Below are 905,957 nucleotides of genomic sequence, written 5' to 3' on the forward strand. Positions count from 1 at the left end.
TACGCGGTACGCATCGTCGATCGCGGCCGGCGAAGCGCTGTTCTCGCTCGCGGAGGCGAAGCTGCTCGACCGTTACGGCGGCCTGCGTGCCGACCGCGACGTGCTGGTGTTCGATCCCGTGCACAGCTACGGGCTGCCGGGCTATCTGCAGATCGTCGATCACTTCGTGTCGCGCGGCTGGCGGCGCGACGCGTTCTGGCCGCATGGCGGCCATCTGTTCTCGCTGCACGTCGTCGCGGCGCTGGGGCTCGGCGGCGCGGAAGTCAACCCGTTCGCATTCCATCCGTTCAGCGGACTCGCCGATGGCGAAATCGTCGATGCGGGATACGCGCGCGTGCCGCAGGCGCCGGGCATCGGGTTCGAACTGCATGCCCACGCGTACGACGCATTCCGCGCGGTCTCGGTGTCGGGCCGCTGACGCCTAAAACGCGCCGATCGCGAAACGCACCGCGAAGCCGCGCATCGTCACTGCGACGAAGCCATCGATCACGCGCGACCGGCATTGCCGGCCGCCCACTCCGGCCGCTGCCCGAGCGTGTCGAACAGCCGGACGATTTCGGCCTTCACCTTCTGCACCGCGTTGCTGACGAGCGCCGTGTCGTGCCAGCACAGCGACAGGTCGCGCGCGAACAGCCGGTGCGCGACCGTCGACAGCTTGAGCTTGCGCTCCTCGATCTCGACGTGCGCGGCCGTCCACGGCAGGATCGTCACGCCGAGCTGTGCCATCACGGCCGCGAACAGCAGCCCGGTCGAGCTCGCCTCGAAGCTGATCTCGTACGATAGCCCAGCCTCGCGCATCGCCCAGTCGACGCGGTTGCGGATCGTGTTCGGCGCGCTCGGCAGCACGAGCGGCATCCGCGCGATCGCGTCGAGCGGCACAGGGGCGTCCGGCACCGGGAAGCCGGGCCACGTGATCAGGTACAGCGTTTCCGTCAGCAGCCGGTGGATCGCGATGCCGCGCGTGTCGACCGCATCGACGACGATCGCGAGATCGAGCCGCGCGCGTTCGAGCAGCGTGTCGAGATCGGCGCTCGGCGCTTCGATCAGCTCCAGCATGATGCCCGGATAGCGGTCGCGCACCGCGCGGGCGAGCGGAATGGCCAGCACGCGCGCGGTGCTCGACGGCATGCCGACGGTCACGCGGCCTTGCGGCGTATCGGCGTCGCGGCGCAGCAGCTCGCGCGTGCCGTCGGCCTGGCGCAGCAGTTCGAGCGCATGCCGGTACAGCGTGCGGCCAGCGGCAGTCGGCGCGACGCCGCGCACGCTTCGTTCGAGCAGCTGCATCCCGAGATCCTGTTCGAGATTGCGCATCTGCTGGCTCACGGCCGGCTGCGCGACGTGCAGCGCCTCGCTCGCATGCGTGACGTTGCCGTATTCGACGACCTTCACGAAATAGCGCAACTGCCTCAAGTCCATCGCCGCCGTCTCCCGAGTCTCGCCCGATCCACGCCCGATTCGAGCCATAAGCCAATCCGATCGAGCAAGATGAATATCATATTTTTCGGCGATCGATGGTGTTTCTATACTCGTCTCACAAAAGAGCCCGACTGCCGGCCATCCCGGGCCGGACACGGCGAAAGAGCCGGCCCCGCCGGCAAGGAGACGAAGATGTTCAAGGCGATCGACGCGCCGGCGGCCGGCGCGAAGCCGCGGCGCACGCCGCTCACGCGCGAGCAGGTCAAGGGTTTCTGGGCCGTGTACGCGGGCTGGGTGCTCGACGGCGTGGATTCGGTGATCTACGCGCTCGTGCTGATTCCCGCGCTGACCGAACTGCTGCCGGCCTCCGGCATCGCGGCGACGCCCGCGAATCTGGGGATGTACGGCTCGATCCTGTTCGCGCTGTTCCTGATCGGCTGGGGGCTGTCGTTCGTCTGGGGGCCGCTCGCCGACCGCTTCGGCCGCGTACGCACGCTCGCGGCGAGCATCCTGATCTATTCGGTGTTCACCGGCGCGGCCGCGTTCGTGCACGACGTGTGGGCGCTGGCCGCGTGCCGTCTGATCGCTGGGATCGGCGTCGGCGGCGAATGGGCGCTCGCGGGCACCTACGTCGCCGAAAGCTGGCCGGAAGACCGCCGCAAGATGGGCGCCGGCTACCTGCAGACGGGCTACTACTTCGGCTTCTTCATCGCGGCCTGCCTGAACTACACGATCGGCGCGACCTACGGCTGGCGCGCGATGTTCCTGTGCGGGCTGGCTCCCGCGCTGCTCGCGGTGTTTACGGTGATGCGCGTGAAGGAGCCGGGGCAGTGGCGCCGGCACGACGCGCGCGACGGCGACGTGGCCGACGCGCGGCGCGCGCATCCGCTGCGCGAGATCTTCGCGCCGGCGTTCCTGCGCCGCACGCTGACGAGCGCAAGCCTCGTCGGCGTCGCGATCGTCGGGCTGTGGGCCGGCTCCGTCTACGAGGCGAGCGCGGTCACTACGCTCGCGACACGCGCGGGCATCGATCACGTCGGCGCGCTGCGGCTTGCGTCGATCGGTGCGGCGATCCTGTCGTGCGCGACGATTGCCGGCTGTCTGGTGGCGCCGTGGCTGTCGGAGCGGCTCGGCCGGCGTACCGCGCTCGGCGTGTATTTCGCGGGGATGGCCGGCTCGATCGTGTTCGCGTTCGGCTGGGCGTTCTACCAGCCGAACGGACTCGCCGCGTTCATGGTGTCGCTCGCGTTCCTCGGTTTCTTCGGCGGCAACTTCGCGATCTTCTCGCTGTGGCTGCCCGAGCAGTATCCGACGCGCGTGCGGGCCACCGCGTTCGCGTTCAATGCGTCGATCGGCCGCTTCATCGGCGCGGGCGTGAACTTCCTGCTCGGCGCCGCGATTCACGGTTATGGATCGCTCGGCGTGCCGGTCGCATGGACCGCGGCCGTGTTCGGGCTCGGCATCCTGATCCTGCCGTTCGCGGTCGAAACGCGGCATCAGACGCTGCCCGACTGAGCGGCACGCCGCGGTCGTTCGCCAACACGCCACACCCAGTCATCCATATCAGGAGTCCGTAATGCAGGCATTAACGGGAATCAAGGTCGTCGATCTGAGTCGCGCGCTGTCGGGGCCGTTCTGCTCGATGGTGCTCGCCGATCTCGGCGCCGACGTGATCAAGGTCGAGTCGGGGCCGCATGGCGACATGAGTCGCGCCTGGGGGCCGTTCGATCGCGGCGTGAGCACGTACTACCTGTCCTGCAACCGCAACAAGCGCGGCATCTGCGTGGATTTCCGGCAGCCGGCCGGCCTCGACGTCGTGCGGCGACTGATCGCGCAGGCCGACGTCGTGATCGAGAATTTCAAGGCCGGCACGATGGACGCGATGGGGCTCGGTTATGCCGCGCTGAGCGCGCGCGACCCGCGGCTCGTGATGGGCAGCGTCACCGCGTTCGGCCCGCGCGGCCCGCTGCGCGACTGGCCGGGCTTCGACCAGATCGCGCAGGGCTATGCGGGGCTGATGAGCCTCACCGGTTTCCCCGACGGCGAGCCGACCCGCACGGGCACCGCGATCGGCGATCTCAGCTCGGGGATGTGGGTCGCGACCGGCGTGATGGCCGCGTTGTTCGAGCGCGAGCGCACCGGGCGCGGCCAGCATGTCGGCACGTCGCTGCTCGAAAGCCTCGTGGCGCTGCTGAGCGTGCACGGGCAACGCTACCTGAGCCTCGGCGACGTGCCGCGCCGCACCGGCAATGCGCATGCGGTGATCGCGCCGTACGGCGTGTTCGAGACGGCCGACGGCCCGCTGAACCTCGCGCCGATTACGACCGACATGTGGTTGCGGCTGTGCCGGTTGCTGGATCTGCCCGACCTGCCGGCCGATCCGCGCTTCGCGACCAACGATGCGCGCGTCGCCCATCGCGATGAACTGAAGGTGCTGCTCGAAAGCCGGCTGCGCACGCGCGGCAAGCGCGAATGGACGCAACGGTTCGTCGAGGCCGGACTGCCGGCGGGGCCGATTCATACGCTCGACGAAGTATTCGACGATCCGCAGCTCGCGCATTGCGGGCTGGTCGAGCCGGTCGCGCACCCGACGCTCGGCACGCTGCGTCAGGTCGTCACGCCGCTCGGCGGGATGAGCGACGGCCTGCCGGCGCCGCGCACGCGCCATGCGCCGCCGCTGCTCGGCGAGCATACGGTTGACGTGCTGCGCGAAGCCGGCTACGGCGACGACGCGATCGACGCACTGCTGGCCGGGAGCGCGATCTTCCAGGCGGATGCGGTGGCGGAGGCCGTGCAATGACCGACATGACGAAACAGAACGGGGCGTCGACCGTAACGGTCGACCTCATCGGCGAGCGGATCGCGCGCGTGCGGTTCGCGAATCCGGCGCGGCGGCATGCGCTCGACGCGCCGCTGCTCGATGCCCTCGTCGCGCATCTCGATGCGTTGGCCGGACATCGTCCGCCGCCCGTCGTGATCCTGTCGAACGACGGCAGCGGCGACGTGTGGAGCGCGGGGCACGACCTGCGCGAACTGGCCGACGACCGCGATCCGCTCGCATACGGCAAGCCGCTCGAACGCGCGCTGCGGCGCGTGCGGACCTATCCGGGCGCGGTGATCGCGGCGGTGTCCGGATCGGCGTGGGGCGGGGCGGTCGATCTCGTGATGAGCTGCGATCTCGTCGTGGCGGCGCGCGACGCGCGTTTCGCGATGACGCCCGCGAACATCGGCCTGCCGTATTCGACGAGTGGCCTGCTGCGCTTCTACGGCAACCTGCCGATCCACGTGCTGAAGGAGATGTTCTTCTGCGCGCAGCCGCTCGATGCGGAGCGCGCCGCGCATCACGGGCTCGTGAACCGGCTGGCCGACGCGGGCAGGGTCGACGACGCGGCGCTCGACGTCGCGCGCACGATCGCCGCGAAGGCGCCGCTCGCGGTGCACGCGGTGAAAGAGCAGTTGCGTGTGCTGCAGGACGCGCGGCCGTTGCCGGCCGACGCATTCGAACGGATCGCCGAGTTGCGGCGGCAGGCGTGCGAAGGCGCGGATTTCGACGAAGGGCTGCGCGCGTTCGCGGAGCGGCGCGCGCCGGTGTTTCGCGGGATTTAGGCGGGCAGGCGAGGTTTCGATGCGGCGATGGCGGCGCGCGTTATTCGCCGCCGTGCGCGTATACGCCAACGAACAGCAGCGCGCCGATCGCGATCGGCAGCCGCGCGTGAACGTACGTATCGATCACGCGCGGTATCGGCATGATCACAATCGCGCGTGCGGCCCGGTCGCACCGCCGCTACGCGCGCACCACCGTCACGCCTGCCGCCTCGATCGGCTCCGTCAGCGCGGCGTCGGTTTCCTTTTCGACGACGATCGTCTGCGCCAGCGCGATATCGCCGATCACGAACTGCGACGCCGCGCGCAGTTTCGACTGCGACGCGAGCACGACCGTCTCGGCCGCGCGTTCGGACAGCGCGCGCTTGATCGCCGCTTCCTCGAAATCGCCGGTGCTCAGCCCCGCGACCGGATGCACGCCCGTGACCCCCATGAAGTACAGGTCCGCGTGAATGCGCGCGATCCCTTCCATCGCCGCCGCGCCGACCGCGACGATCGAGTGCTTGTAGAGCCGTCCGCCGATCAGGATCACGTCGATCGACGGATGCGCGGCCAGCGCAACCGCGACGCTTGGACTGTGCGTGACGATCGTCGCGCGCAGGTCGGCCGGCAACTGGCCGACGAGCAGCGCGGAGGTCGTGCCGCCGTCGACGATCGCGACTTGCCCCGGCGCGATCATCTGCGCGGCCCGCCGCGCGATGCGCCGCTTCTCCGTGGTTTCGAGCGCCTCGCGCTGCGCGAACGGCGCGACGGCCGGCGATGCCGGCAGCGCGCCGCCATGCACGCGCTGCAGCAGCCCTTCGGCCGCGAGTTCGCGCAGGTCGCGGCGCACCGTGTCTTCGGACACGCCGAATTGCACGCTCAGCTCGGCGGCCAGCACCTGGCCGTCGCGCGCGAGTGCATCGAGGATCGCTTTCTTGCGTTGTGTCGTCAGCATCGCCTTTGCACGAAAATTCTTGAAATTGCACGAATCTGCACGTTACCATGGGCGCCGTCCTTTGTCGAACCGGAGGCTGCAATGGCTGCAACGCGGGAGCGGGTCCGCATCGTCGAGTCGACGGTGCTGTCCGATGACTGGTATGTGCTGCGCAAGGTGACGTTCGATTTCCTGCGCCGCGACGGAACGTGGCAGCGCCTGAGCCGCGAGACCTACGATCGCGGCAACGGCGCGACGATCCTGCTGCGTCATGCCGAGACGGGCGACGTGCTGCTGACGCGGCAGTTCCGGATGCCGGCGTTCGTGAGCGGGCACGACGGCATGCTGCTCGAAGCCGCCGCCGGGCTGCTTGACGACGAAACGCCCGAAGCGCGCATCCGCGCGGAGGCCGAGGAGGAGACCGGCTATCGCGTGCGCGGTGTGCGCAAGGTGTTCGAGGCGTTCATGAGCCCGGGTTCCGTGACGGAGAAGCTGCATTTCTTCGTCGGCGAATACGATGCGTCGCTGCGCACCGGCGCGGGCGGCGGCGTCGCGGAAGAAGGCGAGGATCTCGAGATCGTCGAGATGCCGCTGCAGGCGGCGCTGGATGCGGTCGAGCGCGGCGAGATCGTCGATGCGAAGACGATCATGCTGCTCCAGTACGTCGCGCTGCGGGAAACCGCCGGCGCGCGCGCCGCATGACGCCGCGGCTCGTGCTGGTCGCCGGCCCCTATCGCAGCGGGACGGACGGCGACCCCGCGCGCATTGCCGCGAACCTGCACCAGTTGGAAGCGGCGGCGCTCGCCGTGTATCGCCGCGGGCACGTGCCGATGATCGGCGAATGGGTGTCGTTGCCGCTCGCGGCCGCGGCCGGGTCGACGCAGGTCGGCGACGCGATCTGCGAGACCTTCCTGTATCCGGCCGCGCACCGGCTGCTGCGGCGTTGCGATGCGGTGCTGCGCATCGACGGCGCATCGCGCGGGGCCGATGCGGACGTGGCGCTTGCGCGGCAACTCGGCAAGCCGGTCTATTTCGCGGTCGACGAGATGCCGGTCGTGCAGGACGATTCGACTGACTGAGCAAGCGCGGGCGCCGGGTTGCGGCATCGCCGGTGGGACGCGTGCGGACTGTCGGCATTCGCATTGCCGGTAGCCGTACACACGCAGCGTCGCGCAGTGGCGTTGCCGATGCGGCGCGACGCGCTAACCGGCGTATGATCGCGACGCCACTCGCGCAACGTTCGACGCCACCGCTTTTCCATCATGTCGCTTTCCGATCCCGCCGATTCCGCCGATCCTGACGATTCCGCCGCCGCGCCGCTTCCCGCCGGTCTCGTCGCGTCCGCCGTCGACGTACTCGCGCGCGCCGACGCCTTGCTCGTCACGGCCGGCGCGGGCATCGGCGTCGATTCCGGCCTGCCCGATTTTCGTGGCACGGACGGCTTCTGGCGCGCGTATCCGGCGCTGCGCCACGAGCGTTTCGAATTCCACGAGATCGCGTCGCCGCACGCGTTTCGTGCGCGTGCGCCGCTCGCATGGGGGTTCTACGGGCACCGTCTTGCGCTCTACCGCGCGACGGCGCCGCACGCGGGCTTCGCGATCCTGCGCCGCTGGATCGACGCGATGCCGAACGGCGGCTTCGTGCTGACGAGCAACGTCGACGGCCAGTTCCAGAAGGCCGGCTTCGATCCGGCGCGCATCGTCGAGATCCACGGCTCGATTCATGCGATGCAATGCCTGCGCCCGTGCACGGACGAGACCTGGGACGCGACGCCGTTCGTGCCGGAGGTCGACGAAACGACGTGCCGCCTGGTGGGCGACATGCCGTGCTGCCCGCATTGCGGCGGGCTCGCGCGGCCGAACATCCTGATGTTCGGCGACACCGGCTGGCTCGGTGCGCGCTACGACGCGCAGGAGCGCGCGCTGGAAGACTGGATCGCGCGGGCCGGGCGCGTTGCCGTGGTCGAGATCGGCGCGGGCACCGCGATTCCGACCGTGCGCCTGTTGAGCGAACGGTTCGGTACCGACGTGATTCGCATCAACGCGCGCGAAGCGCATGCGCGCCGGGCGGACGTGATCGGGCTGAAGGGCGGTGCGCTGGCGACGCTGAACGCGCTCGAGCGCGCGTGGCACGGCGGCTGAGCCCCGTGCCTCGCGCCGATCGGCCGAGGCCGCGCGATTACGGCTGCGCGACGAGCGCCTGCACGAGCGCCGGCGCGACCGGCGAACCGAGGCCCGTCACGTAGTCGTAGCTGCCCGCCGCGTTGCAGATGCTCCCGCAATTGCCGTTGGACCCGATCGTCACGTCGTGGAAGTCGCTGCCGTAGGCGGTTTTGCCGACCGTATAGAGCGTGTCGTAGGTGCCGCTCAACGATTTCTTGCCGGCCGCCGTGCGCAGCGAATTGGCGATCGCGACGAGCGCCGACCATTGCGGCGCACCCGCGCTCGTGCCGCCGACCTGGAACCAGCCGGCCTGCCCTTGATAGGTGACCGAGTCGTACACCGCGAAACCGCTGGACGGATTCGCGTCGTAAGTGACGTCGGGCACGCCGCGCTTGCCGGCCACCGGAATCGGCCAGGCGCTCTGGCCGGCCGTCTCGGCCTCGACGCTGCTCACGCCGCCGCCGCTGCCGCTCCACGCCGCCTCGCCGATGTAGTTGCCGGCCGTATCGGACGACAGCGTCGTGCCGCCCACGGACACCACATAAGGCGACGCGGCCGGGTATTCGGTGCCGGTGCCGCTGTCGCCGGACGACGCGACGAACGTCACGCCCGGGACGTTGAAATGGCTGTCGAAGCCTGTCTCGCTGCTGAATTCGTTGCCGCCGAAACTCATCGATACGACCGACGCGCCGTGCTTGACCGCGACGTCGACCGCGGCCATCAGGTCGCTGAAGCTGGCCGATGCGGCCTCGACGAGCACGATCTTCGCCTTCGGCGCGATCGCATGCACCCATTCGACGTCGAGCGAGATCTCGAGCGACCAGCCGGAATCGGGCTTGGGCCGTGCACCGTGGGCGTACACCTTGGTGAAACAGCCGTTCGACGACGTGCAGGCCGGCAGCGAGAACGCATTGCTGAACACGCCGAGATCGGACTCGATCTTCGGGTCGTCGTACGCGTCGACGATCGCGACGACCATCCCGTCGCCCTGGTTCGCGATCGCATCGAACCCGTATGCATGTCGGGCGAGCGCCGGCGTGAGGCCGGCGATCGTGGCCGTGCTCGCACGCGGCTTCGTATGGAACGGCGGGCGCGCGAATCCTTTCGGCGCGCGATGACCTTCGACGTAGGACGGCGGCCCGTTGCTGTCGGCGAGCGCAACGCCCGACGCGAGCAGCCACGCGCACAGCGCCGGAATCAACATGGATGACGGGCGGATATTGTTCATTTTTCGAGTCTCCATGTCGATCGAGTGGAGTAGCGAAACAATTCTACGAAATCGACGACGATAACTACATCGAATATCGGCCGAATAAGGGAATGTCTGATAAGGGAAAGTACGCGGAACCCGTTATGGAGTGGCGTTGTGCAGGGTTAACCTGCGCCGGATGGAACTGCTTTATCGATTTTGAAAAGGCTGATAAATAATCGACCGATTAAAAATGGATTCGTAATGTCCGATGTAATTGTTCGGTAAATATCCACTGCGGCGCGCGTGTGGAAATCGTGAAGGGCGGCATGCGGTTGCGGCACGATCCGCCGCCTGCCGGCCCGTCGGCATTGCCGGCGCGGCGCGATTGCGCATACAGTTCGGCGTAGGCCGCGTGCGCCGCGCGGCGCCGTCAGTGAGGGGTGCCCTTGTTCTATTCGATCGTCGCGATCTTCGTCGGCGCCGGGCTCGGCGCGTTGCTGCGCTGGTTCCTGAGCCTCGCGCTCAACGCGTTCTTTCCCGCGGTGCCGCTCGGCACGCTCGCGTCGAACCTGATCGGCGGCTATGTGATCGGCGTGGCCGCCGTCGTGTTTGCCGTTCGCGTCGGGTTGCCGCCCGAATGGCGGCTGTTCGTGATCACGGGCTTTCTCGGCGGCCTCACGACGTTCTCGACCTATTCGGTCGAAGTGATGACGCACGCGCTCGAGGGCGAATTCGGATGGGCATTGGCGGTGGCTGCCCTACACTTGACTGGATCGTTCGCGCTGACGGCGCTCGGCATGTGGACCGCGCGCGCGTGGCTCGCGGCGGCCTGAGCGGGCCGCCATCGGAGGGTGCGATGGACAGGGTCTTTTTGCGCTTCTACGTGCACGAGCAGCACCGGCTGCACTGGAAGCCGTTGTGGGAGTGGCTGCTGGAAGAGGCGAACCGGATGGGCGTCGCCGGCGGTTCCGCGTTTCGCGCGATGGCCGGTTTCGGGCAGCATCGCGTGCTGCACGAGGATCGCTTTTTCGAACTGCAGGGCTCGCTCGCGATCGAGGTCGAATTCGTCGTCACCGAGGACGAAGCACAGCGGCTGCTCGAGCGGCTGTCGCACGAGAAAGTGCGCGTGTGCTACGCGATGATGCCCGCACAGTTTGGCGTGATCGACACGCTCGGTGCACCGCCGGCGCAGGAGCCGGCGGTGTAGGCGTCGCGCCGGATCAGATGCCGAACATCGTCAGCGACACGGCGGCGCGCGTGACGATCATCAGCAGCACCTGCACGATCACGAACAGCAGGATCGGCGACAGGTCGATGCCGCCGAGGTTCGGGATCACGCGGCGCAGCGGGTTCAGGAATGGCGCGGTGAGCTGGTAGAGGATCGGCATCGCCGGCGAGCGCGGGTTGAGCCACGACAGCAGCGCCATCAGGATCGTCATCCAGATCACGAGATTGAGCGCCCACTTCACGACCGTGAGCAGCGCGACCACGACGAGCGTCGCGATCACGGCGGCCGGATCGAAGCCGGCCATCACGACCATCAGCACCACGTAGACGAGCGCGGTGAGCAGCGCGGCGACGACGCTGGCCCAGTCGATGCCGCGTACGCCCGCGATCACGCGGCGCAGCGGCAGCACGAGCCAGTTGGTCGCCTGCAGCACGGCTTGCGTGACGGGGTTGTACGGCGGCACGCGGACGGCCTGCATCCAGACGCGCAGGATCAGCGCGGCGCCGAATAGCGTGAAGACGGTATTGAGCAGAAAACGGGCGATCTCGCCGAACATCGTTGGCATCCTTTTTATACAGTCAGTAGCGTGCGGCCGCCAACGCCGGTTGGCGGCGCATCGGCCGACACCTTATCACGCCTCGTCTCGCGACGGGGAGGGGTGCGCGGCCACGCGCGCGAGCGACGTTTCGACGGCTTCGGCCAGCGCCGGCAGCGAGGCCGGCGGCGTCGCGCGCTTCGCCGCGAGCGCGACCGCGCGGCGCGTCAGCAGCGCGTACAGCGCCGCATGATCGCCGCCGCGCGCCTCGAGCAGCGCGAGCTGGCGCTCGACGATGCCCGTGTCGCCGCGCGACACCGGCCCGGACAGCGCATTCGCGAGCCCCTTGTCGCGGGCGGTCTCGATCGTGCCGGCGAGCATCGGCAGCAGCGCGCGCAGCGCGGCTTGCTCGTCGAAACCGAGGCCGCGCCACAGCTCGACCGCTTCCGACAGCCCGCACAGCGCGAAGCTTGCCGCGTAGTGGGCGGCCGCGTGATACAGCATCCGGCCGCCGGCCGGAATCGTCAGCGGATGGCAGCCGAGTGCGGCGGCAAGTCGCAGCAGCGTCGCGTGCAGCGCACCGTCCGCTTCGATCGTGACCGAGCAGCCGTCGATGCGCGCGAGATCGGCATCGGTGCCGCCGAACAGATAAAGAGGATGGAAGCCGCCGGTGGCCACGCCTTGCTGCTTCGCGGGATCGAGCAGCGTGACCGCCGATGCGCCGCTGCAATGAACGACCGCCTGGCGGGCGGCGCGCGATGCGTCGAAGCGCAGCGCCGCGGCGGTCGACGCGAGATGATCGTCGGGCGTCGTCACGAAGATCAGGTCGGCGACGTCGACCACCTGCTGCGGGGTATCGACCGGCCGGCAGCCGTCGATGCGCGCGGCGAGGCCGGCGGCCGATGCGGGCGTGCGGCTCGCGATCGCGACGACGGGAAAGCCGGCCTGCGCGAAACGCTGCGCGACGCAGCGCGCGAGGCGGCCGGCGCCGATGAAGCCGAGGCGGGGTGTGTCGGGAAGCGGCATGGCGGCGGATGTAAGCGAAAACGAAGCAGCCGCCAGTATCGCAGGAATGGCGGCGGTGTCGCGGAAGGCAGCTTGCGAGGCGGTCGCGCGTATGAATTACCGATGCGCGGTGCGATCGATGCGTAAACTGGCGTCCGGCATCGCGACGGAATCAGGATCATGGAATCCGACCCCGAAATTCCGTACGCCTGCATCCTGCTTGAAACGTCGGCATGTTGTCTCGAATTTGTAATCGTTCATTACGCACGCGTGCCTGCTGCGCGCGCGGGAGCCGGTAAGAGTGACCGGTCATCGGGTCGCGTCCCGACTCGTCGGATGGAAGTGCGCGACCCGCAAGGCTCGCAGCCCGTGCCGGGGCCCGCGCCGGAAGGCGGCTCTGCCCGCGTGCAATTGCAATTTGCAACAAATGCACGATACGCGCGGGGCGGGTTTTCGCTACATTGCTTGCATGCGACGTGCATGCCCGCCGTTGCCGATCGGAGCGCCTAAAATACCGCTCCAGCAGGAGAATCGAAGTGAAAAAGCTCATTCCGTTCATCGCCGCCGCCGCGCTGGGCCTGGGTGCCGCAAGCGCCGCGCAGGCTCACGTGTCGATCGGGGTCGGCATCGGTATCCCGGTCGCACCCGCGTATCCCGTCTATGCACCGCCGCCGCCCGTGTATTACGCGCCGCCGCCCCCGCCCGTGTACTACGCACCGGCGCCGGCCTACTATGCGCCGCCGCCCGCCGTGGTCGTCGGCGGCTATGGTGGCTACTACGGTCGCCCGTACTGGCGCCATGGTTACGGCGGCTGGGGCCATCACGGCTACTGGCGTCGCTGATTCGTCCCGCGCGGCCTGACCGCGCGCGGCAAAACGGCGCAACGTCCCGCGAGGGGCGCTGCGCCGTTTTTCATTGGGGCCGCCATTCCGTGCGCGGCTCGGCGGGGCGGCGCGATTACACCGCGTGCACGATCAGGTCGCGGTAGCCGCCGACGATCACGCTGTACGAGAAATACGCGAACAGCAGCGCCGACGCGACATGGCACGCACGCATCAGCCCGGCGCCCGCGCGCTTGCGGCCCTGGCTCGCGAGCGTGCACATGAAGAGCGTCCACGCGAGACCGCCGAGGAAAAAGCCCGACAGGAACACCGACGCGGTGGCCGGGGTGGTCGCACCGGCTTTCGCGATCAGCGCGCCGCCGACCGCCGCGAACCACAGGATCGCGCTCGGCGACGACATCGCGAGCAGCATCCCGCGCACGAAACTGCGCCGCGCGCTCGCCCGCGGCGGCGGTGCATCGTCCGCGTCGTCGTCGGCCGCCTTGACGGGCGCCAGCGCTTCGCGCGCCATCTTCCACGTGAGGAACAGCAGCACCGCGCCGCCGCCGATCCACACGATCCAGCGCACGGGTTCGAACTGCAGCAGCACGGCCATCCCGGCGAGCGCGAGCGCCGCGTAGACGAGATCGCCGACGCACGAGCCGACGCCGAGCCAGAAGCCCGGCCGGAAGCCGTGCGACAGCGTCAGCGACAGCATCGCGACGTTCACGAGGCCGATGTCGAGACACAACGACAGCGACAGAAAGAATCCGTCGGACAGCATGGAGGCGGGCGGAAAACTCATCTTCTGGGTACTTGCGGCGATTGCGATGCGTGGGCCGGCGGGCGCCGGCCGCGTGGCGTCAGAGGCCGATCTCCTGCCAGAGCCGGTCGACGCGCGCCTTCACGGCCGCGTCCATCTCGATCGGGCGGCCCCATTCGCGATTCGTTTCGCCCGGCCACTTGTTGGTCGCGTCGAGCCCCATCTTCGAGCCGAGTCCGGCCACCGGCGACGCGAAGTCGAGATAGTCGATCGGCGTGCTGTCGACCATCACCGTGTCGCGCACGGGGTCGACGCGCGTCGTGATCGCCCAGATCACTTCCTTCCAGTCGCGGATGTTCACGTCCTCGTCGACGACCACGATGAACTTCGTATACATGAACTGCCGCAGGAAGCTCCACACGCCGAACATCACGCGCTTGGCGTGGCCCGCGTAGCTCTTCTTCATCTGGACGATGGCCATCCGGTAACTGCAGCCTTCGGGCGGCAGATAGAAGTCGGTGATTTCCGTGAACTGCTTCTGCAGCAGCGGCACGAACACCTCGTTGAGCGCGACGCCGAGCACCGCAGGCTCGTCGGGCGGCTTGCCCGTATAGGTCGAATGGTAGATCGCGTCGCGGCGCATCGTGATGCGCTCGACGGTGAACACCGGAAACCACTCCTGCTCGTTGTAATAGCCGGTATGGTCGCCGTACGGCCCTTCGAGCGCGTGTTCGTACGCGGCCGCCGCGTTGCCGGCCGGTCGCGGCGGCGCGCCGGCCGGCGCGGGGGCAGGGGCGCCTTCCTGCGGATGAATGAAGCCTTCGAGCACGATTTCCGCGCGCGCGGGCACCTGCAGCGTGTCGACGCCGGGCGTCAGGCACTTCGCGAGTTCCGTGCGGCTGCCGCGCAGCAGGCCGGCAAACTGATACTCGGACAGCGAATCGGGCACGGGCGTCACCGCGCCGAGCGTCGTGGCCGGATCGGCGCCGAGCACGACCGCGACCGGATACGGCTTGCCCGGGTTCTGCAGCGCGAACTCGCGGAAGTCGAGCGCGCCGCCGCGATGCGCGAGCCAGCGCATGATCAGCTTGTTGCGGCCGATCAGCTGCTGACGGTAGATACCGAGGTTCTGGCGCGACTTGTTCGGCCCGCGCGTGACCGTCAGGCCCCACGTGACGAGCGGCCCCGCATCGCCGGGCCAGCAGGTCTGGATCGGCAGCTTGTTGAGGTCGACGTCGGCGCCTTCCCAGACGATTTCCTGGCACGGCGGCGACGACACCGACTTCGGCGCCATGTCCCATACCGCCTTCGCGAGCGACAGCAGCTTGCCGGCGTCCTTCAGGCTCTTCGGCGGATCGGGTTCCTTCAGCGCGGACAGCAGGCGCCCGAGATCGCGCAGCGAACCGAGCGCGGCATCGTCGCCCGCATCGACGCCCATCCCGAGCGCGACGCGGCGCGGCGTGCCGAACAGGTTGCCGAGCACCGGGAACGCATGGCCGGGCGGCGCGTTGAACAGCAGCGCCGGGCCGCCGGCGCGCAGCACGCGGTCGCACAGCTCGGTCATTTCGAGCACGGGCGACACCGGCTGCGTGACGCGCCGCAGTTCGCCGAGCGCCTCGAGGCGCTGAATGAAATCGCGTAAGTCTTTGTATTTCATGAAAAAAGGTCCGGGCCACCCGCAGGGACGGGCAGCGATGGGCGGGTGCAACGGCCGGCTGCGACCCCGAATCGACCGACGATTTTACCCGGCCGGCCGTCGGGTCGCCCGGCGCGGAAAAAAGTCGACCGCGCGCAAACCCCCTACGGCACGGGGATTGCGTTCTGAAGAGTGGTTTTAAATTACTTTTTGTTATGATTTTGAGATTTTATAGTGTTGACGATCTATAAAACCCTGCTAGAATCCGCTCACATTGGTTGCAGGGTAAAAGGCTTCGAGCCGCCAATCACCGATCTTTGACGCAGCGCGTCACCGTCCGCCGAATCCTGCACGGCGTCTTCGACGGCCTTTGTCGTAGTCCCAGCCAGCGCTACCAGACGCTGGTTTTTTGCGTGGGTGCCACCGCGTATGCCTGCCTCGCCCAGTGTGCGAAGGCGCCGGCCTTCTTACACCGTGGCCTCGAACGGTACTTATACCGTTTCCCCCGATGCTTGCGCGTCCCAACCAAGGCGTGCGGCGTCGTGATTCCGCGGCGCGTTTTCTGTCTCGCCATCGAGCTGAGCGAGCCGCACGAGTCATGTTCATGGGAGATGATCTGAATGAACGCTTGGTTATCGTGGCGTCCCACTGAGCAGCATGCGCAAATCGTGCGCAACTTGCTGCGTCGCGGGACGCGTGTCAGTCACCATCTATTCAGCGTTGTCGGCTGTTTCGCTGTCGCGGTTGCGCTTGCACTGTGGCTGCTGCCAACCGTCCGCGGCACGCTCGCCGCGAAGCTGATGCCGGTCGTATCCGCGGCCGTGCAGGCCGGTCCGGCCCGTCTGCTGTCCGGCCATCCGCTGCCGAACTTCGCGCCTGCCGGCGCGCAGCCGCAGCAGGAAGAGAGTCCCGAAACGGATGCGCTTGCGGTCGGCCTCGATGTCGCACCGGAAACCGCCGCTCAGGGCGCCCAGAGCGATGCGTCCGATCCGGCCCGTAACGGCCCGTCGCCCGTCGCGCTTGCGAAACTGATTCCGATTCAGCGTGTGGCGGCCGATGCCCGCGACGATCGCGCGCTCGCGTCGAACCGCGAACAGGCGCTCGTCGCCACCTATCTGTCGCGCCGTTACCGCGTCGCCCAGGAGCCGCTCGGCCAGCTCGTCAAGGCGGCGTTCCAGACCGGTCGTGACGTCGGCCTCGATCCGCTGCTGCTGCTGTCGGTGATGGCGATCGAATCGGGCTTCAACCCGTACGCCGAAAGCGGCGTCGGCGCGAAGGGGCTAATGCAGGTCATGTCGAAGGTTCATTCCGACAAGTTCGAATATTTCGGCGGCACCGACACCGCGCTGCAGCCGCTCGCGAACCTGCAGGTCGGCGCACTGGTGCTGAAGGACTGTATCGCGCGCGGCGGTTCGCTCGCGAACGGCCTGCGCCTGTACAACGGCTCGACGAACCCCGACGACAACGGCTACGGCTCGAAGGTGATGGCCGAGCGCGGCCGCCTGCGCGACGTCGCGCGTGGCCGCAGCGTGCCGATCAATGCGCCGCAGGCGCCCGCGCAACCCGCGAAGCCGATCGTCACCGCCGCTGCCGTGACGGCCGCGGCAGGCGGCGCGAAGCGCGTGCATGCGACGCTCGACGGCACGACGTCGGTCAAGGCGGCGCCGAAGGAAGCCGCGTCGCAGGACGACGCGGGCGTCGATACCGCGAAGCAGTCGCACGGCGATCATTCGGAGCTCGGCGCGTAACGCGTAACGGTCGCGTTCCGGCGGCCCCGGCCGGCACGACATGCAAAAGGCACCCGAATCGGGTGCTTTTTTCTTTTTGCGATGCGTGAAGCGGTGGTGCGCTCCGGGCGCGGCGTCAGTGCCGGCCGAACAGCGCCGCGAGCCGGTCCACAGCCTCTTCGAGTCGCGAGTAGGCCGTCGCATAAGACAGGCGGATATAGTCGCGCGGCGCATGGACACCGAAGTCCATGCCCGGCACCAGCACCACGCCTGCGTCGTGCAGCATTGCCTGCGTGAGCGCGGCGCTGTCGCCGGCCGCCGGGTGGGCGACGCCGCCGCAATGCGCATACACGTAGAACGCGCCGTCCGGCATCACCGGCACCGTGAAGCCGAGCCGTTCGAGCGCCGGTGCGATGAAATCGCGGCGGCGCTTGAATTCGAGCCGGCGTGTTTCGTAGATGTCGAGCGTCGCGGGTTCGAAGCAGGCGAGCGCCGCATGTTGCGCGAGGGCGGACGGGCAGATGAACAGGTTCTGCGAGAGCTTCTCGAACGTGCCGACGAGCGCGGGCGGCACGACGAGCCAGCCGAGCCGCCAGCCCGTCATGCTGAAGTACTTCGAGAAGCTGTTCACGGTGATGACGTCGTCGCCGAACGACAGCGCCGACACGGGCGCGGCGTCGTAGCTGAGCCCCTGGTAGATCTCGTCGACGATCGTGAAGCCGCCGCGTGCGCGCACCGCTTCAATGATCCGCTTCAGTTCGTCCGGTTCGAGCGACGTGCCGGTCGGGTTCGACGGCGACGCGAGCAGCACGCCGCGCGTGCGCGCGTTCCAGTGCGTGCGGACGTCGTTTTCGGTGAGCTGAAAGCGCGCGTCCGGGCCGCTCGGCACGAGCACCGGCCGACCCTCTGCCGCCGCGACGAAGTGCCGGTTGCACGGATACGACGGGTCGGGCATCAGCACTTCGTCGTCGCGGCCGACCAGCGCGAGGCACACGAGCAGCAGCGCGGCCGATGCGCCGGCCGTCACGACGATCCGCTCCGGGGCGATCGTGAGGCCGTACGCGCGCGCATAGTGCGCGGCGATCGCCTCGCGCAGCGGCGCGATGCCGAGTGCGCTCGTGTACTGTGTGACGCCGCGGCGCAGCGCGGCCGCGGCGGCCTCGACAACCGGCTCCGGCGCGGTGAAATCCGGCTCGCCGATGCCCATGTGGATAACATCGCGCCCCAAGGACTCGAGCCGCTGTGCCTCCTTCATCAGTTCCATCACGTGGAAGGGCTGGATCGCATCGACGCGTGCGGCGAGCGTGACGAGCGAATCGGCGGTGGTATTCATCGGCGGGCAGGGCGGAGGGGAAAAGAATGAAAAACGGGCGCTTGCGCGCCCGTGGACAAACCAACGGTATCAGCCGTTGCGACGCGCCTGCGTTTCAGCGGGGCGCAGCTTCGCGGCCAGCTTGTCGAGCACGCCGTTCACGTACTTGTAGCCGTCGGAGCCGCCGAACGTCTTCGCGAGTTCGACGGCTTCGTTGATGATCACGCGGTACGGCGTTTCGACGTGGTGCGTGAGCTCGAACGTCGCGATCAATAGCACCGCACGTTCGACCGGCGACAGCTGATCGATCGGACGGTCCAGCGACGGCGCCAGCGCTTCGGCGAGCGTCGCATGCTCGCGGATCACGCCGTGCAGAATCGCTTCGAGCAGTTCCTTGTCAGCCTTGTCGTAACCGAGCGCGCCGCGCAGTTGCGCGTCGATCTCGCCGGAGGGCGCGTTCGACAGCAGCCACTGGTACAGGCCCTGCGTCGCCAGCTCGCGCGATTGTCGGCGGGCGCTCTTCTTCATGCGCGCTCCTCTTCGTCGTCTTCGTCTTGCTCTTCGTCCTCGTCGTCGTCGCCGAGCTGGTCGAGCGCCATCGTCAGGTTGGCCATCTCGACGGCGACGCGTGCGGCGTCACGACCCTTTTCGGTCATGCGCGCGACGGCCTGCTCGTCGTTTTCGGTCGTCAGGACCGCATTCGCGATCGGGAGGTTGAAGTCGAGGCCGATGCGGGTGATGCCCGCGCCGCTCTCGTTCGACACGAGTTCGAAATGGTAGGTCTCGCCCCGAATCACCGCGCCGAGCGCGATCAGTGCGTCGAACTGGCCGCTTTCGGCGAGCTTCTGCAGCGCGAGCGGGATTTCCAGCGCGCCGGGCACCGACACGAGCAGCACGTCTTCACCGGTGACGCCGAGGCGTTCCAGTTCTTCGACGCACGCGTCGGCGAGGCCGTTGCACACGGGTTCGTTGAAGCGCGATTGCACGATGCCGATACGCAGGCCGTCGCCTTCGAGATTCGGTTGGTATTGTCCGATTTCCATGATCTGGTCCGTGGTGTGGATGAACGGTTATAGGGCGAAAGCGCCGTGGCGGGTTACGCGTGGGACGCCGGACAGGACTTGGCTTCGGCGCCGGGCATCGGAATGAAGCCCGTGACTTCGAGGCCGTAGCCGGACATGCTGCCCAGCTTGCGCGGATTCGACAGCACCTGCATCTTGCCGACGCCGACATCGCGCAGGATCTGAGCGCCGATGCCGAACGTCTTGAAATCAACCGGCCGGCGCTTGAGCGCAGCGGCCTTTTCTTCCTCGTCGAACGCCTTGAAGACGTCGATCAGGTGTTCCTTCGTATCGCCACAGTTGAGCAGCACGATCACGCCGAGGTCGCGTTCCGCGATCTCGCGCATCGCCGCGTCGAGCGTCCACGAGTGGGTCGAGATGCCCGTCTCGAGCAGGTCGAGCACCGACAGCGGCTCGTGCACGCGCACCGGCGTATCGACGTCGGGCGACGGCGCGCCGCGCACCAGCGCGATGTGCGGCGAGCCGCTCGGCTGGTCGCGGTACAGCACCGCGCGGAACGTGCCGTGCGCGGTCTGCATCGTGCGCTCGGCGATCCGCTCGATGATCGATTCGGTGCGGCTGCGGTACTGGATCAGGTCGGCGATCGTGCCGATCTTCAGATCGTGTTCCTTCGCGAACTCGAGCAGGTCGGGCAGGCGCGCCATCGTGCCGTCGTCCTTGATCACCTCGCAGATCACCGCGGCCGGCGTCAGCCCCGCGAGCGCGGTGAAGTCGCAGCCGGCTTCGGTGTGGCCCGCGCGCACGAGCACGCCGCCCGGTTGCGCCATGATCGGGAACACGTGGCCCGGCTGCACGATGTGCTCGGGGCGCACGTCGTGCGCGACCGCCGTGGCGATCGTGTGCGCACGGTCGGCGGCCGAGATGCCGGTCGTCACGCCTTCGGCCGCTTCGATGCTGACCGTGAACGCGGTGCCGTACTGCGTGCCGTTGCGGTAGGTCATCAGCGGCAGGTGCAGCTGCTTGCAGCGCTCCTGCGTCAACGTCAGACAAATCAGGCCGCGGCCGTACTTGGCCATGAAGTTGATCGCTTCCGGCGTGACGAATTCGGCGGCGATCACGAGGTCGCCCTCGTTTTCGCGGTCTTCTTCGTCGACCAGGATCACCATCCGGCCGGCTTTCAGCTCGGCGATGATGTCGAGCGTGGAGGCGAGCGTCATAAAGGGGCGAGAAAGAGGAAAGTGCGTATTTTACGCCAGCCGGGCGGCGTTTCGGCTGACGCAGGCCGCGCGGGGTCGGCGAGTGCTCCGGAAAGCGCTGCGGCCGGCCTGCACGCGGGTGCGGACGGTGGCGGGCCGCGCGTTGCCCGGCCGTGCGTCACGCGTGCTCGTTGCGCCCACCGAGGTAGTCGAGCTTGCCGAGTTCGACGCCGCTGTGGCGCAGGATGTCGTACGCGGTCGTCACGTGGAAGAAGAAGTTGGGCAGCACGAAATTCAACAGGTACGACTCGCCGGTGAACTCGATCGGGCCGACGCGCATCTTCAGCATGATCTGGCGCGCCTCGCTGCCGTCGATCTGCGCGGCGTCGAAGCTTTTCAGGTAGTCGATCGTTTTCTGGATGCGCGCATGCAACTCGTCGAAGGTCTGCTCGACGTCCGGGTAGCTCGGGATGTCGACGCCGGCGAGCCGCGCGGCGCAGCCCTTGGCCGTGTCGGTCGCGATGTAGACTTGGCGGACGAGCGGCAGCATGTCCGGATAGAGGCGCGCGCCGATGAACACCGACGGATCGATCTGCTTTTCGGCCGCATGCGCCTGCGCCTTGCCGAGGATGTGCTGCAGGTTGGTGAGGCCGCGGATCAGGACGGGCAGCGAAGCCTGGTGCATCGAGATGGACATGGGGACGACTCCTGTGGGAAGAGGCGCGGCCGCAACGCGGCGCGTCATTCGTGGCGGCGTGGAAACCGCTGTCGACGCATCTTAGCGCGGCGGCATGACCCGTGCGCGTCGTTGGCCGTTCGGCCAGGTGGAGAGGCTTGCCCGTAAGACAGGCGATTCGACAGTATGTGCGTATACGGTCAGAAATACCGCCATGTCATTCGGGCCGTAGCGAGACGTCGATAGACGAGGACGTAGACAATCCCTACTTCTGTTTGTCTGATACGGCGGGCACGAGTAGTCGGCGTGCGTCCTTGAGCAATAGAAGCAATTGCTGTACTTGCACCGGTGAAGCTTCAAATCCGAAACGCAAATAGAAGCGTGCTGCATCTTCATCGATCGGGTGTGTCAGTAGCGCGCGAACGCCGGCGCGACGGTACGCCGGATCGCATCTTGCAGCATGCCGATCCCGACGCCACGCCCGTGGTCCTGCATTGCTACCGCCAGCCGCGCCAGGATGACAACGGGTATTGGATAGGCTCCCATCCCTTTGCGTACCCGATCGGACGCCTCAAACGTATCGATCTGCCCTACAGCCAGGCTGTAGTATCCAACTAGGCGCTGACCTTCCGTAACGACATAGGTCTTGGCCGAACCGCTGGCCTGAGCCTGCCGCGCATGGCGCAGGGGCCAATCATTCAGGCCGGACTTGCCGCAATCGAAGCCTTCCAGCACATGGCTGGTATCCCGCGCTTTCGGTGGGGACAGCGGCATCAATTCTCCCAAGGCGTAGTTCGGGAGAACAACTCCTTCAAGCCCACATTGTCTTGGGTCGGGCGATCGAGCATGTCAAGCAGGGCTTGCGATTGGCTTTCGCTCACCAGGAACAAACGCTGGTCAAGCAGGGTCCGTTCGGCAACCTGACAGGCGCTGTCAAGAATGAAATCGGCCATTGATTTGTGCGCGACCTCGGCTGCGCGGCGCAGCATCGCTTCCTGCTGCGGCGTCGCCCGCAAACCCAGGCGGCCGGAACGGGTAGATGTGCTCATGAGAGATTCTCCTTGAGATGTACGTCATGTTGGCACAACAGGCGTACATTCTCTTTTGGAGCGAGATCAGGCCCTTTTTCTATGCTATATCTTTACTGTACTCACAAGCTGCTCAAGCGTCTGAAACCCGAAGTGATCGAGGTCGGAAGCAGCACCGCGAAGCTTGGCAACTGGTATGCAACTGTTTTGCCATGGAAGCCGCAGATCGCGATGCTTGTGAATGAGCGAACGCTACTGCCGGTGCTGATGCCTTTGGCTCCGGCGGCCAGCATGGCGGCCAGATTCCCTGGGGCTCTGGTAGAGATACTGGCCGCCCACGGGGTATCGCGTCCATTCATCGACTCGGAAGTGTCCCAGATGCAGGTCGTCAAATATGCGAGGACGCAAAATCGTAGCGTTGTCGGCATCATGACGCAGTTCGCATATCTCGCCGAGGCGTACCGTGCTTGCGACAAACCGGACGAACTCATCGCGCTGTCGCTAAAACTGGCGCGCACGCCATGTAGTCCGCTCTACAAGGGACCGGTGTTTCCGGAGGAGGCATTGAAAGAGCTGACGAGCGATGGAACGGATGGTCAGGCTTGAGCACGAAGAAAAATTGCGGAACCTTGTTCGCAAGCTCGGGTTCGGTGTGACAGCCTGATATCCGGCGCGTCGGGTTCAAAGGATCGGGAGGGCCAAAGTCGCCCGATGGACGACTTGTCACGCAGCGACAAACCAGTTGCGCAGCTAGGGCGGTTGCAGCGGTTAGCTGCGCGCTATGGGAGACGCCGTCGACAGCATCCGCTCCACATACCGCGCGATCATGTCGACTTCGAGATTGACCTTGTCGCCGGCCTTCACGTGACGCAGCGTCGTGACTTCGACCGTATGCGGAATCAGGTTGATCGAGAATTCGCAGCCGTCCGCGCGATCGTCGATCGTATTGACGGTCAGGCTCACGCCGTTGACCGTGATCGAGCCCTTGTACGCGAGATAGCGGCCGAGTTCGCGCGGCGCGACGATCCGCAGTTCGTGCGACTCGCCGACCGGTGCGAAGCGCGACACGGTACCGAGGCCGTCCACATGGCCTGACACGATATGCCCGCCGAGGCGATCGTGGGCGCGCAGCGCCTTCTCGAGATTCACTTCGCCGGGCTGCGCGAGGCCGACCGTCCGGTTCAGGCTTTCGCGCGACACGTCGACGTCGAACGCGGTATCCGTTTTGTCGATCACCGTCATGCACGCGCCCTGGATCGCGATGCTGTCGCCGAGCGCGACATCGGCCAGGTCGAGCCCGCCGGCCTGCACGGTCAGGCGCACGCCGGCGTCGGCCGACGTGCCGAGCGGGGCGATCGATTCGATGCGGCCGACGGCCGCGACAATTCCGGTAAACATCGTGACGATTCCGTTCAGTGAGAGGCGTCGGGCGGCGCGAGCCGCGCGAGGATCCGGAGGTCGTCGCCGATCCGCTCGATACCGTGGAACGACAGTCGGGTGCGCACGTCGAGGCTCGCCGGCGCGGCGAGGTCGAACATGCCGGCGGCGTCGGCGCCCAGCAGGCTCGGCGCCAGATACACCAGCAATTCGTCGACGCACCGCTCGCGCAGCAGCGAGCCGTTCAGCTTGTGGCCGGCCTCGACGTGCAGCTCGTTGACGCCGCGCGCGCCGAGCGCCGCCAGCATCGCGGGCAGGTCGACCTTGCCGTGCGCGTTCGCGAGCGGCACGATTTCCGCGCCGCGCGACTTCAGCACGTTCGCGCGGACTTCGCCGGCGGCGTCGAGCCGGCCGCAGAAGATCAGCAGCGGCGCGCCTTCGAGCAGCCGCGCGTCGAGCGGCAGGTCGAGGCGGCTGTCCACGAGGATGCGTTGCGGCTGACGCGGCGTGTCGATGCCGCGCACGGTCAGCAGCGGATTGTCCTCGCGCACGGTGCCGATGCCGGTGAGGATCGCGCACGCGCGTGCGCGCCATGCGTGCCCGTCGAGACGTGCAGCCTCGCCGGTGATCCACTGGCTTTCGCCGGACGGCAGCGCGGTGCGGCCGTCGAGCGATGCGGCGGTCTTCATCCGTACCCACGGGCGGCCGCGCGTCATCCGCGACACGAAGCCGATGTTCAGCTCGACAGCCTCGTGCGCGAGCAGCCCGCAGCGCACGTCGATGCCCGTGTCGCGCAGCATCCCGAGGCCGCGGCCCGACACCTGCGGATTCGGGTCTTCCATCGCCGCGACGACCTTCGCGACGCGCGCGTCGATCAGCGCGTTCGCACACGGCGGCGTGCGGCCGAAATGACTGCACGGTTCGAGCGTCACGTACACGGTCGAACCCGCGACGTCGTGGCCGCGCGAACGCGCGTCCTTCAGCGCCTGCACTTCCGCGTGATCCTGGCCGGCCGGCTGCGTGAAGCCTTCGCCGATCACGTCGCCGTTCCTGACGATCACGCAGCCGACGCGCGGATTCGGCGCGGTCGTGTACATGCCGCGCGCGGCGAGCGCGAGCGCGCGCTGCATGTGGGCGAAATCGGTATCCGAGAACATGCGCGCGGCCCCGGGTCAGGCGGCGAGTGCCGCGAATGCGCGGCGCGCGGCCGCGAGCGTCGCGTCGATCACCGCGTCGTCGTGCGTGCTCGACACGAAACCCGCCTCGTACGCGGACGGCGCGAAGTACACGCCCTCGTCGAGCATCAGATGGAAGAAGCGGTTGAAGCGCTCGATGTCGCTCTTCGTGACTTCCGCGAAGCTGGTCGGCACGCGTTCGGCGAAGTACAGCCCGAACATCGCACCGATCGAGTCGGCCGCGAACGGCACGCCGGCCGCGCGCGCTTCGGCCGCGAGGCCGTCGGCGAGCCGCTTCGTCTGCGCGGTGAGCGCGTCGTAGAAGCCCGGCGCCTGGATCAGCTGCAGCGTCTTCAGGCCCGCGGCGACCGCGATCGGGTTGCCCGACAGCGTGCCGGCCTGGTAGACGCCGCCGAGCGGCGCGAGGTGGGCCATGATGTCGCGGCGGCCGCCGAACGCGGCGGCCGGCATCCCGCCGCCGATCACCTTGCCGAGGCAGGTGAGGTCGGCCGCGATGCCGTAGTACGCCTGCGCGCCGCCGAGCGCGACGCGGAACCCGCACATCACCTCGTCGAAGATCAGTACGGCGCCGTGCTTCGTGCACAGCGCGCGCAGCGCATTCAGGAATTCGGGCGTGCCGCGCACGAGGTTCATGTTGCCGGCGACCGGCTCGACGATCACCGCGGCGATCTCGTCGCCGAACGCGCCGAATGCTTCCTCGAGCGCGGCGACGTTGTTGTATTCGAGGACGGTCGTGTGCTTCGCGATGTCGGCGGGCACGCCGGCCGACGTCGGGTTGCCGAACGTCAGCAGGCCCGAGCCGGCCTTGACCAGCAGGCTGTCCGCGTGGCCGTGGTAGCAGCCCTCGAACTTCACGATGCGGCTGCGGCCCGTGAAGCCGCGCGCGAGACGCAGCGCGCTCATCGTGGCCTCGGTGCCGCTCGACACCATCCGCACCTGCTCGATCGACGGCACGAGCTTGCAGATTTCCTCGGCGATCTCGATCTCGGCTTCGGTCGGCGCGCCGAACGAGAAGCCGTCGGCGAGCACGTTCTGCACGGCCGACAGCACTTCCGGATGGACATGGCCGACGATCATCGGGCCCCACGAGCCGATGTAGTCGATGTACTGCTTGCCGTCGGCATCCCAGAAATACGGGCCTTGCGCGCGCGCGACGAAGCGCGGCGTGCCGCCGACCGAACGGAACGCGCGCACCGGCGAGTTGACGCCGCCGGGAATGGTCTTCTGGGCGCGTTCGAAGAGGATCTGATTGTTGGACATGAGCGAAACCTGCGAGAGAACGGCGCGGGGGCCTGTGCACGGGCCGCGGCGCCTGGGCGGAACGATCGTCTGATTGTACCGGAGACACGCGACGCAGGCCCGCCGGCCGGCCCGCGGCCTTTCGGCGCGCGAGGGATGCCCGGCGGGACGCGCGGGGCCGATTCGACCCGGTTTCCGGTTATCGCGGCGGCTTGCGCTTGCCGGTCAGCTCGGCCCAGCGCTTTTCGAGCGGACCTTCGACCATCGGCTTGATCGACGTGCCGGAGCTCTGCGCATCCCAGGTCTGTACCGAATACGGATGGACGCGCAGCGCGGCGCGTGGAATCACGACGTCCTGGTGCGCGTCGGCCAGCCAGTCGTACACGAAGTCGATGCACAGCCGGTAGCCGCGCTTGGTCGACGGATCGGGCACCTCGTACGGCGCGTGTGTCACGTAGCCGGAGCCGAACACACCCTTGGGCTCCTTCGCGACGCGGTGCAGGAACACGCGATCGCCCGGCAGGATGCCGCGCGCGAAGCCGCAGCCCCACACGTCATGCACGGCCTCGCCGGCCTTCACACGCGCGGCGACGTCGGGCAGCTCGGGCCATGGCCATTTCTTGGGGCTCCAGATCAGCAGGAAAGCGGTCATGTACCCGGTTCGGCAGGGAGTTGCTCAGAGAGGCGCAAGCTTAACCGAATCGCCGTACCGCTCATGTGATGAGCGAAACACCAAACGGCAGGCCGATCAGGATTCCCATCGCGGTGGACTGCATTTTCGACTGCCGCGTCGTTTCCAGAAGCGGGTTGGCGACGGCTTCCGCTGCTGCGATGAAATATAGGAACGCATAAGTGAATATGGCTGCGGCTCGGTAGGAACCTGAGCAAGCGGCGACGATCGCGGTGCCGGCCATGACCATTGCCGCGGTCACCGCCGCTGCCACGGTTCGTCTCGTAATGCGGGCGATGAGACGGTCGAGCCACGGAAGCGGGTGATTGCGTTTCAGCTTCATCCATTCCGAGGGTAACCGGAGCGACCATACAAGCAACAGGCCAATCACTACTCCGTAGAACACGATTTGCTCCATCATCAGATCGGTTCCCCAGTCATGTTTGCCAAACCGAAGTCCGACGAGATGGACTAGCGCGAAAACAATGCCAACCACGCCGAAATCCAACGCGTGGTCTCGCATTTCGGTGCTCACAAGCATCCAGGGTTTCGATTGTGGCTGCATCTTTCCCTCCGATGGAACGAATTCGTAAGATGGATGATAGGTACATCGACTGCGGCGCGGTAGTCCGAGGCAGGCGAAAAAGTTGCGCGTACAATCATGGGCCTGAACGCGCCGCGTGCGGCGCGGCATCCCGTCTTCACCGTCACGCGCGCCCCGATGCGCGCTGGCTTCCATTCCGGATACCCATGTCCCACGTCGTCCGGCGCCGGCCCGATGCCCGGCTGATCCTGTTGCTCGGCGCGCTCGCGGCCTGCGGGCCGATCGCCACCGACATGTACCTGCCGAGCCTGCCGTCGATCGCCGCCGGCTTTTCCGTCAGCGCCGGCGCCGCGCAGCGCACGCTGACGAGCTTCATGGCCGGCTTCTCGATCGGCATGCTGCTGTACGGCCCGCTGTCCGACACGTGGGGCCGCCGCCCGGTGCTGCTGGGCGGCATCGCGCTGTTCACGCTCGCGAGCATCGGCTGCTTCGTGTCGGGCTCGATCGACATGCTGATCGTCGTGCGCTTCCTGCAGGCGCTCGGCGCGGGCGCCGCGTCGGTGCTCGCGCGTGCGATCGCGCGCGACGCGCACGAGCCGAGCGACGCGGCGAAGGTCCTGTCGATGGTCGCGATCGTGACCGCGGTCGGGCCGCTCCTCGCGCCGCTGATCGGCGGCCAGATCCTGCGTTTCTCCGGCTGGCGCGGCGTGTTCGTCGTGCTGGCCGTGTTCGGCGCGATTTGCGCGACGACCGCGTATCTGCGGGTGCCCGAAACCTGGCCGAAGGAGCGGCGCAAGAGCGCGGCCGTGCTGGCGTCGTTCGCATCGTACGGGCGCATTCTGTCCGACCCCGTCGCATGGGGGCACATGCTGTGCGGCGGGATGGCGTTCGCTTCGATGTTCTCGTACATCACCGCGACGCCGTTCGTGTACATCGAGTATTTCCACGTGTCGCCGCAGCACTACGGGCTGCTGTTCGGCCTGAACGTCGTCGGGATCATGATCGGCAACTTCGCGAACACGCGCCTCGTCGGCCGCATCGGTTCGCTGCGCATCATCGCGGCCGCGTCGCTCGTGAGCTGCATCGCGTCGCTCGCGGTCGCGCTCGTCGCGCTGACGGGGTGGGGCGGGCTGTGGTCGATCGTCGTGTGTTTGTTCTTCGTCGTCGGCGTGGTCGGGATCCTGTCCGCGAACTGCACGACCGACCTCATGCACCGCTATCCGCACAACGCGGGTGCGTCGGCGGCCGTGTTCGGCGCGATGCAGCTCGCGCTCGGCGCGCTGGCGAGCGTCGCGATCGGCGCACTCGCGGACGGCACGCCGTTCGCGATGGGCGTGACGATCGGCGTCACCGGCGTGCTGTGTTTCGCCGGGCGCTACCTCGTGCTGCGCTGGCACGGCCGGCCGGTGAAAGCGGGCGCCTGAAGCGCACCGTCGGTCGGGCCGCACAATGAAAAACGCCACCGCGCGCGATGCGCCGGTGGCGTTTTTCGTTGGGACGCGGGCGGCGGCGGTTGCCGCGCCGCGCGTCAGTCCCGCGCGACGTCCTTCGCCGCCGGCGATGCGCCGTGGCTCAGCCAGTCGAGCACGTCGGCCGTTTCGTCGTCGGCGGCGCGCGCCTTCGCCTGCGCGACGGCCTCGGGCAGCTCGCCGGTGGTCGACGCGCGACGGATCGCCACGCCGACCGCGAGAATGTCGATCATCAGCAGATGCAGAATCCGCGAAATCATCGACAGCTGCGATTCGCGCATCTCGATGTGATCGGTCTCGAGCGCAACGGTCGCGCGCTTCGCGAGCGGCGTGTTGCTCGACGTGATCGCGATCACCTTCGCGCCGGCCTGCATCGCGACGTCGAGCACGCGCAGCAACTCGGGCGCGCGTCCCGACTTCGACACCGCGACGATCACGTCGCCCTTGCCGAGCAGCGCGGCCGACGCGGCCTGCATGTACAGGTCGCCGTACGCGATCGTCGGAATCCCGAAGCGGAAGAACTTGTAATGCGCGTCCTGCGCGACGATGTTCGAGTTGCCGAGCCCGTAGAACTCGATGCGGCGCGCGCCGTTCAGGATTTCGATCGCGTTCTCGACGTGCTCGAAGTTCAGGTGCTCGCGCAGTTGCAGGATCGCGGACACCGTGTTGTCGAGCACCTTCGCGCCGAAATCGGTGGCCGTGTCGCCGAGATGCACCTGGCTGTGGCTCATCGGAATCGTGCCTGTGAGGCCGGTGGCGAGCTTCAGCTTGAAGTCCGACAGCCCCTGGCAGCCGAGCGAGCGGCAGAAGCGGATCACCGTCGGCTGGCTCACGTCCGCCTTGCGCGCGATGTCGACGATGGGGTCGTTGATGATCGAGCGCGGATGGTTCAGCGCGAGATCGGCGACGCGGCGCTCGGCCGGCGTCAGCGCGTCGCGCATCTGGCGGATCCGCTCGAACACGGCCGACGACGCGCCGCCCGAACGGTTCGACAACTGCTCTGCGAGAATCGCCGACACGCCGAGGAACGCCGGATATTCGGCGGTGATCAGGTAGGTCGGGATGTTCTCGAGATAGTGCGCGAAGCGGCCCTTCGCCTCGAAGCGCGCACGGAACGACGAGCGCGTGAACAGCTCGCCGAGCTTCAGCGCGACACCGCCGCCGATATAGACGCCGCCGAGCGCGCCGAGCGTCAGCGCGACGCTGCCGGCGAACGAGCCGAGAATGCCGCAGAAGCATTCGACGGTTTCGAGCGCGAGCGCGTCGCCCGCATGTGCGCGCTCGACGATCTCGACCGTATCGACGGACGCGGCGACGCGCTTCTTGTCGCGCGCGGCGAGCGCCCGGTAGATGATCTCCATGCCGGGGCCCGCGCACACGCGTTCGAACGACACGTGCGGAAACTTCTTGCGCGCGTACTGCAGCACGAGATCCTCGCGCTCGTCCTGCGGCGCGAACGACGCATGACCGCCTTCGCTGCCGAGCGCGATCCAGCGGTCGTCCGCCGGAATCAGGCCCGATACGCCGAGCCCGGTGCCGGGCCCGAGCAGCCCGATCACGCTGTTCTGGCGGCGCGTGCCGCCGCCGATCTGGACGCGCTGCGCATCGGTCAGGCCGGGCAGCGCCATCGCGAGCGCAGTGAAGTCGTTGACGACCAGCAGCGTGTCGAAGCCGAGCGCGCGGCGCGTCGCCTCGATCGAGAAGCGCCAGTCGTGATTGGTCATCGTGACCTGATCGCCGTCGACCGGGTTCGCGATCGCGATAGCCGCGTGATTCACGCGGCTGATCTTCACATCCTTCAGATACTTGCGGATCGCGTCGGTGATCGTCGGATAGTCGGCGCCGGGATACACGCGGATCTGCGTGATCTCGCCCGGGCCGGTTTCCAGCGCGAAGCGCGCGTTGGTGCCGCCGACGTCCGCGAGCAGGCGCGGGCCGTCGGCATGCTGACCCGCGACGACCGCCTTACTTTGCGCACCAGTAGACATCGAGCTGGGTCCCCTTGTCGTTGGCCAGTTGGGAAATCGCGTTCTTCTGCAGCGACGCGGCCGCGGCGTCGAGCACGTCGCGTTTGCGGGCACCCGCGATCAGCAGGAACAGCCGGTCGACGCGCTTCAGCGCATCGAGCGAATAGCTCACACGTGCATGGGGCGCCGCGCCCGGATGCACGGCGACGAAACGCTCGGACGTCGTGATCGCGTGGTCCCATTCGGGCGCGTCGGCGAAGATCGACGCGGTGTGGCCGTCCTCGCCCATGCCGAGCACCGCGACGCTCGGCACGCGGTAGTCGGCGTTCGCGTTGAGCGCGGCGACGTGTGCCTCGAGCGTGGTGCGCGTGTCGACGAGCGGCAGGAAGCGGGCGGGGGCCGCCGCGTGCAGCAGCAGCGTGTCGCGCACGAGTTGCGCGTTGCTGGCCGCGTCGTCGTCCGGCACCCAGCGGTCGTCGACCAGCGTGACGTCGACGCCGGCCCAGTCGAGCGCCGCATGCGACAGCGTGTGCAGGAACGGGCGCGGGCTGGTGCCGCCGGACACCGCGAGCGTCGGGCGCGCGGGGCCGGCGAGCGCCGCGCGCAGCGCCTCGCCGACGGCGCGCGCGAGCGCTTCGCTTTGCGCTTCCTGGGTGTCGAAAGCGTGGATCTCGATCACATCTCCTCCGGACTGCTTTGTCTGTTCAAATCGTACGAATCGTGAGGCACGTTGCCGCGTACGGTGGCGTACGCGGCAACGGTTTGCATCAATTTTCTTCTTCGAGCCAGCAGGTGTCGTGCTGCGCGAGCATCGCGCTCGACGCGGCCGGCCCCCACGTACCTGCCGCATACGGCTTCGGCGGCTTCAGCGTGCGCGCCCATTCGTTCAGGATCGGCTCGACCCACTGCCATGCGGCTTCCTGTTCGTCGCGACGCACGAAGAGGGCGAGCCGGCCGTTGATCACGTCGAGCAGCAGGCGCTGGTACGCCTCCATCTGCCCTTCCTTGAAGAACTGGTCGAACGCGAGATCAAGGTGCACGCTCGCGAGATTCATCCCTTCGCCCGGCTGCTTCGCGAGGCAGTACAGGCGGATCGTCTCGTTCGGCTGCAGCCGGATCACGAGGCGGTTCGCACCGGGGCGCAGCGCGGTCGGCCCGAGCGCCGAGTGCGGCACAGGGCGGAAGTTGACGACGATCTCCGCCACGCGGTCGGCCAGACGCTTGCCGGTGCGCAGGAAGAACGGCACGCCGGCCCAGCGCCAGTTCTCGATCTCGACCTTCAGCGCGACGAAGGTTTCGGTCTGGCTGTCGGGCTTCACGCCCGGCTCGGTCGCGTAGGCCGGCACCTGCCCGCCCTTGATCACGCCCGCATGATACTGGCCGCGCACCGCGACCTTGCCGATGTCGCGCGGATCGATCGGCTTCAGCGCGCGCAGCACGCGCAGCTTCTCGTCGCGCACCGAGTCGGAATCCATAGAGTGCGGCGGCTCCATCGCGACGATCGACAGCAGCTGCAGCAGGTGGTTCTGCACCATGTCGCGCAGCGCGCCCGTATTGTCGTAGAAATCGCCGCGCGCCTCGACGCCGAGCTCCTCGGCGATCGTGATCTGGATGCTCTCGACCCATTCGCGGCGCCACAGCGGCTCGAACAGCGCATTGCCGAAGCGCAGCGCGAGCAGATTCTGTACCGGCTCCTTGCCGAGATAGTGGTCGATCCGGTAGATCTGGCCTTCCGCGAAGATCTCGCCGACCGCGTCGTTGATCGCATTCGACGACTTCAGGTCGTAGCCGAGCGGCTTCTCGAGCACGATGCGTGCGCCTTCGTTCAGCCCGACCGACGCGAGCGCCTTGCAGATCGGCACGAACAGCGACGGGCCCGTCGCGAGATAGAACACGCGGATGCCGGGCAAGTGCGCGACCGCATCGCGCAGCACGACGTAGTCCTCCGCGCGGCCGAGGTCGAGCTTCACGTACTCGATGCGTTCGAGGAAGGATTTCCACCCGCTTTCGTCGAATGCCTTGCCGGCGGCCTTCGCCGCATGCGGCTTCACATGCGTGTCGACCCATTCGAGATAGCCGGCCCGATCCGATTCGTGCCGCGCGACGGCAACGATCCGGCCGCTTTCCGCGAGCATGTTGCCGCGGTGCGCTTCGAACAGCGCGGGCAGGATCTTGCGCATCGACAGGTCGCCGGTGCCGCCGAAAAGTACGAAGGTAAAGCTGGAATCGGTATGCATGTGTCTCCGCCAATGGGGGTGCTGGGAAGCGATCCGTAGTGCGATAAAAATATTTTTGACACTGAATTGTAGTTTAACTACAATCCGCCGCAAGGGGTAGCACCCGGGTGAAGAAAAAAAGAAGTGCGGTCGCCGAGCCGCGCGAGCTTCGCCTTCGGGAACGCCTTGTGCCGAATGGTATCGGACATTGACGGCGCGCATCGTCCGCGCACCGTCGACCCCGGGCTCGCGTCGCAGCATCGCGGCGGGCCAGAAACACAAAGAGGAGACACGCCGTTGAATCTCGATTCACGCTTTCTGTAAGAGCCCGGCCGGTCATCGGCCCGTACGCTGCATGCGTCCCGCGGCTCGATTTCCCCGTCGTTTATCAAGAAGCCGGTTCCCCATGGGAACTTAACGAGTTGATTCAGTCTGGAGGAGATAAGTAATGAAAGTTCGCTCGATCATGGGCGCGCTCTGCGCCGCAGGCCTGATGGCTGGCGCCGTGGCGGCGCAGGCAGCCGAAAATGTAACCGTGCTGCACTGGTGGACGTCGGGCGGCGAGTCGAAGGCCGTCGGCGTGCTGAAGGACGACGTGCAGAAGCAGGGCTACGTGTGGAAGGACTTCGCGGTCGCGGGCGGCGCCGGCGCCGCGGCGATGACCGCACTGAAGACCAAGGTGATCAGCGGCGACGCTCCGTCGGCCGCGCAGATCAAGGGCCCGCTGATCCAGGACTGGGCCGACCAGGGCGTGCTCGTCAACATCGATTCCGTCGCCGGCGACTGGAAGCAGAACCTGCCGCCGGAAATCGACAAGATCATCAAGTACAAGGGCCACACCGTCGCCGCGCCGTTCTCGGTGCACCGCGTCAACTGGCTGTACATCAACAAGGCCGCGCTCGACAAGGTCGGCGCGAAGGTGCCGGCCACCTGGCCCGAATTCTTCGCGGTGGCCGACAAGCTGAAGGCCGCGGGCATCCAGCCGGTCGCGATGGGCGGCCAGCCGTGGCAGGACCTGACGCTGTGGGAAGACGTCGTGCTGTCGCAGGGCCCGGCGTTCTACAAGAAGGCGCTGGTCGACCTCGACCAGGCGACGCTGACGTCGCCGCAGATGCTGTCGGTGTTCGACACGGTGCGCAAGATCCAGGGCTACTTCGACACCGGCCGTAACGGCCGCGACTGGAACCTCGCGACCGCGATGGTCATCAACGGCAAGGCCGGCATGCAGTTCATGGGCGACTGGGCGAAGGGCGAGTTCGAGAACGCCGGCAAGAAGTCGGGCAAGGACTACATCTGCGCACCGGTGCCGGGCACGGCGAACGCGTACACGTTCAACGTCGATTCGTTCGTGTTCTTCCAGCAGAAGGGCGAGAAGAACGCGACGCCGGGCCAGCTCGCGCTCGCGAAGACGATCATGACGCCGGACTTCCAGGAGCAGTTCAGCCTGCTGAAGGGTTCGGTGCCTGTGCGTCTCGGCGTGAAGATGGACAAGTTCGACGACTGCGCGAAGAAGTCGTATGCCGACGAGCAGACCGCGATCAAGTCGGGCGGTTTCGTGCCGTCGCTCGCGCACGGCATGGCGCAAAGCGACGCGACCGCCGGCGCGATCACGGACGTCGTGACGAAGTTCATGAACTCGCAGCAGGATTCGAAGAGCGCGGTCGCCGCGCTCGCGAAGGCCGCGAAGGTCAAGTAACGCGCGCCAGGCGCCCGGCCGGACACGCTTCATCGGCCGGGCGTTTTTGCATGTGCAGCAAACGGGCTCGCCCGCGGGCCCGTGCCGTACCGGCGCCGGCCCGGCCTGCGTCGCCCTCGTTCCAGGAGTCGAATCAAGTGGCTGCCCCTCTTAGCGGAAACGGATCCGGCGCTGCCGCCGCACGGCGTACGTCGCCGATGTCGGCCTTCGCCGATCGCTGGATCCCGAAGCTCGTGCTCGCGCCGAGCGTCGCGATCGCCGTGGTGTTCATCTACGGCTTCATCCTGATTACCGGCTATCTGTCGCTGACCAACTCGCGGCTGTTGCCCAACTACGAATTCGACGGCTTCGGCCGTTACACGGACCTGTTCCAGAACGACGTGTGGTGGACCTCCGCCGCGAACCTCGGCTGGTTCGGGATTCCGTTCATCGCGATCTGCGTCGGGCTCGGGCTGTTCCTCGCGATCCTGCTCGATCAGCGGATCCGCAACGAAGGCGCGCTGCGCGCGATCTTCCTGTACCCGATGGCGCTGTCGTTCATCGTCACCGGCACCGCGTGGCAGTGGATCCTGAACCCGGGCCTCGGCCTCGAGAAGGTGATGCACGACTGGGGCTGGACGAGCTTCTCGTTCGGCTGGCTCGACGATCCGGACAAGGCGATCTTCTGCGTGGTGATCGCGGCCGTGTGGCAGTCGACCGGTTTCGTGATGGCGCTGTTCCTCGCGGGGCTGCGCGGCGTCGACGGCGAGATCTTCAAGGCCGCGCAGGTCGACGGCGCGACGCTGCCGACCATCTACCGCAAGATCGTGATCCCGAGCATGCGCCCGGTGTTTTTCTCGGTGCTGCTGATCCTCTGCCACATCACGATCAAGACCTTCGACCTCGTCGTCGCGCTGACGGCCGGCGGCCCGGGCACGTCGTCGTCGTTGCCGGCCATGTTCATGTACACGTTTTCGTTCAACCGCGGCCAGCTCGGGCTCGGCGCGGCGTCCTCGGTGATGATGCTCGCGACCGTGGTCGCGGTGCTGGTGCCGCTGATGTATATGGAATCGAGGAGCACCCGCAATGCAGCCTAAGATGACGATCAGCCGGGCGGTGATCTATGCGGCACTGATCCTGTTCGCGCTGTATTTCCTGTTTCCGATCTACGTGATGCTGTCGACGTCGTTCAAGGACCTCGACCAGTTGCGCACCGGCAACCTGCTGACGCCGCCCACCACGTGGACCGTCGACCCGTGGGTGAAGGCATGGAGCGGCGCGTGTACCGGCGTGCGCTGCGACGGGATGAAGCCGTTCTTCCTGAACTCGCTGCAGATGGTGATTCCGGCCGTGCTGATCTCGTCGCTGATCGGCGCGTTCAACGGCTACGTGCTCACGCACTGGCGCTTTCGCGGCGCGGACGCGCTGTTCACGATGATGCTGGTCGGCTGCTTCATCCCGTTCCAGGTGATCCTGCTGCCGATGGCGCGCCTGCAGGGGATGCTCGGCCTCGCGAACACGATTCCGGGCCTGGTGTTCGTGCACGTCGTGTACGGGATCGCGTTCACGACGATGTTCTTCCGCAACTTCTACGTGAGCGTGCCGGCCGAACTCGTGAAGGCCGCGCGCATCGACGGCGCCGGTTTCTTCACGATCTTCACGAAGATCCTGCTGCCGGTGTCGCTGCCGATCTTCATGGTGTGCCTGATCTGGCAATTCACGCAGATCTGGAACGACTTCCTGTTCGGGATCGTGTTCTCCGGCGTCGATTCGATGCCGATCACGGTGGCGCTGAACAACCTCGTCAACACGTCGACGGGCGTGAAGGAATACAACGTCGACATGGCCGGCGCGATCATCGCCGCGCTGCCGACGCTGCTCGTCTACATCGTCGCCGGCCGCTACTTCGTGCGCGGGCTGACGGCGGGCGCGGTGAAGGGGTAAGCGCGGCTTTATCCGATACGACGAACCGGCCGCGCAGCACGCGCGGCGCATCGAAACGAACCCGACGCGGCGCCCGAATGCGCCGCGCGAGACGAGACAGAGGATTCACAGCATGGCAAGCCTTTCCATCCGTGACGTGTACAAGACCTACCCGAACGGGGTGCCGGTCCTGAAGGGTGTCGACATCGAGATCGAGGACGGACAGTTCCTGATCCTGGTCGGCGGCTCGGGCTGCGGGAAGTCGACGCTGCTCAACATGATCGCCGGCCTCGAGACCGTGACGAGCGGCGAGATCTGCATCGACGGCAAGGTCGTCAACGACCTCTCGCCGAAGGATCGCGACATCGCGATGGTGTTCCAGTCGTACGCGCTGTATCCGTCGATGACGGTGCGCGAGAACATCTCGTTCGGGCTGAACATCCGCAAGGTGCCGAAGAACGAGCAGCAGCAGATCGTCGACCGTGTGTCGTCGATGCTGCAGATCCAGCATCTGCTCGACCGCAAGCCGGGGCAGCTGTCGGGCGGCCAGCGCCAGCGCGTCGCGATGGGCCGCGCGCTCGCACGCGATCCGTCGCTGTTCCTGTTCGACGAACCGCTGTCGAACCTCGACGCGAAGCTGCGCATCGAGATGCGCGCGGAAATCAAGCTGCTGCACCAGCGCCTCGGCACGACGATCGTCTACGTGACGCACGACCAGATCGAGGCGATGACGCTCGGCGACCGGATCGCGGTGATGAAGGACGGCGTGGTCCAGCAGTTCGGCGCGCCGCAGGAGATCTACGATTCGCCGTCGAACCTGTTCGTCGCGGGCTTCATCGGCGCGCCGCCGATGAACTTCATCAACGGCCGGCTGGTCGAGCAGGGCGGCGGGATCGCGCTCGAGATCGATACGGGCCTGGCGCGCAGCGCGCTGATCCTGCCGTTCGACGCCGCGAAGCTGAAGTCGCACGTCGGCCGCGAGGTGATCCTCGGGCTGCGTCCGGAGCGCATCACCGACGCGCGCCACGCGCACAACGGCGAGGCGTCGAACCTGCAGCCGATCGACGTGCGCGTTGACGTGACCGAGCCGACCGGGCCGGACACGCACGTGTTCGCGCAGGTGAACGGCAAGCGGATCGTGAGCCGCGTGCATCCAGCCGCGAACCCGCAGCCGGGGCAGACGCAGTCGCTGCTGTTCGACGTGTCGAAGGCGGTGCTGTTCGATCCGGCGTCGGAAGAGCGGATCGCGTGACGCGGCGTTCGCGCTGAACGACGGAGAAGGGGTCGTCTCGAATGAGCGGCCCCTTTTGTTTCCGGCGGTGCGGTTGGTGCCGTGGCGGCGCTCAATGCGGCAACCGCACGTCGAACTTGAACGTCGCGAGCCGCGCGACGAGGATGAAGCCGGTCGCGAGCAGCACGCTGTACACCGAGTCGCACTGCAGCCACACGAGCAGCAGGTAGAACCAGCAGCCGACGAACGCGCAGGTCGCGTACGGCCGCGAATCGCGCAGGATCAGCGGGATGTCGTTGCACAGCACGTCGCGGACGATCCCGCCGACCACGCCGGTAATCACGCCCATCATCACCGCGATGAAGCGCGGCATCTCGGCGTCGAGCGCGATCGCCGTGCCCGAGATGCTGAAGATGCCGAGCCCGATCGCATCGGCGATCAGCAGCAGCCGTTCGGCCGACAGCCGCGACAGCATCCGCAATACGAACGGCGCGAACAGGGCGAGCACGAAGATCGCGATCACGTAGTCGTCGTGCACGACCCAGTAGAACGGCCGGCGCTCGAGCAGGATGTCGCGCAGCGTGCCGCCGCCGAATGCGGTCGCGAGCGCGACGACGAACGTGCCGACCGAGTCGAGGCGGTTCTTGCGCGCCTCGATGAACCCCGAAATCGCGAAAGCCAGCGTGGCGATCGCCTCCAGTACCGCGATCGCGAGCGTCAGCCTAGGATGCGGCACGCGGCCCCCGCTCGGCCGGCGCCGGGTGCGGCTGCAGCAGCACGAGCACCGCGCCCGCACCGCCGTCGTGGCCGCGCGCCTCGCAGAACGCGATCACTTCTTCCTTCTGCACGAGCCATGCGCGCACCTTGCCCTTCAGCACGGGCTCCTTGCCGATCGAGCCGAGCCCCTTGCCGTGGATCACGCGCAGGCAGCGCAGCCCTTTCTTGCCGGCTTCGCGGATGAATTCGGCGAGCGCATCGCGCGCTTCGTCGCGCCGCATGCCGTGCAGATCGATCTGCGCCTGCACGATCCACGCACCGCTCCTCAGCTTGCGCACGACGTCGCGGCTGATGCCCGGGCGGTGGTAATACAGCGAGTCGTCGCTGTCGAGCAGCGTCTCCGGATCGAATTCGTCGGACAGCGTCGCGTTCAGCACGGCTTCCTCGTCGCGCTGCGTCTGCTTCGGCAGCGGGTCGGGCGGCATGCGGCCGGACGACGCGCGCGGCGGCGCGTTCAGCGGCCGGATCGTGCCGATTTCGTTGCGGAACAGATTCGCGTCGGCTTCCGCCTTGCGCTCGGCCTTCGCGGTTTCGACGCGCGCGCGTTCGCGACGATCGGCTTCGCCTTGCAGCGACTTGCGCAATGCGCCGAGGCCCGCGAGGCCCTGGCCGCGCAAGGCGGCCGCATCGGGCGCGGGCGGCGGCGCCTCGGGCGCCGGGGTCACGGGACGGGCAGCGATCTTTCGCTTCGCGGGATCGCTCGGATGGGGCTGGTTCTTCGCCATGATTCGGTAACGGGGCAGGCGCGTTCGGGCGCGCGGGCACAAAAAAAGCCGCTGCGCGGCGGCAGCGGCTTTCCGGTCGAGCCCGCTTCGCGGCAGCGGACGCCATTGTAGCGCCCGCCGCGGCAAGGCTTCCGGCTTACTTCTTGTCGTGCAGGCTTTCGAGGTAGCGCTGCGCGTCGAGCGCGGCCATGCAGCCCGTGCCCGCGCTGGTGATCGCCTGGCGGTACACGTTGTCCTGCACGTCGCCCGCGGCGAACACGCCCGGCACGCTCGTCGACGTCGCGTTGCCTTGCAGGCCGCTCTTCGTCAGGATGTAGCCGTCCTTCATCTCCAGCTGGCCCTGGAACAGGTCGGTGTTCGGCTTGTGGCCGATCGCGACGAACACGCCCTGCACGTGCAGGTCTTCCGTCGCGCCGGTCTTCACGTTCTTGATGCGCAGGCCCGTGACGCCCGACGCTTCGCCGGTCACCTCGTCGAGCACGTGATCCCACTTGATGTCGACGACGCCTTCCTTTTCCTTCTCCAGCAGGCGGTCGATCAGGATCGGCTCCGCGCGGAACTTGTCGCGGCGATGGATCACCGTGACCTTCTTCGCGATGCCGGTCAGGTAGAGCGCTTCCTCGACGGCCGTGTTGCCGCCGCCGATCACCGCGACTTCCTGGCCGCGATAGAAGAAGCCGTCGCAGGTCGCGCAGGCCGACACGCCCTTGCCCATGAACGCTTCCTCGGACGGCAGGCCGAGATACTGGGCGGACGCGCCGGTCGCGATGATCAGCGAGTCGCACGTGTATTCGCCCGAGTCGCCGATCAGGCGGATCGGCTGCTCGTGCAGTTTCGCGGTGTGGATATGGTCGAAGACGATTTCGGTGTTGAAGCGCTCGGCATGCTCGAGAAAGCGCGCCATCAGCTCCGGACCCTGCACGCCGTTCGCGTCGGCCGGCCAGTTTTCGACGTCGGTCGTGGTCATCAGCTGGCCGCCCTGCGCGATGCCGGTGATCAGCACCGGGGACAGGTTGGCGCGTGCCGCGTAGACGGCGGCCGTGTAGCCGGCGGGGCCGGAACCGAGAATCAGGACTTTGGCGTGTTTGGGCGTGGACATGTGCGAATCCGTAAAAGGCGGCGCGGCGGGCGGGGTAGGGCTCGCCGTACGCTCCGGTTGACCGGGATGCCGTCATAGATGGGTATCAGACGCGCATTATAAAGGCCCCGTTGCTGCGTTGCCGAACGAGAGTTTCAATCGCGCCGATAGCGTTTCGCGGCGCGCCGTCGTACCGTGGCAGCGCGCCGGGCGGCGGTTTGCCGCGCGGCGGCGAGTTGTCGCAGGGGCGAACATTCGGCCGGCCTGCGGCCGCGGGCGGCGCCGGTTCGGCGCCCCGTCCCCGTGATGTAACCGTCATTTACACTTGGCGGCGCGGTGCAGCGTTTACAATAAGCGCGATCGAACGACAGGCGGGCGCACGGCCCGTCCTCTTTATACGGATTCATGGCAAAAGCTCCTTATTCCGCCCAGGCACAGGCGTTGCCGCACCGGATGTCGAAGCTCCTCACGGAGATCCGCTGGATTCTCCAGGTCGCGCTCTGCGCCTTTCTGGTGATGGCCCTGCTGAGCTACAGCCGGCGCGATCCAAGCTGGACGCACGCCGCCCAGGTCGATCACATCTCGAACTGGGCCGGCCGCGTCGGCGCGTGGACGGCCGACATCATCCTGCTGCTGTTCGGCCTGTCGGCCTACTGGCTGATCGTGCCGCTCGGGCGGCGCATCGCCGTCAACTACCGCCGCATCACGCGCCACGACGCGATGCCCGACGAACCGGAGCGGCCGATCGGCTGGCTCACCGAAATCCTTGCGTTCGTGCTGGTCGTGCTCGCATGCGACGGCATCGAGGCGCTGCGCATGTGGTCGCTGAAGGTGCAGTTGCCGCGTGCGCCGGGCGGCGTCGTCGGCGAGGCCGTCGCGGGCGCGATGTCGCACGCGTTCGGCTTCACGGGCGGCACGCTGTTGCTGCTGATCGCGCTCGCGATCGGCCTGTCGCTCTATTTCCGCTTCTCGTGGCTGTCGGTCGCCGAGCGTGTCGGCGGCGCGATCCTGTCCGCGGTCAACGTCGCGAAGCTGCGCCGCGAGGCCGAGCGCGACCGCAAGCTCGGCGAGGCCGCGGCGGTGCGCCGCGAAGGCAAGGTCGAAGAGGAGCGCGTGCGCATCGAGGATCACGAGCCGGTGACGATCGTGCCGCCGGTCGTCACGCCCGCGAAGTCCGAGCGCGTCGAGCGCGAGCGCCAGGTGCCGCTGTTTACCGACCTGCCGGGCGATTCGACGCTGCCGCCGGTGTCGCTGCTCGATCCCGCGCCGAAGACGCAGGAGGCGATTTCCGCCGATACGCTCGAATTCACGTCGCGCCTGATCGAGAAGAAGCTGAAGGACTTCGGCGTCGAGGCGAGCGTCGTCGCCGCGTATCCGGGCCCGGTCGTCACGCGCTACGAGATCGAACCGGCCACCGGCGTGAAGGGCAGCCAGATCGTCAACCTCGCGAAGGATCTCGCGCGTTCGCTGTCGCTCGTGTCGATCCGCGTGGTCGAGACGATCCCCGGCAAGAACTACATGGCGCTCGAGCTGCCGAACCAGCGCCGCCAGACGGTGCACCTGTCGGAGATCATCGGCTCCGAGGTGTATGCGGCCGCCTCGTCGGCGCTGACGCTGAGCCTCGGCAAGGACATCGGCGGCAAGCCGGTGTGCGCGGATCTCGCGAAGATGCCGCACCTGCTGGTGGCCGGTACGACCGGTTCGGGCAAGTCGGTCGGGATCAACGCGATGATCCTGTCGCTGCTGTACAAGGCCACCGCCGAGCAGGTGCGCCTGATCCTGATCGATCCGAAGATGCTCGAAATGAGCGTCTACGAAGGCATTCCGCACCTGCTGTGCCCGGTCGTCACCGACATGCGCCAGGCCGGCCACGCGCTGAACTGGACGGTCGCGGAAATGGAGCGCCGCTACAAGCTGATGAGCAAGCTCGGCGTGCGCAACCTCGCGGGCTACAACAACAAGATCGACGATGCGGCGAAGCGCGAGGAGAAGATCCCGAACCCGTTCAGCCTGACGCCGGAAGATCCGGAGCCGCTCGGCCGCCTGCCGAACATCGTCGTCGTGATCGACGAGCTGGCCGACCTGATGATGGTCGTCGGCAAGAAGGTCGAGGAGTTGATCGCGCGGATCGCACAGAAGGCGCGTGCGGCCGGCATCCATCTGATCCTCGCGACGCAGCGTCCGTCGGTCGACGTGATCACCGGCCTGATCAAGGCGAACGTGCCGACGCGCATTGCCTTCCAGGTGTCGTCGAAGATCGACTCGCGCACGATTCTTGACCAGATGGGCGCCGAATCGCTGCTGGGGATGGGCGACATGCTGTACCTGCCGCCCGGCTCGGGCTTGCCGGTGCGCGTGCATGGCGCGTTCGTCTCCGACGACGAAGTGCATCGCGTCGTCGAGAAGCTCAAGGAACACGGCGAGCCGAACTACGTCGAGGGCCTGCTCGAAGGCGGCACCGCCGACGGCGACGAGGGCTCGGCCGGCGCGGGAACCGGCGAAGGCGGCGGCGAGTCTGATCCGCTGTACGACCAGGCGGTCGAGATCGTCATCAAGAACCGCCGCGCGTCGATCTCGCTTGTGCAGCGCCATCTGCGGATCGGCTACAACCGCGCGGCGCGGCTGCTCGAGCAGATGGAGCAGTCGGGGCTCGTGTCGGCGATGTCGTCGAGCGGCAACCGCGAAATTCTTGTGCCGGCGCGCGACGCGGAATGAGTCCGCGGCGCCCGCAGCGCCGGCCACCCAGGGAGAAAACCGCTATATGCAGCAACATTCGTTCGCAATGTCCCTTCGTTCGACGCGGCGCTGGCTCGGCGCGGCGCTCGCCGGCGCATCGCTGATGCTCGCGGCGACGCACGCGTTCGCGGGCGGCACCGAGCAACTGAAGGCCTTCGTGTCGCAGGTGCGTTCGGCGAAGGGCGATTTCACGCAGCAGATCGTCAAGGCGCCGGCCAAGGGCGCGAGCGCCGCGCAGGCCGCGCCGAAGCCCACCGACAATTCGAGCGGCACGTTCGTGTTCGCGCGGCCGGGCAAGTTCATCTGGACGTACCAGAAGCCGTATCAGCAGGTCCTGCAGGCCGACGGCGACAAGCTCTACGTGTACGACCGCGACCTGAACCAGGTCACCGAGCGCAAGCTGAACGGTGCGCTGGGCGCGAGCCCCGCCGCGATCCTGTTCGGCAGCAACGACCTCGACAAGAGCTACACGTTGCGCGATGCCGGCGAGAAGGGCGGCATCGAGTGGCTCGAGATGTTGCCGAAGGCGCAGGACACGCAGTTCCAGCGGATCGGCATCGGCTTCCGGAACGGCACGCTCGCCGCGATGGAGCTGCACGACGTGTTCGGCAACGTCACGCTGCTGACCTTCACGAACATCCAGACGAATCCGTCGCTGAAGGGCGATACGTTCAAGTTCGTCGTGCCGAAGGGCGCGGACGTGATCAACGGCTGACGGGCGCCGCGCACTGCTTTTCCCTAACGGGCCTGCCGGCGACGGCAGGCCCGTGTCGTTTCTGCGCGCGGGCATCAGGCGCCAGGCACCGGGCGCGGACACCAGGCCCGGCGGCGCCGTCGTGCGGCTGTCATAATGTCGGGTCCGGCGGCCGGTTCGGCCGCCATCGTTTGATGTGGAGCGAGGGTTCATGTCCGACCTGTTTCAAGTCGAGCCGCGCCGTCCGCTCGCCGAGGCGCTGCGGCCGAAAACGCTCGCCGAGGTGATCGGCCAGACGCATTTGCTGGGCGAAGGCAAGCCGCTGCGGCTCGCGTTCGAATCGGGCAAGCCGCATTCGATGATCCTGTGGGGGCCGCCCGGCGTCGGCAAGACGACGCTCGCGCGGCTCACCGCGCTCGCGTTCGACTGCGAGTTCATCGCGCTGTCCGCGGTGCTCAGCGGCGTGAAGGACATCCGCGAGTCGATGGAGCAGGCGAGGGACACGCTGAATCGCACCGGGCGCCACACGATCCTGTTCGTCGACGAGATCCACCGCTTCAACAAGGGGCAGCAGGATGCGCTGCTGCCGTTCGTCGAGTCGGGCCTCGTGACCTTCATCGGCGCGACGACCGAAAACCCGAGTTTCGAGGTCAATTCGGCGTTGCTCTCGCGTGCGCAGGTGTACGTGCTGAAGTCGCTGAGCGACGACGAGATGCGCCAGTTGCTGAAGCGCGCGCAGGACATCGCGCTCGGCGGCCTCGCGTTCGACGACAAGGCGATCGATACGCTGATCGGCTACGCGGACGGCGACGCGCGCCGCTTCCTGAACCTGCTCGAACAGGCGCAGACGGCGGCGACGTCGGCCGGCGTCGCGACGATCGATGCCGATTTCGTCGGCAGCGCGATGACGCTGAACGCGCGGCGCTTCGACAAGGGCGGCGACAACTTCTACGATCAGATTTCGGCGCTGCACAAGTCGGTGCGCGGCTCGAGCCCGGACGGCGCGCTGTACTGGTTCTGCCGGATGATCGACGGCGGCGCGGATCCGAAGTATCTCGCGCGGCGCATCGTGCGGATGGCGTGGGAAGACATCGGCCTGGCCGATCCGCGCGCGTTGCAGGTGGCGAACGACGCTGCCGAAACCTACGAACGGCTCGGCTCGCCGGAAGGCGAGCTCGCGCTCGGGCAGGCCGTGATCTATCTCGCGTGCGCGGCGAAGAGCAACGCCGGCTACAACGCGTTCAACCAGGCGATGGCGTTCGTGAAGCAGGACAAGTCGCGCGAGGTGCCCGTGCACCTGCGCAACGCGCCGACCAAGCTGATGAAGGAGCTCGGCTACGGTCACGCGTATCGATACGCGCACGACGAGCCGAACGCGTACGCGGCCGGCGAGACGTACCTGCCGGACGGGATGCGCGAGCCGCGCTGGTACCAGCCGGTGCCGCGCGGGCTCGAATCGAAGATCGCCGACAAGCTTGCATGGCTGCGCGAGCTCGATCGCGAGGCCGGCAAGAAGGACTGACGGCGCTGCCGCGGATGCGTCAGCGCTTGCGGCCCGGCTGTTGTTTCTTCCAGTATTCGAACGGCTCTTCGTGGCATTCGATGTCGAGTTCGGCGACCCGCGCATGCAGGCGTTCCTGCGCGTCGGCGATCGCGAGGTTGTAGACCGCCGGCGCGATTTCCTGGATGAAGAAATGCAGCAGCGCGCCGGCCTGGATGTTGCCGATCGGCTCGTCCATGTTTTCTGTGAAATAACGTTGCAGCGACGCGATCGCGCGATCGCGTAGCTCCTTGTCGAGTTCGATGCTCATCGGATTCCCCGGGGGCTGTGACGCGGAGCCGACGCTCCGCTCGATTCGTTGCCGCCAGACGGCGCGGGCGTGTTGCGATCCGTCATGGCGAGGCGCGCGGCAATTCGCCGGGCGCCGATGCCGCGGACTGCCAATACGATACCGCCATGGCCGCCCATTTGCGGCATCGTCCGTCCGGACGACGCCGTGGCCGCCGCCGGGTGCGTTAGAATTCCCGTCTTACACAACGATTTTTCCAAGTCCTCCCATGCTCGACATCCAGTTGCTGCGCAAAGACCTCGACGGCGTCGCCAAGCGCCTCGCCGATCGCGGCTACACCCTCGACGTTGCCGCGTTCTCCGCGCTCGAAGCGGAACGCCGCGCGATCCAGACCCACACCGAAGAGCTCCAGGCGCGCCGCAACAGCCTGTCGAAGCAGATCGGCGCGATGAAGGGGAAGGGCGAGGACACGTCGGCCGTGATGGCCGAGGTCGGCGGGATCGGCGACGAGATGAAGGCGGGAGAAGCCAAGCTCGGCGAGATCCAGGCGCGCCTGTCCGACCTGATGCTGGGCATGCCGAACGTCGCGCACGAAAGCGTGCCGGTCGGCAAGGACGAAGCCGACAACGTCGAGGCGCGTCGCTGGGGCACGCCGCGCCAGTTCGATTTCGAGGTGAAGGATCACGTCGACGTCGGCACGCCGCTCGGCCTCGATTTCGAGACGGGCGCGAAGCTCGCCGGTGCACGCTTCACGATGCTGCGCGGCCCGATCGCGCGCCTGCACCGCGCGCTCGCGCAGTTCATGATCGACACGCACACGCAGCAGCACGGCTATACCGAAACGTACACCCCGTACATCGTCAATCCCGAGATCCTGTACGGCACGGGCCAGTTGCCGAAGTTCGCGGACGACATGTTCCGCGTCGAGAAGGGCGGTGCGGAAAACACGGTCACGCAATACCTGATCTCCACGTCCGAGATTTCGCTGACGAACACCGTGCGCGAGTCGATCGTCGACGCGTCCGCGCTGCCGATCAAGCTCACCGCGCATTCCCCGTGCTTCCGCTCGGAAGCCGGTTCGTACGGCCGCGACACGCGCGGGATGATCCGTCAGCACCAGTTCGACAAGGTCGAGATGGTGCAGGTCGTCGCGCCGGAAACGTCGTACGCGGCGCTCGACGAAATGGTCGGCCACGCGGAAGCGATCCTGCAGAAGCTCGGCCTGCCGTACCGCGTGATCACGCTGTGCACGGGCGACATGGGCTTCTCGGCCGCGAAGACGTTCGACCTCGAGGTGTGGTTGCCCGCGCAGAACACCTATCGCGAAATCTCGAGCTGCTCGAACACCGAGGCATTCCAGGCGCGCCGGATGCAGGCGCGGTTCCGCAACGCGCAAGGCAAGCCGGAGCTCGTGCATACGTTGAACGGTTCGGGCCTGGCGGTCGGCCGTACGCTCGTCGCGGTGCTGGAGAACTACCAGAACGCGGACGGCTCGGTCACGGTGCCGGACGTGCTGCGTCCGTACATGGGCGGCATGGAGCGGATCGACGCGCCTGCACAGGCGTCGTAACGCGGGCCTTCCGAAGCCCCGCAAAAAAATTTGCCGAGGGGGCTTGTCAGCCAAGAAAAGATCGTTTTATAATCTTTTCTTTCGCGGGAGTGACCAACCGCGAAATGCAGTAAGGAAGGAGAGGTGGCAGAGTGGTCGAATGTACCTGACTCGAAATCAGGCGTACGGTTTCCCCGTACCGTGGGTTCGAATCCCACCCTCTCCGCCAAAATACGAAGCCCCTTGATCCGGAAGGATCAAGGGGTTTTTCGTTTTGGGTCGCCGGTGCAATGCGTCGATTGTCGATGCTGCGGCGACAGGCCGGCTACCGGCGGATCGGATCGTGCCGAGACGATGGCGATCCACCGCGCGCACGATCGTGCCGCAGCTTCGATGCAGACTCGCTGCATCACGACCGCCACCGCCCGATGACGAACCGACTGTCGGAAGTCCTGACGGTTATTGCATGGCGGATTGCGGCCATCGCGGTCGTGGGCGTTCGCAACGCGCGTCGAGCGCGCCGCAGGCAAGGGCCACGTTCAATGAGGCGTGACGGCGTCGCTGCGACACCGGGTGCGTGCAAAACCGGATGCCGGCGCGCCGACCGTTTCAAGCGGCACACGCCGGCTTCCGCACAATCCTTACCGAACGATCACGCCGCCGTCGGATACTGCGCCAGCACCCTGTCGCGGATCGATGGCTTGATGTTCGATTGCGCCATGTCGCCGCGATAGTGCGCGACCACGCGCGGGTTCATCACGCGATACCAGAGCGGCGGCACGTACGCGAACAGGATCATCGTCGCGTAGCCGGCCGGCAATTGCGGCGCATCGTCGAAGTGGCGCAGCGCCTGGTACGAGCGCGTCGGATTCGCGTGATGGTCGGCGTGTCGCTGCAACTGGTACAGGAACAGGTTCGTGACGACGTGATTGCTGTTCCACGAATGCTGCGGCGTACAGCGTTCGTAGCGGCCGCTCGGCAGCTTGCGACGGCCGAGCCCATAGTGCTCGACGTAGTTCACGACTTCGAGCAGCGACGCGCCGTAAGCGGCCTGGATCACGAGGAACGGGATCACGACCTTGCCGGCCATCGCGATCGCGATGCCCCACACGACGGCGGTCATCGCCCACGCGTGCAGCACTTCGTTGCGCCAGGTCCACGGCGAATGCCCGAGCCGTTCGAGGCGGGCCTTTTCGAGCCGCCACGCCGAGCGGATGCCACCCGTCACCGTGCGCGGCAGGAATGCCCAGAACGACTCGCCGTAGCGCGCGCTCGCCGGATCCTCGGCCGTCGCGACGCGCACGTGATGGCCGCGATTGTGCTCGACGTAGAAGTGGCCGTACGCGACGGGCGCGAGCGTGACCTTCGCGAGCCAGCGTTCGAAGCGGTCGGTCTTGTGTCCGAGCTCGTGCGCGGTATTGATCGAGATGCCCGTCGCGGCGCCGAGCGACAGCGCGAAGCCGACGTAGTCGTACCACGCGAGCGCGTGCGTGCCGACGATCCGCACGCACGTGAAGAACGCGACGTATTCGACGAAAGTCGCGAGATAGACGATGTACCGGTAATAGCGCTCGCGTTCGAGATGCGGCACGGCGGCTTCGGGCGGATTGTCGCGATCGTCGCCGATCAGCGTGTCGAGGATCGGGATCACGCCGAACGCGAACAGCGGACCGAACCACCAGAACACGTGAAGGCCCGTCGACAGCGCGAGCTGCGCGGCGAGGATCGGCAGCGTAATCGTCAGCGCGCCGAGCAGCCACAGGTAACGCTTGCCATCCGACCAGCCCGAAGCCGATCCGTCGGTCGTTGCCATTGTCTCCCTCCAGTCGGCCGGCCCGCGGGCGGCCGCATGCAGATTGTTCGAATCGTCGTGGTCCGCCGCGTGCGCGGCGGCGCCGGATCGCTGCCCGGTTCTGCCTGTTATACGACTGGGTGCGCGCGCTTGCCAAACTCTGGCGCTAGGCGCGTCGCTCCAAACGACGGGGTGCGCGCAACGTGCGTCGGGAAGGGGCCGGCACGCGCCGATTGAAACATGCCGCCGACGGCGGATCGGCCCGCGGCGGCGACGCGTTTGTCAGACGAATGGCTCGCCGTGCCGCGTGCACAGGCCGGTATGACGGGGCTGCAACATATGTTGCGTCGCAATAACCGGGCTGGCGAAGAAGGGGCACCGCGCGCTTTCCGCCTGCTTATATTACGTAGCATTACGGTCGCGGCAACGCAATGCAATGCGAGTCAAAACCGGCCGGCCGCGCATCGCAAGGAGAACGACGCGAATTGCCGGAGCATGAGATCGCGCTTACCGTCCGCCCGCCTGCGTCGATGCATCGATGCTGCATCTGCACATCGAGCGGCGCGTATCGTCGCTGATGACATCTGCCGCCTTTCGATCCGCGCCGCCATTTGAAAATTACGATTTGACTCATGCCCCGCTTTCGGTTGAAGCTACTAGCTTGCTGTCCGAAGGGGGCTGTGCCTGCATGAGTTCGACCTTGACCGTTCGTCGTATCGCTGCCGATCAGGGCGGTGTGTATCGCGAACTCCGCGCCGCATCGCTGCGTGAGCCCTACGCACCCGGCGAAGCGCCGGAGGCCGAATTGCTGACCGTCGAAACGGACGCGGCGTCGGCGATTGCCGCGCAGCGCGCTGTCTCTGATGAGTCGACGACTTTCCTGCTGTACACCGAAGGCCACCCGGCCGGCATGATCGGCGCGTATTTCGACAACACGCCCGATCGGCGCGCGTTCGTCAGCGAATTGTGGGTGGCGCATGCGGTGCGTCACCTGCGCGGCGGCGTGCTGCTGCTGGAGACGGCCACCGCATGGCTCGCCGAGCGCGGCGCCACCGACGTCTACGCATGGATCGCCGATGCGAACCGCAACGCGATCCGCTTTTACGAGCGTGCCGGTTTCGGCAACACCGGCGAACACGCGCCGATCGCGCGCATACCGGGCGCGATGAAATCGCTGTTCGTGTCGCAGGTGAAGCACTGACGCGACCTCAAAATACCCAGCCGCGCGGCGCGATGACGGCCCGTTCGCCCGCTGGCCTGCCCGTTGGCCGGTGGCGCGTCCGCCCGTGCCGCCGCAACCCCGCGTCCCAAAAATAATGGCCGCGTGCGTGGACGCCTGTAAAATACGCAAAAAATTTTTGCAGAGTGTCCATGTCGCTTAAAAAATCGCCATTCTTCGAGCTGCGCAGCGGATCGGTCGATACGTTGCTGTTCACCGTGAAGACGACCGATCTCGATGCGTTGCGTGCCGAACTGGTCAAGCGCTTCGAAGCGACTCCCGAGTTTTTCGCCGACGATGTCGTCGCGATCGACGTCCGCCGCCTGGCTGACGGCGAACGCGTCGCGCTCGCGGACATCCGGCAGATGCTGAACGACGTGCGGATGCGCCCGGTGGGCGTCGTCGCACTGGCAACGCAGGGCTGGGCGGGGGAAGCCGGTCTGCCGTTGCTGGAGGCGCGCGATCGCCGCGCGCCGGCGGCGAAACCTGCCGACGAAGCGGAACCGGCGGCCGTGCCAGCCGCCGCGACCGCCGCCGCTCCCGCAGCCGCGGCGGCGCCCGAACAGCCGTCGGAGCCCGCGCCGACGCTCTTGCAGGCCGGCGGCCAGACGCTGGTGATCGACCGGCCGTTGCGTTCGGGGCAGCAGATTTACGCGAAAGGAGACCTCGTGGTGCTCGCGCCGGTCAGTCACGGCGCGGAAATCATCGCGGAAGGCAATATCCACATCTACGCGCCGTTGCGCGGCCGCGCGCTAGCGGGCGTGCACGGCAATCACGACGCGCGCATTTTCTGCACGTGTCTCGAACCGGAACTGATTTCGATCGCGGGTATCTATCGAACGACCGAGAACCCGCTGTCCGCCGACGTACTGGGCAAATCGGTGCAGATCCGGCTCGAAGAGGAAAAACTGATGATCGAACCGCTGCGCCTGACGTGATTCACGCGGTGCGCTCCGGATCGATCGGCTCTCATTGACGAACACAGGGTATTGGGTAAATGGCAAAAATCATCGTGGTGACCTCGGGCAAGGGCGGCGTTGGCAAGACGACGACGAGCGCGAGCTTCGCGTCGGGCCTCGCGCTGCGCGGCCACAAGACGGCCGTGATCGACTTCGACGTCGGCCTGCGCAACCTCGATCTCATCATGGGCTGCGAGCGTCGCGTCGTGTATGACCTCGTGAACGTGATCCAGGGCGAAGCGAACCTGAACCAGGCGCTGATCAAGGACAAGAAGTGCGAGAACCTGTTCATCCTGCCGGCGTCGCAGACGCGCGACAAGGATGCGCTGACGCGCGACGGCGTCGAGAAGGTGCTGAACGACCTCGTCGCGATGGACTTCGAATACATCGTCTGCGATTCGCCGGCCGGTATCGAGGCCGGCGCGCTGCATGCGATGTACTTCGCGGATGAAGCGCTGATCGTCACGAACCCGGAAGTGTCGTCGGTACGCGACTCGGACCGCATTCTCGGCATCCTGTCGTCGAAGACGAAGCGCGGGACCGAAGGCAAGGAGCCGATCAAGGAACACCTGCTGATCACGCGTTACAGCCCGAAGCGCGTGAGCGAAGGCGAGATGCTGTCGCTGGAAGACATCAGCGAGATCCTGCGCATCAAGCTGATCGGCGTGGTGCCCGAGTCGGAAGCCGTGCTGCACGCGTCGAACCAGGGTTTGCCGGCCGTGCACATCGACGGCACCGACGTCGCGGAAGCGTACAAGGACGTCGTCTCGCGCTTTCTCGGGGAGGACAAGCCGCTGCGCTTCACCGATTACCAGAAGCCGGGCCTGCTGCAGCGCCTCTTCGGCAGCAAGTAACGGAGGCCGCCCATGTCCATCCTTTCGTTTCTCCTCGGCGAGAAGAAGAAGTCCGCATCGGTCGCGAAGGAGCGCCTGCAGCTCATCATCGCGCACGAGCGGGTCGGCGGCCGGCCGCCGGCCGATTACCTGCCGGCGCTGCAGAAAGAGCTCGTCGCGGTCATCTCGAAGTACGTCCATATTTCGGACGATGACATCCGCGTGAGCCTGGAGCGCCAGGACGACCTCGAAGTCCTCGAAGTGAAGATCGAGATTCCGCAAGCCTGACGCTTGCGCGTATCCCTCCGCACGGCGGCGCCCGCCGCCGTGCGCGTCTTACGCCCTGTTGCACTTTCGGGCACGCCGTAACACGGCGCCTGTCGGCCGTAATCGACTCTCCCGCATTGAACGAATACGCTCGCGTGACTTGTTCAACCTGGAGGTTGTGATGGCCGTCTCTACCGCTTCACGTCGTATCGTTTCGCTCGCGCTGTTTGCCGCGGGCCTGTCAGCCGTCGTCGCACCGTTCGCCGCGCATGCGGACGAGATCCTCGTCGGTACGCCCGTGCTCGCGCCGCAGGGGCGTATGGTCATCGCGGAGCCGGTCGCCGTGCGCACCGAGGAAATCGTCGTCGTCGCGCCGAATGCGCCGCCGCCCGTACGCTACGAGATCGTACCGGCCACGCGCGTGGGCTACGTGTGGGAGCGCGGGCACTGGCACTGGGATCATGGCCGCTACGTGTGGATCGGCGGCCACTGGGAAACCGAGCGCGTGGGCATGCAATGGGTGCCCGGGCATTGGGACCAGCGCGGCCCGAACTGGTTCTGGACGCGTGGCCACTGGGCTTGACGGAGGCGCGCGATGAAAAGAACCGCAATCGCCATCGTGCTCGTCGCGATCACGCTGGCCGGGTGCATCGTCGTGCCGGCGCGGCCGGTCTACTACCGGCCGGCGCCCGTCGTGATCTACTGAGCGTCGCGCGGGCCGTGCCGTTGCGCCGAATCGTTCGCGTCGGTCGCAGCCGGCCCGGCATCGTGCGGCGCCGGCGCATGCACGGGGCTGTCGGCCGCGGCGGCGGCCGGCTCCTCGCCGCCTTCATCGCGCAGCGTGTCGAGCGGATCGGCGGGGGCCGCGTTTGCATCCTGGGGTTCCGTCACGTCGGTCACGTTGCTCGCGGCGGCCGCTGCAGTTGCCGCCGCCGGCGCGACGGCCGCGACGGGCGGCGCGAGATAGCGCTGCGCGAGCGTTTCGTAGAGCGGCGGCGCGAAAAAGCGCGATACGCGGCTCGATACCAGTGCGGTCGCCATCAGCGAAATCACCAGCGCATGACCGTTGATCATTTCCATCACGATCACGAACGACGTGATCGGCGACTGCGTGACGGCGGCAAGATAGCCGACCATCGCGAGCGCGATCAGCATCGGCAGGCTCATGTTGCTGAACACGGTATGCAGCAGGTTGCCGAAGCCGGCGCCGATCGACAGCGACGGCGCGAAGATCCCGCCCGGGATGCCCGGCAGGTAAGACGCGACCATCGAGATCATCTTCAGGAACGGATAGAACACCGACAGCTGCTGGCTGCCGTCGAGCAGGCCGCGCGCCTCCGCATAGCCGCTGCCGAACGTCGTGCCGCCGGATACGAGGCCCACGACGGCGATCATGAAGCCGCACAGCGCGGCGAACGTGATCGGCCGCTCGCGATACAGGCCCAGCAGTCGCGCGGGCAGCCAGCGGCCCGTATTGAGCAGCAGCCAGCAGAACAGGCCGCCCGCGATGCCCGTCACGATCGCGGTGACCAGCACCGCGACCGCCAGCAGCTTCGGGAAATGGAGGCCGGTGTCGATCGTGCCGAAATACGTGTAGTTGCCGTTCAGGCCGAGCGCGACGACGCCGGCGAGGATGATCGCGGTGATCAGTACGCCGCTGGCGCGCGCGGAGAAACTACGGGTCAGCTCCTCGATCGCGAACACGATCCCGGCGAGCGGCGTATTGAAGGCGGCGGACAGCCCGGCCGCCGCGCCGGCCAGCACCAGCTGGCGTTCGATCTGCGCGTTCGAGCGCGGGTAGAAGCGCCGCAGGTTGAACATCAGCGCCGCGCCGACCTGTACCGTCGGCCCCTCGCGGCCGATCGTGAAGCCGCCCAGGATGCCGAGGAACGAGATCAGCACCTTGCCGAACAGGATGCGCAGCGTCAGCAGCCGCGCGCCGAATGCGCTCGGGCGCGCATGCAGCGTCGCGATCACCTGCGGGATGCCGCTGCCCTCGGCGCCGCGAAAAAAGCGCCGCGTGATCCATGCCGACATCGCGGCGATCGCCGGCGTCAGCAACAGCGGCAGCCAGACGGCGTGATCGCGCATCGCGCGGAAGGTCTCGTAACCCCAGTCGATCAACCGGGCGTACAGTACGGCAGCGAGGCCGACGACGATCGCGCCGAGCCAGAAAACACCATATTGGCGCCAGATTCGCAGCGAGCGGCGGGTGAGGGCGGGAAACAGCGCGGGGAGGGCGGGGCGCGGCATTGGGGCGGGCCGGGAGGCAAAGAATGGATTATAAAAAGAACCGGATACCAGCGGGGACGACAAAAGCCCGCGTGGAGCGACAAAAATTCACAAAAGAGATGCAATTTGTTGCAAATGTAATGCGCGCGTAATGTCTGCACATAGCAACCGTCGTTAGCATGCCGAGATGGCCAGTCGAGAATTCCCGCAAATCGTGAAACGCATCCTTATCGTGAAAGTGACGTCGCTCGGCGACGTCGTCCAGACGCTGCCCGTCGTCGCCGACCTGCATCGCGCCTTCCCCGGCGTGACGGTCGACTGGGCCGTGGACGAATCGTGCGCGGAGGTCGTACGCTGGCATCCGGGCGTGAGCGCCGTCCTGTGCGCGCCGCTGCGCCGCTTCAAGAAACTGCGCAATGCCGGCGACCTGAAGGCGATCTCGGCATCGATCGGTGCGTTGCGTGCGCATCGGTACGACGCGGTCATCGATCTGCACGGTGTCTACAAGAGCGCGATCATTGCGTCGCTGGCGCGTGCCGCGCGCCGCGTCGGCTACCAGACGCAGGATCTCGGCGAAACGGGTGCGCGCTTCGCGTATTCGCACCGTTTCGGTCCGCGGCCCGACTGCGATGCATGGCACGGGATGCGCGTGAGTGCCGGCGAAGCGCTCGGCTACGTGCCCGAAGGGCCTGCCACGTACGGCGTGGTCGCGCCGCAGGATGCGAGCCTGCCGGCCGCCGTGACCGACGGCGAGCCGTTCGTGCTGCTGTTCCATGCGACGTCCAATCCCGACAAGAAGTGGCCGGCCGAGCATTGGGCCGCCCTTGCCACGGAGATGATGGCGCGCGGCGTGCGCGTGCTGCTGCCGTGGGGATCGGCGGCCGAGCACGACGATGCGCGGGATATCGCCGCCCGTGCGCCGGGCGCGATCGTGTTACCGGCGATGACGGTGCGCGAGCTCGGTGCGGCGCTCGGCCGGGCCGCGCTCGTGGTGGGCGTCGATACGGGGTTCGTGCACATGGCGCACGCGCTGCAGCGGCCGACCGTGATGATTTTCGTCGCGACGTCGCGCCACCATTGCGGCATCGGCGGCGCACCGACTGCGCTGTCGATCGGCGAGCCGGGCGCGATGCCGACCGTCGACGAGGCGCTGGACGCGATCGATGCGGTTTGCCCGGCCTACGGCGCGTTGCGCGCGCGGCTGTCGGCCTGACGCGGCGCGGCGGCCGCGTTCAGGCCAGCAACACCTCGACCGTGACGACGGCGGCAATGGCCGCCAGATTCGCCAGCAGCGCCTCGAACACGAGGCCGCGCCAGGTCTTCGGCCGGAACCGCAGCGCGAGCAGTAGCGCGCCTCCCAGCGCGAGCGCGAGGATCATGATGAGATCGGCATTGCCGAGGCGGATATTCATGGCGGCGGCTCCTGTCGGGGCGGGATCCCCGGGCGCGCAGCGACGCGCCCAGAATCGAGTATAGAGAGCGCTCGCCGCCGTACAACCCGGGTCGCCCCGGAGGGTCAGACGAGCGACGCGTCGCGCGTTTCGCGCATCAGCAGTACGCCGATCAGGCTGATCGCCGCCGCAATCGACACATAGCCGCCGACCCACGACAGCCCGCCGCGCGCAGCCAGCAGTTGCGCGATATACGGTGCGATCGACGCGCCGAGAATCCCGCCGAGGTTGTACGCGACGCCCGCGCCCGTATAGCGGACGTTGGTCGGGAACAATTCCGGCAGCAGCGCGCCCATCGGCGCGAACGTCACGCCCATCAGGAACAGCTCGATCGTCAGGAACAGCGCGACGAGCGGCATCGAGCCGCTGCCGAGCAGCGGTTCCATCGCGAACCCCGACAGCAGCGCCGCGATCGCGCCGGCGACCAGCACCGGCTTGCGCCCGAAGCGGTCCGACGCCCATGCGGACAGCGGCGTCGCGAGGCCCATGAAGACGACCGCGAAACACAGCAGGCCGAGGAAGCTCTGGCGCGGAATATGCAGCGCCGACACGCCGTACGACAGCGAGAACACCGTCGAGATGTAGAACAGCGTGTAGCACACGACCATCGCGAGCGCGCCGAGCAGCGTCGGCCGCCAGTGTTGCGTGACGAGCGTCGCGACCGGCACGCGCACGCGCTCGTTGCGGTCGAGGGCCGCCTGGAACGCGGGCGTTTCGGTGATCTTGAGCCGCACGTACAGGCCGAGCGCGACGAGCACCGCGCTGACGAGGAACGGAATGCGCCAGCCCCAGCTGCGGAACTGCTCGTCTGACAGCGACAGCGCGAGCGCGAAGAACAGGCCGTTCGACATCAGGAAGCCGACCGAGGGCCCCAGTTGCGGGAACATCCCGAACCAGCCGCGCTTGCCCTGCGGCGCATGCTCGGTCGCGAGCAGTGCCGCGCCGCCCCATTCGCCGCCCAGGCCGATCCCCTGGCCGAAGCGCAGCACGCACAGCAGCACCGGCGCGAGCGCGCCGATCGCGTCGTAGCCGGGCACGAAGCCGATCGCGGTGGTGGATACACCCATCACGAGCAGCGATGCGACGAGCGTCGACTTGCGGCCGATACGGTCGCCGAAGTGCCCGAACAGGAACGAGCCGATCGGGCGCGCGATGAATGCGATGCCGAACGTGACGAACGCGGACAGCGCCTGTGCGGTCGCGGAGCCATGCGGGAAGAACACGGGGCCGATCACGAGCGCGGCGGCCGTCGCGTACACGTAGAAATCGTAGAACTCGATCGCGGTGCCGATGAAGCTCGCGAACACGATGCGCCGGTGGCTGACGGCGCCGGCCGAACCGGTTGCGTGTGCAACGGCCGGGGGGGATGCGGACATGGATGTCTCCGTTTTGTCGTTGGGGCGGTCGGCTGAGCGTGCGCTCGGGCAGGCGACTGCCTGCCGGCGCTGCCGAGCAGAGGATGATGCGGGTGACGCGGTGGCGGCGTGGGCGCGCGCCGGGGCGCGGACGTCACCCGCCGGTCGACGATGGAGACGGGTACGTCGCCGCCGCCCGGTGCCGGCGTGGTCGGCTCGCTTGCCGGGTGGGGCGCGCGAACGCACGCGCGGCGGGATGGCCGCGCGAGTGCGGAAAATTATAGCCAGCGCAGCAGCCCACCGGCAATCGGGGCCGCGGCGGGGCGTCAATCGATCGATTGCGCCTGTGCGGAGGCGGTGCTCTGCAACTGGAAGTGGCCGTCGTCGTTGAAGAGCCAGCCTTCCATCAGTTCGAGCCGGCCGTTGCCGTCGAGCAGCCGCGACGGCGGCGCTGGCAGCGGAGCCGAGCGGCGCAGCGACGCGAGCGCGAGCGCTTCGGCTTCGCTGTCGCCGTTGCTGCGATAGACGGATGCGTTGATCACGCGGCCGCTGCCATCGACGGTGAAGGCCACGACGACGAGCGAACGCAGCATGGCCTGCGGTGTGCCGTGCAGCATGCCGGACGGATTGCGCTCGGCGACACGATGGGCGACCTCGACGCGATACTGGTCGAGGCTGCCGCTGCGTGTGACCGATGGAATCGTCAGGACCGAGCGTAGCGACGAAGGCGGTGTGATCGTGCACGCGGCAAGCAGGGCGACGGCGGCCAGCGTCGCAACACGCAGCCGGGCGACCCGCGGATGGAGAAGGGGGCGCATGAGGTGATGGCCAGGAGGGACGATAAAAAAATGATAGACGCACCGACGCGCGGCGATATGGGGAGAAACGCATAGCGGGCGGAACCGGTCGTTGCGATCGCTGATGACGACGGCCGGGCGCCGCGTCGGGCAACGTGCGTCGTGCGTGTGCGTCGCGATGTGACGCGACATGTGACAGCGTCCACGGGCACGTGCGTGTTGCGAGATTGAAAACCACCGCACGCCGCGATCGTCCGACGGAGCGGCGCGGTCAGCCGTGCGGCAACCTCGGCTCGCCGCCCGCGCGATCGCAAGCGATGCGGGCCGGCCGCGTCAGAAGCCGTGCGTCACGAGCGACAGTACCGACAGGTCGGGGTGCGTGCCGTCGATGATGCTCTTGCCGATGTGCACGGCTTCGTGGGCGGCCTCGTCGATGCTCGCGAAGCTTTCCTCGCCGTCCGCATGGAACGGCACCGCATGGCCGGGCAACGCGGGATTCACGCCCGGATGGCATACGTAGCCGGTGTAGGTATAGCGCGTGTCGCTGCCGGGCATCGCGGCCGGCACGACATGGATCTCGAAGCCTTCGTAATCGACGTGGTCCGTCGCGGTCGACAGGTCGGTCATGGCGATCTCCGTGTGCCGCACGCAAGGGTGGCGCGTGCGGCATCGAATACGCGGCGGCGTTCGTGTCGCCGTGTTGAACGAATTCTAGATGATCGAGCGGCCGGCCGGGAGGCTTCCGGCGCGGTGCGACGCAACGATGGGTTGCTGCCCGGGCCCGTGGCTCAGGTGCCGCGCGAGGTTGGGCACGACCGCGCGTGCCGTTTCGAAGGACGGGTTCGCGCGCTGCGCTGCGTCATTGTTTGCAGCGCGCGTCCTTGCGCTGCACGACGATGATCACCGGGTACTTCTGGCCGTGGTCGAGCTCCACGCGCGCCACGACGGTCAGCATTGCAGGATCGGAATCGTCGTACACGCTGACCTGTTCGTTCCGGAGGTAGGTCACGCCGGTGCAGTTCGACGTGCGTCCGTCGTCGCCCACCTTGCACTGGAGGTCGTTGTCCTTCAGGTAGTTGTAGGGCGACGGGCTCGCGAGGTATTCGCTCAGGCCGCGCGGTGAGCCGCCGACGCCGGTCACATAGGCGATCGCGCACGATGCTTGGGCGTCGCTCCCGGAGGCGGTGTCGGCCGCTGCATGCGTGCTGACGGCAACCAGCAGCGCGGCGAGCGACGAGACGATGAATGGCTTCATGACGTGGGGTTCCCGTTTCGCGAATCGGAGCGCGGGATTGTAACGGCATCCGGCGGGGCGCGTCGGAACGTGCGAAGTGCACGCGTGCGTACAAACAAAAACCCCGTCATTCCGGGAATGGACGGGGTTGGGCGAACTTCCTGGCGGAAGCGGTGAGATTCGAACTCACGGACAGTTTCCCGTCGCTGGTTTTCAAGACCAGTGCCTTAAACCGCTCGGCCACGCTTCCACACGAGGCGGCATTGTAACCGAAATGCCGCCTCGTTCATTCGTTCAGTCGTCGCGCAGGAACAGTTCCTGCAGGTCGTTGAGAAAACGCTGACCAAGCGGCGTCGGCGCGATCTGCGTGAAATCGCGCGTGATCAGTCCGCGCCGCTCCGCCTCCTTCAGCGCCGGCTCGATCGTGCTCATCGGCAGGCCCGTGCGTTCCGCGAAGCTGTGCACGGGGAAGCCCTCGACGAGCCGCAGCGTGTTCAGCATGAATTCGAACGGCAGGTCGCGCGCGCCGACTTCACGCTCCTCCTGCACGGCCGTGCCGGCCTTCGCCTGCTCGATGAAGGTCGCCGGATGCTTGTAGCGGGCCTGCCGCAGGATCCGGTTCGGAAACGACAGCTTCGTGTGTGCGCCCGCGCCGATCCCGAGATAGTCGCCGAAGCGCCAGTAATTCAGGTTGTGCTTGCACTGATGATTCGGCTTCGCGTACGCGGACACTTCATAGCGCCCGTAGCCGGCTTCGGCCGTGCGCGCATGAATCCATTCCTGCATGTCGGCCGACGCGTCGTCGTCGGGGACGACCGGCGGGAACTTCGCGAACAGCGTATTCGGCTCGAGCGTCAGGTGATACAGCGACAGGTGCGGCGGCGCGAACGACAGCGCGGTCTCGATGTCGGTGCGGCATTCGTCGAGCGTCTGGTTCGGCAGCGCGAACATCAGGTCGAGGTTGAAGTTGTCGAAGTTCCTCGCGGCGATCTCGACGGCCGCGCGTGCCTGCGCGGTGTCGTGAATCCGGCCGAGCGCCTTCAGGTGCGCTTCGTTGAAGCTCTGGATGCCGACCGACAGGCGGTTCACGCCGCTTGCGCGGAACTGCGCGAACTTCGCGGCTTCGAACGTACCCGGATTCGCCTCGAGCGTGATCTCGGCATCGGCGTCGAGCGGCAGCAGCGCGCGCACGTCGGACAGCATCCGGTCGAGGCCGGCCGCCGACAACAGGCTTGGCGTGCCGCCGCCGATGAACACGGTATGCACCTGCCGGCCCCACACGAGCGGGAGCGCCTGCTCGAGATCGGCGCGCAGCGCGTCGAGATATTCGGCTTCCGGAAACCGTTCGCCTTTCCATTCGTGCGAGTTGAAATCGCAGTACGGGCACTTGCGCACGCACCACGGGAAATGCACGTACAGCGCGAGCGGCGGCAACGACGTGAGGCGCACCTGGCCGGGCGACGTGAAGGTCGCGACGACGCGCGCGCCGGTTTCCGCGGCCTGGCTCATGTCATCTCCCGCGGCGAAGGGGTATCGGGTACGGTCATGCTTCCTCCGCGAGCCGCGCGAGCAACGCCTTCAGCGCCAGCGCGCGATGGCTGTGCGCGTTCTTCACGGCAGGCTCGAGTTCGGCGGCCGTCGCGCCGAGCGACGGCAGGTAGAAATACGGGTCGTAGCCGAATCCGTGTTCGCCGCGCGGCGTATCGACGATCTCGCCGGCCCAGCGCCCTTCGGCGAACAGCGGTTCCGGATCGTCCGCATGGCGGACGAGCGCGAGCACGCAGCAGTAGTAGGCGCGCCGGTCGTCGACGCCGCGCAGTTGCTCGACGAGATACGCATTATTTGCCGCGTCGCCCTTGTCGCGGCCCGCGCGCTGCGCATAGCGCGCCGAATAGACTCCGGGCGCGCCGCGCAGCACACGCACGCACAGGCCGGAATCGTCCGCGATCGCCGGCAGTCCGGTGAGTCGCGACGCGTGCCGCGCCTTGGTCAGCGCGTTCTCGATGAACGTGCCGAACGGCTCTTCCGCCTCCGGCACCGCGAGGTCGCCCTGCGGGACGATCTCGATGCCGACCGTCGAGAACAGCGCGGTGAATTCGCGCAGCTTGCCCGGGTTGTTCGATGCGAGCACGATGCGCGACAGCGGCGCAAGGATCAGGTCGTCAGGCATGGCTCGCGCCCAGGACGTCTTTCTGCAACTGCACGAGCTCGGCGATCCCGCCCTGTGCGAGGTCGAGCAGCGCATCCATCTCGGCGCGCGAGAACGGCACGCCTTCGGCCGTGCCCTGCACTTCGACGAAGCCGCCCGCGCCCGTCATCACGACGTTCATGTCGGTGTCGCAGCGCGAATCTTCCGCGTAGTCGAGGTCGAGCACGGGCGCGCCTTCGTACACGCCGACCGAGATCGCGGCGACGTGGTCGGTGATCGGCGAGCGCGCGAGCTTGCCGGCCGCGATCAGCGTCGACACGGCGTCGTGCGCGGCGACGAACGCGCCGGTGATGCTGGCCGTGCGCGTGCCGCCGTCGGCCTGGATCACGTCGCAGTCGATGTGGATCGTGCGCGGGCCGAGCGCCTCGAGATCGAACACCGCGCGCAGCGCGCGGCCGATCAGGCGCTGAATTTCCTGCGTACGGCCCGTCTGCTTGCCGCGCGCGGCTTCACGGTCGCTGCGCGTGTGGGTCGCGCGCGGCAGCATGCCGTATTCGGCGGTCAGCCAGCCTTGCCCGCGCTCGCGCAGGAACTCGGGCACGCGCTCGGCGACGCTTGCGGTGCAGAGCACCTTGGTGTCGCCGAATTCGACCAGCACGGAGCCTTCGGCGTGTTTCGTGTAGTGGCGCGTGAGGGCGACCTTGCGCAGTTCGTCGGCGCGGCGGCCGCTCGGGCGGGAAACGGAAGACGTCATGGGGAAATCGCGGAAGGGGAGGAAACCCCGATTTTAGCGCCGAACGGCGGGCGTGCCCGGCGGGATGGTCCGCAAAAATGGGATAATGCGCGCTTCTCGCCCCGCGCCTTCCGATGCGCCGGGCGCCTCGATGTATCCCCCGCCCGCGAGGGCACCAGACGGCGAGACGAACCATGATCTACAGCATGACGGGCTACGCGAGCGCGACGCGCGAACTCGCGACGGCCACCGGCAACGGCGGCACCAGCGTGTCGGTCGAACTGCGCACCGTGAACTCGCGCTTCCTCGATCTCAATTTCCGGATGCCGGACGACGTGCGCGCGTGCGAACCCGCGCTGCGCGAAATGCTGATGAACAAGCTGTCGCGCGGCAAGGTCGACGTGCGCATCAACCTGCAGCGCGGCGAGCAGAGCATCGGCGCGGGCGCGCTGAACCAGTCGGCGCTCGGCCAGCTTGCCGATCTCGAACGCGCGGTGCTCGATTCGTTCCCGGGCGTCGGCCGCCTGCGCGCGGGGGAAATCCTGCGCTGGCCCGGCGTGCTCGCCGAGAGCGGGGTGTCGGCCGAAGCGATCCGCGACGCGGTGCTCGCATGCGGCAAGGAAGCGATCGGCGAGCTCGTCGTCGTGCGTTCGCGCGAAGGCGCGCAACTGGCGACGATGCTGCTGTCGAACGTCACCGAGATGGAGGCGATCGTCGCGCGCATCACGCCGCTCGTGCCGGAGCTGATCGCGAAGCACCAGCAGAAGATCGTCGAGCGGCTGCAGGAAGCGCTCGGCCTCGCCGCGCCCGAAGGCGGCTCGACGGTGGTCACGCGCGAGGAAGCCGCGGAGCGCATCCGTCAGGAAGTGACGATGTACGGGATCCGGATCGACATCGCGGAAGAGCTGTCGCGGCTCACCGCGCACCTGAACGAAACGCGTCACGTGATCGAGAAGGGCGGCCGCGTCGGCAAGCGCCTCGATTTCATGATGCAGGAACTGAATCGCGAAGCGAACACGCTTGGCTCGAAAGCGGCGGCGAAGGAACTTGCCGACGCGTCGATGGCGCTGAAGCTGCTGATCGAGCAGATGCGCGAGCAAGTGCAAAACCTGGAGTAAAAGAGATGAAACGACCCCCACGCTCACTACGTTCGTTGCCCCACGAGGGGGCAGCCCGGCGGAGGCTGTCATGATCGAATCCCATCGCGACGGCCACGCGTCGCATTCGCTGCACGGCGGCGTCTATCCCGGTAACCTGTTCATGGTCGTCGCACCGTCGGGCGCCGGCAAGTCGACGCTCGTGAATGCGCTGCTGTCGAAGGACAGCGACATCTGCCTGTCGATCTCGTACACGACGCGCAAGCCACGCCCGGGCGAGCAGGACGGTCAGCACTACCACTTCACGACCGTCGAGGATTTCCGCACGCGTCACGCGGCGCACGAATTCCTCGAGAGCGCGGAAGTGCACGGCAACTACTACGGCACGTCGCGCGTCTGGATCGAAGAGCAGATGAAGAACGGCCACGACGTGCTGCTCGAAATCGACTGGCAGGGTGCGTTGCAGGTGAAGAAGCAGTTCCGCAACGCGGTCGGCATCTTCATTCTGCCGCCGTCGCTCGATGCCCTCGAGGAGCGTCTGAAGAAGCGCGGCCAGGACGAACCGAACGTGATCACGCGACGCCTGCTGGCCGCGGGCAGCGAGATCGCGCACGCGTCGGAAGCGGAATACGTGGTGATCAACGAGAATTTCGAGCGTGCGCTCGCGGAACTCGAATGCATCGTCGCGGCGACGCGCCTGCGTTTTGCTTCGCAGTACGCGCGACACACGGAGCTGTTCATCGAGCTCGGCATCCATCTGCCCCACGCGGAATGACGCGGGGCACGAGGGACATAAGGTAGAATAAGCACTATATTCAGAAGGAATTACCACCATGGCTCGCATTACCGTCGAAGACTGCCTGAAGCAAATCCCGAATCGCTTCGAACTGGCGCTCGCTGCCACCTATCGCGCGCGGCAGCTCGCGCAAGGCCATACGCCGAAAATCGAAAGCCGCGACAAGCCGACCGTCGTCGCGCTGCGCGAAATCGCCGCCGGCCAGGTCGGCGTCGAGATGCTGAAGAAGGTGCCGGTGTAACGCGCATCCGGCCCGTTCCAGCCATGTAGTCCACGCGCGCAACGACTCGACCTGGAGGCGAATATGAGCACCACCCCATCGTCCGCCTCCGCGGATCCGACCACCGAAGCCACGGCTCAGTCGCCTGCGCGCCAGTACATCGACGCGGTCCTCGAACAGTCCTTCCGGCATCTGTTCGGGCCGACCGCCACACCGGAGCAGCCGCGCAAGCACGGCGTCGTTTCGATCGCGAAACTGACGGCCGCGCTTGCCGAGTATCTCGCTCCGGACGAAATCAAAGAGGTCAAGGCGGCGTTCCACTTCAGCGACGAAGCCCACCTCGGTCAATATCGCCAGAGCGGCGAACCCTATATCACCCATCCCGTCGCCGTCGCGGAAATCTGCGCCGGCTGGAAGCTCGACGCGCAGGCCGTGATGGCCGCGTTACTGCACGACGTGATGGAAGACCAGGGCGTGACCAAGAACGAGCTGGCCGAGCGGTTCGGCCCGAAGGTCGCCGAGCTGGTCGACGGCCTGTCGAAGCTCGACAAGATGGAGTTCCGCAGCCGCGAGGAAGCGCAGGCGGAAAATTTCCGCAAGATGCTGCTCGCGATGGCGCGCGACGTGCGCGTCATCCTCGTCAAGCTCGCCGATCGCCTGCACAACATGCGCACGCTCGGCGCGGTGCCGATGGAAAAACGCCGTCGCGTTGCGCGCGAAACGCTCGACATCTATGCACCGATCGCGCACCGGCTCGGGTTGAACAACACGTATCGCGAGCTGCAGGACATGAGCTTCGCGAACTTCAACCCGCATCGCTACGCGACGCTCGAGAAGGCCGTGAAGGCCGCGCGCGGCAACCGCCGCGAAGTGATCAGCAAGATCCTCGAGGCCGCGCAGCGCGCGATGGCCGACGCGAAGATCGACGCCGAGATCACCGGCCGCGAGAAGACCATCTACAGCGTCTACCGCAAGATGCGCGACAAGCAGCTGTCGTTCTCGCAGGTGCTTGATGTGTACGGCTTCCGGGTCGTCGTCGACAGCCCGCTCGACTGCTACACGTGCATCGGCGCGCTGCACGCGCTGTACAAGCCCGTACCCGGCAAGTTCAAGGATTACATCGCGATCCCGAAGATCAACGGCTATCAGTCGCTGCACACGACGCTCGTCGGCCCGTTCGGCGCGCCGATCGAGTTCCAGGTGCGCACGCGCAAGATGCACGAGATCGCCGAGGCGGGGGTCGCCGCGCACTGGCTGTACAAGAACGGCAGCGCGGATCTCAGCGACGTGCAGAAGCGCGCGCACCAGTGGCTGAAGTCGTTGCTCGACATCCAGAGCGAAGCCGGCGATTCGAGCGAATTCCTCGAGCACGTGAAGATCGACCTGTTCCCCGACGCGGTCTACGTGTTCACGCCGAAGTCGAAGATCATGGCGCTGCCGCGCGGCGCGACGGCGCTCGATTTCGCGTATTCGATCCACAGCGATCTCGGCAACCAGTGCGTGGCCGTGAAGATCAACAACGAGCTGCTGCCGCTGCGCACCGAGTTGAAGAGCGGCGACATCGTCGAGGTGATCACCGCGCCGTATTCGAAGCCGAACCCCGCGTGGCTCGGCTTCGTGCGTACCGGCAAGGCGCGCTCGGCGATTCGCCACTACCTGAAGACGATGCGCCTGAACGAGTCCGTGCAGCTGGGCGAGCGGCTCGTCGACCAGAGCCTGAAGGGCTATGGTCTCGCGCTGGCCGATGTCGAGCCGGAAGTGTGGGAGAAGCTCGTGCAGTGGACGGGCAACAAGAGCCGCCAGGAAATCTTCGCGGACATCGGCCTCGGCCGTCGCGTCGCCGCGGTGATGGCCAAGCGCATCGAGGTGCTGATGAGCGGCCGCGACGCGGACGACGATCTGCCGAAGTCCGAGCGGCATCCGGCGCATCACGCGCCGCCGGTCGTGATCACCGGCACCGAAGGGATGTCCGTGCAGTTGTCCGCATGCTGCCGGCCGATCCCGGGCGACGCGATCATGGGTTACATCGGCATCGGTCTGGGCATGGCGATTCATACGACGGATTGCCGGGTCGCGCAGCGCATCCATCGCCGCGATCCGGGTCGCTGGATCGACGTCGAATGGGCGCCGCAGCCGGGCCGCCTGTTCGATGTCGCGGTGAAGGCGCTCGTGAAGAACACGAAGGGCATCTTCGCGCGCGTCGCGGCGGACATCACGTCGGCCGACGCGAACATCGTCCATATCGCGATGGACGAGGATCTGACGCACGAATCGACGGTGCTGCGCTTCGTGATCCAGGTCAGCGACCGCGTGCATCTCGCGAACGTGATGCGGCGCGTGAGAACCAATCCGGACGTGATGCGGATCATGCGCGAGCGCTCGACCGACGACGGTGCGCACGCGCGCCACGACGGCGGCATGCGTATCGAGCGCGAGCGGCAGGATTACTGACGCCGCCCGCGGTGGCGGGCGAATTCGACGCTCGACGGACGGCGGCCTATGGCCGCCGTTTTCATTGGGGCGGCCGAAAGCGCGGAGGATGTTGCCGGCGCTTGTCGAGGGCATTCGGGGCGATGATGCGGGCGAGGAGAGGCGGGCGCAAAAAGAAAAAGGGCTTTCCCGGAGGAAAGCCCTTTTAAGGTGGCGCGGCTGGCAGGATTCGAACCCACGACCCCTTGGTTCGTAGCCAAGTACTCTATCCAACTGAGCTACAGCCGCACGCAAAACGGTACTGCTTCAACTGTCGGAACCTTCTGCGATGGGAAGGCCCCCAAAAAGGTGGCGCGGCTGGCAGGATTCGAACCCACGACCCCTTGGTTCGTAGCCAAGTACTCTATCCAACTGAGCTACAGCCGCACGCAAAAACGAACTTCTACTGCTTTGAACTGAAAGGGCCTTCGGTTGGGAAGGCCCTCGAAAAAGTGGCGCGGCTGGCAGGATTCGAACCCACGACCCCTTGGTTCGTAGCCAAGTACTCTATCCAACTGAGCTACAGCCGCACGCAGAAGCGGAAGTATAGCAGAGTCATATAAAAAGGGAAGCCTTATTCGCGAATAAGGCGGCATGACCTTGGCCGGCCGCCCTTCGTGTACCCTTGGAGGATCAGTCATCCACGTTGAATCTGCATCATGAACAAGGCGTTTGTCAAAGAGTCGGACGGTGACGACGACGATCTCGACCAGGCTCAACCCGCGATTCCGGCGGGCGCGAAGAACTACATCACGCCGGCCGGCCACAAGCGGCTGCGGGACGAGCTGCTGAACCTGATCGACGTCGAGCGTCCCGAGGTCGTGCGGCTCGTATCGTGGGCCGCGTCGAACGGCGACCGGTCGGAAAACGGCGACTACATCTACGGCAAGCGGCGGCTTCGCGAGATCGATCGCCGCATCCGCTTCCTGACGAAGCGGCTCGACCTCGCCGAAGTCGTCGACGCGAGCCGGCAGGAGAACGTCGACCAGGTGTTCTTCGGCGCGACGGTGGATTACGAGACGCCGGACGGCGAGGATCACACGGTGACGATCGTCGGGATCGACGAGGTCGATCTCGATCGCGGCTGCGTCAGCTGGATTTCGCCGGTCGCGCGCGCGCTGATCAAGGCGAGGATCGGCGATACCGTCACGCTGCTGACGCCGGCTGGCCCGCAGCCGATCGATGTCCTCGATGTGCGTTATCCGTCCGCGGACAGCCGGATGTGAGCCGCATGGTCGGCACCGGGCCCGGCCGGCCGTCCGCGAAACCTGCAGTCCAAAAAAAAAGCGCCTCGCGAGGCGCTTTTTCGTGCCGAAACAACTTCGGTCAGAAACGGTGACGCAGCCCGGCGGTCACCGCGATCTGCTTGTTGGTCGACGAAGCGCCGCCGAGGCCATTGACATAGGCGCCGAGGCCCAGGCCGTCCGTGCTGACTCGCTGATACACGCCTTGCACGTACACGTCGGTCCGCTTGGACAGCGCATAGTCGGTCTGCAGGTTGAACTGGTTCCAGCCCGGATGACGGCCGTCCAGGAAGCCGGCGGTGTACGTGTACGATCCGGCCAGCGAGAAGGCCGGCGTGAGCGCGTAGCGCGCGTTGACTTCGTAGTTGTTGAAGCGGGCAAACGTGCCGTCGAGGGCCAGACCGTTCGACACGCCCGAGGCACCCGCGGAGATGCCGAGCGCCCGGTTCACGCGCGATTGCGTGAATACGAAGCCGGCCGTGGCCGGGCCGAACGTGTAGTTCAGGCCGCCGCCGAACACGCGCTGACGCTTGCCGACGAACGTGTTGTCGCCTGCCACCGCGCCGCCGCTGTTGGTGACCGCAGCCGACGTGAGCCCCGAGATGTCGTTGTTCAACTGCAGGTAGCCGGCGCCGATATTGAAGCCGGCGTAGCTATACGACACGCCCGCGCTGTATGCGCGATTGTTCGAGAACTGGGTGCTGTTCGAGAAGCCGTACAACGCGCCGAACTTCAGGCCGCCGAAATTGACGCTCGTATATTTGACGGAGTTGTTGATCCGGAACGAATTGTTCAGGTTGTCGTTGTCGAACGGGTGGGCAAACTGGGTGCCGCCGAATTGCGTCCCGGTCAGCGACAGCGGCCCGATGTAGTCGACGACGCTATCGTATTGGCGACCGAGGGTGACGGAGCCGAACTGGTCTTGCGACAGGCCGACGAACGCCTGGCGGCCAAATTCGCGGCCATTCTGGCCGAGCGTGCCGTTGGCGATGTTGAAGCCGTTTTCCAGCACGAAGATCGCTTTCAGGCCGCCGCCGAGATCTTCCGTGCCGCGCAGGCCCCAGCGGCTGCCGTTGATCTGGCCGCTGCGTTCCGACCATGAGCTGTGCCCGCCCTGATTGTTCGTGTAGGTGATGCCTGCGTCGATCAGGCCGTACAGCGTCACGCTGCTTTGAGCATGGGCTGCAGTAACGAATACACCCGACAACGCGGTGACGATCAGCGTTTTTTTCATGGATCTGTCTCCAAACAGGATGATTGTCGATCGAGCCTGGGGCGGACTGGCCGTGTTTTGCTTGACGCTATAGCCGGTCCGTCAGAGCGGCAGGGCGCGTATCAGAAAGCCATCTGCAGTGTACGGAGTGTGCGGAGCGGGCGTGTCTTACGCTTTAAGAAACAATGTATTTTGGAATCCGCAAGAATCGAAAAATCCGTGTAAACGATTGCGCTGTAAGGGTTTGCGGCGGTGCAGCGAGCGGAAATAACGATCAGGACTACGGATTGGGCGTTGCGTGATCGCGACAGCTGGTCAGCGGCGGGAGGGGGTGGCTGTAGCGCGATTATTGACACATCGGCAATAGAGGTTTGTGTGGAGCATGGATAATGAAAGGTGGTTCTCTCGCTATACTGCGATCTCTGCTTTCCGAAGCAGACTTTTTCGTTGACGGAAAAGATCTCCAAACCTTTGTCGGCGCGACTTCCCAGTCGCGCTTTTTTTTTGCCCCGCTGCCCGGTGCGTTACGGCGTGTACGAGCGGCGCTTGCGCTTGCCCGCAGGCGCGACATCTTTCGCTTCGATCGGGGGCGGCGTGTAGGTCCAGTCTTCCATCACGTAGTGACGGGCATCGAGTGGCGATGCGAGCAGGTTCTGCCAGTGATCGCCGTGCCACGTCATATCGAATTCGGTATCGCACGGCGCTTCGCGCGCGGACTCGACCAGGGCGCGGGACTTGCGACGTACGCGTCCGAGCCGGCTCGCGAAGCGCTTGATTCCGTCCAACCACATGACCCTCTCCTTCCTTTCGGCGTTGATTCAGGATCGCAACGTCGGCGGATTTCCGCAACCGGAAAAAACCCGAGGATTTTACCGAGTCGATTTGTCCCCGGTAGGAATTTCATACCCTGAATTATTGGCGATCGGGTCCCGGTAATATTGACAGGTTTTTGGTGCAAATCAATTAATCAAAGGAGATAGTGTACCGATTCCAGTGGTATTAGCGTCTTTTCAAGAAAGCAGTCGCTAAAAATTTTCTTGACGCACCCGGATTGTCCAATTTATAAAGTCAGCACTCCGTCCTCGGGCGGCGTGCTGGTGCGGGTGCTGGCGCAATGTTTCGGGATTTCGGGAAACGGCTATAAAAATAGCTTTTTTGATCTTATCGAGTGGGGAACGAAGACATGGATACCGGTATCGTGAAATGGTTTAACGATGCTAAAGGTTTCGGCTTTATTACGTCGGACAATGGCGGTGAAGATTTGTTTGCGCACTTTTCCGAAATTCGGATGGACGGCTTCAAGACGCTGAAGGAAAACCAGCGTGTTTCGTTCGAGGTCAAAGTCGGGCCGAAAGGCAAGCAGGCGGCGAATATCCAGGCGGTCTGACGCGCCACGCATTGCCGATCACGTCCGGCCCCCGCATCGCGGGGGCTTTTTGTTCTCCGGGGACGGAACAATCCGGTCCGGGCTGGCCGCGAGTACGCATACCGGTGCATACTCACGGAAGCATCGTTTTCCTGTCTTTTCATGTCAGATTCCCGTCCGTCCGATCCCGCCAGCGAGCAGCCGCTCGTCTTCGTCGACCTTGAAACCACCGGCGGCTCGTCCGCCGACCATCGGATCACCGAAATCGGCGTGGTCGAAATCGGACCGCTCGGCGTGTCGACGTGGACGAGTCTCGTCAATCCGGGGCAGGCGATCCCGCCGTTCATCCAGCAACTGACGGGCATCTCGGACGCGATGGTGCGCGATGCGCCGACGTTCGCGTCGCTCGCGCCGGCGCTGTTCGAGCGGCTCGACGGCAAGCTGTTCGTCGCGCACAACGCGAGCTTCGACCGCGGCTTCCTGCGCGCCGAATTCGAGCGCGCGGGCCTCGCATTCAATCCCGATGTGCTCTGTACGGTACGGCTGTCGCGCGCGCTGTTTCCGCGCGAATCGCGGCACGGGCTCGATGCGTTGATCGAACGGCATGGGCTCGTTCCGGCCGCGCGCCACCGGGCGCTGGCCGATGCCGATCTGCTCTGGCAATTCTGGCGCCAGTTGCACGACATCGTGCCGCTCGAGCGGCTACGCGACCAGATCGCGCGGACGACACGCCACTTCCGGCTGGGCGGCGATCTGACCGAGGCGTGGCTGGATACCGCGCCGGCAGGGTGCGGCGCGTATGCGCTCTTCGGAGAGCGTGACGAAGCGCTGTATGTCGGCCGCAGCGTGCGCGTACGGCAGCGGCTGCGCGCGCTGTTGACCGGCGAGCGCCGCTCGTCGAAGGAAATGCGGCTGGCGCAGCAGGTGCGTCGCGTCGAATGGCGCGAAACCGGCAACGAGCTGGGAGCGATGCTTGCCGAAGCGCAATGGATCGCCCGGTTGCGCCCGTCGTACAACCGGCGCCCCACGGCCGACGCCGCTCGCGGGGGCGGTGCGCCCTGGCCGTTCGACGGCGCTGTCGCGTTCGAGGCAAGCGGCGAGCGCCGCCTGTTTCATGTGATCGACGGCTGGTGCTATCTCGGTTCGGCGGAATCGCTCGATGCGGCCGCGCGGCTTGCGGCCGACGCGGCGGGCGGCGCATTCGAACCCGCGTTCGAACCCTTCACCCATCGCCTGCTGCAGACGCATCTCGCGCGCGGTCTGCAAGTGATTCCGCTCGTGGCGCTGACACTCGCGGACTGAGCGCCGCGGCGCGATCCGCGCCCGCCGCATTAGCCGATCGCGCTGGCTCCACCGGCGGCACAGACATGCGACAGCGCGGTATCGAGTGCCTGCGTCTGCGTGGAATCGTAGCGCGTGAGCGTCTTCCAGTTTGCAATGCTGCGCGCGAGCCGCGCCTGGCAATCGGGCGCATCGCGCAGCGGGGCGACCTGCGCGAGACCGGCGAGCATTTTCTGCGTCAGCCGATCGAGTGCCGGGCGCGTGCTGGTCGCGAGATCGGGCGGCGTGCCTTCCGGCGGCCGGGTCGTGCGCCAAGTCGTGAACAGCGCGTTCTGCACGTCCTTGCTTGCCGCGATCTGATCCTCGAAGAACGCCCGGGCGAATGCGGGATCGACGCCGGCCTGGGCGGCGCGTTGTTCGACCGCGGTGAGCAGTGCCGCTTCGCGCGGCTGGTCCTCGATGGCCTTGTGGTTCGCCCATTTCCATCGCGCGACCGGTTCGGCGAGCGCGAGGCGCTGCGATGCGAGCGCAACGACGTTGGTGAGGGCGGTGTCGTCGCCGTCTGCACGGGCGGTAGGCGCAGACAAAAAGAAGGTGACGCCGAGCACGGCGACAGCGAGGCTGGCACGAATGGCTTGCTTCATCGGAACGATCGGGAGAGCCGGGCGGGCCGGACGTGGAAAACCAGAAGGATAGACGAAGACAGTCGCGCGGCGCAGCGTCGCGACAGGAGAATCAGCAGGCGAGCTGATCCGGCACCGTCAGGCTGTTGCGGCCCGGGTGCGAGGCGAATTGCGCGCGAAGCGCACGAATGGACCGCACGATAGCGATGATCGACACGTGGCGGTTACAGAACCGAACTGACGTTCACTTCGGCGCGTACAGCTTGTGCTGCTCGTCGAAGAATGCCCGAACGTGCTCGGGCAATTCGGCGAGGAATTCCACGCCGACGGGTTCCGGATCCGGGCTCATCACTTGCTCGGGCGGTGGCATGCGAGTTGGTCTTTCGTCCATGATCGTTTCTCCAGCAGGTTCAATGATTATCAACCTCGCGCTCGGATTTATGCCAGCGGCGAATCGTTAGATTTTGTCTCTGTTGTATTAACGGCACATGGGCTCCGACGCGAGGCGCGATGCCCGGTATTGCAGGCTGCGCAATCGGCAACAATCGGGCCGCTTGTTATACTTGCGCGCACTTTTTCCCGGACCGCAATGAGACGAACGACGCGATGGATCGGCCTCGTATGGCTGGCGCTGGTACTGAACGTACTGTCGCCCGTCGTCGGCTACGCGCGTCTCGCGTCGAGCGGCTCCGGCGCGCTCACGCTCGAGTTGTGCAGCGCGGCCGGCGCCCGTCAGGTCGTGCTGGCGCAAGCGGGCGACGGCCGCGACACGTCGTCGTTCGACCATGCCGGCGTGCCACATTGCGTGTACTGCCCGGGCTTCGCGGCGAACGTCGCACTGGGCACGAGCCTGCCCGCGATGCCGGGCTTCGTGCGCACGTTCGCGTATCGGGCGGCCGCGCCGATCGTTCCCGATGTGCCCCGCAAGGGCATCCGCCTCGCGCAGCCGCGCGCCCCGCCTGAAAACGTTCCGGTCTGATTGATGTCGTTCGCGCGCCCCGGTGGCGCGCGAGCCGCCCGCGGCCCCGGTCCGCGCGTCGCGCCGTTCGTGCGCGGCTCGCGCGCCCGTGTCCGGCGGCGTCCGATCACGTTTTCAGGAACTCCCTCATGTCGTCTACCTTTGCCGCGCGACCGTCGCGCGGCCGGCTCGCGCTCGCATGCGCGGCCGCTTTCGCATGGTCGGCCGCTCACGCGGCTTCAACGGATGATGGGCGCGCCGAGGCCGCCCGCAGTGGCGGCGTCGATCGTCCCGCCAGCGCCGCGCCGGCTGCCGCTGGCGTCGCTGCATCGGCCGCACCGGCCGGCGATACGCTGACCGCCGTCAGCGTGACCGCGCAACGGCAACCGGTCGACCCGGATACGCCGGCCGTCGTCACGTCGATCACGCGCGAGCAGATCGATGCGCACACCAACGTCACCACCGAGGACGCGCTGAAGTACGCGCCGAATCTGATGGTCCGCAAGCGCTACATCGGCGACCGCAACAGCGTATTCGCGGGCCGCGACTTCAACGAATTGCAGAGTGCGCGCGGGCTCGTCTATGCCGACGGCGTGCTGCTGTCGAACCTGCTCGGGTCGAGCTATGCGTACCCGCCGCGCTGGTCGCTGATTCCGCCCGACGACATCGCGCGCGTCGACGTGCTCTATGGCCCCTTTTCCGCGCTGTATCCGGGCAACGCGATCGGCTCGACCGTGCTGCTCACCACGCGTCGCCCGGAACAGCTCGAGGCGTCGCTGTCGACGCAATTCTTTACGCAGCGCTACCACGACGGCTACGGGTTCGCGGACAGCTTCGGCGGCAATCATCAGACCGCGCGAATCGCGAACCGTGTCGGCCGGTTCTGGTTCGCGCTCTCGCTCGACCGGCTGGAGAACAATGGCCAGCCGATGCAGTACGCGAGCCCCAATTCGGCCTACAACCCGAAACTGGGCGCCTCCGTGCCTGTGACGGGCGCGGCGACCGACATCGGACCCAACGGCAAGCCGCGGACGATCGTCGGCGCGCAGACGATCGAGCGGACCGAGCAGCTCAACGAGACGGTCCGGATGGGCTATGCGTTCACCGATCATGTCGATGCGACGCTGACGCTCGGTCATTGGGAGAACCATTACCGGCAGCACGGCGAGACCTTCCTGCGCAATGCCGCCGGCGATCCGGTCTACGGCGGCAACGTGTCGATCGGCGGCCGGAACATGACCGTCGCGCCGAACGCGTTCGCGCCGCAGCGCGGCGACCAGGAGAACTGGCTGTATGCGCTCGGCCTGAACGGCCGGCTCGACTCCGGCTGGCGGCTGTCGGGCGTCGTGTCCGCATACGACGTCTCGCGCGACGTGCTGCGCGCGGCCTCGACCGTGCAGGGCGGGGCGGGCACGCTGTTCCAGGGCGACGGCACCGGCTGGCGCACGCTCGACCTGAAGGCCGAGGCGCCCGAAGTGAGGGGGCATGCGTTCACGTTCGGCTATCACTACGACAACTACTTCCTGCGCAACGTCACGTACAACACGGCCGACTGGCTCGCCGGGCCGACCACGTCGCTCGCGAGCGTCTATCGCGGCGACACGCGCACGCAGGCGCTGTTCGGGCAGGACGCGTGGCGCTTCGCGCCGGGCTGGCTCGCGACGCTCGGGCTGCGCTACGAGCGCTGGGAGGCATACGGCGGCGCGCTCGGCAATGCGAACGGCACGCTCGGCTATGCGGACCGCGGCGCGAATGCGCTGTCGCCGAAAGTCGCGCTGCAGTGGGACGCGACGGAAGTCTGGCGCTTCCGGCTCTCGTTCGCGACCGGCACGCGATTCCCGACGGTCGGCGAGCTGTTCCAGGGCACGATTTCGAATAACGCGATCGTCAACAACGACCCGAACCTGCGGCCGGAAAAGGCGATCGACTGGGATTTCACCGCCGAGCGCGACGTGGGCGTCGGCGTCGTGCGCGCCAGCGTGTTCCAGAGCGACCTGCGCGATTCGATCTACAGCCAGACGACGGTGTCGGGCGCGACGACCGTCACCAACATCTCGAACGTCGACCGGGTACGCGTACGCGGCGTCGAACTCGCGTTCAGCGGCGAGAACGTCGGGCTGCGCGGGCTCAACGTCGATGCGAACGTATCGGCGAGCAATGCGCAGATCCTCGCCGATGCCGCGAACCCGGCCTACGTCGGTTCGCGCTTCCCGCGCATTCCGCGCATGCGCGCGAACCTGCTCGCGTCGTATCGCTTCGACGAGCACTGGCTCGCGAGCGTCGGCGTGCGCTATTCGGGCCGCCAGTTCAACACGCTCGACAACAGCGACGTGAATCCGGACGTCTACGGCGGCACGAGTTCGTTTACGGTCGTCGATCTGAAGGCGCGCTACCGCTTCGATCGTCACTGGAGCGCGTCGGCCGGCATCGACAACCTGACGGACCGCCGCTACTACACGTTCCACCCGTATCCGGGCCGCACGTTCTATGGAGAACTGAAATGGTCGCTGTGAAATCGCTCGCGGCACTGTCGGCCGCCGGCGCGCACGATGCGCCCGGCGCCGCGTTTGATGCGCGGCACCGGTCGTGGGGCGCATGGGGCGGCGGCGCGCATGTCGTCGTCGCGCAATCCGACGACGCGAGGAGTACGCTGTCCGCGCCCGTCGCCGTCAACGCGCTGCCGGAGCCGATCTACACGAGCGCCGAAACTCGCCCGAAGCGCGCGACGAGCCCGGACGGGCGCGCGGGATACGTGTCGTGGTCGACGCCGCTCGATGCGGGATGGAGAGGGGAGATGTCGCACCCCGTGTGGATCGGGCGCGACGGTGTGCGCGAAGCGCGCAGCGGATTGCCGACGGCCGACGTGCTCGATGGCTGGTTGCGGCACGCGAAGCGCTGACGGAGCCGGCGGCGCGCGGCGAACCGGCCGCGCGCCGGCCCGATGCGAAACCGCGCCCGAAGGCGCGTGGAGAGAAACGTCAGGCCGCTCGCCTGAATAGCCGGATCACGAACAGCAGGATCACCGCGCCGATGACCGCGACGATCACCGAGCCGATGAAGCCGCTGCCGATGCTGATGCCGAGCACTCCGGCAAGCCAGCCGCCGATCACTGCGCCGACGATCCCGACGATGATGTCGACGATCAGCCCGAAGCCGCCGCCCTTCACGAGCAAGCCGGCAAGCCAGCCGGCGATCGCGCCGATGATGAGCCACATAATCAAGCCATGAGTCATGGTGGTCCTCTCCTTGGGTTGAGTCGAAATGACCGGCGTCGGTTGCCGCACGCCGCAATCGGGTTGAAAGCTGCTGCGACCGCCGCGCCGCCCACGCAATGTAACGCGATAGACGGGTCAGGATCGTTAAGTAATGTTATGCACCCTTAAGCAGATTTTCCAGGGGATTTGTCTGCGTACGGCACGATTCGTGCGCACTCGACGCTTGGCGAAATGAATTTGTAAGAATTGGTTGGCGCTGAAGTCTGTCGGCTAGGTCGGCAATCGGTCGCGCGGCGTCGCTGATCGCGTCGATCAACAGCGGTGCGAAACGGGCGAGGGAGCACGACGCAGCGCTTCGCCGATCCGGGGCATCGTGTGGCCCAACTCGGTGTAGAGCGCGTCGTATCCGATGTGGATCATCATTCGGTATCCTGAAGGATGGACTTCGGTCAAGGTGTACGGATGGAGGAGCGGGAGATCGACCGTGCCGACCACGTTGTCGGTGTGTGCGTCGTGCCAGCGGCCGGGCACGAGATAGAGGGAGCCGTTGGGTGCGCCGTCGAGGTCGAGCCGCCGGCCATCGTCACCTTGGCCGCCGCAGGCCCGTGCCGCTGCACATCGGGAGCGGCGATTCGATCGACCGGTGGCCGTCGAGGGCGTGGAAGTGTCGTGCCGATGTGTCGGCGAGGTTGCGCGGATAACGGCCACTGCGACGATGCGCGACGAGCAAACCAACATGCGCGGACGGTTGCCGAACGCGCACGCGAAGATCGTGCACGGCGTGATGGGGGAGTGCGTCAGCGAACGACTTCAGGATTTCGGCGCCGGAAAAGAGAAAAGGTCTGACAAGCGATGCTTGTCAGACCTTTATGTCTTGGTGCCGGAGATAGGAGTCGAACCTACGACCTTCGCATTACGAATGCGCTGCTCTACCAACTGAGCTACACCGGCAGCAGAGAAATGAAATTATATGGTGAAATCCGCGATCTTGGCAATACGTTTTGCGAATTTTTTTCAGCTTGCTGCGGCTGCTTCGCGAAACCGATCCGGCGGATTTTCCGCTTTCACTTCACTGCGACGCGACCCGTTAGGGCCACATCGCGAAGGCGCGATTGTACTGATGTCTCGCACCTCCGTCCAGTGCTGCAGTGCAATTATTTTACTTCGTCGTGATAGCCGGTCACGCGCTCGACTTCGTTCTTCGAGCCGAGGAACACGGGCACGCGCTGGTGCAGGCCGGTCGGCTGCACTTCCATGATGCGCTGCGTGCCGGTCGTCGCGGCGCCGCCCGCCTGTTCGACGATGAACGACATCGGGTTCGCTTCGTACATCAGGCGTAGCTTGCCCGGACGATCGGGCGTGCGCTTGTCGGCCGGGTACATGAAGATGCCGCCGCGATTCAGGATCCGGTGCACGTCGGCCACCATCGACGCGATCCAGCGCATGTTGAAGTTGTCGCCGCGCGGGCCGTCCTTGCCGGCGTTCAGCTCGTCGACGTAGCGCTTGACCGGGTCGTACCAGTGGCGGGCGTTCGATGCGTTGATCGCGTATTCGCGCGTGTCGGCCGGGATCTGCATGTTGCTCTGCGTGAGCACCCACGAGCCGACTTCGCGGTCGAGCGTGAAGCAGTTCACGCCGTTGCCGGTCGTCAGCACGAACACCGTCTGCGGACCGTAGACGGCGTAGCCGGCCGCGACCTGCTCCGTGCCGGGCTGCAGGAACGATTCTTCGGTCGCCTGCTTGCCGTCCGGGCAGCGCAGCACCGAGAAGATCGTGCCGATCGATACGTTCACGTCGATGTTCGACGACCCGTCGAGCGGATCGAACACGAGCAGGTATTCGCCGCGCGGGTAGTTCGCCGGGATCGGGAAGAACGTTTCCATTTCTTCCGACGCCATCGCGGCGAGGTTGCCGCCCCATTCGTTCGCGTCGAGCAGGATTTCGTTCGACAGGATGTCGAGCTTCTTCTGCACTTCGCCCTGGACGTTCTCGCTGCCGGCGGTGCCGAGCGCCTCGCCGAGCGCGCCCTTCGACACGTTGTAGCTGATCGCCTTGCACGCGCGGGCGACGACTTCGATCAGCAGGCGCAGGTCGGCGGGGAGGTTGTTGGTCTCACGTTGCTGTTCGATCAGGAACTTCGACAGCGTGGTGCGGCGGGCAATGGACATGACAGACTCCGAAAGGCCAAAGAATCCTTGAATGGCCGCAATTTTACCCGTCGAGCCTCCGGTGCCACCGGCTTTTTTCGTCCGGTTACATGGCCGGGCCGCCGAATCGGGCCGATGTCGGGCGGCGACGAAGGCCGGGCGCGCAGTATGGTGCAGGCACGCTGCGCGGTCCGACCCCGCGATTGCGCGTGGCTTCAGCCGCGCTCGCGCAATAAAAAAGCCGGCGCCGCGTCGGGCGGCGCCGGCTCGATCGCGCGGACGCGACAGCGTCGATCGCGTGGCTTACGCGAGCGCCTTCTCGACGATCTCGCGCACGTCACGCGATTTCGCACCGGCGGCGACTTGTTCGAGCGCTTCACGCATCCGGTCGCGCAGCGTCGGCGTGAAGCGGCGCCACAGTTCGAGCGAGCGCGCGAGGCGTGCCGCGACCTGCGGGTTGATCGCGTCGAGCGCGAGCACCTGTTCGGCCCAGAACGCGTAGCCCGAACCGTCCGCCGCGTGGAATTGCGCGGGGTTGGCCCCGCAGAAGCTGAAGATCAGCGAGCGCGCGCGGTTCGGGTTCTTCAGGTTGAACGCGGGGTGCGCGAGCAGCTTGCGCACCTTCGCGAGTGTCGGTTGCGCGGGCGTGCCGCGCTGCGCCGCCTGCATCGCGAACCACTTGTCGATCACGAGCGCTTCCTTCTCGAAGCGACGGTAGAAGTCGTCGAGCGCATGCTCGGCCGGCCCGTTCGCGCCTGCGGCGGCCGCGGACAGCAGGGCGCCGAGCGCGGCCGCGCGATCGGTCATGTTGTTCGCCGCGTCGTACTGGGCCGTGGCGAGGCGTACGGCATCGGCCGGATCGTCGAGTTCGGCGAGATACGCGAGCGCGAGGTTCTTCAGCGCGCGGCGGCCCGAGGCTTCCGGCGTCGGCTCGTAGGCGCCGGGCGTCTGGTGCTGTTCGTACGCGGCGAGCCAGTCGGCGCGCAGCGCGCCCGCGAGCTGGCGGCGCACGAACTGGCGCGCGCGATGCACGGCGGCGGGGTCGGCCTCGGCCATCTGGTCGGCGAGATAGGTTTCCGACGGCAGCGTCAGCGCGAGTTCGCGGAATGCCGGCGACAGGCTTTCATCGGTCAGCACGCGGCGGAACGCGGCGACGAAGTTCTCGCCGAGCGCGAGCGGCGCGTCGGCGGCGGCACGCGCGGCGAGCGTCAGCAGCGCGCGCGTCGCGAGGCGCTGGCCGGCCTCCCAGCGGTTGAACGGATCGCTGTCGTGCGCGAGCAGGAATGCGAGATCGTCGTCGCTGTAGTCGTACTCGACGATCACCGGCGACGAGAAGTTGCGCAGCAGCGACGGCAGCGGCGCTTCCGGCACGTCGACGAACGTGAAGGTCTGCTCGGTATCGGTGAAATCGAGCACGCGCGTCGTGCCCGATGCGGCGGCTTCGCCGTCGAGACGCAGCGGCAGGTCGCGGCCGTCGCGGCCGATCAGGCCGATCGCGAACGGGATCAGGAGCGGCCCCTGCTGCGTTTCGCGCGCGGCCGGCGACGCGTCGCCGTAGCCTTGCGCGAGGGTGACCGTATAGCGGCGTGCGGCCGCGTCGTACGCGGTGCGCACCGACACGCGCGGCGTGCCGGCCTGGCTGTACCAGCGCTCGAATTGCGCGAGGTCGCGCCCGTTCGCGTCGGCCATCGCGTGACGGAAGTCGTCGCAGGTCACCGCGTGGCCGTCGTGGCGCTTGAAGTAGAGATCCATTCCCTTGCGGAAGCCGTCGCGGCCGAACAGCGTCTGGTACATCCGCACGACTTCCGAGCCTTTCTCGTAGACCGTCATCGTGTAGAAGTTGTTGATCTCGACGTAGCTCTCCGGGCGCACCGGGTGCGCCATCGGGCCTGCGTCCTCGGCGAACTGCAACTGGCGCAGCACGCGCACGTCCTCGATGCGCTTCACCGCGCGGGCCGCCGATTCGACGTCGTCGCCCGCGGCCATGTCGGCCGAGAATTCCTGGTCGCGGAACACCGTCAGGCCTTCCTTCAGGCTCAGCTGGAACCAGTCGCGGCAGGTCACGCGGTTGCCGGTCCAGTTGTGGAAGTACTCGTGGCCGACCACCGACTCGATGTTCGCGAAATCGGTGTCGGTCGCGGTCTCGGGGTTCGCCAGCACGTACTTCGTGTTGAAGATGTTGAGCCCCTTGTTTTCCATCGCGCCCATGTTGAAATCGCCGACCGCGACGATCATGAAGCGGTCGAGATCGAGTTCGAGGCCGAAGCGCTTTTCATCCCAGCGGATCGAGTGGATCAGCGAATCCATCGCATGACGCGTCTTGTCGAGATCGGCCGGTTCGACCCACACCTGCAGCAGCTTTTCCTTGCCGGAGCCGGTCGTGATCGTTTCCTCGATCGCGACGAGCTTGCCTGCGACCAGCGCGAACAGGTAGCTCGGCTTGCGGAACGGGTCTTCCCATTTCGCGAAGTGGCGGCCGTCGGGCAGGTCGCCCGAATCGACGAGGTTGCCGTTCGACAGCAGCACCGGGTATGCGGCCTTGTCGGCACGCAGCGTGACGGTGTACGACGCCATCACGTCGGGGCGGTCGAGGAAGTAGGTGATGCGGCGAAAGCCTTCGGCTTCGCATTGCGTGAAGAAGTTGCCGCTCGACACGTAGAGGCCCGACAGCGTCGTATTCTGATCGGGGGCGCACGCGCTTTCGAGCGTCAGCTCGAATGCCTCGGGCACGTTCTCGACCGTCAGGCCATGTTCGTGCGCGCGCACCGCGCCGTGCGGTGCGCCATCCAGCCGTGCGCCGAGGAATTCGAGCGCCTCGCCCATCAGTTCCAGGTGCGGCGCGGGCGCGGCATCCGGATTGCGGCGCACGCGCATCGTATTCCTGACGATCGTGCGGGCCGGTGCGAGATCGAATTCGAGTGCGACGGAATCGATGAGGAAGGCCGGCGGCGTGTAGTCGGCGCGGCGGATCACGGTGGAGGAGGCGTTGTCGGACATGGTCGTCGAGATCGGTGGAGTGGGGGACGGGCCCGTCGCGCGGGCCAGGCGAACCGGGCCATTGTACAAAGGCTGGCGGCTGCGTGTCGGGCGAACTTTTTACCGCTTTCGGGAGTCCGCGTATTATCGACATCCCGTTGTGGTTCGCGCGGTGCGACGAACGGGTGACGGATCGACGAGGATCGACATGAAACGCGAATGGATTTTGGGCAGGGCGCGCTGGGCGGCGGCGCTGTGTGTCGCGCTGCTGACCGGCTGCACCAGCTACGTGACCACCCAGGTCACGGCCTTCTCCGACTGGAGCGGCAGCGACGCGACACGCACCTATGCGTTCACGCGTACGGACGCGCAGAAGAACAGCATCGAGCAGTCGACCTACGAGCCGATCGTCGCGAACGAGTTGTCCGCATATGCGTTCCGGCAGGTGCCGCAGTCGCAGGCACGCTATCTCGTCGGGCTGACCTACGCGGTCGGCAGCGATCTCGTGACGGTGCCGCAGCCGGTCTACTACGATCCGTGGTTCGCGCCCGGCCCGTACTGGCGGCGCGGGCCGTGGAGCCCCTGGGGCCCGTGGGGGCCCTGGGGGCCGATGCCGGCCGGTTATGTCGCGCAGACGTACCAGGTGTTCGACTACATGCTCGGCATTCGCATCACCGAGCGCGCGACGGGCAAGGAGGTCTACAACGTGTCCGCGCGCACGACCGGCGACAACGGCACGCTGCTGTACGCGATGCCGTTCCTCGCGCGCAGCGCGCTCGCCGATTTCCCGTTGTCGAACGGGGCGGTTCGCTCGGTCCGGCTGCCGGTCGACAAGCGCGGCGGGCCGGCGGCGCCGGCTGCCAATGAACGCGCGGTGCCGGCGGCGCCGTCTAGCGCGAGCGTCGCGAAGTAACGCCGCATTCATCTCGGCGCGGCCGCCCGGCCGCGCCGGCTATCTGCCTTTCCGTCAGACCCCGATACCCAGCAGCGCCAGCGCGCCGAGCACGACGAACAGCACGGCCGCGATCCCGTGTACGAGCTTCGTCGGCAGACGGTGCGCGAAGCGGTCGCCGAGCAGGATCGCCGGCACGTTCGCGAGCATCATTCCGAACGTCGTGCCGGCCACCACGCCGATGTAATCCTGGAAGCGCGCGGCCAGCGCAACGGTCGCGATCTGCGTCTTGTCGCCCATTTCCGCGAGGAAGAACGCGACGAGCGTCGCGCCGAACACGCCGAGCCGCGAGCGGGTCGCATTGGCTTCGTTCTCGTCGAGCTTGTCCGGCACGAGAATCCACAGCCCCATCGCGATGAACGAGAACGCGAGTGCCCAGCGCATGATCGACGGCGTGACGAGTACGCCCAGCCATTCGCCGAGCGCGCCGGCGAACCCGTGATTCACGAGCGTCGCGACGAGCACGCCGAGAATGATCGGTACCGGCTTGCGATAGCGCGCGGCCAGAACGAGGGAAAGCAGTTGGGTCTTGTCGCCGATTTCAGCGAGGGCGACGGCGCCGGTGGAGATCAGGAAGGCTTGAGACACGGATGGGGTTCCACGGGCCGTTGTTGTACGTGCGAGCGACGATCCACGGCGCGCCGGGCCCTGATGCGGCGCACTGTGAACCATCGGTCTCGCCAGGCCAACGTGGCTGCGTCCGCCATGGCCGAACGGCCAAGTCTGTTGACGGACGCCTCCGTCACGATGCGCGCCGGTGGCGCGGGACATCGAGCGGAGCGGCTACTCCCCAATGAGCGGCGAATTCTAGCACGGCGCATTGCACGCGGGAAAGCGGCTCCGGCCGCCGTGCGGCGGGCCGCAGCGGATCCGATTGCCGGCATGCGCGGCAATCGGATCCGCGCTGCCGGAACGGAGTACCGGCGGGGCGTTACGCGGCGGCCGGGCGGCGAGCGGCGCCGCGCTCGTGCATGAGTTCGCCGGCCGCATAGGTGCGGTACACCGCGCGGTCGTCGCCGAGCAGCGCGAACGCGAACAGCAGCTCCTCGAGCGACTCCGCGCGCTTCGTGCGGCGCGCGAGCAGCGGCGTCGCCTGCGGGTCGAGCACGACGAAGTCGGCTTCGGTGCGCGGCTGGAGCGTGCCGACCGTGTCCGCGAGGTCGAGCGCCTGCGCGGCGCCGGCCGTCGCGAGCCAGAACATCCGCGTGGCGCTCAGGTGATGGCCCGACAGCCGTGCGACCTTGTGCGCCTCGTTCATCGTCTGCAGCATCGAGAACGACGTGCCGCCGCCGACGTCGGTCGCGAGCGTGACGGGCACGTCGTATTCGCCGGCCTTGTCGAAATCGAACAGCCCGCTGCCGAGGAAGAAGTTCGACGTCGGGCAGTGCGCGACGACGGTGCGCGTCTCGGCCATTCGGCGGCGGTCCTCGTCGTCGAGGTGGATGCAGTGGCCGTACACCGCGCGCGGACGCAGCAGCCCGTAGCGGTCGTAGATGTCGAGATAGCTGCGGTGGCCGGGGAACAGTTCGGCCACCCATTTCACCTCGTCGACGTTTTCCGCGACGTGGCTCTGCACGAACACGTCCGGATGGCGGCGCGCGAGTTCGCTGCATGCCTCGAGCTGCGCCTCGGTCGACGTCGGCGCGAAGCGCGGCGTGAGCGCGTACATCTGGCGGCCCTTGCCGTGCCAGCGGTCGATCAGCTCGGCGCTGTCGTCGTAACCCGATTGCGCGGTGTCGCGCAGGAATTCGGGGCAGTTGCGGTCCATCAGCACCTTGCCCGCGATCATCCGCAGGTCGCGTGCGTCGCTCGCCGCGAACAGCGCGTCGGCCGACTGCTTGTGCACCGTGCAGTAGACGAGCGCGCTCGTCGTGCCGCACGCGAGCAGTTCGTCGACGAAGAACTCGGCGACTTCGCGCGCATGCTCGGGGTCGCCGAACCGGCGCTCGGTCGGGAACGTGTACTTGTCGAGCCACGGCAACAGGCCCGGCGCCGGCGACGCGATCATGTCCGTCTGCGGATAGTGGATGTGCGTGTCGATGAAGCCGGGCACGATCAGCTTGTCGCGCAGGTCGTGGACCACCGCGTCGCGCGCGAGCGTCGCGGCGAGCAGCGCATACGGGCCGGCCGCGACGACCTTGCCGTCGTCGACGATCAGGAGCCCGTCGGTTTCGTAGTTCGCGGCCTGGCTCGATTGCGCCGGGTCGCCGTTGAAGGTCAGCAGTTGGGAACGGAAAGCGGTTTGCGTCATGACGAAGGGTCCTGCATCAAGGTAAGGCGAACAGAAGAAAGCGATCGACGCCGCATGGCGGCGGGACGGTGCTTCGCGAGCGGCGGCGGCACGCGACGTGCGGCACGGCCGGGAGCGACGGCGCGGACGAACGTGGCGGCCGAAGCCGCCAGCGAGTGATTGCCCGCGCACCTCGCGGCCGTTGCGGCCGTTGCGACCGTTGCGCCGGCAACCGGCGCGGCGGCGAACGGCACGGCAAGCCGCGACGGCCGGCGCGTGCGTGCGGCGGCGCGCCGAGCCGTCGCTCCGCATGCACGCAGGCGGCCGGCCCGGCGCCGGGCCGAACCGGTGATCGCGAAGCGGATGCCGTTGCCGTGTTTCATCTGTCTAGCGTTCCTCGATGCGGGCCGTCACGCGGCCTGCCAGTACGCATCGAGGCGCGCGTACAGTGCGTCGCGCTGCGCCGGTTCGATGAACGAGGCCTCGAAGCCGTTGCGGATCACCGCGTGGACCTCGGCATCCGTGAGTTGCAGCCCTTCGGCCGTCGCGAAGTAGTTTTCATTGACGTAGCCGCCGAAATAGGCCGGATCGTCGGAGTTGATCGTCACCGCCACGCCGCGGTCGAGCAGTGCCTTCAGCGTGTGCTTCGCCATGTCGTCGAACACGCACAGCTTCAGGTTCGACAGCGGGCAGACGGTGAGCGCCGTGCGCGTTTTCGCGAGGCGTTCGACGAGCGCCGCATCCTCGATGCTGCGCACGCCGTGATCGATCCGGTCGACCTTCAGCACGTCGAGCGCTTCGTAAATGTACGCGGGCGGGCCTTCCTCGCCGGCGTGCGCGACGAGCTTCAGGCCGAGCGCGCGCGCCTTCTCGAACACGCGTGCGAACTTCGTCGGCGGATGGCCGAGCTCGGACGAATCGAGGCCCACGCCGATCAGGCGATGACGGTAGCGTTCGAACAGCGGCAATGCGGATTCGAACGTCGCGAGCGCGTCTTCTTCGGACAGGTGGCGCAGGAAGCAGAGGATCAATTTGCTCGACAGCCCGCGTCGTTCGGCATCGGCGAGGGCGCGCTCGATGCCCGCGACGACCGTCTCGATCGGCACGCCGCGCTCGGTGTGCGTCTGCGGATCGAAGAACAGTTCGGTGTGGACGACGTTGTCGGCGAGCGCGCGTTCGCAGTACGCGGCCGTCATGTCGTGGAAATCCTGCTCGGTGAGCAGTACGCTCGCGCCGGCGTAGTAGATGTCGAGGAACGATTGCAGGTCGGTGAACGCGTACGCGGCGCGCAGCGCATCGATCGAATCGTAGGCGAGCTTCACGCCGTTGCGCTGCGCGAGCGCGAAGATCAGTTCGGGCTCGAGCGAGCCTTCGATATGGATGTGCAGCTCCGCTTTCGGCGCGCGGGCAATCTTGTCCTTGAATGTCGGGGTCATGGCGTCGTTCTTGGTCGGTCAGTAGGTAGGGGAAGCCTGCGCGGACGTATTCGCCTCGACGGCCTGCAGCAACTGCGCGGCCACCGAGATCGCGATCACTTCGGGCGCCTTGTCGACGATGCCTTCGACGCCGATCGGGCAGCGCATCCGCGCGACCTGGGCCGGGTCGATGCCGATGGCGGCGAGGCGATGATCGAACTGCACGCGTTTCGTGTGCGAGCCGGTCATTCCGAAGTATGCATAGTCGCCGCGTCGCAGGATGCGCTCGGCCAGCACGAAATCGAGTGCGTGGTCGTGCGTCATCACGACGAAGTAGGCCTGCGGCGGCGCCGCGTCGACCGCGTCCGCCGGGGAAGCGGCCGCGTCGATCGCGAGATTGCCGATGCCGGCGAGCGCGTCGGCCGGCGGGAACGCCGCATCGGGCCCGTCGATCCAGCGCACCTGGCACGGCAGCGTCGCCAGCACCTTCACGAGCGCGGTGCCGATGTGTCCCGCGCCGAACAGCATGACGGGGAACGCATACGGCGCGATCGTTTCGGTCATCAGCGATACGCCGCCGGTTTCCCACAGCAGGCAGTCGGCGCGCGCGGCTTCCGATTCGGGCTCGCTCAACAGCGGCGCGCCCGGCGAGGGGCCGAATGATACGCTACGGACGGTCGCGGCGCCGGCCGCGACGCGCTTCGCGAGCGACATGATCCAGCCGAGATCGCCGACGTCGAGCCGCTCGAACGCGAGCACCACGGCGCCGCCGCAGCACTGGCCGAGACTCGGGCCGAGCGCGAGCCGCTCGAGCCGGCGTGCGTGCGGCACGTGCGCGCCGTCCTTCAGCAGGTGCCGCGCGATCTCGATCGCCTTCCATTCCAGATGACCGCCGCCGATCGTATGGCGTGCCGTGTCGCGCGTGACGAGCATCTTGGTGCCGGCTTCGCGCGGCGCGGAGCCGTCGGTGTGCGCGACCGTCACGAGCACGGCCGCTTCGCCGTGTGCGAGCAGTTGCTGCAGATCGCCGAGCCAGGCTTCCATCAGCACGCTCCGTTCGGGACGACGCGGCACGACACGCGGCGCGGGCTGGCGGGCGCGGCGGCAACGAGGGCGGACGGGAGCGGGGCAGGCCGGCTGCACGGCCGATGCGGTGCGACGGCAGGGCACTGACGGCGTGCGCGAACGGCGCCGCCGGACGCGCGGACGCCATGAGGGTGACGGATGCGGATGGTTTGCGTTGTCATGATGAATCCAGTCGACATTGCGGATCGGGCGCGCGTTACGCAGGGAGCGGTGAGACCGCCTGGCCTCGCGCACGTAGATCGCCATCCAGTCCCGAAGATAGCATCGCCACGCGGCGGGAACATGGCCGGGCGGTGATCCGGGCTATCAGGCGGCGATCATGTCGATCATAGGCCGGCCGCGCGGGATCGGGGCGCCGACGCATGCACGTCGGGCCGAAACGCACGCGTGACGGGGCGGGGGCGCGGCGATCGCGCGACGCATGCCGGCCCGGAAATCGGGGCGGCGGCGGAGTAAGTGTTTACGCGCGATGAGCGGGCAGGGCCGGTGCAGGCGTCGGCCGCGGCCGGGTGGCGACTCGCCGGCTGCGCGCGGCCCATTCGGTGGGGCCGCGCGGATCGTGGGCCGGCAAAACGGCCGCCCGGTCAACTCGCGAGCTTGCGGCGATGGCGCCAGAGGCTCGCGATGGCCGCGATCAGGATCGCGGCGAAGCCGATCAGCGCCCACCCGGGCAGCAGGATGCCGAAGATCGGCGGGTAGACGGTCTCGCACAGCCCGGCGACCTTGAACATGCCGGGGAACCACTGCGCGGGCGGCAGGCTGTCGACGATCGGCTGCAGCGTGTCGAAGCCGCAACTGAAGCCCGGATTCATCTGGATCGACAGGTGCCGCGCGGCCGTGCCGACACCGCCGGCCGCGGCGAGCGCGATCAGCAGTTCGAGCGCCCAGACGCCGCGCCAGCTGCGGATTCCCGTGGCCAGGAACGCGAAGATCCCGATCGCGCAGAAGAAGTAGCGCTGGATGATGCACAGCGGGCACGGGTCTTCGTTCTTCGCGTACTGCAGGTACAGCGCGCCGGCCAGCAGGGCGATGCACACCCATCCGAGCAGCATCAGCAGGCGGCGTTCGCGGCGTAGCGCAAGCGTGTAGTCGTTCATGTCGGCGGGGTTCCTCGTCGGTCGGTCCGGAAAACAATCGGGCGATTTTAGCGCGAATGATCTGGCACGAAACTGACGGCGCGCGTGCGGCAGCCTGCCGCACCGCGCGCGGACCGCCTGATCGGTCTGCCCTCGGCCGGCGAGTTCAGCGGATCGTGTTCAGCACGGCCTCGACCGACTGGCCGATCGCAAGCAGCGCGTCGTCGCGATGCGGCGCCGCCGCGAGCATCAGGCCGACCGGCGCCGCGTCGCGCGGATGGCACGGCAGCGACAGCCCGCACGCATCGAGGAAGTTGAACGCGCTCGGGTTGCGCAGGATCAGCGCGTTGGTGCGCGTGAACGCGTCGTCGTCCGTTTCGAGTTCGGCGATGCGCGGCGGCACGACCGGCACCGTCGGCGCGACGAGCGCATCGAAGCGCGACCAGACCGTGTGCGCGGCTTCGTCGAGCATCGCGGCGCGGGCGGCGAGCAGGTCGAGATAGTCGGCCGCCGTCGCGGGCTCGCCCTTCATGATCCGCGTCAGCACGCGCGGGTCGTACTGGTTCCGATGCGTGGCGAGCAGCGGGCGATGCCATGCGTACGCTTCGATCGGCGAGAAGCCGAAACGGTTGATCTCCGGCAGCCGGTCGAGCGCGGGGAAGCGCACTTCGGTGACGATCGCGCCGGCGGCTTCGAGATGCTTGAGCGCGGTGTCGAGCGCGGCCGCGACGTCGGCATCGACGCCGTCCGTCACGTAGTTCGTCAGCACGCCGAGCCGCACGCCTTCGAGCGGCCGGGCGGCCGGCACGTGCGGCTCGAGCCCCGCGAGCATCCGGTCGACGAGCGCGCAGCACGCGACCGTCAGGCCGATCGGGCCGAACGAGTCGAGGGTCGTCGACAGCGGCACGCCGCCTTGCGTCGGGATTCGGCTCGCGGTCGGCTTGAAGCCCGTCAGCCCGCACAGCGCGGCCGGAATGCGGATCGAGCCGCCGGTGTCGGTGCCGAGCGCGACCGCAGCCATCCCGTCGGCGACCGATGCGGCCGCACCCGACGACGAGCCGCCCGAAATCCGCGCATCGCCCGGCACGTCGCGGTGGTACGGCGAGCGCGGGTTGCCGAAGTGCGGATTCAGGCCGAGCCCCGAGAACGCGAACTCGCTCATGTTGGTGCGGCCGACCAGCACCGCACCCGCGCGCTTGAGCCGGGCGACCGCGACCGCATCGGTGCGCGCGGCCGGCGCGTCGTCGAGTACGCGCGAACCGGCGCGCGTGACCTGGCCCGCGACGTCGAACAGATCCTTGACCGACACGGGAATGCCCGCGAGCGGCGACGGCACGGTGCCCGCGGCGCGCAGCCGGTCGTGTGCGTCGGCGGCCGCGCGTGCGTTGTCCGCATCGACTTCGGTGAAGACGACGGCGCCTTGGCCCGACGGATCGGCGATCCGGTCGAGCGCGGTGTCGACGAGCGCGCGGCTCGTGGTCCGGCAGGCGGCGAGGTCGGCGGCGAGCTGGGCGAGCGGGGGGAACGGCGTGAAAGTGGTCATGGCGGCTCAGGGGCGAAGATGTTGAAGAAGCGTGGAGCGAAACGAATCGATATGGCGTTCGACGGCTGCGCGCGCGCCCGCGGCGTCGCGTGCGGACAGCCGATCGAACAGCGCGCGGTGCTCGTGCTGGACGTCGGCGAGATGGTGCGGTTCGGACAGCGTGACGAACCAGAAGCGCAACGAACGCTCGTGCAACGCGCGCAGGATGTCGGCGAGCACCGCGTTGCGCGCGGCCGCGGCGATCGTCTGATGAAACGCGCGGTCGAGCTCCATCATGCCCTCGACGTCGTGCGTATCGACGCAGGCCTGCCCGTCGTCGAGCAGCGCGGCCAGGCGCGCGAGATCGTCGGGCGTCGCATGGCGCGCGGCCAGTTCGGCGCAGTGCGCTTCGTTGATGCGCCGCACGTCGATCACCGCGACGATGTCGTCGAGCGACAGCGGTTGCACCATCAAGCCCTTGCGCGGCATCACGGACAGCAACCCTTCGAGCACGAGCCGATGCACGGCCTGATGCACCGGCGTGCGGCCGATCCCCGTACGTGCGACGAGGTCGGCTTCGTTGAGCGCGGCGCCCGGCTTCAGGCGCATCGTGATGATGTCGCGCTGGATCAGTGCGTACGCGCGGTCGGCGAGGCTGGCCGGAGACGCGGTGGAGCGATCGCGGGTGACGTCGGTCAGCGTACTCATGCGGGCGGCGCGGCCGGGGCCGGAAGGGGCGCGATCATGGTGCGGATGCTCGGGAAGCGTGGGCGATCTCTGGATATTATTGTGATATATCAGTGGCGTCCAGTATGGTCGATGCGAGGCCGGCTCGCGACTCGGGCCGCTCCCCCGCGCGACTTGCCACCGACTTGCAACAATATCGACAGGATGTTGCAGGTTTGCCGCGCGATCGTGCACTGAAGCATAATGAATCCTCGTCTATCCCTACGCGCGAGCGACGCATCAGACCATCGTCATGAGCGAAAACACGCCTTCCCCGGCCGGTCTGCCCGGCACCTCTTCCGCTTCTTCCGATTCCCCCCGTCCCGATCCGGCGAAAACGCCCGATGCGCCGGCTACGCAGGCCGCCGCGGAGAATGTCGCCGACGACGGCGCATCGCCCGTCACGGCCGCATCCGAGCCGGGTGCGCCCGGTGCGGCGGGCGCCGTCGGTGACGGCGCTGCCGCGGCCGCGCCGCCGAAGCCAGGCGTGCCGCCGCCCGGATTCGGCGCGCCGCCCGATTTCGACACGCCTCGGCCGCCGCCCGCGAACGCGCAGAATGCGCCGCCGGCCTATCTGAAACAGAGCGACACGCCGTGGTCGGTGTTCGGCCGGATCGTCGCGGCGCGCGCGCGGCGGCTGTTCGACCGCGCCGGCCAGCGGATCACGCAGCGCACGCTGCGCATCGGCGTGTCGGCGCGGATCTTCCATCCGGAGCCCGGCGCGAAGGGGCTGCGCGGCAAGACGCTGCAGTATCTCGAGGAATCGATCGCCCACTGGGTGATGTCGCGCGACGTGCTCGTGTTCATGATTCCGACCGTCGGCCATCAAGGCATGATCCATCCGAGCAACATTCGCCTGCGCGACTACGCGAAGCATCTCGACGGCCTGCTGCTGCAAGGCGGCGCCGACGTGTCGCCGCAGACCTACGCGGCGTCGGATGCGCGCCCCGAATGGCCGGGCGATCGCGTGCGCGACATGTACGAGCTCGAGCTGCTGCACGAATTCGTCGAGTCCGGCAAACCCGTGCTCGGCGTGTGTCGCGGCTGCCAGTTGATCAACGTCGCGTTCGGCGGCTCGCTGTACCAGGACATCGCCACCGACGTGCCGACCGCGAACGCGCACGTGAGCGAGCATTACGACCAGCATCGTCACGCGATCCGCTTCCCCGACTCGTCGACGCTCGCGAGCATGTTCCCGGGGCGCAGCGAAGCGATCGTCAATTCGATACACCACCAGGCGATCCGCGATCTCGGCCGCGATCTGAACATCGAGGCCGTGTCGGCCGGCGACGGGATCATCGAAGGCATTCGCCACCGGCGGTCGCCGTTCGTGGTCGGTGTGCAGTGGCATCCGGAGTTCCATCGCGCGGGCGGCTCGGAACTGCTCGACTGCACGCCGCTGCTCGACGCGTTCCTGCGCGCGGCGCGCGAAACGCGTCTGTAGCACGCCGTATTTTTCGCGTCGCACGAAGGCCGGCCGCATCCCGATTAATTCGAGATGCGGCCGTTTCGTTTTGAACGATAATCGCGAGTTCCGATTCGCTCGCCGGAGTCTGACGTTGGTTTTCCGAAACTTTTCCCCTGCACGATGCGCAACGTGGATCGTTGCACTGGCTGCCTGCACGCAAGCGGGCGCGGCCTGGTCCGCCGATGCGACCGTACCTGCCGCCGGCACGCGTCCGGCGGTCACGAGCCTGAGCGGCGGCGCGTCGCCGGCGGCATCGGCCGCGGCCGCGACGGACGCCGCCGCGCAAGGCAACGTCGCCGAGCTGACGCAGATGTTGCACGACGGCCGGATCGTCGAGATGCGCACGACCTACAACGGCAGCTACGGCGCGAGCCTGATGTTCGATCCGCGCGAGATGACGTACTACGTCGCGCTGTTCCAGGACAAGAACCTGTGGCGCGTGATCCGTTCGCAGGAAAAGAATCGCGCGGAGATGGTGTACGCGAACTTCGTCCAGCAGACGGCGCAGCTCGCCGATATCGAGATCCGCCGGACCGAGCTGCAGGCGCAGAAGGCATTTCTCGAACGCGTGATCGCGCTGCAGGCGAATCGGGCGCAGCAGTTGCAGGCCGACTTGAGCGTCGCGCGCAGCCAGCAGGCCGAAGTCACGCAGCGGCAGAAGTCGGCGCAGGAGCAGGCCCAGGCGCTGCAGGTCGAGAAGCGGGCTGCGCAGTTGCAGTTGCGCGATCTGCAGGAGCAGGTGCGGCAACTCGAGAAGCAGACCGAGACGGGGCTGCCCGCGCACAAGTAACGATTCGTCGAACGGACGCAGCGAGACGAGCGCAAACCCGGCGAAGCGATCTTCGCCGGGTTTTTTATTTGCGCGTGCGTCAGTGCGGGACCGCTTCCGGCACGTCGGTCACGCGGCGGTGCGACAGTTGCGACATCCAGTCGAAACCGGCCGCGGGCGGGGGCGCCGGGCGCGCCGGCTGCGCGGCGCGCAGCGCGTTCGTCATGGCAATCAACGTGGCCGGATCGTCGAGCGAGGCGCGGGTATCGCGGGTGTCTGCCATGCGCGGCGGCGGAGCGAGCCGATCGCGTGTGCCGGCGTGGATCGCGCCGCGCTGGATCGGCGGATGGGCGGCGAGCCGCGGCACGACCGGTGTGCGGGGCGGTGCCTTCGTCGTGCGTTGGCTGGTTGCTCGACGTGGCGAGGCAGGGGGGGCGTGCCGTACGTCGGCCGTCGCTCGCGGGTGGCGCGGCGCCGGGCGAAGCGCGACGCGATGCGTGGCTGGCGGCGATCCAACCGTGTTCGCGACAGGTGTCGCCACGTTGCGCTGCGGCATGACGTGCGTCGACGTAGCAGGTTGTGCCGCGCCGCCGGACGCTTGAAGCGCGTACGCAGGACCGCGACCCACAGGCGGAGCGTACGCGCCGATCAGCCAGCCGATGATGCCGAGCGCGCCGATACTCCAGCAGACGGCGTACATCGCGCGCCGGTCGCGAGGGCGGCGCGCAGGATCCGGCACGCGACGGGCGGCCGCCGCGGCCGGCGTGACAGCCACCCCGACCGAAGCCGGCAGCGATGCCGCCGCGGGCAGTGGTTGCCATTGGCACGTGCGGTGTGGCCGGTCGACATCGATGCAGGACGTCGTCAGTGTCGCGAGGCAGTTCCTGCCGGGCCGTGCGCCGGGCGCACCGGGGAATCGCCATTCGCGGCCGAACGGCGGGATGTGATCGAGCGGAGTGGCGCGTGGGCGGGCGAGCGCGCCTTCGACCGGGACGAGGGGCGATGGGGTCATGAAGGGGGGCCGCCGTGCGACACGGGTGACCGTGCCGGAGCGGCGAGGAAATGTCGTCGCAAATCGTGACATTGTGGTCAGCAGGCGAACGCAGGTCGATCAGATTGATCTGATTCTTGTGCCCATTGCGGGGCGACGTGTACGAGGCGGATACCGCGACGGCCATGACAGGGCGCCACAAGGCAAATATCGGCCTGGCGTGGCATGATTCGCGAATCATGCCGGTGGCGCGCCGTTACGCGCCGTGCCGCCGGCGGGCAGCGATGCCCGCGCGCGCCGGCCCGACCCGGCGCGTCGCGCATCGTCGGATTCATGCGGCGCGGTATTCGCGCCATCCGAGCTGAGCGAGAAAACATGTCCACCGCGTCCCCTGCCATCGCGCAGGAATCGAAAGTCCGCACCGTCTTCCGGGTCGTCAGCGGCAACTTCCTGGAAATGTACGACTTCATGGTCTACGGGTATTACGCGTCGGCCATCGCGAAAACGTACTTTCCGAGCGGCAACGCCTTCGCGTCGCTGATGCTGTCGCTGTCGGTATTCGGCGCGGGCTTCCTGATGCGGCCGGTCGGTGCGATCGTGCTCGGCGCGTATATCGACCATCACGGCCGCCGCAAGGGGCTGATCCTGACGCTCGGGCTGATGGCGATCGGCACGCTCACGGTGGCCGCGATACCGGGCTATGCGACGATCGGTGTGCTCGCGCCGGTGCTCGTGCTGCTCGGCCGGTTGTTGCAAGGCTTCTCGGCGGGCGTCGAACTCGGCGGCGTGTCGGTCTATCTGTCGGAGATCGCGACGAAGGGCCACAAGGGGTTCTATACGTCGTGGCAGTCGGGCAGCCAGCAGGTGGCCGTCGTGTTCGCCGCGTTCGTCGGCGTCGTGCTGAACCGCGCGCTGCCGGTCGAGGAAATGACCGCGTGGGGCTGGCGCATTCCATTCCTCATCGGCTGCCTGATCGTGCCGTTCCTGTTCCTGATCCGCCGTTCGCTGAAGGAGACCGACGAATTTCTCGCGAAGCGCCATCGCCCGACGATGGGCGAGATCATGCGCTCGATGCTCGACAACTGGGGTGTCGTGGTGGCCGGCATGGGGATGGTGATCATGACGACGGTGTCGTTCTACATGATTACCGCCTACACGCCGACCTTCGGCAAGGAAGTGCTGCACCTGTCGTCGCTCGACGCGCTTGTCGTGACCGTCTGTGTCGGGATCTCGAACCTCGTGTGGCTGCCGCTGTCCGGTGCGCTGTCCGATCGCATCGGCCGCCGCCCGGTGCTGATCGCGTTCACCGTGCTGACGCTGCTGTCGGCTTACCCGGCCGTGCTGTGGCTCGTCGGCGATCCGTCGTTCCTGCGGCTGCTCGCGGTCGAGCTGTGGCTGTCGTTCCTGTACGCGTCGTACAACGGGGCGATGGTCGTCGCGCTGACCGAAGTGATGCCGGTCGACGTGCGTACGGCCGGCTTCTCGCTCGCATACAGCCTGGCAACGACGATCGGCGGCTTCACGCCGGCGATCTCGACGCTGCTGATCCACCAGACGGGCAACAAGGCGGCGCCGGGGCTGTGGTTGAGTGTGGCCGCGATCTGCGGCTTGATCGCGACGTTCGTGCTCTACCGCACCGCCGACGCGCGCAACCAGTACAAGTCGGCCTGACGGCGGCCGGTATGTCGCGCGGCGTCGGCCGCGCATCGCATCGAAGAAGGGAGCGCAATGCGCTCCCTTCTTCGTTTGCGGTCATGCCTCGCGCAGCATGTCGGCCACCGCGGCCGCCACGTCGGGCCATGCGCCCGGTGCAGGCTGGCGGGCGATCCTGGCCTGCGCATACCACGGGCAGTCGCCGCCGGTGAACCAGCGCCAGTCGGGTGAGAACGGCAGCATGACCCACAGCGGCTTGCCGAGTGCGCCCGCGAGGTGCGCGACAGCCGTGTCGATCGTGACGACGCCGTCGAGCCGTTCGATCAGCGCGGCCGTATCGGCAAAGTCGTTCAGCCGGCCGTCGAGACGATGCACGCGCGGATGCGCGTCGACGCGCGCCCGTTCGTCGTCGTCCAGCGCGGGCTGTAGCACGATCCAGTCGATGTCCGGCAGCGCGAGCAGCGGCGCGAGCGCGTCGAACGGCATCGAGCGGTTTTCCTGCGCCTGCCGGCGCCCCGACCACGCCAGGCCGAACTTGCGCTTCGACTGCCCGCCGAGCGAGCCGCGAAAGCGCCGCCCGGCGCCGTCGGGCGCATCGAGGTAGCGCGAGCCGACGATGTCTTCCGGCTGAAGCCCGAGCAGGAACGGCAGGCTCATCAGCGTGCAGGCGACGTCCGCGGCAGGCAGCTTCGCGGCGCCTTGCGCGACGAGCGTCACGCGCCAGCGCGACGCGGCCGGCGTCAGCAGTGCGACGAGTTCCGGCTGGACTTCGAGCACGACGCGCGCGCAGCGGGCGCGGGCCAGCGGCACGAAGCGGACGAACTGCAGCGTGTCGCCGAACCCCTGTTCCGCGCGGATCAGCAGCGTACGCGACGCAATCGGCTCGCCCTGCCAGCGCGGCAGCGCGCCGAGCGGCGTCGCGCCGGGCGTCTCGTGGCGCGCTTCGTAGGCGGGCAGGCCGCGCGCGAAGTCGCGCAGCGTCAGCAACGTGACCGCGCGATGCAGCCGCGCGAGCGTGAGATCGGGCGCGACGCGCAGTGCCTGGTCGAATGCGCGCAGCGCCATTTCGTGCGCGCCGAGCGCGTGATGCGCGTTGCCGAGATTCAGCCATGCGAGCCCGAACGACGGATCGAGCCCGACGGCGCGTTCGTAGTAGGGCAGCGCGTCGCGGTGGCGCGCCTGCGCGCAGAGTGCGTTCGCGAGCCCGAACAGCGCGAGCGGAAACGGCGGGTGCAGCGCGAGCGCGGCTTCGAATGCCGAGGCCGCCTCGGCATGCCGGCCGACCGCATCGAACGTGTTGCCGAGATTGAAATGCGCGGCGACGAACCGCGGCTGTGCGGCGATCGCGGCCTGGAAGTGCGCGATCGCATCGTCGGCGCGGCCCATCGCGCTCAGTGCCATCCCGAGGTTGTTGTGCGCGCCCGCATGCCCGGGCCGGAGCTCGAGCGCGCGACCGAACGCGGCGAGCGCGTCGTCGTGGCGGCCGAGCGCGTTCAGCGCGTTGCCGAGATTGTTGTGGATCGATGCGTCGTCGGGCGTGAGCCGCAGCGCGCGGCCGAAGGCGTCGATCGCATCGTCGTGACGCTGCACCGCCGCATAGGCGTTGCCGAGGTTGTAGTGCGCGAGCGGAAATTCGGGCGCGAGCGTCAGCGCGTTGCGAAAGCGGTCGATCGCTTCGTCGAGCCGGCCGAGCGCTTTCAGCGCGTTGCCGAGATTGAGCTGCAGCGCGGCATCGTTCGGACGCAATGCGACGGCGCGGCCGACGAGATCGGCTGCCTCGGCGTGCTGGCCCTGCTGATGCCGCAGCACGCCGAACAGGTGCAGCGCGTCGGCGTCGGCGGGGTTGGAGGCGAGCGCGTTGCGATAGCCGTGCTCGGCCTCGGCGAGGCGACCCGCGCGGTGTGCGGCGTATGCCCGGTCGAATACGGAATCCATGACGCGAAAACGAGCGGAAAGCGCGTATTTTCCCACACCGCGCGGCGGGGTCGCGGATCGGCCGGTTGGCATATGGCCCCGTGACGCGGAGCGGCGTAGACTTGCAGAGTCGCGTGTCATCGAGGGTCTCATGGCTGACACACTGTCCGATATCCCGCCCGTGCTGATCGTCGGCGCGGGGCCGACCGGCCTTGCCGCGGCGATGAGCCTCGCGCGGGCCCGCGTGCCGGTGCGCATCATCGATCGTCTCGTCGCGCCGGCGCCGTTTTCGCGTGCGATCGGCATCCAGGCGCGCACGCTCGAACTGCTGGAGCAGCATCGTGCGGTCGAACCGTTTCTCGCGCTCGGCCATCGCGCGCATGCGGCCGAGCTGCATGCCGACGGCCGCGTGATCGCACGGCTCGATTTCGATCCGCTGCGAACGCGCTATCCGTATCTGATGTTTCTCGACCAGAGCATCACCGAGCGGCTGCTCGCCGAACATCTGGCCGGAATGGGCGTGACCGTCGAACGCGGTACGGCGCTGACCGCATGCGACGCGGGCGGCACGTCGCTCGACGTGACGCTGCGCTGCGCCGACGGCCGCGACGAGTCGTTCACCCCGTCATACCTGATTGCCGCCGACGGCGCGCACAGCACGGTCAGGCATCTCCTCGGCCTCGGCTTTGCCGGGCATGCGTTCGAACAGACTTTCCTGCTGGCCGATTTCGCGGCGATACCCGACTGGCCGGACGAGGAGATCCACCTGTTCACGACGCCCTCCGGAATCGCTGGCCTGTTTCCGATGGGAGGCGGCCGTTACCGGCTCGTCGCGGACCGGCCGCCCGGCAGCGACGCGTCGCCCGACGCGCCGGCTCCGTCGCTCGCGGAATGCGATGCGATCATTCGTGCGCGCGTCGGCGCATCGATCTCGCCAAGCGATCTCGCGTGGTCGTCCTATTTCCACCTGCACAGCCGGATGGTCGGTCGACTGCGTCATGGCCGCGTGTTCTTCGCGGGCGACGCCGCGCACGTCCACAGCCCGGCCGGCGCGCAGGGCATGAACACCGGCATCCAGGAGGCGTTCAACCTCGGCTGGAAGCTCGCGCGCGTCCTCGGCGCGGGCGCGCCCGAGCGGTTGCTCGACACCTATCACGCGGAGCGCCATCCGATCGAGCGCGACGTGTTGCGGCAGACCGGTTTCGTCACGCAGGTCGTCGAAGCCGAGCGCGGTGCGATGAAGCTGCTGCGCGATCATGTCGTGCCGCTGCTGGCGTCGTTCGGGCCGCTGCGCGACGCGCTCCGGCGCACGGTGAGCGAGCTCGGCGTGCAGTACCGGAAGAGCCCGCTCACGCTCGAGCGCGTGCTCGACGGCGGCCCGCGCGCGGGCGAGCGCGCGCCCGATGCGCTCGTGCACGTGCTCGACGGGCCGCTCGGTCGGGCGCCCGGCGCGGCGCGGCTATACGATCTTCACGATCCGGCGAGTTTCACGCTGTTGCTGCTGGAAGAGCCGGTGGATACCGACGCCGGCGAGGTGCCGCCGATCCCGGCCGATGCGCAGGTGCTCGTGCAGGGGCTCGAACGGATCATGCCGGAAGCGGTGCGCGTGTGGCGCGTCGCCGATGCCGAGGGCGACGGGGCGGCAGGGCTCGCGCAGGAATACGGCCGCTCGCGGCCGTCGTTCTATCTGCTGCGGCCCGACGGCTATGTCGCCGCGCGGGGGCGCACGGCGACCGACGCCAACGCGTTGCTGCGCCACTGCGAAAGCTGGTTCGCGGGCCTGTCGGTGTCCGCGTAGCCGCGCGCTCAGGCGGGCGCTGCGGCAGGCACGAGCGACGCGCGATGCGCGGCGATCGCATCGCGCACGATCGGCATCGCGCGTTGCCCGGCTTCGCTCGACGGATCGTCGAGCGCGGCGAGAAACGCGCGTCGCATCCGCGGTTCCCAGAAGCGCCGGATATGCTCGGCGATTCCGGCCAGCGCTTCGTCGCGATCGGGCATCGATTCGAAGAATGCGCCGATCTGGTTGGCCATGTCGATCAGGTGGTCGTTGTCCATTGCGGCCTCACTTGCCTGTCGTCACGGCGGCTGGCGCGGCGGCGCGGCGCTCGAGCAGGTCGAGCTGCTCCGAGTTGAAGCGCGCATACGCGCGCTGCCAGTCGGACGGCTGCGCAACCGGCATCACCTGCACGGCCGTCACCTTGTATTCGGGGCAGTTCGTCGCCCAGTCGGAGCTGTCCGTCGTGATCACGTTCGCGCCCGATTCGGGAAAGTGGAACGTGGTGTACACGACGCCCGGCTGCATGCGCTCCGTCACGAGCGCGCGCAGCACCGTCTGCCCCGCGCGCGATTCGATGCCGACCCAGTCGCCGGAGCGGATCCCGCGATCCTGTGCGTCGTGCGGATGGATCTCGAGGCGATCCTCCTCGTGCCACCGGACGTTTTCGGTCCGGCGCGTCTGCGCGCCGACGTTGTATTGCGACAGGATGCGGCCCGTCGTCAGGATCAGCGGATAGCGTTGCGTGACCTTCTCCGGCGTCGGAATGAACTTCGTGATCACGAACCGCCCCTTGCCGCGCACGAACGTGTCGATGTGCATGGTCGGCGTGCCTTCGGGCGCCTGTTCGTTGCACGGCCACTGGATGCTGCCGAGCGCGTCGAGCTTGTCGTACGACACGCCCGAGAAGGTCGGCGTGAGCCGCGCGATCTCGTCCATGATTTCCGACGGATGCGTGTAATGCATGTCGTAGCCGAGTGCCTGCGACAGCAGCAGCGTGACTTCCCAGTCCGCGTAGCCCGCGAGCGGCGGCATCACCTTGCGCACGCGCGAGATCCGGCGCTCCGCGTTCGTGAACGTGCCGTCCTTCTCGAGGAACGTCGAGCCCGGCAGCAGCACGTGCGCATATTTCGCGGTTTCGTTCAGGAAGATGTCCTGCACGACGATGCATTCCATCGCCGACAGCGCGGCCGCGACATGCTGCGTGTTCGGGTCCGACTGGACGATGTCCTCGCCCTGGCAGTAAAGCCCCTTGAAGCTGCCGTCGAGCGCAGCGTCGAACATGTTCGGGATGCGCAGTCCGGGCTCCGGCTGCAGCGTGGCCGACCACGCCTGCTCGAACTGCGCGCGCACGACTTCGTCGCCGATGTGGCGGTAGCCGGGCAGTTCGTGCGGGAACGAGCCCATGTCGCACGAACCCTGCACGTTGTTCTGGCCGCGCAGCGGATTGACGCCGACGCCTTCGCGGCCGACGTTGCCGGTCGCCATCGCGAGGTTCGCGATGCCCATCACCGTCGTCGAGCCCTGAGCATGTTCGGTGACGCCCAGCCCGTAATAGATCGCGGCGTTGCCGCCCGTCGCGTACAGGCGCGCGGCCTCGCGGACCAGTTCGGCCGGCACGCCCGTCACGTCCGCTGTCGCCTCGGGCGAATTGTCGGCCTGCGCGACGAAGTCGCGCCATTGCTCGAACGCGCGCGTCTCGCAGCGCTCGGCGACGAAGGCGTCGGCCACCAGCCCTTCAGTGACGATCACGTGCGCCAGTGCATTGACGATCGCGACGTTGGTGCCCGGACGCAGCTGCAGATGGTGCGTGGCCTTCACATGCGGGCCGTCGACGACCTCGATGCGGCGCGGGTCGATCACGATCAGCTTCGCGCCTTCGCGAACGCGCCGCTTCAGCCGCGAGCCGAACACCGGGTGGCCCTCGGTCGGGTTCGCACCCATCACGACGATCACGTCGGCCTGGCCGACCGATGCGAACGTCTGCGTGCCGGCCGATTCGCCGAGCGTCGTCTTGAGGCCATAGCCGGTCGGCGAGTGGCACACGCGTGCGCAGGTATCGACGTTGTTGTTGCCGAACGCGGCGCGCACGAGCTTCTGTACGAGATAGGTTTCCTCGTTCGTGCAGCGCGACGACGTGATGCCGCCGATCGAATCGCGGCCGTACTTCTGCTGCAGCTTGCGGAATTGCGTCGCCGCGTAGGCGAGGGCTTCGTCCCAGCTCACTTCGCGCCATGGGTCGGTGATCTTCTCGCGGATCATCGGCTTCGTGATGCGGTCCTTGTGCGTCGCATAGCCCCACGCGAAGCGCCCCTTCACGCATGCGTGGCCTTCGTTCGCGAGACCGTTCTTGTGCGGCGTCATGCGCACGACCTGCGTGCCCTTCATCTCGGCCTTGAACGAGCAGCCGACGCCGCAGTAAGCGCAGGTCGTGACGACCGAGTGCTCGGCCTGCCCGAGCTGCACGACGGATTTTTCCTGCAGCGTGGCCGTCGGGCATGCGGCGACGCAGGCGCCGCACGACACGCACTCCGACGCCATGAACGATTCGCTTTCGCCCGCGGCGACGCGCGATTCGAAGCCGCGCGCGGTGATCGTCAGCGCGAACGTGCCCTGCGTTTCCTCGCAGGCGCGCACGCAGCGGTTACAGACGATGCATTTCGACGGGTCGTAGGTGAAGTACGGGTTCGATTCGTCCTTGGTGTCCTTCAGGTGATTCGCGCCGTCGAAACCGTAGCGCACTTCGCGCAGGCCGACCACGCCCGCCATGTCCTGCAGCTCGCAGTCGCCGTTGGCCGGGCAGGTGAGGCAGTCGAGCGGGTGGTCGGAGATGTACAGCTCCATCACGTTGCGGCGCAGCGACTGCAGCCGGTCCGACTGCGTGCGCACCTTCATGCCGGCTTCGGCCGGCGTCGTGCACGACGCCGGATAGCCGCGCCGGCCCTCGATCTCGACGAGGCACAGCCGGCACGAGCCGAACGGTTCGAGCGAATCGGTCGCGCAGAGCTTCGGGACGTTGACGCCGGCTTCGATCGCCGCGCGCATCACCGACGTGCCGGCCGGCACCGTGACCGGCTGGCCGTCGATTTCGAGCGTGACGTCGGTATCGGCATACCGTTGCGGCGTGCCGTAGTCGGTATCGTCGAACGGATCGCGGGCGCGCGCCTGTGCGGCGCTCTTGCACGCGCATTGGCCCGAGCCGCAGCCGCCTTGGCGGACGTTGTTCGTGTCGAGGGACATGCAGGGCTCCTTCTGGGTCAGGCCGCAGCCTTGACCGGGCCCGACGCGGCATCCTTGCCCGCGGCGAGTCCGAAATCTTCGGGGAAGTGATCGAGCGCGGACAGCACCGGGTACGGCGTCATCCCGCCCATCGCGCACAGCGAACCGGCGAGCATCGTGTCGCACAGGTCGCGCAACAGCGTGACCTGCCGCTCCGACGTATCGCCGTGGCGAATGCGCGCGATCGTCTCGACGCCGCGCGTCGAACCGATCCGGCACGGCGTGCATTTGCCGCACGATTCGATCGCGCAGAACTTCATCGCGTATTCGGCCAGCTCGGCGAGATTCGACGTGTCGTCGTGCAGCACGATGCCGCCGTGGCCGACGACCGCGCCGATCGCCGTGTACGCCTCGTAGTCGAGCGGCACGTCCCACTGGTGGTCGGGCAGGTAGGTGCCGAGCGGGCCGCCGACCTGCGCGGCGCGTGCAGGCCGGCCGCTGGCCGTGCCGCCGCCGAAGTCGAACAGCAGTTCGCGCAGCGTGACGCCGAACGCGAGCTCGACGAGGCCGCCGTGACGGATGTTGCCTGCCAGCTGGAACGGCAGCGTGCCGCGCGAGCGGCCCATCCCGTAGTCGCGATAGAACGCGGCGCCGCGCGCGAAGATAACGGGCGCCGTCGCGAGCGTGATCACGTTGTTGATCACGGTCGGCTGGCCGAACAGGCCGGCGAGCGCGGGCAGCGGCGGTTTCGCGCGTACGACGCCGCGCTTGCCCTCGAGCGATTCGAGCAGCGCCGTTTCCTCGCCGCAGACGTACGAGCCCGCGCCTTTCGCGACGTGCAGCTCGAACGCATGCGGGGAGCCGAGCACGTGTTCGCCGAGCCAGCCGGCTTCACGCGCGCGGACGATCGCGGCTTCGAGCACGGCGATCGCGTGCGGGTATTCGCTGCGTACGTAGATGTAGCCGACCGTCGCGCCGGTGGCGATACCGGCGATGATCATCCCTTCGATCAGGCAGTACGGATCGCATTCCATCAGCAGGCGGTCGGAGAACGTGCCCGAATCGCCTTCGTCCGCGTTGCAGACGATGTATTTCTGCGCGGCGCGTGCTTGCCGCACGGTACGCCACTTGATGCCGGCCGGGAATGCCGCGCCGCCGCGGCCGCGCAGCCCCGACTCGATCAGCGTTTCGCATGCGGCGTCGCCGTCGAGCGCCAGTGCGTTCTTCAGGCCGGCGAGGCCGTCGTGTTGCAGGTAGTCGTCGATCGACAACGGATCGGTCAGGCCGATGCGCGCGAACGTGAGCCGCTGCTGGCGCGCCAGATAGGGCAGCGCGTCGACGAGGCCGACGCCGCTCGGATGCGTGCCGCCTTCGAGCCAGTTGGCGTCGAACAGGGCCGGCACGTCGGCGGCCGACAGGTTGGCATAGCCGACGCGGCCCGCGGCCGTCCCGACCTCGACGAGCGGCTCCAGCCACAGCAGCCCGCGCGAACCGTTGCGGACCACCTCGATCGCGACGCCGCGCCGTTCGGCCTCGGCCATGATCGCGGCGGCGAGCGCGTCGGCGCCGAGTGCCAGCGCGGACGAATCGCGCGGTACGTAGATGCGGGTCGTCATGCGGCCTCCGGCGTGTGGGCGACCGCGTCGGCCAGCAGCGCGTCGAACTTCTCCGGCGTGACCTTTGCGTGGAGCACCCCGTTGACCGTCATCGACGGCGATTGCGCGCACAGCCCGAGGCAGTAAACCGATTCGAGCGCGACGTCGTCCGGCGTGTGGGCTGCGGCGGCATCGCCGTGCGCGGCGTCGAACCGGCAGCCCGTGCGGGCTTCCGCGTGGGCGGCGAGCGTTTCGCAGCCCATGCTGCGGCACGCTTCGGCGCGGCACATCTGGATCGTCACGCGGGCGGGCGGCGCGGTGCGGAAATGATGGTAGTAGGTCAGGACGCCGTGCACTTCCGCGCGCGACAGATTCAGCGCTTTGGCGAGCGGCGCGACGCAGCCCTGCGGCACGTAGCCCGCGTCGTCCTGGATCGCGTGCAGGATCGCGACGAGCGACCGGCCGGCGCGCGCATGGCGCTCGACGAGCGCATCGGGCGCAGGGGAATTCGGGGACATCGGTTATGCTCCTCCAAAGTCTCATATGCGCTCGAAATTCATATAGTGCGCACGCGGGACTTCGTTCTGATTGATTTTGACCAACGATAAGCGGAAGATTTCGCGGTCGCAATAGGAAATCGGAGTGCATAATTGATTCGAATCGAATGCGACGCGTATCTGACCGTACGCGACACGGAAGGCCGTTCGGCCAGCCTCTCCGACGTCGCTCCGCTGCTGGAGCTCGTGGCCGATACGGGCAGCATCGCGCAGGCCGCGCAAGCCAAGGGGCTGTCGTACCGGCACGCGTGGGGCATGCTGCGCGCGCTGGAGTCGTGCATCGGCGGGGAATTGATCGAAACCGCGCGCGGCAAGGGGTCGACGTTGTCGGCGCTCGGGCAGGCGGTCGTCGATGCGCAGCGTCTGGCGCGCAGCCGCCTCGACGGGAACCTGCGCACGCTGGCGGCCGAGGTGGCCAGTGAACTGAACCGGCGGCTCGCGCAGCGCGACGGCGCCGTGCGCATCCATGCGTCGCACGGTTACGCGGTCGCGACGCTCGTTTCCGCGCTCGTCGATGCGCAGGCGGCCGTCGACATCAAGTATCGCGAGAGCGTCGAGGCCGTGCAGGCGCTCGCGCGCGGCGAATGCGACCTCGCCGGCTTCCATTTGCCGCGCGGCGCGTTTCGCGCGCAGTGCGCGCAAATCTACCGGCCGTGGCTCGACGACACGCGCCACGTGCTGATCCACCTGACGCGCCGCCAGCAAGGGCTGTTCGTCCCGCGCGGCAACCCGAAGCAGGTACGCGGGCTGGCGGATCTGGCACGCAACGACATCCGCTTCGTCAACCGCCAACCGGGATCGGGCACGCGCATGTTGCTGGATCTCGCGTTGCGCGCGATCGGCATCGATCCGGAGCGTATCGACGGCTATGCGTCGGCCGAACTCACGCATTCGGCGATCGCGGCGTTCGTCGCGAGCGGAATGGCCGATCTCGGTTTCGGCGTCGAGCCGGCTGCCCATCATTTCGGGCTCGACTTCATCTCGGTCGTCGACGAGGACTATTACTTCGCATGCGAACGCGCTCGGCTCGATGTGCGGCCGCTCGCCGATGTGCTGGCACTCCTGCGTGACGCACGCTTCGTCGAGCGCGTCGCGCATCTCGACGGCTACGATCCGGCCGCGTGCGGCGCGCTGGAGCGCATCGCGACCGGGCTGGCCGGCAGCGACGACGCGAGCGGCCCGGACGGCAATTCCCGGTAACGAAGATGCGATCGCGCCGCGCTGCAGCAGTGGGGGAATTGCGCTACGCTTGCCGCTTGATCAACGTTCCAACAAGCACGCCGTTCAGGCGTCATCCCGCCATGAAATTTTCCGTTCCCCTTGCCGCGGCAGCGTTGACCGCGGGGCTGCTGGCCGTCGCTTCGCCGTTTGCGTTCGCGCAGAATTCCCCGGGGGTGCCCGGCGGCATCCTGAGCGAACAGTTCCGCCTGAACGAACATCCGCAGATGCCGTTCGCGGCATCGACGCCGTCGGAGAAATACCAGAGTGGCAAGAAGTCGGCATTGCGTCGCAAGGGTGATCTGGGCGATCCGAACGGCTGCAACCTGAAGTGCCCGCTGGATACCCGGTAACGGGCCGGCGGCATGTCTGCGCCCGGGTGGGGCGCTTGCCTTTTGTGCGGCGGTTTGAGCAACTGACGGACTGCAGCAGACGTTCCGTCTGATTCCGCACCTCTATTCGAGCCCCGCGAAGCCTCCCGCTTCGCGGGGCTCGTGCTTTTCGGCGGCTCTTCACGCAAGACGGGACGGGCGAAGCGGCCGTTCGCCCGCATTCCCGTCCCGACAGAAATCTAGGGTTAACCCGTAAATCAGGAAGGATGTCTTCCTGAAACCTGCCTTATTCTTAAGCATCCACCTACATAAACTTCGGTTTGTCGGCGCTGGTCAAGGTGTTCACCGCCGAATCAGACAAATCTGGAGGTAGGTCATCATGAAGTCGCTCGTTCAAGCCGTTGTCGTTGCTGCCGCTCTCGTTGCTCCGGTCGTTTCGTTCGCCCAGTCGGGTTCGACGATCACGCGAGCGCAGGTCCGTGCCGAACTGGTTCAACTCCAGCAGGCCGGTTACAACTCCGCCCGCGGCGAAGATCCGCACTATCCGGAAGCGATCCAGGCCGCAACGGCCCGTATCGCGGAGCAGCAGCGCAGTGCGTTGGCGCAAGCTCAAGGCGCCGACGCCAGCGGCTACGGTGCGCAGGCACGGGGCGCATCGGCGTCGGGTTCGCGTGCAATGGGCGTGCGCCCGGCCAACGCGGAAGAAATGAAGTCGCTGTATCGCGGCAGCTGAGCCGCATATCGCCCGGTGTGGGCAGGCGCGGGCGCGGCGCTGCATCGCGCCCGACGCCAGCCATCGGACCGGTCGCTGCCCGGCGCAGCCGATGATGGCGCGGGCGCGGCCGAACATCCGTCATGGATGGAGCGCGCGTAGCAGAACATCCGTCACCTCCTGCCGCCGAGCATCGGCGGCATTCCGCACGGCCCATCCGTGGCTGGGCGCTTTTTCGGAAGGCGCCGGGCGTGCGTTTCGCCGGCAACAAAAAACCCCGCAGACTTGCGTCATGCGGGGTTCGTGCGACGAGCGCGGAATTTGGTGGAGGCGGCGGGAATCGAACCCGCGTCCAGAAGCGCTCCACGACTAGTTCTACATGTTTAGTCCAGTCTTTTGATTTAACCGCAGCGACGCGGACGAACACGCTGCACTACGGCGATTCGCTAGATTTTCGACCCTGGCGTCGCGACGCCGACAGAGCTTAACTGACGTAAATGACCTCTGGCGGTATTGCTACCGGTCTTGCGACACTAGCCCGTCAGTGAACTAGGCAGAGGACGGCGGCCCTTAGGCTGCCAGTGCGAACGTTTCGTCGTTTGCAGTTACGATTTTCCCATTGATTAACGAGGTGACGGGTCCTCGACATGCCCTAGCCGCTTCACAACCCCTGTCGAAACCAGGTCGCCCCCGCGGTAAGATCGACCATTATAGCCCAACATCGCGCAGCAGGTCCCGCAGTTCCTGCGTCGTGTCGACGAGGTGCTGGGCCTGCCAGTCGGCCGGCGCGATGCCGTCGCCGCAATAGCCGTACGCGGCTGCCACGGTGGCCATGCCGGCGGCGCTGCCGGCCTGAATGTCGCGCAGGTCGTCGCCGACGTAGACGATGCGCGCGGGCGCGAGCGTCAACTGGCCGGCCGCATGCAGCAGCGGGGCCGGATGCGGTTTCGAGTGCGGCGTTGTGTCGCCCCCGACGACGCAGGCGGCGCGCGGCGCGAGACCGAGCAGCTCGACGAGCGGCGCCGTGAGCCGCATCGCCTTGTTCGTGACGATGCCCCAGCGCACGCCGCGCGCATCGAGTTCGTCGAGCACGTCGCCGATGCCGGGGAACAGCGTCGTCTGCACGCAGAGATCGGTCGCGTAGTTGACCAGAAATTCGTCGCGCATCGCTTCGTAGCCGGGCGTGTGCGGATCGATGCCGAACGCACCGCCGAGCAGGCCGCGGGCGCCCGCCGAGGCCAGCGGCCGCAACACGTCGAGCGACGTTTCGGGCAGGCCGCGCTCGCGCTGCATCTTGTTGACGGCTGCCGCGAGATCGGGTGCCGTGTCGGCGAGCGTGCCGTCCAGATCGAACAGGACCGCATCGCAGTGCAGCAGGCGCGGTTCGTCTGCGATCCGCGCGGTCGAAAGGGGAGTCGTCATGCCGGTCGGAGGGTCACGCGCCGCGGCGGCACGCGACGAGGTAGTTGATGTCGGTGTCGTTCGACAGCGCGAAGCGCTTGCCGATCGGGTGATACGTGATGCCCTTGAGCTCGACGATGTGCAGATCCGTTGCTCGTACGAAGCCGGCCAGTTCCGACGGGCGGATGAAGCGGGCGTAATCGTGCGTACCCTTCGGCAGCATTTGTGCGATGTATTCCGCGCCGATCACCGCGAACAGGTAAGACTTCAGGTTGCGGTTCAGCGTCGAGAAGAACACCCAGCCGCCCGGCTTCACGAGCGTCGCGCACGCGGCCACGATGTCGCCGGGCGACGGCACGTGCTCGAGCATCTCCATGCACGTGACGACGTCGTAGGTGCCCGGTTCGCGCGCGGCGATCGCTTCGGCGGCGATCGCCTCGTAATCGACCGAAATGCCGCTTTCGAGGCTGTGCAGGTCGGCAACGCCGAGCGCTTCGGTCGACAGGTCGATGCCTTTCACCTGGGCGCCGAGCCCGGCCATCGATTCGGACAGGATGCCGCCGCCGCAGCCGATGTCGAGCGCGCGCTTGCCGGCCAGGTGCGCATGCGCGTCGATCCAGCCGAGCCGGACCGGGTTCAGGTCGTGCAGCGGTTTGAATTCGGCATTCGGATCCCACCACCGGTGGGCGAGGTCGCTGAATTTCTGGAGTTCGTGCGGATCGGCGTTGGTCATGTCGGCAAACGGGCTACGAGAGGAGGGCGATGCTTCGGTGCGTCAGCCCCGAGTATATAAGCGGGCGGACGGCGAGGCCAGCGAGCGCCTGGACGCGCGTCAATGAAAAAGCCCCGCCGGGGCGGGGCTTTGAAGCAGTCGAGAACCGCGGCTTAGTTTGCCGGAACGGTCGTCTTCTGCACTTGCTGCGTACCAACCACTTCGACTTCCACGCGGCGATCCGGTGCGAGGCAGGCGATGAGTTGCTTGCGGTTCTTCTGGTTGCAGCCAGTCGTAACCGGGTTGCGCTTGCCCTTGCCTTCCGTGTAGATCTTGTTGGCCGGCACACCCTTGCTGACCAGGTACGACTTCACGGCTTGCGCACGGCGCAGCGACAGACGGTCGTTGTACTTGTCCGAACCGATACGGTCCGTGTAGCCCGTTGCGACGACCACTTCCGTGTTCATGCCTTCGATCTTCGAAGCCAGTTCGTCCAGCTTTTGCTTGCCCAGCGGCTTGAGCGTTGCCTTGTCGAAGTCGAACAGTGCGTCGGCTTGATACGTGATCTTCTGGCTCGTGATGGCCGGAGCGACCGGAGCGACCGGCGGCTGCGGTGCCTGGGCGACCAGTGCGCCATCGCACTTGGCGTTGGCGGTGGCCGGCGTCCAGAACGCGTCACGCCAGCAGAGCTCGTTCGTGCCGTTCATCCACACCCATTCGCCCGTGCCGTTCACCCAGTTGTCATTGACGGCTTGACGCGACGCCGGCACCGACTGTGCCGAAGCGGATGCAGCCATAACTGCGGTAGCTGCAATGAACGCGAGCTTTGAAAGTTTATTCATATTTCTCCTCTCGAAATTGAGATTACCGCAGGTTTACTGCGAGCCTGTTGACGGTGACAAGTCATACATTGCTCGAAGTATAACATTGGTGCGGCACAAAAAACGCGGCACCGCTCTGTGTAGACTTCGAGCAGCGTCTAACTTTCAGTGCGTTGGCATTTTGCCATATCGTTCCCTTCCTACGAAAAAAAATCCTCCCCACCCCAAGATCGCTTCAACTTTGTGGTGCATGCGCAACACCGCCCTGCCGTAACTTTTAGAAATTGTCAAGAGCGTGGCCGGGAAATCGCACGAAATGCACGCCGTCGTTTACTCGCGCGCATGAAGGAGGGCGGATGGGATCGCGTGCGATTTCGGCCGATTCGCCGCGGCAGCGATTTTTGCTGTTTACATATAGAGGGGGAGCGGATTGGCGGCTGATGGGCGCATGTTAGAATCTCGCGTTGCGTTGCGCTTGCAGCGCCCACGCGAAAGGCGTTCGCCGTCTTCGCTCCGAAACGATACGGATACATGGATCAATTCGCCAAAGAGACCCTGCCCACCTCCCTCGAGGAGGAAATGCGCCGTTCGTATCTCGATTACGCGATGAGCGTGATCGTCGGACGTGCCCTTCCGGATGTCCGCGATGGCCTGAAGCCCGTGCACCGGCGCGTATTGTTCGCGATGCACGAACTGAACAACGACTGGAACCGCGCGTACAAGAAATCGGCGCGTATCGTCGGTGACGTGATCGGTAAATATCACCCTCACGGCGATACCGCGGTCTACGACACGATCGTGCGGATGGCGCAGGACTTCTCGCTGCGCTACATGCTGATCGACGGGCAGGGCAACTTTGGCTCGATCGACGGCGACAATGCCGCGGCGATGCGTTACACCGAAATTCGCATGGCGAAGATCGGTCACGAACTGCTCGCCGACATCGACAAGGAAACGGTCGATTTCGAGCCGAACTACGACGGCAACGAAACGCAGCCGTCGGTCCTGCCGTCGCGTATTCCGAACCTGCTGATCAACGGCTCGTCGGGCATCGCGGTCGGCATGGCGACCAACATCCCGCCGCACAACCTGAACGAAGTCGTCGACGCGTGCCAGCATCTGCTCGGCAACCCGGAGGCGACGATCGACGAGCTGATCGAGATCATCCCGGCGCCGGACTTCCCGACGGCCGGCATCATCTACGGCGTCGCCGGCGTGCGCGACGGCTACCGCACCGGGCGCGGCCGCGTCGTGATGCGCGCGGCCACGCACTTCGAGGAGATCGACCGCGGCCAGCGGATGGCGATCATCGTCGACGAGCTGCCGTACCAGGTGAACAAGCGCTCGCTGCTCGAGCGGATCGCCGAGCTCGTCAACGAGAAGAAGCTCGAAGGCATTTCCGACATCCGCGACGAGTCCGACAAGAGCGGCATGCGCGTCGTGATCGAGCTCAAGCGCGGCGAAGTGCCGGAAGTGGTGCTGAACAACCTGTACAAGGCGACGCAGCTTCAGGACACGTTCGGCATGAACATGGTCGCGCTCGTCGACGGCCAGCCGAAGCTGCTGAACCTGAAGGAAATCCTGCAGTGCTTCCTGTCGCATCGACGCGAAGTGCTGACGCGTCGCACGATCTACGAACTGCGCAAGGCCCGCGAACGCGGCCACGTGCTCGAAGGTCTCGCGGTCGCGCTCGCGAACATCGACGAGTTCATCGCGATCATCAAGGCCGCGCCGACGCCGCCGATCGCGAAGCAGGAATTGATGGCGAAGCCGTGGGATTCGTCGCTCGTGCGCGAGATGCTGACGCGCGCCGAGAGCGAGAACGCGGCGGCCGGCGGCCGTTCCGCGTACCGTCCGGAAGGCCTGAACCCGGCGTTCGGGATGCAGACCGACGGGCTGTACCGTCTGTCCGACACGCAGGCGCAGGAAATCCTGCAGATGCGTCTGCAGCGCCTGACCGGCCTCGAGCAGGACAAGATCATCGGCGAGTACCGCGAAGTGATGGCACAGATCGCCGACCTGCTGGACATCCTCGCGCGCCCCGAGCGGATCACGACGATGATCGGCGAGGAGCTGACCTCGGTGAAGGCCGAATTCGGCGACGCGCGCCGCTCGAAGATCGAGCTGAACGCGACCGAGCTGAACACCGAGGATCTGATCACGCCGCAGGACATGGTCGTCACGATGTCGCATGCGGGCTACGTGAAGTCGCAGCCGCTGTCCGAGTACCGCGCGCAGAAGCGCGGCGGTCGCGGCAAGCAGGCCACGCAGATGAAGGAAGACGACTGGATCGAGACGCTCTTCATCGCGAACACGCACGACTACATCCTCTGCTTCTCGAACCGCGGCCGCGTGTACTGGGTCAAGGTCTATGAAGTGCCGCAGGGCTCGCGCAACTCGCGCGGCCGCCCGATCGTCAACATGTTCCCGCTGCAGGAAGGCGAGAAGATCAACGTCGTGCTGCCGGTCAAGGAATTCTCGGCCGACAAGTTCATCTTCATGGCGACGTCGCTCGGCACCGTGAAGAAGACGCCGCTCGAAGCATTCAGCCGCCCGCTGAAGAAGGGCATCATCGCGGTCGGCCTCGACGATGGCGACTACCTGATCGGTGCGTCGATCACCGACGGCGCGCACGACGTGATGCTGTTCTCCGACTCCGGCAAGGCCGTGCGTTTCGACGAGAACGACGTGCGTCCGATGGGGCGCGAGGCGCGCGGCGTGCGCGGCATGCAGCTCGAGGAGGGGCAGCAGGTCATCGCGATGCTGGTCGCGGGCAGCGAGGAGCAGACCGTGCTCACCGCAACCGAGAACGGCTACGGCAAGCGCACGCCGATCACCGAGTACACGCGTCACGGCCGCGGCACGAAGGGCATGATCGCGATCCAGACGTCCGAGCGCAACGGCAAGGTCGTGGCCGCCACGCTCGTCGACGCCGAGGATCAGATCATGCTGATCACCACGGCCGGCGTGTTGATTCGCACCCGTGTTTCCGAGATACGCGAGATGGGGCGCGCCACGCAAGGTGTTACACTCATCAGTCTCGATGAGGGTACCAAGCTCTCTGGCCTGCAGCAGGTCGCGGAGGCCGAAGAGGGAGAGGGCGAAGCCGACGAGGCGTCGGACGGCGAAGCCTGAAGAACGGATGAGACTCTGGCCGCCGCGGGCGAAAAGCGCCGCGGCCGGCGAGCAACCATTCATATTTCCAAAAGGGAGTGATGATGCAAAAGCAATTCAAGCAACTGGTTCTGCTGGCTGCACTGGTGCCGACGTTCGCGATGGCGCAGGCGCTGTCGAATTCCGCACCGGCTGCTCCGGCGGCAGCTGCGCCGATCGACGCCGACAAGAAGGCAGCGATCAAGGATCTGCTCGACGCGATCGACGCGCCGAAGCTCGTGTCGGCAATCGGCAACAGCGCCGAAATGCAGGCCAAGCAGCTCGTGCCGGCGATCCTGTCGGACGCGCTGTCGGAAAACAAGTCGCTGAACGACAAGCAGAAGCAGGCTGCCGTTCCGACGCTGCAGAAGAACGCGGTGCCGAAGCTGGTCGACGGCGCAGGCAAGGTGTTCGGCACGCAACAGTTCCAGAGCGACGCGATGTCGGCTCAGTACGACGCATACGCGAAGTACTACAGCACGTCGGAGATCAAGGATCTGACGACGTTCTACAAGAGCCCGACGGGCCGCAAGTTCATCCAGGTTCAGGATCAGGTCGGTCGCGACGTGGTCAACGGCCTGATGCAGAAGTACATGCCGCAAGCGATCCAGGCAACGCGTACGCAGGCTGACAAGGAAGTCGCAGCAGTCAAGCCGGGCAAGTAAGCTGTCCGGGCACGCCCCCGGCCGTTCGGCCGGGTTTGGCGGGAGCCTGACGACAGTGCGATAATGGCCGTTTGCGCGCGAGCGCAAGCGGCCATTTCTTTTCTGGCGCGTTTTGCCGGCGGCGAGCCGGTCGCGTCCCTCCCGAGGTTTTCACGATGCGCGTCTTTAATTTCTCCGCCGGCCCCGCGGCGATGCCCGAGGAAGTGCTGCGGCAGGCCGCCGACGAAATGCTCGACTGTCACGGCAGCGGCATGAGCGTGATGGAGATGAGCCATCGCGGCAAGGAGTTCATGTCGATCCACGAGGCCGCGCTGACCGACCTGCGCGACCTGCTCGGCGTGCCGGCGAGCCACCGGATCCTGTTCCTGCAGGGCGGCGGCATCGCGGAAAACGCGATCGTGCCGATGAACCTGCTCGGCTCGCGCAAGACGGCCGACTTCGTCGTGACGGGTTCGTGGTCGCAGAAATCGTTCGGCGAGGCGAAGAAGTTCTGCACGCCGCATCTGGCCGCGACCGGCAAGACGGAGGACGGCTTCACGCGTGCGCCCGCGCACGCCGAATGGCAACTGTCGGACGATCCCGCCTACGTGCATCTGTGCACCAACGAGACGATCGACGGTGTCGAGACGTTCGAGATCCCCGATCTCGGCGACGTGCCGCTGGTCGCCGATGTCTCGTCGCACATCCTGTCGCGCCCGATGGACGTCGCGAAGTACGGCGTGCTGTTCGGCGGCGCGCAGAAGAATATCGGAATGGCCGGCGTGACGGTCGTGATCGTGCGCGAGGATCTGCTCGATCGCGCGCTGTCGATCTGCCCGTCCGCGTTCGAATGGAAGACCATCGCCGCGAACAACTCGCTGTACAACACGCCGCCCACCTACGCGATCTACATCGCGGGCCTCGTGTTCCAGTGGCTGAAGCGGCAGGGCGGTCTCGAAGCGATCGAGGCCCGCAATATCGAAAAATCGAAGCTGCTCTACGACACGATCGACGCGAGCAGTTTCTATCTGAACAAGGTCGAGCCGGCAGCACGTTCGCGGATGAACGTGCCGTTTTTCCTGGCCGACGAAACGCGCAACGAAGACTTCCTTGCCGGCGCAAAGGCGCGCGGGCTGCTGCAGCTGAAGGGCCACAAGTCCGTCGGCGGCATGCGGGCGTCGATCTACAACGCGGTGCCGCTCGAGGGCGTGAAGGCGCTCGTCGAGTACATGAAGGATTTCGAGCAGCGCGGCGCCTGACGGCGGCGCTGTTCAAACAGCACGGCAAAACGCATGGACGACGAACTGAATTCCCGCCTGAAACCGCTGCGCGACCGCATCGACGCGATCGACGCGCAGCTGATCGCGCTCCTGAACCAGCGCGCCGCGGTGGCGCTGGAGGTGGGCGAGGTCAAGAAGCATTTCAATGCGCCGGTGTTCCGGCCGGAGCGCGAGCTGCAGGTGATCGCGCGGCTGCAGGACATGAGCGCCGGGCCGCTCGCGGGCGAGCACATCAGCGCCATCTGGCGCGAGATCATGGCGGCGAGCCGCGCGCTCGAGCAGACGATCCACGTCGCGTTCCTCGGGCCGGTCGGCACGTATAGCGAACAGGCGATGCTCGAGTATTTCGGCCAGTCGATCGAAGGGCTGCCGTGCCCGTCGATCGACGAGGTGTTCCGCTCGGTCGAAGCCGGGGCGTCCGCATTCGGTATCGCGCCGGTCGAGAATTCTACCGAAGGCGCCGTATCGCGCACGCTCGACCTGCTGCTGCAGACCCAACTGGTGATCAGCGGCGAGCTCGCGCTGCCGATCCATCACAACCTGCTCACGCAGAGCGGTACGCTCGACGGCGTGAAGCGTGTCTGCGCGCATGCGCAGGCGCTCGCGCAATGCCAGCAGTGGCTCGCGGCGAATGCGCCGCAGCTCGAGCGGCAGGCCGTGGCGAGCAACGCGGAGGCCGCGCGCCTTGCAGCGGCCGATCCGACCGTCGCGGCGATCGCGGGCGACCGCGCGGCCGCGCATTACGGCCTGCAGATCGCGTTCTCGCTGATCCAGGACGATCCGCACAACCGCACGCGCTTCGTGATCGTCGGCAAGCAGCCGGCCGGCCAGAGCGGTCACGACCAGACGTCGCTGATCGTGTCGGTGAAGAACGAGCCGGGCGCCGTGTTCAAGCTGCTCGAGCCGCTCGCGCGGCACGGCGTGTCGATGACGCGCTTCGAGTCGCGTCCGGCGCGCGTCGGCACGTGGGAGTACTACTTCTACATCGACATCGAAGGGCATCGCGACGATGCGGCGGTGGCGGCCGCGCTGGCGGAACTCGGCCAGAAGGCCGCGTTCCTGAAGATACTCGGTTCGTATCCACGCGCACGCTGACGGGCGGCGGCCCATCGCCTGCTTGCGCAGGCGTGGCGGCCGGGCGGGCAGGGCAGGCCGGTCGGCGCTGCCGAAGGCGGGTGCGGGCGGTATCCGGTGCAGGTTGCGCCGGGTGCGGGCCCGTTGCCCGGAATCTGGAATTCCGCATGCGGGGCATCGTTCCGCATGCGTAACTTGGCTCTTGTCGTGTCAGGCTTTGCATTCAACAAACTGGTCATCTTCGGCGTCGGCCTGATCGGCGGATCGCTGGCCCGCGCGCTGCGCGAGCGCGCGCCGGGCGGCGCGGGCGAGATCGTCGGCGTCGGCCGTTCGCGTGCGTCGGTCGAGCGCGCGCGCGCGCTCGGCGTGATCGACCGCGCGGCGGCGCTCGACGACGACGCGCAGGTGCGCGACGCCCTTGCCGGCGCCGATCTCGTCTTGCTGGCCGCGCCCGTCGCACAGACGGGCCCGTTGCTCGCGCGCATCGCGCCGTGGCTCGACGGCGCGACGATCGTCACCGATGCGGGCAGCACCAAGTCCGATGTCGTCGCGGCTGCGCGCGACGCGCTCGGCGCGCGGATCGCGCAGTTCGTGCCCGGTCATCCGATCGCCGGGCGCGAGTCGAGCGGCGTCGAGGCTGCGTTGCCCGACCTCTACGTCGGCCGCAACGTCGTGCTGTGCCCGCTGCCGGAGAACGCACCCGAAGCGGCGGCCCGGATCGACGCGATGTGGCGCGCGACCGGCGCCGACGTGCGCACGATGAGCACCGAACAGCACGATCGCGTATTCGCGTCGATCAGCCATCTGCCGCACGTGCTGTCGTTCGCGCTCGTCGAGCAGATTCTCGGCGAGGCCGACGCGGAACTGAAATTCTCGTACGCGGCCGGCGGTTTTCGCGATTTCACGCGCATCGCAGCGTCGAACCCGGAAATGTGGCGCGACGTGTGCGTCGCGAACCGCGCGGCGCTGCTCGACGAACTCGACGGCTACACGCGCGTGCTCACGCGGTTGCGCGCGGCGATCGACGCCGGCGACGGCGCGGCGCTCGAGGCCGTATTCACGCGCTCGCGCGCCGCGCGCAAGGCATGGCAGGAACGCGGCGGCACGCCCGCTGCCGAACCGGTCAAGAAATAACAGGACGATTCCCATGGACTACCTCGATCTCGGCCCGTACTCCAGCGCATCGGGCACCGTGCGCCTGCCCGGCTCGAAGAGCATTTCGAACCGCGTGCTGCTGCTCGCGGCGCTCGCCGAAGGCGAAACGACGATCACCAACCTGCTCGACTCCGACGACACGCGCGTGATGCTCGATGCACTCGGCAAGCTCGGCGTGAAGCTCGCGCGCGACGGCGACACCTGTGTCGTCGCCGGCACGCGCGGCGCGTTCACCGCGAAGACGGCCGACCTGTTCCTCGGCAACGCCGGCACGGCCGTTCGGCCGCTGACCGCCGCGCTCGCGGTGAACGGCGGCGACTACCGCGTGCACGGCGTGCCGCGCATGCACGAGCGGCCGATCGGCGATCTCGTCGACGGCTTGCGCCAGATCGGCGCGCAGATCGACTACGAGCAGAACGAAGGCTACCCGCCGCTGCGGATCAAGCCCGCGACGATCTCGGTCGATGCGCCGATCCGCGTGCGCGGCGACGTGTCGAGCCAGTTCCTCACCGCGCTGCTGATGACGCTGCCGCTCGTGAAGGCGAAGGACGGCCGGACCGTCGTCGAAGTCGACGGCGAGCTGATCTCGAAGCCGTACATCGACATCACGATCCGGCTGATGGAGCGCTTCGGCGTGACCGTCGAGCGCGACGGCTGGCAGCGCTTCGTCGTGCCGGCCGGCGTCCGCTACCGCTCGCCGGGGCGGATCATGGTCGAGGGCGACGCGTCGTCCGCGTCGTACTTCCTCGCGGCCGGCGCGCTGGGCGGCGGCCCGCTGCGGGTCGAGGGCGTGGGACGGGCGAGCATCCAGGGCGACGTCGGCTTCGCGAACGCGCTGATGCAGATGGGCGCGAACGTGACGATGGGCGACGACTGGATCGACGTGCGCGGCATCGGCCACGATCACGGCAAGCTCGAGCCGATCGACATGGACTTCAACCTGATTCCCGACGCGGCGATGACCATCGCGGTCGCGGCGCTGTTCGCGAGCGGCACGAGCACGCTGCGCAACATCGCGAGCTGGCGCGTGAAGGAAACGGACCGCATCGCCGCGATGGCGACCGAGCTGCGCAAGGTCGGCGCGATCGTCGAGGAAGGTCCCGACTATCTCGTCGTCACGCCGCCGGAAACGCTCACGCCGAACGCGGCGATCGATACGTACGACGATCACCGGATGGCGATGTGCTTCTCGCTCGTCAGTCTGGGCGGCGTGCCCGTGCGGATCAACGATCCGAAGTGCGTCGGCAAGACGTTCCCCGACTATTTCGACCGCTTCGCCGCGCTCGCCAAGGCCTGAGCCGACTGTTCCGATGAAATCGACCCGACCCTTTCACCCGACTCCCGTCATTACGATCGACGGCCCGACCGCTTCCGGCAAGGGCACCGTCGCGGCGCTCGTCGCCGCCCACCTCGGCTTTCACCTGCTCGACAGCGGCGCGCTGTACCGGCTCGCGGCGCTCGCGAGCGTGCGCTACGGCATCGCGGCGGAGGACATCGACGCGCTTGTGAAGCTGATCGACGATCTGCACATCACGTTCCGCGAAGGTTGCGCGCAGCTCGACGGCGTCGACGTGTCGAACGACATTCGTGCCGAAGCGGTCGGTAACCGCGCGTCGGCCATTGCCGTGCACGGCCCCGTGCGCACCGCGCTCGTCGCGCGTCAGCGCGCGTTCCGCAAGACGCCGGGCCTCGTGGCGGACGGGCGCGACATGGGCACCGTGATCTTCCCGGACGCCGTGCTGAAGGTGTTCCTGACGGCCAGCGCCGAGGCACGCGCGACCAGGCGGCATAAGCAATTGATGCAAAAAGGTTTTTCTGCTAATATAGATGACTTGCTCCGGGATCTTCGTGAACGTGACGCGCGCGACAGCAATCGCGCGGCCGCGCCGCTGAAGCCTGCGGCAGATGCCAAGCTGCTCGATACGTCGGCACTTTCGGTCGATGAAGCCGTCGATCAGGTGCTGCAGTGGTACCGGGCGCTCGGCCAGCCCGCCTGAGAAGGCGGGCAGCGGTAGGTGCTCCGCGTCTAAGCGCGGAGCGTGTTTCGAACCCTTAACCCCGTGTGGTCTTCGATCTGGCCCTTTCAGCCTGCCATTCCGGCCGGCGTGGCACAGCGAGCCATGCACAATCAGATTTTTATGTCCGACCTGCAAACCTCCACCCCGAATACCGAATCCTTTGCGGCTCTGTTCGAAGAGTCGCTGACCCGCCAAGACATGCGCGCCGGCGAAGTGATTTCCGCCGAAGTCGTGCGCGTCGACCACAACTTCGTGGTCGTCAATGCAGGCCTGAAGTCCGAGGCTTACATTCCGATCGAGGAATTCCTGAACGATCAGGGCGAGGTTGAGGTGCAGTCGGGCGACTTCGTGTCCGTCGCGATCGACGCACTCGAAAACGGCTACGGCGACACGATCCTGTCGCGCGACAAGGCGAAGCGCCTTGCATCGTGGCTGTCGCTGGAAAAGGCGCTCGACAACAACGAGCTCGTCACCGGCACGATCACCGGCAAGGTGAAGGGCGGCATGACCGTGATGGTCAACGGCATCCGCGCATTCCTGCCGGGTTCGCTGGTCGACACGCGTCCGGTCAAGGACACGACCCCGTACGAAGGCAAGACGCTCGAGTTCCGCGTGATCAAGCTCGATCGCAAGCGTAACAACGTCGTGCTGTCGCGTCGTGCAGTGATCGAAGCAACGCAAGGCGAAGAGCGCGCGAAGCTGCTCGAGACGCTGAAGGAAGGCGCGATCGTCAACGGCGTGGTCAAGAACATCACCGATTACGGCGCGTTCGTCGACCTCGGCGGCATCGACGGCCTGCTGCACATCACCGACATCGCATGGCGTCGTGTGCGTCACCCGAGCGAAGTCCTGTCGGTTGGCCAGGAAGTCACCGCGAAGATCCTCAAGTTCGACCAAGAGAAGAACCGCGTCTCGCTGGGCATCAAGCAACTGGGCGACGATCCGTGGGAAGGCATCTCGCGCCGTTACCCGTCGGGCACGCGCCTGTTCGGCAAGGTCACGAACATCACCGACTACGGCGCATTCGTCGAAGTGGAATCGGGCATCGAAGGCCTCGTCCACGTGTCGGAAATGGACTGGACCAACAAGAACGTCGCGCCGTCGAAGGTTGTCCAGCTGGGCGACGAAGTCGAAGTCATGGTCCTCGAGATCGACGAAGACCGCCGCCGTATCAGCCTCGGCATGAAGCAGTGCAAGCCGAATCCGTGGGATGACTTCAGCCGCAACTTCAAGAAGGGCGACAAGATCACGGGCGCAATCAAGTCGATCACCGACTTCGGCGTGTTCATCGGTCTGCCGGGCGGCATCGACGGCCTGGTCCACCTGTCGGACCTGTCGTGGAGCGAAGCCGGCGAAGAAGCCGTTCGCAAGTACAAGAAGGGCGACGAAGTCGAGGCAATCGTGCTCGGTATCGACGTCGAGAAGGAGCGTATTTCGCTCGGCATCAAGCAGCTCGAAGGCGACCCGTTCAGCAACTACGTTGCAATGAACGACAAGGGCTCGCTCGTCGACGGCGTCGTGAAGACGGTCGATGCGAAGGGTGCGGTCATCACGCTGACGGGCGACATCGAAGGCTACCTGCGCGCGTCGGAAATCTCGCAGGATCGCGTCGAAGACGCACGCAACGTGCTGAAGGAAGGCGACAAGGTCAACGCGATGGTGATCAACATCGATCGCAAGTCGCGCGGCATCAACCTGTCGATCAAGGCGAAGGATTCGGCCGAACAACAGGAAGCGATCCGCGGCCTGCAGTCGGACTCCAGCGCTGCTGCGACCGGTACGACCAACCTCGGCGCGCTGCTGAAGGCGAAGCTCGACGGCCAGAACCAGTAAGCCTTACGAGGTCTGCTGAAGTATGACCAAATCCGAGTTGGTCGCGCAGCTGGCATCGCGATTTCCGCAACTTGTCCTCAAGGATGCGGATTTCGCGGTGAAAACGATGCTCGATGCGATGTCCGACGCCCTGGCGAAAGGGCATCGCATTGAAATTCGGGGTTTCGGCAGCTTTGGCCTCAATCGTCGCCCGGCGCGCGTCGGACGCAACCCGAAGTCGGGGGAGAAAGTGCAGGTGCCCGAGAAGTTCGTGCCGCACTTCAAACCTGGCAAGGAATTGCGTGAACGCGTCGACGGCCGCGCCGGTGAGCCGCTGAAGGCTGACGATCCGGACGACGAGCGTTGAGCGTCGTTCGGTGTGCCCGGAACCTGTCCGGCGAAGGCTGAAAAGAAAAGCGCCCCTTGCGGGCGCTTTTTTCATTTCCGGCAACCGATGCGCAACGCCGCGCACAGGATGTGCGCAGCCGCGGAAACGCTTCCTTTACAATACGGGTCGATTCGGTGCGACGAAGGGGAGTCGCGCGCCGCGGCAAACCTCAACAAAGAGAGGGCTTCATGAAGTTTATCGTCTGGCTGATCCGGGTATTGGTGTTCGTCCTGCTGCTGGTGCTTGCGCTGGCCAATACGCAAACCGCGACGCTGAATTTCGTTGCCGGCTACGCATGGCAAGCGCCGCTGATCCTGATCGGCCTGGCATTCTTCGCCGTGGGGCTGCTGGCCGGCCTGCTGTCCGCGCTGCCTTCGATCTTTCGCCTGCGCCTCGAGAACGGGCGTTTGAAGCGCGATCTGCGCGCGGCGCGTGAAACGCCTGCCGTCATCGACCAGCCGCCGATGCCGCCCGTCATTTAACCCGGACGCCGCGCGATCATCGCGCGGTTTTCGTCTCTGCTTCGATATTTCGCATGGATCTGGATTTCTGGTGGTTGCTCGCGATTCCGGTCGCGTTCGCGCTCGGTTGGGCGGCGTCACGCTATGACCTGAAGAATCTCCTGTCGGAGAGTGCCAACCTGCCGCGTTCTTATTTCCGCGGCCTGAATTTTCTGTTGAACGAACAACCCGACAAGGCGATCGATGCGTTCATCGAGGTGGCCAAGCTCGATCCCGAAACGGTCGAGCTGCACTTCGCGCTCGGCAACCTGTTTCGCCGTCGCGGCGAGACCGACCGCGCGATCCGCGTGCACCAGAACCTGCTGAGCCGCACCGACCTGCCGGTCAACGAGCGCGACCACGCGCTGTACGAACTGGGCCAGGATTTCCTGAAAGCCGGCTTGCTGGATCGCGCGGAAGAGGCATTCCACAAGCTCGCGGACGGCGACTACGCGCTCGGCGCACAGCGGGCGCTGCTGACGATCTACGAGATCGAGAAGGACTGGAACAAGTCGATCGATACGGCGAAGCGCATCGAGTCGATGAGCGACAAGCCGCTCGGCATCGAAATCGCGCAGTTTCACTGCGAACTCGCGCAGGACGCGCTGCAGCGCAAGAATGCAGCCGCGGCCGCGGAGCAACTGCGGCTCGCGCTGACCGTGAATCCGCAGAACGTCCGTGCGACGGTTCTGTCTGGCGACGCGGCGGAAGCGGCGGGCGACCACGCGGCCGCGATCGAGCACTGGAAGCGCGTCGAAGCGCAGAATCCGGCCTATCTGCCCCTCGTGGCCGACAAGCTGATGAAGGCGTACGTCGCGCTCGGCAAGAACGTCGAAGGCGCCGAGCTGCTGATGGGGTACGTCGATCGTTATCCGTCGAACGACCTGCTCGACATCGCCTATCAGCATATCGCGGGGCTGCGCGGCCAGGATGCGGCGCACACGCTCGCGCGCACGCAGATGGAAAAATCGCCGAACCTGTCGGGAATGCTGCACCTGCTCGATGCGCAGATCGCGGCGGCCGAGGAACCGCGCCGTAAGGAACTTGAAATGATGCTTGCGCTGATCAAGCAGCGCACGAAAAATCTGCCACGGTATACGTGCCAGAATTGCGGTTTCCGGGCACGGCTCTTCTACTGGCAGTGCCCCGGATGCAGCGGCTGGGAAACCTATGCGCCGCGCCGCGTCGAACCTGCGATGCCGGGCTGATCCCGGCCGCGGAGCCGACGCGCCGCGGTTGCCGGCGGGCTCGTCCCGGCGGCCAAGTTAGTCAATTACCGGGAAGTACCGGAACATCTATGAAAATCACCATCATCGGCACCGGCTATGTCGGCCTCGTCACGGGCGCCTGCCTCGCGGAGATCGGTCACGACGTCTTTTGTCTCGACGTCGATCCGCGCAAGATCGACATCCTGAACAACGGCGGGATGCCGATTCACGAACCGGGGCTGCTCGACATCATCGCGCGCAACCGCACGGCGGGGCGCCTGCGTTTCTCGACGGACATCGAGGCGAGCGTCGCGCACGGCGAGATCCAGTTCATCGCGGTCGGCACGCCGCCCGACGAGGACGGCTCGGCCGACCTGCAGTACGTGCTCGAGGCCGCGCGCAACATCGGCCGCCACATGACGGGCTTCAAGGTGATCGTCGACAAGTCGACGGTGCCGGTCGGCACCGCGCGGCGCGTGCACGGCGTGGTCGACGAGGCGCTTGCCGCACGCGGGCTCGCGGGCAGCGTCGCGCATCGCTTCTCGGTCGTGTCGAACCCGGAATTCCTGAAGGAAGGCGCGGCGGTCGAGGACTTCATGCGCCCGGACCGGATCATCATCGGCGTCGACGACGACGAGACGGGCACGATCGCGCGCGAGAAGATGAAGAAGCTCTATGCGCCGTTCAACCGCAACCACGAGCGCACGATCTACATGGACGTGCGTTCGGCCGAATTCGCGAAATATGCGGCGAACGCGATGCTTGCGACGCGCATCTCGTTCATGAACGAGATGTCGAATCTCGCCGACAAGGTCGGCGCCGACATCGAGGCCGTGCGCCGTGGGATCGGCTCCGATCCGCGCATCGGCTATCACTTCCTGTACGCCGGCGTCGGCTACGGCGGCTCGTGCTTCCCGAAGGACGTGCAGGCGCTGATCCGCACCGCGGGCGAGAACGGCCAGCCGCTGCGCATCCTGGAGGCCGTCGAGGCCGCCAACCATGCCCAGAAGGACGTGCTGATCGGCAAGATCGAGCAGCGCTTCGGCGCCGACCTGACCGGGCGCGAGTTCGCGGTCTGGGGCCTGGCGTTCAAGCCGAACACCGACGACATGCGCGAGGCGCCCAGCCGCCGCCTGATCGCCGCGCTGCTCGAACGCGGTGCGACCGTGCGCGCCTACGATCCGGTCGCCGTCGACGAAGCGCGGCGCGTGTTCGCGCTGGATTTCGGCGACGATGCGGACGTGCTGGCGCGACTGCATCTCGTCGACACGCAGGACGTCGCGGTCACGGGCGCGGACGCACTCGTGATCGTGACCGAGTGGAAGGAATTCCGCAGCCCCGATTTCACGCGCCTGAAGGCCGAACTCAAGGCGCCGGTGATCTTCGACGGGCGCAACCTGTACGAGCCGGACGCGATGGCCGAACTGGGCATCGACTACTACGCGATCGGCCGGCCGTATGTCGATCCCCAGTCGTTCTCCCGTGGCTGAACGTACGATGAATACTCTTCGCGAAATCGTTCCGGTGCCGCGCGAGCAACTTGCGCGCTCGCGTGTGCTCGTCGTCGGCGACGTGATGCTCGACCGCTACTGGTTCGGCAACGTCGATCGCATTTCGCCTGAAGCGCCGGTGCCGGTGGTGCACGTGCAGCGTCAGGAAGAGCGGCTCGGCGGCGCGGCCAACGTCGCGCGCAATGCCGTGACGCTCGGCGGCCAGGCTGGGCTGCTGTGCGTGGTCGGTTGCGACGAGCCCGGCGAGCGGATCGTCGAGCTGCTCGGCAGCAGCGGCGTGACGCCGCATCTCGAGCGCGATCCGGCCTTGCCGACCACGATCAAGCTGCGCGTACTCGCGCGCCAGCAGCAGCTGCTGCGCGTCGACTTCGAGGCGATGCCGACGCACGAGGTGTTGCTCGCGGGGCTCGCGCGCTTCGATGCGCTGCTGCCGCAGCACGACGTCGTGCTGATGTCGGATTACGCGAAAGGCGGTCTCACCCACGTCACGACGATGATCGAGAAGGCGCGTGCGGCCGGCAAGGCGGTTCTGGTCGACCCGAAGGGCGACGACTGGGCACGCTATCGCGGCGCATCGCTGATCACGCCGAATCGCGCCGAACTGCGCGAGGTGGTCGGGCAGTGGAAATCGGAAGACGACCTGCGCGCGCGCGTCGCGAATCTGCGTGCGGAGCTCGGCATCGACGCGTTGCTGCTCACGCGTTCGGAAGAGGGCATGACGCTCTTTTCCGCGGGCGGCGAACTGCATGCGCCGGCGCTCGCGCGCGAAGTGTTCGACGTGTCGGGCGCGGGTGACACCGTGATCGCGACGGTCGCGACGATGCTCGGCGCCGGTGTGCCGCTCGTCGACGCCGTGGTGCTCGCGAATCGCGCGGCAGGCATCGTGGTCGGCAAGCTCGGCACGGCCACGGTGGACTACGACGAACTGTTTCACTGAGCGCATTCGGCGGCGCGACGAGCGCGCCGCCCGAGTGGCTCGCACTTTTCAGGCAGGACGATCATGACCCTCATCGTCACCGGCGCGGCCGGTTTTATCGGCGCGAACATCGTCAAGGCGCTCAACGAGCGCGGCGAGACGCGCATCATCGCGGTCGACAACCTGACGCGCGCGGACAAGTTCCGCAATCTCGTCGACTGCGAGATCGACGATTATCTCGACAAGACCGAATTCGTCGAACGCTTCGCGCGCGGCGATTTCGGCAAGGTACGCGCGGTATTTCATGAAGGCGCCTGTTCGGACACGATGGAAACCGACGGCCGCTACATGATGGACAACAACTTCCGCTACAGCCGCGCGGTGCTCGATACCTGCCTCGCGCGGGGCACGCAGTTCCTGTATGCATCGTCGGCCGCGATCTACGGCGGCTCGACGCGTTTCGTCGAGGAACGCGACGTCGAGGCGCCGCTGAACGTGTACGGCTATTCGAAGTTCCTGTTCGACCAGGTGATCCGTCGCGTGCTGCCGAGCGCGAAGAGCCAGATCGCGGGCTTCCGCTATTTCAACGTGTACGGCCCGCGCGAGACGCACAAGGGCCGCATGGCGTCGGTCGCGTTCCACAACTTCAACCAGTTCCGCGCCGAAGGCAAGGTGAAGCTGTTCGGCGAGTACAACGGTTATGCGCCGGGCGAGCAGACGCGCGATTTCGTGTCCGTCGAGGACGTGACCAAGGTGAACCTGTTCTTCTTCGATCATCCGGAGAAGTCGGGCATCTTCAATCTCGGCACGGGCCGGGCGCAACCGTTCAACGATATCGCGTCGACGGTCGTGAACACGCTGCGCGCGCTCGACAACCAGCCGCCGCTGACGCTCGCGCAGCAGGTCGAGCAGGGGTTGATCGAATACGTGCCGTTCCCCGATGCGCTGCGCGGCAAGTACCAGTGCTTCACCCAGGCCGACCAGACGAAACTGCGCGCGGCCGGCTACGACGCACCGTTCCTGACCGTGCAGGAAGGCGTCGACCGCTACGTCCGTTGGCTATCCGGCCAGGTTTAAACCGGCGCGTTGCATCGATAGACTGGGTCTCACGGTCGGCAGCCGCCGGCCGTTTTTCTTCGGAGATCCAGCACATGATCAGGAAATGGTTTGCCGCAGCGGTCATGCTCGGCGCAGTGGCGTCGGCCTGGGCTGCCGTCGACGTCAACACGGCGAACGAGGATGCGCTCGTCGGCATCAAGGGCATCGGTCCGGCGCGGGCGAAGGCGATTCTCGACGAGCGCGGCGCACACGGGCCGTTCAGGAATGCGGACGATCTCGCCACGCGCGTGAAGGGCATGGGCGGGCATACCGTCGCGCGGCTTCAGGAGGAAGGGTTGACGATCGGCGCGGCCGCCGCCGCCGCGGGCACGACGCCGTCGGCCGCAGGCAAGCCGGCGGCAGCGAAACCTGCCGCCGCACCGGCTCGCACCGCGCAGAAATAACGGGTCGCGCGTACCCGACAAACGGCTCCTTCAGTCGCCGTCGTTGCGACGGCTTCCCGCGGCATGCCGCGGGTTTTTTTGCGTGGGGCGGCATGCGCGGCGATCGCGACCCGCGCGGCACGCGTATTCCATCGTTGCAATGGGGTTGCCGGCGCGCGTGCCGGTGCTGGTTTACAATCGACCGATTGATCGGCCTCGTACTCACGGTATATCCATGGCTTACAAAACTATCGAAGACACGATCGGCAATACGCCGCTCGTGCAACTGGTCCGCCTGCCGGACGACGAGATTCGTGCCCGCAACAACGTGGTGCTCGCGAAGCTCGAGGGCAACAATCCGGCCGGTTCCGTGAAGGATCGCCCGGCGCTGTCGATGATCAGCAAGGCCGAGGCGCGCGGGCGCATCAAGCCGGGCGATACGCTGATCGAGGCGACGAGCGGCAACACGGGCATCGCGCTCGCGATGGCCGCGGCGATCCGCGGCTACAAGATGGTGCTGGTCATGCCGGAGGATCTGTCGGTCGAGCGCCGCCAGAGCATGGCGGCTTATGGCGCCGAAATCATCCTGACGCCGGTGAAGGGCGGGATGGAGCTGGCGCGCGACCTCGCGGAGCAGATGCAGCGCGAAGGCAAGGGCGTGATCCTCGATCAGTTCGGCAACCCCGACAATCCCGTCGCGCACTACGAAGGAACGGGGCCGGAGATCTGGCGCGATACCGAAGGGCGCATCACGCACTTCGTGTCCGCCATGGGCACGACGGGCACGATCATGGGCACGTCGCGCTACCTGAAGGAACAGAATCCGGCGATCGAGATCGTCGGTGCGCAGCCGGAAGACGGCTCGCGTATTCCCGGCATCCGCAAGTGGCCGGAAGCGTACATGCCGACCATCTTCGATCGCAGCCGCATCGACCGCGTCGAGAACGTGAGTCAGGCCGCGTCGGAAACGATGACGCGCCGGCTCGCGGCGGTCGAAGGCATCTTCGCGGGCATTTCGTCGGGCGGCGCATGCGAAGTCGCGATGCGCATCGCGCGTCAGGTCGAGAACGCGACGATCGTGTTCATCGTCTGCGATCGCGGCGACCGCTACCTGTCCACGGGCGTGTTCCCCGCCTGAGCGAGAGAGTGCGCGATTCGCGCATCGATAAAAAAACGCCGCTTCCGCGGCGTTTTTTCTTTGGGCGGCCCGTGCTTACTGCGGCTGCGTCCCGGCAGCGGCGGGTTGCAGCGCACCGCTCGCTTCCATCTGCGCTTTCACGGCCTCGCCGAGCTGGTACACGGTGAGCGCGTAGAAGAAACTGCGGTTGTAACGCGTCAGCACGTAGAAGTTCTTCAGGCCAATCATGTATTCGGTCGCGCGCCCCGGCGTCGGCAGATCGACCACGGTTACCGGCGTGCCGGCTTCGGTCGTGATGTTGACCGTCGGCTCGTTCAACGTCATGCCCGCGCGCAGCAGTTGCGACAGCGCCCAGTGCGGTTCGGGCTGGCCGTCGGCGGCGGCCTGTGCGATGCCCAGGCTGCCTGTATCGGGCGTGATCTGCCAGACCACCGGGCGGTCGGTTTCCCAGCCGTGCTGCTTCAGGTAGTTCGCGACGCTGCCGATCGCATCGACAGGACTGCTGCGCAGATCGACGTGACCCGTGCCGTCGAAGTCCACCGCATATTCGCGGATGCTGCTCGGCAGGAACTGCGGAATCCCGATCGCGCCGGTGTACGAGCCGAGCACGGTGGTGGGGTCGAGCTGATTGTCGCGGGTCCAGACCAGGAAGTCTTCGAGGTTCTTGCGGAACGTGGCCTGGCGGCTGTCGCGATTCGGCGTGTCCGGGTAGTCGAACGTGAGCGTCGTCAGCGCGTCGAGCACGCGGAAATTGCCCATGTAGCGGCCGTAGATGGTCTCGACGCCGATGATGCCGACGATCACCTCGGGCGGCACGCCGAACTGCTCGGACGCGCGCTGCAGGGTGGCCTGGTTCGCCTTCCAGAACTTCACGCCCGCGTTGATGCGGATCGGCTCGATGAAGCGCGAGCGATAGACGCGCCAGTTCTTGACCGTCGGCGACGGGGCCGGCCTCACGAGCTTGACGGCCGTCGCCGAGTAGCTGATGCGCGAGAACAGCGCATGCAGGCTCGCCGAATCGAAGCCGTTGCGGCTCACCATCTCGTCGATGAACGCGTCGACCTTCGCATTGTTCGCATAACGCTGCGGAACGATTTCCTCTTCGAAGGTCTGGCCTTGCGGCGTCGGCTGCTGCGGCTGGGCCTGGGCGACGAGCGTGCCGGCGGGCTTCGCGGGCTGCGTCTGCGCCACGGCCGGCGCGGTGCCGAGGGCCGCGGCGAGGGCAGCGGCGACGAGCGGAGCGCGAACGCGGAACAGCGCGGAGAGAAGGACGGCAGGCTTGCTGGGATTCATGTCGAAGCGGGCGGACAGGGCGATTGTGTTCGGCGCAGTATACCCGACGCATCCGGCGCGCCGGGCCGATGTCGGCCCTCGTTGTGGTAAGTTAGCGGCGAATTCGCGGCAGACGATGGACATCATTGAGGGAGACCTGCGACGCACCGTGCGCCGCGGATGACAGCTTATGGCAACCGCTTTCTATACGCACCCCGACTGCATGCTGCACGAGATGGGGGAATGGCATCCGGAATGTCCGGCGCGCCTGTCGGCGATCCAGGATCAACTGATCGCGAGCCGCATCGACGACCTGATCGTGCACGAAACCGCGCCGTTCGCGAGCGAGGTCGCGCTGGGCCGTGTGCACACGCAGGCGCACATCGACTACATCCGGAGCATGACGCCGGTCGACGGTTACGTCGAGATCGATCCCGACACGCTGATGAATCGCGACACGTGGCGCGCGGCACTGCGTGCGGCCGGCGCCGCGATCGCGGCGACCGACGCGGTGATCGAAGGCCGCTATGCGAATGCGTTCTGCGGCGTCCGTCCGCCCGGCCACCATGCGGAGCCTGCGCGCGCGATGGGCTTCTGCTTCTTCAACAACGTCGCGATCGCCGCGCGGCACGCACTCGACGTACACGGCATCGAGCGCGTCGCGATCATCGATTTCGACGTGCATCACGGCAACGGCACCGAGGCGGCGTTCGCGAATGACGAACGCGTGCTGATGTGCAGCTTCTTCCAGCATCCGCTGTATCCGTTCTCGGGCGTCGATCATCAGGCGCCGAACATGGTCAATCTGCCGATGCCGGCACGCAGCAACGGCATGGCGATCCGCGAAGCCGTCGACATGTTCTGGCTGCCGCGCCTCGACGCGTTCAAGCCGCAGATGCTGTTCGTGTCGGCCGGCTTCGATGCGCATCGCGAGGACGACATCGGCAATCTCGGCCTCGTCGAAGCCGACTTCGAATGGCTGACCGCGCGGATCGTCGACGTGGCGCGCCGGCATGCGCAGGGCCGTATCGTCAGCTGCCTCGAGGGCGGCTACAACCTGTCCGCGCTCGGGCGCAGCGTCGTCGCGCACCTGCGCGTGCTGGCCGGTATCTGATTTCCGCTTGACCGGCCGGGCCGCACGCGCTCAGCGCGCCGGCACGCGCGCATGAATCCAGGCGATCAGCGCGTCGATCACGCGGTCGCGTTCGAGATCGTTCATCGTTTCATGGAAGCCGCCTTCGTACAGCGTCAGCGTACGATCGGGCGAGCCCACACGCGCGCCGAACGCGCGGCTGCCGTCGGGTTCGGTCAGCTTGTCCTCGGTGCCGTGATAGACGAGCACCGGCACGCGCAACGCGCCGCGGCCGTTCTCGATGCGCGCCATCGCATCGAGGATTTCCGCGCCGGTGCGTGCGGGCACGGCGCCGTGATGCACGAGCGGGTCGGCGCGATTGGCCGCGACGACGGCCGGATCGCGCGACAGCAGGGCCGCATCGATGTTGATCGCGGGGAAAGTGGGCCACGCACGGCTGATGAAGCGGCTGACCGCAAGCATCCAGCGCGGCACGTCGCGCCCCGGTGCAAGCGCCGGGCTCGACAGCACGAGGCCGGCCAGTGCGTGGCCGCGAGCCGGTGCACGCTCGATCGCGTAGAGCGCCGCGACCGCGCCGCCCATGCTGTGCCCCATCAGGAACAGCGGCGCATCGCCGCGCGCGGCTTCGGCGACCAGTGCATCCGCATCGTTCAGGTAGCCGTCGAAACGCTCGACCCACACGCGTTTGCCGGGCGACTGGCCATGCCCGCGCAGATCGATCGCGAGCACGTCGACGCCGGCTGCGTTCAGTCGGCCGGCGAGCGCGGCATAGCGGCCCGCGTGTTCGGCGAGGCCGTGCACCAGCGCGATCGTCGCGCGCGGCGGCGCGCTGCCGTCGCCCGCCGGCCAGCGGTACGACGCCAGTTCGAGCCCGTCCGCGGTACGCAGCCGGCCCATGTGCGGCGCGGGCGCCGAAGGCGCCGATCCGGCGGTGGCGGCGGGTACGGCGGCCGGCGTGGTGGTGGCGCTCATCGGGCGTGTCTCCGGTTCGTTGGCAAGTGTGTTCCCGATCATAGTCGCGGCCTTCCCGCGCGGGCGAAGCGGCGCTCCTCTAATTTCGTCTGGTTATGAAAAGATCGAAATCGATTATTAAGGGGAATGAGGGGTTTGCGGTAAAATCGCCGGCTATTCCAGATGCATCGGCGGCCGACTGGCGGGCCAACTCGCCGGCCGGCCGCCGTTTTGTTTACATGATCGAATTACGCAATCTTTCGCAGCGTTTCCCCGGCCCGGGCGGCTGGGTCGAAGCGTTGCGCAACGTCAACCTGACGATCCCGCAAGGCGAGGTGTTCGGCATCATCGGCCGAAGCGGCGCCGGCAAGAGCACGCTCGTGCGCACCATCAACCTGCTCACGCGGCCGACCGAAGGCAACGTCGTCGTCGGCGGGCGCGATCTGATGCTGCTGTCGGCCGGTGCGCTGCGCGAGGCACGCCGCGAGATCGGCATGATCTTCCAGCATTTCAACCTGCTGTCGTCGCGCACGGTGTTCGACAACGTCGCGCTGCCGCTCGAGCTGGCCGGCGCGAGCCGTGCCGAGATCGAGGCCGCCGTGTTGCCGCTGCTCGACCTGGTCGGGCTGTCCGCGCAGAAGGATCGCTATCCGGCGCAGATCAGCGGCGGCCAGAAGCAGCGCGTCGGCATCGCCCGTGCGCTGGCGAGCCAGCCGAAGGTGCTGCTGTCGGACGAAGCGACGTCCGCGCTCGATCCCGAAACCACGCGTTCGATCCTCGATCTGCTGAAGCGCATCAACCGCGAGCTCGGCCTGACGATCGTGCTGATCACGCACCAGATGGAAGTGATCAAGCAGGTCTGCGATCGCGTCGCGGTGCTCGACGCGGGGCGCGTGGTCGAGGAAGGCCGTGTGATCGACGTGTTCCTGCAGCCGCATCACGAAGTGACGCGCGCGCTGATCGGCGACGTGATCGCGCAGGAACTGCCGCCTGCCATGAAGGCGCGCGTGGCCGAGCGGCTGAAGACGGGCAGCGGGCATCTGCTGCGGCTCGCGTTCACGGGCTCGGGTGTCGACCAGCCGATCCTGTCGGAGACGATCCGCCGGTACGAACTCGATTTCAACATCCTGCACGGCCAGATCGACGAGATTCAGGGGCAGGCATTCGGTTCGCTCGCGGTGCTCGCGGGCGGCGAGCCGGGCAAGGTCGGGCAGGCGCTGGCGTTCCTGCGCGAGCAAGGTGTGGTGGTAGAGGAGCTTTCGTATGTTGAGTGAGATGTTCGATATGTTCGTGCAGTCGTTCTGGGAGACGCTGATCATGGTCGGCATCTCCGGAGCGGTCGGCGCGCTCGTCGGCCTGCCGCTCGGCGTGCTGCTCTACCTGACCGACCGCCAGGGCGTGCTGCAGAACCTGGCGGTGAATCGCGTGCTCGGCGGCATCGTGAACGCGGTCCGCTCGACGCCGTTCATCATCCTGCTGGTCGCGGTGATTCCGTTCACGCGGCTCGTCACCGGTTCGTCGATCGGCACGGCCGCGGCGGTCGTGCCGCTGACGCTCGCGGCCGCGCCGTTCATCGCACGTCTCGTCGAAACGGCGCTGCGCGAGGTCGACCGCGGGCTGATCGAGGCCGCGCAGTCGATGGGCGCGACCACGTCGCAGATCGTATTCAAGGTGCTGTTGCCCGAATCGCTGCCGGGCGTCGTCGCGGGCCTGACGATCACGTTCGTGTCGCTCGTCGGCTATTCGGCGATGGCGGGCGCGATCGGCGGCGGCGGGCTCGGCGATCTCGGGATCCGCTACGGCTACCAGCGCTATCTGCCGGAAGTGATGTGGACGGTCGTCGCGATCCTGATCGTGTTCGTGCAGATCGTGCAATCGTTCGGCGACTGGCTGGTGCGCCGGCTGAGCCACAAATAAGACCAAACCGATCGACAGGGGAAGACACGATGCAACGACGCTTCATGCTGAAGTTCGCGGCGGCGCTGGGCGCGGCCGCGCTGTTCGCGGGCGCCCATGCCCAGGCCGAAACCATCAAGGTGGGTGTGACGGGCGGCCCGCACGCGCAGATCATGGAAGTGGTGAAGAAGGTCGCGGCGAAGAACGGCCTGGAGATTCGCATCGTCGAATTCTCCGATTACGTGCAGCCGAACGCCGCGCTCGCGTCGGGCGACCTCGACGCGAACAGCTACCAGCACGATCCGTATCTGCAGGCGCAGGTGAAGGATCGCGGCTACAAGCTGATCAAAGTCGCGGACACCGTCACGTTCCCGATGGGCATCTATTCGAAGCGCCTGAAGTCGCTCGCCGAACTGAAGCCGGGCGCACGCGTCGCGGTGCCGAACGATCCGACCAACGGCGGCCGCGCGCTGCTGTTGCTGCAGAAGCAGGGGCTGCTGAAGCTGCGCGCGGATGCGGGGCTGAAGGCGACGCCGCTCGATATCGTCGACAATCCGCGCAAGCTGAAGATCGTCGAACTCGACGCGGCGCAGATCCCGCGCTCGCTCGGCGACGTCGACGCGGCCGCGATCAATACCAACTACGCGATGGAAGCGGGGTTGAAACCGAAGCAGGACGCGATCGCGATCGAGGGCCCGAACGGCCCGTACGCGAACATCCTCGCGATCCGCGAAGCGGACCGGAACAAGCCGTGGGTCGCCAAGCTGATTGCCGCGTATCACTCGGCCGACGTGAAGCAGTTCATCGAAGGCAAGTTCGGCGGCGCGGTCATTGCTGCCTGGTAACGGGCGCAGCACGGACGCCCGGCGGGATTAGAGTCGATGATCGAAAACCCGGGCTTTGCGTCCGGGTTTTTTCTCTTTTAAAATAGAACGACCGTTCGCTATCATTGGCGCGTCGCCAAGAAGCGGTATCCTCGACAACCATGATGGTTGGATCCGCCTGGCCGCGCAGTCACGAGGCCTCACTATAAAATGGCCTCTGGTCGTATTCGTAACTTTGGAGCGTGTGCATGAAAATCCTGGTGCCAGTGAAAAGAGTGGTCGATTACAACGTGAAGGTCCGCGTGAAGTCGGACAACACGGGCGTCGACATCGCGAACGTGAAGATGTCGATGAACCCGTTCGACGAAATCGCGGTGGAAGAAGCCGTGCGGCTGAAGGAAGCAGGCGTCGCGACCGAAGTGATCGCGGTGTCGGTGGGCGTGACGCAAGCGCAGGAAACGCTGCGCACGGCGCTGGCGATCGGCGCGGACCGCGCGATCCTCGTCGAGTCGAACGACGGCGTCGAGCCGCTGGCCGTCGCGAAGATCCTGAAGGCGCTGGTCGACAAGGAACAGCCGCAACTGGTGATCCTCGGCAAGCAGGCGATCGACGACGATTCGAACCAGACGGGCCAGATGCTGGCCGCGCTGGCCAGTCTGCCGCAAGCGACGTTCGCGTCGAAGGTGACGGTGGCCGACGGCAAGGCAACCGTTGCGCGCGAAGTCGACGGCGGCGCGGAAACGCTGTCGCTGACGCTGCCGGCGGTCGTGACGACCGACCTGCGCCTGAACGAGCCGCGCTACGTGACGCTGCCGAACATCATGAAGGCGAAGAAGAAGCCGCTGGAAACCGTGAAGCCGGAAGACCTGGGCGTGGACGTCGCGCCGCGTCTGAAGACGCTGAAGGTGGTCGAGCCGCCGAAGCGCGCGGCCGGCGTGAAGGTGCCGGACGTGAAGACGCTGATTGAGAAGCTGAAGACCGAAGCCAAGGTGCTGTAAGAAGGAGCGCAAAGAAATGACGATTCTGGTGATTGCAGAACACGACAACGCGTCGGTCAAGGCCGCGACGCTGAACACGGTGGCGGCGGCTGCGAAGATTGGCGGCGACATCCACGTGCTGGTCGCGGGCCACAACGCGCAAGCGGCGGCCGACGCGGCAGCGAAGATCGCGGGTGTGTCGAAGGTGCTGCTGGCCGACGCGCCGCAACTGGCCGAGGGCCTCGCGGAAAACGTCGAGGCGACCGCGCTGAACATCGCGAAGGACTACTCGCACATCCTCGCGCCGGCGACGGCCTACGGCAAGAACATTGCGCCGCGTATCGCCACGAAGCTCGACGTCGCGCAGATCTCGGACATCACGGCGGTCGATTCGGCCGACACGTTCGAGCGTCCGATCTATGCGGGCAACGCAATCGCGACGGTACAGTCGAGCGACCCGATCAAGGTCATCACGGTGCGTGCGACGGGCTTCGATCCGGTCGCGGCCGAAGGCGGCGGCGCAGCGGTCGAGAAGATCGAAGCGGCGGCCGACGCCGGCAAGTCGCAATTCGTAAGCCGTGAAGTGACGAAGCTGGACCGTCCGGAACTGACGTCGGCGAGCATCATCGTGTCGGGCGGCCGCGGTCTGGGTAGCGGCGAGAACTACACGAAGGTGCTGGAGCCGCTGGCGGACAAGCTGTCGGCCGCGCTCGGCGCATCGCGCGCGGCAGTCGACGCCGGCTACGTGCCGAACGACTACCAGGTCGGCCAGACCGGCAAGATCGTCGCGCCGCAGCTGTACATCGCGGTCGGCATCTCGGGTGCGATCCAGCATCTGGCCGGCATGAAGGATTCGAAGGTGATCGTCGCGATCAACAAGGATCCGGAAGCGCCGATCTTCAGCGTGGCCGATTACGGCCTCGTCGGCGACCTGTTCGCGCTCGTGCCGGAACTCGTGACCGAGCTCGGCTGACGCGGCGTGACGCTTCAGCGGTAAGCACACGAGAAGAGGGGCGCGACGAGCGCCCCTTTTTTGTTGTGTCGTCGCGGAAGAGGAGCGAGCGTCGTTCGTCTGGAAGAGGCCGGATCGTACCGTGCCGTGCGGAACGTATCGTCGCGCATGCACGACTACGAACGTCGATTTTGACCGCCGCGCGACGACAGGACGCGCACGTCGACTGAAGCCTCCAGCCGAGTCGACACTCGCGCAGTCGCAGTCGCCGAAACGGGAAAGGCGCCCTCGGGCGCCTTTCTCGCTGATGCAAGCGGCCCGCATCGCCGCGGGCCGCTCCGATTTACGCGTATGCCGGGCGCGTCTGGCCGGGCACGTCCTTCAGGTAACGATGCACCGACAGGTCGTCGGCCTGGATCGCGGGCATCCTGCCCGAGATCAGGTCCGCGAGCAGTTGGCCCGAGCCGCACGACATCGTCCAGCCGAGCGTGCCGTGGCCGGTGTTCAGGAACAGGTTCGACACCGGCGTGCGGCCGACGATCGGCGTGCCGTCCGGCGTCATCGGGCGCAGGCCCGTCCAGAACGTGGCCTTCGACGTGTCGCCGCCGCCCGGGAACAGATCGTTCACGCACATCTCGAGCGTTTCGCGTCGCGCCGCACGCAGCTTCTTGTCGAAGCCGACGATTTCCGCCATGCCGCCGACGCGGATGCGCTGGTCGAAGCGCGTGATCGCGATCTTGTAGGTCTCGTCGAGCACGGTCGACACGGGCGCGGCGGCTTCGTTGACGATCGGCGCGGTGATCGAATAGCCCTTGAGCGGATAGACGGGAATCTTCATCAGGTTCGAGATGAAGCCGGTCGAGTACGAGCCGAGCGCGACGACGTACGCGTCGGCACGCACCGTCTCGCTGCCGCACTGCACGCCGGCGATCTTGCCGCCCGCGATCGCGAGCGCATCGATCGGCGTGTTGTAACGGAACTTGACGCCGATCGATTCGGCAAGCGCGGCGAGGCGCGTCGTGAACAGCTGGCAATCGCCCGTTTCGTCACCCGGCAGGCGCAGGCCGCCCGTCAGCTTGTGCGAGACGGCGGCGAGCGCCGGTTCGGCATTTTTCAGTTCGGCCGGCGACAGCAGTTCGAACGGCACGTTCGCTTCCTGCAGCACGGCGATGTCCTTCGCCGCGCCGTCGAGTTGCTGCTGCGTGCGGAACAGTTGCAGCGTGCCGCCCGTGCGGCCTTCGTACTGGATGCCGGTATCGGCACGCAGCGCCTGCAGGCAGTCGCGGCTGTATTCGGCGAGACGGACCATGCGGCCCTTGTTGATCGCATAGCGCTCGGCCGTGCAGTTGCGCAGCATCTGATACATCCACTGGAGCTGGAAGCGCGTGCCGTCGAGGCGAATCGCGAGCGGCGCGTGCTTTTCGAACATCCATTTGACGGCCTTCAGCGGCACGCCGGGCGCGGCCCACGGCGCGGCATAGCCGGGCGAGATCTGGCCTGCGTTCGCGAAGCTCGTCTCCTGCGCCGGGCCGGCTTCCCGGTCGATCACAGTGACTTCATGGCCGGCGCGCGCAAGGTAATACGCGCTTGCCACGCCCACTACACCGCTGCCCAGAATGACGACTCGCATAGCTGCTCCAGATGGAAGGGACCAGGTCGAGGCCGGCGCACCCGCGGCTCCGTGTAACCTCTAGCTGATCTAGTTTTTTGAGCTATGGTATTGTCGAATGTGCAGTTTTTGTTATCGTATTTTTCTGGTTTTCAGCATAAACAAATGAGAACGCAACGTCAGCCAGTACGCTCGCTCGACAAGCTCGACCGGCGCATCCTGAAACTGCTCCAGGACGACGGCCGGATGGCGATGAAGGACCTCGCGGAACAGGTCGGGCTGACCGTCACGCCGTGCATCGAGCGCGTGCGGCGCATGGAGCGCGACGGCGTGATCACCGGCTATCACGCGCGGGTCGACCCGGGGCAATTGGGGGCCGCGCTGCTGGTGTTCGTCGAGATCACGCTCGGCCACAAGGGCGGCAACATGTTCGAGCAATTCCGCCGGGAAGTGATGAAGATCGACGAGGTGCTCGAATGCCATCTCGTCTCCGGCGATTTCGACTACCTGATCAAGGCGCGGATCGGCGAGATGGCCGACTACCGGAAGCTGCTCGGCGACATCCTGCTGCAGTTGCCCGGCGCCGTGCAGTCGAAGAGCTATGTCGTGATGGAAGAAATCAAGGAAACGCTGACGATCGCCGTCGGCGACTGACGCGCCGGCGCCGTTGTCGGGCCCTTTATCCCGCCCTTGGCATGCTGCGCCCAATACTGTATAAATGTACAGTATTGGGCGCAGGCGAATGGGTGGGCACATGGACGATCGGTCCGACAACGAATTTCCGGTAGCGCCGCCCGTGCCCCGCAAGGGGCGCGGCGCGGTCGACAATCTGCAGGGGCGGTATGAACTCGCGCAGCGCGAAGCGGTGGACGACGGCTGGACGCACGAGTCCGACGATGCCGATTTCCCCACACCGCTGCGTACGCAGGTCTTCGAGGAGAGGGCGAAGAGCATCCTGACGCACAATCAGTCGCCCGATATTCCGTTCAGCGTGTCGCTCAATCCGTATCGCGGCTGCGAGCACGGTTGTATCTACTGCTTCGCGCGGCCGACGCACAGCTACCTCGGGCTGTCGCCGGGGCTCGATTTCGAAAGCCGCATCTACGCGAAGGTGAACGCAGCCGAACTGCTCGAGCGCGAGATTTCGCGCAAGCGCTACGTGCCGGAGCCGATCGCGCTCGGCGTCAACACCGACGCGTACCAGCCGGTCGAGCGCGACCTGCGCATTACGCGCAGCGTGATCCAGGTGATGCACGATCGCGGGCTGCCGTTCGCGGCGATCACGAAATCGTCGCTGATCGAGCGCGATCTCGACCTGCTCGCGCCGATGGCCGAACGCGGGCAGGTAATGGCGGCGGTCACGATCACGACGCTCGATGCCGAGCTCGCACGCACGCTCGAGCCGCGTGCGGCCACGCCGGCGCGGCGGTTGCGCACGATCCGCGCGCTGCGGGATGCGGGCGTGCCGGTCGGCGTGAGCATTGCACCGGTGATTCCGTTCGTGACCGAGCCCGACATGGAGCGCGTGCTGGAGGCCTGTGCGGAAGCCGGTGCCACGCACGCGAGCTACATCATCCTGAGGTTGCCGTGGGAGGTCGCGCCCTTGTTCAAGCACTGGCTTGCCGCGCATTTTCCCGACCGTGCGGAGCGCGTGATGAACCGCGTGCGCGACATGCGCGGCGGCAAGGATTACGACTCGGATTTCTCGAAACGGATGAAGGGCGAGGGGATCTGGGCCGACCTGTTGCGGCAGCGCTTCCGTCAGGCCGTCAAGCGGCTCGGGTTGAACGAACGCACGAACGGCATCCTCGATCTGTCGCGGTTCAGCGGTGCGCCTGCCGCTGCGGTGCCGGCGCCGCGTGTTGCGGTTCGTGCCGCCGGCGCGAAGCCGCGCGACGACATGCAGTTGAACCTGTTCTGACCGGCGAGCAACGCGGTCGCCGGTGTGCCGGATCGACCGTATGGGTCGTGCTTACTGCGAAATCTGCTTGGCTGCCTCGACCTGCGATTCGAAGTACGTCTGGAACGACAGCGCGAGTGCGGTCATCAACAGGAACGCGCCGATCAGCAGCGAGAAGATCACGACGAAGATCACGGTCCAGCCCGACTGGCTGTGCTTGCCGGTGTCCGCGTTGAATTGCGCATCCCATTTTTCGTCGGGGCGCAGCCCGTAGACGAGTGCGGCGAGGAACGCCGCCAGCAGCGAGATGGCGCCGGGGAGCGCGAGCCACCAGCCGAGGCCGGCGCTACGCTGGGTTGCGGCGAGCAGGAGGAAGCCCGGGATGCCGACGATCGTCGCGAGCAGGTGGGCCCAGCCGTACACGTCGCGAAAACCGTACAGATAGAAGCGGTGCGCGCCGAGCGATCCGAGCAGGAACGCGAGGGCGGCGGTGAGCGTCTTGGAGCGGAAGCGGCGGGGCGATGCGGTGCTGCTGGACATGGATGGCGGCGTATCGTCGTTGGCATGGGCGGGGCCGGCAGGCCGGCGCGGGCGCGCGGCCCGGCACGCATTCTACGATGCCCGGTCGGGCCCGGTCACCCCTCGCCTGCGTCAAGGTGCCGCATAGGTCACGCGGTAGATCGCGCCCGCGTAATCGTCGCTGACGAGCAGCGAGCCGTCCGGCAGCGGCAATACATCGGCCGGACGTCCCCATACGGTGCCGTCGGGCCGCAACCAGCCCGTCACGAACGGGGTCTGGCGTGCATGGCTGCCGTCCGCCGATGCGACCACGCGCATCACGCGGTAGCCGACCTTCGTGCTGCGATTCCATGAGCCGTGTTCGGCAATGAAGACATTATTGCGATACGGCGCCGGAAACATCGGTCCGGTATAGAAGCGCATCCCGAGGGCCGCGACGTGCGCGCCGAGTTTGAGGACGGGCGGCACATAATGGCGGCAAGCGTCGGCGGCGCCGAATTCGGGGTCGGGCGTATCGCCGCCGTGGCAGTATGGGAAGCCGAAGTCGAGGCCGGTGCGCGGCGCGCGGTTCAGCTTGTCGTCGGGTACGTCGTCGCCCATCAGGTCGCGTCCGTTGTCGGTGAACCACAGCTCGCCCGAATCAGGGTGCCACGCAAAGCCGACCGTATTGCGTATGCCGCGAGCGACCACTTCACGCTCGCCGCCGTCGGCGTTCATCCGCGCGATGATCGCGTAGCGGCCGCGATCGGCGAGGCAGGCGTTGCACGGCGCGCCAACCGGCACGTACAGTTTGCCGTCGGGGCCGAAAGCGATGAATTTCCAGCCGTGATGGTGGTCGGTCGGCAGCGCATCGGTCACGACGACGGGCGCGGGTGGTCTGGCGAGCCGGTCGTCGATGTGGTCGAGACGCAGGATGCGCGAGACGGCGGATATATAGAGGGCGCCGTCGCGATAGGCGACGCCGACGGGCATGTCGAGCCCGGACGCGATTACGTGGTGCGCGGTGATCCAGCCCTCTTGCATCGCGAACGCATGGACGCGGCCCTCCCGCGTGCCGACATACAGGATGCCGCGCGGCGACCACGCCATTTCGCGTGCGGCCGGTACGGCGTCGGTCAGCACGCTCACATGGAAGCCGGGCGGCACGACGAGTTCGTTCACCGGCAGCGACGCGGCAAACGCCGGCGCGGACGCAAGCCAGGCGACGCAGGCAAGGCCGGCAAGCAGCGCCGCCAATTGGCGCTGCACGCGGCGCATCGGGGTGGCGTGAAGGTGCGGCATGACGGTCGGGAGCAAGCCTGGACACGACGATTGTAGGCCCGGCGGACGGGCCGTCCGCGGATTTTTACGCGTAAGTGTTTGTTGTACCTCTGGTTTCCGGCTATAATCGCGTGTTTCAGTAGTTTCGAACCCGGTTTTCCGAAGGACATCATATGGTTATCATCCGTCTGGCTCGTGGCGGCTCGAAGAAGCGCCCGTTCTACAACATCGTTGCTACCGATTCGCGCAACCGTCGTGACGGCCGCTTCATCGAGCGCGTCGGCTTCTACAACCCGGTCGCCACGAAGGGCGAATCGCTGCGTATCGCTCAGGATCGCCTGACGTACTGGCAAGGTGTTGGCGCGCAACTGTCGCCGACCGTCCAGCGTCTCGTGAAGGAAGCGCAAAAGGCGCAACCGGCTGCCTAACATGGCACGGTGTGCCGGTCGTGCCGGCTGTGAGGTGCATTGATGGCGGGTCACGATTCCGGTAATGCAAGGCGCGGGCGTGCGTCGTTCGGCGCATTCGTCCGCAAGCCGGTCGAGCGCGACACGGTCGCGAACGCCGGTCAGGCTGCCGAACAAGGCAGTCCCGAAGCGACGCAGGCCTGGCCCGACGATGCCGTCGAGGTCGGGGCGGTGGTCGACGCCTACGGCCTGAAAGGCTGGGTCAAGGTGGCGACGCATGCCGATGCCGGTCGCGGTGGCGACGCGCTGCTCAACGCGCGTCGCTGGTGGCTGGAACGCGGTGCGGAGCGGCTTTCCGTCCGCATCATGCAGTCGAAGACGCACAGCGACACTGTCGTTGCGCAACCCGCGGGCGTCAGCGACCGCGATGCTGCGCTGTCCATGCGCGGCTTTCGCGTGTTCGTGCGCCGGGAAGATTTCCCGGCACTGGCCGCGGACGAATTCTATTGGGTCGACCTGATCGGTCTCGAAGTCGTCAACGAGCAATCGGTGGCGCTCGGGAAGGTGAGCGGGATGATCGACAACGGCGTGCATTCGATCATGCGTGTCGAATATCCGGCAACCGGCAAAGACGGTCAGCCGACCACCGACGAGCGGTTGATTCCGTTCGTCGGCGTCTACGTCAAAACGGTGGATCAGGCGGCGCGTCGCATCGTCGTCGACTGGGAAGCCGATTACTGAAATGAACCAGGTTACCGAGAGCGCGGTGCAGTTCGACGTCGTCACGCTCTTTCCCGAGATGTTCCGCGCACTGACCGACTGGGGAATCACCAGTCGGGCCGTCAAGCAGGGGCGCTTCGGGCTGCGCACCTGGAACCCGCGTGATTTCACGACGGACAACTACCGCACGGTCGACGATCGTCCGTACGGCGGCGGTCCGGGCATGGTGATGCTGGCCAGGCCGCTCGAAGCTGCGATCGACGCCGCGAAAGCGGCGCAGGCGGAGCAGGGTATCGCAAGCACGCGCGTCGTGATGATGTCGCCGCAAGGCGCGCCGCTCACGCATGATCGTGCGGTGCGCATGGCGCAGGAGCCGGGCGTCGTCGTGCTGTGCGGTCGTTACGAAGCGATCGATCAGCGCCTGCTCGACCGTTGCGTCGACGAGGAAATCAGCCTCGGCGATTTCGTGCTGTCGGGCGGCGAACTGCCGGCGATGGCGATGATGGATGCGGTCGTGCGGTTGCTGCCCGGCGTGCTGAACGATTCGCTGTCGGCCGTGCAGGACAGCTTCGCCGATGGCCTGCTCGATTGTCCGCACTACACGCGCCCCGAGGAATACGACGGCGTGCGCGTGCCGGACGTGCTGCTCGGCGGGCATCATGCCGAGATCGAGCGGTGGCGGCGCCAGGAAGCATTGAGGAATACGTTGCGGAAGCGGCCGGACCTGATTGTCCGGGCGCGCCGCGAGAAGTTGTTGAGCCGCGCCGACGAGGCGTGGCTCGCGAACCTCGCACGCGAAGCGAAGGACGCCTCCTGAGGCGGCTGCGCGAGCGGGAATTGGCGGTGCCGTACATGCGTGTGCGGCGCCTGATGTGAATCCATCCTCTATCGGGGCCGGGCCTGGAAGCAGGCGGGTGTAAACGCCGACACGATGGCATAAGGAGTCAGTAATGAATCTGATCGCAAAACTTGAGCAGGAAGAAATCGAGCGCGCGCTCGCCGGCAAGACGATCCCCGATTTCGCCCCGGGCGACACGGTGATCGTGAACGTGAATGTGGTTGAAGGTACCCGCAAGCGCGTTCAGGCTTACGAAGGCGTCGTGATCGCGATTCGCAATCGTGGTCTGAACTCGAACTTCATCGTCCGCAAGATCTCGTCGGGCGAAGGCGTCGAGCGTACGTTCCAGACGTACTCGCCGCTGCTGGCAAGCATCGTCGTGAAGCGTCGCGGTGATGTGCGTCGTGCGAAGCTGTACTACCTGCGCGAGCGTTCGGGCAAGTCGGCTCGTATCAAGGAAAAGCTGGTGTCGAAGGATCGCGCCGCAGCAGCTTCCCAAGAGTAAGAGCTGTAAGGAAAAAGCACCCGACCGGGTGCTTTTTTCATTCTGGCGCGACAATATGCTCGATACGACACGAACCCGAGAGCCCCATTGAATCGCCGCCCCATCATCGATCCCGAAGTATTGCCGGTCGAAGGCACCGGTGCCGGCCTGCCGGTCATCGATTCCCGCCTGATGACGCCGTCCGGCCTGCGCGAACGGTTCGCGCGCACGCTCGAATGGAGCGTCGAGCCCGGCGAGGCGAGGCTGCAGGAAGGCGTCGATCCACGTAGCGCGGCCGTCCTCGTGCCGCTCGTCGTCCGCGAGTCGGGCCTCACCGTACTGCTGACGCAGCGCGCCGATCACCTGAACGACCACGCCGGACAGATCAGCTTTCCCGGCGGTCGTCGCGAGCCGTTCGACCGCGACGCGACCGCCACCGCGTTGCGCGAGGCGAAGGAGGAGATCGGGCTCGCCGCCGAACGCGTCGAGATTCTCGGTGCGCTGCCCGACTACCTGACCGGCACGGGTTTCTGCGTGACGCCGGTGGTCAGCCTCGTGCATCCGCCGTTCACCGTGCAGGCCGATACGTTCGAAGTCGCCGAGATTTTCGAGGTGCCGCTCGCGTTCGTGATGAATCCCGCGAACCATCAGGTGCGCGTGTTCCGCTGGGAAGGCGGCGAGCGTCGTTTTTTTGCCATGCCCTACCCGAATGACAAACCGGACGGGCATTACTTCATCTGGGGCGCAACTGCCGCCATGTTTCGCAATCTGTATCGCTTCTTGGCTGCCGGCTAGGCGGGCGCGCCGGCCGGCGCGCGCGACCGGCTGCCCGCCGACCGCGCCGGCAGCCATGCGCGGCTGACGCTGTGCTATCGTTATGCAAAAAATGACATAACTCCGAAGACGGCGCCACGCATGACTTTCTTTTCGGTTCTCCTCGCTCTCATCATCGAACAGGTCCGCGCGTTGTCGCCGAGCAATCCGGTGTTCGCACTGTTCCAGTTTCATGCGGAAACCGTCGCACATGGCCTCGACGCCGGCAAGCAGAAGCACGGGCTTCTCGCCTGGCTCGCGGTCGTGCTGCCGTGGGTGCTGATCGTCGCGCTGATCTATTTCCTGCTGTACAAGGTGAGCTTCGTGCTCGCGTTCCTGTGGAACGTCGCCGTCGTATATTTCACGCTCGGCTTCCGCCAGTTCAGCCACTACTTCACCGATATCCATCTCGCGCTCAACAACGACGACGTGCCGCGCGCGCGCGAAATCCTGCACGAGTGGACGGGTATCGACACGGTCGACATGCCGGTCGGCGAAATCGTCCGTCATACGCTGATCCACGCGGTCGTCGCATCGCATCGTCACGTCTTCGGCGTGTTCTTCTGGTACGTGCTGCCGGTCGGCCCGGCCGGCGCCGTGCTGTACCGGATTTCCGAATACCTCGCGCGCAGCTGGTCGACGCCGGGCGACGACCGCACGGCTGCCTTCTCGACGTTCGCGCAGCGCGCGTTCTTCGTGATCGACTGGATTCCGTCCCGGCTGACGGCGCTCGGCTTCGCGATCGTCGGCAATTTCGAGGATGCGATCTACGCGTGGCGCAACCATACGCGCCAGTGGCCCGACCCGAACGACGGCGTGCTGCTGGCCGCCGGCAGCGGGGCGCTCGGCGCGCGTCTCGCCGGGCCGCTCGCGGAGCCGTCGAGCCTCGATGCGCTGGCGGTCGGCGACAGCGGTCCGTTGACGGTCGGTGACGATTGCACGCCGCGCACGCTGCAGTCGGCGGTGGGCCTCGTGTGGCGAGCAGTGATCCTGTGGATGATCCTGCTGTTGATGCTCACGCTGGCGGTCTGGGTATCGTGACGCGCCAGCCCGGCGCCCGATGAAACGAAAAGGCCGGCTTGTTGCCGGCCTTTTCGTTTCTGCGTCGACGCAGTGCGTTCAGTCGTCGCGCGGGTCGCGCACGGCGCCGCATTGCCAGCAGGCGGTGAATTGCGCTTCGAGCGCTTCGCCGCACTGCCGGCAGCGCCAGGGTGCCGCGCCGGCCGACGGGCCGTGCGACGCGGCATCGAGGAGCCGGCGCGCGAGCGCGTCGTCGCGTTCGTCTTCGAGCCACAGTTCGGGCGTGCACGCATCGGCGGGCAGGCCGCCGAGCGCGCCGGTCGCGTAGCAGTTGTGCAGCTCGCAACCGATACCGGCCACCCGGAGCACGTTGGCCCAATGCTGCGCGGTCGCGAGATCGGGTGCCTTGAAACGCATCGCCGCTCCTGTCGATGAAGGCCTGCCTGACGCCGGCCGGCCGTCGCATACGTCGCGCGATCAGCGGACGACCTGGCTCGCCTCGTGCACGAGCTGCGCGTACAGCGCGTGCCGGGACGGCGCGATGCGGCCGTCGGCGACGGCCTCGAGGATCGCGCAGCCCGGCTCGTGCAGATGATGACAATTATAGAAACGACAGTCCGCGAGCAGCGGCCGGAATTCCGGAAACGCGCGCTCGAGGCGGCCTTCGGTCAGGTGGTAGAGGCCGAATTCCTGGAAGCCCGGCGAATCGATCAGCGCACCGCCGCCTTCCAGCGGGTACAGCCGCGTGAACGTCGTCGTGTGGCGGCCGCTGTTGAGCGCGGCCGAAATCTCGCGGGTCGCGGCTTCGGCGTCGGGCACGAGCAGGTTCACGAGCGTCGACTTGCCCATCCCCGACTGGCCGAGCAGGATCGTCGAATGTCCGGCGAGGTGCGGCATCAGTTGCGCGCGCGCGTCGTCCGGCGCGCCTTTCACCGACAGCTCGAGCACCTCGTAGCCGAGCGCGCGGTACGGCGCGAGGCGTTCGCGCGCGACCGGCAGCGCGGCCTCCACGTCGATCTTGTTCAGCACGACGAGCGGCTTCAGCTCGTTCGCTTCGGCGGCGATCAGCGCACGGCCGAGCAGATCCTCGCTGAAATAGGGCTCGGTCGCGAGCACGATCAGCAACTGGTCGAGGTTCGCCGCGAACAGCTTCGATTTGAACTGGTCGGAGCGGTACAGCAGGTTGCGCCGTTCGCCGATCTCCACGATCACGCCCTGGTCGGCCGACGCGAGTTCGTACGCGACGCGGTCGCCGACCGCGATGTCGCTCTTCTTGCCGCGCGCGAAGCATTGCAGCATCGGGCCGCCCTCGTCGGGGGCGACGATGTAGTGGCGGCCGTGCGCCGCGATCACGCGGCCTTCGGCCCGTTGCGCGCCCGATGCGCGCGGGGCCGGCTTGCGGGAGGTCGGCCGGCTCATGCGTGCTGCAGCAGGCGGTCGATCCGCTGCGACGCAGGCGGATGCGAGTAGTAGAAGGCCGTGTAGACGGGGTCGGGCGTCAGCGTCGACGCGTTGTCTTCATAGAGTTTCACGAGCGCGCTGACGAGATCCTGCGCGTCGGTCTGGCTGGCCGCGAACGCGTCGGCCTCGAATTCGTGCTTGCGCGACGTGAGGCTGCTGAACGGCGTCGCGAAGAACAGGAATACCGGAATCGCGAGGAAGAACAGGACGAGCGCGGCGCCCGCGTTGCTGGTGTCGAGCGACGGCGCGACGCCGAGCCCCGTATAGAACCACGTGCGTTGGGCGAGCCAGCCGAGCAGCGCGAGCAGCACGAGGCTCAGCACGAACGACACGAGCATCCGCTTCATCACGTGGCGGCGCTTGAAGTGGCCGAGCTCGTGCGCGAGCACGGCTTCGATTTCCTGGCCGGACAGGCGCGCGAGCAGCGTGTCGAAGAACACGATCCGCTTGGACGCGCCGAAGCCCGTGAAGTACGCGTTGCCGTGCGCCGAGCGGCGGCTGCCGTCCATGACGAACAGGCCCTTCGCCGCGAAGCCGCAGCGCTTCATCAGCGACTCGATGCGCGAGCGCAGCGCGTCGTCCTTCAGCGGCTCGAACTTGTTGAAGAGCGGCGCGATGAAGGTCGGGTAGATCAGCAGCACGAGCATCTGGAACGCGACCCACACGATCCAGGTCCACAGCCACCACAGGCTGCCGGCCTGGTTCATCAGCCACAGCACGACGAACAGCAGCGGCAGGCCGAGCGCGGCGCCGAGCAGCGAATTCTTCAGCATGTCGGTGAAGAACAGCCGCTTCGTCATCCGGTTGAAGCCGAAACGCTGCTCGATCCCGAACTGGCGGTAATACTCGAACGGGACGTCGATCACGCCCGTGATCACGAGCACCGCGGCGACCAGCGCGACCTGCTGCCCGTAGCCGCGGCCGAGCCAGCCGGTCAGCAGCGTGTCGAGCGCACCGACGCCGCCGAGCAGCGTGAGGCCGACCAGCACGGCCGCGCTGACGACGATCTCGATCATCGTCAGCCGGGTGCGCTCGACCGTGTAGTCGGCCGCGCGCTGGTGGGCGGTCAGCGGGATGGTGGCGCTGAATTGCGCGGGCACGCCGTTGCGGTGCGCGGCGACGAAGCGGATCTGCCGCGACGCGAGCCACAGCTTGGTGACGACCATCGCGAGTACGGCGATCGCGAACAGCAGGGTGAACGAAAAGGGTGACATCGAAGGCGCCAAAGGGTTCTATGCGAGAATTATATGTTCTTGCGGACCGGCCCCGCTGATGCGATGCCGGCCGCCCGGGCAGCGCCGCATCGGCGCGCCCGGTCCGCCATTTTCCAGGATGAATCATGACCGACACCGCCGCTTCCGCCAGCCAGCCCGCGCTCGTGCGCAACGAGTTGAACCTCGTCTGGCTCGACATGGAGATGACGGGCCTCGACCCGGATAACGACCGCATCATCGAGATCGCGGTCGTCGTGACCAATTCCACGCTCGACGTTGCCGTCGAGGGCCCGGTGTTCGCGATTCACCAGAGCGACGAGACGCTCGCGAAGATGGACGACTGGAACAAGTCGACGCACGGCCGCTCGGGGCTGATCGAGCGCGTGCGCGCATCGACCGTGACCGAGGCGCAAGCCGCCGCGCAACTGCAGGCGTTCCTCGCGCAGTACGTGTCGCCGGGCAAGTCGCCGATGTGCGGCAACTCGATTTGCCAGGACCGCCGCTTCATGGCGCGCTGGATGCCGGAATTCGAGCGGTTCTTCCACTACCGCAATCTCGACGTCAGCACGCTCAAGGAGCTGTGCCGCCGCTGGCAGCCGGCCATCTACAAGGGTTTCCAGAAGCGGGCGATGCACACCGCGCTCGCCGACATCCACGAGTCGATCGACGAGCTGAAATACTATCGCGAGCATTTCCTGATTCCGGCCGCATCGGCGCCGGCAGGCGATTCCGTGCCGGCCGCCTGAGCGGACCGGCACGCGCGCGGCGCTCGACCCACGTTCAGCGCCGGGCGCTTTTCGGCCGGAACGCCGCCACCACCGCGGCGTCGGTCTCGATATACGGGCCGCCGATCAGGTCGATGCAGTAGGGCACCGCGGCGAAGATGCCGGGCACGGTCGACTTGCCGTCGGCATCGCGCAGCCCTTCCAGCGTTTCGCGGATCGACTTCGGCTGGCCGGGCAGGTTGATGATCAGCGCCGCATGGTCGGCCGTTTCGCGGATCACCGCGACCTGCCGCGACAGGATCGCGGTCGGCACGAAATTCAGGCTGATCTGCCGCATCTGTTCGCCGAATCCCGGCATTTCCTTCGTCGCCACGGCCAGCGTGGCTTCCGGCGTCACGTCGCGGCGTGCGGGACCGGTGCCGCCCGTCGTCAGCACGAGGTCGCAGCCGGCGACGTCGACCAGTTCGGCCAGCGTGGCCGAAATCGTCGGCGCGTCGTCCTGGATCAGGCGCGTTTCGGCGCGCCACGGCGAGACGAGTGCGCCGGCGAGCCATTCCTGCAGCGCCGGAATGCCCTTGTCCTCGTAGACGCCCGTACTCGCGCGGTCGCTGATCGACACGAGGCCGACCACGAGCTCGTCCGGATGATTACGCTTCGTCGTCATGGTCGTCTTCGGCGTCGTCGGCCGCTTCGTCATCGCCGCCGGGCGTGCCGCTCGCGGTCTTGATCCACTGGAACAGCTCGCGGAAATAGCGTGGCGGCTTGCCTTGCTGGGCTTCCTTGCGCGCGTTGCGGATCAGCGTGCGGCCTTCCTGGATGTCGGCGTCCGGGTGCTGGCGCAGGAATTCGGTCAGCGCGTCGTCGTTGGCGAGCAACTGGTCGCGCGTGCGCTCGATCCAGTGCAGGCGGGCCGTCGCGGCCTTGTTCACGCCGCGTTGCGCGTCGAGCGCGGTGCGCAGCGCGGCCGTTTCGTCGTCGGTCAGCGTGCGCATCACGCGGCCGACGTACTGGAGCTGGCGGCGCTTGCCTTCGTGATCGGTGATCCGGCGCGCCTCGCGCACGGCGTCCGAGAGACTTTCAGGCATCGGCATGCGCTTCAGTGCGTCTTTCGGCAGGTCGACGAGCGCCTGGCCGAGCACCTGCAACTCGTGCATCTCGCGCTTCAACTGGGATTTGCTGGGGCGATCGTAGCCGTTGTCGTCGGCTTCGACGGCATGCTCGATCGGCTGGATTCGGGTTTTGCGTGTCATGGGCCGCATTGTATCGCGGCGCGGATACCCCAAGCTTGTCTGTGCCCGGCCCCGGACCTTGCTATGATCGCGGGATACGCAACATTTTGACCATGCGGGCGCCCGCCCGCCACCGGATACCAAGACGATGGCAGCCAATCTCGACGTACAAGCGCGCTATTTCCCGCACACGCAGGACCAGCTCAAAGAAATCGCATCGGACATCCTTCGCCATGCGAAGGCGCTCGGCGCGACGGACGCCGCGACCGAAATCTCCGAGGGCGACGGCCTGTCGGTGTCGGTGCGCCGCGGCGAAGTCGAAACGATCGAGCACAACCGCGACAAGATGGTCGGCGTCACCGTGTTCATCGGCAAGAAGCGCGGCAACGCGAGCACGTCGGACTTCTCGCCGGCCGCGATCAAGGATACCGTCGCCGCCGCCTACAACATCGCACGCTTCACGGCCGAGGACGAAGCGGCCGGCCTCGCCGAAGCCGAACTGCTCGAAACCGACCCGCGCGACCTCGATCTGTACCACCCGTGGGCGCTGACGGCCGACGACGCCGTCGAGCTGGCCCGCCGCGCGGAAGACGCCGCGTTTGCGGTCAGCCCGCAAATTCGCAATTCGGAAGGCGCGAGCGTGTCGGCGCAGCACTCGCAGTTCGTGCTCGCGACGTCGCGCGGCTTCCTTGCCGGCTATCCGTACTCGCGCCACTACATCGCATGCGCGCCGATCGCGGGCAGCGGCCGCCACATGCAGCGCGACGACTGGTATTCGTCGAAGCGCAGCGCGATCGATCTCGCCGCGCCCGAAGCGGTGGGCCGTTACGCGGCCGAACGTGCGCTCGCGCGGATGGGCGCGCGCCGTCTCGACACGCGCAAGGTGCCCGTGCTGTTCGAGGCGCCGCTCGCGGCCGGCCTGCTCGGCGCATTCGTGCAGGCCGTGAGCGGCGGCGCGCTGTATCGCAAGACGTCGTTCCTCGTCGACAGCCTCGGCAAGCCGGTGTTCGCGCCGCACATCCAGGTCGTCGAGGATCCGCACGTGCCGCGCGCGATGGGCAGTGCGCCGTTCGACGAGGAGGGCGTGCGCACGCGTGCGCGCAGCGTCGTGAAGGACGGTGTCGTCGAAGGCTATTTCCTGTCGACCTATTCGGCACGCAAGCTCGGCACGCAAACCACCGGCAACGCGGGCGGCTCGCACAACCTCGCGCTGCGCAGCTCGAGCACGCGGGCAGACGACGACTTCGACGCGATGCTGAAGAAGCTCGGCACTGGCCTGCTGCTGACCGAGCTGATGGGGCAGGGCGTGAATTACGTGACGGGCGACTATTCGCGCGGCGCGGCCGGTTTCTGGGTGGAGAACGGCGTGATCCAGTATCCGGTCGAGGAAATCACCGTTGCCAGCACGCTGCAGGAGATGTTCCGCCATATCGTCGCGATCGGCGCGGATTCGATCGTGCGCGGGACGAAGGAAACCGGCTCGGTGCTGATCGAGCAGATGACGATCGCAGGGCAGTAAGCCGCACGCGGCGCAGGCCGCCAGGAAACGCAAAGCCCGACCGGCGCGAGCCGGTCGGGCTTTTTTCATCGTGCGGAAGAAGACGTCAGCCGCGCTTGCGTGTGTAGACGACGAACGCATAGCCGAACGTGTTCGGCGCGGCAGCCTGATGCGCATCGCGCGAAATCTCCTGCCAGTGCGCGGCGTCGGGCGCCGGGAACGCCGCGTCGCCGTCGAAGTCGGCGTCGATCTCGGTGACGACCAGCTTGTCGGCGAGCGTGAGACCTTCCGCGTAGAGTTGCGCACCGCCGATCAGGAATACCTCCGGCGCCCCGTCGCGCGCGGCGAGCGCCAGTGCGTCGGCGAGCGACGTGACCGTGTCGCAGCCGTCGAAACGGCGTGCGGCGTCGCGCGTGACGACGATATTGCGGCGGCCGGGCAGCGGCCGGCCGATCGATTCGTGGGTCTTGCGGCCCATCACGATCGGCGCGCCCATCGTCGTGCGCTTGAAGAACGCGAGATCCTCGGGAAGTTTCCAGGGCAACTGGTTGTCGCGGCCGATGATGCCGTTGCGGGCGCGCGCGACGATCAGGGTCAACGTCGTCATGAAGGTCGGGGAAGAGGGAAAACGGAATGGGGCCGATTTTACCGGAACGGCGGCGTGTGCCGGATTCCGCCCGCCCCACGGGCATCGGCGTTTCCGGCGTCGTGCGTCGCGACGCGTGATGCCCCGCGTCGCGACGGCCGTCCGAATAAAAAGCGTGCCCGCCGGGGGACGGAGCACAAAAACGTTTTATGTCGCGAGATCGGCGATACCGGTTCCGCTCGATGGCATCCCGCTCGACCGGCTCGTCAGTTCGATACGTCATCCTGATTGAATTGAAGCGGCGAATGATCAGGGATGCGTATTGCCTCGCACGTTGCCTTCCATCGCATGCCGGATGTCGCCGGGTTGCGGTGCCGGCAGCGGCATCGGCAACTGGGGCGGCGACGGGATCTCGTCCCACAGCGTCACGGAGGCTTTGGCGGCCGGCAGCGGTTGCGGCGCCGACACGGTCACGATACCGAACCCGTTGCCGTGCTGCGTGCCCGGCGTGTTTTCGGCGAGCAATATGGCGCGAGCCGCCTGCGTGCCTTCGTCCGCGCATGCCGGAGCAGGCGGGCCGGCCGCCGAGAGCACGAGCATCATCGGCACGAAAGAAAGTAAAAGAGGTTTTCGCATGGCGACTGTCTCCGATCGTGTACGTGTTCAGCGAAATACATGCCACCGTACCGGGACCGTTGCCGCCATTGCGATTCGCGCTCGAGCGTTGCGAATGGTGACCGAAAACGCTTGAAAATGTTTCAGGCCTGAAACGATGGGGCTCGGGAATACTGCTGATTCAATCGACACACTTCAAGGATGACAATCGGCGCGTGTGTCGATGACGAAACCCTTCCTGCGCGTGTGCTATGTGCAGATGATTGATCTGCATCGACCTCGTGGGCGATTCGGCCGTATCGCCATCGGCACTGAAACGGGTTTGTCGTATTCGGTGCCTATAACCAGGTTGTCTTGATCACAAAATTACTGGACGCGAGATAAGCGCCATCATGCGAGGCTGTGTGTCGTTGCCGCGCATCGGCATGGCGAATCGAGCCACCTCTGGCTGACCCGATTCGATCCTTTTGCACGCGATCTGACGTGTGCGCCAATCGTTAGACGGTTGATGAACGGGGTGAGCATATGGGAGCCGATCAGCGGCACGTGATCTACTATTCGCGCGAACCGAACGACGCGTTGCGCGGCCATTTCGATGAATGCGGCTGGCGCGTCGATTTGGCCGAGACGGTGCGCGATGTGCGGCGCGTCGTGCAGCACGGCGTGGCAACCGCCGGCCTGCTCGATTTCTCGCCGGGCTTCAAGCCGTCGGACCTGCGCGAACTCGAATCCTGCCTGAGCATCCAGCACATCGGCTGGATCGCGGCGACGCGGCGCGGCCAGTTGCAGGACGCGACGCTGCGCCATCTGATTCGCGACTATTGCTTCGACTACGTGACGATGCCGTACGAAACGACGCGGATCGTCGAGACCGTCGGCCATGCGCACGGCATGGTCGCACTGACCGATCCCGTTGCGCCGCCCGTCGGCGCCGGGCGCAGCGAAGGCGAGATGGTCGGCACCTGCGACGCGATGCTCGGGCTCTTCAAGACGATCCGCCGTGTCGCGGCGACCGACGCACCGGTGTTCATCTCCGGCGAGTCGGGCACGGGCAAGGAGTTGACGGCGGTCGCGATTCACGAGCGTTCGTCGCGCACGCAGGCGCCGTTCATCGCGATCAATTGCGGGGCGATACCGTCGACGCTGCTGCAGGCCGAACTGTTCGGCTACGAACGCGGCGCGTTCACCGGCGCGAACCAGCGCAAGATCGGCCGCGTCGAGGCCGCCAACGGCGGCACGCTGTTTCTCGACGAGATCGGCGATCTGCCGCTCGAAAGCCAGGCGAGCCTGTTGCGCTTCCTGCAGGAAGGCAAGATCGAGCGGCTCGGCGCGCACGTGTCGGTGCCGGTCGACGTACGCGTGATCTGCGCAACGCACGTGGACATGGAAGCGGCGCTGCGCGAAGGGCGCTTCCGCGAGGACCTGTTTCATCGGCTGTGCGTGCTGAAGATCGAGGAGCCGCCGCTGCGCGCGCGCGGCAAGGACATCGAGGTGCTCGCGCGCCACATGCTCGAGCGCTTCAAGGGCGATGCGCATCGTCGCCTGCGCGGCTTTTCCCCGGATGCGGTCGCGTCGCTGTACGGCTATTCGTGGCCGGGCAACGTGCGCGAGCTGATCAACCGCGTGCGCCGCGCGATCGTCATGTCGGAAGGCCGGATGATCACCGCGACCGATCTCGAACTGAACGACTATGCGGCGCTCGCGCCGGTGTCGCTGCTGGAGGCGCGCGAGGCGGCCGAACGGCAGGCGATCGAGCAGGCGCTGCTGCGCCATCGCGGCCGTTTTGCGGATGCCGCGCGCGAACTCGGCGTATCGCGCGTCACGCTCTACCGGCTGATGTGCGCGCACGGCATGCGCGATCGCAGCGACACGCTGGCAGGGTTTTCGGCGCCGTTGCCGGAGCTTCCGCGCCACGCTTGCTAAAATCGGCGGGTACGGTCGCCCCTCGCGGCCGAAGGAACCCGCATGAAACAGTATCTCGATCTCGTTCGTACCATTCTCGATACCGGCGCCTGGCAGGAGAACCGCACGGGGATCCGCACCATCAGCATGCCGGGCGCGATGCTGCGCTTCGACCTGCAGCAAGGCTTCCCGGCCGTGACGACCAAGAAGCTCGCGTTCAAGTCCGCGATCGGCGAGCTGGTCGGCTTTCTGCGCGCGTCGCGCAGCGCGGCCGATTTCCGCGCGCTCGGCTGCAAGGTGTGGGATGCGAACGCGAACGAGAACGCGCAATGGCTCGCGAACCCGTATCGCCAGGGCGTCGACGATCTCGGCGACGTGTACGGCGTGCAATGGCGCCAGTGGCCGGGCTACAAGGTGCTCGATGCGAGCGCCGACGCGCAGATCGCCGATGCGACGCGCCGCGGCTTCCGGATCGTCACGCGTTTCGACGAAGACGGCGCGCCGAAGGTGCTGCTGTACAAGGCGATCGACCAGCTGCGCCAGTGCCTGGACACGATCATGGAAAACCCGTCCGATCGCCGCATCCTGTTTCACGCGTGGAATCCGGCCGTGCTCGACCAGATCGCGCTGCCCGCGTGCCATCTGCTGTACCAGTTCCTGCCGAACGCGACGAAGCGCGAGATCTCGCTGTGCTTGTACATCCGCAGCAACGACGTCGGCCTCGGCACGCCGTTCAACCTGACGGAAGGGGCAGCGCTGCTGTCGCTCGTCGGCCGGCTGACGGGCTACACGCCGCGCTGGTTCACGTATTTCATCGGCGACGCCCACATCTACGAGAACCAGCTCGACATGCTGCAGCAGCAGCTCACGCGCGAGCCGTACGAAAGCCCGCGGCTCGAGATTGCCGAGCGCGTGCCCGAGTACGCGAAGACGGGCGTCTATGCGCCCGAATGGCTGGAACTGGTCGAGCCGTCCGATTTCTCGCTCGTCGGCTACCGCCACCACGAGCCGCTGACCGCGCCGATGGCGGTCTGATCGCGCGGCCGGGGCCGGCCGGTTTCATCGATCCGCACCTCGCAAAAAAGGCTCGACCGGTATTGGCCGGTCGAGCTTTTTTTGTTTCATCTTTGCTGCACTTACTGGCGATGCCGTTCCTCGTGGCCGCCCTGCGGCGGCGGGTTACTCGGATGCGGCGCCTCGACGTGCGGGGCTGGCTGAGGCCGTGGTTCCATCCGGGGAGCGGGCATCGACGGGCGCGGCTCCATGCGCGGCGCCGGCTGCGGTCGCGGCTCCATGCGGGGCGCCTGCGGCTGCGGACGCGGCATGTCGTGCACCGCGGGCGCCGGCGGACGGTACTCGTTCACACGCGGCGGCGCGACCTCGCGATGCGGCGCCGGTTGAGCGAAGTCCGGGCGCGGCTGCGGCGCGGGGGCTGCCCGTTCCGGTTGCAGCTGTCGGGCCGGCGCCTGGAAATCGGGGCGCGGACGCGGTTGCTGAATCTGCGCGGTATTGCCGATCGGCGGTTGCGGCAGCGCGCGCGGCGCTTCGTTGCGGCCGCCGGGCTGTACGCCTTGCGGTGCCGGCACGCCGTCCGGATGCGGCGCCGCGGCGCTGCGCACGGGTGGCAGCGCATTCCCTCCTGCCGCGTGCAGTGCGGTGGGCGAATCGGGGCGTTGACGCGCCATCGGCGTGTGCGGCTGCATCCATGCGGGCGACGGCGCGTTGGCCGCGTGCGCGTCGGCGGTCCCTGCCGGCACGTTGTTCGCGCCCGGCGGATGCGGGACGCCGTTGCCGGGCGCGAACGCCTGATGCGGCATCGGGTTGCCGGGTGCCGGCGGCGTGCCGCCGTTGGCCAAACGCGGTGCGTTCGGGTTTTCGCCGTTCGGCGGCCGCACGCCATTCGGCATGCCCGGCGTCGGCGCGCCCGGCCGCGCGGCCTGCTCGCCGGCCGGCTGGCCTTCGTGCGGCGCGCGAGTCGGCTGCACGACGGGGCCGTGCGGATTCACGAGCTGCACGTTGTGCATTGCCCATGCGCCGCTGCCCGGCGGCTTGCCCGGAACGCGGACCGGACGAGCCGTATAGTCGGCCGGCACGTTCGTCTTCACGACGGGCGCGCCCGCACCCGGTACGCGCCCGCCTTGCTGCGCGAGGTGGGCAGCGGCCTGGTCGCGATACGCGGGCGGCACGGCCGGATTGCGCGTCGCGACGTACGGGTGCTGCGCGATCGCCGCCGGTGGACGGTAGCTGGCATTGCGCAGGCCGCCGGTGAAGCTCTGGCGCACCGGCGCGATGCCGGGCGTGCCCGGCGTGACGTGCGCGTTGCGCCATTGCTGCGGATCGACGTGCTGCGAGAAGTGCGCGACCGGCTGTCCGTGCACGAACGCGGAGGCCGGCACGGCCGTGATCGCGTGCGGCGCACGGAAGTTCACGTACGTCTTGTTGATGTTGGTGATATTGGTGATGTTCGTCACGTTCACCGTCTTGTTCACGTTGACGTTGTTCACCACGATGTTGCGGTTGACGCGGTCGTAGTAGTGCGGGCTCCAGCCGCCCCAGCCCGGATGCCACGGTTCGCCCGGGCCAAGCGCGAACCATGCGCAGCCGGCCGCGGCGACGCCGCCCACCGTGAGCGCGACGCTCCAGTCGGAACCGCCGCCGCCCCCGCCGCCCACGAACGCGACGAGTGCCGGCGCATAGGCGGGCGGCTGGCTGACGACCATCGGGCCGGGCACCCATGCCCAGTTGTCGTCCACGTACGCCCACCGGCCGTAGTGATACGGCGCGAAGCCCCACGGCGCGTCGTCGACCCAGGTCCAGCCCCACGGCGCCTGCCAGATCCAGTGGCCGTCGTGATACGGCGCCCAATCGGCCGGCGTGTCGTTCGGCACCCATACCGCGCCGTAATTCGGGGTTTCGCGCCACGTGCCGTTCGCGTCGAGATCCTGGTAGCCGGGAATGTCGCGGGACACGTAGCGGGCCGACACCGAGCGCGCTTCGGCCGCGTCGCGGCTGGCGGCCCACTGGTCGAGCGCGTCGGGGCCCGGCGCGGCCGATTGCTGCGCGACCTGCAGGTCGGTGCCGGTGAACACCACCTGCTGCCCCGGCGACAGCGGATACTGCCCGTTGCTGCCGTAGACGGTCGCGCTCCCGCTACGTACCGTCACCGTCGTGCTCGCGCCGTTCGGCGCGACATCGACGCGATAGTCGCCGGGGCCGGCGATGCCGAGCGCGAGGTTCGGCGTGTCGATTTCGTACGATCCGCCGGCCGGCAAGTCGCGCACGTGCGTCGACACGGTGCCGAGCCCCACCTTCAATTGCGTCGTCGTGTCGTCGAGGTTCAGCACCGACAGACTCGTCGATTCGCCGAGCCGCACCGCGGTCGAACCGATGTGCAGTTCCGAGCGCGCGCCGGCATCGTTCCAGAGCTGATCGCCGGTCGTCAGCGGCCGGTTCACCGCCGCGTACGACCAGGTATCGGTGCCGGCCGGTTCGGTCGTCACGGCGCCCGACAGGTAGTTGAGCCGCGCGACGCGGCCGGGCGGATCGCCGCCCGATTGCCGTGCCGCGGCCATATTCGGCGGCGCATCGGCCGATTGCGCGAAGGCGGGCGGCAGCGCCGCCAGCGCGACGAACGCGAGCAGCGTGTAGCGGGCGGCGCGTTTGAGCGTGAACTGGGTGGCCATGGTGAGCGTCATCGTTGTGATCGCGGCGCGTCGATTCGTGCCGTCGAGTTCACAATATCCGCTTGGCCTGTTTCAAGGCACGGTGTTTTGTAAGTCGAATGGCACGCGATGTAACAAAACCTGTCCGTCGCGCGCCGTTGTCGTGCAGCTGCAATGCCGGCGTCAAGCGGACGTAAGCCACTCGTCGAAAACCTGCTGTCCGGGCACCGTGACGCGCAGCACGCGCGGTCGGGCAGCGCGTTCGATCCAGCCTTGCGCGCAGAAGCTTTCGAGCAGCGCCGCGCCCAGTGCGCCGCCGAGATGCGAGCGCCGTTCGCTCCAGTCGAGACAGCCGCACGCGAAGCGGCGCCGGCGCGTGCGTTGCTTCGCGACGTCGATGCCCCATTGCGCGAGCGCCTGCGTGCCGAGCTCGGTGGTCTCGATCGCATCGCCGTTCGCGACCAGCCAGCGGCGCGCGGTGAGGCCGTCGAAGATACGTACCGCGAGCTCGCCGGCCATGTGGTCGTAGCAGGTGCGTGCATAGCGCAGTTCGGCCGGCACCGTGCGCGACGGCGGCGGGACCGGGCGATGCGGCGCGGCCGCGCGTGCGACGTTCGCCAGCGCTTCGAGCGAGGCCGCGATGTCGGCCGACGCGATGCGGTAGTAGCGGTGTCGGCCGCGCACGTCGAGGGCGAGCAGGCCGCCTTCGGTCAGGCGCGAGAGGTGCGCGCTGGCCGCGGACGGCGACAGCCCCGCGATCATCGTCAGTTCGCCGGCCGGTCGCGCGCTGCCATCCATCAGCACCCATAGCATCGCGGCGCGGCCGGGATCGGCGATCAGCGCGCCGATGCGGCTCAGGCCCGGAAAATGGTGGTCGTCTTGATCGGTCATCGTCGTGTCTCTCGTCGAGCGGGATGAGGAGCAGTGTAGTCCGTGCGCGCATTCGATGTTTCGCTTCTCGATGAAATGTCGGATGCAGCGGCGGCGCTCCTGCGCGGACCGGACCGCAGGCCGTTGCAGGCCACGCGTAGAATGGCCGGACGCGGCGGCAGCGGGCCGCCGCATGGGATGCGACGCAACGATGAAGACGATTTTCTGTGTGTTGGCGGCCGCGCTCGTGTGTGCGGCCTGTGCGCAGGGCGGCGCGGGCGCGACCGGCGAGCGCGGCGGCAGTATCGAGATGTACGGGACGATCGACCAGGGCGTCACGGTGCGACGCTGACCGGCGTCGATCCGCTCGCGCGCCGGCGTGGCCGCCGGAGCCCCGCCACACGGGGCTTGCCGCGGCGCGTTGCCGCAGTGCACGTATAATGGCCCGATTACAGCGCCCCTGCCGCCTGGAGCCACAACAATGCCCCAACCGTCCCCCGTGCCGGCCGCCCTCGACCGCACCGAAACCGTATTCCGCTTCCTTGCCGAGCCTTCGTCCGTGAACTTCGGCGGCAAGGTACATGGCGGCGCGCTGATGAAGTGGATCGACGAGGTCGCGTATGCGTGCGCGGCCGTCTGGTCGAGCCGCTATTGCGTGACGGTCAGCGTCGGCAACATCCGTTTCCAGCGTCCGATCCTGGTGGGCAATCTGGTCGAGCTGAAGGCGCGTGTCGTCGCGACGGGCCGTACCAGCATGCACATCCATGTGTCGGTGCACGCCGGCGATCCCAAGGGCGGCGTGCTGCGCCAGACGACCGATTGCCTCGTCGTGTTCGTCGCGGTCGACGAGAACGGCAACCCGGTGCCGGTGCCGCCGTTCGTGCCCGAAACCGACGAGCAGCGGGTGCTGGCGAAATACGCGGCCGACGTGCGGGCCGCGCTCGACAAGATCGTCGAGATGAAGCCGGAAGAAGTCGCGAAGGGCGCCGTCTGAGTGCCGCGGGCGCCGCGCTCCCGCGCCGCGCCCGTCGTCCTGCCGTTACCGCGTCCCGATCATCTGCTCGGGGCGCACCCACGCATCGAATTCCGCCTCCGTCAGGTAGCCGAGCGCGAGCGCGGCCGCCTTCAGCGTCGTGCCTTCCTTGTGCGCCTTCTTCGCGATCTGCGCGGACTTGTCGTAGCCGATGTGCGGATTGAGCGCCGTCACGAGCATCAGCGATTCGTTCAGCAACAGGTCGATCCGCGAGCGGTTCGGCTCGATGCCCACCGCACAGTGATCGTTGAAGCTCTGCGCGCCGTCGGCGAGGAGGCGCACCGACTGCAGCACGTTGTGCGCGATCATCGGCCGGAATACGTTCAACTCGAAATTGCCGCTCGCGCCGCCGACGTTGACCGCGACGTCGTTGCCGAACACCTGGCAGCAGAGCATCGTCACGGCTTCCGACTGCGTCGGGTTCACCTTGCCCGGCATGATCGAACTGCCCGGCTCGTTTTCCGGAATCGACAGCTCGCCGAGCCCGCAGCGCGGCCCGCTCGCGAGCCAGCGCACGTCGTTCGCGATCTTCATCAGGCTTGCCGCGACCGTCTTCAGCGCGCCGTGCGCGAAGACCAGTGCGTCGGCGGCGGCCATCACCTCGAACTTGCTCGGCGCCGTCACGAACGGCAGCTTCGCGAGCCGGCCGATCTCGTCGGCCACGCGCACCGCGAACTCCGGATGCGCGTTCAGCCCCGTGCCGACCGCGGTGCCGCCGAGCGCGAGTTCGTACAGGTGCGGCAGCGTCGATTCGACGTGACGGATGCCCTGGTCGAGCTGCGCGACGTAGCCGGAGAACTCCTGGCCGAGCGTGAGCGGCGTGGCGTCCTGCAGGTGCGTGCGGCCGATCTTCACGATGTCGGCGAATGCCTTCGACTTCGCGTCGAGCGTCGCGCGCAGCGTGCGCAACGCCGGCAGCAGGTGATTGACGATCGCATACGCGGCCGCGACGTGCATCGCGGTCGGGAACACGTCGTTCGACGACTGGCCGCGGTTCACGTCGTCGTTCGGATGAACCTTGCGCGCTTCGCCGCGCTCGCCGCCCAGCAGTTCGCTCGCGCGGTTCGCGATCACCTCGTTGAGGTTCATGTTGGTCTGCGTGCCGGAGCCCGTCTGCCACACCGCGAGCGGGAATTCGCGCGGATGCTTGCCGGCGATGATCTCGTCGGCGGCTTCGATGATCGCGTGCGCCTTGTCGTCGGCGAGCACGCCGAGCGACTGGTTGACGGCCGCCGCGGCGCGCTTGACGATCGCCAGCGCGTGGATCAGCTCGGGCGACTGTTTCTCGGTCGAGATCCGGAAATTCTGCAGCGAGCGCTCGGTCTGCGCGCCCCAGAGCCGGTCGGCCGGCACGGCGATCTCGCCGAACGTGTCGCGTTCCATCCGAACTGCTTCATTCATGATGCACTCCTCCTGAAAAGGGGAAAGGCCGCGCGTCGTCGCGCGGCGTCAGACGTAATCAGACGTATCGTGGGGCAGCCGCGCCGCTTGCGCGGCGTCTCGATGGGTTCGACCGACAAGCATAGCGCCGGCCGCGATTTTGCGTCGTGTCGCGCCTAGCGCACGTTCCCCTGTTTGGAGAAATTCGTTCTGGGGCCGGCGCAAGCCCGTTATCAGCGTGAACAGGCCTTAGCGCGCCGTCGCGATGAGCGAGGTGGTCTTGCGGTGAAAGCGCCATGCCATCAGCGCGGCGACACTCGCGAGCCCGGCCGCGAGCCCCCACCACAGGCCGCGCGCGCCCAGGCCCGCGTGGAACGCGAACCAGTAGCCGGTCGGGAAACCGATGCCCCAGTAGCCGAAGGTCGCGGCGAGCATCGGGATGCGCGTGTCCTTCAGGCCGCGCAGCGCACCCGACGCGACGGTCTGCATGCCGTCGACGATCTGGAACACCGCGGCGATGCCGAGCAGCGACGCGGCGAGCGACACCGTGGCTGCGTTGGCCGGGTCGTCGAGGTGCAGGTACAGGCCGACGATCGTATGCGGCGCGACGATCATCACGAGGCCCGACAGCGACATGAAGCCGACGCCGAGCGCGAGCGCGACGAAGCCCGCGTGCCGCGCGGCGAGGGGCGAGCCCGCGCCGATCCAGTAGCCGACGCGAACATTGGCCGCCTGGCCGATCGCGAGCGGCACCATGAACGACACCGACGCGACGTTCAGCGCGATCTGGTGTGCGGCGAGCGACGTCGCGCCCAGCACGCCGACCGTGAGGCCGGTGCCGAGGAACAGCGTCGATTCGACCCCGTACGTGATTGCGACCGGCCAGCCGATGCCGATCAACTCGCCCATCACCGGCAGCTTCGGGCGCGCCGCGGTCACGAAATGGCGGAAGCGCTGCCGGCCGTGCAGCAGCCAGATCAGCGCGAGCGCGGTGAGCCAGATCGTGATCGTCGTCGCGACGGCCGAACCGAGAAAGCCGAGGCGCGGCAGCCCGAATGCGCCGTGGATCAGCCCGTAGTTCAGGACGCCGTTGACGCCGACACCGCCGATCGACACCCACAAGAGCCGGCGCGCCGCGCCGATCGCCGGCAGGAACGCGCGCATCAGTCCGACGCCGATCAGGCTGCCGAGCGCCGCGAAGCGCAGGATGCCCGTGTATTCGCCGACGTGATGCGCGAGCAGCGGCGGCTCGTGGAACATCAGCAGGATCGGTTCGGCGAGCGACAGCGCGACGATCGCCGGAATCGCGAGCAGCACGGACAGCGCGAAGCCCGTCCAGTAGATGTGCGGCACGCGATCCTCGGCCTGGGCGCCGCGCGCATGCGCGACGCTCACGCTGACCGACGACAGCACGCCTTGCAGGATCGTCACGATGACGAAGAAGTAGTTCGCGCCGAGCCCGCCCGCCGCGAGCGAATCGGGGCCGAGCGAACCGAGCAGCACCGTGTCGGTGACGCTCATCGCCATCTGGGAAAGTTGCGCGATCGCGAGCGGCGCGGCGAGGCGCGCGGTATCGGCGGCATGACTGGACAGGGACGGCGGCGCGGCGGCCGTCCTCGTAAGACCGGAATGCGACATGGAATGGGCGCTCGCGCGGGTGCGGGCCCGCGCTATATGTATTTATTTTGAGAGACGGTTAGCTTACGGCTTTATTCGTACCGTGTCGAACGCGTGCGCCGATGGCCATGTCGCGGGCAGGGGGAACCCCGCGGGCGCTAGGCCTCGCGTACCGCGATGCGCGTGTCGCCGAGCAGCACGACCTGGCCCGCGCGGATCTTGCAGGTCTTGCGAAGCTCGATCGCGCCGTCGACTTTCACGGCGCCGGACGCGACGATCAGCTTCGCGGTGCCGCCGCTGTCCGCGAGGCCGGTGATCTTGAGAAGGTTGTGCAGCTCGACGTATTCGCCGGTCAGCGTGAAATCCAGATTGGGCATGACGAGGAAGGTGCGCAACGCGCGGGAGGAAACGCTCCGCATCATACGGCACCGCGCGCCTGCACGCGAGCGCGGGCGGCCGGCGGCGGATGTAAAGGACTGTGAGCGATTCGTCAGCAAATGAAACGGTGGGTAACAGTCTGAGAGATTCGCGAACCGGCCGTGCGGGCCGCCGGTCTTCTGTCGTACCTGCTGCGTGTTGCGGCGGGGACGCGACGGACCGCATCGCTGCGGTCCGGGCGCACAACTTCTCGAGGAGAATTGCCATGTCCAAGATTCATACGATCCTGATCGGTGCCGCGCTGACGGCGTTCGCCACTTCGGCCGCATTCGCCCAGACGGGCACGACGGCGCAAGGCGCGGCCGGTGCCGGCGTACAGGCGCAAACGCCGGCGGCAGGTGTCGGTGCGGGCGCGCAGGGCGGTGCCGGTGCGAACATGTCGGGCAATGCGACGGGCGGTGCGACCGATGCAGTCGGCGCGGCAGCCGATGGCGCGAAGGATACGACGTCGTCGGCCGTCCATTCGGCCAAGAAGCACACGAAGCATGCGGCGAAGTCGGCCAAGGGCCATGCGGGCTCGGCCAAGGCGAAGGCCGACGAGGCGACCGAAGGCGGCGCATCGGTCGGCGCGCAGGGCGGTGCATCGGCCCAGGGCGCCACGCAGTAAGCGGTGCCCGACGCCGTCGCGACGCTCGCCTCGAACGGCGCGTCGCGACGGCGATCGTCAGACGGCCCGATTCGCTTCGCGCGACCGGGCCGTTTTCGTGGGGGAATACGATGCGCGGGACGAGCGCGCGGTCAGGGCCGGCGCTGACCTTGCCCTTGTCCCTGGGCCGGCCGTATGGCGGCCGGCGTGAACACGCCGCGAAGCCACGCGGCGAGGCGCGCGAAGACGTCGTACGGTTCCTCGACGAAGATCTCCGGCTTCAGCAGCCGCAGGTATTCCATGATCTGTTGCGCTTCCTGCTTCTGGAACGAGCCGTGCGCGAGCCCGAGCCGCAGCAGCCCGCGCAGTTCGCCGAGCTTGTCGCGCGCGGTGCTGCCGACGCTCATCTCGCACGCGAGCTTGGCCTCGTAGATCCGCTGCCGCAGCGATTCCGCGAGCCGCCACGCAGGCGTCTGCATCAGTTCCTCGAGCGTCTGGATGTCCTGCGCCGCGCTCTTGATCTGCGACGCGAGCGGGTCGATCAGCGACGGATCGCCCTGTGCTTCGGCGACGATCGCCTTCGCCCAGTCGCGGCATGCCTTCGCGAGTTCGTCGGGGGTCCATTCGGAGCGCGACGCGAAGCCGAAGCCGAATTCGCCGGCCTGCCGCATCAGGATCGCGACGACGTCCGGAAATTCCTTGTCGAGCGCGCGCTTGGCCCACGCGTACTGGCCGCCCTGCAGCATCCGCTGCACGGCGTGCTCGGTCAGCGGCACCATGTTGTCGAGCAGCTTCGCGCGCAGGAAATCCTCGAACGACGGCGTCGCGAATTGCGGGTCGAGTTTCAGCGACACGCGGACGAACGCGTCGTAGTCCTTGCGCAGGGACTCGAGCGTGTCGTCCTTGAGGGAAAGGGTGATCTGGCCCATGAATCGTCTCGATGGCGGCCCGCGCAAGCCGGCGCCGGCACGGCGCACCGGGGACGGGGCGCAGCGTCGACTGACCGATGCGCGCCGGGGCCGGTGGCGGGTCTTCATCTCCTATATCGGCGCGCCGGGCGAAAACTTGAGCGCGCGCGACGGAGCCTGCGCTCAGGCGGGCAGCCAGTGCGGCAGTACGACCCCTTGCCACAGGAAGAACACCACGAGCCCGGCGGCGATCGTCACGAGCGGGCGGCGGGTCGCGGCCGACACGAACACGGCCGCGAGCGCGCCGACGAGCTGCGGGTTCCGCCAGGTCAGCTCGGCCGAGCCGCCGTGCGGCGAGACCGTCATCGGTACGATGATCGCGGTCAGCACGGTGACCGGCACGAAGCCGAGCGCGGTCCGCACGAGCGGCGGGAAGGTCAGCCGCTCGCCGAACAGGAACAGCGTCGAGCGGATTGCATACGTGATGACGGCCATTCCGAGGATCAGCAGCGCGTAACTCACGATGCAGCCTCCGAGCGGGAGCCGGCGCGCGTGCGATCGTGCAGCAGCGTGAGCACGACGCCGATCGCGACGCCGGCGGCGACCGCGCCGAGCAGCCCGAGCTTGTACGGCCAGCCCTGCCAGAAGTACGCGAGCGTGCCGGCCGTGGCGGCCGCCGAGAAGTAGCGCAGCGTGCCGAGCTGCGGGACGACGATCGCGATGAAGGTCGCCGCCATCGCGAAATCGAGGCCGAGCGACTGCAGGCCCGGGAATGCAGTGCCGAAGCCGATGCCCGCGAGCGTCCAGGCCTGCCAGTTCAGGTACATCGCGAGCCCGGAACCGAAAAAGTAGTGGGGGCCGATCGTGCCGGGCGGGTAGTGCCGGTAGTGTCCGTAGGCGACCGCGAACACCTCGTCGGTCATCAACGCGCCGAGCGTCGCGCGCCAGCGCAGCGGCAGGTGTGCGACATAAGGCGCGAGCGTCGCGCTGTACAGCAGATGGCGCAGGTTCACGATCAGGGTCGTGGCGAGCACGACGGCGAAACCCGCGCTGCCGGCGATCAGGCCGAGCGCGATGAACTGCGCGGAGCCCGCGAACACCGCGAGCGACATCAGCGCGCCGTGCCATGCGGCGAGCGGGCCGCCGCCGACGAGCGTGCCGAAGATCACGCCGAACGGCGCCGCGCCGATCATCATCGGAATCGTGTCGCGTGCGCCGTCGAGCCATTCGTTGAGCGGGCGGCGCGGGGGCGATGCGGGTGTCGTGTTCAAGAAGCGCTCCTCCATGACGTGGAGGATAGCGGGCCGGCGGCGAGCCGGCTTGTATGTTCTTGCGCCCGCGGGAGCGGTGCCGGTTCGCGTGTCGGCCGGCGCGGGTCGCGGCGCGGCCGGCGGCTGCGGGAAGCCGCGCGTCAGCTTGCCTGCCAGCGCCCGGGCGGCACGCCGAACATCCGTTTGAAATGCCGCGTGAAGTGGCTCTGGTCGACGAAGCCGCTGGCCGCCGCGACATCGGCGACGGGCACGCCCGCGCGCAGCGGCGCCAGTGCACGCTGCAGCCGCAGCTGGTTGCGCCACGCATGCGGCGGCATGCCGGCCGTACGGGTGAACAGGCGCGCCGCGTGAAACGGCGACAGGCCGGCCGCCTGCGCGACGTCGTCGAGCGTCACCGTGCACGTCAGGTCGGCGGCGAGCCGCTCGCGCATCGCATCGACGCGCGGTTCGTCGGCCGCGAGCGGCGCCGGCTGCGGCCGCACGTCGGCGTGGCGCGCGATCAGCGTCGACAGCGCGTCGAGCATCGCGGTTTCGGCGGCGAGCGGATCGTAGATGCGCGGCACGCCGGTGGCGGGAGCACCGGCCACCGGGTCGCCGGCCGCCGGCGCGTCGGCTGGCGACCCCGGCGCCTGCGACGACAGGGCGCGCTCGCTACCGGCTTCCAGCATCCGGTGCGCGAGCGTGAGCCGGGCCGCGAGATCGGCGTCGCGAATCACGTCGGGGGCAAACCACGGCGCATCCTGCGGGCGGCCCGCGATCGAACTGGCGAGTTCGCGGATGAATTCGACCGGCATGTAGCTGACGCGATAGCACCAGCCCTCGTCGGCGGCACGCGACCCCGTATGGACTTCGCCGGGATTGATCACGGGCACGGTGCCCGTTTCGGCGACATGGCCCGTGCCGCAATAGGTGAAGCGTTCCGCGCCTTCGAGAATCACGGGGATCGTGTACGCGTCGTGCCAGTGGGGCGCGAACGTGTGATCGCGATAGGTGGCCGTGAGGAGATCCGCGTCCGGCACGAGCGGCGTGCGCCAGTAGCGCGCGGAATCGGGAAGGCGGGTGGCGGACATGATCGGGCGACGGGAGCGGTCGAACCGACAGTGTATCGCTCGCGCGCCCGGCGGGTGCGGGCTTACTTGACCGGAATCGTCGTGCCGGCCGGCATCGGCACCGCGGTGACGGCGTTCTTCGGGCTGCCGCTGACGATGCGGTCGCTGTAGGTCAGGTAGACGATCGTGTTGCGTTTCTTGTCGACCACGCGCACGACGTGCAGCGTCTTGAAGATGAACGACATGCGTTCGCTGAACACGTCGGTCTGCTGCTTGAGCGGTTCCTTGAAGCTGATCGGGCCGACCTGCCGACAGGCGATCGATGCTTCGCTCGGATCCTCGGCGACGCCGAGCGTGCCCTTGATCCCGCCGGTGCGGGCGCGCGACACGTAGCAGGTCACGCCGTTGACGATCGGATCGTCATAGGCCTCGACGACCACGCGATCGGAGCCCGTGACGCGGAAATGGGTATTGACGCTGCCGACTTCCTCCGCGTGCGCGAACGGTGCGGCGGCGAATGCGGAGAGCAGGAGGGCGAGGGGGGCGGAGCGCGGGAGGCGATGCTTCATCGACGGAACCGGATGCGAATGCGGGACAGAGACTCTAGCATGCGCATGGCCGCGCCACGAAAAGCAGAAGGCGGAACGGCGACCGGAAAAACAAAAGGCCCGTCGAATGACGGGCCTTTGCTATTTGGCTCCCCGACCTGGGCTCGAACCAGGGACCTACGGATTAACAGTCCGGCGCTCTACCGACTGAGCTATCGGGGAATAAATCGGTACATCTGCGTGTTGTCTGGTCTGGTCCAACAAAAAACCCGTCCACTTTCAACGGGCCTTTGCGTTTTTGGCTCCCCGACCTGGGCTCGAACCAGGGACCTACGGATTAACAGTCCGGCGCTCTACCGACTGAGCTATCGGGGAACAAACAACAACAGCAGAGAAACGAGATTGTATGGAGCGTTCGCTAACCTGTCAATACCTTGGAGCCGCGACGCATAAATTTTTTTGCAGTCGCCGCCGTGCGATCAGCGCTCGAGCAGGTGCAACTTGTCCTGCACGTCCTTCCACTCGTCCGCGTCGGCCGGTGCCGGCTTGGTCTTCGTGATCGACGGCCAGTTCTTCGCCAGCTCGGCGTTCAGTTCGGTGAACTGCTGCTGGTCGCCCGGAACGTCTTCTTCGGCATAGATCGCATTGGTCGGGCATTCGGCGACGCACACGGCGCAGTCGATGCACTCGTCCGGATCGATGGCGAGAAAGTTGGGACCTTCACGGAAGCAATCCACCGGGCACACATCCACGCAATCCGTGTATTTGCACTTGATGCAGCCTTCGGTCACAACGTGAGTCATTAAAACGCTCCTGCTCGGCGGTATATATGGGGGTGGCGTTTGCGCCAAAAGCGGCATTGTAACTGAAGCGCAAAACCCGCATGACGTGGTCGGCTATCCGGCTTATATCGTTTCGTGATTAGTTTATGGGGGTGCGCAACGCGGATACCGGCGCGCCTGGCACGAGCGCGATGCGGCATCGCGGCGGGGCGGTTTCACGATGGTCCGGCCCGCATTCGGGTAACATGACCGACAGACCGGGCGGCGCGGTGCGTCGGGGCCCGGTCACGATATTGGCGCTGCCGTCATCATGATCATCACTTCGCTGCTCGACACGGATCTCTACAAGTTCACGATGATGCAGGTCGTCCTGCATCACTTTCCCGCTGCAAACGTCGAATACCGTTTCCGGTGCCGCACGCCCGGCGTCGATCTCGTGCCGTACATCGACGAGATTCGCGACGAGGTGCGCGGCCTGTGCTCGCTGCGCTTTTCCGACGTCGAACTCGACTACCTGCGGCGGATGCGCTTCATCAAGAGCGACTTCGTCGACTTCCTCGCGCTGTTCCACCTGAACGAGAAGTACATCTCGATCACGCCGTCGCCGAAGGGCAACGGCGAGATCGACATCGTGATCGAGGGGCCGTGGCTGCATACGATCCTGTTCGAGATCCCGGTGCTCGCGATCGTCAACGAAGTCTATTTCCGCAACACGCAGCGCGAGCCCGACTATCGCGAAGGCCGCGAAAGGTTGCGCGAGAAGATCAAGCTGCTCGGCGCGAAACCCGAATTCGCCGACTGCAAGATCGCCGACTACGGCACGCGCCGGCGCTTCTCGAAGGTCTGGCACGAGGAAGTCGCGCTCACGCTGCGCGACGGGCTCGGCCCGCAGTTCGCGGGCACGAGCAACGTGCTGTACGCGATGAAGCACGACATCACGCCGCTCGGCACGATGGCGCACGAATACCTGCAGGCGTGCCAGGCGCTCGGCCCGCGGCTGCGCGATTCGCAGATCTACGGCTTCGAGATGTGGGCGAAGGAATATCGCGGCGACCTCGGGATCGCGCTGTCGGACGTCTACGGCATGGACGCGTTCCTGAACGACTTCGACATGTATTTCTGCAAGCTGTTCGACGGCGCGCGCCACGATTCGGGCGATCCGTTCGACTGGGGCGAGCGGATGCTGCGCCATTACGAGACGAACCGGTGCGACCCGCGCACCAAGGTGCTCGTGTTCTCGGACGCGCTCGACATTCCGAAGGTCATGCAGCTGTACGAACGGTTCCGCGGCCGCTGCAAGCTTGCGTTCGGCGTCGGCACCAACCTCACCAACGATCTCGGCTACGTGCCGCTGCAGATCGTGATCAAGATGGTTCGCTGCAACGGTCAGCCGGTCGCGAAGCTGTCGGATTCGCCGGGCAAGAGCATGTGCGACGACAAGGCGTATCTCGCGTACCTGCGCCAGGTGTTCGGCATCGCGCAGCCGGTCGAGGAAGACGCGTCGAAGTAGGCGCCGGCCGTTCGGCCGAGGGTGTGGCAGTAGGGGTGGCCGGTATAATCCGACGTATTGCACGCCAACGTCACGAGGACCGTTCATGGACACTTCCGCTGCCCGTCGCCAGATCCTCGCGCGCATTCGCGCGGCGCAGGGGCGCGCGGCCGAACCCGATGCAGCGGAGCGCGACGGCGTCGCCGACTATCTCGCCCGTCATCCGCAAGGCCCGCGCCCGCCGGCGCCGGCCGACCTTGTCGCCGCTTTCGTCGACGAAGCGGGGCGCCTGTCGACCACGGTCGACGAAGTCGCGACGCTCGCCGATGCGCCTGCCGCCGCTGCCCGCTATCTTGCCGCTCACGGTCTGCCGACGCAGGCCGTCGCGTGGCGCACGCTGGCCGATCTCGACTGGGCCGCCGCCGGCCTGTCGGTCGAGTGCCGCAAGCCGCGTGACGGCGATCTCGTCGGCCTGACCGGCTGCTTTTGCGCGACCGCCGAAACGGGGTCGCTGGTATTGCTGTCCGGCCCCGACACTTACGCATCGGCCGGCCTGCTGCCAGAAACCCACATCGCGATCGTGCCGGCGTCGCGCATCGTCGCCGGTCATGAAGACGCGTTCGCGCTGATTCGCGCGGAGCGCGGCGAACTGCCGCGCGCGGTCAATTTCGTGTCGGGCCCGTCGCGCACGGGCGACATCGAGCAAACGATCATTCTGGGTGCGCACGGCCCATACCGCGTGCATGCGATCGTCGTACGGGGCGCATGACGCGCCCGCTGCATTCACCCTCACTCGCACAAGGAAGTTCCGCATGAAACGACACGCCGCCTGGGCGGGCATGGCGTCGGGAATCGCGCTTGGCGCCGCTCCCGCGCTCGCATCGGCCGCCACGCTCGACGGTGCCACGCTGTCCGCGCTCTGGGGTATCCCGTTCGCCGGGATCCTGCTGTCCATCGCGCTGTTCCCGCTCGTCGCGCCCGTGTTCTGGCATCACCACTTCGGCAAGATCGCCGCCGGCTGGGCGATCGTGTTCCTGGTGCCGTTCGCGGTCGCGTTCGGCGCCGGCACCGCGTTCGGCACGCTCGTGCATGCGCTGCTCGAGGAATACATTCCGTTCATCGTGCTGCTCACCGCGCTCTATACGGTCGCGGGCGGCATCTGCGTGAACGGCAATCTGCATGGTTCGCCGAAACTGAATACCGCGATTCTCGCGCTCGGCACGCTGCTCGCGAGCGTGATGGGCACGACGGGCGCCGCGATGCTGTTGATCCGGCCGCTCCTGCGCGCCAACGACAACCGCAAGCACGTCGTGCACGTCGTGATCTTCTTCATCTTCCTCGTCGCGAACGCGGGCGGATCGCTGTCGCCGCTCGGCGATCCGCCGCTGTTCCTCGGCTTCCTGAACGGCGTGAGCTTCTTCTGGACGACCACGCATCTCGCGCTGCCGATGCTGTTCATCTGCGTGGTGCTGCTGACGCTGTTCTTCGCGCTCGATACGTACTTCTACCGGAAGGGCGGCGAGGAGCGGCCGGCCGCGCTCGATCCGACGCCCGACGGCGCGGCGCTGTCGATCGACGGCAAGATCAACTTCGTGCTGCTGGCGGCCGTGATCGCGCTCGTGCTGATGAGCGGCGTGTGGAAGCCGGGCATTTCGTTCGACGTGTGGGGCACGCACGTGGCGTTGCAGAATCTCGTGCGCGACGTCGCGCTCGTGGTGGTGACGCTCGCGTCGCTCGCGCTGACGCCGCGTTCCGCGCGCGAGGGCAACGCGTTCAACTGGGCGCCGATCGAGGAAGTCGCGAAGCTGTTCGCCGGCATCTTCGTGACGATCGCGCCGGTGATCGTGATCCTGCGCGCGGGTGCGGACGGCGCGTTCGCGCAGATCGTCCATCTCGTCACGGGGCCCGACGGCAAGCCGATCGACGCGATGTACTTCTGGGCGACGGGCATCCTGTCGTCGTTCCTCGACAATGCGCCGACCTATCTCGTGTTCTTCAACCTCGCCGGCGGCGATGCGCAGGCGTTGATGACGACCGGCGCGTCGACGCTCGCCGCGATTTCCGCCGGCGCGGTGTTCATGGGCGCGAACAGCTATATCGGCAACGCGCCGAACTTCATGGTGAAGGCGATCGCCGAATCGCGCGGCGTGAAGATGCCGAGCTTCTTCGCGTACCTCGGCTGGGCGCTCGTCGTGCTGATACCGGTATTCCTGCTGACGTCGTGGCTTTTCTTCCCGGCGTAAGCTGACGATTTTCAACCCCGAGCGGGCGGTCCCGGCGGCGCACGGCGCCACGAGCCGTCCGCGGCATGCGGAGATGGCGATGCAGAAGATCCTGGTCGCGCGTCCGATCTTTCCGGACGTGATCGAACGGCTCAAGCAGTATTTCGAAGTCGACTGGAACGACGGCGACGCGCTCGCGCCCGACGCGCTCGCCGCGCGTCTGGCCGACAAGGACGGCGCGCTGACGGCCGGCGACCCGGTCGGCGCGGCAACGCTCGCTGCCGCGCCGCGCCTGCGCGTCGTGGCGAACATGGCGGTCGGCTACAACAACTTCGACATGGCCGCATTCAACGCGGCGAACGTGCTCGGTACCAACACGCCCGACGTGCTGAACGAGTCGACCGCCGATTTCGGCTGGGCGCTGATGATGGCCGCCGCGCGCCGGATCGCCGAATCCGAACACTGGCTGCGCGCCGGTCACTGGCAAAAGTGGGCGTACGACGGCTTCCTGGGCACCGACATCCATGGCTCGACGCTCGGCGTCGTCGGGATGGGCCGCATCGGCCAGGCGCTCGCGCGCCGCGCGCGCGGCTTCGGGATGCGGGTGATCTATCACAACCGGTCGCGGGTCGCGCCCGAGATCGAAGCCGAGCTGAATGCCGAATACGTGTCGAAGGATGCGCTGCTCGCGCGTGCCGATCATGTCGTGCTCGTGCTGCCGTACACGAAAGAGAACCATCACACGATCGGCGCGGCCGAGCTCGCGAAGATGAAACCCACGGCGACGCTGACCAACATCGCGCGCGGCGGGATCGTCGACGATGCGGCACTGGCCGCCGCGCTGCGCGACGGGACGATCGCCGCGGCCGGCCTCGACGTGTACGAGGGCGAGCCGAGCGTGCATCCGGCGCTGCTCGAGGTGCCGAACGTCGTGCTGACGCCGCATATCGCGAGCGCGACCGAAAAGACCCGCCGCGCGATGGCGAATCTCGCCGCCGACAACCTGATCGCCGCGCTGGGCGAGGGGCCGCGTGCGGGGCAGCCGCCGAATCCGATCAACCCTGACGTGATCGGGAAGCCGCGCGCATGACGATGACGTTGTTGCTTGCTGCGGTCGTCGTGCTGGCCGTCGCGCTCGCGGTGGCGATCGTCGCGCTCGTGCGCGGCGGCGGCCGCCACGACGACGCGGCCGTGCTCGGCGACCAGATCGAGGATGCCGCGCATGCGCAGGCGCGCGCGGTCGAGCGGCTCGAACGCGAATTGCGCGGCGAGATCGTCGAAAACGCACGCGGGTCGCGTACCGAGCTGGCCGGCAGCTTTGCCCAGTTGCAGCAGACGCTCGCCGCGCAACTGACGAGCGTGGCGACCGTGCAGAACAACCAGATCGAGGGGTTCGCGCAGCAGCTCGGCAAGCTCGTCGCCGGCAATGCGCAGCAGTTCGATGCGATGCGCGAGAGCGTGCAGCGCCAGGCCCAGCAGGCGCGCGAGGAACAGACGGGCGCGCTGCGGCTGTTCGGCGATACGTTGAACCGGCAGCTCACGCAACTGACCGAGGCGAACGACCGCCGGATGGGCGAGGTGCGTGCGACGCTCGAACAGCGGCTGAAGGAAATCGAGACGAACAACGCGGCGAAGCTCGAGGAGATGCGCCGCACCGTCGACGAGAAACTGCACGCGACGCTCGAGCAGCGGCTCGGCGAATCGTTCAAGCTCGTGTCGGACCGGCTCGAACAGGTGCATCGCGGGCTCGGCGAGATGCAGACGCTCGCGGCCGGCGTCGGCGATCTGAAGAAGGTGCTGACCAACGTGAAGACGCGCGGCACCTGGGGCGAAGTGCAGCTCGAGGCGCTGCTGGAACAGGTGCTGACGTCGGACCAGTACGCGAAGAACGTCGCGACGGTGCCGAAGAGTACCGAGCGCGTCGAATTCGCGATCCGGCTGCCGGGCCGCGCTGCCGGCACGGGCGACGCGCCGCCGGTGTGGCTGCCGATCGACGCGAAATTCCCGCGCGAGGACTACGAGCGATTAATCGACGCCCAGGAACGCGCCGATGCGGTGGCGGTCGAGGAGGCGGCGCGTGCGCTCGAGGCACGGGTGCGGATGGAAGCGCGCACGATCGCCGAGAAGTACGTCGCGCCGCCGCACACGACCGATTTCGCGCTGCTGTTCCTGCCGACCGAGGGGCTCTATGCGGAGATCCTGCGCCGCCCGGGGCTGACCGACCTGCTGCAGCGCGACTATCGCGTGACGGTCGCCGGGCCGACCACGCTCACCGCGCTGCTGAACAGCCTGCAGATGGGGTTCCGCACGCTCGCGATCGAGCAGCGCTCGAGCGAGGTGTGGCAGGTGCTCGGCGCGGTCAAGACCGAGTTCGGCAAGTTCGGCGACGTGCTCGCACGCACGAAGGCGCAGCTCGAAACGGTCACGCGCTCGATCGAGTCTGCCGAGCAGCGCACGCGCGTGATGAGCCGCAAGCTGAAGCAGGTCGAGGCGCTGCCGGGCGATGCGGCGGCCGGCCTGCTCGGCGCGGAAGGGGCCGAAGGCGCCGATGCGGACGACGCGTGATGCGCGCTGCCGGCAGCCGCCGGACGGAAAAAACGGGCGCCGCGGCGCCCGTTTTCCTTTGCAGCGATCGCCGGCGCGGCCGGCTCGCGCTCAATGCGCGGCGAGCGTGTCCAGCGCGTCGCCCGTCACGCGAACGATGCGCCATTCCGGCAGCACGGTTGCGCCCATCTTCTCGTAGAAATCGATCGCCGGCTGGTTCCAGTCGAGGACCGACCATTCGAAGCGCGCGCAACGGCGCTCGACGGCGAGCGCCGCGAGATGACACAGCATCGCGGTGCCCAGGCCCGTGCCGCGCTGCGACGGCTGCACGTACAGATCCTCGAGATAGAGCCCGCGGCGGCCGAGGAACGTCGAATAGTTGTGGAAGAACAGCGCATACGCGACGATCGCGCCGTCCTGCTCGGCCACCCGTGCCTCGGCGGCAGGGTGCTCGCCGAACAGCGCGTCGGCGAGATCGGCTTCGGTCGCGACGAACAGGTGGGTGAGCTTCTCGAATTCGGCCAGCTCGCGCATCAGCGCGAGGATCGCGCCGACGTCGCGCGTGTCGGCCGCGCGGATCAGCGGCGCGCCGCTCACGCTTCCTCCGGCGGATCGGACAGCACGATCTCGATACCACCGAAGCGCGACGCGACCCAGTTGTACGCATGGCACGCGATCCACAGCAGCACGAAACCGAGGATCGCGTTCAGCAGCAGCGCGCTCAGGATCGTGCTCAACTCGACCATCCCGTAGCGGATATAGGCGACGAGAATGCCGAGCAGCACGATCGGCACGCTGAACGTCAGGTAGACGAGGATCAGCGCCTTGGCGGTCTGCCCCGCGGCGATCGACGAGATTTGTTTCTTCATGTGCGGATTGCCCCCGTAGTGATATACCGATTGGAATTCAGATCAGGCCGTCGAGCGGCAGGATGTCGACCGGGGCGCCCGCGTCGACTGCCGCGGTATCGTGACCCAGGACGATGAAACAGTTGGCGGCTGCGAGACCGCTCAGCGATGCGGAGCTTTGCGATCCGGCCGGCGCGACGTGCCATTGGCCGTCGGCGGCGCGCGTCGCGATGCCGCGCAGGTATTCGGTGCGACCGGGACGCGTCTTCAACGGCTGCGTGCTGAGCGCCGTGTACATGGCCGGCGGCGGCGTCCGTGCGCCGGCCAGCGTCAGCAGTGCGGGGCGCACGATCGCGTAAAACGTCACGGCGGATGCGACCGGATTGCCGGGCAGCCCGAAGAACAGCGCGTGGCCGGCGCTGTCCCCTTCGCGTGCGAGCGTGCCGCACGCGAGCGGCCGGCCGGGCCGCAGCGCGAGACTCGCGAACGTCACGTCGCCGAGCCGCGCCATCACGTCGCGCGTGAAGTCGGCTTCGCCGACCGACACGCCGCCCGACGTGATGACCGCATCGGCCTGCGCGGCGATGGCCTCGCGCAATGCGGCTTCGAGCGCGGCGGGGTCGTCGCGGACGATCCCAAGATCGATCGTGTCCACGTGCAGCCGTTCGAGCATCGCGATCAGCATTCCGCGATTGCTGTCGTACAGCGCGCCGCGGCCGAGCGGTTCGCCGGGCTCGCGCAGCTCGTCGCCAGTCGAGAACACGGCGACGCGCACGCGCCGGCGCACCGTGACGTCGGTGACGCCGAACGACGCGAGCAGGCCGAGATCCGATGGCCGCAGGGTACGGCCCGCGGCGAGCGCGCAGGCGCCGCGCGCGAGATTCTCTCCGGCCTTGCGGCAGTTCGCGCCGCGCGCGACGTCGTGCGCGGCGAAGTGGATCGTGTCGCCATCGACGCGCACGCGTTCCTGCGGAATCACCGTGTCGCATCCGGCCGGCATCGGCGCGCCCGTCATGATGCGCACGCATGCACGGGCCGCCACGGCGCCGTCGAACGGATGGCCGGCGAACGCGGTGCCGGCGATCGTCATCGCGACCTCGCCCTGCGCCGACGCGAGTGCCGCGCTGCTGCCGTCGAACGCATAACCGTCCATTGCCGAGTTGTCGTACGCGGGAATGTCGAACGGCGCGCTCACGTCGGCCGCGAGCACGCGGTCGAGCGCATCGCGCAGCGTCACCGTGTCGCACGCGTCGACCGGCGCAGCGAAACGGCACGCGAGCGCCTGCGCGTCGGCGAGCGACAGCGGGGCATCGGGGTCGGGTGCGGTTCGGGAAGCGGGCGAGGATTGCGTGATCATCAGTCGGACTGCGCCGCGAGGCGTATCGGGTTCGTGGCCGGTGGCGCGAGGAGGGTGCCTGGGCGCGGGTTTCGCGTGTGGCGGGCGCCGGGCGGGAACGGCACGGCGCCGTCAGCGACGGGCCAGCGCGGCGAGTTCCTGCCAGGAGTTGGCATTGTAAAACGCACGCTCGTCGCGAAACTCGACTTCGACGGTCGTGTGGCGTGCGTACCACGCACGCACCTTGCGGTCGCCGGCCGCGAGCCGGGCGGCCAGGTCGTCGGCCAGCGACGTGCGCAGTAGCGCGAACGTCGGCTGCGGCGAGCGCATCTGCTGCGCGTCGACGGTGATCGCCATCGCGATGTCGGCCTGCTGCGCGTCGAGCGCCGCATGCAGCCGCGCGACGAGGTCGGCGGGCAGATAGGGCGTATCGCATGGCGAGCATGCGAGCAGCGGCGCGCGCGCCGCGCGCATGCCGGCAAGCAGGCCCGCGAGCGGCCCGGGGAAGTCGGGCGTTTCGTCGGCGACGATGCGTGCGTCGAACGGCGCACCGAGTTCGGCATAGCGATCGGCATGGCGATTCGCGCTGATCAGCGTCTCGTCGACCTGCGGCGACAGCCGGCGCAGCACGTGCAGCGCGAGCGGCGTACCGTCGAGCAGTTGCAGGCCCTTGTCGACGCCATCCATGCGGGTGGCGCGCCCGCCTGCGAGCAGCAGGCCGGCGATCGACGGAGTGGCGGGAGCGGGCATCGTGCGTGGGCGCGAAGAGCGGCGTGCGTCAGCCGCCGATATACGACATCTCGACGCGCTTGCCGGCGCCGTCGGGCGCGGCGTCGGACGATGCGCTGCCGCGCAGCTGCGAATAGCGGTCGGTGCGTGCCTGCCAGATGCGGGCGATCGCGGTCGCGATCTCGGCATCGCTCGCGCCGCCGCGCACGAGCGCGCGCAGGTCGTGGCCCGTCGACGCGAACAGGCACAGGTACAGCTTGCCTTCGGTCGACAGCCGCGCGCGCGTGCAGTCGCCGCAGAAGGCCTGCGTGACGCTCGAGATCACGCCGATCTCGCCGCTGCCGTCCGCATAGCCCCAGCGCTGCGCGGTTTCTGCCGCCGTGTGAGGCTCGAGCGGCACGAGCGGGAAACGTTCGGCGATACGCGCGACGACCTCCGCCGACGGCAGCACCTCGGTCATGTTCCAGCCGTTCGACGTGCCGACATCCATGTATTCGATGAAACGCAGGATCACGCCGGTGCCGCGGAACCGCTCGGCCATCGGCAGGATCTCGCTGTCGTTGGTGTCGCGCTTCACGACCATGTTGACCTTGACCGGCGCGAGGCCCGCGGCCTGCGCGGCGAAGATGCCGTCGAGCACGTCGGCGCTCGCGAACTCGGCATCGTTCATGCGCTTGAACAGCGTATCGTCGAGCGCATCGAGGCTGACCGTGACGCGCGTGAGCCCGGCGTCCTTCAGCGCGCGCGCCTTGCGCGCGAGCAGCGAGCCGTTGGTCGTCAGCGTCAGGTCGAGCGGGCGGCCGACGTGCGTCGTCAGACGCGCGAGCCGCTCGATCAGGAATTCGAGGTTCTTGCGCAGCAGCGGCTCGCCGCCCGTGATGCGGATCTTCTCGACGCCGTGGGCGACGAAGACGCGCGCCACGCGCTCGATTTCCTCGTGGGTGAGCAGCGCGCTGTGCGGCAGGAACGGGTAGTCCTTGTCGAAGACCGCGCGCGGCATGCAGTACACGCAGCGGAAATTGCAGCGATCCGTCACCGAAATGCGCAGGTCGCGCAGCGGCCTGGCGAACGTGTCGGCCAGCGTGCCGTCGGGGGCATGCGCGACGCCGGAGACGTCCGGCATCCCGCTGACGTTGGCGAGAGGAATGATGCGTCGGGACATGTTGGAAGAAGTGCGAACCAGACTGCTATTTTAGCCGCAACCGGCCGGCGGGGCCGGTGGGCGGAAACCCGCAGCGCGGACATAAAAAAAGCCCGCCGGAGGCGGGCTTTTCCTGGTCGTGCGATGCGCCGTTCAGTGGTGCGTCGTTTCGACCTGCTGCATCGGGGCCGTATCGGCCGGCGGCAGCACCTTGCGTTCGCGCGGCACGCGGGCCGGGCGCGGGAGTCGCGACGCGGCTTCCTGCGCGGCCGCGAACTTGTCGGCGTCCGTGTTCACCCAGACGAGACCGGCCTGCTCCAGCACGACATCCAGGCTCGCCGAAGCGGGCGCGGCTGCCGGTTGCGCGGGGGCGGGAGCCGGTGTCGGGGCCGGTGCCGGTGCAGCGACGGCCTCGGCCGGTGCTGCCTCGACAGGCGCCTCGATCGCCGCCGGAGCGGCTTCGATCGCGACGGCCGGTGCGGCTGGCTCGACGGGCGCGGCTTGCGGAGCCTCGACAGCGGCCGGAGCGGCTGCCGGCACTTCGAACGCATCGGTCGGCGACACCGCGACCGGCGCCGGGCCCGCTTCCGCGACCGCCGGTGCGACCGGTGCCGGTTCTGCTGCCTGGACGGCGACGACGGGCTCGACCGGGGCGGCCGGAGCCGCTTCGGCATGTGCCGGCGCCGGCTGCGCTTCGACAGCGGCCGGTGCGGCATGCTGCTCGGCGACGGCTTCCACGGCGACCGCACTTGCCACGGCCGCGACGACTGCCGGTGCGGCCGTGTGGGCCGGTTCGGCTGCGACCGGCGCGTTCGGCGTCACGGCTTGCGCTGCGACTTCGCTTTCGCCTTCGGCGCCTTGCTCGGTCTGGTCGACTGCGCCATCTTCCTCGCGCTCGCGACGACCGCCGCGGCGGCCGCGACGGCGACGGCGACGTTCTTCGCCGTCACGTGCGCTGGCTTCCGCATCGGCTCCCAGTTCCGCGCCGGGCAGGGCTTCCGCAACAGCCTTGTCGGCTTCCGATTCCGGATGGTTTTCGCCGCGGGTGACGGTTTCGAGCGTGGCCGCATGCTGGGTCGGCTTGCGGCGTTCGCCGCGCTCGCGACGCTCGCCGCGCTCCTGGCGCTCGCCACGGCCGGTGGCTTCGACGCCTTCCGGCTGCTCGATACGCTCGCGCGGTTCGCGGTTTTCGCGCGGTTCGCGCGGCTCACGGCCTTCACGCGGCTCGCGACCTTCGCGCGGTTCGCGCGGGCCACGGCCCTCGCGACCCTCACGGTTTTCGCGACCTTCGCGGTTTTCCCGGCCTTCACGCAGTTCACGACCCTCGCGCGGCTCACGGCCTTCACGCGGTTCGCGCACTTCCTTGCCTTCGCGTTCCTGGCGTTGCGGCTGGCCACGGCCTGCGGCTGCCTGGTCGCGGCCGCCCTGCGCCTGCTGGGCGCCGCTGCGGCGGTTGCGATTGCGATCGCCGCCGCGCTGCTCGGTCTTTTCGGTGCGCTCGCGAGCCGGACGGGCTGCCTGCTCCTTCGCCGGGGCCGGTGCGACCGGTGCGGGCGCCGGTGCCTGCGACACGCCGAACAGACCTTTCAGCCAGCCGATGAAGCCGCCGCTTGCCGCGGCGACGGGGGCGGGCGCGGGGGCCGCAACCGGCTCGACCGGACGCTGCGGCGCGCTCGGCGCCGGACGCTCGGGCGTGATGCCCTTGACCGCGGCTTCCTGCTTCGGCTTCACTTCGGCCGCACGCTTGCTGTAGCCGGTTTCCGACTCGAGCTCGCGGGCCGCTTCCTCGGCCATCTTCCAGGACGCGCGCGGATCGTCGAGGCGTGCGTCGTCGTGACGCAGGCGCTCGAGCTTGTAGTGCGGCGTATCGAGGTGCTTGTTCGGGATCAGCACGATGCCGACCTTGAAGCGCGACTCGATCTTGTTGATTTCCTGACGCTTTTCGTTCAGCAGGAAGGCGGTCACCTCGACCGGCACCTGGCAGTGGATCGCCGCGGTGTTTTCCTTCATCGCTTCTTCCTGAATGATCCGCAGGACCTGCAGCGCGGACGATTCGGTATCGCGGATGTGGCCGGTGCCGTTGCAGCGCGGGCACGTCACGTGGCTGCCTTCCGAGAGCGCCGGACGCAGGCGCTGGCGCGACAGCTCCATCAGGCCGAAGCGGGAGATCTTGCCCATCTGGACGCGCGCACGGTCGTGCTTGAGCGCGTCCTTCAGGCGTTGCTCGACTTCACGCTGGCTCTTCGCCGATTCCATGTCGATGAAATCGATCACGATCAGGCCGCCGAGGTCGCGCAGGCGCAGCTGGCGGGCGACTTCGTCGGCCGCTTCGAGGTTCGTGCGGGTCGCCGTTTCCTCGATGTCCGCGCCCTTGGTCGCGCGTGCCGAGTTCACGTCGATCGCGACGAGCGCTTCGGTGTGGTCGATCACGATCGCGCCGCCGGACGGCAGCGGGACCGTGCGCGAGTACGCGGTTTCGATCTGATGCTCGATCTGGAAGCGCGAGAACAGCGGCACGTCGTCGTGATAGCGCTTCACTTTCGCGACATTGTCCGGCATCACGATGTCCATGAAGGCACGGGCCTGATCATGGATTTCGTTCGTGTCGATCAAGATTTCGCCGATATCGGGCTGGAAATAGTCCCGGATCGCGCGGATCACGAGGCTCGATTCCAGATAGATCAGCATCGGCTGGCCGGCGTTGCCGCTTTGCGAGGCGGCCTCGATCGCGCGCCACAGTTGCAGCAGGTAGTTCAGGTCCCACTGCAGTTCCTCGGCGCTGCGGCCGATGCCCGCGGTACGGGCGATCATGCTCATGCCGTCCGGAATCTGCAGTTGCGCCATCGTTTCGCGCAGTTCCTGGCGCTCGTCGCCTTCGATCCGGCGCGACACGCCGCCGCCGCGCGGGTTGTTCGGCATCAGCACGAGGTAACGGCCGGCGAGCGAGATGAAGGTGGTGAGGGCGGCGCCCTTGTTGCCACGCTCTTCCTTCTCGACCTGGACGATCAGCTCCTGGCCTTCGCGCAGGGCATCCTGAATGCGCGCGGAGCGCATGTCGATGCCATCCTTGAAGTACTGGCGGGCGACTTCCTTGAACGGCAGGAAGCCGTGGCGGTCTTCGCCGTAGTTGACGAAGCACGCTTCGAGCGACGGCTCGATACGGGTGATGACACCTTTGTAGATATTGCCTTTGCGCTGTTCGCGCCCGGCGGTTTCGATGTCGATGTCGATGAGCTTTTGCCCATCGACGATGGCGACGCGCAGCTCCTCCTGCTGCGTCGCATTGAACAGCATGCGTTTCATGAACGACTCCAGGCGGCTCCGCTGCCGACGCCTCGCGGTTGTCAGGCGCGAGGGCGGGAACGACGACAGGCCGCACCTTGTTGTGTTGTCACGAGCACGCTGGAGCGGGAACGCTGGCGGGGAGAATTGCCTGAAGAGGCGCTTGGGCCCGAAAGACGGGGCCGGCGGCCATAGGGCACCTGCGAATACGGCTTCAAAGCACGGCGTTCACACACCGCACGCTGCAAAAGCGCGCTAAGCCTGATCCGGGCATTGCCACGGGCGCGCGCAATGCGTCGCGCGCGCCGACGGGCGGCAGATGCTGCGGCTTGGGCCGCAGCGGGGAGTATCGAATCCAGCCCGACTTTCCCGCTTGGGGTGTACTTCCCTGGTTTGACGTCGCCAAGCCCCGCACGCTTCGCGGGGCCAAATCAGGCGCAACGCCGTAATTTTCGCAACCGGCAGCCTGCGGACACACTTCGCGCCGTCGGGCTACCGATCAAATTCTTTTCAACCAACTTTCCGTTACCGCGGCGCCTTGCCGACCGAATCCGCCTGTGGGCGCGATCCTTGCCGACGGGCGGCGCCGTGCGTGCAACTTGCTGCTTCTCTTTGATTAGGGGCGAGCAGCGGACCCCCGGCGCAAGTAAAATAGCAGTTTGCGCTTGCGCCTTGCCCAATTCAGCCGGGGCCGGCCGATCAGGCCACCCACAACGTCAGGCTGGGCAAAATTATATTCAGTATGAATGAGTTAGGCAAAATATCCCAGAATTCGGTCGCAAGCGGCCAGGTATCGATGATCGAGATCGACGAAAACTCGGCCGGTCAGCGGATCGACAATTTCCTGTTGCGCGTCTGTAAAGGCGTGCCGAAAAGCCATATTTATCGGATCCTCCGCAGCGGCGAAGTGCGCGTCAACAAGGGCCGGATCGACGCGCAGTACCGGCTGGCACTGGGCGACCTCGTTCGCGTGCCGCCGGTGCGCGTGGCGGCGGCCGACCTCGCGCGCGCCGACACGCCGGTCGTGCCGCCCGCGAATTTCGACGTGCTGTACGAGGACGACGCGATGCTCGTCATCGACAAGCCGGCCGGGGTCGCGGTCCACGGGGGCAGCGGCGTCGCATTCGGCGTGATCGAGCAGATGCGCCAGGCGCGTCCGCGTGCGAAATTCCTCGAACTGGTGCACCGGCTCGACCGCGAGACGTCCGGGATCCTGATGCTCGCGAAGAAGCGCACGGCGCTGGTGGGCCTGCACGAGCAGATCCGCGAGAACCGGATGGACAAGCGCTACTTCGCGTGCGCTCACGGCGAATGGCAGCCCGACTGGGGCCGGCGCCGCGCGGTGAAGGCGCCGCTATTCAAGTATTCGACCCCGGAAGGGGAGCGCCGCGTGCGCGTGCAGGACGACGGGCTGGCGTCGCATACGGTGTTCAACCTCGTCGATCGCTGGTCCGACTATGTGCTCGTCGAAGCGGAACTCAAAACGGGTCGGACCCATCAGATCCGGGTGCACCTTGCGCATCTCGGCCTGCCGATCGCCGGCGACGCCAAGTACGGCGATTTCGCACTGAACAAGGCGCTGGCGCGCGCGAACGCGCAGCCGTCGCTGAAACGGATGTTCCTGCATGCGCACCGGCTGCGGCTCGCTCATCCGCTGACCGGCGAGGCGCTGCAGTTCGATGCGCCGCTGCCCGCCGAATGCAGGCGCTTTCTCGATCAACTCAGCGCATTGCGCGATACCGCCTGAACCGCATGGCTCGACAGCAATTTGACCTGATCGTCTTCGACTGGGACGGCACGCTGATGGATTCGACTGCGCACATCGCGCACAGCATCCAGGCCGCATGCCGCGATCTCGGCCTGCCCACGCCGTCCGACGAGGCTTCCCGTTACGTGATCGGCCTCGGCCTGCGCGATGCGTTGCAGATCGCCGCTCCGACCCTCGATCCGTCCGACTACACGCGGCTCGCCGAGCGCTACCGCTATCACTATCTGCTCGACGACCAGCGCATCGCGCTGTTCGCCGGCGTGCGCGAGTTGCTCGCCGAGCTGCGCGACACCGGGTACCTGCTCGCCGTGGCGACCGGCAAGGGGCGCGTCGGGCTGAACCGCGTGCTCGACCAGTCGAAGCTGACGAGCTGGTTCGATGCGACGCGCTGCGCGGACGAAACGTTCTCGAAGCCGCATCCGGCGATGCTGCACGAGTTGTCGCGTGAATTGGGGCAGGACTTGGCGCGCACCGTGATGATCGGCGACACCACGCACGACCTGCAGATGGCCGCCAGTGCCGGCGCGGCCGGCGTGGGCGTGGCGTACGGCGCGCACACGGCCGATGCGCTGGCGGCGCTCACGCCGCGCTTCGTCGCGCCGGACGTCGGCGCGCTGGCCGCATGGCTGCGGGAGCACGCGTGAGCGCGGCGTCGCAGGCCGTGCGCGTGTGCGCATCGGACGCGCTGACCGACGGCGGCGCCGGCGTGCGCGTCGACGCGACGCTGCGCGGCGAGCAGGCCGTCGTATTCTTCGTGCGCTACGACGGCCGCGCCTACGGCTACCTGAACCGCTGCGCGCACGTGCCGATGGAGCTCGACTGGGCCGAAGGGCAGTTCTTCGAGTCGTCGGGCCTCTATCTGATGTGCGCGACGCACGGCGCGATCTACGCGCCGGATACCGGCAAGTGCGTCGGCGGCCCGTGCCGCGGCGGCCGCCTGCGCCCGGTCGAGGTCGACGAGCGCGACACGCCCGACGGCCGTGCGGTATTCTGGGTGCCCGATGCCGATCTGCATCCTGCCACTCCCGCCACGACCGACTGACGACACCACTGCATGGCCGACCAACCGAATTCCCCGGATTCCTCCTCCCGTCCCGACAACCGTGAACCGAGCTGGGAGCGCGCGGCGCTCGAGCGGATCGCGCTCGCGGCCGTCAAGGAGCAGCGCGCGGCACGGCGCTGGAAGATCTTCTTCCGCTTCGCGTTTCTCGGCGTGTTCGTGCTGCTCGCGTTCGCGCTGATCGATTTCTCGAGCGATTCGAAGTTCTCGTCGAGCGGGCGGCATACGGCGCTCGTGACGATCGACGGCGAGATCGCGGCCGGCGTCAACGCGAACGCCGACGACATCAACACGGCGCTCGACGCCGCGTTCGACGACGACGGCACGGCCGGCGTCGTGCTGCGGATCAACAGCCCGGGCGGCAGCCCGGTGCAGGCCGGCATGGTCTACGACGAGATCCGGCGGTTGCGCGGCAAGTATCCGGACAAGCCGCTGTACGTCGTCGTGACCGACATGTGCGCGTCGGGCGGTTATTACATCGCGTCCGCGGCCGACAAGATCTTCGTCGACAAGGCGAGCATCGTCGGGTCGATCGGCGTGCTGATGGACGGGTTCGGCTTCACCGGGCTGATGGGCAAGCTCGGGGTCGAGCGGCGCCTGCATACGTCGGGCGAAAACAAGGGCTTCTACGATCCGTTCTCGCCGGAAACGCCGAAGATGGACGCGCACGCGCAGGCGCTGCTCGACCAGGTGCATGCGCAGTTCATCAAGGCCGTGAAGGATGGCCGCGGCAAGCGGCTGCACGAGACGCCCGACATGTTCTCGGGCCTGTTCTGGACCGGCGAGAAGAGCGTCGAGCTCGGGCTCGCCGACGGCTACGGCACGACCGACACGGTCGCGCGCGACGTGCTGAAGGCGCCGGATCTGGTCGACTACACGGTGAAGGAAAGCCTGACGAATCGGGTCGCGCGCAAGTTCGGCGCGGCCGTCGGGGGCGCCGCGATGAAGGCGCTGACTGCCGGCGGCGCGTCGGTCAGCCTGCGCTGACGGCTGACGGCGGCAATCGGCGGGCCGAAATGGCCCGCCTTTCACTTTCATCGGTCAGCCGATCGCCGGTCGCGGCATCAGTTCGCTAGCAGCAAGAAGATCGCGGGGCGCTTGTGCAGATTCGGCGCAGGCGCCTTTTTCCAGTCCATCACCGTGCGACTCGCGATCGTCTCGGTCGGTAGGGTCAGGTCGGCCGCGACGCAGATCTGCGTCGACGGCGCGCAGGTCGCGACCAGCGTGTCGAGCATCGCGTGATTTCGGTACGGCGTTTCGATGAAGATCTGCGTCTGGCGCGCCTTGCGCGACAGTTGCTCGAGTTCGCGCAGACGCTTCGCGCGCGCGGCCGCATCGACCGGCAGGTAGCCGTTGAACGCGAAACTCTGGCCGTTTAGGCCCGACGCCATCAGCGCGAGCAGGATCGAACTCGGCCCGACGAGCGGCACGACCTTCACGCCGCGCTCGTGCGCGCGGCGCACCAGCAGCGCGCCGGGGTCGGCGACGGCAGGACAGCCGGCCTCCGACACGAGGCCGGCGTCCGCGCCGGCCAGCACGGGCGCGAGCAGCCGGTCGATGGCGCCGCCCGGCGTATTGACGTTCAGCTCGCTGATCTCGATTTCCTGGATCGGGCGCGTCGTGCCGATCTTCTTCAGAAACGCGCGGGTCGTTTTCGCGTTTTCGCCGATGTAATAGCCGAGCGTGCCGGCGCGCGCCTGCACGGCGGCGGGCAGCACGGCGGCGAGCATCGATTCGTCGCCTTCGCCGAGCGTGTTCGGGACAAGATAAAGCGTGCCGGCGGTCATGCGCGGTCTCCTCGGGTGATTGCAAACAGCGGGTAGTCGGCGGCGCGCAGCATCCGCGTGAGGGCGATCAGCGGCAGGCCGACGAGCGCGGTCGGGTCGTCCGAATCGATCGCGTCGAGCAGGGCGATGCCGAGCCCTTCGGATTTCGCGCTGCCGGCCACGTCGTACGGCGTTTCCGCGCGCAGGTAGGCGTCGAGCTCGGCTTCGGGCAGCGAACGGAAGCGCACGTGCGTGACGATGTCCTCGAGCTGCGCATCGTCCGTACGGCTGTCGTACAGGCAGAGTGCGGTGTGGAATTCGACTTCACGGCCCTGCATCGACACGAGTTGCGCGAGCGCGCGCTCATGCGTGCCGGGCTTGCCGATCTGGTGCCCGTCGAAGGTCGCGACCTGGTCCGACCCGATCACGAGCACGCCGTCCGGCGCGTCGATCGTCGCGGCCACGGCGCGCGCTTTCGCGCCGGCGAGACGCAGCGCGGTCGCGGCCGGCGTTTCGCCGGCGAGCGGGGTTTCGTCGAGGTCGGGCGACACGACGTCGAACGGTACGCCGAGGCGCTCGAGGAGCGCGCGGCGGTAGCGGGAACTGGAGGCAAGAATCAGCCGCGGCGGGCGGCAAACGGTATCCGGCATGGTCGGTTGGGTCGGTGAGTCGTCAGGTGTGGCGCGGCGTTGCGCGGACGCAAGCTTAAGTGATTGACCGCAAAAGGTAAAACAGGTATGCTTTCCCGCTTTTCGTCGGCAGGCTTTCGTTGTGGTGGCGCCTGCCGGGTCTTCGGAAGTAAAGTACGTCATCCTTCGATGAGCCGTACGCGAGCGGTGCCAAGCCGGATCCCGCAAGTCAGCCTGTAGGCAGGAGCGCACATGAACACTTCTTCTGGCAAACCTGCAGCGGCCCTCGATCCGCATGCGGTCGACCTGTTCGAGTTCGCCCGCAGCGGGCGGCAGGCAGCCGGGGCGGTGCGCCTCTCGCAGCTGCCGCGCATGTTAAACGAAGTGCCGACGGACGCGCCGGATCGCGACACGGTCTTCACGTGGCAGGCGGAAGGGTTCACGCAGAAGGAGTTGCAGGACGACGGCGCCGACGGGCAGCAGCCGTATCTGCGCCTCGCGGTGCACGGCCATGCGTGGCTCACGTGCCAGCGCTGCGTGACGCCGTACGACCAGACGTTCGACGTCGACATGACGTACCGGGTCGTCGCGACCGAAGAAGAAGCCGAGGAATTTCCGCTCGACGACGATGAAGCCGATGTGATCGTGGGCTCACGCCAGTTCGATCTCGTCGACTTGATCGAAGAGGAATTGCTGCTTTCGTTGCCGCTCGTGCCCAAGCACGAGGTTTGCCCGGCAGTTCACGAAAGCCTCGTGTCGGGCGCGAGCGGTCCCGTGGAAGAGGCGGACGAAGAGTCCGACGAAGCCGGGGACGAAGGCAAACGGCCGAATCCGTTCGCAGCGCTGCAAGCGTTGAAGAAGGACGGTGACGGCACCAAGAAACATTAAGCAGTTGTGGCGCGGGAAGGCGTAAGGGCTTTGGGCCAGGGTAGTTAAGCGCCGGATCGGGCTGTGTTAGAATCCGGAAAATTATTTAGGAGTTAGTCATGGCAGTCCAGCAAAACAAGAAGTCGCCGTCGAAGCGCGGCATGCATCGTTCGCACGATTTCCTGACGGCAGCGCCGCTGGCAGTCGAGCCGAGCACGGGTGAAGTGCACCTGCGTCACCACGTCAGCCCGAACGGCTACTATCGCGGCAAGAAAGTCGTCAAGACGAAGAACGACTAAGCGTCAAGTCACGCGTTGCGCGCTACGTTCGCCGTTCGCGTGACAACTGGTTCGCTTGACACTTTCCTGGCTCAACAAAAAGGCGGCATTCAACTGCCGCTTTTTTGTGCCTGAAATTCGTCGCATTCCATGACCGTAAAGCTCACAATCGATTGCATGGGAGGCGACCACGGCCCGTCCGTGACCGTTCCCGCGGCAGTCAAGTTCGTCCGCGCGCATCCCGATGCGCACCTGATGCTCGTCGGCATCGAAAGCGCGATTCGCGCTCAGCTGAAGAAGCTGAAAGCCCTCGACGATCCCGCGTTGACCATCGTGCCCGCCACCGAAATCGTGGCGATGGACGACCCTGTCGAAGTGGCGCTGCGCAAGAAGAAGGATTCTTCGATGCGCGTGGCGCTCAACCACGTCAAGGAAGGCGCGGCGCAGGCCTGCATTTCGGCCGGCAATACCGGCGCGCTGATGGCCGTTTCCCGTTACGTACTCAAGACGCTGCCCGGCATCGAGCGGCCCGCGATCGCGTTCGCGCTGCCGAACCCGACCGGCTACACGATGATGCTGGACCTCGGCGCGAACGTCGACTGCGAGCCGCAGCATCTGCTGCAGTTCGCGGAGATGGGGCACGCGCTCGTGGCCGCCCTCGAAGGCAAGGAGCGCCCGACGATCGGCCTGCTGAACATCGGCGAGGAGGTCATCAAGGGCAACGAGACGATCAAGCGCGCAGGCGAGCTGCTGCGCGCCAGCACGCTCAATTTCCGCGGCAACGTGGAAGGCAACGACATCTACAAGGGCACCGTCGACGTGATCGTCTGCGACGGCTTCGTCGGCAACGTCGCGCTGAAGACGTCCGAAGGGCTCGCGCAGATGCTGTCGGACATCATCCGCGAGGAGTTCGGCCGTTCGCTGATGTCGAAGCTGATGGCGCTGCTCGCGCTGCCCGTGCTGATGCGTTTCAAGAAGCGCGTCGACCATCGCCAGTACAACGGCGCGGCGTTGCTGGGGCTGAAGAGCCTCGTGATCAAGAGTCACGGTTCGGCCGACGCCTACGCGTTTGAGTGGGCGATCAAACGCGGGTATGATGCCGTCAAAAACGGGGTGCTGGAGCGCCTCACGCGCGCGATGGCGGATAATTCAGTGTCGCTCGGCGATGGCGAGCACGACGCGGGCGGCGCGGGCCATGCAAGCCCGGCCGCAGGCCATCACGCCGAACCTTCCGCTGCGCAATCCTCTAAAGCATAAATGGCCCAATCGACTCTCTATTCCCGCGTGCTCGGCACGGGCAGCTACCTGCCGCCCGACCGCGTCACCAACCAGCAGTTGACCGATCGTCTCGCGAAGGAAGGCATCGAGACGAGCGATGAATGGATCGTGGCGCGCACGGGCATCCACGCGCGCCATTTCGCCGCACCGGACGTCACGACGAGCGATCTCGCGCTCGAGGCGTCGCGTCGTGCGATCGAAGCGGCCGGTGTCGATCCGCAGTCGATCGACCTGATCATCGTCGCGACTTCGACCCCCGATTTCGTGTTCCCGAGCACCGCGTGCCTGCTGCAGAACAAGCTCGGCATCAAGAACGGCGGCGCGGCATTCGACGTGCAGGCCGTGTGTTCGGGCTTCGCGTATGCGATGGCGACGGCCGACAGCTTCATCCGCAGCGGCCAGCACCGTACGGCGCTCGTGATCGGCGCGGAGACGTTCTCGCGCATTCTCGACTTCAAGGACCGCACGACCTGCGTGCTGTTCGGCGACGGCGCGGGCGCGGTGATCCTGTCCGCATCGGAAGAGCCGGGCGTGCTCGGCAGCGCGTTGCACGCGGACGGCAGCTACTCGAACATCCTGTGCACGCCGGGCAACGTCAATCGCGGCGTGATCGACGGCAGCGCGTTCCTGCACATGGACGGGCAGGCCGTGTTCAAGCTCGCGGTCAACGTGCTCGAAAAGGTCGCGATCGAAGCGCTCGCGAAGGCGAATCTCGCGCCCGAGCAAATCGACTGGCTGATTCCGCACCAGGCCAACATCCGCATCATGACCAGCACCTGCCGCAAGCTCGGCCTGCCGCAGGAGCGCATGGTCGTGACGGTCGACCAGCACGGCAATACGTCGGCCGCGTCGATCCCGCTGGCGCTCGACGTCGCGGTGCGCGACGGCCGCATCCAGCGTGGCCAGCACGTGCTGATCGAAGGCGTCGGCGGCGGCTTCACCTGGGGCGCGTCGGTCTTCCGCTTCTGATCCGCGGCGCGCGATTGCCGCGCGCGGATCCCGTCGGCGCGCCGTTCGTGCGCGCCGTCCGAATCGATTCAATTGGGGACGATATGAAATTTGCATTCGTTTTTCCGGGGCAGGGCTCGCAGGCGATCGGCATGCTCAACGCATTCGCCGATCTGGCCGTTGTACGCGAGACGCTCCAGGAAGCGTCCGATGCACTCAATCAGGATCTCGGCAAGCTGATCGCCGAAGGTCCGGCCGAAGAGCTGAATCTGACCGCCAACACGCAGCCCGTGATGCTGACCGCGGCGTACGCGTGCTACCGCGCGTGGCAGCAGGCAGGCGGTCCGGCGCCGTCGATCGTCGCCGGCCACAGCCTCGGTGAATACACGGCGCTCGTCGCGGCCGGCGCGCTCGCGTTCAAGGACGCGGTGCCGCTCGTGCGCTTTCGCGCGCAGGCGATGCAGACGGCCGTGCCGGTCGGCCAGGGCGGCATGGCCGCGATCCTGGGCCTCGACGACGACACGGTGCGCGCGGTGTGCGCCGAAGCCGCGGAAGCGGGCGTCGTCGAAGCGGTGAACTTCAATGCGCCCGCGCAGGTCGTGATCGCAGGCAGCAAGGCCGCGGTCGAAAAGGCGTGCGAAATCGCGAAGGCGAAGGGCGCGAAGCGTGCGCTGCCGCTGCCGGTGTCGGCGCCGTTCCATTCGTCGCTGCTCAAGCCGGCGTCGGACCAATTGCGCGACTATCTCGCAAACGTCGACGTGAAGGCGCCGCAGATTCCGGTCATCAACAACATCGACGTCGCCGTGGTCGGCGATCCGGCCGCGATCAAGGATGCGCTGGTGCGCCAGGCCGCGGGCCCGGTGCGCTGGGTCGAGTGCGTGCGGCACATCGCGGGCACGGGCGTCACGCACGTGATCGAATGCGGTCCGGGCAAGGTGCTCGCCGGCCTGACGAAGCGCATCGACGCCAACCTGACGGGTGCGTCGGTGTTCGATCCGGCTTCGCTCGACGAAGCGCTCAAGCTGGTGACCGCCTGACGCGGCGCCTTTTCCCAAGCAACGGATATTCGATTCATGGACAAGACTCTCGATAAACAGGTGGCGATCGTGACCGGCGCGTCGCGCGGCATCGGCCGTTCGATCGCGCTCGAGCTCGCGCGCCTGGGCGCGACGGTGATCGGCACGGCGACGAGCGAATCGGGCGCCGCCGCGATCACCGCGGCGTTCGCGGAAGCGGGCGTCACGGGCCGCGGTGCGGTGCTGAACGTCAACGACGCAGCCGCCGCCGAGGCGCTGATCGACGCGACCGTGAAGGAATTCGGCGCGCTGAACGTGCTCGTCAACAACGCGGGCATCACGCAGGACCAGCTCGCGATGCGGATGAAGGACGAGGACTGGGACGCGGTGATCGACACCAACCTGAAGTCGGTGTTCCGTCTGTCGCGTGCGGTGCTGCGCCCGATGATGAAGGCGCGCGGCGGCCGTATCATCAACATCACGTCGGTGGTCGGCTCGGCCGGCAATCCGGGTCAGGTCAACTACGCGGCCGCGAAGGCCGGCGTCGCGGGCATGACGCGTGCGCTCGCGCGCGAAATCGGCAGCCGCGGCATCACGGTGAACTGCGTGGCGCCGGGCTTCATCGACACCGACATGACGAAGACGCTGCCGGAAGAACAGCAGGCCGCGCTCAAGACCCAGATTCCGCTCGGCCGCCTCGGCAGCCCGGAGGACATCGCCCATGCCGTCGCGTTCCTCGCATCGCCGCAGGCCGGTTACATCACCGGCACGACGCTGCACGTGAACGGCGGCATGTACATGTCGTAACGATTTTCGTTTACCATCCGCGCCGTATCCCGTTTTTCAGGCGGATCGGCGCTTGATCGACCATCAAGCCAACGCGCGTTTTGGCGTCAGCAAACCTGATAAAATGCGCGCACTTGTAAATCTGAACTTTCCCTCGGAGGGGTAATGGACAACATCGAACAACGTGTCAAGAAGATCGTCGCTGAACAACTGGGCGTCGCGGAAGCCGAGATCAAGAACGAAGCTTCGTTCGTGAACGACCTGGGCGCCGACTCGCTCGACACGGTCGAACTGGTGATGGCGCTCGAAGACGAGTTCGGCATGGAAATCCCGGACGAAGAAGCAGAGAAGATCACGACCGTTCAGCAAGCGATCGACTACGCTCGCGCAAACGTCAAGGCGTAAGCGCCTTTCGCGCTTGTCCGCCACGTCGCCGCGATCTTCGCGATTGACGCGCCATCCTGCCGGCTTCGCGCCGGATGGACTAACAGCCACAGGGCTCGCAGGGCTGGTTCCTGTGGCCACTGTGGCTTTTGTTTTTGTCATCCAATAATGGAAAAGAGGTTACCGTGAGCCGCCGTCGTGTTGTCGTTACAGGCCTGGGGCTGATTTCGCCTGTTGGCAATAGTGTTGCCGACGGCTGGGCCAATCTCGTCGCCGGCAAGTCCGGTATCGCCACCGTCACGAAGTTCGATGCGTCGAACCTCGCCTGCCATTTCGCGGGCGAAGTGAAGGGTTTCAGCGCCGAGGAATACATCCCGGCGAAGGAAGCCCGGAACATGGATACGTTCATCCATTACGGCATCGCCGCCGGCGTCCAGGCCATCCGGGACAGCGGGCTGGAAGTGAACGAAGCCAACGCGGAACGCATCGGCGTGCTGGTCGGCTCCGGCATCGGCGGCCTGCCGATGATCGAAGATACGCACCAGACCTACGTCGATCGCGGCGCGCGCCGGATTTCGCCGTTCTTCGTGCCGGGTTCGATCATCAACATGATCTCGGGTCACCTGAGCATCATGTTCGGCCTGAAGGGCCCGAACCTCGCGGCCGTGACGGCCTGCACGACCGGCCTGCACAGCATCGGCCTCGCCGCGCGCCTGATCCAGGCCGGCGACGCCGACGTGATGGTCGCGGGCGGCGCCGAATCGACGGTGTCGCCGCTCGGCATCGGCGGTTTCGCGGCAGCGCGCGCGCTGTCGACCCGCAACGACGATCCGGCTGCCGCGTCGCGTCCGTGGGACAAGGACCGCGACGGCTTCGTGCTGGGCGAGGGCTCGGGTGTGATGGTGCTGGAAGAGTACGAGGCGGCGAAGGCGCGCGGCGCGAAGATCTACGCGGAAGTCGCGGGCTTCGGCATGACGGGCGACGCGTACCACATGACCGCGCCGAACATGGACGGCCCGCGCCGCTGCATGGTCGCGGCGCTGCGCGACGCCGGCCTGAACGCGGACGAGGTCCAGTACCTGAACGCGCACGGCACGTCGACGCCGCTGGGCGACAAGAACGAGTCCGACGCGGTGAAGGCGGCCTTCGGCGAGCACGCGTACAAGCTCGTCGTGAACTCGACGAAGTCGATGACGGGCCACCTGCTGGGTGGCGCGGGCGGCCTCGAATCGGTGTTCTCGGTGCTGGCGCTGCACAACAACGTGTCGCCGCCGACCATCAACATCTTCAACCAGGACCCCGAGTGCGATCTCGATTACTGCGCGAACACCGCGCGTGACATGAAGATCGACGTTGCCGTGAAGAACAACTTCGGCTTCGGCGGTACCAACGGCACGCTGGTGTTCAAGCGCGTCTGACGTCGAATCACTTGACGAGTCCATTCGATGCTCCGGCCGGGCGTCCGCAGCGCTTTGCGTTGCGGGCCTCGGCCGTGTCGTATCTCGTGCTGGCCATGTTCGTCGCGTCGGCTGCCGCGTCGGCGTACCTGTTCTGGGCGCCGCGCGCGGGCGCTGCCGCCGGCACGGGCGTGTCGGCCGCGACGGCGGCACTGCTGGCCGTATGGGCGGCGCGGGCCTGCGCCCGCCGGCTGCCGGCCGAGCTGCGGATCGATGCGTTCGGGGAGATTGCGGCGTTTGGCCGCACCGGGCGGTTGCTGGCCCGCGGCCGGGTGACGGGCCACGCGCACTGGAGCAGCCTGCTGCTGGTGCTGTCGGTCGGGCAGGGCGTCCGGCGGGCCCGGCCGCTGCTGATTCCGGCCGATGCGCTCGATGCCGCATCGTTCAGCGCGCTGTCGGTGCTGGCGAGGACGGCAGGCGCGGCGGGGCGGGCATGACGGCGGCGCGGTTACCGGCCGTAACCAGCGTCCTGCGCCGGAACGCTACAATAACGCTCCGCGTTGCATCCCTAGTTAACGGATTTGTCAGGTGAGTGAAAAAGAAATCGATCAGGCTCTGGTCGAGCGCGTACAGAAGGGCGACAAGGCGGCGTTCGAACTCCTGGTCTCCAAATACCACCGCAAGATCATTCGGTTGATTTCGCGCCTCGTGCGGGATCCCGCCGAGGTCGAGGATGTGGCCCAGGACGCGTTCATCAAGGCGTATCGTGCGCTGCCGCAATTCCGCGGCGAATCGGCGTTCTATACGTGGTTGTACCGAATTGCCGTGAACACGGCGAAGAACTACCTTGCGACGCAAGGCCGCCGGGCGCCGACCTCGACCGAGGCCGATGCGGAGGAAGCGGAAACTTTCTCCGACGCAGACCAACTAAGGGATATCAACACGCCTGAGTCGATGTTGATGAGCAAGCAGATTGCCGAAACGGTCAACGCTGCAATGGCTCTGCTGCCCGAAGAACTGCGCCAGGCAATCACGCTGCGCGAGATCGAGGGCCTGAGCTACGAAGAGATCGCGGAAATGATGGGCTGTCCGATCGGGACGGTCCGGTCGCGAATCTTCCGCGCGCGCGAGGCAATCGCTGCCAAATTGCGTCCGCTGCTCGATACGCCCGAAGGCAAGCGCTGGTAAGCGCGACGGGCGGAACGACGCGGGTCGGGGTCTAGTTACGGATAGAGTCGTGAATTCACGACGGGGTGTGCAAGATGGGGAGCATCATGGGGTCGGTCAATACGCAATCGCAAGCGTGCTCGCGCGGCGAGCGCCTTTCCGCGCTGGTCGACGGCGAAATGTTCGATGGCCCGGATCACGGGCAGTTTCTGGCTGAGCTCGACCGCGCGGATCGCGCCGTGTGGGCCCATTACCACCTGATCGGCGATGCGCTGCGCTCGGACGAGCTCGCGCTGCCGCCCGCGCTGAGCGTCGCGTTCACCGCGCGCATGTCGGCTGCGCTCGAAAGCGAGCCGCATCTGCTGGCGCCGGCGGCCGCGCCGGTCGCACGCAAGCTGCTGTCGCTGCGCCGCCGCGTCGTGCCCGCGTTCGCGGTGGCCGCCGCGGCCGCCACGCTGACGTGGATCGTCGTCCCGCAGATGCAGACGGCCGGTGCCCCGGGCGCCGTCCAGGTCGCATCGGTCGGCGCGCCGCAGAACGGCAACCTGCAGCGCGTGACGGTTGCGCAGGCATCGGCCCAGCCGGGCCTGCAGGACGTCAACATCATTCGCGACGCCAGCCTCGACCAATACCTTGAAGCGCACCAGCAATTCGCCCAGCAGCCCGTCGTCACGGGTCCGATGCCGCTGATCCGCGCCGCCGTGACCACCACGCCAGGCCAATAAACCCGATGCGGACATTGCAGTTGAATCACGCCATCTCCGGATGGAAGCGGCTGCCGGCCCTCCTGCTTTGCGCAGCCGCCCTGTTGTCCGTTCAATCCCTTCCCGCCAGCGCCCAGCAACCGGACGATCCCGTCGCGACCCGCAAGGGCGCCGCGGACTGGCTCGACCGCGTGCAGCAGGCGGCGCAGCAACAGAGCTACGAAGGTACGTTCGTCTACCAGCGCGGCGGGTATGTGCAGTCGTCGCGCATCGCGCACGTGTCGTCCCGCGACGGCGAGTTCGAGCGGATCGAGACGCTCGACGGCAAGCCGCGCAAGCTGCTGCGGCACAACGACGAGCTGTACACGTTCGTGCCCGAGCGCAAGCTGTGCGTGGTCGAGCGCCGTCAGACGCGCGACTCGTTCCCCGCGCTGCTCGGCGCGAGCGGCGAGCACGTGATGTCCGTGTACGACGCGAAGTCGCTCGGCAAGGACCGTGTGGCCGGAATCGACGCGCAGGTCGTCGAGCTCGTGCCGAAGGATGCGTACCGTTTCACGTACAAGCTGTGGGCCGATGCGCGCACGGGGCTGTTGCTGCGTTCGCAGACGCTCGACGCGAACGATCACGTGCTCGAACAGATCGCGTTCTCGCAATTGCAGACGGGCGGCGCAAGCGGCGACAAGGCCGCGATTGCAGCCGGCATGCGCAACCTGAGCGGCTGGACGGTCGTGCGCCCGCCGGTCGCGACGGTCGACATGGAGGCGCAGGGCTGGCAGCTTGCGCCGAGCGTCGCCGGCTTCCAGAAAATCCGTGAAGTGCGCCGGCCGATGGCCGCGCGCGACGCGGGCGATCCGCCGATCCCGGTCGATCAGGCCGTCTTCACCGACGGCCTCGCGACGATCTCGGTTTTCATCGAGCCGGCCGAAAAGAATACGCGCAAGGAAGGCGCGGGCAGCACCGGCGCGACGCACGTTCTCGTGAAGCGCCGCGGCGACTACTGGATCACCGTGCTCGGCGAAGTGCCGCCGGCTACGTTGCAGCAGTTCGCGTCTGCCATAGAATACAAGGCTTCCAAGTAACGCTACGGCTCCCGACATGATGAAACTCACGCTGCGCAAATGGCTCGCGGCGGCGGCGCTGTCTGCCTGCCTGCCGCTCGTGCCGCATACCGCATTCGCAGTGACGGCTCCCGCTGCCAGCCTGCCCGACTTTGCCGATCTGGTCGAAAAGGTCGGGCCGGCCGTCGTGAACATCCGGACCACCGCCAACGTGCCGACGAGCGGCCCGCGCGGCATGCTCCCGCCGGGCTTCGACAACGGCGACATGTCGGAATTCTTCCGGCGCTTCTTCGGCATTCCGCTGCCGCAGGCGCCCGGCAACGGCGGCAACGGTGGCAACGGCAGCAACCCGAAGAATGCGCCGGCGCCGGACAATCCGCCCGACACCGAGCAGAACCGCGGCGTCGGCTCGGGCTTCATCGTGTCGGCCGACGGTTACGTGATGACCAATGCGCACGTCGTCGACGATGCGGACACCATCTACGTGACGCTGACCGACAAGCGCGAATTCAAGGCGAAGCTGATCGGCGTCGACGATCGCACCGACGTCGCGGTCGTCAAGATCCAGGCGTCGAACCTGCCGGTCGTCGCGATCGGCGATTCGAACAAGGTGCGCGTCGGCGAGTGGGTCGTCGCGATCGGCTCGCCGTTCGGCCTCGACAACACGGTCACGGCCGGCATCGTCAGCTCGAAGAGCCGCAACACGGGCGACTACCTGCCGTTCATCCAGACCGACGTCGCCGTGAACCCCGGCAACTCGGGCGGCCCGCTGATCAACATGCAGGGCGAGGTGATCGGCATCAACTCGCAGATCTACAGCCGGACCGGCGGCTTCATGGGCATTTCGTTCGCGATTCCGATCGACGAGGCGATGCGCGTGGCCGACCAGCTGAAGGCGACGGGCAAGGTCACGCGCGGCCGGATCGCGGTGGCGATCGGCGAGGTGACGAAGGACGTGGCCGACTCGATCGGGCTGCCGAAGGCCGAAGGCGCACTCGTCAGCAGCGTCGAGCCGGGCGGCCCGGCCGACAAGGCCGGCATCCAGCCGGGCGACATTATCCTGAAGTTCAACGGCCGTCCGGTCGAGGCGGCGTCGGATCTGCCGCGCATGGTCGGCGACACGAAGCCCGGCACGAAGGCGACGGTCAGCGTATGGCGCAAGGGTCAGGCACGCGATCTGCCGATCACGATCGCCGAGACGCCGACCGAGTCGACGGCGAAGGCCGAGCAGCGCAAGAACGCGCCGCAGAAGCCGCGCCAGACCAATTCGCTCGGCCTGACGGTCAGCGACCTGACGGCGGAGCAGATGAAGACGCTGAAGTTGAAGAACGGCGTGCAGATCGACGGCGTCGACGGCCCGGCCGCCCGTGCAGGCCTGCAGCGCGGCGACATCGTGCTGCGTGTGGGCGACACCGACATCACGAACGCGAAGCAGTTCGCCGACGTGACCGCGCAGCTCGATCCGCAGAAGGCGGTCGCGGTGCTCGTGCGGCGTGGCGACAACACGCAGTTCGTGCCCGTGCGGCCGCGCCAGAAGTAACGCGCCGATGTTCACGCTCTACGGCCGCGGCTGGTGCCACCTGTGCGACGACATGCGCGACGCACTGGCGCCGGTGGCGGCCGAATTCGGCGTCGCGGTCGACTACGTCGACATCGACACCGACGCGGCGCTCGTCGCGCGTTACGACGAGGACGTGCCCGTGCTGCTGCTGGACGGCGCGGAAGTGTGCCGCCACCGGTTCGACGACGCGCGGGTGCGCGACGCGCTGGCGGCTCGGGGCTGAACCTGGTCCCCGCCGGCCGGCGCCGCTTCGCACGGGGCATGATCCGGCGGGCGGCTCCGTCGGGCCCCCGCGTGACGGGGCGTCCGAAATCCCGCCCGGCGTAAGCCTTTTCGGCTAAAATAAGCCGTTTTTTCACCGACTTACAAGGCGTGCTCCGCAGTCGTGAGCGCGCCTTTTTCGCTTGATCGGCACTGAATGGATCATATTCGCAATTTCTCGATCATCGCCCACATCGACCATGGCAAGTCGACGCTCGCGGATCGCATCATCCAGGTATGCGGCGGCCTCGCCGACCGTGAAATGGAGGCGCAGGTGCTCGACTCGATGGATATCGAGCGCGAGCGCGGCATCACGATCAAGGCGCAGACTGCCGCGTTGTCCTATCGCGCGCGCGACGGCAAGGTCTACAACCTGAACCTGATCGACACGCCGGGGCACGTCGACTTCTCGTACGAGGTCAGCCGTTCGCTGTCCGCGTGCGAAGGCGCGCTGCTGGTCGTCGACGCCAGCCAGGGCGTCGAGGCGCAGACGGTCGCGAACTGCTACACGGCGATCGAGCTCGGCGTCGAGGTCGTGCCCGTGCTGAACAAGATCGACCTGCCGGCCGCGAACCCCGAGAACGCGATCGAGGAGATCGAGGACGTGATCGGCATCGATGCGGCCGACGCGACGCGCTGCAGCGCGAAGACGGGCCTCGGCGTCGAGGACGTGCTCGAAGCGCTGATCGCGAAAGTGCCGCCGCCGAAGGGCGATCCGGCCGCGCCGCTGCAGGCGCTCATCATCGATTCGTGGTTCGACAACTACGTCGGCGTCGTGATGCTGGTGCGCATCGTCAACGGCACGCTGCGCCCGAAGGACAAGATCAAGATGATGGCGACCGGTGCGCAGTATCCGGTCGAGCACGTCGGCGTGTTCACGCCGAAGTCGCGCAATCTCGAATCGCTGTCGGCCGGGCAGGTGGGCTTCATCATCGCCGGCATCAAGGAGCTGACGGCCGCGAAGGTCGGCGATACCGTCACGCACGCGGCCAAGGCTGCCGCCGAGGCGCTGCCGGGCTTCAAGGAAGTGAAGCCGCAGGTGTTCGCGGGGCTCTATCCGGTCGAGGCGAACCAGTACGATGCGCTGCGCGAATCGCTCGAAAAGCTGAAGCTCAACGACGCATCGCTGCAGTACGAGCCGGAAGTGTCGCAGGCACTCGGCTTCGGCTTCCGCTGCGGCTTCCTCGGCCTGCTGCACATGGAAATCGTGCAGGAGCGTCTCGAGCGCGAGTTCGACATGGATCTCATCACGACCGCGCCGACGGTCGTCTACGAGGTCGTGATGAGCGGCGGCTCGATCATCAAGGTCGAGAATCCGGCGAAGATGCCGGAGCCGCCGAAGATCGAGGAGATCCGCGAGCCGATCGTCACGGTGAACCTGTACATGCCGCAGGACTACGTCGGCTCGGTGATCACGCTGTGCGAGCAGAAGCGCGGCTCGCAGATCAACATGCAGTACCACGGTCGACAGGTTCAACTGACCTACGAGATTCCGATGGCCGAGATCGTGCTCGATTTCTTCGATCGGCTGAAGTCGGTGTCGCGCGGCTACGCTTCCATGGACTACGAGTTCAAGGAATACCGTCCGGCCGACGTCGTGAAGGTCGACATGCTGATCAACGGCGACAAGGTCGATGCGCTGTCGGTCATCGTTCACCGTTCGCAGTCGCAGTACCGCGGCCGCGAAGTGGCCGCGAAGATGCGCGAGATCATTCCGCGCCAGATGTACGACGTGGCGATCCAGGCCACGATCGGCGCGCACATCATCGCGCGCGAGAACATCAAGGCGCTGCGCAAGAACGTGCTGGCGAAGTGCTACGGCGGCGACATCACGCGGAAGAAGAAGCTGCTCGAAAAGCAGAAGGCGGGTAAGAAGCGCATGAAGCAGGTGGGGTCGGTCGAGATCCCGCAGGAGGCGTTCCTCGCGATCTTGCGCGTCGAAGACAAATAACAGGACTGATCCTTTTATGAATTTTGCGCTGATTCTTTTTGTGCTCGTCGTCGTGACGGGCGTAGCGTGGGTGCTGGACAAACTGGTGTTCCTGCCGCGGCGTCGCAAGGCGGCCGACTCGGCGATCGAGGAGTTCGATCGCCAGCAGGCGCGCATCGACAAGCGTTTCGCGGACGAAAACGCCGTGCAGACGCGTTCGAAGCTGCGTGACGAAAAGCTGCGTCAGCCGTGGTGGCTCGAGTACACGGCGAGCTTCTTCCCGGTGATCCTGGCCGTGTTCGTCGTGCGTTCGTTCGTCGTCGAGCCGTTCAAGATTCCGTCGGGCTCGATGGTGCCGACGCTGCTCGTCGGCGACTTCATCCTCGTCAACAAGTTCGAGTACGGGCTGCGGCTGCCGGTCACGAACACGAAGATCACGCAGGGCAGCCCGCTGTCGCGCGGCGACGTCGTCGTGTTCCGCTATCCGAAGGACGAGTCGGTCGACTACATCAAGCGCGTGATCGGCCTGCCGGGCGACACGGTCGCGTACCAGGACAAGCAACTGACGATCAACGGCCAGCCGGTGCCCGAAGCGCCGCTGCCCGATTTCTTCGACGACGAGCGCCAGAATTACGCGAAGCAGTTCGAGGAAACGATCGGCAACAAGAAGAACGCGATCCTCAACAACCCGGCCGTGCCGCCGTTCGTGATGGGCGCATACGACTATCCGTATCGCGACAACTGCACGTACAACAGCCGCGGCGTGATCTGCAAGGTGCCGCCCGGTCACTACTTCATGATGGGCGACAACCGCGACAACAGCGCGGACAGCCGCTACTGGGGTTTCGTGCCGGACCAGAACATCGTCGGCCGCGCGTTCTTCATCTGGATGAACTTCAGCGACCTGAAGCGCATCGGTTCCTTCAACTGACCGCATTCGCTTCACACGCAATACGCGACGCACGGGCCGCGTCGCGTATTGCCGAACTACTTTAAGAACCGGCGGTAACACCGCCTCGTCACGCCTTTTCGTGTCCGGCCGTGCCGTTTCGGCCCGACCGGGCGCCCGCGTTATACTCCTGCACATGCCCCTATCCCAGTTGGAAAGCCGGCTGCGCTACGAATTTCGCAATGCGGAATTGTTGCGCCAGGCTTTGACCCATCGCAGTCACAGCGCCACGCACAACGAACGGCTCGAGTTTCTCGGCGATTCCGTTCTGAATTGCGCGGTGGCCGCCCTTTTGTTCCAGCGTTTCAGCAAGCTGGACGAAGGTGACCTGTCGCGCGTACGCGCCAATCTCGTCAAACAGCAGTCGCTGTACGAAATTGCTCAGGCCCTGAATATCTCGGACGGCCTGCGGCTGGGCGAGGGCGAGTTGCGCAGCGGGGGATTCCGTCGCCCGTCGATCCTCGCGGACGCGTTCGAAGCCATCATCGGGGCCGTGTTCCTCGATGGCGGCTTCGAAGCCGCCCAAGGGGTCATCAAGCGGCTCTATATCCCGATTCTCGATCACATCGATCCGCGCACGCTCGGCAAGGACGCGAAGACGCTGCTGCAGGAATACCTGCAGGGGCACAAGATCGCGCTGCCGACCTATACGGTCGTCGCGACGCATGGTGCGGCGCACAATCAGCAGTTCGAGGTCGAGTGCACGGTGCCGAAGCTGGACGTGAAGGTATCGGGTTCCGGCGCCAGCCGGCGCGCGGCCGAGCAGGCCGCCGCGAAGAAGGCGCTCGACGAAGTGATGGCGGCCGCGCCGATGCTGGCCGCGAAGCCGAAGCGCTCGAAAAACGCACGCGGGTCCAAGCACGTCGAACCCGAGATCGTGCCGGGCGTGAAGGGCGTGCAGGAAGCGCTCGACCTGCGCTCGCCGGAGCGGAAGGAGCGTGCGGCGGCGCGCGAGGCCAGGGCGGCTGGCGCGGTGCCGGCTGCGACCGCTGCGGCTACGGCCACGGGCGCCGAGCCGGCCGTCGCGCCGATGGCCGCGATTCGCGCGGCGCATGTCGAGCCGGCAGCGGACAAGGGCGAGCGGGCGGCGAAGCCGGCCACCGACAAGGTTGCCGACAAACCGGCCGAGCGGCCCGACAAGGCTGCCGAAAAACCCGCCGAGGCCGCGCCGCGCGCAGCCGACAAGCCGGCCGGCCACGCAGCCGATTCGGCATCGTCGTCGGCCGACAAGCCCTCCGCGAGTGTCGACTCGGCCGCGCGCCCGCCGGCGCGCGCACGCGATGCCGCGGCGCCCGACGCCGAGACGCCGCCTGGCGGCGCGAGTCTTGCTGCCGCGCAGGCGCGCGTGGCCGATGCCGACCACTGAATTGCCCATCGATCGTGCCGCGCGCCGCGCGGCCGTTTCCGAACCTGTCTCCCAAACGATATGAACACTCCCGCTCCTACCGGTTTCCGTTGCGGCATGATCGCGATCGTGGGCCGCCCGAACGTCGGCAAGTCGACGTTGATGAACGCACTCGTCGGCCAGAAGATCAGCATCACGTCGCGCAAGGCGCAGACGACCCGCCACCGTATCACCGGCATCAACACGTTCGACGACGCGCAATTCGTGTTCGTCGACACGCCCGGCTTCCAGACCCGTCACAGCACCGCGCTGAACCGTTCGCTGAACCGCGCGGTCACGTCGACGCTGACGTCGGTCGACGTGATCCTGTTCGTGATCGAGGCTGGCCGCTTCGGGCCCGACGACCAGAAGGTGCTCGACCTGATCCCGCCCGGCATGCCGACGCTGTTGATCGCGAACAAGATCGACCGCGTGAACGACAAGGCGTCGCTGTTCCCGTTCATGCAGAAGGTGAGCGGGCTGCGCGAATTCACCGAGCTCGTGCCGCTGTCGGCGCAGCGGCCGGAAGACATCAAGCGCCTGCTGGACACGATCAAGCCGTACCTGCCGGAAGGCGAGCCGATCTACGGCGAGGACGAACTGACCGATCGCAGCTCGCGCTTTCTCGCGGCCGAAATCCTGCGCGAGAAGGTATTCCGCTGGACCGGCGACGAACTGCCGTACACGAGCACCGTGCTGATCGACAAGTTCGAGGAGGAGGGCCGCCTGAAGCGCATCTTCGCGACGATCCTCGTCGAGCGCGATTCGCACAAGGCGATGGTGATCGGCAAGAAAGGCGAGAAGCTCAAGCAGATCAGCACCGAGGCGCGGATGGACATGGAGAAGCTGTTCGACGGCCCCGTGTACCTCGAGACCTTCGTGAAGGTGAAGAGCGGTTGGGCCGACAACGAGGCGGGGCTGCGTGCCTATGGGTACGAATGACGCACTGACGTCGACCGAAGACGCGGTGACGGCCGGCGCGAACGACGCGCCGCTGCCGGCACCGCCCGAACCGCCGCGCAAGGCGCGGCGCGCGACGTCTCGCACGTCCGATTTCCGCGTCGCCGAACAGCCGGCGTTCGTGCTGCACAGCTATCCATACCGGGAAACGAGCCTGATCGTCGACGTGCTGACGCGCGACCACGGCCGGCTCGCGCTCGTCGCGAAGGGCGCGAAGCGCCCGCACTCGGCGTTGCGCGGCGTATTGCAGACCTTCCAGCCGCTGCTGCTGTCGTGGTCCGGCAAATCCGAGGTGCGCACGCTGACGGGCGCCGAGTGGGTCGGCGGAATGCTGCCGCTCGGCGGCGACGGGCTGTTGTGCGGTTTCTATGCGAACGAGCTGCTCGTGAAATTCTGCGCGCGCGAGGATCCCCAGCCGCCGCTGTTCAATCATTACGTGCTGACCCTCACGCGCCTCGCGCACGGCGAGCCGGCGGTGCAGGTGCTGCGCTCGTTCGAGCGCGTGCTGCTGCGCGAGACCGGCTATGCGATGGCGCTGAACCGCACGGCCGCGCGCCGCGCGGTCGAACCCGAGCGCCGGTACGTGTTCGATCCCGAGCGCGGCGTGCGCAATGCGGACGACGACGTGCCGTCGCACTGGCCGGTCGTCACCGGGCAGACGTTGCTCGACATGGAGCAGGACGATTACCATCGAGCCCAGACGGTTGCGCAGAGCAAGACGCTGATGCGCTTCCTGCTGAACACCTATCTCGGCGGTACGCCGCTCGCCACGCGCCAGATCCTGATCGACCTGCAAAACCTATGAGCTTCTTCCTGACAACGCCCACCGCCATCGACCTCGGTGTGAACATCGACCACGTCGCGACGCTGCGCAATGTGCGCGGCACGCGCTATCCCGATCCGATCCGCGCGGCGCTCGCCGCCGAAGAGGCGGGCGCGGACGCGATCACGCTGCACCTGCGCGAGGATCGTCGTCACATCGTCGACGCCGACGTGCGCGAGCTGCGCCCGCTGCTGAAAACGCGCATGAACCTCGAATGCGCGGTGACGGCCGAGATGCTCGACATCGCGTGCGAAGTGCGTCCGCACGATGCGTGCCTCGTGCCGGAGAAGCGCGCGGAACTGACGACCGAAGGCGGTCTCGACGTCGCCGGCCACTTCGAGGCCGTGCGCGCGGCGTGCAAGCAACTCGCCGACGTGGGCGTGCGCGTGTCGCTGTTCATCGACCCGGACGACACGCAGATCCGCGCCGCGCACGAAGCGGGCGCGCCGGTGATCGAGCTGCATACGGGCCGCTACGCCGAAGCGCACGACGAAGCGGAGCAGCAGCGCGAATACGAGCGTATCGTCGCGGGCGTGCAGGCCGGCGCGCAGCTTGGCCTGAAGGTCAATGCGGGGCACGGGCTGCACTACACGAACGTGCAGCAGATTGCCGCGATCGACGGCATCGTCGAACTGAACATCGGTCACGCGATCGTCGCGCATGCCATCTTCGCGGGCTGGGACAATGCGGTGCGCGAGATGAAGGCGATCATGGTGGCCGCACGCGTCGCCGCGCTGCATGGCGGCGCGCGCTGACGATGCGATGCCGCCGCGCCCCGCACGCCGTTTGCGACACACTTGATCTGGCCTTGCCGGGCCACCCCGGCGGAGACTGACATGGCGATCTACGGTATCGGTACCGACATCGCGCAGGTGAGCCGCGTCGCGGCCGTGCTCGAACGCACGGGCGGCCGGTTTGCCGAGAAAGTGCTCGGCCCCGACGAACTGCGCGTGTTCCACGCCCGGCGCGCCCGCTCCGAGGCGCGCGGCATCGCGTTTCTCGCGACGCGCTTCTCCGCGAAGGAAGCGTTCTCGAAGGCGATCGGGCTCGGCATGCACTGGCCGATGACGTGGCGCGCACTGCAGACGCTCAACCATCCAAGCGGCGAGCCGTACGTGGTCGCATCGGGCGAGCTGGCCGAATGGCTGGCCGCGCGCGGCATCACGGCGCGCGTGACGGTCAGCGACGAACGCGACTACGCGGTGTCGTTCGTGGTCGCCGAAACGGACGCCGCGCCTGCCCCCGCACCTGTTTCCCGAACCTCCTCCTGACGGAATTCCCGATTCGATGAAAACGACTCCCGGCCCGGTCATGCTCGACGTCGTCGGCACGACCCTGTCGCGCGACGATGCGCGGCGCCTCGCGCATCCGAATACCGGCGGCGTGATCCTGTTCGCGCGGCACTTCCAGAATCGTGCACAACTGACCGCGCTGACCGACTCGATCCGCGCGGTGCGCGAAGACATCCTGATCGCCGTCGATCACGAAGGCGGACGTGTGCAGCGGTTCCGCACCGACGGCTTCACGGTGCTGCCCGCGATGCGCCGCCTCGGCGAACTGTGGGATCGCGACGTGCTGCTCGCGACGAAGGTCGCGACCGCCGTCGGCTACATCCTGGCTGCCGAATTGCGCGCGTGCGGGATCGACATGAGCTTCACGCCCGTGCTCGATCTCGACTACGGGCACTCGAAGGTGATCGGCGATCGCGCGTTCCATCGCGACCCGCGCGTCGTCACGCTGCTCGCGAAGAGCCTGAACCACGGGCTGTCGCTCGCGGGCATGGCGAACTGCGGCAAGCATTTCCCCGGGCACGGCTTCGCGGAGGCCGATTCGCACGTCGCGTTGCCGACCGACGACCGCACGCTCGAGGCGATCCTCGAGCAGGACGTCGCGCCGTACGACTGGCTCGGGCTGTCGCTGGCCGCGGTGATTCCGGCGCACGTGATCTACACGCAGGTCGACAAGCGGCCGGCCGGGTTCTCGCGCGTATGGTTGCAGGACATCCTGCGCGGGAAGCTCGGCTTCACGGGCGCGATCTTCAGCGACGACCTGTCGATGGAAGCGGCTCGCGAAGGCGGCACGCTCACGCAGGCAGCCGATGCCGCGCTCGCCGCCGGTTGCGACATGGTGCTCGTCTGCAACCAGCCGGACGCGGCCGAAGTCGTGCTGAACGGATTGAAGGCGCGGGCCTCGGCCGAGTCGGTGCGGCGCATCAAGCGGATGCGCGCGCGTGGCAAGGCGCTCAAGTGGGAGAAGCTGATCGCGCAGCCCGAGTATCTGCAGGCGCAGGCGCTGTTGAGCAGCGCGCTGGCGTAAGCGGGCAGGGACGGCGCGAGTCGCGCCGTTTCGGTCGCTCCAAACGAAAAGCCGCGCAACAAGCGCGGCTTTTTTTACGGATTGCGACAGCCCGATTCGGGTAGTCGCTGGAACGGACTTGTACGCAACTAACGGTCGAATCCGACCAGCGCCCGTATTCAGGGCCGCCCGTTTAGTTCACCTTCATCCGCTGCAGCTTGTTGTACAGCGTCTTCGGACTGATGCCGAGTAGCGTGGCCGCACGGTGGCGCGTACCGCCGACCGCGTCGAGCGTCGCGCGGATCAGCAGATCCTCGACGTCGGACAGCGGCGTGCCGACCTTGATCTGCACACTGCTGCCGTTCAGCGCGGCGCCGGCGGAGAAGCTGGGCTCGCCCGCGCGCAGCGTCTCGATGAAGTCGCCCGACGCGTCGTACGCGAAGCGCACGCGTTCCTGCAGCTCGCGCACGTTGCCCGGCCATTCGTAGGACAGGCATTCGCGCACGAAGCCCGGCGCCGCCCGCTTGTCGGTCGTGCTGCGGCCGGTTGCGCGCGCTTCGCGGTTCAGTTCGTCGATCTGCGCGTCCGCGATCGCGAGCGCGTCGCCGTCGCGCTCGCGCAGCGGCGGCATCGTGATCGACGCCGCGTCGAGGCGCAGCCACAGATCCTCGCGCAGCGTGCCGTTCGCCACCGCTTCGCGCGCCGGACGGCGCGTGGCCGCGATCAGCCGGAAATCGCTGGTGATCGAGCTCGTGCCGCCGATCCGCATGAAGTTCTGCGAATCGAGCGCGTGCAGCAGCGCTTCCTGCAGCACGAGCGGCAGCGCGGTGATTTCGTCGAGGAACAGCGTGCCGCCGCCGGCCTGCTCGAACAGGCCCGATTCGCGGCGCTCGGCGCCGTCGAACGCACCGCGTTCATGGCCGAACAGCACGCTGTCGAGCGAGGCGCCGTGCCGGCCGGCCTGCGCGAGCATGCGGCAGTCGAACGAGACGAACGGCCCCTTGCGGCGCCGGCTCAGTTCGTGCAGCGTGCGCGCCGCCAGCTTCTTGCCGGTGCCGGCTTCGCCCGAGAACAACACGGCCGTTTCGGTGCGGGCATTGTGTTCGATCATGTCGTACACGTGCTGCATCGCGTCGCTGCGGCCCACCAGCGCGCCGAAGCGGCCGAGATGGCGCAGCGACGCGCGCAGCGACTGCACTTCGTCGATCAGTTCGTACGGGCGGGGGATCCGCGCGAGCAGGCTGCGCAGGCGCGGAATGTTGATCGGCTTCAGCAGGTAGTCCCAGATGCCGTGGCGCAGGCCCTCGATGGCGCTCTCGACCGTCGCGTTGCCCGTCAGCACGATCACCGGCAGCGAGCCGTTCGGCTGTTGCTGCGGCAGGTGCTGGAGCAGGTCGAAGCCGCTGCCGTCCGGCAGGTTCAGGTCGACGAGCACGACGTCGGGAATCGAGCGGCCGAGCGCCGTGCGCGCTTCGGCGAGCGACGTGGCCGTGTCGACCGAGAAGCCGTCTGCGGCGAGCAGTGCGGTGAGGCCTGACAGGCTGTTGGGATCGTCTTCGACAATCAGGGCGTGTGGCATGGTGGACGCGAGTCGAGTCAAGAGAGGCGGGCTGTCGGCCAGCGGACCGCAGCCGCATGTCGGATTAAAGATTGATTTTATGCCCCGCCGAACGCGCCACGCGCATTATTTCTCCGCCGCTATAAAACAGTTACCGATGATACAAATTGAATATCTTTACCGGTGGCTTTTGTGCTGCTTATGGCTCCAACTTGTGGCAGCTGTTGGCGCCGGACAAACAAAAAGCGCCCCGAAGGGCGCTTTGTTCGATGCGGCTATCGCTGACGATTACGCGCGGCTGCGGTATTCGTTCGTGCGCGTATCGATTTCGATCTTGTCGCCGGTGTTGCAGAACAGCGGCACTTGCAGTTCGAAGCCGGTCGCCAGCTTCGCGTTCTTCAGCACCTTGCCCGACGACGTGTCGCCCTTGACGGCCGGTTCCGTGTAGGTGATTTCGCGAACGAGGACCGTCGGCAGTTCGACCGAGATGGCCTTCTCGTTGTAGAACACGACTTCGCAAGCCATGCCGTCTTCGAGGTAGTTCAGCGCTTCGCCCATCATTTCGGCTTCGACTTCGTACTGGTTGTAGTCGGCGTCCATGAACACGTACATCGGATCGGCGAAGTACGAGTACGTCACTTCCTTGCGGTCGAGCACGACGACTTCGAACTTGTCGTCAGCCTTGTAGACCGATTCCTGACCTGCGTTCGACAGCAGGTTCTTCATCTTCATCTTGACGACGGCCGAGTTACGACCCGACTTGTTGTATTCCGCCTTTGCGATGACCCATGCTTCGCTGCCGATCTGCACGACGTTGCCTACGCGGAGTTCCTGTGCGGTTTTCATAAAAAACTGTCCTGATCAAATCAAATAAATAGGTGCCTGAGCGGTGCACAACGGGTGAGGCGCCAAGCAGATGCGTTCCGGCAGGCGCCCCAAAGCTCAAACGCGAGCGCTTGCATGGTCAGCCGTCGGATAACCGCTTATTTTAACTGAGATTTTGCGTATTCCGCCAGCTTTCCGGCGAGATCGCCGACGGCCGCGAGCGCGTCGGCCCAGCGGGTCGCATTGGCGTCCAGCGCGGCGCGGTGCTGCCAGAAATCGGTCCAGTCGGGCGTGCCGGCGCCGTTCCATGCATGCCAGAACCGCTCCAGCGCCGCCCGCGGTGCATCGGCGAGACCGGCCGATAGGTGCGCGAGCGCGGCGTCGAGCTTCGGCAGGTGCACGTCGTCGGCCTGCGGGTAGATGTGCCACGCGAACGGCTTGCGCGCCCACTGCGCGCGGACGAACGAATCCTCGCCGCGCACGAAATTGAAATCGGCGATCCACAGCAGTGGGTCGTAGTCGGCCTGCGGAACGAACGCGAGGCCATGGGCGCTCAGGTTACCGCTGCGCGCCTGTGCGCCCGCGGCGAACGATTCGACCCCGAAAAAACGCGCGACGGCGGGCGACAGGCGCCCAACCGGCACGAGCGCGACGACCGGGGACGGGCCGTCGCGCCACTGCGCGAGCAGCGCGTCGACGGCCGGGTTCTCGTACGCGAACAGGCTGACGACCGTCGTGCCGGGCGCCGGCGGCGCACCGCCGGTCGCGCGCTGCCACCACGCGGCGCGCGCTGCCGGATCGGTGTCGAAAGCCGTACGGCGCGCGTCGAGGTCGCGCTCCTTCGGCACGCCGCCCGTGCCGGCCGACAGGCCCGGGAAGAAGAACGTCTTCAGCAGCGGGTAGCGCGGATGCGGCGACGGCCGCAAATGGAAATCGGCGACCCAGTCCTCGGCGCTCAGGTATTCGAGGTTGATCCACACGGGGCGCCGCGCGCGCCGCGCCATCGCCGCGAGATACGCGCCGGGCAGCTCGCACGCGAACGCCTCGATCACGACGTCGGCGATATCCAGCGCGTCGCCGACTTCCGCATGCCAGTGCTCGATCACGATCGCGTCGACCGTCTGCCGCGCCGCGTCGGGATCGATCTGCGGCAGCAGGCGCGCGAACGTCTGCAGGTCGTCGACGAACAGGCGGACCTGCCAGCCGTGCTCGTGCGCGAGCTGGCGCGCGACGCGCCAGCACACGCCGATGTCGCCGAAATTGTCGATCACCGTGCAGAAGAGGTCGCAGGCGATCGGTTCGCCCGGCGCGAGCGGTACGGCGGAGAAGGGGGCAGCGGAAAGGCGTGGCATCGAAGCGGGCCGGTGAATGCTCTAAACTGGCGATTCTAATAGACCCGTTCCGCGTTACAAGGCGCCCGGATCACGCATGACATCCCCAGAAGCCTCCGATATTCCGTTCGAACCGAAGAAGATCCTTGCGCAGTTGCCGCACATGCCGGGTGTCTATCGCTATTACGACACGGCGGGCGCCGTCCTCTACGTCGGCAAGGCGCGCGACCTGAAAAAGCGCGTGTCGAGCTATTTCACCAAGACGCAACTGTCGCCGCGCATCGCGATGATGGTCACGCGCATCGCGCGCATCGAAACGACCGTCACGCGCTCGGAAGCCGAAGCGCTGCTGCTCGAGAACAACCTGATCAAGGCGCTCGCGCCGCGTTACAACATCCTGTTTCGCGACGACAAATCGTATCCGTACCTGAAGCTCACCGCGCACCGCTTTCCGCGGATGGCCTACTACCGCGGCTCGGTCGACAAGCAGAACCAGTATTTCGGGCCGTTCCCGAGCGCGTGGGCCGTGCGGGAGAGCATCCAGATCCTGCAGCGCGTGTTCCAGTTGCGCACCTGCGAGGATTCGGTTTTCAACAACCGCACGCGGCCGTGCCTGCTGCACCAGATCGGACGCTGCACGGCGCCGTGCGTCGGCGCGATCTCCGACGAGGATTACGCGGTCGACGTGTCGAACGCCGCGCGGTTCCTGCTCGGCCGGCAGTCCGAAGTGATGAAGGAGCTCGAGCAGAAGATGCACGCGTTCGCGGCCGAGCTGAAATTCGAGCAGGCGGCGGCCGTGCGCAACCAGATGAGCTCGCTCGCGACGGTGCTGCACCAGCAGGCGATCGAGGTCGGCGGCGACAGCGACGTCGACGTCCTGGCCGTCGTCGCGCAGGGCGGCCGCGTGTGCGTGAACCTCGCGATGGTGCGCGGCGGCCGGCACCTCGGGGACAAAGCGTATTTCCCGACACACGTCGAAAGTGCGCTGACGCTCGCCGAAGGCGGTCTCGGTGAAGAGGCCGAGCCGGCGGAGGCGGTCGATGCGGCGCCCGACACGGTGCCCGATCAGCCGGTGGAAGAGTCCGGCGGCGCGCGCGGCACGGTGTCGGCGTCGGCGTCGGCGTCGGCGTCGGCGTCGGTAGAGGCCGAGGTGCTCGATGCGTTCATCGCGCAGCACTATCTCGGCAACCGCGTACCGCCCGTGCTCGTCGTCAGCCATGCGCCCGCGAGCCGCGACCTGCTGGAACTGCTGTCCGAGCAGGCCGGCCACAAGGTGTCGCTCGTGCGGCAGCCGCAGGGGCAGCGGCGCGCGTGGCTGTCGATGGCCGAGCAGAATGCGCGGCTCGCGCTCGCGCGGCTGCTGTCCGAGCAGGGCTCGCAACAGGCGCGCACGCGTGCGCTGGCGGACACGCTCAGCTACGACAGCGACGATCTCGCGACGCTGCGGATCGAATGCTTCGACATCAGCCATACGATGGGCGAGGCGACGCAGGCGTCGTGCGTCGTCTATCACCATCACAAGATGCAATCGAGCGAATATCGCCGCTACAACATCACGGGCATCACGCCGGGCGACGATTACGCGGCGATGCGGCAGGTGCTCACGCGCCGCTACGAGAAGATGGTGGAACAGGCCGCGCAGGCGGCGGCCGCCGACGAAGCGGCCGGCATCGACGGCGAGTCGACGCGCCAGGCCGAGGCATCGAGTCTGCTGCCGAACATCGTGCTGATCGACGGCGGCAAGGGGCAGGTCGAGATCGCGCGGCAGGTGTTCACCGAGCTCGGCCTCGACACGTCGATGCTGGTCGGCGTCGCGAAAGGCGAGGGGCGCAAGGTGGGCCTCGAGACGCTCGTGTTCGCGGACGGTCGCGCGCCGCTCGAACTCGGCAAGGAGAGCGCCGCGCTGATGCTCGTCGCACAGATCCGCGACGAGGCGCACCGTTTCGCGATCACCGGCATGCGGGCGAAGCGGGCGAAGGCGCGCCAGACGTCGCGGCTCGAGGAACTCGAGGGCATCGGCGCGAAGCGCCGGCAGCGGCTGCTCGCGCGCTTCGGCGGGTTGCGCGGCGTGGTGGCCGCGAGTGTCGAGGAACTGGCGAGCGTCGAAGGTATTTCGCACGCGCTCGCCGAGCAGATCTACAAGCAGCTTCATTGACGAGCCCGTGCGGCCGGCTGCATTGCCAGCGTTCTTGTGGCAGGCCGGTCGACACGGCACAATTGCGAATCCTTTACTGTCCCGCATGCCATGCCGTTCAATTTCCCGATTTTCCTGACGTGGGTACGGATCGTGCTGATTCCGCTCGTCGTCGGCGTGTTCTATCTGCCGGACACGGTGATGGGCGGCGCGCACCGCAATCTCGCGGCGGCGGCGATCTTCATCCTCGCCGCGCTGACCGACTGGTTCGACGGCTTCCTCGCCCGCAAGTGGAACCAGACGTCGTCGTTCGGCGCGTTTCTCGACCCGGTAGCGGACAAGCTGATGGTGACGGCCGCGCTGCTGATCCTCGTGCAGATTTCGCGGGTCGACGCGGCGATCGCGCTCGTGATCGTCGGTCGCGAGATCGCGATTTCGGCGCTGCGCGAATGGATGGCGCAGATCGGCGCATCGAAGAGCGTCGCGGTGAACCAGCTCGGCAAATTCAAGACCGCGTGCCAGATGGTCGCGATTCCGATGCTGCTGTTCTACGGGCCGCTGCCGCTCGGCGTCGTGACGATCGATACGCGCGTGTGGGGCGAGTGGCTGATGTATCTCGCCGCGGTGCTGACCATCTGGTCGATGCTGTACTACATGAAGCTCGCATGGCCGCAGATTCGCGAGCGCGGCGGCGCGTGATCCGCGTCGCATGTGGGGGCGGTTTTTGTAAAAAGGGCTGGAAAAGCCCTTGACACACGAATGTGCCTTCGACATAATCTCGCTTCTCCGCTGCACGACGAAGTAAATGTGTGACGGGGACGCAGTAGCGCAGCAATGCGCGGGAGTAGCTCAGTTGGTAGAGCGCAACCTTGCCAAGGTTGAGGTCGCGAGTTCGAGACTCGTCTCCCGCTCCAGATTTTTCTGGCAGCGTGTGGTACGGCAAAGCGCTGCGGGATGCAGGACATATGCGGGAGTAGCTCAGTTGGTAGAGCGCAACCTTGCCAAGGTTGAGGTCGCGAGTTCGAGACTCGTCTCCCGCTCCAGATTTTTTCTGGCAGCGTGTGGTACGGCGAAGCGCTGCAGGTGCAGGACAATGCGGGAGTAGCTCAGTTGGTAGAGCGCAACCTTGCCAAGGTTGAGGTCGCGAGTTCGAGACTCGTCTCCCGCTCCAGGTAATGGGGAAGCCACGCTTCCCTTTTTATTTGATGGACTTCCGGTCCTCGAATAAAAATCTGTCGCTTGCCTCACGGCATCCGGACAGTCCGCTTTTGGCGCGATAGCAAAGCGGTTATGCAGCGGCCTGCAAAGCCGTTTAGGCCGGTTCGACTCCGGCTCGCGCCTCCAAGTAAGAAGAGAAAAAGCCCTGAGAAATCAGGGCTTTTTCTTTTTCCGGCGCCGCTTTACGGCCGTCGCACCCGATGCACGCGCCGCCCGCAAAGCAATCACCCATCCACCGGCTGCACCGGCGTCTCGAGCTTCAACTGATAGAACGCCGCATCGAGCCAGCGGCCGAACTTGAATCCCGCCTCGGCGATCGTGCCCGAGTGCACGAATCCCAGTTTCGTATGCAGTGCGATGCTTCCGGCATTGGTCGCGTCGATGCAGCCGACCAGCACGTGTACCTGCGCTTCGCGCGCACGCCGCACCACTTCGCGCAGCAACAGTTCGCCGAGCCCGCGACCGCGCTGATCGTTGCGCACGTACACACTGTGTTCGACCGTGTACTTGAACGCCGGGAACGCGCGGAACGTACCCCAGCTCGCGAAGCCGAGCAGTGTGCCCGCCGCGTCGACGGCGCCGAAGACCGGAAAGCCGCCCGCGCGCTTCGTCGCGAACCACGCGACCATCGCTTCCGGCGGACGCGGCCGGTAGTCGTACAGTGCCGTCGAGTTCACGATCGCGTCGTTCAGGATCTCGAGAATGGCGGCTGCGTGTTCGGCCTCGCTGCAATCGATCAGGCGCACGTCGTCGCGCTGTGTCGGGGAGTTCATACGGGTTCCTTCCTGTTGGCTCTAAATCGGTTGCGCACGCGACGCGCGCATCACGCGCTCCGCACGGCGGCGGATGCATCGCAAATCGCGACGACATAGCGCGCGGCATGCGACGACGGATTGCTGAAGATCAGCGGCTGGTCGAGCCGCATGGCCAGGCAGTCACCTTCGCGCAGTTCGTGAAGCGCATCGCCCAACGTGACGTCGACGCGCCCGCTGATGATCCATACCTGCTGATGCAGCGCGCTTTCGCGCCCGCCGCTGTCGTACGCGACGCGCGCACCGGGCGGGAAATCGACCTCGACGAGCTGGATCGGCGACGGCCAGCCGGCCGGCGACAGGTTGCGCCGCACATAGCCGGATGCCGGGTCGCGCCATTCGGCCTGCTGCGCGCGGCGGGCCAGCGGCTGCGCGGGCGCGTCGTCCCGGTCGCCGCCGAAAAGCCCCGCCAGCGACACGCCGAGGCCGGCCGCGAGCTTGTCGAGCACGACGGCCGTCGGGCTGGCCGACGCGCGTTCGATGAGCGAGATCATCGAACGGCTGACGCCGGAACGCGCGGCCAGCGCGTCGAGCGTGTAGCCTCGAACGGTGCGCAGGTCGCGCACGCGCCGGGCAATGCGCTCGTTGATACCGGTATCGTCGGTCGTGGTAGTCGCTGATTCTTTCATGATGGATTTATTTTCCAGCAAACTGGAATTCAATGTCAACGGTATTTCCCGGGTGCGATCGGACGAGACGCAGCACACACCGGCTTGCCCCGTCGTCGTGCACGGCGTAATATGCGAAACAGCTACGTTTCGTTTAATTGGGGATATATGGGCATCATCAAGATTTCCGAGCACATGCATGAACGGCTGCGCTCGACGAGCACGGCGCTGAGCCGTTCGATCAACGCGCAGGCCGAACACTGGCTGCGCGTCGGGATGCTGGCGGAACTCAATCCGGCGCTGTCCTACGGCGATATCTGCAAGATGTTGATCGAGGCAGAGGCGCGTGGCGGCGACGTGGGGCCGGCGGAACCGGTCGCGCAGCACATCGAGCAGGTGGCGTAATGGCGAAACGCGAAATCCCGATCCGCGACGCCGCGGAAATCGCCAAGTCGCGCGAAGCCGCGAAGCTCGCGTCGCAGGTGCTGACGATGATCACCGAGCACGTGAAGCCGGGCGTCACCACCGACGAGCTGGATGCGCGCTGCCGCGAATACATCGTCGACGAGTTGGGCGCGATTCCCGCGAACATCGGCTACCACGGCTATCCGAAGACGCTGTGCACGTCGGTCAACCATGTGGTCTGCCACGGCATTCCGACGTCGCGGCCGATGCGCGACGGCGACATCGTGAACCTCGACATCGCGGTAATCAAGGACGGCTGGTTCGGCGATACGAGCCGCATGTATTTCGTCGGCGAACCGAACGAACTCGCACGGCGGCTCGTCGCGGCGACCTACGAGGCGATGCATGCCGGCATCCGCGCGGTGCGCCCCGGCGCGACGCTCGGCGACGTCGGCTATGCGATTCAGCAGGTCGCCCATCGCGAAGGGTTCAGCGTAGTGCGCGAGTATTGCGGGCACGGCATCGGCGACGTCTATCACGACGAACCGCAGGTGCTGCATTACGGTCGCCCGGGTACCGGCCTGCCGCTGCGGCCGGGGATGATCTTCACGATCGAGCCGATGCTGAACGCGGGCAAGCGCGATACGCACGTGCTGGCCGACGGCTGGACGGTCGTTACGAAGGACCATTCGCTGTCCGCGCAATGGGAGCACATGGTCGTGGTGACGGAAACGGGCTTCGAGGTGCTGACCGAGGATGCGAAGCCGCAAACATTCGCGGCGCTTTCCGGCACGCACGCGGCCTGACGGCGGCAGTGCGCTGCATACGGCGGCGCGGTGTTGCGATGAAACGGGCCCCTTCGCGGGGCCCGTTTCGCTTGGGACGGCCGGCGCTGTGGCGCGACGCTTAACCGCGCGCCTTCTGCCAAGCGTGTTCGACGAACACGCGGCACAGCGCTTCCATGCCCCGGCGGTCTTCGTCGTCGAAGCGCGCGGCGACCGGGCTGTCGACGTCCCATACGCCGATCAGCGTGCCGTCGCCGGCCACCAGCGGCACGACGATTTCCGATTCCGACGCCGCATCGCACGCGATATGGCCGGGGAAGTCGTGCACGTCGCGCACGACCTGCGTCTCGCGCGTCTGCGCGGCGGTGCCGCACACACCCTTGCCGAGCGCGATCCGCACGCACGCGGGCTTGCCCTGGAACGGCCCCACCACGAGCTCGGTGCCGTCGAAGAAGTAGAAGCCGGCCCAGTTCAGGCGATCGAGCGAGTGATAGACGAGCGCGGAGAAATTCGCCGCGTTCGCGGTCAGGTCGCGTTCGGATTCGACGAGCGCGCGTGCCTGCTCGACGAGCGTCGCGTATTGATCGGCCTTGGAGGCGGTAGAGTCGTTGGACAGCGTGAACATGGCGGGAAAGCGATAGGGGTTGAAAAATGCGCACTGCGCGTACCGCAGTCTACGGCACGCGCGCGCGGTCTGCAGCGCGTGGTCGTGCGCGATGCGGCGCGCTCAGTCAGGTTCGAGTTCGGCGAACCGCTCGGCCAGAAAGTCGAGCAGCGCCCGTACCGCGGGCAGCAGGCCGCGACGCGACGCGAACACCGCGTGCACGATTTCGCGGCGGGGCGCCCAGTCGGGCAGCACCGTGACCAGTTCACCGCGCGAAACCTCGTCGCGCACCATCATCGTCGGCAATTGCACGACGCCGACGCTTGCGACGGCCGCCGCGCGCAGCGCGAGCATGCCGCCCGTCACGAAGCGCGGCTGGTGATGGATTTCCGCGTGCGCGCCGTCGGGCCCGCGCAGCCGCCACACGTGCGTGGACTGCGGCACGCCGTGATCGAGGCTCGGCAGGCGCGCGAGATCGGCGGGAACGGCCGGTACACCGTGCTCGCGCAGCAGCGTGGGGCTCGCGACGAGGCACTGGCCGCGCTCGGCGAGCACGCGCAGCGCGAGATCGCTGTCCTCGAGCGGCGGCGGGCGCACGCGGATCGCGACGTCGATCCCTTCGCCGACCACGTCGACGCGCCGGTTCGTGGCTTCCAGGTGGATCTCGACGCGCGGGCACGCGGCCATGAACGCGGCGATCATCGTGCCGACCAGCGAATCGAGCAGCACGATCGGGCAACTGACACGCACGATGCCGCGTGGCTCCTCGTGCAGCAGCGCGATCGCCTCGTCGGCGGCGTCGGCCTCGACGAGCATCGCGCGGCAATGCGCGTAATAGGTCTGGCCGACGTCGGTGACCGTGAAGCGGCGCGTCGAACGCTGGATCAGCCGCATCCCGAGCCGCGCCTCGAGCAGCGCGATGCGGCGGCTCAGCTTCGATTTCGGCATGTCCAGCGCGCGCCCGGCCGGCGCGAAGCCGCCGTGTTCGACGACCTGCACGAAGTAGTAGAGATCGTTCAGATCCCGCGCTTTATCGTTCATGAAATGGAACGCTGAGTGCGATTTCGGCAGTCTACCGGATCGATCGTTCCATCTCTATATTGTCATTCAAGGATGCGAAACACGGGTTTCGCCGCAATATGGAGAAGGGCAATGAAGAAGATCCAGGGTGTGTACAGTGCGCCGCGCGGTCATTGGGTCGGCGACGGTTTCCCGGTGCGTTCGATGTTCAGCTACCAGTCTCATGGCACGCATCTGAGCCCGTTCCTGCTGCTCGACTACGCGGGCCCGGCGACGTTCGAACCGACGACCGTGCCGCGCGGTGTCGGCCAGCATCCGCACCGCGGGTTCGAAACGGTGACGATCGTCTATGACGGCGAAGTCGCGCACCGCGACTCGACCGGCGCGGGCGGCACGATCGGCCCGGGCGACGTGCAGTGGATGACGGCCGCGAGCGGGATCCTGCACGAGGAATTCCATTCGGAGGCGTTCACGAAGCAGGGCGGCCCGCTCGAGATGGTGCAGCTGTGGGTGAACCTGCCCGCCGCGGACAAGATGGGCGCGCCCGGCTACCAGACGCTGCTGAACGCGGATATCCCGGTGGTCGAGCTGCCGGACGGCGCGGGGCGGGCGCGGATCGTCGCCGGTGAACTCGACGGGCGGCGCGGCCCGGCCCGCACGCACACGCCGATCGACGTGTGGGACGTGCGGCTCGTGGCAGGCGGCCATGCGCGGTTCCCGGTCGCCGACGGGCGTACGCTCGCGGTGGTCGTACTGAGCGGCACCGTGCAGGTGAACGGCGAGACGGTGGCCCGCGAAGCGCAGTTCGTGCAACTGGGCCGCGATGGCAGCGACGTCGAGATCGAAGCGAACGGCGACGCGAAGCTGCTGATCCTGAGCGGCGAGCCGATCGACGAGCCGGTCGTCGGCTACGGTCCGTTCGTGATGAACTCGCAAGCGGAGATTCGTACCGCGATCGACGACTTCAACAGCGGCCGCTTCGGCCAGATGCCGGCATGACGGCATGACGAGCAGGCCCCGCGCGATGCGGGGCCTTTTTTTCGCGCGTGGGCAGGCGGTCGCGCGCGATGCGCGCTTCAAGGCATAATCGACGGTTGCCGCGCGCTAGTCGGCGCGCCCGAATCAGGACCGCACATGAACGCATCCGCCCCCGCCGCATCCCCGAGCACCGCCGATCTCGACTGGCGCTGGAAATCCTTCGACGCGCTGACGGCGCGCGAAGTCTATTCGATCCTCGAAGCGCGCAGCGCCGTATTCGTCGTCGAACAGAACTGCGTGTATCGCGACATCGACGATGCGGACCAGGCCGCGTGGCACTTGGCGGCCTTCGATCCGGTCGGCCGCGTGGCCGGCTATCTGCGCGTGCTGCTGCCGGACGCGCAGCACACCGACGTGCGCATCGGCCGCGTGCTGACGACCGCCGCGTTTCGCGGCGCGGGGCTCGGCAACGGGCTGCTGTCGCGCGCGCTCGAGCATATCCGCGCGCAGTGGCCGGATACGCCGGTGAGCCTGCATGCACAGGCTCACTTGCAGCGTTTCTACGGGGCATTCGGCTTCACGCCGAGTTCGGACGTGCACGACGAGGACGGCATCCCGCACGTCTGGATGAGCAGCGCGCGCGCGTGACGCGCGCCGCGCTGCGCGGCCGTCAGTGCGCGCCGCGTGCGACGGGCGGTTCGTCCGCGCGCTGCGCGACCCGTTCGCCGATCAGGCGCCCGCGCGCGGACAGCCGCAGCCAGTGCCGCAGCGCGATCAGCGCGCCGATCACGCTCATCATCGAGCCGGGAATCCATAGGAGCAGGCCGCCGATCTGCTGGTCGCGCAGCGGGCTCAGCCACGTGAACGCGCGGCCGCAGATCGAGTAGATCGGATACAGCTCGTGCGGCGTGAAGAAGATCAGCGCGCCGAGCGCGATCTGCGGCGGGATCGCCGCGACGACGATCAGGATCCGGCGGCCCGGCGACAGCCGCGCGGGCGGCGCGGGACGCGGATCGACGACGAGCCACCAGAACAGCAGCCCGTCGATCACCATGCTCCAGTTCATCACGCGATAGAGACGCCAGTCGAGCATCGCGACGAAGTGGATCGGCGACAGCAGCCAGAAATAGATCAGCCCGACGAACAGCACGACCGCGACGACCGGATGGAACACCACGTCGAGCGTCGCGCGCACGGGCGCCCATGCGAGCGCGGGGCGCACGAAGCGCTGCCGCCAGCGGAACGGAATGCCCGCGCGGATCGCCGCGCCCGGATAGGACAGCGCGATGAAGAACGGCCCGAGGTGATGCAGCACGAGGTGCTGCGCGCGGTGCATGAAGAATTCGTGCTCGAAGAAGTAGTCGAGCCGCGTATGCAGCGCGACGTAGAGCGCCGTCAGCCCGAACCAGAACGAGAACTGCCGCAGCGGCGACACCTTCGCCTTCTTCGCGCCGCGCGCGAACAGCACGGCGGCCGCCAGCACCGCGATGACCACGGTCGGCGACGGTTCCCACGGATCGAGCCAGTACAGGAGGTTCATCGCGCGTGCATCACTTCGCCTGGGCCGGCGATTTCACGGCGAACGGCGCATCGACCGTTTCGCCGTCGGAGAACTTCAGGCGCAGGTGCACGGTGTCGCCCGGCTTGATCGCGTGCTTCGGCTCCTCGAGCATGAAGTGATAGCCGCCCGGCGCGATGTCGACCTTGCCGCGCGCGGGGATCGTCAGCTTGTCGACCATCTCCATCTTCTGCGTCGAGCCGTTCGATACCGTCTGGTGCAGCATCGCCATCCCGTAGTCGGGGCTGTCGACGTCGACGAGGTCGATCGGCTTGTCGCCGGTGTTCACGAGCGTCACGTAGCCGCCCGCGGGCAGCTTGTTCGGCAGCCAGCGGACCCAGGCGTTCTGCGCGCTGATCGCCCCGGCGGCATAGGCGTGGGCGCCGGCGCACAGCGCGGCGACGAGGGCGAACGTCTTGAGGGGCGTTTTCGTGTTCATGGCGGAATTCAGGTCGTGGAGGCAGTGTCGATGATCCGGCGCACATCGGCGGCGATGGCGTCGGGCGAATCGCGATCGGTCGCGAGCAGGCGCGCGCGGCCGGTCGCGTCGAAGATGTAGACGGCCGAGCTGTGCGTCACTTCGTAGCCGCCGGACGGATCGCGTTTTTCCATCTGGTACGCGACGCGATAGCGCTTCGCGAGCGACTCGATCTGGCCGTCGGTGCCGGTCAGGCCGCGCGCATGCGCGGCGTCGAAGGCGGCGACATAGGACTGCATCGCCTGCGGCGTGTCGCGCGCGGGATCGACCGATACGAACAGGATGCGCACGTCGTCCGCCCGCGGACCGAGCTTCGCCAGCACTTCCATCAGTCGCGCCAGGGTTTCGGGGCAGACATCGGGGCAGTGCGTGTAGCCGAAGTAGACGAGCGCGACGCGGCCGCGAAACGCATCGGCATCGACGGGATGGCCGTCGCCGCCCGTCAGCTTGAACGACAGGTCGGGCAGGTGGCCGGTGACGTTGGTCAGGTTCCAGCGCGGCTCGTCGTGCGTGCACGCGGCGAGCGCCACGGCGGCGGCGAGGGCCGCGGCCGTGCGGATGAGGCGGGAGAGGCGCCGGTGCGGCGTGGGACGGGCAGACGGCATCTTAGGGACTGTTTCCATATGGAACGCGCAACCCCAAATTAAAAAACATTCTACGGGAATGTCCGAAATTGCCCGTATGGCGGCGTCGCGCGGGAAGCGGTTGCGACTGTAGCGCAATTCGCGCGCCTGCGTCCTTTCGAAACCGGTACGGGACGGACGAGCGGGGCAATATGTCGCAGTTGACGCGGCGGGCGGCGCGATGTCCGCGCTGCCCCGGTTTCGCCCATCCGGGGGCGCAGGCGCGGTAAGATGCGCACAACTCCATTCGCGCAGCGGCGGCCGGCATTTGCCGGCCGCCCCTCAAATTATCGAATCGATGCAATCCGTTCCGGCTTCCCTGTCCCTGACCGATACCGCGTTCTTCTTCGACTTCGACGGCACGCTCGTCGAGCTGGCGCCGACGCCCGACGGCATTCACGTTCCGCCGTCGCTGCTGACGCTGCTCGACGAGTTGTCGCGCCGTTCGCACGGCGCGGTCGCGATCGTGTCCGGGCGCGGCATCGACAACCTCGACACGTTCCTGAAGATGCCCGGCATGCCGATCGCCGGCCTGCACGGCGCGGAGCGCCGCGATGCGAACGGCGACACGCAGCGCATCGGCTTCAACGACGAACGCCTGCTGCGCATCGAGCGCGAGCTCGCGGGCGTGGTCGACCGCCATCCGGGCATGCTGCTCGAGATCAAGGGTGCGGCCGTCGCGCTGCACTTTCGCAATGCGCCCGAGCGCGAGGCGGTGGCGCGTGAAGCGGCCGAGCGCCTCGTCGCCGACTATGCGGACGCGTACGTGCTGCAACCCGGCAAGATGGTGTTCGAAATCAAGCCGAAGGGCGTCGACAAGGGCCGCGCGCTGGCCGCATTCCTCGACGAGCCGCCCTTTGCGGGCCGCGTGCCGCTGTTCGCGGGCGACGACCTGACCGACGAGAAGGGCTTCGCGGTGGTCAACGCGCGCGGCGGCCTGTCGATCAAGGTCGGTGCGGGCGAGACGTCCGCGCGCATGCGGCTCGATTCGGTCGACGCACTGCATGAGCGGATCGCATGCTGGCTCGGCGCGGGGCAGCCTCACGCATGAGCCGGCTCATCATCGTTTCAAACCGCGTCGCACCGATTTCGGAAGGCGAACCGGCGGCGGGCGGCCTCGCGATCGGCGTCTATGACGCGCTGAAGGAAACCGGCGGCATGTGGTTCGGCTGGAGCGGCGAAGTGGTCGCGTCCGGCGCACCGCAGCCGCAGATCCGCATCGAGGAGCGCGGGCCCGTGACGTTCGCGACCGTCGGGCTGTCGCGCCGCGATTACGACCAGTATTACCGCGGGTTCTCGAACGCGACGCTGTGGCCCGCGTTCCATTACCGCGCGGACCTGATCCAGTACGATCGCCACGAATTCGACGGCTATCGCCGCGTCAACGTCTGGCTCGCGCAGCAGCTCGTGCCGCTGCTGCAGGACGACGACGTGATCTGGGTACACGACTATCACCTGATTCCGTTCGCGCGCGCGCTGCGCGACGCCGGCGTGAAGAACCGCATCGGCTTCTTCCTGCACATCCCGTTTCCGGCCGCGCAGGTGCTCGTCAACGTGCCGCCGCACCGCGAGCTCGTCGAGTCGCTGTGCGCGTTCGATCTGCTCGGCTTCCAGACCGAGCCCGATCTGCGCGCGTTCTGCGACTACGTCGAGTTCGAGGGGGGCGGCGAGATCGAGCACGACGGACCCACGGTGCGCGTGCGCGCGTTCGGCCAGACGCTGCGCGCGGCCGCCTATCCGATCGGCGTGTATCCGGACGAGATCGCGTCGCTCGCGCAGGCGGGCGAGCACGGCAAGGCGGTGCGTACGCTCGCGACGTCGCTGCGCGGGCGGCAACTGATCATGAGCGTCGACCGGCTCGATTATTCGAAGGGGCTCGTCGAACGATTCCGTGCGTTCGAGAAGCTGCTCGAGCACCAGGCGTCGATCCGCAACCGCGTGTCGTTCCTGCAGATCGCGCCATCGACGCGTGCGGACCTGCGCGCATACCAGGACATCCGCCTGCAGCTGGAAGCGGAGTCGGGGCGTATCAACGGGCGCTACGCGGAGCTCGACTGGGCGCCGATCCTCTACATTCACCGTCAGTACGACCGCCAGGTGCTGGCCGCGCTGTACCGGCTCGCGCGCGTGGGTTTCGTGACGCCGCTGCGCGACGGGATGAACCTCGTTGCCAAGGAGTACGTGTCCGCGCAGAATCCGGACGATCCGGGCGTGCTGGTGCTGTCGCGCTTCGCGGGCGCCGCGCGAGAGCTCACGGGCGCGCTGATCGTCAACCCGATCGATATCGACGGCATGGCCGATGCGCTGTCGCAGGCGCTGACGATGCCGCTCGCCGAGCGGCGCGCGCGCTACGCGGACATGATCGCGCAGCTTCGCGAGAACAACGTATCGGTGTGGCGGGACAATTTCCTGCGCGATCTGCAGCAGGCCTGATCCGCTCCATTGCCGCCGCTGCAATTGAAAAAGCCGCCGTGCGAGACGCACGGCGGCTTTTTTGTCGGCTCGATGCCGGCGCGTCAGGCCACGCGTTCGCCGGTCTGCGTGTTGCCGTCGGTGGGCGCATGATGGCGGCCGTGCTGCTTCGCGAGCAGGTCGCGATACAGGCCCGGGCGGCTGCGCAGCACGTCGGGCGGGCCGTCGTCGATCACCTTGCCGTTGTTCATCACGATGATGCGGTCGAAGTTGCGCAGCGTCGACAGGCGGTGCGCGATCGCGATCACCGTGCGGCCGACCATCAGGCGGTCGAGCGCGCTCTGGATCGCTTCCTCGGACGCGCTGTCGAGCGCCGACGTCGCTTCGTCGAGCAGCAGGATCGGCGCATCCTTCAGGATCGCGCGCGCGATCGCGATGCGCTGGCGCTGGCCGCCCGACAGCTTGACGCCGCGGTCGCCGACGATCGTGTCATAGCCTTCCGGCATCGCCTCGATGAACTCCGCGCAGCGTGCGTCGCGCGCTGCGGCGAGCACTTCGTCGCGGGTCGCGTCGGGGCGGCCGTACGCGATGTTGTCGTAGATCGTCCGGTGCAGCAGCGAGATGTCCTGCGGCACCAGCGCGATCGCGTGGCGCAGGCTGTCCTGCGTGATTCCCTTCACGTCCTGGCCGTCGACCTTCACGACGCCGTCCTGCGTGTCGTAGAAGCGCTGCAGCAGCGCGAGTACGGTCGACTTGCCGGCGCCCGACTTGCCGATCAGACCGACGCGCTGGCCCGGCTCGATATGAAGGTCGAAGTGGTCGAGGATCGCGCGGCGGTGCGGGTACGCGAACGTCACGCGCTCGAAGTCGACGCGACCGCCCGTGGCCGACAGCGGCTGCGCGTCCGAGCTGTCCGGCATTCCGTGCGGTTCGAGCAGCGTCTTCACTGCTTCGGACAGGCGTGCGACGTGCTGGGTGACGTCGACGAGCGCGACCGCGAGATCGCGCGTGCCGTGCAGGATCGTGAAACCGAGCGAGCTGACGAGCACGATGTCGCCCGACGTCGCGCGGCCCTGGTCCCACAGCCACAGCGCCCATCCGAGCAGGCCGGCGGACAGCATCGCGGTGATCACCGCATGCAGCAGCCGCAGCTTCTCGAGATAGAACAGGCTCTGCTGACGTGCGTCCATCTCGGCCTTGACCGTCGCGCCGAAGCGCTTCTGTTCGCGCAGGGTCATCCCGAACGCGCGCACGAGGCCCATGTTGCCGATCACGTCGACGAGCTCGCCGTCGACCGCCGCGGCCTTCGCCGCGAACGCGTGGTGGCGCGCCGAGCCGCGGCCGGCGAGCTTGAACAGGATCACGGACAGCACGGCCGAGCAGCCGAGCAGGCCGGCCGCCATCAGCGGATTGACGACGATGATCATCAGGATCGCGCCCATCACCGCGATGCACGGCGGCAGCACGTTCCACGCCATCGTGTTTTCCGAGGTGTAGACCGCGTTCGACGTGGCCGTGATGCGGCTGGCGAGCGTGCCCGGCTGCTTCTCCGAGTAATACGTCGGCGAATGGCCGATCAGGTACTGGAACAGGTCGCGCCGCAGATCGCCGGTAACCGCGACGAACGTGTGCGCGGCGACCCAGCCGCCGACGCGCCACAGCAGGTTGTCGGCCGCGATCAGCCCGACGAGCAGCGCGAATGCGCTCCACAGCGGGCCCGGGTGATGGCGTCCGGTTGCCAGCACGTCGATCAGGTGCTTGATCGCATATTGCGAGCCGAGCGCGCAGCCGACGGCGGCCAGCACGCTACAGAGCACGATCAGGTGCGCGGCGGGGTGGAGGCGGATGTAGCGGAACAGGAACGCGATCGGCCGATGCGCGTAGCTCGACAGCTTCGCGTTATGGGCGTTGCGCTGGGCGGGGGTGAGAGAGTCCAAAATATCCGTGCGGTGATTCGGTGATTGAGCGTGGCGGCTGGATCGCAGGCCGGCGTTCGCCCGGACTGAATAATCCGGCATTGTAAACAAGGCCTGCGTCGCGCTGCGCGAATCTTGCCTTGGCCAGAGGCTCGCGATCGATTTTGAGATAAAATCCGGCATCCCGTCCTGCCTCGTGTACCGGAATCACGCTGCCGGCAGCTGCGGGTGACAAGGATCGCCAAAAGGGCCTTCCACTCTAGAACGGACGCCCGAGTCCGCGGGTTGCAAAGTGTTGCGCCTTTGTAACAAAGTAAAGTGTTTGAAATGTCGCGCGCCGTATCGGGATTAACCCTAGATAATCGGCTCCGGGTTCGATTCCAGGTTTTTTTACGAACCCCTGTCAACGGGTCTTCGTTTCAAACGTTCTATGCCTGTCTCGTCGCCGACGCTCCTTGAGCAGCGCGGGTTTCGACGCTCCCGGCAGGCTGATTCGTCCGATGTTCGGACGACATGCATCCAGCCCGGACCGCCGGCAGGTTGCCGACCCATACCTGGTTTTTTGCCGATTTTTTAGGAGTTACGCATGCGAATCGCCCAAATCGCTCCGTTGCACGAAGCGGTGCCCCCGAAACTGTACGGCGGCACCGAGCGGGTGGTGTCCTACCTCACCGAAGCACTTGTCGAGATGGGGCATGACGTCACGCTCTTCGCGAGCGGCGATTCGCAAACTTCCGCGAAGCTCGAAGCGTGCTGGCCGCAGGCGCTGCGCCTCGACCCGACGATCCGCGACGTGATGGCCCCGCACATGCTGCTCCTCGAGCAGGTGCGCCGTCGCGCGGAAGAGTTCGACGTCCTGCACTGCCACATCGATTACTACCCGTTCTCGCTGTTCTCGCGCCAGCCGGTCCCGCATCTGACGACGATGCACGGCCGTCTCGACCTGCCGGAACTGCAGCCGATCTTCAATGCATTCAGCGACGTGCCGGTCGTGTCGATCTCCGACAACCAGCGCATCCCGCTGCCGCAGGCGAACTGGCTGTCGACCGTCTACCACGGCCTGCCGGAAAACCTGCTGACGCCGATCCCGAACGTGAAGCCGAGCTACCTCGCGTTCCTCGGCCGCATCTCGCCGGAGAAGCGCGTCGACACGGCAATCCGCATCGCCGAGCAGGCCGGCCTGCCGATCAAGATCGCCGCGAAGCTCGACAAGGCCGACCGCGCGTACTACGAAGAGAAGATCAAGCCGCTGTTCGCGCTGCCGCACGTCGAGTACATCGGCGAAATCAGCGAGTCCGAAAAGTCCGAATTCCTCGGCAACGCGCACGCGCTGCTGTTCCCGATCGACTGGCCGGAGCCTTTCGGCCTGGTGATGATCGAGGCGATGGCCTGCGGCACGCCGGTGATCGCGTTCAAGCGCGGCTCGGTACCGGAAGTGATCGACAACGGCGTGTCGGGCTTCGTCGTCGAAGACGAGCTGTCGGCCGTCGCCGCGCTCAAGCGCCTCGATACGCTGCCGCGCGAGAAGGTTCGCGCCGCGTTCGAAGCCCGTTTCTCGTCGAAGGTGATGGCGCAGAACTACGTGAAGGGCTACGAGGAACTGCTGCGCCAGAAGCGCCGTACGGTGCTCCGCGAAGTCAACGCAAGCTGATCGCGGGCCGCCGCCGCATGGCGGCGCGCGGCCGTCACGACGCCCCGTCCGGGTTTTCCGGCGGGGCGTTGTCACATCTGCGGCGCGGATCTGTTGTATTCTCGCCGCGCCCGGCGCTGCGAACGGCCTCCGAAGCGGCCCGGCACGCCATCCGGCCATCTGTCCAGACGGTAATGTCCCTATAATGGCCGTGCCGTGAAATCCGGCCCAGTACGAATATCCAGAGGAGAGCAGTCTTGGCGAGAACGAAAACCACGCGCGCAGCGCCGGCCCCCGGCGCCGGCGTGATCTTCGCGTTGCGCGCGATCGGTCTCGTGCTGCTCGCGCGCTGGCTGTTCTCGATGTCCCAGATGGGTTATCGCTCGTCGCTGTCGGCGATGGTGTCGTCGCCGTGGGCATTCATCTACCTCATCCTGATCTTCCTGCTGCTCGCGCTGCCGGGCGCCGCCGCACGGGCCGAGCGGCCGTTCCATCCGCTGCCGCAGTGGCTGCGCCAGGCGCTGCGCGTGTTCGCGCTGATCGGTCTCCTGTTCGCCGTGTGGTCGATCGGCGCGTTCACGTGGGCGGCCGGCTGGCGCCGTGCGCTGCATGCGGTGACGGCGACCAACGGCTGGCTCGTCGCCGCGCCGGCGCTGTACGCGGCGATCGTATGGATCTGCCGGCCGCGGCCGCTGTGGCGGACCAACGTGGCCGCGCGCCGCTTCGCGGTCGGCCGGTATGCGATTTCGCTCGACGTGCTGACGCGCACCGCGATCGTCTGGATGGAAAGCCGCAAGGTGGGCCAGTACGACGCGCGCGAACTGTCGGTGCGCTGGCCCGGCCGCGCGGCACCCGCCGCGGGCGAGCAGGGCGCGCAGCCGGCGGTCGTGCCGCCGCGCCGCGGCAGCCTGTTCAATCGACCGAAGGTGGAACTGCTGTGGGATTCGCCGGCGGCTGTCGGCCATAACCGGCAGATCGTGATGCGCACGCCGCTCGCGACCGAAGGCGATCGGGTCGCGGTGCTCGCGCTCGACGCGGCGCTCAAGCAGATCGTCTGATAGGGCCCGCAGCGGTTGCGGGCGACAAGGAGGCGCGATGATCGTCCGTTGGTTGCTGGCTGCCATTCACCTGAGTGCGTTCGGCGTCGCGTTTGCCGCGATCGCGGGGCGTAACCGCGCGTTGCGCCGGCTCGTCGCTTCGGCGCAGGCGGCCGATTTGCCCGGCGTGTTCAAGGCCGATGCGGTCTGGGGGCTGTCCGCGCTCGTGCTGATCGCGACGGGCCTTGCGCGCGCGTTCGGCGGTTTCGAGAAAGGGACCGCGTACTACCTGCACGAACCGCTCTTTCACCTGAAGATGACTGCGCTCGTGCTGATCCTGCTGCTCGAGATCGCGCCGATGCTGGGGCTGATCCGCTGGCGTGTCGCCGCGCGGCGGCAGCAGATGCCCGATATCGGCCGTGCGCGCACTTATGTGCGGATCGGCCACTGGCAGGCGCTGCTGGTGATCGTCATCGTGTTCGCCGCGTCGGGGATGGCGCGGGGGATAGGGGCGCCCGGCTAGGGACGCCCGGTTAGGGCGCCCAACTAAGGCTGCCCAGCCAAGTGCGGCCACTCAGGTCCGGCATGGCGACAACCATCCGGATCCCGTTCCACCCGCGAGGCGTTTCAAGCCCGGCGCCAGCCGGACCGGCCGCGCACCGCATCATGCCTGCCGATTCCCGTCCGACCGGGCGGTTTCGCCGCCCGGCTCGCGCTGCACTCAGCGCACGAGGCACGGGCGCTTGTTGTTGAACGTCCAGCCCGGGATCAGATACTGCATCGCCGCCGCGTCGTCGCGGGCGCCGAGGCCGTGCTGCTTGTACAGCTCGTGCGCGAGCGCGACCGCATCCATGTCGATGTCGATGCCGAGCCCCGGCCGCTTCGGCACTTCCACCAGCCCGTTCTCGATCTTCAGCGGCTCGCGCGTCAGCCGTTCGCCGTCCTGCCAGATCCAGTGCGTATCGATCGCGGTGACCTGGCCCGGCGCCGCGGCCGCGACGTGCGTGAACATCGCGAGCGACACGTCGAAGTGGTTGTTCGAATGCGAACCCCACGTGAGGCCCCAGTCGCGGCACATCTGCGCGACCCGCACCGACCCCTGCATCGTCCAGAAGTGCGGATCGGCGAGCGGAATGTCGACGGCGTGCAACTGCACCGCATGGCCCATCTGCCGCCAGTCGGTCGCGATCATGTTGGTCGCCGTCGGCAGCCCCGTCGCGCGGCGGAATTCGGCCATCACCTCGCGGCCCGAGTATCCGTTCTCCGCGCCGCACGGATCTTCCGCATACGCGAGCACGTGATGCTGGTCGCGGCACAGCCGCACGGCCTCGTCGAGCGACCATGCGCCGTTCGGATCGAGCGTCACGCGCGCGTCGGGGAAGCGCTCGGCGAGCGCCGTCACGGCTTCGATCTCGCTTGCCCCGTCGAATACGCCGCCCTTCAGCTTGAAGTCGTTGAAGCCGTAGCGCGCATGCGCGGCTTCGGCGAGCCGCACGACGGCTTCGGGCGTCAGCGCGGCTTCGTCGCGCACGCGCGTCCAGTCGTCGGTCGCGCCGCGGCCGTCTCGATAGGGGAGCGCGGTCTTCGTGCGATCGCCGACGTAGAACAGGTAGCCGAGCATCTCGACGCGCTCGCGCTGCTGGCCTTCGCCGAGCAGCGCGGCGACCGGTACGCCCAGATGCTGGCCGAGCAGGTCGAGCAGTGCGGCTTCGAGCGCGGTGACCGCATGGATCGTCGTGCGCAGGTCGAAGGTCTGCAGCCCGCGGCCGCTCGCGTCGCGGTCGGCGAAGGTACGCCGCACGTCGTTGAGCACCGCGTGATAGTTGCCGACCGGCTGGCCGACGACGAGCGCGCGCGCGTCGTCGAGCGTACGGCGGATGCTTTCGCCGCCGGGCACTTCGCCGACGCCCGTGCGGCCCGCGCTGTCCTTCAGGATCAGGAGGTTGCGAGTGAAGAACGGGCCGTGCGCGCCGCTCAGGTTGAGCAGCATGCTGTCGTGGCCGGCGACCGGAATCGCTTGCAGGTCGACGATGCGCGGCGTGTCGTGGGAAGGCGAGGCAGTGACGGCGTTCATGGGCGGCGATGGCGAAAGAGTGAGCGGTGCCGTGCGGCAAAAGCTTTGCCGCGCGCGGCGGGAGGTGCGATCATTCGACAACCGACGTGCGCGGCGCGCAAGCCCCGCATGTCGACGCAACCCGAAAGAGGGGTGGGAGCGACAACCGGCCGGCGGAGCGCAGAACGCGAACGCGGGTCGATCGTCACGCACGGGACCGGGCGGTGCTGAACAGCCGACCTGAGTCGACAGGAGATCCGTGCGCCGATCATCAGTCGTCGGATGACTTGTGACGCAGTATAATGAATCATCGGCTTTCGCTCAAACCCCGCGTAAACCCTCGGCTCACATTACGATCATTCAAAAAGGAACCGGCCACATGTCCGTGCCTACGCTTCCCGCAGCGCCGCGCCGTCGCGCACGCAGCCTCGCACAAGATGTCGTCGACGCGCTGACCGCGCAGATCGAAAACGGCACGCTGCGTCCCGGCGACAAGCTGCCGACCGAAACCGAAGTCATGGCGGCGCAGGGCGTGAGCCGCACGGTCGTGCGCGAAGCAATCTCGCGGATGCAGGCGAGCGGCCTCGTCGAGACGCGCCACGGCATCGGCAGCTTCGTGCTGGAGCCGTCGCGCCGCCAGACGCTCGGCATCGATCCCGCGACGATCACGACGCTGCGCGACGTGCTCGCGGTGCTGGAATTGCGCATCAGCCTCGAAAGCGAGTGCGCGAGCCTCGCCGCGCAGCGTGCGAACGATACCGACCTCGCCGCGCTGCGGCGCGCGCTCGACGCGATCGCGACGGGCGCGGGCGGCGGCCGCGACACCGCGCAGCTCGACTTCCAGTTCCACCTGCAGATCGCGCAATCCACCGGCAACCGCTATTTCGTCGACATCATGACGCAGCTCGGCACCTCGATCATCCCGCGCACGCGGGTGAATTCGGCGCGCTTTGCCGGCGACGACCTCGAGCGCTACGTCGGCCGGCTGAACCACGAGCACGAGGACATCTACGAGGCGATCGCGCGCCACGACCCGGAAGCCGCCCGCGCCGCGATGCGCACGCACCTCACGAACAGCCGCGAGCGGCTGCGCCGCGCGCACGAGGCAGCCGAGGCCGAAGCCGGCTGACCGTTGCGTCGTGGGGCTCGCGCGGCTGCGAGCCCGGCCGCATCGCTTCAACATCAGTCGTCATACAAGATCGGTATGACCACCTCGATCTCCGCGGCCAGACGGCGTTGACGCCGCCGGCCGCTTGCCTCGTCGATCAGCCTCCCTTCGTCACGATCGTCTTCCACGCGCCGTTCTTCACCTGGTACAGCGTCGACATCCCGCTCTTCAGCGAGCCGTCGTTCGCGAACGAGATACGGCCGGTCACGCCTTCGAAGTCGATTTTCTTGAGCGCCGGGCGATAGGCCTTCGGGTCGGTCGAACCGGCCGCCTGCATCGCCTTGATCGCCGCCCATGCGGCGTCGTAGCCGAATTGAGCATACGACAGCACGTCGACGCCGAAGCGCTTCTTGAAGCGCGCCTCGAAATCCTTCCCCTGCGGCAACTCGTCGAGCGGCCGGCCGTATTCCCACGCCATCGCGCCTTCGGCGGCCGGCCCCGCGATCTTGATGAACTCGTTGTCCTTCACGCCGCCGCCGCCGACGAACTGCGCGTTCAGCCCGAGCTGCCGCATCTGCTTGATGAAGTTCGCGGCGAGCGAATCGAGGCCGCCGAAGAAGATCAGGTCGGGGTTCTTGCCCTTCAGGCTCGTGATCTGCGCACGGAAATCGACCGCCTGGTTGCTGGTGAACTCGCGCCCGATGAGGTTGCCGCCGGCGGCTTTCACGGCCTTCTCGAATTCGTCGGCCTCGCCCTGGCCGAACGCGGTGCGGTCGTCGATGATCGCGATGCGCTTCGCCTTCGTCACGTCGACCGCGTACTTGCCCGCATTGCCGGCATTCTGGCCGTCGGTCGCGATCACCATGAACATGTTCGCGAGCCCGCGCGACGTGAGCGTCGGGTTGGTCGCGGCCGGGTCGATCACCGGAACGCCGGCCTTGTCGTAGACCACCGACGCAGGGATCGTCGTCCCCGAGTTGAAGTGACCGACCACGACCGACACGTTCTGGTCGACCAGCGCCTGCGCGGCCTGCACGCCGATGCGCGGGTCGGCCTGGTCGTCCTGCACGACGAGATTGAAGTGGGCAGGCTTGCCGGCGATCTGCACCTTCTGCGCGACCGCGTCGTCGAGCGCGAGCTGTACGCCGTTTTGCAGATCCTTGCCGTAGCCGGCGTTCACGCCCGTGAGCGGCGCGGCGAAGCCGACCTTCACGTCGGTTGCGTCGGCAGCCTGGGCGGCCTGTTGCGAGAGGAGGGCAAGCGCGGATGCAATCGACACCGACAGCAGGGAATGACGGAATTTCATGTTGTTCCTCTTGTTCGACACCTGCGAGTGGGTACCGCACGCGTTCGGGCGGGCCGGGCGCGTGCGACGGGCGGGCGGTTCGACCGCTTCTCCGAATCGGGCGGGGAGGTCGGCATCGTGATCCTCGGAAACATCTCCCGTCAGGCTCCGCGAAGAGCCCCGATTGCCTCGATATATAGGTCGCCGATATGCACGGGTCTTGGAAATTTGCCGCGCATTCGATGCGGATTTGCGCATAGCTTCCGCGCGTGCGCGGGTGGCCGGTATCGGGAGTTTCCCGTCGCGAACGGAACGGGCGGGGGAGGAAGGGGGGCGGAGCGGGGGCAAACGCAGCGGCGCGGCCCGCCGGGGCCGCGCCGTGTCGGGTCGGCGTCAGTCGGACAGGGCGTCCGATGCGGCTTCCGCGTCGTCGTGCGATGCGGTCGTGCGGATCAGCGGGTCGCTGGTGCTCGGGCGGCCCGTTTCGACGTGGCCCGCGAAGCGGCGCAGGAAGCCGAGCAGCCGGCCGTCGCTGACGGTCAGGTCGTACCAGCCGTTGCTGCCGCGCAGGTCCCAGTAATCGTCGACGTGCGCGCCCGGCGCGAGGTCGAACGTGCGCGCGTGACCGTGGCCGTACGCGTTCGTGACCTTGAGCCGCACGGCCTTGTGGCCGCGGTTCATCAGGCGCAGCGTGATGTTGCCGTTCGCGACGTCGTAGCCGTAGATCACCTCGGGGTTCACGTTCGCGCTGCCGACGCCGGTCGCGAACGGGCCGCGGAAATGGCAGTAGAAGCCGTTCGGGCCGTACACGTCGAGGTCGTACAGGCCGAGCGACGCGGCGGCGTTCCACGTATCGGCGACGCGTTTGCCGGCTTCGACCGTGTATGCCCACGGGCCGTCGACGCGATTGCGCGACTGGACCTGGAACGCCGCGCCTGCCCGGCCCGTGTTCGCGAAGGTCAGCCGGAACTGGCCGTTCGCGGCTTCGACGCGGCCGTGCACGAACAACTCGTACGGCAGCGCACGCGCCGGACGCAGCCCGGCCTCCTGTTTCGGCAGCTTCTGCAGCGCCGGCGGGACCGGGATGTAGTCGGGATGGCGCACGCGGTCGGGCGGCGCGTAGCCGCTCGTGTCGGGCAGCGTCGGCCATGCGGCGTCCGCGGTCGCGAACTCGAATGCCGACGTCAGGTCGCCGCACACCGTGCGACGCCACGGCGACACGTTGGCGGCCGTGACCGGATACTGCGCGCCGAACCGCGCCTCGATGAATTGCAGCAGCGACGTGTGATCGAAGGTCTGCGAGCAGACCCAGCCGCCCTTGGTCCACGGCGACACGACGAGCATCGGCACGCGCGGCCCCAGGCCGTACGGGCCGGCCATGTGCGATGCGTCGCCGGGGAATGCCTCGTTGGTCGTCGCGACCGTCGACAGGCCGTTGTCGCGCGACTGCGGGGCGAACGGCGGCGGTACGTGATCGAAGAAGCCGTCGTTTTCGTCGTACGTGATGAAGAGCGCGGTCTTGCTCCACACGTCGGGATTCGACACGAGCGCCTTCAGCACCTGCTCGATGTACCACGCGCCGTAGTTGGCGGGCCAGTTCGGATGCTCGGAATACGCTTCCGGTGCGCAGATCCACGACACCTGCGGCAGCGTGCCGTTCTTCACGTCCTGCTGCAGCACGTCGAACAGCGTGCCGCCGGCGCTGATGTTGGTGCCGGTGCGCGCCTTGTCGTACAGCGGCGTGCCGGGCAGCGCGGTGCGGTACTGGTTGAAGTAGAGCAGCGAGTTGTCGCCGTAGTTGCCGATGTACGGGTTTTGCGTCCAGCCCCACGAGCCGTTCGCGTCGAGCCCCGTGCCGACGTCCTGGTAGATCTTCCACGACACGCCGGCCTGTTCGAGCACTTCCGGATAGGTCGTCCAGCCGTAGCCCTTTTCGTCGTTGCCGAGCACCGGGCCGCCGCCCGTGCCGTCGTTGCCGACGTAGCCCGTCCACATGTAGTAGCGGTTCGGGTCGGTCGAGCTGGGGATCGCGCAGTGGTAGGCGTCGCAGATCGTGAACGCGTCGGCGAGCTGGTAGTGGAACGGGATGTCGTCGCGCTTCAGGTACGCCATCGTCGTGGTGCCCTTGTTCGGCACCCACTGGTCGTAGCGGCCCTTGTTCCAGGCGGCGTGCATGTCCTGCCAGCCGTGCGGCAGATCCTGCAGGAACTGCAGGCCGAGCTTGTCGGCGCCCGGGTGGAACGGCAGCAGTTCGGCCGGGCCGACCGGCTGGTGAAACACCGACTTGCCGTTCGCGAGACGCAGCGGGCGCGGGTCACCGAAGCCACGGACACCGCGCATCGTGCCGAAGTAGTGGTCGAACGAACGGTTCTCCTGCATCAGGATCACGATGTGTTCGATGTCGCGGATCGTGCCGGTGCGGCGGTTCGCGGGAATCGCGAGCGCATCGCGGATCACGGGCGGAAACAGGTTCAGCGCGGCGGCGCCGGCAGTGCCGGCGGCGACGCGCAGGAAGTCACGACGGTTCGATCGGGTCATGGTCGTTATCGTGCGTTAAAGGGGGAGCCGATTGGCGGGACCTGCGGGAACGGCGCGCGCCGGGTCGCAGGATGCGGCTGCGCCGGTTCGTGCCGCCGCGAGCATAGCGAGGAATCGGTGTCATTCATGTGAAGTCCGGAAACGTTTGCACGCATGGATCGGATCGCGGCCGGCGGTGCGTCGCCGCACGAACTGCGTGGAAGCGGCGGCCGGCCGGGGGGGGCGGCGCGTGGCACGCCGGAGGAGCGGGGAGCGGCGGGACAGCGGGGCAGCGGGATAGCGGGATAGCGGGGCAGCGGGATAGCGGAATAGCGGAATAGCGGAATAGCGGAATAGCGGAATAGCGGAATAGCGGAATAGCGGAATAGCGGAATAGCGGGATAGCGGAATAGCGGAATAGCGGAATAGCGGGATAGCGGGATAGCGGAATAGCGGGATAGCGGGATAGCGGGATAGCGGGATAGCGGGATAGCGGAATAGCGGGATAGCGGGGCGGGAGAGGGAAGGCCAGGACGGCAGAGGACGGCAGCGGCCAGGATGGCGATGCGCACGCGTCAGGCATCAGGCATCAGGCGTCGGTCACCCACGCGCCGAACCATTCGCTCGGCCGCGCGATTTCGTCCTGCGCGGCGACGAGTTCGAGTTCGTAGCGGCGGGCGTCGTAGGTGGCCTTCACGACCGCATGCACGGCCGCGAGCGTGTGCTCGAACGCGGCGCGCACCGAGTCGCCGCGCAGCCGGCACGCTACGAAGATCGCGCTGGTCAGGTCGCCGACGCCGACCGGATGGCGCGGAAACGCATACAGCGGCCGCTGGCCGATCCACGCTTCGGTTTCGGTGACGGCGAGCATGTTGAAACGGTCGGCCGGGCTGTTGCGGTCGTGCAGGTGCTTGACGAGGATGATCTTCGGGCCGCGGCGGATCAGCGCCCGGCACGCGTCGACGGCTTCGGCGACGGTCTCGATGCGCCGCCCGGCGAGCTTCTGCAGTTCGGTGTGGTTCGGCGACATGCCGTCTGCGAGCGCGGGCACTTCCTGGACGATGAATTCCTCGACGCCGGGCTCGGGCCGGATGCCGCCCGTCTGGCCCATCGCCGGATCGCAGAAGTACCACGCGTTCGGATTCATCGCCTTCACCGAGCGCACGATCTCGACCGCCGCGCGCGCCTGCGGCGGCGAGCCGAGGAAGCCGGACAGCACCGCGTCGCAACGCTTGAGCGCGCCGATGGCGGCGACGCCGTCGACGAGCTGTTCCATCTTCGCGGCATCGATCGCGCTGCCGGCCCAGTGGCCGTACTGCATGTGATTCGACAGCTGGACGGTGTTGAGCGGCCAGACGTTGATGCCGAGACGCTGCATCGGGAACACGGCCGCACTGTTGCCGGCATGGCCGTAGATGACGTGCGACTGAATGCTGAGGACGTTTTTCATGGGAATTCGCCTGCCCGCGTTTCAGGGTCACGTCACACGATACCCGAGTTCGTCATACGCGCGGAAGTCGCGCGGCCCCGGAGTGTTGCGCGCCGTCGTCACGCGAGCGCGTAGAATCGCGGGGCGCGACGCAGCACGGCTGCAGCCCGGCTGCCCGCGCGCGTCCCCAATCACCGTGATCGCCATGCTTTCGATTTGCAAGATGTTGTCCGTCGCGCGCGCCGCCGTGCTCGGCGCGAGTGCCGCCGCCGCATGCGCGATGCCCTTTGCGGCCGCCGCCGCGACGCCCGCCGCCAACGACGGGCCCGTGTACGGCCCGCGCCTGGAAGGATTCGCGTATCCGGCGCCCGTGCACGAGTACGCGTTCGTGTCGCAGCGCGAAACCCTCGAGATGGCGTACCTCGACGTGCAGCCTGCGCACCCGAACGGCCGCACCGTCGTGCTGCTGCACGGCAAGAACTTCTGCGCGGCGACCTGGGAGGACACGATCGGCGTGCTGAGCCGCGCCGGCTATCGCGTGATCGCGCCGGACCAGATCGGCTTCTGCAAGTCGTCGAAGCCCGAACGCTACCAGTACAGCTTCCAGCAACTCGCGCGCAACACGCACGCGCTGCTCGAATCGGTCGGCGTGAAGTCGGCGACGATCCTGGGCCACTCGACGGGCGGGATGCTCGCGATCCGCTACGCGCTGATGTATCCGAAGGCGACCGACCAGCTCGTGCTCGTGAACCCGATCGGCCTCGAGGACTGGAAGGCGCTCGGCGTGCCGCCGCTGTCGGTCGACTACTGGTATGCGCGCGAACTGAAGACCACGGCCGACGGCATCCGCCGCTACGAGCAGGGCACGTACTACGCGGGCAAGTGGTCGCCGTCGTACGAGCGCTGGGTGCAGATGCTCGCCGGGATGTATCGCGGCGCCGGCCGCGACGCGGTCGCGTGGAACTCCGCGCTGATCTACGACATGATCCTCACGCAGCCGGTGGTCTACGAATTCGGCGCAATCCGCGTGCCGACGCTGCTGATGATCGGCGACAAGGATACGACCGCGATCGGCAAGGACGTCGCGCCGCCCGACGTGCACGCGAAGCTCGGCCGCTATCCGGAGCTCGCGAAGCGCACGCAGGCCGCGATTCCCGGCGCGCAGCTCGTCGAATTCCCGGCGCTCGGACACGCGCCGCAGATCCAGGATCCGGACGCTTTCCACAAGGCGCTGCTCGACGGGCTCGAGGCCGTGCACCCGCAGTGATGCGGGTGCGGGGCAGGCGGCCGGCGGCGCGGTCGCGCCGTCAGCTTGTCTCGTTCGCGAGTTCGTCGCGGATCTGCGCGGTCAGTTCGAACGAGCGCAGCCGCGCGGCGTGATCGTAGATCTGCGCGGTGACGATCAGCTCGTCGGCACCCGTCTGCGCGATGCGCTCGCGCAGCTTGTCGCGCACCGTGTCGCGCGAGCCGACTGCCGCGAACGACAGCGAGTGCGCGACGGTCGCGAGTTCGAGCTCGTTCGCCTCGAGCACGTCGACGGGCGGCGGCAGCTTGCCCGGCGTGCCGCGCCGCAGGTTGATGAACTGCTGCTGCAGCGACGTGAACAGGCGCCGTGCCTCGTCGTCGGTCTCGGCCGCGAACACGTTGACGCCGACCATCGCATGCGGCTTCGGCCATGCGGCCGACGGCCGGTACTGCGCGCGATAGATCTCGAGCGCGCGCATCAAATAATCCGGCGCGAAGTGCGACGCGAACGCGAACGGCAGCCCGAGCATCGCTGCGAGCTGCGCGCTGAACAGGCTGGAGCCGAGCAGCCACACCGGCACGTCGAGCCCTGCGCCGGGCACCGCCCGCACGCGCTGGCCGGGTACCGGCTCCGCGAAGTAGCGCTGCAGCTCCGCGACGTCGTCCGGAAACGAGTCCGCGCTGCCGATCAGGTCGCGGCGCAGCGCGCGCGACGTGGTCTGGTCGGTGCCGGGCGCGCGGCCGAGACCGAGGTCGATGCGCCCCGGATACAGCGACGCGAGCGTGCCGAACTGCTCGGCGATCACGAGCGGCGCATGGTTTGGCAGCATGATGCCGCCCGAGCCGACCCGGATCGTCTGCGTGGCGCCCGCGACGTGGCCGATCACGACGGAGGTGGCCGCACTCGCGATCCCCGGCATGTTGTGATGCTCGGCCAGCCAGTAGCGCCGGTAGCCCCAGCGCTCCGCATGCTGCGCGAGATCGACGGTATTACGGAACGCTTGCGAGGCGTCGGCGCCGGCCGGAATGGGGGCGAGATCGAGTACGGAAAAAGGTGTCATCGGAAGGCCTTCGAAACGGGGTGGCGTGGTGATGCGCTTACGCAACAAACGCCAAGGATTTTGCCAAAGGGTTCCGGAACGTGCTGGCGGCGCGCGGATACCCATGCGCCTTACAGGGGTGCAGGGTTGCTTGCGGCGATCGTTGCAAAAATCAATCTAATCACTGATTAATTACCAAACTTTACGGCGATTGGAAATGAAACCGCATCGACATACAAATTTGCACGAAACGTTTGATTTTCAAGACTGCAATACGCCTGCAAAGTGCTTACGCTAACGTGAACGTGGCCGGACCGATCGGGTTCGTCGACCGCTCAGCTTTGCCGGAATCGCACTAGTCCGTTTCTCGTAGCGCCGAGCGCAGGGCGGCGCGGACTGCTAAAATCCGGCGCCTGCCCATGTTGTGCCGATGGAGCCATTCGAGTCTTCCCGCATGCCGTCCTGGCGCTGCGCGGGGATACGCCACGCGAAGCCGGGCATGGCCGAACCCGAACCACGGGTCGTGCCTCCCCATTACAGACGCTGCTGGAACAAGGAGTCGGGTCGTGCCCGCGTTCGTCGTTGTCGGAAAACCGCATCACGCTCAATCACGTTCGAGCGTTCGCCATGGCGCCCAGGTCGCCGGGAGGCGTCGCGCATGACGCCCACCGCAACGCTGCTCGACTGGCTCCTGATCGCGTTCACGCTGGCCGCGGCCGGCTATGCGCTCGTCGCGGCCTTCGCGCCGCGGCCGCGCACGCCGCGCACGGCGGCGCGCGACGGCTTCGAGCCGGTCAGCGTGCTCAAGCCGCTGTGCGGCGCCGAGCCGCACCTGTACGAAAATCTCGCGACCTTCTGCGTGCAGCGCCATCCTCGCCATGAGGTGCTGTTCGGCGTCGCATCGTCCGCCGATCCGGCTATCGCCATCGTCGAGCGGCTGCGCGCCGATCATCCGGAGTGCGACATCACGCTCGTGATCGACGCGCGCGTGCATGGCAAGAACCTGAAGGTCAGCAACCTGATCAATCTCGCCGCGCGCGCGAAATACGGCCGCATCGTGATCGCGGACAGCGACATCGCGGTGCAGCCCGACTATCTGGAGCGCGTGACGGCGCCGCTCGCCGACGCGTCGGTCGGGGTCGTCACGTGCCTGTATCATGCGCGCAGCGTCGGCGGCTTCTGGACGCGGATCGGCGCGCAGTTCGTCGATGCCTGGTTCGCGCCGTCGGTGCGGATCACGCACCTCGGCCGCTCGAGCCGCTTCGGCTTCGGCGCGACGCTCGCGCTCACGCGCGACACGCTCGACCGGATCGGCGGTCTCTTCGCGCTGAAGGACGAGCTGGCCGACGATTTCTGGCTGGCCGAGCTGCCGCGCCGCCTCGGGCGGCGCACCGTGCTGTCGGAGGTCGAGGTCGCGACCGACGTGATCGAACCGTCGTTCGGGCCGCTCTGGCACCGCGAGACGCGCTGGCTGCGCACGATTCGTTCGCTGAACCCGGCCGGCTTCGCGTTCCTGTTCATTACGTTTACCGTGCCGTGGCTCGCGATCGGCGCGGCACTCGCATTGCGCCTCGACGGCACCTTCGCCGGCTGGCTGGCGGGCGGCGCGGCCGCGGTCGGCGCATTCGGGCGGCTCGTGCTGCATGCGCGCGGCGAGGACGGCTGGCGCGCGTTCTGGCGCGACCTGCCGCTCGTCGCGGTGCGCGACACGCTGCTCGCGCTCGAGTGGCTCGCGGCCGCGTTCGGCACGCACGTCGTGTGGCGCGGCGCGAGAATGACGGTCGTCGGCGGCGAACGCGCGACGGCGGCCGTGGAAGCAGTGGACGGCCGCTAGGGCCGTCGATCGAACCGGCCCGCGGGCCGAGCGCGTCGCAGGCGAAGCCGCGCGGCGCGACATGACAGAGAGGCGGGCGCCGGCATGGCGGCCGCGGTTTTTTGACTGATTCGTTGTAACGAAACGAACTATGCAGGCTACCGGAGCATTCATGAAAACGCTGTTCTTGCAGGCCCCTTCGTATGACGGCTTCGACGGCGGAGCCGGCTCGCGCTATCAGGCGAAGCGCGAAATCCGTTCCTTCTGGTATCCGACCTGGCTCGCGCAGCCGGCCGCCCTCGTGCCGGGCAGCCGCGTCGTCGATGCGCCGGCCGACGGCCTGTCGGTCGACGAGACGCTGAAAATCGCCAACGACTACGATCTCGTGATCATTCACACGAGCACGCCGTCGTTCCCGACCGATGCGATGTTCGCGCAGGATCTCAAGAAGATGAAGCCGACGATGCTGGTCGGCATGGTGGGCGCGAAGGTGATGGTCGATCCGCACAACTCGCTCACGGCGAGCGACGCGATCGACTTCGTGTGTCGCGAGGAATTCGACTACACCTGCAAGGAAATCGCCGAAGGCAAGCCGTTCCCCGAGATCCAGGGCTTGAGCTGGCGCGCGAAGGACGGCTCGATCGAGCACAACGAAGCGCGTCCGATCCTCGAGAACATGGACGAACTGCCGTTCGTCGCGCCCGTCTACAAGCGCGACCTGAAGATCGACAACTACTTCATCGGCTACCTGAACTATCCGTACGTATCGATCTACACGGGCCGCGGCTGCAAGTCGCGCTGCACGTTCTGCCTGTGGCCGCAGACGGTCAGCGGCCATCGCTACCGCACGCGCTCGGTCGAGAACGTGCTCGCGGAAGCGAAGTGGATCCGCGACAACATGCCGGAAGTGAAGGAGCTGATGTTCGACGACGACACCTTCACCGACGACCTGCCGCGCGCCGAAGCCATCGCCGTTGGCCTGGGCAAGCTCGGCATGACGTGGTCGTGCAACGCGAAGGCCAACGTGCCGTACAAGTCGCTGAAGATCATGAAGGAAAACGGCCTGCGCCTGCTGCTGGTCGGCTTCGAATCGGGCGACGACCAGATCCTCGTGAACATCAAGAAGGGCGTGCGCACCGATTTCGCGCGCCGCTTCAGCGCGGACTGCAAGAAGCTCGGCATCAAGATCCACGGCACCTTCATTCTCGGCCTGCCGGGCGAGACGCAGGAAACCATCAAGAAGACGATCGAGTACGCGAAGGAAATCAATCCGCACACGATCCAGGTCTCGCTCGCCGCCCCGTATCCGGGCACGACGCTCTACAAGCAGGCCGTGGAAAACGGCTGGATGGAAGAGAACAAGACCATCAACCTGGTGAGCAAGGAAGGCGTGCAGCTCGCGGCGATCGGCTACGCGCATCTGTCGCGCGACGAGATCTATCACCACCTCGAGCAGTTCTATCGCCAGTTCTACTTCCGTCCGTCGAAGATCTGGGAGATCGTGCGCGAGATGCTGACGAGCTGGGACATGATGAAGCGTCGCTTGCGCGAAGGTGTCGAGTTCTTCCGCTTCCTGCGCGCGCACGAGGCCTGATTCGTGGCGACGCAGCGGGCGGCGAGGGCGCTGATCTTCACCGCGGACGACTTCGGGCTGCATCCGCGCGTCAACGCGGCGGTCGAGCGTGCGCACCGCGACGGCGTGCTGAACGCCGCCAGCCTGATGGTGGGTGCGCCCGCGGCGCAGGATGCGATCGAACGCGCGCGGCGACTGCCGTCGCTCGCGGTCGGCATGCATCTGGTGCTCGCGGACGGGCCGGCCACGCTGCCCGCGCATGACATTCCCGCGCTCGTCGGCCCCGACGGGCGATTCGGCGACGCGATGGCGAAGGACGGCTGTCGCTTCTTCTTCCTGCCGCACGTTCGTGCGCAACTGCGCCGCGAAATCCGTGCGCAATTCGATGCGTTCGCGGCGAGCGGCCTGCCGCTCGATCACGTGAACGCGCACAAGCATTTCCATCTGCATCCGACCGTGCTGTCGATGATCGTCGAGATCGGCCGCGACTACGGGCTGCGCGCGGTGCGGCTGCCGTACGAAACCAGCGCGCCCGCGCTGCTCAAGCCGTGGATCGCGCTGGTGCGCGCGCGGCTCGACCGGGCCGGGCTCGCGCACAACGACTACGTGGTCGGCATCGAGCATACGGGCGCGATGGACGAGGCCGTGCTGCTCGACGCGCTCGCGAAGCTCCCGCCGGGCGTCGGCGAGATCTACTGCCATCCGGCCGAAGCCGGCGACGGCCCGATCACGCCGACGATGGCCGGCTACCGTCCGGCCGACGAACTGGATGCGCTGCTGTCGCCGCGCGTCGCCGCCGCGCTGAAGGCGGCGGGCGTCGCGACCGGCGGCTTTGCCGACGTGTTCGGCGAGCCCGCGGCACGGCGCGGCGCGCACGCGTCGCGCGCACCGGGAGCGCAGCTGTCATGAGCAAGTGGATCAAGTGGATCAAGTGGCTCGGCTGGCCGATCGGCATCGGCATCCTGCTCGCGCTGGGGCTGCACGAAGGCATCGGCGACGTATCGCAGATGCTTGCGCGCGCCGGCTACGCGCTGCTGTGGCTGGTGCCGTTCCACGCGCTTCCGCTGCTGCTCGATGCGTACGGGTGGCACCTGCTGCTCGACCGGCGCGGCTCGCTGCCGTTCCTTTGGTGGATCGCGACTGTGCGCGAGGCCGTGAACCGGCTGCTGCCCGTGGTCGGGATCGGCGGCGAGATCGTCGGCATCCGGCTCGCGCGCTGGCAGGTGCCCGACGCGAGCCGTGTGACTGCGTCGGTGATCGTCGAGGTGCTCGTGACGATCGTCGTGCAGTATGCGTTCGCGGCGCTCGGCCTCGTGCTGCTGCTCGCGACGACCGACAACATGGGCGGCGGCACGATCGGCCTCGCGCTGTTGCTGACGCTGCCGTTGCCGGTGCTCGGCGTGGTGCTGATGCGGCGCGGCGGTATCTTCCATGCGATCGAGCGTTTCGCGGGCCGCCTGCTCGGCGATTCGCACCGGCTGCTGCAGGGCGTCGACGGTCGCCGACTCGACGCCGACATCGATTCGCTGATGTCGCGCACGGGCCTGCTGTTCAGCACCTTCTTCTGGCAACTGGCCGGCTACGTGCTCGGCGCGCTCGAGATCTACTGGGCGCTCGCGCTGCTCGGCCACCCGGTGTCGATCGGCGGCGCGATCGCGATCGAGGCGATGACGCAGGCGGTGCGGCATGCGGCGTTCATGGTGCCGGGCGGGCTCGGCGTGCAGGAAGCGACCGTCGTGCTGCTCGCGCAGATGTTCGGCGTCGACCGCGAGGCGGCGCTGTCGCTCGCGGTGGTCAAGCGCGGCCGCGAGGTGCTGTTCGGTTGCCTCGCGCTCGGCTCGTGGCAGCTTGCCGAGCTGATGCGCACGCGCCGCCGTCTGGGCGTGCCGCCGGCCGGGCCGCGCACGCCGCCGCCGGCGAACCGGGCGTCCGAAACCCGGACCGAAACCGAAACGACGCATTGAACACGAGACGGGCCGCGCGGCCCGTCTCGCGCTTTTGGCGCCGCGCGGGTATCCTTGCCGCGTGTTTTCTCCACGCGCATTCCTTCCGATGATCTTCCGTTTCCGGCTGCTTTCAGTAACGATGCTGGCCGCCGCGCTGGTGCTGACTGGCTGCGACGACAAGCAAGGCGAGTTCAACGTGCAACGTATCAGGGACTTCTTCAACGCGATCAAGCCCGCGCCGCTGCTGCTGAAGGGGCTGAAGGTCGGCGAATCGACCGAGGCCGATGTGCGCGGCACGATGGGCAAGCCCGAGACCGAGCGCACGTTCACTGACGGCTCGAAGCGTCTCGAATATCCGCGCGGCCCGATGGGCAACCAGACCTGGTTCGTCGACCTCGATGCGAACGGGCGCTATACGGGCGCGACGCAGGTGCTGACCGCCGAGAATTTCGCGAAAGTACGCCCGGGGATGAACGAGGACGAGGTGCGACGCCTGCTCGGCAAGCCCGGCGACATCGCGCAATATCCGCTGAAGCCCGAGACGGTCTGGAGCTGGCGCTGGCTCGAGGACGGCGTCAACACCGACGCGTTCTTCAACGTCCATTTCGGCCCGGACGGGCTCGTCTATACGACTTCGCGCTCCGACATCCTGAAAGGGCGGTGACGTTCACGCGCGGCGCTTTTTCAGCCAGTCGCGCAACGCGTCGTTCATGCGCGTCTGCCAGCCGGGGCCGTCCGCCCGAAACGCGGCGAGGATGTCGGCGTCGTAGCGGATGCTGACCTGCTCCTTCGGGTGCTCGAGCTTCGGGCGCCCGAACTTCTTCGCGACGACCTCGACGAACGGCTCCATCGCATCGATTTCTTCGTCGCTGAGTTCATGGGCATCCGGATCGGCGGCGATGCCGCGTGCGATCGCTGCTTCTTCCTCGGGCGTGTTGCGTATGAATTTAACCGCCTTCTTCATATCGAATCATCTCTCGGTTGTTGGCTTTTCGCAGGCTGACGATACGCAGCGCGCGGCCGCGCGGGACGACGATCGCCGTGTGAAGGCGCGTGCCGATCGGCACCAGACAGATCCAGCGTGCCTCGCCGTAATCGCGACGGACGTCCGGCCACACGCGCGCTGCTTCCCACTCGGCGAATTCGGCCATTCGCAGCGATATGCCGTGTTTCAGTCGGTTCGACAGATCCTTGGCATCGTCGAAAATGAACGGAATTTCGACTAATTGTGGATGCGAAAACATGAGGTGGCAAGAGGTTTTTGTAGATGCGAAAATAGCGCGTCGCCGCGGCTGACATCGAATTGGCGCGCATCGCGTCGCGGGCATGAGCGAGCGATTGTGTGGCGTGTGTCCGGACATGCCCATTCGGCTCGATGGCCGGTTCGCGGCTATATCGAAAAAGCGACCGGAAAATTGCAAAAAGCCCGCTTCCCGGCGTGTCATGAGACTGTCAGGGAGCGGTTTTTTCCCTTTTGAAACAGTGGCGTAGGCCGTACACACAAATGGCGGGACGAATTGCTGCGGCGCAGCAACCGCGCGCACGGTGATTTGAGGCAATCAATTTCGCTTGCGACTATCCGCGTCAGCCCGGCGCGGGACACGCATACGCGTCGGCATTCATTCAATTCTGGAGACGCGCGTGTTCCTTTACGGCTTTGGTCCTGTCCTCTGGGCCGGCACCGTGCAGACCATCGAGCTGTCGGTGCTGTCGCTCGCCACCGCGGTGGCGCTGGGGCTGATCGGCGCGGTGGCGAAGCTGTCGCACAACCGGGTGCTGCGAGCGATCGCGACCGGTTATACGACGCTGATCCGCTCGGTGCCCGATCTCGTGCTGATGCTGCTGCTGTTCTACAGCATCCAGATCTGGCTGAACCAGTTCACCGACCTCGTCGGCTGGAACCAGATCGACATCGATCCATTCGTGGCCGGCGTGCTGACGCTCGGCTTCATCTACGGCGCGTACTTCACCGAGACGTTTCGCGGCGCGTTCCTGTCGGTGCCGCGCGGCCAGCTCGAAGCCGGCGCGGCTTACGGGATGAGCGGCGCGCGCGTGTTCGCGCGGATCATGTTTCCGCAGATGATGCGCTTTGCGCTGCCCGGCATCGGCAACAACTGGCAGGTGCTCGTGAAGGCGACCGCGCTGGTGTCGATCATCGGTCTCGCGGACGTCGTGAAGGCCGCGCAGGACGCCGGCAAGAGCACGTTCAACATGTTCTTCTTCATCCTCGTCGCGGCGCTGATCTATCTCGCGATCACGACCGTCTCCAACCTCGTGCTGATCCAGCTCGAGAAGCGTTATTCCATGGGCGTGCGGCACGCAGAACTATGATCGAGATCCTCCAGGAATTCGGCAAGGCGTTCCTTTTCTGGGACGGCCAGCGCCTGTCCGGCCTCGCGGTGACGCTGTGGCTGCTCGTTGCGTCGATTTCGTTCGGCTTCGTGTGCGCGGTGCCGCTCGCGGTCGCGCGCGTGTCGAAGAAGAAGTGGGTGTCGATGCCCGTGCGGTTCTACACGTACGTGTTCCGCGGCACGCCGCTCTACGTGCAGTTGCTGCTGATGTACACGGGCATGTACAGCCTCGAGTTCGTGCGCTCGCACTCGCTGCTCGACGCGTTTTTCCGCAGCGGTTTCAATTGCGCGATCCTCGCGTTCGCGCTGAATACCTGCGCGTACACCACCGAGATCTTCGCCGGTGCGATCCGGGCGATCCCGCACGGCGAGGTCGAGGCGGCGCGCGCGTACGGGATGACGCCGTTCACGATGTACCGCCGCGTGATCCTGCCGTCGGCGCTGCGCCGCGCGCTGCCGCTGTACAGCAACGAGGTGATCCTGATGCTGCACGCGACGACCGTCGCGTTCACGGCGACCGTGCCGGACATCCTGAAGGTCGCGCGCGATGCCAATTCCGCGACCTACATGGCGTTCCAGTCGTTCGGGATCGCCGCGCTGCTCTATCTTGCGGTATCTTTCGCACTCGTCGCGGCGTTTCGCCGCGCGGAGCGCCACTGGCTTGCGTATCTCGCGGCCGCCCGTCATTGAATTCACTCGAGGAGAGCCAGTTGGCCGAGATCACTCAAACGAGCGCTGCCACCAAGCTTGCGGCGCTCGACATCCACAAGCGCTATGGCGACAACGAGGTGCTCAAGGGCGTGTCACTGAACGCGAAGGCCGGTGACGTCATCAGCATCATCGGCGCGAGCGGCTCGGGCAAGAGCACGTTCCTGCGCTGCATCAATTTCCTCGAGCGGCCGAATGCGGGGCAGATCGTCGTCGACGGCGAGGCCGTGCGCACGAAGACCGACCGCGCCGGCGCGCTCGAAGTCGCCGATCACAAGCAGCTGCAGCGCATTCGCACGAAGCTCGCGATGGTGTTCCAGCATTTCAACTTGTGGGCGCACATGAACGTGCTCGAGAACGTGATGGAAGCGCCCGTGCACGTGCTCGGCATTTCGAAGAAGGACGCCGAGGAGCGTGCGCGCGCGTATCTCGAGAAAGTCGGCCTCGCGCCGCGCGTCGAGAAGCAGTATCCGTCGCATCTGTCCGGCGGCCAGCAGCAGCGCGTGGCGATCGCGCGTGCGCTCGCGATGCATCCGGACGTGATGCTGTTCGACGAGCCGACCTCCGCGCTCGATCCGGAACTCGTGGGCGAAGTGCTGAAGGTGATGCAGAAGCTGGCCGAGGAAGGCCGCACGATGATCGTCGTCACGCACGAGATGGGATTCGCGCGCAACGTGTCGAACCACGTGATGTTCCTGCATCAGGGGCGGACCGAGGAAGAGGGCGATCCGAAGGAAGTGCTGGTGCGCCCGCAGAGCGAGCGGCTCAAGCAGTTCCTGTCGGGCAGCCTCAAGTAACGCGACGGGGCAGGTTTCAGCCGTGGTACCGGTGTCCCGTCCCGCAGGCGCCACCCGCACGATGCAGGTGGCGATCGTTGCATTGCCGCCCGTGTCGATGTCGGGTGTGGGTCCGATCGTCGATGCGCTGAATCTCGCGAACGAGATCGACGGGCGGCTTTTGTACCGCTGGCAGGTGTGTTCGTGGGACGGGCGGCCGGTGCCGCTCGCGGGCGGCGCGCAATGGCATGCCGATGCGGCGTTCAACGATGCGATTGCGTGCGACTGGTTGATCGTGGTGTCGGAGCGGTTCCAGCAGTTTGCCGATTACCGGTTGTTTCTCGCGAGTCTCGCTCGGGTCGGGCAGCGCACGCCCGTGGTGACCGGCATTCACCACGGCGTGTGGTGGCTCGCGATGGCGGGGCAGCTTTCCGGGTATCGCGTGAGCGTGAACTGGGAGACGTATCAGCAGTTCGCCGAGCAGTTCGAGCGGTCGATCGTCACGCAGCAGATCTTCGAGATCGATCGCGATCGAGCGACCTGTGCCGGTGGGCAGGCGACCGTCGATTTCATGCTGGCCATGATTGGCCGGGAACATGGGGCGGACCTCGCGGAGCGGATCGCCGATGCGCTCGGGGTCGGGGCGCTGCGCAGCGGCGAGGAGCGGCAGCGGATTCCTTTCGTTACGGCGCCGGGCGAGCGGCATCCTCGGTTGAATGACGCGTTGCTGTTGATGGAGGCCAATGTCGAGGATCCGTTGACGACCGATGAGATCGCCGGGTTGGTCGGCGTGTCGCGCCGACAGTTGGAGCGGCTCTTTCGGCAGTATCTCGGGGCGATGCCCTCCAAGTATTACCTCAATCTTCGGTTGCTCAAGGCGAGGACGCAGTTGCAGCGGACTAGTAAGTCCGTCGTTCAAGTGTCGCTCGCCTGTGGGTTTTCTTCTGCTGCGCATTTTTCTAATGCCTATCGCGAAAGATTTGGCGTCACGCCGCGGGAGGATCGGCGAGCCTGGCTCGAAAAGCAGACCGGCGGGGGCAGTGAACCTCGGGGAGGGGCGCTCGTCGAGCGGGGGAAGGATTGAGGTTGGTTTTGGTTTGGTTTTGGTTTTGGTTTGTTTGGCGGTCCGCTTGCGTTCTTCGCGAAATACCCGCGATCGTGTCGGTCTATTAGCGTCGCCCCTGCGCGGGGCAGCGGTCACTTTTCTTTGTCTTGCCAAAGAAAAGTAACCAAAAGAAAGGCGCCCGAAAACGCATGACCTCCCGGTGCCATCGCCACCAGAGTGGTCCGCACAAAAGTGTCCGCGCCAGTCACGAACCCGGAGTGGTTCGAGCAATGGTTCCGACACCACTCACTACACCACGGAGCGGTATACCGCCCGCTAGCTCCATCCTCGCTACGCTCGGCTGCAAAGTACTTCCGAGCGGGCGGGGCGTTCGCGCCTCTCCACGATCAGTCGACTGCCAGGCACTTTTTCTGCTCTCGATATTTGTGTGGCCGGATCGTTCGACATCGGTGTTCTCGCGATAGCGACGTGTTTGCGGCCCCCAATTTTCTCGCGGGCGCAGCAAATTTCCTGCGGGTCGGTTCCTTGCAAGGATGGGCGATGCCGGCATGGGTGGGGATGGACCTGTCGGCCGAGCGAAGCGAGGACGGAGCTAGCGGGCGGTATACCGCTCCGTGGTGTGGTGAGTGGTGTCGGAACCATTGCTCGAACCACTCCGGGTTCGTGACTGGCGCGGACACTTTTGTGCGGACCACTCTGGTGGCGATGGCACCGGGAGGTCATGCGTTTTCGGGCGCCTTTCTTTTGGTTACTTTTCTTTGGCAAGACAAAGAAAAGTGACCGCTGCCCCGCGCAGGGGCGACGCTGGGGGTGTCAGGATTTCCGTGTTCAAGGCGGGTGGAGTAATTACACGGAAGGCCGAACGAATCGATCTGCGTAAAGGATAGCGAATTGGTTCATGGCCGTCTTCCAGTCATGAGCAGCGCTTCCCCAATTCGCGGTGATGTTGCGCAAGGCCAGCCAGATGAGTTTGGTGGCGGCCTCGTCGGTCGGGAAGTGACCACGGGTCTTGATGATCTTGCGCAGTTGCGAGTTGATATTTTCAATCGCGTTTGTCGTGTAGATGTCGTGTAGATGATCTTGCGCACACCCGGCGGAAACGCAAAGAACGGGATCACGCGATCCCAGGCGTTGCGCCACGCGCTACTGACGGTCGGGAATTTCTGACCCCACGGACCATCCGCAAACGCATCGAGTTCGGCCTGAGCGGCTTCCGCGCTGGGAGCGGCGTAGATCGGTTTGATCGCGGCGGCCAATCCGCGGCGGTCTTTCCAACTGGCGTAATCGAGGCTGTTGCGGATTAGATGGACGATGCAGGTTTGCAGCGTCGTGGCCGGAAACACTACCGCCAGCGCTTCGGGCATGCCCTTAAGACCATCAGTGACCGCGATCAGGATGTCGTGAACGCCGCGCGTCTTCAGATCGTTGAACACCTTCATCCAGAATTTGGCACCCTCGGTATTCTCGATCCACAGGCCCAGGATCTCCCGGGTGCCGTCGGGCAGCACGCCCAGCGCCAGGTACACCGCCTTGTTGCGTACGACGGCGTCTTCACGAATCTTGACCCGCAGTGCGTCGAAAAACACGACCGGATACATCGGCTCGAGCGGTCGGGCCTGCCAGGCCGTCACTTCGGCCATGACCTCGTCGGTCACGGAGCTGATGAAGTCGGGCGAGACCTCGGTACCGTACTGTTCCAGCAGAAAGCCCTGGATCTCGCGTACGGTCATGCCTCGGGCATACATGGCGACGATCTTGTCGTCGAAGCCGGTGAAGCGCCGTTCGTGCTTGGGAATCAGGATGGGTTCGAAGCTGCCGTCGCGGTCACGCGGCACCTCGATGCGGATCGGCCCGTCTTCGGTCAGAACCGTCTTGGCCCCTTTGCCGTTGCGCTGATTCGTGACGTTGGCCGGCTTGGCAGCTCCGGCAGGGTAGCCGAGATGATGGTTCATCTCGCCGCCCAACGCACGCTCGATCAGCGCCTTCTTGAGCGCCAGCGTCGCGGCATTGATGGCTTCAGCCGTCATCGGACCGTTGCCGAACTGTTCAAGCAGCTCGGCCGGAATCGCCGGCAGAACTGCCGGCTGGGCTTTCGGTTTGCGAGGCATACACTCTCCTTGGGAGCATGTTATGCCTTAAACACAAAATTCCTGACAGGCCCGCGACGCTAATAGACCGACACGATTACGGGCATTTCACGAAAAACGCAAGCGGACCGCCAAACCAGCAAAAGCCCCAAAATACCGCCAAGCGGCAGCAACTCCCCCCGAGAAGGGCAAAAACCAAAACCTTCCGATAGAACCCGTCGCAATTCCGCAAGACGCTTGCGTCACCCTTACCTAAACTTGATCCTGTTGAACCCTCTTACGAAACCGAAAGGAACGACCATGACGACCTCGACCGTGACCCGCCAGACATTCGACGAAGTGATGGTGCCGGTATTTTCCCCCGCCCCGTTCGTGCCGGATCGCGCAGAGGGCTCCCGCGTGTGGGACACGGCCGGCCGCGAGTACGTGGATTTCGCGTGCGGCATCGCCGTGACGTCGCTCGGTCACGGCCATCCGGAACTGCTGAAGGTGCTGGACGAACAAGGCCGCAAGCTCTGGCACATCGGCAACGGCTACACGAACGAGCCGGTGCTGCGCCTCGCGAAACGCCTCGAATCGCTGACCTTCGCCGATCGCGCATTCTTCGCGAACTCGGGCGCGGAAGCGAACGAAGCCGCGCTGAAACTCGCGCGCCGCGTCGCATTCGATCGCCACGGCGCCGACAAATTCGAAATCGTGTCGTTCGTGCAGTCGTTCCACGGCCGCACGTTCTTCACGGTCAGCGTCGGCGGCCAGCCGAAATACTCGGAAGGCTTCGGCCCCGTGCCGGAAGGCATCAAGCACCTGCCGTTCAACGACATCGAAGCCGCGAAGGCCGCGATTGGCCCGAAAACCTGTGCCGTGATCGTCGAGCCGGTGCAGGGCGAGGGCGGCGTGATCCCGGCCGATCCGGCGTTCCTGAAGGCACTGCGCGAAGCGTGCGACGCCAACGACGCACTGCTGATCTTCGATGAAGTGCAAACGGGCGTGGGCCGCACGGGCCAGTTCTACGCCTACATGGACACGGGCGTCACGCCGGACATCCTCACGACCGCGAAAGCGCTCGGCAACGGCTTCCCGATCGGCGCGATGCTGACGACGAACGAGCTGGCCGCGCACTTCAAGGTCGGTGTGCACGGTACGACGTACGGCGGCAACCCGCTCGCGTCGGCGATCGCGGACAAGGTCGTCGAACTGATCGGCGAACCGGCACTGCTCGAAGGCGTGCGCGAACGCAGTGTGCGCCTGAAGGGCGCGCTCGAACGCATCAACGCGCGTTTCGGGATCTTCAAGGACATCCGCGGCAAGGGCCTCCTGGTCGGCGCGGAACTCACCGCCGCATTCGACGGCCGCGCAAAGGACTTCGTCAACGCGGCAGCCGAGCAAGGCCTGATCATGCTGATCGCCGGCCCGAACGTGCTGCGCTTCGTCCCGTCGCTGGTGATCCCGTTGGACCTGCTCGACGAAGGCATGAAGCGCTTCGAGAAGGCAGTCGAACAAGTGCTCGCCGCACAGGAAGCCACCGCGCGCTGATCGGCGCCCCCATCGCAGACAGGAACGACGATGCTATTTGTTCGCCCCGGCAAACTCACGGATCTCGATGCGCTCGCGCACATGGCGCGCACCGCGCAACCGGTCCTGCACTCGCTGCCGCACGACCGCGCGGCGCTCGAAGCGCGTGTGGCGCTCTCCGAGGATTCGTTTCGCGCGGACGTCGACTTCGCCGGCGAGGAGTTCTATCTCTTCGTGCTCGAGGATTCGTCGACCGGCAAACTGCTCGGCACGGCGAGCATCGTGGCCGCGGCCGGCTACTCGGAGCCGTTCTACGCGTTCCGCAACGACGCACTGATCCACGCGTCGCGCGAGCTGCACGTGAACCGCAAGATCCACGCGCTCACGATGTCGCACGAGTTGACCGGCAAGAGCCGGCTCGCGGGCTTTTACGTCGATCCGTCGCTGCGCGGCGACGCGGCCGCGCACCTGATCTCGCGCGCCCGGATGATGTACATCGCCGCGAACCGCCGCCGATTCACGCCGGAAGTGTTCACGCTGCTGCTCGGCGTGAGCGACGGCACCGGCGGATCGCCGTTCTGGGAAGCGGTGGGCCGCAAGTTCTTCGGCCGCGACTTCACCGACGTCGACATCGCATCGGGCGGCCGCAGCCGCACGTTCATCGCGGAAGTGATGCCGGCCTATCCGCTCTACGTGCCGCTGCTGCCGGAAGCCGCGCAGCGCGTGCTCGGCGAGCCGAACGAAACGGCATTGCTCGCGTACGACATCCATCTCGAGGAAGGTTTCGAGCCCGACCGCTTCGTCGACATCTTCGACGCCGGCCCGGTGCTGACCGCGCAGGTCGACCGCACCGCGTGCGTGAAGCACGGCTCGGAACGCGTCGTGCGCGAGGCCGCGCATCAGCAGGGCGACGTCGCGTACATGGTGTCGACGGGCAGCGGCGAATCGTTCCGCTGCGTGCTGGCCGACCTGCCGGGCGACACGGCCGACTCGCGTGGCGCGCAGGCGCCGCTGGCCGGCGACGTGCGCGCGGCGCTCGATGTGAAGGAAGGCGATGTCGTGCGCTGCGTGCCGCTGCATCGCCGCAGCGATGAAGATTTGACGGGAGAGGCAGCATGATCGTCGTTCGGGTCGTACAAACGGGCGACGTCGACGCGCTCGTGTCGCTCGCGCAGGAAACCGGGCCGGGCCTGACCACGTTCAAGCCCGACCGCGACGCGCTCGCCGCGCGCATCGAACGCTCGCGCCGCACGCTCGAAGGCCGGGCGGCACCCGGTGAAGCCGGCTACTTCTTCGTGATGGAAGAATCGAAGACGGGCGACATCGCGGGCGTGTGCGGGATCGAAACGCAGGTCGGCCTCGAGCAGCCGTTCTACAACTATCGCGTGAGCACGGTCGTGCATGCGAGTCAGGAGCTCGGCGTGTGGACGAAAATGTCCGCGCTGAACATCTCGCACGACCTGACGGGCTACGCGGAAGTGTGCTCGCTGTTCCTGAGCCCGCGCTATCGCACGGGCGGCGTCGGCGGCCTGCTGTCGCGTTCGCGCTTCATGTTCATCGCGCAGTTCCGCGACCGCTTTCCGGAACGCATCTGCGCGGAACTGCGCGGCCACTTCGACGAAGACGGCACGTCGCCGTTCTGGCGCGCGGTCGGTTCGCACTTCTACCAGATCGATTTCAACGCGGCCGATTACCTCAGCTCGCACGGCCGCAAGGCGTTCCTCGCGGAATTGATGCCGCGCTACCCGGTGTACGTCGACCTGCTGCCGCAGGACGCGCAGGACGCGGTCGGCCTCACGCACCGCGACACGCTGCCGGCCCGCAAGATGCTCGAAGCGGAAGGGCTGCGCTACCAGAACCACGTCGACATCTTCGATGCGGGCCCCGTGCTCGAATGCCACGTCAACGACCTGCGCACGGTGCGCGAGAGCGTCGTCGTGCCGGTCGCGATCGGCGTGCCGGATGCAACCGATGACGCGCAGGGCGGCCATCCGCCGAAGTCGCTCGTGTCGAACACGTCGCTCGGGGATTTCCGCGTCGGCGTCGCGCCGGGCGTGGTCGCGAACGGCGCGTTCGTGCTGTCGGCCGACGATGCCGTCGCGCTCGACGTGAAGGCCGGCGATCCGGTTCGCGTGCTGCCGCTCAAAGTCAAACAGGGATAAACGAATCATGACGGAACTCTTCATCGACGGCGCCTGGGTCGCAGGCTCGGGCCCCGTCTTCGCTTCGCGCAACCCGGGCACCGACGCGATCGCTTGGCAGGGCGAAAGTGCGTCGGCGGCGGACGTCGACCGTGCGGTCGCGAGCGCGCGCCGCGCGTTCGCCGGCTGGTCGGCGCTCGACTTCGAAGCCCGCTGCGAGATCGCCAAGCGCTTCGCCGCCTTGCTCACCGAACGCAAGGAAGCGATCGCGACCGCGATCGGCCGCGAGACGGGCAAGCCGCTGTGGGAAGCGCGCACCGAGGTCGCATCGATGGCCGCGAAGGTCGGCATCTCGATCCAGGCATACCAGGAACGCACCGGCGAGAAGCGCCAGGACATGGCCGACGGCGTCGCGGTGCTGCGTCACCGGCCGCACGGCGTCGTCGCGGTGTTCGGCCCGTACAACTTCCCCGGCCACTTGCCGAACGGTCATATCGTGCCGGCGCTGATTGCCGGCAACACGGTCGTGTTCAAGCCGTCGGAGCTCGCACCGGGCGTCGCGCGTGCGACGGTCGAAGTGTGGAAGGAAGCCGGGCTGCCGGCCGGCGTGCTGAACCTCGTGCAGGGCGAGAAGGATACCGGCATCGCGCTCGCGAACCATCGGCAGATCGACGGACTGTTCTTCACCGGCAGCTCGGATACCGGCACGCTGCTGCACAAGCAGTTCGGCGGCCGTCCGGAAATCGTGCTCGCGCTCGAGATGGGCGGCAACAACCCGCTCGTGATCGGCGAAGTCGAGGACATCGACGCGGCCGTGCATCATACGATCCAGTCGGCGTTCCTGTCGGCCGGCCAGCGCTGCACGTGCGCGCGCCGCATCTTCGTGCCGCAGGGCGCGTTCGGCGACCGCTTCCTCGCGCGCTTCGCCGACGTCACGTCGAAGATCACCGCCGACGTGTTCGACGCCGATCCGCAGCCGTTCATGGGCGCGGTGATCTCGGCGCGCGCGGCCGCGAAGCTGGTCGACGCGCAGTCGCGCCTGATCGAGCAGGGCGCGAAGCCGATCGTCGCGATGACGCAGCGCGATCCGCGCCTCGGCTTCGTGAACGCGGCGATCGTCGACGTGACGGGCGTCGCGAATCTGCCCGACGAGGAACATTTCGGCCCGCTCGCGCAGATCGTCCGCTATGCGACGTTCGACGACGCGATCGAGCGCGCGAACGACACGGCGTTCGGCCTGTCCGCGGGCCTGCTGGCCGACGACGCGAAGGTGTGGGAGCACTTCCGCCGCACGATCCGCGCCGGGATCGTCAACTGGAACCGGCCGACCAACGGTGCGTCGTCCGCCGCGCCGTTCGGCGGCACGGGCCGCTCGGGCAACCATCGCCCGAGCGCGTACTACGCGGCCGACTATTGCGCGTATCCGATGGCGTCGGTGGAAAGCACGCAACTGACTTTGCCCGCGAGCCTGTCGCCGGGCCTCCATTTCTGATCGAGGGAGCGACGATGAACGCACAAGAAGCCAATTTCGACGGACTCGTCGGCCCGACCCACAACTACGCCGGGCTGTCGTTCGGCAACGTGGCGTCGCTGAACAACGAGAAGTCGGCCGCGAACCCGAAGGCCGCCGCAAAGCAAGGGCTGCGCAAGATGAAGCAGCTCGCGGATCTCGGCTTCGCACAAGGCGTGCTGCCGCCGCAGGAGCGGCCGTCGCTGCGCCTGCTGCGCGAGCTCGGCTTCTCCGGCAAGGACGCCGACGTGATCGCGAAGGCCGCGAAGCAGGCGCCCGAACTGCTCGCCGCGGCGAGCTCGGCGTCGGCGATGTGGACCGCGAACGCGGCCACCGTCAGCCCGTCGGCGGATACGAGCGACGGCCGCGTGCACTTCACGCCGGCGAACCTGTGCAGCAAGCTGCATCGCGCGATCGAGCACGAAGCGACGCGCCGCACGCTGTCGACGCTGTTTGCGGACCCCGCGCACTTCGCGGTGCATGAAGCGCTGACGGGCACGCCGGCGCTCGGCGACGAAGGCGCGGCGAACCACACGCGTTTTTGCGCCGAATACGGCAAGCCGGGTATCGAGTTCTTCGTGTACGGCCGTGCCGAATACCGCCGCGGCCCCGAGCCGAAGCGCTTCCCGGCCCGTCAGACCTTCGAGGCGAGCCGCGCGGTCGCGCATCGTCACGGGCTCGCCGAGGAAGCGACGGTCTACGCGCAGCAGGATCCGGACGTGATCGATGCGGGCGTGTTCCACAACGACGTGATCTCGGTCGGCAACCGCGAGACGCTGTTCACGCACGAGCGCGCGTTCGTCAACAAGCAGGCGATCTACGACACGTTGACCGCCGCGCTCGACGCGCGCGGCGCACGCCTGAACGTGATCGAGGTGCCGGACGCGGCCGTGAGCGTGAACGATGCGGTGACGTCGTACCTGTTCAACAGTCAGCTGCTGTCGCGCGCGGACGGTTCGCAGGTGCTCGTCGTGCCGCAGGAATGCCGCGAGAACGTGAGGGTCGCCGCCTATCTCGACCAGCTCGCGGCCGGCAACGGCCCGATTCACGACGTGCTCGTGTTCGACCTGCGCGAAAGCATGAAGAACGGCGGCGGCCCCGCGTGCCTGCGCCTGCGCGTCGTGCTGACCGAAGCGGAGCGCGCGGCCGTCACGTCGAACGTGTGGATCAACGATACGCTGTTCGCGTCGCTCGACGCGTGGATCGACAAGCACTATCGCGATCGCCTCGCACCGGAAGACCTCGCCGATCCGGCGCTGCTCGACGAGTCGCGCACGGCGCTCGACGCGCTCACGCAGATCCTGCGCGTCGGTTCGCTGTATGACTTCCAGCGCTGAGGCACGAATGCCGGCCGCCGCGCTGCTCGACGACTTCCTCGCGTTCACGCTGGCCGGTGGTGCGCCGGTCGACAAGGACGGTGCCTGCGCAAGCGGCGCGGTGCGCTGGCAATGGCTCGGCGACGGGCTGCTCGCATTCGAACCGGCAGCCGCCGACGCCGCGGCGCGCGCGAGCGTGCTCGTGTCGGCCGGCGTGCACGGCGACGAAACCGCGCCGATCGAACTGCTGTCGATGCTGGTGCGCGATCTGGCGTCGGGCGCGCTGCCGCTCGCGTGCCGGCTGCTCGTCGTGCTCGGCAACGTGCCGGCGATGCGCGCGGGCGATCGCTATCTCGACGACGATCTGAACCGGCTGTTCAGCGGTCGTCACGCGCAGGCGCCCGCGAGCCGCGAAGCGCCGCGCGCCGCGCAACTCGAAGCGGCGGCGTCCGCATTCTTCGCGGCGGCGCCGGCCGGCAGCGCACGCTGGCACATCGACATGCACACGGCGATTCGCGCATCGGTGTTCGAGCAATTCGCGCTGCTGCCGCACACGGGCACGCCGCCCACGCGCGCCATGGTCGAATGGCTCGGCGACGCACGCATCGCGGCCGTGCTGCTGCATACGGCGAAAGGCAACACGTATTCGCATTTCACGGCCGAGCATTGCGGCGCGCTCGCGTGCACGCTGGAGCTCGGCAAGGTGCGGCCGTTCGGCGAGAACGACCTGACCCGGTTCGCGCCGGCCGACCGCGCGGTGCGCAAGCTCGTGTCGGGTGCCTCGCGCGATGTCGATGCCGGGGGCGGCCAGCCGTCGCTGCCGCGCGTCTTCACGGTGATCGACCAGATCACGAAGCAGAGCGACGCGCTCGAGCTGTTCGTCGCGGCCGACGTCGCGAACTTCACCGCGTTCCCGCGCGGCACCGTGCTCGCGCAGGACGGCGACTACCGCTACACGGTGAAGCACGACGAGGAACGCATCGTGTTCCCGAACCCGACCGTGAAGCCGGGCTTGCGCGCGGGCCTGCTCGTCATCGATACGACGCGCGACACGCTGGCCGCACTCGTCTGATCGATGCGCACGCGTGCGCGCCGCGGCGACTCGCGGCCCGCGCGTCGTCCCGCGGTCCATTCATTTTTGCGATGACGCATGCACGCCGCGCAGGTGCCGCGCACGTCGCGCTTGCGTATTTGCGACACCGTCTTGCAAGTTCGACAGGCCGCGTGGCGGCCGCCGGGCACGCAGCGCAGCATCGCGCATCGGCAGCCGCTTCGCCATATCGGGCCGCGCGGATTGGTACAATCGCGGCCTTGCGGCTGTTGCGCCGCATCACGGCGCGGCATCGGAATTGCCGGGGGCATCCGACCCTGCAATGATGCATGCGCCCGTAGTTCCGGAACATTCGAGTATCGAGGAGAACACCTGATGAAGTTGGATTGGCGTAAAGTGGCCGCGCATGCGGTGGTGGCGGCATCGGCCGTGGCGGCAGGCAGCGCGTTTGCCGCGGATCTGAAGGAGATCCGGTTCGGCGTCGAGGCCTCGTACGCACCGTTCGAATACAAGACGCCCGACGGCAAGCTGACCGGCTTCGACATCGACATCGGCAACGCGGTGTGCGCGAAGCTGAAGACGAAGTGCGTGTGGGTCGAGAACGACTTCGACGGCCTGATCCCGGCGCTGCAGGCGCGCAAGTTCGACGCGATCAACTCGGACATGACGATCACCGACCAGCGCAAGCACGCGATCGCGTTCACCGATCCGATCTACACGATTCCGAACCAGCTGATCGCGAAGCAGGGCAGCGGCCTGCTGCCGACCCCGCAATCGCTGAAGGGCAAGCGCGTCGGCGTGCTGCAGGGCACGATCCAGGAAGCGTACGCGAAGAAGAAGTGGGCGCCGGCCGGCGTTGAAGTCGTGCCGTACCAGACGCAGGATCTGGCGTACGCCGACCTGAAGTCGGGCCGTCTCGACGCGACCTTCCAGGATTCGGAAGCCGGCTCGAAAGGCTTCCTGACGAAGCCGCAAGGCCAGGGCTTCGCGTTCGCGGGCGGCACGGTCAGCGATACCGAGATCCTCGGCTCGGGCGTCGGCTTCGGCCTGCGCAAGAACGATGCGGCGCTGAAGACCGCGCTCGATCAGGCGCTGAAGGAACTGAAGGCCGACGGCACGATCGACACCCTCGCGAAGAAGTACTTCAGCGTGCCCGTCACGCTCAAGTAAGCGTTTCGTACGCGCACGATGGTAAAGAACCGGCCGCTGATGCGGCCGGTTTGCTTTCGTGGAGCGGAAACGGCGGTGGGCCGGGCGTCAGCCGGGCGGCGCGGGAAAGAACCGCCCCAGTTCGCGCGCGAGTTCGTTGAGCACGGCCATCTCCTGCTGCGAGATCTTGCGCGCGGGCTGCGCGCCGGCCCAGTCGCCGTACAGCAGCGCGACGCTCGTCGCGCCGACGCGCACGGGCAGCAGCACGAACGCGCGCGCGTCGTCGAACGCGTCGAGATACCACGCGGGCAGGCGCTTCATCATCTTCGGCTCCTGCGCCTGTTCGATGAAGATGCCGACCGAGTTCGAGATCGCGAGATGAAACACGTCCGGCTCGAAGCGTTCGTCGAAGCGCAGCCGGTCGAGCGCCGTGTCGACACCGGGACCGAAGCCGAGACGCGCGGCGAACGTGCCGTCGTCGTGACGCACGAACATCACGGTGCGCGTGAAGGCGAGGCCGGCCAGCAGGCTTTCCGACGCGAGCGCGAGCACCGGCGTCAGCACGTGCTCGGACGGCAGCGCGCGTAGGTCCGCGAGGCCGGCTTCGAGGCATGCCTCGGGCTCGGCCTGCGCGCGCGCGATCGCATCGGCGTTCGCGCGCAGCTCGACGATCTCGCGCATCATGGTGTCGCTCGCTTCCTCGCGCGCGAGGCGCTCGGCGATCTCGACGAGCGCCGCGGGTTCCATGCCGAGTGTGGGGCTGCAGTGCTGCGCGAGCGCCGCGACACGCGCGTCGCGCTGCGGGCCCGCGGGCATCGCGAGCGCACTTGCGACGTCGGTCGAGCAGCGGCTCACCGCGCGCAGCCAGCGGATGCGGTCGGTCGGGCCGCGGTCGGCCGGCCCGTCGCCTGCGGAGATCGCCGGGCAGCAACCACCGCCGTCATCATCGTCGAACGCGTCGGCACAGGTCGCGTGACCGTCGTCGTCGGCCATCCCCGCGCGGATCTCGTCCGGTAGCCGCCAGCGCGCGGCCGCTTCGAGGCCGATCTCGTCGAAGCCGACGCCGAGCACATCGGCGCAGGCGGCCGATTCGTCGCCGTTCAGCTCGGCGGCGCGGCGGCGGATGCGGTCCCATTCGCTGTCGAGATAGCAGACCACCAGCAGCTTGCCGACCTGGCGCATCAGCGTGCAGACGACGGCTTCCTCGCCCGCGCGCAGTTCGGCGCGCTCGGTGAGCTTGCGTGCGACGCAGCCGGACAGCAGCGCGCGGTTCAGCTCCAGCTTCGCGTCGATGCGACGCGGCGTGCTCTGATGGAAATGGTCGACGAGCTTGAGCCCGACGACGAGATGGCCGACGGCGTCCATGCCGAGCACCATCAGTGCGCGGGTCACGGTGGTGATGTTGCCGCCGAACGCCATGTACATCGCGGAGTTCGCGAGGCGCAGCACTTTCTGCGTGAGCGCGAAGTCCGACAGCACGACGCGCACGAGCGCGGTGAAGTCGAGGTCGTCGTTCTTCATCGCGGCCATCGTCGCGCGCAGCGATTCCGACAGCAGCGGGAAATCGCCCCGTTCGTTCATCCGGGCCCACAGCTTGTCGAGCAGCGCGGTGCGGGGCAGGTGTTCGGTGATTGACATACGGATCTGTTCGGTTCGCCGCGCGCGTCAGGCGGCGGCGTGCAGGTGCAGTTGCTGCGCCTCGAAGCGCCGCGCGAGCTCCTCGGACGGCAGCGCCTGGCAGACGAGCCAGCCCTGGATGTGATTGCAGCCCATTTCCGTCAGCAGCGCGCGCTGCGCCTCGGTCTCGACGCCTTCGGCGACGAGCTCGAGATCCAGTGTTTGCGCGAGGCCGACCACTGCCGACACGATCGCGCGGTCGTTGCGCGACGTCAGCAGGTTCTCGACGAAACTGCGGTCGATCTTCAGCTTCGCGAGCGGGAAGCGCTGCAGATAGGCGAGGCTCGAATAGCCGGTGCCGAAATCGTCGATCGCGAAGCGGATGCCGAGGCCGGTCAGCTCCTCGAGCAGCATTTTCGCGTGCGCGGGATCGTGCATCAGCAGGCTTTCGGTGATTTCGAGCACGATACGGCGCGGATCGATGCCGGTCAGCGCGATCGCCTCGCGCACGCTCTGCGTGAAGCGCGGGTCGCGGAACTGCTGCGGCGACACGTTGACCGCCACGTATTGCAGCGCGAGCCCCTGGCCGTCCCACGCGACGAGCTGCATGCACGCGGCCTTGAGCACCCAGTTGCCGAGGTAGTTGATCAGGCCGATGGATTCGGCGAGCGGGATGAAGGTGGCCGGCGGCACGAGGCCGTGCACCGGATGGCGCCAGCGGATCAGCGCCTCGACGCCGACCACCGCGCCCGACTGGCTGCGCGTGATCGGCTGGAAATGCAGCGAAAACTCGCCGTTGCGCACGCCGTCGTACAGGTCGGCTTCGAGCTTGAGCCGTTCGGCGTCGGCCGGATCGTCGACGGGCGCGTGGAACGCGAGTGCGTTGCCGCCCGATGCCTTCGCCTGCGCGAGCGCGTGGTCGGCGCGGCGCAGCAGCGGGCTGTGATGCTGCGCCCGATGCGGCGCGGCACGTTCGTCGGGATAGAGCGCGATGCCGATGCTCGCGGACAGGTGCACGGTCTGCCCCTGGAACACGTAGGGCTCGCGCACCGCGGCCTGCAGCCGGCGCGCGAGCGCATCGGCGGCGTGGCTCGCCTGCGGGCGGTCCGGTGCGCTCAGCACGACCGCGAACTTGTCGCTCGCGACGCGCGCGAGCTGCTCGTTCGGCGTGACGAGCGCTTTCAGCCGCTGCGCGGTCTCGCGCAGCAGCAGGTCGCCCGCGTCGTAGCCGAGCGCGCGGTTGATCCGCTGGTAGTCGTCGAGGTCGAGCAGCAGCAGCGCCGCGCAGGTGCCGTCCTCGTCGGCGGTCTGCTGCGCGCGCATCAGCGCCGGCACGAGCGCGGACAGGTTGTCGAGCCCCGTCATCGGGTCGTGATGCATTTCGTACGTCAGGCGTGCCTCGAGCGCGCGCCACGACGACACGTCGAACGCCGCGATCGCGAAGCCGTCGACGCCGTGGTGGCGGCTCTTGAACGCGCGGACCTCGACGTCCAGCGGGTAGGTGAGCGACTTGACGATGCACATCGTCGCCTTCTCGACCTGGCCGGAACGCGCGGCGCGAGCGAGCAGGCCTTCGAGCGCCGGGGTATCCTGTTCGGCGATCAGGTCGCGCAGCGTCAGCGTATGCAGGTAGTCGCGGTGGTAGCCGATGAAGCGCAGGCTGGCGTCGGACACGTACAGAAAGCGCAGTTCGCGGTCGACATGGGCGAGGAAATCCACCGTGCCGACCGTCTGTTCCAGCCAGTTGCGCACGGAATCGTCGCGGCGCGGCGCGACGGCGCGCGCGGGCATCAGCGCGCCACCCGACCGGGCGAAGCGGCGCAGCGTATGCAAGGCGCTGCGCCAGGAGCCCTTGCGTGACGTCTGTTTCCTGTTGGCTTCCATGTTTCTCGCTGACGTGAAGGGCTGGAACCGGTTGTCCGGAAGGAATAACGGCAGACTGTGCGGAATCTTTAACGGGCCGGCCGCGGGCGGCGCTGCCGCGGGTCCGGATCATCGACGCGGGTGTTCGGCAGGCGAACGCCCCACGTGGCCCACATCGGGCTGACTTTATAAGAAATGAGGACGCAGATGAAGCGAAAACTGTTGCTGGGCGCCATGGCGGCGCTGGTGGCCGGCCATGCGCTGCTGGCGCAGGCGGAACTGAAGCCGGGCGCCGCGGCGCCCGATTTCACGACGCAGGCGTCGCTGGGCGGCAAGACTTACACGTACTCGCTCGCGGACGCACTGAAGCAGGGGCCGGTCGTGCTGTATTTCTATCCGGCGGCGTTCACGAAGGGCTGCACGATCGAGGCGCATGCGTTCGCGGACGCGGTCGATCGTTACAAGGCTTACGGCGCGACGGTGATCGGCGTATCGGCCGACAACATCGACACGCTGACGAAGTTCTCGGTGAGCGAGTGCCGGAGCAAGTTCCCGGTGGCGGCCGACCCGGACGCGAAGATCATCCGCGAATACGATGCGAAGCTGCCGGCGCTCGACCGCGCGAACCGCGTGTCCTACGTGATTTCGCCGGAAGGGAAGATTCTCTACGAATACACGAGCCTGTCGCCCGACAAGCACGTCGAGAACACGCTCGCCGCCGTGAAGGCGTGGGCCGACGCGCATCCGAAGCAGTAAGCGGCGGCCCCTCACGTGAGAACGGCCCGTCGTGCGGGCCGTAGGGACGGGCATGCGCCGCCTGCCGGCGCACGACTGCCCGTTACGCGCGCAGCGCCTGTTCGATCGGCACGCTGCCGCCGACGAAGCCGACGACCTTGCGCGAGATGCCGAGCTTGATCGCCTCGATCGCGGCCCATGCCACGTCCTGGCGCGAGACGGGCGGAGCGGGTTCGAGCCATGTGTCGGTCAGCGCGATCTTGCCGACGCCCGGGTCGTCCGTGAGCGGGCCCGGACGCAGGATCACGTAGTCGACGCCCGACGCGATCACGCGATCGTCGCCTTCGCGCTTCATCTGCGAATAGTGGTGCAGCGCGTCCGGCCCGTGCTCGGGCCGGTACGCGGACAGCGAGCTGACCACCACGAGCTTCTGCGCGTTGTAGGCGAGTGCATAGTCGGCCGCGCGGGCGACCGCGTCGCGATCGACCTGTTCCTCTTCGGTCGCGCCCTCCGATTCGGCCGAGCCTGCCGCGTAGATCACGTGCGTGATGCCCTGGAATGCGTGCGAGAAATCGTTCGTCAGATCGGCCTCGACGACCCGTGCGCCCGCCAGCGCATAGCCGTGCCGGCGCACGAGCGCCGTGACCTCGAACTCCGGCTGCTTGAGCAGCAGATCCGCGCAGGCCTGGCCCGTCCGGCCGGTCGCGCCAATCAGCAGTACCTTCGTCGTCATGAAACCGCTCCTTGCTCGATGCGTCATCCATCCAGATAGGGACGGACGATCGATAACTCAAGTGTAATGTCGAATCGGCCCGGCGGCGGGCGCGTAATAAGGGGCATACCGGCGCGGGCGTACCGGCGCGGGCGTACTGGTTTCAGGCGTACCGGCACGTGTAGCGGCGTGCATTCATTCACACGGATGCGGGAATGACGCGCCGACCGGCTATCATGTGCGCGATGCATTTTTCGCCGCTACGTGTGCATAACGCGGCGGCCCACTGGTTGGAGTACACATGGCATTACCCTTGGACAATGTGAGCATGGCCGTGTTCTGCGACTTCGAGAACGTCGCGCTCGGCGTGCGCGACGCGAAGTACGAGAAATTCGACATCAAGCCCGTGCTGGAGCGGCTGCTGCTGAAAGGCAGCATCGTCGTGAAGAAGGCCTATTGCGACTGGGATCGCTACAAGGGCTTCAAGGCGTCGATGCACGAAGCCAGCTTCGAGCTGATCGAGATTCCGCACGTGCGCCAGTCGGGCAAGAATTCGGCCGACATCCGGCTCGTCGTGGACGCGCTCGACCTCTGCTACACGAAGTCGCACGTCGATACGTTCGTGATCATCAGCGGCGATTCGGATTTTTCGCCGCTCGTGTCGAAGCTGCGCGAGAACGCGAAGAAGGTGATCGGCGTCGGCGTGAAGAATTCGACGTCGGATCTGCTGGTCGCGAACTGCGACGAATTCATCTTCTACGACGATCTGGTGCGCGAGCAGCAGCGTGCGCTCGCTAAGCGCGAACAGCAGCAGCGCGCGAGCAACGGCGGCGCGAAGCGGCCCGACGAGCCGTCGCGCAAGCACGACATGGACGCGCGCAAGACGGAGGCGATCGCGCTGGCGGTCGAGACGTTCGACGCGCTCGCGTCGGAGCGCGACGACGTCGGCAAGATCTGGGCGTCGGTGCTCAAGAGCGCGATCAAGCGCCGCAAGCCGGACTTCAACGAGTCGTACTACGGGTTCCGCGCGTTCGGCAACCTGCTCGACGAGGCGCAGGCGCGCGGCCTGCTCGAAGTGGGGCGCGACGACAAATCGGGTGCGTTCGTGTCGCGTTCCCGCCAGTTCCAGCCGACTGCCGCCGAGCACGCCGCGACGGGCGGTGAGGGCGGCGCGGCGTACCACGGCGCCCATCACGGCACGCGCCCGGCGGAGTCGGCGCCGGCCGGCCGCGGCGCGCGCCGTCGCGGGCAGCGGGCGGAAGCGGCCGTTCACGAAAGCGTGCAGGTCGACGTGGAAGACGCGGAGTTCGCCGCGGTTGCCGACGCGGCGCCGGCCGAAACACACGAAACACACGACACGCCGGACGTGGCCGACGCGCATGGTGACGCGAAGGATGGCCGCAAGCGTGCGCGCAAGAGCACGGCAAAGAAGACCGGCGCGAAGAAGGGCGCGGCCGCGAAGGGCGCCGGTCGCCACGCGGCCGGCAAGCCGGACGCCGCCGCGCAGGGCGACGCGACGCATGGCGGCGATGCGCACGCGCACGACCAGCATGCGGACGAACCGCATCGCGACGCGGCGCATGACGAGCGGCACGCGGCGGCCGCGCCCGCCGAGCCGGCGCGTCGTGCTTCCGGCGCTCGGGACGAGGCCGCGCAGCCCTCGCACGACGTGACGCCGGTCGAAGCGACTTCCGAGGGGACTGCCGAAGCATCGGCCGCCGCCAAGCCGAAGAAGCCGGCCCGCAAGGCGGCACCGCGCGCGCGTCGTCCGCGCAAGACGACGGCTGCCGCCGAGTAACGAGTCACGGCAGCCGGCCGGGTGTCGTCCGAAACAGGTCGGCACCCGCGCTGCGCGGTACCGGCCGGCGCAACGCCGGCCGGCCTGCCACGCTAGCCGTTCAGCACGTACGGCTGCGTCATCACTTCGAGGAAGTGACCGTCCGGATCGTCGAAGTACACGCCGCGTCCGCCGTTGTGGCGGTAGATATCGTCGGCTTGCCGCTTCGCCGGATCGGCCCAGTGCGGCAGCCGGCGCTCCCGAATGCGCGCGTACACGCGATCGAAGCCGGCTTCGTCGGTCAGGAACGCGTAATGCTGCGCCGTGATCTCCCCCGCCTTTTCGTAAAAATCGAGCGACACGCCGTTGTCGAGCGCGACGACCAGCATCGCGCCGAACGGCGTCGGCGGCGGCAATTCCAGAAGTTCGGTGAGGAAGCGGCTCGAGACGCGCTTGTCTCGACACCAGACGATCGTGTGGTTGAGCTGGACGTTCATGGTGTGTCCCCGGGAAGGGCACGGCGGTGGGCATGGACTCACGATAGCCGATTGCCGCCGGTGTTCAAGCGCGGAAAGGAAAGCGGCCGCCTGACCGGCGGCCGCTGCCATCACTCCCCGGCGACCGCTGGCCCGCCGGTATTGCCGCGGCGGTTGCGGCGCTTCTCGGTCCACACGCGCAGCCGGTCCATGTACAGGTAGACGACCGGCGTCGTATAGAGCGTCAGCACCTGCGACACGATCAGGCCGCCGGCGATCGCGATCCCGAGCGGCGCGCGCAGCTCGGCGCCGTCGCCGCTGCCGAACGCGAGCGGCAGCGCGCCGAGCAGCGCCGCCATCGTCGTCATCATGATCGGCCGGAAGCGCAGCAGGCACGCCTCGTGGATCGCGTCGAACGACGACTTCCCGTTGTTGCGCGTCTGGTCGATCGCGAAGTCGACCATCATGATCGCGTTCTTCTTCACGATGCCGATCAGCAGGATCACGCCGATCAGCGCGATGATGCTGAACTCGGTCTTGAACAGCAGCAGCGCGAGCAGCGCGCCGACGCCGGCCGACGGCAGCGTCGACAGGATCGTGATCGGATGGATGTAGCTCTCGTACAGGATCCCGAGCACGATGTAGACGGCCAGGAGCGCCGCGAGGATCAGGATCGGCTGATCGTTCATCGACTGCTGGAACGCCTGCGCGGTGCCCTGGAAGCTGCCGACGATCGTCGGCGGGACCCCGATCTGCGCCATCGTCTGATAGATCACCTGCGTCGCCTGCGACAGCGACACGCCCGGCGGCAGGTTGAACGAGATCGTCGTCGCGACGAACAGCCCCTGGTGGTTGACCGACAGCGGCGTCGTGCTCGGCCCGAACGTCGCGACCGCCGACAGCGGGATCATCGTCGACTTCGACGTCGACACCGACGCGCCCGACGACGCGCTCGACTTGCCGCTCGCCGCGATCGAGTTGAGCGCCTGGTTGCGCGCGGAATCGGACGCGATCGCCGCGGCGCTCTGCGTGGCCGTGCCGGCGCTCGACGTGCCGGCCGCGGTCGCGACGAAGGTGCCGGCGGCCGCGTTGGTGGTCTGCGATCCGTTCGCGCTGCCGCCGGACGTGCTGATCCACACCTGGTTCAGCATCTCCGGGCTCTGCCAGTACTTCGGCGCGACTTCCATTACGACGTGGTACTGGTTCAGCGGGTTGTAGATCGTCGAGACCTGGCGCTGGCCGAACGCGTCGTACAGCGTGTTGTCGATCTGCGCGGGCTTGATGCCGAATCGCGCGGCCGTCGCGCGGTCGATCGTCACCATGGCCTCCATGCCGCCTTGCTGCTGGTCGGAGTTCACGTCGGTCAGCTCGGAGCGCTTCTGCAGCGCCTCGGTCAGGATCGGCCCCCACTTGTACAGGTCGGCGCTCGAATCGCCGAGCAGCGTGAACTGGTACTGCGCGTTGCTCTGCCGGCCGCCCACGCGAATGTCCTGCGCGGCCTGCAGGAACGTGGTCGCGCCTGCCACGTCCGCCAGCCGCGGGCGCAGCTGCTGGATCACCTGGTCGGCCGACAGCTTGCGTTCGGTGCGGTCCTTCAGCGTGACGAACATGAAGCCGGAGTTGGTCTGCGTGCCGCCGGTGAAGCCCGCGACGCTCTTCACGTTGGGGTTGGCCTGCACGATCCGCATCATCTCGGAGAACTTCAGCTTCATCGCCTGGAACGACGTGGACTGGTCGGCCCGAATGCCGCCGATCATCAGCCCGGTGTCCTGCTGCGGGAAGAAGCCCTTCGGCACGACGACGTACAGGTAGACGTTCAGCGCAATCGTCGCGAACAGCGTCAGCAGGATCAGCAGCGGCCGGCGCAGCGCCCACGACAGCGAGCGCTCGTAGCCGCGCTGCATGCGCGCGAAGCCGCGTTCGAGGAAGCGCCCGAAGCGGCCCTCGTCGTGCGGGTCGTGCTTGTCGGGCAGCAGGCGCGCGCACATCATCGGCGTGACCGTGAGCGACACCGCGAGCGACACGGCGATCGCGAGCGACAGCGTCAGCGCGAACTCGCGGAACAGGCGCCCGACGATCCCGCCCATCAGCAGGATCGGCAGGAATACCGCGACGAGCGAGATGCTCATCGACAGCACCGTGAAGCCGACTTCGCGCGCGCCGTCGAACGCGGCCTGCATCCGCGACTTGCCGTTCTCGATGTGCCGCGAGATGTTCTCGAGCACGACGATCGCGTCGTCGACGACGAAGCCGGTCGCGACGATCAGCGCCATCAGCGACAGGTTGTCGATCGAGAAGCCGAGCAGGTACATCGCGCCGAACGTGCCGATGATCGAGATCGGCACCGCGACGCTCGGGATCAGCGTCGCGCGCCAGTTGCGCAGGAACAGGAACACGACCATCACGACGAGGCTGATCGCGATCAGCAGCGTGTGTTCGGTGTCCTTCAGCGACGCGCGGATGGTGGTCGAGCGGTCGAGCACCGGCGTGACCGTGATGTCGGCCGGCAGCGACGCGGTGAGCTGCGGCAGCGCCGCGCGCACGCGATCGAGCGTCTCGATGATGTTCGCGCCGGGCGAGCGATAGAGGATCACGAGCACCGCGCGCTTGCCGTTCGACAGGCCGAGGTTGCGCAGATCCTCGACCGAATCGACGACGTCGGACAGATCGGACAGCCGCACGGCCGAGCCGTTGCGGTAGGCGACGACGAGGTCGCGGTATTGCGACGCCTGCGACGCCTGGTCGTTCGTATAGAGCTGGAAGCGCTGCGGGCCGAACTCGATCGCGCCCTTCGGCGCGTTGGCGTTCGCGGAAGCCAGCGCCGCGCGCACGTCCTCGAGGCCGATCCCGTAGTGAAACAGCGACTGCGGTTCGAGCTCGACGCGCACGGCCGGGTTCGCGGAGCCGCTCACGGTGACCTGGCCGATCCCGTCGATCTGCGACAGCGACTGCTGCAGCACCGTCGACGCGGAGTCGTACACCTTTGCCGGCGACGCCGTCTCCGAGGTCAGCGACACGACCATGATCGGCGAATCGGCCGGGTTGACCTTGCGGTAGGTCGGATTGCTCTTCAGCGCGGCGGGCAGGTCGGCGCGCGCCGCGTTGATCGCGGCCTGCACGTCGCGCGCGGCGCCGTCGATGTCGCGGTTCAGGCCGAACTGCAGGATGATCCGCGCGTTGCCGACCGTGCTCGTCGACGTCATTTCGGAGACGTCCGCGATCGATCCGAGGTGCCGTTCGAGCGGGCTCGTCACGCTGGTCGCGACCGTTTCCGGGCTGGCGCCCGGCAGCGACGCCTGCACCGAGATCGTCGGGAAGTCGACCTGCGGCAGCGGCGACACCGGCAGCTTGATGAACGCGAACAGGCCCGCGAGCGCGACCCCGAGCGCGAGCAGCGTCGTCGCGACGGGGCGGGTGATGAAGGGGCGCGACAGGTTCATGTCGGCACTCGCTGGGCCGCCCCAAGGGTGCCGACCGCCCCCTTGGGGGGCAGCGAACGAAGTGAGCGTGGGGGTCGTTTCATTTACGCATCCGTGCGCGTGCCGGCATCGGGGCCGCGGCGTTCGAACCAGCCGCGCACGCGGCGCGCGAGCGAGTCGAAGCCGAGGTAGATCACGGGCGTCGTGAACAGCGTCAGCACCTGCGACACGATCAGGCCGCCGGCGATCGCGATCCCGAGCGGCTGGCGCAGCTCGGAGCCCGCGCCGGCGCCGACGATCAGCGGCACCGCGCCGAGCAGCGCGGCGAGCGTCGTCATCAGGATCGGCCGGAAGCGCAGCAGGCACGCCTGGTAGATCGCCTCGCGCGGCGGCTTGCCTTCGACGCGTTCGGCCTCGAGCGCGAAGTCGATCATCATGATCGCGTTCTTCTTCACGATGCCGATCAGCAGCACGATGCCGATGATCCCGATGATGTCGAGGTCGTGCCCGGTGATCATCAGCGCGAGCAGCGCGCCGACGCCGGCCGACGGCAGCGTCGACAGGATCGTGATCGGATGGATGTAGCTCTCGTACAGCACGCCGAGCACGATGTACATCGTGACGACCGCCGCGAGGATCAGGAACAGCTGGTTCGACAGCGACGCCTGGAACGCGAGCGCCGCGCCCTGGAAGCGCGTCTGGAACGAGCCGGGCAGGCCGATGTCCTTCTCGGCGGCCTCGATCGCCTTGACCGCTTCGCCGAGCGACGCACCCGGCGCGAGGTTGAACGAGATCGTCGTCGAGGGGAACTGCGACAGGTGCGCGACCAGCAGCGGCGACGGCCGCTCGTGGAACGACGCGATCGACGCCAGCGGCACCTGGCCGCCGCCGGCCGACGGCAGGTAGATGTCGTTCAGCGATTGCGCGTAGTGCTGCTCCTTCGGCTCCGACTCGAGAATCACGCGGTACTGGTTCGACTGCGTGAAGATCGTCGACACGATGCGCTGGCCGAACGCGTCGTACAGCGCGTTGTCGACGGTCGCCGGCGTGATGCCGAAGCGCGCGGCGCTCGGGCGGTCGATCTCGATGTACACCGACTGCCCGTTGCTCTGCAGGTCGGTCGCGACGTCGGCGAGCGACGGCTCCTGCTGCAGCCGCGCGACGAGTTTCGGCACCCAGGTCGCGAATTCGCCGGCGTTCGGGCTCGTCAGCATGAACTGGTACTGCGTCGGGCTGACCGTCGAGTCGATCGTCAGATCCTGCACCGGCTGCATGAACAGCGAAATGCCGGTGATGTTCGCGACGCGCTGCTGCAGGTCGCGGATGATCTGCGCGGCGGTTTCGGTGCGTTGGTCGCGTGCCTTCAGGTTGATCAGCATCCGGCCGCTGTTCAGCGTGATGTTGCTGCCGTCGACGCCGATGAACGACGTGAGGCTGTCGACGTTCGGATCCTTCAGGATCTCGGCCGCGAGCGCCTGCTGGCGTTCGGCCATCGCACCGTACGAGATCGACTGCGGCGCCTGCGTGATCGCCTGGATCACGCCGGTGTCCTGCGCGGGGAAGAAACCCTTCGGTACGTACACGTAGAGCAGGGCGGTCAGCCCGAGCGTCAGCAGCGCGACGACGAGCGTCGAGCGCTGGCGGTTCAGCACCCATTCGAGCGCGACCGCGTAGCGCGCGATCACCCAGTCGATCGACCGGTGCACGCGCGCCTCGAAGCGATGGCTCTCCGGCGGCGGCGAATGGCGCAGCAGCTTCGCGCACATCATCGGCACGAGCGTGAGCGACACGATCGCCGAGATCACGATCGTCACCGCCAGCGTGATCGCGAATTCATGGAACAGCCGGCCGACCACGTCGCCCATGAACAGCAGCGGGATCAGTACCGCGATCAGCGAGACCGTCAGCGAGATGATCGTGAAGCCGATCTGCCGCGAGCCCTTCAGCGCGGCCTCGAGCCCCGATTCGCCTTCCTCGACGTAGCGCGAGATGTTCTCGATCATCACGATCGCATCGTCGACGACGAAGCCGGTCGCGATGGTGAGTGCCATCAGCGACAGGTTGTTCAGCGAGAAGCCGGCCATGTACATCACCGCGAGCGTGCCGATCAGCGACAGCGGCACCGACAGGCTCGGGATGATCGTCGCGTAGACGTTCGCGAGGAACAGGTACATCACCAGCACGACGAGCCCGACCGCGAGCAGCAGCTCGAACTGCACGTCGCGCACGGCCGCGCGGATCATCGTCGTGCGATCGGTGACGATCTCGACGTCGAGCGCGGCCGGCAGCGTTTCCTGCAGCTTCGGCAACTGCGCCTTGATCGCGTCGACGGTCGCGATCACGTTCGCGCCCGGCTGGCGCTGCACGTTCAGGATGATCGCGGGGTCCGAATTCACCCACGCGCCGAGCTTGGTGTTCTCCGAGCCGGCGACGACCGTCGCGACGTCGGTCAGCATCACCGGGCGGCCGCTCTTGTACGCGACGACCGCGCTGTTGTACTGGTCGGCGCTCGTCAGCTGATCGTTCGCGTTGATCGTGTACGCGCGCGTCGGGCCGTCGAAGTTGCCCTTCGGCGTGTTGACGTTCAGGTTCGAGATCGTCGTGCGCAGATCGTCGAGGTTCATCCCGTACTTCGCGAGCGCGGTCGGGTTCGCCTGGATCCGCACGGCCGGCCGGTTGCCGCCCGACAGACTGACGAGGCCGACGCCGGCGATCTGCGAGATCTTCATCGCGAGGCGCGTGTCGGCCAGGTCCTGCACCTGCGTGAGCGGCAGCGTCTTCGACTTGACGGCGAGCGTCAGCACCGGCGCATCGGCCGGGTTCACCTTCGCGTAGATCGGCGGGGCAGGCAGGTCGGACGGCAGCAGGTTGCCGGCCGCGTTGATCGCGGCCTGCACTTCCTGTTCGGCGATGTCGAGCGGCAGGTCGAGCGAGAACTGCAGCGTGATCACCGACGCGCCGGCCGAGCTTTGCGACGACATCTGGTTCAGCGACGGCATCTGCCCGAACTGGCGTTCGAGCGGCGCGGTGACCGACGACGTCATCACTTCCGGGCTCGCGCCCGGGTAGAAGGTCTGGACCTGGATCGTCGGGTAGTCGACCTCGGGCAGCGCGGCGAGCGGCAGGAACCGCAGCGCGACGAGACCGGCCAGCATGATCGCCGCCATCAGGAGAGCGGTGCCGACCGGCCGGAGAATGAAGAGGCGGGATGGATTCATCGAGCGGCCCGGGCGTTACTGGGCCGCGGGGGTCGCTGCCTGCGACGCGCCGAGCTTGTGTCCGCCGCGATGACCGCCGGCACCCGACGCGCCCGAGGCACCCGCCGCGCCCGACGCCGCACCAGCGCCGTGCGCGCCCGACGCGCCTTTCGGCTTGTCGGCCGGAATCGAGATCTTCGAGCCTTCGCGCAGGCGATCCGAGCCGTCGGTCACCACGCGCTCGCCGAGCGCGACGCCGCTGACGATGCTCGTGCGTTCGCCGTCGACCGGGCCGATCGTGACCTTGCGCACCGTCACGGTGTTGTCGGGTTTCACGACGTAGACGAACTGGCCGATCGAGCCCGTCAGCACGGCGGAGGTCGGCACGATCGTCGCGTTGCGCATCACGTCGACGAGCAGCCGCGTGTTCACGAACTGATTCGGGAACAGCATGCCTTCCTTGTTATCGAAGCTCGCGCGCAGCTTGACCGTGCCGGTGCTCGTGTCGATCTGGTTGTCGAACGTGGCGAGCGAGCCCGTCTCGAGCGGCACCGTGTTGTTGCGGTTGTAGGCGGTGACCGACAGCTTCTGGCCCGCGTTCACCTGCTTGAGGATCTGCGGCAGGTTGTCTTCCGACGTCGTGAAGATCACGCTCATCGGCTGCAACTGCGTGATCACGACGAGGCCGTTGGCGTCGCCCGGCGTCACGTAGTTGCCCGGGTCGACCTGGCGCAGGCCGACGCGGCCGGAGACCGGCGCCGTGATGCGCGCATACGTGAGATTGAGTTTCGCGGAATCGATCGCGGCCTGGTCGGTCTTCACCGCGCCTTCGTACTGCTTGACGAGCGACGCCTGCGTATCGACGGTTTGCGACGCGATCGAGTCCTGCGACAGCAGCGTCTGGTAGCGCTTCAGGTCGAGACGGGCCGTCGCGAGCAGCGCCGCATCGCGGGCATGCGTGCCTTCGGCGTTCTCGAGAGCAACCTGGTACGGGCGCGGGTCGATCTGGGCGAGCACGTCGCCCTTCCTGACGATCTGGCCTTCCTGGAACGACACCGACTGCAGGTAGCCCGACAACTGCGTCTTCACCGTCACGTTCGCGAGCGGCGTGACGGTGCCGAGGGCGGATAGCACGATCGGCATCTCGCCCTGCGTCGCGGTGGCGACCTGCACCGGCTGCGGCACGTTGGCCATCGCAGCAGGGCCGCCGCGGCCGCGGTGGCTGCCCGCAGCGGCGCTGGCACCCGCGCTTTTCGCCGTGCTGCCTGCCGCCGGCGTGCGGTTCCACGGGTGCCACCACAACAGGCCGCCGATGACGACGACCGCGACGGTCCCGATCAGCAGCGTGCGGCGCGGGCGCCGTGCGACGGTGGGTGCGGGGTCTTTCGAAGGGGGCGTGGGCTTTTGTTCGTTATCCATCGTGTTCTGTCAGGAAGACGGCGCGGCGGGCCGGAAATCGGGCTGCTCGGCTGCGCGTGGGCGTGCGGGTGACGCGACGGGGCGGCCCGGCTCGGTCCGGGGCCCCGCCGATCCACGCGGGAAAAGAGCGGTGCGCACCGCGAATGCGGCGCGACGATGGGCATGATCCTACGTGCCGTCCCCGTTACAGTCCAGCGATCTATCTTTCAACGGGTTACGGTCGTTACACAACGCGACACGGCGATGACGAAACGATTACAGCCCGACGCGCCGGGCCGGCGCGCCGCCGATTTCGCGGGTGATTTTCTTGATGCATTCCTGCAGCGCGGGCACTACATGTTCCTGCAACCATTCGGGCGGACACTGGTGCGACGCGCCGCCGCAATTCACCGAATAGCGCTGGCCCGACGGGCCGACGAAACCGGCCGCGACCGCGTTCAGGCCTTCGCGCCATTCGCCGATCGCGATCGCGTGGCCGTCGCGCATCGCTTCGTCGAGCGCGGGCGTCAGGCGCGCGGACACGTGCGGCCAGTCGTCGCCGGCGGTGGTGCGCAGCGACTCGAGCAACTGGCGGCGCTCGTCGTCCTCGAGCGCGGCGAGATACGCGCGACCCACGGCGGTACGTGCGATGTCCATCCGCGAGCCGATTTCGAGGCGCGTGACGAGCACGGCCGAGCGCGGGCGGATCACGTCGATCGCGACCATGTCGAGCCGGTCGCGCACCGCGAGGTGCACGGACAGCGACGTGCGTTCGGCCAGCTCGATCATGAACGGCCGGGAGCGCGCGCGGATGTCGAAGTTGCGCAGGAAGCCGTGGCTGAGTTCGAGTACCGACGCGGTCAGCACGAAGCGCTCGCTGTCGGGCAACTGGAACAGGAAGCCGGCGCTGACGAGCGTCGCGGTGATGCGCGAGACGGTCGGCTTCGGGATGCCGGTCAATTCGGTCAGTTCGCGGTTGCTGACGGGGGCGTCGGCAGCCGCGATGCGGCGCAGCACGGCGAGACCGCGGGCGAGGGCGGTGATCTCGTCGGGCGACGATTCACGGTCCCGCGACGCGGGAGAGGTTACAGTTGTCGACACGAGGGATTCTCTCTAATTCCGAAACTCGATTTCAATTTTGTTGGTATTGTAGGACTATTGTCAAAAGATGCATGTTCCGTGGGCGAACCGGTCATTGGATGAGATTTTACGGGTTCACCCTTGGTTTATTGGGAAAACGCTCAAATGAGCATGACCGGAAAGTGCATGAGCCGGTGCAAATACCGCTTGACTTGTCGGGCGGAAACGGAAAGAATGTCTCACGTTTTCGAAACATCGTTTCAAGAGTTTAACCGGCAACGATGTTTCGCGCAGTCTCTCAGGTTCTAGCACGGCCCTCGGAATGGCTAGAACTTTTTTAGCGCCACGGTCTCCGTGGCGCTTTTTTTTTGCACCCTGCATAAGGCACTCCCGCACCCCGCCATAGCTCGATTATGGCAAACGAAGCGACGCGCAGCTGCATGAGGGCAAACCGAGTGCAAGAGGGAAGACTGGATCACAAATCGCGAGCTGCTTTCGACACCGGAGGGAGCGCCCCATTTCCTTCGGTCCGTCGCTCGCAGTCCGCATGCTTGGTGATCCGGGAAGGTGGCGATCAAGCTGCCTGACCTCTCCGTCCCGATTCGTATGCCCGCCGTGATGTGTCAAAGCCGTATTATCGCTCGTCTGCTGCAGTGACCGTGCGAGCGTGCGACGCCATGCGCTCAGCGATGGCGGTCTTTGAATCGAATCTTGCGCAAGTAGTCGTAGCCGACTCTCCCGAGCATGATCGGAAGCGCGAAGGAACAGGTTGCTGCGCCGCCGTTGAGCTTCGAGATCAGGCCGATCGAGCAGGTGCCGATCGATATTGCAGACGCCGACACCAGCAACGCCCGCGAGTAGTAAGGGATGGCGTCGATGCGCTCTTGGTGCGCCCTCGAAAAATGGCAATACATGGCGACGCACGTCATTCCGACGACGCTGCCGAACATATAGTCTGCGACATAGTCTTCAGCGAAGAACCAGAACATGGCGACATGGACGAGCCATGCGGGGACGTTGGCAGCCAGATACGAGCGGTGAAAGGCGATGGACGAAAGCATGACTGTTTTCCCGATGCCGGACGACTCGGGGCCGTCCGGATTTCAAGTTAGCGGTACGAACCGACGGCGTCGGACAATCTCCACAAGTCCTCGAATTTCGCCCATCGAGGCAGCCCGTTCGGGAAAAGGAACGCCAGTCCATGCTCCTGGACGCCATTGAAAATGTAAGCGCCGGCCAGGCTGCCGGTGAGTCCGCCGTAGGTCAGACCGAATGCGCCGCCAATCAATGCACCCCCGAGCGTTCCAACTCCGGGAATCACCGACCCAACGGCCGCGCCGGCCGCGGCACCGACCTCCGCTCCGTATGCCTGACCGGCGATTTGCCCTGCAACGCCGCCTGCTACGGTGCCGGTCAGGCCGGCGCCGGATACGCGGTTGATTTCACTTTGAGTAAGTTCTTTCACTATCTGTACTCCTGTTCAAAGAAGAAGCAGAAATGCAAGCGGATGGCCATCCGATTTGCATCGTAATGCAAACGAGAATGGGTATCATTGTCATTTTTGGGGGTGAAGATCGTCCGACGGGCATTCCTCCACGGGGCTGGAGGCTGTAGTGACGGTTCAAAGCCTGAACGGATGTTGGAATGAAGCGTTCGTGTCACGAAAAGGGACGGAGGATGGCAGTGGGAAGCTGCGATTGACAGAACGTGAAAGAACGTTGCGGTCGCCCGTCCGATACGGTTGTCTATGCGATCTGTGCGCATCGCCGTAGCGACCCATGGCTGCAGGCCGAGGTTTCGAATAGGTGTGCCGCTCGTCATCCGGCACGGTTGTACACGCGGCGCATCGCAGCGCAAAAAAAAGCGCGACGCCCGCAACGGGCATCGCGCAGAAGGCGGCGTGGAGCGCCGACGAATGAACGGTGATGAAGAAAAGAAGCCTGGGCAAGGGCGCCCGGCCAGGCGCCCTGCAAGGAGCAACGCCCCCTCGCGCGCGGCCCGTCAGCCCTTCGCGAGCTTGATGCTGGTCTGCTCGGCCGTCAGGTAGCCGACGCTGGCGCCGAAGCGATCCTTGTAGTTCGCGCGCACGAGCGGGTCGAGCGTCGGCTTGACCTTGTCGTGCAGCGGCGATTCCCAATCGCCCGCATGCTGGAAGTTGCTCATGATGTACGTCCAGCCGTTGATCTCGTCGACGGCGTGCAGGCCCGTCGATTCGGCGCCGGCCGGGCACGACAGCACGCGCGCGAGCGACTTCGTGTCGACGTTGTAGGCCCACAGGAAGTTGTTCACGTGCATCCCCGAGTCTTCGCCGATGAACAGCGTGCGCAGCTTTTCGGAGAACTTCAGGTTGTCCGGGTTCGCGATCTTGTCCGGGTTCGCGAGGTTGCCGAGCGCGTCGGCCGCGGCGAGATCCTCGCCGACCAGCGCGGCCGGCGCGCCCATGTCGACCGGCACCCATTCGCTGTCGATCGCGCCGCCCGTCGTGTCGCGCTGGCCGGCCTTCAGGTTCAGCGCGTAGACGGCGCCCGCGGCGATCTTCTTGTCGACCGCGACGTCGCGCGACACCGCGTTGCCCTTGACCATCGACGTTTCGATCCGCGACATCGCCGTGTAGACGATCTTGTCCTTCGCGTTCACGGTCGTGCCTTCGAGCTTCGTGAACGCCATGCTGCCGCCGAGCAGCGCCGCGTAGCGGTGCGTCTCGAGGAACGCGGCCGCCTTTTCCATCCCCGGCTTCACGCGCATCCAGTTGAACTTGCCGCCGAAGTGGATCTTCGTGTAGCTCGCGTCATTCGGATCGGTGGTCACCAGGTCCATGATGTCCGATGCCTTCAGCGTGTTCGCGAGCGTTTCGATTTCGCTGCTGGTCGCGTGGCCGATCCTGATCCACGTGAGCGTCGCGGTGCCCGCGCCGGCCGACGACGTCTGCGTCCACTTCGCGACGTACAGCGTGCCGGCCGACAGGTCGGCCGCCTTGTCGGCGACGAACATGAACAGGCCGCCGTTGGTGGCGTCGTCGCCCATCATCACGGTGCGCTGGTCCGGCATCACCTGGATCAGCTCGTGCGAGATGCGACCGAGGCAGTAGTGCTTCTTCACGGTGCCGGTGCCGTCCGGGTTCACGGTGATCTCGGGCAGGTGGCCGTAGTGGTAGGGGTTCGCCTTCGTCTCGTCGCCGAACGTGTTCTTGCTGAACGCCTTGAACTGCGCGTCGGTCGCGACCTTCGTCGCATCCGGCTCGTATTCCTCGCTCGACAGGTGCGTGCCCCACGGCGACAGGCTCGCGCCGCAAGTGATCCACAGGCCGTGCGCCTTCGACGTATCGACGTTGTGGTACTTCACGACCTTCAGCGCGCCGGTGGCCGGGTCCTGGTCGAGCGTGAGCACGGCGATCGGCGACGGCAGCTGGCCGTACTGCGACGCGCTGGCCTGGTCGCGCGTCGCGTATTCGAACTGCACGACCGCGAACACCGCGTTGCCTTTCACGCCGGGCACGTTCGCGTTCTTCAGCGTCAGCAGCGAGCTGCCGTCCGGGCAGTCGGAATAGAACTGGCGCTCCTTGCCGGCCACCGAGCGGTCGACGATCGGCTGATTGTTGATGTCGTAGTAGCCGCCCGCGAGCGTCGTGCCGCCGTTGCCGTCCGGCACCATGTCGCCCGTCACGAAGAACGGCCGGTACGCGAGCTTGAAATTGCGCGACGAGCCGTCCGAGAATGACACCGACAGCGTCGAGCCGACCGTCGTCGTGGCCATCGCGGCCGCGTTGTCGAGCGTCGGCGCGGCCATCGCCGAGAATGCCGCCGACGTATAGGCGGCGGCGACCGGGGCCGGCGTCGACGCGGGATCGTCGTCGCCGCCGCAACCCGTCAGCAGGGCCGGCAGCGCGAGGCCGGAAAGGGGGAGCATCGGCGCGCCGGCGAGGATCTTCAGGGCCTGACGACGGGCAGCATTGGGCAACGCGGGCATGTGGAGTCCAGTTTCGGTTGTTGGAAGAATGGCCTTCGCGACACAGGCGAGCAGCAAGCTTCGCGAAGGCAAGTTGAAATCTGGACCGAAGTGTAGGGATGCTAGATGAAAGTTTTTTGAATTGAAAACGTAATGATGCGTCGGGCCTCCGTCAGGCGGCCCGCTGGATGCCCCTCGGATGCTCGCTCGCGCTCAATCGCGCTCGGGTGTGGCCGAGATGCGGTGGATCGACAGGTCGGCGCCGTCGAATTCGGCTTCGCGATCGAGACGCAGGCCCACGGTCGCCTTCAACGCGCCGTAGACGAGCGTGCCGCCCGCGGTCGCGATCGCGATGCCGCCGAGCGTGCCGACGAGCTGCGACAGGAACGACACGCCGCCGAGACCGCCGAGCGCGGGCAGCCCGAACACGCCGGCCGCGAGACCGCCGAGCGCGCCGCACATCCCGTGCAGCGGCCAGACGCCGAGCACATCGTCGATGCGCCAGCGGTTCTGCACGCAGGTGAACATCGCGACGAACAGCGCACCGGCCGCGGCGCCCGTGACGAGCGCGCCGATCGGGTGCATCACGTCGGAGCCCGCACATACCGCGACGAGGCCCGCGAGCGGTCCGTTGTAGGTGAAGCCCGGGTCGTTGCGGCCGGCCATCCACGCCGCGAGCGTGCCGCCGACCATCGCCATCAGCGAGTTCACCGCGACGAGGCCGCTGATCTTGTCGAGCGTCTGCGCGCTCATCACGTTGAAGCCGAACCAGCCGACCGCGAGCACCCATGCGCCGAGCGCGAGAAACGGGATGTTCGACGGCGGGTGCGCGGCGATCCGGCCGTCCTTCGCATAGCGGCCGTGGCGCGCGCCGAGCAGCAGCACGGCCGGCAGTGCGACCCAGCCGCCGAACGCATGCACGACGACCGAGCCCGCGAAGTCGTGGAACGGCGCACCGAACGCATGCGTGAGCCAGGCCTGCACGCCGAATCGTTCGTTCCAGGCGATCCCTTCGAAGAACGGATAGATGAAGCCGACGATGATCAGCGTCGCGACGAGCTGCGGGTTGAACTTCGCGCGCTCGGCGATGCCGCCGGACACGATCGCCGGGATCGCCGCCGCGAAGGTCAGCAGGAAGAAGAAGCGCACGAGCGCATAGCCGTTGTGCTGCGACAGCGTGCCGATGTCGTCGAAGAATTCGACGCCGTACGCGATCGTGTAGCCGATGAAGAAATACGCAAGCGTCGACACCGAGAAGTCGACCAGGATCTTCACGAGCGCGTTGACCTGGTTCTTCTTGCGGACCGTGCCGAGCTCGAGAAATGCAAAGCCCGCGTGCATCGCGAGCACCATGACGGCGCCGATCAACAGGAACAGTGTGTCGACGCCGGATTTCAGACCATCCATGCTCTAGCTTCCTTGCGCAAAAAACGGGCAAGGAATGCAAGTATCGAGCCAATCTGGTGAACGACTGCGTGGAATTGGTGCTCGGATACGGCGCGATGCGGCATTCCGGTGAATCGTGCACGGAACCAGGGCGTGACGGATGCCCATGGAGGACCATGCCCGACGCACGCGTGTGGTGCGTCGCGTGCCGAACCGGTGCGTGCGACGAATGAAGCGGTGCGCGGCGATACGTTGCCGTGCACCGATCTGGCGCGTCAGTGGCGCGCGAACAGCGCGGGGGGCCGGCGCAGCCGCAGCGCGCACGCCGACCAGTAGGCGGCGACGGTCGCGAGCCCGAGCGCAGCGACCGCGAGCGCCGCGAAGCCCGCGACGGACTGACCGTCGCCGTCGGTGCCAAGGATGCCTTGTGCGACGATCAGCGCGGCGGTCCAGAAACCGATCACGGCCTGCGTGAGCAGGCGCGCGCATGCGATGCGGCGCGGACGCCCGGATTCGGCGAGGCGGCGCGCCGACGGCGCGCGCAGGCACAGGAACAGGGTGGCGGCGAGCAGCGCGGCCAGGGCGATGAGCCAGTCGACGAGGAAAGCCATGACGAGGAAAAGGGGCACGGACGAAGCGAATTGCAGCGTGCCCACTTTAGAGGCGTGGCGCCTGCGATTGAATCAGACGAGTCCGAAATTGAAAGGGATTTTTAATGGTGGGTCGTCATTGAGCCTGTTCCACAGGCGGTATCATCGACACCGGTCCAACCACGAGGTCGCGCAACGCGCGACCGGAGATTGCTGATGAACATGAAGACATCGCGGGCGCGTCGCGTGCCCGGGTCCGTGCTGGCGGCGGTAGCCGCCGGTGCGCTGCTGTTGCTCGCGGGTTGCGAGAAGTCCGGCACGCCGGCCGCGCAACCCGATACGGCCGCGAGCGCGGCCGCCGATGCGGCGAACAATGCCGCCAAGGCGCTCGACCAGGTGGCGAGCACCGTCAATCAACAGATCAACGCGGCGAAGGCGGGCCTCGCATCCGCGGCGTCGGCCGTGCCGCCGTTGTCCGCAAGCGGCCTCGCGTCGGCCGCGCAGGCGCAGATCGATGCGGCGGCGTCCGCCGTCGTCGCGCATGCGGCTTCCGAAGCGGGCGCGAAGATCGCCGAAGCCGGCAAGAAACTCCAGCAGTGGAGCCAGCAGAACGCCTCGGGGGCGAAGCCCGCGAGCGGCGAATGACGCGGGCTTGCACGATCCTCAAAATGTAATTATGATGGTTACACATGTCGCCGGTTGCGGGTCGGGCCGGCGTCGCCGAGTGAGTCACGAATGAATACCAGCAGCCGGTTCGCGTTTGCCGTTCACGTGCTCGCCTTGCTGTCGATGCAGGAAGGCGTGCCGTTGTCGTCCGACATCATCGCGGGCAGCGTGAATACGAATCCGGCGCTGATTCGCCGGTTGTTGTCGATGCTGGCGGCAGCGGGGCTGACCACGTCGCAGCTCGGTGCGGGCGGCGGTGCGCTGCTGGCGCGCGAGCCTGCCGAGATCACGCTGCTCGACGTGTATCGCGCGGTCGACGATGCGCAACTGTTCGCGCTGCACCGCGAGGCGCCGAATCCGGCGTGTCTCGTCGGGCGGCACATCCAGGGCGTGCTGACCGGCTATATCGGCGACGCGCAGCGCGCGATGGAGGCTTCGCTTGCCACGCGCACGCTGGTCGACGTGACGGCCGACATGCTGGACCTGGAACAGCGCACGCAACGGGCGGCGCGCGCCGGCGGGTGATCGACGGCGGGCGACCGGCAGCGGGCGACCGGCAGCGGGCAGAGCAGGAAGCCGGGCGGCGCGCATGCGTGGCGATCGGCGCAACGGGGGCTTCGCCCCGTTTTTTTCGGCCTTATATGTAATTAACTGTGTTACATATTTTTATTTCTGGAGAATCGATATGACGCAACGTTCGTTGAATATCGCGCTGTTCGGCGCCACCGGCATGATCGGCTCGCGCATCGCGGCGGAAGCCGTGCGGCGCGGCCACCGCGTCACGGCGCTGTCGCGCCGTCCGGGCGCATCCGGCGACGGCATCACCGCGAAGGCAGCCGACCTGTTCGACGCCGCCAGCATCGCGGCCGCGCTGCCGGGCCATGACGTCGTCGCAAGCGCGTACGGCCCGAAGCAGGAAGATGCGGCGCAGGTCGTCGCGGTCGCGAAGGCGCTGGTCGCCGGCACGCGTCAGGCCGGTTTGAAGCGGCTCGTCGTGGTGGGCGGCGCCGGTTCGCTCGAAGTCGCGCCGGGCAAGCAGCTCGTCGACACCGACGGTTTCCCGGACGCGTACAAGGCGGTCGCGCTCGCGCACCGCGACGCGCTCGACTACCTGAAGACGGTCGCCGATCTCGACTGGACCTTCTTCGCGCCGGCCGCGCTGATCGCGCCGGGCGAGCGCACGGGCGCGTTCCGCACGGGCGTCGGCAAGCTGATCGCGGACGCGCAAGGCAACAGCAAGATCTCGGCGGAAGACTACGCGGCTGCGTTCGTCGACGCCCTCGAGCAGGACAGCTTCGTGCGCGAGATCGCGACGGTCGCGTATTGAGCGGCATGACGACCGGCGGCGGGTAAGCGCCGGCCGGCGCGCGACGTGCAAGCCGCGACGCGCGGCAATTTCAGGCGATTCCGCCCTCCCGGGTGGCGTCGCCTGTTTCATTTGGCGCGGCGAGTGCGCGGCGAAAGCGTCGTGTGCACGACGGATCGGTATTTACACCGGTCGACGCAACGAGGCAGTTTTCATATTGTTCCCCGTTGGGCAGGATGAATAGAATAAATTTCTATCGACGAGGGAATGGAGAAATGGACGCCATCGATCGCAAGCTGCTGGAGCTGCTGCAGGCGGATGCCACGCTGCCGATCGCGGAGCTGGCACAGCGCGTGAATCTGTCGCAGACGCCGTGCTGGAAGCGCGTGCAGCGGCTGAAGGAAACCGGCGCGATTCGCGCGCAGGTCGCGCTGTGCGATCCGCGCAAGCTCGGGGTCGGCACGACCGTGTTCGTCGCGATCCGCACGAACCAGCACACGGAGGAATGGGCGCAGCGTTTCACGCAGGCGGTGCGCGACATGCCGGAAGTGGTCGAGGTCTACCGGATGAGCGGCGAGACCGATTACCTGCTGCGAGTCGTCGTGGCCGGGATCGACGACTACGACCGCGTCTACAAGCAACTGATTCGCACGGTGCCGCTGTTCGACGTCAGTTCGTCGTTCGCGATGGAGCAGATCAAGTATTCGACCGCGCTGCCCGTGCGCGATCTGGCCGAGCCCGCCTGACGGGCACGCCGTCGCGCCGGCGGCGCGGCTTCAGCGGCCGCGCGCGAGCGCGCGTGCGCGCTCGTCGGCCAGTGCGTCGCGGCGTACGAAATCCGCGACGAACGGGCTGGCCGGATGATGGTGCAGCGCGTACGGCGTATCCCATTGCGCGAGCTGGCCGTCCTTCATCACGCCGATCCGGTCGGCGATCGCGAATGCTTCCGCCTGATTGTGCGTGACGAGGATCGCGGTGTGGCCCGTCTGCTTCAGGATGTCGCGCAGCTCGAACGCGAGCCGCTCGCGCGTATCGACGTCGAGATTCGAGAACGGTTCGTCGAGCAGCAGCAGTTCCGGCGACGGCGCGAGTGCGCGCGCGAGGGCGACGCGCTGCTGCTGGCCGCCCGACAGTTCATGCGGATACGCGTCGCCGGAATCGGCGAGGCCGACGAGTTCGAGCATCTGCGCGACGCGCAGGCGCCGCTCGGTCTTCGGCATGCGCCGCAGGCCGAACGCGACGTTGTCGGCCGTGCTCAGGTGCGGGAACAGCGCGTAATCCTGGAACATCATGCCGATGCGCCGTCGCTCGGGCGGCAGATCGAGCGACGGCGCCGCGACGGGCACGCCATCCAGCACGATGCGCCCCATGCGCACCGGCTCGAAACCGGCGATCGCGCGCAGGACGGTGGTCTTGCCGCAGCCGGACGCGCCGAGCAGGCAGCCGATGTCGCCGCGCGGCAGCGCGAGGCTCAGGCCGTCGACCACGGTGCGGCGGCCGTGCGGCGTGTCGTAGGCGACGCAGAGGTCGTCGAGTTCGAGCAGGTTCACGGTGTCAGGCTCCGATCTTGTGGCGGGTGCGAGCGAGCAGGATCACGGGCACGAGCCCGGCCAGCACGATCGCGAGCGCGGCGACCGCGCCTTCTTCATAGGTGCCGCGCGCGGCTTCCGCATACAGCCAGGTCGCGAGCGTGTCGAAGTTCAACGGGCGCAGCAGCAGCGTGGCCGGCAGCTCCTTCATCGCGTCGACGAACACCAGCAGCGCGCTCGTCGTGAGCGCGGGCCGCAGCAGCGGCAGGTGGACGCGGCGCAACGTGCCGCCGGCCGTCTCGCCGAGCGAGCGCGCGGCCTGTTCGAGCGACGGCGGAATGCGCGCGAGGCCGGCCTCGATGCCGCCTGCCGGGATCGCGAGGAATCGCACGGTATAGGCGATCACGAGCGCGGTCGCCGAGCCCATCAGCAGCAGCCCGTCGCGGCCGAGCGCCGCGCCGAACAGCCGGTCGGCCGCCGCGAACGGAATCAGCAGACCAATCGCGAGCACGGTGCCCGGCACCGCGTAGCCGAGGCTCGCGATCCGCGCGCACAGGCGCGCAGGGCCCGCCCGCGCGCTGTCGCGCTGCGCGCGGGCGGCCCACGCGACGACGAGCCCGCACGCGAGCGTCGCGACGGTGGCGGCGGTCGCGATCGTCAGCGTGTTCGCGAGCCCCGTCATCAGTTGCGCGGACACGCCGCCGACGAGGTGCAGCCGCTTGCCGGTCTCGACCGCGAGATAGGCGGCCGGCGCACCGAAGCCGAGCAGGACGGGCAGCCAGCCGAGCATCGCGGCGCCCAGCGCGGCCGCGCCGGTCAGGCGGCGCGGCGCGATCGGCCGCATGCGCCGACCATGCGCGTAGCGCTGGCGGCGGCGCCCATAGCGTTCGAGCGCGATCATGCCGACGACGATCGCGAGCATCGCAAGCGCGATCTGCGCGGCGCCGGCGAGATCGGAGCGCGTGATCCACGTCGTATAGACGGACACGGTCAGCGTCTGCACGCCGAGAAATTCCGACGCGCCGATATCGTTCAGCGTTTCGAGCAGCGCGAGACTCACGCCGACCGCGATCGCGGGCCGGGCAAGCGGCACCACGATGCGCCAGAACGTCGCGAGGCGGCCGGCGCCGAGCGTGCGCGCGGCCTCGAGCAGGCTCGCGGACTGCGTGACGAACATCGCGCGCGTGCTCAGATAGACGTACGGATACAGCACGAAGCCGAGCACGAAGATCGCGCCGGGCAGCGAGCGCAGATCGGGCAGGCGGAACTGGCGCGGGCTGTCGAAGCCGAGCAGCCAGCGAATCGCACCCTGCACGGGGCCGATCGGATGCAGCAGGTCGAGATACGCGAATGCGACGATGTAGGTGGGCACCGCGAGCGGCAGCAGCAGCGCCCAGGTCAGGATCCGGCGGCCGGGAAAATCGTAGGCGGTGACGAGCCATGCACAGCCCGTGCCGACGAGCGACACGATCGTGCCGACGCCGGCGAGCAGCAGCAGCGTATTGACGAGCGCCTGCGGCAGCACGAATTCGGCGAGATGCCGCCAGTGCGCGAGATCGGCGTCGAACGCGGCGGCCACGAGCACCGCGAGCGGCGCCGCGACCGCCGCGGCGATCGCCAGCGCCGCGAGCAGCCACAGGCTGCCCGCGCGCGGCCGCGGCCGCGATCGACGCGGCGCGCGGTAGGCGCGGGCAGGCGATGCGTCAGTTGTCAAAGCCGACCTTGTCGACCAGCTGGCTCGCCTGCTTGCGATGCTTCGCGATCTCCGCGAGCGGCAGCGGGTCGACCTTCAGCGTGCCGAAGCTCGCGATCACCGGGTCGAGCTTCACGTTCGCGCGCACCGGGTATTCGTAGTTCGCCTGCGCGTACAGCGCCTGCGCTTCCGGCGATACCAGGTACTCGAGCAGCTTCACCGCATTGGCCTTGTGCGGCGCATGCTTCGCCACTGTCGCGCCGCTGATGTTCACGTGCGTGCCGCCGCTCTTCGCGTTCGCGAACGTCGGGCGCACGACCTTGATCGCGTCGCCCCATTTGCGCGCATCGCTGCCCGGCTCCGCACTCTTCATGTGGCCGACGTAGTAAGCGTTCGCGAGGCCGACGTCGCAGATTCCACCGAGGATGTCGCGCGCGACGTCGCGGTCGCCGCCGGTCGCCTTGCGTGCGAGGTTCGCCTTCACGCCGCGCAACCATTGCTCGGTCGCGGCCTCGCCGTCGTGCGCGATCATCGCCGCGACGAGCGCCGTGTTGTACGGATGCTGGCCCGACCGGATGCAGACCTTGCCCTTCCATTTCGGATCGGCGAGATCCTCGTAGCGGAACGCATCGACCTTCAGGTCCTTTTCGACGTACAGCACGCGGTCGCGCAGCGACAGCGCGTACCAGTCGCCATTCGTGCCGCGCAGGTTCGCGGGAATCGCGTCGTCGAGGGTCTTCGAGCGCACCGGTTGCGTGACGCCGCCGTCGACGAGGTCGAGCAGGTTGCCGACGTCGACCGTCATCAGCACGTCTGCCGGCGACTGCGCGCCTTCCGCCTTCACGCGCTCGAGCAGGCCGTCCTTCACGAACACCGTGTTGACCTTGACGCCGCTCTGCTTCGTGAACGCGTCGATGAGCGGCTGGATCAGCTTCGGCTCGCGGGTGGTGTACAGGCTCACTTCCTCGGCCGCTTGGGCAAGCGGCGCGAAGGCGGCCGCGGCCAGGGCGAGGGCGCCGGCGAGCGGCAGCAGGCGGGTGCGCGGATTCGACATGAAGACTCCGGTGGGGCAGGTGGACGAGGGAGCGTTCCGGGGCGCGCCTGCCGCCCGAGCGATCCGGAACATTACAAATCGAAAGACTCTGGATTCTAAATCGAAATGGGAATGATTATCAAATGAAAGCTTGCGGCAAGCGGCCGGGAAGACGGGGGAGGGGATTGGAAACGGGGCGGTGCAGCGCGGGCGCAAGCGCGTAGAATGCCCGCTTCGACGAATTAGACGGAATCGCCCCGACCATGAACGATCAGCGCAAGAAGAACCCTGTCCGCAACGTGAGCATCCTGATCGTCGTGGCCGTGCTGCTCGTGATCGGGACGATCCTGTACAACGCGATTTCGCAGAAGCACGCGTACGACGAGGCCCATCCGGCCGAGGCCGCGAGCGCGGCGTCGCACTGACGTGCCGGTGCGCGGCCCGCTCGGGTCGCGCGCGGGGCAGGCGAACGGAGTCGCTCCGCGGCTTCCGGCGCGACGGGCGCCGCGCAACCGGATAGCAGAAGGCGCGCCGGAACCGGCGCGCCGCATGGGCAGGTCAGCCGTGCGTCAACGTGACGCGGGGGCGAATTTCGGGCGGATCCGTGCGTAGAACACGCCCGCGAGCAGCGCGAGCCATGCCGCGCCGACATACAGCGCGACGCGCGTATCGTCGAACCAGCCGAGCATCACGATCACGAAGCCCATGAACGCGATCGTCAGCGCCGGCGCAACGGGCCACAGCGGCACCTTGAACTTCAGCGCGGCGACTTCGGCGCTCGACAGGCGGCGACGCATCGCCACCTGCGACAGCAGGATCATCAGCCAGACCCACACGGTCGCGAACGTCGCGATCGCGGCGACCACCAGGAACACGTCCTTCGGCATCAGGTAGTTGAGCAGCACGCCGACCAGCAGCGCGCCGGCCATCACGAGCACCGTGACCCACGGCACGCCGTGGCGCGACGTCGTCATCAGCACGCGCGGCGCCTGACCCTGGCGCGCCATCCCGAACATCATCCGGCCCGCGCCGAAGATGTCGCTGTTGATCGCCGAGATCGCCGCGCTGATCACGACGAGGTTCAGGATCGTCGCGGCGGACTTGACGCCGAGCGTCGAGAAGATCTGCACGAACGGGCTGCCGTCGCCGCCGACGCTGGTCCACGGGCCGATCGACATCAGCACCACCATCGTCAGCACGTAGAACAGCAGGATGCGCGCGGGCACCGCGTTGATCGCACGCGGAATCACGCGCTCCGGGTCCTTCGCCTCGCCGGCGCTCATCCCGATCACCTCGATCCCGCCATACGCGAAGATCACGACCGACAGCGACGCGATCAGCCCGCCGATTCCGTTCGGCAAGAAGCCGCCGTGGTTCCACAGGTTCGCGAACGTCGGCACGTCGGCCGAATGACCGAAGCGCATGCCGGTCAGCAGGATCGCGATGCCGCCGCCGATCATCGCGACGATCGCGCCGACCTTGATGATCGACAGCCAGAATTCGAGCTCGCCGAATACCTTCACGTGGCACAGGTTGAGGCCGCAGATGATCGCGACGACGCCGAGCACCCAGATCCATTGCGGGACGTCCGGAAACCAGAAGCCCATGTAGATGCCGAACGCGGTGATGTCGGCGATCGCGACGATCACCATTTCGAGCGTGTAGGTCCAGCCGGTGACGAAGCCCGCGAACGGGCCGAGGTTCTCGGTCGCGTAGTGGCCGAACGAGCCCGCGACGGGGTCGCGCACGGCCATTTCGCCGAGCGCGCGCATCACCATGTAGACGGCCGCGCCGCCGAGGAGGTACGCGAGGATCACGGCCGGGCCCGCGAGCTGGATCGCGGACGCCGAACCGTAGAACAGGCCCGTGCCGATCGCCGAGCCCAGCGCGAGAAAGCGGATGTGCCGCGCGCTCAGGTGGCGCTGCAAGTTTTTCATCGAGTCTCCGATATCGTTATGCGACGAACCGGGCGAGCGAGGCTGGCCCGATTGGCTCAAGTTGTCTATACAACTTGAATGTGAACGAATGATAACAAGCCGGGCCCGGTGACCGGAATCGGGTATTCCCTGACTGGCGCGGCGAGCGGAATGGGGCGTGGGGCGCTCGCGCGCCGCTGGCACGGGCCGCGTGGAGCGGGTGGGGCATGCTTCGGGGTAGTCGTCGAGCAGGAGCGCGCCGGCGGCCGAGCCGCGACGTGCGCGGGCCGGCCTGCCGGCGCGGACTGGCGGAGGTCAGGCGGGCAGGCGGATCACGCTCGCATCCTTGCGGATCAGCAGCGACGACGCGAGCATCTGCTTGCACTGGTGCGCGAGCACCTTCAGGTCGTGCGTGAGTTCGGCGCCGACAGCATCGGATTTTTCCGCGGACACGACCATCGCATCGAGATCGCGCGTGATCTGCTTGGACGTTTCGAGCTGGTCGGCCGGCGGTGGCTCGCCGGCTTCGGCCTTCTCGAGATTGTCGAGCACGGCGGCGAGGCCGCGCTGCAATGCGTCGTCGTGGACGAGGCCGCCATCGGCCGCGCAGGCGCTGCGGATCAGCGGCGCGGCGGCCGTGATCTGCGCGCCGAGCACGTGCGTCTGCACGAGCAGGTCGTTCAACTCGGGCACGAAGCGCTGGTGCGCCTTCGGCTCGATCATCATCCGCTGGAACGCCTGCCCGAGGTTCGCGAACGCGATGTTCACGTCCTTGCGCGCGAGGCGGTAGCGGTAGTCGTCGTCGAGGCTGGCAGCAGGCGTCTCGATCGCCGCGGCTACGCCCGCAACGACGGCCGCACCGTCGGCGGCCGGCACGGGCGGCGACGACATGCCGCGCCCGGCGCGCCAGACGGCCTCGAAATACTTGCGGCTCGCCGTGAGCATGTCGGCGACCTGCTTGCCCATCAGCCGGTATTCCCAGTACGGGAACAGCCGGCTCGCGGCGATCGCGATCATGCAGCCGACGACCGTGTCGATCGCGCGTTCGCCGATGATCCGCATGCTGCCCGGCGCGAGCAGATGGAACATCAGCAGCACGTACGACGACGTGAACACGACGCTCGCCGCATAGTTGAACAGCAGCAGGCTGTAGCTCATCACCATCGACCCGAACATGATCGCGATCAGCAGGTGCGGCTCCTTCACCGTATAGATCAGCGCGATGCTCGCCGCGCAGCCGATCAGCGTGCCGATGATCCGCTGCGCGTTGCGCTGCTTGGTCAGCGAGTAGCCGGGCTTCAGGATGATGATGGTGGTCATCACGATCCAGTACGCGTTCGTGAGCGGCAGCAGCCGGCCGAGCCAGAAGCCGACCGCCACGGCGATCGTCACGCGCAGCGCATGCCGGAAGCTCGGCGAGCGCATGTTCAGGTTCGAGAAGATCAGCAGCGGCGACATCCGGCGGCGCTGCAGGAAGCGCGTGAGCGCCTTGTCGATCTTCAGTTCGGTTTGCTGCGGATCGGCGTGGCCCGACAGGTTGCGGCGCATGCGGTCGATCATGCGCGTCGCGCTCCAGATGCGCCGGAACGTCGCGAGCACGGCCGCATACGCCTCCGCGTTGGTGGCCGCGAAGTTCTTCTTGCGCATCAGCTCGATCTCGTACTCGATCGCGCGCAGTTCGGCCTTGACGCTGACGTGCGAATGCGGCGCGCGGTTCTCGAGCACCGCGAGGCCGATCTCCTCGAGATCGGCGGCCGCCTTGCGGATCAGGTCGCGGTAGAAAATGATCAGATCCGAGCCGCCGAACGTGTTGCGCATCAGCGGGTAGTCGGTGTGTGCGCCGACGAACAGCTCGTGCAGGTCGACGCTGTTGATGAACAGGTTGTACATCGTCGTGCGGCCGGGATCGAGCTTGCCTCGCCGCAGCTTCGGCAGGTTGCGCAGCACGATGTCGCGTGCGGTTTCCTGCGTTTCGACCGCGGTGATCTGCTTTGCAACCAGATTGCGGTAGCACTCGTCGAGATCGGCGTCGAGATCGTAGAACTGCGCGCGCGCGAGCAGGTAGTCGGCGCAGGCGAACAGGCTTTCGGCCAGCGCCTGCTGCTCGATCCGGCGCGCCTGCCATTGCGACACGAGCGTGGCCCAGTACGTGTACCAGAGGCCGCCGGCGAGAATCCAGCCGGCGTTGACGAACGCCTGCAGCGGCGTGAATTTCTCCTCGAGCGTCATCACCATCATGAACAGCGTCGCGAAGCTGATCTGCGGCCAGCGGTTGCCGTAGACGACGATCAGCGACAGCACGAACGTGAGCGGCACGATCGTGAGCCACAGCGCGAAGATGTTCGGTGTCGCGAGGCCCGTGGCGAGCGCGGCCAGGAAGCCGATCACGCTGCACGCGAGCATTTCGTTGTGCTTGTACTTGAGCGGGCCCGGCATGTCGACGACGCACGCGCCGAGCGCGCCGGTCGAGATCGTGAAGCCGAGCTCCCGGTTGTGAAACACGATCAGGCACAACACGGCCGGCAGCGACACGCCGACCGCGATCCGCAGGCCGCCGAAAAAGTACTGGCTGTAGAAAAACTTTCTGATTTCGACCGAATAGCGCATCGATGGGCTGAATGGCAGACGAAGACGCCCGGGGGCGGCGTATTGACTGGCGACGAGTCTATCGTATTTCGCGGCTCGCAAAAGCTGGCTTTCCGGCCGAGGTTCGCGGCGGCGGCCCATTTGCTATCCTTGGTGATCCTGTTCGCCGGCTCCCGCCGGTGCGAGGTTCCGACGCCCGCTTCATGCTCCATCTTTTCTATTCGAACCGTCACGAAACGCTGGCCGACGCGCTGCTCGAGGATCTGGCCGCGTTCCCGGCCCGCAGCGGCCCGTGGGCGCCGCAACAGGTCATCGTGCCGAGCGCGGCGCTGCGTCGCCGCCTCGAGCTCGACATCGCCGCGCGCAATGGCGTGTGCGCGAACGTCGAGTTCACGTATCTCGCGCAGTGGCTGTGGGCGCAGATCGGCCGCGTGCTGACGGTGCCCGCGCGCTCGCCGTTCGCGCCGGACCGGCTCGTGTGGCGCTGCTACCGGCTGTTCGCGCAGGCCGACGGTGCGCCGTGGCTCGCGTCGCCGCGGCTGGCCGCGTATCTGTCGGCCTCCGACGATGCGATGCGCTACGAACTGGCTCATCGCGTCGCGGCCGTGCTCGATCACTACCTGACCTATCGCCCCGAATGGCTGGCCGCGTGGCAGGCCGGCGAATCGGTGCTCGCGGGCGACGGCGCGCCGCGCGGGATCAGCGACGCCGCACGCGACGACGAGCGCTGGCAGGCCGCGTTGTGGCGCGCGTTGCTCGCCGAGCTGAGCGACAGCGGCACGCCGCCGGCGCACCGCTTCCTCGTCGAGGCGCGCCATCTCGATGCCGAGGCGCTCGCGCGCGCCGACTGGCCCGAATCGGTCAGCGTGTTCGCGCTGCCGACGATGCCGCCGCTGCACGTCGCGCTGTTGCGCGAACTGTCGCGCTGGATCGACGTGCGCGTCTACGCGCTGAACCCGTGCCGCGAGTTCTGGTTCGACATCGTGACCGCCGCGCATGCCGAGGCGCTCGATGCGGCCGGGCGGCGCGACTATCAGGAGGTCGGCCATCCGCTGCTCGCCGAATGGGGCAGGCAGACGCAGGCGCAATTGCACATGCTGCACGAACTGACCGAAAGCGCCGCGTCGGGCGATGCGTCGCGTTTCGTCGAGAATCCCGCGCCCACCTGGCTGGCGCGCGTGCAGAACGCGATCCTCGAACTGCAGCCGGAGGCCGAAACCGGCGACACGCCGGTCGAGCGCGGGATCGAGGTGCATGTGTGCCACAGCCTCGCGCGCCAGCTCGAGGTGCTGCACGACCGGCTGCTTGCGTGGTTCGACGCCGATGCGAGCCTGCAGCCGTCCGACGTGCTCGTCGCGGTGGCCGATCTCGCCGCGGCCGGGCCGTTGATCGATGCGGTGTTCGGCACGGCCGGCGGCGGTGGTGCGCGGGTGCCTTACCGGATCACCGGTCTGCCGCCGTCGCAGGCGAATCCGGTCGCGCGCGTGCTGCTCGACTGGCTCGCGCTGCCGGAGCGGCAGGTCGGCGCGCCGGAACTGGTGGAATGGCTGCGCGTGGATGCGGTGGCCGCGCGCTACGACATCGACGCGGCCGCGCTCGAAACGGTGCAGACCTGGCTCGCCGCCGCCGGCGCGCGGCGCGGGCTGTCGCCGCTCGCGAGCGACGACGTGGCCGTGCCCGCGCCGCGCCATACGTTCTCCGATGCGCTCGCGCGGCTCTTTCTCGGCTATGCGATGCCCGAAGGGTCGGCGCCGATCGGTGCGTGGCTGCCGATCGAGGCGGCCACGGGCAGCGAGGCCGAACTGCTCGGCCGGCTCGCCCGGTTTACCGACGATCTCGACGGCTTCGCGCGGCGCCTCGCGGAGTCGCACACGCCGCGCGGCTGGAGCGAACTGTTTGCCGATACGCTCGCGCGCTTCTTCGACTCGGGCGCCGCGTTTGCGGATGCGCTGGCCGGCGTGCGCGACGCACTCGACGCGATGCTGGCCGCGATGACGGAGGGGGCGCCCGACGAGGCGCTGCCGGCGGCCGTCGTCCGCGCGGGGCTCACCGCGGCGCTCGACGATCCGGCCCGCGGCGGCGTGCCGTGGGGCGGCGTCACGTTCTCGTCGCTGACGAGCTTGCGCGGGCTGCCGTATCGCGTCGTCTGCCTGCTCGGGATGGACGACGGCGTGCTGCCGAGCCTCGCGCGCGCGGACGAATTCGACCTGATGGCCGTGCTGCCGAAGCTGGGCGACCGGCAGCGCCGCGACGACGAGCGCAATCTGTTTCTCGACCTGTTGCTCGCCGCACGCGACCGGTTGCTGATCGCCTATACGGGCCGCAGCATTCGCGACAATGCGCCGTTGCCGCCCGCGGCGCTCGTCGACGAACTGCTCGATCATCTCGCGGACGTCACGGCCGGGCCCGGCGCCGCACCGGACGCGGTCGATGCCGCGCGCCGCGCGTTCATCGTCGAGCATCCACTGCAACCGTTCGCGGCCGCGTATTTCCAGCCGGGCAGCCACCTCGTTTCGTATGACGCCGAGCGGGCGACGCTCGCGTCGCTGCTGGCCGCCGAAGCGTCGCGCGACGGGCCGCGCGAGCAGCCTTTCTTCGCGCAGCCGCTGCCGGCGGAGCCGGTCGAGCCCGTCGCGTTCAGCGAATTCGAACGTTTCTGGCGCCATCCGGCGCGTGCGTTGCTGCGCGGCCGGCTCGGCATCGTGCTGGCCGATGCGCAGGCCGAACTGCTCGATACCGAGCCGTTCGCACTGGATTTTGCCGGCAGCGACGCGCTTGCCGAGCGCGTGCTGCCGCTCCTGATCGAAGCGGGCGGCGGCGGCGTGCACGATCACGCGCTGCGCATTGCGGATGCGAGCCCCGAACTGCCCGGCGGCGCGACGGGCGCGGTATGGCGCGATCAGGCGCTCGGCTCGATGACGCAACTTGCGTCGAACGTCCGCCGTGCGCTGGCCGACGGCATCGAGCGGCGGCCGTTCTCGCTCACTGTCGTGCCGAAGTGGCCCGATACCGAGCAGGCGCTGTTCGGCGCCGACGACGCAATGCTGGCGGCCGACGCGGTGGGCGCGCCGCTCGAATTGCATGGCACGCTGAATCGGCTGACGCCGGCCGGGCAGGTCACCTATCGCTATGCGCGGCCGAGTGCGCGCGATTACCTCTCCGCGTGGCTCGCGCATCTCGTCTACTGTGCGATCGAGCCCGGCGGCCCGCGCCGCACGCTGTGGTTCGGCAGCGGCGGTGCGTTCGAACTGACGCCCGTCTCGGCGCCGCTCGAACGGCTCGCGCCGCTGGCCGCGCTGTTCCGCGCGGGGCGGCGCATGCCGCTGCGTTTTTTCCCGCGCAGTGCATGGGCGCGGGTGTCCGACGGCGAGGCCAAGGCCGCGAGCGTGTGGATCAACGAGCGGGTCGTGAGCGAAGCCGACGATCCGGCCATCGCGATCGCCTGGCGCGGCGCGCATCCGTCGCTCGACGAGCCGTTCGGCACGCTCGCGCGGCTCGTGTTCGAGCCGCTCGTCGAGCATCTGAAGGAGGTCGCATGAGCGCCGTGTCGCAGTCGCAGCAGGCGCTCGAACTCGACGTGTTCGCGTGCCCGCTCGACGGTGTCAACCAGATCGAGGCGTCGGCCGGCACCGGCAAGACCTGGAACATCTGCGCGCTGTATGTGCGCCTGCTGCTCGAAAAGGATCTCGGCGCGGACGAAATCCTCGTCGTGACCTTCACGAAAGCGGCGACGGCCGAACTGCACGAACGGATTCGCAGCCGGCTCGCGCAGCTGGCGCACGCGCTCGACACGGGCGACGACGGCGGCGATCCGTTCATCGCGCGTCTGTGGGAGACCACGCTCGGCGACGACGGCGCGCTCGATCCCGAGACGGCTGCGAAGCGGATCCGGCGCGCGCTGCGCGCGTTCGACCAGGCCGCGATCCATACGATCCACGCATTCTGCCAGCGCGCGCTGCAGGAAGCGCCGTTCGCGGCCGCGATGCCGTTCGCGTTCGACATGGAGGCCGACGATGCGTCGCTGCGCTTCGAACTCGCCGCGGATTTCTGGCGCACGCGCGTCGAACCGGCGGCCGCGCGCTGGCCGGGCTTCGCGACCTGGCTCGTCGAATCGGGGGCCGGCCCGGCCGCGCTCGATGCGCAGCTCGCACGCCGGCTGAAGAAGCCGCTTGCCGCGCTGCGCTGGGACGGCGTGACCGAGCCGGACGAATCGGCCGAAGCGGCCGCGGCCGAATGCTTCGCGGAAGCCGCGCGCATGTGGGCGGCCGAGCGCGAGGCGATCGATGCGCTGCTGCACGCCGCGCAGCCCGCGCTCAATCAACGTTCGCACAAGCCCGACGCGGTCGCTGATGCGCTCGCCGCGTGGGCGGTGCATTTCGAGCAGGGCGACGCGACGGCCGCGCTGCCGAAAGCCGCACTGAAGCTCACGCAAACCGCGCTGACGAAGGCGACGAAAAAAGGCGGTGCGACGCCCGCACACGCGTTCTTCGAGGTGGCCGACGCCCTCGAAGCGGCCGTGGCCGCTGCCGAGGCCGCCCAGCGTGCGCGCTGGCTTGCGCTGATCGCCGAATGGCTCGACATGGCGCCGGGCGAACTGGCCGAGCGCAAGCGCACGCGGCGCGTCGTGTCGTTCGACGATTTGCTCGCGAACCTGTATCACGCGCTGCACGCGCATCCGTGGCTCGCCGAAACGCTGCGTGCACGCTATCCGGCCGCGCTGATCGACGAGTTCCAGGACACCGATCCGCTGCAGTTCGCGATCTTCGACCGGATCTTCGCGCCGGCCGGCCCGCTGTTCCTCGTCGGCGATCCGAAGCAGGCGATCTACAGTTTCCGCGCGGCCGATCTGCATACCTATCTCGCCGCGCGGGCACGGGCGAGCGCGTGCTACACGCTCGCGGTCAACCAGCGCTCGACGCCCGCGATCGTCGATGCGTGCAACCGCTTCTTCATGTCGAATCCGCGCGCATTCGTGCTCGACGGGCTCGACTATTACGCGGTGCGCGCCGGTACGCGCGTGCGTGCGCCGTTCGTCGACGAAACCGATCCGGGCCCGGCCGGCGATTTCCGGGTGTGGGCGCTGCCGGGCGGCGAAGGCACGTTGCTCAAGCGGGATGCGCAAGCGCAGGCTGCGCAGGCTTGCGCGGCCGAGATCGCGCGGCTGATGCGCGGCGCGCGCGAGTCGCGCGTGCGGTTGGGAGACGCGCCGTTGTCGCCCGGCAACATCGCGGTGCTCGTGCAGACCCACAGGCAGGGTAGCCTCGTGAAGCGCGTGCTCGCGACATGGGGCATCGGCAGCGTCGAGCTGGCGCAGGCGTCGGTGTTCTCGACCGGCGACGCCGAGCAACTCGAGCGCGTGCTGGCGGCGATCGATGCGCCGGGCGACCTGCGGCGTCTGCGCGCGGCGCTCGCGTCCGACTGGTTCGGGCTCGATGCCGGCGCGCTGTGGCGCATGGAGCAGGGCGACGGCGATGCGCAACCCGGTGCGTCGGCGGCCGACAGTGCCGACGCGATGAGCTGGGTCGAGCGCTTCTCGCGGTATCGGTTGCTGTGGCGCGAACGCGGTTTCGCGGTGATGTGGCGCACCTTCACGCGCGAGCTGCGGATCGCCGAACGGCTGATGACCGGTGCGGACGGCGAGCGCCGAGTGACCGACATCAACCATCTGGCCGAGTTGACGCAGGCGCGGGCCTCCGCGCAGCCCGGCATCGCGCCGACGCTGCGCTGGCTCGCCGCGCAACGGCTCGACGGCGGCGGCGAGGAAGCGCAACTGCGGCTCGAATCCGATCGCAACCTCGTGCAGATCGTCACGGTGCACAAGTCGAAGGGGCTCGAATACGCGATCGTGTTCTGTCCGTTCCTGAACGACGGCGGGCTGCGCGAGCCGCCTTCGTCCGCGCTGCCCGATGCGCGCGAGTATCACGACGACGCGGGCGATGCGGTGCTGCATTACGGATGCGACGACGAGGCGTCGGCGCACGCGGCGCGGCAGGCGCTGCGCGAGCAGGCCGCGGAACGCGCGCGGCTCGTCTACGTGGCGCTCACGCGCGCGGTGTATCGCTGCTATGTCGTCGCCGGGCCTTACCTGTCGTCGCGCTCGACGCGCGAAGCGCGGCGCAGCGTGCTCAACTGGCTCGTCGCCGGTGCCGGCCATGCGTTCGATGCGTGGCTCGACGAGCCGCCCGACGAAGCCGCGCTCGATGCTGCATGGCGCGCGCTTGCGGGCGGCCCCGTGAGCGTCGCGCCGCTGCCCGTGCCTGCGCGCCGCGAGCGTCTCGCGGCCGGGCACGACGCGTCGCAGACGCTCGCGGCGCGCCATGCGACGCGCATACTGCGCGATGCGTGGCGGATGGCGAGCTTCAGCTCGTTGACCGCGTCGATGGCGCGCGAGGAGGCGGGCGTCGCGGCCGTGCCCGACGACGAACTGCGGCCCGATCACGATGCGCTTGCCGCGCTGACGCCGGACGGCGAACCGATACTGGCCGATACGGTGGTGGCCGCCCCGCCGGACGACGACATCCTCGTGTTCCCGCGCGGTGCGGCGGCCGGCGAATGCCTGCACCGCCTGTTCGAGCTCAGCCGGTTCGCGGAGCCCGAATCGTGGCACCAGGCCGCGCTCGGCGCGCTGCACGACCGGCCGGTCGAGGCCGAGCCGGAGCTTGCGACGCGTCTGCCGGCGATGATGGTGCGGCTCGTCGACGACGTCGTGCACACCGAGCTCGTGCCGGGCATGCGGCTCGCCGATCTCGATCCGGCCAAGCGGCTCGACGAAATGGGCTTCCTGTTCCCGGCGCCGTCGCTCGACCTGACGGCGCTGCGCCGGCTGCTGGTCGCGCACGGCTATCCGGACGTTGCACTGGAGGCGGGCACGCTAGCCGGTTTCATCAAGGGGTTCATCGACATGATCGTCGAACACGACGGCCGTTTCTGGATCGTCGACTGGAAGTCGAACCACCTCGGCACGACGCCGGATGCCTATGGCCCGCGCGCGCTCGACGTCGCGATGGCCGATCACGCGTATCACCTGCAGGCGCTGCTTTATACGGTCGCGCTGCATCGCTACCTGCGCGGCCGGCTGCCCGATTACGACTACGACACGCACATCGCCGGTTACCTGTACCTGTTCGTGCGCGGCGTGCGGCCCGGCTGGCGCAGCGGCGGCGAGCCGGCGGGCGTGCATGCGCGGCGGCCCGCGCGCGCGCTCGTCGACGCACTCGACCGGATGATGGAAGGGGGCCGCGCATGACCGCGACCGACGACATGCTCGAATTCACCGGCGGCCTCGTCGCGCGGCTGCCCGAGCCGGCCGATTTCGGCATCGCGCTCGCGGAAGGCTTCGCGCGCCGCATGGGCGACCTCGCGCGACGTGCCGGTGCGCCGTCCGCGTCGGCGCGCTGGGCGGCGCGCGCCGCGTTCGCGACGAGCCGTGCGACAGCCGGCGGCCACGTGTGCGTCGCGCTTGGCGCGCTCGCGCAGCGTTACGAAGCGCCGCTCGAAGAGGTGCGCGCGGCGCTGGCCGCGAGCGGCGTGGTCGCGTTCGGCACGCTCGCGCGCGGCGACGAACGGCCGCTGATCGTCGATCGGCTCGATCACCTGTACCTGTCGCGCTATTTCGACTACGAACGGCGGCTCGCCGATGCGCTCGTCGCACAGGCCGGTGTCGCCGCGCCGGACGAAGGCCTGTCGCCCGACCGGGTGCGCGACAGTCTCGCCCGTTACTTCGGGCCGGCCACCGGCGAAGTCGACTGGCAGCGCGTGGCGGCGATCGTCGCCCTGACCGGCCGCGTGACGATTGTCAGCGGAGGGCCGGGCACGGGCAAGACGACGACCGTCGTCGGCGTGCTGGCCTGTCTGCTCGATGCGCACCCGGGGCTGCGCATCGCGCTGGCCGCACCGACCGGCAAGGCCGCGCAGCGGATGCAGGAGGCGCTGCACGCGCGCGCCGGCGATCTGCCGCCCGAACTCGCGGCGCGCCTGCCCGACACGTCGTACACGCTGCATCGGCTGCTGGGCGGCGGCGGGGCGGCCGGCTTCCGGCATCATCGCGACAATCCGTTGCCGTACGATCTGATCGTCGTCGACGAGGCGTCGATGATCGACGTCGCGCTCGCCGCGCATCTGCTCGACGCGCTCGCGCCGGGCGCGCGGCTCGTGTTGCTGGGCGACAAGGATCAACTGGCCGCGGTCGAGGCCGGCGCCGTGTTCGCGGAGCTGAGCGCGCGGCCGGCGTTCACCGCTGCGGCCCGCACGCGCATCGCGCGGGCGCTGGGCATCGACGAGGCGGCGTTCGTCGCGGCGTTGCCGGTGCCGGACGAAGCCGCGCCGGCAGCGCTTGCGCGCGCGCATCCGGTTTCCGCGTCCGCACGGGCCGCGGCGTCGCCATCGGCATCGGCGCCCGTTTCGCGCAAATCGGCGCCTCGGCCGAAAGTCGATGCGCGACAGGCGTCGCTCTTCGACGACGAACCGCAGGATGACGAAGTATCGTCGGCCGGCTTCGCGCCGTCGCCGTCAGCCGAGTCGGCACCCGTCGATACCGTCGCACCGGGCAATGCGCCGGCCTGGATCGAGGCCGACGAACTCGCTTGGCTCGATACCGTCGAGCTGGCGCCGTTCGACGCGGGCGATGCGGCGCTTGCGTCGGCGACGGCGGCCGCATCGCCATTGGCCGGCGAAGCCGCTGCCGCGTCCGCGGGCACGCCCGCTCCGGCACCGCTCGCGGACTGCGTCGTGTGGCTCGAACGCAATTACCGCTTCGGTCTCGATTCGCCGATCGGGCGGCTGTCGCTCGCGATCCGCCGCGGCGACGTGCAGGCGGCGCTCGATGCGCTGCCCGCCGACGACTCGGCAGCCGCGTCGTTTCACGACGATGCGGGCGACACGCTGGCGTCGGCGACGGTCGAGCGGCTCGCACGGCGTTTCGGCGCATACCTCGATGCACTGCGCGACGCGCTGGCCGCGCCGGCGCCCGATCCGCTACCGCTGTTCGACGCGCTCAACCGGTTCCGGATCCTGTGCGCGACCCGCAGCGGCTCGCGTGGGGCGGAACACGTCAATGCGCTGGTGGCCGCGCATGTGCGGCATGCGGCGCGCGTGCCGCTCGCGGTCGGCGCGCACTGGTTTACCGGGCGGCCGATCATGGTCACGCGCAACGACTATGCGCTGGGGCTGTTCAACGGCGACATCGGCATTGCGCTGCCCGACGCGCACGGCGTGCTGCGCGTGTGGTTCCGGCGCGCGGACGGCACCGCGCGCGCGGTGTCGCCGGCCGCGCTGCCGCCGCACGAAACGGCGTTCGCGCTGACGGTGCACAAATCACAGGGCTCGGAATTCGACGAAGCCGCGCTCGTGCTGCCCGCGTCGTTCGGTCGAGTGCTCACGCGCGAGCTGGTCTATACGGCCGTCACGCGCGCACGCACGCGCGTGCAGGTGATCGGGCCGCGACGCGTGCTGGCGCAGGCGGTGGCGACGCGCACGCAGCGCGATTCGGGGCTCGCGGCCCGCGTCGACGAGGCGCTCGCCCGGCGCCGCACGGAGGCTTCGCGATGATGATTCGCTACACGCTCGATCCGGCCGAGATCGAATGGACGGCCGTGCGCGCGCAGGGCGCGGGCGGCCAGAACGTGAACAAGGTGTCGAGCGCGATTCATCTGCGCTTCGACATCCACGCGTCGTCGCTGCCGCCCGTCCTCAAGGAGAGGCTTCTCGCGTTGTCCGACCAGCGCATCACGCGCGACGGCATCGTCGTGATCAAGTCGCAGGAATATCGGACGCAGGAGAAGAACCGCGAGGCCGCCCTCGCGCGGCTCGATACGCTGATCGGCAGCGTCGCGTATACGCCGCGTGCCCGGGTCGCGACGCGGCCCACGCGGGCGTCGAAGGAGCGGCGGCTCGAGCACAAGTCGCGTCGCAGCGTGGTGAAGTCGGGGCGCGGGAAGGTGGTCGACTGACGAATGAAGGCAGACGCCCGTCGTACGCGGCCGTCCGCCGTGCGCGCCGGCTATCGCATCACGGTTTCCGCACTGTCGAGCACGAAGTCGACGCAGAACACGACGAGCCGGCTCTGCGCGCGGATCGCGACGGCGGCCGTATAGCAGTCGCGGCCCTCCGTCAGCGAGAAGTGCGGGCCCATCAGCGCGACGCGCCCGGGGGCGGCGATCGCGCGCTGAAAATACGGGCGCCGCGACCAGTTGCTGTGGGTTTCCGGGAATAGCGGCGAGAGGCGGGTCACGCTCGCCTGGCTGTCGTCGAGCGGCGCGCCGATCGACGGCAGGAACTGTTCGCCGGTCTCGTCCGTGACGAACACGCGACGCGCGGCCGGCACCGCGAACACGCGTTGCGCGGCGTCCTGCAGGTTGCCGCTCGCCGAGAACGCGGCCGCGCCGCTGAGCACGAGCCGTTCGATCGCGTCGAAGCCCGGCTGCTGAGCGACCACCGGCATGTGCCGGCGGGCGATGAAGCGCCGCCACGCGGCATCGAGCATCGCGGGCGCGGCCGCGCTCGCGTGCGCGATCGATGCATCGGGCTGACCGAACTGGAAACCCTGCACGAAATCGATGTCGGCTTCCATCAGCGCCTGCAGCGCGTCGTCGTTTTCGACGCCTTCGGCCAGCACCATCGCGCCGGCCTGGTGCAGCATCGACACGAGGTGATGCATGATGCGGCGATCGTCGGCCGAGGCGGTCGAACGCTCGACGAGCGAGCGGTCGAGCTTCACGATGTCGGGCCGGGCCCGCCACACGCGGTCGAAGTTCGAGAACCCCGTGCCGAAATCGTCGATCGCGATCAGGAAATCGCGATGCTGGATCATGTCGATCGTGCGGGCAAGCGCGGCTTCGTCGCGCGCCGGCTGTTCGACCACTTCCAGCACGATCCGGTTCGGGGGCAGCGCGAAATGCCGGCACAGCGCCTCGACGAACTCGCGCTGCACGAGGCCCGTGTCGAGCACGCGCGGCGTCACGTTCAGGAACAGCCAGCCGTCGCCGATGCCCTGCGCGACGAAGTTGGCCGTGTGCAGGCAGCGCGCGAGCCGGTCGAGCAGCAGCGCGTCGGCGTCGCCGCGCGTCTTGTCGAAGAGGGCGGTGGGCGACACCAGCGTGCCGTTCCCGTCGACGACGCGCAGCAGCGCCTCGTAGCCGACGACGCGCTTGTGCGTGATCGACAGCACGGGCTGGAACACGCTGCGCAATGTCGTGGTGCGATAGGTGGCGAGCCAGCCGTGGGGCGTCGGCGTGAGGCGTTCGAGCAGGGCCTCGAGCGACCGGTCGCGGGTGGACTTCATGTCAACGGTGCCCGGAAGCGGGCGGCGGGACGGCGGCGCACCACCACGCCGATGCAGCCGCATGCGCAGGCGGGCGCGAAAGAACGTGGGGCATCGAGACCGCCTTCTGCGGATGAGTTTTCCGAGTGTAACGGGATTGCCGCGGCGCGCGTATCAGGGTAACTCCAGACGCGAACGGTACACCGCGATTGCGGCCCGCGCACCGCGGCGCGGCGACCGGCGCCGCGTGCATCCGTACGGTGCATGACCGCCGCGAAACGAAGCGCGCGGCAGTGGCGGATGACAATCCCGCGACAGCGCGGCGGCATGACCGTGCGTCGCTGCCGCCCGATGCGCAGGCTGATGCGGGAAATCCCGGCGGCCGGCCGCCGCCGTCAGACGAATGAGTTGAATGAGTCGAATGCCCGCGCGCCGCGGTGCGATCGGCGGCGCGTCGGCACACCCGCGTCGCGCCACCATCGGCATTGCCGCGCGGCGGACGACGGTTCGTGCGCGCCGGGCGCGTCGATCGTCAGGCCGCCTCGCCGCCGCGCGGTCGGACGCCGGGAATCCGCTTGATCGCGCCGGTTGCGAGCGCGGTGCCGACGAGCACGATCGCGCAGCCTTCGATCATCACGACCGACACGTGTTCGCCGAGGAACAGCGCGCCCCACAGCAGCCCGAACACGGGGATCACGAACGTCACGGTGATCGCGCGGGCGGGCCCGATATGCGCGATCAGGTAGAAGAAGATGAAATACGCAATGCCCGTGCACGCGATGCCGAGGGCGAGCACCGCGCCCCATGCGTGCGCGCCGACCGGCGCGGCCGGCCACGTCGCGATCGCGAACGGCAGCAGCAGGACGGTCGAGCCGATCATGCTGCCGGCTGCGTTGACGAGCGGATCGACGCCGCTGAGCTTGCGTTTCGTGTAGTTGGCCGCGATGCCGTACAGCAGCGTCGCGCCGAGCGCGGCCGCCGCGGCGAGCGCGGTCGCGCTGGCGCCCGCGTCGCCGTGCGCGTTCGCGATCTGGTTCCACACGAGCGTGAGCACGCCGGCAAACCCGATGACGAGGCCGAGGGCGCGCGGCAGCGACAGCTTGTCCTTCAGCCACAGATAAGCGACGAGCGCGCCCCACAGCGGCGTCGTCGCGTTGATCACCGACGTCACGCCGGCCGACAGCGTCAGCTCGGCGAACGCGAACAGACAGAACGGGATGCCCGAATTCAGTGCGCCGACGACGAACAGCGGCCACGCATGACGGCGCAGCCGGGCGGCCAGATCGCCGGGTTTGAAGCGCGTGAGCGCGAAGCCCGCGAGAAACAGCGCGCCGATGCCCACGCGCAGCGCCATCAGCGGCGCGACGCCGAAATCGACCACGCCGATCCGGATGAACAGGAAGGATGCGCCCCAGAGGGCAGCGAGCACGGTCAGCAGGAAAGCGTTCTTGGGCGACATCGATCGGCGAGGGCGGGGGACGGGATGCGACGAATCTTACACCGCGTTACCGCACCGTCGTTTCATGATCGGATGAAACGACAACAAACGGGAATCGCACCGTTTGCGCCGGCGGCGGACGGCCGGCCGCGCGCGGCGCGGCCGATCAGTGATGACGCCAGCCGCCGCGTCCGCCGAAGCCGAAATTGAGCGACAGCGCCGGCCCCCAATAACTGCCCCATGCGGGCGCGTACGCCGGTGCCGGATAGTAGTAGGCGGGGCCCGGATCGACATATACGGGTGCGGGCTGTACCGGCACCGGCGCCGCCGTGTAATAGCCGCCCGGATAGTAGCCGTACGGGTAATAGCAGCCGGCGAGCGTCGTGCAGGCAAGCGCCGCGGCGACGAAGGTCCTGTTCATGATGTGTCTCCGGCGGAGCCGGCCATCGGCAGATGCTTGAAGCTTAGGCCGAGTACCGATGACACGGTATGAGAAACGGTAACCGATCATTTCCGGAGGGCGGCCGCGCCGGTTACGGCGCCGCATGCGAAAACGGCGCTTCCGCGGTGCGGAAACGCCGTTGAACCGACCGGCCGATGGCTGGACGACACCCAGCCGGCCGATGTCGGACTGCTTACTTGCCGACCTGGTTACCGATGATGCCGCCGGCCGCCGCGCCGCCCAGCGTCGACAGCGCGTTGCCGCCGATCGCCGCGCCGGCGACGCCGCCGACACCCGCACCGATTGCCGTATCGCGCTGGCGCCGCGACATCGAATCGCAGGCCGACAGGCTGGCTACTGTCGCGACGAGCAGAGCGCATACCCCAAAACGCCGAATCGAGTTCATGATCGTTGTCCTTGTGGTAGTGAACGGAAGGCGCGCGACCGGCTGCCGGCCACGCATATCCCCAATCTACGCGCCGTCCCGCGACGCTGCTGTAAGGACTTGTTAAGGCTCGCGCGGTTTCGTAATCAATTGTTTCGCATGGGCCCGCAGGCACGCGACATGCGCAAAAAAGCCCGCTCGAAAGCGGGCTGCGTGCATCGCGATGCGAGCCGGTGAGGCTCGCGGCGCGCGCTTACTGACGGTGGTAGATCTCGGCGCCGGTCTTCACGAACTCGACCGCCTTGACCTCCATCCCTTTCTTCAGCGCCTCGGTTTCCGACACGCCCTGCTGGGCCGCGAATTCGCGCACGTCCTGCGTGATCTTCATCGAGCAGAAATGCGGGCCGCACATCGAGCAGAAGTGCGCGACCTTGGCCGAATCCTTCGGCAGCGTCTCGTCGTGGAATTCACGTGCCTTGTCCGGGTCGAGACCGATGTTGAACTGGTCTTCCCAGCGGAACTCGAAACGCGCTTTCGACAGCGCGTTGTCGCGCACCTGGGCGCCCGGGTGACCCTTGGCGAGGTCGGCGGCGTGCGCGGCGAGCTTGTACGTGATGATGCCTTCCTTCACGTCGTCCTTGTTCGGCAGGCCGAGGTGTTCCTTCGGCGTCACGTAGCACAGCATCGCGGTGCCGAACCAGCCGATCATCGCGGCGCCGATGCCCGACGTGATGTGGTCGTAACCCGGCGCGATGTCGGTGGTCAGCGGCCCGAGCGTGTAGAACGGCGCTTCCTTGCACCAGTCGAGCTGCAGATCCATGTTCTCCTTGATCAACTGCATCGGCACGTGGCCGGGGCCTTCGATCATCACCTGCACGTCGTGCTTCCACGCGATCTGCGTGAGTTCGCCGAGCGTCTTCAGTTCGCCGAGTTGCGCTTCGTCGTTCGCGTCGTAGATCGAGCCGGGGCGCAGGCCGTCGCCGAGCGAGAAGCTCACGTCGTACGCCTTCATGATCTCGCAGATGTCTTCGAAGTGTTCGTACAGGAAGCTTTCCTTGTGATGCGCGAGGCACCACTTCGCCATGATCGAGCCGCCGCGCGACACGATGCCCGTCATCCGGTTCGCGGTGAGCGGCACGTATTGCAGGCGCACGCCCGCGTGGATCGTGAAGTAGTCGACGCCTTGCTCGGCCTGTTCGATCAGCGTGTCGCGGAAGATTTCCCAGGTCAGGTCCTCGGCCTTGCCGTTGACCTTTTCGAGCGCCTGGTAGATCGGCACCGTGCCGATCGGCACGGGGCTGTTGCGGATGATCCACTCGCGCGTTTCATGAATGTGCTTGCCGGTCGACAGGTCCATCACCGTGTCGCCGCCCCAGCGGATCGCCCACGTCATCTTGTCGACTTCCTCGCCGATCGACGACGTGACGGCCGAATTGCCGATGTTCGCGTTGATCTTCACGAGGAAGTTGCGGCCGATGATCATCGGCTCGGATTCCGGGTGGTTGATGTTCGCGGGGATGATCGCGCGGCCGCGCGCGATTTCGTCGCGCACGAATTCCGGCGTGATCTCGGCCAGCGCGTTCGCGCCGAAGGCCGCGGCGCCGAACGCCTGGCCCGGATGCTGGCGGCCCATCATCGCGGCGAGCTTCGCGCCGTTCGGGCCGCTCGACTTCAGGCTCTCGATGTACTCGGCGCGGCGCTGGTTCTCGCGGATCGCGATGTATTCCATTTCCGGCGTGATGATGCCCTGACGCGCGTAGTGCATCTGCGTGACGTTCTTGCCGGGCTGCGCGCGGCGCGGGTTGCGGTGCAGGCCCGGGAAACGCAGCTCGGCCGTGGCCGGATCGGCCGCGCGCTCGAGGCCGTACTGGCTCGACAGGCCGGGGAGCACCTCGGTGTCGCCGCGCGCCTCGATCCAGCGCTGGCGCAGCGCGGGCAGGCCCGCGCGGATGTCGATCTTCGCGTCCGGATCGGTGTAGGGGCCCGACGTGTCGTACACATAGATCGGCGGATTCTTCTCGCCGCCGAAGCCGGTCGGCGTGTCGGCCTGCGTGATTTCGCGCATCGGCACGCGAATGTCGGGCTGCGAGCCGGTTACATAAACCTTTCGCGAATTGGGCAGCGGCGCGACGGCAGCGGCGTCGACGTGGGCGTCGGCAGACAGAAACTTCGGATTGGCGTTCATGCAATCTCCTGTGTGAGCGCCGGACAGGCGCGTCGGCGCTTGCCCGGAGCCCTTGACGAATGTGGGGCTCGAGCTAAGCAGGAGACGAGGCTTGGTGAGGCGGCGGATTTCGTCAGAAGGATGGCGGCGAAATCCGTACGCTTCCCTGCGCTGGCATTATCCAGATCAGGTTCAAAGGGTATTTCTCACCCGCAATGCCGGTTGTTTGACCGAACGCATTGCAGGACCCCCGCGTTAGCAAGGGCACACGATACACCGGCTTGGCGGCGGTTTCAACCGGGGGTGAAGCCGATGCCCCCGTGCGGCGGGCGGATCGCCGCCGCCCACGCGCGCGCGGTGCGCCGCAGCAAGCGCTGCCGTCGGCCCGCCACGTCGTCCCGAACAGCAGGGGCGAGCAGTGCAGCATTTCCATCCCTTGTTGCAGGCTTAAAAAAATTTTTCGACATTGCTGTCATTTCCGGCGGCGTCCTCCGTCTATTCGGCTCCCAAACCCATGTATGTATCGGAGAAATGTCATGAAAAACGTATTCCTCGCCGCCTGTGTCGCCGCACTTGCCACGATCGCAACGGGCGCCTACGCGCAGAACGACGCAATGTCGAAGGACGGCATGTCGATGTCGAAGGACGCGATGGGCCACGACGCGATGGCGAAGGACGGCGCGATGAAGAAGGACGGCATGAAGAAGCATGCGATGAAGAAGGACGCGATGGGCCACGACGCGATGAAGAAGGACGACGCGATGAAGAAGGACGCCATGAGCCCGTCGAACTGACGAATGAGTGCGGGGCGCGACCGGCCGGTTACCGGCGCGCCTCGCGTCCCGCCGCATCATCCCGGGAGTGTTCATCATGCAAACGGTTCCTGTCACGGATCGAGCGAGCGTGCCGCCGCCCGCGCCGACGATCCATCCGCGGTGGGTGCGCGCGAGCCACTGGCTCAACGCGCTCGCGGCGGTCCTCATGGCGCTGTCCGGCTGGCGCATCTACGATGCGTCGCCGATCTATCCGCCGTTCACGTTCGCGCACGGCATCACGCTCGGCGGCTGGCTCGGCGGCGCGCTGCAATGGCATTTCGCGGCGATGTGGCTGCTGGTCGGCAACGGGTTGTTCTATCTCGCGATGTCGGTCGCGACGGGGCGCTTCGCGCGCAAGATGCTGCCGGTTACGCCGGCGTCCGTATGGCGCGACGTGCGCGCCGCACTCGGCGGCCGGCTGTCGCACGCCGACCTGAGCGTCTACAACGCGGTGCAGCGTGCCGCGTACCTGACCGCGATCGTCGATCTCGTCGTATTGGTGCTGTCGGGCCTCACGATCTGGAAGTCCGTGCAGTTTCCGCTGCTGCGCGAGCTGTTCGGCGGGTACGACAACGCGCGCATCGTGCACTTCTGGGCGATGTCGCTGCTGGTCGCATTCGTGGCCGTCCACGTCGCGATGGCGTTGCTGGTGCCGCGCTCGCTGCTCGCAATGCTGCGCGGCCACTGACCCGCGCGTCGCGGGCGAAGGAAATCATCATGTCGGAATCCGAAAAAAACCGCAGCGAGCCGCGCTGGGCGCTCGACCGGAAATCGCTCGAACTCGACGTGCGCCGGGAACTCGAGATGCCGTCGCGGCGGCTCTTCAATCGGCGCATCCTGACGCTGGGCGGCCTGACGATGCTGACCGGCTGCACGCTGCAGGACGACGCGTCGGTCAACACGTTCCTCGAGAAAGTGTCGCGCATGAACGATCGCGTGCAGGCCTGGCTGTTTAGCGGTGAACGGCTCGCGCCGACCTACACCGAAGCCGACATCACGCGGCCGTTTCCGTTCAATGCGTATTACGGGATCGACGACGTGCCGCACGTCGACGAATCGACGTATCGGCTCGTGCTGTCGGGCCGCGTGACGGGCAAGCGCGTGTGGACGCTCGACGAGCTTCGGGCGCTGCCGCACGCGGAACAGATTACGCGGCATATCTGCGTGGAAGGGTGGAGTGCGATCGGCCGCTGGGGCGGCACGCCGTTCGGCGCGTTTCTCGCACGCGCGGGGGCCGATACCGGTGCGAAATACGTCGGCTTCAAATGTGCGGACGATTACTACGAAAGCATCGACATGCCGACCGCGCTGCATCCGCAGACGCTGCTCGCGTTCGACTACGACGGCCGCCGGCTGCCGCCGGAATACGGTTTCCCGATGAAGCTGCGGATGCCGACCAAGCTCGGCTACAAGAACCCGAAGCACATCATGGAAATCTTCGTGACCGATACGTTCCCGGGCGGCTACTGGGTCGATCAGGGCTACAACTGGTTCGGCGGCTCGTGACGCCCGGCGGCTCGCCGTGATATGCGCGACGGGCACGACATGATGCGGCGCGGGTGCGTTGCCGCAGGCATTGGTGCAGTCGCAGGCGTTGCAGGCTTCATGGATTTCGTACTCGTCTCATTGTTGGTGGATCGTGTCGAACCGTAACATCTGTCCAACGGTAGTCGCGCGTTGGCGCGAGGTGCCGGTGCCGCGCTGCTTGTCGCGGCATGCATCGACGGATCCGCTTCGGGGATGCAGCGAGAACCATCCTGTTCCTATGTTCTACGAATTGAAGGCCGGGCGCTGGCCCGGCTGGATGCTTCGTTCGCGGATCTCCTTCTCAATTTAATTCGTGATGAAGCATCGATATGAATCTTGTCGTGTTACGGCGTGGTGCGTCGTGGGGCGCGCTCTGCGTGCTTGCAGGGCTGACGTTGTCGGCTTGCGGAGGGGGTGATTCCGAAAGCCCCGTTGTCGCTTTGCAGGAGCAGGAAGTCAAGCCGCCGGCGGAGGTCGTGGCCGACGGTGCGGCGATATCCGATGAACCGGGCGCGCCGCTCGATCCGTCGTATCCGCAGCCGCCCGTTGCGCCCGAGATCGGCGTGCCGTTGCCTCCTCCGCCCGGTGCGATCGAACCGCCGCCGTCGCCCGCTCCGCCCGGGACGATCGAACCGCCGCCGTCGCCCGCTCCGCCCGACGGGACCGGGCCGGCGCCGTCGCCTGAACCGCCCGCGCCGGCACCTGAGCCGCCCATCGCACTCGACACGGGCTTTGCGATCAGGAATCTGGCCATGGGCGACAATCGTTGCCTGGCGATGTCGACCAGCAACGGTACATACGTCGGTTTCCAGTCCTGCAAGGGCACGGACGAGCAGCGCTGGCGCATGGTGCGCGCCACGAGCAGCTATTTCCAGGTGAAAAACGTGCTGGCCGACGCGCAAGGCCGGGACGTCTGCCTGCGCGCGGCTCCGTGGAGCCAGGGGCCCGTCAACCTGTCGCCGTGCGGCGGTAACGATTATCCGACGACGCGGCTATGGCGGGCCAACGTCGACCAGAGTGGCGCTTTCACGATGCAGAACAAGCACTGGGTGGATATCAGCGGCGGCGCAACGCTGCAAGCGATGAACGGCACCGTCGCGATGTTGCCGGCCGTCGAGCAGCCCGTCGCGCGCTGGACCTATGACGGCGAACTGCCGTCGCCGATACGCATCGTGACGGGGGAGCACCGGGTACTGCTGCTGTCCGCGCATTTCACCGGCCAGCAAGCGAATCCCGCCGAACCGGCGCGCAAGGCGGTCTTCGGTGACGGCGACGATTTCGCATCGCTCGCGCACTACGTCAAACTGGCGTCGCACGGCAAGCTGACGTTGAGAGGCAAGATGCTGGCCAACGTCGATCTCGGTGAGTTCCCGGCCGGTTGCCAGTCGGGCGCCATCCTCGCTCAGGCGAGGGCCGCCGCGCTGGCGCGAGGTGTCGATTCCGCCGAGTACGATTATTTGTTCGTCGATTATCCGCGCTCGAGCGAGTGCAAATTCGCGGGGCTCGCGGCCCGGCCCGGGCAATGGATTCTGTCGAACGGCTCCGGGCACGCATACTGGATGTGGACACACGAATTCGGCCACGGGCTCGGCGCCGGGCATCCTGATTCGCTGCAGAACTGTCCGACGGAGGGCGGTGCGGTGATGCTCGGCGACGGCTGCGCGAAGGGGGGCACCGACGACCCGACCGACACGGTGGGCGGCGGCGGGCGGCGGATCTATCCCGTCGATTATCAGCTGTTCGCCGGATGGCTCGGCGAAGGCGATGTGCCGCTGCTCTCCAAGCCGGGTACGTATCGCCTCGCGCCGCTGTGGAGCGCGCTGCCGGGTAAGCAGGGCTATCGTCTGCCGCGCTCGGACGGTTCCGTCCTGCTGCTCGAATTCCGCCGGCCGGCGGGCGCGAAGGGCACGTTCGAGGACTGGCCCGACACGTCGCCGTTCGTCAACGGCGTGACAGTGCGGATCGTCCGCTATCCGGGCGGCGCCATTCAGAACACGCTCGTCGACGCGACACCGGGCAGCAAGGACGGCATGAAGGACGCGCCGCTGATGCCGGGCAAGTCGCTCGTCGATACGTTGTCCGAGAGACGCATCACCGTGCTGTCGGCCGACGAAAGCGGCGCGGTGGTCCGCATCGATCCGGCCCCCTGAAGCGACCCGGACCCCTCGTTGAAGGTGACACATCGAGTGTCGCGCCGAAACATCAGTCGATATGCTTTCAGACATGTCCGGCGATGCTTTCGAATCCTTGATGCCATAATGCCGAGCGTGTGCAGCCGAAGCGGTTGCGCACGTTTTTTTTGCCCCTTTGCCGCCGCTCGCCGGTTCTCTTTCGTCGCCGTTCGCACTGCCATGTCGTTCCGCACGTTCGCTCTGCCTTCCCGGTCCCGTCAGGGCCGTTTGCCGGCATCGCCGGCGTTTTTCAGCGGAGCACGCGGCGTGACGTGCGGGCGGGTCGCGCGATGACGCCGCTCGACCGACTCCTCGATTTCCTCGCCCGCCTTTCGTTCCGGATCCGCCTGCCGCAAAGCCGCGGCGGGCGCGTGGCGCTCGCGCTCGTCTTCATCTATTTCGTCTGGGGCTCGACCTACAGCGGGCTGCATTTCGCGCTGCAGTCGTTCCCGCCGCTGCTGCTGTCGGGGCTGCGCAACCTGCTCGGCGGGGTCGGCCTGTTCATCTTCGCGCTGCGGCGCAAGCCCGAATGGCCGACGCTGCTGGAAATTCGCAACTCGGCGATCGTCGGCACGATGCTCGTCGCGTTGTCGTCCGGCACGATCGCGCTCGGCATGCGCACGGTCAGCAGCGGTTCGGCCGCGGTGATGGTGGCCACGGTGCCGTTGTTCGCGACCGTGATCGCGGCGGTCGCCGGGCGGCCGGTGACGAAGGGCGAATGGGCGGCCGTCGCGCTCGGGATGGTCGGCATCGTCGTGCTGAATTCGGGCGGCGCGGCCGCGGCGAACTCGGCGCTCGGCACCATCTGCGTGCTGGCCGGCGCACTGTTCTGGGCGGGCGGCGCGCATCTCGCGACGCGGCTCAAGCTGCCGTCCGACCTGTTTCTGTCGACGTCGCTGCAGATCGGCCTCGGCGGGCTGATGTCGACGATCGTCGCGTGGCTGCTCGGCGAACGCGTCGAACAGCTGGCCGTCGGGCCCGTGTTCGCGTTCGTGTACCTGATGGTGTTCTGCACGATGGCCGCGTACGTTGCGTACGGCTACCTGATCCGCCACACGAGCCCGATCACCGCGAGCAGTTGCATGTACGTGAATCCGATCGTCGCGGTCGCGCTCGGCGCGTTGCTGCTGGGCGAACCGGTGACGATGGCGACCGTGGTCGCGACGGTCGCGATCCTCGGCAGCGTCGGGTTGTCGTTCGTGTTCGATCCGGCGCGCCGGCCCGCGGCGGCAGCCACGGCCAGCAGTGCTTCGGCCGTCGCGGCTGGGCAGGCCATTGCGGCGGACGCTTCCGTCGTCGCCGAGCAGATCGCCACGCCGGATGCGGCGCCGATCCTCGCGCCTTCCGCTGTCCCGCTCGCGGTGCCGACGCCCGCGGCGGTGATGGATCCCGGCGCGGTGATCGACCCGGCTCCGGCGTTCGCGCCGCCGCCCGCCGCCGCCGAGCCGGCCGCCTCGCGCACCGACGCGTGACGCCGCGGTGGCCGGTCGCGCTCAGCCGCGCCGGCCGCCGCGATGGTGGAACCAGCCGGCGAGCGCGGTAAACAGCAGGCCGGCCGCGCACATGCCGGTCCAGCCGAACGCGCGCCATGCGGCGACGCCGGCCGACGAGCCGAGCGCGCCGCCGATGAAATAGCACACCATGTACACCGTGTTGACGCGGCTGCGCGCGTCGGGCTTCAGCGCATAGATGCGCGACTGGTTCGAGATCTGCGCGGCCTGTACGCCCACGTCGAGCACGATCACGCCGATCACGAGCCCGACGAGGCTCGAACCCGACAGCGCGAAGATCACGAACGACAGCGCGAGCAGCGCGATCGCGAGCGAGATGATCGAGCGCGGGCCGCGTTGGTCCGCGAAGCGGCCCGCATACGGCGCGGCGAGCGCGCCCGCGGCCCCGACGATCCCGAACAGGCCGGCTGCCTGCGGGCCGAGATGGAACGGCGCGCCCGCGAGCAGCAGCGTGAGCACCGGCCAGAACGCGCTGAACGCCGCGAACAGCGCGGCGCCCGTCAGCGACGCCTCGCGCAGCCCGCGCAGTTCGACGGCCAGGTGCCACATCGAGCCGAGCAGCTTGCCGTACGACAGCGTCGACGTCGGCGAGCTGCGTGGCAGCCGCAGCACGATCACGACGGCGAGCGCGACGAGCGCCGCGACCGATGCGGCGAACACCGCGCGCCAGCCGAAATACTCGGCGACGAAGCCGGCGGCGGTACGCGCGAGCAGGATGCCGAGCAGCAGGCCGCTCATGACGGTGCCGACCGCGTGGCCGCGTTCGGCCGGCGGCGCGATTTCGGCGGCGAACGGCACGGCCTGCTGCGCGATGGTCGCGAGGATGCCGATCGCGAGGCTCGCGGCCGCGAGCACGGCCAGCGACGGCGCGGCGGCCGCCACGATCAGCGCGATCGACAGCCCCGCGATCTGCAGCAGGATCAGCCCGCGGCGATCGAAGCGGTCGCCGAGCGGCGCGAGCAGGAACATGCCGGCCGCATAGCCGAGCTGCGTCGCGGTCGGTACCGCGCCGATCCACGATGCGCCGTCCGGAAAGGCCGAGCGGAAGCTGTCGAGCAGCGGCTGGTTGTAGTAGATGTTCGCGACCGATACGCCCGCGATCGTCGCGAGCAGCAACAGCAGGCTGCGCGAGTAGTGGGGCGAGGCGGCATCGGTCGGACGGTCGGTGGAGGTCGTGGACATGACGGCGGGCACGGAGTGGGGTGGCGCGGCAGGCGGCGCACGCGTCGGGTGCGCCGGCGGGCCGGGCGCCGGTCGAGGCTGCCGATCATACCGGAGCGACGTGAATCCTGCCGGCGGCAACCCGGCAACCCGGCACGATGGGCCGGCCGCGGCCCGTCACGGCACGCGCTTCACGCCGTCAGTCGACCAGCTCGCCGGTCGGCTCATAGAACGGATACGGCCCCGCCCCTTCGTCCACATAGACGTGATGCGACGTCATCCCCGTATCGGGCGCATGACGATGGACCGCGAACGCCGGCGGTTCGAGCCGGAATGCGGACGGCGCATCGTCCCGCAGGTCGAATGCGACCTGGTGCGCGGGCGACGGCACCGCGCACGCGAGCGTGCCGCCGAAGCGCGTGAACATCGTGCGGTGCACGTGGCCGCACAGCACGCGCTCGACGTTCGGATGACCGCGCAGCAGCGCATCGAGTTTCGCGGCGGCGGCGGGCGCGAGACGCAGCCTGTCCATGTGGCCGATGCCCGACGCGAACGGCGGGTGATGCAGTGCGACGATCACCGGGCGGTCGCGCGCGGCGTCGAGCTGCGCGGCGAGCCAGGCGAGCCGCGCGTCGCACAGGTCGCCGTGGCTCGCACCCGGCACTTGCGAATCGAGCGCGAGCACGCGCACCGCGCCGACGTCGAGCGCGTACTGCACGAATTCGCCGTCCTGCAGCTCGGCGCGATCGGCGAACGCGCGGCGCAATCCGGCGCGGTCGTCGTGGTTGCCGATCATCAGGTAGTACGGAATCTCGAGCGCCGCGAGCAGCCCGCGCAGGTTGCCGTACTCTTCGTCGTGGCCGAAGTCGGTCAGATCGCCCGTGACGAGCACGGCGTCGGGGCGCGGCACGAGCGCGTTCAGCTTCGCGACGCAGCGGGCGAGCGCGGCCGCCGTGTCGACGCGCCGGTACGCGAGCTGGCCCGGGCGCTTGATGTGGAGATCGCTGATTTGAGCAAGCAGCATCGTCGTTCCTCGGAATCGTCTGGTTGTTGTCCCGGCGGCGTGCGCCGCCGTGGGGTGCTGCGTGAATGATGCCCGATCGACGCCTTACGCGCCGAGCGCGATCAGGCCTTCCGGCGCGATCGTGAGGCCGACCGCCGTACCGCGTGCGAGCGCGATGCGGCCCGGCACGTCGATCACCAGCGCGTCGGGTGCCGCATGCTCGATCGTGAGCCGCGTGCGCTCGCCGAGGAATGCGCACGCGCCGACCGCGCCGCGCAGCGGCGCATGCGCGGGATCGGCGAGCTGCGCGTCCTCGGGGCGGAAGAACCATTCGTCGGCCGCATGCGGCGTGACGATCGCGCCGCCCGTCGTCGCAAGCGCGCCGTCGCGCCACTGGCCGGCCAGCCGGTTCAGCGTGCCGATGAATTGCGCGACCGTCCGGTTCGCGGGGTGGTAGTAGATCTCGCGCGGCGTGCCGATCTGCTCGATGCGGCCCGCGCCCATCACGACGATCCGGTCGCCGAGCTCCATCGCTTCCGCCTGGTCGTGCGTCACGTAGACGGTCGTCACGCCGAGCGTGCGCAGCAGCGTGTTCATGTCGCGGCGCAGCACGTCGCGCAGCTTCGCGTCGAGCGCGGTCAGCGGTTCGTCGAGCAGCAGCACGCGCGGCCGCACCGCGAGCGCGCGCGCCAGTGCGACGCGCTGACGCTGGCCGCCCGACAGTTGATCGACCGGTTTGTCCGCATGCGCATCGAGCCGCATCATCGCGAGCAGTTCGTCGACGCGTTCGCGCAACGCGCGCGGTTCGGTCTTGCGGATCTTCAGCCCGTAGCCGACGTTGCCGCGCACCGTCAGGTTCGGAAACAGCGCGTAGTTCTGGAACACCATGCCGACTTGCCGGCGCTCGATCGGAAGCAGGGTGACGTCGTCGTTGCCGAATGCGATCCTGCCGCCGGCGTCCGGCGTGTCGAGGCCCGCGATCAGGCGCAGCGTGGTCGTCTTGCCGCAGCCCGACGGTCCGAGCAGCACGAGCGTTTCCCCGGCGCCGATCGACAGGTCGAGCGGTTCGAGCACGCGTGTGCCGCGGAACGTCTTCGCGCAGCCGGTCAGGGTGATGGGAGTGGAATCGAGTTTCATGTCTGCAAGAGATTCAGCGCGGGCGCTTCTTCAGCGCGCGCGTACCGGACGGATCGACGCCGAGCCACTGCATCGCGACGAGCAGCGGCAGCGTCATCAGCAGGAACAGGATCGTGTATGCGCTGCCGACTTCGAGGCGCAGCGACGCATACGTATCGGCGAGCCCGACCGGCAGCGTCTTGGTGTCGGGCGTGTGCAACATCCACGTGAGATTGAATTCGCCGATCGACAGCGTGAGCACCGCGAGCGCGCCGGCGACGATTCCGGGCCGCAGGTTCGGCAGCACGATCGTGACGAAACGCGTGACGAACGACGCGCCGAGGCTCGCCGCGCCTTCCTCGAGCGTGCGCAGGTCGGCGCCGGCCGCGACGGCCGCCACCGCGCGCACCATGAACGGCAGCGTGAACACGACGTGACCGACGACGATGAACCACAGGCTCATCCGGAACGCGGTGAAGCCGCCGTACACGACCAGCAGCGCGAGCGCCGAAGCCAGCCCCGGCAGCGCGACCGGCAGCACGAGCGCTTCCTCGATCGCACGTGCGATGCGGCTCTTGCTGCGCGCGAGCGCATAGCCGGCCGGCACGCCGACGGCGAGCACGATCGCGAGCGTCGCGAACGCGACGTAGAGCGACAGCGCGACCGAGCCGCGATACTGCTGCCACACTTGTTCGAGCCAGCGCAGCGTGAGGCCGCTCGACAGGCCGCGGAAATAGTTGACGGTCAGCCCCGCCAGCACCGACATCACGACGGGCACGATCAGGAACGCGCACAGCAGCAGCGTGACGCCCCATTGCAGCGCGGCGATCGCACGCGCACCGGCTGCGCGCGGCGCATGCCGCGCGGCGTGCGTCGTTTGCAAGGGAGCCGGGGTCGGCGACGGCGCGGAAGAGCCGGAAAGCGATTGCATGCTGGAATCCTCAGGCCGCGGCAGCGGCGGTGTGGCCGGTGAAGCGGCGCGCGAGCGCGAGCACGGCCCAGGTGACGATGCCGAGCGCGATCGACAGGCCGGCCGCCGTCGCGATGTTCGCGTTCAGCGTGAATTTGGTATAGATCGTCATCGGCAGCACGTTCAGATCGGTGGCGAGCGTGAACGCGGTGCCGAACGCGCCCATCGCGGTCGCGAAGCAGATCGCGCCGGCCGCGATCAGGCCCGGGGCGAGCGCGGGCAGCACGATGTCGACGAAGATGCGCCAGGGCGACGCGCCGAGCGAACGCGCGGCTTCCTCGAGCGACGCGTCGAGCTTCGACGCGGCCGCGATCACGGTGACGATCACGCGCGGAATCGAGAAGTACAGGTAGCCGATGAACAGGCCCGCCACCGAATAGGCGAAGACCCACTTGTCGCCGGTGAGCTTCGTCGACAGCATGCCGATCAGCCCCTGGCGCCCCGCGAGCATGATCACCATGAAGCCGACGACGACGCCCGGGAACGCGAGCGGAAACGTGAGCAGCGCGAGCAGCACGCGCTTGCCGGCGAATTCGCGGCGCGCGAGCAGCAGGCCCGAAATGGTCGACAGCGCGAGCGTCGCGAGCGTGACGCCCGCGGACAGCGCAACCGTCTCGCCGAGGCTCTTCATGTAACGCGCGTTGCCGAGCAGCGCCGCGTAGTGCGGGAAGAAGGCGCCGTCGGCGGACACCTGCACGAGCGCCGCCATCGGCAGCAGCCAGAACGCGGCGAATACCGCCAGCGCCGGCGCGACGAGCGCGACGCGCCAGCGCAGCGGAAAAGTCAGGTCGAGCATCGATTGCGTCCCGCGGCTTACTGCATGACCTGCAGGTATTGCTGGCCGAACGCCTGCTGGCCGGTTGCCATCTTGCCGAAGTCGACCGACTTCGCCCGCGCGTATTCGCTCGCCGGCAGGAATTTCGCGGCGACGTCGGCGCCGAGCGCCTGCGCCCGCACCGGGCGCAGGTAGGCATTGGCCCACAGCTTCTGGCCTTCGTCCGACAGCACGAAGTCGAGCACCTTCTTGCCGTTCGCGTCGTGCGGGGCGCCCTTCACGAGGCTCATCACGTACGGCACCACGATCGTGCCTTCCTTCGGAATCACGAACTCGACGTTCGCGTTGTCCTTGTATTTCGCGCGATACGCATCGAAGTCGTAGTCGAGCAGGATCGGAATTTCGCCGGACAGCACGCGTGCATACGCGGTCTGCTTCGGTACGATCGGTGCGTTCGCCTTCAGCTTGCGGAACCAGTCGAGCGCCGGCTTGAAATTGTCGAGGCTGCCGCCGAGCGCCTGGTTGACGGCGACCGCGCCCGCGTAGCCGACGAACGCGCTCGACGGATCGAGATAGCCGACCATGCCCTTGTATTCAGGCTTCAGCAGATCGGCCCACGAACGCGGCACCGGCTTGCCGTCGAGCGCGTCCTTGTTCACGAAGAAGCCGAGCGTGCCCGAGTGAATCGCGAACCAGTAGCCTTGCGGGTCCTTCAGGTTCGCGGGGATGTCGTTCCAGTGCGCGGGCTTGTACGGCGCGATCACGCCCTTGTCCTTCGCCTGGAACGCCGACGACACGCCGAGGTAGACGACGTCGGCGACCGGGCTCTTCTGCTCGGCGATCAACTGTGCGATCGACTGGCCCGAGTTCTTGTTGTCGAACGGCACGCGGATGCCGGTCTTCTGCTTGATCGCCGCGATCTGCGCGGCCCAGTCGGCCCATTCGGGCGGGCAGTTGTAGCAGATCGCCGTTTCGTCGGCGTGGGCCACGGGGGTGGCGGCGACGAGCGCGGCGCAGGCGAGCGGCGCGGCAAGCGCGCGCAGCAGCGAGGTCAGGCGAAAGGACACGGTGAGTCTCCGGGCGAGTGGGTGTAGCGCTGGGGTGGTGTGGTATCGGTGTGCGTGGCGGCGGCCTGCGATCACGCGTTGCGCACGTGCAGCTCGACGGCCGGCGCCGCAACCGTCGCGCCGTCGCGCACCGCATGCGGCAGGATCATCGACGTGCGGTCGATCGTCGCGCCACCGATGGATTCGACGAGACGCTGCCATGCGTGGCGGCCGATATCGCGGTTCGGTGTCGCGACGCTCGCGAGCGGCGGCGCGAGCAGCTCGCCGATCGCGATCCCGTCGAAGCCGAGCACCGACAGGTCGTCGGGAATCGAGAAACCCGCGCGGCGCAGGCCGCGCATCACGACCATCGCGAGCAGGTCGTTGCTGCAGAAGAGGGCGGTCGGACGCGTGGCGTGCGCGGTGAGGTGCGCGAGCACCGCATCGGGCAGCTCGGGCGCGTTGAAGTCGACTTCGACGGGCGGCAGCGGCGCCACGCCGATTTCCTCGAGTGCCTGTGCATAACCGAGATGACGCTGGCGCGCGCGATCCGACGCCGCGAGCGAACCGGCCAGCATCAGCACGCGGCGATGACCGTGCGCGGTCAGCAGCTGCACGCCGTCATAGGCGGCGCGGCGGTTGTCGACCGACACCGATGGACGGCGCTGCGTGTCGTTGTGCATCAGCACGTAATGAGGGCCGTCGCGGTCGAGCATGTCGAGCAGCGGATGCGTATCCGCATCGGCGACGGTGAGGATCAGCCCTTCGACGCGCTGCTCGCGCAGCGTTTCGATCGCATGACGCTCGCGCGCCGCGTCGTATTCGGTCGTCATCAGGATCAGCTTGAAACCGGCCGCGGTCGCGAGCGCGTCGATGCCTTGCAGGCAGTCGGCGAACACCGGGTTCGACAGCGTCGGCACGACGACGCCGACGAGCCGCGTGCGCTCGCCGCGCAGTTGCCGGCCGAGCGGGCTCGGACGGAACTGCAGCGTATCGATTGCGGTGCGGATCGTCTGCAGCGTGGCGGGGCTGACGGTATGCGGCGCGTTGATCGCACGCGAAACGGTGGCGATCGAGAAGCCCGCGAGGGCGGCGACGTCCTTGATGGTCGAGGTCATGAAGTCATGCGATGTAAACGTTTTCGGCCGGGGAATTATCGAAAACGTTTGTGACTTCGCGATGACGCACGCGACGCTTGTTTCGCGAAAAGCACGACACAAACGTCAGACGGTTGAGGCTGTCGGACGGCGCGCGGTCGATTGTATCGGGGGAGGGGGCGGCGCGGGACGAAATCGTCGGCCGTGTCGTATCGGTGTCGAATGCGCGGCAGGAAGCGGTGCGATGACGGTCGCTCGGCCCGGCGGAATAGGGGAACGCATGCGCCAAGCAATGGTAGAATCGCGTCCGCCCTCTTGCCGGGGTGATGAAATTGGTAAACATAGCGGACTTAAACGATTGAGTGCCCGGCCGGAAACGGTCGGTGCAGAACCCTTCAAATTCGGCGAAACCCCTGATGTGTGCACATCGAGGCAACGCCGAGCCAAGCCTCGCGGCATCCGCGAGGAAGGTGTAGAGACTAGACGGGGGGCGCCTAAGGCACACGGGCAGCGGTCATGCCCGCGCGCGACGGTGAAGGCATAGTCCAGCGCACGAACGGTTCGCGCACGCGACGCCGGCTTTGAAAGAAGCAGTGTGACGAAAATCCGCCGCCTTAATTGGCTTGCCGGTTCGAGTCCGGTCCCCGGCACCATCGATTGCGTTGACGCGATTCGATTCGACGAAGGTGTAAAAAACCCGCGAGAACTGCAGCGCTCGCGGGTTTTTTTGTTTGGCGCACGCACATGCAGCGGCACGCCCGCGCGGCATGCGATGCGCGTCACTGCGACGAAAACGACGCCATGTGATACTTGGCACGCGTCTTACCGACGAATTCCAACGCAGTTCGCCTCTCGCAAGCCCCCCGTCATGACCGACTCGACCCATCACTATTACGAACCGTCGCAAGGCCACGGCCTGCCGCACGATCCGTTGAACGCGATCATCGGCCCGCGCCCGATCGGCTGGATTTCATCCCGCGGCAGCGACGGCACGCTCAACCTCGCACCGTACAGTTTCTTCAACGCGTTCAACTATCGCCCGCCGATCATCGGCTTTTCGAGCACCGCCGCGAAGGACAGCGTGCGCAACGTGCAGGAGACCGGCGAGTTCGTGTGGAACCTCGCGACGCGCGATCTCGCCGAGCGGATGAACCAGACCTGCGCCGCCGTGCCGTACGACGTGAACGAATTCGAACTCGGCGGCTTGACCGCGGCGCCGTCGCGCCTCGTCGATGTGCCGCGCGTCGCGGAAAGCGGCGTGAACTTCGAATGCAGGGTGACCGACGTGATCCGGCTGCGCGATCATCGCGGCACCGAGACGCCGGCCACGCTGGTGCTGGGCGAGGTCGTCGCCGTCCATATCCGCCATGACCTGCTGAAGGACGGCATTTTCGACACGTTCGGCGCGGGCATCATTCTTCGCGCGGGCGGCCCGTCGGCCTACGTGCACGTGAAGCCCGACAGCCGCTTCGACCTGTTCCGTCCAGACGCGTGATCGATCGCGCGTTGCAGTAGTCGCAATCGGGCGCGCGCGCGCCCGAACTCGAAGAGACCCCGTGAAGATCCAGGACTTCACGGGGTCTTTTGCTTCGTACCCTCACATGATCGGGACGCGCCGATCCATCCTTCCCGACGCGCGATCGCCGCCCAGCCGGCGACCCTGCACCGCAGCAAACCCGTGCCGCGCCGACTCCGCCGGCCGGACCTCACGCGCCGCCGCGATTCGCCATGGCAAATCTGCTCACCACGAACGAGCGGCTTGGGCATCGACGCGCGCCGCTGCAAGGCATAGATTTCCGAGGTTGACGTGCTTATCCGCGCGTCAGCTCGCGCGCGGGCCGGCAACCGGCCCGCGCGTTCCCAAACAGCGTGAGACACAATCGAGCGTGGAGACGACACGATGAGCCTGTCAGAGCCATTGCGTCTGCATGTGCCGGAGCCCACCGGGCGCCCGGGCTGCAAGACGGACTTTTCCTATCTGCATCTATCGCCGGCCGGCGCCGTCCGCCGCCCGCCGATCGACGTTGCCGCGGCGGACACCGCCGATCTCGCCCGCAGCCTCGTGCGCGTGCTCGACGACAGCGGCAGGGCCGTCGGCCCGTGGGCGCCCGATCTCGACGATGCGCGGCTGATCGCAGGGCTGCGCGCGATGCTCAAGACCCGCATTTTCGACGCGCGCATGATGATCGCGCAGCGCCAGAAGAAAATCTCCTTCTACATGTTGAGCCTCGGCGAAGAGGCGATCGGCACCGCGCACGCGATGGCGCTGCGCGACGGCGACATGTGCTTTCCGACCTACCGGCAGCAGAGCATCCTGATCGCACGCGACGTGTCGCTCGATCGGATGATCTGCCAGCGGATGTCGAACGAAGGCGATCCGCTCAAGGGCCGCCAGCTCCCGGTGATGTACTCGGATCGCGAGGCGGGCTTCTTCTCGATTTCCGGCAACCTTGCGACGCAGTTCATCCAGGCGGTCGGCTGGGCGATGGCGTCGGCGATCAAGGGCGATACGAAGATCGCGTCCGCGTGGATCGGCGACGGCGCGACGGCCGAAGCCGATTTCCACACCGCGCTCACGTTCGCGCACGTGTACCGCGCGCCGGTCGTGCTGAACGTCGTCAACAACCAGTGGGCGATCTCGACGTTCCAGGCGATCGCGGGCGGCGAGGGCACGACCTTCGCCGGGCGCGGCGTCGGCTGCGGGATCGCGTCGCTGCGCGTGGACGGCAACGACTTCCTCGCGATCTACGCGGCATCGAGCTGGGCGGCCGAACGCGCGCGCCGCAATCTCGGCCCGACGCTGATCGAGTGGGTGACCTACCGCGCGGGCGCGCATTCGACGTCGGACGATCCGACCAAGTACCGGCCGAGCGACGACTGGTCCCATTTCCCGCTCGGCGATCCGATCGAGCGTTTCAAGCGCCACCTCATCGTGAAGGGCATCTGGTCGGACAGCGCGCAAGACGCGTTGACGGCCGAGCTCGAGGCCGAGGTGGTCGCCGCGCAGAAGGAAGCGGAGAAGTACGGAACGCTGGCCGACGACCGGATTCCGTCGCCGGCCTCGATGTTCGACGACGTGTACAAGGAGCTGCCCGCGCACCTGCGCCGTCAGCGCCAGGAACTGGGAGCGTGATCATGGCGCAACACGAGACACGAACGGCGACGCAGCCGATGACGATGATCCAGGCGCTGCGCTCCGCGATGGACGTGATGCTCGGGCGCGACGGCGATGTCGTCGTGTTCGGGCAGGACGTCGGCTATTTCGGCGGCGTGTTCCGCTGTACCGAAGGACTGCAGAACAAATACGGCAAGTCGCGCGTGTTCGATGCGCCGATCTCGGAAGGCGGGATCGTCGGCGTGGCGGTCGGGATGGGCGCGTACGGATTGCGCCCCGTCTGCGAGATCCAGTTCGCCGACTATTTCTATCCGGCGTCCGACCAGATCGTGTCGGAAGGCGCGCGGCTGCGCTACCGCTCGGCCGGCCAGTTCACCGCGCCGATGACGATCCGGATGCCGTGCGGCGGCGGGATCTACGGCGGGCAGACGCACAGTCAGAGCCCGGAGGCGATGTTCACGCAGGTGTGCGGGCTGCGCACGGTGATGCCGTCGAATCCGTACGACGCGAAAGGGTTGCTGATCGCATCGATCGAGAACGACGATCCGGTGATCTTCCTCGAACCGAAACGGTTGTACAACGGGCCGTTCGACGGTCATCACGAACGGCCCGTCACGTCGTGGCTCAAGCATCCCGCGAGCGCGGTGCCCGAAGGCTACTACACGGTGCCGCTCGATACGGCCGCCGTCGTGCGGCCCGGCAACGACGTGACGGTGCTGACGTACGGCACGACGGTGCACGTGTCGCTGGCCGCCGCCGAGGAGACGGGCATCGACGCGGAAGTAATCGACCTGCGCACGCTGTGGCCGCTCGATCTCGACACGATCGTCGCGTCGGTGCGCAAGACCGGGCGCTGCGTCGTCGTGCACGAGGCGACGCGCACCTGCGGCTATGGCGCGGAGCTCGTGTCGCTGGTCCAGGAACACTGCTTCTACCACCTCGAGGCGCCGGTCGAGCGCACGACGGGTTGGGACACGCCGTATCCGCATGCGCAGGAATGGGCGTACTTTCCGGGCCCGACCCGGGTCGGTGAAGCGTTGCGACGCGTGATGGAGGCGTGAGATGGGGATTCATGTCATCAAGATGCCGGATATCGGCGAAGGGATCGCCGAGGTCGAGCTGGTGGCCTGGCATGTGGAAGTCGGGCAGACGATCAAGGAAGACCAGCCGCTCGCCGACGTGATGACCGACAAGGCGGCGGTCGAGATTCCGTCGCCGGTGACGGGCAAGGTAATGGAACTGGGCGGCCGGATCGGCGAGATGATGGCGGTCGGCAGCGAGCTGATTCGGCTGGAAGTCGAAGGCGACGGCAACCTGAAGGCCGCGGCACCGGTGCGAGAAACGAAGGTAGCAACCGCACCGGTCGCGACGGCGCCGTCGAAGCCGGCGGCCGACGCGCCGGCCGAACCTGCCGAGCCGACCGAGTTGCCTGCGCAGCCCGCGGCGCCTCGCGCACCGGCGAAACCGCGTCGCGACGAACCGGCCGCGCCGCCGCGCGCGGCACTCGCGCCCGGCGAACGGCCGCTCGCGTCGCCGGCGGTGCGTCAGCGCGCGTGGGACATGGGCATCGAGCTGCGCTACGTGCGCGGCACCGGTGAAGCCGGGCGGATCCTGCATGCGGATCTCGATGCGTATGCGCGCACCGGCGGCGGCACCGCGCACGGGTCGCAACCGCGTGGCTACGACGAACGCCACGACGAAACCGACGTGCCGGTGATCGGTTTGCGGCGCGCGATCGCGCGCAAGATGCAGGAAGCGAAGCGCCGCATCCCGCATTTCAGCTACGTCGAGGAAATCGACGTCACCGAGCTCGAATCGTTGCGCACGGAACTGAACCGCCGCCACGGCGACACGCGCGGCAAGCTCACGCCGCTGCCGCTGCTGATCCGCGCGATGGTGATCGCGCTGCGCGACTTCCCGCAGATCAACGCGCGGTTCGACGACGAAGCGGGGGTCGTCACGCGCTACGGCGCGGTGCACATGGGCGTCGCGACGCAGACGGACAACGGCCTCACGGTGCCCGTACTGCGCCATGCGGAAGCGCGCGACGTGTGGTCGATCTCGACGGAAATCGCACGGCTCGCCGACGCGGTGCGCGCGAATCGCGCGCAGCGCGACGAGTTGAGCGGGTCGACGATCACGATCTCGAGCCTCGGCGCGCTCGGCGGCATCGTGTCGACGCCGGTGATCAATCATCCGGAAGTCGGCATCGTCGGGGTGAACCGGATCGTCGAGCGGCCGATGATTCGCGACGGCGCGGTCGTCGCGCGCAAGATGATGAACCTGTCGTCGTCGTTCGACCATCGCGTCGTCGACGGCGCGGACGCGGCCGAATTCATCCAGGCCGTGCGCGCGGTGCTCGAACGCCCGGCACTGCTGTTCGTGGAGTGAGCCGATGAAGAACGAACACACCACACTGCTCGTCATCGGCGGCGGCCCGGGCGGCTACGTCGCCGCGATCCGCGCCGGCCAGCTCGGCATTCCGACCGTGCTGGTCGAACGCGACCGGCTCGGCGGGACGTGCCTGAACATCGGCTGCATTCCGTCGAAGGCGTTGATCCACGTGGCCGACGCGTTCGAACAGGCCTGCGGTCATGCCGGTGAAGGCGCGCTCGGGATCCGCGTGCGCACGCCGGAGATCGACATCGCGAAAAGCGTCGCGTGGAAGGACGGCATCGTCGACCGGCTGACGCGCGGCGTCGGCGCGCTGCTCAAGAAGAACGGCGTGCGCGTGCTGCACGGCGAAGCGCGCGTGATCGACGGCAAGACCGTCGAAGTCGTCAGCGGTGGCCATGCGGTGCGGATCGGTTGCGAACACCTGTTGCTCGCGACCGGTTCCGAACCGGTCGAACTGCCGTCGATGCCGTTCGGCGGGCATGTCGTGTCGTCCACCGACGCGCTGTCGCCCGCGACGCTGCCGAAGCGGCTGGTCGTGGTCGGGGCCGGCTACATCGGGCTCGAACTCGGGATCGTCTATCGCAAGCTCGGTGTCGACGTCAGCGTCGTCGAAGCGGCCGAGCGCGTGCTGCCTGCGTACGATGCCGAACTCGTGCGGCCGGTTGCCGATTCGCTCGCGCGCCTCGGCGTGCGGCTGTGGCTCGGCCACAAGGTGCTCGGACTGGACGAGCACGGCGCGGTGCGCGTGCAGGCGGCCGACGGCGCCGCGCAGACGCTGCCGGCCGATCGCGTGCTGGTTGCCGTCGGCCGCCGGCCGCGCGTCGACGGTTTCGGGCTCGAGTCGTTGCTGCTGGATCGCAACGGCCGCGCGCTGCGGATCGACGACGAATGCCGGACCTCGATGCGCAACGTGTGGGCGATCGGCGACGTCGCCGGCGAACCGATGCTCGCGCATCGCGCGATGGCGCAAGGCGAAATGGTGGCCGAGCTGATCGCCGGCCGGCGTCGCCGGTTCACGCCCGCGTCGATTCCGGCCGTGTGCTTCACCGATCCCGAGATCGTGACGGCCGGCTGGTCGCCGGACGATGCACACGCGGCCGGCGTCGATTGTCTGAGCGCATCGTTCCCGTTCGCCGCGAACGGGCGTGCGATGACGTTGCAGGCGACCGACGGGTTCGTGCGCGTCGTCGCGCGTCGCGACGATCACCTGATCGTTGGCTGGCAGGCGGTCGGGCGCGGCGTATCGGAGCTGGCCGCGGCGTTCTCGCAGTCGCTGGAGATGGGGGCGCGGCTGGAAGATATCGGCGGCACGATCCACGCGCACCCGACGCTCGGCGAAGCGCTTCAGGAGGCTGCGCTGCGTGCGCTCGGACACGCGCTGCATATCTGACGTGCAAGCCTGACGGGGCGCCGCCGGTGCGTGACGCATGCATCGGTGGCGCTTGCAGCATCCGGCGTCATTCACGAGGTTTCATTCGGTATCCATAGTGATGTGATGCCGACATTCCGCGTGCTTATCCAGTTGTCCAGATTGCATTGCGTTTCGTCCGATCCGATTCGGCAAGCCGACGCCGCTTGCTCCCCGGTTCCGTCGAGGTCACACCGAGATCACATGCGGCCCGCGATCGTGCGCGTGGCATCGTCATCGCATACCGCCTTCCGAAGCGTTGCTCAATTTACCGTTGCGTGCCGGTGCGCCGGCAATCCGATCCCGTTCCCTCTACGACGAAAAACGGCGCGGACGTTCGCCGAGCGGGCGCGATGCAATGGCGTAGCCGTGCCGTGCATCGAACGCCCGGCGCGGCGCCCGACGAGGCCGTAATTTTGCGAGATGTGCGAAGGGTTGCCGCCGCCGCGTCGACCGACGATCATGTCGATAGCCGGAAACCGGGCCGCCTCGGGCCCGCCAACGCAGGCTCCACACGGAAGAACCGGACATGAAACTGCTGCTCGTCGGCGCGACCGGACTCGTCGGGCGCCACGTCCTCGAAGTCGCGCTGGCCGATGCGCGGGTCGATCAGGTGATCGTCCTTGCCCGCCGGCCGTTATCGCCGCACCCGAAGATGCGCGCGCTGGAAGTCGATTTCGACCATTTGCCCGACGCGGCCGACTGGTGGCGCGCGGATGCGGTGATCTGCACGCTCGGCACCACGATGCGGGCCGCCGGTTCACAGGCGGCGTTCCGGCGCGTCGATCATGATTATCCGCTCGCGGTCGCGCGGCTCGCGCACCGGCACGGCACGCCCACCTACGTGCTGAATTCCGCACTCGGCGCGGATGCCGCGTCGCGCATCTTCTACAACCGCGTGAAGGGCGAGGTCGAACAGGCGCTCGCCGGCGTCGGGTTCGATTCGCTCACGTACGTGCGACCGGGCCTGATCGGCGGCAGTCGTGACGAGTTCAGGTTCGGCGAACGGCTGTTCGTGTTCGCGCTGAGCGCCGCCGGGCCGGTGCTGCCGGCGAAGTGGCGCGTGAATCCCGCGCCGCGGATTGCGCGCGCATTGCTCGACGCCGCGATCGATGCGCGGCCGGGTGTGCAGGTCGTCGCATCGGAGCGGCTCGTCTGAACCGGGGGCACCGGGTGGCTCGGATGGCGCTGCGCCGCCACGCGGCATGCGCCGGCTATTGGCTTGCGAAGCCGTCAAGCCCGTCGAACTGTTCGGTGATCTGTCGCGCGAGCGAACGCATGGTCGGTTACTGCTTCGGCGACGCCGATTCGGGCGAAAGCGTCGTGCTCGCGATCCTGCCCGAGGACGAAGGGGCGTGCAGCGTGCATGGCGGCGTGCGTGGGCCGGATGCCGGTGCGCGTCAGATTCGCAAGGCTGCTTCGTCATGCAGAGCAATGGCAGGACTTCCACCCGTGCCGACTTGCGATGAAGACATCGCTTGCATCGTCGCCGCCGGTTGCCGACCGTGTTGTCTCGCCGGCATCCGGCGGCGCGAAGAAAGCGACGATGACTGCCCGCGATCCGGCCTCGCCCCGCCTACGCTGATCTTTCATCACCCCAACAGTTTGCTTGCAGTGAAGCCGATCGAACACGTCCCGATTGTGCGGACGATTTCGAGAGTCGATCGATACCGGGTAATCACCGATATCTCGCAAGTTGTATATACAAGATCATCCGCTGGCAACGTCGGCACACGTCGTGCCTGTTGCGCGCCAGCGTGCAGACCGTGCGTGCGTGGCGCATGCCGGCGATCCACGGCGCCCCGCATCCCTAGAGCCGAAAGGGCGGCTCGCAGCTTCCTGTCTCGTTCAAACCATGTGTGGTCCTGAGTATTTTGGAGATTGACCCGTGTCAACGAATTCCAGTGGAAAAGCCGGCGGACTGATCGAGGTTCGCTCGATCGACTTCATTCCCGACGCCGAGCGCCACGGCGGCCTGCTGAGCCAGTTCACGTTGTGGCTGTCGGCCAACATGCAGATCACGGCCATCGTCACGGGCGCGCTCGCGGTCGTGCTCGGCGGCGACGTGTTCTGGTCGCTGGTCGCGCTGCTGCTCGGCCAGCTCGTCGGCGGCGCCGTGATGGCGCTGCACGGTGCGCAGGGGCCGCAGCTCGGCCTGCCGCAGATGATCTCGAGCCGCGTGCAGTTCGGCGTGTACGGCGCGATGATTCCGATCGTGCTCGTGTGCCTGATGTACATCGGCTTTTCCGCAAGCGGCTCGGTGCTGGCCGGGCAGGCGGTCGCGCAACTGCTGCACGTCGACGACGCGGCCGGCATCCTGCTGTTCGCGGCCGTGATCGTCGTGCTGACCGTGTTCGGCTATCGCGCGATCCACTTCGTCGGCCGGATCGCGAGCGTGGTCGGCATCGTCGCGTTCGTCTACATGTTCACGCAACTGTTCGCGAACCACGACATCGGTGCACTGCTCGCGAACAAGCATTTCTCGCTCGCGAGCTTCCTGTTGTCGATGTCGCTGTCCGCATCGTGGCAAATCGCGTTCGGCCCGTACGTGGCCGACTATTCGCGCTACCTGCCGCGCTCGACGTCGTCGGTCGCGACGTTTCTCGCGGTCGGCCTCGGCTCGGTGATCGGCGCCCAGGCGGCGATGGTGTTCGGCGTGTTCGCGGCCGCGCTCGCCGGCAGCCAGTTCGCGCACCATGAAGTGTCGTACATCGTCGGCCTGGGCTCGACGGGCGCCGTGGCCGCGTTGCTGTATTTCAGCATCGCGTTCGGCAAGGTGACGGTGACGGCGCTCAACGCGTACGGCAGCTTCATGTCGATGGCGACGATCGTCAGCGGTTTTCGCGGCAAGGGCGCGGTATCGTCGAAGAGCCGCCTCGTATACATCTTCGGGATGATCTGTGTGTCGACGCTGATCGCGCTCGCGGGCCGTCATTCGTTCCTGAAGGAATTCACCGCGTTCATCCTGTTCCTGCTCGCGTTCTTCACGCCGTGGAGCGCGATCAACCTGGTCGACTACTACTGCTTCACGCGCTCGCGCTACGACGTGCCGGCGCTGTCCGATCCGGATGGCCGCTACGGCCGCTGGAACGTGATGGCCATCACGATCTACGTGGTCGGCATCCTGGTGCAACTGCCGTTCATGTCGACGCACATCTACACGGGGCCGCTCGTCGATGCGCTCGGCGGCACCGACATCTCGTGGATTCTCGGCCTCGTCGTGCCGGCCGTGCTGTACTACGTCGGCGCCCGCGCGTCGCGACGCAGCATTCCCGAGCGCCTGATCCTGCCGCTCGAACGCGGCGAAGCGCACCACTGACGACACGTCTCGCGCATCGGGCCGGCAGGTCGCCGGCCTGAGCGTCGAGCCGGGCGCCGCCTGCGCCGGGCTCCCCCACATTCCCTTTCATGCGATACCGGTGCGGTAGCGACTGCTGCGCCCGGTATCGCTTCATTCTCTATCCATTGAATAGTATGACTAACGAAATGAAAACCCGCGATGGCGATTCCCGGGCGCGGCCGCTGCATGCCGGTCTTCGCATGACGGTGGCGGCCGCATGCCTCGCCGCGTCGGGCACCGCGCTCGCGCAGGACGGCGTCACGCTGTACGGCGTGATCGACGAATTCGCGCAGTACGTGAATACGGGCAACGGCTATACGGCGGCGATCAATTCGGGCGGCCAGTGGGGCAGCCGGTTCGGGCTGAAGGGCGGCGAGGATATCGGCGGCGGGCAGAAGATCGAGTTCGCGCTGGAAAACGGCTTCAACCCGAACGACGGCTCGCTCGCGAGTGCCGGCACGTTGTTCAATCGGCAGGCGTGGGTTGGTGTCGCGGGGCAGTGGGGCAAGGTCCGCGCGGGCCGGCAGAATTCGCCGCTGTTCAACGACCAGGGCGGACAGGACGCGTTCGGCGGCGTCACGCAGGCGTCCGGCATGGACAACCTGACCATATTCGCATTCCGCACGAGCAACACGCTGTCATACCAGATCCCCGAGATCGCCGGTTTCCAGGGCGGACTGTACTTCGGCTTCGGCGATGCGGGCGGCGTACGCTCGGCCGGCTCCAGCCAGCAGTTCGACCTGACCTACGAGCATGGCCCGTTCGGCGCATTCGTCGCGGGCCAGTGGTTGAAGAACGCCGCGGCGACCACGACCGATCGCACGATCATGGCCGGCGCGTCGTACGCGATCGGCAAGGCCACCGTGTATGGCGGTTTTTCCGCGGTGAAGTGGGCCGACCTCGGGATCGATTCGCGCGTGTACGGCTTGTCGGTCAAATACCAGTTCAATCCTGCGAACACCGTCGCGCTCGGTTACGCGTACCTGCACGACCAGTCGTCGCAAGGCAACAATGCGGACCAGCTCGGGCTGATGTACGAATACGACCTGTCGAAGCGCACGAGCTTCTACGGCGCGCTGTCGTACCTGCGCAATCGCAACCAGGGCGGCTACACGCTCGCCGGTGCGGCGAACCCCGGCCTGCCGCTCGCGTACCCGGGCGCCAATGCGCGCGGCGTGCAACTCGGCATCGTGCATCGCTTCTGACGCACGCGATGCGTCGGGCCGCGTGTGCCCGGCGCATGCGCCCGGCGCACACGCGCCGTCATTTCCCGAGCCGCTCCGCGAGCGAGTAGCGCTGCATGCAGCGCTCCATCGCGTCGAGAAACGCGTGCTCGGCCGCATTCATCTTGCGATCGCGATGCCACAGCAGGAACACGTCGACGTCGACGAGCCCTTCGTCGGGCGGTAAGCGCCACAGCCGTTGTTGCGCGATGTCGTCGCGCACGATGTGCTCGGGCAGGCAGCCGATCCCGTAGCCCGCGAAGATCAGCCGCCGCACTTCCTCGAGGCTCGGCGACGACGCGACGATGCGCCCCGTGAAGCCCTTCTGGTCGCGGAACACGGTGAGCGGCGACAGGCTGTCGCCGATCTGGTCGCTCGTGAACGACACGAAATTCTCCGCGAGCAGGTCGTCCATCCGCAACTGCGTCTGCCCGAACAGCCGGTGATGGCGGCCGCAGTAGATCGCATAACGCTGGCGCAGGAAGCAGCGCATCTCCAGCTTGTCGTGCGGCGTGCGGCACAGGCCGAGCCCGGCGGTGGCCGTCTTCTGCAGCAGTGAAGAGAGAATGTCCGACGAGCGCATCACTTCGATCTGCAGATCGATACGCGGATACGCACGATGGAAATCCGCGAGGAACTCGTCGTAGACGGGCGATTCGATACGGCTCACCGTCAGCAGCCGGATCGAGCCGGTCAGGTCGGCCGTGCTGTCGTCGATTTCGGTCTCGAGGCGCGAGATGCCGCCGTAGATGTCGCTCGCGATCCGGTACACGGCTTCGCCGGCCGGCGTCGGCGCGAAGTGCGCGCCGCGCCGCTCGATCAGCCGGCGCTCGAGCGTCTCCTCGAGCCGCCGCAGCGCCTGGCTGACGGCCGGCTGCGTGACGTGCAGGCGCGCAGCCGCGCGGCTCACGCTGCGCTCCTGCATGATCACCAGGTAGGTGCGCAGCAGGTTCCAGTCGAGGCGGTCGTTCAGGAACGGGGCGAGGTCGGGGCGCATCGGGTCTCCGGGCGAGGCGTCAGGGCAGGCATTAGTTGAATTTATACAGCGAATAATAACTTGAAATTTGACTAATGATTTGCGGTCGCCGATAAAGGAGGGGCGCCGCAGCGTGCGGCGCGAGGCCGCGACAGACGGCCGTCCACGATATTGCGCGTCGCCCTGCCGCGGCGCGCGTCAGGAGCCCGCATGACCCAGTCCCTTCCTTCCGCCCGCCAGCCGGCACGTGCCGCGACGGCCGCGTTCATCGGCACGATGATCGAGTGGTACGACTTCTACATCTACGCGACCGCTGCCGCGCTCGTATTCGGCGAACTCTATTTCCCGTCGCACGACCCGTTCGTCAGCACGATGGCGTCGTTCGCGACGTTCGCGGTCGGCTTCTTCGCGCGCCCGCTCGGCGGCGTGATCTTCGGCCATCTCGGCGATCGCATCGGCCGCAAGAAGGCGCTGATGACGACGCTGATGATGATGGGCGTCGCGACCGTCTGCGTCGGGCTGCTGCCCGATTATTCGAAGGTCGGCATCCTCGCGCCGGTGCTGCTCGTTGCGCTGCGCGTCGTGCAGGGGATCGCGGTCGGCGGCGAATGGGGCGGCGCGGTGCTGATGGCGGGCGAGCATGCGCCGCAGGGGCGCCGCACGTTCTTCGCGTCGTTCGCGCAACTCGGCAGCCCGGCCGGGCTGATCCTGTCGCTGATCGCGTTCCGCGCGGTCACGTCGATGGACAAGGCCGACTTCCTCGCCTGGGGCTGGCGCCTGCCGTTTCTCGCGAGTTCGGTCCTGCTCGTGGTCGGCATCCTGATCCGGCTCGGCGTGAACGAGTCGCCGGAATTCGCGCGTGTCAAGGAAGCCAACCGCACGGTGAAGCTGCCGGTCGCGGAAGTGCTCCGTTCCGCGTCGGGACTCGTGCTGCTCTGCATCGGCGCGAACACGATCGGCATCGCGGGCGTCTATTTCACGAACACGTTCATGATCGCGTACACGACGCAGTACGTCGGCGTATCGCGCTCGTTGATCCTCGACAGCCTGTTCGCGGTGGCGATCATCCAGTTCTTCGCGCAGCCGCTCGCCGCCTGGATCGCCGAGCGCATCGGCGGCGCGCGCTTCCTGAAACTCGCGGCGCTGCTCGCAATGATGTCGCCGTATCCGATGTTCATGCTCGTGCAGGGCGGCACGTCCGCGTCGCTGATCGCCGGCATCGCGCTCGCCGTCGTCTGCATGGCCGGCTTCTATTCGGTGATCGCGGGCTTCGTCAGCGACGTGTTTCCCGCACACGTGCGTTATTCGGCGATCTCGCTCGCTTACCAGATTTGCGGCGCCCTCGCGGGCGGCCTGACGCCGCTCGTCGGCACGTGGCTCGCGCATCGCTTCACGGGGCAGTGGTGGCCGCTCGCGGTGTTCTATACGTGTCTCGCCGGTATTTCGCTGCTTTGCATCGTCGCGCTCGATGCGCGCCGCGCCGCGCAGCCGGCCGCCGCCGAAGCGCTCGGCTCGCATTGAACCTCAACGAACGAATCGATCTGGAATGCATATGAACGACCTGCTGGAAATCGACGGCGCCCGACTGTGGCAGAGCCTGGCCGACATGGCGCGCGTCGGCGCAACCCCGCGCGGCGGCGTGCGGCGCCTCGCGCTCACCGATGACGACCGGCGCGGGCGCGACCTGTTCGCGCAATGGTGCCGCGACGCGGGGCTGACGGTGAGCGTCGACGCAGTCGGCAACCTGTTCGCCCGGCGCGACGGCGCCGATGCGCGCGCCGCGCCGGTGCTGATCGGCAGCCATCTCGATACGCAGCCCGAAGGCGGCCGCTTCGACGGCGTCTACGGCGTGCTCGCCGCGCTCGAACTCGTGCGCACGCTGAACGACGCGGGCATCGCGACCGACAAGCCGCTCGAGATCGTGTCGTGGACCAACGAGGAAGGCGCGCGCTTCGCGCCGGCGATGCTCGGTTCGGCCGTATTCACGGGCGCGTTGCCGCTCGACGACGCACTCGCGAAGCAGGACGCGGACGGCGTCACGCTCGGCGCGGCGCTCGACGCGTGCGGCTATCGCGGCACGCGCGCAACGGGCGGCGCGGTCGACGCGTATTTCGAGGCGCACATCGAACAGGGGCCGGTGCTCGAGGCGAACGGCACGACGATCGGCATCGTCACGGGCGGGCAGGCGATCCGCTGGCTCGACGTGTCGGTCACGGGCGTGGCCGCGCACGCGGGCACGACGCCTATGCCGTATCGCAAGGACGCGTATTTCGCGAGCGCGCAGATCGCGCTCGAACTCGAACGGATCGTCGCCGGCTACGCGCCACGCGGGCTCGCGACGATCGGGCAGGTCGGGATTCGCAACGCATCGCGCAACACGATTGCCGGCGACCTGACGTTTACGGTCGACCTGCGTCATCACGACGATGCCGAAGTCGATGCGATGGAGCGCGACCTGCGCGACGCATGCGCCCGCGTCGCCGCCGCGCGTGGCGTGCAGGTGGCGATCGATACCTGCTGGCGCAGCCCGGCGACGCCGTTCGACCGCGATTGCGTCGGGCTGGTCGCGCAGGCGGCTGTCGCGTTCGGCTACACGCACGAGCGGATCGTGAGCGGCGCCGGCCACGACGCGATCCTGCTCGCACGCCGCTTCCCGACCGCGATGGTGTTCATTCCGTGCGTCGACGGCCTGTCGCACAACGAAGCCGAGGATGCATTGCCCGACGACGTGACGCGCGGCACGAACGTGCTGCTCCATGCGGTGCTGGCGCGCGCGGGCATCGCGACGCGCGTCGAAGCGCCGGCTGCGACGCACGGCGCCTGATACGGCGAATCGACGAGGACCACCATGAAAACCTATTTCCATCCCGAACAACTGCTGCACCATCCGCGCAGCTATCTGTCGCGCGGCCAGATGCGCGAGCCGCAGGAAGTGCCCGAACGCGCGGCGCGGCTCGTCCGGGCCGTCCGGTCGCTCGACTTCGACGTGCGGGAGCCGGCCGACCGCGGCACCGCGCCGATCGCGGCCGTGCACGACATGAACTACCTGCGCTTTCTCGAGGAGGCGCACCGCGACTGGAAGCGGATGCCCGACGACTGGGGCGACGAAGTGATGTCGAACGTGTTCGTGCGCGATCCGAACCCGCTGCGCGGCGTGCTCGCGAAAGCCGCGCGCTATCTCGCCGACGGCAGTTGCCCGGTGGGCGCGAACACGTGGCGCGCGGCGTACTGGTCCGCGCAGGGCGCGCTGGCCGCGGCGGCCGACGTCAACGACGGCGCACGCGAGGCCTACGCGCTGTGCCGGCCGCCCGGCCATCACGCGCGTCGCGATGCGGCCGGCGGCTTCTGCTACCTGAACAACGCGGCGATTGCCGCGCAGGCGCTGCTGGGTCGCCATCGCCGCGTCGCGATCCTCGATACCGACATGCATCATGGGCAGGGCGTGCAGGAGATTTTCTATGGCCGCGACGATGTGTTGTACGTATCGATTCACGGCGACCCGACTAACTTCTACCCGGTCGTTGCAGGTTACGAGGAAGAGACGGGGGCGGGCGCCGGCGACGGCTTCAACCTCAACCTGCCGATGCCGCACGGCTCGCCGGAGTCGGCGTTCTTCGAGCGGCTCGACGACGCGCTGCACGCGCTCGCGCGGTTCCAGCCCGATGCGCTCGTGCTCGCGCTCGGCTTCGACATCTACAAGGACGATCCGCAATCGCAGGTCGCGGTCACGACCGACGGGTTCGGCCGGCTCGGCGGCGCGATCGGCGCGCTCGGATTGCCGACGGTGATCGTGCAGGAGGGCGGCTATCACCTCGAGAGTCTCGATGCGAACGCGCGCGCGTTTTTCGGCGGGTTTGCCGCGGGGCGCTGACCGAGCCGTCGGAATCGGACCATACGCTGAAAAAGAAAGCGGCCGCATTGCGCGGCCGTAAAAATGCATGCGCAACGAGCCCGGGCAGTCCGGACTCGTTCCGCGCTCACGAATTCGCGGCGGCCGGCGTGCGGCGGCGCTGCGTGACCTGCAGCATGACGAGCGCGAGTCCGGCGGCGGCGATCAGCGCGCCGACGATCGGCACCGCCGCGTAGCCGAACCCGGCCGAGATCGCCGCGCCGCCGGCGGCGGCGCCCACCGCGTTGCCGAGGTTGAACGCGCCGATGTTGACGGCCGACGCGAGGCCCGGCGCCTCATGGGCCGCGCGCATCACGCGCATCTGCAGCGGCGGCACGACCGCGAACGTTGCGATCCCCCAGACCAGCAGCGTGACGCCGGCGCCCGCATGCGTGGCGGCGAGCAGCGGGAACGCGGCCATCGTCGCGATCAGCAGCAACAGGAAGCCGATCAGCGTGCCGTCGAGCGAGCGGTCGGCCAGCCGGCCGCCCGCGATGTTGCCGATCGAGAAGCCGACGCCGATCAGCACGAGCATCGCGGTCACGAAGCCGGGCGTTGCGCCCGTCAGGTGTTCGAGCGTCGGTGCGACGTACGTATAGAGCGTGAACATCGCGCCGGCGCCGAGCACCGTCGTCCCGAGCGCGCCGAGCACGACGGGCCGCGTCAGCACGGAGAGTTCGGCACGCAGGTCGGGGATCGTGCCGGCTTCCCCCTTCGGCAGCGCGGCGAACAGGCCGGCGATCGCGATCAGGCCGAGGCCCGCGGTCGCCGCGAACGACATGCGCCAGCCGATGATGTGGCCGAGCCAGGTCGCGGCCGGCACGCCGCCGACGTTCGCGATCGTCAGGCCCATGAACATCGTCGCGACCGCGCTGGCCTGCTTTTCGCGCGGCACGAGGCTCGCCGCGACCACCGAGCCGAGCCCGAAGAACGCGCCGTGGTTCAGACTCGTCACGAGACGCGCGAGCAGCAGCGTCGTGTAGTCCGGTGCGACGGCCGACAGCAGATTGCCGATCGTGAAGATCGACATCAGCGCGATCAGCGCGGAGCGGCGCGACCAGCGCGCGAGCAGCAGCGTCATCAGCGGCGCGCCGACCATCACGCCGATCGCATACGCGCTGATCAGCATGCCGGCTTGCGGGATCGACACGTGCACGCCGTCGGCGATCACGGGCAGTAGACCCATCGGCGAGAACTCGGTCGTGCCGATGCCGAATGCGCCGGCGGCGAGCGCGAGCAGCGGCAGCGCGGCGCCGCCGCGGGACGGGGAGGAAGTCGTGGGGTTCACGCGGTGAGCTCCTGTAATCGGGGAACGACGGCACGAAGCCGTTGAGGACAGCGCGAAGTGTGCCTGCATTACTTTTGCGGAAAAAGCCGCATCCGGACGAAATTATCTTGATTTCATGTCAACAATGCAGCGCGCGGGCGACGGGTGGCGCGACCCATGAGCAGTGCTTCGGCGGGACAGGCGAACGACGGGGAGGGTTCGAAAGCTTTCCGTCATGAGTGAAATCGCGGCTTTCGGGCAGATAGTCGCGGCTCGCTGACGCTTCGCGGCCGATGTATGGTCGCCTGCGCGACGCTCGCAAATTCGTCCGGCGGCCGTGAGATGACACGCGAGTGGCCTGTCAGGGCGCATCGGCCGGCGATGGGCGAGCGCCTGCGGCCGGCGTCGCACAATGGCTGGAAAGCCTTTCACTGCAAGGCTCGACAGCAAAAAAGCCCCGACCACAGGGGGACCGTGGCCGGGGCGGAAACGCATCCTCTCTTTGGCACGAGGGGTTGGATGCGGGCGCAGTATATTTCGGGCCATGACGATTCGAATCGGCGTTAAACGGCCGTTTTTGGTGTCAATTTGAAAATTGCGATGTCATGGTGCCGTCCGTCGGCGTTCTGAAAGATTTTTCGGTGGCACGACGGTGTCGTTTAGTGCGCGACAACCGCGGAAACGCCGGGATGACGGAAACGGGAATCCCGTCCGTCCGCCGGCGCTGCAAGTCGCGTCGTCCGACCGCGCGCCGATGCGTCCGCATCCATTCAGCCCGATTCGCCCGCCGCATCGCGGACCGCCGCGAGAAACCGCGCGACGACGGGCGACGGTGCCGCCGCCGCGCCGTCGAACACGAACTCGATGTCGAAGCGGCTCGCGAGTTCGTCGAGCGCGACGAGCCGGACCGTGCGCGGGCAGGTCGGCGACGCGCTTTCCGGCACGAACGCGCAGCCCATCCCGGCCGCGACGAGACCGATCAGCGTCGGGATGTCGCTGCCGACCTGCGCGATGCGCGGCGTGAAGCCGGCCTGCTGGCACTGCGTCATCAGGAACCGGTGGTGCGCGGCCGAGCGCTGCGCATCGAACCAGACGAACGGCTCGTTCCCGACTTCGGCCAGCGTGCGCGGCGCGACGAAGCGGCCGCCCGGCGGCGCGGGCATCGCCAGCACGAAACGATCGCTCAACAGCCGTACGCCCGTCAGGTGCGGCGCTTCCTCGCGACGCCACGCCATGATCCCGGCGTCGAGCTGGCCGCGCATCAGCGCGCTCGCCTGTTCGGCCGACAACATCGGCGCGATCGACAGTTTCACGTCCGGGCACGCATCGCGAAACGCCTTGAGGACGTTCGCGACGACCGGCAACGGCAGGCAGTTCGGCAGCGCGCCGAGCCGCAGTTCGCCGAGCTGGCCGGCCGCGCTGCGCAACGCGCGCTCGCGGCTGTCCTGCAGCATGGCGAGCAGGCCGGTCGCATCGTGCAGGAAGCTCGTGCCGGCCGCCGTGAGCGTGACGCCCGTTGCGCGACGGATCAGCAGCGGCGTACCGATCGCGTCCTCGAGCTCGCGGATCTGCCGCGACAGCGCGGGCTGCACGATGCCGGCCGCGCGGGCGCCGGCCATCACGCTGCCGGCCTGTGCGACGGCGACGAAGTAGCGCAGGTGACGCAGTTCGATCTGGCGCATGCGGTGTCCGGTTCGGTAGATGGGTATGCCTGCGAAGCATAGCAAACGCCATTCGATGGTATTGGAAAGCATGACGGGCCTGCCGTACGATGACCGTCATTGCCGCATGCGCGTCGTCGCGAGTCGCGTGCGTTTCCTCCGCCCTCCTTGCGTTCAGTCCCATGCCGCTTCATATCCCGACCCCTTATATCCACTCGCCGATCGCGTCCCGTCGGCTCGGCAGAATCATCCGGCTGAAGCTCGAAGCGCTGCAGCCGTCCGGCTCGTTCAAGCTGCGCGGCATCGGCGCCGTCTGCGAAGCACGCCATGCGGCGGGGGCCCGGCGGTTCGTGTCGTCGTCGGGCGGCAACGCGGGCATCGCGGTCGCGTATTGCGGCCGCGAGCTTGGCGTGCCGGTGCGCGTCGTCGTGCCCGAAAGCACATCGGCCCGGGCGCGCGAGCTGATCCGCGTCGAAGGTGCGGAACTCTTGGTGCACGGCGCGAGCTGGGCGGAAGCGAATGCGTTCGCGCAGTCGGCGCTCGGCGAGCACGACGCGTTCGTGCATCCGTTCGACGATCGCGTGCTGTGGCAGGGCCACGCGACGATGATCGACGAGATGGCGGCGGAGGGCCCGAAGCCCGATGCGATCGTGCTTGCGGTCGGCGGCGGCGGTCTGCTGTGCGGCGTGCTCGAAGGGCTCGCGCGCAACGGCTGGCACGACGTGCCGGTCGTCGCGGCCGAGACGGAGGGCGCCGACTGCTATGCGCGCTCGCTTGCGCAGGGGCGTCCGGTCGAACTGGCGGCAATCGCGAGCATCGCGACGACGCTCGGCGCGAAGCGGCCGTGCGACGCGGCAGTCGAATGGGCGACACGCCACGCGATTCATCCGGTCGTCGTGTCCGATGCCGACGCGGTGGCTGCGTCGCTGCGGTTTCTCGACGAACACAGGATCGTCGTCGAGCCTGCGTGCGGCGCTGCGCTGGCCGCGCTGGAGCGGCCGGTGCCGGTGCTCGCGTCGGCAGCGGATGTCGCGGTGATCGTCTGCGGTGGCGTGACCACTACCGTCGAGCATCTGCAGACGCTGCGCGCGACGTTGCGGTAGGCGAGGGAGCCGGCACGCAGCGCAGTCGCGCGACGGCGGGTCGCCCGCGATTTTCGCGTGTGGTGACTGCGGGCTTGGTTCGCGTGTGGCCAATCGCGACGCGTCGACGTTGCCTTTCCGTCAGCCTTTCGGTCAATCTCGCGCGGCGACGCGCAGCCGGCGTACAGCCGCATGGGCGTGAACGGCTTCCGGGAATGACGTGGAAGGGGCGTACCGTCGCGTTGCGGCGCATTCGGCCGCGCGCGACGCATACGGATGCGCAATCAGTGCGCGGCTGGTGCGCTCGCGGTGGACGACGCGGACGATGCGACCGGGGCGGCGGCAGCCGCCGGCGCAGGCGATGCGCTTGACGGCGCCGATGCCGACGCGGGTGCCGATGCCGCCGACGAAGGCGCGGGGACGGTCGATGACGGAGCGGCGGTGGTCGGCGCTGCTGCCGGACCCGAAGCAGACGCGGGCGCGGAGACCGGCGCGGCCGTCGAACCGGAGGTCGACGAAGGTGCCGGCATGGGCGCCGACGCGGGAGCGGGCGCCGACGCGGGTGCCGGACCGGCCGCCGAAGCCGGCATAGGTGCGGACGCCGCCGCGGGCGCCGCTCCCGAAGCCGGCACCGACCCGGACGCCGCCGCCGGCGCGGCAGCGCGCATCGCGGCCGGTGCCGCGACGGCCGACGCCGCCGCAGCAGGCACGGCATTCGCGCCCGACCCCGGCGCGACACCCGGCGCCGACAGCGGCACCGGCGCCGCGGGCGGCGTCGGCACGACCGGCGTCGTCATCTTCAGCGGTTCGCCCTGCGGCGTCGGCGCGGGCTCGGGCAGCGGCGCGACGTGCTCCTTCTCGGCGGCCTTCACGGTCGCGCGGTCGCGGCGCGCCGGGTCGATCTTCAGGAAATGATCGACGAGATTGAAGAAGCGCTCATAGAACACGCCGGCGGGAATCGTCTCGCTCGCGGTCTTGACGAGCGCATCGTCGCTCGACCCGATCGGCAGCGACAGCGAGCCGAACACGCTGAGGCCGACGCTGGCCGACGTATTCGATTTCTTCAGCGTATAGCGGTCCTGCACCGCGTTCACGTACGCGATGCTCGACGAGCCGTCCGCATTCGCATCCGCGCACACGACGTGAAACTCGATCACGACGTGCATGTCGTTGCTCGGCTGGAAATTCTTGCTGCCGTCGACCGCGTCGTTGCGCGACGACGACACCACGTAGCCCTGGCTCAGCAACGCGCGCCGCGCGGCCTCGCAGGCCGCGTCGGCTTTCGAGTGGAACGTATGCGCATACGGGCTGCTGGTCGCGTCGAACTGTTCCTGCTGGTAGATCGGCTTGGGCGGCGACGAGCATGCCGTCAGCACGGCCGCGGCCGCGAGCGCGCACGAAACGGAAAACAGGCGAAATCGGTTGTGCATGGCGTCTTTCAGAAGGCTCGGCGAGAGGCGGCGCAAGGGTGGTGCCAGGATCGGCGCGCGCGCATCTCGTATGGCCGGGGCGTCATTATAGTTTCGTTTGATGTCGCGCTCGCTTCAGACGGCCGGCGCGCCGCGCGCCGCGGCCAGCAATCGCGACGTCAGCGGATGATGTTCGCCGCGCCGCGAGCGGATCGCGTGGATCTCCTCGGTCACGTCGCCCGCCCGCCCGAGCCGCCTGAGCCCGCGCAGCAGCGACGCATCGTTCGCGCCGAGTTCGCTCAGCGGAAACACGCCGAGGCCGCGCGCCGCGAACACGGCCATCAGCGCGCTGTCCTCGAACTCGCCGGCCACGCGCGGCACGATCCGTTCGCCTTCCAGCCACAGGTCGAGGCGCGCGCGCAAGGCCGAATGCGCGGTCGGCAGCAGCACCGGCAGGTCGGCCAGGCACTGCGGAAAGCGCTGCCGCGCGGCCGGCGTGACGAGCGCCGCGGGCCCGTACCAGTCGACCGGCGACGCGACGAGGCGCTCGCTCGTCACGCGCAGGTTCGACCCGGACGGCGCACCTTGGCCGGCCAGCACGAGATCCAGATGATGCAGCGCGAGTTCCGCGAGCAGCGCGTCGTGCTCGCCCTCGTGGCACAGCAGCCGCAGCGTGGGCGTGTCGAGCACGGGGGCCAGGATCGCGTGCGCGGCGAGTTTGGAGATGCCGTCCGCGAGGCCGACCGCGAGCCGCACGGTCGGCCGGCTGGCGGCCGCGCGCACGTCGTCGGGAATCAGCCGCCCCATCTCGAAGATGACTTCCGCGCGTGCGAAGGCGGCCTGCCCGGCGTCGGTCATCGTCACGCCGCGTCCGGCCGGTCGCAGCAACTGGTGCCCGAGCGATTTCTCGAGCTCGCGCACCTGGGCGCTGATCGTCTGCACGGCCATGTCGAGCCGGCCGGCCGCCCGCGCGAAGCCGCCTTCCTTCACGACGACCCAGAAATAGTACAGATGTCGAAAATTCAGCATCGGAGGGGAATATATCGTAAAAACCGAACCTAAAGTCAGATTCTCTCTGATTTTTTCGAAGTATGGGGCGGCATATCATCTGGCTTTCCACTTTCGTATCGGCCCATCCCATGGACTACCTGCTGACGCTTGCCGCCGACCCTGCCGTCTGGGCCGCGCTTCTGACGCTCGTCGTGATGGAAGTCGTGCTCGGCATCGACAACCTGATCTTCATCTCGATCCTCAGCAACAAGCTGCCCGAAGCGCAGCGCGCGCGTACCCAGCGCCTCGGCATCGCGCTCGCGCTGGTGATGCGCCTCGCGTTGCTCGGCAGCGTCGCGTGGATCGCGAGCCTGACCGAACCCGTGTTCACGCTGTTCGACCATGCATTCTCGTGGCGCGACATGATCCTGCTGGCGGGCGGCCTGTTCCTCGTGTGGAAGGCGACCACCGAGATCCATCACCACGTGTCGCACGACGGCGACGGCGCGGGCGGGGCCGCCGGCGCGGCCGGCCTGACGGTGTGGGCCGCGATCGGCCAGATCGTGATGCTCGACATCGTGTTCTCGATCGACAGCATCGTGACCGCGATCGGCATGACCGAGCACATCCCGATCATGTTCGTCGCCGTGATCGTCGCCGTGACCGTGATGCTGTTCGCCGCGCAGCCGCTCGCACGCTTCATCGACCGCAACCCGACGATCGTGATGCTCGCGCTGTCGTTCCTGGTCGTGATCGGCATGACGCTGATCGCCGAAGGGTTCGGTTCGCACGTGCCGAAGGGTTACATCTATGCGGCGATGGCGTTCTCGGCGTTCGTCGAGGGCATGAACATGCTGGCGCGGCGCGCGAAGGCGAAGCGGGCGGCGCACGTGGCACGCGACTGATGCGGCATGCGTGACGCCGGCCGCCGCGGCGGCCGGCTCGCGCGCCTCATGTGGAATCCGAATGAAATTCGAACGGAAAGGAGCAATGCGATGAAATGTCCTGTCTGCAAGACGCCCGACCTGCTGATGGCCGAGCGCCAGTCGATCGAGATCGACTACTGTCCGACCTGCCGCGGCGTGTGGCTCGATCGCGGCGAACTCGACAAGCTGATCGCCCGCGAAACCGGCGACGCGCCGGCTCGCCGCGACCCCGCACCGGCGCAACACGATGCGCACGCGCCGCGCGGCCGCGACGACGGCTGGGGGCGCGACGGCCGCTCGCACGACGAGCGTTACCGGCACGACGGCCAGCGTCGCAAGAAGTCGGTGTTCGACCTGTTCGATTTCGATTGAACCCGCGGGCCGCGTGCCTGAGTGCGCGCGGCCCGATGCAAAAAGCCCCGCCCGGCAGCGTGCCGGTGCGGGGCTTTTTCACGCGCGTCGCGTCAGGGCGCGCATCGACATTTACGCATTGCCGGCCGTCACGTCGATGCGGCGCGGACGCGTTTCCTCGCGGCGCGGAATCGTCAGCGTCAGCACGCCGTCGCGCAGGTTCGCGTCGATCCGCGACGTGTCGAGGTCGGCGCTCAGCACGAAGGATCGCGCATAGCGCGTCGCGCGCACTTCAGCGTGCCGGATGCGCAGGTCGTCCGGCGTGTCGATGTGCGTCGCGGCTTCGATCGTCAGCGTATTGTCGTGCACCTTCACGTCGAGGTTCTCGCGCGGCACGCCGGGCAGGTCGGCCCGCAGCGTGACGCCGCTCCGGTCCTCGACGATATCGACGGACGGGGTGATCGCCGGCCGGCGGGCGGCTTCGGCTGCGGCAGCGTGAACGGTGCTCGGATGGCGTTCGGCCAGGGTCGGATTCGTGTACATGTCGGTATCCTGAAGGTTACTGAATGGTGATCGCACGCGGCTTCGATGCTTCGCGCCGACCGACGCGAATCAGCAGGCAGCCGTTTTCGTAACGGGCGCTGACCTGGTCGGGGTCCGCATCGCGCGGCAATTCGACCACGCGGCGGAACGCGCCGTGAAAGCGCTCCTGCGCATACGTGCGCACGTCGTCGCCTTCGCGCGGCGCCGGTTTGCGCTCGCCGCTGATCGTCAGCAGATCCTTGTCGATCGATACGTCGAAGTCGGTCGCGGCCATGCCGGGCGCGAATGCGACGATCTCGATCGCATCGTCGGTGGCGCCGACGTTGAGTGCGGGAAAGGCGCCGGGGCGCCCCGCCCGGATGCCGGACGGGCGTTCGCCGAGCAGGCTCGCCACCTGCCGTTGCACGCGGGCGAATTCGTCGAACAGGTCATAGCCGTGATGGATACCGCTCATGTTGGTCCTCCTGAACAGGGAACGCGGGAGACGTGACGGCGCGACGCCTGCGGCGGGCGCGACGGGTGGCTCCACTGGGTCGATACGGGGGCGGTGCGTTGCATGAGGCACTGCCCGACGACGCTTAATTAGTGGCCGCCGTCACGCATTTCAAGAGGGATCGCGCAATCCGCGTCGACGCATGCGCGCGGAATTCGATGCGACAATCGCCGCGGCATATCCGCAGACCAACCACACGGGACAACCATGGACATTCGACGTATCGCGATCGTCGGCGCCGGCGTGATCGGCGCGAGCTGGGCCGCTTTCTACCTGACGCAGGGCTTCGACGTCGTCGCGACCGACCCGGCCCCGCAGGCCGATGCGCGGCTGCGCGACGCGCTCGCCGCGTTTCTCGGCGAACGGGCCGCCGAACTTGCCGCGCGGCTGTCGTTCGACGCCGATCTCGTGCGCGCGCTGGACGGCGTCGACTTCGTGCAGGAGAACGGCCCCGAGCGACTCGACCTGAAGCGCGCGCTCTATCGCCAGATGGACGACGTGCTGCCCGCGCACGTGCCGATCGCGTCGAGTTCGTCGGGCCTGAAGATGTCCGATATCCAGACCGCGTGCGCGAAGCATCCGGAGCGCTGCCTGATCGCGCATCCGTTCAATCCGCCGCACCTGATCCCGCTCGTCGAGCTGGTCGGCGGCGACGCGACCGGCCAGGACGTGATCGCGCGCGTGAAGCATTTCTACGACGGGCTCGGCAAGCAGACGATCGTCCTGAACAAGGAGATGACCGGCCACGTCGCGAATCGGCTCGCGGCCGCGCTGTTTCGCGAGGTGTATCACCTCGTCGGTGAAGGCGTCGTGAGCGTCGCCGATGCGGACAAGGCCGTCGCGTGGGGCCCCGGCCTGCGCTGGGGGCTGATGGGGCAGTGCCTGACCTATCACCTCGGCGGCGGCGCGGGCGGGATCGCGCACTTCCTCGAGCACCTGTCGGGGCCGATCACGAGCTGGTGGGACGACCTCGGCACGCCGTCGTTCGATCCGGAAGTCGATCGCAAGCTGAACGACGAGTTGCGCGCGATCCAGGGCGAGCGCTCGATGCAGGAACTGGCCGCGGAGCGCGACCGGTTGCTCGTCGAACTGATCGACGCGCGGCGCCGCAGCTTCCTGCCCTGATCCCGATCCGATCGCGCGCGGCGGCGGCGCCGCTCACTGCTGCGACGTCGCCTGGCCGGCGGGCGGCACATGGGCCAGCCACGCGGGGTTCACGGCCTGCACGAGTTCGCGGTTGCGCGCGCGGGTCGCGGCGTTCGGCGGGTAGTTGCCGTCGTTCGTCGGCAGTTCGCCGTCGAGATAGGCCTGCCTGAGCTGGTCGACGACTTCCGCGCGTGTCAGGCCCTGTGCGGGGGCCGACGCGTCGGTCTGGGCAAAGGCGGGGGACAGCAGCACGGCTGCAGCGGTCGCGACGGCGAATCGCAGGACGTTCTTCATGGCGGGCTCCGAGCAAGGGGACGGGGTACCGGAGGCGCGCGGCGATGCGCGGTGCGTTCCGATGGGTCCCATTGTCGCGAGCGGGTGCTGCGCGGACGATGACGCGTGCCGGGCAAAGCTGTCAGGTACGGGCGCGACCGCGCGCAGTGCGCGCGACGCCGTTACAACTCGGCTGCCGCCGCGATCAGCGTGGCTTCCAGCGCGAGCGTCGAGCGCGACGCGGCCGCCGGACGATCGATCACGTATTCGAGTTCGCCGAGTTCCGGCAGCCCCGCCTCGAGCCGCGCGAGCCCGGCCGGGATCACGTAGCCGGCAAATGCGCTGACGCCGAGCCCCGCGCTCGCGGCCGCACGCAACACCGCGATGCTGCTGCTCACGACGGCGATCCGGTAAGGACGCCCGACGGCCTCGAGCGATTCGAGCACGCGGCGGCGCGACACGCTCGGTTCCGGATGCATCGCGAGCGGCAGCACGGCTTCGTGGCCGGTGATCCGCGAATCGGGGCCGGTGCACCAGTACAGCGGTTCGCTGCGGATCACGCGGCCGCGCCGGCTGCCGGCGATGCGTTTCGCGAACACGAGATCGTGCCGGCCTTCGTCCAGCGCATCGAACAGGTCGCCCGACAGCCCGGTCGAGATCGCGAGTTCGACGTCCGGGTTGCGCTGCACGAAGCTCGCGAGCGCGGCCGTCAGGTGCGCCGACGCGAAATCCTCCGACATCGCGAGCCGCACCTTGCCCGACAGCGGCGGCCCGCATACCGACGTGACGGCCTCGTCCATCAGTTCGAGAATGCGCACCGCGTAGCGGAACAGCGCGTCGCCGTGCTGCGACAGGCGCACGTTGCGCGTGTCGCGCTCGAACAGCGGCCGGTCGAGCAGCTCCTCCAGGCGGCGGATATGCTGGCTGACGGTCGACTGCGACAGGTTCACGCGCTCGGACGCGGCGGTGAAACTGCCGGACTGGGCGACGGCGACGAAGCTGCGCAGCAACTCGGGCGGTAACGGACGCATTGCTAAATCCACTGAATCGATTTCGACAACTTCATAAATGGCCGGATTTTGCGGCGCTAGTATCGGATCACGCGCCAGTGCGACCTCCGCGAACGGGGGGCACCGGACGCGTAGCCCGTGTCGCGCCGCCGGTTGCATCGGTCAGTCTAAGCCATCCGGCGTCCGGCCCGAAACCGCATCATCCCATCGACCCCGAGAACGCGCTCGCACGACGAGCCGCCGGGCCGCGGCGCACCGCCGCAGGAGACACACAGTCCGCCCGGGATCGGCGTGCGGGCCTGGCTCCCGCACGCGTCAGGCGCCCGTCACGAAGAGACTGGAGACGACTCATGATCATCTACGGAACCGCGCTGCTGGCGTTCTGCCACCTGGCCGGACTGTTTCTCGGCGACCTGCTCGGCAGTGCGATCGGCGTGAAGACCAACGTCGGCGGCGTCGGTATCGCGATGCTGCTGCTGATCTGCCTGCGCCTGTGGCTGCACCGGCGCGGCTGGCTGCCGAAGGAGACCGAGGCGGGCGTCGGTTTCTGGGGCGCGATGTACATCCCGGTCGTCGTCGCGATGGCCGCGAACCAGAACGTCGTGGCCGCGCTGAAGGGCGGCCCGGTCGCGCTGCTGGCCGCCGTCGGCGCGGTCGCGATCTGCGCATGCTGCATCGCGGTACTCGCTCGCACGGGGCGCGACGACACGGCCTTCGCGGGCGTGCCGCAATTCGAAGAACAATAACGGAGGCCGCCATGCTGCAGATGCTCGAAAAAACCGTCGCCCACAACGGGCTCGTCGCGTCGTTCGCGCTGGTCGGCCTGATCATGTGGCTGTCGTCGATCGCGTCGCGCAAGCTCACGTTCGGCCGCGTGCACGGCTCGGCGATCGCGATCGTCATCGGTCTCGTGCTCGCGTACGTCGGCGGCGCATTCACCGGTGGCGAGAAGGGGTTGGCCGACGTCAAGCTGTTCGCCGGCATCGGCCTGATGGGCGGCGCGATGCTGCGCGATTTCGCGATCGTCGCGACCGCGTTCGAAGTGCAGCCGACCGAGGCGCGCAAGGCCGGGCTCGTCGGCGTCGTGTCGCTGCTGCTCGGCACCGTGCTGCCGTTCATCGTCGGCGCGTGCATCGCGCGCGCGTTCGGCTATACCGACGCGGTCAGCATGACGACCATCGGCGCGGGCGCCGTCACCTACATCGTCGGGCCCGTCACGGGTGCGGCGATCGGCGCGAGCTCCGACGTGATCGCGCTCAGCATCGCGACGGGGCTCGTCAAGGCGATCATCGTGATGGTCGGCACGCCGGTCGCGGCCAACTTCATGGGCCTGAAGACGCCGCGTTCCGCGATGATCTTCGGCGGGCTGGCCGGCACCGTCAGCGGCGTGAGCGCGGGGCTCGCCGCGACCGATCGCCGGCTCGTCCCGTACGGCGCGCTGGTCGCGACGTTCCATACCGGCGTCGGCTGCCTGCTCGGGCCCTCGCTGCTGTTCTTCACGACGCGCGCGCTGGTCGGCGCCTAGGGGAACGCGACGCGGCCCGCGCGCGGGCCGCATCCATCGCGGCGTCCTCTGAGTCGCATTCTGCAACATCATCAATCGGCGGCGGCGCCAGGCTTAGAATGCCGCTGAACCATCGAAGCGGAGAACTGTTCATGACGGGATGGAATCACGCGCGGCAGGCGCGCGATGCACGCCTCGCGGCCGGCGCGGCTTACGCGCAGGGCAAGCGGGTCGATGCGCGCGACACCGTCGCGTTGCTCGAAGCCGTGCTGCGGCCCGGCGACCGCGTCTGCCTCGAAGGCGACAACCAGAAGCAGGCCGACCTGCTCGCGACGGCGCTCGCCGACGTCGACAGCGCGAGGATCCACGACCTGCACATGGTGCAGTCGGGTGTCGTGCTGCCCGAGCATCTCGACGTGTTCGAGCGCGGGATCGCGAAGCGTCTCGATTTCGCGTATTCGGGCCCGCAGTCGCAGCGGATCGCGAAGCTGCTGTTCGGCGGCAAGATCGCGCTCGGCGCGGTGCATACCTATCTCGAACTGTTCGCCCGCTACTTCATCGACCTCACGCCGCAGGTCGCGCTGATCGCGGCCGTGAGCGCCGATCGCGACGGCAACCTGTACACGGGTCCGAACACCGAGGACACGCCGACCGTCGTCGAGGCCACCGCGTTCAAGGACGGCGTCGTGATCGCTCAGGTCGACCGCATCGTCGACAAGGTGCCGCGCGTCGACATCCCGGGCGACCGCGTGCATTTCGTCGTCGAGGCAGGCCGGCCGTTCTACGTCGAGCCGCTGTTCACGCGCGATCCGGCCGCGATCACCGAAACGCAGATCCTGACCGCGATGCTCGCGATCAAGGGCATCTACGAGCCGTACGGGATCAAGCGCCTGAACCACGGGATCGGCTTCAACACGGCCGCGATCGAGCTGCTGCTGCCGACCTACGGCGAGAAGCTCGGGCTGAAGGGCAAGGTCTGCACGCACTGGGCGCTCAATCCGCACCCGACGCTGATTCCCGCGATCGAATCGGGCTGGGTCGAGCAGATCCATTGCTTCGGCTCCGAAGTCGGGATGGACGACTACATCCGCGCGCGCTCAGACGTGTGGTTCACGGGCCCCGACGGCTCGCTGCGCTCGAACCGCGCGTTCTGTCAGACGGCCGGCCTCTATGCGTGCGACATGTTCATCGGCTCGACGTTGCAGATCGACCTGGCGGGCCATTCGTCGACGGTCACGGCCGAGCGGATCGCCGGCTTCGGCGGCGCGCCGAACATGGGCAGCGACGCGCGCGGCCGCCGCCATCCGAGCGAGCCGTGGCTGAAGGCCGGCGCGCAAGCCGACCCCGACACGCCGGCGGCGCTGCGGCGCGGCCGAAAGCTGGTCGTCCAGATCGGCGAGACGTTCGGCGACAAGAACGTGCCGATGTTCGTCGAGAAGCTCGACGCGCTGAAGCTCGCCGACAAGCTGCAGCTCGACCTCGCGCCGATCATGGTCTACGGCGACGACGTCACGCACATCGTCACCGAGGAAGGAATCGCGAACCTGCTGATGTGCCGCGACAAGGACGAACGCGAGCACGCGATCCGCGGCGTCGCGGGCTATACGGACGTCGGCCGCGGCCGGGACCGGAAGATGGTCGAGCGGCTGCGCGAGCGCGGCGTGATCCGCCGCCCGGAGGATCTCGGCATCGATCCGCTCGACGCCGACCGCCGCTGGCTCGCCGCGCGTTCGATCAAGGATCTGGTGCACTGGTCGGGCGGGCTCTATGCGCCGCCGGCCCGGTTCCGCAACTGGTGAGGAAGACGGCATGGAACAGTTGAACTATCGCTTCACCGCGCGCGAACGCGCGAAGGGCGAGCAGGCCGCGGCGCTCGTCGGCGTGGTCGCGTCCGGCAACCTCGAGGTGCTGGTCGAGCGCGTGCTGCCGGGCAACGAATGCGAGATCGACGTCCGCACCGCGGCCGTCGGTTTCGGCGCGGTCTGGCAGGCGGTCGTGTCGGATTTCGTCGAACGGCGCACGCCGGGCGGCCTGAGGCTGTCGATCAACGACGGCGGCGCGCGCCCCGACATGGTGTCGCTGCGGCTCGCGCAGGCCGTGCGCGCGATCGAGGGAGACGCATGATGAGCGACGCGATCCACGACGCGCCGGCGTTCGTCGCGAACGCGGCCAGCTGGTACGAAGCATCGGCGCGGCAGCGCATCGACGGGCTGCTCGACAAGGGCAGTTTCAGCGAATTCCTGGGGCCGGCCGAGCGCGTGACGAGCCCGCACCTGCCGCTGTTCGATCTGCCGCGGCAGTTCGACGACGGGATGGTGGTCGGCCACGGCCGGCTCGACGGCCGGCCGGTGCTGGTCGCCGCGCAGGAGGGCCGCTTCATGGGCGGTGCGTTCGGCGAAGTGCACGGCGCGAAGCTCACCGGATTGCTGCGCGCCGCGCGCGAAGTCGGCAAGCCGGTGCTGATCCTGTTCGATACGGGCGGCGTGCGGCTGCAGGAAGCGAACGCGGGCGAGCTCGCGATCGCCGAGATCATGCGCGCGCTCGTCGAAGCGCGTGCGGCCGGCGTGCCGGTGATCGGGCTGATCGGCGGGCGCGCGGGCTGCTACGGCGGCGGTGGCCTGCTCGCCGCGTGCTGTTCGGCGCTCGCGGTGTCGGAGCAGGGGCGCATCAGCGTGTCGGGCCCCGAAGTGATCGAGACCAATCGCGGCGTCGAGGAATTCGACTCGAAGGATCGCGCGCTGATCTGGCGCACGATGGGCGGCAAGCACCGGCGCTTGATCGGCGGCGCCGATCGTTACGTGGCCGATACGCCGGACGCGTTCCGCGCGGCCGCGCTCGAGCTGATCGGCCGCGCACCGGCGTTCGATGCGGCGATGCTGCGCGCGGAGCAGGCGCGCCTCGAAGCGCGGGTCGAACGGTTCGGCGCCTGCAAGGACGCGCTCGACGTGTGGCGCACGCTCGGGGCCGACACGCCGGAAGCAATCCCGGGCATGTCCGACGATGCATTCGCGACGCTCGCCGATCAACTGCAGGAGTCCCAGCATGACGCTCGATGAAGTACTGAACTCGCTGTTTCCCGCGGGCCATTCGATTGCGCGTGATGGCGGGCTGCTGACGGGCCACGCGGAGCTGGCCGGCACGTGCGTCGACGTGATCGGCGTTGCCGATCGCTTGCCGTTCGGCATCGACGAGGCGCTGACGCTCGCGTCGCGCGTGCTCGACACGGTCGCGCGCGGCGGCGACACGCCGATCCTCGTGCTGGTCGACAGCGACAGCCAGCGGATGAGCAAGCGCGACGAATTGCTCGGCCTGAACGAAGGGCTGTCGCATCTCGCGAAGTGCCTGATGCACGCGGATCTCGCCGGGCACCGGACGATCGGCGTGCTGTACGGCCACACGGCCGCCGGCGCATTCATCGCGACCGCGCTCGCGACGCGCACGCTGCTCGCGGTGCCGGGCGCCGAGCCGGAGGTGATGGACCTGCCGTCGATGTCGCGCGTGACCAAGCTGCCGCTCGACGTGCTGAAGGAGATGGCGCGTTCGACACCGGTGTTCGCGCCGGGGCTCGACAACCTCGTGAAGATGGGCGCCGTCGACGCCGTGCTCGATCCGTCGCGCGCGCTCGACGCGCAGGTCGGCGAATGGCTCGGCAAGCCGGCCGACCGCATCGACCGGCGCGCGGCGCGCGGCCGGCCGGTCGCGACCGACGTCGCCGGTCGCGTCGAGGCGCTCGCGCGTGCCGCACGCTGAGCTGCCGCTGCGCCGCCACACGCTCGTCACGCTGACGGCGGCCGGGTGGGGCGCGGCATTCGCCCGCGACCCCGCGCTCGCGGGCGATCCGCTCGTGCGCGCATGGGCCGGACGCGGCTGGCCGCTGATCGTGCGTCGTGCGTCGCCGGATGAAGCCGATGCCGGCCGCGTGCCGCTCGGCCTGCCGCTGCCGCCGTCGGCGGGCAAGCGGCGCATCGCGCTGAACGCGGCCGCCGACGCGCTCGCGACGGTCGGTCCGCTGCCGACATTGACGGACGTGCTCGCCGCCGCGCCGGCAGCCTGGCAGGCGCCGCTGCGCGAGCTCGATGCGCTCGGCGCGCGCTGCGGCGTGCAGGGCCGCGTGTTCGGCAGCCTCGCGTGGCAGGCGCTGACCGGCGAGGCTTACCTGAGCGCATCGTCCGATCTCGACATCGTATTCCCGCTGCCCGATTCCGCATCGTTCGCGCCGTTGCTCGACGGTCTCGCGGCGATCGACGCGCGCGCGCCGATGCGCATCGACGGCGAACTGCTGCGCGACGACGGCGCGGGCGTCAACTGGCGCGAACTGCACGCGCGCTCGCCCGACGTCGCGGTGAAGACCGCGATGACCGTCGAATTGATGCGCGCCGACGCATTCACCGGAGGCGCGCGATGAACGCCCGGGCTGCCTGCCGCGTCGCCGCGCCGTCCGATGCCGAACGCATCGCCGCGCTGGCCGAGCGCAGTCTCGTGCTCGAGATCGACACCTATCCGAAGCCGGGCCTCGTCAGTCACGTCGACACCGGCAGTCACGCGGACATGGATGCCGCGACGTTCGCGCGCAGCGCCGCCGTGCTGCGGCCGTACTTCGCGGAACTCGCCGACGCGGGCGCGCGCGACGCCGACATGGCCGTGCTGCGCAAGATCGGCCTGCGTGCCGAACACGCGATGCTCGCCGCGACCGGCGGCGTCAATACGCATCGCGGCGCGATCTTCGGGCTCGGGCTGCTGTGCGCGGCCGCCGGCCGGCGCGCGCTGCCGGGCGCGCTGCCGGCCGGGACCACGCTCGGTGCGTTCGTGTCCGGTCGCTGGGGCGTCGAGATCCTCAGCGGCCCGCGTTTGCCGGACAGCCACGGCGAGCGCGCCAGCCGCCGCTACGGTGTCGGCGGGGCGCGTCGCGAGGCGGCCGACGGCTTCCCATCCGTGTACGCGGTCGGGCTGCCCGCGCTGCGCCGCGCCCGCCGCGACCGGCCGGACGATCCGGAAGCCGCGCGGGTCGCCGCGTGCTTCGCGCTGATCGCCGCGCTCGACGATACGAATCTGCTGCATCGGGGCGGGCAGGACGGCCTCGATTTCGCCCGCGCGACGGCCCGCGCGTTCGTCGCGCGCGGCGGCGTTCGGGCGCGCGACTGGCGGCTGCGCGCGGCGGCCGCGCATCGTGCGTTCGTCGCGCGCCGGCTGAGCCCGGGCGGCGCGGCCGACCTGCTCGCGATGAGCGTATTCGTCGATGCGCTCGAAGCCGAAGGGGACGCGCGATGACGCTGGCCATCCTGTGCTCGGGGCAGGGCGCGCAACGCGCCGACATGTTCGACCTGACCGGGGCGGCGCCGCGGGCCGACGCACTGTTCGTGCATGCGGGCCGGCTGCTCGGCGACGATCCGCGCGCGTGGGTCCGGCAGGCCGGGCCCGACGCGCTGCGGGAAAACCGTGCCGCGCAGATCCTCTGCACGGTCCAGGCGCTCGCGGCGGCGGCGCTGCTCGACGCGGCGTGGCCGCGCCGGCGCTGCGTCGCGGGCTACAGCGTCGGCGAGGTCGGCTCGTGGAGCGTCGCGGGGATGATCGACCCGCACGATGCGCTCGATCTGGCCGCCGCGCGGGCACGCGAGATGGACGCCGCGAGCGGCGGCGACGAGCGGATGGTGTTCGTGCGCGGCCTGACGCGCCCGCAGCTCGCGCGGTTGTGCGATGGTCGCGACGCGGCCATCGCGATCGCGAACCCCGGCGATGCGTTCGTGGTCGCGGGGCGGCACGCCGATGTCGATGCCGTGGCCGACGACGCGACGCGCGCCGGCGCGCTGCGCGTCGCGCCCGTCTGCGTGCGGATCGCGTCGCACACGCGCCGGCTCGCGGCGGCCGTGCCGGCGTTCCGCGCGACGTTGGCCGCGACGCCCGTGCGCCGGCCGTTGCCCGGCACGCGGCTGTTTTCGGGGATCGACGGCGCGTCGGTGCTCGATGCCGACACGGGCCTCGACAAGCTCGCGCGGCAGATCGCCGAGCCGGTCGAGTGGGCGGCCTGTCTCGCCGCGTGCGTGGAGGCCGGCGCAACCGCGTTTCTCGAGCTCGGCCCCGGACGCGCGCTGGCCGAGATGGCCGCTGGCGCGTATCCCGCGCTGCCGGCGCGCAGCCTTGCGGATTTTCGTTCCGTCGAAGGCGTGACGAGCTGGCTCGCGCGCGTCGCGGCCGGCTGATCGGCGGGGCTGAAACTCGGCTGAAAACACGGTCGCCGGGCACCGGTTTCGCACCGGGTGTTGCGCCGGCGCAGCAGCGTCGCAGCCGCCCCTTGCCACGCGAATTGGCGTCGCTACAATGGCGCCCGCCATGAGACCAGCCGCCTTCCTGCTCGCCGCGTTCTGCTGCGCGACGAGCGTCCACGCCAGCCAGATTCCGTCCGACGCCGCATCGGTCGGCACGTACTTTTCGTATGACAACGCGGCGGCCGACGCGACCGTCGATCTGATCGAACAGGCGCAGCGCCGCGTGCTGCTGGCCGGCTATACGCAGGTGCCGCCCGCTGTCGCGAGCGCGCTGCGCTCGGCCCGCGCGCGCGGGATCGAAGTGCGCGTCGTGCTGGTGCGCCCGCCGCGTGCGGGCAGGTACAGCGGCGCCGGCTATCTGAAATCCGCGGGGATCGACGTCGCGATCGATTCCCGGCACGGCGGCCCCGCGTCGCGCTTCGCGATCGTCGACGACAGCGTCGCGTTGACGACCCTGTCCGACGGCGCGGCCGAGCAGGCCGACACGGTGAACGTGTTCCGGCGCGCGCCCGAACTCGCGCAGTCCTACGCGCAGTCGTTCTGGCGGCTGTACCGGCAGGCCGGCGGCCTCTGACCCTTCCTACGGCGCGGTGCGCGCCGGTGTGACCCTGCTTGCATCGGCGCGAACGATGAACCATCCTCGTTGACAGGCGCCGGCGCGGGTTGCGCACCCGGCGCAACGGCAGGGAGCCGATCGTGACCGAAAGCAGTTTTGCCGATCGCGCCGATGCCGGCCGCCAACTGGCCGACGCGTTGCGCGAATACGCGGGGCGAAGCGATGTAGTCGTGCTCGCGTTGCCGCGCGGCGGCGTGCCCGTCGCGTATCCGGTCGCGTGCGCGCTGCGCGCGCCGCTCGACGTGCTGGTCGTGCGCAAGCTCGGTGTGCCGTTCGACCCCGAGCTCGCGATGGGCGCGATCGCGACGGGCGGCGCGATTCATCTGCAACGTTCGGTGATCCGCGCGATGGACGTATCCGATGCGCAGCTCGCCGACGTGATCGCGCGCGAGACGGCCGAACTGCAACGCCGCGAAGCGCTGTACCGCGGCGCGGTGCCGCCGCGCGCGGTGGACGGACGCATCGCGATCGTCGTCGACGACGGTGTCGCGACCGGCGCGTCGATGCGCGTCGCGCTGCAGGCGCTGCGCGAGCGCCACCCGGCGCGCATCGTCGCGGCGGTGCCGGTCGCGCCGGCGGGCGCCGCGCACGCGTTCGACGGCCTGTCGGACGCGTTCGTCACGGTGTCGCAGCCGTCCCGGTTCCTCGGGATCAGCCAGTTCTACGCGCGCTTCGAGCAGACGAGCGACGCTGAAGTGCGCGCGCTGCTCGATGCGGCGTGCTCCTGACGCGGCGTCACGTCCGACGGATCCGGCGCGAGCGCGGCCGGCGGGTTTCCGCCAGCGCGAACACGCGCTGCAGCGCCGGATGGACGTTGCCGTGCCAGCGTGGCCCCGTAAACAACCCGTAGTGATCACAATCGTCGATGTCGACGCGATGGCGCTCGTCGGCCGCGAGCCCGCTGCACAGGCCGAGCGCCGCATGCGTCTGCCCGGCGCCCGTGACCGTGTCGCGGGCGCCTTCGATGGTCAGCAGCGCGACGTCGCGCAGCGCGGCGGGTTCAACGCGCCGGCCGTGCATATGCCACGCGCCGGTCGCGAGCAGCATGCGCTGGAACACGACGTCGACCGTGTCGAGAAAATAGTCGGCCGGCATGTCGAGCAGCGCCGTGTATTCGCGCAGCGCCCGGCGGGCGCCGGCGAGCCCGGCCATGTCGAAACGCGATGCGGCCAGCGCATAGGTTTCGACCAGCGTCAGGAAGCGCTGCGGATACAGGAGCGCGATCTCGCCCTGTTGCAGATAGGTCGGGAACACGTGGCGGCCATGCCCCGCGAAGCCGGGCGGCACGATGTCGATCAGGTGGCGCCGGCACCAGTCGAGCGAATGGGCGGCGGCCGCGGTGCCGAGCGCGCTCGGATTCAGCCGCGCGTCGAGCGGGCCGCCGATCAGCGTGATACTCGCGGGCGGCGCGAGGCCCCGAGCGGCACGCAGCGCGAGTGCGCCGAGCGCCGGTACGGTGGCCTGGCACACGGCGACGACGTGCAGCGGCCGATCGTCGCGCTGGAGGGTGTCGACGAAGCCGTCGAGCATCGCGACGTACTCGTCGAGCCCGAAACGGCCGGCCGCGAGCGGCACGTCGCGCGCATTGCACCAGTCGGTCACGCAGACGTTGCCATCGGCGAGCAGCGTTTCGACGGTTTCCCGCATCATCACGGCCGCGTGCCCGACGAGCGGCGCGCACAGCAATACCGTGCGGCGCGCGTCGGCATGCGCGAAGCGCCGCAAGTCGCAAAACGGCGTGTGCGTGACGACCTGCTCGCTGACGCCCGGCCACGCGAGGTCGAAGCCCGGCGGGGCGCTCTGCGGCCCGAGCAGCGGTTCGAACAGGTCGTCGTAGCACGACGACGCGGCATGCGGCAGCGACGCCGCAGGCCACGCATCGAACGCGTATCGCGTCGCCGCGCGCCATGCGCGCATCCATTCCCGCTGCTGCTCGACGACGGCATACCACATGGCGGACCCTGGGGCGGAACGAGCGTGAATCTGCATTATGGTCACAGTGGACGGGCAGTGCGAGCCCGATGCGCGGCTGGCCGATGCGCGTCAGGCGCACGGGCACGCTAGGCGCTGCCGCGCGACGCTGCTACAGTCGTCGGTCCCATTCCCTCGAAGCGGAGCGTTTGCGATGAAGCTGATCGGCATGCTGGATTCCCCGTTCGTGCGCCGCGTCGCCATTTCGGCGAAGCTGCTCGACCTGCCGTTCGAACACGAGTCGATCTCGGTGTTTCGTCAGGTCGAGCGGTTCAGGACGGTCAACCCGGTCGTCAAGGCGCCGACGCTCGTGACCGACGGCGGCGCGACCCTGATCGATTCGTCGCTGATCGTCGACTATCTCGACCACCTGGCCGCGCCGGAGCGGCGCCTGTTGCCCGCCGCCGTCGATGCCCGGCTGCGCGCGCTGGTGCCGATCGGGTTCGCGCTGGCCGCCGCCGAGAAAACCGTGCAGGTCGTCTACGAGCAGGCGCTGCGGCCGTCGGACAAGCAGCACGAACCGTGGGTCGAACGCGTGCTGAGCCAGCTCGAAGCCGCATACGGCGCACTGGAGCCGCTGGTCGCGGCCGCGAACGGCTGGTTCGGCGGCGCGCGGCTGCTGCAATCCGACGTGACGGTCGCGGTGGCGTGGCGCTTCACGCAGTTCATGGCCGCCGATTACCCGGCGCTCGCCCGGATCGATCCGGCCCGTTATCCGGCGCTCGCCGCGCATTCCGCGCGGGCGGAAGCGCTGCCGGCCTTCGCCGAAACGCCGCTTGGCTAGGGCCAGCGCACGCCCGTTATCAGCGTGAACGGGCCCTCGGCTTCGCGGCGGCCCGCCGGGCCGTCGCACATCGATGTCGGACGCCGCTGACCCTTGTCCGGCAAGCCGCTGCCGATTGTTCTCGACGGCTGACAAGTGACTTCGCATTCGCGCTGTTTATCCGGAGGCGACCGATCCCTAGAATCCACTCCATCGAATCACGCATTGCTAGATGGAGCCGATGATGAAAGCCCTGATCGAATCGAGCCTGTACCACCCGTCCGTGTTGTTGCCGCTTGCCGCGCTGACGCAGTTGATGGTCGAGCGCGATTTCAATCTCGGCCAGGTCGGGCTGATCGTCGCGGCGCGCGGCGCACAGGCGGCCGTATCGCGGTCGCGCGCACTGATCTTCTGCCGTCACTGCGAAGCGCACGCATGAGCACGTTCGCGGCACGCGGATGAAAAAAAGCCCGGCCGGCGCAAGCCGGTCGGGCGGATCGGGTTCGATCGGGCCCCGGCTTCGGCCGGGGCTTTTTCATTGGGCGACGCTCACGCGCGTGCGGGAGTCGCGACGCCGTAGATTTCCGACTCGTCGTCGTCTTCGCGCAACTGGCGCACGAGCTGATGCGCTTCGCGGCGCGTCGCGACGGCCGGCGGCGAGCCCTTCAGCGGCTGGCGCGCGGTTTCGGCGAGCGCGACGACCGACACGACGCCGATCAACGCGGCGCCCATCATGTAGTACGCCGGCATCATCAGGTTATGCGTGACCTCGACGAGCCACGCGGTGACGAGGGGCGTCGTGCCGCCGAACAGCGACACCGACACGTTGAAGCCGATCGCGAGCGCGCCGTAACGGATCTCGGTCGGGAACAGCGCGGGCAGCGCCGACGGCATCACGCCGGTGAAGCACGACAGCAGCACGCCGAGGATCAGCAGGCCGCCGAACACCGACGCCGTGGTGCCCGCATGGATCAGCATCAGCGACGGAACCGACAGCACCAGCAGGCCGACGCAGCCGGCGAGCATCACCGGCTTGCGGCCGACCTTGTCCGACAGGCGGCCGGCGTACAGCGTCATCGGCATCATCAGCACCATCACGATCAGCACGAGCACGAGGCTGTGCGATTCGTCGAAATGCAGCGTCGACGACATGAAGCTCGGCAGGTACGACAGCACCATGTAATCGGTCACGTTGAAGATCAGCACGAGGCCGACGCACAGCAGCAGCGCACGCCAGTTGCGCATCAGCGTTTCACGGAAGCGCGCCTTCGGCACGGCCTTGTCCTGCGCTTCGCGCTCTTCGGCCTGGCGCTTGAACGCGGGCGTTTCCTCGAGCTTCATCCGGATGTAGAGACCGATCAGGCCGAGCGGGCCGGCGATCAGGAACGGCACGCGCCAGCCCCACGACAGCAGCGCTTCCTGCGACAGCGACGCGGTGAGCAGCGCGACGACGCCCGCGCCCAGCACATAGCCGATCAGCGTGCCGAATTCGAGGAAGCTGCCCATGAAGCCGCGGCGCTTGTCGGTCGAGAACTCGGCGATGAAGGTGGCGGCGCCGCCGTATTCGCCGCCGGTCGAGAAGCCCTGCACGAGGCGGGCGACGAGCAGCAGCACGGGCGCCATGATGCCGATCGACGCATAGCTCGGGATCAGGCCGATCGCGAAGGTGCCGGCGGCCATCATGATCATCGTGGCGGCGAGCACGCGCTGACGGCCGATGCGATCGCCGAGCGGGCCGAACACCATGCCGCCGAGCGGGCGCACGAGGAACGCGGCCGCGAACGTGCCGAAGGTGGCGAGCAACTGCGCGGACGGGCTGCTGGACGGGAAGAACACCTTGCCGAGCGTGACGGCGATATAGCTGTAGACGCCGAAGTCGAACCATTCCATCGCATTGCCGATGGCCATCGCGCTGACGGCGCGCTTGAGCAGGCTCTGGTCGACGACGGTGATGTCGTCCACGGCGAGCGGGGCTTCGGCGGACGACGAAGCGGAGGAAGAGACAGCGGTCGGGCTGACGTGTGTTGCGGTCAAGGTCATGCACTCCTTTGACAGCGCCGGAACGGGCGGGCCGTCCGACACGGTTTGCCGGCGAGCGCGGGGTCGCGTGCGGCGCGTCGGGGCAGACCATCAAGCACTTACTGCGCAAGGGGCAGCAAAGGGCCGAGGGGCTGCTTCGACGCGGGCCCGATGGGCCGTCGCGACAGTGCGCTCATGAAGAATGGGCCGCGTGATGCAGGCGGCAGATGCCGGTGCGGACGAGGGTCCGACGTTCCGGCAACGCCCCGGAGGGGCAACGAAACGAGAAAAGCGGGCCTGTCGGGCGGGCTTTCCTGTGGATGCATTTCGATCGAGGCGCCGGCCAGCATCGTGCGGACGGACTTCCCTCAAAATCGAAAAGACAGAGATTGAATGTTGAAACAGGCGACATGATAGCACGATGACGGATGATCGTGCAAATTGCCCGGACTCGCCCGTCTGGCGGGGCATCCGGCGCGGCCCGCTCGGGTATGATCGGCGGCGCGCGGCGCGGCCGTGCCGCCCGCCGCGACGGGGCTGAATTCGCGAGGAACCGGATGACCGAACTGATGAGGATCGCGGCGCTGTTCGCCGCTACCGCGCTGGCCGAAATCGTCGGCTGCTATCTGCCGTGGCTCGTGCTGAAGGCCGGGCGCCCGGCCTGGCTGCTGGTGCCGGCCGCGGTGTCGCTCGCGCTGTTCGCGTGGCTGCTGACGCTCCACCCGAGCGCGGCGGGGCGCACTTACGCCGCGTACGGCGGCGTGTACATAGCGGTGGCGCTGATCTGGCTGCGGGTGGTCGACGGCGTCGCGCTGACCCGCTGGGACGTGGCCGGCGCGGTGCTCGCGCTCGGCGGGATGGCCGTCATCGCGCTGCAGCCGCGCGCGTGAGCGCGGCCGCGGCGCGGGCCGCATGCGTCAGGCTGCTTCGGCGGTGTCCGTATCGGCGGACCGGCGCCACACGCAGGCGCCCTTGACCGACTTGTCGAGCTCGTCGAGCTGAGCCTGGTGCGCGGCAAGCTCGTCGTCGCTCGCGGCCACCACGGCCAGATCGAGCGCGGCGAGCGACACGCGCTTGCCGTTCGCGGTGCCGCCGTCGGCGCCCGCGTCGTCGAGCATGTCGATCACGAGGCTGTCCTGACCGCGCGTCATCGCCAGATACACCTCGGCGAGCAGTTCCGAGTCGAGCAGTGCGCCGTGCAGCGTGCGGTGCGCGTTGCTGATGCCGAAACGGTCGCACAGCGCGTCGAGCGAATTGCGCTTGCCGGGGAACATCTGCTTGGCCTGCACCAGCGTGTCGATCACGCCGCCGCAATGCTCGCTGAACGGCGGCAGGCCGAGCCGCGCGAATTCGGCGTCGAGGAAGCCGAGGTCGAAGGGCGCGTTGTGGATGATCAGCTCGGCGTCCTTCACGAAGTCGCGGATCTGGTCGGCGACTTCCGCGAATTTCGGCTTGTCGCTGAGGAATTCGGTCGTGAGGCCGTGCACCGCCAGTGCGCCCGGATCGCTGTCGCGCTCGGGGTTCACGTAGAAGTGCAGGTTATTGCCGGTGAGCCGCCGGTTCAGCAGCTCGACGCAGCCGATTTCGATGAGGCGGTCGCCCGTGCGGGCGTTCAGGCCGGTGGTTTCGGTATCGAGAATGATCTGGCGCATGTCGGGAAAAGCAAGGAAAACAGGAGAGGGCGGCCGGCGTTCAGGCGGCCAGCGATTCGACGCCGCGGTTCGCGAGCGCGTCGGCCCGCTCGTTCTCGGGATGGCCCGCGTGGCCCTTGACCCAACGCCACTCGATCTCGTGCTGCACGACGAGCGCGTCGAGCCGCTTCCACAGGTCGGCGTTCTTCACGGGCGTCTTCGCCGCGGTGACCCAGCCTTTCTTCTTCCACCCGTGGATCCACTCGCTGATGCCTTTCTGCACGTATTGCGAGTCGGTATGCACGATCACCCGGCACGGCCGCTTGAGCGCTTCGAGCGCGGCGATCACGCCCATCAGCTCCATGCGGTTGTTGGTCGTGTTCGGCTCGCCGCCGAACAGTTCCTTTTCCTGATCGCCGTAGCGCAGCAGTGCGCCCCAGCCGCCGGGGCCGGGGTTGCCCTTGCAGGCGCCGTCGGTATAGATGTCGATGGTGTCGGTTGTCATGAACGTTCTTGGTGGGTGGTCGGGGAGGCCGCCGGCGTCAGGCCCGGTGCGAGCACGGGCTTCTTCATCTTGATCTGGCCGACGAGGCGCATGCCGCGCACGCGCTTGACGGCCGTCACCATGTAGACGGCGCCGAAGATCGGCCACCAGCGGTCGCCGGCGGCCTCCATGAAGCCGTAGCGGGCCAGCCACTGGTCGGTGGCGAGCGGCGGCCGGTAGCAGCCGAAGCGGCCGCGTTCGAGGTCGAAGCCGAGCAGCTTGATCCAGTCCTTGAGCCGGATGAACGCGATCTGGTCGCGCGTGGCCGGCACGAACGGGCGGTTCGCCATGCGCCCGAACGACTGCCGCATGCCCCACAGGCTGAGCGAATTGAAGCCGGTGATCACGAGCTGGCCTTCCGGCATCAGCACGCGCTCGGCCTCGCGCAGCAGGCGGTGCGGGTCGGACGTGAATTCGAGCGTGTGCGGCATCACGATCAGGTCGACGCTCTGCGACTCGAACGGCAGGTCGAGCAGGTCGCACCAGGTCGTGCTGCGATCGGCAGGCGCGTGGGCCCCCGTGTGCGCTTTGCGCGCCCACGGATACTGATACGGCGCGCTCGCGCCGCTCGCCGGGTCGAGCACGAGGCCGCGATACGGCATGCGGTTCTCGCGCAGCGCATCGAGCTGCGGCAGGCCGAGCTGCAGCGCGTGGAAGCCGAAGACGTCGGACACGATCCGGTCGAGCTGCGCCTGTTCCCAGCCCAGCACGTAGCGGCCGGGCGGCGAGTCGGTCCAGGCAGGCCAGTCTATAATTTGACGGTCAGACATAACGATGATTGCGCGCCCATGAACGAGCTGGAATACGTGCCGGTTCCGGCATTCGAAGACAACTATATCTGGCTCGTCTCGGACGGCCGCGATGCGATCGCCGTCGATCCGGGTGAAGCCGCGCCCGTACGCCGGGTTCTTGCCGAACGAGGCTGGCGGTTGACCGCTATTTTACTCACGCACCACCATGCCGACCACGTCGGCGGTGTCGAGGCGCTGCGAAATAGCCAACCGGCCGATGCTCCGCTCACCGTTTACGGCCCCGCGGCCGAAGCGATCGACGTGGTCGCGCAGCCGCTTTCGGGCGGCGATCGCGTGGTGCTCGACGCGCCGGCCGTCGCATTCGACGTGCTCGACGTGCCGGGTCATACGCGTGGCCACATTGCATATTTTCAGCAGGCCGGGCAGCGCAATGCGGTGCCGCACGTATTCTGCGGCGACACGCTGTTCTCGTGCGGTTGCGGCCGCCTGTTCGAAGGCACGCCCGCGCAGATGCTCGCGTCGCTCGACGCGCTCGCGGCACTGCCGGGCGACACGCGCGTGCATTGTGCACACGAATACACGCTGTCGAACATCCGCTTCGCGCTCGCGTGCGAGCCCGGCAATGCGGCGCTCGCCGCGTGGCGCGACGACGCGCAGGCGCTGCGTGCGCGCGGCGTGCCGACGCTGCCCACTACGATCGCCCACGAGCGTGCCGTTAACCCGTTCATGCGGGCCGACAGCGCGGCGATCCATGCGACGCTCGAGGCCGAGCTGCACGAAACGGTGACGGATCGTCTGGCGGCGTTCACGCTGATGCGCGAATGGAAAAACCGGTTTCGATGACGTTTTCCGGAGGACTCCAAAAGCTCAAGCGGTGTCTGTAAAAATTGCTCCAAATGTAGGATTTCGCTGAGTTTTCGGTGTTTTTATTGACGTGAAGCACGCACTTCCGTAGTATCGCCTGCAATTTCCAGCCGTCGGAAGCCGAGATTTTCATGCGACTTATATTGAGTGCGATGGTGGTGCTGTTACTCGCCGCTTGTGCGAGCCAGCCCCCTGTCGCCAACAACGCCGCCGATTCGCAGGCGACGTCCAACTACCTCCGTAAATCAGCCACCGCCAAAGAAACTGTCGACGTCGACAAGCAATCCGTCGGCGACCTGACCAGTGCAGACTCCGATCTCTGGGCGCGCATCCGTCGCGGCTTCCAGATGCCCGACCTGCAGAGCGATCTCGTCGACATGCAGACGACCTGGTATACGCAGCGGCCCGATTACGTGCAGCGCATGACCGAGCGCTCGCAGAAGTACCTGTATCACATCGTCGAGGAGCTCGAGGCGCGTCACATGCCGACCGAGCTCGCGCTGCTGCCGTTCATCGAGTCCGCGTACAACCCGCAGGCGCTGTCGGTCGCGAAAGCGGCCGGCATGTGGCAGTTCATGCCCGGCACCGGCCGTACGTACAACCTGAAGCGCAACATGTGGCAGGACGAGCGCCGTGACGTGCTCGCGTCGACGAGCGCCGCGCTCGACTACCTGTCCCGCCTGCACGACATGTTCGGCGACTGGTATCTGGCGCTGGCCGCGTACAACTGGGGCGAAGGCAACGTGCAGCGCGCGATCGCGCGCAACCAGGCGGCCGGCCTGCCGACCGACTACCAGAGCCTGCGCATGCCGAACGAGACGCGCAACTACGTGCCGAAGCTGCAGGCGGTGAAGAACATCATCGCGAGCCCGCAGCAGTACGGCCTGTCGCTGCCCGATATCCCGAACCACCCGTATTTCGTGACGGTCACGACGTCGCGCGACATCGACGTGGCGGTGGCCGCGAAGCTCGCGAACCTGCCGCTCGACGAGTTCCGCTCGCTGAACCCGTCGTTCTCGAAGCCGGTGATTCTCGGCGCGACCGAGCCGCAGATCCTGCTGCCGTTCGACAATGCGTCCGCGTTCGAGAAGAACCTGAAAGCCTACAACGGCCAGCTGTCGTCGTGGACCACCTACACGGTCAGCGAGCGTGCACGCCCGGCCGCGATCGCCGAGAAGATCGGCGTCGACGCCGATACGCTGATGTCGGTCAACAAGATTCCGGCCGGCATGCGCCTGAAGCCGGGCTCGACGATCGTCGTGCCGCGCGGCGATGACGACGACGAGGACATCAGCGCCGACGTCGCCGAAAACGGCGCGCTCGCGATGGAGCCGGACGTCCCCGATACCCGCAAGATGCTGATTCGCGTGCGCCGCAAGCAGTCGATGGCGGCGATCGCCGGCCGCTACGGCGTGTCGGTCGGCCAGTTGAAGGCGTGGAACCGTACGCACCGCGATCTCGCGATGCCGGGCCAGGCGCTCGTGCTGCACGTGCCGGTCGGCCGTGCGGTGCCGGCGGAACCCGGTCCGGAGCGGATCGCGACGTCGGCGGGCGGTGCGCACATCGAGCGCGCGAGCCTGGCGGTGGGCGGCAAGTCGCACGGCGGCAAGCGCGGTGCCGCCAAATCGTCGGCGAAGCCGGCGAAGGCCGCTCCCGCGAAAGCCGCGCCGGCCAAGACCGCCGCGCACAAGGGCAAGAAGAAGTAAGCGCGGCTGCCGCGCAGCGTGGCGGCCGGTGAGGCCCCCACGGTTGCGCTATCATCCGACGAATTCGGCGAAACGCCGTCACCGAGGTGACGGCGTTTTCGTTTGTGCGCGACGCGGCGGCGCTGCGTCGCGCGTCTTCATGTGACAAGGGGAAGCGATGTCGTCGGTGCAGGTGAGGGTGCTCGCGCTGTTTTCGGTCGGGTATTTCGTGTCGTATGTGTTTCGCGGCGTCAATCTGGGCTTCGCGCCGTTCGTCACGCACGAGCTCGGGCTGTCGGCCGCCGATCTCGGCCTGCTCACCAGCCTCTATTTCCTCGGCTTCGCGGGGGCGCAGATTCCGGCCGGCGTCATGCTCGACCACTTCGGCCCGCGCCGCGTGACGGCCGGCATGCTGCTGTTCGCGGCGGCCGGCGCGGCCGTGTTCGGCGCGGCGCACGGCATCGGCACGATGATGGTCGGCCGGCTGCTGATCGGCGTCGGCGTATCGGTGTGTCTCGGCGCGGCGTTCAAGGCGCTCGCGCAGCATTTCCCGGTCGCCCGGCTGCCGCTCGTCAACGGTCTCGTGATGGCCGTGGGCGGCCTCGGCGGCGTGATGGTCGGCTCGCCGCTGACCTGGCTGCTCGGCTGGACGAGCTGGCGCACGATCTGTGTCGGCCTTGCGGCGCTGACGGTGGTCGTGGCGGCATCGATCGGCTTCGGGGCGCCCGACGCGCAGCAGGCGCGCCATCAGGGCGGCCTCGTCAGCCAGTTCAAGGGTACGTGGCACATCCTGAGCAGCCGCGCGTTCTGGAAGATCTCGTCGTTCTCCGTCGTCACGCAGGGCGTGTTCTATGCGATGCAGTCGCTGTGGGTCGGCCCGTATCTGCGCGACGTCGGCGGGTTCGATGCGCCGCATGCCGCGCGTCTCGTGTCGGTGCTCGGCTTCGCGATGATGGCCGGCTGCGTCGGCTTCGGCGCGGCGGCGCGCGTGCTCGAGCGGCGCGGCGTGTCGGTCTACGCAACGTGCGGTATCGGCATGGCGCTGTTCGTCGCGACGCAGCTCGCGATCGTCGCGCGCGTGCCGTTGCCGCCGGCCGTGCTGTGGGCCGCCTACGGAATGTTCGGCGGCGTGGGCATCCTGACCTACGCGGTGATGGCCGGCCATTTTCCCGCCCATCTGATCGGCCGCGCGAACACGACGCTCACGCTCGTGATCTTCCTGCTGATCTTCGCGTTCCAGATCGGCGTCGGCGCCGTGCTGTCGCACTGGCCGGCGGTCGACGGCCGTTATCCGGCGGCCGCGCACTTCACCGCGTGGGGCGTGCTGCTCGCGCTGCAGCTCGCGAGCGCGGTCTGGTACGCGTGGCCCGCGCGCGGCACTGGCCAAGCGCACTGATCCGGCGGTACGCTGGCGGGTAGGGCGGCCGCGAAAACGGGGCCGCAGCACGTCGCGTTGCGCCGCCGGGCGCGGCGCACGCGCGGTCGGACGGCCATGGCAATTGAAGATAGGCCCATTTTCAGGCTATAATTTGAAAGTTTGTGCTGATCAACCTCGCACCCTAGCGCCTACCTCATTCATCCCGTTCATCCGCCGCACGCCGCCTGCCGGGCGATGCCGCGAAGCCTCGTGCGCCACGCGCCGGGCTCGCGTCTCGACAACGCAGGCCGCGTCCAGCTAGCGACCACGCGCGCCCACGCAGCGCGGCGCTCGCGCGGCAGGGTAAACAGGTCGGCAGCAGGGTGTTCCCCAAGGAGCCTCCCGTGTTGCCGTCTTTTTCTCCCGCCTTGCTTGCACTCGCCGACGGCACGGTCTTTCGTGGTTATTCGATCGGGGCCGAAGGCCATACGATCGGCGAAGTCGTGTTCAATACCGCGATCACCGGCTATCAGGAAATCCTGACTGATCCGAGCTACTCGCGCCAGATCGTCACGCTCACCTATCCGCATATCGGCAACGTCGGCGTCAATGCCGAAGACGTCGAAGCCACGAAAGTCCATGCCGCTGGCCTGATCATCCGCGATCTGCCGACGCTCGCATCGAACTTCCGCATGGACCGCACGCTCGGCGACTACCTGCGCGACGAAGGCGTCGTCGCGATCGCCGGCATCGACACCCGCAAGCTGACCCGCATCCTGCGCGACAAGGGCGCGCAGAGCGGCTGCATCCTGACGGGCTCCGACGACGAAGCGAAGGCGATCGAGCTCGCGCGCTCGTTCGAGGGCCTCGCCGGCATGGATCTCGCGAAGGTCGTGTCGACCACGAAGCCGTTCGAATGGAAGCAGACGGAATGGCGTCTCGAAGGCGGCTACGGCATGCAGGAATCGCCGAAGTATCGCGTCGTCGCGTACGACTTCGGCGTCAAGTACAACATCCTGCGCATGCTCGCGCAGCGCGGCTGCCACGTGACGGTGCTGCCCGCCCAGGCCAGTGCGGCCGATGCGCTCGCGCTGAATCCGGACGGCGTCTTCCTGTCGAACGGCCCCGGCGATCCGGAGCCGTGCGATTACGCGATCGCGGCCACGAAGGAATTCATCGAGCGCGGCGTGCCGACCTTCGGCATCTGCCTCGGCCACCAGATCATGGGCCTCGCGGTCGGCGCGAAGACGCTCAAGATGAAAACGGGCCACCACGGCGCGAACCATCCGGTGAAGGATCTCGGCGACGGCCGAGTCGTGATCACGTCGCAGAACCACGGCTTCGCGGTCGATGCCGATTCGCTGCCGGCCAACGCGCGCGTGACGCACGTATCGCTGTTCGACGGCACGCTGCAGGGCTTCGAGCTGACCGACAAGCCGGCGTTCTGCTTCCAGGGCCACCCGGAAGCGTCGCCCGGCCCGCACGACATCGGCTACCTGTTCGACCGTTTCACCGCGCTGATGGACGCGGCGAAGCAGCGCAACGCTTAACGTCAACGACGCAACCGAAGGACGGGAGATTCACATCATGTTCGGCCACGCACTCGGCATCACGGATATCTGGACCTACGTGTTCGGCGTGATCTTCATCATCCTGCTGCCGGGGCCGAACTCGATGTACGTGCTGTCGCTCGCCGCGCAGCGCGGCGTGAAGGCCGGCTATCGCGCGGCCTGCGGCGTGTTCGTCGGCGATACCGTACTGATGGTGCTGTCCGCCGCGGGCGTCGCGTCGCTGCTGAAGGCGAATCCGCTGCTGTTCTCCGTCGTCAAGTACGGCGGCGCCGCGTATCTGCTCTACATCGGCGCCGGCATGCTGCGCAGCGCGTGGCAAAAGCTGCGCACGCCGGCCCATGCGCCGGCCGACGCGCCGCGTACGGTCGACGGCGAGCAGTCTTTCGACAAGCCGTTCCGCAAGGCGCTGATCGTGAGCCTGCTGAATCCGAAGGCGATCCTGTTCTTCATCTCGTTCTTCATCCAGTTCGTCGACCCGGCATTTCCGCATCCCGCGCTGTCGTTCGTCGTGCTCGGGGCGATCGCGCAATGCGCGAGCTTCCTGTACCTGAGCACGCTGATCTTCGCGGGGGCGCGGCTCGCCGAGCATTTCCGCCGCCGCCGCAAGCTCGCGGCAGGCGCGGCGAGCAGCGTGGGCGGCCTGTTCATCGGTTTCTCGGTGAAGCTTGCGCTCGCGACCATGAGCTGAGCGCCGCCGGCCGACCCACGACAACGATTACTTATTGAATTCACAAGCCATGCCAAAACGCACAGACATCAAGAGCATCCTCATCATCGGCGCCGGCCCGATCATCATCGGCCAGGCGTGCGAGTTCGACTATTCGGGCGCGCAGGCTTGCAAGGCGTTGCGTGAGGAGGGCTACAAGGTCGTTCTCGTCAACAGCAACCCGGCGACGATCATGACCGACCCGAACACGGCCGACGTGACCTACATCGAGCCGATCACGTGGGAAGTCGTCGCGCGCATCATCGAGAAGGAGCGCCCGGACGCGATCCTGCCGACGATGGGCGGCCAGACCGCGTTGAACTGCGCGCTCGACCTGCACTACCACGGCGTGCTCGAGAAGTTCGGCGTCGAGCTGATCGGCGCGTCGCCGGAAGCGATCGACAAGGCCGAAGACCGCCAGAAGTTCAAGGAAGCGATGACCAAGATCGGTCTCGGCTCCGCGAAGTCGGGCATCGCGCATTCGATGGAAGAAGCGACCAAGGTGCACGCCGAGATCATGGCGGAGACGGGCGGCAGCGGCTACCCGATCGTGATCCGCCCGTCGTTCACGCTTGGCGGCTCGGGCGGCGGCATCGCGTACAACCGCGAAGAGTTCGAGGAAATCTGCAAGCGCGGTCTCGACCTGTCGCCCACGCGCGAGCTGCTGATCGAAGAGTCGCTGCTCGGCTGGAAGGAATACGAGATGGAAGTCGTGCGCGACCGCGCCGACAACTGCATCATCGTCTGCTCGATCGAAAACCTCGACCCGATGGGCGTGCACACCGGCGACTCGATCACGGTCGCGCCCGCGCAGACGCTCACCGACAAGGAGTACCAGATCCTGCGTAACGCATCGCTCGCGGTGCTGCGCGAGATCGGCGTCGACACGGGCGGCTCGAACGTGCAGTTCTCGATCAACCCGAAGGACGGCCGCATGGTCGTCATCGAGATGAACCCGCGCGTGTCGCGTTCGTCGGCGCTCGCGTCGAAGGCCACCGGCTTCCCGATCGCGAAGGTCGCCGCGAAGCTGGCGGTCGGCTACACGCTCGACGAGTTGAAGAACGAAATCACCGGCGGCCAGACGCCGGCGTCGTTCGAGCCGACGATCGACTACGTCGTCACGAAGATCCCGCGTTTCGCGTTCGAGAAGTTCCGCGAGGCCGATTCGCGCCTGACCACGCAGATGAAGTCGGTCGGCGAAGTGATGGCGATCGGCCGCACGTTCCAGGAATCGTTCCAGAAGGCGCTGCGCGGCCTCGAAGTCGGAGTCGACGGCCTCGACGAGAAGTCGACCAATCGCGACGAAATCGCGATCGAGATCCACGAGCCGGGCCCGGACCGCATCTGGTACGTCGGCGATGCGTTCCGCATCGGGATGACGGCCGAGGAAATCTTCGCGGAAACCGCGATCGACCCGTGGTTCCTCGAGCAGATCGAGCAGATCATCCTGAAGGAAAAGGCGCTCGGCGGCCGCACGCTCGCGTCGCTGACGTTCGACGAGTTGCGCTACCTGAAGCAGAGCGGCTTCTCCGACCGCCGCCTCGCGAAGCTGCTCGGCGCGACGCCGGAAGACGTCCGCAAGCGCCGCGTGGAACTGAACGTGCGCCCGGTCTACAAGCGCGTCGACACGTGCGCGGCCGAGTTCGCGACGAAAACGGCCTACATGTACTCGACCTACGAGGAAGAGTGCGAGGCGCAGCCGACCACGAACAAGAAGATCATGGTGCTGGGCGGCGGCCCGAACCGGATCGGCCAGGGTATCGAGTTCGACTACTGCTGCGTGCACGCGGCGCTCGCGATGCGCGAGGACGGCTATGAAACGATCATGGTCAACTGCAACCCGGAAACGGTGTCGACCGACTACGACACGTCCGATCGCCTGTACTTCGAGCCGCTGACGCTCGAGGACGTGCTCGAGATCGTCGACAAGGAAAAGCCGGTCGGCGTGATCGTCCAGTACGGCGGCCAGACGCCGCTGAAGCTCGCGCTCGACCTCGAGGCGCACGGCGTGCCGATCGTCGGTACGTCGCCGGACATGATCGACGCGGCCGAAGACCGCGAACGCTTCCAGAAGCTGCTGCAGGACCTCGGCCTGCGCCAGCCGCCGAACCGCACCGCCCGCGCCGAGGATGAAGCGCTCGCGCTGGCCGACGAAATCGGCTACCCGCTGGTCGTGCGTCCGTCGTACGTGCTCGGCGGCCGCGCGATGGAAATCGTCCACGAGCCGCGCGACCTCGAGCGCTACATGCGCGAGGCCGTGAAGGTGTCGAACGATTCGCCGGTGCTGCTCGACCGCTTCCTGAACGACGCGATCGAGTGCGACGTCGACTGCATCTGCGACGGGGAAGCCGTGTTCATCGGCGGCGTGATGGAGCACATCGAGCAGGCGGGCGTTCACTCGGGCGACTCGGCGTGCTCGCTGCCGCCGTATTCGCTGTCGAAGGAAACCGTGGCCGAGCTGAAGCGCCAGACGGGCGCGATGGCGAGGGCACTGAACGTGGTCGGCCTGATGAACGTGCAGTTCGCGATCCAGCAGGTACCGCAGGCGGACGGTTCGAAGCAGGACGTCATCTACGTGCTGGAAGTGAACCCGCGCGCGTCGCGCACGGTGCCGTACGTGTCGAAGGCGACCAGCCTGCCGCTCGCGAAGATCGCGGCGCGCGCGATGGTCGGCCAGAAGCTCGCGCAGCAGGGCGTGACGAAGGAAGTCGAGCCGCCGTACTTCAGCGTGAAGGAAGCGGTGTTCCCGTTCGTCAAGTTCCCGACCGTCGATCCGGTCCTCGGGCCTGAAATGCGTTCGACCGGCGAAGTGATGGGCGTCGGCCAGACGTTCGGCGAAGCGCTGTTCAAGTCGCAGCTCGCGGCCGGTTCGCGCCTGCCGGAGTCGGGCACGGTGCTGCTGACCGTGATGGACGCGGACAAACCGAAGGCCGTCGAAGTCGCGCGCATGCTGCACGACCTCGGCTACCCGATCGTCGCCACCAAGGGCACGGCTGCCGCGATCGAAGCGGCCGGCGTGCCGGTGAAGGTCGTGAACAAGGTGAAGGACGGCCGTCCGCACATCGTCGACATGATCAAGAACGGCGAGATCGCACTCGTGTTCACGACGGTCGACGAGACGCGCCAGGCGATCGCCGATTCGCGTTCGATCCGCATGAGCGCGCAGGCGCACAAGGTCACGTACTACACGACGATGTCGGGCGCGCGCGCGGCCGTCGAGGGCTTGCGCTACCTGAAGGATCTGGAAGTCTATGATTTACAAGGTCTTCACGCTCGCCTAAACTAAGCGTTCAGTTACCTGTCGAAGCAACACGTGCCGCGATTAGGCGGTGTTTCCAGTGCATCGGAAGCGCGCTTAATCGCGGTGATTTTTTTTATAGCCGTTTTTAGCGATTGAGCCGTTTATGAGCACCATTCCGTTGACAAAGCGTGGCGCAGAGCAACTGCGCGATGAATTGCAGCGCCTCAAGTCCGTCGAGCGGCCGGCCGTGATCAACGCGATCGCGGAGGCCCGCGCACAGGGCGACCTGTCCGAAAACGCCGAATACGATGCCGCAAAGGAAAAACAGGGCTTCATCGAGGGTCGTATCGCGGAACTCGAATCCAAGCTGTCCGCCGCGCAAATCATCGATCCCACGGTGCTCGACGCCGACGGCCGCGTGGTGTTCGCCGCGACGGTCGAACTCGAGGATCTCGAGTCGGGCGATACCGTCAAGTATCAAATCGTCGGCGACGACGAAGCCGATATCGATCACGGCCTGATCTCGGTCAGCTCGCCGATCGCGCGTGCGCTGATCGGCAAGTCCGAAGGCGACGTCGCGGCCGTGCAGGCGCCGAGCGGCGTGCGCGAGTACGAAATCATCTCGGTCAGCTACGTCTGAAGCGGGGCGACGTGATGCCGCATCGCGTGTTCCGTCTGCTGTCGGCCGTATGGGTCGGCAGCCTGCTGACGATCGGGTATGCGGTCGCCCCCGTATTGTTCAAGACGCTGGAGCGGATGACGGCCGGTTCGGTCGCCGCCCAGCTGTTCCGTATCGAGGCGATCCTCGGCGTCGTGTGCGGCGTGCTGCTGCTCGCGTTGTCGAACCAGCAGGTGCGGCGCGGCAGCAGCGAATATCGCCGCGTGCGCTGGATCGTCGCCGCGATGGTCGTGTGCGTGCTGGTCGGGTATTTCGCGCTGCAACCGTTCATGAACGCGCTGCGCGTAGCCGCGATGGATGCGGGCACCGATATCGCGAATTCGCCGTATGCGAGCCGCTTCGGGATGCTGCACGGCGTCTCGAGCGTGTTCTATCTTGTCGAGAGCGTGCTGGGGCTGATGCTGATCTGGCGTCTGCCGGCGCGCGACGCCTGAGCGACGCGCCGGGCAGGCGGCACGGGAATCCGTGCCGCACGGGCGTTTTACTTGTCCTGGAACGGCCGCTTGGTGCTGGCCTGGCGCTTTTTCGCACGCTTCACGGTACCGCCCGCGGTCACGCGCTCGTTGCCGCGCACGACGACCTTCGTCGGCTTCGGGCGGCGCACGGGGCTCGCGTTCGGCGACACCTTGACGACCTTGACGGTGCGCGGTGCGCGGCCCTTGCGGTCGTCGACGACTTCGGCCGCGCTCGGCAGCGCACCGGCACGACGGCCGCGGGTCGGGGCAACCGCGGCCTCGGGTTTCCAGATCACCAGCAGCTTGCCGATGTGCTGGATCGGCGCCGCGCTCAGGCGGTCGCAGATCTCGTCGTAGATGGCGACGCGTGCGTCGCGTTCGTCGCCGAACACGCGGATCTTGATCAACTGGTGCGCGTCGAGGTGCACCTTGATTTCCTTCAGCACGGCGTCGGTCAGCCCTTCGGCGCCGATCAGCACGACTGGCTTGAGCGCATGGGCCTGGGAGCGCAGCGCGGAGCGCTCGGCGGGAGAAAGCGAAAGGGCGGGCATGGAAATGTCGAAATCTTAATAAGGGCGCGCTGGCTGAAAAGCGATCGCGGAAAGTTACCGCGTCAGACGTGCGCCGAAACCACGTAAAATCGCGGCTTGGGCCTGAAAAGGGGCCGCAGCCGCGCGAAGAAGACGCGTATTATCCGCTAAAAGCGCGGCTTCACGAAGCAAATAGCAGCAATCTCTCTCTCGAATGGCAAAAAACCGCTTCAACCAGAACTGGCTGCACGACCACATCAACGACCCGTACGTCAAAATGGCGCAGCGGGAGGGCTATCGCGCGCGCGCCGCGTACAAGCTGAAGGAAATCGACGAGCAGGACAAGCTGATCCGTCCGGGCCAGGTGATCGTCGATCTCGGCGCCACGCCGGGCAGCTGGAGCCAGTATGCCCGCAACAAGCTCGCGCAGGGCAAGAAGCGCGACGCGGAGCGCGAGGGCGGCATCGACGGCACGATCGTTGCGCTCGACCTCCTGCCGATGGAGCCGATCGCCGACGTCCACTTCCTGCAGGGCGATTTCCGCGAGGACGACATCCTCCGCCAGCTCGAAGAAGTGCTCGAAGGCCGCGCGGTGGACCTTGTTATTTCGGACATGGCCCCCAACCTCTCTGGCGTGGCCTCGGCGGACGCGGCGCGCATCGAGCATCTCTGCGATCTGGCGCTCGAATTCGCGCAGAATCATCTGAAGCCGGATGGTGCGCTGCTCGTGAAGTGCTTTCACGGCAGCGGCTACAGCCAGATCGTCGAGAAATTCAAACAGCAGTTTAAGGTTGTCGCGCCGCGCAAGCCCAAGGCATCCCGCGACAAATCGTCCGAAACGTTCATTTTGGGTCGGCAGCTGAAGCATCCGCGCTGATGCGCAGCGCGGAGCCGCAAACGGGCTCCGGCCCTTGCCAGACAAGCGACGCGCTATCGCAGCGGTTGTCAATGCTTATGGCGAGGGTGGTCGGACTGGATTAGAATGACCGAGGGGCGCCGCAAGGAAAATGTAGGCGCTCGTCTACGAGTGAAGGAGTGGTGCTTTGAACAACAATATGTTTTCGAAGGCAGCGGTGTGGCTGGTGATCGCACTGGTGCTGTTTACGGTGTTCAAGCAGTTCGACAAGCCCCGCGTTCAGGAAGGCGTGTCCTATTCGCAGTTCATGGACGACGCCAAGAGCGGCAAGGTCAAGAACGTCATCGTTCAGGGGCGCAACCTCACCGTCACTCCGGCCGATGGCCAGAAATACCAGATCGTGTCGCCCGGCGACATCTGGATGGTCGGCGATCTGATGAAGTACGGCGTGCAGGTCAGCGGCAAGGCCGACGACGAGCCGAACGCGCTGATGTCCGCGCTGTACTACCTCGGGCCGACGATCCTGATCATCGTGTTCTGGTTCTACATGATGAGGCAGATGCAGGGGGGCGGCAAAGGCGGCGCATTCTCGTTCGGGAAATCGCGTGCGCGGCTGATCGACGAGAACAACAACGCGGTGAACTTCTCCGACGTCGCGGGCTGCGACGAAGCGAAGGAAGAAGTGTCCGAGCTCGTCGACTTCCTGCGCGATCCGCAGAAATTCCAGAAACTGGGCGGCCGCATTCCGCGCGGCGTGCTGCTGGTCGGCCCTCCGGGTACCGGCAAGACGCTGCTCGCCCGCGCGATCGCGGGTGAAGCGAAGGTGCCGTTCTTCAGCATCTCGGGTTCGGACTTCGTCGAAATGTTCGTCGGCGTCGGCGCGGCCCGTGTGCGCGACATGTTCGAGCAGGCGAAGAAGCACGCGCCGTGCATCGTGTTCATCGACGAAATCGACGCGGTCGGCCGTCATCGCGGCGCCGGCATGGGCGGCGGCAACGACGAGCGCGAACAGACGCTGAACCAGATGCTCGTCGAGATGGACGGCTTCGAGGCGAACTCGGGCGTGATCGTGATCGCCGCGACCAACCGTTCCGACGTGCTCGACAAGGCGCTGCTGCGTCCGGGCCGTTTCGACCGCCAGGTTTATGTCGGCCTGCCGGACATCCGCGGTCGCGAGCAGATCATGCGCGTGCACCTGCGCAAGGTGCCGATCGCGAACGACGTCGACGCGGCAGTCATCGCACGCGGCACGCCGGGCTTCTCGGGCGCCGATCTCGCGAACCTCGTGAACGAGGCGGCGCTGTTCGCCGCACGTCGCGGCAAGCGCATCGTCGAGATGCAGGATTTCGAGGATGCGAAGGACAAGATCTTCATGGGTCCGGAGCGCAAGTCGGCGGTGATCCGCGAGGAAGCGAAGCGCGCAACCGCCTACCACGAGTCGGGCCACGCGGTGGTCGCGAAGCTGCTGCCGAAGGCCGACCCGGTGCACAAGGTCACGATCATCCCGCGCGGTCGCGCACTGGGCGTCACCTGGCAGTTGCCGGAGCATGACAACGAGACGTATTCGAAGGATTACCTGCTGGACCGCCTCGCGATCCTGTTCGGTGGCCGCGTTGCCGAAGAGCTGTTCATGAATCTGGTCAGCACCGGCGCATCGGACGACTTCAACAAGGCCACGCAGACGGCGCGTGCGATGGTGGCCCGTTTCGGCATGACCGACGCACTCGGGCCGATGGTCTACGTCGACGACGAGAACGATGCGTCGCCGTTCGGCCGCGGCTTCACGCGCACGATCTCGGAAGCGACGCAGCAGAAGGTCGACTCGGAAATCCGCCGGGTGCTGGACGATCAGTACAACCTCGCGCGCCGGCTGCTCGAAGATAACCGCGACAAGGTCGAGGCGATGACGGCCGCGCTGATGGAGTGGGAGACGATCGACGCCGATCAGATCAACGACATCATGGAAGGCCGTCCGCCGCGCTCGCCGAAGAGCTCGCCGGCTGTCGGCGGCGATTCGTCGGGCGGCGGCAGCGCCGAGGTCAAGCCCGGCAGCGCGCCGGCGCCGGCTACGCCGGCGGCATAACCTCCGCTTTAGCGCCGTTCACGGGCTGGTGTGGCTTCACACCGGCCCGTTTTGCATTCATCCACGTCCGTTGCTCGTGTCCGATTCCGCAGTGTCCCCGTTCATTCCCGCGCCGCTCCGATGCGGCCGCTTCGAACTGACGTTCGAACGCCCGCTCGTGATGGGCATCCTCAACGCCACGCCCGACTCGTTTTCCGACGGCGGCCGCTTCCTCGCGCGCGACGATGCGCTGCGCCAGGCCGAGCGGATGATTGCCGACGGTGCGGACCTGCTCGACATCGGCGGCGAATCGACGCGCCCCGGCGCGCCGCCCGTGCCGCTCGACGAGGAGCTCGCGCGCGTGATTCCGCTCGTCGAGGCGCTGCGGCCGCTGAACGTGCCGCTGTCGATCGATACCTACAAGCCGGCCGTGATGCGCGCGGCGCTGGCCGCCGGCGCGGACCTGATCAACGACATCTGGGGGTTCCGCCAGCCGGGCGCGATCGATGCGGTGCGCGACGGCAATAGCGGCTTGTGCGCGATGCACATGCTCGGCGAGCCGCAGACGATGCAGGTCGGCGAGCCCGACTACGGCGACGTCGTGACCGACGTGCGCGATTTTCTCGCGGCCCGCGCCCAGGCGCTGCGCGACGCCGGGGTGGCGGCGGAGCGCATCTGCGTCGATCCCGGCTTCGGGTTCGGCAAGGCGGTCGTCGACGACAACTATGCGCTGCTGGCCGCGTTGCCGGACACGGCGCCCGCGCGACCCGACGGGCGCGCTTATCCGATTCTCGCCGGCATGTCGCGCAAGTCGATGCTCGGCGCGGTGATCGGCGGCAAGCCGCCGATGGAGCGTGTCGCGGCGAGCGTGGCAGCCGCGGTGTGCGCGGTTACGCGCGGCGCCGCGATCGTGCGCGTGCACGACGTCGCGGCGACGGTCGATGCGCTGAAAGTATGGAATGCCGTGCGCGCAGCCGCGCGGCAACGATAAGCAAGTCAGAAAGACGAAGGAGGAAGAATTCCATGGGACGTCGATATTTCGGCACGGACGGCATTCGCGGCACGGTGGGCGACGCGCCCATCACACCGGATTTCGTATTGCGTCTCGGCTATGCGGCCGGCAAGGTACTGGCCGGCTCGGCCGACGTCACGGCAGGCTCGCGTCCGACCGTGCTGATCGGCAAGGACACACGCGTATCGGGCTACATGCTCGAAGCCGCGCTCGAGGCCGGATTCTCGGCGGCCGGCGTCGACGTGATGCTGGCCGGCCCGATGCCGACGCCCGGCGTCGCGTATCTGACGCGTGCGCTGCGTCTGTCGGCCGGTGTCGTGATCAGCGCGTCGCACAATCCGTATCACGACAACGGGATCAAGTTTTTCTCGGCTGACGGCAACAAGCTGCCCGACGATACCGAAGCCGCGATCGAGGCGTGGCTCGACAAGCCGCTCGAATGCGCGCCGTCGGACGGGCTCGGCAAGGCGCGCCGCCTCGACGACGCAGGCGGCCGCTACATCGAGTTCTGCAAGAGCACGTTCCCGGCCGCGTTCGACCTGCGCGGGCTGAAGCTCGTGATCGATTGCGCGCACGGCGCCGCGTACCAGGTTGCGCCGCACGTGTTCCACGAACTCGGCGCGGACGTCATTCCCATCGGCGTCGCGCCGAACGGCTTCAACATCAACGACGGTGTCGGCGCGACCGCGCCGGACGCGCTGGTGCGTGCGGTGCGGGCGAACCACGCCGATCTCGGCATCGCGCTCGACGGCGACGCGGATCGCCTGCAGGTCGTAGACGCGACCGGCCGCCTGTACAACGGCGACGAGCTGCTGTACGTGCTCGTGAAGGACCGGATCGCGACCGACGGCAAGGTTGACGGCGCGGTCGGCACGCTGATGACGAACCTCGCCGTCGAAGTCGCGCTGCAGCGCGAGGGCGTGAAATTCGTGCGTGCGGCGGTCGGCGACCGCTACGTGCTCGAGCAGTTGCGCGAGCATGGCTGGCAGCTCGGCGCGGAAGGGTCGGGGCATATCCTGTCGCTCGACCGTCACTCGACCGGCGACGGCATCGTGTCGGCGCTGCTCGTGCTGGCCGCGCTGAAGCGCAGCGGCCGCACCCTCGCGCAAATGCTCGACGGCGTCACGCTGTTCCCGCAGAAACTGATCAACGTGCGGATGAAGCCGGGCGCCAACTGGAAGGGCAGCGCCTCGATTCGCGCCGCGATCGATGCAGCCGAAGCCGAGCTCGCCGGCAGCGGCCGCGTGCTGATCCGCGCATCGGGCACGGAGCCCGTGCTGCGCGTGATGGTCGAAGCGCAGCAGGCAGCCGATGCGGTGCGCCATGCGGAGACGATCGCCGACGCGGTGCGCGCGGCGACAGCCTGATCTAGACAAGGTGGCGCGCGGCGGTCCGAACGGCCGCGCGCCGGCTCCCTGGCGAATGTGCGTGCGGCGCCCTCGGGCGCCGTCGTTTTGTCAGACGCAAAGGTTTGCCTACCTAATAGAAGCGACGTTCGACAAACGCACTGTTCCGCTCGAATCGGCCATCCGACCCCGAAGTCATGCCCGCCGCCGCACCGGGCTTCCCGTCCGGCTGACACAGCGCTACGATGCACCCCGCACGCCCTTGGAAAAGGGCGTTCATCCCTTCCCCTCCGAGCCCGGCAATTCTTGCCGCCGGCGCCGCTCCCGCGCCCCGACGCACCGCCCGATACTCCCTTTCAACCAGTCATGTTACTGTCACGCCAGTTTCATCGATTGTCACATTACCGTCATGAGCAGCCCCTAACCTTCGCGGTGCCGTAGTCATCCGCTCACACACTGGAGGTCTCATGAAATTGATGCAAACCGCGATTGCCGGCCTGGCTGGCGCGCTTTTCGCCGTCGCCGCCCACGCTGCCGACATCACGGGCGCAGGTAGCACGTTCGCGATGCCGATCTATACGAAATGGGCTGCCGACTATCAGCAGTCCGGCGGTTCGAAGGTCAACTACCAGGGCATCGGCTCGTCGGGCGGCCTGAAGCAGATCGTCGCGAAGACGGTCGATTTTGCCGGTTCGGACGCGCCGCTGAAGGATGAAGAGCTCGCGAAGGAAGGCCTGTTCCAGTTCCCGACGGTGGTCGGCGGCGTGGTGCCGGTCGTCAACGTGCCGGGCGTGAAGGCCGGCGAACTGACGCTGTCGGGCCCGGTGCTCGGCGACATCTACCTCGGCAAGATCAAGAAGTGGAACGACCCGGCGATCGCCGCGCTGAACCCGAAGGTCAAGCTGCCGGATACGGACATCGCCGTGGTCCGCCGCGCTGACGGTTCGGGCACGAGCTTCATCTGGACGAACTACCTGTCGAAGGTCAACGACGAGTGGAAGTCGAAGATCGGCGAAGGCACGACGGTCAACTGGCCGACGGGCACGGGCGGCAAGGGCAACGACGGCGTCGCGGCCTTCGTGCAGCGCCTGCCGGGCGCGATCGGCTACGTCGAGTGGGCGTACGCGAAGAAGAACAACATGACCTACACTGCGCTGAAGAATTCGACGGGCACGGTGGTCGAGCCGAAGACGGAAACGTTCAAGGCAGCAGCAGCAGGCGCGAACTGGTCGAAGTCGTTCTACCAGATCCTGACGAACCAGCCGGGCAAGGAAGCGTGGCCGGTCGTCGGCGCGACGTTCGTGCTGCTGCACGCGAAGCAGGACAAGCCGGAGCAGGGCGCGGAAACGCTGAAGTTCTTCAGCTGGGCGTTCAAGAACGGCGAGAAGGCTGCCGACAGCCTCGACTACATCTCGCTGCCGGCGACGGTCGAGACGGAAATCCGCAAGCAGTGGAAGACGAAGGTGACGGACGCCTCGGGCAAGCCGGTCGCCGCCGAGTAAGCCATCCAGCGGTTCGCTGCCCGGCCGTGCCGGTCGGGCAGTGTGTGCGGTAAAGCCGGGCGTTACGGCGCCCGGCAATCAAAAGCAGGCACCCATGTCTGATATTTCGTACACGTCCTCCCGATCGCCCGACAGTGCGCAGCAGCGCGCGCCGAGCCGTCTCGGGGATATCCTGTTCGGCGGCCTTGCACGGCTCGCCGCGATCGTGACCCTGCTGCTGCTGGGCGGGATCATCGTTTCCCTGATCATTGCGTCGCTGCCGACCATCCAGAAGTTCGGCCTCGGCTTCCTGTGGCAATCCGAGTGGGATCCGAACTCGGACATCTACGGCGCGCTCGTGCCGATCTACGGCACGATCGTGACGTCGCTCATCGCACTCGTCATCGCGGTGCCGGTCAGTTTCGGCATCGCGCTGTTCCTCACCGAGCTCGCGCCCGTGTGGCTGCGTCGTCCGCTCGGCATCGCGATCGAGCTGCTCGCCGCGATTCCGTCGATCGTGTACGGCATGTGGGGGCTGCTCGTGTTCGCGCCGATCTTCGCCGAATACTTCCAGAAACCGCTCGGCCGCCTGCTCAAGGACGTGTGGGTGCTCGGCCCGCTGACGTCCGGCGCGCCGATCGGCATCGGCATCCTCGCGGCCGGCGTGATCCTCGCGATCATGATCATCCCGTACATCGCGTCGGTGATGCGCGACGTGTTCGAGGTCACGCCGGTGCTGCTGAAGGAATCGGCATACGGAATCGGCTGCACGACCTGGGAAGTGATGTGGAAGGTCGTGCTGCCCTACACGAAGACCGGCGTGATCGGCGGCGTGATGCTCGGCCTCGGCCGCGCACTCGGCGAAACGATGGCCGTGACCTTCGTGATCGGCAACACCAACCTGCTCGACAGCGTGTCGCTGTTCGCGCCGGGCAACAGCATCACGTCGGCGCTCGCGAACGAATTCGCGGAAGCGCAGCCGGGTCTGCATACGTCCGCGCTGATGGAACTCGGTCTGATCCTGTTCGTGATCACGTTCATCGTGCTGTCCATCTCCAAACTGCTGCTGCTTCGTCTCGAGAAGGGAGAGGGCAAGAAATGAGCGAGCCCATCATGAATTTCCCGGGGCCGTCCGGCGCCGCGCTCGACGCGATGCGCAACCGCCTGCAGCGCAAGCGCAAGGCCGTCAACGCGATCGCGCTCACCGCGTCGCTCGGCGCGATGGCCTTCGGCCTGCTGTGGCTCGTGTGGATTCTCTACACGACGGTGCACCTCGGCATCGGCGGCCTGTCGCTGCAACTGTTCACCGAATCGACGCCGGCGCCGAACACGGAAGGCGGCGGTCTCGCGAACGCGATCGTCGGCAGCCTGTTGTTGTGCGGCTTCGGCACGCTGGTCGGTACGCCGATCGGCATCCTCGCGGGCGTCTATCTCGCCGAATACGGCCAGAAGAACCTGCTCGCGAGCACGATCCGCTTCATCAACGACATCCTGCTGTCGGCGCCGTCGATCGTCATCGGCCTGTTCGTGTATGCGATCGTCGTCGCGAAGTCGGGGCGCTTCTCGGGTTGGGCCGGCGTGATCGCACTCGCGCTGCTGCAGATCCCGATCGTGATCCGCACGACCGAGAACATGCTGAAGCTCGTGCCGAATGCGCTGCGCGAAGCGGCTGTCGCGCTCGGCACGCCGAAGTGGCGCATGGTGCTGAAGATCACGCTGCGCGCGTCGGTCGGCGGGATCGTGACGGGCGTGCTGCTCGCGATCGCGCGGATCGCCGGCGAAACGGCGCCGCTGCTGTTCACCGCGCTGTCGAACCAGTTCTTCTCGTGGGACATGAGCCAGCCGATGGCGAACCTGCCGGTCACGATCTACAAGTTCGCGATGAGCCCGTTCGCGGAATGGCAATCGCTTGCATGGGCGGGCGTGTTCCTGATTACGCTCGGGGTGCTCGGACTGAACGTCCTGGCGCGCTCGATCTTCTCGAAAAAGTAACGGCGGAGCAATCCGATGAATATGGCAGAAAGCCACCTGAATCCCGTCGAGCGCACCGCTGCGCCCGCCGGCACGCAAGATGCGGCGAATGGCCGTCCGCTCGCGCCGCTGAACGCGAAGATCGAGGTCAACAACCTCAACTTCTTCTACAACAAGTTCCACGCGCTGAAGAACATCAACCTGCGCATTCCCGAAGGGAAGGTGACGGCGTTCATCGGCCCGTCGGGCTGCGGCAAGTCGACGCTCTTGCGCACGTTCAACAAGATGTTCGCGCTCTATCCGGAGCAGCGCGCCGAAGGCGAAATCCTGATGGACGGCGAGAACCTGCTGACGACGAAGCGCGACATCTCGCTGCTGCGCGCGCGGATCGGCATGGTGTTCCAGAAGCCGACCCCGTTCCCGATGTCGATCTACGACAACATCGCGTTCGGCGTGAAGATGTTCGAAAAGCTCACGCGTTCGGAAATGGACGACCGCGTCGAATGGGCGCTCACGAAGGCCGCGCTGTGGAACGAAGTGAAGGACAAGCTGGGCCAGAGCGGCTACGGGCTGTCGGGCGGCCAGCAGCAGCGTCTGTGCATCGCGCGCGGTATCGCGATCCGTCCGGAAGTACTGCTGCTCGACGAACCGTGCTCGGCGCTCGACCCGATCTCGACGGGCCGCATCGAGGAGCTGATCGCGGAGCTGAAGAGCGACTACACGGTCGTGATCGTCACGCACAACATGCAGCAGGCCGCACGCTGCTCGGATTACACGGCCTACATGTACCTGGGCGAGCTGATCGAGTTCGGCGAGACCGAAAAGATCTTCATCAAGCCGGTGCGCAAGGAAACGGAAGACTACATCACCGGCCGCTTCGGTTGATGACGGAGAACAACAATCATGTCGGATAAACATCTGTCGAGCCAGTTCGATGCGGACCTGAATGCCGTGTCGTCGAAAGTGCTGGAAATGGGCGGACTCGTGGAGTCGCAGATCGTCGGCGCGATGCACGCGCTGAACGAATTCGATCGCGATGCGGCCGAGAAGGTGATCACGGCCGAGGAAACGCTGAACGCGATGGAAGTGGACATCGACCAGGAGTGCGGCAACATCATCGCGCGGAGGCAGCCGGCCGCGCGCGACCTGCGCCTTTTGATGTCGATTTCGAAAACGATTACGAACCTCGAGCGCGCCGGCGACGAGGCCGAGAAGATCGCGAAGCGCGTGCGCCGCCTGGTCGACGAGCCGGCCGCGCGTGCGGTCAACATCGCCGAGATCAAGGTGTCGGGCGAGATGGCCGTGTCGATCCTGCGCCGCGCGCTCGATGCGTTCGCGCGTCTCGATACGGTGGCCGCCGCGCAGATCGTCAAGGACGACAAGGAAATCGACATGGAATTCCGCGCGTTCGTGCGCAAGCTCGTGTCGTACATGCAGGAAGATCCGCGCACGATCTCGGTCGGCCTCGACTACCTGTTCATCGCGAAGGCGATCGAACGGATCGGCGACCACGCGAAGAACATCGCCGAATTCATCATCTACATCGTGAAGGGCACCGACGTGCGGCACCAGCCGCGCGACACGCTCGATCGCGAAGCCAACAGTTAATCGACTCCGTATAGGAAGAACAGAGGTGCCGATGCCCAGCAACATTCTCGTCGTTGAAGATGAGCCCGCGATTTCCGAACTGATCTCGGTGAATCTCCAGCACGCCGGTCACTGCCCGATCCGTGCGTACAACGCCGAACAGGCGCAGAACCTGATCAGCGATGTGCTGCCCGATCTCGTGCTGCTCGACTGGATGCTGCCGGGCAAGTCCGGTATCGCGTTCGCGCGCGACCTGCGCAACAACGAACGGACCAAACACATCCCGATCATCATGCTCACCGCCCGCGGCGACGAGCAGGACAAGGTGCTCGGCCTCGAGATCGGCGCGGACGACTACGTGACGAAGCCGTTCTCGCCGAAGGAATTGATGGCGCGCATCAAGGCCGTGCTGCGCCGCCGCGCGCCGCAGCTGACCGAGGACGTCGTGTCGATCAACGGGCTGCGCCTCGACCCGGCCACGCATCGCGTCGCCGCGCACGGGGACGGCAGCGAGATCAAGCTCGATCTCGGCCCGACCGAGTTCCGCCTGCTGCATTTCTTCATGACGCATCCGGAGCGCGTGCACAGCCGCACGCAGCTGCTCGACCAGGTGTGGGGCGACCACGTGTTCGTCGAGGAGCGCACCGTCGACGTGCACATCAAACGATTGCGCGCGGCCTTGAAACCGGCCGGCTGCGATGCGATGATCGAAACCGTGCGCGGCAGCGGCTACCGCCTCGCCAAGCACGCGTAACGTATTCGGGCATGCCGTGTGCCGCGGCGTGCCGTTCATTCTTTCGGACGCTGAATCATGAACATCATCTGGGCGCGCTTTCTGGTGTCGCTCGTGCTGCTCGTGCTGATCGGCGTATTGGTCGGCGTCTTCGCCGGCCCGACCGCGGGCCTCGTGTTCGTGGTCGTGATGCTGGTCGCGCAGGGCTTTTTCAGCACCTTCCATACGCAACGTCTGTGGCGCCTGCTCGATGCGCCGGTCTACGGCGAAGTGCCGAGCGCGCCGGGCATCTGGGGCGAGATCTACTATCGGCTGCACAAGCTCGCGAAGCAGTGGCATGCGCAGGTGCGCCAGGTCGAACAGCAGCACTCGCGCTTCATCCAGGCGATCCAGGCATCGCCGAACGGCGTCGCGATGCTCGACGACCACGACCAGATCGAGTGGTGCAACGCGATCGCCGAAGTCCATTTCGGCCTCGATGCGAAGCGCGACCTGCGCCAGCACATCACGAACCTGGTGCGCCATCCCGATTTCGTCCGCTACCTGAATGCGCAGCATTACGAGGAGACGCTGTTGATGCGCGGCATGGGCGACTCGCGGCAGAACGTGCTGGCCGTGCAGGTGTTTCCGTACGGCGAGAACCGCAAGCTGCTGCTCACCCAGGACATCACCGAGCTCGAGCGCACCGACGCGATGCGGCGCGACTTCGTCGCGAACGTGTCGCACGAGTTGAAGACGCCGCTCACCGTGCTGTCGGGCTTCCTCGAGACGATGCGCGAGCTGCCGCTGAACGAGGAGGATCGCGCGCGCTATCTCGACATGATGGAGCAGCAGGCGTCGCGGATGCGGCACATCGTGACCGACCTGCTGGTGCTCGCGAAGCTGGAAGGCGAGAGCAGGCCGCCGGTCGATCACGCGATCGACATGCGCGCGGTGTTCGATCATCTGAAGGAAGATGCGCAGACGCTGTCGAGCGGGCATCACGACATCGCGTTCTCGATCGACGAGACGCTCGGCGTCACGGGGGCGCAGACGGAGCTGTTCAGCGCGTTCGCGAATCTCGTCACGAACGCGATCCGCTATACGCCGGACGGCGGCAAGATCGTCGTGTCGTGGCGGCGCGAGGGCGCGCAGGGCGTGTTTTCCGTCACCGACAGCGGCTTCGGGATTCCGGCCGCGGACCTGCCGCGGCTCACCGAGCGCTTCTACCGCGTCGACCGCAGCCGTTCGCGCGATACGGGCGGCACGGGCCTCGGGCTTGCGATCGTCAAGCACGTGCTGCAGCGGCACGACGCGCATCTGTACGTGCAGAGCGAGGAAGGGCGCGGCAGTACGTTCACCGCGCGGTTCCCGGGCTCGCGCATCATCGCGATCCGTCCGGCCGCTTACGAAGCATGATCGCGTAGCGGTCCGGCGTAAAAAAAGCAGCCCGCGGGCTGCTTTTTTTGGCGAAGCGGCGCTCGACCCGCATCGCGCCGACGGCTCACGTGCAGAACTTCGCGAGCAGCCCGAGCTGCGCGTTGCGGATCGTCTTGCCGGTGCGGCGGCGGCGATAGTGGCCGTCGCTGTGCATCTGCCATGCCGACTGGTTGTCGCCGAGGCATACCGACAGCCCTTCGGCGATCACGCGCCGCTTGAGCTTGCGCTCGCGGACCGGGAACGCGACTTCGACGCGGCGGAACAGGTTGCGGTCCATCCAGTCGGCGCTCGACAGATAGACTTCCTCGGCGCCGCCCGCGTGGAAATAGTAGATGCGGTGGTGTTCGAGGAAGCGGCCGACGATCGAGCGCACCGTGATGTTTTCCGACAGCCCCGGCACGCCGGGCTTCAGCGCGCACACGCCGCGCACGATGAGGTCGACCTTGACGCCGGCCTGCGACGCTTCGTACAGCGCGGCGATCACCGACGGCTCCAGCAGCGCGTTCATTTTCGCGACGATGCGCGCGCGCTTGCCGGCCTGCGCATTGTCGATCTCCGCGCGGATCGAATCGATGATGCGCGGATGCAGCGTGAACGGCGACTGCCACAGCTCGTGCAGCGTCAGTTCGCCGCCGATCCCGGTCAGTTGCTGGAAGACGTGATGAACGTCCTCGCAGATCTTCTGGTCGGCCGTCATCAACCCGAAGTCGGTGTAGAGGCGCGCGGTGCGCGGATGGTAGTTGCCGGTACCGAGGTGCACGTAGCGGCGCAGCGTCGCCTTGCCGCTCTGCACGACGCGTCGCACGATCAGCATCATCTTCGCGTGGCACTTGTGGCCGACCACGCCGTACACGACATGCGCGCCGACGGCTTCGAGCTGCGACGCCCAGTTGATGTTGGTTTCCTCGTCGAAGCGCGCGAGCAGCTCGACGACGACGGTCACTTCCTTGCCGTTGCGCGCGGCTTCCATCAGCGCGTCCATCAGCGGCGAGACGGTGCCCGTGCGGTAGATCGTCTGCTTGATCGCGACGACGCTCGGGTCTTTCGCGGCCTGCTGCAGCAGTTCGAGCACGGGCTGGAAGCTCTCGTACGGGTGATGCAGCAGGATGTCGCCGGCGTCGATCGCGTCGAACATCGTCGGCGCGTTGGTGATGGCGGCAGGGGTCGATGCGGTGAACGGCGCGAACTTCAGGTCGGGTCGGTCGACGAGATCGGGAATCTGCATCAGGCGCACGAGATTCACGGACCCGGCCACGCGATAGCAGTCCTTGTCGCCGAGTTCGCTTTCCTCGAGCAGGCGTCGCACGATGTGCAGCGGCGTGTCGGCCGATACTTCGAGGCGTACCGCGTTGCCGAGATGGCGCGCGGGCAGTTCGCCCTGCAGCGCGACACGCAGGTTCGTGATTTCGTCTTCGTCGACGAACAGCTCGCTGTTGCGCGTGATGCGGAACTGGTTGCAGCTCTTCACGACGAGTTGCGGGAAGAGTTCGCCGACGAAGCGCTGCATGAACGAGCTCAACAGCACGAAGCCGTGCTCGAAACCCGACAGCGCATGCGGCATGCGCACCACGCGCGGCAGCGCGCGCGGCGCCTGCACGATGCCCATCACGGCCTGGCGGCCGAACGCGTCGCGGCCTTCGAGCTCGACGACGAAGTTCAGGCTCTTGTTCAGCACGCGCGGGAACGGGTGGGCGGGATCGAGGCCGATCGGCGTCAGCACGGGCAGCAGTTCGTCGAGGAAGTAGTGGCGCGCCCATTCGAGCTGCTCGTCGTTCCACGAGTCGCTCGCGTGGAAGTAGATGCCTTCCTGTTCGAGCGCCGGCAGCACGGTTTCGTGCAGCATCGTGTACTGTCGATGAACGAGCCGCTGCGCGCGTTCGACGACGAGATCGTAAGCGTGCTGTAACGACATGCCGTCGGGCGTCAGCGCGCCGGGGTTGTCGCGGATTTGCTCCTGCAGGCCGGCCATCCGGACTTCGAAGAATTCGTCGAGATTGCTGCTGGTGATGCAGATGAAGCGCAGGCGCTCGAGCAACGGGACTTGCGGATCGGCCGCCTGGGCCAGCACGCGCTCGTTGAAACCGAGGATGCCGAGTTCACGATTGAGAAGCGGGTAACGGACGGACATCGGCAGAGTAGGGGGTGATTCAGGCGATGATTCGAAAGGACGCTCGGAAACTCTCACGGTACGATGACGTGCTGATGACAGTAATGGTTTTATATCGGGAAATTCTACGCCGTAACCCTTTCGTCGCATAAATGTTTCGGCTATATGGAATCGAGCAGTGTGCATGCCCGTGAAGCGTGGCAACGGCAAGCGTTCCACGCTTAAAATGTCGCCTTTGATTGATCCCGCGCGGTTGCCGGAACGGCTGCCGCGGAAGAACGCGCACGGAGCCCCCTTCTGATGGTTACAACTCCCCACTTGCTGGCTGCCGTGGATCTCGGCTCGAACAGCTTCCGGCTGATCGTCGGGCGCGTCGAGGAAACGCCGGCGGGCAGCCAGATCTATCCCGTCGATGCGCTGCGCGAGCCGGTTCGGCTGGCCGCGGGCCTGTCGAGCGACAAGATGCTCGATCGCGCGTCGCAGGAGCGTGGCTGGGAGGCGCTCAAGCGGTTCGGCGAGCGCCTGCGCGATTTCCATCCCGATCATGTGCGCGCGGTGGCGACCAACACGCTGCGCGTCGCGAAGAACGCCGCCGAGTTCCTCGGCGAGGCCGAGGCGGCGCTCGGGTTCCCGATCGAAGTGATCGCGGGCCGCGAAGAGGCGCGCCTCATCTATGCGGGCGCCGCGCACTCGGTGCCGGCGAGCGCCGGCAAGCGGCTCGTCGTCGACATCGGCGGCGGCTCGACCGAATTCATCATCGGCTCGCACTACACGCCGATCGTGATGGAGAGCCTCTATATCGGCTGCGTGAGCCATAGCCGCACCTTCTTTCCGGCCGGCAACGTCGACGAATACACGATGCGGCAGGCCGAACTCGCGGCCAAGCGCGAGATCCAGATCATTTCGAGCGAATACAAGAAGGCCGGCTGGGACCAGGCGATCGGTTCGTCCGGCACCGCGCGCGCGCTCGCGGAGCTCGTCGAGGCGAACGGCTTCAACGATCCCGGCATCACCCACGGCATTTCGCGCGGCGGCCTCGAGCGGCTCAAGCGTGCGCTGATCAAGTCGGAGAACGTCAACCGGCTGAAGCTGGTCGCGCTGAAGCCCGACCGCGTGCCGGTGCTCGCGGGCGGCCTGGCGATCATGCTGGCGGTGTTCGAGGAACTCGGCGTCGACTACGTCGATACGACCGACGGCGCGCTGCGCCTCGGCGTGCTGTACGACCTGCTCGGCCGGACGCAGCACGAGGACATGCGTGCGGTGACCGTCGAGGGCTTCACGCGCCGCTACGGCGTCGATCGTGCGCAGGCCGAGCGGATCGGTGCGCTCGCGGGGCGTTTCTACGACGAACTCGAGGAAGACGACGAGGAAGCGCGCGAGGAAGGGCGGATGTTCCTCGGCTGGGCGGCCGCGTTGCACGAGATCGGCCTGTCGATCTCGCACAGCGCGTATCACAAGCATTCGGCCTATATCGCGAGCAACGCGGACATGCCGGGTTTTTCGCGTACCGACCAGGCGCGGCTCGCCGCGCTCGTGCTCGGCCATGCGGGCAAGCTCGGCAAACTGTCGCAGGCGCGCGAGGTCGAATGGCCGCTGCTGTTCTGCCTGCGGCTCGCGGCGCTGCTGTGCCGGCGCCGGACCGATGCGGGGCTACCCGACATTTCCGTTTCGCGGATGAAGAAGGGCGGGTATGAGGTGCGTCTGCCGGGCGCATGGGTCGAGCAGAACCCGTTGACCGACTACAGTCTCAGCCAGGAGGCGGCGGAGTGGGAGAAGGTCGGTATCCCGTATCGCGTGGTGTATACCGGCGCGTGACAGGTCGATAGCGGGCCCGCAAGACGCTCGGGGCGCCGGTTGGAGGCGATACGCGGCGGCGCGCCGTCAGGCGCGGCCGCACTCGTGTGGCGGTCCGCTCAGTCCGACGAGCAGACGATCGCCGTCAGGAACGGGAACGCCTGCTTGACGGTTGCGTCGCTGCCGGCCTTGCGCACCGCTTCCTCGACCGAACTCTTCGTGCCGCGCACGACGACCCCGTAGGCCCAGTCGCCGATCGGCGTGCCGTCGCCCGCCCGGAAGATCGGGTCGTTCGCCTGGTAGCCGAGCACGACGTAGACGCCGAAGCCGTAGGCCGTCAGCGGGCGGTTCGTGCGGAATGCATTGACCGAGTTCGATTCGACGTGCATCGGCTCCGACTGGATGTCGCCGGCGGCGAGCAGCGGCGCGACGAACTTGTGGCCGGTCGAATGGCAGTCGAGCGCGTCGTCGAGCGCTTTCGCCGACGCGGTGCCGGCGGTGGCAAGCACGAGTAGCGACGCGCAGAGGATTGGCTTGAGAACGTTGTTTTTCATGCGCGGTTTGCGGGTTGTTCACACGTATTATCGCGTGTTCCAGCAAGTTCCGTGCGCGGGCTTGGCAGTTGAACCGTGTCCGGGCCGCATCGCCGCGAGCCCCGAAAATGGACGGCCGATTCAAGGACCGTAAAAAGTGCCCGTAAACGGAAAAGGGGCTACGGTGTTCAACCGTAACCCCTTGATTCCTTGGTCGGAGCGATAGGATTCGAACCTACGACCCTCTGATCCCAAATCAGATGCGCTACCAGGCTGCGCTACGCTCCGACGAGCCAAAGATAATAACGTCGAACGACCGATTCGGTCAATCAAGATATGCGGGTAAATGCCGCGGCCGCGAACCGGCCAGGATTTGCGACAATTCTCGTGATGATCGGCCGGTCCGCACGCAAGCGCGCGCGGCCGCTCGCCGGAGCAAGGAGAACATCATGATGAACCTGATTCTGTGGCGCCATGCCGAGGCCGAAGACTACGCGACGAGCGATCTCGCGCGCCAACTGACCGTGCGCGGCCGCAAGGACGCGCAAACGATGGCCAAATGGCTGCGCGGCCGGCTCGAGACGAATACCGTGATCCTCGCGAGCCCGGCGGCGCGCACCGTACAGACCGTCGAGGCGCTGACCGACCAGTACCGCACCGTCGATGCACTCGCGCCGGGCGGCAGCGTCGACGACGTGCTGGCGGCGGCCGGCTGGCCGGAAGGCATCGCGCCGACGGTCGTGATCGTCGGCCACCAGCCGACGCTCGGCAGCGTCGCCGCGCAATTGATCGCCGGCGGCGACGACAGCTGGAGCGTCAAGAAGGGCGGAATCGTGTGGCTGGCGAGCCGCACGCGCGACGGCAGCCGGCAGGCCGTGCTGCGCGCCTTCCTGACGCCCGAACTGGTGTGAGGCCCGTCTGAATTGGTTTGAAGGGATTGATCATACGGTTTCGCAAGCTTTCTGCTAAAGTCAAATCGGCGACACGTCATTGAAAGGACACGGTCGTGCCACATAACGGTCACGGCCGATTACTACATTGGCGGGCATGTCGTCCTATTCCTTACGATCAGGAAAGCCTAATGCGAGAACTGCCGACGCCTACGCTCCCTTTTGCCTCGCTGCCCCTCGACACGTCGCGGCGCCACCTGCCGCGCGCCAGTGAAACCGTCACATCGGAGTATCGCCTGCGCGCCGCATGGGCGCGTACGGAAGACGAATTGCGCGAAGCCCAGCGCCTGCGCTACAGCGTGTTCGCCGAAGAGATGGGCGCGCAAGTCAGCGGCCCTTCCGGTCTCGACGTCGATCCGTTCGACGCGTATTGCGATCACCTGCTGGTTCGCGATCTCGACACGCTGAAAGTCGTCGGCACGTACCGCGTGCTGCCGCCGCACCAGGCGGCGCGTGTCGGCCGCCTGTACGCCGAAGGCGAATTCGACCTGTCGCGCCTCACGCACCTGCGCGGCAAGATGGTCGAGGTCGGTCGCTCGTGCGTGCACAGCGACTACCGCAGCGGCGCCGTCATCATGGCGCTGTGGGGCGGCCTCGGCGCGTACATGATGCAGAACGGCTACGAGACGATGCTCGGCTGCGCGAGCGTGTCGATGGCCGATGGCGGTCACTACGCGGCGAACCTGTATCAGTCGCTGTCGGCAGGTTCGCTGACGGCACCCGAGTATCGTGCGTTCCCGCACACGGCGCTGCCGGTCGACGAACTGCAGACCGGCACCGTCGTCGCGCCGCCGCCGCTGATCAAGGGTTACCTGCGTCTCGGCGCGAAGATTTGCGGTGCACCGGCCTGGGATCCCGACTTCAACTGCGCGGATTTCCTGACGCTGTTCCGCCTGTCGGACATCAACGCGCGCTACGCCCGCCACTTCCTGGGTTGAGCGGTCCGAATCGCGGCGCGCCTTCCGAGGCGCGGCGCGCGCAAGCGAACGCCGTCGCGTGGCCGGTGCCGCGCGACGGCGTTCGTGTATCCGGTCCGTGTGTGCGTATCGGGCCCTGATAATTTCAGCGGTACGCAGCTAGCACCGCGCCGCTGGGCGGCACGTTCGCGGCGGCCCGAAGGAGGGCCGCACGGCAGCCGGTGCGCTCAGTGCTTGCGCCGCCAGTCGAGCAGGTGGTGTTCCGCCATCCAGTGGTGGATCATTCCTTCGCCTTCGTGGCTGCGCTTGTATTCGCGCGACTCGAAGTACGACAGCGCGACCAGCACCATCACACCGATGAACAGGCCGATCAGGCCCGCAATTTCTTCCGACGACATGGCAGCCTCCTTTCAACGGCACAGCGCCATGCGTACATAGTAGGACATGCGCGGCGCAACCCTGAAACCGGATTTCCGCTAGACTCGGCGCGGTCCCGGCGTGCGATGGGCGCGCCGTCTTCCGGAGCCCTACCTGATGACCCGTTTCATGCTGGCCGTGCTGGTCGCATCCCTTCTTGCCGCCTGCAGCAGCGATCCCCGCCAGGCGCGCCGTGGCCACCCGCCGGCGGACCCGGCCGACTATCACGGCGTGCCGACCGACATGACGCCGCCGTCGATGCTCGATGCGCCGTCGCCGAAACCCGTGCAGTAACGCTCGCGCGGCCCACTGTCACGCACGGGCCGCGGACGCGGCCTGCGGGTCGGCGCCGATGCGCCGCAACAGCGCCGGCAGGTAGCGCGCGAGCGTCGCGCCGCGCGCCGCCATGAACAGCAGCAGCGCGAACCAGAGGCCGTGATTGCCGAAGGTGCCGACGGCGGCGAGCGTGGCCACGATGAAGATCGACAACGACACGGCCATCGCGCGCATCAACGATTGCGTCTGCGTCGCGCCGATGAACACGCCGTCGAGCAGGAAGCCCCAGACCGACACGATCGGCGAGATCGCGGCCCACGGCAGGTAGCGCAGCGCGACGGCGCGGATCTCGGCCTGATCGGTCAGACGCGCGACGATCCAGCCGCCCGCCGCCCAGTAAGCGAGCGCGAACAGCAGCGCGCCGAGCGCCGACCAGAACAGCGTGACGCGCACGGCCTGCCGGAATGCGTGACGATCGCGCGCGCCGGCCGCCGCGCCGACGAGCGCCTCGGCCGCATGCGCGAAGCCGTCGAGGCCATACGCCATGAAAGTCTGAAAATTCAGCAGCAGCGCATTCGCGGCGAGCGTCGCGTCGCCTTGTTTCGCGCCGAGATGCGCGAACCACCCGAACGCGCCGAGCAGGCACAGCGTGCGCAGGAAGATGTCGCGATTGAGCATGATCAGCCGCTTGAGCGCGATGCGGTCGGCAAGCGCGCGTACCGCGAGCGGTGCAAGGCCGCGCGGCCGCAGCCGCCACAGCATCCACGCGCCGAGCGCGAAGCCGCACGCGTCCGCGGTGGCGGTCGCGGCGCCGATGCCGGCGATGCCCCAACCGAAACCGTACACGTAGAGCAGCACGGCGCCGATGTTCACCGCATTGATGAACACTTGCGCGACGAGTGCGAGCCGAACGCGCTGCACGCCGAGCAGGTAGCCGAGCACCACGTAGTTCGCGAGCGCGAACGGCGCGCTCCAGATCCGTGCGTGGCTGTAGGCGAGCGCCGTCGCGTGGACGGCATCGCTGCCGCCGAGCACGGAGAGCGCGAACGACAGCAGCGGCACCTGCAGCGCGAGCACCGCGGCGCCGAGCGCGAACGCGACGATCAGCGCGCGCAGCAGATTCAGGCGGATCCCTGGGGCGTCGCCGGCGCCATGCGCTTGCGCGACGAGGCCGGTCGTCCCCATCCGAAGAAAGCCGAAGCCCCAGAACACGAAATTGAAGAACAGCCCGCCGAGCGCGACGCCGCCGAGATATTGCGCCCCGTCGAGGTGGCCGGCGACGGCCGTGTCGACGGCGCCGAGGACCGGCTGGGTCAGGTTCGCGATGACGATCGGGAACGCGAGCGCGAGGACGCGCCGATGCGTGACGGCGGCCGCGGGGGCGCCGGCTCCGTGCGGTAAGGCGGATTCGGACATGGCGGACGCGTCAGGCGCGTTCCTGCACGCAGACCCACGGCGAGACGACGACCGCCCACAGCTCCGGGTTGCGCGCCGCGTAGTCGGCGGCGGTCTCGGCCGGCATGCGCGCGACGAGTCCGGATGACAGCCAGCGCGTGACCTGTTCGGCATCGTCGCTGGCGACCGCTTCCGCGACGCTGACGAGATCGAGGTCGCGCGCAATCGACAGCAGCTTGCCCTGCGCGAAGAAGCGCTCGAGATCGCACCAGTCGATCTTGGCGGTCTCGCCGAGGAGTTTGGCGTAGAGCGGGCTGTGCGACGCGCCCGTGGCGGAGTGTTGATCAGAGGACATCGGTTTTCTGGAATAGCTGCGTGGCGCCACTATAAACCATCCGGCCGGGCGGGCCGAGCGGGGGCAGGCCGCTCACGCATCGCGCAGCGCGCGGCGCACGATCTTGCCGGTGGCGGTCATCGGCAGGCTGTCGACGAACGCGATCGCGCGCGGATACTCGTGCGCGGCGAGCCGCGTGCGCACGTGTTCCTGCAGCGCGCCGACGAGCGCGGCGTCGCCTACGTGGCCGGGATTCAGCACGACGAACGCCTTGACGATTTCGGTGCGCGTCGTGTCGGGCACGCCGACGACGGCCGCCATCCGCACCGCCGGATGCGTGAGCAGGCAGTCCTCGATCGGGCCCGGGCCGATCCGGTAACCGGCGCTCGTGATCACGTCGTCGTCGCGGCCGACGAAGCGCACGAAACCGTCGGCGTCGATCGTGCCCGTATCGCCGGTGAGCAGGTAGTCGCCGGCGAACTTGTCGCGCGTCGCGCCGGGGTTGCGCCAGTATTCGAGAAACATCACCGGATCGGGGCGGCGCACCGCGATACGGCCTTCGACGCCGGGCGGCAGCGGCGCGCCCGCCGCGTCGACGATCGCGACCGCATGGCCGGGCACCGCCTTGCCGATCGCGCCGGGCTGCGCATCGAACAACGCCGCGCACGACGACAGCACCATGTTGCACTCGGTTTGCCCATAGAACTCGTTGATCGTCACGCCGAGCGCGTCGCGGCCCCACGCCGTCAGTTCGGTACCGAGCGATTCGCCGCCGCTTGCGACCGATTTCAGCGACAGCGCGTAGCGTTCGCGCGGCGCCGCGACGGCGCGCATCAGCTTCAGTGCGGTGGGCGGCAGGAAGGCATGGGTGACGCCGTGCCGCGCCATCAGCGCAAACGCCGCGTCCCCGTCGAATTTCTCGAAGCGGCGCGCGAGCACCGGCACGCCGTGATGCCATGACGGCAGCAGCACGTCGAGCAGCCCGCCGATCCATGCCCAGTCGGCGGGCGTCCAGAACAGGCGTGCGTCGCGCGGGAAGCATTGCTGAGACATCTCGACGCCGGGCAGGTGGCCGAGCAGCACGCGATGCGCGTGGAGCGCGCCTTTCGGCTTGCCCGTCGTGCCGGACGTATAGATGATCACGGCCGGATCGTCGACGGCCGTATCGGCCGGCACGAACTCCGGTGCTTCGGCGGCGAGCGCCGCGTCATAGTGCAGCACGCCCGGCGCGTCGGGCGCATCGTCGCCGATGCAGTAGACGGTATGCAGCGCCGGCAGTTGCGCCCGCAGCGGCGCGATCTTCGCGTAGCCGGCCGCGTCGGTGACGAGCGCGGCGGCCTCGCTGTTCGCGAGCCGGTACTCGAGCGCATCGACGCCGAACAGCGTGAAGAGCGGCACTGCGATCGCGCCGAGCTTGTACGCGGCGAGATGGGCGATCGCCGTTTCGGGGCCCTGCGCGAGAAAGATGCCGATCCGGTCGCCGCGCCGCAAGCCGGCCCGCGCAAAGCTGTTCGCGAGCCGGTTAGAAGCATTCCTCAGGTCGTCGAACGTGATGCGGAAAACGTCGCCTTGCGCCGTTTCGTGGATCAGCGCGAGGCGTCCGCTGCCGTCTGCCCATTTGTCGCATACGTCCACGGCGATGTTGTAGCGCGCCGGAATGTCCCAGTGGAAGCGGGAGAGGAGGTGGTCGTAGCGGTCGGCGGCGGGCAGCATCGCATGGTCTCCTGGGTGTCGGCGTGGCGTCGGGTGAACGGCTTACATCAGGATTTCACGCAGACGAATCCACAATGGTGTTTGCTGATAGGGAATGTTCGGGCTCGTCCAATCGCCTCGGCTCAGTGCACGATTCCACAATGACGCATAAGATCAAGACAAAACAGTGGTGTGACCATGGATTTGCTTCTGATAGCTGCGGGGTTCAGCCTGATCGGAATCGGTGTGCTGGTGGCGTTTGCTCGTCATGTCGATCCGTTGTCCGGCCGTTTCACCGGACGTCTGCGCAAGCGCTGACTCGATTTTTTCCGTTTTCGCCGCGACGGCACGCGATGCGTGCCGGCGTCGCGTGTCGTCTGTCGTGCGCTCAGCGCGCCGGCAGGTAGCGTGACGGATCGATCGAGCGGCCGCCATAGCGCAACTCGAAATGCAGCGCGACGCGATCGCTGTCGCTGTTGCCCATCTCCGCGATCGATTGCCCTTGCGTGACCGACTGGCCTTCCTTCACCAGCAGCGCGCGGTTGTGCGCGTAGGCCGTCAGGTAATCGGCGTTGTGCTTCAGAATGATCAGGTTGCCGTAGCCGCGCAGCCCGTTACCGGCATAGACCACGACACCCGGTGCGGCCGCGACCACCGGCGTGCCCGGCGAATTCGCGATGTCGATGCCCTTCGATTTCGAGCCGTCGAACGTGCGCACCACGTTGCCGGCCGCCGGCCAGATCAGCGCAATGCTCGTGGCCGGTTTCACGGCCGATTCGACCGGCGCGGAAGGGGCCGGGCGCGCGCGGCCCGCGCTGCCGGTGCCGGTGGTCGATGGCGTCGACGCGGTGGCCGTGCCGGGCGGCGGCGCGACGCGCAGCACCTGTCCGACTTCGATCGCATCGGGATTCGTCATCTGGTTCCAGCGCACGATGCTCTGTACCGACGTGCGATTGTCGCGCGCGATCTTGTAGAGCGTGTCGCCACGCTCGACGCGGTAGAACCCGGGGCCGACGGGCGCGGAGCCGCACGCGACGAGCAGGGCGGCGCAGGCGGCTGCGAAGAGTCGCTTCGTTGTTGTTCCGAACATTGAACCTCGCAAAACCCCGCCGCGCGTGACGCGGCAGGCAACACAAAACGTCCGATTTTAACGGGTTCGACCCGCGCACCGCAGTTTCGGTCGCTGGCGGCCCGCAGTACCCCGGTTCGACGCGTGCCGAATCAGCCGGCGAGCGGGGCAACGCGGATCCGCAGCGCGGCCGTTTCGGTCGCGCCCGGCGCGAGCATGCGCAGCCCGAGGCCGTTGTGGATCGCATCGGGCAGGCCGAGCCATGGCTCGACGCAATAGAAGTCCGAATCCGGCTTTTCGGTCCACGTCGTGACCGCGTACCACGGGATCGAGCCCGGCACGTCCAGCGCGATCTCGATCGTGCGGCCGCGGCCAGGCATCACGATGCGCACCGGCGCGGACGGCTCGCCGTCGAGGCAGTGGAAGCGGTCGAGGATGTCCGGATCGTCGAGGCGGTAACGGGCTTCGCCCGGTTCGACCGGGCTGATCGAGCCGTCCGCGCGCTGCTGGCAACGATGCGTCGGCGGCAACTCGAGCAGCGTATCGGCCCGCTCGCCGTGCGGCAGCGCGAAGTAGAAATGGTGGCCGGCGTAATAGGGCAGCGGCGTGTCGCCGCGATTGGTCGTCGTCAGCGCGACTTCCAGCGTATGCGCGTCGGCGAGCCGGTAGGTCGTCTCGAACCGGAAATCGAACGGGTAACTCGCGCGCAGCGCGTCGTTCGCGTCGAGCGTCATCGTCAGCGCGGCGCCGTCGGCCGACGGATGCGCGTCGAACGGCAGATCGCGCGCGAAACCGTGCATCGGCAGATCGCGAACCACGCCGTCGGCGTCGCGCCAACGGCCGATTTCACCGTCGACGCGGTGACGGCCGAGGAACGGGAACAGCAGCGGATTGCCGCCCCGCACACGGGCGAGATTGCTCCAGTCGGCGGTTTCCGGCCAGAAGATCACCGGTTCGCCGTCGACGTGCCAGGACAGCAGGCGGCCGCCGAATTGCGGGGCGACCCGGACTAGCGACGGGCCGGCGTGAAGTTCGTGAATGTCGTGTTGCTGGAAGATCGGCATGGCGAATCGGGTTGGGCGGGTGACGGGAGCAACGTGCGTTCCATTATCGGGCCGCGAGCGGTCGGGGAAAACCCTTCTCGGGAAATTGCGAGTTTTTAACACTGTCGACGGTCTGGATAATGCCTCTAAACCGGTGATGTTGCCGGGTCATGACACTTCGCGGAGGGGGCCATGGATCTGGCAATGGCAATGGGAATCGCACTGTTCGGCATGTTTACCGGTAGCACGGTATTATTTTTCTATCAGCTCGGCCGCTGACGGCAATTTCTGCCGAAGACGACAGGCCCGCCATGCAAATGGCGGGCTTTTTGCTTTCTGAATTCTTACAAATTGCAAGCGTTTGTGTGCATTGCCGCAATATCCTGCCAAATGCCTTGGCGCAGTAATCCGGCCTCGGCATAATCGGTGCGCGTTTTTCAGGACGCGCATCGCGTCGTCCGCCTTCCTTCCCGCTTAATCTTCACTAAAAGGACCGACGCGTGAGCCTCTGGTTTCTGATATTCCTGAGCGTCCTGCAGGGCGTCACCGAACTCTTCCCCGTCAGCAGCCTTGGCCATACGCTGCTCGTGCCGGCGCTGTTCGGCATGCATATCGACAAGCACGCGCCGCAACTGTTGCCCTTCCTCGTCGCGCTCCACCTCGGCACCGCGCTGGCGCTGCTGTGGTACTTCCGTGCGCGCTGGGTCGCGCTGATCGGCGGTTTCTTCGCGCAGCTCGGCGGCCGCAAGAACGACGACGGGCACCTGATGTGGGCGCTGATCATCGGTACGATCCCGACCGGCATCGTCGGGCTGCTGCTCGAGAAGCGCATCGAACGCGTGTTTCACGATCTGCGGATCGTCGCGATCGCGCTGATCGTCAATGGTGTGTTGCTGTGGCTGGGCGATCGCATTCAGCGTAGCCGCGCGCATCGACCGCCCGAGAAGATGACGTTCAAGCAGGCGTTCTTCGTGGGCCTTGCGCAGATCGGCGCGCTGATTCCGGGCTTCTCGCGCAGCGGGTTGACGATGATCGCCGGCAACGCGGCCGGGCTGACGGCGGAGAAGGCGGCGGAATTCTCGTTCCTGCTCGGCACGCCGATCATCTTTGCCGCGGGCGTGCTCGAACTGCCGAAACTGTTCCATGCGCGCGACCAGCTCGCCGACGCGCTGCTCGGCGGCGTGCTGACGGCGATCGCCGCATACCTGAGCGTGCGGTTCCTGATGCGCTATTTCGAAGGGCGCGGGCGGCTTGCCTCGTTCGGCGTGTATTGCGTGATCGCCGGCGTGTTCTGCCTCGGCTGGTTCATGCTGCATCCGCAGCCGGTTTGATGCCGCGGGCGCCGGTCTTGCGTGATCCGGCGCGATGATCGGGTATAATTTCGGGCTCGGCTCCATGCCGGGCCCGTTTCGTTTCGGGGGTTTGAGTTGTGTTGTTGTGGGCGGTGTGGCTGCCGCTCGTTGCTCAAAAGCCCGATGCCGAATGCGGCCCGTGTCGGACCGTGTCTTTTCTCCCCGACCGCCCTTAGCTCAGTTGGATAGAGCAACGGCCTTCTAAGCCGTAGGTCACACGTTCGAATCGTGTAGGGCGGGCCAGTCAAATCAGCACGTTAGCTGATATTTTTACATTCCTCGTCCTCAGTTGGCATGCTCATGTAGGCGGCATGTAGGTTTTTGTAGTCAACCTGGATTGCCGACAATCCATGTGGACGGGCTACCCTCACTGACAAACGCTCACTTTAATGGTGTCGTACGCTGCAATGCCGAACCCGTCACACGACAAGATCGAGGCGCGGAGGGGTAGTCAGCTGATCACTAATACCTATCGATGTAACAGCAGATGCCAAGACTTTCCCAGCCTTGGCATTTTTTATGCCGCATGGGCGCGGCGGCCTTGGCCGGCGCCGGATCGGGCTTGGCGGGCTCGCCCATCAACGAATCGATCGCGTCGTGCAGGTCATGGCGAGCATCGATCGCAGAGGATGTGAGGGCGGAATCTTCGTGGCGGCCGAACGGCGGATAGCTATCGACCGAGTCGGCGCTGGCTTCATGTGCGGCGTGGACAACGTGATCGGGGTAAGGCGCGTACGCTTCCCATTCGTTAAATTCATCGACGTCGACGGAAGGCGGGGCGGCTGCGCTGTGAGACGGCGAGGGAGCGACAGGTGCGTGTCGGCGTGCCGGCCGGTCCTTGATAGCGAGCCAATAGAAACCCACCGCGAACATGGCGACGAGCGCGAGGTCCAGCCCGATCAGCACAAAGGTAGGGGGATCAGAGATCACGGAAACTCCTGAGCGAAGTGCACCGACGCGGAAATGCATCGACGGAGCGGCAATAGCTGGCCGGGCTCAGGAAGGTGATATGTGGTTGAAAGAAAGTTGATTATCGTTTGTGCGCCAATTCACCCTCGCAATTCTGTCAGGGATTTTTGAGGTGATGGGTGAGGTAATATTCGCGCGGATTGCCATTACAATGGCGCCCATAGTTGCGGACGACGCAATATGTAACTTGCCACGGTCGGGGTAGCGGGGCGAGCGCCCGTGTTGGAGCTTCGGCGCGAACGAACTGTTTCAACCGGGCAACGATTAACGTTCTTTGACGCTGACTTTCTACGTTTCAGTTAGATTCCAGCGATGTTCGATGCCGTGAGAGCGGATCGAAAAAAAATCGCGAGTAGACCAAAATAATGAACAAGAACCAATATCGGCTGGTGTACAGCCGCGTGCGCGGTATGCTGGTTGCAGTCGAAGAGACGGCCGGCAGGACGGGGAAAACAAATACGGGCGAGGCTGGCCGCGTTGCCAAGCGGGGCGGCGAGCATCCGGCAGCGAAGTTCGCGTTACGGGTGACTGCATTCGGCGCACTGGTCGCGGCCGGCATGAATCCGATTTGGGCGAATGCGCAGATCGTCGGCGGAGGGGCTCACGCGCCCGCGGTGGTGCAGACGCCCAACGGCCTGCCGCAAGTCAACATCAACACGCCGAGCGCTGCCGGCGTGTCGCTGAACACCTATAACCAGTTCGACGTTCAGAAGAACGGCGCGATCCTGAACAACGCGTCGACGATCGTCAACACGCAGCAGGCCGGCTATATCAACGGCAACCCGAACCTGAGTGCGGGGCAGGCGGCGCGCATCATCGTCAACCAGGTCAACAGCACCGCGGCTAGTCAGATCAAGGGGTATGTGGAGATCGCGGGCAGCCGTGCGGAGGTCGTGCTGGCCAACCCTGCCGGTATCGTCGTGGACGGTGGCGGGTTCATCAATACCTCGCGCGCGGTCTTGACAACTGGCGTGCCGCAATTTGGCGCGGACGGGTCGTTGACGGGCTTCAATGTCAATCGCGGCCTCGTGACCGTGCAAGGCGCGGGGCTCGATGCGTCCACGGTGGATCAGACCGACATCATCGCCCGTGCTGTACAGGCTAATGCCGCGATCTATGCGAAGAACCTCAATGTAATCGCCGGTACGAACCAGGTTAATCACGACACGCTTGCCGCGACGCAGATCGCCGGTGACGGTCCCGCTCCTGCCGTCGCGATTGACGTGGCTCAGTTAGGCGGCATGTATGCCAATAGGGTGTTTTTGGTTGGCAACTCCGCAGGCGTTGGTGTCGCGAACGCAGGGACGATCGCGGCGCAGGCAGGCGATTTGACGTTGCAATCGGACGGCCGGCTCGTGCTCGCGGGCAAGACCACGGCAAGCGGCAACCTCGCGATGTCGGCCTCGGGCGGCATCCAGAATAGCGGCACCACGTATGCGCAGCAATCGTTGTCGGCGAACACTGCGGCCGATCTGACGAACAGCGGGACGCTCGCGGCCCAGCAGAATGCGACGGTCAACGCCGGCGGTGTCAACTCGACTGGCACGCTCGGCGCGGGTGTGAACAACGACGGTTCCGTCGCGCACAGCGGTGACTTGAACCTGAGTGCGTCGGGCCAACTGTCCGCGACCGGCCAGAATGTGGCGGGCGGTAACGCATCGCTGACCGGCGGCAGTGTGAATCTCGCCGGCAGCCAGACCGCCGCGAACGGCAATCTGTCGCTGAACGCGACGGCCGCCGACGTGAATCTGTCGAACGCGACGACGAGCGCGCAAGGCGCCATTCAGGCGAATGCATTGGGCACCATGATCAACGATCACGGCAGCCTGTCGAGCGGCAACAGCACGACGCTGACCGGCGGCAACCTGTCGAACCAGGGCGGCAAGGTGTCGTCGCAGGGGCAGCTGTCGGTCAACGTCGCAGGCCAGATCGCCAACCAGTCCGGCGAACTGGTATCCGAAAGCACGGCAGACGTGCGTGGCGGCGCCATCGCGAACAACCGGGGCACCGTTCAAAGCGCGGCTGGCATGACGGTGGCCGGTGTGTCGCTGGACAACACGGCGGGTCGGATTACGTCGCTCAACAGCGACAGCCTCTCCGTGACGACCAGCGGCCAGTTGACCAACGCAGCGGGCACGACTGCAAACGGCGCGCAGGGCGGCGTGATCGGTGGCAACGGCGACGTCACCGTGCGCGGCGGCAACGTGGCCAACCGCGGGACGATGACGTCCAATACGAATCTGCATGTCTCGGGACAATCGATCGACAATAGCAGTGGCGCTTTGCAGGCTACGCAAAATGTGGCGGTCGATGCGGGTGCGCGCCTGATCAATAGCGGCGGCTCGATTGTCGCTCAGACGGCGGCACTGAGCGGCACAGCCCTCGACAATAGCGCGGGCGCTGTGAAGGCCGACAAGGTATCGTTGAACGCGACCGATCTCGTGAATCACGGCGGCACGATCACGCAGATCGGCACCGGCGCGATGGGCGTGAACGTGTCCGGCACGCTCGATAACTCCGGCGGCGGCACGCTGCAAACCAACAGTAGCGACCTGACGCTCGCTCCCGCGTCGCTGGTCAATGACGGCGGCAAGATCACGCATGCGGGCACCGGCACGCTTACGCTCGGCAATGGCACGGGATCAGTGTCGAACGTCGGCGGTACGATCGCGAGCAACGGGCGCGTGGTGGCGCAATCGGCCACGCTGAACAACACGTCCGGCTCGATCGGCGGCCAAGCTGGCTTGTCGGCCACGGTCGGTAGCGTGCTGAACAATACGAACGGCAAGCTGCTGTCCAATACGGACCTTGGCATCGCTAGCGGCACGCTCGCGAACGACGGCGGCAAGATCGGCGCGACTACGAACGCGATGATCCACACGGGTTCGATGACGAACCTGGGTGGATCGGTCAGCGCGTCCAATGTGTCGGTGACGGCTGATTCGACGCTTAACAATAGCGGCGGCAAACTCGAAGCCAACCAGCTCGCGTTGACCACACCGAATCTGACGAACCATGGCGGCACGATCACGCAATATGGCTCGTCGACCATGGCTGTCAACGTCAGCGGCACGCTCGATAACTCGGCAGCCGGTGTGATTCAGACGAACAGCACCGACCTTACGCTGACTCCGGCTTCGCTCGTGAACGATGGCGGCACGATTACGCATGCGGGTACCGGCACGCTGACGATTGGCAACGGCACTGGTTCGATGTCGAACGTCGGCGGCTCGATCGCGAGCAACGGGCGAGTCGTCGCGCAAAGCGGTTCGCTGAACAACACGTCGGGGGCGATCAATGGCCAGGCCGGGGTGACAGCGACGATCGCCGGCGCATTGAACAACACGCGTGGCAAGCTATTGTCCAGTACGGACCTTGCTGTTTCCAGCGGCACACTGACGAACGACGGTGGCCAAATCGGCGCAAGCGCGAGCGCGACGATCCACACGGGCTCGATGTCGAACCTGAACGGTTCAATCGTTGCGCCTAACCTGTCGGTGACGGCCGACTCGACGCTTGACAACAATGACGGTTCGCTCGAAGCGAATCAGCTCGCGTTGAGCGCGTCGAATCTCACCAACCACGGCGGCACGATCACGCAACTTGGGTCGTCGGCCATGGCTGTCAACGTCAGCGGCACGCTCGACAATTCGAATGGCGGCACGCTACAAACCAACAGTACGGACCTGACGCTTTCGCCTGCATCACTCGTGAACGATGGCGGCACGATTACGCATGCCGGCAGCGGCACGCTGACGCTTGGAAACGCGACGGGATCGGTATCGAACGTTGGCGGAGCGATTGCAAGCAACGGTGGCGTCGTGGAGCATTCGGCCACGCTGAACAATACATCGGGGTTGATCAACGGCAAATCCGGGTTGACGGCGACGGTCGGCAGCGCGTTGAACAATACGAACGGCAAGTTGCAGTCCCGTGCGGACCTTGGCATTTCCAGCAGCACGCTGACGAACGACGGCGGTCAGATTGGCGCGAGCACGAATGCGTCGATCCACACGGGCTCGATGACGAACCAGAGCGGATCGGTCAGTGCGTCCAACCTGTCCGTGACGGCCGATTCGACGATCGACAACAGCAGGGGCAAGCTCGAAGCCAACCAACTTGCGTTGACCGCGCCGAACTTGACGAACCACGGCGGGACGATCACGCAATATGGCTTGTCGGCCATGGCTGTCAACGTCAGCGGCTCGCTCGACAACTCCGCAGCGGGCGTGATTCAAACGAACAGTACGGACCTGACGCTGGCCGCTAGCCAATTGAACAATGCAGGCGGCACGATCACGCATGCCGGTACCGGGACGCTGACCATCGCGCCGGGTAACGGCGCGAGGGGGCTGAACAATGCAGGCGGGACCATTGTCACCAAGGGGCAGGCGGTTGTCGACGCGAGCAGTTGGGACAACTCGAACGGCATTCTCGCGGCACAGGGCGGCGTGACGGCGACGGTTGCGGGCGACGTGAACAACGCACAAGGGCTGGTGCGTGCGGGCGCGTCTCTGTCGTTGACGAATGGCGGCGCGCTGGTGAACCAGGCCGGGCACGTTCAGGCCGGTCAGACGACGGCCGGCGACACGAGCACGATCGCGGTTCATTCCGGCTCGATCAACAACGCTGACGGGGCCATTACCGACCTCGGCACGGGCGCGATGACCGTGCGAGGCGGCAGCCAGATCACGAACAGCCGCGCGGGCAACGTGTCGGGCATGGGCGCGATCACCGGTAACGGCGACGTTACGATCAGCGCGACATCGATTTCGAACACGCAAGGCGGGCAGTTGAGCGGCGCGAGCCTCCATGTTCAAGGGGCGACCTTGGACAACAGCGGCGGGCAAATCGGCAGCGTTGCGAATTCGAGCGGCAACGTGGACGTGACGGCGAGCGCCGCAATCACGAACACGAACGGGCAAATCAGCTCCACGCACGACCTGACGATCACGGCTCCGACACTGCAAGGCGGCGGCGCGTATAGCGCAGCGCACGATGTACGCGTGAACCTGCAAGGCGATTACACGACAACGCCGGATACGCAGTTCAACGTCGGCAACGATCTTACCTTTGCGCTACCCGGCACGTTCACCAACAACGCGGGCTTCCAAACCATCAATGGCCTGAACATCAACGCGGCCAATATCGTCAATTCGGGCGCGTTGTCGGCCGGTGGACTGCTGCATACGCAATCGAGCAATCTGTCGAATACCGGCTCGCTGGTGGGAGGGAGCGTCTCGCTCAACGCAACCGGCACGGTGTCGAACGTTGGGTCCACGGCGTTGATTGGCGCATCGGATAGCAACGGCAAGCTTGAAATTCTCGCGCACGACATCGAAAACCGTGACGACGCGACGGCGACCGATTCGATGCCAACGACGGCGATTTTCGGGATGGGTAAGGTCGTGCTCGCGGGCGGCAAGGACGCGAGCGGCAATTATACGAACGCGTCGCTGATCAATAACGTATCCGCTCTGATTCAGTCCGGCGGTGATATGGAACTGCACGCCGACAAGGTGACGAGCACGCGTCGTGTGATGAGCACCTCGGGAAGCACGAGTAACGTTGATCCGGCGGCCCTCGCGCAATACGGCATTAGCCTGTCAGGTTGCGCATCGTACTTCGCGGTGAATTGCGCGGGAGGGGGACAGATGATCGCCGGTCTCGGGCCCTCCAACCTCACACCGGCCATAACAGCCGCCTTGATCGCCCAGCCGGGCGGTATGTACATTGACCCGCCGCACGGCGGCCAGTGGAACAGCGGGTACTTCTACACGACCTATACTGGAACGGCTGTGGGGAACACGGTCACGGCATTGAGCCCGACTGCGCAAATCGTGTCGGGCGGCAGTCTTAACGCAACATCGACCGGTACCCTGCAAAACTACTGGAGCAGCATCACGGCCGTTGGCAACCTCAACTTGCCGCAAAACTATGACGGCAACGGTTGGGCGGCAACGGGCCAGCAGGCGCCGACCGTGACGGTGACGTACTCGGGCCAGTACCACTACAACAACTACGACAGCAGCGAATATAACTGGCAATTGCCGTTTGGCAACGCCCCGTTCGTGACGGGCCGGCCGGGCGGCTATACCCAAGTCGCGCCAGCAGACGTCAAGACCTACCGTCTGCCGGCCTACGATTCGACCTTGGGTTCGAATGGCACGATTTCCGGCACGGGCGTGAGCATCAACAATACCGCAGGCAACGCATCGCTTCCGTCGCTTGGCCTGCTGCCCGGTCAATCGGTCGCGGGTTTGACGCCGGTCTCGCTCAATGGCGCAGCGGCGGGTTCGGGGGCGACGGTGACGCCTGCCACGCTCAATGGCAATGCAACGGCTTCGGCAACGACTGGTGGCGCCGTTCGAGGAACGATCGCGGGCGCGGGCGCCCAGTCGGCGGCGCCGGTGCATGGCGGCGCCTCAACACCGGTCGATCGGATCATTGCAAGCGCGACTGCGTTGAACGTGCTGAATAACCTGACGATTCCACAGGGTGGCTTGTACCGGCCGAATCCGTCGCCAAATGCGAGCTACGTGATCGAGACGAATCCGGCGTTCACGAACCAGAAGAACTTCATTTCGAGCGACTACTTTTTCGGTCAGATCGGGGTTGACCTCACCCACATTCCGAAGCGCTTGGGTGACGGCTTCTATGAACAGCAGCTTGTACGCAATCAGGTGACGGCGCTGACTGGCCGCGCGGTATTGGGTCCGTACACGGATCTTCAGACGATGTATCAGCAGCTTATGGCGGCGGGTGCATCGTTGGAGAGGTCGCTTAATCTGCCGCTGGGCGCGAGCTTGTCTCCCGAGCAGGTATCAAAGCTGACCGGTAACGTGATCATGATGGAAACGCGCGTGGTCGACGGTCAGTCAGTGCTCGTGCCGGTCGTGTATCTGGCACAGGCGAACCAGCAGAACGTCAATGGTCCGCTGATCACCGCCACCGACATCGATCTGAAGGACGCGCAGAACTTCGCGAACAGCGGCACGCTGAAGGCGGACAATTCGTTGTCGATTCAAGGCAAGCAGATCGACAACGCGTTCGGTGCGCTGCAAAGCGGCGGCCTTATGTCGCTGAAGACGGATGGCAACGTCGATCTCACATCGGCGAAGGTCAAGGCGGGTAGCTTGAACCTGAACGCAGGCGGTGATCTCGTTCTCAATAGCGCGGTGAATACCGACACCCAGGTAAGCCGCGACGGTGCGACGAGCGTCAAGACGACGCTTGGGCCGATTGCTCAACTCGACGTCAAGGGCGACGCGGCGATCATCGCCGGCGGCAACCTTGAACAGCATGCGGGTGCGCTGACAGTTGGCGGGAATCTCGGCCTGCTTGTTGGCGGGAACTACGACCTCGGTACGCAGCAAGTCGGCGAACACAAGATCGTGCAGCGCGCGAATGGCGTATCGAATACCGACATCAACGGTGTGGTTGGGAGCGCTGTGAATATTGGTGGCGTGTCGATGATCGGGGTGAATGGCGATCTGACCGCAGCCGGCGCGCAAATCAACCTGGGCAACGGGGGCACGATCGCCGCCAAGGGGAATGTCACGCTTGGCGCGGCGAGCACGACCTCGACGATCGACAGCAACGGTTCGGGTAGCGACCACCACGGCAGCTATTCGGAAACATTGCACACGTCCGACCAGACCGTGGTTGGCACGGCGGTGCATAGCGGCAATACCGTGAACGTTGCTTCAGGCAAGGACATCAACGTCATCGGAAGCACGATCTCGCTTGACCAGGGCAACGTGGGCCTGATGGCAGTCGGCAACGTGAACGTCGGCGCGGCGACCGAAACCCATGTGTCGAACATGGACGAGTCGCACGACCACGGTGGCGTCGCAAGTCATGCGAGCGCGACAAACCGGGTTGATCAGACCATCACGTATGCCAATGGCAGCACGATCTCGGCCGATGGCGTAACGGTCGTAAGCGGGAAAGACATCAACGTCACCGGTAGCTCCATTGTCGGGACGCACGATGTGGCACTGTCGGCCAAGGACAATGTCAACATCACTGCAGCAACCAACACGTATCAGGACAACGAGTATCACCAAGAGAAGCATTCGGGCCTGTCCGGCTCGGGTGGTCTGGGTATCACGATCGGATCGAGCGAAAAGAGCGATCGATATAACGCAACTTCGACGACGCAAAGCCAATCACGCAGCTCCGTCGGCAGCGTCGAAGGCAACGTGAAGGTGTCGGCTGGCAAGGACGTTCATATCGGCGGCAGCGATGTGGTCGCCGGCAAGGCGGTGGACGACGTCAAGGGCACGACGGGTAACATCAGCATTGCTGGCGAGAACGTCACGATCGACTCGGGACAGGACCGTGCGCAATCGCATGATCAGCAAGAAGCGCGTTCGAGCGGGTTGACGGTGGCGGTCACTGGTACGCCGTTTGATACGATGCGCAACCTGAAAGCGGATGCGTCCTCGGGCAACGGTTTCCAGCGAGGCCAATCGGTGCTGACCGAAATCGGCGCAAGTGCGGCCGATGTGCCGTCGATTTCGGTGACGTACGGTCGGAGCCGTAGCAGCAGTACGACCGACATGTCGAGTTTGACGAATGCGGGAAGCACGGTGCGTGGCGGCGGCAACGTGACCGTGAAAGCGACCGGCGGTGCGCACAAAGATGCGAATGGGAACACCGTGGACGGCGATATTGCCGTGATTGGCTCCGCGATCAGCGCTGGCGGTACGGCGACGCTGGATGCCAACCGCGACGTGACGTTGCAGGCGTCGACCGATCAACTTCGGCAGAGTACGTCGTCGAGCAGTTCCAGCACGAGCCTCGCGCTACTGTCGACGCCGAGCCTTGGAGACGTCGCTCGCTGGATCGGCGGCACGGCCAACAGTGGCGGGAACAGTCCGTCACCGTACAACGCGAGCCGGAGCAATTCGGACGGCAGCCAGACGATGACCCAGCAAACGGCGTCGTCGGTCACTGGCAATAGCGTTGTCATCAAGAGCAAGACGGGCGACATTAACGTCGTCGGGTCGGGCATCAGCGGAACGCAGGGCGTCGATCTCGTCGCTACGCAGGGCGCGATCAATGTACTGGCGGGGCTCGAAACCAACGTGACGCACCAGGAATCGAGTAGCCACCAGGTTGGCAGCCTCGGTAGCAACGGCACGGCGACCGGTTTTTCGGTCGGTGTGGCGAATAGCCATAGCGTGCAGGACACGTCGTCGCAAACGCAGAGCACGATGCGCAGCCAGATTGTGAGCGGCAACGGCAACGTGACGCTCGATGCGAAGCAGGACATTACGGTGGCAGGCTCCGACCTGAGTGCGGGTAAGGATTTGACGCTGATCGGCAAGAACTTGAATCTCGATCCGGGAACGGACGCGACACAGAGCCGCATGAGTCAGGATTCGAGTCAGTTCGGCGTCAGTGTTGCGCTTGGCGGCGCAGTGGGCAATGCAATCGCGCAGGCGAACCAGGCGTTTGGCCAGCCGGCGCGTGGCGGCGACTCGCGATTGGCGGCGCTCGACAAGGCACAGGCCGGACTTGCCGCATACAACGCATATCAAGTTGGTAGTGCATTGAGTAACGGGCAGCCAACGAATCAGGCACTGGTCAAGGCGACGGTCAGCATTGGCGGCGGTACCAGCCACAGCGAAGCGCAATCGAGCTCGGTCGCCAACGACGGGAGCACGCTGCACGCTGGCGGTAAGGCAACGCTGATTGCAACGGGGAGCGGAGCCAAGGATGCAAATGGCTTTGCGACCGACGGTGACATCAATGCCAGCGGGACGCAGATTAGCGCGCAGCACGTTGAGCTGAGCGCGGCGCGCGACATCAACCTGACGAGCGCGAAGGATACGAGCCAGCAGTCGAGCAGCAATAGCAGCAGCGGCGGCAGTATCGGCGTGGGTGCTGCTCTCGGTGGACAGCAGAATGGCTTTACGCTTGAACTGGGTGCAAGCACGGCGCACGGCAATGCGAACGGTAATAGCGTCACGAATCGCGATACACAGATTACCGCGAGCGATACGCTGTCGATTACGAGCGGACGCGATACGAACTTGCGTGGAGCCGAGGTGTCGGGCAATACGATCAACGCGAGTGTCGGGCGCGACCTGAACGTTCAGAGCCAGCAGGACACCAGCACCTACGACAGCAAGCAATCGAGCGCCGGGTTCCAGGCAAGCATTTGCGTGCCGCCGTTCTGCTACGGTCAGACGGTGAGCGGTAGCGCGAGCGCGAGCCAGCAGAACATCAACGCGAACTATCAGTCGGTGAACCAGCAAAGCGGCATCTATGCGGGTACCGGCGGGTATAACGTGAACGTTGGGAACCATACGCAGCTCGACGGTGGCGTGATCGCCAGCACGGCGACGCCGGATAAGAACAGCTTGTCGACGCAGACGCTTGGCTATTCGAATCTGGAGAACCACGCGTCTTACTCGGGCGATACGGTGGGCGTCAGCGCGAGCGGTGGATTCGGGAACAGCACGCCGGGCGGCGTGAATCTCAATACGCCTGTCAAGCAGGGTGCTAGCAACACAACGGGAGCGCTGAATTCGCAGGGCCTGGGGCCGAGCGGATTCTCGGCAGCTGGCACGAGCAGCGACGCGTCGGGGACGACCTATGCGGCTGTCAGTCCTGGGAAGATCACGGTACGCGGTGACACGGGTACCGGACACGACAGCACTGCTGGGCTGAGCCGCGACACGGCGAATGCGAACGGTGCGGTACAGAACACGTTCAATGCGCAGAACGTGCAGAACGACATGGCGGTCCAGCAATCGGTCGGCCAAGTTGGGATGCAGGTGGTGGGGGATGTCGCGAACGCGCTGCAGAACAAGGCAATTGCAGACGAAACGAAGGCCCGACTGGCATATGCCAATGCTAGTGCCGCCGGAGATACAGCCGGGATGGCACAGGCGCAGGCCGATTTCACGGCGGCGCAACAGCAGGAAGCTTTGTGGGGTAACGATGGCGCAGCCCGGATCGCATCACACGCCGGTATAGCCGCAATCGGTGCGGCGATGGGCGGTGGAAATGTGGCCGGGGCGGTCGCTGGCACGGTAGCCGGTGACATGGCAGGCAACGCCGTTGGGAACGCGCTCGGCGATACACTGGGCGGCACGTTGTTGGCGAATGCGGCATCGGGGCTGGCTGGTGCGGCGGCGGGCGGTTTGCTGGGCGGCTCGGCTGGTGCGATGAGCGGCGCAAATGGTGCGTTGAGCGCGGATCTGTTCAATCGCCAACTGCACCCGCAAGAACGCACCATGATTTCCACTGTGGCGAAGGGGATCGCGACGGCGAACGGCAAGACACCGGCTGATCAAGCGACGCTGGCGGACTACTGGACCAACATGCTGACGTTGGCGGCAGGCGCGAAGGTAGACGCGCAGGCACAGACACAGCTCACGCAATATGAAATTCAGCTGGTGCAGGCGGCAAAGGCGTCTGGTAACTCGCAAGCTCTCGATACGTTTATGCAGAATCTGGCGATTGCTCAGAAGGCGATCAGTCAGATGTCCGGCTATACGATTTCGGGGACGACCGGTCCAATCGTTGCGGATGGCAGCACTGTCAAGACGTTCCAGTCGACCAGCGCTCAATTCAATGACTCGACGTTGTTTGGTACACCGGGGGGAACAGCACATGCATTCGCCCCGGGACAAACGCCACAGACGGCCGGGATCGGATCGCAATATTACGTTGATCCGAACGGCCCGACCAATCAACAGGTGGCTGGATTTGCGAATGACTTGATTCAGCAAGCTGGGACATCACCCGATGCGATTGCATCAGTCCATCCGGTTGCGGACGCCGTTATTGCTACGATGGGCGGTGGATTAGCAACCGGCGCTGTTAAGGCGATTGCCGGGCGGGTCGCGGCTGCGGTGTCGGACGTTGTTTCGCAGTCGATCGCGGATGTACCGAAGCCGGTCACATCGGGAGGAACGGCGAATGCCGCCACTGCTGAGCCTCTTGCGGTCGATCTTGCGAAGGCTCAGTCGATTGATCCTCTGATTGGTAAGACATTACCCGGAGCATCCGCGCCGGTTCAGGTGACGGCTGATGCAAGCATTGGTGGGCGATCGTTCTATGATGTCAATCAGACGGCACGCGGAGTTGGATTTTCTGACCCGAGTCAACCTACGCTTATTTCAAAGTTGGTAGCGCCTGGAGACCCGAACGGAATCTACGGCGAGGCCCACGCGGAGATCGGTGTCATTCAGCAAGCATATAACGCGGGATTGACGCAAGATCAACCTATGACGATTGTAGTTAGAGGGTTGGCGCCGTGTGACTATTGCCAATCTGATCTCGTTAAGATGGCCGACGCTGCCGGCCTAAGTAAGCTCACCGTAGTTAACGGGGCCGATGGATCGATTTCGCAATGGGTCAGAGGCAGCGGAAATAAGCTGGTTGAAACTCAAGGAGCGAAATTTTGAAAAATGTTATTCGTTTGAAAGCGGCAAGCAAACATTCTGGAGAATTATCTTCCTTCAGTAGTGAGGAGGCCTCGTGGGAGGAGGTCCAGCAGTGGATTCGACGTGTATTTGAATTCGGTGGAACGGTCACGCTGACGATCGCCGTTCGCGAGGATGTAGATAGACTCTTGCTAGGAGATTCTCTGGCGATGTATTCCCATCCTGGGGAATGTCGGCTTGTCTATGATCCTGTAACCCCGCCGACTGAGAAAACGGCACGGCGCGAATGGTGGGAGCCGGGTGATGCACCATTTCGAGGAACCACTAGCTTTTTGGGGCATGAGTGGGATGATCGAACGGTGTGTCGCAATATATCGGTGGCGCTGGAAATGTTTCTGGATTTCTACACGCATCGGAATTTAACGGAAGTGAGCCTCAAGAAAACTCGATCGGTTTGGGATAGAAAGCCGCGATAATTACTGTAAAAAAATTTAGATGGATATGATAAAGCGGTTAGTAGCCTTGCCGGTCATAGCCTTGGTATCGCTCGGGGTGCAGGCGCAGCAGGTCCCCACGCCTGCTGACCAAGGGGCGGCGGCGAGGGCGAACGCGGAGCAGGATCGACAAGCGCAGCAGCAACGCGACGCGCAGCAACGTGACGCGGCCGTACGTGCGCCTTCGATGCGCTCTGACGTGCCGAAGATCGAAGCATATCCGACGCTTCCCACGGAAACGCCGTGCTTTCGTATTGATCGCTTCACGCTCGATGTGCCCGCGTCGTTGCCCGACGCAGTGAAGGCACAAGGTGCGTCGGCGCTGCCAATGGATCGCTTCGCGTTTGCGCGCGACTGGCTGAACCACTACGCCGGGCAATGCGTCGGCAAGCAAGGCGTTGACGTGCTGGTCAAGGGGCTATCTCAGGCAATTCTGGCGCGCGGCTACGTCACCACGCGCGTGCTCGTCCCCGAACAAGATCTGTCGACCGGTACGCTGAAACTGTCGCTGATTCCCGGCACGATCCGGCGCATCCGTTTCTCAGATGAAAAGCTGCGCGGCACATGGAAAACTGCATTCCCGACCGGCGATGGTGAAGTATTGAATCTGCGCGACCTGGAGCAAGGTCTGGAGCAGATGAAGCGCGTGTCGAGCCAGGACGTCTCGATGCAGATCGTGCCAGGCGACCTCCCCGGCGAAAGCGACGTCATGCTCGACGTGAAGCGCGGCAAGCCGTGGACCGTCGTCGCATCGATCGACAACTCCGGCACGCGCGCCACCGGCAAGCTGCAAGGCAACCTGTCGGTCGGCATCGATAACCCGCTCGGCCTGAACGATACCTTCAACGTCGGCGTGAGCCAAGACCTTGAGTTCGGCGACAAGCGGCTCGGCTCGCACGGCTGGAATGGCTTCTATTCGATTCCGTGGGGTTACTGGACGGCCACGCTATCGGCGTACACGAACACCTACTACCAGCAGATCGCGGGCGTGAATCAGACGTTCGTCGCGAGCGGCAACTCGAAGACGGTCGACTTCAAGCTGGCTCGGGTGCTGGCGCGCAGCAAGAGCGACGTGCTCGGCGCGTACTTCCGGCTATCCCGCCGTTTTGGTAAGAGCTTTATTGAGGATACCGAGATTTCGCAGCAGCGCCGTAACAACACGATCATCGAACTCGGTCTGACCGACCGCCACTATTTCGGCGGCGCGCAGTTCGACGGCTCGCTTGCATATCGTCAAGGGGGCGGCGGGTTGGGCGCTCAGGACGATGCGTTCGCGGCGGGGGGCGGGCCGACCTATCGCTTCAAGATGGCAGCGCTCGACGCGAACCTGTCGGTGCCCTTTGCGATCGGTAAGCAGCCATTCCGCTATGTCGGCACACTCCACGGCCAGTACACCGGGAACACGCTGTACTACATCGACGACTTGACGATTGGCAGTCGCTACACGGTACGCGGCTTCGACGGTGAAACGATGCTGGCCTCCGCACGCGGCTTCTACTGGCGCAACGAGCTACAGGCGCCGATTGGGCAGACGGGGCAGGCGCTCTATGCGGGGCTCGATTATGGCCGCGTATGGGGGCCGCAGCCGATCGCACTCGTCGGCACGCAACTGGCGGGTGCTGTGATCGGCGTGAAGGGGAATATCGGCACGCGATTCGGCTCCTATGCGTACGATCTCTTCGCGGGTACGCCTGTCTACAAGCCGTCAGGTTTTCCGACGGCACGTGTGACGCTCGGTTTTCAGGTGACCGCTCAGTTCTGAAGACAATGAGCCAAGGTACTTCTCCGACACGTAGACTCCTGATACCCCGAAGGCGAGTTCGAAGTCGTCGCGCGCGGTCTCGGCCCCCGTTGCACCCCGCCGAACGTTCGTAACAGGCCGCGGGCGTCCGGCCCTCGCACATCGATTTCCGCAACCAATCACCATACTGACAACCATACCGAAACACCGAAAGGCGATCCCGCGCGGTCGCGTCCACTCGCATCCCGCCCCCGCAGCGGAACAACCTGCGCCAAACTGCGCCGCTCCGCTCCTCCGCCTTGCAGTCGCGACGTATGCCACCTATATATATGACTAATTGACTCGCACCACGGCAGCGGTGCGGCATGCGGCGGGGGCACGCCATCAAATCAGAACAATCGGGGGCCGAACGGGAGCCCAACATGGACGAGAGTGTGTCAGCCACACGGATGTGTTCCGGCACCTGGCTTTCGAACGTACTGCACGCACTCACGCGTCCCCGCGCCAGGCAGGCGCTGGCGCTGATCGCGTGCGGCGCCGCACTGAGCGGCCAGGACGCCGGCTTCGCGGCGGAACCCGGCGTGACCGGCGACACGATCCGCCTGGGCATGGTCAACGCGCAATCGGGCAATTCCGCGGGCCTCGGACACGGGCTGCTGATCGGCGCGCAAGCCGTATTCGACGACGCCAATGCTCACGGCGGCGTGCGCGGCCGAAAAATCGACCTCGTCGTCGCCGACGATCGCTACGAACCCGACCGGACGGTGGACGACACGCTGGAAATGATCGAGCGGGGCAACGTCCTTGCGCTGTTCGGCTATGTCGGCACGCCGACGACCACCGCGGTGCTGCCGATGATCCGGGACGCCGGCATTCCGCTCGTCGGTACGTTCAGCGGCGCGATGGCGCTGCGCAGGCCGGTCATTCCGGAGGTCTTCAACATCCGGGCGAGCTATGACGACGAAACGCGCGCGCTGGTCGATTACTTGATCGCGCACGACCGCGCGAAGCGCTTCGCGGTGTTCTACCAGGACGACGGCTTCGGGCTCGCGGTGCTGGCGGGCACGCAGCTCGCGCTGCACCGCCATGGCCTCGACGTCGTCGCCACCGGCACGTTCCGGCGTGGCACGACGGCGGTCAATACGGGGCTCGCGGCCGTACTCGACGCGCGGCCGGACGTCGTCATCATGGTCGGCCCGTATACGCCGGTCGCCGCATTCATTCGTGCGGCGCACCGCGAAGGCCTCGCGGCCCGTCTCGCGGCGGTGTCGTTCGTCGGCACCGACGACCTGTTGCGCCTGATCGGCGACGAAGGGAACGGCATGCTGATTTCGCAGGTCGTGCCGCTGCCGCAAAGCGAGCGTCCCGTGGTCCGGGACTGCGCACGGCTGATCGCGCAGCGCTTTCCGGACGAGCACATCGGCGTGGTGCACATCGAGGGCTGCCTCGACGCGAAGGTCGCGTTGATCGGGCTGGACCGCGCGGGGCCGGCACCGACCCGGGCGACGCTGAAGCAGGCGCTCGAATCGATCCGGCACCTCGACCTCGGCGGCCTGGTGGCCAACCTGGGCACCGACGATCACCAGGCGCTGAACGACGTATTCCTCACCGAAATCGCGCACGGCCGCGTCACGCCGCTCGCCGTGCCGGCGCAATGAGCGGCCGGATGGCCGCCGGGCCATCCCGATCCTGGAGAGCTGCATGGACATCAAGGCGAAGCTCGTCACCAGCACCAGCCTGATGCTGCTGGGCGCGGTGGCGATTTCCGTGACCAGCCTGATCGCGGTGCACGGCATCGCGTCCGGCGTGCGCACGCTGACGACGGAATCGCTGCCGCTGCAGGTGCGCAGCAACGAACTCCAGCGCGCGTATGCGGAACTCGCGGTGGAGTTCGGCCGGCTCGAGCACGCCCAGGATGCGTCGGAGCGGCAGCAGTCGTCGTCGGAGATCGAAACGCAATTGCAGCGGATCTCCGGCATCACGGCCGCCGTGCGCGCGATCGACGGGCACGGCATCGACGAACCGTCCACCGACCTGCGGACGATGCTCGGGTCGATGAACGAAGGCGTCGACAAGCGCCTGCGCGGCGATGCGCAACTCGTCGCCGAACGCCGGCTGATCGAACGCGTGCAGACACGGGGCGCCACGTTGCTGACCGAGATCGGCAAGGAAACCGGGCGGCTGGACAACGACGCCGATGCGGCGGTGAGCGGCGCGCTCGCGGCCAATACCGCATACAACCGGACGATTCATGCGCTCGATCAGGTACGCATGAACGTCAAGGACGTCATCACCGCCGCCGGCCGCGTCGACGTCGCGCCGAACCGTTACCGGCTCGCGCCGCTGCGCGAACGCATGCAGGCGTCGATCGACGGCGCGCGCAATGCGCTCGCGATCGCGGCGCCGAATCTCGATGCCGCGACCGCGCAGGGCGTGACGAGCGCGCTCGGGCGCGTGTCGGCCGACATCCTCGATGGCCACGACGGCCTCGTCGCGCTGCGCGGCGCCATGTTCGCCGAGCCGTCCGTCGCACCGCGCTACCGTGCGAAAGAGGACCGGGTGCTGCAGTCGCTCGATGCGCTGGACGCGAAGCTCGCGGAGGTCGCGGATCCGTTCGCGTTGCAGATCGTCAAGGCGCGACAGCGCCTCGACGAGGCGATCGAATTCCGGCGGCGCGCCGCGCGGGTCGAGTCGCTGTCGTCGGTCGTGAGCGGCGGCATCAACGCATTGGCGTTCGACCTGCGCATGATCGCGCAAAGCGACAGCGCCGACCGTCTGAAGCGCGCCGACGACGAGCTGCGAAGGAGCATCGGCGCGCTGACCACGTCCGCCGGCGCGCTGCGCGATGCGCTCGTCGCGGACGGCCCGGGCAACGCGAAGCGTGCACAGGATGTCGTCGGGCTGACCACGGCGCTGGCGGGTTCCGCGCGCCGCATCCTGGCGGTGAAGTCCGACATGCTGGCGAACGACATGGCCATGCAGGGCATCGTCGCTGACGTCGACACGACTGCCAATCGCCTCGCGGCCTACACGGAGCAGGAGGCCGTGCGTGTCGATCTTCAGCAGCGCGGCATCGTCTCGGACGTCTATCGGGCCGTGGCAACCGCGATCGTAATGATCGTGGGGGTATCGTTCCTGCTCGCGATCGGCGGGCTGGTGATCAGCCATCGGCTCGGTGCGTCGATCTCCGGGCCGCTGTCGAAACTGACGCGCACGATGGCCCGCATTCGCAGCGGCAGCGACCTGTCGTTGCGCATGGCGCACAAAGGCAGCGACGAAGTCGCGGCGCTGATCGCCGGCTTCAACATGATGCTCGACGAAATCGAGCGCCGCGACGTCGATCTGCAGGCGGCGATCGCCACGGCCGAAGCCGCGAATTCGGCGAAATCGGAGTTCCTCGCGCGGATGAGCCACGAGATCCGCACGCCGATGAACGGCGTGCTCGGCATGACCGAACTGCTGCAGCGCACGCGGCTGACGTCGAAGCAGCGCAAGTTCGTCGACACCGTGTATCGATCCGGCGAGACGCTGCTCGTCCTCATCGACGACATTCTGGATTTCTCGAAGATCGAGGCGGGCAAGCTGAGGCTGGAGCGCATCGATTTCAATCTGCATCAGTTGCTCGACGACGTCGTCGCGCTGCTGGAGCCCAACGCGCGACGCAAGGAGCTTGCGCTCGTGTACAAGCGCGGCGACACCGTTCCGGAATGGATGCGCGGCGACCCGGTGCGGTTGCGCCAGGTGCTCACGAACCTGCTGGGCAATGCCATCAAGTTCACCGAGCACGGGCATGTTGAGCTCAGCGCCTCGTATTCGGACGACGGCCGCATCGTGTTCGCGATCGCCGACAGCGGCATCGGCATCGCCCCGCAGGTGGCCGCGCAGTTGTTCCGGCCGTTCCAGCAGGCCGACAACTCGATCGCGCGCAAATACGGGGGAACCGGGCTCGGTCTCGTGATTTCCCGCCAGCTGGCCGAGATGATGGGCGGCACGCTCACGCTCGAATCGACGCCCGGCAAGGGCTCGGTATTTACCGTGACGACCCGGTTCGAGCCGGCTTCCGGCGAGGTCGGCATCGCAGCGGATGCAAGACCGTCGCTCGCCGGCCTGAAGGTGCTGATCGTGGACGACAGCGAAACCGATCGCAGCGTGCTGCTCGAACATGCGATCGAATGGCAGCTGTGCGTCGCCACGGCGATCGGCGGCGACGACGCGCTGTCGCAGTTGCGCGCGGCGGTCGCCGAAGGCGCTCCGTTCGATCTCGCGATCGTCGACGTGCGGATGCCGGGGATGGACGGTATCTCGCTCGTGCAGCACATCCGTCACGATCCGTCGCTGCGTGCGCTCAGGATCATCACGCTGACCGCGTTCGAGATGATGGACAGCATCCAGGTCGCGCACGAACTCGGCATCGCCGCCCGGCTGACGAAGCCGCTCCATGGCGCCGACCTCTATACGGCCATCGCGTCGGCGATGCACGTGATGCCGTCGCGGCTGACGCCGGCCGAGCCGGTATCCGACGACGTCGGCGCGGACCCGGGCCGACCGCTCGGCGCGATCTCGGCGCGTGTGCTGCTGGTGGAGGACAACGTCGTGAATCAGCAGATCGCGCTCGCGATGCTGGAGGACACCGCCTATCAGGTCGCCGTGGCCGACGACGGCGAGCAGGCACTGAAACTGCTGGCGGACGACGTATTCGACGTCGTTCTGATGGACTGCCAGATGCCGAAGCTCGACGGCTTCGAGGCGACGCGGCAGTTGCGCCGCCGCGAAGCCGAAGCCGGTGCGCCGCGTATGCCGGTCATCGCGTTGACGGCCAATGCGCTCAGCGGCGATCGCGAGCGCTGCCTGGCCGCGGGCATGGACGACTATCTCGGCAAGCCGTTCCGCCGCGATGCGCTGCTGCAGGTGCTCGCGCGCCATGTCGGCGGCGCGGCATGCGCGGCGGCATCCGGAAGCGATGCGGCACCGACGGGCGCCGGCGTCGAAACGAATCCGGAAGCGGGCGGCGAAGCCGCCGCCGATCCGGACGACGACGCAAGCGTGATCGACCGCAAGGCGCTCGATGCATTGCGCGCGCTTCAGCGGCCGGGCCGTCCGGATATCCTGACGCGGATCATCGACCAGTTCACGGCGGATGCGCCGCGGCTGATCCGCGACATGCATGCGGCGGTCGAAGCGGGCGATCCCGACGCGCTGAAGCTGGCCGCCCATACGCTGAAATCGAGCAGCGCGAACGTCGGTGCGCACCTGCTGTCGGCGCGTTGCCGCGAAATCGAGCGGCTGGCGCGCGCCGCCGACGTGCGCGCGGCGGCGGAACTGGTCGCCGGTACGGACGCGGAATTCGGGCACGCACACGCGGCGCTGATCGCGGAGCGCGTCGAAGGTTGAATGGACGCCGGCCGATCGCCACGGCGATCGCGCGTCGGCAAAACAGGAGGACGGTCGTGAACCAGGAACATGCCGATGTGCCGGCGATTCTGATCATCGATGACGACGCAATGACGCGGATGCTGGTCGTGGAGACGCTCGAACCCGAAGGCTTTCGCGTCGAGGAAGCGACGGGGCCGCAGGAGGGCATCGACGCGTTCCTGCGTCATCGTCCGGTCGTCGTGCTGCTCGACGTCGAAATGCCCGGCGGCGACGGCTTCGACTGTTGCCGGGCGTTGCGTGCGTTGCCGGAGGGGCGCCGCGTGCCGATCGTCATGCTCACGGGCAACGACGACGACGCGTCGATCGCCAGCGCGTTCGATGCGGGCGCAACCGATTTCGTGTCCAAGCCGATGCGGTGGAAACTGCTCGGCTACCGGATCCGCTATCTGCTGCGCGCGGCCGCGGCGGTCGAAAAGCTCGCGACGACGGAGGTCAGCCTCACGCATGCGCAGGCGCTTGCGCACCTCGGCAACTGGGAATACCAGGCCGGGCGGACGGACGGCTACTGGTCGCCGGAGCTGTACCGGATTCTCGGGCTCGACGCCGCACACACGCCGCCCACGTTCGAACGACTCGTGCAGGCGGTTCCGCCCGACGAGCAGCCGATGCTCGTGCAGTCCTACACGAGCCTTCGCACCGAAGGCGTCGCGTTCTCGCTCGAGCATCGGCTGATCCATGCGGACGGCACCGAGCGCTGCGTGCTGCACCAGGCGGAGTCCGGCCGCGACCCGAACCACGCGATCATCCTGCGCGGCATCGTCCAGGACATCACCGAACGCAAGATGCAGCAGGGGCGCATCGAATACCTGGCCAATCACGACGCGCTGACCGGCCTGCCGAATCGCAACCTGCTCGGCGACCGGATGGAGCAGGCGATGTCGCAGGCGCGGCGCACCGGGCAGCTGATCGCGGTGATGGTGCTCGACCTGGACCGCTTCAAGCACGTCAACGACAGCTTCGGCCACTCGGTCGGCGACGGACTGCTGCGGGTCGTCGCCGCGCGCCTGAAAAGCTCCGTGCGCGACGGCGACACGGTCGCGCGGCTCGGCGGCGACGAATTCGTCGTGATGCTGGTCAACCTGCCGACACCGTCGGACGCGGACGTCATCGCCCGCAAGATCCTGGATACCTTCATTGCGCCGTTCGTGCTCGACGGGCATGACCTGCACGTGACGACCAGCGTCGGCGTCAGCCTCTTCCCGACGGACGGGACCGACGCGGAGACGCTGCTGAAGACGGCCGATGCCGCGCTGTATTGCGCAAAGGAACACGGGCGCAACTGCTACAGCTTCTATACGCGCGAACTGGGCGCCCGCGTCGAAGAGCAGACCATCCTCGAAAACGCGCTGCATCAGGCCGTCGCGAACAGCGAACTGGAGCTGTACTACCAGCCGAAGGTCGATCTCAAGACCGGCCAGATCAGCGGCGTCGAAGCGCTGATTCGCTGGCGACGTCCGGGGATCGGCGTGATTCCGCCCGACCGGTTCATCCCGATCGCCGAAGAAAGCGGGCTGATTCTGCCGATCGGGGAATGGGTGTTGCGTACCGCGTGCGCACAGGCCGTCGCGTGGCGCCGGGAAGGGCATCCGCCGATTCGGATTGCCGTCAATCTGTCCGCACGCCAGTTCCGGCAGCAGGACGTGGCCGAGATGGTGCGCACGGCGCTCGCGGAAACCGGTCTCGAACCGCACTCGCTCGAACTGGAGCTGACCGAAAGCGTGCTGATGCAGGACTGCAACGCGATCGCACAAACGTTGCGCGAGCTGAAGACGCTCGGCGTCGTGCTGTCGCTGGACGACTTCGGCACCGGCTATTCGAGTCTGTCGTACCTGAAGGACTTGCCGATCGACGTCGTCAAGATCGACCGTTCGTTCCTCAGCGACGTCACCACCAGCGCGGAAGGCGCGTCGTTGACGCGCTCGATCATCGCGATGGCGGAGTCGCTGCACATGGAGACGGTGGCCGAAGGAGTGGAAACGGAAGCACAGCTGTCGTTCCTGAACCGGCATCGCTGTCATGCGATGCAGGGCTATTACTTCAGCCATCCGGTCACCGGCGACGCGATCGCCGACATGTTGTCCGCCGGCTCGGAACTCCCCGAGCACTGCCGGCAGCGCGAGCTGCTGCACCGTACGCTGCTGCTGGTGGACGACGACCGTGCGGTGCTGCAGATGCTCAGGCAGGCGCTCGGCCGCGACGGCTACGAGATTCTCGACACCACCGATCCCGACGAAGCGGTCGACCTGCTCGCCCAGCATCGCGTCGGCGTGATCGTGTCGGATTTCCGGATGCCGAGCGTATCGGGAGTCGACCTGCTGCAGCGTGTCAAGGCACTGTACCCGGACATCGTGCGCATCCTGCTGTCCAGCTACGGCGATGGGGCGTCGATCGTCGATGCGTCCGGCAACGGATCCGTTCAGAAGCTGCTGATCAAGCCATGGGACGTCGCGCTGCTGCGCAAGCACATTGCCGAGTCGTTCCAGCGGTTCGAGCACACGTCGCTGAGTGGGGCAGACCTTGGCGTGGCCCGCCTCGGCACGCGCGCGTCTCCGCTGCGGTTTCTCGACGCGCCGGAACCGCGCGATCGCGGTTGAGCGGCGGCCGGGATGCGCCGCGCGCGAATTTCGACGCGTGGCGCGATCTCGCCGGGAGCCGATTTTCAGGTGGTTTGACGAGCCGATTCTTCTGTCGCGGAATAGGCAGCTGGATAAAGCGATGCATCTGTCCGGATAGTTTCTTGTCGTGATGCCGCAATCGATGCGCAAAACTCGTGCGGCACGTCGTGCGCCCGAATTGATTGCCCAAAGATGCCGTGCGAGCGCTGAATGAATTTCGGCTGGCGGGAAAATTTCGAGGTCTAAATCGTCAATCGATCACCATCACGGCGCAAGGAAAACGAACCGCGGCACTCGCTCCGTACGATAGGGAGCGTGCGGCAGCGGCGGCAGCGCCCGGGTTGCTCGACGTGACGCCGGACGCCCACCGGCATTCGATGCCCGGGCGGCCAGGGGGATCGCCCGGTAATCGAAAATTGAATAAATGCATGAATTGTGCACGGTCCGGAACATCATTCCGCGCGAAGCAGTAAAGTTGTTAATTTGGACGACGATCACAGAGTTGGGGCGGCATTAATTTCCGGAGTACCGAGATCCGGATTTGCTTTTTTTCACAGGCATTTTCATAAATACATTTCGACGCTAAATTATTTGAAAACACCGAAAAAATTGTCTATACCCTAGACGAAATGGCTTGATCCGCATCGTGCCGATGCGGCTACGCAACAAGCGAGCGCCGGCGGTGGCAGATTCCATTGCAGACGGCCGCGCGTTGCAGCGATCGAACGGATTCGAGGGGATGCGAATGCCCGATGCCAGGGCTGCCGCATGAGTCGTGAATGGGCGAACGCCGTGCGCGCCATCGAAGCAACGCCGCGTCTTTACATTCAACGGTCGATCACCGACCCCGTCACACGGAGGTTGTCATGCTGCACTACGTCAAATCCCTGCTGCGCGATGAACGCGGCGTCAGCTCGCTCGAATATGCGGTTCTCGCCGGCATCGTCGTCGTCGCGCTGGCGGCGGTCGGGGTGATCCTGAGCAGCAATACCGGCGGCCTCCCGGCCATATTCACGTCGCTGATCAACAAGGTCACCGCGCTGATCTGATCCCCCTGAACCCGCGCGCCGCCGACGAACATAAGGATCCGCCGCGGTACGACGTATCCAGCCGGGGCGCGCCGATGGACGGCTCTCCGATGCTCTATCTCGTACAGTCGGCGGCGACGCTCGTGCTGATGTCGCTCGTGCTGCAGGACGTGCGCACGCGGCGCCTGTCGAACCGCACGGTGCTCGCGTTCGCCATGCTGTACTTCGTCGCGGCCGCGCTCGCGCGCGAAGGGCTCGCGCAGCTCGCCGGTCACGTGGCGACCGCCGTGGCGATGCTGCTGCTGTTCGGCGGACTGCGTCACGCCGGCTGGATCGGCGGCGGCGACGTGAAGCTGGCGGCGGCCGTGTTCCTGTGGGCCGGCCCGGCGCTCGCGTTCCCGGTGTTGATGATCGTCGGTGCGAGCGGCGCCGCATGCGGCCTTGCCGTGCTCGCGGCCGTTGCGTGGCAGCGTCGTCGCATGGCGCCGGCGCGCGCGATCGAGATGCGCGGCGTGCCGTACGGCATCGCGCTCGCGTTCGGCGGCGCACTGGCCGTCTGGACGCCGTTTCCCCACACGGTTTCTCTCACCTAGCGGGAACGCACGCCGCCATGCCCAAACCTCTGAGAATGGCCGTGCTGATCATCGCTGCCGCCGTCGGTGCGTTCATCCTGCGCCAGCTTTATGTCTCCGCGTCGACGCCGTCGGCGCCCGGCACGTCGAGCGACGTCAACGTGCGCGTGGCGGCGGCCGACCTGCCCGAAGGGCTGCTGCTGCGCGACAACGATCTCGCGTGGAAGCGCATGCCGCGCGCGCAGGTGCCGGCCGGTGCGTTCGTCGAGTCCCAGCCGGGCGTGGACCTCAAGGGCGCGCTGCTGCGCAACCGGGTCGACGCCGGTGCGCCGATTCGCGCGGACAACGTGATTTCGGCCGGCGCGCCGGACTTTCTCGCGGCCGCGCTGCAACCGGGCATGCGCGCGATCTCGGTACCGGTCGACGACGTGTCGGGCAACGCAGGGCTGATTCAGCCGGGCGACTTCGTCGACGTCGTGCTCACGCAGCAGATCGGCGGGTCCGCGACGACACCCGGGACCTTCGAAGCGGAGACGGTGGTGCGCCGCGCGCGCGTGCTCGCGGTCGGCTCGGAATTCCAGCGCGCGAAGACGGCTGCGAGCGCGCCCGACGCGCCGGTGCGCGCGCGGACGGTCACGCTCGAGGTCGCGCCGCGCACCGCACAGGTCGTGCTGGTCGCGACGCGCCTCGGTTCACTGTCGCTCGCGCTGCGCAGCTTCGCAACGAGCGACCGCCGCGAGGCCGCGGGCGGCGACGAACAGGAGCCCGATACGCCGCCGGTGTGGGCCGGCGACGTATCGCGCGCGTTCCGCGACGCGACGCGCTCGCCGTCCGCGCGGACCGACGCCGGCGCGCGGCCGGCCCCGCAGGGCAACACGGTCGTGATCTATCGCGGTTCGTCGGTGGACGACGGCTCGCGCGGCAGTGGCGGCGGCGGTGTCGGCACGCCCGGTATTCCGCCGCTGCCGTCCGGCTGGCCGGGCATGCCGCCTGCGCCCGCGGCCGGCAATGCCGCCGCCGACGCGACGGCGCAAGTGCCGCGGGCGGCGGCCGCGCAGTGACGCGATGACGAGATGTCGATTCGGAACCGGCCGCCCGACGGCCGGCATTTGACGGGAACACGCATGGTGCGCATGGTTCGTTGGATCGCTTTCTGGTGCCTGGCCTGCGTCGTCGCGCCGGGCGCCGCGCTCGCGCAGCGCGCCCAGGCGGCGGACGCCGGCGCGGCGTTGTCGATCGCGACCGGCAAGGGCGAGATGCTGTCGCTGCCGGAACCGGCGACCGCGATGTTCGTCGCGGACCCGAGCATCGCGGACATTCAGGTGCCGTCGCCGCGCACCGTATTCGTGTTCGGCAAGAAGGCCGGCACGACCACGCTGATCGCGCTCGGCGCGAATCATCGGCCGATCCTGCGCAGGACCGTGATCGTGCAAGTCGACACCGCATCGCTGCAGACGGTGCTCGACAGCCGGTTTCCGCAGTTGAAGCTGTCGGTGTCCGGCGCGCCGGGCTCGCTGATGGTGTCGGGCAAGGTGCCGAGCGCGGCCGACGCGGACGCGGTGATGCAATCGCTCGCGCCTTATGTGAGCGACAAGGAAAAGATCGTCAACCGGCTCACGCTGTCGCGCCCGATTCAGGTGAACCTGCGTGTGCGCGTGACGGAAGTGAGCCGCAACATCACGCAGCAGCTCGGCATCAACTGGAGTTCGCTCGGCGCGGCAGGCAACTTCATCGGCGGGCTGTTCAACGGGCGTACGCTGTTCGATCCGACGAACAAGCTGTTCAACCTGGCGCCGAGCGGTGCGTATTCGGTGCTGGGCGGCTTCCATACGGGACGCTGGTCGATCGACGTCGTGCTCGACGCGCTCGATCAGGAAGGGCTGATCACGATGCTCGCGGAGCCGAATCTCACCGCGATGTCCGGCCAGACCGCGAGCTTCCTCGCGGGCGGCGAAATCCCGATTCCGGTCGCGCAGGCCGGCACCACGACCGGCGCGATCACGGTCGAGTTCAAGCCGTTCGGCGTGTCGCTCGACTTCACGCCGACCGTGCTCGCCGACAACCGGATCAGCCTGAAGGTGCGCCCCGAAGTGAGCGAGGTCGATCCGAGCAACAGCGTGACGACCGGCGGCGTCACGGTGCCGGGGCTCTCCGTGCGGCGCGTGGAGACGACGGTCGAGCTGTCGAGCGGGCAGAGCTTCGCGATCGGCGGGCTGCTGCAGAGCCAGACGGCCAACACCGTGTCGCAGATCCCGGGGCTCGGCCGGCTGCCGATCATCGGCCGGTTGTTTTCGTCGAAGAACTTCCAGGACAACAAGACCGAGGTCGTCGTGATCGTGACGCCGTACATCGTGCAGCCGACCGGGCCCGGCCAGCTCGAGCAGGCGCTCGACACCGTCGCGCGGCCGAGCAGCGATCTCGAGTTCGCGATTCAGCGCAATCTCGGGCTCGACATGCTGTCGGGCGACACGCCGCGTCTCGTCGGCGCTGCGGGCTTCGTGTACTGACCGGAGGCGCGCGCATGCTAATTCGAACCCTGTTCACCGCATCGTTGCCGCTGGCGCTCGCGGCCTGCCTGTCGACGCCGCCGCCGATCAACCTGCCCGACGCACGCGCGATCGGCTTCGACGGCGTACGTGCGGTGCCGCCCGACTGCGCGAAGCTGATGCAGCCGTCGCATCTCGTCGATGCAGGGTTCGGGCGGCCCGGCGTGCCGTTCGGCTGCGCGACGTACACGAATCTCGCGACGATGCTCGCACGGCCGGAGGACCTCGTCGCGCCCGTGCCGTACGGCGGCGCCGATGCGCAAGTCGCGGCCGACGCGGTGCGCCGCTACGTCGAGGATCGCGTGAAGCAGCCCGCGCCGGGCAAGACATTGACGACGACCGGCTCGCCCGGTCATTGATCCACTTCCCGATGCGATCGCGATGCCACCCATGAACGTCCTCGACCGCCAGAACGCCAAGCGTGCCGCTTCCGCCGGAGCGGCGGATCTCGTCGCCGTCGTGTCCGATGCCGGCAGCGAGGACGTGATCCGCCGCGTCGCGCAAGACCTGTCGATCACGCGCGCCCACGTGCAGCCGGGCAACTGCGACGACGCGATCCGGTTGCTGCAGCAGCACGAGCGCTCGCCGCGCCATCTGATCGTCGACGTGTCCGATTCGGTGCTGCCGGTGTCGGACCTGATGCGGCTCTCGGACGTGTGCGAACCGTCGGTGAGGGTCGTCGCGATCGGCACGCAGAACGACGTCGGGCTGTTCCGCAACCTGCTCGGTATCGGCGTGCAGGACTACATCGTGAAGCCGCTGACCGTCGAGCTGATGCGGCGCGCGCTGACCACGACGGAGGCGGTCGTGCAGGTGCGCACCGGCAAGATCGTCAGCTTCGTCGGCGCACGCGGCGGCGTCGGCACGACGACGATCGCGATCAGCCTCGCGCGCTGCCTGGCGGGCGAGAAGCGGCGGCGCGTGGCCTACGTCGATCTGAACCTGCATGGCGGCAGCGCGAACTCGATGCTCGGGCTGTCGAGCAACAACGGGCTGATCGAATTGCTGAACATGGAACTGCGCCCCGACGATGCGCTGTTCGACCGCATGTTCGTCACCAAGGGCGACCGCCTGCACGTGCTCTCGGCCGAACTCGCGTATGGCGAGGACGCGCTGCTGCGCGACGATGCGATCGCGCAGCTCGTCGACATGTTGAAGGACCGCTTCCATTACGTGTTGTTCGACGTGGGCTATCGTGCCGGCAAGCTGTTCGAGGATGCGCTGGCGGTGTCCGATCTCGTCTACATCGTCGCCGACCGGTCGGTGCATGCCGCGTACGAAGCCGCGCGGCTTGCACGCTTCGTGAAGGAAATGCCGGGCGAGCGGATGCTGTCGATGGTGCTGAACAATCCGCTCGAGCCGGTCAAGGGGCGCGTCCCGCAGTCGGATTTCGAGGACGCGTTCGGCGGTGTGCGGCTACGCGAGCTGCCGCACGACGCGCAGGCGCTCGCGGTCGCGGAGAACCTGGGCGAGCCGATCGAAGGCTCGAAACGGCGCGGCTTCCTGGACGAGATCCGGCTGCTCGCGAACGGCATCACGGGCGAATCGATGGCCGTCGCCGAGCCGTGGTATGCGCGCTTCTTCAAATGGAGGAAAGGATCGTGACGTTCGGTACCCGCAAACGGCCGACGCCGGACGCCGTGCCGGCGGGTTCTCCTGTCGCGCCGCGCGACGGCGCGCCCGCGCCGGGTCCGGCCGCGAACCCGGTGCCGACGCCGGTGCCGGTGTCTGCGTCCACGTCCGCGCGCGCGGCCGCGACGGCCGATACCCAGGAGGCCCTCATCCGCTCCGGCAAGTTCGATGCGATCCGCACCGCGGTGTTCGCGTCGATGAACATGTCGGCCGCGCTGATGAAGACGCGCGACGAAGTGCGGGCGGGCATCGAACAGGTGGCCGCGCACACGGTCGAGCGCGAGCGCCTGAAGATCACCGCGGGCGAGCAGGTGCTGATCGTCGACGCGATCCTGAACGACATGTTCGGCGTCGGGCCGATCGAGCCGCTGCTCGCCGACGACACCGTGTCCGACATCCTCGTCAACGGCCCGGACCAGGTGTACGTCGAGCGCGCGGGCCGGCTCGAACTCACGTCGCTGAAGTTTCGCGACAACGCGCACGTGACGAGCGTCGCGCAGCGGATCGCGGCGGCGGTCGGGCGCCGCGTCGACGAGAGCAGCCCGATGGTCGATGCGCGTCTCGCCGACGGCAGCCGCGTGAACGTGGTACTGCCGCCGATCGCGATGCGCGGCGCGTCGATCTCGATCCGCAAGTTCGCGAAGCGCGACATCACGCTCGCGCGGATGGCACATCAGGGCAACATCTCGCACGGGATGCTGCAGGTACTGAAGATCGCATGCACGTGCCGGCTGAACATCGTGATCTCGGGCGGCACCGGCTCGGGCAAGACGACACTGCTCAACGCGCTGTCGCAGCACATCGAGGAGCACGAGCGGATCGTGACGATCGAGGACGCGGCCGAGCTGCAACTGCTGCAGCCGCACGTGGTGAGTCTCGAGACACGGCCCGAGAACACGGAAGGGCTCGGCGGCATCTCGCAGCGCGATCTCGTGCGCAACGCGCTGCGGATGCGGCCGGATCGCATCATCCTCGGCGAGATCCGCGGCGCGGAGGCGTTCGACGTGCTGCAGGCGATGAACACGGGCCACGACGGCTCGATGACGACGATCCATGCGAACTCGCCGCGCGACGCGATCAGCCGGCTCGAAAGCATGGTCATGATGGCGAACGCGAATCTGCAGCTGCTGTCGATCCGGCGCCAGATCGCGAGCGCCGTGCATCTGTTCGTGCAGGTCGAGCGGATGCGCGACGGCGTGCGCCGCGTGACGCGGATCACCGAGATCGTCGGGATGGAAGGCGAAGTCGTGATCACGCAGGACCTGTTCGCGTTCCGTCAGGAAGGCGACACGACGCGCGATGCGGTGAAGGGCGTGTTCGAGGCGTCGTCGCTGCGGCCGGCCTTCGCGCCCCGGGCCGCGTACTACGGCGTCGAGGACGCGCTCTCCGAGGCATTCAGGCAATGAGGACGGCGGACCTGCTCGCGCTCGGCGCCTTCGCCGTGATCCTCGCGGTGGGGCTCGCGCTGTCCGCGTTACTGGACCGCGCGCGCCAGACGCCGGAGCAGCGCATCCGCGCGCGGCTGCAGCGCATTGCGCCATCGCTGGCCGGCCGGGACGCCGGTGCGGCCGCCGGGGCCGGTGTCGCGCTGTTCAACCTGCCGCGCCGGCAAACCCGCGTGCGGGCATGGGTGCAGCGCTACGTGACGCGCGTGCGCGCGGTCGGCGGCGAGCGCGGGCTGCGGATCGTCGTCGCGAGCACGATTCTCGGCGCCATCGCCGCGATCGTCGCGGTGAAGCTGGTGGCGCTGCCGCAGGTGACGCATCCGGCGATTTACGTCGGACTGCCGCTGATCGCGATGCGCGCGAGCTACCGCGCGCTGGTCGAGCGCTTCCGGCTGCGCTTTCTGGAGGCGTTCCCCGACGCGATCGACCTGATCGTGCGGGCGGTGCGCGCGGGCATTCCGGTCACGCAGGCGATCAGCACGGTCGGCGACAGCGCGGCCGAGCCGGTGCGCTCGACTTTCCGCACGATGGGCGACAGCCTGCGCGTCGGCGCGGATCTGAAGGACGTGCTGACGCAGGCGGCGGACCGGCTGATGATCGCGGACTTCTCGTTCTTCACCGTCTACCTGCTGCTGCAGCGCGAGACGGGCGGCAGCCTCGGCGAGACGCTCGACGAGTTGTCGAGCATCATTCGCACGCGCCGCGACATCCGTCTGAAGACACGCGCGCTGACCGCCGAAGGGCGGATCACGACGAAGATCATCTCGGCGGTGCCGTTCGTGATGATCGGTGCGCTGTTCCTCGTGAACCGCACGTACGTGATGCTGCTGTTCGACACGCATGCCGGACGCGTGATGCTGACGATCGCCGCGGTGCTGCTGACGATCGGACTGGTGACGATTCACAAGATCTCGAAACTGGATACCGCGCGATGACGATGTCGATGCTGGCCGCCCGCGGCCTCGAACTGTTGCTGCTGATCGCGTGCGTCGCGGCGGCGCTCGCGAAGCCGGGCGGCGGCACGCGCCGGCGGATCGCCGTGCGCGTGCAGCAGGCCGCGGGACAACGGCCGCCGTCGCTGGGAGCGGGGCGCCTGCAGCCGGGCGACATGCGTCAGGATCTGACGCGACGGCTTGCGCAGCTCGGCGAGCGGCTGCCCGTGCTCGATCCGATGCAGCGCGCGAAGCTCGGGCTGCAGCTGACGCGCGCGGGCTTTCGCGAGCGGCGCGCGGTGTCGTCGATGATCGGCATCAAGCTCAGCTGCGGCGTGCTGTTCGCCGGCGTCGCGATCGTGTTCAGTCCGTATATTCCGCGCTTCGGCGAATACTTCGTGATCCGGGCCGTCGCGATGGTCGCCGCGTTCGTGGTCGGCGTGATCGTGCCGGAATACGTGCTCGGCGCGATGATCCGGCGCCGCCGGCGGATCATCGCCGCGTGCTTTCCGGATGCGCTCGACCTGCTCGTGATCTGCACGATGGCCGGCAACAGCCTCGTATCGGGCGTGCGGCGCGTCGCGCGCGAACTCGATCGCATCTGCCCGCCGCTCGCGGACGAGCTGACGGTATGCGCGGACGAGCTGACGCTGAGCGGCAACGTGTCCGAAGCGCTCACGCATTTCGCGCTCCGTGTCGACTTCGCGTCGGCGCGTTCGCTCGCCACGACGCTCACGCAATCGCAGCGGTTCGGCACACCGATCACGCAGGCGCTGAGGACCCTGTCGCGCAGCGAGCGCACCGAGCAGATCGTCGCGCTCGAGGAGCAGGCCGCGAAGCTCGCACCGAAGATCACGCTGCCCATGATGCTGTTCATCCTGCCGACGGTCGGCCTGATCGCGGCAGGCCCGGCGGCCATCCGTTTGCTCGAGGTGTTCAAATGACAGGCTCCGCCATGCGCGCGTTCGCTTTCGCGGTCGTGCTGCCGCTGCTCGCCGGCGGCTGCGCGCCGGGCATCCAGACGAGGGCGGCGCTGTCGCACCGGAGCGACGACCCTCAGGCCGAATTGCGCATTGCCGACAGCGCGCTTGCCGGCGGCAACGTCGATCTCGCGTCGACGCTGTACGGGAAGGTGCTCGCGCGGCATCCCGACTCGCTCGCGGCGCAACTGGGGCTCGCCGACGTCAACTATCGCGCCGGCGATCTGGAGCGCGCACGCATCCTTTACGAGCAGGCACGGCAGCAAGCGCCCGCGGAACTCGGGCCGCAGGTCGGGCTCGCGCGCGTCGCGTTGCGGCAGCGGCGGCTCGACGAGGCCGGCCGCCGCTATCGCGACCTGCTCGCCGCCCAGCCGAACCTGCCGCTTGCGGCGCAAGGGCTCGGCACGGTGCTCGACCTGCAGGGCCGCCACGAGGACGCACAGGCCGTGTACCAGGACGCGTTGCGCGCCCATCCGGACGCGCAGGGGCTGCGCATCGACCTCGGGCTGTCGCTCGTGCTGAGCAATCGTCCGCGCGAGGGCGTGAACGTGCTGCTCGACGTGGCCGGGTTGCCCGACGCGCCGTGGCAGGCGCGCCAGAACCTCGCGTTCGCGTATGGCGTGCTCGGCAACACCGATTCGGCGAAGAAGCTGCTGTCCGCGGATCTGCCTGCGTCGGCGGTGACCGACAATCTGCGCGTGTACCAGGCGGTGCGTGCGCGGCTCGCGTCGCGCCCGGTCGCCGATGCATCGCGGCCGTTGAGGGGCGCCGCGCTCGAGCCGCGTACCGCTCCGCCCGCCGAGGGGGCCGCAAAATGACACGCGGGGCGATGGGCGCGCGCCACGCGCGCGGTGTCGTATCCCTCGAATTCGTATTGATGCTGCCGTTCCTGCTGATGGTGCTGATCGGCATCATCGACACGAGCCTGCTTCTGTGCGACAAGGCCGTGATCACGAATGCGAGTCGCGAAGCCGCGCGGGCCGGCGTCGTACTGCGCGTGCCGATGCTGACCACGACGCAGATTGCCAACGTCGCGCTGAGTTATACGCAGAACAGCCTGATCACCGGCGGCACGCCGACCACGCCGGTCGTGACCGTGACGCAGGCGAACGGCACGACGTCGGGCACCGCGCTGACGGTCACGGTGACCTACACGTATTCGGGGCTGGTGCTCGGTTCGGCGTTCAGCGCGCTGACCGGCCCGGTGACGATCTCGGCCAGCTCGGTGATGCTCTATGAATGACGCACCCGGCACGCGATGCATCGGCGCCGCGCGCGAACGCGGCTCCGTCGCGCTGTTTTTCCTGATGTTCCTGATTCCGCTGTTGTCGTTCGGTGCGCTGGCGATCGACATCGCGTGGGTCGCCGCGGTGCGCAACCAGCTGCAGAATGCCGCGGATGCGGCCGCGCTCGCGGCGGCCGATGCGATGATGTCGCCGACCGGCGGGGCGCTGAACTGGTCGCAGGCCGCGCCGACGGCGAACGGCGTGATCGCGCGGAATTCGGCGGCGGGCGCGCCGCTGGCGAGCGGCACCGTGACGACCGGCTACTGGAACGTGACGCGCACGCCCGCGTCGATGCAGCCGATCACGATCACGCCCGGCCCCTACGACGTGCCGGCGGTGCAGGTGACCGTATCGCGCGCGCCGGGCGTCAACGGCGGTTCGATTCCGCTGCTGCTCGGCGGGCTGCTGGGCATCCCCGGCGCATCCGGCGGCGCGACCGCGATCGCGGTGCTCGCCGCGCCGGGCGGCGTCGCGGCGGGCGGGCTCTTTCCGATCGCGATCGATCAGTGCGTGTACAACCAGTACTGGAACCCGCTGACCAACCAGCCGCTGATCAATCCGCTCACGGGGTTGCCGTACGAGTTTTCGATCACGAACGGTCAGACGTATGGCTTGCTATGCATGGGCGGCCAGTGGACGTCGTTCCAGTCGACCGCGACCGACACGACGACGATGAGCGGCCTGATGGTGAGCGGCAACCCGACCACGCTCAATATCGGCGACAGCATCTATCTCGCGACCGGCGTGAAGGCGACGCTTTATACGTCGGTGCCGGTCGGCGCGACGGTCGTGCTGCCGGTCGTCACGCAGACGTCGAGCAGTACCTACGTGCCGATCGTCGCGTTCGCGGCGTTCCACATCGACGTGTCGCTGGGCGGCACCTACAAGTACATTCAGGGGCACTTCGTCGCCGGCGTCAAGATGACCGGCGTCGCGACGGGCGTCGGGCCATACTACGGCGTGTACGTGCCGCCGCGGCTGGCGTTGTGACGGTTGCGGGCATCGTGCCGCGCGCGGCGCAGCAGCACCAGCAGCGCGAAGAGCGTCACGGCCGGGCCGAACTGCGGCAGCTGCAGCCACGGATTCAGGTATTCGGCAATCGGCAGCGCCCACATCAGCGCGATCGCGGCCTGTTCGCCGCGCAGCCAGCCGTCGTGCCAGCCGATCGACAGCATGCAGGCGATCGCGATGGCGAGCCACGCGAGCTCGTAGTGCCACACGTACGGATTCGCCACGAGCGTCGCGACCGCCAGCACGGCCGCGCGCACGCGGGTATCGCGCGATTGCATCCATACGACGCAAGCGGCCGCGATCGCGATCGCGGCGATCCCCGCATGCGCGACATACGCGGCGCCGAGCGGCACGCCCGCGAGGCGGAACGTCGCGAACGGCGCCGGCGACGCGAGCCAGAACACGATGCCGTGCTCGAGGACGATCGAGCGCGCGAGGCCCATGCTGCCGGCGAACAGGCGCAGCGACTCGACGCCGCAGATCAGGATGCTCAGCGCGACGAACGCAGCGGTCGCGAGCGCGGCCCACGTGATCGTGCGCCATGCGCGCACGGCGACCAGCACGAACGGGAACAGCATCGCCATCTGCGGCTTGATCGACAGCAGTGCGATGCAGAGGCCGGCCCACAGCGGCCGCCGATCGGCCCAGTAAACGGCCAGCGCCGCACACGATGCGGTCAGGAACGCGTTTTGCCCGAGCGTCGCGGTGACGAACACGCATGGCGCGGCGGCCAGCGCAAGCGTGCCGGTGCGCGATGCGCCGGGAATCGCGCGCAGGCCGGATACGCGCCACGCGGCGAGGCCGAGCATGAACACGCCGAACGCGACGAACAGCGGATAACCGAGCGCGAACGGGAGCAGCGCCAGCGGCGTCACGAGCAGCAGATAGGTGGGCGGGTAGAGCCACGGCGCAAAGACGTCGCGGGGAAGGTTCGGGAACAGCCCGGACGTCAGCCGCGAGAATGCGGAGAAATCGTACGCCTGCGATGGCGCGCCGTGCAGCCCGAGGTACGAGGCGGACCAGAACACCGAGAAGTCGGCGCCCGGACGCGGCAGGACGCTGCCGCTGCCGGACGCATGACGAACGACCGTCACCCAGATGGCAATGAACAGCGCGTACAACGCCAGCATCAGCGTGCTGTACAGGACGACGCGTCGCGACGTGAGCCATGCGACGGCCGGCCGCTCCGGAAGGCGTGCCGATTGCCGGGGGAGGTCCAATTGACGCGGCCCGGTTTTACTTGAACGACGGCTTGCGGGCCGCGATGCCGTCGGCCGCCGGCGTCGCGGCTCGGCGGCGCGCCGAGTGCGCACGCTTGAGCGGAAACTGCAGCAGCTTCGATGCCGGTCGCGCGGCGGCATCGCGCTCGGCACGGTAGCGCCGCCTCACGAGATAGACGGGGCGTTGCTTGGACTCGTGATAGATCCGGCCGAGGTATTCGCCGATCACGCCGATGCCGATCAGCTGGACGCCGCCGACGAACAGCACGACGGAAATCAGCGACGGGTAGCCGTGCACCGGATTGCCGTACAGCAGCGTGCGCACCACGATGAAGGCGCCATACAGGAGCGACAGCATTGCGAACGTGACGCCGACGTAGGTCCACACGCGTAGCGGCACCGTGCTGAAGCTCGTGATGCCCTCGAGCGCGAAATTCCAGCGCCGCCATCCGGAGAATTTCGAGCGGCCGCCGCTGCGCGGCGCACGCGTGTATTCGACGATCTCGGTGCGAAAGCCGACCCACGCGAACAGGCCCTTCATGAAGCGCCGCCGTTCCGGCAACGCACGCAGCGCGTCGACGACCTCGCGATCCATCAGCCGGAAATCGCCGACGTTCTCCGGCATCCCGACTTCGGAGAGCCGGTTGTGCACGCGGTAGTAGAGCGCGGCTGCCACGCGCTGCATCAGCGGATCGCACCTGCGGTCGGTGCGTTTCGCGGCGACGACCTCGGCGCCCGCGTGCCAGCGTTCGAGCATCGCGGGGATCAGCGCGGGCGGATCCTGTAGGTCGGCGTCGATCAGGATCACGGCCGCGCCGGCGGCTTCGTCGAGGCCGGCAGTGAGCGCCGCCTCCTTGCCGAAGCGGCGTGTGAGATCCACGACGTGCACGCGCGCGTCGCCGGCGGCGACCGAAAGCAGCCGGTCCAGCGTGCGATCGCGGCTGCCGTCGTTGATGCAGACGATCTCGAAGCGCACCGAGGCGAGCGACTCGAGAACGGGCAGCGTTTCGGCAAAGAATGCGTCGATCGTTTCTTCCTCGTCGTGAAAAGGCACGACGAGCGATATCAGCGGCTTCCTGGCATGCGTCGACACGTTGCGGCCCCCCGGAGAGATTCGGCTTGCGTTGCACCGTAGGTTTCCGTTGTCGTCCGCCGGTCGGCCGTTACCGATTGTCGGCGAAGGCGGTCCCGGCCAGCTTTTCCAGCAGGGACTGGACGACGTATGGTTTAGATATTGTAGGAAGTATTCGGGAGTCGACGCATGAATTTAGCTTGAATCGTGCAGGGCGGGCCAGTTTGATCGGTTGACGACCTTCATGGGCCCGCCCGCGTCAAGGAACCTCTCGTCACTCGACCGTCACCGATTTCGCCAGATTCCTCGGTTTGTCGATGTCCGCGCCCCGCAGGCACGCCGCGTGATACGCGAGCAACTGCAACGGCACGACGTGCAGGATCGGCGACAACAACCCGTAGTAATCCGGCATTCGCAGCACCGACACGCCTTCGCCGTTGTCGATCCGCGTATCGGCATCCGCGAATACGTAAAGCTGGCCGCCGCGGGCCCGCACTTCCTGCATGTTCGACTTGAGCTTTTCGAGCAGCGCGTCGTTCGGGGCGATCGTGGCGACGGGCATCGTATGCGTGACGAGCGCGAGCGGCCCGTGCTTCAGCTCGCCGGCCGGATACGCTTCCGCGTGGATATACGAGATTTCCTTCAGCTTCAGCGCGCCTTCGAGCGCGATCGGGTAGTGCAGCCCGCGCCCGAGAAACAGCGCGTTTTCATGCTGCGAGAATTCCGCCGCCCAGCGCGCGATCTGCGGCTCCAGCCCCAGCACGTCCTCGAGCGCGCCAGGCAGGCGCCGCAACTGCATCGTATAGCGCGCGAGCTGCGCGTCGTCGACGTAGCCGCGCAGCCGCCCGAGCGTGACGGCGAGTATGAACAGCGCGACGAGCTGCGTCGTGAACGCCTTGGTCGATGCGACGCCGATTTCCGGGCCGGCCCGCGTCAGGAAGCGCAGGCCGGTTTGGCGCATCATCGCGCTGGTCGGCACGTTGCAGATCGCCAGCGTGTCGACGTGGCCGAGCGCCTGCGCATACTTGAGCGCGGCGAGCGTGTCGGCGGTCTCGCCGGATTGCGACACGCTGACCACCAGCGTATTCGGCATCGCGAGCGCGTCGCTGTAACGGTATTCGCTCGCGATCTCGACCTGCGCGGGGATGCGCGCGATCGTCTCGAGCCAGCGGCGTGCGGTCAGGCCGGAATAATGGCTCGTGCCGCACGCGAGGATCAGCACGTTGTCGATCTGCTCGAACGCGCGCGCGGCGTCCGGACCGAATACCGCGGGATCGAACAGCCCGGCATCGGGAATGGTCGCGGCCACGGCCTGCGGCTGCTCGAAGATTTCCTTCTGCATGAAGTGCCGGTATGGCCCGAGCTCGACCACGCCCTGCGCGGACGAAACGGTTTGTATCGCCCGTTCGATCGGCGCGCCGGTGCGATCGAGCACCCGCACGCCGCCGGCGGTCAGTTCGACGATGTCGCCTTCCTCGAGAAAGATGAAGCGGTCGGTGATGCCGGCGAGCGCGAGCGCATCGGACGCGAGAAAGCATTCGCCGTCCTTCACGCCGACGACGAGCGGCGAGCCGGCGCGCGCGCCGATCAGCCGCTGCGGCTCGTGCTTGCTGAACACCGCGATCGCATAGGCGCCGTGCAGCTGCGAGGTCGCATCGCGTACGGCGGCGAGGAGGTCGCCGCGATACTTGCTGTGGATCAGATGCGCGACCACTTCGGTGTCGGTCTGACCGTCGAACTCGTAATGTTCGTCGGAAAGTTGCTTGCGCAACGTTTCGTGGTTCTCGATGATGCCGTTGTGAACCAACGCGATTTCGTCGCGCGAGAAGATCGGATGCGCGTTGCAGGTGGCAGGCGCGCCGTGGGTTGCCCAACGCGTGTGCGCGATGCCGGTGTTGCCGGTCAGGCCGGCGCTGCGCACATGGGCGTCGAGATCGGCGACGCGCGACATGCTGCGCTCGCGGCGCGCCTGACCGTCGACGACCGTCGCCACCCCGCATGAATCGTAGCCGCGATATTCAAGGCGGCGCAAACCTTCGATCAGAATCGGGACGATATCCCGTTGCGCGACCGCGCCGACGATGCCACACATGACACGTCTCCTTCCCTGTAGATGTCCCCGGACCGTGCGCACGCGCGGATCAGCGCGACACGGTCTCCGTTGTCGCCGCCGTCGTGAAGCCGCATTGAGCGGGCGCGACGGGGTCGGCCATCCGGCTTTCGAATGCCAGGTAAAGCGCCTCCTCCAGTACGTTCCAGTGTGCGCCGTGCCGGTACGGGCCCGATCGCGCATGCCAGCACGCGACCGTGTTCATGTCGTGCATCTTGAATGCGACCAGCGCGATCAAGCCCCACGGATAATCGGAGCCGGCGAGTTGAAGCCAGGTCTTTCCGTACTTCTGCATCCACTGCGCATAGATCGTTTCGTTCGATTGCGCGGGAACCTGAATACCGGACAGGAGGGGAAAGATCTGCGCGATTTTCGCCGGATAGAACGTCGTGTCGCTGATGCGCTGCGTGCTCGCGCGAAAGCCGGTCTGCATGCCGCGCCAGAACACCTTCAGGATCGCGGACGCGAGCCGGTCGGCGCGCTGGCTCCACGGGCCGGCGTGCGTGTAGTCGGCATGCCGGACGTAATACGCCGCGAGCGCCTGGAATGCGCTGTGTACCTCGACGTTGTCCATCAGCAGCGCGACGTGCAGCGTCGACGAGATCTGATAAACGCCCGTGGGCTTGCCGAGCAGCGTGTCCAGATGCGCACCCGCGCGATCGAGGCTGAGTTCCCATGCGGCAGGCAGGCCGTCGGGCGGCGCGAAGCGGGCGAGCAGTTCGATCCAGGTCGCCATCATCGCGTCGTCGGCGTCGGCTTCGGCGCAGGCGCTGTACTGGCCGCTCTTCATGCAGTAACGGTCGAAACCGCCGTCCGGACGCTGGCGCGGCAACAGCCACGCGATCCATGCGAGCGCGGCCTGATGGGCGTCGAGCCCGGCATCGGCGGCGCCGAGCAGCGCCTTCGCCGCGAAATAAGGATCGATGCCGGCGCCGTTCAGGCGCACGGTGATCGCGCCGTCGGGGCGTTGGTAGAGCCCGTTGAGCTGGAGTTCGGCGGCGCTCGCATGCAGCGCGACGCCGCATGCGGCGACACAGCAGGCGACGCACCACAGGCGGCATAGCCGGGCGGCGGCCGCCACGCGTGCGCGTGCGGCCGGGAAAAGCGCGGGCCGGTTCATGATCGGGGGGCTCCTGCGCGGTGGTCCTGCGCAAATCCCGCCGGGCGCGGCGTTGGCCGCGTCGCGCGCCGGCGGGTGTGTCGATGTCGCGGCTCAGTGCACCTTGGCGCTGGTGAACGTGAGACTGGTGCCGCCGTTCGCGGTTACGAGCCAGTACGTCGCATCGGTGATGACGACGTTGCCGTTGCCTTGCGTGATCGATGGCAGTGCGAAGCCCTTCTTCGGCAGCAGCCACGTCATGTTCGCGAGGCTGGTCGGGTGGCTGGCGGCGAATGTCCAGCCGCTGCCCGTGTCCGTGGCCGACCATGTGACGTTCAGGCGTGCACGGTCGAAGATCGTGATGTCGCTCATCGTGTACCACTTGAACTGACCCGCGAGTTTCAGCATGTTGGCTTGCGTGAAGATCGCGGACAGCGTCGACGTGTAGGACGACGCGCCGAGCGGGTGCGCATAGATCAGCCGGCTCGTGCGGTTCGCGACGACGAAGTTCATCAGGGATGCGTACCAGTTGTTCACGTCGCTCGTCGGCACCGCGTACTGCTGGAACTCTTCGAATGTCGCGTACTTGCCGAACGGCATCACCGGGTATGCCCACAGGCCCGGGTTCAGCAGTGCGCCGTTGCGGTATGCGCGGGTCGGCGCCGAGCCGGTGTGGCCGGTGAAGTAGTAGCCGTTGAAGCCGTTGCTTTCGAGCCAGTTGACCGACCAGGTCGGCGTGTTGCCTTCCGGCGCCGCGTACTCGACATCGGGCAAGCCCGTCGCGGCCTGAACGGCCTGGCGGTTCATCACCAGGTACTGCGTGAACGTGCTCGCGTTCGTCTCGCTCGCATTCGCCCCCCAGTAGTCGTGAATCCAGCCGCCGTGGCTGCCGACGTGCTGGCCTTTGGTTAGGAAATACTTGACGAGATTCTGCGCGGTGGGGTTGTTGGCAAGATTGATGCCGTTGCCGTCGCCGAATGTCGCTTCATCGGGGCCGGCCGTGATGACGAGCGAGAACGGCCCGTTGTTCCAGACGCCGAGGCTCTTCAGGTAAAGCGCCGGCTGGATCTGGTCGCCTGCGCAGAAGTGCCAGTTGAACACGAGCCCGGCGATCGCCTTCGGCAGCGGCGACAACGACGGCAGGTTCAGCATCTGCGTACCGAAATAATGCAGATAGCCGTGAATCAGCATGCCGTCGGTCTGGCCGTCGAGATAGGCGAGCGGCAGGTTGACGAACAGCACGCCGCCGTTGCCGTAGGTGTTGTAGCCGGACACCAGCCCGAAGGTCGGCGAGGTCAGGATCGTCGTGCCGGTGTACGTGCCTTGCGTGACGAAGCTCGGATAGGTGAGGAAGCCGTAGACGTAGCCGGAGATGCCTTCGAGCGTATCGGTGCTGGTGGCCAGCGTCGACGCGAGCGTGTTGGCTTTCTTGCCGGTCGACGTGCTCAGGAGCGAGTTGGCGGTATATGTCGTGGTTTTCTTCAGCTTGCCGGTCACGGTGCCGGTCAGCTTCGGAAGCGTTTGGCTCAGCACGCCGCTGCCCGTGGACGGTGTCGTGTACTGGAACCATGCCCCGTGGTTGTAATTGGCGAGGCCGCCCGGATTCGACGGGCTGGCGGCCAGAAACAGGGCGCTGCCCGACGTCGACGTCGAATTCGTCGAGGTGCCGGCGGTGCTCGTCGACGCGAGCGCAGTCGCGGTCGTGGTGGCCGACGAAGTCGTGGTCCACGCCATCGACTTGCCGGGAGGCACCTGGAGCGTGCGCAGCCAGCTGCTCATGCCGGTCACGTTGCCGAGGCCGATCATGTTGCCGCCATATTGGTCATACAGCACATAGTCCACACCGACCATGCTGCTGAAGCGCGATTTCGGGCTGACGTAGAAACCGGCCGAATTCAGCACACCGAAATCGTAGACGAGCATCACCTTGCCACCGTTCAGCGCATAGTTCTGGATCGCCGTCACGAGCGTATCGTCGGCCGTCGTATGCACCTGGTCGGGCAGGATCAGGCCCGGATACTGCGACAGCGATGCGCCGGCCGCCATGAACTGGCTGTCGGTCATCACCTTGATCTGCAGCCCTTCCTCCTGCGCACTGTCGAGCCATGCGGACACGCGCGAATCGGGCAGCGTCAGCGCGTCTGGCACCAACAGGAGAAGCTGGTTGGAGGCCGCCTGAACGCCGCCCGGACTGAATGCGAACGCGAGCGCGAACAGCGCGAACAGGATCCGCAAGAACTTGCCTGACTTTGCCAACATGGTGTGCTCCTCGCTCAAGGAATGGGGGCGTGCGGCAGCCGCGATGCGCGTGCCGCCAGGTCGACCAATCCAGCCCCGTAGGTGTGTGCGGCTGTCCGGTTCGTCGGGTATCGAGCGGTGCGTGTCGACGGCGGCCGAATTGCGCAAATGCGCCGGTCCGACGCGCTGCGTTCGCCGATGAGAGGACTCGATGCGACGGTTTGAAAGAAGCGAACAACGTGCCATTGGCGCGAGAAGCCCGGTTCTGCGGGCTTCCTGCGATGCGGGTCGGGCGGCGCGTTCGAAAACACGACGGATTCGTTTCATCGCTGATACGGCGCGTTTGGACGCGCTATCAGCAGACGGAATCGCGATCGCGCGTCAGTGCGCCGGGCCAGCTTGCGCAGTAGGTATAGAGCGTGACCAGCAAGCCGATCAGCAGTGGCCCGCCGAGCAGGAAATAGCAGAACGGCAAGAACAGCAGCGAGCCGTGATGGATGATCGTCGCATGCAGCAGCATCACGAACGGCAGCGCGAACACGAAGTAGCCGAGCACCAGCAGCGACGCGCCGGCTTTCTGCGGCAGCGAGAAATCGAGCGGGTAGTACAGCGCGGCCATCACCAGCGGGATCAGCGCGATCGCCGCGCCATGCAGCACGAACATGTCGCGCAGATGCAGTCGCGGGACATACGGGAACGTGCCGGGCGCGAGCCAGAAGTACGCGCAAATCAGCAGTTGGGTGAAGCTCGCGATACGTAACAGATATGCAACGGGCAGCCAGCGCGTCCGCCGGATGAAAGATGCGGCGAAGCCGATCGCACAGAGCGCGGCGGTGGCGGCCAGCAGCATGCCGCCCGGCATGCGGGCCGCGACGTCGATCGACAGCAGCGGCACGCGCGGTGCGTCGCTCGGATAGCCGATCACGATCACGTGCAGCGCAGGATCGATCTGCTGCGCGCCCCACGCCATGACCGCCCGCCAGTAGCGCCAGGCCAGCGGCAATCCGAACCACAGCGACGCGTACAGCGCGGGCGTCAGCAGCGCAATCGACGCAAGCCAGCGTTGCGGGTGCGCGTGGGTGCGCAGTGAACGATCGACGGGAGGACGGACGGGATGCGTGTGCATGGCGCCCGCCCGGTTACCAGCGATAGAAGACGCTGAGCTCGCCGCCGATTCGTGAGTAGTACGGGTTGTGGTAATAGTCGAATTCGAGTTGCGTGCCCCACTTGCGTGTGAACCAGTAGCGCCATTTCGCGGTGATCTCGTGGCTGCGGAAATCCGCGATCTGCGCGCCGGCCCCGGTGACCTGGTACGCTTCGCGGCCGACTCCGCCGCGCAGCACGATCACGCTCTTGCCGACCTCGCCGTAGGTGACGGCGCCGTAATAGGCGGGCGCCTTCACCGATCCGGGTGAATCGACCGTATAGTTGGCGCCCGCCTCGAAAATCCACTTCGGCAATGCATACCAGATCACGCCCGCGTGATAGAGCTGATCGCGGTGGCCGCTGCGGTTCCATGCGTAGCCGGCGCCGAGCGACACGATCAGCGAACGATCGGACAATAGCTTGCGGTTGAGTGACACGTCGACGCGCGCACTCGGCAGGATCGTGCCCGACGTGGTGCCGGAAAAGCCGATCCCGCCGAACCAGTCGGGGCCGAGGTCTTGCACGTAGGTCAGCGCGCCGAGTTGCGTGTTCTCGCCGAAACGATGCAATTGCGCCAGTTCGCCGAGCACGGTGCGCCCGCCATCCTGATAGACGCCGCGCAGATGCACGCCGTACCAGTCGCCGTAGCCGTGCGTCAGGTGTGCGCTCGAATAGCCGAGCGACAATTCGGTGTGCGATTCCCGCGGCGCCTGGACATGGGTGACGACTGCATCGGGCAGCGGGGGCCGGTTCGTATCCTCGGGCGTAAACTCGGCGAGTGCCATGCCGTCCGGCAGGCCTTCGGCGTCCACGCGCACGAACATCGATTCGTCGCGCGGCCGTGGCGTGATGACGGTCGCGGGGTCCGGAGGCTGCACGGCCGGTACGGCGGCGGCATCGTCCGGCTGCTCCGCCAGCGCCGCGGGCGCGCCGAAGGCGACGCCGCACAGCATCGCGAGGGTGGCAACCGGCACGCGCGGGCCGCGATGGCTGGGGCGATCGGACATGGGGCGCTCCTTAACGGGATGTGTGGAACCAGCCGCTGCGCCACGCAACGAGATCGCCATGCACGCACGCGTGATTGACGACCGAGACGTCGCGCGCACACGCACTGACCGGATGTCCGGCGACGCCGATGCGCGCACCGGTCAGTCGCAGCAGGCCGCCGGCCGACACGACGCCGTCGACGCAGCTCGCGTTGGCGAGCAACACGTCGTCGCGCGCGAATACCGCGCCGTGCAGCAAGGCGTGACGTTCGAGTTCCACGCGATGCGCCTTGACGCTGCCGCGCAGCACGCAGCCTTCGCCGAGTACGAGCGTCCCTTCGACGATCAGGTTGCCTTGCACGACCGTGTGCGCGGGCAGGCGAACGTCGCACGGCAGCAGGTAACGACCGTGCAGGAAGCGATGCGGCAGCGACGCGAAGTGGCGGGTGAGCGAGATCGCGCGGCGCGGGGCGGCCGGTGTGTCCGCGGGGCGCGCGCCGGGCGGCGCGCCGAAGACGATCGGCTCGCCATAGAGGCACGCGAAGCCGCCGGCGCCGCGCAGGCGCACCGTGTCGCCGACCACGACGCCACGGATTACCGCGTCGTCGACGTCGATCAGCGGCGCATGCGCGAGCGTGCCGATCGTCGCGCCGGCGCGGATGTCGATGTGCTCGTCGGCGAACGCGTAAGCGGCGCGCGCGCCATCGTCGAGCGTGATCGCGCGATCGGCGTAGAGCACATCGTCGCGATGCGCGTCGCGTTCGACATGGATCGCGTCCGCATGCTGGACGGCCAGCCCGAGCGCTTGCCACGGCGGCGCGGCCGATGCATCCGCCGGCGGCGTGCCGGCCACGTGCGCGCGCAGTGCGTCGTGCCAGCGCGCGGCGAGCAGCGCCTGATCGACGAACGGCCCGTCGCCGATCGGCAGCGCCGCGACGTCGCTGCGCCGGATCATTTCATGCAGCATCGGCAGGAACGGCAGGGTGAGCACGCCGGCCACCGGCACCATCACATTGAAGGTCGTCATCGCTCATCGCTCCGGTTTCAATTGCCGGCGAAAACGCTCGGTCTTGTCCCATTTCAGTTCGCGGCGGAACGCGGCGTCGAGCGCGAGCCCCCAGAGTGCGGAGACGACCGCCGCAATCGTCACGCAAAAGCCGACGACGTTGACCGGCACGAGCCGCAGGCGCGTCGCGCGGCCGTCGAGCCGAGCGGCGACGACGATCTCGAAGAACACGCCGAAGTTGCCGAAGGTGCTGAACGAGAACAGCGCGAACAGCGACAGGAGCAGGCCGAGCGCGGTCGAGTTGACGCCGTTGAACAGGTAGAGCGCGAGCGCGGCGCTCCACGCGAGCGCGAGCAGCGCCGGCATTGCGAACACGCCAAGCAGCAGTGCGCCGTCGAGCCGGCAGCGACGCGAGATCAGCGGATTGCGCAGCACCGGGACCAGATAGCGCAGCATCGTCTGATTGTGGCCCTTCGCCCAGCGCGTCAGCTGCCGCGCGCGGACGGCCCAGCGCTCCGGGACTTCCTCATAACATTCGGCGTGGTTCAGATAGACCGTGCGCCAGTCGCTCAGCAGCAGGCGGTAGGTCATGTCGGTATCTTCGGCGAGCGTGTCGTCGCACCAGCCGCCCACGGCGTCGAGCGCGCCCTTGCGGATGCCGCCGACCGTGCCGCCGTACTGCGGCACCAGGTTGAGATTGTTGCGGGCCTGCTGATTGACCTGGTAGCCGCCCGCGCGTTCGAGATCGAGCAGCCGCGCGAGCAGGTTGCTGTCGGCGTTCTGCGGCACGACGCGGCCCATCACCGCGCCGACTTCCGGATCGAAGAACGGCGCGACCAGTTCCTTCAGCAGCCCAGGGCGTGGCAGGTAGTCGGCGTCGAATACCACCATGATGTCGCCGCGGATGAAACGCAGCGCATCCTTCAGCGCGGCTGCCTTGCCCGGCTTGCCGGTCTCGCGGTGAAACGGCTGGATCAGTTCGGGCGCGAGTGCCCGGACTTCGTCGATCAATGCGCGCGTGTTGTCGGTCGAGCGGTCGTTGACCGGGATGATCGTCAGCCGGTCGCGCGGATAGGTCGTCGCCAGCAGCGCCGTCAGGCAATCGACGATGACGGTTTCCTCGTTGTGCGCGGCGACGAATACCGTGAGCCGCGGCCAGTCGCCGTGTGTCATCGTCCGGTAGGGCGCGTGTTGCGGCTTGAACAGTCGGTCCAGACTGAATACGTAATGCCGTGCGGCATACGCGCACGTCAATAGCGTGAACAGCCACAGGTACGCGACGCACGGCATCAGCAGCGCCTCGGGATCGAACGTGATGCCAGGCGTGGCGGCGGGCGGCAGCTCGAGCGACGCATCGGGATCGGGCGAGGCCTGTGCGGCGAGCGAGAGCGTCGCGCTGTCGAGCGCGATGCGCTCCATCGCGATCCCGGCGGTTGCGACGTTCGTGGCGGACACGCCGAACCGGGCCGGCTCGGCGATCGCCTGCGATGCGGTGTCGCGCACGATCAGCGAGCAGGCAAGCACGATCAGCAGCAGGATGCCTTGCTCGCAGAATGACGCCATCCGCGTTTGCTTCATGTCCTGGTCCCCGTGCCCGCAACGACGACCGATGAGAGCCGAAGACGCTCCGTGGATCGTGCGGATGTCAATGGGAAGCGGTGGCGCGTTCGTCGCATAGGGGCGGTCATCGGTTGCCCCGGACGGATGCGTCGCGTCGCTTCCCGGCTTCGTTGCTTTGTCGCCCCTTTCGTCTGCTGCCATGCCAGTGCTTCGGGACGCACCTGTCCGACATCAAGCAAGGCGTGAGCCATCTGCCGCGATGCCCCGCGCAGCAAGGGGCCGCGCACGGGGAGCGGATGCGACGGGCGTATGGTCGACGCGTTTTGATTCACTGACGAATCAGCGTGCGGGCGCCGCATTCGACCCTATGCGGTCGGTCGCACGCAGCGAGCAGATCGCGCGGCGACCGGGGTCGTCCAACCTGCCGAGGTCGCGTTGCCGGGGTGCGGCGCGGCATAACTGGCCGTCGTGTGTCGTTCGTGGTGTGCGCATCGGTCCAGAGGTCGAAACGGGCGCCGCCGTCACATGAGACAAATAGACCGGACTCCGATGTATTTGACGGGTTCGGCTCCGCGTTACACAAGCGCAACATTTCCCGCACCCGCGATTCGTGTGACGCAAGCACCGTCGGATGGCGGGGAAATCCCGCGCGCGCGACGGTGACCGACACGCGAGTGCGTGCCGCGCACTGCACAGACGAAAGTGGCGAATCGAGGCGACGCAAAGCGCATCGAAAGGGACACGCGATGGCGTCGTCATCGGCGCTCGACACGCGTGCGCGATTCATCGGACGACGTCGTCAGACGGATCGCGCGAGCGTACGGCTGTTTCTCGTTGTCGCGTCGATCCGGCGCTGCGAGCGTCCGTAGCAGTTGTGAAACATTCCGTAACTCGCCGTTTGCACGCGCCTGCCGTGGAGCGAAGCGGGCCGGGATGCAGGCCGGTTGGTTTGAATATTGCTGTAGTGGGAGGACGACGCTCGACACAGCGAGGAACGTTCATGACGTGAATGATTCAGTGCAACGGGACGCCGGTAGTACGACGATTCGCGCGGCCCGGACCGCGCCGACGAGGCAGCACGCTCGCCCCGCCACACCGCCGCGTGTCGATCGCGCGCGAGTACGGGATGCGCCGCCCGAATACATGCTTCGCGCCACGTGCAGAATCGCCGGGCACGAAGCGGCTAAAAACGAGGATAACGATGAAGAAGATCTTGCTTGTGTTCGGGACTCGGCCGGAAGCCATCAAGATGGCACCGCTGGTGCGCGCGTTGAAGGCGCACGCGGATGTCGACGCCCGGGTATGCGTGACCGCGCAGCATCGGGAAATGCTCGACCAGGTGCTGACGCTGTTCGACATCAAGCCCGACTACGATCTGAACCTGATGCGGCAAGGCCAGACGCTGACCGACGTGACGACCGGCATTCTTCAGGCGATCGGCAAGGTCTTCGACGAATTCCGGCCGGACGTCGTGCTGGTGCACGGCGATACGACGACCACGCTCGCGGTGAGCCTTGCGGCGTTCTATCGCTATCTGCCGGTCGGTCACGTGGAGGCCGGCTTGCGCAGCGGCGACATCTGGTCGCCGTGGCCGGAGGAACTGAATCGCCGCGTGACCGATGCGGTGTCGTCGTGGCATTTCGCGCCGACCGGGCAGGCACGCGACAACCTGCTGAGCGAGGGCGTGCCGGGCGGGGCGGTCTCGCTGACCGGCAATACCGTGATCGATGCGTTGCACGAGGTCAAGCGCATGCTGGATCGCACCGCCGCGCTGTCGGACAAGATCGCCGCGTACTTCCCGTTTCTCGAACCGTCGCGGCGCGTCGTGCTGATCACCGGCCACCGTCGGGAAAGTTTCGGCGAACCGTTCCGGCACTTCTGCGAAGCGCTATGCACGCTGGCGAGCCGCTATCGCGATGCGCAGTTCGTCTATCCGCTGCACCTGAACCCGAACGTGCGGGAGCCGGCGCGCGCGCGTCTCGGCGATATCCCCAATATTTACCTGATCGAGCCGCAGGAATATCTTTCGTTCGTATTCCTGATGTCGCGTGCGCATTTCATCATTACGGATTCGGGCGGCATTCAGGAAGAAGGGCCGGCGCTCGGCAAGCCGGTGCTCGTCACGCGCGAGACGACCGAGCGGCCCGAAGCCATTCAGGCCGGCACCGCGCGGCTCGTCGGTACCGATCAGGACAGGATCGTCTGGGAGGCGTCGCGGCTGTTCGACAGCGAGAGCGCGTACGAGGAAATGTCGCGTGCGAGCAATCCTTACGGCGACGGTCATGCGAGCGAGCGGATCGTTCATGCGCTGATGCGTACGCCCGGGGCGCCCGCGAAGACGACGAGTTTCTCGATGGGCGCCGCGGAGATGTCGTTCAACGCGCTCACGCTCGGGTTGCAGGCGTTGCGGTCGCCGTGAGGCGGATCGCGCGGTAGCTCGCTCCCGCGCGTTCGGCGTCGACGTCAGGCATCCGGTCCGCCCGCAAGGTCGGCCGGATGCTTGCGCATGTCCGCCCCCGATGTTCGCCGTTGTCGGTTGCGAACGACCGTGCTAAATTCCTGCCAGCACTTGCAGTCACGCAACCCTTCATTCGGCTGACACGGCCGGCACCCTGGGAGGCAGCACGATGAGCCTGTTGATGTCGCGACGCGATCTCGCGTTCCTGCTGTATGACTGGCTCGACGCCGAAGCGCTCGCCGCGCTGCCGCGCTACGCGGAGCACGGTCGCGAGACCTTCGACGCGGTGCTCGACACCAGCGAGCGGATTGCCGAAGAGCTGTTCGCGCCGCACGCGGCGCGCGGCGACCGCGAGGAGCCGCGATTCGACGGCGAACGCGTGACGCTGATCCCGGAGGTGGAACCGGCCGTGCGCGCGTTCGCGGACGCCGGGCTGATCGCCGCGGGGCACGACGAAGCGCTCGGCGGCATGCGCTTGCCGAAACTGGTCGAAGCCGCGTCGTTCCTGTTCTTCCAGGCAGCGAACATCGCGACGGCCGCGTACCCGTTCCTGACCGTCGCCAATGCGAACCTGCTCGTCGCGCACGGCAGCGCCGCGCAGATCGACACGTTCGCCCGCCCGGAGCTGGAAGGGCGATTCCTCGGCACGATGTGCCTATCCGAACCGCAAGCCGGTTCGTCGCTGTCCGACATCGCGACGCGCGCCGATTTCGAAGGCGATTCGCCGCTCGGCGCGCGCTACCGGCTGACCGGCAACAAGATGTGGATTTCCGGCGGCGAGCACGAGCTGGCGGAGAACATCGTCCACCTCGTGCTCGCGAAGATTCCCGACGAACACGGCCGGCTGCAACCTGGCACGCGCGGCATCTCGCTGTTCATCGTCCCGAAGTTCCTGACCGGCGCCGATGCCGACGCGAACGGCGAGCACAACGACGTCGTGCTCGCCGGGCTGAACCACAAGATGGGCTATCGCGGCACGACCAACTGCCTGCTGAATTTCGGCGAAGGGACGCGTTATCGGCCGCAAGGGCGTGCGGGTGCGATCGGCTACCTGGTCGGCCAGCCGAATCACGGGCTGGCGTACATGTTCCACATGATGAACGAAGCGCGCATCGGCGTCGGCGCGGGTGCGGTGGCGCTCGGCTATGCCGGCTATCTGCACGCGCTCGACTACGCGCGCAACCGTCCGCAAGGGCGCCCGCTCGGGCCCGCCGGCAAGGATGCGGCCGCGCCGCAGGCGCCGATCGTCGACCATCCGGACGTGCGGCGCATGCTGCTCGCGCAGAAGGCTTATGTCGAAGGCGGTCTCGCGCTGATCCTGTATTGCGCGAAGCAGGTCGACGAAGCGCGCGCGCACGACGATGCCGCGATACGCGCCGATGCCGCGCGCCTGCTCGACATCCTGACGCCGATCGCGAAGAGCTGGCCGTCGCAGTGGTGTCTTGCCGCGAACGATCTCGCGATCCAGGTACACGGCGGTTATGGCTACACGCGCGATTACGCGGTCGAACGGCTCTATCGCGACAATCGCCTGAATCCGATTCACGAAGGCACGCACGGCATCCAGGCGCTCGACCTGCTGGGCCGCAAGGTTGGCCAGGACGACGGCGCGTCGCTGCGCGCGCTCGATGCGCGGATCGATGCGACCGTCGAGCGTGCACGGGCGCCGGATGCCGGCATGCGCGAGCAAGCCGATGCATTGGCGCGACGTTGGGCGCGGCTGTGCGACGTGACACGCCAGTTGAGCGCGATCGGCGATCCGCGGACGCGGCTGGCGAACGCGAGCGTGTATCTCGAAGCGTTCGGTCATCTCGTCGTCGCATGGCTGTGGCTCGACGTGACGCTCGCGGCGCACGGGCACGACGGCGATTTCCACGACGGCAAGCGTGCGGCGGCCCGTTACTTTTTCCGCTGGGAACTGCCGAAGGTGGATGCGCAGCTCGACCTGCTGTCGAGCGTCGACACGACGACACTCGACATGCGCGACGCGTGGTTCTGAACGTGACTTCGACGATATTCCGGAATACCGACGATCTTGCCGATGCCGATGCCGATGGCCATCGCATACGCGTCGTGAACCGGCCGCGCGGGGTATCCCGTACACCGTATCGATGCGCGGCCATGCCGCGCAAGGAGAGAGAAGCGCATGAAAGCCCTGTTGTGTACTGCATTCGGCCCGATCGATCGCCTGCGCATCGAGGATGTCGCGATTCCCGAACCGGCTGCCGGGCAGGTCCGGGTCCAGGTGAAGGCGGCGTCGCTCAATTTCCCCGACGCGCTGATCGTCCAGGGTCTGTATCAGGTGAAACCGGCGCTGCCGTTTTCGCCGGGCGCCGAGTTTGCCGGCGTGATCGACGCGGTCGGCGAGGGCGTCACCGCGTGGCGCCCCGGCGATTCGGTGATGGCGTTTACCGGGCACGGCGGGTTCGCGCAGCAGTGCGTGGCCGATGCGCACCAGCTCGCCGCGCTGCCGCCGGGGATGACGTTCGAGCAGGGCGCGGCGCTCGTGCTTGCCTACGGCACGTCGCTGCACGCGCTGCAGCAGCGTGCGCGTCTGCAGGCGGGCGAGACGCTGCTCGTGCTGGGCGCGGCCGGCGGTGTCGGGATCGCCGCGATCGAGATCGCGAAAGCGCTCGGCGCGCGCGTGATCGCGGCAGCGTCGAGCGCGGACAAGCTCGCGCTGTGCCGTGAAGCGGGCGCCGACGAGACGATCGACTATGCGACCGAAGACCTGCGCCGCCGCGTCGACGAACTGACCGGCGGGCGCGGCGCCGACGTCGTCTACGATCCGGTGGGCGGCGCAAGCAGCGAAGCGGCGCTGCGTGCGACCGCGTGGCGCGGCCGGTTTCTCGTGGTCGGCTTCGCGGCCGGCGAGATCCCGAAGATCGCGTTGAACCTTGCGCTGCTGAAGGAGCGCGACATTCTCGGCGTGTTCTGGGGCGACGCGGTGCGGCGCGATCCGGCGCAGCATGCCGCGAACATGCGGACGCTCGCCGAATGGTTCGCGGCCGGCAAGGTTCGGCCCGCGATCACCGAGCGTGTGCCGCTGGCCGGCGCGGCCGACGCGATCGCGCGGATGGCGAACCGGCAGGTGAAGGGCAAGGTGGTGATTTTTCCGGACGCGTGATCCGGTTTCGGCGCGCGGCGGGTTCAACGCAAGCCGCGCGGTGGTGCTTCAAGAAAGCGGCACGGCGCGACCGTTGTAAAGGCGTGGCGATCCGGTAGCCCGGGCGCACGATGCCGGGCGGTGCTGAAACGAACGCCGCCGGTCCTGCGTCGATGCCTTCAGTCCTTCGGCAGACGCAGCGTATCGAGCACATGCTGCGAAAACTCGACCCAGAACCGCTCGTTCGCGATGCCGGCCTGCAGCACCAGATGCTGCAGGCGCTTCGTGCGTGAATCGTCGGCCGTCGAAAAATCGCGCGCCTCGATCTGCAGATACACGTCCAGCTTTTCCTGATGCAATGCGATGCGCCGCCGGATCTCGTCCTCGAGGCCGGCCGGCCCGAGCACGGCTTCCGCGCGCAGGCGCACCATCAACGCCTCGCGTAGCGGTGTCGGATCTTCCGGTTCGGCGATCCAGCGTCGCAATTCCTTCTTGCCGGCCGGCAAGATCCGGTACGCGCGCTTGCGGCCGCGGCCGGACTCGGCGGGCAGCGATTCGATCCAGCCCGTTTCCTCGAGACGTCCGAGTTCGCGATAGATCTGCTGGTGCGTCGCCTGCCAGAAATAGCCGATCGAGCGGTCGAAGCGGTCGGCGAGCTCGGACCCCGAACCGGGGCGTTCGGCGAGAGCGGTGAGAAGCGCGTGAGGCAGGGACATGTCGGATCGAAGGAGGCGGCGCAATGAACCGCATCTTGCCATATCGGGGCCGTAGCACAAACGGCGAAAACATGTTTCTGCAACATGTTGCATAAACGAGGTCGGCGGGCTACCATCCGTGCAACTTGTTGCATAAAAAATGGAGACGCCCGATGACATCCCGTTATCCGCATTTGACGACCCCGCTCGAACTCGGCTTCACGTCGCTCAGGAACCGCGTGTTGATGGGGTCGATGCATGTCGGCCTCGAGGAAGCGCCGAACGGCTTCGAGCGGATGGCCGCGTTCTATGCGGAGCGTGCGCGAGGCGAGGCCGGCCTGATCGTCACGGGCGGCTTCGCGCCGAACGAGCGCGGCCGTCCGGCGCCGGGCGGCGCGATGCTGACGACCGAAGCGGAAGCCGAACGTCATCGCGTCGTGACGCGTGCGGTGCATGCGGAGGGCGGCAGGATCGCGTTGCAGATCCTGCATTTCGGACGCTATGCGTATCACCCGGCGCTTGCGGCGCCGAGCGCGCTGAAGGCGCCGATCAACCCGTTCACGCCGCACGCGTTGAGTAGCGACGAGGTCGACGAGACGATCGCCGATTTCGTGCGATGCGCGGCGCTCGCGCAGTACGCCGGCTACGACGGGGTCGAGATCATGGGCTCCGAAGGCTACCTGATCAACGAATTCATCGCCGCGCGCACGAACCATCGCGACGATGCGTGGGGCGGCGCGTACGACAACCGCATCCGCTTCGCGGTCGAGATCGTGCGGCGCGTGCGCGAGCGCGTCGGCGCGAACTTCATCGTCATCTACCGGCTGTCGATGCTCGATCTCGTCGAAGGCGGCTCGACGCTCGACGAGGTGATCCGGCTCGCGCAGGCGATCGAGGCGGCCGGCGCGACGATCCTCAACACCGGCATCGGCTGGCACGAGGCGCGCATCCCGACCATCGCGACCAAGGTGCCGCGCGCCGCATACGCTTGGGTGACGCGGCAACTGATGGGCAAGGTCGGCATTCCGCTCGTCGCGACCAACCGGATCAATACGCCGGAAGTCGCCGAGCAACTGCTCGCCGACGGCTATTGCGACATGGTGTCGATGGCGCGACCGTTCCTCGCCGATGCCGAGTTCGTCCGCAAGGCGCGGGAAGGGCGCGCGGACGAAATCAACACGTGCATCGGCTGCAACCAGGCGTGCCTCGACCATACGTTCAGCGGCAGGATCACGTCGTGCCTCGTGAATCCGCGTGCGTGCCATGAAACCGAGCTCGTGATCCAACCCGCGCCGCGGCGCAAGCGGATCGCGGTGGTCGGTGCCGGGCCGGCGGGCCTCGGCTTCGCGGTCACGGCGGCCGAGCGCGGTCACGCGGTCACGCTGTACGAAGCCGGCGCCGAGATCGGCGGCCAGTTCAACATCGCGAAGAAGGTGCCCGGCAAGGAGGAGTTCAACGAAACGCTGCGCTATTTCCGCCGGCAGATCGAACTGCGCGGCATCGCGCTGCACGTCGATACGCGTGCGACCGTCGAGATGCTGTTGCAGGGCGAATTCGACGAAGTGGTGATCGCGACGGGCATCGTGCCGCGCACGCCGCCGATCGACGGCATCGGGCATCCGAAGACGCTCGGCTATCTCGACGTGCTGCGCGACGACAAGGCCGTCGGCCGCCGCGTCGCGGTCGTCGGCGCGGGCGGCATCGGTTTCGACGTCGCCGAGTATCTCGTTCGTCGCGACGGCGCCGAGCGTGTCGATGCGGATCGGTTCTTCAGCGAATGGGGTGTCGACCGGTCGTATGCGAATGCCGGCGGGCTCGGCCGCGCGCGGCCCGAACCGGCGGCGCGGCACGTGCATCTGCTGCAACGCAAGGCGTCGAAGGTCGGCGACGGGCTCGGCAAGACCACCGGATGGATTCACCGCACGGCGCTGAAGGCGCGCGGCGTCGGGATGTCGTCGGCGGTCACGTACCGGCGCATCGACGACGACGGCTTGCACGTGACGATCGACGGCGTCGAGCAGACGCTGCCGGTGGACAACGTGGTGATCTGCGCGGGGCAGGAGCCGTCGCGCGAGCTGGCGGAGCAACTGCAGGCCGCCGGATGCCGCGTGCATTTGATCGGCGGTGCATACGAGGCCGCCGAACTCGATGCGAAGCGTGCGATTCACCAGGGCACGACGCTGGCCGCGACCCTTTGATACCGATTCGTTTCCGTTCCATTCAACCACGATGCTGGAGACTTCGATGACACACTCCCCGCTGCCTCTTCATCCCGCTGTCGCGAAATCGCTCGATGCATGGCATGAGATGGTCGAGCGCAAGGATTTCGGCGCGCTGGAATCGATCGTCCATCCGGACGCCGTGTTCCGTTCGCCGATGGCGTTCAGGCCGTACGGGCCGGCGCCCGCGCTGCTGATGGCGCTGCGCACGGTGATCACGATTCTCGAGAATTTCACGTATCACCGCCAGTTCGTGACCGACGACGGCAAGAGCGTCGTGCTGGAGTTCGGCGCGACCGTCGATGACAAGGCGCTGAAGGGGATCGACATGATCCGCTTCGACGACGACGGTCGGATCGTCGAGTTCGAGGTCATGATCCGGCCGTTCAATGCGCTTCAGGCGCTCGGCGCGGAAATGGGCGCGCGGCTCGGGCAGCAGTTGCCGGCGTTCAAGACCGGCGGTTGAGCGGCGCGGCGGTTGCCGCGAGGCCGGGTCAGTTCGTCGCGTACGTGTGCGTGTTCGGGTTGCGTCGCATGGCCGTCGAGCGCTTTGCGCGACTCGAAGCCGGCGACGAGGATCAGGTCGCACGCGCAATCGATCGCGCTGAAATCCGCGCCGACCTCGAGTTGCGTCATGCCCGGAATCCGGCCGCGCGGGCTTTCGAAAACCTTCTTGACACCGGCGCACGCTTTCGCGCGCTCGCGATCGGTTGCGCCTGCAACCTTCCCCATCACGACGTGCCGGATCACACGGCCCGCTGCGCGCGATTCAGCACGAAGTCGTAGTCGAGCGTGTAGAACGGCGTGTCCATCCGCGAACCGTCGGGCGCGATGCCGGGCGCATGCCGGACCCAGTCGGCGACGAGCGTCGAACGCACGCCGAAGACCGCATCGGAGTCGAGGTAGCGGTCGCCGTCGCGGAACACGTGCGTGATCAGCGTTTCGTAGCCGGGCGCTTCGATCATGAAATGCAGGTGGGCGGGGCGCCACGGATGCCGGCCGAGCGCATCGAGCATCGCGCCGACGGGGCCGTCGTGCGGAATCGGATACGGCTCGGCGAGGATCGAGCGGAACGCATAGCGGCCGTCGGCGTCGCTGCGCAGCCGGCCGCGCGCGCGATGCGTGACCGAACCGTCGTCGTCCGGCAACTGCACGTCGTAGTGGCCGTCCTCGTCGGCTTGCCACACTTCCAGCGACGCATGCGCGACCGGCGTACCGTCGATGCCGCGTACATGGCCCGACACGAAGCACGGCTCGCCGCATGCGCCGTTCGCGATGTCGTCGAACATCCCGAATTCGGGGCTGCCGTCGACGTAGAACGGCCCGAACACGGTCGCCTCCGTGCAACCGGCCGGCTTTCCATGGTTCTGCGCGGTCACGAGCGTCGACAGCCCGAGCACGTCGGACAGCAGGATGAATTCCTGGCGCTTGTCGTCGGTGATGTGGCCGACGGCCGTCAGGAAGCCGATCGCGGCTTGCCACTCGGCCTCGGTGAGCTTCGTTTCGCGGGCGAACGAATGCAGGTGTTGGACAAGGCTCGTCATCACGGCGTGCAACCGCTCGTCGCGGCAGCCGGAGAGCGACGCGATCACGGCCTGCGTGATGGTGTCTTCGTCGAGATTGCGCATGGGGGGTGTCTCCTGATGTCGTTCGATGGCGCGTTGACGTAACATTAATTCCTCCTCGAATCGTAAAAAAGTAGGTTTGGAGGAGTTTTGTTCTCCGCCAGGTGGAAGAATCGAACGCATGGACAAGTGGGCGCAGATCGAGTTTTTCGTACAGGTGGCGGAACTCGGCAGCCTGTCGAAGGCCGCCGAGCGGCTCGGCATGTCGAGCGCGGCGGCGAGCCGCTGCCTGAACGCGCTGGAAGAGCGGCTGGGCGCGCGGCTCGTCGAGCGGACCACGCGCCGGCTGTGGCTGACCGACGCCGGACACGAGTACCACCGGCGTTGCGTCGCGATCCTGACGGAGCTGTCGGAAGCCGACGCGGCCGTCAACGAAGCGAGCGTCAATCCGGCCGGCACGCTGCGCGTGACCGCGTCGGTGTCGTTCGCATCGATCTACATCGCGCCCGCATTGCCCGAGTTTCATCGGCGCTACCCGAACCTGAACGTGCAGATCGTCGCGGCGAACCGCTACCCGGATTTCATCGAGGCCGGCATCGACGTGGCGATCCGCACGCGCGAACACGAAGCGGATTCGGGCATCACCGTGCGCAAGCTCGCCGAGACGCGGCGCGTGCTGGCTGCGTCGCCCGGGTATCTGGCGAAGCACGGCACACCGACCACGCCCGACGTGCTGGGCGATCACCGGCTGCTGGTCTACAACCTCGCGAACGACCCGTACGTGCTGCATTTCCGCCACGGGGCGAAGAAGCAGTCGGTCACGATCAAGAGCGTGCTCGATGCGAACGAAGGGCAGGTGATCCGCGCCGCGGCGCTCGCGGGGCTCGGCATCCTGATCCAGCCGCTTTACATCGTTCACGACGATATCGTCGCGGGGAAGCTGGTGCCGGTGCTGACCGACTGGCAACTGCCGGCGCTCACCGTCAACATCGCGTACCAGAGCCGACGACACCAGCCGGCGAAGATCCGCGTCTTCACCGAGTTCCTGATCGAGCGTTTCGAGCGGCTCGGGCTCGCGCGCAAATGGAAGGAGGTCGGCCGCTGAGTAACGGCCGGCGCTGCGTCGTCGCGCATTTCCCCGTGTAACGGAGAACCGTTCCTGAAGCCGTTCACGAACGATACGCAGGACGGCGTGACGGTCGGAGCAGGCGGCTTTGGCGGGCAAACGGTCGTGATCGGTCGCGCAGTTGCGCGACATGTGGGGGCTGGCGTCGGGCGCGGTCATGAGGTACCGGCACGCATTCGCGGTGCGCAACGGGCCGCAGGGCGACTAGCTGGGGTGGGGGGGCAGTTCTGTTTCCGGGTATGGATGCGCGGGGCGAGAACCAACCCAAGCTGTCAAAACCCTGACGGATTAAATTGATATATTGTATCATCTGACGTTTTCGTCGCCGGCCGGCCGGGGTGCCTGGGTCGGCCGCGTGCGACGCCACCTACGAAGATCGATACGACGTGACGAGAACCGGACACACCCCGGCGCGCGGGGAGCGGCGCCATGCCGCGACGCGTCGGAACACGAGCGCCTGGCACGCACGCGCGGCACGCAGTTGCACGACCTTGCTGGGCTGCGCGATGGCCACCACCGGTGCATTGGCCGCCGAAGCTGCCGCACCGGCGCCGGACGACCGGCACGCGCTGCCGGCGATCAACGTCACCGCTTCGCCCGCACCTGCCGATCCGCTGACGCAACCGCTCGAAACGGGCTCGCGGCTCGGGCTCGCCAGCCTCGACACGCCCGCGAGCGTCGAAACCGTCACGGCCGACACGATCGAGGCGCGCGGCGATCGCACGGTGCTCGATGCGGTCACGCGTACGGCCGGCTTGTCGAGCGCGATCGCGCCGGGCACCGGCGGCACCGCGTTGAGCGTGCGCGGCTTCAGCGGGCAGGAATCGGTGATGACGCTGCTCGACGGCGTGCGGCTGATGCCGGCGGCCGGCACGATCACGTTTCCGTTCGACACGTGGTCGGTCGCGCGCATCGAGGTGCTGCGCGGCCCGGCATCGGTGCTGTACGGCGAAGGCGCGATCGGCGGTGTCGTGAACGTGGTGCCGAAGCGGCCGCAGCGCACGCGCGAGACGACGCTGCAGGTTGGCGTCGGCCCCGACGGCGCGAAGCGCTTCGCGTTCGATACGACGGGCGCGCTCGGTCCGCGGCTGTCGTATCGCTTCTACGCGAGCGATGCGCGCGCGAACGGTCTCGCCGAGCGGGCCGATACGCATATGACGGCCGTCGGCGGCGCGCTGACGTTCGACGCGAGCCCGCAGCTCACGCTGACGCTCGACTACGACTACGGGCGGCAGATGCCCGCGACGTACTATGGCGTGCCCGCGCCGAACGGCGTGCTCGATCCGTCGCTGCGCAAGCTGAACTACACCGTCGGCGATGCGACGATTTCGTACTACGACCAGTGGACGCGCTTGTCCGCCCGCTACCGCCCCGCGGCCGGCGTGACGATCGACAATCAGCTCTACTACCTGACGTCGAACCGCCACTGGCGCAACGCCGAGTCGTATGTGCTCGACCCTGTAACGGGGCGCGTCACGCGCGGCGACTATCTCGACATCGGCCACCACCAGCGGCAGATCGGTGACCGATTGAGCGCGCGTTTCGACGGGATGCTGTTCGGTCGCGCGAACCGTCTCGCCGCCGGCACGGAATTCAGCCAGATCACGTTCAGCGGCATCAACAATTCGCCGTACGGCGGCGAAACGACCGTGCCGGCGCACGGCTTCGATCCCGGTGTCTTCACGAGCCCCGACCCGACCGTCCCGCAGTTCGGCACGCGCGCGCGGCAGGCGGCAGTATTCGCGGAGAATCGGCTCGAGGTGCTGCCGCGGCTCGCGTGGGTGAGCGGTCTGCGCTACGACCACATCGCGTTCAGCCGCGAGCAGGCGGCGACCGGCACGGGCTTCGACAAGCGGTTCGCGAACGTCGGCTGGCGCACCGGTTTCGTATTCGACATCGCGCCGACGTTCAGCGCGTATGCGCAGTACACGACGGGGGCGGAGGGCGTCGGCTCGCTCGTGACGCTGTCCGCGTCGCAGATGAACTATCGGCTCGCGACCGGCGAACAGTGGGAAGCCGGGCTCAAGCAGACGCTGCTCGACGGTCGCGCGTACTGGACGTTCGCGATGTACGACATCACGAAACGCAACCTGCTCAGCGCCGATCCGTTCAATCCGGCGCTGCGCCAGCAGGTCGGCCGGCAGTCGTCGCGCGGCGTCGAGCTGACCGGCGGCGCACGGCTGCCGCACGGCTGGACGATCGATGCGAACGTCGCGCTGCTGCGTGCGCGCTACGACGCATTCAACCAGACGGCCGGCGGCGCGACGGTGTCGCGGGCCGGCAACGTGCCGTCCGGCGTGCCGCGGCAGACTGCGAACCTGTGGCTCGGCTGGGCGTTCGCCGAGCACTGGCACGCGAATGCGGGCGTGCGTTACGTCGGCGCGACCTACGGCGACGACGCGAATCGCGTGCAGGTGCCGTCGTATACGGTGTTCGATGCGTCGCTGCGCTGGCAGCCGACATCGCGCACCGAGCTCGCACTGTATCTGCGCAATCTCGCGAACCGCACATACGCGGTGACGACGTCGAACGGCGGCGAGCAATGGCTGCTCGGTCCATCGCGCTCGGCGGAGCTCGTCGCGACGATGCGCTTCTAGGGCGGTACGACATGCGTCCGGTTACACACATGCTCGACATCGAACGCGTGAGCTGGTCTCCCGGCGGCGCGGTCGACGTGCTCGATTCGGTGACGCTGACGGTGGCCGAAGGCGAATTCGTCGGTCTGGTCGGACCGAACGGCAGCGGCAAGACGAGCCTGCTGCGCTGCGTGTTCCGTTACGCGCGCCCCGACGCGGGCCGCGTCGCGCTCGACGCGCAGGACGTGTGGCGGATGCGGCCGCGTGCGCTCGCGCAGCGCATCGCGGTGCTGCAGCAGGAAACGCCGGACGATTTCGGGCTGACGGTCGAGGAACTGGTCGGCATGGGCCGCACGCCGCACAAGCGGCCGTTCGATGCGGAGTCGGCCGACGATCGCCGGATCGTCGAATCCGCGCTGCACGATGTCGGTCTCGTCGAGCGTCGTGCGCAACGCTTCGCGTCGCTGTCGGGCGGCGAGAAACAGCGCGCGCTGCTGGCCCGCGCGCTCGCGCAGCAGCCCGAATTGCTGTTGCTCGATGAACCGACCAACCATCTCGATCTGCGTCACCAGCTCGAACTGCTCGCGCGCGTGCGCCGCCTCGGCATCGCGACGCTCGCGACGATTCATGACCTCAATCTCGCGGCCGCGTATTGCGACCGGATCCATGTGCTCGCACATGGCCGTGTCGTCGCGTCCGGCGTGCCGGACGACGTGCTCACCGAAGCGCTGCTGCGCGACGTGTTCGGCGTCGCCGCGCTCGTCGATCGCCATCCCGTCACGGGCCGCCCGCGCATCACGCCGCTTCATCCGGAATGACCGCCATGCCGTTTCCTGTCTTGTCCTCCGTTTTGTCCTCCATTTCCCGCCGGCTGCTCGCCGCTGCCGTGCTCGCCGGTGCGGCCGTTCACGCGGGGGCTCATCCCGTCACCGTGCGCAGTTGCGATCGCGACGTGACGTTCGAGCGGGCGCCGACGCGCGCGGTGAGCAACGACGTGAACCTCACTGAGATGATGCTCGTGCTCGGCCTGAAGGACCGGCTCGTCGGCTATACGGGCATCGGCGGCTGGAAGACGGGCACCGCGCGCGTGCGCGACGCATTGCGCGGCGTGCCCGAACTGGCGAGCCAGTATCCGTCGCTGGAAGTGCTGGCCGCCGCGCGCGCCGACTTCTATCTGGCGGGCTGGAACTACGGGATGCATGTCGGCGGGCCGGTGACGCCGGCGACGCTCGCACCGTTCGGCATCCTCACGTACGAACTGACCGAATCGTGTTCGCACGTGATGAAGCAGTCGGCCGCATCGTTCGACGACGTGTTCCGCGACCTGAACAATCTCGGCCGGATCTTCGGCGTCGAGGCGCGCGCCGCGCAGGTCGTCGCCGGGATGCGTGCGCGGCTCGCGGCGGTGTCGCGCGCGATCGGTCGCCCGGCGCCGCTGCGCGTGTTCGTGTACGACAGCGGCACCGACAAGCCGATGACGGCGGGCGGGCTCGCGATGCCGACCGCGTTGCTCGCGGCGGCGGGCGCGCGCAACGTGATGGACGACCTGCCGCGCAGCTGGACGCAGGTGAGTTGGGAAAGCGTGGTCGCGCGCGATCCGCAGGTGATCGTGATCGTCGACTATTCGGCGATCACGGCCGCGCAGAAGCGGCAGTTCCTGTCGAGCCAGCCGGCGCTCGCGCGCGTGGCCGCGATCCGCGACCGGCGCTTCGTCGTGATTCCGTACGATGCCGCGACGCCGGGCCCGGAGAACGTCGCGGCGGTCGAGACGCTCGCCCGTGCGCTGTATCCGGCCGCATTTTCCGGAGCGGCACGATGAGCGTGCGCGGGCCGGCGGCCCGGCCCGGCATGCGCGTGGTGGTGCCGGTGCTGGCCGTGCTGCTGATCGTGTCGATCGTCGTGTCGGCCGCGTTCGGTCCCGCGCCGATCGCGATGCCGGCCGCGGTGCGGATCGTCGCCGCGCACGTCGCGTCCGCGTTTGGCGGCGCCGATGCGTTCGCGGCGGCCGCGGGCGACGACAGCATCGTCTGGCTGATCCGGATGCCGCGTGCGCTGCTGGCCGCGATCGTCGGCGCGACGCTGGCGGCGGTCGGCGTCGCGTTGCAGGCGGCGACCGCGAACCGCCTGGCCGATCCGCACCTGCTCGGCGTGAGCGCGGGCGCGATGCTCGGCGCGATCGCGGTCACGGTGGTGGCCGGCGCGGCGTTCGGCCCGTTCACCTTGTCGGCCGCCGCTTTCGCGGGGGCGCTCGCGGCCACCGCCTGCGTGATCGCGCTCGCTTATCGCAGCGGCCGGCTCGAATCGGACCGGCTGCTGCTCGCGGGCGTATCGGTGTCGTTCATGATGGCCGCGTTCGGCAACCTGCTGCTGTACCTCGGCGATCAACGCGCCGCGTCGTCGGTGCTGTTCTGGATGCTCGGCGGGGTCGGGCTCGCGCGCTGGGACCTGCTGCCGGTGCCGGCCGTGTGCGCGGTGCTCGCCGGCGGTGCGCTCTATGCGCGTCGGCGCGAACTGAATGCGCTGATGTCGGGCGATGTCGCCGCCGCGTCGCTCGGCGTGCCGAGCGCGCGGATGCGGCGCGAGGTGTTCGTCGTCGCGTCGTTCGCGACGGGCGCGATGGTCGCGGTGAGTGGCGCGATCGGCTTCGTCGGGCTCGTGACGCCGCATCTGTGCCGTCGCTTCGTCGGGGCCGAGCACGGTCGGCTGCTGCCGGTCGCCGCGCTGGCCGGCGCGATCCTGCTCGTGTGGGCCGATGTCGCCGCGCGCACGCTCGCGGCGCCGGAGGATCTGCCGATCGGCATCGTGACCGCACTGTTCGGCAGCCTGTTCTTCGTCGCGCTGCTGCGTCGGCGCTGAGCGAAGGCGAGGGCAGGATGGGCGCCGGCCTGTTTCATCGAAGCGGGATGGCCGTACCCGTACCGCTGCCGCGGCGCGCATCGGCGTGCGGGTTCGCGACGTCCCGCGCGACGTCGAACAGACTGTCCGGCAGCGCGCGCACGGGCAGCGTGACCACGAAGCGCGCGCCGCCGAGCGGCGAATCCTCGAGCCGCACGTCGCCGCCGTGCACCTGCGCGACGCGTCGGACGATCGCGAGCCCGAGCCCGAAGCCGCCGGTCTGCCGGTCGCGGCTCGAGTCGAGCCGCTGGAACGGCTCGAACACGCGGGCGCGCTCGGCGGGCGGAATGCCCGGCCCGTCGTCGTCGACGCTCAGCACGAGCGCACCGGACCGATCTCGCGTGGCGGCCAGCACGACCTTGTGCGACGCATAGCGTGCGCCGTTGCGGATCAGGTTCAGCAATGCGCGGGCGACGAGCTTCGGATCGCATACGTGGGTCGCGGGCGCGTCGAGCGTCGACACGTCGAGCGCGATGCCGCGATCGGCGATGTCGTCCGCGACGTTGCCGGCGACGCTGTCGATCAGCGCGTCGACGACGACTTCCATTGGCGCGAGTTCGCTCGCACCCTGTTCGAGCCGGCCGATCGTCAGCAGCTCGGTCACGAGATCGTCGAGTTCGCGCACGTCGCGCCGCAGCGCGTCGCGGCGCTCGCGCGTCCGGTCCGTCTCGTCCGGATCGGCGAGCAGCGCGAGCCCGAATTCGAGTCGGGCGAGCGGCGTTTTCAGTTCATGCGAGATGCCGTGCATCATTTCGCGCTGCTGCTTGATCGACGCCTCGATGCGCGCGGCCATGTCGTTGAACTGTTGCGACAGATCGTCAATGTTCGACTTGCCCGACAGCTTCACGCGCGTCGACAGCATCCCGGCGCCGAATGCGCGCGCGGCGTCCTGCAGCCGGCGAATGTCGCGCCAGTGATAGTGAATCCACAGCGCCACCGCGAACAGCGTCGCGAGCGCGAGCAGCAGGTACGCATAGATACGGATGTCGAGGTCCGGCGCCTCGATCGGCCGCGCATGCAGCACCGAGCCGTCCGCGAGCGGCATGTAGTAATCCTTGCCGTTGTAGCTGATCGCGATCCTGCCGGCGTCGAGATCGCGCAGCGGCGCGCCGCTCAGTTGCCCACGCGCGTCGGCCATCGACATGAAGCCGAACCCTTCGCGGCCGTGCAGCGCGAGTTCGCGCAATGCGAGCTCGCGCAATGCGAGCTCGCGCTGCGCGCCCGGATGGCGTTCGAGGTAGTCGTTCAGCACGAACGAATAGGTCGTCAGCGAGTCGCGTTGCGCCTGCGCGACGCGCTCGTAGAAGATCCGGTCGAACGACAACTGGATGAAGATGATCGACGCGCCCACGAACAGGATCACGACGAGGTACAACCGGAGCAACGGGCGCAGCATTTATTCGTCCCACGCGGAAGGGCTGAACAGGTAGCCGCGGCCCCAGATCGTCTTGATCTTGTGCGGCTCCGATGAAGCATCCTCGAAGCGGCGGCGCAGCTTCGAGATGCCGGAATCGACCGAGCGGTCGAGCCCGTCGAATTCGATCCCGCGCAGTTGCTTGAGGATGTCGTCGCGGCTCAGCACGGTGCCGGCCGCGCGCGCGAGGATCAGCAGCAGGTTGAATTCGGCTGTCTTCAGATCGACCGGCTCGCCGCGCCACGTGACGGTGCGGTTCGGCGGCGAGATCGTGAGTTCGCCGAATACGAGCGCGTCGGGCGCGGCGACGGGCGCTTCCGCGGCGGCCGGCTGCGCGCGGCGCAACAGCGCGCGGGCGCGCGCGACGAGCACGCGCGGCTCGATCGGCTTCGTCACGTAGTCGTCGGCGCCGGTCTCGAGCCCGGCGACCTGGTCGTACACGTCGACGCGCGCGGTCAGGATCAGCACGGGGACGTTGGTGAACGCGCGGATGCGTCGGCAGACTTCCATGCCGTCGAGATTCGGCAGCATCAGATCGAGTATCACGAGGGCCGGCTGGTGCTCGCGCACCGCCGCGACGGCGAGGTCGCCGCGCCGTACGACCGTCACCGCGAATTCATAGCCGTCGAGGTATTCGCGGACGAGCTGCGCAAGGCGATCGTCGTCCTCGATCAGCAGCACACGGTATTTGAGCGGAACTTCGTTCATGATCTCCTCAGGATGCACGCGCCATCTCACTCCCGGCAGACCGATGCGCGGCGCGGCACGCGAATTCTATCCGGCGGGCCGGCTGCCGGGGCAGCGGGGCGACAATCTCGAACAATCGAACACAATTGCGCACAGATTCTCCGCACATTCAGGACAGTCTCGGCGCAGGGCGGCACCTAGACTGCGGGCTTCGTCACTCATATCTCAATATTGTGCGCCCATCACTTCGCCGCTACCGCTATTGCATGCCGCTCGCCGGCCTGACCCTCGCCGCCGCCGCCCACGCGGAAAACCAGTATTCGTTGTCGCTCGGCGGCGGGTTCGCACCGCGCTATCAGGGCAGCAACCAGTATCGCGGCGTCGTGGCGCCGTCGTTTTCCGCCACGTTCGGCAATGGCTTCTTCGTCGACAGCACGCAGGGCGCCGGCTACCGGCTGAACCTGCCGCACGGTGCGTTCGTGTCGGCGGCGGTGAGCTACGACGCGGGCCGCGCGGACGAGAATCGCTTCGACCTGCCGGGCTCCGACTACCTGAAGGGGATGGGCCGGATTCCGGGCTCGGTGCTCGTGGGCGTGCGCGCCGGCGTGACGCTCTTCGATGCGGCGGAACTGAGCGTCACGATCGATACGCCCGTGACACATACGTCGCGCGGCGTGTCGGGGCACGTGGATCTTGCGGTGCCGGTGCTCAAGACGTCGCAGCACGAGATCATCGTGACGGGCACCGTGCACGCGGGCTCGGGACGCTACATGCAGACCTTTTACGGCGTGACCGACGCGCAATCGATGACGAGCCGGTTCCGGCCGTATTCGGCGAGCGGCGGGATCGACAGCGCAGCGATGGCGGTGGCGTGGAACTGGACGCTGTCGCGGCACTGGTCGGTGCTCGCGACCGGCGGCGTGACGCGGCTGCTCGGCCGCGCCGGCGACAGCCCGATCGTGCAGTCGCGTAGCAACTACTACGGCATCGCGGGCGTGACGTACAAGTTCTGAGCGGATTGCCGACGCGGGGCGGCGCGCGCAGGTGCATACGATGCGTCGGGGTGGCGCCGTCGCTGCGAGCCGCGTGCGGTAACATGCGGGCGGGTTCGGCGTCAGGCCGGGCCTGCGACGCCGGTGCGCCGAGGCGGCTCGGCCGGGTCGCGAAAGGCCGCCATTCGCCGGCCGGCTCCATCGGGAAACGGCCGGCAGCGTGCGGAACCGATCACGCATGCGATGCCCGGTCGTGCACGAATGCCGCACATGGACCGCCGGGCCGCGACAGGGAGAAACCGATGAAGAACACGATCGCGATGCTCGCTGCACTCGTTGCGAGCACAACCTTTGCAGGATGTGCCGACATGAACACGAAGCACCCCAACGCCACTGCGGGCGGCGCGGCCAGACCCCCTTTGGAGCCGGGCGCCGCGCAGGTATGCAAGGCGGATGCCGCGCCGGACGATGCGCTGGTCGGCAAGACCGAGGCGGATGCGGGCGCGCTGCTCGACGGTTGCCTGTGGCGCGTACTCGAGCGCGACGGCAAGTCGTTGCCGGGCACGATGGACTATCGGCAGGAGCGCCGCAATCTCGGCATTCGAGACGGGAAAGTGATCTGGGTGCGGCGCGGGTGAGGGAGTCGGCGCAAGGGGATGACGTACCCGTGCGTGCCGTGGCCCGGCACGCGTTGCACGGCATCGCCACGCGTGCCGGGCCGTCGATGAGGATCAGGGCGCGGGCGCTCGCATGGGTGCTGACGGTGCCGGGCGTGCTTGCCGGATGCGGGCAGCATGACGGCGATGCGTCAGCCGAGGCGCGTACCGTGTGCGTCACCGGATACAACGAGTACGCTCGCAAGCTTCACGAATTCCGGCTCGACAACGAACACCGGTCGGGATGCTTCGGCAATCCGTCGGCACGGGACGCGGGCGAGGCATTCGGCGGGGGCGGCGGGTTCGCGTGCGGCTGCAAGGTCACGCCGGGGCGGAAGGTGAAGCTGTACTGGGCATTCGCGCAGCCGCTGGACGAGATCCAGCGCGGCGTCCCGGCGGAGCACGAGACGATCGACGTGACGATTCCGCAGCCGGAATCGCCGACGTCGCGTTACCTGCGTGTGTATTTCAGGAAGAACGGCACGGCCGAACTGCAATGGGTGGACGACATGAACGCGCCCGAACTGCGGCCAACCGCGGACCAATGAGCGCCGCGATGCGCGTGCGATGGGGCGCGCGTTACTTCGAGATGTACCACAGCGCGTCCGCGCTGGCGCGTGACGGCTGAGCGGTCGCAGCCGGTGCTTGAGCCGGCGCGGGCGGCGGCGCGTTCGACGTGATGGCCGTCGGCAGCGTGGCGGGAATATTCGCGGTCGAAGGCGAGGCCGCCGCCGTTCCCGACGTCGACGGCGTATTCACGTACCACAGCGCATCGGCCGAGGCGGTGCGTTTCGCTGTCATGTTCGGCGCCGCATTCGCTGCCGTACCGGCCGACTTCTTCGAGGCCGTCGCCGTACCAGCCGCCCCCGCCGTCCCGCCCTGCGCAGTCATGCCCGCGGCCGCCGCACCGCGCTGCGCCCGCGCTTCGAACGGCCCGAGCTGGAAGATCAACGTTTGCGCGGGGCGCGTCAGAACGGCATACGGGAACTGCAGCTCCCACGACATCAGCACGCGGCCCGACGACGTTTCGGTGAAGATCGCCGGCACGTGCTTCATGTCGCTGAACTGCACGTAGATCCGCGCCCCGTCGTCGAACACCTGGGTCGGCTTGGCCTGGTCGGCGCCCGTGACCGTCCATCCGAAGTTGTACGTACCGGCCGGGCCGGCGGGGCCGCCCTGCGTCGGCGGAGGCGGCGCGGCCGGCGATATCGTGCGTGCCCGCGTGACGGGCGGCGCCGACACGCTGAGGCTCGCGAACGGGTTGTACGTCTGCGCTTGTTGCGGCGGCGTGAAGGAGGGGGGAAGGATGGGCATGGGAGTATCCGGCGAATCCGGCATGGTCCGGATTGCATCATAGACCTTGCGCGCATACGCGAGGCGCTTGTCGGGGGACGCGGAGTTGTACGCGCCGATCGCGTTCCAGTTGGGGCCGAGCTGGCGGATGTTCTGCGACAGGATCCACGCGCCGACATACGCGTTCGTGCACGCATCGAACAGGCTTTCCCGCGTGATGCCCTCGCGTGCGAGCGTCGGCAGCCACGTGCTGTTGATCTGCATCAGCCCGATGTCGACCGTGCCGTTGGTATTCGTGTTGACGGCGTTCGGATTCATCCCCGATTCGACCTGCGCGATGCCGCGCATCAGGCTGACGCTCACGTGCTGGAACGTGGCCGCGTCGTCCAGGCAGTCGGCCCGCGCGACGCCGCCGAGCGCGCACGAGAGCGCGATCGTCGAGGCAAGGGTCAGCGTGCGGCGGCTGAGCGGGCGAGTGGTATGACGCGGCATGGCAGGATGGGGCGGAATCCGGCCGCCCGGTGCAAGGAAATTACGCAGACGCGAAGTGTGCCATAGCAGGCGGCCAAATGGCTCGCGTCAAACTTTCCTTTGCATTTGCCGGCGCGTGCGCCGCGCATTTTTATCGCGCCGGATCACGGGTCGAAGCGATGCCCGAGCGGTAAAAATGGCTGGTATTTACGCGAATGCCAATGCAATGGCGGCGACGGAAACCTGACGTATTACGTCAGTCGCGCGATGAAAACCGCGATGGAGCGGACGAAAGGGAAAATCGCCCGGCAGCCATTGGCGGGGCAAAAGAAAGCGACGAAAAAAATCGGCGGCCGAAGCCGCCGCATGCGCATTGCGGATACGACCGGCCGCGCGGCGCGCAGCCTGCCGTGTCCCCGAATCGCGATCAGAAGCGGTGACGCAGCCCGAGGTTGACCATCGTCTGCGAGCTCGTGCCCGCATAACCGTACGAACCGATCGATGCCTGCGCGGCCATCGAGCCGCCGTTGCCGTCGCCGGTCTGGCCGCTCGCGTGCTGGTACGCGGCGGTCAGGTAGACGTCGGTGCGCTTCGACAGGCTGTAGTCGGCGCCGGCCGATACCTGGTGATAGGTCGCCGACGTGTCGCCGCCCGAGCGCGTGTAGCTGTAGCCGACGCCGACGAGCAGCGCATTCGTCGCCTGGTAGTTCACGAAACCTTGCCCCGTGTTGTAGTGCTCGTTCGAGCCGAATACCGAACTTGCGTCGCGGCGGTACTGCGCGTTGCTGTAGCCGAGGCCGAACGTGAACGGGCCGGCGACGTACTGGCCCGCGATACGCGCGATGCCGATCGAATGCGCGCTGGCATAGCCGCTGTTGATCGGGCCGTCGAACGTGCCGTCCGACGAGCTGGTCCAGCCGTCGCGCACGCCGTTCGACGCGGGGCCGTTGGTCGCGTGGAAGTAGCCGCCCGCGACGCTGAACGGCCCGTTGTTGTACGACACGGCGGCCGAGTACGACTGCGCGGCGCCGGTGCTGCCGGCGATGCCGCCGAACGAATACATCGCCGAGAACTGCAGGCCCGCATAGACGGCCGACGTGTACTTCACCGCGTTGTCGACGCGGAAGCTGTTGTCGTAGTTGTCGACGTCGCCCGGCGTCGCGAACACGCTGCCGAGGTAGTTGTCGGCGGTGATGCCCTGCACGAGATCGACGAGCGGATCATACTGGCGGCCGAACGTGAGCGTGCCGTAGCGGTCGCTCGTCAGGCCGACGAAGGCCTGCCGGCCGAAGAGGCGGCCGCCCTGGCCCTGCCGGCCGCTGCTCGGGTCGAAGCCGTTCTCCAGCTGGAACAGCGCCTTCAGCCCGCCGCCGAGATCCTCGGTGCCTTTCAGGCCCCAGCGGCTGCCGGCCAGGTTGCCCGCGCTGCTGTTGCCGAGCATCCACGCGTTGTCCTTGCCTTGCGCATGGTTCACATAGGTGATCGACGTGTCGATCACGCCATACAGCGTGACGCTCGACTGCGCATGCGCGACGGGCATCGCCGCGAACGACGCGAGCGAAATCAGCGAGAGGGTCGTGCGTTTCATTTCATCTCCTGCGCATTGGCGTGTGTTCGTGATTCGAATGGCAGGAGACTACAGAGCCGCAATAAAACGGCAAAAATGAAATTCTCCGTTGTGGCCTGATGCAGACGGGGATGTTGCTGGAAATTCACCATTGAGGGATCTGCATTATTGATAGCCGCGTATCAATGGGTTTGTCATTCCGCCGGTTTTTCATTGCATTTTGCGTATGCCGTGATAATTCGGCGGGATTTTCGGGCGAATGATCGCTATCTCAATATTGTTGTCGATCCGTTAAATCATTATTTAACGAGTTGAATTGACCGGGCTGGAGCGAGGGTGATAAACGCGTGCGGATCGCGTCCGGCAGCCGGTATCGCGACGTCGCCATCCGGTCGCTGGGTCGTCGCCCGCGCACCGAAACCGCGGTCGCCAGCTTACTTTTGTATATAATAATCATTCTCATTTACAGAATCGTTGACGCCCGCGCGCCCGGAACCCGGCCATGTCCGCTGACAAGCTGTCCCTGCATCGAGAAATCGACGCCCTCTATGCCGGCCACCACGCGTGGCTGCGCGGCTGGCTGAGCCGGAAGCTCGGTTGCGCGCACCGCGCAGCCGATCTGGCGCACGACACGTTCATGCGCCTGCTCGCCCGCGACGAGCCGATCGGCGCCGACGAGCCGCGCGCGTTCCTGACGACGGTGGCCCAGCGCGTGCTGAGCAACCACTGGCGGCGCGAGCAGATCGAGCGCGCGTATCTCGACGTGCTCGCGCAGCGCCCCGAAGCGGTTGCGCCGTCGCCGGAAGAGCGGGCCGTCGTCGTCGAGACGCTGCTCGACATCGACCGGCTGCTCGACGGCTTGCCGCTCGCGGCGAAGCGCGCGTTCCTGCTCGCGCAGCTCGACGGGCTCACGCAAGCCGAGATCGCCCGCGAACTCGGCGTGTCGCTCGCGACGGTGAAGCGCTATCTCGTGAAGGCCGGCACGCAGTGTTTCTTCGCGATGGCGGCCTGACCGATGGCCGCCCCGGGAGCGCCGGCGGTGCCGCCGCACGTTGCACGTCGCGCGGTCGAATGGTGGGTCGACCGGCAATCCGGCCGGACCGACGACGCGTTCGTCGCCGCGCTCGCGCGCTGGCGCGCGGAAGATTCGGCGCACGACGCGGCGTGGCGTCACATCGAAGCGATGCAGGGCAGGTTCGGCCGACTGGCGGCGGGGCTCGACGCACAGGCCGCGCAGGCGGCGCTGCTGCCGAAGCGGGCAGGCCGCCGCGCGGCCGTGAAGGCGCTGGCCGTGCTGCTGTTCGCGGGCGGCGCCGCATGGATGGCCGAGCCCGCGCGGCGCGCGGCGGTCTGGCCGGCCGACCTGCGCACCGTGGTCGGCGAGCGGCGCACGGTGACGCTCGCGGATCGCACGGTCGTCGTGCTCGATTCCGACACGGCGCTCGACGTGCGCTTCGACGACGCGGCGCGGCGCCTGCATCTGCTGCGCGGCACGATCATGGTCACCAGCGGTCACGACGACCGTGCGCCCGCGCGGCCGCTCGTGGTCGCGACCGCGCAGGGCGAGTTGCGGCCGCTCGGCACGCGCTTCGCGGTGCGGCAGCGCGACGGTGCGACGCGCTGCGAGGTGTTTGCCGGCGCCGTACAGGTGCAGCCGGTCGATGCGTCGGCCGGCACGCGCGTGATCGCGGCCGGAGAGGGCGCGGATTTCTCGCGCGATACGATCGGGGCGCCGGCGCCGCTCGATCCATACGCATCCGCGTGGACGAGCGGCATGCTCGTCGCGTCGCGCATGCGGCTGGCCGATCTCGTCGCCGAGCTCGACCGCTATCGGCGCGGCAGCCTGCGCTGCGATCCGGCCGTGGCCGATCTGCGCGTGTCGGGCACCTATCCGCTCGACGATCCCGCGCGCGTGCTCGATACGCTGACGGCGATGCTGCCGATCGACGTCCACTACCTGACGCGTTACTGGGCGACCGTCGTGCCGGCCCGTTCGTGAGCGCGTCGAAAATTTTTTCGCCGACTTGAGCTGTTTCCCGATGTTCGCGTGACATGGGTAGTGAAAGCAGCACTGGCCCATCGTCCACCGACTCCCCGATCATGGCTTCCATCCGTCTCACGCATCGGCGCCGTCCGGCGCCCGCCCGTCATCTGCCGCGCGGGTCGCGCCCGGCCGCGCCGGGCCGTCTTGCCCGCCGGCTCGCCGGCGCCGTCCTGTTGTCGGCATTGCTGCCGTTGCCCGCGCTGGCCGATACCGACGCCGATGCGGCGCCCGCCGCGCAGCGCGCGTCGCGTCGTGCGTTCGACGTTCCGGCCGGCCCGCTCGAAGCGGCGCTGAACCGGTTCGGCCGCGACGCGGGGATCCTGCTCGCGTTCCCGGCCGAGCTGACGGCGGGCCTGACGAGCGGCGGCGTGCACGGCCGGTTCGACGTCGACGGCGGGTTCGACCGCCTGCTGGCCGGCACGGGGCTCGTCGCGCTGCGCCAGCCGGGCGGCGGCTACACGCTGATGCGCGCCGACGGTTCGGCGGCCGCGCCCGTGGCGGCCGGCGCCGCGCCGGCCGCCGAGTTGCCGACGATCAACGTGCGGTCCAGCGCATTGCGCGCCGAAAGCTATCGCGCGCCGAAGGAGGCGGGCGTGCTGCGCTCCGACATTCCGCTGCTCGACACCGCGCAGGCCGTCAACATCGTGCCCGCGCAGGTGCTGCGCGACCAGCGGCCGCGCAATCTCGACGACGCGCTCGGCAACGTGAGCGGCATCACGCAGGGCAACACGCTCGCGGGTACGCAGGACACGATCATGAAGCGCGGCTTCGGCGGCAATCGCGACGGCTCGATCATGCAAAACGGCATGCCGCTCGTGCAGGGCCGGGCATTCAACGCGGCGACCGACAGCGTCGAGGTGCTGAAGGGGCCGACGTCGCTGCTGTACGGGCTGATGGACCCGGGCGGCGTCGTCAACGTCGTGAGCAAGCAGCCGCAGCTCACGCGCTACAACGCGATCTCGCTCGGCGCGTCGACGTTCGGGCACGGCAAGAACGGCGGCAGCGCGACCTTCGACTCGACCGGGCCGGTCGGCGATTCGCGGCTCGCGTACCGGCTGATCGTCGACCAGTCGAACGAGCAGTACTGGCGCAACTTCGGCGAGTACCGGCAGACCTTCGTCGCGCCGTCGCTCGCGTGGTACGGCCGCGATACGCAGGTCGCGGTGTCGTACCAGTACCGCAAGTTCCATGCGCCGTTCGATCGCGGCACCGCGCTCGACCCGCGCACCAACGCGCCGCTCGACATTCCCGCACGGCGGCGCATCGACGAGCCGTTCAACGACATGGACGGCGAATCGCATCTCGCGCAACTGAGCGTCGATCACCAGTTCAACGCGGACTGGAGCGCGCATTTCGGCTACAGCTACAACCGCGAGACCTACGATGCGAACCAGTTGCGCACGACCGGCGTCGATCCGGTGAACGGCACGCTGACGCGCAGCAACGATGCGACGCACGGGTCGCTCAGCACCGACAGCTACGGGATCGGCTACGTGACGGGCAAGCTGACGCTCGCGGGGATGCGGCACGACGTGCAGGTCGGCTTCGATACCGAATACCGCCGCATCTATCGCAAGGACATGCTGCGCCAGGCCGTGAAGACGCCGTTCAGCTACGTCGACCCGGTGTACGGGCTGCTGCCGCCGTCGAGCACGGTGTCCGCGAGCGACAGCGACCAGACCGACACGCTGCACGATGCGTCCGCGTTCTTCCAGGATACGGTTCACCTGACCGACAAGTGGATCGTGTCGGGCGGCATCCGCTACATCACGTACAACCAGGTCGCGGGGCGCGGCCGGCCGTTTACCGCGAACACCGATCTCAGCGGCTCGAAGTGGCTGCCGCGCGCGGGCGTCGTCTACAAGTGGACCGATGCGTTCTCGCTGTACGGCAGCTATTCGCAGTCGCTGAAACCGTCGTCGTCGATCGCGCCGATGACGGGTTACGTGATCGACGGCGCGACGCCGCCCGAGGAAGCGACCGCGTGGGAAGTGGGCGGCAAGCTCGACCTGCCGGGCGGAATGACCGGCACGCTCGCGCTCTTCAACATCGACAAGAAGAACGTGCTCGTGTCGCAGTACAACGACGCGACGAAGCTGACCGACTGGCGCACGTCGGGCAAGGCGCGCTCGCGCGGCGTCGAACTCGACGTGTCGGGCAAGATCGGCGAACGGGTGAACGTGATCGCGAGCTACGCGTACATCGACGCGAAGACGACCGAGGATCCGTTGTACGCGGGCAACCAGCTGTGGAACGTCGCACGCCACACCGCATCGCTCGCGGCCGTCTACGACTTCGGCACGGTGGCGGGCGGCGACGACCTGCGCATCGGCGCGGCCGCGCGCTACGTCGGCGCGCGCCCCGGCGATTCGGCGAACAGCTTCACGCTGCCGTCGTACGTGCTCGCGGATGCGTTCGCGACCTACGACACGCGGATCGGCAAGCAGAAGCTGTCGTTCCAACTCAACGTGAAGAACCTGTTCAACCGCACGTACTACCCGTCGAGCGCGAACCGCTACTTCGTCGCGATCGGCGACGCGCGACAGGTGTCGCTGCTCACCACGCTGCAGTTCTGACCATGCAATCGCCGCGCGGCCGTTACGCCGGTGCGCGGCTTCGGAGAGGAATCCAGATGAATCTGAAGACGAAGACCGGTGCGCGCCGCCGCCTGTTGCGCACGATCGCGGGTGCGGTGCTCGCGCTGTCCGCGGGCCTCGGCGCCGGCGTATCGGCGCCCGCATTTGCCGCCGATGCGCCGCAGGCCGCGACGCGCGTCGCGATGCTCGTGCAGTTGCACGGCCCGAACCTGAAGGTCGACGAGCGCATCGGCCAGCATCTTGGTGAACGCGGCTACGCGGTGAGCCTGATCGACGAGGCGGCCACGCCCGATGCGGCGCGCGACGCCGATCTGGTGGTGATCTCGTCGACGGTATCGTCGAAGAACGTGCGGCCCGGCTGGCGCACGCTCGACAAGCCGCTCGTGACGTGGGAAAACGACCTGCTCGACGATCTTGCGATGACGGGCAAGCGGCACGACGTCGACTTCGGCGAAACGGGCAAGGAGCGCTACCTGTGGCTCGTCAATGCGCCGCATCCGATGGCGGCCGGGCTGCCGGCCGGCGCGACGAACGCGTACGGCAAGCAGGCGCCGATGAGCTGGGGCAAGCCGGGGCTCGGCGCGATCACGATCGCGACCGTGTACGGCCAGCCCGACAAGGCCGCGATCTTTGCATACGAGAAGGGCGCGACGATGGACTACGAAACGCTCGCGCCGGCGCGCCGCGTGATGTTCTTCCTCGACAACGACACGTTCACGAACCTGTCGCCGGCCGGTGTCGCGCTGTTCGACGCGGCGGTGGACTGGGCGGCCGGGCGGCGCTGAGCCGCCGCGCGTCGATCACGCGGCCCGCGGCGGCGGGCGCCGTCGCGACGCCGCGTCGATCAGTTGCGCCAGCGTTTGCGCGGGCTCCGACATCGTGCGCCGCGCGCGATGCACGAGCCCGATGTCGCGGTGAAACGTGTGATGCCCGAGGTCGATCGCGCGCACGCCGGCCGGCCAGCGGCGATACACGGCGGTCTGCGGCACGATCGCGATGCCGACGCCGTTCTCGACCAGCTTGACGATCGCGTCGAGCTCGTCGAGTTCGCAGGTGTCGCGCACCGCGATGTGCATCTTGCGCAGAAAGCGGTCGACCTGGCGGCCCCCGAACGACGCGCGGTCGTAGCGCACGAACGGCTCGCTCGCGAGCAGGGCGGCCCAGTCCTTGCCCTTCACGCCGCGCGGCACGATCAGGCGGAACGGTTCCTGCGCGAGCGTCGTCCAGTGCAGGTCGCTCTGCAACGCAAACGGCGGCCGGATGATCGCGGCCATGTCGATCTCGCCCGCGTCGACCCGGTTGACCAGCTCGATCGACAACCCGGGTATCACGCGCGTCCGGCACGCGGGGTGCAGGCGATGGAAATCGGCCAGCGCGGCCGGCAGCAGCGCGCTCTGCACCGACGCGATCGCGCCGATCGTCACGCGTACGACGGCCGGCGCGCCGGGCGCGGCCGAGCTCAGGTTCTCGTACAGGCCGATCAGCGCCTGCGCCTGGTCGAGCACGTGATGGCCCCGCTCGTTGAGCCGCGCCGATCGCCCTTGCCGGTCGAACAGCGCGAAGCCGAGCTCGGCTTCGAGACGCTGCATCTGCGCGCTCACGGCCGCCTGCGTGAGCCCGATCCGATTGCCGGCCGCGGCAAAGGTGCCTTCCCGGGCGACGGCGACGAGGGTTTTCAGCTCGCGGATCATTCATCGATTCTGTTTGTGAATCGTGAAATTATATATTGATTTAATTTTTACTCGGCCTTGTCTACCATGGTGCCGTCCTCGCGCCACGCGAGCGTTTCTTCACGAGGCCATCATGAGTCTTTCCCCGTTTCACCTGGCGATTCCGGTCTACGACCTGCCGGCCGCGCGCGATTTCTACGGCCGCGTGTTCGGGCTGGAAGAGGGGCGCTCGAGTGCGCAGTGGGTCGACTTCGACTTTTACGGGCATCAGCTCGTGATCCACGCGCATCCGAAAACCGCATCGCAGGAAGGCGCGCATACGAATGCGGTCGACGGTCACGACGTGCCGGTGCCGCATTTCGGGATCGTGCTCGACTGGGCGAGCTGGGAAGCGCTGGCCGAACGCTTGCGCGCGTTCGGCGTGACGTTCGTGATCGAGCCGTATGTACGGTTCCAGGGGCAGGTCGGCGAACAGGCGACGATGTTCCTGTTCGATCCGTGCGGCAATGCGCTCGAATTCAAGGCGTTCCGCGACATCGGCCAGCTGTTCGCGAAGTAACCGGCAGCGGCGCGAGCGCCGATTGAAATTGGGTGCGAGAATGCGGCCGGCGGCCCGAGCGCGCGCAGGTGCGACGGCCGGCGCCGCGCCGCACGGCAACCGTCCGTGCGCGCCGTTCTCCAAGGAACCCGTATGGACAGTCACATCGCTCCGGTGGAGCTGAAGAAAGCCTACCGTCTCCTCAATCACGGCCCGACCGTGCTCGTATCGGCCCGCCACGACGGCGTCGACAACGTGATGGCCGCCGCCTGGGCGTGCGCGCTGGATTTCCTGCCGCCGAAGCTGACCGTGGTGCTCGACAAATCCGCGAAGACGCGCGAACTCGTCGAGCGCAGCGGCACGTTCGTGATCCAGGTGCCGACGGTCGCGCAATTGCAGCTCACGCATGCGGTCGGCAGCCACAGCCTCGCGGAGCGGCCGACCAAGCTGCGCGAAGCGGGCGTCACGCTGTTCGACGTCGAAGGCCACGACCTGCCGTTCGTTGCAGGATGCTCGGGGTGGCTCGCGTGCAAGCTGATTCCCGAGCCGCACAACCAGCAGACCTACGACCTGTTCATCGGCGAGGTGGTCGCTGCGTGGTCCGACACGCGCGTGTTCCGCGACGGCCACTGGTATTTCGAATCGGCCGACCCCGCGCTGCGCAGCCTGCACTACATCGCGGGCGGCAATTTCTATGCGATCGGCGAATCGCTGCACGTCGATCCGGACGCGCAGTAAGCGCCGGATGCACGGTCCCGAATCGGGCGCGCTTCATGCGCGCTTTTTCAATTCCGCGAGCATGATGTCGGCGAAGGCCTGCGCGACGCTCGGCAGCGTGCGTCCACGCTTCGCGATGAGCGCGATCGGCCGCACGAACGCGGGATCGTCGATCGGCTTCGCGACGAGGTCGGGCTCGGCGCGCACCTCGCGCGCGGTCGCGGGCAGGATCGTCACGCCGAGGCCGCCACGCACCATCGCGACGGCCGTCATCATGTAGGTGGGCTCGCATGCGATGTCGGGCGTGCAGCCGGCCGCTTCCAGCGCGGCGTCGACGACGCTGCGCACGCTCGTGCCCTGCGCGGTGAGCACGAGCGGTACGCCGGCGACGTCGGCGGTGGTCACGCGGCGCTTGCGCGCGAACGGATGATCCTTCGGACACACGGCGACGAGCCGGTCGGCGCCCGCATACAGCACCTCCAGCGACGCATCGAACACGTCGCCGCCGGTCAGCCCGAGATCGGCTTCCTCGTTGCGCACGAGCGCGGTGACGAGGCTCGCGACGCCGTCGCGGATCTCGAAGCCCGCGCGCGGGACGTCGCGCCGGAACGACTGGATCAGCTCCGGCAGCACGCTGGACGCGAAGGTCGGCAGGCACGCGAGCCGTACCGTGCCGCTCGTGCCTTCGCCGAGCGCGCGCGCATCGCGCAGCACGCGTTCCATGTCGTCGAGCGAGCGCTGCAACAGCGGCAGCAGTTCGCGCCCGGTCTGCGTGAGGGCGACGCTGCGGCTGTTGCGGTCGAACAGGCGCGCGCCGACGATTTCCTCGAGCCGGCGGATCTGCACGGTCAGCGCCGGTTGCGACAGGTGCAGCCGCGCGGCGGCGCGCGTGAAGTTGCCGGCGTGCGCGACGGTAACGAACGCGCGAATGTCGCGAAGATTCAGATCCATAATGGTTCGTGATTGCTGCGATCAAATCATTTCAATTGTGCTATTGCTGCGCCGACCTTACGCTCGTCTCCAACAAAAGACAAGGTAGGAGACAACCGATGCTGCCGTTACTCGGGCTGGGCACGATCGTCGTGCTGCTGGCCGCGATTCTGTCGAAGCGGATGTCGCCGCTCGTCGCGCTGATCATCGTGCCGATCGCCGCGTCGCTGCTCGGCGGCTTCGGGCTGCACACCAGCAAGTTCGTCGTCGACGGGCTGAAGGGGCTCGCGCCCGTCGTCGGCATGTTCGTGTTCGCGATCCTGTATTTCGGGACGATCACCGACGCCGGCACGCTCGATCCGATCATCGACCGGATCCTGCGCGCGGTCGGCACGCGGCCGACGCGCATCGTGATGGGCACGACGCTGCTCGCGCTGCTGATCCATCTCGACGGCTCGGGCGCCGTCTGCTTTCTCGTGACGATTCCGGCCGTGCTGCCGCTGTACGACCGGTTGAAGATGGACCGGCGCGTGCTGGCCACCGCCGTGTCGATGGCCGCGGGCATCAACTTCCTGCCGTGGACGGGGCCGATGATCCGCGCGTCGGCATCGCTGCACCTGCCGGTGTCGGCGCTGTTCAATCCGCTGATCCCGGTGCAGGCGATCGGGCTCGTGTTCGTGTTCGGCGTCGCATACTGGCTCGGGCGGCGCGAGGAGAAGCGGCTCGGGCTGTCGCGCGACGATGCGTCGATTCCGTTGCCCAAACGCGAGCTGACGGCCGACGAGCAGGCGCTGCACCGGCCGCATCTCTTCTGGTTCAACCTCGTGCTGACGCTCGTCGTGCTCGGCACGATGGTCGTGATGGGCGAGAAGGTTCCGCCCGCGATCATGTTCATGGTCGGGCTGTGCATCGCGCTCATGGTGAATTACCCCGACGTCGACATGCAGCGAAAGCGCATCGATGCGCATGCACGCGCCGCGCTGATGATGGCCGGCATCCTGCTCGCGGCCGGCGTGTTCACCGGGATCATGCAGGGCAGCGGGATGCTGAAGGCGATGGCGCAGGCGGCGGTCGGCTTCGTGCCGCCGTCGATGGCCGGCCACATTCCGGTCGTGCTCGGCCTCGCATCGATGCCGCTCAGCATGCTGTTCGATCCCGATTCGTTCTACTTCGGCGTGCTGCCCGTGATCGCCGAAGTGGCCGGCCAGCTCGGCGTGCCGGCCGTGCAGGTCGGGCAGGCGGCGCTGCTCGGCCAGATGACGACGGGGTTCCCGGTCAGCCCGCTCACGCCCGCGACGTTCCTCGTCGTCGGCCTGTGCGGGATCGAGCTGGCCGAGCATCAGAAATTCACGTTTCCGCTGCTGTTCGGCGCGTCGATCGTGATGACGATCGCCTGCGTCGTGCTCGGCATCTTTTGATTCTTCCCGGCGGTGCGCGCCGCCGGACGACGGTACGGACATGACAGCAAAGCAACCTGAACGGCGCGTGCGCATCGGCGCGGGCGCCGGCTACTCGGGCGACCGGATCGAGCCCGCGGTCGAACTCGCCGAACACGGGCAGCTCGACTATCTGGTGTTCGAATGCCTGGCCGAGCGCACGATCGCGATCGCGCAGCAGGCGCGCCGCAACGATCCGGCGCGCGGCTACGATCCGCTGCTCGACGCGCGGATGCAGGCGGTACTGCCGGTCGCGGCGGCCAGGCGCGTGCGGATCGTGTCGAACATGGGCGCGGCGAACCCGCGCGCGGCCGCGCGGCGTACCGCGGAGATCGCGCAGTCGCTCGGCATCGCGGGGCTGAGCGTCGCAGCGGTCGAAGGCGACGACGTGCTCGACGTCGTGCTGCGCGGGGCGTTCCGTTTCGAGGAATCGGGCGACGCAGTCGCCGCGTATCGCGACCGCATCGTGTCCGCGAACGCGTATCTCGGCGCCGCGCCGATCGTCGATGCGCTCGCGGCCGGCGCGGACGTCGTGCTGACCGGGCGCGTCGCCGACCCGTCGCTGTTCGCCGCGCCGCTGATCCATGCGTTCGGCTGGCGGATGGACGACTGGGACACGCTCGGGCAGGCGACCGTCGTCGGCCACCTGCTCGAATGCGCGGGGCAGGTGACGGGCGGCTATTTCGCCGACCCCGGCTACAAGGACGTGCCGAATCTCGCGCGGCTCGGCTTCCCGATCGGCGAGGTCGCGGCCGACGGCTCGGTCGTGATCACGAAGGTGCCGCATGCGGGCGGCCGCGTGAGCGCGGCGACCTGCAAGGAACAACTGCTCTACGAGATTCACGACCCGGCGCGATATCTGCAGCCCGACGTCGTGGCCGATTTCACTCGCGTGGCGGTCGCCGAGGAGGCGGCCGATCGCGTGCGCGTGACGGGCGGGCGCGGCGCCGCGCGGCCCGATACGCTGAAGGTGTCGGTGGCCTATATCGACGGCTACATCGGCGAAGGCCAGATCTCGTACGGCGGCCCGGGCGCGCTCGCGCGTGCGCGTCTTGCGCTCGACATCGTTCGCGAGCGGCTCGCGCTGACCGGCGTCGCCGCGAGCGAGCTGCGCTTCGACCTGATCGGCGTCGATGCGCTGTACGGCGACGCGACGCCGGCCGTACGCGGCGAGCCGGCCGAGGTGCGCGTGCGGGTGGCCGGCCGGGCGGCGAACGCCGCCGAAGCCGCGCGGATCGGCAACGAAGTCGAGACGCTCTATACGAACGGGCCGGCCGGCGGCGGCGGCGCGTTCAAGTCGACGCGCGAGGTCATCGCCGTGCAGTCGGTGCTGCTGCCGCGCGCGGCCGTGACGCCGTCGTTTTCATTCGTGGAGGCCTGATGCAACTGCGTGAACTCGCGCATGCGCGCACCGGCGACAAGGGCAATACGCTGAACGTGTCGGTCATCTGCCGCGATCCGCGTCATTACGACCATCTGCGCACGCATCTGGATGCGGCAACGGTGAAGACATGGCTTGCGGGCATCGTGCACGGCGACGTCGTGCGCTACGAGTTGCCGGCGCTCGGCGCGTTCAACTTCGTGCTGCGCGATGCGCTCGGCGGCGGGGTGACGCGCTCGCTCGCGCTCGACGCGCACGGCAAGTCGGTCAGTTCGGCGCTGCTGGCGATCGAGGTGCCCGATCCGGCGTGACGCTGGCGTAGTGGGCGGGCGGGGCCGGGCGCTCACGGAATCGGTAGTTCGCGGCTGGGCGACCGTGGCGAGATTCGACGGATCGAGGAAGCCGGTGAGCTGCGCTTCCGGAAACATCACGAGGTCGGTGGCGGGTGCGCAGGCCGCGATCGCATCGAGCGTGCGTTGCAGGTTGTAGGGTGTGTCGCCGTCGCGACCGGCGAGCTGGTCGATGTCGAGCTTCAGTTTCATGAGTCGAGTGATTGCGCAGGAGCGGCAGGCGTCGATGCCGGAACGCCGAGTATGCGCTGCCCCGCCGGTTTTCCTATCCCGCCGACGTGTTAACCCCGTCGGGGTATTGATTCCGGGCCAAGTCATAGCGCTTTTTCGTGTGGTCTGACCAGTCCAACCTCAAGTTGCGCAACGAATGGCCGATAGAGCGGGTGCGTGCCTCATTTGACCATTCGAACAACACGGCCACCGGAGATCATCGTCATCATGCTGTCATCGATTCGCGCACGGATTCTGGCGACCTGCGTCGCCATCGTGATCACGGCGCTCGCCGTGACCGGCGGCCTCGTGTATTACGTCGTGAAGCAGCACAACGACGAAACCATCGACCAGAACCTGAAGTCCGTGCTGGCCGGCCATGCGCTCGCGCTCGACGAGTGGATCGCCAGCCGTGCGCAGCAAACCCGGGCGCTGGCCGATACGCTGACGGTGGGCGACGGCGATCCGCTGCCCGCGCTGACGCTGCTCGGCAAGTCGGGCGGCTTCCAGGTACTCACGCTCGGCCTGCCCGATCGCACGGCGTTCTCGAACGTTCCGCTCGCCGCCGGCTACGATCCGACCGCGCGCCCGTGGTACAAGCAGGCCGTCGAGGCCGGCCGGCTCGTCGTCACCGCGCTGTACCTGGACGCGTCTACCGGCAAGCCGGCTTTCGCGTTCGCCGCGCCGATCCTGCGCGGTGGCACGCTGAAGGGGGTGCTGGCCGCGAGCCTCTACATGGAGCGCGCGAGCGAGATCGTCGTATCGATGCATCCGACGCCGTCGAGCTTCGCGTTCCTGGTCGACCGGAGCGGACGCCTGATCGCGGGCGCGAAGACGGACCTGATCATGAAACCGGCGCTCGGGCTGTCGCCCGATCTGACGCCCGAGCGCCTTGCCGGATTGCAGGCCGCGTCCGAGCCGGTGGCGGTCGACATCGGCGGCGCGACCAAGCTGTTGCGCGCGCAACCGATCGCCGGAACGGACTGGTCGCTCGTGATGGCGCTCGACCGGTCGGATGTGACGGCCGGCATGCGCGCCGTCGCGACGACGACGCTGGTGGCGATCCTCGTCGTCGCCTGCATCGCGGCCGCGCTCGTCGGCGCGTTGACGAACGCGGCGTTCAAGCGCGTGCTGCTCGTGCGCGACGCGCTCACCGATGTGGCGAGCGGCAGCGGCGACCTGACGAAGCGGCTCGAAGCCGACGGCTCCGACGAAGCCGCGCAGATCGCGCGTGCGTTCAACCTGTTCGCGGAAAAAATCAGTGCGATCCTGCTGCAGATCCGTGCATTCAGCGAATCCGTGAGCGTGGCGAGTGCGGAGATCGCGCAGGGCAACCAGGATCTGTCGAGTCGTACCGAACATGCCGCATCGAGCCTGCAGGAAACCGCCGCGGCACTCGAGGAGATCGCCGGCACCGCGCGCAACTCGGCCGATTCCGCGACCCAGGTCAACCGGCTCGCGGAATCGGCGTCGGGCGTCGCGATGCGTGGCGGCGCGGTGGTGAGCCAGGTGATCGAGACGATGGGCGAGATCACGAAGGCGTCCACCGAAATCTCGAACATCATCGGCGTGATCGACGGCATCGCGTTCCAGACCAACATCCTCGCGCTGAATGCGGCGGTCGAGGCGGCGCGCGCGAACGAGCACGGCCGCGGCTTCGCCGTGGTCGCGGGAGAGGTGCGCACGCTGGCTCAGCGCAGTGCGCAAGCCGCGCGGGAAATCAAGCATCTGATCCAGTCGTCGGTGGAGCGGATCGAGGGCGGGTCGGGGCTCGTGCAGACGGCCGGTGCGACGATGGACGAGATCGTCGAAGGCGTGCGCGGGATCAGCAGCGTGATCGCGGAAATGACGGTCGCCGCGAACGAGCAGAGCACCGGCCTCGCGCAGGTCAATCAGGCGGTGTCGCAGCTCGATCACTCGACGCAGCAGAACGCCGCGCTCGTCGAGGAGTCGGCCGCGGCCGCGGCGCTGCTGCGCGAGCAGGCTGCGCAACTGGCGCAGACGGTCGGCGAATTCAAGCTCGCGCGGGCGCAGTCGGTCGACGTGCAGGCGGCGTGAGCGTGGCGGCGCCGGTCGTGCGTCATCGGGCGGTCTGCGCTTTCAGGAACAAGGCGGACAGCGCCGACTGCGAATTGATGTCGAGCTTCGCGTAGAGGTTGCGTCTTCGTACGGGCATTCGGCGAACGCCTGCGGGCTGGCGTCGCCGAACATCGGCGCGACCCGGCTGTCGACCGCGACGTATTCCTCGATCAGCCGGATCAGCGGCAGCCAGAAGCCGGGCTGGTCGAGCGTCTCGATGAGCCGCCCGATCGAGCGGTGCCAGGCGATGTCCTGCACGGTCGGTTCATGCGTGTGTCCATGTCGGGTTGGCCGCCCGACGCTTGCGGCGCTGCGCCGTACGTGTACGCTACGGCTTCGCGTGCCAATTCCCGCGCGATCGAACGGAGCCTGTGGTGAAGAACGAGATCGTAGCGTCGGCCGGCGCGAATGGCGAGGCCAAGCGGCGCAGCCGGTACGTGCACGTCGCCATGCGCGTCGCGCTGGCGTGTGCCGGCTCGCTCGGGTGCGCACCGCCCGGCTGAAGCCGGACGGCACCGGCATTGCCCAACGGCACCCGTGATCGGGCGAGCCTGCAACGATCCGCTACCTGTCTTTCCAATCCGACCGAACCTCGTCATGACTGTCCAGTACCTGAACCGACGTCTCAAGCCGCTCGCGGCTTCGCTCGCTGCCCTTGGCGCGCTCACGGTGCTCGCGTCGCTCGCGGCGCCGTCGCTCGTTCATGCCGCGGAGCCGCCCCGACTTGACCCTCCGCTGCAGACCTTCATCCACGACACGTACGGCAACTGGCGTGCGGACCGCAAGGGCTGGCAGGCGGAAGGGGACGATTTCATCTATTCGCCGTGCGGCTCGCTGCGTGTCGCGACCGCCGACGGCCCGCGCACGCTGCTCGCGATGTGCGGCGAGACCGAGGCGGCGGTGCAGAACGGGATGCCGGGCATGGATTCGGACGCGACGACCGGCACGATCGATCTGTACGTGCTGAAAGCGACGCCGGACGGCAAGGCGCTCGAACCGGTCGTGAAGAAGACGGAAATCGCCTCGGGCCAGCGCGGCGCGCCCGGCACGGTGCGCATCGAGCGGCTCGGGCCGCACCTGTTCGGGTTCGTGATCGGCGAAAGCGATACGCGGCAAGGCTATACGCAACGCTTCAGCTCGATCTGGCTACCGTACGGCAATGCACTGGTGCCGGCGGCGGCGCGCATCGACGAGGCGCTCGACAATGCGGAGTCGACGGAATGCGCGAACGCCCGGGCGCGCTGCGAGGAGCGTCGCTTCGAGATCGCGCCGGACATCACCGGCGCCGGCGACGTCTATCCGTTGACGGTCACGGAAACGGTCACGCGCGGCGACCGGCGCATTCAGGTGCGCCATACAGTTAAGTTCGACGCCGTGCGCGGTCGCTACCTCGTGCCGAAGGCGCTACGCGACGGATACTGAGCCGTCGCGCGCAGGACGGGCGGCGCTGCGCCGCCCGCGCATCACACGTACAGATAGCGCACGAGGTGAAAGAACACCGGCGCGGCGAAGCAGATCGAATCGACGCGATCGAGCATTCCGCCGTGGCCGGCGATCATCGAGCCCCAGTCCTTCGTGCCGAGCGAGCGCTTGACCGCCGACAGCACGAGCCCGCCGACGAAGCCCGCGATCACGATCGCGAGCGAGATCCCGAACGCCGCGCCGAAGCTGAACGGCGTCACGCGATACAGCGAGGCCCCGCACAGCGTGGCCAGCAGGCCGCCGCCGATGAAGCCCTCGATCGTCTTCGACGGCGACAGCTGCGGTGCGATCTTGCGGCGTCCGAACAGCTTGCCGACCACGTATTGCAGCACGTCGCTGATCTGCACGACGAACAGGAAGAAGAACAGCAGCAGCGCGTTCTGCCCGGCGTAGCGCGGAATGTCGAGAATCAGCACGGCCGGCGCGTGGCTCAGCCCGTACACGCACACCATCAGCGCCCAGTTGATCTTCGCGTTGCGGCTCAGGAATTCGCGCGTGTCCTGCGTGAGCGCCGACACGAGCGACATCGCGAAGAACAGGTGCACCGGTACGAAGATCGAGTACATCCCGTACCAGTTGATCCCGAGCAGCAGGTACTGCACGGGGATCGCGATGAAGAACGCGATGAAGAGCGTCGTATGGTCGCTCGCGGTGGTCGGCGTGAGCGTGATGAATTCGCGCAGCGTCAGGTACGACAGCAGCGCGAACACCAGATACGTGACGTTGTTGCCGAGGCCGATCGCGACGGCCATGATCGCGATCATCGCCCACCATGCGCGGATGCGCTGGTTCAGGTTGACGATGGTCGCGCTCGTGCCGCCGCTGCGCGCGCCGAGGATCGCGCCGATCACGGTCGCGACGACGAGCACGCCCGTGACGCCCGCGACCAGTTCCCAGAAGAGGGTTCGCATGGTTGATATCCGGAAAAGGAGAAGGGGGCGCCGCGTTCAGCCGGCCGGCCGCTGCGGCGGCGCGAGCGCGATGACCGCGTCGCGCATGCGGGCGAGGAACGTCGGCTTGTCTTCCTGAGCGTCGAGCGCTTCGTTCGCACCGAAATGCACCTTGCAGATCAGCGGCACGGGCCAGATCGCGCCCTTCGGCATGATGCGCTGCAGGTTCTCGAGATAGACGGGCGCGAGCGGGACGTCCGGGAATTCGGTCGCGAGATGGAACAGCCCGCTCTTGAACGGCTGCGGCAATACGTCGGCGCCGCGCGTACCTTCCGGGAAGATGATGATCGAGTGACCCTGCCGCAGCGCGTCGCGCACCGGGTCGAGCGGGTCGCCACCGCTTTCTCGATGGCGGTCGATCAGCACGACGTTCAGCAGCTTCTGCGCGATATGGCGCTTCAGGTCGCTGCTGTCCCAGTAGTCGCGCGCGGCGACCGGCCGCACGACCGCGCGCACGTCGCGCGGCAGCGCGGCGAGGATCGCCAGCGTGTCGATGTGGCTCGTATGGTTCGAGAAGTAGATCTTCTGCGTGGGCGACGGCGGCGCCTGATGCCAGACCGGATACGCGCCGGCGACGAGCCGCACGATGGACAGCAGGAAGTCGCGCTGCCAGACGTTGAGGATGTTCATCGGCGCGCTGGCTCCCGCGTGCGTGCCCGGCCCGCCGCGCACGCGCGGCGGACGGAACCTCGGAATGCCGGCGCGGCAGGATGCGCGCCGGACGGCTCTCGTTTAAATTTTTTCAAGTTCGTGGCTGCCTGTCGCAGGTCCGCGATAATCGGACGATTCGCCGTCGCACGCTGTTGCGTCGCGGCGAATGCGCCGGTCGGCGGCGTGATAATCGGCTGTTGCACGAGTGCCCGTCTGCAGTTCGAATCGATCTCGCTGCGATCGGGCCAGCGGATTATCGCGAGTTTCGACGAAAAACGCCAGATTGGCTCCGCACGGGCGGCCCGGCCCGCACGCTTGACGCATCGAGGCCGCTCGGCGACGATGAGGGCCGTTCAATCCAGGCCGACGACGGCCGTTTCGCCGCCCGGGGCATGGCGGCGGGAAACGTATCCGACCGTGCCGCGCGAATAATACGAATACGAAACGATGAGCCTCTACGCACTCAAACCCAAATTCCAGGACCGTCTGCGCCCGTTCGCGAATTCGCTCGCCGAACGCGGCGTCACCGCCAACCAGGTCACGCTGTTCGCGGCCGGCGGCTCGATCGTCGTCGGCGCGCTCGCCGGGCTCGGCGTGTTCGCCCGTGTGCTGTTCCTGCTGATTCCGCTGTGGCTGTTCGCGCGGATGGCGCTCAATGCGATCGACGGGATGCTCGCGCGCGAGCACGGGCAGAAGAGCACGCTCGGCGCGTACCTGAACGAGCTGGGCGACATCGTGTCCGACGTCGCGCTCGTGCTGCCGTTCCTTGCCATTCCCGCGTTCGCTCCGGCGGACGTCTGGCTGTTCGCGCTGATGGCGGTGATCGTCGAATGCGCGGGGCTGGTCGGCCCGCTCGTCGGCGCGACGCGCCGCTACGACGGCCCGTTCGGCAAGAGCGACCGGGCGCTGGCCCTCGGCGCGTTCGCGCTGTGGATCGGCTTCGGCTTGCCGGTCGGCAGTGTCGCCGCGTGGCTGTGGCGGCTGCTGATCGTGCTGTCGATCGTGACGGTGGTGCGGCGCGTCCAGGCGGGCATTGCCGAAGCGGGCGGTTGACGGGCCGGGCGCCGGAGGGCGGCGCCACATGATTCGAATAACGAAACGAGAGAGACCACATGAGCACACGCACGGCCCGTGAGGCCGACTTCATCACGCACGACGGCGAAACGCTGTTCTATCGGCACTGGCCCGCGACGGGCGCACGCTGCCGCGGCGCCATCGTGCTGCTGCATCGCGGGCACGAACATTCGGCGCGCGTCGCGCACCTCGTCGACGAGCTCGACCTGCCGGATTTCGCCTTTTTCGCATGGGACGCACGCGGCCACGGCCGGTCGCCGGGCGCGCGCGGCTACAGTCCGAGCGCGGCCGCGTCGGTGCGCGACCTGCAGACCTTCGTCGAGCATATCCGCGACACGCACGGCCTCGCGATCGAGGATATGGCCGTGGTCGGCCAGAGCGTCGGCGCGGTGCTCGCGGCGACCTGGGCGCACGACTACGCGCCGCCGATCCGCGCGCTCGTCGTCGCGTCGCCGGCGTTCCACATCAAGCTCTACGTGCCGTTCGCCCGGCCGGGGCTGCGGCTGATGCACAAGCTGCGCGGGCTGTTCTACGTGAACAGCTACGTGAAGCCGAAATTCCTCACGCACGATCCCGAACGGATCGCGAGCTACGCGTCCGATCCGCTGATCACGCGGCCGATCGCGGTCAACATGCTGCTCGACCTGCACGATACCGCGCGGCGGATCGTCGCCGACGCGGCCGCGATCACCGTGCCGACGCAATTGCTGATCTCGGGCGCCGACTGGGTCGTGCATCGCGGCCCGCAGGACCGTTTCTTCGAACGGCTCGGCTCGGCGCGCAAGGAGCGCATCGTGCTGCCGGGCTTCTATCACGACACGCTCGGCGAGCGCGACCGTGCGCAGGCGCTCGCGCCGTTGCGTGCGTTCGTGCTGCGCGAGTTCGTGCTGCGCGAGTTCGATGCGCCGAGCCCGCGCGTGTCGCTCGCCGATGCGGACCGGCGCGGCGCGTTCCACGACGAATACGCGGCGCTCGGCCGGCCGCCGGCCAACGTGTTCGCCCGTGCGTACTGGGCGCTCACGCGCGCCGGCCTGAAAGCCGGCGGCGCGCTGTCGGACGGCATCGCGCTCGGGCTGCGGCTCGGCTTCGATTCGGGCTCGACGCTCGACTACGTGTACCGCAACCGCGCGCAGGGGCGGCTCGGCGTCGGCGCGCTGATCGACCGCACGTATCTCGATTCGCCGGGCTGGGTCGGCATCCGGCAGCGCAAGGTCCATCTGCAGGAGTTGATCGGCGCGGCGATCGGCCGCCTGCGCGGGCGCGGCTCGCCGGTGCGGATCGTCGACATCGCGGCAGGCCACGGGCGCTACGTGCTCGATGCGATCGCGACGGCCGCCGAGCGCGACGGCGCGGCGCCCGACGACATCACGCTGCGCGACTACAGCCCGCCGAACGTCGAGGCCGGGCGCGTGCTGATCGCGCAGCGCGGCCTGGAGCCGATCGCGCGCTTCGAGCGCGGCGACGCGTTCGACGAGGCATCGCTCGCGACGCTCGAGCCGCAGCCGACGCTGGCGATCGTGTCGGGCCTGTACGAGCTGTTCGGCGAGAACGCGCTGATCGAGCGCTCGCTGCGCGGGCTCGCGCAGGCCGTACCGCCGGGCGGCTATCTCGTCTATACGGGGCAGCCGTGGCATCCGCAGCTCGAATTCATCGCGCGCGCGCTGAACAATCACCGCGGCGAGTCGACCTGGGTGATGCGCCGTCGTTCGCAGGCCGAAATGGACGAGCTCGTCGCGCGGGCGGGCTTCCGCAAGCTCGATCAGCGGATCGACGAGATGGGCATCTTCACGGTCAGCCTCGCGCAGCGGGTCGAACCGTCATGAGTGTGCTCGGCGACGGCGGCGGCGGTGCGGGTACGGGCGCGGGTGGCGGGCTGGCCGAGCCGGCGGCCGGCGCGCGCGACGCGTCGTTCGCGCTGCGCCTGGGCTGGCTCGCGGCGATGGGCGCCGTGTTCTTCTCGACGTACGGCTTCGCGAACTGGCTCGCCGCACGCCGCGCCGCGGTGCCGACGTTCGCGTTCGGCTGGGAGCATGCGATCCCGTTCGTGCCGTGGACGATCGTGCCGTACTGGTCGATCGACCTGCTGTATGCGCTCTCGTTCTTCTTCTGGACGCGCCGCGACGATCTGCTCGATCACGTGAAGCGGCTGCTGACCGTGCAACTGGTGTCGGTCGCGTGCTTCATCGCGTGGCCGCTGCGCTTCGGCTTCGAACGGCCCGACGCGGGCGGCATGGCCGGTACGTTGTTCGCGCTGCTGATGGGTTTCGACAAGCCGTTCAACCAGGCGCCGTCGCTGCATATCGGGTTGCTGGTCGTGTTGTGGGCCGTCTATGCGAAGCACCTGCGCGGCACGTTCGAGCGCGTCGTGCTGCACCTGTGGTTCGCGGCGATCGGCGTGTCGGTGCTGACGACTTACCAGCATCACGCGATCGACGTGCCGACCGGTGCGGCCGTCGGCTGTCTCGCACTGTTCCTGTTTCCGCTGCGCGATGCCGCAGGCCGATTGCCGGGCGCCGATGCGTCGCCGTGCGCGGCCAGTCGCGCGCTCGCGCGCCGCTATGGGTTCGGTGCCGCGCTGATCGCACTCGCGGCGCTGGCGTGCGTGCCGCGCGCGCCGGGCGGGGCGCTGGCGGCAGGGTGGGTTGCGCTGGCGCTCGCCTGCGTTGCCTGGGCCTACCGGCGCGGCGCGCCCGGCGCGTTTCAGAAGGATGCGCACGGACGGTTGCCGGTCTTCATCGGCTGGCTGCTCGCGCCGACGATCGCCGGCGCGTTCGTCAATTCGCGGCTGTGGACGTTCCGGCAGCCGGCGCCGGTGCGGATCGACGAACGCGTGTCGATCGGCCGTACGCCGACGACGCGCGACATCCGGCGCCATCGCTTCACCGCCCTGGTCGACCTGACCGCCGAGATGCCGCGCTGGGCCGCGGCCGATGCATCGTTCGCGTATGCGTGCGTGCCGCAGCTCGACCTCGTCGCGCCGACGGCGGCGCAGCTCGCGCAGGCCGTCGCGGCGCTCGAACGCCTGCATGGCGAAGGGCGCGACGTGCTGGTTTGCTGCGCGCTCGGCTATGGGCGCAGCGTGCTGTGCGCGGCCGCCTGGCTCGCGGCGCGGCGCGGGCTGACGAATGCGCGCGACGCGCTGGCCGCGGTGCGCGCGGTCCGGCCGCACGCGGTGTGGTCCGACGACGGCGCGGCCGTGCTGCAGCAGTGGATCGATCGCCGTCGCGATGGGAGGCTCGGATGACGCGCGATCCGTCCGCTCCGTTCAGGATTGCCGCCGCGCGCGGCGCGCTCGATGCGGGCGCGTGGGCGATCGCGGCCGCACTGGCCGCGGCCGGCGCGGGCGGGTGGATCGCGGCGGGCTGGCTGCCGGCGACGCTCGCGCGCGTGCTGCTGGCCGCCGTCAGCACGGGATCGGGGATCGCGGCGCTGTGGTACGCGGTGCGCATCGAGATCGATCGGTGGCTGTTCGCCGCGTTGGCGCGGGCGGTGGAGGGCGATGCAGCGGTCGACGACGGGCTCGCGGCGCTCGACCGCGCGCTCACCGATCTCGGCTGGATCGACGCGGCGAAGGCCGGGCGCATGCTCGATGCGCGCGTGCGCGGCGCGGTCGGGCTGTGCCGTGCCGCCGTGCTCGTCGCCGTCGTGCAGTGGGTCGCGGTCGGGATCGCGATCGCGGTGCGGCCGATCGGCTAGCGGTGCGTGCCAGGCGTCATGCGGGCGCGGAGCGCTGCCCCCGCGTGCGCTTCACCTCGTACATCGCCTGATCCGCACGCTCGATCAGCGCATTCATGTCGGTGCCGTCGTCCGGCAGCACCGCGATTCCGATGCTGACGCCCAGCCGCAGCGCATGCCCCTCGAATTCGAACGGCTCGCCGACCTGCCGCGCGAGCCGCGTGCTTTGCACATGCGCATCGTCGCGGGTGCCGAGGTTCGGCAGGATCACGGCGAATTCGTCGCCACCGACGCGCGCGACCGTATCCGAGCGCCGCACCGCGCCCTGCATCCGCGCGGCGATCTCGCGTAGCGCGGCGTCGCCCGCGCGGTGGCCGAACCCGTCGTTGATCGGCTTCAGCCCGTCCATGTCGATGTTGAGAATGCCGAGCCGGCCGCTCGCGCGCAACGCCGTGTGCATCGACTGGCGCAGGCGATCGTAGAACAGCGCGCGGTTTGGCAGCCCGGTGAGCACGTCGTGCGTCGCGCGCAGATAGAGTTCGTTCGCTTCATTACGCGCCGCGTGGAACATCGCGGCGGCGATCAGATCGGCCATCAGCCGCAGCGTGGCGGCGTCCGCCTGCGAAAAACCGTCGACGTCCGGCGACATCACCTTCAGCACGCCGACCGTCGTGTCGGCATGCGTGAGCGGCATCACCAGCATCGAGCGCAGGCCGACCCGGCGGCACGCATCGTGATCGACGCGCGGGTCGGTTTCCGAATCGATGCAGTGCAGCAACTCACCTTGCTGCACGCACAGGCCCGACAGGCTGCCCGAGCGCCGCAACCGTAGCCCGAGCATCCCGGCGGCCGTGCCCGACGCGGCGCGGTACACCATGTCGTCGCCTTCGGCGAATTCGACCGCGGCGGCGCTCGCGCCGGTGATCTGCGGTACCTGCTCGGCCACGTAGGCCATCACGCTGCCGAGGTCCAGGCCGAGTTTCGCGATTTCGGTTTGGGCGGCGATGATCCGCAGCAACGTGTCCGGGGACGGGGGGGCGGAGTCGACGATTTGATTCAAGTCAGTTTCCCACGAAGAAAATCCGTTGCGCGGCGCGTGCTTGCGGTAGCATACGCGCCGCCTGCGGCAGCGTGTCGCGGGCGATCCGCAACGGATCGCGACCGACGCCCGGCCAGCCGTATCGCGCCGGCAGTATGCCGTTCCGGCCGTTCGGCAGCAACGGCGCAATTCTTGCCATTCACGCTTCCCGAGCAGCATTTCCGACCGAATTGAGATTTTTTCGCTTCCCAGTCGCGAATCGCGGTGAGTTTTGTTCTATTTTTGAGATAGTGTGACGAATGATGGGCGGGCGCCGGTGCGAGGTGCTTCGCCACGCGACGAACGGGTCATTGAAGAATCCGCCGCGTCGTACCGATAAATGAATCAGGCCATATCCGCGTTACGCGACGCGCAACATACATGAGGGGAAGCAGAGGGGATGCGCACTCACGGGCATAGCTGCTTTGCGCGCGTCGGTTTCGACGCGCAGGATGACCGGACGATCGTGACGACGCGGAGCGGCGCATGAAGCCGGCCGTATCGCTGTTCGTCGTGGCAGCCGCGATGACCGGCGCTTTCCACACGGCCGTGCTGTCGGCCGCGCCGATGCCGGCCGTGCCGGCCGCCGCCGCTTCGACGGCCGCTGCCAGTCACGCGGCGGCGCCCGCTGCGGCGCCGGCGGCGGTGCTCGCGGCGGCGTCGACGGCGGCCAGCGCGCCGGCCGCCGGCCTGCCGACGACGACCGTGCATGTGCCGTTCTCGTCGCTCGGCGCGTTCGATCCGCTACGCCTGCGCGGCGCCGACGACGCACGCACGATCAACGCCGGCGTGCGGCTCGATCGCGTGATCACGGGCGCGCGGCTGCGCCTGACCTACGCGTATTCGCCGTCGCTGGTCTTTCCGCTGTCGCACCTGAAGGTGTCGGTGAACGGCGAGGTGATCGCGACCGTCCCGTTCGACGCCGCGCGCGCGGGCCGCACGGTCACGCAAGAGATCCCGATCGATCCGCGCTACTTTTCCGATTTCAACCAGATCGGCCTGCGCCTGATCGCGCACTACACGCTCGACCACTGCGAGGATCCGGCGAACTCGGCGCTGTGGGCCGACGTGAGCCCGACGAGCGAGCTGATCCTCGACGAATCGCCGGCGCGCCTGCCGAACGATCTCGCGCTGCTGCCCGCGCCGTTCTTCGACCGGCGCGACAACGGCCGCCTGCGGCTGCCGTTCGTGCTGCCGGCCTCGCCCGATTCGGCGACGCTGCGCAGCGCGGGCGTGCTCGCGTCGTGGTTCGGCGCGCTGGCCGATTACCGGCATGCGCGTTTCCCGGTGTCGGCCGCGCTGCCGGCCGACGACCAGGCCGTCGTGGTCGGCACGGCCGCGACGCTGCCGGCGGGTCTCGCGCTGCCGCCGGTGGGCGGCCCGCTGCTCGCGGTCGCCGACAACCCGGCCGCGCCGGGCCGCAAGCTGCTGGTCGTCACGGGCCGCACGGCGGCCGAGGTCGACGACGCGGTCGCGACGCTCGTGCTCGGCCGCGCGGCGCTGTCGGGTCCGGCGGCGACGGTCGCGCACGTCGATCTCGGCGCGCCGCGCAAGCCGTACGACGCGCCGCGCTGGCTGCCGGTGAACCGGCCGATCGCGTTCCGCGAACTCGTGAACGACCCGCGCCAGCTGGAAGTGCGCGGCACGACGCCCGATGCGATCCGGCTGAACCTGCGCGTGCCGGCCGATCTGCATTCGTGGAACGGCTCGGGCGTGCCGATCACGCTGCGCTACCGCTACACGGCGCCCACCGTCCAGGACAATTCCACGCTCGCGGTCGAGATCAACGATCAACTCGTGAAGTCGTACCGGCTCGGGCCGGCCCACGCGGAGGACGCGCACGGCCGCATGCAGTTGCCGCTGCTGGCGGTGCCGGAAGGGCGCGTGACGAGCGACGTCGACATTCCCGCGTTTCGCGTGGGCAGCGGCAACCAGCTGCAGTTCCGCTTCACGCTCGATTCGCAGAAGACGGGCCTGTGCTCGAGCACGGCCACCGAGCCGCAGCGCGCGGCGATCGATCCCGATTCGACGATCGACTTCTCGCACTTCGTCCATTACGCGCAATTGCCCAACCTCGCGTTCTTCGCGAACAGCGGCTTTCCGTTCACGCGCTTCGCGGACCTGTCGCAGACGGCCGTCGTGATGCCCGATCGGCCGTCGCCGCAGGAGCTCGAGGCCTACCTGACGATGCTCGGCCACATGGGCGAATGGACCGGCTTCCCGGCGCTGCGCGTGCAGGTCGCGCGGCCCGGCGACGTCGCCGCGCTGTCGGGGCACAAGGATCTGCTCGTGATCGACGGCTCGCCCGCGTCGCCGCTGCTCGCGCACTGGCGCGCGGCGCTGCCGCTCGCGATCGGCGAGCAGGGCGGCGCGGGCGGCGCGGGCGGCGCGGGCGGCGCCGGCACGACGCGCGTCGCGTTCACGGTGAAGGAGCGCTGGCGCAACGGCGTGGGCCTCGCCGACGGCGGCGCGCACATCGAACAGACGGGCCCGCTCGCGGCGCTCGCCGGTTTCGAGCTGCCGGGCAGCCGCGGCCGCAGCGTCGTCGCGCTGACGGCGACCGACCAGCCGCGCCTCGGCGATCTGCTCGACGTGTTCGAGAACGCCGGGCTCGTGTCGCAGCTGCAGGGCGACCTCGCGCTGGTGCGGCCGGGGCAGGTCGACAGCTTGCGGGTCGGCGAGCCTTACGTGGTCGGCTTCGTGCCGTGGTATGCGCGCGTGTGGACGCAGGCGGCGCGGCATCCGGTCGTGCTCGGCGCGGTCGGCGTCGTCGCGGGGCTGCTGCTCGCGCTCGGCGTGTTCAGCGTGCTGCAGCGAATCGCCGCGCGTCGACGGGGGATGTAACGGATGACGCGGGCAATGACGAAGCGACGGGCAACGCAGCCGGCGCGGCGTGTCGGCGCGATGCTCGCGCTGGCGGTTGCGGTGACGTGCGCGGCGGCCGGCATGGCCACGCGCGCGCACGCCGCAGGGGCCAGCGCAGCCGATGCGGCGGGCGCGGGATGCAGCGCGGCGTGGCCGCGCTGGGATGCGTTCAAGCGCGATTTCATCTCGGCCGACGGCCGCGTGATCGACGTCGGCTCGGCCGATTCGCGCACGGTATCGGAGGGGCAGGCGTATGGACTTTTCTTCGCGCTGGTCGCGAACGACCGGCGCATGTTCGACACGATCCTCGCATGGACCGAGAACAACCTCGCGCAGGGCGACCTGAGCGCGCATCTGCCGGCGTGGCTGTGGGGCCGCGCGCCCGACGGCGCGTGGCGCGTGCTCGACGCGAACGCGGCGTCGGACGCCGACCTGTGGATCGCGTATGCGCTCGTCGAGGCCGGGCGGCTGTGGCACGAGCGCAGCTATACGGCGCGCGGCGCGCTGCTCGCGAAGCGCGTGCTCGACACCGAGACGGCGACCGTCCCGGGCTTGGGCCTCACGCTGCTGCCGGGGCCGACCGGGTTCAAGCTGGCGAACGGCCAATGGCGCGTGAATCCCAGCTATTCGCCGCCGCAGGTGATTCGCGCGCTCGGCGCGCGGCTGCCCGACGACCGTCGCTGGGCGGCGCTGGCATCCAGCACCGGGCGCGTGCTGCTCGACACCGCGCCGAAGGGCTTCTCGCCCGACTGGGCGTTGTATCGCGCGGGCAACGGTTTCGGGCCCGATCCGGACACGCATGCGGAGAGCGCGTACAACGCGATCCGCGTGTACTTGTGGGCCGGCATGCTGGACCGCGCCGATCCGCTCGCCGCGCCGCTGCTCGCGCGCTTCGCGCCGTTCGCCGACCATATCGCCGCGCATGGCGCGCCGCCGGAGCGGGTCGATACGACGACGGGCGTCGCGGGGCCGAACGACGGCAACGGCGGATTCTCCGCGGCGGCCGTGCCGTTTCTCGACGCACGCGGCCAGCATGCGCTCGCCGATGCGCAGGCGGCCCGCGTCGACACGCTCGCGCGCCAGTCGGCACCCGGCTATTACACGAGCGTGCTGACGCTGTTCGGCCTCGGCTGGCGCGACGGCCGCTACCGGTTCGGCGCGGACGGCACGCTCGACACCCGCTGGGGAGGCCGTTCGTGCGCCGCCCGCTGAAGTGCGCCGCGCCCCACGTCGCGGGATTCGCATGGCTCGCGTCGTCGGTGTGCGCGGCGGCGCCGAGCGTTGCCTCGGGCGCGGCGATGGCGAGCGCCGCGACACCGGCGACCTCGGCCGCGGCCGATGCGCGGCGCGAGCTCGACACCGCGCGGATGTGGGGCATCAAGCATCGCGACGATCTCGCGCGCGATGCGCTGCGCAAGGGCCTGCTGATCGCGCCGGGCGATCCCGAGCTGCTGGCCGAACAGGTGCGCGTGCTGCTGCGGCTCGGCGACGCGAAAGGCGCGCAGGCCTCGCTGACGCGGCTGCAGGCGCAGTCGCCGAATGCGCCTGTCACGCGGCAGGTGGCCGACGAATACCGCGTCGCGACGAGCGGGCGCGGCGAGATGGCGCAGATCCGGCTGCTCGCGCGCAGCGGCCGCGCCGACGAGGCGGCCCGGCGGATCGTCGCGCTGTTTCCGAACGGAGCGCCGGCGGGCGCGCTCGGCGCCGAGTATTACCAGATCGTGTCGAATGCGCCGGGCGGCCGCGAGCCGGCGATCGCCGCGCTGCGCCGCGCGGTCGCCGCCGATCCGCGGGACACGAGCGCAGCGGTCGCGCTCGCGCGGCTGTTGAACCAGCGCGACGACACGCGCGCGGAAGCGAACCGGATCGCATCGTCGCTCGCGAAGCGCGCCGACGCGGACCATACGGAAGCGATGGCGCTGTGGCGGCGCGTGCTGCAGTCGGCCGGCAACGATCCCGCGTATCTCGATGCGCTGCATGCCTATCTCGCGCTCGCGCCGGACGACACCGAATTCCGCGATCGCGCCGCCGGCCTCGATCAGCAGCGCGATGCACAGCGCCGACTCGAACGCGATCCCGACTACATCGCGCAGCAGCGCGGGTTGCAGGCGCTCGCGCGCGGCGATCTGGCCGCCGCCGATCCGCTGCTCGCGCGCGCCGCGCGCGCTCGCTCGGACGACGCCGATGCGCTGGGCGGGCTCGGCCTGCTGCGTCTGCGCGAAGGGCGGCACGACGAAGCGCGCGCGCTGTTCGCGCGGGCCGCGACGCGTGCGACCGACCAGCGCGGCAAATGGCAAGGCCTCGCGCGTACCGCGCAGTTCTGGGGGCTGCTCGCCCAAGGCCGCGAAGCGGCCAGTGCGGGACGCGCGCGGGATGCCGAACGCGCCGCGCGTGCGGCGCTCGCGATGCAGCCGGACAACCCGGACGCGAAGCTGCAGCTCGCCGATGCGCTGCTCGCGCAGCGCGACTGGGCCCAGGCGGAACCGTTGCTGCGCGGCTTGCTGGCCGCGCGCTCGCCGAGCCTGTCGGCCGTGCGCGACACGGCCACGCTGTATGAAAACACCGGCCGCGCGGACCGGATCGGCCCGCTGCTCGACGCGCTGCAAGGGCGCGTGACGGGCTCCGACGATCGCCGCGTGCTAGACGGCCTGCGCGGCGACCTGCTCGCGAACGAGGCGCGCGCGCTGGCCGACAAGGGCGCACGCGGGCCGGCCGCGCAACGCTACGAGGCGGCCGTGCGCGCGGCGCCCGACGCGCCGTGGACGCGCTTCGCGCTCGCGCGCCTCTATCGCGACATGGGGCTGCCGCAGCTCGGCCGCACGGTGATGGACGACGGGCTCGCACGGAGCGACACGCCCGAGATGCGCTACGCGAGCGCGCTGTACCGCAACTCGCTCGACGATGTCGCGGGCGCGCAGGCCGCGCTGGCGCCGGTCGACGATGCGCGCCGTTCGGAAGGCATGCGCGCGCTGGCGCGCAAGCTCGATGCCGAAAGCGCGCTGGCCGACGCGCGCGGCGCATACGCCGGCGGCGACCGCGCGGCATTCGCCGCCACGCTCGCGCACGCGCAGGCGAGCGCGCCGGACGATCCCGACATGCTCGCCGCGATCGGCGCGCAGTGGATCGACGCGGGCGAACCCGAGCGCGGCGTCGCGCCGCTGCGCGACTGGATCGCCGCGCATCCGCGCGAAGCCGACGCGGACGTGCGGCTGCGCTACGGCGATCTGCTCGGCAGCGCCGGGCGCGACGAGGCGCTCGCCGCGTGGCTCGACGCGCTGCGCCGCGACCCGGCGCTGACGCCCGCGCAGACGGCGCGGCTCGAGGACCAGTCGCTGCGGCTCGTGCTGCGGCAGACCGACGACGCGATCGCGCAACAGGACTATGCACGGGCGCGCGTGCTGCTCGATCGCGCAAGCCCGGTCGGCCGCGCGGACAAGCGTTATGCGCTCGAACTCGCTGATCTCGAACGCGCGCAGGGTCATTACGGTGCCGCACGCGATGCGCTCGCGCCGGTCGTGGCGCGCACGCCGGACGACGCCGATACGCAGCTCGCGCTCGCACGAATCGACGAGGACAGCGGCAACCGTACCGCCGCACGCACGCGCGTGCTGGCCGTGCTGGCGCGCACGCCGGACGACGACGTCGACACGCAGCTGTCGGCCGTGCGCCGCCTGAACGCGCTGCGCCGCCCGGACGACGCCGCGCAGGTGACCGACCGGCTGCAGGCCGCGTATCCGGCACGCGCCGACGTGACGGTCGCGGCCGCGCGCGTGGCCGAGGCGCAGGGCCGCTACGACGATGCGGCGTCGCTGTACCGGCTGTCGCGGTCACAGGAAAGCGCGACCGGCGTGAGGCCGGGCCGCGACGGGCTGACGCCCGCGCAGGCCGCGTTTGCGGAACTCGAACAGCGGCGCAATCCCGAGATCGAGGCCGGCTGGATTCCCGCATACAAGTCGGGCGACGAAGGCATCTCGTCGTATCGCGCGCAGCAGGTGCCGATCTACATGCAGATGCCGGTCCGCTACGACGGGCACGTGTTCGCGCAGATCGACACCGTGCATCTCGACCCGGGCACGCTCGACACGAGCGATCCGGACGCGTATTCGCTGAAGACGTTCGGCACCTATGCGGCGCTCAGGGCACAAACGAGCCCCCAGGCCGCCGCGCTGCTCGCGAATCCGCCGGGCTCGCTGCACCAGTCGACAACCGGCGTCGCGCTCGGCGCCGGCTATCTGTCGGATGCGTGGCGTGTCGATCTCGGCACGTCGCCGCTCGGCTTCCCGGTGCACTATCTCGTCGGCGGCGTGCGCTATCGCTTCGACGCGGGCCCCGCGAGCTTCTCCGTGAATGCGTCGCGGCGGCCGGAAACGAGCAGCGTGCTGTCGTACGCGGGGATGCGCGACCCGTGGACGGGCGCGGTGTGGGGCGGCGTGCGCCGCGACGGCGTGAACCTGCGCGCGTCGGTCGACGTCGGCCGCACGAACCTGTTCGCGGAACTCGGCGCGGGCGTGCTGTCCGGCCGCAACGTCGAACGCAATGCGGAAGTCACGCTGCGCACCGGCTTCACGGTGCCCGTGTACGAGCGCGCGACGATGAAGGTCAGCACGGGGCTCGTCGGCAATGCGTGGCACTACGCGCAGAACCTGCGCTACTACACGTACGGGCAGGGCGGTTACTACAGCCCGCAGCGCTATCTGTCGCTCGGCGTGCCGATCGAATGGGCGGGGCGGCACGATGCGCTGTCGTGGGACCTGACCGTCACGGGCGGGATCTCGAACAGCTACGAGAAGGATTCGCTGTTTTATCCGACGTTCTCCGACCGGCGGGCCGCGCAGGTGGCGGCCGGGTTCGTGTACGCGGGCAGCTCGACGCGCGGCGTGTCGTTCTCGTACGGCGTGAACGGCATCGTCGAGTATCGCGTGAACCCGCACCTGAGCGTCGGCGCGCAGTTGCACATCGACCGGTCGCACGACTATGCGCCGAGCTCGGCGCTCGTGTACCTGCGCTATGCGTTCGATGCGCGCGCGCCGCGCAGCTGGCTCGTGACGCCGACGCCCGTGCGGCTTTATTCGGATTACTAGGGTCTGTTTCCATATGGAACGTACATGCGAATGCCCGAAATCGCCCGTAGGGCAAGAAGTGAGGAGCGCCGTTTGGCCGTGCCAAACAAGCGACGAGCGACGCCGCCCTACGGGCGATTTCGGGCATTCCCGTGACATGAATTTCTTAATCAGGGGTTGCCACGAGAACGGCCGCTCGCCGCGTTGCGCTCCTTGCGAATACATCAGTATTCGCGGCGTCACGCGCCTCGCGAGCGGCCGTTCTCGTGGCAACGCATGCACGTTCCATATGGAAACAGACCCTAGGGGAACGCCGTGAATACGGAATTCGATGCCACCCGCTCCGCGCCCGGCGCTACCGGCCTCGCCGACCGCCTGCGTGCGCTGCTGCGCATGGCGCCGGCGGGTGGCCGCGCCGGCGCATCGGGCCGGCTCGCGATCGACGGCCTGCCCGATACCTGGACGCAACTGGAAGCCGGCGGCCTTTACGCGATCTACGCGGCCGGCGGCACGCCCGCATGCGATGCGCTCGTGTGGGAAAGCGCGCGCCAGGCGCGCACGCGCGACGTCACGATCGTGTTGGCACGCGATCCGGCACGCGTCGCCGCGCAGATGGCATCGCTCGGTTTCGCGGGCGGCGCGCAGCCGGCCGGCTGGCCGCGCAACCTGAACGTGCTGGCGATGCCGGCGGCGGCCGGCCCGGCCGGCGACGGTGCCGACGCCGACGCCGACGCGGCCGGCAACGCGCCGGGCCGCGCGGCGCCGGGCCCGTTCGCGCGGCTGACCGGCGGGTTGCGCGCGATGAAGCGCTACGGGCTGCATGCGCGTTCGCTGTATTTCGTCGAAGGCGCACAGCGCTGGTTCAGCTGGGACGATCCGGTCGCGCTCGCGGATGAAGCGCACGCGCTGGCCGACTGGTGCCGCACGCGCCGGATCGCGCTCGTGCTGCTGCTCGACCCCGAAGCGTCCCGCGCGGACGGCGACGCACGCGCCGACGATGCGCCGCTCGTGCGCGATGCGGATCGCACGCCGCGCAGCGGCTTCCACGGTATCTGCTCGGGCGTCGCGCAGTTGCAGCGCACGCACGGCGAGCTGCTGTGGGTCGTCGATTTCTGGCGCGCGGGCGACACGCTCGCGGCCGGCGAGGTGCGGCCGCTGCGCTTCGCACCGGGCGGCCGGCTGTCGGCGAGCGTCGAGGGCGGCGCGACCGAACCGGCGCGTCGGATGAAGCTCGCGAGCGACGAGGATCGCGTGGTGGTCAGCCGCGCGGTGCTCGACGGCGCGAGCCGCGTGCCGGACGGCTGGGAAATCGTCGACGACAACGCGGCCGTCGTCGCCGCGTGCGCCAACGCGCAGGCAGCGACCGCGGTGCTCGTGTTCCGCTCGCATGCGCAGCTCGAAGCGCTGTGCGCGGACGTGCACGCGCTGCGCCGGCAGTGCGGCGGCGCGCTGAAGATCGCGGTCGTCGAGCGCGGCGAGGTGCTGCGCCAGCAGTTCGAGGTGCTCGTGCTGAGCGTCGGCGCGAACCGGGTCGTCGCGCGCGATCTGCCCGTCTCGCGGATGCAGGCCGCCGTGCACGCGCTGCACGGCCAGCTTTACGCGCGGCCCGTCGCGGCCGACTACCGCGCGGCGCTCGCGGCCGCGCTCGGCGATTCGGTGCTCGGCTATCTGCCGGTCGGCGCGTTCTGCCAGCGGATTCGCGCGGTGCTCGACCGCGGCGCGGTGCTCGCGCTGCCGCATACGCTCGCGAAGCTCACGCTGTTGCCGGGCGTGTCGCACGTCGACGCGCTGCGGCACTGCCGGCCGCGCCGCGCGGGCGACGTCGTGACGGCCGATGCCGGACACCTGTTCGTGTTCCTGTTCGCCTGCGAGCCGGTCGACGCCGACGACGCGCTCGCGCGGATCTTCGACGTGCCGGTCGATACGCTGTCCGACCGCGTCGTATGCCTCGGGCAGGGCAGCATCGACACCGAACTCGACGCACTGAAGGCCGAGAACCGGCGCGCGCCGATCGCCGACTACAGCGACCTGTTCGCGGCGACGCAGCCGCCGGGCGCCGCGCGCGCCACTCCCGGCGCGGCGTTGCCCGACGCGGGCGAGGTGAGCGACGCGATCGATGCGATCGATACCGTAGTCGCGCTCGACGCGATCGGCGCGCCGCAGGCGCCCGCGCCCGCCGCCGTCGACGCCGCGGCGCCGGACCCCGTCATTCCCGCCGCGCGTGCGCGCGGCGCCGTCCGTAGCGCGATGCCGCTGCGCAAGCAGGAGGACGCATGATCGTCGAACTCGTCATCGGCTTCATCGTCGGTATCGCGATTGCGGTGCCGGTGTGGGTCGTCGCGCAGCACCTCGGCGTCGGCCGCGGCTTCCACGCACCGCGCGGCATCGACCGACGCGACGCGGTGCCGTGCGAACTCGTGCCGGTCGTGCTGCGCGGCCGCCTGCTGCCGGGCGCCGGCGGCAACGCAGGCGACGAAGGCAACAAACGCGGCAAGCGCGACGGCAAGGCGGCACGATGAAGACGATCGCCGTTACTTCGACGACGGGCGGCGCGGGCCGCACGACACTCGCCGCCGCGCTCGCGGTGCTACTCGCGCGCCGCGGCCGGCCGGTCGTCGCCGTCGAATTCGATGCACAGAACCTGATGGGTGCGACGCTCGGCCTCGATACGCTGGCCGAACACGGTCTCGCGCACGGCCTGCTGGGCGGCGCCGAACCGTGGCACGCGCACACGTGGCGCAACGCCGACGGCGTGCTGTTCGTGCCGTACGGGCAGGTCGATGCGGCCGGGGCCGCCGCGTGCGATGCGCGGCTCGTGGCCGATCCGACCTGGCTGTCGCGCGCGCTCGACGAGATCGCGCTGCCGGCCGACGGCGTCGTGCTCGTCGACACCGCCCGCTATCCGTCGCCGCAGGCCGGGCAGGCGATCCGGTGCGCGGACCTGACGCTCGTCGTCGTGCCGCCGGAGCCGGTCGCCTGCGCGGCGACGGCCGCGCGGCTCGGCGCGTTGCGGGCCGGCCGTGGCGAACTGCAGATCGTCGTGAACCGGCTGAACCCGGCGCGCGACATGCAGCGCGATGCGCTGGCGATGCTGCGCGCGGTCGCGGGCCCGGGATCGATGCTCGAACAGCGCATCCACGTCGACGCGGCGGTGCCCGAAGCGCTCGCGCGCGGCAGCTGGATTTTCGACGATGCACCGTATTCGCAGGCGTCGCACGACCTGAACGGCGTCGCGAACTGGGTCGATGCGTGGCTGACGGCGGCCGTCGCGGGCCGTACCGGAGCGGCGCGATGAAGGCCGCGTTCGCGTCGCGACTGCGCGGGTTCGGCCGTCGAGCGGCCGACTGGTGCGCGCGCGGCATCGGGCTGCCGGCGGAACGCACGCGGGTGGACTGGCTCGTGCGGCTGTTCTTCCACGCACCGCCGCCCGGCCGGCCCGATCATGTGCGCCGCTGGGTGCGCGTCGCGTTCCTGCGGCTCGCACAAGACTGGGGCGTGCTGCAACCGCTCAGTGTGCGCGAGTGGCTGTGGCGCGCGATCGTGCGCGCGCCGCGCGTGGCCGACGGCCGTCCCGCGCGCGATCCGCTCGCGTGGTTCGACACGTTGGTGGTGCCCGTCTACGTCGCCTTGCGCGCGGTCGGCCGGCGCATCGACGCGATGCTCGCGCGTCTGCCGTGGACGCGCTGGGGCGGCTGGCTCGATGCGCGCGCGAACGGCGTCGGCCGGCGCCGCTGGCTCGCGCCGCTGCTGCTCGTGGCCGGCGCGGTGCTGTGGGCCGCGGCCGGGATGTCGCCGCTGATGCCCGGCGCGCAGTTCGCGTTCTTCGCGATCGTCGCGGTGCTCGCACTCGCGCTGCGCCGGCTGCCCGGCCACCTGCCGACCCTCGCGCTCGCGTCGCTCGCGCTGCTGGCGACCGTGCGCTACGTATGGTGGCGCACGACCCAGACGCTCGACTTCCGCAGCCCGGTCGAAGCCGTCGCCGGCTACCTGCTGTACGGCGCCGAAGCCTATACGTGGATGATCCTGCTGCTCGGCTTCGTGCAGACCGCGTGGCCGCTCGACCGGCCGATCGTGCCGCTGCCCGACGATCCGGACACCTGGCCGACCGTCGACATTTATATCCCCACCTACAACGAACCGCTGTCGGTCGTGAAGCCGACGGTGTTCGCCGCGCAGAGCATCGACTGGCCGAGCGCGAAGCTGCGCGTGTACCTGCTCGACGACGGCCGGCGTCCGGAGTTCGCGGCATTCGCGGCCGAGGCCGGCATCGACTACCTGACGCGCGACGACAACCGCCACGCGAAGGCCGGCAACATCAACCGCGCGCTGCCGAAGACGCACGGCGAGTACATCGCGATCTTCGACTGCGATCACGTGCCGACCCGCTCGTTCCTGCAGACGACGATGGGCGTGTTCCTGCGCGACCCGAAGTGCGCGCTCGTGCAGACGCCGCACCATTTCTTCTCGCCCGATCCGTTCGAGCGCAATCTCGGCACGTTCCGCGAGGTGCCGAACGAGGGCAACCTGTTCTACGGCCTCGTGCAGTCGGGCAACGACCTGTGGAACGCGACGTTCTTCTGCGGATCGTGCGCGGTGCTCAAGCGCAGCGCGCTCGAGGAGGTCGGCGGCGTCGCGGTCGAAACCGTGACCGAGGACGCGCATACGGCGCTCAAGCTGCATCGGCGCGGCTATACGTCGGCGTATCTGCCGACCGTGCAGGCGGCCGGCCTCGCGACCGAAAGCCTTGCCGGCCACGTGAAGCAGCGCACGCGCTGGGCGCGCGGGATGGCGCAGATCTTCCGCATCGACAACCCGTTCCTCGGGCGCGGGCTCGGCCTGATCCAGCGGATCTGCTACGGCAACGCGATGCTGCATTTCTTCTACGGGATTCCGCGGCTGGTGTTCCTGACGATCCCGCTCGCGTACCTGTTCTTCCACCTGTACTTCATCAACGCGTCGTCGCTCGCGCTCGCGAGCTATGTGATCCCGTACCTCGTGCTCGCGAACATCGCGAATTCGCGGATGCAGGGGCGCTACCGGCATTCGTTCTGGGCCGAGGTCTACGAATCGGTGCTCGCGTGGTACATCGCGCTGCCGACCACCGTCGCGTTCTTCAGCCCGAAGCACGGCAAGTTCAACGTGACCGACAAGGGCGGCAAGATCGACGAAGGCTACGTCGACTGGTCGACGTCGAAGCCGTATCTCGTCCTGTTCGCGCTGAACGTGCTTGCGATCGTCGCCGGCCTGTGGCGGCTCGTGGCCGAGCAGGGCGACGAGGCATCGACGATCCTGATCACGCTCGGCTGGACCGTGTACAACCTCGCGATGCTCGGCGCGGCGCTGGCCGTCGCGCGCGAGACGAAGCAGGTGCGTGTCACGCACCGGATCGCGATGCGCGTGCCGGCGATGCTGCTGCTCGCCGACGGCTCGACCGCCGCATGCTTCACGAGCGACTACTCGACCGGTGGCCTCGGCCTCGAAGCGGTGCCGGGGCTCCCGCTCGCCGTCGGCGACACGCTGACGGTGTGCGTGACGCGCGGCGACCGCGCGTTTCCGTTCCCGGTGCGCGTGACCCGTGCGACGCCGACCCATGTCGGCGTGAGCTTCGAGGAACTGACGCTCGAGCAGGAGCGCCGGCTCGTGCAATGCACGTTCGGCCGCGCGGATGCGTGGCTCGACTGGCACGAAGGCGCGCGGCCCGACACGCCGCTCGGCGGGCTCAAGGAAGTGCTGCGGATCGGGCTGGATGGTTATGTACGGATGTGGAAGGGTGCGGCGCGCGGCCTGCAGGCCATGCTCGCGCCGAAACTCGATCGCGCGCGCGACTGACGCGGCGCGCATCATGGAGTGGGTTAGATGACGTTCTGGAATCTGTATTTCATCCTGAAGTTCGCGCTGTTCGCGACCGGGCACCTGCAGCCGTTCTGGCTCGCGAACCTCGCGTTCGCGGTGGCGCTGGTGGCGAGCGCGCCGCTCCGGTCGCGCGCATGGCGCATCGTCCGGCAGGTCGCGGCGATCGCGATCGCGGTGCCGCTGCTCGCGCGCGAGCTGCATGCGCCGCCGCTCGCCCGTCTCGCGGAGGCCGCGCGCGAGGTCAGCACGTTCCGCCTCGACTACTGGATGGAGCTGTTGCCGCGCCTGTTGCCGCCCGTGCTGGCGCTGACGATCGTCGGCGTGCTGATCGTCTATTTCATCGTCAATCGCTGGCTGCGCGTCGCGACGTTCGTGGTGGCCGTGCTGGTCGTGATGCCGCTGTGGCAGGCCGGCAGCGGGCTGATGGCGCGCGTCGCCGCGCCGGCCCAGCCGCAGGCGACCGTCGCGGGCACCACCCGCGTCGACCAGCCCGAGGATCACAATGCGGCGCTCGCGACGTTCCGCACGCAGGAGTCGCAGCGGCAGGTCGCGTTCGGCCATCTCGGCAATGATCCGGCCGCGCAGTTCGACGTGATCGTGTTGCACATCTGCTCGCTGTCGTGGGACGACCTCGATGCGGCGAAGGTGCGCAACCATCCGATGCTGAGCCACTTCGACTACCTGTTCACGAACTTCAGCACGGCCGCGAGCTACAGCGGCCCGGCCGCGATCCGCGTGCTGCGCGCGAGCTGCGGGCAGGAAGCGCATGCGGACCTGTACAAGCCCGCGCCGCAGCAGTGCCACCTGTTCTCGCAACTGGCGGGCGCCGGCTACACGGTGCAGTCGCTGCTGAACCACGACGGCCATTTCGACAACTTCCTGCAGGTGATCCACGACAACATCGGTGTGGCCGATGCGCCGATGATCTCGAACGCGGCCGCGCCGGTCGCGATGCACGCGTTCGACGGCTCGGCGATCAAGGACGACTATGCGACGCTCGCGAACTGGTACGCGCAGCGCGCGGCGGTGCCGGGGCCGGTCGCGCTGTACTACAACACGATCAGCCTGCACGACGGCAACCGCGTCGTCGGCAGCGCGCTGACGAGCATCGATTCGTATCCGCAGCGCGCGACGAAGCTGATGACCGACTTCGACCGTCTCGCCGACCTGATCGCGCAATCGGGCCGCCGCGCGGTGATCGTGTTCGTGCCCGAGCACGGCGCCGCGTTGCGCGGCGACAAGAACCAGGTGGCGGGGCTGCGCGAAATTCCGGCGCCGCGCATCGTGCACGGGCCGGTCGGCGTGCGGCTCGTCGGCTTCGCCGGCAATCACGGCGCGACGACCGTGATCGAGCAGCCGACCAGCTTCCTCGCGCTCGCGCAATTGCTGTCAAACCTCGTGTCGAACAGCCCGTTCAAGCCGGGCACGACGCTCGCGCAATACGCGGCCGATTTGCCGCGCACGCGGATGATCGGCGAGAACGAGGGCACGGTGACGATGCAGACGGCCGCGGGTTACGCGGTGAAAACTCCGGATGGCGTATGGATCGACGAACAGTAACGATTGCCGGCGAAGGCGACGACGATCGCCTGTCGCAACCGAACGACGTGATCGGCCTCGCGCGGCATCTGCCCGCGCTCGATCCCGAGCGCTACGTCGACGAACAGGCGCGCCGCGCGTTCGACGCGTCGCTCGATCGCTGGCCGACGCTCGCGAAGCTGATGGGGTTGAAGCGGTAAACGTACGACGGCCGGCATGGCTGCCGGCCGTCGTCGGTTCGTGGGGACGCGCCGCTTATTGCGCCTTGCGTTCCGGCTGGCGCGTCCATTCGCTTTCTTCGCCCGGCACCTTGCCGAACGTCTGATCGGCCCACGCGGCACGCGCCGCGTCGATCTTCGCGCGCGCGCTCGACACGAAATTCCATTCGATGAACCGTTCGCCCGGCAGGTGTGCGCCGCCGAGCAACATCACGCGTGCGCCGTGCGCGCTCGCGAGCGCGACGGTCGCGCCCGGTTCGAGCACGGCCATCGTCGCGCTCGCGAGCGGCGTGCCGTCGACGGTGAGGTCGCCGTCGACGAGATACACGCCGCGCTCGTCGTGCTCCGCATCGAGCGCGAGCTGGCCGCCCGACGCGAATTCGGCAACCGCATAGAGCGTCGGCGAGAACACGGCGACCGGCGACGCGAGCCCGAATGCGGTGCCCGCGATCACGCGCACGGTCACGCCGTCGCGCGTGAACGACGGCAGCGTGTCGGCCGCGTGGTGAGCGAACGCGGGTGCGGTGTCTTCATGCTCGACCGGCAGCGCGACCCAGGTCTGGATCCCGTGCACCGGCTGCTCGCGCGGCCGATCCTCGTCGGGCGAGCGCTCCGAATGCACGATGCCGCGGCCGGCCGTCATCCAGTTCACGTCGCCCGGCACGATCTTCTGCCGGAAGCCGAGGCTGTCGTGATGCATCAGCGAGCCGTCGAACAGGTAGGTGACGGTCGCGAGCCCGATGTGCGGATGCGGCAGCACATCGATGCCGCGGCCGGGCGGCAACACGGCCGGCCCCATCTCGTCGAAGAAGATGAACGGACCGACGAGGCGCGCGGCGCGCGCCGGCAGCACGCGCCGCACGACGAGGTTGCCGATATCGCTTTCGCGCGGCGTGAGCAGGGTCTTGATCGAGGCGGACATGACGGGAATCTCGTGACGGTGGCGGGAAGTGCTCAGGCGATCGCCGTGTCGATCGCGATCGGATGCGTGAGGATCTTGTGCACCGGGCAGGCATTCGCGATCTGCAGCAGGCGCTCGCGCTGTTCGTCGGTGAGGTCGCCGTCGAGCGTGATGCGGCGCACGATCGTGCTGCCCGCGCTGCCCGATTCGTGCGCGAGCTTCACGTGCACTTCGTCGAGCGGCCAGCCTTTTCGTTGCGCGTACATCTTCAGCGTGATCGCGGTGCACGCGCCGAGACTCGACAGCAGCAGCGCGACGGGCGTCGGCGCGGCATCGCCGCCGCCGAGCGACGCGGGTTCGTCGGCGCGCCACTGGTGGACGCCATCGCTGAAGTGGACGAGATAATCGAGCGGGCCGATGCTCGCTTCGACGGACAGTTCGCTCATTGAAGTTCCAGGTGAGAAAGGGGACGGGCCGGCGGCGCGGCCGGGCGTTACGGTTCCAGCAGGCGCTGCAGCCGCAGCTCCTCGAAATCGAGCTCCGATTCTATGCGGTGCAGCACCGCATCGTCGACCTTGCCGTCGCGATGCAGGTCGAGCAGCGCGTCGCGCGACACGCCGACCAGCTCGAGCTCGACGCGCAGCATCCGCGCGCGCACGCCAGCGGGCTCCGCTCCGTCGCGGTGCGCGTGCTCGTTGAACGCGACGCGGTTGCGGTATTCGGTCAGCAGCCGGTCGAGCGATGCACGTTCGAGGCTGGCGCCGCGCTGCTCGCGCGCATCGAGCTCGGCGAGCGCCGCGCCGAACGTGTGCGCACGCACCGCGTGTTCGGACATCGTGTGGCGCGCGGCCGGGCGCAGCTTCAGCACGCGGATCAGCGGCGCGAGCGTGCCGCCCTGCACGACGAGCGTCGCGATGATCAGGAGGAACGTGCTGAACAGGATCAGGTCGCGGCCGGGGAAGTCGGCAGGCAGCGCGATCGCGGCCGCGAGGCTCACGACGCCGCGCATGCCCGACCAGCCGAGTACGATGGCCTCGCGCCACGACCATGGCGCGTGGCCCGCACGCCGGGCGCGCAGGCGGCCTGGCAGCCACATCGCGACGAACACCCACACCACGCGTGCACCGATCGCGGCGGCCGTCGCCGGCAGCGCGACCCGCAGGCCGGCCATCAGCACCGCGCCTTCGTGGTTCACGCGCGCGAGGATCGCGTGCAGCGCAAGGCCGATCAGGATGAACACGAGCGCGTCGAGCACGAACACGATCGCTTCCCACGTCGCCTTCGCCTTGATCCGCATGTCGGCGTCGAACACGCGATGCTGGCGCACGCCGAGCACGAGGCCGCAGGTGACGACCGACAGCACGCCCGAGCCGTCGACGGCCTCCGCGATCCCGTAGCTGCCCCATGCCATCGCGAAGGTCACGACGATGCCGAGCATCGGCTCGCGCAGACGTTGCAGCACCCAGCACATCGCATGGCCGCACGCGAGGCCGACCGCGATGCCGATCAGCGTGAGCGAAAAGAACATGCCGGTGGCGCTCGCCGCCGTGATCGACACGGCGAGCGCGGCCGATACGGCCATCTGGTACAGCAGCAGGCCCGACGCATCGTTGACGAGGCTTTCGCCTTCGAGCACCGCGACGAGCCGCGCGGGTAGCGGGTGGCGCTGCAGGATCGCCTTCGCGGCGACCGCGTCGGGCGGCGACACGATCGCGCCGAGCGTGAAGCACGCGGCCCACGGCAGCGCCGGATTCGCCGCATGCACGGCGAGCGCGACCGCGACGGTCGTGAACGCCACGGCCCCGAGCGCGAGCGATGCGATCGACGCGAGCTCCTGCCGGAATTCCTTCCAGGCGGTGTAGAAGCCGCTCGACATCAGGAGCGGCGGCAGCACGGCCGCGAGCAGCAGCGCCGGGTCCATGTCGGGCACGCGCTTGCCGGCGACGGCGACCACGCAGCCGCCGAGCAGCAGGACGACGGCCGGCGGAATCGAGATCCGCTCGGCGAGCCACGTGAGGGCGCCCGCGCCGCAGATCAACAGCAGCAGGTAATGGAACAGCTCGACGTTGGTCATGCGCGGCCGGGGGCGACGGGGTGGATCACGAAGGCTTGCGGTCGTTGGCGGCGCCGCCCGGCAGCGCGCCGAACATGTGCTGGCTGCACCGCGCGTCGCGCCATGCGGTGTTCAGCCGATGGCCGGACAGCATGCGGCGCGCGACCGGCAGGATCTGTTCGCCGGCCAGCATGCCGAGCAGGCCGGCGAGCGCGATGATCGGCGGCGCGGGCGAATTCAGGCCGAGCGCGCCGTAAATGACGCCGGCGAGGATGCCGGCGAGCAGCGACAAGACATACGGTTTCATGGTGGTGCGCCTCGTGATGGCCGAGCGGCGCCGGAACGGCACCGTCAAAGTCTTGAAAGCGTATCGGGTTTGCGTGAAGAAAAAAAGGGCGGGCGGCTCCGAACGGGCATCCATCCGGGAATCGGATCGATTCCGTTTCTTGGGTGTTCGCGCCGCGCGTTTGCGGCTTAAATACTCGGGCCCGGATGACGATCTCCGGCGCCGACGCATTCCGGGCTCCTCCCGTTTTCACGGTCGAGGCAGGCCCGCCTTTTTTCGTTCACAGGACTCCATCCGCCATGAGCAACCCGAAGCTTGAAGTACTGACGCCGCAGAACAGCCAGTTGATCTTCATCGACCAGCAGCCGCAGATGGCGTTCGGCGTGCAGTCGATCGATCGCCAGACGCTGAAGAACAACGTCGTCGGGCTCGCGAAGGCCGCGAAGGTCTTCAACATCCCGACCACGATCACGACGGTCGAAAGCGAGAGCTTCTCGGGCCATACCTATCCCGAGCTGCTCGACGTGTTCCCGAACCAGAAGACGCTCGAGCGCACGTCGATGAATTCGTGGGACGACCAGAAGGTGCGCGACGCGCTCGCCGCGAACAGCCGCAAGAAGGTGGTCGTGTCGGGCCTGTGGACCGAAGTCTGCAATACGACGTTCGCGTTGTGCGCGATGCTGGAAGGCGACTACGAGATCTACATGGTCGCCGACGCATCGGGCGGCACGTCGCAGGCCGCGCACGATTTCGCGATGCAGCGCATGGTGCAGGCCGGCGTGGTGCCGGTCACGTGGCAACAGGTGCTGCTCGAATGGCAGCGCGACTGGGCGCGCCGCGACTCGTACGACGCGGTGATGGCGATCGCGAAGGAGCATTCGGGCGCATACGGGATGGGCGTCGACTACGCGTACACGATGGTCCACAAGGCACCGCAGCGTACCGCGACGCCGCACGAGTCGATCCCGGCCGTGCCGGCGAAGTAACGGGTAACGGGCCGTTGGCCGCGATCGCCGCGCGGGATGCGGCGGTCGTGCGCCATCGACCATGGCGCGTTCAGGCCACGGGCAGCGCCCAGGGCGCGCGCGCGAAGTGTTCCGCGAGGAAGTCGAGCAGCACCGTCACGCGCGCGGCGCGCAGCATGCCGGGCGGCGTAACGAGATTCACGTTGATGTCCGCGATCTTCCAGTCGCTCATCACTTCCTCGAGCTCGCCGCGCTGCATCGCGTCCCAGACGAGGAACTCGGGTTGCAGCGCCAGACCGTGACCGCCGACGAGCGCGGGGAGGATCACGTCCGCGTTATTGGTGCGGATGCGCCCGTGTACGGATACGCCGACTTCGTCGCCCGACGCCGAATGACGGAAGCGCCAGTGCTCGGGCGTGGGCAGGTTCGTGTACGTGAGGCACACGTGCTGTTCGATGTCGCGCGGATGCATCGGGCGGCCGCGCCGGTCGAGATACGCGGGCGACGCGACGAGCGGCCGGCGCACCGCGCAGAGGCGGCGCGAGCGCAGCGTCGAATCGCTCAGCTCGGCGATGCGGATCGCGACGTCGAAGCCGCCCGACACGATGTCGACGAGGTGATCGGTGAGCACGAGATCGATGTCGACGCGCGGATAGCGCTCGAGAAACGTGGGCAGCACCGGCGACAGATGGTGCACCCCGAACGACATCGGCGCATTCACGCGCACGAGGCCGTGCGGTTCGAGCGCCTGCGCGGTCGCTTCGTTTTCGATCAGCTCCGCATCGGCGAGCAGGCGGATCGCGCGGTCGCGCAAGAGTTCGCCGGTCGGCGTGAGCGACAGCTTGCGCGACGTGCGGTACAGCAGCATCGCGCCGAGGCGCTTTTCGAGGCGCGCGATCGCTTTCGACACGGTGGGTTGCGATACGCCGAGCAGCTCGGCGGCTTTCGCGAACGAACCCGTCTCGGCGACGCGCGCGAAGATGGCCCAGGCTTCGAGATCAGGAAGGTGTTGCATGGTCGGACGGGATGGCAGGGAAGCGAAACGGGTGCGATGCGCCGCGCACGCGGCCTCGCGATGCGGTTGATTCTAATCCGGCCGGGAGAAAAAACGTTATGGAATCTTATTTACTTTCATTGGGCGCCGGTATGCTGATCGGCGTCGTGTACAGCGTGATCAGGGTGCGTTCGCCGGCGCCGCCGCTGATCGCGCTGGTGGGCCTCGCCGGCATGCTGGTCGGCGCCCAGGCCATCGCGCCGGTTCGTCACTGGCTCGGCTTCTGACCGCATCGAGGACAATTCATGAGCGCAACCGATACCCAACCCGATCTCATCCTGCACAACGGGCGCATCACGACGCTCGATCGTGCAAACCCGGTGGCCACCGCCGTCGCGATCAAGGACGGCCGCTTCGTCGCGGTCGGCGGCAACGCGGAGATCGTGCCGCTCGCGGGCCGTGCGACGAAGGTCGTCGACCTCGACGGCCGTACCGTGCTGCCGGGCCTGATCGACAACCATACGCACGTGATTCGCGGCGGCCTGAACTACAACCTGGAGCTGCGCTGGGACGGCGTGCGCTCGCTCGCGGTCGCAATGGAGATGCTGAAGCGCCAGGTCGCGATCACGCCCGCGCCGCAGTGGGTGCGCGTGGTCGGCGGCTTCACCGAACATCAGTTCGTGGAGAAACGGCTGCCGACGATCGACGAACTCAATGCAGTCGCGCCCGATACGCCCGTGTTCATCCTGCACCTGTACGATCGCGCGTTGTTGAACGCGGCGGCGCTGCGGGTGGTCGGCTACACGAAGGACACGCCCGAGCCGCCGGGCGGCACGATCCTGCGCGATGCCGCCGGCAATCCGACCGGGTTGCTGCTCGCGAACCCGAACGCGACGATCCTCTACGCGACGCTCGCGAAGGGCCCGAAGCTGCCGTTCGAGTATCAGTACAACTCGACGCGCCATTTCATGCGCGAGCTGAACCGGCTGGGCGTGACGGGCGTGATCGACGCGGGCGGCGGGTCGCAGAATTATCCCGACGATTACGAAGTGATCCGCAAGCTGCACGATGCGGGCGAGATGACGGTGCGCATCGCCTACAACCTGTTCACGCAGAAGCCGAATGCCGAGAAGGAAGACTTCGTGAACTGGACCAGGAGCGTCAAGTACCACGACGGCACCGACTATTTCCGCAATAACGGCGCGGGCGAAATGCTGGTATTCTCCGCGGCCGACTTTGAGGACTTCCGCGTCGCGCGCCCGGATCTGCCCGCCCAGATGGAGGACGATCTCGAAGGCGTCGTGCGCGTGCTCGCGCAGAATCGCTGGCCGTGGCGCATGCATGCGACCTACGACGAAACGATCAGCCGTGCGCTCGACGTGTTCGAGAAGGTCAACGCGGACATCCCGCTTGAAGGGCTGAACTGGTTCTTCGATCACGCGGAAACGATCTCCGAGAAATCGATGGATCGGATCGCCGCGCTCGGCGGCGGCGTCGCGGTGCAGCACCGCATGGCGTACCAGGGCGAATACTTCGTCGAGCGTTACGGCGCGCAAGCCGCGGAGGCCACGCCGCCGGTGGCGAAGATGCTTGCCAAGGGGCTCAAGGTGTCGGCCGGCACCGATGCGACGCGCGTCGCGTCGTACAACCCGTGGGTGTCGCTCGCGTGGCTCGTGACGGGCAAGACGGTCGGCGGTTTGCGCCTGTATCCGCAGCGCAATCTGCTCGATCGCGAAACCGCGCTGCGGATGTGGACCGAATACGTGACGTGGTTCTCGAACGAAGAAGGCAAGAAAGGGCGCATCGCGGTCGGGCAGCTTGCCGACCTGATGGTCCCGGATCGCGATTTCTTCACGTGCGCGGAGGACGATATCGTCGCCACGAGTGCGTTGCTGACGGTGGTCGGCGGCAAGATCGTGTGGGGCGCGGGGCCGTTCGCGTCGCACGACGCGCCGATTCCGCCGGCGATGCCCGACTGGTCGCCGGTGCGCGAGTACGGCGGTTACGGCGGCTGGGGCGCGGCGCAGCGCAGCGGTGCGCCGTTGCAGCGCGCGGCGGCGGCCGCCGCGGCGTGCGGCTGTTCGAGCGCATGCAACGTGCACGGGCATGCGCACGCGAGTGCGTGGGGCCGTGCGTTGCCGACGTCGGATGCGAAGGGCTTCTGGGGCGCGTTCGGCTGTTCGTGCTGGGCGGTCTGACATGACGACGCGCATCGCTTACGGCGCCCCCGCGTGGATCCGCGTGCTGCTGTCGCAGCCGTGGGTCCTGCCGCTCGCGCGCCTCGCGCTGGTGTCCGCCTATCTGCTCGGCGGCGTCGCGAAGGCGCTCGACTTCAACGGCGCGGTCGCGGAGCAGGCGCATTTCGGCCTGCAGCCGGCCGCGCTGTGGGCGGCGCTCGCGATCGCGGTCGAGATCGCCGGCTCGCTGTGCGTGGTGTTTCGCCGCTTCACGTGGCTCGGCGCCGGCAGCCTCGGCATGCTGACGCTCGTCGCGATGTTCGTGGCGAACGATTTCTGGAACCGTTCGGGCGCCGAGCACTTCATGGCGCTCAACAGCTTTTTCGAGCATCTCGGGCTGATCGCGGCACTCGTGCTCGCGACCGTGCTCGACGATGCGCGGCAACCGGCCGATGATGGCCGCTCCATTCGATGACGATGCAACAATCAGGACATCCCGTGATGAAATCCCTCCGTTCAGTGCTGCTCGCCGCGATGCTCGCGGGCGGCCTCGCCGTCGCCCCCGTGACGTTCGCGAAACCGCCGGCGCCGCCCGCGGTGGTCCCGACGGTGGCGGTCGGTCCGCAGTACGACACGACCCACGTGTGCGTCGCGCCGGACGACTTCGACCGCTTCACCGACAGTTTCGTCGCGACCTTCGGCGGCAAGAAGTCGAAGCAGGGCGTGTTCCAGGTCACGCCGACGCCGAGCCAGACGATGTCGCAGCTCGTGCTCACGCCGGTCGGCACGATCTCGGTGTTCGGCTTCAAGACGCCGATCCCGTATCCGTTCTGTGCGGAGCGCACCGGCTATCTCGTGACCGACATGGACGTCGCCGTGAAGTCGGCTCGCGAGCACGGTGCCGACGTGATCGTCGACACGTTTCCCGATCCGATCGGCCGCGACGCGATCGTCACGTGGGCGGGCGGCGTGAACATGCAGCTGTACTGGCACACGCAGGCGCCGCATTACGACGCGCTGCAGACCATCCCCGAGAACCGCGTGTACGTCTCGCCGCAAAGCGTACGCAAGTTCGTGCACGACTTCGTCAAGTTCTCGAAAGGCAAGGTGGTGTCCGACAACCTGAAAGCGCCGGGTATCGAGATCGGCCGGCCGGACGATAACTATCGCCGCATTCGCATCGAATCGGGCTTCGGCAGGATGACCGTGCTGGTGACGGATGGTCATCTGCCTTACCCGTTCGGCCGCGAGATGACCGGCTACGAAGTGCCCGATCTCGCCGCGACGCTGAAGCAGGCCGAAGCCGCGGGCGTGACGGTGCTCGTGCCGCCGTTCAAGTCGGACGGCCGCGATGCGGCGCTCGTGCAGTTCCCGGGCGGCTACGTCGCCGAGATTCACGCGAGTGCGGCGCGATGAAGCACGAGGACACGATCCTTGCCGCGGTGGCCGGCTTCGTCGACACGCTGAGCTTCGTCGCGCTGTTCGGGCTGTTCACCGCGCACGTGACCGGCAACTTCGTGCTGATCGGCGCGGGCATCGCGGGCTTCGGCCAGGGCGTCGTGCTCAAGCTCAGCGTGTTTCCGGCGTTCGTGTGCGGCGTGATCGCGAGCAGCCTGATCGCGCGGTCGATGTCCGCGCGGCCGGCGTGGCAGGGCACGCGCGTGCTGCACGCGGTGCAGGCCGTGCTGCTGCTCGGCTTCTGCGCGGCCGGCGTGTGGGCGACGCCCGTCACGCAGCCCGACAGTCTCGCGGCGCTGGTGGCCGGCATCGTGGGCACGTTCGCGATGGGCGTGCAGAACGCGCATCCGCGCGTGATCGCGCGCGCGGGCGGCGTGCCGAATACGGTGATGACCGGCAACGTCACGCAGGCGATCCTGGATGCCGTCGACATGCTGTCGCCCGGCACGGCGGACAGCGTGCGCGCAACCGCGCGCGCACGCTTCGCGAAGATGCTGCCGGCGATCGTCGCGTTCGCGCTCGGCGCGGCGTGCGGGGCGCTCGGGTTCCGCCATGTCGGATTCCTGGCGCTGCTGGTTCCCGTCGGCGCGCTCGCCGCGCTTGCGCTGTGCGCCGCGCAATCGGCCGGTGCAACCACGCAGGAGCGCGCATGATCGAGCGACGGAGGAGACGCCGCGGCCGCCGCTTCGAGCGGGCCGTGCGCGTGTCGGTCGTCGCGGGACTGCTGTTCGCGGGTGCCGAGGCCGCGTTCGCGGAAACGGCAGCCGTGTCTACCTCGGCTCCGACGCCAGCTTCGGCGCAAGAACGGGCGCCGGCCTCGACGTCCGCAGCCACCACCGCATCGACGTGCACCGCCAAGCGGCCCACGGTGCTGTTCAACCGCTGGCAGGAAGACTGGTCCGTGCTCGCGAATCCCTGCGTGCCGCGTGCGCCGCTCGACGGGTTGAAGTACATTCCGCTCGGCAACGATCCGGCCTCCTATCTGTCGCTCGGTGTGAACCTGCGCGACCGTCTGGAGACCAACGACGCGCCGCTGTTCGGCATCGGATCCGCGCAATCGGATACGTACCTGATCCAGCGCGTCGAAGTGCATGCCGATGCGCATCTCGGCCGGCACTGGCAGTTCTTCGCGCAATTGCAGGATGCACGCGCGTTCGGCAAGAACGCGGTGTCGCCGGTCGACAGAAACCCGCTCGATCTCGAACAGGCGTTCGCGACCTACACGGGTGCGCTCGGGGGTGGCACGGTCAAGTTCCGCGTCGGCCGTCAGGAGATGGCGTTCGACCTGCAGCGCTTCATCGCCACGCGCGACGGCCCGAACGTGCGGCTGGCGTTCGATGCGGTCTGGGCCGATTACGAATACGGAAAGTGGCGCTTCATCGGCTATGCGACGCAGCCGGTGCAGAACCGCAACGCGTCCGATTTCGACGACGTGTCGAATCGCGATCTCACGTTCAGCGGCGTGCGCTTCGAGCGGCAGTCGGTCGGGCCCGGCGATCTGTCCGGCTACTGGTCGCGCTACAACCGCAACAGCGCGCGTTTTCTCGATGCGAGCGGCCCCGAGCATCGCGACGTGTGGGATGTGCGCTACACGGGCACGCAGGGCCGCTTCGACTGGGATCTCGAAACGATGCTGCAGACCGGCACGGTCGGCAACGCCACGATCGGCGCGTGGGCCGTCGGTTCGATTGCCGGCTACAAGCTCGACGCGCCGTGGTCGCCGCGCATCGCGCTGCAGGTCGACGCGGCATCGGGCGACCGGCATCCGCACGACGGACGCGTCGGCACCTTCAATCCGCTGTTTCCGAACGGCTATTACTTCACGCTGGCCGGTTATACGAGTTACGCGAACCTGATTCACGTGAAGCCGTCCGTGACGCTGAAGCCGTCGCCGAACCTGTCGCTGCTCGGCGCATTGGGTTTCCAGTGGCGCGAGACGACCGGCGATGCCGTCTATCAGCAGCCGAACATCCCGGTGCCGGGCACGGCGGGCAAGGGCGGGTTGTGGACGGGCATGTACGTACAGCTGCGCGCGGACTGGACGATCGCCGCGAACCTGATCGGCGCGGTCGAGGCCGTGCATTTCCAGGTAGGCGACGCGATCCGGCAGGCGGGCGGGCACAACGCCGACTACGTCGGCGTCGAGCTGAAGTACGGATGGTGACGCAGCCACGCGGCATCGTGCGCGCATGAAAAAAAGAGCGGCCCCGAGGGGCCGCTCTTCGTTCGAACGGGCCGGCAGCGTGCCCGGCCCGTTCGCGATCGCGACGCGATTACAGGTTCGGCGACAGCGCGAGCGCGTTCGTCAGGTCGCCCATCGGCTGCGCGCCGTTCGCCTTCAGCGCGTCGTCGCGCTGCTGCAGGCCCGCGAGGCGCGGCAGCGAGAAGCGGCGCGTGATGAAGCGCAGGATCGAACCCGTGTCGTACTGCGTGTGGTCCACGAAGCCCTTCTTCGCATACGGCGACACGATCAGCGCCGGAATGCGCGTGCCCGGGCCCCAGCGGTCGGCATTCGGCGGCGTGGCGTGATCCCAGAAGCCGCCGTTTTCGTCGTACGTGACGACCACGACCATGTTCTTCCACTGCGGGCTGGCCTGCAGGTGCGCGATCACGTCGGCGATGTGCTGGTCGCCGGACGTGACGTCCGTGTAACCCGGGTGCTCGTTCAGGTTGCCTTGCGGCTTGTAGAACGCGACCTGCGGCAGCGTGCCCGCATCGATCGCCTTGATGAACTCGGCGCCGTTCGCGCCGCCGTCGAGCAGGTGTTGCGCGCGGCTCGCGGTGCCCGGTGCCTGGTTCGCGAAGTAGTTGAACGGCTGGTGGTGCGGCTGGAAGTTCGGCGTCGACAGGTCGGCGCCATAGATCACGTTCGACGTGCCGTTCTGGCTCGCCTGCAGCGCCTGGCCCCATGCGCCGCCATACCATGCCCACGACACGCCCGCATTGGTCATCAGGTCGCCGATGTTGGTCGCCGTCTGCGGCGGCATCGTCGACGCATTGGCCGGATCGGCGAGCAGCGGGTCGCCGCCTGTGGCCGCCTTGTTGCCGCTCGGCTGATACGCCGGCTGCATCGTGTTGATGCCGTAGAAGTCGGGCGTGAGCGCGCCGTCGTTGACGAACTTCGGCGGGCCGCTCAACGCGGAAGCCGGCGAGTTCGTCGCGACCTTCAGCGACTTGCCGTCGGCGTTCAGCACGGCAATCTTGCCGGCCGCCGGGCTCTTGTCGGCGTTCGGGTAGTACGGTGCGCACGCGCAGATCAGGTACTGGTGGTTCAGGAACGACCCGCCGAACGCGCCCATGAAGAAGTTGTCCGCGAGCACGTACTGCTGCGCGATTTTCCACAGCGGCAGCTTCGACGGATCGGCCGTGTAGTGGCCCATCGTCAGGCCGCCAGCGTCGGTCCATGCGGCGTACATGTCGTTCTTGCCGCCGTTGATCTGCATCTGGTCCTGATAGAAGCGATGCACGATGTCGCGCGTCGCGATGCTCATCGACTGGTTGAAGCCCTTCGGATCGTCGATCGCGAACGGCGCGTTCGGCAGGTTCGCCGTCATCGCCTCGGTCACCGCCGGCGTGATGCCGGTGGCGGTCAGGCCGCCCCAGATCTTCGGCAGCGTCGCCATCGTCGAGCCGTCGCGATCCTTCTGCACCGAGTTCGCGGCCGTCGCGTTCTGCAGACCGTTCGCGCCCGGGAAGTTGCCGTACAGGTTGTCGAAGCTGCGGTTTTCAGCGTAGATCACGACGACGTTCTTGACGGCCGACAGGCCCTGCTGCGTGACGTCGTCGCCGCCGCAGGCGGTCAGGCTGAGCGCGGCCGCAAGGGCGATCGGCGTGCAGCGAATCCAGGCGTGCTTCTTCATGCGATGTTCTCTCTCTTTCGTCGTTGGTCGCGTGTGGGAACCGGGTGGCGGGAGGGCCGGCGCACGAACCTCGCGGTACCGCCCGGCTGCGCGCATTATCTGGAACCGATTTGACAGCCGGGTGTAGGGGCGCTTTCAATTGACTGTCGGTCGAACGTCATTCAACGGTCACGGAACTGACATAAGCTCCGGCCGATTGCCCACCGCTACTAGAACAACGACGATGCACACCCTTCTGAAATCCTTCGCGTCCGCGCGATCGCTGATCCCCGCCGCGGCGGCGCTCGCAGTGGCCGGCGCGCTCGCGGCGCTCGCCGGTTGCGATGCGCGGCCCGGCACGAACGCGTCGGCCGCGTCCGTCGTACCGGCGGCTCAGGCCGCTCCGGCTACCCCGGCTGCTCCGGCGGTCGCGCCGGCCGGCCAGCCGCAGACGCGCGCGCAGGTGTTCGAGGGCGTGAAGCAGATGACGGCACTCGGCAAGCAGCTGTTCTTCGATCCGTCGTTGTCCGGGTCCGGTAAGCTCGCTTGTGCGTCATGCCATAGCGCCGAGCATGCGTTCGGGCCGCCGAACGCGCTGTCGGTGCAGCTGGGCGGCGACGACATGCACCGGACCGGCTTTCGCGCGGTACCGTCGCTGAAGTATCTGCGCGGCATCCCGCCGTTCAGCGAGCACTTCCACGATTCGCCGGACGAGGGTGACGAAAGCATCGACGCGGGTCCGACCGGCGGGCTGACCTGGGACGGTCGCGTCGATACGCGCGATGCGCAGGCGCGCATTCCGCTCACGTCGCCGTTCGAGATGAGCAGTTCGCCCGCGCGGGTCGCGAAGGCGGTTCGCGCCGCCCCGTATGTCGACGCATTCCGCAAGGCGTTCGGCGACCAGGTGCTCGGCGACGACCAGGCGACGTTCGGTGCGGTGCTGCGCGCGCTCGATGCATTCCAGCAGCAGCCCGCGCTGTTCGATCCGTACACGAGCAAATACGACGCGTATCTGGCCGGCCACGCGCAGCTCACGCCCGCGGAGTTGCACGGGCTGCAGTTGTTCAACGACGAGAAGAAGGGCAACTGCGCGAGCTGCCACATCAGCCAGCGCACGCTCGAAGGCGGGCCGCCGCAGTTCAGCGATTTCGGGCTGATCGCGATCGCGGTGCCGCGCAACCGCGCGCTGCCCGTCAATCGCGACCCGCGCTTCCATGATCTCGGCGCATGCGGCCCCGAACGCACCGACCTGAAGGGGCGCGACGAATTCTGCGGGCTGTTCCGCACGCCGTCGCTGCGCAACGTCGCGTTGCGCAAGACGTTCTTTCACAACGGCGTGTATCACTCGCTCGAGGACGTGATGCGTTTCTACGTCGAACGCGACATCCATCCGGAGAAGTTCTACCCGGTCGTGCACGGCAAGGTGCAGATCTACGACGATTTGCCGAAGCGCTACTGGCCGAACATCAACCGCGAGCCGCCGTTCGACCGCAAGCGCGGCGAGCAGCCGGCGCTGAACGCGGCCGAGATCAAGGACGTCATCGCGTTCCTCGGCACGCTGACTGATGGATATCAACCGGCGGCAACGTCGGCCGCGCGCTAGACGACGGCCCTTGCGGCACGCATGCTATGCTCGCTCGCTGACGGGCGTGGCGCGTGCCAGAGGGCCGGCCCCCGGTTCGCCGGCATGCGCCGCACCGTTCGATCGAACATCCAAGGAGAAAAACATGTCGATGCGTGCATCCCTTTCCGTCGTCACGCGTGTGCTGGCCGGCGCCGCGTGTGCAGCTGCGATGCTGCCCGCCCATGCACAGAACAACCTGAACTTCCTGAACGACACGCCGATCAGCTATTTCAGCAAGACCGACCGCGCGTCGCTCTCCCAAGCGGTCGTGCAGGCGCGCGACGAAGGCAAGGATGGCGAAACCACGACGTGGCAGAGCAGCGGCCGCGGCACGCAGATCGACGCGAAGCTCACGCCGAGCACGACCGAGGCGGACGGCAAGACCTGCCGCGAAGTCGCGACCGAAATCACCGCGAAGGGCCAGACGATGACGCTCAAGCCCGTCTACTGCAAGACGGCCGCGGGCAAGTGGCAGCTGCAGAAGCGCTGAGCACGCGCATGACGAAGCGGGGCGACGCGCCGCGCACGGTGTCGTGCGGCGTCGTGATCCTCGATGCGGCCGGCCGCGTGTTTCTTGCGCACGCGACGGACACCACGCACTGGGACATCCCGAAGGGGCAGGGCGAACCGGGCGAGACGCCGGCCGATGCCGCGCTGCGCGAACTGCTCGAGGAAACCGGCATCGAGTTCGCGCCGGCACGGTTGCTCGATCTAGGCCGCTTCGCATACCGGCACGACAAGGATCTGCACCTGTTCGCGGTGCAGGTGGCCGAAGGCGAGATCGATCCCGCGCACTGCACGTGTACGTCGCTGTTTCCGAGCCGTCGCGACGGCTCGATGATTCCCGAGATGGATGCGTACCGCTGGACCGTGCCGGGCGACATCGACACCTATGCGAGCCGCAGTCTCGCGCGACTGTTTCGCACGAAGCTGTCGCTGGTGGAACTGCATCGGCGGCTGTCGGGCGCCTGAACGGGCGTTGCGGCTTGCGCTGCCGCCTGTCGTCGTTCGGCGCACGTCCATGAAAAAACCGGCCCTGGAGCCGGTTTTTTCATGGACAGGCAGCGGCGGCTCGCGAAGCCGCACGCCGCCCGCGCGGAGCAGGGGCCGTCAGGCCGGCTTGCCCCAGCTGTCGCGCAGCCCGACGATCCGGTTGAACACCGGTTGGCCCGGCTTCGAATCGACACGGTCTGCAACGAAGTAGCCGTGGCGCTCGAACTGCAGGCGCGTTTCCGGCGCGACGTCGCCGTTGCCCGGCTCGACGTACGCCTGCACGATCTTCTTCGAATCGGGGTTCAGCGCTTCGAGGAAGTTCGCGCCGCCCGCGTCCGGGTGCGGCTCCTTGAACAGGCGATCGTAGATCCGCACTTCGGCCGGCTGCGCGTGCTTCGCGCTGACCCAGTGGATGTTGCCCTTGACCTTGTACGTGTTCGCGCCTTCGGTGCCCGACTTGCTGTCCGGGAAGTAATTGCAGTGCACGGCCGTCACGTTGCCGTCGGCGTCCTTGTCGAAGCCCGTGCACTCGATCACGTAGCCATAGCGCAGGCGCACCTTGTTGCCCGGGAACAGGCGGAAATAGCCCTTCGGCGGATTCTCGACGAAATCCTCGCGCTCGATCCACAGTTCGCGCGAGATCGGGAACGTGCGCACGCCGCGGTCCGGATGATGCGGATGCACGGGCGCCGTGCAGGCTTCCTCGAGGTCTTCCGGATAGTTGTCGATCACGAGCTTCAGCGGATCGAGCACCGCGACCGTACGCGCGGCCTTCTCGTCGAGGTCGTCGCGCAGCGCGCCTTCGAAGATGCTCATGTCGATCCACGAATCGATCTTCGTGACGCCGATCCGCTCGCAGAACAGGCGAATGCTCTCCGGCGTGAAACCGCGGCGGCGAATGCCGACGATCGTCGGCATGCGCGGGTCGTCCCAGCCGTCGACGTGGCCTTCGGTGACGAGCTGCAGCAGCTTGCGCTTGCTGGTGATCGCGTACGTGAGGTTCAGCCGCGAGAATTCGATCTGTTGCGGCAGCGGGCGCGTGAACACGCCGGCTTCCGCGAGCTCGTTCAGCACCCAGTCGTACAGCGGGCGGTGATCCTCGAACTCGAGCGTGCACAGCGAATGCGTGATGCCTTCGAGCGCATCCGAGATGCAGTGCGTGTAGTCGTACATCGGATACACGCACCATGCGTCGCCGGTGCGGTAGTGGTGCGCGTAGCGGATCCGGTAGATCACCGGGTCGCGCATGTTCATGTTCGGCGAAGCCATGTCGATCTTCGCGCGCAGCACGTGCTCGCCTTCCTTGAACTCGCCGGCCTTCATGCGGCGGAACAGGTCGAGGTTCTCCTCGGGCGAGCGGTCGCGGAACGGCGACGGCTTGCCGCCTTCGGTCAGCGAGCCGCGGTTCGCGCGCATTTCGTCGGCGCTCTGGCTGTCGACGTACGCGTGGCCGCGCTGGATCAGCAACTCGGCGAATTCGTACAGCTTGTCGTAGTAGTCGCTCGCGAAATACTGATGATCGACCGCGTCCTTGCGCCAGTCGAAGCCGAGCCAGCGCACCGCGTCGACGATCGAGTCGACGTATTCGACGCTTTCCTTTTCCGGGTTCGTGTCGTCGAAGCGCAGGTGGCACACGCCGCCGTAGTCGCGCGCGACGCTGAAGTTCAGGCAGATGCTCTTCGCGTGACCGATGTGCAGATAGCCGTTCGGCTCGGGCGGGAAGCGCGTCTCGACGCGGCCGCCCCATTTGCCGGTGCGGTTGTCGTCGTCGATGATGTTGCGGATGAAATTGGAAGCCGCGGGGGCGTCGTTGCGTTCGGTGCTCATGCGGTTGGCGTCAGGGTTGTGTCGGCGCGTCGCGCCAGTTTAATCCTGTAATTCTACCTGACCGGGGTCCGTCCCGCGCGGCCTGCCGGTCGGGCGGCGCGCGTTCGCGATGCGTACCGCAATATATCGAGTGTGTGTCGGCTGTAACACGACGTAAATCGGATTGCCGGCGCCGTTCGGCTTTTCCTATGATGGCTTTACCGATTCAATGCCGCCATTCGCAATTTTTGCGTGGCGGGAGGAAGCCAATAATCATGATGAAGAAGACCACTTTTCTCGTTCGTACCGCGGTGATCGTCGCGGCTCTCTCGCAACTCGGCGCATGCGCGATGACGCATACGCAGCGCAATGCCGGTATCGGCGCGGCCGCGGGCGGCGCGCTCGGCTACCTGATCACGGGCGGGCCGGTCGGCACGGTCGCCGGCGCGGCGGCAGGCGGCCTGGTCGGCGCCGGCGTACGCTGATTCACGCCGGCGTGCGCGGGCCTCGGTGTGCTCGCGCGATCGCCGGCCGGGCGTGATGCCGTTGCGTACGCGTAACGGCCCGCCCGCACACCCCTTCCATTTTTCGACAGGCAGTATCAGGGAGGAACGGGTGTGCGACACTTCGTCGACGCCACATAACGACTTCATTCGTCGACGAATCCTTTCATGAGCGACCCCCTCGTATTCGTGCTGCCGGGCTACGGCAACTCCGGTCCGTTCCACTGGCAAAGCCGCTGGGAGCGCGCCGACGCGCGCTTCGTGCGCGTGGCGATGCCCGACTGGGAGCGGGCATTTCGCAACGGCTGGTGTCTCGCGCTCGACCGGGCGGTCGAAGCCGCGCGCGGGCCGGTGCTGATCGCCGGCCACAGCCTCGGTACGCTGACCGCCGCGTGGTGGGCGACCCGCTACGCGCGGCCGGCCGCGCTCGCGAAAGTGCGCGGCGCGCTGCTGGTCGCGTTGCCCGATCCCGCCGGGCCGGCGTTTCCGGCCGACGCGCACGGCTTCGGCCCGGTGCCGCACGAGCGGCTGCCGTTTCCGACCTGCGTCGTCGCAAGCAGCGACGATCCGTACGGCTCGATCGCATTCGCGCGCGGCTGCGCGCGCGCATGGGGCAGCACGTTCCATGACCTCGGCCCGCGCGGCCACATCAACGCGGACAGCGGGCTCGGCGACTGGCCGCAAGCGCGCGGCTGGCTCGATGCGCTCGCGCGTTAGCGGGTCTGCTCGTCGTGCGCTAGTCGCGACGGTTTGATCCGATCGTTGTCGCCGCGTGCGCCCGCGGCCGCCGCGACGCCATCACCCGAACCGCGTCAAATCGCTTGCTTCGCCTTCAACGCCGCGATCCGCTCGTCGTCGTAGCCGAGCATGTCGCGCAGCACGTCGTCCGTCTGCGCGCCGAGCGGCGGCGGGGCCGTGCGCGCGTCGGGCGGGGTCGCGCTCATCCGGATCGGGTTGCGCACGAGCTTCACGTCCGCGCCGCACGGATGCGGCAGCGACACCTGCATCCCGCGCGCGACCACCTGCTCGTTGTCGAACACCTCGTCGAGATCGTTGATCGGCCCGCACGGCACGCCGGCCGCCTCGAGCGCGCCGATCCAGTCGGCCTTGTCGCGCGCCTTCACCATCTCCGCGAGGATCGGCACCAGCGTGTCGCGGTGACGCACGCGCGACGGGTTCGTCGCGAAGCGCTCGTCGTCGGCCAGCTCGGGCCGCCCGCCGGCCTCGACGAACTTGCGGAACTGCCCGTCGTTGCCGACCGCGACGATGATCCAGCCGTCGCTCGTCTGGAACGTCTGGTACGGCACGATGTTCGGATGCGCGTTGCCCCAGCGCACCGGCGGCTTGCCGCTCGCGAGGAAGTTGGTGTTCATGTTCGCGAGCAGCGCGACCTGCACGTCGAGCAGCGCCATGTCGATGTACTGGCCTTCGCCCGTGCGGTCGCGGTGCGCGAGCGCGGCGAGCACGGCGACGGTCGAATAGAGGCCGGTCGCGAGATCGGCGATCGCGACGCCGGCCTTTTGCGGGCCGCCGCCCGGCTCGCCGTCGCGTTCGCCGGTGATGCTCATGAAGCCGCCGATCCCCTGCACGATGAAGTCGTAGCCCGCGCGATGGGCATACGGGCCGGTCTGGCCGAAGCCGGTGACCGAGCAGTAGACGAGATCGGGCTTCACCGCGCGCAGCGAGTCGTAGTCGAGCCCGTATTTCTTCAACTGGCCGACCTTGTAGTTCTCGAGCACGACGTCGCTTTGCGCGGCGAGCTCGCGCACGATCTGCTGGCCCTCCGGCGTCGCGATGTCGATCGTCACCGAGCGCTTGTTGCGGTTCGCCGCGAGGTAGTACGCGGCCTCGGCGGTGTCCGCGCCGTCCGCGTCCTTCAGGTACGGCGGCCCCCAGTGGCGCGTGTCGTCGCCGGCGCCCGGGCGCTCGACCTTGATCACGTCCGCGCCGAAATCGGCGAGGGTCTGCGCGCACCACGGGCCCGCGAGCACGCGGGTGAGGTCCAGCACGCGGATATGGCTCAGGGCACCCATCGTCGAATCGTCTCCTTTCATCGCTGGCCTGCCCGGCCTGGCACGGCCGATTGGCATGCCGAGCATCTTAAGGCGAATCGGCCGTGCCGGTGGCCCAGGCGGGTCGTCCGGCGCAGCGGGCCGCTGCCGCTTGGGCGGGCGGTCTGTATCGTATAATCGATCGTTTCCGAATCCATGCCGCCGCGCGCCCCGCCTGGGGCGCCGGCGTTTGAAGCCGTCTTTGCCAGACTGTCCCCGCACGCCATGAAAGCTGCCGAAATCCGCGAGAAATTCCTCAAATTCTTCGAATCGAAGGGCCACACGATCGTCCGCTCGTCGAGCCTCGTGCCCGGTAACGATCCCACGCTGATGTTCACGAACTCGGGCATGGTCCAGTTCAAGGACGTCTTCCTCGGCACGGACCCGCGCCCGTATTCGCGCGCCACCACGGCGCAGCGCAGCGTGCGCGCGGGCGGCAAGCACAACGATCTCGAGAACGTCGGCTACACGGCGCGCCACCACACGTTCTTCGAGATGCTCGGCAACTTCTCGTTCGGCGACTACTTCAAGCACGACGCGATCAAGTTCGCGTGGGAGCTGCTGACCACGGTCTATCAGTTGCCGAAGGACAAGCTGTGGGTCACCGTCTACCAGGAAGACGACGAAGCGTACGACATCTGGGCGAAGGAAGTCGGCGTGCCGACCGAGCGGATCATCCGGATCGGCGACAACAAGGGCGCGCGCTACGCGTCGGACAACTTCTGGACGATGGGCGACACCGGCCCGTGCGGCCCGTGTACCGAAATCTTCTACGACCACGGCCCGGACGTGTGGGGCGGCCCGCCGGGGTCGCCCGAAGAAGACGGCGACCGCTACATCGAGATCTGGAACCTCGTGTTCATGCAGTTCAATCGCGACGCGCAAGGCAACATGACGCGTCTGCCGAAGCAGTCGGTCGACACCGGCATGGGCCTCGAGCGCCTGGCCGCGGTGCTGCAGCACGTGCACAGCAACTACGAGATCGACCTGTTCCAGAACCTGATCAAGGCCGCCGCGCGCGTGACCGAAATCAGCGACCTCACGAACAACTCGCTGAAGGTGATCGCCGATCACATCCGCGCGTGTTCGTTCCTGATCGTCGACGGCGTGATCCCCGGCAACGAAGGCCGCGGCTACGTGCTGCGCCGGATCGTGCGCCGCGCGATCCGCCACGGCTACAAGCTGGGCCGCAAGGGCGCGTTCTTCCACAAGCTGGTGGCCGACCTCGTCGCCGAGATGGGCACGGCCTATCCGGAGCTGAAGGAAGCCGAACAGCGCGTGACCGACGTGCTGCGCCAGGAAGAGGAGCGCTTCTTCGAAACGATCGAGCACGGCATGTCGATCCTCGAAGCCGCGCTGGCCGACGTCGACGCGAAGGGCGGCAAGGTGCTCGACGGCGAACTCGCGTTCAAGCTGCACGACACCTACGGCTTCCCGCTGGATCTGACGGCCGACGTGTGCCGCGAGCGCGGGATGACGGTCGACGAGCCGGCATTCGACGACGCGATGGCGCGCCAGCGCGAGCAGGCCCGCGCGGCCGGCAAGTTCAAGGCGACGCAGGGCCTCGAATACTCGGGCGCGAAGACCACGTTCCACGGTTACGAGGAAATCGCGTTCGACGACGCGAAGGTCGTCGCGCTGTACGTCGACGGTTCGGCCGTCAACGAAGTGAAGGCCGGCCAGGATGCGGTCGTCGTGCTCGACCACACGCCGTTCTACGCGGAATCGGGCGGCCAGGTCGGCGACCAGGGCGTGCTCGCGAACGCCGCGACGCGCTTCGCGGTGGCCGACACGCTGAAGGTGCAGGCCGACGTGGTCGGCCACCACGGCACGCTGGAGCAAGGCACGCTCAAGGTCGGCGACGTGCTGCGCGCGGAAATCGACGCGCATCGCCGCGCCCGCACGCAGCGCAACCACTCGGCCACCCACCTGATGCACAAGGCGCTGCGTGAAGTGCTCGGCGCGCACGTGCAGCAGAAGGGGTCGCTCGTCGATGCCGACAAGACCCGTTTCGACTTCGCGCACAACGCGCCGATGACCGACGACGAAATCCGTCGCGTCGAGCAGATCGTCAACAACGAAATCCTCGCGAACGCGCCGGGCATCGTGCGCGTGATGCCGTACGACGAAGCGGTGAAGGGCGGCGCGATGGCGCTGTTCGGCGAGAAGTACGGCGATGAAGTGCGCGTGCTCGACCTCGGCTTCTCGCGCGAACTGTGCGGCGGCACGCACGTGCACCGCACCGGCGACATCGGCCTGTTCAAGATCGTCGTCGAAGGCGGCGTCGCGGCCGGCATCCGCCGCGTCGAGGCGATCACCGGCGACAACGCGGTGCGCTACGTGCAGGAGCTCGACGCGCGTATGAACGAAGCGGCGGCGGCGCTGAAGGCGCAGCCGTCGGAGCTGACGCAGCGCATCGCGCAGGTGCAGGACCAGGTGAAGTCGCTCGAGAAGGAGCTGGGCGCGCTGAAGTCGAAGCTCGCATCGAGCCAGGGCGACGAACTCGCGCAGCAGGCCGTCGAAATCGGCGGCGTGTACGTGCTGGCCGCGACGCTCGACGGCGCCGACGCGAAGACGCTGCGCGAAACGGTCGACAAGCTGAAGGACAAGCTCAAGAGCGCGGCGATCGTGCTGGCGGCCGTCGAAGGCGGCAAGGTCAGCCTGATCGCGGGCGTCACGCCGGATGCGAGCAAGAAGGTCAAGGCCGGCGAACTCGTGAACTTCGTCGCGCAGCAGGTCGGCGGCAAGGGCGGCGGCCGTCCGGACATGGCGCAGGCAGGCGGCACCGAGCCGGCGAACCTGCCGGGCGCGCTGGCCGGCGTGAAGGGCTGGATCGAGGAACGGCTCTGATCGTTGCACGACCGATGCGATGTCGTCGCACTGACGGCATCGCGTGAATCGAAAAACGACCCGATCGGCAGGTGCCGGTCGGGTCGTTTTGTTTGTGCCGGACGTGCACGTCGCTCGATGCGGCGACGTGCACGTCCGGATCAGGCCGGCACGGTCGCGGCCGGCTCCGTTGCGTCGCCAGGCTGCCGTACGGCGTCGGTGAGCGCATCGCGCAGCGCGGCGAGCGCCGCCGACGCATAACCCTGCCGCCACGCGAGCAGCGTGTCGATGCCTTCGAGTTCGGGAATCGTGTGCGCGGTGATGTTGCCGCTCTCGGGCTGCAGATCGAGCACCGAACGCGGCGCGACCGCGATGCCCGCGCCGGCCGCGACGCATGCCACGATCGCGTGATACGAGCCGAGCTCGAGCACGCGCGCCGGCTTCACGCCGTGCGCCGCGTACCACCGCTCGACGTACTTGCGATACGTGCAGCCGCGCTCGAACGCGATCAGCGTCGGCAGGAGCACGTCGCGCGGCGTGCGCACCGGCGGATGGCCGCGCGGGGTGAGCAGCACGAGATCCTCGCGGAAGATCGGCACCGTCTCGAACGTGTCGGGCAGCGTGTCCGGCTCGGGCGGGCGCGCGAACAGCGCGGCGTCGATTTCGAAGTCGCGCACGCGGTCGATCAGACAGCCCGTCGTGCCCGTCAGCAGTTCGAGCGATACGTCGGGCCAGGCGTGGTGGTAGCGCGCGAGGATGGTCGGCAGCCGGCTCGCCGCCGTGCTTTCCATCGTGCCGAGCCGCAACCGGCCGCGCGGCGTGTCCTCGCGCACCGCGTCGCGCGCCTCGTCGGCGAGCGCGAGCAGGCGCTCCGCATACGGCAGCAGCGTATGCCCGGCCGGCGTCAGCACGAGCCGGCGGCCGTCGCGCACGAACAGCGCCGCGCCGAGTTCTTCTTCCAGCTGCTTGATGCGCGTCGTGACGTTCGACTGCACGCGATTGAGCTTGGCCGCCGCGCGCGTGACGCCGTTCTCGCGCACGACCGCCCGGAAGATCGCCAGCGCCGCCAGGTCCATGATTCTCTCCAGGGGATGAGTCGATTCTCAATTATTCATTTTTCAAGAACGTTTGGTCAAGCTAGGATGGACGCATTCCGATTCCCGATCCGGCCGGCGCGCGACGCGTCGGCCCATGCCGCCATGTCCCGCTTCGATGCTCCGACCGCCCGCGTGCTTTCGTCCGACCAGGCCGACCGCGGTGCCCGCGCGGCCGCGCTCGCCTGCATGATCGGCCTGGCCATCGTGCTCGGCGTTGGCCGTTTCGCGTTCACGCCGCTGTTGCCGCTGATGCTCGCGGACGGCTCGATCGGCCTGAAAGCAGGCGGCTGGCTCGCGTCGGCAAACTACGCGGGCTACTTCGTCGGCGCGGTCAGTTGCGCGGCGCTGCGCGTGGCGCCCGCGCGGATGGTGCGTTTCGGGCTCGTCGCGACCGTGCTGCTGACCGCCGCGATGGGCGTCGGCCACTGGCTGCCGGCGTGGCTCGTCGTGCGTTTCGTCGCGGGCGTCGTCAGCGCATGGACGTTCGTGTTCATGTCGCAATGGGGGTTGCGACGCCTGGCCGAGTTGATCGCGCCCAAATGGAGCGGGGTGATCTACGCGGGGCCGGGCGTCGGCATCGTCATGACCGGGCTGATCGGCAGTGCGCTGGCGGGCCAGCGTGCGGCGGCGGGCTGGCTCGGTTTCGCGGCGTTGTCGGCCGTCCTGTCGGTCGCGATCTGGCGCACGTTCGGTGCGGCGCCGGCCTCGGCACATGCGCAGGCAGCACCGCCGCCGCCCGCCGCGCCGCAAGCGGTCGCCGGCGCACCCGCCACGCCGGCGGCGCGGGCCGGCACGCGAAGCCATCGCGCGGACGCCGCTTGGCTCGTCGTGCTGTATGGCGCACCGGGCTTCGGCTACATCATCACCGCGACGTTCCTGCCGGTGATCGCGCGCGCCGCGCTGCCGGCCGGTTCACCGTGGCCCGACCTCTTCTGGCCGATGTTCGGCGCGGCGCTGATCGTCGGCGCGATCACCGCCGCGCGGCTGCCCGGGCACTGGGACAACCGGCTGCTGCTCGCGGCCGGCTGCGCGACGCAGGCGCTCGGCATCGCGGCCGGAATCGTGTGGCCGAACGCGGCCGGTTTCTCGATCGGCAGCGCGCTGCTCGGCCTGCCGTTCACCGCGATCACGCTGTTCGCGATGCGCGAGGCGCGGCGCCTGCACGGCGAGCGTGCGGCCGGGCTGATGGGCTATGCGACCGCGTCGTACGGCGTCGGGCAGATACTCGGGCCGCTCGTCGCGGCGCCGCTGGCCGCGCGCTTCGGGTCGTTTACGCCCGCGCTGTGGGTCGCGGTGGCCGCGCTGCTGATCGGCGCCGGCGGCTTCGCGGCGACCGCCGCACACGCTCGCCGGTCATCCTGATACCGGTGGGGCCGGATCGTATCGGGCGCGGGCAAACTCGCTAGAATGAAGCCTTTCCCGCGCCGAGCGGGTGCGCGGGCAGCCGGCAGTCGGCCGTCCGGCGCTCGCCAGACTTCCATCGATGACCACCGCCGACTACCGCTTTTGCCCGCGCTGCGCGAGCCCGCTGACCGAGCGTGCCGATCCCGACCATGAGGGCGGCCGCATTCGCCAGGCCTGCCCCGACGACACCTGCGGCTACGTGCACTGGAACAACCCGCTGCCCGTCGTCGCCGCGATCGTCGAACTCGACGGCAAGATCCTGCTCGCGCGCAACGCGGCCTGGCCCGAAGGGATGTTCGCGCTGATCACCGGTTTCCTCGAAAACGGCGAGACGCCCGAGGACGGCATCGCGCGCGAGGTATTCGAGGAAACCGCGCTGAAGGCCGAGCACGTATCGCTCGTCGGCGTGTACGAGTTCGTGCGCAAGAACGAACTGATCATCGCGTATCACGTGCGGGCGTCGGGCACGGTGTCGCTGTCGCCGGAACTGCTCGAATACAAGCTCGTCGATCCGCCGCTGCTGCGCCCGTGGCGCGCCGGCACGGGCGTCGCGCTCGCCGACTGGATGCGCGCGCGCGGCCTCGATTTCGAATTCGTCGACCGGCCGGGGCAGTGACGGGCCGGCCTGCCCGCAGCGTGTCATCCGCCGCGGCGCGCGCGATCGCGACGCGGCGCTTCGTTGCCGGCCGGCGCGCCGCGTCGTGCGGCCGTCACGCGTCGTCCTCGCCGTTCCCTTCGTTCCCGTCGTTCCCTTCGCTTCCATCGTCCTGACCGCCATCGCCATGTCCGACAAGCCGCAGCCGCGTCCGCGCGACGCCTATCGCCACTTCCTGCCGATCACGACCCGCTGGATGGACAACGACGTCTACGGGCACGTGAACAACGTCGTCTACTACAGCTACTTCGACACCGTCGTGAACGAGTATCTGATCCGCACAGGCGTGCTCGACGTCGAGCATGGGCAGACGATCGGGCTGGTCGTCGAGACGCAGTGCAACTACTTCGCGCCGCTTGTGTTTCCGCAATCGGTCGACGCGGGCCTGCGTGTCGTGAAGCTCGGCACGTCGAGCGTGCGCTATGAAGTCGGGCTGTTCGCACAGGGCGATGCATCGCCCGCCGCGCAGGGGCATTTCGTGCACGTGTACGTCGATCGCGGCACGCGCCGCCCGGCGCCGCTGCCCGACGCGCTGCGCGCCGCGCTCGAACCGCTCGCCGCCTGACGGTACGCGGTGCACGCGTTCGCGCTCCAGGCCTTCAACGGCCTCAGCTACGGCTTGTTGCTGTTCATGCTGTCGGCCGGCCTCACGCTGATCTTCAGCGTGCAGGGCGTGCTCAACTTCGCGCATGCGAGCTTCTACATGCTCGGTGCGTATGTCGGCTACAGCATCGCGGCCTGGGCGGGCTTCTGGCCCGCGCTCGTGCTCGCGCCGCTCGCGGTCGGGCTGCTCGGCGCCGGCTGCGAACGCGCGCTGCTGCGCCGCGTGCAGGCGCGCGGCCATACCAGCGAACTGCTGCTGACCTTCGGTCTGGCATATCTGATCGGCGAGGGCGCGAAACTCGCGTGGGGCCTCGCGCCGCTGCCGGCGCCCGTGCCGCCGCTGTTCGACGGCGCGCCCGCGAGCGTGTTCGGTCTCGCATTGCCGCGTTACCGGCTGTTCATGATGGCGATGTCCGCGACGATGCTGGTCGCGCTCGGCGGGCTGCTGCGTGCATCGCGCATCGGGCTCGTCGTGCGCGCGGCGCTCACGCATCGCGCGGCCGTCGAGGCGCTCGGCTACGACGTGCCGCGTGTGATGACGGCGCTGTTCGGCGCGGGGACCGCGCTCGCGGCGCTGGCCGGCGTGATCGGCGCGCCGCTCGCGGTGATCGAACCCGCGCTCGCCGAGACGGTCGGGTCGGTCGTGTTCGCGGTCGTCGTGATCGGCGGCCTGGGCTCGCTCGGCGGCGCGTTCGTCGCGTCGCTCGCGGTCGGCTTCGCGCAGACCTTCGCGGCCGCGAGCGACACGTCGCTGCGCGACCTCGCGCAATGGACGGGCATCGCGCTGCCCGACAGCGTCGCCGCGGTGTCGATCGCGCAACTGGCGCCGCTGGTGCCGTACCTGCTGCTCGTCGCGGTCCTGGTCGCGCGGCCGCGCGGGCTGTTCGGCGAGCGTGCCGATGCGTAGTCGAGCGCTCGCCGGCCTCGCGCGCTGGGCGCCGTTCGTCGCGTGCGTCGCGCTGCCCGCATGGCTGTGGCCGCATGGCGCGGTGCTCGGCTATCTCGCGCAGACGGCCGCGCTCGTCGTGCTCGCGCTGTCGTACAACCTGCAGCTCGGTACGACCGGGCTGCTGTCGTTCGGGCATGCGGCGTTCGCGGGCCTCGGCGCGTTCGCGGCCGCCCACTGGTTCAACCGCATCGGCGCGCCGCTGCCGCTGTTGCCGCTCGTCGGCGGCGTGGCCGGCGCGGGCTTCGGGTTCGTTGCCGGGCTGCTGGCGACGCGTCGTTCCGGCACCGCGTTCGCGATGATCACGCTCGGGCTCGGCGAATGCGTCGCGGCCGCCGCGTGGAGCGTGCCCGCGTGGTTCGGCGGCCTCGGCGGCGTGCCGATCGACCGTGCGAGCGGCGTGTCGTGGGGCAACGGGCAATTCGGCGCGCCGGCGCATGCGTATGCGTTGATCGCCGCGTGGTGCGTCGTGTCGGCATGGGCCATGCATGCGCTGACGCGCACGCCGCTGGCGCGCCTCGCGAACGCGGTGCGCGACAACCCTGAGCGGGTCGCCGCGCTCGGCACCGATCCGCGCCGCGTGCGGCTCGCGATGGTCACCTGCGCATCGTTCTTCGCGGGCGTCGCCGGTACGCTGACGCTGATCGACGTCGAGATCGCGACACCCGACAGCGTGTCGATGGCGCGCTCGGCGACCGTGCTGATAGCCGCGGTGATCGGCGGCACCGGCGCGTTCTTCGGGCCCGCGGCCGGCGCGGCCGTGCTGACCGCGCTGAGTATCGTCGTCGCGGGCGTGTCGCGTGCGTGGGCGCTGTATCTGGGCGTGCTGTTCGTCGCGATCGTCGTGGCCGCGCCCGGCGGGATCGCGGGCATTGCCCGGGCGCTCGCGCATGCGCTCAGGCGCGGCGCGCCGGCGGTCGAGCGATGGCGCGCGCTGTGCGGCGTCGGCGCGTGCGCGTTCTGGGGCGTCGCGATCGTCTGCGCGGCCGAGCTCGGCTATGCGTGGCGCTTCGCGCAGGACGGCGGCACGGGCCTCGCGTTCGGCGCATGGGGCATCGACGCCGATACGCCGGCTGGCTGGGCCGTCGCGTGCTCGGCGGCCGGCATCGGCACGCTGCTGTGGAGCTGGCGCGCGCGGCTCGGGCATCGCGCCGCGGCGGCCACGCCGGAGGACGCGCGATGAACGGCAACGCGATCGCGCTTCACGGCGTCGTGCAGCGCTTCGGCGCGCAGACGGTGCTCGACGGTGTCGACTTGAGCATCGCGGCCGGCGAGCGCCATGCGCTGATCGGGCCGAACGGCGCGGGCAAGTCGACGCTGTTCGGCGTGATCGCCGGGGCGACGCGGCCGACGCGTGGGCGCGTCGTGCTGCACGGCATCGAGCTGCGCGGGCGCGGACCGGTCGTCGCGAGCCGGCTTGGCATCGGCCGCAGTTTCCAGCAGACGAGTGCGTTCGCGCGCCTGACCGTGTTCGACAACCTGCGCTGCGCGGCACTGCATGCGCCGGCCGAACGGCGGCGCTGGTGGAACCGGCTGCGCGAATCGGCGTCGGTCGATGTCGCGGCGGCGCGCGTGCTGCACGACATCGGGCTCGACGCGCGACGCGACACGCCGGCCGCCGAGCTGAGCTATGCGGAGCAGCGCGCGCTCGATCTCGGCATCGCCCTGGCGAGCGGTGCGCGTACGCTATTGCTCGACGAGCCGACGGCCGGCATGAGCCGCGCACAGGCGGCGCGGATGATCGCGCTGATCCGCGCGACGACGCAGGGCCGCACCGTGCTGATGATCGAGCACGACATGGATGCGGTGTTCGGTTTCGCCGAACGCATCACGGTGCTCGTGCGCGGCACGGTGGTCGCGACCGGCGCGCCCGACGCGATCCGCGCCGATTCGCGCGTGCGGGCCGCCTATCTGGGCGAGGGCGCGGCATGAGCGCCGTGCTCGACATTCGCGGGCTGCGCGCGTGGTACGGGATACGGCCCGTGCTCGACGGCGTCGATCTCGCGCTCGCGCCGGGCGAGACGCTCGCGCTGCTCGGGCGCAACGGCTCGGGGCGCTCCACGCTCGCGAAGGCCGTGATGGGGCTGGTGCGTACCGCCGGCTCGGTGCGCATCGCCGGCGCCGAATGCGTGGGCGCGCGCACGTTCGAGATCGCGCGGCGCGGCGTCGCTTACGTGGCTGAAAGCCGCGACGTGTTCCCGCTGTTGACCGTGCGCGACAACCTGCGGCTCGGTTTGCGCGGCGCAAGCGGCGCAACCGAACGCTCGGCGCTCGACCGCCTGTTCGACCGTTTTCCGCTGCTGGCCGCGCGCGCGGACGTGAAAGCCGGGCGGCTGTCGGGCGGCGAGCAGCAGGTGCTCGCGCTGGTGCGCGCACTCGCCGGCCGGCCGCGCGTGCTGATCGTCGACGAACCGGCCGAAGGGCTCGCGCCGCTCGCGGTCGACGAAGTCGGCGCGTGCCTCGCCGCGCTGCAGGCCGACGGCGTTTCGATCGTGCTGATCGAGCAGCGGCTGCAGCTTGCGCCGCGGCTCGCGCGACGCGCGGCGGTAATGGGGCGCGGACGGATCGTCTACGACGGCGGGCTCGACGGCCTCGGCGGCGAGGTCGCGCACGCCTGGCTGAGCGCTGGCTGACGACGCCCGCTCGATTGTTCGGCAAACTCCGCCAGTCAATTCGCTTCGAGCCGCTTTATCGCTGCGGTGCCGCACCTTACATTGCCAGTCAGGCCGGTCGCCATTGAAACGCATCGACGCATCGTCGCGGCAACCGGCGCCATCCATCGAAGGTCTTCGAACAGAGGAATGAAATCATGAGCAAGCTGGCAGGCAAGGTAGCGATCGTCACGGGCGCATCGAAGGGCATCGGCGCGGCAATCGCGAAGGCACTGGCCGACGAAGGTGCATCGGTCGTCGTCAACTACGCGAGCAGCAAGGCGGGCGCGGACGCGGTCGTGAGCGCGATCACGGAAGCGGGCGGCCGCGCGGTCGCGGTCGGCGGCGACGTGTCGAAGGCCGCCGATGCGCAGCGCATCGTCGATACCGCCATCGAAACGTACGGTCGTCTCGACGTACTCGTCAACAACTCCGGCGTGTACGAATTCGCGCCGATCGAAGCGATCACCGAAGAGCACTACCGCCGGCAGTTCGACACGAACGTGCTCGGCGTACTGCTGACGACGCAGGCGGCGGTCAAGCATCTCGGCGAAGGCGCGAGCATCATCAACATCAGCTCGGTGGTGACCAGCATCACGCCGCCGGCCAGCGCCGTGTACAGCGGCACGAAGGGCGCGGTCGACGCGATCACCGGCGTGCTCGCGCTCGAACTCGGCCCGCGCAAGATCCGCGTGAACGCGATCAACCCGGGGATGGTCGTGACCGAAGGCACGCACAGCGCGGGCATCATCGGTTCCGATCTCGAAGCGCAGGTGCTCGGCCAGACGCCGCTCGGCCGCCTCGGCGAGCCGAACGACATCGCGTCGGTCGCCGTGTTCCTCGCCTCGGACGATGCGCGCTGGATGACCGGCGAGCATCTCGTCGTGAGCGGCGGGTTGAACTGATCGTCGGCGGTACCGCGCGAACGGTGCAGGGGCGCCGTTCGCGCCGTTACGCGCTCATCGCCAGCGTATTCGCGCCGACGTGCCAGCGCAAGCATTCGACGACGAGCGCGTGATCGCGTTCGGAGCCGAGCCCCGCGATCGTCATCGCACCGACGATGCCGGCGCCGGCGATACGCACCGGCACGCCACCGCCGTCGAGTGCGTAATCGTCGTCCGACAGGCCCTGCGACCGCAGCGACCAGCCGGCACGCCGAAAGCGCGCGCCGACCGCGAGCGAACTCTGGCCGAAACGCAGGACCGTGTTTTGCCGGCGGCGGATCGCATCGCCGTCGTGCGCGCCGCTGCCGTCGAGCGCGCAGTAGAACAGCAACGCCTGCTCGCCCACGATGCCGACCGCAATCGGCAGCCCGCGTCGCGACGCGAGGTTGATCGCGATTTCTCCCATTCGGCGCGCGACGGCTGCATTGAAGTGCGGCAGCGCCGGGTTCGACGTATCGTCGTCGAAGGCGTGGGATTCGAGGCGAAAGGGGGGCGTCACCATGGCGGCTCCGTAGCGTTGCCGGCACTGTATGCGCGTGCCGGGCGTCGCATCGTCACGGGCCGCGTCGGCCCGTCTTCCATTCAGTGCTTCGGCGCTTCAATACTTCAGCCCTTCACCGTTTCGGCGCCGCATCGAGCATCCACTCGTGCGCGGGATCGTTCTTGAACGCCCACGCGCGGCTCGGCCCGGCCATCACGTTCAGGTAGTACAGGTTGTAGCCGTGCGGAGCGACCACCGGGTGGTAGCCGCGCGGCACCATCACGACGTCGTGATTCTCGACCGCGCACGCCTCGTCGAGGCTGCGGTCGTCGGTGTACACGCGCTGGAACGCGAAACCCTGCGGCGGATCGATCCGGTGGTAATAGGTTTCCTCGAGCGAGGTTTCGTCGGGCGCCGCGTCGCGGTCGTGCTTGTGCGGCGGATAGCTGCTCGAATGGCTGGCCGGCGTGACGACTTCGACGACGAGGAGGCGCTCGGCCGCCGGGTTGTCGCCCATCAGGATGTCGCATACGTAGCGCGTGTTGGTGCCTTGCCCGCGCGCCGAGCGGCGCATCCGTTCGCCGTCGAGGCGCCGCACGGGTTTGTCGCCGCTCGCGTACGGCGCGGTGCACAGCGCGACCTCCGCATCGCGCGTCGCGACCAGCGTGACGCGCTTGCCGCCCGGCACGTACAGCGCGTCCGGCGACACGTCCTCGAACACGCTGTCGCGCTTGCCGAGCGCGTCGTAGGCTTCGCCGTCGACCTCCGCGCGCACCGTGCCCGTCAGCACGACGACGCACAGTTCGCGCGTGCCCGTGTCGAGCGTCTCGGTGTCGCCGGCCTTCAGGCGCAGCGCGCGAAAGCCGACGTGTTTCCAGCCGGCCGATTCGGGCGTGACGTTGCAGATTTCGCGGTCGGCGGATGCCTTGACCAGCAGGGGAGAAATCGTCATGAAATGGGTCTCCGCAATAGGATAGGGCGGCGCGCTCGGGCGTTTGCGCACATGCTCACGCGCTCAACCGGTCGACGATCGCGCGCAGCGATTCATAGCCCTTCTTCGCATACGCATAGCTCGGCGCGACGGCCGGATCCTGCTCGGCCTCGACGACGAGCCAGCCTTCGTAGCCGGCGTCCTTCAGCGTGCGCAGCGTCGCGTCGTAGTCGAGCGCGCCGTCGCCCGGCACCGTGAAGGTGCCGTTGATCACGCCGTTCAGGAAGCTCCAGCCGTCGTTGCGCGCCCGGTTGACGACCTGCGGCCGCACGTCCTTGCAATGCACGTGCGCCACGCGCGATACGTGCTTCCTCAACAGCGTCACCGGGTCGGCCGCGCCGCCGAAATACGCGTGGCCGGTGTCGAACAGCAGGAACACCTTCGCGGGATCGGTCAGCGCCATCAGCCGGTCGACGTCGTCCGGCGATTCGACGTACGCACCCATGTGGTGATGGTAGGCGAGCCGGATCCCGTAGGTGTCGAGCAGATGCGCGCCGAACGCGTCGAGGCGCGCGGCGTAGCGCCGCCAGGCGTCGTCGTCGACGAAACGCGGCCGCTTCGCGACCGGCGTGTCGATGCTGCCCTGGATCGTGCCCGCGCATTCGCCGTACACGACGACCGTCACGTCGTTGAATTGCAGCTTCGTCATGTGCGCGCGGCAGCGCTCGATTTCCGCCGCGACGGCATCGGCGTCGGTCATGCCCGGCGCGACTTCCGCGAGGAAGCCCGAATACCAGCCCGACACGCATACGAGCCCGAATTCGGCGAGCTTCGCCTTCAGTTCGGGGCCCGTCTTCGGAAACTTGTTGCCGAGCTCGAAGCCCGCATAGCCGATTTCGGCGCCTTCCTTCAGCGCCGTCTCGAGCGGCGTCTCGCCGCCGAGCGACGGCAGGTCGTCGTTCATCCACGACAGGGGATTGATACCGATGCGGACGTTCCAGCTCATGACTTGCTTCCTTGATTCGGATGATGTGTGGCAGGCGTGTTCGTGGCGCAGCGTGCGCAATCAGCGCCGCTGCCGGGTTTTCGCATCGAGATACGCGCGGTGTGCGTCCTCGACACCGGCGCGTTCGGATACCTGCGGCACCGCGACTTCCCACCATGCGCCGCCGTCGTCGGTGGTGCGACGGTGCGTGGTGTCGATCACGAGCACCTGGCTCTTCGTCGTCGCACGCGCGCGTTTCATTTCGCGGCGCAGCTCGCCGATGTCGCCCACGTGCACGGCGTCCGCTCCCATCGCGCGCGCATGCATCGCGAAGTCGATCGTCGAGCGTTCGCCGCCCTCGGGCACGCAGTCGTCGAGCATGTTGTTGAAGCTCGCGCCGCCGCAATTGAGTTGCAACCGCTCGATGCAGCCGTAGCCTCGGTTGTCGAGGATCACGACGATCAGCTTGCGGCCGAGCATCACGGAGGTCGCGAGCTCCGCGTTGAGCATCATGTACGAGCCGTCGCCGACGATCACGATCACTTCGCGCTCGGGTCGTGCAAGCTTCGCGCCGAGGCCGCCCGCGACCTCGTAGCCCATGCACGAATACGCATAGTCCATGTGGTAGTTGCCCGGCACGCCGCTGCGCCACAGCTTGTGCAGTTCGGCCGGCAGCGTGCCGGCCGCGCAGACGACGAGATCGTCGCGCGCGCTGTCGCGCCCCGCGTCGGCCGCGGAGTCGCGCACCGCGCCGATCACGTCCGCGTCGTACGGCAGCGTGTCCTTCGGCATCCGTGTGGTCAGCTCCGTCACGCGCGCGTTCCATGCGGCGGCCTGGTCGCGGTTGGCGGCCGTCCACGCCGCGTCGGCACGCCAGCCGGCCAGCGCGGCCGACAACTGGCCGAGGCCCGTACGCGCATCGGCAACCAGTTGCCGGCCGCGTTTCTTGCCCGCGTCGAACGGCTGCACGTTCAGGCTCAGCAGCGTCGCGTCGCCGTAGAGCGCGTGCGAGCCGGTCGTGAAATCCTGCAGCCGCGTGCCGACCGCGAACACGACGTCGGCCTGCGCGGCCGCGCGGTTGGCGGCGGGGGAGCCCGTCACGCCGATCGAGCCAAGGTTCAGCGGGTGGTCCCACGCGAGGCTGCCCTTGCCGGCCTGCGATTCGGCCACCGGCACGCCGTGCGTGTCGGCGAACGCGCGCAGCGCGTCCCACGCCTGGCTGTACAGCACGCCGCCGCCGGCGACGATCAGCGGCTTCTTCGCGGCCTTCAGCACGTCGAGCGCATCGGCGAGTTCGAGCGCGTCGGCCGGCGGCCGGCGCATCCGGATCACCGGCGGCGCGAAGAAATCCTCGGGCCAGTCGTACGCGAAGGTCTGCACGTCCTGCGGCAGCGCGAGGCACACGGGGCCGCACTGCGCGGGATCGGTCATCACCTGGATCGCGCGCGGCAGCGCGACGAGCAACTGCTCGGGCGACGTGATGCGATCGAAGTAGCGCGTCACGGGCCGGAAGCAGTCGTTCGCGCTGACGTCGCCCTGTTCGAAATCCTCGACCTGCTGCAGTACCGGGTCGGGCAGCCGCGACACGAACACGTCGCCGGGCAGCAGCAGCAGCGGCAAGCGGCCGACGTGCGCGAGCGCGGCAGAGGTGAGCATGTTGGTCGCGCCGGGGCCGATGCTCGACGTCGCGGCCATCATCCGCTGGCGGAAATTCGCTTTCGCGAACGCGACGGCCGCATTGGCCATCCCTTGCTCGTTGTGCGCGCGAAACGTCGGCAGCCGGTCCTTCTCGGCATGCAGCGCTTCGCCGAGCCCGGCCACGTTGCCGTGGCCGAAGATCGCGAACACGCCGCCGCAGTACGGCAGGATCTCGGTGCGGCCGTCAGGCTGGACGACTTCGGCGCGCAGGGCGGCCAGGTAGCGCACGAGCGCCTGGCTGACGGTCAGTCTTACGGTAGTGGTCATCGTCGGTCGATAGAGAGAAGTCGGATGGTCGTCACGAACACGGGCATCAGGCTGCCGCCGCGGCGCGCGCGGCGGCCCGCCGGCCCAGCCACGCGTCGACCAGTTGCGCGAAGTTGCCGGCCACTTCGTCGATCAGCGCCTGGTCGTCGATCCGGCCCGCGAACCAGTTCAACGACGCATCGGCCCACAGCGTGCGCCCGACCATGAAGCCCTTGACGATCGGGTCGGTCGCCGAGCGGAAGCTGTCGACGAGGTATTGCAGCGGCTGGTTCAGCCCGAGGATCACCGCGCCGCGGCAGTGCGGATCGCGCTCCGCGATCAGCGCGGCGAGCCGCGCCCAGCCGTCGGCGCTCAACGGCGTGAGCTTCCACCATTCGGGTTTCACGCCGAGGTTGTAGAAGCGCGCGACCGTGCGCAGCACCGCGTCGTCCTCGGTGCCGGCCGGCGTGACCGCGCGCGGCGGAATCATTTCCAGCAGCAGCTCGTTGCCGCTCGCCCGCGTGGCTTCCCACAGTTCCAGCACGCGCTGCTCCTGCTCGACACGCAGGTCGACATGGTCGTCGGGGTGATAGTGAACGAGGCACTTCACGACCTGTTCGGTCGGCCAGTGCGTGAGCGACGAGCCGACCGAGCGCGTCTCGTCGAACCGCAGCGGCCGCGAGCCCGGCAGCTCGACCGGGCGGCCGACCCACCAGCCGCGCCCGGTGGCCGACGCGAGCGCGTCGCTGCCGTACGCGCCGCCGTCGATCAGCACGCCGACGTGGCCGGCGATGCCGCGATCGCGTTCGACCTGTTCGACCGCGCGCACGAGCAGGCGCTTCAACGTCTTGATCCGCGCTTCGTCCGCGCCGGCCTGCACCGCGAGTTCGTAGAACTGGCTGCGATGGTCGAACGCCATCACGCACAGGTCGTCCCATTCGCGGCGCGGCACCGTCACGCGATGCAGGTGCGCGAGCGTGCGGTCGGCATCGACCGCCGGATTGCGGCTGCCGTCGAACCAGTGCGCGAGTTCGGCCGGCGTCGGCATCGCGGCCGAGCATGCATGACGCGACACGACGATCGCGCCGCACGCGTTCGCGATCCGCGTCGATTCGGCCCAGTCGCGCCCACGCAGCAGCCCCGACAGCAGGCCCGACAGGAACGCGTCGCCCGCGCCGAGCACGTTGAGCACCTCGACGCGTTCGCTGACGAAGGTCGGCGCATCGTCGATGCGCACGGGAACGTCGCCTTCGATCACGCAGCAGCCGAGCGCGCCGCGCTTGACCACCAGCGTCGCGGTCGTGATCGCGCGCACCGCCTGCAACGACGCGATCAGGTCGTGCGGCACGCCGCCCGCGATCAGGAATTCCTCTTCGGTGCCGACCAGCAGGTCGAATTCGCCGAGCACCTGCTGCAGTTGCCGCGTCACCTGCGCGTCGGGTACGTAGCGGTTCTCGCCGGCGCCGCGTGCTGTCAGCCCCCACAGCACCGGCCGGTAGTCGATGTCGAGGATGCGCACGGCACCGTGCCGGCGCGCATACGCCAACGCCGTCAGCGACGCCTCGCGCGTGCCCGGCGTCGACAGATGCGTGCCGGTGATCGCCAGCGCGCGGCAACCGGCGATGAAGTCCTCGCTGATCTCGTCGGCGCGCACAGCCATGTCCGCGCAGTTCTCGCGCACGAACAGCAGCGGAAACGTATCGCGATCCTTCAGTCCGAGCAGCACCAGCGCGGTGAGGCGCTCGCGATCGGTCTGCAACTGGCTCGTGTCGCAGCCTTCGCGCTCGAGTGTCTCGCGCAGGAAGCGGCCCATCTGCTCGTCGCCGACGCGCGAAATCATCGCGGTCTTCAGCCCGAGCCGCGCGACGCCGAACGCGACGTTGCCCGACGAGCCGCCGAGATACATCTGGAAGCTGCGCGCGTCTTCGAGGCGGCTGCCGTACTGCTGCGCATAGAGATCCACGGCCACGCGGCCGAGGCAGGCGAGATCGATGGGGCGGTCACTCGGAAAGTTCAGCAGGCTCATATCACGTGTCACGCTCGCGGCCGGCGTTCGGCGCTGCCGGCAGATTAGGGGACCGAATCCTGGGCGGCTATCGGCAGCGGATGCTGCACGACGCGAGGCTGCCTGCCGTCAGGATTCGGGCTACGGACGCAGTCTAGACTTTTTGGAAATCCAGTTCCCTAGGTGAAATCACGTAGAAATAAATTTCCAAATTTTCGAGGAAGTGATCTACAGTTTCATCCGGATGCTTCAGTCCCGATCGGACCAGACGGGACTCGGCCCGGCGGCGCGCAACGCGCCGTCTTCCGCCCCCGGAGATGAGGAGACAGATTGATCATGAAGACCAAGCTGATGGCCGTCGCGGCCGCCGCGATCCTGGCTGCGCCGCTCGCGCATGCCGAGAAGATCGGCGTGACGATGGCATCGTTCGACGACACGTTCCTGACCATCCTGCGCAACAGCATCGCCGATTCCGCGAAGAAGGACGGCGCGACGGTGCAGATCGAGGACGGCGGCAATGACGTCGGCAAGCAGTTGAGCCAGGTCCAGAACATGATCGCGCAGAAGGTCGACGCGATCATCGTGAACGCGGTCGATACCGACGCGACGCCGAAGATCACGAAGATGGTGACCGCGGCGAAGATCCCGCTCGTCTACGTCAACCGCAAGCCGGTCGATTTCGACAAGCTGCCGGCCGGCGTCGCGGTCGTCGCATCCGACGAAAAGCAGTCTGGCACGCTGCAGGCGCGCCAGGTGTGCAAGCTGCTCGGCGGCAAGGGCGACATCCTCGTGCTGATGGGCGAGCTGTCCAACGAATCGGCGCGCGCCCGCACCAAGGACATCGAGGACGTGATCGCGACCAAGGATTGCGCGGGCATGAAGATCGTCGACAAGCGCGAAGGCAAGTGGAGCCGCACGCAGGGCCAGGACATCACGATGAACTGGCTGAGCTCCGGGACCAAGTTCGACGCGATCGTGTCGAACAACGACGAAATGGCGATCGGCGCGATCAACGCGCTGAAGGCCGCGCGCAAGCTGACGCCGAAGACGGTCGTCGCCGGCATCGACGCGACGCCGGACGGGCTTGCTGCGATGAAGGCCGGCGAGTTGAAGGTGTCCGTGTACCAGAACGCGTCCGGGCAGGGCGCGCAGGCGGTGGCCGCGGCGCTCAAGCTTGCGAAGAAGCAGCCGGTCGACCGCTACGTGAACGTGCCGTTCGAGCTCGTGACGCCCGACAACATGAACCAGTACGCGAAGCACTGACCGGTTGTCCCGTTGAACTGCGCGGGCCCGGCACGGCCGGGTTCGCGCGCGACTTGTCGAGGAACGTCCATGTTTACAGCCAGGATCGCGCGCCCGATGGCCGGCGGCGACGCGCCGGCCGCTTCGTCCGGGGCGGCCGGCTCGTCCGGTTCGCCGCCTCCTTCCGCGGCCGACTGCGTGCTCGAGGTGCGCGGCGTCGGCAAGTCCTTTCCCGGCGTCGTCGCGCTCGACGGCGTGCAGTTCCGCGTGCGCCGCGGCACCGTTCATGCGCTGATGGGCGAGAACGGCGCCGGCAAGTCCACGCTGATGAAGATCATCGCGGGCGTCTACACGCCCGACCAGGGCGAAATCCTGATCAACGGCGAACCGGTCGTGCTGAACGGCCCGCTCGATGCGCTCGACCGCGGCATCGCGATGATCCATCAGGAGCTCAACCTGATGCCGTACATGACGGTCGCGGAGAACATCTGGATCCGCCGCGAACCGAAGAACCGCTTCGGCCTGATCGATCACGCCGAGCTGCGCCGCCGCACGGCCGCGCTGTTCGAGCGGCTGTCGATCGACATCGATCCGGAAACCGACGTGCGCGCGCTGACGGTCGCGAGCCGCCAGATGGTCGAGATCGCGAAGGCCGTGTCGTTCGACTCGGACGTGCTGATCATGGACGAACCGACCTCCGCGCTGACCGACAAGGAAGTCACGCACCTGTTCCGGATCATTCGCCAGCTGCGCGAGCAGGGCAAGGGCATCGTCTACATCACGCACAAGATGAACGAGCTGTTCGAGATCGCCGACGAGTTCTCGGTGTTCCGCGACGGCAAGTACATCGGCACGCATGCGTCGAGCGACGTCACCCGCGACGACATCATCCGCATGATGGTCGGGCGCGAGATCACGCAGATGTTCCCGAAGGAGGACGTGCCGATCGGCGACGTCGTGCTGTCGGTGAAGGATCTCTGCGTCGACGGCGTGTTCCGCGACGTGAGCTTCGAGCTGCGCGCGGGCGAGATCCTCGGCGTCGCGGGCCTCGTCGGCTCGGGGCGCTCGAACGTCGCGGAGGCGCTGTTCGGCGTCGTGCCGGCCACGTCGGGCGAGATCCGCATCGACGGCAAGCCGGTGCGGATCGCGACGCCCGCGCAGGCGATGAAGCACGGGATGGCGTTCCTCACCGAGGACCGCAAGGATTCCGGCTGCTTCCTGAATCTCGACCTGCTCGCGAACATGGAGGCGGCGGTGCTGAGCCGCCGCTACGTGAAGTTCAATTTCGTGCAGCAGGCGCAGTTGAAGCGCGACTGCGAGGAAATGAGCCGGATGCTGCGCGTGAAGTCGCCCGGGCTGCACGAGGAAATCCAGAACCTGTCGGGCGGCAACCAGCAGAAGGTGCTGATCGGCCGCTGGCTGCTCACGCAGCCGCGCATCCTGATCCTCGACGAACCGACGCGCGGCATCGACGTCGGCGCGAAGGCCGAGATCCACCGGCTCGTCAGCGCGCTTGCCGGCAAGGGCGTCGCGGTGCTGATGATCTCGTCGGAAATGCCGGAAGTGCTGGGGATGAGCGATCGCGTGATGGTGATGCACGAAGGGCGCATGACCGGCATCGTCGATCGCAAGGACGCCGACCAGGTCCGCATCATGGATCTCGCGTCGCGCTGAGCCGTAACAAGATTGGAGACAACTGAAATGGGCAACCTGAACCCGGTCGCGGATGCGCAGACCATGACGCTCAAGTCGCGGCATACGAAGTGGCCGCCGGAACTGAGCATCTTCCTCGTGCTGGTCGGCATCAGCCTGTTCTTCGAGATCGTCGGCTGGATCGTCGTCGGCCAGAGCTTCCTCTTCAATACCGAGCGGCTCGAGATCATCGTGCTGCAGATGGCCGTGATCGGCATCATCGCGGTCGGCGTGAACCTCGTGATCATCACCAGCGGGATCGACCTGTCGTCGGGGTCGGTGGTCGCGGCGGCCGCCGTCGTGTCGGCGAGCCTCGCGCAGGTGTCCGACTTTCCGCGCGCGGTGTTTCCGCACCTCACCGACCTGCCGATCATCTGGCCGGTGCTCGCCGGCGTGTGCGTCGGGCTGCTGGTCGGCCTGCTGAACGGCACGCTGATCGCGATGACGGGCATCCCGCCGTTCATCGCGACGCTCGGCACGATGGTCGCCGCGCGCGGCTTCGCGAAGTGGTTCACCAACGGGATGCCGGTGTCGATGCTGACCGACCCGTTCGCGGCGATCGGCGCGGGCGCCAATCCGGTGATCATCTTTCTCGTGGTCGCCGCGATCTTCCACGTCGTGCTGCGCTACACGCGCTTCGGCAAATACACCTATGCGATCGGCGCGAACCGCCACGCGGCCGTCGTGTCGGGCATCAACGTCACGCGGCACCTGATCTTCGTCTATGCGATCGCGGGACTCCTGAGCGGGATCGCCGGCACCGTGACGGCCGCGCGCGCGATCTCCGGCCAGTCGGGCATGGGCGTGATGTACGAGCTCGATGCGATCGCGGCCGTCGTGATCGGCGGCACGTCGCTGTCGGGCGGCCTCGGGCGCGTGACGGGCACCGTGATCGGCGTGCTGATCCTCGGCGTGATGACGTCGGGCTTCACGTTCGTCCGCATCGATGCGTATTACCAGGAGATGGTGAAGGGCGCGATCATCGTCGCGGCCGTGATCGCCGACCAGTACCGCAACAAGAAGTCGCGCCGCTGACCGATTTCGATACTGCCGAAACCGTGGAACCGTCCGGGAAGAAGATGAAGATCGCTCTGGATCCCTACATGATTCGCCACCTTCCGCTCGATCGGCTGCCGCATGCGGTCGCCGAGCTCGGCTACGACCAGATCGAGCTGTCGCCGCGCAGCGATTTTCTCGACTGGTGGGTGATGCCGCGCGCGACCCCCGCACGCATGGCCGCGTTCCGCCAGGCGATGCGCGCGAGCGGCGTCGGTCTCGCGTCGCTGCAGCCGATGTACCGCTGGGCGAGCCCGTTCGAGGACGAGCGGCAATGGGCCGTGCGCTGCTGGCAGAAGGCGATCGAGGTCGCGGTCGAGATGGAGTGCCCGCTGATGGTGTCCGAGTTCGGGCGCGGCGCGTCGCCCGAGCGTTCGGTCGGCGAGCGGCCGGGCGCGAACCCGAAGGAGCTGTGCGAAGCCGCGTGGTTCCGCTCGATGGACGTGCTGCTGCCGATCCTCGAGCGCGAACGCATCGTGCTGTCGGTCGAGCCGCATCCGGAGGACTGGATCGAGCAGCTGCAGCCGGCGATCGACATCGTCACGAATCTCGGGTCGCCCGCGCTGAAGCTGTCGTATATCGCGCCGCACACGTTCTACTACGGCGACGACATGGCCGCGATGATCGCGCAGGCCGCGCCGATTCTCGCGCACGTGCGCGTGGCCGACACGTTCGACCACCGCAAGAGCAGCCAGTTGCGCTACATCGTGAACCCGCCGGGCTCGAACCAGATCCGCGTGCACCAGCATCTCGACATCGGGCAGGGCGAGATCGACTGGGACGTGTTTTTCCGCGCGCTCGGCGCGGCCGGCTTCGACGGCGTGATGTCGTCGTGCGTGTTCGCATGGGAGGACCGCGCGGAAGCCTCGTCGCGCTACATGCGCGACACCATCCAGCGCTACGTCGATCGCCATTTCGACCGCGCCGCGCGCTGACCGATTGATGACCGGCGCGGCACGGGTCGCGCCGCTGATGAACGAACCACTGGAGACACCTGCATGACCTTGCAAATCGGCGTGATCGGCTGCGGCGCGATCGGCCAGGACCACATCCGCAGACTGACCCGCACGCTGTCCGGCGCGCGCGTCGTGGCCGTCAACGACATCGATCCGCGGCAGGCGCGCGACGCGGTGACGAAATACGGGCTCGACGCCGAGATCTACGGCGATGGCCACGAAGTGGTCGCGGCCGCCGACGTGCAGGCCGTGCTCGTCACGTCGTGGGGGCCGACGCACGAAGCGTTCGTGCTCGACGCGATCGCGCACGGCAAGCCGGTGTTCTGCGAGAAGCCGCTGGCCGTCACGGCCGACGGCTGCATGCGGATCGTCGAAGCCGAAGTCGCGCACGGCAAGCGGCTCGTGCAGGTCGGCTTCATGCGGCCGTACGACGAAGGCTATCGTGCGCTCAAGCGTTTGATCGACAGCGGCGCAATCGGTGCGCCGCTGATGCTGCACTGCGCGCACCGCAACCAGTCGGTCGGCGAGCGCTACACGACCGACATGGCGATCACCGACACGCTGATCCACGAACTCGACGTGTTGCGCTGGCTGCTCGGCGAGGACTATGCGAGCGCGCAGGTCGTCTATCCGAGGAAGACGCGCCATGCATCCGCGCACCTCGCCGATCCGCAGATCGTGCTGCTCGAAACCGCGAGCGGCGTGCGCATCGACGTCGAGATTTTCGTGAACTGCCAGTACGGCTACGACATCCAGTGCGAGGTGGTCGGCGAGCAGGGCATCGCAAAGCTGCCCGATCCGCCGGCCGTCGGGCTCAAGCACGCGGCGCGGCAGTCGGTCGAGATCATGACTGACTGGAAGGAGCGCTTCATCGCGTCGTACGACGTCGAGCTGCAGGCGTTCATCGACGGCGTGCGGCAGGGCGGGCTGACCGGGCCGTCCGCATGGGACGGCTACGCAGCGGCGGTCGCGGCCGACGCATGCGTGCGGGCGCAGAAGAGCGGCGCGGTCGAACCGATCGCGATGGCCGACCATCCCGCGTTCTATCGCGGCTGATCCGCGGCCGCTCGTCGCTTACCGGACCGACCGACATGACGATGAAGATTGGCTGCGCGCCGTGCTGCTGGGGCGTCGACGACGTGAAGAACCCGCACCTGCCGCCGTGGCGGCACGTGCTTGCCGAGGCCGCGCAGGCCGGCTACTCGGGCATCGAGCTCGGGCCGTACGGCTACATCCCGCTCGAGCCCGACGTGGTGAGCGCCGAGCTCGAACGGCACCGCCTGAGCATCACGGCCGGCACGATCTTCGACGATCTCGTGTCGCCGGAGAACCTGCCGAACCTGCTGCGCCAGACGCGCGACATCTGCGCGCTGATCACGCGGCTGCCGACGCCGCCGACGCAGGACGGCCAGCGCTACGCGGCGCCGTACCTGGTCGTGATGGACTGGGGCCACGAGGAACGCGACTACGCGGCCGGTCACGGCGATCGCGCGCCGCGGCTGTCCGACGAGCGCTGGGCGCGGATGGTCGACCATATCCGGCAGATCGCGACGATCGCGCGCGACGCGTTCGGCGTGCGCGCGGTGATTCATCCGCATGCGGGCGGCTACATCGAGTTCGCGGACGAGATCGACCGGATCGTGGCCGATATTCCGGCCGATACGGTGGGCCTGTGTCTCGACACCGGCCACCTGCATTACTCGGGCATGGACCCCGAAATGTGGCTGCGCCGCCATGCGGCGCGTCTCGACTACGTCCATTTCAAGGATATCGACGCGGCCGTGTACGACGCGGTGATGGGCGAGCACATCGCGTTTTTCGCCGCATGCGCGCGCGGCGTGATGTGCCCGATCGGCACCGGCGTGCTCGACTACCGCGCGATCCGCCAGGCGCTCGACGACATCGGCTACGCGGGCGCCATCACGATCGAGCAGGAGCGCGACCCGCGCAACGCCGGCACGAGCCTGCGCGACGTCGCCGCGAGCCGCGCGTTTCTCGCGTCGGCCGGTTTTGCATGACCTCCTGAACACGCACCGGGAACACCACCATCATGATTGACGGACAGATTCTGCTTGGACATTCGATTCGCTGGGGCATGGTCGGCGGCGGGCTCGGCAGCCAGATCGGCTACAGCCACCGGTCGGCCGCGCTGCGCGACGGCAGCTTCCAGTTGGTTGCCGGCGCATTCGACCTCGATCCCGAACGCGGCCGCCAGTTCGGCGTGAAGCTCGGCGTCGCGGCCGAGCGCTGCTATCCCGATTACGCGACGATGTTCGACGCCGAAGCGCGTCGCCCGGACGGCATCCGCGCGGTGTCGATCGCGACGCCGAACAACACGCACTTCGAGATCTGCCGCGCCGCGCTGAACGCGGGGCTGCACGTGGTCTGCGAGAAGCCGCTGTGCTTCACGACCGAAGAGGCCGAGGCGCTGCAGCGGCTGTCGATCGAGAAGAACCGGATCGTCGGCGTTGCGTACGGCTACTCGGGACACCAGATGATCGAGCAGGCGCGCGAGATGATCGCGCGCGGCGACCTCGGCGAGATCCGCATCGTGCAGATGCAGTTCGCGCACGGTTTTCACAGCGAAGGCGTCGAGGCCGCGAGCGCGGCCGCGCGCTGGCGCGTCGATCCGACATTCGCGGGCCCGAGCTACGTGCTCGGCGACATCGGCACGCATCCGCTGTACATCTCCGAGGTGATGGCGCCGGAACTGAAGATCCGGCGGCTGATGTGTTCGCGGCAAAGCTTCGTGAAGAGCCGCGCGCCGCTCGAGGACAACGCGTTCACGATCATGGAATACGACACCGGGGCGATCGGCTACGTGTGGTCGAGCGCGGTGAACGCCGGCTCGATGCACGGGCAGAAGGTGCGCGTGATCGGCTCGAAGGCCAGCATCGAATGGTGGGACGAGCATCCGAACCAGTTGCGCTACGAAATCCAGGGGCAGCCCGCGCAGGTGCTCGATCGCGGGATGGGCTATCTGCATCCGCGGGCGCTGCGCGAGGATCGGATCGGCGCCGGGCATCCGGAAGGGTTGTTCGAGGCTTGGTCGAACCTGTACGCGCGCTTCGCGCTCGCGATGGATGCGGCCGATCGCGGCGACGCCGCGGCGTTGAAGGCCATCCGCTTTCCGGACGTCCACGCGGGCGTCGAGGGCGTGCGCTGGGTCGAGAATTGCGTGCGTTCGGCCGATGCGGGCAGCGTATGGGTCGACTATCGTTGAACGGTGAGGGCAGGCGGGCTGCGCGGCGCGTCGTCGCGCTTCGTCGCGACAGCCGGCCTCGGTAGACGCCCTAATCTTTACGACGCCGCGAGCCCGTTGGACAATCGCTTCCAGTCGTGCCGTGGAGCGTGTGCAAGTGATGATCGAGCGCGTGGGAGCGAGCAGGCGGCGCGGGCCGGGCCGCAAACGTGATTAAATTCGCCCTTCATGCATGTATCCAGTCGAGCCCCGGGCCGCGTGCGCCAGCATCGCGCGCGCATCGGGGCCGTCAACTTCGCGCTATCCGATGAGTTCATCCGAGAAACCTCCCGCCACCGTCGAGCAGTTCCTGCAGCACCTGACGCAGGAGTACGACGGCCTCAGCAATCGCCTGAAGGTGATTGCGCGCCACGTGGAAACGCATCGGGACCAGCTTGGGCTGGAAGGCATCCAGTCGCTCGCGGAAGCCTGCGGCGTCCAGCCGTCGGCCGTCGTGCGCTTCGCGAAGCACTTCGGCTTCTCCGGCTTCTCCGAGATGCAGCGGCTGTTTCGCGAGGGGCTCGCGCAGCAGATCGCGCCCGGGCGCGCATACAACCTGCGGCTGCGCGACGTGATCGAGGCCGGCTCGTCGAGCCTGCAGCCCGAACAGATCGCCGACGAATTCATCAAGGGCAGCATTGCCGGGATGCAGCAGTTGCGGCAGACGCTCGATTCGCAGGCGCTCGCGCAGGCCGTGGATTTGCTCGCCGATACGCAGGCGATCTGGATCGCCGGGTCGCGGCGCGCGTTTCCGATCGCCGTGTATCTCGACTATGCGCTGCAGCATACCGACAAACGGATCGGCCTGTTCAGCGCGCTCGGCAGCATGCATCTCGGCCAGATCCGGTCGGTGCGCGAGGGCGACGTGATGATTGCGATCTCGTTCATGCCGTATGCGGACGAGACCGTGCAGGTCGCGCAGCAGGCCGCGCAGCGCGGCGCGCGACTGATCGCGATCACCGACAGCCGGATGAGCCCGCTCGCGCGGGACGCGGAAGTGACGCTGATGGTGCAGGACAGTGCAACGTTCGGCTTTCGTGCGCTGACGGCCACGATGGGCCTCGCGCAGAGCCTGTTCGTCGCGCTCGCGTACCGGCTCGAGCTATCCTATATGCCGACCGCCGACGGTGCGCACGGCACGAAGGCCGGCTAGGGCTGTTCCCGCCAATCACGGGCTTGCGCTGGCCACCAGAAGGGCCGGGCGCAAGGAATGCGACGAAGCTTCTGCCGGCGCACCGCCCGCCTGACCGGCCGACGGGCGGCGCACCGGCCGGCTTACTTCGCGGTCGGCATCGCGAATTCGGCGCCCTTGCCGATGCTCGACGACCAGCGCTGCATCACCGACTTCTGGCGCGTGTAGAAGCGCACGCCTTCCTCGCCGTACGCGTGCATGTCGCCGAACAGGCTCTTCTTCCAGCCGCCGAAGCCGTGCCACGCCATCGGCACCGGGATCGGCACGTTGATGCCGACCATGCCGACCTGGATGCGTCGCGCGAATTCGCGTGCGATCCCGCCGTCGCTCGTGAAGCACGACACGCCGTTGCCGAACTCGTGCGCGTTGATCAGGTCGACCGCCTCGCCGAAATCCTTCACGCGCACGCAGCCGAGCACCGGGCCGAAGATCTCTTCCTTGTAGATCCGCATGTCGGGGCGCACGTGATCGAACAGCGTGCCGCCGGTGAAGAAGCCGGCTTCGCGGCCCGGCACGCGCAGCCCGCGCCCGTCGACCACCAGTTGCGCGCCTTCGTTCACGCCTTGCTCGATATAGCCTTCGATGCGCTTCAACGCTTCGCCGGTGACGATCGGGCCCATCTCGACTTCCGGCGACATGCCGTCGCCGATCACCAGCTTGCGCGCGCGCTCGGCCACGGCCGGCACGATTCGGTCGGCCACGTCGCCGACCAGCACCGCGATGCTGATCGCCATGCAGCGCTCGCCCGCGGAGCCGTATGCGGCGCCGATCAGCGCGTCGACGGCCTGGTCGATGTTCGCGTCGGGCATCACGACGAGGTGGTTCTTCGCGCCGCCGAGCGCCTGCACGCGCTTGCCCGACTGCACCGCGCGCTGCTGCACGTACGCCGCGATCGGCGTCGAGCCGACGAAGCTGACGGCCTGCACGTCCGGATGATCGAGGAGCGCATCGACCGCGCCCTTGTCGCCCTGCACGACGTTGAACACGCCGGCGGGCAGGCCGGCCTGCGTGAGCAGGTCGGCGATGAACAGCGCGGCCGACGGGTCGCGCTCGCTCGGCTTCAGCACGAACGTGTTGCCCGTCGCGATCGCGACCGGGAACATCCAGCACGGCACCATGCACGGGAAGTTGAATGGCGTGATGCCCGCGACGACGCCGAGCGGCTGGCGCATCGTCCAGTTGTCGATGCCGGTGCTGACCTGGTCGGTGAAATCGCCCTTCAGCAGCTGCGGCACGCCGCACGCGAATTCGACGATGTCGATGCCGCGCGCGACTTCGCCCTGCGCGTCCGAGAATACCTTGCCGTGTTCGGCGGTGATGATCGCCGCGAGCGTGTCGCGGTGCTCGTTCATCAGTTGCAGGAAGCGGTGCAGCACGCGCGCGCGGCGGATCGGCGGCGTCGCGGCCCAGGCCGGGAACGCGGCGTGGGCGGAGGCGACGGCCTGCTGCACTTCGCTGCCGTCGGCCAGTGCCACGCGGCGCACCGCGCGGCCGAGCGCCGGATTGAGGACGTCCTGGAAACGGCCGCTGCGGCCGGCGACGGGCGCGCCGTCGACATAGTGGCCGACGTCGGCGTCGGACGTGTACGCGGGAACCTGATTCATCGTGTCTCCTGGGGGATGAGGGGGGAACAGCACCTAGTCTAGGGAAACCGGCAGGGCCGGAGAAGGCCGCGAAACTTGATTCACTGTTCAGAATTCTGAATAATCAGTGGATGAATCAGCAAAATGTCCAGGCGCTCTGGCCGCACATCCATTCGCTGACGGTGCTGGCCGCGGCCGGCAGTTTCACGGCTGCCGCACAGCGGCTCGGCATCAGCAAGGCCGCGATGAGCCAGCGCATCGCCGATCTCGAAAAGGCGGCCGGCGTGCCGCTCGTGCGGCGCACCACGCGCAGCGTGCGGCTCACCGATGCGGGCCAGACGCTCGTCGACAGCACGCGCGACGCGTTCGAGTCGATCGGCCAGCATTTCGCGCGCGTGAAGGATCTCGCCGGCGAGCCGCGCGGGCTGTTGCGCCTCACGGTGCCGGTCGCGCTCGGGCGCCAGCAGATCGTGCCGCACCTGCCCGATTTCCTGCGTCAGCATCCGGGCGTACAGATCGAGCTCGACCTGTCCGACCGCCTGCATTCGCTGACGCAGGAGGGCTTCGACCTCGCGATCCGCCATACGACCACCGCGCCGCAGACCCATGTCGCATGGAAGCTGTGCGACACGCGTTCGCTGCTGGTCGCGAGCCGCGACTATCTCGACATGCGCGGCGCGCCGCGCCACCCGAGCGAACTCGTCGATCACAGCTGCCTGTGCTACCTGCGCGAGCACGAGCCGGCCGCGTGGAGCTTCGAGCCGGACGGCCGCCGGCGCCAGCGCGTGAGCGTGCCGGTGCGCGGCAGTTTCGCGGCGAACAACAGCGAGGCGATGCGCGAGGCCGCGCTCGGCGGGCTCGGCATCGCGCTGCTGCCCGATTTCAGCGCGCGGCGCGATCTCGATGCCGGCCGGCTCGTCGCGCTGCTCGACGGCTGGCGGCCGTCGGGCGCGTTCGGCGACCATATTTTCGCAATCCGCCCATACAGCCCGGTCGTGCCGAGCGCGGTGCGCGCGCTCGTGCGGCACCTGCGCGAACGGCTTGCGGGCGGCTTCTCCGGCGCGTGAGCCCGACGGCGGCGCGCGCCGGGCCGTGGGCGGGCCGGGCGGGCACGGCGGCGCTGCGGTAAAATCGCGGCTTCCTCCCGCGCCGTGAGTGGCGCGTCATTCGAAGGTCGACCGCCGATGCAGATTCACAAGGAAGTGGACGCGCGCGGGCTCAATTGCCCGTTGCCGATCCTGCGTGCCAAGAAAGCGCTTGCCGATATGGAAAGCGGGCAGATCCTCAAGGTGCTCGCGACCGATCCGGGCTCGCAGCGCGATTTCGCCGCGTTCGCGAAGCAGACGGGCAACGAGATCGTCGAATCGACGACCCAGGACAAGACCTTCGTGTTCCTGATGCGCCGCCGCTGAAGGCGCGCATCGCACGTCCCGCCGCGCCCGGCGCCCGGCCGGCGCGCCTGGCGGACCGCTTCGCCGGCCCACCCAGCCGGCTGCCCCTGAGTACTTTCCAAGACCGAAAGAAGCCTGACGGGAGCGAGCGCTACACAAGAGCCAGCGCACCCCTCGCTCAGGCTCCTGTTCCATTGGAAAGCGCTTACCGCGCCTCTCTGACAATTCTTAAACCTCGTTGCGTGACCGGCTGCGTATACTGACCCGGCCGGTCGTCCGCTCCCAGCGGAGGCGCCGGCCACGGTACGTCGCACGGCGGGCTCGGGGGCCATGCCTGACGCTACCGTCGTACAACGGGGAGAGGACATGTCCTTCAGACCAGGGACCCTTCGAAGTCCGTCCGGAGCGCAAAGCATCGCGCCCGTGCGCACCTCGGAATTGAACCGGATCGAGCTCGATCCGCAACGGGACCGCCACGCGCGTGCCGCGCTGGAGGCCTATGCGGATTCGGCCGCGGCCGAGATGCCGTGGCTGGCCGAGTGGCTCGACGAACGGCTGCGCGATGCCGCGCGGGGCGATGGCTCGGGCCCGACCTACTGCGGTGCGACGATCGAACGCGTGTTCGATCTGGCGCAGGCATGGGCGGCAGGCCAGCCCGACTACGCGGCCGGCGCGTGGGAGCGTGTGCGCGACCAGTTGCAGCGGATGCTGGCGCAACCGCCGCTGTCGGAGCGGCCGTCGCCACGCGTGCCGACAGACGATTTTGCCGAGCCGGTGGCCGGCATCGCGGGCGCCGAATAGGCGTCCGGTTGCGCAACAGAAAGGATTATTCGAAGAAAGGGCGATAGTCCGCGCAATTTCTTGGCGAATTTCATACTACTATGATGAAATCGCCGGTTCGTCCGTGCCCCGTTTTTGAGATATTTAACCGGGGTCGCCGGTTTGCGCAGGTGGCGCGAGCGGCGAACGACGGCTCGCCGGCCGGTATCCGGTGCCGCGCGCATGCTGCGCGGCCGGGGCAGGCGCGGGAGCCGAATGGACGAATCGACTTCGATTTGCGGGGTGCTATGAGAATTGCTGTATTGGATGACGATCCGGCCCAGACGGATTTCGTCAGTCAAACGCTGACGGCCATCGGCCATACGTGCTATGCGTTCAAGGAAGGCAAGGCCCTGAAGAAGCGCCTGCAGCGCGAGACGTTCGACCTGCTGGTGCTCGACTGGAACGTGCCCGACATGTCCGGCGAGGAAGTGCTCAAGTGGGTGCGCGCCAACCAGACCGAGCATAGCCTGCCGATCATCTTCATGACGAGCCGCGACGACGAGGCGGGGATCACGCAGATTCTCAACGCCGGCGCCGACGATTACGTGGTCAAGCCCGTGTCGGGCCCGATCCTGCGCGCGCGCATCGGTTCGCTGCTGCGCCGCGCGTATCCGGTCAACGCCGAGGCGACCGTCCGCGAATTCGATCAGTTCCGTTTCGACGTGAACCTGAAGCAGGCGTACGTCGGCGACAAGGCCGTGAGCCTCACGCAAAAGGAATTCGAGCTCGCGCTGCTGCTGTTCCAGCATCTCGACCGGCCGCTGTCGCGCGCGCACATTCTCGACCTCGTGTGGAAGCAGGCGACCGACATTCCGTCGCGCACGATGGATACGCACATTTCGATGCTGCGCACCAAGCTCGGCCTGCGGCCCGAAAACGGCTACCGTCTCGCGCCGATCTACGGGTACGGCTACCGGCTCGAACGGGTCGGCCAGGGGGAACCGGAGTGACCGCGCGAATCACGCAGCGCACGGCGGGCCTGTGCACGGCGGCGCTGCGCGCGGCCTGCGCGGTCGCGTTCGTGTTCGCCGCGCAGCAGGCCGCGGCGCAGCCGCCCGCCGCCGCGGGAAAGATGGTCGTCTATCGCACGCAGGCGGGCGACACGCTGTACGCGGTCGCCGCGCGCTACCTGCAAGGTGCGGACGACTGGCAATTGCTCCAGCAGATCAACGGCGTGCCGGCGCCGAAGCGCCTGCAGCCCGGCGTCGCGCTGAAGCTGCCGGTCGCGCGTCTGCGCAAGGAAACGCTCACCGCACGCGTGATCGCGGTGCAGGGCACGGCCGAGCGCGCATCCGGCGCCGCCTTCGCGCCGCTCGCGAACGATGCGACGCTCGCCGAAGGCGACCGCGTGCGCACCGGCCCGAACGGCTTCGTGACGATCGAGCTGGCCGACGGCACGCACATGAGCCTGCCGCCCGACAGCCAGCTCGACCTGAAGTCGCTGCGCCGCACGGTGCTGACCGGCACGCTCGATCGCGAGTTCGAACTCACGCGCGGTTCGGTCGACAGCGAAGTCACCCACCTGAAGAAACGCGACGACCGCTTCCAGATCCGCTCGCCGTCGGTCGTCGCCGGCGTACGCGGCACGCGCTTTCGCGTGAACTACGACGCCGCCGGCACTGCGTCGACGCGCGTCGAAGTGCTCGACGGCACCGTCGGCGTCGCGGGCGGCCGCCAGCCGGCGGGCGCGACGCTCGTGCATGCGAAGTTCGGCAGCGTGGCGACGTCGTCCGGTGCGGTCGGCGAGCCCGTCGAACTGCTGGACGCGCCCGTGCTCGCGCATCCCGACAAGGTGCAGGACGAGCCCGACGTCGCATTCGACGTCACGCCGCTTGCGCAGGCGCATGCGTATCGCGTGCAGCTCGCGCACGATGCGGGGCTGCTCGACCTGTTCCGCGAAACGCGTACCGATTCGCCGCGCGCGGTGTTCCGCGACGTGCCGAACGGGAATTACTTCGTGCGGATTGCCGCGATCGATGCGAACGGCCTCGAGGGGCTGCCGCGCACCTATGCGTTCGAACGTCGCGTGATGGGGCTCGATGCGAGCGCGTCGCAGGGCGCGGGCGGCTACGAGTTCCGCTGGTCGCCGAACGGGTCGGGCCAGAATGCGCGTTACCGGTTCGTGCTGTCGCGCTCGAAGGACCTGAGCGCGCCGGTCGTCGATCAGGTCGGGCTGCACGCGCGCCAGATCACCGTCGCGCACCTGCCGGCGGGCGACTATTTCTGGGCCGTGACCGTCGAGGAATTCGAAGGCGGCAAGTTCTACGAGAAGACCAGTCCGGTCAGCGCGTTCACGTTGTCGCGCTGACCCGCGGCGCATGAAACCCGACTCCGTTTCCCCGCGGCGGCGCCTCGGCCGCCGCTTCCTGATCGAATGGATCGCGATCGGCTGCCTCGGGATCGCGGTGATCCTCGCGTGCGCGCTCGGCCGCCTGTCGTCGAGCGTCGACGGGTTGATCTACGACCGGCTGCTGATGCTGCGCAGCCTGCCGCTGTCGCCCGACGTGGTGGTGGTCGACATCGACAACCAGAGCGTGTCCGCGCTCGGCCGCTGGCCGTGGCCGCGCGACGTGCATGCGCGGCTGCTCGACACGCTCGCGCGCGCGCAGCCGGCCGCCGTCGTCTACGACGTGCTGTTTACCGAGCCGTCGCCGGAGGATCGCACGTTCGCGGACGCGATGAGCCGCGTGCCGACCTTCCTGCCGGTGCTGCTGAGCCCCGAGCAGGCGGACGGCACGCGATCGGTCGATCCGCCGGTCGCCGCGCTCGCCGCGCGGGCGACGGGGCTCGGCCATATCAATCTCGAAGTCGATCGCGACGGTATCGTGCGCAGCGTCGCGCTGTTCGAAAGCGACGGCCGCGTGCGCTGGCCGCAACTGATGGTGCCCGTGTACCGCGCGATCCAGGCCGGCCGGCTGCACCCGGTCGGCGGCGTGCCCGGCGCGAACGCGCACAACCTGTCGCGCGATGCGGCGGGCGACGGCCGCTACCTGATTCCGTTCAGCCGCAACACGCCCGCGTATCCGACGCTGTCGTTCGACGACGTGCTCGAAGGGCGCGTGAAGCCCGACGCGCTGCGCGGCAAGATCGTCGTCGTCGGCGTGACGGCATCGGGGCTGTACGATCGCTTCGCGACGCCGGTGTCCGGCGAGTTCGGCCCGCTGGCCGGCGTGTACATCCATGCGAACGTGCTCGACATGCTGGCGACCGGCAGCGCGATCTCGCCCGCGTCGCGCGCGGGATTGTTCATCGCGTCGCTGCTGCCGCTCGCCGTGTTGCTGGGCGGCTTCCTGATGCTGTCGCCGTGGCGCGCGCTGCTGCTGACGCTGAGCCTTGCCGCGCTCGCCGTGCTCGCGAGCGTGGCGCTGCTGTTCGAGGCGCGCATCTGGCTGACGCCGGCGCCCGCGGTCTTCGGGCTGATCGCCGTCTACCCGATCTGGAACTGGCGACGGCTGGAAATGACGATGTCGTACCTGCGCCGCGAGCTGCAGCGGCTCGCCGACGAGCCGCACCTGCTGCCCGAGGCGCCGCGCACGCGCAGCGTCGGCGGCGACGTGCTGGAGCGGCAGATGGCGCTGATGGCGCAGGCCGCGCAGCGCGTGCAGGACATGAAGCGTTTCGTGTGGGACAGCCTCGACAGCATGCCCGAACCGATTTTCGTGACCGACCTCGCCGGCACCGTGCTGATCGCGAACCACGCGGCGAAACGCTACGGGTCGCGGCTCGCGCTGCCGCTGCCGGAAGGGCGGCCGCTGCGCACCGCGCTCGGCGAGCTGACGTTCATGAAGACCGTCGACGGCAACGCCGAACACGACGCGGCGATCCGCGAGCGCTGGCCGGCCGCGCTCGACCCGACGCTCGAGGCCGAGCACGACGCGATGGCGCGCGGCATCGAGGTGCGCGATCGCGACGGGCTCGACCATCTGCTACGCTACGCGGCGTGTACGAACGCGCAAGGGCGCGTGACGGGCTGGATCGCCGGCCTCGTCGACGTGACCGAGCTGCATGCGGCCGAACGGCATCGCGAGGAAGCGCTGCACCTGCTGTCGCACGACATGCGTTCGCCGCAGTCGTCGATCCTTGCGCTGGTCGAGATCGAGCGCGATCGCGTCGAGACCGACACGATGCGCGGGCTGCTCGCGCGGATCGAGCGTTATGCGCACCGCGCGCTGTCGCTCGCCGACGAGTTCGTGCAACTGGCGCGCGCGGAGTCGCAGGCTTACCAGCTGGAAGCGACGAGCCTCGTCGACGTGCTGATCGATGCGAGCGACGAGGTGTGGCCGCAGGCGCAGGCGAAGCACATTCGCATCGAGACCGACGTGGGCGCCGACATGTGCTGGGTGCGCGCGGATCGCTCGCTGATCACGCGCGCATTCGTGAACCTGCTGAACAATGCGGTCAAATACAGTCCGTCCGACACGGTGATCACGTGTACGCTGACGGTCGAGCACGCGTCGAAGCGGATGTTCTGTACGATTCGCGATCAGGGCTACGGCATTGCGCCGGAAGATCAGCGGCATCTGTTCGAGCGTTTCAAGCGATTCCATGCCGGCGAGCGGCCCGACATCCCGGGCTCCGGCCTCGGCATGGTTTTCGTGAAGACGGTCGTCACGCGCCATGGGGGCAGCGTGTCGGTCGACAGCGAAGTGGGTGTCGGCACCGCGGTGACGGTGTCGCTGCCCGCGATCGACGAGCCGTCCGCCTGACAGGGCCGGGCGCGACGGCAGGCATTTGGGGAAAGTCATGAGAAAGCAATGGGCGGCGAGCGCGCTGGCGGCGTCGCTGTTGACGGGTTGCGCCGGCGTGACGAGCGGCGTGAGCGCGGTCGGGCAGCCGAATGCATTCGCATCCGGTGCGCACGGCTACGATTTCGTACGGACGACCGCGCAGGCGGACGACGCCGAGTACCGGCGGATCGAGACGCTCGTACGCGACGAACTCGCGCACCGCGGTTTCGACGCGCAGCCGCTCAAGGACGCGCGTTATCGGCTCTCGATCGCGTATGCGACGCAGCCGGCGGCGGTCGCGACGAGCGCCGACCGGTGCGGCGCGGCCAGCAGCGCATGCGTGACGGTCGACGGGCCGGCGCCGTTCGCGCTGCCGTTCGCGGGCAAGGTATACCGCCACGTGCTGACGCTGCGTTTCGTCGATGCGCAATCGGGTGCCGACGTCTATCGCGTGTCGGCGTCGCTGCGCGATCGCGATCCGGGCACGCAACAGGCCGCGCCGGCGCTCGTCAAGAGCGCGCTGGCGAAGATACCGTTCGGCGACGGCAGCGGCTGGCTCGTCAAGACGAAAAAAGACGACGCGGGCGGGATGCCGGGCGTCGTCTCGGTGAAGCCGGCCGACGCGCGCTGAGCGGTGGCCGGGAGGTGAGGGCGGGCCCGTCGGGGCGCGCCCTTGCCGCGTTCAGACGGTCGGTTGGGCGCCGTCGCGCGTGCGCAGGTACGTCTCGAACTCCGCACCGACTTCCGGGTGGCGCAGCGCGAATTCGACCGTCGCCTTCAGGTAGCCGAGCTTGCTGCCGCAGTCGTAGCGCGTGCCCTGGTACTTGTAGGCCAGCACCTGTTCGTCGGCGAGCAGCGCCTGGATCGCGTCGGTGAGCTGCAGTTCGCCGCCCGCGCCGGGCTTCAGCGCGCGCAGGTGCTCGAAGATCCGCGGTTTCAGGATGTAGCGGCCGACCACGCCGAGGTTCGACGGCGCGACGTCCGGCGCCGGCTTCTCGACGATCGCCGACATCTTGACGATCGACTCTTCCCATTCCTTGCCGTCGACGATCCCGTACGCCTTCGTCTCCGACGGCGGGATCTCTTCGACGCCGATCACCGAGCTGTGATAGTGGTCGAACACGTCGACCATCTGCTTCATCACCGGCGGGTTGCCGTCGAGCAGGTCGTCGGCGAGGATCACCGCGAACGGATTGTCGTTGACGAGCTTTTCCGCGCACAGCACCGCGTGGCCGAGGCCGAGCGCTTCCGGCTGGCGCACGTAGAAGCAGTCGACATGGCTCGGCTTGATGCTGCGCACGAGTTCGAGCAGCTTTTCCTTGCCGCGCGCCTCGAGCTCGGCCTCGACCTCGTACGACTTGTCGAAGTGGTCCTCGATCGCGCGCTTGCTGCGCCCGGTCACGAAGATCATCTCGGTGATGCCCGCGGCGATCGCTTCCTCGACCGCGTACTGGATCAGCGGCTTGTCGACGACCGGCAGCATTTCCTTCGGGCTCGCCTTCGTTGCCGGCAGGAACCGCGTGCCGAGGCCGGCAACGGGGAATACCGCCTTGGTGACTTTCAACATGATCGAACCTTTATTCCTGTAATCGACTTGTCAGACGGTCTATGTTCACGTTCGCATTATAGTGAACGCAAATGACCTTACCGTTTGTTACGCAGGCAACCGATCGAGCTGCGCGCGCAGTTTTTCCAGCGTGCTCTGGAATTCCGCGACGCGTTTCTGCTCCTGTTCGACCACGGCCGGCGGCGCTTTCGCGACGAAAGCCTCGTTGCCGAGCTTCGCGTTGCATTTCGCGATCTCGCCCGTCAGGCGCGCGATTTCCTTCGACAGACGTTCGCGTTCTGCCGCGACGTCGATTTCCACCTTCAGCACCAGCTTGTTCGGGCCGACGATCGCGATCGGCGCGCCGTGCGCTTGCTGGTCGAGCGCCGCTTCGTCTGCGAGGATCTGCACTTCCGACAGGCGCGCGAGCGCCTGCACGTACGGCGCGAACGAGCGCAGGCGCTCGGCGTCGCCGGCCGCGAGCAGCGGCACCTTGGTGGCCGGCGACAGGTTCATCTCGCCGCGCAGGTTACGGCATGCATCGACGATCGCCTTCAGGTCGGCCGCCCACTGCTCGGACGCCTCGTCGATCTTCTGCAGGTTCGCGACCGGATACGCCTGCGTCATCAGCGACGCTTCGCCGTCGGCCTTGCCCTGCGGATAGCGGCCCGCGAGCGGCGCGACCTTCTGCCAGAGCGCTTCGGTGATGAACGGGATGACCGGGTGCGCGAGGCGCAGCACCGTTTCCAGCACGCGCAGCAGCGTGCGGCGCGTCGCGCGCTGCTGTTCCGGCGTGCCGTTCTGGATCTGGACCTTCGCGAGTTCGAGATACCAGTCGCAGTACTCGTCCCACACGAACTTGTAGATGCTGCTCGCGATGTTGTCGAAGCGGTAATCGGCGAAACCCTTCGCGATGTCGGCTTCGGTGCGCTGCAGCAGCGACACGATCCAGCGGTCGGCCGCCGAGAAGTCGAGGTAGCCGCCGGGGCCGCAGTCGCCCGCGCCGCAGACTTCCGGCTTGTCGCTGCCGCAGTCGTGGCCTTCGCAGTTCATCAGCACGAAGCGCGTCGCGTTCCACAGCTTGTTGCAGAAGTTGCGATAGCCTTCGCAGCGCGCGAGGTCGAAGTTCACGTTACGGCCGAGCGTCGCCATCGACGCCATCGTGAAGCGCAGCGCGTCGGTGCCGAACGCGGGGATGCCGTCCGGGAATTCCTTGCGCGTCTTCTTCTCGATGGTCGCGGCCTGCTTCGGGTTCATCAGGCCCGTCGTGCGCTTCGCGACCAGCGCTTCGAGGTCGATGCCGTCGACGATGTCGATCGGGTCGAGCGTGTTGCCCTTGCTCTTCGACATCTTCTGGCCTTCCGCGTCGCGCACGAGGCCGTGCATGTAGACGGTATGGAACGGCACCTTGCCGGTGAAGTGCGTGGTCATCATCACCATCCGGGCGACCCAGAAGAAGATGATGTCGAAGCCGGTGACGAGCACCGACGACGGCAGGAAATGCTTCAGTTCGGGCGTTTCGTTCGGCCAGCCGAGCGACGAGAACGGCACGAGCGCGGACGAAAACCACGTGTCGAGCACGTCTTCGTCGCGCTTGAGCGCACCCGTGTAACCGTTCGCCGCGGCCTGCGCGCGCGCGTCTTCCTCGTTGCGGGCGACGAACACCTCGCCGTTCTCGCCGTACCACGCGGGAATCTGGTGGCCCCACCACAGCTGGCGCGAGATGCACCAGTCCTGGATGTTCTCGAGCCACTGGTAGTAGGTGGTCGTCCAGTTCTCCGGGACGAACTTGATCTGGCCGTCGCGCACCACGTCGAGCGACGTCTCGGTGATCGACTTGCCCGGATTGAACGTGCCTTCCGGCGCCGGCTTCGTCATCGCGACGAACCACTGGTCGGTCAGCAGCGGCTCGATCACGACGCCCGTGCGGTCGCCGCGCGGCACCATCAGCTTGTGCGGCTTCACGGAGTCGAGGAAGCCCTGCGCGTCGAGATCGGCGACGATCGCACGGCGCGCGTCGAAGCGGTCGAGCCCGCGATACTGCTCGGGGCCGTTGTCGTTGATCTTGGCGTCGAGCGTCAGGATCTCGATCGGCGCGAGCTTGTGGCGCAGGCCGACCTGGTAGTCGTTGAAGTCGTGCGCGGGCGTGACCTTCACGACGCCCGTGCCGAACTCGCGGTCGACGTAGTCGTCGGCGATCACCGGAATCTCGCGGCCCGTCAGCGGCAGCGTGACCAGCTTGCCGATCAGGTGCGCGTAACGCTCGTCTTCCGGATGGACCATCAGCGCGACGTCGCCGAGCATCGTCTCGGGACGCGTGGTGGCGACCGTCAGCGAACCCGAGCCGTCGACGAGCGGGTAGCGGATGTGCCACAGGTGGCCGTTTTCCTCTTCGCTGACGACTTCGAGGTCCGACACGGCGGTGAGCAGCACCGGATCCCAGTTGACGAGGCGCTTGCCGCGGTAGATCAGCCCTTGTTCATACAGCGTGACGAACACGTCGCGCACGGCGGCCGACATCTTGTCGTCCATCGTGAAGTATTCGCGCGACCAGTCGGTCGACGCGCCGAGGCGGCGCACCTGGTCGGTGATCGTCGAACCGGATTTCTGCTTCCATTCCCACACGCGCTCGACGAACTTCTCGCGGCCGAGATCGTGGCGCGACACGCCCTGCGCGTCGAGTTGGCGTTCGACGACGATCTGGGTGGCGATCCCCGCGTGGTCGGTGCCCGGCACCCACAGCGTGTTCTCGCCGAGCATCCGGTGATAGCGGGCGAGGCCGTCCATGATCGTCTGGTTGAACGCGTGGCCCATGTGCAGCGTGCCCGTCACGTTCGGCGGCGGCAACTGGATCGCGAAATCGGGGCGGGACGGATCGAATGCCGGGGCGGCATAGCCGCGTTTTTCCCACTCCGGCCCCCATTGGGACTCGATGGTATGGGGCTCGAAGCTCTTCGCAAGCGTGTTGTCGCTCATGTTTGGAAATCTGCCGAAAAATGCGTGAATTGGATGCCGAATCTGATAATTATAAATGGATGCCCATCGGCCAGCCATCGCCTTGCCGGCGCGGGCCGGTCGGCATGCGGCCGCGACGTGCCCGCACGGCGCGTGCGACGCGCGGCCGAACGGATCGGAAACGGTATCGCGCGGCCGACTTATAATGGCGGGTCCGCATTTTTCTCGCCCGTTAGCCGCCGCTCCATGCCCGATCTGCTCGCCAATCTGAACCCCGAACAACACGCCGCCGTCACGTTGCCGAACGAACCGGCGCTGATCCTCGCAGGGGCGGGCAGCGGCAAGACCCGCGTGCTGATCACGCGCATCGCGTGGCTGATCCAGCAGGGCTATGCATCGCCGCCCACCGTGCTCGCCGTCACCTTCACGAACAAGGCCGCGCGCGAGATGATGGCGCGCCTGTCGGCGATGATGCCGATCGACACGCGCGGGATGTGGATCGGTACGTTCCACGGGCTGTGCAACCGGATGCTGCGCACGCACTGGCGCGATGCCGGCCTGCCGCAGACCTTCCAGATCCTCGACACGGCCGACCAGCTGTCCGCGATCAAGCGGCTGATGAAGGCGGCGAACGTCGACGACGAAAAGTACCCGCCGAAGAACGTCCAGTACTTCATCAACAACGCGAAGGAGCAGGGGCTGCGCCCGGACAAGGTCGACGCGACCGACAACTTCAACCGCAAGTTCGTCGAGCTGTACCAGGCATACGACCAGCAGTGCCAGCGCGAAGGCGTCGTCGATTTCCCCGAGCTGCTGCTGCGCTGCTACGAGCTGCTCGCGTACAACGCGCCGCTGCGCGCGCACTATCAGGCGCGCTTCCGGCACATCCTCGTCGACGAGTTCCAGGACACCAACAAGCTGCAGTACGCGTGGCTCAAGATGCTCGCCGGCGGCGAGAACGCGATCTTCGCGGTCGGCGACGACGACCAGTCGATCTACGCATTCCGCGGCGCGAACGTCGGCAACATGCGCGACTTCGAGGATGAATTCCGCGTGCGCAACCTGATCAAGCTCGAGCAGAACTACCGGTCGCACGGCAACATCCTCGACGCGGCGAACCAGCTGATCTCGAACAACGCGCACCGCCTCGGCAAGAACCTGCGCACCGATGCCGGCCACGGCGAGCCCGTGCGCGTGTACGAAGCCAGCACCGACGCGCAGGAGGCCGGCTGGATCGTCGAGGAGATCCGTTCGCTGATCAACACCGGGATGGCGCGCAGCGAAGTGGCCGTTCTGTACCGCAGCAACGCGCAGTCGCGCTCGATCGAGCACACGTTGATGTCGTCGGGCATTCCGTACCGCGTGTACGGCGGCCTACGCTTTTTCGAGCGACAGGAAGTGAAGCACGCGCTCGCGTACCTGCGCCTGATCGACAACCCGAACGACGACACGGCATTCGCGCGCGTCGTCAATTTCCCGACCCGCGGGATCGGCGCGCGCTCGATCGAGCAGCTGGCCGACGCCGCGCGCCTGTACGGCTGCTCGATGGCCGCCGCGATTCCGTACGTGGCCGGCAAGGCCGGCACGAGCCTCGGCGGGTTCGCGAACCTGATCGCGAAGATGCGCGCCGACACGCAGCACATGAACCTGCCCGACACCGTCGAGCACATCGTGCGCGCGAGCGGCCTCGCCGATTTCTACCAGGGCGAGCGCGAAGGCCAGGATCGCCTCGAGAACTTGCAGGAACTCGTGAACGCGGCCACCGCGTTCATCGCCGAGGAAGGCTACGGCCTCGACACGCCGGCCCGCTCGATTCCGCTGCGCGCGGGCGCGATCGCGGCGCCCGAGCTCGGCGCCGCGACGGACGATCCGGCGGTGGACGTGCTCGACCCGGCGTCGCCCGCCGACCCCGCGCAGAACCCCGACACGATGACGCCGCTCGCGGGCTTCCTGTCGCACGCGTCGCTGGAGGCCGGCGACAACCAGGCGCAGGCCGGCCAGGACGCCGTGCAGCTGATGACGGTGCACGCGGCGAAGGGGCTCGAATTCTCGGCCGTGTTCATCACGGGGCTCGAGGAGGGGCTGTTCCCGCACGAGAACAGCGTGCTCGAATCGGACGGCCTCGAGGAAGAGCGCCGGCTGATGTACGTCGCGATCACGCGCGCGAAGGAGCGGCTCTACCTGTCGTTCGCGCAAAGCCGGATGCTGCACGGCCAGACCCGCTACAACGTGCGCTCGCGCTTCTTCGACGAACTGCCGGAGCACGTGCTGAAGTGGTTGACGCCGAAGGTCGAGGCCGGGTCGCGTTGGGGCGGGCGTTCGGACAATGCCGGCTACGGGCGCGACTGGTTCGCGCGGCCGGGCGGCGGCGGCCGCGAGCAGATCGTCGATGCGGCCGTGTCCGCGCCGCTGCCGGCGTTCGCGGACAAGCAGCGCGCGGCCGACGCCGGCTTCCGGGTCGGCCAGCAGGTATTCCATACGAAGTTCGGCGAAGGCACGGTCACCGCGCTCGAAGGCAACGGCACCGATGCGAAGGCGCAGGTGAAGTTCAAGCGCCACGGCGAGAAATGGCTCGCGCTCGCGGTCGCGAAACTGCAGGCGGTGGAATGATGGACGTCGACATGGTCGTTACGCCTGCCGGGCGGCCGCTCGGCATTCTGGCCGCGCTGCCCGAGGAACTCGGCGACCTGATCGCCGCGATGCGCGCCGACGGCGCGATGAAGACGGTCACGCTCGGCCGCCGCGATTATCACGTCGGCACCGTGCACGGTGCCGCCTGCGTCGTCACGCTCGCGCGGGTCGGCAAGGTCGCGGCCGCGGCGACGGTCAGCGCGCTGATCCACGTGTTCGGCGTGTCGGGCGTCGTGTTCACCGGCGTCGCGGGCGGCGTGTCGCGCACGGTGCGGGTCGGCGACGTCGTCGTGGCCGATACGCTGCTGCAGCACGATCTCGACGCGTCGCCGTTCTTTCCGCGCTACGAGGTGCCGCTGCTCGGCATCACGCGTTTCGCGACCGACGCGGCGCTGACGGCCCGCTTGCGGGCTGCGTGCGCGCTGTTCGTCGACGAAGAGGGCGCGCGGTTCGCCGAGCGCTTCGGGCTCGCCGGCGCGGCGCTGCACGCGGGGCTGATCATCAGCGGCGACCGCTTCGTGTCGAGCGAGCAGGAAGTCGTCGCGCTGCGCGACGCGCTGCCGGACGCGCTCGCGGTCGAAATGGAAGGCGCGGCGATCGCGCAGGTATGCGCGGAACACGACGTGCCGTTCGCGCTCGTGCGCACGATCTCCGATACGGCCGACGATCACGCGATGCAGTCGTTCTCGCACTTCCTGTCGGCGATCGCGAGCAGCTATTCGTCCGGCATCCTCAAGCGTTTCCTGACGCTGCACGCGACGACGGCGGCCTGAGGCCGCCGTCGAATTCTCCGTTCGTACCGTTCGTACCGTTCGACCGGCCGCGACGCGCACGCCGCGGCCGGTCGTTCGTCATGCCTTCTTGCGCCGGCTGCTTTCGAGGTTCGGCAGGAACACCGTCAGCACGCCGATCAGCGGCAGGAACGAGCACACCTTGTAGACGAACGGGATGCTCGTCGCGTCCGCGAGCTGGCCGAGCACGGCCGCGCCCACGCCGCCCAGGCCGAACGCGAAGCCGAAGAACAGGCCCGCGACCATCCCGACCTTGCCGGGCATCAGCTCCGTCGCATAGACGAGGATCGCGGCGAACGCCGACGCCAGCACGATGCCGATGATCACGGTCAGCACGGTCGTCCAGAACAGGTTCGCGTACGGCAGCAGCAGCGTGAACGGCGCGACGCCGAGGATCGATACCCAGATCACGTACTTGCGGCCGATCCGGTCGCCGACGGGCCCGCCGATCAGCGTGCCGGCCGCCACCGCCGCGAGGAACACGAACAGGTGGATCTGCGCGGCCTGTACCGACAGGTGGAACTTGTCGATCAGGTAGAACGTGAAATAGCTGTTGATGCTCGCGAGGTAGAAGTACTTCGAGAACACGAGCAGCACCAGCACGCCGATCGCGCCCATCACGCGGCCGCGCGACAGCGTCGGGTGGCCGGCCGATGCGGCCTTCTTCTTCATCGACGGATGCTTCTTGTACCAGTGGCCGATCTGCGTGAGCACGATCATCGCGACGAGGGCGGCCGCGGAGAACCACGCGATGCTGTGCTGGCCGTGCGGAATGATCACGAGCGCGGCGAGCAGCGGCCCGAGCGCGGAGCCCGCATTGCCGCCCACCTGGAACACCGACTGCGCGAGCCCGTGCTGGCCGCCCGACGCCATCCGCGCGACCCGCGACGATTCGGGATGGAACACCGACGAGCCGCAGCCGACGAGCGCGGCGGCCACCAGCAGCATCGGGAAATTCGACGCCACCGACATCAGCAGCAGCCCCGCGAGCGTGAAGCCCATGCCGACCGGCAGCGAGTACGGCTTCGGACGCTTGTCGGTATAGAGGCCGACGAGCGGCTGCAGCAGCGACGCGGTGATCTGGTAAGTCAGCGTGATCAGGCCGATCTGCGCGAACGACAGCGCGAACTGGCTCTTGAGCATCGGGTAGATCGCGAGGATCAACGACTGGATCATGTCGTTGAGCATGTGCGAAAAGCTGATCGCGCCGAGCACCGGATAGACGGTGCGGGCGACGGGCGGTGCGGACGGCTGGGCGGCTGTTGCGCCGGCGGAGCCGGAGTCGAGGCTGGTTTCCATGAGAGCTGAACGAGTTGAGGTGGCTGGCGCGCTCTGTTGGGGACCGGCGCGTTCTGGATCGTTGCTGCGTCAAAGAAGTGTAATGTGGCGTATCGAGAATGTCAGGCCAAGTTTTGTCGTGAATCGGACATTCGTGTGGCGGATCGGCCGGTGCATGCTTTTTTGAACGGGTATAACGCTCGCGGCGTGTCAGCCGCGTCAGCGGGGCGCGCCGGGCCGGGTGGTGTTTTACCGGACTCAAGAAACGGCGGCGCAGGCCGTAGAACGACCCAATGACAACAGGCGCGCGGCGCCCGGCACCGGCTACCCGCCGGGCAGGGCGCATGACGCGCGGCATGACCAGCCGTCGCGGGAACGCCGGACCGACCTTTCCGGCAGCGTGATCAATACGGGGTAGATCGATGAAAGCAGCATCTTTGCATCCACCGGCCGGTGCGGCCGCCGCCGCACCCGACGTTGCCGGCGGTCGCGCCGCTCGGCGTGCGCACGCGGCGCGTCGCGCGCGCCGGCCGTGGACCGTCAAGGCGACGTTGCGCGCCGCATTCGCGATCCTGCTGGCCGGCACGCTCGCGATCGGCGTGTTTTCGCTGTGGCAGATCAGCCGCCTGAACGCGTCGATCGCGTCGGTCTACGCGCAGGGGCACGTCGCGAGCCGTGCGGCCGAGGAAGTCCGCGCCGAAGTGCTGCGGGCGAGCCGCGCGCAGAAGATGCTGCTGACCGCGACCACCGCGAAGGAGCGCGACGAGCTCGGCGCCGAGGTGAGCGCGGGGCTCGCGTCGATCGGCCAGGCGCTCGGCACGCTGCAGCGCCATGCGGATCCGGCCGATGCCGGCGATTCGGCGCGGCTGCACGCATTCTCGACGGCGGTCGGCACGTGGAGCACGCATCTGCGCGATTTCGTCACGCTCGTGCGCGCGCAGCCGCTCGACCTGTCGCAGATGAACTGGCAGGTCGGCACGCAGGACGTGTCTCTGCTGGTCGAAACCGGCAAGCTCGAAAAACTCGTCGCCGAACTCGTGAAGACGCGCGGCGAAAAGTCGAAGGCGACGCTCGATGCGTCCGCGACCATTTTTTCGTCGTCGTTCGCGATGATCGCGGCGATGACGGCCGCGCTGATCGTGCTGGCCGTCGCGATCGCCGAGCGCGTCGTGCGGCGCCTCGCGTCGCAGCTCGGCGGCGAGCCCGCGCACGCGAAGGAGATTGCCGCGGACATCGCGCGCGGCGACCTGACGCGGCCGATCACGCTCGCGCGGCACGACCGCGACAGCATGGTGCGCGCGCTGGCGGAGATGCAGACCGGGCTCGCGGCCACCGTGGGCGAGATCGCGGTGAGCGCCGAGGCGATCGCGGCCGCCTCCGGCGAGATCTCCACCGGCAACCTCGACCTGTCGCGGCGTACCGAGCAGCAGGCCGTCGCGCTCGAACGCACCGCGGCCAGCATGGAGCAGCTCACGTCGACCGTACGGCAGAACGCCGAGAACGCGCGGCAGGCGAGCACGCTCGCGGCCAATGCGTCGGCGGTGGCGGAGACGGGCGGCGAGGTCGTCGGGCGCGTGGTCGCGACGATGAGCGAGATCGACGACAGCGCGAAGAACATCCGCGACATCATCGGCACGATCGAGGGGATCGCGTTCCAGACCAACATTCTCGCGTTGAACGCGGCGGTCGAGGCCGCGCGTGCCGGCGAGCAGGGGCGCGGCTTCTCGGTGGTCGCGGGCGAGGTGCGGCTGCTCGCGCAGCGCTCGGCGACCGCGGCGAAGGAGATTCGCGAACTGATCGGCGCGTCGGTCGAGCGCGTGGCGAACGGCGCTGCGCTCGCGCACGACGCGGGCCGCACGATGGGCGACGTGGTACGCGCGGTCAAGCGCGTGACCGACATCATCGGCGAGATCTCGGCGGCGTCGGACGAGCAGAGCGCGGGGATCGACGAGATCGGCCGCGCGGTCACGCAGATGGATGCCGGCACCCAGCAGAACGCGGCGCTCGTCGAGCAGGCGGCCGCAGCCGCGAACGCGCTCGACGAGCAGGCGCAGGCGTTGAAGTCGCTGGTGGGGCGCTTTCGTATCGCGGCCTGAGCCTCGCCGCGTCGCGGGTCGGCCGCCCGTGACGCGCGCAGATCGGCGGCATGCTGTCGATTGGTGACAAACCCGGCAGTCGGCCTGCGCGCAATCCCTTAGAATGCGCGTCCACACAGTTGGGGGCCAGAACCCGCGCGTGTGCACCGACACCCGCGTGCACGCCGAGCGGGTCATAACAATGACAGTGACGATTTACCTTGTCGGGTACCTGGGCATGCTCGCGTCCGCCGCGCTCGGCATGCGCGCACGCGTCGCCGCATGGCGATGGCTTGCGGCGGGCATCGCGCCGGCCGCCACGTTCGCCGTGCTGCGGGGCCAAACGGGCACCGACACGGCGATCTACCGCAATATCATCGCCGGCATCTGGAGCGGAAACCTCAAGGTCGTGCCGCGCACGCTCGAACCGGGCTTCGTGTGGCTCGTGCGCGCGCTCGAATGGGTCGGACACGATCCGCGCGTCGCGACTGCGATTCTGTCGCTGCTGGTCGTCGTCGCGTGCGTCGCCGCGTTCGGCCGGAGTACCGAGGACGCGTGCGTATTCGCCACGCTGATCTTTCCGCTGTTCTTCTACGACATGGCGATGAGCGGGCTGCGCTACGGCATCGCGTTCTGTGTCGCGAAACTCGCGTCGGACGCCTGGGCGCGCAGGCGGCACGGCGCGTCGATCGCATTCACGGCCGCGGCGGCCGGCATGCATGTCTCGGCGGCGCTGCTCGTCGTGTTGCTGCAGGTGGGACGGCTGCGCGTGCTGCGTTATGCGGGGCTGGCCGCCGCGATCGGCGGCGTGTTGTTCGCGATGCATCACGACGCGCTGCTCGCGAAGATCGGCCTCTATGCGGCGTTTACGCCACCCGCGCAGATGTCGGGCAGCGCGCCGCTCGTGCTTGCATGGCTGACGCTCGTGGCCGGCTGGGTGCTGCTTGCGCGCATGCCGCGCACGCTCGTGTTCCTGTTCGTCTGCGAGATCGCGAGCTTTGCGCTCGCGCGGATCAGCTACGCAGGGCTGCGTTTCCAGTGGCTCGTGCTGTTCGCGATGGGCTGCCAGTTCGTGCCGCTGCAGCACGTGCCGCGCATGCGTCGCCGGCACGTGATCGTTGCGCTGACGGTGGTCGGCGCAATCGGCTTTGCGATGCGACTGCGCAACATGTTCGGCGAATACGGGCTCGGCCCGTCGCCGTTCCTGCCTTACCGGTTCTTCTGGGAATGACGTAGCCGGGCGGGGGTGCCCCCTGCCGCGGCGCGATCACGACTTCTTTTGCTGGTCCGGATCGATGATGACCGTGCAGGTCGTGCCCGCCGACAGCACCACGTCGGCCGGCACTTCGTCGATCCTGATGCGCACCGGCACGCGCTGCGCGAGGCGCACCCAGTTGAAGGTCGGGTTCACGTCCGCGACGAGGTCGCGGCTTTGCGGGTTGTCGCGATCGTAGATGCCGCGCGAGATGCTCTCCACGCGGCCCTTCATCACGCCGCCGCTCATCAGCCGCATTTCGGCCGGCGCGCCGATCTTCACGCGCGGCAGCTTGGTTTCCTCGAAGTAGCCGTAGACCCAGAACGAGTGGCTGTCGACGATCGCGAGCTTCGCCTGGCCGGCCACCGCATAGTTGCCCTTGAACGTCTGCAGGTTCGTGATGTAGCCGTCGACCGGTGCCACGACGCGCGTACGTTCGAGGTTGAGCTTCGCGGCGTCGAGCGCGGCGATGGCCTGCTGGTACTGCGCATCGGCGCTCGACGCGCTGTGCGCCGCGTTCTCGCGGTTTTCCTTCGACACGACGAGCGCGTCGAGATCCGCGCGGCGGGCCGCGTCGTCGCGGCGCATCTGCAGTTCCGCGCGACGGGCGGCCACCGCCGCCTGCGCCTGCTCGACCGCGATCTGGTAGTGCGACGGGTCGATCTGCATGATCAGGTCGCCTTTCTTCACGAGCTGGTTGTCATGCACGGGCAGCTCGACGATCGCGCCCGACACGTCCGGCGCGACGTTGACGATCTCGGCGCGCACGCGCCCGTCGCGCGTCCACGGATCGTCCATGTAGTGGACCCACAGCGAGCGCCCGATGAGGATCGCGACGAGAAGGATGACGGCGGTCGCGACGAAGCCGAAGAGTTTTCTGAGCATCATGATGGTTCGGAATCAACGGTAAACGGCAAGACTCAGTCCGCCGCAAATGCAGACGAGAAGGCAGGCCCGGAACAGCGACGGGTGCCAGACGAGACGGTAGAGGCCCGTATGGGCGAGCAGGCGGTCGACAGCCCAGGTCGCGATCGCGCCGAGGGCGAACATCAGCACCACCGTGGGCATGTAGGCATCGAGAATGGCGATTTCACGCGGCATCATGACGAGGCTCCTGGTTGGGGACGCACGGGGCGATTGCGGTTGAGCGGCTCGAGCGGCGATTCCGGGTCGAGCAGCGCGGTGCGCACGAAATGCAGGTGGCTCAGGATGCGCTGCAGCCGGTGGCGCTCGTCGCGCGACGGCTCGAATGCATCGAGCGTCTGCCGGGTCGCGTCGATCGCCGCGTTGGTCGCGGCGAGCGTCGCGTCGAAACGCGCGGCGCTCGGCTTCGAGAACAGCGCCGACAGCGCGGCGCGCATCGTCTCGATCGCGCGCCGCCACGGCATCGCGGGCGCATAGCGCGGGTCCGACGGCAGCGTCGCGAGTTCGTGACGCAGGTCGATCGTCGCGTTGCCGGCTTCGAGCACCGCGAACATCCAGCGCAGCGCGTCGCGCTGCACGTCGGGCTGGTCGGCCGACAGCGTGTGCGCCTGGTACATCAGATCGCGCGCACCGCTCTCGAAGCGCGTGCGCAAGCCCGCGAGCCGCGCGTGGCCGGCCGCGACGGCCTGGTGGCGCAGGTCCGCGAACAACCGCTTCTTGAGCCACGGCGCGGTCGGCGGGAACAGGACCGCGAACGCGATCGCCGACACCACCATCGACAGCACGAGCGCGAGCGAATCGTTCATGAAGCTGGTCGGATCGTAGTGCGTGATGTTGTCCGGGCCGGCGAGGAAGCTGAAGAAGATCAGGTAGCCCATCCCGTAGCCGGCGAGCTTCGGCTTCAGCGTCATGAAGATGCCGATCGCGAGCAGCGGCGCGAGCGCGACGCACAGCAGCGGAAAGCCGTCGATGTGCGGATAGATGCCGAACGTCAGCAGGAAGCCCGTGCAGACGGCGAGCGCCGTGCCCATGCCCATCTGCGCGGACATCGCGGTCGGGCGCGGCGTCGACGACGCGAGCGCGCAGGTGGCCGCCGCCGTCAGCGTCATCGTCACGCCGCTCGGCCACGCGGTCTCGATCCAGAACCAGCCGAGCACGAGGATCACGGTCGCGGTGCGGATCGCCGCGATCACCATCGCCGTCGCATTGGTGCGCGGCTCGTAGCGCTCGATCCAGCGCTCGCGCTCGTGCGTCGCGGTCGACAGCGACGCATAGGTGGCCGCGTACTCGTGCAGGTCGGTGATGAAGCGGTACAGCAGCTCGGCGGCCGTGTCGAAGTCGAGCAGCGGAAAGTCCGGCCGCGTTTCGAGTGCGGCGCGCGTCGCGCGGATGCGGCGCGGCAGCGCGTCGCGCCATGCGAGCAGTTGCGCCGCCGCGTGGCCCGCATCGTCCGACGTGCGCACCGGTTCGCCGGCGGGCGTCAGCAGCAGCGGTGCGATCTCGCGAAAGTACGGCTCGATCGCGTCGATCGCGGCCTGCGCGCCGGCCGCATGCAGCCGGTTCATCAACTGGTGCAGCGCATGGAACCGGCTCGACGCGCTCATGAACTCGCTGTTCAGCCGCGCGAGGCGTCCGCTGCGCATCCGCGTGTCCGGATCCTCGAACACGGCCATGCTGCGCGCGGCCTCGAACCCGACCACGTCGGCGACGAAGCGCGTATGGATGGTTTCGATATGCTCGCGGTCGAGCTGGCCCGACAGCGCCGCCGCGACGTAGTCGACGAAGCTGCCGAAGCGCTTGCGCACCGTCGTGCGCATCTGCTCGCCGGTGGTCTGCGGAAACACGAGGGCGCTGACCACGCCGGCCGACACGATTCCGACCATGATTTCGGCCACGCGCGTCATCGCGCTCATGAACGCGCCGTCCGGGTGCTGCGACGCGGGCAGCCCGATCAGCGCGGTCGTGTAGCCGGCCAGCAGGAAGCCGTAGCTGCGGAAGTTGCGGTTGCGCGCGGCGCCGGCCGTGCACAGGGCGACCCACAGCGCGACCGCCAGCAGGAACAATTGCGGCTGCTGCGGAAACAGCCCGACGAAGGTGAGCGTCGCGACCAGTCCGAAGATCGTGCCGGCGACGCGGTAGAAGCTCTTCGCGAGCACCGCGCCGCTTTGCGGCTGCATCACGATGAACACGGTCGTCATCGCCGTTTTCGGTGCGGGCAGGTCGAGCCGCATCGACACGCCGGTCGCGATGAACGCGGCGAGCAGCGCCTTGAACAGGTAGAGCCACGCGGCGCCGTCGGTGCGGGCCCAGTCGCCGAACGCGGCATACCAGGCCGCGAACGGGCCGCCGGCGGGCGTGGAAGCGGGGGAGGAGGCTGACATGGCGGGCGCTCCGCGTTACCGTGCGGCCGACGTGCCGGACGTGCCGGACGTGCCGGACGTGCCGGACGTCGTGCCGGACGTGCCGGACGTGCCGGACGTGCCGGACGCGCCGGCAGCGGCGAACGCCTCGGGCCGGGCAACGGCCGCCGCGGGCTTCGCGCCCGACGGGGCGGCGCCGCCGGCGGGTGGGTCCTCCGCCGGAACGTCTTTGCCCGTCTCGACTCCGCCGCCGAGCGCGGCCATCAACTGCGCGTGCGCGGCGAGGCGTTCCGCGTCGATGCGGGCGGCCGTTTCCTGCGCGCGCAGCAGCTGCTGTTGCGCGACCAGCACGTTCACGTAATCGGTCAGCCCACGGCGGAAGCCTTCGCGCGACAGTCGATAGCTGCGATCGTTGGCCGCCACCGACCGCGCGGCGTCCTTCTTCTGTGTATCGAGCGAGCGGATCCGCACGACCTGGTCGGCGATGTCCTTGAGCGCGCCGACGATCGTCTGGTTGTAGCGCTCGACCGCCTGATCGTAGCCGGCATTCGCGGCGCCGAGCTGCGCGCGCAGCCGGCCGCCTTCGAAGATCGGCAGCGACAGCGCGGGGCCGGCCGTCCAGCCGCCGTTCATCGCGCGCAGGAAGTCGGTGAACGGCGCGGTCACGCCGAAGCCGCCGACCGTCGCGAGCAGGTCGATGTTCGGGTAGAACGACGCTTTCGCGACGTCGATGCCGCGCGCCTGCGCGTCGACCGTCCAGCGCGCCGCGACCACATCGGGGCGGCGGCCGAGCAGGTCGGCCGGCAGCGCCGACGGCAATCCGGCCGGCGCATCGAGCGCAAGCTGCGGCCGCTTGATGGCGTCGCCGGCGCCCGGGCCCTTGCCGGCGAGGGCGGCAAGCTGGTGGCGCGCGAGCTGGATCGCTTCTTCATAGCTGTCGATCTGGCGTTCGTAGTCGGGCAGCGTCGATTCCGCCTGGCTCACTTCGAGCTGCGTGCCCAGGCCGGCCTGCAGCCGCTTGCGTGCGAGATCGGCGAGCGCGCGCTGGCGTTCGAAGGTTTCGTGGGCGAGATCCAGCAGCGCGTAGTTCATCGACATGCCGACATACGCGCGCACGACGTTGACCTCGAGTTCGAGCTTCGCCGCCCGTGCGTCGGCGGCGCTCGCATGCGCGGTGTCGAGCGCGCGCTCGGTCGCGTTCTTGTCCTTGCCCCACAGATCGAGGTGGTACGACAGGCCGAGCGTGCCGGTGTTGTTCCAGGTGTCGGCATTCGCGAGCGGGCCCGGGCCGTAGTACACGTTGTCCGGCCAGTGCTCGCGCATCAGCGACAGGTTGCCGTTGATCTGCGGCAGTTCGGCCGAACGCGCGACGCGCGCCATCGCCTGCGCTTCGCGCACGCGGGCCTCGGCGGCCGCGAGGGTCGGGTTGCCGGCCTGGGCGGCGGCGATCCACGCATCGAGCTGCGGATCGCGATACGCGCGCCACCAGTCGGCGGCGGGCCAGCCCGCGTCGCGGTCGGCCGCGCGGATCGCCGCGCCTGCGTCGAGCGCGTTCGCCTCGATGCGGGTGGACTGGGTCTTGTTGTCGCCCATGCTCGCGCAACCGGCCATTATTAATGAGACTGCAAGAACCGCCAGTGCGAGCGTCCCTTTTGTCGCCGGAGACTGCACGATTTTCTCCCTTTCGGATATAGATGAGTCGGAGGCGATTATATTTTTCAGCGATTCCTGAATAAACGGACAACGGTGCAAGTCATTTTTACGAATCCTGAGATAATATTTGTTCGACCCTGTGCAACAATCCCTCCGGATTCATGGGGGTAACAGGATGGATACGCTACAAAACATGCGGGTATTCGTCCGCGTGGTCGACGCGGGCAGCTTCACCGCGGCCGCCCAGCAGATGAATTCGACCACCGCCTACGCGTCGCGCGCGGTCTCGGATCTCGAGGCGCACCTGCGCACGCGTCTCCTGAACCGCACGACGCGCCGGATCGCGCTGACCGAAGCCGGCGAGCGCTATCTGCAACGCTGCGAACAGATCCTCGCGTACGTCGACCAGGCCGAAGCCGAGGCGGGCGACGCGCATGCGCGGCCGTCCGGCAAGCTGAAGGTCCATTGCTTCACGAGCCTCGGCCAGCACTATCTGGTGCCGGCCATCGCGCGCTACCGCGAGCGCTATCCGGACGTGCACGTCGAGCTGACGCTCGCGCAGCGGATGCCCGACCTGCTCGACGAGGGGTACGACGTCGCGATCGTCGTCGGCCGCGATCTGCCCGATTCGGGGCTCGTGTCGCAGCGGCTCGGCGAGAGCTATAGCGTCGTGTGTGCATCGCCGGGCTACGTCGAGTCGCACGGCGTGCCGCAGCGGCCGGGCGATCTCGCGCAGCACGTGTGCCTCGGGATGGTCGCGCCGGGCTTTCACTTCGACGAATGGGCGCTGGCGGGGCCGGACGGCGACGAGGTCGTGTCGGTCACGGCGTCGCCGTTCCGCGTGAACGTCGCCGAGGCGCTCGCGGTGGCCGTGCGGGAGGGGATGGGCGTCGGCGGGCTGCCGGTCTATTCGGCGATCGGCTGGCTGCGCAGCGGACACATCGTGCGCGTGATGCCCGAGTACCGGTCGCACGTGATGAACATCTACGCGCTGTATCCGTCGCGCCAGTACCTCGACGCGAAAATCCGGACCTGGGTCGATTTCCTGCGCGAAACGTTGCCGCTCACGCTCGAAGCCGACGAAGCCGCGCTCGAACAGTACACGCGTGCGACATGACAGCGCGGGCGACCGCAATCTGACGAGATTTGTCCTTCACGCAACATTTTTTTACGAACGTGTGTCAGACAGTTTGATACTGTTGGAATTAACGAGATACACCACACCGGAGTAGCAATGGATACGCACCTGATGATCGGCCTTGGCGTCCTGCTGGGCGCGGCTGCCGCCGCGGCGGCGACCCGCGACCTGCTGCGTGCGATGAAGGCGAAGGCGCAGATGAAGCCCGTGCCGGTCCGCGTGCGCGATCCGCGCCGCCCCGGCCGCTGATCCTGCCGTCGCGCTTCGGGCCGGCAAGGCCGCGCCACGCGGCCGCCCGGCCCGGCGCTCAGCCGAGCTCGACGACCTTGTCCCACGCGAACGCGGGGTTTTCCCATTCGCCGGTGCGTCGGTGAAGGTAGCCGCGCGGATTGCACACCACGCGCGTGCCGCCGTCCGCCGCGTAGTCGAATGACGTATGCGTGTGGCCGTGCAGCCACAGATCCACCGGCGGGCGCACCAGTTCCGCCAGGTCCGTGACGAACCCCGCCGACGCCAGATCTTCCGCATAGCGTTCCGCCAGCGAGCGCCGGTGCGGCGCATGATGGGTGACGACGATCGTCCTGCCGGCGAACGGCGCCGCCAGTTGCGCTTCCAGCCATGCGCGACCTTGCCGGTGCAGCGCGATCGCGTCGGCCGGCGCGAAATCCCGTTCCGCCGCGCCCGGTGCCGCATGCAGCGCCGCGTCGTGCGGCCAGGTCACCTGGATCAATCCCTTGAAATCGAGCATCACGCGCAGCCCCGCGTCGATTGCGCTCGCGACGCTGGCGTCGTCGGTGCCGAACAGCGAAAAATCGGTCCAGAGCGTCGTGCCGAGCACGCGAAAGCGCTGTTCGGGATCGATATAGACGCCGTTGTTCAGGTAATGCACGTTGTCGAGCGCTCGCGCCGCGTCGCGCATCGACGACTCCAGCGCGCCGAATTCACCGTCGTAATACTCGTGGTTGCCCGGCACGTAGATCACCGGCACCGCCAGGTCGAACGTTTCGGCGGCCCAGCGCAGGCCCTCCGCGTGGTTGTGGATGTCGCCGGCCAGCACGACGAGATCCGCGTCGGCATGCGGGATCGCGTCGGGCAGGTCGTTTTCGAGATGCAGGTCGGACAGAACGCGGACTTTCACGGGATTCGCTCCGGAGTAGGCGGCTTCAGCGCAGGACCTTGCCGGGATTCATCAGGCCGCGGGGGTCGAGCGCGGCCTTCAGCGTGCGCATCAGCGTTGTTTCGACCGGCGACTTGTAGCGCTGCGCGTCGTCGATCTTCAGCTGGCCGATGCCGTGCTCCGCGCTGATCGTGCCGTGGTGGCTGTGCACGTTGTCGTAGACGATCCGGTTGATCGGCGCCTGGAACGCGGCGAGGAACGCCTTCGCATCGCCGCCTTCGGGCATCTGCACGTTGTAGTGCAGGTTGCCGTCGCCGAGGTGGCCGAACGTGACCATGCGCGCGCCCGGCGCGGCCTGCTGGATCGCCGCGTCGGTCTCGTCGATGAAGCGTGCGATCGACGAGATCGGCACCGCGATGTCGTGCTTGATGTTGAGCCCTTCATCGGCCTGCGCGAGCGGGATGTGCTCGCGCAGGTCCCAGAACGCACGCGATTGCGCGAGGTTCTCCGCGACCACCGCGTCGACCACGAGCCCGGCCTCGAACGCTTCTTCCATCAGTTTCTCGAACAGCGCGCGCGCATGCGCTTCGCTTTCGTTGTCGGACAGCTCCAGCAGCACCGTTTGCGCATGGGTCTGCGCGAACGGGTAGCGCAGTTGCGGATAGTGCTTGCCGACCAGTTGCATGCAGAAATCCGACATCAGCTCGAAGCCGGTCAACAGCGGCCCGGCCGCGCGCTGCGCCAGCGCGAGGAAATCGAGCGCCGCGTGCGGCGATTCGAGCGCGGCCAGCGCCGTGACCTGTGCCGCCGGCAGCGGATGCAGCTTCATCACCGCCGCCGTGATGATCCCGAGCGTGCCTTCGGCGCCGATGAACAAATCGCGCAGGTCGTAGCCCGTGTTGTCCTTGCGCAGTCCGCGCAGTCCGTCCCAGATCTCGCCCTGCGGCGTCACGACCTCGAGCCCGAGGCACAGCTCGCGCGCATTGCCGTAGCGCAGTACCGCGGTGCCGCCCGCATTGGTCGACAGGTTGCCGCCGATCGTGCAGCTGCCTTCCGCCGCGAGGCTCAGCGCGAACAGCCGGCCGCCTTCGCGGGCGCGCGCCTGCACGTCGGCGAGGATCACGCCGGCTTCGACGGTGATCGTGTTGTTGTGCGGATCGAGCGCGCGCACGCGGTTCAGGCGCGCGACGCTCAGCACGGCCTGGCTGCCGCTCGCGTCGGGCGTCGCGCCGCCGGCGAGGCCCGTATTGCCGCCTTGCGGCACGAGCGCGACGCCGTGCGCGTTGGCGAGCTTCACGAGCGCCGCGACTTCGGCCGTGTTCGCGGGTTTCAGCACCGCGCATGCCGCGCCCTTGTAGCGGCGGCGCCAGTCGGTCAGGAACGGTTCGGTATCGTGCGGATCGGTCAGCACGTGGTCGGCGCCGATCGCGTCGCGGCACGCGGAAACGAAAGCTTCGGAGGACATCATCACCTTGTCGCGTAAGGGTCAGGACGTGGCGCGCGGTTTTTTCGCCGCGCGCTTGAACGGCGCGACATAAGCCAGCGCCGCCACGAAGAAGCCGACGGCAAGCGCGGTCTCGCACCAGCCGAGCGTCGCGGACAGCCCGCGATCGGACATGCCGCGCACGATGCCTTCGGCAAGATAGACGAGGATCAGCATGCTCGCCCACTGCATCGTATAGATGTTACGCCGCCAGACGCCGGGCAGCGCGAGCGCGAGGGGCACGGCCTTGAGCATCAGCGCGGAGCCGCCGGGGCGCAACGGCGCGAGCCACAGCTCCCACGCGAGCGACAGCGCGATCAGCGCGACGAGACACGCGGCGGCGGCCAGCGCATAGCGCGGCCGGGCCGCGACGGCGGGGCGGGCGGGGGTGTTCATGCCGCCTCGGCGGCCTGGGCGCCGGCGAGGGCCGCGGCGGCGCGCGCGAGCCGTACGCCGAGCGCGGCCGCGAGCGCCTTCTCGTCCGCCGACAGCCCGCCGGGCGCCGAGCGATCGTGCTGCGCGACGTGCGACGCGCCGTACGGCGTGCCGCCGGTACGCGTCGTGCTGAGGGCGGATTCGGTGTAGGGGATCCCCACGATCATCATCCCGTGATGCAGCAGCGGCAGCATCATCGACAGCAGCGTCGATTCCTGGCCGCCGTGCAGGCTGCCCGTCGACGTGAACACGCTCGCGGGCTTGCCGGTCAGCGCGCCCGACAGCCATTGCGGCGTCGTGCCGTCGAGGAAATACTTCAGTGACGCGGCCATGTTGCCGAAGCGGGTCGGCGAGCCGAGCGCGAGGCCCGCGCATTCCTCGAGGTCGCGCAGTTCCGCGTACGGCGGGCCGTCGGCCGGGATGTCGGGGGCGGTGGCTTCGCAGACGGCCGACACGGGCGGTACGGTGCGGATGCGGGCCTGCATGCCCGGCACGCTGTCGATGCCGTTCGCGATCGCGAGCGCGAGATCGCGCGTGGCGCCGTGCCGGCTGTAATAGAGGACGAGGATGTCTTTCATGGGCGACGGAGCCGCGTGCGGCCGCGCGCGTGCCCGGTGCAGTCGGCCCCTGCTGGAATCGAGCGGCTATTATAGGGGCTGAAGCCGTCGCGCAGCGCGGCGGCGGCGCGCCGTGACGCGCAGCATCAGGAAGGAGAAGCCGTTTGCCGAAGTTGAGCGTGGATTTCGTCACCATCAAGCGCCTCGCGCAGTTCGCGGCCCGGCGTAGCGCCGAGGATCGCATCCCGCAAGTGGCGGGCAGCCTGACCTTCACGACGATGCTGGCGCTCGTGCCGCTCGTGACGGTCGCGTTCGCGCTGTTCACCGCGTTTCCGATGTTCGCGTCGTTCCAGATCTCGCTGCAGGGGTTCCTCGCGGATCACCTGATGCCCGCGCAGTTCAACATCCAGATCTTCAAGTACCTGAACCAGTTCGCGGCGAAGGCCAAGGGGCTGACGACGGCCGGCCTGATCGTGCTCGTCGTCACGTCGGTGATGACCATGATGACGATCGAATCGGCGTTCAACCTGATCTGGCGCGTGCGCAAGCCGCGGCCGTTCGCGCAGCGCGTGCTCGCGTACTGGGCGCTGATCACGCTCGGGCCCTTGCTGTTCGGCGTGAGCCTGTCGATCTCGTCGTACCTGTTCACGCAGTCGCTCGCATTCACCGGCGCGGCGTCGTCCACGTCGATCGTCGAGTGGCTGCTCGCGCTCGCGTCGCTGCCGCTGACGGTGCTCGCGTTCACGCTGCTGTACGTGTACCTGCCGAACTGCGCGGTCGCATGGCGCGACGCGGTGATCGGCGGCTTGTTCGCGGCCATCGCGTTCGAACTCGCGAAGCGCGGCTTCGGCTACTACGTCCGGCGCATTCCGACCTATACGGCCGTCTATGGCGCGTTCGCGGCGCTGCCGGTGTTCCTGCTGTGGGTCTATTTGAGCTGGTTCATCGCGCTGCTCGGCGCGATGGTGGCGTCGGCGCTGCCGGCGATTCGTGTCGGCCAGTTCCACCGCATCCACTATCCGGGCAGCGACCTGCTCGACGCGCTCGAACTGCTCGCACGGCTGGCCGAAGCGCGCGCGGCCGGCAAGCGCGGCCACACGGCGATGTGGCTCGCGACGATGCTGCGCTGCGACATGGAAACCGCGCAACGGTTGCTGACGACGATGGAGGAGCGGGAATGGGTGGCGCGGCTCGACGGCGACGGCGAGGCCACGCCGCGCTACATCCTGCTCGCGAACCCCGAACAGTTGACGCTCGCGCACCTGTTCGACGTGCTGGTGATCGATCGGACGGAGCTGACCTACCAGCTCCAGCGGCGCCGCAGCCACGTCGACGGCGCGGCGCTCCTCGCGGTGCTGTCGAGCGACCGGTTCGACGTGACGCTCGCGTCGCTGATCGCCGCGCACCGGCTCGCGGGCGCGCAGCCGGCCGGGAGCGCCGGTCCGGCGCCGGGCGTGGCCGACCCGCACGCGCGGCCGCCGCGGCCAGCGTGAAGGCGGGGCGGGCAGGTTACAGCGGGATCTTGCCGGTGCAGATGTCCTTGAACATCACCCAGTCGCCCATCAGGCTGTAGATCGGGTGCCGGAACGTGGCCGGGCGGTTCTTCTCGAAGAAGAAGTGTCCGACCCACGCGAACCCGTAGCCACAGACGACCGCCGCCGGCAGCCACGGCCAGTCGCCCGTCGCGACCGCCATCGCGACGCAGCCGATCACGCCGAGCGAGCCGATGAAGTGCAGCCGCCTCGACGTCAGGTTCTGGTGCTCGTTCAGGTAATACGGGTAGAAGTCAGCGAAGCTGGCGAATTGCTCCGTATGCGTATGCGCCATGGCCGTCTCCTCGGGCCGCCGTTCATGAGGCCATTGTGCGGCCGGCGGCCCGCGTCCGCAAGCGGCGGCGGACCGCCGCGCCGGCCCGTGCTTTCCTTTTGACAGGCTTTCCGATAGGATCGAAAGAGATTTTGCATTCAAGCATGAGGGGACTACGATGCGCGTCAGCGATATTCTGAAAGTGAAGGGCAACACGCTGTTTACGGTGACGCCCGATATGCCGCTGCGCGAAGCGGTCGATACGATGGCCGAACACGACATCGGTTCGCTCGTCGTGATGGAGTACGGCGATCTCGTCGGGATGCTGACGTTTCGCGAGATCATCCTGCGTCTGCACGTGAACGGCGGCGCGATCGGCGACGTGCAGGTGCGCAAGGTGATGGACGAGCCGCTCACGTGCACGCCGGAAACGGACGTCAACGAAGTGCGCCGGATGATGCTCGAGCGTCACGCGCGTTACATGCCGGTGCTCGACAAGAAGGTGTTGATGGGCGTCATTTCGTTCTACGACGTCGCGAAGACGGTCGTCGAGGCGCAGAGCTTCGAGAACCGGATGCTGAAGGCGTACATCCGCGACTGGCCGGAATCGGAAGCCGAAGCGCACAAGCCGTGAACCATGCCGCGCCCGGCACCTCGATGCATGGGCGCCGCCATCCGGCATGCGGCGGCGCAGGTTTGACCTGCGCCGCCTTTTTTTCAACGACAACAACACGAGGCCCGCGCAGCTTCGCCCAGACGATGCGCGCGTATTCCGCATGAGCGATCACACGCAAGCCACTTCCGGGCGGCGCGACGAACGGCGCGCGCACGCATCGCAGTTCGACCTGCTGCGCGAGCGCCGCTTCGCGCCGTTCTTCACGACCCAGTTCCTCGGCGCGCTGAACGACAACGTCTTCAAGATCGGCTTCACGTCGCTCGTCACGTATCACACCGCGCGGTTCTCCGGCGTCGACGCGAAGACGGCCGCGTTCCTGATTTCCGCGATCTTCATCTTGCCGTTCGTGCTGTTCTCGGCGACGTCCGGCCAGATCGCCGACAAATACGACAAGGCGACCCTCACGCGCTTCGTGAAGTCCTTCGAGATCGTGCTGATGCTGGTCGGCGCGGCGGGCTTCGTCACGCACAGCGCGACGCTGCTGTATTTGTGCACGTTCATGATGGGGATGCACTCGACGCTGTTCGGGCCCGTCAAGTATTCGTACCTGCCGCAGCATCTCGGCGAACACGAGCTGGTCGGCGGCAACGGTCTCGTCGAGATGGGCACGTTCATCGCGATCCTGATCGGCACGATCATCGGCGGCGCGGCGGCCGGCATCGAAGGCAGCGGCGAGCGCATACTCGCGGTGAGCGTCGTCGTCATCGCGCTGGCCGGGCGGCTCGTCGCGCAGCGCGTGCCGTCGACGCCCGCGCCGCAGCCCGACCTCGTGATCAACTGGAATCCGGTCAGCGAGACCTGGCGCAATCTCGGCCTCGCGCGCCAGAACCGCACGGTGTTCCTGAGTCTGCTCGGCATCTCGTGGCTGTGGTTCGTCGGCGCGACGTTCCTCACGTCGTTCTTCAATTTCGCGAAGGACGTGCTGTCCGCGAGCCCCGACGTCGTCACGGTCCTGCTCGCGACGTTCTCGGTCGGTATCGGCCTCGGTTCGCTGCTGTGCGAGCGGCTGTCGCAGCGGCGCGTCGAGATCGGGCTCGTGCCGCTCGGTTCGATCGGCATCAGCGTGTTCGCGATCGAGCTGTATTTCGCGAGCCACGCGCTGCCGTCGCCCGGCCATCTGCTGTCGGTCGGCGAATTCCTGGCCGGTGCGCGCCACTGGCGCATCCTGGCCGACCTGTTCCTGCTGGCGATGTTCGGCGGCTTCTACAGCGTGCCGCTGTACGCGCTGATCCAGAGCCGCAGCGCGCCGACGCACCGCGCGCGGATCATCGCCGCGAACAACATCCTGAATGCGCTGTTCATGATCCTGTCGGCCGTGATGGCGATGGGGCTGACCAAGGCCGGCGTCGACATCCCGGGCCTGTTCCTCGTCACCGCGCTGCTGAACGTCGTCGTCGCGGGGTATATCTACCTGCTCGTGCCCGAGTTCCTGCTGCGCTTCGTCGCGTGGGTGCTCGTGCACACCTTCTACCGGATTCGCCTCGTGCACGCGGAGCGGATCCCGGCGGAAGGGGCCGCGGTGCTCGTGTGCAACCACGTCAGCTACGTCGATGCGCTCGTGCTGGCCGCCGCGAGCCCCCGCCCGATTCGTTTCGTGATGGATCACCGGATCTTCAAGACGCGCTTCGCGAGCTGGGTATTCCGGCATGCGAAGGCGATCCCGATCGCGCCGCGTCACGAGGATCCCGCGATGCTCGCGCGCGCGTACGACCTGTGCGAGGCCGCGCTGAAGGACGGCGAACTCGTGTGCATCTTCCCCGAGGGCAAGCTGACGAAGACGGGCGACATCAACACGTTTCACCACGGCATCACCGAGATCCTGAACCGCACGCCGGCGCCGGTGATCCCGATGGCACTACGCGGGCTGTGGGGCAGCTATTTTTCGCGGCATACCGATGCGCGGATGCCGCGTCCCATCAAGCGCGGCATGATGAGCCGGCTGACGCTGGCGGTCGGTGAGCCGATCCCGGCGTCGGTTGCGACGCCCGAGTCGCTGCAGGCGGCGGTGACCGAGCTGCGCGGCGCGCGGAAGTAGAAGGGCGCCCGGCCCGATAGCGCACGGACATTCGGCTGCGTCCGGGCTGGAACGGGCGTCCGGTCGCGCCCTCCGGGGCCTTGCTTGCACACACGCCTGCGCCCAGCCGGCGGTCAGGCGGCCCGCCGGCCCGGGACGGCTGGCATAATAGCGGTTTACCTCTTTTCTCGACCGGCAAACGATCGACCTGCCTGCGGCCCCGGCAGCGCATCGGTTTGCCCATTTCTCTTTGGGCGGTTCCATCATGTCCGGCAATACCCTCGGCACGCTTTTCACTGTCACGACCTTCGGCGAATCGCACGGTCCCGCGATCGGCTGCGTGATCGACGGCTGCCCGCCGGGGATGGGGCTGACCGAAGCCGACATCCAGGCCGAGCTCGATCGCCGCAAGCCCGGCACATCGCGGCACGTGACGCAACGGCAGGAGGCCGACGAGGTCGAGATCCTGTCGGGCGTGTTCGAAGGCGTGACGACCGGTACGCCGATCGCGCTGCTGATCCGCAATACCGACCAGCGCAGCAAGGACTACGGCAACATCGTCGAGACGTTCCGTCCCGGCCACGCCGACTACACCTACTGGCAGAAATACGGCATTCGCGACTACCGCGGCGGCGGCCGTTCCTCGGCGCGCCTGACCGCGCCGATCGTCGGCGCCGGCGCGGTCGCGAAGAAGTGGCTGCGCGAGCGCTTCGGGGTCGAGGTGCGCGGTTACATGAGCGGCCTCGGCGAAATCGACGTGCCGTTCGTCGACTGGTCGCACGTGCACGAGAACCCGTTCTTCTCGCCGAACGCGGCGGTCGTGCCGGAGCTCGAGGCGTACATGGACGCGCTGCGCAAGGAGGGCGATTCGATCGGCGCGCGCATCGACGTCGTCGCGTCGGGCGTGCCGGTCGGCTGGGGCGAACCGGTGTTCGACCGGCTCGATGCCGATATCGCGAAGGCGATGATGAGCATCAATGCGGTGAAGGGCGTCGAGATCGGCGCGGGCTTCGACAGCGTCGCGCAGCGCGGCTCGGTGCACGGCGACGAACTGACGCCGGCCGGCTTCGTCGGCAACCACGCGGGCGGCGTGCTCGGCGGGATTTCGACGGGGCAGGACATCACCGTGTCGATCGCGATCAAGCCGACGTCGAGCATCCGCACGCCGCGCCGTTCGATCACGAAGAGCGGTGAGGCGGCGACGGTCGAAACCTTCGGTCGCCACGATCCGTGCGTCGGCATTCGTGCGACGCCGATCGCCGAATCGATGCTCGCGCTGGTGCTGATCGACCATGCGCTGCGTCACCGCGCGCAGTGCGGCGACGTCGAGACGCCGACGCCGAAGATCGCCGCCAGCGCGACCTGATACGAGCGGGCGGGGCGCGGCGTGCGCCATCCCGACCGTCGAACGACGAATGCAAGAGGGGCGCTGCGTGATGCAGCGCCCCGTTTCGTTTGCGGCAGTGTGTAGCGACCAAACAAAACGCGCCGCTCGTGGCGGCGCGTTCCGGCAGGTTACATGTTCGGGTAATTCGGCCCGCCGCCCCCTTCGGGCGTGACCCACACGATGTTCTGCGTCGGGTCCTTGATGTCGCAGGTCTTGCAGTGCACGCAGTTCTGCGCGTTGATCACCAGGCGATCGCCGCCGTCGTCGTTCTTCACGAACTCGTACACCGCCGCCGGGCAGAACCGCGCCTCCGGCCCCGCGTACGTGCGCAGGTTCACGTTCACCGGCACGCTCGCATCCTTCAGCGTCAGATGCGCCGGCTGGTTCTCCTCGTGGTTCGTGTTCGAGATGAACACCGACGACAGCCGGTCGAACGTCAGCTTGCCGTCCGGCTTCGGATACGCGATCGGCTCGCACTGCGACGCCGGCTTCAGCATTTCGTGATCCGCATGCTGGTGATGCAGCGTCCACGGCACGTTGCCGCCCATCACTTTCTGCTCGAGTCCGACCATCAGCGTGCCCAGGTACAGCCCCTTGGCCATCCACTGCTTGAAGTTGCGCGCGCGGTACAGCTCCGTGTACAGCCACGATTGCTTGAACGCATCCGGATACGCGTTGAGTTCGTCCGACTGGCGGCCGGCCTGCACCGCGTCGAATGCGGCGTCGGCCGCCAGCATGCCGGTCTTGATCGCCGCGTGGCTACCCTTGATCCGCGATGCGTTCAGGAAGCCCGCGTCGTCGCCGATCAGCGCGCCGCCCGGGAACACCGTCTTCGGCAGCGACAGCAGGCCGCCGGCGGTGATCGCGCGCGCGCCGTACGACACGCGCTTGCCGCCTTCGAGGAACGCGCGGATCGACGGATGCGTCTTGTAGCGCTGGAATTCCTCGAACGGCGACAGGTACGGGTTCGTGTAACCCAGGCCCACCACGAAGCCGACCACGACCTGGTTGTTGTCCATGTGATACAGGAACGAGCCGCCGTAGGTATCGGACTTCAGCGGCCAGCCGGCCGTGTGGATCACGAGACCCGGCTTGTGCTTCGCGGGATCGATTTCCCACAGTTCCTTGATGCCGATCCCGTACGCCTGCGGATCGGCGTTCGCGTCGAGCTTGAACTTCGAGATCAGCTGGCGGCCGAGGTGGCCGCGGCAGCCTTCGGCGAACAGCGTGTACTTCGCGTGCAATTCCATGCCGAGCTGGAAGTTCTCGGTCGGCTCGCCGTCCTTGCCCACGCCCATGTTGCCGGTCGCGACGCCTTTGACCGAGCCGTCGTCGTTGTAGAGGATTTCCGCGGCGGGGAAGCCCGGGAAAATCTCGACGCCCAGCGCTTCGGCCTGTGCCCCGAGCCAGCGCGTGACGTTGCCCAGCGAGATCACGTAATTGCCGTGATTCTTGAAGTTCTCGGGCAGCGCCCAGTTCGGCGTGGTCACCGCGCTTTTCTCGGACAGGAACAGGAAGCGGTCTTCCGTCACCTCGACATCGAGCGGTGCGCCCCGTTCCTTCCAGTCGGGAAACAGTTCGGTGATCGCGCGCGGGTCCATCACCGCGCCCGACAGGATGTGCGCGCCGATCTCGGAACCCTTCTCGAGCACGCATACGCCGATCTCGGTGCCTTTCTCGGCGGCCAGCTGCTTGAGCCGGATCGCCGCCGACAGCCCGGCGGGGCCGCCGCCGACGATCACGACGTCGTATTCCATCGATTCGCGCGGGCCGTATTGCTCGATGAGGCTTGCGGGGGTCATTGGCGTTCCTCTAACCGTTAGAATGCTTTTATTCGGGAGCGTATTGTCTGCGAAACGAAACGCTTGCCGCAACAACATGCAAGTAGATTAGCACGATCGTTCTATTTTTTGTGCTAGGGTAATGCCGCTCAGGCAGTGCCGCCTGGGCTGGCGAAACGATATCGAAAGGGGATGTGCAAATGGGTCGATCGATCAATCTGGAAGGCAAGGTTGCGCTGGTCACGGGCGCGTCGAGCGGCCTCGGGCAGCGTTTTGCGCAGGTGCTGTCGCAGGCCGGCGCGAAGGTCGTGCTCGCGAGCCGCCGCGTCGAACGCCTGAAGGAGCTGCGTGCGGAGATCGAGGCGGCGGGCGGTGCCGCGCACGTCGTATCGCTCGACGTGACCGACGTCCAGAGCATCAAGGCGGCCGTCGCGCATGCGGAGACGGAAGCCGGCACGATCGACATCCTCGTGAACAATTCGGGTGTGTCGACGATGCAGAAGCTCGTCGACGTGACGCCGGCGGATTTCGAGTTCGTGTTCGATACGAACACGCGCGGCGCATTTTTCGTCGCGCAGGAAGTCGCGAAGCGGATGATCATGCGCGCGAACGGCGGCGGCAACGGCAAGCCGCCGTGCCGGATCATCAACATCGCGTCGGTGGCCGGGCTGCGCGTGTTCCCGCAGATCGGGCTGTACGCGATGAGCAAGGCCGCGGTCGTGCAGATGACGCGCGCGATGGCGCTGGAGTGGGGGCGCCACGGGATCAACGTGAACGCGATCTGTCCGGGCTATATCGATACCGAAATCAATCATTACCTGTGGGAAACCGAACAGGGCCAGAAGCTGCAGTCGATGCTGCCGCGCCGGCGCGTCGGCAAGCCGCAGGATCTCGACGGGCTGTTGTTGCTGCTCGCGGCCGACGAGTCGCAGTTCATCAACGGTTCGATCATCTCCGCCGACGACGGTTTCGGCCTCGCCTGAGCGGGTGACATTCAGCAACAAAGAAGAGTGCAATGAGCGCAACAAGCGATTACTCCCCCGTTTTTGAGATGTCGATGCCGATCCGCTGGGGCGACATGGACGCGTTCGGCCATGTGAACAACACGGTCTATTTCCGCTACATGGAGCAGGCGCGGATTTCGTGGTTCGAGGCGCTCGGCATTGCCGGCGGCAACGGCGAGGGGCAGGGGCCCGTCATCGTCACGGCGTCGATGGAATTCCTCAAGCAGCTGCACTATCCGGGCGACGTGATCGCGAAGATGTCGGCCGCCAAGCCCGGCCGAAGCAGCTTCGACACCGGGTTCGAGCTCACGCGCGCGGACGATCCGCAGCACGTCTATGCGCGTGGCAACGCACGCTGCGTGTGGGTCGACTACGCGCTCGGCAAGTCGGTGCCGCTGCCGCAACTGCTGCGCGACACGATCGAGCACGCGCTCGCGACGAAAGTCGTCTGAGCGCGGCTGCCGGCAGGCCGGCACCGGGCGCCGGTGGCATGCCGTGCCTGTTGTTTCTCCGTTGTTTCCCCTGATCGGCCGCCATGTGCGGCCGATTGTCGTTCGAGCGCCGCCACGCGATGCGCGTTCACTGCCCGAGCAGGCGCTGGAGCAGCTCCGGCGTGTTGTTCGTCCCGTATTTACGCATCAGCCGGGCGCGGTAGATGTCGACCGTGCGCGAGCTGATGTCGAGCACGCGCCCGATCTGCTTGCTGGTCTTGCCGGTCGCGAGCTGGGCGGCGATTTCGCGCTCGCGCGGCGTCAGCTCGACCGCGACACGGCGCGTCGCGCTCAAGTCCTCGAAGGTCCAGACGCCGGCCGCGAGCGGCGCGGTGCGGTCGAGCGCGCGGCCCGTCACGTGGCACCAGAACAGCTCGCCGTCCGCGCGCTTCATGATTCTGTCATCCGAGTAGATGCCGTTCGCTGCCATCACGCGCGAGATGCGCTCGCCGATTCGCTGGAATTCGTCCGTCGACGGATAGAGCACCTCGTACGATTTCCCGATCAGGTCGCCCCGCGCGCACCGGAAGATCGACGCGAGCGCGTCGTTGCAGTCCTCGATCACGCGGTCGCGCGACAGCACGAGGCCGAGCGGCGCGAGGTGGAAGGCGGTCTGGTAATCGAGGTCGGGCATGGCGCGGGCAAGCGGAGGCAAATGCTTATGTATTTTTGCGTATTGTGCCGTATCGGCGTCACATCGTACCCTTTCGGGCATCTCGCGGCGGTTTGCCGCGACATAAAAACAGCGCGCCTCGACGCAGGTATCGCCGTGCATGCATAGAATGGTGCGGCGGGCTTGCGGCCCACAAGGGCGCGTGAACCGGTTTCGCTGGTTTCCATAGAGGAAGGGACAACAGATGAACAAAGTCTATCCAAGCGCGGCCGCCGCGCTGGAAGGGATCGTCCGTGACGGACAGACCTTCGCGGTGGGCGGCTTCGGCCTGTGCGGGATTCCGGAGGCGCTGATCGCGGCGTTGCGCGATACGGCCGTCAAGGGCATCACCTGCATCAGCAACAACGCGGGTGTCGACGGTTTCGGCCTCGGCCTGCTGCTGGAAACGCGCCAGATCAAGAAGATGATCTCGTCGTACGTCGGCGAGAACAAGGAGTTCGAGCGCCAGTACCTGGCCGGCGAACTCGAGCTCGAATTCACGCCGCAGGGCACGCTCGCCGAAAAGCTGCGCGCGGGCGGCGCGGGCATCCCCGCATTCTTCACGAATACCGGCTACGGCACCGTGATTGCGGAAGGCAAGGAAACGCGCCAGTTCGGCGATCGCCACTACGTGCTCGAGCCGTCGCTGACGGCCGACGTCGCGCTCGTCAAGGCGTGGAAGGCCGACAAGTCGGGCAATCTCATCTACCGCCGCACCGCGCGCAACTTCAACCCGATGTGCGCGATGGCCGGCAAGATCACCGTGGTGGAGGTCGAGGAGATCGTCGAGAACGGCACGCTCGATCCGGACCAGGTTCATACGCCGGGGATCTTCGTGCAGCGCATCGTGTTGAACGCGACGCCTGAAAAACGCATCGAACAACGCGTCATCCGCGCGAAAGGAGACTGACATGGCCTGGAATCGTGACCAGATGGCCGCGCGCGCGGCGAAGGAACTGCAGGACGGCTTCTACGTGAACCTCGGCATCGGCCTGCCGACGCTCGTCGCGAACCACGTGCCGCAAGGCGTCGAGGTGTGGCTGCAGTCGGAGAACGGCCTGCTCGGCATCGGCCCGTCGCCGACCGAAGACGAAGTCGACGCCGATCTCATCAACGCCGGCAAGCAGACCGTCACGACGCTGCCGGGTTCGTCGATCTTCTCGTCGGCCGATTCGTTCGCGATGATTCGCGGCGGTCACATCAACCTGGCGATCCTCGGCGCGATGCAGGTCAGCAAGCGGGGCGATCTCGCGAACTGGATGATCCCGGGCAAGATGATCAAGGGGATGGGCGGCGCGATGGATCTCGTCGCCGGCGTGAAGCGCGTCGTCGTGCTGATGGAGCATGTCGCGAAGGGCGATCAGCACAAGATCCTCGACGAATGCAACCTGCCGCTCACGGGTGTCGGTGTGGTCGACCTGATCATCACCGATCTCGGCGTGATCGAAGTGACGCCGGCCGGGTTGAAGGTGCTCGAGCTCGCCGACGGCGTGAGCGCCGATGAGATCCAGGCGAAGACGGGAGCGCCGCTCGACGTCAGCGCCGTGGCCTGAGCGTCACGTTGTCGCGTCATTCTCGACGCCCCGCGTTCCTCACGGAACGCGGGGCGTTTTGTCATGACCGCATGCGTCACGCGATCGCGCCGCCGCCGTCGATCGGTACCGTTGAGCCGGTTGCATTGGCGGCGCCCCGTCATTCCGAAGCGGTTTACAATCGTTTGCATCGGGCGCCGCAAGCGTTGCCCCATGCGGGCCCCCGTTCGACAGGATGCCAACGATGCCACCGACTTCAGCGAATCCTCAGGTTCCCCGCCAGCGGCGCGTGCAATGCGCGAGCCCGGCCGGCCTCCATCACGTTGCCTATACCGAATGGGGCGACTCAGCCAATCCGCGCGTGCTCGTCTGCGTGCACGGCCTGACCCGCTCCGGGCGCGATTTCGACCGGCTCGCCGCCGCGCTGTCCGATACGTATCGCGTTGTCTGCCCCGATGTCGTCGGGCGTGGCCGGTCGGACCGGCTGGCCGATCCGCGGCACTATGCGATTCCGCAGTACGTGGCCGACATGGTGACGCTGATCGCGCGCCTCGACGTCGAATCGGTCGACTGGTTCGGCACGTCGATGGGCGGCCTGATCGGCATGGCGCTCGCGGGGCTTCCCGGCACGCCGGTGCGGCGGATGATCGTCAACGACGTCGGCCCGCGCATCGAGCCCGATTCGCTGACGCGCATCGGCGAATATCTCGGCGTGCAGCCGCGCTTTGCGACCGAGCAGGAGGCGATCGACTATCTGACCTCGCTGTCGCTGCCGTTCGGAGCGCTGAGCGCCGACGAGTGGCGCGAGATCAACGGGCCGCTGCTGCACGAACTGCCCGAAGGCGGCTGGACGATGCGCTACGATCCGCGCATCGCCGAGCCGTTCAAGGCGACGACGCCCGAACTGGCCGCGCTCGGCGAGGCCGCGCTGTGGCGCGCGATCGAAACGACGGATGCAATGCTGCTCGTCGTGCGCGGCGAGACGTCCGACTTGCTGTCGCGCGAGACGGCGGCCGAAATGGTCCGTCGCGGCCGGCATGTGACGCAGGTCGAGATTCCGGGGGCGGGCCACGCGCCGGCCTTCGTCAGCGCCGACCAGATTGCGCTCGCGCGGCGGTTTTTCGTCGAAGGCGACGTATAAACGCGTCATAATATGCGGTTCGGCGGTGCGCGGGCCGTGCCGCCGCCCGATTTCTTACCCATTCACGACCGGAACACTTTCATGGCAGTCATTCGTCATCACGTCGGGGCCCGTCTCTCCGAAACCGCGATCCACAACGGTACCGTGTATCTGGCAGGCCAGATCGCCGAAGACACCACGCAGGACATCCGCGGCCAGACGCGCGAAGTGCTCGGCCACATCGACCGCCTGCTCGCCGAAGCGAACAGCGACAAGGCGCATCTGCTGTCGGTGCAGATCTACATCTCGGATCTCGCGAATTTCGAAGGCATGAATGCGGAGTGGGACGCATGGGTCGCGCAGGGCAACACGCCGCCGCGCGCCACCGTCGAGGCGAAGCTCGCCGATCCGGCGCTGCTCGTCGAGATCGTGGTCGTCGCCGCGCAGCGGAGCTGAGTCGAGCTGAGCGTTATCCGACGATGACCGTATTCCGGCAGGCCGTGCAATGACCGAATCCGTTTCCGCTTCCCCCGTCGCGGCGCCGTCGTTCGACGACGTGCTCGCGTTCGTGCGCGAGCGGGCCGGCGACGCGCGCCTGTCGTCGGGCGAGCTGCTCGCCGATCACTCGGCCGGCACGGCGGCGATCATGCGCACGCTGAACGTCGATCCGTCCGCGATGCAGGCCGCCGCGCTGTTCGTGCTGACGCCGCACTTGAGCGACCCCGGGCGCGAGCTGACCGAGCGTTTCGGCGACGAAGTCGCGCGGCTCGTGTCCGACGTGCGCAAGCTGTTGCGGCTCGGCACCGTCAGCCTGCGCGTCGCGCAGAACGCGAAGCCCGACTCCGGACGCGACGCGGCGCAAGAGCGGCGTGCGCAGATCGAGGCGCTGCGCAAGATGCTGCTCGCATTCGCGCAGGACATCCGCGTGGTGCTGATCCGGCTCGCGTCGCGGTTGCAGTCGCTGCGCTACTACGCGGCCGCGAAGATCGACCCGCCGCCGGACGTCGCGCGCGAGACGCTCGAGATCTATGCGCCGCTCGCGAATCGTCTCGGTATCTGGCAACTGAAGTGGGAGCTCGAGGATCTCGCGTTTCGCTTCGAGGATCCCGTCACCTACAAGCGGATCGCGAAGCTGCTCGACGAGAAGCGCATCGAGCGCGAGGCGTACGTCACGCAGGCGATCGCGCGGTTGCAGCACGAGCTGGCGGAAGCGAACATCCAGGCCGACGTGAGCGGCCGGCCGAAGCATATCTACAGCATCTGGCGCAAGATGCGCGGCAAGGAGCTCGATTTCTCCGAGCTGTACGACGTTCGCGCGTTCCGCGTGATCGTGCCGGACATCAAGGATTGCTACGCGGTGCTCGGCATCGTGCATCACTTGTGGCAGCCGGTTCCGAAGGAATTCGACGACTACATCTCGCGGCCGAAGCCGAACGGCTACAAGTCGCTGCATACGGTCGTGATCGGCGACGACGGCCGTGCGTTCGAAGTGCAGATCCGCACGCAGGAGATGCATCGTTTCGCCGAGTACGGCGTCGCCGCGCACTGGCGCTACAAGGAGGCCGGCGCGCGCGGCTACGGCGGCCAGTTCTCGGCGAACGACAAGTACGACGAGAAGATCGCGTGGCTGCGCCAGTTGCTCGCGTGGAAGGACGACGTCGAGGACGGCACCGAAGTGTCGGGCGACCAGGCGTGGGCGCAATTGCGCGAGACGTCGCTCGACGACGACCACATCTACGTGCTGACGCCGCAGGCGCGCGTGATCGCGCTGCCGCAGGGCGCGACGCCGGTCGATTTCGCGTATCACCTGCACAGCGAGCTTGGCCATCGCTGCCGTGGCGCGCGCGTCGATGGCGTGATGGTGCCGCTGAACACGTCGCTCGCGAACGGCCAGACGGTCGAGATCGTCGCGGTGAAGGAGGGCGGGCCGTCGCGCGACTGGCTGAACCTGCAGCTCGGCTACCTGAAGAGCCCGCGCGCGCGGCAGAAAGTGCGTGCGTGGTTCAACTCGATCGAGCAGGAAGAAAACGTCGCGCACGGCCGCGCGCTCGTCGAAAAGACGCTGCAGCGCGAGGGCAAGACGTCGGTCAGCCTGGACAATCTCGCCGCGAAGCTCGGTTTCAAGTCGCCCGAGGAGCTGTTCTCGGTCGTCGGCAAGGAAGAATTCAGCCTGCGCAACGTCGAGCATGCGCTGTCCGATGCGCCGCCGCCGGAACCGGCGCCCGAGGCGCCGGCCGATTTCGAGAAGCGCAGCAGCGGCGCAAGCGTCGCGCATGGTGCGTCGACCGGCGTGCTGGTGGTGGGCGTCGACGCGCTGCTGACGCAACTCGCGCGCTGCTGCCGTCCGGCGCCGCCCGATCCGATCAGCGGTTTCGTCACGCGCGGCAAGGGGATGTCGATCCATCGCACCGACTGTCCGACGTTTCGCCGGATGGTCGAGCGCGCGCCGGAGCGCGTGCTGCAGACGACCTGGTCGGCAGACGTGCTCGGCGGGCGCGGCGCATCCGTCTATCCGGTCGACCTGATGATCGAGGCGAGCGACCGGCAAGGGTTGCTGCGCGATATCTCCGAAGTGTTCGCGCGGGAAAAGATCAACGTCGTTGGCGTGAAGACGCAGAGCCGCCGCAATGCGGCATTCATGCAGTTCACGGTCGAGGTGTCGAATTCGGCGCAGGTGCAGCGCGCGTGCACGCTGCTCGGCGAGGTGCAGGGCGTCGTGCGGGCGGCGCGAAAAGCGTGATGGGGTTGGAACGGCGTTCTTTTGCTGCAACCGCATAAAACACTTGCCAAGCCGGTAGCAGCACCATATAATCTTAGCTTCTCTAGGCTCGTAGCTCAGCTGGTTAGAGCACCACCTTGACATGGTGGGGGTCGTTGGTTCGAGTCCAATCGAGCCTACCAACGAATTGAGAATGCCCGGTCTTCGGGTGTTCGATGCAGTACACAACTCAACGCAAACAAGGCGAATACGGTTATGACACCGCGAACGTTGACCGAAACCACTTCGGAGCGACGCTAGTCGAGGAACGTTTTCGCCCTTTCAGGTTGAGTGAAGTATCGAATGCGGCCCCTCGAAAGCGGGGCCGCATTTTTTTTGTCGCGAATTTTTCACGCGTGAGTTTGATCTCGCGTACCTGGTCTGCCGCCCACTGTCGGCATCACGGAGATTGCTATGGTTTCGATACGCTTGCCTGACGGCTCAGTTCGACAATACGAGCATCCGGTGACAGTTGCCGAGGTTGCGGCCTCGATCGGTCCCGGCTTGGCGAAGGCTGCGCTTGGTGGCAAGCTCGATGGCGAGCTCGTGGATACGTCGACGGTGATCGACCGCGACGCGTCGCTCGCGATCGTCACGGACAAGGATGCCGACGGCCTCGACATCATCCGCCACTCGACCGCCCACTTGCTCGCGTATGCGGTGAAGGAACTGTATCCGGACGCGCAGGTGACGATCGGCCCCGTGATCGACAACGGTTTCTATTACGACTTCTCGTACAACCGCCCGTTTACGCCGGAAGATCTCGAAAAGATCGAAAAGCGCATGCAGGAGCTCGCGAAGAAGGACGAGCCAGTCACGCGCCGCGTCGTGTCGCGCGACGAGGCGGCCGGTTACTTCCGCAGCATCGGCGAGAAGTACAAGGCCGAGATCATCGAATCGATTCCGCAAAGCGACGAAATCAAGCTGTACTCGCACGGCGGCTTCACCGATCTGTGCCGCGGCCCGCACGTGCCGTCCACCGGCAAGCTGAAGGTGTTCAAGCTGATGAAGGTCGCGGGCGCGTACTGGCGCGGCGATTCGAAGAACGAGCAGCTGCAGCGCATCTACGGCACGGCCTGGACGAAGAAGGAAGATCAGGATCAGTACCTGCACATGCTCGAGGAAGCGGAAAAGCGCGACCACCGCAAGCTGGGCAAGCAGCTCGACCTGTTCCACATGCAGGAAGAGTCGCCGGGCATGGTGTTCTGGCATCCGAAGGGCTGGGCGCTGTGGCAGCAGGTCGAGCAGTACATGCGCCGCCGCGTCAACGAAGCCGGCTATCTCGAGATCAAGACGCCGATGATCATGGACCGCTCGCTGTGGGAGGCGTCGGGCCACTGGCAGAACTATCGCGAGAACATGTTCACGACGGAGTCGGAGAAGCGCGACTACGCGATCAAGCCGATGAACTGCCCGGGCCACGTCCAGGTGTTCAAGCACGGCCTGCGCTCGTACCGCGACCTGCCGCTGCGTTACGCGGAATTCGGCTCGTGCCACCGCAACGAGGCGTCGGGTGCGCTGCACGGCCTGATGCGCGTGCGCGGCTTCGTGCAGGACGATGCGCACATCTTCTGTACGGAAGACCAGATCATTGCCGAGTCGATCGCCTTCAACAAACTCGCGATGAGCGTGTACGGCGATTTCGGCTTCGAGCACATCGACATCAAGCTGTCGCTGCGCCCGGAGCAGCGCATGGGTTCGGACGAAACCTGGGATCGTGCCGAGCAGGGGCTGCGCGAAGCGCTGACGGCATGCGGCCTCACGTGGGAAGAGTTGCCGGGTGAGGGCGCGTTCTACGGCCCGAAGATCGAGTACCACATCAAGGATGCGCTCGGCCGTTCGTGGCAGTGCGGCACGCTGCAGCTCGACATGATGCTGCCGGAGCGCCTGGGCGCCGAGTACGTGGCGGAAGACAACAGCCGCCGCCGGCCGGTGATGCTGCACCGCGCGATCGTCGGCTCGATGGAGCGTTTCCTCGGCATTTTGATCGAGCACCATGCTGGTGCAATGCCGGTCTGGCTCGCGCCGTACCAGGCAATTGTGCTCAATATCGCCGAAAGTCAGGCCGAATATGCGCAGGCTCTGACCCAATCGTTGCAAAAACAAGGGGTTAGAGTGGCGGCCGATTTGCGCAACGAGAAGATTAGCTATAAAATACGCGAGCACACGCTGGAAAAGGTGCCTTATCTCCTCGTCGTGGGCGATAAGGAGCGTGATGCGCAAACGGTAGCCGTGCGTGCCCGTGGCGGCGTCGATCTTGGCGTAATGCCGGTCGAAGCCTTCGTTGAGCGTCTGCAGGAAGACCTGCGCTCGTTCAAGTAACCGCCCTGGCAGCGCGGCTCGTTTTTTTAATTTTTAGAGGAAACGTAACATCGCTACTGATAAGTCGTCGCACCGCATCAACGGTGAAATCACTGCGCCGGAAGTGCGCCTGGTCGGGATCGAGAACGAACCGCTCGGTATCGTAAAACTCGCTGATGCTTTCCGTAAATCGGAAGAACTGGATGTTGACCTGGTGGAAATCGCGCCGCAAGCGGTGCCGCCGGTTTGCCGTCTGATGGATTACGGCAAGTTCAAGTACCAGGAATCGAAGAAGCAGCATGAAGCGAAGCTGAAGCAGAAGGTCATCCAGGTCAAGGAAGTCAAGTTCCGCCCGGGTACCGATGACGGGGATTACAACGTCAAGCTTCGCAACCTCACGCGCTTCCTCGAAGAGGGCGACAAGACGAAGATCACGTTGCGTTTCCGCGGCCGCGAAATGGCTCACCAGGAAATCGGTATGCGGATGCTCGAGCGTCTGCGCACGGATCTCGAGGAAGTCGGCCAGGTCGAGCAGATGCCGAAGATGGAAGGGCGCCAGATGATCATGGTGCTCTCGCCGAAGAAAAAGAAGTAACGGGCCCGCGCGCATCGCGCGCAGGTTCGACAGTGGTTCGGCGCGTCGCCCGGTCAGGGCGGCGCGCCAACAATGACGGCGGCTGCGCAAGCGGTACGCCGTACACAAGTGGACTGGGTTTCGAAGGGCGGGTTCAGGGCGCAAGCCAACCGCACACCCATCGCCATCTAATAAACTGGAGTTGTCGTCATGCCGAAGATGAAGACCAAGAAGAGTGCTGCAAAGCGCTTCGTGGTGCGTCCGGGCGGTACCGTCAAGCGCGGTCAAGCCTTCAAGCGCCACATCCTGACCAAGAAAACCACGAAGAACAAGCGTCACCTGCGCGGCGCAACGGCAGTTCATGATTCCGATCTGAACTCCGTCCGCGCAATGCTGCCGTTCGCGTAACCCCTCAACCGATACTCCAAGGAGAGAAACATGCCTCGAGTCAAACGTGGGGTAACCGCACGGGCCCGCCACAAGAAGATCATCAACCTGGCCAAGGGTTATCGCGGCCGCCGCAATAACGTCTACCGCATCGCCAAGCAGGCGGTGATGCGCGCTGGTCAGTACGCGTACCGCGATCGCCGCAACAAGAAGCGTGTGTTCCGCGCACTGTGGATCACGCGTATCAACGCGGCAGTTCGCCAGCACGACATGACCTACAGCGTGTTCATCAACGGCCTGAAGAAGGCGTCGATCGAACTCGACCGTAAGGTGCTGGCCGACATGGCGGTGTTCGACAAGGCTGCTTTTGCTGCGATCGTCAAGCAGGTGAAAGCCGCCGTTGCAGCCTAATTGCGAAATTAGCACTGCGTGGTTAGTTGCAGCGAGGTTCCGGTAGTCTCGGCCGCTGCAGCGAAAACGGGGCTCTTCCGAGCCCCTTTTTTGTTTGGTGGGCGGTTTCGCTCGCCAAGACCGAATGACGTTGGAAATGATGGGATCTATGGATCTGGACCAGATTGTCGCCGACGCGCAGCAGTCCTTCGAACAGGCTGCCGACATCACCACGCTCGAAAACGAGAAAGCACGATTTCTCGGCAAATCGGGTGCGCTGACCGAGTTGCTGAAGGGCCTCGGCAAGCTCGATCCCGAAGCACGCAAGACCGAAGGCGCGCGCATCAACGTCGCGAAGCAGCAGGTCGAAGCCGCGCTCGCCGCCCGTCGCCAGGCACTGGCCGACGCGCTGCTGAATCAGCGCCTCACCGCCGAAGCGATCGACGTGACGTTGCCGGGCCGTGGCGCCGGCGCGGGCAGCCTGCACCCGGTGATGCGCACGTGGGAGCGGGTCGAACAGATTTTCGGCTCGATCGGTTTCGACGTGGCCGACGGCCCTGAAATCGAGACCGACTGGTACAACTTCACGTCGCTGAACAGCCCGGAGAACCATCCGGCGCGTTCGATGCAGGACACCTTCTACGTCGAAGGCAAGGACGCCGACGGCCGCCAGCTGCTGCTGCGCACGCACACGAGCCCGATGCAGGTGCGTTATGCGCGCATGAACCGTCCGCCGATCAAGGTGATCGCGCCGGGCCGCACGTATCGCGTCGACAGCGATGCGACCCACTCGCCGATGTTCAATCAGGTCGAGGGGCTGTGGATCGACGAAAACATCAGTTTCGCCGACCTCAAGGGCGTCTATACCGACTTCCTGAAAAAATTCTTCGAGCGCGACGACATCTTCGTGCGCTTCCGTCCGTCGTATTTCCCGTTCACGGAACCGTCGGCCGAGATCGACATGATGTTCGAGCACGGCAAGAACGCCGGCAAGTGGCTCGAAATTTCCGGCTCCGGGCAGGTGCATCCGACCGTGATCCGCAACATGGGCCTCGACCCCGAGCGCTACATCGGTTTCGCGTTCGGCAGCGGCCTCGAGCGCCTGACGATGCTGCGCTACGGCGTCCAGGATCTCCGGTTGTTCTTCGAGAACGACCTGCGTTTCCTGCGCCAGTTCGCATAACGCCGCTCGCCGCGCCGACCCGTGCCCGCGCACGCTCCGACGGACGTTTCCGAGGGGCCCGGGCGTCGATCTAACCTGTTTCGAACGTAGACATCCATGCAATTCCCTGAATCCTGGTTGAGAACCTTTGTCGACCCGCAGCTGACGACCGACGCACTGTCGCACGCGCTGACGATGGCGGGGCTCGAAGTCGAATCGCTGAGCAAGGCTGCGCCGCCGACGTCGAAGATCGTCGTCGGCCGCGTGCTCGAAGTCGTCAAGCATCCGGATGCGGACAAGCTCAATGTCTGCCAGGTCGACGCCGGCACCGGCGCGACGCTGAACATCGTCTGCGGCGCACCGAACGTGGCGCCCGGCATCAAGGTGCCGGTCGCGCTGATCGGTGCGGAACTGCCGCCGGCGGAAGAGGGCGGCAAGCCGTTCGCGATCAAGCTGTCGAAGCTGCGCGGCGTGGAGAGCCAGGGGATGCTGTGTTCGGCGCGCGAGCTGAAGCTGTCCGAGGATCACAGCGGGCTGCTGATCCTGCCGGAAGACACGCCGGTCGGCCAGGACATTCGCGAAACCCTCAATCTCGACGACACGATCTTCGAAATCAAGCTGACGCCGAACAAGGCCGACTGCCTGTCGGTGTTCGGTATCGCCCGCGAGACGGCCGCGATCACCGGTGCGCCGCTGACGCCGGTCGACATCCGCCCGGTGAACGTCGAGCTCGACGAAACGCTGCCGGTGCGCATTGCCGCGCCCGATCTGTGCGGCCGCTTCTCGGGTCGCGTGATCCGCGGCGTGAACGCGCATGCGAAGACGCCGCAGTGGATGGTCGAGCGCCTCGAGCGTTCGGGCCAGCGCAGCGTGTCCGCGCTCGTCGACATCTCGAACTACGTGATGTTCGAACTCGGCCGCCCGTCGCACGTGTTCGATCTCGACAAGATCCACGGCGGCATCGAAGTGCGCTGGGGCAAGCGCGGCGAATCGCTGAAGCTGCTCAACGGCAACACGGTGGAACTCGACGAAACGGTCGGCGTGATTGCGGACGATCGTCACGTAGAAAGCCTGGCCGGCATCATGGGCGGCGACAGCACGGCCGTCACGCTCGATACGACCAACATCTACCTGGAAGCCGCGTTCTGGTGGCCGGACAGCATCCGCGGCCGCGCGCGCAAGTACAACTTCTCGACCGATGCGGCCCATCGCTTCGAGCGCGGTGTCGATTACGCGACGACCGTCGAGCACGTCGAGCGCATCACGCAACTGATCCTCGAGATCTGCGGCGGCAAGGCCGGCCCGGTCGACGATCAGGCGGTGAACCTGCCGCAGCGCGCGCCGGTGAAGATGCGCGTGTCGCGCGCGAACCGCATCATCGGCGTGAAGATCGACGCCGACGAGATCGCGGACATCTTCACGCGCCTCGGCCTGCCGTTCGAGCGTGAAGACGATGCGTTCCTCGTCACGCCGCCGTCGCACCGCTTCGACATCGAGATCGAGGAAGACCTGATCGAGGAAGTGGCGCGCATCTACGGCTTCGAGAAGATCCCGGCGCGGCCGCCGGTCGCGACGAGCGAAATGCGCGCGACCAACGAGACGCGGCGTTCGATCCACGATATCCGTCACGCGCTGGCCGCGCGCGACTACGCGGAAACCGTCAACTTCAGCTTCGTCGATGCGGAGTGGGAGCGCGATTTCGCGGGCAACGACAACCCGATCCGGCTGCTGAACCCGATCGCGAGCCAGCTTTCGGTGATGCGCACGACGCTGTTCGGCAGCCTGATCGCGGTGCTGCGTCACAACCTGAACCGCCGCGCCGACCGCGTGCGCGTGTTCGAGTCGGGTCGCGTGTTCGTCGCCGATCCGTCGGTGAAGGCCGGCGAGCTGGCGGTCGAAGGTCACGCGCAGCCGAAGCGTGTCGGCGCGCTGGCGTACGGTCCGGCAGTCGACGAGCAGTGGGGCGTGGCGACCCGCGCGGTCGATTTCTTCGACGTGAAGGGCGATCTCGAAGCGCTGCTCGCGCCGGCCGCTGCACGCTTCGTGAAGGCCGAGCATCCGGCCCTTCATCCGGGCCGCAGCGCACGCATCGAGGTCGATGGCCGCGCGGTGGGCTGGATCGGCGAACTGCATCCGCGCCTGATGCAGAAGTACGAGCTGCCGCACGCGCCGGTGATGTTCGAGATCGACGCGGACGCGCTGATCGCACGTGCGCTGCCCGCGCCGACCGACGTGTCGAAATTCCCGCCGGTCCGTCGCGATATCGCCGTTGTCGTCGATCAGGCGGTCGAGGTTCAGGCACTTTTCGACGAAATGAAGAAGGCGCTTGCCGAAGAGGCCTGCCGATTCGTTCAGAAGGTTGTACTCTTCGACGAATTTCGTGCAAAATCAAATACTTCCGGTGGTCTTGCCGCGAACGAGAAGAGCCTTGCCTTCCGCGTGACGCTGCAGGACGCGGCTGGCACGCTGCAGGACGAGGTCGTCGATCAGGCGATCCAGACGCTGGTCGAGCGGATGGCTCGTGCCGGTGCGCGTCTGCGCGGCTAAGGAGAGGGCCGGCCCGTTCGCGGGCGGCTTTTTTCCATCGTAAGTTTTGATTCAACGCGCTGTATGGCAGATATGAACGACATGACCTCGAGTGAATTCGAAGCCCTCCTGACGGCGCAACGCAGCGCGATGAACCGCGACGCTTCGGCGCCGGCGTCCACCGAGACGCCGACGCTGACGAAGGCGGAACTGGCGGAGCTGCTGTTCGACAGCGTCGGGCTGAACAAGCGTGAAGCGAAGGACATGGTCGAGGCGTTTTTCGAAGTGATCCGCGACGCGCTCGAAAACGGCGAAAGCGTCAAGCTGTCGGGGTTCGGCAACTTCCAGCTGCGCGACAAGCCGCAGCGTCCGGGCCGCAATCCGAAGACGGGCGAGGCGATTCCGATCGCGGCCCGCCGGGTGGTAACCTTCCACGCGAGCCAGAAGCTGAAGGCGCTGGTCGAAAACGGCGCGGAGTAATACGCGCGCCCACGCCCCGCGCGGCCGCCGCGCACCCTTTACCGACGGTTAACCGACGATGACCACTACGGTTGAGAAAGTCGTCTTGCCTCCGATTCCCGCGAAGCGCTACTTCACGATCGGCGAAGTCAGCGAACTGTGCGGGGTCAAGCCGCATGTGCTGCGTTACTGGGAACAGGAATTCACTCAGCTGCGGCCGGTGAAGCGGCGCGGCAACCGGCGGTATTACCAGCATCACGAAGTGCTGCTGATCCGGCGGATTCGCGAGTTGCTGTACGAGCAGGGCTTCACGATCAACGGCGCGCGCAACCGGCTTGATTCGCCCGGCAGCCGGGCTGCGGGGGAGCCGGTCGAATCCGATGCGCGGGCCGCCGACGCGAGCGAGGCGGGCAAGCCGGGCGCAACGGTTGACGTCATCGCGTTGCGGCAGGCGTTGCTGGACGTGATCGACGGACTGAAACACGATTGAGCGCACAGCGCGCGGGAATGCATCGAAAAGCCCGGTTGGCCACATGCCACCGGGCTTTTTTCATGCGTGTGTCGCAAGCGAATCAGCGCGACGCGAGCGGATTCTTCCGACCCATGTCGACGACCAGCGTGCCGTCCGGCAACATCCGCACCGAGCCCTGCGCGACCTGGCTGCGGTACCCGTACAGGTCGAATCGCATCGGGCCGGCCTCGGCCGAATTCCGGATCAGCGCGCGCACGTTCAGTTCGAGCACGTTGAACATCTTCATGTCGCCGCCTTCCATCCACATGTAGCTCGGCGCGTCGATCTGCGGCCGCTTCGGCGCGGGCGCACCCGCTGCGCGCCGGAACGTGAGACGCAATCCGTCGCGCTCGACCGTCGCCTGGTCGAGCTTGCCGTTCAGCACGGGCGGCGGGAACACCGTGTACTGGTCGAGCACGAGCGTGTCGCCGCGCAGTTCCGCGCCGCGCCGCTGCAACGGCGTCAGTGACGCGAGCTCGATGCCGAGCGAGCGCAGCAGCGTCGCCTGCGGGATGCCGAGCACCGACACCTGCGACGGCTTGAATGCGAGGTGGCGGTCGTCGAGCACCGTCAGCGAGCCCTTCATGTCGGTCGGCAGCCAGACGCCCGGTACGTGATTCCACAGCTTGATGCCGCCCTGGACGCGCAGGTTCTGGCCGTCCGCGCTCAATTGCAGGTCGTTCAGCGAACGGGGCGAATAGTCGAGCAGGTAGTTGTTGAAGAGCGCCGACATCGCCTTCCACGACTCGACAACCGTGCCGCCGAGAATGCGGATGTCGTACTGGTTGGGGTCGTCGAGATCGACGGGTTCGCCCGGGCGCTTCGACACCAGTTCCACGTCGAGATCCTCGACATGAAAGCCGATATCGCCTGACAGGTTGAAGTCGACGTTGCGCAGGTGGATCGTCGGGTTGCGGTTCGACACATGCCGTTCGTTGAACGGCGTCGTCGACGTGCGCCGCATCGCGACCTTCTGCATGCCGGGCCGCATCGCGTCCGCCGCGAGCGCGTATGCTTCCCAGTGCTGCCGCACGTCGCGCAGCGTATTCTGCTGCGCTGTGAGGAAGCTGTCGTTCAGGCGCGCCGCGGCGTTGCCGAGCAGCGTGCCGCTGGCCGGCCCCGTATACGAAGGCATCCGAATCGCCATCGCACCGCTTTCGTCGAAGTTGAAGTAGCCGGCCGACACCTGGTCTCGATAGTGATACAGGTCGAACACGAACGTCTGGTCGCGCTTCGACGGCTCGATCGGGCCGATCAGGATGTCGGCGTTCATCGGCATCGAACGCATGAATTTCACGTCGCCGCCGCGGATGAACATCGCCTGCTGAGGCGCATTCGCGGGCATCGCAAAGCCGGCATGCGTGCCGTCGTCGAGCTTAAGGTCGAGGCCCGCCGGCGTCACGCGCACGGCGGTGATCGTGAGCTTCAGGCGCGGCGGCGGCATCAGTTTGTCGACCGCCATCACGAGATCGTCGCCGGCGAGTTGCGCGATCGGCGTCTGCACCTTCAGCAGGTCGGCCATTTTCACGTTGGCCGCGCGCATCACCGGCTGCGCGTTGATGCCCGACACGCGCACGCCGGTCGGATGGAACACGAGCTGGCTGCCGTCGCGGATCGCGAGCGTGCCGGTCAGCGAGAACGGTACCCAGCCGTCGCGCTGCATCTCGCCTTGCAGATGGATCACGCCGTCGCCGGCCGACACCGCGAGCTTGCGCAGCGGCGCGTTGCGATAGCCGAAGATGTAGGTGTTGAAGAGGGCGGTCAGCTTCGCGTTGTCGAGCGTGACCGTGCCTTCGTGCACGTCGATTTCGAAGCTCGTCGGATCGTCGAATACGATCGGCGCGCCGGCTTGCGTCGGTACAAGCGTGGCCGACAGCTGATGGATGAAGAAGCCGAGGTTGTTGACGATGCGGAAATCGACGTCGCGCAGGAACGTCATCGCGCCGTTCTGGCCCGAGTCGCGCAGCGTGAACGGGCGCGGTTGCGTGAGGCTGATCGATGCGAGCGACGGCACGGTACGTGCGATCTGCTGCTCGCGCGCGAGCAGCTCGGCCTTGGTGCGCTCGATTTTCGTCGACGCGATGGACGGGTTGCTGTCGCGTTGCGCGGCCGATTCCGCGCAGCCGGCGCAGAGCAGCGCGAGCGCCAGCGCGCCGCAGCCGAACGCACGGGATGTCAGGTGGGCCCCCCGGGCGGCCGGGCGTCGCAGGCCGGAAAACCAGTCGAAAATTGCCAAAGGCGAGCGATGGCCGCGCCGGACCGCATTCCGCATCGTCTGTCTCCATGTCTTGTCTTGATCGACGGCGGCGCGCGCCACTGCACGGCGCGAGCGTCGATGCCGTGCAGTGTGTCATAGCGCGCTAGAGCGGCGTTACCAAACAACGGGTGGCCGGGCACCGCGCGCCGGCGGGCGGCCAGACAATGGATTCGAGGTGAATGGACGGCTGGATCAAACGGTCGTTTGGTTTGCTCGGACCGACGGTCGGCGTCTGTCGAGGCGGCCGTGAAAACCCGCTGCAGGCCTTGGCCGGCGCGGGTTTCACCCGACGCCCAAGCGGCGCGGCCCCCGGGCATCGACGGATACGATCGACGATGAGGGCGAGGTAAGATCGGCATCAATGGCGGGTTCGATATCACGACACGGCAGCCATCACGGGGAAGCGCCATGGACCTGAAGGAAGTCGACGTACTGGGTGCGGGGGTGGGCGATCACTGGTACTACGCGTCGAAGGCGAGCGCGATTCGCCGGTTCCTGGGTGCGTCGGGCGCGAACCGGATACTGGACGTCGGTGCGGGTTCCGGCTTTTTCTCGAAGCATCTGCTCGAGCGCACGCAGGCGACCGAAGCATGGTGTGTCGATACGAGCTACGCCGACGACAGCGACGGCGAGGCGGCCGGCAAGCCCATCCACTATCGGCGCTCCGTCGATCGATTCGATGCCGATCTCGTGTTGCTGATGGACGTGCTCGAACATGTCGACGACGATGTCGGGCTGCTGACGCAGTACGTGAAGGGCGCGCCTCCAGACAGCCGCTTCCTGATCACCGTTCCCGCGTTCCAGTTCCTGTGGAGCGGTCACGACGATTTCCTCGAGCACAAGCGCAGGTATACGCTCGGCGGTCTCGAGGAGGTGGCCCGGCGTGCGGGGCTCGACGTCGAGCACGGCGCCTATTATTTCGGCCTCACGTTTCCGCTCGCGGCCGCATTGCGGCTGGGCGAGCGGGTGCGTTCGCATCCGCGCGAGCCTGCGTCGCAATTGCGTCGTCATCATCCGTTCGTCAACGGTTTGCTCAAGACGGTCTGCCGCATCGAGTTGCCGATGTTCCGCTTCAATCGCGTCGCCGGTCTGACGGTCATCTGCGTCGCGCGCAAGCGGTAACGCAGAGGCGGGACGGGTGTCGCGGATTGCTTGCATCGGCGCCATCGCGCCAAAAAATTTCACGAGAACATTCACAAAATGCATGCAGCCCGTTCTAAATCGGGAAACTGTCTGTTATAATTTTTTTCTTTCGGGGCGTAGCGCAGCCTGGTAGCGTACCTGCATGGGGTGCAGGTGGTCGGAGGTTCAAATCCTCTCGCCCCGACCAGACAAGAACCCGCGTCAGCTTGAGCTGACGCGGGTTTTTTCTTGGCCGTCGCTTTTTTGCACATCGCAGCGCGGCCCCGGTAAAATGCAAGGTTGATCCACGGAAAGCGCCGTGATTTAGCGGAAGAGGATTCCCCGAACATGACTGATCTTCGTCTTACCATGCGGTTCGCTGCAGTGCTCGCCACCGGCGCGCTCGTCGCCGGTTGCGGTACGTCGTCGCCCACGAAAGTGGACTACAAGAGCGATTCGAAATCGAAAGAAGCGTCGCTCGCAGTGCCGCCCAACATGCTCGACGAGACGGCCGATCAGCGTTCGCTGCCGCCCCAGGGCGGCGCGACTTCCCTGTCCGCGCTCAAGCAGGTCCAGCAGGCCGCGCCCGCGCTGGACACCGTCGCGCCGGCCGTGACCGGCATGCATATCCAGCGCGACGGCACCGAAAGCTGGCTCGTGATCGACGGCAAGCAGCCGGCCGCGATCTGGCCGCAGGTTCGCCGTTTCTGGCAGGAGCAGGGCTTCCTGCTCGTCGTCGACCAGCGCGACAAGGGCGTGATGGAAACCGACTGGAACGAAACCCATCCGCAGATCAACGACGGCCTGATCCGCAGCGTGATCTCGAAGGCGATGGGCAATTCGTACGTGACGGCCGAGCGTAACAAGTACCGTACGCGTCTCGATTCGGCGCCGAACGGCGGCACCTATGTGTTCATCAGCCAGAAGGGGATGCGCGAGGCGATCACCGGCGCGAACAACGATTCGAGCAAGTGGGAACCGAAGCCGAACGACCCGGCGCTCGAGACGGAATACCTGAAGCGGCTGATGGCCGTGCTGGCGCAGAACGACCAACGCGCGAAGAACGGCGAACCTCCGATCGCGAACATCAAGGACAACGCGGTACCGACGGACAAGAAGGCCGATGCCGACGCGTCGTCGAAGGCCGCGGCGGCAATCGCCGCGCAGAACGTCTCGCGCACGTCGGCGCAAGGCAATGATGCGGCTGAAGCGGCCGTGCCGTCCGAAGTCACGCTCGGCGAACCGTACGACCGGTCGTGGCTGCACGTCGGTTTCGCGCTCGATCGCGCGAACTTCACGGTCGACGATCGCGATCGCTCGAAGGGCCTGTATTTCGTGCGCTACGTCGATCCGAAGGATCTGAGTTCGGCCGAGCAAGGTTTCTGGAGCCAGCTGTTCCACGGCAAGAAGGAAAAGCAGGCGAAGCAGTATCGCGTCAACGTGAAGGCGCTCACGGCCGATCAGACGCGCGTCGCGGTCGTCGACGATGCGGGTGCGATCGATACGTCGTCGCCGGCTCGTCAGATCATGGGGTTGCTCGTGAATCAGCTCCGCTGATTCCGGCGTTTCCCGCACCTTGAAAAGCCCGCCATCCGGCGGGCTTTTTTCATGGCCGCTCGCCGGCGCGTGCGGGTGTTCGAGTGGTTCGGCCCCGCCGCGTGACGTTACGTAACATCCGGGCGTTACGGCGACAAACCAAGTGTCACATTGTCGCCGATCTAAAAAATTGTCCTTATAAATCAATGGAATGTCGGTCGCGTGATGCCTGGCACGCAACCTGCTTTATAGGTTGGAATCGTTGGAAAAGGGAGGATGGCGTCAGAGTCCGGGGAATGCGCCGCGAGCGCCCGAACAACGGTATCGACGCTTTCACATGTCGACGCGACACGCGTCGGCGCAACAGATGACGATCCGCGCCAGCATGCGGATCCCGATGGCCCCGTCGCCTATCCTCGTAGGGCGACGGTTTCGCCCGCGCTTCTCTGAAGCGCGGGCTATTTTTTTTGTGCCGTCGTCATGCCGGCCCGGCGTAGCCGATGCGCGGCGCGGGATTCGCGTATTCTCGATCTTTTTCGAATGAAGGGAGCGGGAATGGCCGAAATTGCAGTCGTGGCGCTGATCGTGGCGAAGCCGGGCGCCGAGGAAAAACTGCGCGCCGTGCTCGAAGGAATCGTGGGGCCGACCCGCAACGAAGCAGGCGCATTGCAGTACGACCTGCACCGGGATCTGAAGGAGCCCGCGCGGTTCGTATTCGTCGAGCGTTGGGAGAGCGAGGAGGCGCTGGCCGCTCATGCGCGTTCCGCGCATATTCTCGCTTATCGCGAAGCGGCCGCGGACTGGATCGAACGTTCCGAAATCCGCGTGCTGTCGAAGCTCGTCTGAGTCGTGCCGGGTGGGGCGACCGGACGTGTCCGGTCGCGGCGGCGCGTCAGTGCGACGTGCTGGGTACGTCGAGGATCAGGATGATCGTCCAGTCGGCGTCGCCGTCATGGTGATACTGGCGCTCGGCAACGATGAACGGTTGCTGCTTGCCTTGCGGGCCGAGGAACAGCACGTCGCCCTCCATCGGCAGGCACTCGATCGGCGGCAGCGCAAGAAACGCGTCGGCCGAGCCGCGGGGCATCAGTTGCTTGATCTGGCGAGTGGCGGCTTCGGTCCACTCGATGTCGAGTTGAATGTTGCTCATGCTGTCCTCCGCACCGGGGTGCGCACGGGTGGAAAATTTCGGTGCGCGACTTTAGCACAGCGCGCGGGCGCCGCAACCAAAAAAGCCGAACCCGGTTGCCCGGATTCGGCTTGTCGCTGCTGCGGTGCCGCCGAACTTACTGGCTGGCAGCGTCTGCAGCCTTCGCCTTCTTGCCGGCCTTCTTCGCTGCTGCCTTGTGATGCGCAGCCTTCTTGCCGTGGTGATGCTCTTCCTGCGCCGCCGGCTGAGCCGCTTCGGCCGCTTGCTGCTGTTGCAGCGCTTGTGCACGCTGCTCGATCTCGGCGATCTTGGCCGGATCGGTGATGGTCTGGATCTGCGTGCTCTCTTGCGCATACGCTGCGCCAGTCAGCGCCGACATCGCTACCAGGATAGCCAGGGACGTCTTCTTCATTGCTTTACCTCCGCTAAGTGGTGATGAACCCGAGTGTGCCGTTTTGTCTGGCGACTGCAATCGAGTGCGTGTCGAGTGTAACAAAAGTGACGGATCAATGTGCACCGGATCGCCGCACGACGCAAGGCCCCGTTGAAGTCGCGCAACACTTCGCGCACTTCGTCACGCGTGTGCCATCCGGCGCGGTGCAGCGATTTTCGCGGGGTCGTCAAAACCAGCCGAGCCAACGATACACGTGAAATTGCGCGATGCCGACCAGCTCGTGCAGCGCCTGCTCGGCGTTGGCCAGATTGCGCCAGCGCGGCAGCCAGCCCGTCTGCGCGCGTCGGAGATTCGCGTAAACGGGCTGCGGATCGATGCCGAAACGGCGGAAATCGAGCAGCGCCCGGCGCATCTGATACGACGACGTGACGAGAACGCGCGTGTCGTCATACTGTGAGCGTAGTATAGACGCAGTGAATTTCGCGTTTTCGTAGGTGGTGCGGCTGTTCGGTTCGAGCACGAGGTCGGCCGGCGCCACGCCTTGCGCGACGAGCTGGCGCCCGTAGACGGCCGCCTCGGTGTCGCCGTGATGCTGCGGGTCGCCGCCCGACATCAGCACGGTGCAGCGTTCGGCCTGCTGCCGGCAGGTGCGATAGAGCGCCGCAATCTTGTGGATGCGCGCGACGCCGTCGGGCGGCGGCTGCAATCCCGTGTCGGTACGGCGCGTGCCGGCGCCGATGAGGATCAGCGTGGTTCGCCCGCGCATGTCGGGGTGCTCGACCGGCGTGACGCCGGCTTCGGTCCAGGCGATCAGCGGCGCCGCGAGCCAGCCCGTCGCCAGCAGCCAGAACAGCGCGGCGGCGGCGATGGAAATGGTTCGACGCTGGTTGCGGCAGAGCATGAAACCGATGAAGAGAAGTACAAATGAATCGAACAGAATCAATTTGATTGGGGTATGGTGTCTTTTTATGGACGGCTGACGATACGGCCCTGACGCGACGCCGAACAACGTCGGCCTCCAGAATCGGTGGCGGTTTCGGTGGGCGGAGACCCCGCCCGGCTCGCCGCTTCGCATTGTCGCTGCACTTTAAGAAAGAATCGAGATGGCCACGTATTCCAACGAAGCGGTGCTCGACGCATTGAGACGAGTGCAGTACCGCCAGGTACCGTGGGCACGCCGCCCGGGCGTGTTCGAGTATCTCCGTTCGCTCGGGCTGATGGACACGGTCAGGCAAAAAACCGTTGCTCCCGCACCGGGCTTTCACGCACCGGTCGACATCGCCATACTGACCGACAGCGGCCGAGCCGAATTCGCGCGCCTCGAGCGCGACGAGAAATTACTTTCCTGGACCGATCGCCGCATGGACGACTACGCATTGAGCGAAGCGAGTGCCGTGGCGATTCTCGAAAGCCGCCTGTAGCGGTTCTCCCTCCCGTCTCGTGCATCGCCGCGCAGGCCGGCGATGCAAAAAAAAGCCCGTATCGCGAGGATACGGGCGTACCGGATACTTTTGCTGCTGCCACGCTGTGCTCATGGCAACGATGTGACTCGTCGCTTGCGGCGCAGTTCCCGGATGCGGGCATTTTCTTTGGCGGAATCTCGAAATCGGCAGGGTTACGGATGGCGCGGCACGCCAGGCGGCTGTGAGCCGATTCGCGCCCGCGCGTTGCTGGCGATGTCGCCGCGCAGGTCGCCGCGCGGCACGGTTTGCCGGCTGGACGGGTTCGCGGACGGAGGCTGTCGAAAGGTGTTCCGGTGATCCTGCTGACGATGGGGCGGCTTCGCGCGATCATCGGCATGGACGGGGGTGCTCAGCGCCACGGAAACGACAATGCCGCATGCAACGAGCAGTGACATTGTTTTCATGGCGGGACTCCCTTCAAGCCGTCAGTGCGGCCTGTTGATATTTCGCTAAGGTAAGCGCGGGAGTGCAGGCGTGCTGTAAATATTGGTAAATAGTTGTTTCGCGGCACGACAACGACAATCGACGGCAAGGCATGCGTCGCGAGAAGATCGCGTCGCGGAAAAGAAACCGGGCGGCCGAAGCCGCCCGATCGAGCATTCGTTACGCCATCTTGACGGGCGCGCGCCAGGATTCCGGATTGGTCCAGAATGCGCCGCGCAGCCGGTCGCGGCTCGGCGGGGCGGGCGGCTTCGCCGCGCTGGCGCCGATGCGTCCGCGCAGCGAGATCTGCCGGCCGCTCGTGCCGAGTCGCTTCACGATTTCGGCGAGCGTACCGTCCGCCTGCCATTCGTCGAAGCGACGGCGGCAGGTCGGCGGGGACGGATAGCGGCCCGGCAGTTTCGACCAGCCTTCACCCGTCGACAGCACCCACAGCACGGCGTTGACCACCGATCGGGCTTCCACGCGGGGACGGCCGCGCCGCTCACTCCGTGCGGGCTCCGAGCAAAACAGACCCTCGACCAGCGCCCACTCGTTATCTCTCAAATCGTCGAACAGCATCATGTCCTCACCTCAGCGAAGCTAACTCCGGTGCGCTGCCCTGCGCCGCGCACTCTTCAAGCACTCGATCGTCGAGTGCCGGGTGGGGGCGTCCGGTTGGCCGGCAGCGGCGTTTCTGCTCTTCCGTCCGACGAAACCTGCACCCTGTGCGCCAGGTAATGCACGAAGCGTGCCATGTCGGAGGCGAATCCCTCGAGAGCCGCTTGGCAGCGAGCTAACGGCTAAGTCAGCTAGGGGCGTATAAGACGCCAAAATAACCCGTGCGCAAATCGGGACAATCACCAATCTTGTGCAATTCGCCCACGTCACGTGCGTTTGCGAACGTATTGCACCGCAGCGAAACATGTGCGACGGGTGCCGGATTCGCTCGCCGACGCCGATTTCGCACATTAAAATCACGCATCGATATGGACGATTGATGAGGTCGGGACATGAACGTCACGCTGCGCCAGCTTCGCGTATTCATCGAAGTCGCGCGGCTCAAGAGCTTCAGTCGGGCGGGTGACGAGATCGGACTCACGCAGTCCGCGGTCAGCCGTTGCGTGCGGGAACTCGAGGCCGAACTCGGGCTGAAGCTGATCGACCGCACGACGCGCGACGTGCAACTGACCGACGTCGGCGCGAACCTGATCGCGAGCGTGTCGCGCTTGCTCGACGATCTCGACGACACGCTGCGCGAGATTCGCGAGATCGGCGAGCAGCGCCGCGGGCGCGTGATCGTCGCGGCAAGCCCGACGATCGCATGCAGGCTGATGCCGCGCGTGGTGGCGTCGTGCGAGCGCCAGTTCCCGTTCGTGACGCTCGGCCTGCGCGACGACGTGCAGAGCGACGTGCTGCGCAAGGTGAAATCGAGCGAAGTCGACTTCGGTGTCGTGATCGGGCCGCTGGCGGTCGCCGATCTCGTCTGCGAGCCGCTGATGACCGATTCGTTCTGCCTCGTCGCGCGCGCCGACCATCCGCTCGCGGCGCGGGCCGAGGTGCCGTGGACGGCGCTGGACGGCGAGCGCCTCGTGCTGCTCGATCATGCCTCGGGCAGCCGGCCGCTGATCGATGCGGCATTGGCCACGCATCGCGTCAACGCGACGGTCATGCAGGAGCTTGGGCATTCGGCGACGGTGTTCGGGCTGGTCGAGGCCGGTGTCGGCGTGAGCGTGCAGCCGTGGCTGTCGCTGCCGCTGCCCGCCGGCTCGACGCTCGTCGCCCGGCCGCTCACGCCGCGCACCGAACGCACCGTCGAACTGGTGCGCCGCCGCGACCGGTCGTTGTCGCCCGCCGCACAGGCGATCTGGGAGCTCGTGCGGCAGATGCCGGCGAGGGCCGAGGATCTCGACTGACGTGCCGGTCCGGCTTGCCGGCCGGTACACTACGCGGATCGTGTTCCTGGGCGGTGGCTCTCGATGACGCATTCCGCAGGTCTTTTCCCGGCGAACGAGCCGGCGGCGCGCGCCGCGGTGCACGCGCTGCGTCCGTCCCTGATCCGCGAGGTCGCCAATGCCGGCTTCGGCGTCCCGGACATGCTGCCGTTCTGGTTCGGCGAATCCGATCGGGTGACGCCGGACTTCATCCGCGACGCCGCGGCGGCGGCGCTCCGCGACGGCGCGACCTTCTACACGCACAATCTCGGCACGGCGCCGCTGCGCGACGCGATCGCGGCCTATGTCGGCGCGCGTCATGGCGCGACGGCGGCCGACACGGTAGCCGTGACGAGTTCAGGCGTGAGTGCGCTGATGCTGGCTGCGCAGTTGCTGGTCGGGCCCGGTGAGCGTGTCGTCGCGGTCACGCCGCTATGGCCGAATCTCGTCGAGATTCCGAAGATCCTCGGCGCGCAGCTCGAATGCGTGCCGCTCGGCTACGGCGACGCGGGCTGGCAGCTCGATGTCGGCCGGTTGCTCGCGGCGCTGACGCCCGATACGCGGATGCTGCTGATCAATTCGCCGAACAACCCGACCGGCTGGACGATGTCGCGCGACGATCAGCGGGCCGTGCTCGCTCATTGCCGTCGTCACGGCATCTGGCTGGTCGCCGACGAGGTGTACGAGCGGCTTGCATTCGACGAGGGCGGCGCGCCGTCGTTTCTCGATATCGCGTCCCGCGACGAGCGCGTCGTGGTCGTGAATTCATTCTCGAAGGCATGGGCGATGACGGGCTGGCGGCTCGGATGGCTGATTGCGCCGGCATCGGTGATGGGTGACCTGTCGAAGCTCGTCGAATACAACACGTCGTGTGCGCCGGGCTTCGTTCAGGCCGCGGCCGAGGTCGCGTTGCGCGACGGCGAGCCGTTCGTGCGGTCGTTCGTCACGGCGCTGCGCGACGCGCGCGATCACCTGGTCGCCGCGCTGCGAACGCTGCCGGGCATCGAGGTGCCGCCTCCGCCGGGCGCGATGTACCTGTTCCTGCGACTGCCGGGCGCGGCCGACAGCCTGGCGTTCTGCAAGACGCTGGTGCGCGACGCGGGGCTCGGCCTTGCGCCGGGTCGCGCGTTCGGCCCGGAGGGGGAAGGGTTCGTGCGCTGGTGTTATGCGTGCGATCCGGTGCGGCTCGACGCGGGCGTCGAGCGGCTACGCCGGTTCCTTGCGCACGGCGCGGCCGCCGGCTGAAGCGGGGACGGAGCGGGCGGCCGCTCCGTACGGCGGCCTGTTCCGCTCATCTTTACGCACCGGGCAATTTTGCGTAATATGGCGTTCAGTCACGCGGTTCCGTCGTTGAGCCGTGCTGTTCCGTCCGGTTTGGGCCTGGCCTGAAGTTGGTTCGCCGCCCCCGGTTCGTGCTCCCATCAATATGACCGATCAGAATCGGGCGAGCGCGTCTTCCGTTCCTTTCGTCTGTTTGTTGATCCGGTTCGTTTGACCACAGGGTCTGGCCTAGCTGCATGAATACCCAAGAGGCGAAGATCGTCCTCGAGACTGCTTTGATCTGTGCGCAGGAACCGCTGAAGCTCGGCGATTTGCGCAAGCTCTTTGCCGACGGCGTGTCGGCTGACACGGTCCGCACGTTGCTCGAAGATCTGAAACAGGATTGGTCCGGCCGCGGCGTCGAACTGGTGGCGCTGGCGACCGGATGGCGCTTTCAGAGCAAGCCGGCGATGCGTCATTATCTGGATCGCCTGCATCCCGAGAAGCCGCCGAAATATTCGCGCGCGGTGCTCGAAACGCTCGCGATCATTGCGTACCGACAGCCCGTCACGCGCGGCGACATCGAAGAGATTCGCGGCGTCACGGTCAATACGCAGGTGGTCAAGCAACTCGAGGATCGCGGCTGGATCGAGGTGATCGGTCATCGCGACGTGCCGGGGCGTCCGGCGCTGTATGCGACGACCAAGCAGTTTCTCGACGATCTCGGCCTGAAGGCGCTCGACGACCTGCCGGCGCTCGAAGAGCCGGCCGCGAACATCGAGGCCGCGCTGCTCGCGCAGCAGGCGATGGATTTCGACGGTGACATGCCGGTGGCCGACGATGCGGCGGCCGACGTGCCGCAGGCGCTCGCGGATGAAGCGCCCGGTGGCCGGTCGGCCGAGGTGCCGGCCGACGTCGCGTCGACGCAGGAAATTCCGAGTCGCGATACGCTCGATGCTGATCGCGGCCAAACGGAACATACGGAACAGGTTGGCGCCGAAGCAGTGCCGACCGGTGTGGAGCCCGAGCCGCAGCGTGCGGATTGGAGCGAGGAAGATCGCAAGCCGGCCGCCGAAGCGGCTGCCGGAGACGGAGCGGAAGCGGCCGGCGACATGCCCGGCGAGGCCGATTGGGCCGACGCCTCTCGTTCCCGTTCCGCGGACGACGAGACGCTGGACGACACGTCCGACAGTCTCGCGGATGCCGTACGAAGCGCCAGTGCGCCCATCGGCGCCGACGCGCTGCCGGACGACGAAGCAGAACCCAAACAGCGTCGCGCCTGATCGCGGCCAACTTCTTGCCGCGCCCGCGCCGGGCGCGAGACCTGACATTTTGAGGTTGTTTTGACAGATATCCACGATATTGAATCGTCCGCGCCTGCCGTGCAGGCAGCGCGTGCCGACGATGCGCCGGAGCAGGATGCTTCGGCCGCGGGTGGCGACGAGCGTCCCCGCCGCGGTCTGCGGCGCGGTCCGCGCAGCCTGATCGCGCGGCGTCGCGCGGCGGCCAAGTCGAAGGGCGCCGAAGGCGAGCAGCCCGGTGCCGAGGGCGCGGATGCGCCGCCGGTCGAGGCTGCCGACGCGCAGCCCGCGCGTGCGCCGCGCAAGGAAGGTGCGGCCAAGGGTGCTCGCAAGCCGGCCGGCAAGCGCGAAGGCGCGGCCAAGGGCGGCCAGGGCGGCCAGGGCCGTCGCGGTGCATCGAAGGCCGAAGGCGGCCCGGCGAAAGCCGTGGAAGGCGATGCGTCCGAGGACGAACTGTTCGCGTACGTGACGTCGCCCGCCTTCGACGCGGACAACTCCGCGGGCGGTAGCGGCGTGCGTGCGCCGATGCTGCGCCGCGGCCGCGGCCAGCAGCAGCCTGCGAACAAGCGCGTGCTGTCGCCGGACGACGACGCGCCGAAGCTCCACAAGGTGCTGGCGGAAGCGGGCATGGGTTCGCGCCGCGAAATGGAAGAACTGATCGTCGCCGGCCGCGTGTCGGTGAACGGCGAGCCCGCGCACATCGGCCAGCGGATCATGCCGACCGACCAGGTGCGGATCAACGGCAAGCCGGTCAAGCGCAAGCTGCCGAACAAGCCGCCGCGCGTGCTGCTGTATCACAAGCCGACGGGCGAAATCGTCAGCCACGCGGATCCGGAAGGCCGTCCGTCGGTGTTCGACCGCCTGCCGCCGATGAAGACGGCGAAATGGCTCGCGGTGGGCCGTCTCGACTTCAATACCGAAGGTCTGCTGATGCTGACGACCTCCGGTGACCTCGCGAACCGCTTCATGCATCCGCGTTACAGCGTCGAGCGCGAGTACGCGGTGCGCGTCGTCGGCGAGCTGGCCGAAGGCATGCGGCAGAAGCTGCTGCACGGCGTCGAGCTCGACGACGGTCCGGCGAATTTCCTGCGCATCCGCGATGGCGGCGGCGAAGGCACGAACCACTGGTATCACGTCGCGCTGGCCGAAGGCCGCAACCGCGAAGTGCGCCGGATGTTCGAGGCGGTCGGCCTGATGGTCAGCCGGCTGATCCGTACGCGTCACGGCCCGATTCCGCTGCCGCGCGGCCTGAAGCGTGGCCGCTGGGAAGAGCTCGACGACGCGCAGGTGCGCAAGCTGATGGCGACCGTCGGCCTGAAGGCGCCGTCCGAAGAGAAGGGCAAGCGTGGCGGTGCCGCTCCGACCGAGCGTCGCCAGCCCGATCCGATGCAGACGTCGATGGGCTTCATCAGCCGCGAGCCGGTGCTGACGACGCACGGGCAGCTCGACCAGCCGCGCCGCGGCGGTGGCCGACGCGGCGGCCCGGGCCTGCCGGGCTTGAGCGGCTACGGCAGCCTGCCGGTCGCGCCGTCCGGCTACGGTAACCGTCCGGGCGGTGGCCGTGATGGCAACCGCGCGGGTGGCGGCCGTGATGGCAATCGCACCGGCGGCGGTCGCGAAGTCGACGGCAATCGCGCGTCGTATGGCGCCGGCCCCAAGCGCGATGGCGCGGCTGGCAAGCGCGGCGGCAGCAAGGGCGGCGGCAACCGCAATCCGAACGGCAACCGTCCCGACGGCGCCGGCAACGGCGGTGGCCCGCGCGGCGGTCAGCGTCCGCAGCGCAGTCGTACGCGTAGTCGCTAAGCGCCTGTTGATTGGCGTACGGCGGCGCAAAGCCGCCGGCTCGTCGGTCTGGCCGGCGTCCGGCGGTTTTGTCGACACGACGCGTTGCATTGATGGGTTTCGGCTGCATCCATGTCGCGTGCCGCGACAACGACGATCACTGGTTCGGTAGGGTGGTATCGGTCGATCGGGCAGCCCGATTTCGCATTTTCGGTCCGTAAAGGCAGCCGACGCGCTGCTTTTACCGGCTGGCTTGGCGTTTGCGCCAAAAAACGCTATAATCGCGGAGTCGCTGGGCGTACGGATTCAATGTGCGGCTCAGGTGCGACCACCAGTAAGAAGATGGGCGTTCCGCCCATTTTTTTTTGCTGAAACGGTTAGGCATCTCGGGTAGCGCTTCCTGCGCCGGCTAAGGCGCGCGCCCGCGGGTGTAATCGCGAGCGGCGGGCGCGAACACCTGAGAGGACACAGTGCAACTGACGGAACTGATAGAAACCACGGTCACCGGGCTCGGCTACGAGCTGGTGGATCTCGAGCGCACCGGGCGCGGCATGCTTTGCATCTATATCGATCAGCCTGCCGGCATCTCGCTCGAAGATTGCGAAAAGGTCACGCGTCAGCTCCAGCACGTCTTGACGGTCGAAAACATCGATTACGAACGGCTCGAAGTCTCGTCCCCGGGGCTCGACCGCCCGTTGAAGAAGCTGGCCGACTTCGAGCGCTTCGCCGGCAGCGAAGTTTCCGTGACCTTGAAAAAGCCGCTGGACGGGCGCAAGACGTACCGGGGCATTCTGCACGCGCCGAATGGCGAAACGATCGGTTTGGAATTTGAGGGGAAGAAGGGCGAGGCAGCCATGCTGGATTTCACGCTGGCCGATATCGACAAAGCCCGCCTGATTCCGCAAGTTGACTTTAGGAGCCGCAAATAATGAGTCGCGAAGTGTTGATGCTGGTGGATGCGCTGGCGCGCGAGAAAAACGTCGACAAGGATGTGGTGCTGGGCGCCCTCGAGGCTGCGCTCGCGTCCGCTTCCAAGAAGCTGTTCGACGAAGGCGCCGAAATCCGCGTCCATATCGATCGCGAAAGCGGCGAGCACGAAACCTTCCGTCGCTGGCTCGTCGTTCCCGACGAGGCAGGCTTGCAGGAGCCGGATCGCGAGATCCTGCTGTTCGAAGCACGTGAGCAGAAGCCCGACGTCGAAGTCGGCGAGTATGTCGAGGAACCCGTTCCGTCGATCGAGTTCGGTCGCATCGGCGCGCAGGCCGCGAAGCAGGTGATCCTGCAGAAGGTGCGCGACGCGGAGCGCGAGCAGATCCTGAACGACTACCTCGAGCGTGGCGAAAAGATCATGACGGGTACGGTGAAGCGCCTCGACAAGGGCAACTTCATCGTCGAATCGGGCCGCGTCGAGGCGCTGCTGCGCCGCGATCAGCTGATCCCGAAGGAAAACCTGCGCGTGGGCGACCGCGTGCGCGCGTACATCGCGAAGGTCGACCGCACCGCGCGCGGCCCGCAGATCGAGCTGTCGCGCACGGCGCCCGAATTCCTGATGAAGCTGTTCGAGATGGAAGTGCCGGAAATCGAGCAGGGCCTGCTCGAGATCAAGGCGGCTGCCCGTGACCCGGGCGTGCGCGCGAAGATCGGCGTCATCGCATACGACAAGCGGATCGATCCGATCGGCACCTGCGTCGGCATCCGCGGCTCCCGTGTGCAGGCCGTGCGCAACGAGCTCGGTGGCGAAAACATCGACATCGTGCTATGGTCGGAGGATCCCGCCCAGTTCGTGATCGGCGCGCTCGCGCCGGCAGCCGTCCAGTCGATCGTCGTCGATGAAGAAAAGCATTCGATGGACGTCGTCGTCGACGAGAACGAACTGGCTGTCGCGATCGGCCGCAGCGGTCAGAACGTTCGCCTTGCCGGCGAACTGACCGGCTGGCAGATCAACATCATGACGCCGGACGAATCCGCCCTGAAGCAGGGCGAAGAGCGCGACCGGCTGCGTGCACTGTTCATGGCGCGTCTCGACGTCGACGAAGAAGTTGCCGACATCCTGATCGACGAAGGCTTCACGAGCCTCGAAGAGATCGCGTACGTGCCGCTCAACGAAATGCTCGAAATCGAAGCGTTCGACGAGGACACCGTGCACGAACTGCGCAACCGCGCACGCGACGCGTTGTTGACGATGGCCATCGCGAACGAAGAAAAGGTAGAGAACGCAGCGCTGGATCTCAAGAGCCTCGACGGCATCACGCCGGAGCTGCTCGCGAAGCTGGCCGAACACGCCGTGCAGACGCGCGACGATCTCGCCGAACTGGCTGTAGATGAACTGGTCGACATGACCGGAATGGAAGAGGATGCCGCTAAGGCGTTGATCATGAAAGCACGTGAACATTGGTTCCAGTGAGAAATGACCATGGCGCACTGATTTGATGGCGGCCGTATGGCCTGACCCGATGCTAACCGCAAGGAATCGGTCCTTGCACTAAGAGGAATGAATGGCGAGTAACAACGTAGCCCAATTTGCCGCGGAACTGAAAATGCCTGCTGGTGTGCTGCTCGAACAGCTGCAGGCAGCGGGCGTCCAGAAAGCGAGTGAAGACGATGCGCTGTCCGAGACGGACAAGGCGCGTCTGCTCGATCATTTGCGCAAGTCGCACGGCGCAACCGACGGCGACAAGCGCAAGATCACGCTGACCCGCAAGCATACGTCGGAGATCAAGCAATCTGACGCGACGGGCAAGGCTCGCACCATTCAGGTCGAGGTTCGCAAGAAGCGTACGTTCGTCAAGCGCGACGACGTGAGCGAAGGTGCGGAACAGGGTCAGGCGCAGGTCGCCGAAGCGGACGACGATGCGGAACTGAAGCGTCGCGAGGAAGAAGCGCGCCGCGAGGCCGAGCTGCTCGAGAAGCAGGCTCAGGAACTGCGCGAGCGCCAGGAACGCCTCGAGCGCGAGGAAGCCGAGCGTCGCGCCCGCGAGGAAGCGGCCGAAGCCGAGCGCCGTCGCGCCGAGGAAGAAGCTGCGGCGAAGCGTGCCGCGGCCGAAGCCGCTACGGCACAGCAGCAGGCGGCAGCGCAGCAGGCCGCCGCGGCCGAGCCGGAAGCACCGAGCGCGCAGTCCGCGCAGGACGAAGCGCGCGCGGCCGCCGAAGCCCGTGCCGCTGCCGAACGTGCGGCGCAGCGCGAAGCGGCGAAGAAGGCCGAGGATGCTGCCCGCGAGGCGGCGGACAAAACCCGCGCCGAGCAGGAAGAGATCAGCAAGCGCCGCGCGGCCGCCGAGGCCGAAGCGCGTGCGATCCGCGAAATGATGAACACGCCGCGCAAGGCCGTGGTCAAGGCAGTCGAGCCGCCGAAGCCGGTCGAGCCGCCGAAGCCGGCCGAAGCGAAGGGCACGCTGCACAAGCCGGCGAAGCCTGAAGGCGCGCAGGCGCGCCCGGCAGTGAAGAAGCCGGCCGGCGCAACGCCGGCAACGACGGCGGCACCGGCAGGCGCGGGCGACCGCAACAAGAAGCCGGGCGCAGGCAAGGGCGGCTGGCAGGACGACGCGGCGAAGCGCCGCGGCATCAAGACGCGCGGCGATTCGAGCGGCGGCGTCGACCGCGGCTGGCGCGGCGGCCCGAAGGGTCGCGGCCGTCACCAGGACAGCGCATCGTCGTTCCAGGCGCCGACCGAGCCGATCGTGCGTGAAGTGCACGTGCCGGAAACCGTGTCGGTTGCCGATCTCGCGCACAAGATGTCGATCAAGGCCTCGGAAGTCATCAAGGTGATGATGAAGATGGGCCAGATGGTCACGATCAACCAGGTGCTGGACCAGGAAACGGCGATGATCGTCGTCGAGGAACTGGGCCACCGCGCGGTCGCGGCGAAGCTGGACGATCCGGAAGCGCTGCTCGTCGAAGGCGAAACGACCACCGATGCGGAGCAACTTCCGCGTCCGCCGGTCGTCACGGTGATGGGTCACGTCGACCACGGCAAGACCTCGCTGCTCGACCACATCCGCCGCGCGAAGGTTGCCGCGGGCGAAGCGGGCGGCATTACGCAGCACATCGGCGCATATCACGTCGATACGCCGCGCGGCGTCATCACGTTCCTCGATACGCCGGGTCACGAGGCGTTCACGGCAATGCGTGCACGCGGCGCGAAGGCGACCGACATCGTGGTGCTGGTGGTGGCGGCCGACGACGGCGTGATGCCGCAGACGAAGGAAGCCATCGCTCACGCGAAGGCGGGTGGCGTGCCGATCGTCGTCGCGATCAACAAGATCGACAAACCGGATGCGAACCTCGATCGCGTCAAGCAGGAGCTGGTCGCGGAAGGCGTCGTGCCGGAAGAATACGGTGGCGATTCGCCGTTCGTGCCGGTGTCGGCAAAGACGGGCGCAGGTATCGACGATCTGCTCGAGAACGTGCTGCTGCAGGCCGAAGTGCTGGAACTGAAGGCACCGATCGAAGCGCCGGCCAAGGGCATCGTGATCGAAGCGAAGCTCGACAAGGGTAAAGGCCCGGTCGCGACGATCCTCGTTCAGTCCGGTACGCTGAACCGCGGCGACATCGTGCTGGCGGGTACGGCCTACGGCCGCGTCCGTGCGATGCTCGACGAGAACGGCAAGCCGACGAAGGAAGCCGGCCCGTCGATCCCGGTCGAAATCCAGGGTCTGTCGGAAGTGCCGGGTGCGGGCGAGGAAGTGATCGTGCTGCCGGACGAGCGCAAGGCACGCGAAATCGCGCTGTTCCGTCAGGGCAAGTTCCGCGACGTGAAGCTCGCGAAGCAGCAGGCCGCGAAGCTCGAAAGCATGCTCGAACAGATGGGCGAAGGCGAAGTGCAGAACCTGCCGCTCATCATCAAGGCAGACGTGCAGGGTTCGCAGGAAGCGCTCGTGCAATCGCTGCTCAAGCTGTCGACCGACGAAGTGCGCGTGCAGATCGTGCACAGCGCGGTGGGTGGCATCAGCGAAAACGACGTCAACCTCGCGACGGCATCGAAGGCGGTCATCATCGGCTTCAACACGCGTGCGGATGCTCAGGCGCGCAAGCTGGCCGAGTCGAACGGCATCGATATCCGCTACTACAACATCATCTACGACGCAGTGGATGAGGTGAAGGCGGCGATGTCGGGCATGCTGGCGCCGGAGAAGCGCGAAGTCATCACCGGCATGGTCGAGGTGCGCCAGGTCTTCAAGGTACCGAAGATCGGCACGGTCGCAGGCTGTATGGTCACGGACGGCATCGTCAAGCGCTCGTCGTCGGTGCGCGTGCTGCGCAACAACGTCGTGATCTTCACGGGCGAACTCGAATCGCTGAAGCGCTTCAAGGACGACGTGAAGGAAGTGAAGCAAGGCTTCGAGTGCGGTATGTCGGTGAAGAACTTCAACGACGTCATCGAAGGCGACCAGTTCGAAGTCTTCGAAGTGACCGAAGTCGCACGTACGCTGTAATCGTCGCGTATCGGCTCATGGGCGGGGCAGGCTTGGGCTTGCCCCGCCCATTTTCATGGTGGCGTGCCGAAAATGGCCGCCGCTTCATCCTGATAAACGGATCACGGATCGATCATGTCCAGGAAACGTACTTCCCCCAATCGCAACGTTCAGATCGCCGATCAAATTCAGCGCGATCTGTCCGAACTCATCATGCGCGAGGTCAAAGATCCGCGCATCGGCATCGTGACCATCCAGAGCGTGGAACTCACGCCGGACTATGCGCATGCGAAGATCTACTTCACGGCGCTTACCGGCGATCCGGACAAGACGCAGGAGGCGCTGAACCATGCGTCGGGTCACCTGCACAACCTGCTGTTCAAGCGCCTGCACATTCATACGGTGCCGACGCTGCATTTTCATTACGACCAGACGATCGAGAAGGCCGTCGAAATGTCGCGCCTGATCAAGGAAGCGAACTCGACGCGCGCGAAGGACGACGACGAGGCCGACGCGCCTGCCAAGGACGACTGAGCTCGACCGGCCTATGACGAATGCAGCACCCCAACGTCCGCGCGTGCCCCGGCGCGTGCTGGACGGCGTTCTTCTGCTCGACAAGCCGGTCGGCCTGTCGAGCAACGATGCGCTGATTCGCGCCAAGCGCCTGCTTCTCGCGAAGAAAGCCGGTCACACCGGCACGCTCGATCCGCTGGCTTCGGGCCTGCTGCCGCTGTGTTTCGGCGAGGCGACCAAGTTCTCGCAGGATTTGCTCGACGCCGACAAGACCTACGAAGCGACGATGCGTCTCGGCCAGCGCACGGCTACCGGCGACGCGGAAGGCGACGTGATCGACACGCGGCCGGTCGAATGCGATCGGGCGGCGGTGGAGGCCGCGCTCGCGCGCTTCACCGGCGAGATCGTGCAGGTGCCGCCGATGTATTCGGCGCTCAAGCGCGACGGCAAGCCGCTGTACGAATATGCGCGAGCCGGCCAGACCGTCGAGCGGGAAGGCCGCAACGTGACGATCCGTGCGCTCGAACTGCTCGCGTGCGAGCTGCCCGACGTGACGTTTCGCGTGACCTGCAGCAAGGGCACGTATGTGCGCACGCTGGCGGAGGATATCGGCGAGGCGCTGGGTTGCGGCGCGCATCTGACGATGCTGCGTCGCACGGGCGTCGGTGCGCTGACGCTCGAGCACGCGGTGACGCTCGATGCGCTGTCGGATGCTGCCGAATCGGCGCGCGATGCATGGCTCCAGCCGGTCGATGCGCTGCTGTCGACGTTTCCGGCCATTCGGCTCGACGACGCGTCCGCGAAGCGGTTCCTGCACGGCCAGCGCCTGCCGCTGTCGGCGCTCGAGCCGATCGGCGCGGCCGATGGCGAGCGCGTGCGCGTGTACGACGCAACGCGATTGCTCGGCGTGGCACGCAAGGCGAATGGCGTGCTCGCACCGGAACGGCTCGTCGTGACGGCGCAATGACGCAGCGGCGCACGCACGTGCACGCAGCAGAATGAAAAAAAGCCCGGTCGAGTTAGACCGGGCTTTTTGTTTGGCGTGATCGCGCGGTGATGCGCAGCCGGATAGCGCTCAGTGCGCCGCCGACGCCGCCGCACCGGCATCGCCGCCGCCCGCGCGTTCGGGCTTGGTGATCCAGATCAATCCGATCAGCAGCACGAAGATCGCTGCCGAAATGTAGAACAGATCGTTCACGCCGAGCTGCGCGGCCTGCTGCGTGGCCATGTTGTTGATCAGGCCGTGCGCCTGCTGCTGCGTGAGCCCGAGATTACCCATCTGAGTGACGGCCTGATTGAACGTCGGGTTGTACGGATTCGCCTGTTCGACCAGTTGCGCGTGGTGGAAGTTGTTCCGATGATCCCACGCGGTCTGGAAGATCGACGTACCGATGCCGCCGCACATGATCCGCACGAAGTTCGACAGGCCGGACGCCGCTGGAATGCGGTGGCCGGGCAGGCCGGACAACGTGATCGACACGAGCGGGATGAAGAAGCCCGCCATCGCGATACCCTGCACGAGCGTCGGCAGCGTCAGCGACCATTCGTCGACGCCGGTCGTGTAGCGCGAACGCATCCAGAAGCACAGCGCGAACGTGAGGAACGCGGCGGTCGCGATGTAGCGCGGGTCCGTGCGCGGCAGGAACTTGCCGGTCAGCGGCGACAGCAGGATCGCGAACAGCCCCACGGGCGCCATCACGAGGCCCGCATCGGTCGCCGTATAGCCGATCTGGGTCTGCAGCCACAGCGGCAACAGCACGAGGTTGCCGAAGTAGAGCCCGTAGCCGACTGCGAGCGCGATCGTGCCGCCCGTGAAGTTGCGCATGCGGAACAGCGACAGGTCGACGACCGGATGTTCCGCGGTCAGCTCCCAGATCACGAAGAACGCGAACGAGATGACCGCGATCAACGCGAGCGCGACGATCGTGGTCGACGCGAACCAGTCGAGATCCTTGCCTTTGTCGAGCATGATCTGCAGCGAGCCGACCCACAGCACGAGCAGCGCAAGGCCGACACCGTCGATCGGCGCGCGGCGCACCGTCGATTCGCGCGTACGGTAGATCGACCACGTAGCGAGCGCAGCGGCGATGCCGACGGGGATGTTCACATAGAAGATCCACGGCCACGAATAATTGTCCGAGATCCAGCCGCCGAGGATCGGCCCGGCGACCGGCGCGATCAGCGTCGTCATCGACCACAGGGCGAGTGCCATTGGCGCTTTCGCACGTGGATAGCTCGACAGCAGCAGCGATTGCGACAGCGGGATCATCGGGCCTGCGACCGCGCCCTGCAGCACGCGCGACGCGAGCAGAAACGGCAGCGTCGGTGCGAGCCCGCACATCCACGACGAGATGACGAACAGGATGATCGACGCGAGGAACAGGCGGACCTGCCCGAAGCGGTCGGTCAGCCAGCCGGTCAGGGGCACCGAGATTGCGTTCGCGACCGCGAACGACGTGATGACCCATGTGCCCTGGTCGGACGACACGCCGAGGTCGCCCGAGATGGTCGGGATCGCGACGTTCGCGATGGACGTGTCGAGCACGTTCATGAACACCGCGAGCGACACCGCGATCGTCCCGAGCACGAGTTGTCCGCCCTGCAGGGGCGGGTAGGAGGCAGGAGCCTGTGCCATGTCGATTGCCTTTCCGAAGTCGGAACGGTTACATCATTTTCGCGGTGCTGCTCTGCTTCGCCGCGACCGGCGCCGACGCGTTGCCGCCCGTGTTCTCGGCGATGATGCGCGCGATTTCGGCGTCGGCTTCGTCGCCGTATTTCGCGAACACGTTGGTCTCGTAGACGGTGTTCGGTGCGTTGACGAGCTGGTCGCCGCGTTCGTCCTTGATGTCCACGTCGACCTGCATCGACAGGCCGATGCGCAGCGGATGCTTGTCGAGATCCTTCGGGTCGAGCTCGATCCGCACCGGCAGGCGCTGCACGACCTTGATCCAGTTGCCGGTCGCGTTCTGCGCGGGCAGCAGCGAGAATGCCGAACCCGTGCCGGCCGAGAAGCCGACGACCTTGCCGTGGTACGTGACCGACGAGCCGTAGATGTCGGCCGTCATCTCGACCGGCTGGCCGATGCGCATGTGCTTCAGCTGGACTTCCTTGAAGTTCGCGTCGACCCACACGGCATTGAGCGGCACCACCGACATCAGCGGGTTGCCGGGCGACACGCGCTGGCCGACCTGCACCGAGCGCTTCGCGACGTAGCCGGTGACCGGCGCCGGCAGCACGTTACGTGCGTTCGCGAGGTACGCGTCGCGCACCTTCGCGGCGGCAGCCAACACGTTCGGGTGCGATGCGATCGTCGTGTTCGCGGTCAATGCGCGATTCGACGCGAGCTGCTGCTGCGCAGCGTCGACCGATGCCTGCGCGGCCTTCACCGCGTCGCGGGCGTGCGAGATTTCTTCCTGCGATACGGCGCCCGTCTGCGCGACGGCCACGCGGCGACGCAGGTCGTCCTGGGCCTTCGACAGGTCCGACTGGCGCAGCGCGACTTGCGCGCGGTACTGGTCGTCGTTGACGAACAGGCCGCGCACCTGGCGCACCGTCTGCGCGAGGTTGGCTTCGGCCTGCTGCAGCGCGACCTGCGAATCGGCCGGGTCGAGCACGACGAGCGGATCGCCGGCCTTGACCGTTTGCGTGTCGTCCGCCTTCACGGCGATCACGGTGCCGGTGACCTGCGGCGTGATCTGCACGACGTTGCCGTTCACGTATGCATCGTCGGTGCCTTCATGGAAGCGGGCGACGAGGAAGTAGTACAGGCCGTATGCGATGGCCGCGATCACGATGACCGCGACGAGCAGCGTCATCATTCGTTTGCGCTTGCCGTTGTTCTGCGGCTGCGCGCTGGCGGCGTTTTGTTGGTCGCTCATGGCGATTTTCTCCGTCCGTTATTTCGAGTGTCTGCGTAGTGGTGGTGCCGGCTCAGTTGGCGGCCTGTTTGGTCGGCGTGGCCGCATCGGGCGCGGCGAGCGGCGTGCCGGTCGCGTCGAACCCGCCGCCGAGCGCCTTGATCAGGGCAAGCTGCATATCGCGCCGGCGCATCTTCAGGTTGGTCACGGTCTGCTCCGATGCGAGGCGGTTGCTGTCCGCCGTCAGCACCTGCAGTTGCGGCGACAGGCCGGCCTTGTAGCGAATGACCGCGAGATCGTACGCACGCGTCGATGCGTCGAGCGCACGTTGGGCATCACCCATCTGGCGATCGACCGCGCGGATCGACGCGACTTGCGTCGCGACGTCGTTCAGCGCGCTGATCAGCGTCTGGTTGTAGTTCGCCACCGACAGGTCGAAGTCGGCGTAGCGGCCCTTGAGCTGGGCGCGCAGCGCGCCGGCATCGAAGATCGGCAGGTGGATGGCCGGGCCGAACTGCGCCTGGCGGCTCGCGAAGTTCAGGAATTTGCCCCAGCCGAACGCATCGAAGCCGAAACCGGCCGCGAGGTTCACGTCGGGGTAGAACTCGGCCTTCGCTTCCTTCACGTCGTGCATCGCGGCTTCGACCTGCCAGCGCGCGGCGACGATGTCGGGGCGGCGCGACACGAGATCGGCCGGCAGGTTGCCGGGCAGCGTGACGTCGCCGCTCGGATTCATCACGGGCGCCGCGATCTGCAGCCCGCGATCCGGGCCCTTGCCGAGTAGCGCGGCGAGCTGGTAGCGCACCGTCGTGATCTGGCCGTCGAGGTCCGACAGCGAGGCCTGGGTCGTCGCGATGTTGCCGCGGGCCGTCTGGCGTTCGACGTTGGTATCGAGGCCGGCCGATACGCGGCCGTCGGTGATCTTGCCGACCGTCTCGCGGTTGCTGATCTCGCGTTGCGCGATGTCGCGCAGCGCATAGAGCTGTGCGAGCGAGTTGTAGGTGCGTGCGACCGACGACGCGAGCGTGATGCGCGCCTGTTGCATGTCGGCTTCGGCGGCCTTTTCCTGCGATACGGCCGTGTGCAGGCGCTCGCGGTTCTTGCCCCACAGGTCGAGTTCCCACGAGGCGCTCGCAAGCGCGTTGTTCTCGCTGTACCACTGGCCGCCGTACGGGGGCGGGAACAGGGCGTTCGACGAATACAGTTCACGCGTCCACGAATAGCTGGCTTCGGCCTTCGGCATGAGGTTCGAGCGCGACGATTCGATGTACGACGAGGCTTTCGCGATGCGCGCCTGCGCCTGTGCGATCGACGGGTTGCCCTGCAGCGCTTCGTCGATCAGCTTCGGCAGTTGCGGATCCCCGAACTGGCTGGCCCAGTCGAGCGCCGGCCACTGGCCGCCCTGGGCCGGCAGGCTCTGGGCGGATTCGAATTGCGACGCGGGGGCGATCTGCTTGTCGCTCTTGATGCCGATGTAATTCGCGCAGCCCGCCAGCGCCAGCGCGGCGACCGCGGCGGCGACGGCGGCGCGGCACGACCCGGCGCGCACGGACAACGGGGAGGATTTCATCGCGCTAACCCCTGACTCGGAATGAATGATGGACACTGCAAGGATTTCCTTACATTAATCTGTCAAAAGTAATTGTTATGGCAACTATTACGTGATGCTACCGCCGGCCGTCTCGCAATAGTTGCTGAGAATACGGCGCAGCATGCTCTTCAGGAACCCGACTTCTTCCGGCGTAAACCCGTCCAGCACCTGGTCGAGCACGCTGCGAAAAATGGGCGGCAGCCGTTCGGCCAGCGCACGGCCTTCGTCGGTGAGCTCGAGGCGCACGACGCGTCGGTCCTCGATGCTGCGCACGCGCGACAGCAGGCCGCGTTTCTCGACCCGGTCGAGCAGGCGCGTGACCGCGCTGGCGTCGATCCCGTATTCGCGCGCGAGTTCGGCGGCCGTCGAGCACTTGCCGACCGCGATCATGAACAGCATGCTCGCCTGCGTGCCCGTGATGCCGAGCTCTTCCTGCGTGCGCTGCGTGACGAGATTGGTCATCACCGACTTCACGCGCGACATGAGATAACCGACGCTGTCGTTCATCTGATACGAAGACAGCGGCGAAACGGGCGGTGGGGTAGGAGAATCCGACATAAAACCCTGAAGCTGCAATAGTTGACTAGGCAGCAGTATAGGCACAATTGCTTGCCGCGGCAAATGTTAATCGAACGGCAAGGCACGCGCTCTGTATGGCGAGAATCCCTTGTCTCGATAAGGGTTTTTCGGCCCGCCGGCGATGGTGGGCGAGAGAGTTGGGCTGTTCGGGAGAGGAGGGCGGAGCGGCCCGGTTTGCTGCGTTGCAACGCGCGGGTCAGCTTTCGACACGCGTACGTGCTATAATTTAATGCTTTCCAAGCTGCAACGCGCGCGCCCCTGAAAAACGGAGCGCGCGCGTTTGCGCGTTCAAACGATTTCCAGGTTTCTATGACCCGCGCCCTTCGCAATATCGCCATCATCGCCCACGTCGACCACGGCAAGACCACGCTCGTCGACCAACTGCTCCGCCAGTCCGGCACCTTCCGCGAGAACCAGCAGATTGCGGAGCGGGTGATGGACTCGAACGACATCGAAAAAGAGCGCGGGATCACGATTCTCGCGAAGAACTGCGCGGTCGAATACGAAGGCACGCACATCAACATCGTCGACACGCCGGGGCACGCTGACTTCGGCGGCGAAGTCGAGCGCGTGCTGTCGATGGTCGACTCGGTGCTGCTGCTCGTCGACGCGGTCGAAGGCCCGATGCCGCAGACGCGCTTCGTCACGAAGAAGGCGCTCGCGCTCGGCCTGAAGCCGATCGTCGTCGTCAACAAGATCGATCGTCCGGGCGCGCGGATCGACTGGGTCATCAACCAGACCTTCGACCTGTTCGACAAGCTCGGCGCGACCGAAGAGCAGCTCGACTTCCCGATCGTCTACGCGTCGGGCCTGAACGGCTACGCGTCGCTCGACCCGGCTGCTCGCGACGGCGACATGCGCCCGCTGTTCGAGGCGATTCTCGCGCACGTGCCGGTTCGCCCGGCCGATCCGGAAGCGCCGCTGCAGCTCCAGATCACGTCGCTCGACTTTTCGACGTACGTCGGCCGGATCGGCGTCGGCCGCATCACGCGCGGGCGCATCAAGCCGGGCCAGCCGGTCGTGATGCGCTTCGGCCCGGAAGGCGACGTGCTGAACCGCAAGATCAACCAGGTGCTGTCGTTCAAGGGCCTGGAGCGCGTGCAGGTCGAATCGGCCGAAGCGGGCGACATCGTGCTGATCAACGGTATTGAAGACGTCGGCATCGGCGCGACGATCTGCGCGATCGACACGCCGGAAGCGCTGCCGATGATCACCGTCGACGAGCCGACGCTGACGATGAACTTCCTCGTCAACTCGTCGCCGCTCGCCGGCCGCGAAGGCAAGTTCGTGACGAGCCGCCAGATCCGCGACCGTCTGATGAAGGAACTGAACCACAACGTCGCGCTGCGCGTGAAGGACACCGGCGACGAAACGGTGTTCGAAGTGTCGGGCCGCGGCGAACTGCACCTGACGATTCTCGTCGAGAACATGCGCCGCGAAGGCTACGAGCTGGCCGTGTCGCGTCCGCGCGTCGTGATGCAGGAGATCGACGGCGTGCGTCACGAGCCGTATGAGCTGCTGACGGTCGACGTCGAGGACGAACACCAGGGCGGCGTGATGGAAGAGCTGGGCCGCCGCAAGGGCGAAATGCTCGACATGGCGTCGGACGGCCGCGGCCGCACGCGTCTGGAGTACAAGATCTCGGCGCGTGGCCTGATCGGCTTCCAGAGCGAATTCCTGACGCTCACGCGCGGCACGGGCCTGATGAGCCACATCTTCGACTCGTACGCGCCGGTCAAGGACGGCTCGGTTTTCGAGCGCCGCAACGGCGTGCTGATCTCGCAGGACGACGGCGCCGCGGTGGCGTACGCACTGTGGAAGCTGCAGGATCGCGGCCGCATGTTCGTGAAGCCGGGCGACGCGCTGTATGAGGGCATGATCATCGGCATCCACAGCCGCGACAACGACCTCGTCGTGAACCCGATCAAGGGCAAGCAGTTGACCAACGTGCGCGCGTCGGGTACCGACGAAGCCGTGCGTCTCGTGCCGCCGGTCCAGATGTCGCTGGAATACGCGGTCGAATTCATCGACGACGACGAGCTCGTCGAAGTGACGCCGCAGTCGATCCGCCTGCGCAAGCGCTTCCTGAAGGAGCACGAGCGTCGCCGCGCGAGCCGCGAAGGCGCGGTCGACTAAGCATCGACTGTTCCCGAGCACGACGAAAAGGCTGCCTTCGGGCAGCCTTTTTCGCATCCGCGCAGCGTGCAGCCGGGCTGCCTGCAAAACACTGTTCCCGCGGGGCGCGGCAATCCGGCAAAACCCCGCCGCACGGTGCTTTCACGGACGTTTCGCCGTGAACTCCGGTATCGGTTCTGTGATATGCTGCGCGCACGCAAGTTTTAGGTCCTTCCAAGCAAGACTTGATTCGCAATCCGCTAAACGGTCAGGCCGTGTCGCGGAAGGTTGAGTAACCCGCTATTTCTCGAGAAGCTCGAAGAAAGGTGAGCGTAAAATGTCAGATGTAATGAAGCAGTTTCAGCTGAACTCCTATTTGTTCGGCGGCAATGCTTCGTACGTTGAAGAACTGTACGATGCATACCTCAACAATCCGGCATCGGTGCCGGAGAACTGGCGAGAGTATTTCGACGCGCTGCAGAACGTGCCTGCAACGGACGGCTCGAACGCCAATGACGTCGCTCACTTCCCGATCGTCGAATCGTTCGCCGAGCGTGCGAAGGCCAATGCCTTCATTCCGCGCGAAAGCACCAGCAATCTCGCGACCGCACGCAAGCAGGTGCACGTCCAGTCGCTCATCAGCGCCTACCGCTTCCTCGGCTCGCAATGGGCCAATCTCGATCCGCTGAAGCGACGCGAACGTCCCGCCATTCCCGAACTCGAACCCGCGTTCTACGACTTCTCCGAAGGCGACCTCGACCAGACGTACAGCGCAAGCAACCTGTACTTCGGTTTCGACCAGGCTTCGCTGCGCGACATCGTCAAGGGTCTGCGCGACACGTACTGCGGCACGATCGGCGCCGAGTTCATGTACATCAGCGATCCGGAACAGAAGCGCTGGTGGCAGGAGCGCCTGGAGTCGACCCGCGCGACGCCGGCCTTCTCGGCCGACAAGAAGAAGCACATCCTGAATCGCCTGACGGCCGCCGAAGGCCTCGAGCGCTACCTGCACACCAAGTACGTCGGCCAGAAGCGCTTCTCGCTCGAAGGCGGCGAAAGCTTCATCGCGGCGATGGACGAAGTCGTCCAGCATGCGGGCAAGAGCGGCGTGCAGGAAATCATCATCGGCATGGCCCACCGCGGCCGCCTGAACGTGCTGGTCAACACGCTGGGCAAGATGCCGGCCGACCTGTTCGCCGAATTCGAAGGCAAGCACGTCGACGACCTGCCGGCCGGTGACGTGAAATACCACAAGGGCTTCTCGTCGGACGTGTCGACGGAAGGCGGCCCGGTCCACCTGTCGCTCGCGTTCAACCCGTCGCACCTCGAAATCGTGAACCCGGTGGTCGAAGGTTCCGCGAAGGCGCGGATGGACCGCCGCGGCGACGAAGACGGCCTGCAAGTGCTGCCGGTGCAGATCCATGGCGACGCGGCCTTCGCTGGCCAGGGCGTCGTGATGGAAACGCTGAACCTCGCGCAGACGCGCGGTTACGGCACGCACGGCACGCTGCACATCGTCATCAACAACCAGATCGGCTTCACGACGTCCGACCCGCGCGACGCGCGCTCGACGCTGTACTGCACCGACGTCGTCAAGATGATCGAAGCGCCGGTGCTGCACGTGAACGGCGATGATCCGGAAGCCGTCGTGCTCGCGATCCAGATCGCGATCGACTACCGGATGCAGTTCCACAAGGATGTCGTCATCGACATCGTCTGCTTCCGCAAGCTGGGTCACAACGAGCAGGACACGCCGGCGGTCACGCAGCCGCTGATGTACAAGAAGATCGCGCAGCACCCGGGCACCCGTGCGCTGTACGCCGAAAAGCTCGTGCAGCAGGGCGTGATCACCGCGGAAGACACCGACAACTACGTGAAGGCGTACCGCAAGGCGATGGACGACGGCCACCATACCGTCGATCCGGTCCTGTCGAACTACAAGAGCAAGTACGCGGTCGACTGGGTTCCGTTCCTGAACCGCAAGTGGACGGATGCAGCCGACACGGCCGTGCCGCTCGCCGAACTGAAGCGCCTGGGCGAACGCATCACGACGGTCCCGGAAAACTTCAAGGTTCACCCGCTCGTCGAGCGCGTGATCAACGACCGCCGCAACATGGCGCGCGGCGACCAGCCGCTCGACTGGGGCATGGGCGAACACCTCGCATTCGCGTCGCTCGTCGCATCGGGCTACTCGGTGCGCCTGACGGGCCAGGACTCGGGCCGCGGCACGTTCACGCACCGTCACGCGGTGCTGCACGACCAGAACCGCGAACGCTGGAACGACGGTACGTACGTGCCGCTGCAGAACATCGCCGAAGGTCAGGCGAAGTTCACGGTGATCGACTCGGTGCTGTCGGAAGAAGCCGTGCTGGGCTTCGAATACGGTTACTCGACCGCCGAGCCGAACACGCTCGTGCTGTGGGAAGCGCAGTTCGGCGACTTCGTCAACGGCGCGCAGGTCGTGATCGACCAGTTCATCTCGTCGGGCGAAGTGAAGTGGGGCCGCGTGTCGGGTCTCACGATGCTGCTGCCGCACGGCTACGAAGGCCAGGGTCCGGAACACTCGTCCACGCGTATCGAGCGTTTCCTGCAACTGTGCGCCGACCACAACATGCAGGTCGTTCAGCCGACGACGCCGGCGCAGATTTTCCACCTGCTGCGTCGCCAGATGATCCGCCTGTTCCGCAAGCCGCTGATCATCGCGACGCCGAAGTCGCTGCTGCGTCACAAGGAAGCGGTGTCGGACCTGTCGGAACTGGCGAAGGGTTCGTTCCAGCCGGTGCTGGGCGAAACCGACGGCGGCATCGACGCGAAGAAGGTCAAGCGCGTGCTGGCGTGCTCGGGCCGCGTGTACTACGACCTCGTCGCGCATCGCCGCGAAGCGAAGGCGAACGACGTCGCGATCATCCGTATCGAGCAGCTGTATCCGTTCGCGCACAAGCAGTTCGAAGCCGAAATGAAGAAGTACGAGAACGCGACTGAAGTGGTCTGGGTGCAGGACGAGCCGCAGAACCAGGGCCCCTGGTTCTACGTCGAGCACCACCTGAAGGAAGGCATGAAGGAAGGGCAGAAGCTGGCATACAGCGGCCGTCCGGCTTCGGCCTCGCCGGCGGTTGGCTACTACGCGAAGCACTACGAGCAGCAGAAGGCCCTGATCGAAGGTGCATTCGGCCGCCTGAAGAGCGCGTCGATCGCGAAATAACCGACGTCAAGCGAAACGGGAAGGCGCGCGGCGCTTTCCCGTCTCCTTTGGCCTGCCGGGCGCGTCGCGCGCCGCATCGGCCGAAGGAATCGCACGAACCTCGTCATTACCCAGATTAAGCATCCAGGAAAATCACATGGCTATCGTAGAAGTCAAAGTCCCCCAGCTTTCGGAGTCGGTGTCGGAAGCCACCATGCTGCAGTGGAAGAAGAAGCCGGGCGAAGCAGTCGCGCAGGACGAAATCCTGATCGAGCTCGAGACCGACAAGGTCGTCCTCGAAGTGCCGGCGCCGGCAGCGGGCGTGCTCGCGCAAGTGCTGCAGAACGACGGTGACACGGTGGTCGCCGATCAGTTGATCGCGACGATCGACACCGAAGCGAAGGCAGGTGCTGCCGAAGCAGCGGCAGGCGCCGCCGAAGTCAAGCCGGCAGCCGCACCTGCCGCAGCCGCGCCGGCCGCACAGCCGGCTGCCGCGACCGCATCGAGCTCGGCCGCCGCATCGCCGGCCGCAGCGAAGCTGCTGGCCGAGAAGGGCCTGTCGACGGGCGACGTCGCAGGTTCGGGCCGCGACGGCCGCGTCACGAAGGGCGACGCGCTGGCCGCGGGCAACGCACCGAAGGCTGCTCCGGCCGCCGCGCCGGCGAAGACCGCCGCCGCGAAGCCGGCGCTGCCGGAAGTGAAGGTGCCGGCGTCGGCAGCGACGTGGCTGAACGACCGTCCGGAACAGCGCGTGCCGATGTCGCGCCTGCGTGCGCGTATCGCCGAGCGCCTGCTCGAATCGCAGCAGACCAACGCGATCCTGACGACGTTCAACGAAGTCAACATGGCTCCGGTCATGGAACTGCGTAACAAGTACAAGGACAAGTTCGAGAAGGAACACGGCGTGAAGCTCGGCTTCATGTCGTTCTTCGTGAAGGCGGCCGTCCATGCGCTGAAGAAGTTCCCGCTCGTGAACGCGTCGATCGACGGTAACGACATCGTCTATCACGGCTACTTCGACATCGGTATCGCGGTCGGTTCGCCGCGCGGCCTGGTCGTGCCTATCCTGCGCAACGCGGATCAGCTGAGCCTCGCCGAGATCGAGAAGAAGATCGCCGAATTCGGCCAGAAGGCGAAGGACGGCAAGCTGTCGATCGAGGAAATGACGGGCGGTACGTTCTCGATCTCGAACGGCGGCGTGTTCGGTTCGATGCTGTCGACCCCGATCATCAACCCGCCGCAGTCGGCCATTCTCGGTGTGCACGCGACGAAGGAGCGCCCGGTCGTCGAAAACGGCCAGATCGTGATTCGCCCGATCAACTACCTGGCGCTGTCGTACGACCACCGCATCATCGATGGCCGCGAAGCCGTGCTGTCGCTCGTCGCGATGAAGGATGCGCTGGAAGATCCGGCCCGCCTGCTGCTCGACCTGTAAGCCGAGTCTCACTGCATCGACCCGTTCGCAGGTTCGCGCCCACGCGTGACCCTGCGGACGTACAAGTAGAAAGGATTGTCATGTCCAAGGAATTTGACGTCGTCGTGATCGGCGCCGGCCCCGGCGGCTACATCGCCGCGATTCGCGCCGCGCAGCTCGGCAAGACCGTTGCCTGTATCGAGAAGTGGAAGAACCCGGCCGGCGCGCTGAAGCTCGGCGGCACCTGCCTGAACGTCGGCTGCATCCCGTCGAAGGCGCTGCTCGCGTCGTCGGAAGAGTTCGAGAACACGTCGCATCACCTGGCCGACCACGGCATCACGGTCGACGGCGTGAAGATCGACGTCGCGAAGATGCTCGGCCGCAAGGACGCGATCGTCGAGAAGATGACGAGCGGGATCGAGTTCCTGTTCAAGAAGAACAAGATCACCTGGCTGAAGGGCCATGGCAAGTTCACCGGCAAGACCGATGCCGGCGTGCAGATCGAAGTGAGCGGCGAGGGTGAAACCGAAGTCGTCACCGCGAAGAACGTGATCATCGCGACGGGTTCGAAGGCGCGTCACTTGCCGAACGTTCCGGTCGACAACAAGATCGTGTCGGACAACGAAGGTGCGCTGACGTTCGACTCGGTGCCGAAGAAGCTCGCCGTGATCGGCGCGGGCGTGATCGGCCTCGAGCTCGGCTCGGTGTGGCGCCGCCTCGGTGCCGACGTGACGGTGCTCGAAGCGCTGCCGGCGTTCCTCGGCGCAGCCGACGAAGCGCTTGCGAAGGAAGCGGCGAAGCTGTTCAAGAAGCAGGGCCTCGACATCCATCTCGGCGTGAAGATCGGCGACGTGAAGACGACCGCCGACGGCGTGTCGATCGCCTACACGGACAAGGACGGCAACGCGCAGACGCTCGACGCCGACCGCCTGATCGTGTCGGTCGGCCGCGTGCCGAACACCGACAACCTCGGCCTCGAGGCGATCGGCCTGAAGGCGAACGAGCGCGGCTTCATCGACGTGGACGACCACTGCCGCACGGCGGTGCCGAACGTGTACGCGATCGGCGACGTGGTGCGCGGCCCGATGCTCGCGCACAAGGCGGAAGACGAAGGCGTGCTGGTCGCGGAAGTGATCGACGGGCAGAAGCCGCACATCGACTACAACTGCATTCCGTGGGTGATCTACACGTACCCGGAAATCGCATGGGTCGGCAAGACGGAGCAGCAGCTGAAGGCCGAAGGCCGCGAGATCAAGACGGGCAAGTTCCCGTTCTCGATCAACGGCCGCGCGCTCGGCATGAACGCGCCGGACGGTTTCGTGAAGATGATCGCGGACGCAAAGACCGACGAACTGCTCGGCGTGCACGTGATCGCAGCGAACGCGTCGGACCTGATCGCGGAAGCCGTGGTGGCGATGGAATTCAAGGCGGCGTCGGAAGACATCGCCCGCATCTGCCATCCGCACCCGTCGATGTCGGAAGTGATGCGCGAAGCGGCGCTCGCGGTCGACAAGCGCTCGCTGAACAGCTGAGCACGGTGTAGCGCCTGCCGGCCGTCGGCCGGCGCGGCCGTCTCATGACGAAGGCGGGCGGGGTTTCCCGCTCGCCTTCGTTCTTTCCGGTTTGCCCGATGAACGTCACCGAATACTACACGCGCGAACTGACCACGCGCGGCTATCAGTCCGATCCCGCTCAGCGCGCGGCCGTCGACCGCCTGCAGCGCTGTTTCGACGAGTGGGTCGACTACAAGGCGCGCCGCTCGAACGCGTTCAAGAAGCTCATCATTCATCCGGACCTGCCGCGCGGCGTCTACATGTGGGGCGGTGTCGGTCGCGGCAAGAGCTTCCTGATGGACAGCTTCTACGCGGTCGTACCCGTGCAGCGCAAGACGCGCCTGCATTTCCACGAATTCATGCGCGAAGTGCACCGCGAGCTCGAGGAGCTGAAAGGGCAGGCCGATCCGCTCGACGAACTCGCGCGACGCATCGCGAAGCGTTACCGGCTGATCTGCTTCGACGAATTCCACGTGTCGGACATCGCCGACGCGATGATCCTGTATCGCTTGCTCGATCGCCTGTTCAACAACGGCGTGCAGTTCGTGATGACGTCCAATTACGATCCCGACGACCTGTATCCGGACGGCCTGCATCGCGACCGCATGCTGCCGGCGATCGCGCTGATCAAGGAAAAGCTCGACGTGCTCAACGTCGATGCGGGGGTCGACTATCGCCAGCGCACGCTCGCGCAGGTGAAGATGTATCACACGCCGCTCGGCGCGGAAGCCGATCGCGAACTGCGCCATGCATTCGGCAAGCTCGCGGCCGTGCCCGACGAGAGCCCGATCCTGCATATCGAGAAGCGTGAACTGAAGGCGCTGCGCAAGGCGGACGGCGTCGTGTGGTTCGATTTCGCGACGCTGTGCGGCGGCCCGCGTTCGCAGAACGACTACCTCGAACTGGCGAGCCGCTTTCATGCGATCGTGCTGTCCGAGGTGCCGCAGATGTCGCCGCGGATGGCGTCCGAAGCGCGCCGCTTCACATGGCTCATCGACGTGCTGTACGATCACAAGGTCAAGCTGCTGATGTCCGCGGCGGTGCCGGCCGAAGCGTTGTACGTCGAAGGCCCGATGGCCAACGAATTCGCGCGTACGGTCTCGCGCATCGTCGAAATGCAGTCGAAGGAATATCTCGAAACGCCGCGCCGCATCGTCGATACGTCGTTGACCTGAACTGATCGAGAGCGCCCGCCATTGGCGGAATTTAAACTTCAATTTCGGTTAAATTCGGCCAATCTTCGGGTATTTTCGGATTTGTCTTATATTCATCGTTGAGGTGAGCCGATATTGTGGTGTCATGGTTATTAAGGCTGGAGATGTCCATGACACCGTATCGCGATTTAACCGACCACGAATGGCGCTGCGTCGCGCCGCTTCTGCCCGAAATGCAGCCGCGCACCGAGTTGCGCGGCCGGCCGTTAGCCAATACGCGGGCCGTGCTGAACGGTGTGCTCTGGGTGATCTACAGTGGTGCAACCTGGTCGGCCATGCCGCGCCGTTACCCGTCGTATCAAACATGCCATCGCCGCTTCAAGGCGTGGCACGAAACGGGCACGCTGATGAACGTGATGCGTGAGCTCTATGGCGACGCCGGCATGAATCTGTGCAATGAACTGTCCGCGCGGATGCGCAAGCACACGCAATCGAAGGCGGCGGAGGCGCGTAGCAACGCGGCGCCCGCGTATCGTGCACCGGGTAGCTATGCATCGGATGCGATGAAGCGAGCGGCGTGATGCCCCTTGGTTTTCGTTGTGCACGCACCAAAAGAAATCGGCCTGGCGACGTCGTCGCAGGCCGATTTTTTCATTGAGCCGCGCGTTTCGGCGCGTACTGCGTTATTGCTGGCGAACCCAGGTCTGCGACCGGCCCAGCAGCGACACGCCGATGTAGCCGCGCACCACGAGCTTCTGGCCGCCGTCTTCAAGCGTCATCTTGCACTTGTAGACCTTGCCGTTCTCCGGGTCGAGAATGTTGCCGCCGTCCCAGTGGTCGCCTTCCTTCTTCATCGCCTTGATGATCGTCATGCCCTTGATGAGCTGATCCTTGCGCTCGTCCGTGCACGCGGTGCAGCGGCGATCGGGCGTATCGTTCGCGCCGAGGCCCTTGACGACCTTGCCCGTCAGCGAGCCGTCGCCGTCCTCGGCGATCTGCACGAGTGCCTTCGGTTGATGGGTGTTGTCGTCGATCGTCTGCCACATGCCGACGGGGCTGTCGGCTTGCGCGAACGTGGGGGCTGCGCACGCGAGCAGGGCGCCGGCAATGGCGATTGCACGCAACGGGCGGGTCAGTTGAATCATTGTCATCCTCCTTGTTTTGCATGTCTGTTCGATTCGCTCGCACGACCGTCTACATGGGGCGGGCCTGTTGCGAGCTTCGCCAGAATACGTGAAACCGCGCGCCACGTTTGATAGAGGGGACTCTAATCGAAACAACCCGCATGACGCGGGCTGTTTCGTGACTTTGGTGACCGATCAGTTGAGCTGATACGAGAATGCGGCGTTGATGCGCGGGCTGCGTGACGCGCTTTCGACCGGTGCGTCGCCCACCGGTTTGGCGACGTTCAGATCGAGGCTGTAGTAGCGGCTGTCCGTGAGCCGTACGCCGATGCCGACCGACGACGTGCGGCTCGGCGATGGCGTGCCCGAGTGCAGATACACGCGCGCCATGTCGTATGCGACGTACGGCGTGATCGATTTCAGATACGTCCAGCCCGGTGTGAAACCGCGGTTGACTTCCAGTGACATCCCCCAGCCGGAGTCGCCCGACGTTTCGCCCGGCTGGTAGCCGAGCGCGTAACGGGTCGAGCCGAACGAGATCTGTTCGGACGTCGGCAGCGAGTCCGGACTGTATTGCCCGGTCAGCGAAACCGACGTGCCGATCCGGAACGGCCATTCGTTCGTCTGCGTGAAGGTCGCGCCGGTGCGGACGAAGGTCAGCGAGATCGGGTTGTCCACCGAGGTCGTTGTCGTACCGACGGTGATGTCCTGCGCTTTCGACGCGCCGAGGATGTTCAAGCCCTTCGCAACGTTGACGCTCAGCTTCTGTACCTGTTTCGGCTGGACGCTCGTGTAGTCGAGCTGCAGTTGCATCACGCGAACTTGAGATCGGTTATCGAGGGTCGCGCCATTGATCTGGTTCTGGTAGCGGTCCTCGTTGTGCGACGCATAGCCCGACACGGTGCCGAGCAGGCTGCGCTGATTGTTCAACAGTATCGGATAGGATGCCGAAAGACCGAGCTTCTCGTTCTTCACGGTGCGCTCGACGTATGACGGCAGGCCTGGATTATTGGTCGGCTTGCCGCGATAGGTGCTGGCATCGAGGCGCGTAATCAGGCCACTGCTGCCGACGGGCACCGCGCCGCTGAACGCGAAGTAGGTCTGCTTGTCGCGTCCCGGCGGCGCGAGCGCCGAGATGCTCAACTGCTCGCCGAACGACGTGAGGCCGTTTTCGGTTGCGGTGATGAGGCCCTGGACGCCCGGATGGTTGAAGTCGATACCCGTGCTGACGTTGAACGGCTTGCGATCCACCGCGAGTTCGAGCGTCGTCGCGCCGTCGGTGGTTTGCGGCGGCGGGACATTCGCCTTCACCGTGAGGCCGGGCAGTAGGCCGAACGTGTTCACGTAGCGCTCGAACGTCGCGCGGCGCAGCGGGCGATCGGCCGTGATGTGCGCGGCGATCGCGCGAATCTTCGGTTCCATCGCGCCGGGTTTGCCGGTGACCTTGACGTCCGACACGTAGCCTTCGACCACCGTGATGCGCACGACGCCGTTCTCGAACGTCTGCGCGGGAACGAACGCGAACGACAGTGCGTAGCCGCGTTCCTGGTACAGCTTCGTCACGCCGTTGGCGGTTTCGATCAGCTCGCCGATCGTGATGTCCTTGCCGACGAGCGGTGTGAAGCGGCGCGTGATTTCCTCGAACGGCACCGACTTCACGCCTTCGACCTGGAACGTCGTCGGCGTCAGGTGCCGCGACAGCAGCTCCTGCAATTGCGGCGCCTGCGGTGCGACCTGAACGGTGACGTTCGGGCCCGTCTTCGGTGCGTTGATCTGGGGGAGGGAATCGAGCGGGTTACCGCCGACGCGCGTTTGCGCCTGTGCCGTGCCAGCTGCCGCGATGGCGAGCAGCATCATCCATCTGTCGAGTCTGGATTTCATTGTTCTTCCTCGTAGGCCTTGCTTTTCGTGTTCTTTGTAATGCCGGCGCACGACACCAGGGTGTCGCGCGCCGCGTGCCGCAATGCCGGTTGTGTCTGTACGGCCGCGCCATTCGCTCCGGCTGCGATGACCCGACCGTCCTCCTTACTTGCCCACGCTACCCAGCGTACCCAGCAGTCCCGTGACCGGTGCCAGCAGGCCCGTCGAACCACTGCCCGACGATGCCGTACCCGACACGCTGCCGACCAGCGACGTGACCGGCGCGAGCGGGCTGGAGCCCCCGGATCCTGCTGCACCGCCAACTGCTCCGGTGACAGTATTCAGCAAACCGGTGACGGGCGCGAGAGGGTTTGCACTGCCTGCGCCACCCGTTGCGCCGCCCAGTGCGCCGGTCACCGTGGAGACGAGGCCGGTCACCGGCGCGAGCGGGCCGCTGGTCGAGCCGCCCGTTGCACCGCCGAGCGCGCCCGTGAGCGAGCCGAGCGGCGTCGAGCCGAGACCCGACAGCAAGCCGCCGAGCGGGTTCGTCGAACCGGAACCCGACGACGAGCCGCTCGCGACAGTTGCCGTCGAGCCGCCGACGAGGCTCGTGATCAGGCCGGGGATCGGTGCCGCGCCGTTCGGGCCGTTCGGATTGACGAGGCCGCCCGCGTTGGTCACGGTATTGCCGACCGCGGTCACGAGCTGGCCGACGTCGCCGACGAGCGGCTGGCTCGACGTGCCGCCGACTTGCTTGCCGGCCGAGCTGATTGCGCCGCCGATCTGGCCGAGCAGGCCCGAGACGGGTTGGCCGAGGCCGGTCGTCGTACCGACCTGCTGCGCGACCTGGCCGGCGGTGATCACGAGCGGCGTGATCGCCGAGCTGATCGGTTGCGTGACCTGCTGCACGGCGCCCGACGACAGCGTCGAGCCGATCGTCGTGCCGGCGGCCGTTAGGCCGTTGGCAACCGTATCGAGCACGGTGCCGACCGGCGTCGTGACCGGCGCGAGCGGTGCCAGCGGGCCGGTGCCCAGCGCCTTGACCGTCGAGCTCAGGCCGGACACCGTGTTGCTGGTCGCGCCGACGACGTTGCCCAGACCGGCAACCGTGGTGCCGACCGGATCCTTCGTCGAGCCGATCTGCCCCAGCCCGTTGCTCACCGCATCGGCGGCCGCGCCGACGATCGTGCCGGTGCTGGAGAGCGTGCTGCCGACGCCCTTCGTCACGCCGTCGCCGAGGCCCGGCAGGCTGATGTTGCCGACCGTGCTGCCGAGGTCGGTGGCCGTCTGGCCGACCGTGCTGACGACGCCCTTGGTGCCCGTCGGCGAGCCGCTGGTGCCGCTCGTACCGGGCGTGCCGCTCGTGCTCGGGTTGTTGTTGTCGTTGCTGCTGGTCGGCGGCGAGCTGACGCCGCCACCGCCGCACGCGGCCAGCAGGCACGCGGCGGCGAAGGCGGTGAGGGGCACGCGCCATTGGCGCAGGGCGACCGTCGTGATGGAACGTTGCTGGGACATGATGGACTCCTCGCTGTCTTTTCGATGAATGGATGTCGGATTACTTGCCGTGCGTGCCGCCGAGCAGGCCGCCGATCAGCGACGTGACGGGCGCAAGCAGATTCGACGACGAGCCCGAGTTCGTGACGGCACCCGTGCCGCCGCTCAGTGCCGGTGCGCCGACCGTGCTGGTAACCGTGGAGACGGCGTTCGTCACCGGGGCGAGCGGGCTGCTGCCGCCTGCGCCGCCTGTTACGCCGCCGAGTGCGCCCGTGACTGCGCCGAGCAGACCCGTGACCGGCGCGAGCGGGCCGCCGCTGGTACCGCCTGTTGCGCCGCCGAGCGCGCCGGTGACCGTCGAAACGAGACCCGTGACCGGTGCGAGGGGGCCGCCGCTACCGCCTGCTGCGCCGCCCAGTGCGCCGGTGACCGTCGAGACGAGGCCCGTGACCGGTGCGAGCGGGCCGCTGCCGCCGCCTGCTGCGCCGCCGAGTGCGCCGGTGACCGTCGAGACGAGGCCCGTGATCGGTGCGAGCGGGCCGCTGCCGCCGCCCGTTGCGCCGCCGAGTGTGCCGGTGACGGTCGAGACGAGGCCCGTGAGCGGGGCGAGCGGGTTGGTCACGCCGCCGGTGCCCCCCGTGAGCAGGCCGCCGACGGCCTTCACGGTGTTGCCCGTCGACGAGACGGTGTTGCCGAGGCCGGTGGTGACCGGGTTGCCGCCGGTAGAGGCAAGCAGGGCGCCGGCCTGGTTCAGCCCGTTGCCGATCGTGCCGAGCAGCGTGTTGACCGGTGCGCCGAGGCCGGTTGCCGTGCCGATCGTCTGGGTCGTCTGGCCGACCATCGTCGTGATCGGCGTGATGGCCGAGCTGACCGTTTGCGTGACCTGCTGAATCGGGCCCGTCGACAGGGCGTTGGTGAGCGTGGTGCCGCCGTTCGACACGGCGCCGCCGAGCGTCGATACGAGGCCGCCGACGGCGCCCGTGACCGGCGCGAGCGGCGACAGCGGGCCGCTGCCGAGGCTCGTGACCAGGTTGCCCGTTTGCGTGACCGCGCCGCCGAGCTGATTGACCACGCCGCCGGTGCTGGCGACCGTGGTGCCGACCGGATCCTTCGTTGCGCCGAGCTGGCCGAGGCCGCTACCGAGGCCGTTGCCCAGGGCGGTGACCGCGCCGCCGACGCTTTGCACGATGCCGCCCGCGGCTTGCGTGGTGGCCGGATTGACGCCCGGCAGCGACTGGCTGCCGATGACGGAGCCGAGACCGGAGACGGTGCCGCCGACACTCGTGATGATATTGCTGCTGCTTGCGAGGACAGTTCCCACCGGGTTCGACGACACACCCGAGGTGCCGGACGTACCGCTCGTGCCCGAAGTTCCGCTCGTGCCGGACGTGCCGCTCGTACCCGAGGTTCCGCTGGTACCGGACGTGCCACTCGTACCCGAGGTGCCGCTGGTGCCGGAGGTACCGCTCGTACCCGAGGTGCCGCTCGTACCGTTGCCGCCCGACGTGGAGATCGTGTCGCCGCTGCCCGAGCTGGAGCCGCCGCCGAGACCCTGGCTGATGGAGCCGGAGCCGCCGCACGCGGAGAGGGAGAGCATGGCTGCAACGGTGGCCGCGATCAGAGTCGTCCGGAACACGCCATGAGGGATAACCTTAATGTCCATTTCTTCCTCGCATTAAAAATGTGTTTGTGAACTGCGTTGTGTTGAGTGGTGCGAGGAGTACTCTGCAACTGTCGTGCCATTTCGATACCCGGCGGGTCGGCGACGGGTTTTAAACGACGCAATTCCTTGTGGGAGAAGGAAGTTACGGGAATTGAAAGATTGTTGAATCTGTTTAACTGCGGATGAATGAGAACGGTTTCGGCCGTTTCGTAACGTAACGTCACAACATTCGCGTTACGCGTGCGGCGTAACGTGGGGGCCCACGCAGGCTTAGTGGACGAGGCAATGGTTTTACTGGTGGATTAGGCGTGCACATCTAACCTATCGTAAATCCTATGTGTAAGTCGTACCGAAACGCCGTACAAATACGTTGTGCTCCTGATCATTTTTTCCGGCTGAGCGGTTGAAAAGAGGTTGGAATTTAAATAGGAACGGATATAGAATCGGGAGCAGATGTAAGCAAATGTACGGTTCGGTACACTACGTTCGAGGAGGAGCGCTATCGCGAATGTTAACTTGCATCAAATCGTGAGCAATGCCCTTCGGGGCGACCTATAAAGAAAGCGCACCCGGTTGTCGTTACAGCAGATGTAGCGAACGGTTGGGGCAAACGGCCAGATATGCGGGGACGTATACGTATAAAAGGCCAGAAAACGTAAATACAGGCACGAGGAATAAAATGAAAGCAATCATCAAGCGTTTCCTTAAGGAAAACGACGGGGTTACCGCGATCGAGTATGGGCTGATCGCGGGTCTGATCGCTGTCGCGATCGTCGCCGGGGTGACGAACATCGGCAGTAGTCTCGGTAACATGTTTACCAATCTCGGCACGTGCGTGTCGTCTCCTTCGTCTACGAACTGTTCTTCCACCGCGATTCGGGCAACCCCTGCGGGCTAAGCCGACTTCTTCTTTTCCGGAAGTCGTCGTGGCGCAGTAGCGGGCGGACTGCTTCGGTAGTCCGCCCGCCCTTGTATCTGCTGCGGGTCGTGGTGCGATGGGACATCTCATTTTTAGCGGGGTATTTCTGACCTGGGCGGGTTTGGTCATGGTCAGTGATATTCGTTTCCGCCGTATTTCGAACGCGCTTGTCATGGCCGGATTAATCGGTGGGGTCGGCGCTGCATGCGTCGCCGCGAGTCCATTTGGTATTTCGATGCATCAGGCAGTGGTCGGCATGCTGGTCGGCCTGATCGGGCTGATACCGTTCTTCCTTCTGCGCGTCATGGGCGCAGCAGACGTAAAAATTTTCGCCGTCCTCGGTATCTGGTGCGGTGCGCATGCGCTGCTTTGGCTCTGGGTAGCGGCCAGTCTGGCTGCAGGGCTGCACGCGCTCGCACTGATGCTACTGTCGCGCACGTCGTTCCGGGGCTTGTGGCGGCGGCGCGAGCCGGCGCTGATACTTGGCAAATATCGGGCGACGCCCTATGCCGCGTGCCTCGCGGTACCGGCTGCTGCATGGCTGATCTATCTGATCGCAACAGAGGGCGTGCGATGAAACAACAGAGCACGTGTCAGGGATGGCGAAGGCAACGTGGAGCGACTGCGGTCGAGTTTGCCATCGTGTTCCCGCTGTTCTTCGTGATTTTTTACGCAATCCTGAGTTTCGGGATGGTTTTCGTCATTCAGCAAAGCTTGACATTGGCCGCCAGCGAGGGGGCACGAGCAGGATTGAGTTACGCACCGGATCTCACGACGCGCGTCGCGAACGCCAAGACGACCACGCAGAACGTTCTCGGTTGGCTGAACAGTAGTCCGCCCAACGTGGTGGCGCAGCAGTGCAACTACAACGGTACGCCTACACCGTTGTTGTACTGCCTGACAGTCACGGTGAGCTATACGCCCGATAGCTGGATGACAATCATGCCGTTTTTGGGGACGATCATGACCCAACCGCTGACCGGTACGGCAGTGGTGCAAATTCCACAGTCGATGCTGTGAGTTGGACATCATGAGGCGATAGGTATGTCATACACAAATCGCGCGACAAGAAGAAGCTAACTGGATTTTCATTCCGGTATCCATACGACAACATGGCCAACAACTTAACGAAGATCATTGCGGGACTGCTGATTGCGGTCGCCGTTTTGCTCGGAATCTATGCATGGGTGCTCGGACGCAGCGCTTCAAGTCCCGCGCCGGCGCAGCCGGTGACGGTGGCAACGACGACTGCGGTGCCGATCGTGATTGCAACGCGTACTTTGCCTGGGGGGCAGCCGATTCCAGCCGATGCGCTGAAGGTCCAAACGACTGCGCCGGCACCGGCAGGCGCGTTCAACGACCCCGCTCCGCTTGTTGGCCGCGTGCCGATTCGTGATATTCCGGCCTCGGCCCCGGTCGTTGCGGATGCACTGGTGTCGGGGCTTGCCGAGGACGTGCAGCCTGGCGAGCGCGCGGTTGCGGTTCGCGTCGACGAAACGAACGCGGTCGGCAACCGGATTCGGCCCGGGAATTTCGTCGACGTGTTCCTGAATCTGAAACGCGAAGCCGGCAGCACGATGCTCGACGGCGAGGTTTCGCAGACACAGGCGCGGCTGCTGTTGTCGAAGGTACGGGTGCTGTCGTTCGGCGATGCGACCACCGAGCGCGACAGCGGCAACAACAACGGCGGTAACGGGCAGCCGACCGGCGCCCGCATCGCGGTGCTCGCGGTACCGACCGCGCAGGTCGATGCGCTGACGCTCGGCGAGGCGAGCGGCCGGCTGACCTTTGCATTGCGCAATCCGCGTGACGACGAACTTGCGCTACAGACGGTTGCGGTACGTACGGACAACAAGCTGTCGCCGTCGGCGCTGGCCGCTGTTGGTGTCTCGCTGCAACAACTGTCCGGCACACCGAGAACGCCGGTCGCCAGCGCGAACCTGCCGCCGTTGCCGTCGCATCTGCCACCGCCTGTGCGGGCGAGCGGGGGCGGCAGCAGCGGCAGCATTGAAGTGATTCGCGGCGGCCGGTCGGAAACGGTTGCCTATTGAACCAGATCGACGGCCATCGATATCAGCGACGACGAGCAAAAGGCCGCGCGCGGTCTACCAAACAATGAAAAACACACTGATTGCATTCGCGATTGCCATCTGCTTCATGACCTTCGCCTCGTTCGCGAGCGCGAGCACTACGGTCGAGCTCGCGGTCGGCGCACAACGGCAGATTTCGGCGGGCCGCACCCTGCAGCGCGTCGCGGTCGGCGATCCGGCAATTGCCGACGTGCTGATCATGAAGGGCAGCCGCTCGGGTTCCGTGCTGCTCACCGCGAAGGCTCCCGGCGCGACGAACGTGATGCTGTGGGAGCGCGGGCGCGACGAACCGACGATCTGGAACGTCGAGGTGGTCGACGCGGCCGCGCAAGCCGTGCTCGACGGCGCTACGCCGCGGGTCAATGCATACGGCGGAACGGCCGTGCTGCAAGGCTCGGCCGCGTCGCTCGAGGCACATGCGCGTGCGGCCGCGGTCGGCAAGAACATGAGCGGAAAGGGCGCCGTGATCGACCGCTCGACGGTACCCGGCAAGAGCGTCGTCCAAGTTGACGTTCGGGTCGTCGAATTCAGCCGCTCGGTGCTCAAGCAGGTCGGCTTCAATTTCTTCAAGCAAAGCAACGGCTTTTCGTTCGGATCGTTTTCGCCGGGTGGCGTGCAATCTTATAGCGGCGGTTCGGGTCCGGGGACCGGGGGATACGTTCCGACGCTCGGGTCGCCTGTCGCGTCCGCATTCAACCTTGTCGTGAATGCAGCCGGACGCGGCATATTTGCCGATTTGTCTCTGCTCGAGGCGAACAACCTGGCACGTGTGCTGGCGGAGCCAACATTGGTCGCGCTGTCCGGGCAGAGCGCAAGCTTCCTTGCAGGCGGCGAGATTCCGGTGCCATCGCCGCAGGGGCTTGGTTCGACGGCGATCCAGTGGAAGCAATACGGCGTCGGGCTTTCGTTGACGCCGACGGTTCTGAGCCCGAACCGGATTGCGCTGAAGGTCGCGCCCGAATCGAGCCAGCTTGACTTCGTGAACAGCGTGACGATCAGCGGCGTCGCAGTGCCCGGCATTACGACGCGCCGTGCGGACACGACCGTCGAACTGGGCGACGGAGAGAGTTTTGTAATTGGCGGCCTGATCGATCGGCAGACGATGTCGAACGTGAGCAAGGTGCCATTGCTCGGCGATCTGCCGATCATCGGGACGTTCTTCAAGAATCTGAGCTATCAGCAGAACGACAAGGAACTGCTGATCATCGTGACGCCGCATCTCGTCGCGCCGATCGCGAAGGGTGCAGTGCTGCCCGCGACGCCCGGCGAGTTGTCCGAGCAGCACGACGGGCCGGTCTGGAAATCGTATCTGGGCGGAGCCGCGTCGCCGGACGCTGCTCCCGGATTTTCGAAATGAGCGGAATGTCTCGCGGCTTGCGAAGCATCGCCACGTTTTGTGTAATCGGGGGTGTTCGACATGAACGCGCGAATTCAATCATTGTGTGAACCCGCCGTGACCGACTATTTCGTTTGTGCGTCGCAGCATGAGGCGCATGTCCACTGGCTGGCCGATACGCTCGTATCGGCCGGCGCGGTCGAGGCCGCGTCGCTCGAACCGGGTGTGCTGGCGCAGCGCATTACGGGCATCAATCCGGCGCTCGTCTTCATCGATTTCTCGGACGGCAGCACGGCGGCGAGCATTGCCGCGGCTGCGATTCGCGCCACCCATCCGGGGCTTCCGATCGTCGCGCTCGGTTCGCTCGCACAGCCGGAGAGCACGCTCGCTGCATTGCGCGCCGGTGTCCGCGATTTCATCGACGTGTCGGCACCGGCGGAGGATGCGTTGCGCACGACACGCGGATTGCTGGCGAATGTCGGCGAGCCGGCGAGCCGCCACGGAAAACTCGTAGCGTTGCTCGGCGCACGCGCAGGCATGGGAGTAAGCACGCTCGCAGCGAATCTGGCCGTATGGTTGCAGAAGCGCGCAGTGAATTCGGAAGGGGCCGGCGTGCCGAACGGCGGGACGCCGGCCGGTCGCCAGACCGCGCTCATCGACCTCGGGCTGCCCGCGGGCGACGGCGCGCTGTTCCTGAATACCCGCTGCGAATTCCATTTCATCGATGCGGTCCACAACCTGCGCCGCATCGACCGGACCTTCGTGAATACCGCGCTGACACGGCATGAGAGCGGCGTCGCATTGACGACGCTGCCGGCGGATCTCGGTGGGCTGCGCGACGTGTCGTACGCGTCGTGCGCTGGTTTGCTGAACCGGTTTCGCGCATTCTTCGATCAGCAGATCGTCGACCTCGGCGGCTTTTCGAACCGCGAATTCGTTGCACAGATCACGAGCTCGGCCGACGAAGCGTGGCTCGTCTGCGATCAGGGTGTCGCGTCGATCGTATCGGCGGCCGATCTGCTCACCGGGTTGCGCGATGCGGGTGTCGAGACCGATCGCGTACGGCTCGTCGTCAACCAGTACGACTCCGCACTTGACCTGACGGCCGCCCAGATTGCAGAGCGCCTCGGGCTGTCGCTGGTCGGCACGTTGCCGTCGCGCCGCGTCGCGATCGGCCATGCGGCAAATCAGGGCCGACTCATTGTCGATATGGCGGAGCGCGACCCGTACGTGCACGCCCTCGAGTCACTCGCCGCGCGTCTGCCCGGCGTATCGGTCAGAACGGCCACACCACGTCCGGCGTTCGGCCTCTCCGCGCTGAAGCGCTTCATTCAACCTTCGTCCAAGCGGTCGTAAGCGATGGCACACGACATTCAATTTGCCGACGGCGCAGCGCCGTTCTCCCAGACGCAACAATTCCACGACATCAAGAATTCCGCGCACGAGCACTTGCTGACGCGCATCGAAGAATTGGGCGCCGAATTCGGCAGATGGTCCCGCCAGGCGATCAACCAGTTCGTCGATCTCGAGATCGACAGCTTCGTGCGCCTGCGCCGTATTCCGCTCAACGAGAACGAGGTACGGACGATCGCGGAGGCGCTGACGAAGGAACTCGCGGGTTTCGGCCCGATCGAGGATCTGCTCGCGGACCCGGCCGTCGAAGACATCCTGATCAATGGCTACAACGACGTGTACGTGTCCCGTCACGGGATCCTCGCAAAGCTGCCCGTGCGCTTCACCGACAACGCACATCTGTTGCGGATCGTGCGGCGGATCCTCGCGCCGATCGGCCGCCGTCTCGACGAGTCGAATCCGATGGTCGATGCACGGCTGCCAGACGGCGGCCGCGTGAACGTCGTGATCGAGCCGCTGTCGATCGACGGTCCGGTCGTATCGATCCGGAAATTCCGCAAGGATCCGCTGAAACCGTCCGACTTGCTCGGCAACGGGACGTTCAACGAAGAGATCAACACGTTGCTTCAGGCGGCAGTCGAGGCTCGCTGCAACATTCTCGTGTCAGGCGGTACGAGTTCCGGCAAGACGTCGCTGCTCAACGCGCTCGCATTTCATATCCCGGAGATCGAGCGTGTCGTGACGATCGAGGATACGGCCGAGTTGTCGCTGAACCACCCGCACGTCGTGCGGCTCGAGAGCCGTCCGGGCGGGTTCGACGGTACCGGGGTCGTGTCGATTCGCGACTTGCTGCGCAATACGCTTCGGATGCGTCCGGACCGGATCATCGTCGGCGAAGTGCGCGGCGGCGAGGTGCTGGAAATGTTGCAAGCCATGAACACGGGTCACGACGGCTCGATGGGCACCGTGCATGCGAGTTCGCCGCGCGAGTGTCTGTACCGTCTCGAGATGCTTGCCGGTTTTGCAGGTTTCCAGGGCACCGAGTCCAGCCTGCGCCGGCAGATCGCGAACGCCATCGACTTCATCGTGCAGATTGGACGCCTGTCGAACGGGCGGCGACGGATCCTGTCGATCACCGAAGTGACCGGGCTGTCCGACAACATTATCGCGACGCAGGAACTTTACCGCTACGAAGCGCGCGTGACGCCGGAGGGCGAGGAAGTCGACCACTGGGAAACATTGGGCATCCATCCGCATTCACCGAAGCTCGCGCGCTTCCGTCAGACGCTGACGAGCGGCGGGTTCGGCGATGGCGGATTCGGCGGCGGCTTTGGCGGTGGCGGGTTCGGCCGAGGCGGCGGGGGCTTCAATGTATAGCGCGATGGTATGGGTGCTGGCGATCGCGATGCTATGCGTCGCGGCTGCGATGATGCTGTGGCGTCACGCAGAGACCCGGCGCGTACGGACCGACGCGAAGCGCTTCATCGACAGCCGGCTCGAACCTGGTGCACGCGTCGCCGCACAGGCGGCCCGTGCGCAGGCGGCTGGTGCCGTGCGAGCCGCGCAACAACCGGGTGCGGCACGGAAGGGGTCGTCCGACGCCTTCTGGGTGCACTGGTATGCGATCGCATCCGAATATCTGTCCAACCTTGCAAGTCGTGCGGGGATAGACGATGCGCGCGGCAAGGCGCTCGTCGCGCTTGCAGTACTCGTCGCGGCTGCATTCATCGCGGGCAGTCACGGCGGCGTGCTGGCGTGTTTTGCGGCGATCATTTGCGGCAGCGCGATACTCGGCGTCTGGCTCGCGTCGCGGATTCAGCGGCGACGGTTGAAGATCGTCCGGCAGATCCCGTCGTTCCTCGACGGGATCGTGCGTCTCGTGACGTTGGGCAATAGCGTGCCGGCTGCTTTCCAGTCTGCCCTGTTGACGACCGAGGAGCCGTTGCGGGGCTGTCTCGACGTCGTGTCGCGGATGCTGCGCGGCGGTATCGAGATCGACCGCGCCATGATGCACATCGCGAAGATCTACCGGACGGAAGAGTTTGAGCTCGTCGGCTCGGTACTGCGCTTATCGGTCAAATACGGTGGGCGCGCTGACGTGATGCTCGAGCGGATGGCCGTATTCATGCGCGATCTCGAGCAAGCCGAGCGTGAATTGACTGCGATGTCGTCGGAGACGCGGCTGTCCGCGTTCGTCCTCGTCATGCTGCCGATTGCAATCGGCAGCTTCGTCGTGATGACCAATCCGAAGTATCTGTACGGGATGTGGGGTGATCCGAGCGGGCGGTCGCTGCTCATGATCGCGTTCCTGGCCCAAGTGGTCGGCAGCATATGGCTGTATCGAATGGCTCGACTCAGGTGAGGCTATGACAGCAACTCAAATCGGAGCGATTGCGTTGGCCGTGGGCGCGCTTGGGGTACTGCTGCTCGGTATGGTTGCGATGTTGCGGGCGAATGCTGCGGCGCGTGCCGAACGAGCGTTGGTCGATGCGCTGGATCGACGCATGGCTGCACTTGAGGCAGCGAAAGCGCGGCCCGCGCAGGATGGCGATGCGCCGGCGAAAGCCAACGTACGCGGCGGGCAACGTGTCGAACGTTGGCTGGATCGCCTGTCGGCGGCAGGCATGCGCTGGCTGGATACCGGATTCGGTAAATACGCTGTCGCGGAAGAGGATCGTCGCCTGTTGGAGCAATGCGGATATGTCGATGCACGCACGCGCGGGCTGTTTCTGAGTGCGCGGGTCGCGTGCGGGATTGCGTTGCCGCTGCTGTTCGCTATCTTCGCGAGTGGGCGCACGAAAGGCAGTATCTGGATGGTCGGCATGTGCGTCGCCTTCGCGCTCGGCTTCATGCTGCCGAAACTCTATGTGCAGCGCCGCGCAGCATCGCGGCGGCAGAGCGTCGTCGACGAACTGCCGCTACTCGTCGACATGTTGCGTTTACTGCAAGGCGTCGGTCTGTCGCTCGATCAAAGCCTCCAAGTCGTGACGAACGATTTTCGCGGGATGCTGCCGGTCCTGTCGTCGGAGGTGGGAATCGCGCAGCGTCAGTTCGCCGCGGGCCGGACCCGCGAGCAGTCGCTGCAACGGCTGTCGAGTGGATTCGACAACGAGGATTTGCGCGCGATCGTGCGATTGATGATTCAGGTCGACAAGCATGGCGGTGCGGTGCAGGAACCGCTCAAGCAGTTCGGCGACCGTTTGCGCGAGACGCGTCGAGCGATGCTGCGCGAACGGATCGGTAGGTTGACGGTAAAGATGACGGGCGTAATGGTGCTGACGCTGTTACCCGCTCTGCTGATCGTAACGGCGGGGCCGGGCATGCTGGCGGTGATGCGCGCGTTGTCGTCGCAGCATTGAAGGATGGAAGGACAGACGATGAAGCGAATCGACAAAGCGGTAACCCGGGCGGGCATGCTGGCGGTGGCGTTGCTGCTCGGCGCATGCGCAACCAAGGAAAGCGGGTACGGCGTCGGCGCGCAGACAGAGCGTGCGGCACTGATGCAAGCAGCAGATCAAAAGCAGTCCGTGCCGGATACGCCGGGGATGTATCTGGGTCTGATTCAGCGCATGCAAGCGCAGGGCCTCTATTACGCTTCACTCGCGCACATCGATGCATATGACAAGACATACGGTGTCATGCCGGAATCGATCCTGTTGCGTGCGGATGCGCTACGGATGACCGACCAGCCGGCAGCAAGCGCGGCCGTGTATGCACAGTTGCTGAAGACGCCGCTCGCCGCGCGCGGTTATCGCGGGTTGGGATTGCTTGCAGGCGCCGCGGGCGATTTCGACCGGGCCGTGCAGGCGCTGACGCAAGCGTCGGAGCTCGCGCCGACGGATCCGTCGCTACTGTCCGATCTTGCTTACGCGAAGTTGCGCAGCGGCGATGTCGTCGGCGCGCGAGTGCCGCTGATGAAAGCTGCCGAACTCGATCAGCGCAATCCGAAAATCGTCAGCAACCTTGCGCTGTATCTGTTTGCGGCAGGACGTGCGCAGGACGCGCAACGGCTGATGAATCAGCAGCATCTGTCGACGGAGATTCGCAAGGACATCAACGGCGACGCCGCGAAGATTGCTGCAGCGGTGCGTGCGCAGCAGCGCGCGATCGCGACACCGCCGGTTGTGTCGCGGCGCGGTGCGACGACGCCGATCACGCCGATGGCGAACAACTTCGGTTACGACCAGACTGTGCCGCTGCTGCAACGGTTTGCACAATGAACAGATATCCGGGGAACGACATGAACGACAACACACACAATCGAAGCGCATGCGCGGGCCGGATTGCGACGCTGGTCGCGATTATCTGCGTCGTAACGGGTTCCGGCGCTGCGTACGGTCAAGACACCGTGACGCTGGGTGCGTCCGACGTCGGCCGCTCGACCAAAGACTGGCTCGCGATGCAGCGCGACAACCGCGCGGCGGCGCCGACGCAACCCGTGTTCGGCGACGTCGCGTCGCTTGCGTACCAGCGCTATCTCGATTCGTTCAAGAACAAGATTCCGGATTCGATGAGTTCGCAACTCGGCGCAGTGGGTGGCATGTCGGGCGGCGGGCAGGGCGCGCAATAAGCGGGATGACCATGCGCGCAGATCAATCGCACGCGGCGCGGCGGGGAAGCGCCGGCAGTCCCGGGAGAAGTCGCCAGCGCGGTAGCGTCGCGATCATGGCGACGATCTGGGCGCTGGTTGCGATCATTATCCTGGGCGCGATCGACGTCGGCCATTTCTATGCCGAAAGACGCCGGATGCAAGCGGCGGCGGATCTGGCCGCGTTGTCGGCGGTTTCTCAGGTTACGACCGACTCGACTTGCCAGGCCGCGAAGACCGCAGCCGGTCAAATCGCGAACCCGGCGACGAATGCATTGCCATCGGGCTCGAATGTTTTCGTTTCGTGCGGTATCTGGACCGCACCTCAAGGCAGCGGCAGCGCGCAGTTCACATGGGTGTCGGGCGACCCGATCAGCGGCAACCAGTGCGCGGGTCTGTCGGTTGGAGCAATCAATGGGCAGCCGACCAACGCCGTTTGCGTCACGGTAGCCGAGCCGGTCGACGGGATTTTTCGAGGTGGCGTCACGATCAGCGGATCTGCCATTGCCAAGAGCGTACCCACCGACACTTTTACGCTGACAACGTCGGTTGCAGCGTTGAATGGTGGGTTGGCCAACCAGTTGCTCAAGGCGCTGACTGGATCAAACGACAACGCCCTGAATCTCCAACTGGTTGACTATCAGGGACTCGCACAAGTCAATTTGAAGCTTGCCGGCATTCTTGCCAATCTCCCCGTCGGCACCAGTACGGGCGTGCTGAATGGCACCGTGACGCTCGGTCAACTGGCCAACGCCGCGGTACAGGCCGCGACGCAACAAAGCGTCGCCGCGGCGAACCTGAAGGTCCTGAACGCACTGGTTATCGCCCTTTGTCCGGCTGGAGTCTGCGGCGGGCCGCAGATCGCGCTCGGTCAACTGGTTTCCGCTGCGACTGCGACGGGAAGCTCTGCCGTCAACGCTAGCGTCAATGCGCTCGGTTTGCTGTCTACTGCGTTGCAGCTCGCAAACGGCACGAATTCGGTCAGCATTCCGAGTGTTACCGTCCAGACGCCGACATTGCTCGCACCGTTGCTAAACGTGACCGTGTCGGGCTCCGTCAAGCTCGGCGCCAATCCACCGACCACCGCGAGCGGTCCGCCCGGGCCGGCGAATTGCGCGACCACCAATTGCACGACCAACACGTCGACCGCACAGGGGAACGTGTTCCTCAATACGTCGATCTCGCTGCTGTCGACCTGCTCGAACGGCGCGCTGGTCTTTCCGGGCGGCAGTTGCTCGTCCGGCTCGGCGACGCCGCTTGCCGCTGTGCAATTGCCGATCACCGCCTATGTGGCGCCGGCGACGGCGGGTCTGATGTCCATCACCTGCACCGCGGACGGCACGAAGACCGCGCAAGTGAACGTGCAGACCGGGGTCGTGGCCGTGTACATCGGCGGTTCGGCGAATACGCCGATCAACCTCAACGCGCCTTCCGGATATACGACCGGCAGCGGAACCCCGATCACGCTGGTCGCCGTGAACCTGCAGAGCCTGCAGAGCCTGCTCAGCCTGCTGGGACTCAATACCGTGATTTCAGCGCTTAACGTGTTGACGTTGGGGCTGATCAACCTGAACCAGATATCCGTCAATATCAGCTTGAAGCCCGGGCAGTTGACGGTCCCCGTTGCCAATCAAACGCCGACGCCGCTGACGTTCACGTATCCCGGCCCAGGCTCATCCGCTTCGCCGAGTCCGGCGTCGCCGTATATGCTGGGCACGGGAACGGACCAGTTCCTGTCACCGGCGGTTCAGGGTATCGTCGGCAGCGGCCTGTCGGTTTCCGTGTCGGCAAACGGCGGATCGGCATCGGTGCTGGCCGGCATCTTGAACCCGTTGCTGGATATCCTGACCGGGCCGCTTCTGACAGCATTGGGAAGCACCCTCGTTCCGCTCCTCCTGCAACCGATCGATTCGCTCCTGACTTCCGTCACGGGCCTGCTCGGCCTGAGCCTGGGAAACGCCTATGTCACCAACACACCGGATTCGATCAAATGTGGCGATCCCATGCTGGTTCAATAAATGCCTGAACGGTCCGTTATCGAAGCAGGCGGCATCGCAGTCGCACGCATTCGACCACTGATCTGCAATGCCAAGCAACCCGTCAATTACTGAAGCCGCATCCGAAACATGAGAACCACGCCCGCAATCGAAGAGCTCGACCTGTACGTCTGGGAAGGCAAGGCGGACATCGTCGACCGCGTCGCCCGATGCATGGCGAGCTTCGACGTCGAAGTGATCCGCGCCGACAACGCGACGGTCTCGCCCGAGCGCGCCGCGATGCGGCGGTCGCTGGCGATCATCAGCGTGACGATGATCGAAGGCGGCGCGGCATTCCTGCGCGACTGGCAGGCCAACATCGGCATGCCGGTGGTCTGGGTCGGCGCGGCGCGCGACCACGACGCGTCGCAGTATCCGCCCGAGTATTCGCACATCCTGCCGCTCGACTTCACGTGCGCCGAACTGCGCGGCATGATCGGCAAGCTCGTCACGCAACTGCGCGCGCACGCAGCCGAAACGTTGCAGCCGTCCGAACTCGTCGCGCACTCCGAATCGATGCAGGCGCTGCTGCACGAAGTCGATACGTTCGCCGACTGCGACACCAACGTGCTGCTGCACGGCGAAACCGGCGTCGGCAAGGAGCGCATCGCACAACTGCTGCACGAAAAGCATTCGCGTTATCGACACGGCGAATTCGTGCCGGTGAACTGCGGCGCGATTCCGGACGGCCTGTTCGAATCGCTGTTCTTCGGGCATGCGAAAGGATCGTTCACGGGCGCGGTTGTTGCGCATAAAGGCTATTTCGAGCAGGCGGCCGGCGGCACGCTGTTCCTCGACGAAGTCGGCGATCTGCCGCTGTATCAGCAGGTCAAGCTGCTGCGCGTGCTCGAGGACGGCGCGGTGCTGCGGGTCGGCGCGACGGCGCCGGTCAAGGTCGATTTCCGTCTGGTCGCGGCGAGCAACAAGAAGCTGCCGCAGCTCGTGAAGGACGGGCTGTTCCGCGCCGATCTCTACTACCGGCTCGCGGTGATCGAGTTGAGCATCCCGTCGCTGGAAGAGCGTGGCGCGGTGGACAAGATCGCGCTGTTCAAGTCGTTCGTGGCGCAGGTGGTCGGCGAGGAGCGGCTCGCCGAGTTGTCCGATCTGCCGTACTGGCTCACGGATTCGGTCGCGGACAGCTATTTCCCCGGCAACGTGCGCGAACTGCGCAACCTTGCCGAGCGCGTCGGCGTGACGGTGCGGCAGACGGGCGGCTGGGATGCCGCGCGGCTGCAGCGGCTGATCGCGCATGCACGCAACTCGGCCCAGCCGGTGCCGGTGGAAAGTGCGGCCGAGGTGTTCGTCGATCGCAGCAAGTGGGACATGAACGAGCGCAATCGCGTGATCGCTGCGCTCGACGCAAACGGTTGGCGGCGTCAGGACACGGCCCTGCAGCTCGGCATCAGCCGCAAGGTATTGTGGGAAAAAATGCGCAAATATCAGATCTTCGACGAAGAACCCGAGACCCGCGAAAGCGAGTAATTAATGAGATAAAATCGCGGTGAATTACAACGACTCGGGCGGGGAATAAAACTTCATGAGCCATATGACGGGGTGGGGGCGGGTGAGCGTATTGCTCGCGATGATGGGAGGCATTCAAGGCGCGTTCGCGCAGGGGCTGGCAGGCAGCGATTCTCCGGCGGTGCAGCAGGCGTCGGCGCCGGTGGCCGCGATTCCGGTGATCGATTCGCCGGCGCAGACGTCGGTGCAGCCGCAGGCCGGCGAGACGACGGGGCCGAGCACGGTCGACGACTTGCAGCGCCAGATCCAGGCGCATTCGCTGACGGAAATGCGCACGAGCTACAACGGCAGCTACGGCGCCAGCCTGCTGTTCAACGTCAAGGACGGTGCGTATTTCGTCGCGCTGTTCCAGCAGAAGGCGTTCTGGCGCGTGATCAAGACTTACGACGAAACGCGTGCGGAAGCGATCTATCGCGATTTCTCGCACCAGGCCGAGCGGCTGGCCGTCAACGAACTACGCGCGGCGAAGCTCGAATCGCAGAAGGCGCAGATGGACAAGCAGATCGAAGTCACGCAGGACCGCGCGCGGCGTCTGCAGGCGGACATCTCGATCGCCCGCCAGCAGCAGGCGGCGGTGACGGATCGCCAGAAGAGCGTGCGGAGCGAAACGGCGGCGCTGCAGGCGCAACAGGCCCAGCTCCAGTCGCAACTGCGGGCGTTGCAGCAGCAGGTGCGTTCGCTGCAGCGCGAGGCCGACGCGGGCCTGCCGACGACGGCCCGCTGAATCCGGTAACGGCGGTGCGGCGACGTGCCGCGTCGGCCGTACCAGTGAAAAAGTGAAAAGGGCAAGCCGGTTGGCTTGCCCTTTCTGTTTTACTGGCCGTCCGGCACGATTCGCCGGCGGCGCGTCACGATGACCGGCCCGGTGCCGCCGCGGGAATCCGACGGCGCGGCGTTGCCGGCTGCGTCGCCGGTGTCGCGCGGCGCGCCGTAGCTTTCACGCGGCTCGCGCGGTGCGCCGTAGCCTTCGCGCGGCTCACGCGGGGCGTAACCTTCGCGCGGTTCACGCGAACCGTAGCCTTCACGCGGCTCGCGGGAGCCGTAACCGCCGCCGTCGCCGCGCGATTCGCGCGGGCCGCCATGCGAGCCGTACGGGCTGTGACCGCCGCCTTCACGGCCGCCGGGGCGACCACCGGTGCGCGGGCCGCGGGGGCCGCCGCCGGGGCGCGAACCGCCCGTGTCGAGCTGGATCGTGGAAATCGCACGCTTGTAGATGCCTTGCAGACCCACGGGGGTGCGCAGCATCACCAGATACTGGTCGAACGACTCGATACACCCCGTCAGACGAATGCCGTTGACGAGATAGATTTCGACACGCTTACGTTCCTTGCGCGCCGAATTGATGAAGTCGTTTTGCGGATGGGATTCTGCGGGATTGGCCATTGAGGTGCGGCAGGAGCCTGCGTCAGAGAATATGTTGTGCGTGTGTGTGGCGTGTTCGTCCACAAGGCGTTTGGCGGAATTCTACCCTGTTCGATAGGGAAGCGCGCAGTCGTGATTGTGTCGAACCGTAACCCACTATAGACGTTCCGGCGCATTTTCGCGATTAGGCCAAACGGCCTAAGTCATTTCGTTACGTCGCGTTACGAGTCTCGCAGCCCCGTATCACCTCGGTGCGCGCGCCGCGCTTACATTGGTCGCGCGAGCCGGGCGGGCCGGCTTATCTGGGATCCGGAGCATGAACAAGAAGCAAGTGGCAGGAGTGATCGGGAGCATGGCGTTGCTCGTTTCGGGTAGTGCAATGGCGGGGCATGTGGACCTGTCGGTCGGCATCGGCGTACCGGTCGCGCCGGTGTATGTCCAGCCGGCGCCGGTCTATGTCGCGCCGCAGCCCGCCGTCGTCGCCTATCCGGGCTATGGATACGACTATTACGGCGATGACGACGACGATCGCTACCGCAAGTGGCGCAAGCACTATTACAAGCACTGGCATCGGCACCACGGCGACGACGATGACGATTGAGCCCGCAGCGGCCCCCGCCGGCGCGCGTCAGAACGCGTAGTCGGGGTTTTTCGGGTCGAATGCGGTGTCGTCGAGGGGCGTCGGCGCGATTTTCTCGATGACGATCCGCTCGAAGATCCTGCCGTCGTTGTCATAGGACTCGACGGTCCGGAAATAGGGCGCGTGCAGGTCGAGCCCCAGTACTTCCTTTTTCGCATAGAACTGCGGCCGGCCGGTCGGCGTTTCGTAGGTGAGCGCCACGACGCGCACGCCGCCGATCGTCCTGGCTTCCACGTCGGTCGGCCGCTCTACGCCGGCTTCCAGGTATTTCTTCCCTTCGGTCAGGTACAGGTTCGCGATGAACTCGGTGCCGAGATCCTTCACCTGATGATTCGACTGGGCGCGCGCCAGCGCGCCGTCGATCGCCGTCCATAACGGAATCTTGCCGAGCAGGCCACCGAGATGGCCGTACATCTCGTCCTTGCGCTGCGTCGTGTCGTAGATCGTCTCCTGTCCGGCATGCGCGCCGCCCGGGAGCCATTTCGCATACACGCGCAGCGGGTCGCGGGTCGTCTTCACGAGCATGCGGTCGGGCGTGTCGGACCATTTTCCGCTGATGCGCTCCTGGCGCACCATCGTGAACTGGTAAGACGGATAGCCGTTGGGGCCGTTACGGATATAGAGCGGCACGGCCAGCGGATCGAGCGCCTTGAAGAGCGCCGTGAGCGTCGCGTCGTCGAGTTGCGCGAGCGTGCCGCGCTGGGCCGCCGTGCGCAGCCAGCGCGCTTGTTGCGCGGGCGGTTCGTGCGTGACCTTCGCGAGATCCGCGGGTAGCGCGGCTGCCGGTGCCGCGCTCGCGGCGCCGGCCGTTTCCTGTGCATGCAGGCCCGCCTGCGCGAGCGACAGCACGCACGCGACGGCCGCCGCGGCGGCATGCCGCGCGCGGCGCTTCATTCCTTCGTTCATCGACGGCGTCTCCCGGAACAATGGATCGTTCAGCCTTGCTTCGCGGCCTGAATTTTGGCGAGTTCCTCGTCGCGCAGCGCGCGCCGCAGGATCTTGCCGACGTTCGTCTGCGGGAGCGCGTCGCGGAACTCGACGAATTTCGGCATCTTGTAGCCGGTCAGGTTCTTGCGGCAGTGCGCGAGTACGTCCTCGGCCGTCAGCGACGGGTCGCGGCGCACGACGAACACCTTGATCCGTTCGCCCTGTACCTCGTCCGGAATGCCGATCGCCGCGGCTTCGCTGATGCCGGGATGCATCACGAGCACTTCCTCGATCTCGTTCGGATACACGTTGAAGCCCGACACGAGGATCATGTCCTTCTTGCGGTCGATGAGGCGAATGAAGCCGTGCTCGTCCATCACGCCGATGTCGCCGGTGGCGAGCCAGCCGTCGGCGTCGATCACCTTGGCCGTCTCGTCGGGGCGCTGCCAGTAGCCGCGCATCACCTGCGGGCCGTGCACGCACAGCTCGCCCGGCTCGCCGATCGCGGCCCAGGTGCCGTCCTCGCGACGAAAGCGCACGAGGGTCGACGGCGCGGGCAGGCCGATCGAACCGCTGAACGCGGCCATGTCGTTCAGGTCCACGGGATTCATCGTGACGATCGGCGAACACTCGGTGAGGCCGTAGCCTTCGACCACCGGCCGGCCCGTCACCTGCTGGAAGCGCTCGGCGACCGCGCGCTGCATCGCCATCCCGCCCGCCATCGCGAGCTTGAGCTTCGAGAAATCGCGCTTGCGGAATTCCTCGTTGTCGAGGAACGCGTTGTACAGCGTGTTGATGCCGGTGATCCCCGTGAACGTCTCGTGGCGGATGATCTTCATCACCATCTTCATGTCGCGCGGGTTTGCGATCAGGATGTTGCGCCCGCCGAGCCCCATGAAGATGAACGCATTCACCGTCAGCGAATAGATGTGATAGAGCGGCAGCGGCGTGAGCACGGTTTCGACGTCGCCCGATACCTGGTCGGCGATCCAGGCCTTCGCCTGCAGCAGGTTCGCGATCAGGTTGCCGTGCGTGAGCATCGCGCCTTTCGCGACGCCGGTCGTGCCGCCCGTGTACTGCAGGAACGCGAGATCGTCGCGCGTGATCCGCACCGGTTGCGGCTTGCCGCGCGCGCCGAGCGCGAGGGCGGAGCGCAGTCGGGTCGCCTGCGGCAGGTGATAGGCCGGCACGAGCTTCTTCACGTGCTTCAGCACGAAATTGATCAGGCGTCCTTTTGCGTTGAAACCGTCGGCGAGCAGATCGCCGAGCGCGGTGACGACGATGTGCTTCACCTGCGTTTCCGGCAGTGCGTCCTGCAGCGTGCGCGCGAAGTTCTCGAACACGACGATCGTCTGCGCGCCGCTGTCCTTCAACTGGTGTGCGAGTTCGCGCGCGGTATAGAGCGGATTCACGTTGACGACGATCGCGCCGGCCTTCAGCGTGCCGAACAGCGCGACCGGATACTGGAACGTGTTCGGCAGCATGATCGCGACGCGGTCGCCGGGCTTCACGCCGAGGCTTTGCAGATACGACGCGAACGCGTCGACTTTCCGGGCGAGCGTGCGGTAGGTCATCGACGCGCCGGCGCTCACGTAGGCGACGCGGTCGGCGAAGCGGGTCGTGCATTCGTCGAAGAACTGCACGAGCGACGCATATTGCGTGACGTCGATCTCGTGCGGGACGCCGGGCGGGTACGACGCGTACCAGACGGCGTCGGTGTTCGGCGGAAGGTGGGCCGACGTGGGTGCTGCGGAAGATGACATGACGTGTCTCCGGTCTTGGCTCTCGGCGGAGGGCTCGCGCGCAAGCGCCTGCCCATGCCCCGTGCTTCGCGGCCGGCGCGGGCGTCTCGGCGCCGCGCACGACCGCGCGTATCGATCAAATCGTGAACAGGAAGCCGCGCGTGGCCTCGCGCGCTCAGTTCGTGGAATGCAGCGTCGCCGTCTCGGCGCTCGTCGGGGCCGACTGCGGCAGCCCGAACGCTTCGCTCGCGCCCGCGTCGTCGAGCACCGCCGCGAAGATCGACAGTTGCGCGCTGTCGGGCATCGGCGCCTTCAGCGCGGCGACGATCAGCGACGACAGCCGCGCGATCATCTGCACGTCGTTCATCGTGCGGCCTTGCGAGAATTCGTCGATCAGGCTTTCCGTTTCGGCGCCCGCGAGCGCGCCGGACAGCGCGCCGATCGCGAAGTGCAGCCGCCAGCCGAGCTCGGTGCGCGGCAGGTGCGGCAGCGCGCGCTGGAAAGCGTCGAAGAAGCGGCCCGCGACGCTCGCGTAGTGCGCGGTCAGGAAGTTGCGCACGAACGGCGAGGGATCGGTGTATGCGCGGCCGATCAGCCGCAGGAACCCCGGCCCGCCGCGTTCGGGATTGCGCGATGCCTTCAGCGCCGGAATGAACATCGCGCCGAGCACGTGCTCGCAGGTAATGTGCGTGCCAAGTTGCGCGTCGAAGCGGTCGAGGATGCCGAGGCGCTCCTGGTTCAGCTGGTCGAGCCGGCGCGACAGCATCGCGTGGATCAGCGCTTCCTTGCTGCCGAAGTGGTAGTTGACCGCGGCGAGATTGACCGCCGCGCGCGAGGTGATCTGCCGCATCGACATCGCTTCGAAGCCATGTTCGATGAACAGATCCTCGGCCGCATCGAGAATGCGCGCCTTCGTCCCGCCGGTCTGCCGCGTGCCGGATGATCGCGCCCCGGACGGCCGTCCCGCAGATGGCCGCCCCTCCTGACTTACTGCCATGTTCCGCCTCCCATGCCGGTTGCCCGGCCGCGAACAGGTGATTTGATTATCTGATTCAAACGGTCGTTTTCATTAAGATAAAAAAATGCGGGCGGGGCGGGCAAGCGGGGAATCTGGACCAATTCCTCTAGTTCAATGTGCAAGTGCGGAAAGCGCGACGCGCACCGCCGGCCGGGCGGGGCGCGCGCGATGATGCGGCGCCGCAACGCGCGGGTTCACCCGGCGGTGGTACGCGTATTGACCGATTGCGTCATGTCGATGCCGCGCCGCTCGCGGCTGAACAGGATCAGCACGGCGATCGCGACGGCGACGATGCCGGCGACGAGCGCGAGCGCGAAGCTGTAATTGTTGTGGTTCGACACGGCGAGCGACGCCTGTATCGTCGCGTTGCCCGAGGCGAGCAGATTGCCGAGCTGATAGACGACGCCGGGGAAGGTCGCGCGGATTTCGTCGGGCGAGATCTCGTTCAGGTGAACCGGTATCACGCCCCACGCGCCCTGTACCGAGATCTGCATCAGGAACGCGCCGGCCGCGAGCGCGACCGCGCCGCTCGAGAACGCCCAGAGCGGCAGCACGGGCAGGGCGATCAGCGCGGCGATGAAGATCGCGCGGCGTCGGCCGATCCGCTCCGAGATCGCGCCGAACGACAGGCCGCCGACGATCGCGCCGATATTCAGCACGATCGTGATCCACGACACGGTATGCGGATCGAAGTGATGCTGTTCGCGCAGGAACGTCGGATAGAGATCCTGCGTGCCGTGCGAGAAGAAGTTGAACGCGGTCATCAGCACGATCGCGTAGATCGTGAGTTTCCAGTTCTGCTTCAGCGTGGCGCCGAGGCTCGGACGCTGACGCTTCTCCATCTGTTTCCATGCCGGCGATTCGGGCACGTGCGCACGCACGTACAGCACGAGCAGCGCAGGCAGCACGCCGACCATGAACATCCCGCGCCAGCCGATGTATTGATAGAACAGCCCGAACACGATGGACGCGAGCAGATAGCCGCTCGGATAGCCGGCCTGCAGCAGCCCCGACACGAAGCCGCGCGCGTGGGTCGGCACGGTTTCCATCGTCAGCGCGGAGCCGACGCCCCATTCGCCGCCCATCGCGATGCCGAACAGCGCGCGCAGCACGAGCAGCGCGGTGAGGCTCGGCGCGAAACCCGACGCAAGTTCGAGCAGCGAATAGCACGCGATGTTGACCATCAGCGTCGGGCGGCGACCGAAGCGGTCGGCGAGTCGGCCGAAGATCAATGCGCCGAGCGGGCGCATCGCGAGCGTCAGCGTGAGCGCGAACGCGACGGCGGGGATCGTCGACGCGAATTCCGCGGCGATGTCCTTCAGCACGAAAACCATCAGGAAAAAATCGAACGCATCGAGCGTCCAGCCCAGGTAGGCGGCGATCGTGACGTTGCGTTGCTCGCGGGTCCAGCTCATGTCCGGGTCTCCTCGTTGGCTTGCGCGCTCGCGATATGCATGCGGATGCCGGCCCGGCTCGCGCGCGGCGCGGGGGCACTGATCGAGTGTAGGCTTCCGCGCTGCGCGATGTGGGGCGCGATAGCCGCGAATCGGGAATAATCCCTACGAAATGCACTGTTTCGGAAACGGAAACGGGACCGCGCGCGACACGCGACAGGTATCTGTATCATTCCGGAAGGCTTTTTGTATCAATTCTGTAATGCGCTCGATGCGCCATGCCACCGAATCAGGAGTCCAGATGAACGACCGTTGTGACGACACATTGCCCGTGCTGGAAACCGCGCGGCTGTGGCTGCGTCCACGCGTGCTGGCCGATCTCGATGCGTGCATCGAGATGGACCGCGATCCCGAGGTCACGCGTCACATCGCTGGGCCGTGGCATGACCCCGTCGAGCATCGGCGCTTCGTCACGCACCGCATCACGCGCGACTATCCGCCGGGCCTCGGCTACTGGTCGATCTTCGAGAAGGCCGCGCCCGAGGTGTTCATCGGCTGGATCCTGCTGATCCCCGACTATGAGGGCGGGGCGCGCGACGTCGAGATCGGCTGGCGGCTCGTGCGTGCGACGTGGGGGCGCGGCATCGCGAGCGAAGCCGCGGCGGCCGTCGTGCGGCATGCGTTCGACACCGTGCGCCTGCCGCGCGTGATCGCCGATATCGCGGAGACCAACCTCGGCTCGCTGAACGTGGCGCGCAAGCTCGGCATGCGGCGCGTGAGCGTCGTGCACGACGGCATTCCTTACGTTCGCCATCGTCTCGAACGCAACGATTTGCGCGCGTAGTGCGGCATCGTGCGCGCGACAGGTGTCAGAGATCGTCAACCGGACGCGCATCGAGGTCATGACGGATTAACGGCTTGCGCGATCAGGAGTATCGTTGCCGGAAATTCATAACATGGGTACGACCATGGCACTCGGCAACGACGTTCACCTCATCCCCGTCAGGCTCGACGCGCTGCGTCCGACCCAGATGACGGTCGGCTATCGCGAAGTCAAGGCGAAGCGCAAGCACTGGAAGGCGCTGAACAAGCGCGCCCGCAAGGCCGCGATCGAATCGCACTGGTTCCCGGCCGTCCTCGGCCCGGACGGGCTGCACTACATCACCGATCACCACCATCTCGGCCTCGCGCTGATCGAGGAGGGCGAGGCGCGCGTGAACGCGATGCTGCTGAAGGATCTGTCGTGGCTCGACGACACGATCTTCTGGCGGATGATGGAACACAACCAGTGGGTGCATCCGTTCGGCCCGGACGGCTCGCGGCGCGACTATGCGCATTTGCCGAAGGTGCTGACGGGGCTCGAGGACGATCCGTACCGCAGCCTCGCCGGCGAGCTGCGCACGGCCGGCGGCTATGCGAAGGACGCGACGCCGTTCAGCGAATTCCTGTGGGCCGACTATCTGCGCGAGCACGTGTCGCTCGACCAGATCCGCAAGAACTTCGCGAAGGCGCTCGATATCGCGCTGCATCGCGCGCACGACCAGGATGCGCGCTATCTGCCCGGCTGGTCCGGCGTGATTGCCGTCAAACCCTGACCGGCTCCCGGCGCGCACCGCCTCATGACGACCACTCCGATCCGCCCCGACGCGGGGCCGCAGCATCCTGACCATTTCGCGGCGCTCGACACGCCGCCGGCGCCGCGCACGCGACGTATCGGCCTCGATGCGCTGGCCGGCCTGTCGATTGCCGGCCTGCTGATTCCCGAGGCGGTCGCGTATGCGGGCCTCGCCAACCTGCCGCCGCAGGCCGGCCTGATCGCGCTGCTGTCGGGGCTCGTCGTCTATGCGCTGACGGGCAGCAGCCGCTTCGCGATCGTGTCGTCGACGTCGTCGTCTGCTGCCGTGCTCGCGGCGACCGTGCTCGCCGAATCGGGGATGGCGGTGGCCGCGCAGCTCGCGCTCGCGGCGGCGCTCGTCGCGATGACGGGCGTGCTGTTCATCCTGGCGGGCGTCGCGCGGCTCGGCGGCATGTCGGATTTCGTCGCGCGGCCCGTGCTGCGCGGCTTCACGTTCGGCCTCGCACTGACGATCGTCATCAAGCAGCTGCCGAAGATTCTCGCGATTCACGTGCAGCACAGCGATGCGCCGCGTGTGGCGCTCGATCTGATAACCGGCGCGCCGCATGCGGACCTCGCGAGTGCCGTGCTCGGCGCGATCGCACTCGCGCTGCTGTTCGTGCTCGGCCGCGGCTCGCGCGTGCCCGCGACGCTCGTCGTGATCGTGCTGTCGATCGCGGCGGGGTACGCGGTCGACTGGCAGCGGTACGGAATCGCGGTCGTCGGCCATATCGACTTCCGGCACCTCGAATTCGGCTTGCCGCATCTCGACCGCAACGCATGGATGCAGACGGTCGAGCTCGCCTTCGCGCTGATGCTGATCCTGTATGCGGAGTCGTACGGATCGATCCGCAATTTCGCGTTGAAGCACGGCGATACCGTGTCGCCGAACCGCGACCTCGTCGCGCTCGGCTGTGCGAACCTCGTGTCGGGCCTGCTGCACGGGATGCCGGTCGGCGCCGGCTATTCGGCGACGTCGGCGAACGAGGCGGCCGGTGCGCAGTCGCGCTTCGCGGGCCTGTGGGCGGCCGCCGTGGTCGCGCTGATCGTCTGGCTGCTGCTGCCGCAGCTCGCGCGCACGCCCGAGCCGGTGCTCGCGGCGATCGTGATCTTCGCGGTCAGCCACTCGCTGCATCCGTCCGTGTTCCGGCCGTACTGGGCGTGGCACCGCGACCGGCTCGTCGTGATCGCGGCGCTGCTCGCGGTGCTCGTGCTCGGCGTGCTGCACGGGCTGCTCGCGGCCATCGGCGTGAGCCTGCTGCTGACGCTGCGCAAGCTGTCCGAGCCGAACGTCAGCGTGCTCGGCCGGCTGCGCGACAGCCACGATTTCGTCGACGTCGCGAGCCATGCCGACGCGAAGCCGGTGTCGGGCGTGCTGATCGTGCGGCCCGAGGCGCAGTTGTTCTTCGCGAATGCGGACAGGATGCTCAATCGCGTGCGGGCGCTGATGAAGGCCGCACCGGACACGCATACCGTGATGTTGAGTCTCGAGGAAACGCCGGACGTCGACGGCACGACGATCGAATCGTTGCGCACGTTCGCGGCCGAATGCGCGGCGCGCGGGCTGCGGCTCGCGCTCGTCCGGCTCAAGATGCACGCGCTGCATGCGCTGCGCCGCGCGGCGGACGACACGCTGCACGACGACGCGATGTCGGAACTGAGCGTCGACGAGAGCCTGCAACTCTTGCAGGCTGGCCGTCCGCCGGCCGGCAGCGACGGCCCGGGCGTCGCGTGATGGCGCGGCGCCTCGGCGGCGTCTATTGCGAAAGCGCGGCGCTGGCGGCGGTGCGCTCGATCATGTCGATCACTTCCGCGGCCGTCGGCGCATAGGCGCCCGCATGGGCACAGGCGACCGCCGCGCACGCGGCCGCGTAGCGCAGATGCTCGGCGGCCGACGCTTCGGGCCGGGCAAGCTGGCTCGCGAGCCAGCCGCCGATGCTCGCGTCGCCGCAGCCAACCGTGTCGGCAACCTCGGTCGGGAACGCGGGCTGGAACAGCACGGTATCGCGATGCAGCAGCTGCATGCCGGCTGCGCCGCGCGTGACCAATATCGTCGCGTCGGGTGCCCACGCGCGCAGTTGCGCGAGCGCGGCCGCTTCGTCGAGTTCCGGAAACAGCCCGCGCAGATCCTCGTCGGATACCTTGATCCAGTCGGCGATCGCGGTCAGCCGGCGTAGCGTGTCGCGATACGACGGCGCGGCCATCGGGGCGCGGAAGTTCGGGTCGAACGAGATTCGCTTGCCGGCCGCGCGCGCGGCCTGCGCGAGCGCGATCAGGCGCGACGCGAGCGGCTCGCGCACGACGCCGAGCGAGCCGACGTGCACGATGTCGGCTGCGTCGAAGGCGCCGGCGGGCAAGTCGGCCGGATCGAAGGCGAGATCGGCGCTGTTTTCGCCGATGAAGAAGTAGTCCGGCGGTTGCTTCGATACGACCATCGCGAGCAGCGGTGCGCGGTCGACCTGCCGGATGAAACGCATGTCGAGGCCCGCGTCGGCGCTCTTGCGCATCAGCTCGTCGCCGAAGGTGTCGCGGCTCACCGTGCCGGCGAAGGCCGTCGGCGCGCCGAGTCGCGCCCCGACGCGCGCGACGTTCCAGCACGAGCCGCCGGCGATGCTGTGCCAGTGCCGTGCGTCGTCGCGGATGAAATCGGTCAGCGCTTCGCCGAAAACGATCAGGCGGGGAAACGTCGTCGTCATGTGTAAACCTTGTGCCGCGGTATCGTGCGCGGCCGTACGGCGGTTGATCTGAACGGACGGGCGGTGCCGGCCGTCGCGCGTGGCGACGCGCGCCGGCACCGCCCGGCCTCGCGGGCGCGTCGCCGCGATCAGCGCGGGGAACTCCAGCCCTTGTAGGTCTTCACGTTGTCGCGCGTGATGAGCGTCGGCTCGATCAGGATCATCGGGTTGGCCGGCTTCTGGCCGTTCATGATCCCGTAGCCGACGTTGACGGCCTGCTGCGCCATCGCCCACGGATCCTGGCTCGACGACGCCTGCACGAGCGTGTTCGACTTCAGCGCCACCTCGATGTCGGGTGCGCCGTCGACCGACGTGATCACGATGTTCGGGCGGTTCAGCTGTTTCGCCGCGAGATCGGTGCCGATCGCCTGCGGGTCGTTGATCGTGAACACGCCGTCGAGCTTCGGAAAGCGCGTCAGGTAGCCCTGCATCGCGTTCATCCCGCCTTCGCGCGAGCCCTTGCCGTCCTGGTCGCTCGACAGCAGCTTGATGCCGGCGTTCTTCGCGAGCACGGCCTTGCAGCCGTTCACGCGATCGATCACGGCCGACACTTGCGGGCCATTCTCGATGATCACGTTACCCTTGCCGTTCAGCTTCTTCGCGAGGTAGTCGCACGCGAGTTCGCCGGCCTTCACGTTGTTGGTCTGCACGGTCGCGTTCGCGCCGGCCGCCGCGACGTCGACCGCGACGACCGTGATGCCGGCCGCCTGCGCCTTCTTCACCGCCGGCTCGATCGCCTTCGGATCGGTTGCGTTGAGCAGGATCATGTCGACGTGCGCGGAGATGAAGTTGTCGATCTGCGTGAACTGCTTGTTCAGGTCGTAGTCGGCCGACACGGCCGTGACCTTCGCGTTCGGGTTGAGCTGCTTCGCGCGCGCTTCGGCGCCTTTCACGATCGTGACGAAGTACGGATTGCCGAGGGACCCGACCGTGACGCCGATCGATTTCAGCGGCTTGTCGGCCGCATGGGCGGCGGCGGCGCCGAAGGCGAGTGCGCAGGCGACGGCGGTCAGGGCGGCGGTGTGCTTGAACATGTCGTTGTGTCTCCGTGAGGTCTGTTGGCGAACGGGCGCAGGCGGACCTGCCCGCGCGCCGATGGTTGAACGGTGAGGGAAGGGTGTCAGGTCCGGGCCGAGTCGCGCTGGCGATAGCGATCGAGCGCGACCGCGCCGATGATCACCAGCCCCTTGATGATGTACTGCCAGATGTCGGACACGCCCAGCAGCACGAGCCCGTTGGTCAGCACCGCGATGATCAGCGCGCCGATCAGCGTGCCGACGATCGAACCGACGCCGCCGACGAAGCTCGTGCCGCCGAGGATCACCGCGGCGATCGCATCGAGCTCGTACGACTGGCCGAGCTGCAGGCCGTTGGCCGCATACAGGCGCGCGGCCGACATCACCGCGCCGAGGCCCGCGAGCAGGCCCGACGCCGCATACACGAACATCTGGATTGCCCGCACGTTGATGCCGGACAGGCGCGCGGCTTCCGGGTTGCCGCCGACCGAATAGATCCGCATCCCGAGCACCGTACGGCGCAGGATGAACCACGAGATCGCGATCACCGCGCATGCGATCACGACGAGCCACGGCACGCCGAGGATCGAGCCGTTGCCGATGAACGCGAACGGCAGTTGCGGATTGAACACGGTCGTGTCGTTGCCGATCAGGCGCGCGACGCCGCGCACGGCCGTCATCGCGCCGAGCGTGACGATGAACGGCGGCAGGCGCAGGAACGAGATCAGCCCGCCGTTGATCGCGCCGAACACGAGGCCGACGGCGAGCGCGAACGGCACGCCGAGCCAGCCCCAGCCGGGAATGGTCGACGCGAGCAGCGCCGCGACGGCCGCGGCGGCGAGCACCGAGCCGACCGACAGATCGATGCCGCCCGTCAGGATCACGAAGGTCATGCCGGCGGCGAGCACGATGTTGATCGACGCCTGCTGCGTGACGATCGACAGGTTCTGCAGCGAGAAGAAGCCGTCGGTGAGGAAGCCGAAGCCGATGCACAGGACCAGCAGCACCGGCAGCATGCCGGCCGTGCGGATCAGCGATTGCATGCGGGCGCGATGGTCGGCGCCGCGCATCAGGGGCGTGCGGTTGGCGACCGGTTGGGCGGTCGCGGAAGCGAGGTTCCGCTGCTTGGTCGGGTTGATCATTTCGGTACCTTGAAAGAAGAGGGAAATGAAGGGGCCGTGGTCAGTGCGCGTCGGCCAGTTCGGCCTGCGAGCCGGTGGCGAGCGCGATGATCGCTTCCTGCGTGATCGGCGTATGCGTGTGGCCGCCCAGCTCGCCCGCGATCTCGCCTTCGCGCATCACGAGCACGCGGTCGGCGACGCCGATGATTTCCGGCAGTTCGCTCGAGATCACGATCACGCCGACGCCGGCACGGGCCAGTTCGTTGATGATCCGGTAGATCTCGGATTTCGCGCCGATGTCGACGCCGCGCGTCGGTTCGTCGAGAATCAGCACGCGCGGCTTCGTCTCGAGCAGGCGCGACAGCAGCACTTTCTGCTGGTTGCCGCCCGACAGCGCGCCGACGTTGACGTTCGCGTGCGGTACGCGGATCGACAGCGAGGCGATCGCGTCGCGCGCGCGCTCGGCGCCGCGGGCGAGATCGAGCGCGCCGAGCCGGGCATCGCGGTTGCACACGGAGATGTTGATGTTGTCGCGCACGCTCATGTCGAGGAACAGGCCCTGGCGCTTGCGGTCCTCGGTCAGGTAGACGAGGCCCGCGTCGATCGCGTCGCGCGGCGAGTGCGCGCCGAACGTGCGCTCGCCCAGCTTCACGTCGCCGCGCACGCGCGGCTCGGCCCCGAAGATCAGCCGCGCGAGCTCGGTGCGGCCCGCGCCGACGAGGCCCGCAATGCCGAGCACCTCGCCGGCGTGCAGGTCGAGGCTGCAGCCGCGCACGCGCGCGCCGTCGCCGATGTCGCGGACCGACAGCAGCAGGTGGCCGGGGTCGTACGGTGCGTGTTCCTTCTTGTAGAAGCCGGAGATGTCGCGGCCGACCATCATCGCGACGAGCCGCTCGGCCGACAGTGCCGCGCGCTCGAGCGTGCCGACGTACGCGCCGTCGCGCAGCACCGACACGCGGTCGGACAGTTCGTAGATTTCCGCCATCCGGTGGCTGATGTAGATGATCGCGAGGCCTTCCTCGCGCAACTGGCGGATCAGACGGAACAGGTGTTCGGTTTCGCGCGACGACAACGGCGTGGTCGGCTCGTCCATCACGAGGATGCGGGCGCGGGTGTGCACGGCGCGTGCGATTTCGACGAGTTGCTGTTCGGCGATCGACAGCGTGTCGACGAGCGCGTCGGGCCCGAACGGGGCGCCCAGGCGCGCGAGCACGTCCTGGCAGCCGCGCGCCATCGCCGCGCGGTCGATGGTGCCCCAGCGCCGGTTGCCGCGGCGCAGTTCGCGGCCGACGTAGATGTTTTCCGCGACGGTCAGGTTCGGCGACAGGCACAGCTCCTGGTAGATCACCGCGACGCCGGCATCGCGCGCGGCGAGCGGGCCGTCGATGTCGATGCGTTCGCCGTCGATCAGGATCTCGCCGCCGGCGTCGGCGCGATAGGCGCCCGACAGGATCTTCATCAGCGTCGATTTGCCCGCACCGTTCTCGCCCATCAGCGAATGGATCTCGCCCGGATAGACGGTCAGGCTGACGTTGTCGAGCGCGCGCACGGCCGGGAACGTCTTGCTGATCCCGCGCATCTCGAGCAACGGACGGGGCGACTCAGAACGCGACATGGTTGACCTCCTGCGAGTCGGTGCGGGCGCCCTTGAGGATGCCGGCCCGCGGGGAGAAGTTGAAAAACATCGGTAGCGTGGCGGCGCCGATCGCGCCGGCGTCGGCGCCGAACGTGCCGCGCACGAGCACGGGCGTACCGCGCGCCTCGGGCGCGGTGGCCACGAGCGCCGCGCGCAGGCGGGTCGTGACCGCTTCGAGCAGGCCCGCATCGGTATCGGCATCGATCACGACCACCGGCGCGTCGATCACGCACAGCACCGCGCGCAACGCCGGCGCGAGCGCGTCGACGCAATCGTCCATCCATTCGTCGACGGCCGGCAGGCCGCGGGCGATGCACGCTTCGAGATCGGCGCGATTCTCGACCGTCTCGCCGCGATGGCGCAGATGGCGCACGAGCGCATGCAGCGAGGCGCGCGCGAGCAGGATGTCCCACTGGCCGCGCGGCGGCGGCGCGGACGCGAGGCGGCTCGGCGGCACCGGAATCACCGCGATGTCGCCCGCGTTGCCGGTCACGCCGCGCAGGCAGTCGCCGTCGACTGCGATCCCGCCGCCGATCGCCGGCCCGATGAACAGGTAGACGAAGTCGTCGCACTGCCGACCGTACCCGTAGAACAGCTCGGCGATCGCGGCCGCGTTGCCGTCGTTTTCGCCGAATACGGGCAGCGACAGCGTGCGGCCGAGGTCGGCCGCGAAATCGACGTCTTCCCACGCGCGGAACGTGTCGGGCGCGAGGCCGAGCTCGCGCATCCACGCGCCGAGGTTGTACGGCTGCGCGACGCCGATGCCGGTCAGGCGGGCGCGGTCATGGTCGGGGAGCAGGGCCTGCATCGCATCGATGTCGTGACGCACGATCTCGAGCACGTCGGCGGGCGGGGGAAGCAGCGTGTCGTGCGAGCGGCGGCCGAGGACGTCGCCCGCGAAATTGACGAGCGCCGTCTCGATGCGCATCCGGTCGAGATGGACGCCGATGCCGAACGCGCCGCGCGGATCGAGGCGGATCAGCGAAGCCGGCTGGCCACGCTGGCCTTCGGTGCGGCCGGCGAATTCGATCAGCTTCGCGTCGGCGAGCGACGCGATGATGCTGCCGACCGCCGTACCCGTCATGCTCGCGAGACGGGCGAGATCGGCCTTCGATGCGCTGCCCGCGCGGCGCAGCGTCTTCAGCAACAGGCGCTCGTTGTAACGGCGCACGTTGGCCGAATTGCTTCCCTGGCCGAAGTGCGGGCTTCTCATGGCGTCTCCTTCCATGTCGCACCGCTCGGCGGCGCATTAAATAAATCACGTTGATTTATTTAACCCCGTGAGCGCCCGGATGTCAGCCTAGGGAAATCCCGGGGCATTACATCAGACGTTTGGTATTAGAGGTCGACGCGCGGTGGCGGAGCAGTGCACTAGCGAGCGATGGTGGTCCCCTCGAGCAATCGACCGATCGCCGGCGTAATGGCAAGCATGAGGTCGGCCGGCTGCGGATGCCGAGCGATATTGATCGCGCTCGTCATTTTCGCGAATCGCTGCTCGGTCTCGGCTTGTCGTTGGATGATGGCGCGAGCATTCTCCAGCAGGTCTTCCGGCATTGCGTTGCCGTGCTCCTTGAGGTCGAGCGCCGCGAGGCCAGCGTTGGCGAGCCGCGCAAGATCATCCGAAATGGGCAGTGCCGCCTCCAGCAGCGGCCGCCCCTTTGCCGCCTGGGCGAAGGCGGGTGCGTTGTCTCGCCACAGCGTCAGGTGCCGGACGAGCGACGCCACGCGGCTCTTGTCTCCCGACAGGTAAGCGTCGACATCGAGTTCGAAGGCCCTGGCGGTGAGGCTGTCCGCCGACGCTCCGTCAGCCAGTTCGTTGAAGTGCTGGGGTCGAGGCTTCTTGCCCAGGATGAGTGCCGCCAGTACCTTGGCATGCGCGCGGCCGCGTACGGGTTCCACGACATCGAGCAACGTGAGAATCGGGGCAACGTCGTCCGGCGCCAGTCGCGCTGCAATCCGGCGCCTGTTGACGTCGTCCTGCAGCCCCAGAATGCGCAATCTTTCCTGGGTGACGATCAACCGGCGATAGAGATCCGCGCTATCGCGAACCGAGGCTGGCGACCAGAACCGCTCGGCGAGTGCCGCTGTTCGCGGCCACAGCCGTCCTTCAATTTCGTCGGGAGAGAATTCGCCACCCCAGAGTGCTACTTCCGCGCCGATGACGCGCTTCTTCTGACCTGCCGACAGCGGCGGCAAAGGCTTGGCGACATGGTGTTCGTTAACCAGCCAGCTCAGCGCGGGGTTACCGCGAAGTTCGGCGAGAACGCCCGGCGTGACGGTGCTCGCGGCGCTTGAATCGAAGGGGTCGAGCGCATAGAACTTGGCGGAGGGCCATAGGTAGTCGAGATAGTAGCCCGCCGACACGATGACTCTATTGCCGTCGGCGGTGGCGAGCGCCGTCGAATTCGACGAGCGCCACGCTTGCACGATGACGTCTTTCGGCAAGGGTCGATCGGCGATCTCGTCCCATCCGATCATCGTTTTCCCGTGCCGCGCCAACATCGCATCCATCCGGCGAACGAAGAGCGCCTGGAGATCCTCCTTGGCAGTGATGCCATGTGCTTTCATGAATGCCTGGATATCGGCATTCCCGGCCCAGGCGGCGCCCGCTACTTCATCGCCACCGGTATGAATCCAGGGCCCCGGGAACAGCTGGGCCATTTCTCCGAAGAGGTTATCGAGAAACTGATAGGTCGCTTCGTTCACCGGATTGATCGCCGCGACCGCCCGTAATGCAGGTTTGTCGGGATCGATCGGCGTGGCGGAGAGTTCGGGATAGGCTTTCAACAGCGCGAACGAATGGCCCGGCATGTTGAATGTGGGGACTATCGTGATGCCGCGATCGCTGGCATAGGCGACGAGCTCACGGATTTGCTGCTGCGTGTAGTACCCGGATGTCATGCTGGTCAAACGCGGATAGCGCAGGCTTTCAACCCGAAAAGCATTGTCCCCGGCCAACTCCAGATGCAGGACGTTGAGCTTGACCCGTTCCATCGCATCAATCTGGCGCTTGATGGTCGAGACGGAGATGAAGTTCGTCACTGCATCAAGCCACGCCAGGCCAGCCGTGGCTTGTCGTCGACGGTAGCGAAATGAAGGGTGGCGCCGTCGCCGAGATCGACGAGCTGTCGTAGTGTTGCGAGGCCCCGGCTAACGCCGATCGGCTCCTCCGCACTGAGCATGATGCCTTGCGCTGTCACGGCAAGGTGATAGCTTTCTTTGGCGGTCAGCGCGTCGGGCATTGCCGACGACTTGCATGAGATCGTGAGCGCAGGCCCGTCGGGTTTGTTGAATTCGAGGCCGGTCAGACGCTCCACGTCGTGCTGAAAACGTGCCACGGCATGATCGGCGAAACCTTCGCCGCAACCGTTCGTGGTTACGCGAAATGCGCCTGCGATCGGCAGCGTGCCTTCATTGACCGCTATGTGTGCGGGTTGAGGCAGCATGCTTGTTTTTGCAGTGACTTGCGTTGGAATGCCTGGCGAGGCGGTATCGGCCATTGCGCCGGCGTTGCCGGCCAGGAGCAATACCATAAGTAATCCAGATCGAAACATATCGCGCATTCCTTTGAATCCTTGTGTAAGGGCTGGCTCTTTGGATGCGATCCGCGTTCCCCTTGCCGTGCCCCCGGTCGAGGGCGAGCAGAGCCGTTTCGGCAAGCACCGCTCCGGTTTCGAGTCGCGGACGTCGTGCTGCCGAGGGGGCATGTGGTTTTCTTTCATGTCGTCTTGGGTTCAAAGCAGTTGGCCAGTGATGCGAAGCTGGTTCTGCACCGCGGTGACACCCCGAACCCGCCGCGTCGCTTCCAGGGCAAGCCCCGCCTGCGTCGTGTCGGCGACGCTCCCCTGCAATGTGGCGATACCGTCGCGAACGCGAACGATAATGCGCGTTGCGTTCAACCCTTTCGCGCGTGCCAGTGCGGCTCGGACGCGCCGCGCGAGAAGCCGGTCCTCGGCTTTGCGCTGCTTGTCCGCAGCCGCGTCGGGCGTGGACTGCTGTACGGCGTCGGACGACGGTGGGTCGACTTCTGATCCGTTCGACGCGGTGGGATGCGTGCTGGCCTGAGCGGAACCGGCGACACATGCCGAAATCAACGCCAGAAGCGGAATCGCTCGAGCAAGGTTCTTCATCGGGTGTTTCCTCGTGCGGTGAGGTGGGGGAGCAAGTCGAACCACGCATCGGGTGGTGGCGGATAGGCAAGCGGCATGTCTAGAAGCGCGTCATCAGGCCGACCGATACGCCCGTCGTCGCGCTCGCGCCAGGTCGCAGGTTCAGCCCCGCGAGGTTCACTGGATCCCGCTTGTAGGCTCCCGTGAAACCATTGCGGTCCACTTCCGCATAAATTTCGGTTCGCTTCGACAGGAAATATTCGGCGATCAGATACGACGTGATCTTGTGTCCGTTCGCTCCCGGGACGTTGCCGAGGTTGCGGCCGATATCGTCGTAGAGCGCGCCGGTCAATTGGAGAGAGGGCGTCATCTGCCAGATCAGCCCGACGAGCGAAAGATTGTCGCGCCGCGTCGCGCCGCCGGCATGCTTCGCGGTCACGTCGAAACTGGCATTAGCCACTTGCACGCGCACCGGCCCGAGTTGCAGCATGCCGCCCGCCATGATCGTCTGCGCGGCCTGCGTGCCGTCAGGACTGTAGGTCTTGCCGTAGGACACGCCGACGGTGGCGCCTTGGTACTGATACAGCCCCGCTGCGGAGAAGTTGGTGCCGGCACGCTGATTGCCGGCTACGCCACCGGGCGAATAGCTCGCGGAAAACCGGAGGCCGCCAGCCTCGCCAAGGTACTTGATCGTATTGTTGAACCGCGGATCGACCGTGAAATAGTTGCCGAGAAACAGCACGCCCGGCTCCGTCGCGAATGGTCCCAGGCCGCCAGCCGGATCGAGGAGGACGCCGAGATCGCCGGACGCGTTGAACTGTCTGCCGAGCGTGACGCGGCCGAAGGGGCCGCTCACGCCAACATAGGCCGTCTGACCAAACAGGGCCGCGGCAGGCTGCAGCGTTCCCGTGCCGATACTGAACTGGCCTGCAAGCGCGAATATCGCCTTGATGCCGCCGCCGAGATCCTCCCGACCTTTCAGTCCGTACAGGTTGCCGGCGACCGAGTTGTCGTCGAAACCGGCCTGGCCGCCGCCTTTGACGCCGTTTACCCAGCGTATCCCGCCGCCCAGCGTGCCGAACAACGTCACGCTGGACTGAGCCTGGGCGAGTCCTGGTAGTACGGCCAGCAATATGGCCGACAAGGCTTTTTTCACTGCAGTCTCCTGTTTGTATGTTTTGTGTACGGCTTCTTGGCACCGCACTTGCACCGGGCAAACGGCGGCGTTCCACGCGGAGCGAGGCGTAACGCACCGAGCACGTCGTATTGCAGGTCCAGATGCAACTTACAAGTAGTGTGTATTGCTTGTCAATTGAGCAAAGCCTCGGATTGGACAGCCGTCAGCGGCCCGCTACGATCCTGGAGAATCGGCGGTACGACTCGGCGTTGCGGAAGGGAGCGGGGCGCTCGTGACAACCGGCGCCGGACTGGAAAACCGGGCTGGTCAGTCGGCGGAGCGCCGCTTGCCGGTCTTGTTGCGATTGCTGTCGATGTTCTGCTTCGGTACCGGCTGGCGCATCCCTTCGGTAATCAGCCGGATTGCCAGCTCGCGCCAGAGGTGGAACGCGGCGGTGACCTCGCCGAGATCGCCGCCGGTGACCACTTTGACGGTGAGCCCACGGATCACTGCGCCGGTGAGCCATTCGACCCGCTTGACTGTTTCTCCGGCCGGGCTGCCCACGGCTTCGATAACACCGTCGCTCAGATTCGAGAATCCGTCGGTGAAGCGCCCGTGAACCGCGGCGATTGCGCGATCGAGCTCGGGATCGCTTCGCCTGGCCAGTTCGATTTCCATGCTCGCGGCAAACAACGGTGTGCCGATCAATTCTCCAGCCACATCCAGCAACCGCTCAATGCGTTGGAGCGGGTCCGCTACGTTTTGCGCCGCCTCCTGAATGCGCATGAGGCGTGCGCTGATGAGTTGTTCCTGCGCGGCCGCCATCAATTCCGCCTTGGTCGGAAATTGATGCTGCATGGCACCCATGCTCACGGCTGCAGCTTTTCGAATGGCCAGCGTGGTCGCCCCCGAATAGCCGACGGTGTGCAGCAAGTCGATCGCGGCGTTCAAGACTCGCTCGCGTGTCGCTTGGCTTCGTTCTGCTTGCGTGAGTCGGCGTGCGTGCAGTTTGTCGCGAGGGGGTCGATCTATCGTCATTTCCACTTGTGCCTCGATCGTGGGCATCGTCATATCGTGTTCAATCGGTGCCGACTGCGCCGGATGTGCAGGATTCGCCTATTGCGGCGAATTTTTCGTCTCTGTGAGTCGGCTAGTCCACAAGTGGCAATTATTGCATTCCTCGTTGCTACCGGAACAGCTGCCGCATGCCTTCTCCATCCTCTTGAAAAAGAGTCGACCTGTTTCAGGTTGGGCACAGAAATGAAAAAAGGCCGGCTGGAAGCCGACCTTTTAGAAGACAGATGGTGCCCGGGAGACGACTCGGTCACGCATGCGCCCCCAGCTGCGCTTGCAAGCGCAGCCTTTCGAACCTTTGCGCAAAGCGCGCAGACGCCGGGCATCCTTGGGCTTGAAATGAAAAAAGGCCGGCTAGAAGCCGACCTTTTTTCATGAATCAAGTGGTGCCCAGGAGAGGACTCGAACCTCCACGATGTTGCCACCGCTAGGACCTGAACCTAGTGCGTCTACCAATTCCGCCACCTGGGCACGTTTCGCTTGCTGCGATGCGAAGACCGCTATTTTAGCGTGTCTTGCCGGGCTGTCAACATAATTTGACGTTGGGGACGAAAATAATTTAGCGGGCTTGCCGGGGACACCGGGCAGTGAAGTCGAAGAATGCTGAAGGCGATAAACGGAGCCGGCGTCGGATGGCGTTGAACAATCATCGCCCTCGTCGCGCCCGCTTCGCCCAGTGCCAGGTATGTCCGTTGCTCGAAGGACCACGTAAGCTTTTGCAAGGAGAGCGACATGCCCGAACGGAAAACGATCGAGCGAGCACGCGCCGACAAGCGCGCAGGGAAGTCACCGAGCACGCAAGCAGGTGAGTTCGTCAAGGAGGAGGTCGACCGCGTACGCAGCGGCAAGCACGGTGTGCGCTCCGCCCGGCAGGCAGTGGCGATCGGCTTGTCGAAGGCCCGGCGCGCGGGCGTCGACCTGAAGCCGCCCGCGAAGGGCAAGGCAAGCGAAGCGACGCGCAAGAAGGCCGCGCAGGACGCCGCTGCGGGCCAAGGCAGGAAGACGACGGGCCAAAGCACGGAATCGAAAGCAAAACGTTCCCGAACCACGACCGCCGTGTTGAAGCGCGAGAGCAAGGCCGGGGCATCGACAGGCGCGATGTCGAAGCAGGCGAAGAGCGCCGCGGCGCGTCGTCCGGCCGCGAGCCGCTCCGCGGCGGCCAAGAAGGCCGCGCAGACCAAGGGCGCGGCGGGGCGCTCCGCGGCGGCGAAGAAGGCGGCGCGGACGCGGGCGGCGCATGCGCACCAGGGGCATCGGTAAGGTCCGAATGGGTGGAGCGACGGTCTCTCGATAGTGGGGGCGCCGAAACCTCGGCGGGACGGGCGGAGCCTTTCCGTGTCGACGCGTGCGGAACGACGCGGTTTTTCGTACGGTCATGCGGTGTGGCTGCCGCTACGTTCCGACGTTTCCGACCGTCCGTGACGCCGGGCACCGATGCGGCCATGCCGGTTGCCGCTACCCGAATGACTATTGAGGTGGAGAAAGCTGCCTGAAGCGCTTCCACAGCTTTTTCATCCGAACATAATCGGCAGCCACGCGCGCAGCCCAGAACCCTCGCGCGAACGCTGCGCCCGATGCGGTAGCGGAATGGGTAAGGGGGAGCGAATTCAGCAGACGGTGGGCCACCACTGCGTCGTTGCGCCAGCCCAGGTCGTCCTGCAAGGTACTCAACGCCGCGATGTAATGCTTCACGGCCGATTTCGAAAATAGCGAAGCAAAGAATTCCGTGGCATACCGAAGTTTCTTTGCAGCAATACGAGCCCGATGCCGGCGGCGATCGTCGAGACCGGCCAGCCCTCGGCCTCGTTTGAGCAGCTTGTCGTGCCTGCGGCGCAGGATGTCGGATGCAAGCCGCTTCGCCGGCTTTTGCAGGGTTTCGCACGCCTGCTGCGCCATGCCGTCACGCCATCCTGCGCCATTGAGCCAATGCGTCAGTTGAAGCATCAGTCGCGTATAACGGACGGAATTTGCAGCCGCGGCTGCATGGGCGCGCTTTTTCGTTGCAATCTGCTTGCATGCGCGTTCCACGGCACGACGTTCTTCTTTCTTGTCCGTCTCTGCAAGTGCCTGGCCAACGGTCGAGCGGGTGAGCACTTCCCAGTCGCGCGCATCCCCAAGTTCCGATGCGATCCAGCGCAATTCGTCCTGAAGCCCCGGATAAGCGGGAATGACCTTATCGAACAGATCGAGCGCGGAGCGCAAGCGCCTGAGGCCGACGCGCATCTGATGGACACTTGACGGGTCGTGACCGGATACGACTCCTCGTTCGTTCGCGTGAATCTGTTCGAGGCAGTTGCGTGCAATCTTGCTGAATGCCGTCTCGACGCTGTCTCTTTTGTGAAGCGTCACCGGTCGTGCCTTCACGGGCGTCTGATGTTTTTGCAGAAGCATTTCATAGCCGCGGTCGGCCTTGCTCATGTGATCGAAGCGCAGCGGGACTGCTTCCAGCAGATCGAGCGCGATCCGATAAAGGCGGTCGGGCTCACCCTGCTTCAGTTCCATTTCGACAGCAGCGATGGAAGTCGATGCCGTGTCGGTATCGATGGTGCCTTCATCGATCGCGCACTCGATTTCCTCGCCGGCTTGCAAGCGTAATGGCAAAACGGTGCGGCGAATTCTCGTGACGAAGCGCGCTTCGAGTTGCGCGGCCGTGTGTTCGTCGCGGATGAGCTTTCCCACGCCGCTATCGGCAGGTATCGCATCGTAGAACAATCTCAAATCGGGAGTGTCGCCCTCGACCGGCATTTCGAATTCGTCGCGCTCGTACAGGCCAGCCTCTGCGGATCCATCGAGCTTGATCGTCTGGATGGTCTTGTCGTTGTGATTTCGCACGCGCAGGGACGCATTGCACTGACGAAATGCCAGGTCAGGCGTGTCGTAGTAGGTGCTGCTCAGCAGTGTTTCCGGCAAGGCGGCGTCCTTGCAATCCGAGAACATGGGCGCCTCGCGGATTTTGCCGACGTCCTTGAGGTCGACCAGCAGCTTCAATTCGCTTTCCATTGCACCTCCTTGCTCGTCACCGTCCGGGTAGTCCCGACGTCGTCGTGCGGCGAAGCGACTGATTCGACTAAACCGGCGAGCATTTTTCGCGCCCCTGACACCCGCGCAGGCTCGGAGTGTCGACTTTCGTTCCCATCGCCCGGCCCCCCGCCGCGCGGGCAGAGATATTTGCGCCAGCGAGGTAAAACATACAAATCGACGGAGGTGCGGTAGTACGGAATCGAGACGATTAAAAGCGCGTTCATCCGCCGGGTACAGGTTTTGCAACGTGAAGGAAAGCGTGCTCCGCATGGACTATTAGCTGGGAGGCTCGTCATGGAACCGCGAGATCCGAAAGTTCATTGTCAGGCCAATATCTGGCGGGGCGAGATGCGTGGCTCGTGATGGCGTGATACGCGGATTGAGGGTGGTTGCCCGCTGGGTGCCGGGCATCGAATGGGGCAGGGCGTACCGGATAGCGTGGCTGCCGGGCGACGCAATCGCGGGTGTAACGCTCAGCGCCGTGCTGGTGCCCGCCGGTATGGCCTACGCGACTGCGTCCGGCCTTTCTCCCGCGTCCGGACTCTATGCGTCGATTGCCGCGCTGGTCACCTATGCTGCCTTCGGACCGAGCCGAATCCTCGTGCTCGGACCAGACTCCGCGCTCATCGCGCTCATCGCGGCGAGCGTCATGCCGCTCGCGCACGGCAACCTCCAGCATGCGGCCGCGCTCGCGAGTGCGCTGGCATTGCTCTCCGGAGCCATCTGTCTGGCGGTAGGCCTGACCCGGCTGGGCTTCATCACCGATCTGCTCTCCACGCCGATCCGCTACGGCTATCTGAACGGCATCATTGTGACGATCATCGTCAGTCAGTTGCCGAAGCTGCTCGGTCTGGCGGTGCATGAAGCACCGATTCCGCAACAATTGCGCGAGCTCGCAAGCGCCGTCGCTTCAGGAAAAACCAACTTCGCGGCATTGACGATCGGTGTGCTGTCGCTGGCCGTGATTCTGGCGTTCAAACGCTGGATGCCGAAAGCGCCGGGTGTTCTGGTCGCCGTGGCGGTCGCGACGGTCGGGAGCGCGCATTTCGATCTGGTCGCACGGGCGCGCGTGAGTGTGGTGGGCGCCTTGCCTCAGGGGTTGCCGCTGCCGGATTTTCCGGCGTTAGCCTCGAACGAGTGGCTTGCGCTATCCGCGAGCGCCGCCGCCGTCGCGTTGGTGTCGTTTACCGACATCAGCATGCTGTCGCAGATCTATGGTGCCCGTAGCGGCGGCGACGTCGACCGCAATCGCGAATTCGTGGCACTCGGTATCGCGAACGTCACGGCCGGACTCTTTCATGGGTTCTCCGTCGCGGCCAGCGGATCGCGCACGCCGGTCGTCGAGGCAGCGGGCGCGAAGAGCCAGGCCTGCGGCCTGATCGCGGCGCTCATCGTTGCGGCGTTGCTGCTTTTCGCGCCGCAGGCACTGCGTGATACGCCGCACGCTACACTCGCGGCCGTCGTCGTGGCTGCGTCGCTCTCGTTGATCGAAATCAGCGGGATGCGACGGCTCTACCGGTTGCGTCGTCCGGAATTCGTGCAGTCGCTCGCATGCTTTGCCGGAGTCGTGCTGTCGGGCGTGGTGGTCGGCGTGGGCATCGCCCTCGGGCTTGCCGTGCTGACCTTTCTCTGGCGGGCGTGGCGCCCTTATTCAGCGGTGCTCGGCCGGCGCGACGGCGTGAAGGGCTATCACGATGTCGCGCGTCATCCCGACGCGCGGCGCATTCCCGGCCTGGTTCTTCTGCGCTGGGATGCACCGCTGTTCTTTGCCAATGCAGAAATCTTTTACGAGCGCGTCATGACTGCTGCACGCACTGCGCCAACCCGCACACACTGGCTCGCCATTGCGGCCGAGCCCGTGACGGATATCGATGTCACCGCGGCCGACATGCTGGCGAGGCTCGACGACGAACTCGACGATTTGCATGTGCAGCTATGCTTCGCGGAACTCAAGGGCCCGGTCAAGGACATCCTGAAACGGTACGGACTGTTCGAGCGGATCGGCGAAGAGCACTTTATGCCAACGGTCGGCGAAGCCGTGTCGGCGTATCTGAAATCCCACTCGGTCGACTGGCATGATTGGGAAGGAGACGCGTGATCCTCGCGCCGGGTGCCGACGTCAGTAGCAATACGAACGATCACTGTTTCTTCGGCGACGCCGCGGCAGGCGCGGATGAATCGGCTGTGTCCGCGCTCGGCGTGCCCGGCGGCAGATGCAGCCCTTTTCCCTTTTTGCGCTGCCCTGGCGGCGGAGCGGTGGGTTGTTGAGACTGCATTGCCGTTATCAGTTGCTGGCATGGCAGCGGTTTGTGATTGCTCGGCGCAATCAGCGGAATCAGGGCGGCAAACGGATTAAGAAGACCGAGGCCGACCATCGCGCCGCCGCGTAACGCGAGGGCGGTCGGATTCACACCGACATGCGGATTCTTGAAGGTGCCCTTGACGTAGAGCGGCGAGCGCAGCGTGAAAATACGCAGACCCTTCGTGTGCGGGTGCACGCCGAGATCCATCGTTTCGTCCTTCATGTTCACCTTGCCGTCGACGTTGATCACCGCGTCGTCCGTATCGAGCGCGAACGCGTGCGAATCGAGAATGCCATCCGTGACGACGAAATCGGCGGCGGCACAGTTGATATGCACGACGCGTTCGCCATAGAGCTTTTCGTATACGACATTGGCCACGTTGAGGCCCGCGGCTTCCAGCAGCAGACGGCTGAGCGTGCCGTCGGTGACGAGCAGCTTCACCTCGCCATTGGAGGTGGCCGCGAGCGCCGCCGGCGTATTGCCTGTCGCGGACAACTGCGCGTCGCCGTTGACTTCGCCGAGCGCACTCTGCATCGTCTTCACGGTCGGCAGCAATTGCTTCAGCCTGAGATGGCGCATTTGCGTCGAAGCGCGGGCCTTGAGCGGTCTCGCGCTGCCGTCGAGATGGAGGTTCGACGCGATCGACCCGCCCGCGACGCCGAACTTCAGGGGTTCCAGCGACAGCACGCCGTCGGTCATCACGATGTGCGTGTACAGATCCGTAACGGGCAGTGCCGGGTTCCTGATGATGCGGCGGCCCGTGAATTTCACGTCAGCGTCGATCGCCTTCCAGCGCTCAGTCCTGAAGCCTTCGGTAGGCACGGCCTTGTTCGGCGGCTGCCGTGCGGCGACGCCGCGCTTCGCCTTGCTCGCGTTACTGTCCGCGCCCACCACCGGCGCGAGATCCTTGAACTGCAGCAGATTCGAAACCAGCTCGCCTTTGAGCAGCGGACGCGGCTGACGCTGTGTATAGATCAACGTGCCATTCAGGTCGCTTCCGCCCACGCGGCTTGTAAATTTTTCATAACGGAACACGCTGCTGCCCGACTGGATGTTGCCTGTCAGGTGACCTTCCGTTGCATAGGGCGGTGTCGCGGGAAGCGTGATGCCCGTCAATTGATACAGGCGATCCATGCTGGAGCCTTGCAGCCACAGGCGCAAATCGACGGCAGCCAGATGCGCGGGGTTCGTGACGATGCCGACCAATGAGATACGCAGGTCGCCTGCCTTGACGTCAGCCTGCACGGGGATGGGCCGCGAGGCGTCCTGCAGGGCAAGCAGGCCGCCAAGCTTGCCGCTGCCCGACACGGGGGAACGGCGGTAGCTGCCTGTTACTGTCCAGCCGATGCCGTATTGCGGTTCGTTCTTCTGCTGCGCGACGGAGGCAGTGGTTCCACTTGCGTCGGTCTGGCCAGCCGACGCGCTGCTCCCGGGCGTAGTCGCCGGCGCCGGCACGCCCGACGCTTCCGATGCAGTCGCTTTTGCCTGTGCGCTCAGTTGTTGCGCACCTCGCTTGCCGACGGCCTCGGCCGACGCGCTGCGTGACTTTCGTTCTTGCTGCCTGAGCGCTTCGCCGATCGGAATCGGTTGGCCGAGCGTATCGACCGTGGCCTGCATCACGATCTCTTTTTGCTGGTCGGAGAGCGCGACGATGCCCTTGTTGAGTCGAATGTCGTGCAGATCGAGCTTCCAGTCCAATGGTCGAGCGGAGGACTTGAGCTTGAAGGTCCAGTTGTTTCGTCCATCGGCGAGTCGCTCGAGGTCGACGGAAGGATTCGTCAGATTGATCGTCGGAATGACGATGTCGTGCGTGAGCAGCGGAAGCAGCTTCACCTGGAACTCGATTTCGTCGAGCGTGGCGAAGTGCGGCCGTTTCGCCCAGTCGGGATTGGCGATCGTGATATTTCGCGCGGCAAAGGTCGGCCACAGCACCCACGCGCGCCAACCCGTTTCTCCGGCGGCGCGATGCCATCTCACCGTCAAATCGCCCTGGATGACGAACGGGCGGCCTATCGCTGCGCTAACCTTGTTGTCGACGAGGGGTCGCGCGCGATTCCAGTCGAACGTGAAAATGAACAGCACGACCGCTGAGGCCAGAATGATCAGCACTACGACGAGCCACGCCACGACCCTGCCGATCATTCTGCCGACGGTCGTCCCGGGCGAGTGCAGTACGGCCATGGCGGTCCCGTCGAGAATACGACCTTAGGTCGCGACGCAGCATGCGACGTGCCCACGACCGTCGCATCGACAGGGCGCGGCGTCCGAGATCGGCTTCATAGGCGGGCATCGGTTTTGCTCGCCGATCGTTATCGATTCAGGTTCGAGGCGACGTGAAGACGACTCATACTGCGCGGCGCGGGCAAAGGGCTGGATGCGTTGCAGATCGGCATGCGGCCGCTCGCCGGATTGGTCCTCGCGCTGATAGGGGGCGGGATTCCCGGTCGGCGCGCGTTTGACCAGACGCTCGGCGTTCGACTGCGTCGTCGCTTCGACCACGATGGAGCACGGAATACCGCCGTGCGAAAGCGAGCAACGGATTCCCGCACCGGATAAAGGAGAAACTCGATGACGAAGTCACCCGCAGCCAAAGATGCCACACCTGAATCCCGCGATCCGTTCGTGATGGATATCGCGAAAATTCGCGAAGACGCGCGCAAGCACATGTCGGATGGCCCGGTCACGCAAACTTATGGCGCGGACCGTACCGTGGTGCTGAAGCTGCTCAATGACGCGCTGGCGACGGAGATCGTCTGCACGTTGCGCTACAAGCGGCACTATTTCATGGCCAAGGGCATCAATTCCGAGGCAGTAGCGCAAGAATTTGCCCAGCACGCGACCGAAGAGCAGGAGCACGCCGATCGGATCGCCGAGCGCATCGTGCAACTCGGCGGCGAGCCGGATTTCGCGCCGGACGGCCTGAAGACGCGTGCCCATTCCGAGTACAACGAAGGCACGGACCTCACCAGCATGATTCGCGAGAACCTGGTGGCCGAGCGGATCGCGATCGATACGTATCGCGAAATCGTTCGCTATCTCGGCGAGAAGGATGTCACGACGCGCCGGCTATTCGAGGAAATTCTCGCGGTAGAGGAAGAACATGCCGACGATATGGCCGATCTGCTCCAGGGACGCGAGTAATCGGCGGGAGGCGCTACGCCGGGTGCGTGCGTCCGTGTTCGTGAACCCGGCGCGCAGGCGCTGATTTTTCAGGCTCTCACGCAACCGGCGCAGGCGCTTCGTGAGGGCTTGAAATGAAAAAAGGCCGGCTAGAAGCCGACCTTTTTTCATGAATCAAGTGGTGCCCAGGAGAGGACTCGAACCTCCACGATGTTGCCACCGCTAGGACCTGAACCTAGTGCGTCTACCAATTCCGCCACCTGGGCACGTTTCGCTTGCTGCGATGCGAAGACCGCTATTGTAGCGTGCTGGCGGAGTCTGTCAACACAATCTCATCCGAAACAGCAAAAATATCGCGCGCCTTATGCGCCGCGATCGTCACGCGCCCACCGGCTCCGCGTGCTTCGCCGTGAAATTCCAGCGTTGCGCCTGGCTCGTATCGACGCGAGCGGGCAGCAGTCCCGCCGCCAGGAACGTATCGGCGATCTTCTGTTGTTCGCCGAAGTTTTGCGCGGCCACCGCGCGGACGAGGTAGCTGCGTCGCGCATTCGCGCGTGCGATCGTCGCGGCATCGAGCCCCCAGATCGGCGCGAGCGTGTTCGCGGCCTCCTGCGGATGGTCGCGCAGCCACGCGCCGGCCAGCGACAGGTGGTCGAACAGGATCTGGACGACGTCGGGGCGCGCGGCGGCAAAAGTGCTCGATGCGAGGTAGTAGCGCTGGTACGACGCGAGTCCGTTGCCGTCGGCCAGGATCCGCACGTCGGGATTCCGGTCGACCGACGCGACATAGGGGTCCCAGGTGATCCATGCGTCCACGCTGCCGCGCTCGAATGCGGCGCGGCCGTCCGCGGGCGTCAGGTAATGGATCGCCACGTCGGCGGGCGCGAGCTTCGCGCGCGCGAGCGCGGCAAGCAGCAGGTAGTGACTGCCGGCCGCCTTCGTGACGGCGATACGCCGGCCCTTGAGATCGGCGAGCGTGCGCAGCGCGCTGTCCTGCTTGACGACGATTGCCTGAGCCTTCGGCGAAGGCGCTTCCTGCGCGACGTACACGAAACGCGCGTGCGCGGCCTGCGCGAAGACCGGGACCGTATCGGCCACGTCGGCACTGAAGTCGACGGCGCCGACATTGAGCGCTTCGGTCAATGGCAATCCGCTCGCGAATTCATGCCATGACACGCGCAGGCCGAGCGGCGTCAGCGCCTGCTCGAGCGTGCCGCGCGTCTTGAGCAGCGTGATCAGCGTCGACGACTTCTGGTAACCGATGCGCAGCGTGGCCGGCGCGTTCTCGGCGTGCGCGCGGACACCGGCGGCAGCGAGGCCCGCGGCCAGCATCGCGCGCGTGAATGCGCGGCGGTTCATCGACGTCATGAAGGGGGCTCCTCGTTGGATGCGTTGAAAGCGAGGCGGCTAACGTAACAACGGGGAGGGTGATTGATAACCGATAAATTCTGCTATCGATCGGAGCGCCCGACATAAGGGCGGACGACATGCGCGCGGCAAGCGCTGAAATGAAAAAAGGCCGGCTAAAAGCCGGCCTTTTTTCATAAATCATGGTGCCCAGGAGAGGACTCGAACCTCCACGATGTTGCCACCGCTAGGACCTGAACCTAGTGCGTCTACCAATTCCGCCACCTGGGCACGTTTTGCAGTAGCTGCCTGCTGCAAAGAAGCGAAATTATAGCGCCCCAATTATTCCTGTCAACGTTTTTTTGCGATACACCGCAAACCGGCCGCCACCATGCGCGGCCGCGGCATTCCCGCCATTTGGCGACACAAGCGGGTGATAGAATGACTCGCCGCCGTCAATATAGAACTGTCAGACGGACACCTCTATGTTGATGCCGTGCACTATCAGTCAACGCAACGAGAACAATCATCGACAAACCCTTGAGCAAATATCCGTACCCCATTCCGAGCCGTGAAGAGATTCTCGGCGTGCTGCGGACGAGCGACGCATCGCTGGCCGCCAACGACATCGCCGAAGCCCTGTCGATCAAGCGTCAGGAGCGCGAGGGGTTCTTCCGGCGCGTCGCCGCGATGGAGCGCGACGGCCAGATCCGCCTCGACAAGCGCGGCCACTACCAGTTGACCCATCCGTCGAATTTCGTCGCGGGGCGCGTGCAAGGGCATCGCGACGGCTACGGGTTCGTGATCCGCGACGACGGCCAGGACGATCTGTTTTTGCCGAACGGCGAAATGCAGAAGGTGATGCACAACGACCGCGTGCTCGCGCGGATCGTCGGCTACGATCGCCGCGGCCGCCCGGAAGGGCATGTCGTCGAAGTCACCGAGCGCGCGAACAAGCGCGTGATCGGCCGCTTGCTCAACGAGAACGGTGCATTGATCGTCGCGCCGGAAGACAAGCGCATCGGTCACGACATCATGATCACGCAGAACGTGAAGAAGGCGAAGGTCGGGCAGGTCGTCGTCGTCGAGCTGACCGATTTCCCGAGCCGTCATTCGCAGCCGCTCGGCCGTGTCGTCGAGGTGCTCGGCGATATCGACGATCCGGGCATGGAAATCGAGATCGCGGTGCGCAAGTACGGCGTGCCGCACGAATTCAGCCAGCCGGCGCTCGACGGCGCCGCCGCGCTGCCCGACAAGGTGCTGCCGGCCGACCTGCGTTTTCGCGTCGATCTGCGCGACGTGCCGCTCGTGACGATCGACGGCGAGGATGCACGCGACTTCGACGACGCCGTCTACTGCGAGCCGGTCAAGGTCGGCCGCGGCGACGGCTTCCGGCTGATCGTCGCGATCGCCGACGTGTCGCACTACGTACAGCCGGGTAGCGGGCTCGATGCCGATGCGCTCGAGCGCAGCACGTCGGTGTACTTCCCGCGCCGCGTGATCCCGATGCTGCCTGAGAAGCTGTCGAACGGCCTCTGTTCGCTGAATCCGCAGGTCGACCGCTGCGTGCTCGCATGCGACATGGTGATCACCGCGCGCGGCGAGATCAAGGCATACCAGTTCTATCCGGCCGTGATCCATTCGGCGGCGCGCCTGACGTACACCGAAGTCGCGGCCGTGCTGTCGAACACGAAGGGGCCGGAGGCTGCGCGCCGCGCCGATCTGCTGCCGCACCTGCAGGATCTGTACGGCGTCTACAAGTCGCTGTTCGCCGCGCGGCAAAAGCGCGGGGCGATCGACTTCGACACGACCGAGACCTACATCGTCTGCAACTCGCAGGGCAAGATCGAGCAGATCGTGCCGCGTCAGCGCAACGACGCGCACAAGCTGATCGAGGAGTGCATGCTGGCCGCGAACGTCTGCGCGGCCGATTTCCTGAAGCGCAACAAGCATCCGGGCCTGTACCGCGTGCACGCGGGGCCGACGCCGGAGAAGCTCGAGAACCTGCGCGCGTTCCTGCGCGGCATGGGTCTGTCGCTCGGCGGCGGCGACAAGCCGCACGCGAGCGACTACGCGGCGCTGATGGCGCAGATCCGTGACCGGCCCGACGCGCAGATGCTGCAGCCGATGCTGCTACGCTCGATGCAGCAGGCCGTCTACAGCCCGGACAACATCGGCCACTTCGGTCTCGCCTACGAGGCGTACGCGCACTTCACGAGCCCGATCCGCCGCTATCCGGACCTGCTCACGCACCGCGCGATCTACGCGATCCTGTCGGGCAAGAAGTACGCGCCGAAGGCGCCGGAAGGCTTCGAGCTGAACACCGCGCTGTCGCCGCGCGCCCGCGCGATGCAGCAGGCCGACGACGAAGCGCGCGGCCGCTCGCGTTCGAACACGGCGATCTGGGAAGAGCTCGGCCTGCACTGTTCGGCGAACGAACGCCGTGCGGACGAAGCGTCGCGCGACGTCGAAGCGTGGCTCAAGTGCTACTTCATGCGCGACAAGCTCGGCGAGGAGTACGGCGGGATGGTGAACGGCGTGACGTCGTTCGGCATCTTCGTGCAGCTCGACACGCTGTTCATCGAAGGGCTCGTACACGTGACGGAGCTCGGCTCCGACTACTTCCAGTACGACGAGATCAAGAACGAGCTGCGCGGCGAACGCACGGGCATCCGCTACCGCCTGTCGGATCGCGTGCGCGTGCAGGTGAGCCGCGTCGATCTCGATGCGCGCAAGATCGATTTCCGCCTCGTGCGCGATACGCCGGTGAAGGCGCCGCGTCCGTCGCCCGCGCCGGCTGCCGGCGTCGATCGCAACGGCAACGGCCCGCGCGTGCGCGCGCTGCCGCCGGTGGAGGAAACCGTGCCGCGCCGCAAGACGGCCGCGAGCGCGCCGAGCGTCGCGGTGAAGGAAGCGCGCGCCGCGCGTGGCGCCGCGAAGAAGAAGGGCGGTGGCGGTGGCAGCGGCGCGCCGGCGAAGCCGGTCGCGAAGAAGGCTCGCGCCCGCAAGAAGTATTGAGCGTTCGGGGCGGCGCAAGCGCATGCCCCGCAGTATCGAGAGACGCCGCGTCACCGGTCATCGGCCGGCCACGCGGCGCTTTCCTTTTCCATGGATCGCGGCTGCGCACGTCGCGCGGCCGCACGTTTGATCGAAGGTTGTTCCAGTCATGTCACGTCTGAAGGTTCTTTACGGTTTTCATGCGGTGACCGCACGTATGCGGCACGATGCATCGACGGTGGCGGAGGTGCTGTACGACCAGACGCGCCGCGACCGCCGCATGCAGGAGTTCCTGCATGCCGCGAAGGAAGCGGGCGTGCGGCTGATCGCCGCCGACGAAACGCGTCTGTGGGGCCTCGCGCATACCGAGCGCCACCAGGGGGTCGTCGCGCGCGTCGAGGACATGCCGCTCGCGCAGAACCTGTCCGAGCTGCTCGACGGCATCAACGGGCCCGCGCTGCTGCTCGTGCTCGACGGCGTCACCGATCCGCACAACCTCGGCGCGTGCCTGCGAGTCGCCGATTCGGCCGGCGCGCACGCGGTGATCGCGCCGCGCGACCGGGCGGTAGGCCTGAACGCGACCGCGGCCAAGGTGGCGAGCGGCGCGGCCGATACGGTGCCGTACATCACGGTGACGAACCTCGCGCGCGCGCTGCGCGAGCTGAAGGAAGCCGGCGTGTGGATCATCGGCACGTCGGACGAGGCGTCGGCGACGCTCTACGAAACGAAGCTCGACGGCCCGGTCGCGCTCGTGATGGGCGCGGAAGGCGAAGGCATGCGCCGGCTCACGCGCGACACCTGCGACGAGGTGATGAGCATCCCGATGGCCGGCAGCGTGGAAAGCCTGAACGTGTCGGTCGCCAGCGGCGTGTGCCTGTACGAAGCCGTGCGCCAGCGGCGCGTGAAAGGCTGATCCCTGCGGCCGCCCCCCCGGGGCGGGCCCGTCCCGCGCGCGATGCGCGGGCGGCGAATGACCCGAACGATGCGCGCCCCGATGCAAGCTCTCCGGAACCCGCGACCGATGACCCTGTTCCGTGTCGGCGTTTCCTGCGCCGTGCTCGGCCTGCTGGCGGCCTGTACGTCGCCGACGCTCGTCGAACGCGGCACCTACTACGCCGACACGAGCCTGCACGCGCGCGGCGCCGATTCGCGGATCCGCTTTCTCGTGATGCATTACACCGAAAGCGACGAGACGAAATCGCTGCGCACGCTGACCGGCGATTCGGTCAGCGTGCATTACGTCATCCCGCCGCAGCCGCGCACCGAGCGCGGGATGCCCGTCGTCTATCAGCTCGTTCCGGAAGCGCGGCGCGCATGGCACGCGGGCATCAGCGAGTGGCAGGGCACGACCGAGCTGAACGCGGTGTCGATCGGCATCGAGAACGTGAACCGCGGCCCGCTCGATCCGCAACATCGCACCTGGCAGCCGTATCCGCCCGAACAGGTCGACGCGCTGATCCGCCTGTCGAAGGATATCGTCGCGCGCTACGGGATTCCGCCGACGCGCGTGGTCGGGCACAGCGACATCGCGCCGCAACGCAAGATCGATCCGGGGCCGCTGTTCCCGTGGCATGCGCTCGCGCAAGCCGGCGTCGGCGCATGGCCGGACGACGCGACCGTCACCGCACGGCTCGGCGGCCGCGACCCGCACGCGCCGGTCGACGTGCGCGAACTGCAGTTCAAGCTCGCGCGCTACGGCTACGACGTGCCGACCGACGGCGTGCTCGACGCGCGCACGCGGCGCGTGTTCGCGGCGTTCCAGATGCATTTCCGGCCGTCCGACTACGCGGGCAACCCGGACGCGGAAAGCGACGCGATCGCGCAGGCGCTGCTCGACAAGTACTTCCCCGGCACGCAAGCGTCGGACTCCGCCCCGGCGGCCGACACGCGCTGAATACGCGCTGAATACACGGCGCATCGCTTGCCGAAAAACGCGGGGCCGTCCGCCGACTCCGGTAAACTGGCGGTTTTTCCGCAATCCCGCAGCATTACCACGCCATGACTCAAGACGAACTCAAACGCCTCGTCGGCCAGGCCGCCGCCGATTACGTGATCCAGAACGTGCCGGAAGGCGCCGTGATCGGTGTCGGCACCGGCTCGACCGCCAACTGCTTCATCGACGCGCTCGCCGCCGTCAAATCGCGCTATCGCGGCGCCGTGTCGAGCTCGATTGCCACGACCGAACGCCTGAAATCGCACGGCATCAAGGTGTTCGACCTGAACGAGATCGATGCGCTGCAGGTGTACGTCGACGGCGCCGACGAGATCGACGCGAGCGGCGCGATGATCAAGGGCGGCGGCGGCGCGCTGACGCGCGAGAAGATCGTCGCGTCGGTGGCCGACACGTTCGTCTGCATCGCGGACGCCAGCAAGCGCGTGCCGGTGCTCGGCGCGTTCCCGTTGCCGATCGAGGTCGTGCCGATGGCGCGCACGGCGATCGGCCGGCGCGTGACCGCACTCGGCGGCGTGCCCGTGCTGCGCGTGACGAAGGACGGCGCACCGACCATTACCGACAACGGCAACGAGATCATCGACGTCAAGGGCCTGCAGATCGCCGATCCGCGCGGTTTCGAAGCGCAGGTGAACGCATGGCCGGGCGTCGTTACGGTCGGCCTGTTCGCCGAGCGCGGCGCGAATCTGTGCTTGCTCGGCACGGAAAACGGCGTTGAAACGATCGTTTATCCGGCTGGCTGAATCTGAATGAGAAGCAGTCCGTAACGGCGCGGTATCGGCCGTCATGGATTGGATATATAAATCTTGTGGAAACCGGGGTCCGGCAGGCGCGGCGCGCTTCCCGGGCCTTTTTTTTAGCCGTATAAATCACCTCGTTCAAAAGAGGGATAACCCTGTCAGGTGTTTACCAGATAGCGAAATATCGTCGAACTCATCAACTTATAGATCATAAGAACAGTAGTAACCAGGGCCGGCGGAACTGCGGAGCAGGTGTTCGCAAATCGACGCACGGGGAGGTGTCATGGAGCAGGGCAAAGACCGGTCACTGGTCGCCAAAGTGATGGATGGGCTTGTCGCGGGTATCGTCGAAGACAAGTACGGCGGCATCTTGCCGCCACAGGACGTGCTGTCGAAAGAGTTCGATGTGAGCCGCACGGTGATGCGGGAAGCGTTGTCGATGTTGCTTGCGCGCGACATGCTCGACGTGCGTCCGAAAGTCGGTACGCGCGTGCGGCCGATGCGCGACTGGCGGATGATCGACGAAGACGTCGTGAGCTGGCGATTTCGGGCAAAACCCGATCCGCAGTTCATGCGCGACGTCATCGAATTCCGGATGCTGATCGAACCACGCGCGACCGCGCAGGCGGCGGTGCGTGCGACGGCGGCCGACATTGCGGGCATTCGCGAAGCATTCGATGCGTTCAAGGTGTTGCAGCCGGGCGACCCCGGCTACGACACGGCGGACGAGTTGCTGCATACGCGGATCGTGCAGGCGAGCGGCAACCAGTTCTTTCAGCAGATGGCGGCGATCGTGCGCGGAGCAGTGCGTCTCGTGAATCCGCGCGTCGTGCAGAAGGAAGGCGCGCACGACATCGCGGTGAAGGCGCATGCGCGCGTCGTCGATGCGATCGAACGGCGCGACCCGCGCGAAGCCGAAGCGGCCTCGCTCGCGCTGATCGATTTCAGCGCGGACGAGATATCGCGCGATTTCTCGGTCGAGGTGCCGGTGCGTGCCTGACGCTGCGCGTATCGCTCATCCGTGTGCCGCCGGGCCGTTTATCATGACGGCCGGCCGGCAGCGTGCCGGCAACCGTCATACGACCGACACGGAAGATCAGGATGAACGACAACGACCATCGCCCGGTGCGCTTCGGCATCGTCGGTGCGGGCAGCATTGCGCGCCGCTTCGCGCAAAGCCTCGCGCACGTGCCGGGCGCCACGCTCGCCGGCGTCTGGGCCCGCCGCGCCGATGCAGCGGCCGCCTTCTGCGAGACATACGGCGGCGCGCCCGCCGCGCGCCTCGACGCGCTCCTCGCGAGCGATATCGACGCGGTCTACATCGCGACGCTCCATGACAGTCACGCGCAGTACACACTGGCCGCATTGGCTGCCGGCAAGGCCGTGCTGTGCGAGAAACCCGCGGCGCTGAACACCGCGCAACTCGACACGGTGCTGCACGCGGCGCGCGATGCCGGGCTGCTCTTCATGGAGGCAATGAAGCCACCGTTCTTCCCGCTGTACCGTCAGTTGCGCGCGCACCTGCGCGACGATCCGATCGGCGAGATCCGGCTCGTGCGGGCGGGCTGCGCATCGTCGTCGGTGCCGGGGGACCATTCCGTCTATCGGCTCGATCGCGCGGGCGGCGCGCTGCTCGACATCGGCATCTACGAGGCGTTTCTTGCCGTCGACTGGCTCGGCGCGGCGCGCGACGTGCAGACGCTCGGCCGCGTCGGTGCGACGGGTGTCGACCTGTTCGCGAGCCTGAACAGCGTGCATGAGAACGGCGGGATCGCGCAGCTCTTTTGCGGCCTCGACGTGATGGGGCGCGGCGACGCGCTGATCGCCGCGGCGGGCGGCCACGTGACGATTCACGAGAAGTGGTGGAACCCCGCGCGTGCGACGATCCGCTACGCGGACGGGCGCACCGTCGAACTCGATGCGCCGGTCGACGGCGGCGGGCTGAACTACGAAACCGCGCATTTCTGCGACCTGCTGCGCGCGGGCGAGACGGAAAGCCCGATCATGACGCACGACCATTCGCGGCAGATGATCGCGATGACCGACGCGGCGCGCGCCGTGCTCGGCGTGCGTTATTCGGGCGAATAAGCGGGAAGGCCGGCGCCGGGCCCGCGAGCGCGGCCCGGTGCGACCGCGCGGCTCAGTGCCGCGACGGCAGCGACAGACGCTTTTCGTACCAGCGTTGCACCCATTCGAGGATTTGGCACAGGATCCAGTACACGGCCGCGGCGGCGAGATAGAGCGGCAGCGGCTGATAGGTCGCCGCGATCACTTCCTGCGCGCTGCGCAGCAGTTCTGTCACGGTGATCACGGACACGAGCGACGTGTCCTTGATCAGGCTGATCAGGCTGTTCGACAGGCTCGGCACCGCGATGCGCAGCGCCTGCGGGCCGATCACGTAGCGCAGCGTCTGCCCCCACGACAGCCCGAGGCTGTACGCGGCGAGCCATTGGCCGCGCGCGATCCCGTTGATCGCGCCGCGCATGCTTTCGGACATGTAAGCCGCGACGTTCGCGGACAGCGCGATGACGCCGGCCGGCGTCGGGTCGAGCGAGATGCCGAGGCTCGGCAGCCCGTAATAGATGACGAAGATCTGCACGAGCAGCGGCGTGCCGCGCATCAGGCTCACGTACGCGCGCGCCAGCCACGCGAGCGCGTTGACCCAGATGCGTTCGAAACCGTCGAGCGCTTCGCTTTGCCGGATGCCCATCATCGCGAGCATGACGGCGCCAAGCAGGCCGAACACCATCGACAGCACGGCGAACTTGACGGTCAGTACGGCACCCTGGGCGAGCACCGGCAGCGATTGGACGAGCAGGGACGTTGTCGACATGGAATACGAGCGAATGCGTGCGCGAAAGCGCAATCATAAACCGGACCGATAAAACAAAGGGCGGCATCGTTGCGGATGCCGCCCTTTCCGGCCCGCCGTCAGGCGGGAAATGCAGGCGTGCTTACTTGATCGGTTTCGTCACGTCGATGCCGAACCACTTGTCGGAGATCTTCGTGAACGTGCCGTCGGCCTCGAGTTGCGCCGTCGCGTCGTCGATCGCCTTCTGGAACTTCGGGTTGCCCTTCTTGAACGGGATGCCCGACGGGTTCGCCGAGCCGACGTTCGCGCCCGGGCGCAACGGCAGCTGGGAATTCTTCGTCAGATACGCGAGCATCAGGCGGTCGTTGAGCGCCGCGTCGAGGCGGCCGGCCGCCAGATCGCGCAGGTACTCGGGCGCGCCCGGGTACGTCTTCACGTCGATGCCCGGCACCGATTTCGCCATGTCCATGTAGTTCGTGCCGAGCGCGACGCCGAGCTTCTTGCCCTTCAGGTCTTCCAGCGACTTGAACTGGCGCGTGTCGTCCTTGCGCTGGATCAGCTGCGCGGACGAGTACGTGTACGCCGGCGAGAAGTCGAGCGTCTCCTTGCGCTTGTCGGTGATGCCGACCTGGTTGGCGATCACGTCGAACTTGCCGGCCTGCAGGCCCGCGATGATGCCGCTCCATTCGGTCGTCACGAATTCGGCCTTCACGCCGAGCTTCGCCGCGACGGCCTTCGCGATGTCGACGTCGAAGCCGACGAGCTCGCCCGACGGGCTTTTCGAGTTGAACGGCGGGAACGTGCCTTCGAGGCCGACCCGCAGCGTGCCGCGTTGTTTGACCTGGTCGAGGAGGTCGGCCGCATGCGCGGTCGCCGCAGCGAACGACGTGCCGATCACGCCGGCAACCAGCAGCTTCTTCAGCAGCGAAAATTTCATCGTGTGTGTCCTTGCCCTGTCCGGGTCGATGATCTGATAGTGAAATCGAGGATAGCAAAAATGCTATCGATATCTAAATATAGTTTGCTTATGGCTATATTACGCGCTGCGTTCGCGGGCAATTGCCTTCACGCACTCCGACACGAGTGCCGGGCCGCGATAGATGAAGCCGGTGTAGAGCTGGACGAGGGCCGCGCCGGCCGCCAGCTTCGCACGGGCGTCGTCGCCCGAGAAAATGCCGCCGACGCCGATGATCGGCACGTCGTTGCCGACTTGCGCGTGCAGCTTGCGGATCACTTCATTCGACGCGTCGAACACGGGGCGGCCCGACAGGCCGCCGGCTTCGTCCGCGTGCGGCAGGCCCTGGACGGCCGCGCGTGACAGCGTCGTATTGGTGGCGATGACCGCTTCGATCTTGTGGTGCAGCAGCGTGTCGCCGATTTCCTTGACCTGTTCGTCGTCGAGATCGGGCGCGATCTTCAGCGCGAGCGGCACGAGCTTGCCGTGCAGGTCGGCGAGGCGCTGCTGCTTGTCCTTCAGCGCGGCGAGCAGCGCGTCGAGCTCGCCCGCGCCCTGCAACTGGCGCAGGTTCTTCGTGTTCGGCGACGAGATGTTGATCGTCACGTAGCTCGCGAACGGGTACACGCGTTCGAGGCAGTACAGGTAATCCTCGGCCGCGCGCTCGATCGGCGTGTCGGCGTTCTTGCCGATGTTCAGGCCGAGGATGCCGCGATAGCGGGCGGCCTGGACGTTCTTCACGAACTGGTCGACGCCATGGTTGTTGAAGCCCATCCGGTTGATCAGCGCTTCGGCCTGCGGCAGCCGGAACATCCGCGGGCGCGGATTGCCGGGCTGCGGGCGCGGCGTGACCGTGCCGACCTCGATGAAACCGAAGCCGAGCGCCGCGAGGCCGTCGATGGCCGCGCCATCCTTGTCGAGACCGGCCGCGAGGCCGACCGGATTGCGGAACGTGAGCCCCATCACGGTGCGCGGCGCGTCGGGCACGCGGGCCGACAGCGCGCAGGCGAGGCCCGTGCGGCCGGCCGCGCCGAGCGCGCGCAGCGTAAGGTGGTGAGCGTCTTCCGCATCCATTTTGAACAGGGATGCGCGGGCCAGCGGGTAGAGGGAACTGAACACGGGAATGGGGCGGACGGCCGAAATGAATGACAACCCGCTATTTTACCGGGAGTTGCGCGGCACGGGCGTGCTTCGCTTCGTAGCCGCCGCGACGTGCGTCAGTTCGTGCCGGAATGCCCGCCCGGCAACGGCGCGCGCGCCAGCGCCGCGTCGACGGGCGGCAGGTCGATCCGTTCCGGATCGAGCGCCTTCCAGCGGCCGTCGATCAGCCCTTCGAGCGGATGGAAGTTCGCCTTGTAGGCCATCTTCGGGCTCTCGCGGATCCAGTAGCCGAGGTACACGTAGGGCAGCCCGAGACTCTTCGCCTGTTCGATCTGCCACAGGATGTTGTAGGTGCCGTAGCTCGTGTGCCGGTCGTCGGGCTCGAAGAACGTGTAAACCGACGACAGCCCGTCGCCGAGGATGTCGATCATGCTGACCATCCGCAGCTTGCCGGGTTCGCCGCCTGGTGCGTCGAGGTCGCGGAATTCGACGAGGCGCGAGTTGATCCGGCTTTGCAGCAGGAACTGCTCGTACTGGTCGCGGCTGTCGCGATCCATGCCGCCGCCCGCATGGCGCGCGGACTGGTAGCGCATGTAGAGCGCGTAGTGCTCTTCGTCGTAGTGCAGCGGCGAAACCGTCGCGACCAGCGCGCGGTGCCGCTTCCACATCCTGCGCTGCGTGCGCGTCGGCACGAACTCGCCGACCGGCACGCGCACCGGTACGCACGCGCGGCAGCCGTCGCAGTACGGGCGGTACGTGAAGACGCCCGAGCGGCGGAAGCCGGCCTTCACGAGTTCGGTGTAGATGTCGGAATTGATCAGGTGGCTCGGCGTCGCGACTTGCGAGCGCGCGATGCGGCCGTCCAGATAGCTGCACGGATAGGGCGCCGTTGCATAGAATTGCAACGCCGAAAGCGGTGAAAGCGGCAGCTCAGTCGGGTGAGTCATGGGCAGCTCTCGATGCAGGGAAGGAGTGCCGCGCTAGCGCTCGGTCCCGGAGGGCGCCGCCGTTTCGGCGGGGCCCGTCAGCGCGGCGAGCACGCGCTTGTCGAACTGCCACGGAATCGGCGGTTCGGCTACCGCGCGGCGCACGTGAGCGACAAAGGCCTTGCGTGCGATCTCGCGGCCACCGAGCGACGCTAGATGCGACGTATTCTGCTGGCAGTCTATCATTTCCAGCCCCTGCTCGCGAAGGTGCGCGATGAGCGCGGCCAGCGCGATTTTCGACGCATCGGTCACGTCCGCATACATCGACTCGCCGAAAAACATCCGGCCGAACGAGACGCCATAGAGGCCGCCGACGCGGCGCCCCTCGTGCCATGTCTCGATGCTGTGCGCGTTGCCGCTGCGGTAGAGCGACGTATAGGCGTCGATGATCTCGGCGGTGATCCAGGTGCCGCGCTGTCCGCGGCGAGGCGCCTGCGCGCAGGCGCGCATCACGCCGGGAAAGTCGTGATCGACGCGCACCTCCCATTCCGGCTCGCGCAGCACGCGCTTGAGCGTCTTGCGCAGCGACGGCGCTACCTTGAATTCGGTCGGCACGAGGATCATGCGCGGGTCGGGGCTCCACCACAGCACCGGCTGGCCGTCCGAGTACCACGGGAAGATGCCGCGCAGGTAGGCGTCGATGAGGCGCGACGGCAGCAGGTCGGCGCTCGCGGCGAGCAGCCCGGGTGCGCCGGTCGCGGGGCCGAGCGCGCGTTCGATGGACGGAAACGGATCGTCCGGGCCGAGCCAGGGAACCATGGGTGCGGGGCTCAGCCGTTGCGCAGCGAGCGGAAGATATCGCCGGTGTGCACGCCGTAGTCGCCGGCGGCGCGATCGGCGAAGAAGAAGCGCAGCGTCTGGCTGACGGTCGGGAACGCGATCTCGTCCCACGGGATGTCGGCTTCGTCGAACAGTTTCACTTCGAGGCTTTCCTCGCCCGCTTCGAAGCCCGGATCGGTGAGCCGCGCCAGGTAGAACAGGTGGACCTGGTGCACGTGCGGCACGTTGAGCAGCGTGAACAGGTTCTGCACCTCGACGCGCGCGCCGGCTTCCTCGAGCGTTTCGCGCGCGGCGGCTTCCGCGGTCGTTTCGCCCATTTCCATGAAGCCCGCCGGCAGCGTCCAGAATCCGTAGCGCGGTTCGATCGCGCGGCGGCACAGCAGGATCTGGTCGCCCCAGACCGGCACCGTGCCGACGACGTTGCGCGGATTCTGATAGTGGATCGTGCCGCAGTGATCGCAGACGAAGCGCTCGCGGTTGTCGCCCGGAGGAATGCGCGCGAGGACTTCGTAACCGCAGACGGAGCAGAATTTCATGTCGAGTGGAAGGGACGAGGTGATGCGAGTGTATCACCGGGCCGCGGCATTCTCGAACGCCCGCGCATGCGGCGGCGTGTCGTGCGAAACGGCGGACGCGTGCGCGAAGAGGCGGCGGCGCCCGGACGCGCAAAAACAAAAAGCCCGGCGTTAAGCCGGGCTTTTTGCGAAATTCTGGACGGTTGGTTGCGGGGGTAGGATTTGAACCTACGACCTTCGGGTTATGAGCCCGACGAGCTGCCAGACTGCTCCACCCCGCGTCCGTCGAAGAAATAAATTATAAGGAGTTACCCGAGCGCGTGCAAGCACTTTCTGACAATCGCGTGTCGTGTCTTGTGGGGCCGGTACGGTGGGTGGGTGCGCTAGAATCGAACGGTTTGTTTCGTTTCTTCGGCAACGGCGCCTTGCGCGATCGCATCGGCGCCGTTGCGACTCTCACTACTGCATCGACGGATTCATGGACATCGCTCACGATCTGCAATCGATCGGCGCGCAGGAACAGGCGCTCGTGTTTCCCCATTTCGATCCCGCCCGCGCGTGGGCGCTCGGCAACCGGATGCATGCGCTCGCGACGTCGCGCGGTCATGCGATCGCGATCGACATCGTCACGTTCGGCCAGCCGCTGTTTTACGTGGCGCTCGCCGGCGCGACGCCCGACAACGCCGACTGGGTGCGCCGCAAGCGCAACGTCGTCGCGCATTTTCGCCGTAGCTCGTACGCGATCGGCCTGCGCATGCAGCAGGCCGGCGCGACGCTCGCGGACAAGCATGGATTGGCGGTCGCCGAGTATGCGTCGCACGGCGGTTCGTTTCCGCTGACCGTCGCCGGCGCCGGCGTGATCGGCTCGATCACCGCGTCCGGGCTGCCGCAGCGCATGGACCACGAGTTCGTCGTCGAGGCGCTGTGTGCCGAGCTCGGTCACGACTATGCGGTACTGGCCCTCGCAAGGAGCTGAGCGATGCAACTGCCCGGTTACGCCTGGCTCGCGATCGCGATCGTCGCGGAAGTGATCGGCACGTCGGCGCTGCGCGCGGCGGACGGTTTCACGCGCTTCTGGCCGTCGGTGCTCGTCGTCGCCGGTTACGGCGTCGCGTTCTACTGCCTGTCGCTCACGTTGCGCACGATGCCCGTCGGCATCATCTATGCGGTCTGGTCGGGCGCCGGCATCGTGCTGATCACGCTCGTCGCGATGCTGCTCTATCGCCAGGTGCCGGACGTGCCGGCGGTGATCGGCCTGGGGCTGATCATCGCGGGCGTCGTGGTGCTGAACCTGTTCTCGAAGATGCAGGCGCACTGAGCGTGCGACTGCCGTTTGCCGGATGACCTTCATGACCGATTCCACTTCCGCCGCCGAATCCGCCCAGCCCGACGTGCGTGCGTATGTCGCGAACCGCATCGGCTTTCTCGAACTGAACCGGCCGAAGGCGTTGAACGCGCTGTCGGTCGGCATGATCCGGCTGATGCAGCAGGCGCTCGACGCGTGGCGCGACGATCCCGACGTCGTCGCGGTCGTCGTGCACAGCCCGCATCCGCGCGCATTCTGCGCGGGCGGCGACGTGCGCTTCTTCCACGACGCGTGGCAGCGCGGCGACCGCGATGCGGTCGACACGTTCTTCATCGAGGAATACACGCTCAACCATGCGATCTTCACGTATCCGAAGCCGTACATCGCGCTGATGCACGGCGTCGTGATGGGCGGCGGCATGGGGATTTCGCAGGCGGCGCGGCATACGGGCGGCCTGCGCGTCGTGACCGACTCGACGAAGATGGCGATGCCCGAAACGCGCATCGGCCTGTTCCCGGATGTCGGAATGAGCTGGTTCCTCGCGCGTACGCCCGGCGCGATCGGCCGCTATCTCGCGGTGACCGGCGCGACGCTCGATGCGGCCGGCGCGCTGTACGCGCAACTCGCCGACGTCTATCTGCCCGATGCCGCGCTGCCGGCGCTGCTCGACACGCTACGCGGCGTGCGCATCGACAGCGGTGCGCACGCCGTCGCCTGCGTGACCGAGGCGGCTGCCGCGCACAAGGTCGTGCCGACGCCCGACACGTCGGCGCTCGCCGACGCGCGCGCCGGGATCGACCGGCATTTTGCGCGACCCGACCTCAACGCGATCCTCGCGTCGCTCGACGCCGAGCAGGATTGCGCGGCGGTCGACGGGTGGGTCGAGAAGGCGAGCCACGCGATGCGCGAGCAGTTGTCGCCGCTGTCGATGGCCGTGTCGCTCGAAGTCGTCGAACGCGCGCGCGGCGCGACGATGGCCGATTGCCTGCGGCGCGATCTCGATCTCACGCGCTCGACCTTCGCGCGCGGCGACGTGATCGAAGGCGTGCGCGCGCTGATCGTCGACAAGGATCACCAGCCCGTGTGGCGTTTCAAGTCGGCCGCCGACGTCGGCCGCGCCGACGTGCTCGCGATGTTCGACAGCCCGTGGACGCCCGACACGCATCCGCTGCGCAAGCTGAAGGACTGACGTCGATCGGGCCGACCCGCGCGGCCCATCAGCCGCGACACGGAAACGAAAAGGCCGCGTGCACGTGCACGCGGCCTTTTTCATGGACGTCGGCCGGCCCGAGCCCGAAGGGCGCGTCGCCCGCGCCGGCGTTATTCGTCGCCCGCGTCGTCCGACATGAAGGCGCGCATGAACACGAGCGCGCCGAAGCCCCACACCGCGTTCGCCGCGAAGCCGGCCGCGAGCACGGGCATCATGTTGCCCGACGGCCAGATGCCGCGCAGCGGATCGATCGCGAACACGCGGGCGGCCGTCAGCACGATACCGCCGAACACGAGCGCGCCGATCCACGATGCTTCGCGTTCCGGCGAGACGCGCAACAGCCATGCCATCGGAATCGCGCAGCACGCGCTGATCAGCGCATTCGCGACAAATTCAGGAATGCCGAGCGGCGCGAACGGTTGTGTCGAGAAGCCGGTTGCGGCGATCAGGTCGGCCGTGTGAAGGAGGGCGAGCGTGGCCTCGCGGAAGAACAGGGCGGCCAGGAAGCCGGACAGGAATGGCAGGATGACTTTCTGCATCGATGAGTGCACCGCAGGCGCGCACGGCGGGGCCGGGCGCGCGGAGTTATTCGGATAGGTGCGCCATTATAGAGCCCGGCCGCCGCGATATTCGCTCCAGCGTCGCGCTAATCACGAAAGCGGAAAACCTAAGCTCAAAAAAATCGTTCCAAAGCCCTGGACCGATCCCTAGACTGATTTCCCGGAAACAGCCGTGCGATCGCGTCCTCGTCCGCTGCACGGCCTCACCGGCGAGCCATCCCGATTCGAATGCACTCCATGCATGCGTCGCTCATTCGCGACGCGAGCAGGGCAACGTTTTTTTCAAATTTTGGCAGTGACAGTCAAGCAGGAGCAGCAGATGAATGTGTTCTGGTTTATCCCCACGCATGGCGACAGCCGCTATCTCGGCACGGCCGAAGGCGCGCGTGCCGCGGACTACGATTACTTCAAGCAGGTTGCCGTGGCGGCGGACACGCTCGGCTACGACGGCGTGCTGCTGCCGACCGGTCGTTCCTGCGAGGATGCGTGGGTCGTCGCGTCGAGCCTCATTCCGGCAACGCAGCGCCTGAAGTTCCTGGTCGCCGTGCGCCCCGGCATCGCTTCGCCGGGGCTGGCCGCGCGGATGGCCGCGACGTTCGACCGTCTGTCGGGCGGCCGCCTGCTGATCAACGTCGTCACGGGCGGCGATGCGGCCGAGCTCGAAGGCGACGGCCTCTTTGCCGATCACGACACGCGTTACGAGATCACCGACGATTTCCTGAACATCTGGCGTGGGCTGCTGGCCGCGTCGCACGACAACGGCGGGTTCGACTACATCGGCAAGCACCTGCAGTCGAAAGGCGGCAAGGCGCTTTATCCGCCCGTGCAGCATCCGCATCCGCCGCTGTGGTTCGGCGGCTCGTCGCCGGCCGCTCATGCGATTGCCGCCGATCACATCGATACCTACCTGACCTGGGGCGAGCCGCCCGAGGCCGTCGCGAAGAAGATCGCCGACATCCGCGCCCGTGCCGATGCGCGCGGCCGCAAGATCAAGTTCGGCATCCGCCTGCACGTGATCGTGCGCGAGACCGAGGACGAGGCATGGCGTGACGCCGAGCGGCTGATCAGCCGGCTCGACGACGACACGATCGCGCGTGCGCAGAAAGCGTTCGCGAACATGGATTCGGAAGGCCAGCGCCGGATGGCCGCGCTGCACGGCGGCAAGCGCGGCGGCCGCGAGGTGCTCGAGATCTATCCGAACCTGTGGGCCGGCGTGGGGCTCGTGCGCGGCGGCGCCGGCACGGCGCTCGTCGGCAATCCCGAGCAGGTCGCGGAACGCATGCGCGAATACGCGGATCTCGGCATCGAGACGTTCATCCTGTCCGGCTATCCGCACCTCGAGGAGTCGTATCGCTTCGCGGAACTCGTGTTCCCGCTGATCAAGGGCAAGGGCGTCGAGAAGGCGGCCGGCCCGCTGTCGGGGCCGTTCGGCGAGATCGTCGGCAACAACTATCTGCCGAAGACGAGCCAGAGCTGAGCAACGGAGGCTTGCGATGACAACGAAAACATCGACGACGGGCGCCGCCGTGGCCGCTCGCGCATGGCGCGGTGTCGCGCCGTGGCTCGTGCCGCTCGCGTTGCTGGTGGTGTGGGAAGTCGGTGCCCGCACCGGCTGGCTGTCGACCCGCGTGCTGCCCGAGCCGGTGGCGGTAGTGCGCGCGGCCTGGTCGCTCGTGACGTCGGGCGAAATGTGGGCGAATGTGAAAGTGAGCACGTGGCGCGCGCTGTTCGGCTTCGCGATCGGCGGCGGCGTCGGCCTCGCGCTGGGGCTTGCGACCGGGCTGTCGAAGGCCGCCGAGGTCGCGCTCGACTCGACGATCCAGATGATCCGCAACATCCCGGCGCTCGCGATGATCCCGCTCGTGATCCTGTGGTTCGGCATCGACGAGAAGGCGAAGCTGTTCCTCGTCGCGCTCGGCGTGTTCTTCCCCGTCTACATCAATACGTATCACGGGATCCGCTCGGTCGACGCGAACCTGATCGAGATGGCGAAGAGCTACGGCGTGCGCGGCTTCGCGCTGTACCGCGACGTGATCCTGCCCGGCGCGTTGCCGTCGATCCTCGTCGGCGTGCGTTTCGCGCTCGGGCTGATGTGGGTGATGCTGATCGTCGCGGAGACGATCTCCGCGCAGTCCGGCATCGGCTACATGACGATGAACGCACGGGAATTCCTGCAAACCGACGTGGTGGTGGTCGGCATCCTGCTGTACGCGGTGCTCGGCAAGCTGGCCGATGTGCTGGCGAAATGGCTCGAACGCGTGATGCTGCGCTGGCACCCCGCTTATCAATCAGGAGCAAAGGCATGAATGCGACGACTTCGGCGGCCGCCTACGGCCCGCTCGCCGGCGCAGACCTCGAGGCCGAGCTGGCGCAGGCCCGCGTCGCGGACGGCGACGCGCGTGACGCGGCGATCCTCGAGCGCGACGGCGGCGCATCGGTCGTGCCGCTCGCGCGGCGGCGTGCGGGGGGTAGCCCGGCCCCCGACGACGCGGTCACGCTGTCGGGCGTCAGCAAGCGCTTCGGCGCCCGCACGGTGCTCGACAACATCGAGCTCGGCATCGCGCGCGGCAGCTTCGTCGCGATCGTCGGCCGCAGCGGCTGCGGGAAATCGACGCTGCTGCGTCTCGTCGCGGGGCTCGAGCAGCCGAGCAGCGGCGCGCTCGTGACGCGCGGCGAGGGCGGCGGCGTGCTCGATACGCGGATCATGTTCCAGGATGCGCGCCTGCTGCCGTGGAAGACCGTGCTGCAGAACGTGATGCTGGGCCTCGGCCGCGGCGCGCGCGACCAGGCCCGCGCGGTGCTCGACGAAGTCGGGCTGCTGGAGCGCGCGAACGACTGGCCCGCGCAATTGTCGGGCGGGCAGCGGCAGCGTGTCGCGCTGGCCCGCGCGCTCGTGCACCGGCCGCAACTGCTGCTGCTCGACGAGCCGCTCGGCGCACTCGATGCGCTGACCCGCATCGAAATGCATGCGCTGATCGAGCGCCTGTGGCGCGAGCACCGGTTCACCGCGCTGCTCGTCACGCACGACGTGCAGGAGGCCGTCGCGCTCGGCGACCGCATCCTGCTGATCGAGCAGGGGCGCGTGGCGCTCGACCAGCCGGTGCCGCTCGACCGGCCGCGTGCCCGTGCGTCGGCCGCATTCGCGGCGCTGGAGGATCGCGTGCTGAAACGCGTGCTCGCGGGCGGTCCCGGCGCAGCCGTTCAAGACGCGGAGCATGAAGCAGACAAGGTTCGACCGGCCGGGCAAATCCGCTGGGCCGTTTAATTCCGGGCGGCTCCGGCCGCCCGTTCTGAGACTTTTTTCTTCGGAGCGATCATCCCGATGAGCATCACTGCAATCAACGTACGGAACCAGTTCAAGGGCAAGGTCAAGGAGATCATTCGCGGGTCCGTGGTTTCCGAAGTCGACGTCGAGACGCCATTCGGCATCGTCACGTCGGTGATCACCACCCGTTCGGTGGACGAACTCGAACTGAAGGTCGGCGCCGAAGTCGTCGCGCTCGTGAAGTCGACGGAAGTCTCGATCGCGCGCCTCTGAGCGCGTGTGTCGTGCATCGGGGCGCCGCCGGGCAGGCAACGTGCCCGGCGGCGCCGCATTTGCATTCGCGCAGCGCGTTTGCCTCGGTATTCGACTCCCGGACGAAGTGCTAGGATGGAACGACACCGATGCCGGAGGCGAACGCATGACCCCCATCCTTTCCCCCGAAGCCATCGAGGCGCTGAAATGGATCGACCAGTTCGGCGACAGCCGGCCGGTTCCCGCCGCGTTCGACGACGTCGTCCATGCGTTGCTGAACGACGGGCTGATCTATCTGGCGACGGCCGACCGGGTCGATCTGACGGCCGATGGCCGGTCCTTTTTGTCCGACGAATACGATTGAGCGCGCGGCGCCGGCTGCTCGGGCGGCCTGGCGCGGCGTCGCCACGGAGCGTGCGATGGAACCGAGAGGCAGCGACCTCGGCGATTTCAGCGAGCCGTACCGCGGTTTCGAGATCGAGGTGAAGACCGAGCAGGTCTGGGACGGTGAGCATGCGCATTATCGCGTGCTGCAGGGCGATGCCGTGCGGATCGACTGGCGGCTGGTCAAGGTCGACGGGATGCTGCTGACCGAGCGGCGCGTGATCGAGCGCGTGCTCGACGAGGCACGCCGGGCTGTCGATGCGGAACTGGGCTAGGGCTAGGGCCTGTTCACGCTGATAGCGGGCTCCCCTGTTTGGAAAAAAATCGTTCGTGGGGCCAGCGCAAGCCCGTTATTAGCGTGAACAGGCGCTGGCGCACGTGTCGGGCGGGCACGGCCCGTATTGCGGTAAAATATCGGGTTGTTTCCGTGCCGCCTGGCCTGTACCCGAATTCATGTCCGTTCCGTCCTCGCTTCCTCCCCGCCGTGTATCCGTCGCGCCGATGCTCGACTGGACCGACCGTCATTGCCGCTCGTTCCACCGCACGCTGACGCGCAATACGTGGCTGTATACGGAGATGATCACGACGGGCGCGCTGCTGTTCGGCGATGCCCAGCGGCATCTTGCGTTCACGCCGAGCGAATCGCCGGTCGCGCTGCAACTGGGCGGCAGCGAGCGCGACGATCTCGCGCGCGCGGCGAAGCTCGGCGAACAGTGGGGCTACGACGAAATCAACCTGAATTGCGGGTGTCCGTCCGAGCGCGTGCAGCGCGGCGCGTTCGGCGCATGCCTGATGAACGAGCCGCAGCTCGTCGCCGACGGCGTGAAGGCGATGCGCGATGCGGTGTCGGTGCCGGTGACGGTCAAGCACCGCATTGGTGTCGATGCGGTCGAGGACTACGCATTCGTGCGCGATTTCGTCGGCACGGTGGCCGAGGCCGGTTGCGAAACGTTCGTCGTGCATGCCCGCAACGCGATCCTGAAGGGGCTGTCGCCGAAGGAGAATCGCGAGATCCCGCCGCTCAAGTACGACTATGCGTATCGGTTGAAGCGCGATTTTCCGTCGCTGGAAATCGTGATCAACGGCGGCATCACGACGCTCGATGAAGTCGAGCAGCATCTCGAGCACGTCGATGGCGTGATGCTCGGCCGCGAGGCGTATCACAACCCGTACGTGCTGGCGGAGGTCGATGCGCGCTTCTACGGGTCGACCGCAGCGGTGCCCACGCGTGAAGAGGCTGAAGCGCAACTGATCGCGTATTGCGCGGCCGAGTTGAAGCGCGGCACCTACCTGGGCGCGATCGTGCGGCACGCACTCGGGCTGTATCGTGGCATGCCGGGCGCGCGCGGCTGGCGTCGCGTGCTGTCCGACAACAAGAAGCTCGCACGCGGCGATCTGGCTGTGTTCGACGAGGCACGCGCGCATCTGAACGAAGCCGAAGAATTTTTTGAAAAAAAGGCTTTGCAAGTCTCAAAAGACTTCGTATAATCTTGTTCTTCGCTGCTGAAACAAAACAGCGAAGCGAAGAAAGCAGTATCAGTGGTGGCTGTAGCTCAGTTGGTAGAGTCCAGGATTGTGATTCCTGTCGTCGTGGGTTCGAGTCCCATCAGCCACCCCAACGAATTCAAGCACTTGCAGCAGAATCAAGCTGACGTGTTACAGGTTTTGGAAGATAAGATTCCAAAATTTGGAAGATGATGTAGCGAAAGCCCGCCGTCGAGCGGGCTTTTTTGCATTTCGTCTGGAGGCGGGGATGCTGCGAAATAAAAAGAATCAGCAGTGGGACATACTGCGTCGGGCTGCTGTTTTGCTGAACAAAGGTCGGACCCGCGTGCACGAACGCACGCCGCTCCAGCGGCTCATGATTAATTTCCCCCCGGCGCAGCCTGCACCAGACGAAAGAGCTCTCGTTTCTCCGCCAGAGAAAGTTTACAAGTTCATGCGGCGTGAGCATGCGGAATTGCTGGTCGAAAAAGGGTGTACCCGGGTCGGGACGTTGTATGACTTTCGCAAGGTAGAGAACCACGCACGAGGAATTGGGGACTCGGAGGAAGGCTCGAAGGCGATTAGCACCATTGTGACCGGCCGGTTCGATTCCGGAACCCCACAGACTCAAGCGCTTAACATGTTGGGCGGTGTCCACATTGGCGAGGGATGCTCCAACATCACCTTCACCGACAACCATATCTACGCCCAGGTGAACCATCAGGACGCGCTTGTTTGGTGCTGTTCCACCGAAAACACTCGCGGAGCGATGGCAGAAATTGGATACGCTGATGCCTGCGTCGAGATATTCGACGTAAAGGGATTCTTTTCGGCCTTGGACGCTGTAATCCGATCGCGTCATGCTAACGTCGAAACGTACGGACCATTTTGCGTCTCATACCAAGATCGTCTGGAAGGATGGAACCAAGTTGATCTTGGGCTCAGTCCAGTATTCATAAAAGATCGAACACGCTTTGAGGCTCAGAAGGAAGTTCGTATCGCATGGTTCGACCCGACGCAAGGTAAGCATGTCTTTCAAGCGGAATTGGTGGAACATTCGGATTGCCACAAATTCTGCCGAATAGTTGATATTGACTAGGCGAATTGGAAACCGACCACATGCGCGATCATGAAGCTGACCGCCATGTTTATCGTGTGGCACGCACTTTTCTCTGTCGACGACGGTCGTACGTCTTCCGCACCATCCGCTCATCCGCGTGGCCCGTCGCATCGATAATGCGGTCGTCGCCTTCCTCCTGGCGATCGGTTACGGCGGCCGGTCGCATGTCCCGCAGGGCGAAGCGTTCGAACGGCACGCCGCGCGCCTGCGCTTCCTTTTCGCAATACCCCATTAGGCGCGACCAGTTGGTATTCCATCCGCTGCGCGTGTACACCTGACCGGCCGTGTTGCCGAAGACGTGCACGCTCGACGTGCGCTGCAACGTGAGCGCCTCGTCGATCACGGCCTTCAGCTCGGGTGACCACAGCACGAGCTTGACGCGCTGCTGCTCGCCGGCCTTCCGTTTCCCGATCGGTACCTCGACGCCCTCCGGCTTGATGCCTTGGCGGTGCAGCTCACGCATCTCGGTCGGCCGGCTCACGGTCAGGTACGCCGCCTGCATGCACAACGCGAGAATCAGGTATGCCGAGCTGGGGTGTTGGTCGCCGACGCTTCGCCGCGATCTCGCGACCTCGACTGCGAGATCGATCTCAGCCTGCGTGACGTACCGCTGACGCGGCTGCGTCGGGTTGTATTCGATGCCGCGGCATGGATTCGTTTCCAGTTCGCCCCGGCGCCGGCCGTATTCGAGGATCGCGGACAGGAGGGCGATCTCCTTGTTCGCCTTGGCCGGAGCGCCGAGCTGCGCACGTTTGTCGAGGTAGCCGTAGATGTGCTTCGGCTTGATCGCGGCCGGCGCCATCTTCCCGAAGACCTTGATCAGCCGCTTGGACTCGACCCGGTTCTCGTCGAGGGTGGACTTTGCCTTGCGCCGCTCGTCGGTTTGCGGAAGACCGTCCTGCCATTCGAAGTACCGGGCGACGAGCGCCTCGACCGTGCCCGGTTCGATCGCATTCCCGTTGAGCGCCTCCGCGCGCTCGATCGCCTGCTTGCGGATTTCGGCGAGCGCTTCCTTGTTGTGGGCCGGCGCCGACAGGCGGAACGCCCAGCGCCCGGTCGGCAGCTTGTAGCCGAAGCTGACCTTGTGTTTCCCGTAATGGGCGTAGAGCCGGAAGGGCAACCCGTCCGGCCGTTTGCGTCGTCCGATCATGATCAAAGTGCGGCGAAGTTCGGTTCTTCTGAGGCGGCGGCGCGCTGCCGGCGCGCAGGTGATGGCGCTGCGGTGCCGTTCATGCGGGCGTCGTAGTACTCGCGCGCGACGAGCGGCACGCCGGCGATGTTGACCGCGAACGGCCAGTGATTGCGCTCGAGCCAGCGCTTCATGCAGGCGTGGCTACGCGGCTTACAGCCGACCAGCTCGGCCAGCTCCGGCGTGGTGAGGTAGATGCTCATGGTTCGATCCTTCGAAATTCCACGACCCAGACCCAGGGGTTCGCGTCCCAGCCGTGCCCGCGCGCGGCGTTCAGGCTGTCCCACAGCTCATGAAAGGCTCGGATGCTCGGCGGCCGGAAGGCTCCGGCGCTGTAGCCGCGGATGTGATGGTCCTCGATCGTCACGCCTTCGGCGCGCGCATCGGGCTCGCTGATGCTGTGAAGGCGCTCGACGCGCACGCCGATCACTTCGAGCAGCGTGCGCGCGGCGGCGCGCGGCATGAAGATCGACGGGCGTCGCCACCACGCCGGCAGGACGCCGCCGCGCGCGGCGTTCGGCACTTCGCCGTCGAAGCGGTATTCGCGGCCGGTCTCGATCGTCATGTCGACGAAGTGCCACTCGTCGCGTTCCTTCTTCGCGCTGTAGCGCGTCTCCCACCGGCCGTATGCGATGTGCGTTTCACGCACCCAGAGCTGGTCGCCCGGCACGCCGTACGGGCAGCGTGTCGGCGCGCACCGCCATTCATGTGACGCGCGGGTGGGCGATTCAAGAACCCACGCGTTTCCGACAGCGCTGGCGGTCAGGCCGGCGAACTGGAGATTCAATCCGGGCCGCACGGTGCGCCAGTTCACCAAGCGGCGCGTCTGCGACTTCCGACCGGCGCGCGCGGCGGCCGACATCGGCTCGTTGAAGAGGATGGGGTGCTCAGTCATAGTCGAGCTCCTTCGTCTCGGCGAACGTTGTAGTCGCGAGACGCACCATTGCCCCGATGTTGGAGGACAACTTCCACGACGGGTACGTCGTCGCGAGCTGCGCCTGCAGCTTCTTCCACTCGCCGAGCGTCATCGTCATGGTCAGCGTCATCGGCACGTCGTCGGGCCGCTGGATCTTGAATTCGGATTTCATCGTGCCTCCGGGAATTCGTCATGCGTGCGGCCGTCGAGGTGGCGGCCGGCGGCGCGCTTGCCAAGGCGAACGGAATGCCTGCCGTCTGGCCATTCGTGGAGGGGCGAATGCACGGTGCCGAGCATATCGACGCCACGTTGATCGTGGTCGATCCACATACCCCATTGCTTGAACAGGAATGGCACGCCGGCGGCCGCGCATTGGTCGCGCAGCGAGCGGGCCCAGTTGGGATGCATCGGACGCGCGCCGGGGCCGCTTTCTCCGCCGGCGATGACCCAGTTGACGCCATAGATCAGCCACGGATCGATCGGTTGTCCGCCGCATCCGCATTCGTGCCCGCTGCAGCAGCGGGCTGGGCCATCGGGCCACAGCGTCGCGGGCCACAGCAGATCGATCGGCCCCAGCATCGGTTCGATCGACAGGAAGCGCACGCGCGCCGGCACTGTGAGCAGCTTCGGGATATCGCGGTCGGCCTCTTCCTGGTTCACGATCGTCGCGCCGATCCAGACGTTGTCGTGCAGGCGCGGCTTTTCGAGACGGTCGAGATCGAATTGATGCTGGGCGGCTTCGCTGACCATCGGCATGACGTTGCCGATCCGCTTCGTCAGCAGCAACCAGTCGAGGTTCGGCGTGCGCTCGATCAGGTCGAACAGGTCCGCGCGCCATGACGGGTCGACCGCGTTATCGAACACGTCCGCGAGCGAAGCGCAGAACACGCGCTGGCGGCGGCCGTGCGCGGCGAAGAAGTCGGCGTGCGCGGCTTCCCATGCGAGCGGCTTGCGCCAGTTCGCCGGCGACGTGCGGCGGCGCGGCGCACCGGGCCCCCAGTTCACGGCGGTGCCGCCGCCGTAGCGCGCGTTGCGCGACTCGGCGTAGCAGTGATCGCAGCCCGGGCCGACCTTCTGGCAGCCTTCCCACGGGTTGAACGTGTGGTCGCACCACTCGATTTTTGTGTTCTCGCTCATGGGCTGTTGTCCGCGCCACAGTTGGGGCAATCAAGGGAATAACGGTCAGCGTCTCGTAGGAAGCGGCCGCATCCCACGCAATTCACGCGGTCGGCGTGCAGCTTCCGAGGCTGGGTCAACGTGATTCCGGTCCCGGTGAGCGCCTCGTCGCGCTTGATGTGCTGGGCGTCGACGGCCGGCCGCCACTTCGAGTCGATGTAGTCCTTCGGCCACGGGATGTCGGTCGCGCGCTCGTTGTGGCGTGCCTGCGCCTCTTCCTGCGTGTACACGTGCGCTTTGCGCAGATCGGTCGTGTATCCGTTGCCGCCCTGAGCCCACCACAGAACGTCGTTGCCTACGAATGAGCGGCTGTCCTGAACATAGAAAAGAGGGCTCATATCTGGATGTCCACGTATTTCGTGATGAGGCGCGCTTCCTCGCTGTGGTGTCGGCGATAGATGATACGAATGCCGCCAGCGAGGTCGAGCGGCCGGCCGCGGCCGTTGTCGTCGTTGAGCTCGGCTTGGTGGTCGCAGCAGACCGAGCGCAGTGTGTCGGCGAGGCCGTGGGGATCGTTCAGCAGTCGATGCAGGAAGTCGTGGTTGATTTCAATGATGGTTCGGGTGCTCATGCGGCGAGGTCCTCGTCGTCGATATCCATGGGCTGCTGAAAAACGCGGCCGCGCTCGCCGGCCGGGATCGTCACGAGACCCGCGGCGGCGAGGAACGGATTGCGCTTCATGGCGTCGCGTGCCGCTCGAGCCGCTTCGGTTTTGATCGCTGCCGGGCATGGCACATCGGGCCCGGCGCCGACTGCCCAGACCGCGCGCCACTGAGCTCGCCCGGTGGGAGGAATCCAGTCGACGATATGCACTTCCGTGCGGTGAATCGTCAGGAGCTCGCTGACGCGTTGCTGCGACACGCCGCAGCGTTTCACCAGCTCGCGAACCGAGAGCTGCTCCCGCTCGAGAATGGCACGCATCCTGTCCCACGCCGGCGTCGCGCGCGACCTGTAGTCGCGCCGCGCCCGCTTGATCTTGAGCACCCTTGCGGCAAAGGTCTGGACAGACTTACGCGAATGACGCGGAAACGCGGCGTACAGAGCCTTGGCCCGGATGGGAGACGGATAGAGGCGGGCGAGCAGGCGCGCCTCGGCGGTCGTCCACAGGTTGTGTGTCGACGTCGACATGCTACGATTCCTCCGGATTTTTCCAGCGAGCACCAGATGAAGACGGTTTTCCTGATGCGTGGGTACGAGATGAACTGCACGCCACGCCCGACAGACGACGGCAAGTTCGCCGCGCAGGTCGAAGTGACGAAGGTGGGATTCAGCCGCGAGGCAGCATTCCGCTCGCTCGGTGAATTTGGCACCGAGTCCGCGGCCATCGCGTACGCGAAGAATTTCTCGGTCGAGTGGCTGAGCCGGTACGGATGATTGACATCATGAGCATTCGAGACTCACTTCTCCCCGAAATCCCTGACAGATTGCGTCAGTCGTTTGGCGTGTCAACGGCTGTGCATTTGTTTCACAAGGCTGCGAGAGAAGTAGTTGCCTTCAACGAATGTGACGACTACTTGCGCAGTGCAGATCACGCCTTCAATGCCTGTCTGTCAATCTGGCATCTTGTCGATTGGACATTCAAAAATGCGAATGAAGATGACAAGGAACGCCTAGCGGCCCAACTCGGGATGGAAATTGTCAAGCAATCCGATTTGGCTATTGCCGTGCAAAAGGCATGCTACGCGAATCGGATTTGCAGGGTCATGGCCACTGCGAGTAAGCACGTAGAAGTAGACAAATTTCCAGACGAAACGATCCAGACGTACGTCAACTTGTACGAACAAGTGATCGACGGTGACGAGAGGTACTTGTTCCGATGGGCCGTTTCGTTCGAGGGTGACGTGATCGAAGCGAGCAAGATGCTTGCGGATGCAATTTCATTTTGGGAACGACTGTTTCGGGAGATCGGTTGGATCGAAGGTGTGCTTGATCCAACACTGTAGAAAGCTTTAACGCGGACGATTTTGAGAGGCCGCTCGTCGCGCTTACCGGACTTTTACTCGTGGCTTTCTCCCGCGCATTCCTTATCGTCCGTTACCTCGGCGCGCGGCTCCGGCAACGTCAGTTCGCCGTGCTGGATCTTGATCGCGTGGTCGAGCGCATTGACGTGCTCGGTCGTGAGCGTCTGCGCACGGTCGGCTTCGATCACTGCACGCGCGGCCGCGATGACGCCGGCCGACGCATGCGGCTCCGGCTGGCTTGCCGATCGCGCGACCGCCGTTGAGCCATAGACCGTCACCGGCCCGGCGCGATGCCATGCAGGGTCACCGCGCGTGAAGATGGCGTCTTCCGCGGTCAGAGCGACTGCATAGCTTCCGTCATCATGTTCGTACAGAAGCGCGTCGGCGGGACCCGGATGGCTCGGATGGGCGGCGAGAGCTTCGCGCTCGATAGCACAGGCGAACTTGAGCGCCCAGTCGGGCGGGGTGGCCGACACAGCGCCGGAGGCGCGCCATGCCCTTCCGATCTGTTCTGCCGTCAGCATGTTGTCATTCGGCATGGTCGGCTCCTTGGAAAAGGACGCGGATTCGAGCGATGTGCTCCTGCCGATCGTCGCGTATGGAACTGCCGATGTAACCGATCGCGAGCTTCAGCGTGTCGACCAGATCGTCGGTCAGTCGCTCCCGAGCGTCTGACGGCGCGGGAGGCTGCGGAGCGGCATAGACGACACGCGCGAGCGCCGGATCGCTCTTGACGCGCTCGTAGTACTCCCGCGTCGTGTCGTGCCACGCGCCATTCTCGGTGAGGATCTGATAGATCGCCACCGATTCCACCGCCTGCGCGGTGGCGCTACGGTAAAGCGAATGTGCGTACGGACGCACTGACGAAGCCTCGGCGCCCCCATTCGCGAGCATGCGCTTCTTCTGCTCATCGGTGATTACGCGGCCGTCGTCGGTTTCCCATGCGCGGACACCTTCCGCCCTCGTCTCGTTGGCAGAGGCGCGGGCTTCGTCGCGTTCGTTGATGAGGTCGCTGACGATCTCGACCGGCGAATCGTTCCAGTGGTAGCCGGGCGCCATCCGCGCAATCTGTTCGAGCAGCGCGTAGCCGATGTTCGCCATGTCAGCGATGGTGTGCTGCGCGTCCGGCTCGAAGTCGAGATCATCGACGCTGAACGCCGCCCGCTCGCTCGCCGGCGCGGGTGCGGATGCGGCAGGAGCAAACGCACGCGCCTCGCGTTCGACCAGTTCAAGATCAACGTGGGCGATCCCGTGCAGGTGGTGCTGCATGGTCGGCGCTGCTGCGGGCTGCGCGACGCGGAAGCCGCCGAACGCGTGCGCGATGAACTCGGTCAGGATGAAACGGTCGTCGGCGTTCGGCTCGCGCGAATCATTGCTCTCGCCAACGATCTCGAACGTCTCGATCGCGGCGAGCGCGGTTTGCGCTGTGATCGGTCCGGGCCGCTCGACAGCGGCTACGGGGAATAGCGGCGCAGCATCTTTGACCGCGCGAATCCAGCGCTGCTGCGTGACTGAATCTGCCCCATTGAAGCAGCGCGGGTCACTTCCACAATATCCGAGGTTGCAATAGATGCGATGCGCGATTTTCCGCGCCGATTCGTCCATCAGCGCGTCAGCGCGGGTCATATCCGTGGTCATGGTCGAGTCCTTACGCGGTCGCCGCCATGGGCGTGAAGAGGGGAAGCCATTCATCGAGCACGGTGACCGCGTACGCACCGCGGCCCGGCTTCGATTCGACGTGCAGGCAGTCAACGACCCCGAGCGCGGCAGTTTCGGCGTCGGGGCGCACGGTGCGCCAATGCAGGTGCTTCACCGTTTTTCCGTCGAGGCACGCGACACGGCCGTCCCAATCCGCGAGTGCCGCTTCACAAGCCACCAGGAATGCCGCGGGGTCATGGTGTCCGCGCGCCCAGCACTGCATCTGGCAACTGTCGTCGGCGGCATAGTCGATCTCGACCTTGATCGACGCTACGTTCTCGCTCACTTTCGAACTCGTCTCATTGCCGACAGCGGCGCGCGCGTCGACAATGCCGTCGGCGACCGGGACAACCTCCGTAAAGGTACTGTCGGTACTGTCCAATTCCGGCCGCTGTTGCGCCGCCTCGCTCGCCTGTTCGGGAGCGGGGCCTTTTCCGTTGTGGGTGGTCATCTTTCGTCTCCAGATTCAAGCGCGCCCGTGTCGCGCCATGCATACGGTGCGCGCGGCTCCAAAGGGCCCGGCAGAGGCGAGTGCTTCGGCTTCGCCGACTGCTTCGCGCGGATTTGCTCGATCATGGCCGGTACGCCGATGCGCGCGAGTTCCGTCTCGCCAGCGGTGTGCATGCACAGGCCGTTCGCCAGGCACAGCGCGGCGAGCGTGACCATGACGCCGCCGACCTCCTGCGTCGGCTCGCCGACGGGCCGCGACCAGGTGTAATCGACCAGCGCGTGTGCTTCCTCGCGCGTCATGCCGCACGCCTGCACGAGCTCGCCGGCCTCCTCGAAGAACCGATGATTGCGCTCGAGCTTGTCCGCCGAGATCTCGGCGCCGAAGCACGCCAGCATCCACGGTTGCACGCGATGCTGGAAAGGTGCCGGCGCGGGAGGCTGCGCGCCCGCGTAAAGCATCGTTCCCGGCGCGAGTCTGGCGATGTCGCGATGGCGCCAGGCGATGCCATTGATGCCGCCTACGGCGCTGATGCGCGCCACCGGTTCCGCAGCGTCCGCGACGGCGCGCTCCCGTCGGCAGGAACCGTCCGTCCGCTTTTCGCAAGGGCTCACGCCGCTGCACATGCACGGCGTCGGCACACCAGCCAGCCGCGCGCGCAGCCACGTCGCGACGTCTTCGCCCTGCTGGCAACCGAACTCGCTGCAGATCCCGTGCAGCAGGTCGAGGTTGACGCGCACCGCGTTGTAGACCCAGCGGGCGATCGGGCGCAGCAGATCGCCGTCCTGCTGCGGCTCGATGGCGTCGAGCAGGTCGCGGACGATCTTGACACTCGCTGAACTGTCGTTCGTGAGTTCGTCAATGTTGTCGCCGCCATGTTCCGCGTCGTAGTGGTGGCGGATGAACTCGCGCAGCTGGTCGACGGTATAGCCGCCGTAGGTGTTGGTCGTCATTGTCGTCCTCACTTGACGGAGATATCCGGCACGATTACCGAAGGCTTGAATACGACCTTGTAGTGGTACGTGCTCGCCGGAGCGGGCTCGAGCTGCTCGATGAAGTACGTCACGTTGTTCGACAGTCCGAGGAAGTGCTTCTTGTATTCGTTCGGACCGGTCTTGCAGATGATCGCGAGCTTCGTGTCGGTGCTGGAGTTGTCCTTCGAGCAAAGGCCCTCGATGGTCAGCATGTACTCGCCAGTGAACCCGTTGTAGAACACGATGCGGCGATTGATCTGGAAGTTGTCGGCGGCCGCCGACAGGTTGTTGGATGCAACGTCGGCATCAGAGCACCCGGCAGTTGCCACGATGCTGCCAACCACGGCGGCAACGATCAGCGGCCGAGTGGAGGCGTTCGAGTGATGGGTCATGGTGTGAGCCTCGATGGTCATGCGAATAGGTCGTCCTGTTTTTTGCCGCTCGACTCCGCGAGGTGCGTAGGGCAGAAGTGGGTGTCGCCGCCAACCTGATGCGCGTGCACCGCGCACATGTGCCGATCGCACGTCTTACCCGGCTTCGTCTGGAAATCGCACTGGTAGCCACTCGGCGCGTTGCAGCCCTCGACCGAGCAGCGGTGCACACGCCGACGACCTCGTGTGCAGATGATCCCGGACATGCCGCCGGGAAAGCGAAACGGGGTGCAGGGCATCATGTGCCTCCGTCTTAGAAGGTCTGCGGCGCGACGGTCAGTGCGACCGCAACCGGCCGCACCCACACCGGTGTCGACGAAAGCCGGAACGTCTCGCCGGATTCGGCGAGCAGCAGCGTGGTGCCCATAACCTCGGCGATTGCCTGCGCGGCGTCCGGCGGCACGGCGTTGCCGATGCGCTCGCGCCACGCCTGGTCGGACAGGCCGTCGAGCTCGAGATATTCTTCCGGCTCGACGAGCGATTGCAGTACAGCCAGCTCGAGAGTGGTGAACGGCCGGTGCCACGTGCCATCAAGCGCGCGGATCACGGCGACGGTCTTCTCGTTCGGCGCGGGCATGCGCGGATCCGCGACTGACCAGCGCCCGTTATCGTGGCTGGCGGCGGCCGACACCGCGCCGCTGTGCTGATCCCATCCGACCACGCCGTAGTGGCCGCCGGTGAGGTATGCGTCGCCGCGCTCGCGGCGCATGCCCGGGCGCGGATCGGCTACGGCAAACGCACCTTGACCGCTATCGCTGCGCGCGATGACCGTGCCGGCGGCCTCGTCGAAGCCGGCAACGCGGTATTTGCCGGCGCCTTCGAAGCCGGTGCTCGCGCGCGGATCGGCGACACCGCCACCGCCCGATGCCTTGAACTCGCCCGTCACGGTTCCGGAATGGTCCTCCCACGACACGATCCGATACGCGTTCTTGTGATACTCGGCGGTGGGCCGCGGATCCTGCACGCACTGACCGGTACCGTGCGCGCTGGTGATTGCGCCGGCCGCATCGCGCCAGGGGACGATCCGGAATTCGTTGTTGTGCTTTGCCGGCCCCTGATGGCGTGGGTCCGCGACGCTGAAAGTGCCTTGCCCGGGCGATTTCTGACCGGTGATCGTGCCGGCGTGGTCGTTCCAGTGGAGTACGCCGTACTGCTGGTATTGCGCGGCGTCGGCCGGCCCGCGCGGGTCCGCTACCGAAAAAGTGCCATTGCCCGGGCGGCTCGCGCCGGCCACGACGCCGCACGGTTCCTCCCAGCGGTTCACGCCGAGCACGCCGTTGTGCATGTCCGGCACGATCAGGTAGTCGCGCAGTTGGCCGTTCTCGACCGCGAGCTTGTTCAGGCTGCGCCAGTCGCTTCCCGCCTCGACAAACGCCAGTCGCACCCAGGTTTTCCACTGCAGCGACGGTACGCGGTGCATCGGGCCGGCGGCCTCGACATCGCCCGGTAGCGGCATGCGGCCGAGCAGCGTGCCGACGCCTTGCAGACGCTTCACCGGCGGCTCGTACAGGCACGCCGGCACTTTCTCCATGTGCCGCGCGACGAGCAGGAACCGTTTGCGGCTCTGCGCGAGGCCGGCGATCACGCCGCAGTCGTGCGTCGTCTCGTTTTTGGCGTAGCCGTAGTGCTGAAAAAGCTGGCCGATCTGGTCCAGCAGGTGGCGGCCGCGCGTCGCGAGCCGGGGGACGTTTTCGAACACGATGAGTTCGACCGGGTCGTCCTTCCACGCTTCACACATCAGCCAGACGCAGCGCAGCGTGAGCTCGTTGAGCGCCTGGTATTTCGGCGTGCGGCTGAGCGTTTCCGACAGCAGCCCGGACGCACCCTTGCACGGCGACGAGATGAACACGCAGTGCGGATGCTGGTAGCCGGCGGCGCGGCGCACGTCGTCGGGCGTCGCTTCGCGCCAGCCCACGGGCGGCTCGACGCCGTGGAACGCGGTGTACTGCTCGCGCGTGAACAGGTCCATGACCGTGCACGGCGTGCCGACCAGCGTTTCAAAGTCGCGCGCGGCTGCCGGATCGTTGTCGATGCCGCCGATGCACCGCCATGTCGCGGTCATGTTGCCGACGCGCGAGGTTGCTTTCGTGAAGCCCTTCGCGCCGCCGCCGAGGCCGCAGCAGAAACCGAAGCTGTTGTATACGCGCTGATTGTCCATAGATGCCACAGAAGAAATCGGGAAAAAGAAGGGCGCCGAAATTCGGCGCCCCCTCAAGGCCGCGCAGTCCGAGGTAAGCCGCGCGGGATGCTCTGTCGTCTCAGCGAGGCATTCGCTGCGGCTCGGCGCGGCCGCGAGCGGCACGCTTCCACCATTGGTCGTCTGCGCCGGGCTTGTGTGCCGTGTACACGCGGCCCAACTGGCCCTTGTCGCGCAGAAACCCCCATTCCTTCGTGCGCCGCGCGCGGTGCGCGAAGATTGTCCAGCACTCGTGCACGCCGTGGTCGCGCGGCAGGATCACGCGATGGAACGAGTCGCCGATCAGTGCGTTGAACCAGCGCACGATCTTCGTGCCGGCACGCGTCTGTTCGTAGTACCAGCCGGCGAGGATCAGCGAGACGGCCCACGGCCAAGGGTGATCGTGAAGGCCGCGATCGGGATCGCTATCGACGAAGCGGTGCAGGTAGACGCGTACGCCGAGCAGCGTGAACAGGTAGTAGCGCTCGAGGTAGGGCCGGCCTGCGTCGCTGATGATTCGGCAGGGCAGTCGGCCGCTGATGATGAAGAGGAGGGCGCGAATCATGACTGCTCCTTCGCGAAGCTTTCGCGGATCGCTTGGATCCACTGCGTACGATCGTGAGCGCGCTTCACTTCATCCCGCTGCTGCTGTTCGCAACGCGTGACGGTTGCCTTCAGATCGGCAATCCATTCGGCGTGCCATGCCGCCGGCTCTTGCGGCAGCGGGGCACTATCGTATTCGAGGCAGCAGTCGAACTTGATGGATTCGACGATCTGGCTCTCCATGAACGCTTTGTAGTTGACGTGGTTCGGCGTGGGCGGTTGCCATGCGCGGACTTGCGCAAGCATCGCGTCGTACTTCGCGCGGAGCGCAGTGGCAGCGTCGATGCGTGCCTGGTACTCGACCATCCTGGCGTCGAACTGTCGCCGGTATTCGGTGACGACTTGGTCAGGCGTCCACGTGCTGATGCGTTCGAGCGTCGCGTGCACTTCTTCGAGACGCTTTTGGTAGTAGGTGTCCGGCTCGAAGCGTTCCGGGATCGGGGCGCGCGGATCGTCGCGGAGCGTGACGAGCGCGCCGAATGCGCGCGCACAGTCCCAAGCGTACTGCTCGAACGTGATGCCTTTCGCGATGTCGGCGGTGTATCCGGTGGGCATAGTGGTTCCTTCGTAGCGTGTCGGCGTCGCGGGTTACGCCTGTTCGGTCTTCGGCAGCTTGGCGTCGAGGCGTCGGATCAGCTTGACGACGTTCTCGGGGATGCGCATCGCGTGGCTGCCGTGTATGGCGGCGAATGCCGGCCGCAGCAGGTTACGATCGGTGTCGCTCAACTCGGCGTGTTCGAGGCGCGCGAGCGCGCGCCAGAGCGGGTCTTGCGTATCGGTAATCGGGGGAACTCCTGTTGAATGACAGTCACGACGCGATCGCAAGTAGCGACATCGAACCAGCCGATGTGACATTCCTCGTGGTTCGCGATGCCGAGCTGTCGGGCCAACCAGATGTAAGCATCGGTGCGCGTCATAGCGCCGGACTGCCAGATTGGGTTGAACGCGGTTTTCGCGCGTTTCCGCGCTTCACGGGTCGGCCCGTCGGCCAGCGTGCCGAGTGGGATGGCCGTGCCGGGGTGCAGGCCGACGTATGCCCGGCAGGAGCGACAGAGGAACGCCCACGGCCACTCGCCATACTCGCGTCCGTAGATCGCCGAGTTGTTCACGATATCGACGGGGCCGCCGTCGTACGGGCATGTCGTCGGAGCCGGCAGAGGATTCTTGACGCGAGCGGTCGCGCGCCGTGATGGATTCCACGGTGTCTTCGTCGTTTGCATGGTCAGATCGAAAAAACGGGCGCTGTGCGAGCCGCCCGAGTGCGCCGCGCAATCCGAGGCACGGAAGGCGCGCGGCGGTGCTGCTATCGGGGCATCCATTGGGTTCCGCGCACGATCCGGCCGACCGGCTCGAGCACGAGCACCTCGGATTCCTTTTCGCTGCGTACGAGCGCGCTGCCGCGCCGCTGAGCTTTCTCGAGCGATGCGTGGCGCCTCGGCTTGCAATACCTGCCGATCGTCACGAACAGTGGTGCGCGCGCGCCGACCGGGCCGAGCGTCAGCTCGTCGATGCGCGCCTCGAGCGTTGCCGCGTTCGCGCGCCAGGTGTCGGCCTTCAGCTGCGCGGCATCCCGCTCGGCGGTGAGGCGTTCGACTTCGGCGCGCAGATCCGCGATGACGCGCGGTGTGGTGTCGGCCGCGACGGCCGAAGGCGGCAGGCTGGCAATGGCCTCCGCGAGCGACAGAGCGGGGGCCGGCGCCGGCACGGCGTTGGCTGGCGGGACCGGCGCAACGCCGCGCGCGAGCCAGTACACATACTCGTTGCCGCCGCCCGCGCGCTTCTCGCGCTCGACGATCGCCTCGCCGAGCATCCGGTTCAGCTCCTTCGTCACGTCGAGTTGCGGGAGGCCGGTTCCGGTCGCGACCGCCTTCGCCGTGGCTTCCGACGTCGCGGCGAGATACTTCTCGATGTCCTCTCTCACGCTGCCTCCCGTATTGCGTGCTGTCCGGCCGGCGCGACCTGACCGCCTTCGACCCAGAATGCTTCGATCGCCTCCGGCAGGCCGCCGGGCGGCGTCTTCAGGCTCATGAACACGAGCGCCGTGTCGATCTGCTCGGTGTAGGCCAGGTCGTCGAGCCAGTAGAGCAGTCGGTCGCGCTCCGGGCCGACCAAGACGTCGGCGCGATCGAGCACGAGCAGCTTCAGGCCCGAGAAGTAGCTGATCGCCGCAGCGATGTGCGCGTCGACGCGCCAGCATTCCGATTCGGATAGCAGGGCGTAGGCGCGCCCGTCGGCGAAGATATCCATCTCCGGCGTGATCGTCACGTCGGCCCATTCGGACATCTCGGCGAGCGCGACGAGACGCTCGTTCATCGGCGTTAGCGCTTCGCTGAGCAGGTCGGCCGGGATGCCATTCGGCGCCAGCGCGTCGGCGATCGCCTCGTACGCGGCGACGTCGTCGTGCAGCGCCGCAGCCTGCTTTGCCAGATCGGCAGCGCCAGCAGCGCGGCGCTCGATCTCGCGAAGCGTCGCAATGTCGGTGTCCAGCTGCTTCCGGCGGCGCTGCAGGTCAGCCAGCTCCGACCGCGCGGCGTCGCCGCTCTCGCGCGCGGCGGCCGCGCCGCTGTTCTCCGCGTCGTCTTCGAGCGCACGCAGCTGCGTCGCGGCAGCGTCTGCCGCTTCCAGGTCGCGCTTGCGGTTCGCAACGGCGTTCTGCAGCGTCTTCAAACCCTGCTCGTACTCGGGAAGCTTCGCGGCCGCGTCAGCGTCGCGCGCGCCGACTGCGGCGGCCGCCGACAGCACGCCGTTGAGGTAGCGCAGGAGCGCGCCGCATTCCGGGCACGAACATTCGGTGCCGGCCGGCGCCGCGCCGGCGAGCACCCGAAGCGCTTCGACCTTGGGAAGAAATTCGGCGACCTGCTCGTCGGCGAGCTGCGCGAGCTCGACCGCCTTCGCATAACCGGCGGCGCGCGTGCGCAGGTCGGCGATTTTCGACGCTCGCGCACGTGCCGCGGTGTCCGCCGCGTCAGCTGCGCCGATCTGCTGCTGCAGTTCGCCGATCCGGTCGTCGAGCGCCGCGCGGTCGCCCGTGAGCTTCCGCAACGCTGCCTCGTCGAATTCGACCGGCGCCGGCCGCCAGGTCGCTCCCTTCTGGCTGCCGTACGTCTCGCCGGTCGCGTTGCGCCACGACTGCTTCGCGCCGCGCGCGCGGTCCGCCGCTTCCTTGTGCGCTGCCTCGAATCCTGCGCGCAACATCGGCGTGATGGCCGCGAGCCGCGCAGCGGCCGGCGCCGGCACTGCGTCGGCACGGAAACCGAGCTTGTCGAGCAGTCGAGCGCGCATTTCGTCGACGCCGATTTTCACGCCCATCAGGTCGTACAGGAACGACCGGCGCTCGGCCGCGCCGAGGTGAGCGAACCGCTGCGCGTCGAGCACCAGCGGAAGGCGGGGATCCTCGTCGAGCTCTCGCTTGAGCTTCCCGGACGGCAGCATGACGCTGTTCGCCTGCTCGCCGCACGCGACCACGATCTGGCCGCCGTCCGCCCCTTCGGTGACGAGCGAGCCGTATTCCTTCTTCAGCGCGACGCGCACCGTGTCGCCGGTGAGCGCCATGCGTACGGCTTCCTGCAGGCTGCTCTTGCCGGCGCCGTTCGGACCGGTGAAGAGGGCGACGGGCTTCGCGAGCCGCACGTCGGCCGCGCGGATCCCGAGAACGTTCGCGACATAGATGTCGGTGATTTTCACGCTGCTTCTCCTTGCGGGCCGCGCGGGCGCAGCACCGTGCGGCCGCCGTCCGAATCCATCGTGCTGACGACGCCCTTGGCTTCGAGCAGCTCGACCAGCCGCGCGGCGCGGTTGTAGCCGATCTTGAACTGGCGCTGGACGCTGGAAATCGTGACCTTCTGCTGCTCGATCACGAACGCCTCGACTTGGGTGTACAGCGGATCCTCGTTGCCGGAGGCGGCTTGTTCCTCGTACCACTCCTTCCAGCCCTTCACCCATGCGATGCACAGCTCGCCGGCCATCACGGGGCATTCGCTTTCGGGTTTTCCTTCGGCGGCCGCCTGCCGCCCAGCCTGATGCTGTTCGTCGAGCTGCGCCTGCGTCGGGCCGTCACCGAGCTTCGGCACTTCGCGGAACTCGGCGTCGACGACGTCGCTGTCGGGTTTGTCGCCGTCCATCCCGTCGCCGTCGTTGTCCGTGTACTCTTGGCCGAGGTCCAGACCGCGCTGATCCGATTCGCCGCGGATCTCGTCCATGCCGCCGGTGTGCTCGTCGGGGTTCGCGACAACGACCAGAACGGCTTTGCCGCTCGCTTCGTAGAGCTCGTGCAGGTTCGGCTGAGAGCCGCCGAATTTCACGACTGCCTTGACGCCGTCCTTGATCGTGATCTGGTCGAGATCACCTTGCACGACGATGCGACCGTCGCTCGCGATCAGATGCGTCGCCATCTTGACGTTGTGCTCGACGCGCGCACGCAGCCGGTCGATGACGTCGTTCTGCTTTTTCTGGGACAGCTTGACCCAGAGGTCAGGCATCAGCTTGATCTCGGTAACGAGCGCGGAGAGCAGGTCTCTGCCGATACTGTCGGCGGTCATCTGGAGGACGTTCTTGTCGGTCATGTCGAAATCCTTGGCGGCGGTTGGCGCGCGTTAGTCGGCGTTGATGGGGTTCCGCGGGCGGCGGCCCGCCGGCGTGGTCGTCTGAGCGGTTGTCTTGCCGCCGGCCGCCTGTTCAGCCGCGGCGGTGATGGCGCGCATGCGCGCCGAGGCGAGGGCGTTCAGTTCGGCCTTGGCAGTTTCGTCCGGCACACCGGCGATTGCGCTGCGCGCGAGGTCGAGGTCCTCGGGCGTCTTGGCGGACTCGATGTCCTCGCGGATGCCGAGCACCAGACCGCTCACGTCGAAGTCGAAGCCGCCTTGGTCGCCGTCATCGTCATCGCCCGGTTCACCCTGGTCGTCGACGGGGTCTGCGTGCGCGTCCGACGGCGGCGCGGCGTTTTCGCGCGATTCGGTGACGGGACCGGTTTGCGCCGGCGTGGCGCGCGAGACTTCCTCGGCCGGCTGCGCGCGGCCGGCGCGCAACTCGTCGAGCGTCGAGCGGTTGACCGAGTAACTGCCGTCTTCGTGCACGTCGACGATATCCGCCACTTCCTCGACGCTCGTCAGGCCCATCAGCAGCTCGGGCGCGTACAGCTTCCCGAAGAACGACGCGGTGCGATAGCGCAGCATGACCTCGTCCATCGTCTGCCACTTGCTGCCGTTCTTCGTGTACCAGCCTTCCTTGACGGCCATCTCGATCGACACGGCAGGCGATTCGATCCGCTCGCCAGTCTCTTTCTCGATGGCCCATGCCACGCAGACCTTGTCCGTGATCGGCACGCTGATCGTGCGCTTCTGGCGCTGGTTGTTCTCCCAGAACGTCTCGACGTAGTCGACGTTCTTCGCGCCCAGCACCTTGATGTCGAAGCGCAGCGGCGAGAAGCGGCCACAACCGTTCACCGCGGCGATGATCCACTGCGACGACCAGGACGGCCGGCCCTCGACGATGTACAGGTTCTGCATCACCATCAGCGGATCGGCGCCCATGCGCTGCGCCATGTTCAGCGCGACGACGGCGTTCGCGAGCGCATTCGGGTTGTCGCGCGATTCCTTCACGTTGCCGTACTTGTCGAGCTTCTCGATTACCTTGCGGTACGCGGCGGGCACGAGCGTCGACGAAGCGAGAAGGTTCGCCGCGCGCTGCATCAGCTCGAACGACTGCAGCGAGCCGAAGCCGGGGGCCACGGCGGGCATGTTGGCCTCGCGCGGCAGCGGCGAGCGGACGGATTCGAGAGTGGTGGGCGTGGACATGGATACCTCGGTTATTCATGGAATTGGCAGGTGCCGTAGCGCGGGCAGTACTTACGGTCACAGAGGAGAGATTTCGGATTGGGGAAGAAGCGACCAGAGCGGAACATGTCGGCGGCGAACTGGATCAGCCCCGGCGTTTCCTCGGTCCCGAGCATCACGCGCTTGGCGTTCTTGACCGGGGCGGTCGCGACCTCAGGCGTACCTTTCGTTTTCAGGCCGATGATCTCGGCGGTGTCGCCGATCTGCTCGCCGGTCGTGTGCTCGTACAGCAGCTCGTATGTCCCGATCTGCGGGCCGTGGCCCTTCGTGACAGCGACGCCCTGCGCGACAGCCTTCGATCCGCTCTTCAGGTCGGCGATGCCCGGGCCGAGCGCCGTGCGACGGACACGTGCGCGGTCCATCGTGCCGGTGAGGCGGACCACGATCCCACCGCCGCAGTCGATGTCGAGCGGCTTCGTTTCCATCTCGACCGCGACGAAGTCGTACCGCGGCGTGATCTCGAGGCAGTACTTCGTCGTGAGCGAGATGCCGATGCGCTCCGCTTCCTTCAGGCTGAGATCGTCGCTCGCCGGGTTGTACTCGTTCGATGGGTCGTGCAGCTTGTCGACGAATGCGCCGGCCGCGTCGTCGACGGTCAGGCCAGAGCCATCGAGCACGCTCTGGTCGTAAGCAGCCGTGCCTGCGTGGATCGCGGTGCCAAGCGCGGCGCGCAGACCGACGACGTTGCGCATCTTCAGGAGGTGGATTGCCTCCCACCGATAGGCGCATTCGAAAAGCGCCCCCCAGCTCGACGCGCGCACGGTATAGACCGACGGATTCATGCCGCACCCGCAGTTTCAGCGTCAACGTCCACGGCCGGTGCCGGCATTTTCTCGATGCACACGTAGGGGAAACGCTCGGGGAACGGCTTGATGTGCTTGTAGAAGTGCGAGCCAATCGAATCGGCGCCCTTGAGCGCGTCGAAGTTCGCCTGCGTGAACTCGGTGTAGTGATACAACGAAGTCGGCGCGCTGGTCTTCCGATCCTTGAAGCGCACCGCGAGCGTTTCGGATTCGGCGTCGTAGCCGATGCTGTGAATCTGCGACGATTCGACGGGCAGGGTATCGATAGTTTTCATCTCATGGTGCTCCAGGTGAATGGTGGGGGCGTGCGCCGACAGCGCACGAGCGAGCGACGCGCGCGCGAGAGAATCGGGAAACGCAGGGGGACGCTTCGCGGAGTGCGAGGGAGTGCTTCTTAGAGAATCCCGAAGTGCTTTGTGACGCTGTCGATGGCGACGGCGAGGAGCGCGACGGCAGCGAATATCGCCAGCGCGACCACACGAGCAGCGCGCGGGTGACGAATCTCGAAGCGCTCGGCGTGATCAGTGAAGCGGCTCATGCGGGCCTCACGACGAAGGCAGCCGCAGCCATGCCGTCCGCGTTGAGCCGGGCAAGCACGAATGTGCACACTGCGGCGATCGTGAGCGCAATGAGGTAACCGGCTATGGGATTCCATTCATAGATCCGGTCGAGCAGTGCGCCGAGGTAGTCGAAGGGCGTCATCCGAGGCTCCTCAAATACGGGCCGGCGAGGTGCGCGCCAAACCAGAGCGCGCCGATCGCGGCACCATAAGCCGCGGCCCAGACCGAGCCCTCGATCAGGTAGCGCAGGCGCTGGCCGCGCGCGGCGGCGCGCAGCAGTGCGTTGTCGGATGCCGGGCGGTGGAAATGAATGGCGCGCATCAACGAGTCCTCCGCAGGGTGCGCTCGGCGAACGTCGCGACGTTGTGCTTCGTGCGGTCGAGGATCTGTTGCGCGATCGTCTCGCTGCCGACCATCGCGATGCCGAGTGCTGCCTTGCTGATCAGCATTTCCATCACGTTCGCGAGCGCGTTCGGGTTGCCATACGCACCGGATTCACGCACGTAGTCGGCGATCAGCTTTTCAGCGAGGTCGCCGCATTGGGCGGGAGATTTGAGGTTGCTCATCGGTCGATTCCAGCGATGGTGATGTGGCGGACCGGATCCGACGCTGGCATGGGCGCGCGGAAGCCTGCCTTCGCGAGTGCGTCGTCGACAACGGCACGGATGCCGGACGTGAGCACGGTCTTCGAGGCGACCAAGTGCAGCGCGTCGATCAGGTGCGCCATCGGTTGAAGGTGCGCGTCGAGCGACCGATCGGCCGCGATCGAGCGCGCATAGGCGTCGGCCGAGGCGCTGTCGCCGGCGTCTGACGGCAGCTCGCCATACGCGAAGCTCGAATCAGCCCGCTCCTGCGCCAGTTCCTTCGCGCGCTGCAACCATGCTTGACCGACCGAATGTTTGTTCTCGTTCATGTCAGGCACCTCGCGCGACGAGCATGGTTTCGGCCTCACGCAATCTTTGGTCGTAGAGCTTGACGACCCCCTCGCGATCGAGCGGCTTACGCCAGTTCTTGCGCTGGAATGCCCGACATGTATGGAAACATCCGTTCATCAGTTCCTGAGACGGCGTTCGCGTGTCGAGTGGGCAGAGATGTCGATTCTCGAGGTACTTCGGGGTGTGCCGATGCTTCGTCTCGGGAAACAGCATGTCGATCGGTTTTACCCAATCGCCGGGTTCTTCGCTGCAGAGGCCCCACGTGCAGCCGCTCGATTTGAAGCCGGGCTCATCATCGTCGTGCGCCGCATATTCGCGACCGTCGACAATGCGCTGCCGAAAGCGCTTCAGCGCGGCGATGTAGCGTTCGTCCGACAGGTACAGTTTGTCGCGGTCGCTCATGCTGCACCTCGCGCGCGGAGCATGGCGTCCGCCAGGTCGTAGGCGTTTGCAGCGATCGCCTCGACTCCTTCAACCGTATCGATGGAATAGAGGTTTTGCTGAAGCGCCAAGCTTTCCATTGCTTTCGCGGCGAAGTAGTCGCGGAGCATCATGCCGTTCGCGCCTTGGTGCATGGTGTCGCCGTCTTTCGCAACGTATGTCTTCGTGGTCGACGGAAATGCCGGGCCGCCGTTGTTGACCTTGCTCATGTGGTCTCTCGGTGTGGTGTGATTGCCCGCAGGGCAGGCGCAGTTGATCAAGCCGCGGGATAAATCCCGTCGCGCATGTCGTTCTCGGTCTTGAGCTTCCAGAGATCGGCATCGCGATTCACCTCGACGCTGATCGTGCGGCGATCTTTCGGGTGACCGCTCGCGTCGCGATTGAACGGGTTCACGGTCTGTTCGAAGCTGCGAGTTTTTTGGCGGCGCTTGCCGGTGGCCGGATCGATCCAGCTAACAGTGCGTTTGGCGCCAATCCTTTCAAACGTGATGCGCATTGTCGTTCTCCTGTAGCGGGCCGGCTTGGTCACGCTACCTGCAAGGCGTTGATTCGCGAAAGCAGGCTCTCGACCTCGTTCCAATCGAGACGGCCGATAACGTCGTCGGTGATCTCAGTGCCGTACTCCAGGTCCCACTCATCACCATCGAATCGGACGACGGCGAGCTCCCACTGTCCGACGTCTCCGCCGTAGCTGAAATCGTGTTGCACAACGCTCGCTCCGAATCCGTTTTCGAAGCGGTAGAGTTTTTGCACTCCTCCATTCAGCGGCCGTTCCATGTGAGGCGTGAAGCTCATGTCTATCTCCTGATGAGATCGAAGTGGGTCAGTCGGTTCGCACGATGTGCAGCGCGCGTTTGCGGTGATCAGCGCAGCTACTCACGCCGGCGTTGCCCGGCCCGAGCTCTGCGCCGCACGACGAGCACGTCGTCATGGCGAAGCGCGGTGTCACGGCGGCAAGATCGGCGGCTGCAATGCGGCGCGCGATCTCGGCCTTGAGGACGTCCTGGCAGGTGTTCCAGACTTCGTACAGATCCTCGATGTGGCCGCGGCGCAGCGCGGCGTCGAGCACGGCGATCTGCTCGGCCGAGAACGGCAGCACGTCGAACGTGACGCGTTCGGCGATCGCTTCGTTTCGCTCGTCGCGTGCCAGCGCGGCATCGTCGGCAGCAGCCTGCAACTGATCAGCGCGTTGCTCGACGCGTGCCGCGAGAACGCGCAGATTGTGGTGGTGAGATCGAGGAGTGTGCATCGCGCTCTCCATTGAAAGTAGGATTGCTAACCAAATCGCAGTCTTGAATTGCATTGCCGCATGCGCAGCTCTCACTGGTGACGCCTCGGAAGAAGAACCGCCACCGGTCAGAACTGCATCACTCGCGCGCCCGGCTACTCCCGGCCGTGCCGGCTCCGGGCCGCGCGAGGTTTGTGCCGATTACAAAGCCATCGGTCACGTGGTGCTGGCTGTCTTGTGTCAGGTTCGCTCAAGCCTGCAAGCGGTAGCCGAACATCGGCCTAGCGCGCTGCGCCTGTCCTGACTCACGACGCTGATCGCGCCGGCCGGTTGCTCCGCTTGCGCGGTCCCGGCTTACCTTCGATTGTCTGCACGATGCCGGCATAGCTCCTGCCGGTCCGTCTAAAGAGCGATCCGCTTTCGCGGTGGCGCGGCATCGGTGTCGCGTTGGAATAGATAATCACATATGTGATTTGTCACAGTCAACACAAATGTGATTTTGGTGGGAAAAGTTTGTAACAAGGGGCGGTGAGGGGCGCGGAAACGCCCGCCCGTTAAGCGGTTGCTGACACCAGTTGAAAGGCACACGGATCTGGTACTAAACTACTGTACATTCATACAGTGTTCGATGCAGAGAGACGAGGGCGACTGATGAAACAAGAAGTGACGGGGCGTCTGCGATGCAAGCCTGGAGATCTGGCGATCGTGACGAAATGCGGGGTATCGGACCGGCTAGGGCTGCTGGTGCGGGTGGTCGAACGATGCTCGGACGGACAGCATGACTGGCTGGTAGAACTGCAGGGGCCAGGAGTTTGGGCCCGCGGCGCGGTATCGGGGAACGTTACTCTGCGGCGGCGGGCACTTTTGAATGACTGGAATTTGACGCCGATCAGCGGTGAGGCTCTTCCAGGCGAAACGGCTCGTCCGGATTCGGAAGCATCCGAAGCATCAGCGCAAATGTTTGTGCTGGCTCACCAGCTTTGTCGGCCTTGAGGATCGCGTCGATCAGAGCCTTCGCGCCTGCGCTTGCAGTGACCAGGGCAGAGTCGTAGCTTTCCGCGGCCTCCGTATCCGACATGGGTTTGCCTTTCCCCTCGGCGAGCCACAGTGCATTGACGCCGAGCGTGTCGGCAATTTGAGGAAGGCGGCGCGCGCTATTGCGCGTCCCCGCCTCCAAGTTCCCAATCGTCGATTGGGAAACGCCGGCCTTCGCGCCCAATTCCTCTTGGGATAGGCCGGCTCGGGCTCTCGCCCATTTAAGTCTGTCGGCTAGCGTGTACATATCACAATCGTAATAGAACGACCCATTCGATTTGTGTTGACCGGAACAAACACAAATGTGATACTGGGTCATGGACATCCAAAAAGCCGTCTCCGACCTTCTCGGTTCGGGGCTCACCCAATCCCAGCTGGCCGGTCTCATCCCGTGCTCGCAATCCCTCATTTCCGCGCTTCTCAGGGGAGCCCGGGGCTCGCGTGTTTCGTTTGCGATCGCCGATCGTGTGAGGGTCCTGCACGGAGAACGGTGTGCTCAGCCGGCGAAGGAGGAAGTGTGAGGAGTTGGGCTACTAGGAGTGCAGGGACGTTTGCCGCTTTTATCGGGGCTGAAGTGCCCGAACGACTGCCGACGCCTCGTCGGGTTCTCCCCGCGCCAGTGCTGCGAAAGCGGATAGCGTCCCGCCCAATCTCACCATGGATTCGTCCGTTGATTCGTTCAGGCGCTCCCCTTGAACGCGAAGTTCTTCAGCGACGGCGAGCCTCTGTTCCTGCGGCAGTGCAGTGCATAACGCGCGGAGAACCGCAGCCGTCAGGGTGAACGCGTCGTGACAGTAGTCCATGGGAGCCTCGATTCGAGAAGCGGGTTGACGTTGGGATGAACGATTTTGACATGACCGAGGGTTCCTCCTTCTGACCGCCGGCCAGGCACGTCCTGGCCGTTATTTCGCCCCGGCGCCAACCGGGTAAGCAAGTGGGTAATCAACTGGGTAACGATTGATTTTTCGTATGAACCAGACCGAATTCAGGATGTTCGCGCCGTGGGTGCAGGCCGCGACGCTGCCGGACGGGGAGATCGAGGCGATGAGCTTCGAGGACTGCCTCGCGCACGCGCTCGAGCTCGGGCTGCGGCGCTTCGATCGCAAGACACTCGCGCGCAACTGCGACATCCACTATCCGCACTTCGGCGACCTGGTCGCCGGGCGCCGGCCGTTCCCCGCGACGAAGCTGCACCTGTTCTGCATGTTCACCGGCTGCGATTACCCGCGGCAGTGGCTTGCTATCCAGGAGCGCAAGGCGATCGAGGAATACCGGCGGCTCAGCCAGCAGGCGATCGGCGAGTTCGTGCAGCAGGCGTTCGGCCAGCGGCAGGCGGCCGCATGACCTTGACGCTCAGCCACCGCGACGTCGGCAAGCTCTTCACCCGCAAGCTTGGGCGCCCCATGACCTATCTCGGCCTCGTCGAGGAAAAGCACCTTTTCATCTTCCGCGATCCCCCGCAGGACTACCTCGCGTTCCGTCCGGACCAGCTCTGGATGCTCGAGCGCGTGCGTCCCGAGGCGGCGCCGATCGACAACACGACGGAGGGCGGCCCGTGCTGACCGAACTGTTCGAGCGCGCGGCGTTCCGCGCAGGATGGCGCGCAGCGCGCGCCGGCGTTCCCTTCCACGAAAACCTGCTGCGCGGCGCGCTCGCGTGCTTTGCGCGGCAGTGGGGACGCGGCTGGGCTGCGGCGAACGACTGCCCGCGGCCGTACAGCTTCTACGACTGGGAGCAGGGCATCTGCGCGACGTCGGCTGAACCGTATCGGGACGCCGCATGAGCACGCCGACCACCTCGAATCCTCGATTCCTCGCATACGCGCAGTCGCGCGGAATGACGCCCGAGCAGGTACGCGAGGCGGACCGCGTCGCGTTTCCCGGCGGTCGTTTCGCCGGCTTCATATGCTGGAACAGCGCGCGGGTCCGCGAATTCATCGCCGAGACGGGGGCCGACCGGCGTGACGTGACGCGCTTCGGTGCCTACGACTCATGGCTGGCCGCGCGCTTCGGCGCCGCGCAGCTCGAACTGCCGCTGGAGGTCGCATGAACTGGGCGCACGATGACCTCGCCAAGGATCTCGCCGCGCATCTTCGCGGCGCGTCCGATCGCCTCGTATGGACCGACATGCAGCTCGGGCCGGCCGGCTCGCCGCGGCCGGACGTCTACACGGTGCCGTGCTCGTTCGCGCGGTTCCAGCCTGTCGCCTACGAATGCAAGGTCAGCGTCGCCGATTTCCGGCGTGACGTGACGGCCGGCAAGTGGACGTCGTATCTGCGCTTCGCTGCCGGCGTGATCTTCGCTGCGCCGGCCGGCCTGCTCAAGAAGGAAGACATCCCCGCCGGCTGCGGCCTGATCGTGCGCGGCCCGGACGGCTGGCGGTCGCTGAAGGGCCCGACGCTGAAGAACATGGAGAACCTGCCGCGCGACGCGTGGGTGAAGCTGATCATCGACGGCATGGCGCGGCTCGCGGATCAAAACCACGAGCAGTTGCGCGCAGGTCTGTGCAACGAATGGATGCTGGAAAAGAAGCTTCGCGCGCGCCTCGGCGACGTTGTCGCGGATGCCGTGCGGGACCAGCTGCATGCGGAACGCCGCCTGAAGACGGCCACCGAGCGGCTGGAGAACCTCGCCGAGGAAGCCGAACAGGAACGTCGCCTGATTCTCGATCGAGCGAAAGAGCATGCGGAGCGCGACGCGGCGCTGATCGATAGCGCGCGCATCGAGCTCGCTGGTGCGCTCGGGCTGCCGGCGAGCGCGGGGGCGTGGGAGATTGCCAGCGCCTGCAAGCAAGCCGTGCGCCGCGTCAGCATCGATCCCGAGATCAAGCGACTCCGTCAGCAGCTCGAGCGCATTCAGGCTGCGATCGAATCGGCTACCGAGCCACTGCCGCATATCGCGCGGGAGATAGCGTGAATTGTCTTACGCAATCCAGCCGTGGCGCCGGACATGATCCGAGACGCGCGATCGATAAGTTCGGGACGGGGAAGAGGGCGCGCGTCGCCTCGAATTCAGCGATTCCTCCCAGGTTAAAAACTTTCTCGGAAAGTTTGAGAGCACGCGTGAACGGTTTTCGACGCACGGTCGAGCATAGTTATGGCCTCGAGGAGAATCGCATTGACGAAATTGAGGCAATCCTGTTGCCCCTGCTTTGTGGGGCGAGGCTTCGCTCCTTCGATACCAATAAGGCGCTTAGAAACTTGAATCCGGTCAATCGCCGCCGAGATGTTTTCAGCACATTGGTCCCCAAGCGGTATCAAGGCTCGAAGCTCCTCGGTCTCAATTGTCGGGATGCCATCGAAATTCGCCTCAATAATCGGGATGATCCCGGGGCCTCGATCAATCACCAGCGCCTCCGAAACTCGGATTTGTATCGTGCGAACCGCGCCAATAGCTACTCCGAGGCGTGCATATATGCCGGTCGCGCTGACGCGCGCAGCGCTGAGTTCATCTTCGCGTTTGCGTCGCTTATCGGCGTAGGCTATGTAGAGAGCCACGATCACGGCGCCGCACGTCCCAATCGCGGCTGCGACATCCCAGAAGTCCTTCGTCGATCCGGCTGCCTGCGCGACGATCGTCCATATGCGGAATACGGCCAAAAAACCGATTGCGATCAGCAGCCAAACGAATGCGAGCTGAGTGATTTCCCATGCGCGTTTCACGATTCCCCCGTATTTGATTTTGGGGCGATCGTAGCACGGCCGACGGAGGGCGCATGAGCCTCGTAATCGTCCCGATCTCGCTCGAAGAGGCGAATGCGTTCGTGGCTGCTCATCACCGGCACCACGCGCCCGTTGTCGGCCACAAGTTCAGCATTGCGGTGGCCGACGCAATGCTGATGGGCCGAGACGACTGCACCGGCATCTGCGGCGTCGCAATCGTCGGCCGACCGGTCGCGCGCGGCAACGACGACGGCTGGACGCTCGAGGTGACGCGTTGTTGCACCGACGGCGCGCGCAATGCCTGCTCGGTGCTCTATGGCGCCGCGTGGCGCGCGGCGCGCGCGCTCGGGTACGTCCGACTCATCACATACACCTTGCCGGCCGAAAGCGGCGCTAGTTTGCGGGGCGCCGGATGGCGTCTCGTCGGCGCGCGTGGCGGCGGCAATTGGAATACGCCTGCGCGACCGCGCATCGACACCGCTGCGCGTCTGCGTGGGCAGAAATTGTTGTGGGAAGCCCAATGAAAGACCTCCCGAATCCTCTCACCCCAGCGGACTGCAACCTCCGCGATTTTCCGTTCATGCCGATCGAGGTGAAGCGCCTGTTGACGTCCGAAACGTGGATCCTCGGCACCGGCGACGAGCGCGCGGCCGCTATCACGTTGTGGCTCGAAAGCTGGCACCAGATCCCCGCGGCAAGCCTGCCGTCGGACGACCGTATGCTCGGCCATCTTTCCCAGGCGAAGAACTGGAAGCGCGTGAAGGATCACGCGCTGCGCGGCTGGGTGAAGTGTGCCGACGGCCGTCTCTATCACCCCGTCGCCGCGGAGAAGGTGCTGGAGGCATGGCTGTCGAAGCTCACGAGCAGTCTGTCGGGCTCCGTCGGCAACGCCAAACGTTGGGGCATCGAGATCGACACGGTAGCCGTGCGCGCGCAGGTTGTCGAGGCAGCACGCCTGCTGAAGGGCGTCGCCCCCCAATCTGAATGGCTCCGGAAAAAGCAGGTGAAAGACATCGTGGCCGATTCGCATCGCGATCCCGACCCGATCGCCCCCCGATCACCTACAGCATCGCCCCCCGATTCGCCCCCCGATCGCAAGAGAGAGGGAGAAGGAGATGTAAACACAGCAAGCGGCGGCGGCACAGCACAGGGAGGTGGGGGAGAACCGCCGAACGCCGCCGCCGCTTTCGTCGAAATCCTTCGCTCGTCGGGCGTCGGCTTCGCCGCCGATGACGCGCGGTTGGCGAGCTGGCCCGGGCGAGGCGTGACGGACGCCGACCTCCGCGCGGCCATTGCCACGGGGCGCAAGCGCCGGGAGCGCGAGGGCAGCGGACAGCCGCTGAACCTCGGCCTGCTCGACCTGATCCTCGGCGATCTGCTTGCCGCGCGCACCGCGAAGCCGGCCACGGGGACGCGCGCCGTCGGTGACTGGTGGCGATCGTGGACCGGCATCGTCGAGCACGGCGGCACGCTCGGCGTCGAGCAGGGCCGCGACGAACCGCCGTTCGATTTCAAGCTGCGCGTGTTCGACGCGGCCGGCGACGGCCCGTGGTGGGACGAGCACAACCGCGCATTTCGCAACACTGCCGGGCCAGTCGCGGCCGGCGCACTGCTGGGGGAAGGGCGATGAACTGCAAAGTCGGCGACATGGCCGTGATCACGCGTGGCGAAGCCCGCGACCGCATCGTCGAGGTGAAGGCGCCGTACGGCGACTACCTGCACCTCGGCTTCTGCTGGTACGTCGAGGCACCGACGCCTATCCCGGCGACGGACGTCGTCACGTTCCGACCGTACGAGGTCAAGACCGGCTGGATTCCGGATGCATGGCTGCGCCCGATCAGCGGCGTGCCGGTTATCGACGACGTGAGCGACGAGGTGACGGCATGAAGCGGATCACGAAGGCGATGAAGCAGGCCAGCGGCCATCGCTACTGCTGCGAATGTGCGGCTCATGGCCCGCGCGTGAAAGCGCATTGGACGCACAAGGGGCGCGACTACTGCGATGCACACAAGCCTGCCGAGACGACGACGCCGCCCGGGCGCGAGGTGCGCGCATGAGCCAGCAATCCCTCATCGCCGCGTCGCCTATCGCGCAGCGCGTCGAGTTTGTCGTTCCCGGTACGCCGGTCGCGAAGGGCCGCCCGAAGTTCGCGCGCCGCGGCGCGCACGTCACGACCTACACACCCGAGAAGACCGAGCGGTACGAGAACCTCGTGAAGATGGCCGCCCGCGCGGCGATGCGCAGCAGCGCGCCGTACGCGGGCCCGATCCGCCTGATCGTGCACATCGGGCTGCCGATCCCGGCGAGCTGGTCGCTGAAGCGCCAGGGAGAGGCGGCCGCCGGCGCCATCGGCGCGACGAAGAAGCCCGACGCCGACAACGTTGTCAAGGCGTTGAAGGACGGCATGAACGGGGTGGTGTACGTCGACGACGGCCAGGTCGTCGACCTCTGGGTGTCGAAGCGCTACGCGCGCACACCGGGTGTGCGCATCGAGGCGATCGAATTGAATCTGAAGTCAGCATAAGGAGCGGGGCCTTGAAAGCAAAATGCAAACTCACCATCAACGCGATCATCGCGGCCATGAAGCCCGGCGTGCGGTACTCGGCGCACGACCTCTCCCGTCGCCTGAAGCATCCGGTTTCGTCGGTGCGCCAGCTGCTGTCGCTCGACGTCGCGCTCGCGCGGCTCGACTGCCACTCGGAGCGCCGTGGCCGGATGTACTCGCTCGCGGGCACGAGCCGCTCGCCCGGGACGCACGTCGACACGCGCGTGCGGCCGGACTTCACGAGCAACCTGACGGGCTACATGGCCGAACTCAACGCGCGCCAAGCTCTGGCCATGATGACGCGGGGTGTGCGTTGAACGGCATCTTCGAGAACACGCAACAGGCGCTGCACGTCAGCTTTCTCGTGACGTCGCTGCCGCCGCGCCAGAAGCAGCAGTTCCGCCTGGCGTTGATCCAGATCCTCGAATCGGTTGGCCGCCTGAGCGTTCGGCAGGCTGAATTCCTCGACTACCTGTACGGCAGCTCGTCGGGGACGGTCAACTTCGACGGGCTGAGCGGCGACGAAATCCGGGCCCAGTGCGCGATGGTGGTCGGGGCGGTGCGTGATCACCTGCTGAAGCCGGAACGCAATGCGGTGTGGCTGCGCTACGCCTGCGGTATGCCGGCGCGCCCCGCGAGCGCCACGCGCGCAGCAGACCCGGGCATTCCGCCTTCGTCGGAGTGGAAGCGCGCGCTGGTCGAGATGCGGACGTACCTTCGGCCGTCGCTGACCGTGACGGACAGCAAAGCGATCATGGCGCTTATCGCCGGCCACTCGCAGACCCGCCAGCGTCAGGACGGGTTGTCGTACCGGGCGATTTCCGAGGAGACGCACATCACAGTCCGGACGCTCGAGCGGAACGCGCAGATCATCCGGAAGCGCCTGGTCGGGCTGGAGCAGCAGGCGGTGAAGCGGCTGACGCCACTCTTCGAGCGAAACAACGTGACGATCGCGGAGGCCGTTGAGGCGTAAGAGGTACAGCGAAAATTCCCCTTGCAATTGTGGCGGACAGGGTATAGATTTTCGCCAGATTGCAGAGTTGCGACCGAAGCCCGCTGAGCCGACAAGCCAGCGGGCTTTTTCGTTGATGCTACTGCGCTGTAAATCCGATGGGATTGGGCTTTGTCGGGACCGTCAGTTTGACGAGCAACAGTGAGGATTGCGTGTAGTGTTGAACAAGTCGCGCCACGTCCCCTTCGTTGGTCACACCGTCGAAGCACAAAAACTGCCCGGCTCTCGATATGTGCGTGATTTGCAGGGTGACAGTTTGGCCGAAGGAGGCGAGCATGCCGCCCACAGCCTCACTATCTGCCAATGCTGCTTCGAAGTCTCTGACTTGCGACACAATGGTGTCGAAAGCGGCTTCGTGGGCAGTCCGGATCGTCGGTAACTTGTAGTCTTCAAGCGCGGTTCGAATTACGTCGTTTTGAGGTTGCATCTTCGTTTTCCTTTCAGTTGGTCACCGTGGCGGCCCAACGATTCTACGACAGCAATTCGGAGGCCCACCACGAGGGTGTTGGCTTACCGAGCGAAAGCTAGCGGGTCGTTTTGTTGGAAAATCGGGAGTGTGGAATGGCGTCTCGCAAGCGTTCGGACGTCGTGTTGGCGAGTACTGGTCATCGACCCACACCGCCTGAACTGCTATTCGACGACTCGAACTGGATCCGGCACATCGTGCCGGCCGACGGCGTTGCCGAGTGGGTGAACGAGACGTTCCTGCGCTATGGCACGCCGCTGCACAACCCTGATCATGAGCACCTGATCGGCGCCGACGTCGCGTACCTCTGGGCGGCTGTCGAGAACGTGCGCCAGATGCGCCGCGTCGTCGGCCAGTGCGAAGAGGTGGCGATCCGCGCCGGCGGCTGGCAGCGCGCCCGGCAGGAGCAGCAATTCCTCGAATGGTTCGGTCGCGTGCCGGCGTTCCTGATCACGCTCGACGCGCACTACGCGCGCGAGTGCAACGACCTGCAGTGATGCGCGCTCGTCGAGCACGAGCTGTATCACATCGGCCAGCGCACCGACGAGTTCGGCGCGCCGGCCTTCACGAAGGATGGCATGCCGAAGCTCGGCATCCGCGGACACGACGTCGAGGAGTTCGTCGGCATCGTCCGGCGCTACGGCGTGGCCGGTGGCGCGGGCGACACCGCGAAGCTGGTCGACGCTGCCCGTCGCGCGCCGGAAGTCGGCCACGCCGACATCGCTCGCGCCTGCGGCACCTGCATCCTGCGGGCCGCATAACCCGAACGTTTTCCCGCTATGGCAGCACTCCCCGAACCCATCAAGGTGTTCGTCACGCAGGCGCTCGCCTGCTTCGATACGCCGTCGCGCGCGGCGAAGTCGGTGCGCGAGGAGTTCGGCGTCGAGGTGTCGCCGCAGCAGTGCGAGCGCTACGATCCGACGAAGCGGGCCGGCGAGACGCTCAGCAAGAAGTACCGCGAGATCTTCGAGCGCACGCGCGAGGAATTCCTCAACGACACGTCCCGCATCGGTGTGTCGCACCGTGCGGTGCGCCTGCGCGCGCTCGACCGAGCCGTCGCGGAAGCGGAGCGACGCAACAACCTGCCGCTGATGGCGCAGCTGCTCGAGCAGGCTGCGAAGGAATCCGGCGACGCCTACACGAACCGGCGCCGTCTCGAACACACTGGGGAGAACGGCGGCCCGATCGAGAATAGGACGGTCGTCGTCGATGAAAGCCAGGTCGCAGCCGCCGTCGCCAAGCTCGAAGACGAGTATTGACCCCGCCATCGAGCGGGCCGTCCTGAAGGCGAAGTGCGAGCGGGACCACCTGTTTTTCAGCCGGTACTTCTTCAAGCATCGCCAGGCGATCAAGTTCCGCGTCAACTGGCACCACGTGCTGATCGCCGACACGGTGCAGCGCGTGATCGACGGCACCCTGAAGAACGTCGTCATCAACGTGCCGCCGGGCTCGTCGAAGACTGAGCTGGTCGCGATCAACCTGATCGCTCGCGGCCTCGCGCTGAACCCGCGCGCGCGGTTCCTGCACATCAGCTACTCGGACGACCTCGCGCTGCTGAACAGCGAGACGGCGCGCGACATCGTCGCATCCGACGAGTACCAGGCACTCTGGCCGCTGAAGGTAGCTGACGACGCGAAGTCGAAGAAGCGCTGGAACGTGCTCGTCGACGGGAAGAAAGCCGGCGGCGTGTACGCGGTTTCGCTCGGCGGACAGATCACCGGCTTCCGGGCCGGGCACATGGCCGAGGGCTGGCAGGGCGCGATCATCATCGACGACCCGCTGAAGGTCGAGGACGCGTACAGCAAGACGAACCGGGACAAAGCCAACCGCAAGCTGCAGTCGACCGTGAAGAGCCGAAAGGCGAGTCCGGACACACCGATCATCGTGATCATGCAGCGGCTCGCCGAGGAAGACCCGACGGGCTTCATCAAGGCGCGCAAGCTGCCGGGCGAGTGGGAGTTCATCGAGATCCCGGCGCTGATCACGGACGAGTACGTCGCGAAGCTGCCCGCGCACATCCGCGACCGCGTCGAGCGCGATGAGCGCGACGAGGACGGCCGGTACAGCTACTGGCCGTACAAGGAACCGCTGCAGGAGCTGCTCGCGTCCGAGAAGGCCGACGCGTACGTCTTCAACGGCCAGTACATGCAGCGTCCGTCGCCGCTGGGCGGCGGGATCATCCAGAGCGGCAAGTTCCTGCGCTACGGCGCGCTGCCGCAGCTCCAGTACCGCAAGATCTTCGCCGACACGGCGCAGAAGACCGCCGAGCGGAACGACTACAGCGTGTTCGAGTGCTGGGGCCTTGGGTACGACAACCGCGTGTACCTGATCGACCTGGTGCGCGGGAAGTGGAAGGCGCCCGAGCTGAAGCGCCGCGCGATCGACTTCTGGAACAAGCACGCGGCCATCGGTGCAGATGACCCGGGTGCGCCGGTGCTGCGTCAGATGAAGGTCGAGGACAAGTCCAGCGGTACCGGGCTGATTCAGGACATTCAGGCGGAAGGCGGCATCCCGATCGAGGGCATCGAGCGCGTGAAGGACAAGCTGACGCGCGTGATGGACGTCGTCAGCCATATCGACGCCGGAAACGTCGGCGTCCCGATGGATGCCCCGTGGGTCAGCGACTTCTTGACCGAGTGCGACTCGTTCACGGCTGACGATACGCACATGCACGACGACCAGATTGACCCGATGGTCGACGCGATCAACGACATGCTGGGAGGCGCGAAGGACCTGTCGGTCTGGGAGCGGCTTGCCGGTTGAGCACGACAGGATTTCCCGGAATGTCGAAACGGAAACAACAGACCCGGCCGCCGCGCGCGCCGGCGGCGACGCATGCCCATCGCACGGTCGACTCGTTCGCCAACTTCGAAGCGCGGCTCGGCTGGGGCGCCGACAACCAGGCGTCGGCGGCGCAGTACACGCTGTCGTACCAGAGCCGTAACCGTGTCTGGCTGGAAGCGGCCTATCGCGGTTCGTGGATCGTGCGCGCCGCGGTGGACGCGATCCCGGAGGACATGACCCGCAAGGGCATCGAGATGTCCGGGCTCGATCCGACGGACGTGTCGAAGATGGAGACGGCGCTCACGCGCAAAGCGATCTGGGACCAGCTCTGCGACACCGGCAAGTGGGCGCAGCTGTACGGCGGCGCGATCGCGGTGATGCTGATCGACGGCCAGGACATGTCGCAGCAGCTTCGGCGCGAGACCATCGGGCGAGGTCAGTTCAAGGGCCTGCTCGTGCTCGACCGCTGGATGGTTGCGCCGCCGGTCGGCGAAGTCGTGACCGAGTTCGGTCCCGATCTCGGCATGCCGAAGTTCTACGACGTGCTGCCGACGACCATCGGATTGCCGCAAGGCCGGATTCACCACTCGCGCGTGCTGCGAATGGACGGCGAAGCGCTGCCGTTCTATCAGCGCATCAGTGAGAACGGCTGGGGGCTGTCGATCCTCGAGCCGATGTGGGACCGGCTCATCGCGTTCGACAGCGCGACGGTCGGCGCCGGGCAGCTCGTCTATAAGGCACACCTGCGCACGCTGAGCGTCGAGAAGCTGCGCGAGATCATCGCGACCGGCGGCCCGGCGCTCAACGGCCTGCTGAAGCAGGTCGAGATGATCCGGCTCGGGCAGTCGAACGAGGGCATCACCCTCATCGACGCGACCGACAAGTTCGAGACGCACCAGTACACGTTCAGCGGGCTGTCCGACGTCATGCTCCAGTTCGCGATGCAGCTCAGCGGCGCGACGGGTATTCCGCTCGATCGCCTGTTCGGCCAGCAGCCGGCCGGCTTGAGCGACACCGGCGAAGGGTCGCGGCTGCTGTATCACGAGAAGGTGCACACGCGGCAGGAGCGTCGGATGCGCAATCCGCTGCACGGCCTGCTCGACGTGATGTGTCGGTCGGAGATCGGACAGCCGCTTCCGGAGGACTTCTCGTTCGAGTTCAACCCGCTGCAGGAGATGTCAGCCGCGGAGAAGGCGGAGATCGGCAACAAGACGGTCGACTCGGTGACGAAGGCGGTCGACGCCGACCTGATTCCGCGCAGCCAGGGCATGCGCGAGCTGAAGGCGTCGTCGCCCGACACCGGCATGTTCGGCGACATCCCTGACGAAGCGATCGAGCAGGCCGAGCGCGACGAAGAGGGCGAGGACCCGCCTGGAATTGATCCGGCGCTTCCGCTCGGCGCGGCGCCGGGTGCGGCCGCGCGCACGAACGATTCTCTGCTTCGCAGGCTTTTCCGACGTCGATGATCCTTACCCTCGATCGAAAGCGCGACCGGCGCAAAAACCCTGTCCGGCTGAGCGGTGCCGAGCGGCAGTACGGCAGCCAGTTGCGAAAGATCGCCCATCAGGTTGACGTGCTCGTGAACGGTTTTCCGGCCGATGACGCGTCGTATGCGCCGACGATCGAGGAACTGCTGCGTCGGTACGCCGAGGCGCTCGCGCCGTGGGCCGAGGCGACCGCGGCGCGCATGATTGCCGACCTGAATCGGCGCGACGAGCAGATGTGGATGAAGCAGGCCGCCGATATGTCGCGCGCGCTACGCGAAGAGATCCGCGGCGCGGCCACCGGCGAGACGATGCGTGCGCTCCTGTCCGAGCAGGTGCGGCTGATCAAGTCCATCCCGCTCGACGCGGCCGAGCGCGTGCACCGGCTCACGCTGGAAGGAATCGTCGACGGCGCGCGCGCGGCTCAGCTCTCGAAGGCGATTCAGGAGTCTGGGCAGGTCGCGAAGAGCCGGGCCGACACGATCGCGAGAACCGAGGTTAGCCGAACGGCCGCGACCCTCACCGAGGCGCGCGCGCTCGACGTGGGCAGCCCCGGCTATTTCTGGCGGACGTCGGGAGACTCCGATGTGCGCGAAGACCACCGCGAGCTCGAAGGCAAGTTCTTCACGTGGGACAAGCCGCCGATCGCGGACAAGCGGTCCGGCGCGCGGGCGCATCCGGGCTGCATCTACAACTGCCGGTGCTGGGCCGAAGTCGTGCTTCCGACGGACTGATATGGCGAAAATGAAACGAGACAGCAGCGGATCGTTGCTGTTCGAGTGTCCGTGCGGTGAGCTGCACGTCGTCTATCCGCATGGCTGCGATTCTCCGAACCGGGCGCGATGGAGTTGGAATGGCAGCGTCGATGCCCCGACGTTGTCGCCGTCGATTCTCGTGTCGTGGCCCGGCCCCGGCGATCGGCAGAACGTTTGCCATTCATTCATCACGGATGGCCGGATCCAGTTCTGCGGCGACTGCACACACGAACTGGCCGGGCGGACGGTCGAGATTCCTGACTGGGTGGACTGAGCATGCCGACACATCGAACGACGTTGCGCGTGCGAGTGCGCACCGCATGGTGGTTGCCGCTGTACGTCCGAACCCTGGCCGTCTGGTGCCGGGTCACACGCACCGAGCCTAATTACGAGCGAGTCCGCGGCGTCATCGCGCGCGGCGTCCGAACCTGCATCGAAGACTGATATGCGCATTTTTACCACTGACCACGCGTGCACGTGCGGCTCGCATGCGCCGCGCGCCCGCGCGCACACCCGCGACGGCATCACCGCGTCCGGCGTGTACGCAGCCGAGCAGCTCGGCGAGCGGCAGTCGATCACGCCGGAAGGCTTCCTGCTCTGCGAGGCCGTGCCGATCGCGCGCGTCGGCGCGCAGGACTACGCGTATTTCGAGCTGCCGGAGATCGAGGCGAAGGACGGCGTCATCGTCGCCGAACGCACGGCCGACGTGCTGTTCAGCCCTGAGACGCTTGCGAGCTTCGAAGGCAAGCCGATCACGATCGACCATCCGCCGGACTTCGTGACGCCGGCGAACTACATGTCGGTGGCGCGCGGCACGGTCCGCAACGTGCGGCAAGGCGAGGGTGACCAGGCCGAGCTGATGCTCGCCGACCTGCTGATCACCGACGCGGAGGCGATCCGGCGCGTCCAGAGCAAGGGCGCCGACGCGCTCACGCAGGTCAGCAACGGCTACGACGCCGACTACGAACAGATTGCGCCTGGGCGGGCGCGACAGGTGGTGATCGTGGGCAACCACGTCGCCCTCGTGAAAAGCGCCCGCTGTGGCCCCGTGTGTTCGATCGGGGATAGCAGTTCCAACCTACTCCCGACAGGAGATGCAAGCATGGCAACCAAGAAAGGCTCCAAGTTCGTCGACGCGTTGCGCAAGGCGTTCATGACGCGCGATTCCGAAGCGTTCGAGAAGGTGGCGAACGAGATGACCGGCGATGAAGGCGGCGAGGGTGGCGACGGCCAACCCCAGATTCACATCCACATGCCCGGTACCGGCGCCGATCCGAAGGCGGGTGTCTCCGCGACGGGCGACGAAGGCACGGGCGGTGGTGAAGGCGATCCGCTCAAGCAGGTGCTCGACGCGATCCAAGCCACCAACGGCAAGATCGACGCGCTCGCTGACCGAGTGACGAAGCTCGAAGGCGGCGGCACGCAGACGGGCGACGCGGACGACGATGACGACGACCTGGACGGCGCCGGCACGATGGACAACGACGGTGCCGGCGAAGACATCGACGACAAGACCGGCGCGCGTACCGGCGACAGCGCCGCGCTGCGCGATCAGTTCCAGGACGCGCTCTCGCGCGCCGAGATCCTCGCGCCCGGCGTGCGGTTGCCGACGTTCGACGCGAAGGTTGCGCGCAAGAAGACGGTCGACGCCATCTGCGTGCTGCGCCGCCGTGCGCTGCGCGCCGCGCTGGCGAACGAGAACGCCGAACTCGTCAAGACGGTGGTCGGCGGCGCGAACGTCGCGAGCATGACCTGTGATTCGGTGACGGCGTTCTTCAACGCTGCGTCGGAGGTCGTGCGCAGCAAGAACTCCGGCGTCACGCAGCGCCGGACGAACGATTCCGCTCAGACCGAGCGGAAGGACATCAACCAAATCCACGCGGAATTCTGGAAGGTCCGCAAGTAAGGAGCCGACATGCCCTCGTTGCAAGCTTATCAATTTCGCATGCCGGCAGGCTTTGCCGGTGACCTTCAGCGCGCCGAAGTCGCCACGATCGAGACGCAGCTGATCGACCCGGCGGCACCGCCGACGGCGTTCGGTGTTGCCGTGAAGATGGTGAACGGCAAGATCCAGCCGATCAACAACGCGGCCGATACGGCGGCGCTCGTCTACGGCGTGAACCTGCGCGCGTATCCGATCCAGGGCAACGGCACGGATCCGCTCGGGACGTCGACGCCGCCGACGAGTGGCGTGACCGACATCCTGAAGCGCGGCTACTTCAACGCCGCGCTCGGCGGCACCGCGCCGGCCACGAAGAGCGGCACGGTGTATGTGCGCATCGCTGCGGCGGCAGCCGGCAAGCCGCTTGGCGGCTTCGAAGCCGCTGCCGACGGCACGAACACGGTCGCGATGCCCTCGAACTGGTATTTCACCGGTCCGGCCGACGCGTACGGCATCGTCGAAATCGCCGTCAACATCTGATCCGGCGCTGAACAGCGCTTCACCCGAAGCCCCGCAAATGCGGGGTTTTTGCATTTCTGGAGCCATTACATGGACATGTCCGAACTGAAGCACCTGCGCCGGGCCGGGGCCTCGATCCCGATGACGGCGGCCGTCGCGGATGCGACGCGCCGACTGATCAGCGCGCGCACGAAGGACCAGCAGTACACCTACGATCGCCAGACGATCGACTCGAGCGGCGCGTTCCTGATCGGCCAGCTCGAACGCCTCGACCAGACGCTCAACGAGCCGCTCGTCGAATACACCTGGTCGCGCGACATCTTCATCCGCAGCGACGTGTCGGCGGCCGACGAAGTCGCGTCGTTCACGAACTCGGCGTTCGGGATGAGCGGTGGCATCAACCCGAACGGTCTGAACTGGATCTCGAACGAGGGCAACGCGCTGGCAGGCCCGTCGGTCGACATCGGCAAGACCGCACAGCCGATGCTGCTCTGGGGTGCCGAAGTCAAGTACACGGTGCCCGAGCTGATCAAGTCGCAGGCGCTCGGCATGCCCATCGACTCGCAGAAGGTCGAGGCGATGAACATGAAGCGCAACATGGATCTCGACCAGATCGTCTACTACGGCGATCCGCAGATGAGCTTCACCGGCCTGGTGAACTCGATCGGCGCCGTCGGCAGCGTTTCGAACGTCGCCAACGGCGCGGCCGGCACGCCGCAATGGAACACGAAGACGCCGGACGAGATCCTGAAGGACGTCAACGAGATCCTGACCTCGGCGTGGCAAGCGTCCGGCTGGAAGGTGAAGCCGAACCGCCTGATGCTGCCGCCGGCGACGCTCGGCGGTGTCGCGTCGCGCCTGATCAGCACGGCCGGCAGCAAGTCGGTCCTGACGTACCTGCTCGAGAACAACATCTGCACGCAGCAGGGCACGCCGCTCGAGATCCTCGAGTTGAAGTGGCTAATCGGCGCCGGTGCCGGCGGCACGCAGGGCCAGCTCAATACCGTCGACCGGATGGTCGCGTACAACAGCGACAAGAAGTACGTCCAGTTCCCGATGACGGACCTGCAGCGCACGCCGCTCGAGTATCGCTCGCTCTTCCAGATCACGACCTACTGGTCGCGTATCGGCCGCGTCGAATGGCGCTACGGCACGACGGCCGCTTACCGGGACGGAATCTGACATGGCGAAGATCAACGTTCTCACGGCGTTCACGATCCGGCTGGCCCACGAGGGCGAGGAAGTCATCCGGCGCGTCGAGGCCGGCGTGCAGGAAGTCGAGGACTTCATCGCCGAGCACTGGTACGCGAAGGCGCACTCCGCCCCGCTGCCGGAGAAATCCGGCGACGCCGGTGACTCGCAAGCCGGCGCGACGGATCAGGCTGCTGCGCTGGCCGCGGCGAAGGCAGATCTCCAGACCGAGTCGGACCGCCTCGACAAGCTGCGTATCGAGCTCGACACGTTCAGCAAAGGTCTGGACGAACGCACGGCGGCGATCGATGCGCATGAGGCTGCAGTAGCGGCGGGCGTGAAGGATCTCGCCGCGCGGGTCGCCGCGTTCGAGGCAGCCCAGAAGGACGCCGCGGCGGCCGCGAAGGATGGCGCGGCCGACGGCGCGACCCAGAAGTCCGGCGGCGGGAAGAAGGCATAATGGCCTCCCGGCGCCGCGCAGCGCAGGCGCGCGCCGGCATCCGCATTTTGGCAAGGTGACACGTGGATATCGCCCAGTTCCGACAGTCGTTCCCCGAGTTCGATGACACGACGACGTACCCCGACTCCCTCGTCCAGTTCTGGATGACGGTCGCGGTCTCGCTCGTCAACGCTGATCGGTGGCGCGAGCTGACGGATCTGGGTGTCGCGCTGGTCACCGCGCACCATCTCGCGCTCGCGCTGAAGGACCAGAAGACGGCCGCAGTCGGCGGCGTACCCGGGCAGGTGACCGGCCCGCAGTCGTCGAAGGCCGTCGACAAGGTGAGCGCGAGCTACGACACCGCGGCCGTCGCCATCAAGGACGGCGGCTTCTGGAACGCCACGATGTACGGCGTGTGCTATCTCAGCCTCGCGCAGATGATGGGCTCGGGCGGCATTCAGTTGTAACGCTGCTGCTGCCCATCGGGAGAATCCCATGGACGGCATGAAAATCGACCGCCTCGACGAGGTGCTGAAGTCGATCAGCGGGCTCGTGCAGAAGGAGGTGCTCGTCGGCGTGCCCGACGGCACCGCCGGCCGGAAGAGCGAAGGCGAGCCGCTCAGCAACGCCGAGATCGGCTACATCATGGAAAACGGCTCGCCGGCCAACAACATACCGGCGCGCCCGCACCTGGTGCCCGGCGTGCAGGACGCGCGGCCGAAGTTCGAGCCGCAGCTCCAGAAGGGCGTCGAAGCGGCGCTCGACGGCGATCTCGAACAGGTCGAGCGCAGGCTGAAGCTAGCCGGTCTGGCCGGGCAAAACGGTGTGCGCGCGAAGATCAACAGCAACATCGCTCCCGAACTCGCTGAGTCGACGCTGGCCGCGCGCCGGCGCCGCGGGGTCACGCGGGAGAACACGCTGGTCGACACCGGCCGGTATCGCAACGCGATCACGTACGTGGTCCGCAAGAAATAGTTTCCAGTCTCCCCGATCCAAGGGCCGCCGCGTGCGGCCCATTTTCGTTGGTGTCCTCGCGATGGCCTTCCTCGACGTTACCGATGTCCTGCTCGATCCGGATTTCATGGACACGGGCCTGATCTGCAATCGCATGGCGCAAACGGTCGACGGCTACGGCCGAGCGCAGAACACCGCGGCGCCGACGCCGTTCGCCGCCGTCGTGACGAGCGACAAGGGCGACATCCTGCATCGCAACGCCGACGGCAGCCGAATCATCGGCTCGATCACGCTGCACACGATGTTCCGCCTGATGGACGGCGGCGCCGGCCACGACGCCGACGAGGTCGTGTGGGCGGGCCGCACCTACACGGTCGTGAACGTGAACGACTACTCGCACTTCGGCCGCGGCTTCGTCTGCGCGACGTGCGACCTGAAGCCTCTTTCGGGATGACCCCATGAACGACAGCTCGACCGGCGGATACCTGGCGCCAGCCGTCGATGCGCCGCCGGCCGAGGACGACGCCCTCGACGATCTGGTCCACGACCTGATCGCGGGCGTCACGGCGCTGCCGCCCGACCTCGTACGGCCGCGCTGGCAGCAGAAGGTGCCGAAGCAGCCCGAGCCGTCCGTCGACTGGTGCGCGTTCGGCGCCCAGGAGCAGGAGCCGGACGCGGGCCCCGCGATCCAGCACGACGGCACCGGCGACGGGCATGACACCTACATCCGGCACCAGGACATCGACGTCATGTGCACGTTCTATGGGCCGCGCGCGAAGGGATACGCGCAGCGGCTCGCCGACGGGCTCGCGATCCCGCAGAACCGCGAGCAGCTCCAGCTGCTCGACATGGCGTTCGTCGGCGTCGGCGCAATTCGGCCGGTCCCCGATCTGGTCAACCAGCAATGGGTGCGGCGCTACGACATGACCGTGACGCTGCGCAGAAAGATCACCCGGACCTACGCGGTCCTCAACCTCAAATCGGCCACCGTGGCGACGACGACTGACTCGTCGATGCCAGTGGCCGGCGTTTCGAACATCCACTCGTAGGGGACCAGCATGTCCAACGGATTGCCGGTATCGCGTCTGATCAACGTGACGATCAACCTCGCCGCGCTGGCGGCGCGGGGCGCGAATTTGAACACTGGGCTGATTCTCGGCCCGTCGGCCATCATCGACACCAACGAGCGAGCGCGCTCGTACGGCGGCATTACCGATGTGACGGCCGACTTCGGCACGAGCACGCCCGAGTACTACGCTGCTGCGCTGTACTTCAACCAGGTGCCGAAGCCGAAGGAACTATTGATCGGCCGGTGGGCGAAGACGGCGACGTCCGGATCGCTGCGTGGTGGTGTGTTGTCGACCGCGCAGCAGGACATGACCGTCTGGAACGCCGTTACGGCGGGTGCATTCGGCATCACGATCGACGGCACCGCGAAGACGGTCACGGCACTCGATTTTTCCGCGCAGACGAACCTGAACGGCATCGCGACGGTGATCAACGCGAAGTTGACCGGCGCGACGGTCGCGTGGAATGGCTCGCAGTTCGTGGTGACGTCGAGTACTTCGGGCACCAGCTCGACGGTCGGATATGCGACAGCGCCCGGCAGCGGCACGGACGTTTCGTCCATGCTCGGCCTGACCAGCAGTCTCGCCGGCACGCCGGCGGCCGGCATCGCGCCCGAGCAACCGGTCGATGCCGCCGCGGTGTTCCTCGACCGATTCGCCAATCAGTTCCTCGGCCTCGACTTCGCCGATGCGTCGATCACGGATGCGCAGCACATCGCCGTCGCGAACCTCATCGAGGCTGACCAGCGGCACCTCTACGGCATCACGACGCAGAACCCGCAGGCGCTCGACTCGACGGTATCGACCGACATCGCGAGCAAGCTGAAGGCGCTGAACCTGAAGTACAGCCTCGTGCAGTACTCGAGCTCGACGCCGTACGCAGTGTCGTCCCTGCTGGGCCGGCTGCTAACGGTCAACTTCAACGGCAACAACACGACAATCACGCTGATGTTCAAGCAGGAGCCGAGCGTCGCAGCCGAGCAGCTGACCAGCACGCAGGCGAACGCGCTGCAGGCGAAGAACTGCAACGTCTTCGTGAACTACAGCAACGACACGTCGATCATCCAGTACGGCGTGACGCCGAGCGGCCTGTTCGTGGATTCGGTCTACAACGCGATCTGGTTCCGCAACCGCATCGAGACGGACGTCTACAACGTGCTGTATCAGAGCCCGACGAAGATCCCGCAGACCGACGGCGGCAACGCGCTGATCGCGGCGACGATCTCGGCTGCGAGCGAAGCAGCAGTGAACAACGGCTATCTCGCGCCCGGTGTCTGGAATTCGGCCGGCTTCGGCGCGCTGGATCAGGGCGACACGCTCGCGAAGGGCTACTACGTCTATGCGCCTCCCATCGCGACGCAGTCGCAGGCGGATCGCGAGGCGCGTAAGTCCGTCACGTTCCAGGTCGCAGCGAAGGAAGCCGGCGCGATCCACGGCGCCGACATCCTCGTCAACGTCAACCGATAAAAGAGGCATCTCAACATGGCGACTTACAGCTTTCAGGACGTCACGGCGACGATCGTCGGCCCGGGTGGCGCATTCTCGCTCGGATACGGCGAAGCGACCGCGGAAGAGGGCATCACGATCGTGCGCGCGGGCGACAAGAACACGATGACGATCGGCTCGGACGGCGAGGGCATGCACAGCCTGCACGCCGATAAATCCGGTCAGATCACGCTCCGGTACCTCAAGACGGCGCCGATCAACGCGAAGCTGATGGCTCTGTACGACGCGCAGCAGCTCGACAGCCGCTTGTGGGGAAAGAACCTGATCGAGGTCGGGCAGTCTGCGGCCGGCGATCTCCATACCGCGCGCAGCTGCGCGTTCAAGAAGGTGCCGGACATCAAGTACGCGAAGGACGGTGACATCCTCGAATGGATCTTCGACTCGATCAAGATCGACGGCATCCTCGGGACGTACTGAACATGGCGACTGAAATTCAACTCAACGGCGTGCGGTACGCGATCGGCAAGCTGAGCGCGATGCAGCAGTTCCACGTGTCGCGTCGCATCGCGCCGATCATCCCGCCGATGATCCCCGTACTGATGAAGTTCTACACCGAACTCGAGCAGTCCGACGTTGCGCGCGAGCAGGCGCGCGCGAACGCCGCGCTCGCGGTGCTGGCAGACGGCGCAGGCGACACCGAAGTAGCTGGCGACACGGAAACGCTGGCAGCGGAAGCGCCGGCACTCGCTGCCGACCGCTCGCGCGAGCTGCTGTCGATGGTCGACGCGATCGCACCGGTGCTGCAACCGTTCGCCGATGCGCTGGCCGGCCTGAAAGACGAGGACGCTGAATACGTCTTCGGCACGTGCCTGTCCGTTGTCGAACGCTGGCAGGGCGCCGGCTGGGCGAAGGTCTGGAACCTCGCGCACAAGACGCCGATGTTCGACGACATCGGCATCGATGTGATGCTGCCGCTCGTCGTGCGCGTCGTGGTGGCGAACCTCGGCCCTTTTATCAGCGGGCTGCTTACCAGCCAAGCGAGCAGCCCGGCGGCGACTTAGGCTGGATCCGCACGCTGCCTGGCGGCGAGGACTGGGTGCTACAGCCAGTAACGCGCGGCTGGTGCAAGTATGAGTCGCTGCTGGACGGAACGCTCGGGCTTCACGATGTCGCGTTGATGAACGACGCGATCGCCGTGCAAGCAGACAACGAAGCGGCGTTCCGCCGCAAGATGGAAAGAGAAAATGGCTGATTCGGTCGTCATCCGCGAGTTCCTGGTCGCGCTCGGCTTCAAGGTCGACGAAAAGGGCCTGAAGAACTTCAAGGAAGGCGTCGAAGGGACGACGAAGGGCGTCAAGCAGCTGATCGCAACGGTGTCCGGCGCCGCGCTCACCGTGAGCGCCGGCGTCGCGGCATTCGCGTCGAAGCTCGAGCGCCTGTACTTCGTGTCGCAGCGGACCGGCGCATCGGCTACCAACCTGCGCGGCTTCGAGTTCGCCGCGCGCAACATGGGCGTCTCGGCGGAGGCGGCCACCGGCACGATCGAGAACCTCGCGCGGTTCCTGCGCAACAACCCGGCCGGCGAGGGTTACCTCGCAACGCTGGGCGTGCAGACACGCAATGCGAATGGCGAGCTGCGCGACACGGTCGACATCATGTCGGACCTCGGCAAGGCGCTGGCGAGCAAGCCGACGTGGCTCGCCAGCCAGTACGGCAACATCCTCGGCATCGATGAGAACCTGATGCTCGCGATGCGCAACGGGGACTTCGAACGTCTGCTGCAGCAGTACCGCGAGATGTCGCGGACGACGGGCCTCGACAAGGCCGCCGACGATTCGCACAAGTTCATGACGCAGCTGCGTGGGCTCGGCACGACGTTCGAGAACCTTGGCATCCGCGTCGAGGGCGCGATGTTGGGGAAGGTCGGCCCGAGCCTCGATCGGTTCCAGCACTGGATGGACGAGCACGGCGATGAAGTCGCGAACCGAATCGCGGACATTGCGAGCGCAATCCTGAAAGTGGCCGAAGCTGTCGGGCCGCCTCTCGCGAAGCTGGTCGACTTGTTCATCGAACTCGACCACTCGACGAACGGCTGGTCGACGAAGATCCTGTTCCTCGGCGTGGCGCTGAAGGCGCTCGGGGTATTCCGGATTGCGCGAGGCATCTGGAAAGCCGCGGCTGCACTTCGTGCGATGGGCGCGGCGGGTACCGGTACGGCTTCCGTCATCTCCGGCTTGATCGGAAATGTGGGCGGATTGATCACGCTGTTGGGACGGCTGTCTGCGATCGCCGGCGCCGCGTTCGCCGGTTGGAAGATCGGCGACGCGCTGCGCGACTCGGTCGATGGCTGGATTTCGAAGGCGTCCGGCGGCAAGTTTCGCTCGATCTGGGATGTGCTGACCGGAAAGGATCGGCGCGGCCTCGATGCGACCGGCGGTTACACGCAGGCCGAACTCGACAGTGTGCGCAAGGACAGCGGCGGCGGCGCGAAGTTGGCGGCGCCGCGCGGCGCCGGCCTCGTACCGGCGGCTGCCGCGCCTGCCGCTCCGGACGGCCTGGCCGGCGCGATGTCGCGCCTCGCTGACACGGCATTCGGGCAGCTTATCGCGCGCGGCGAGGGCGACTACAACAGCGTCAACCGCGGCGCGCGCGGCGGATACCGCGCCGGCACCGAGAATCTCGAAGGAATGACGCTCGCGCAGGTCATGGCCGCGCAGCGTGCCGGGCAGTTCAACGCTGCCGGCCGTTACCAGATCATCGGTAGCACCCTGACCGAGGCCGCGCGCGGGTTGAAATTGAGCGGGTCGGAGATGTTCGACCGGAAGCTGCAAGACCGGATCTTCGATGAGTACCTCGTACGGAACAAGCGCCGCGCGATCGCTGACTACGTCGAGGGGCGTAGCGACGATCTGCGCGGTGCGTTGCGCGCGGCGTCGCGCGAATGGGCGAGCGTCGCGGACCCGGACACTGGCCGCAGCTACTACGCCGGCAAGGGCAACAACCGCGCGAGCATCACGGCCGCCGAGATGGAGGCGGCGCTGCGCAACACGCGCGCGACGTACCAGCCAGCGGCCGCGCTGACCGCGCAGTCGGCGGCGCGCGGCGGCCCGGCGAAGGTCGAGCTGCACCAGTCCACGCAGATCCACGTGAGCGGGGCCGGCGATCCGAACGCGGCCGGTCGCGCAGTCGAGCGCGAGCAGCGTGCGGTGAACTCCGACATGGTTCGCAATCTACAGGGGGTGATCGCGTGATCCTCGACATGATCATGATCTCGCCGAAGAAGATCGGCAGCATCACGGTGCAGGTCGCGATCGAAGAGGTCTACAACGACGAGCTGACCATCACGGAGCATCCGGTCGAGCAGGGGGCGCAGATCACCGATCACGCGTTCAAGCGTCAGCCGGATCTCTCGATGCGCTGCGGCTGGAGCAACGCCGACTACGAGGCGCTGCTCGGCGCCGCGGAGGCGACGTTCGAAGGCGGCGGCTTGCCATCGGCGCAGTACGTGAACGCGATCTACTCGCAGCTGCTCGCGCTGCAGGAGGCGCGCACGCCGTTCGACGTGACGACGAGCCGCCGCTTCTACCAGAACATGCTTCTGCAGGGGCTGCGGCTCACGACCGACGCGAAGACGTCGAGCGCGCTGATCCTGACGGCGACGCTCAAGCAGATCCGGATCGTGCAGACCCAGGTGACGAAGCTGCCGCCGCGCGAGAATCAGGCCGACCCGGCATCGACGGCGGAGACTGGCAACGGCGGTACGAAGGCCGCGGTGCCGGCGACGCCAGCACCGGGCGGCGCAGTGGCGCCAGGGAGTATGTGATGCCGAGTTTCTTCGAGATTCCGTTCTCGCCGCGCCCCGAGCGCTTCACCGTGACGTTGAGCGGGATCGACTACCGTCTGACGGTGCAGTACCGCAAGGCCGGCGGGGCCGGGTGGGTGATCGACGTCGCGGACGCCTCGGACAACCCGCTGGTATCCGGCATCCCGCTGGTTACCGGCGTCGACCTGCTCGGGCAGTACAAGCACTTGGGCTTCCACGGGCGCCTCTGGGTCCAGGGAGCTGACGATCCTGACGACGTTCCGACGTACGAGGATCTCGGTATCGGATCGCACGTTTTCTGGGTGACGGACCAATGAGCGTTCAGCAGTTCGGCCGCAAGGTATCGCTGATCATCGGCTTCGACAGCGGCGAGGCGCTCGACCTGTCCGAGCTGCGGATCGTGTTCCGCGTGCAGCGGGGCGACCTGCAGACGCCGAACGCGGCGCGGATCCGCGTGTACAACGTCTCCGCGACGACGGCGCGGCGCGCGCAGAAGGAGTTCACGCGCGTCGTGCTGCAGGCCGGCTACGAGGGAAATTACGGGATCATCTTCGACGGTCAGATCAAGCAGGTGCGCCGCGGGCGCGAGAGCCAGACCGACACGTTCCTCGACATCACCGCGGCGGACGGCGACTCAGCGTACAACTTCGCCGTGGTCAACACTACGCTCTCGGCCGGCTCAACGCCGGCTGACCACGTAGCGGCCGTCTGCACGGCGATGAGCCCGTACGGCGTGCAACAGGGCTATCTGCCTGAACTGCCGTCGAATCCGCTGCCCCGTGGCAAGGTGATGTTCGGCATGGCGCGCGATTTCATGCGCTGGACCGCACGCACCACGCAGACCGTCTGGAGCATCCAGGACGGCAAAGTGGTAATGGTGCCTGAGACAGCGTACATCCCAGGCGAGATCCCGGTGATCACTTCCGCGACCGGCATGATCGGCCTGCCACAGCAGACGGCGAACGGCATCGAGGTAAAGATGCTGCTGAACCCCAGCGTGAAGATCGGCCGGCTGCTCTGTCTGGACAACGCGAGCATCCAGCAGTACGAGTACAGCCTTAACGTTGGCCAGCAGGCCGAGAACGAGCGGATCGAGATGCAGGCGAAGCTGCAGGACGACGGCTTCTACTACGTGATGCTCGCAGAGGTAAGCGGCGACACGCGCGGCGAAGAGTGGTACACGAGCGTCACCTGCCTGGCGGCCGACGTCACGGTTCTGCCCGATTCGTTCAGGGACAAGGCGGCTGTGCCCTCCGCCGACGTGATCAAGCGGTTCGGCTAACGTAGTTCCTTCTGATATTGCGAGATGCTCTTCCCGAATTCGTCCGGAGTGATCGTGCGTTTCACGAACTTTCCTGAACCATCGTCGAGTATTTTCACCTCTGCGTAGTTGGTCAGTGAATCTTGCCGACTGTTTCCGAACTTCGTGACGATTAGAACGGAATCGTTGACGGGGCTGAGCACTTTTCCCCAGCACGCGGCGACGAGAGCTCGGCCATATAACGATTCGGCCGCCCGCATGTTGGGCGCATCGGTGATAGGCAGGCGACACGGCATATTCCTGTAGAGGATCGAACTCATTGCCGAGCGAGGGATCGTGTCATCGACTGTTTTCGCGAAAACGTAGGCCGCCTGTCCAATGGTCGAGCGGTCAAATGACCTCGTGCGGATAGCTGCGTCTTCCTGCTCCTGAGCGATTTTCCATTTCGGTACCTCATTCTGTTCGGCTGAGAACGCTCGATTCTTCGCGATCAAATCCTCAACGTCAGTGGCGTGAACGTAGCAGGCAGTTATTGCCAGCGCGGCTGCAACAAACAGTTTCATATCAAAGTCCATGGATAGACGTGAAAGGGTAGGCGACCCGGAGGTCGCTCTGCGTGAAGCATTCGACGGAGTGCGCGCGGGCGTCTGGACGGCATTGCCCGGCATCATCCAGTCGTTCGAGAGCGCCGCCGACCGGCCGCCGACGTGCAGCGTGCAGCCAGCGATCAAGATGCAGGTGCGCGGCATCGACGGCACGATCCAGAGCGTGGCGCTGCCGCTGCTGGTCGACTGCCCGGTCCAGTTCCCCGCCGGCGGAAATTGTACGTTGACGTTCCCGGTCAAGCAGGGCGATGAGTGCCTCGTCGTGTTCGCGTCGCGTTGCATCGACGCTTGGTGGCAGTCGGGCGGCGTACAGGAGCAGGCCGAGCTTCGCATGCACGACCTGTCGGACGGGTTCGCGCTGCTCGGCTTTCGATCGCGGCCGCGCGCGCTCGTCGGCGTGAGTGGCACCTCGACGCAGCTGCGCAGCGACGACGGCGCGACGTACATCGACCTGAATCCGACGCTGCAGAAGGTCAAGATCGTCGCGCCGGGCGGCTTCGACGTCGTCGCGCCGCTGTCGACATTCTCGGCGGCCGTGACGATCACGGGCCTGCTGACGTTCGTCGGCGGCATGGTCGGTAGCGCGGCGAGCGGCGCCGCGGCGGTATTCAACGGCATCCTGAACGTGATCGGCCAGATCACGGCGAACGGCAAGCGCGTCGACGATACGCACACGCACTCCGATCCGCAGGGCGGCAACACCGGCCCGGTCAACTGAGATTCTCATGCGATACCGAAAACTCGACGCTGACGGCGATTACGTCTTCGGCGGGGGCGCGGCCGACTTCCTCGTGAACACGCCCGAGACGGTCGCGCAGGCGGTGCTGACCCGCTTGCGCCTGTTTCGGGGCGAATGGTTCCTCGACACGACGGCCGGCATGCCGTGGGACACCGACGTGTTCGGCAAGTACACGAGCGGCAAGTATGACGCGGCGATCCGGACGTGCATTCTCGGCACGCGGGGCGTGACCGAACTCGTCAGCTACTCGAGCACAGCTGATTCCGAGACGCGCGTGCTGACCGTCACCGCGACGATCAACACCATCTACGGCACCACCACGGTACAGGCGACATTGTGACCCTCACGACTCTCGCACCCACCATCGACGCAAGCGGCATCACCGCACCGACGTACGCGGACGTCTTTGCGTTCCTGCAGGACCAGTACCGTTCGATCTATGGCGCTGACACGTATCTCGAACCAGACAGCCAGGACGGCCAATTGCTCGGCGTGTTCGCGAAGGCGATCAGCGATGTGAACGCCATCGCGATTGCGATCTACCGGTCGTTCAGCCCGGCGACGGCGCAGGACGACGCGCTGTCGAGCAACGTCAAGATCAACGGCATCGCGCGCAAGATCGCCTCGTACTCGAGCGCGGATCTGGTTCTCGTCGGGCAGGCTGGCGCGACGATCACGAATGGCGCAGCGAAGGACGCGAACGGCGTGCAGTGGATGCTGCCGGCGACGGTGACGATTCCGCCGAGCGGCACGATCACTGTCACGGCGACGTGCGCGATGATCGGCGACGTGTCAGCACGCGCCGGCACAATCAATCAGATTGCGACGCCAGCGCTTGGTTGGCAGACGGTGACGAACCCGGCGGACGCCGCCGAGGGCGCGCCGGTCGAAATGGACGCAACCCTGCGCCAGCGCCAGACGGTATCGACCGCGCTGCCGTCGCTCACGGTGCTCGACGGCATCATCGGCGCGGTGGCGAATGTCCCCGGAGTCACGCGGTACGTGGCGTATGAGAACGACACCAGCGCGACCGACGCGAACGGAATCCCGTCGCACTCGATCTCGCTCGTCATCGAGGGCGGCGACGCTACGGCGATAGCGAATGCGATCGCGGCAAAGAAGACGCCCGGCTCGGGCACGTACGGGACGACGGCGGTCATCGTCAGCGACATCTACGGCCGTCCGATCACGATCAGATTTTTCCGGCCGGCGGCGGCGCCGACTGCGGCCACCGTGACTATCAAGGCGCTCGCCGGCTACACCAGCCAGACGGGCCAGCAGATCCAGCAGGCCGTGTCGGACTACATCAACGGCGTGCAGATTGGCGGGGGCCTGTCCGGCAGCGTGGAATGGGGTGACGCCCTGAGCGCGGCGAACAGCGTCGGCGGCGGCATCACGTTCAAGCTGTCCGGACTGACGCTGACCGGGCCGCGCGGCGCCGGCGCGCCCGACGTCGCGTTGCTGTTCAACGAGGCGGCGTCGTGCACGCCCGCGAACGTGATTCTGGTGGTGAACTGATGGCCGCCTCTCTTTCCGACTACACCGCGCTGATCACGTCCGAACACCGCGACAAGCCGCGGTTCATGGCTACCGTCAGCGCGCTCGTGCAGCCGCTCGTCGAACAAATGAGCGTGCTGCAGAGCATGCCCGGCAAGTTCGACCTCGATAACGCGGTTGGCGTGCAACTGGACGACGTCGGCCTCTGGGTTGGCGTGTCGCGGAAGATTCGGACGCCACTGACCGGGATCTACTTCTCCTTCGACGTGGCCGGGCTCGGCTTCGATCAAGGCATCTGGAAGGGGCCGTTCGACCCGGACACGGGACTGACCGTCCTCGACGACGACACATACCGTCTGGTGATCCGCGCGAAGATCGGCGCAAATCACTGGGACGGAACGCTCGCGTCGAGCGCCGCGATCTTGAACAGCATCTTCGGCTCGGACACGCACGTCTTCATCGAAGACCACCAGGACATGTCGATGACGATCGGGATCGCCGGCAAGGTGCCGTCGGCCGTATTCCTCGCGCTGCTCGCCGGCGGCTACATCCCGCTGAAGCCCGAGGGCGTCCGCGTCAACTACACGATCGTCACGACGGTTGACGGATCCCCGATGTTCGGGTTCGACATGAGCAATCAGTTCGTCTCCGGCTTTGACGCCGGAGCGTGGGGCAGGCCGGTCTGAGCCGCCCAGCACATTCCTCTCCAAGGGCCGCCTTCGGGCGGCTTTTTTATTGCTCGGAGCATTGATGGCAACCAACAATTTCAAGCCGTTTGCGGCGGCCGCCGGCGCCAACGTCATGACGCAGGCCGATTACGAAGCATTGGCGGCGCTTCTGACCGGGTTCGTGAGCGGTACCGCACAGTCGCAGCAACTGAACAAGGTGTGGCGCCAGAGTTCGATCATGGCCGCCGTGCTCGCGCAGTTCATCGTCGATCGAACCGGGCAGAACGCCATCGACGACGGCACGACTGCCACGTTGCTCGCGAACTTGAAGCTGTCGGCGCCGGCATTTACTGACGTAGCCGCTAGGAGCATGGTGATGTTCACTAGCTCTGGGACGTTCACGGTACCTGTCAACATCACTCGCCTGAAGGTCACTTTGGTCGGCGGCGGCGCGTCTGGCGGCGGTTGCTTTAGTGCGAGCACCTATACGAATGCGGCGGGTGGCGGTGGCGGCGCCGGAGGGATCGCCATCGGGTGGTTTGCGGTGACTCCCGGGCAAAACATTCCCTATACGATCGGCGCCGGGGGACCGGCAGTATCGAACGGTTCCTCGTTTGGCGGCACGAGCTCAATCCCGCTGCTTGGGTTGACCGCAAACGGCGGTAATCCCTCAACACTCGCAAACAGCTCGTCTCCCGGCGGTTCCGGCGGAACAGCGACTGGCGGTCAGATCAATATTCAGGGAAGCTCCGGTACCGACGGTCAAAACGTCAGTGCGTTCGTATTCGGCGGAAAGGGCGGGGACGGGATTTTCGGTGGTGGCGGCCGTGCTGGATCTGGCGCCGGTTCAGGCGGTAGCGCGCCGGGCGCCGGTGGTGGTGGGGCCTACGATCTGAGCGCATCGAACACTGCCAAGTCGGGCGGCGCAGGTTACAGCGGGGCGGTAATTTTCGAATGGTGAACGATATGGGCGTATATGCAATCGTGCGGGACTCGGTGGTCGCAAATATTGTGGCCTGGGATGGGGACACAGAATTCTGGTCTCCGCCGGATGGTGAAACGGCTGTCGAAGTCACGACCGCGACCGGCCCGGCCACAATCCGATATACGTGGGATGGCACCGCTTTTTATCCGCCGGAGAATGGTGGGAATGATGTCTGACAAAATTACGCTTATAATCACGCGCTAAATTCATTGCCGTGCGAGGCGTCGTAATGGATACAAAAGGCCATTTGGTGAGACTTGACATATTGCGTGGAATCGGGGCAATGTTGGTGGTTTACCGACATTTCCTCGATTCCTATCTCCCATCGAATACGACGTCTCCATGGCCGCTCGGCGCCAGTATCATTGCAGAAGGCGGTGGTCTCGGTGTCTCGCTGTTTTGTGTCGTATCAGGCTTCATCTTCGAGTACATTGTGCGCGGCCAGCGGATCAAGTATTGGACGTTTTTGCAAGCTCGTGCATGGCGAATTTATCCCTTATATGTGATGGCCCTATTGTTGGGAACGTTAATCTATAAGGGAAATTACTTCAGCTTCGTTACGCAGTTGCTGTTCATGGTTCCCACGGCATCGGCTGGTCTGCTGTTCGGTCATACTTGGTCAATTGCGGTTGAGTTCCAGTTCTATCTGATCTTCCCCTTTCTCACTCTTATTTTGGCGCGTCATGGGTCACGCCAGCTTTTGATGGTGCTCGCATTCATCGTACTGCTGCGCGCTATGCTGTGGCTCAACGGATACGACGTCAACATGTTGGGGTACTGGTCGATCGGTGGACGAGTTGATCAATTTCTTCTCGGGATGTTAGCCGGTAAAGCTTACGTCAACGGTAAATCGCGGCACTTCGGCACATGGACATTGTTTATTTTCTCAATTGTGCTTCTCGCGGTTGTGACACAGTGGTTCCATTTGACCTATGGGTCGATGTTCCCGTGGGAGAAAAGGCCGATGACCAATTGGTTGTCGATCGTCTGGCCAACGGTACAAGCAGCGTGCTTCGCGATGATTGTGCTGTCATTCCTGAATCTGCCGGTAAAAATTCCCGATATTATTGAACGAGGATTGTTCTACATTGGTACGATAAGCTTTTCTATATACATCGTTCACAGAATTGTAGAGTTCTCTATTGCCGAGATACTGCATCACCGTTTTATCAACATAACGGGCGCACCAAAATTGGATGCGCTTCTTACATGCACAGTGATCGAAGTCCCGATTCTGCTCGGCGTTGCGAGTTTGGCATACTATGCAGTCGAGCTTCCATTTCAGAGTTTCAAGAAGTCCTACAAAACTGATATGGATACGAGGCGGCCAGAGCGCTCGCCCACACCAGTATCCTGACTTTTTAATGAACCGCCTTCGTGGCGGTTTTTTCGTTTACCGGGGAATCGATGAAGAACGATCTCGTAGCCAGCGCAGTGAAGGTCGCGCCGGCAGTTGGGGGCAGCTTCTGGCCGTGGCTTACCGGCCACGACATCAACTGGTGGGTAGCCGTCGCGACGATCGCGTACATCGGGCTGCAGGCGTACTACCTGGTCAAAAACAAGGGGAAGAGGGCATTGCTCGATGGCTAACGTACCGAAGAAGACACTGGCGGGTGTTGTGGGGGCTGCTGCGGCAGCCCTTCTTTTTTCCATGGTCCCGAAGTTCGAGGGGCTCGAGCTGGTCGCGCGGCCGGACCCGATCGGGATCATCACGGCCTGCAACGGCGACACGAAGGACGTGCGGGCCGGTCAGCGCTTCACGCCCGACGAGTGCCGCGCGCGCCTCGAGCAACGGCTGATCGAGCACGCCGAGCCGGTGCTCAAGTGCACGCCGGTCCTGAAGGGGCACACGTACCAGCTCGCGGCCGCGGTGAGCTTCGCCTACAACGTCGGCGCGGGCGCGTACTGCGGCAGCACGACCGCGAAGCGGTTCAACGCCGGCGACTGGAAGGGCGCGTGCCGCGCGCTGAACGAGGCGGACAACGGCCGCCCGCAGTGGGTGACGGCCGGCGGCCGCGTGCTGCCGGGTCTCGTGAAACGGCGCGCTGAAGAGCGCGCCCTATGTGAAAAGGGGCTTTGATTACTATGGTTGTCGAGCCCCGCCTTCTGGCGGCTCAACGGCGACAACGCTGCCCTTCGGCGTCTTTTTCACGATCAGATCGAGGAAGGACGCAAGCTTGCTGATTTCTAAAGCGGAATCGACGTGAAGCACAACGACACTAGGCGCATCAGGCTGCAATCCGGCATAGAGCAGTCGCTCAATGGCTTCTCCGAAGTTGATGCCGTGCTTCTCCTCATAGAGCCGAATTTCGCGCAGAAGCTTTTGCGACACGATGTCGGCGCTTGAGTTCAGAGACACATCAAGGCGTGACACGATTTCCGCGTTCATTGAGCGGCCATTTTTCTTGGCCGACTCAGCGATACGGTCGCGCATGCCATCTGGGAAGCGAAGCATGAACTTGTCCGACTCGCGACCGACAGGTCCGGTTGAAGGGGCGAGATCCGGGGGCGATTGGGGCTTTTTCATGGGGCAAAGGGTACCGTCACGGTGACTCTTTTGGAATGATGTCACGGTGACTTAAATATTGCTTGCTCGATGCGTCACCGTGACATATGATTGTTCGCATGTCACGGTGACATGAGTGAGGTGAGTATGAACCGAAATTTGTATCCGAGTCGAACCGCCGACAGCTTTATGGTGCGGTTCGACAAAGCGGGAATGAGGGACGAACTGAAAGTCATTGCGGCACGGAACCGTCGGAGCATGAACGCGGAGATAAACGCTCGGCTGGCAGCAAGTCTGGAAGCAGAAAAAGGAAAGGCCCCGAACGCGTGATCTTGGCGGATTACGTTCAGGGCCTTAGTAACCAGGGGTTTAGACCTAGTGTTTGCCAATCCACCCTACCAGGGGATAAGCATGAAAGATAATAGCACGACACCTAGCAATGACAAGGTTCAGAAATCTCGGCCGCTCGAGCGGCGGGTCGTCGACCTGTCGAGCATGATGGACAACCATCTTCGTTACATGCACGCGCTCTTCGTCGCCATCAAGGCGACGGCCGGCGAGTCCTCGAAGGTTGCCGTTGACCTCGCGGCGCTGGGTCAGTTCGTGGCGGAGAACACAGAAGATCTGCTCGATGCGGGCTGCGCGGACGTTCTTTCGGTCAGCCGGGAGGTGCACTGATGGGTGCTCTGATCTTCGGCGGCTCGGATGCCGCACTCCGAATGACCAGCCACGAAATTGCCGATCTGGTCGAGAAGCGCCACGACAACGTGAAGCGAACCATTGAATCTCTTGCAGATCGAGGGGTTATCGTCCGTCCTCAAACTGAGGATGAACCGGTCCAGGATGCGATGGGGCGTCCGCGCATCACGCAGGTCTACGTCTTTACCGGCGAACGGGGCAAGCGCGACAGCATCGTCGTCGTCGCACAGCTTTCGCCGCAGTTCACGGCCCGGCTCGTGGATCGGTGGCAGGAACTGGAAAGCGGCGCAGCTGCGTTGCCAAAGACACTGCCCGAAGCTCTTCGTCTCGCGGCCGATTTGGCCGATCAGAAGGCGAGGGCCGAAGAGGCGCTCGCGATTGCGGCACCGAAGGTGGAGACATTCGAACGAATTGCCGACGCCGAAGGCTCGATGTGCATCCGCGATGCCGCAAGCACTCTCCAGATGCAGCCGAGCAAGCTGACGGCGTGGCTGAGTGCGAATGGTTGGATCTACCATCGCGCTGGTAAGTCTGGTTGGCTCGCGTATCACGACAAGCAGCAGGCTGGCTATCTGGTTCACAAGAGCACGCCCTACACCGATCGGGTGACTGGCGACGAGCGCGTCAACGAGCAGGTGCGCATTACGATGCGTGGGCTCACGAGACTTGGAGAGCTTGTGCCGCGCGATCACGGCAGGATGCAGCGAGCATCCGGATATACCAATCGCGAGCACCGCGGCTCCGCACATCACTGATTGGTTCTGACGTTGTTACGTGGCCCCCGGCATCCCCGGGGGCTTTTTTATTGCCCGGAGGTTTTATGGATGTTGAGGAATCTCACGAAACGCGGCGCACGCTCGCCGAGGACGTCTTCTACCCCGATCACGAGCCGCGCACCGAATCGTCGACGTTCCGCGCCAGCAAGCGCGCGATGAAGGCGGCCGGCGGCTACGTCTGTGCGGTGTGCGGCGACGACCAGGCTGTCGAATCGCACCACCGGTTCTTCGAGTGGGCGTTTTCGCACGCGATCGACTGGAAGTGGATTCGCGGTGTCGCGCTCAACCAGGTCGACACGATGTTCAGCCACAAGCTTCAGCGCACCGTGCCGATCCCGCGCCAGCACCCGGTCTGGGACGTCATCAGGCTGACGCAGGGATTCGACTGGGAAGCGTTCGATCCGGCCCGGCCCGAGACGTTCGTCGACTCGACCTACAACCAACTGCTGCTGTGCGCGCTCCATCACCGGGGCAAGGATCACGGCCGGCACGAGGAAAGCGACCCGGTCTGGAGCGTGCAGGCATTCCTGCTGCCGGGATTCGTCTACTCGCCGGACGAGCTGAAGCAGCTGCACGCGAAGGAGTCGAAATGACCTGGCTCGATCCCCGTGTTTGGCTCGCCGTCATCGTGGCGGCGATCGTCGGCCTTGCCGGCGGGTATTTCAAGGGGCACGCCGACAGCGTGCGCACGGCGGCCGCCGCCGCGCAGAAGACGCAGCTCGACGCCGTCGCGGCCGCGCGCGCCGAGGAACAACGCCGCACTGCGGCTCAATCGGAGAACGCAAAAGATGCAAATCAACAACGCACGGCCGCACTCGCTGATGCTTTTGCTGCTCGTGCTGCCGCTGGCAGCCTGCAGCAGCGTGTCGACCAGCTCGTCGCAGCCGCCCGCCATCCCGCCGCTGCCGCCGGAAGCCCGGCAGCCAGCGACGCCCTCGATCTGCTTGCCGACGTGCTCGGCCGCGCTGATCAGCGCGCGGGCGAGCTGGCAGAGTACGCTGACCGGGCCCGCATCGCCGGCCAGCAGTGCGAGCGCGACTACGACGCGCTGACGGCGCCGAAGTAGGGGTGACCTGGCACTCGGGCGCGGGCTAGTTGATCGGCTCGACGTAGAACCCGCGCGCCGTCAGGTCCATCTTCGCGTCGCTGAACGCGTCGAAAATGTCGTACCCGCATTCGACGTAGGTGATCGTGGAGTCGAAGTCGAGATCCTCGATCTTCTTCTTCCACGTGAGCGGCAAGTCGGTCGAATGCCCCGGATCGAAGTGAACGACGGACAAGTACGGTGGACGAATGCCGCGAGGCGGCACCGCCGTGCGTAGTACGAGTTCGACGTTAACTACGACGTGGTTTTCTGGGATGCGGTCTGCGTAACGCAGCAGGTACGTCCGCAGCGAATGGCCGTCCTTGCGGTCTTGCGCCGAGGCGAACCCAAACCAGTCGTCGTCGGAATCGCTAAATTCTTCCTGAATCGTGCGCATGTCGATCTCCAGTGCGACGAGTATCCAGAATGCCACAGGTGCATCAACAGTTCATCCGTGCCCGTCGCAACTCCTCGCGAAGCATGTGGTAGAGCTTCCGAAATGGCCCAAACGGACCGTCCAGGTCGCCACGGTTTGACGTCGCGCGTTCGGTCGATTCCCACCAGTCCATGACCTTCTCGAGAGACTTTCGCAGGGTCACGATCTCGAGGATCAGGCGCCGGACCTCGGGATCACGGTTGGTGCGCCAGAGGTCACGCAACTCCGATTCGGTCGGGGCAATGAAGTCCGGCATCGGCACGTGGCGGCGGCAGGGCACCTTGAGCGGCACTACATTGCGATCGACCTTCGTTTCTTCGAGTGCGCGGACGTCAGACTCGTCAGGGAATTGCCAGGTCAGCGACTGAAATTCAGCTCGGGTGACGGGGAGGTACGTGCGCCGGCGTTCCCCGGATTCGAGATCCGTGTACTCCCAGATGTAGGCCCAGCGCGGTTTCATGATGCGGTGTGGTGCTGTATGGATGTACAGTGTATCGCGGGGTAAGATAGGACCGTCAAGACCGAAAATTGGGGACGGCCATGTGCACCAACTACGTCGCGCCGGGCGAAGATCCGGGTCTGAGCGAGCTGAAGATCAACAGCTTCCGCGACCTGTACCGCTGGACGCCGTGGAAGCCCGAGATCTACCAGGACTACGACGCGCCGATCGTCGCGAGCATTGACGGGCAGTTCAAGCCCCTGATCGCCGGTTTCGGCTTCTGGCCGCGCGCGCTGCAGAAGGCGAACGTCGAAAAGGCGAAGGAGCAGGGTAAGAAGCCGCCGATCATGCGCAGCACGATGAACGTGCGCGACGACAACCTCGGGAAGTCGCCGCTGTACGCGCCGGCGTGGCGCGCGGGACGCCGCTGCCTGATTCCGGCGAAATGGATCTACGAGCCGAACTGGGAGACGGGGAAGCACATCCGTTACCGGATTGGCTTGGCCGGCTGGCGGCCGCTATGCGTCGCCGGAATTTGGCGCACGCTGCAGCGCCCGGACGGCACCGAGCAGCACACCATGGCGATGATCACGGTCAACGGCGACGAGCACCCGATCATGAAGCACATGCACCGGCCCGGCGACGAGAAGCGGTCGGTCGTGATCCTGCGGCCGGACGACTGGGAGGAGTGGCTGACGACTTCGAACGTCGAGGCGGCGCGCGCGATGCTGCAGCTCTATCCGGCTGACGAAATGGCGGCGGAGCCGGCGGCCTCGGAATGAGGGAATTTCCCTGGAAGATGGGTGAATTAGCCGCCGCCACACAAGGCTGAGCGAGTACCACATATTCCAGTGTTCTCGCGTAACTTATTGATTTTTCGTGTTTTTGTATAAGGATTGTGATTCCTGTCGTCGTGGGTTCGAGTCCCATCAGCCACCCCAACGAATTCAAGCAAAAAGCCCGGTTCATTGAACCGGGCTTTTTGCTTTCTGGCGTTCGGACACAGCCACGGTGTGTTTTGGTCACGGCGTCTTTAACGGAATGGCACACCGTATTCAATGAATCAACCGTGATGCCATCTCGGCTTCGCGCTTCAAAAGAACAATTGCATAAAGCGCGCGGCGCGACAGCAACATCAAGCGCATGGAGGGAGAGCCACCCTATGCCCGAGAGAATCGAATGCCGTAGCGATGAATTCGAGGGTTACGAAATCATCGTCGAGTCCGTGCAGGTGTCGAAATCGGGCGTGCGATCGTGCGTGGTATCGACCGATAGCCCCGCTTGTCCGGCATCTCCGATGTGAATGACGGAGAGGGCGACGAGGCCCCCGGGTGTGCTTCGTATCGCGTTTCCGTGTAGTTGCGCTGACAACCTTCGTATCAGGTTTGTCCGCGACGCTTCTTTCCCCCTAAGGTTCCCCCGCGCCGTGCCGTTATCTTGCCTGGACAGCCCTCGTGCCTCGAATGCTGATCCGTTTTCTTGCCTGCTCGCGCAAAACGCGAGCAGGTTTTTTTCGTTTACGACCGCTCGCAACCGGCTGATTGGCAGAATCGCACAGGGCCTTGGCGTAAACCGACAAAGCGCAACAGTCTTACATACGTGTAATGTGTGACCTTCCTCGTGCCCTCATGCTTTGCAGGGCCGTTCGATCCCGACGACCGGAGAAGGTGTCGAGATTTTTTTGCCCGCGTGCCGATCTTCCGACGACGAGCCCCTGCGAAATGCATCCCGCAGAAGCGCGGTATATTTTGCGAAGACACATGCCGATCAAGAGAACGAGCACACGGAGTTGCCACCGATGCCGGAAACCCGGACCACACTGCGCGCCGCGACGGCGCACGACGCGAGCCACATTGCTCGCCTGCACACGCTGAGCTGGCAAACCGCCTATAGCCACATCCTTCCGGCGGCCTATCTGTCCGACGAGGTGCCGACGGAGCACGCGGTCCGGTGGCGCAAGTATCTCGATCGCAACCAGAGCGAATGGGGCCTCGTGCTGATCGCCGAGTCGAACGGCGAGCCGGTGGGCTTCGCCAGCGCCGAACGCCCCGTCGATCCGGCGCTTGGTGTGCTGCTTGACTGCCTGCACGTTCACCCTTCGCATCACGGCAGCGGCACGGGCAAGCGCATGATCGAAGCCGTGCGCGCATGGGCCCGGTCGATCGGCGTGGACAAGGTCCATCTGCAAGTGCTGGAGGGCAACGTGCGTGCGATCGGGTTCTACGAACACAACGGCTGGCAATTGGCCGGTGTCGAAACGAGCCGCATCGGCCGGACGGAAGTCACCGACCGGATTTACGCGATCCAGGCTTGAACGCTTGCCGGCATCGGCGCGCGGCGCACGCGCGTGCAACCGCGGCCGGCCGCTACGGCATCGCGGCCGGTGAAAGCCGAATGGACTGTGCCATTACTCTCCGCAATACCGGAGAAGCAAATCGGCTTCGGTCTCGTGGATTTCGACGGGCAAGATCGTCGCGCCGGCATAGGCGAGATAGCGCGCGCGATGCTGGCCGTTACGGAACGATGCGACGCCGATTTTCGACAGGCCGGGAATGCCGAGCAACGTTCGTGTTCTCGTCTCGCGAAACGTGATGAACGGCATGTCCGGAATCCGGTCCTGGTTCGGATCGAGGAATTCGCGAATACCCGCGGCCTTTCCAGGCGCCCAGTACTGAACCGAGGGCAGCACATAGTCGGTGGTGTCGCGGTCGGCGCAGGTCAGCAGCTTCTTCAGGTCGATCGTCACGACCCGATGTCGAGAGTCGTCGGACGAAAATACCCGCTTGAGGTGCGTGTAAGCATAGGGAGCGTGCCCGGGAAGCTGGACGATCCAGACATCTACGCCGCCTTGTCGTGCATGAGCGAGCGTCATTATTTCCTCTGGTGGCGCAAGCGGTCTTTGTGACTCGAGTTTAGCAGCGCGGACAGCTGCACTGCACGCCGATACCAAAAACAGGAAAGCGAGCGACTTACAGCTTAACCGGCAAAAAATGAGACCGGTCATACGTTGACGGTTCATATCGACAGGCCGCGAGAATATCGCGATACTGCCAGCGAGAATGAAACCCTGCGCGAAATTCACGCAAGATTCACACGGTGTTGCGAAGCACGTCGGGCGCCGGGCATCATGAAAATTGAGAAGGCACGTTGAGCGGAGAAACCATGTCGTGGAAACTCGAGATCGAATATCTCGATTACTGCTTCACGGCAACGCTCGAAATCACGGCGTCCGGCCGTACCGCCGTTGTCGACAGGCGGCTCGAATCCGACGTGTGAAGCAAGGCGCTCGCGCGGATCGTATTCGATCGTTTTCTGGAGCGAAGCGATTTCGCCGATGAGGAGGACGCGCGCGCCAATATCGTCGACTGGCTGGAGCGGCTTGCCGATCCAAGGCCCGTCGCATCAACCGAGATTGCGAAGTCGAGCGCGGTGGCAACCGGCGCAGTGGCGGCAGATGCGTCGACAGCCGGCATCGCCCCCCACGCCGCTAGTGAAATCATCTGCAATCTCGACTGGATCGAAATGGTTGGCGACTGGTTTTCCAATGGCTCGTTGTAGCAACGAACTCGTATTTTCGTGATGCAGATCATTGTGCGCAAGAAATTCCGCGTGAAAAAAATGACGCGGAAATCGTATCGCACGAAAAAATAGAATAATCCTGCTTTGACAATATCCGCGACTTACCGGAAACTGCGCCCGGGTATGAAAAATCGACTTGAATTAAAAAGAAATAAAACGCTGGAATGAAAAGGCGGGCGCTGTTGCCGGGCTCTTCGTCAACGATGCCGGCAGGCAATGCGCCGCGCTTGAATCATGACGGTATTCGCCGGCAGGCGAGCATGCCGGTGCCGTCACGTTGTCACCAAAGGGTGAGTTGCCGCACAGACCGCCGCGCGACCCGCGGTCACAATTTGACCGGTTGACCGTTCTTCCCCGGCCCGGTCAACCATTTCCCCGCTCGCTCGCGCAGGAGCGGGGGCTTTTTGCCCCCCGACGCCGGAAGGCTGCGTCGGTGGAACCGGACAGGCGTTCGGCGGGCTGTGCGACGGCACTCGTGCGCATCCCGACATCCGTTCGCCCGATCCGTACGAATTGCTTTCCTCGTGCCTGAGCGAACCCTCAGGCCCATCGCCGGTTTTTGCCGGCGATGCCTTGATCCCGGCGGCGCGCAACAACGCTGCCGGGATGTTTTTTTGCGTCGCCTGCGTGACGTCACATCGCGCCACGGGCATGGCGCTCCGCTCAGCCCGCCTGTTCGACGCTCGTTTCCCATCCATCGTAGTTGCCGCCGAGTGCGCGCACTTCGCGATTGAGCGCGATCGTATGGCGCGTGATGTCGGCGAGCGCCGTCGTGCCTTCGTGCGAAAACCGCACCGCCGACTTGCCGTCTTCGGTCGGCGCGACCGATTCGACCGGATAGCCTTTCGCTTCGGCCCAGTCCGCGAACTGGTGTGCGTCGCTCGGGTCGGGGAAGTACGCCCAGTGCATCACGCGCCGGCTCACGTCGGGGACGTCGCCTTGCTGCCGCAGCGCATCCAGCGTGCGCATGTCGCGCATGATCTGCCAGTCGTCGTCTGTCGGGTAAAGCGTCTGCCAGTATGTCGTCTTGTCCGGGTCGTCCTGATGGGCGTACTGAAGCGCATAGGTCGTCTGGTCGGCCAGCGAGTCGACGATCTCCGCGGCCGCCTCTTCGTCGAACGGCACGTAGAAAAGAAAATCCTGGTTGCCGTCGACGGTGATGCGGCCGACCTGCACGCCGCCTTTCGCGGTGATCGCGGCATCGAGCAGAGCCTCGATCTTTGCGAGATCGGCGTATTCGTCGCCGGTCGGCAGACCTTCGGGCGACGGATGCGCAAAGGGGATGCGCACGCTGAGCACCGACGTGCGCGGATCGCCATCCGCGATTTCCGCGAAGCCGTGGTTGAAGCTGATGAAAGCCTGATGGTCGCCCATTCTGGCAGGGAAGGTTCCCCAGGCGTCGCTCATGTGTTTCTCCCGTACACGATTGTCTGTTGACGGTTGCAAAGCGTCTCAATGTATCATCGAAAATCGCGTTGGCCGGAGCCGCGCACGTGATCGCGGGCCGTGCGCGCCGCGCAGGCGAGGTCCGGGCTGTTCGCCGCTCGCCGCATGCATGCGGCAGGCCGCAAAAATTCAAGGGAGATGCCGATGTCGACGTTTGCGGTGAATGGTGTCCGAATCGATCCGCTCAGCGCGCGCGTGACGCACGTGCGCTGGGCGGCCGTGAACCCGGCCGATCGCTCGTGGGCGGCGGCGCCCAGCGAGGCCCCGGTGGCGGACGTGGCGCGCGCGCTGGCGTCCGGTGGCGATGTCCGCGCGATCTTCTCGGCATCGGACACCACCGCAATCGGCCCCAGGCTGAAGCGCGTGCTGTATCGCGATGCGTCGGAAGGCATCGAGCTAGACATCGATGCAACGAGCGAGTCGCGCACATTGCGCGATCTGCCGCAAATCTGACTACGACCCGGTACCCCAACGAATCGCGCGAGCGCGTCCATGACCCTACCCAGAACCGCCATCGCCCCGCTGGCATTCGCGCTTTGTTTGGTGCTTGCCGCCTGTCAGACCGCGTCCGGGCCGACGCCCGTGCAACCGTCGCCCGAGACCGCGTCGGCGACCGTTCCCGCGTCTTCGCCGCCGGCCGCGCCGATTCGCGGCATGGGGCTCGCGCCTCGTCTGGCTGGGCAGAGCCACTGGGCCGTCGGTCAATGCACGACCAACGGTACCGTCAAGGTATGCAATTGACCGACGTCGGCGCAATGGCGCGTGATTCGCGCAAACGGGATCGGAGTCCCGACATGCCGCCCGAGTCGATGGACCGGCGGGCGTCGACACGAGCAGGCGTGCAATGAACGAACGCGAAACGACGAATTCCGGCTGGCACGTCGATCCCGTCGCGGGAACGGTCGCCGGCTCGTTGCCGGTCACGCTGGCAGTCGACGGCCGAAGCCTGAAAAGCAGGGCGGTCGTGTGTGCGGGGCTGGCCGCGGCGAGCCTGTGCGGTTATGTGGCCGCCCCGACGCTCTGGCCGGTGGCGGCGCTGGCCGCGTTGCTGGGGTTGTCCAGTGCCGCATTGTTCGTTTCGTCGCGGCGCAAGATGGCGCTGCAGGTCGACGAGACGGGCTTCCGGCTGATCGGTTCCGCCCGCGAAAAACCTGTCACGCCGTGGCGTGACGTCACGGAATTCCGGATCGTCCGCGTCGCCGGTAATCATTACATCGGCTACCAGTTCTCCGCACATTCGTCGCGCACGAAGGTGCCGGGTGGTGTGATGCTGCCGATCGCCCGGTTTGCCGATCTTCCGCTCGACGCGGTGGCCGAGTTGCTGGAGGCCTGCCGCCGCCAGTTCGGCCTGCCGGACGAACCGGCTGACCGAACGGGCTGACGAGGCCCGGGGGGCGCTCGGTGCACCCAGTGGCTCAACCAAACAAAAAATCTCGTGTGTCGTGTCGATTTCCGCGGGAGTCGTCCGTCGTAGCATCGGAGGCGTGCGCATCGCGCGTCCGTCCCGATTTTCGATACGACAACCGACTGAAGGAGCGACACCATGCCCACGTCCGTCAAGCCGATCCCGGAAGGGATGCGCACGCTGACCCCGCATCTGATCTGCGCGGGCGCAACCGCAGCCATCGACTTCTACAAGCGCGCATTCAACGCGACCGAACGGTTTCGCCTCGCGATGCCCGACGGCCGGCTCGCGCATGCGTGCCTTGCGATCGGCGATTCGACGCTGATGCTGGTGGATGAAATGCCCGAACACGGTGCGATGGGCCCGAAGGCGCTGAAAGGCACGCCCGTCTGCCTGCACCTGTACGTGCCGGACACCGATGCGGCGATCGCGAAGGCGGTCGCGGCCGGCGCGACGATCACGATTCCGGCCGCCGACATGTTCTGGGGCGATCGTTACGGGCAGGTCGAGGATCCGTTCGGGCATCGCTGGTCGCTGGCGACCCATCAGCGCGACCTGACACCCGAGCAGATCGCGGACGCAATGGCTAGCGCGCCGCCTTGCGGAAGCTGAACCGACGTCACTGCACGACCGCGGCCGAGCGGCGGCGCGGCGGCCTGGTTGCGCCGCGGCGGCGCGGCGCGTCCGCGGTCATGCGCCGGCCGTCTTGCCGCGCAGCTTGTGTTCGTACATCCGGTGATCGGCCGAGGCGAGCAGGTCGGCGACGGTGCGATGGCGTGCGGGATCGTACGCAACGTGCCCGACGCTGAAACGGATCGCGTAGCCGCGTGAGTCGGCTGCATTGCGCTGCGCGAGCGCCTGCGTCACGCGTTCGATGGGCTGGGCGACGTCGGACGGATCGGTGGCGCTCAACAGCGCGACGAACTCGTCGCCGCCGAGCCGCGCGATGACGTCGCTGTCGCGCAGCGCGTCTGTCAACGTTTCGGCGAACGCCTTCAGCGCGCGATCGCCTTCGGCATGGCCGAAGCGGTCGTTGATCGCCTTGAAATCGTTCAGGTCGAAGAACAGCAGCACGGCGTGGCGGCCGACGCGATCGCACAGGCTCAGAACATGGCGGGCGAGAATCTCGAAGCCGCGCCGGTTCGTCAACTGCGTGAGTTCGTCGGTGGTCGCGAAATGCAGCGCGGCGATCTCGCGCTCGGTCATGTGGGCGAGATCGCCGAGGAGTGCGAGTTCGTCGGGTTCGAGCGAGCGCGGCCGCGTGTCGATCAGGCATAGCGTGCCGATGGGGGCGCCGTTCGGTGCGGCGAGCGGCCGGCCGGCGTAGAAGCGGATGCCGGGCGCGCCGGTGACGAGCGGGTTGTCGTGGAAGCGATCGTCGTTCAGTGCATCCTGGATCACCATCGTATCGCCCGCGAGCAGTGCGTGCGCGCAGAACGACACGTCGCGCGGCGTCTGCGTGGCGTCGAGTCCCGCACGACTCTTGAACCACTGGCGGTTCTCGTCGACGAGGCTCACGAGGGCGATCGGTACGTCGAACAGCCGTCGCGCGAGACGCGTCAGGCGATCGAAGCGCTCTTCAGGTGGCGTATCGAGGATCGAGAGCGAACGAAGCGTATCGAGCCGGGCCGCCTCGTCGGTCGGTGTCGGTGCGATTTGCATGGGCCTTGCCTCTTGTCCCGGCCGTTGGGCCGTCATGGGTCGTACGTTGAACAGTATCGCGCATTCCTCGATGCATCGCCACGCTTCATGTCTCGCGGCTGCGGTGAGGGGGCTCGGGAGGGTCGGCGAAGATGCCGTGAGAAGCGGGTGTCATCGCACCGTGTTTCGTTCCGATGCGGAATCGCACAGGCGATACCTCAAGGTGCGCGTCGCCATGCCGTAAATAGGACGAGTCCAATCGTTCATCACATCCCATCGCACCATGGTTCGAATTCTGTACGCGGGCTATCTCGCGTTTGCGCTGTATCTCCTTTACCCGCTGGTTCAGAACACGCTGATGTTCAGCACCGATTGCGTGAGCAGCGTGCTGCCTATGGGCGATCACGGCTTGTCGGCGAATCCGGCAAGCGGTGCGGACGGGCACGCGAACCACTGTATGTCGGGCGCGCATGCCGGCGCAGCGATCGGGCGGGTGCCTGAAATCCATTGAACGCGGCGGCGTCGCTCGTGAGGGGCGCTTCGCGAATCGGCATGCTGGCCATTTGGCCGAATTGAACATCGCGCCATGCTCGCCGATCATCTGCAACACGGCGGCAAAAAATGCGAGCGGTCGAGCGCGGGGCGAAAGCGCGTGTCGCGCGTCAGTAGCTGGAGCGGTACGGCGTGCCCTGGTCGAAGCGGCTTTGCCAGTGCGTGAGGTAGCGCGACGCGAGTTGCGGATTGTTCCAGACCACGACGACGTTCTCGGAGTTGCGGCTGGCCGCCGACGCACTGTAGTTGAACGAACCCGTTTCGACGTGCTCGGCGTCGATCACGAGGTACTTGTCGTGATGGATTGCATAGGCGTCGATCGTGCGCGTCGGGATGCCCGCGTTGACGAGCAGGTTCAGTGCCTGCTTGCTGCTCTTCGCGCGGTTGCCCTTGTCGTCGACGACCACGGCGACATTGACGCCGCGGCGCTTGGCGGCAAGCAGCGCGCGCGCGACGGGCGGCGACGTGAACGAGTAGGCGGCGACCCGGATCGAGCTGCGCGCCGCGCCGATCGCTTTCAGCACGAGCGCCTCGGCGCCGCCGTCGGGCGAGAATGCCGATTCGACGACCTGGGTCGCGGGTGCTTCGTGAGTGGGGGCCGGCAACCATCGCGACACGAGATCGATCGCTTGCTGGAGCAGCGATTCGCTTTGCGTCTTGCCGAAGGCGGCGAAGGGTGTAGCGAGCAGGGAAGCGGCGAGACAGGCGGCGGCGAGGCGATTGCGCGACAACATCTTGGACAGCGAATAATTTCGAGACAGCGGGCCGTGAGTGTAACGCACGCGTGGCGGCCCGGTCACGTGCGGATGCGAAGCGATGGTGCGCGCGATGATCGGCAGGGGTGGTGGGGGGACGCAAAGTTGCGTTGTCCAGCTCGTGGGTGCGAGCGGGGTGGTCAACGGATAGCGGATAGCAGATAGGGCCGGCGATGGCATGCGATTGCGTTCGCCGCTGCAGGGCACGCGAGTGCGAGCAATGCGTGCGCCCGGTCGAGCGGACGGGGACTCGATGCGGCTTGTCGCCGAAGCGCACGTGCGACGGGTGCGTCAGCCAGACATTCGCGCGCAGCGCATCGTCAATCCGTCTCTGCAGACGCCCCCGCTTCGTCGGTCGCGATCCATCCGGGCCCAGGCTCTGGCTGCACGTCGCGTGCGTCGAGCGGTTCGCCACAGGCCGAGCATACGGTCACCGCGTGCATCAACTGCCCGCAGGTCCGGTGGCGCAATTGCAACGGCGGCCCCTGGCCGTCGTCCTTCCAGCGATCGCCCCACGCCATCAGCGCGAGCAGCGCCGGGTAGAGGTCGAGGCCCTTTTGCGTCAGTCGGTATTCGAAGCGCGGCGGGCGTTCCTGATACGCGCGCTTGACGAGCACGCCTTCGTCGACGAGCCGCGCGAGCCGTTCGGCCAGCACGTGGCGCGTCAGGCCAAGCTGGGCCTGGAACGCATCGAAGCGGCGGCAGCCGAGGAAGGCGTTGCGCAGGATCAGCATGGTCCAGCGGTCGCCGAGCACGGCGAGCGTGCGTGCGACCGAACAGTTCAGCGTGCCGATGTCGTCCCATTTCATCGTCGAGTCTCTTGCCTCTTGCGGCGGTCTTGCGGCGGTTCAGCGAAATAGCGGGTTCGATTATAGAACCCACCTTCGGTCGCAACACGCTCAGCCGCGTTGACAACGGCCGGTATCGTTGACAATAATGAGTTCCAATTTAGAACTTACTCGCGCGGCGACGCGCTTTCAACCCGGAGACAACCCGATGAATCCGCTTTCCCTGTCTGGCCTCGATCTGCTGCGTGCCGCCGTGTCGGGCGACGCGCCCCTTGCGTCGATTTCCGAAACGATCCCGATGCGTCCGCTCGACGTCGAGCTCGGTTACGTGAAGTTTTCGGCGCGGGCGGACGGTCGGCACCTGAATCCGCTGGGCGGCGTGCACGGCGGGTTCGCCGCGACGGTGCTCGATTCGGTCACCGGGTGCGCAGTGCATTCGATGCTGGACGCGGGCGTCGGTTACGGCACCGTCGATCTGCACGTGAAGATGCTGCGGCCCGTGCCGCGCGACGTCGACCTGATCGCGGAAGGGCGCGTGATTCACCTCTCGCGTTCGCTGGGCGTCGCGGAGGGCACGCTGAAGACGCCGGACGACAAGATCGTCGCGCACGCGTCGGCGACCTGCTTCATCCAGCGGCCGCAGTGACGCAAGGCGGCAGCACCGTCGTCCGAGCAGGCGCGTGACCGCGGGGGCAGCCGCAAGGCACGCTCGTAAGCGTGCGCGGCGCCCGCCTGAAGCAATCGCCTCGATGTGATAGCGTTCCTGCTTTCCACCGACGCGACAGGAACAGCATGGAATACCGCACACTCGGCGACTCGGGCATCCAGGTCAGCGTGATCGGTCTCGGCACGATGACGTGGGGCGAGCAGAATTCGGAGCGCGACGCGCACGAGCAGATCGACTACGCGCTCGGGCAGGGCGTGACGCTGATCGACGCCGCGGAGATGTATCCGGTGCCGCCGAAGCCCGACACGCAGGGCCGCACCGAGCAATACATCGGCACCTGGATCGCGCAGCATCGCGCGCAGCGCGACCGCATCGTGCTCGCGACGAAGATCGCTGGGCCGGCGCGGCAGCCGCACAATCCGCGCCATATTCGCGGTGAGGGCAACCAGTTCGACCGCAAGAACCTGACCGAAGCGCTCGACGGCAGCCTCAAACGCCTGCAGACCGACTACGTCGATCTCTACCAACTCCACTGGCCCGACCGCAGCACGACCACGTTCGGCCGACCCGCGTATCCGTGGGTCGACGACGCGTACACGGTGCCGATCGAGGAAACGCTCGGCGTGCTCGCGGAATTCGTGAAGGCCGGCAAGGTGCGCGCGATCGGCGTGTCGAACGAAACGCCGTGGGGTGTCGCGCAGTTCCTGCGCGCGGCCGAGCGGCTGGGGCTGCCGCGCATCGCGAGCATCCAGAATCCGTACAGCCTGCTGAACCGCACGTTCGAAAACGGGCTGTCGGAATTCACGCATCGCGACGGCGTCGGCCTGCTCGCGTATTCGCCGCTCGCGTTCGGCTGGCTGTCCGGCAAGTACGAGAACGGCGCGCGTCCGGCCGGCGCGCGCATCACGCTGTTCGAGCGCTTCCAGCGCTACAGCAAGCCGCAGGCCGTCGAGGCGACGTCGCGTTACGTGGCGCTCGCGCAGCGTCACGGGCTGTCGCCCGCGCAACTGGCGCTCGCGTTCGTCAACAGCCGCCCGTTCGTGCGCAGCAATCTGGTCGGCGCGACGTCGCTCGAGCAGTTGAAGGAGAACATCGGCAGCATCGATGTGACGCTGTCCGACGAGATCCTCGCCGAAATCGACGCATTGCACGAACGGCAGCCGAATCCGGCGCCGTAAACGGCGCGCGACCCGCGCGGCAGCGATGCCGCGACGGGCCGCGTCGGCGGCGCATTGCCGCGCCGTCGCTTCCCGCGTCAGCGCATCTTCAGCCGCGTGCGCGCGACGAACAGCGCGGCGAGGCTCAGCAGCGCACATCCGATCAGATAGAGCGCCGGCGACAGCCGGTTGCCGGTCGTGCTGATCAGCCAGGTGATGACGAACGGCGCGAAGCCGCCGAACAGCGTGACGCCTGTGTTGTAGCTGACCGCGAGCCCGGTGGCGCGTGTCTGCGACGGGAACAGTTCGGCCATCAGCGCCGGCAGCGCGCCGCAATACATCGCCTTCAGCGCGCCGATCCAGACCAGTGCGGCAAGCATCGTCGCGAACGACGCGTGGCGTGTGAGCCATGCGAACGTCGGCCACACGGTCAGGAGCATCAGCACGGCCGCGACCGCCATCATGCGGATCCGCCCGGTGCGGTCGGACAGATGGCCGACGACCGGCGTGACGAGCGTCAGCACGAAGCCGGTCGCGAGCGTCGCCGCGAATCCCGTCGATGCCGGCAGCCCGAGCTGCTTGATCGCGTAGGTCGGCATGTACAGGATCATGTAGTTGATCGCGGTTGAAATCACGAGCACGCCGGTCGACAGCAGCAGTCGCATCTTCTGGTCCGCGAACAGCTCGCGCACCGGCGCTTCGGAGCGTGCCTGCGTCTTGAACTCGACGCCTTCGTCGACGTAGCGGCGGATGTACAGCCCGACCGGGCCGATCGCGAGGCCGAACAGGAACGGCACGCGCCAGCCCCAGCTTTCGAGTTGCGCGGAGCTCAGCGTGGCCGTCAGCAGCGCGCCGAAGCCCGACGCGAGCAACGTCGCGAGGCCCTGGCTCGCGAACTGCCAGCTCGACATGAAGCCGCGCCGCTGCGGCGCATGCTCGACGAGAAACGCGGTCGAACTCGCGAATTCGCCGCCCGCGGAAAAGCCCTGCATCAGCCGCGACAGCATGATCCCGAGCGGCGCCAGAATGCCGATCGACGCGTAGGTCGGCATCAGCGCGATCAACAGCGTGCCGGCCATCATCATCGCGATCGACAGCAGCAGCGATGCCTTGCGGCCCGCGCGGTCCGCGTACGCGCCGAGCACGAAGCCGCCGATCGGCCGGATCAGGTAGGACAGCCCGAACGTGCCGAGCGTCAGCATCAGCGACGTCGCTTCGCTCGTGGCAGGGAAGAACAGCTTGGCGATCGTGACCGCGAAGAAGCCGTAGACGATCAGGTCGAACCATTCGAGCGCGTTGCCGATCGACGCCGCGAAGATGATGCGCCGGATCTTCGCGGCGCTGGGGCGCGCGGCGTCCTGCGAGGTCAGGGTGGTCGTATTCATCGTGTGTGCAGTCCCGTGAAAGGGGCGAAGCGCGTTACAGGGCGGCGCCGGCCGCGGCGGATGCCGCGCGGCGAACGGGCGGCGCGTCGTCGCCGAGATCCCAGAAGAGGCCGGCCATCATCTGCAGCCCCTCGCTGACGACGCTGGCGAGCAGGTGCTCGTCGGGTGCGTGCTGCGAGCACGCCGGGTACGAGTGCGGCACCCACAGCGTCGGCAGCCCGAGCGTGTCGGCGAACACCTCGTTCGGCAGCGTGCCGCCGAGATTCGGCAGGATCGCGGGCTTCTTGCCGGTGGTGCGCGCGAGCGACGCGACGGCCCAGCGGACCCACGGATCGTCCGGCGGCACGCGCGTCGCCGGTGCGCCGCGTTCGACGTCTATCTCGATGTCGGCGAAGCCGTGCGCATCGAGATGCGCACGCAGGTGCGCAGGCAGCGCTTCCCAGTCGGTGCCGACGACGAAGCGCAACTGGCAATGCGCATACGCGACGGGCGGGATCGCGTTGACGGGATGCTCCGGGTTGCCGGCCTTGAACGCGAGAATCTCGAACGTGTTCCAGCCGAATACGCGCTCGGCGGCGGACAGGCCGGGCTCGCCCCAGTCGGCGTCGAGCGCCGGATCGCCGGGGCCGCCGCCGACCGAAAGATCGACGAGCGCGTCGCGCACCGCGGCCGGGATCTGCGGCGGGCGCAGCCCCGCGACGCGAATCGCGCCGCGCGCGTCGACGAGGCTCGCGAGCGCATGGGCGAGCACGATCGCCGGGTTGCGCAGCAGTCCGCCCCAGTTGCCGGAATGGTGGGCGCCGTCGCGGGCGCGCAGGCTCAGCTTGAAGTTGACCGCGCCGCGCGAGCCGAGGAAGACCGTCGGGCGCGCGGCGGCGACGCGCGGGCCGTCCGACGCGATCAGCACGTCGGCCGCGAGCGCGTCGCGCTCCTGGCGGCACAGCGCGTCGAGGCCCGGCGACCCGGTTTCCTCGCCCATCTCGATCAGCAGCTTCGCGTTGAAGCCGAGCCGGCCGCCGCGCGCATCGAGCACGCTCGCCAGCGCGGCCAGGTTGATCGTGTGCTGCCCCTTGTTGTCGGCGCTGCCGCGGCCGTACCAGCGGTCGCCCTCGGCCGTCAGCGTCCACGGCGACAGCGGCGCGCGCCACTGCGCGTCGTAGCCGCGCACGACGTCGCCGTGGCCGTAGATCAGCACGGTCGGCAGCGCGTCGTCTTCGTGGCGCGACGCGAGCAGGAACGGCCCGCCGCCGTCGACGGGATTCTCGACGATGCGCGACGTGAAGCCGAGGCCGGCGGCCTCGGGCGCGATCTCGTCGGTCAGATAGGCGCGCAGCGCGGCGTCGCTGCCCCTTTCCTGGCTTTCGGTGCGCAGGCCGACGCGGCGGCTCAAGGTAGTGAAGAACGCGCCGGATTCGAACTGGTTCAGTGCATGCTGGATGGCGGCGTTGCGGCTCAAATCGTGTCTCCTCTGATGGTTCGCTGCGCGCGGGCCGTGCCCGCAACGTGAAGTGCGATCGATTCTAGAAAGCCGGTTTTTTTGTCACAATGATCGAATTTCGAACCTTTCTTTGCCGAAAAGGCAAAGCAGCGCGGCCGGATGGGGCGGAGACAGAACGATGGCGGCTTTCCTGCATGGTCTGGCGTTGCGATATTTCGTCGAGGTGGCGCGTACCGGCTCGATCAGCGATGCGTCCGCGCGGCTGCACGTGGCCGTGTCGGCGATCAGCCGCCAGATCGCGAAGCTGGAGAGCGAACTCGGCGCGCCGCTGTTCGAGCGGCGGCCGCGCGGAATGGCGCTGTCGGAGGCCGGCGAGCGGCTGCTGGCATTCGCGCAGCGCAGCCTGCTGGAGGCCGAACACGTGATGAAGGACATCGGCGGGCTCGACGCGCTGCACGGCAGCCTGCTGAAGATCGCGTGCTCGGAAGGATTCGCGATCGATTTCCTGCCCGGCGTGCTCGCGAGCTTCAAGGCGCGCCACCCGGGCGTCGATTTCACCGTATGGGTCGTGTCGCCGGCGGACGCGACCCGGCGCGTGCGCGACGGCGATGCGGACATCGCATTGACCTTCAGCCTCGCGCCGGAGAAGGGCGTGCGCGTCGACCACACCGAGCGCGCGCCGGTCTTCGCGCTGGTCCGGCACGATCATCCGCTCGCGGCGCGCGACGCGGTGTCGCTTGCCGATGTCGCGCGGCACGCGCACGTGCTGCCTGAAGCCGGCACGACGGTGCGCCAGTTGATCGACATCGCGTGCGCGCTCGACGGGTTGCTGCTCGAGCCCGAACTGACGAGCAACAACACCGCGGCGATGTACGGCTACGCGCGGCGCACGGGCGCGGTGATGTTCACCGGGCTGTTGTCGGTGCGCGATCGCTCCGATGCGGACGGCTTCGTCGTCGTGCCCCTGACGAACCCGCAATTGCGCGAACGCAGCATCCAGGTGCAGACGATGGCGGGACGCGATCTGCCCGCGTCGGTGCGCGCGTTCCGCGACCACCTGATCGACGCGATGCAGGCCGCCTCGCCGCCGCCGACTGCCGCGCGACGCCCGGGACGCCGGCCCGTGAGATAATCGTCAATCCGCCTTTCCATGCCCATGCGGCTCTTCGAGCCGCATCGCCCCTGTTCGACGCCAAATTGAAGAACCTGATTGTCACCCTCGATCGCGCTGGCGAGTTCGACGAGATCATCGACGTGCGCACGCCGCTCGAGTTCGCCGAGGACCATATTCCCGGCGCGCTGAACGCGCCCGTGCTCAGCAACGAAGAGCGCGTGCTCGTCGGCACGATGTACCGGCAAGTGTCGCCGTACGAGGCGACGCGCGTCGGCGCGGCGATCGTCGCGCGCAACATCGCGCGCCATCTCGACACGACGTTCGCCGACCGGCCGCGCAACTGGCGGCCGCTGATCTACTGCTGGCGCGGCGGCAAGCGCTCGGGCTCGATGACGACCTGGTTCAACCTGATCGGCTGGAAGGCTCGCCAGCTCGACGGCGGCTACAAGGCGTACCGCCAGTCGGTGTGCGCGACGCTCGACTCGCTGCCGACGCGCTTTCGTTACATCGCGCTCGTCGGCCATACGGGCTGCGGCAAGACCCGCCTGCTGAATGCATTGCACGACGTGGGCGCGCAGACGCTCGATCTCGAAGCGCTCGCCTGTCATCGCGGCTCGCTGCTCGGCGCGCTGCCGGGTAAGCCGCAGCCGGCGCAAAAAGGGTTCGATTCGGGGCTCGTCGAGACGCTTGGGCGTTTCGACCCCGAATGGCCGGTATTCGTCGAGTCGGAAAGCCGCCGGATCGGGCTCGTGCAGTTGCCGATCGCGCTGATCGAAGCGTTTCACGCGGGGCCGTGGGTGCAGGTCGAAGCGGCCCACGACGAGCGGATCGCGTTCCTGCTCGACGATTACGCGCACCTGTTCGACGAACCGGACGCGTTCAAGGCGCAGCTTCATCGGCTGATCGGCCTGCACAGCCGCGAAGAGGTGACGCGCTGGAAGGGGCTGATCGATACCGGCGCGCGGGCCGATTTGTTCGCCGAACTGATCGACAAGCATTACGATCCCGCCTATGCGCGCACTTACCGCGCGACGTACAACAAGCCGAACCGGGCGCTGACGTTCACGTTCCGGCCCAACGCAGCCGACGTGCGCGATCAGGCGCGCACGCTGCTGGCCGAGCTCGCGCAAGCCGGATTGCCCGCGTCGGCCGCGCTTGCCGCCGGCGCGACAACCGCAACCGACAAAGACCAATCGACGACCACCGCACGATGACGACCACACGTACCCAACCCACTCCGGCGCTCGGCTGGATGACCTTCCTGCTGATCGCGATCGCGGGCCTGTTCTATGTGAAATGGTTCCCGTACTACAACAAGGCGTTCGTTGCCGCAGAGCACCATTCGATCGGCCAGTCGATCCTGATGGGCACGTCCGCGGCCGCGCCCGAACCGTCGCTGAAGGCGGCGCTCGACTACGCGTGGGCATACGGCAAGGCGATCTGGCAGGCGATGGTGCTCGGCCTGCTGCTCGGCTCGGCCGTGCAGGCGCTGTTGCCCGCGCACTGGGTGGCGCGCGTGCTCGGCCGCACGGGATTCGGCAGCGTCGCCGCGGGCGGGCTGCTGTCGCTGCCCGGGATGATGTGCACGTGCTGCGCGGCGCCGGTCGTGGCGGGCTTGCGTGCGCGCCATGCGTCGCCCGGCGGCGCGGTCGCGTTCTGGCTCGGCAATACGGTGCTGAACCCGGCGGCGCTGGTGTTCATGGGCTTCGTGCTCGGCTGGCACTGGAGCGCGCTGCGCCTCGTGCTCGGCATCGCGATGGTGTTCGGGATCGGCTATCTGCTGAACCGCATCGCGCGTCCCGAAGACCGCAGTATCGACGATGCGCAGCTCGCCGCGCTGGCGGCCGAACAGGCCGCGGCCGGCAATCCGTTCGTCCGCTGGGTGAAGCTGCTCGCGCGCATGGCCGTGCGGCTCGTGCCCGAATACATCGTGCTCGTGCTGCTGCTCGGCGCCGCGCGCGCGTGGCTGTTCCCGCATATCGGCCCGGACATCGGCAATCATCTCGGCTGGATCGTCGCGTTCGCGGTCGCGGGCATGCTGTTCGTGATCCCGACGGCCGGCGAGGTGCCGATCATCCAGGCGATGCTGTCGCTCGGCATGGGCGTCGGTCCGGCCGCTGCGCTGCTGATGACGCTGCCGCCGATCAGCGTGCCGTCGCTCGCGATGCTCGCGCGTTCGTTCAAGCCTTACATGCTGGCGATCGTCGCGACGCTCGTCGTCGTGTTCGGGATCGCGAGCGGCTTGCTCGCGATCGCGTTCGGGTTCTGACGCATGCAAACGGCGCACCCGGCGCGCGCCATCGTCGTATTCATCCGGCGCCGCCGCTTCACGTGTGCGGCGCCTTTTACAAGAAGCAAACAGGAAAACGCATGACCCAACCGAAGATCCATCCTCGACTCGAAAAGGCGCTGACGCGCGGCGATCTCGCGATCCGCCAGGCCAATTCCGCGCGGGCGACTGCCGTGCTGCATGCACTCGGCACGATGATCATCGAGGCCTCCGCAACGATCGGTGTCGAGGCGAGCATCGACATTCCGCAAGGCGATCGCATTTACGATCCCGTCAACGGCCTGTGGCCGCAGAAGATGCTGGTGTCGTTCGACGGCCCGGTGGACGAAGCCGACAAGGAAGAGCTGCGCACGGTCTATCTGCTGGCCGACGATCCGGGCACGCAGTTCCGCGTCGAATGGCATCGCGCGGACGGCAAGCTCGGCCGCCAGGAAGGCGGCCCGCTCGCGACCGTCGCGTTCCTGACCGACGTCGAAATTCCGTGGAGCGACGACGACGAGTAACGTCGTCGCATGAAGCCGGTGCCCGGTGCCCGGCGCGCCGGCCGTCAGCGCATCATCCGCCGCCGGAACAGCCATGCGGACAGCAGGAACCCGCCGACCGCATAGCCGGCGAGCACCGCGACGTGCAGCGCGATGTCGGCCGCCGGCCGGCCGAGCATCGCAGGGCGGATCAGCTCGACCGCGTTCGCGAGCGGCAGCGCCTGCGCCGCGTGCTGCGCGAGCGGCGGCAACTGCGTGATCGGGAAGAACACGCCCGACAGCAGCAGCATCGGCGTCAGCACGAGCGTCTGATAGAACATGAAGAAATCGTAGGACGGTGCGAGTGCCGTGACGATCATCGCGATGCTGGCAAACGCGAGGCCGGCCAGCGCGATCACGGGCAGCACCGCGAGCATCGACGGAAAACGCGCGTAGCCGAGCCCTCCCGCGACGAGCATGATCGCGCCTCCCGACAGCATCGCCTTGCTGGCCGCCCAGACGATCTCGCCGAGCACGATGTCGCCGAGTGCGAGCGGCGTATGCATGATCGCTTCCCACGTGCGCTGCACGTGCATCCGCGAGAAACCCGAATACATCGATTCGAAGCTCGCGGACATCATCACGCTCGAGCCGACCGTGCCGGCCGCGAGGAACGCGATATACGACACGCCGTCGACATGGCCGAGCATCAGGCCGAGCCCGAAACCCAGCCCGAACAGATAGATCATCGGATCGGCGAGATTGCCGAACATCGACGCGAGCGCGAGCTTGCGCCACACGAGATAGTTGCGCCGCCAGACGGCGATCCAGTTGCTGGCGTTCGCCGGCATCGCTATCGCGAAGCGCGATTCGCGCGGCGGGGCCGATCGGGTGGTGGCGGAATAGTTGCGGATGTCCATGGTCGATCAATCCTGCATCTCGCGGCCCGTGAGCCGCAGGAACACATCCTCCAGATTGGCCGGGCGATGCAGATAGCGCAACCCCGTCCGGCCCTTGAGTCGTGCGCTGATCGGTTCGGGGTCGGTCACATAGCAGAATAGCGTTTCGCCGCTGATCTCGGTGTGCTTCGCGAATGCCGACAACTCGTCGCGCAGCGCGGTCGGATCCGGCCCGTAGATCTCGATCACGTCGCAACCGATCTCCGATTCGATCAGTGCGTGCGGCGCGCCTTCGGCGATCTTGCGGCCTTCCTCGATCACGCACAGCCGATCGCACAGGCGCTCGGCTTCTTCCATGAAATGCGTGGTGATCAGGATCGTCTTGCCGCGCGCGAGCAGCGAGCGCAGCCGCTCCCACATCAGATGCCGCGCCTGAGGATCGAGGCCCGTCGTCGGCTCGTCGAGCACCAGCACATCGGGATCGTTGACGAGCGCGCGGGCGAGCGTGAGGCGGCGCTTCATGCCGCCCGACAGCTCGCCGACTTTCGCATCGGCCTTGTTCTCGAGCTTTGCGAATTCGAGCAGCGGCGGCACGAGCGCGCGTGCGGCCTGCGCCGACATCCCGAAATAGCGGCTGAACACGAGCAGGTTTTCCCGGACCGTGAAGTCGGGGTCGAGGTTGTCGAACTGCGGGACGACGCCGACCCGCCGGCGTGCATGTCGCGCACGCGATGGAACCGGTTCTCCGCACAGCGAAATGGTGCCTGCATCGGGGTGCGCGAGGCCGAGCAGCATCTTCAGCGTCGTGGTCTTGCCGGCGCCATTCGGGCCGAGCAGGCCATAGCATTCGCCGGCTTTCACGTTGAAGGACAGACCGTTGACGACGAGCTTGTCGCCATAGTGCTTTTCGACGTTGCGGAAATCGATCGGTGCGACGGACATGGGCGGGTTGTCGTTGTAAGCGGGCCGTTCTGCTGCCGGTGCGTGGCGGGTTGGCGAACGGATCGCGCGAATGCGTGTCACACGGGCATGGCCGAAGCATACGACGCCGGCGCGAGGTGGCCCGCTGGAGGTGGAACGGGCCATTCTAGTGCATCGGCTGCATCGCTTCAGCGCATGCCTGCACGGTGCGATGCAAGTGCGCACCGATCGTGCGCCGCACCATCGCGCACGCGCCGCGCGGGGCGAATCAGCGTTTTCCATCCCTTGCGTCCTGAATTGCGGCGCACCATGATGAATGCGTAGGCTCGTTGTCGCGATAGGGAGGCTCCATGGCTAGCTACAACAAGATTTTGCTGTGTTACGACGGCACGCTCGAAGGGCGCAAGGCGCTGCGTTGCGGCGCCAATCTCGCAATGGACCTGAAGGCCGAAACGCATTTGCTGTCGGTCGTCGACATGCGTTCGAGCATTGCGCAAAGCGCCGGTTTGCTGACCGATGTGGCGTGCGGCCGCTTCGAGGAAACCGCGCGCGAAATCCTGCAGGAAGGCGTGAACTGGCTGCGCGAGCGCGGCGTCCAGGCCGAAGGCCATTTCGCGTTCGGCTATCCGATCGACGAAATCGCGAATCTCGCGTCGGAGCTGAAGGTCGATCTCGTCGTCGTCGGCCACCGGTGCCGCAGCGGATTGTCGAGATGGTGGATGGGGTCGGGCAACACGCAACTGCTCGATCGCGTGAACTGCAGCATTCTGGTGGCGTGTTCGTCGGCGGAAGAGCAGAAGGCCGAAATCGCGCGCGAGCGTGAAGCGGCCATGGCGAACGGCAAATGATCTAAAGGCTGGATGGCCGCCTGACCGGCGATGCATGCCGGCCAGGCGTCGCACTGCCCGGCAGGGCGCGCGTCGAGCGCGGCCCTATGCGTGCAGGTCGATTCCGGACAATTTCCACGAGAACAGCCCGAAGCGGTGGAAGATCGCCGCATAGCGCGTGCCGTCGGCGCTGCGCTGATACGTCACGACGAATTCATCGATATTTCGGTAGCCCGCGCTGGTTTGCTGCTGGGGCGGCGCTTGCGTGGCTTCGTTCGGGCTGGCCGGTGCGGCGGACGCGGGGGCCGGCGACGAAGCCGCCGAAGCGGCCGTGTTTCCGCTCGGTACGCTGGCACTTGCCGGCGCCGCCGGATTGGCGGGCGGTGCGACAGGCGTGCTGCCGGGTGCATTGCCTGCGGACGGCTGATTTGACAACTCAGGCGGACGCTCGCCCGGATTGCCGCGTGGCGGCAATCCGCTCATCAGCGCGGCGACGCCTTCCGGGGTCGCATACGCATCGACCAGCGGGCCGATCAGGGCGGACCCGATCAGCGCGCCAATTACCGCGAACGGATTGTTTTTCTTCACTGCGTCGATCCGGCGCATCAACTCTTCCGTGACCTGCTGCTTCAGACTGACGCGCAGCGACGGAAAGTCGACATACTCACTGATCGCCTGCGCATCACGCGCATCGATCGCCGATTTCAGGCGACCGAGCGCGACGTACGGCGACGCATACGCATAGCCGAGCGTCGCAATGACGGCGACGATCAGCACGGCGATCAATAGGGGCTTGAGTCGCCGTGCGCGGCGCGACGATCCAGTCACGTTGCCTCCGGTGCGGGAATGTTCCCCAATCAGAGACCGCCCGGCGTGGCCGATCGTTCCTCTGCGATGCAGCGATCGATCATCCGGCACACGGCATCGATCGTGCCCACCATGATCAGGCGCGACCGGCCGTGATAGACGCGCACCGGCGCGCGGCGCGCGGGTTCCGCGTGATTCAGACCGGCGTTCAGCGATACCCGTGCGAACGCGGGGAGGGCTGACGGCAGCAGGGAAGCCTGCCGTTCGACTGCGACTTCTTCTTGCACTGGCGCCGCCGCGGACAGCGGTGCGCAGGGCGTGCGGCCGCGCAGATGACGCAGGCGACCGAATTGACGGAAAGGCAGCAGGCGGGCAAGGCGTTCCATGATGTTCTCCTAGCGAGACGGAATGTCAGAGTTCGCCCGAGCGGATCAGCCCGACGGCGATGCCTTCCAGCGCGAAATCCGCGCTGCCGGCCTTGACGAAGATGTTTTCGTAATCCGGGTTCTCCGCGATCAGCTCCAGGCCGCCGGGCCGGCGCATCAGGCGCTTGACCGTGACGTCGTCGCCGAGACGCGCGACGATGATCTGGCCGTCCTTCGCTTCCGTGCGTTTCTGCACGGCGAGAAGATCGCCGTCGAGAATGCCGGCGTCGCGCATCGACAGGCCGCGCACCTTCAGCAGATAGTCGGGCTTGCTGGTGAACAGCGCGGGATCGCACGCGTAATGATGCGAGATGTGCTCCTGCGCAAGGATCGGGCTACCGGCCGCGACGCGGCCGACGAGCGGCAGCGACAGTTGCATCAGGCCGGCGTGCGGCAGCGTGAACTGGTGCGGGGCGTCGTCGAGGCCGAGCAGCCGGATGCCGCGTGATGCGCCGGCGGCCAACTCGATCACGCCCTTGCGCGCCAGCGCGCGCAGGTGCTCCTCGGCCGCATTCGGCGAGCTGAAGCCCAGTTCGGCCGCGATCTCGGCGCGGGTGGGCGGGTATCCGGAGCGCTCGATCGCGCGACGGATCAAGTCGAACACTTGCTGCTGACGGGCGGTGAGTTTGGTCATGGCTTAACTGTATGGATAGACAGTGAGCTGTATTTTTATACAGTACTTGGTGAATTTCAAGTGTTACTTGAGGTTCGACGCGATCGCGCCGGTTCCGGCGTGATTTCGCGACGCCCGGACGCCGGTTCGTCCGTCGCAACCGTCCGTCCCGTATGCGTTAGCACTTTTGAGTATTAAAAAATGAGGAACGATTATTTTTAATCATGTAAGCCGTTCGCTAGACTGGCCCGACATCGCAATACCGACAACACTGGAGAACCAAGGATGGCGAAGCGCAATACGGGGCTGGTGGGCGGAGTGGGCCGCCTGATCGCAACACTCGCGCTGGGCGCGGCGGCGGCGCTGGGCGTCGCGACGCATGCGCAGGCCGATACGACCTTCCTGAACGTGTCGTACGACCCGACGCGCGAGCTGTATCAGGATTTCAACCAGGCGTTCGGCAAGGAGTGGAAGGCGAAGACGGGCGAAACCGTCAACTTCAAGCAGTCGCACGGCGGTTCGGGCGCGCAGGCGCGCTCGGTGCTCGACGGCCTGCAGGCCGACGTCGTCACGCTGGCGCTGGCGTACGACATCGACGCGCTCGCGAACAAGGGGCTCGTGAACAAGGATTGGCAGAAGCGCCTGCCCGACAACGCGTCGCCGTACACGTCGACGATCGTGTTCCTCGTGCGCAAGGGCAATCCGAAGGGGATCAAGGACTGGGACGACCTGACCAGGCCGGGCATCTCGATCGTCACGCCGAACCCGAAGACTTCGGGCGGCGCGCGCTGGAACTACCTGGCCGCATGGGCATACGCGCAGCACAAGCCGGGCGGCAACGAGCAGACGGCGAAGGAATTCGTCACGAAGCTCTACAAGAACGCAGGCGTGCTCGATTCGGGCGCGCGGGGCGCGACGACGAGCTTCGTGCAGCGCGGGATCGGCGACGTGCTGATCGCCTGGGAAAACGAGGCGTTCCTGTCGGTCAAGGAATTCGGTACCGACAAGTTCGAGATCGTGGTGCCGTCGGTGAGCATCCTGGCCGAGCCGCCCGTCGCGGTGGTCGACAAGGTGGTCGACAAGAAGGGCACGCGCAAGCTGGCCGAGGCCTACCTGAACTTCCTGTATAGCCCGCAGGGCCAGGAAATCGCAGCGCGCAACTACTACCGGCCGCGTTCGAAAAGCGTGCCGGCGGAGCTGACCAAGCAGTTCCCGAAGCTGAAGCTGTACACGGTCGACGACACGTTCGGCGGCTGGACGAATGCGCAGAAGACGCATTTCGCGGACGGCGGCGTGTTCGATTCGATCTACAAGCCGCAGTAACGCCATAACGACATAACGACAAGCGGCGTGCCACGACAGCGCGCCGCATCCCCGACGGGGCGCCGGCGCGATTCACTGCGCCGGCGTTTGCGTCGGGCCCGTGAGCAGCATCGACCCAGCAAGAGCATCCGATGACGACGTACACCTTTCGCAAGCCGAGCGCGCTGCCCGGTTTCGGCGTGACACTCGGCATCACGGTGGCTTATTTGAGCCTCGTGGTGCTGATTCCGCTCGCCGCCACCTTTCTGAAGACCGCGACGCTGTCGTGGGACCAGTTCGTCACCGCCGTCACGTCGCCGCGCGTGCTCGCGTCGTACCGGCTGACGTTCTCGGCCGCGCTCGGCGGCGCGCTGATCAATGCCGTGTTCGGCTTCCTCGTCGCGTGGGTGCTGGTGCGCTACACGTTTCCGTTCAAGCGTCTCGTCGATGCGATCGTCGATCTGCCGTTCGCGTTGCCGACGTCGGTGGCCGGCATCTCGCTCGCGGCCGTCTACGCGACCAACGGCTGGGTCGGCCAGTACCTGGCGCCGCTCGGCATCAAGATCGCGTTCACGCCGGCCGGCGTGCTGGTCGCGCTGACCTTCATCGGGCTGCCGTTCGTCGTGCGCACCGTGCAGCCGGTGCTCGAGGATTTCGAGCGCGAGCAGGAAGAAGCCGCCGCGTGCCTCGGCGCGTCGCGCTGGCTGACGTTCCGACGCGTCGTGCTGCCGGCCGTGCTGCCGGCATTGCTCACCGGTTTCGCGCTCGCGTTCGCGCGCGCGCTCGGCGAATACGGATCGGTGATCTTCATCGCCGGCAACGTGCCGATGAAATCCGAGATTACGTCGCTGCTGATCATCACGAAGCTCGAGCAGTACGACTACGCGGGCGCGACCGCGCTGGCGGTCGTGATGCTGGTCGTGTCGTTCCTGATGCTGCTGCTGATCAACACGCTGCAGTGGTATCTGCAGCGCAGGACGAGCAAGGGCGCGAGCGGTCCGGCGCCCGCCGCCGTCAACGTCGTCAACGCCGTCGCGGCAGGAGGCCAGCAATGAGCCAGGAGGCCACCGTCGTGCTGAAAACCCCGTCGCCGGCCGCGCGCGTCGCGAAGCGGCTCGACCCCGTCAGCGAGTCGCGCGTCGTGCGCTGGCTGCTCACGGGCATCGCGCTGGCGTTCCTCGCGTTCTTCCTCGTCGTGCCGCTCGCCGCGGTGTTCGTCGAGGCGCTGCGCAAGGGCGTCGGCTTCTATCTCGAATCGCTGGCCGATCCCGATGCGTGGTCGGCGATCAAGCTGACGCTGACCGTCGCCGTGATCGCGGTGCCGCTGAATCTCGTGTTCGGCGTGTGCGCATCGTGGGCGATCGCGAAGTTCGAATTCCGCGGCAAGGCGCTGCTGACGACGCTGATCGACCTGCCGTTCTCGGTGTCGCCGGTGATCTCGGGCCTCGTGTACGTGCTGCTGTTCGGCGCGCAGGGCTGGTTCGGGCCGTGGCTGCAGGATCACGACGTGCAGATCATCTTCGCGGTGCCGGGCATCGTGCTCGCGACGATCTTCGTCACGTTCCCGTTCGTCGCGCGCGAGCTGATTCCGCTGATGCAGGCGCAAGGCACCGACGAGGAAGAGGCCGCGCGCGTGCTCGGCGCGTCGGGCTGGCAGATCTTCCGCCGCGTGACGCTGCCGAACGTGAGGTGGGGCCTGCTCTACGGCGTGATCCTGTGCAATGCGCGCGCGATGGGCGAGTTCGGCGCGGTGTCGGTCGTGTCGGGCCACATCCGCGGCGTGACCGACACGATGCCGCTGCACGTGGAGATTCTGTACAACGAATACAACTTCGCGGCGGCGTTCGCGGTGGCGTCGGTGCTGGCGCTGCTCGCGCTCGTCACGCTCGCGCTGAAGCTGCTCGCCGAGCGTCATCTCGCGGCCGAACTGGCCGACGCCGTTCCCGCACATGCCGGCCCGGTCGGCACCGTTTCGTCGAAATCGTAAAGAGGCCACCAGAATGGGTATCACCGTCCGTAACCTTCAGAAGCGCTTCGGCGATTTCACGGCGCTCGACAACGTGTCGCTCGACTTTCCGCCCGGCGAACTGGTCGCGCTGCTCGGGCCGTCCGGCTGCGGCAAGACCACGCTGCTGCGCGTGATCGCGGGCCTCGAGCACGCGGACGCCGGCCAGGTCGTGCTGCAGGGGCTCGACGTCGCGTCGGTCGGCGCGCGCGACCGCCAGGTCGGCTTCGTGTTCCAGCACTACGCGCTGTTTCGCCACATGACGGTGTTCGAGAACGTCGCGTTCGGCCTGCGCGTGAAGCCGCGCCGCGAGCGGCCGTCGGAAGCCGCGATTCGCGAGAAGGTGCATGAGCTGCTCAAGCTCGTGCAGCTCGACTGGCTCGCGCAGCGTTACCCGTCCGAGCTGTCGGGCGGCCAGCGCCAGCGCATCGCGCTCGCCCGCGCGCTCGCGGTCGAGCCGAAGGTGCTGCTGCTCGACGAACCGTTCGGCGCGCTCGACGCGAAGGTCCGCAAGGAGCTGCGCGGCTGGCTGCGTCGCCTGCACGACGACCTGCACATCTCGACGATCTTCGTCACGCACGACCAGGAAGAGGCGCTCGAAGTGGCCGATCGCATCGTCGTGCTGAACCGAGGCCACGTCGAGCAGGTCGGCAGCCCGCAGGACGTCTACGATCATCCGCAAAGCGCGTTCGTGTACGAGTTCCTGGGTGCGGCGAACCGGCTGCCGGGCACGGTTGCCGGGCGCGGTTTCGTCGCCGAGGGTGCGGCTGCGCCGATCGAGGTCGATGCCGATTTCGCGGGCCCCGCGAACGCGTATGTGCGGCCGCACGATCTGCAGCTGTGGCCGGCGGGCGAAGGGCACCGCGACGGCATCGCGGTGGACGTGCGGCGCGTGATTCCGCTCGGCGGTTCGGTGCGCGTGGAGCTCGAGGCGCGCGCGGGCGGCGCGCTCGAGGCGGAACTCGACCGCGATGCATGGCGGGCGCTTTCGCTGCAGGTCGGCGACGGCGCGACGGCCGTGCCGCGCGCCGTGCGGGTGTTTCCCGCGCGTTGACGAGACAATGCAGGGCAGAGGGCGGGATTCGCTCCGATTCGACAATCAAACAACGACAGCCTAAGAGGCATACCCATGAATTTTCAGCAATTGCGGTTCGTGCGCGAAGCGGTGCGCCAGAACATGAACCTGACGGAAGTCGCGAACGTGCTGTACACGTCGCAGTCGGGCGTGTCGAAGCAGATCAAGGATCTGGAGGATGAGCTGGGCGTCGACATCTTCATTCGGCGCGGCAAGCGGCTGACGGGGCTCACGGAGCCCGGCAAGGCGGTGCATCAGCTGATCGAGCGGATGCTGCTCGATGCCGAGAACCTGCGCCGCGTCGCGCGCCAGTTCGCCGATCAGGACAGCGGCCACCTCGTCGTCGCGACGACGCACACGCAGGCGCGCTACGCGCTGCCGAAGGTGATCCGGCAGTTCACCGACGTGTTCCCGAAGGTGCATCTCGCGCTGCGCCAGGGCAGCCCGCAGCAGATCGCGCAAATGATCCTGAACGGCGAGGCCGATCTCGGCATCTCGACCGAGGCGCTCGACCGCTATCCGGACATCGTCACGTTCCCGTGCTATTCGTGGCACCACACGGTCGTCGTGCCGAAGGGCCACCCGCTCGTCGGCCGCGAGAACCTGACGCTCGAGGAGATTGCCGAGTACCCGATCATCACGTACGACCAGGACTTCACGGGGCGCTCGCACATCGACCAGGCGTTCGCGCAGGCGGGCGCCGTGCCCGACGTCGTGCTGACCGCGATCGACGCGGACGTGATCAAGACCTACGTCGAGCTCGGAATGGGGATCGGCGTGGTCGCGGCGATGGCCTACGATCCGCAGCGCGACACGGGGCTCGTCGCGCTCGATACGCAGCACCTGTTCGAGGCGAGCACGACGCGGGTCGGGTTGCGCAAGGGCGCGTTCCTGCGTGCGTATGCGTACCGGCTGATCGAAATGTTCGCGCCGCATCTGAACGAAGCGGAAATTGCCGGGCAGTTGCGCGAAGCCGTCTGACCCGCGCGTGTCGTGCGCCGTCCGGGCCGATGCCGCGGACGGCGCGACATGCATCATGCGCAGGCTGCCGTACCTCGTACCGGGCGGCGGCGGGGGATTGCCGCCGTCGGTCGCGTCTGGAGCCTCAGCCGAGGCTTCCGATCAGGTGGGTCGCGTCAGGCGACGACCATCGACACGCGTTTCCGTGTCAACAGAAAAACAAGAACGATCCGCAACGCCGAGTCTCGGCGCGGAACGCAAGATCGGCAGCCATTCTCATTCGCGAAGCAGCGCCGGACGCATCGCCGGTTCCGTCACGGTCGACCCCATATCGGGACGGTGGACGCCGGCGATCCGCGTGCCGATCGCGTTGTTCGCGCCGAACCGCTTCATCATCGGGCCGCCGGCGCGCGAAGCGCTTCGGCAGGCCGCCGCCGGCATCCCGAGTGTCGTATTTGCGCATCGTGAAGCGCGCTCGCGCGCTCCGAATAAACCCTTAAATATTGATCAGACAGGTTGCGCGCCGAAGCGAATCGGTACAGCATAGCCTTCACTCCGCCGGCGTCCCCGCCGGCGGCGGCGCGTCAACGACAGCACGCGCCAGGCAGTCGGCCGTCTGCCTCGCTTCCATTCCGTGGTACCGACAGCAGCATCGATGGCCATTGCCCGGGTAGTGTGGCGCAAACGTTTGCTCACATTAAAACAACAACCAAACAACAATCCGGCCCTTCGGGCCAGTCGCCAGGAGATGTGTATGAATGTCCGCTTTCGCCGTCGCTTCCTGACCGCCGCGCTCGCCGCCGTCGCGGTGGCCGCCGCACCGGCTGTCCACGCGCAATCCGCCGCCAAGCCGAAGGTCGCGCTCGTGATGAAGTCGCTCGCCAACGAGTTTTTCCTGACCATGGAAACGGGCGCGAAGGAATACCAGAAACACAACGCGAGCCAGTTCGACCTGATCACGAACGGTATCAAGGACGAGACCGACACCGCGAACCAGATCCGCATCGTCGAGCAGATGATCGTCTCGAAGGTCGATGCGATCGTGCTCGCGCCGGCCGATTCGAAGGCGCTCGTGCCGGTCGTGAAGAAAGCCGTCGACGCCGGCATCGTCGTCGTGAACATCGACAACCGGCTCGATCCCGATGTGCTGAAGTCGAAGAACCTGAACGTGCCGTTCGTCGGCCCGGACAACCGCAAGGGCGCGCGCAAGATCGGCGATTACCTCGCGAAGCGGCTGAAGGCGGGCGACCAGGTCGGCATCGTCGAAGGCGTGTCGACGACCACCAACGCGCAGCAGCGCACGGCCGGCTTCGAGGACGCGATGAAGGCGGGCGGGATGAAGGTCGTGTCGGTGCAGTCGGGCGAATGGGAAATCGACAAGGGCAATGCGGTGGCCGCCGCGATGCTCAACGAATACCCGAACCTGAAGGCGCTGCTGTGCGGCAACGACAACATGGCGATCGGCGCCGTGTCGGCCGTGCGCGCGGCCGGCAAGCAGGGCAAGGTGCTCGTGGTCGGCTACGACAACATCAACGCGATCAAGCCGATGCTGAAGGACGGCCGCGTGCTCGCGACCGCCGACCAGTACGCGGCGAAGCAGGCCGTGTTCGGCATCGACACGGCGCTCAAGGCGATCGCCGAGCATCGCAAGCAGGCCGACATGTCCGGCGTGGTCGAGACGCCGGTGGATCTCGTGACGAAGTAACGCCGCACCGGTCCGGCCGCCGCCCTCAAGAATCCGGCGCGGCGGCCGTTATCCGGTGTGAGCGCGATCACGGCCACTGCATGCACATGCACTTGTGAGCGTCACCCCCGCGCGCCGCGTGCGCGCGGCCGCAACCAGGATCGCGATGGAACCGACCTTCCAACCCTCCCGTTCAGCCCACCCCGTGCTGTCCGTATCCGGCATCGGCAAGACCTATGCCGAACCCGTGCTCGCCGACGTCACGCTGACCCTCGACGCGGGCCAGGCGCTCGCGCTGACGGGCGAGAACGGCGCCGGCAAGAGCACGCTGTCGAAGATCATCGGTGGGCTCGTCGACCCTACCACCGGCACGATGCAGCTCGGCGGCCAGGCCTATGCGCCGGCGAGCCGCACGCAGGCCGAGGCGCTGGGCGTACGCATGGTGATGCAGGAGCTGAACCTGCTGCCGACGCTGAGCGTCGCCGAAAACCTGTTCCTGAACCGCCTGCCGCGGCGCTTCGGAATCATCGATCGCGCGCGGCTGCGCGACGACGCGCGCGCGGCGATGGCGCAGGTCGGGCTCGACGCGGTCGATCCGGATACGCCGGTCGGCGCGCTCGGCATCGGCCACCAGCAGATGGTCGAGATCGCGCGCAACCTGATCGGTGACTGCCGCGTGCTGATTCTCGACGAGCCGACCGCGATGCTGACCGCGCGCGAAGTCGAGCTGCTGTTCGAGCAGATCGACCGGCTGAAGGCGCGTGGCGTCGCGATCGTCTATATCTCGCACCGGCTCGAGGAGCTCGCACGCGTCGCCGAGCGCGTCGCGGTGTTGCGCGACGGCCGGCTCGTGCATGCGGGCGACATGGCGGCGACGACGTCCGACGGGCTCGTCACGCTGATGGTCGGGCGCGAGATCGGCGAACACATCGATCTCGGCGAGCGCCGTTTCGGCGCGCCGCGGCTCGCCGTATCGGGCCTCACGCGCGGGACGGCCGTGCGCGACGTCTCGCTCGAGGTGCGCGCGGGCGAGATCTTCGGCATCTCGGGGCTGATCGGCGCGGGGCGCACCGAGCTGCTGCGGCTGATCTACGGCGCCGATACGCCGGATGCCGGGGCGATCTCGGTGGGTCAGCCGCTGAAGCCGGCGCGGATCGCGTCGCCGGCCGATGCGGTGAAGCTGGGCATCGCGCTGATCACCGAGGATCGCAAGGGCGAAGGGTTGCTGCTGTCGCAGCCGATCGCCGCGAACGTGTCGCTCGGCCAGCTCGACCGGCTCGCGCGCGGCGGCATCGTCGATTCGGCGCGCGAAACGGCGCTCGCCGAGCAGCAGATCGATGCGCTGCGGATCCGCACGCACGGGGCGACGCAGCCGGTCGGCGAGCTGTCGGGCGGCAACCAGCAGAAGGTCGTGATCGGCCGCTGGCTCGCGCGTGACATGGGCGTGCTGCTGTTCGACGAGCCGACGCGCGGGATCGACGTCGGCGCCAAATTCGAGATCTACACTTTGATGGGCGCGCTCGCGCGCGAAGGCCGCGCGCTCGTGGTCGTATCGAGCGACCTGCGCGAGCTGATGCTGATTTGCGACCGGATCGGCGTGATGTCGGCCGGGCGCATGACGGCCGTGTTCGAGCGCGGCAACTGGACCCAGGATGCGCTGCTGGCCGCGGCGTTCGCCGGCTTCGGCCGCGAGACGCCGGCGGCGGCCATGCAGCATCCGGACGCGGGGCAGGCGCGCGGCGCCGCTCCGGGCACTTCGACGACAGGACGACAGGAATGACCCAGCCACCCGTATCCCCGACCGACGCAGGCGCGCAGCAGGACGTGACGGGGCGCCGCGCGCGCACGCTGTCCGGCACGCGGCTCGGCCTGTCGAACTATCTCGGGCTCGCCGGCGCGCTGGCCGCGATGATCGCGCTGTTCTCGGTGCTGAGTTCGCATTTCCTGACCTACGACACGTTCAGCACGATCGCGAACCAGATTCCCGATCTCGTCGTGATGTCGGTCGGGATGACCTTCGTGCTGATCATCGCCGGGATCGATCTGTCGGTCGGCTCGGTGCTCGCGCTCGCCGCGTCGATGGTCAGCGTCGCCGCGCTGAAATGGCAGTGGGGGCCGCTGCCGGCCGCGCTGATCGGGATCGCGGTCGCGACCGCGACGGGCGCGTTGACCGGCGCGGTCACGGTCGGCTGGCGGATTCCGTCGTTCATCGTGTCGCTCGGCGTGCTGGAGGCCGCGCGCGGCCTCGCGTACCAGCTGACGAATTCGCGCACCGCGTATATCGGCGACGCATTCGATTTCCTGTCGAACCCGATCGCGCTCGGCATCTCGCCGGCATTCCTGATCGCGGTCGCGGTGATGATCGCGGCCCAGTTCGTGCTCACGCGCACGGTGTTCGGGCGCTATCTGATCGGCATCGGCACGAACGAGGAAGCGGTGCGACTTGCAGGGGTTAACCCGCGGCCGTATAAAATTCTCGTATTCGCACTGATGGGCGCGCTCGCGGGGCTCGCGTCGCTGTTCCAGATTTCGCGGCTCGAGGCGGCCGATCCGAACGCGGGCGCGGGCCTCGAACTGCAGGTCATCGCCGCCGTCGTGATCGGCGGCACGAGCCTGATGGGCGGGCGCGGCTCGGTGATCAGCACGTTCTTCGGCGTGTTGATCATCTCCGTGCTGGCCGCGGGGCTGGCGCAGATCGGGGCGAACGAGCCGACGAAACGGATCATCACGGGCGCGGTGATCGTGGTGGCGGTCGTGCTCGATACGTATCGCAGCCGGCGTACGCGCGTGCGGTAACAAGACACACAGAACAGACCAGAGAGAAACGGGAAATGGCGACGATCAAGGATGTGGCGGCCATGGCGGGCGTGTCGTTTACGACCGTCTCGCACGTGGTGAACAATTCGCGGCCGGTGTCCGCGGATGTGCGTGCGAAGGTCGAGGGCGCGATCCGCGAGCTGAATTACGTGCCGTCGGCCGTGGCGCGCTCGCTGAAGGCACGTTCGACGGCGACCATCGGCCTCGTCGTGCCGAACAGCACGAATCCGTACTTCGCGGAGCTTGCGCGCGGCATCGAGGATCAGTGCGCGGCCAACGGCTATTGCGTGTTCTTCTGCAATTCAGACGACGATCCCGTGAAGCAGCGCAACTACCTGCGCGTGCTGCAGGAAAAGCGCATCGACGGGCTGATCGTCGCGTCGGCGGGCGAGGACGCGGTGCTCGCGCAGACGCTCGCCGATATCCACGCGCCGCTCGTCGTCGTCGACCGCAACATCGAGGGGCTCGCGGCCGATCTCGTACAGATCGACCACGAGCGCGGCGCGTACCTGGCGACGCGCCATCTGCTCGAACTCGGACACGCGAAGATCGGCTGCATCACCGGGCCGACCGACACCGCCGTCAGCGCGATGCGCGTGCACGGCTTCATCCGCGCGATGGCCGAGCGCGGGGTCGACATCGTGCCGGGCGCGATCGCCGAAAGCGATTTTTCGTGCCTGGGCGGCTATCACGCGGCGTCGCGGCTGTTCGAATCGGTGCGGCCGAGCGCGATCTTCGCGGGCAACGACCTGATGGGTGTCGGCGCGCTGCGCGCGGCGGCCGAGCGCGGGATGCGCGTGCCCGACGACTGCTCGATCATCGGATTCGACGACATCGAATTTTCCCGCTACACGTATCCGGCGCTGTCGACGGTCGGCCAGTCGGTGCGCGCGCTCGGCGAAATGGCCGCGCAGACGCTGATCGAACGGATCGGCGGCGGTTCGACCGCCGTGCCGAGCCGTCGCCGCGTCGTGTCGCCGCGCCTCGTGCTGCGCGAATCGACGGCGGTCTACCGCGAGCCGGCCACGCCGGGCGCTCGCGCATGACGGCGAGCGCAACGGGCGCCGGCCGCGTGACGGTGGTCGGCAGCCTCAACATGGATCTCGTCGTACGGGCGCCGCGACTGCCGCTGCCGGGCGAAACGCTTGCCGGGCATGCATTCGCGCAGGCAGCGGGCGGCAAGGGCGGCAACCAGGCCGTCGCCGCCGCCCGGCTCGGCGCGCAGGTCGCGATGATCGGCTGCGTCGGCGCGGATGCGCACGGCGCGGCCCTGCGCGCGGGCCTCGAGGCCGAGGGAATCGACTGCAGGGGGCTCGCGACGAGCGCGTCGGCGTCGACCGGCGTCGCGCTGATCGTCGTCGACGATGCGAGCCAGAACGCGATCGTGATCGTCGCGGGCGGCAACGGCGAAGTCACGACCGACACGATCGCCCGGCACGAGGCCGCGCTCGCGGCGGCCGACGTGCTGATCTGCCAGCTCGAGACGCCGCCGGACGCGGTGTTCGCGGCATTGTCGGCCGGGCGCCGGCTCGGCCGCACGGTGGTGCTCAATCCGGCCCCGGCCGTCGCGCCGCTGCCGGATGGCTGGCTGCCGCTCGTCGATTACCTGATCCCGAACGAAGTCGAGGCGGCCGCGCTGACCGGTCTGCCGGTGCGCGACCCGGCGCAGGCCGAAGCCGCCGCGCGGGCGCTCCAGGCCGGCGGCGCGCGCAACGTGCTGGTCACGCTCGGCGCGCGCGGCGTGCTCGCGCTGACGGCCGACGGCACCGCGCGACACTACCCGGCGCCGGTCGTGCAGGCCGTCGACACGACGGCGGCCGGCGACACCTTCATCGGCGGTTTTTCCGCACGGCTCGCGGCCGGCGCGGACGTCGACACGGCCATCCGCTTCGCGCAACGCGCGGCGGCGCTGTCGGTCACGCGCGCCGGCGCGCAACCGTCGATCCCGACCCGCGCCGAACTGGCCGACTAGGGCCGGATCACCGGTTTCCGATTCCGCCACACGGCCCGCCCGTCGCACGAGACGGTCGGGGCTGCGGCTCGCCGTGCGTCGGCGGCCGTCTCTTGTTCTCCGTCCCGACCCGAATTGCGTCAATTATTCAGCGATTTGTAATAAACAGACAAATAATTCGAAATAATGACGTAAAAACCATCAAGTTATGCGCCGCACGGTCGTAAATGCACCAAGTGAAGCAATGCTTCGAGCCAACGGGCCGGGCCCGTTCATGACGACGCAATACAGGATGGATGATGGTGTTCAGGAACCTGACGATTCGTGCGCGCATCGGTTTGACGATGGCGTTTCTGGCGGTACTGCTGGGTGTCACCGGCGTGCTCGGTCTGTACGGGATGACGCGTTCGAACGATTCGACGCGCGAGATTTTCACGAACCAGATGCCGAGCGCGGTCGACGTGTCGGTCGCGGAAATGTTCGCCGCGCGCGAACGCCTCGCGCTCGACCGCGCGGCGCTGCTGGCCGGCACGCCCGACGCGGCGGTCGCCGTCGAGCGCAGCCGCACGATGCGCACGCAGTCCGACGCGTGGTGGCAGAAGTATCTCGCGCTGCCGCGCGGCGCCGATGAGGATCGGCTCGCCCAGGACGTCGCCGCCCGGCGCAAGGTGCTGCAGGACACCTGCGACGCGTTCGCGAGCGCGATCGGCACGGGCGATCACGACCGGATCGGCGACGGCGCAAAGCAGCTTCAAGTGCGCTACAACGAGCTGGCCGTGGCCGGCGAAGCGCTGCGCAACTTCCAGTTCACCGATGCGCAGGCGAGCTTCAATCGCGCGGAATCGATGTTCGACACGTTACGCGTGCTGTCGATCGTCGTGCTGCTGGCCGGCGTTGCCGCCGCGGTGCTGTCGTGGCTGACGCTGAGCCGCGCGATCGGCCGCCCGATTACCGATGCGCTGTCACATTTCGACGCGATCGCCGCGGGCGACCTGCGCCGGCCGATCGTCGTTGACCGGCGTGACGAGATGGGTCGGTTGCTGGAAGGCCTCGCGAGGATGCAGCGCGGGCTCGTCGACACGGTGCGCACCGTGCGCGGCGGCAGCGAGTCGATCGCGACCGCGGCCCGCCAGATCGCGGCCGGCAACATCGACCTGTCGTCGCGTACCGAGGAACAGGCCGCCGCGCTGCAGGAAACCGCGTCGAGCATGGAGCAGCTGACCGGCACCGTGAAGCAGAATGCGGACAATGCGCGTCAGGCAAGCTCGCTGGCCGCGAATGCGTCCGACATTGCAAACAAGGGGAATACGGTGGTGGGCCAGGTGGTCGGCACGATGGGCGAAATCAACGACAGCTCGGCGAAAATCGCGGACATCATCGCGATCATCGAGGGAATCGCGTTCCAGACCAACATTCTTGCGCTGAATGCGGCCGTCGAAGCCGCGCGGGCGGGCGAGGAAGGCCGCGGCTTCGCGGTCGTCGCCGGCGAAGTGCGCAGCCTCGCGCAGCGTTCGTCGAGTGCGGCGAAGGAAATCAAGGCGCTGATCGACGCGTCGGTGGAGCGGATCCGGACCGGCTCGACGCTGGTCGACGAAGCCGGGCGCACGATGAACGACGTGATCGGCGCGGTCCAGCGCGTGACGGACATCATGGGCGAGATCGCGGCGGCGTCCGAGGAGCAGAGCGGCGGGATCGACCAGGTGGCGCGCGCGGTCGCGCAGATGGACGAGGTCACGCAGCAGAATGCGGCGCTCGTCGAGGAAGCTGCGGCCGCCGCGCAGTCGCTCGAGGAACAGGCGGCCCGCCTGCGCGAAACGGCGGCGGTATTCCAGCTCGACGACGAAGCGGCGCCCGCGGGCACCGCCGTTGCGGTGGCGCGGCACACGCCGCGTGCGCCTTCCGCGCCGGCGGCTGCGCCGGTACAGACTGCCGCGCGCATCGAACGCGATGCCGCGCCGAAACGCGCGGCCGCCGCGATGCCGGCGCGCAAGCCTGCCGCCGCATCGGCTGCGTCCGCGCCCGCGCCGGCTGCCGCGACCGCCGGCGGCGACGACTGGGAGACGTTCTGATCCGCGCGCGCCGCGTATCTATCCCCATTTGGTGACGAACGACGCCCGCGATCCGCGGGCGTCGTCGTTTCTGCGACAGCCGAATGTGACAGCACGGACGATCGATCGGGCATCGGCACGTGGATCGCGCATCGCACGTCACGCGTCGCGCATCGACGGATTCGCGCGGATGCGCTGCGTGCGCGTCATGTTCCCGCGTTCGTCGTACGGGTATGTCCGTAAGGGACTGCGAAAAAAATTTGTAACGGTGCGCGCGGCGTGTCATCGCACGCGGCCGCTCGAACGTATAGGGATGAAGGGGGGAAGTGGCGACGTCGGAGGCGTCCAACGCACGAGCCGTTTCGATGTTCGACGAGACGCGGCGGATGCAGTTTCTGCGGCTCGGGAGGTCAATTGTAAAACGACGAAATGCGTTGTCCAAGCGGTGTTGTCGAGAATGACGAACTTCATACGAAGAGTTCGTGAAAAAAAATAAGAAAGGGTTTAGGATGAATTCGAACGCGCTTGCTTTTGCGCAGTCGTACGAAGGCAGGCACGTCTTCAGACTCAGGCGAGGGAGGTAGCATGGATATTTACAGCAGCTTCGCGAACCGCTTCGAAAAAACGCGAGAGGAAGAGCTCTCGCTGGAGGAGTATCTCGCGCTCTGCAAGAACGATCCATCCGCGTATGCGACGGCGGGTGAACGCATGCTGGAAGCAATCGGGGAACCTGAACAGATCGATACCCGCAACGACCCGCGCCTGTCGCGGATCTTCGCGAACAAGGTCATCAAGGTGTATCCGGCATTCCGTGAGTTCTACGGAATGGAGGAGGTGATCGAGCAGGTGGTCGCGTATTTCCGCCACGCTGCGCAAGGTCTTGAAGAGAAGAAGCAGATCCTCTATCTGCTGGGCCCGGTGGGCGGCGGCAAGTCGTCGATCGCCGAGCGTCTGAAGCAACTGATGGAGCGCGTGCCGTTCTATGCGCTGAAGGGCTCGCCCGTCAACGAATCGCCGCTCGGGCTGTTCGACTACGACGAGGATGGCCCGATCCTCGAGGAACAGTACGGCATTCCGCGCCGCTATCTGAAAAGCATCCTGAGTCCGTGGGCCGTCAAGCGCCTGCACGAATACAACGGCGACATCCGCCAGTTCCGCGTGGTGCGACGCTATCCGTCGATCCTGCGGCAGGTCGGCATCGCGAAGACGGAGCCGGGCGACGAGAACAATCAGGACATCTCGTCGCTGGTCGGCAAGGTCGATATCCGCAAGCTCGAACAGTACGCGCAGGACGATGCCGACGCATACAGCTACTCGGGCGGCCTGTGCCTCGCGAACCAGGGCCTGCTCGAATTCGTCGAAATGTTCAAGGCGCCGATCAAGGTGCTGCACCCGCTGCTGACCGCCACGCAGGAAGGCAACTTCAAGGGCACCGAAGGTTTCGGCGCGATTCCGTTCGACGGCGTGATTCTTGCCCACTCGAACGAATCGGAGTGGAAGGCCTTCCGCAACAACCGCAACAACGAGGCACTGCTCGACCGGATCTTCGTCGTGAAGGTGCCGTACTGCCTGCGCGTGTCGGAAGAGATCAAGATCTACGAGAAGCTGATCCGCAATTCGTCGCTGGCCGAAGCCGTGTGCGCGCCGGGCACGCTGAAGATGATGTCGCAGTTCTCGGTGCTGTCGCGCCTGCACGAGCCGGAGAATTCGAGCCTGTTCTCGAAGATGCAGGTGTACGACGGCGAAAACCTGAAGGACACCGATCCGAAGGCGAAGTCGTACCAGGAGTATCGCGACTACGCGGGCGTCGACGAAGGGATGACCGGCGTATCGACGCGCTTCGCGTTCAAGATCCTGTCGCGCGTGTTCAACTTCGATACGAGCGAGGTCGCGGCCAACCCGGTGCACCTGATGTACGTGCTCGAACAGCAGATCGAACGCGAGCAGTTCCCGCCGGAAACCGAGCAGAAGTACCTGTCCTTCGTGAAGGACGTGCTCGCGTCGCGCTACGCGGAGTTCATCGGCAAGGAGATCCAGACGGCGTATCTCGAATCGTATTCGGAATACGGCCAGAACATCTTCGATCGCTACGTCACGTATGCGGACTTCTGGATCCAGGATCAGGAATTCCGCGACCACGACACGGGCGAGAGCTTCGACCGCGCCGCGCTGAACGCGGAGCTGGAGAAGATCGAGAAGCCGGCCGGGATCAGCAATCCGAAGGATTTCCGCAACGAGATCGTGAATTTCGTGTTGCGCGCACGGGCGGCGAACGCCGGCAAGAACCCCGTGTGGACGAGCTACGAGAAGTTGCGTGTCGTGATCGAGAAGAAGATGTTCTCGAACACCGAGGAACTGTTGCCGGTGATTTCGTTCAACGCCAAGGGTTCGGCGGAGGAGCAGCGCAAGCATGAGGACTTTGTGAACCGGATGGTCGCGAAGGGCTATACGCCGAAGCAGGTGAGGCTGCTTTGCGACTGGTACCTGCGCGTGCGCAAGTCGTCATGACACGCGCGGTATCGCGCCCGGACGGCGAGTCCGTACGGGCGCTTTCAGAGGCGCCGCCCGCATGACGGCAGACGGCATGCGCGGCGAGTGCCCCGGCAGATCGACTTTCGAGCGGGAGACCGGGAGTGCTTCATCAAATCATCGACCGCAGGCTGGCCGGCAAGAACAAGAGCATCGCCAATCGCGAACGCTTTCTGCGTCGCGTCAAGAACTACATTCGTCGTGCCGTGTCCGACGCGGTGCGCGACCGTAGCATCAAGGATATCCAGAGCACGCAGAGCATCACGATCCCGCGCAAGGACATCGCGGAGCCGAATTTCCGGCACGCGCCGGGCGGGCGTCGTGAATACGTGCACCCCGGCAACGAGGACTACGTGCGCGGCGACAAGATTCCGCGTCCGCAGGGCGGCTCGGGCGGCGGCGGCAGTCAGGCGAGCAACGAGGGCGAAGGGCAGGACGATTTCGTGTTCGAGCTGTCGCGCGACGAGTTCATGCAGTACTTCTTCGACGATCTCGAACTGCCGCGCCTCGTGAAGACGCACCTGCTGACGGTGCCGAGCTGGAAGAACGTGCGCGCGGGCTGGTCGGCGGAAGGCACGCCGAACAACATCGACGTCGTACGTTCGCTGCGCAGCGCGCTCGGCCGGCGCATCGCGCTCGGCTCGCCGCTCGTCAACGAGCTGCGCGAGCTCGAGGCGCAGCTCGAGGCGCTGAAGAGCGACCCCGAAGACCGCCGCGCGGAAATCGCGACGCTCGAGGCCGAGATTCATCACCTGAAAGGGCGCATCTGGCGGATTCCGTTCATCGATCCGTTCGATCTGCGCTACGTCAACCGCGTGAAGCAGCCGCAACCGTCGAGCCAGGCCGTGATGTTCTGCCTGATGGACGTGTCGGGCTCGATGGACGAGCAGCGCAAGGATCTCGCGAAGCGCTTCTTCATCCTGCTTTACCTGTTCCTCAAGCGTAACTACGAGCGCATCGAAGTGGTGTTCATCCGTCACCACACGCGCGCCGAGGAAGTCGACGAAGATACCTTCTTCCATTCGACCGAAAGCGGCGGCACGGTCGTGTCGAGCGCGCTCGAACTGATGCGCAAGGTGATGAGCGAACGCTACTCGCCGACCGAGTGGAACATCTACGGCGCGCAGGCGTCCGACGGCGACAACTGGACTGACGATTCGCCCAAGTGTCGCAAAATCCTGGAAGAGGATATCCTCACTCAGACGCGTTACTTCGCGTATATCCAGGTCGCGCCGGAAGAGCAGAACCTGTGGCTGGAATACGCGCAACTGGCCCTGTCGCAACCGCATCTCGCGATGAAAAAAGTGGAATCGGCTGCGGACATTTACCCGGTGTTTCGCGAATTGTTCGAAAAGCAGGTGGAAATGTCATGACGACCCGCCATCTGCACAACGAGTCGCGCGGCTACGAGCCGCGTCCTTCCGGCGACGACACGGCCGGCCCTGCCGCACCGCAGCAACGCGTGCAGGCCGAGACGCCGCCGCCGGCCGCCGACTTGCCCGGTTCCGGGCAAAAGGAAGCGCGTATGAACGTTGCCGAACGCAAGCCGCTGCCGTGCCCGTCCGACTGGACGTTCGAATTGCTCGAGGAATACGACACGCACATCTCGCAGGTCGCCGAACAATACGAGCTCGACATCTACCCGATCCAGCTCGAACTGATCAGCGCCGAGCAGATGATGGATGCGTATGCGTCGGTCGGGATGCCCGTCAACTACCGTCACTGGTCGTTCGGCAAGCACTTCCTCGCGACCGAAAAGAGCTACCGCCGCGGCCAGATGGGCCTGGCCTACGAAATCGTCATCAATTCGAACCCGTGCATCGCGTATCTGATGGAAGAGAACACGATGACGATGCAGGCGCTCGTCATCGCGCACGCGGCGTACGGGCACAACTCGTTCTTCAAGGGCAACTACCTGTTCCGGCTGTGGACCGACGCGCACGCGATCATCGACTATCTCGTGTACGCGAAGAACTACGTCGCGGAATGCGAGGAGCGCTACGGCCTCGATCGCGTCGAGGAACTGCTCGACTCGTGCCATGCGCTGATGAACTACGGCGTCGACCGTTACAAGCGGCCGCAGAAACCGTCGCTGTCGAAGGAAGCGGCGCTGCGGCGCGAGCGCGAGGCGTACCTGCAGTCGCAGGTCAACGAACTGTGGCGCACGCTGCCGGGCAAGAAGCCCGAGCTGACGGAGGAGCAGGAAGACCGCTATCCGCCCGAGCCGCAGGAGAACCTGCTGTATTTCGCGGAGAAGAATGCGCCGCTGCTCGAACCGTGGGAGCGGGAAGTGATCCGCATCGTGCGCAAGATCGGCCAGTATTTCTACCCGCAGCGGCAGACGCAGGTGATGAACGAAGGCTGGGCGACGTTCTGGCACTACACGCTGCTCAACACGCTGTACAACCAGGGGAAGCTGGAAGACGGCTTCATGATGGAGTTCCTGCATTCGCACAGCAACGTGGTCTACCAGCCGCCCGTCACGAAGCCGTACTACAGCGGGATCAACCCGTATGCGCTCGGGTTCTCGATGATGAGCGACATCCGAAGGATCTGCGAGGCGCCGACGGAGGAGGACTACAAGTGGTTTCCGGAGATCGCGGGCACGCCGTGGCTGCCGGCGATGCACTACGCGATGCGCAACTTCAAAGACGAGAGCTTCATCGCGCAGTATCTGTCGCCGAACCTGATTCGCGAGATGCGGCTCTTCTCGGTGCTCGACGACGACATGCGCGATTCGCTCGAGGTATCGGCGATCCACGACGAATCCGGCTACCAGTACGTGCGGCAGGCGTTGTCGCGGCAGTACGACATCCATCACCGCGAGCCGAACATCCAGGTCTGGGCCGTCAACACGCGCGGCGACCGCAGCCTCACGCTGCGTCACTTCATGACCGACAACCGCCACCTGTCGAACGACAGCGAGGAAGTGCTCAAGCACATGGCGCGGCTCTGGCAGTTCGACGTGTATCTGGAAAGCGTCGACGAGGCCGGCACCGTGCGCAAGCGCTACGAGTGCCGCTACGTGCCGCCGGAAGTGCGCGTGTGATCGGTCGCGGTCGAAATGTTTGCATCGGACGCCAGCCTGGGGGCTAGCGTTTTCATATGACGAACGCCTAGCGGGAGAAAAATTTTCTACATCCGGACGAACCCGGAGCGCTTGTTACTTTACATTTCGCTAAAATCCCGTAGCGCCAAGCACCGGAACCGGTGCCACGTGCGACCGCACGCGGCGGCCCCAGCCGTCTCGCCCAGAAAGTACTAAAAGGAACAGACCAATCCATGGACGTCCAGACCGACCAAGCTGCGCTGTCCGCGCAAGATACCCGGCGGCGCGTGTTCGCCATCGTCGGCGCCTCATCGGGCAACCTCGTCGAGTGGTTCGACTTCTACATCTACTCGTTCTGCGCGCTGTACTTCGCGCCGGCTTTCTTCCCGAGCGGCAACACGACGACGCAGCTGCTGAACACGGCCGGCGTGTTCGCGGCCGGCTTCCTGATGCGGCCGATCGGCGGCTGGCTGTTCGGCCGCATCGCCGACCGTCACGGCCGTCGCGCGGCGATGATGATCTCGGTGCTGATGATGTGCGGCGGCTCGCTCGTGATCGCGGTGCTGCCGACCTATGCGCAGATCGGCGCGCTCGCGCCGGCGCTGCTGCTGGTCGCGCGCCTGTTCCAGGGCCTGTCGGTGGGCGGCGAGTACGGTACGAGCGCGACCTACATGAGTGAAGTGGCGCTGAAGGGCCGTCGCGGCTTCTTCGCGTCGTTCCAGTACGTGACGCTGATCGGCGGCCAGCTGTGCGCGCTGCTGGTGCTCGTGATCCTGCAGCAGACGCTGTCGACCGCCGAGCTGAAAGCGTGGGGCTGGCGCGTTCCGTTCGTGGTCGGCGCGGCGGCCGCGCTGATCTCGCTGTACCTGCGAAAGTCGCTCGACGAGACGTCGACGAGTGCATCGCGCGACAAGAAGGATGCCGGCACGATCCGCGGCGTGTGGCAGCACAAGGGCGCGTTCTTCACGGTGGTCGGCTTCACGGCCGGCGGCTCGCTGATCTTCTACACGTTCACGACGTACATGCAGAAGTACCTCGTGAACACGGCCGGCATGCAGGCGAAGACGGCCAGCAACGTGATGACCGTCGCGCTGCTCGTCTACATGCTGATGCAGCCGGTGTTCGGCGCGCTGTCGGACAAGATCGGCCGCCGCACGTCGATGATCCTGTTCGGTTCGTTCGCGGTGATCGGCACGGTGCCGCTGATGCATGCGCTGAAGGACGTGACGAGCCCCGTGGCCGCGTTCGTGCTGATCACGGTTGCGCTGGCGATCGTCAGCTTCTACACGTCGATCAGCGGCCTCATCAAGGCCGAGATGTTCCCGCCGGAAGTGCGCGCGATGGGCGTGGGCCTGTCGTACGCGGTGGCGAACGCGATCTTCGGCGGCTCGGCCGAGTACGTCGCGCTGTGGTTCAAGTCGATCGGCAGCGAGGAAACCTTCTACTGGTACGTGACCGTGCTGTGCGCGATCTCGCTGATCGTGTCGTGGCGGATGCGCGATCCGAGCAAGGAAGGGTATCTGCGCCACGAGCCGTGATCGGCCGCGCGTCGCGCGTACCTGCACGATGACGAACGTCCCGCCGGTTGGCGGGACGTTTTTTTTGCGGCGTGCGATGACGCGCGCGGCGGCATCCGCCGTTCGCCCGAGGCGTGCGGCGTGAGCATGCCGCGTCATATCGATATGGAAATCGATTCGTTGTCCGCGGCGCGCGATGTCCTTAATCTGGCTGTGTAGTTCGTGTGACACCTCCTTGACTGGGATTCGCGCCCGCTGCGTGCAGCGGGCGTTTTTTTATCCCGGCTCCGTCGGCTGGTGTCGCCACGTTCTCGTGACGGGACGCGAAATATAATGGCGCTCGCGCGGCTTGCGCGCGGCAACCCATACCAAGATCCCCATGAGAGAACAACGACATCCGATGCCGTGGCTGACGATTCTGCTGGCCGTCGTCAATGCGGTCGTCTTCCTGCTGATGTGGCGGCAAGCGTCGTATGGCCCGCTATCGAACGGGCTACTGCTCGACTGGGGCGCGAACTTCGCGCCCTATACACTCACCGGGCAGCCGTGGCGGCTGCTGACCAGTGCGTTCCTGCATGGCGGCTGGATGCATCTCGCGCTGAACCTGTACATGCTCGTCGTGCTCGGCACCGTGCTCGAACGCGTCGGCGGAACGTTGCGATTCGGCGTCGCATACTTGCTGTCCGCACTCGGCGGCTCGTTGCTGAGCGCGCTGTGGCACGGTTATCACGAGGTCGGCGGCGCCAGCCTCGCGTTCGGCGTCGCGCTTCAGACGAGCGGCATCAAGCCGGTCGTGAGCGTCGGCGCGTCGGGCGCGCTGATGGGGCTGGCCGGTGCGGCCGCGGCCTTCGCGTTGCGCCGCGCGCGCGAAGGCGGGAACGACGCGCCGGTCGTGATCAACCTCGGCGCGGTCGGGCAGGTGATCGCGATCAATCTGCTGTCGGGCTTCTTCATCGGCGGCATCGACCAGGCCGCGCATCTCGGCGGCGTGATCGCCGGCTTCGTCGCCGGCTGGCTGATCTACGGGGCCGGCCGGTCGGGGCAGGTCCGCGGCGGTGTCGTCGTGCCGCTCGTGCTCGCGGTGCTCGGCAGCGTCGCGATGCTGTTCGCCGCGCAGCGGGCCGGCAGCGAGGAATTGCAGGCATGGCGCGTCGAGATGGATCGAGAGATGGCGCACGATGCCGCACAGCGTCAGGCGAAACGGCAGGCGGCCGCGATCGACGCGCAGATCCGCGACGACGAGCAGCATCGTCCCGCGCCGGTGTCGGCCGAGCAGGCCGCCGGCACGGTCGTGCCGGTCGGCAAGTCGCCGTATGCGATGGTGCTCGGCGCAACCGGCAAGCGCCTGTACGTGACCGACATCGACGCGAACACGCTCGTCGTCGTCGACGTCGACCGACGCGCGGTCGTGCGCACGATCGCGGGCGAGCCGTTCAAGACGGGGCTCGACGGCTGCCCGGGCAATATGTGCCGCGGGCGCGGCGCGAGCGGCGTGTACGTGAGTCCGGACGAGCGCTACGCCTATGTCGCGTCGATGCGCGAGAACGGGCTCGTACGCATCGACCTGAACAGCGGGGCGATCGTCGACGGCGTGGCGCTTGGCCGGTTTCCGCGCGCGATCGTCGCGTCCGCGTCGAACGACAGGCTCTACGTGCTGAACAGCCTGGACGACACGATCTCCGTCGTCAGCCTCGCGCATTGGCCGCAGGTCGTCGCGACGCTGCCGCTCGGCGAGCACGACGCGGCGGGCGTCGAGTTCGGCCGGGCGCTGTCGATGTGGTTGTCGCCCGATGGCCGGCGACTGTATGCATACGCAATGCAGAAGAGCGCGATCGTTGCGTTCGATACGGCGACGAATGCGCCGGTCCAGACCTATCCGGTCGACCAGGATTTCATTCAGGCGATGCCGGGCGCGAACGGCGCGGGAACGTGGTTCTACAACGCGTCGGCGGTGCAGTGGCGCGACGCGTCGAGCCTCACCGCGCGCGGCAGCTATCCGGTCTGCCAGACGTCGATGCACGGCTTCGACGGCAACGGCGACGGCACGCTGATCGCGGTGACCGGATACGACGGCAAGCCGTTGCGCGTGATCAAGACCGCGACGCGCCGCACGGTCGGCGAATTTCCGGTCACGGCCGGCGTGTCGCAAACAATCTTCGCACCGGATCGCCGTACGCTGTTTGCCCTCGGCGCATCGGGCACGCTGTCGTTCCTGAGCATGGACCGTTCGCTCGACTACCTGCGGGACGATGGCGACGGCGAATTCCTGTGTGCGGTGTCCGCCGCGGACGGCACGGAGGACGGCGGCGAGTGACCGGGAGCGCGGCCCGGCGCGATGAACGCGCGCGGCAAATGCGTCCCGTGCCTCATCACGAAACCCGCAGAGCAAAGCACCATTTGTTGGTTCGGATTCGCCGCACGCGCTGATACGTTAGCGGCTTCGCGACGACACACTCCGTCGCGATGTTTTTCGAACCGGGCCGCCGCGCGATCCGCGGCGGCCTTCATAACAAATCAGGTCGTGCTCATGAAAATCAACACGCTCGCTGCGTGGCTCGTCGGGGTCGCGCTCGTTACCGCAGGCACCGTCGCGCATGCGGACCGTCTCGACGACATCAAGAAGGCCGGCGTGCTGCGCGTCGCGACGTTCGACAGCAACCCGCCGTTCGGCTATGTCGACGCGAAAAGCAACCGCATCGTCGGTCTCGACGTCGATTACGCGAAGGCACTCGCCGACAAGCTCGGCGTGAAGCTGCAACTGCAACCGACCAACCCCGCGAACCGCATCCCGTTCCTGACGTCCGGCAAGGTCGACCTCGTGCTCGCGAATTTCACGATCACCGATGAACGCGCGAAGCAGGTCGACTTCAGCATTCCGTATTTCTCGTCGGGCCAGCAGTTTCTCGCGAAGAAGGGCGTGCTGAAGTCGGCCGACCAGTTGAATGGCCTGCGCGTCGGCGCGGACAAGGGCACGACCAACGAGATCACGCTGCGCGAGAAATTCCCCAAGGCGACGATCGTCGCGTACGACGACACGCCGTTCGCGTTCGCCGCGCTGCGCGCCGGCAACGTGCAGGCGATCACGCAGGACGGCCCGAAGCTGATCGGCCTGCTCGCGAACGTGCCCGACAAGCAGAACTATGAGATCCCGGCGTTCACGATCTCGAACGACTACATGGGCGTCGGCGTGCCGAAGGGCGAGACGCGCCTGCTCGGCTTCGTCAACGACACGCTGAAGGGACTCGAGGCGAACGGTCGCGCCGTGCAGATCTACGACGCATGGTTCGGGCCGACGACGAAAACGCCGCTCACGCGCATTTTCCGTATCGGCGACAAGACCTGAGCGGTCGCACCTGCGCCGCGATCGGCCTGAACATCGGCCGTGCGGCGCATTTCGTTTTCATCAGAACGTGCGCTTCGTACGCACGCCACGGCATGCTCGGCTTGGCTCCCAAATATCTGTCCTGGCTCTGGCAGGGCTTCCTGCTGACACTCGGCCTCGCGGCCGCGTCGGCTGTCGCCGCGACCGTTGGCGGGCTAGTGCTCGCCGTGATGCGGCATGCGCGCGGCAGGGCGCCGCGCACGGTCGCCGCCGCGTACGTCGTCGCGTTTCGCAACACGCCGCTGCTCGTGCAGTTGCTGTTCTGGTATTTCGGCGTCGCGTCGTTGCTGCCCGACACGTGGATCGCGTGGCTCAACGCGCGCCATGCGGTGAGCGCGGGCCCGTTCACGCTCGCGTGGCCGTCGTTCGAATTCGTCGCGGGCTGGGTCGGCTTGAGCGCCTATACGGCTGCATTCGTCGCAGAGGAATGCGAAGCCGGCCTGCGCGGCGTCCGACGTGCGCAACACGACGCGGCAGCCGCGCTCGGCCTCACGCCGATGCAGTCGCTGCGCTACGTGGTGCTGCCGCAGGCCGTGCGCATCGCACTGCCGCCGCTGTTCGGCCAATACATGAATCTCGTGAAGAACTCGTCGCTCGCGATGGCGATCGGCGTCGCCGAGCTGTCGTATGCGTCGCGGCAGGTCGAGACCGAAACGTTCAAGACGTTCGCCGCGTTCGGCGTCGCGACACTGCTGTACGTCGCGGCGGTGGCCGCGATCGAGGCCGGTGCGTATGCGGCCACGCAATGGCGCGACCGGCTCGGAGCGGGGCGCTGACGATGGACCTTTCGCTGCTCCTCTCCAATTTGCCGTACCTGCTCGTCGGCGCGTTTCCGGACGGTCCGCTCGGCGGCGCCGCGCTGTCGCTGCTGCTGGCGCTCGCGTCCGCGATCGCGTCGGCCGTGCTCGGCGTGGCGCTCGGCGTCGCGATGGCGCTTGCACGCGGCCCGGCGCGCGTGCTGCTGCTCGCGTTCATCGGCTTCTTTCGCGCGATTCCGGTGCTGATGCTGATTTTCTGGACGTATTTCCTGGTGCCCGTGCTGCTGCACATGGACGTGCCGGGGCTCGCGACGGTCGTATGCGCGCTGGCGCTGATCGGCGGCGCGTATCTCGCGCATGCGGTGCATGCGGGGATCGTCGCGGCGGGCGACGGGCAATGGCAGGCCGGGCTGTCGCTCGGGCTCACGCGCGGGCAGACGGTGCGCTACGTGCTGCTGCCGCAGGCGATCCGGATCATGACGCCTTCGTTCGTCAACCAGTGGGTCGCGCTCGTGAAGGACACGTCGCTCGCGTATATCGTCGGCGTGCCGGAACTGTCGTTCGTCGCGACGCAGGTGAACAACCGGCTGATGGTGTATCCGGCGCCGATCTTCCTGTTCGTCGCGGTGATTTATCTGGTGCTGTGCACGTCGCTCGACGGCGCGGCGCGGTGGTTGTTGTCGCGTCGCCCGCGTGCGCAACGCGCGGCGCAGGCGACGGTCGAGTACACGGAACCGGCGCGGTGACGGTGCGCCGCCGCGCGCGGCGCGTGCGTCACGACGCCGAGTAGTGCGTGTCGAAGACGGCGCGCAGCGTCGACGGACCGGTGGCGAAATCGCCCCACAGCGGCCCGTCGTTCTGCGCGAACGCGAACGGCGTCGTACTGATCGACGCGAGGCGGAAGCGCCATTGGGCGGCTTCCTGGCGGAACGCGGTGAGCTGCATGTCGGACAGCGCCGTCTGCGCGCTCGCGAGCGTGACGAGCGGGTCGACCGGTTCGTTCGCGACACGCACCTCGAAATGCAGGTGCGGGCCCGTTGCGGCGCCGGTCATCCCGACCGAGCCGATGCGCTGGCCTTGCTTCACCGTTTCGCCGGTCTTGAGCCCGTGAGCGAACGCGGACAGGTGCGCGTAGTAGGTCGAATAGCCGTCCGCATGATCGACGATCACATAGCGACCGTAGCCGCCCGGATCCGTGCCGACGAACGACACGACGCCGTCGGCCGCCGCATCGACCGGCGTGCCGCTCGGCGCGGCGAGATCGACGCCGGTATGGAACGCCATCGCCTGCGACAGCGGATGGATGCGCTCGCCGAAGAACGAGCTGATGCGCGTCCACTTGACCGGCATCGTGAACGCGGCGGCTTCGAGCGGCGAGCCGTCGAGCGTGTAGTACGCACCGTGCTCGGCGCCCGGCGCGCGGAACCAGATCGCGCCGAACGTGCGCCCGGCGACGCGCAGCTCGAGCGCGGTGAGGCGCGGCGTGCCGTCGTTCGTGTCGAACGCGACGCGGTAATAGTCGCCGCGCTGCGCACTCGCGCGCATCGCAACCTTGCCGGTGACGAGATCGCCGAGCTGGATACGCACTTCGGGCGGCACATCGAGACGGTTCAGTGTGTCGGACAGCGTGAGGTCGATGTCGCCCGCGCGCATCCCTTGCTGGTGTTCGGGCGACGCGAACTGGAACAGGCTCGCGTAGCCGAGCATGTCGTTGCGATGCGCGCTGAGCGGCGCGAACAGGCCCGGCTGCAGGCTGCGATCGCTGCGATCGACGTGTTCGTTGCGCTCGCCGATCGTGCGGGCGAGCTCGCTCGCCACGAAATGCTGCGCGGTGGGAAACGGCGTATCGGACAGCACGCGCTGCGGCAGCGCGGCCGTGCCCGAGTCGACGGCGCCCGGGAGTTGCGACACGGCCGGCAGCGCGGCGGCGAGGCCGAATGCGGCGAGGGCGCCGAGCACGGCGGCCGGCACGAGCGCGCGCACGGCGCGCTGCGCGCGACCGGGCGCGACGGCGTCAGGGGTTGCGACAGACTTGACCAAGGTGTCCACATCCAGGAAAGCGGTTCAAAGGGGTGTGGGCGGGGGCCGCCGGCGGCACATCGTCGAACGGCGACGGGGCGGGCGGCGGGCGTGCAACAAAACAGGCCCCGCCAGGGGCCTGTGTCGTTTCCGTTCGACCCAACGCGCGGGGCGGGCCCGCTTCGAACGGCGGCGTGCATACCGGGTCGAACCCGGTTATCACGAAGACGCTAAAGAAAGATGACAGCGTCAGTCTACCGATGTTCCGCGAAACGTTAAAAATTTTAAAGGGGGTCAGCTCATTCGTTTCGCAGTGCGGTAAGTCGGGTTAAATCAGCATTTGTTACGACGATTTTCGTCAGGCCGGCAATTTTTGCGCGCGTCGGCGCAGGGCGGCGGAGGTGCGGACGGCGTCGAAACCGGCGTCGAGCATCGCCTCCGCGTCGTTCCACAGGTTGCCGCGCAGCCGGTTGGTCCAGATCATCGACGCGAACACGCCTTCGAGCAGCGACACGAGATAGACGGCGGCCAGATGCACGTCGAGATCGGCGGCGACTTCGCCGACCGCGATCGCGCGACGCAGCAGCGCCTTGGTGATGCGCAGCATCTGCAGCTCGAGCAGCATGCGGCGCCGTTGCAGCGCGCCGTTTTCCTCGCTCTGCTCGCACTTCGTATAGAGAATCACGAGCACGCGCTGCATGGGGCCCGGCTCGCCGCATTCCTGCAGGTAGTGCGACGCGGCGCGCCGCAGCGTCGCGAACGGCGGCAGGCCGTCGCCCGCGTCGAAACCTTCCGAGGTGCGCGCGAACGCGCGATCGCACATCGCCAGACACACTTCCATCTTGTTGCGGTAGTGGCCGTAGACGGCGCCTCGCGACATCCCGGCGGCCTCGGCGAGGTCCGCCATCGCGGTTTGCGCGACGCCTCGCTCGAGCAGCACGAGCTCGGCGGCGTCGAGGATCCGGTGCTTGATGGCGAGCGATTCTTCCCGGGTCTTGCGGGCCATGTCGTGAAGTTCCTTACAGTTCGCTGTCGTTTTATTGAGACAATGTGGGGGCCGGATTGAAGCGGCACGTATTTAATCAGTCGTGACTGATTATAATCGGCCACCCTGAGCCGCCGCATTGTATCGGCGGCGGATGATCCGAGGTCAGACCATGAATAACAAACGCACCCTGTGGCGCCGCATGCGGCTGGCGCCGTTCGCGCTCGCGGCCTTGCTGGCCGTGGCCGGATGCGGAAAGAGCGACAAGGGCGCGGCGCCCGAGACCGCGAAGCAGGCCACCGTCGTGACGGTACGCCCGACGGCCGTGCCGATGACCGTCGAACTGCCGGGCCGGCTCGACGCATACCGGCAGGCGGAGGTCCGCGCGCGGGTCGCGGGCATCGTCACCGCACGTACTTACGAGGAAGGCCAGGAAGTGAAGCAGGGCGCGGTGCTGTTCCGCATCGATCCCGCGCCGCTGAAGGCCGCGCGCGACGCCGCGCAGGGGGCGCTCGCGAAGGCGCAGGCCGCCGCGCTCGCGGCGGTCGACAAGCGCCGCCGTTACGACGATCTCGTGCGCGATCGCGCGGTGAGCGAGCGCGACCACACCGAGGCCGTCGCGGCCGATGCGCAGGCGAAGGCCGAGGTCGCATCGGCGAAGGCCGAACTCGCGCGGGCCCAACTGCAGCTCGACTACGCGACCGTCACCGCGCCGATCGCGGGCCGCGCACGGCGCGCGCTCGTGACCGAAGGCGCGCTCGTCGGCCAGGACCAGGCGACGCCGCTCACGACCGTCGAGCAGCTCGATCCGATCTACGTGAACTTCTCGCAGCCGGCCGCCGACGTCGACGCATTGCGTCGCGCGGTGAAGAGCGGGCGCGCGACGGGCATCGCGCAGCACGACGTCGCGGTGACGCTGCTGCGCGCCGACGGCACCGCGTATTCGCTGAAGGGCAAGCTGCTGTTCAGCGATCTCGCGGTCGATCCGACCACCGACACTGTCGCGATGCGCGCGCTGTTCCCGAACCCGGAGCGCGAGCTGCTGCCCGGCGCGTATGTGCGGATCGCACTCGACACGGCGGTCGACCAGCGGGCGATCCTCGTGCCGCGCGACGCGCTGCTGCGCACGACCGACCGTACGTCGGTGCGCGTGGTCGACGCGAACGGCAAGGTCAAGGACGTCGAAGTCACGGCCGACCGGATGAGCGGCCATGACTGGCGCATCACGCGCGGCCTCGCGGGCGGCGAGCGCGTGATCGTCGACGACGCCGCGCAGTTCGCACCCGATACGGTCGTCAAGCCCGTCGAGAAGGCGCCGCCGTCGAAGGCGGCGCCGGCAGCGGCCGCTTCGCAGGCGGCCGCCCGTCAAACCTGACCGGTTCAAACCAACATGGCACGTTTCTTCATCGATCGCCCCGTCTTCGCGTGGGTGATCGCCATCTTCATCATGCTGGGCGGCCTGTTCGCGATCCGCGCGCTGCCCGTGGCGCAGTACCCGGACATCGCGCCGCCCGTCGTCAGCATCTATGCGACGTACCCGGGCGCGTCCGCGCAGGTCGTCGAGGAATCGGTGACCGCGCTGATCGAGCGCGAGATGAACGGCGCGCCGGGATTGCTGTACACGTCCGCGACGAGCAGCGCCGGGGCCGCGTCGCTGTACCTGACGTTCAAGCAGGGCGTGAACGCCGATCTCGCGGCCGTCGAAGTGCAGAACCGGCTGAAGACGGTCGATGCGCGCCTGCCCGAGCCCGTACGCCGCGACGGCATCCAGGTCGAGAAGGCCGCCGACAACATCCAGCTCGTCGTGTCGCTGACGTCGGACGACGGCCGGATGACCGCCGTGCAGCTCGGCGAATACGCGTCGGCGAACGTCGTGCAGGCGCTGCGCCGCGTCGAGGGAGTCGGCAAGGTGCAGTTCTGGGGCGCCGAATATGCGATGCGGATCTGGCCCGACCCGGTGAAGCTGGCCGGGCACGGCCTCACCGCATCGGACATCGCGTCGGCCGTGCGGGCGCACAACGCGCGCGTGACCATCGGCGACATCGGCCGCAGCGCGGTGCCGGACAGCGCGCCGATCGCGGCGACCGTATTCGCGGACGCGCCGCTGAAGACACCGGCCGATTTCGGTGCGATCGCGCTGCGCGCGCGGGCCGACGGCTCCGCGCTGTTCCTGCGCGACGTCGCGCGCGTCGAATTCGGCGGCAACGACTACAACTATCCGTCGTACGTGAACGGCAAGGTCGCGACCGGGATGGGCATCAAGCTGGCGCCTGGCTCGAACGCGGTGGCCACCGAGAAGCGCGTGCGCGCGACGATGGACGAGCTGTCCGCGTACTTCCCGCCGGGCGTGAAATACCAGATCCCATACGAGACGTCGTCGTTCGTGCGCGTGTCGATGAACAAGGTCGTCACGACGCTGATCGAGGCCGGCGTGCTGGTGTTCCTCGTGATGTTCCTGTTCATGCAGAACCTGCGCGCGACGCTGATTCCGACGCTCGTCGTGCCGGTCGCGCTCGCGGGCACGTTCGGCGTGATGTATGCGGCCGGCTTCTCGATCAACGTGCTGACGATGTTCGGGATGGTGCTCGCGATCGGCATCCTCGTCGACGACGCGATCGTCGTCGTCGAGAACGTCGAGCGGCTGATGGTCGAGGAAGGGCTCCAGCCCTACGACGCGACCGTCAAGGCGATGAAGCAGATCAGCGGCGCGATCGTCGGGATCACCGTGGTGCTGACGTCGGTATTCGTGCCGATGGCGTTCTTCGGCGGCGCGGTGGGCAACATCTACCGGCAGTTCGCGCTGTCGCTCGCGGTATCGATCGGCTTCTCGGCCTTCCTCGCGTTGTCGCTGACGCCCGCGCTGTGCGCGACGCTGCTCAAGCCGGTGTCCGGCGGCCATCACGAGAAGCGCGGCTTCTTCGGCTGGTTCAACCGTTTCGTCGCGCGCGCGACGCAGCGCTACGCGACGCGGGTCGGCACGATGCTGAAGAAGCCGCTGCGCTGGCTCGTCGTGTACGGCGCGCTGACCGCGGCCGCCGCGCTGATGCTCACGCAGTTGCCGACCGCGTTCCTGCCGGACGAGGACCAGGGCAACTTCATGGTGATGGTGATTCGCCCGCAAGGCACGCCGCTCGCGGAAACGATGCAGAGCGTGCGCCGGGTCGAGTCGAGCATCCGCCGCGACGAGCCGGCCGCCTATACGTATGCGCTCGGCGGCTTCAACCTGTACGGCGAAGGGCCGAACGGCGGGATGATCTTCGTCACGCTGAAGAACTGGAAGGAACGCAAGGCCGCGCGCGATCACGTGCAGTCGATCGTCGCGCGCATCAACGAGCGCTTCGCGGGTACGCCGAACACGACGGTGTTCGCGATGAATTCGCCGGCGCTGCCCGATCTCGGTTCGTCGAGCGGCTTCGACTTCCGGCTGCAGAATCGCGGCGGGCTCGACTACGCGACGTTCAGCGCCGCGCGCGAGCAACTGCTCGCGGCGGGCGGCAAGGATCGCGCGCTCACCGACCTGATGTTCGCGGGCACGCAGGACGCACCGCAACTGAAGCTCGACATCGATCGCGCGAAGGCGTCCGCGCTCGGCGTGTCGATGGACGAGATCAACACGACGCTCGCGGTGATGTTCGGCTCCGACTATATCGGCGACTTCATGCACGGCACGCAGGTACGGCGCGTGATGGTGCAGGCCGACGGGCTGCACCGGCTCGATCCGGACGACGTGAGGAAGCTGCGCGTGCGCAACGCACGCGGCGAGATGGTGCCGCTCGCGGCGTTCACGACGTTGCACTGGACGCTCGGGCCGCCGCAGCTCACGCGCTACAACGGCTATCCGTCGTTCACGATCAACGGTTCGGCCGCGGCGGGCCACAGCAGCGGCGAGGCGATGAGCGCGATCGAGCGGATCGCCGCGACGCTGCCGGCCGGCATCGGCCATGCGTGGTCGGGGCAGTCGTTCGAGGAGCGGCTGTCGGGCGCGCAGGCGCCGATGCTGTTCGCGCTGTCGGTGCTCGTCGTGTTCCTCGCGCTCGCGGCGCTCTACGAGAGCTGGTCGATTCCGTTCGCGGTGATGCTGGTCGTCCCGCTCGGCGTGATCGGCGCGGTGCTCGGCGTGACGCTGCGCGGGATGCCGAACGACATCTATTTCAAGGTGGGGCTGATCGCGACGATCGGGCTGTCCGCGAAGAACGCGATCCTGATCGTCGAAGTCGCGAAGGATCTCGTGGCGCAGCGCATGTCGCTCGTCGACGCCGCGCTCGAGGCCGCGCGCCTGCGACTGCGGCCGATCGTGATGACGTCGCTCGCGTTCGGCGTCGGCGTGCTGCCGCTTGCGTTCGCGTCGGGCGCCGCGTCCGGCGCGCAGATGGCGATCGGCACCGGCGTGCTCGGCGGCGTGATCACGGCGACCGTGCTCGCGGTGTTTCTCGTCCCGCTGTTTTTCGTGATCGTCGGCCACCTGTTCGACGTCGGCCCGCGCCGGCGCGGCGGGTCGCGGCCGGCGACGATGGAGGGTTCGCAACCATGATGTTTGCGCTGAACGCACGCGCCGCGCGGCGGGTTCAGGTCGTGCTGGCGGCCGCGCTCGCGCTCGCCGGGTGCTCGCTCGCGCCGCGTTACGAGCGCCCGGCGGCGCCGGTGCCGGCGAGCTATGCGCCGGGCGACGGCAATACCGTGCCGGCGGCCGAACCGGCCGCCGCGCAGGATGCCGCGTTGCTCGACGACTGGCATGCGTATTTCACCGATCCGGCGCTGCAGGCGTGGATCGACGCGGCGCTCGCGAACAACCGCGACCTGCGGATCGCGGCCGGCCGGCTCGAGGAAGCGCGCGCGCTGTACGGCGTGCAGCGCGCGGACCTGATGCCGTCGGTCGATGCGCAGCTCGGCTATGAACGCGCACGCCAGTACGATCCCGTCGTGCGCGAAAGCGCGATCAGCGGGCTGTATCGCGCGGGCGTCGGCGTCAGCGCGTACGAGCTCGACCTGTTCGGCCGCGTGCGCAACCTGTCCGACGCGGCGCTCGCGGAATATTTCGCGACGGCCGACGCGCAGCGCACGGTCCGCATCGGCGTGATCGCCGAAGTGGCGGGCGCGTACGTATCGGAGCGGTCGCTGCACGAGCAACGTGCGCTGGCGCAGCGCACGCTCGATGCGCGCGAGCGGATGGCCGCGCTCACGCAACGCCGCTATGCCGCCGGCACGAGCGACGCGATCGAGCTGCGCTCGGCCGAGATGCTGGTGGCGTCCGCGCGCGCGTCGCAGGCCGCGCTGCAGCGCGAGCATGCGCAAGCCGTACGGGCGCTGCAATTGCTGGCGGGCGATTTCGCGCGCAACGTGCCCGACGACGCGACCGCGCTCGACACGCTGTCGATCGCACCCGTGGCGCCGGGCGCGCCGAGCGAATTGCTCGAACGGCGGCCGGACATCCGGCAGGCCGAGGCGCGGCTGAAGGCTGCGAACGCGAACATCGGCGCGGCGCGCGCGGCGTTCTTCCCGCGCATCGCGTTGACGACCGACTACGGTTCCGTGAGCGACGCGTTCTCGAACCTGTTCGCGGCCGGCACGAGCGTGTGGACGTTCGCGCCGCGCATCACGCTGCCGATTTTCGCGGGCGGACGCAATCGCGCGAACCTCGACGTTGCGCACGCGCGCAAGGACATCGCGGTCGCCGAATACGAGAAGGCCGTGCAGACCGCGTTTCGCGAAGTGGCCGATGCGTTCGCCGCGCGCGACTGGATCGACCGGCAGCTTGCCGCGCAGCAGGACGTGTATGCGGCGGACGGTGCGCGGCTGAAGCTCGCGGAGCGTCGCTATGCGGGCGGCGTCGCCACCTATCTCGAATTGCTCGACGCGCAGCGCAGCACGTACGAGTCGGGGCAGGAGCTGATCCGGCTCAGGCAGCTCAGGCTCGCGAACGCGATCGCGCTGTACCGTGCGCTCGGCGGCGGCTGGGCGCCGGCATCGGCGGAGGCCGCGGCTTCCGCGTGATGTGCGATTCGTCGCCTGACACCTCGGCGTGTCGGGCGACATGACGGTGGCCGTACGATTCGACGTGCGGCCGTCGTTTCTGCTGAGCGTGCTGCCCGCGGTACTGCCGATCTTCATCGGCGCTTCCTTTCACTGGTCCACGCTTCGCTTTCATCTCCAGGCAGGAGCAAGGGCTGCTTCCGCCGCCGCCCGCATCCATAGACCAATCGTGTCGCCCGCGGCGCACACGTGTGCCGCGTCTCTTCCTTTTTCATCTCATCCTATCCGGCATGCCACGCGTGTTCCGGCGGCCGCGCATGCGGGCGATTCCCGATCGGTAATTGACGACCGAATTAATCAATGAATTGGAATCAATGGCGGCGGCAAAGTGTCGCAGTAAAACGTTTGTATTTTTTCGCAATCGTTTGCGCGATAAATCCGTATTGATGAAATGCCGTCGTTAATTTCCTGTCAGTTGAAAATGATTCGATATCCGTGTTGCTATCGGACAACGATGGCGGTACTGGACAATGTTTTGTCCTTTGAGCGGAGGTTTGGCGCAAGCCTCTGCCAACAAAGAGGGGCGCGGTGGAGACGATTATCGGCAAGAAATTCCCTTAATCTTCAATCGGTTCCCGAAAATCAAAAAGGACTGCGGATAAAAGGTCTGTAATTGAAAATGGAAAGGAAATAATGAGGCTCTAGAGGCATAAATCGAACATTGTCAGATGCATTTGACAATGATTTACAGAAATCTTTCACGGTTATCTCGATAATGCCGCCTCGTGTCGGACGGGAGCCACCACACGCTGCCGTTTGTGTCCGCCACGTCATCCATTCCATTTGCACTCCTTACGGGAAACGTCATGAAAAAATCCATCCTGAGCGCTGTCGCACTCGCGGCCCTGTCCACCTCGGCCTTCGCGGCGGGCACCGGCACGATCAACTTCACGGGCGAGATCGTCGCGGGCGCATGCGGCATCGATTCGAACTCGGTCAACCAGACCGTGCAGCTCGGCAAGGTGCCGACCAACAAGTTCAAGCAAGCCGGCGACAAGTCGGATCCGGTGTCGTTCGACATCAAGCTGACCGACTGCGACACCAGCATCGCGCAGAACGCGTACTTCACGTTCACGGGCACGTCGAGCGCCGGCCAGCCGAAGCTGCTCGCCACGATCGGTTCGGCAAGCAATGTCGGCATCCGCCTGCAGGCCGCGTCGGGCGAATACCTCGACAACGGCGCCGAGCAGAAGGCGCCGACGCTGCTGCAGAACGGCACGAACACCGCGCGCTTCGCGGCGATGTACGAAGCGACGGCGGCCGGCGTGACGCCGGGTACCGCCGACGGCGTCGCGAACTTCACTGTCCGTTACCAGTAAGCCGCCGCACCGGGGAAGGGTGCACGCACCCTTCCTCGTTCATTTTCCCTTCCTTTCTTCTCCTCGGACTCCCGGTAGCGCCGCGTGCGAATCAGACATTCCTTCCTTTGCGTCTCCGTGCTGGTCGTCGGCAGCCAGGGCCATGCGACGGAATTCAATTCGTCGTTCCTCGACATCGACGGAACGAGCAACGTCGACCTGTCGCAGTTTTCGCAGCCGGACTTCACGTTGCCCGGCGAGTACATGCTCGACGTGCAGGTCAACGACCTGTACCTCGGACTGCAGCCGATCGAATTCGTGGCCGTCGATGCGACGGGCGCGGGCAAGCCGTGCCTGCGAGCGGAGCTCGTCGCGCGGTTCGGCCTGAAGCCGTCGCTGGTCAAGGACCTGCCGCGCTTCCAGGGCGGCAGTTGCGTCGACCTGGCTGCGATCGAAGGGGCGACCGTGCGTTACCTGAAAAGCGACGGGCGGCTCAAGATCACGATTCCGCAGGCCGCGCTCGAATTCACCGATTCGACTTACCTGCCGCCGGACCACTGGTCCGAAGGGATTCCCGGCGCGATGCTCGACTATCGCGTGATCGCGAACACGAATCGCAACTTCGGCGCGAGCGGCGGGCAGACGAATTCGATCCAGGCCTACGGGACGGTCGGCGCGAACTGGGATGCGTGGCGTTTTCGCGGCGACTACCAGGCGCAATCGAACGTGGGCAACACGGCGTACGCGAACCGCACGTTCCGCTTCAGCCGGCTTTATGCCTTTCGCGCGCTGCCGTCGATCCAGTCGACGGTGACGTTCGGCGACGACTATCTAAGCTCCGACATTTTCGACACGTTCGCGCTCACGGGCGCGTCGATCCGCAGCGACGACCGCATGCTGCCGCCGTCGCTGCGCGGCTATGCGCCGCTGATCTCGGGCGTGGCGCGCACCAACGCGACCGTGGCCGTGTCGCAGGCGGGCCGCGTGCTGTACGTGACGCGCGTGTCGCCGGGCGCGTTCGCGCTGCAGAACGTCAATACGAGCGTGCAGGGCACGCTCGACGTGGCGGTCGAGGAAGAGGACGGCAGCGTGCAGCGCTTCCAGGTGACGACGGCCGCCGTGCCGTTCCTCGCCCGCACCGGGCAGTTGCGCTACAAGGCCGCGGTCGGCAAGCCGCGCCTGTTCGGCGGCGCGGGCATCACGCCGTTCTTCGGCTTCGGCGAAATCGCGTATGGCCTGCCGTTCGACGTCACCGCCTATGGCGGCTTCATCGCGGCGTCGGGCTACACGTCGGTCGCGCTCGGCGTCGGCCGCGATTTCGGCACTTTCGGCGCGGTGTCGGCCGACGTCACGCACGCGCGGGCACGCCTGTGGTGGAACGGCGCGACACGCAACGGCAACTCGTATCGCATCAACTATTCGAAGCACTTCGACGGGCTCGACGCGGACGTGCGCTTTTTCGGCTATCGCTTCTCCGAGCGCGAGTACACCAACTTCGCGCAATTCTCGGGCGACCCCACCGCGTACGGCCTCGCCAACAGCAAGCAGCGCTATTCGGCGACGCTGTCGAAGCGCTTCGGCGATACGTCGACCTATTTCTCGTACGACCAGACGACCTACTGGGCACGCTCGTCCGAGCAGCGCGTGGGCCTGACGCTCACGCGCGCGTTCTCGATCGGCACGCTGCGCAACCTGAACGTCAGCGTGTCGGCATTCCGCACGCAGAGCGCGGGCGCGAGCGGCAACCAGTTCTCGGTCACCGCGACGCTGCCGATCGGCGGCCGTCACACCGTCACGTCGAACCTGACGACGGGCGGCGGCAGCACCAGCGTGAACGCCGGCTACATCTACGACGATCCGGCCGGCCGCACGTACCAGGTCAATGCGGGCGCAACCGACGGCCGCGCATCGGCGAACGCGAGCTACCGCCAGCGCACCTCGGCGTACCAGCTCACCGCGCAGGCGTCGACGCTCGCCAATGCGTATGCGGCCGCGTCGCTCGAAGTCGACGGCTCGTTCGTCGCGACGCAGTACGGCGTGTCCGCGCACGCGAACGGCAATGCGGGCGATACCCGGCTGCTGGTGTCGACCGACGGCGTGCCCGACGTGCCGCTGTCCGGCACGCTCACGCATACCAATTCGCGCGGCTATGCGGTGCTCGACGGCATCTCGCCGTACAACGTGTACGAGGCGACCGTCAACGTCGAGAAGCTGCCGCTCGAAGTGCAGGTGACGAACCCGATTCAGCGCATGGTGCTGACCGACGGCGCGATCGGCTTCGTGAAATTTTCCGCCGCGCGCGGCAGCAACCTGTACCTGACGCTGACCGACGCGGCCGGCAAGCCGCTGCCGTTCGGTGCGTCGGTGCAGGACGCGGCGAACGGCAGGGAACTCGGCATCGTCGGCGAAGGCGGTGCGGCGTTCCTGACCCAGGTTCAGCCGAAATCCACGCTGGCGGTGCGGGCGGGCGAACGGACGCTCTGCACGATCGACGCACTGCCGAACCAACTCCAACTCGAAGGCACGCCGATTCCGATGACGTGCCGGACACCCGGCGAGTCGCATGCGGCCGCCGCGCGGGTCGAACGATGATTTCCATGGATCCAGCGATGAAGAACGTTTTCTCCCTTGCTTTCCCGCGGCGCGCGCTGTGCGTGTTCGCGGCCGTCGGTGCGGTGCTGGCAGGCGCCGCGCATGCTGCGATCGTGCCCGACCGCACGCGCGTGATCTTCAACGAAGGCGAGCAGGCCGCGATCGTGACGATCACCAACAAGAGCACGACGTATCCGTATCTCGTGCAGTCGTGGCTCGAGGACGCGAAGGGCAACAAGATCACGTCGCCGCTGATGGTCGTGCCGCCGCTGCAGCGGGTCGAGGCGAACGAGCGCAACGTGCTGCGGATCGCGAAGCTGCCGGGTGCGCAGTTGCCGGCCGATCGCGAAACGGTGTTCTACCTGAACATCCGCGAAGTGCCGCCGAAGACCGATACGCCCAATACGCTGCAGATCGCGCTGCACACGCAGATGAAGCTGTTCTACCGGCCGAAGGCCGTGCAGCCCGCGCGCGACGAGGACTGGACGCTGCCGATGACGCTGCGGATGGATGCGGCCGCGCACACGCTGGTGTTCGACAACCCGACGCCGTACCACGTGACGGTGGTCGCCGTGAACGCGGGCGCGCAAAAAGCGCCGGTGCCGATCGACCCGGTGATGGTGAGCCCGATGAGCACGGCCGACGTGCCGTTCAAGGCGGCGACGCCGTCGACGCTGTTCGTCACGCATATCGACGATTACGGCGGCCAGGTGGCGGTCGAGTATGCGTGCGACGCGGGTGCGTGCAAGAGCGTGAAGAAATGAGCAGGGGCGTGCGTCGACGGGGGTTGCCAGTGGAATGGCTGCGCTGGGCCGTACTCGCGCTGCTGATCGTGGCCGTGCAGCCCGCCTGGGCATTGCGCTGCCTGACCAACAGCGGTGCGACTTCGCTGACCGAGCCGATCGGCGGGGTTGCGTCGTATCCGACCGATGCGCCCGACGGCTACGTGATCTGGGTCTCGCCGGTGCGCACGACGTCGGGGTACTGCTACAAGGACCTGGGTGACGCCGGCAGCCTGAAGGTGGTCGACAATATTTACTTTTACGCGAACCCGAATCGCACGAACCCCGCCGCATGGGGGCTCGAGATCGGTATCCGCTACAAGGGCATCGACTATTTCGACAAGACCAGCAATCGCGGCGGCGGGGTGTTCACCGGGTATGCGGTGCCGCCGTGCAGCAAGTACGACTTCGATCGCGGGCGGTGCCAGCAGACGCGCATCAGCATCGACTACCAGGTGGTCGTGCGCAAGAAGGGCAATTGGGTCCAGCCGCCGAGCGATATTTACACGGTGTTCCAGTTCGACGGCGAGTTCGGGCTGAACGCGTACAGCCCGAGCTTCCAGTACCGGCTGAGCGGCCTGCGCAACCTCAAACCGACGCCGTGCTTCGTCGACGTACTCGTGACGCCCGAACCGGGCATCGTCAATTTCGGCCAGGTGCAGGCGGTCGGCAACGGGTTCCTGCCGGCCGTGCCGCGCAAGCGGTTCTCGTTGTCGCTGACGAAGAAATGCAACGTCGCGGTACGGGTCGACGGGTACTTCGAAACGAGCTATCCGGTCCGGAACGGCTTGCTGGTGCCGGCGAAGGACAGCAACTTCGGTATCGGGATCGAAGACAGCGCGGGCAAGTCGATTCCGTTCAACGAACAGTTCACGCTGGCGCAATTCCCGTCCAACGTAATGAATCAGAGCGTGCTGATGGACGCGGTGCTGAAGTCTTTCGGGCCACCGAAGATCGGACGGTTCGATGCGACGGCGACGATCCGGTTGTTCATCTATTGACGCATGCATGGGCGGCCGGCGCCGACAGTCGGTCGCAAGCCGTCAACCGGGCGATCCGGCATTGCCGGGCGCCTTTCATGTCGAAAGCTTATGGGATGTCGCGGCCGGCATCGCACGATCACTGTTGCCCGAACCCCGATCCCGTCAATTATTCAGACAAATCCTGACAGCTGGAATGGGTATCTGGTAATCAGATTGAGAATGATTTGCGTTTACGTTAAATTCCGTTATCTCGGAATTTGACGGAGCAGATCGATGGCCATGGCGGAAGTGCTCGACCGACCGGCGGCGACAGCGGCAAACCCGTTCCTCGGCAGTTATCCGGATCTGCCGCCGCGCGCCGCGCCGCGTGCGCGCCGGGCGTCCGAGCCTCGTGCGCAGGGCGCACTGCTCGACGTGCTGATCTCGCATCGCGCGATGCTCGTCAACGTCGCGCGCGGCTTCGTCGGTTGCGCGAGCCGCGCGGAGGACGTCGTGCACGACGTGTTCGTGAAGCTCGTCGAATTCCCGAACCAGGACGCGGTACGCCAGCCGGTCGCGTACGTGACGCGGATGGTGCGCAACGCGTCGATCGACGCATGCCGCCGGCAGAGCCTGGAAAACGTCTATCACACGGAAGAGGACGACGGCTTCGACGTGCCGTCGCCCGAGCCGACGCCGGAAGCCGCGCTGATGACGCGCGACACGCTGCGGCGCGTGTGGGCCGCGCTCGACGACCTGCCGGCGCGCAGCCGTGCGGCATTCGAGATGGTGCGGCTGCGCGAGGAGACGCTGCAGACCGCGGCGCGCGCGCTGAACGTGTCGCAGACGCTCGTGCATTTCATGGTGCGCGATGCGGAGCGCCACTGCGCGGAATGTCTCGACGCGTGCCATCGCGGCGTCGCATGCCCGGTGTTCCTGGGCGGGCGCGCGCGGCGACGGTAAAAAAACGCGCCGGCCAACCGTCTATCAGACAGGAGCGGCCGAATCCGCCGCTTCGCCTCCTTCAACCGCCCAGCGATTTCCGATCATGACGCAAGCCCCGACGCCTTCCGCCGACACCGACGATCTCGTCTATACGGTCGTCATCAACGACGAAGAACAGTATTCGATCTGGCCGACGTTCCGGCCCGTGCCCGCCGGCTGGCGGGAAGTGGGCGTGAGCGGCCCGAAGGCCGACTGTCTCGCGCACATCGAGGCCGTCTGGACCGACATGCGCCCGGCGAGCCTGCGCCGCGCGATGGACGGCGAGCGCGCGACGCGCGCGTCGTGACCTGCAGCGCCGCGGGTGCGGCGCGCCACCTGAAGAGGACGTTGCATGACCTTGCTTTCGTTGCCGACGCTCGACGACCTGCGTATCGAGCCGGGGCTGCCCACCGTCGTGTCGCCGCGCGGCAACGACGGAATGTCGATCGACGACGTCGCGCCGCTGGCGCGCGAGATCGCGGCCGACACGCTCGAACGGGCGGGCGGCGTGCTGTTCACGGGCTTTCGCGTGCCGTCGATCGACGCGTTCCAGCAATTCGCGGCATCGTTCGGCGATCCGCTGATCGGCTATGAATACGCATCGACGCCGCGCAGCCAGGTGGAAGGCGCGGTCTACACGTCGACCGAATACCCGCCGCACCGCGCGATCCCGCTGCACAACGAGCAGTCGTACACGCGCGAATGGCCGCTGCGAATCTGGTTCCACTGCGCGCTCGCCGCGCCGAAGGGCGGCGCGACGCCGATCGCGGACAGCCGTGCCGTGTACCGCGCACTCGATCCGGCGCTCGTCGCGCGCTTCGAGAAGCGCGAGCTGCTGTACGTGCGCAATTTCGGGCAGGGGCTCGACCTGCCGTGGCAGCAGTCGTTCGGCACCGACGAGCCGGCCGAGGTCGAGCGGATGTGCGCGGCGCGCGGCATCGAATGCGCGTGGCGCACCGACGATGACGGCGAGCTGCTGCTGCGCACGCGTGAGCGCTGCCAGGCGGTCGCGCGCCATCCGCATACGGGTGAGCGCGTATGGTTCAACCAGGCGAACCTGTTTCACCTGTCGGCGCTCGACGACGACATGCAGGAAGCGCTCGTCGACGCGGTCGGGCTCGAGAACGTGCCGCGCAACGTGTATTACGGCGACGGCGAACCGCTCGAGGCCGACGCGCTCGCGGAGATCCGCGGCGTGCTCGACCAGCAGCGCATCGTATTCCCGTGGCGCACCGGCGACGTGCTGATGCTCGACAACATGCTGACCGCGCATGCACGCGACCCGTTCGAGGGGCCGCGCAAGGTCGTCGTCGCGATGGCGCGGAGTTACACGGTCCCGCGCGACCGAACGGAGGATTGATGACGCGTAGTACCGCCGCGCTTGCCGCGCGCGGGCTGTCGGTAGGATATCGCGACCATGTCGTGATCGACGGGCTGGACCTGTCGATCGCGGCCGGCCGCGTCACCGCGCTGTGCGGACCGAACGGCTGCGGCAAGAGCACGCTGCTGCGCACGCTGGCGGGCCTGCAGCCCGCGCGCGCCGGCCATGTCGAAGTGAACGGCAAGCCGCTCGCGTCGTTTCGCCGTCGCGCGCTCGCGCGCGAGCTGACGATGCTCGCGCAGTTCAACCAGATTCCGTCGGGCCTCACGGTGCGCGAGCTCGTCGCGTACGGGCGCTATGCGTACGGCGGCTTCCTGCGCGGCCTGTCGCGGATCGATCATGCGGCCATCGACGAGGCGCTCGAGACGAGCGGCCTTGCCGACGATGCGGAGCGCGACGTCGGCGCGCTGTCGGGCGGCGAACGTCAGCGCGCGTGGATCGCGATGGCGCTCGCGCAGCAGGCGCCGATCGTGCTGCTCGACGAACCGACGACCTATCTCGACATTCATCACCAGCTCGACATCCTCGACGCGTTGCGTGCGCTGAACCGTACGCGCGGGCTGACGATCGTGTGGGTGCTGCACGACCTGAACCAGGCGGCCGCATACAGCGACGAGATCGTGCTGATGCGCGCGGGCCGCCTCGTCGCGCAGGGCACGCCCGACGCGATGCTCGATCCGGCGAGGCTGCGCGCGGCGTTCGGCGTCGAGATGCTGAAGCTCGCGCACCCGCGCACGGGCGCACCGATGTGCGTGCCGGCCTACGGGCCGTCGACCGACGGCGCGCCGCAGGCGGCCGGCGTCTTCGACCGGGATCTCGCTGTATGACGACGTTCGCGATGCGCAAGCGCCTCGCGGCGACGGGCAACGGGGCGACGACGGGGCGGGCCGGTGCGATCGCGTTCGGCCTCGTCGTGCTGATCGCGCTGCTCGCGGCGCTGCGGATTGCTCCCGATCTGCGCGTGTGGTGGGATGCGGCGCCCGGCAGCGATGCCGCGTCGCTTGCGCACGTATTCCTGTTCGACCTCAATCTGCCACGTGTCGCGGCCGCGCTCGTCGCGGGTGCTTGCCTCGGCATCGCCGGCGCGCTGTTCCAGTCGCTCACGCGCAATCCGCTCGCGTCGCCCGACCTGCTCGGCGTGACGGGTGGGGCCCAACTCGGCCTGCTCGCGGCGATGCTCGTGCCGGCGCTGGCGGGCGTCGCGTCGGTGCCGCTGCTGTTCGTGTGCGGGCTCGCCGCCGCCGCGTGCGCGATCGTCGCGGCGGGCGGCTGGCGTGCGACGCCGTTGCGGCTCGTGCTCGCGGGCAGCGTGTGCATGCTGCTGTTCGCCGCACTGTCGACGCTCGTGCTCGCGTTCTTCGAGCAGAACATCGCGGGCGCCGCGCTGTGGACCAACGGCAGCCTGTACCAGCCGGGCGCGACGGGCCTCGCGCTCGCCGCGCGCTGGCTCGTCGTGCCGCTGGTCGCGCTGCCGTTCGTGATCCGGCCGCTGAATCCGCTCATGCTCGGCGATGATGCGGCGGCCGCGGCCGGCGTGCGCGTCGATGCGACGCGACTCGCCGCGACGATCGTCGCGGTCGCGTTCACGAGCGTGGCCGTCAGCATCGCCGGCCCGCTGTCGTACGTCGGCCTCGTCGCGCCGAACCTGCTGCGCCAGGTGCGCGGCGCGCGCGCGGCTCGGCTCGGCGTGCTGGTGCCGCTGTCGGCGCTCGCCGGCGGCGCGCTCGTGCTCGTCACCGACAGCGCGGTGCTCGCGTCGGGCCTCGACGCGACGCTGTCGACCGGCGTCGCGATCGCGCTGGTCGGTACGCCGCTGATGCTCGCGATGATCCGGCGCGGCGCCGCCTGGTCGGGCGTGCTGCACGCGGATGCCGAACGCGCGGCGGGCGGCGGATCGACGCGGCTCGTCGGCTGGCTCGAACGGCTCGGCTGGCCGCTGCGCACGGCGCTGTTCGTCGTTGCCGCCGCGCTCGCGGTGTTTGTCGGGGTGTCGGCCGGCCCCGAATGGCTGTCGCCCGCGCGCTGGTCGGCCGCGCTGTCCGGTCACGATGCGCTCGCGCGCATGCTGATCGACCTGCGCATGCCGCGCCTGCTGTGCGCGCTGCTTGCCGGCGCGTTGCTGGCCGTCAGCGGTGTCGCGATGCAGAGCGTCGTGCGCAATCCGCTCGCGGGCCCCGAAGTGCTCGGCGTCACGCAGGGCGCGGGGCTCGTCACGCTGTTCGCGTTGTCGACGTGGCCGCTGATGGGCCACGTGACGCTTGCCGCCGCCGCGCTGATCGGCGGCGGGCTGTCGCTCGCGATCACGCTCGCGCTGAATCACCGGCATCGCTACGCGCCGCTCGCGGTCGCGCTGACCGGCATCGTGATCGGCGCGTTGTGGACCACGCTCGCGCAATGGCTGATCACGCAGGAAAGCGTGCAGCCCGCGCGCTTCGTCGTATGGCTCGTCGGCGGCACATATGGCCGCGGTTGGGGCGAGGTATCGATGCTGTTGCCGTGGTGCGTGCTCGCGGTGCCGGCGTTCGCGTGGCTCGCGAAACCGCTCGACATGCTCGCGCTCGGCGACGATCAGGCGGCCGCGCTCGGCCTGCCGGTGGCGGCGCTGCGGCCGCTCGCGCTGACGATCGCGACGCTCGCCGCGTGCGCGGCGGTCGCGGCGGTCGGGCCGGTCGGCTTCATCGGGCTGATGGCGCCGCACGTCGCGACGATGCTCGGCGCGCGCCGGCATCGCACGCGGCTGTGGCTCGCGGCGGCGTGCGGCGCGTTGATCCTCGGCGTCGCGGATCTCGCGGCGCGCACCGTCGTCGCGCCGCGCGAAGTGCCGGCCGGCGTGCTGACCGCGCTGATCGGCGCGCCGTACCTGCTCGGGCTGCTGATTCTCGAGGGGCGCCGCGCCCGGCGCGCGGGGCGATGACGCCGTCGCTCGACGGCGCGCGTGCCACGCGCTTTTCGGCATTCGCGCCGCAACCGTTCGCCGAACACCTCGACGTCGTGTGGCTCGGCATGCCCGACGATGCGCACGCGTCGGGCCGCATCGTCGTGCCCGTCAGCGCGTTGCCCGCGCATCGCGATGCCGTGCTCGGCGCGATGGTCGACCATTACGGCGGTGATCCGACGCGGCACGCGCGGGCGCTGATGTCGCAATGGAGCAAATATTATTTCGGCCGCGCGGTGCCGGCCGGCGTCGTTGCCGCGCTGATGCTCGGCCGGCCGCTCGACATGACACCCGAGCGCACGTTCGTCGCGCTCGACGACGGGATGCCGGCCGCGCTGTATTTCGCGAACGATGCGCTCGGTGCGCCGTGCGACGATCCCGAGCCGCGCTATGCGGGGCTCATCGCGCATCTCGGTGCGGTGATCGACCTGCTCGCGGCGATGGGGTGCGTCACGCCGCGCGTGCTGTGGAGCAACGCGGGCAATCTGCTCGACTATCTGCTCGCTACCTGCCGTTCGCTGTCGTGCGCGGCCGATCCCGTCGGCGACGCGAACTGGCTGTTCGGTTCGACCTGCGTGCACGGCGAGCCGAATCCGCTGCGCATGCCGGTGCGCGACGCGGTGCCGCGCTCGCCGCTGCTGCCGACGCCGTTTCGCGCGCGCCGCGTGTGCTGCCTGCGCTACGAAATCCCTGGAGAAACGCAACTGTGTGGAAGCTGCCCCCTGCTACTGACGATGGACGACGCGGCGCTGGCCGAGCAGGACGCGATCCGGTGACGCGCGCCGGCCGCCGGCACGCGCTCGGTACACTCGGCGCGCTCGGCGCCGCATGCTGCGGCGCGTTCTCCGCATCGGCGGCCGCCGCTTCCGTGGCCGGGGGCGCCGGCGGTACGCAACGCGCCGTGTCGCTGGTCGGCAATCCCGTCGTATCGCAGGCCAGCGCGAAGATGCCCGTGCGGCCGCGGCGCGTGGTCGCGCTCGACTTCATGTTCGCGGAAAGCGTGATCGCGCTCGACATCGTGCCGGTCGGGATGGCCGATACGGCGTTCTACCCGGGCTGGCTCGGCTACCGGAGCGAGCAGCTCGCGCACGTGACCGACATCGGCTCGCGGCAGGAGCCGGGGCTCGAGGCGATCGCGGCGGTCAAGCCGGATCTCGTCATCGGTGTCGGTTTCCGGCATGCGCCGATCTTCGATGCGCTCGACCGGATCGCGCCGACGATCCTGTTCCAGTTCAGCCCGAACGTGTCGGAAGGCGGCGTGCTCGTCACGCAGCTCGACTGGATGCGGCAGATCTTCCGGACGATCGGCGCGGTCACGGGGCGCGATGCGCGCGCGCAGGCCGTCGAAGCGCAACTCGACGTCGGCATCGCGCGCAATGCGGCGCGGCTCGCGGCCGCGGGCCGCCACGGCGAGCGCGTCGCGCTGCTGCAGGATCTCGGCTTGCCCGATCGTTACTGGGCCTATACCGGCAACAGCACGTCCGCGGGCCTCGCGCGGGCGCTCGGGCTCGATCCGTGGCCGAAGAAGCCGACGCGGGAAGGCACGCTGTACGTGACGTCGGCCGATCTGCTGCGGCAGCGCGATCTCGCCGTGCTGTTCGTGACCGCATCGGGGATGGACGTGCCGTTGTCGACGAAACTCGATTCGCCGGTGTGGCGTTTCGTGCCCGCGCTGAAGGCGCACCGCATCGCGCTGATCGAGCGCAACATCTGGGGCTTCGGCGGCCCGATGTCGGCGCTGAAGCTGGTGGACGTGATGACCGATACGATGTTGAAGCTGCCGACCGTGCGCTGAGCGCGCGGAGGATGCCGCTGGAGGACACCGCGCTAACCGGCAAGGCGTTGTGCTCGCTTGGCGACGAGTGACTTGCGTTTTCCTTTTCGCCACACGTCAGCCCGATTCCCCGCCGAAACGACAATCGCCGACACACTGCCAGTGCAGCGTGTCGGCGATTTTTCGATTCGACTGTTGCTTTATGCGCTCAGCGCATCGACGCCATCCTGCGCGCGAAGGCGCGCCGGTTGCGTGTCGCTGACGATGCGCCCGTTGTCGAGCTTCAGCAGACGGTCGGCGAGGTCGAAGTAGCGGTCGTCGTGCGTGATCACGATCACGGCCTTGCCGCGCGCGCGCAGCTCGGGCAGCAGTTGCTCATAGAACACGGCCTTGAACGACGGATCCTGGTCGGCCGCCCATTCGTCGAACAGATAGAACGGACGATCCTCCAGGTACGCGACGACGAGCGCGAGCCGCTTGCGCTGCCCGGTCGACAGCGCGCGCGTCGAGAACGCGCCGTCGACCACCTTCACCTTGTGGTCGAGCGCGAGTTTCGCGACGAGCGCATTCGCCCGCGCATCGGCCTGCGCGCGCGACGGATCGTCGGGGTCGACGATGCCGAGCAGCGCATCGAACAGGTGGAAATCGTTGAACACCGCGCTGAAGCGCTGCCGATAGGCCGCGCGCTCGCGCCAGCCGATCGTGCGGCCGTCGACCTCGATCGTGCCTTGCTCGGGCTCGTAGAGCCCCGTCAGCACCTTGGCGAGCGTCGTCTTGCCGCTGCCGTTGCCGCCGACGATGAACAGGAGCTCGCCCGGCTTGATCGTCAGGTCGATCGGCCCGATGCTGAACATCCGTTCGTCGCGCTCGTGGAAATACGCGTGCGTGACGCCGCGCAGCGTGACCGCGCCGGCCGGCGGCACGTCGGGCGCATCGGCCGCGGGCGGCACCGTGCGCAGCGCACCGAATTCGGCCATCACGCCTTCGATCCGCGTGAGCGACACGCGCGCCGCGTTGACGGTCGGCAGGTTGTTCAGCAGGCCGTCGAGCGGCACGAGCATGAACAGGAACACGACGACGTAGCCGGCGGCCGTGGCCGGGTCGGCATGCACGCCGAGCTGCGGCCAGAACGACGCGACGCCGAGGAACACGTAGAACAGGAAGATGATCCAGCCGACCCCGACCGCATACGCGCTGAACGCACGGCGGCGGTGGTCGCGCACTTCGCCGATCGCGGCGCCGAGCTGGCCGTCGACGAACTGGCGGGCGCGCGCATCGTGCAGCTTCAGCTCCTTCGCGCCGGAGAACAGCGAGCCGAGATAGCCGAACAGGCGGTCCTGCGCCTGGCCGGCGGCTTCGAGCGACGCGATCGCGCGGCGGTCGCCGGTGTGATAGCCGAGCGAGCCGGCGATGATCGCGGCCAGCGCCAGCACGCATACGGGCCAGGACAGCCACGCCAGATAGCCGAGGCAGCCGAATACGATCGAGCCGTGCATGACCAGGTTCGGCAACGCGAAGAACAGCATCGACACGTTGGTCGCGTCGTCGGTCAGCACCGACTGCACGGGCGCGGCGCCGATTCGTTCGATGTCGCGCAATTCGGCCGCGCCGACGCGCCGCGCCAGATGCACGCGCAGCCGCGCCATCGTGTCCTGCGACAGGCGGGCAAACAGCGTGCCCGACACGATCCGCGTGACGAGCGCGATCACCGCGCACAGGGCGAAGCGCCACGCGAGCGACGCATCGGCCGCGCCCGGTTGCGACAGCGCGCGGTTCAGCGTCGCGACGAGCAGCACGCTCGCGACGCCGTTCAGCACGCATGCGGTGAGCGCCAGCGTGAGCGACACGCGGCTTTCGCGCAGCAGCGCAAGGATCAGGCGCGCCGCGGGGCGGCCGGGGGAAGCGTCGAGGGACGGCGGGGAAGAAGGCTCGTGGGCGGCTGTCATCGGCAACGTCGGTAAAGGGAAGGCGGGCAATAGCGCGAAAAACGGAAAATCTGACGCGAAAGCCGCGGGCGGAACGGGCGCCGTTGCGGCTTTCTTCCCTGATAGACGAACGGGCCGCGCAAATATTTAGCGCCATCGTCAAAAAAATCGGCCGAACGCACTTTGCGTGCAAAACGGTAAAAAATCGGCTGCGCCGTTCGTCACACCAGTGAAGCCGCCCCAAGCGGCCCCGAGACTTGGCCGAAGCGGCCGGACCGAAGGACTTCACGCACATGACGAGTTTCCCGACTGCGCTGCATCACCGAATCCGCGAACTGGCGCGCCTCGCGCCCGACGCACCCGCCATCGCGGTGCCTTTCCAGAACGACCTGCGCCTGTCGCGCGGCGCGCTCGACGCACGTGCATCGCAGCTCGCCCGGCAACTGCGCGCGGCCGGCGTCGGCGCCGAAGTGCGGGTCGGCGTGTGTGTCGAACGTTCGTGCGAACTGTTCGTCGCGCTGCTGGCCGTGCTCAAGGCGGGCGGCGTGTTCGTGCCGCTCGATCCGCGCCATCCGAGCGCACGCCTCGACTGGATCGTGCAGGACGCGCAACTGCGGCACGGCATCGTCGACGCGGCCGGCCGGGCGGCGCTCGGCACGCCGTTCGAGCACGCGTTCGATGCGACGGCCGATGCATCGGGCGTCGCGCGGGATGACGCGTTCGATGACGACGCCGTGGCCGTGCATCCGCGTTCGGCCGCGTACATGATCTATACGTCGGGCTCGACCGGCACGCCGAAGGCGGTGGTCGTCGAGCACGGGCCGCTCGCCGCGCATTGCGACGCGCTCGCGGCCGCGCTGCCGATCGAGGCGGGCGACCGTCTGCTGCATTTCGCGTCGGTCAATTTCGACGCCGCGCACGAATGCTGGCTCGCGCCGCTCGCGGTCGGCGCCGGCATCGTCGTCGCGCCGCCGCAGCCGTTCGCGCCGGACGCCGCGCATGCGCTGATGGTGCGCGAAGCGGTCAGCGTCGCGGCATTTCCGCCGGCTTACCTGCGCGAGTTCGCAGCCGTCGCCGCGCGCGACGGCGTGCCGCCGGCATTGCGCGTACTCGCGTTCGGCGGCGAAGCGCTGCCCCAGCAGGCGTTCGAATTCGTGCGGCGCACGTTCCCGGCAGTCCGCCTGATCAATGGTTACGGGCCGACCGAGGCCGTGATCTCGCCGATGCTGTGGCCGGTCGAGCCGGGCGAAACGCCGGTGCTGGCCGCGGACGACGCGTATGCATCGCTGCCGATCGGCCGCGTGATCGGCCCGCGTGTCGCCCGCATCGACGGCGCCGAAGCCGACGGGGTGGGCGAGCTGCTGCTCGGGGGCGTCTGCGTCGCCCGTGGTTATCACGGTCGCGCGGCGCTCACGGCCGAACGTTTCATTCCCGATGCGCACGGCGAACCCGGCGCGCGCGTCTATCGCACCGGCGACCTCGCACGGCTGCGCGACGACGGCGCGTTCGACTATCTCGGCCGCCTCGACGATCAGGTTCAGGTGCGCGGCGTGCGCGTGGAGCCGGCGGAAATCGCCGCATGCCTGCGCTCGCACCCGGCCGTGGCCGACGCGGCCGTGGTAGCCGACACCGCCCACGGGCCGACGCGGCTGATTGCGTGCGTCGCGCTGCGCGCGCCGGCCGACGATGCCGCATTGAAGACGCACGTGGCCGCGCAATTGCCGGCCGCGTGGCAACCGCACCGGTTCGTGCGTTGCGATGCGCTGCCGTACACGCTGAACGGCAAGCTCGACCGTACCGCGCTGCGCGAGCGGATCGCCGCCGCGCGCGACGCGACGCAAGCTGCCGGCGATGCGCCGCGCACGCCGACCGAACAGCGGATCGCGGGCCTCTGGCAGACGCTGCTGGGCCTCGACGTCACGCCGTCGCGCGACGATCGCTTCTTCGCGCTGGGCGCCGATTCGCTCGCCGCGATGCAGTTGCAGGCCGCGATCCGTGCCGCCATGCGCGTGAATCTGCGGCTCGATACGCTGTTCGCCGATCCGGTGCTCGCCGACCTGGCCGAAACGGTCGACCGTGCGGAACCCGAGACCGGCGAACCGCTGGCCGCGATTGTCGCGCGCCGTGCGCCGGCCGATGCGGCCACATCGGGTGCGCCCCATATCGACCGTGCAGCATCGCTCGCACAGCAACGCTTCTGGGTGCTCGCGCAAACGCGCGACGCAAGCGCCGCGTATCACATCGCCGCACACTGGACGATCGACGGCGTGCTCGACCGCGACGCGCTGCAGCGTGCGCTCGATCACGTGATCGGCCGTCACGAGGCATGGCGCACGACGCTCGTCGACAACGACGATGGTGTCGTGATGCAGCGGATTCATGCGCATCTGCCGGTGCCGATCGCCGCGGTCGACCTGCGCGATCAGCCGCCCGCCGCCCGCGACGCGCAAGCCGCCCGTCTCGCCGAGCGCGACGCGGCCGAGCCGTTCAACCTCGCGCGCGGCCCGCTGCTGCGCGCGACACTGATCGCGCTCGCCGACGATCGTCACCGCCTGCTGCTGACCGCGCATCACGCAATCACCGATGGCTGGAGTTCGCGCTGCGCGTTCGACGAACTGTCGGCGGCGTACCGCGCGTATGCCGAAGGCCGCGAACCGTCGCTGCCCGAATTGCCGATCCAGTACGCGGACTACGCGGACTGGCAGCGTGACGTGCTGGCCGGCGGCGAGGGCGAGCGCCAGCTCGACTACTGGCGCGGCGCGCTGCGCGACGTGCCGGGCCCGCTCGCGCTGCCGGTCGACCGCCAGCCGGGCGCAGTACGCACGCTGCAGGGCGCACGCGTGTCGGTGCGCCTGCCCGATGCGGTCGCGGCCGACGTGCGGCAACTCGCGCGCGACGCACAGGCGACCGTCTTCACGGTGCTGCTGGCCGCGCTCGACGCGTGGCTGTCGCGCCTGACCGGCGAAACGGACGTGGTCGTCGCGGTGCCGGTCGCGCATCGCCAGCGCCCCGAAACGCGCGCGTTGCTGGGTCTTTTCCTGAATACGGTCGCGCTGCGCGTACGCGTGGCGCCGACGCTGCCGTTCCGCGCGCTCGTCGACGCGGCGCGTACCGCGGCGCTCGACGCGGTCGCGCACCAGGACGTGCCGTTCGAGCGCGTCGTGGACGCGGTGAAGCCGCCCGTCAAGCGCGGCGACGAATGGCTGCGCGTGAAGTTCGCGCAGCAGTTCGACGCGCGGCACGACAGCGTGCTGCCGGGCGCCACGGCGGTCGCGACGCCGGGGCCCGATCTCGCCGCGCGCTTCGACTTCGCGCTCGATTTCACCGACGATGCGAACGGGATCGAACTGGTCGCGGCCTATGCGACCGACTGCATCGATGCCGATACCGCGCGTGCGTGGCTCGACAGCTATGCGGCGCTCGTCGGCGCGGCCGCGCGCGATCCGCGGCACACGACGGCCGCGCTGCCGTGCGACGCATCGGCTGCGTCGCGCCAGCCGCGCGACGGCCGTGCGCTGCGTATCGAGCATGCCGACATCGTCGCCGCATTTGCACGGCAGGCGGCCGCGTATCCGCATCGCGTCGCGCTTTCCGACGCATCGACTTCGCTGACGTTCGCCGAACTCGACGACGCATCGAACCGCATCGCGCGGGCGCTGGCGCAACGCGGCGTGGCCGCCGAAGCGGCGGTCGTCGTCTGCATCGAACGCTCGGCGCGTTTCGTCGTCGGCCTGCTCGGCGCGCTGAAAGCCGGCGCGCTGGCCGTGCTGCTCGACCCCGCGCAGCCGGTCGCGCGACTCGCCGCGGCGGCTGCCGACTGCGGCGCGCGCTGGGCGCTCGTCGCGGAGCCGGCCGCATGGCCGGCCGGCCTCGACGCACAGCCGCTCGACGTCGACGCGCTCGCGCAGGACGCGACGCTCGCCCATGCGGCCGGCGTGCGCGTCGCGCCGCACCCGCAACAGGGCGCGTACCTGATCTATACGTCGGGCTCGACCGGCACGCCGAAGGGCGTCGTCGTCTCGCACGGCGCGCTGGCCGACTACGTGCAGGGGATGCTCGACGAACTCGCGTTCGCGCCCGACGCATCGTTCGCGATGGTCTCGACCGTCGCGGCCGATCTCGGCCACACGACGCTGTTCGGCGCGTTGTGCGCGGGCCGCACGCTGCACCTGCTGCCGGCCGCGTGCGCATTCGATCCGGATCGGTTCGCCGACGAAATGCGCGGTCGCGACGTCGGCGTGCTGAAGATCGTGCCGAGCCACCTGCAGGCGCTGCTCGATGCGCGCGTGCCGGCCGACGTGCTGCCGCGCCACGCGCTCGTGACGGGCGGCGAAACACTCACGTGGGCCCTCATCGCACGGCTGGCCGCGCTCGCGCCGGCCTGCCGCGTGATCAACCATTACGGGCCGACCGAAGCGACGGTCGGCGCGATCGCGTGCGACACGGCGTCGATCGCCGCCGACGCGCGCGACCCCGCGAGCGGCGTGCCGCTCGGCCTGCCGCTGCCGAATGCGCGCGCGCTGGTGCTCGACGCGTTCGGCGCCTGCGTGCCGGCCGGCGCGACGGGCGAGCTGTATCTGGGCGGGCCGGGCGTCGCGCGCGGCTACCTCGGGCGTCCGGCGCAGACCGCCGAGCGCTTCGTGCCCGATCCGTTCACGCCCGGCGCACGGCTGTATCGCACGGGCGACCGCGTGCGGTTGCGCGCGGACGGCCGTCTCGCATTCCTCGGCCGGATCGACGACCAGGTGAAGATCCGCGGCTACCGCGTCGAGCCGGGCGAGGTGAGTGCGGCCGTGCGTGCGGCCGGCCCGATCGCGCAGGCCGAAACGCTCGCGATCGAGCACGATGGCCGCCTGCGGCTCGCGACGTTCGTCGTGATGCGCGACGGCACGGCATTCGACGAAGCCGCGGTGCGCGCCGCGCTCGCCGCGAAGCTGCCCGACTACATGGTGCCCGCGCAATTCGTCGCACTGGCGCGCCTGCCGGTGACGGCGAACGGCAAGATCGATCGCGCGGCATTGCGCGAATTGGCGGCCGTGCCGGTCGCGGTCGCGTCAGGCGATGCGCCGCGGGGCGCGGTCGAGACGGTCCTCGCCGACGTCTGGCAGGCCGTGCTGAAGGCGCCGAAGGTCGGCCGCGACGACAATTTCTTCGAACTCGGCGGCGATTCGATCCTCGTGCTGCAGGTGATCGCCCGTGCGCGCAAGCGCGGCGTGCGCTTCACGCCGAAGCAACTGTTCGACGGGCCGACCGTCGCCGAACTCGCACGCATCGCGAAAACGGACGACACGGCCGTCGCCGCGCAGCTTCCGGGCGCAGTCGCGCCTGCCGTTGCCGCGCCGGCTGCCACGCCGATCCTGACGCCCGCGCAACAGCGCTTCTTCGCGCTCGATATCCCGCGCCGCGGCCACTGGAACCAGTCGGTGTCGTTCGATGTGCGCGGCGCGTTCGACGCGGATGCGTTCGCACGCGCATTCGACGCGTTGCTCACACATCACGACGCATTCCGTCAGCGCTTCGTACGCGGCGCGGACGGCACGTGGCACGCGAGCGATGCGGCGAAGCCGTACGACGCGCTGCCGTTCGTCGAAGTCGCCGCACGCGACGAAGCCGACGCGCTGGCGCGCTTCGATGCGCTGCAGCGCCGTCTCGATCTCGGCAGCGGGCCGCTCGCCTGCGCGTGCGCGGCACGGTTGCCGGACGGTTCGACGCGACTTTATCTCGCGATTCACCATGCGATCGTCGACGGCGTGTCGTGGCGGATCCTGCTCGACGACCTCGACACGGCCTACCGCGCCGCATGCGAGCGCACGTCGATCCGCCTGTCGCAACCGGGCCTGCGCGCGGACGCATGGGCCGCACGGCTTGCCCGCGCCGCAACGGAGCCGGCGTCGCCGTTCGCCGCCGAAGCCGCCTACTGGGCCGGCATGGCGCACGGCAGCGACATCGTGCCCGATCACCCGGACGCAGCGGCGACGAACGCCGATGCGGCCGTCGTCGTGCAGACGATCGACGCGGCATTGACCCGCGCCGCACTGACCGACGCGCACGCGGCCTATCGCACGCAGACGATCGAGCTGCTCGGCGCGGCGCTCGCGCTGGCGCTGGCCGGCGCGCGCGGCGCCGCATCGTGCCGGGTCGAACTGGAAGGGCACGGCCGCGAAGCGCTGTTCGACGACGCGGATGCCAGCCGCACGATCGGCTGGCTGACGAGCCATTACCCGGTGACGCTGCCGGTCGAAGCGACGGTTCGCGACACGCTGTGCGCGGTCAAGGACACGCTGCGCGCGGTGCCGCACAAGGGGCTCGGCTTCGGCGTGCTCGCATGCTACGGCGATGCGGCGACGCGCGCGACGCTGGCCGCCGTGCCGCGCCCGCGCGTCACGTTCAACTATCTCGGCCAGTTCGACGCGCCGCGCGATGCAACGCTCGTCCCGCGTTTCGGCGGCACCGGCGTCGAGCGCGATCCCCAAGGCCCGCTCGGCAATACGCTCGCGATCCATGCGTACCTCGACACGGACGGCGACGGCGCGCGCACGCTGAAGGTTCACTGGGTCTACGGTGCGCCGCAATTCGAACGCGCGACGATCGACGCGTTCGCCGAACGCTTCGCGGCCGTGCTGCGCGAACTCGTCGATGCATGCGCGTCGCGCGTCGCGCATCGCGGCGCCGGCGCGACGCCGGGCGATTTCCCGCTCGCGCAGGCCGCCGGTCTCACGCAGGCCGCGATCGAACGCGCGCCGCTCGACTGGCGCACGATCGACGACGTGTATCCGCTGTCGCCGATGCAGCAGGGCATCCTGTTCCATGCGCTGTTCGCGCCCGGCCACGCGAGCTACGTGAACCAGCTCGTCGCGACCGCCACGGCGCTCGACGCCGACCGGCTCGCGGCCGCATTCGATGCGTCCGTCGCGCGTCACGACATCCTGCGCACGAGCGTGATGCCGGACGAAGCCGCGCCGCTGCAGTGCGTGCATCGTCACGCGCAAATGCGGGTCGAGCAGCTCGACTGGCGCACGCGCGGCGACACGCTCGACACCGATTTCGACGCGTGGCTCGCGGCCGACCGCGCGCGCGGCTTCGACTGGCGCGAGCCGCCGCTGATGCGGCTCACGCTGATCCGCGTGACGGACGACGCATGGCGCGTCGTATGGACGCGTCACCACGTGCTGCTCGACGGCTGGAGCACCGCGCGCCTGCTCGCCGACGTGCTGCGCGACTACCGCGACCCCGACGCCGTGTCGCCGTTCGCGAACCGTCCGGCGCTGCGCTATCGCGACTTCATCGCATGGCTCGGCACGCGCGAGCGCGACGCCGACGAGCGCTTCTGGACCGAACGCCTGGCACGACTCGACGCGCCCACGCTGATTGCCGAACGCACGGCCGACCGCGCGGACGCCGAGATGGTCACGTGGCGCGCGACGCTCGATGCCGACACGATGACACGCGTCGCCCAGACCGCCCGCGCGCTGAAACTGACCGTCAACACGCTGGTGCAGGGCGCATGGGCGCTCGCGCTGCAGCGGATGACGCACCAGCCGGCCGTCGCGTTCGGCGCAACCGTCGCGGGCCGTCCCGATGCGCTCGCGGACGTCGACTCGGTGCTCGGCCTTTTCATCAACACGCTGCCGGTGATCACCGCGCCGGCGCCGCAGCAACGGGCGGCCGACTGGCTGCAAACGCTGCAGCGCGAGAACGCGGCCGCCGCCGAACACGCACACACGCCGCTGGCCGACATCCAGCGCTGGGCGCGCGGGTCGGGCGACGCACTGTTCGATACGCTGGTCGTATTCGAGAACTATCCGGTGGACGACACCGCGCGTGATGGCGATCCGCGTGCGCTGGCGTTGAGCGACATCCGCAGCATCGAATCGACCGATTTCGCGCTGACGCTCGTGATCGAAAGCGGCGCCGAACTGACGATCGACTACGGCTACGACACCGCGCGCATCGACGCGCATCAGGTCGAGACCTGGCACCGCGCCTTCGCCTGCGCGCTTGATACGCTGGCCCGTACGCCGGACGTGCGGCTCGGCACGCTGTCGATCGCCGACGATGCGGCCCGCGATGCGCTGGTGCGCGCGCAGGACACCGCGCGTACCTGGCCGATGGAACGACGGCAGCCGCTGCACCTGCAATTCGTCGACGCGGCACACGCGACGCCCGACGCGATCGCGCTCGAATATGCGGACGCTCAAGGCCGCGTGCAGCGCGCGACCTATCGCGAACTCGACGCCGGCACGTCGCGCATCGCCGCATCGCTGCGCCGGCGCGGCGTGCAGCCCGACACGCCGGTCGCGCTGTGCGTCGAGCGCTCGTTCGACATGGTGATGGCGCTCGTCGGCGTGCTGAAGGCCGGCGCCGCGTACCTGCCGGTCGACCCCGACTATCCGGCCGAGCGCATCGCGTACCTGCTGCGCGACGCGCGGCCGGCCGTCGCCATCACGCAAGCGCATCTGCGCGAGCAGGTCGAGGCCGCGCTGGGCGACGGCGCCGAGACGCAACTGCTGACGGTGGCGGACCTGCTGGCCGACGAAGCGGGCGATATCGACGACGAAACCGCGGCGATCGACGACGCACAGCTCGCGTACCTGATCTACACGTCCGGCTCGACCGGCAAGCCGAAGGGCGCCGGCAACACGCACGGCGCGCTCGCGAACCGGATCGCGTGGATGCAGCACGCGTACCGGCTGACGCGCGACGACGTCGTGCTGCACAAGACGCCGTTCGGCTTCGACGTGTCGGTATGGGAATTCGTGTGGCCGCTCGCGACCGGTGCGAAGCTCGCGATCGCCGCGCCGGGCGACCATCGCGATCCGGCGCGTCTGGCCGCCGCCATCCACGCGCACGGCGTGACGGTGCTGCATTTCGTGCCGTCGATGCTCGCCGCGTTCGCCGCGCATCTCGACGATTTCTCGGCCGCCGCGCAATGCGACAGCGTGCGCCTGATCGTCGCGAGCGGGGAGGCGCTGGCGCCCGAACTCGTCGCGAAGATGGCCCGCCTCTTGCCGAACGCGACGCTCGTGAACCTGTACGGGCCGACCGAAGCCGCGATCGACGTGTCGCACTGGACCTGCGGCCCCGACGACGCGTACGCGGTCGCGGTGCCGATCGGCCATCCGATCGCGAACCTGCAACTGCACGTGCTCGATGCCGCGTGGCAGCCGGTGCCGGCCAGCGCGACCGGCGAACTGTATCTGGCGGGCGCGGGCCTCGCACGCGGCTATCTCGGCCGTCCGGCACTGACGGCCGAGCGCTTCGTACCCGATCCGTTCGTGCCGGGCGCACGCATGTACCGCACCGGCGACCTCGCGCGCCGCCGGGCGGACGGCGCGCTCGACTACCTCGGCCGGGTCGACACGCAGGTGAAGCTGCGCGGCCAGCGAATCGAGCCGGGCGAGATCGAGGCGCTGCTGCGCGCGGCGCCGGGCGTCAACGATGCGGTCGTGATCGTGCGCGACGAGCAACTGGTCGGCTATGTCGCCCGAGGCGACGCAGGCCCGCTCGACCGCGCGGCGCTGCTCGACGCACTGCATGCGCAGCTGCCGGCGTACATGGTGCCGTCGCAGCTGATCGAACTCGATGCATTGCCCGTCACGCCGAACGGCAAGTGCGACCGCCATGCGCTGCCCGCGCCGGTGCGCGAAGCGACCGAAGCCGTCGAACTCGCGACCGATACCGAGCGGGCGCTCGCCGAAATCTGGCAGCGCGTGCTGCACGTGGACGCGATCGGCCGCGACGGCGATTTTTTCCTGCTCGGCGGCCACTCGCTGCTCGCGACGCAGGCCCACGCGCAGGCCAATCTGCACTGGGGGCTCGCGCTGCCGCTGCGCACGCTGTTCGACACGCGCACGCTGGCGCGCTGCGCGCAAGCGATCGACGCGGCCTGCGCGGCACGCGGCGCGACCGATGCGGCGAGCGCGATCGACGCGCTGCTCGGCGAACTGGAAACCCAATAAGGACGACGGATGACGAAGGTTCAACCCGACTGGCTCGCGCTCGCGACGCGTTTCGCGCAACTGCCCGACGCGCAGCGCGCGGTCTTCATCGACAAGCTCGGCGCGGCCGGCATCGACTTCCGCGTGCTGCCGATCCCGCCGCGCACGGCACGCGGCGACCGCGTGCCGGCGTCGTTCGCGCAGACGCGGCTGTGGCTACACGCGCGGCTGATCGATACGCCCGACGCGTATCACATCACCGAGCGCCTGGCGCTGACGGGACCGCTCGACGCGCATGCGCTGCGCCTTGCATGCGATGCGCTGATCGCGCGCCACGAAGCGCTGCGCACGACCTTCGACGAAACGCAGGACGGCGTCGCGCAGACGATCCACGCGCCGGCGCGCTGCCCGTGGCGCGAAACCGATCTCGACGCATTGCCGGATGCGCAGCGCGTGTCGCGCGCGGAAGCGGTCGCAACGGCCGACGAAGCCGAACCGTTCGATCTCGGCACGGCGCCGCTCGTGCGCGCGCATCTGATTCGCTTCGACGCGACGCATCACTGGCTCGCACTGACCGTGCATCACATCGTGTCGGACGGCTGGTCGTCGGGCGTGATGCTGTCCGAACTCGCGGCGTTCTATCGCGCGTATGCGTCGGGCGAGCCGGTGCCGCTCGCGCCGCTGCCGATCCAGTACGCCGACTACGCGCTGTGGCAGCGCCGCTGGCTCGACGCCGGCGAGCGCGACCGTCAGCTCGCGTTCTGGCGCGAGCGGCTCGATCCGCAGCGCGGCGTGCTGACGCTGCCTGGCGCGACCGCACGGCCGGCGCGGCGCAGTGCGCGCGGCGCGCGTCATGTGTTTTCGCTCGACGCGCGCCTCGGTGCGCAGTTGCGCGCATTCGCGGCCGCGTCCGGCGCGACGCCGTTCGCGGTGCTGCTCGCCGCACTCGACGCGCTGCTGGCGCGCGCGACCGGCGACGCACGGATCTGCGTCGGCGTGCCGGCCGCGAACCGCGAGCGCGCGGAAGTCGCCGGCCTGATCGGCTTCTTCGTCAACACGCTGGCGATCGACGTCGACGTGCCCGCGCACGGCGATTTCTCGTCGCTGGTCGCGCGTACGCAGCGCGCGCTCGTCGACGCCCAGATGCACCAGGACGTGCCGTTCGAGCAGGTGGTCGATGCCCTCGGCGTGCCGCGCAGCGCCAGCCACCATCCGCTGTTCCAGGTGATGGCCGCGTACGGCGAACGCCGCGCGCTGCCGGCACTCGGCGCGGCGTCGGCCGTGTTGCTGCCGTCGGGCACGCCGTCCGCGAAATTCGACCTGACGCTGTCCGTCGAAGCGACACCGGACGGCACCTTCCACGCCGCCTTCATCTACGCGCTCGACCTGTTCGACGCGGATGCGATCGCCCGGCTGGCCGCGCGCTTCGTCACGCTGCTGACCGATGCGCTCGCGCGCCCGGATCAGCCGATCGGCGATCTCGACTGGCTGCCTGCCGACGAGCGCGCACAGCTCTTCGCGTGGAACGCGCCGGCCGGCGCGAGCGTTGCCGAGCCGTTCGTTCCGGTGCATGCGCGCATCGCGGCGCATGCACGCGCGCGGCCCGATGCACGCGGCGTCGCCGATATCGATCGCGCATTGACGCGCGGCGAAGTCGATGCACGCGCGGCGCGCCTGGCGCGCCATCTGGTGGCGGCCGGCGTGCGCCCCGAGATGCGTGTGGGCGTCGCGCTGCAGCGCTCGGTCGACCTGCTCGTCGCGCTGATCGCGGTGCTGAAGTCGGGCGCCGCGTTCGTGCCGCTCGACCCGGCTCATCCGCGCGAACGGCTCGCGCAGATCGTCGGCGACGCGAACATCGTGCACGTCCTGACCGACGCCGCGAGCGCCGCGTCGCTGCCCGAGCTGCCGGAACTGCGCGTGTGGCGCGCCGACGAAATCGATGCACTCGCCGAAGCCGCGGGTGTCGCGCTGCCCGACGTGTTGCCGGGCCATGCAGCCTACGCGATCTATACGTCGGGCTCGACCGGCAAACCGAAAGGCGTGATCGTCGACCATGCGTCGTTCGCGCTGCATTGCGCGGCGATCGCCGAGCGTTATGGCGCGGGCGAGAACGACGTGTTCCTGCTGTTTCAGTCGGTCAATTTCGACGGCGCGCACGAGGGCTGGTTTTCGCAATACATGTCGGGCGCCGCCGTGTCGGTGACGGCCGACGTACTGTGGCCGCCCGCGCAGACCTGCGCGATGATGATCCGCGACGGCGTGACGATGACCTACGTGCCGCCCGGCTGCGCGGCACAGCTCGCCGAATGGGCGCTCGCGCACGGCGCGCCGCCGACGCTGCGTTCGCTGACCGTCGGCGGCGAGGCGACGTCGCGCGAGGCGTTCGCGATGTTGCGCCGTGCGCTGCCGAACGTGCGCGTGGTCAACGGCTACGGCCCGACCGAAACGGTCATCACGCCGACGCTGTGGATGTTCCGTCCCGGCGACGATCTCGCGAAGCTCGGCGACGCCGCGTATCTGCCGATCGGCACGCTGGTCGGCGCGCGCACCGCACACGTGCTCGACGTGCGGCTGCATCCGCTGCCGGTCGGCGTGATCGGCGAACTGTATCTGGGTGGCGAGGGGATCGGCGTCGCACGCGGCTACCTCGACCGCCCGGCGCTGACGGCCGAGCGCTTCGTACCCGATCCGTACGGCGCGCCGGGCGCGCGACTGTACCGTACCGGCGACCTCGTGCGGCGTCGCGCGGACGGCGTATTCGATTTCATCGGCCGCGTCGATCACCAGGTGAAGCTGCGCGGCCTGCGCATCGAACTCGGCGAAATCGAAGCGCAGCTCGCCGCGCACGACGCGGTACGCGAAGCATGCGCGGTCGTGCACGGGCAGGGCGCGCTCGCGCAGCTCGTCGCGTACGTCGAACTGACCGCGGAGGCGCAGGCAGCCGCGCGGCCGGTCGAAGCCGCGACGCTCGACGCGCACCTGCGCCGCACGCTGCCCGACTACATGGTGCCCGCGCAACTGATCGTGCTCGACGCGCTGCCGCGCAACGCGAACAGCAAGGTCGACCGCGCGCGGCTGCCGGCGCCCGTGCGTGTCGAACGGGCATACGAGGCGCCGCACGACGGTGACGAAGCCGCGCTCGCGGCGATCTGGTGCGACGTGCTGAATCTCGAGCGCGTCGGCCGTGGCGATCACTTCTTCGATCTCGGCGGCCATTCGCTCGCCGCCGTGCGCGTCGCGACGCGGGTGGCCGAGCGGCTCGGCCGCGACGTGCCGGTGCGCGCGCTGTTCGAGGCGCCGGTGCTCGCGCAGTACGCACTGCAGGTGGCCGACGCGCCACGTGCGGCACATGCCGGTGCCGCGGCACCGGGCGTCGCGGTCGCCAAACCCGATGCGCACGGCGTGTGGCCGCTGTCGCCCGCGCAACTCGGCCTGTGGTTCCTGTGGCGCGCGCAGCCGGACAGCGCCGCATACAACATTCCGGTCGCGCTGCGCGTGCGCGGTCCGCTCGACGTCGATGCGCTACGCGCGGCGTTCTCGGATGCGGCGGCCGTGCATCCGGCGCTGCGCGCGCGGCTCGTCGCTCGCGACGGTAAGCTGCCGGGCCAGCGGATCAAGGCAGACATCGCCGTCGATCTGCCGATGATCGACTTGTCGGCCCAAGCCGATGCGCTGGCCCGCGCGGCCGCGCTGACCGACGCGGATGCGCTCGCGCCGTTCGATCTCGCGGCCGACGCGCCGCTGTGGCGTGCCCGCGTGTTGCGGCTCGGTGCGGACGATCACGTGCTGTCGGTGACGATTCACCACATCGTGTCGGATGGCGAATCGATCGAGCTGTGGCTCGACGCGGTGCGCGCCCGCTACGTCGCCCGCGTGCGCGGCGACGTAGCACCGGTCGACGAAGCCGCTCAACTGGCCGTGCCGCTCGTGCTGCCCGCGCCGTGCCATCCGGCCCGCGTTGCATACTGGCGTGACGCACTGGCCGATCTGCCGTCGCGCGTGCTGCCGCAGCGCGCGGACGCGCCGGCCGTGCCGCAATGGCGCGCGGCCCGCATCGCGTTCGAATTCGATGCGCAACTGATTCGCGCCGCACGCGACACCGCGTCGGCCGCGCATGCCACGCTGCCGATGCTGCTGCACGCGGCGCTCAACACCGCGCTGTTCCGCGCGACGGGCGCGGCCGACCAGCCGGTCGGCGTGCTTGCATCGACGCGCGAGCTTACGGGCGACGCGGCCCGCGCGGCGCTCGGCCTGTTCATCAACTCGGTCGTCGTGCGTACGCGGATCGACCCGGCCGCGCGTCGCGCGGACGTGCTCGCGCAAGTGCGCGACACGGCGCTCGCCGCGTATGCGCATGCCGACGTGCCGTTCGCCGACGTCGTGGCCGCGTTGCGCGCGCCGCGTGCCGCGCAGGCCAATCCGCTGTTCCAGGTGATGTTCAACTACCTGCGCCCGACCGGTGCGGCCGCGCGCGACTGGGCCGGCCTGTCGCTGGCCGAATTCGACGACGTGCGCCATCGCGTCGTGTTCACGCTGGAGCTGGACGTCGTCGAGCATCCGGACGGCCGCGTGAGCGCCGCGTTCTCGTATGCGGACGAACTGCTCGCGCGCGATTTCGTCGACGTACTCGTCGATCTGTATCACGACGAAGTCGCGCGTTTCGCCGGTGCGTCGGAAGCCGCGCTCGGCGCGCCCGATGCGCGCGCCGACACGCACGCTGCGTTCAACGCACGCGCCAACGGCGCAACACGGCCCCACGCAATGCCGTCGCATGCCGCCGCCGTGCTCGCCGCGCTGTGGTCGGACACGTTCGCGACGGCCGCTCCCGAGCCCGATACGGACCTGTTCGAAGCCGGTGCGACGTCGTTCGACGTCGTGCGCTTCGTCGACGCCGCAAGCCGTTCCGGTCACGCGCTGACGGTCGCCGACGTGTTCGCGGCGCCGACGCTCGCGGCGCTCGGCGCGCGGCTCGATGTGCAAGCGAAAACGAAAGCGGGACAGGAGGCGCGCCATGCTGGCTGAGGTGCGTCCGGACGGATTCACGATGCTCGATACCTACCGCCTCGCGTTCGCGGACGGCCTGTTCGCCGTGCGCGACGGCGCGCAGATCCGCGTCGCGCAGGGCGACGGGATCGGCGCGCAGTTGCTGCGCGCGCAACTCGCGGACGACGGCGCGCTGCGCCTCGTCGCCTACAACCATCGCGCGGCGCCGGCCGACCAGCGGCGGGCGCTGCTGGCCGCACTGGCCGCGGCGTTTTCGGACAGCGCGCGCCACGCGGCGATCCGGCTCGACCCGGCCGCGTGGCCGGCGGTCGCGCTCGACGCGTTGCGCGCGAGCGGCGTCCTCGCCGACGGCGGCCGCTGCGTGCGCGACGGCTGGGCGCAACAGGCCGATCTGTGGCTCATCGGCGCGCCTCTGCCGTGCGCGACGCTGCCGACGGTCACCGACGGCCGACGTCATCCGCGCCGGCCGCCCGCACCGCGCGGCGACGTCTACGCGCGCGACCTGCCGGCGCTCGGCGTGCGCTTCACGCTGCGCGGCTGGCAGCCGGCGGAGGACGCCGAGCGGCTCGCGCGCTGGTTCGACGAGCCGCGTGTACGCGACGGCTGGCCGGCCGCACGGCCCGCGCAATGCGGCGCGCAAGGCCCGCAGGAAGCCGATCCGCACGTCACGCCGCTCGTCGGCTGTTTCGACGGCGAGCCGTTCGCGTATTTCGAAGCGTTCTGGCTGAAAGAGGACGCGCTCGCGCCGCACGTCGCTGCGTGCGACTACGACCGCGGGCTGCGGATGCTGGTCGGCGAGTCGCGCTGGCGCGGCCCGCACCGCGTGGCCGGCTGGCTGCCGTCCGTCGTGCATTACCTGTTTCTCGACGACCTGCGTACCGAAGCGGTCGGCTGTGCCGTTCCGGCCGGCCACACGCGGGTTGCCGACCATCTCGCGCGGCACGGCTTCGCGCGGCAGCGCCGCCTCGCGCTGGCCGATGCGCAGCCGCTGTGGATGCGCACGCTGCGCGAGACGTTCTTCTCCGGTCGTCACGTCTGACGGGCCGGATTCATCGACAAGGGAGCTGAGACATGCAGAGAGAAACCGTATTCGACCTGATCGGCGTGGGCTTCGGGCCGTCGAATCTGGCGCTGGCCGTGCGCCTCGCGGAGCGCGGCGGTGCGCACACGCTGGCCCATTGCTTCGTCGAGCGCCAGCCGGAGTTCGGCTGGCATCGCGGGATGCTGCTCGACGACTGCCGGATGCAGATCTCGTTTCTGAAGGATCTCGTCACGATGCGCGATCCGAAAAGCCGCTACACGTTCATCAACTACCTGTTCGAACGCGGCCGGCTGAACGAATTCGTCAACCTGAAGAACTTCTATCCGACCCGCGTCGAATTCCACGACTACCTGAGCTGGGTTGCCGAGGCGTTCGACGATCGCGTCCATTACAGCGAGACCGTGCTGGGAATCGAGCCCGTGCGCGGCGATGGCGCGAGAATCGACGCACTGCGCGTGCTGTCGCGCGACGCGGCCGGCCACGAGCGCCAGCGCGTCACGCGGGCGCTGTCGGTCGGCGTCGGCGGCACGCCGGCGATTCCGGATGCGTTCGCCGCGCTCGGCCGCGACCGCGTGATTCATTCGTCGTCTTACCTGACCGATATCGACCGGCTCGTCGCATCGCCCGACGGCGAGCGCCGCCGCGTCGCGGTGATCGGGGCGGGGCAGAGCGCGGCCGAGGTGTTCATCGACCTCGCGCGCCGCTTCCCGCACGTCGACGCGAGCCTCGTGATGCGCGCGGGCGCCCTGAAGCCGGCCGATGACAGCCCGTTCGTCAACGAAATCTTCAGCCCCGAATTCACCGACGTCGTCTATGCGCAGCCGCACGACGCGCGCCGCGCGCTGCTCGAGCGTTATCGCGACACGAACTACGCGGTGGTCGACCGGCCGCTGATCGAGCAGATCTACGAAATGCTGTACCTGCAGCGCATCGACGGTACGCCGCGTCATGCGCTGCTCGCGAACAGCGCGATCGAGGCCGCGGTGCGCACCGCCGACGGCCGCATCGAGTTGACGTTGCGCGACCGGTTGAGCGGCGCCACGCGCGTCGAGCGCTTCGACGCGCTCGTGCTCGCGACCGGCTACCGCCGCGACACGCATTCGGCGCTGCTCGAAGGCCTCGCGCCGCATCTGGGCGATGCGCTCACGCGCGGCGACGTGACGCGCGACTACCTGCTCGCGACGCCCGAGCACTTCGCGCCGCGCATCTATCTGCAAGGCTGCTGCGAAGACAGCCACGGCCTGTCCGACACGCTGCTGTCGGTACTGGCGCGCCGCGCGGACGAAATCTGCGCGTCGCTCGAAGACGGGATCGCGCCCGCGCATGACGAAGGCGCGGCCCGTGCAACGCATGAAAAACGACCGAACAACGGGGTGAGCGCGGGCCGGATGGCTTTCGCTCTTTGACAAAGGCGCGGTCGGAGACCGCATGAAAAAAGTGGAGCAGAAGAAGATGGAGTGGGCAACAGGCACGCGTTTGCGTGCGATCGCAGCCGCGGCAAGCGTGGCGTTCGGTACGGCGGCGGCAGGGCACGCTTACGCCCAGACGGCGCCGGCCGTGAACGCAGGCGCCGCCGCGCCGGCCAGCAGTGCGCAAGACGGTGCGACGGCGAATACGTCGACCGGCGCGCAAAACGGCACGCTGCCGGCGATCACCGTCAACGCGGCCTCGGCAGGAGACGGCACGGTCGGGCTCGTCGCGAAGCGCAGCACGACCGGCACCAAGACCGATACGCCGCTCAACGAGATCCCGCAGACGATCAACGTCGTCACCGCGCAGCAGATCGAGATGACAGGCGCCACCGACGTGAACGCGGCGCTGCGCTACGTGCCGGGCTTCTCGTCGTACGGGTCGGACAACCGCTCCGACTGGTACGCGGCGCTGCGCGGCTTCACGCCGACCGCCTACGTGAACGGGCTGCAGGTGCCGAACACGATCAACCTCGCGAGCTGGCGCGTCGATCCGTACATGATCGACAGCATCAGCGTGCTGCGCGGGCCGACCTCGGTGCTGTACGGCGCGGGCGATCCGGGCGCGATCATCGACGTGCACACCAAGCTCGCCGACGGCGAGCGCGTGCGCGAAGCCGGTGTGCAGATCGGCAACTATGCGCGCAAGCAGTTCATGATCGACGTCGGCGACAAGCTCGATCCGGACGGCAAGTATGCGTACCGGTTCGTCGGCGTCGCGCGCGACGGCAACGCACTGACCGGCCCGAACAACGACCAGCGCGTCGCGCTCGCGCCGTCGTTCCGCTGGCGCCCGGACGCGGATACGTCGCTGACGCTGTCCGCGACGTACCTGCAGGACTGGGGCGACATCTCGTCGAACTTCCTGCCCGCGCAGGGCACCGTGCTGCCGAACCCCAACGGCCAGATCAACAAGGACATCTACGAAGGCGACGGCGACTTCAACTACTACCGCAAGAAGCAGTGGTCGGTCGGTTACCAGTTCGAGCGCAACCTGACGCCGGCCTGGACGTTCCGTCAGAACACGCGCCTGATGCATCTGTCGCTCGACAACGGTTCGGTGTTCGGCAACGGCTTCGTCGACGGCAGCACGACCGACGTGTCGCGCTGGGCCGGCGTGTTCCAGATGAACTACAGCCGCTTCGACATCGACAACAACCTCGAGGGCCGCTTCGCGACGGGCCCGCTGCAGCACACGCTGCTGCTCGGCTTCCAGTACAACCGCCAGACCGCGACCGACAGCGAGTGGCTGGCCGCCGCGCCGACGCTGAACCTCTACAACCCGGTGTACACGCCCGTCACGACGGCGGTGTTCACGCCCGACTCGACGTTCCGCACCAACACGTACACGGCGATGAACACGTTCGGCCTGTACGCGCAGGACCAGATCAAGTGGAACCGCTGGACGCTGACGCTCGGCGGCCGCGAGGACTGGGTCAACATGCGGATGGACGACCGCGCGGCCGGTACGTCGACGAAGGCGGACGTCACGGCGTTCACCGGCCGTGTCGGCCTCACGTATCAGGGCGATTACGGGCTGTCGCCGTACCTCAGCTATGCAACGTCGTTCAATCCGCTGATCGGCGTGAACCTGCTCGGCGGCGGACTGCCGCAGCCGACGCGCGGCAAACAGATCGAGGCCGGCCTGCGCTGGCAGCCGCCCGGCAAGAACCTGATGCTGAACGCGGCGATCTACCAGATCAACCAGACCAACGGGATCACGCCGGCGCTGCCGAGCCAGGACCCGGGCGGGACGAAGTCGGTGCAGACGGGCGAGGTGCGTTCGCGCGGGATCGAACTGAGCGCGACCGGCAAGGTCACGCCGAACCTGTCGGTGATCGCGTCGTATGTCTACCAGGATGTGAAGGTCATCAAGGCGAACGACAGCACGCTGAACAACTGGCCGGTCGACATTCCGCGTCCGCGCCAGATGGCGTCACTGTGGACCGACTGGACGTGGCACACGGGGCCGCTCGCCGGCTTCGGCCTCGGTGGCGGTATTCGTTACCAGAGCGCGTCGGCCGGTGCGGCCGACAACTCGCTCACGGTATCGAGCGTCACGCTGTTCGACGCGGGCCTGCATTACGACACGCGCAACTGGCGCTTCGCCGTGAACGGGACGAACCTGTTCAACCGCCATTACATCAGCGGTTGCCAGTCGATGAACGTCTGCATTTTCGGGACCGACCGCACGGTGATCGCGACCGCGAAATACAACTGGTGACGTCGCGCGCCGCGGCGCGCCGGCCGGCCTTCGTGGCCGGCGCGGGCCGGCCGCGGCGCCTTCGTCCGCTTTTTTCCACGACGCATCCATGCCGAAGAAAAATCTCGTCTACATCCAGTCGCTGCGCAACGGCGCGGCCGATCGTGCCGGCCAGCCGGTCGCTTATCGCGGCGGCACGCGCTACATGAAGGCGCCGCTCGAATTCCTCGTCGAGCGCCTGAACGATTCGCCGCTCGGCGAACGCTACACGCTCCAGGGCGTGATCGTCGACGACGACGACGGGTCGCCGGCCGACCGCGCGAAAGTGGCCGATTACGGGTTCGCGCGCACGCCGGGCCGCCCGTGGATTCTGCCGGAAGGCTTGACGGTGCAAGGCCGCCCCGTCGACGAACTGTTCTGCACGATTGCGTCGACGTACCGGCGGCTGCCGCGCGATGCACGTGAGCGCGTGGCCGGCAAACAGGCATTCGAGCGCCGCCTGCTCGAGCGCCTGCTCGAACTCGACGCCGACATCGTCGTGCTCGACGGGCTGCTCGTGATCCTCGACGAACTCGTGCGGCCGGGCGCGCGCTTTCACCGGCGCATCGCGAACATCCATCCGGGCATCACGGCCGACGATTCGCCGTACCAGCGGCGCGGCGCGTGGGCGACGCTCGACGCGCTGCACGGCGCACGTGGCGAACGGGTCGACTGGGCCACCGGCGCGACGTCGTCCGTCGAGCCCGTGACGATGACGGGCGCGTCGTTCCACTACGTCGACAACGGTATCGATTCCGGCGAGGTGATCTGCGACGTGCTCGACACGCCGATCGCGCCGGACGACACGATTCTCGAACTGCGCTGGAACAACTTCCAGCGCAGCCTGTTTCCGGCGCTCGAACGCGGGCTGCACGTGCTCGCCGATCGCCACGACGCGGGAGCACTGTGATGCAAGACACGCTGACGAAACCGGCCGGCGCAGCCGACGCCGTCGAAGGTGAAGTGGCCGCGGCGCTCGACGGCGCCGCACATGACCAGGCGACGCAGGTTGCGGAGCACACGCTCGACGCATGGCGCCCCGACGACTCGCCGGACGGGCTGCTCGCGGCGTTCGTCCCGTTGTTCAACACCGACACGCGGTACGATGCGGCAACGATCTCGGTGCCGCTCGGTGGCGCCAGTGCGGCGGCCGTCGCGTCATACGTGGCGCGAGCGGTGCGCGAAGGCGTGATCGACGGCGCGCAGGTCGCGGGCGACACGCTGCGGCTCACCGTGTCGCGCACGACGTTCTGGCAGAATCCGCGGCCGTGGCTGAAGGCGCCTGCGTCGGGCGGGATGCCGCTGCGCTACGCGATCACGAACGGCCACCGGCATCCGGTGCGGCCGCCGTCGCCGGCCGGCGAGATTTACGCCCGCGCCATGCCGCAGGTCGGCATGACGTTCAGCCTGCGCACCGTCGACGTCGACGCACACGCGGACCTGTTCAGCCACTGGATGAACCTCGACCGTGTCGCGCATTTCTGGGACCAGCGCGGCACGCGCGACGAGCATGCGGCGTATCTCGCCGAACGGCTGGCCGATCCGCACATGCACCCGACAATCGGCTATTTCGACGACACGCCGTTCGGCTATTTCGAGTTCTACTGGGCGAAGGAGGACCGCCTCGCGCCGTTCTACGATGCGCACGACTACGATCGCGGGCTGCACCTGCTGATCGGCGACTCGCGTTTCCAGAGCGCCGGCAAGCTGCATGCGTGGTGGAGCGGGGTGCTGCACTACATGTTCGTCGACGAACCGCGCACGCAGCGGCTCGTCGGCGAGCCGCGCGTCGACCACGTGCGGCATATCGCGTACATGCATCGGCTCGGGTTCTACACGCTGAAGGAGTTCGATTTCCCGCACAAGCGGGCGGCGCTCACCGTGATCGAGCGCGACACGTTCTTTGACACTTTCCGGTTGCCATGACGGAGGCGCGGCGCGCAGCGTCGGTGCGACGGTGTGCGCGGCCTTGCGATGCACATGCATTGGCCGTCCGGTATATGGACGGCGCGGCCTGCGTCATGAAGAATGGATCGCTCCTCTCATCGACGACAGGTGGGCAGCATGAATCAGACATCCTCGGCAACGTGGGACGCAGCGGCAGATTCGCATTCCGCCAAATTGACATATGCCAGCATATGTCTACAATGGGCGCATCGTACTCCCATGGAGTGGCTCATGCGCACCGTTTCCATTTTCAAGAACGCCCGTAACCAGGCAATCCGCATCCCGAAGGACATGGAGTTCGAGGGCGTCACGGAACTCGAGATCCGCCGCGAGGGCGATACGCTGCTGTTGCGGCCGGTACGTCCCACGTGGCTGTCGTTCGCGAACGAACCGCTGGCCGATGCCGATTTTCTTGCCGAACGCCCGGCCGTCATCGAATCCGGTCGCTTCGACCTGTCCGGCGACGCCGATGCGCCGACGGAGTCCAGCCGGTGACCACGCTCTACATGCTCGATACGAACATCTGTTCGTTCATCATGCGCGAGCGGCCGCCCGTGGTGCTGTCGCGGTTGCAGTCGTGCGTCAATGCACAGCACCGGATCGTCGTGTCGGCCGTGACCTATGCCGAAATGCGGTTCGGTGCGGTCGGCAGAAAGGCATCACCGAAGCATGCGGAACTCGTGACGAGCTTTGTCGCGCGGCTGGACGGCGTGTTGTCGTGGGATACCGCGGCGATCGATGCGACGACCGCGATTCGCGCCGACCTTGCCGCACGTGGCACGCCGATCGGCGCGAACGATGCATCGATCGCCGGCCACGCGATTGCAGCCGGTGCGGTGCTCGTCACAAACAATAGTCGCGAATTCAGTCGTGTCGCGGGGTTGCCGCTCGAAGACTGGGCGGCGTCGGCCTGACGCAGCGAATGCACGATGGTATTGCTGTCGCGCGGCAGCATGTCATGCCCGACTAACGGGCGGATCCGCGAGGAAGCCACCGCGGAACGCATCGAGATACCGGTCGGCGTCGTCATTGAATTCACCCGGCAACAGCGCGAACGCGCGGGCCTGCAAGTCCTGCCCGAGCGTCGCGTAAGTCGCCTCGTCGGACAACAGCGCGCGGACCGCATCGTGCGTGTGCGGCGACGCGGCTCGCTTCGCATCGCGCGCGAGCAGCGCCGCTGCCGCCAGCTCCGGCTGAAAGCCATATCGTTCGAGCAGGTCGGGCGCGACGTCCCAGATGCGTTCGCGATTGCCCGCATCGTGAAAATGCGTGAGCAGGAACAGCAGGTCGTACGCGTCGCTGTTCTGGCGGGCGCGCCGGTCCTTCCACGCGAGCAGCTTCAGCAGCGCGAGCGCCGGCAGGCTCGCCACCGGCACCGTGATGCCGGCGCCGATCGACACGGTCAGCGCGGTATCGACCGCCTCCTGAAAACCCAGCACGTTCAGCACGAAGTCGCCGCCGGGCGGCCATGCGATTTCGCCGGGCGGCGCTTCGAGCGGCCCGAACGGCACCAGGTCGAGTTCCGTGCGAAACCCCTGCGTACCGCTGTCGAACAGCAGTTTTTGCTGATGCTTCGGCGCGCGGGCGAATCGTCCGGTCGCGATGAGCGCATCGACGAGCCGTGCATGGAACGGCCAGCTGATCGCGCACACCGCGACGTCGACGTCCCGCGTCGCACGCACCGGCCGGATGCCGTGGACATGCCACATCAGGATGTCGCGTGCGGTCGCGCCGGCCACGACGAATGCCGCGTCCAGTTGCGCGCAGGCCGCGCCGACCGACTGCAGCAGCGCCACGGCCGCCGGCTCGAGCGGCCGGCTCGCATCGATTTCAAGCGGGCGGGTGGGCGAGGTATCGGTCATGGATGTGTTCGGCGGCGGCAAGATTGCGGCTGTCTCCGGACGAGACGAGGTCCGCATAGATCAGGAGCGGCGGCACGAGCGGCACATCTTGCTCGCGCCAGTCGAGCGCCGGCGAGCGCGGCCAGAACGCTTCGAGAATTTCGACGTCTCCGCGCGCGTCGGGACGCAGGCGGCCCTGCAGCAGCAGGCGGTTCGGCACGGCGCCATGCGTATAGACGGTGATCGCGGCCGGCTTCAGATCGTGCGTCAGCAGATCGGCCGCCGGCTCGCCGCCGAGTTGCGCATCGAAAGCCGCGAAATCGAAGCCGCGCCACCAGTCGGGCGCGAGGCCGGCAAACCGGCGACTCGACAGCTTCGCGCGCAAGCGGCTCGGGTACAGCGCGACCCATTCCTGTACGAAGCGCGGCCAGTCGGGAATCAGGCGCTCGCCGTTGCGGCGTTGCCCGACGAGGCCGCGCGCGATCAGATCGTCCATCGCGAGATTGACCGTGCCGAGCGCGACGCCCGACGCGGCCGCAATCCCCCGATACGGCTGCGCAACGAGGCCCGGCTGCGTCGCAAGCGCGAACATCATGGCGAGCCCCTTCGGCGTCGTCGCGCGTGACGCCTGCCGGCGCGGCGCGCGGGCAGGTTTCGGCCGGCCCGCGATCATGACGGTCGCTTCCGGCTGGATCAGGCATACGTTGCCGGCGGTGTCGAGAAACGGGATACCCTGGTCGATCAGGCCGGCGGCCAGTTCGGCGGAAAGGTAGGGCGCGACCAGCATCAGCGGCCGCTCGCCGGAGGCGTGTGCGGTCCCGCCGCCGCGGCGACGCAGTTCCGCGAGCGCGTCCGCCAGCGATTCGACACGAAGGCTCACGGCGACCGGCATCTCCACGACCTGTCCTGCCACGTCGAAGCGGATCATCGCGTCGGCGCGCGCGCGGTATGGCGCCGGCACGCGCACGGGCCGCGCACTGAAGCGCCGGGTTACGCGGCCGAGCGCGGCGCACGCTTCGTCGAGCACCTGCTGTTCCGACATCGGGAGAGTGGTATTCCTGGGCATCGACGAGGATCGCTTGTTCACTTTTTTATCAGCGTACACAAAAAATGTACAAGCGTCAAAGAGTGAACACAATCTCATAAGCCACTGAGGAAAAGGCAGTATTTCCGGTACACGAACGACCACGACCACGCACTCCCGCACGAAAAATCTCGGTGAACGCACAGTTTCGCGCGCCCGGATCGTCCGCGGCACTCGTCCGGACGGCCGGTCCCCCCCGTACCGTAAGCCGTATGGCCATATAGCAACCATCAGTTGCTACCGCGACGACTTTCCGTCTGCCCGGTTGCTGCCGAATCGACTATCGTTGCCTGCATGTTCCCCATCGCACATCAGGAGACGACACCGTGACGCACAGCGTGATCCCCGCAGGCCTTGCCGACGAAATGATCGAGATTCGGCATCGCATCCACGCCCACCCCGAACTGGGATTCGAGGAATTCGCGACGAGCGATCTCGTCGCGCAGCAGTTGCAGTCGTGGGGCTACACCGTGCATCGCGGGCTCGGCGGTACCGGCGTCGTCGCCCAGTTGAAAGTCGGCGACGGCAAGCAACGCCTCGGCCTGCGTGCCGACATGGACGCGCTGCCGATCCACGAAGCGACGGGCCTGCCGTACCAGAGCACGATCGCGGGCAAGATGCACGCATGCGGCCACGACGGCCACACGGCGATGCTGCTCGCGGCCGCGAAACACCTCGCGCGCGAACGCCGCTTCTCGGGCACGCTGAACCTGATTTTCCAGCCGGCCGAGGAAGGACTCGGTGGCGCCAAGAAGATGCTCGACGAAGGGCTGTTCGAGCAATTTCCGTGTGACGCGATCTTCGCGATGCACAACATGCCGGGCTTCCCGACCGGCAAATTCGGTTTCCTGCCCGGGTCGTTCATGGCGTCGTCGGATACCGTCGTCATCGACGTGCAGGGCCGCGGCGGTCACGGCGCGGTGCCGCACCGGGCGATCGATCCGGTCGTCGTGTGCGCGCACATCGTCGTCGCGCTGCAGACGATCGTATCGCGCAACGTGTCGCCGCTCGACATGGCGATCATCACGGTCGGCGCGATCCATGCGGGCGAGGCGCCGAACGTGATTCCCGATCGCGCGCAGATGCGCCTGTCGGTGCGTGCGCTGAAGCCCGAGGTGCGCGACCTGCTCGAAACGCGCATCAACGAGGTCGTGCATGCGCAGGCTGCCGTGTTCGGCGCGACCGCGACGATCGACTACCAGCGCCGCTACCCGGAGCTCGTGAACGATGCACAGATGACGGCGTTCGCGCGCGGCGTCGCACGCGAATGGGTCGGCGAAGCCAATCTGATCGACGCGATGGTGCCGCTCACCGGCAGCGAGGATTTCGCATTCCTGCTTGAAAAACGGCCGGGGTGCTACCTGATCATCGGCAACGGTGACGGGGAGGGCGGCTGCATGGTGCACAACCCCGGCTACGATTTCAACGATGCGGTGCTGCCGACCGGCGCGTCGTACTGGGTCAAGCTGGCGGAGGCGTTCCTCGTGTAACGGAGACGAGGTTGCCGGAGCGGCCGAATGCGAAATGTGCCAAATTTTGGTATGTGATGGTCGCCTTGAAAAGGAGGTGACTCATGTCGCGAAACACATCCGTTTCCCTGGGCGACCACTTTGCCGAATTCGTCGACGCTCAAGTGCAATCGGGGCGCTATGGCTCCGCAAGCGACGTCGTGCGCGCCGGTTTGCGGCTCCTTGAGTCGCATGAAACGCAAATGCGTGCGTTGCAGGAAGCGTTGAGGGCCGGTGAGGCGTCAGGGGTGCCCAAGCCATTCGACAGCGAGGCCTTCCTGGCCCGCATGCGGGCAACGCATGGCGGTTAAAGGCAGACAGCTTCAGCTGGCACCGCTGGCCGAACTCGATCTCGAAGACATTTGGCGCTATACCGTCGAGCATGGGTCTCTCGAGCAGGCGGACCACTACCACCGCGACCTGATTGGGATCATGGAAGCGTTGGCGCGCGGCAAAAAGGCTGGCCTCCGGTATGCCGTTGGCGCTCACGTCGTGTTCTATCGTGAGACGAATGACACGATCGATGTGATTCGGGTCCTGGATCAGCGGATGGATATCGAACGACATCTGTAGCCGCACACATCGAGCGGTGCGATCGTCGCACAGCGGCCCACCATCCCGGTATGACTTGTGCGGCCTCGATCCGCGCGCCGCATCGAACTATCTAGAACGCATCCCCGCTGAACAACGCCACGACCGCATCCGGATTCGACGGCCAGTACATGTGCATGTACGTCGCGACGATCGGGCCGCTGCGATAGACGGCTTCGCCGCTGCCCCGCGCGCCGTCGGGGCGCGCGGCGCTCGTGACCGGTTCCAGCGGCGTCGCGAGCCGCGAATAGTGGAACGTATGACCGCGCATCGGCCCGGTGCGCGTATCGAGCTGCTGCATGCCGAGCGCCACGAACCGGCGCTGCATCGTCGCATGCCCCGGCAGCAGGCCGAGCATCGGCGTCGTCGAGCCCTCCGCATCGGTCAGCGATTCGCACAGATACACCATCCCCCCGCATTCCGCGACGATCGGCCGGCCGGCTGCCGCATGGGCGCGAATCGTCCGCGCGGTCGTTGCACTTCCCGCAAGCGTTGCCGCATGCAGTTCCGGATAGCCGCCCGGCAAAAACAGCGCATCGCAATCGTCGGGCACGGGTTCGTCGGCGAACGGCGAGAAGAATCGCAGCGCCGCACCGAGCGCATCGAGCAGCGCGAGATTGGCCGGATAGATGAACGAAAACGCCGCATCGCGCGCCACCGCGATCCGCTTGCCGGCGAGCGCGCGCGGCAGAGGCGCGGCCACGTCCGGTTCCGCGAACGCGACGGCCGGCGGCAAATCGGCCAGCGCCGTCCGCCCGAGCACATCGGCCGCGCGATCGAGCCGCGCGTCGAGATCGTCGATATCGTCCGGCTGATGCAGGCCGAGATGCCGCTCCGGCAGCGCGATGCCCGCATCGGCCGGCACGTGTCCGAGCCAGCGCAGCTCGTCGGGCAACGCCTGTTGCAGCAATTCCGCGTGCCGTGCCGAGCCGACGCGGTTGGCCAGCACGCCGTGAAACGGCAACCCCGGCCGGAACCGCGCGAGCCCGAATGCGATCGCCGCGAACGTCTGCGCCATCGCCTTCGCCGAAATCACCGCGACGACCGGCACGCCGAACGCGGCCGCGAGATCGGCGCTGCTCGGCGTGCCGTCGAACAACCCCATCACGCCTTCGATCAGGATCAGGTCCGCGTCGCGCGCGGCTTCGGCGAGCAGTGCGCGGCACCCGGCCTCGCCGACCATCCCGAGGTCGAGCGCATGCACGCTCGCCCCGCTCGCGCGTTCGAGCAGCATCGGATCGAGAAAATCGGGCCCGGTCTTGAACACGCGCACGCGGCGGCCGAGCCGGCGGTGCAGCCGCGCGAGGCCGGCCGTCACCGACGTCTTGCCCTGGCCCGACGCGGGCGCGCTGACGAACAGCGCGGGGCAGGCCGGCATGCTCAGAACTCCACGCCGGGCTGCGCCTTCACGCCTTGCTCCTTGTACGGATGCTTGACGAGCCGCATTTCGGTGACGAGGTCGGCCGCATCGATCAGTGCATCGGGCGCGTGCCGCCCGGTGACGACGACGTGCACCGACTCCGGACGCGCGACGAGCGTCGCGAGCACTTCGTCGAGCGGCAGGTATTCGTACTTCAGCACGGTGTTCAGCTCGTCGAGGATCACCATCCGGTAGTCGCCGCTTTCGATCATCCGGCGCGCCTCGTCCCAGCCCTTGCGCGCGGTCGCGACGTCGGCGTCGCGGTTCTGCGTGTTCCACGTATAGCCGTCGCCCATCGTCACGAAATCGCATTCCGCGACCGCGCCGAGGAAGTCGCGCTCGGACGTATGCAGCGCCCCCTTGATGAACTGCACGACACCGAGCCGCATGCCGTGGCCGAGCACGCGCACGGCCATCCCGAACGCGGCCGTGCTCTTGCCCTTGCCGTTGCCGGTATGAACGATCAGCAGGCCCTTTTCCTGAGTGGCGGCGGCCTGCTTCTTCTCGTGGCCGGCGCGGCGGCGTTCGGCCATCCGCTGATGGGATTCGGAATCGGTCTTCATCGGGAATCGTCCTGTCGAAAGCGAAACAATGGGTTCAGAGCGGGCCGGCGAGCGCGACCGTCACGCCGTCCCGGATGGATTTGGGGCCGAGCAGCCGGCCGCGCGGCGCGGCGAGCTGCGCACACGGCTCGGCCACGCCCGCGATGCCGAAGCGGGCCAGCGCGGCGTGCGACGGGCCGCTCGCGGCCAGTTCCGGACGGCTCGCGAGTTGCGCCGCATCGAACGCGACGAGCGGCCAGCCACGGCGCGCGCACAGCGTGCGCAGCGCAAGGGCGCGTGCCTTGTCCGCGAGCGTCGCGACGAGCGCCGGTTCGGCGGCCGGATAGCGCGCGAGTGCGGCGCGGATCGCGGCATCGAGTTGCGCGGCCGTGACGCCAGCGCGAAAGCCGACGCCGAGCGCGACGCGCATCATGCGCGACGACCGTCGAGCGCCGCACGCACCGCCGGATCGTCGGCGAGCGCCGCGACGCGGCCGATGACGACGATCGCGGGCGAACCGATACCGGCCGCGCCGACGCGCTCGACGAGCGTATCGAGCGTCGCGAGCACGTGGCGCTGTTCGGGGCGCGTGGCGTTCTCGATCGCCGCGCACGGCGTACCGCCGGGCAGGCCGCCGTCGCGCAGCGCCGCGGCAATCGCGTCGAGCCGGCGGATGCCCATGTAGATCACGAGCGTCATGCGTGTCGCCGCGAGCGCGCGCCAGTCGGGCTCGTCGGCTCCGGCGCCGTGCCCGGTGACGAAGATCACGCCCTGCGCGTCGCCCCGGTGCGTAACCGGGATGCCGAGCGCGGCCGGCGCGGCGATGCCCGCGGTGATGCCGTTGACGACTTCCACCGGAAAGCCCGCCGCGCCGAGCGCGACCAGTTCCTCACCGCCGCGGCCGAACACGAACGGATCGCCGCCCTTGAGCCGCGCGACGCTGCGGCCCGCGCGCAGATGCGCGAGCATCGCGGCGACGATTGCTTCCTGCGGCGTCGACGCATGGCCGCCACGCTTGCCGACGTGCTCGATCAGCGCATCGGCGCGCGCATGGCGCAGCACGTCGGGGTTCACGAGATCGTCGACGAGCAGCACGTCGGCCGCGCCGATCGCGCGCACGGCCCTGAGCGTCAGCAGGTCGGCGTCGCCGGGGCCGGCGCCGACGAGCCATGCGCGGCTCATCGCGCGCGGCACGGCGCGCACCGTGTCGAAGCGGTGGAACGGGGAAGGCGGGCGGCACATCGGCGGCCGGCGGGCTGGCAGTGCATGACGGATCGGGCGAAACCCGCGCGAACGCGGGTGGAATGCGCACCCCATCCGTCCCCCGCGGATCGGGCGTTCGGCGAGCATCGCGCTCGCCCCTTGCGTCGGCCGGTATCCGGGCTGGCCGCTTGCCAGGCCGCAGCCTTCCCGCCCGGTTCAAGGGCAGTGGCATCGCGGGCGGCCTGGGCGCACGCGCGGGAAAGCGCGTTGCGCGGGCGGCGTACCGTTGCGGGGACAGCACAGGCCGGGCGGATATCCGCCTCCTGTTTCCCGTTTAACTGCATGCGCGGAATGCGCATGCGAGCACCGAACGCGGCGCATACGATAGCACAGGCGTGCAACCCACGAGCCGCCCGGCGGACCGCTTGCGCGGGGCGCCGGCGCGGCCCGCGAGGTCAGAACTTGTACGCCGCCGTCAGCGTGAACGTGCGTGGCGAACCGGGCATGATCTGCGCGAGGCCCGTCGCATTCGCGTAGTAGTCGCGATCGGTGAGATTGACGGCCGCCAGCGTCACCTCGAAGTCGCGCGTGCGATATCCGGCCTTGCCGTCCCAGCGGACGTATGCGGGCAGTTCGAGCAGGTTGTCGCGATCGGCGTAACGCGCTCCCTCGTACACCAGCCCGAGTTCGGCGAAAAATCCGCGCAGCGGCGCATGGCTCACGAACAGGCTGCCGTTCGACCCGGACACGCCCGCCGAGCGCTTGCCCGCGTACTTCGGCTCGGCGTCGACCACCCGCGCGTGTTGCCAGCCGATGCCGCCGCGGACGAACCAGTCGCCCGTGAGCCGGCCGGCGACGCCCAGTTCCAGGCCGCGATTGCGCTCGAGGCCGTTGAGGTCGAAAAAGCCAGGCCGAACCGGATCGGCGACGCGGCGGTTGTACAGATCGAGCTGAAACAGCGCGAGCGTCGTGCTCAGCGCGCCGTCGCGCCAGTCGCTTTTCACGCCGATCTCGTATTGGCGGTTGTATTGCGGGCCGAGATCGTTGGTGTTGCCGCGCGCGTCCGGCGTGATGCCGATCAGGTCGCCGCCGACCGGCGCGAAGCTCTTGCTGTACGACGCATACACGCTGTGCGCGCCGGCCGGCGACCATACGACGCCGAGCCGCGGGCTCCATGCCGTCGTCGTGCGCCGCGCATGCAGAGCGTTCAGCGCATTGGTCGAATCGACGTCGAAGCGTTCCCCGCGCAGGCCGCCGAGCAGTTTCCACGCTCGCCCGAGGTCGATGCGATCCTGCGCGAAGATCGCGTAGTCGCTCACGCGATGGCGATTCATCGCATACGGGCGCGGCGGCGAACCGACCGGTGCGAGACGATCCGGTCCGGTAATCGGGACCGGCGCCGCGCCAGCCTGCCAGAGCGTCGGGGAGCGTTTCTGCCAGCCGTATTCGATGCCAAACAGCAGATGATGCAAGCCGGGGCCGGTTGCGACTTTGCCGCTCAGTTCGACGCCGGTCTGCACGTTGAGATGCGTCATGTCCTGCAGGTAGCGCGCACGTTGCACGTGCCGGTAGTCGCGCGGCTTCGTGACGTAGCTTTGCGTGACGTAGGTATTGTCGAAGGTGCTGCGCAAGTCCAGCACGCCCAGCGTATGGCGCAGTTTCCAGTCGCCGTCGAGCACGTGCGTGAAGACCGAGCGCCAGTTCATGTTCTGGTCGCGGATAGTGTCGCGGCCCGCCGTACCGAAGAAGGTCGCGCGCGGCGCGGACGGCAGCGAGAACGCGAACGGCTTGCCGGCCGCGTCGACCGCGGCGACCGGCGCCGGCATGCCGCGATCGGGCACGCGTTCGTACGTGTCGTATTCGAACTGCAGCAGCCAGCTTCGCCGCGCGTCCTGCCATTTGATCGACGGCGCGACGTACTGGCGCGTGCCGTCGACGTGGTCGCGGAAGCTGCCTGCGTGTTCGCGCCCCGCATTGAGCCGCATGCTCCATGCGCTCGACAGCATCCGGTTGAGATCGACCGAGGCGCCGAGCCGTCCATAACTGCCGGTTGCCGCCGAGACATGTCCGAAGTTTTCCGGCAACGGCTGCTTGGTGATCCGGTTGATGACGCCGCCGCCGCTGCCGCGCCCGTACAGCACCGCCGCCGGCCCCTTCAGCACTTCGACGCGTTCGATGTTGCCGAGACTGCGCACGTATTGCGCGTCGTCTCGCATGCCGTCGAGCAGCAGGTCGCCCGCGGCGGAAAAGCCGCGAATGCGGAACGAATCGAAGCGCGTATCCGACGTATTGGACACACCCGGCACGCCGGCCAGCGCGTCGGCAAGCGTGCGGCCGCCATAGGACAGCGTTTCCTCGACCGGGACGCTGTCGATGGTTTGCGGTACGTCACGCGGATCGCTCGCGGTGCGAGTCGCCGTGGTCACGCTTTCGACGCGCGGATCGTTCGGATGGCGTCGGCTGCGCACCTCGAGCGCGGGCAGTTCGTCGTCGAACTCGGCCGCCGCGGCAGGGCAGGCAGCAACGCCGGCGATCGAGCACAGCGAAAGGGCAAGCACAGGAAAACGCCGCCCGGATATCTGTCGTTTCGACATGGAAATTTAAGGATAACTGAGTGATTGCCTCACATGACCGTTGCGCGTTTGTTGGCGTCGTTGTCGGGCGAAGTTTATCTCACGTAATTGAAAACGACAATCATTCGCGTTCGCCGCCGGACGCTCGCCTTGACGCTCCCCGCACCGCCGCCTACACTCGCACGCGTTTTGGTGCTCGCGCGCGCCGCTCCGGCGCACGCAGTTAAACGGGAAACAGGGAGCCTGCCTGCGCCGCAGTCGAGCCAACCTGTGCTGCCCCCGCAACGGTAAGCGAACGTGTCGCGCGCAGCGCGATACAGCGCCGCTTCGCCGCATGCCGCGCGCATGCGGACGACCGCCACTGGATGCCGCGCGTATCCGGGAAGGCGAAGCGGCGTGTTCGTCAGCCCGGATACCGGCCTAAACGTTGGGGTTCAGCGCCGCGGGGAGGCGGCGCATCGTCCACGGCCGCAGCAGGCCCGACGCCCGGTGTTCGACGCTTCCTCCGCCCCTCCGCCGCCGCGCGCACGCGCCCGGCCGGCGCGGCGAACGGCAGGCGGCGCGGGCGGGGCCGGCGGCAGCCGTGTTGGCATTCACGATGTCGACCGTTCGCAAGGAAGCACCATGCCCGATTCGTTGTCCCGCTCGTCCTGCGGCTGTCCGGCCGGACTGCGCGGCGACCTTCCCGCGTCCCGCCTCATGAACGGTCGCGCCGCCTCCGACGCGACGATCCCGGCCTGATTCCATTTCCGTCACAGGACCTACCATGACCCTACGCAAGCTTCCCGTCACGATCGTCACGGGCTTTCTCGGCAGCGGCAAGACGACGCTGATGCGCCATATCCTGCAGCACGCCGAAGGCCGCCGCATCGCGGTGATCGTCAACGAATTCGGCGAGCTCGGCATCGACGGCGAAATTCTCAAGGGCTGCGGCATCGGCTGCGACGATGCACCGGGCGAGGCATCGGGCCAGTTGTACGAACTCGCGAACGGCTGCCTGTGCTGCACCGTGCAGGAAGAGTTCTATCCGGTGATGGAAGCACTCGTCGAGCGCCGCGCGGACATCGACCACGTGCTGATCGAGACGTCGGGCCTCGCGCTGCCGAAGCCGCTCGTGCAGGCGTTCAACTGGCCGACGATCCGCAACAGCTTCACGGTCGACGCGGTCGTGACCGTCGTCGACGGGCCGGCCGCCGCGAGCGGCCAGTTCGCGGAAAACCCGCAGGCCGTCGACGCGCAGCGCCGCGCCGATCCGAACCTCGACCACGAATCGCCGCTGCACGAACTGTTCGCCGATCAACTGTCGTCCGCCGATCTCGTGATCGTGAACAAGGCCGACCTCGTCGGCGACGCCGAATTCGCGCGGATCGAAACCGCGATCCGCGACGAGATCCCGCCGCAGGTGAAAATCGTGCGCGCGACGCGCGGCGAGCTCGACCTCGCGATGCTGCTCGGCCTCGAATCGGCGTCGGAGGAAACGATCCACCTGCGTCACGACCATCATGGTGCGGCCGGCGTAGGCTCGGCCGACGACGGCGATCACGATCACCATCACGACGATTTTGATTCGGTGGTCGTGTCGGGCGACGCCGGCACGCGCGAAGCGACGATCGCCGCGCTGCAGCGTGTGGTCGAAGCGCACACGATCTACCGCGCGAAAGGCTTCGCCGCGCTGCCCGGCGCGCCGATGCGGCTCGTGATCCAGGGCGTCGGCCGCCGCTTCGACAGCTATTTCGACCGCCGCTGGCAGGACGGCGAAACACGCGCGAGCCGCTTCGTACTGATCGGCGAGGATCTCGACGCGGCCGCGCTGCAACGCGCGTTCGACGCCGCGTGCGCGGCCGAGCCGCAACAGGCGTAACGCACGATGCATCTGCTGCGCACCACGCCGGGCGGCTTCGTCGACGATACGCAGGGCGTCGTCCGGATCGATCAGCAACCGGCCGACATCGTGATCCTGAGTTCGGCCGACACGACGCTGTCGCTGCTCGCGAGCGTCGTGCCGCACTTGCCGGCCGGGTTCCCGAGCGTGCGGCTCGCGAACGTCACGTTCCTGCGGCAGCCGGCGTCGGTCGATTTCTACGTCGACGACGTGCTGCGTCACGCGAAGACGGTCGTGATCGATCACCTCGGCGGCGAAGCGTACTGGCCGTACGGCATCGAGCAAGCCGTGTCGCTCGCGTCGAAGCGCGGACAACGGCTCGCGATGTTCTCGGGCGACCTGCAGGAGGACCCGAACCTCGTCGCGAAGAGCACGGTCGGGGCCGACTTGTGCCGGCTATGGTGGCGCTATCTGCGCGAAGGCGGCGTGCACAACGCCGACGCACTGCTGCGCAGCATCGCATTTCACACGCTCGGGTTCGGCGACGAGCCCGAACCGCCGCGCCCGCTGCCGGCCGCCGCGCTGTATCACCCGGCGCGCGACCGCGCGAGCGTCGACGACTGGCGGCCGCGCTGGACGCCCGGCGCGCCGGTCGTCGTGATCCTGTTCTATCGCGCGCACTGGCAGGCCGCGAACACGGCCGTGTTCGACGCGCTGGCCGATGCGCTGATCGGCGAAGGACTGAATCCGCTGCCGATCGCGGTGACGTCGCTGAAGGACGCGGTGAGCCGCGAGGTCATCACGCAACTCTGCGACACGCACGATGTCGCGCTCGTGCTGAATACGACGGCGTTCGCCGCGGGCGCTATCGACGCTACCGAGCCGGACGTGCTCGCCGGCGACGCGCCGGTGCTGCAAGTGATCCTGTCCGGCGGCAATCGCGACGCGTGGGTGGCCGACAACCAGGGCCTGCACGCACGCGACATCGCGATGCATATCGCGCTGCCCGAAGTCGACGGGCGCATCGTCACGCGCGCGGTGAGCTTCAAGGGGCTCGCGTATCGCTGCCCGCATACCGAGGTCGACGTCGTGCGCTACCAGCCGGATGCCGAGCGGATCGCGTTCGTCGCGGCGCTCGCGCGCGGCTGGTGCCGGCTGCGCACGCTGGAGCACGCCGACAAGCGCATCGCGCTGATTCTCGCGAACTATCCGCAAAGCGAAGGGCGCATCGGCAACGGCGTCGGGCTCGATACGCCGGCCTCCGCGCTGCGCGTGCTCGCGGCGCTGCGCGACGCGGGCTATACGGTGGCCGACCTGCCGCCCGACGGCGACGCGCTGATCGCACGGCTCACCGAAGGCGTGACCAACGACGCGGCCGTGCATGCGTTGCGACCGGCGTTCCAGAGCTTCCCGCTGGCCGACTACGTCGCGCATTTCGCGCGGCTGCCGGCAGCCGTGCGCGACGCGCTGAACGCACGCTGGGGGCCGCCCGAAGCCGATCCGACGCTGCGGCAAGGGCGTTTCACGATCGCCGGCTGGCGCGCGGGCAACGTGTTCGTCGGCATCCAGCCGTCACGCTCGCGCGACGACAACGACTACGCGAGCTACCACGATGCGGAGCTCGTGCCGCCGCATGCGTATCTCGCGTTCTATTTCTGGCTGCGCGATGCGTATCGCGTCGACGCGGTCATCCATCTCGGCAAGCACGGCAATCTCGAATGGCTGCCGGGCAAGAGCGTCGCGCTGTCCGACGCGTGCTGGCCCGACCTCACGCTCGGGCCGCTGCCGCACCTGTATCCGTTCATCGTCAACGATCCGGGCGAGGGCAGCCAAGCGAAGCGCCGCGCCCAAGCTGTGATCGTCGATCACCTGATGCCGCCGCTCACACGCGCGGAAAACTACGGCCCGCTGCAGGATCTCGAACGGCAGGTCGACGAATACTACGAAGCGCTGATGGTCGATGCGCGGCGCGCGAAGCTGCTGCGCAAGACGATCCTCGCGACGATCGCCGAGCATCGGCTGCACGACGAGCTGAGCGTGTCGCCGCCGCGCGACGCGGGCGACGAGGATGCGCTGCTCACGCGGGTCGATGCATGGCTGTGCGAGTTGAAGGAAGCGCAGATTCGCGACGGGCTGCACGTGTTCGGCGCGTCGCCGGTCGAGCGTCAGCGGCGCGACACGCTGCTCGCGCTCGCCCGTTTTCCGGTCGGCGACGGCAAGGGCGAACGGGCCGGGCTGATCGGCGCGCTCGCGCGCGATCTCTCGCTCGGCGACGATTTCGATCCGCTCGCGGCCGACTGGGCCGCGCCGTGGACGGGGCCGCGGCCCATCGTTCTGCAAACGCTCGACGCGTCGCCGTGGCGCCATGCGGGCGATACGCGCGAGCGGCTCGAACGGCTTGCGCAGCAATGGCTGGACGGACTGTGCTCGGCCACTGGCGGCAATCGCGGTACCGATACGACGTCGCCCGGCGAATGGCCGCATACGCTCGCGGTGATCGAACGCGTGCGCACGATGCTGTTGCCCGCGCTCGACGCCTGCGGCGGCGAGGAAATGCGTCAGCTGCTGCGCGGGCTCGACGGCCGTTTCGTGCCGCCGGGGCCGAGCGGCTCGCCGTCGCGCGGCCGTCCCGACGTGCTGCCGACCGGCCGCAACTTCTACTCGGTCGATACGCGCGCGGTGCCGACGCAGGCTGCGTGGTCGCTCGGCCTGAAATCCGCGCAGCAATTGATCGAGCGCCATCTGCAGGATCACGGTGACTACCCGCGCGCGATCGGGCTGTCGGTCTGGGGGACGGCCACGATGCGCACCGGCGGCGACGACATCGCGCAGGCATTCGCGCTGATCGGCGTGCGGCCGAAATGGGCGCACGGCAGCCATCGCGTGACCGACTTCGAGATCCTGCCGATCGAGATTTTCGACCGGCCGCGCATCGACGTGACGCTGCGCGTGTCGGGTTTCTTCCGCGATGCGTTCCCGAACCTGATGCACCTGTTCGACGCGGCCGTGCAGGCCGTCGCCGCGCTCGACGAGCCCGAGGCGCTGAACCCGATCCGCGCGCGCGTCGAGCGCGAACGCGCGAAATGGATCGCGCAGGGCGTGGCGCCCGACGAAGCGCGGCGCCGCGCCGGCTGGCGCGTGTTCGGCGCGCGGCCGGGCAGCTACGGCGCGGGCCTGCAGGACCTGATCGACCAGCGCCGCTGGCAGACCGACGCCGATCTCGCGGACGCCTACCGTCAATGGGGCGGCCATGCGTACGCGCAGAACAGCGCGGGCGACGCCGCGCCCGACGTGTTCGGCGAACGGCTGGCCGCGATCGACGTCGTCGTGCAGAACCAGGACAGTCGCGAGCACGACATCCTCGATTCGAACGACTACTACCAGTTCCAGGGCGGGATGACGGCGGCGGTGCGGCACCTGTCCGGGCAGCAGCCAAGCGTCTACCACGGCGACCATGCGAACCCGGCCGCGCCGAAGATGCGCACGCTGCGCGAGGAAATCGCGCGCGTGATCCGCTCGCGCGTCGTCAACCCGAAATGGCTCGACGGCGTGAAACGCCACGGCTACAAGGGCGCGGCCGAGCTGGCCGCGACCGTCGACTACCTGTACGGCTATGACGCGACCGCACGCGTGCTGTCCGATCACCAGTACGCGCTCGTCGCCGACGCGTACCTGTTCGACGACGACACGCGCGCATTCCTCGAACGGCACAATCCGAAGGCGCTGCACGGCATCTGCGAACGGTTCGTCGAGGCGATGCAGCGCGGCCTGTGGCAGCAGCCGGGCGACTATCGCGAACGGATCGAATCGGTCTGGCTCGAGAGCGAACAACTCCAGGAAGGGGGACGGCGATGACCGATCCGACGACGCACCGCGCCCGCGCGGTTTTTCCGTTTGCGGCGCTCGTCGCGCAGGGCGCGTTGCAGCAGGCGCTGCTGCTTGCCGCGATCGACCCGTCGCTCGGCGGCGTGCTCGTCAGCGGGCCGCGCGGCACCGCCAAATCGACCGCAGCGCGCGGCCTCGCCGAGCTGCTGCCGGAAGGGCAGTTCGTCACGCTGCCGTTGTCGGCGAGCGACGAGCAGGTGACGGGCACGCTCGATCTCGCGCATGCGCTCGCCGAAAACGGCGTGCGCTTCCGGCCGGGCCTGCTGGCTCGCGCGCATCTCGGCGTGCTGTATGTCGACGAAGTGAACCTGCTCGCCGACGGGCTCGTCGACACGCTGCTCGACGTCGCCGCGAGCGGCATGAACATCGTCGAGCGCGATGGCGTGTCGCACGCGCACGACGCGCGCTTCGTGCTGGTCGGCACGATGAATCCCGAGGAGGGCGAGCTGCGCCCGCAGTTGCTCGACCGCTTCGGGTTGATGGTCGAACTGGAGAACTGCTTCGACGCCGTGCAGCGTGAGCGGATCGTGAAGGCGCGACTCGCGTTCGACCTCGATCCGGACGCGTTTCGCGCGCGTCATACGTCTGCTCAGCGCGAACTCGCGGAGCGGATTCACGCGGCGCGCGCCCGGCTGCCGGCGCTGGATTTCGACGATGCGGTCCATGCGCGCGTCAGCGCGCTGTGCATCGACGCGGCCGTCGACGGGTTGCGTGCCGATCTCGTGATGCTGCGCGCCGCGCGTGCGCTGGCCGCGCTGGAACAGGCCGCGGCGGTGACGGTGTCGCACGTGGAGCGCGTGGCCGAAGCCGTGCTGCGGCACCGGCGCCATGCGGGACCGCCGCCGTCGCACCAACCGTCGCACCAGTCGTCGCAACACGATCGCGAACGCGACGACCGTTCGCCGCCGGAGCCGCGCCAGCGGCCCGACGACCGACCGCCCGAAACGGGCCACACGAAGTCCGACGCGTCGGCATCGCAGGGCGACTGGGGCTACCTGCCGCCCGAACCGGTCGGGCTGCGCGACGTGAAAAGCGTGGTGCCGCTGCCGCTAAAAAAACGCTGAGCCATCGAGCCGGCGCCGCCGCGAACGCGATTCGCGGTCCTCGATGGCAGTCAGGCGCAGCGGCGCGTGTGCCGGGCACGGTGCGTGCGGGCACGGCCATCGCATGGCCGGCGACGCTCGCCGCGAAGCGCGGCGGCCCGCTGCATCGCGATCATCTGCGCTACGGCAAACGCGCGGGCACGCCGCACGCGCTGCATTGCTTCGTGCTCGACTGTTCGGCGTCGATGCTGTCGCGCGACCGGCTCGCGCTCGCGAAGGGACTGATCGTCGCGTATTTCGATCAGGCCGCGCGCGCGCGCGTCGAAACCGCGCTGGTCTGCTTCGGCGGCAACGGCGCCGCGCGGCGCTTCGGCCCGGCCGTGCCGCGCTGGTGGAATGCGCGCTGGCTCGAGCCGGTCGACGGCGGCGGCGGCACGCCGCTCGCGGACGGCATCGCGGCCGCCGCGCAGTTGCTCGCCCGCGCGGCGCGGCGCGAGCCCGGCAAAGCGCGCTGGCTGTGGGTGCTGTCCGACGGGCGCACACGCGACACGCCGGCCAGACCCGCGGCGGCCGATCACGTCGTGTTCGTCGACTTCGACGATGCGGCCGTGCCGATCGGGCAGGGCGCGCGGCTCGCCGCGGCGTGGGACGCGCAGTGGGTGACGGCCGACGCGCTTCGCATGGATCTCGCCGGCGGATGGCCGGCGGGCGGTGCGCTATGATCGCCGCTTCTGCTTCTGTCCACTGGAACCCCCGCCATGCAAGTACTGGTCGATGCCGACGCGTGTCCCGCCGTCATCAAGGACATGCTGTTTCGCGCCGCGCGTCGCGCCGAGATCCACGTGACGCTGGTCGCGAACCAGTTTCTGCGCACGCCGCCGTCGCCGTTCATCAAGGCCGTGCAAGTGCCGGCCGGCTTCGACGTGGCCGATGCGCGCATCGTCGAGCTGGCGGAACCCGGCGACCTCGTGATCACGGCCGACATCCCGCTGGCCGCCGCCGTTCTCGACAAGGGCGCGCATGCGCTCGACCCGCGCGGCAACTGGTTCAGCCGCGAGAACATCGAGGAACGCCTGTCGACGCGCGCGATGATGGACCAGTTGCGCAGCGCGGGCATCGACACGGGCGGGCCGGCGCCGTTCAGCGCGCGCGACGGCAAGGCGTTCGCATCGCAATTCGACCGGTTCGTGGCGCGTCACGGCAAGCCGTGACGGCACACGGCGGCGCCCGGCCAGGATGCAGGTTCGCGCCGACGCTGCTATCGTGTTGCGCGAACCCCAGAACAGGAGCGCACGCGTGTCACCGACCCAACTTCTCGTTCCGACCTACACCCAGATGCTGCGCGCGCAGTCCGCGTGGCTCGACAAGGCCGTCGCGCACCGGCAGTCCGCCGGCGGCGAACCCGACGCGGTGATGACGCTGAGGCTGGCGCCCGACATGTATCCGCTCGCCGCCCAGGTGCGCTTCTCGTGTTTCCAGGCGATGGAGCCGGTCCACCGGCTGCGCGGCGAGCCGCTGCCGGCGGCGTTGCTGGCCTTGCGCGAAGCGGGCTGGAACGCCGATGCGCAACCCGGTTCGCCGGACGATGCGCAGGCGATCATCGCCGGCACGCTCGCCTTTCTCGGCGAACTCGCGCCGGATGCGCTCGACGGCGGCGCAGCGCTGCCGATCACGCTCGAACTGCCGAACGGGATCGCGTTCGACATGACGGGCGAACAGTACGTGCGCGACTGGGCGCTCCCGCAGTTCTACTTCCACGCGATCGCTGCCTACGCGATCCTGCGCCATCACGGCGTCGAGCTCGGCAAGGCCGATTACGTGCCGCACATGCTCGCGTACGTCCGGCCGGGCACGATTCCGCAAGGCTGACCCGGCCGCTCGGGAGGCCGCGAAGCGACATGACACGGGCACTGTTCATCTGCAGCCGCAACCGGCTACGCAGCCCGACGGCCGAAGCGGTGTTCGCCGCGTGGCCCGGCATCGAAACCGACTCCGCGGGCCTCGCGCCCGACGCGGACGTACGGCTGTCCGTCGAGCAACTCGACTGGGCGGAAATCGTGTTCGTGATGGAGCGCGCGCACAAGGCGCGCCTGTCGGCGCAATTCGGTGCGCATCTGAAGCACCGGAAGATCGTCTGCCTCGACATCCCCGACCGCTACGCGTTCATGCAACCCGAACTCGTCGCGCTGCTCGAACGCAAGGCCGGCCCGTTCCTGCGCGCGTAATCGCCGCGTTCGGAACCCGAGCCGGCGTCGATCTCAGCGAAGCGGCCCGCTCACGAACGCGGAAAAACAGTCGAGCCGCAGCAACTCGATGATCTTGCGCGTCGGCACGCTGGCTCGCAGCGTGTCGAGCCGGTCGACGGTGAACCACTTGCAGCGGGCGATCTCGTTGCTCGCGCGCGGCGTCAGGTACGCCGGCACGTCGGCCACGAAAACGTGATGCAGCTTCGTCAGCCCGCCGAACTGCACCGCGTAGTCGAGCGCAAGCCCCTCCAGCCGGGTTTCCTCCGCGAGTTCCCGCTGCGCCGCTTCGAGCGGCGTCTCGCCGCGCCGGATCGTGCCGCCCGGCAGCGACCAGCGCGCCGCGGTGCGCGCGACCAGCAGCACGCTGCCGCGCTGGCGGCACACGATCGTGGCGCGTTCCTTGATGACGGCGAGGGTATCCGGCCCGGTGCTCATGTTCTGGCAAAACAGGTGCTGAATCGTGGAGGAAAGACACGTCGGCGGCGCGGGGTCCGGCAGCAGGCGGCGACGGCATGCAAGCCGCCGCGCCGATGTTACCTGCCGTTCGTGACAGTCGCGTGCACCTTGGTCGCGCCACGGACGACGGTTCACGCTTGCGTGTAGATCCCGCTGCGCGCCGGCTTCGTGCGGCGCGAATGGCGGCGCTTGTGAACCGCACGCCGGTGATGAGGAGACGGCGCGGTGACGTGCCGGCGTGCGGGCGCGGGCCGAGCCGCCGGCGCGGCAGCGTGTGGCGCCGCGCCCGGCATGCCGGTTTGTCCTTCGCCGAAGTGGAAAGTCTGGTTTTGCGCGTGCGCGACGCCCAGCGTCGACGCCAGCACGAAGGCCGCCAGCCATAACCGTTTCATGAAAATTCCGCCTTGTATTGGTGAGGATGAATATTGCCCGCCAGCTTAGCCAACGGCGGGGCGCGACCGCAACCGGCGTGCGTTCGGTCTGTCCCACTTGCGCACGCCGATGTGGTCGGCGCGGCAGCCGGGTCCATCCGGGCTTGACAATATAATTCCTGAGTGTGAATATAAATTCACGTACAAGAATTATTCGTCGAATCCGGAGCAGCCGAGCCGCAAGCGCCGGGCCGCCGGAACCGGCATTCCGATCAACCGGAACCAGGAGCGAGACGCATGGCGGAACACGAGCAGCAGGGCGCGCTGGCGGGATTGCGCATCATCGATCTGTCGCGGGTGCTGGGCGGGCCGTACGCGACTCAGATTCTCGCCGATCACGGCGCGGAAGTGATCAAGGTCGAACCGCCGTCCGGCGACGAGACGCGCACGTGGGGCCCGCCGTTCGACGGCGACACCGCGTCGTACTTCCTCGGCGTGAACCGCAACAAGCTCGGCATCGCGCTCGACCTGACGCAGCCGGCCGATCGCGAGCGGCTGCTCGGGCTGCTCGAACACGCGGACGCGCTGGTCGAGAACTTCAAGATCGGCACGATGGAGCGCTGGGGGCTCGGGTTCGACGCGCTGCATGCACGGTTTCCGCGCCTCGTCCATTGCCGCGTGTCGGGTTTCGGCGCGGACGGCCCGCTCGGCGGGCTGCCGGGCTACGACGCGGCCGTGCAGGCGCTCGCGGGGCTGATGAGCGTCAACGGCGAAGCCGGCGGTGCGCCGCTGCGCGTGGGCGTGCCGATCGTCGATCTCGTCACGGGGCTGAACGCGGCGATCGGCGTGCTGATGGCGCTGCGCGAACGCGACGCCAGCGGCCGCGGCCAGTTCGTCGAATCGACGCTGTTCGACTGCGCGCTGTCGATCCTCCATCCGCATACGCCGAACTTCTTCCATTCGGGCAAGGCCCCCGTGCGCACCGGTAACGCGCATCCGAACATCACGCCGTACGACAGCTTTCCGACGGCGGGCGTCGATATCTTTCTGGCGGTCGGCAACAACGGGCAGTTCGCCGCGCTGTGCGACGTGCTCGGCACGCGCGACTGGCTCGACGATCCGCGTTTCGCGGACAACCGCGCGCGCAGCCAGAACCGCGCCGCGCTGCGCACGCTGCTCGAAACGGCGCTGGCCGCGCACGACGGCGCCACGCTCGCCGAGCAACTGATGCGCCGCGGCGTGCCGTGCGCGCCGGTGCTCGGGCTCGATGCGGCGCTCGACCACCCGCATGTCGCGCATCGGCGGATGAAGGTCGAGCTGGGCCGGCATCGCGGCATCGCGTCGCCGATCAAGCTGGGCCGCACGCCGGCCACGTATCGGCGTCCGCCGCCCGCGCTGAACGAACATGCGGCGCAGGTGTTTGCGGACGAAAAAGGCAACAACGACGACGACGACCGCCGGGCCTGACCGGCATCGCGGCTGCCGGCCGCGCCGCACCGCGGCGCATGGCCGTGCGCGCCGACACATCATCATTCGCACATCACGCCGGCCCGCGCGTCGACACGCACCGACATGCGCACCGGCTGAAGAGGAGACGCATCATGCTCGCATGGATCGGCGCGGTCGCCATCGTCGCGCTGTTCGGCCTGATCATCACGAAGCGGCTGTCGCCGCTCGTCGCGCTGATCGTCGTGCCGGTGGCCGCGTCGCTCGCGGCCGGTTTCGGGCTGCAGACCGGCAAGTTCGTCGTGCACGGCGTACAGAACATCGGCCCGATCGCCGGGATGTTCGTTTTTGCAATTCTATTTTTCGGAATCCTCACCGATGCGGGGATGCTCGACCCGATCATCGCCGGCGTGCTGCGCGTGATCGGCTGCCATCCGCCGCGCATCGTGATGGGCTCGGCGCTGCTCGCGCTGCTGATCCATCTCGACGGTTCGGGCGCGGTCACGTTCCTCGTCACGCTGCCCGCGATGATGCCGCTCTATACACGTCTCGGGATGGATCGCCGCATCCTCGCGTGCGTCGCGTCGATGGCGGCCGGCGTCAACTTCCTGCCGTGGGTCGGGCCGATGCTGCGCGCGTCCGCCGCGCTGCACATTCCGGGTTCGGCGATTTTCACGCCGATGATTCCGGTGCAGATCGTCGGGCTCGCGTTCGTGTTCGGCACCGCCTACGTGCTCGGCGTGCGCGAGGCGAAACGGCTCGGGCTCGACCGCGCCGGCGCGGCGTCGCTCGCGATCGCGCCGCGCGAGCTGACCGACGCCGAACGCATGTTGCGCCGGCCGGGACGATTCGGGATCAACGTCGCGCTGACGCTCGTCGTGCTCATCACGCTGGTGTCGGGCATCGTCGACCCGATGGTGATGTTCATGCTCGGCACGGTTGCCGCGCTCGTGATCAATTACCCGGACGTACAGGCGCAGCGCGAGCGGATCGACGCGCATGCGAAGGCCGCGCTGATGATGGCGAGCGTGCTGCTCGCGGCCGGTGCGTTCACGGGCATCATGTCCGGCACCGGGATGCTGAAGGCGATGGCCGAGGTCGTCGTCGCGCACGTGCCGGTCGAGCATGCGCGCCACATGCCGTTCGTGCTCGGGCTGCTGTCGATGCCGCTCAGCCTGCTGTTCGATCCCGATTCGTTCTACTTCGGCGTGCTGCCCGTGCTCGCGGAAAGCGGCAAGCTGCTCGGCGTGCCGCCGATCCAGATGGCGCAGGCCGCGCTGCTCGGCCAGATGACCACGGGCTTTCCGGTGAGCCCGCTCACGCCCGCGACGTTCCTGATCGTCGGCCTGACCGGCGTCGAGCTCGCCGAGCATCAGAAATTCACGATTCCGTTCCTGTTCGCCGCCACCGTGCTGATGGTATTCGTCGCGGTCGCGACGGGCGTGTTTCCATTGTGAGCGGCGCGGCCGTTCACGCTTGCCGGGAGAGCAGTCCATGCAGTTCGATCTGACCGACGACCAGCGCGCGATCGAAAGCGCGATCGAGAAAATCTGCGAGCGCTTCGGCGACGACTACTGGCTCGAACGCGATCGCGCGGGCGGGTTTCCGGCCGATTTCCACGCGGCGCTCGCCGATGCCGGCTGGCTCGGCATCGCGATGGATCCGGCTTACGGCGGCGCCGGGCTCGGGATGACCGAGGCGGCGCTGATGATGCGCACGATCAGCGCATCGGGCGCCGGGCTGTCGGGCGCGTCGGCCGTCCATATGAACATCTTCGGGCTGAACCCGGTGCAGGTGTTCGGCAACGACGCGCAGAAGGCGCGCTTCCTGCCGCCGCTGATCGCCGGACGCGACAAGGCGTGCTTCGCGGTGACCGAGCCCGACGCGGGCCTCGACACCACGCACCTGACCACGCAGGCGCGCCGCGACGGCGATCACTACGTACTGAGCGGGCGCAAGATCTGGATTTCGACCGCGCAGGTGGCGAACAAGATGCTGATCATCGCGCGCACGACGCCGCTCGACCAGGTCGCGAAGCCGACCGACGGGCTGAGCCTGTTCTATACCGACCTCGACCGTTCGTGCATCGAAGTGCGCGAAATCGAGAAGATGGGCCGCAAGGCGGTGGATTCGAACATGCTGTTCATCGACAACCTGCGCGTGTCGCGCGACGACCTGATCGGCAACGAAGGCGACGGCTTCCGCTATCTGCTGCACGGCTTGAACCCCGAACGGATCCTGATCGCCGCCGAGGCGATCGGGTTGGGGCAGGCCGCGCTGCGCCGCGCGACGCAGTATGCGTGCGAGCGCGTCGTGTTCGGCCGGCCGATCGGGCAGAACCAGTCGATCCAGCATCCGCTCGCGCAGGCGTGGATGCAGCTCGAGGCCGCGTGGCTGATGGTGATGAAGGCCGCGACGCGCTACGACGCGGGCCAATCGTGCGGCGCGGAGGCGAACGCGGCGAAATACCTCGGCGCGGAAGCCGCGTTCCAGGCCTGCCAGACGGCGATCGCGACGCACGGCGGGATGGGGTATGCGAAGGAATACCATGTCGAGCGCTACCTGCGCGAGTGTATGATTCCGAGGCTCGCGCCCGTGAGTCCTCAACTGATCCTGTGCTACATCGCGGAGAAGGTGCTCGGGCTGCCGAAGTCGTACTGATGCGCGGCGGCTCGCCCCGCGCGCGGTTTCCCGTTCCGAATCAAGCGCTCGTCATGGACGTCAAACTCGTTGCCCGCACGCTCGACCTGTTCGAGCTGTTCGCCGCCGAACGGCGGCCGCTGCCGCTGACCGAACTCGCGCGCCTGCTCAATGTGCCGGCGTCGAGCTGCCTCGCGATGGCGCGCACGCTCGTGAGCCGCGGTTATCTGTACGAAGTGCGCAAGCGCGGCGGCTACTATCCGACACGGCGCCTGCAGACGGTCGCCGCCGCGATCGACGCGACCGATCCGGTCGTCGACATCGTCCATCCGCACCTCGTCGCGCTGCGCGACGCGAGCCGCGAAACCGCCGTACTCGGCAAGATCCAGGGCGCGTCGGTCACGTACCTCGACGTCGTCGAATCCGAGCAGGCGATCCGTTATACGCGCCAGCCGGGCGAGCTGCGCCCGCTGCATGCGAACTCGATCGGCAAGGCGATCTTCGCGGAACTCGCGAGCGATGCGCAGCAGGCGCTCGGCGCGCAATTGCCGTTCGAACGCTTCACCGACGCGACGGTGGCCGACCTGCCGGCGCTCGTCGCGCAGACCGCGCGGTTTCGCGAACTCGGCTGGGCGGAGAACTTCGGCGAGAGCGCGCCCGAGCTGTCGGCGATCGCGGTCGCGCTGACGCTCGACGGCGACTGGTACGGTCTGTCGGTCGTCGGGCCGACCGAGCGGATTCGCCAGCATCGCGACACGCATGCGGCGCTGCTCGTCGACGCGAAGGCGCGGCTGCTGGCCGAGCACGCGCGCGGGTAGGGCAGCGGCGCCCGCCGAAGACGGCAGCGGGCCGTCGCCGGCGTGCGGTCCTGCCACGCCGAAAACGACCCGCCGCGCGTCACGCGCCAGCCCGTCGCGACGTCACGACTTCACCCACACGCCGCCCGCGCTCGGGTTGTCGCCCTGCGTCCACCATTTCGCGCAATACTTCGCGCCCTGGTACGTCACGCACGTGCCGCCCGAGTAGGCGGTCGTCGCCGACCACGTGGGCGTGCCGCCGCCGACCGGCTTCCACACGGCCGCCTGGCCGGGCACGTCGCCCTGCGTCCACCATTGCGCCTGATACGTCGTGCCCTGGTAGGTGACCGTCGCGCCGGCCGTATAGACCTGACCGGCCGCCCACGGTGCGCCCGGCTGCGGCGTGCCGCCGTCCGAGCCGCCGCCGTAGTTCGGATCCTGCGTCACGCCCGCTCCCCACTTGCCATCGAGCTTCTTGAAGATCGCCGCGAACGCGTACGGCTGCTGCGCGACGCCCGAGCAGGTCGGCGACGCATACGTGCCGCCGGACGGGCACGCCTGATCGCGGCCGACCGACCAGTTGCCGAAGAAACCGTAGCCGTTCGCGACTGCCGCGTTCAGCACGGTCTGCGCATTCGCGAGCGTGAACGTTTCGCCCTGCACGTCGTTTGCGCCGATCATCGGCGTGACGCCGACCATCTGCCACAGCTGCGCATTGGTTTTCGGCTGGCCGGCCGACTTGAACGCCGTGTCGAGCTGCGAGTAGAGCGCCTGCGCGGCGCTGATCGCCGCGGCGCCCATGTCGAGGTTCGCCGGGCCGTAATCCATCGCCATCACGTTGACCGCATCGAACGCGGTCTTGTTCGCGATGGCCGCGTTGACGACGTTCACGCCGTCCTGCGTGAGCCCGGTCGGCATCGTCGGCAGCGTCAGCGTCACGTGCAGCGGCTTGCCCTTCGCCGCGTAGTCGGCCTGCAGTTGCGCGACGGCCTGGAAGTTGCGCGCGACCGCCGCCGTGTCCTGCTGCGACGCGCCCTCGATGTCGAAGTCGATATGGGTGAGGCCGTACGTATCGATCACCGTCTGGTATGCGGTTTTCAGCGCGGGGACCGTCGAGCACGCCTGCATCAGCGGCGTGCCGTTCGCACCGCCGAACGACACGGCGACTTCGCCGCCTTTCGCGCGGTAGCTCGCGATCGACGTGGACAGTGCGGTCAGCAGGCCGCCGCTCGCGCCGTTGCCGATCGGCTGCACGCCGCCCCACGACGGCGCGCAGCCGTTGCCCGCGACCACGAACGCGAGCGTGAACTGCTGGATGCCCTGCCGCACGCCGATCTGATCGACCAGCGGTGTCGGATAAAGCGTCACGTCGACATAGGGCGCATAGACGCCGGCACCTTGCGACACGCTCGCCATCGCGAGCAGACAACCCGCGGCAAACGCACGCGGAACGAAACGCGGCAACACATTGTTGTTCATTCTGTGTTCTCCAAGTGGAAGAGGGATACGCTGGCCTGCGTATCGCCGCCGACGGGGCAGGCACGTGCCCCGTCGGCGGCGTGCCTATCTTGGAGGATTCGCGGCGAATAGGGAATTTAGGTGTTCTTCTTTTTGTTATTCGATTCCGGATACGTAACGAACTTGCCGATTCGGTCGCATTTCGAAACGCAGGGCGGGCACTTTTTCCGACCGATTGCGCGACGCGGTGCGCATGGACCGGTTCCAGCGAACCGGCGACGCGCCGGCATGCCGATGACCGGCGCGCGCGTATTCGCATTCACGCGAGAGCGCCGCCGGATGCGGTATGCGCGCCGCGCCCGGCGCGGCGGCATTCAGCGATACCAGCGCGGCGTATAGACCCATTCGCGAGCGTTGCCGATCGCGAAGCGCCGCGTCGTCGACGAGCCGACGATCACCATCGTGCGCATGTCGACCTGGTCGCCGCGTAGCGCGCCGAGGGTCGTCGTCGAAAGCGTCGCGCCCGGCCGGCCGATGTCGCGGCCGAGCACGACCACCGTGTCGGCCGCACGATGCGTGCGCACGATATCGAGCGCGCGGTCGAGCTGCCACGGCCGCGCGCGCGAAATCGGGTTGTAGAAGGCCATCACGAGATCGGCTTGCGCCGCATGCCGCAAGCGTGTCTCGATCACGTCCCACGGCTTCAGGTTGTCCGACAGCGAGATCGCGCAGAAGTCGTGGCCGAGCGGCGCGCCGGCCTGGGCAGCCGTCGCGAGCGACGCCGAGATGCCGGGCTCCACGCGCAGGTCGACCGCGGCCCATTGCGGGTCGCGCGCTTCGTCGAGCGCTTCGAGCACGGCCGCGGCCATCGCGAACACGCCGGGGTCGCCCGACGATACGACCGCGACGCGCCGGCCCTCGGCCGCCAGTTCGAACGCATGGCGCGCGCGCTGCATTTCCTCGCGATTGTCGGTGCCGTGCACGCGCTGGTCCGCCCGAAACGGGCCGGCCATGTTCACGTAGGTCGTATAGCCGAGGATGTCGGTCGCGTCCGCGAGCGCCATGCGCGCGGCCGGCGTGAGCCATGCGGCCCCGCCCGGGCCGAGACCGAGCACCGTCAGGCGGCCGCGGGCGCGGCCGAGCGTGGCCGGGTCGACCGGATGCGACGCGACCGCGCACGCGAGACCGTGCGATGCCGCACGCATCGTGTAGGTGACGCGCAACGCGCGGCCGAGCAGCGTGGCGGCGTCGGCATCGGCATCGGCGGCCGCGTCGCGCTCGCCATCGATGAAACGCAGCGGCACGTCGAGCGTGCTCGCCGCTTCTTCCAGCGCGGGTTCGCCGATCGCCGACACCGGCGCGACGATGGCCGCGAGCGCCAGCCGCGCGAGGCCCTGCGCGTCGAGCGCGGCTGCGATGCGCGCGGCCAGCGCGTCGTCGGCATGCACGGCATCCGCGGCGACGCCGACCACCACGCTGCGCGGATGAATCACGAGTTCGTCGCGCGCGCCGCGCCACGCATCGGGCGTCACGCGAATCGCGTGCGCCGCCGCGGCATCGCGCGGCAGCGCAACCGCGTCGAGCCAAGGCGCGGCGCCGTCGATGCGCGTCGACGCGCCCGCGAGCAGGTCGGACACGAAGCGCTTGCCCTGCGCGAGATCGGCGAGCGCATAGCCTTCCGGCGGATTGAGCACGCACGCGCCGAAGCGCAGTTCGCCGCTCGTCGTGATCGACGGCGCGACGCCGACGCATTCGGCAATGTCGCGCGCGATCGCGTTGACACCCGTCAGCCCACCGAGCAGCGGCACGACGGCCGAACCGTCCTCCGCGACCGCGAGCACCGGCGGCTCGACGCCCTTGTCGGCGAGCGCGGGCGCGAGGCAGCGGATCACGATGCCGGCCGCGCACAGCGCGACGATCGGCAAGCCGCGCGCATAGAGTTCGCGCAGGTGCGCGCCGAGTTCGTCGAACGGCACGTCGGCGTCGACGCGCGATGCGAGCCCGTGCACACGGGCGCCCGGGTAACGCGCCTGGATCCGTCGCGCGGTATCGAGCGCGCCCGCGCCGAGAATCACGATCGCGGGCGGTGTCGTCATCCTTGCCATTTTTCCCCCGGCACGACGAGCAGCGAGAAATACGGCGACGCCATCGGATCGACCTCGTCGAGCGGCACGATGCGCTGGTTCGCCATCGTCGCGCGCTCGACGTACAGCGTGCGCTTCGCGAGCCCGAGTTCGTCGAGCACGCGCCGCACCTTGTCGAAATTGCGGCCGAGCTTCATCACGACCGCCGCATCGGCCCGCGCGAGCCGCTCGCGCAGTTCGTGCTCGGGCAGCACGCCCGACAGCACCGACAGGCTCTGGTTGCGATAGACGAGCGGCTGGCCGAGCACGGCCGTGCCGCCGAGCATCGCGCACACGCCCGGCACGACCTCGGTGTCGTAGCGCGGCGCGAGGCGGTCGTGCAGGTACATGTACGAGCCGTAGAAGAACGGGTCGCCTTCGCAGATCACCGCGACGTCACGGCCTGCATCGAGGTGCGCCGCGACGATCTCGGCCGCGGTGTCGTAGAAATCGGCGATCACCGTCTCGTAGCACAGCGGCGGCGGCAGCGCCTCGGTCGTCACCGGATAGACGAGCGGCAGTTGCGTCTGCCCGTCGAGCAGGTACGCTTCGACGATGCCGTACGCGTTGCCTTTCTTGCCCTTCGCGACGAAATACGCGACCACGGGCGCCGCCTGCAGCACGCGTAGCGCCTTGATCGTCATCAGTTCGGGATCGCCGGGGCCGACCCCGACGCCGAACAGCCGTCCGCGCGCGCTCGTCATTCGACCTCCGTTGCCAGCGCATTGACCGCCGCGGCGGCCATCGCACTGCCGCCGCGCCGGCCGAGCAGCGCGACGTACGGCACGCCGCGGCTGTCGGCATCGAGCATCGCCTT

General features: G+C 67.1%; 829 protein-coding genes, 21 tRNA genes, 1 other RNA gene, 4 pseudogenes and 4 riboswitches (2 of these 859 cut by a window edge). Of the genes and pseudogenes, 515 read left to right on the forward strand and 340 right to left on the reverse strand.

All coding sequences use genetic code 11. The features are described 5' to 3' along the window. Positions 1-418, forward strand: partial view of a mandelate racemase/muconate lactonizing enzyme family protein gene (locus CFB46_RS08425; RefSeq protein WP_089499754.1) — the final stretch only. 749 nt of this gene lie to the left of the window's left edge; only the last 418 of its 1,167 coding nucleotides appear in the window; its start codon lies beyond the left edge, outside the window; it ends in the stop codon at positions 416-418. Between the two features lie 68 nt (positions 419-486). Here the strand turns inward: CFB46_RS08425 and CFB46_RS08430 are convergent, their stop codons facing one another. Continuing rightward, positions 487-1,416, reverse strand: coding sequence for a LysR substrate-binding domain-containing protein (locus CFB46_RS08430; protein WP_027783762.1), 930 nt, complete (start codon positions 1,414-1,416; stop codon positions 487-489). Between the two features lie 192 nt (positions 1,417-1,608). Here CFB46_RS08430 and CFB46_RS08435 point away from each other — a divergent pair, with 192 nt between their 5' ends. From CFB46_RS08435 to scpB (CFB46_RS08445), 3 genes are all read left to right on the forward strand, one after another. Then, positions 1,609-2,931, forward strand: a complete 1,323-nt coding sequence (locus CFB46_RS08435; RefSeq protein ID WP_089499755.1) for an MFS transporter — start codon at positions 1,609-1,611, stop codon at positions 2,929-2,931. 61 nt (positions 2,932-2,992) lie between these two features. Continuing rightward, entirely contained in the window at positions 2,993-4,216 is a 1,224-nt protein-coding gene (locus tag CFB46_RS08440) for a CaiB/BaiF CoA transferase family protein (RefSeq protein WP_027783764.1), read from the forward strand. After that, positions 4,213-5,022, forward strand: a complete 810-nt coding sequence (gene scpB / locus CFB46_RS08445) for a methylmalonyl-CoA decarboxylase (RefSeq protein ID WP_027783765.1) — start codon at positions 4,213-4,215, stop codon at positions 5,020-5,022. Before CFB46_RS08440 ends, scpB (CFB46_RS08445) begins: the two co-directional genes overlap by 4 nt. A 178-nt stretch (positions 5,023-5,200) precedes the next feature. On the opposite strand, the gene CFB46_RS08450 is transcribed toward scpB (CFB46_RS08445), so the two are convergent. Next, the gene (locus CFB46_RS08450; RefSeq protein WP_027783766.1) at positions 5,201-5,956 is read right to left on the reverse strand and encodes a DeoR/GlpR family DNA-binding transcription regulator; all 756 of its coding nucleotides are present in this window, start codon (positions 5,954-5,956) and stop codon (positions 5,201-5,203) included. Positions 5,957-6,037: 81 nt separating this feature from the next. Here CFB46_RS08450 and CFB46_RS08455 point away from each other — a divergent pair, with 81 nt between their 5' ends. The 3 genes from CFB46_RS08455 to CFB46_RS08465 all read left to right on the forward strand — a co-directional run bounded on the left by CFB46_RS08455 (position 6,038) and on the right by CFB46_RS08465 (position 8,076). After that, the gene (locus tag CFB46_RS08455) at positions 6,038-6,637 is read left to right on the forward strand and encodes an NUDIX domain-containing protein (protein ID WP_089499756.1); all 600 of its coding nucleotides are present in this window, start codon (positions 6,038-6,040) and stop codon (positions 6,635-6,637) included. Continuing rightward, positions 6,634-7,014 (forward strand): hypothetical protein, encoded by a 381-nt coding sequence (locus tag CFB46_RS08460; RefSeq protein WP_027783768.1) that lies wholly within the window; start codon positions 6,634-6,636, stop codon positions 7,012-7,014. The genes CFB46_RS08455 and CFB46_RS08460 overlap by 4 nt, the downstream gene beginning before the upstream one ends. Positions 7,015-7,197: 183 nt before the next feature. Beyond that, positions 7,198-8,076, forward strand: coding sequence for an SIR2 family NAD-dependent protein deacylase (locus tag CFB46_RS08465; protein WP_027783769.1), 879 nt, complete (start codon positions 7,198-7,200; stop codon positions 8,074-8,076). Between the two features lie 37 nt (positions 8,077-8,113). On the opposite strand, the gene CFB46_RS08470 is transcribed toward CFB46_RS08465, so the two are convergent. Beyond that, the gene (locus CFB46_RS08470; RefSeq protein ID WP_089499757.1) at positions 8,114-9,325 is read right to left on the reverse strand and encodes a S53 family peptidase; all 1,212 of its coding nucleotides are present in this window, start codon (positions 9,323-9,325) and stop codon (positions 8,114-8,116) included. Positions 9,326-9,735: 410 nt separating this feature from the next. On the opposite strand from CFB46_RS08470, the gene crcB reads away from it, so the two are divergent. Beyond that, positions 9,736-10,122 (forward strand): fluoride efflux transporter CrcB, encoded by a 387-nt coding sequence (crcB, locus tag CFB46_RS08475; RefSeq protein WP_027783771.1) that lies wholly within the window; start codon positions 9,736-9,738, stop codon positions 10,120-10,122. A 23-nt stretch (positions 10,123-10,145) separates the two neighbouring features. Beyond that, positions 10,146-10,496, forward strand: a complete 351-nt coding sequence (locus CFB46_RS08480; RefSeq protein ID WP_027783772.1) for a DUF190 domain-containing protein — start codon at positions 10,146-10,148, stop codon at positions 10,494-10,496. A 13-nt stretch (positions 10,497-10,509) separates the two neighbouring features. Here CFB46_RS08480 and CFB46_RS08485 read toward each other — a convergent pair whose 3' ends face one another. Together CFB46_RS08485 and CFB46_RS08490 are read right to left on the reverse strand one after the other, a co-directional pair. After that, the gene (locus CFB46_RS08485; RefSeq protein WP_006488584.1) at positions 10,510-11,073 is read right to left on the reverse strand and encodes a YggT family protein; all 564 of its coding nucleotides are present in this window, start codon (positions 11,071-11,073) and stop codon (positions 10,510-10,512) included. A gap of 75 nt (positions 11,074-11,148) precedes the next feature. Continuing rightward, positions 11,149-12,078 carry a Rossmann-like and DUF2520 domain-containing protein gene (locus tag CFB46_RS08490; RefSeq protein ID WP_089499758.1) on the reverse strand — a complete coding sequence of 310 codons (930 nt, stop codon included), beginning with the start codon at positions 12,076-12,078 and terminating at the stop codon, positions 11,149-11,151. 515 nt (positions 12,079-12,593) lie between these two features. On the opposite strand from CFB46_RS08490, the gene CFB46_RS08500 reads away from it, so the two are divergent. Further along, positions 12,594-12,899, forward strand: coding sequence for a hypothetical protein (locus CFB46_RS08500; RefSeq protein ID WP_027783774.1), 306 nt, complete (start codon positions 12,594-12,596; stop codon positions 12,897-12,899). Positions 12,900-13,014: 115 nt separating this feature from the next. Here the strand turns inward: CFB46_RS08500 and CFB46_RS08505 are convergent, their stop codons facing one another. Both CFB46_RS08505 and CFB46_RS08510 read right to left on the reverse strand, forming a co-directional pair. After that, positions 13,015-13,683 (reverse strand): LysE family translocator, encoded by a 669-nt coding sequence (locus CFB46_RS08505; RefSeq protein WP_089499759.1) that lies wholly within the window; start codon positions 13,681-13,683, stop codon positions 13,015-13,017. 58 nt (positions 13,684-13,741) lie between these two features. Then, the gene (locus CFB46_RS08510) at positions 13,742-15,298 is read right to left on the reverse strand and encodes a UbiD family decarboxylase (protein WP_089499760.1); all 1,557 of its coding nucleotides are present in this window, start codon (positions 15,296-15,298) and stop codon (positions 13,742-13,744) included. Positions 15,299-15,897: 599 nt separating this feature from the next. Here CFB46_RS08510 and CFB46_RS08520 point away from each other — a divergent pair. After that, the gene (locus CFB46_RS08520; RefSeq protein ID WP_027783778.1) at positions 15,898-17,025 is read left to right on the forward strand and encodes a lytic transglycosylase domain-containing protein; all 1,128 of its coding nucleotides are present in this window, start codon (positions 15,898-15,900) and stop codon (positions 17,023-17,025) included. A 115-nt stretch (positions 17,026-17,140) separates the two neighbouring features. Here the strand turns inward: CFB46_RS08520 and CFB46_RS08525 are convergent, their stop codons facing one another. From CFB46_RS08525 to CFB46_RS08555, 7 genes are all read right to left on the reverse strand, one after another. After that, positions 17,141-18,337, reverse strand: coding sequence for a pyridoxal phosphate-dependent aminotransferase (locus CFB46_RS08525; RefSeq protein ID WP_027783779.1), 1,197 nt, complete (start codon positions 18,335-18,337; stop codon positions 17,141-17,143). A gap of 69 nt (positions 18,338-18,406) precedes the next feature. After that, complete coding sequence (gene nusB / locus CFB46_RS08530) at positions 18,407-18,844, reverse strand: transcription antitermination factor NusB (RefSeq protein WP_027783780.1); 438 nt, start codon at positions 18,842-18,844, stop codon at positions 18,407-18,409. Then, entirely contained in the window at positions 18,841-19,359 is a 519-nt protein-coding gene (gene ribH / locus CFB46_RS08535) for a 6,7-dimethyl-8-ribityllumazine synthase (protein ID WP_027783781.1), read from the reverse strand. Before ribH ends, nusB begins: the two co-directional genes overlap by 4 nt. Before the next feature lie 53 nt (positions 19,360-19,412). Beyond that, positions 19,413-20,555 carry a bifunctional 3,4-dihydroxy-2-butanone-4-phosphate synthase/GTP cyclohydrolase II gene (ribBA, locus tag CFB46_RS08540; protein ID WP_027783782.1) on the reverse strand — a complete coding sequence of 381 codons (1,143 nt, stop codon included), beginning with the start codon at positions 20,553-20,555 and terminating at the stop codon, positions 19,413-19,415. 157 nt (positions 20,556-20,712) lie between these two features. Further along, positions 20,713-21,231, reverse strand: coding sequence for a DUF1993 domain-containing protein (locus tag CFB46_RS08545; RefSeq protein WP_027783783.1), 519 nt, complete (start codon positions 21,229-21,231; stop codon positions 20,713-20,715). 387 nt (positions 21,232-21,618) lie between these two features. Continuing rightward, positions 21,619-21,984 (reverse strand): GNAT family N-acetyltransferase, encoded by a 366-nt coding sequence (locus CFB46_RS08550; protein WP_227789547.1) that lies wholly within the window; start codon positions 21,982-21,984, stop codon positions 21,619-21,621. Further along, entirely contained in the window at positions 21,984-22,259 is a 276-nt protein-coding gene (locus CFB46_RS08555) for a type II toxin-antitoxin system TacA family antitoxin (protein WP_027783784.1), read from the reverse strand. The genes CFB46_RS08550 and CFB46_RS08555 overlap by 1 nt, the downstream gene beginning before the upstream one ends. A gap of 81 nt (positions 22,260-22,340) precedes the next feature. Here CFB46_RS08555 and CFB46_RS08560 point away from each other — a divergent pair, with 81 nt between their 5' ends. Next, positions 22,341-22,844 carry a DUF6933 domain-containing protein gene (locus CFB46_RS08560; protein WP_034185406.1) on the forward strand — a complete coding sequence of 168 codons (504 nt, stop codon included), beginning with the start codon at positions 22,341-22,343 and terminating at the stop codon, positions 22,842-22,844. 162 nt (positions 22,845-23,006) lie between these two features. Here the strand turns inward: CFB46_RS08560 and CFB46_RS08565 are convergent, their stop codons facing one another. From CFB46_RS08565 to CFB46_RS08585, 5 genes are all read right to left on the reverse strand, one after another. Beyond that, entirely contained in the window at positions 23,007-23,636 is a 630-nt protein-coding gene (locus tag CFB46_RS08565; RefSeq protein ID WP_027783785.1) for a riboflavin synthase, read from the reverse strand. Positions 23,637-23,650: 14 nt separating this feature from the next. Beyond that, the gene (gene ribD / locus CFB46_RS08570) at positions 23,651-24,772 is read right to left on the reverse strand and encodes a bifunctional diaminohydroxyphosphoribosylaminopyrimidine deaminase/5-amino-6-(5-phosphoribosylamino)uracil reductase RibD (protein ID WP_027783786.1); all 1,122 of its coding nucleotides are present in this window, start codon (positions 24,770-24,772) and stop codon (positions 23,651-23,653) included. A gap of 15 nt (positions 24,773-24,787) precedes the next feature. Beyond that, entirely contained in the window at positions 24,788-26,071 is a 1,284-nt protein-coding gene (hemL, locus tag CFB46_RS08575; RefSeq protein ID WP_027783787.1) for a glutamate-1-semialdehyde 2,1-aminomutase, read from the reverse strand. 178 nt (positions 26,072-26,249) lie between these two features. Beyond that, positions 26,250-26,702, reverse strand: coding sequence for a hypothetical protein (locus CFB46_RS08580; protein WP_027783788.1), 453 nt, complete (start codon positions 26,700-26,702; stop codon positions 26,250-26,252). A gap of 61 nt (positions 26,703-26,763) precedes the next feature. After that, positions 26,764-27,459, reverse strand: coding sequence for a hypothetical protein (locus tag CFB46_RS08585; RefSeq protein ID WP_227789546.1), 696 nt, complete (start codon positions 27,457-27,459; stop codon positions 26,764-26,766). A gap of 11 nt (positions 27,460-27,470) precedes the next feature. Here CFB46_RS08585 and CFB46_RS08590 point away from each other — a divergent pair, with 11 nt between their 5' ends. Continuing rightward, entirely contained in the window at positions 27,471-28,688 is a 1,218-nt protein-coding gene (locus CFB46_RS08590) for a Bcr/CflA family multidrug efflux MFS transporter (protein WP_027783790.1), read from the forward strand. A gap of 104 nt (positions 28,689-28,792) precedes the next feature. On the opposite strand, the gene CFB46_RS08595 is transcribed toward CFB46_RS08590, so the two are convergent. The 3 genes from CFB46_RS08595 to zwf all read right to left on the reverse strand — a co-directional run bounded on the left by CFB46_RS08595 (position 28,793) and on the right by zwf (position 32,937). Then, positions 28,793-30,721, reverse strand: coding sequence for a bifunctional transcriptional regulator/glucokinase (locus CFB46_RS08595; RefSeq protein WP_089499761.1), 1,929 nt, complete (start codon positions 30,719-30,721; stop codon positions 28,793-28,795). Further along, positions 30,699-31,379: a 6-phosphogluconolactonase gene (gene pgl / locus CFB46_RS08600; protein WP_027783792.1), complete on the reverse strand. Its 681-nt coding sequence runs from the start codon at positions 31,377-31,379 to the stop codon at positions 30,699-30,701. The genes CFB46_RS08595 and pgl overlap by 23 nt, the downstream gene beginning before the upstream one ends. A gap of 88 nt (positions 31,380-31,467) precedes the next feature. Continuing rightward, the gene (zwf, locus tag CFB46_RS08605; RefSeq protein ID WP_027783793.1) at positions 31,468-32,937 is read right to left on the reverse strand and encodes a glucose-6-phosphate dehydrogenase; all 1,470 of its coding nucleotides are present in this window, start codon (positions 32,935-32,937) and stop codon (positions 31,468-31,470) included. Between the two features lie 427 nt (positions 32,938-33,364). Between zwf and CFB46_RS08610 the strand changes: the two genes are divergently transcribed. From CFB46_RS08610 to CFB46_RS08625, 4 genes are all read left to right on the forward strand, one after another. Continuing rightward, on the forward strand, positions 33,365-34,612 hold the full coding sequence (locus tag CFB46_RS08610; protein ID WP_027783794.1) for an ABC transporter substrate-binding protein: 1,248 nt from the start codon (positions 33,365-33,367) through the stop codon (positions 34,610-34,612). Between the two features lie 137 nt (positions 34,613-34,749). Further along, positions 34,750-35,688, forward strand: coding sequence for a carbohydrate ABC transporter permease (locus CFB46_RS08615; protein WP_027783795.1), 939 nt, complete (start codon positions 34,750-34,752; stop codon positions 35,686-35,688). After that, entirely contained in the window at positions 35,678-36,535 is an 858-nt protein-coding gene (locus CFB46_RS08620; RefSeq protein ID WP_011544828.1) for a carbohydrate ABC transporter permease, read from the forward strand. The genes CFB46_RS08615 and CFB46_RS08620 overlap by 11 nt, the downstream gene beginning before the upstream one ends. A gap of 112 nt (positions 36,536-36,647) precedes the next feature. Beyond that, entirely contained in the window at positions 36,648-37,766 is a 1,119-nt protein-coding gene (locus CFB46_RS08625; protein ID WP_027783796.1) for an ABC transporter ATP-binding protein, read from the forward strand. Positions 37,767-37,857: 91 nt separating this feature from the next. Here the strand turns inward: CFB46_RS08625 and CFB46_RS08630 are convergent, their stop codons facing one another. From CFB46_RS08630 to trxB, 3 genes are all read right to left on the reverse strand, one after another. After that, positions 37,858-38,481: a trimeric intracellular cation channel family protein gene (locus CFB46_RS08630; protein WP_027783797.1), complete on the reverse strand. Its 624-nt coding sequence runs from the start codon at positions 38,479-38,481 to the stop codon at positions 37,858-37,860. Further along, positions 38,468-39,247: a Smr/MutS family protein gene (locus CFB46_RS08635; RefSeq protein WP_027783798.1), complete on the reverse strand. Its 780-nt coding sequence runs from the start codon at positions 39,245-39,247 to the stop codon at positions 38,468-38,470. Before CFB46_RS08635 ends, CFB46_RS08630 begins: the two co-directional genes overlap by 14 nt. Positions 39,248-39,383: 136 nt before the next feature. Continuing rightward, positions 39,384-40,346: a thioredoxin-disulfide reductase gene (gene trxB, locus CFB46_RS08640; RefSeq protein WP_027783799.1), complete on the reverse strand. Its 963-nt coding sequence runs from the start codon at positions 40,344-40,346 to the stop codon at positions 39,384-39,386. A 384-nt stretch (positions 40,347-40,730) separates the two neighbouring features. On the opposite strand from trxB, the gene CFB46_RS08645 reads away from it, so the two are divergent. The 3 genes from CFB46_RS08645 (at position 40,731) to CFB46_RS08655 (ending at position 45,277) form a co-directional block, all read left to right on the forward strand. Then, a complete protein-coding gene (locus tag CFB46_RS08645; protein WP_027783800.1) occupies positions 40,731-43,040 on the forward strand; it encodes a DNA translocase FtsK in 2,310 nt (769 codons plus the stop codon). Positions 43,041-43,086: 46 nt separating this feature from the next. Further along, positions 43,087-43,776: an outer membrane lipoprotein chaperone LolA gene (gene lolA, locus CFB46_RS08650; protein WP_027783801.1), complete on the forward strand. Its 690-nt coding sequence runs from the start codon at positions 43,087-43,089 to the stop codon at positions 43,774-43,776. 190 nt (positions 43,777-43,966) lie between these two features. Continuing rightward, a complete protein-coding gene (locus CFB46_RS08655) occupies positions 43,967-45,277 on the forward strand; it encodes a replication-associated recombination protein A (RefSeq protein WP_027783802.1) in 1,311 nt (436 codons plus the stop codon). Positions 45,278-45,296: 19 nt separating this feature from the next. On the opposite strand, the gene CFB46_RS08660 is transcribed toward CFB46_RS08655, so the two are convergent. Then, complete coding sequence (locus CFB46_RS08660; protein ID WP_027783803.1) at positions 45,297-45,566, reverse strand: DUF2164 domain-containing protein; 270 nt, start codon at positions 45,564-45,566, stop codon at positions 45,297-45,299. A gap of 247 nt (positions 45,567-45,813) precedes the next feature. Between CFB46_RS08660 and serS the strand changes: the two genes are divergently transcribed. Next, a complete protein-coding gene (gene serS, locus CFB46_RS08665) occupies positions 45,814-47,115 on the forward strand; it encodes a serine--tRNA ligase (RefSeq protein ID WP_089499762.1) in 1,302 nt (433 codons plus the stop codon). Positions 47,116-47,232: 117 nt separating this feature from the next. Next, positions 47,233-47,323 (forward strand) — tRNA-Ser (locus CFB46_RS08670). Positions 47,324-47,746: 423 nt separating this feature from the next. On the opposite strand, the gene CFB46_RS08675 is transcribed toward CFB46_RS08670, so the two are convergent. Further along, positions 47,747-48,907, reverse strand: a complete 1,161-nt coding sequence (locus CFB46_RS08675) for an alkane 1-monooxygenase (protein WP_027783805.1) — start codon at positions 48,905-48,907, stop codon at positions 47,747-47,749. A 556-nt stretch (positions 48,908-49,463) separates the two neighbouring features. Here CFB46_RS08675 and CFB46_RS08685 point away from each other — a divergent pair. The 5 genes from CFB46_RS08685 (at position 49,464) to CFB46_RS08705 (ending at position 52,747) form a co-directional block, all read left to right on the forward strand. Next, positions 49,464-50,087 carry a GNAT family N-acetyltransferase gene (locus CFB46_RS08685; RefSeq protein ID WP_227789552.1) on the forward strand — a complete coding sequence of 208 codons (624 nt, stop codon included), beginning with the start codon at positions 49,464-49,466 and terminating at the stop codon, positions 50,085-50,087. A 170-nt stretch (positions 50,088-50,257) separates the two neighbouring features. After that, the gene (minC, locus tag CFB46_RS08690) at positions 50,258-51,043 is read left to right on the forward strand and encodes a septum site-determining protein MinC (RefSeq protein WP_027783807.1); all 786 of its coding nucleotides are present in this window, start codon (positions 50,258-50,260) and stop codon (positions 51,041-51,043) included. Positions 51,044-51,102: 59 nt separating this feature from the next. Next, positions 51,103-51,918 carry a septum site-determining protein MinD gene (gene minD / locus CFB46_RS08695; RefSeq protein ID WP_027783808.1) on the forward strand — a complete coding sequence of 272 codons (816 nt, stop codon included), beginning with the start codon at positions 51,103-51,105 and terminating at the stop codon, positions 51,916-51,918. A 12-nt stretch (positions 51,919-51,930) separates the two neighbouring features. Continuing rightward, positions 51,931-52,185: a cell division topological specificity factor MinE gene (minE, locus tag CFB46_RS08700; RefSeq protein ID WP_006476634.1), complete on the forward strand. Its 255-nt coding sequence runs from the start codon at positions 51,931-51,933 to the stop codon at positions 52,183-52,185. A gap of 160 nt (positions 52,186-52,345) precedes the next feature. Then, on the forward strand, positions 52,346-52,747 hold the full coding sequence (locus tag CFB46_RS08705) for a YXWGXW repeat-containing protein (RefSeq protein ID WP_027783809.1): 402 nt from the start codon (positions 52,346-52,348) through the stop codon (positions 52,745-52,747). Between the two features lie 116 nt (positions 52,748-52,863). On the opposite strand, the gene CFB46_RS08710 is transcribed toward CFB46_RS08705, so the two are convergent. Further along, positions 52,864-54,417 (reverse strand): chloride channel protein, encoded by a 1,554-nt coding sequence (locus CFB46_RS08710; RefSeq protein ID WP_027783811.1) that lies wholly within the window; start codon positions 54,415-54,417, stop codon positions 52,864-52,866. A 193-nt stretch (positions 54,418-54,610) separates the two neighbouring features. Between CFB46_RS08710 and waaC the strand changes: the two genes are divergently transcribed. After that, entirely contained in the window at positions 54,611-55,609 is a 999-nt protein-coding gene (gene waaC, locus CFB46_RS08715; protein WP_027783812.1) for a lipopolysaccharide heptosyltransferase I, read from the forward strand. Positions 55,610-55,628: 19 nt separating this feature from the next. Here waaC and CFB46_RS08720 read toward each other — a convergent pair whose 3' ends face one another. From CFB46_RS08720 to rph, 9 genes are all read right to left on the reverse strand, one after another. Beyond that, entirely contained in the window at positions 55,629-55,808 is a 180-nt protein-coding gene (locus CFB46_RS08720) for a hypothetical protein (RefSeq protein WP_027783813.1), read from the reverse strand. 104 nt (positions 55,809-55,912) lie between these two features. Then, a complete protein-coding gene (locus CFB46_RS08725) occupies positions 55,913-57,223 on the reverse strand; it encodes an MFS transporter (protein ID WP_027783814.1) in 1,311 nt (436 codons plus the stop codon). A 305-nt stretch (positions 57,224-57,528) separates the two neighbouring features. Continuing rightward, positions 57,529-58,020 (reverse strand): energy transducer TonB family protein, encoded by a 492-nt coding sequence (locus CFB46_RS08735; RefSeq protein WP_027783815.1) that lies wholly within the window; start codon positions 58,018-58,020, stop codon positions 57,529-57,531. A 312-nt stretch (positions 58,021-58,332) separates the two neighbouring features. After that, positions 58,333-58,626 (reverse strand): hypothetical protein, encoded by a 294-nt coding sequence (locus tag CFB46_RS08740; RefSeq protein ID WP_027783816.1) that lies wholly within the window; start codon positions 58,624-58,626, stop codon positions 58,333-58,335. 232 nt (positions 58,627-58,858) lie between these two features. Continuing rightward, on the reverse strand, positions 58,859-59,254 hold the full coding sequence (locus tag CFB46_RS08745) for a hypothetical protein (protein ID WP_027783817.1): 396 nt from the start codon (positions 59,252-59,254) through the stop codon (positions 58,859-58,861). A gap of 141 nt (positions 59,255-59,395) precedes the next feature. Then, positions 59,396-59,483: transfer RNA gene (locus CFB46_RS08750), tRNA-Ser, on the reverse strand. 44 nt (positions 59,484-59,527) lie between these two features. Continuing rightward, the gene (gene hemW / locus CFB46_RS08755; RefSeq protein ID WP_089499764.1) at positions 59,528-60,742 is read right to left on the reverse strand and encodes a radical SAM family heme chaperone HemW; all 1,215 of its coding nucleotides are present in this window, start codon (positions 60,740-60,742) and stop codon (positions 59,528-59,530) included. A 34-nt stretch (positions 60,743-60,776) separates the two neighbouring features. Then, the gene (rdgB, locus tag CFB46_RS08760) at positions 60,777-61,403 is read right to left on the reverse strand and encodes an RdgB/HAM1 family non-canonical purine NTP pyrophosphatase (RefSeq protein ID WP_089499765.1); all 627 of its coding nucleotides are present in this window, start codon (positions 61,401-61,403) and stop codon (positions 60,777-60,779) included. Continuing rightward, positions 61,396-62,136, reverse strand: a complete 741-nt coding sequence (gene rph / locus CFB46_RS08765; protein WP_027783820.1) for a ribonuclease PH — start codon at positions 62,134-62,136, stop codon at positions 61,396-61,398. Before rph ends, rdgB begins: the two co-directional genes overlap by 8 nt. Positions 62,137-62,309: 173 nt before the next feature. On the opposite strand from rph, the gene CFB46_RS08770 reads away from it, so the two are divergent. The 4 genes from CFB46_RS08770 (at position 62,310) to CFB46_RS08785 (ending at position 66,679) form a co-directional block, all read left to right on the forward strand. Next, complete coding sequence (locus CFB46_RS08770) at positions 62,310-63,233, forward strand: YicC/YloC family endoribonuclease (RefSeq protein ID WP_027783821.1); 924 nt, start codon at positions 62,310-62,312, stop codon at positions 63,231-63,233. 70 nt (positions 63,234-63,303) lie between these two features. Further along, positions 63,304-63,987, forward strand: a complete 684-nt coding sequence (gene gmk / locus CFB46_RS08775) for a guanylate kinase (protein ID WP_027783822.1) — start codon at positions 63,304-63,306, stop codon at positions 63,985-63,987. A 58-nt stretch (positions 63,988-64,045) separates the two neighbouring features. Beyond that, the gene (rpoZ, locus tag CFB46_RS08780; protein ID WP_006025620.1) at positions 64,046-64,249 is read left to right on the forward strand and encodes a DNA-directed RNA polymerase subunit omega; all 204 of its coding nucleotides are present in this window, start codon (positions 64,046-64,048) and stop codon (positions 64,247-64,249) included. A 63-nt stretch (positions 64,250-64,312) separates the two neighbouring features. After that, a complete protein-coding gene (locus CFB46_RS08785; protein WP_027783823.1) occupies positions 64,313-66,679 on the forward strand; it encodes a RelA/SpoT family protein in 2,367 nt (788 codons plus the stop codon). 190 nt (positions 66,680-66,869) lie between these two features. Here the strand turns inward: CFB46_RS08785 and CFB46_RS08790 are convergent. The 3 genes from CFB46_RS08790 to CFB46_RS08800 form a co-directional block, all read right to left on the reverse strand. Then, positions 66,870-66,946 (reverse strand) — tRNA-Arg (locus CFB46_RS08790). A gap of 61 nt (positions 66,947-67,007) precedes the next feature. After that, positions 67,008-67,084, reverse strand: a tRNA-Arg gene (locus CFB46_RS08795). Positions 67,085-67,150: 66 nt separating this feature from the next. Then, positions 67,151-67,227, reverse strand: a tRNA-Arg gene (locus CFB46_RS08800). Positions 67,228-67,356: 129 nt separating this feature from the next. Here CFB46_RS08800 and greB point away from each other — a divergent pair. Continuing rightward, the gene (gene greB / locus CFB46_RS08805; RefSeq protein ID WP_089499766.1) at positions 67,357-67,923 is read left to right on the forward strand and encodes a transcription elongation factor GreB; all 567 of its coding nucleotides are present in this window, start codon (positions 67,357-67,359) and stop codon (positions 67,921-67,923) included. A gap of 100 nt (positions 67,924-68,023) precedes the next feature. On the opposite strand, the gene CFB46_RS08810 is transcribed toward greB, so the two are convergent. Both CFB46_RS08810 and CFB46_RS08815 read right to left on the reverse strand, forming a co-directional pair. After that, a complete protein-coding gene (locus tag CFB46_RS08810) occupies positions 68,024-69,175 on the reverse strand; it encodes a porin (protein ID WP_027783825.1) in 1,152 nt (383 codons plus the stop codon). A 503-nt stretch (positions 69,176-69,678) separates the two neighbouring features. Continuing rightward, positions 69,679-69,945 (reverse strand): hypothetical protein, encoded by a 267-nt coding sequence (locus CFB46_RS08815; RefSeq protein ID WP_089499767.1) that lies wholly within the window; start codon positions 69,943-69,945, stop codon positions 69,679-69,681. Between the two features lie 392 nt (positions 69,946-70,337). Here CFB46_RS08815 and CFB46_RS08820 point away from each other — a divergent pair, with 392 nt between their 5' ends. Further along, positions 70,338-70,541, forward strand: a complete 204-nt coding sequence (locus CFB46_RS08820; RefSeq protein WP_027783827.1) for a cold-shock protein — start codon at positions 70,338-70,340, stop codon at positions 70,539-70,541. Positions 70,542-70,682: 141 nt separating this feature from the next. Further along, positions 70,683-71,822, forward strand: a complete 1,140-nt coding sequence (locus CFB46_RS08825) for an exonuclease domain-containing protein (RefSeq protein WP_089499768.1) — start codon at positions 70,683-70,685, stop codon at positions 71,820-71,822. A gap of 29 nt (positions 71,823-71,851) precedes the next feature. Here the strand turns inward: CFB46_RS08825 and CFB46_RS08830 are convergent, their stop codons facing one another. Together CFB46_RS08830 and CFB46_RS35845 are read right to left on the reverse strand one after the other, a co-directional pair. Continuing rightward, complete coding sequence (locus tag CFB46_RS08830) at positions 71,852-72,445, reverse strand: chorismate mutase (RefSeq protein ID WP_089499769.1); 594 nt, start codon at positions 72,443-72,445, stop codon at positions 71,852-71,854. 223 nt (positions 72,446-72,668) lie between these two features. After that, positions 72,669-72,815 carry a hypothetical protein gene (locus CFB46_RS35845; RefSeq protein WP_006476612.1) on the reverse strand — a complete coding sequence of 49 codons (147 nt, stop codon included), beginning with the start codon at positions 72,813-72,815 and terminating at the stop codon, positions 72,669-72,671. Between the two features lie 198 nt (positions 72,816-73,013). Between CFB46_RS35845 and CFB46_RS08835 the strand changes: the two genes are divergently transcribed. The 3 genes and pseudogenes from CFB46_RS08835 to CFB46_RS08845 form a co-directional block, all read left to right on the forward strand. Further along, positions 73,014-73,403: a DUF2946 domain-containing protein gene (locus tag CFB46_RS08835; RefSeq protein ID WP_027783830.1), complete on the forward strand. Its 390-nt coding sequence runs from the start codon at positions 73,014-73,016 to the stop codon at positions 73,401-73,403. 128 nt (positions 73,404-73,531) lie between these two features. Continuing rightward, positions 73,532-75,895 carry a TonB-dependent receptor gene (locus CFB46_RS08840; RefSeq protein ID WP_089499770.1) on the forward strand — a complete coding sequence of 788 codons (2,364 nt, stop codon included), beginning with the start codon at positions 73,532-73,534 and terminating at the stop codon, positions 75,893-75,895. Next, positions 75,883-76,173, forward strand: a pseudogene (locus CFB46_RS08845) (exo-alpha-sialidase); the annotation flags it as partial. The gene CFB46_RS08840 and the pseudogene CFB46_RS08845, both read left to right, overlap by 13 nt. A gap of 187 nt (positions 76,174-76,360) precedes the next feature. Here the strand turns inward: CFB46_RS08845 and CFB46_RS08850 are convergent. The 5 genes from CFB46_RS08850 to pepN form a co-directional block, all read right to left on the reverse strand. Then, on the reverse strand, positions 76,361-76,615 hold the full coding sequence (locus CFB46_RS08850) for a GlsB/YeaQ/YmgE family stress response membrane protein (protein WP_027783833.1): 255 nt from the start codon (positions 76,613-76,615) through the stop codon (positions 76,361-76,363). Between the two features lie 294 nt (positions 76,616-76,909). Beyond that, the gene (locus CFB46_RS35155) at positions 76,910-77,335 is read right to left on the reverse strand and encodes a hypothetical protein (RefSeq protein WP_143751600.1); all 426 of its coding nucleotides are present in this window, start codon (positions 77,333-77,335) and stop codon (positions 76,910-76,912) included. Positions 77,336-77,472: 137 nt separating this feature from the next. Next, a tRNA-Thr gene (locus CFB46_RS08855) sits at positions 77,473-77,548 on the reverse strand. A 203-nt stretch (positions 77,549-77,751) separates the two neighbouring features. Further along, a complete protein-coding gene (locus CFB46_RS08860) occupies positions 77,752-78,765 on the reverse strand; it encodes a class 1 fructose-bisphosphatase (protein ID WP_089499772.1) in 1,014 nt (337 codons plus the stop codon). A gap of 282 nt (positions 78,766-79,047) precedes the next feature. Continuing rightward, positions 79,048-81,741 (reverse strand): aminopeptidase N, encoded by a 2,694-nt coding sequence (pepN, locus tag CFB46_RS08865; RefSeq protein ID WP_089499773.1) that lies wholly within the window; start codon positions 81,739-81,741, stop codon positions 79,048-79,050. A gap of 187 nt (positions 81,742-81,928) precedes the next feature. On the opposite strand from pepN, the gene CFB46_RS08870 reads away from it, so the two are divergent. Continuing rightward, positions 81,929-82,633: a DUF4136 domain-containing protein gene (locus tag CFB46_RS08870; RefSeq protein WP_089499774.1), complete on the forward strand. Its 705-nt coding sequence runs from the start codon at positions 81,929-81,931 to the stop codon at positions 82,631-82,633. Positions 82,634-82,687: 54 nt separating this feature from the next. Here CFB46_RS08870 and CFB46_RS08875 read toward each other — a convergent pair whose 3' ends face one another. The 8 genes from CFB46_RS08875 to CFB46_RS08920 all read right to left on the reverse strand — a co-directional run bounded on the left by CFB46_RS08875 (position 82,688) and on the right by CFB46_RS08920 (position 90,709). Then, positions 82,688-83,260, reverse strand: a complete 573-nt coding sequence (locus CFB46_RS08875; protein ID WP_027783838.1) for a TMEM165/GDT1 family protein — start codon at positions 83,258-83,260, stop codon at positions 82,688-82,690. A gap of 40 nt (positions 83,261-83,300) precedes the next feature. Next, positions 83,301-83,476, reverse strand: a riboswitch (yybP-ykoY riboswitch). Positions 83,477-83,603: 127 nt separating this feature from the next. Continuing rightward, positions 83,604-84,923 (reverse strand): guanine deaminase, encoded by a 1,320-nt coding sequence (gene guaD, locus CFB46_RS08885; RefSeq protein ID WP_089499775.1) that lies wholly within the window; start codon positions 84,921-84,923, stop codon positions 83,604-83,606. After that, complete coding sequence (locus CFB46_RS08890) at positions 84,920-85,285, reverse strand: hypothetical protein (RefSeq protein WP_089499776.1); 366 nt, start codon at positions 85,283-85,285, stop codon at positions 84,920-84,922. The genes guaD and CFB46_RS08890 overlap by 4 nt, the downstream gene beginning before the upstream one ends. Positions 85,286-85,312: 27 nt before the next feature. Then, entirely contained in the window at positions 85,313-86,338 is a 1,026-nt protein-coding gene (locus CFB46_RS08895) for an adenosine deaminase (protein WP_089499777.1), read from the reverse strand. Positions 86,339-86,356: 18 nt separating this feature from the next. Then, positions 86,357-87,361, reverse strand: a complete 1,005-nt coding sequence (xdhC, locus tag CFB46_RS08900; RefSeq protein ID WP_089499778.1) for a xanthine dehydrogenase accessory protein XdhC — start codon at positions 87,359-87,361, stop codon at positions 86,357-86,359. A 626-nt stretch (positions 87,362-87,987) separates the two neighbouring features. Next, positions 87,988-88,500: a disulfide bond formation protein B gene (locus CFB46_RS08910; protein ID WP_027783842.1), complete on the reverse strand. Its 513-nt coding sequence runs from the start codon at positions 88,498-88,500 to the stop codon at positions 87,988-87,990. A 145-nt stretch (positions 88,501-88,645) separates the two neighbouring features. After that, positions 88,646-90,022 (reverse strand): amidase, encoded by a 1,377-nt coding sequence (locus CFB46_RS08915; protein ID WP_089499779.1) that lies wholly within the window; start codon positions 90,020-90,022, stop codon positions 88,646-88,648. 6 nt (positions 90,023-90,028) lie between these two features. After that, positions 90,029-90,709 (reverse strand): GntR family transcriptional regulator, encoded by a 681-nt coding sequence (locus CFB46_RS08920; RefSeq protein ID WP_089499780.1) that lies wholly within the window; start codon positions 90,707-90,709, stop codon positions 90,029-90,031. A gap of 271 nt (positions 90,710-90,980) precedes the next feature. Here CFB46_RS08920 and CFB46_RS08930 point away from each other — a divergent pair, with 271 nt between their 5' ends. Then, positions 90,981-92,171, forward strand: coding sequence for a gamma-glutamyl-gamma-aminobutyrate hydrolase family protein (locus CFB46_RS08930; RefSeq protein WP_089499781.1), 1,191 nt, complete (start codon positions 90,981-90,983; stop codon positions 92,169-92,171). Between the two features lie 115 nt (positions 92,172-92,286). Then, positions 92,287-92,985 (forward strand): DUF2968 domain-containing protein, encoded by a 699-nt coding sequence (locus CFB46_RS08935; RefSeq protein ID WP_089499782.1) that lies wholly within the window; start codon positions 92,287-92,289, stop codon positions 92,983-92,985. 79 nt (positions 92,986-93,064) lie between these two features. On the opposite strand, the gene CFB46_RS08940 is transcribed toward CFB46_RS08935, so the two are convergent. Then, positions 93,065-93,976, reverse strand: coding sequence for a hypothetical protein (locus tag CFB46_RS08940; protein WP_179235053.1), 912 nt, complete (start codon positions 93,974-93,976; stop codon positions 93,065-93,067). 354 nt (positions 93,977-94,330) lie between these two features. Here CFB46_RS08940 and CFB46_RS08950 point away from each other — a divergent pair, with 354 nt between their 5' ends. Beyond that, positions 94,331-95,626 carry an MFS transporter gene (locus tag CFB46_RS08950; protein WP_089499785.1) on the forward strand — a complete coding sequence of 432 codons (1,296 nt, stop codon included), beginning with the start codon at positions 94,331-94,333 and terminating at the stop codon, positions 95,624-95,626. 81 nt (positions 95,627-95,707) lie between these two features. Here the strand turns inward: CFB46_RS08950 and CFB46_RS08955 are convergent, their stop codons facing one another. Continuing rightward, the gene (locus CFB46_RS08955) at positions 95,708-97,543 is read right to left on the reverse strand and encodes a tetratricopeptide repeat protein (RefSeq protein WP_415748915.1); all 1,836 of its coding nucleotides are present in this window, start codon (positions 97,541-97,543) and stop codon (positions 95,708-95,710) included. Between the two features lie 130 nt (positions 97,544-97,673). On the opposite strand from CFB46_RS08955, the gene CFB46_RS08960 reads away from it, so the two are divergent. Continuing rightward, positions 97,674-99,320 carry an FAD-dependent monooxygenase gene (locus CFB46_RS08960; protein ID WP_089499787.1) on the forward strand — a complete coding sequence of 549 codons (1,647 nt, stop codon included), beginning with the start codon at positions 97,674-97,676 and terminating at the stop codon, positions 99,318-99,320. Positions 99,321-99,328: 8 nt separating this feature from the next. Here the strand turns inward: CFB46_RS08960 and CFB46_RS08965 are convergent, their stop codons facing one another. From CFB46_RS08965 to CFB46_RS08980, 4 genes are read right to left on the reverse strand one after another with little or no spacing between them, the layout of a single operon-like run. Next, positions 99,329-99,580 carry a formate dehydrogenase subunit delta gene (locus CFB46_RS08965; RefSeq protein ID WP_089499788.1) on the reverse strand — a complete coding sequence of 84 codons (252 nt, stop codon included), beginning with the start codon at positions 99,578-99,580 and terminating at the stop codon, positions 99,329-99,331. 7 nt (positions 99,581-99,587) lie between these two features. Next, positions 99,588-102,539 (reverse strand): formate dehydrogenase subunit alpha, encoded by a 2,952-nt coding sequence (fdhF, locus tag CFB46_RS08970; RefSeq protein WP_089499789.1) that lies wholly within the window; start codon positions 102,537-102,539, stop codon positions 99,588-99,590. Positions 102,540-102,556: 17 nt separating this feature from the next. Continuing rightward, positions 102,557-104,134 (reverse strand): formate dehydrogenase beta subunit, encoded by a 1,578-nt coding sequence (locus tag CFB46_RS08975; RefSeq protein WP_089499790.1) that lies wholly within the window; start codon positions 104,132-104,134, stop codon positions 102,557-102,559. Continuing rightward, positions 104,131-104,631, reverse strand: a complete 501-nt coding sequence (locus tag CFB46_RS08980; RefSeq protein ID WP_089499791.1) for an NAD(P)H-dependent oxidoreductase subunit E — start codon at positions 104,629-104,631, stop codon at positions 104,131-104,133. The genes CFB46_RS08975 and CFB46_RS08980 overlap by 4 nt, the downstream gene beginning before the upstream one ends. 132 nt (positions 104,632-104,763) lie before the next feature. Here CFB46_RS08980 and CFB46_RS08985 point away from each other — a divergent pair, with 132 nt between their 5' ends. The 3 genes from CFB46_RS08985 (at position 104,764) to CFB46_RS08995 (ending at position 106,953) form a co-directional block, all read left to right on the forward strand. After that, complete coding sequence (locus tag CFB46_RS08985; RefSeq protein ID WP_089499792.1) at positions 104,764-105,870, forward strand: substrate-binding domain-containing protein; 1,107 nt, start codon at positions 104,764-104,766, stop codon at positions 105,868-105,870. Positions 105,871-105,971: 101 nt separating this feature from the next. Further along, complete coding sequence (locus CFB46_RS08990; protein ID WP_027783856.1) at positions 105,972-106,241, forward strand: hypothetical protein; 270 nt, start codon at positions 105,972-105,974, stop codon at positions 106,239-106,241. Positions 106,242-106,599: 358 nt separating this feature from the next. Next, entirely contained in the window at positions 106,600-106,953 is a 354-nt protein-coding gene (locus CFB46_RS08995; protein ID WP_089499793.1) for a DUF4148 domain-containing protein, read from the forward strand. A gap of 301 nt (positions 106,954-107,254) precedes the next feature. Here the strand turns inward: CFB46_RS08995 and ssrA are convergent. The 4 genes from ssrA to ompA all read right to left on the reverse strand — a co-directional run bounded on the left by ssrA (position 107,255) and on the right by ompA (position 109,887). Next, positions 107,255-107,624: a transfer-messenger RNA gene (ssrA, locus tag CFB46_RS09000) on the reverse strand. A gap of 16 nt (positions 107,625-107,640) precedes the next feature. Continuing rightward, on the reverse strand, positions 107,641-108,354 hold the full coding sequence (gph, locus tag CFB46_RS09005) for a phosphoglycolate phosphatase (RefSeq protein ID WP_089499794.1): 714 nt from the start codon (positions 108,352-108,354) through the stop codon (positions 107,641-107,643). A 13-nt stretch (positions 108,355-108,367) separates the two neighbouring features. Then, positions 108,368-109,066 carry a bifunctional 2-polyprenyl-6-hydroxyphenol methylase/3-demethylubiquinol 3-O-methyltransferase UbiG gene (gene ubiG / locus CFB46_RS09010; RefSeq protein WP_089499795.1) on the reverse strand — a complete coding sequence of 233 codons (699 nt, stop codon included), beginning with the start codon at positions 109,064-109,066 and terminating at the stop codon, positions 108,368-108,370. Positions 109,067-109,218: 152 nt separating this feature from the next. Beyond that, positions 109,219-109,887 (reverse strand): outer membrane protein OmpA, encoded by a 669-nt coding sequence (gene ompA, locus CFB46_RS09015; RefSeq protein ID WP_006476579.1) that lies wholly within the window; start codon positions 109,885-109,887, stop codon positions 109,219-109,221. A gap of 510 nt (positions 109,888-110,397) precedes the next feature. On the opposite strand from ompA, the gene gyrA reads away from it, so the two are divergent. The 16 genes from gyrA to cysM all read left to right on the forward strand — a co-directional run bounded on the left by gyrA (position 110,398) and on the right by cysM (position 128,144). Further along, positions 110,398-113,001, forward strand: a complete 2,604-nt coding sequence (gene gyrA, locus CFB46_RS09020) for a DNA gyrase subunit A (protein ID WP_027783860.1) — start codon at positions 110,398-110,400, stop codon at positions 112,999-113,001. A gap of 83 nt (positions 113,002-113,084) precedes the next feature. Next, entirely contained in the window at positions 113,085-113,684 is a 600-nt protein-coding gene (locus CFB46_RS09025) for a DUF2059 domain-containing protein (protein WP_027783861.1), read from the forward strand. 155 nt (positions 113,685-113,839) lie between these two features. Next, positions 113,840-114,922 (forward strand): 3-phosphoserine/phosphohydroxythreonine transaminase, encoded by a 1,083-nt coding sequence (gene serC, locus CFB46_RS09030; protein WP_089499796.1) that lies wholly within the window; start codon positions 113,840-113,842, stop codon positions 114,920-114,922. Positions 114,923-114,955: 33 nt separating this feature from the next. Beyond that, positions 114,956-116,038, forward strand: a complete 1,083-nt coding sequence (gene pheA, locus CFB46_RS09035; protein ID WP_027783863.1) for a prephenate dehydratase — start codon at positions 114,956-114,958, stop codon at positions 116,036-116,038. A gap of 186 nt (positions 116,039-116,224) precedes the next feature. Then, the gene (locus tag CFB46_RS09040; RefSeq protein ID WP_027783864.1) at positions 116,225-117,151 is read left to right on the forward strand and encodes a prephenate dehydrogenase; all 927 of its coding nucleotides are present in this window, start codon (positions 116,225-116,227) and stop codon (positions 117,149-117,151) included. Between the two features lie 13 nt (positions 117,152-117,164). Further along, positions 117,165-118,469: a 3-phosphoshikimate 1-carboxyvinyltransferase gene (gene aroA / locus CFB46_RS09045; protein WP_089499797.1), complete on the forward strand. Its 1,305-nt coding sequence runs from the start codon at positions 117,165-117,167 to the stop codon at positions 118,467-118,469. A 13-nt stretch (positions 118,470-118,482) separates the two neighbouring features. Beyond that, positions 118,483-119,169, forward strand: coding sequence for a (d)CMP kinase (cmk, locus tag CFB46_RS09050; protein ID WP_006476573.1), 687 nt, complete (start codon positions 118,483-118,485; stop codon positions 119,167-119,169). A gap of 141 nt (positions 119,170-119,310) precedes the next feature. Then, a complete protein-coding gene (gene rpsA / locus CFB46_RS09055) occupies positions 119,311-121,023 on the forward strand; it encodes a 30S ribosomal protein S1 (RefSeq protein ID WP_027783866.1) in 1,713 nt (570 codons plus the stop codon). Between the two features lie 22 nt (positions 121,024-121,045). Continuing rightward, complete coding sequence (locus CFB46_RS09060) at positions 121,046-121,369, forward strand: integration host factor subunit beta (RefSeq protein WP_006486894.1); 324 nt, start codon at positions 121,046-121,048, stop codon at positions 121,367-121,369. A 209-nt stretch (positions 121,370-121,578) separates the two neighbouring features. Then, positions 121,579-121,872, forward strand: coding sequence for a lipopolysaccharide assembly protein LapA domain-containing protein (locus CFB46_RS09065; RefSeq protein ID WP_012328123.1), 294 nt, complete (start codon positions 121,579-121,581; stop codon positions 121,870-121,872). 53 nt (positions 121,873-121,925) lie between these two features. After that, positions 121,926-123,098, forward strand: coding sequence for a lipopolysaccharide assembly protein LapB (lapB, locus tag CFB46_RS09070; RefSeq protein ID WP_089499798.1), 1,173 nt, complete (start codon positions 121,926-121,928; stop codon positions 123,096-123,098). 89 nt (positions 123,099-123,187) lie between these two features. Next, positions 123,188-124,588, forward strand: a complete 1,401-nt coding sequence (locus CFB46_RS09075; RefSeq protein WP_089499799.1) for a UDP-glucose dehydrogenase family protein — start codon at positions 123,188-123,190, stop codon at positions 124,586-124,588. A gap of 7 nt (positions 124,589-124,595) precedes the next feature. Then, positions 124,596-125,546 carry a D-glycero-beta-D-manno-heptose-7-phosphate kinase gene (rfaE1, locus tag CFB46_RS09080; RefSeq protein WP_089499800.1) on the forward strand — a complete coding sequence of 317 codons (951 nt, stop codon included), beginning with the start codon at positions 124,596-124,598 and terminating at the stop codon, positions 125,544-125,546. Between the two features lie 63 nt (positions 125,547-125,609). Next, positions 125,610-126,602, forward strand: a complete 993-nt coding sequence (gene rfaD / locus CFB46_RS09085) for an ADP-glyceromanno-heptose 6-epimerase (protein WP_027783869.1) — start codon at positions 125,610-125,612, stop codon at positions 126,600-126,602. Positions 126,603-126,676: 74 nt separating this feature from the next. Further along, complete coding sequence (locus CFB46_RS09090; protein WP_089499801.1) at positions 126,677-127,027, forward strand: ComEA family DNA-binding protein; 351 nt, start codon at positions 126,677-126,679, stop codon at positions 127,025-127,027. Between the two features lie 214 nt (positions 127,028-127,241). Further along, the gene (cysM, locus tag CFB46_RS09095; RefSeq protein ID WP_089499802.1) at positions 127,242-128,144 is read left to right on the forward strand and encodes a cysteine synthase CysM; all 903 of its coding nucleotides are present in this window, start codon (positions 127,242-127,244) and stop codon (positions 128,142-128,144) included. Between the two features lie 75 nt (positions 128,145-128,219). Here cysM and mltB read toward each other — a convergent pair whose 3' ends face one another. Continuing rightward, the gene (gene mltB / locus CFB46_RS09100) at positions 128,220-129,563 is read right to left on the reverse strand and encodes a lytic murein transglycosylase B (RefSeq protein WP_179235054.1); all 1,344 of its coding nucleotides are present in this window, start codon (positions 129,561-129,563) and stop codon (positions 128,220-128,222) included. A gap of 43 nt (positions 129,564-129,606) precedes the next feature. On the opposite strand from mltB, the gene CFB46_RS09105 reads away from it, so the two are divergent. Further along, positions 129,607-130,530 (forward strand): histone deacetylase family protein, encoded by a 924-nt coding sequence (locus tag CFB46_RS09105; RefSeq protein WP_089499803.1) that lies wholly within the window; start codon positions 129,607-129,609, stop codon positions 130,528-130,530. Between the two features lie 30 nt (positions 130,531-130,560). Here the strand turns inward: CFB46_RS09105 and CFB46_RS09110 are convergent, their stop codons facing one another. Further along, positions 130,561-131,481: an alpha/beta hydrolase gene (locus CFB46_RS09110; RefSeq protein ID WP_089500378.1), complete on the reverse strand. Its 921-nt coding sequence runs from the start codon at positions 131,479-131,481 to the stop codon at positions 130,561-130,563. Between the two features lie 218 nt (positions 131,482-131,699). Between CFB46_RS09110 and CFB46_RS09115 the strand changes: the two genes are divergently transcribed. From CFB46_RS09115 to CFB46_RS09135, 5 genes are all read left to right on the forward strand, one after another. Next, positions 131,700-132,734 (forward strand): methionine ABC transporter ATP-binding protein, encoded by a 1,035-nt coding sequence (locus CFB46_RS09115; protein WP_027783875.1) that lies wholly within the window; start codon positions 131,700-131,702, stop codon positions 132,732-132,734. Next, positions 132,724-133,377 (forward strand): methionine ABC transporter permease, encoded by a 654-nt coding sequence (locus tag CFB46_RS09120; protein ID WP_006486982.1) that lies wholly within the window; start codon positions 132,724-132,726, stop codon positions 133,375-133,377. The genes CFB46_RS09115 and CFB46_RS09120 overlap by 11 nt, the downstream gene beginning before the upstream one ends. Before the next feature lie 29 nt (positions 133,378-133,406). After that, entirely contained in the window at positions 133,407-134,201 is a 795-nt protein-coding gene (locus CFB46_RS09125; protein ID WP_089499804.1) for a MetQ/NlpA family ABC transporter substrate-binding protein, read from the forward strand. Between the two features lie 227 nt (positions 134,202-134,428). Further along, entirely contained in the window at positions 134,429-135,178 is a 750-nt protein-coding gene (locus tag CFB46_RS09130; RefSeq protein WP_089499805.1) for an electron transfer flavoprotein subunit beta/FixA family protein, read from the forward strand. Positions 135,179-135,194: 16 nt separating this feature from the next. Then, entirely contained in the window at positions 135,195-136,130 is a 936-nt protein-coding gene (locus CFB46_RS09135; protein ID WP_089499806.1) for an electron transfer flavoprotein subunit alpha/FixB family protein, read from the forward strand. A gap of 322 nt (positions 136,131-136,452) precedes the next feature. Here the strand turns inward: CFB46_RS09135 and CFB46_RS09140 are convergent, their stop codons facing one another. Then, on the reverse strand, positions 136,453-137,739 hold the full coding sequence (locus CFB46_RS09140; protein ID WP_089499807.1) for a D-amino acid dehydrogenase: 1,287 nt from the start codon (positions 137,737-137,739) through the stop codon (positions 136,453-136,455). A 144-nt stretch (positions 137,740-137,883) separates the two neighbouring features. Between CFB46_RS09140 and CFB46_RS09145 the strand changes: the two genes are divergently transcribed. Both CFB46_RS09145 and CFB46_RS09150 read left to right on the forward strand, forming a co-directional pair. Next, on the forward strand, positions 137,884-138,372 hold the full coding sequence (locus tag CFB46_RS09145) for an Lrp/AsnC ligand binding domain-containing protein (RefSeq protein ID WP_027783879.1): 489 nt from the start codon (positions 137,884-137,886) through the stop codon (positions 138,370-138,372). A gap of 88 nt (positions 138,373-138,460) precedes the next feature. Further along, positions 138,461-139,639 (forward strand): PA0069 family radical SAM protein, encoded by a 1,179-nt coding sequence (locus CFB46_RS09150; protein WP_089499808.1) that lies wholly within the window; start codon positions 138,461-138,463, stop codon positions 139,637-139,639. 51 nt (positions 139,640-139,690) lie between these two features. Here CFB46_RS09150 and CFB46_RS09155 read toward each other — a convergent pair whose 3' ends face one another. Continuing rightward, a complete protein-coding gene (locus CFB46_RS09155; RefSeq protein WP_027783881.1) occupies positions 139,691-140,158 on the reverse strand; it encodes an NINE protein in 468 nt (155 codons plus the stop codon). 111 nt (positions 140,159-140,269) lie between these two features. Continuing rightward, complete coding sequence (locus tag CFB46_RS09160; RefSeq protein ID WP_089499809.1) at positions 140,270-141,418, reverse strand: PQQ-dependent sugar dehydrogenase; 1,149 nt, start codon at positions 141,416-141,418, stop codon at positions 140,270-140,272. A 152-nt stretch (positions 141,419-141,570) separates the two neighbouring features. On the opposite strand from CFB46_RS09160, the gene rpsP reads away from it, so the two are divergent. The 6 genes from rpsP (at position 141,571) to CFB46_RS09190 (ending at position 145,700) form a co-directional block, all read left to right on the forward strand. After that, positions 141,571-141,825 carry a 30S ribosomal protein S16 gene (gene rpsP, locus CFB46_RS09165; RefSeq protein WP_006476550.1) on the forward strand — a complete coding sequence of 85 codons (255 nt, stop codon included), beginning with the start codon at positions 141,571-141,573 and terminating at the stop codon, positions 141,823-141,825. A 42-nt stretch (positions 141,826-141,867) separates the two neighbouring features. Then, on the forward strand, positions 141,868-142,545 hold the full coding sequence (gene rimM / locus CFB46_RS09170) for a ribosome maturation factor RimM (protein WP_027783883.1): 678 nt from the start codon (positions 141,868-141,870) through the stop codon (positions 142,543-142,545). 1 nt (position 142,546) lies between these two features. Beyond that, positions 142,547-143,341: a tRNA (guanosine(37)-N1)-methyltransferase TrmD gene (gene trmD / locus CFB46_RS09175; RefSeq protein ID WP_027783884.1), complete on the forward strand. Its 795-nt coding sequence runs from the start codon at positions 142,547-142,549 to the stop codon at positions 143,339-143,341. Positions 143,342-143,474: 133 nt separating this feature from the next. Continuing rightward, entirely contained in the window at positions 143,475-143,867 is a 393-nt protein-coding gene (gene rplS / locus CFB46_RS09180; RefSeq protein ID WP_027783885.1) for a 50S ribosomal protein L19, read from the forward strand. Between the two features lie 87 nt (positions 143,868-143,954). After that, complete coding sequence (locus CFB46_RS09185) at positions 143,955-144,641, forward strand: CoA pyrophosphatase (protein ID WP_027783886.1); 687 nt, start codon at positions 143,955-143,957, stop codon at positions 144,639-144,641. A 120-nt stretch (positions 144,642-144,761) separates the two neighbouring features. Further along, positions 144,762-145,700 carry a CobD/CbiB family protein gene (locus CFB46_RS09190; protein WP_027783887.1) on the forward strand — a complete coding sequence of 313 codons (939 nt, stop codon included), beginning with the start codon at positions 144,762-144,764 and terminating at the stop codon, positions 145,698-145,700. Positions 145,701-145,778: 78 nt separating this feature from the next. Here the strand turns inward: CFB46_RS09190 and CFB46_RS09195 are convergent, their stop codons facing one another. Genes CFB46_RS09195 through CFB46_RS09205 form a run of 3 tightly spaced genes read right to left on the reverse strand, consistent with a single transcriptional unit; the run spans position 145,779 to position 148,354 of the window. Next, positions 145,779-146,096 (reverse strand): hypothetical protein, encoded by a 318-nt coding sequence (locus CFB46_RS09195; RefSeq protein ID WP_089499810.1) that lies wholly within the window; start codon positions 146,094-146,096, stop codon positions 145,779-145,781. 60 nt (positions 146,097-146,156) lie between these two features. Then, positions 146,157-147,098: a ribosome small subunit-dependent GTPase A gene (rsgA, locus tag CFB46_RS09200; protein WP_089499811.1), complete on the reverse strand. Its 942-nt coding sequence runs from the start codon at positions 147,096-147,098 to the stop codon at positions 146,157-146,159. Continuing rightward, positions 147,095-148,354, reverse strand: a complete 1,260-nt coding sequence (locus CFB46_RS09205) for a M48 family metallopeptidase (protein ID WP_089499812.1) — start codon at positions 148,352-148,354, stop codon at positions 147,095-147,097. Before CFB46_RS09205 ends, rsgA begins: the two co-directional genes overlap by 4 nt. A gap of 125 nt (positions 148,355-148,479) precedes the next feature. Here CFB46_RS09205 and orn point away from each other — a divergent pair, with 125 nt between their 5' ends. Continuing rightward, positions 148,480-149,100, forward strand: a complete 621-nt coding sequence (gene orn / locus CFB46_RS09210) for an oligoribonuclease (protein WP_027783891.1) — start codon at positions 148,480-148,482, stop codon at positions 149,098-149,100. A 34-nt stretch (positions 149,101-149,134) separates the two neighbouring features. Here orn and mog read toward each other — a convergent pair whose 3' ends face one another. Both mog and yjgA read right to left on the reverse strand, forming a co-directional pair. Beyond that, positions 149,135-149,743, reverse strand: coding sequence for a molybdopterin adenylyltransferase (gene mog / locus CFB46_RS09215; protein WP_080681382.1), 609 nt, complete (start codon positions 149,741-149,743; stop codon positions 149,135-149,137). Continuing rightward, entirely contained in the window at positions 149,727-150,329 is a 603-nt protein-coding gene (gene yjgA, locus CFB46_RS09220) for a ribosome biogenesis factor YjgA (protein ID WP_279610177.1), read from the reverse strand. Before yjgA ends, mog begins: the two co-directional genes overlap by 17 nt. Positions 150,330-150,456: 127 nt before the next feature. On the opposite strand from yjgA, the gene pmbA reads away from it, so the two are divergent. Continuing rightward, positions 150,457-151,827 (forward strand): metalloprotease PmbA, encoded by a 1,371-nt coding sequence (gene pmbA, locus CFB46_RS09225; RefSeq protein ID WP_089499813.1) that lies wholly within the window; start codon positions 150,457-150,459, stop codon positions 151,825-151,827. Positions 151,828-151,912: 85 nt separating this feature from the next. Here the strand turns inward: pmbA and CFB46_RS09230 are convergent, their stop codons facing one another. Continuing rightward, complete coding sequence (locus tag CFB46_RS09230) at positions 151,913-152,413, reverse strand: dihydrofolate reductase (RefSeq protein ID WP_089499814.1); 501 nt, start codon at positions 152,411-152,413, stop codon at positions 151,913-151,915. A 288-nt stretch (positions 152,414-152,701) separates the two neighbouring features. After that, positions 152,702-153,028: a hypothetical protein gene (locus CFB46_RS09235; RefSeq protein WP_027783896.1), complete on the reverse strand. Its 327-nt coding sequence runs from the start codon at positions 153,026-153,028 to the stop codon at positions 152,702-152,704. Positions 153,029-153,532: 504 nt separating this feature from the next. On the opposite strand from CFB46_RS09235, the gene CFB46_RS09245 reads away from it, so the two are divergent. Together CFB46_RS09245 and CFB46_RS09250 are read left to right on the forward strand one after the other, a co-directional pair. Next, positions 153,533-154,930 carry a sigma-54 dependent transcriptional regulator gene (locus tag CFB46_RS09245; RefSeq protein WP_089499815.1) on the forward strand — a complete coding sequence of 466 codons (1,398 nt, stop codon included), beginning with the start codon at positions 153,533-153,535 and terminating at the stop codon, positions 154,928-154,930. 42 nt (positions 154,931-154,972) lie between these two features. Beyond that, a complete protein-coding gene (locus tag CFB46_RS09250) occupies positions 154,973-155,944 on the forward strand; it encodes a thymidylate synthase (RefSeq protein ID WP_027783898.1) in 972 nt (323 codons plus the stop codon). A gap of 101 nt (positions 155,945-156,045) precedes the next feature. On the opposite strand, the gene CFB46_RS09255 is transcribed toward CFB46_RS09250, so the two are convergent. Continuing rightward, on the reverse strand, positions 156,046-158,604 hold the full coding sequence (locus CFB46_RS09255) for a DUF6600 domain-containing protein (protein ID WP_227789621.1): 2,559 nt from the start codon (positions 158,602-158,604) through the stop codon (positions 156,046-156,048). 150 nt (positions 158,605-158,754) lie between these two features. Beyond that, positions 158,755-159,462 (reverse strand): ArsR/SmtB family transcription factor, encoded by a 708-nt coding sequence (locus tag CFB46_RS09260; protein ID WP_089499816.1) that lies wholly within the window; start codon positions 159,460-159,462, stop codon positions 158,755-158,757. A 190-nt stretch (positions 159,463-159,652) separates the two neighbouring features. Between CFB46_RS09260 and CFB46_RS35850 the strand changes: the two genes are divergently transcribed. Then, positions 159,653-159,793 (forward strand): hypothetical protein, encoded by a 141-nt coding sequence (locus tag CFB46_RS35850; protein WP_175888556.1) that lies wholly within the window; start codon positions 159,653-159,655, stop codon positions 159,791-159,793. Between the two features lie 129 nt (positions 159,794-159,922). Beyond that, positions 159,923-160,435, forward strand: a complete 513-nt coding sequence (locus CFB46_RS09265) for an acyl-CoA thioesterase (RefSeq protein ID WP_027783901.1) — start codon at positions 159,923-159,925, stop codon at positions 160,433-160,435. A gap of 45 nt (positions 160,436-160,480) precedes the next feature. Here the strand turns inward: CFB46_RS09265 and fumC are convergent, their stop codons facing one another. From fumC to CFB46_RS09280, 3 genes are all read right to left on the reverse strand, one after another. Further along, positions 160,481-161,875 (reverse strand): class II fumarate hydratase, encoded by a 1,395-nt coding sequence (fumC, locus tag CFB46_RS09270; protein WP_089499817.1) that lies wholly within the window; start codon positions 161,873-161,875, stop codon positions 160,481-160,483. Between the two features lie 228 nt (positions 161,876-162,103). Next, positions 162,104-163,492 (reverse strand): multidrug efflux MATE transporter NorM, encoded by a 1,389-nt coding sequence (gene norM, locus CFB46_RS09275; protein WP_027783903.1) that lies wholly within the window; start codon positions 163,490-163,492, stop codon positions 162,104-162,106. A gap of 137 nt (positions 163,493-163,629) precedes the next feature. Beyond that, positions 163,630-163,848, reverse strand: a complete 219-nt coding sequence (locus CFB46_RS09280) for an RNA-binding S4 domain-containing protein (RefSeq protein WP_027783904.1) — start codon at positions 163,846-163,848, stop codon at positions 163,630-163,632. 266 nt (positions 163,849-164,114) lie between these two features. On the opposite strand from CFB46_RS09280, the gene CFB46_RS09285 reads away from it, so the two are divergent. Beyond that, positions 164,115-164,516 carry a hypothetical protein gene (locus tag CFB46_RS09285; RefSeq protein ID WP_089499818.1) on the forward strand — a complete coding sequence of 134 codons (402 nt, stop codon included), beginning with the start codon at positions 164,115-164,117 and terminating at the stop codon, positions 164,514-164,516. 131 nt (positions 164,517-164,647) lie between these two features. Here CFB46_RS09285 and CFB46_RS09290 read toward each other — a convergent pair whose 3' ends face one another. From CFB46_RS09290 to fdxA, 8 genes are all read right to left on the reverse strand, one after another. Next, positions 164,648-165,424, reverse strand: coding sequence for a DUF4088 family protein (locus CFB46_RS09290; RefSeq protein WP_027783906.1), 777 nt, complete (start codon positions 165,422-165,424; stop codon positions 164,648-164,650). Positions 165,425-165,586: 162 nt separating this feature from the next. Further along, complete coding sequence (locus CFB46_RS09295) at positions 165,587-165,925, reverse strand: AzlD domain-containing protein (RefSeq protein WP_089499819.1); 339 nt, start codon at positions 165,923-165,925, stop codon at positions 165,587-165,589. Further along, entirely contained in the window at positions 165,922-166,689 is a 768-nt protein-coding gene (locus CFB46_RS09300) for an AzlC family ABC transporter permease (RefSeq protein WP_089499820.1), read from the reverse strand. Before CFB46_RS09300 ends, CFB46_RS09295 begins: the two co-directional genes overlap by 4 nt. Before the next feature lie 125 nt (positions 166,690-166,814). After that, positions 166,815-167,744, reverse strand: a complete 930-nt coding sequence (locus CFB46_RS09305) for an AraC family transcriptional regulator (protein ID WP_089499821.1) — start codon at positions 167,742-167,744, stop codon at positions 166,815-166,817. 62 nt (positions 167,745-167,806) lie between these two features. Next, positions 167,807-168,292, reverse strand: coding sequence for a CreA family protein (locus tag CFB46_RS09310; protein WP_089499822.1), 486 nt, complete (start codon positions 168,290-168,292; stop codon positions 167,807-167,809). A gap of 125 nt (positions 168,293-168,417) precedes the next feature. After that, positions 168,418-168,493 (reverse strand) — tRNA-Asn (locus tag CFB46_RS09315). Positions 168,494-168,570: 77 nt separating this feature from the next. Next, positions 168,571-168,646, reverse strand: a tRNA-Asn gene (locus CFB46_RS09320). A gap of 104 nt (positions 168,647-168,750) precedes the next feature. Next, on the reverse strand, positions 168,751-169,074 hold the full coding sequence (gene fdxA, locus CFB46_RS09325; RefSeq protein ID WP_011544919.1) for a ferredoxin FdxA: 324 nt from the start codon (positions 169,072-169,074) through the stop codon (positions 168,751-168,753). Between the two features lie 289 nt (positions 169,075-169,363). Between fdxA and pncB the strand changes: the two genes are divergently transcribed. From pncB to rmuC, 5 genes are all read left to right on the forward strand, one after another. After that, positions 169,364-170,563: a nicotinate phosphoribosyltransferase gene (gene pncB / locus CFB46_RS09335; protein WP_027783911.1), complete on the forward strand. Its 1,200-nt coding sequence runs from the start codon at positions 169,364-169,366 to the stop codon at positions 170,561-170,563. Positions 170,564-170,648: 85 nt separating this feature from the next. After that, positions 170,649-171,311, forward strand: coding sequence for a LutC/YkgG family protein (locus tag CFB46_RS09340; RefSeq protein WP_089499823.1), 663 nt, complete (start codon positions 170,649-170,651; stop codon positions 171,309-171,311). 43 nt (positions 171,312-171,354) lie between these two features. Then, positions 171,355-172,785, forward strand: coding sequence for a sodium:proton antiporter (locus CFB46_RS09345; RefSeq protein ID WP_027783913.1), 1,431 nt, complete (start codon positions 171,355-171,357; stop codon positions 172,783-172,785). Positions 172,786-172,864: 79 nt separating this feature from the next. Next, entirely contained in the window at positions 172,865-173,854 is a 990-nt protein-coding gene (locus CFB46_RS09350) for a 2-hydroxyacid dehydrogenase (RefSeq protein WP_089500380.1), read from the forward strand. Beyond that, positions 173,851-175,329 (forward strand): DNA recombination protein RmuC, encoded by a 1,479-nt coding sequence (gene rmuC, locus CFB46_RS09355; RefSeq protein ID WP_089499824.1) that lies wholly within the window; start codon positions 173,851-173,853, stop codon positions 175,327-175,329. The genes CFB46_RS09350 and rmuC overlap by 4 nt, the downstream gene beginning before the upstream one ends. 90 nt (positions 175,330-175,419) lie before the next feature. Here rmuC and CFB46_RS09360 read toward each other — a convergent pair whose 3' ends face one another. The 6 genes from CFB46_RS09360 to CFB46_RS09385 all read right to left on the reverse strand — a co-directional run bounded on the left by CFB46_RS09360 (position 175,420) and on the right by CFB46_RS09385 (position 182,665). After that, positions 175,420-175,905 carry a GNAT family N-acetyltransferase gene (locus tag CFB46_RS09360; protein ID WP_089499825.1) on the reverse strand — a complete coding sequence of 162 codons (486 nt, stop codon included), beginning with the start codon at positions 175,903-175,905 and terminating at the stop codon, positions 175,420-175,422. Next, positions 175,902-176,177, reverse strand: coding sequence for a hypothetical protein (locus CFB46_RS09365; RefSeq protein ID WP_006476519.1), 276 nt, complete (start codon positions 176,175-176,177; stop codon positions 175,902-175,904). Before CFB46_RS09365 ends, CFB46_RS09360 begins: the two co-directional genes overlap by 4 nt. A 37-nt stretch (positions 176,178-176,214) precedes the next feature. Continuing rightward, positions 176,215-177,513 (reverse strand): molybdopterin molybdotransferase MoeA, encoded by a 1,299-nt coding sequence (gene moeA / locus CFB46_RS09370; protein ID WP_089499826.1) that lies wholly within the window; start codon positions 177,511-177,513, stop codon positions 176,215-176,217. Positions 177,514-177,624: 111 nt separating this feature from the next. Continuing rightward, entirely contained in the window at positions 177,625-178,242 is a 618-nt protein-coding gene (gene mobA, locus CFB46_RS09375; protein ID WP_027783918.1) for a molybdenum cofactor guanylyltransferase MobA, read from the reverse strand. Positions 178,243-178,270: 28 nt separating this feature from the next. Next, positions 178,271-179,383, reverse strand: a complete 1,113-nt coding sequence (gene moaA, locus CFB46_RS09380) for a GTP 3',8-cyclase MoaA (RefSeq protein ID WP_089499827.1) — start codon at positions 179,381-179,383, stop codon at positions 178,271-178,273. Between the two features lie 132 nt (positions 179,384-179,515). Further along, positions 179,516-182,665 carry an Rne/Rng family ribonuclease gene (locus CFB46_RS09385; RefSeq protein ID WP_089499828.1) on the reverse strand — a complete coding sequence of 1,050 codons (3,150 nt, stop codon included), beginning with the start codon at positions 182,663-182,665 and terminating at the stop codon, positions 179,516-179,518. 721 nt (positions 182,666-183,386) lie between these two features. Here CFB46_RS09385 and CFB46_RS09395 point away from each other — a divergent pair. From CFB46_RS09395 to CFB46_RS09410, 4 genes are read left to right on the forward strand one after another with little or no spacing between them, the layout of a single operon-like run. Continuing rightward, positions 183,387-184,391 (forward strand): RluA family pseudouridine synthase, encoded by a 1,005-nt coding sequence (locus tag CFB46_RS09395; protein WP_027783921.1) that lies wholly within the window; start codon positions 183,387-183,389, stop codon positions 184,389-184,391. Positions 184,392-184,396: 5 nt separating this feature from the next. Then, the gene (locus CFB46_RS09400; protein ID WP_089499829.1) at positions 184,397-185,056 is read left to right on the forward strand and encodes an HAD-IA family hydrolase; all 660 of its coding nucleotides are present in this window, start codon (positions 184,397-184,399) and stop codon (positions 185,054-185,056) included. After that, on the forward strand, positions 185,053-185,454 hold the full coding sequence (locus CFB46_RS09405) for a Rieske (2Fe-2S) protein (protein ID WP_089500381.1): 402 nt from the start codon (positions 185,053-185,055) through the stop codon (positions 185,452-185,454). Before CFB46_RS09400 ends, CFB46_RS09405 begins: the two co-directional genes overlap by 4 nt. A gap of 12 nt (positions 185,455-185,466) precedes the next feature. Continuing rightward, a complete protein-coding gene (locus tag CFB46_RS09410; RefSeq protein WP_027783924.1) occupies positions 185,467-186,459 on the forward strand; it encodes a S49 family peptidase in 993 nt (330 codons plus the stop codon). Positions 186,460-186,536: 77 nt separating this feature from the next. Here the strand turns inward: CFB46_RS09410 and CFB46_RS09415 are convergent, their stop codons facing one another. Together CFB46_RS09415 and CFB46_RS09420 are read right to left on the reverse strand one after the other, a co-directional pair. After that, a complete protein-coding gene (locus CFB46_RS09415; RefSeq protein WP_027783925.1) occupies positions 186,537-187,259 on the reverse strand; it encodes an SAM-dependent methyltransferase in 723 nt (240 codons plus the stop codon). Next, entirely contained in the window at positions 187,256-187,888 is a 633-nt protein-coding gene (locus tag CFB46_RS09420; RefSeq protein ID WP_089499830.1) for a Maf-like protein, read from the reverse strand. Before CFB46_RS09420 ends, CFB46_RS09415 begins: the two co-directional genes overlap by 4 nt. 231 nt (positions 187,889-188,119) lie before the next feature. Between CFB46_RS09420 and CFB46_RS09425 the strand changes: the two genes are divergently transcribed. From CFB46_RS09425 to nagZ, 22 genes are all read left to right on the forward strand, one after another. Further along, a complete protein-coding gene (locus CFB46_RS09425) occupies positions 188,120-188,755 on the forward strand; it encodes a DUF177 domain-containing protein (protein ID WP_027783927.1) in 636 nt (211 codons plus the stop codon). A 98-nt stretch (positions 188,756-188,853) separates the two neighbouring features. Further along, the gene (rpmF, locus tag CFB46_RS09430) at positions 188,854-189,033 is read left to right on the forward strand and encodes a 50S ribosomal protein L32 (protein WP_006051932.1); all 180 of its coding nucleotides are present in this window, start codon (positions 188,854-188,856) and stop codon (positions 189,031-189,033) included. A gap of 129 nt (positions 189,034-189,162) precedes the next feature. Next, positions 189,163-190,269, forward strand: coding sequence for a phosphate acyltransferase PlsX (plsX, locus tag CFB46_RS09435; RefSeq protein ID WP_027783928.1), 1,107 nt, complete (start codon positions 189,163-189,165; stop codon positions 190,267-190,269). Next, positions 190,270-191,259: a beta-ketoacyl-ACP synthase III gene (locus CFB46_RS09440; protein WP_089499831.1), complete on the forward strand. Its 990-nt coding sequence runs from the start codon at positions 190,270-190,272 to the stop codon at positions 191,257-191,259. Between the two features lie 83 nt (positions 191,260-191,342). Beyond that, positions 191,343-192,275: an ACP S-malonyltransferase gene (gene fabD, locus CFB46_RS09445; RefSeq protein ID WP_089499832.1), complete on the forward strand. Its 933-nt coding sequence runs from the start codon at positions 191,343-191,345 to the stop codon at positions 192,273-192,275. 36 nt (positions 192,276-192,311) lie between these two features. After that, positions 192,312-193,061, forward strand: a complete 750-nt coding sequence (gene fabG / locus CFB46_RS09450) for a 3-oxoacyl-ACP reductase FabG (RefSeq protein ID WP_006476504.1) — start codon at positions 192,312-192,314, stop codon at positions 193,059-193,061. Between the two features lie 144 nt (positions 193,062-193,205). Continuing rightward, complete coding sequence (gene acpP, locus CFB46_RS09455; protein ID WP_004197638.1) at positions 193,206-193,445, forward strand: acyl carrier protein; 240 nt, start codon at positions 193,206-193,208, stop codon at positions 193,443-193,445. Between the two features lie 164 nt (positions 193,446-193,609). Continuing rightward, positions 193,610-194,842 (forward strand): beta-ketoacyl-ACP synthase II, encoded by a 1,233-nt coding sequence (gene fabF / locus CFB46_RS09460; RefSeq protein WP_089499833.1) that lies wholly within the window; start codon positions 193,610-193,612, stop codon positions 194,840-194,842. An 11-nt stretch (positions 194,843-194,853) separates the two neighbouring features. Next, entirely contained in the window at positions 194,854-195,318 is a 465-nt protein-coding gene (locus CFB46_RS09465; RefSeq protein WP_089499834.1) for a hypothetical protein, read from the forward strand. Positions 195,319-195,409: 91 nt separating this feature from the next. Further along, positions 195,410-196,009 carry an RNA polymerase sigma factor RpoE gene (gene rpoE / locus CFB46_RS09470; protein WP_006490873.1) on the forward strand — a complete coding sequence of 200 codons (600 nt, stop codon included), beginning with the start codon at positions 195,410-195,412 and terminating at the stop codon, positions 196,007-196,009. Positions 196,010-196,095: 86 nt separating this feature from the next. Continuing rightward, positions 196,096-196,713, forward strand: coding sequence for a sigma-E factor negative regulatory protein (locus CFB46_RS09475; protein WP_089499835.1), 618 nt, complete (start codon positions 196,096-196,098; stop codon positions 196,711-196,713). A 5-nt stretch (positions 196,714-196,718) separates the two neighbouring features. Further along, entirely contained in the window at positions 196,719-197,771 is a 1,053-nt protein-coding gene (locus CFB46_RS09480) for a MucB/RseB C-terminal domain-containing protein (RefSeq protein WP_027783934.1), read from the forward strand. A gap of 16 nt (positions 197,772-197,787) precedes the next feature. Beyond that, positions 197,788-199,290, forward strand: a complete 1,503-nt coding sequence (locus CFB46_RS09485; RefSeq protein ID WP_027783935.1) for a DegQ family serine endoprotease — start codon at positions 197,788-197,790, stop codon at positions 199,288-199,290. 7 nt (positions 199,291-199,297) lie between these two features. Then, on the forward strand, positions 199,298-199,534 hold the full coding sequence (locus CFB46_RS09490) for a glutaredoxin family protein (RefSeq protein ID WP_027783936.1): 237 nt from the start codon (positions 199,298-199,300) through the stop codon (positions 199,532-199,534). Positions 199,535-199,729: 195 nt separating this feature from the next. Continuing rightward, positions 199,730-201,523 (forward strand): translation elongation factor 4, encoded by a 1,794-nt coding sequence (gene lepA / locus CFB46_RS09495; protein ID WP_089499836.1) that lies wholly within the window; start codon positions 199,730-199,732, stop codon positions 201,521-201,523. Between the two features lie 16 nt (positions 201,524-201,539). Beyond that, positions 201,540-202,433, forward strand: coding sequence for a signal peptidase I (gene lepB / locus CFB46_RS09500; RefSeq protein ID WP_027783938.1), 894 nt, complete (start codon positions 201,540-201,542; stop codon positions 202,431-202,433). A 154-nt stretch (positions 202,434-202,587) separates the two neighbouring features. Next, entirely contained in the window at positions 202,588-203,817 is a 1,230-nt protein-coding gene (gene rnc / locus CFB46_RS09505) for a ribonuclease III (protein WP_089499837.1), read from the forward strand. Positions 203,818-203,877: 60 nt separating this feature from the next. Then, entirely contained in the window at positions 203,878-204,777 is a 900-nt protein-coding gene (gene era, locus CFB46_RS09510; RefSeq protein WP_027783940.1) for a GTPase Era, read from the forward strand. Next, positions 204,764-205,600: a DNA repair protein RecO gene (recO, locus tag CFB46_RS09515; protein WP_027783941.1), complete on the forward strand. Its 837-nt coding sequence runs from the start codon at positions 204,764-204,766 to the stop codon at positions 205,598-205,600. Before era ends, recO begins: the two co-directional genes overlap by 14 nt. Beyond that, positions 205,597-206,373 carry a pyridoxine 5'-phosphate synthase gene (gene pdxJ / locus CFB46_RS09520; RefSeq protein WP_089499838.1) on the forward strand — a complete coding sequence of 259 codons (777 nt, stop codon included), beginning with the start codon at positions 205,597-205,599 and terminating at the stop codon, positions 206,371-206,373. Before recO ends, pdxJ begins: the two co-directional genes overlap by 4 nt. An 81-nt stretch (positions 206,374-206,454) precedes the next feature. Then, entirely contained in the window at positions 206,455-206,889 is a 435-nt protein-coding gene (acpS, locus tag CFB46_RS09525; RefSeq protein WP_027783943.1) for a holo-ACP synthase, read from the forward strand. Positions 206,890-206,905: 16 nt separating this feature from the next. Continuing rightward, complete coding sequence (gene nagZ, locus CFB46_RS09530; RefSeq protein ID WP_089499839.1) at positions 206,906-207,934, forward strand: beta-N-acetylhexosaminidase; 1,029 nt, start codon at positions 206,906-206,908, stop codon at positions 207,932-207,934. 172 nt (positions 207,935-208,106) lie between these two features. On the opposite strand, the gene CFB46_RS09535 is transcribed toward nagZ, so the two are convergent. The 3 genes from CFB46_RS09535 to earP all read right to left on the reverse strand — a co-directional run bounded on the left by CFB46_RS09535 (position 208,107) and on the right by earP (position 211,648). Further along, complete coding sequence (locus tag CFB46_RS09535; protein WP_089499840.1) at positions 208,107-209,492, reverse strand: sigma-54-dependent transcriptional regulator; 1,386 nt, start codon at positions 209,490-209,492, stop codon at positions 208,107-208,109. A 267-nt stretch (positions 209,493-209,759) separates the two neighbouring features. Further along, positions 209,760-210,317, reverse strand: a complete 558-nt coding sequence (gene efp / locus CFB46_RS09540; RefSeq protein WP_006476487.1) for an elongation factor P — start codon at positions 210,315-210,317, stop codon at positions 209,760-209,762. Between the two features lie 137 nt (positions 210,318-210,454). After that, positions 210,455-211,648 (reverse strand): elongation factor P maturation arginine rhamnosyltransferase EarP, encoded by a 1,194-nt coding sequence (gene earP, locus CFB46_RS09545; protein ID WP_089499841.1) that lies wholly within the window; start codon positions 211,646-211,648, stop codon positions 210,455-210,457. Positions 211,649-211,724: 76 nt separating this feature from the next. On the opposite strand from earP, the gene uvrC reads away from it, so the two are divergent. From uvrC to CFB46_RS09575, 6 genes are all read left to right on the forward strand, one after another. Continuing rightward, positions 211,725-213,782, forward strand: coding sequence for an excinuclease ABC subunit UvrC (uvrC, locus tag CFB46_RS09550; protein WP_089499842.1), 2,058 nt, complete (start codon positions 211,725-211,727; stop codon positions 213,780-213,782). A gap of 90 nt (positions 213,783-213,872) precedes the next feature. Further along, entirely contained in the window at positions 213,873-214,460 is a 588-nt protein-coding gene (gene pgsA / locus CFB46_RS09555) for a CDP-diacylglycerol--glycerol-3-phosphate 3-phosphatidyltransferase (RefSeq protein ID WP_011544951.1), read from the forward strand. Positions 214,461-214,599: 139 nt separating this feature from the next. Beyond that, positions 214,600-214,675: transfer RNA gene (locus tag CFB46_RS09560), tRNA-Gly, on the forward strand. 53 nt (positions 214,676-214,728) lie between these two features. Next, positions 214,729-214,804: transfer RNA gene (locus tag CFB46_RS09565), tRNA-Gly, on the forward strand. 52 nt (positions 214,805-214,856) lie between these two features. Further along, positions 214,857-214,932: transfer RNA gene (locus CFB46_RS09570), tRNA-Gly, on the forward strand. 99 nt (positions 214,933-215,031) lie between these two features. After that, positions 215,032-215,105: transfer RNA gene (locus CFB46_RS09575), tRNA-Cys, on the forward strand. 98 nt (positions 215,106-215,203) lie between these two features. On the opposite strand, the gene CFB46_RS09580 is transcribed toward CFB46_RS09575, so the two are convergent. Together CFB46_RS09580 and CFB46_RS09585 are read right to left on the reverse strand one after the other, a co-directional pair. Continuing rightward, complete coding sequence (locus CFB46_RS09580; protein WP_089499843.1) at positions 215,204-215,752, reverse strand: GNAT family N-acetyltransferase; 549 nt, start codon at positions 215,750-215,752, stop codon at positions 215,204-215,206. 50 nt (positions 215,753-215,802) lie between these two features. Beyond that, entirely contained in the window at positions 215,803-216,420 is a 618-nt protein-coding gene (locus tag CFB46_RS09585) for a helix-turn-helix domain-containing protein (protein WP_089499844.1), read from the reverse strand. A 147-nt stretch (positions 216,421-216,567) separates the two neighbouring features. Here CFB46_RS09585 and CFB46_RS09590 point away from each other — a divergent pair, with 147 nt between their 5' ends. Then, positions 216,568-216,804, forward strand: coding sequence for a ParD-like family protein (locus CFB46_RS09590; protein WP_027783949.1), 237 nt, complete (start codon positions 216,568-216,570; stop codon positions 216,802-216,804). Then, a complete protein-coding gene (gene map, locus CFB46_RS09595) occupies positions 216,804-217,610 on the forward strand; it encodes a type I methionyl aminopeptidase (protein WP_089499845.1) in 807 nt (268 codons plus the stop codon). The genes CFB46_RS09590 and map overlap by 1 nt, the downstream gene beginning before the upstream one ends. A gap of 100 nt (positions 217,611-217,710) precedes the next feature. Here map and CFB46_RS09600 read toward each other — a convergent pair whose 3' ends face one another. Together CFB46_RS09600 and CFB46_RS09605 are read right to left on the reverse strand one after the other, a co-directional pair. Then, on the reverse strand, positions 217,711-218,214 hold the full coding sequence (locus tag CFB46_RS09600) for a GAF domain-containing protein (RefSeq protein WP_027783951.1): 504 nt from the start codon (positions 218,212-218,214) through the stop codon (positions 217,711-217,713). A gap of 102 nt (positions 218,215-218,316) precedes the next feature. Further along, positions 218,317-219,234 (reverse strand): LysR family transcriptional regulator, encoded by a 918-nt coding sequence (locus CFB46_RS09605; RefSeq protein ID WP_027783952.1) that lies wholly within the window; start codon positions 219,232-219,234, stop codon positions 218,317-218,319. Between the two features lie 111 nt (positions 219,235-219,345). On the opposite strand from CFB46_RS09605, the gene CFB46_RS09610 reads away from it, so the two are divergent. Beyond that, entirely contained in the window at positions 219,346-220,212 is an 867-nt protein-coding gene (locus CFB46_RS09610) for a pirin family protein (RefSeq protein ID WP_089499846.1), read from the forward strand. Between the two features lie 135 nt (positions 220,213-220,347). After that, positions 220,348-220,839 (forward strand): GNAT family N-acetyltransferase, encoded by a 492-nt coding sequence (locus CFB46_RS09615; protein WP_089499847.1) that lies wholly within the window; start codon positions 220,348-220,350, stop codon positions 220,837-220,839. Between the two features lie 22 nt (positions 220,840-220,861). On the opposite strand, the gene CFB46_RS09620 is transcribed toward CFB46_RS09615, so the two are convergent. From CFB46_RS09620 to CFB46_RS09630, 3 genes are read right to left on the reverse strand one after another with little or no spacing between them, the layout of a single operon-like run. Continuing rightward, a complete protein-coding gene (locus CFB46_RS09620; RefSeq protein WP_027783955.1) occupies positions 220,862-221,731 on the reverse strand; it encodes a cytochrome c oxidase assembly protein in 870 nt (289 codons plus the stop codon). A gap of 10 nt (positions 221,732-221,741) precedes the next feature. Continuing rightward, entirely contained in the window at positions 221,742-222,188 is a 447-nt protein-coding gene (locus CFB46_RS09625; RefSeq protein ID WP_027783956.1) for a copper chaperone PCu(A)C, read from the reverse strand. An 8-nt stretch (positions 222,189-222,196) separates the two neighbouring features. Then, the gene (locus tag CFB46_RS09630; RefSeq protein WP_027783957.1) at positions 222,197-222,832 is read right to left on the reverse strand and encodes an SCO family protein; all 636 of its coding nucleotides are present in this window, start codon (positions 222,830-222,832) and stop codon (positions 222,197-222,199) included. Between the two features lie 316 nt (positions 222,833-223,148). On the opposite strand from CFB46_RS09630, the gene otsB reads away from it, so the two are divergent. Then, positions 223,149-223,901 carry a trehalose-phosphatase gene (gene otsB, locus CFB46_RS09635; protein ID WP_027783958.1) on the forward strand — a complete coding sequence of 251 codons (753 nt, stop codon included), beginning with the start codon at positions 223,149-223,151 and terminating at the stop codon, positions 223,899-223,901. Beyond that, on the forward strand, positions 223,898-225,283 hold the full coding sequence (gene otsA / locus CFB46_RS09640) for an alpha,alpha-trehalose-phosphate synthase (UDP-forming) (RefSeq protein WP_089499848.1): 1,386 nt from the start codon (positions 223,898-223,900) through the stop codon (positions 225,281-225,283). Before otsB ends, otsA begins: the two co-directional genes overlap by 4 nt. Positions 225,284-225,366: 83 nt before the next feature. On the opposite strand, the gene CFB46_RS09645 is transcribed toward otsA, so the two are convergent. After that, positions 225,367-227,199, reverse strand: a complete 1,833-nt coding sequence (locus tag CFB46_RS09645; RefSeq protein WP_027783960.1) for an ABC transporter ATP-binding protein — start codon at positions 227,197-227,199, stop codon at positions 225,367-225,369. Positions 227,200-227,764: 565 nt separating this feature from the next. Here CFB46_RS09645 and CFB46_RS09650 point away from each other — a divergent pair. The 3 genes from CFB46_RS09650 (at position 227,765) to CFB46_RS09660 (ending at position 230,368) form a co-directional block, all read left to right on the forward strand. Next, a complete protein-coding gene (locus tag CFB46_RS09650; protein ID WP_089499849.1) occupies positions 227,765-228,829 on the forward strand; it encodes a glycosyltransferase family 4 protein in 1,065 nt (354 codons plus the stop codon). A gap of 236 nt (positions 228,830-229,065) precedes the next feature. Further along, complete coding sequence (locus CFB46_RS09655; RefSeq protein WP_089499850.1) at positions 229,066-229,866, forward strand: hypothetical protein; 801 nt, start codon at positions 229,066-229,068, stop codon at positions 229,864-229,866. Positions 229,867-229,903: 37 nt separating this feature from the next. Then, the gene (locus tag CFB46_RS09660) at positions 229,904-230,368 is read left to right on the forward strand and encodes a DUF2214 family protein (RefSeq protein WP_089499851.1); all 465 of its coding nucleotides are present in this window, start codon (positions 229,904-229,906) and stop codon (positions 230,366-230,368) included. Between the two features lie 198 nt (positions 230,369-230,566). Here CFB46_RS09660 and gudD read toward each other — a convergent pair whose 3' ends face one another. After that, entirely contained in the window at positions 230,567-231,919 is a 1,353-nt protein-coding gene (gene gudD, locus CFB46_RS09665; RefSeq protein ID WP_089499852.1) for a glucarate dehydratase, read from the reverse strand. A gap of 358 nt (positions 231,920-232,277) precedes the next feature. Here gudD and CFB46_RS09675 point away from each other — a divergent pair, with 358 nt between their 5' ends. Further along, positions 232,278-233,027 carry a FadR/GntR family transcriptional regulator gene (locus tag CFB46_RS09675; RefSeq protein WP_089467013.1) on the forward strand — a complete coding sequence of 250 codons (750 nt, stop codon included), beginning with the start codon at positions 232,278-232,280 and terminating at the stop codon, positions 233,025-233,027. Between the two features lie 136 nt (positions 233,028-233,163). Here the strand turns inward: CFB46_RS09675 and CFB46_RS09680 are convergent, their stop codons facing one another. The 3 genes from CFB46_RS09680 to pdxY form a co-directional block, all read right to left on the reverse strand. Further along, positions 233,164-234,312, reverse strand: a complete 1,149-nt coding sequence (locus tag CFB46_RS09680) for a branched-chain amino acid ABC transporter substrate-binding protein (protein WP_027783966.1) — start codon at positions 234,310-234,312, stop codon at positions 233,164-233,166. Positions 234,313-234,684: 372 nt separating this feature from the next. Continuing rightward, positions 234,685-236,829 (reverse strand): phosphocholine-specific phospholipase C, encoded by a 2,145-nt coding sequence (locus tag CFB46_RS09685; protein WP_089499853.1) that lies wholly within the window; start codon positions 236,827-236,829, stop codon positions 234,685-234,687. A 568-nt stretch (positions 236,830-237,397) separates the two neighbouring features. Further along, complete coding sequence (pdxY, locus tag CFB46_RS09690) at positions 237,398-238,258, reverse strand: pyridoxal kinase PdxY (protein ID WP_027783968.1); 861 nt, start codon at positions 238,256-238,258, stop codon at positions 237,398-237,400. A gap of 184 nt (positions 238,259-238,442) precedes the next feature. Between pdxY and CFB46_RS09695 the strand changes: the two genes are divergently transcribed. After that, positions 238,443-239,504, forward strand: a complete 1,062-nt coding sequence (locus CFB46_RS09695; protein WP_089499854.1) for an alpha/beta fold hydrolase — start codon at positions 238,443-238,445, stop codon at positions 239,502-239,504. Between the two features lie 40 nt (positions 239,505-239,544). Here CFB46_RS09695 and CFB46_RS09700 read toward each other — a convergent pair whose 3' ends face one another. Then, entirely contained in the window at positions 239,545-240,543 is a 999-nt protein-coding gene (locus CFB46_RS09700) for an LLM class flavin-dependent oxidoreductase (protein WP_089499855.1), read from the reverse strand. A 637-nt stretch (positions 240,544-241,180) separates the two neighbouring features. Here CFB46_RS09700 and hpnI point away from each other — a divergent pair. The 5 genes from hpnI to CFB46_RS09725 all read left to right on the forward strand — a co-directional run bounded on the left by hpnI (position 241,181) and on the right by CFB46_RS09725 (position 246,518). Beyond that, on the forward strand, positions 241,181-242,356 hold the full coding sequence (hpnI, locus tag CFB46_RS09705; protein ID WP_027783971.1) for a bacteriohopanetetrol glucosamine biosynthesis glycosyltransferase HpnI: 1,176 nt from the start codon (positions 241,181-241,183) through the stop codon (positions 242,354-242,356). Positions 242,357-242,486: 130 nt separating this feature from the next. Continuing rightward, positions 242,487-243,929: a hopanoid biosynthesis associated radical SAM protein HpnJ gene (gene hpnJ, locus CFB46_RS09710; RefSeq protein WP_373558184.1), complete on the forward strand. Its 1,443-nt coding sequence runs from the start codon at positions 242,487-242,489 to the stop codon at positions 243,927-243,929. 3 nt (positions 243,930-243,932) lie between these two features. Beyond that, complete coding sequence (hpnK, locus tag CFB46_RS09715; RefSeq protein ID WP_089499856.1) at positions 243,933-244,817, forward strand: hopanoid biosynthesis-associated protein HpnK; 885 nt, start codon at positions 243,933-243,935, stop codon at positions 244,815-244,817. Beyond that, positions 244,814-245,872 (forward strand): lysylphosphatidylglycerol synthase domain-containing protein, encoded by a 1,059-nt coding sequence (locus tag CFB46_RS09720; RefSeq protein ID WP_089499857.1) that lies wholly within the window; start codon positions 244,814-244,816, stop codon positions 245,870-245,872. Before hpnK ends, CFB46_RS09720 begins: the two co-directional genes overlap by 4 nt. An 88-nt stretch (positions 245,873-245,960) precedes the next feature. Beyond that, the gene (locus CFB46_RS09725) at positions 245,961-246,518 is read left to right on the forward strand and encodes a hypothetical protein (RefSeq protein WP_027783975.1); all 558 of its coding nucleotides are present in this window, start codon (positions 245,961-245,963) and stop codon (positions 246,516-246,518) included. Between the two features lie 3 nt (positions 246,519-246,521). Here the strand turns inward: CFB46_RS09725 and CFB46_RS09730 are convergent, their stop codons facing one another. Further along, positions 246,522-246,818, reverse strand: a complete 297-nt coding sequence (locus tag CFB46_RS09730; RefSeq protein WP_027783976.1) for a BrnA antitoxin family protein — start codon at positions 246,816-246,818, stop codon at positions 246,522-246,524. Next, on the reverse strand, positions 246,802-247,098 hold the full coding sequence (locus tag CFB46_RS36855) for a BrnT family toxin (protein ID WP_027783977.1): 297 nt from the start codon (positions 247,096-247,098) through the stop codon (positions 246,802-246,804). The genes CFB46_RS09730 and CFB46_RS36855 overlap by 17 nt, the downstream gene beginning before the upstream one ends. A gap of 397 nt (positions 247,099-247,495) precedes the next feature. Here CFB46_RS36855 and CFB46_RS09740 point away from each other — a divergent pair, with 397 nt between their 5' ends. From CFB46_RS09740 to CFB46_RS09755, 4 genes are read left to right on the forward strand one after another with little or no spacing between them, the layout of a single operon-like run. After that, positions 247,496-248,185, forward strand: a complete 690-nt coding sequence (locus CFB46_RS09740; protein WP_006488734.1) for an ABC transporter permease — start codon at positions 247,496-247,498, stop codon at positions 248,183-248,185. Continuing rightward, positions 248,182-248,895 carry an ABC transporter permease gene (locus CFB46_RS09745; RefSeq protein WP_089499858.1) on the forward strand — a complete coding sequence of 238 codons (714 nt, stop codon included), beginning with the start codon at positions 248,182-248,184 and terminating at the stop codon, positions 248,893-248,895. The genes CFB46_RS09740 and CFB46_RS09745 overlap by 4 nt, the downstream gene beginning before the upstream one ends. Positions 248,896-248,915: 20 nt before the next feature. Then, entirely contained in the window at positions 248,916-249,710 is a 795-nt protein-coding gene (locus CFB46_RS09750; protein ID WP_027783979.1) for an ABC transporter ATP-binding protein, read from the forward strand. A gap of 22 nt (positions 249,711-249,732) precedes the next feature. Next, positions 249,733-250,773, forward strand: a complete 1,041-nt coding sequence (locus CFB46_RS09755) for a GlxA family transcriptional regulator (protein WP_027783980.1) — start codon at positions 249,733-249,735, stop codon at positions 250,771-250,773. Positions 250,774-251,601: 828 nt separating this feature from the next. Here the strand turns inward: CFB46_RS09755 and CFB46_RS09760 are convergent. Beyond that, a pseudogene (locus tag CFB46_RS09760) lies at positions 251,602-252,863 on the reverse strand (IS256 family transposase). Between the two features lie 279 nt (positions 252,864-253,142). Between CFB46_RS09760 and CFB46_RS09765 the strand changes: the two are divergent. The 7 genes from CFB46_RS09765 (at position 253,143) to CFB46_RS09800 (ending at position 261,542) form a co-directional block, all read left to right on the forward strand. Continuing rightward, a complete protein-coding gene (locus CFB46_RS09765) occupies positions 253,143-254,375 on the forward strand; it encodes an aspartate aminotransferase family protein (RefSeq protein WP_027783981.1) in 1,233 nt (410 codons plus the stop codon). A gap of 30 nt (positions 254,376-254,405) precedes the next feature. Beyond that, a complete protein-coding gene (gene aruF / locus CFB46_RS09770) occupies positions 254,406-255,473 on the forward strand; it encodes an arginine/ornithine succinyltransferase subunit alpha (RefSeq protein WP_089499859.1) in 1,068 nt (355 codons plus the stop codon). Then, positions 255,470-256,516, forward strand: coding sequence for an arginine N-succinyltransferase (gene astA / locus CFB46_RS09775; RefSeq protein WP_027783983.1), 1,047 nt, complete (start codon positions 255,470-255,472; stop codon positions 256,514-256,516). Before aruF ends, astA begins: the two co-directional genes overlap by 4 nt. A 7-nt stretch (positions 256,517-256,523) precedes the next feature. Further along, positions 256,524-257,987 carry a succinylglutamate-semialdehyde dehydrogenase gene (gene astD / locus CFB46_RS09780; RefSeq protein ID WP_027783984.1) on the forward strand — a complete coding sequence of 488 codons (1,464 nt, stop codon included), beginning with the start codon at positions 256,524-256,526 and terminating at the stop codon, positions 257,985-257,987. A 14-nt stretch (positions 257,988-258,001) separates the two neighbouring features. After that, positions 258,002-259,342, forward strand: coding sequence for an N-succinylarginine dihydrolase (astB, locus tag CFB46_RS09785; protein WP_089499860.1), 1,341 nt, complete (start codon positions 258,002-258,004; stop codon positions 259,340-259,342). 7 nt (positions 259,343-259,349) lie between these two features. Then, positions 259,350-260,393 carry a succinylglutamate desuccinylase gene (gene astE / locus CFB46_RS09790; RefSeq protein WP_179235071.1) on the forward strand — a complete coding sequence of 348 codons (1,044 nt, stop codon included), beginning with the start codon at positions 259,350-259,352 and terminating at the stop codon, positions 260,391-260,393. A gap of 354 nt (positions 260,394-260,747) precedes the next feature. Beyond that, positions 260,748-261,542 (forward strand): ABC transporter substrate-binding protein, encoded by a 795-nt coding sequence (locus tag CFB46_RS09800; RefSeq protein WP_089499862.1) that lies wholly within the window; start codon positions 260,748-260,750, stop codon positions 261,540-261,542. An 87-nt stretch (positions 261,543-261,629) separates the two neighbouring features. On the opposite strand, the gene CFB46_RS09805 is transcribed toward CFB46_RS09800, so the two are convergent. Together CFB46_RS09805 and cdpA are read right to left on the reverse strand one after the other, a co-directional pair. Continuing rightward, on the reverse strand, positions 261,630-263,159 hold the full coding sequence (locus tag CFB46_RS09805) for an HDOD domain-containing protein (protein WP_089499863.1): 1,530 nt from the start codon (positions 263,157-263,159) through the stop codon (positions 261,630-261,632). Between the two features lie 27 nt (positions 263,160-263,186). Then, a complete protein-coding gene (cdpA, locus tag CFB46_RS09810) occupies positions 263,187-264,929 on the reverse strand; it encodes a cyclic di-GMP phosphodiesterase CdpA (protein ID WP_193727275.1) in 1,743 nt (580 codons plus the stop codon). Positions 264,930-265,208: 279 nt separating this feature from the next. Here cdpA and CFB46_RS09815 point away from each other — a divergent pair, with 279 nt between their 5' ends. Next, positions 265,209-265,757 (forward strand): peroxiredoxin, encoded by a 549-nt coding sequence (locus tag CFB46_RS09815; protein ID WP_027783990.1) that lies wholly within the window; start codon positions 265,209-265,211, stop codon positions 265,755-265,757. 82 nt (positions 265,758-265,839) lie between these two features. Here CFB46_RS09815 and CFB46_RS09820 read toward each other — a convergent pair whose 3' ends face one another. Then, positions 265,840-266,469 carry an SDR family oxidoreductase gene (locus CFB46_RS09820; protein WP_027783991.1) on the reverse strand — a complete coding sequence of 210 codons (630 nt, stop codon included), beginning with the start codon at positions 266,467-266,469 and terminating at the stop codon, positions 265,840-265,842. A gap of 280 nt (positions 266,470-266,749) precedes the next feature. Between CFB46_RS09820 and CFB46_RS09825 the strand changes: the two genes are divergently transcribed. Then, a complete protein-coding gene (locus CFB46_RS09825; protein WP_089499864.1) occupies positions 266,750-268,246 on the forward strand; it encodes an NYN domain-containing protein in 1,497 nt (498 codons plus the stop codon). 92 nt (positions 268,247-268,338) lie between these two features. Here CFB46_RS09825 and CFB46_RS09830 read toward each other — a convergent pair whose 3' ends face one another. The 10 genes from CFB46_RS09830 to CFB46_RS09880 all read right to left on the reverse strand — a co-directional run bounded on the left by CFB46_RS09830 (position 268,339) and on the right by CFB46_RS09880 (position 283,737). After that, complete coding sequence (locus tag CFB46_RS09830; protein WP_089499865.1) at positions 268,339-268,722, reverse strand: VOC family protein; 384 nt, start codon at positions 268,720-268,722, stop codon at positions 268,339-268,341. Positions 268,723-268,832: 110 nt separating this feature from the next. Beyond that, complete coding sequence (locus tag CFB46_RS09840) at positions 268,833-272,141, reverse strand: efflux RND transporter permease subunit (protein ID WP_027783994.1); 3,309 nt, start codon at positions 272,139-272,141, stop codon at positions 268,833-268,835. A gap of 83 nt (positions 272,142-272,224) precedes the next feature. Continuing rightward, on the reverse strand, positions 272,225-275,338 hold the full coding sequence (locus tag CFB46_RS09845; protein ID WP_027783995.1) for an MdtB/MuxB family multidrug efflux RND transporter permease subunit: 3,114 nt from the start codon (positions 275,336-275,338) through the stop codon (positions 272,225-272,227). 15 nt (positions 275,339-275,353) lie between these two features. Continuing rightward, entirely contained in the window at positions 275,354-276,736 is a 1,383-nt protein-coding gene (locus CFB46_RS09850) for an MdtA/MuxA family multidrug efflux RND transporter periplasmic adaptor subunit (RefSeq protein WP_089499867.1), read from the reverse strand. Between the two features lie 255 nt (positions 276,737-276,991). Further along, positions 276,992-277,816, reverse strand: a complete 825-nt coding sequence (locus CFB46_RS09855; protein WP_089499868.1) for an IclR family transcriptional regulator — start codon at positions 277,814-277,816, stop codon at positions 276,992-276,994. A 662-nt stretch (positions 277,817-278,478) separates the two neighbouring features. Then, positions 278,479-278,856, reverse strand: coding sequence for a hypothetical protein (locus CFB46_RS09860; RefSeq protein WP_089499869.1), 378 nt, complete (start codon positions 278,854-278,856; stop codon positions 278,479-278,481). A gap of 47 nt (positions 278,857-278,903) precedes the next feature. Further along, entirely contained in the window at positions 278,904-279,260 is a 357-nt protein-coding gene (locus tag CFB46_RS35180) for a hypothetical protein (RefSeq protein ID WP_143751604.1), read from the reverse strand. Between the two features lie 536 nt (positions 279,261-279,796). Then, positions 279,797-281,761: a PhoX family protein gene (locus CFB46_RS09870; protein ID WP_089499871.1), complete on the reverse strand. Its 1,965-nt coding sequence runs from the start codon at positions 281,759-281,761 to the stop codon at positions 279,797-279,799. 192 nt (positions 281,762-281,953) lie between these two features. Beyond that, a complete protein-coding gene (locus CFB46_RS09875; protein WP_089499872.1) occupies positions 281,954-283,147 on the reverse strand; it encodes an ammonium transporter in 1,194 nt (397 codons plus the stop codon). Positions 283,148-283,401: 254 nt separating this feature from the next. Continuing rightward, positions 283,402-283,737, reverse strand: coding sequence for a hypothetical protein (locus CFB46_RS09880; protein ID WP_089500382.1), 336 nt, complete (start codon positions 283,735-283,737; stop codon positions 283,402-283,404). 195 nt (positions 283,738-283,932) lie between these two features. Between CFB46_RS09880 and CFB46_RS09885 the strand changes: the two genes are divergently transcribed. From CFB46_RS09885 to CFB46_RS09900, 4 genes are all read left to right on the forward strand, one after another. After that, a complete protein-coding gene (locus CFB46_RS09885) occupies positions 283,933-284,361 on the forward strand; it encodes a hypothetical protein (RefSeq protein ID WP_089499873.1) in 429 nt (142 codons plus the stop codon). 90 nt (positions 284,362-284,451) lie between these two features. Continuing rightward, positions 284,452-284,907 carry an Rrf2 family transcriptional regulator gene (locus tag CFB46_RS09890; protein ID WP_027784002.1) on the forward strand — a complete coding sequence of 152 codons (456 nt, stop codon included), beginning with the start codon at positions 284,452-284,454 and terminating at the stop codon, positions 284,905-284,907. 160 nt (positions 284,908-285,067) lie between these two features. Continuing rightward, positions 285,068-285,709: an NAD(P)-dependent oxidoreductase gene (locus tag CFB46_RS09895; protein ID WP_089499874.1), complete on the forward strand. Its 642-nt coding sequence runs from the start codon at positions 285,068-285,070 to the stop codon at positions 285,707-285,709. 254 nt (positions 285,710-285,963) lie between these two features. Beyond that, a complete protein-coding gene (locus CFB46_RS09900) occupies positions 285,964-286,434 on the forward strand; it encodes an Lrp/AsnC family transcriptional regulator (protein WP_006484401.1) in 471 nt (156 codons plus the stop codon). A gap of 30 nt (positions 286,435-286,464) precedes the next feature. Here CFB46_RS09900 and CFB46_RS09905 read toward each other — a convergent pair whose 3' ends face one another. Genes CFB46_RS09905 through CFB46_RS09915 form a run of 3 tightly spaced genes read right to left on the reverse strand, consistent with a single transcriptional unit; the run spans position 286,465 to position 289,964 of the window. After that, positions 286,465-287,238 carry an ABC transporter ATP-binding protein gene (locus tag CFB46_RS09905; RefSeq protein ID WP_089499875.1) on the reverse strand — a complete coding sequence of 258 codons (774 nt, stop codon included), beginning with the start codon at positions 287,236-287,238 and terminating at the stop codon, positions 286,465-286,467. 4 nt (positions 287,239-287,242) lie between these two features. Beyond that, positions 287,243-288,931: an ABC transporter permease gene (locus CFB46_RS09910; protein WP_089499876.1), complete on the reverse strand. Its 1,689-nt coding sequence runs from the start codon at positions 288,929-288,931 to the stop codon at positions 287,243-287,245. Further along, positions 288,921-289,964, reverse strand: coding sequence for a Fe(3+) ABC transporter substrate-binding protein (locus CFB46_RS09915; RefSeq protein ID WP_089499877.1), 1,044 nt, complete (start codon positions 289,962-289,964; stop codon positions 288,921-288,923). Before CFB46_RS09915 ends, CFB46_RS09910 begins: the two co-directional genes overlap by 11 nt. A gap of 242 nt (positions 289,965-290,206) precedes the next feature. Here CFB46_RS09915 and CFB46_RS09920 point away from each other — a divergent pair, with 242 nt between their 5' ends. Next, on the forward strand, positions 290,207-290,368 hold the full coding sequence (locus tag CFB46_RS09920; protein WP_006476417.1) for a hypothetical protein: 162 nt from the start codon (positions 290,207-290,209) through the stop codon (positions 290,366-290,368). Positions 290,369-290,512: 144 nt separating this feature from the next. On the opposite strand, the gene CFB46_RS09925 is transcribed toward CFB46_RS09920, so the two are convergent. Beyond that, a complete protein-coding gene (locus CFB46_RS09925; protein ID WP_089499878.1) occupies positions 290,513-291,880 on the reverse strand; it encodes an amino acid permease in 1,368 nt (455 codons plus the stop codon). A gap of 294 nt (positions 291,881-292,174) precedes the next feature. Next, positions 292,175-294,466: an FUSC family protein gene (locus CFB46_RS09930; RefSeq protein WP_027784008.1), complete on the reverse strand. Its 2,292-nt coding sequence runs from the start codon at positions 294,464-294,466 to the stop codon at positions 292,175-292,177. A gap of 182 nt (positions 294,467-294,648) precedes the next feature. Here CFB46_RS09930 and recC point away from each other — a divergent pair, with 182 nt between their 5' ends. The 4 genes from recC to arfB are packed head-to-tail and all read left to right on the forward strand — an operon-like array spanning position 294,649 to position 304,392. Continuing rightward, on the forward strand, positions 294,649-297,984 hold the full coding sequence (gene recC, locus CFB46_RS09935) for an exodeoxyribonuclease V subunit gamma (RefSeq protein WP_089499879.1): 3,336 nt from the start codon (positions 294,649-294,651) through the stop codon (positions 297,982-297,984). After that, positions 297,981-301,691 carry an exodeoxyribonuclease V subunit beta gene (gene recB / locus CFB46_RS09940; RefSeq protein ID WP_089499880.1) on the forward strand — a complete coding sequence of 1,237 codons (3,711 nt, stop codon included), beginning with the start codon at positions 297,981-297,983 and terminating at the stop codon, positions 301,689-301,691. The genes recC and recB overlap by 4 nt, the downstream gene beginning before the upstream one ends. Continuing rightward, positions 301,688-303,991 (forward strand): AAA family ATPase, encoded by a 2,304-nt coding sequence (locus tag CFB46_RS09945; protein ID WP_089499881.1) that lies wholly within the window; start codon positions 301,688-301,690, stop codon positions 303,989-303,991. Before recB ends, CFB46_RS09945 begins: the two co-directional genes overlap by 4 nt. Further along, complete coding sequence (gene arfB / locus CFB46_RS09950) at positions 303,988-304,392, forward strand: alternative ribosome rescue aminoacyl-tRNA hydrolase ArfB (protein WP_089499882.1); 405 nt, start codon at positions 303,988-303,990, stop codon at positions 304,390-304,392. The genes CFB46_RS09945 and arfB overlap by 4 nt, the downstream gene beginning before the upstream one ends. 50 nt (positions 304,393-304,442) lie before the next feature. Here the strand turns inward: arfB and CFB46_RS09955 are convergent, their stop codons facing one another. The 5 genes from CFB46_RS09955 to thiC form a co-directional block, all read right to left on the reverse strand. Next, positions 304,443-305,723: a sensor domain-containing phosphodiesterase gene (locus CFB46_RS09955; RefSeq protein ID WP_027784013.1), complete on the reverse strand. Its 1,281-nt coding sequence runs from the start codon at positions 305,721-305,723 to the stop codon at positions 304,443-304,445. Positions 305,724-306,234: 511 nt separating this feature from the next. Continuing rightward, the gene (locus CFB46_RS09965) at positions 306,235-307,161 is read right to left on the reverse strand and encodes a DMT family transporter (protein ID WP_089499883.1); all 927 of its coding nucleotides are present in this window, start codon (positions 307,159-307,161) and stop codon (positions 306,235-306,237) included. A 145-nt stretch (positions 307,162-307,306) separates the two neighbouring features. Continuing rightward, positions 307,307-307,561 (reverse strand): hypothetical protein, encoded by a 255-nt coding sequence (locus CFB46_RS09970; RefSeq protein ID WP_027784015.1) that lies wholly within the window; start codon positions 307,559-307,561, stop codon positions 307,307-307,309. A gap of 214 nt (positions 307,562-307,775) precedes the next feature. After that, positions 307,776-307,988 carry a glycine zipper 2TM domain-containing protein gene (locus CFB46_RS09975; RefSeq protein ID WP_011545020.1) on the reverse strand — a complete coding sequence of 71 codons (213 nt, stop codon included), beginning with the start codon at positions 307,986-307,988 and terminating at the stop codon, positions 307,776-307,778. A gap of 232 nt (positions 307,989-308,220) precedes the next feature. Next, positions 308,221-310,152 (reverse strand): phosphomethylpyrimidine synthase ThiC, encoded by a 1,932-nt coding sequence (gene thiC / locus CFB46_RS09980; protein WP_027784016.1) that lies wholly within the window; start codon positions 310,150-310,152, stop codon positions 308,221-308,223. Positions 310,153-310,276: 124 nt separating this feature from the next. Next, a riboswitch (TPP riboswitch) is annotated at positions 310,277-310,393 on the reverse strand. A 274-nt stretch (positions 310,394-310,667) separates the two neighbouring features. Here thiC and CFB46_RS09985 point away from each other — a divergent pair. The 5 genes from CFB46_RS09985 to CFB46_RS10005 all read left to right on the forward strand — a co-directional run bounded on the left by CFB46_RS09985 (position 310,668) and on the right by CFB46_RS10005 (position 316,116). Then, positions 310,668-310,925, forward strand: a complete 258-nt coding sequence (locus tag CFB46_RS09985; protein WP_059792334.1) for a pentapeptide MXKDX repeat protein — start codon at positions 310,668-310,670, stop codon at positions 310,923-310,925. Between the two features lie 76 nt (positions 310,926-311,001). Continuing rightward, positions 311,002-311,634: a cytochrome b/b6 domain-containing protein gene (locus tag CFB46_RS09990; protein WP_089500383.1), complete on the forward strand. Its 633-nt coding sequence runs from the start codon at positions 311,002-311,004 to the stop codon at positions 311,632-311,634. 29 nt (positions 311,635-311,663) lie between these two features. Further along, complete coding sequence (locus CFB46_RS09995; RefSeq protein WP_027784019.1) at positions 311,664-312,452, forward strand: molybdopterin-dependent oxidoreductase; 789 nt, start codon at positions 311,664-311,666, stop codon at positions 312,450-312,452. A 773-nt stretch (positions 312,453-313,225) separates the two neighbouring features. Next, on the forward strand, positions 313,226-314,623 hold the full coding sequence (locus CFB46_RS10000; RefSeq protein WP_227789558.1) for an RICIN domain-containing protein: 1,398 nt from the start codon (positions 313,226-313,228) through the stop codon (positions 314,621-314,623). 311 nt (positions 314,624-314,934) lie between these two features. Further along, entirely contained in the window at positions 314,935-316,116 is a 1,182-nt protein-coding gene (locus CFB46_RS10005) for an EamA family transporter (RefSeq protein WP_089500385.1), read from the forward strand. 21 nt (positions 316,117-316,137) lie between these two features. On the opposite strand, the gene CFB46_RS10010 is transcribed toward CFB46_RS10005, so the two are convergent. The 7 genes from CFB46_RS10010 to CFB46_RS10040 all read right to left on the reverse strand — a co-directional run bounded on the left by CFB46_RS10010 (position 316,138) and on the right by CFB46_RS10040 (position 323,344). After that, a complete protein-coding gene (locus CFB46_RS10010) occupies positions 316,138-317,337 on the reverse strand; it encodes an MFS transporter (protein ID WP_089499884.1) in 1,200 nt (399 codons plus the stop codon). Positions 317,338-317,515: 178 nt separating this feature from the next. Then, the gene (locus tag CFB46_RS10015; RefSeq protein ID WP_089499885.1) at positions 317,516-318,340 is read right to left on the reverse strand and encodes a phosphodiesterase; all 825 of its coding nucleotides are present in this window, start codon (positions 318,338-318,340) and stop codon (positions 317,516-317,518) included. Between the two features lie 84 nt (positions 318,341-318,424). Next, positions 318,425-319,456 (reverse strand): ABC transporter ATP-binding protein, encoded by a 1,032-nt coding sequence (locus CFB46_RS10020; protein WP_089499886.1) that lies wholly within the window; start codon positions 319,454-319,456, stop codon positions 318,425-318,427. Positions 319,457-319,469: 13 nt separating this feature from the next. Continuing rightward, positions 319,470-320,366, reverse strand: a complete 897-nt coding sequence (locus CFB46_RS10025) for an ABC transporter permease (RefSeq protein ID WP_089499887.1) — start codon at positions 320,364-320,366, stop codon at positions 319,470-319,472. Between the two features lie 10 nt (positions 320,367-320,376). Continuing rightward, positions 320,377-321,201, reverse strand: coding sequence for an ABC transporter permease (locus CFB46_RS10030; RefSeq protein ID WP_089499888.1), 825 nt, complete (start codon positions 321,199-321,201; stop codon positions 320,377-320,379). Positions 321,202-321,218: 17 nt separating this feature from the next. Further along, positions 321,219-322,247: an ABC transporter substrate-binding protein gene (locus CFB46_RS10035; protein ID WP_089499889.1), complete on the reverse strand. Its 1,029-nt coding sequence runs from the start codon at positions 322,245-322,247 to the stop codon at positions 321,219-321,221. Between the two features lie 71 nt (positions 322,248-322,318). Further along, positions 322,319-323,344, reverse strand: coding sequence for a LacI family DNA-binding transcriptional regulator (locus CFB46_RS10040; RefSeq protein ID WP_089499890.1), 1,026 nt, complete (start codon positions 323,342-323,344; stop codon positions 322,319-322,321). Positions 323,345-324,191: 847 nt separating this feature from the next. Here CFB46_RS10040 and CFB46_RS10050 point away from each other — a divergent pair. The 8 genes from CFB46_RS10050 (at position 324,192) to CFB46_RS10095 (ending at position 334,788) form a co-directional block, all read left to right on the forward strand. After that, positions 324,192-324,818 carry a flavin reductase family protein gene (locus tag CFB46_RS10050; RefSeq protein ID WP_089499891.1) on the forward strand — a complete coding sequence of 209 codons (627 nt, stop codon included), beginning with the start codon at positions 324,192-324,194 and terminating at the stop codon, positions 324,816-324,818. Between the two features lie 405 nt (positions 324,819-325,223). After that, positions 325,224-326,456 (forward strand): 3-methyl-2-oxobutanoate dehydrogenase (2-methylpropanoyl-transferring) subunit alpha, encoded by a 1,233-nt coding sequence (locus tag CFB46_RS10055; RefSeq protein ID WP_089499892.1) that lies wholly within the window; start codon positions 325,224-325,226, stop codon positions 326,454-326,456. A 2-nt stretch (positions 326,457-326,458) separates the two neighbouring features. After that, a complete protein-coding gene (locus CFB46_RS10060) occupies positions 326,459-327,499 on the forward strand; it encodes an alpha-ketoacid dehydrogenase subunit beta (protein WP_089499893.1) in 1,041 nt (346 codons plus the stop codon). A gap of 1 nt (position 327,500) precedes the next feature. Then, positions 327,501-328,829, forward strand: a complete 1,329-nt coding sequence (locus CFB46_RS10065; RefSeq protein ID WP_089499894.1) for a dihydrolipoamide acetyltransferase family protein — start codon at positions 327,501-327,503, stop codon at positions 328,827-328,829. A gap of 4 nt (positions 328,830-328,833) precedes the next feature. Continuing rightward, positions 328,834-330,225 (forward strand): dihydrolipoyl dehydrogenase, encoded by a 1,392-nt coding sequence (gene lpdA / locus CFB46_RS10070; RefSeq protein WP_089499895.1) that lies wholly within the window; start codon positions 328,834-328,836, stop codon positions 330,223-330,225. Positions 330,226-330,772: 547 nt separating this feature from the next. Then, positions 330,773-331,402 (forward strand): NAD(P)H-binding protein, encoded by a 630-nt coding sequence (locus tag CFB46_RS10075; protein ID WP_089499896.1) that lies wholly within the window; start codon positions 330,773-330,775, stop codon positions 331,400-331,402. Between the two features lie 729 nt (positions 331,403-332,131). Continuing rightward, positions 332,132-333,562, forward strand: coding sequence for a purine-cytosine permease family protein (locus CFB46_RS10090; protein WP_089499897.1), 1,431 nt, complete (start codon positions 332,132-332,134; stop codon positions 333,560-333,562). A gap of 167 nt (positions 333,563-333,729) precedes the next feature. Further along, on the forward strand, positions 333,730-334,788 hold the full coding sequence (locus tag CFB46_RS10095) for a porin (RefSeq protein WP_227789557.1): 1,059 nt from the start codon (positions 333,730-333,732) through the stop codon (positions 334,786-334,788). Positions 334,789-334,846: 58 nt separating this feature from the next. Here CFB46_RS10095 and CFB46_RS10100 read toward each other — a convergent pair whose 3' ends face one another. After that, entirely contained in the window at positions 334,847-335,803 is a 957-nt protein-coding gene (locus tag CFB46_RS10100) for a LysR family transcriptional regulator (protein WP_089499899.1), read from the reverse strand. A 189-nt stretch (positions 335,804-335,992) separates the two neighbouring features. Here CFB46_RS10100 and CFB46_RS10110 point away from each other — a divergent pair, with 189 nt between their 5' ends. From CFB46_RS10110 to CFB46_RS10120, 3 genes are read left to right on the forward strand one after another with little or no spacing between them, the layout of a single operon-like run. Continuing rightward, on the forward strand, positions 335,993-337,303 hold the full coding sequence (locus tag CFB46_RS10110; RefSeq protein WP_089499901.1) for an MFS transporter: 1,311 nt from the start codon (positions 335,993-335,995) through the stop codon (positions 337,301-337,303). Between the two features lie 31 nt (positions 337,304-337,334). Next, positions 337,335-338,606, forward strand: a complete 1,272-nt coding sequence (locus tag CFB46_RS10115; RefSeq protein WP_089499902.1) for a Zn-dependent hydrolase — start codon at positions 337,335-337,337, stop codon at positions 338,604-338,606. Positions 338,607-338,630: 24 nt separating this feature from the next. After that, positions 338,631-339,653 carry a histone deacetylase family protein gene (locus CFB46_RS10120; protein ID WP_089499903.1) on the forward strand — a complete coding sequence of 341 codons (1,023 nt, stop codon included), beginning with the start codon at positions 338,631-338,633 and terminating at the stop codon, positions 339,651-339,653. A 106-nt stretch (positions 339,654-339,759) separates the two neighbouring features. Here CFB46_RS10120 and CFB46_RS10125 read toward each other — a convergent pair whose 3' ends face one another. Then, entirely contained in the window at positions 339,760-340,959 is a 1,200-nt protein-coding gene (locus tag CFB46_RS10125) for an MFS transporter (protein ID WP_089499904.1), read from the reverse strand. Between the two features lie 749 nt (positions 340,960-341,708). Then, the gene (locus tag CFB46_RS10130; protein WP_089499905.1) at positions 341,709-342,620 is read right to left on the reverse strand and encodes a LysR family transcriptional regulator; all 912 of its coding nucleotides are present in this window, start codon (positions 342,618-342,620) and stop codon (positions 341,709-341,711) included. A gap of 161 nt (positions 342,621-342,781) precedes the next feature. Here CFB46_RS10130 and CFB46_RS10135 point away from each other — a divergent pair, with 161 nt between their 5' ends. Next, positions 342,782-343,702, forward strand: coding sequence for a pyridoxal-phosphate dependent enzyme (locus CFB46_RS10135; protein ID WP_089499906.1), 921 nt, complete (start codon positions 342,782-342,784; stop codon positions 343,700-343,702). A gap of 263 nt (positions 343,703-343,965) precedes the next feature. Here the strand turns inward: CFB46_RS10135 and CFB46_RS10140 are convergent, their stop codons facing one another. Both CFB46_RS10140 and CFB46_RS10145 read right to left on the reverse strand, forming a co-directional pair. After that, positions 343,966-345,111 carry a DUF2242 domain-containing protein gene (locus CFB46_RS10140; RefSeq protein WP_089499907.1) on the reverse strand — a complete coding sequence of 382 codons (1,146 nt, stop codon included), beginning with the start codon at positions 345,109-345,111 and terminating at the stop codon, positions 343,966-343,968. 114 nt (positions 345,112-345,225) lie between these two features. Next, the gene (locus CFB46_RS10145; protein WP_089499908.1) at positions 345,226-346,119 is read right to left on the reverse strand and encodes a LysR family transcriptional regulator; all 894 of its coding nucleotides are present in this window, start codon (positions 346,117-346,119) and stop codon (positions 345,226-345,228) included. Positions 346,120-346,229: 110 nt separating this feature from the next. Between CFB46_RS10145 and CFB46_RS10150 the strand changes: the two genes are divergently transcribed. Beyond that, entirely contained in the window at positions 346,230-346,985 is a 756-nt protein-coding gene (locus tag CFB46_RS10150; protein ID WP_089499909.1) for a TerC family protein, read from the forward strand. 90 nt (positions 346,986-347,075) lie between these two features. Continuing rightward, positions 347,076-347,378 (forward strand): TFIIB-type zinc ribbon-containing protein, encoded by a 303-nt coding sequence (locus CFB46_RS10155; protein ID WP_089499910.1) that lies wholly within the window; start codon positions 347,076-347,078, stop codon positions 347,376-347,378. A gap of 111 nt (positions 347,379-347,489) precedes the next feature. Here CFB46_RS10155 and CFB46_RS10160 read toward each other — a convergent pair whose 3' ends face one another. Together CFB46_RS10160 and CFB46_RS10165 are read right to left on the reverse strand one after the other, a co-directional pair. Beyond that, positions 347,490-347,900, reverse strand: a complete 411-nt coding sequence (locus CFB46_RS10160) for an Hsp20/alpha crystallin family protein (protein ID WP_089499911.1) — start codon at positions 347,898-347,900, stop codon at positions 347,490-347,492. Between the two features lie 16 nt (positions 347,901-347,916). After that, positions 347,917-348,354 (reverse strand): Hsp20/alpha crystallin family protein, encoded by a 438-nt coding sequence (locus tag CFB46_RS10165; RefSeq protein WP_027784052.1) that lies wholly within the window; start codon positions 348,352-348,354, stop codon positions 347,917-347,919. A 246-nt stretch (positions 348,355-348,600) separates the two neighbouring features. Between CFB46_RS10165 and CFB46_RS10170 the strand changes: the two genes are divergently transcribed. Next, positions 348,601-349,518, forward strand: coding sequence for a 3-hydroxyacyl-CoA dehydrogenase NAD-binding domain-containing protein (locus tag CFB46_RS10170; protein ID WP_089499912.1), 918 nt, complete (start codon positions 348,601-348,603; stop codon positions 349,516-349,518). Between the two features lie 33 nt (positions 349,519-349,551). Here CFB46_RS10170 and CFB46_RS10175 read toward each other — a convergent pair whose 3' ends face one another. Both CFB46_RS10175 and CFB46_RS10180 read right to left on the reverse strand, forming a co-directional pair. Beyond that, the gene (locus CFB46_RS10175; RefSeq protein WP_027784054.1) at positions 349,552-349,833 is read right to left on the reverse strand and encodes a DUF4148 domain-containing protein; all 282 of its coding nucleotides are present in this window, start codon (positions 349,831-349,833) and stop codon (positions 349,552-349,554) included. Between the two features lie 161 nt (positions 349,834-349,994). Next, positions 349,995-350,843, reverse strand: coding sequence for a LysR substrate-binding domain-containing protein (locus CFB46_RS10180; protein WP_027784055.1), 849 nt, complete (start codon positions 350,841-350,843; stop codon positions 349,995-349,997). Between the two features lie 329 nt (positions 350,844-351,172). Between CFB46_RS10180 and madL the strand changes: the two genes are divergently transcribed. The 11 genes from madL (at position 351,173) to CFB46_RS10235 (ending at position 359,933) form a co-directional block, all read left to right on the forward strand. Beyond that, positions 351,173-351,568 carry a malonate transporter subunit MadL gene (gene madL / locus CFB46_RS10185; RefSeq protein WP_006485307.1) on the forward strand — a complete coding sequence of 132 codons (396 nt, stop codon included), beginning with the start codon at positions 351,173-351,175 and terminating at the stop codon, positions 351,566-351,568. Between the two features lie 11 nt (positions 351,569-351,579). Continuing rightward, positions 351,580-352,347 (forward strand): malonate transporter subunit MadM, encoded by a 768-nt coding sequence (madM, locus tag CFB46_RS10190; RefSeq protein WP_027784056.1) that lies wholly within the window; start codon positions 351,580-351,582, stop codon positions 352,345-352,347. Between the two features lie 131 nt (positions 352,348-352,478). Then, complete coding sequence (mdcA, locus tag CFB46_RS10195; RefSeq protein WP_089500386.1) at positions 352,479-354,125, forward strand: malonate decarboxylase subunit alpha; 1,647 nt, start codon at positions 352,479-352,481, stop codon at positions 354,123-354,125. A 10-nt stretch (positions 354,126-354,135) separates the two neighbouring features. Further along, on the forward strand, positions 354,136-354,450 hold the full coding sequence (mdcC, locus tag CFB46_RS10200) for a malonate decarboxylase acyl carrier protein (RefSeq protein WP_089499913.1): 315 nt from the start codon (positions 354,136-354,138) through the stop codon (positions 354,448-354,450). Then, a complete protein-coding gene (locus CFB46_RS10205; RefSeq protein WP_089499914.1) occupies positions 354,447-355,382 on the forward strand; it encodes a biotin-independent malonate decarboxylase subunit beta in 936 nt (311 codons plus the stop codon). The genes mdcC and CFB46_RS10205 overlap by 4 nt, the downstream gene beginning before the upstream one ends. After that, positions 355,369-356,076, forward strand: a complete 708-nt coding sequence (gene mdcE, locus CFB46_RS10210) for a biotin-independent malonate decarboxylase subunit gamma (RefSeq protein ID WP_089499915.1) — start codon at positions 355,369-355,371, stop codon at positions 356,074-356,076. The genes CFB46_RS10205 and mdcE overlap by 14 nt, the downstream gene beginning before the upstream one ends. Beyond that, positions 356,063-356,731: a malonate decarboxylase holo-[acyl-carrier-protein] synthase gene (gene mdcG / locus CFB46_RS10215; protein ID WP_089499916.1), complete on the forward strand. Its 669-nt coding sequence runs from the start codon at positions 356,063-356,065 to the stop codon at positions 356,729-356,731. The genes mdcE and mdcG overlap by 14 nt, the downstream gene beginning before the upstream one ends. Beyond that, positions 356,728-357,594, forward strand: a complete 867-nt coding sequence (mdcB, locus tag CFB46_RS10220; RefSeq protein ID WP_089499917.1) for a triphosphoribosyl-dephospho-CoA synthase MdcB — start codon at positions 356,728-356,730, stop codon at positions 357,592-357,594. The genes mdcG and mdcB overlap by 4 nt, the downstream gene beginning before the upstream one ends. Continuing rightward, positions 357,591-358,523, forward strand: a complete 933-nt coding sequence (locus CFB46_RS10225; RefSeq protein WP_089499918.1) for an acyltransferase domain-containing protein — start codon at positions 357,591-357,593, stop codon at positions 358,521-358,523. The genes mdcB and CFB46_RS10225 overlap by 4 nt, the downstream gene beginning before the upstream one ends. A 118-nt stretch (positions 358,524-358,641) precedes the next feature. Further along, the gene (locus CFB46_RS10230; RefSeq protein ID WP_089499919.1) at positions 358,642-359,163 is read left to right on the forward strand and encodes a phospholipase D-like domain-containing protein; all 522 of its coding nucleotides are present in this window, start codon (positions 358,642-358,644) and stop codon (positions 359,161-359,163) included. Positions 359,164-359,285: 122 nt separating this feature from the next. Next, positions 359,286-359,933, forward strand: a complete 648-nt coding sequence (locus CFB46_RS10235; protein ID WP_089500387.1) for a phosphoribosyltransferase — start codon at positions 359,286-359,288, stop codon at positions 359,931-359,933. A gap of 7 nt (positions 359,934-359,940) precedes the next feature. Here the strand turns inward: CFB46_RS10235 and CFB46_RS10240 are convergent, their stop codons facing one another. Continuing rightward, positions 359,941-361,158, reverse strand: coding sequence for a polyhydroxyalkanoate depolymerase (locus CFB46_RS10240; RefSeq protein WP_089499920.1), 1,218 nt, complete (start codon positions 361,156-361,158; stop codon positions 359,941-359,943). Positions 361,159-361,330: 172 nt separating this feature from the next. On the opposite strand from CFB46_RS10240, the gene CFB46_RS10245 reads away from it, so the two are divergent. Both CFB46_RS10245 and CFB46_RS10250 read left to right on the forward strand, forming a co-directional pair. Beyond that, complete coding sequence (locus CFB46_RS10245) at positions 361,331-361,960, forward strand: glutathione S-transferase family protein (protein ID WP_089499921.1); 630 nt, start codon at positions 361,331-361,333, stop codon at positions 361,958-361,960. A gap of 220 nt (positions 361,961-362,180) precedes the next feature. Beyond that, the gene (locus CFB46_RS10250; protein WP_034185467.1) at positions 362,181-362,378 is read left to right on the forward strand and encodes a hypothetical protein; all 198 of its coding nucleotides are present in this window, start codon (positions 362,181-362,183) and stop codon (positions 362,376-362,378) included. A gap of 110 nt (positions 362,379-362,488) precedes the next feature. Here CFB46_RS10250 and proP read toward each other — a convergent pair whose 3' ends face one another. Next, on the reverse strand, positions 362,489-363,979 hold the full coding sequence (gene proP / locus CFB46_RS10255; protein WP_089499922.1) for a glycine betaine/L-proline transporter ProP: 1,491 nt from the start codon (positions 363,977-363,979) through the stop codon (positions 362,489-362,491). Positions 363,980-364,515: 536 nt separating this feature from the next. Between proP and CFB46_RS10265 the strand changes: the two genes are divergently transcribed. Continuing rightward, positions 364,516-364,848 (forward strand): YnfA family protein, encoded by a 333-nt coding sequence (locus CFB46_RS10265; protein WP_027784070.1) that lies wholly within the window; start codon positions 364,516-364,518, stop codon positions 364,846-364,848. Between the two features lie 27 nt (positions 364,849-364,875). Here the strand turns inward: CFB46_RS10265 and dnaQ are convergent, their stop codons facing one another. The 3 genes from dnaQ to CFB46_RS10280 are packed head-to-tail and all read right to left on the reverse strand — an operon-like array spanning position 364,876 to position 366,903. Then, positions 364,876-365,610 (reverse strand): DNA polymerase III subunit epsilon, encoded by a 735-nt coding sequence (gene dnaQ, locus CFB46_RS10270; protein ID WP_089499923.1) that lies wholly within the window; start codon positions 365,608-365,610, stop codon positions 364,876-364,878. A gap of 40 nt (positions 365,611-365,650) precedes the next feature. Then, a complete protein-coding gene (rnhA, locus tag CFB46_RS10275; protein ID WP_027784072.1) occupies positions 365,651-366,094 on the reverse strand; it encodes a ribonuclease HI in 444 nt (147 codons plus the stop codon). Continuing rightward, on the reverse strand, positions 366,091-366,903 hold the full coding sequence (locus tag CFB46_RS10280; RefSeq protein WP_027784073.1) for a class I SAM-dependent methyltransferase: 813 nt from the start codon (positions 366,901-366,903) through the stop codon (positions 366,091-366,093). The genes rnhA and CFB46_RS10280 overlap by 4 nt, the downstream gene beginning before the upstream one ends. An 18-nt stretch (positions 366,904-366,921) precedes the next feature. Here CFB46_RS10280 and gloB point away from each other — a divergent pair, with 18 nt between their 5' ends. The 8 genes from gloB to CFB46_RS10330 all read left to right on the forward strand — a co-directional run bounded on the left by gloB (position 366,922) and on the right by CFB46_RS10330 (position 377,422). Continuing rightward, complete coding sequence (gene gloB / locus CFB46_RS10285; protein WP_089499924.1) at positions 366,922-367,728, forward strand: hydroxyacylglutathione hydrolase; 807 nt, start codon at positions 366,922-366,924, stop codon at positions 367,726-367,728. A 152-nt stretch (positions 367,729-367,880) separates the two neighbouring features. Then, positions 367,881-369,455 (forward strand): transglycosylase SLT domain-containing protein, encoded by a 1,575-nt coding sequence (locus CFB46_RS10295; RefSeq protein WP_089499925.1) that lies wholly within the window; start codon positions 367,881-367,883, stop codon positions 369,453-369,455. A 157-nt stretch (positions 369,456-369,612) separates the two neighbouring features. Further along, on the forward strand, positions 369,613-370,830 hold the full coding sequence (locus CFB46_RS10300) for an MFS transporter (protein WP_143751605.1): 1,218 nt from the start codon (positions 369,613-369,615) through the stop codon (positions 370,828-370,830). Positions 370,831-371,195: 365 nt separating this feature from the next. Further along, a complete protein-coding gene (gene carA / locus CFB46_RS10310) occupies positions 371,196-372,341 on the forward strand; it encodes a glutamine-hydrolyzing carbamoyl-phosphate synthase small subunit (RefSeq protein WP_027784076.1) in 1,146 nt (381 codons plus the stop codon). Between the two features lie 37 nt (positions 372,342-372,378). Continuing rightward, the gene (gene leuE / locus CFB46_RS10315; RefSeq protein ID WP_027784077.1) at positions 372,379-373,050 is read left to right on the forward strand and encodes a leucine efflux protein LeuE; all 672 of its coding nucleotides are present in this window, start codon (positions 372,379-372,381) and stop codon (positions 373,048-373,050) included. 49 nt (positions 373,051-373,099) lie between these two features. After that, on the forward strand, positions 373,100-376,354 hold the full coding sequence (gene carB / locus CFB46_RS10320) for a carbamoyl-phosphate synthase large subunit (protein WP_089499926.1): 3,255 nt from the start codon (positions 373,100-373,102) through the stop codon (positions 376,352-376,354). 118 nt (positions 376,355-376,472) lie between these two features. Beyond that, positions 376,473-376,949, forward strand: coding sequence for a transcription elongation factor GreA (gene greA / locus CFB46_RS10325; protein WP_027784079.1), 477 nt, complete (start codon positions 376,473-376,475; stop codon positions 376,947-376,949). Between the two features lie 14 nt (positions 376,950-376,963). Continuing rightward, complete coding sequence (locus CFB46_RS10330) at positions 376,964-377,422, forward strand: DUF4149 domain-containing protein (RefSeq protein WP_006497614.1); 459 nt, start codon at positions 376,964-376,966, stop codon at positions 377,420-377,422. Positions 377,423-377,469: 47 nt separating this feature from the next. On the opposite strand, the gene CFB46_RS10335 is transcribed toward CFB46_RS10330, so the two are convergent. Then, the gene (locus CFB46_RS10335; RefSeq protein ID WP_027784081.1) at positions 377,470-377,994 is read right to left on the reverse strand and encodes a YhbY family RNA-binding protein; all 525 of its coding nucleotides are present in this window, start codon (positions 377,992-377,994) and stop codon (positions 377,470-377,472) included. Positions 377,995-378,187: 193 nt separating this feature from the next. Here CFB46_RS10335 and CFB46_RS10340 point away from each other — a divergent pair, with 193 nt between their 5' ends. The 11 genes from CFB46_RS10340 to phoR all read left to right on the forward strand — a co-directional run bounded on the left by CFB46_RS10340 (position 378,188) and on the right by phoR (position 390,419). Beyond that, positions 378,188-378,850 (forward strand): RlmE family RNA methyltransferase, encoded by a 663-nt coding sequence (locus tag CFB46_RS10340; RefSeq protein ID WP_027784082.1) that lies wholly within the window; start codon positions 378,188-378,190, stop codon positions 378,848-378,850. Positions 378,851-379,016: 166 nt separating this feature from the next. Next, on the forward strand, positions 379,017-380,912 hold the full coding sequence (gene ftsH / locus CFB46_RS10345; protein ID WP_027784083.1) for an ATP-dependent zinc metalloprotease FtsH: 1,896 nt from the start codon (positions 379,017-379,019) through the stop codon (positions 380,910-380,912). Between the two features lie 76 nt (positions 380,913-380,988). After that, positions 380,989-381,882, forward strand: a complete 894-nt coding sequence (folP, locus tag CFB46_RS10350; RefSeq protein WP_143751606.1) for a dihydropteroate synthase — start codon at positions 380,989-380,991, stop codon at positions 381,880-381,882. A gap of 32 nt (positions 381,883-381,914) precedes the next feature. Further along, complete coding sequence (glmM, locus tag CFB46_RS10355) at positions 381,915-383,270, forward strand: phosphoglucosamine mutase (RefSeq protein WP_089499928.1); 1,356 nt, start codon at positions 381,915-381,917, stop codon at positions 383,268-383,270. Between the two features lie 446 nt (positions 383,271-383,716). Next, positions 383,717-384,751: a phosphate ABC transporter substrate-binding protein PstS gene (gene pstS / locus CFB46_RS10365; protein ID WP_006490565.1), complete on the forward strand. Its 1,035-nt coding sequence runs from the start codon at positions 383,717-383,719 to the stop codon at positions 384,749-384,751. A gap of 94 nt (positions 384,752-384,845) precedes the next feature. Beyond that, complete coding sequence (pstC, locus tag CFB46_RS10370; RefSeq protein ID WP_089499929.1) at positions 384,846-385,832, forward strand: phosphate ABC transporter permease PstC; 987 nt, start codon at positions 384,846-384,848, stop codon at positions 385,830-385,832. Continuing rightward, positions 385,829-386,722, forward strand: a complete 894-nt coding sequence (gene pstA / locus CFB46_RS10375; RefSeq protein ID WP_089499930.1) for a phosphate ABC transporter permease PstA — start codon at positions 385,829-385,831, stop codon at positions 386,720-386,722. The genes pstC and pstA overlap by 4 nt, the downstream gene beginning before the upstream one ends. Positions 386,723-386,737: 15 nt before the next feature. After that, the gene (pstB, locus tag CFB46_RS10380) at positions 386,738-387,586 is read left to right on the forward strand and encodes a phosphate ABC transporter ATP-binding protein PstB (RefSeq protein ID WP_089499931.1); all 849 of its coding nucleotides are present in this window, start codon (positions 386,738-386,740) and stop codon (positions 387,584-387,586) included. Positions 387,587-387,604: 18 nt separating this feature from the next. Beyond that, on the forward strand, positions 387,605-388,309 hold the full coding sequence (phoU, locus tag CFB46_RS10385) for a phosphate signaling complex protein PhoU (RefSeq protein WP_027784089.1): 705 nt from the start codon (positions 387,605-387,607) through the stop codon (positions 388,307-388,309). Between the two features lie 31 nt (positions 388,310-388,340). Next, complete coding sequence (phoB, locus tag CFB46_RS10390; protein WP_006750313.1) at positions 388,341-389,042, forward strand: phosphate regulon transcriptional regulator PhoB; 702 nt, start codon at positions 388,341-388,343, stop codon at positions 389,040-389,042. 57 nt (positions 389,043-389,099) lie between these two features. Further along, entirely contained in the window at positions 389,100-390,419 is a 1,320-nt protein-coding gene (gene phoR / locus CFB46_RS10395) for a phosphate regulon sensor histidine kinase PhoR (RefSeq protein WP_089499932.1), read from the forward strand. 85 nt (positions 390,420-390,504) lie between these two features. Here phoR and ppk1 read toward each other — a convergent pair whose 3' ends face one another. Then, positions 390,505-392,568 carry a polyphosphate kinase 1 gene (gene ppk1, locus CFB46_RS10400; RefSeq protein WP_089499933.1) on the reverse strand — a complete coding sequence of 688 codons (2,064 nt, stop codon included), beginning with the start codon at positions 392,566-392,568 and terminating at the stop codon, positions 390,505-390,507. A gap of 279 nt (positions 392,569-392,847) precedes the next feature. Between ppk1 and ppx the strand changes: the two genes are divergently transcribed. Further along, positions 392,848-394,362, forward strand: a complete 1,515-nt coding sequence (gene ppx, locus CFB46_RS10405; RefSeq protein WP_027784092.1) for an exopolyphosphatase — start codon at positions 392,848-392,850, stop codon at positions 394,360-394,362. 98 nt (positions 394,363-394,460) lie between these two features. On the opposite strand, the gene CFB46_RS10410 is transcribed toward ppx, so the two are convergent. Next, entirely contained in the window at positions 394,461-394,895 is a 435-nt protein-coding gene (locus CFB46_RS10410) for a hypothetical protein (protein WP_089499934.1), read from the reverse strand. A gap of 190 nt (positions 394,896-395,085) precedes the next feature. Continuing rightward, positions 395,086-395,162, reverse strand: a tRNA-Pro gene (locus tag CFB46_RS10415). 161 nt (positions 395,163-395,323) lie between these two features. Here CFB46_RS10415 and sixA point away from each other — a divergent pair. Together sixA and CFB46_RS10425 are read left to right on the forward strand one after the other, a co-directional pair. Next, positions 395,324-395,785 (forward strand): phosphohistidine phosphatase SixA, encoded by a 462-nt coding sequence (gene sixA, locus CFB46_RS10420; protein ID WP_179235055.1) that lies wholly within the window; start codon positions 395,324-395,326, stop codon positions 395,783-395,785. A 170-nt stretch (positions 395,786-395,955) separates the two neighbouring features. After that, positions 395,956-396,762, forward strand: coding sequence for a GNAT family N-acetyltransferase (locus CFB46_RS10425; RefSeq protein ID WP_034206968.1), 807 nt, complete (start codon positions 395,956-395,958; stop codon positions 396,760-396,762). 206 nt (positions 396,763-396,968) lie between these two features. Here the strand turns inward: CFB46_RS10425 and CFB46_RS35855 are convergent, their stop codons facing one another. Continuing rightward, positions 396,969-397,139: a hypothetical protein gene (locus CFB46_RS35855; protein ID WP_175888554.1), complete on the reverse strand. Its 171-nt coding sequence runs from the start codon at positions 397,137-397,139 to the stop codon at positions 396,969-396,971. A 136-nt stretch (positions 397,140-397,275) separates the two neighbouring features. On the opposite strand from CFB46_RS35855, the gene CFB46_RS35860 reads away from it, so the two are divergent. After that, on the forward strand, positions 397,276-397,452 hold the full coding sequence (locus CFB46_RS35860) for a hypothetical protein (protein ID WP_089499936.1): 177 nt from the start codon (positions 397,276-397,278) through the stop codon (positions 397,450-397,452). Positions 397,453-397,470: 18 nt separating this feature from the next. Here the strand turns inward: CFB46_RS35860 and CFB46_RS10435 are convergent, their stop codons facing one another. The 5 genes from CFB46_RS10435 to CFB46_RS10455 all read right to left on the reverse strand — a co-directional run bounded on the left by CFB46_RS10435 (position 397,471) and on the right by CFB46_RS10455 (position 402,988). Continuing rightward, the gene (locus CFB46_RS10435) at positions 397,471-398,850 is read right to left on the reverse strand and encodes an MATE family efflux transporter (RefSeq protein WP_089499937.1); all 1,380 of its coding nucleotides are present in this window, start codon (positions 398,848-398,850) and stop codon (positions 397,471-397,473) included. A gap of 10 nt (positions 398,851-398,860) precedes the next feature. Next, positions 398,861-399,184, reverse strand: coding sequence for a DUF2288 domain-containing protein (locus CFB46_RS10440; protein WP_089499938.1), 324 nt, complete (start codon positions 399,182-399,184; stop codon positions 398,861-398,863). A 72-nt stretch (positions 399,185-399,256) separates the two neighbouring features. Then, complete coding sequence (locus CFB46_RS10445) at positions 399,257-400,876, reverse strand: acyl-CoA synthetase (RefSeq protein ID WP_089499939.1); 1,620 nt, start codon at positions 400,874-400,876, stop codon at positions 399,257-399,259. Positions 400,877-401,243: 367 nt separating this feature from the next. Then, complete coding sequence (locus tag CFB46_RS10450) at positions 401,244-401,945, reverse strand: peptidoglycan DD-metalloendopeptidase family protein (protein WP_089499940.1); 702 nt, start codon at positions 401,943-401,945, stop codon at positions 401,244-401,246. Between the two features lie 131 nt (positions 401,946-402,076). Continuing rightward, on the reverse strand, positions 402,077-402,988 hold the full coding sequence (locus CFB46_RS10455; RefSeq protein ID WP_089499941.1) for an aldose epimerase family protein: 912 nt from the start codon (positions 402,986-402,988) through the stop codon (positions 402,077-402,079). Positions 402,989-403,467: 479 nt separating this feature from the next. Here CFB46_RS10455 and CFB46_RS10460 point away from each other — a divergent pair, with 479 nt between their 5' ends. Next, on the forward strand, positions 403,468-404,298 hold the full coding sequence (locus CFB46_RS10460) for an undecaprenyl-diphosphate phosphatase (RefSeq protein ID WP_027784101.1): 831 nt from the start codon (positions 403,468-403,470) through the stop codon (positions 404,296-404,298). A 187-nt stretch (positions 404,299-404,485) separates the two neighbouring features. After that, positions 404,486-404,562: transfer RNA gene (locus CFB46_RS10465), tRNA-Arg, on the forward strand. A 219-nt stretch (positions 404,563-404,781) separates the two neighbouring features. On the opposite strand, the gene CFB46_RS10470 is transcribed toward CFB46_RS10465, so the two are convergent. Then, on the reverse strand, positions 404,782-405,249 hold the full coding sequence (locus CFB46_RS10470; protein WP_089499942.1) for a hypothetical protein: 468 nt from the start codon (positions 405,247-405,249) through the stop codon (positions 404,782-404,784). A 404-nt stretch (positions 405,250-405,653) separates the two neighbouring features. Here CFB46_RS10470 and CFB46_RS10475 point away from each other — a divergent pair, with 404 nt between their 5' ends. From CFB46_RS10475 to CFB46_RS10555, 18 genes are all read left to right on the forward strand, one after another. After that, the gene (locus CFB46_RS10475) at positions 405,654-417,716 is read left to right on the forward strand and encodes a hemagglutinin repeat-containing protein (protein ID WP_089499943.1); all 12,063 of its coding nucleotides are present in this window, start codon (positions 405,654-405,656) and stop codon (positions 417,714-417,716) included. Next, positions 417,713-418,171: a DUF6911 family protein gene (locus tag CFB46_RS35190; protein WP_143751607.1), complete on the forward strand. Its 459-nt coding sequence runs from the start codon at positions 417,713-417,715 to the stop codon at positions 418,169-418,171. Before CFB46_RS10475 ends, CFB46_RS35190 begins: the two co-directional genes overlap by 4 nt. A gap of 25 nt (positions 418,172-418,196) precedes the next feature. Beyond that, a complete protein-coding gene (locus tag CFB46_RS10480; RefSeq protein WP_373558189.1) occupies positions 418,197-419,951 on the forward strand; it encodes a ShlB/FhaC/HecB family hemolysin secretion/activation protein in 1,755 nt (584 codons plus the stop codon). 401 nt (positions 419,952-420,352) lie between these two features. Beyond that, positions 420,353-421,588 (forward strand): ABC transporter substrate-binding protein, encoded by a 1,236-nt coding sequence (locus CFB46_RS10485; RefSeq protein WP_089499945.1) that lies wholly within the window; start codon positions 420,353-420,355, stop codon positions 421,586-421,588. Positions 421,589-421,631: 43 nt separating this feature from the next. Continuing rightward, on the forward strand, positions 421,632-425,321 hold the full coding sequence (locus CFB46_RS10490) for a response regulator (RefSeq protein ID WP_089499946.1): 3,690 nt from the start codon (positions 421,632-421,634) through the stop codon (positions 425,319-425,321). A gap of 56 nt (positions 425,322-425,377) precedes the next feature. Beyond that, positions 425,378-427,957 (forward strand): EAL domain-containing protein, encoded by a 2,580-nt coding sequence (locus CFB46_RS10495; RefSeq protein WP_089499947.1) that lies wholly within the window; start codon positions 425,378-425,380, stop codon positions 427,955-427,957. Between the two features lie 887 nt (positions 427,958-428,844). Continuing rightward, the gene (locus CFB46_RS10500) at positions 428,845-429,027 is read left to right on the forward strand and encodes a Flp family type IVb pilin (protein ID WP_027784110.1); all 183 of its coding nucleotides are present in this window, start codon (positions 428,845-428,847) and stop codon (positions 429,025-429,027) included. A gap of 89 nt (positions 429,028-429,116) precedes the next feature. Then, positions 429,117-429,599, forward strand: coding sequence for an A24 family peptidase (locus tag CFB46_RS10505; RefSeq protein ID WP_089500388.1), 483 nt, complete (start codon positions 429,117-429,119; stop codon positions 429,597-429,599). Between the two features lie 17 nt (positions 429,600-429,616). After that, complete coding sequence (gene cpaB, locus CFB46_RS10510) at positions 429,617-430,639, forward strand: Flp pilus assembly protein CpaB (protein ID WP_089499948.1); 1,023 nt, start codon at positions 429,617-429,619, stop codon at positions 430,637-430,639. Positions 430,640-430,702: 63 nt separating this feature from the next. Then, positions 430,703-432,085: a type II and III secretion system protein family protein gene (locus tag CFB46_RS10515; RefSeq protein ID WP_027784113.1), complete on the forward strand. Its 1,383-nt coding sequence runs from the start codon at positions 430,703-430,705 to the stop codon at positions 432,083-432,085. Between the two features lie 14 nt (positions 432,086-432,099). Further along, positions 432,100-432,483: a CpaD family pilus assembly lipoprotein gene (locus tag CFB46_RS10520; protein ID WP_089499949.1), complete on the forward strand. Its 384-nt coding sequence runs from the start codon at positions 432,100-432,102 to the stop codon at positions 432,481-432,483. A gap of 22 nt (positions 432,484-432,505) precedes the next feature. Next, positions 432,506-433,729, forward strand: a complete 1,224-nt coding sequence (locus tag CFB46_RS10525; RefSeq protein ID WP_089499950.1) for an AAA family ATPase — start codon at positions 432,506-432,508, stop codon at positions 433,727-433,729. Beyond that, positions 433,711-435,162, forward strand: coding sequence for a CpaF family protein (locus CFB46_RS10530; protein WP_152777518.1), 1,452 nt, complete (start codon positions 433,711-433,713; stop codon positions 435,160-435,162). Before CFB46_RS10525 ends, CFB46_RS10530 begins: the two co-directional genes overlap by 19 nt. Continuing rightward, positions 435,159-436,136: a type II secretion system F family protein gene (locus CFB46_RS10535; protein ID WP_089499951.1), complete on the forward strand. Its 978-nt coding sequence runs from the start codon at positions 435,159-435,161 to the stop codon at positions 436,134-436,136. The genes CFB46_RS10530 and CFB46_RS10535 overlap by 4 nt, the downstream gene beginning before the upstream one ends. Beyond that, positions 436,133-437,077 carry a type II secretion system F family protein gene (locus CFB46_RS10540; RefSeq protein WP_089499952.1) on the forward strand — a complete coding sequence of 315 codons (945 nt, stop codon included), beginning with the start codon at positions 436,133-436,135 and terminating at the stop codon, positions 437,075-437,077. Before CFB46_RS10535 ends, CFB46_RS10540 begins: the two co-directional genes overlap by 4 nt. Next, positions 437,074-437,931, forward strand: coding sequence for a tetratricopeptide repeat protein (locus CFB46_RS10545; RefSeq protein WP_089499953.1), 858 nt, complete (start codon positions 437,074-437,076; stop codon positions 437,929-437,931). The genes CFB46_RS10540 and CFB46_RS10545 overlap by 4 nt, the downstream gene beginning before the upstream one ends. After that, positions 437,928-438,356 (forward strand): TadE/TadG family type IV pilus assembly protein, encoded by a 429-nt coding sequence (locus CFB46_RS10550; RefSeq protein ID WP_027784120.1) that lies wholly within the window; start codon positions 437,928-437,930, stop codon positions 438,354-438,356. Before CFB46_RS10545 ends, CFB46_RS10550 begins: the two co-directional genes overlap by 4 nt. Next, positions 438,349-439,389, forward strand: coding sequence for a TadG family pilus assembly protein (locus CFB46_RS10555; RefSeq protein WP_034185410.1), 1,041 nt, complete (start codon positions 438,349-438,351; stop codon positions 439,387-439,389). Before CFB46_RS10550 ends, CFB46_RS10555 begins: the two co-directional genes overlap by 8 nt. Here the strand turns inward: CFB46_RS10555 and CFB46_RS10560 are convergent. The 9 genes from CFB46_RS10560 to CFB46_RS10600 all read right to left on the reverse strand — a co-directional run bounded on the left by CFB46_RS10560 (position 439,353) and on the right by CFB46_RS10600 (position 451,865). After that, positions 439,353-440,630: a glycosyltransferase family 87 protein gene (locus CFB46_RS10560; protein WP_373558185.1), complete on the reverse strand. Its 1,278-nt coding sequence runs from the start codon at positions 440,628-440,630 to the stop codon at positions 439,353-439,355. The genes CFB46_RS10555 and CFB46_RS10560 overlap by 37 nt on opposite strands. A gap of 16 nt (positions 440,631-440,646) precedes the next feature. Continuing rightward, positions 440,647-441,723, reverse strand: a complete 1,077-nt coding sequence (locus CFB46_RS10565; protein WP_089499954.1) for a glycosyltransferase family 2 protein — start codon at positions 441,721-441,723, stop codon at positions 440,647-440,649. A gap of 253 nt (positions 441,724-441,976) precedes the next feature. After that, the gene (gene glmS, locus CFB46_RS10570) at positions 441,977-443,794 is read right to left on the reverse strand and encodes a glutamine--fructose-6-phosphate transaminase (isomerizing) (protein WP_089499955.1); all 1,818 of its coding nucleotides are present in this window, start codon (positions 443,792-443,794) and stop codon (positions 441,977-441,979) included. Between the two features lie 49 nt (positions 443,795-443,843). Continuing rightward, positions 443,844-444,932: a hypothetical protein gene (locus tag CFB46_RS10575; protein WP_089499956.1), complete on the reverse strand. Its 1,089-nt coding sequence runs from the start codon at positions 444,930-444,932 to the stop codon at positions 443,844-443,846. 93 nt (positions 444,933-445,025) lie between these two features. Further along, positions 445,026-447,170 carry a polysaccharide deacetylase family protein gene (locus CFB46_RS10580; protein ID WP_089499957.1) on the reverse strand — a complete coding sequence of 715 codons (2,145 nt, stop codon included), beginning with the start codon at positions 447,168-447,170 and terminating at the stop codon, positions 445,026-445,028. 334 nt (positions 447,171-447,504) lie between these two features. Then, entirely contained in the window at positions 447,505-448,275 is a 771-nt protein-coding gene (locus tag CFB46_RS10585) for a hypothetical protein (protein WP_089499958.1), read from the reverse strand. A gap of 13 nt (positions 448,276-448,288) precedes the next feature. Beyond that, entirely contained in the window at positions 448,289-449,302 is a 1,014-nt protein-coding gene (locus CFB46_RS10590) for a YaiO family outer membrane beta-barrel protein (protein ID WP_089499959.1), read from the reverse strand. Between the two features lie 10 nt (positions 449,303-449,312). After that, complete coding sequence (locus CFB46_RS10595; RefSeq protein ID WP_089499960.1) at positions 449,313-450,308, reverse strand: polymer-forming cytoskeletal protein; 996 nt, start codon at positions 450,306-450,308, stop codon at positions 449,313-449,315. 3 nt (positions 450,309-450,311) lie between these two features. After that, the gene (locus CFB46_RS10600; RefSeq protein ID WP_089499961.1) at positions 450,312-451,865 is read right to left on the reverse strand and encodes a glycosyltransferase family 2 protein; all 1,554 of its coding nucleotides are present in this window, start codon (positions 451,863-451,865) and stop codon (positions 450,312-450,314) included. Positions 451,866-453,048: 1,183 nt separating this feature from the next. On the opposite strand from CFB46_RS10600, the gene wecB reads away from it, so the two are divergent. The 3 genes from wecB to CFB46_RS10620 all read left to right on the forward strand — a co-directional run bounded on the left by wecB (position 453,049) and on the right by CFB46_RS10620 (position 457,432). Continuing rightward, the gene (gene wecB, locus CFB46_RS10610) at positions 453,049-454,266 is read left to right on the forward strand and encodes a non-hydrolyzing UDP-N-acetylglucosamine 2-epimerase (RefSeq protein ID WP_089499962.1); all 1,218 of its coding nucleotides are present in this window, start codon (positions 453,049-453,051) and stop codon (positions 454,264-454,266) included. A gap of 208 nt (positions 454,267-454,474) precedes the next feature. Then, positions 454,475-456,304: an acyl-CoA dehydrogenase gene (locus tag CFB46_RS10615; RefSeq protein WP_089499963.1), complete on the forward strand. Its 1,830-nt coding sequence runs from the start codon at positions 454,475-454,477 to the stop codon at positions 456,302-456,304. A 147-nt stretch (positions 456,305-456,451) separates the two neighbouring features. Further along, the gene (locus CFB46_RS10620) at positions 456,452-457,432 is read left to right on the forward strand and encodes an NADPH:quinone oxidoreductase family protein (RefSeq protein ID WP_089499964.1); all 981 of its coding nucleotides are present in this window, start codon (positions 456,452-456,454) and stop codon (positions 457,430-457,432) included. Between the two features lie 158 nt (positions 457,433-457,590). On the opposite strand, the gene CFB46_RS10625 is transcribed toward CFB46_RS10620, so the two are convergent. Next, entirely contained in the window at positions 457,591-458,127 is a 537-nt protein-coding gene (locus tag CFB46_RS10625; RefSeq protein ID WP_179235056.1) for a PadR family transcriptional regulator, read from the reverse strand. A gap of 152 nt (positions 458,128-458,279) precedes the next feature. On the opposite strand from CFB46_RS10625, the gene CFB46_RS10630 reads away from it, so the two are divergent. Together CFB46_RS10630 and CFB46_RS10635 are read left to right on the forward strand one after the other, a co-directional pair. Next, positions 458,280-460,304 (forward strand): oxidoreductase, encoded by a 2,025-nt coding sequence (locus tag CFB46_RS10630; RefSeq protein ID WP_089499966.1) that lies wholly within the window; start codon positions 458,280-458,282, stop codon positions 460,302-460,304. Between the two features lie 46 nt (positions 460,305-460,350). Further along, positions 460,351-460,791 carry a nuclear transport factor 2 family protein gene (locus CFB46_RS10635; protein ID WP_089499967.1) on the forward strand — a complete coding sequence of 147 codons (441 nt, stop codon included), beginning with the start codon at positions 460,351-460,353 and terminating at the stop codon, positions 460,789-460,791. Here the strand turns inward: CFB46_RS10635 and CFB46_RS10640 are convergent. Continuing rightward, entirely contained in the window at positions 460,722-461,057 is a 336-nt protein-coding gene (locus tag CFB46_RS10640; protein ID WP_152777516.1) for a Dabb family protein, read from the reverse strand. The genes CFB46_RS10635 and CFB46_RS10640 overlap by 70 nt on opposite strands. Before the next feature lie 14 nt (positions 461,058-461,071). Continuing rightward, positions 461,072-461,953 carry an intradiol ring-cleavage dioxygenase gene (locus CFB46_RS10645; protein WP_027784138.1) on the reverse strand — a complete coding sequence of 294 codons (882 nt, stop codon included), beginning with the start codon at positions 461,951-461,953 and terminating at the stop codon, positions 461,072-461,074. A 118-nt stretch (positions 461,954-462,071) separates the two neighbouring features. Between CFB46_RS10645 and CFB46_RS10650 the strand changes: the two genes are divergently transcribed. The 5 genes from CFB46_RS10650 to CFB46_RS10675 all read left to right on the forward strand — a co-directional run bounded on the left by CFB46_RS10650 (position 462,072) and on the right by CFB46_RS10675 (position 468,448). Further along, on the forward strand, positions 462,072-462,995 hold the full coding sequence (locus CFB46_RS10650; RefSeq protein WP_027784139.1) for a LysR family transcriptional regulator: 924 nt from the start codon (positions 462,072-462,074) through the stop codon (positions 462,993-462,995). A gap of 527 nt (positions 462,996-463,522) precedes the next feature. Beyond that, positions 463,523-465,613 carry a TonB-dependent receptor gene (locus CFB46_RS10660; RefSeq protein ID WP_089499969.1) on the forward strand — a complete coding sequence of 697 codons (2,091 nt, stop codon included), beginning with the start codon at positions 463,523-463,525 and terminating at the stop codon, positions 465,611-465,613. Positions 465,614-465,624: 11 nt separating this feature from the next. Beyond that, a complete protein-coding gene (locus CFB46_RS10665) occupies positions 465,625-466,410 on the forward strand; it encodes an ABC transporter ATP-binding protein (protein ID WP_027784141.1) in 786 nt (261 codons plus the stop codon). Continuing rightward, positions 466,407-467,411, forward strand: a complete 1,005-nt coding sequence (locus CFB46_RS10670) for an ABC transporter substrate-binding protein (protein ID WP_089499970.1) — start codon at positions 466,407-466,409, stop codon at positions 467,409-467,411. Before CFB46_RS10665 ends, CFB46_RS10670 begins: the two co-directional genes overlap by 4 nt. Beyond that, positions 467,408-468,448 (forward strand): FecCD family ABC transporter permease, encoded by a 1,041-nt coding sequence (locus CFB46_RS10675; protein ID WP_027784143.1) that lies wholly within the window; start codon positions 467,408-467,410, stop codon positions 468,446-468,448. Before CFB46_RS10670 ends, CFB46_RS10675 begins: the two co-directional genes overlap by 4 nt. A gap of 34 nt (positions 468,449-468,482) precedes the next feature. Here CFB46_RS10675 and CFB46_RS10680 read toward each other — a convergent pair whose 3' ends face one another. Then, the gene (locus tag CFB46_RS10680) at positions 468,483-469,883 is read right to left on the reverse strand and encodes an ATP-binding protein (protein ID WP_089499971.1); all 1,401 of its coding nucleotides are present in this window, start codon (positions 469,881-469,883) and stop codon (positions 468,483-468,485) included. Next, entirely contained in the window at positions 469,884-470,609 is a 726-nt protein-coding gene (locus CFB46_RS10685) for a response regulator (RefSeq protein WP_089499972.1), read from the reverse strand. Between the two features lie 245 nt (positions 470,610-470,854). On the opposite strand from CFB46_RS10685, the gene CFB46_RS10690 reads away from it, so the two are divergent. The 3 genes from CFB46_RS10690 (at position 470,855) to CFB46_RS10700 (ending at position 472,784) form a co-directional block, all read left to right on the forward strand. Further along, the gene (locus CFB46_RS10690; protein WP_027784146.1) at positions 470,855-471,601 is read left to right on the forward strand and encodes a MipA/OmpV family protein; all 747 of its coding nucleotides are present in this window, start codon (positions 470,855-470,857) and stop codon (positions 471,599-471,601) included. 281 nt (positions 471,602-471,882) lie between these two features. Next, on the forward strand, positions 471,883-472,218 hold the full coding sequence (locus CFB46_RS10695; RefSeq protein ID WP_027784147.1) for a hypothetical protein: 336 nt from the start codon (positions 471,883-471,885) through the stop codon (positions 472,216-472,218). An 86-nt stretch (positions 472,219-472,304) separates the two neighbouring features. Then, positions 472,305-472,784 carry a DUF3304 domain-containing protein gene (locus CFB46_RS10700; protein ID WP_034185471.1) on the forward strand — a complete coding sequence of 160 codons (480 nt, stop codon included), beginning with the start codon at positions 472,305-472,307 and terminating at the stop codon, positions 472,782-472,784. 31 nt (positions 472,785-472,815) lie between these two features. Here CFB46_RS10700 and CFB46_RS10705 read toward each other — a convergent pair whose 3' ends face one another. After that, positions 472,816-474,021, reverse strand: coding sequence for a transglycosylase SLT domain-containing protein (locus tag CFB46_RS10705; protein WP_027784149.1), 1,206 nt, complete (start codon positions 474,019-474,021; stop codon positions 472,816-472,818). A gap of 406 nt (positions 474,022-474,427) precedes the next feature. Next, positions 474,428-475,588 carry a porin gene (locus CFB46_RS10710; protein WP_027784150.1) on the reverse strand — a complete coding sequence of 387 codons (1,161 nt, stop codon included), beginning with the start codon at positions 475,586-475,588 and terminating at the stop codon, positions 474,428-474,430. A gap of 481 nt (positions 475,589-476,069) precedes the next feature. Here CFB46_RS10710 and CFB46_RS10720 point away from each other — a divergent pair, with 481 nt between their 5' ends. From CFB46_RS10720 to CFB46_RS10735, 4 genes are read left to right on the forward strand one after another with little or no spacing between them, the layout of a single operon-like run. Beyond that, entirely contained in the window at positions 476,070-476,579 is a 510-nt protein-coding gene (locus CFB46_RS10720) for a sigma-70 family RNA polymerase sigma factor (protein ID WP_027784151.1), read from the forward strand. 3 nt (positions 476,580-476,582) lie between these two features. Further along, positions 476,583-477,566, forward strand: a complete 984-nt coding sequence (locus tag CFB46_RS10725) for a FecR domain-containing protein (protein WP_027784152.1) — start codon at positions 476,583-476,585, stop codon at positions 477,564-477,566. Positions 477,567-477,619: 53 nt separating this feature from the next. Further along, complete coding sequence (locus tag CFB46_RS10730) at positions 477,620-480,187, forward strand: TonB-dependent siderophore receptor (RefSeq protein WP_027784153.1); 2,568 nt, start codon at positions 477,620-477,622, stop codon at positions 480,185-480,187. A gap of 56 nt (positions 480,188-480,243) precedes the next feature. After that, positions 480,244-480,993: a hypothetical protein gene (locus CFB46_RS10735; protein WP_027784154.1), complete on the forward strand. Its 750-nt coding sequence runs from the start codon at positions 480,244-480,246 to the stop codon at positions 480,991-480,993. Between the two features lie 15 nt (positions 480,994-481,008). On the opposite strand, the gene CFB46_RS10740 is transcribed toward CFB46_RS10735, so the two are convergent. Next, positions 481,009-481,899: a LysR family transcriptional regulator gene (locus CFB46_RS10740; protein WP_027784155.1), complete on the reverse strand. Its 891-nt coding sequence runs from the start codon at positions 481,897-481,899 to the stop codon at positions 481,009-481,011. A gap of 112 nt (positions 481,900-482,011) precedes the next feature. Between CFB46_RS10740 and CFB46_RS10745 the strand changes: the two genes are divergently transcribed. Then, positions 482,012-482,437, forward strand: coding sequence for a VOC family protein (locus tag CFB46_RS10745; RefSeq protein WP_027784156.1), 426 nt, complete (start codon positions 482,012-482,014; stop codon positions 482,435-482,437). 132 nt (positions 482,438-482,569) lie between these two features. Then, positions 482,570-483,154 carry a flavin reductase family protein gene (locus CFB46_RS10750; RefSeq protein WP_027784157.1) on the forward strand — a complete coding sequence of 195 codons (585 nt, stop codon included), beginning with the start codon at positions 482,570-482,572 and terminating at the stop codon, positions 483,152-483,154. A gap of 33 nt (positions 483,155-483,187) precedes the next feature. Here the strand turns inward: CFB46_RS10750 and CFB46_RS10755 are convergent, their stop codons facing one another. Beyond that, complete coding sequence (locus CFB46_RS10755) at positions 483,188-484,084, reverse strand: LysR family transcriptional regulator (protein WP_027784158.1); 897 nt, start codon at positions 484,082-484,084, stop codon at positions 483,188-483,190. Positions 484,085-484,182: 98 nt separating this feature from the next. On the opposite strand from CFB46_RS10755, the gene CFB46_RS10760 reads away from it, so the two are divergent. From CFB46_RS10760 to CFB46_RS10780, 4 genes are all read left to right on the forward strand, one after another. After that, positions 484,183-485,481, forward strand: coding sequence for a CitMHS family transporter (locus CFB46_RS10760; protein ID WP_027784159.1), 1,299 nt, complete (start codon positions 484,183-484,185; stop codon positions 485,479-485,481). A 40-nt stretch (positions 485,482-485,521) separates the two neighbouring features. Next, complete coding sequence (locus CFB46_RS10765; protein WP_027784160.1) at positions 485,522-486,880, forward strand: acyclic terpene utilization AtuA family protein; 1,359 nt, start codon at positions 485,522-485,524, stop codon at positions 486,878-486,880. Further along, entirely contained in the window at positions 486,880-487,191 is a 312-nt protein-coding gene (locus CFB46_RS10770; protein ID WP_027784161.1) for an AtuA-related protein, read from the forward strand. The genes CFB46_RS10765 and CFB46_RS10770 overlap by 1 nt, the downstream gene beginning before the upstream one ends. A 477-nt stretch (positions 487,192-487,668) precedes the next feature. After that, a complete protein-coding gene (locus CFB46_RS10780) occupies positions 487,669-489,498 on the forward strand; it encodes a methyl-accepting chemotaxis protein (RefSeq protein WP_089499973.1) in 1,830 nt (609 codons plus the stop codon). Positions 489,499-489,540: 42 nt separating this feature from the next. On the opposite strand, the gene CFB46_RS10785 is transcribed toward CFB46_RS10780, so the two are convergent. After that, complete coding sequence (locus CFB46_RS10785) at positions 489,541-489,777, reverse strand: hypothetical protein (protein WP_027784163.1); 237 nt, start codon at positions 489,775-489,777, stop codon at positions 489,541-489,543. 116 nt (positions 489,778-489,893) lie between these two features. Here CFB46_RS10785 and CFB46_RS36355 point away from each other — a divergent pair, with 116 nt between their 5' ends. Beyond that, positions 489,894-490,022: a hypothetical protein gene (locus CFB46_RS36355; protein ID WP_256980652.1), complete on the forward strand. Its 129-nt coding sequence runs from the start codon at positions 489,894-489,896 to the stop codon at positions 490,020-490,022. Positions 490,023-490,116: 94 nt separating this feature from the next. Continuing rightward, positions 490,117-490,941 carry a hypothetical protein gene (locus CFB46_RS10790; RefSeq protein ID WP_027784164.1) on the forward strand — a complete coding sequence of 275 codons (825 nt, stop codon included), beginning with the start codon at positions 490,117-490,119 and terminating at the stop codon, positions 490,939-490,941. Positions 490,942-490,982: 41 nt separating this feature from the next. Here the strand turns inward: CFB46_RS10790 and CFB46_RS10795 are convergent, their stop codons facing one another. Together CFB46_RS10795 and CFB46_RS10800 are read right to left on the reverse strand one after the other, a co-directional pair. Further along, entirely contained in the window at positions 490,983-491,912 is a 930-nt protein-coding gene (locus tag CFB46_RS10795; protein WP_027784165.1) for a phosphatidate cytidylyltransferase, read from the reverse strand. A 36-nt stretch (positions 491,913-491,948) separates the two neighbouring features. Next, a complete protein-coding gene (locus CFB46_RS10800; RefSeq protein WP_027784166.1) occupies positions 491,949-492,581 on the reverse strand; it encodes a lysophospholipid acyltransferase family protein in 633 nt (210 codons plus the stop codon). A 468-nt stretch (positions 492,582-493,049) separates the two neighbouring features. Here CFB46_RS10800 and CFB46_RS10810 point away from each other — a divergent pair, with 468 nt between their 5' ends. From CFB46_RS10810 to CFB46_RS10825, 4 genes are read left to right on the forward strand one after another with little or no spacing between them, the layout of a single operon-like run. Next, the gene (locus tag CFB46_RS10810) at positions 493,050-493,655 is read left to right on the forward strand and encodes a CDP-alcohol phosphatidyltransferase family protein (RefSeq protein ID WP_089499974.1); all 606 of its coding nucleotides are present in this window, start codon (positions 493,050-493,052) and stop codon (positions 493,653-493,655) included. 59 nt (positions 493,656-493,714) lie between these two features. Beyond that, entirely contained in the window at positions 493,715-495,499 is a 1,785-nt protein-coding gene (locus CFB46_RS10815) for a bifunctional alpha/beta hydrolase/class I SAM-dependent methyltransferase (protein WP_089499975.1), read from the forward strand. After that, positions 495,496-496,920: a phosphatase PAP2/dual specificity phosphatase family protein gene (locus tag CFB46_RS10820; RefSeq protein ID WP_027784169.1), complete on the forward strand. Its 1,425-nt coding sequence runs from the start codon at positions 495,496-495,498 to the stop codon at positions 496,918-496,920. The genes CFB46_RS10815 and CFB46_RS10820 overlap by 4 nt, the downstream gene beginning before the upstream one ends. Beyond that, positions 496,917-497,372, forward strand: a complete 456-nt coding sequence (locus CFB46_RS10825; RefSeq protein ID WP_027784170.1) for a hypothetical protein — start codon at positions 496,917-496,919, stop codon at positions 497,370-497,372. The genes CFB46_RS10820 and CFB46_RS10825 overlap by 4 nt, the downstream gene beginning before the upstream one ends. Positions 497,373-497,388: 16 nt before the next feature. Here CFB46_RS10825 and CFB46_RS10830 read toward each other — a convergent pair whose 3' ends face one another. Further along, a complete protein-coding gene (locus CFB46_RS10830; protein ID WP_089499976.1) occupies positions 497,389-498,411 on the reverse strand; it encodes a sensor domain-containing diguanylate cyclase in 1,023 nt (340 codons plus the stop codon). Between the two features lie 504 nt (positions 498,412-498,915). Here CFB46_RS10830 and bcsB point away from each other — a divergent pair. From bcsB to CFB46_RS10875, 9 genes are all read left to right on the forward strand, one after another. Then, positions 498,916-501,273 (forward strand): cellulose biosynthesis cyclic di-GMP-binding regulatory protein BcsB, encoded by a 2,358-nt coding sequence (gene bcsB / locus CFB46_RS10835; protein WP_089499977.1) that lies wholly within the window; start codon positions 498,916-498,918, stop codon positions 501,271-501,273. 3 nt (positions 501,274-501,276) lie between these two features. After that, positions 501,277-502,506 carry a cellulose synthase complex periplasmic endoglucanase BcsZ gene (gene bcsZ / locus CFB46_RS10840; protein ID WP_027784172.1) on the forward strand — a complete coding sequence of 410 codons (1,230 nt, stop codon included), beginning with the start codon at positions 501,277-501,279 and terminating at the stop codon, positions 502,504-502,506. Continuing rightward, positions 502,491-506,375 (forward strand): cellulose synthase subunit BcsC-related outer membrane protein, encoded by a 3,885-nt coding sequence (locus CFB46_RS10845; protein ID WP_027784173.1) that lies wholly within the window; start codon positions 502,491-502,493, stop codon positions 506,373-506,375. Before bcsZ ends, CFB46_RS10845 begins: the two co-directional genes overlap by 16 nt. 294 nt (positions 506,376-506,669) lie before the next feature. Continuing rightward, entirely contained in the window at positions 506,670-508,631 is a 1,962-nt protein-coding gene (gene bcsE, locus CFB46_RS10850; RefSeq protein WP_089499978.1) for a cellulose biosynthesis protein BcsE, read from the forward strand. Continuing rightward, the gene (locus tag CFB46_RS10855; protein ID WP_027784174.1) at positions 508,628-508,873 is read left to right on the forward strand and encodes a hypothetical protein; all 246 of its coding nucleotides are present in this window, start codon (positions 508,628-508,630) and stop codon (positions 508,871-508,873) included. The genes bcsE and CFB46_RS10855 overlap by 4 nt, the downstream gene beginning before the upstream one ends. Next, positions 508,870-509,649 (forward strand): cellulose biosynthesis protein BcsQ, encoded by a 780-nt coding sequence (gene bcsQ / locus CFB46_RS10860; protein WP_027784175.1) that lies wholly within the window; start codon positions 508,870-508,872, stop codon positions 509,647-509,649. Before CFB46_RS10855 ends, bcsQ begins: the two co-directional genes overlap by 4 nt. Further along, positions 509,646-512,183 carry a UDP-forming cellulose synthase catalytic subunit gene (gene bcsA, locus CFB46_RS10865; protein ID WP_089500392.1) on the forward strand — a complete coding sequence of 846 codons (2,538 nt, stop codon included), beginning with the start codon at positions 509,646-509,648 and terminating at the stop codon, positions 512,181-512,183. The genes bcsQ and bcsA overlap by 4 nt, the downstream gene beginning before the upstream one ends. Before the next feature lie 27 nt (positions 512,184-512,210). Continuing rightward, complete coding sequence (gene bcsG / locus CFB46_RS10870; protein ID WP_027784177.1) at positions 512,211-513,767, forward strand: cellulose biosynthesis protein BcsG; 1,557 nt, start codon at positions 512,211-512,213, stop codon at positions 513,765-513,767. Further along, positions 513,749-513,946 carry a hypothetical protein gene (locus tag CFB46_RS10875; protein WP_027784178.1) on the forward strand — a complete coding sequence of 66 codons (198 nt, stop codon included), beginning with the start codon at positions 513,749-513,751 and terminating at the stop codon, positions 513,944-513,946. Before bcsG ends, CFB46_RS10875 begins: the two co-directional genes overlap by 19 nt. Positions 513,947-514,001: 55 nt before the next feature. Here the strand turns inward: CFB46_RS10875 and CFB46_RS10880 are convergent, their stop codons facing one another. From CFB46_RS10880 to CFB46_RS10895, 4 genes are read right to left on the reverse strand one after another with little or no spacing between them, the layout of a single operon-like run. Beyond that, entirely contained in the window at positions 514,002-514,886 is an 885-nt protein-coding gene (locus tag CFB46_RS10880) for a pirin family protein (RefSeq protein ID WP_027784179.1), read from the reverse strand. A gap of 32 nt (positions 514,887-514,918) precedes the next feature. Beyond that, positions 514,919-515,311, reverse strand: coding sequence for an OsmC family protein (locus CFB46_RS10885; protein ID WP_027784180.1), 393 nt, complete (start codon positions 515,309-515,311; stop codon positions 514,919-514,921). A 47-nt stretch (positions 515,312-515,358) separates the two neighbouring features. After that, a complete protein-coding gene (locus tag CFB46_RS10890; protein ID WP_027784181.1) occupies positions 515,359-516,939 on the reverse strand; it encodes a cation:proton antiporter in 1,581 nt (526 codons plus the stop codon). Positions 516,940-516,964: 25 nt separating this feature from the next. Further along, entirely contained in the window at positions 516,965-517,225 is a 261-nt protein-coding gene (locus CFB46_RS10895) for a XapX domain-containing protein (protein WP_027784182.1), read from the reverse strand. Between the two features lie 278 nt (positions 517,226-517,503). On the opposite strand from CFB46_RS10895, the gene CFB46_RS10900 reads away from it, so the two are divergent. Next, entirely contained in the window at positions 517,504-518,190 is a 687-nt protein-coding gene (locus CFB46_RS10900; protein ID WP_027784183.1) for a hydrolase, read from the forward strand. A 70-nt stretch (positions 518,191-518,260) separates the two neighbouring features. On the opposite strand, the gene CFB46_RS10905 is transcribed toward CFB46_RS10900, so the two are convergent. After that, positions 518,261-519,184, reverse strand: a complete 924-nt coding sequence (locus CFB46_RS10905) for a LysR family transcriptional regulator (protein ID WP_027784184.1) — start codon at positions 519,182-519,184, stop codon at positions 518,261-518,263. Between the two features lie 98 nt (positions 519,185-519,282). Here CFB46_RS10905 and CFB46_RS10910 point away from each other — a divergent pair, with 98 nt between their 5' ends. Genes CFB46_RS10910 through CFB46_RS10935 form a run of 6 tightly spaced genes read left to right on the forward strand, consistent with a single transcriptional unit; the run spans position 519,283 to position 524,962 of the window. Continuing rightward, positions 519,283-519,450, forward strand: coding sequence for a DUF1427 family protein (locus CFB46_RS10910; RefSeq protein ID WP_034185414.1), 168 nt, complete (start codon positions 519,283-519,285; stop codon positions 519,448-519,450). A gap of 18 nt (positions 519,451-519,468) precedes the next feature. Then, positions 519,469-521,361, forward strand: a complete 1,893-nt coding sequence (locus tag CFB46_RS10915) for an amidohydrolase (RefSeq protein WP_027784185.1) — start codon at positions 519,469-519,471, stop codon at positions 521,359-521,361. A 1-nt stretch (position 521,362) separates the two neighbouring features. Beyond that, the gene (locus tag CFB46_RS10920) at positions 521,363-521,815 is read left to right on the forward strand and encodes a DoxX family protein (protein ID WP_027784186.1); all 453 of its coding nucleotides are present in this window, start codon (positions 521,363-521,365) and stop codon (positions 521,813-521,815) included. 26 nt (positions 521,816-521,841) lie between these two features. Next, positions 521,842-522,756 carry a VOC family protein gene (locus tag CFB46_RS10925; RefSeq protein ID WP_027784187.1) on the forward strand — a complete coding sequence of 305 codons (915 nt, stop codon included), beginning with the start codon at positions 521,842-521,844 and terminating at the stop codon, positions 522,754-522,756. Next, a complete protein-coding gene (locus CFB46_RS10930) occupies positions 522,753-523,451 on the forward strand; it encodes a YoaK family protein (RefSeq protein ID WP_027784188.1) in 699 nt (232 codons plus the stop codon). Before CFB46_RS10925 ends, CFB46_RS10930 begins: the two co-directional genes overlap by 4 nt. Beyond that, complete coding sequence (locus CFB46_RS10935; protein WP_027784189.1) at positions 523,448-524,962, forward strand: alginate export family protein; 1,515 nt, start codon at positions 523,448-523,450, stop codon at positions 524,960-524,962. The genes CFB46_RS10930 and CFB46_RS10935 overlap by 4 nt, the downstream gene beginning before the upstream one ends. Positions 524,963-525,071: 109 nt before the next feature. On the opposite strand, the gene CFB46_RS10940 is transcribed toward CFB46_RS10935, so the two are convergent. Further along, positions 525,072-526,658 (reverse strand): acid phosphatase, encoded by a 1,587-nt coding sequence (locus CFB46_RS10940; protein ID WP_027784190.1) that lies wholly within the window; start codon positions 526,656-526,658, stop codon positions 525,072-525,074. Positions 526,659-526,881: 223 nt separating this feature from the next. Between CFB46_RS10940 and CFB46_RS10945 the strand changes: the two genes are divergently transcribed. From CFB46_RS10945 to CFB46_RS10955, 3 genes are all read left to right on the forward strand, one after another. Further along, positions 526,882-528,240, forward strand: a complete 1,359-nt coding sequence (locus tag CFB46_RS10945) for a cytochrome-c peroxidase (RefSeq protein WP_027784191.1) — start codon at positions 526,882-526,884, stop codon at positions 528,238-528,240. A 124-nt stretch (positions 528,241-528,364) separates the two neighbouring features. After that, positions 528,365-528,751 (forward strand): hypothetical protein, encoded by a 387-nt coding sequence (locus CFB46_RS10950; protein WP_027784192.1) that lies wholly within the window; start codon positions 528,365-528,367, stop codon positions 528,749-528,751. Between the two features lie 8 nt (positions 528,752-528,759). Continuing rightward, positions 528,760-529,233 carry an NUDIX hydrolase gene (locus CFB46_RS10955; protein WP_027784193.1) on the forward strand — a complete coding sequence of 158 codons (474 nt, stop codon included), beginning with the start codon at positions 528,760-528,762 and terminating at the stop codon, positions 529,231-529,233. 138 nt (positions 529,234-529,371) lie between these two features. On the opposite strand, the gene CFB46_RS10960 is transcribed toward CFB46_RS10955, so the two are convergent. After that, positions 529,372-531,081, reverse strand: a complete 1,710-nt coding sequence (locus tag CFB46_RS10960) for a glutamine--tRNA ligase/YqeY domain fusion protein (RefSeq protein ID WP_027784194.1) — start codon at positions 531,079-531,081, stop codon at positions 529,372-529,374. Between the two features lie 254 nt (positions 531,082-531,335). Between CFB46_RS10960 and CFB46_RS10965 the strand changes: the two genes are divergently transcribed. Together CFB46_RS10965 and CFB46_RS10970 are read left to right on the forward strand one after the other, a co-directional pair. Next, positions 531,336-531,545: an ornithine acetyltransferase gene (locus tag CFB46_RS10965; RefSeq protein WP_006497729.1), complete on the forward strand. Its 210-nt coding sequence runs from the start codon at positions 531,336-531,338 to the stop codon at positions 531,543-531,545. Between the two features lie 186 nt (positions 531,546-531,731). Next, positions 531,732-532,280 (forward strand): RBBP9/YdeN family alpha/beta hydrolase, encoded by a 549-nt coding sequence (locus tag CFB46_RS10970; RefSeq protein WP_027784195.1) that lies wholly within the window; start codon positions 531,732-531,734, stop codon positions 532,278-532,280. Positions 532,281-532,375: 95 nt separating this feature from the next. Here the strand turns inward: CFB46_RS10970 and CFB46_RS10975 are convergent, their stop codons facing one another. Further along, complete coding sequence (locus CFB46_RS10975) at positions 532,376-533,596, reverse strand: CaiB/BaiF CoA transferase family protein (protein WP_027784196.1); 1,221 nt, start codon at positions 533,594-533,596, stop codon at positions 532,376-532,378. Between the two features lie 243 nt (positions 533,597-533,839). On the opposite strand from CFB46_RS10975, the gene alaS reads away from it, so the two are divergent. After that, entirely contained in the window at positions 533,840-536,464 is a 2,625-nt protein-coding gene (gene alaS, locus CFB46_RS10980; RefSeq protein ID WP_027784197.1) for an alanine--tRNA ligase, read from the forward strand. A 140-nt stretch (positions 536,465-536,604) separates the two neighbouring features. Here the strand turns inward: alaS and CFB46_RS10985 are convergent, their stop codons facing one another. Beyond that, entirely contained in the window at positions 536,605-537,519 is a 915-nt protein-coding gene (locus CFB46_RS10985; RefSeq protein WP_027784198.1) for a LysR family transcriptional regulator, read from the reverse strand. 123 nt (positions 537,520-537,642) lie between these two features. On the opposite strand from CFB46_RS10985, the gene CFB46_RS10990 reads away from it, so the two are divergent. The 8 genes from CFB46_RS10990 (at position 537,643) to CFB46_RS11025 (ending at position 544,704) form a co-directional block, all read left to right on the forward strand. Further along, on the forward strand, positions 537,643-538,902 hold the full coding sequence (locus CFB46_RS10990) for a YbfB/YjiJ family MFS transporter (protein ID WP_089500393.1): 1,260 nt from the start codon (positions 537,643-537,645) through the stop codon (positions 538,900-538,902). 121 nt (positions 538,903-539,023) lie between these two features. After that, positions 539,024-539,560, forward strand: coding sequence for an NUDIX domain-containing protein (locus tag CFB46_RS10995; RefSeq protein WP_027784200.1), 537 nt, complete (start codon positions 539,024-539,026; stop codon positions 539,558-539,560). Between the two features lie 166 nt (positions 539,561-539,726). Next, complete coding sequence (locus tag CFB46_RS11000; RefSeq protein ID WP_027784201.1) at positions 539,727-540,164, forward strand: acyl-CoA thioesterase; 438 nt, start codon at positions 539,727-539,729, stop codon at positions 540,162-540,164. 9 nt (positions 540,165-540,173) lie between these two features. Further along, positions 540,174-541,109 carry a branched-chain amino acid ABC transporter permease gene (locus tag CFB46_RS11005; protein ID WP_027784202.1) on the forward strand — a complete coding sequence of 312 codons (936 nt, stop codon included), beginning with the start codon at positions 540,174-540,176 and terminating at the stop codon, positions 541,107-541,109. Continuing rightward, a complete protein-coding gene (locus tag CFB46_RS11010; RefSeq protein WP_089499979.1) occupies positions 541,102-542,331 on the forward strand; it encodes a branched-chain amino acid ABC transporter permease in 1,230 nt (409 codons plus the stop codon). Before CFB46_RS11005 ends, CFB46_RS11010 begins: the two co-directional genes overlap by 8 nt. Next, positions 542,328-543,080: an ABC transporter ATP-binding protein gene (locus CFB46_RS11015; protein ID WP_027784204.1), complete on the forward strand. Its 753-nt coding sequence runs from the start codon at positions 542,328-542,330 to the stop codon at positions 543,078-543,080. The genes CFB46_RS11010 and CFB46_RS11015 overlap by 4 nt, the downstream gene beginning before the upstream one ends. Continuing rightward, positions 543,077-543,781: an ABC transporter ATP-binding protein gene (locus tag CFB46_RS11020; RefSeq protein ID WP_027784205.1), complete on the forward strand. Its 705-nt coding sequence runs from the start codon at positions 543,077-543,079 to the stop codon at positions 543,779-543,781. Before CFB46_RS11015 ends, CFB46_RS11020 begins: the two co-directional genes overlap by 4 nt. A gap of 176 nt (positions 543,782-543,957) precedes the next feature. Beyond that, complete coding sequence (locus tag CFB46_RS11025) at positions 543,958-544,704, forward strand: glucose 1-dehydrogenase (protein ID WP_027784206.1); 747 nt, start codon at positions 543,958-543,960, stop codon at positions 544,702-544,704. A gap of 46 nt (positions 544,705-544,750) precedes the next feature. Here the strand turns inward: CFB46_RS11025 and CFB46_RS11030 are convergent, their stop codons facing one another. From CFB46_RS11030 to CFB46_RS11050, 5 genes are all read right to left on the reverse strand, one after another. Continuing rightward, positions 544,751-545,245: a heme-degrading domain-containing protein gene (locus CFB46_RS11030; RefSeq protein WP_027784207.1), complete on the reverse strand. Its 495-nt coding sequence runs from the start codon at positions 545,243-545,245 to the stop codon at positions 544,751-544,753. A gap of 112 nt (positions 545,246-545,357) precedes the next feature. Further along, positions 545,358-546,176, reverse strand: a complete 819-nt coding sequence (iolB, locus tag CFB46_RS11035) for a 5-deoxy-glucuronate isomerase (RefSeq protein WP_027784208.1) — start codon at positions 546,174-546,176, stop codon at positions 545,358-545,360. Between the two features lie 55 nt (positions 546,177-546,231). After that, positions 546,232-547,161 (reverse strand): myo-inosose-2 dehydratase, encoded by a 930-nt coding sequence (gene iolE, locus CFB46_RS11040; RefSeq protein WP_027784209.1) that lies wholly within the window; start codon positions 547,159-547,161, stop codon positions 546,232-546,234. Positions 547,162-547,221: 60 nt separating this feature from the next. Then, the gene (iolD, locus tag CFB46_RS11045; protein WP_027784210.1) at positions 547,222-549,105 is read right to left on the reverse strand and encodes a 3D-(3,5/4)-trihydroxycyclohexane-1,2-dione acylhydrolase (decyclizing); all 1,884 of its coding nucleotides are present in this window, start codon (positions 549,103-549,105) and stop codon (positions 547,222-547,224) included. Between the two features lie 46 nt (positions 549,106-549,151). Continuing rightward, on the reverse strand, positions 549,152-551,110 hold the full coding sequence (locus CFB46_RS11050; protein WP_089499980.1) for a bifunctional 5-dehydro-2-deoxygluconokinase/5-dehydro-2-deoxyphosphogluconate aldolase: 1,959 nt from the start codon (positions 551,108-551,110) through the stop codon (positions 549,152-549,154). Between the two features lie 315 nt (positions 551,111-551,425). Between CFB46_RS11050 and CFB46_RS11055 the strand changes: the two genes are divergently transcribed. The 8 genes from CFB46_RS11055 to CFB46_RS11090 all read left to right on the forward strand — a co-directional run bounded on the left by CFB46_RS11055 (position 551,426) and on the right by CFB46_RS11090 (position 560,429). After that, a complete protein-coding gene (locus CFB46_RS11055) occupies positions 551,426-552,352 on the forward strand; it encodes a sugar ABC transporter substrate-binding protein (protein WP_027784212.1) in 927 nt (308 codons plus the stop codon). Between the two features lie 69 nt (positions 552,353-552,421). Then, positions 552,422-554,005 carry a sugar ABC transporter ATP-binding protein gene (locus CFB46_RS11060; RefSeq protein WP_027784213.1) on the forward strand — a complete coding sequence of 528 codons (1,584 nt, stop codon included), beginning with the start codon at positions 552,422-552,424 and terminating at the stop codon, positions 554,003-554,005. Positions 554,006-554,032: 27 nt separating this feature from the next. Next, complete coding sequence (locus CFB46_RS11065) at positions 554,033-555,058, forward strand: ABC transporter permease (protein ID WP_089499981.1); 1,026 nt, start codon at positions 554,033-554,035, stop codon at positions 555,056-555,058. A 44-nt stretch (positions 555,059-555,102) separates the two neighbouring features. Beyond that, positions 555,103-556,014, forward strand: coding sequence for a sugar phosphate isomerase/epimerase family protein (locus CFB46_RS11070; protein WP_027784215.1), 912 nt, complete (start codon positions 555,103-555,105; stop codon positions 556,012-556,014). Between the two features lie 63 nt (positions 556,015-556,077). Continuing rightward, complete coding sequence (locus CFB46_RS11075) at positions 556,078-557,091, forward strand: Gfo/Idh/MocA family protein (RefSeq protein ID WP_027784216.1); 1,014 nt, start codon at positions 556,078-556,080, stop codon at positions 557,089-557,091. Between the two features lie 35 nt (positions 557,092-557,126). Continuing rightward, complete coding sequence (locus CFB46_RS11080) at positions 557,127-558,053, forward strand: TIM barrel protein (protein ID WP_027784217.1); 927 nt, start codon at positions 557,127-557,129, stop codon at positions 558,051-558,053. A 32-nt stretch (positions 558,054-558,085) separates the two neighbouring features. Beyond that, on the forward strand, positions 558,086-559,258 hold the full coding sequence (locus tag CFB46_RS11085) for a Gfo/Idh/MocA family protein (RefSeq protein ID WP_089499982.1): 1,173 nt from the start codon (positions 558,086-558,088) through the stop codon (positions 559,256-559,258). Positions 559,259-559,544: 286 nt separating this feature from the next. Then, positions 559,545-560,429 (forward strand): MurR/RpiR family transcriptional regulator, encoded by an 885-nt coding sequence (locus CFB46_RS11090; RefSeq protein ID WP_027784219.1) that lies wholly within the window; start codon positions 559,545-559,547, stop codon positions 560,427-560,429. A 122-nt stretch (positions 560,430-560,551) separates the two neighbouring features. On the opposite strand, the gene CFB46_RS11095 is transcribed toward CFB46_RS11090, so the two are convergent. Beyond that, positions 560,552-562,072: a CoA-acylating methylmalonate-semialdehyde dehydrogenase gene (locus CFB46_RS11095; protein ID WP_027784220.1), complete on the reverse strand. Its 1,521-nt coding sequence runs from the start codon at positions 562,070-562,072 to the stop codon at positions 560,552-560,554. A 110-nt stretch (positions 562,073-562,182) separates the two neighbouring features. On the opposite strand from CFB46_RS11095, the gene CFB46_RS11100 reads away from it, so the two are divergent. From CFB46_RS11100 to CFB46_RS11130, 7 genes are all read left to right on the forward strand, one after another. After that, positions 562,183-563,118 (forward strand): LysR family transcriptional regulator, encoded by a 936-nt coding sequence (locus CFB46_RS11100; protein ID WP_027784221.1) that lies wholly within the window; start codon positions 562,183-562,185, stop codon positions 563,116-563,118. 117 nt (positions 563,119-563,235) lie between these two features. Then, on the forward strand, positions 563,236-563,463 hold the full coding sequence (locus CFB46_RS11105) for a sulfurtransferase TusA family protein (protein WP_006402122.1): 228 nt from the start codon (positions 563,236-563,238) through the stop codon (positions 563,461-563,463). A 345-nt stretch (positions 563,464-563,808) separates the two neighbouring features. Next, positions 563,809-564,243 carry a hypothetical protein gene (locus CFB46_RS11110; protein WP_027784222.1) on the forward strand — a complete coding sequence of 145 codons (435 nt, stop codon included), beginning with the start codon at positions 563,809-563,811 and terminating at the stop codon, positions 564,241-564,243. Positions 564,244-564,509: 266 nt separating this feature from the next. Then, positions 564,510-565,214, forward strand: a complete 705-nt coding sequence (locus CFB46_RS11115; protein ID WP_027784223.1) for a response regulator transcription factor — start codon at positions 564,510-564,512, stop codon at positions 565,212-565,214. Next, a complete protein-coding gene (locus tag CFB46_RS11120; RefSeq protein WP_027784224.1) occupies positions 565,211-566,572 on the forward strand; it encodes a FecR family protein in 1,362 nt (453 codons plus the stop codon). Before CFB46_RS11115 ends, CFB46_RS11120 begins: the two co-directional genes overlap by 4 nt. A gap of 10 nt (positions 566,573-566,582) precedes the next feature. After that, positions 566,583-568,970 carry a CHASE2 domain-containing protein gene (locus tag CFB46_RS11125; protein ID WP_089499983.1) on the forward strand — a complete coding sequence of 796 codons (2,388 nt, stop codon included), beginning with the start codon at positions 566,583-566,585 and terminating at the stop codon, positions 568,968-568,970. 37 nt (positions 568,971-569,007) lie between these two features. Next, positions 569,008-569,622, forward strand: a complete 615-nt coding sequence (locus CFB46_RS11130; RefSeq protein ID WP_027784226.1) for a DUF4136 domain-containing protein — start codon at positions 569,008-569,010, stop codon at positions 569,620-569,622. A 51-nt stretch (positions 569,623-569,673) separates the two neighbouring features. On the opposite strand, the gene galU is transcribed toward CFB46_RS11130, so the two are convergent. Next, complete coding sequence (gene galU, locus CFB46_RS11135) at positions 569,674-570,558, reverse strand: UTP--glucose-1-phosphate uridylyltransferase GalU (protein WP_027784227.1); 885 nt, start codon at positions 570,556-570,558, stop codon at positions 569,674-569,676. A gap of 87 nt (positions 570,559-570,645) precedes the next feature. After that, positions 570,646-573,513 (reverse strand): valine--tRNA ligase, encoded by a 2,868-nt coding sequence (locus CFB46_RS11140; RefSeq protein WP_027784228.1) that lies wholly within the window; start codon positions 573,511-573,513, stop codon positions 570,646-570,648. A 225-nt stretch (positions 573,514-573,738) separates the two neighbouring features. On the opposite strand from CFB46_RS11140, the gene CFB46_RS11145 reads away from it, so the two are divergent. Continuing rightward, the gene (locus CFB46_RS11145; RefSeq protein ID WP_027784229.1) at positions 573,739-576,102 is read left to right on the forward strand and encodes a UvrD-helicase domain-containing protein; all 2,364 of its coding nucleotides are present in this window, start codon (positions 573,739-573,741) and stop codon (positions 576,100-576,102) included. Continuing rightward, on the forward strand, positions 576,099-576,896 hold the full coding sequence (locus tag CFB46_RS11150; RefSeq protein WP_027784230.1) for a 5'-methylthioadenosine/adenosylhomocysteine nucleosidase: 798 nt from the start codon (positions 576,099-576,101) through the stop codon (positions 576,894-576,896). Before CFB46_RS11145 ends, CFB46_RS11150 begins: the two co-directional genes overlap by 4 nt. A gap of 78 nt (positions 576,897-576,974) precedes the next feature. Here CFB46_RS11150 and CFB46_RS11155 read toward each other — a convergent pair whose 3' ends face one another. Next, on the reverse strand, positions 576,975-578,213 hold the full coding sequence (locus CFB46_RS11155) for an MFS transporter (protein WP_027784231.1): 1,239 nt from the start codon (positions 578,211-578,213) through the stop codon (positions 576,975-576,977). A 401-nt stretch (positions 578,214-578,614) separates the two neighbouring features. Between CFB46_RS11155 and CFB46_RS11160 the strand changes: the two genes are divergently transcribed. Together CFB46_RS11160 and CFB46_RS11165 are read left to right on the forward strand one after the other, a co-directional pair. After that, on the forward strand, positions 578,615-580,288 hold the full coding sequence (locus CFB46_RS11160; RefSeq protein WP_027784232.1) for a methyl-accepting chemotaxis protein: 1,674 nt from the start codon (positions 578,615-578,617) through the stop codon (positions 580,286-580,288). A 181-nt stretch (positions 580,289-580,469) separates the two neighbouring features. Next, complete coding sequence (locus tag CFB46_RS11165) at positions 580,470-581,498, forward strand: EpsG family protein (RefSeq protein ID WP_175888552.1); 1,029 nt, start codon at positions 580,470-580,472, stop codon at positions 581,496-581,498. A gap of 36 nt (positions 581,499-581,534) precedes the next feature. Here the strand turns inward: CFB46_RS11165 and CFB46_RS11170 are convergent, their stop codons facing one another. The 4 genes from CFB46_RS11170 to CFB46_RS11185 are packed head-to-tail and all read right to left on the reverse strand — an operon-like array spanning position 581,535 to position 586,477. Next, positions 581,535-582,410 carry an efflux RND transporter periplasmic adaptor subunit gene (locus CFB46_RS11170; RefSeq protein ID WP_027784234.1) on the reverse strand — a complete coding sequence of 292 codons (876 nt, stop codon included), beginning with the start codon at positions 582,408-582,410 and terminating at the stop codon, positions 581,535-581,537. A 12-nt stretch (positions 582,411-582,422) separates the two neighbouring features. Continuing rightward, entirely contained in the window at positions 582,423-582,626 is a 204-nt protein-coding gene (locus CFB46_RS11175) for a DUF1656 domain-containing protein (RefSeq protein ID WP_027784235.1), read from the reverse strand. Further along, the gene (locus CFB46_RS11180; protein ID WP_027784236.1) at positions 582,623-584,827 is read right to left on the reverse strand and encodes an FUSC family protein; all 2,205 of its coding nucleotides are present in this window, start codon (positions 584,825-584,827) and stop codon (positions 582,623-582,625) included. Before CFB46_RS11180 ends, CFB46_RS11175 begins: the two co-directional genes overlap by 4 nt. Positions 584,828-584,842: 15 nt before the next feature. After that, a complete protein-coding gene (locus CFB46_RS11185; RefSeq protein ID WP_256980653.1) occupies positions 584,843-586,477 on the reverse strand; it encodes an efflux transporter outer membrane subunit in 1,635 nt (544 codons plus the stop codon). Positions 586,478-586,634: 157 nt separating this feature from the next. Here CFB46_RS11185 and CFB46_RS11190 point away from each other — a divergent pair, with 157 nt between their 5' ends. Together CFB46_RS11190 and CFB46_RS35865 are read left to right on the forward strand one after the other, a co-directional pair. Continuing rightward, positions 586,635-587,576 (forward strand): LysR family transcriptional regulator, encoded by a 942-nt coding sequence (locus CFB46_RS11190; protein ID WP_027784237.1) that lies wholly within the window; start codon positions 586,635-586,637, stop codon positions 587,574-587,576. A gap of 117 nt (positions 587,577-587,693) precedes the next feature. Next, complete coding sequence (locus CFB46_RS35865; protein WP_174429583.1) at positions 587,694-587,846, forward strand: hypothetical protein; 153 nt, start codon at positions 587,694-587,696, stop codon at positions 587,844-587,846. A gap of 58 nt (positions 587,847-587,904) precedes the next feature. On the opposite strand, the gene CFB46_RS11195 is transcribed toward CFB46_RS35865, so the two are convergent. Genes CFB46_RS11195 through wrbA form a run of 4 tightly spaced genes read right to left on the reverse strand, consistent with a single transcriptional unit; the run spans position 587,905 to position 591,210 of the window. Continuing rightward, positions 587,905-588,735, reverse strand: coding sequence for a metallophosphoesterase (locus CFB46_RS11195; protein ID WP_027784238.1), 831 nt, complete (start codon positions 588,733-588,735; stop codon positions 587,905-587,907). A 25-nt stretch (positions 588,736-588,760) separates the two neighbouring features. Next, complete coding sequence (locus CFB46_RS11200; RefSeq protein WP_027784239.1) at positions 588,761-590,182, reverse strand: FAD-binding oxidoreductase; 1,422 nt, start codon at positions 590,180-590,182, stop codon at positions 588,761-588,763. Between the two features lie 18 nt (positions 590,183-590,200). Then, positions 590,201-590,593 (reverse strand): DUF2069 domain-containing protein, encoded by a 393-nt coding sequence (locus CFB46_RS11205; protein WP_027784240.1) that lies wholly within the window; start codon positions 590,591-590,593, stop codon positions 590,201-590,203. Further along, positions 590,590-591,210, reverse strand: coding sequence for an NAD(P)H:quinone oxidoreductase (gene wrbA / locus CFB46_RS11210; RefSeq protein WP_027784241.1), 621 nt, complete (start codon positions 591,208-591,210; stop codon positions 590,590-590,592). Before wrbA ends, CFB46_RS11205 begins: the two co-directional genes overlap by 4 nt. A gap of 143 nt (positions 591,211-591,353) precedes the next feature. Here wrbA and CFB46_RS11215 point away from each other — a divergent pair, with 143 nt between their 5' ends. Further along, positions 591,354-592,682: a YihY family inner membrane protein gene (locus tag CFB46_RS11215; protein ID WP_027784242.1), complete on the forward strand. Its 1,329-nt coding sequence runs from the start codon at positions 591,354-591,356 to the stop codon at positions 592,680-592,682. Positions 592,683-592,698: 16 nt separating this feature from the next. On the opposite strand, the gene CFB46_RS11220 is transcribed toward CFB46_RS11215, so the two are convergent. Then, positions 592,699-593,016, reverse strand: a complete 318-nt coding sequence (locus CFB46_RS11220) for an Mpo1-like protein (protein WP_027784243.1) — start codon at positions 593,014-593,016, stop codon at positions 592,699-592,701. A gap of 157 nt (positions 593,017-593,173) precedes the next feature. Here CFB46_RS11220 and CFB46_RS11225 point away from each other — a divergent pair, with 157 nt between their 5' ends. The 3 genes from CFB46_RS11225 (at position 593,174) to aroC (ending at position 597,051) form a co-directional block, all read left to right on the forward strand. Then, complete coding sequence (locus CFB46_RS11225; RefSeq protein ID WP_027784244.1) at positions 593,174-593,629, forward strand: CBS domain-containing protein; 456 nt, start codon at positions 593,174-593,176, stop codon at positions 593,627-593,629. Positions 593,630-593,771: 142 nt separating this feature from the next. Continuing rightward, positions 593,772-595,706 (forward strand): MFS transporter, encoded by a 1,935-nt coding sequence (locus CFB46_RS11230; protein WP_027784245.1) that lies wholly within the window; start codon positions 593,772-593,774, stop codon positions 595,704-595,706. A gap of 244 nt (positions 595,707-595,950) precedes the next feature. Continuing rightward, the gene (aroC, locus tag CFB46_RS11235; RefSeq protein WP_027784246.1) at positions 595,951-597,051 is read left to right on the forward strand and encodes a chorismate synthase; all 1,101 of its coding nucleotides are present in this window, start codon (positions 595,951-595,953) and stop codon (positions 597,049-597,051) included. Positions 597,052-597,200: 149 nt separating this feature from the next. Here aroC and CFB46_RS11240 read toward each other — a convergent pair whose 3' ends face one another. Then, complete coding sequence (locus CFB46_RS11240) at positions 597,201-598,874, reverse strand: electron transfer flavoprotein-ubiquinone oxidoreductase (protein ID WP_027784247.1); 1,674 nt, start codon at positions 598,872-598,874, stop codon at positions 597,201-597,203. 179 nt (positions 598,875-599,053) lie between these two features. On the opposite strand from CFB46_RS11240, the gene CFB46_RS11245 reads away from it, so the two are divergent. Continuing rightward, on the forward strand, positions 599,054-599,836 hold the full coding sequence (locus CFB46_RS11245; protein WP_011545236.1) for an SDR family oxidoreductase: 783 nt from the start codon (positions 599,054-599,056) through the stop codon (positions 599,834-599,836). Positions 599,837-599,868: 32 nt separating this feature from the next. Further along, the gene (locus tag CFB46_RS11250) at positions 599,869-600,309 is read left to right on the forward strand and encodes an acyl-CoA thioesterase (protein WP_027784248.1); all 441 of its coding nucleotides are present in this window, start codon (positions 599,869-599,871) and stop codon (positions 600,307-600,309) included. A 127-nt stretch (positions 600,310-600,436) separates the two neighbouring features. On the opposite strand, the gene CFB46_RS11255 is transcribed toward CFB46_RS11250, so the two are convergent. After that, a complete protein-coding gene (locus CFB46_RS11255; protein WP_027784249.1) occupies positions 600,437-600,982 on the reverse strand; it encodes a LuxR C-terminal-related transcriptional regulator in 546 nt (181 codons plus the stop codon). A gap of 223 nt (positions 600,983-601,205) precedes the next feature. On the opposite strand from CFB46_RS11255, the gene CFB46_RS11260 reads away from it, so the two are divergent. The 14 genes from CFB46_RS11260 (at position 601,206) to CFB46_RS11330 (ending at position 614,699) form a co-directional block, all read left to right on the forward strand. Then, the gene (locus CFB46_RS11260; protein WP_027784250.1) at positions 601,206-601,910 is read left to right on the forward strand and encodes a CoA transferase subunit A; all 705 of its coding nucleotides are present in this window, start codon (positions 601,206-601,208) and stop codon (positions 601,908-601,910) included. Position 601,911: 1 nt separating this feature from the next. After that, the gene (locus CFB46_RS11265) at positions 601,912-602,553 is read left to right on the forward strand and encodes a CoA transferase subunit B (protein WP_027784251.1); all 642 of its coding nucleotides are present in this window, start codon (positions 601,912-601,914) and stop codon (positions 602,551-602,553) included. Between the two features lie 223 nt (positions 602,554-602,776). Beyond that, a complete protein-coding gene (locus tag CFB46_RS11270; protein WP_027784252.1) occupies positions 602,777-603,673 on the forward strand; it encodes an alpha/beta fold hydrolase in 897 nt (298 codons plus the stop codon). Between the two features lie 81 nt (positions 603,674-603,754). Next, the gene (locus tag CFB46_RS11275) at positions 603,755-604,108 is read left to right on the forward strand and encodes a RidA family protein (protein WP_027784253.1); all 354 of its coding nucleotides are present in this window, start codon (positions 603,755-603,757) and stop codon (positions 604,106-604,108) included. A gap of 49 nt (positions 604,109-604,157) precedes the next feature. Continuing rightward, the gene (locus tag CFB46_RS11280) at positions 604,158-606,392 is read left to right on the forward strand and encodes a RelA/SpoT family protein (protein ID WP_027784254.1); all 2,235 of its coding nucleotides are present in this window, start codon (positions 604,158-604,160) and stop codon (positions 606,390-606,392) included. An 84-nt stretch (positions 606,393-606,476) separates the two neighbouring features. Beyond that, positions 606,477-606,553 (forward strand) — tRNA-Val (locus tag CFB46_RS11285). A gap of 271 nt (positions 606,554-606,824) precedes the next feature. Continuing rightward, positions 606,825-608,732 carry a threonine--tRNA ligase gene (thrS, locus tag CFB46_RS11295; protein WP_027784255.1) on the forward strand — a complete coding sequence of 636 codons (1,908 nt, stop codon included), beginning with the start codon at positions 606,825-606,827 and terminating at the stop codon, positions 608,730-608,732. Between the two features lie 49 nt (positions 608,733-608,781). After that, positions 608,782-609,306, forward strand: coding sequence for a translation initiation factor IF-3 (gene infC, locus CFB46_RS11300; RefSeq protein ID WP_080681331.1), 525 nt, complete (start codon positions 608,782-608,784; stop codon positions 609,304-609,306). 189 nt (positions 609,307-609,495) lie between these two features. Further along, positions 609,496-609,693, forward strand: coding sequence for a 50S ribosomal protein L35 (gene rpmI, locus CFB46_RS11305; RefSeq protein ID WP_004191477.1), 198 nt, complete (start codon positions 609,496-609,498; stop codon positions 609,691-609,693). 30 nt (positions 609,694-609,723) lie between these two features. Further along, positions 609,724-610,083: a 50S ribosomal protein L20 gene (rplT, locus tag CFB46_RS11310; protein ID WP_004192938.1), complete on the forward strand. Its 360-nt coding sequence runs from the start codon at positions 609,724-609,726 to the stop codon at positions 610,081-610,083. A 148-nt stretch (positions 610,084-610,231) separates the two neighbouring features. Then, entirely contained in the window at positions 610,232-611,245 is a 1,014-nt protein-coding gene (gene pheS / locus CFB46_RS11315) for a phenylalanine--tRNA ligase subunit alpha (RefSeq protein WP_179235057.1), read from the forward strand. 96 nt (positions 611,246-611,341) lie between these two features. Continuing rightward, the gene (gene pheT / locus CFB46_RS11320; RefSeq protein WP_089499984.1) at positions 611,342-613,771 is read left to right on the forward strand and encodes a phenylalanine--tRNA ligase subunit beta; all 2,430 of its coding nucleotides are present in this window, start codon (positions 611,342-611,344) and stop codon (positions 613,769-613,771) included. Between the two features lie 72 nt (positions 613,772-613,843). After that, a complete protein-coding gene (locus CFB46_RS11325) occupies positions 613,844-614,230 on the forward strand; it encodes an integration host factor subunit alpha (protein ID WP_006486093.1) in 387 nt (128 codons plus the stop codon). A gap of 58 nt (positions 614,231-614,288) precedes the next feature. Next, positions 614,289-614,699 carry a MerR family transcriptional regulator gene (locus CFB46_RS11330; protein WP_089499985.1) on the forward strand — a complete coding sequence of 137 codons (411 nt, stop codon included), beginning with the start codon at positions 614,289-614,291 and terminating at the stop codon, positions 614,697-614,699. A gap of 82 nt (positions 614,700-614,781) precedes the next feature. Here the strand turns inward: CFB46_RS11330 and CFB46_RS11335 are convergent, their stop codons facing one another. Further along, complete coding sequence (locus tag CFB46_RS11335) at positions 614,782-616,992, reverse strand: hypothetical protein (RefSeq protein ID WP_089500395.1); 2,211 nt, start codon at positions 616,990-616,992, stop codon at positions 614,782-614,784. 393 nt (positions 616,993-617,385) lie between these two features. On the opposite strand from CFB46_RS11335, the gene CFB46_RS11345 reads away from it, so the two are divergent. The 4 genes from CFB46_RS11345 to CFB46_RS11360 all read left to right on the forward strand — a co-directional run bounded on the left by CFB46_RS11345 (position 617,386) and on the right by CFB46_RS11360 (position 620,481). Continuing rightward, entirely contained in the window at positions 617,386-618,099 is a 714-nt protein-coding gene (locus tag CFB46_RS11345; RefSeq protein ID WP_089499987.1) for a class I SAM-dependent methyltransferase, read from the forward strand. Between the two features lie 131 nt (positions 618,100-618,230). Further along, a tRNA-Pro gene (locus CFB46_RS11350) sits at positions 618,231-618,307 on the forward strand. 140 nt (positions 618,308-618,447) lie between these two features. Beyond that, positions 618,448-619,656: an outer membrane protein assembly factor BamC gene (bamC, locus tag CFB46_RS11355; protein WP_089499988.1), complete on the forward strand. Its 1,209-nt coding sequence runs from the start codon at positions 618,448-618,450 to the stop codon at positions 619,654-619,656. Between the two features lie 534 nt (positions 619,657-620,190). Then, positions 620,191-620,481 (forward strand): putative quinol monooxygenase, encoded by a 291-nt coding sequence (locus CFB46_RS11360; RefSeq protein ID WP_089499989.1) that lies wholly within the window; start codon positions 620,191-620,193, stop codon positions 620,479-620,481. A 46-nt stretch (positions 620,482-620,527) separates the two neighbouring features. Here CFB46_RS11360 and CFB46_RS11365 read toward each other — a convergent pair whose 3' ends face one another. The 3 genes from CFB46_RS11365 to CFB46_RS11375 form a co-directional block, all read right to left on the reverse strand. Beyond that, a complete protein-coding gene (locus CFB46_RS11365; protein WP_011351788.1) occupies positions 620,528-620,785 on the reverse strand; it encodes a hypothetical protein in 258 nt (85 codons plus the stop codon). A 136-nt stretch (positions 620,786-620,921) separates the two neighbouring features. Further along, on the reverse strand, positions 620,922-621,197 hold the full coding sequence (locus CFB46_RS11370; RefSeq protein ID WP_006486101.1) for a hypothetical protein: 276 nt from the start codon (positions 621,195-621,197) through the stop codon (positions 620,922-620,924). A 208-nt stretch (positions 621,198-621,405) separates the two neighbouring features. Next, on the reverse strand, positions 621,406-622,122 hold the full coding sequence (locus tag CFB46_RS11375; RefSeq protein WP_027784264.1) for a YdcF family protein: 717 nt from the start codon (positions 622,120-622,122) through the stop codon (positions 621,406-621,408). 160 nt (positions 622,123-622,282) lie between these two features. Between CFB46_RS11375 and CFB46_RS11380 the strand changes: the two genes are divergently transcribed. Then, positions 622,283-622,600 (forward strand): hypothetical protein, encoded by a 318-nt coding sequence (locus CFB46_RS11380; RefSeq protein WP_027784265.1) that lies wholly within the window; start codon positions 622,283-622,285, stop codon positions 622,598-622,600. A gap of 194 nt (positions 622,601-622,794) precedes the next feature. On the opposite strand, the gene CFB46_RS11385 is transcribed toward CFB46_RS11380, so the two are convergent. Together CFB46_RS11385 and CFB46_RS11390 are read right to left on the reverse strand one after the other, a co-directional pair. Continuing rightward, complete coding sequence (locus tag CFB46_RS11385) at positions 622,795-623,046, reverse strand: hypothetical protein (RefSeq protein WP_027784266.1); 252 nt, start codon at positions 623,044-623,046, stop codon at positions 622,795-622,797. A gap of 202 nt (positions 623,047-623,248) precedes the next feature. Then, positions 623,249-623,644 (reverse strand): annotated as a pseudogene (locus CFB46_RS11390) (transposase); the annotation flags it as partial. A 431-nt stretch (positions 623,645-624,075) separates the two neighbouring features. Here CFB46_RS11390 and CFB46_RS11395 point away from each other — a divergent pair. The 9 genes from CFB46_RS11395 to truB all read left to right on the forward strand — a co-directional run bounded on the left by CFB46_RS11395 (position 624,076) and on the right by truB (position 636,230). Continuing rightward, the gene (locus CFB46_RS11395; protein WP_027784267.1) at positions 624,076-624,978 is read left to right on the forward strand and encodes a LysR family transcriptional regulator; all 903 of its coding nucleotides are present in this window, start codon (positions 624,076-624,078) and stop codon (positions 624,976-624,978) included. 63 nt (positions 624,979-625,041) lie between these two features. Continuing rightward, positions 625,042-626,241, forward strand: coding sequence for a pyridoxal phosphate-dependent aminotransferase (locus tag CFB46_RS11400; RefSeq protein WP_089499990.1), 1,200 nt, complete (start codon positions 625,042-625,044; stop codon positions 626,239-626,241). Positions 626,242-626,513: 272 nt separating this feature from the next. Then, positions 626,514-627,539, forward strand: coding sequence for an SMC-Scp complex subunit ScpB (gene scpB / locus CFB46_RS11405; protein WP_089499991.1), 1,026 nt, complete (start codon positions 626,514-626,516; stop codon positions 627,537-627,539). A gap of 60 nt (positions 627,540-627,599) precedes the next feature. Beyond that, positions 627,600-629,360 carry a 23S rRNA pseudouridine(2605) synthase RluB gene (gene rluB, locus CFB46_RS11410; protein ID WP_089499992.1) on the forward strand — a complete coding sequence of 587 codons (1,761 nt, stop codon included), beginning with the start codon at positions 627,600-627,602 and terminating at the stop codon, positions 629,358-629,360. A 449-nt stretch (positions 629,361-629,809) separates the two neighbouring features. Further along, positions 629,810-630,268, forward strand: a complete 459-nt coding sequence (gene rimP, locus CFB46_RS11415; RefSeq protein ID WP_011351796.1) for a ribosome maturation factor RimP — start codon at positions 629,810-629,812, stop codon at positions 630,266-630,268. Further along, positions 630,268-631,743: a transcription termination factor NusA gene (nusA, locus tag CFB46_RS11420; protein WP_006495348.1), complete on the forward strand. Its 1,476-nt coding sequence runs from the start codon at positions 630,268-630,270 to the stop codon at positions 631,741-631,743. Before rimP ends, nusA begins: the two co-directional genes overlap by 1 nt. Before the next feature lie 91 nt (positions 631,744-631,834). Continuing rightward, the gene (infB, locus tag CFB46_RS11425; protein ID WP_089499993.1) at positions 631,835-634,771 is read left to right on the forward strand and encodes a translation initiation factor IF-2; all 2,937 of its coding nucleotides are present in this window, start codon (positions 631,835-631,837) and stop codon (positions 634,769-634,771) included. Positions 634,772-634,885: 114 nt separating this feature from the next. Next, on the forward strand, positions 634,886-635,284 hold the full coding sequence (rbfA, locus tag CFB46_RS11430; RefSeq protein ID WP_006752288.1) for a 30S ribosome-binding factor RbfA: 399 nt from the start codon (positions 634,886-634,888) through the stop codon (positions 635,282-635,284). 13 nt (positions 635,285-635,297) lie between these two features. After that, on the forward strand, positions 635,298-636,230 hold the full coding sequence (truB, locus tag CFB46_RS11435) for a tRNA pseudouridine(55) synthase TruB (RefSeq protein WP_089499994.1): 933 nt from the start codon (positions 635,298-635,300) through the stop codon (positions 636,228-636,230). Between the two features lie 108 nt (positions 636,231-636,338). On the opposite strand, the gene CFB46_RS11440 is transcribed toward truB, so the two are convergent. The 4 genes from CFB46_RS11440 to CFB46_RS11455 all read right to left on the reverse strand — a co-directional run bounded on the left by CFB46_RS11440 (position 636,339) and on the right by CFB46_RS11455 (position 641,269). Next, positions 636,339-637,898: a DHA2 family efflux MFS transporter permease subunit gene (locus CFB46_RS11440; protein ID WP_027784274.1), complete on the reverse strand. Its 1,560-nt coding sequence runs from the start codon at positions 637,896-637,898 to the stop codon at positions 636,339-636,341. Positions 637,899-637,926: 28 nt separating this feature from the next. Then, a complete protein-coding gene (locus CFB46_RS11445; RefSeq protein WP_089499995.1) occupies positions 637,927-639,141 on the reverse strand; it encodes an HlyD family secretion protein in 1,215 nt (404 codons plus the stop codon). Between the two features lie 52 nt (positions 639,142-639,193). Then, a complete protein-coding gene (locus CFB46_RS11450) occupies positions 639,194-640,690 on the reverse strand; it encodes an efflux transporter outer membrane subunit (protein ID WP_089499996.1) in 1,497 nt (498 codons plus the stop codon). 87 nt (positions 640,691-640,777) lie between these two features. Then, positions 640,778-641,269, reverse strand: coding sequence for a MarR family winged helix-turn-helix transcriptional regulator (locus CFB46_RS11455; protein WP_027784277.1), 492 nt, complete (start codon positions 641,267-641,269; stop codon positions 640,778-640,780). A 330-nt stretch (positions 641,270-641,599) separates the two neighbouring features. Here CFB46_RS11455 and typA point away from each other — a divergent pair, with 330 nt between their 5' ends. The 6 genes from typA (at position 641,600) to CFB46_RS11485 (ending at position 651,288) form a co-directional block, all read left to right on the forward strand. Continuing rightward, a complete protein-coding gene (gene typA, locus CFB46_RS11460; RefSeq protein ID WP_089499997.1) occupies positions 641,600-643,426 on the forward strand; it encodes a translational GTPase TypA in 1,827 nt (608 codons plus the stop codon). 316 nt (positions 643,427-643,742) lie between these two features. After that, positions 643,743-646,607 (forward strand): 2-oxoglutarate dehydrogenase E1 component, encoded by a 2,865-nt coding sequence (locus CFB46_RS11465; protein ID WP_027784279.1) that lies wholly within the window; start codon positions 643,743-643,745, stop codon positions 646,605-646,607. Between the two features lie 136 nt (positions 646,608-646,743). Continuing rightward, positions 646,744-648,021, forward strand: a complete 1,278-nt coding sequence (gene odhB / locus CFB46_RS11470; protein ID WP_089499998.1) for a 2-oxoglutarate dehydrogenase complex dihydrolipoyllysine-residue succinyltransferase — start codon at positions 646,744-646,746, stop codon at positions 648,019-648,021. Between the two features lie 80 nt (positions 648,022-648,101). Further along, positions 648,102-649,532 (forward strand): dihydrolipoyl dehydrogenase, encoded by a 1,431-nt coding sequence (lpdA, locus tag CFB46_RS11475; RefSeq protein ID WP_027784281.1) that lies wholly within the window; start codon positions 648,102-648,104, stop codon positions 649,530-649,532. A 98-nt stretch (positions 649,533-649,630) separates the two neighbouring features. Next, on the forward strand, positions 649,631-650,728 hold the full coding sequence (gene zapE / locus CFB46_RS11480; RefSeq protein ID WP_089499999.1) for a cell division protein ZapE: 1,098 nt from the start codon (positions 649,631-649,633) through the stop codon (positions 650,726-650,728). Positions 650,729-650,877: 149 nt separating this feature from the next. Continuing rightward, entirely contained in the window at positions 650,878-651,288 is a 411-nt protein-coding gene (locus tag CFB46_RS11485) for a transposase (protein ID WP_027784283.1), read from the forward strand. Positions 651,289-651,390: 102 nt separating this feature from the next. On the opposite strand, the gene CFB46_RS11490 is transcribed toward CFB46_RS11485, so the two are convergent. The 4 genes from CFB46_RS11490 to CFB46_RS11505 form a co-directional block, all read right to left on the reverse strand. After that, the gene (locus tag CFB46_RS11490; RefSeq protein ID WP_027784284.1) at positions 651,391-651,852 is read right to left on the reverse strand and encodes a DUF2147 domain-containing protein; all 462 of its coding nucleotides are present in this window, start codon (positions 651,850-651,852) and stop codon (positions 651,391-651,393) included. A 174-nt stretch (positions 651,853-652,026) separates the two neighbouring features. After that, positions 652,027-653,712, reverse strand: coding sequence for a ShlB/FhaC/HecB family hemolysin secretion/activation protein (locus tag CFB46_RS11495; protein WP_089500001.1), 1,686 nt, complete (start codon positions 653,710-653,712; stop codon positions 652,027-652,029). Between the two features lie 144 nt (positions 653,713-653,856). Then, positions 653,857-655,206 (reverse strand): collagen-like triple helix repeat-containing protein, encoded by a 1,350-nt coding sequence (locus CFB46_RS11500; protein ID WP_089500002.1) that lies wholly within the window; start codon positions 655,204-655,206, stop codon positions 653,857-653,859. Between the two features lie 40 nt (positions 655,207-655,246). Further along, positions 655,247-656,848: a collagen-like triple helix repeat-containing protein gene (locus CFB46_RS11505; protein ID WP_089500003.1), complete on the reverse strand. Its 1,602-nt coding sequence runs from the start codon at positions 656,846-656,848 to the stop codon at positions 655,247-655,249. 679 nt (positions 656,849-657,527) lie between these two features. Here CFB46_RS11505 and CFB46_RS11515 point away from each other — a divergent pair. The 4 genes from CFB46_RS11515 to cpaB (CFB46_RS11530) all read left to right on the forward strand — a co-directional run bounded on the left by CFB46_RS11515 (position 657,528) and on the right by cpaB (CFB46_RS11530) (position 659,818). Then, on the forward strand, positions 657,528-657,746 hold the full coding sequence (locus CFB46_RS11515; protein ID WP_089500004.1) for a Flp family type IVb pilin: 219 nt from the start codon (positions 657,528-657,530) through the stop codon (positions 657,744-657,746). A 97-nt stretch (positions 657,747-657,843) separates the two neighbouring features. After that, the gene (locus tag CFB46_RS11520) at positions 657,844-658,344 is read left to right on the forward strand and encodes an A24 family peptidase (protein ID WP_089500005.1); all 501 of its coding nucleotides are present in this window, start codon (positions 657,844-657,846) and stop codon (positions 658,342-658,344) included. After that, a complete protein-coding gene (locus CFB46_RS11525) occupies positions 658,341-658,787 on the forward strand; it encodes a TadE/TadG family type IV pilus assembly protein (RefSeq protein WP_089500006.1) in 447 nt (148 codons plus the stop codon). Before CFB46_RS11520 ends, CFB46_RS11525 begins: the two co-directional genes overlap by 4 nt. A gap of 92 nt (positions 658,788-658,879) precedes the next feature. Further along, on the forward strand, positions 658,880-659,818 hold the full coding sequence (gene cpaB / locus CFB46_RS11530; RefSeq protein WP_089500007.1) for a Flp pilus assembly protein CpaB: 939 nt from the start codon (positions 658,880-658,882) through the stop codon (positions 659,816-659,818). A 54-nt stretch (positions 659,819-659,872) separates the two neighbouring features. On the opposite strand, the gene CFB46_RS36360 is transcribed toward cpaB (CFB46_RS11530), so the two are convergent. Beyond that, positions 659,873-660,091 carry a hypothetical protein gene (locus CFB46_RS36360; RefSeq protein WP_256980664.1) on the reverse strand — a complete coding sequence of 73 codons (219 nt, stop codon included), beginning with the start codon at positions 660,089-660,091 and terminating at the stop codon, positions 659,873-659,875. Here CFB46_RS36360 and CFB46_RS11535 point away from each other — a divergent pair. The 10 genes from CFB46_RS11535 (at position 659,991) to CFB46_RS11580 (ending at position 671,415) form a co-directional block, all read left to right on the forward strand. Then, positions 659,991-661,214, forward strand: coding sequence for a type II and III secretion system protein family protein (locus tag CFB46_RS11535; RefSeq protein WP_256980662.1), 1,224 nt, complete (start codon positions 659,991-659,993; stop codon positions 661,212-661,214). The two genes, CFB46_RS36360 and CFB46_RS11535, sit on opposite strands and share 101 nt — an antisense overlap. A gap of 60 nt (positions 661,215-661,274) precedes the next feature. Next, positions 661,275-662,549, forward strand: coding sequence for a fimbrial protein (locus CFB46_RS11540; protein WP_089500396.1), 1,275 nt, complete (start codon positions 661,275-661,277; stop codon positions 662,547-662,549). A gap of 3 nt (positions 662,550-662,552) precedes the next feature. Beyond that, a complete protein-coding gene (locus CFB46_RS11545; protein ID WP_089500009.1) occupies positions 662,553-663,923 on the forward strand; it encodes a CpaF family protein in 1,371 nt (456 codons plus the stop codon). Beyond that, entirely contained in the window at positions 663,916-664,908 is a 993-nt protein-coding gene (locus tag CFB46_RS11550; protein WP_089500010.1) for a type II secretion system F family protein, read from the forward strand. The genes CFB46_RS11545 and CFB46_RS11550 overlap by 8 nt, the downstream gene beginning before the upstream one ends. A 4-nt stretch (positions 664,909-664,912) precedes the next feature. Continuing rightward, positions 664,913-665,905: a type II secretion system F family protein gene (locus tag CFB46_RS11555; protein ID WP_089500011.1), complete on the forward strand. Its 993-nt coding sequence runs from the start codon at positions 664,913-664,915 to the stop codon at positions 665,903-665,905. Positions 665,906-665,923: 18 nt separating this feature from the next. Next, entirely contained in the window at positions 665,924-666,766 is an 843-nt protein-coding gene (locus CFB46_RS11560) for a tetratricopeptide repeat protein (RefSeq protein ID WP_089500397.1), read from the forward strand. 20 nt (positions 666,767-666,786) lie between these two features. Then, positions 666,787-667,116 (forward strand): DUF3613 domain-containing protein, encoded by a 330-nt coding sequence (locus CFB46_RS11565; RefSeq protein ID WP_089500012.1) that lies wholly within the window; start codon positions 666,787-666,789, stop codon positions 667,114-667,116. Between the two features lie 11 nt (positions 667,117-667,127). After that, entirely contained in the window at positions 667,128-669,152 is a 2,025-nt protein-coding gene (locus CFB46_RS11570; RefSeq protein WP_227789513.1) for a pilus assembly protein TadG-related protein, read from the forward strand. A gap of 108 nt (positions 669,153-669,260) precedes the next feature. After that, the gene (locus CFB46_RS11575; protein WP_089500014.1) at positions 669,261-670,652 is read left to right on the forward strand and encodes a sigma 54-interacting transcriptional regulator; all 1,392 of its coding nucleotides are present in this window, start codon (positions 669,261-669,263) and stop codon (positions 670,650-670,652) included. A 55-nt stretch (positions 670,653-670,707) separates the two neighbouring features. Continuing rightward, positions 670,708-671,415, forward strand: coding sequence for a DUF2968 domain-containing protein (locus tag CFB46_RS11580; protein ID WP_089500015.1), 708 nt, complete (start codon positions 670,708-670,710; stop codon positions 671,413-671,415). A gap of 89 nt (positions 671,416-671,504) precedes the next feature. Here the strand turns inward: CFB46_RS11580 and hfq are convergent, their stop codons facing one another. Further along, on the reverse strand, positions 671,505-672,074 hold the full coding sequence (gene hfq, locus CFB46_RS11585) for an RNA chaperone Hfq (RefSeq protein WP_089500016.1): 570 nt from the start codon (positions 672,072-672,074) through the stop codon (positions 671,505-671,507). 295 nt (positions 672,075-672,369) lie between these two features. On the opposite strand from hfq, the gene CFB46_RS11590 reads away from it, so the two are divergent. Next, positions 672,370-672,654 (forward strand): hypothetical protein, encoded by a 285-nt coding sequence (locus CFB46_RS11590; RefSeq protein ID WP_027784303.1) that lies wholly within the window; start codon positions 672,370-672,372, stop codon positions 672,652-672,654. A 27-nt stretch (positions 672,655-672,681) separates the two neighbouring features. On the opposite strand, the gene CFB46_RS11595 is transcribed toward CFB46_RS11590, so the two are convergent. The 4 genes from CFB46_RS11595 to CFB46_RS11615 all read right to left on the reverse strand — a co-directional run bounded on the left by CFB46_RS11595 (position 672,682) and on the right by CFB46_RS11615 (position 677,795). Further along, a complete protein-coding gene (locus CFB46_RS11595) occupies positions 672,682-673,599 on the reverse strand; it encodes a DUF1571 domain-containing protein (RefSeq protein WP_089500398.1) in 918 nt (305 codons plus the stop codon). A gap of 29 nt (positions 673,600-673,628) precedes the next feature. Continuing rightward, complete coding sequence (locus tag CFB46_RS11600; RefSeq protein ID WP_089500017.1) at positions 673,629-675,383, reverse strand: AMP-binding protein; 1,755 nt, start codon at positions 675,381-675,383, stop codon at positions 673,629-673,631. A 154-nt stretch (positions 675,384-675,537) separates the two neighbouring features. After that, positions 675,538-676,359 (reverse strand): TetR/AcrR family transcriptional regulator, encoded by an 822-nt coding sequence (locus CFB46_RS11605; protein ID WP_027784306.1) that lies wholly within the window; start codon positions 676,357-676,359, stop codon positions 675,538-675,540. Positions 676,360-676,574: 215 nt separating this feature from the next. Next, positions 676,575-677,795 (reverse strand): MFS transporter, encoded by a 1,221-nt coding sequence (locus tag CFB46_RS11615; RefSeq protein WP_027784307.1) that lies wholly within the window; start codon positions 677,793-677,795, stop codon positions 676,575-676,577. 280 nt (positions 677,796-678,075) lie between these two features. Here CFB46_RS11615 and CFB46_RS11620 point away from each other — a divergent pair, with 280 nt between their 5' ends. From CFB46_RS11620 to CFB46_RS11630, 3 genes are all read left to right on the forward strand, one after another. After that, positions 678,076-678,618 (forward strand): GNAT family N-acetyltransferase, encoded by a 543-nt coding sequence (locus tag CFB46_RS11620; protein ID WP_089500400.1) that lies wholly within the window; start codon positions 678,076-678,078, stop codon positions 678,616-678,618. Positions 678,619-678,742: 124 nt separating this feature from the next. Beyond that, on the forward strand, positions 678,743-679,369 hold the full coding sequence (locus CFB46_RS11625) for a ParB-like protein (RefSeq protein ID WP_027784309.1): 627 nt from the start codon (positions 678,743-678,745) through the stop codon (positions 679,367-679,369). Positions 679,370-679,393: 24 nt separating this feature from the next. Continuing rightward, positions 679,394-681,124 (forward strand): SulP family inorganic anion transporter, encoded by a 1,731-nt coding sequence (locus CFB46_RS11630; protein ID WP_089500018.1) that lies wholly within the window; start codon positions 679,394-679,396, stop codon positions 681,122-681,124. Between the two features lie 22 nt (positions 681,125-681,146). Here CFB46_RS11630 and CFB46_RS11635 read toward each other — a convergent pair whose 3' ends face one another. The 10 genes from CFB46_RS11635 to CFB46_RS11680 all read right to left on the reverse strand — a co-directional run bounded on the left by CFB46_RS11635 (position 681,147) and on the right by CFB46_RS11680 (position 692,074). Then, positions 681,147-682,085 carry a carbohydrate kinase family protein gene (locus tag CFB46_RS11635; RefSeq protein WP_089500401.1) on the reverse strand — a complete coding sequence of 313 codons (939 nt, stop codon included), beginning with the start codon at positions 682,083-682,085 and terminating at the stop codon, positions 681,147-681,149. A gap of 128 nt (positions 682,086-682,213) precedes the next feature. After that, entirely contained in the window at positions 682,214-683,158 is a 945-nt protein-coding gene (locus CFB46_RS11640; RefSeq protein ID WP_089500019.1) for an ABC transporter substrate-binding protein, read from the reverse strand. A gap of 86 nt (positions 683,159-683,244) precedes the next feature. Continuing rightward, positions 683,245-684,282, reverse strand: a complete 1,038-nt coding sequence (locus tag CFB46_RS11645; protein WP_027784313.1) for an ABC transporter permease subunit — start codon at positions 684,280-684,282, stop codon at positions 683,245-683,247. A 40-nt stretch (positions 684,283-684,322) separates the two neighbouring features. Then, entirely contained in the window at positions 684,323-685,876 is a 1,554-nt protein-coding gene (locus CFB46_RS11650; protein WP_027784314.1) for a sugar ABC transporter ATP-binding protein, read from the reverse strand. Next, positions 685,863-687,110: an ROK family protein gene (locus CFB46_RS11655; RefSeq protein WP_089500402.1), complete on the reverse strand. Its 1,248-nt coding sequence runs from the start codon at positions 687,108-687,110 to the stop codon at positions 685,863-685,865. Before CFB46_RS11655 ends, CFB46_RS11650 begins: the two co-directional genes overlap by 14 nt. Positions 687,111-687,268: 158 nt before the next feature. Beyond that, positions 687,269-688,939: a beta-N-acetylhexosaminidase gene (locus tag CFB46_RS11660; RefSeq protein WP_179235058.1), complete on the reverse strand. Its 1,671-nt coding sequence runs from the start codon at positions 688,937-688,939 to the stop codon at positions 687,269-687,271. Beyond that, complete coding sequence (locus tag CFB46_RS11665) at positions 688,936-689,460, reverse strand: glycoside hydrolase family 20 zincin-like fold domain-containing protein (protein WP_179235059.1); 525 nt, start codon at positions 689,458-689,460, stop codon at positions 688,936-688,938. The genes CFB46_RS11660 and CFB46_RS11665 overlap by 4 nt, the downstream gene beginning before the upstream one ends. A 171-nt stretch (positions 689,461-689,631) precedes the next feature. Beyond that, on the reverse strand, positions 689,632-690,027 hold the full coding sequence (locus tag CFB46_RS11670) for a BON domain-containing protein (RefSeq protein ID WP_089500022.1): 396 nt from the start codon (positions 690,025-690,027) through the stop codon (positions 689,632-689,634). 79 nt (positions 690,028-690,106) lie between these two features. Further along, the gene (locus tag CFB46_RS11675; RefSeq protein WP_089500023.1) at positions 690,107-691,162 is read right to left on the reverse strand and encodes a porin; all 1,056 of its coding nucleotides are present in this window, start codon (positions 691,160-691,162) and stop codon (positions 690,107-690,109) included. A 288-nt stretch (positions 691,163-691,450) separates the two neighbouring features. Beyond that, positions 691,451-692,074 carry a TetR/AcrR family transcriptional regulator gene (locus tag CFB46_RS11680; protein ID WP_227789508.1) on the reverse strand — a complete coding sequence of 208 codons (624 nt, stop codon included), beginning with the start codon at positions 692,072-692,074 and terminating at the stop codon, positions 691,451-691,453. 210 nt (positions 692,075-692,284) lie between these two features. Between CFB46_RS11680 and CFB46_RS35205 the strand changes: the two genes are divergently transcribed. Then, positions 692,285-692,575 carry a hypothetical protein gene (locus tag CFB46_RS35205; protein ID WP_143751609.1) on the forward strand — a complete coding sequence of 97 codons (291 nt, stop codon included), beginning with the start codon at positions 692,285-692,287 and terminating at the stop codon, positions 692,573-692,575. 6 nt (positions 692,576-692,581) lie between these two features. Here CFB46_RS35205 and CFB46_RS11685 read toward each other — a convergent pair. Beyond that, positions 692,582-692,668, reverse strand: a tRNA-Leu gene (locus CFB46_RS11685). A 261-nt stretch (positions 692,669-692,929) separates the two neighbouring features. On the opposite strand from CFB46_RS11685, the gene CFB46_RS11690 reads away from it, so the two are divergent. After that, positions 692,930-693,457, forward strand: coding sequence for a DUF6496 domain-containing protein (locus CFB46_RS11690; RefSeq protein ID WP_089500024.1), 528 nt, complete (start codon positions 692,930-692,932; stop codon positions 693,455-693,457). Positions 693,458-693,664: 207 nt separating this feature from the next. Here CFB46_RS11690 and CFB46_RS11695 read toward each other — a convergent pair whose 3' ends face one another. Then, entirely contained in the window at positions 693,665-695,197 is a 1,533-nt protein-coding gene (locus CFB46_RS11695) for a CYTH and CHAD domain-containing protein (protein ID WP_089500025.1), read from the reverse strand. 373 nt (positions 695,198-695,570) lie between these two features. Between CFB46_RS11695 and CFB46_RS11700 the strand changes: the two genes are divergently transcribed. Then, positions 695,571-697,316, forward strand: coding sequence for a SulP family inorganic anion transporter (locus CFB46_RS11700; protein ID WP_089500026.1), 1,746 nt, complete (start codon positions 695,571-695,573; stop codon positions 697,314-697,316). A gap of 40 nt (positions 697,317-697,356) precedes the next feature. Here the strand turns inward: CFB46_RS11700 and CFB46_RS11705 are convergent, their stop codons facing one another. Together CFB46_RS11705 and CFB46_RS35210 are read right to left on the reverse strand one after the other, a co-directional pair. Beyond that, entirely contained in the window at positions 697,357-699,702 is a 2,346-nt protein-coding gene (locus CFB46_RS11705) for an AsmA family protein (RefSeq protein ID WP_089500027.1), read from the reverse strand. A gap of 24 nt (positions 699,703-699,726) precedes the next feature. Beyond that, positions 699,727-700,020 (reverse strand): hypothetical protein, encoded by a 294-nt coding sequence (locus tag CFB46_RS35210; RefSeq protein WP_143751610.1) that lies wholly within the window; start codon positions 700,018-700,020, stop codon positions 699,727-699,729. 69 nt (positions 700,021-700,089) lie between these two features. Between CFB46_RS35210 and CFB46_RS11710 the strand changes: the two genes are divergently transcribed. Further along, positions 700,090-700,662 carry a ferritin-like domain-containing protein gene (locus CFB46_RS11710; protein ID WP_089500028.1) on the forward strand — a complete coding sequence of 191 codons (573 nt, stop codon included), beginning with the start codon at positions 700,090-700,092 and terminating at the stop codon, positions 700,660-700,662. Between the two features lie 158 nt (positions 700,663-700,820). Here CFB46_RS11710 and CFB46_RS11715 read toward each other — a convergent pair. The 3 genes from CFB46_RS11715 to CFB46_RS11725 all read right to left on the reverse strand — a co-directional run bounded on the left by CFB46_RS11715 (position 700,821) and on the right by CFB46_RS11725 (position 702,279). Then, positions 700,821-700,907, reverse strand: a tRNA-Leu gene (locus CFB46_RS11715). A gap of 112 nt (positions 700,908-701,019) precedes the next feature. Beyond that, on the reverse strand, positions 701,020-702,009 hold the full coding sequence (locus tag CFB46_RS11720; protein WP_089500029.1) for an aliphatic sulfonate ABC transporter substrate-binding protein: 990 nt from the start codon (positions 702,007-702,009) through the stop codon (positions 701,020-701,022). Between the two features lie 183 nt (positions 702,010-702,192). Continuing rightward, positions 702,193-702,279 (reverse strand) — tRNA-Leu (locus CFB46_RS11725). Between the two features lie 249 nt (positions 702,280-702,528). Between CFB46_RS11725 and rnr the strand changes: the two genes are divergently transcribed. The 6 genes from rnr (at position 702,529) to CFB46_RS11755 (ending at position 709,764) form a co-directional block, all read left to right on the forward strand. Further along, on the forward strand, positions 702,529-705,006 hold the full coding sequence (gene rnr / locus CFB46_RS11730) for a ribonuclease R (RefSeq protein ID WP_089500030.1): 2,478 nt from the start codon (positions 702,529-702,531) through the stop codon (positions 705,004-705,006). A 148-nt stretch (positions 705,007-705,154) separates the two neighbouring features. Beyond that, the gene (gene rlmB, locus CFB46_RS11735) at positions 705,155-705,898 is read left to right on the forward strand and encodes a 23S rRNA (guanosine(2251)-2'-O)-methyltransferase RlmB (RefSeq protein ID WP_027784326.1); all 744 of its coding nucleotides are present in this window, start codon (positions 705,155-705,157) and stop codon (positions 705,896-705,898) included. A 108-nt stretch (positions 705,899-706,006) separates the two neighbouring features. Further along, entirely contained in the window at positions 706,007-706,879 is an 873-nt protein-coding gene (locus CFB46_RS11740) for an N-acetylmuramoyl-L-alanine amidase (protein WP_089500031.1), read from the forward strand. A 104-nt stretch (positions 706,880-706,983) separates the two neighbouring features. Further along, a complete protein-coding gene (gene rpiA / locus CFB46_RS11745) occupies positions 706,984-707,679 on the forward strand; it encodes a ribose-5-phosphate isomerase RpiA (protein ID WP_027784328.1) in 696 nt (231 codons plus the stop codon). A gap of 280 nt (positions 707,680-707,959) precedes the next feature. Further along, on the forward strand, positions 707,960-708,676 hold the full coding sequence (locus tag CFB46_RS11750) for a FadR/GntR family transcriptional regulator (protein ID WP_027784329.1): 717 nt from the start codon (positions 707,960-707,962) through the stop codon (positions 708,674-708,676). Between the two features lie 101 nt (positions 708,677-708,777). Beyond that, positions 708,778-709,764 carry a Gfo/Idh/MocA family protein gene (locus CFB46_RS11755; RefSeq protein WP_089500032.1) on the forward strand — a complete coding sequence of 329 codons (987 nt, stop codon included), beginning with the start codon at positions 708,778-708,780 and terminating at the stop codon, positions 709,762-709,764. A gap of 52 nt (positions 709,765-709,816) precedes the next feature. Here the strand turns inward: CFB46_RS11755 and CFB46_RS11760 are convergent, their stop codons facing one another. The 7 genes from CFB46_RS11760 to CFB46_RS11790 form a co-directional block, all read right to left on the reverse strand. Further along, positions 709,817-710,509, reverse strand: coding sequence for an amino acid ABC transporter permease (locus CFB46_RS11760; RefSeq protein ID WP_027784331.1), 693 nt, complete (start codon positions 710,507-710,509; stop codon positions 709,817-709,819). Positions 710,510-710,630: 121 nt separating this feature from the next. Next, positions 710,631-711,425, reverse strand: coding sequence for a cystine ABC transporter substrate-binding protein (locus CFB46_RS11765; protein ID WP_089500033.1), 795 nt, complete (start codon positions 711,423-711,425; stop codon positions 710,631-710,633). Between the two features lie 99 nt (positions 711,426-711,524). Next, positions 711,525-712,562, reverse strand: a complete 1,038-nt coding sequence (locus tag CFB46_RS11770) for a quinone-dependent dihydroorotate dehydrogenase (RefSeq protein ID WP_089500034.1) — start codon at positions 712,560-712,562, stop codon at positions 711,525-711,527. A gap of 98 nt (positions 712,563-712,660) precedes the next feature. After that, on the reverse strand, positions 712,661-713,491 hold the full coding sequence (locus tag CFB46_RS11775; protein ID WP_027784334.1) for an arginyltransferase: 831 nt from the start codon (positions 713,489-713,491) through the stop codon (positions 712,661-712,663). Positions 713,492-713,524: 33 nt separating this feature from the next. Then, on the reverse strand, positions 713,525-714,289 hold the full coding sequence (gene aat, locus CFB46_RS11780; RefSeq protein WP_027784335.1) for a leucyl/phenylalanyl-tRNA--protein transferase: 765 nt from the start codon (positions 714,287-714,289) through the stop codon (positions 713,525-713,527). An 11-nt stretch (positions 714,290-714,300) separates the two neighbouring features. After that, positions 714,301-714,846, reverse strand: a complete 546-nt coding sequence (locus CFB46_RS11785; RefSeq protein ID WP_027784336.1) for an NUDIX hydrolase — start codon at positions 714,844-714,846, stop codon at positions 714,301-714,303. A gap of 183 nt (positions 714,847-715,029) precedes the next feature. Then, a tRNA-Met gene (locus CFB46_RS11790) sits at positions 715,030-715,106 on the reverse strand. A gap of 197 nt (positions 715,107-715,303) precedes the next feature. Here CFB46_RS11790 and CFB46_RS11795 point away from each other — a divergent pair. The 3 genes from CFB46_RS11795 to CFB46_RS11805 are packed head-to-tail and all read left to right on the forward strand — an operon-like array spanning position 715,304 to position 717,320. Next, a complete protein-coding gene (locus tag CFB46_RS11795) occupies positions 715,304-715,801 on the forward strand; it encodes a heme-degrading domain-containing protein (RefSeq protein ID WP_089500035.1) in 498 nt (165 codons plus the stop codon). Positions 715,802-715,810: 9 nt separating this feature from the next. Further along, positions 715,811-716,143: a DMT family transporter gene (locus tag CFB46_RS11800; protein WP_369718844.1), complete on the forward strand. Its 333-nt coding sequence runs from the start codon at positions 715,811-715,813 to the stop codon at positions 716,141-716,143. Positions 716,144-716,174: 31 nt separating this feature from the next. Then, the gene (locus CFB46_RS11805; RefSeq protein ID WP_089500404.1) at positions 716,175-717,320 is read left to right on the forward strand and encodes an enoyl-CoA hydratase/isomerase family protein; all 1,146 of its coding nucleotides are present in this window, start codon (positions 716,175-716,177) and stop codon (positions 717,318-717,320) included. 131 nt (positions 717,321-717,451) lie between these two features. Here the strand turns inward: CFB46_RS11805 and CFB46_RS11810 are convergent, their stop codons facing one another. Next, complete coding sequence (locus tag CFB46_RS11810) at positions 717,452-717,880, reverse strand: hypothetical protein (RefSeq protein ID WP_006484223.1); 429 nt, start codon at positions 717,878-717,880, stop codon at positions 717,452-717,454. Between the two features lie 340 nt (positions 717,881-718,220). On the opposite strand from CFB46_RS11810, the gene ssuD reads away from it, so the two are divergent. From ssuD to CFB46_RS35215, 9 genes are all read left to right on the forward strand, one after another. Beyond that, entirely contained in the window at positions 718,221-719,378 is a 1,158-nt protein-coding gene (gene ssuD / locus CFB46_RS11815; RefSeq protein ID WP_089500036.1) for an FMNH2-dependent alkanesulfonate monooxygenase, read from the forward strand. Positions 719,379-719,394: 16 nt separating this feature from the next. After that, positions 719,395-720,207 carry an aliphatic sulfonate ABC transporter permease SsuC gene (gene ssuC, locus CFB46_RS11820; RefSeq protein ID WP_027784340.1) on the forward strand — a complete coding sequence of 271 codons (813 nt, stop codon included), beginning with the start codon at positions 719,395-719,397 and terminating at the stop codon, positions 720,205-720,207. Beyond that, the gene (locus CFB46_RS11825; RefSeq protein ID WP_089500037.1) at positions 720,204-721,166 is read left to right on the forward strand and encodes an ATP-binding cassette domain-containing protein; all 963 of its coding nucleotides are present in this window, start codon (positions 720,204-720,206) and stop codon (positions 721,164-721,166) included. Before ssuC ends, CFB46_RS11825 begins: the two co-directional genes overlap by 4 nt. Positions 721,167-721,223: 57 nt before the next feature. Next, positions 721,224-721,439, forward strand: a complete 216-nt coding sequence (locus tag CFB46_RS11830; RefSeq protein WP_006476104.1) for a TOBE domain-containing protein — start codon at positions 721,224-721,226, stop codon at positions 721,437-721,439. A 145-nt stretch (positions 721,440-721,584) separates the two neighbouring features. Beyond that, positions 721,585-721,782, forward strand: coding sequence for a hypothetical protein (locus CFB46_RS11835; protein WP_027784342.1), 198 nt, complete (start codon positions 721,585-721,587; stop codon positions 721,780-721,782). Between the two features lie 55 nt (positions 721,783-721,837). Further along, positions 721,838-722,077, forward strand: a complete 240-nt coding sequence (locus CFB46_RS11840) for a hypothetical protein (protein WP_027784343.1) — start codon at positions 721,838-721,840, stop codon at positions 722,075-722,077. A 226-nt stretch (positions 722,078-722,303) separates the two neighbouring features. After that, on the forward strand, positions 722,304-723,290 hold the full coding sequence (gene dusA, locus CFB46_RS11845) for a tRNA dihydrouridine(20/20a) synthase DusA (RefSeq protein WP_256980663.1): 987 nt from the start codon (positions 722,304-722,306) through the stop codon (positions 723,288-723,290). A gap of 54 nt (positions 723,291-723,344) precedes the next feature. After that, positions 723,345-723,420: transfer RNA gene (locus tag CFB46_RS11850), tRNA-His, on the forward strand. A gap of 69 nt (positions 723,421-723,489) precedes the next feature. Then, positions 723,490-724,386, forward strand: a complete 897-nt coding sequence (locus CFB46_RS35215; protein ID WP_143751611.1) for a hypothetical protein — start codon at positions 723,490-723,492, stop codon at positions 724,384-724,386. A gap of 49 nt (positions 724,387-724,435) precedes the next feature. Here the strand turns inward: CFB46_RS35215 and CFB46_RS36365 are convergent, their stop codons facing one another. From CFB46_RS36365 to CFB46_RS11890, 8 genes are read right to left on the reverse strand one after another with little or no spacing between them, the layout of a single operon-like run. Continuing rightward, complete coding sequence (locus tag CFB46_RS36365; protein ID WP_089500039.1) at positions 724,436-725,557, reverse strand: hypothetical protein; 1,122 nt, start codon at positions 725,555-725,557, stop codon at positions 724,436-724,438. Positions 725,558-725,559: 2 nt separating this feature from the next. After that, a complete protein-coding gene (locus CFB46_RS11860) occupies positions 725,560-725,799 on the reverse strand; it encodes a DUF4224 domain-containing protein (RefSeq protein ID WP_089500040.1) in 240 nt (79 codons plus the stop codon). Then, entirely contained in the window at positions 725,796-726,491 is a 696-nt protein-coding gene (locus CFB46_RS11865) for a hypothetical protein (RefSeq protein WP_089500041.1), read from the reverse strand. Before CFB46_RS11865 ends, CFB46_RS11860 begins: the two co-directional genes overlap by 4 nt. Further along, positions 726,484-726,684 (reverse strand): hypothetical protein, encoded by a 201-nt coding sequence (locus tag CFB46_RS11870; RefSeq protein ID WP_089436584.1) that lies wholly within the window; start codon positions 726,682-726,684, stop codon positions 726,484-726,486. The genes CFB46_RS11865 and CFB46_RS11870 overlap by 8 nt, the downstream gene beginning before the upstream one ends. After that, positions 726,681-727,649, reverse strand: a complete 969-nt coding sequence (locus CFB46_RS11875; protein WP_089500042.1) for a phage Gp37/Gp68 family protein — start codon at positions 727,647-727,649, stop codon at positions 726,681-726,683. The genes CFB46_RS11870 and CFB46_RS11875 overlap by 4 nt, the downstream gene beginning before the upstream one ends. After that, on the reverse strand, positions 727,646-728,026 hold the full coding sequence (locus CFB46_RS11880; RefSeq protein ID WP_089500043.1) for a hypothetical protein: 381 nt from the start codon (positions 728,024-728,026) through the stop codon (positions 727,646-727,648). The genes CFB46_RS11875 and CFB46_RS11880 overlap by 4 nt, the downstream gene beginning before the upstream one ends. Further along, positions 728,023-728,259: a hypothetical protein gene (locus tag CFB46_RS11885; protein ID WP_089500044.1), complete on the reverse strand. Its 237-nt coding sequence runs from the start codon at positions 728,257-728,259 to the stop codon at positions 728,023-728,025. Before CFB46_RS11885 ends, CFB46_RS11880 begins: the two co-directional genes overlap by 4 nt. After that, positions 728,256-728,816, reverse strand: a complete 561-nt coding sequence (locus CFB46_RS11890; RefSeq protein WP_089500045.1) for a hypothetical protein — start codon at positions 728,814-728,816, stop codon at positions 728,256-728,258. The genes CFB46_RS11885 and CFB46_RS11890 overlap by 4 nt, the downstream gene beginning before the upstream one ends. Positions 728,817-728,852: 36 nt before the next feature. On the opposite strand from CFB46_RS11890, the gene CFB46_RS11895 reads away from it, so the two are divergent. Continuing rightward, the gene (locus CFB46_RS11895; RefSeq protein ID WP_089500046.1) at positions 728,853-729,062 is read left to right on the forward strand and encodes a hypothetical protein; all 210 of its coding nucleotides are present in this window, start codon (positions 728,853-728,855) and stop codon (positions 729,060-729,062) included. 8 nt (positions 729,063-729,070) lie between these two features. Continuing rightward, positions 729,071-729,631: a hypothetical protein gene (locus CFB46_RS11900; RefSeq protein WP_143751612.1), complete on the forward strand. Its 561-nt coding sequence runs from the start codon at positions 729,071-729,073 to the stop codon at positions 729,629-729,631. A gap of 53 nt (positions 729,632-729,684) precedes the next feature. Here CFB46_RS11900 and CFB46_RS11905 read toward each other — a convergent pair whose 3' ends face one another. The 27 genes from CFB46_RS11905 to CFB46_RS12025 form a co-directional block, all read right to left on the reverse strand. Beyond that, positions 729,685-730,188, reverse strand: a complete 504-nt coding sequence (locus CFB46_RS11905) for a hypothetical protein (RefSeq protein ID WP_089500048.1) — start codon at positions 730,186-730,188, stop codon at positions 729,685-729,687. After that, positions 730,178-731,287, reverse strand: a complete 1,110-nt coding sequence (locus CFB46_RS36370; protein ID WP_227789507.1) for a hypothetical protein — start codon at positions 731,285-731,287, stop codon at positions 730,178-730,180. Before CFB46_RS36370 ends, CFB46_RS11905 begins: the two co-directional genes overlap by 11 nt. A 10-nt stretch (positions 731,288-731,297) precedes the next feature. Continuing rightward, a complete protein-coding gene (locus CFB46_RS11915; protein WP_089500049.1) occupies positions 731,298-731,798 on the reverse strand; it encodes a hypothetical protein in 501 nt (166 codons plus the stop codon). Then, positions 731,795-732,748, reverse strand: a complete 954-nt coding sequence (locus CFB46_RS36375; RefSeq protein ID WP_227789506.1) for a hypothetical protein — start codon at positions 732,746-732,748, stop codon at positions 731,795-731,797. The genes CFB46_RS11915 and CFB46_RS36375 overlap by 4 nt, the downstream gene beginning before the upstream one ends. Positions 732,749-732,756: 8 nt before the next feature. Continuing rightward, positions 732,757-733,182 carry a hypothetical protein gene (locus tag CFB46_RS11925; protein ID WP_227789505.1) on the reverse strand — a complete coding sequence of 142 codons (426 nt, stop codon included), beginning with the start codon at positions 733,180-733,182 and terminating at the stop codon, positions 732,757-732,759. 271 nt (positions 733,183-733,453) lie between these two features. Continuing rightward, the gene (locus CFB46_RS11935; protein ID WP_089500051.1) at positions 733,454-735,358 is read right to left on the reverse strand and encodes a DNA cytosine methyltransferase; all 1,905 of its coding nucleotides are present in this window, start codon (positions 735,356-735,358) and stop codon (positions 733,454-733,456) included. A gap of 100 nt (positions 735,359-735,458) precedes the next feature. Then, complete coding sequence (locus tag CFB46_RS11940) at positions 735,459-735,941, reverse strand: hypothetical protein (RefSeq protein ID WP_089500052.1); 483 nt, start codon at positions 735,939-735,941, stop codon at positions 735,459-735,461. Then, complete coding sequence (locus CFB46_RS11945; RefSeq protein ID WP_089500053.1) at positions 735,938-736,534, reverse strand: hypothetical protein; 597 nt, start codon at positions 736,532-736,534, stop codon at positions 735,938-735,940. Before CFB46_RS11945 ends, CFB46_RS11940 begins: the two co-directional genes overlap by 4 nt. A 33-nt stretch (positions 736,535-736,567) precedes the next feature. Then, positions 736,568-736,705: a hypothetical protein gene (locus CFB46_RS11950; RefSeq protein ID WP_227789504.1), complete on the reverse strand. Its 138-nt coding sequence runs from the start codon at positions 736,703-736,705 to the stop codon at positions 736,568-736,570. Further along, positions 736,702-737,199, reverse strand: a complete 498-nt coding sequence (locus CFB46_RS11955; RefSeq protein WP_089500054.1) for a zinc-finger-containing protein — start codon at positions 737,197-737,199, stop codon at positions 736,702-736,704. Before CFB46_RS11955 ends, CFB46_RS11950 begins: the two co-directional genes overlap by 4 nt. 83 nt (positions 737,200-737,282) lie before the next feature. Continuing rightward, positions 737,283-737,900: a 1-pyrroline-5-carboxylate dehydrogenase gene (locus CFB46_RS11960; RefSeq protein WP_089500055.1), complete on the reverse strand. Its 618-nt coding sequence runs from the start codon at positions 737,898-737,900 to the stop codon at positions 737,283-737,285. Then, positions 737,897-739,663: an AAA family ATPase gene (locus CFB46_RS11965; protein WP_089500056.1), complete on the reverse strand. Its 1,767-nt coding sequence runs from the start codon at positions 739,661-739,663 to the stop codon at positions 737,897-737,899. Before CFB46_RS11965 ends, CFB46_RS11960 begins: the two co-directional genes overlap by 4 nt. Then, positions 739,660-740,541 carry a DNA translocase FtsK gene (locus tag CFB46_RS11970; protein WP_089500057.1) on the reverse strand — a complete coding sequence of 294 codons (882 nt, stop codon included), beginning with the start codon at positions 740,539-740,541 and terminating at the stop codon, positions 739,660-739,662. Before CFB46_RS11970 ends, CFB46_RS11965 begins: the two co-directional genes overlap by 4 nt. Positions 740,542-740,571: 30 nt before the next feature. Beyond that, complete coding sequence (locus CFB46_RS11975) at positions 740,572-741,771, reverse strand: hypothetical protein (protein ID WP_089500058.1); 1,200 nt, start codon at positions 741,769-741,771, stop codon at positions 740,572-740,574. Between the two features lie 11 nt (positions 741,772-741,782). Further along, positions 741,783-742,592 (reverse strand): RecB family exonuclease, encoded by an 810-nt coding sequence (locus CFB46_RS11980; protein WP_089500059.1) that lies wholly within the window; start codon positions 742,590-742,592, stop codon positions 741,783-741,785. Next, the gene (locus CFB46_RS11985; protein ID WP_089500060.1) at positions 742,589-742,888 is read right to left on the reverse strand and encodes a KTSC domain-containing protein; all 300 of its coding nucleotides are present in this window, start codon (positions 742,886-742,888) and stop codon (positions 742,589-742,591) included. The genes CFB46_RS11980 and CFB46_RS11985 overlap by 4 nt, the downstream gene beginning before the upstream one ends. A 119-nt stretch (positions 742,889-743,007) precedes the next feature. After that, positions 743,008-743,151, reverse strand: a complete 144-nt coding sequence (locus CFB46_RS35870) for a hypothetical protein (RefSeq protein WP_179235060.1) — start codon at positions 743,149-743,151, stop codon at positions 743,008-743,010. Next, complete coding sequence (locus tag CFB46_RS35875) at positions 743,148-743,315, reverse strand: hypothetical protein (RefSeq protein WP_179235061.1); 168 nt, start codon at positions 743,313-743,315, stop codon at positions 743,148-743,150. The genes CFB46_RS35870 and CFB46_RS35875 overlap by 4 nt, the downstream gene beginning before the upstream one ends. Continuing rightward, positions 743,312-743,494 (reverse strand): hypothetical protein, encoded by a 183-nt coding sequence (locus CFB46_RS11990; protein ID WP_089500061.1) that lies wholly within the window; start codon positions 743,492-743,494, stop codon positions 743,312-743,314. The genes CFB46_RS35875 and CFB46_RS11990 overlap by 4 nt, the downstream gene beginning before the upstream one ends. Beyond that, a complete protein-coding gene (locus tag CFB46_RS11995) occupies positions 743,494-743,739 on the reverse strand; it encodes a hypothetical protein (RefSeq protein ID WP_089500062.1) in 246 nt (81 codons plus the stop codon). Before CFB46_RS11995 ends, CFB46_RS11990 begins: the two co-directional genes overlap by 1 nt. Beyond that, on the reverse strand, positions 743,736-744,086 hold the full coding sequence (locus CFB46_RS12000; protein ID WP_089500063.1) for a hypothetical protein: 351 nt from the start codon (positions 744,084-744,086) through the stop codon (positions 743,736-743,738). The genes CFB46_RS11995 and CFB46_RS12000 overlap by 4 nt, the downstream gene beginning before the upstream one ends. A 1-nt stretch (position 744,087) precedes the next feature. Further along, positions 744,088-744,510 (reverse strand): hypothetical protein, encoded by a 423-nt coding sequence (locus CFB46_RS12005; protein ID WP_089500064.1) that lies wholly within the window; start codon positions 744,508-744,510, stop codon positions 744,088-744,090. Next, the gene (locus CFB46_RS12010) at positions 744,507-744,758 is read right to left on the reverse strand and encodes a hypothetical protein (RefSeq protein WP_089500065.1); all 252 of its coding nucleotides are present in this window, start codon (positions 744,756-744,758) and stop codon (positions 744,507-744,509) included. Before CFB46_RS12010 ends, CFB46_RS12005 begins: the two co-directional genes overlap by 4 nt. 47 nt (positions 744,759-744,805) lie before the next feature. Then, positions 744,806-745,045: a hypothetical protein gene (locus CFB46_RS35220; RefSeq protein ID WP_143751613.1), complete on the reverse strand. Its 240-nt coding sequence runs from the start codon at positions 745,043-745,045 to the stop codon at positions 744,806-744,808. A 29-nt stretch (positions 745,046-745,074) separates the two neighbouring features. Beyond that, positions 745,075-745,344: a hypothetical protein gene (locus tag CFB46_RS12015; RefSeq protein ID WP_089500066.1), complete on the reverse strand. Its 270-nt coding sequence runs from the start codon at positions 745,342-745,344 to the stop codon at positions 745,075-745,077. Between the two features lie 28 nt (positions 745,345-745,372). Then, positions 745,373-745,852, reverse strand: a complete 480-nt coding sequence (locus CFB46_RS12020) for a hypothetical protein (RefSeq protein ID WP_227789503.1) — start codon at positions 745,850-745,852, stop codon at positions 745,373-745,375. Between the two features lie 814 nt (positions 745,853-746,666). Next, positions 746,667-747,137 carry a helix-turn-helix domain-containing protein gene (locus CFB46_RS12025; RefSeq protein ID WP_227789502.1) on the reverse strand — a complete coding sequence of 157 codons (471 nt, stop codon included), beginning with the start codon at positions 747,135-747,137 and terminating at the stop codon, positions 746,667-746,669. A 644-nt stretch (positions 747,138-747,781) separates the two neighbouring features. On the opposite strand from CFB46_RS12025, the gene CFB46_RS12040 reads away from it, so the two are divergent. Genes CFB46_RS12040 through CFB46_RS12060 form a run of 5 tightly spaced genes read left to right on the forward strand, consistent with a single transcriptional unit; the run spans position 747,782 to position 749,727 of the window. Beyond that, a complete protein-coding gene (locus CFB46_RS12040; protein ID WP_069224154.1) occupies positions 747,782-748,156 on the forward strand; it encodes a hypothetical protein in 375 nt (124 codons plus the stop codon). Next, positions 748,153-748,374, forward strand: a complete 222-nt coding sequence (locus CFB46_RS12045; protein WP_179235062.1) for a hypothetical protein — start codon at positions 748,153-748,155, stop codon at positions 748,372-748,374. Before CFB46_RS12040 ends, CFB46_RS12045 begins: the two co-directional genes overlap by 4 nt. Next, on the forward strand, positions 748,368-748,595 hold the full coding sequence (locus tag CFB46_RS12050; RefSeq protein ID WP_089500070.1) for a hypothetical protein: 228 nt from the start codon (positions 748,368-748,370) through the stop codon (positions 748,593-748,595). Before CFB46_RS12045 ends, CFB46_RS12050 begins: the two co-directional genes overlap by 7 nt. A 53-nt stretch (positions 748,596-748,648) precedes the next feature. Beyond that, entirely contained in the window at positions 748,649-748,861 is a 213-nt protein-coding gene (locus tag CFB46_RS12055; protein ID WP_227789501.1) for a hypothetical protein, read from the forward strand. Beyond that, complete coding sequence (locus tag CFB46_RS12060) at positions 748,858-749,727, forward strand: hypothetical protein (protein ID WP_089500072.1); 870 nt, start codon at positions 748,858-748,860, stop codon at positions 749,725-749,727. Before CFB46_RS12055 ends, CFB46_RS12060 begins: the two co-directional genes overlap by 4 nt. Before the next feature lie 113 nt (positions 749,728-749,840). Here the strand turns inward: CFB46_RS12060 and CFB46_RS12065 are convergent, their stop codons facing one another. Beyond that, positions 749,841-750,473, reverse strand: a complete 633-nt coding sequence (locus CFB46_RS12065) for a hypothetical protein (RefSeq protein WP_089500073.1) — start codon at positions 750,471-750,473, stop codon at positions 749,841-749,843. 53 nt (positions 750,474-750,526) lie between these two features. On the opposite strand from CFB46_RS12065, the gene CFB46_RS12070 reads away from it, so the two are divergent. The 7 genes from CFB46_RS12070 to CFB46_RS12100 are packed head-to-tail and all read left to right on the forward strand — an operon-like array spanning position 750,527 to position 753,991. Then, positions 750,527-750,997, forward strand: coding sequence for an XF1762 family protein (locus CFB46_RS12070; protein WP_089500074.1), 471 nt, complete (start codon positions 750,527-750,529; stop codon positions 750,995-750,997). Positions 750,998-751,053: 56 nt separating this feature from the next. Then, positions 751,054-752,103: a DUF1376 domain-containing protein gene (locus tag CFB46_RS36235; RefSeq protein ID WP_218827925.1), complete on the forward strand. Its 1,050-nt coding sequence runs from the start codon at positions 751,054-751,056 to the stop codon at positions 752,101-752,103. Further along, a complete protein-coding gene (locus tag CFB46_RS12085) occupies positions 752,100-752,360 on the forward strand; it encodes a hypothetical protein (RefSeq protein WP_089500075.1) in 261 nt (86 codons plus the stop codon). Before CFB46_RS36235 ends, CFB46_RS12085 begins: the two co-directional genes overlap by 4 nt. Then, positions 752,357-752,530 carry a hypothetical protein gene (locus CFB46_RS35880; protein WP_179235063.1) on the forward strand — a complete coding sequence of 58 codons (174 nt, stop codon included), beginning with the start codon at positions 752,357-752,359 and terminating at the stop codon, positions 752,528-752,530. The genes CFB46_RS12085 and CFB46_RS35880 overlap by 4 nt, the downstream gene beginning before the upstream one ends. Beyond that, positions 752,527-752,997 (forward strand): RusA family crossover junction endodeoxyribonuclease, encoded by a 471-nt coding sequence (locus tag CFB46_RS12090; protein WP_089500076.1) that lies wholly within the window; start codon positions 752,527-752,529, stop codon positions 752,995-752,997. Before CFB46_RS35880 ends, CFB46_RS12090 begins: the two co-directional genes overlap by 4 nt. An 11-nt stretch (positions 752,998-753,008) precedes the next feature. Further along, positions 753,009-753,335, forward strand: coding sequence for a hypothetical protein (locus CFB46_RS12095; RefSeq protein ID WP_089500077.1), 327 nt, complete (start codon positions 753,009-753,011; stop codon positions 753,333-753,335). Next, positions 753,332-753,991, forward strand: coding sequence for a hypothetical protein (locus CFB46_RS12100; protein WP_089500078.1), 660 nt, complete (start codon positions 753,332-753,334; stop codon positions 753,989-753,991). The genes CFB46_RS12095 and CFB46_RS12100 overlap by 4 nt, the downstream gene beginning before the upstream one ends. A gap of 118 nt (positions 753,992-754,109) precedes the next feature. Here the strand turns inward: CFB46_RS12100 and CFB46_RS12105 are convergent, their stop codons facing one another. Continuing rightward, positions 754,110-754,457 (reverse strand): DUF6173 family protein, encoded by a 348-nt coding sequence (locus CFB46_RS12105; protein WP_089500079.1) that lies wholly within the window; start codon positions 754,455-754,457, stop codon positions 754,110-754,112. A 134-nt stretch (positions 754,458-754,591) separates the two neighbouring features. Between CFB46_RS12105 and CFB46_RS12110 the strand changes: the two are divergent. The 22 genes and pseudogenes from CFB46_RS12110 (at position 754,592) to CFB46_RS12215 (ending at position 772,122) form a co-directional block, all read left to right on the forward strand. After that, positions 754,592-755,257 (forward strand): annotated as a pseudogene (locus CFB46_RS12110) (putative metallopeptidase). Between the two features lie 18 nt (positions 755,258-755,275). Further along, on the forward strand, positions 755,276-755,755 hold the full coding sequence (locus CFB46_RS12115) for a DUF2280 domain-containing protein (RefSeq protein WP_089500080.1): 480 nt from the start codon (positions 755,276-755,278) through the stop codon (positions 755,753-755,755). Further along, positions 755,706-757,259, forward strand: a complete 1,554-nt coding sequence (terL, locus tag CFB46_RS12120; RefSeq protein ID WP_089500081.1) for a phage terminase large subunit — start codon at positions 755,706-755,708, stop codon at positions 757,257-757,259. Before CFB46_RS12115 ends, terL begins: the two co-directional genes overlap by 50 nt. 20 nt (positions 757,260-757,279) lie before the next feature. Continuing rightward, complete coding sequence (locus tag CFB46_RS12125) at positions 757,280-758,746, forward strand: DUF1073 domain-containing protein (protein WP_089500082.1); 1,467 nt, start codon at positions 757,280-757,282, stop codon at positions 758,744-758,746. Further along, a complete protein-coding gene (locus CFB46_RS12130) occupies positions 758,743-759,498 on the forward strand; it encodes a phage head morphogenesis protein (RefSeq protein ID WP_089500083.1) in 756 nt (251 codons plus the stop codon). The genes CFB46_RS12125 and CFB46_RS12130 overlap by 4 nt, the downstream gene beginning before the upstream one ends. 10 nt (positions 759,499-759,508) lie before the next feature. Next, the gene (locus tag CFB46_RS12135) at positions 759,509-759,793 is read left to right on the forward strand and encodes a DUF6527 family protein (RefSeq protein WP_227789499.1); all 285 of its coding nucleotides are present in this window, start codon (positions 759,509-759,511) and stop codon (positions 759,791-759,793) included. Between the two features lie 171 nt (positions 759,794-759,964). Further along, positions 759,965-761,425, forward strand: coding sequence for a DUF2213 domain-containing protein (locus tag CFB46_RS12140; RefSeq protein ID WP_089500085.1), 1,461 nt, complete (start codon positions 759,965-759,967; stop codon positions 761,423-761,425). A gap of 9 nt (positions 761,426-761,434) precedes the next feature. Further along, the gene (locus CFB46_RS12145) at positions 761,435-761,941 is read left to right on the forward strand and encodes a structural cement protein Gp24 (protein WP_089500086.1); all 507 of its coding nucleotides are present in this window, start codon (positions 761,435-761,437) and stop codon (positions 761,939-761,941) included. Positions 761,942-762,010: 69 nt separating this feature from the next. Continuing rightward, complete coding sequence (locus CFB46_RS12150; protein ID WP_089500087.1) at positions 762,011-763,102, forward strand: DUF2184 domain-containing protein; 1,092 nt, start codon at positions 762,011-762,013, stop codon at positions 763,100-763,102. A 1-nt stretch (position 763,103) separates the two neighbouring features. After that, complete coding sequence (locus CFB46_RS12155) at positions 763,104-763,571, forward strand: STY1053 family phage-associated protein (RefSeq protein WP_089500088.1); 468 nt, start codon at positions 763,104-763,106, stop codon at positions 763,569-763,571. A gap of 62 nt (positions 763,572-763,633) precedes the next feature. Beyond that, the gene (locus CFB46_RS12160) at positions 763,634-764,017 is read left to right on the forward strand and encodes a DUF4054 domain-containing protein (RefSeq protein WP_089500089.1); all 384 of its coding nucleotides are present in this window, start codon (positions 763,634-763,636) and stop codon (positions 764,015-764,017) included. 28 nt (positions 764,018-764,045) lie between these two features. Beyond that, on the forward strand, positions 764,046-764,525 hold the full coding sequence (locus CFB46_RS12165) for a hypothetical protein (protein ID WP_089500090.1): 480 nt from the start codon (positions 764,046-764,048) through the stop codon (positions 764,523-764,525). Positions 764,526-764,586: 61 nt separating this feature from the next. After that, positions 764,587-764,958, forward strand: coding sequence for a hypothetical protein (locus tag CFB46_RS12170; RefSeq protein WP_089500091.1), 372 nt, complete (start codon positions 764,587-764,589; stop codon positions 764,956-764,958). Between the two features lie 4 nt (positions 764,959-764,962). Next, positions 764,963-765,553 carry a phage neck terminator protein gene (locus CFB46_RS12175; RefSeq protein WP_089500092.1) on the forward strand — a complete coding sequence of 197 codons (591 nt, stop codon included), beginning with the start codon at positions 764,963-764,965 and terminating at the stop codon, positions 765,551-765,553. 9 nt (positions 765,554-765,562) lie between these two features. Next, entirely contained in the window at positions 765,563-767,038 is a 1,476-nt protein-coding gene (locus CFB46_RS12180) for a DUF3383 domain-containing protein (protein ID WP_089500093.1), read from the forward strand. 15 nt (positions 767,039-767,053) lie between these two features. After that, positions 767,054-767,494 (forward strand): phage protein, encoded by a 441-nt coding sequence (locus tag CFB46_RS12185; protein ID WP_089500094.1) that lies wholly within the window; start codon positions 767,054-767,056, stop codon positions 767,492-767,494. 2 nt (positions 767,495-767,496) lie between these two features. Continuing rightward, positions 767,497-768,078, forward strand: coding sequence for a phage tail assembly chaperone (locus CFB46_RS12190; RefSeq protein WP_089500095.1), 582 nt, complete (start codon positions 767,497-767,499; stop codon positions 768,076-768,078). Between the two features lie 35 nt (positions 768,079-768,113). Next, the gene (locus tag CFB46_RS36860; protein WP_373558186.1) at positions 768,114-768,269 is read left to right on the forward strand and encodes a DUF6889 family protein; all 156 of its coding nucleotides are present in this window, start codon (positions 768,114-768,116) and stop codon (positions 768,267-768,269) included. Beyond that, positions 768,262-770,268 (forward strand): mannosyl-glycoprotein endo-beta-N-acetylglucosamidase, encoded by a 2,007-nt coding sequence (locus CFB46_RS12200; RefSeq protein ID WP_089500096.1) that lies wholly within the window; start codon positions 768,262-768,264, stop codon positions 770,266-770,268. The genes CFB46_RS36860 and CFB46_RS12200 overlap by 8 nt, the downstream gene beginning before the upstream one ends. Before the next feature lie 14 nt (positions 770,269-770,282). Then, complete coding sequence (locus CFB46_RS12205) at positions 770,283-770,840, forward strand: phage baseplate protein (RefSeq protein WP_373558187.1); 558 nt, start codon at positions 770,283-770,285, stop codon at positions 770,838-770,840. After that, positions 770,840-771,157 carry a phage baseplate plug family protein gene (locus CFB46_RS12210; protein WP_089500098.1) on the forward strand — a complete coding sequence of 106 codons (318 nt, stop codon included), beginning with the start codon at positions 770,840-770,842 and terminating at the stop codon, positions 771,155-771,157. The genes CFB46_RS12205 and CFB46_RS12210 overlap by 1 nt, the downstream gene beginning before the upstream one ends. After that, positions 771,154-772,122, forward strand: coding sequence for a phage protein (locus CFB46_RS12215; RefSeq protein WP_089500099.1), 969 nt, complete (start codon positions 771,154-771,156; stop codon positions 772,120-772,122). Before CFB46_RS12210 ends, CFB46_RS12215 begins: the two co-directional genes overlap by 4 nt. Here CFB46_RS12215 and CFB46_RS12220 read toward each other — a convergent pair. Continuing rightward, positions 772,119-772,664, reverse strand: a complete 546-nt coding sequence (locus tag CFB46_RS12220) for a hypothetical protein (RefSeq protein ID WP_143751614.1) — start codon at positions 772,662-772,664, stop codon at positions 772,119-772,121. The genes CFB46_RS12215 and CFB46_RS12220 overlap by 4 nt on opposite strands. Positions 772,665-772,674: 10 nt before the next feature. On the opposite strand from CFB46_RS12220, the gene CFB46_RS12225 reads away from it, so the two are divergent. From CFB46_RS12225 to CFB46_RS12260, 8 genes are all read left to right on the forward strand, one after another. Continuing rightward, complete coding sequence (locus tag CFB46_RS12225) at positions 772,675-773,424, forward strand: Gp138 family membrane-puncturing spike protein (protein ID WP_089500101.1); 750 nt, start codon at positions 772,675-772,677, stop codon at positions 773,422-773,424. Between the two features lie 7 nt (positions 773,425-773,431). Then, positions 773,432-773,785, forward strand: coding sequence for a hypothetical protein (locus CFB46_RS12230; RefSeq protein WP_089500102.1), 354 nt, complete (start codon positions 773,432-773,434; stop codon positions 773,783-773,785). Beyond that, positions 773,782-774,963: a baseplate J/gp47 family protein gene (locus tag CFB46_RS12235; protein ID WP_089500103.1), complete on the forward strand. Its 1,182-nt coding sequence runs from the start codon at positions 773,782-773,784 to the stop codon at positions 774,961-774,963. The genes CFB46_RS12230 and CFB46_RS12235 overlap by 4 nt, the downstream gene beginning before the upstream one ends. After that, positions 774,963-775,628: a DUF2612 domain-containing protein gene (locus CFB46_RS12240; protein WP_089500104.1), complete on the forward strand. Its 666-nt coding sequence runs from the start codon at positions 774,963-774,965 to the stop codon at positions 775,626-775,628. The genes CFB46_RS12235 and CFB46_RS12240 overlap by 1 nt, the downstream gene beginning before the upstream one ends. Before the next feature lie 64 nt (positions 775,629-775,692). Then, positions 775,693-776,571 (forward strand): glycine-rich domain-containing protein, encoded by an 879-nt coding sequence (locus CFB46_RS36380; protein ID WP_227789498.1) that lies wholly within the window; start codon positions 775,693-775,695, stop codon positions 776,569-776,571. 253 nt (positions 776,572-776,824) lie between these two features. Continuing rightward, complete coding sequence (locus CFB46_RS12250; RefSeq protein WP_089500105.1) at positions 776,825-777,952, forward strand: acyltransferase family protein; 1,128 nt, start codon at positions 776,825-776,827, stop codon at positions 777,950-777,952. Positions 777,953-778,002: 50 nt separating this feature from the next. Then, positions 778,003-778,185, forward strand: coding sequence for a hypothetical protein (locus tag CFB46_RS12255; RefSeq protein WP_060010129.1), 183 nt, complete (start codon positions 778,003-778,005; stop codon positions 778,183-778,185). After that, positions 778,178-778,675 carry a lysozyme gene (locus CFB46_RS12260; RefSeq protein ID WP_089500106.1) on the forward strand — a complete coding sequence of 166 codons (498 nt, stop codon included), beginning with the start codon at positions 778,178-778,180 and terminating at the stop codon, positions 778,673-778,675. The genes CFB46_RS12255 and CFB46_RS12260 overlap by 8 nt, the downstream gene beginning before the upstream one ends. Before the next feature lie 3 nt (positions 778,676-778,678). Here CFB46_RS12260 and CFB46_RS36240 read toward each other — a convergent pair whose 3' ends face one another. Then, positions 778,679-779,122: an Arc family DNA-binding protein gene (locus CFB46_RS36240; RefSeq protein WP_218827926.1), complete on the reverse strand. Its 444-nt coding sequence runs from the start codon at positions 779,120-779,122 to the stop codon at positions 778,679-778,681. A gap of 126 nt (positions 779,123-779,248) precedes the next feature. Between CFB46_RS36240 and CFB46_RS36865 the strand changes: the two genes are divergently transcribed. From CFB46_RS36865 to CFB46_RS12290, 5 genes are all read left to right on the forward strand, one after another. After that, the gene (locus tag CFB46_RS36865; RefSeq protein WP_168799550.1) at positions 779,249-779,431 is read left to right on the forward strand and encodes an Arc family DNA-binding protein; all 183 of its coding nucleotides are present in this window, start codon (positions 779,249-779,251) and stop codon (positions 779,429-779,431) included. An 81-nt stretch (positions 779,432-779,512) separates the two neighbouring features. Next, positions 779,513-779,779 (forward strand): hypothetical protein, encoded by a 267-nt coding sequence (locus tag CFB46_RS12275; protein ID WP_089500108.1) that lies wholly within the window; start codon positions 779,513-779,515, stop codon positions 779,777-779,779. Further along, positions 779,779-780,555: a phage antirepressor KilAC domain-containing protein gene (locus CFB46_RS12280; RefSeq protein WP_089500109.1), complete on the forward strand. Its 777-nt coding sequence runs from the start codon at positions 779,779-779,781 to the stop codon at positions 780,553-780,555. The genes CFB46_RS12275 and CFB46_RS12280 overlap by 1 nt, the downstream gene beginning before the upstream one ends. 65 nt (positions 780,556-780,620) lie before the next feature. Then, the gene (locus CFB46_RS12285; protein WP_089500110.1) at positions 780,621-781,169 is read left to right on the forward strand and encodes a hypothetical protein; all 549 of its coding nucleotides are present in this window, start codon (positions 780,621-780,623) and stop codon (positions 781,167-781,169) included. Next, entirely contained in the window at positions 781,166-781,642 is a 477-nt protein-coding gene (locus tag CFB46_RS12290) for a DUF2514 family protein (RefSeq protein ID WP_089500111.1), read from the forward strand. Before CFB46_RS12285 ends, CFB46_RS12290 begins: the two co-directional genes overlap by 4 nt. Positions 781,643-781,667: 25 nt before the next feature. Here the strand turns inward: CFB46_RS12290 and CFB46_RS12295 are convergent, their stop codons facing one another. Further along, on the reverse strand, positions 781,668-782,057 hold the full coding sequence (locus CFB46_RS12295; protein WP_143751615.1) for a hypothetical protein: 390 nt from the start codon (positions 782,055-782,057) through the stop codon (positions 781,668-781,670). A 43-nt stretch (positions 782,058-782,100) separates the two neighbouring features. Then, on the reverse strand, positions 782,101-782,556 hold the full coding sequence (locus CFB46_RS36385) for a hypothetical protein (RefSeq protein WP_227789497.1): 456 nt from the start codon (positions 782,554-782,556) through the stop codon (positions 782,101-782,103). Positions 782,557-782,636: 80 nt separating this feature from the next. On the opposite strand from CFB46_RS36385, the gene CFB46_RS12305 reads away from it, so the two are divergent. Continuing rightward, the gene (locus CFB46_RS12305) at positions 782,637-783,317 is read left to right on the forward strand and encodes an SOS response-associated peptidase family protein (protein WP_089500113.1); all 681 of its coding nucleotides are present in this window, start codon (positions 782,637-782,639) and stop codon (positions 783,315-783,317) included. Positions 783,318-784,333: 1,016 nt separating this feature from the next. After that, positions 784,334-784,849 carry a GNAT family N-acetyltransferase gene (locus CFB46_RS12310; protein WP_089500114.1) on the forward strand — a complete coding sequence of 172 codons (516 nt, stop codon included), beginning with the start codon at positions 784,334-784,336 and terminating at the stop codon, positions 784,847-784,849. Between the two features lie 93 nt (positions 784,850-784,942). Here CFB46_RS12310 and CFB46_RS12315 read toward each other — a convergent pair whose 3' ends face one another. From CFB46_RS12315 to CFB46_RS12325, 3 genes are all read right to left on the reverse strand, one after another. After that, positions 784,943-785,407, reverse strand: a complete 465-nt coding sequence (locus CFB46_RS12315) for a plasmid fertility inhibition factor family protein (protein WP_027784357.1) — start codon at positions 785,405-785,407, stop codon at positions 784,943-784,945. Positions 785,408-785,729: 322 nt separating this feature from the next. Next, entirely contained in the window at positions 785,730-786,125 is a 396-nt protein-coding gene (locus CFB46_RS35885) for a hypothetical protein (RefSeq protein ID WP_179235065.1), read from the reverse strand. 652 nt (positions 786,126-786,777) lie between these two features. After that, positions 786,778-787,521 (reverse strand): DUF695 domain-containing protein, encoded by a 744-nt coding sequence (locus CFB46_RS12325; RefSeq protein WP_089500115.1) that lies wholly within the window; start codon positions 787,519-787,521, stop codon positions 786,778-786,780. A 183-nt stretch (positions 787,522-787,704) separates the two neighbouring features. On the opposite strand from CFB46_RS12325, the gene CFB46_RS12330 reads away from it, so the two are divergent. The 4 genes from CFB46_RS12330 (at position 787,705) to CFB46_RS12345 (ending at position 789,577) form a co-directional block, all read left to right on the forward strand. Further along, on the forward strand, positions 787,705-788,013 hold the full coding sequence (locus CFB46_RS12330) for a hypothetical protein (RefSeq protein ID WP_027784360.1): 309 nt from the start codon (positions 787,705-787,707) through the stop codon (positions 788,011-788,013). A 39-nt stretch (positions 788,014-788,052) separates the two neighbouring features. After that, a complete protein-coding gene (locus CFB46_RS36750; protein WP_089500116.1) occupies positions 788,053-788,301 on the forward strand; it encodes a hypothetical protein in 249 nt (82 codons plus the stop codon). Between the two features lie 103 nt (positions 788,302-788,404). After that, complete coding sequence (locus tag CFB46_RS12340) at positions 788,405-788,941, forward strand: hypothetical protein (RefSeq protein ID WP_027784361.1); 537 nt, start codon at positions 788,405-788,407, stop codon at positions 788,939-788,941. Between the two features lie 162 nt (positions 788,942-789,103). Next, positions 789,104-789,577: a VOC family protein gene (locus CFB46_RS12345; RefSeq protein WP_027784362.1), complete on the forward strand. Its 474-nt coding sequence runs from the start codon at positions 789,104-789,106 to the stop codon at positions 789,575-789,577. Positions 789,578-789,655: 78 nt separating this feature from the next. Here CFB46_RS12345 and CFB46_RS12350 read toward each other — a convergent pair whose 3' ends face one another. Next, the gene (locus tag CFB46_RS12350; protein WP_089500117.1) at positions 789,656-790,627 is read right to left on the reverse strand and encodes a GGDEF domain-containing protein; all 972 of its coding nucleotides are present in this window, start codon (positions 790,625-790,627) and stop codon (positions 789,656-789,658) included. 262 nt (positions 790,628-790,889) lie between these two features. On the opposite strand from CFB46_RS12350, the gene CFB46_RS12355 reads away from it, so the two are divergent. Continuing rightward, the gene (locus CFB46_RS12355) at positions 790,890-791,117 is read left to right on the forward strand and encodes a hypothetical protein (protein WP_089500118.1); all 228 of its coding nucleotides are present in this window, start codon (positions 790,890-790,892) and stop codon (positions 791,115-791,117) included. Positions 791,118-791,268: 151 nt separating this feature from the next. Here the strand turns inward: CFB46_RS12355 and CFB46_RS12360 are convergent, their stop codons facing one another. After that, a complete protein-coding gene (locus CFB46_RS12360; protein ID WP_027784365.1) occupies positions 791,269-791,892 on the reverse strand; it encodes a phospholipase D family nuclease in 624 nt (207 codons plus the stop codon). Positions 791,893-792,233: 341 nt separating this feature from the next. Then, on the reverse strand, positions 792,234-792,722 hold the full coding sequence (locus CFB46_RS12365; RefSeq protein ID WP_027784366.1) for a winged helix-turn-helix transcriptional regulator: 489 nt from the start codon (positions 792,720-792,722) through the stop codon (positions 792,234-792,236). 187 nt (positions 792,723-792,909) lie between these two features. On the opposite strand from CFB46_RS12365, the gene CFB46_RS12370 reads away from it, so the two are divergent. Further along, positions 792,910-793,347 (forward strand): PaaI family thioesterase, encoded by a 438-nt coding sequence (locus CFB46_RS12370; RefSeq protein ID WP_006484216.1) that lies wholly within the window; start codon positions 792,910-792,912, stop codon positions 793,345-793,347. A 146-nt stretch (positions 793,348-793,493) separates the two neighbouring features. Beyond that, positions 793,494-794,546 (forward strand): NADP(H)-dependent aldo-keto reductase, encoded by a 1,053-nt coding sequence (locus tag CFB46_RS12375; protein ID WP_089500119.1) that lies wholly within the window; start codon positions 793,494-793,496, stop codon positions 794,544-794,546. Positions 794,547-794,623: 77 nt separating this feature from the next. On the opposite strand, the gene CFB46_RS12380 is transcribed toward CFB46_RS12375, so the two are convergent. Both CFB46_RS12380 and CFB46_RS12385 read right to left on the reverse strand, forming a co-directional pair. After that, positions 794,624-795,910, reverse strand: coding sequence for an MFS transporter (locus tag CFB46_RS12380; RefSeq protein ID WP_089500120.1), 1,287 nt, complete (start codon positions 795,908-795,910; stop codon positions 794,624-794,626). A gap of 34 nt (positions 795,911-795,944) precedes the next feature. Continuing rightward, complete coding sequence (locus CFB46_RS12385) at positions 795,945-797,366, reverse strand: M20 family metallopeptidase (RefSeq protein WP_089500121.1); 1,422 nt, start codon at positions 797,364-797,366, stop codon at positions 795,945-795,947. Between the two features lie 160 nt (positions 797,367-797,526). On the opposite strand from CFB46_RS12385, the gene CFB46_RS12390 reads away from it, so the two are divergent. From CFB46_RS12390 to CFB46_RS12405, 4 genes are all read left to right on the forward strand, one after another. Beyond that, positions 797,527-798,480 (forward strand): LysR substrate-binding domain-containing protein, encoded by a 954-nt coding sequence (locus tag CFB46_RS12390; protein WP_089500122.1) that lies wholly within the window; start codon positions 797,527-797,529, stop codon positions 798,478-798,480. A gap of 65 nt (positions 798,481-798,545) precedes the next feature. Beyond that, positions 798,546-799,676 carry a tRNA 2-selenouridine(34) synthase MnmH gene (gene mnmH / locus CFB46_RS12395; protein ID WP_089500123.1) on the forward strand — a complete coding sequence of 377 codons (1,131 nt, stop codon included), beginning with the start codon at positions 798,546-798,548 and terminating at the stop codon, positions 799,674-799,676. Then, positions 799,673-800,731 (forward strand): permease, encoded by a 1,059-nt coding sequence (locus tag CFB46_RS12400; protein ID WP_027784373.1) that lies wholly within the window; start codon positions 799,673-799,675, stop codon positions 800,729-800,731. Before mnmH ends, CFB46_RS12400 begins: the two co-directional genes overlap by 4 nt. Positions 800,732-800,832: 101 nt before the next feature. Next, complete coding sequence (locus CFB46_RS12405) at positions 800,833-801,255, forward strand: hypothetical protein (protein WP_027784374.1); 423 nt, start codon at positions 800,833-800,835, stop codon at positions 801,253-801,255. A gap of 44 nt (positions 801,256-801,299) precedes the next feature. Here the strand turns inward: CFB46_RS12405 and CFB46_RS12410 are convergent, their stop codons facing one another. Together CFB46_RS12410 and nodI are read right to left on the reverse strand one after the other, a co-directional pair. After that, the gene (locus CFB46_RS12410; RefSeq protein ID WP_089500124.1) at positions 801,300-802,133 is read right to left on the reverse strand and encodes an ABC transporter permease; all 834 of its coding nucleotides are present in this window, start codon (positions 802,131-802,133) and stop codon (positions 801,300-801,302) included. A gap of 6 nt (positions 802,134-802,139) precedes the next feature. Next, entirely contained in the window at positions 802,140-803,054 is a 915-nt protein-coding gene (nodI, locus tag CFB46_RS12415) for a nodulation factor ABC transporter ATP-binding protein NodI (protein ID WP_089500125.1), read from the reverse strand. Between the two features lie 329 nt (positions 803,055-803,383). Between nodI and CFB46_RS12420 the strand changes: the two genes are divergently transcribed. Continuing rightward, the gene (locus CFB46_RS12420; protein ID WP_027784377.1) at positions 803,384-803,881 is read left to right on the forward strand and encodes a universal stress protein; all 498 of its coding nucleotides are present in this window, start codon (positions 803,384-803,386) and stop codon (positions 803,879-803,881) included. 84 nt (positions 803,882-803,965) lie between these two features. Here CFB46_RS12420 and CFB46_RS12425 read toward each other — a convergent pair whose 3' ends face one another. The 3 genes from CFB46_RS12425 to lexA are packed head-to-tail and all read right to left on the reverse strand — an operon-like array spanning position 803,966 to position 805,726. Next, on the reverse strand, positions 803,966-804,688 hold the full coding sequence (locus CFB46_RS12425) for a DUF2939 domain-containing protein (protein WP_089500126.1): 723 nt from the start codon (positions 804,686-804,688) through the stop codon (positions 803,966-803,968). 29 nt (positions 804,689-804,717) lie between these two features. Then, entirely contained in the window at positions 804,718-805,053 is a 336-nt protein-coding gene (locus tag CFB46_RS12430; RefSeq protein ID WP_006476078.1) for a hypothetical protein, read from the reverse strand. Between the two features lie 25 nt (positions 805,054-805,078). Continuing rightward, the gene (gene lexA / locus CFB46_RS12435) at positions 805,079-805,726 is read right to left on the reverse strand and encodes a transcriptional repressor LexA (RefSeq protein WP_089500127.1); all 648 of its coding nucleotides are present in this window, start codon (positions 805,724-805,726) and stop codon (positions 805,079-805,081) included. Between the two features lie 264 nt (positions 805,727-805,990). On the opposite strand from lexA, the gene CFB46_RS12445 reads away from it, so the two are divergent. From CFB46_RS12445 to CFB46_RS12545, 20 genes are all read left to right on the forward strand, one after another. Further along, positions 805,991-807,028 (forward strand): sulfate ABC transporter substrate-binding protein, encoded by a 1,038-nt coding sequence (locus tag CFB46_RS12445; protein WP_027784380.1) that lies wholly within the window; start codon positions 805,991-805,993, stop codon positions 807,026-807,028. 131 nt (positions 807,029-807,159) lie between these two features. Beyond that, positions 807,160-808,062: a sulfate ABC transporter permease subunit CysT gene (gene cysT, locus CFB46_RS12450; protein WP_027784381.1), complete on the forward strand. Its 903-nt coding sequence runs from the start codon at positions 807,160-807,162 to the stop codon at positions 808,060-808,062. Continuing rightward, a complete protein-coding gene (gene cysW / locus CFB46_RS12455) occupies positions 808,059-808,994 on the forward strand; it encodes a sulfate ABC transporter permease subunit CysW (RefSeq protein ID WP_089500128.1) in 936 nt (311 codons plus the stop codon). The genes cysT and cysW overlap by 4 nt, the downstream gene beginning before the upstream one ends. 13 nt (positions 808,995-809,007) lie before the next feature. Then, positions 809,008-810,066 carry a sulfate/molybdate ABC transporter ATP-binding protein gene (locus CFB46_RS12460; RefSeq protein WP_012328435.1) on the forward strand — a complete coding sequence of 353 codons (1,059 nt, stop codon included), beginning with the start codon at positions 809,008-809,010 and terminating at the stop codon, positions 810,064-810,066. Positions 810,067-810,141: 75 nt separating this feature from the next. Next, positions 810,142-811,068, forward strand: a complete 927-nt coding sequence (locus CFB46_RS12465; RefSeq protein ID WP_089500129.1) for a CysB family HTH-type transcriptional regulator — start codon at positions 810,142-810,144, stop codon at positions 811,066-811,068. Between the two features lie 184 nt (positions 811,069-811,252). Further along, positions 811,253-811,594: a hypothetical protein gene (locus CFB46_RS36390; RefSeq protein WP_227789495.1), complete on the forward strand. Its 342-nt coding sequence runs from the start codon at positions 811,253-811,255 to the stop codon at positions 811,592-811,594. 207 nt (positions 811,595-811,801) lie between these two features. Continuing rightward, positions 811,802-812,752: a sugar ABC transporter substrate-binding protein gene (locus CFB46_RS12475; protein WP_089500130.1), complete on the forward strand. Its 951-nt coding sequence runs from the start codon at positions 811,802-811,804 to the stop codon at positions 812,750-812,752. 145 nt (positions 812,753-812,897) lie between these two features. Continuing rightward, the gene (locus CFB46_RS12480) at positions 812,898-814,511 is read left to right on the forward strand and encodes a sugar ABC transporter ATP-binding protein (protein WP_089500131.1); all 1,614 of its coding nucleotides are present in this window, start codon (positions 812,898-812,900) and stop codon (positions 814,509-814,511) included. Next, positions 814,508-815,527, forward strand: coding sequence for an ABC transporter permease (locus tag CFB46_RS12485; protein WP_027784387.1), 1,020 nt, complete (start codon positions 814,508-814,510; stop codon positions 815,525-815,527). The genes CFB46_RS12480 and CFB46_RS12485 overlap by 4 nt, the downstream gene beginning before the upstream one ends. Positions 815,528-815,562: 35 nt before the next feature. Further along, positions 815,563-816,594, forward strand: coding sequence for a LacI family DNA-binding transcriptional regulator (locus CFB46_RS12490; protein ID WP_089500132.1), 1,032 nt, complete (start codon positions 815,563-815,565; stop codon positions 816,592-816,594). After that, a complete protein-coding gene (gene rbsK / locus CFB46_RS12495) occupies positions 816,591-817,520 on the forward strand; it encodes a ribokinase (RefSeq protein WP_089500133.1) in 930 nt (309 codons plus the stop codon). Before CFB46_RS12490 ends, rbsK begins: the two co-directional genes overlap by 4 nt. Positions 817,521-817,798: 278 nt before the next feature. After that, the gene (locus CFB46_RS12500) at positions 817,799-819,568 is read left to right on the forward strand and encodes a methyl-accepting chemotaxis protein (RefSeq protein ID WP_089500414.1); all 1,770 of its coding nucleotides are present in this window, start codon (positions 817,799-817,801) and stop codon (positions 819,566-819,568) included. Positions 819,569-820,132: 564 nt separating this feature from the next. Continuing rightward, a complete protein-coding gene (locus CFB46_RS12510) occupies positions 820,133-822,055 on the forward strand; it encodes a PrkA family serine protein kinase (protein ID WP_027784391.1) in 1,923 nt (640 codons plus the stop codon). Positions 822,056-822,180: 125 nt separating this feature from the next. Beyond that, a complete protein-coding gene (locus CFB46_RS12515; RefSeq protein WP_027784392.1) occupies positions 822,181-823,449 on the forward strand; it encodes a YeaH/YhbH family protein in 1,269 nt (422 codons plus the stop codon). Beyond that, the gene (locus tag CFB46_RS12520; RefSeq protein ID WP_027784393.1) at positions 823,446-825,125 is read left to right on the forward strand and encodes a SpoVR family protein; all 1,680 of its coding nucleotides are present in this window, start codon (positions 823,446-823,448) and stop codon (positions 825,123-825,125) included. Before CFB46_RS12515 ends, CFB46_RS12520 begins: the two co-directional genes overlap by 4 nt. 233 nt (positions 825,126-825,358) lie before the next feature. Next, positions 825,359-826,663: an MFS family transporter gene (locus tag CFB46_RS12525; RefSeq protein ID WP_027784394.1), complete on the forward strand. Its 1,305-nt coding sequence runs from the start codon at positions 825,359-825,361 to the stop codon at positions 826,661-826,663. 358 nt (positions 826,664-827,021) lie between these two features. Beyond that, positions 827,022-828,956: a rhomboid family intramembrane serine protease gene (locus CFB46_RS12530; protein WP_089500134.1), complete on the forward strand. Its 1,935-nt coding sequence runs from the start codon at positions 827,022-827,024 to the stop codon at positions 828,954-828,956. 213 nt (positions 828,957-829,169) lie between these two features. Then, positions 829,170-829,985, forward strand: a complete 816-nt coding sequence (locus CFB46_RS12535; RefSeq protein ID WP_027784396.1) for an ABC transporter substrate-binding protein — start codon at positions 829,170-829,172, stop codon at positions 829,983-829,985. 92 nt (positions 829,986-830,077) lie between these two features. Continuing rightward, positions 830,078-830,800 (forward strand): amino acid ABC transporter permease, encoded by a 723-nt coding sequence (locus tag CFB46_RS12540; RefSeq protein ID WP_089500135.1) that lies wholly within the window; start codon positions 830,078-830,080, stop codon positions 830,798-830,800. A 2-nt stretch (positions 830,801-830,802) separates the two neighbouring features. Next, entirely contained in the window at positions 830,803-831,528 is a 726-nt protein-coding gene (locus CFB46_RS12545) for an amino acid ABC transporter permease (protein WP_089500415.1), read from the forward strand. A 28-nt stretch (positions 831,529-831,556) separates the two neighbouring features. On the opposite strand, the gene CFB46_RS12550 is transcribed toward CFB46_RS12545, so the two are convergent. Further along, on the reverse strand, positions 831,557-832,822 hold the full coding sequence (locus tag CFB46_RS12550) for a M23 family metallopeptidase (RefSeq protein ID WP_089500136.1): 1,266 nt from the start codon (positions 832,820-832,822) through the stop codon (positions 831,557-831,559). A gap of 337 nt (positions 832,823-833,159) precedes the next feature. Beyond that, the gene (locus CFB46_RS12555; protein ID WP_089500137.1) at positions 833,160-833,807 is read right to left on the reverse strand and encodes a TetR family transcriptional regulator; all 648 of its coding nucleotides are present in this window, start codon (positions 833,805-833,807) and stop codon (positions 833,160-833,162) included. Positions 833,808-833,958: 151 nt separating this feature from the next. Between CFB46_RS12555 and CFB46_RS12560 the strand changes: the two genes are divergently transcribed. The 14 genes from CFB46_RS12560 (at position 833,959) to CFB46_RS12625 (ending at position 852,545) form a co-directional block, all read left to right on the forward strand. After that, positions 833,959-835,161, forward strand: coding sequence for a MexX/AxyX family multidrug efflux RND transporter periplasmic adaptor subunit (locus CFB46_RS12560; protein WP_027784401.1), 1,203 nt, complete (start codon positions 833,959-833,961; stop codon positions 835,159-835,161). A gap of 15 nt (positions 835,162-835,176) precedes the next feature. After that, positions 835,177-838,317: a multidrug efflux RND transporter permease subunit gene (locus CFB46_RS12565; protein WP_089500138.1), complete on the forward strand. Its 3,141-nt coding sequence runs from the start codon at positions 835,177-835,179 to the stop codon at positions 838,315-838,317. Next, on the forward strand, positions 838,317-839,777 hold the full coding sequence (locus tag CFB46_RS12570; protein WP_089500416.1) for an efflux transporter outer membrane subunit: 1,461 nt from the start codon (positions 838,317-838,319) through the stop codon (positions 839,775-839,777). Before CFB46_RS12565 ends, CFB46_RS12570 begins: the two co-directional genes overlap by 1 nt. 845 nt (positions 839,778-840,622) lie before the next feature. Continuing rightward, complete coding sequence (locus CFB46_RS12575; protein WP_027784404.1) at positions 840,623-841,135, forward strand: fimbrial protein; 513 nt, start codon at positions 840,623-840,625, stop codon at positions 841,133-841,135. A 117-nt stretch (positions 841,136-841,252) separates the two neighbouring features. After that, positions 841,253-843,706 carry a fimbria/pilus outer membrane usher protein gene (locus CFB46_RS12580; protein WP_089500139.1) on the forward strand — a complete coding sequence of 818 codons (2,454 nt, stop codon included), beginning with the start codon at positions 841,253-841,255 and terminating at the stop codon, positions 843,704-843,706. 17 nt (positions 843,707-843,723) lie between these two features. Next, entirely contained in the window at positions 843,724-844,470 is a 747-nt protein-coding gene (locus tag CFB46_RS12585; protein ID WP_089500140.1) for a fimbrial biogenesis chaperone, read from the forward strand. Further along, entirely contained in the window at positions 844,467-845,489 is a 1,023-nt protein-coding gene (locus tag CFB46_RS12590) for a fimbrial protein (RefSeq protein ID WP_089500141.1), read from the forward strand. Before CFB46_RS12585 ends, CFB46_RS12590 begins: the two co-directional genes overlap by 4 nt. Before the next feature lie 255 nt (positions 845,490-845,744). Then, a complete protein-coding gene (locus CFB46_RS12595) occupies positions 845,745-846,413 on the forward strand; it encodes an RNA polymerase factor sigma-70 (protein WP_089500142.1) in 669 nt (222 codons plus the stop codon). A gap of 85 nt (positions 846,414-846,498) precedes the next feature. Next, the gene (locus CFB46_RS12600; protein WP_027784409.1) at positions 846,499-846,741 is read left to right on the forward strand and encodes an MbtH family protein; all 243 of its coding nucleotides are present in this window, start codon (positions 846,499-846,501) and stop codon (positions 846,739-846,741) included. A gap of 45 nt (positions 846,742-846,786) precedes the next feature. Beyond that, positions 846,787-847,794: a TauD/TfdA family dioxygenase gene (locus CFB46_RS12605; RefSeq protein ID WP_089500143.1), complete on the forward strand. Its 1,008-nt coding sequence runs from the start codon at positions 846,787-846,789 to the stop codon at positions 847,792-847,794. Beyond that, positions 847,794-848,642, forward strand: coding sequence for an ABC transporter ATP-binding protein (locus CFB46_RS12610; RefSeq protein WP_089500144.1), 849 nt, complete (start codon positions 847,794-847,796; stop codon positions 848,640-848,642). Before CFB46_RS12605 ends, CFB46_RS12610 begins: the two co-directional genes overlap by 1 nt. Beyond that, positions 848,639-850,729 carry a Fe(3+)-hydroxamate ABC transporter permease FhuB gene (fhuB, locus tag CFB46_RS12615; RefSeq protein ID WP_089500145.1) on the forward strand — a complete coding sequence of 697 codons (2,091 nt, stop codon included), beginning with the start codon at positions 848,639-848,641 and terminating at the stop codon, positions 850,727-850,729. The genes CFB46_RS12610 and fhuB overlap by 4 nt, the downstream gene beginning before the upstream one ends. Continuing rightward, positions 850,726-851,526, forward strand: coding sequence for a siderophore-iron reductase FhuF (gene fhuF, locus CFB46_RS12620; RefSeq protein ID WP_089500146.1), 801 nt, complete (start codon positions 850,726-850,728; stop codon positions 851,524-851,526). The genes fhuB and fhuF overlap by 4 nt, the downstream gene beginning before the upstream one ends. After that, positions 851,523-852,545 (forward strand): ABC transporter substrate-binding protein, encoded by a 1,023-nt coding sequence (locus tag CFB46_RS12625; RefSeq protein ID WP_089500147.1) that lies wholly within the window; start codon positions 851,523-851,525, stop codon positions 852,543-852,545. The genes fhuF and CFB46_RS12625 overlap by 4 nt, the downstream gene beginning before the upstream one ends. A 179-nt stretch (positions 852,546-852,724) precedes the next feature. Here the strand turns inward: CFB46_RS12625 and CFB46_RS12630 are convergent, their stop codons facing one another. Beyond that, positions 852,725-854,470 carry a cyclic peptide export ABC transporter gene (locus tag CFB46_RS12630; RefSeq protein WP_089500148.1) on the reverse strand — a complete coding sequence of 582 codons (1,746 nt, stop codon included), beginning with the start codon at positions 854,468-854,470 and terminating at the stop codon, positions 852,725-852,727. Positions 854,471-854,742: 272 nt separating this feature from the next. Here CFB46_RS12630 and CFB46_RS12635 point away from each other — a divergent pair, with 272 nt between their 5' ends. The 9 genes from CFB46_RS12635 to CFB46_RS12675 all read left to right on the forward strand — a co-directional run bounded on the left by CFB46_RS12635 (position 854,743) and on the right by CFB46_RS12675 (position 877,005). Continuing rightward, positions 854,743-864,408, forward strand: a complete 9,666-nt coding sequence (locus CFB46_RS12635) for a non-ribosomal peptide synthetase (protein WP_089500149.1) — start codon at positions 854,743-854,745, stop codon at positions 864,406-864,408. 9 nt (positions 864,409-864,417) lie between these two features. Further along, on the forward strand, positions 864,418-869,409 hold the full coding sequence (locus CFB46_RS12640; protein ID WP_089500150.1) for a non-ribosomal peptide synthetase: 4,992 nt from the start codon (positions 864,418-864,420) through the stop codon (positions 869,407-869,409). Then, positions 869,399-870,430, forward strand: coding sequence for a GNAT family N-acetyltransferase (locus CFB46_RS12645; RefSeq protein ID WP_089500151.1), 1,032 nt, complete (start codon positions 869,399-869,401; stop codon positions 870,428-870,430). Before CFB46_RS12640 ends, CFB46_RS12645 begins: the two co-directional genes overlap by 11 nt. Before the next feature lie 32 nt (positions 870,431-870,462). After that, positions 870,463-871,839: a lysine N(6)-hydroxylase/L-ornithine N(5)-oxygenase family protein gene (locus CFB46_RS12650; RefSeq protein ID WP_027784419.1), complete on the forward strand. Its 1,377-nt coding sequence runs from the start codon at positions 870,463-870,465 to the stop codon at positions 871,837-871,839. Between the two features lie 22 nt (positions 871,840-871,861). Next, the gene (locus CFB46_RS12655) at positions 871,862-874,126 is read left to right on the forward strand and encodes a TonB-dependent siderophore receptor (RefSeq protein WP_089500152.1); all 2,265 of its coding nucleotides are present in this window, start codon (positions 871,862-871,864) and stop codon (positions 874,124-874,126) included. A gap of 88 nt (positions 874,127-874,214) precedes the next feature. Next, positions 874,215-875,054, forward strand: coding sequence for a N(5)-hydroxyornithine transformylase PvdF (locus tag CFB46_RS12660; protein WP_027784421.1), 840 nt, complete (start codon positions 874,215-874,217; stop codon positions 875,052-875,054). Continuing rightward, positions 875,054-876,070 (forward strand): GNAT family N-acetyltransferase, encoded by a 1,017-nt coding sequence (locus CFB46_RS12665; protein WP_089500153.1) that lies wholly within the window; start codon positions 875,054-875,056, stop codon positions 876,068-876,070. The genes CFB46_RS12660 and CFB46_RS12665 overlap by 1 nt, the downstream gene beginning before the upstream one ends. 252 nt (positions 876,071-876,322) lie before the next feature. Continuing rightward, positions 876,323-876,586, forward strand: a complete 264-nt coding sequence (vapB, locus tag CFB46_RS12670; RefSeq protein WP_051421414.1) for a type II toxin-antitoxin system VapB family antitoxin — start codon at positions 876,323-876,325, stop codon at positions 876,584-876,586. Then, complete coding sequence (locus tag CFB46_RS12675) at positions 876,583-877,005, forward strand: PIN domain-containing protein (protein ID WP_027784423.1); 423 nt, start codon at positions 876,583-876,585, stop codon at positions 877,003-877,005. Before vapB ends, CFB46_RS12675 begins: the two co-directional genes overlap by 4 nt. A 42-nt stretch (positions 877,006-877,047) precedes the next feature. Here the strand turns inward: CFB46_RS12675 and CFB46_RS12680 are convergent, their stop codons facing one another. Together CFB46_RS12680 and CFB46_RS12685 are read right to left on the reverse strand one after the other, a co-directional pair. After that, the gene (locus CFB46_RS12680) at positions 877,048-877,953 is read right to left on the reverse strand and encodes a nucleotidyl transferase AbiEii/AbiGii toxin family protein (RefSeq protein WP_089500154.1); all 906 of its coding nucleotides are present in this window, start codon (positions 877,951-877,953) and stop codon (positions 877,048-877,050) included. Then, positions 877,922-878,998 (reverse strand): type IV toxin-antitoxin system AbiEi family antitoxin, encoded by a 1,077-nt coding sequence (locus CFB46_RS12685; RefSeq protein ID WP_089500417.1) that lies wholly within the window; start codon positions 878,996-878,998, stop codon positions 877,922-877,924. The genes CFB46_RS12680 and CFB46_RS12685 overlap by 32 nt, the downstream gene beginning before the upstream one ends. Positions 878,999-879,342: 344 nt before the next feature. Between CFB46_RS12685 and CFB46_RS12690 the strand changes: the two genes are divergently transcribed. The 3 genes from CFB46_RS12690 (at position 879,343) to CFB46_RS12700 (ending at position 881,097) form a co-directional block, all read left to right on the forward strand. After that, a complete protein-coding gene (locus tag CFB46_RS12690; protein WP_089500155.1) occupies positions 879,343-880,506 on the forward strand; it encodes a M20 aminoacylase family protein in 1,164 nt (387 codons plus the stop codon). Between the two features lie 83 nt (positions 880,507-880,589). After that, positions 880,590-880,835 carry a type II toxin-antitoxin system ParD family antitoxin gene (locus tag CFB46_RS12695; protein ID WP_089500156.1) on the forward strand — a complete coding sequence of 82 codons (246 nt, stop codon included), beginning with the start codon at positions 880,590-880,592 and terminating at the stop codon, positions 880,833-880,835. Beyond that, positions 880,825-881,097: a type II toxin-antitoxin system RelE/ParE family toxin gene (locus tag CFB46_RS12700; protein ID WP_089500157.1), complete on the forward strand. Its 273-nt coding sequence runs from the start codon at positions 880,825-880,827 to the stop codon at positions 881,095-881,097. The genes CFB46_RS12695 and CFB46_RS12700 overlap by 11 nt, the downstream gene beginning before the upstream one ends. A 91-nt stretch (positions 881,098-881,188) precedes the next feature. On the opposite strand, the gene CFB46_RS12705 is transcribed toward CFB46_RS12700, so the two are convergent. From CFB46_RS12705 to CFB46_RS12725, 5 genes are all read right to left on the reverse strand, one after another. Then, positions 881,189-882,493, reverse strand: coding sequence for a cobyrinate a,c-diamide synthase (locus CFB46_RS12705; protein ID WP_089500158.1), 1,305 nt, complete (start codon positions 882,491-882,493; stop codon positions 881,189-881,191). Between the two features lie 2 nt (positions 882,494-882,495). Next, the gene (cobO, locus tag CFB46_RS12710) at positions 882,496-883,098 is read right to left on the reverse strand and encodes a cob(I)yrinic acid a,c-diamide adenosyltransferase (protein WP_089500159.1); all 603 of its coding nucleotides are present in this window, start codon (positions 883,096-883,098) and stop codon (positions 882,496-882,498) included. Positions 883,099-883,132: 34 nt separating this feature from the next. Further along, positions 883,133-883,510 (reverse strand): cobalamin biosynthesis protein, encoded by a 378-nt coding sequence (locus tag CFB46_RS12715; RefSeq protein ID WP_089500160.1) that lies wholly within the window; start codon positions 883,508-883,510, stop codon positions 883,133-883,135. Next, positions 883,507-884,319 (reverse strand): uroporphyrinogen-III C-methyltransferase, encoded by an 813-nt coding sequence (gene cobA / locus CFB46_RS12720; RefSeq protein WP_179235066.1) that lies wholly within the window; start codon positions 884,317-884,319, stop codon positions 883,507-883,509. Before cobA ends, CFB46_RS12715 begins: the two co-directional genes overlap by 4 nt. A gap of 110 nt (positions 884,320-884,429) precedes the next feature. Then, positions 884,430-884,667, reverse strand: a riboswitch (cobalamin riboswitch). Between the two features lie 68 nt (positions 884,668-884,735). Continuing rightward, entirely contained in the window at positions 884,736-886,874 is a 2,139-nt protein-coding gene (locus tag CFB46_RS12725; RefSeq protein WP_089500161.1) for a TonB-dependent receptor, read from the reverse strand. Between the two features lie 152 nt (positions 886,875-887,026). Beyond that, positions 887,027-887,291: riboswitch (cobalamin riboswitch) on the forward strand. 328 nt (positions 887,292-887,619) lie between these two features. Here CFB46_RS12725 and cobW point away from each other — a divergent pair. The 7 genes from cobW (at position 887,620) to CFB46_RS12760 (ending at position 895,828) form a co-directional block, all read left to right on the forward strand. Continuing rightward, positions 887,620-888,714 carry a cobalamin biosynthesis protein CobW gene (cobW, locus tag CFB46_RS12730; protein ID WP_027784432.1) on the forward strand — a complete coding sequence of 365 codons (1,095 nt, stop codon included), beginning with the start codon at positions 887,620-887,622 and terminating at the stop codon, positions 888,712-888,714. A 6-nt stretch (positions 888,715-888,720) separates the two neighbouring features. Next, the gene (gene cobN / locus CFB46_RS12735; protein WP_089500162.1) at positions 888,721-892,530 is read left to right on the forward strand and encodes a cobaltochelatase subunit CobN; all 3,810 of its coding nucleotides are present in this window, start codon (positions 888,721-888,723) and stop codon (positions 892,528-892,530) included. Beyond that, on the forward strand, positions 892,527-893,624 hold the full coding sequence (locus CFB46_RS12740; protein ID WP_089500163.1) for an ATP-binding protein: 1,098 nt from the start codon (positions 892,527-892,529) through the stop codon (positions 893,622-893,624). Before cobN ends, CFB46_RS12740 begins: the two co-directional genes overlap by 4 nt. Positions 893,625-893,692: 68 nt before the next feature. After that, positions 893,693-894,325, forward strand: coding sequence for a vWA domain-containing protein (locus tag CFB46_RS12745; RefSeq protein WP_089500164.1), 633 nt, complete (start codon positions 893,693-893,695; stop codon positions 894,323-894,325). Positions 894,326-894,361: 36 nt separating this feature from the next. Next, on the forward strand, positions 894,362-894,814 hold the full coding sequence (locus CFB46_RS12750; protein ID WP_027784436.1) for a YaiI/YqxD family protein: 453 nt from the start codon (positions 894,362-894,364) through the stop codon (positions 894,812-894,814). A gap of 25 nt (positions 894,815-894,839) precedes the next feature. Next, a complete protein-coding gene (locus CFB46_RS12755) occupies positions 894,840-895,472 on the forward strand; it encodes a DUF1993 domain-containing protein (RefSeq protein WP_034185416.1) in 633 nt (210 codons plus the stop codon). A 29-nt stretch (positions 895,473-895,501) separates the two neighbouring features. Continuing rightward, entirely contained in the window at positions 895,502-895,828 is a 327-nt protein-coding gene (locus CFB46_RS12760) for a low molecular weight protein tyrosine phosphatase family protein (RefSeq protein ID WP_089500165.1), read from the forward strand. A 33-nt stretch (positions 895,829-895,861) separates the two neighbouring features. Here the strand turns inward: CFB46_RS12760 and CFB46_RS12765 are convergent, their stop codons facing one another. Both CFB46_RS12765 and CFB46_RS12770 read right to left on the reverse strand, forming a co-directional pair. Further along, the gene (locus CFB46_RS12765) at positions 895,862-896,284 is read right to left on the reverse strand and encodes an NUDIX hydrolase (protein WP_027784439.1); all 423 of its coding nucleotides are present in this window, start codon (positions 896,282-896,284) and stop codon (positions 895,862-895,864) included. Between the two features lie 152 nt (positions 896,285-896,436). Next, complete coding sequence (locus tag CFB46_RS12770) at positions 896,437-896,697, reverse strand: hypothetical protein (RefSeq protein WP_089500166.1); 261 nt, start codon at positions 896,695-896,697, stop codon at positions 896,437-896,439. Positions 896,698-896,973: 276 nt separating this feature from the next. Between CFB46_RS12770 and CFB46_RS12775 the strand changes: the two genes are divergently transcribed. The 4 genes from CFB46_RS12775 to CFB46_RS12790 all read left to right on the forward strand — a co-directional run bounded on the left by CFB46_RS12775 (position 896,974) and on the right by CFB46_RS12790 (position 901,580). Further along, complete coding sequence (locus CFB46_RS12775) at positions 896,974-898,143, forward strand: CaiB/BaiF CoA transferase family protein (protein ID WP_089500167.1); 1,170 nt, start codon at positions 896,974-896,976, stop codon at positions 898,141-898,143. A 134-nt stretch (positions 898,144-898,277) separates the two neighbouring features. Next, positions 898,278-899,579 (forward strand): CitMHS family transporter, encoded by a 1,302-nt coding sequence (locus CFB46_RS12780; RefSeq protein ID WP_089500419.1) that lies wholly within the window; start codon positions 898,278-898,280, stop codon positions 899,577-899,579. Between the two features lie 37 nt (positions 899,580-899,616). After that, entirely contained in the window at positions 899,617-900,783 is a 1,167-nt protein-coding gene (locus CFB46_RS12785; RefSeq protein ID WP_089500168.1) for an acyl-CoA dehydrogenase family protein, read from the forward strand. Positions 900,784-900,836: 53 nt separating this feature from the next. Further along, positions 900,837-901,580 carry an IclR family transcriptional regulator gene (locus CFB46_RS12790; protein ID WP_089500420.1) on the forward strand — a complete coding sequence of 248 codons (744 nt, stop codon included), beginning with the start codon at positions 900,837-900,839 and terminating at the stop codon, positions 901,578-901,580. A 102-nt stretch (positions 901,581-901,682) separates the two neighbouring features. Here the strand turns inward: CFB46_RS12790 and CFB46_RS12795 are convergent, their stop codons facing one another. The 4 genes from CFB46_RS12795 to CFB46_RS12815 all read right to left on the reverse strand — a co-directional run. Then, positions 901,683-903,038: a chitinase gene (locus CFB46_RS12795; RefSeq protein ID WP_089500169.1), complete on the reverse strand. Its 1,356-nt coding sequence runs from the start codon at positions 903,036-903,038 to the stop codon at positions 901,683-901,685. 353 nt (positions 903,039-903,391) lie between these two features. Next, a complete protein-coding gene (cobJ, locus tag CFB46_RS12805) occupies positions 903,392-905,113 on the reverse strand; it encodes a precorrin-3B C(17)-methyltransferase (protein WP_089500171.1) in 1,722 nt (573 codons plus the stop codon). Next, positions 905,110-905,844 carry a precorrin-2 C(20)-methyltransferase gene (locus CFB46_RS12810; protein WP_089500172.1) on the reverse strand — a complete coding sequence of 245 codons (735 nt, stop codon included), beginning with the start codon at positions 905,842-905,844 and terminating at the stop codon, positions 905,110-905,112. Before CFB46_RS12810 ends, cobJ begins: the two co-directional genes overlap by 4 nt. Next, a protein-coding gene (locus CFB46_RS12815) for a precorrin-8X methylmutase (protein WP_027784449.1) crosses the window boundary here: on the reverse strand, positions 905,841-905,957 show its 3' portion. It continues 510 nt past the right edge of the window; the window shows 117 of its 627 coding nt (coding positions 511-627); its start codon lies off the right edge, out of view — the gene reads right to left on this strand; the stop codon is at positions 905,841-905,843. Before CFB46_RS12815 ends, CFB46_RS12810 begins: the two co-directional genes overlap by 4 nt.

Origin of the sequence: Burkholderia sp. HI2761 (assembly GCF_002223355.1) — a bacterium.
Classification (GTDB): Bacteria; Pseudomonadota; Gammaproteobacteria; order Burkholderiales; family Burkholderiaceae; genus Burkholderia.

Bases quoted from the DNA above. Each gene is read 5' to 3' on its own strand.
- CFB46_RS10545 (WP_089499953.1), top strand. From the start codon at position 437,074: ATGACAGGCTCCGCCATGCGCGCGTTCGCTTTCGCGGTCGTGCTGCCG.
- CFB46_RS08685 (WP_227789552.1), top strand. From the start codon at position 49,464: ATGACATCTGCCGCCTTTCGATCCGCGCCGCCATTTGAAAATTACGAT.
- CFB46_RS10960 (WP_027784194.1), bottom strand. From the start codon at position 531,081: ATGAGCACCGAACGCAACGACGCCCCCGCGGCTTCCAATTTCATCCGC.
- sixA (WP_179235055.1), top strand. From the start codon at position 395,324: ATGATGAACCTGATTCTGTGGCGCCATGCCGAGGCCGAAGACTACGCG.
- CFB46_RS08565 (WP_027783785.1), bottom strand. From the start codon at position 23,636: ATGTTTACCGGAATTGTCGCGGCCGTCGGCCGCATCGAATCGATCGCC.
- CFB46_RS09235 (WP_027783896.1), bottom strand. From the start codon at position 153,028: ATGCGAAAACCTCTTTTACTTTCTTTCGTGCCGATGATGCTCGTGCTC.
- CFB46_RS10985 (WP_027784198.1), bottom strand. From the start codon at position 537,519: ATGGACCTGGCGGCGCTGGCGATCTTCCGGGCGGTCGTGCGCGAGAAC.
- CFB46_RS09400 (WP_089499829.1), top strand. From the start codon at position 184,397: ATGGCTCGACAGCAATTTGACCTGATCGTCTTCGACTGGGACGGCACG.
- CFB46_RS11255 (WP_027784249.1), bottom strand. From the start codon at position 600,982: ATGCCCGACCTCGATTACCAGACCGCCTTCCACCTCGCGCCGCTCGGC.
- CFB46_RS08435 (WP_089499755.1), top strand. From the start codon at position 1,609: ATGTTCAAGGCGATCGACGCGCCGGCGGCCGGCGCGAAGCCGCGGCGC.
- norM (WP_027783903.1), bottom strand. From the start codon at position 163,492: ATGTCGCATTCCGGTCTTACGAGGACGGCCGCCGCGCCGCCGTCCCTG.
- CFB46_RS10580 (WP_089499957.1), bottom strand. From the start codon at position 447,170: ATGTTGGCAAAGTCAGGCAAGTTCTTGCGGATCCTGTTCGCGCTGTTC.
- CFB46_RS10005 (WP_089500385.1), top strand. From the start codon at position 314,935: ATGACGCCGCTCGACCGACTCCTCGATTTCCTCGCCCGCCTTTCGTTC.
- CFB46_RS08465 (WP_027783769.1), top strand. From the start codon at position 7,198: ATGTCGCTTTCCGATCCCGCCGATTCCGCCGATCCTGACGATTCCGCC.
- rlmB (WP_027784326.1), top strand. From the start codon at position 705,155: ATGTCACGTCTGAAGGTTCTTTACGGTTTTCATGCGGTGACCGCACGT.
- CFB46_RS10015 (WP_089499885.1), bottom strand. From the start codon at position 318,340: ATGCTGCTTGCTCAAATCAGCGATCTCCACATCAAGCGCCCGGGCCAG.
- CFB46_RS08620 (WP_011544828.1), top strand. From the start codon at position 35,678: ATGCAGCCTAAGATGACGATCAGCCGGGCGGTGATCTATGCGGCACTG.
- CFB46_RS11450 (WP_089499996.1), bottom strand. From the start codon at position 640,690: ATGAAATCCTCCCCGTTGTCCGTGCGCGCCGGGTCGTGCCGCGCCGCC.
- CFB46_RS10950 (WP_027784192.1), top strand. From the start codon at position 528,365: ATGTCGATGCGTGCATCCCTTTCCGTCGTCACGCGTGTGCTGGCCGGC.
- otsA (WP_089499848.1), top strand. From the start codon at position 223,898: ATGAGCCGGCTCATCATCGTTTCAAACCGCGTCGCACCGATTTCGGAA.
- yjgA (WP_279610177.1), bottom strand. From the start codon at position 150,329: ATGACACGCAAAACCCGAATCCAGCCGATCGAGCATGCCGTCGAAGCC.
- CFB46_RS11830 (WP_006476104.1), top strand. From the start codon at position 721,224: ATGAGCATCACTGCAATCAACGTACGGAACCAGTTCAAGGGCAAGGTC.
- CFB46_RS11260 (WP_027784250.1), top strand. From the start codon at position 601,206: ATGAACAAAGTCTATCCAAGCGCGGCCGCCGCGCTGGAAGGGATCGTC.
- CFB46_RS09250 (WP_027783898.1), top strand. From the start codon at position 154,973: ATGAAACAGTATCTCGATCTCGTTCGTACCATTCTCGATACCGGCGCC.
- CFB46_RS11980 (WP_089500059.1), bottom strand. From the start codon at position 742,592: ATGAATCCGTCGGTCTATACCGTGCGCGCGTCGAGCTGGGGGGCGCTT.
- CFB46_RS09745 (WP_089499858.1), top strand. From the start codon at position 248,182: ATGATCGAGATCCTCCAGGAATTCGGCAAGGCGTTCCTTTTCTGGGAC.
- lepB (WP_027783938.1), top strand. From the start codon at position 201,540: ATGAATTTTGCGCTGATTCTTTTTGTGCTCGTCGTCGTGACGGGCGTA.
- pgsA (WP_011544951.1), top strand. From the start codon at position 213,873: ATGCCGTTCAATTTCCCGATTTTCCTGACGTGGGTACGGATCGTGCTG.
- CFB46_RS11720 (WP_089500029.1), bottom strand. From the start codon at position 702,009: ATGACGTCGATGAACCGCCGCGCATTCACGCGCGCGATGCTGGCCGCG.
- bcsQ (WP_027784175.1), top strand. From the start codon at position 508,870: ATGAAGACGATCGCCGTTACTTCGACGACGGGCGGCGCGGGCCGCACG.
- CFB46_RS10165 (WP_027784052.1), bottom strand. From the start codon at position 348,354: ATGAGCGGTATCCATCACGGCTATGACCTGTTCGACGAATTCGCCCGC.
- bcsB (WP_089499977.1), top strand. From the start codon at position 498,916: ATGAAGCCGGCCGTATCGCTGTTCGTCGTGGCAGCCGCGATGACCGGC.
- CFB46_RS10515 (WP_027784113.1), top strand. From the start codon at position 430,703: ATGGTGCGCATGGTTCGTTGGATCGCTTTCTGGTGCCTGGCCTGCGTC.
- CFB46_RS10900 (WP_027784183.1), top strand. From the start codon at position 517,504: ATGAGCAACCCGAAGCTTGAAGTACTGACGCCGCAGAACAGCCAGTTG.
- CFB46_RS12780 (WP_089500419.1), top strand. From the start codon at position 898,278: ATGCTCGCATGGATCGGCGCGGTCGCCATCGTCGCGCTGTTCGGCCTG.
- CFB46_RS08975 (WP_089499790.1), bottom strand. From the start codon at position 104,134: ATGACGACCCGCATCTACGTACCGCGCGATTCGTCCGCGCTGGCACTC.
- CFB46_RS11895 (WP_089500046.1), top strand. From the start codon at position 728,853: ATGAAGACGGTTTTCCTGATGCGTGGGTACGAGATGAACTGCACGCCA.
- CFB46_RS11020 (WP_027784205.1), top strand. From the start codon at position 543,077: ATGAGCGCCGTGCTCGACATTCGCGGGCTGCGCGCGTGGTACGGGATA.
- CFB46_RS11265 (WP_027784251.1), top strand. From the start codon at position 601,912: ATGGCCTGGAATCGTGACCAGATGGCCGCGCGCGCGGCGAAGGAACTG.
- CFB46_RS12500 (WP_089500414.1), top strand. From the start codon at position 817,799: ATGGTGTTCAGGAACCTGACGATTCGTGCGCGCATCGGTTTGACGATG.
- CFB46_RS12485 (WP_027784387.1), top strand. From the start codon at position 814,508: ATGACCCAGCCACCCGTATCCCCGACCGACGCAGGCGCGCAGCAGGAC.
- rmuC (WP_089499824.1), top strand. From the start codon at position 173,851: ATGACGATGACGTTGTTGCTTGCTGCGGTCGTCGTGCTGGCCGTCGCG.
- CFB46_RS10935 (WP_027784189.1), top strand. From the start codon at position 523,448: ATGATCGAGCGACGGAGGAGACGCCGCGGCCGCCGCTTCGAGCGGGCC.
- CFB46_RS10895 (WP_027784182.1), bottom strand. From the start codon at position 517,225: ATGAAACCGTATGTCTTGTCGCTGCTCGCCGGCATCCTCGCCGGCGTC.
- CFB46_RS10180 (WP_027784055.1), bottom strand. From the start codon at position 350,843: ATGCGTCCGTTACCGCCCGAGTTGCTGCGCAGCTTCGTCGCCGTCGCC.
- CFB46_RS12015 (WP_089500066.1), bottom strand. From the start codon at position 745,344: ATGAGCTTCACGCCTCACATGGAACGGCCGCTGAATGGAGGAGTGCAA.
- CFB46_RS08815 (WP_089499767.1), bottom strand. From the start codon at position 69,945: ATGTGGTTGGACGGAATCAAGCGCTTCGCGAGCCGGCTCGGACGCGTA.
- CFB46_RS09535 (WP_089499840.1), bottom strand. From the start codon at position 209,492: ATGCCACACGCCCTGATTGTCGAAGACGATCCCAACAGCCTGTCAGGC.
- CFB46_RS09060 (WP_006486894.1), top strand. From the start codon at position 121,046: ATGACCAAATCCGAGTTGGTCGCGCAGCTGGCATCGCGATTTCCGCAA.
- CFB46_RS11230 (WP_027784245.1), top strand. From the start codon at position 593,772: ATGAGCGATCACACGCAAGCCACTTCCGGGCGGCGCGACGAACGGCGC.
- CFB46_RS08510 (WP_089499760.1), bottom strand. From the start codon at position 15,298: ATGAAATACAAAGACTTACGCGATTTCATTCAGCGCCTCGAGGCGCTC.
- minE (WP_006476634.1), top strand. From the start codon at position 51,931: ATGTCCATCCTTTCGTTTCTCCTCGGCGAGAAGAAGAAGTCCGCATCG.
- CFB46_RS36385 (WP_227789497.1), bottom strand. From the start codon at position 782,556: ATGAAACCGCGCTGGGCCTACATCTGGGAGTACACGGATCTCGAATCC.
- CFB46_RS10030 (WP_089499888.1), bottom strand. From the start codon at position 321,201: ATGCTCGACCTGACTTTTCCGCTGCGCTGGCGCGTCGCGCTCGTCGCG.
- CFB46_RS12480 (WP_089500131.1), top strand. From the start codon at position 812,898: ATGGAACCGACCTTCCAACCCTCCCGTTCAGCCCACCCCGTGCTGTCC.
- CFB46_RS11465 (WP_027784279.1), top strand. From the start codon at position 643,743: ATGTCAGATGTAATGAAGCAGTTTCAGCTGAACTCCTATTTGTTCGGC.
- CFB46_RS12610 (WP_089500144.1), top strand. From the start codon at position 847,794: ATGACGCGTAGTACCGCCGCGCTTGCCGCGCGCGGGCTGTCGGTAGGA.
- CFB46_RS10945 (WP_027784191.1), top strand. From the start codon at position 526,882: ATGCACACCCTTCTGAAATCCTTCGCGTCCGCGCGATCGCTGATCCCC.
- CFB46_RS09305 (WP_089499821.1), bottom strand. From the start codon at position 167,744: ATGTCCGCCACCCGCCTTCCCGATTCCGCGCGCTACTGGCGCACGCCG.
- recC (WP_089499879.1), top strand. From the start codon at position 294,649: ATGCTCCATCTTTTCTATTCGAACCGTCACGAAACGCTGGCCGACGCG.
- CFB46_RS12370 (WP_006484216.1), top strand. From the start codon at position 792,910: ATGAATCCGCTTTCCCTGTCTGGCCTCGATCTGCTGCGTGCCGCCGTG.
- CFB46_RS11360 (WP_089499989.1), top strand. From the start codon at position 620,191: ATGGCCGAAATTGCAGTCGTGGCGCTGATCGTGGCGAAGCCGGGCGCC.
- CFB46_RS09230 (WP_089499814.1), bottom strand. From the start codon at position 152,413: ATGACGACGTTGACCCTGATCGTCGCGCGCGCCCGCAACGGCATCATC.
- CFB46_RS35865 (WP_174429583.1), top strand. From the start codon at position 587,694: ATGGATACGCACCTGATGATCGGCCTTGGCGTCCTGCTGGGCGCGGCT.
- CFB46_RS10000 (WP_227789558.1), top strand. From the start codon at position 313,226: ATGGGCGACAATCGTTGCCTGGCGATGTCGACCAGCAACGGTACATAC.
- CFB46_RS09245 (WP_089499815.1), top strand. From the start codon at position 153,533: ATGGGAGCCGATCAGCGGCACGTGATCTACTATTCGCGCGAACCGAAC.
- fhuF (WP_089500146.1), top strand. From the start codon at position 850,726: ATGACGCCGTCGCTCGACGGCGCGCGTGCCACGCGCTTTTCGGCATTC.
- CFB46_RS08520 (WP_027783778.1), top strand. From the start codon at position 15,898: ATGAACGCTTGGTTATCGTGGCGTCCCACTGAGCAGCATGCGCAAATC.
- CFB46_RS12285 (WP_089500110.1), top strand. From the start codon at position 780,621: ATGGATGTTGAGGAATCTCACGAAACGCGGCGCACGCTCGCCGAGGAC.
- CFB46_RS10820 (WP_027784169.1), top strand. From the start codon at position 495,496: ATGAGTGTGCTCGGCGACGGCGGCGGCGGTGCGGGTACGGGCGCGGGT.
- CFB46_RS12560 (WP_027784401.1), top strand. From the start codon at position 833,959: ATGAATAACAAACGCACCCTGTGGCGCCGCATGCGGCTGGCGCCGTTC.
- CFB46_RS10440 (WP_089499938.1), bottom strand. From the start codon at position 399,184: ATGTCCTCTGATCAACACTCCGCCACGGGCGCGTCGCACAGCCCGCTC.
- mobA (WP_027783918.1), bottom strand. From the start codon at position 178,242: ATGCCCGCTCCCGCCACTCCGTCGATCGCCGGCCTGCTGCTCGCAGGC.
- CFB46_RS12085 (WP_089500075.1), top strand. From the start codon at position 752,100: ATGAACTGCAAAGTCGGCGACATGGCCGTGATCACGCGTGGCGAAGCC.
- CFB46_RS09975 (WP_011545020.1), bottom strand. From the start codon at position 307,988: ATGAACTCGATTCGGCGTTTTGGGGTATGCGCTCTGCTCGTCGCGACA.
- CFB46_RS09485 (WP_027783935.1), top strand. From the start codon at position 197,788: ATGATGAAACTCACGCTGCGCAAATGGCTCGCGGCGGCGGCGCTGTCT.
- CFB46_RS11655 (WP_089500402.1), bottom strand. From the start codon at position 687,110: ATGAGAAGCCCGCACTTCGGCCAGGGAAGCAATTCGGCCAACGTGCGC.
- CFB46_RS09290 (WP_027783906.1), bottom strand. From the start codon at position 165,424: ATGGGCCAGATCACCCTTTCCCTCAAGGACGACACGCTCGAGTCCCTG.
- CFB46_RS09955 (WP_027784013.1), bottom strand. From the start codon at position 305,723: ATGAAGTCCACCCGCGACCGGTCGCTCGAGGCCCTGCTCGAACGCCTC.
- pheS (WP_179235057.1), top strand. From the start codon at position 610,232: ATGGATCTGGACCAGATTGTCGCCGACGCGCAGCAGTCCTTCGAACAG.
- CFB46_RS08455 (WP_089499756.1), top strand. From the start codon at position 6,038: ATGGCTGCAACGCGGGAGCGGGTCCGCATCGTCGAGTCGACGGTGCTG.
- CFB46_RS10665 (WP_027784141.1), top strand. From the start codon at position 465,625: ATGCGTCCGGTTACACACATGCTCGACATCGAACGCGTGAGCTGGTCT.
- CFB46_RS11645 (WP_027784313.1), bottom strand. From the start codon at position 684,282: ATGATCAACCCGACCAAGCAGCGGAACCTCGCTTCCGCGACCGCCCAA.
- CFB46_RS35845 (WP_006476612.1), bottom strand. From the start codon at position 72,815: ATGGACGAAAGACCAACTCGCATGCCACCGCCCGAGCAAGTGATGAGC.
- moeA (WP_089499826.1), bottom strand. From the start codon at position 177,513: ATGATCACGCAATCCTCGCCCGCTTCCCGAACCGCACCCGACCCCGAT.
- CFB46_RS09415 (WP_027783925.1), bottom strand. From the start codon at position 187,259: ATGACCGCCGGCACGCTTTATCTTGTCCCGAACACGCTCGGCGAAGGC.
- trmD (WP_027783884.1), top strand. From the start codon at position 142,547: ATGAACCAGGTTACCGAGAGCGCGGTGCAGTTCGACGTCGTCACGCTC.
- CFB46_RS11225 (WP_027784244.1), top strand. From the start codon at position 593,174: ATGCGCGTCAGCGATATTCTGAAAGTGAAGGGCAACACGCTGTTTACG.
- CFB46_RS11970 (WP_089500057.1), bottom strand. From the start codon at position 740,541: ATGACCGACAAGAACGTCCTCCAGATGACCGCCGACAGTATCGGCAGA.
- CFB46_RS09135 (WP_089499806.1), top strand. From the start codon at position 135,195: ATGACGATTCTGGTGATTGCAGAACACGACAACGCGTCGGTCAAGGCC.
- CFB46_RS09885 (WP_089499873.1), top strand. From the start codon at position 283,933: ATGAACATGAAGACATCGCGGGCGCGTCGCGTGCCCGGGTCCGTGCTG.
- astD (WP_027783984.1), top strand. From the start codon at position 256,524: ATGACGGAACTCTTCATCGACGGCGCCTGGGTCGCAGGCTCGGGCCCC.
- CFB46_RS09615 (WP_089499847.1), top strand. From the start codon at position 220,348: ATGAACGCATCCGCCCCCGCCGCATCCCCGAGCACCGCCGATCTCGAC.
- CFB46_RS12380 (WP_089500120.1), bottom strand. From the start codon at position 795,910: ATGAATACGACCACCCTGACCTCGCAGGACGCCGCGCGCCCCAGCGCC.
- zwf (WP_027783793.1), bottom strand. From the start codon at position 32,937: ATGCATACCGATTCCAGCTTTACCTTCGTACTTTTCGGCGGCACCGGC.
- CFB46_RS10435 (WP_089499937.1), bottom strand. From the start codon at position 398,850: ATGTCCGAATCCGCCTTACCGCACGGAGCCGGCGCCCCCGCGGCCGCC.
- CFB46_RS09145 (WP_027783879.1), top strand. From the start codon at position 137,884: ATGAGAACGCAACGTCAGCCAGTACGCTCGCTCGACAAGCTCGACCGG.
- CFB46_RS08645 (WP_027783800.1), top strand. From the start codon at position 40,731: ATGGCAAAAGCTCCTTATTCCGCCCAGGCACAGGCGTTGCCGCACCGG.
- CFB46_RS10150 (WP_089499909.1), top strand. From the start codon at position 346,230: ATGGACTACCTGCTGACGCTTGCCGCCGACCCTGCCGTCTGGGCCGCG.
- CFB46_RS09130 (WP_089499805.1), top strand. From the start codon at position 134,429: ATGAAAATCCTGGTGCCAGTGAAAAGAGTGGTCGATTACAACGTGAAG.
- CFB46_RS11905 (WP_089500048.1), bottom strand. From the start codon at position 730,188: ATGCCGAATGACAACATGCTGACGGCAGAACAGATCGGAAGGGCATGG.
- CFB46_RS12700 (WP_089500157.1), top strand. From the start codon at position 880,825: ATGGCGGTTAAAGGCAGACAGCTTCAGCTGGCACCGCTGGCCGAACTC.
- hpnJ (WP_373558184.1), top strand. From the start codon at position 242,487: ATGCAGGCTACCGGAGCATTCATGAAAACGCTGTTCTTGCAGGCCCCT.
- CFB46_RS09090 (WP_089499801.1), top strand. From the start codon at position 126,677: ATGATCAGGAAATGGTTTGCCGCAGCGGTCATGCTCGGCGCAGTGGCG.
- CFB46_RS09685 (WP_089499853.1), bottom strand. From the start codon at position 236,829: ATGACCCGATCGAACCGTCGTGACTTCCTGCGCGTCGCCGCCGGCACT.
- ssuC (WP_027784340.1), top strand. From the start codon at position 719,395: ATGACAACGAAAACATCGACGACGGGCGCCGCCGTGGCCGCTCGCGCA.
- CFB46_RS12590 (WP_089500141.1), top strand. From the start codon at position 844,467: ATGAGCAGGGGCGTGCGTCGACGGGGGTTGCCAGTGGAATGGCTGCGC.
- CFB46_RS12130 (WP_089500083.1), top strand. From the start codon at position 758,743: ATGATCCTTACCCTCGATCGAAAGCGCGACCGGCGCAAAAACCCTGTC.
- nusB (WP_027783780.1), bottom strand. From the start codon at position 18,844: ATGAAGAAGAGCGCCCGCCGACAATCGCGCGAGCTGGCGACGCAGGGC.
- CFB46_RS12650 (WP_027784419.1), top strand. From the start codon at position 870,463: ATGCAGAGAGAAACCGTATTCGACCTGATCGGCGTGGGCTTCGGGCCG.
- CFB46_RS10410 (WP_089499934.1), bottom strand. From the start codon at position 394,895: ATGAAAAACAACGTTCTCAAGCCAATCCTCTGCGCGTCGCTACTCGTG.
- CFB46_RS35155 (WP_143751600.1), bottom strand. From the start codon at position 77,335: ATGTTGGTTTGCTCGTCGCGCATCGTCGCAGTGGCCGTTATCCGCGCA.
- CFB46_RS35880 (WP_179235063.1), top strand. From the start codon at position 752,357: ATGAAGCGGATCACGAAGGCGATGAAGCAGGCCAGCGGCCATCGCTAC.
- CFB46_RS12145 (WP_089500086.1), top strand. From the start codon at position 761,435: ATGCCCTCGTTGCAAGCTTATCAATTTCGCATGCCGGCAGGCTTTGCC.
- CFB46_RS10175 (WP_027784054.1), bottom strand. From the start codon at position 349,833: ATGAAGAACGTCCTGCGATTCGCCGTCGCGACCGCTGCAGCCGTGCTG.
- CFB46_RS10225 (WP_089499918.1), top strand. From the start codon at position 357,591: ATGACGCTGGCCATCCTGTGCTCGGGGCAGGGCGCGCAACGCGCCGAC.
- CFB46_RS12175 (WP_089500092.1), top strand. From the start codon at position 764,963: ATGAACGACAGCTCGACCGGCGGATACCTGGCGCCAGCCGTCGATGCG.
- CFB46_RS09850 (WP_089499867.1), bottom strand. From the start codon at position 276,736: ATGGATAACGAACAAAAGCCCACGCCCCCTTCGAAAGACCCCGCACCC.
- CFB46_RS11075 (WP_027784216.1), top strand. From the start codon at position 556,078: ATGACCTTGCAAATCGGCGTGATCGGCTGCGGCGCGATCGGCCAGGAC.
- CFB46_RS08940 (WP_179235053.1), bottom strand. From the start codon at position 93,976: ATGACCCCATCGCCCCTCGTCCCGGTCGAAGGCGCGCTCGCCCGCCCA.
- CFB46_RS10555 (WP_034185410.1), top strand. From the start codon at position 438,349: ATGAATGACGCACCCGGCACGCGATGCATCGGCGCCGCGCGCGAACGC.
- CFB46_RS10765 (WP_027784160.1), top strand. From the start codon at position 485,522: ATGACAGCAAAGCAACCTGAACGGCGCGTGCGCATCGGCGCGGGCGCC.
- CFB46_RS11775 (WP_027784334.1), bottom strand. From the start codon at position 713,491: ATGACTCACCCGACTGAGCTGCCGCTTTCACCGCTTTCGGCGTTGCAA.
- scpB (WP_089499991.1), top strand. From the start codon at position 626,514: ATGAATACCCAAGAGGCGAAGATCGTCCTCGAGACTGCTTTGATCTGT.
- CFB46_RS10550 (WP_027784120.1), top strand. From the start codon at position 437,928: ATGACACGCGGGGCGATGGGCGCGCGCCACGCGCGCGGTGTCGTATCC.
- CFB46_RS12090 (WP_089500076.1), top strand. From the start codon at position 752,527: ATGAGCCAGCAATCCCTCATCGCCGCGTCGCCTATCGCGCAGCGCGTC.
- CFB46_RS12475 (WP_089500130.1), top strand. From the start codon at position 811,802: ATGAATGTCCGCTTTCGCCGTCGCTTCCTGACCGCCGCGCTCGCCGCC.
- CFB46_RS11900 (WP_143751612.1), top strand. From the start codon at position 729,071: ATGAGCATTCGAGACTCACTTCTCCCCGAAATCCCTGACAGATTGCGT.
- infB (WP_089499993.1), top strand. From the start codon at position 631,835: ATGGCGAGTAACAACGTAGCCCAATTTGCCGCGGAACTGAAAATGCCT.
- CFB46_RS11840 (WP_027784343.1), top strand. From the start codon at position 721,838: ATGGAACCGAGAGGCAGCGACCTCGGCGATTTCAGCGAGCCGTACCGC.
- CFB46_RS12210 (WP_089500098.1), top strand. From the start codon at position 770,840: ATGCCGAGTTTCTTCGAGATTCCGTTCTCGCCGCGCCCCGAGCGCTTC.
- CFB46_RS10990 (WP_089500393.1), top strand. From the start codon at position 537,643: ATGTCCCGCTTCGATGCTCCGACCGCCCGCGTGCTTTCGTCCGACCAG.
- map (WP_089499845.1), top strand. From the start codon at position 216,804: ATGGCGAAACGCGAAATCCCGATCCGCGACGCCGCGGAAATCGCCAAG.
- CFB46_RS10485 (WP_089499945.1), top strand. From the start codon at position 420,353: ATGGACGAGAGTGTGTCAGCCACACGGATGTGTTCCGGCACCTGGCTT.
- CFB46_RS11455 (WP_027784277.1), bottom strand. From the start codon at position 641,269: ATGTCGGATTCTCCTACCCCACCGCCCGTTTCGCCGCTGTCTTCGTAT.
- CFB46_RS10575 (WP_089499956.1), bottom strand. From the start codon at position 444,932: ATGAACCGGCCCGCGCTTTTCCCGGCCGCACGCGCACGCGTGGCGGCC.
- CFB46_RS10975 (WP_027784196.1), bottom strand. From the start codon at position 533,596: ATGGGTGCCCTGAGCCATATCCGCGTGCTGGACCTCACCCGCGTGCTC.
- CFB46_RS10680 (WP_089499971.1), bottom strand. From the start codon at position 469,883: ATGCTGCGCCCGTTGCTCCGGTTGTACCTCGTCGTGATCCTGTTCGTG.
- CFB46_RS11650 (WP_027784314.1), bottom strand. From the start codon at position 685,876: ATGTCGCGTTCTGAGTCGCCCCGTCCGTTGCTCGAGATGCGCGGGATC.
- lpdA (WP_089499895.1), top strand. From the start codon at position 328,834: ATGAAGAACGAACACACCACACTGCTCGTCATCGGCGGCGGCCCGGGC.
- CFB46_RS10940 (WP_027784190.1), bottom strand. From the start codon at position 526,658: ATGAAGAAGCACGCCTGGATTCGCTGCACGCCGATCGCCCTTGCGGCC.
- CFB46_RS11615 (WP_027784307.1), bottom strand. From the start codon at position 677,795: ATGAGCTGGACCCGCGAGCAACGCAACGTCACGATCGCCGCCTACCTG.
- CFB46_RS11080 (WP_027784217.1), top strand. From the start codon at position 557,127: ATGACGATGAAGATTGGCTGCGCGCCGTGCTGCTGGGGCGTCGACGAC.
- era (WP_027783940.1), top strand. From the start codon at position 203,878: ATGAACACTCCCGCTCCTACCGGTTTCCGTTGCGGCATGATCGCGATC.
- cobW (WP_027784432.1), top strand. From the start codon at position 887,620: ATGACCCTACGCAAGCTTCCCGTCACGATCGTCACGGGCTTTCTCGGC.
- CFB46_RS11445 (WP_089499995.1), bottom strand. From the start codon at position 639,141: ATGAGCGACCAACAAAACGCCGCCAGCGCGCAGCCGCAGAACAACGGC.
- CFB46_RS10115 (WP_089499902.1), top strand. From the start codon at position 337,335: ATGAACGACCTGCTGGAAATCGACGGCGCCCGACTGTGGCAGAGCCTG.
- CFB46_RS08870 (WP_089499774.1), top strand. From the start codon at position 81,929: ATGAAACGCGAATGGATTTTGGGCAGGGCGCGCTGGGCGGCGGCGCTG.
- CFB46_RS09265 (WP_027783901.1), top strand. From the start codon at position 159,923: ATGCCCCAACCGTCCCCCGTGCCGGCCGCCCTCGACCGCACCGAAACC.
- orn (WP_027783891.1), top strand. From the start codon at position 148,480: ATGACCGACACCGCCGCTTCCGCCAGCCAGCCCGCGCTCGTGCGCAAC.
- CFB46_RS11860 (WP_089500040.1), bottom strand. From the start codon at position 725,799: ATGAGCATCTACCTCACCACGCCGGAGCTGGCCGAGCTGGTCGGCTGT.
- CFB46_RS10050 (WP_089499891.1), top strand. From the start codon at position 324,192: ATGACCGACTCGACCCATCACTATTACGAACCGTCGCAAGGCCACGGC.
- CFB46_RS12060 (WP_089500072.1), top strand. From the start codon at position 748,858: ATGAACTGGGCGCACGATGACCTCGCCAAGGATCTCGCCGCGCATCTT.
- proP (WP_089499922.1), bottom strand. From the start codon at position 363,979: ATGACCTTGACCGCAACACACGTCAGCCCGACCGCTGTCTCTTCCTCC.
- CFB46_RS08590 (WP_027783790.1), top strand. From the start codon at position 27,471: ATGTCCCACGTCGTCCGGCGCCGGCCCGATGCCCGGCTGATCCTGTTG.
- fdxA (WP_011544919.1), bottom strand. From the start codon at position 169,074: ATGACTCACGTTGTGACCGAAGGCTGCATCAAGTGCAAATACACGGAT.
- CFB46_RS12325 (WP_089500115.1), bottom strand. From the start codon at position 787,521: ATGAGCGACGCCTGGGGAACCTTCCCTGCCAGAATGGGCGACCATCAG.
- hfq (WP_089500016.1), bottom strand. From the start codon at position 672,074: ATGGCCAATCCCGCAGAATCCCATCCGCAAAACGACTTCATCAATTCG.
- CFB46_RS12750 (WP_027784436.1), top strand. From the start codon at position 894,362: ATGCAAGTACTGGTCGATGCCGACGCGTGTCCCGCCGTCATCAAGGAC.
- CFB46_RS09345 (WP_027783913.1), top strand. From the start codon at position 171,355: ATGAAACGACACGCCGCCTGGGCGGGCATGGCGTCGGGAATCGCGCTT.
- CFB46_RS09065 (WP_012328123.1), top strand. From the start codon at position 121,579: ATGAAGTTTATCGTCTGGCTGATCCGGGTATTGGTGTTCGTCCTGCTG.
- cobJ (WP_089500171.1), bottom strand. From the start codon at position 905,113: ATGACGACACCGCCCGCGATCGTGATTCTCGGCGCGGGCGCGCTCGAT.
- CFB46_RS09925 (WP_089499878.1), bottom strand. From the start codon at position 291,880: ATGAAAAACTTGCAGCGCCACCTGAGCGCGCGGCACATCCGCTTTCTC.
- hpnI (WP_027783971.1), top strand. From the start codon at position 241,181: ATGACGCCCACCGCAACGCTGCTCGACTGGCTCCTGATCGCGTTCACG.
- CFB46_RS09625 (WP_027783956.1), bottom strand. From the start codon at position 222,188: ATGAACACGAAAACGCCCCTCAAGACGTTCGCCCTCGTCGCCGCGCTG.
- CFB46_RS09765 (WP_027783981.1), top strand. From the start codon at position 253,143: ATGACGACCTCGACCGTGACCCGCCAGACATTCGACGAAGTGATGGTG.
- CFB46_RS10700 (WP_034185471.1), top strand. From the start codon at position 472,305: ATGAGGATCAGGGCGCGGGCGCTCGCATGGGTGCTGACGGTGCCGGGC.
- CFB46_RS10490 (WP_089499946.1), top strand. From the start codon at position 421,632: ATGGACATCAAGGCGAAGCTCGTCACCAGCACCAGCCTGATGCTGCTG.
- CFB46_RS08915 (WP_089499779.1), bottom strand. From the start codon at position 90,022: ATGACCACTTTCACGCCGTTCCCCCCGCTCGCCCAGCTCGCCGCCGAC.
- CFB46_RS11765 (WP_089500033.1), bottom strand. From the start codon at position 711,425: ATGAAATTTTCGCTGCTGAAGAAGCTGCTGGTTGCCGGCGTGATCGGC.
- CFB46_RS10810 (WP_089499974.1), top strand. From the start codon at position 493,050: ATGAGCCTCTACGCACTCAAACCCAAATTCCAGGACCGTCTGCGCCCG.
- odhB (WP_089499998.1), top strand. From the start codon at position 646,744: ATGGCTATCGTAGAAGTCAAAGTCCCCCAGCTTTCGGAGTCGGTGTCG.
- rsgA (WP_089499811.1), bottom strand. From the start codon at position 147,098: ATGAGCCGGCCGACCTCCCGCAAGCCGGCCCCGCGCGCATCGGGCGCG.
- pstS (WP_006490565.1), top strand. From the start codon at position 383,717: ATGAAATTGATGCAAACCGCGATTGCCGGCCTGGCTGGCGCGCTTTTC.
- CFB46_RS12215 (WP_089500099.1), top strand. From the start codon at position 771,154: ATGAGCGTTCAGCAGTTCGGCCGCAAGGTATCGCTGATCATCGGCTTC.
- CFB46_RS12575 (WP_027784404.1), top strand. From the start codon at position 840,623: ATGAAAAAATCCATCCTGAGCGCTGTCGCACTCGCGGCCCTGTCCACC.
- CFB46_RS11335 (WP_089500395.1), bottom strand. From the start codon at position 616,992: ATGCGGAATGCGGTCCGGCGCGGCCATCGCTCGCCTTTGGCAATTTTC.
- CFB46_RS12165 (WP_089500090.1), top strand. From the start codon at position 764,046: ATGGACGGCATGAAAATCGACCGCCTCGACGAGGTGCTGAAGTCGATC.
- fabD (WP_089499832.1), top strand. From the start codon at position 191,343: ATGAAATTTGCATTCGTTTTTCCGGGGCAGGGCTCGCAGGCGATCGGC.
- acpS (WP_027783943.1), top strand. From the start codon at position 206,455: ATGGCGATCTACGGTATCGGTACCGACATCGCGCAGGTGAGCCGCGTC.
- lolA (WP_027783801.1), top strand. From the start codon at position 43,087: ATGCAGCAACATTCGTTCGCAATGTCCCTTCGTTCGACGCGGCGCTGG.
- CFB46_RS11270 (WP_027784252.1), top strand. From the start codon at position 602,777: ATGCCACCGACTTCAGCGAATCCTCAGGTTCCCCGCCAGCGGCGCGTG.
- CFB46_RS09805 (WP_089499863.1), bottom strand. From the start codon at position 263,159: ATGTCAATCACCGAACACCTGCCCCGCACCGCGCTGCTCGACAAGCTG.
- lepA (WP_089499836.1), top strand. From the start codon at position 199,730: ATGGATCATATTCGCAATTTCTCGATCATCGCCCACATCGACCATGGC.
- CFB46_RS10690 (WP_027784146.1), top strand. From the start codon at position 470,855: ATGCCGCTCGCCGGCCTGACCCTCGCCGCCGCCGCCCACGCGGAAAAC.
- CFB46_RS10725 (WP_027784152.1), top strand. From the start codon at position 476,583: ATGGCCGCCCCGGGAGCGCCGGCGGTGCCGCCGCACGTTGCACGTCGC.
- moaA (WP_089499827.1), bottom strand. From the start codon at position 179,383: ATGTCCCGACGCATCATTCCTCTCGCCAACGTCAGCGGGATGCCGGAC.
- CFB46_RS09890 (WP_027784002.1), top strand. From the start codon at position 284,452: ATGAATACCAGCAGCCGGTTCGCGTTTGCCGTTCACGTGCTCGCCTTG.
- CFB46_RS09845 (WP_027783995.1), bottom strand. From the start codon at position 275,338: ATGAATCCATCCCGCCTCTTCATTCTCCGGCCGGTCGGCACCGCTCTC.
- scpB (WP_027783765.1), top strand. From the start codon at position 4,213: ATGACCGACATGACGAAACAGAACGGGGCGTCGACCGTAACGGTCGAC.
- CFB46_RS09385 (WP_089499828.1), bottom strand. From the start codon at position 182,665: ATGAAACGCATGCTGTTCAATGCGACGCAGCAGGAGGAGCTGCGCGTC.
- CFB46_RS10720 (WP_027784151.1), top strand. From the start codon at position 476,070: ATGTCCGCTGACAAGCTGTCCCTGCATCGAGAAATCGACGCCCTCTAT.
- CFB46_RS12185 (WP_089500094.1), top strand. From the start codon at position 767,054: ATGGCGACTTACAGCTTTCAGGACGTCACGGCGACGATCGTCGGCCCG.
- madM (WP_027784056.1), top strand. From the start codon at position 351,580: ATGCTGCAGATGCTCGAAAAAACCGTCGCCCACAACGGGCTCGTCGCG.
- CFB46_RS12635 (WP_089500149.1), top strand. From the start codon at position 854,743: ATGACGAGTTTCCCGACTGCGCTGCATCACCGAATCCGCGAACTGGCG.
- CFB46_RS12200 (WP_089500096.1), top strand. From the start codon at position 768,262: ATGGCTGATTCGGTCGTCATCCGCGAGTTCCTGGTCGCGCTCGGCTTC.
- CFB46_RS08545 (WP_027783783.1), bottom strand. From the start codon at position 21,231: ATGTCCATCTCGATGCACCAGGCTTCGCTGCCCGTCCTGATCCGCGGC.
- CFB46_RS11500 (WP_089500002.1), bottom strand. From the start codon at position 655,206: ATGTCCCAGCAACGTTCCATCACGACGGTCGCCCTGCGCCAATGGCGC.
- CFB46_RS11795 (WP_089500035.1), top strand. From the start codon at position 715,304: ATGGACATCGCTCACGATCTGCAATCGATCGGCGCGCAGGAACAGGCG.
- CFB46_RS09205 (WP_089499812.1), bottom strand. From the start codon at position 148,354: ATGTCACCCTTTTCGTTCACCCTGCTGTTCGCGATCGCCGTACTCGCG.
- CFB46_RS11625 (WP_027784309.1), top strand. From the start codon at position 678,743: ATGGCACTCGGCAACGACGTTCACCTCATCCCCGTCAGGCTCGACGCG.
- iolD (WP_027784210.1), bottom strand. From the start codon at position 549,105: ATGACCACTACCGTAAGACTGACCGTCAGCCAGGCGCTCGTGCGCTAC.
- CFB46_RS09985 (WP_059792334.1), top strand. From the start codon at position 310,668: ATGAAAAACGTATTCCTCGCCGCCTGTGTCGCCGCACTTGCCACGATC.
- CFB46_RS09825 (WP_089499864.1), top strand. From the start codon at position 266,750: ATGGCATTACCCTTGGACAATGTGAGCATGGCCGTGTTCTGCGACTTC.
- ssuD (WP_089500036.1), top strand. From the start codon at position 718,221: ATGAATGTGTTCTGGTTTATCCCCACGCATGGCGACAGCCGCTATCTC.
- CFB46_RS08930 (WP_089499781.1), top strand. From the start codon at position 90,981: ATGAGCGAAAACACGCCTTCCCCGGCCGGTCTGCCCGGCACCTCTTCC.
- CFB46_RS09680 (WP_027783966.1), bottom strand. From the start codon at position 234,312: ATGAAATTCCGTCATTCCCTGCTGTCGGTGTCGATTGCATCCGCGCTT.
- pdxY (WP_027783968.1), bottom strand. From the start codon at position 238,258: ATGAAAAACGTCCTCAGCATTCAGTCGCACGTCATCTACGGCCATGCC.
- CFB46_RS08485 (WP_006488584.1), bottom strand. From the start codon at position 11,073: ATGTTCGGCGAGATCGCCCGTTTTCTGCTCAATACCGTCTTCACGCTA.
- CFB46_RS10790 (WP_027784164.1), top strand. From the start codon at position 490,117: ATGACTGTCCAGTACCTGAACCGACGTCTCAAGCCGCTCGCGGCTTCG.
- CFB46_RS10205 (WP_089499914.1), top strand. From the start codon at position 354,447: ATGATGAGCGACGCGATCCACGACGCGCCGGCGTTCGTCGCGAACGCG.
- CFB46_RS09995 (WP_027784019.1), top strand. From the start codon at position 311,664: ATGTCGGAATCCGAAAAAAACCGCAGCGAGCCGCGCTGGGCGCTCGAC.
- CFB46_RS12040 (WP_069224154.1), top strand. From the start codon at position 747,782: ATGAACCAGACCGAATTCAGGATGTTCGCGCCGTGGGTGCAGGCCGCG.
- CFB46_RS09195 (WP_089499810.1), bottom strand. From the start codon at position 146,096: ATGCGTTTCAAGGCACCCGATCTCGCGACCGCGCAGCATTGGGCCAAC.
- astE (WP_179235071.1), top strand. From the start codon at position 259,350: ATGCCGGCCGCCGCGCTGCTCGACGACTTCCTCGCGTTCACGCTGGCC.
- CFB46_RS11975 (WP_089500058.1), bottom strand. From the start codon at position 741,771: ATGTCCACGCCCACCACTCTCGAATCCGTCCGCTCGCCGCTGCCGCGC.
- CFB46_RS12725 (WP_089500161.1), bottom strand. From the start codon at position 886,874: ATGTCGAAACGACAGATATCCGGGCGGCGTTTTCCTGTGCTTGCCCTT.
- CFB46_RS36240 (WP_218827926.1), bottom strand. From the start codon at position 779,122: ATGAAAAAGCCCCAATCGCCCCCGGATCTCGCCCCTTCAACCGGACCT.
- gmk (WP_027783822.1), top strand. From the start codon at position 63,304: ATGATCGAATCCCATCGCGACGGCCACGCGTCGCATTCGCTGCACGGC.
- CFB46_RS08470 (WP_089499757.1), bottom strand. From the start codon at position 9,325: ATGAACAATATCCGCCCGTCATCCATGTTGATTCCGGCGCTGTGCGCG.
- aroC (WP_027784246.1), top strand. From the start codon at position 595,951: ATGTCCGGCAATACCCTCGGCACGCTTTTCACTGTCACGACCTTCGGC.
- pheT (WP_089499984.1), top strand. From the start codon at position 611,342: ATGCAATTCCCTGAATCCTGGTTGAGAACCTTTGTCGACCCGCAGCTG.
- CFB46_RS09620 (WP_027783955.1), bottom strand. From the start codon at position 221,731: ATGAACCTCCTGTACTGGCTCGATCCGTGGGAACCGTCGCCGACCGTG.
- glmS (WP_089499955.1), bottom strand. From the start codon at position 443,794: ATGTGTGGCATCGTCGGCGCGGTCGCGCAACGGGATATCGTCCCGATT.
- CFB46_RS12460 (WP_012328435.1), top strand. From the start codon at position 809,008: ATGGGTATCACCGTCCGTAACCTTCAGAAGCGCTTCGGCGATTTCACG.
- CFB46_RS11240 (WP_027784247.1), bottom strand. From the start codon at position 598,874: ATGACCCCCGCAAGCCTCATCGAGCAATACGGCCCGCGCGAATCGATG.
- rnc (WP_089499837.1), top strand. From the start codon at position 202,588: ATGCCCCTATCCCAGTTGGAAAGCCGGCTGCGCTACGAATTTCGCAAT.
- CFB46_RS12010 (WP_089500065.1), bottom strand. From the start codon at position 744,758: ATGAGCAAGGTCAACAACGGCGGCCCGGCATTTCCGTCGACCACGAAG.
- CFB46_RS09490 (WP_027783936.1), top strand. From the start codon at position 199,298: ATGTTCACGCTCTACGGCCGCGGCTGGTGCCACCTGTGCGACGACATG.
- lapB (WP_089499798.1), top strand. From the start codon at position 121,926: ATGGATCTGGATTTCTGGTGGTTGCTCGCGATTCCGGTCGCGTTCGCG.
- CFB46_RS11365 (WP_011351788.1), bottom strand. From the start codon at position 620,785: ATGAGCAACATTCAACTCGACATCGAGTGGACCGAAGCCGCCACTCGC.
- gloB (WP_089499924.1), top strand. From the start codon at position 366,922: ATGAACGAGCTGGAATACGTGCCGGTTCCGGCATTCGAAGACAACTAT.
- CFB46_RS09350 (WP_089500380.1), top strand. From the start codon at position 172,865: ATGCAGAAGATCCTGGTCGCGCGTCCGATCTTTCCGGACGTGATCGAA.
- CFB46_RS12275 (WP_089500108.1), top strand. From the start codon at position 779,513: ATGAAAGATAATAGCACGACACCTAGCAATGACAAGGTTCAGAAATCT.
- CFB46_RS11250 (WP_027784248.1), top strand. From the start codon at position 599,869: ATGAGCGCAACAAGCGATTACTCCCCCGTTTTTGAGATGTCGATGCCG.
- CFB46_RS12290 (WP_089500111.1), top strand. From the start codon at position 781,166: ATGACCTGGCTCGATCCCCGTGTTTGGCTCGCCGTCATCGTGGCGGCG.
- CFB46_RS11130 (WP_027784226.1), top strand. From the start codon at position 569,008: ATGAGAAAGCAATGGGCGGCGAGCGCGCTGGCGGCGTCGCTGTTGACG.
- rpmI (WP_004191477.1), top strand. From the start codon at position 609,496: ATGCCGAAGATGAAGACCAAGAAGAGTGCTGCAAAGCGCTTCGTGGTG.
- CFB46_RS08860 (WP_089499772.1), bottom strand. From the start codon at position 78,765: ATGTCCATTGCCCGCCGCACCACGCTGTCGAAGTTCCTGATCGAACAG.
- CFB46_RS12545 (WP_089500415.1), top strand. From the start codon at position 830,803: ATGGACCTTTCGCTGCTCCTCTCCAATTTGCCGTACCTGCTCGTCGGC.
- CFB46_RS12115 (WP_089500080.1), top strand. From the start codon at position 755,276: ATGGCAGCACTCCCCGAACCCATCAAGGTGTTCGTCACGCAGGCGCTC.
- cysT (WP_027784381.1), top strand. From the start codon at position 807,160: ATGACGACGTACACCTTTCGCAAGCCGAGCGCGCTGCCCGGTTTCGGC.
- CFB46_RS10010 (WP_089499884.1), bottom strand. From the start codon at position 317,337: ATGTCCACGACCTCCACCGACCGTCCGACCGATGCCGCCTCGCCCCAC.
- CFB46_RS08965 (WP_089499788.1), bottom strand. From the start codon at position 99,580: ATGGACAACGACCACCTGATCGACATGGCCAACCAGATCGGCGCATTC.
- pstB (WP_089499931.1), top strand. From the start codon at position 386,738: ATGAATATGGCAGAAAGCCACCTGAATCCCGTCGAGCGCACCGCTGCG.
- CFB46_RS10780 (WP_089499973.1), top strand. From the start codon at position 487,669: ATGCTGTCATCGATTCGCGCACGGATTCTGGCGACCTGCGTCGCCATC.
- CFB46_RS11880 (WP_089500043.1), bottom strand. From the start codon at position 728,026: ATGAGCCCTCTTTTCTATGTTCAGGACAGCCGCTCATTCGTAGGCAAC.
- CFB46_RS11540 (WP_089500396.1), top strand. From the start codon at position 661,275: ATGAACGCGCGAATTCAATCATTGTGTGAACCCGCCGTGACCGACTAT.
- rnhA (WP_027784072.1), bottom strand. From the start codon at position 366,094: ATGACAACCGACACCATCGACATCTATACCGACGGCGCCTGCAAGGGC.
- rbfA (WP_006752288.1), top strand. From the start codon at position 634,886: ATGTCCAGGAAACGTACTTCCCCCAATCGCAACGTTCAGATCGCCGAT.
- leuE (WP_027784077.1), top strand. From the start codon at position 372,379: ATGTTCGGCCACGCACTCGGCATCACGGATATCTGGACCTACGTGTTC.
- CFB46_RS10040 (WP_089499890.1), bottom strand. From the start codon at position 323,344: ATGACCTCGACCATCAAGGACGTCGCCGCCCTCGCGGGCTTCTCGATC.
- CFB46_RS08555 (WP_027783784.1), bottom strand. From the start codon at position 22,259: ATGAGCACATCTACCCGTTCCGGCCGCCTGGGTTTGCGGGCGACGCCG.
- CFB46_RS10475 (WP_089499943.1), top strand. From the start codon at position 405,654: ATGAACAAGAACCAATATCGGCTGGTGTACAGCCGCGTGCGCGGTATG.
- ppx (WP_027784092.1), top strand. From the start codon at position 392,848: ATGGTTACAACTCCCCACTTGCTGGCTGCCGTGGATCTCGGCTCGAAC.
- thrS (WP_027784255.1), top strand. From the start codon at position 606,825: ATGGTTTCGATACGCTTGCCTGACGGCTCAGTTCGACAATACGAGCAT.
- CFB46_RS10100 (WP_089499899.1), bottom strand. From the start codon at position 335,803: ATGCGCCCCGACCTCGCCCCGTTCCTGAACGACCGCCTCGACTGGAAC.
- CFB46_RS12660 (WP_027784421.1), top strand. From the start codon at position 874,215: ATGCCGAAGAAAAATCTCGTCTACATCCAGTCGCTGCGCAACGGCGCG.
- mltB (WP_179235054.1), bottom strand. From the start codon at position 129,563: ATGATGTCCATCGTCTGCCGCGAATTCGCCGCTAACTTACCACAACGA.
- CFB46_RS12640 (WP_089500150.1), top strand. From the start codon at position 864,418: ATGACGAAGGTTCAACCCGACTGGCTCGCGCTCGCGACGCGTTTCGCG.
- CFB46_RS12565 (WP_089500138.1), top strand. From the start codon at position 835,177: ATGGCACGTTTCTTCATCGATCGCCCCGTCTTCGCGTGGGTGATCGCC.
- CFB46_RS09105 (WP_089499803.1), top strand. From the start codon at position 129,607: ATGGCAACCGCTTTCTATACGCACCCCGACTGCATGCTGCACGAGATG.
- CFB46_RS10095 (WP_227789557.1), top strand. From the start codon at position 333,730: ATGAAAACCCGCGATGGCGATTCCCGGGCGCGGCCGCTGCATGCCGGT.
- CFB46_RS12685 (WP_089500417.1), bottom strand. From the start codon at position 878,998: ATGCCCAGGAATACCACTCTCCCGATGTCGGAACAGCAGGTGCTCGAC.
- CFB46_RS12695 (WP_089500156.1), top strand. From the start codon at position 880,590: ATGTCGCGAAACACATCCGTTTCCCTGGGCGACCACTTTGCCGAATTC.
- CFB46_RS12715 (WP_089500160.1), bottom strand. From the start codon at position 883,510: ATGATGCGCGTCGCGCTCGGCGTCGGCTTTCGCGCTGGCGTCACGGCC.
- CFB46_RS36855 (WP_027783977.1), bottom strand. From the start codon at position 247,098: ATGTTTTCGCATCCACAATTAGTCGAAATTCCGTTCATTTTCGACGAT.
- CFB46_RS10905 (WP_027784184.1), bottom strand. From the start codon at position 519,184: ATGCAACACCTTCCTGATCTCGAAGCCTGGGCCATCTTCGCGCGCGTC.
- mog (WP_080681382.1), bottom strand. From the start codon at position 149,743: ATGACGACGAAGCGTAATCATCCGGACGAGCTCGTGGTCGGCCTCGTG.
- CFB46_RS12765 (WP_027784439.1), bottom strand. From the start codon at position 896,284: ATGAGCACCGGGCCGGATACCCTCGCCGTCATCAAGGAACGCGCCACG.
- CFB46_RS12510 (WP_027784391.1), top strand. From the start codon at position 820,133: ATGGATATTTACAGCAGCTTCGCGAACCGCTTCGAAAAAACGCGAGAG.
- rplS (WP_027783885.1), top strand. From the start codon at position 143,475: ATGAATCTGATCGCAAAACTTGAGCAGGAAGAAATCGAGCGCGCGCTC.
- CFB46_RS11000 (WP_027784201.1), top strand. From the start codon at position 539,727: ATGTCCGACAAGCCGCAGCCGCGTCCGCGCGACGCCTATCGCCACTTC.
- CFB46_RS11325 (WP_006486093.1), top strand. From the start codon at position 613,844: ATGAACGACATGACCTCGAGTGAATTCGAAGCCCTCCTGACGGCGCAA.
- CFB46_RS09700 (WP_089499855.1), bottom strand. From the start codon at position 240,543: ATGACACCTTTTTCCGTACTCGATCTCGCCCCCATTCCGGCCGGCGCC.
- CFB46_RS12755 (WP_034185416.1), top strand. From the start codon at position 894,840: ATGCAGGTTCGCGCCGACGCTGCTATCGTGTTGCGCGAACCCCAGAAC.
- CFB46_RS11750 (WP_027784329.1), top strand. From the start codon at position 707,960: ATGGAGCAGGGCAAAGACCGGTCACTGGTCGCCAAAGTGATGGATGGG.
- astA (WP_027783983.1), top strand. From the start codon at position 255,470: ATGATCGTCGTTCGGGTCGTACAAACGGGCGACGTCGACGCGCTCGTG.
- pmbA (WP_089499813.1), top strand. From the start codon at position 150,457: ATGGCAGCCAATCTCGACGTACAAGCGCGCTATTTCCCGCACACGCAG.
- CFB46_RS08580 (WP_027783788.1), bottom strand. From the start codon at position 26,702: ATGACCGCTTTCCTGCTGATCTGGAGCCCCAAGAAATGGCCATGGCCC.
- CFB46_RS35855 (WP_175888554.1), bottom strand. From the start codon at position 397,139: ATGTCGTCGGAAGAAATTGCGGGCCTGATCGGCCTGTTCATCGGTGTG.
- CFB46_RS11885 (WP_089500044.1), bottom strand. From the start codon at position 728,259: ATGAGCACCCGAACCATCATTGAAATCAACCACGACTTCCTGCATCGA.
- CFB46_RS10735 (WP_027784154.1), top strand. From the start codon at position 480,244: ATGAATCTGAAGACGAAGACCGGTGCGCGCCGCCGCCTGTTGCGCACG.
- CFB46_RS12525 (WP_027784394.1), top strand. From the start codon at position 825,359: ATGGACGTCCAGACCGACCAAGCTGCGCTGTCCGCGCAAGATACCCGG.
- CFB46_RS11560 (WP_089500397.1), top strand. From the start codon at position 665,924: ATGAAGCGAATCGACAAAGCGGTAACCCGGGCGGGCATGCTGGCGGTG.
- CFB46_RS12205 (WP_373558187.1), top strand. From the start codon at position 770,283: ATGATCTCGCCGAAGAAGATCGGCAGCATCACGGTGCAGGTCGCGATC.
- CFB46_RS11555 (WP_089500011.1), top strand. From the start codon at position 664,913: ATGACAGCAACTCAAATCGGAGCGATTGCGTTGGCCGTGGGCGCGCTT.
- cmk (WP_006476573.1), top strand. From the start codon at position 118,483: ATGAAATCGACCCGACCCTTTCACCCGACTCCCGTCATTACGATCGAC.
- rimM (WP_027783883.1), top strand. From the start codon at position 141,868: ATGGCGGGTCACGATTCCGGTAATGCAAGGCGCGGGCGTGCGTCGTTC.
- CFB46_RS10640 (WP_152777516.1), bottom strand. From the start codon at position 461,057: ATGGGGAAGGTTGCAGGCGCAACCGATCGCGAGCGCGCGAAAGCGTGC.
- galU (WP_027784227.1), bottom strand. From the start codon at position 570,558: ATGTTGAAAGTCACCAAGGCGGTATTCCCCGTTGCCGGCCTCGGCACG.
- CFB46_RS12375 (WP_089500119.1), top strand. From the start codon at position 793,494: ATGGAATACCGCACACTCGGCGACTCGGGCATCCAGGTCAGCGTGATC.
- CFB46_RS12810 (WP_089500172.1), bottom strand. From the start codon at position 905,844: ATGACGAGCGCGCGCGGACGGCTGTTCGGCGTCGGGGTCGGCCCCGGC.
- CFB46_RS10145 (WP_089499908.1), bottom strand. From the start codon at position 346,119: ATGCTGAATTTTCGACATCTGTACTATTTCTGGGTCGTCGTGAAGGAA.
- CFB46_RS12365 (WP_027784366.1), bottom strand. From the start codon at position 792,722: ATGAAATGGGACGACATCGGCACGCTGAACTGTTCGGTCGCACGCACG.
- CFB46_RS12520 (WP_027784393.1), top strand. From the start codon at position 823,446: ATGACGACCCGCCATCTGCACAACGAGTCGCGCGGCTACGAGCCGCGT.
- CFB46_RS08785 (WP_027783823.1), top strand. From the start codon at position 64,313: ATGAGCACCACCCCATCGTCCGCCTCCGCGGATCCGACCACCGAAGCC.
- CFB46_RS11915 (WP_089500049.1), bottom strand. From the start codon at position 731,798: ATGACCACCCACAACGGAAAAGGCCCCGCTCCCGAACAGGCGAGCGAG.
- CFB46_RS11190 (WP_027784237.1), top strand. From the start codon at position 586,635: ATGGATACGCTACAAAACATGCGGGTATTCGTCCGCGTGGTCGACGCG.
- vapB (WP_051421414.1), top strand. From the start codon at position 876,323: ATGCGCACCGTTTCCATTTTCAAGAACGCCCGTAACCAGGCAATCCGC.
- CFB46_RS11140 (WP_027784228.1), bottom strand. From the start codon at position 573,513: ATGAGCGACAACACGCTTGCGAAGAGCTTCGAGCCCCATACCATCGAG.
- CFB46_RS10450 (WP_089499940.1), bottom strand. From the start codon at position 401,945: ATGTTCGGAACAACAACGAAGCGACTCTTCGCAGCCGCCTGCGCCGCC.
- CFB46_RS08820 (WP_027783827.1), top strand. From the start codon at position 70,338: ATGGATACCGGTATCGTGAAATGGTTTAACGATGCTAAAGGTTTCGGC.
- mdcC (WP_089499913.1), top strand. From the start codon at position 354,136: ATGGAACAGTTGAACTATCGCTTCACCGCGCGCGAACGCGCGAAGGGC.
- guaD (WP_089499775.1), bottom strand. From the start codon at position 84,923: ATGACGCAAACCGCTTTCCGTTCCCAACTGCTGACCTTCAACGGCGAC.
- minC (WP_027783807.1), top strand. From the start codon at position 50,258: ATGTCGCTTAAAAAATCGCCATTCTTCGAGCTGCGCAGCGGATCGGTC.
- CFB46_RS11785 (WP_027784336.1), bottom strand. From the start codon at position 714,846: ATGAAATTCTGCTCCGTCTGCGGTTACGAAGTCCTCGCGCGCATTCCT.
- CFB46_RS08430 (WP_027783762.1), bottom strand. From the start codon at position 1,416: ATGGACTTGAGGCAGTTGCGCTATTTCGTGAAGGTCGTCGAATACGGC.
- CFB46_RS12150 (WP_089500087.1), top strand. From the start codon at position 762,011: ATGGACATGTCCGAACTGAAGCACCTGCGCCGGGCCGGGGCCTCGATC.
- CFB46_RS11200 (WP_027784239.1), bottom strand. From the start codon at position 590,182: ATGATGTCCTCCGAAGCTTTCGTTTCCGCGTGCCGCGACGCGATCGGC.
- CFB46_RS11380 (WP_027784265.1), top strand. From the start codon at position 622,283: ATGGCCACGTATTCCAACGAAGCGGTGCTCGACGCATTGAGACGAGTG.
- CFB46_RS12655 (WP_089500152.1), top strand. From the start codon at position 871,862: ATGAAAAAAGTGGAGCAGAAGAAGATGGAGTGGGCAACAGGCACGCGT.
- phoR (WP_089499932.1), top strand. From the start codon at position 389,100: ATGAACATCATCTGGGCGCGCTTTCTGGTGTCGCTCGTGCTGCTCGTG.
- CFB46_RS35860 (WP_089499936.1), top strand. From the start codon at position 397,276: ATGACCCGTTTCATGCTGGCCGTGCTGGTCGCATCCCTTCTTGCCGCC.
- CFB46_RS12760 (WP_089500165.1), top strand. From the start codon at position 895,502: ATGACACGGGCACTGTTCATCTGCAGCCGCAACCGGCTACGCAGCCCG.
- CFB46_RS11630 (WP_089500018.1), top strand. From the start codon at position 679,394: ATGACGACCACTCCGATCCGCCCCGACGCGGGGCCGCAGCATCCTGAC.
- CFB46_RS08890 (WP_089499776.1), bottom strand. From the start codon at position 85,285: ATGAAACACGGCAACGGCATCCGCTTCGCGATCACCGGTTCGGCCCGG.
- CFB46_RS11545 (WP_089500009.1), top strand. From the start codon at position 662,553: ATGGCACACGACATTCAATTTGCCGACGGCGCAGCGCCGTTCTCCCAG.
- CFB46_RS10920 (WP_027784186.1), top strand. From the start codon at position 521,363: ATGACGACGCGCATCGCTTACGGCGCCCCCGCGTGGATCCGCGTGCTG.
- rpsP (WP_006476550.1), top strand. From the start codon at position 141,571: ATGGTTATCATCCGTCTGGCTCGTGGCGGCTCGAAGAAGCGCCCGTTC.
- CFB46_RS09650 (WP_089499849.1), top strand. From the start codon at position 227,765: ATGCGAATCGCCCAAATCGCTCCGTTGCACGAAGCGGTGCCCCCGAAA.
- CFB46_RS10695 (WP_027784147.1), top strand. From the start codon at position 471,883: ATGAAGAACACGATCGCGATGCTCGCTGCACTCGTTGCGAGCACAACC.
- CFB46_RS10745 (WP_027784156.1), top strand. From the start codon at position 482,012: ATGAGTCTTTCCCCGTTTCACCTGGCGATTCCGGTCTACGACCTGCCG.
- CFB46_RS10660 (WP_089499969.1), top strand. From the start codon at position 463,523: ATGGCCACCACCGGTGCATTGGCCGCCGAAGCTGCCGCACCGGCGCCG.
- CFB46_RS10600 (WP_089499961.1), bottom strand. From the start codon at position 451,865: ATGAAGCAAACGCGGATGGCGTCATTCTGCGAGCAAGGCATCCTGCTG.
- CFB46_RS12465 (WP_089500129.1), top strand. From the start codon at position 810,142: ATGAATTTTCAGCAATTGCGGTTCGTGCGCGAAGCGGTGCGCCAGAAC.
- rdgB (WP_089499765.1), bottom strand. From the start codon at position 61,403: ATGCCTGACGACCTGATCCTTGCGCCGCTGTCGCGCATCGTGCTCGCA.
- CFB46_RS12135 (WP_227789499.1), top strand. From the start codon at position 759,509: ATGAAACGAGACAGCAGCGGATCGTTGCTGTTCGAGTGTCCGTGCGGT.
- rfaE1 (WP_089499800.1), top strand. From the start codon at position 124,596: ATGAATACTCTTCGCGAAATCGTTCCGGTGCCGCGCGAGCAACTTGCG.
- CFB46_RS09150 (WP_089499808.1), top strand. From the start codon at position 138,461: ATGGGTGGGCACATGGACGATCGGTCCGACAACGAATTTCCGGTAGCG.
- CFB46_RS10925 (WP_027784187.1), top strand. From the start codon at position 521,842: ATGAAATCCCTCCGTTCAGTGCTGCTCGCCGCGATGCTCGCGGGCGGC.
- mdcB (WP_089499917.1), top strand. From the start codon at position 356,728: ATGAACGCCCGGGCTGCCTGCCGCGTCGCCGCGCCGTCCGATGCCGAA.
- CFB46_RS10710 (WP_027784150.1), bottom strand. From the start codon at position 475,588: ATGAAACGCACGACCCTCTCGCTGATTTCGCTCGCGTCGTTCGCGGCG.
- CFB46_RS08705 (WP_027783809.1), top strand. From the start codon at position 52,346: ATGGCCGTCTCTACCGCTTCACGTCGTATCGTTTCGCTCGCGCTGTTT.
- CFB46_RS09920 (WP_006476417.1), top strand. From the start codon at position 290,207: ATGAACGATCAGCGCAAGAAGAACCCTGTCCGCAACGTGAGCATCCTG.
- CFB46_RS10730 (WP_027784153.1), top strand. From the start codon at position 477,620: ATGGGTAGTGAAAGCAGCACTGGCCCATCGTCCACCGACTCCCCGATC.
- CFB46_RS12530 (WP_089500134.1), top strand. From the start codon at position 827,022: ATGAGAGAACAACGACATCCGATGCCGTGGCTGACGATTCTGCTGGCC.
- CFB46_RS08770 (WP_027783821.1), top strand. From the start codon at position 62,310: ATGATCTACAGCATGACGGGCTACGCGAGCGCGACGCGCGAACTCGCG.
- CFB46_RS09155 (WP_027783881.1), bottom strand. From the start codon at position 140,158: ATGTCCAGCAGCACCGCATCGCCCCGCCGCTTCCGCTCCAAGACGCTC.
- CFB46_RS12775 (WP_089500167.1), top strand. From the start codon at position 896,974: ATGGCGGAACACGAGCAGCAGGGCGCGCTGGCGGGATTGCGCATCATC.
- CFB46_RS10855 (WP_027784174.1), top strand. From the start codon at position 508,628: ATGATCGTCGAACTCGTCATCGGCTTCATCGTCGGTATCGCGATTGCG.
- CFB46_RS09585 (WP_089499844.1), bottom strand. From the start codon at position 216,420: ATGAAAGAATCAGCGACTACCACGACCGACGATACCGGTATCAACGAG.
- CFB46_RS08910 (WP_027783842.1), bottom strand. From the start codon at position 88,500: ATGAACGACTACACGCTTGCGCTACGCCGCGAACGCCGCCTGCTGATG.
- nagZ (WP_089499839.1), top strand. From the start codon at position 206,906: ATGAAAACGACTCCCGGCCCGGTCATGCTCGACGTCGTCGGCACGACC.
- CFB46_RS10265 (WP_027784070.1), top strand. From the start codon at position 364,516: ATGACCGAACTGATGAGGATCGCGGCGCTGTTCGCCGCTACCGCGCTG.
- CFB46_RS10750 (WP_027784157.1), top strand. From the start codon at position 482,570: ATGGACAGTCACATCGCTCCGGTGGAGCTGAAGAAAGCCTACCGTCTC.
- CFB46_RS11755 (WP_089500032.1), top strand. From the start codon at position 708,778: ATGAACGACAACGACCATCGCCCGGTGCGCTTCGGCATCGTCGGTGCG.
- arfB (WP_089499882.1), top strand. From the start codon at position 303,988: ATGATGATTCGCTACACGCTCGATCCGGCCGAGATCGAATGGACGGCC.
- greB (WP_089499766.1), top strand. From the start codon at position 67,357: ATGAACAAGGCGTTTGTCAAAGAGTCGGACGGTGACGACGACGATCTC.
- CFB46_RS12305 (WP_089500113.1), top strand. From the start codon at position 782,637: ATGTGCACCAACTACGTCGCGCCGGGCGAAGATCCGGGTCTGAGCGAG.
- CFB46_RS09965 (WP_089499883.1), bottom strand. From the start codon at position 307,161: ATGTCGCCCAAGAACGCTTTCCTGCTGACCGTGCTCGCTGCCCTCTGG.
- CFB46_RS11090 (WP_027784219.1), top strand. From the start codon at position 559,545: ATGAGTTCATCCGAGAAACCTCCCGCCACCGTCGAGCAGTTCCTGCAG.
- CFB46_RS08595 (WP_089499761.1), bottom strand. From the start codon at position 30,721: ATGTCTACTGGTGCGCAAAGTAAGGCGGTCGTCGCGGGTCAGCATGCC.
- alaS (WP_027784197.1), top strand. From the start codon at position 533,840: ATGAAAGCTGCCGAAATCCGCGAGAAATTCCTCAAATTCTTCGAATCG.
- recO (WP_027783941.1), top strand. From the start codon at position 204,764: ATGGGTACGAATGACGCACTGACGTCGACCGAAGACGCGGTGACGGCC.
- CFB46_RS09340 (WP_089499823.1), top strand. From the start codon at position 170,649: ATGGACACTTCCGCTGCCCGTCGCCAGATCCTCGCGCGCATTCGCGCG.
- CFB46_RS12070 (WP_089500074.1), top strand. From the start codon at position 750,527: ATGAGCCTCGTAATCGTCCCGATCTCGCTCGAAGAGGCGAATGCGTTC.
- CFB46_RS09900 (WP_006484401.1), top strand. From the start codon at position 285,964: ATGGACGCCATCGATCGCAAGCTGCTGGAGCTGCTGCAGGCGGATGCC.
- CFB46_RS08450 (WP_027783766.1), bottom strand. From the start codon at position 5,956: ATGCTGACGACACAACGCAAGAAAGCGATCCTCGATGCACTCGCGCGC.
- CFB46_RS11935 (WP_089500051.1), bottom strand. From the start codon at position 735,358: ATGGACAATCAGCGCGTATACAACAGCTTCGGTTTCTGCTGCGGCCTC.
- CFB46_RS11710 (WP_089500028.1), top strand. From the start codon at position 700,090: ATGACGAAGTCACCCGCAGCCAAAGATGCCACACCTGAATCCCGCGAT.
- CFB46_RS09410 (WP_027783924.1), top strand. From the start codon at position 185,467: ATGGCCGACCAACCGAATTCCCCGGATTCCTCCTCCCGTCCCGACAAC.
- recB (WP_089499880.1), top strand. From the start codon at position 297,981: ATGAGCGCCGTGTCGCAGTCGCAGCAGGCGCTCGAACTCGACGTGTTC.
- CFB46_RS09110 (WP_089500378.1), bottom strand. From the start codon at position 131,481: ATGAGCGCCACCACCACGCCGGCCGCCGTACCCGCCGCCACCGCCGGA.
- greA (WP_027784079.1), top strand. From the start codon at position 376,473: ATGAGCACCATTCCGTTGACAAAGCGTGGCGCAGAGCAACTGCGCGAT.
- aroA (WP_089499797.1), top strand. From the start codon at position 117,165: ATGGACTACCTCGATCTCGGCCCGTACTCCAGCGCATCGGGCACCGTG.
- CFB46_RS35870 (WP_179235060.1), bottom strand. From the start codon at position 743,151: ATGAGCCGCTTCACTGATCACGCCGAGCGCTTCGAGATTCGTCACCCG.
- gudD (WP_089499852.1), bottom strand. From the start codon at position 231,919: ATGAACGCCGTCACTGCCTCGCCTTCCCACGACACGCCGCGCATCGTC.
- CFB46_RS08835 (WP_027783830.1), top strand. From the start codon at position 73,014: ATGAGACGAACGACGCGATGGATCGGCCTCGTATGGCTGGCGCTGGTA.
- cpaB (WP_089500007.1), top strand. From the start codon at position 658,880: ATGGCCAACAACTTAACGAAGATCATTGCGGGACTGCTGATTGCGGTC.
- CFB46_RS11955 (WP_089500054.1), bottom strand. From the start codon at position 737,199: ATGCAAACGACGAAGACACCGTGGAATCCATCACGGCGCGCGACCGCT.
- CFB46_RS12410 (WP_089500124.1), bottom strand. From the start codon at position 802,133: ATGGACATCCGCAACTATTCCGCCACCACCCGATCGGCCCCGCCGCGC.
- CFB46_RS12005 (WP_089500064.1), bottom strand. From the start codon at position 744,510: ATGAGCGACCGCGACAAACTGTACCTGTCGGACGAACGCTACATCGCC.
- CFB46_RS09075 (WP_089499799.1), top strand. From the start codon at position 123,188: ATGAAAATCACCATCATCGGCACCGGCTATGTCGGCCTCGTCACGGGC.
- CFB46_RS10815 (WP_089499975.1), top strand. From the start codon at position 493,715: ATGAGCACACGCACGGCCCGTGAGGCCGACTTCATCACGCACGACGGC.
- CFB46_RS10650 (WP_027784139.1), top strand. From the start codon at position 462,072: ATGGACAAGTGGGCGCAGATCGAGTTTTTCGTACAGGTGGCGGAACTC.
- CFB46_RS12260 (WP_089500106.1), top strand. From the start codon at position 778,178: ATGGCTAACGTACCGAAGAAGACACTGGCGGGTGTTGTGGGGGCTGCT.
- CFB46_RS36375 (WP_227789506.1), bottom strand. From the start codon at position 732,748: ATGACGACCAACACCTACGGCGGCTATACCGTCGACCAGCTGCGCGAG.
- CFB46_RS11870 (WP_089436584.1), bottom strand. From the start codon at position 726,684: ATGAAATCCGAATTCAAGATCCAGCGGCCCGACGACGTGCCGATGACG.
- CFB46_RS09695 (WP_089499854.1), top strand. From the start codon at position 238,443: ATGCTTTCGATTTGCAAGATGTTGTCCGTCGCGCGCGCCGCCGTGCTC.
- CFB46_RS11385 (WP_027784266.1), bottom strand. From the start codon at position 623,046: ATGAAAACAATGTCACTGCTCGTTGCATGCGGCATTGTCGTTTCCGTG.
- CFB46_RS11115 (WP_027784223.1), top strand. From the start codon at position 564,510: ATGAGAATTGCTGTATTGGATGACGATCCGGCCCAGACGGATTTCGTC.
- CFB46_RS10480 (WP_373558189.1), top strand. From the start codon at position 418,197: ATGATAAAGCGGTTAGTAGCCTTGCCGGTCATAGCCTTGGTATCGCTC.
- CFB46_RS10910 (WP_034185414.1), top strand. From the start codon at position 519,283: ATGGAATCTTATTTACTTTCATTGGGCGCCGGTATGCTGATCGGCGTC.
- CFB46_RS12405 (WP_027784374.1), top strand. From the start codon at position 800,833: ATGACCCAACCGAAGATCCATCCTCGACTCGAAAAGGCGCTGACGCGC.
- CFB46_RS12240 (WP_089500104.1), top strand. From the start codon at position 774,963: ATGGCCGCCTCTCTTTCCGACTACACCGCGCTGATCACGTCCGAACAC.
- CFB46_RS12605 (WP_089500143.1), top strand. From the start codon at position 846,787: ATGACCTTGCTTTCGTTGCCGACGCTCGACGACCTGCGTATCGAGCCG.
- CFB46_RS09440 (WP_089499831.1), top strand. From the start codon at position 190,270: ATGGCCCAATCGACTCTCTATTCCCGCGTGCTCGGCACGGGCAGCTAC.
- CFB46_RS11740 (WP_089500031.1), top strand. From the start codon at position 706,007: ATGACCCTGTTCCGTGTCGGCGTTTCCTGCGCCGTGCTCGGCCTGCTG.
- CFB46_RS10915 (WP_027784185.1), top strand. From the start codon at position 519,469: ATGAGCGCAACCGATACCCAACCCGATCTCATCCTGCACAACGGGCGC.
- CFB46_RS10020 (WP_089499886.1), bottom strand. From the start codon at position 319,456: ATGAAACTCGATTCCACTCCCATCACCCTGACCGGCTGCGCGAAGACG.
- rpiA (WP_027784328.1), top strand. From the start codon at position 706,984: ATGACTCAAGACGAACTCAAACGCCTCGTCGGCCAGGCCGCCGCCGAT.
- CFB46_RS10625 (WP_179235056.1), bottom strand. From the start codon at position 458,127: ATGTCCCTGCCTCACGCGCTTCTCACCGCTCTCGCCGAACGCCCCGGT.
- CFB46_RS11175 (WP_027784235.1), bottom strand. From the start codon at position 582,626: ATGATGCCGCGTGAAATCGCCATTCTCGATGCCTACATGCCCACGGTG.
- CFB46_RS11925 (WP_227789505.1), bottom strand. From the start codon at position 733,182: ATGACCATCGAGGCTCACACCATGACCCATCACTCGAACGCCTCCACT.
- plsX (WP_027783928.1), top strand. From the start codon at position 189,163: ATGACCGTAAAGCTCACAATCGATTGCATGGGAGGCGACCACGGCCCG.
- CFB46_RS11010 (WP_089499979.1), top strand. From the start codon at position 541,102: ATGCGTAGTCGAGCGCTCGCCGGCCTCGCGCGCTGGGCGCCGTTCGTC.
- CFB46_RS10505 (WP_089500388.1), top strand. From the start codon at position 429,117: ATGCTCTATCTCGTACAGTCGGCGGCGACGCTCGTGCTGATGTCGCTC.
- CFB46_RS08955 (WP_415748915.1), bottom strand. From the start codon at position 97,543: ATGGATTCCGTATTCGACCGGGCATACGCCGCACACCGCGCGGGTCGC.
- pheA (WP_027783863.1), top strand. From the start codon at position 114,956: ATGGACGACGAACTGAATTCCCGCCTGAAACCGCTGCGCGACCGCATC.
- CFB46_RS08735 (WP_027783815.1), bottom strand. From the start codon at position 58,020: ATGCGCCCCCTTCTCCATCCGCGGGTCGCCCGGCTGCGTGTTGCGACG.
- mdcE (WP_089499915.1), top strand. From the start codon at position 355,369: ATGACGCTCGATGAAGTACTGAACTCGCTGTTTCCCGCGGGCCATTCG.
- CFB46_RS36750 (WP_089500116.1), top strand. From the start codon at position 788,053: ATGACCCTACCCAGAACCGCCATCGCCCCGCTGGCATTCGCGCTTTGT.
- CFB46_RS08950 (WP_089499785.1), top strand. From the start codon at position 94,331: ATGTCCACCGCGTCCCCTGCCATCGCGCAGGAATCGAAAGTCCGCACC.
- CFB46_RS10930 (WP_027784188.1), top strand. From the start codon at position 522,753: ATGAAGCACGAGGACACGATCCTTGCCGCGGTGGCCGGCTTCGTCGAC.
- CFB46_RS08825 (WP_089499768.1), top strand. From the start codon at position 70,683: ATGTCAGATTCCCGTCCGTCCGATCCCGCCAGCGAGCAGCCGCTCGTC.
- CFB46_RS10230 (WP_089499919.1), top strand. From the start codon at position 358,642: ATGGCGCCCGCCATGAGACCAGCCGCCTTCCTGCTCGCCGCGTTCTGC.
- hemW (WP_089499764.1), bottom strand. From the start codon at position 60,742: ATGAGCCAGGCCGCGGAAACCGGCGCGCGCGTCGTCGCGACCTTCACG.
- CFB46_RS11580 (WP_089500015.1), top strand. From the start codon at position 670,708: ATGAGCCATATGACGGGGTGGGGGCGGGTGAGCGTATTGCTCGCGATG.
- madL (WP_006485307.1), top strand. From the start codon at position 351,173: ATGATCATCTACGGAACCGCGCTGCTGGCGTTCTGCCACCTGGCCGGA.
- CFB46_RS11810 (WP_006484223.1), bottom strand. From the start codon at position 717,880: ATGCAGAAAGTCATCCTGCCATTCCTGTCCGGCTTCCTGGCCGCCCTG.
- CFB46_RS11370 (WP_006486101.1), bottom strand. From the start codon at position 621,197: ATGAAGAAGACGTCCCTGGCTATCCTGGTAGCGATGTCGGCGCTGACT.
- pncB (WP_027783911.1), top strand. From the start codon at position 169,364: ATGATCATCACTTCGCTGCTCGACACGGATCTCTACAAGTTCACGATG.
- CFB46_RS11025 (WP_027784206.1), top strand. From the start codon at position 543,958: ATGAGCAAGCTGGCAGGCAAGGTAGCGATCGTCACGGGCGCATCGAAG.
- CFB46_RS08990 (WP_027783856.1), top strand. From the start codon at position 105,972: ATGAAATTTTCCGTTCCCCTTGCCGCGGCAGCGTTGACCGCGGGGCTG.
- CFB46_RS11945 (WP_089500053.1), bottom strand. From the start codon at position 736,534: ATGCCCACCGGATACACCGCCGACATCGCGAAAGGCATCACGTTCGAG.
- CFB46_RS11050 (WP_089499980.1), bottom strand. From the start codon at position 551,110: ATGAGCCTGCTGAACTTTCCGAGTGACCGCCCCATCGATCTCGCCTGC.
- CFB46_RS11155 (WP_027784231.1), bottom strand. From the start codon at position 578,213: ATGGAAACCAGCCTCGACTCCGGCTCCGCCGGCGCAACAGCCGCCCAG.
- CFB46_RS09395 (WP_027783921.1), top strand. From the start codon at position 183,387: ATGAATGAGTTAGGCAAAATATCCCAGAATTCGGTCGCAAGCGGCCAG.
- CFB46_RS12420 (WP_027784377.1), top strand. From the start codon at position 803,384: ATGGCTAGCTACAACAAGATTTTGCTGTGTTACGACGGCACGCTCGAA.
- CFB46_RS12025 (WP_227789502.1), bottom strand. From the start codon at position 747,137: ATGTCCATGACCCAGTATCACATTTGTGTTTGTTCCGGTCAACACAAA.
- cdpA (WP_193727275.1), bottom strand. From the start codon at position 264,929: ATGCCCGCGCGCGCCGTCGCGCCGCGCCGCGACGATTCCGTGCGCAAC.
- CFB46_RS10140 (WP_089499907.1), bottom strand. From the start codon at position 345,111: ATGCACAACCGATTTCGCCTGTTTTCCGTTTCGTGCGCGCTCGCGGCC.
- CFB46_RS09870 (WP_089499871.1), bottom strand. From the start codon at position 281,761: ATGCCCGCGTTGCCCAATGCTGCCCGTCGTCAGGCCCTGAAGATCCTC.
- iolB (WP_027784208.1), bottom strand. From the start codon at position 546,176: ATGACGATTTCTCCCCTGCTGGTCAAGGCATCCGCCGACCGCGAAATC.
- CFB46_RS12595 (WP_089500142.1), top strand. From the start codon at position 845,745: ATGGCCATGGCGGAAGTGCTCGACCGACCGGCGGCGACAGCGGCAAAC.
- CFB46_RS12490 (WP_089500132.1), top strand. From the start codon at position 815,563: ATGGCGACGATCAAGGATGTGGCGGCCATGGCGGGCGTGTCGTTTACG.
- CFB46_RS11570 (WP_227789513.1), top strand. From the start codon at position 667,128: ATGCGCGCAGATCAATCGCACGCGGCGCGGCGGGGAAGCGCCGGCAGT.
- CFB46_RS11060 (WP_027784213.1), top strand. From the start codon at position 552,422: ATGTTTACAGCCAGGATCGCGCGCCCGATGGCCGGCGGCGACGCGCCG.
- CFB46_RS12665 (WP_089500153.1), top strand. From the start codon at position 875,054: ATGCAAGACACGCTGACGAAACCGGCCGGCGCAGCCGACGCCGTCGAA.
- minD (WP_027783808.1), top strand. From the start codon at position 51,103: ATGGCAAAAATCATCGTGGTGACCTCGGGCAAGGGCGGCGTTGGCAAG.
- CFB46_RS12045 (WP_179235062.1), top strand. From the start codon at position 748,153: ATGACCTTGACGCTCAGCCACCGCGACGTCGGCAAGCTCTTCACCCGC.
- CFB46_RS08710 (WP_027783811.1), bottom strand. From the start codon at position 54,417: ATGCCGCGCCCCGCCCTCCCCGCGCTGTTTCCCGCCCTCACCCGCCGC.
- CFB46_RS09675 (WP_089467013.1), top strand. From the start codon at position 232,278: ATGTCCGTGCCTACGCTTCCCGCAGCGCCGCGCCGTCGCGCACGCAGC.
- CFB46_RS09915 (WP_089499877.1), bottom strand. From the start codon at position 289,964: ATGTCGAATCCGCGCACCCGCCTGCTGCCGCTCGCCGGCGCCCTCGCC.
- CFB46_RS09115 (WP_027783875.1), top strand. From the start codon at position 131,700: ATGATCGAATTACGCAATCTTTCGCAGCGTTTCCCCGGCCCGGGCGGC.
- hemL (WP_027783787.1), bottom strand. From the start codon at position 26,071: ATGTCCAACAATCAGATCCTCTTCGAACGCGCCCAGAAGACCATTCCC.
- CFB46_RS09475 (WP_089499835.1), top strand. From the start codon at position 196,096: ATGGGGTCGGTCAATACGCAATCGCAAGCGTGCTCGCGCGGCGAGCGC.
- CFB46_RS09720 (WP_089499857.1), top strand. From the start codon at position 244,814: ATGAGCAAGTGGATCAAGTGGATCAAGTGGCTCGGCTGGCCGATCGGC.
- CFB46_RS09285 (WP_089499818.1), top strand. From the start codon at position 164,115: ATGTCCAAGATTCATACGATCCTGATCGGTGCCGCGCTGACGGCGTTC.
- CFB46_RS12790 (WP_089500420.1), top strand. From the start codon at position 900,837: ATGGACGTCAAACTCGTTGCCCGCACGCTCGACCTGTTCGAGCTGTTC.
- CFB46_RS11280 (WP_027784254.1), top strand. From the start codon at position 604,158: ATGACCGAATCCGTTTCCGCTTCCCCCGTCGCGGCGCCGTCGTTCGAC.
- CFB46_RS08635 (WP_027783798.1), bottom strand. From the start codon at position 39,247: ATGGCGAAGAACCAGCCCCATCCGAGCGATCCCGCGAAGCGAAAGATC.
- CFB46_RS09255 (WP_227789621.1), bottom strand. From the start codon at position 158,604: ATGACGCTCACCATGGCCACCCAGTTCACGCTCAAACGCGCCGCCCGC.
- CFB46_RS12190 (WP_089500095.1), top strand. From the start codon at position 767,497: ATGGCGACTGAAATTCAACTCAACGGCGTGCGGTACGCGATCGGCAAG.
- CFB46_RS12630 (WP_089500148.1), bottom strand. From the start codon at position 854,470: ATGACAGCCGCCCACGAGCCTTCTTCCCCGCCGTCCCTCGACGCTTCC.
- pstA (WP_089499930.1), top strand. From the start codon at position 385,829: ATGAGCGAGCCCATCATGAATTTCCCGGGGCCGTCCGGCGCCGCGCTC.
- CFB46_RS11690 (WP_089500024.1), top strand. From the start codon at position 692,930: ATGCCCGAACGGAAAACGATCGAGCGAGCACGCGCCGACAAGCGCGCA.
- cpaB (WP_089499948.1), top strand. From the start codon at position 429,617: ATGCCCAAACCTCTGAGAATGGCCGTGCTGATCATCGCTGCCGCCGTC.
- CFB46_RS11330 (WP_089499985.1), top strand. From the start codon at position 614,289: ATGACCACTACGGTTGAGAAAGTCGTCTTGCCTCCGATTCCCGCGAAG.
- CFB46_RS10060 (WP_089499893.1), top strand. From the start codon at position 326,459: ATGGCGCAACACGAGACACGAACGGCGACGCAGCCGATGACGATGATC.
- CFB46_RS36365 (WP_089500039.1), bottom strand. From the start codon at position 725,557: ATGATCGGACGACGCAAACGGCCGGACGGGTTGCCCTTCCGGCTCTAC.
- CFB46_RS11605 (WP_027784306.1), bottom strand. From the start codon at position 676,359: ATGGCAGTAAGTCAGGAGGGGCGGCCATCTGCGGGACGGCCGTCCGGG.
- CFB46_RS12570 (WP_089500416.1), top strand. From the start codon at position 838,317: ATGTTTGCGCTGAACGCACGCGCCGCGCGGCGGGTTCAGGTCGTGCTG.
- CFB46_RS09160 (WP_089499809.1), bottom strand. From the start codon at position 141,418: ATGCCGCACCTTCACGCCACCCCGATGCGCCGCGTGCAGCGCCAATTG.
- rplT (WP_004192938.1), top strand. From the start codon at position 609,724: ATGCCTCGAGTCAAACGTGGGGTAACCGCACGGGCCCGCCACAAGAAG.
- CFB46_RS11990 (WP_089500061.1), bottom strand. From the start codon at position 743,494: ATGCGCGCCATTCATTTCCACCGCCCGGCATCCGACAACGCACTGCTG.
- CFB46_RS11515 (WP_089500004.1), top strand. From the start codon at position 657,528: ATGAAAGCAATCATCAAGCGTTTCCTTAAGGAAAACGACGGGGTTACC.
- CFB46_RS10055 (WP_089499892.1), top strand. From the start codon at position 325,224: ATGAGCCTGTCAGAGCCATTGCGTCTGCATGTGCCGGAGCCCACCGGG.
- CFB46_RS09480 (WP_027783934.1), top strand. From the start codon at position 196,719: ATGCGGACATTGCAGTTGAATCACGCCATCTCCGGATGGAAGCGGCTG.
- CFB46_RS11940 (WP_089500052.1), bottom strand. From the start codon at position 735,941: ATGATTCGCGCCCTCCTCTTCATCATCAGCGGCCGACTGCCCTGCCGA.
- CFB46_RS36235 (WP_218827925.1), top strand. From the start codon at position 751,054: ATGCCGATCGAGGTGAAGCGCCTGTTGACGTCCGAAACGTGGATCCTC.
- rpmF (WP_006051932.1), top strand. From the start codon at position 188,854: ATGGCAGTCCAGCAAAACAAGAAGTCGCCGTCGAAGCGCGGCATGCAT.
- CFB46_RS12740 (WP_089500163.1), top strand. From the start codon at position 892,527: ATGACCGATCCGACGACGCACCGCGCCCGCGCGGTTTTTCCGTTTGCG.
- CFB46_RS11180 (WP_027784236.1), bottom strand. From the start codon at position 584,827: ATGTCAGCCTCCTCCCCCGCTTCCACGCCCGCCGGCGGCCCGTTCGCG.
- CFB46_RS11100 (WP_027784221.1), top strand. From the start codon at position 562,183: ATGAATCAGCAAAATGTCCAGGCGCTCTGGCCGCACATCCATTCGCTG.
- CFB46_RS36865 (WP_168799550.1), top strand. From the start codon at position 779,249: ATGAACCGAAATTTGTATCCGAGTCGAACCGCCGACAGCTTTATGGTG.
- CFB46_RS10970 (WP_027784195.1), top strand. From the start codon at position 531,732: ATGAGCGACCCCCTCGTATTCGTGCTGCCGGGCTACGGCAACTCCGGT.
- CFB46_RS11520 (WP_089500005.1), top strand. From the start codon at position 657,844: ATGGGACATCTCATTTTTAGCGGGGTATTTCTGACCTGGGCGGGTTTG.
- CFB46_RS10455 (WP_089499941.1), bottom strand. From the start codon at position 402,988: ATGCCGATCTTCCAGCAACACGACATTCACGAACTTCACGCCGGCCCG.
- CFB46_RS36380 (WP_227789498.1), top strand. From the start codon at position 775,693: ATGGCAACCAACAATTTCAAGCCGTTTGCGGCGGCCGCCGGCGCCAAC.
- CFB46_RS10530 (WP_152777518.1), top strand. From the start codon at position 433,711: ATGGAGGAAAGGATCGTGACGTTCGGTACCCGCAAACGGCCGACGCCG.
- CFB46_RS08725 (WP_027783814.1), bottom strand. From the start codon at position 57,223: ATGTCCGCATCCCCCCCGGCCGTTGCACACGCAACCGGTTCGGCCGGC.
- CFB46_RS09820 (WP_027783991.1), bottom strand. From the start codon at position 266,469: ATGACGACGAAGGTACTGCTGATTGGCGCGACCGGCCGGACGGGCCAG.
- CFB46_RS09800 (WP_089499862.1), top strand. From the start codon at position 260,748: ATGAAGTTGGATTGGCGTAAAGTGGCCGCGCATGCGGTGGTGGCGGCA.
- CFB46_RS11575 (WP_089500014.1), top strand. From the start codon at position 669,261: ATGAGAACCACGCCCGCAATCGAAGAGCTCGACCTGTACGTCTGGGAA.
- CFB46_RS10755 (WP_027784158.1), bottom strand. From the start codon at position 484,084: ATGGATCTGAATCTTCGCGACATTCGCGCGTTCGTTACCGTCGCGCAC.
- CFB46_RS10240 (WP_089499920.1), bottom strand. From the start codon at position 361,158: ATGTGGTATGCCGTCGTCGAGCAGCAGCGGGAATGGATGCGCGCATGG.
- CFB46_RS08740 (WP_027783816.1), bottom strand. From the start codon at position 58,626: ATGACCGACCTGTCGACCGCGACGGACCACGTCGATTACGAAGGCTTC.
- CFB46_RS11400 (WP_089499990.1), top strand. From the start codon at position 625,042: ATGACGCATTCCGCAGGTCTTTTCCCGGCGAACGAGCCGGCGGCGCGC.
- CFB46_RS10160 (WP_089499911.1), bottom strand. From the start codon at position 347,900: ATGTACACGAATCCGACCCTGGCCGAACGCCATCCGAGCACCGTTCAC.
- CFB46_RS10135 (WP_089499906.1), top strand. From the start codon at position 342,782: ATGCCGCTTCATATCCCGACCCCTTATATCCACTCGCCGATCGCGTCC.
- CFB46_RS10525 (WP_089499950.1), top strand. From the start codon at position 432,506: ATGCCACCCATGAACGTCCTCGACCGCCAGAACGCCAAGCGTGCCGCT.
- CFB46_RS10885 (WP_027784180.1), bottom strand. From the start codon at position 515,311: ATGAGCGAACTGTCCGTCGAAGCGAGCATCGGCCCGCTCGATTATCTC.
- cysW (WP_089500128.1), top strand. From the start codon at position 808,059: ATGAGCCAGGAGGCCACCGTCGTGCTGAAAACCCCGTCGCCGGCCGCG.
- CFB46_RS08920 (WP_089499780.1), bottom strand. From the start codon at position 90,709: ATGAGTACGCTGACCGACGTCACCCGCGATCGCTCCACCGCGTCTCCG.
- acpP (WP_004197638.1), top strand. From the start codon at position 193,206: ATGGACAACATCGAACAACGTGTCAAGAAGATCGTCGCTGAACAACTG.
- CFB46_RS08525 (WP_027783779.1), bottom strand. From the start codon at position 18,337: ATGAATACCACCGCCGATTCGCTCGTCACGCTCGCCGCACGCGTCGAT.
- CFB46_RS10300 (WP_143751605.1), top strand. From the start codon at position 369,613: ATGTCGTCGGTGCAGGTGAGGGTGCTCGCGCTGTTTTCGGTCGGGTAT.
- CFB46_RS11875 (WP_089500042.1), bottom strand. From the start codon at position 727,649: ATGAGCGAGAACACAAAAATCGAGTGGTGCGACCACACGTTCAACCCG.
- cysM (WP_089499802.1), top strand. From the start codon at position 127,242: ATGGCTTACAAAACTATCGAAGACACGATCGGCAATACGCCGCTCGTG.
- CFB46_RS12770 (WP_089500166.1), bottom strand. From the start codon at position 896,697: ATGAAACGGTTATGGCTGGCGGCCTTCGTGCTGGCGTCGACGCTGGGC.
- pepN (WP_089499773.1), bottom strand. From the start codon at position 81,741: ATGTCCGACAACGCCTCCTCCACCGTGATCCGCCGCGCCGACTACACG.
- CFB46_RS09840 (WP_027783994.1), bottom strand. From the start codon at position 272,141: ATGAACCTGTCGCGCCCCTTCATCACCCGCCCCGTCGCGACGACGCTG.
- ribBA (WP_027783782.1), bottom strand. From the start codon at position 20,555: ATGACGCTCGCCTCCACGCTCGACATCATCGCCGAGCTGAAAGCCGGC.
- nusA (WP_006495348.1), top strand. From the start codon at position 630,268: ATGAGTCGCGAAGTGTTGATGCTGGTGGATGCGCTGGCGCGCGAGAAA.
- aat (WP_027784335.1), bottom strand. From the start codon at position 714,289: ATGGTTCCCTGGCTCGGCCCGGACGATCCGTTTCCGTCCATCGAACGC.
- pstC (WP_089499929.1), top strand. From the start codon at position 384,846: ATGTCTGATATTTCGTACACGTCCTCCCGATCGCCCGACAGTGCGCAG.
- CFB46_RS11245 (WP_011545236.1), top strand. From the start codon at position 599,054: ATGGGTCGATCGATCAATCTGGAAGGCAAGGTTGCGCTGGTCACGGGC.
- CFB46_RS12350 (WP_089500117.1), bottom strand. From the start codon at position 790,627: ATGCAAATCGCACCGACACCGACCGACGAGGCGGCCCGGCTCGATACG.
- dusA (WP_256980663.1), top strand. From the start codon at position 722,304: ATGCTCGACTGGACCGACCGTCATTGCCGCTCGTTCCACCGCACGCTG.
- CFB46_RS09730 (WP_027783976.1), bottom strand. From the start codon at position 246,818: ATGAAGAAGGCGGTTAAATTCATACGCAACACGCCCGAGGAAGAAGCA.
- CFB46_RS08480 (WP_027783772.1), top strand. From the start codon at position 10,146: ATGGACAGGGTCTTTTTGCGCTTCTACGTGCACGAGCAGCACCGGCTG.
- CFB46_RS10740 (WP_027784155.1), bottom strand. From the start codon at position 481,899: ATGATCCGCGAGCTGAAAACCCTCGTCGCCGTCGCCCGGGAAGGCACC.
- CFB46_RS12230 (WP_089500102.1), top strand. From the start codon at position 773,432: ATGCGATACCGAAAACTCGACGCTGACGGCGATTACGTCTTCGGCGGG.
- CFB46_RS11495 (WP_089500001.1), bottom strand. From the start codon at position 653,712: ATGAAATCCAGACTCGACAGATGGATGATGCTGCTCGCCATCGCGGCA.
- CFB46_RS11550 (WP_089500010.1), top strand. From the start codon at position 663,916: ATGTATAGCGCGATGGTATGGGTGCTGGCGATCGCGATGCTATGCGTC.
- CFB46_RS11760 (WP_027784331.1), bottom strand. From the start codon at position 710,509: ATGTCGACAACGTCCCTGCTCGTCCAATCGCTGCCGGTGCTCGCCCAG.
- phoU (WP_027784089.1), top strand. From the start codon at position 387,605: ATGTCGGATAAACATCTGTCGAGCCAGTTCGATGCGGACCTGAATGCC.
- CFB46_RS09945 (WP_089499881.1), top strand. From the start codon at position 301,688: ATGACCGCGACCGACGACATGCTCGAATTCACCGGCGGCCTCGTCGCG.
- CFB46_RS08895 (WP_089499777.1), bottom strand. From the start codon at position 86,338: ATGACCCCGACATTCAAGGACAAGATTGCCCGCGCGCCGAAAGCGGAG.
- CFB46_RS12105 (WP_089500079.1), bottom strand. From the start codon at position 754,457: ATGCAACCTCAAAACGACGTAATTCGAACCGCGCTTGAAGACTACAAG.
- CFB46_RS08745 (WP_027783817.1), bottom strand. From the start codon at position 59,254: ATGAAGCCATTCATCGTCTCGTCGCTCGCCGCGCTGCTGGTTGCCGTC.
- CFB46_RS11275 (WP_027784253.1), top strand. From the start codon at position 603,755: ATGGCAGTCATTCGTCATCACGTCGGGGCCCGTCTCTCCGAAACCGCG.
- CFB46_RS10770 (WP_027784161.1), top strand. From the start codon at position 486,880: ATGCAACTGCGTGAACTCGCGCATGCGCGCACCGGCGACAAGGGCAAT.
- CFB46_RS10110 (WP_089499901.1), top strand. From the start codon at position 335,993: ATGACCCAGTCCCTTCCTTCCGCCCGCCAGCCGGCACGTGCCGCGACG.
- CFB46_RS11640 (WP_089500019.1), bottom strand. From the start codon at position 683,158: ATGTTCAAGCACACCGCCGCCCTGACCGCCGTCGCCTGCGCACTCGCC.
- CFB46_RS09420 (WP_089499830.1), bottom strand. From the start codon at position 187,888: ATGCCGGATACCGTTTGCCGCCCGCCGCGGCTGATTCTTGCCTCCAGT.
- CFB46_RS12680 (WP_089500154.1), bottom strand. From the start codon at position 877,953: ATGACCGATACCTCGCCCACCCGCCCGCTTGAAATCGATGCGAGCCGG.
- CFB46_RS11440 (WP_027784274.1), bottom strand. From the start codon at position 637,898: ATGGCACAGGCTCCTGCCTCCTACCCGCCCCTGCAGGGCGGACAACTC.
- cobO (WP_089500159.1), bottom strand. From the start codon at position 883,098: ATGAAGACCGATTCCGAATCCCATCAGCGGATGGCCGAACGCCGCCGC.
- CFB46_RS10965 (WP_006497729.1), top strand. From the start codon at position 531,336: ATGATGAAGAAGACCACTTTTCTCGTTCGTACCGCGGTGATCGTCGCG.
- CFB46_RS11065 (WP_089499981.1), top strand. From the start codon at position 554,033: ATGGGCAACCTGAACCCGGTCGCGGATGCGCAGACCATGACGCTCAAG.
- ubiG (WP_089499795.1), bottom strand. From the start codon at position 109,066: ATGACCAACGCCGATCCGCACGAACTCCAGAAATTCAGCGACCTCGCC.
- astB (WP_089499860.1), top strand. From the start codon at position 258,002: ATGAACGCACAAGAAGCCAATTTCGACGGACTCGTCGGCCCGACCCAC.
- CFB46_RS11635 (WP_089500401.1), bottom strand. From the start codon at position 682,085: ATGACGACGACGTTTCCCCGCCTGATCGTTTTCGGCGAAGCGCTGACC.
- cobN (WP_089500162.1), top strand. From the start codon at position 888,721: ATGCATCTGCTGCGCACCACGCCGGGCGGCTTCGTCGACGATACGCAG.
- CFB46_RS12345 (WP_027784362.1), top strand. From the start codon at position 789,104: ATGCCCACGTCCGTCAAGCCGATCCCGGAAGGGATGCGCACGCTGACC.
- CFB46_RS11030 (WP_027784207.1), bottom strand. From the start codon at position 545,245: ATGGTGACGCCCCCCTTTCGCCTCGAATCCCACGCCTTCGACGACGAT.
- CFB46_RS12445 (WP_027784380.1), top strand. From the start codon at position 805,991: ATGGCGAAGCGCAATACGGGGCTGGTGGGCGGAGTGGGCCGCCTGATC.
- CFB46_RS11095 (WP_027784220.1), bottom strand. From the start codon at position 562,072: ATGAATCAGGTTCCCGCGTACACGTCCGACGCCGACGTCGGCCACTAT.
- glmM (WP_089499928.1), top strand. From the start codon at position 381,915: ATGGGACGTCGATATTTCGGCACGGACGGCATTCGCGGCACGGTGGGC.
- CFB46_RS09425 (WP_027783927.1), top strand. From the start codon at position 188,120: ATGAACACTTCTTCTGGCAAACCTGCAGCGGCCCTCGATCCGCATGCG.
- CFB46_RS10075 (WP_089499896.1), top strand. From the start codon at position 330,773: ATGAAACTGCTGCTCGTCGGCGCGACCGGACTCGTCGGGCGCCACGTC.
- CFB46_RS12055 (WP_227789501.1), top strand. From the start codon at position 748,649: ATGACGCCCGAGCAGGTACGCGAGGCGGACCGCGTCGCGTTTCCCGGC.
- rfaD (WP_027783869.1), top strand. From the start codon at position 125,610: ATGACCCTCATCGTCACCGGCGCGGCCGGTTTTATCGGCGCGAACATC.
- CFB46_RS10520 (WP_089499949.1), top strand. From the start codon at position 432,100: ATGCTAATTCGAACCCTGTTCACCGCATCGTTGCCGCTGGCGCTCGCG.
- CFB46_RS12585 (WP_089500140.1), top strand. From the start codon at position 843,724: ATGAAGAACGTTTTCTCCCTTGCTTTCCCGCGGCGCGCGCTGTGCGTG.
- fhuB (WP_089500145.1), top strand. From the start codon at position 848,639: ATGACGACGTTCGCGATGCGCAAGCGCCTCGCGGCGACGGGCAACGGG.
- rpoZ (WP_006025620.1), top strand. From the start codon at position 64,046: ATGGCTCGCATTACCGTCGAAGACTGCCTGAAGCAAATCCCGAATCGC.
- CFB46_RS09970 (WP_027784015.1), bottom strand. From the start codon at position 307,561: ATGAACAGGACCTTCGTCGCCGCGGCGCTTGCCTGCACGACGCTCGCC.
- CFB46_RS09605 (WP_027783952.1), bottom strand. From the start codon at position 219,234: ATGAACGATAAAGCGCGGGATCTGAACGATCTCTACTACTTCGTGCAG.
- wecB (WP_089499962.1), top strand. From the start codon at position 453,049: ATGAAGAAGATCTTGCTTGTGTTCGGGACTCGGCCGGAAGCCATCAAG.
- CFB46_RS11395 (WP_027784267.1), top strand. From the start codon at position 624,076: ATGAACGTCACGCTGCGCCAGCTTCGCGTATTCATCGAAGTCGCGCGG.
- CFB46_RS11015 (WP_027784204.1), top strand. From the start codon at position 542,328: ATGAACGGCAACGCGATCGCGCTTCACGGCGTCGTGCAGCGCTTCGGC.
- CFB46_RS08490 (WP_089499758.1), bottom strand. From the start codon at position 12,078: ATGCCGCTTCCCGACACACCCCGCCTCGGCTTCATCGGCGCCGGCCGC.
- CFB46_RS10635 (WP_089499967.1), top strand. From the start codon at position 460,351: ATGACACACTCCCCGCTGCCTCTTCATCCCGCTGTCGCGAAATCGCTC.
- CFB46_RS12255 (WP_060010129.1), top strand. From the start codon at position 778,003: ATGAAGAACGATCTCGTAGCCAGCGCAGTGAAGGTCGCGCCGGCAGTT.
- CFB46_RS10130 (WP_089499905.1), bottom strand. From the start codon at position 342,620: ATGCGCCAGATCGAACTGCGTCACCTGCGCTACTTCGTCGCCGTCGCA.
- CFB46_RS11165 (WP_175888552.1), top strand. From the start codon at position 580,470: ATGACAGTGACGATTTACCTTGTCGGGTACCTGGGCATGCTCGCGTCC.
- CFB46_RS11055 (WP_027784212.1), top strand. From the start codon at position 551,426: ATGAAGACCAAGCTGATGGCCGTCGCGGCCGCCGCGATCCTGGCTGCG.
- earP (WP_089499841.1), bottom strand. From the start codon at position 211,648: ATGCCACGCCTTTCCGCTGCCCCCTTCTCCGCCGTACCGCTCGCGCCG.
- CFB46_RS10760 (WP_027784159.1), top strand. From the start codon at position 484,183: ATGCTGCCGTTACTCGGGCTGGGCACGATCGTCGTGCTGCTGGCCGCG.
- CFB46_RS09610 (WP_089499846.1), top strand. From the start codon at position 219,346: ATGAAGAAGATCCAGGGTGTGTACAGTGCGCCGCGCGGTCATTGGGTC.
- CFB46_RS10880 (WP_027784179.1), bottom strand. From the start codon at position 514,886: ATGTCCGCCTCGATCAAGACCCTGCTCACGCCGCGCGAAAGCGATATC.
- CFB46_RS10425 (WP_034206968.1), top strand. From the start codon at position 395,956: ATGCGAGAACTGCCGACGCCTACGCTCCCTTTTGCCTCGCTGCCCCTC.
- CFB46_RS09590 (WP_027783949.1), top strand. From the start codon at position 216,568: ATGGGCATCATCAAGATTTCCGAGCACATGCATGAACGGCTGCGCTCG.
- CFB46_RS11985 (WP_089500060.1), bottom strand. From the start codon at position 742,888: ATGAAAACTATCGATACCCTGCCCGTCGAATCGTCGCAGATTCACAGC.
- CFB46_RS10615 (WP_089499963.1), top strand. From the start codon at position 454,475: ATGAGCCTGTTGATGTCGCGACGCGATCTCGCGTTCCTGCTGTATGAC.
- gyrA (WP_027783860.1), top strand. From the start codon at position 110,398: ATGGATCAATTCGCCAAAGAGACCCTGCCCACCTCCCTCGAGGAGGAA.
- CFB46_RS10630 (WP_089499966.1), top strand. From the start codon at position 458,280: ATGACATCCCGTTATCCGCATTTGACGACCCCGCTCGAACTCGGCTTC.
- CFB46_RS12535 (WP_027784396.1), top strand. From the start codon at position 829,170: ATGAAAATCAACACGCTCGCTGCGTGGCTCGTCGGGGTCGCGCTCGTT.
- CFB46_RS10800 (WP_027784166.1), bottom strand. From the start codon at position 492,581: ATGAACATCCTCAACGTCTGGCAGCGCGACTTCCTGCTGTCCATCGTG.
- CFB46_RS10025 (WP_089499887.1), bottom strand. From the start codon at position 320,366: ATGCAATCGCTTTCCGGCTCTTCCGCGCCGTCGCCGACCCCGGCTCCC.
- CFB46_RS09875 (WP_089499872.1), bottom strand. From the start codon at position 283,147: ATGGATGGTCTGAAATCCGGCGTCGACACACTGTTCCTGTTGATCGGC.
- CFB46_RS09830 (WP_089499865.1), bottom strand. From the start codon at position 268,722: ATGAACGTCCAGCTCAACCACACGATCGTCTGGTGTCGAGACAAGCGC.
- CFB46_RS09025 (WP_027783861.1), top strand. From the start codon at position 113,085: ATGCAAAAGCAATTCAAGCAACTGGTTCTGCTGGCTGCACTGGTGCCG.
- CFB46_RS08830 (WP_089499769.1), bottom strand. From the start codon at position 72,445: ATGAAGCAAGCCATTCGTGCCAGCCTCGCTGTCGCCGTGCTCGGCGTC.
- CFB46_RS08840 (WP_089499770.1), top strand. From the start codon at position 73,532: ATGTCGTCTACCTTTGCCGCGCGACCGTCGCGCGGCCGGCTCGCGCTC.
- CFB46_RS10245 (WP_089499921.1), top strand. From the start codon at position 361,331: ATGAAGCTGATCGGCATGCTGGATTCCCCGTTCGTGCGCCGCGTCGCC.
- CFB46_RS08660 (WP_027783803.1), bottom strand. From the start codon at position 45,566: ATGAGCATCGAACTCGACAAGGAGCTACGCGATCGCGCGATCGCGTCG.
- CFB46_RS08655 (WP_027783802.1), top strand. From the start codon at position 43,967: ATGTCCGACCTGTTTCAAGTCGAGCCGCGCCGTCCGCTCGCCGAGGCG.
- CFB46_RS09990 (WP_089500383.1), top strand. From the start codon at position 311,002: ATGCAAACGGTTCCTGTCACGGATCGAGCGAGCGTGCCGCCGCCCGCG.
- CFB46_RS11600 (WP_089500017.1), bottom strand. From the start codon at position 675,383: ATGTCATCTTCCGCAGCACCCACGTCGGCCCACCTTCCGCCGAACACC.
- CFB46_RS09300 (WP_089499820.1), bottom strand. From the start codon at position 166,689: ATGGAGGAGCGCTTCTTGAACACGACACCCGCATCGCCCCCGCGCCGC.
- CFB46_RS09725 (WP_027783975.1), top strand. From the start codon at position 245,961: ATGATCTTCCGTTTCCGGCTGCTTTCAGTAACGATGCTGGCCGCCGCG.
- ompA (WP_006476579.1), bottom strand. From the start codon at position 109,887: ATGAATAAACTTTCAAAGCTCGCGTTCATTGCAGCTACCGCAGTTATG.
- CFB46_RS10685 (WP_089499972.1), bottom strand. From the start codon at position 470,609: ATGAACGAAGTTCCGCTCAAATACCGTGTGCTGCTGATCGAGGACGAC.
- CFB46_RS12330 (WP_027784360.1), top strand. From the start codon at position 787,705: ATGTCGACGTTTGCGGTGAATGGTGTCCGAATCGATCCGCTCAGCGCG.
- bcsZ (WP_027784172.1), top strand. From the start codon at position 501,277: ATGACGCGGGCAATGACGAAGCGACGGGCAACGCAGCCGGCGCGGCGT.
- terL (WP_089500081.1), top strand. From the start codon at position 755,706: ATGAAAGCCAGGTCGCAGCCGCCGTCGCCAAGCTCGAAGACGAGTATT.
- CFB46_RS10795 (WP_027784165.1), bottom strand. From the start codon at position 491,912: ATGCGAACCCTCTTCTGGGAACTGGTCGCGGGCGTCACGGGCGTGCTC.
- CFB46_RS12140 (WP_089500085.1), top strand. From the start codon at position 759,965: ATGCGCATTTTTACCACTGACCACGCGTGCACGTGCGGCTCGCATGCG.
- CFB46_RS08610 (WP_027783794.1), top strand. From the start codon at position 33,365: ATGAAAGTTCGCTCGATCATGGGCGCGCTCTGCGCCGCAGGCCTGATG.
- CFB46_RS12180 (WP_089500093.1), top strand. From the start codon at position 765,563: ATGTCCAACGGATTGCCGGTATCGCGTCTGATCAACGTGACGATCAAC.
- CFB46_RS10535 (WP_089499951.1), top strand. From the start codon at position 435,159: ATGAGGACGGCGGACCTGCTCGCGCTCGGCGCCTTCGCCGTGATCCTC.
- CFB46_RS11665 (WP_179235059.1), bottom strand. From the start codon at position 689,460: ATGCGCGATATGTTTCGATCTGGATTACTTATGGTATTGCTCCTGGCC.
- CFB46_RS09280 (WP_027783904.1), bottom strand. From the start codon at position 163,848: ATGCCCAATCTGGATTTCACGCTGACCGGCGAATACGTCGAGCTGCAC.
- CFB46_RS35875 (WP_179235061.1), bottom strand. From the start codon at position 743,315: ATGACGCCCTTCGACTACCTCGGCGCACTGCTCGACCGGATCTATGAA.
- CFB46_RS10595 (WP_089499960.1), bottom strand. From the start codon at position 450,308: ATGACGACCTTCAATGTGATGGTGCCGGTGGCCGGCGTGCTCACCCTG.
- CFB46_RS09630 (WP_027783957.1), bottom strand. From the start codon at position 222,832: ATGCCGTCTGCCCGTCCCACGCCGCACCGGCGCCTCTCCCGCCTCATC.
- CFB46_RS11525 (WP_089500006.1), top strand. From the start codon at position 658,341: ATGAAACAACAGAGCACGTGTCAGGGATGGCGAAGGCAACGTGGAGCG.
- CFB46_RS11595 (WP_089500398.1), bottom strand. From the start codon at position 673,599: ATGAACGAAGGAATGAAGCGCCGCGCGCGGCATGCCGCCGCGGCGGCC.
- fdhF (WP_089499789.1), bottom strand. From the start codon at position 102,539: ATGTCCCTCGACACGAACAACGTCCGCCAAGGCGGCTGCGGCTCGGGC.
- cobA (WP_179235066.1), bottom strand. From the start codon at position 884,319: ATGTGCCGCCCGCCTTCCCCGTTCCACCGCTTCGACACGGTGCGCGCC.
- CFB46_RS35850 (WP_175888556.1), top strand. From the start codon at position 159,653: ATGAAGACGATTTTCTGTGTGTTGGCGGCCGCGCTCGTGTGTGCGGCC.
- CFB46_RS36370 (WP_227789507.1), bottom strand. From the start codon at position 731,287: ATGACCACGGATATGACCCGCGCTGACGCGCTGATGGACGAATCGGCG.
- lpdA (WP_027784281.1), top strand. From the start codon at position 648,102: ATGTCCAAGGAATTTGACGTCGTCGTGATCGGCGCCGGCCCCGGCGGC.
- CFB46_RS11705 (WP_089500027.1), bottom strand. From the start codon at position 699,702: ATGGCCGTACTGCACTCGCCCGGGACGACCGTCGGCAGAATGATCGGC.
- CFB46_RS08585 (WP_227789546.1), bottom strand. From the start codon at position 27,459: ATGGAAGCCAGCGCGCATCGGGGCGCGCGTGACGGTGAAGACGGGATG.
- carB (WP_089499926.1), top strand. From the start codon at position 373,100: ATGCCAAAACGCACAGACATCAAGAGCATCCTCATCATCGGCGCCGGC.
- trxB (WP_027783799.1), bottom strand. From the start codon at position 40,346: ATGTCCACGCCCAAACACGCCAAAGTCCTGATTCTCGGTTCCGGCCCC.
- CFB46_RS08625 (WP_027783796.1), top strand. From the start codon at position 36,648: ATGGCAAGCCTTTCCATCCGTGACGTGTACAAGACCTACCCGAACGGG.
- CFB46_RS10670 (WP_089499970.1), top strand. From the start codon at position 466,407: ATGACCGCCATGCCGTTTCCTGTCTTGTCCTCCGTTTTGTCCTCCATT.
- CFB46_RS11205 (WP_027784240.1), bottom strand. From the start codon at position 590,593: ATGAACACCCCCGCCCGCCCCGCCGTCGCGGCCCGGCCGCGCTATGCG.
- CFB46_RS11345 (WP_089499987.1), top strand. From the start codon at position 617,386: ATGGACCTGAAGGAAGTCGACGTACTGGGTGCGGGGGTGGGCGATCAC.
- CFB46_RS09660 (WP_089499851.1), top strand. From the start codon at position 229,904: ATGATCGTCCGTTGGTTGCTGGCTGCCATTCACCTGAGTGCGTTCGGC.
- efp (WP_006476487.1), bottom strand. From the start codon at position 210,317: ATGAAAACCGCACAGGAACTCCGCGTAGGCAACGTCGTGCAGATCGGC.
- CFB46_RS11085 (WP_089499982.1), top strand. From the start codon at position 558,086: ATGATTGACGGACAGATTCTGCTTGGACATTCGATTCGCTGGGGCATG.
- CFB46_RS11070 (WP_027784215.1), top strand. From the start codon at position 555,103: ATGAAGATCGCTCTGGATCCCTACATGATTCGCCACCTTCCGCTCGAT.
- CFB46_RS12225 (WP_089500101.1), top strand. From the start codon at position 772,675: ATGGATAGACGTGAAAGGGTAGGCGACCCGGAGGTCGCTCTGCGTGAA.
- CFB46_RS08960 (WP_089499787.1), top strand. From the start codon at position 97,674: ATGGCTGACACACTGTCCGATATCCCGCCCGTGCTGATCGTCGGCGCG.
- aruF (WP_089499859.1), top strand. From the start codon at position 254,406: ATGCTATTTGTTCGCCCCGGCAAACTCACGGATCTCGATGCGCTCGCG.
- CFB46_RS10280 (WP_027784073.1), bottom strand. From the start codon at position 366,903: ATGTCTGACCGTCAAATTATAGACTGGCCTGCCTGGACCGACTCGCCG.
- CFB46_RS12555 (WP_089500137.1), bottom strand. From the start codon at position 833,807: ATGGCCCGCAAGACCCGGGAAGAATCGCTCGCCATCAAGCACCGGATC.
- zapE (WP_089499999.1), top strand. From the start codon at position 649,631: ATGAACGTCACCGAATACTACACGCGCGAACTGACCACGCGCGGCTAT.
- CFB46_RS12315 (WP_027784357.1), bottom strand. From the start codon at position 785,407: ATGACGCTCGCTCATGCACGACAAGGCGGCGTAGATGTCTGGATCGTC.
- fabG (WP_006476504.1), top strand. From the start codon at position 192,312: ATGGACAAGACTCTCGATAAACAGGTGGCGATCGTGACCGGCGCGTCG.
- CFB46_RS09860 (WP_089499869.1), bottom strand. From the start codon at position 278,856: ATGCTTTCGTCCATCGCCTTTCACCGCTCGTATCTGGCTGCCAACGTC.
- CFB46_RS10890 (WP_027784181.1), bottom strand. From the start codon at position 516,939: ATGACCAACGTCGAGCTGTTCCATTACCTGCTGCTGTTGATCTGCGGC.
- CFB46_RS12125 (WP_089500082.1), top strand. From the start codon at position 757,280: ATGTCGAAACGGAAACAACAGACCCGGCCGCCGCGCGCGCCGGCGGCG.
- CFB46_RS12220 (WP_143751614.1), bottom strand. From the start codon at position 772,664: ATGAAACTGTTTGTTGCAGCCGCGCTGGCAATAACTGCCTGCTACGTT.
- CFB46_RS09310 (WP_089499822.1), bottom strand. From the start codon at position 168,292: ATGAAGCATCGCCTCCCGCGCTCCGCCCCCCTCGCCCTCCTGCTCTCC.
- CFB46_RS10540 (WP_089499952.1), top strand. From the start codon at position 436,133: ATGACGATGTCGATGCTGGCCGCCCGCGGCCTCGAACTGTTGCTGCTG.
- CFB46_RS08505 (WP_089499759.1), bottom strand. From the start codon at position 13,683: ATGAGTTTTCCGCCCGCCTCCATGCTGTCCGACGGATTCTTTCTGTCG.
- CFB46_RS12280 (WP_089500109.1), top strand. From the start codon at position 779,779: ATGGGTGCTCTGATCTTCGGCGGCTCGGATGCCGCACTCCGAATGACC.
- CFB46_RS10330 (WP_006497614.1), top strand. From the start codon at position 376,964: ATGCCGCATCGCGTGTTCCGTCTGCTGTCGGCCGTATGGGTCGGCAGC.
- CFB46_RS10445 (WP_089499939.1), bottom strand. From the start codon at position 400,876: ATGCTGCCCGCCGCCGACCGCTACGACCACCTCCTCTCCCGCTTCCAC.
- CFB46_RS10825 (WP_027784170.1), top strand. From the start codon at position 496,917: ATGACGCGCGATCCGTCCGCTCCGTTCAGGATTGCCGCCGCGCGCGGC.
- wrbA (WP_027784241.1), bottom strand. From the start codon at position 591,210: ATGAAAGACATCCTCGTCCTCTATTACAGCCGGCACGGCGCCACGCGC.
- CFB46_RS12355 (WP_089500118.1), top strand. From the start codon at position 790,890: ATGGTTCGAATTCTGTACGCGGGCTATCTCGCGTTTGCGCTGTATCTC.
- CFB46_RS10705 (WP_027784149.1), bottom strand. From the start codon at position 474,021: ATGCCGCGTCATACCACTCGCCCGCTCAGCCGCCGCACGCTGACCCTT.
- nodI (WP_089500125.1), bottom strand. From the start codon at position 803,054: ATGTCCGTCGCACCGATCGATTTCCGCAACGTCGAAAAGCACTATGGC.
- lexA (WP_089500127.1), bottom strand. From the start codon at position 805,726: ATGACCAAACTCACCGCCCGTCAGCAGCAAGTGTTCGACTTGATCCGT.
- CFB46_RS08560 (WP_034185406.1), top strand. From the start codon at position 22,341: ATGCTATATCTTTACTGTACTCACAAGCTGCTCAAGCGTCTGAAACCC.
- CFB46_RS09880 (WP_089500382.1), bottom strand. From the start codon at position 283,737: ATGGCTTTCCTCGTCGACTGGCTCATCGCCCTGGCCGCGCTGCTCGCC.
- CFB46_RS12645 (WP_089500151.1), top strand. From the start codon at position 869,399: ATGCTGGCTGAGGTGCGTCCGGACGGATTCACGATGCTCGATACCTAC.
- CFB46_RS11805 (WP_089500404.1), top strand. From the start codon at position 716,175: ATGACCGATTCCACTTCCGCCGCCGAATCCGCCCAGCCCGACGTGCGT.
- CFB46_RS12600 (WP_027784409.1), top strand. From the start codon at position 846,499: ATGACGCAAGCCCCGACGCCTTCCGCCGACACCGACGATCTCGTCTAT.
- CFB46_RS10645 (WP_027784138.1), bottom strand. From the start codon at position 461,953: ATGCGCAATCTCGACGAAGACACCATCACGCAGGCCGTGATCGCGTCG.
- CFB46_RS08995 (WP_089499793.1), top strand. From the start codon at position 106,600: ATGAAGTCGCTCGTTCAAGCCGTTGTCGTTGCTGCCGCTCTCGTTGCT.
- CFB46_RS10065 (WP_089499894.1), top strand. From the start codon at position 327,501: ATGGGGATTCATGTCATCAAGATGCCGGATATCGGCGAAGGGATCGCC.
- CFB46_RS12295 (WP_143751615.1), bottom strand. From the start codon at position 782,057: ATGCGCACGATTCAGGAAGAATTTAGCGATTCCGACGACGACTGGTTT.
- CFB46_RS08810 (WP_027783825.1), bottom strand. From the start codon at position 69,175: ATGAAAAAAACGCTGATCGTCACCGCGTTGTCGGGTGTATTCGTTACT.
- fumC (WP_089499817.1), bottom strand. From the start codon at position 161,875: ATGAATGAAGCAGTTCGGATGGAACGCGACACGTTCGGCGAGATCGCC.
- CFB46_RS12785 (WP_089500168.1), top strand. From the start codon at position 899,617: ATGCAGTTCGATCTGACCGACGACCAGCGCGCGATCGAAAGCGCGATC.
- CFB46_RS09895 (WP_089499874.1), top strand. From the start codon at position 285,068: ATGACGCAACGTTCGTTGAATATCGCGCTGTTCGGCGCCACCGGCATG.
- dnaQ (WP_089499923.1), bottom strand. From the start codon at position 365,610: ATGCGCCAGATCATTCTCGATACCGAAACCACCGGCCTGAACGCCCGC.
- CFB46_RS11565 (WP_089500012.1), top strand. From the start codon at position 666,787: ATGAACGACAACACACACAATCGAAGCGCATGCGCGGGCCGGATTGCG.
- CFB46_RS08460 (WP_027783768.1), top strand. From the start codon at position 6,634: ATGACGCCGCGGCTCGTGCTGGTCGCCGGCCCCTATCGCAGCGGGACG.
- xdhC (WP_089499778.1), bottom strand. From the start codon at position 87,361: ATGGAAGCCTGGCTCGGCGATCTGCAGCAACTGCTCGCACACGGCGAA.
- CFB46_RS12400 (WP_027784373.1), top strand. From the start codon at position 799,673: ATGACGACCACACGTACCCAACCCACTCCGGCGCTCGGCTGGATGACC.
- CFB46_RS12250 (WP_089500105.1), top strand. From the start codon at position 776,825: ATGGATACAAAAGGCCATTTGGTGAGACTTGACATATTGCGTGGAATC.
- otsB (WP_027783958.1), top strand. From the start codon at position 223,149: ATGCAATCCGTTCCGGCTTCCCTGTCCCTGACCGATACCGCGTTCTTC.
- CFB46_RS12170 (WP_089500091.1), top strand. From the start codon at position 764,587: ATGGCCTTCCTCGACGTTACCGATGTCCTGCTCGATCCGGATTTCATG.
- pdxJ (WP_089499838.1), top strand. From the start codon at position 205,597: ATGAGCTTCTTCCTGACAACGCCCACCGCCATCGACCTCGGTGTGAAC.
- CFB46_RS11110 (WP_027784222.1), top strand. From the start codon at position 563,809: ATGTCCTTCAGACCAGGGACCCTTCGAAGTCCGTCCGGAGCGCAAAGC.
- iolE (WP_027784209.1), bottom strand. From the start codon at position 547,161: ATGAGCTGGAACGTCCGCATCGGTATCAATCCCCTGTCGTGGATGAAC.
- CFB46_RS10995 (WP_027784200.1), top strand. From the start codon at position 539,024: ATGACCACCGCCGACTACCGCTTTTGCCCGCGCTGCGCGAGCCCGCTG.
- CFB46_RS10955 (WP_027784193.1), top strand. From the start codon at position 528,760: ATGACGAAGCGGGGCGACGCGCCGCGCACGGTGTCGTGCGGCGTCGTG.
- gph (WP_089499794.1), bottom strand. From the start codon at position 108,354: ATGACGACTCCCCTTTCGACCGCGCGGATCGCAGACGAACCGCGCCTG.
- CFB46_RS12360 (WP_027784365.1), bottom strand. From the start codon at position 791,892: ATGTTGTCGCGCAATCGCCTCGCCGCCGCCTGTCTCGCCGCTTCCCTG.
- CFB46_RS10590 (WP_089499959.1), bottom strand. From the start codon at position 449,302: ATGTCCGATCGCCCCAGCCATCGCGGCCCGCGCGTGCCGGTTGCCACC.
- rph (WP_027783820.1), bottom strand. From the start codon at position 62,136: ATGACGTCTTCCGTTTCCCGCCCGAGCGGCCGCCGCGCCGACGAACTG.
- CFB46_RS12155 (WP_089500088.1), top strand. From the start codon at position 763,104: ATGGCGAAGATCAACGTTCTCACGGCGTTCACGATCCGGCTGGCCCAC.
- CFB46_RS10295 (WP_089499925.1), top strand. From the start codon at position 367,881: ATGCGACTTATATTGAGTGCGATGGTGGTGCTGTTACTCGCCGCTTGT.
- CFB46_RS08675 (WP_027783805.1), bottom strand. From the start codon at position 48,907: ATGGCAACGACCGACGGATCGGCTTCGGGCTGGTCGGATGGCAAGCGT.
- CFB46_RS11505 (WP_089500003.1), bottom strand. From the start codon at position 656,848: ATGGACATTAAGGTTATCCCTCATGGCGTGTTCCGGACGACTCTGATC.
- CFB46_RS11835 (WP_027784342.1), top strand. From the start codon at position 721,585: ATGACCCCCATCCTTTCCCCCGAAGCCATCGAGGCGCTGAAATGGATC.
- CFB46_RS11995 (WP_089500062.1), bottom strand. From the start codon at position 743,739: ATGAGCAACCTCAAATCTCCCGCCCAATGCGGCGACCTCGCTGAAAAG.
- ppk1 (WP_089499933.1), bottom strand. From the start codon at position 392,568: ATGTCCGTCCGTTACCCGCTTCTCAATCGTGAACTCGGCATCCTCGGT.
- CFB46_RS09930 (WP_027784008.1), bottom strand. From the start codon at position 294,466: ATGCGCTATTCGGTCGAAATCAGAAAGTTTTTCTACAGCCAGTACTTT.
- truB (WP_089499994.1), top strand. From the start codon at position 635,298: ATGACGAATGCAGCACCCCAACGTCCGCGCGTGCCCCGGCGCGTGCTG.
- CFB46_RS08850 (WP_027783833.1), bottom strand. From the start codon at position 76,615: ATGACTCATGGCTTGATTATGTGGCTCATCATCGGCGCGATCGCCGGC.
- CFB46_RS09125 (WP_089499804.1), top strand. From the start codon at position 133,407: ATGCAACGACGCTTCATGCTGAAGTTCGCGGCGGCGCTGGGCGCGGCC.
- CFB46_RS12000 (WP_089500063.1), bottom strand. From the start codon at position 744,086: ATGAACGAGAACAAACATTCGGTCGGTCAAGCATGGTTGCAGCGCGCG.
- CFB46_RS10675 (WP_027784143.1), top strand. From the start codon at position 467,408: ATGAGCGTGCGCGGGCCGGCGGCCCGGCCCGGCATGCGCGTGGTGGTG.
- CFB46_RS10335 (WP_027784081.1), bottom strand. From the start codon at position 377,994: ATGCCCGCCCTTTCGCTTTCTCCCGCCGAGCGCTCCGCGCTGCGCTCC.
- bamC (WP_089499988.1), top strand. From the start codon at position 618,448: ATGACTGATCTTCGTCTTACCATGCGGTTCGCTGCAGTGCTCGCCACC.
- mdcA (WP_089500386.1), top strand. From the start codon at position 352,479: ATGACGGGATGGAATCACGCGCGGCAGGCGCGCGATGCACGCCTCGCG.
- CFB46_RS11590 (WP_027784303.1), top strand. From the start codon at position 672,370: ATGAACAAGAAGCAAGTGGCAGGAGTGATCGGGAGCATGGCGTTGCTC.
- CFB46_RS35220 (WP_143751613.1), bottom strand. From the start codon at position 745,045: ATGCGCATCACGTTTGAAAGGATTGGCGCCAAACGCACTGTTAGCTGG.
- thiC (WP_027784016.1), bottom strand. From the start codon at position 310,152: ATGAACGCCAATCCGAAGTTTCTGTCTGCCGACGCCCACGTCGACGCC.
- CFB46_RS12340 (WP_027784361.1), top strand. From the start codon at position 788,405: ATGAACGAACGCGAAACGACGAATTCCGGCTGGCACGTCGATCCCGTC.
- CFB46_RS10500 (WP_027784110.1), top strand. From the start codon at position 428,845: ATGCTGCACTACGTCAAATCCCTGCTGCGCGATGAACGCGGCGTCAGC.
- serC (WP_089499796.1), top strand. From the start codon at position 113,840: ATGCGCGTCTTTAATTTCTCCGCCGGCCCCGCGGCGATGCCCGAGGAA.
- CFB46_RS11890 (WP_089500045.1), bottom strand. From the start codon at position 728,816: ATGTCGACGTCGACACACAACCTGTGGACGACCGCCGAGGCGCGCCTG.
- CFB46_RS11160 (WP_027784232.1), top strand. From the start codon at position 578,615: ATGAAAGCAGCATCTTTGCATCCACCGGCCGGTGCGGCCGCCGCCGCA.
- CFB46_RS10620 (WP_089499964.1), top strand. From the start codon at position 456,452: ATGAAAGCCCTGTTGTGTACTGCATTCGGCCCGATCGATCGCCTGCGC.
- CFB46_RS11485 (WP_027784283.1), top strand. From the start codon at position 650,878: ATGACACCGTATCGCGATTTAACCGACCACGAATGGCGCTGCGTCGCG.
- CFB46_RS10585 (WP_089499958.1), bottom strand. From the start codon at position 448,275: ATGCACACGCATCCCGTCCGTCCTCCCGTCGATCGTTCACTGCGCACC.
- CFB46_RS11125 (WP_089499983.1), top strand. From the start codon at position 566,583: ATGAAACCCGACTCCGTTTCCCCGCGGCGGCGCCTCGGCCGCCGCTTC.
- CFB46_RS09580 (WP_089499843.1), bottom strand. From the start codon at position 215,752: ATGAACTCCCCGACACAGCGCGACGACGTGCGCCTGATCGATTGCAGC.
- CFB46_RS11695 (WP_089500025.1), bottom strand. From the start codon at position 695,197: ATGGAAAGCGAATTGAAGCTGCTGGTCGACCTCAAGGACGTCGGCAAA.
- CFB46_RS08980 (WP_089499791.1), bottom strand. From the start codon at position 104,631: ATGTCCCCGAATTCCCCTGCGCCCGATGCGCTCGTCGAGCGCCATGCG.
- CFB46_RS35885 (WP_179235065.1), bottom strand. From the start codon at position 786,125: ATGATCTGCATCACGAAAATACGAGTTCGTTGCTACAACGAGCCATTG.
- CFB46_RS10250 (WP_034185467.1), top strand. From the start codon at position 362,181: ATGATGAAAGCCCTGATCGAATCGAGCCTGTACCACCCGTCCGTGTTG.
- CFB46_RS11105 (WP_006402122.1), top strand. From the start codon at position 563,236: ATGCAGATTCACAAGGAAGTGGACGCGCGCGGGCTCAATTGCCCGTTG.
- uvrC (WP_089499842.1), top strand. From the start codon at position 211,725: ATGACATCCCCAGAAGCCTCCGATATTCCGTTCGAACCGAAGAAGATC.
- ribH (WP_027783781.1), bottom strand. From the start codon at position 19,359: ATGGAAATCGGACAATACCAACCGAATCTCGAAGGCGACGGCCTGCGT.
- CFB46_RS11150 (WP_027784230.1), top strand. From the start codon at position 576,099: ATGATGGACGTCGACATGGTCGTTACGCCTGCCGGGCGGCCGCTCGGC.
- CFB46_RS10340 (WP_027784082.1), top strand. From the start codon at position 378,188: ATGGCAAAAAACCGCTTCAACCAGAACTGGCTGCACGACCACATCAAC.
- CFB46_RS09140 (WP_089499807.1), bottom strand. From the start codon at position 137,739: ATGCGAGTCGTCATTCTGGGCAGCGGTGTAGTGGGCGTGGCAAGCGCG.
- CFB46_RS09120 (WP_006486982.1), top strand. From the start codon at position 132,724: ATGTTGAGTGAGATGTTCGATATGTTCGTGCAGTCGTTCTGGGAGACG.
- typA (WP_089499997.1), top strand. From the start codon at position 641,600: ATGACCCGCGCCCTTCGCAATATCGCCATCATCGCCCACGTCGACCAC.
- CFB46_RS11825 (WP_089500037.1), top strand. From the start codon at position 720,204: ATGAATGCGACGACTTCGGCGGCCGCCTACGGCCCGCTCGCCGGCGCA.
- serS (WP_089499762.1), top strand. From the start codon at position 45,814: ATGCTCGACATCCAGTTGCTGCGCAAAGACCTCGACGGCGTCGCCAAG.
- CFB46_RS12540 (WP_089500135.1), top strand. From the start codon at position 830,078: ATGCTCGGCTTGGCTCCCAAATATCTGTCCTGGCTCTGGCAGGGCTTC.
- CFB46_RS10120 (WP_089499903.1), top strand. From the start codon at position 338,631: ATGAAAACCTATTTCCATCCCGAACAACTGCTGCACCATCCGCGCAGC.
- CFB46_RS12795 (WP_089500169.1), bottom strand. From the start codon at position 903,038: ATGAACAACAATGTGTTGCCGCGTTTCGTTCCGCGTGCGTTTGCCGCG.
- CFB46_RS10155 (WP_089499910.1), top strand. From the start codon at position 347,076: ATGAAATGTCCTGTCTGCAAGACGCCCGACCTGCTGATGGCCGAGCGC.
- CFB46_RS08440 (WP_027783764.1), top strand. From the start codon at position 2,993: ATGCAGGCATTAACGGGAATCAAGGTCGTCGATCTGAGTCGCGCGCTG.
- rpsA (WP_027783866.1), top strand. From the start codon at position 119,311: ATGTCCGACCTGCAAACCTCCACCCCGAATACCGAATCCTTTGCGGCT.
- phoB (WP_006750313.1), top strand. From the start codon at position 388,341: ATGCCCAGCAACATTCTCGTCGTTGAAGATGAGCCCGCGATTTCCGAA.
- CFB46_RS12020 (WP_227789503.1), bottom strand. From the start codon at position 745,852: ATGCAATTCAAGACTGCGATTTGGTTAGCAATCCTACTTTCAATGGAG.
- CFB46_RS09815 (WP_027783990.1), top strand. From the start codon at position 265,209: ATGAAGCGAAAACTGTTGCTGGGCGCCATGGCGGCGCTGGTGGCCGGC.
- CFB46_RS09260 (WP_089499816.1), bottom strand. From the start codon at position 159,462: ATGACCGATCAAGACGACCACCATTTTCCGGGCCTGAGCCGCATCGGC.
- CFB46_RS09365 (WP_006476519.1), bottom strand. From the start codon at position 176,177: ATGAAGAAACAAATCTCGTCGATCGCCGCGGGGCAGACCGCCAAGGCG.
- CFB46_RS09190 (WP_027783887.1), top strand. From the start codon at position 144,762: ATGACTTTCTTTTCGGTTCTCCTCGCTCTCATCATCGAACAGGTCCGC.
- CFB46_RS11490 (WP_027784284.1), bottom strand. From the start codon at position 651,852: ATGATTCAACTGACCCGCCCGTTGCGTGCAATCGCCATTGCCGGCGCC.
- CFB46_RS12390 (WP_089500122.1), top strand. From the start codon at position 797,527: ATGGCGGCTTTCCTGCATGGTCTGGCGTTGCGATATTTCGTCGAGGTG.
- CFB46_RS12705 (WP_089500158.1), bottom strand. From the start codon at position 882,493: ATGCCGGCCTGCCCCGCGCTGTTCGTCAGCGCGCCCGCGTCGGGCCAG.
- CFB46_RS11865 (WP_089500041.1), bottom strand. From the start codon at position 726,491: ATGACTGAGCACCCCATCCTCTTCAACGAGCCGATGTCGGCCGCCGCG.
- CFB46_RS10875 (WP_027784178.1), top strand. From the start codon at position 513,749: ATGGATCGACGAACAGTAACGATTGCCGGCGAAGGCGACGACGATCGC.
- rbsK (WP_089500133.1), top strand. From the start codon at position 816,591: ATGACGGCGAGCGCAACGGGCGCCGGCCGCGTGACGGTGGTCGGCAGC.
- CFB46_RS08720 (WP_027783813.1), bottom strand. From the start codon at position 55,808: ATGAATATCCGCCTCGGCAATGCCGATCTCATCATGATCCTCGCGCTC.
- CFB46_RS09600 (WP_027783951.1), bottom strand. From the start codon at position 218,214: ATGTTCACGCTGTCCAACGACTCTACCGCCTCCAAGGCCGATCAATAC.
- CFB46_RS12310 (WP_089500114.1), top strand. From the start codon at position 784,334: ATGCCGGAAACCCGGACCACACTGCGCGCCGCGACGGCGCACGACGCG.
- CFB46_RS11220 (WP_027784243.1), bottom strand. From the start codon at position 593,016: ATGGCGCATACGCATACGGAGCAATTCGCCAGCTTCGCTGACTTCTAC.
- CFB46_RS11170 (WP_027784234.1), bottom strand. From the start codon at position 582,410: ATGATGCTCAGAAAACTCTTCGGCTTCGTCGCGACCGCCGTCATCCTT.
- bcsG (WP_027784177.1), top strand. From the start codon at position 512,211: ATGACGTTCTGGAATCTGTATTTCATCCTGAAGTTCGCGCTGTTCGCG.
- ribD (WP_027783786.1), bottom strand. From the start codon at position 24,772: ATGTTCTCGGATACCGATTTCGCCCACATGCAGCGCGCGCTCGCGCTC.
- bcsA (WP_089500392.1), top strand. From the start codon at position 509,646: ATGAAGGCCGCGTTCGCGTCGCGACTGCGCGGGTTCGGCCGTCGAGCG.
- CFB46_RS11670 (WP_089500022.1), bottom strand. From the start codon at position 690,027: ATGAAGAACCTTGCTCGAGCGATTCCGCTTCTGGCGTTGATTTCGGCA.
- CFB46_RS11145 (WP_027784229.1), top strand. From the start codon at position 573,739: ATGCCCGATCTGCTCGCCAATCTGAACCCCGAACAACACGCCGCCGTC.
- CFB46_RS10170 (WP_089499912.1), top strand. From the start codon at position 348,601: ATGGACATTCGACGTATCGCGATCGTCGGCGCCGGCGTGATCGGCGCG.
- CFB46_RS11620 (WP_089500400.1), top strand. From the start codon at position 678,076: ATGAACGACCGTTGTGACGACACATTGCCCGTGCTGGAAACCGCGCGG.
- CFB46_RS12430 (WP_006476078.1), bottom strand. From the start codon at position 805,053: ATGGAACGCCTTGCCCGCCTGCTGCCTTTCCGTCAATTCGGTCGCCTG.
- CFB46_RS08550 (WP_227789547.1), bottom strand. From the start codon at position 21,984: ATGCCGCTGTCCCCACCGAAAGCGCGGGATACCAGCCATGTGCTGGAA.